The organism is Dyella sp. 01N448, assembly GCF_056399225.1.
The window spans coordinates 1-905489 of sequence record NZ_JBFTQX010000003.1 but is presented as its reverse complement, the minus strand read 5'-3'; the positions used below and the strand labels follow the sequence as shown (position 1 = coordinate 905489).

General features: G+C 64.1%; 839 protein-coding genes, 5 tRNA genes, 4 pseudogenes and 2 riboswitches (1 of these 850 running past the window's edge). Of the genes and pseudogenes, 361 read left to right on the top strand and 487 right to left on the bottom strand.

Features of this window, described 5'->3' with window-relative positions; all coding sequences use genetic code 11:
* The 10 genes from AC1DKY_RS08315 to AC1DKY_RS08270 all read right to left on the bottom strand — a co-directional run.
* On the bottom strand, positions 1–843 hold the 5' portion of the coding sequence (locus tag AC1DKY_RS08315; protein WP_441603389.1) for an FAD/NAD(P)-binding protein. Its footprint begins 552 nt before the window's first position; the window shows 843 of its 1395 coding nt (coding positions 1–843); it begins with the start codon at positions 841–843; its stop codon lies beyond the left edge, outside the window.
* Positions 844–1100: 257 nt separating this feature from the next.
* The gene (gene hisIE / locus AC1DKY_RS08310; RefSeq protein ID WP_441603390.1) at positions 1101–1733 is read right to left on the bottom strand and encodes a bifunctional phosphoribosyl-AMP cyclohydrolase/phosphoribosyl-ATP diphosphatase HisIE; all 633 of its coding nucleotides are present in this window, start codon (positions 1731–1733) and stop codon (positions 1101–1103) included.
* Between the two features lie 23 nt (positions 1734–1756).
* A complete protein-coding gene (gene hisF / locus AC1DKY_RS08305; protein WP_441603391.1) occupies positions 1757–2527 on the bottom strand; it encodes an imidazole glycerol phosphate synthase subunit HisF in 771 nt (256 codons plus the stop codon).
* On the bottom strand, positions 2521–3249 hold the full coding sequence (gene hisA, locus AC1DKY_RS08300; protein WP_441603392.1) for a 1-(5-phosphoribosyl)-5-[(5-phosphoribosylamino)methylideneamino]imidazole-4-carboxamide isomerase: 729 nt from the start codon (positions 3247–3249) through the stop codon (positions 2521–2523). Before hisA ends, hisF begins: the two co-directional genes overlap by 7 nt.
* A complete protein-coding gene (hisH, locus tag AC1DKY_RS08295; RefSeq protein ID WP_441603393.1) occupies positions 3246–3836 on the bottom strand; it encodes an imidazole glycerol phosphate synthase subunit HisH in 591 nt (196 codons plus the stop codon). The genes hisA and hisH overlap by 4 nt, the downstream gene beginning before the upstream one ends.
* The gene (gene hisB, locus AC1DKY_RS08290) at positions 3836–4900 is read right to left on the bottom strand and encodes a bifunctional histidinol-phosphatase/imidazoleglycerol-phosphate dehydratase HisB (RefSeq protein WP_441603394.1); all 1065 of its coding nucleotides are present in this window, start codon (positions 4898–4900) and stop codon (positions 3836–3838) included. The genes hisH and hisB overlap by 1 nt, the downstream gene beginning before the upstream one ends.
* Positions 4897–5994 carry a histidinol-phosphate transaminase gene (gene hisC / locus AC1DKY_RS08285; protein WP_441603395.1) on the bottom strand — a complete coding sequence of 366 codons (1098 nt, stop codon included), beginning with the start codon at positions 5992–5994 and terminating at the stop codon, positions 4897–4899. The genes hisB and hisC overlap by 4 nt, the downstream gene beginning before the upstream one ends.
* A complete protein-coding gene (gene hisD / locus AC1DKY_RS08280) occupies positions 5991–7298 on the bottom strand; it encodes a histidinol dehydrogenase (RefSeq protein WP_441603396.1) in 1308 nt (435 codons plus the stop codon). Before hisD ends, hisC begins: the two co-directional genes overlap by 4 nt.
* Positions 7299–7325: 27 nt before the next feature.
* Positions 7326–8219 (bottom strand): ATP phosphoribosyltransferase, encoded by an 894-nt coding sequence (hisG, locus tag AC1DKY_RS08275; protein WP_441603397.1) that lies wholly within the window; start codon positions 8217–8219, stop codon positions 7326–7328.
* Entirely contained in the window at positions 8216–8551 is a 336-nt protein-coding gene (locus tag AC1DKY_RS08270; RefSeq protein ID WP_441603398.1) for a YerC/YecD family TrpR-related protein, read from the bottom strand. The genes hisG and AC1DKY_RS08270 overlap by 4 nt, the downstream gene beginning before the upstream one ends.
* 285 nt (positions 8552–8836) lie before the next feature.
* Between AC1DKY_RS08270 and AC1DKY_RS08265 the strand changes: the two genes are divergently transcribed.
* From AC1DKY_RS08265 to AC1DKY_RS08255, 3 genes are read left to right on the top strand one after another with little or no spacing between them, the layout of a single operon-like run.
* Positions 8837–9295 carry a MarR family winged helix-turn-helix transcriptional regulator gene (locus AC1DKY_RS08265; protein ID WP_441603399.1) on the top strand — a complete coding sequence of 153 codons (459 nt, stop codon included), beginning with the start codon at positions 8837–8839 and terminating at the stop codon, positions 9293–9295.
* A complete protein-coding gene (locus AC1DKY_RS08260) occupies positions 9292–10839 on the top strand; it encodes an MDR family MFS transporter (RefSeq protein ID WP_477177878.1) in 1548 nt (515 codons plus the stop codon). The genes AC1DKY_RS08265 and AC1DKY_RS08260 overlap by 4 nt, the downstream gene beginning before the upstream one ends.
* Before the next feature lie 9 nt (positions 10840–10848).
* Entirely contained in the window at positions 10849–11475 is a 627-nt protein-coding gene (locus AC1DKY_RS08255) for a DUF998 domain-containing protein (RefSeq protein WP_441603401.1), read from the top strand.
* Between the two features lie 126 nt (positions 11476–11601).
* Here the strand turns inward: AC1DKY_RS08255 and AC1DKY_RS08250 are convergent, their stop codons facing one another.
* Positions 11602–13494 (bottom strand): HAL/PAL/TAL family ammonia-lyase, encoded by a 1893-nt coding sequence (locus tag AC1DKY_RS08250; protein WP_441603402.1) that lies wholly within the window; start codon positions 13492–13494, stop codon positions 11602–11604.
* Between the two features lie 88 nt (positions 13495–13582).
* Positions 13583–14968: a histidine--tRNA ligase gene (gene hisS / locus AC1DKY_RS08245; RefSeq protein WP_441603403.1), complete on the bottom strand. Its 1386-nt coding sequence runs from the start codon at positions 14966–14968 to the stop codon at positions 13583–13585.
* A 200-nt stretch (positions 14969–15168) separates the two neighbouring features.
* Here hisS and AC1DKY_RS08240 point away from each other — a divergent pair.
* Positions 15169–15245: transfer RNA gene (locus AC1DKY_RS08240), tRNA-OTHER, on the top strand.
* 90 nt (positions 15246–15335) lie between these two features.
* Here the strand turns inward: AC1DKY_RS08240 and AC1DKY_RS08235 are convergent.
* The 11 genes from AC1DKY_RS08235 to AC1DKY_RS08185 all read right to left on the bottom strand — a co-directional run bounded on the left by AC1DKY_RS08235 (position 15336) and on the right by AC1DKY_RS08185 (position 26276).
* Positions 15336–16145 carry a ferritin-like domain-containing protein gene (locus tag AC1DKY_RS08235; protein WP_441603404.1) on the bottom strand — a complete coding sequence of 270 codons (810 nt, stop codon included), beginning with the start codon at positions 16143–16145 and terminating at the stop codon, positions 15336–15338.
* 110 nt (positions 16146–16255) lie between these two features.
* A complete protein-coding gene (purF, locus tag AC1DKY_RS08230) occupies positions 16256–17731 on the bottom strand; it encodes an amidophosphoribosyltransferase (RefSeq protein ID WP_046971130.1) in 1476 nt (491 codons plus the stop codon).
* 16 nt (positions 17732–17747) lie between these two features.
* The gene (locus AC1DKY_RS08225; protein ID WP_441603405.1) at positions 17748–18353 is read right to left on the bottom strand and encodes a CvpA family protein; all 606 of its coding nucleotides are present in this window, start codon (positions 18351–18353) and stop codon (positions 17748–17750) included.
* A gap of 35 nt (positions 18354–18388) precedes the next feature.
* On the bottom strand, positions 18389–19453 hold the full coding sequence (locus AC1DKY_RS08220) for an SPOR domain-containing protein (protein ID WP_441611061.1): 1065 nt from the start codon (positions 19451–19453) through the stop codon (positions 18389–18391).
* A 61-nt stretch (positions 19454–19514) separates the two neighbouring features.
* On the bottom strand, positions 19515–20807 hold the full coding sequence (gene folC / locus AC1DKY_RS08215; protein WP_441603407.1) for a bifunctional tetrahydrofolate synthase/dihydrofolate synthase: 1293 nt from the start codon (positions 20805–20807) through the stop codon (positions 19515–19517).
* Between the two features lie 11 nt (positions 20808–20818).
* Positions 20819–21415: a GNAT family N-acetyltransferase gene (locus tag AC1DKY_RS08210; RefSeq protein WP_441603408.1), complete on the bottom strand. Its 597-nt coding sequence runs from the start codon at positions 21413–21415 to the stop codon at positions 20819–20821.
* A gap of 3 nt (positions 21416–21418) precedes the next feature.
* The gene (locus tag AC1DKY_RS08205) at positions 21419–21823 is read right to left on the bottom strand and encodes a ketosteroid isomerase-related protein (protein WP_441603409.1); all 405 of its coding nucleotides are present in this window, start codon (positions 21821–21823) and stop codon (positions 21419–21421) included.
* 85 nt (positions 21824–21908) lie between these two features.
* Positions 21909–22067 carry a hypothetical protein gene (locus AC1DKY_RS08200; RefSeq protein WP_441603410.1) on the bottom strand — a complete coding sequence of 53 codons (159 nt, stop codon included), beginning with the start codon at positions 22065–22067 and terminating at the stop codon, positions 21909–21911.
* A gap of 98 nt (positions 22068–22165) precedes the next feature.
* A complete protein-coding gene (locus AC1DKY_RS08195; protein ID WP_477179896.1) occupies positions 22166–24583 on the bottom strand; it encodes a heavy metal translocating P-type ATPase in 2418 nt (805 codons plus the stop codon).
* Positions 24580–25005, bottom strand: coding sequence for a MerR family DNA-binding protein (locus tag AC1DKY_RS08190; RefSeq protein ID WP_441603412.1), 426 nt, complete (start codon positions 25003–25005; stop codon positions 24580–24582). Before AC1DKY_RS08190 ends, AC1DKY_RS08195 begins: the two co-directional genes overlap by 4 nt.
* A gap of 152 nt (positions 25006–25157) precedes the next feature.
* Entirely contained in the window at positions 25158–26276 is a 1119-nt protein-coding gene (locus AC1DKY_RS08185; protein WP_441603413.1) for an acyltransferase family protein, read from the bottom strand.
* 472 nt (positions 26277–26748) lie between these two features.
* On the opposite strand from AC1DKY_RS08185, the gene AC1DKY_RS08180 reads away from it, so the two are divergent.
* The 4 genes from AC1DKY_RS08180 to AC1DKY_RS08165 all read left to right on the top strand — a co-directional run bounded on the left by AC1DKY_RS08180 (position 26749) and on the right by AC1DKY_RS08165 (position 29583).
* On the top strand, positions 26749–27834 hold the full coding sequence (locus AC1DKY_RS08180) for a catalase family peroxidase (protein WP_441603414.1): 1086 nt from the start codon (positions 26749–26751) through the stop codon (positions 27832–27834).
* Complete coding sequence (locus AC1DKY_RS08175) at positions 27834–28460, top strand: cytochrome b (protein ID WP_441603415.1); 627 nt, start codon at positions 27834–27836, stop codon at positions 28458–28460. The genes AC1DKY_RS08180 and AC1DKY_RS08175 overlap by 1 nt, the downstream gene beginning before the upstream one ends.
* 83 nt (positions 28461–28543) lie before the next feature.
* Positions 28544–29137 (top strand): TetR/AcrR family transcriptional regulator, encoded by a 594-nt coding sequence (locus AC1DKY_RS08170; RefSeq protein ID WP_441603416.1) that lies wholly within the window; start codon positions 28544–28546, stop codon positions 29135–29137.
* A gap of 2 nt (positions 29138–29139) precedes the next feature.
* Complete coding sequence (locus AC1DKY_RS08165) at positions 29140–29583, top strand: PaaI family thioesterase (protein ID WP_441603576.1); 444 nt, start codon at positions 29140–29142, stop codon at positions 29581–29583.
* Between the two features lie 3 nt (positions 29584–29586).
* Here AC1DKY_RS08165 and AC1DKY_RS08160 read toward each other — a convergent pair whose 3' ends face one another.
* Together AC1DKY_RS08160 and AC1DKY_RS08155 are read right to left on the bottom strand one after the other, a co-directional pair.
* Positions 29587–30114: a DUF6496 domain-containing protein gene (locus AC1DKY_RS08160; RefSeq protein ID WP_441603417.1), complete on the bottom strand. Its 528-nt coding sequence runs from the start codon at positions 30112–30114 to the stop codon at positions 29587–29589.
* Positions 30115–30245: 131 nt separating this feature from the next.
* Entirely contained in the window at positions 30246–32102 is a 1857-nt protein-coding gene (locus AC1DKY_RS08155) for an ABC transporter ATP-binding protein (RefSeq protein WP_441603577.1), read from the bottom strand.
* A 302-nt stretch (positions 32103–32404) separates the two neighbouring features.
* Between AC1DKY_RS08155 and AC1DKY_RS08150 the strand changes: the two genes are divergently transcribed.
* The gene (locus tag AC1DKY_RS08150; protein ID WP_441603418.1) at positions 32405–33049 is read left to right on the top strand and encodes a PadR family transcriptional regulator; all 645 of its coding nucleotides are present in this window, start codon (positions 32405–32407) and stop codon (positions 33047–33049) included.
* A gap of 4 nt (positions 33050–33053) precedes the next feature.
* A complete protein-coding gene (locus AC1DKY_RS08145) occupies positions 33054–33410 on the top strand; it encodes a Fur family transcriptional regulator (protein ID WP_441603419.1) in 357 nt (118 codons plus the stop codon).
* Positions 33411–33413: 3 nt separating this feature from the next.
* On the opposite strand, the gene nfi is transcribed toward AC1DKY_RS08145, so the two are convergent.
* Positions 33414–34103, bottom strand: coding sequence for a deoxyribonuclease V (gene nfi / locus AC1DKY_RS08140; protein WP_441603420.1), 690 nt, complete (start codon positions 34101–34103; stop codon positions 33414–33416).
* 86 nt (positions 34104–34189) lie between these two features.
* Here nfi and AC1DKY_RS08135 point away from each other — a divergent pair, with 86 nt between their 5' ends.
* The 6 genes from AC1DKY_RS08135 to AC1DKY_RS08110 all read left to right on the top strand — a co-directional run bounded on the left by AC1DKY_RS08135 (position 34190) and on the right by AC1DKY_RS08110 (position 39576).
* On the top strand, positions 34190–36625 hold the full coding sequence (locus AC1DKY_RS08135; RefSeq protein ID WP_441603421.1) for a DUF3772 domain-containing protein: 2436 nt from the start codon (positions 34190–34192) through the stop codon (positions 36623–36625).
* 49 nt (positions 36626–36674) lie between these two features.
* A complete protein-coding gene (locus AC1DKY_RS08130; protein ID WP_441603422.1) occupies positions 36675–37490 on the top strand; it encodes an AraC family transcriptional regulator in 816 nt (271 codons plus the stop codon).
* Positions 37491–37577: 87 nt separating this feature from the next.
* Entirely contained in the window at positions 37578–38420 is an 843-nt protein-coding gene (locus tag AC1DKY_RS08125; protein WP_441603423.1) for a DUF72 domain-containing protein, read from the top strand.
* A gap of 63 nt (positions 38421–38483) precedes the next feature.
* Entirely contained in the window at positions 38484–38909 is a 426-nt protein-coding gene (locus AC1DKY_RS08120; protein ID WP_441603424.1) for a guanyl-specific ribonuclease, read from the top strand.
* Positions 38906–39340, top strand: a complete 435-nt coding sequence (locus AC1DKY_RS08115; RefSeq protein ID WP_441603425.1) for a barstar family protein — start codon at positions 38906–38908, stop codon at positions 39338–39340. Before AC1DKY_RS08120 ends, AC1DKY_RS08115 begins: the two co-directional genes overlap by 4 nt.
* 14 nt (positions 39341–39354) lie before the next feature.
* Positions 39355–39576 (top strand): RNA-binding S4 domain-containing protein, encoded by a 222-nt coding sequence (locus AC1DKY_RS08110; protein ID WP_441603426.1) that lies wholly within the window; start codon positions 39355–39357, stop codon positions 39574–39576.
* Here the strand turns inward: AC1DKY_RS08110 and AC1DKY_RS08105 are convergent, their stop codons facing one another.
* Positions 39577–40401 (bottom strand): arylamine N-acetyltransferase family protein, encoded by an 825-nt coding sequence (locus AC1DKY_RS08105; protein WP_441603427.1) that lies wholly within the window; start codon positions 40399–40401, stop codon positions 39577–39579.
* A 176-nt stretch (positions 40402–40577) separates the two neighbouring features.
* Between AC1DKY_RS08105 and msrA (AC1DKY_RS08100) the strand changes: the two genes are divergently transcribed.
* Positions 40578–41282, top strand: coding sequence for a peptide-methionine (S)-S-oxide reductase MsrA (gene msrA, locus AC1DKY_RS08100; protein WP_441603428.1), 705 nt, complete (start codon positions 40578–40580; stop codon positions 41280–41282).
* Between the two features lie 3 nt (positions 41283–41285).
* Here the strand turns inward: msrA (AC1DKY_RS08100) and AC1DKY_RS08095 are convergent, their stop codons facing one another.
* The 5 genes from AC1DKY_RS08095 to hutU form a co-directional block, all read right to left on the bottom strand.
* Positions 41286–44036, bottom strand: a complete 2751-nt coding sequence (locus tag AC1DKY_RS08095; protein ID WP_441603429.1) for a putative bifunctional diguanylate cyclase/phosphodiesterase — start codon at positions 44034–44036, stop codon at positions 41286–41288.
* A 71-nt stretch (positions 44037–44107) separates the two neighbouring features.
* Positions 44108–44881, bottom strand: coding sequence for an iron-containing redox enzyme family protein (locus tag AC1DKY_RS08090; RefSeq protein ID WP_441603430.1), 774 nt, complete (start codon positions 44879–44881; stop codon positions 44108–44110).
* A 340-nt stretch (positions 44882–45221) separates the two neighbouring features.
* Entirely contained in the window at positions 45222–45617 is a 396-nt protein-coding gene (locus tag AC1DKY_RS08085) for an MAPEG family protein (protein ID WP_441603431.1), read from the bottom strand.
* Positions 45618–45686: 69 nt separating this feature from the next.
* Positions 45687–46709, bottom strand: coding sequence for a class A beta-lactamase (bla, locus tag AC1DKY_RS08080; RefSeq protein WP_441603432.1), 1023 nt, complete (start codon positions 46707–46709; stop codon positions 45687–45689).
* A gap of 124 nt (positions 46710–46833) precedes the next feature.
* A complete protein-coding gene (gene hutU, locus AC1DKY_RS08075) occupies positions 46834–48504 on the bottom strand; it encodes a urocanate hydratase (RefSeq protein ID WP_441603433.1) in 1671 nt (556 codons plus the stop codon).
* A gap of 157 nt (positions 48505–48661) precedes the next feature.
* Here hutU and AC1DKY_RS08070 point away from each other — a divergent pair, with 157 nt between their 5' ends.
* Positions 48662–49201 carry a YybH family protein gene (locus tag AC1DKY_RS08070; protein ID WP_441603434.1) on the top strand — a complete coding sequence of 180 codons (540 nt, stop codon included), beginning with the start codon at positions 48662–48664 and terminating at the stop codon, positions 49199–49201.
* Between the two features lie 14 nt (positions 49202–49215).
* On the opposite strand, the gene AC1DKY_RS08065 is transcribed toward AC1DKY_RS08070, so the two are convergent.
* Positions 49216–50877: a tetratricopeptide repeat protein gene (locus tag AC1DKY_RS08065; protein ID WP_441603435.1), complete on the bottom strand. Its 1662-nt coding sequence runs from the start codon at positions 50875–50877 to the stop codon at positions 49216–49218.
* Between the two features lie 144 nt (positions 50878–51021).
* Here AC1DKY_RS08065 and AC1DKY_RS08060 point away from each other — a divergent pair, with 144 nt between their 5' ends.
* Together AC1DKY_RS08060 and AC1DKY_RS08055 are read left to right on the top strand one after the other, a co-directional pair.
* On the top strand, positions 51022–52512 hold the full coding sequence (locus AC1DKY_RS08060; protein WP_441603436.1) for an AlkA N-terminal domain-containing protein: 1491 nt from the start codon (positions 51022–51024) through the stop codon (positions 52510–52512).
* Entirely contained in the window at positions 52512–53039 is a 528-nt protein-coding gene (locus tag AC1DKY_RS08055) for a methylated-DNA--[protein]-cysteine S-methyltransferase (protein ID WP_441603437.1), read from the top strand. Before AC1DKY_RS08060 ends, AC1DKY_RS08055 begins: the two co-directional genes overlap by 1 nt.
* Before the next feature lie 23 nt (positions 53040–53062).
* On the opposite strand, the gene AC1DKY_RS08050 is transcribed toward AC1DKY_RS08055, so the two are convergent.
* Complete coding sequence (locus AC1DKY_RS08050; RefSeq protein ID WP_441603438.1) at positions 53063–53335, bottom strand: hypothetical protein; 273 nt, start codon at positions 53333–53335, stop codon at positions 53063–53065.
* A 108-nt stretch (positions 53336–53443) separates the two neighbouring features.
* Here AC1DKY_RS08050 and AC1DKY_RS08045 point away from each other — a divergent pair, with 108 nt between their 5' ends.
* A complete protein-coding gene (locus AC1DKY_RS08045; protein ID WP_441603578.1) occupies positions 53444–54733 on the top strand; it encodes an alkaline phosphatase family protein in 1290 nt (429 codons plus the stop codon).
* A gap of 45 nt (positions 54734–54778) precedes the next feature.
* On the opposite strand, the gene AC1DKY_RS08040 is transcribed toward AC1DKY_RS08045, so the two are convergent.
* Positions 54779–55996, bottom strand: a complete 1218-nt coding sequence (locus AC1DKY_RS08040; RefSeq protein WP_441603579.1) for an MFS transporter — start codon at positions 55994–55996, stop codon at positions 54779–54781.
* Between the two features lie 303 nt (positions 55997–56299).
* Between AC1DKY_RS08040 and AC1DKY_RS08035 the strand changes: the two genes are divergently transcribed.
* Entirely contained in the window at positions 56300–58012 is a 1713-nt protein-coding gene (locus AC1DKY_RS08035; RefSeq protein WP_441603439.1) for a sensor domain-containing diguanylate cyclase, read from the top strand.
* A 6-nt stretch (positions 58013–58018) separates the two neighbouring features.
* Here the strand turns inward: AC1DKY_RS08035 and AC1DKY_RS08030 are convergent, their stop codons facing one another.
* The 4 genes from AC1DKY_RS08030 to AC1DKY_RS08015 form a co-directional block, all read right to left on the bottom strand.
* Positions 58019–59026, bottom strand: a complete 1008-nt coding sequence (locus AC1DKY_RS08030) for an alpha/beta hydrolase (protein ID WP_441603440.1) — start codon at positions 59024–59026, stop codon at positions 58019–58021.
* Entirely contained in the window at positions 59023–60009 is a 987-nt protein-coding gene (locus AC1DKY_RS08025; protein ID WP_441603441.1) for a multidrug resistance efflux transporter family protein, read from the bottom strand. The genes AC1DKY_RS08030 and AC1DKY_RS08025 overlap by 4 nt, the downstream gene beginning before the upstream one ends.
* Before the next feature lie 79 nt (positions 60010–60088).
* Positions 60089–61453 (bottom strand): sensor histidine kinase, encoded by a 1365-nt coding sequence (locus tag AC1DKY_RS08020; protein ID WP_441603442.1) that lies wholly within the window; start codon positions 61451–61453, stop codon positions 60089–60091.
* Positions 61450–62136, bottom strand: coding sequence for a response regulator (locus AC1DKY_RS08015; RefSeq protein ID WP_441603443.1), 687 nt, complete (start codon positions 62134–62136; stop codon positions 61450–61452). Before AC1DKY_RS08015 ends, AC1DKY_RS08020 begins: the two co-directional genes overlap by 4 nt.
* A gap of 161 nt (positions 62137–62297) precedes the next feature.
* Between AC1DKY_RS08015 and AC1DKY_RS08010 the strand changes: the two genes are divergently transcribed.
* On the top strand, positions 62298–62789 hold the full coding sequence (locus AC1DKY_RS08010; RefSeq protein WP_441603444.1) for a Spy/CpxP family protein refolding chaperone: 492 nt from the start codon (positions 62298–62300) through the stop codon (positions 62787–62789).
* 206 nt (positions 62790–62995) lie between these two features.
* Here AC1DKY_RS08010 and AC1DKY_RS08005 read toward each other — a convergent pair whose 3' ends face one another.
* On the bottom strand, positions 62996–64102 hold the full coding sequence (locus AC1DKY_RS08005; RefSeq protein WP_441603445.1) for an aldo/keto reductase: 1107 nt from the start codon (positions 64100–64102) through the stop codon (positions 62996–62998).
* A gap of 106 nt (positions 64103–64208) precedes the next feature.
* Between AC1DKY_RS08005 and AC1DKY_RS08000 the strand changes: the two genes are divergently transcribed.
* The gene (locus AC1DKY_RS08000) at positions 64209–65144 is read left to right on the top strand and encodes a LysR family transcriptional regulator (RefSeq protein WP_441603446.1); all 936 of its coding nucleotides are present in this window, start codon (positions 64209–64211) and stop codon (positions 65142–65144) included.
* Here AC1DKY_RS08000 and AC1DKY_RS07995 read toward each other — a convergent pair.
* Positions 65129–65299, bottom strand: a complete 171-nt coding sequence (locus AC1DKY_RS07995) for a hypothetical protein (protein ID WP_441603447.1) — start codon at positions 65297–65299, stop codon at positions 65129–65131. The genes AC1DKY_RS08000 and AC1DKY_RS07995 overlap by 16 nt on opposite strands.
* Before the next feature lie 133 nt (positions 65300–65432).
* The gene (locus AC1DKY_RS07990) at positions 65433–66803 is read right to left on the bottom strand and encodes a formimidoylglutamate deiminase (protein WP_441603448.1); all 1371 of its coding nucleotides are present in this window, start codon (positions 66801–66803) and stop codon (positions 65433–65435) included.
* Between the two features lie 81 nt (positions 66804–66884).
* Between AC1DKY_RS07990 and AC1DKY_RS07985 the strand changes: the two genes are divergently transcribed.
* The 3 genes from AC1DKY_RS07985 to hutI are packed head-to-tail and all read left to right on the top strand — an operon-like array spanning position 66885 to position 71169.
* The gene (locus tag AC1DKY_RS07985; protein WP_441603449.1) at positions 66885–68459 is read left to right on the top strand and encodes a GNAT family N-acetyltransferase; all 1575 of its coding nucleotides are present in this window, start codon (positions 66885–66887) and stop codon (positions 68457–68459) included.
* Positions 68456–69940: a chloride channel protein gene (locus AC1DKY_RS07980; RefSeq protein WP_441603450.1), complete on the top strand. Its 1485-nt coding sequence runs from the start codon at positions 68456–68458 to the stop codon at positions 69938–69940. The genes AC1DKY_RS07985 and AC1DKY_RS07980 overlap by 4 nt, the downstream gene beginning before the upstream one ends.
* Positions 69937–71169 carry an imidazolonepropionase gene (gene hutI, locus AC1DKY_RS07975; RefSeq protein ID WP_441603451.1) on the top strand — a complete coding sequence of 411 codons (1233 nt, stop codon included), beginning with the start codon at positions 69937–69939 and terminating at the stop codon, positions 71167–71169. The genes AC1DKY_RS07980 and hutI overlap by 4 nt, the downstream gene beginning before the upstream one ends.
* A 60-nt stretch (positions 71170–71229) precedes the next feature.
* On the opposite strand, the gene AC1DKY_RS07970 is transcribed toward hutI, so the two are convergent.
* The 5 genes from AC1DKY_RS07970 to AC1DKY_RS07950 all read right to left on the bottom strand — a co-directional run bounded on the left by AC1DKY_RS07970 (position 71230) and on the right by AC1DKY_RS07950 (position 73875).
* The gene (locus AC1DKY_RS07970; RefSeq protein ID WP_121879330.1) at positions 71230–71391 is read right to left on the bottom strand and encodes a 30S ribosomal protein THX; all 162 of its coding nucleotides are present in this window, start codon (positions 71389–71391) and stop codon (positions 71230–71232) included.
* 71 nt (positions 71392–71462) lie between these two features.
* Entirely contained in the window at positions 71463–72437 is a 975-nt protein-coding gene (locus AC1DKY_RS07965) for a cation diffusion facilitator family transporter (RefSeq protein ID WP_441603452.1), read from the bottom strand.
* A 60-nt stretch (positions 72438–72497) separates the two neighbouring features.
* Positions 72498–72923, bottom strand: a complete 426-nt coding sequence (locus tag AC1DKY_RS07960; protein WP_441603453.1) for a MerC domain-containing protein — start codon at positions 72921–72923, stop codon at positions 72498–72500.
* Positions 72924–73037: 114 nt separating this feature from the next.
* Complete coding sequence (locus AC1DKY_RS07955; RefSeq protein WP_441603454.1) at positions 73038–73544, bottom strand: transcriptional repressor; 507 nt, start codon at positions 73542–73544, stop codon at positions 73038–73040.
* A gap of 46 nt (positions 73545–73590) precedes the next feature.
* Positions 73591–73875 carry a hypothetical protein gene (locus AC1DKY_RS07950; RefSeq protein WP_441603455.1) on the bottom strand — a complete coding sequence of 95 codons (285 nt, stop codon included), beginning with the start codon at positions 73873–73875 and terminating at the stop codon, positions 73591–73593.
* 269 nt (positions 73876–74144) lie between these two features.
* Between AC1DKY_RS07950 and AC1DKY_RS07945 the strand changes: the two genes are divergently transcribed.
* Positions 74145–74375, top strand: coding sequence for a response regulator (locus AC1DKY_RS07945; protein ID WP_441603456.1), 231 nt, complete (start codon positions 74145–74147; stop codon positions 74373–74375).
* Positions 74376–74401: 26 nt separating this feature from the next.
* Here the strand turns inward: AC1DKY_RS07945 and AC1DKY_RS07940 are convergent, their stop codons facing one another.
* Both AC1DKY_RS07940 and AC1DKY_RS07935 read right to left on the bottom strand, forming a co-directional pair.
* Positions 74402–74659 carry a PAAR domain-containing protein gene (locus tag AC1DKY_RS07940; RefSeq protein ID WP_477179895.1) on the bottom strand — a complete coding sequence of 86 codons (258 nt, stop codon included), beginning with the start codon at positions 74657–74659 and terminating at the stop codon, positions 74402–74404.
* 64 nt (positions 74660–74723) lie between these two features.
* Complete coding sequence (locus AC1DKY_RS07935) at positions 74724–74948, bottom strand: hypothetical protein (RefSeq protein ID WP_441603458.1); 225 nt, start codon at positions 74946–74948, stop codon at positions 74724–74726.
* 255 nt (positions 74949–75203) lie between these two features.
* Here AC1DKY_RS07935 and tssM point away from each other — a divergent pair, with 255 nt between their 5' ends.
* Positions 75204–78914, top strand: a complete 3711-nt coding sequence (gene tssM / locus AC1DKY_RS07930) for a type VI secretion system membrane subunit TssM (RefSeq protein WP_441611067.1) — start codon at positions 75204–75206, stop codon at positions 78912–78914.
* A 149-nt stretch (positions 78915–79063) separates the two neighbouring features.
* On the opposite strand, the gene gltX is transcribed toward tssM, so the two are convergent.
* Complete coding sequence (gene gltX, locus AC1DKY_RS07925; protein WP_441603460.1) at positions 79064–80464, bottom strand: glutamate--tRNA ligase; 1401 nt, start codon at positions 80462–80464, stop codon at positions 79064–79066.
* A 118-nt stretch (positions 80465–80582) separates the two neighbouring features.
* Between gltX and AC1DKY_RS07920 the strand changes: the two genes are divergently transcribed.
* A complete protein-coding gene (locus AC1DKY_RS07920) occupies positions 80583–81326 on the top strand; it encodes a transporter (protein ID WP_441603461.1) in 744 nt (247 codons plus the stop codon).
* Here AC1DKY_RS07920 and AC1DKY_RS07915 read toward each other — a convergent pair.
* A complete protein-coding gene (locus AC1DKY_RS07915) occupies positions 81313–81747 on the bottom strand; it encodes a DUF4399 domain-containing protein (protein ID WP_441603462.1) in 435 nt (144 codons plus the stop codon). The genes AC1DKY_RS07920 and AC1DKY_RS07915 overlap by 14 nt on opposite strands.
* Positions 81748–81917: 170 nt before the next feature.
* Here AC1DKY_RS07915 and AC1DKY_RS07910 point away from each other — a divergent pair, with 170 nt between their 5' ends.
* Positions 81918–83078, top strand: coding sequence for a glycosyltransferase family 4 protein (locus AC1DKY_RS07910; RefSeq protein WP_441603463.1), 1161 nt, complete (start codon positions 81918–81920; stop codon positions 83076–83078).
* Positions 83047–83619 carry a phosphatase PAP2 family protein gene (locus AC1DKY_RS07905; protein ID WP_441603464.1) on the top strand — a complete coding sequence of 191 codons (573 nt, stop codon included), beginning with the start codon at positions 83047–83049 and terminating at the stop codon, positions 83617–83619. Before AC1DKY_RS07910 ends, AC1DKY_RS07905 begins: the two co-directional genes overlap by 32 nt.
* 616 nt (positions 83620–84235) lie before the next feature.
* On the opposite strand, the gene accD is transcribed toward AC1DKY_RS07905, so the two are convergent.
* Genes accD through trpB form a run of 3 tightly spaced genes read right to left on the bottom strand, consistent with a single transcriptional unit; the run spans position 84236 to position 87168 of the window.
* Positions 84236–85108, bottom strand: coding sequence for an acetyl-CoA carboxylase, carboxyltransferase subunit beta (gene accD, locus AC1DKY_RS07900; RefSeq protein ID WP_441603465.1), 873 nt, complete (start codon positions 85106–85108; stop codon positions 84236–84238).
* 54 nt (positions 85109–85162) lie between these two features.
* Complete coding sequence (gene trpA, locus AC1DKY_RS07895; protein WP_441603466.1) at positions 85163–85963, bottom strand: tryptophan synthase subunit alpha; 801 nt, start codon at positions 85961–85963, stop codon at positions 85163–85165.
* Complete coding sequence (gene trpB, locus AC1DKY_RS07890; protein ID WP_204635509.1) at positions 85960–87168, bottom strand: tryptophan synthase subunit beta; 1209 nt, start codon at positions 87166–87168, stop codon at positions 85960–85962. The genes trpA and trpB overlap by 4 nt, the downstream gene beginning before the upstream one ends.
* A gap of 109 nt (positions 87169–87277) precedes the next feature.
* Here trpB and AC1DKY_RS07885 point away from each other — a divergent pair, with 109 nt between their 5' ends.
* Positions 87278–88174: a LysR family transcriptional regulator gene (locus AC1DKY_RS07885; RefSeq protein WP_441603467.1), complete on the top strand. Its 897-nt coding sequence runs from the start codon at positions 87278–87280 to the stop codon at positions 88172–88174.
* Positions 88175–88419: 245 nt separating this feature from the next.
* Here the strand turns inward: AC1DKY_RS07885 and AC1DKY_RS07880 are convergent, their stop codons facing one another.
* The 10 genes from AC1DKY_RS07880 to prmB form a co-directional block, all read right to left on the bottom strand.
* Complete coding sequence (locus tag AC1DKY_RS07880; protein ID WP_441603468.1) at positions 88420–89424, bottom strand: cupin-like domain-containing protein; 1005 nt, start codon at positions 89422–89424, stop codon at positions 88420–88422.
* 50 nt (positions 89425–89474) lie between these two features.
* Positions 89475–90104: a phosphoribosylanthranilate isomerase gene (locus tag AC1DKY_RS07875; RefSeq protein WP_441603469.1), complete on the bottom strand. Its 630-nt coding sequence runs from the start codon at positions 90102–90104 to the stop codon at positions 89475–89477.
* Positions 90101–90868, bottom strand: a complete 768-nt coding sequence (gene truA / locus AC1DKY_RS07870; RefSeq protein ID WP_441603470.1) for a tRNA pseudouridine(38-40) synthase TruA — start codon at positions 90866–90868, stop codon at positions 90101–90103. The genes AC1DKY_RS07875 and truA overlap by 4 nt, the downstream gene beginning before the upstream one ends.
* A 117-nt stretch (positions 90869–90985) precedes the next feature.
* Positions 90986–93346 (bottom strand): motility hub landmark protein FimV, encoded by a 2361-nt coding sequence (locus AC1DKY_RS07865; RefSeq protein ID WP_441603471.1) that lies wholly within the window; start codon positions 93344–93346, stop codon positions 90986–90988.
* A 182-nt stretch (positions 93347–93528) separates the two neighbouring features.
* On the bottom strand, positions 93529–93819 hold the full coding sequence (locus AC1DKY_RS07860; RefSeq protein ID WP_441603472.1) for a hypothetical protein: 291 nt from the start codon (positions 93817–93819) through the stop codon (positions 93529–93531).
* Positions 93819–94847: an aspartate-semialdehyde dehydrogenase gene (locus AC1DKY_RS07855; RefSeq protein ID WP_441603473.1), complete on the bottom strand. Its 1029-nt coding sequence runs from the start codon at positions 94845–94847 to the stop codon at positions 93819–93821. Before AC1DKY_RS07855 ends, AC1DKY_RS07860 begins: the two co-directional genes overlap by 1 nt.
* Positions 94848–94960: 113 nt before the next feature.
* Positions 94961–95980, bottom strand: coding sequence for a 2-hydroxyacid dehydrogenase (locus AC1DKY_RS07850; protein ID WP_441603474.1), 1020 nt, complete (start codon positions 95978–95980; stop codon positions 94961–94963).
* A gap of 49 nt (positions 95981–96029) precedes the next feature.
* Entirely contained in the window at positions 96030–97118 is a 1089-nt protein-coding gene (gene aroC, locus AC1DKY_RS07845) for a chorismate synthase (protein ID WP_441603475.1), read from the bottom strand.
* A 34-nt stretch (positions 97119–97152) separates the two neighbouring features.
* Positions 97153–97716, bottom strand: coding sequence for a GNAT family N-acetyltransferase (locus AC1DKY_RS07840; protein ID WP_441603476.1), 564 nt, complete (start codon positions 97714–97716; stop codon positions 97153–97155).
* A 6-nt stretch (positions 97717–97722) separates the two neighbouring features.
* Positions 97723–98649 carry a 50S ribosomal protein L3 N(5)-glutamine methyltransferase gene (gene prmB / locus AC1DKY_RS07835; RefSeq protein ID WP_441603477.1) on the bottom strand — a complete coding sequence of 309 codons (927 nt, stop codon included), beginning with the start codon at positions 98647–98649 and terminating at the stop codon, positions 97723–97725.
* 233 nt (positions 98650–98882) lie between these two features.
* Here prmB and AC1DKY_RS07830 point away from each other — a divergent pair, with 233 nt between their 5' ends.
* From AC1DKY_RS07830 to AC1DKY_RS07820, 3 genes are all read left to right on the top strand, one after another.
* Positions 98883–100013 (top strand): FG-GAP repeat domain-containing protein, encoded by a 1131-nt coding sequence (locus AC1DKY_RS07830; protein WP_441603478.1) that lies wholly within the window; start codon positions 98883–98885, stop codon positions 100011–100013.
* A 92-nt stretch (positions 100014–100105) separates the two neighbouring features.
* Positions 100106–100951, top strand: coding sequence for an archaetidylserine decarboxylase (gene asd / locus AC1DKY_RS07825; protein WP_441603479.1), 846 nt, complete (start codon positions 100106–100108; stop codon positions 100949–100951).
* Between the two features lie 152 nt (positions 100952–101103).
* Positions 101104–101538 (top strand): hypothetical protein, encoded by a 435-nt coding sequence (locus AC1DKY_RS07820; RefSeq protein WP_441603480.1) that lies wholly within the window; start codon positions 101104–101106, stop codon positions 101536–101538.
* A 78-nt stretch (positions 101539–101616) separates the two neighbouring features.
* Here AC1DKY_RS07820 and AC1DKY_RS07815 read toward each other — a convergent pair whose 3' ends face one another.
* A complete protein-coding gene (locus AC1DKY_RS07815; RefSeq protein ID WP_441603481.1) occupies positions 101617–103125 on the bottom strand; it encodes a transglycosylase SLT domain-containing protein in 1509 nt (502 codons plus the stop codon).
* A gap of 141 nt (positions 103126–103266) precedes the next feature.
* On the opposite strand from AC1DKY_RS07815, the gene AC1DKY_RS07810 reads away from it, so the two are divergent.
* The 5 genes from AC1DKY_RS07810 (at position 103267) to greB (ending at position 107429) form a co-directional block, all read left to right on the top strand.
* Positions 103267–104772 (top strand): helicase HerA-like domain-containing protein, encoded by a 1506-nt coding sequence (locus AC1DKY_RS07810; RefSeq protein WP_477179894.1) that lies wholly within the window; start codon positions 103267–103269, stop codon positions 104770–104772.
* A gap of 10 nt (positions 104773–104782) precedes the next feature.
* Positions 104783–104941 (top strand): hypothetical protein, encoded by a 159-nt coding sequence (locus AC1DKY_RS07805; RefSeq protein WP_441603483.1) that lies wholly within the window; start codon positions 104783–104785, stop codon positions 104939–104941.
* Between the two features lie 39 nt (positions 104942–104980).
* Positions 104981–106255, top strand: a complete 1275-nt coding sequence (locus AC1DKY_RS07800; RefSeq protein ID WP_441603484.1) for a hypothetical protein — start codon at positions 104981–104983, stop codon at positions 106253–106255.
* 145 nt (positions 106256–106400) lie between these two features.
* Positions 106401–106832, top strand: coding sequence for a hypothetical protein (locus AC1DKY_RS07795; RefSeq protein WP_441603485.1), 432 nt, complete (start codon positions 106401–106403; stop codon positions 106830–106832).
* 99 nt (positions 106833–106931) lie between these two features.
* Positions 106932–107429: a transcription elongation factor GreB gene (gene greB, locus AC1DKY_RS07790; RefSeq protein ID WP_441603486.1), complete on the top strand. Its 498-nt coding sequence runs from the start codon at positions 106932–106934 to the stop codon at positions 107427–107429.
* Here the strand turns inward: greB and AC1DKY_RS07785 are convergent, their stop codons facing one another.
* From AC1DKY_RS07785 to rimO, 4 genes are all read right to left on the bottom strand, one after another.
* Positions 107430–107921 carry a hypothetical protein gene (locus AC1DKY_RS07785; RefSeq protein ID WP_441603487.1) on the bottom strand — a complete coding sequence of 164 codons (492 nt, stop codon included), beginning with the start codon at positions 107919–107921 and terminating at the stop codon, positions 107430–107432. It abuts the gene before it with no gap.
* Positions 107922–107992: 71 nt separating this feature from the next.
* Entirely contained in the window at positions 107993–109036 is a 1044-nt protein-coding gene (gene phnD, locus AC1DKY_RS07780; protein ID WP_441603488.1) for a phosphate/phosphite/phosphonate ABC transporter substrate-binding protein, read from the bottom strand.
* A gap of 80 nt (positions 109037–109116) precedes the next feature.
* A complete protein-coding gene (locus AC1DKY_RS07775) occupies positions 109117–109920 on the bottom strand; it encodes a DUF3025 domain-containing protein (RefSeq protein ID WP_441603489.1) in 804 nt (267 codons plus the stop codon).
* Between the two features lie 13 nt (positions 109921–109933).
* Complete coding sequence (gene rimO, locus AC1DKY_RS07770; RefSeq protein WP_441603490.1) at positions 109934–111253, bottom strand: 30S ribosomal protein S12 methylthiotransferase RimO; 1320 nt, start codon at positions 111251–111253, stop codon at positions 109934–109936.
* Positions 111254–111370: 117 nt separating this feature from the next.
* On the opposite strand from rimO, the gene AC1DKY_RS07765 reads away from it, so the two are divergent.
* Positions 111371–112042 carry a dienelactone hydrolase family protein gene (locus AC1DKY_RS07765; RefSeq protein ID WP_441603491.1) on the top strand — a complete coding sequence of 224 codons (672 nt, stop codon included), beginning with the start codon at positions 111371–111373 and terminating at the stop codon, positions 112040–112042.
* Positions 112039–112455 carry an HIT domain-containing protein gene (locus AC1DKY_RS07760; protein ID WP_441603492.1) on the top strand — a complete coding sequence of 139 codons (417 nt, stop codon included), beginning with the start codon at positions 112039–112041 and terminating at the stop codon, positions 112453–112455. Before AC1DKY_RS07765 ends, AC1DKY_RS07760 begins: the two co-directional genes overlap by 4 nt.
* A gap of 67 nt (positions 112456–112522) precedes the next feature.
* Here the strand turns inward: AC1DKY_RS07760 and AC1DKY_RS07755 are convergent, their stop codons facing one another.
* From AC1DKY_RS07755 to apbC, 3 genes are all read right to left on the bottom strand, one after another.
* The gene (locus AC1DKY_RS07755; RefSeq protein ID WP_441603493.1) at positions 112523–112984 is read right to left on the bottom strand and encodes a hypothetical protein; all 462 of its coding nucleotides are present in this window, start codon (positions 112982–112984) and stop codon (positions 112523–112525) included.
* Positions 112985–113115: 131 nt separating this feature from the next.
* Positions 113116–113682: a dCTP deaminase gene (dcd, locus tag AC1DKY_RS07750; RefSeq protein ID WP_441603494.1), complete on the bottom strand. Its 567-nt coding sequence runs from the start codon at positions 113680–113682 to the stop codon at positions 113116–113118.
* Between the two features lie 687 nt (positions 113683–114369).
* Entirely contained in the window at positions 114370–115458 is a 1089-nt protein-coding gene (gene apbC / locus AC1DKY_RS07745; protein WP_441603495.1) for an iron-sulfur cluster carrier protein ApbC, read from the bottom strand.
* A 148-nt stretch (positions 115459–115606) separates the two neighbouring features.
* On the opposite strand from apbC, the gene AC1DKY_RS07740 reads away from it, so the two are divergent.
* Complete coding sequence (locus AC1DKY_RS07740; RefSeq protein ID WP_441603496.1) at positions 115607–116053, top strand: DUF2147 domain-containing protein; 447 nt, start codon at positions 115607–115609, stop codon at positions 116051–116053.
* Positions 116054–116165: 112 nt separating this feature from the next.
* Here AC1DKY_RS07740 and AC1DKY_RS07735 read toward each other — a convergent pair whose 3' ends face one another.
* Genes AC1DKY_RS07735 through AC1DKY_RS07725 form a run of 3 tightly spaced genes read right to left on the bottom strand, consistent with a single transcriptional unit; the run spans position 116166 to position 118778 of the window.
* Positions 116166–116972, bottom strand: a complete 807-nt coding sequence (locus tag AC1DKY_RS07735) for a DeoR/GlpR family DNA-binding transcription regulator (protein ID WP_441603497.1) — start codon at positions 116970–116972, stop codon at positions 116166–116168.
* Positions 116965–117609, bottom strand: coding sequence for an HAD family hydrolase (locus tag AC1DKY_RS07730; RefSeq protein WP_441603498.1), 645 nt, complete (start codon positions 117607–117609; stop codon positions 116965–116967). Before AC1DKY_RS07730 ends, AC1DKY_RS07735 begins: the two co-directional genes overlap by 8 nt.
* On the bottom strand, positions 117606–118778 hold the full coding sequence (locus AC1DKY_RS07725; protein ID WP_441603499.1) for an MFS transporter: 1173 nt from the start codon (positions 118776–118778) through the stop codon (positions 117606–117608). The genes AC1DKY_RS07730 and AC1DKY_RS07725 overlap by 4 nt, the downstream gene beginning before the upstream one ends.
* A 250-nt stretch (positions 118779–119028) precedes the next feature.
* Between AC1DKY_RS07725 and metG the strand changes: the two genes are divergently transcribed.
* The 10 genes from metG (at position 119029) to AC1DKY_RS07675 (ending at position 132311) form a co-directional block, all read left to right on the top strand.
* Positions 119029–121128: a methionine--tRNA ligase gene (gene metG, locus AC1DKY_RS07720; RefSeq protein WP_441603500.1), complete on the top strand. Its 2100-nt coding sequence runs from the start codon at positions 119029–119031 to the stop codon at positions 121126–121128.
* Between the two features lie 33 nt (positions 121129–121161).
* A complete protein-coding gene (locus AC1DKY_RS07715) occupies positions 121162–121860 on the top strand; it encodes an alpha/beta fold hydrolase (RefSeq protein ID WP_441603501.1) in 699 nt (232 codons plus the stop codon).
* Positions 121861–121869: 9 nt separating this feature from the next.
* Positions 121870–122493, top strand: coding sequence for an electron transport complex subunit RsxB (locus tag AC1DKY_RS07710; protein WP_441603502.1), 624 nt, complete (start codon positions 121870–121872; stop codon positions 122491–122493).
* Complete coding sequence (gene nth / locus AC1DKY_RS07705) at positions 122490–123125, top strand: endonuclease III (protein WP_441603503.1); 636 nt, start codon at positions 122490–122492, stop codon at positions 123123–123125. The genes AC1DKY_RS07710 and nth overlap by 4 nt, the downstream gene beginning before the upstream one ends.
* Positions 123126–123637: 512 nt before the next feature.
* The gene (locus AC1DKY_RS07700; RefSeq protein ID WP_441603504.1) at positions 123638–123946 is read left to right on the top strand and encodes a hypothetical protein; all 309 of its coding nucleotides are present in this window, start codon (positions 123638–123640) and stop codon (positions 123944–123946) included.
* 254 nt (positions 123947–124200) lie between these two features.
* Positions 124201–124866 (top strand): response regulator, encoded by a 666-nt coding sequence (locus tag AC1DKY_RS07695; RefSeq protein WP_441603505.1) that lies wholly within the window; start codon positions 124201–124203, stop codon positions 124864–124866.
* Complete coding sequence (locus AC1DKY_RS07690) at positions 124863–126263, top strand: sensor histidine kinase (RefSeq protein WP_441603506.1); 1401 nt, start codon at positions 124863–124865, stop codon at positions 126261–126263. Before AC1DKY_RS07695 ends, AC1DKY_RS07690 begins: the two co-directional genes overlap by 4 nt.
* A 148-nt stretch (positions 126264–126411) precedes the next feature.
* A complete protein-coding gene (locus tag AC1DKY_RS07685; RefSeq protein ID WP_441603507.1) occupies positions 126412–129651 on the top strand; it encodes an efflux RND transporter permease subunit in 3240 nt (1079 codons plus the stop codon).
* Positions 129641–130822, top strand: a complete 1182-nt coding sequence (locus AC1DKY_RS07680; RefSeq protein WP_441603508.1) for an efflux RND transporter periplasmic adaptor subunit — start codon at positions 129641–129643, stop codon at positions 130820–130822. The genes AC1DKY_RS07685 and AC1DKY_RS07680 overlap by 11 nt, the downstream gene beginning before the upstream one ends.
* Positions 130823–130826: 4 nt before the next feature.
* Positions 130827–132311: an efflux transporter outer membrane subunit gene (locus tag AC1DKY_RS07675; RefSeq protein WP_441603509.1), complete on the top strand. Its 1485-nt coding sequence runs from the start codon at positions 130827–130829 to the stop codon at positions 132309–132311.
* Between the two features lie 97 nt (positions 132312–132408).
* On the opposite strand, the gene AC1DKY_RS07670 is transcribed toward AC1DKY_RS07675, so the two are convergent.
* The 4 genes from AC1DKY_RS07670 to AC1DKY_RS07655 all read right to left on the bottom strand — a co-directional run bounded on the left by AC1DKY_RS07670 (position 132409) and on the right by AC1DKY_RS07655 (position 137023).
* Positions 132409–133971: a SulP family inorganic anion transporter gene (locus AC1DKY_RS07670; RefSeq protein ID WP_441603510.1), complete on the bottom strand. Its 1563-nt coding sequence runs from the start codon at positions 133969–133971 to the stop codon at positions 132409–132411.
* A complete protein-coding gene (locus AC1DKY_RS07665) occupies positions 133934–134617 on the bottom strand; it encodes a carbonic anhydrase (RefSeq protein ID WP_441603511.1) in 684 nt (227 codons plus the stop codon). The genes AC1DKY_RS07670 and AC1DKY_RS07665 overlap by 38 nt, the downstream gene beginning before the upstream one ends.
* 206 nt (positions 134618–134823) lie before the next feature.
* The gene (locus AC1DKY_RS07660) at positions 134824–135174 is read right to left on the bottom strand and encodes a hypothetical protein (protein WP_441603512.1); all 351 of its coding nucleotides are present in this window, start codon (positions 135172–135174) and stop codon (positions 134824–134826) included.
* Between the two features lie 214 nt (positions 135175–135388).
* Positions 135389–137023 carry a hypothetical protein gene (locus AC1DKY_RS07655; RefSeq protein ID WP_441603513.1) on the bottom strand — a complete coding sequence of 545 codons (1635 nt, stop codon included), beginning with the start codon at positions 137021–137023 and terminating at the stop codon, positions 135389–135391.
* Between the two features lie 212 nt (positions 137024–137235).
* On the opposite strand from AC1DKY_RS07655, the gene rnt reads away from it, so the two are divergent.
* The 6 genes from rnt (at position 137236) to phoU (ending at position 142824) form a co-directional block, all read left to right on the top strand.
* Positions 137236–137895: a ribonuclease T gene (gene rnt, locus AC1DKY_RS07650; protein WP_046970448.1), complete on the top strand. Its 660-nt coding sequence runs from the start codon at positions 137236–137238 to the stop codon at positions 137893–137895.
* A 184-nt stretch (positions 137896–138079) separates the two neighbouring features.
* Entirely contained in the window at positions 138080–139114 is a 1035-nt protein-coding gene (gene pstS, locus AC1DKY_RS07645; RefSeq protein ID WP_441603514.1) for a phosphate ABC transporter substrate-binding protein PstS, read from the top strand.
* Positions 139115–139295: 181 nt separating this feature from the next.
* The gene (gene pstC / locus AC1DKY_RS07640; protein ID WP_441603515.1) at positions 139296–140315 is read left to right on the top strand and encodes a phosphate ABC transporter permease subunit PstC; all 1020 of its coding nucleotides are present in this window, start codon (positions 139296–139298) and stop codon (positions 140313–140315) included.
* Positions 140315–141190 carry a phosphate ABC transporter permease PstA gene (pstA, locus tag AC1DKY_RS07635; RefSeq protein WP_441603516.1) on the top strand — a complete coding sequence of 292 codons (876 nt, stop codon included), beginning with the start codon at positions 140315–140317 and terminating at the stop codon, positions 141188–141190. Before pstC ends, pstA begins: the two co-directional genes overlap by 1 nt.
* A complete protein-coding gene (gene pstB, locus AC1DKY_RS07630) occupies positions 141183–141998 on the top strand; it encodes a phosphate ABC transporter ATP-binding protein PstB (RefSeq protein WP_121879214.1) in 816 nt (271 codons plus the stop codon). Before pstA ends, pstB begins: the two co-directional genes overlap by 8 nt.
* Before the next feature lie 91 nt (positions 141999–142089).
* Entirely contained in the window at positions 142090–142824 is a 735-nt protein-coding gene (gene phoU / locus AC1DKY_RS07625; RefSeq protein WP_121879212.1) for a phosphate signaling complex protein PhoU, read from the top strand.
* A 105-nt stretch (positions 142825–142929) separates the two neighbouring features.
* Here phoU and sugE read toward each other — a convergent pair whose 3' ends face one another.
* The 4 genes from sugE to rnr all read right to left on the bottom strand — a co-directional run bounded on the left by sugE (position 142930) and on the right by rnr (position 147059).
* Positions 142930–143253, bottom strand: coding sequence for a quaternary ammonium compound efflux SMR transporter SugE (sugE, locus tag AC1DKY_RS07620; RefSeq protein WP_441603517.1), 324 nt, complete (start codon positions 143251–143253; stop codon positions 142930–142932).
* A 127-nt stretch (positions 143254–143380) separates the two neighbouring features.
* Positions 143381–143668: a CBU_0592 family membrane protein gene (locus AC1DKY_RS07615; protein WP_046970454.1), complete on the bottom strand. Its 288-nt coding sequence runs from the start codon at positions 143666–143668 to the stop codon at positions 143381–143383.
* Entirely contained in the window at positions 143665–144411 is a 747-nt protein-coding gene (rlmB, locus tag AC1DKY_RS07610) for a 23S rRNA (guanosine(2251)-2'-O)-methyltransferase RlmB (RefSeq protein WP_441603518.1), read from the bottom strand. Before rlmB ends, AC1DKY_RS07615 begins: the two co-directional genes overlap by 4 nt.
* Entirely contained in the window at positions 144408–147059 is a 2652-nt protein-coding gene (gene rnr / locus AC1DKY_RS07605; protein WP_441603519.1) for a ribonuclease R, read from the bottom strand. Before rnr ends, rlmB begins: the two co-directional genes overlap by 4 nt.
* Positions 147060–147206: 147 nt before the next feature.
* Here rnr and AC1DKY_RS07600 point away from each other — a divergent pair.
* Positions 147207–147291, top strand: a tRNA-Leu gene (locus tag AC1DKY_RS07600).
* 77 nt (positions 147292–147368) lie between these two features.
* On the opposite strand, the gene AC1DKY_RS07595 is transcribed toward AC1DKY_RS07600, so the two are convergent.
* From AC1DKY_RS07595 to AC1DKY_RS07545, 11 genes are all read right to left on the bottom strand, one after another.
* Positions 147369–148919: a ThiF family adenylyltransferase gene (locus AC1DKY_RS07595; RefSeq protein WP_441603520.1), complete on the bottom strand. Its 1551-nt coding sequence runs from the start codon at positions 148917–148919 to the stop codon at positions 147369–147371.
* Entirely contained in the window at positions 148916–149158 is a 243-nt protein-coding gene (locus AC1DKY_RS07590) for a MoaD/ThiS family protein (protein WP_441603521.1), read from the bottom strand. The genes AC1DKY_RS07595 and AC1DKY_RS07590 overlap by 4 nt, the downstream gene beginning before the upstream one ends.
* Complete coding sequence (locus tag AC1DKY_RS07585; protein ID WP_441603522.1) at positions 149155–149754, bottom strand: NTP transferase domain-containing protein; 600 nt, start codon at positions 149752–149754, stop codon at positions 149155–149157. The genes AC1DKY_RS07590 and AC1DKY_RS07585 overlap by 4 nt, the downstream gene beginning before the upstream one ends.
* Positions 149751–150236 carry a cyclic pyranopterin monophosphate synthase MoaC gene (gene moaC / locus AC1DKY_RS07580; RefSeq protein WP_441603580.1) on the bottom strand — a complete coding sequence of 162 codons (486 nt, stop codon included), beginning with the start codon at positions 150234–150236 and terminating at the stop codon, positions 149751–149753. Before moaC ends, AC1DKY_RS07585 begins: the two co-directional genes overlap by 4 nt.
* A 226-nt stretch (positions 150237–150462) precedes the next feature.
* Entirely contained in the window at positions 150463–151509 is a 1047-nt protein-coding gene (gene moaA / locus AC1DKY_RS07575) for a GTP 3',8-cyclase MoaA (RefSeq protein WP_441603523.1), read from the bottom strand.
* Position 151510: 1 nt separating this feature from the next.
* Entirely contained in the window at positions 151511–152713 is a 1203-nt protein-coding gene (locus AC1DKY_RS07570; protein ID WP_477179893.1) for a molybdopterin molybdotransferase MoeA, read from the bottom strand.
* 54 nt (positions 152714–152767) lie between these two features.
* Complete coding sequence (gene modC / locus AC1DKY_RS07565; RefSeq protein ID WP_441603525.1) at positions 152768–153868, bottom strand: molybdenum ABC transporter ATP-binding protein; 1101 nt, start codon at positions 153866–153868, stop codon at positions 152768–152770.
* On the bottom strand, positions 153861–154544 hold the full coding sequence (gene modB, locus AC1DKY_RS07560) for a molybdate ABC transporter permease subunit (RefSeq protein ID WP_441603526.1): 684 nt from the start codon (positions 154542–154544) through the stop codon (positions 153861–153863). The genes modC and modB overlap by 8 nt, the downstream gene beginning before the upstream one ends.
* 9 nt (positions 154545–154553) lie before the next feature.
* Positions 154554–155330, bottom strand: a complete 777-nt coding sequence (modA, locus tag AC1DKY_RS07555; protein WP_441603527.1) for a molybdate ABC transporter substrate-binding protein — start codon at positions 155328–155330, stop codon at positions 154554–154556.
* A gap of 78 nt (positions 155331–155408) precedes the next feature.
* Complete coding sequence (locus tag AC1DKY_RS07550; protein WP_441603528.1) at positions 155409–155756, bottom strand: DUF7009 family protein; 348 nt, start codon at positions 155754–155756, stop codon at positions 155409–155411.
* Positions 155753–157003, bottom strand: a complete 1251-nt coding sequence (locus AC1DKY_RS07545) for a molybdopterin molybdotransferase MoeA (protein ID WP_441603529.1) — start codon at positions 157001–157003, stop codon at positions 155753–155755. Before AC1DKY_RS07545 ends, AC1DKY_RS07550 begins: the two co-directional genes overlap by 4 nt.
* 252 nt (positions 157004–157255) lie before the next feature.
* On the opposite strand from AC1DKY_RS07545, the gene AC1DKY_RS07540 reads away from it, so the two are divergent.
* From AC1DKY_RS07540 to AC1DKY_RS07515, 6 genes are all read left to right on the top strand, one after another.
* The gene (locus AC1DKY_RS07540) at positions 157256–158911 is read left to right on the top strand and encodes an OFA family MFS transporter (protein WP_441603530.1); all 1656 of its coding nucleotides are present in this window, start codon (positions 157256–157258) and stop codon (positions 158909–158911) included.
* A 19-nt stretch (positions 158912–158930) separates the two neighbouring features.
* Positions 158931–159431, top strand: coding sequence for a formate dehydrogenase subunit gamma (locus AC1DKY_RS07535; protein WP_441603531.1), 501 nt, complete (start codon positions 158931–158933; stop codon positions 159429–159431).
* Complete coding sequence (locus AC1DKY_RS07530) at positions 159428–160984, top strand: formate dehydrogenase beta subunit (protein WP_441603532.1); 1557 nt, start codon at positions 159428–159430, stop codon at positions 160982–160984. Before AC1DKY_RS07535 ends, AC1DKY_RS07530 begins: the two co-directional genes overlap by 4 nt.
* 224 nt (positions 160985–161208) lie before the next feature.
* A complete protein-coding gene (gene fdhF, locus AC1DKY_RS07525) occupies positions 161209–164091 on the top strand; it encodes a formate dehydrogenase subunit alpha (protein WP_441603533.1) in 2883 nt (960 codons plus the stop codon).
* A 2-nt stretch (positions 164092–164093) separates the two neighbouring features.
* The gene (fdhD, locus tag AC1DKY_RS07520) at positions 164094–164927 is read left to right on the top strand and encodes a formate dehydrogenase accessory sulfurtransferase FdhD (RefSeq protein WP_441603534.1); all 834 of its coding nucleotides are present in this window, start codon (positions 164094–164096) and stop codon (positions 164925–164927) included.
* 5 nt (positions 164928–164932) lie between these two features.
* The gene (locus AC1DKY_RS07515; RefSeq protein WP_441603535.1) at positions 164933–165163 is read left to right on the top strand and encodes a formate dehydrogenase subunit delta; all 231 of its coding nucleotides are present in this window, start codon (positions 164933–164935) and stop codon (positions 165161–165163) included.
* A gap of 111 nt (positions 165164–165274) precedes the next feature.
* Here the strand turns inward: AC1DKY_RS07515 and AC1DKY_RS07510 are convergent, their stop codons facing one another.
* A complete protein-coding gene (locus AC1DKY_RS07510) occupies positions 165275–165811 on the bottom strand; it encodes a molybdopterin-dependent oxidoreductase (protein WP_441603536.1) in 537 nt (178 codons plus the stop codon).
* 210 nt (positions 165812–166021) lie between these two features.
* Between AC1DKY_RS07510 and AC1DKY_RS07505 the strand changes: the two genes are divergently transcribed.
* The 5 genes from AC1DKY_RS07505 to AC1DKY_RS07485 are packed head-to-tail and all read left to right on the top strand — an operon-like array spanning position 166022 to position 170175.
* Entirely contained in the window at positions 166022–166180 is a 159-nt protein-coding gene (locus tag AC1DKY_RS07505; RefSeq protein WP_441603537.1) for a periplasmic nitrate reductase, NapE protein, read from the top strand.
* A 25-nt stretch (positions 166181–166205) separates the two neighbouring features.
* Positions 166206–166502, top strand: coding sequence for a chaperone NapD (locus AC1DKY_RS07500; RefSeq protein WP_441603538.1), 297 nt, complete (start codon positions 166206–166208; stop codon positions 166500–166502).
* Positions 166499–169000 carry a periplasmic nitrate reductase subunit alpha gene (napA, locus tag AC1DKY_RS07495; protein WP_441603539.1) on the top strand — a complete coding sequence of 834 codons (2502 nt, stop codon included), beginning with the start codon at positions 166499–166501 and terminating at the stop codon, positions 168998–169000. Before AC1DKY_RS07500 ends, napA begins: the two co-directional genes overlap by 4 nt.
* A 10-nt stretch (positions 169001–169010) precedes the next feature.
* Entirely contained in the window at positions 169011–169574 is a 564-nt protein-coding gene (locus tag AC1DKY_RS07490) for a nitrate reductase cytochrome c-type subunit (RefSeq protein WP_441603540.1), read from the top strand.
* Position 169575: 1 nt separating this feature from the next.
* Entirely contained in the window at positions 169576–170175 is a 600-nt protein-coding gene (locus AC1DKY_RS07485; protein ID WP_441603541.1) for a cytochrome c3 family protein, read from the top strand.
* Between the two features lie 117 nt (positions 170176–170292).
* Here the strand turns inward: AC1DKY_RS07485 and AC1DKY_RS07480 are convergent, their stop codons facing one another.
* A complete protein-coding gene (locus AC1DKY_RS07480) occupies positions 170293–170715 on the bottom strand; it encodes a VOC family protein (RefSeq protein ID WP_441603542.1) in 423 nt (140 codons plus the stop codon).
* A 200-nt stretch (positions 170716–170915) separates the two neighbouring features.
* Positions 170916–171024, top strand: a riboswitch (glycine riboswitch).
* A 53-nt stretch (positions 171025–171077) separates the two neighbouring features.
* Between AC1DKY_RS07480 and gcvP the strand changes: the two genes are divergently transcribed.
* A complete protein-coding gene (gene gcvP / locus AC1DKY_RS07475) occupies positions 171078–174026 on the top strand; it encodes an aminomethyl-transferring glycine dehydrogenase (RefSeq protein ID WP_441603543.1) in 2949 nt (982 codons plus the stop codon).
* A 74-nt stretch (positions 174027–174100) separates the two neighbouring features.
* Here the strand turns inward: gcvP and AC1DKY_RS07470 are convergent, their stop codons facing one another.
* Positions 174101–174562 carry a hypothetical protein gene (locus AC1DKY_RS07470; protein WP_441611072.1) on the bottom strand — a complete coding sequence of 154 codons (462 nt, stop codon included), beginning with the start codon at positions 174560–174562 and terminating at the stop codon, positions 174101–174103.
* 464 nt (positions 174563–175026) lie between these two features.
* Between AC1DKY_RS07470 and AC1DKY_RS07465 the strand changes: the two genes are divergently transcribed.
* The gene (locus AC1DKY_RS07465; RefSeq protein WP_441603545.1) at positions 175027–176367 is read left to right on the top strand and encodes a carbohydrate-binding protein; all 1341 of its coding nucleotides are present in this window, start codon (positions 175027–175029) and stop codon (positions 176365–176367) included.
* A gap of 53 nt (positions 176368–176420) precedes the next feature.
* Here AC1DKY_RS07465 and AC1DKY_RS07460 read toward each other — a convergent pair whose 3' ends face one another.
* Both AC1DKY_RS07460 and AC1DKY_RS07455 read right to left on the bottom strand, forming a co-directional pair.
* Positions 176421–177047, bottom strand: a complete 627-nt coding sequence (locus tag AC1DKY_RS07460) for a DUF4253 domain-containing protein (protein WP_441603546.1) — start codon at positions 177045–177047, stop codon at positions 176421–176423.
* 245 nt (positions 177048–177292) lie between these two features.
* Positions 177293–177607: a HigA family addiction module antitoxin gene (locus AC1DKY_RS07455; protein WP_441603547.1), complete on the bottom strand. Its 315-nt coding sequence runs from the start codon at positions 177605–177607 to the stop codon at positions 177293–177295.
* Between the two features lie 806 nt (positions 177608–178413).
* Between AC1DKY_RS07455 and AC1DKY_RS07450 the strand changes: the two genes are divergently transcribed.
* Entirely contained in the window at positions 178414–178746 is a 333-nt protein-coding gene (locus AC1DKY_RS07450) for a hypothetical protein (protein ID WP_441603548.1), read from the top strand.
* Between the two features lie 213 nt (positions 178747–178959).
* Here the strand turns inward: AC1DKY_RS07450 and AC1DKY_RS07445 are convergent, their stop codons facing one another.
* The 9 genes from AC1DKY_RS07445 to AC1DKY_RS07405 all read right to left on the bottom strand — a co-directional run bounded on the left by AC1DKY_RS07445 (position 178960) and on the right by AC1DKY_RS07405 (position 188941).
* Entirely contained in the window at positions 178960–180252 is a 1293-nt protein-coding gene (locus tag AC1DKY_RS07445) for an adenylosuccinate synthase (RefSeq protein ID WP_441603549.1), read from the bottom strand.
* Positions 180253–180431: 179 nt separating this feature from the next.
* Positions 180432–180617, bottom strand: a complete 186-nt coding sequence (locus tag AC1DKY_RS07440) for a DUF2065 domain-containing protein (protein WP_441603550.1) — start codon at positions 180615–180617, stop codon at positions 180432–180434.
* Between the two features lie 12 nt (positions 180618–180629).
* Positions 180630–181499, bottom strand: coding sequence for a protease modulator HflC (hflC, locus tag AC1DKY_RS07435; protein ID WP_441603551.1), 870 nt, complete (start codon positions 181497–181499; stop codon positions 180630–180632).
* Entirely contained in the window at positions 181496–182668 is a 1173-nt protein-coding gene (gene hflK, locus AC1DKY_RS07430) for an FtsH protease activity modulator HflK (protein WP_441603552.1), read from the bottom strand. Before hflK ends, hflC begins: the two co-directional genes overlap by 4 nt.
* A 296-nt stretch (positions 182669–182964) precedes the next feature.
* Positions 182965–184290: a ribosome rescue GTPase HflX gene (gene hflX / locus AC1DKY_RS07425; RefSeq protein WP_441603553.1), complete on the bottom strand. Its 1326-nt coding sequence runs from the start codon at positions 184288–184290 to the stop codon at positions 182965–182967.
* Between the two features lie 150 nt (positions 184291–184440).
* Positions 184441–184710, bottom strand: a complete 270-nt coding sequence (gene hfq, locus AC1DKY_RS07420) for an RNA chaperone Hfq (RefSeq protein ID WP_046970487.1) — start codon at positions 184708–184710, stop codon at positions 184441–184443.
* 159 nt (positions 184711–184869) lie between these two features.
* The gene (miaA, locus tag AC1DKY_RS07415) at positions 184870–185781 is read right to left on the bottom strand and encodes a tRNA (adenosine(37)-N6)-dimethylallyltransferase MiaA (RefSeq protein WP_477179892.1); all 912 of its coding nucleotides are present in this window, start codon (positions 185779–185781) and stop codon (positions 184870–184872) included.
* A gap of 83 nt (positions 185782–185864) precedes the next feature.
* Entirely contained in the window at positions 185865–186617 is a 753-nt protein-coding gene (locus tag AC1DKY_RS07410) for a carbonic anhydrase family protein (RefSeq protein ID WP_441603555.1), read from the bottom strand.
* A 161-nt stretch (positions 186618–186778) separates the two neighbouring features.
* On the bottom strand, positions 186779–188941 hold the full coding sequence (locus AC1DKY_RS07405; RefSeq protein ID WP_441603556.1) for a S46 family peptidase: 2163 nt from the start codon (positions 188939–188941) through the stop codon (positions 186779–186781).
* Positions 188942–189084: 143 nt separating this feature from the next.
* Between AC1DKY_RS07405 and tdh the strand changes: the two genes are divergently transcribed.
* From tdh to kbl, 3 genes are all read left to right on the top strand, one after another.
* Positions 189085–190119, top strand: coding sequence for an L-threonine 3-dehydrogenase (gene tdh, locus AC1DKY_RS07400; protein ID WP_441603557.1), 1035 nt, complete (start codon positions 189085–189087; stop codon positions 190117–190119).
* Between the two features lie 166 nt (positions 190120–190285).
* The gene (locus tag AC1DKY_RS07395) at positions 190286–194077 is read left to right on the top strand and encodes a DUF748 domain-containing protein (protein WP_441603558.1); all 3792 of its coding nucleotides are present in this window, start codon (positions 190286–190288) and stop codon (positions 194075–194077) included.
* 174 nt (positions 194078–194251) lie between these two features.
* Positions 194252–195445 carry a glycine C-acetyltransferase gene (gene kbl / locus AC1DKY_RS07390; protein WP_441603559.1) on the top strand — a complete coding sequence of 398 codons (1194 nt, stop codon included), beginning with the start codon at positions 194252–194254 and terminating at the stop codon, positions 195443–195445.
* 144 nt (positions 195446–195589) lie between these two features.
* On the opposite strand, the gene AC1DKY_RS07385 is transcribed toward kbl, so the two are convergent.
* The 4 genes from AC1DKY_RS07385 to AC1DKY_RS07370 form a co-directional block, all read right to left on the bottom strand.
* Positions 195590–196351, bottom strand: a complete 762-nt coding sequence (locus AC1DKY_RS07385; protein WP_441603560.1) for a pseudouridine synthase — start codon at positions 196349–196351, stop codon at positions 195590–195592.
* Between the two features lie 116 nt (positions 196352–196467).
* Positions 196468–197565 (bottom strand): OmpA family protein, encoded by a 1098-nt coding sequence (locus AC1DKY_RS07380; RefSeq protein WP_441603561.1) that lies wholly within the window; start codon positions 197563–197565, stop codon positions 196468–196470.
* 349 nt (positions 197566–197914) lie between these two features.
* Positions 197915–199030 (bottom strand): OmpA family protein, encoded by a 1116-nt coding sequence (locus AC1DKY_RS07375; protein ID WP_441603562.1) that lies wholly within the window; start codon positions 199028–199030, stop codon positions 197915–197917.
* Between the two features lie 206 nt (positions 199031–199236).
* Positions 199237–200688, bottom strand: coding sequence for a bifunctional 2-methylcitrate dehydratase/aconitate hydratase (locus AC1DKY_RS07370; RefSeq protein ID WP_441603563.1), 1452 nt, complete (start codon positions 200686–200688; stop codon positions 199237–199239).
* A gap of 183 nt (positions 200689–200871) precedes the next feature.
* Between AC1DKY_RS07370 and acnD the strand changes: the two genes are divergently transcribed.
* The 4 genes from acnD to AC1DKY_RS07350 all read left to right on the top strand — a co-directional run bounded on the left by acnD (position 200872) and on the right by AC1DKY_RS07350 (position 206329).
* The gene (acnD, locus tag AC1DKY_RS07365; RefSeq protein WP_441603564.1) at positions 200872–203481 is read left to right on the top strand and encodes a Fe/S-dependent 2-methylisocitrate dehydratase AcnD; all 2610 of its coding nucleotides are present in this window, start codon (positions 200872–200874) and stop codon (positions 203479–203481) included.
* A 92-nt stretch (positions 203482–203573) separates the two neighbouring features.
* Positions 203574–204758 (top strand): 2-methylaconitate cis-trans isomerase PrpF, encoded by a 1185-nt coding sequence (prpF, locus tag AC1DKY_RS07360; protein ID WP_441603565.1) that lies wholly within the window; start codon positions 203574–203576, stop codon positions 204756–204758.
* Between the two features lie 220 nt (positions 204759–204978).
* Positions 204979–205665: a TerC family protein gene (locus tag AC1DKY_RS07355; protein WP_441603566.1), complete on the top strand. Its 687-nt coding sequence runs from the start codon at positions 204979–204981 to the stop codon at positions 205663–205665.
* A 55-nt stretch (positions 205666–205720) separates the two neighbouring features.
* Positions 205721–206329: a glutathione S-transferase family protein gene (locus AC1DKY_RS07350; protein WP_441603567.1), complete on the top strand. Its 609-nt coding sequence runs from the start codon at positions 205721–205723 to the stop codon at positions 206327–206329.
* Between the two features lie 19 nt (positions 206330–206348).
* Here the strand turns inward: AC1DKY_RS07350 and AC1DKY_RS07345 are convergent, their stop codons facing one another.
* From AC1DKY_RS07345 to AC1DKY_RS07295, 11 genes are all read right to left on the bottom strand, one after another.
* A complete protein-coding gene (locus AC1DKY_RS07345; protein ID WP_441603568.1) occupies positions 206349–207752 on the bottom strand; it encodes a coiled-coil domain-containing protein in 1404 nt (467 codons plus the stop codon).
* Positions 207753–207921: 169 nt separating this feature from the next.
* Complete coding sequence (locus AC1DKY_RS07340; protein WP_441603569.1) at positions 207922–208524, bottom strand: hypothetical protein; 603 nt, start codon at positions 208522–208524, stop codon at positions 207922–207924.
* Positions 208525–208533: 9 nt separating this feature from the next.
* Positions 208534–209220 carry a C39 family peptidase gene (locus AC1DKY_RS07335; protein ID WP_441603570.1) on the bottom strand — a complete coding sequence of 229 codons (687 nt, stop codon included), beginning with the start codon at positions 209218–209220 and terminating at the stop codon, positions 208534–208536.
* Positions 209217–209636, bottom strand: a complete 420-nt coding sequence (locus AC1DKY_RS07330; RefSeq protein WP_441603571.1) for a hypothetical protein — start codon at positions 209634–209636, stop codon at positions 209217–209219. The genes AC1DKY_RS07335 and AC1DKY_RS07330 overlap by 4 nt, the downstream gene beginning before the upstream one ends.
* Positions 209637–209754: 118 nt before the next feature.
* Positions 209755–210717 carry a hypothetical protein gene (locus AC1DKY_RS07325; protein ID WP_441603572.1) on the bottom strand — a complete coding sequence of 321 codons (963 nt, stop codon included), beginning with the start codon at positions 210715–210717 and terminating at the stop codon, positions 209755–209757.
* Between the two features lie 446 nt (positions 210718–211163).
* Positions 211164–212309, bottom strand: a complete 1146-nt coding sequence (gene prpC, locus AC1DKY_RS07320) for a bifunctional 2-methylcitrate synthase/citrate synthase (protein WP_441603573.1) — start codon at positions 212307–212309, stop codon at positions 211164–211166.
* A 75-nt stretch (positions 212310–212384) separates the two neighbouring features.
* Positions 212385–213272, bottom strand: coding sequence for a methylisocitrate lyase (gene prpB / locus AC1DKY_RS07315; RefSeq protein ID WP_441603574.1), 888 nt, complete (start codon positions 213270–213272; stop codon positions 212385–212387).
* A gap of 1237 nt (positions 213273–214509) precedes the next feature.
* A complete protein-coding gene (gene prpE / locus AC1DKY_RS07310) occupies positions 214510–216402 on the bottom strand; it encodes a propionate--CoA ligase (protein WP_441604644.1) in 1893 nt (630 codons plus the stop codon).
* A 126-nt stretch (positions 216403–216528) separates the two neighbouring features.
* Complete coding sequence (locus AC1DKY_RS07305) at positions 216529–216870, bottom strand: hypothetical protein (protein WP_441604643.1); 342 nt, start codon at positions 216868–216870, stop codon at positions 216529–216531.
* 147 nt (positions 216871–217017) lie between these two features.
* Positions 217018–218004 (bottom strand): malate dehydrogenase, encoded by a 987-nt coding sequence (locus AC1DKY_RS07300; protein ID WP_441604642.1) that lies wholly within the window; start codon positions 218002–218004, stop codon positions 217018–217020.
* 73 nt (positions 218005–218077) lie between these two features.
* Complete coding sequence (locus AC1DKY_RS07295) at positions 218078–219277, bottom strand: aminotransferase class I/II-fold pyridoxal phosphate-dependent enzyme (protein WP_441604641.1); 1200 nt, start codon at positions 219275–219277, stop codon at positions 218078–218080.
* 242 nt (positions 219278–219519) lie between these two features.
* Here AC1DKY_RS07295 and AC1DKY_RS07290 point away from each other — a divergent pair, with 242 nt between their 5' ends.
* Entirely contained in the window at positions 219520–219777 is a 258-nt protein-coding gene (locus AC1DKY_RS07290) for a GlsB/YeaQ/YmgE family stress response membrane protein (RefSeq protein WP_441604640.1), read from the top strand.
* A gap of 69 nt (positions 219778–219846) precedes the next feature.
* On the opposite strand, the gene AC1DKY_RS07285 is transcribed toward AC1DKY_RS07290, so the two are convergent.
* The 3 genes from AC1DKY_RS07285 to AC1DKY_RS07275 all read right to left on the bottom strand — a co-directional run bounded on the left by AC1DKY_RS07285 (position 219847) and on the right by AC1DKY_RS07275 (position 222820).
* Positions 219847–220278: a YidB family protein gene (locus AC1DKY_RS07285; protein ID WP_441604639.1), complete on the bottom strand. Its 432-nt coding sequence runs from the start codon at positions 220276–220278 to the stop codon at positions 219847–219849.
* A 160-nt stretch (positions 220279–220438) separates the two neighbouring features.
* On the bottom strand, positions 220439–220948 hold the full coding sequence (locus AC1DKY_RS07280; RefSeq protein WP_441604638.1) for a peptidylprolyl isomerase: 510 nt from the start codon (positions 220946–220948) through the stop codon (positions 220439–220441).
* A gap of 93 nt (positions 220949–221041) precedes the next feature.
* Positions 221042–222820, bottom strand: coding sequence for a 3-hydroxybutyrate oligomer hydrolase family protein (locus AC1DKY_RS07275; protein ID WP_441604637.1), 1779 nt, complete (start codon positions 222818–222820; stop codon positions 221042–221044).
* A 315-nt stretch (positions 222821–223135) separates the two neighbouring features.
* Between AC1DKY_RS07275 and typA the strand changes: the two genes are divergently transcribed.
* The gene (gene typA / locus AC1DKY_RS07270) at positions 223136–224986 is read left to right on the top strand and encodes a translational GTPase TypA (protein WP_441604636.1); all 1851 of its coding nucleotides are present in this window, start codon (positions 223136–223138) and stop codon (positions 224984–224986) included.
* A gap of 404 nt (positions 224987–225390) precedes the next feature.
* Here the strand turns inward: typA and AC1DKY_RS07265 are convergent, their stop codons facing one another.
* Positions 225391–225999, bottom strand: a complete 609-nt coding sequence (locus tag AC1DKY_RS07265; protein ID WP_441604635.1) for a class I SAM-dependent DNA methyltransferase — start codon at positions 225997–225999, stop codon at positions 225391–225393.
* 105 nt (positions 226000–226104) lie between these two features.
* Between AC1DKY_RS07265 and AC1DKY_RS07260 the strand changes: the two genes are divergently transcribed.
* From AC1DKY_RS07260 to AC1DKY_RS07250, 3 genes are all read left to right on the top strand, one after another.
* Positions 226105–226392, top strand: coding sequence for a hypothetical protein (locus tag AC1DKY_RS07260; RefSeq protein WP_441604634.1), 288 nt, complete (start codon positions 226105–226107; stop codon positions 226390–226392).
* A 287-nt stretch (positions 226393–226679) separates the two neighbouring features.
* Complete coding sequence (locus AC1DKY_RS07255; RefSeq protein WP_441604633.1) at positions 226680–228224, top strand: DUF1800 domain-containing protein; 1545 nt, start codon at positions 226680–226682, stop codon at positions 228222–228224.
* A gap of 9 nt (positions 228225–228233) precedes the next feature.
* Positions 228234–229436, top strand: coding sequence for a DUF1501 domain-containing protein (locus tag AC1DKY_RS07250; RefSeq protein ID WP_441604632.1), 1203 nt, complete (start codon positions 228234–228236; stop codon positions 229434–229436).
* Between the two features lie 85 nt (positions 229437–229521).
* Here AC1DKY_RS07250 and AC1DKY_RS07245 read toward each other — a convergent pair whose 3' ends face one another.
* The 3 genes from AC1DKY_RS07245 to AC1DKY_RS07235 are packed head-to-tail and all read right to left on the bottom strand — an operon-like array spanning position 229522 to position 231251.
* Positions 229522–229968, bottom strand: a complete 447-nt coding sequence (locus AC1DKY_RS07245; RefSeq protein WP_441604631.1) for a DUF1579 family protein — start codon at positions 229966–229968, stop codon at positions 229522–229524.
* 3 nt (positions 229969–229971) lie between these two features.
* Complete coding sequence (locus tag AC1DKY_RS07240) at positions 229972–230889, bottom strand: sensor domain-containing protein (protein ID WP_441604630.1); 918 nt, start codon at positions 230887–230889, stop codon at positions 229972–229974.
* On the bottom strand, positions 230889–231251 hold the full coding sequence (locus tag AC1DKY_RS07235) for a PadR family transcriptional regulator (protein ID WP_046972573.1): 363 nt from the start codon (positions 231249–231251) through the stop codon (positions 230889–230891). The genes AC1DKY_RS07240 and AC1DKY_RS07235 overlap by 1 nt, the downstream gene beginning before the upstream one ends.
* Before the next feature lie 385 nt (positions 231252–231636).
* On the opposite strand from AC1DKY_RS07235, the gene AC1DKY_RS07230 reads away from it, so the two are divergent.
* A complete protein-coding gene (locus AC1DKY_RS07230; RefSeq protein ID WP_441604629.1) occupies positions 231637–232608 on the top strand; it encodes a chromate resistance protein ChrB domain-containing protein in 972 nt (323 codons plus the stop codon).
* Positions 232609–232674: 66 nt separating this feature from the next.
* Entirely contained in the window at positions 232675–233424 is a 750-nt protein-coding gene (locus tag AC1DKY_RS07225) for a Fe-Mn family superoxide dismutase (RefSeq protein ID WP_441604628.1), read from the top strand.
* A 331-nt stretch (positions 233425–233755) separates the two neighbouring features.
* Here AC1DKY_RS07225 and AC1DKY_RS07220 read toward each other — a convergent pair whose 3' ends face one another.
* Positions 233756–234070: a HigA family addiction module antitoxin gene (locus tag AC1DKY_RS07220; protein ID WP_441604627.1), complete on the bottom strand. Its 315-nt coding sequence runs from the start codon at positions 234068–234070 to the stop codon at positions 233756–233758.
* A gap of 843 nt (positions 234071–234913) precedes the next feature.
* Positions 234914–235264, bottom strand: coding sequence for a DUF3147 family protein (locus AC1DKY_RS07215; RefSeq protein ID WP_441604626.1), 351 nt, complete (start codon positions 235262–235264; stop codon positions 234914–234916).
* A 213-nt stretch (positions 235265–235477) separates the two neighbouring features.
* Here AC1DKY_RS07215 and AC1DKY_RS07210 point away from each other — a divergent pair, with 213 nt between their 5' ends.
* Positions 235478–236296 (top strand): alpha/beta fold hydrolase, encoded by an 819-nt coding sequence (locus AC1DKY_RS07210; protein ID WP_441604625.1) that lies wholly within the window; start codon positions 235478–235480, stop codon positions 236294–236296.
* Between the two features lie 138 nt (positions 236297–236434).
* Here the strand turns inward: AC1DKY_RS07210 and AC1DKY_RS07205 are convergent, their stop codons facing one another.
* The 4 genes from AC1DKY_RS07205 to AC1DKY_RS07190 form a co-directional block, all read right to left on the bottom strand.
* Positions 236435–236935, bottom strand: coding sequence for a DUF6491 family protein (locus AC1DKY_RS07205; protein ID WP_441604624.1), 501 nt, complete (start codon positions 236933–236935; stop codon positions 236435–236437).
* Between the two features lie 149 nt (positions 236936–237084).
* Positions 237085–237840, bottom strand: coding sequence for a DUF1223 domain-containing protein (locus tag AC1DKY_RS07200; protein ID WP_441604623.1), 756 nt, complete (start codon positions 237838–237840; stop codon positions 237085–237087).
* 421 nt (positions 237841–238261) lie between these two features.
* Positions 238262–238762 (bottom strand): SRPBCC family protein, encoded by a 501-nt coding sequence (locus tag AC1DKY_RS07195; protein ID WP_441604622.1) that lies wholly within the window; start codon positions 238760–238762, stop codon positions 238262–238264.
* The gene (locus AC1DKY_RS07190; RefSeq protein ID WP_441611081.1) at positions 238740–239102 is read right to left on the bottom strand and encodes an ArsR/SmtB family transcription factor; all 363 of its coding nucleotides are present in this window, start codon (positions 239100–239102) and stop codon (positions 238740–238742) included. The genes AC1DKY_RS07195 and AC1DKY_RS07190 overlap by 23 nt, the downstream gene beginning before the upstream one ends.
* 317 nt (positions 239103–239419) lie before the next feature.
* Between AC1DKY_RS07190 and AC1DKY_RS07185 the strand changes: the two genes are divergently transcribed.
* Entirely contained in the window at positions 239420–239893 is a 474-nt protein-coding gene (locus tag AC1DKY_RS07185; protein WP_441604620.1) for a hemerythrin domain-containing protein, read from the top strand.
* 96 nt (positions 239894–239989) lie between these two features.
* On the opposite strand, the gene AC1DKY_RS07180 is transcribed toward AC1DKY_RS07185, so the two are convergent.
* The 11 genes and pseudogenes from AC1DKY_RS07180 to AC1DKY_RS07130 form a co-directional block, all read right to left on the bottom strand.
* Positions 239990–240244, bottom strand: a complete 255-nt coding sequence (locus tag AC1DKY_RS07180; RefSeq protein ID WP_441604619.1) for a hypothetical protein — start codon at positions 240242–240244, stop codon at positions 239990–239992.
* 445 nt (positions 240245–240689) lie between these two features.
* Positions 240690–240911, bottom strand: coding sequence for a hypothetical protein (locus AC1DKY_RS07175; RefSeq protein ID WP_441604618.1), 222 nt, complete (start codon positions 240909–240911; stop codon positions 240690–240692).
* 119 nt (positions 240912–241030) lie between these two features.
* On the bottom strand, positions 241031–241186 hold the full coding sequence (locus tag AC1DKY_RS07170) for a hypothetical protein (protein WP_441604617.1): 156 nt from the start codon (positions 241184–241186) through the stop codon (positions 241031–241033).
* Positions 241187–241823: 637 nt separating this feature from the next.
* On the bottom strand, positions 241824–244052 hold the full coding sequence (locus tag AC1DKY_RS07165) for a xanthine dehydrogenase family protein molybdopterin-binding subunit (protein ID WP_441604616.1): 2229 nt from the start codon (positions 244050–244052) through the stop codon (positions 241824–241826).
* A gap of 15 nt (positions 244053–244067) precedes the next feature.
* Positions 244068–245072 (bottom strand): FAD binding domain-containing protein, encoded by a 1005-nt coding sequence (locus AC1DKY_RS07160; protein ID WP_441604615.1) that lies wholly within the window; start codon positions 245070–245072, stop codon positions 244068–244070.
* Positions 245073–245081: 9 nt separating this feature from the next.
* Positions 245082–245705, bottom strand: a complete 624-nt coding sequence (locus tag AC1DKY_RS07155; RefSeq protein WP_441604614.1) for a (2Fe-2S)-binding protein — start codon at positions 245703–245705, stop codon at positions 245082–245084.
* A 134-nt stretch (positions 245706–245839) separates the two neighbouring features.
* On the bottom strand, positions 245840–247927 hold the full coding sequence (locus tag AC1DKY_RS07150; RefSeq protein WP_441604650.1) for a catalase: 2088 nt from the start codon (positions 247925–247927) through the stop codon (positions 245840–245842).
* Positions 247928–248040: 113 nt separating this feature from the next.
* Positions 248041–248328: a cation transporter dimerization domain-containing protein gene (locus AC1DKY_RS07145; RefSeq protein ID WP_477178480.1), complete on the bottom strand. Its 288-nt coding sequence runs from the start codon at positions 248326–248328 to the stop codon at positions 248041–248043.
* A gap of 48 nt (positions 248329–248376) precedes the next feature.
* A pseudogene (locus tag AC1DKY_RS07140) lies at positions 248377–249030 on the bottom strand (cation diffusion facilitator family transporter); the annotation flags it as partial.
* A 44-nt stretch (positions 249031–249074) separates the two neighbouring features.
* Entirely contained in the window at positions 249075–249257 is a 183-nt protein-coding gene (locus tag AC1DKY_RS07135) for a DUF3606 domain-containing protein (protein WP_441604613.1), read from the bottom strand.
* A 409-nt stretch (positions 249258–249666) separates the two neighbouring features.
* A complete protein-coding gene (locus tag AC1DKY_RS07130) occupies positions 249667–250566 on the bottom strand; it encodes a LysR substrate-binding domain-containing protein (protein ID WP_477179891.1) in 900 nt (299 codons plus the stop codon).
* A 202-nt stretch (positions 250567–250768) separates the two neighbouring features.
* Between AC1DKY_RS07130 and AC1DKY_RS07125 the strand changes: the two genes are divergently transcribed.
* The 4 genes from AC1DKY_RS07125 to AC1DKY_RS07110 all read left to right on the top strand — a co-directional run bounded on the left by AC1DKY_RS07125 (position 250769) and on the right by AC1DKY_RS07110 (position 253532).
* The gene (locus AC1DKY_RS07125; RefSeq protein WP_441604611.1) at positions 250769–251164 is read left to right on the top strand and encodes a DUF427 domain-containing protein; all 396 of its coding nucleotides are present in this window, start codon (positions 250769–250771) and stop codon (positions 251162–251164) included.
* A gap of 25 nt (positions 251165–251189) precedes the next feature.
* A complete protein-coding gene (locus tag AC1DKY_RS07120) occupies positions 251190–251936 on the top strand; it encodes an SDR family NAD(P)-dependent oxidoreductase (RefSeq protein WP_441604610.1) in 747 nt (248 codons plus the stop codon).
* Between the two features lie 101 nt (positions 251937–252037).
* Positions 252038–252778 (top strand): SDR family NAD(P)-dependent oxidoreductase, encoded by a 741-nt coding sequence (locus AC1DKY_RS07115; protein ID WP_441604609.1) that lies wholly within the window; start codon positions 252038–252040, stop codon positions 252776–252778.
* A gap of 181 nt (positions 252779–252959) precedes the next feature.
* The gene (locus tag AC1DKY_RS07110; RefSeq protein ID WP_441604608.1) at positions 252960–253532 is read left to right on the top strand and encodes a hypothetical protein; all 573 of its coding nucleotides are present in this window, start codon (positions 252960–252962) and stop codon (positions 253530–253532) included.
* 93 nt (positions 253533–253625) lie between these two features.
* Here the strand turns inward: AC1DKY_RS07110 and AC1DKY_RS07105 are convergent, their stop codons facing one another.
* Entirely contained in the window at positions 253626–254423 is a 798-nt protein-coding gene (locus AC1DKY_RS07105) for a TOBE domain-containing protein (RefSeq protein WP_441604607.1), read from the bottom strand.
* Positions 254424–254744: 321 nt separating this feature from the next.
* On the opposite strand from AC1DKY_RS07105, the gene AC1DKY_RS07100 reads away from it, so the two are divergent.
* Positions 254745–257216: a TonB-dependent receptor gene (locus AC1DKY_RS07100; RefSeq protein WP_441604606.1), complete on the top strand. Its 2472-nt coding sequence runs from the start codon at positions 254745–254747 to the stop codon at positions 257214–257216.
* Positions 257217–257338: 122 nt separating this feature from the next.
* On the opposite strand, the gene AC1DKY_RS07095 is transcribed toward AC1DKY_RS07100, so the two are convergent.
* Positions 257339–258121, bottom strand: a complete 783-nt coding sequence (locus AC1DKY_RS07095) for an SDR family oxidoreductase (protein WP_441604605.1) — start codon at positions 258119–258121, stop codon at positions 257339–257341.
* A gap of 128 nt (positions 258122–258249) precedes the next feature.
* Here AC1DKY_RS07095 and AC1DKY_RS07090 point away from each other — a divergent pair, with 128 nt between their 5' ends.
* Both AC1DKY_RS07090 and AC1DKY_RS07085 read left to right on the top strand, forming a co-directional pair.
* Complete coding sequence (locus tag AC1DKY_RS07090; protein WP_441604604.1) at positions 258250–259155, top strand: LysR family transcriptional regulator; 906 nt, start codon at positions 258250–258252, stop codon at positions 259153–259155.
* 74 nt (positions 259156–259229) lie between these two features.
* On the top strand, positions 259230–259748 hold the full coding sequence (locus AC1DKY_RS07085; RefSeq protein WP_441604603.1) for a cytochrome P460 family protein: 519 nt from the start codon (positions 259230–259232) through the stop codon (positions 259746–259748).
* 90 nt (positions 259749–259838) lie between these two features.
* Here AC1DKY_RS07085 and AC1DKY_RS07080 read toward each other — a convergent pair whose 3' ends face one another.
* Complete coding sequence (locus tag AC1DKY_RS07080; protein WP_441604602.1) at positions 259839–260195, bottom strand: hypothetical protein; 357 nt, start codon at positions 260193–260195, stop codon at positions 259839–259841.
* A 116-nt stretch (positions 260196–260311) separates the two neighbouring features.
* A complete protein-coding gene (locus AC1DKY_RS07075; protein ID WP_441604601.1) occupies positions 260312–260770 on the bottom strand; it encodes a hypothetical protein in 459 nt (152 codons plus the stop codon).
* A gap of 427 nt (positions 260771–261197) precedes the next feature.
* On the opposite strand from AC1DKY_RS07075, the gene AC1DKY_RS07070 reads away from it, so the two are divergent.
* The 5 genes from AC1DKY_RS07070 to AC1DKY_RS07050 all read left to right on the top strand — a co-directional run bounded on the left by AC1DKY_RS07070 (position 261198) and on the right by AC1DKY_RS07050 (position 267479).
* Entirely contained in the window at positions 261198–262040 is an 843-nt protein-coding gene (locus AC1DKY_RS07070) for a hypothetical protein (RefSeq protein ID WP_441604600.1), read from the top strand.
* A gap of 92 nt (positions 262041–262132) precedes the next feature.
* Positions 262133–263665, top strand: a complete 1533-nt coding sequence (locus AC1DKY_RS07065) for an efflux transporter outer membrane subunit (RefSeq protein ID WP_441604599.1) — start codon at positions 262133–262135, stop codon at positions 263663–263665.
* 20 nt (positions 263666–263685) lie between these two features.
* Positions 263686–264855: an HlyD family secretion protein gene (locus AC1DKY_RS07060; RefSeq protein WP_441604598.1), complete on the top strand. Its 1170-nt coding sequence runs from the start codon at positions 263686–263688 to the stop codon at positions 264853–264855.
* A complete protein-coding gene (locus AC1DKY_RS07055; RefSeq protein ID WP_441604597.1) occupies positions 264852–265898 on the top strand; it encodes a DUF2955 domain-containing protein in 1047 nt (348 codons plus the stop codon). The genes AC1DKY_RS07060 and AC1DKY_RS07055 overlap by 4 nt, the downstream gene beginning before the upstream one ends.
* 1239 nt (positions 265899–267137) lie before the next feature.
* Positions 267138–267479, top strand: a complete 342-nt coding sequence (locus tag AC1DKY_RS07050; RefSeq protein ID WP_441604596.1) for a hypothetical protein — start codon at positions 267138–267140, stop codon at positions 267477–267479.
* A gap of 252 nt (positions 267480–267731) precedes the next feature.
* Here AC1DKY_RS07050 and AC1DKY_RS07045 read toward each other — a convergent pair whose 3' ends face one another.
* On the bottom strand, positions 267732–267980 hold the full coding sequence (locus tag AC1DKY_RS07045; protein WP_441604595.1) for a hypothetical protein: 249 nt from the start codon (positions 267978–267980) through the stop codon (positions 267732–267734).
* Between the two features lie 290 nt (positions 267981–268270).
* Here AC1DKY_RS07045 and tehA point away from each other — a divergent pair, with 290 nt between their 5' ends.
* Together tehA and AC1DKY_RS07035 are read left to right on the top strand one after the other, a co-directional pair.
* A complete protein-coding gene (tehA, locus tag AC1DKY_RS07040) occupies positions 268271–269227 on the top strand; it encodes a dicarboxylate transporter/tellurite-resistance protein TehA (RefSeq protein ID WP_441604594.1) in 957 nt (318 codons plus the stop codon).
* Positions 269228–269279: 52 nt separating this feature from the next.
* Positions 269280–271034 carry an MOSC domain-containing protein gene (locus tag AC1DKY_RS07035; protein ID WP_441604593.1) on the top strand — a complete coding sequence of 585 codons (1755 nt, stop codon included), beginning with the start codon at positions 269280–269282 and terminating at the stop codon, positions 271032–271034.
* A gap of 14 nt (positions 271035–271048) precedes the next feature.
* On the opposite strand, the gene AC1DKY_RS07030 is transcribed toward AC1DKY_RS07035, so the two are convergent.
* From AC1DKY_RS07030 to AC1DKY_RS07015, 4 genes are all read right to left on the bottom strand, one after another.
* Positions 271049–271990, bottom strand: coding sequence for an aldo/keto reductase (locus AC1DKY_RS07030; protein ID WP_441604592.1), 942 nt, complete (start codon positions 271988–271990; stop codon positions 271049–271051).
* A 78-nt stretch (positions 271991–272068) separates the two neighbouring features.
* A complete protein-coding gene (locus AC1DKY_RS07025) occupies positions 272069–273538 on the bottom strand; it encodes an efflux transporter outer membrane subunit (protein ID WP_441604591.1) in 1470 nt (489 codons plus the stop codon).
* A gap of 17 nt (positions 273539–273555) precedes the next feature.
* Complete coding sequence (locus AC1DKY_RS07020) at positions 273556–275037, bottom strand: MDR family MFS transporter (protein WP_441604590.1); 1482 nt, start codon at positions 275035–275037, stop codon at positions 273556–273558.
* A complete protein-coding gene (locus AC1DKY_RS07015) occupies positions 275034–276125 on the bottom strand; it encodes an HlyD family secretion protein (protein ID WP_441604589.1) in 1092 nt (363 codons plus the stop codon). The genes AC1DKY_RS07020 and AC1DKY_RS07015 overlap by 4 nt, the downstream gene beginning before the upstream one ends.
* Before the next feature lie 187 nt (positions 276126–276312).
* On the opposite strand from AC1DKY_RS07015, the gene AC1DKY_RS07010 reads away from it, so the two are divergent.
* The 3 genes from AC1DKY_RS07010 to AC1DKY_RS07000 are packed head-to-tail and all read left to right on the top strand — an operon-like array spanning position 276313 to position 278045.
* Positions 276313–276864: a TetR/AcrR family transcriptional regulator gene (locus tag AC1DKY_RS07010; RefSeq protein ID WP_441604588.1), complete on the top strand. Its 552-nt coding sequence runs from the start codon at positions 276313–276315 to the stop codon at positions 276862–276864.
* A 10-nt stretch (positions 276865–276874) separates the two neighbouring features.
* On the top strand, positions 276875–277414 hold the full coding sequence (gene mug / locus AC1DKY_RS07005) for a G/U mismatch-specific DNA glycosylase (protein WP_441604587.1): 540 nt from the start codon (positions 276875–276877) through the stop codon (positions 277412–277414).
* A 1-nt stretch (position 277415) separates the two neighbouring features.
* Positions 277416–278045: a DNA-3-methyladenine glycosylase gene (locus AC1DKY_RS07000; protein ID WP_441604586.1), complete on the top strand. Its 630-nt coding sequence runs from the start codon at positions 277416–277418 to the stop codon at positions 278043–278045.
* A gap of 202 nt (positions 278046–278247) precedes the next feature.
* Here AC1DKY_RS07000 and AC1DKY_RS06995 read toward each other — a convergent pair whose 3' ends face one another.
* The 4 genes and pseudogenes from AC1DKY_RS06995 to AC1DKY_RS06980 form a co-directional block, all read right to left on the bottom strand.
* Positions 278248–279120 (bottom strand): TolB family protein, encoded by an 873-nt coding sequence (locus AC1DKY_RS06995; protein ID WP_441604651.1) that lies wholly within the window; start codon positions 279118–279120, stop codon positions 278248–278250.
* A 146-nt stretch (positions 279121–279266) separates the two neighbouring features.
* Positions 279267–279437: pseudogene (locus tag AC1DKY_RS06990) on the bottom strand (GlcG/HbpS family heme-binding protein); the annotation flags it as partial.
* 22 nt (positions 279438–279459) lie between these two features.
* On the bottom strand, positions 279460–280296 hold the full coding sequence (locus AC1DKY_RS06985; RefSeq protein WP_441604585.1) for an enoyl-CoA hydratase/isomerase family protein: 837 nt from the start codon (positions 280294–280296) through the stop codon (positions 279460–279462).
* Between the two features lie 340 nt (positions 280297–280636).
* The gene (locus tag AC1DKY_RS06980) at positions 280637–281116 is read right to left on the bottom strand and encodes an Lrp/AsnC family transcriptional regulator (protein WP_441604584.1); all 480 of its coding nucleotides are present in this window, start codon (positions 281114–281116) and stop codon (positions 280637–280639) included.
* Between the two features lie 122 nt (positions 281117–281238).
* Here AC1DKY_RS06980 and AC1DKY_RS06975 point away from each other — a divergent pair, with 122 nt between their 5' ends.
* Both AC1DKY_RS06975 and AC1DKY_RS06970 read left to right on the top strand, forming a co-directional pair.
* Positions 281239–281910: a glutathione S-transferase family protein gene (locus AC1DKY_RS06975; RefSeq protein WP_441604583.1), complete on the top strand. Its 672-nt coding sequence runs from the start codon at positions 281239–281241 to the stop codon at positions 281908–281910.
* Complete coding sequence (locus tag AC1DKY_RS06970; protein WP_441604582.1) at positions 281891–282091, top strand: hypothetical protein; 201 nt, start codon at positions 281891–281893, stop codon at positions 282089–282091. The genes AC1DKY_RS06975 and AC1DKY_RS06970 overlap by 20 nt, the downstream gene beginning before the upstream one ends.
* A 96-nt stretch (positions 282092–282187) precedes the next feature.
* Here the strand turns inward: AC1DKY_RS06970 and AC1DKY_RS06965 are convergent, their stop codons facing one another.
* Complete coding sequence (locus AC1DKY_RS06965; protein ID WP_441604581.1) at positions 282188–283135, bottom strand: hypothetical protein; 948 nt, start codon at positions 283133–283135, stop codon at positions 282188–282190.
* Positions 283136–283282: 147 nt separating this feature from the next.
* On the opposite strand from AC1DKY_RS06965, the gene AC1DKY_RS06960 reads away from it, so the two are divergent.
* Both AC1DKY_RS06960 and AC1DKY_RS06955 read left to right on the top strand, forming a co-directional pair.
* Positions 283283–283831 (top strand): ECF-type sigma factor, encoded by a 549-nt coding sequence (locus tag AC1DKY_RS06960; RefSeq protein ID WP_441604580.1) that lies wholly within the window; start codon positions 283283–283285, stop codon positions 283829–283831.
* A gap of 63 nt (positions 283832–283894) precedes the next feature.
* Positions 283895–286693 (top strand): serine/threonine-protein kinase, encoded by a 2799-nt coding sequence (locus AC1DKY_RS06955; RefSeq protein ID WP_441604579.1) that lies wholly within the window; start codon positions 283895–283897, stop codon positions 286691–286693.
* 12 nt (positions 286694–286705) lie between these two features.
* On the opposite strand, the gene AC1DKY_RS06950 is transcribed toward AC1DKY_RS06955, so the two are convergent.
* The 6 genes from AC1DKY_RS06950 to AC1DKY_RS06925 all read right to left on the bottom strand — a co-directional run bounded on the left by AC1DKY_RS06950 (position 286706) and on the right by AC1DKY_RS06925 (position 292271).
* The gene (locus AC1DKY_RS06950; RefSeq protein WP_441604578.1) at positions 286706–287995 is read right to left on the bottom strand and encodes an MFS transporter; all 1290 of its coding nucleotides are present in this window, start codon (positions 287993–287995) and stop codon (positions 286706–286708) included.
* A gap of 78 nt (positions 287996–288073) precedes the next feature.
* On the bottom strand, positions 288074–288310 hold the full coding sequence (locus tag AC1DKY_RS06945) for a tautomerase family protein (RefSeq protein ID WP_046972535.1): 237 nt from the start codon (positions 288308–288310) through the stop codon (positions 288074–288076).
* A gap of 89 nt (positions 288311–288399) precedes the next feature.
* Entirely contained in the window at positions 288400–289110 is a 711-nt protein-coding gene (locus tag AC1DKY_RS06940) for an SDR family NAD(P)-dependent oxidoreductase (RefSeq protein WP_441604577.1), read from the bottom strand.
* A 104-nt stretch (positions 289111–289214) separates the two neighbouring features.
* Positions 289215–290186, bottom strand: coding sequence for a LysR family transcriptional regulator (locus AC1DKY_RS06935; protein ID WP_441604576.1), 972 nt, complete (start codon positions 290184–290186; stop codon positions 289215–289217).
* Positions 290187–290270: 84 nt separating this feature from the next.
* A complete protein-coding gene (locus AC1DKY_RS06930) occupies positions 290271–291347 on the bottom strand; it encodes an NAD(P)H-dependent flavin oxidoreductase (protein ID WP_441604575.1) in 1077 nt (358 codons plus the stop codon).
* Positions 291348–291467: 120 nt separating this feature from the next.
* Positions 291468–292271, bottom strand: a complete 804-nt coding sequence (locus AC1DKY_RS06925) for an SDR family NAD(P)-dependent oxidoreductase (protein ID WP_441604574.1) — start codon at positions 292269–292271, stop codon at positions 291468–291470.
* A 136-nt stretch (positions 292272–292407) separates the two neighbouring features.
* On the opposite strand from AC1DKY_RS06925, the gene AC1DKY_RS06920 reads away from it, so the two are divergent.
* Positions 292408–293346 (top strand): GlxA family transcriptional regulator, encoded by a 939-nt coding sequence (locus tag AC1DKY_RS06920; RefSeq protein ID WP_441604573.1) that lies wholly within the window; start codon positions 292408–292410, stop codon positions 293344–293346.
* Here AC1DKY_RS06920 and AC1DKY_RS06915 read toward each other — a convergent pair.
* Complete coding sequence (locus AC1DKY_RS06915) at positions 293343–294275, bottom strand: AraC family transcriptional regulator (protein ID WP_441604572.1); 933 nt, start codon at positions 294273–294275, stop codon at positions 293343–293345. The genes AC1DKY_RS06920 and AC1DKY_RS06915 overlap by 4 nt on opposite strands.
* Before the next feature lie 130 nt (positions 294276–294405).
* Between AC1DKY_RS06915 and AC1DKY_RS06910 the strand changes: the two genes are divergently transcribed.
* Together AC1DKY_RS06910 and AC1DKY_RS06905 are read left to right on the top strand one after the other, a co-directional pair.
* Complete coding sequence (locus AC1DKY_RS06910; protein WP_441604571.1) at positions 294406–294945, top strand: carboxymuconolactone decarboxylase family protein; 540 nt, start codon at positions 294406–294408, stop codon at positions 294943–294945.
* A gap of 471 nt (positions 294946–295416) precedes the next feature.
* Positions 295417–295962 (top strand): DUF4142 domain-containing protein, encoded by a 546-nt coding sequence (locus tag AC1DKY_RS06905; protein WP_441604570.1) that lies wholly within the window; start codon positions 295417–295419, stop codon positions 295960–295962.
* Between the two features lie 70 nt (positions 295963–296032).
* Here the strand turns inward: AC1DKY_RS06905 and AC1DKY_RS06900 are convergent, their stop codons facing one another.
* Positions 296033–296263, bottom strand: a complete 231-nt coding sequence (locus AC1DKY_RS06900) for a hypothetical protein (RefSeq protein ID WP_441604569.1) — start codon at positions 296261–296263, stop codon at positions 296033–296035.
* 53 nt (positions 296264–296316) lie between these two features.
* The gene (locus AC1DKY_RS06895) at positions 296317–296805 is read right to left on the bottom strand and encodes a DUF6496 domain-containing protein (protein ID WP_441604568.1); all 489 of its coding nucleotides are present in this window, start codon (positions 296803–296805) and stop codon (positions 296317–296319) included.
* Between the two features lie 195 nt (positions 296806–297000).
* Here AC1DKY_RS06895 and AC1DKY_RS06890 point away from each other — a divergent pair, with 195 nt between their 5' ends.
* Positions 297001–297465, top strand: a complete 465-nt coding sequence (locus AC1DKY_RS06890; protein WP_441604567.1) for a hypothetical protein — start codon at positions 297001–297003, stop codon at positions 297463–297465.
* Positions 297466–297469: 4 nt separating this feature from the next.
* Here AC1DKY_RS06890 and AC1DKY_RS06885 read toward each other — a convergent pair whose 3' ends face one another.
* Positions 297470–301603, bottom strand: coding sequence for a response regulator (locus AC1DKY_RS06885; protein ID WP_441604566.1), 4134 nt, complete (start codon positions 301601–301603; stop codon positions 297470–297472).
* 9 nt (positions 301604–301612) lie between these two features.
* On the bottom strand, positions 301613–302749 hold the full coding sequence (locus AC1DKY_RS06880) for a response regulator (protein ID WP_441604565.1): 1137 nt from the start codon (positions 302747–302749) through the stop codon (positions 301613–301615).
* A 366-nt stretch (positions 302750–303115) separates the two neighbouring features.
* On the opposite strand from AC1DKY_RS06880, the gene AC1DKY_RS06875 reads away from it, so the two are divergent.
* A complete protein-coding gene (locus tag AC1DKY_RS06875) occupies positions 303116–303631 on the top strand; it encodes a hypothetical protein (protein ID WP_441604564.1) in 516 nt (171 codons plus the stop codon).
* On the opposite strand, the gene AC1DKY_RS06870 is transcribed toward AC1DKY_RS06875, so the two are convergent.
* On the bottom strand, positions 303628–305340 hold the full coding sequence (locus AC1DKY_RS06870; RefSeq protein ID WP_441604563.1) for an ATP-binding cassette domain-containing protein: 1713 nt from the start codon (positions 305338–305340) through the stop codon (positions 303628–303630). The genes AC1DKY_RS06875 and AC1DKY_RS06870 overlap by 4 nt on opposite strands.
* A 149-nt stretch (positions 305341–305489) precedes the next feature.
* A complete protein-coding gene (locus tag AC1DKY_RS06865) occupies positions 305490–306521 on the bottom strand; it encodes a phosphoenolpyruvate carboxykinase (ATP) (protein ID WP_441604562.1) in 1032 nt (343 codons plus the stop codon).
* Between the two features lie 178 nt (positions 306522–306699).
* Between AC1DKY_RS06865 and AC1DKY_RS06860 the strand changes: the two genes are divergently transcribed.
* Positions 306700–308178 (top strand): B12-binding domain-containing radical SAM protein, encoded by a 1479-nt coding sequence (locus tag AC1DKY_RS06860; RefSeq protein WP_441604561.1) that lies wholly within the window; start codon positions 306700–306702, stop codon positions 308176–308178.
* Between the two features lie 22 nt (positions 308179–308200).
* Positions 308201–309451, top strand: coding sequence for a nucleotidyltransferase family protein (locus AC1DKY_RS06855; RefSeq protein ID WP_441604649.1), 1251 nt, complete (start codon positions 308201–308203; stop codon positions 309449–309451).
* On the opposite strand, the gene AC1DKY_RS06850 is transcribed toward AC1DKY_RS06855, so the two are convergent.
* Genes AC1DKY_RS06850 through AC1DKY_RS06780 form a run of 15 tightly spaced genes read right to left on the bottom strand, consistent with a single transcriptional unit; the run spans position 309415 to position 324343 of the window.
* The gene (locus tag AC1DKY_RS06850; RefSeq protein ID WP_441604560.1) at positions 309415–310527 is read right to left on the bottom strand and encodes a glycosyltransferase family 4 protein; all 1113 of its coding nucleotides are present in this window, start codon (positions 310525–310527) and stop codon (positions 309415–309417) included. The two genes, AC1DKY_RS06855 and AC1DKY_RS06850, sit on opposite strands and share 37 nt — an antisense overlap.
* Entirely contained in the window at positions 310524–311597 is a 1074-nt protein-coding gene (locus AC1DKY_RS06845) for a glycosyltransferase family 4 protein (protein WP_441604648.1), read from the bottom strand. Before AC1DKY_RS06845 ends, AC1DKY_RS06850 begins: the two co-directional genes overlap by 4 nt.
* Positions 311598–311651: 54 nt before the next feature.
* Positions 311652–313166 carry a B12-binding domain-containing radical SAM protein gene (locus tag AC1DKY_RS06840; RefSeq protein WP_441604647.1) on the bottom strand — a complete coding sequence of 505 codons (1515 nt, stop codon included), beginning with the start codon at positions 313164–313166 and terminating at the stop codon, positions 311652–311654.
* 23 nt (positions 313167–313189) lie between these two features.
* Positions 313190–313891 (bottom strand): class I SAM-dependent methyltransferase, encoded by a 702-nt coding sequence (locus AC1DKY_RS06835; protein ID WP_441604559.1) that lies wholly within the window; start codon positions 313889–313891, stop codon positions 313190–313192.
* On the bottom strand, positions 313891–315120 hold the full coding sequence (locus tag AC1DKY_RS06830; RefSeq protein ID WP_441604558.1) for an amidohydrolase family protein: 1230 nt from the start codon (positions 315118–315120) through the stop codon (positions 313891–313893). Before AC1DKY_RS06830 ends, AC1DKY_RS06835 begins: the two co-directional genes overlap by 1 nt.
* 4 nt (positions 315121–315124) lie before the next feature.
* Positions 315125–315976, bottom strand: a complete 852-nt coding sequence (locus AC1DKY_RS06825) for a class I SAM-dependent methyltransferase (RefSeq protein WP_441604557.1) — start codon at positions 315974–315976, stop codon at positions 315125–315127.
* Positions 315977–316030: 54 nt separating this feature from the next.
* Entirely contained in the window at positions 316031–316888 is an 858-nt protein-coding gene (locus AC1DKY_RS06820; protein WP_441604556.1) for a Wzz/FepE/Etk N-terminal domain-containing protein, read from the bottom strand.
* An 11-nt stretch (positions 316889–316899) separates the two neighbouring features.
* Positions 316900–318078 (bottom strand): hypothetical protein, encoded by a 1179-nt coding sequence (locus AC1DKY_RS06815; protein ID WP_441604555.1) that lies wholly within the window; start codon positions 318076–318078, stop codon positions 316900–316902.
* The gene (locus tag AC1DKY_RS06810; protein ID WP_441604554.1) at positions 318075–319019 is read right to left on the bottom strand and encodes a glycosyltransferase; all 945 of its coding nucleotides are present in this window, start codon (positions 319017–319019) and stop codon (positions 318075–318077) included. Before AC1DKY_RS06810 ends, AC1DKY_RS06815 begins: the two co-directional genes overlap by 4 nt.
* A 2-nt stretch (positions 319020–319021) precedes the next feature.
* Complete coding sequence (locus AC1DKY_RS06805) at positions 319022–320272, bottom strand: O-antigen translocase (RefSeq protein ID WP_441604553.1); 1251 nt, start codon at positions 320270–320272, stop codon at positions 319022–319024.
* Positions 320269–321381, bottom strand: a complete 1113-nt coding sequence (locus tag AC1DKY_RS06800; protein WP_441604552.1) for a DegT/DnrJ/EryC1/StrS family aminotransferase — start codon at positions 321379–321381, stop codon at positions 320269–320271. Before AC1DKY_RS06800 ends, AC1DKY_RS06805 begins: the two co-directional genes overlap by 4 nt.
* Entirely contained in the window at positions 321381–322313 is a 933-nt protein-coding gene (locus AC1DKY_RS06795; protein WP_441604551.1) for a GNAT family N-acetyltransferase, read from the bottom strand. The genes AC1DKY_RS06800 and AC1DKY_RS06795 overlap by 1 nt, the downstream gene beginning before the upstream one ends.
* Entirely contained in the window at positions 322306–323250 is a 945-nt protein-coding gene (locus AC1DKY_RS06790) for a hypothetical protein (protein WP_441604550.1), read from the bottom strand. Before AC1DKY_RS06790 ends, AC1DKY_RS06795 begins: the two co-directional genes overlap by 8 nt.
* A 5-nt stretch (positions 323251–323255) precedes the next feature.
* A complete protein-coding gene (locus AC1DKY_RS06785; RefSeq protein WP_441604549.1) occupies positions 323256–323921 on the bottom strand; it encodes an acetyltransferase in 666 nt (221 codons plus the stop codon).
* Positions 323906–324343: a sugar 3,4-ketoisomerase gene (locus AC1DKY_RS06780; protein ID WP_441604548.1), complete on the bottom strand. Its 438-nt coding sequence runs from the start codon at positions 324341–324343 to the stop codon at positions 323906–323908. The genes AC1DKY_RS06785 and AC1DKY_RS06780 overlap by 16 nt, the downstream gene beginning before the upstream one ends.
* Before the next feature lie 233 nt (positions 324344–324576).
* Here AC1DKY_RS06780 and AC1DKY_RS06775 point away from each other — a divergent pair, with 233 nt between their 5' ends.
* From AC1DKY_RS06775 to AC1DKY_RS06735, 9 genes are all read left to right on the top strand, one after another.
* Positions 324577–325185, top strand: a complete 609-nt coding sequence (locus AC1DKY_RS06775; protein WP_441604547.1) for a cytochrome b — start codon at positions 324577–324579, stop codon at positions 325183–325185.
* Positions 325186–325237: 52 nt separating this feature from the next.
* The gene (locus AC1DKY_RS06770) at positions 325238–326572 is read left to right on the top strand and encodes a cytochrome C (protein ID WP_441604546.1); all 1335 of its coding nucleotides are present in this window, start codon (positions 325238–325240) and stop codon (positions 326570–326572) included.
* A gap of 64 nt (positions 326573–326636) precedes the next feature.
* Positions 326637–326993 carry a c-type cytochrome gene (locus AC1DKY_RS06765; RefSeq protein WP_169748748.1) on the top strand — a complete coding sequence of 119 codons (357 nt, stop codon included), beginning with the start codon at positions 326637–326639 and terminating at the stop codon, positions 326991–326993.
* Positions 326994–327274: 281 nt separating this feature from the next.
* The gene (locus AC1DKY_RS06760; RefSeq protein WP_441604545.1) at positions 327275–327922 is read left to right on the top strand and encodes a TorF family putative porin; all 648 of its coding nucleotides are present in this window, start codon (positions 327275–327277) and stop codon (positions 327920–327922) included.
* Between the two features lie 62 nt (positions 327923–327984).
* On the top strand, positions 327985–328569 hold the full coding sequence (locus tag AC1DKY_RS06755; RefSeq protein WP_441604544.1) for a sigma-70 family RNA polymerase sigma factor: 585 nt from the start codon (positions 327985–327987) through the stop codon (positions 328567–328569).
* Entirely contained in the window at positions 328566–329195 is a 630-nt protein-coding gene (locus AC1DKY_RS06750; RefSeq protein WP_441604543.1) for an anti-sigma factor, read from the top strand. The genes AC1DKY_RS06755 and AC1DKY_RS06750 overlap by 4 nt, the downstream gene beginning before the upstream one ends.
* Positions 329196–329205: 10 nt before the next feature.
* The gene (locus AC1DKY_RS06745) at positions 329206–330516 is read left to right on the top strand and encodes a S8 family serine peptidase (RefSeq protein WP_441604542.1); all 1311 of its coding nucleotides are present in this window, start codon (positions 329206–329208) and stop codon (positions 330514–330516) included.
* Positions 330517–330583: 67 nt separating this feature from the next.
* Complete coding sequence (gene folE2, locus AC1DKY_RS06740; protein WP_441604646.1) at positions 330584–331471, top strand: GTP cyclohydrolase FolE2; 888 nt, start codon at positions 330584–330586, stop codon at positions 331469–331471.
* Between the two features lie 96 nt (positions 331472–331567).
* Positions 331568–331774, top strand: coding sequence for a dodecin (locus AC1DKY_RS06735; RefSeq protein WP_441604541.1), 207 nt, complete (start codon positions 331568–331570; stop codon positions 331772–331774).
* 52 nt (positions 331775–331826) lie between these two features.
* Here the strand turns inward: AC1DKY_RS06735 and AC1DKY_RS06730 are convergent, their stop codons facing one another.
* On the bottom strand, positions 331827–332159 hold the full coding sequence (locus tag AC1DKY_RS06730) for a putative quinol monooxygenase (protein ID WP_441604540.1): 333 nt from the start codon (positions 332157–332159) through the stop codon (positions 331827–331829).
* Between the two features lie 202 nt (positions 332160–332361).
* Here AC1DKY_RS06730 and AC1DKY_RS06725 point away from each other — a divergent pair, with 202 nt between their 5' ends.
* The gene (locus AC1DKY_RS06725; RefSeq protein ID WP_441604539.1) at positions 332362–333156 is read left to right on the top strand and encodes an SDR family NAD(P)-dependent oxidoreductase; all 795 of its coding nucleotides are present in this window, start codon (positions 332362–332364) and stop codon (positions 333154–333156) included.
* A 53-nt stretch (positions 333157–333209) separates the two neighbouring features.
* Here AC1DKY_RS06725 and AC1DKY_RS06720 read toward each other — a convergent pair whose 3' ends face one another.
* Complete coding sequence (locus AC1DKY_RS06720) at positions 333210–334124, bottom strand: AraC family transcriptional regulator (RefSeq protein WP_477179890.1); 915 nt, start codon at positions 334122–334124, stop codon at positions 333210–333212.
* A gap of 111 nt (positions 334125–334235) precedes the next feature.
* Between AC1DKY_RS06720 and AC1DKY_RS06715 the strand changes: the two genes are divergently transcribed.
* On the top strand, positions 334236–335108 hold the full coding sequence (locus AC1DKY_RS06715; protein ID WP_441604537.1) for an oxidoreductase: 873 nt from the start codon (positions 334236–334238) through the stop codon (positions 335106–335108).
* Here the strand turns inward: AC1DKY_RS06715 and AC1DKY_RS06710 are convergent.
* From AC1DKY_RS06710 to AC1DKY_RS06700, 3 genes are all read right to left on the bottom strand, one after another.
* The gene (locus AC1DKY_RS06710; protein WP_441604536.1) at positions 335094–335435 is read right to left on the bottom strand and encodes a hypothetical protein; all 342 of its coding nucleotides are present in this window, start codon (positions 335433–335435) and stop codon (positions 335094–335096) included. The genes AC1DKY_RS06715 and AC1DKY_RS06710 overlap by 15 nt on opposite strands.
* 9 nt (positions 335436–335444) lie before the next feature.
* Positions 335445–335636: a hypothetical protein gene (locus tag AC1DKY_RS06705; protein WP_441604535.1), complete on the bottom strand. Its 192-nt coding sequence runs from the start codon at positions 335634–335636 to the stop codon at positions 335445–335447.
* A gap of 68 nt (positions 335637–335704) precedes the next feature.
* Positions 335705–336817, bottom strand: a complete 1113-nt coding sequence (locus tag AC1DKY_RS06700) for an aminotransferase class V-fold PLP-dependent enzyme (RefSeq protein ID WP_441611087.1) — start codon at positions 336815–336817, stop codon at positions 335705–335707.
* A gap of 445 nt (positions 336818–337262) precedes the next feature.
* Here AC1DKY_RS06700 and AC1DKY_RS06695 point away from each other — a divergent pair, with 445 nt between their 5' ends.
* The gene (locus AC1DKY_RS06695; protein ID WP_441604533.1) at positions 337263–337418 is read left to right on the top strand and encodes a hypothetical protein; all 156 of its coding nucleotides are present in this window, start codon (positions 337263–337265) and stop codon (positions 337416–337418) included.
* A 186-nt stretch (positions 337419–337604) separates the two neighbouring features.
* On the opposite strand, the gene AC1DKY_RS06690 is transcribed toward AC1DKY_RS06695, so the two are convergent.
* Positions 337605–337844 carry a hypothetical protein gene (locus AC1DKY_RS06690; RefSeq protein ID WP_441604532.1) on the bottom strand — a complete coding sequence of 80 codons (240 nt, stop codon included), beginning with the start codon at positions 337842–337844 and terminating at the stop codon, positions 337605–337607.
* A 399-nt stretch (positions 337845–338243) separates the two neighbouring features.
* Here AC1DKY_RS06690 and AC1DKY_RS06685 point away from each other — a divergent pair, with 399 nt between their 5' ends.
* Positions 338244–339074: an alpha/beta fold hydrolase gene (locus AC1DKY_RS06685; protein ID WP_441604531.1), complete on the top strand. Its 831-nt coding sequence runs from the start codon at positions 338244–338246 to the stop codon at positions 339072–339074.
* Between the two features lie 150 nt (positions 339075–339224).
* Positions 339225–341399 carry a PAS domain S-box protein gene (locus AC1DKY_RS06680; protein ID WP_441604530.1) on the top strand — a complete coding sequence of 725 codons (2175 nt, stop codon included), beginning with the start codon at positions 339225–339227 and terminating at the stop codon, positions 341397–341399.
* 6 nt (positions 341400–341405) lie between these two features.
* Here the strand turns inward: AC1DKY_RS06680 and poxB are convergent, their stop codons facing one another.
* The 3 genes from poxB to AC1DKY_RS06665 form a co-directional block, all read right to left on the bottom strand.
* Entirely contained in the window at positions 341406–343121 is a 1716-nt protein-coding gene (gene poxB, locus AC1DKY_RS06675) for a ubiquinone-dependent pyruvate dehydrogenase (RefSeq protein ID WP_441604645.1), read from the bottom strand.
* 156 nt (positions 343122–343277) lie between these two features.
* Positions 343278–345608: an alpha-amylase family glycosyl hydrolase gene (locus AC1DKY_RS06670; protein ID WP_441604529.1), complete on the bottom strand. Its 2331-nt coding sequence runs from the start codon at positions 345606–345608 to the stop codon at positions 343278–343280.
* A gap of 241 nt (positions 345609–345849) precedes the next feature.
* A complete protein-coding gene (locus AC1DKY_RS06665; RefSeq protein WP_441604528.1) occupies positions 345850–346674 on the bottom strand; it encodes a plasmid replication/partition related protein in 825 nt (274 codons plus the stop codon).
* 194 nt (positions 346675–346868) lie between these two features.
* On the opposite strand from AC1DKY_RS06665, the gene AC1DKY_RS06660 reads away from it, so the two are divergent.
* Positions 346869–347804, top strand: coding sequence for a peptidylprolyl isomerase (locus AC1DKY_RS06660; protein WP_441604527.1), 936 nt, complete (start codon positions 346869–346871; stop codon positions 347802–347804).
* A gap of 49 nt (positions 347805–347853) precedes the next feature.
* Here the strand turns inward: AC1DKY_RS06660 and AC1DKY_RS06655 are convergent, their stop codons facing one another.
* Positions 347854–348630 carry a DUF4349 domain-containing protein gene (locus tag AC1DKY_RS06655; RefSeq protein ID WP_441611090.1) on the bottom strand — a complete coding sequence of 259 codons (777 nt, stop codon included), beginning with the start codon at positions 348628–348630 and terminating at the stop codon, positions 347854–347856.
* A gap of 160 nt (positions 348631–348790) precedes the next feature.
* On the opposite strand from AC1DKY_RS06655, the gene AC1DKY_RS06650 reads away from it, so the two are divergent.
* The 3 genes from AC1DKY_RS06650 (at position 348791) to AC1DKY_RS06640 (ending at position 353130) form a co-directional block, all read left to right on the top strand.
* Positions 348791–350953, top strand: coding sequence for an AsmA family protein (locus AC1DKY_RS06650; protein WP_441604525.1), 2163 nt, complete (start codon positions 348791–348793; stop codon positions 350951–350953).
* 50 nt (positions 350954–351003) lie between these two features.
* Positions 351004–351933, top strand: coding sequence for a DMT family transporter (locus AC1DKY_RS06645; RefSeq protein WP_441604524.1), 930 nt, complete (start codon positions 351004–351006; stop codon positions 351931–351933).
* 84 nt (positions 351934–352017) lie between these two features.
* Positions 352018–353130, top strand: a complete 1113-nt coding sequence (locus AC1DKY_RS06640; RefSeq protein ID WP_441604523.1) for a calcium:cation antiporter — start codon at positions 352018–352020, stop codon at positions 353128–353130.
* A 5-nt stretch (positions 353131–353135) separates the two neighbouring features.
* Here the strand turns inward: AC1DKY_RS06640 and AC1DKY_RS06635 are convergent, their stop codons facing one another.
* Positions 353136–354032, bottom strand: coding sequence for a LysR family transcriptional regulator (locus tag AC1DKY_RS06635; protein ID WP_441604522.1), 897 nt, complete (start codon positions 354030–354032; stop codon positions 353136–353138).
* 170 nt (positions 354033–354202) lie between these two features.
* Here AC1DKY_RS06635 and AC1DKY_RS06630 point away from each other — a divergent pair, with 170 nt between their 5' ends.
* On the top strand, positions 354203–354844 hold the full coding sequence (locus AC1DKY_RS06630; protein ID WP_441604521.1) for an NAD(P)-dependent oxidoreductase: 642 nt from the start codon (positions 354203–354205) through the stop codon (positions 354842–354844).
* 69 nt (positions 354845–354913) lie between these two features.
* On the opposite strand, the gene AC1DKY_RS06625 is transcribed toward AC1DKY_RS06630, so the two are convergent.
* The 3 genes from AC1DKY_RS06625 to AC1DKY_RS06615 form a co-directional block, all read right to left on the bottom strand.
* Positions 354914–355861, bottom strand: a complete 948-nt coding sequence (locus AC1DKY_RS06625; protein ID WP_441604520.1) for a copper resistance protein B — start codon at positions 355859–355861, stop codon at positions 354914–354916.
* Positions 355858–357585 (bottom strand): copper resistance system multicopper oxidase, encoded by a 1728-nt coding sequence (locus tag AC1DKY_RS06620; RefSeq protein ID WP_441604519.1) that lies wholly within the window; start codon positions 357583–357585, stop codon positions 355858–355860. The genes AC1DKY_RS06625 and AC1DKY_RS06620 overlap by 4 nt, the downstream gene beginning before the upstream one ends.
* Positions 357586–357666: 81 nt before the next feature.
* Entirely contained in the window at positions 357667–358011 is a 345-nt protein-coding gene (locus AC1DKY_RS06615) for a hypothetical protein (protein WP_441604518.1), read from the bottom strand.
* A 952-nt stretch (positions 358012–358963) separates the two neighbouring features.
* Here AC1DKY_RS06615 and AC1DKY_RS06610 point away from each other — a divergent pair.
* From AC1DKY_RS06610 to AC1DKY_RS06600, 3 genes are all read left to right on the top strand, one after another.
* A complete protein-coding gene (locus AC1DKY_RS06610) occupies positions 358964–359845 on the top strand; it encodes a 23S rRNA (adenine(2030)-N(6))-methyltransferase RlmJ (RefSeq protein ID WP_441604166.1) in 882 nt (293 codons plus the stop codon).
* A gap of 83 nt (positions 359846–359928) precedes the next feature.
* Complete coding sequence (locus AC1DKY_RS06605; RefSeq protein WP_441604167.1) at positions 359929–360444, top strand: Slp family lipoprotein; 516 nt, start codon at positions 359929–359931, stop codon at positions 360442–360444.
* Positions 360445–360494: 50 nt separating this feature from the next.
* A complete protein-coding gene (locus AC1DKY_RS06600; protein WP_441604168.1) occupies positions 360495–361403 on the top strand; it encodes a cation diffusion facilitator family transporter in 909 nt (302 codons plus the stop codon).
* 102 nt (positions 361404–361505) lie between these two features.
* Here AC1DKY_RS06600 and AC1DKY_RS06595 read toward each other — a convergent pair whose 3' ends face one another.
* Together AC1DKY_RS06595 and AC1DKY_RS06590 are read right to left on the bottom strand one after the other, a co-directional pair.
* Positions 361506–361895, bottom strand: a complete 390-nt coding sequence (locus AC1DKY_RS06595; protein ID WP_441604169.1) for a VOC family protein — start codon at positions 361893–361895, stop codon at positions 361506–361508.
* Positions 361892–362281 carry an MmcQ/YjbR family DNA-binding protein gene (locus tag AC1DKY_RS06590; protein ID WP_441604170.1) on the bottom strand — a complete coding sequence of 130 codons (390 nt, stop codon included), beginning with the start codon at positions 362279–362281 and terminating at the stop codon, positions 361892–361894. The genes AC1DKY_RS06595 and AC1DKY_RS06590 overlap by 4 nt, the downstream gene beginning before the upstream one ends.
* Before the next feature lie 180 nt (positions 362282–362461).
* On the opposite strand from AC1DKY_RS06590, the gene AC1DKY_RS06585 reads away from it, so the two are divergent.
* The 5 genes from AC1DKY_RS06585 (at position 362462) to AC1DKY_RS06565 (ending at position 370108) form a co-directional block, all read left to right on the top strand.
* Positions 362462–363070 carry a GNAT family N-acetyltransferase gene (locus tag AC1DKY_RS06585; protein WP_441604171.1) on the top strand — a complete coding sequence of 203 codons (609 nt, stop codon included), beginning with the start codon at positions 362462–362464 and terminating at the stop codon, positions 363068–363070.
* 207 nt (positions 363071–363277) lie between these two features.
* Positions 363278–366730, top strand: a complete 3453-nt coding sequence (mfd, locus tag AC1DKY_RS06580; protein ID WP_441604172.1) for a transcription-repair coupling factor — start codon at positions 363278–363280, stop codon at positions 366728–366730.
* Between the two features lie 814 nt (positions 366731–367544).
* On the top strand, positions 367545–368462 hold the full coding sequence (locus tag AC1DKY_RS06575) for a LysR family transcriptional regulator (protein WP_441604173.1): 918 nt from the start codon (positions 367545–367547) through the stop codon (positions 368460–368462).
* A gap of 59 nt (positions 368463–368521) precedes the next feature.
* On the top strand, positions 368522–368941 hold the full coding sequence (locus AC1DKY_RS06570; protein WP_441604174.1) for a VOC family protein: 420 nt from the start codon (positions 368522–368524) through the stop codon (positions 368939–368941).
* Between the two features lie 12 nt (positions 368942–368953).
* A complete protein-coding gene (locus AC1DKY_RS06565; protein ID WP_441604175.1) occupies positions 368954–370108 on the top strand; it encodes a calcium:cation antiporter in 1155 nt (384 codons plus the stop codon).
* A gap of 38 nt (positions 370109–370146) precedes the next feature.
* Here AC1DKY_RS06565 and egtD read toward each other — a convergent pair whose 3' ends face one another.
* The 5 genes from egtD to AC1DKY_RS06540 all read right to left on the bottom strand — a co-directional run bounded on the left by egtD (position 370147) and on the right by AC1DKY_RS06540 (position 375827).
* Positions 370147–371133, bottom strand: a complete 987-nt coding sequence (gene egtD / locus AC1DKY_RS06560) for an L-histidine N(alpha)-methyltransferase (protein ID WP_441604176.1) — start codon at positions 371131–371133, stop codon at positions 370147–370149.
* A complete protein-coding gene (gene egtB, locus AC1DKY_RS06555; protein WP_441604177.1) occupies positions 371130–372383 on the bottom strand; it encodes an ergothioneine biosynthesis protein EgtB in 1254 nt (417 codons plus the stop codon). Before egtB ends, egtD begins: the two co-directional genes overlap by 4 nt.
* Before the next feature lie 246 nt (positions 372384–372629).
* Complete coding sequence (locus AC1DKY_RS06550) at positions 372630–372983, bottom strand: hypothetical protein (protein ID WP_441604178.1); 354 nt, start codon at positions 372981–372983, stop codon at positions 372630–372632.
* A gap of 127 nt (positions 372984–373110) precedes the next feature.
* Positions 373111–375306: a bifunctional 23S rRNA (guanine(2069)-N(7))-methyltransferase RlmK/23S rRNA (guanine(2445)-N(2))-methyltransferase RlmL gene (rlmKL, locus tag AC1DKY_RS06545; RefSeq protein WP_441604179.1), complete on the bottom strand. Its 2196-nt coding sequence runs from the start codon at positions 375304–375306 to the stop codon at positions 373111–373113.
* Positions 375303–375827 carry an alpha/beta hydrolase gene (locus tag AC1DKY_RS06540; RefSeq protein ID WP_441604180.1) on the bottom strand — a complete coding sequence of 175 codons (525 nt, stop codon included), beginning with the start codon at positions 375825–375827 and terminating at the stop codon, positions 375303–375305. Before AC1DKY_RS06540 ends, rlmKL begins: the two co-directional genes overlap by 4 nt.
* A gap of 81 nt (positions 375828–375908) precedes the next feature.
* On the opposite strand from AC1DKY_RS06540, the gene AC1DKY_RS06535 reads away from it, so the two are divergent.
* Positions 375909–376475, top strand: a complete 567-nt coding sequence (locus AC1DKY_RS06535) for an N-acetylmuramoyl-L-alanine amidase (protein WP_441604181.1) — start codon at positions 375909–375911, stop codon at positions 376473–376475.
* Here AC1DKY_RS06535 and AC1DKY_RS06530 read toward each other — a convergent pair.
* Positions 376465–376722: a helix-hairpin-helix domain-containing protein gene (locus AC1DKY_RS06530; protein ID WP_441604182.1), complete on the bottom strand. Its 258-nt coding sequence runs from the start codon at positions 376720–376722 to the stop codon at positions 376465–376467. The two genes, AC1DKY_RS06535 and AC1DKY_RS06530, sit on opposite strands and share 11 nt — an antisense overlap.
* A 126-nt stretch (positions 376723–376848) precedes the next feature.
* Here AC1DKY_RS06530 and tesB point away from each other — a divergent pair, with 126 nt between their 5' ends.
* The 3 genes from tesB (at position 376849) to AC1DKY_RS06515 (ending at position 378985) form a co-directional block, all read left to right on the top strand.
* Positions 376849–377712 carry an acyl-CoA thioesterase II gene (gene tesB / locus AC1DKY_RS06525; protein ID WP_441604183.1) on the top strand — a complete coding sequence of 288 codons (864 nt, stop codon included), beginning with the start codon at positions 376849–376851 and terminating at the stop codon, positions 377710–377712.
* A gap of 90 nt (positions 377713–377802) precedes the next feature.
* Positions 377803–378195 carry a putative signal transducing protein gene (locus AC1DKY_RS06520; RefSeq protein ID WP_441604184.1) on the top strand — a complete coding sequence of 131 codons (393 nt, stop codon included), beginning with the start codon at positions 377803–377805 and terminating at the stop codon, positions 378193–378195.
* Positions 378196–378274: 79 nt separating this feature from the next.
* Positions 378275–378985: an arginyltransferase gene (locus tag AC1DKY_RS06515; RefSeq protein WP_441604185.1), complete on the top strand. Its 711-nt coding sequence runs from the start codon at positions 378275–378277 to the stop codon at positions 378983–378985.
* A gap of 128 nt (positions 378986–379113) precedes the next feature.
* Here the strand turns inward: AC1DKY_RS06515 and AC1DKY_RS06510 are convergent, their stop codons facing one another.
* Entirely contained in the window at positions 379114–380631 is a 1518-nt protein-coding gene (locus AC1DKY_RS06510) for an FMN-binding glutamate synthase family protein (protein ID WP_441604186.1), read from the bottom strand.
* A gap of 118 nt (positions 380632–380749) precedes the next feature.
* On the bottom strand, positions 380750–381931 hold the full coding sequence (gene purT / locus AC1DKY_RS06505) for a formate-dependent phosphoribosylglycinamide formyltransferase (protein ID WP_441604187.1): 1182 nt from the start codon (positions 381929–381931) through the stop codon (positions 380750–380752).
* 145 nt (positions 381932–382076) lie between these two features.
* Here purT and AC1DKY_RS06500 point away from each other — a divergent pair, with 145 nt between their 5' ends.
* The 5 genes from AC1DKY_RS06500 (at position 382077) to AC1DKY_RS06480 (ending at position 385531) form a co-directional block, all read left to right on the top strand.
* The gene (locus AC1DKY_RS06500) at positions 382077–383573 is read left to right on the top strand and encodes a transglutaminase-like domain-containing protein (RefSeq protein WP_441604188.1); all 1497 of its coding nucleotides are present in this window, start codon (positions 382077–382079) and stop codon (positions 383571–383573) included.
* 60 nt (positions 383574–383633) lie between these two features.
* Positions 383634–384509: an SPFH domain-containing protein gene (locus AC1DKY_RS06495; RefSeq protein ID WP_441604189.1), complete on the top strand. Its 876-nt coding sequence runs from the start codon at positions 383634–383636 to the stop codon at positions 384507–384509.
* A complete protein-coding gene (locus AC1DKY_RS06490; RefSeq protein WP_121878824.1) occupies positions 384499–384690 on the top strand; it encodes a type II toxin-antitoxin system antitoxin in 192 nt (63 codons plus the stop codon). Before AC1DKY_RS06495 ends, AC1DKY_RS06490 begins: the two co-directional genes overlap by 11 nt.
* Before the next feature lie 92 nt (positions 384691–384782).
* On the top strand, positions 384783–384986 hold the full coding sequence (locus AC1DKY_RS06485; RefSeq protein ID WP_441604190.1) for a hypothetical protein: 204 nt from the start codon (positions 384783–384785) through the stop codon (positions 384984–384986).
* 80 nt (positions 384987–385066) lie between these two features.
* On the top strand, positions 385067–385531 hold the full coding sequence (locus AC1DKY_RS06480) for a DUF1203 domain-containing protein (protein WP_441604191.1): 465 nt from the start codon (positions 385067–385069) through the stop codon (positions 385529–385531).
* A gap of 6 nt (positions 385532–385537) precedes the next feature.
* Here AC1DKY_RS06480 and AC1DKY_RS06475 read toward each other — a convergent pair whose 3' ends face one another.
* Positions 385538–385924: a DUF423 domain-containing protein gene (locus AC1DKY_RS06475; protein WP_441604192.1), complete on the bottom strand. Its 387-nt coding sequence runs from the start codon at positions 385922–385924 to the stop codon at positions 385538–385540.
* A 111-nt stretch (positions 385925–386035) separates the two neighbouring features.
* Here AC1DKY_RS06475 and AC1DKY_RS06470 point away from each other — a divergent pair, with 111 nt between their 5' ends.
* Both AC1DKY_RS06470 and AC1DKY_RS06465 read left to right on the top strand, forming a co-directional pair.
* Positions 386036–386623: an SCO family protein gene (locus AC1DKY_RS06470; protein WP_441604193.1), complete on the top strand. Its 588-nt coding sequence runs from the start codon at positions 386036–386038 to the stop codon at positions 386621–386623.
* Positions 386620–387069 carry a copper chaperone PCu(A)C gene (locus AC1DKY_RS06465; protein WP_441604194.1) on the top strand — a complete coding sequence of 150 codons (450 nt, stop codon included), beginning with the start codon at positions 386620–386622 and terminating at the stop codon, positions 387067–387069. Before AC1DKY_RS06470 ends, AC1DKY_RS06465 begins: the two co-directional genes overlap by 4 nt.
* 114 nt (positions 387070–387183) lie before the next feature.
* Here AC1DKY_RS06465 and AC1DKY_RS06460 read toward each other — a convergent pair whose 3' ends face one another.
* From AC1DKY_RS06460 to AC1DKY_RS06430, 7 genes are all read right to left on the bottom strand, one after another.
* Positions 387184–388047: a cytochrome c oxidase assembly protein gene (locus AC1DKY_RS06460; protein WP_441604195.1), complete on the bottom strand. Its 864-nt coding sequence runs from the start codon at positions 388045–388047 to the stop codon at positions 387184–387186.
* Between the two features lie 101 nt (positions 388048–388148).
* Positions 388149–390047: a GldG family protein gene (locus AC1DKY_RS06455; RefSeq protein WP_441604196.1), complete on the bottom strand. Its 1899-nt coding sequence runs from the start codon at positions 390045–390047 to the stop codon at positions 388149–388151.
* Positions 390044–390778, bottom strand: coding sequence for an ABC transporter permease subunit (locus AC1DKY_RS06450; protein ID WP_441604197.1), 735 nt, complete (start codon positions 390776–390778; stop codon positions 390044–390046). Before AC1DKY_RS06450 ends, AC1DKY_RS06455 begins: the two co-directional genes overlap by 4 nt.
* On the bottom strand, positions 390775–391707 hold the full coding sequence (locus tag AC1DKY_RS06445) for an ABC transporter ATP-binding protein (protein ID WP_046970580.1): 933 nt from the start codon (positions 391705–391707) through the stop codon (positions 390775–390777). The genes AC1DKY_RS06450 and AC1DKY_RS06445 overlap by 4 nt, the downstream gene beginning before the upstream one ends.
* A 156-nt stretch (positions 391708–391863) precedes the next feature.
* On the bottom strand, positions 391864–393210 hold the full coding sequence (locus tag AC1DKY_RS06440; protein WP_441604198.1) for a polyketide cyclase: 1347 nt from the start codon (positions 393208–393210) through the stop codon (positions 391864–391866).
* A gap of 265 nt (positions 393211–393475) precedes the next feature.
* The gene (locus tag AC1DKY_RS06435; protein WP_046970578.1) at positions 393476–394117 is read right to left on the bottom strand and encodes a response regulator; all 642 of its coding nucleotides are present in this window, start codon (positions 394115–394117) and stop codon (positions 393476–393478) included.
* A gap of 105 nt (positions 394118–394222) precedes the next feature.
* Positions 394223–395452, bottom strand: coding sequence for a sensor histidine kinase (locus AC1DKY_RS06430; RefSeq protein ID WP_441604199.1), 1230 nt, complete (start codon positions 395450–395452; stop codon positions 394223–394225).
* Positions 395453–395662: 210 nt separating this feature from the next.
* On the opposite strand from AC1DKY_RS06430, the gene AC1DKY_RS06425 reads away from it, so the two are divergent.
* From AC1DKY_RS06425 to AC1DKY_RS06385, 9 genes are all read left to right on the top strand, one after another.
* On the top strand, positions 395663–396286 hold the full coding sequence (locus AC1DKY_RS06425) for a GNAT family N-acetyltransferase (protein ID WP_477179889.1): 624 nt from the start codon (positions 395663–395665) through the stop codon (positions 396284–396286).
* Positions 396287–396294: 8 nt separating this feature from the next.
* Entirely contained in the window at positions 396295–397062 is a 768-nt protein-coding gene (minC, locus tag AC1DKY_RS06420; protein ID WP_441604200.1) for a septum site-determining protein MinC, read from the top strand.
* Between the two features lie 43 nt (positions 397063–397105).
* Entirely contained in the window at positions 397106–397921 is an 816-nt protein-coding gene (gene minD / locus AC1DKY_RS06415) for a septum site-determining protein MinD (RefSeq protein ID WP_046970574.1), read from the top strand.
* A 5-nt stretch (positions 397922–397926) separates the two neighbouring features.
* The gene (gene minE, locus AC1DKY_RS06410) at positions 397927–398196 is read left to right on the top strand and encodes a cell division topological specificity factor MinE (RefSeq protein ID WP_441604201.1); all 270 of its coding nucleotides are present in this window, start codon (positions 397927–397929) and stop codon (positions 398194–398196) included.
* Positions 398197–398270: 74 nt separating this feature from the next.
* Positions 398271–398780, top strand: a complete 510-nt coding sequence (locus AC1DKY_RS06405) for a hypothetical protein (protein WP_441604202.1) — start codon at positions 398271–398273, stop codon at positions 398778–398780.
* 90 nt (positions 398781–398870) lie between these two features.
* A complete protein-coding gene (locus tag AC1DKY_RS06400) occupies positions 398871–400241 on the top strand; it encodes an NfeD family protein (protein ID WP_441604203.1) in 1371 nt (456 codons plus the stop codon).
* 23 nt (positions 400242–400264) lie between these two features.
* A complete protein-coding gene (locus AC1DKY_RS06395) occupies positions 400265–401014 on the top strand; it encodes a slipin family protein (RefSeq protein ID WP_441604204.1) in 750 nt (249 codons plus the stop codon).
* A gap of 142 nt (positions 401015–401156) precedes the next feature.
* A complete protein-coding gene (locus AC1DKY_RS06390) occupies positions 401157–402416 on the top strand; it encodes a TIGR03862 family flavoprotein (protein WP_441604205.1) in 1260 nt (419 codons plus the stop codon).
* A gap of 188 nt (positions 402417–402604) precedes the next feature.
* Positions 402605–403546 carry an HDOD domain-containing protein gene (locus tag AC1DKY_RS06385; protein WP_441604206.1) on the top strand — a complete coding sequence of 314 codons (942 nt, stop codon included), beginning with the start codon at positions 402605–402607 and terminating at the stop codon, positions 403544–403546.
* A 9-nt stretch (positions 403547–403555) separates the two neighbouring features.
* On the opposite strand, the gene AC1DKY_RS06380 is transcribed toward AC1DKY_RS06385, so the two are convergent.
* The 7 genes from AC1DKY_RS06380 to thpR all read right to left on the bottom strand — a co-directional run bounded on the left by AC1DKY_RS06380 (position 403556) and on the right by thpR (position 410405).
* Positions 403556–404548: an LLM class flavin-dependent oxidoreductase gene (locus AC1DKY_RS06380; RefSeq protein WP_441604207.1), complete on the bottom strand. Its 993-nt coding sequence runs from the start codon at positions 404546–404548 to the stop codon at positions 403556–403558.
* A 473-nt stretch (positions 404549–405021) separates the two neighbouring features.
* Positions 405022–406197: a YncE family protein gene (locus AC1DKY_RS06375; protein WP_441604208.1), complete on the bottom strand. Its 1176-nt coding sequence runs from the start codon at positions 406195–406197 to the stop codon at positions 405022–405024.
* 33 nt (positions 406198–406230) lie between these two features.
* The gene (locus tag AC1DKY_RS06370) at positions 406231–407043 is read right to left on the bottom strand and encodes a creatininase family protein (RefSeq protein WP_441604209.1); all 813 of its coding nucleotides are present in this window, start codon (positions 407041–407043) and stop codon (positions 406231–406233) included.
* Positions 407044–407226: 183 nt separating this feature from the next.
* Positions 407227–407439: an oxidoreductase-like domain-containing protein gene (locus AC1DKY_RS06365; RefSeq protein ID WP_441604210.1), complete on the bottom strand. Its 213-nt coding sequence runs from the start codon at positions 407437–407439 to the stop codon at positions 407227–407229.
* Between the two features lie 20 nt (positions 407440–407459).
* Entirely contained in the window at positions 407460–408227 is a 768-nt protein-coding gene (locus AC1DKY_RS06360) for a class I SAM-dependent methyltransferase (RefSeq protein WP_441604211.1), read from the bottom strand.
* Between the two features lie 94 nt (positions 408228–408321).
* Complete coding sequence (locus AC1DKY_RS06355; RefSeq protein ID WP_441604212.1) at positions 408322–409719, bottom strand: M20/M25/M40 family metallo-hydrolase; 1398 nt, start codon at positions 409717–409719, stop codon at positions 408322–408324.
* Between the two features lie 86 nt (positions 409720–409805).
* Positions 409806–410405 (bottom strand): RNA 2',3'-cyclic phosphodiesterase, encoded by a 600-nt coding sequence (gene thpR, locus AC1DKY_RS06350; RefSeq protein ID WP_441604213.1) that lies wholly within the window; start codon positions 410403–410405, stop codon positions 409806–409808.
* 150 nt (positions 410406–410555) lie between these two features.
* On the opposite strand from thpR, the gene AC1DKY_RS06345 reads away from it, so the two are divergent.
* From AC1DKY_RS06345 to AC1DKY_RS06335, 3 genes are all read left to right on the top strand, one after another.
* On the top strand, positions 410556–410957 hold the full coding sequence (locus AC1DKY_RS06345; protein ID WP_441604214.1) for an ExbD/TolR family protein: 402 nt from the start codon (positions 410556–410558) through the stop codon (positions 410955–410957).
* Positions 410958–411149: 192 nt separating this feature from the next.
* Complete coding sequence (locus tag AC1DKY_RS06340; protein WP_441604215.1) at positions 411150–411500, top strand: hypothetical protein; 351 nt, start codon at positions 411150–411152, stop codon at positions 411498–411500.
* 36 nt (positions 411501–411536) lie between these two features.
* On the top strand, positions 411537–412094 hold the full coding sequence (locus AC1DKY_RS06335; protein ID WP_441604216.1) for a Spy/CpxP family protein refolding chaperone: 558 nt from the start codon (positions 411537–411539) through the stop codon (positions 412092–412094).
* Between the two features lie 52 nt (positions 412095–412146).
* On the opposite strand, the gene AC1DKY_RS06330 is transcribed toward AC1DKY_RS06335, so the two are convergent.
* Positions 412147–412755 (bottom strand): 2'-5' RNA ligase family protein, encoded by a 609-nt coding sequence (locus AC1DKY_RS06330; protein ID WP_441604217.1) that lies wholly within the window; start codon positions 412753–412755, stop codon positions 412147–412149.
* Positions 412756–412923: 168 nt separating this feature from the next.
* Here AC1DKY_RS06330 and AC1DKY_RS06325 point away from each other — a divergent pair, with 168 nt between their 5' ends.
* The 3 genes from AC1DKY_RS06325 (at position 412924) to AC1DKY_RS06315 (ending at position 415373) form a co-directional block, all read left to right on the top strand.
* Positions 412924–413379, top strand: a complete 456-nt coding sequence (locus AC1DKY_RS06325) for a hypothetical protein (protein ID WP_441604218.1) — start codon at positions 412924–412926, stop codon at positions 413377–413379.
* Between the two features lie 111 nt (positions 413380–413490).
* Entirely contained in the window at positions 413491–415011 is a 1521-nt protein-coding gene (locus AC1DKY_RS06320) for a tetratricopeptide repeat protein (protein ID WP_441604219.1), read from the top strand.
* An 83-nt stretch (positions 415012–415094) separates the two neighbouring features.
* Complete coding sequence (locus tag AC1DKY_RS06315; RefSeq protein WP_441604220.1) at positions 415095–415373, top strand: GIY-YIG nuclease family protein; 279 nt, start codon at positions 415095–415097, stop codon at positions 415371–415373.
* A gap of 81 nt (positions 415374–415454) precedes the next feature.
* Here the strand turns inward: AC1DKY_RS06315 and AC1DKY_RS06310 are convergent, their stop codons facing one another.
* Positions 415455–417761, bottom strand: coding sequence for a transferrin receptor-like dimerization domain-containing protein (locus AC1DKY_RS06310; protein WP_441604221.1), 2307 nt, complete (start codon positions 417759–417761; stop codon positions 415455–415457).
* Between the two features lie 266 nt (positions 417762–418027).
* On the opposite strand from AC1DKY_RS06310, the gene AC1DKY_RS06305 reads away from it, so the two are divergent.
* On the top strand, positions 418028–418648 hold the full coding sequence (locus AC1DKY_RS06305; protein WP_441604222.1) for a hypothetical protein: 621 nt from the start codon (positions 418028–418030) through the stop codon (positions 418646–418648).
* A gap of 4 nt (positions 418649–418652) precedes the next feature.
* On the opposite strand, the gene AC1DKY_RS06300 is transcribed toward AC1DKY_RS06305, so the two are convergent.
* Entirely contained in the window at positions 418653–419105 is a 453-nt protein-coding gene (locus tag AC1DKY_RS06300; RefSeq protein WP_441604223.1) for a GyrI-like domain-containing protein, read from the bottom strand.
* Between the two features lie 233 nt (positions 419106–419338).
* Between AC1DKY_RS06300 and AC1DKY_RS06295 the strand changes: the two genes are divergently transcribed.
* A complete protein-coding gene (locus AC1DKY_RS06295; RefSeq protein WP_441604224.1) occupies positions 419339–420049 on the top strand; it encodes a DUF899 family protein in 711 nt (236 codons plus the stop codon).
* 57 nt (positions 420050–420106) lie between these two features.
* Here the strand turns inward: AC1DKY_RS06295 and AC1DKY_RS06290 are convergent, their stop codons facing one another.
* The 3 genes from AC1DKY_RS06290 to AC1DKY_RS06280 all read right to left on the bottom strand — a co-directional run bounded on the left by AC1DKY_RS06290 (position 420107) and on the right by AC1DKY_RS06280 (position 422151).
* Positions 420107–421081, bottom strand: a complete 975-nt coding sequence (locus tag AC1DKY_RS06290; protein ID WP_441604225.1) for an RDD family protein — start codon at positions 421079–421081, stop codon at positions 420107–420109.
* Between the two features lie 105 nt (positions 421082–421186).
* Positions 421187–421597, bottom strand: coding sequence for a VOC family protein (locus AC1DKY_RS06285; RefSeq protein ID WP_441604226.1), 411 nt, complete (start codon positions 421595–421597; stop codon positions 421187–421189).
* A gap of 170 nt (positions 421598–421767) precedes the next feature.
* Entirely contained in the window at positions 421768–422151 is a 384-nt protein-coding gene (locus AC1DKY_RS06280; RefSeq protein ID WP_441604227.1) for a nuclear transport factor 2 family protein, read from the bottom strand.
* A 199-nt stretch (positions 422152–422350) separates the two neighbouring features.
* Here AC1DKY_RS06280 and AC1DKY_RS06275 point away from each other — a divergent pair, with 199 nt between their 5' ends.
* Entirely contained in the window at positions 422351–423949 is a 1599-nt protein-coding gene (locus AC1DKY_RS06275; protein ID WP_441604228.1) for an MFS transporter, read from the top strand.
* 34 nt (positions 423950–423983) lie between these two features.
* Here AC1DKY_RS06275 and AC1DKY_RS06270 read toward each other — a convergent pair whose 3' ends face one another.
* Positions 423984–424526, bottom strand: a complete 543-nt coding sequence (locus AC1DKY_RS06270) for a lipocalin-like domain-containing protein (RefSeq protein ID WP_441611093.1) — start codon at positions 424524–424526, stop codon at positions 423984–423986.
* A 137-nt stretch (positions 424527–424663) separates the two neighbouring features.
* Between AC1DKY_RS06270 and AC1DKY_RS06265 the strand changes: the two genes are divergently transcribed.
* Together AC1DKY_RS06265 and AC1DKY_RS06260 are read left to right on the top strand one after the other, a co-directional pair.
* The gene (locus AC1DKY_RS06265) at positions 424664–425596 is read left to right on the top strand and encodes a LysR family transcriptional regulator (protein WP_441604230.1); all 933 of its coding nucleotides are present in this window, start codon (positions 424664–424666) and stop codon (positions 425594–425596) included.
* A 30-nt stretch (positions 425597–425626) separates the two neighbouring features.
* The gene (locus AC1DKY_RS06260; RefSeq protein ID WP_441604231.1) at positions 425627–426577 is read left to right on the top strand and encodes a Dyp-type peroxidase; all 951 of its coding nucleotides are present in this window, start codon (positions 425627–425629) and stop codon (positions 426575–426577) included.
* Between the two features lies 1 nt (position 426578).
* On the opposite strand, the gene AC1DKY_RS06255 is transcribed toward AC1DKY_RS06260, so the two are convergent.
* The 3 genes from AC1DKY_RS06255 to AC1DKY_RS06245 all read right to left on the bottom strand — a co-directional run bounded on the left by AC1DKY_RS06255 (position 426579) and on the right by AC1DKY_RS06245 (position 429602).
* Complete coding sequence (locus AC1DKY_RS06255) at positions 426579–428354, bottom strand: tetratricopeptide repeat-containing diguanylate cyclase (RefSeq protein ID WP_441604232.1); 1776 nt, start codon at positions 428352–428354, stop codon at positions 426579–426581.
* Positions 428355–428363: 9 nt separating this feature from the next.
* Entirely contained in the window at positions 428364–428654 is a 291-nt protein-coding gene (locus AC1DKY_RS06250) for a hypothetical protein (RefSeq protein WP_441604233.1), read from the bottom strand.
* A gap of 138 nt (positions 428655–428792) precedes the next feature.
* On the bottom strand, positions 428793–429602 hold the full coding sequence (locus AC1DKY_RS06245) for an SAM-dependent methyltransferase (RefSeq protein WP_441604234.1): 810 nt from the start codon (positions 429600–429602) through the stop codon (positions 428793–428795).
* A 471-nt stretch (positions 429603–430073) separates the two neighbouring features.
* Here AC1DKY_RS06245 and AC1DKY_RS06240 point away from each other — a divergent pair, with 471 nt between their 5' ends.
* Complete coding sequence (locus tag AC1DKY_RS06240; RefSeq protein WP_121878735.1) at positions 430074–430352, top strand: hypothetical protein; 279 nt, start codon at positions 430074–430076, stop codon at positions 430350–430352.
* 50 nt (positions 430353–430402) lie between these two features.
* Here the strand turns inward: AC1DKY_RS06240 and AC1DKY_RS06235 are convergent, their stop codons facing one another.
* Positions 430403–431398: a zinc-dependent alcohol dehydrogenase family protein gene (locus AC1DKY_RS06235; RefSeq protein WP_441604375.1), complete on the bottom strand. Its 996-nt coding sequence runs from the start codon at positions 431396–431398 to the stop codon at positions 430403–430405.
* Positions 431399–431520: 122 nt separating this feature from the next.
* Here AC1DKY_RS06235 and AC1DKY_RS06230 point away from each other — a divergent pair, with 122 nt between their 5' ends.
* Positions 431521–432375, top strand: a complete 855-nt coding sequence (locus AC1DKY_RS06230; protein WP_441604235.1) for a LysR family transcriptional regulator — start codon at positions 431521–431523, stop codon at positions 432373–432375.
* A gap of 12 nt (positions 432376–432387) precedes the next feature.
* Here the strand turns inward: AC1DKY_RS06230 and motB are convergent, their stop codons facing one another.
* Together motB and motA are read right to left on the bottom strand one after the other, a co-directional pair.
* The gene (gene motB / locus AC1DKY_RS06225) at positions 432388–433416 is read right to left on the bottom strand and encodes a flagellar motor protein MotB (protein WP_441604236.1); all 1029 of its coding nucleotides are present in this window, start codon (positions 433414–433416) and stop codon (positions 432388–432390) included.
* On the bottom strand, positions 433413–434282 hold the full coding sequence (gene motA, locus AC1DKY_RS06220; protein WP_441604237.1) for a flagellar motor stator protein MotA: 870 nt from the start codon (positions 434280–434282) through the stop codon (positions 433413–433415). The genes motB and motA overlap by 4 nt, the downstream gene beginning before the upstream one ends.
* Positions 434283–434629: 347 nt before the next feature.
* Here motA and AC1DKY_RS06215 point away from each other — a divergent pair, with 347 nt between their 5' ends.
* Positions 434630–435196 (top strand): cytochrome P460 family protein, encoded by a 567-nt coding sequence (locus AC1DKY_RS06215; RefSeq protein WP_441604238.1) that lies wholly within the window; start codon positions 434630–434632, stop codon positions 435194–435196.
* Between the two features lie 100 nt (positions 435197–435296).
* Here the strand turns inward: AC1DKY_RS06215 and AC1DKY_RS06210 are convergent, their stop codons facing one another.
* On the bottom strand, positions 435297–435647 hold the full coding sequence (locus AC1DKY_RS06210; protein ID WP_441604239.1) for a hypothetical protein: 351 nt from the start codon (positions 435645–435647) through the stop codon (positions 435297–435299).
* A 223-nt stretch (positions 435648–435870) separates the two neighbouring features.
* Between AC1DKY_RS06210 and AC1DKY_RS06205 the strand changes: the two genes are divergently transcribed.
* Positions 435871–436923 (top strand): alpha/beta fold hydrolase, encoded by a 1053-nt coding sequence (locus tag AC1DKY_RS06205; RefSeq protein ID WP_441604240.1) that lies wholly within the window; start codon positions 435871–435873, stop codon positions 436921–436923.
* A gap of 21 nt (positions 436924–436944) precedes the next feature.
* Positions 436945–437310 (top strand): bleomycin resistance protein, encoded by a 366-nt coding sequence (locus AC1DKY_RS06200; RefSeq protein ID WP_441604241.1) that lies wholly within the window; start codon positions 436945–436947, stop codon positions 437308–437310.
* A gap of 85 nt (positions 437311–437395) precedes the next feature.
* On the opposite strand, the gene AC1DKY_RS06195 is transcribed toward AC1DKY_RS06200, so the two are convergent.
* Positions 437396–438223 (bottom strand): transporter, encoded by an 828-nt coding sequence (locus AC1DKY_RS06195; RefSeq protein WP_477179888.1) that lies wholly within the window; start codon positions 438221–438223, stop codon positions 437396–437398.
* 175 nt (positions 438224–438398) lie between these two features.
* Between AC1DKY_RS06195 and AC1DKY_RS06190 the strand changes: the two genes are divergently transcribed.
* Positions 438399–438587, top strand: coding sequence for a DUF1737 domain-containing protein (locus AC1DKY_RS06190; protein ID WP_441604243.1), 189 nt, complete (start codon positions 438399–438401; stop codon positions 438585–438587).
* Between the two features lie 70 nt (positions 438588–438657).
* On the opposite strand, the gene msrA (AC1DKY_RS06185) is transcribed toward AC1DKY_RS06190, so the two are convergent.
* Positions 438658–439167: a peptide-methionine (S)-S-oxide reductase MsrA gene (msrA, locus tag AC1DKY_RS06185; protein WP_441604244.1), complete on the bottom strand. Its 510-nt coding sequence runs from the start codon at positions 439165–439167 to the stop codon at positions 438658–438660.
* 573 nt (positions 439168–439740) lie between these two features.
* On the opposite strand from msrA (AC1DKY_RS06185), the gene AC1DKY_RS06180 reads away from it, so the two are divergent.
* Together AC1DKY_RS06180 and AC1DKY_RS06175 are read left to right on the top strand one after the other, a co-directional pair.
* Positions 439741–441120 carry an Hsp70 family protein gene (locus AC1DKY_RS06180; RefSeq protein ID WP_441604245.1) on the top strand — a complete coding sequence of 460 codons (1380 nt, stop codon included), beginning with the start codon at positions 439741–439743 and terminating at the stop codon, positions 441118–441120.
* A 169-nt stretch (positions 441121–441289) separates the two neighbouring features.
* Positions 441290–442651 carry a DUF2252 domain-containing protein gene (locus AC1DKY_RS06175; protein ID WP_441604246.1) on the top strand — a complete coding sequence of 454 codons (1362 nt, stop codon included), beginning with the start codon at positions 441290–441292 and terminating at the stop codon, positions 442649–442651.
* A gap of 56 nt (positions 442652–442707) precedes the next feature.
* Here the strand turns inward: AC1DKY_RS06175 and AC1DKY_RS06170 are convergent, their stop codons facing one another.
* The 9 genes from AC1DKY_RS06170 to AC1DKY_RS06130 all read right to left on the bottom strand — a co-directional run bounded on the left by AC1DKY_RS06170 (position 442708) and on the right by AC1DKY_RS06130 (position 455266).
* On the bottom strand, positions 442708–443838 hold the full coding sequence (locus AC1DKY_RS06170) for an SRPBCC domain-containing protein (RefSeq protein ID WP_441604247.1): 1131 nt from the start codon (positions 443836–443838) through the stop codon (positions 442708–442710).
* Positions 443835–444218 carry an ArsR/SmtB family transcription factor gene (locus tag AC1DKY_RS06165; protein WP_441604248.1) on the bottom strand — a complete coding sequence of 128 codons (384 nt, stop codon included), beginning with the start codon at positions 444216–444218 and terminating at the stop codon, positions 443835–443837. The genes AC1DKY_RS06170 and AC1DKY_RS06165 overlap by 4 nt, the downstream gene beginning before the upstream one ends.
* Before the next feature lie 123 nt (positions 444219–444341).
* The gene (locus tag AC1DKY_RS06160) at positions 444342–445673 is read right to left on the bottom strand and encodes a hypothetical protein (RefSeq protein ID WP_441604249.1); all 1332 of its coding nucleotides are present in this window, start codon (positions 445671–445673) and stop codon (positions 444342–444344) included.
* A gap of 165 nt (positions 445674–445838) precedes the next feature.
* Positions 445839–446951, bottom strand: coding sequence for a glycosyltransferase family 4 protein (locus AC1DKY_RS06155; RefSeq protein ID WP_441604250.1), 1113 nt, complete (start codon positions 446949–446951; stop codon positions 445839–445841).
* Positions 446948–447655 (bottom strand): polysaccharide deacetylase family protein, encoded by a 708-nt coding sequence (locus AC1DKY_RS06150; protein WP_441604376.1) that lies wholly within the window; start codon positions 447653–447655, stop codon positions 446948–446950. The genes AC1DKY_RS06155 and AC1DKY_RS06150 overlap by 4 nt, the downstream gene beginning before the upstream one ends.
* A 920-nt stretch (positions 447656–448575) precedes the next feature.
* Positions 448576–449244, bottom strand: a complete 669-nt coding sequence (locus AC1DKY_RS06145) for a glutathione S-transferase (protein WP_441604251.1) — start codon at positions 449242–449244, stop codon at positions 448576–448578.
* A gap of 671 nt (positions 449245–449915) precedes the next feature.
* Complete coding sequence (locus AC1DKY_RS06140; RefSeq protein WP_441604252.1) at positions 449916–453383, bottom strand: methylmalonyl-CoA mutase family protein; 3468 nt, start codon at positions 453381–453383, stop codon at positions 449916–449918.
* Positions 453384–453602: 219 nt separating this feature from the next.
* On the bottom strand, positions 453603–454538 hold the full coding sequence (locus AC1DKY_RS06135) for an alpha/beta fold hydrolase (RefSeq protein ID WP_441604253.1): 936 nt from the start codon (positions 454536–454538) through the stop codon (positions 453603–453605).
* A complete protein-coding gene (locus AC1DKY_RS06130; RefSeq protein ID WP_441604254.1) occupies positions 454535–455266 on the bottom strand; it encodes a TetR/AcrR family transcriptional regulator in 732 nt (243 codons plus the stop codon). The genes AC1DKY_RS06135 and AC1DKY_RS06130 overlap by 4 nt, the downstream gene beginning before the upstream one ends.
* Positions 455267–455334: 68 nt before the next feature.
* Here AC1DKY_RS06130 and AC1DKY_RS06125 point away from each other — a divergent pair, with 68 nt between their 5' ends.
* The 5 genes from AC1DKY_RS06125 to AC1DKY_RS06105 all read left to right on the top strand — a co-directional run bounded on the left by AC1DKY_RS06125 (position 455335) and on the right by AC1DKY_RS06105 (position 461178).
* On the top strand, positions 455335–455661 hold the full coding sequence (locus AC1DKY_RS06125) for a YXWGXW repeat-containing protein (protein ID WP_441604255.1): 327 nt from the start codon (positions 455335–455337) through the stop codon (positions 455659–455661).
* 207 nt (positions 455662–455868) lie between these two features.
* Positions 455869–456234 (top strand): YXWGXW repeat-containing protein, encoded by a 366-nt coding sequence (locus tag AC1DKY_RS06120; RefSeq protein WP_441604256.1) that lies wholly within the window; start codon positions 455869–455871, stop codon positions 456232–456234.
* Positions 456235–456489: 255 nt separating this feature from the next.
* Entirely contained in the window at positions 456490–457593 is a 1104-nt protein-coding gene (locus AC1DKY_RS06115; protein ID WP_441604257.1) for a Glu/Leu/Phe/Val dehydrogenase dimerization domain-containing protein, read from the top strand.
* A gap of 178 nt (positions 457594–457771) precedes the next feature.
* Positions 457772–459934, top strand: a complete 2163-nt coding sequence (yccS, locus tag AC1DKY_RS06110; protein WP_441604258.1) for a YccS family putative transporter — start codon at positions 457772–457774, stop codon at positions 459932–459934.
* Positions 459935–460020: 86 nt separating this feature from the next.
* Positions 460021–461178, top strand: a complete 1158-nt coding sequence (locus tag AC1DKY_RS06105; RefSeq protein ID WP_441604259.1) for an isovaleryl-CoA dehydrogenase — start codon at positions 460021–460023, stop codon at positions 461176–461178.
* A 751-nt stretch (positions 461179–461929) separates the two neighbouring features.
* Here the strand turns inward: AC1DKY_RS06105 and AC1DKY_RS06100 are convergent.
* On the bottom strand, positions 461930–464839 hold the full coding sequence (locus AC1DKY_RS06100; RefSeq protein WP_441604260.1) for a S8 family serine peptidase: 2910 nt from the start codon (positions 464837–464839) through the stop codon (positions 461930–461932).
* A 207-nt stretch (positions 464840–465046) separates the two neighbouring features.
* Entirely contained in the window at positions 465047–467890 is a 2844-nt protein-coding gene (locus AC1DKY_RS06095) for a S8 family serine peptidase (RefSeq protein WP_441604261.1), read from the bottom strand.
* Positions 467891–468115: 225 nt separating this feature from the next.
* Between AC1DKY_RS06095 and AC1DKY_RS06090 the strand changes: the two genes are divergently transcribed.
* The 3 genes and pseudogenes from AC1DKY_RS06090 to AC1DKY_RS06080 all read left to right on the top strand — a co-directional run bounded on the left by AC1DKY_RS06090 (position 468116) and on the right by AC1DKY_RS06080 (position 471508).
* Positions 468116–469300 (top strand): acetyl-CoA C-acyltransferase, encoded by a 1185-nt coding sequence (locus AC1DKY_RS06090; RefSeq protein WP_441604262.1) that lies wholly within the window; start codon positions 468116–468118, stop codon positions 469298–469300.
* Between the two features lie 146 nt (positions 469301–469446).
* Positions 469447–469707, top strand: a pseudogene (locus AC1DKY_RS06085) (hypothetical protein); the annotation flags it as partial.
* A gap of 193 nt (positions 469708–469900) precedes the next feature.
* Complete coding sequence (locus AC1DKY_RS06080; protein ID WP_441604263.1) at positions 469901–471508, top strand: carboxyl transferase domain-containing protein; 1608 nt, start codon at positions 469901–469903, stop codon at positions 471506–471508.
* Between the two features lie 60 nt (positions 471509–471568).
* Here the strand turns inward: AC1DKY_RS06080 and AC1DKY_RS06075 are convergent, their stop codons facing one another.
* The gene (locus AC1DKY_RS06075; protein WP_441604264.1) at positions 471569–471754 is read right to left on the bottom strand and encodes a hypothetical protein; all 186 of its coding nucleotides are present in this window, start codon (positions 471752–471754) and stop codon (positions 471569–471571) included.
* Between the two features lie 134 nt (positions 471755–471888).
* Here AC1DKY_RS06075 and AC1DKY_RS06070 point away from each other — a divergent pair, with 134 nt between their 5' ends.
* The 3 genes from AC1DKY_RS06070 (at position 471889) to AC1DKY_RS06060 (ending at position 474242) form a co-directional block, all read left to right on the top strand.
* On the top strand, positions 471889–472236 hold the full coding sequence (locus tag AC1DKY_RS06070; RefSeq protein WP_441604265.1) for an ArsR/SmtB family transcription factor: 348 nt from the start codon (positions 471889–471891) through the stop codon (positions 472234–472236).
* Positions 472237–472242: 6 nt separating this feature from the next.
* Positions 472243–473196: an SRPBCC domain-containing protein gene (locus tag AC1DKY_RS06065; RefSeq protein ID WP_441604266.1), complete on the top strand. Its 954-nt coding sequence runs from the start codon at positions 472243–472245 to the stop codon at positions 473194–473196.
* Positions 473197–473333: 137 nt separating this feature from the next.
* Entirely contained in the window at positions 473334–474242 is a 909-nt protein-coding gene (locus AC1DKY_RS06060; protein ID WP_441604267.1) for a tetratricopeptide repeat protein, read from the top strand.
* 4 nt (positions 474243–474246) lie between these two features.
* Here the strand turns inward: AC1DKY_RS06060 and AC1DKY_RS06055 are convergent, their stop codons facing one another.
* From AC1DKY_RS06055 to AC1DKY_RS06045, 3 genes are read right to left on the bottom strand one after another with little or no spacing between them, the layout of a single operon-like run.
* Positions 474247–474546: a DUF6587 family protein gene (locus tag AC1DKY_RS06055; RefSeq protein ID WP_441604268.1), complete on the bottom strand. Its 300-nt coding sequence runs from the start codon at positions 474544–474546 to the stop codon at positions 474247–474249.
* Positions 474543–476387: a ferrous iron transporter B gene (gene feoB, locus AC1DKY_RS06050; RefSeq protein ID WP_441604269.1), complete on the bottom strand. Its 1845-nt coding sequence runs from the start codon at positions 476385–476387 to the stop codon at positions 474543–474545. The genes AC1DKY_RS06055 and feoB overlap by 4 nt, the downstream gene beginning before the upstream one ends.
* A complete protein-coding gene (locus AC1DKY_RS06045; RefSeq protein WP_441604270.1) occupies positions 476384–476629 on the bottom strand; it encodes a FeoA family protein in 246 nt (81 codons plus the stop codon). The genes feoB and AC1DKY_RS06045 overlap by 4 nt, the downstream gene beginning before the upstream one ends.
* Positions 476630–476895: 266 nt before the next feature.
* Here AC1DKY_RS06045 and AC1DKY_RS06040 point away from each other — a divergent pair, with 266 nt between their 5' ends.
* The 15 genes from AC1DKY_RS06040 to AC1DKY_RS05970 all read left to right on the top strand — a co-directional run bounded on the left by AC1DKY_RS06040 (position 476896) and on the right by AC1DKY_RS05970 (position 489767).
* Positions 476896–477942, top strand: coding sequence for an MBL fold metallo-hydrolase (locus tag AC1DKY_RS06040; RefSeq protein WP_441604271.1), 1047 nt, complete (start codon positions 476896–476898; stop codon positions 477940–477942).
* 74 nt (positions 477943–478016) lie between these two features.
* On the top strand, positions 478017–478811 hold the full coding sequence (locus tag AC1DKY_RS06035) for an enoyl-CoA hydratase-related protein (protein ID WP_441604272.1): 795 nt from the start codon (positions 478017–478019) through the stop codon (positions 478809–478811).
* A gap of 43 nt (positions 478812–478854) precedes the next feature.
* Entirely contained in the window at positions 478855–479247 is a 393-nt protein-coding gene (locus tag AC1DKY_RS06030) for a VOC family protein (protein WP_441604273.1), read from the top strand.
* Between the two features lie 36 nt (positions 479248–479283).
* Positions 479284–479802, top strand: a complete 519-nt coding sequence (locus tag AC1DKY_RS06025) for a cupin domain-containing protein (RefSeq protein ID WP_441604274.1) — start codon at positions 479284–479286, stop codon at positions 479800–479802.
* 172 nt (positions 479803–479974) lie between these two features.
* The gene (locus tag AC1DKY_RS06020) at positions 479975–481963 is read left to right on the top strand and encodes an ATP-binding protein (protein WP_441604275.1); all 1989 of its coding nucleotides are present in this window, start codon (positions 479975–479977) and stop codon (positions 481961–481963) included.
* A gap of 84 nt (positions 481964–482047) precedes the next feature.
* Positions 482048–482758, top strand: a complete 711-nt coding sequence (locus AC1DKY_RS06015; RefSeq protein WP_441604276.1) for a hypothetical protein — start codon at positions 482048–482050, stop codon at positions 482756–482758.
* A 37-nt stretch (positions 482759–482795) separates the two neighbouring features.
* Entirely contained in the window at positions 482796–483692 is an 897-nt protein-coding gene (locus AC1DKY_RS06010) for a hydroxymethylglutaryl-CoA lyase (RefSeq protein WP_441604277.1), read from the top strand.
* A 141-nt stretch (positions 483693–483833) separates the two neighbouring features.
* On the top strand, positions 483834–485090 hold the full coding sequence (locus AC1DKY_RS06005) for a sensor histidine kinase (RefSeq protein ID WP_441604278.1): 1257 nt from the start codon (positions 483834–483836) through the stop codon (positions 485088–485090).
* Complete coding sequence (locus AC1DKY_RS06000; RefSeq protein ID WP_441604279.1) at positions 485087–485851, top strand: LytR/AlgR family response regulator transcription factor; 765 nt, start codon at positions 485087–485089, stop codon at positions 485849–485851. Before AC1DKY_RS06005 ends, AC1DKY_RS06000 begins: the two co-directional genes overlap by 4 nt.
* A gap of 42 nt (positions 485852–485893) precedes the next feature.
* Positions 485894–486268 (top strand): hypothetical protein, encoded by a 375-nt coding sequence (locus tag AC1DKY_RS05995; protein ID WP_441604280.1) that lies wholly within the window; start codon positions 485894–485896, stop codon positions 486266–486268.
* 112 nt (positions 486269–486380) lie between these two features.
* Positions 486381–487655, top strand: a complete 1275-nt coding sequence (locus AC1DKY_RS05990) for a metal-dependent hydrolase family protein (RefSeq protein ID WP_441604377.1) — start codon at positions 486381–486383, stop codon at positions 487653–487655.
* Positions 487652–488137 carry a GNAT family N-acetyltransferase gene (locus AC1DKY_RS05985; RefSeq protein ID WP_441604281.1) on the top strand — a complete coding sequence of 162 codons (486 nt, stop codon included), beginning with the start codon at positions 487652–487654 and terminating at the stop codon, positions 488135–488137. The genes AC1DKY_RS05990 and AC1DKY_RS05985 overlap by 4 nt, the downstream gene beginning before the upstream one ends.
* 9 nt (positions 488138–488146) lie before the next feature.
* Complete coding sequence (locus AC1DKY_RS05980) at positions 488147–488746, top strand: YdeI/OmpD-associated family protein (protein ID WP_441604282.1); 600 nt, start codon at positions 488147–488149, stop codon at positions 488744–488746.
* Entirely contained in the window at positions 488740–489207 is a 468-nt protein-coding gene (locus AC1DKY_RS05975; protein ID WP_441604283.1) for a GNAT family N-acetyltransferase, read from the top strand. The genes AC1DKY_RS05980 and AC1DKY_RS05975 overlap by 7 nt, the downstream gene beginning before the upstream one ends.
* Positions 489204–489767, top strand: coding sequence for a GNAT family N-acetyltransferase (locus AC1DKY_RS05970; protein WP_441604284.1), 564 nt, complete (start codon positions 489204–489206; stop codon positions 489765–489767). Before AC1DKY_RS05975 ends, AC1DKY_RS05970 begins: the two co-directional genes overlap by 4 nt.
* 31 nt (positions 489768–489798) lie before the next feature.
* On the opposite strand, the gene AC1DKY_RS05965 is transcribed toward AC1DKY_RS05970, so the two are convergent.
* Positions 489799–492879: a 6TM ABC transporter family protein gene (locus AC1DKY_RS05965; protein WP_441604285.1), complete on the bottom strand. Its 3081-nt coding sequence runs from the start codon at positions 492877–492879 to the stop codon at positions 489799–489801.
* Here AC1DKY_RS05965 and AC1DKY_RS05960 point away from each other — a divergent pair.
* The 5 genes from AC1DKY_RS05960 to AC1DKY_RS05940 all read left to right on the top strand — a co-directional run bounded on the left by AC1DKY_RS05960 (position 492878) and on the right by AC1DKY_RS05940 (position 498796).
* Positions 492878–493285, top strand: a complete 408-nt coding sequence (locus AC1DKY_RS05960) for a hypothetical protein (protein WP_441604286.1) — start codon at positions 492878–492880, stop codon at positions 493283–493285. The genes AC1DKY_RS05965 and AC1DKY_RS05960 overlap by 2 nt on opposite strands.
* Before the next feature lie 194 nt (positions 493286–493479).
* Positions 493480–494241: an SDR family NAD(P)-dependent oxidoreductase gene (locus AC1DKY_RS05955; RefSeq protein WP_441604287.1), complete on the top strand. Its 762-nt coding sequence runs from the start codon at positions 493480–493482 to the stop codon at positions 494239–494241.
* Positions 494242–494413: 172 nt separating this feature from the next.
* A complete protein-coding gene (gene efpL / locus AC1DKY_RS05950; protein ID WP_121878629.1) occupies positions 494414–494977 on the top strand; it encodes an elongation factor P-like protein EfpL in 564 nt (187 codons plus the stop codon).
* A 114-nt stretch (positions 494978–495091) separates the two neighbouring features.
* On the top strand, positions 495092–495889 hold the full coding sequence (locus AC1DKY_RS05945; RefSeq protein WP_441604288.1) for an N-acetylmuramoyl-L-alanine amidase: 798 nt from the start codon (positions 495092–495094) through the stop codon (positions 495887–495889).
* Positions 495890–496711: 822 nt separating this feature from the next.
* Entirely contained in the window at positions 496712–498796 is a 2085-nt protein-coding gene (locus AC1DKY_RS05940) for an FUSC family protein (protein WP_441604289.1), read from the top strand.
* Between the two features lie 462 nt (positions 498797–499258).
* Here AC1DKY_RS05940 and AC1DKY_RS05935 read toward each other — a convergent pair whose 3' ends face one another.
* The gene (locus AC1DKY_RS05935) at positions 499259–499633 is read right to left on the bottom strand and encodes a YciI family protein (protein ID WP_121881800.1); all 375 of its coding nucleotides are present in this window, start codon (positions 499631–499633) and stop codon (positions 499259–499261) included.
* A 196-nt stretch (positions 499634–499829) separates the two neighbouring features.
* Here AC1DKY_RS05935 and AC1DKY_RS05930 point away from each other — a divergent pair, with 196 nt between their 5' ends.
* From AC1DKY_RS05930 to kynU, 3 genes are read left to right on the top strand one after another with little or no spacing between them, the layout of a single operon-like run.
* Positions 499830–500864 carry an amidohydrolase family protein gene (locus AC1DKY_RS05930; protein ID WP_441604290.1) on the top strand — a complete coding sequence of 345 codons (1035 nt, stop codon included), beginning with the start codon at positions 499830–499832 and terminating at the stop codon, positions 500862–500864.
* Positions 500861–501367, top strand: a complete 507-nt coding sequence (locus AC1DKY_RS05925) for a hypothetical protein (RefSeq protein WP_441604291.1) — start codon at positions 500861–500863, stop codon at positions 501365–501367. Before AC1DKY_RS05930 ends, AC1DKY_RS05925 begins: the two co-directional genes overlap by 4 nt.
* A 55-nt stretch (positions 501368–501422) precedes the next feature.
* Positions 501423–502703 carry a kynureninase gene (kynU, locus tag AC1DKY_RS05920; protein WP_441604292.1) on the top strand — a complete coding sequence of 427 codons (1281 nt, stop codon included), beginning with the start codon at positions 501423–501425 and terminating at the stop codon, positions 502701–502703.
* On the opposite strand, the gene AC1DKY_RS05915 is transcribed toward kynU, so the two are convergent.
* On the bottom strand, positions 502704–503963 hold the full coding sequence (locus AC1DKY_RS05915; RefSeq protein WP_441604293.1) for an MFS transporter: 1260 nt from the start codon (positions 503961–503963) through the stop codon (positions 502704–502706).
* 116 nt (positions 503964–504079) lie between these two features.
* Here AC1DKY_RS05915 and AC1DKY_RS05910 point away from each other — a divergent pair, with 116 nt between their 5' ends.
* On the top strand, positions 504080–504985 hold the full coding sequence (locus tag AC1DKY_RS05910) for a LysR family transcriptional regulator (RefSeq protein WP_441604294.1): 906 nt from the start codon (positions 504080–504082) through the stop codon (positions 504983–504985).
* 93 nt (positions 504986–505078) lie between these two features.
* Positions 505079–505570 carry a nuclear transport factor 2 family protein gene (locus AC1DKY_RS05905; RefSeq protein ID WP_441604295.1) on the top strand — a complete coding sequence of 164 codons (492 nt, stop codon included), beginning with the start codon at positions 505079–505081 and terminating at the stop codon, positions 505568–505570.
* Between the two features lie 92 nt (positions 505571–505662).
* Here the strand turns inward: AC1DKY_RS05905 and AC1DKY_RS05900 are convergent, their stop codons facing one another.
* From AC1DKY_RS05900 to AC1DKY_RS05850, 11 genes are all read right to left on the bottom strand, one after another.
* A complete protein-coding gene (locus AC1DKY_RS05900; protein WP_441604296.1) occupies positions 505663–506928 on the bottom strand; it encodes a glutamate-5-semialdehyde dehydrogenase in 1266 nt (421 codons plus the stop codon).
* Positions 506925–508097, bottom strand: a complete 1173-nt coding sequence (gene proB / locus AC1DKY_RS05895; RefSeq protein ID WP_441604297.1) for a glutamate 5-kinase — start codon at positions 508095–508097, stop codon at positions 506925–506927. Before proB ends, AC1DKY_RS05900 begins: the two co-directional genes overlap by 4 nt.
* A 44-nt stretch (positions 508098–508141) precedes the next feature.
* A complete protein-coding gene (gene argH / locus AC1DKY_RS05890) occupies positions 508142–509437 on the bottom strand; it encodes an argininosuccinate lyase (protein WP_441604298.1) in 1296 nt (431 codons plus the stop codon).
* Positions 509438–509502: 65 nt separating this feature from the next.
* Positions 509503–510459, bottom strand: coding sequence for an N-acetyl-gamma-glutamyl-phosphate reductase (argC, locus tag AC1DKY_RS05885; RefSeq protein ID WP_441604299.1), 957 nt, complete (start codon positions 510457–510459; stop codon positions 509503–509505).
* 3 nt (positions 510460–510462) lie between these two features.
* Positions 510463–511779, bottom strand: a complete 1317-nt coding sequence (locus tag AC1DKY_RS05880) for an acetylglutamate kinase (protein WP_441604300.1) — start codon at positions 511777–511779, stop codon at positions 510463–510465.
* Between the two features lie 7 nt (positions 511780–511786).
* Complete coding sequence (locus AC1DKY_RS05875) at positions 511787–512881, bottom strand: acetylornithine deacetylase (RefSeq protein WP_441604301.1); 1095 nt, start codon at positions 512879–512881, stop codon at positions 511787–511789.
* Positions 512882–512958: 77 nt separating this feature from the next.
* Positions 512959–514152 carry an argininosuccinate synthase gene (locus tag AC1DKY_RS05870; RefSeq protein WP_441604302.1) on the bottom strand — a complete coding sequence of 398 codons (1194 nt, stop codon included), beginning with the start codon at positions 514150–514152 and terminating at the stop codon, positions 512959–512961.
* 41 nt (positions 514153–514193) lie between these two features.
* Complete coding sequence (locus AC1DKY_RS05865; protein WP_441604303.1) at positions 514194–514673, bottom strand: OsmC family protein; 480 nt, start codon at positions 514671–514673, stop codon at positions 514194–514196.
* Positions 514670–515293, bottom strand: coding sequence for an FMN-binding negative transcriptional regulator (locus tag AC1DKY_RS05860; protein ID WP_441604304.1), 624 nt, complete (start codon positions 515291–515293; stop codon positions 514670–514672). The genes AC1DKY_RS05865 and AC1DKY_RS05860 overlap by 4 nt, the downstream gene beginning before the upstream one ends.
* A 2-nt stretch (positions 515294–515295) precedes the next feature.
* Positions 515296–516303, bottom strand: a complete 1008-nt coding sequence (locus tag AC1DKY_RS05855; protein ID WP_441604305.1) for an N-acetylornithine carbamoyltransferase — start codon at positions 516301–516303, stop codon at positions 515296–515298.
* 326 nt (positions 516304–516629) lie between these two features.
* Entirely contained in the window at positions 516630–517166 is a 537-nt protein-coding gene (locus tag AC1DKY_RS05850; RefSeq protein ID WP_441604306.1) for a glycine zipper 2TM domain-containing protein, read from the bottom strand.
* A gap of 231 nt (positions 517167–517397) precedes the next feature.
* On the opposite strand from AC1DKY_RS05850, the gene cysS reads away from it, so the two are divergent.
* Positions 517398–518786, top strand: coding sequence for a cysteine--tRNA ligase (gene cysS, locus AC1DKY_RS05845; RefSeq protein ID WP_441604307.1), 1389 nt, complete (start codon positions 517398–517400; stop codon positions 518784–518786).
* A gap of 657 nt (positions 518787–519443) precedes the next feature.
* A complete protein-coding gene (locus AC1DKY_RS05840) occupies positions 519444–519884 on the top strand; it encodes a SufE family protein (protein ID WP_441604308.1) in 441 nt (146 codons plus the stop codon).
* Positions 519885–519995: 111 nt separating this feature from the next.
* On the opposite strand, the gene dksA is transcribed toward AC1DKY_RS05840, so the two are convergent.
* On the bottom strand, positions 519996–521099 hold the full coding sequence (gene dksA, locus AC1DKY_RS05835; protein WP_441604309.1) for an RNA polymerase-binding protein DksA: 1104 nt from the start codon (positions 521097–521099) through the stop codon (positions 519996–519998).
* Between the two features lie 125 nt (positions 521100–521224).
* On the opposite strand from dksA, the gene yidD reads away from it, so the two are divergent.
* Together yidD and AC1DKY_RS05825 are read left to right on the top strand one after the other, a co-directional pair.
* Positions 521225–521485 carry a membrane protein insertion efficiency factor YidD gene (gene yidD / locus AC1DKY_RS05830; RefSeq protein ID WP_441604310.1) on the top strand — a complete coding sequence of 87 codons (261 nt, stop codon included), beginning with the start codon at positions 521225–521227 and terminating at the stop codon, positions 521483–521485.
* Positions 521475–522812, top strand: a complete 1338-nt coding sequence (locus AC1DKY_RS05825) for a dihydroorotase (protein WP_441604311.1) — start codon at positions 521475–521477, stop codon at positions 522810–522812. The genes yidD and AC1DKY_RS05825 overlap by 11 nt, the downstream gene beginning before the upstream one ends.
* Before the next feature lie 162 nt (positions 522813–522974).
* Here the strand turns inward: AC1DKY_RS05825 and AC1DKY_RS05820 are convergent, their stop codons facing one another.
* The 8 genes from AC1DKY_RS05820 to efp all read right to left on the bottom strand — a co-directional run bounded on the left by AC1DKY_RS05820 (position 522975) and on the right by efp (position 529188).
* Positions 522975–523436 carry a YbaY family lipoprotein gene (locus tag AC1DKY_RS05820; RefSeq protein ID WP_441604312.1) on the bottom strand — a complete coding sequence of 154 codons (462 nt, stop codon included), beginning with the start codon at positions 523434–523436 and terminating at the stop codon, positions 522975–522977.
* Positions 523437–523506: 70 nt separating this feature from the next.
* Positions 523507–524460, bottom strand: a complete 954-nt coding sequence (gene folE2 / locus AC1DKY_RS05815) for a GTP cyclohydrolase FolE2 (RefSeq protein WP_441604313.1) — start codon at positions 524458–524460, stop codon at positions 523507–523509.
* A gap of 117 nt (positions 524461–524577) precedes the next feature.
* Complete coding sequence (locus AC1DKY_RS05810) at positions 524578–525417, bottom strand: squalene/phytoene synthase family protein (RefSeq protein ID WP_441604314.1); 840 nt, start codon at positions 525415–525417, stop codon at positions 524578–524580.
* The gene (gene gph / locus AC1DKY_RS05805; protein ID WP_441604315.1) at positions 525414–526085 is read right to left on the bottom strand and encodes a phosphoglycolate phosphatase; all 672 of its coding nucleotides are present in this window, start codon (positions 526083–526085) and stop codon (positions 525414–525416) included. Before gph ends, AC1DKY_RS05810 begins: the two co-directional genes overlap by 4 nt.
* Positions 526082–526804, bottom strand: a complete 723-nt coding sequence (ubiG, locus tag AC1DKY_RS05800) for a bifunctional 2-polyprenyl-6-hydroxyphenol methylase/3-demethylubiquinol 3-O-methyltransferase UbiG (RefSeq protein WP_441604316.1) — start codon at positions 526802–526804, stop codon at positions 526082–526084. Before ubiG ends, gph begins: the two co-directional genes overlap by 4 nt.
* Before the next feature lie 31 nt (positions 526805–526835).
* Positions 526836–527090 (bottom strand): YciI family protein, encoded by a 255-nt coding sequence (locus AC1DKY_RS05795; RefSeq protein ID WP_441604317.1) that lies wholly within the window; start codon positions 527088–527090, stop codon positions 526836–526838.
* Between the two features lie 10 nt (positions 527091–527100).
* Positions 527101–528441, bottom strand: coding sequence for a TRZ/ATZ family hydrolase (locus AC1DKY_RS05790; RefSeq protein WP_441604318.1), 1341 nt, complete (start codon positions 528439–528441; stop codon positions 527101–527103).
* 177 nt (positions 528442–528618) lie between these two features.
* On the bottom strand, positions 528619–529188 hold the full coding sequence (gene efp, locus AC1DKY_RS05785; RefSeq protein WP_441604319.1) for an elongation factor P: 570 nt from the start codon (positions 529186–529188) through the stop codon (positions 528619–528621).
* An 81-nt stretch (positions 529189–529269) separates the two neighbouring features.
* On the opposite strand from efp, the gene epmB reads away from it, so the two are divergent.
* Entirely contained in the window at positions 529270–530280 is a 1011-nt protein-coding gene (gene epmB / locus AC1DKY_RS05780; RefSeq protein WP_441604320.1) for an EF-P beta-lysylation protein EpmB, read from the top strand.
* 152 nt (positions 530281–530432) lie between these two features.
* Positions 530433–532475, top strand: coding sequence for an EAL domain-containing response regulator (locus tag AC1DKY_RS05775; protein ID WP_441604321.1), 2043 nt, complete (start codon positions 530433–530435; stop codon positions 532473–532475).
* A gap of 665 nt (positions 532476–533140) precedes the next feature.
* On the opposite strand, the gene rplS is transcribed toward AC1DKY_RS05775, so the two are convergent.
* From rplS to ffh, 5 genes are all read right to left on the bottom strand, one after another.
* A complete protein-coding gene (gene rplS, locus AC1DKY_RS05770) occupies positions 533141–533533 on the bottom strand; it encodes a 50S ribosomal protein L19 (protein WP_204635229.1) in 393 nt (130 codons plus the stop codon).
* 27 nt (positions 533534–533560) lie between these two features.
* Complete coding sequence (gene trmD / locus AC1DKY_RS05765) at positions 533561–534328, bottom strand: tRNA (guanosine(37)-N1)-methyltransferase TrmD (RefSeq protein WP_426271161.1); 768 nt, start codon at positions 534326–534328, stop codon at positions 533561–533563.
* A 33-nt stretch (positions 534329–534361) separates the two neighbouring features.
* Positions 534362–534877 carry a ribosome maturation factor RimM gene (gene rimM, locus AC1DKY_RS05760; protein WP_441604322.1) on the bottom strand — a complete coding sequence of 172 codons (516 nt, stop codon included), beginning with the start codon at positions 534875–534877 and terminating at the stop codon, positions 534362–534364.
* Positions 534878–534879: 2 nt separating this feature from the next.
* Positions 534880–535134: a 30S ribosomal protein S16 gene (rpsP, locus tag AC1DKY_RS05755; RefSeq protein ID WP_109125566.1), complete on the bottom strand. Its 255-nt coding sequence runs from the start codon at positions 535132–535134 to the stop codon at positions 534880–534882.
* Positions 535135–535276: 142 nt separating this feature from the next.
* Positions 535277–536659, bottom strand: a complete 1383-nt coding sequence (ffh, locus tag AC1DKY_RS05750) for a signal recognition particle protein (protein WP_441604323.1) — start codon at positions 536657–536659, stop codon at positions 535277–535279.
* A gap of 172 nt (positions 536660–536831) precedes the next feature.
* Between ffh and AC1DKY_RS05745 the strand changes: the two genes are divergently transcribed.
* The 3 genes and pseudogenes from AC1DKY_RS05745 to AC1DKY_RS05735 all read left to right on the top strand — a co-directional run.
* Positions 536832–537650 (top strand): cytochrome C assembly family protein, encoded by an 819-nt coding sequence (locus AC1DKY_RS05745; protein ID WP_441604324.1) that lies wholly within the window; start codon positions 536832–536834, stop codon positions 537648–537650.
* 10 nt (positions 537651–537660) lie between these two features.
* Entirely contained in the window at positions 537661–538521 is an 861-nt protein-coding gene (gene purU / locus AC1DKY_RS05740; protein ID WP_441604325.1) for a formyltetrahydrofolate deformylase, read from the top strand.
* A 26-nt stretch (positions 538522–538547) separates the two neighbouring features.
* A pseudogene (locus AC1DKY_RS05735) lies at positions 538548–538973 on the top strand (glutathione S-transferase family protein); the annotation flags it as partial.
* 145 nt (positions 538974–539118) lie between these two features.
* Here AC1DKY_RS05735 and radA read toward each other — a convergent pair.
* The 9 genes from radA to AC1DKY_RS05690 all read right to left on the bottom strand — a co-directional run bounded on the left by radA (position 539119) and on the right by AC1DKY_RS05690 (position 545906).
* A complete protein-coding gene (gene radA / locus AC1DKY_RS05730; RefSeq protein WP_477178058.1) occupies positions 539119–540501 on the bottom strand; it encodes a DNA repair protein RadA in 1383 nt (460 codons plus the stop codon).
* Positions 540502–540606: 105 nt separating this feature from the next.
* Positions 540607–541695, bottom strand: coding sequence for an alanine racemase (alr, locus tag AC1DKY_RS05725; RefSeq protein WP_441604327.1), 1089 nt, complete (start codon positions 541693–541695; stop codon positions 540607–540609).
* Between the two features lie 210 nt (positions 541696–541905).
* Entirely contained in the window at positions 541906–542121 is a 216-nt protein-coding gene (locus AC1DKY_RS05720) for a hypothetical protein (RefSeq protein WP_441604328.1), read from the bottom strand.
* 10 nt (positions 542122–542131) lie between these two features.
* The gene (locus AC1DKY_RS05715) at positions 542132–542284 is read right to left on the bottom strand and encodes a DUF3309 family protein (protein ID WP_121878546.1); all 153 of its coding nucleotides are present in this window, start codon (positions 542282–542284) and stop codon (positions 542132–542134) included.
* A gap of 149 nt (positions 542285–542433) precedes the next feature.
* Positions 542434–543861: a replicative DNA helicase gene (locus AC1DKY_RS05710; RefSeq protein ID WP_441604329.1), complete on the bottom strand. Its 1428-nt coding sequence runs from the start codon at positions 543859–543861 to the stop codon at positions 542434–542436.
* Positions 543862–544057: 196 nt separating this feature from the next.
* A complete protein-coding gene (rplI, locus tag AC1DKY_RS05705; protein ID WP_441604330.1) occupies positions 544058–544507 on the bottom strand; it encodes a 50S ribosomal protein L9 in 450 nt (149 codons plus the stop codon).
* A 220-nt stretch (positions 544508–544727) separates the two neighbouring features.
* A complete protein-coding gene (gene rpsR, locus AC1DKY_RS05700) occupies positions 544728–544958 on the bottom strand; it encodes a 30S ribosomal protein S18 (RefSeq protein WP_017462785.1) in 231 nt (76 codons plus the stop codon).
* 14 nt (positions 544959–544972) lie between these two features.
* The gene (gene rpsF / locus AC1DKY_RS05695) at positions 544973–545410 is read right to left on the bottom strand and encodes a 30S ribosomal protein S6 (protein ID WP_046972958.1); all 438 of its coding nucleotides are present in this window, start codon (positions 545408–545410) and stop codon (positions 544973–544975) included.
* 169 nt (positions 545411–545579) lie between these two features.
* Positions 545580–545906 (bottom strand): HesB/IscA family protein, encoded by a 327-nt coding sequence (locus AC1DKY_RS05690; protein ID WP_441604331.1) that lies wholly within the window; start codon positions 545904–545906, stop codon positions 545580–545582.
* A 134-nt stretch (positions 545907–546040) separates the two neighbouring features.
* Between AC1DKY_RS05690 and asnS the strand changes: the two genes are divergently transcribed.
* The 7 genes from asnS to AC1DKY_RS05655 all read left to right on the top strand — a co-directional run bounded on the left by asnS (position 546041) and on the right by AC1DKY_RS05655 (position 552205).
* A complete protein-coding gene (gene asnS, locus AC1DKY_RS05685; protein WP_441604332.1) occupies positions 546041–547456 on the top strand; it encodes an asparagine--tRNA ligase in 1416 nt (471 codons plus the stop codon).
* Between the two features lie 8 nt (positions 547457–547464).
* Positions 547465–548346: a MalM family protein gene (locus AC1DKY_RS05680; RefSeq protein ID WP_441604333.1), complete on the top strand. Its 882-nt coding sequence runs from the start codon at positions 547465–547467 to the stop codon at positions 548344–548346.
* A gap of 38 nt (positions 548347–548384) precedes the next feature.
* Positions 548385–548699, top strand: coding sequence for a hypothetical protein (locus AC1DKY_RS05675; protein ID WP_441604334.1), 315 nt, complete (start codon positions 548385–548387; stop codon positions 548697–548699).
* Positions 548700–548724: 25 nt separating this feature from the next.
* Positions 548725–549513, top strand: coding sequence for an SDR family oxidoreductase (locus AC1DKY_RS05670; RefSeq protein ID WP_441604335.1), 789 nt, complete (start codon positions 548725–548727; stop codon positions 549511–549513).
* A 142-nt stretch (positions 549514–549655) separates the two neighbouring features.
* Entirely contained in the window at positions 549656–551107 is a 1452-nt protein-coding gene (locus tag AC1DKY_RS05665; RefSeq protein WP_441604336.1) for an aldehyde dehydrogenase, read from the top strand.
* A gap of 13 nt (positions 551108–551120) precedes the next feature.
* Positions 551121–551789, top strand: a complete 669-nt coding sequence (can, locus tag AC1DKY_RS05660) for a carbonate dehydratase (RefSeq protein ID WP_441604337.1) — start codon at positions 551121–551123, stop codon at positions 551787–551789.
* On the top strand, positions 551786–552205 hold the full coding sequence (locus AC1DKY_RS05655) for a RidA family protein (RefSeq protein ID WP_441604338.1): 420 nt from the start codon (positions 551786–551788) through the stop codon (positions 552203–552205). Before can ends, AC1DKY_RS05655 begins: the two co-directional genes overlap by 4 nt.
* Positions 552206–552268: 63 nt before the next feature.
* Here AC1DKY_RS05655 and AC1DKY_RS05650 read toward each other — a convergent pair whose 3' ends face one another.
* The 4 genes from AC1DKY_RS05650 to AC1DKY_RS05635 all read right to left on the bottom strand — a co-directional run bounded on the left by AC1DKY_RS05650 (position 552269) and on the right by AC1DKY_RS05635 (position 556214).
* Positions 552269–552523 carry a hypothetical protein gene (locus tag AC1DKY_RS05650; protein ID WP_441604339.1) on the bottom strand — a complete coding sequence of 85 codons (255 nt, stop codon included), beginning with the start codon at positions 552521–552523 and terminating at the stop codon, positions 552269–552271.
* 198 nt (positions 552524–552721) lie between these two features.
* Positions 552722–553504 carry an N-formylglutamate deformylase gene (hutG, locus tag AC1DKY_RS05645; RefSeq protein ID WP_441604340.1) on the bottom strand — a complete coding sequence of 261 codons (783 nt, stop codon included), beginning with the start codon at positions 553502–553504 and terminating at the stop codon, positions 552722–552724.
* Positions 553505–553548: 44 nt separating this feature from the next.
* Entirely contained in the window at positions 553549–554895 is a 1347-nt protein-coding gene (gorA, locus tag AC1DKY_RS05640; protein WP_441604341.1) for a glutathione-disulfide reductase, read from the bottom strand.
* 59 nt (positions 554896–554954) lie between these two features.
* Positions 554955–556214: an NAD(P)/FAD-dependent oxidoreductase gene (locus AC1DKY_RS05635; protein ID WP_441604342.1), complete on the bottom strand. Its 1260-nt coding sequence runs from the start codon at positions 556212–556214 to the stop codon at positions 554955–554957.
* An 80-nt stretch (positions 556215–556294) separates the two neighbouring features.
* On the opposite strand from AC1DKY_RS05635, the gene AC1DKY_RS05630 reads away from it, so the two are divergent.
* From AC1DKY_RS05630 to AC1DKY_RS05615, 4 genes are all read left to right on the top strand, one after another.
* Complete coding sequence (locus AC1DKY_RS05630; protein ID WP_441604343.1) at positions 556295–557629, top strand: hypothetical protein; 1335 nt, start codon at positions 556295–556297, stop codon at positions 557627–557629.
* 95 nt (positions 557630–557724) lie between these two features.
* Positions 557725–558297, top strand: a complete 573-nt coding sequence (locus AC1DKY_RS05625) for a C40 family peptidase (protein ID WP_441604344.1) — start codon at positions 557725–557727, stop codon at positions 558295–558297.
* A 145-nt stretch (positions 558298–558442) separates the two neighbouring features.
* Complete coding sequence (locus AC1DKY_RS05620; protein WP_441604345.1) at positions 558443–558901, top strand: MarR family winged helix-turn-helix transcriptional regulator; 459 nt, start codon at positions 558443–558445, stop codon at positions 558899–558901.
* A 4-nt stretch (positions 558902–558905) separates the two neighbouring features.
* Positions 558906–559334 (top strand): organic hydroperoxide resistance protein, encoded by a 429-nt coding sequence (locus AC1DKY_RS05615; protein ID WP_046972943.1) that lies wholly within the window; start codon positions 558906–558908, stop codon positions 559332–559334.
* Between the two features lie 805 nt (positions 559335–560139).
* On the opposite strand, the gene AC1DKY_RS05610 is transcribed toward AC1DKY_RS05615, so the two are convergent.
* Positions 560140–560625, bottom strand: a complete 486-nt coding sequence (locus AC1DKY_RS05610) for an FKBP-type peptidyl-prolyl cis-trans isomerase (protein ID WP_441604346.1) — start codon at positions 560623–560625, stop codon at positions 560140–560142.
* A gap of 48 nt (positions 560626–560673) precedes the next feature.
* Complete coding sequence (locus AC1DKY_RS05605) at positions 560674–561915, bottom strand: MFS transporter (protein ID WP_441604347.1); 1242 nt, start codon at positions 561913–561915, stop codon at positions 560674–560676.
* Between the two features lie 154 nt (positions 561916–562069).
* On the opposite strand from AC1DKY_RS05605, the gene AC1DKY_RS05600 reads away from it, so the two are divergent.
* From AC1DKY_RS05600 to AC1DKY_RS05590, 3 genes are all read left to right on the top strand, one after another.
* Positions 562070–562735 carry a class I SAM-dependent methyltransferase gene (locus tag AC1DKY_RS05600; RefSeq protein WP_441604348.1) on the top strand — a complete coding sequence of 222 codons (666 nt, stop codon included), beginning with the start codon at positions 562070–562072 and terminating at the stop codon, positions 562733–562735.
* A gap of 171 nt (positions 562736–562906) precedes the next feature.
* On the top strand, positions 562907–564244 hold the full coding sequence (locus AC1DKY_RS05595; RefSeq protein ID WP_441604349.1) for a DEAD/DEAH box helicase: 1338 nt from the start codon (positions 562907–562909) through the stop codon (positions 564242–564244).
* 249 nt (positions 564245–564493) lie between these two features.
* The gene (locus tag AC1DKY_RS05590; RefSeq protein WP_441604350.1) at positions 564494–564964 is read left to right on the top strand and encodes a pilin; all 471 of its coding nucleotides are present in this window, start codon (positions 564494–564496) and stop codon (positions 564962–564964) included.
* A 19-nt stretch (positions 564965–564983) separates the two neighbouring features.
* On the opposite strand, the gene rimJ is transcribed toward AC1DKY_RS05590, so the two are convergent.
* The 3 genes from rimJ to AC1DKY_RS05575 are packed head-to-tail and all read right to left on the bottom strand — an operon-like array spanning position 564984 to position 567179.
* Positions 564984–565535, bottom strand: a complete 552-nt coding sequence (gene rimJ / locus AC1DKY_RS05585) for a ribosomal protein S5-alanine N-acetyltransferase (RefSeq protein WP_441604351.1) — start codon at positions 565533–565535, stop codon at positions 564984–564986.
* On the bottom strand, positions 565532–566380 hold the full coding sequence (gene fghA / locus AC1DKY_RS05580; protein ID WP_441604352.1) for an S-formylglutathione hydrolase: 849 nt from the start codon (positions 566378–566380) through the stop codon (positions 565532–565534). Before fghA ends, rimJ begins: the two co-directional genes overlap by 4 nt.
* 49 nt (positions 566381–566429) lie before the next feature.
* Positions 566430–567179 (bottom strand): SDR family NAD(P)-dependent oxidoreductase, encoded by a 750-nt coding sequence (locus AC1DKY_RS05575; RefSeq protein ID WP_441604353.1) that lies wholly within the window; start codon positions 567177–567179, stop codon positions 566430–566432.
* 119 nt (positions 567180–567298) lie between these two features.
* On the opposite strand from AC1DKY_RS05575, the gene AC1DKY_RS05570 reads away from it, so the two are divergent.
* Positions 567299–569191: a DEAD/DEAH box helicase gene (locus AC1DKY_RS05570; protein ID WP_441604354.1), complete on the top strand. Its 1893-nt coding sequence runs from the start codon at positions 567299–567301 to the stop codon at positions 569189–569191.
* 331 nt (positions 569192–569522) lie between these two features.
* Positions 569523–570323, top strand: coding sequence for a dioxygenase family protein (locus AC1DKY_RS05565; RefSeq protein WP_441604355.1), 801 nt, complete (start codon positions 569523–569525; stop codon positions 570321–570323).
* On the opposite strand, the gene AC1DKY_RS05560 is transcribed toward AC1DKY_RS05565, so the two are convergent.
* Together AC1DKY_RS05560 and AC1DKY_RS05555 are read right to left on the bottom strand one after the other, a co-directional pair.
* On the bottom strand, positions 570310–570666 hold the full coding sequence (locus AC1DKY_RS05560) for a cupredoxin domain-containing protein (RefSeq protein WP_441604356.1): 357 nt from the start codon (positions 570664–570666) through the stop codon (positions 570310–570312). The two genes, AC1DKY_RS05565 and AC1DKY_RS05560, sit on opposite strands and share 14 nt — an antisense overlap.
* Positions 570663–571604, bottom strand: a complete 942-nt coding sequence (locus AC1DKY_RS05555; protein WP_441604357.1) for a metallophosphoesterase family protein — start codon at positions 571602–571604, stop codon at positions 570663–570665. Before AC1DKY_RS05555 ends, AC1DKY_RS05560 begins: the two co-directional genes overlap by 4 nt.
* Positions 571605–571766: 162 nt before the next feature.
* Between AC1DKY_RS05555 and AC1DKY_RS05550 the strand changes: the two genes are divergently transcribed.
* Both AC1DKY_RS05550 and AC1DKY_RS05545 read left to right on the top strand, forming a co-directional pair.
* Positions 571767–572315 carry a sigma-70 family RNA polymerase sigma factor gene (locus AC1DKY_RS05550; RefSeq protein WP_441604358.1) on the top strand — a complete coding sequence of 183 codons (549 nt, stop codon included), beginning with the start codon at positions 571767–571769 and terminating at the stop codon, positions 572313–572315.
* On the top strand, positions 572302–573087 hold the full coding sequence (locus tag AC1DKY_RS05545) for an anti-sigma factor family protein (RefSeq protein ID WP_441604359.1): 786 nt from the start codon (positions 572302–572304) through the stop codon (positions 573085–573087). Before AC1DKY_RS05550 ends, AC1DKY_RS05545 begins: the two co-directional genes overlap by 14 nt.
* 2 nt (positions 573088–573089) lie before the next feature.
* Here the strand turns inward: AC1DKY_RS05545 and AC1DKY_RS05540 are convergent, their stop codons facing one another.
* Together AC1DKY_RS05540 and ypfJ are read right to left on the bottom strand one after the other, a co-directional pair.
* Positions 573090–573452 carry a YkgJ family cysteine cluster protein gene (locus AC1DKY_RS05540; protein ID WP_441604360.1) on the bottom strand — a complete coding sequence of 121 codons (363 nt, stop codon included), beginning with the start codon at positions 573450–573452 and terminating at the stop codon, positions 573090–573092.
* A gap of 91 nt (positions 573453–573543) precedes the next feature.
* Entirely contained in the window at positions 573544–574410 is an 867-nt protein-coding gene (gene ypfJ, locus AC1DKY_RS05535) for a KPN_02809 family neutral zinc metallopeptidase (protein ID WP_441604361.1), read from the bottom strand.
* Positions 574411–574518: 108 nt separating this feature from the next.
* On the opposite strand from ypfJ, the gene AC1DKY_RS05530 reads away from it, so the two are divergent.
* Positions 574519–574914, top strand: a complete 396-nt coding sequence (locus AC1DKY_RS05530; RefSeq protein WP_441604362.1) for an MAPEG family protein — start codon at positions 574519–574521, stop codon at positions 574912–574914.
* A gap of 78 nt (positions 574915–574992) precedes the next feature.
* On the opposite strand, the gene AC1DKY_RS05525 is transcribed toward AC1DKY_RS05530, so the two are convergent.
* Positions 574993–576546, bottom strand: coding sequence for a hemolysin family protein (locus tag AC1DKY_RS05525; protein ID WP_441604363.1), 1554 nt, complete (start codon positions 576544–576546; stop codon positions 574993–574995).
* Positions 576547–576775: 229 nt separating this feature from the next.
* On the opposite strand from AC1DKY_RS05525, the gene AC1DKY_RS05520 reads away from it, so the two are divergent.
* Positions 576776–577582 carry a CPBP family intramembrane glutamic endopeptidase gene (locus AC1DKY_RS05520; protein ID WP_441604364.1) on the top strand — a complete coding sequence of 269 codons (807 nt, stop codon included), beginning with the start codon at positions 576776–576778 and terminating at the stop codon, positions 577580–577582.
* Between the two features lie 14 nt (positions 577583–577596).
* Here AC1DKY_RS05520 and AC1DKY_RS05515 read toward each other — a convergent pair whose 3' ends face one another.
* From AC1DKY_RS05515 to AC1DKY_RS05480, 8 genes are all read right to left on the bottom strand, one after another.
* Positions 577597–578166 carry a Maf family protein gene (locus tag AC1DKY_RS05515; RefSeq protein ID WP_441604365.1) on the bottom strand — a complete coding sequence of 190 codons (570 nt, stop codon included), beginning with the start codon at positions 578164–578166 and terminating at the stop codon, positions 577597–577599.
* Positions 578167–578196: 30 nt separating this feature from the next.
* A complete protein-coding gene (locus AC1DKY_RS05510; RefSeq protein ID WP_441604366.1) occupies positions 578197–579708 on the bottom strand; it encodes an acetyl-CoA hydrolase/transferase family protein in 1512 nt (503 codons plus the stop codon).
* A gap of 83 nt (positions 579709–579791) precedes the next feature.
* Entirely contained in the window at positions 579792–580241 is a 450-nt protein-coding gene (locus AC1DKY_RS05505) for a GNAT family N-acetyltransferase (RefSeq protein WP_441604367.1), read from the bottom strand.
* Positions 580242–580354: 113 nt separating this feature from the next.
* Positions 580355–580825 carry a 23S rRNA (pseudouridine(1915)-N(3))-methyltransferase RlmH gene (rlmH, locus tag AC1DKY_RS05500; protein ID WP_441604368.1) on the bottom strand — a complete coding sequence of 157 codons (471 nt, stop codon included), beginning with the start codon at positions 580823–580825 and terminating at the stop codon, positions 580355–580357.
* Positions 580826–580910: 85 nt separating this feature from the next.
* The gene (gene rsfS, locus AC1DKY_RS05495; RefSeq protein WP_121878472.1) at positions 580911–581303 is read right to left on the bottom strand and encodes a ribosome silencing factor; all 393 of its coding nucleotides are present in this window, start codon (positions 581301–581303) and stop codon (positions 580911–580913) included.
* A 320-nt stretch (positions 581304–581623) separates the two neighbouring features.
* Positions 581624–581926, bottom strand: coding sequence for a hypothetical protein (locus AC1DKY_RS05490; protein WP_441604369.1), 303 nt, complete (start codon positions 581924–581926; stop codon positions 581624–581626).
* A gap of 492 nt (positions 581927–582418) precedes the next feature.
* Entirely contained in the window at positions 582419–583078 is a 660-nt protein-coding gene (locus AC1DKY_RS05485) for an NrsF family protein (RefSeq protein ID WP_441604370.1), read from the bottom strand.
* Positions 583079–583083: 5 nt separating this feature from the next.
* Positions 583084–583665, bottom strand: a complete 582-nt coding sequence (locus tag AC1DKY_RS05480) for a sigma-70 family RNA polymerase sigma factor (protein WP_441604371.1) — start codon at positions 583663–583665, stop codon at positions 583084–583086.
* 306 nt (positions 583666–583971) lie between these two features.
* Between AC1DKY_RS05480 and AC1DKY_RS05475 the strand changes: the two genes are divergently transcribed.
* The 3 genes from AC1DKY_RS05475 (at position 583972) to msrB (ending at position 587160) form a co-directional block, all read left to right on the top strand.
* Positions 583972–584667 carry a hypothetical protein gene (locus AC1DKY_RS05475; RefSeq protein ID WP_441604372.1) on the top strand — a complete coding sequence of 232 codons (696 nt, stop codon included), beginning with the start codon at positions 583972–583974 and terminating at the stop codon, positions 584665–584667.
* A 124-nt stretch (positions 584668–584791) separates the two neighbouring features.
* Positions 584792–586510 carry a cytochrome c biogenesis protein DipZ gene (locus tag AC1DKY_RS05470; RefSeq protein ID WP_441604373.1) on the top strand — a complete coding sequence of 573 codons (1719 nt, stop codon included), beginning with the start codon at positions 584792–584794 and terminating at the stop codon, positions 586508–586510.
* A 29-nt stretch (positions 586511–586539) separates the two neighbouring features.
* Positions 586540–587160: a peptide-methionine (R)-S-oxide reductase MsrB gene (gene msrB, locus AC1DKY_RS05465; RefSeq protein ID WP_441604374.1), complete on the top strand. Its 621-nt coding sequence runs from the start codon at positions 586540–586542 to the stop codon at positions 587158–587160.
* Between the two features lie 731 nt (positions 587161–587891).
* Here msrB and nadD read toward each other — a convergent pair.
* The 8 genes from nadD to AC1DKY_RS05425 form a co-directional block, all read right to left on the bottom strand.
* A complete protein-coding gene (gene nadD, locus AC1DKY_RS05460) occupies positions 587892–588524 on the bottom strand; it encodes a nicotinate-nucleotide adenylyltransferase (RefSeq protein ID WP_441602689.1) in 633 nt (210 codons plus the stop codon).
* Positions 588521–589531 carry a DNA polymerase III subunit delta gene (holA, locus tag AC1DKY_RS05455; protein WP_441602688.1) on the bottom strand — a complete coding sequence of 337 codons (1011 nt, stop codon included), beginning with the start codon at positions 589529–589531 and terminating at the stop codon, positions 588521–588523. The genes nadD and holA overlap by 4 nt, the downstream gene beginning before the upstream one ends.
* 14 nt (positions 589532–589545) lie before the next feature.
* Complete coding sequence (locus AC1DKY_RS05450) at positions 589546–590106, bottom strand: LPS-assembly lipoprotein LptE (RefSeq protein WP_441602687.1); 561 nt, start codon at positions 590104–590106, stop codon at positions 589546–589548.
* A gap of 5 nt (positions 590107–590111) precedes the next feature.
* Positions 590112–592874: a leucine--tRNA ligase gene (leuS, locus tag AC1DKY_RS05445; RefSeq protein ID WP_441602686.1), complete on the bottom strand. Its 2763-nt coding sequence runs from the start codon at positions 592872–592874 to the stop codon at positions 590112–590114.
* Between the two features lie 227 nt (positions 592875–593101).
* Complete coding sequence (locus tag AC1DKY_RS05440) at positions 593102–593716, bottom strand: PqiC family protein (protein WP_441602685.1); 615 nt, start codon at positions 593714–593716, stop codon at positions 593102–593104.
* Positions 593713–595389 carry a PqiB family protein gene (locus AC1DKY_RS05435; protein WP_441602684.1) on the bottom strand — a complete coding sequence of 559 codons (1677 nt, stop codon included), beginning with the start codon at positions 595387–595389 and terminating at the stop codon, positions 593713–593715. Before AC1DKY_RS05435 ends, AC1DKY_RS05440 begins: the two co-directional genes overlap by 4 nt.
* Positions 595382–596005 carry a paraquat-inducible protein A gene (locus tag AC1DKY_RS05430; protein ID WP_441602683.1) on the bottom strand — a complete coding sequence of 208 codons (624 nt, stop codon included), beginning with the start codon at positions 596003–596005 and terminating at the stop codon, positions 595382–595384. The genes AC1DKY_RS05435 and AC1DKY_RS05430 overlap by 8 nt, the downstream gene beginning before the upstream one ends.
* Complete coding sequence (locus AC1DKY_RS05425; protein ID WP_441602682.1) at positions 596002–596643, bottom strand: paraquat-inducible protein A; 642 nt, start codon at positions 596641–596643, stop codon at positions 596002–596004. Before AC1DKY_RS05425 ends, AC1DKY_RS05430 begins: the two co-directional genes overlap by 4 nt.
* Positions 596644–596783: 140 nt before the next feature.
* Here AC1DKY_RS05425 and trxA point away from each other — a divergent pair, with 140 nt between their 5' ends.
* Positions 596784–597647 (top strand): thioredoxin, encoded by an 864-nt coding sequence (gene trxA, locus AC1DKY_RS05420; protein ID WP_441602681.1) that lies wholly within the window; start codon positions 596784–596786, stop codon positions 597645–597647.
* Positions 597648–597731: 84 nt separating this feature from the next.
* Here trxA and AC1DKY_RS05415 read toward each other — a convergent pair whose 3' ends face one another.
* A complete protein-coding gene (locus tag AC1DKY_RS05415; RefSeq protein ID WP_441602680.1) occupies positions 597732–599834 on the bottom strand; it encodes a S9 family peptidase in 2103 nt (700 codons plus the stop codon).
* A gap of 89 nt (positions 599835–599923) precedes the next feature.
* Here AC1DKY_RS05415 and AC1DKY_RS05410 point away from each other — a divergent pair, with 89 nt between their 5' ends.
* Both AC1DKY_RS05410 and AC1DKY_RS05405 read left to right on the top strand, forming a co-directional pair.
* Positions 599924–600412, top strand: coding sequence for a DUF4442 domain-containing protein (locus tag AC1DKY_RS05410; protein ID WP_441602679.1), 489 nt, complete (start codon positions 599924–599926; stop codon positions 600410–600412).
* A 95-nt stretch (positions 600413–600507) separates the two neighbouring features.
* Entirely contained in the window at positions 600508–601176 is a 669-nt protein-coding gene (locus tag AC1DKY_RS05405; RefSeq protein WP_046971419.1) for a DUF502 domain-containing protein, read from the top strand.
* Positions 601177–601211: 35 nt separating this feature from the next.
* On the opposite strand, the gene AC1DKY_RS05400 is transcribed toward AC1DKY_RS05405, so the two are convergent.
* Together AC1DKY_RS05400 and AC1DKY_RS05395 are read right to left on the bottom strand one after the other, a co-directional pair.
* On the bottom strand, positions 601212–602822 hold the full coding sequence (locus tag AC1DKY_RS05400; RefSeq protein ID WP_441602678.1) for a multicopper oxidase family protein: 1611 nt from the start codon (positions 602820–602822) through the stop codon (positions 601212–601214).
* A gap of 76 nt (positions 602823–602898) precedes the next feature.
* Complete coding sequence (locus tag AC1DKY_RS05395; protein ID WP_477179887.1) at positions 602899–604602, bottom strand: phospholipase C; 1704 nt, start codon at positions 604600–604602, stop codon at positions 602899–602901.
* Between the two features lie 876 nt (positions 604603–605478).
* On the opposite strand from AC1DKY_RS05395, the gene AC1DKY_RS05390 reads away from it, so the two are divergent.
* Positions 605479–607605: a M13 family metallopeptidase gene (locus AC1DKY_RS05390; RefSeq protein WP_477179886.1), complete on the top strand. Its 2127-nt coding sequence runs from the start codon at positions 605479–605481 to the stop codon at positions 607603–607605.
* Between the two features lie 306 nt (positions 607606–607911).
* Here AC1DKY_RS05390 and panE read toward each other — a convergent pair whose 3' ends face one another.
* Positions 607912–608841 (bottom strand): 2-dehydropantoate 2-reductase, encoded by a 930-nt coding sequence (gene panE / locus AC1DKY_RS05385; RefSeq protein WP_441602675.1) that lies wholly within the window; start codon positions 608839–608841, stop codon positions 607912–607914.
* A 305-nt stretch (positions 608842–609146) separates the two neighbouring features.
* On the opposite strand from panE, the gene AC1DKY_RS05380 reads away from it, so the two are divergent.
* The gene (locus tag AC1DKY_RS05380; protein WP_441602674.1) at positions 609147–611498 is read left to right on the top strand and encodes a catecholate siderophore receptor Fiu; all 2352 of its coding nucleotides are present in this window, start codon (positions 609147–609149) and stop codon (positions 611496–611498) included.
* A gap of 83 nt (positions 611499–611581) precedes the next feature.
* Complete coding sequence (locus AC1DKY_RS05375) at positions 611582–612259, top strand: Fe2+-dependent dioxygenase (RefSeq protein ID WP_441602673.1); 678 nt, start codon at positions 611582–611584, stop codon at positions 612257–612259.
* Positions 612260–612286: 27 nt separating this feature from the next.
* On the opposite strand, the gene AC1DKY_RS05370 is transcribed toward AC1DKY_RS05375, so the two are convergent.
* The 6 genes from AC1DKY_RS05370 to AC1DKY_RS05345 all read right to left on the bottom strand — a co-directional run bounded on the left by AC1DKY_RS05370 (position 612287) and on the right by AC1DKY_RS05345 (position 619474).
* Positions 612287–612772, bottom strand: a complete 486-nt coding sequence (locus AC1DKY_RS05370; protein WP_441602672.1) for a type IV pilin protein — start codon at positions 612770–612772, stop codon at positions 612287–612289.
* An 11-nt stretch (positions 612773–612783) separates the two neighbouring features.
* Positions 612784–616704: a pilus assembly protein gene (locus tag AC1DKY_RS05365; protein WP_441602671.1), complete on the bottom strand. Its 3921-nt coding sequence runs from the start codon at positions 616702–616704 to the stop codon at positions 612784–612786.
* Positions 616705–616781: 77 nt separating this feature from the next.
* A complete protein-coding gene (locus tag AC1DKY_RS05360; protein WP_441602670.1) occupies positions 616782–617336 on the bottom strand; it encodes a pilus assembly PilX family protein in 555 nt (184 codons plus the stop codon).
* 49 nt (positions 617337–617385) lie between these two features.
* Complete coding sequence (locus AC1DKY_RS05355; protein ID WP_441602669.1) at positions 617386–618396, bottom strand: prepilin-type N-terminal cleavage/methylation domain-containing protein; 1011 nt, start codon at positions 618394–618396, stop codon at positions 617386–617388.
* An 11-nt stretch (positions 618397–618407) separates the two neighbouring features.
* Positions 618408–618875, bottom strand: coding sequence for a type IV pilus modification protein PilV (gene pilV, locus AC1DKY_RS05350; RefSeq protein WP_441602668.1), 468 nt, complete (start codon positions 618873–618875; stop codon positions 618408–618410).
* Positions 618876–618940: 65 nt separating this feature from the next.
* Complete coding sequence (locus AC1DKY_RS05345) at positions 618941–619474, bottom strand: GspH/FimT family pseudopilin (RefSeq protein ID WP_441602667.1); 534 nt, start codon at positions 619472–619474, stop codon at positions 618941–618943.
* Between the two features lie 342 nt (positions 619475–619816).
* Between AC1DKY_RS05345 and rapA the strand changes: the two genes are divergently transcribed.
* Entirely contained in the window at positions 619817–622657 is a 2841-nt protein-coding gene (rapA, locus tag AC1DKY_RS05340) for an RNA polymerase-associated protein RapA (RefSeq protein WP_441602666.1), read from the top strand.
* Between the two features lie 80 nt (positions 622658–622737).
* Here rapA and AC1DKY_RS05335 read toward each other — a convergent pair whose 3' ends face one another.
* From AC1DKY_RS05335 to gloA, 4 genes are all read right to left on the bottom strand, one after another.
* Positions 622738–623430 carry an aspartate/glutamate racemase family protein gene (locus AC1DKY_RS05335; RefSeq protein WP_441602665.1) on the bottom strand — a complete coding sequence of 231 codons (693 nt, stop codon included), beginning with the start codon at positions 623428–623430 and terminating at the stop codon, positions 622738–622740.
* A gap of 44 nt (positions 623431–623474) precedes the next feature.
* Entirely contained in the window at positions 623475–624845 is a 1371-nt protein-coding gene (locus AC1DKY_RS05330) for an amino acid permease (RefSeq protein ID WP_441602664.1), read from the bottom strand.
* A 31-nt stretch (positions 624846–624876) separates the two neighbouring features.
* The gene (locus AC1DKY_RS05325; RefSeq protein WP_441602663.1) at positions 624877–625527 is read right to left on the bottom strand and encodes a rhomboid family intramembrane serine protease; all 651 of its coding nucleotides are present in this window, start codon (positions 625525–625527) and stop codon (positions 624877–624879) included.
* Between the two features lie 265 nt (positions 625528–625792).
* The gene (gene gloA / locus AC1DKY_RS05320; protein ID WP_441602662.1) at positions 625793–626320 is read right to left on the bottom strand and encodes a lactoylglutathione lyase; all 528 of its coding nucleotides are present in this window, start codon (positions 626318–626320) and stop codon (positions 625793–625795) included.
* 99 nt (positions 626321–626419) lie between these two features.
* Here gloA and AC1DKY_RS05315 point away from each other — a divergent pair, with 99 nt between their 5' ends.
* The gene (locus AC1DKY_RS05315) at positions 626420–627061 is read left to right on the top strand and encodes an NAD(P)H-binding protein (RefSeq protein ID WP_441602661.1); all 642 of its coding nucleotides are present in this window, start codon (positions 626420–626422) and stop codon (positions 627059–627061) included.
* An 82-nt stretch (positions 627062–627143) separates the two neighbouring features.
* Here the strand turns inward: AC1DKY_RS05315 and AC1DKY_RS05310 are convergent, their stop codons facing one another.
* The 3 genes from AC1DKY_RS05310 to AC1DKY_RS05300 all read right to left on the bottom strand — a co-directional run bounded on the left by AC1DKY_RS05310 (position 627144) and on the right by AC1DKY_RS05300 (position 630358).
* Positions 627144–627860 carry a C40 family peptidase gene (locus AC1DKY_RS05310; RefSeq protein WP_441602660.1) on the bottom strand — a complete coding sequence of 239 codons (717 nt, stop codon included), beginning with the start codon at positions 627858–627860 and terminating at the stop codon, positions 627144–627146.
* A gap of 238 nt (positions 627861–628098) precedes the next feature.
* On the bottom strand, positions 628099–628827 hold the full coding sequence (locus tag AC1DKY_RS05305; protein WP_441602659.1) for a YggS family pyridoxal phosphate-dependent enzyme: 729 nt from the start codon (positions 628825–628827) through the stop codon (positions 628099–628101).
* Between the two features lie 106 nt (positions 628828–628933).
* A complete protein-coding gene (locus AC1DKY_RS05300; RefSeq protein WP_441602658.1) occupies positions 628934–630358 on the bottom strand; it encodes a M20 family metallopeptidase in 1425 nt (474 codons plus the stop codon).
* A gap of 202 nt (positions 630359–630560) precedes the next feature.
* Between AC1DKY_RS05300 and AC1DKY_RS05295 the strand changes: the two genes are divergently transcribed.
* The 4 genes from AC1DKY_RS05295 to AC1DKY_RS05280 all read left to right on the top strand — a co-directional run bounded on the left by AC1DKY_RS05295 (position 630561) and on the right by AC1DKY_RS05280 (position 632623).
* The gene (locus tag AC1DKY_RS05295) at positions 630561–630926 is read left to right on the top strand and encodes a ComEA family DNA-binding protein (RefSeq protein WP_441602657.1); all 366 of its coding nucleotides are present in this window, start codon (positions 630561–630563) and stop codon (positions 630924–630926) included.
* Positions 630927–631032: 106 nt separating this feature from the next.
* Positions 631033–631512, top strand: a complete 480-nt coding sequence (locus AC1DKY_RS05290) for an SET domain-containing protein (protein ID WP_441602656.1) — start codon at positions 631033–631035, stop codon at positions 631510–631512.
* A 5-nt stretch (positions 631513–631517) separates the two neighbouring features.
* On the top strand, positions 631518–632057 hold the full coding sequence (locus tag AC1DKY_RS05285) for a GNAT family N-acetyltransferase (RefSeq protein WP_441602655.1): 540 nt from the start codon (positions 631518–631520) through the stop codon (positions 632055–632057).
* Positions 632054–632623 carry a HutD family protein gene (locus AC1DKY_RS05280; protein ID WP_441602654.1) on the top strand — a complete coding sequence of 190 codons (570 nt, stop codon included), beginning with the start codon at positions 632054–632056 and terminating at the stop codon, positions 632621–632623. The genes AC1DKY_RS05285 and AC1DKY_RS05280 overlap by 4 nt, the downstream gene beginning before the upstream one ends.
* A gap of 14 nt (positions 632624–632637) precedes the next feature.
* Here AC1DKY_RS05280 and AC1DKY_RS05275 read toward each other — a convergent pair whose 3' ends face one another.
* From AC1DKY_RS05275 to AC1DKY_RS05245, 7 genes are all read right to left on the bottom strand, one after another.
* Positions 632638–633540: a hypothetical protein gene (locus AC1DKY_RS05275; RefSeq protein ID WP_441611106.1), complete on the bottom strand. Its 903-nt coding sequence runs from the start codon at positions 633538–633540 to the stop codon at positions 632638–632640.
* Entirely contained in the window at positions 633540–635753 is a 2214-nt protein-coding gene (locus AC1DKY_RS05270; protein ID WP_441602652.1) for a M1 family metallopeptidase, read from the bottom strand. Before AC1DKY_RS05270 ends, AC1DKY_RS05275 begins: the two co-directional genes overlap by 1 nt.
* A 76-nt stretch (positions 635754–635829) precedes the next feature.
* Positions 635830–637473 (bottom strand): sulfite reductase subunit alpha, encoded by a 1644-nt coding sequence (locus tag AC1DKY_RS05265; RefSeq protein WP_441602651.1) that lies wholly within the window; start codon positions 637471–637473, stop codon positions 635830–635832.
* A complete protein-coding gene (locus AC1DKY_RS05260; protein WP_441602650.1) occupies positions 637470–638453 on the bottom strand; it encodes an FAD:protein FMN transferase in 984 nt (327 codons plus the stop codon). The genes AC1DKY_RS05265 and AC1DKY_RS05260 overlap by 4 nt, the downstream gene beginning before the upstream one ends.
* Positions 638454–638481: 28 nt before the next feature.
* Complete coding sequence (locus AC1DKY_RS05255; protein ID WP_441602649.1) at positions 638482–639294, bottom strand: DUF4198 domain-containing protein; 813 nt, start codon at positions 639292–639294, stop codon at positions 638482–638484.
* 18 nt (positions 639295–639312) lie between these two features.
* Positions 639313–639828: a DUF2271 domain-containing protein gene (locus AC1DKY_RS05250; RefSeq protein WP_441602648.1), complete on the bottom strand. Its 516-nt coding sequence runs from the start codon at positions 639826–639828 to the stop codon at positions 639313–639315.
* Between the two features lie 105 nt (positions 639829–639933).
* Positions 639934–640578 (bottom strand): PepSY-associated TM helix domain-containing protein, encoded by a 645-nt coding sequence (locus AC1DKY_RS05245; protein ID WP_441602647.1) that lies wholly within the window; start codon positions 640576–640578, stop codon positions 639934–639936.
* 244 nt (positions 640579–640822) lie between these two features.
* Between AC1DKY_RS05245 and AC1DKY_RS05240 the strand changes: the two genes are divergently transcribed.
* From AC1DKY_RS05240 to AC1DKY_RS05225, 4 genes are all read left to right on the top strand, one after another.
* Complete coding sequence (locus tag AC1DKY_RS05240) at positions 640823–641512, top strand: response regulator (protein ID WP_046969994.1); 690 nt, start codon at positions 640823–640825, stop codon at positions 641510–641512.
* Positions 641509–642975 carry a sensor histidine kinase gene (locus tag AC1DKY_RS05235; RefSeq protein WP_441602646.1) on the top strand — a complete coding sequence of 489 codons (1467 nt, stop codon included), beginning with the start codon at positions 641509–641511 and terminating at the stop codon, positions 642973–642975. Before AC1DKY_RS05240 ends, AC1DKY_RS05235 begins: the two co-directional genes overlap by 4 nt.
* Before the next feature lie 212 nt (positions 642976–643187).
* Entirely contained in the window at positions 643188–643946 is a 759-nt protein-coding gene (locus tag AC1DKY_RS05230) for a hypothetical protein (protein ID WP_441602645.1), read from the top strand.
* Between the two features lie 14 nt (positions 643947–643960).
* Positions 643961–644557: a bactofilin family protein gene (locus AC1DKY_RS05225; RefSeq protein ID WP_441602644.1), complete on the top strand. Its 597-nt coding sequence runs from the start codon at positions 643961–643963 to the stop codon at positions 644555–644557.
* 60 nt (positions 644558–644617) lie between these two features.
* Here the strand turns inward: AC1DKY_RS05225 and AC1DKY_RS05220 are convergent, their stop codons facing one another.
* The 4 genes from AC1DKY_RS05220 to AC1DKY_RS05205 all read right to left on the bottom strand — a co-directional run bounded on the left by AC1DKY_RS05220 (position 644618) and on the right by AC1DKY_RS05205 (position 652252).
* Positions 644618–645490: an OmpA family protein gene (locus tag AC1DKY_RS05220; RefSeq protein ID WP_441602643.1), complete on the bottom strand. Its 873-nt coding sequence runs from the start codon at positions 645488–645490 to the stop codon at positions 644618–644620.
* 87 nt (positions 645491–645577) lie between these two features.
* On the bottom strand, positions 645578–649723 hold the full coding sequence (locus AC1DKY_RS05215) for an ESPR-type extended signal peptide-containing protein (protein WP_441602642.1): 4146 nt from the start codon (positions 649721–649723) through the stop codon (positions 645578–645580).
* 366 nt (positions 649724–650089) lie between these two features.
* Entirely contained in the window at positions 650090–651499 is a 1410-nt protein-coding gene (locus AC1DKY_RS05210) for an aspartate aminotransferase family protein (protein ID WP_121878372.1), read from the bottom strand.
* A gap of 48 nt (positions 651500–651547) precedes the next feature.
* The gene (locus tag AC1DKY_RS05205) at positions 651548–652252 is read right to left on the bottom strand and encodes an MtnX-like HAD-IB family phosphatase (protein ID WP_441602641.1); all 705 of its coding nucleotides are present in this window, start codon (positions 652250–652252) and stop codon (positions 651548–651550) included.
* A gap of 189 nt (positions 652253–652441) precedes the next feature.
* On the opposite strand from AC1DKY_RS05205, the gene AC1DKY_RS05200 reads away from it, so the two are divergent.
* Genes AC1DKY_RS05200 through AC1DKY_RS05180 form a run of 5 tightly spaced genes read left to right on the top strand, consistent with a single transcriptional unit; the run spans position 652442 to position 657534 of the window.
* Positions 652442–653923 carry a TolC family protein gene (locus AC1DKY_RS05200; protein WP_441602640.1) on the top strand — a complete coding sequence of 494 codons (1482 nt, stop codon included), beginning with the start codon at positions 652442–652444 and terminating at the stop codon, positions 653921–653923.
* Positions 653923–655056, top strand: coding sequence for an ABC transporter permease (locus AC1DKY_RS05195; protein ID WP_441602639.1), 1134 nt, complete (start codon positions 653923–653925; stop codon positions 655054–655056). The genes AC1DKY_RS05200 and AC1DKY_RS05195 overlap by 1 nt, the downstream gene beginning before the upstream one ends.
* Before the next feature lie 2 nt (positions 655057–655058).
* A complete protein-coding gene (locus AC1DKY_RS05190; RefSeq protein ID WP_441602638.1) occupies positions 655059–655808 on the top strand; it encodes an ABC transporter ATP-binding protein in 750 nt (249 codons plus the stop codon).
* A complete protein-coding gene (locus tag AC1DKY_RS05185; RefSeq protein WP_441602637.1) occupies positions 655805–656743 on the top strand; it encodes an efflux RND transporter periplasmic adaptor subunit in 939 nt (312 codons plus the stop codon). Before AC1DKY_RS05190 ends, AC1DKY_RS05185 begins: the two co-directional genes overlap by 4 nt.
* An 11-nt stretch (positions 656744–656754) precedes the next feature.
* A complete protein-coding gene (locus AC1DKY_RS05180; RefSeq protein WP_441602636.1) occupies positions 656755–657534 on the top strand; it encodes a MipA/OmpV family protein in 780 nt (259 codons plus the stop codon).
* Between the two features lie 21 nt (positions 657535–657555).
* Here the strand turns inward: AC1DKY_RS05180 and AC1DKY_RS05175 are convergent, their stop codons facing one another.
* A complete protein-coding gene (locus AC1DKY_RS05175; RefSeq protein WP_046970005.1) occupies positions 657556–657876 on the bottom strand; it encodes a non-heme iron oxygenase ferredoxin subunit in 321 nt (106 codons plus the stop codon).
* The gene (locus AC1DKY_RS05170; protein WP_441602635.1) at positions 657873–658421 is read right to left on the bottom strand and encodes a GNAT family N-acetyltransferase; all 549 of its coding nucleotides are present in this window, start codon (positions 658419–658421) and stop codon (positions 657873–657875) included. Before AC1DKY_RS05170 ends, AC1DKY_RS05175 begins: the two co-directional genes overlap by 4 nt.
* A 156-nt stretch (positions 658422–658577) precedes the next feature.
* Between AC1DKY_RS05170 and AC1DKY_RS05165 the strand changes: the two genes are divergently transcribed.
* From AC1DKY_RS05165 to AC1DKY_RS05135, 7 genes are all read left to right on the top strand, one after another.
* Complete coding sequence (locus AC1DKY_RS05165) at positions 658578–660617, top strand: M13 family metallopeptidase (RefSeq protein ID WP_441602634.1); 2040 nt, start codon at positions 658578–658580, stop codon at positions 660615–660617.
* A gap of 113 nt (positions 660618–660730) precedes the next feature.
* On the top strand, positions 660731–660994 hold the full coding sequence (locus AC1DKY_RS05160) for a putative hemolysin (RefSeq protein ID WP_441602633.1): 264 nt from the start codon (positions 660731–660733) through the stop codon (positions 660992–660994).
* 328 nt (positions 660995–661322) lie between these two features.
* A complete protein-coding gene (gene wecB, locus AC1DKY_RS05155) occupies positions 661323–662498 on the top strand; it encodes a non-hydrolyzing UDP-N-acetylglucosamine 2-epimerase (RefSeq protein WP_441602632.1) in 1176 nt (391 codons plus the stop codon).
* Positions 662479–663585, top strand: a complete 1107-nt coding sequence (locus AC1DKY_RS05150) for a hypothetical protein (RefSeq protein ID WP_441602631.1) — start codon at positions 662479–662481, stop codon at positions 663583–663585. The genes wecB and AC1DKY_RS05150 overlap by 20 nt, the downstream gene beginning before the upstream one ends.
* A 44-nt stretch (positions 663586–663629) precedes the next feature.
* Positions 663630–665768 carry a glycosyltransferase gene (locus AC1DKY_RS05145; protein WP_441602630.1) on the top strand — a complete coding sequence of 713 codons (2139 nt, stop codon included), beginning with the start codon at positions 663630–663632 and terminating at the stop codon, positions 665766–665768.
* A complete protein-coding gene (locus tag AC1DKY_RS05140; protein ID WP_441602629.1) occupies positions 665769–666527 on the top strand; it encodes a class I SAM-dependent DNA methyltransferase in 759 nt (252 codons plus the stop codon).
* A gap of 77 nt (positions 666528–666604) precedes the next feature.
* Complete coding sequence (locus AC1DKY_RS05135; protein ID WP_441602628.1) at positions 666605–668017, top strand: radical SAM/SPASM domain-containing protein; 1413 nt, start codon at positions 666605–666607, stop codon at positions 668015–668017.
* A 59-nt stretch (positions 668018–668076) separates the two neighbouring features.
* Here the strand turns inward: AC1DKY_RS05135 and AC1DKY_RS05130 are convergent, their stop codons facing one another.
* The 5 genes from AC1DKY_RS05130 to AC1DKY_RS05110 all read right to left on the bottom strand — a co-directional run bounded on the left by AC1DKY_RS05130 (position 668077) and on the right by AC1DKY_RS05110 (position 673484).
* The gene (locus AC1DKY_RS05130; protein WP_441602627.1) at positions 668077–669324 is read right to left on the bottom strand and encodes an aminotransferase class V-fold PLP-dependent enzyme; all 1248 of its coding nucleotides are present in this window, start codon (positions 669322–669324) and stop codon (positions 668077–668079) included.
* A 36-nt stretch (positions 669325–669360) separates the two neighbouring features.
* Positions 669361–670680: a Fe-S cluster assembly protein SufD gene (gene sufD / locus AC1DKY_RS05125; RefSeq protein WP_441602626.1), complete on the bottom strand. Its 1320-nt coding sequence runs from the start codon at positions 670678–670680 to the stop codon at positions 669361–669363.
* Positions 670677–671447, bottom strand: a complete 771-nt coding sequence (gene sufC, locus AC1DKY_RS05120) for a Fe-S cluster assembly ATPase SufC (protein ID WP_441602625.1) — start codon at positions 671445–671447, stop codon at positions 670677–670679. Before sufC ends, sufD begins: the two co-directional genes overlap by 4 nt.
* A gap of 73 nt (positions 671448–671520) precedes the next feature.
* On the bottom strand, positions 671521–673002 hold the full coding sequence (gene sufB / locus AC1DKY_RS05115; protein ID WP_441602697.1) for a Fe-S cluster assembly protein SufB: 1482 nt from the start codon (positions 673000–673002) through the stop codon (positions 671521–671523).
* Between the two features lie 47 nt (positions 673003–673049).
* Positions 673050–673484, bottom strand: a complete 435-nt coding sequence (locus tag AC1DKY_RS05110; RefSeq protein WP_046970009.1) for an SUF system Fe-S cluster assembly regulator — start codon at positions 673482–673484, stop codon at positions 673050–673052.
* 347 nt (positions 673485–673831) lie between these two features.
* Here AC1DKY_RS05110 and AC1DKY_RS05105 point away from each other — a divergent pair, with 347 nt between their 5' ends.
* The 5 genes from AC1DKY_RS05105 to AC1DKY_RS05085 all read left to right on the top strand — a co-directional run bounded on the left by AC1DKY_RS05105 (position 673832) and on the right by AC1DKY_RS05085 (position 678660).
* Entirely contained in the window at positions 673832–674170 is a 339-nt protein-coding gene (locus AC1DKY_RS05105; protein WP_441602624.1) for a P-II family nitrogen regulator, read from the top strand.
* Positions 674160–675497, top strand: coding sequence for an ammonium transporter (locus tag AC1DKY_RS05100; RefSeq protein ID WP_441602623.1), 1338 nt, complete (start codon positions 674160–674162; stop codon positions 675495–675497). The genes AC1DKY_RS05105 and AC1DKY_RS05100 overlap by 11 nt, the downstream gene beginning before the upstream one ends.
* Positions 675498–675724: 227 nt before the next feature.
* Positions 675725–676738, top strand: a complete 1014-nt coding sequence (locus AC1DKY_RS05095; RefSeq protein WP_441602622.1) for an aminoglycoside phosphotransferase family protein — start codon at positions 675725–675727, stop codon at positions 676736–676738.
* On the top strand, positions 676735–677406 hold the full coding sequence (murU, locus tag AC1DKY_RS05090) for an N-acetylmuramate alpha-1-phosphate uridylyltransferase MurU (RefSeq protein ID WP_441602621.1): 672 nt from the start codon (positions 676735–676737) through the stop codon (positions 677404–677406). The genes AC1DKY_RS05095 and murU overlap by 4 nt, the downstream gene beginning before the upstream one ends.
* 138 nt (positions 677407–677544) lie before the next feature.
* On the top strand, positions 677545–678660 hold the full coding sequence (locus AC1DKY_RS05085) for a sterol desaturase family protein (protein ID WP_441602620.1): 1116 nt from the start codon (positions 677545–677547) through the stop codon (positions 678658–678660).
* Between the two features lie 35 nt (positions 678661–678695).
* On the opposite strand, the gene AC1DKY_RS05080 is transcribed toward AC1DKY_RS05085, so the two are convergent.
* The 11 genes from AC1DKY_RS05080 to AC1DKY_RS05030 all read right to left on the bottom strand — a co-directional run bounded on the left by AC1DKY_RS05080 (position 678696) and on the right by AC1DKY_RS05030 (position 690267).
* Entirely contained in the window at positions 678696–679163 is a 468-nt protein-coding gene (locus AC1DKY_RS05080; protein ID WP_441602619.1) for a hypothetical protein, read from the bottom strand.
* 303 nt (positions 679164–679466) lie between these two features.
* Positions 679467–680432: a protein translocase subunit SecF gene (gene secF / locus AC1DKY_RS05075; protein ID WP_441602618.1), complete on the bottom strand. Its 966-nt coding sequence runs from the start codon at positions 680430–680432 to the stop codon at positions 679467–679469.
* 13 nt (positions 680433–680445) lie between these two features.
* Positions 680446–682317: a protein translocase subunit SecD gene (gene secD / locus AC1DKY_RS05070; protein WP_441602617.1), complete on the bottom strand. Its 1872-nt coding sequence runs from the start codon at positions 682315–682317 to the stop codon at positions 680446–680448.
* Between the two features lie 86 nt (positions 682318–682403).
* Positions 682404–682739: a preprotein translocase subunit YajC gene (yajC, locus tag AC1DKY_RS05065; RefSeq protein WP_441602696.1), complete on the bottom strand. Its 336-nt coding sequence runs from the start codon at positions 682737–682739 to the stop codon at positions 682404–682406.
* A gap of 357 nt (positions 682740–683096) precedes the next feature.
* Positions 683097–684224, bottom strand: a complete 1128-nt coding sequence (gene tgt / locus AC1DKY_RS05060) for a tRNA guanosine(34) transglycosylase Tgt (RefSeq protein WP_441602616.1) — start codon at positions 684222–684224, stop codon at positions 683097–683099.
* Positions 684225–684388: 164 nt separating this feature from the next.
* The gene (gene queA, locus AC1DKY_RS05055) at positions 684389–685417 is read right to left on the bottom strand and encodes a tRNA preQ1(34) S-adenosylmethionine ribosyltransferase-isomerase QueA (RefSeq protein WP_441602615.1); all 1029 of its coding nucleotides are present in this window, start codon (positions 685415–685417) and stop codon (positions 684389–684391) included.
* A 116-nt stretch (positions 685418–685533) separates the two neighbouring features.
* Positions 685534–686136: a response regulator transcription factor gene (locus tag AC1DKY_RS05050; RefSeq protein WP_441602614.1), complete on the bottom strand. Its 603-nt coding sequence runs from the start codon at positions 686134–686136 to the stop codon at positions 685534–685536.
* On the bottom strand, positions 686133–687314 hold the full coding sequence (locus AC1DKY_RS05045; protein ID WP_441602613.1) for a sensor histidine kinase: 1182 nt from the start codon (positions 687312–687314) through the stop codon (positions 686133–686135). The genes AC1DKY_RS05050 and AC1DKY_RS05045 overlap by 4 nt, the downstream gene beginning before the upstream one ends.
* Positions 687311–688462 carry a sensor histidine kinase gene (locus AC1DKY_RS05040; protein WP_441602612.1) on the bottom strand — a complete coding sequence of 384 codons (1152 nt, stop codon included), beginning with the start codon at positions 688460–688462 and terminating at the stop codon, positions 687311–687313. Before AC1DKY_RS05040 ends, AC1DKY_RS05045 begins: the two co-directional genes overlap by 4 nt.
* A 105-nt stretch (positions 688463–688567) precedes the next feature.
* Complete coding sequence (locus tag AC1DKY_RS05035) at positions 688568–689353, bottom strand: ABC transporter permease (RefSeq protein ID WP_441602611.1); 786 nt, start codon at positions 689351–689353, stop codon at positions 688568–688570.
* Entirely contained in the window at positions 689353–690267 is a 915-nt protein-coding gene (locus AC1DKY_RS05030) for an ABC transporter ATP-binding protein (RefSeq protein WP_441602610.1), read from the bottom strand. The genes AC1DKY_RS05035 and AC1DKY_RS05030 overlap by 1 nt, the downstream gene beginning before the upstream one ends.
* A 287-nt stretch (positions 690268–690554) precedes the next feature.
* Here AC1DKY_RS05030 and AC1DKY_RS05025 point away from each other — a divergent pair, with 287 nt between their 5' ends.
* The 7 genes from AC1DKY_RS05025 (at position 690555) to AC1DKY_RS04995 (ending at position 701847) form a co-directional block, all read left to right on the top strand.
* Complete coding sequence (locus AC1DKY_RS05025; RefSeq protein ID WP_441602609.1) at positions 690555–692060, top strand: aminotransferase class III-fold pyridoxal phosphate-dependent enzyme; 1506 nt, start codon at positions 690555–690557, stop codon at positions 692058–692060.
* Positions 692061–692234: 174 nt separating this feature from the next.
* Positions 692235–695057, top strand: a complete 2823-nt coding sequence (locus AC1DKY_RS05020; protein ID WP_441602608.1) for a lamin tail domain-containing protein — start codon at positions 692235–692237, stop codon at positions 695055–695057.
* Positions 695058–695275: 218 nt separating this feature from the next.
* Positions 695276–695620, top strand: a complete 345-nt coding sequence (locus AC1DKY_RS05015; RefSeq protein WP_441602607.1) for a PsiF family protein — start codon at positions 695276–695278, stop codon at positions 695618–695620.
* 263 nt (positions 695621–695883) lie between these two features.
* Positions 695884–697482, top strand: a complete 1599-nt coding sequence (locus AC1DKY_RS05010; protein ID WP_441602606.1) for an ATP-binding cassette domain-containing protein — start codon at positions 695884–695886, stop codon at positions 697480–697482.
* A 31-nt stretch (positions 697483–697513) separates the two neighbouring features.
* Positions 697514–698155, top strand: a complete 642-nt coding sequence (upp, locus tag AC1DKY_RS05005) for a uracil phosphoribosyltransferase (RefSeq protein WP_441602605.1) — start codon at positions 697514–697516, stop codon at positions 698153–698155.
* Between the two features lie 247 nt (positions 698156–698402).
* On the top strand, positions 698403–700040 hold the full coding sequence (locus AC1DKY_RS05000) for a methyl-accepting chemotaxis protein (RefSeq protein ID WP_441602604.1): 1638 nt from the start codon (positions 698403–698405) through the stop codon (positions 700038–700040).
* A 13-nt stretch (positions 700041–700053) separates the two neighbouring features.
* Positions 700054–701847, top strand: coding sequence for an EAL domain-containing protein (locus AC1DKY_RS04995; RefSeq protein WP_477179885.1), 1794 nt, complete (start codon positions 700054–700056; stop codon positions 701845–701847).
* A 51-nt stretch (positions 701848–701898) separates the two neighbouring features.
* Here AC1DKY_RS04995 and pip read toward each other — a convergent pair whose 3' ends face one another.
* The 3 genes from pip to AC1DKY_RS04980 all read right to left on the bottom strand — a co-directional run bounded on the left by pip (position 701899) and on the right by AC1DKY_RS04980 (position 705454).
* Positions 701899–702855 carry a prolyl aminopeptidase gene (gene pip / locus AC1DKY_RS04990; RefSeq protein ID WP_441602602.1) on the bottom strand — a complete coding sequence of 319 codons (957 nt, stop codon included), beginning with the start codon at positions 702853–702855 and terminating at the stop codon, positions 701899–701901.
* A 110-nt stretch (positions 702856–702965) separates the two neighbouring features.
* Positions 702966–703991 carry a YncE family protein gene (locus tag AC1DKY_RS04985; protein WP_441602601.1) on the bottom strand — a complete coding sequence of 342 codons (1026 nt, stop codon included), beginning with the start codon at positions 703989–703991 and terminating at the stop codon, positions 702966–702968.
* A gap of 80 nt (positions 703992–704071) precedes the next feature.
* A complete protein-coding gene (locus AC1DKY_RS04980) occupies positions 704072–705454 on the bottom strand; it encodes an FAD-binding oxidoreductase (protein ID WP_441602600.1) in 1383 nt (460 codons plus the stop codon).
* A 122-nt stretch (positions 705455–705576) separates the two neighbouring features.
* On the opposite strand from AC1DKY_RS04980, the gene serA reads away from it, so the two are divergent.
* On the top strand, positions 705577–706809 hold the full coding sequence (gene serA / locus AC1DKY_RS04975) for a phosphoglycerate dehydrogenase (protein ID WP_441602599.1): 1233 nt from the start codon (positions 705577–705579) through the stop codon (positions 706807–706809).
* Between the two features lie 25 nt (positions 706810–706834).
* Here serA and AC1DKY_RS04970 read toward each other — a convergent pair whose 3' ends face one another.
* The 11 genes from AC1DKY_RS04970 to thrS form a co-directional block, all read right to left on the bottom strand.
* Complete coding sequence (locus AC1DKY_RS04970) at positions 706835–707149, bottom strand: Txe/YoeB family addiction module toxin (protein WP_441602598.1); 315 nt, start codon at positions 707147–707149, stop codon at positions 706835–706837.
* Between the two features lie 6 nt (positions 707150–707155).
* A complete protein-coding gene (locus AC1DKY_RS04965) occupies positions 707156–707635 on the bottom strand; it encodes a type II toxin-antitoxin system Phd/YefM family antitoxin (protein ID WP_441602597.1) in 480 nt (159 codons plus the stop codon).
* A gap of 247 nt (positions 707636–707882) precedes the next feature.
* Positions 707883–707959 (bottom strand) — tRNA-Pro (locus AC1DKY_RS04960).
* A 62-nt stretch (positions 707960–708021) separates the two neighbouring features.
* Complete coding sequence (locus AC1DKY_RS04955; protein ID WP_019467383.1) at positions 708022–708378, bottom strand: MerR family transcriptional regulator; 357 nt, start codon at positions 708376–708378, stop codon at positions 708022–708024.
* A complete protein-coding gene (ihfA, locus tag AC1DKY_RS04950; RefSeq protein WP_019467382.1) occupies positions 708359–708658 on the bottom strand; it encodes an integration host factor subunit alpha in 300 nt (99 codons plus the stop codon). Before ihfA ends, AC1DKY_RS04955 begins: the two co-directional genes overlap by 20 nt.
* 1 nt (position 708659) lies before the next feature.
* On the bottom strand, positions 708660–711059 hold the full coding sequence (gene pheT, locus AC1DKY_RS04945) for a phenylalanine--tRNA ligase subunit beta (RefSeq protein ID WP_441602596.1): 2400 nt from the start codon (positions 711057–711059) through the stop codon (positions 708660–708662).
* A gap of 21 nt (positions 711060–711080) precedes the next feature.
* A complete protein-coding gene (gene pheS, locus AC1DKY_RS04940) occupies positions 711081–712076 on the bottom strand; it encodes a phenylalanine--tRNA ligase subunit alpha (RefSeq protein ID WP_441602595.1) in 996 nt (331 codons plus the stop codon).
* Between the two features lie 145 nt (positions 712077–712221).
* Positions 712222–712581 (bottom strand): 50S ribosomal protein L20, encoded by a 360-nt coding sequence (gene rplT / locus AC1DKY_RS04935; protein WP_017463630.1) that lies wholly within the window; start codon positions 712579–712581, stop codon positions 712222–712224.
* A 16-nt stretch (positions 712582–712597) separates the two neighbouring features.
* Complete coding sequence (gene rpmI / locus AC1DKY_RS04930; protein WP_038615747.1) at positions 712598–712795, bottom strand: 50S ribosomal protein L35; 198 nt, start codon at positions 712793–712795, stop codon at positions 712598–712600.
* Positions 712796–713292: 497 nt separating this feature from the next.
* Positions 713293–713820 (bottom strand): translation initiation factor IF-3, encoded by a 528-nt coding sequence (gene infC, locus AC1DKY_RS04925; RefSeq protein ID WP_338069387.1) that lies wholly within the window; start codon positions 713818–713820, stop codon positions 713293–713295.
* A gap of 45 nt (positions 713821–713865) precedes the next feature.
* A complete protein-coding gene (thrS, locus tag AC1DKY_RS04920; RefSeq protein ID WP_441602594.1) occupies positions 713866–715767 on the bottom strand; it encodes a threonine--tRNA ligase in 1902 nt (633 codons plus the stop codon).
* A gap of 400 nt (positions 715768–716167) precedes the next feature.
* Between thrS and AC1DKY_RS04915 the strand changes: the two genes are divergently transcribed.
* Positions 716168–717181 (top strand): NAD-dependent epimerase, encoded by a 1014-nt coding sequence (locus AC1DKY_RS04915; RefSeq protein WP_441602593.1) that lies wholly within the window; start codon positions 716168–716170, stop codon positions 717179–717181.
* 106 nt (positions 717182–717287) lie between these two features.
* On the opposite strand, the gene AC1DKY_RS04910 is transcribed toward AC1DKY_RS04915, so the two are convergent.
* The 3 genes from AC1DKY_RS04910 to uvrB form a co-directional block, all read right to left on the bottom strand.
* Positions 717288–717737 carry a CopD family protein gene (locus AC1DKY_RS04910; protein WP_441602592.1) on the bottom strand — a complete coding sequence of 150 codons (450 nt, stop codon included), beginning with the start codon at positions 717735–717737 and terminating at the stop codon, positions 717288–717290.
* A gap of 64 nt (positions 717738–717801) precedes the next feature.
* Positions 717802–717876: transfer RNA gene (locus tag AC1DKY_RS04905), tRNA-Val, on the bottom strand.
* Positions 717877–717947: 71 nt separating this feature from the next.
* On the bottom strand, positions 717948–719972 hold the full coding sequence (uvrB, locus tag AC1DKY_RS04900) for an excinuclease ABC subunit UvrB (RefSeq protein WP_441602591.1): 2025 nt from the start codon (positions 719970–719972) through the stop codon (positions 717948–717950).
* A 152-nt stretch (positions 719973–720124) separates the two neighbouring features.
* On the opposite strand from uvrB, the gene AC1DKY_RS04895 reads away from it, so the two are divergent.
* On the top strand, positions 720125–720685 hold the full coding sequence (locus AC1DKY_RS04895; protein ID WP_477179884.1) for a GspH/FimT family pseudopilin: 561 nt from the start codon (positions 720125–720127) through the stop codon (positions 720683–720685).
* Here the strand turns inward: AC1DKY_RS04895 and AC1DKY_RS04890 are convergent.
* The 9 genes from AC1DKY_RS04890 to grxD all read right to left on the bottom strand — a co-directional run bounded on the left by AC1DKY_RS04890 (position 720682) and on the right by grxD (position 733068).
* Positions 720682–721020 carry a hypothetical protein gene (locus AC1DKY_RS04890; protein ID WP_441602589.1) on the bottom strand — a complete coding sequence of 113 codons (339 nt, stop codon included), beginning with the start codon at positions 721018–721020 and terminating at the stop codon, positions 720682–720684. The two genes, AC1DKY_RS04895 and AC1DKY_RS04890, sit on opposite strands and share 4 nt — an antisense overlap.
* 232 nt (positions 721021–721252) lie before the next feature.
* Positions 721253–721329: transfer RNA gene (locus AC1DKY_RS04885), tRNA-Asn, on the bottom strand.
* 65 nt (positions 721330–721394) lie between these two features.
* Positions 721395–722807, bottom strand: a complete 1413-nt coding sequence (ppnN, locus tag AC1DKY_RS04880) for a nucleotide 5'-monophosphate nucleosidase PpnN (RefSeq protein WP_441602588.1) — start codon at positions 722805–722807, stop codon at positions 721395–721397.
* A 174-nt stretch (positions 722808–722981) separates the two neighbouring features.
* Positions 722982–726299: a TonB-dependent receptor gene (locus tag AC1DKY_RS04875; RefSeq protein WP_441602587.1), complete on the bottom strand. Its 3318-nt coding sequence runs from the start codon at positions 726297–726299 to the stop codon at positions 722982–722984.
* Positions 726300–726629: 330 nt separating this feature from the next.
* A complete protein-coding gene (locus tag AC1DKY_RS04870; protein WP_441602586.1) occupies positions 726630–729035 on the bottom strand; it encodes a TonB-dependent receptor in 2406 nt (801 codons plus the stop codon).
* A gap of 493 nt (positions 729036–729528) precedes the next feature.
* The gene (gene olsF / locus AC1DKY_RS04865) at positions 729529–731238 is read right to left on the bottom strand and encodes a bifunctional ornithine lipid synthase OlsF (RefSeq protein ID WP_441602585.1); all 1710 of its coding nucleotides are present in this window, start codon (positions 731236–731238) and stop codon (positions 729529–729531) included.
* A 100-nt stretch (positions 731239–731338) separates the two neighbouring features.
* Positions 731339–731938: a YhgN family NAAT transporter gene (locus tag AC1DKY_RS04860; RefSeq protein WP_121881759.1), complete on the bottom strand. Its 600-nt coding sequence runs from the start codon at positions 731936–731938 to the stop codon at positions 731339–731341.
* A gap of 36 nt (positions 731939–731974) precedes the next feature.
* Positions 731975–732745, bottom strand: a complete 771-nt coding sequence (locus AC1DKY_RS04855; protein ID WP_441602584.1) for an SDR family NAD(P)-dependent oxidoreductase — start codon at positions 732743–732745, stop codon at positions 731975–731977.
* Positions 732745–733068 carry a Grx4 family monothiol glutaredoxin gene (gene grxD / locus AC1DKY_RS04850; RefSeq protein WP_441602583.1) on the bottom strand — a complete coding sequence of 108 codons (324 nt, stop codon included), beginning with the start codon at positions 733066–733068 and terminating at the stop codon, positions 732745–732747. The genes AC1DKY_RS04855 and grxD overlap by 1 nt, the downstream gene beginning before the upstream one ends.
* 122 nt (positions 733069–733190) lie before the next feature.
* Here grxD and sodB point away from each other — a divergent pair, with 122 nt between their 5' ends.
* Positions 733191–733769 carry a superoxide dismutase [Fe] gene (gene sodB, locus AC1DKY_RS04845; protein ID WP_121878264.1) on the top strand — a complete coding sequence of 193 codons (579 nt, stop codon included), beginning with the start codon at positions 733191–733193 and terminating at the stop codon, positions 733767–733769.
* Positions 733770–733926: 157 nt separating this feature from the next.
* Here sodB and AC1DKY_RS04840 read toward each other — a convergent pair whose 3' ends face one another.
* Together AC1DKY_RS04840 and purE are read right to left on the bottom strand one after the other, a co-directional pair.
* Positions 733927–735090, bottom strand: coding sequence for a 5-(carboxyamino)imidazole ribonucleotide synthase (locus tag AC1DKY_RS04840; RefSeq protein WP_441602582.1), 1164 nt, complete (start codon positions 735088–735090; stop codon positions 733927–733929).
* Complete coding sequence (gene purE, locus AC1DKY_RS04835; RefSeq protein WP_121878260.1) at positions 735087–735590, bottom strand: 5-(carboxyamino)imidazole ribonucleotide mutase; 504 nt, start codon at positions 735588–735590, stop codon at positions 735087–735089. Before purE ends, AC1DKY_RS04840 begins: the two co-directional genes overlap by 4 nt.
* A gap of 63 nt (positions 735591–735653) precedes the next feature.
* On the opposite strand from purE, the gene AC1DKY_RS04830 reads away from it, so the two are divergent.
* The 4 genes from AC1DKY_RS04830 to AC1DKY_RS04815 all read left to right on the top strand — a co-directional run bounded on the left by AC1DKY_RS04830 (position 735654) and on the right by AC1DKY_RS04815 (position 739762).
* Entirely contained in the window at positions 735654–735926 is a 273-nt protein-coding gene (locus tag AC1DKY_RS04830) for a Trm112 family protein (protein WP_441602581.1), read from the top strand.
* A gap of 165 nt (positions 735927–736091) precedes the next feature.
* The gene (locus tag AC1DKY_RS04825; RefSeq protein WP_441602580.1) at positions 736092–738386 is read left to right on the top strand and encodes a DUF1631 domain-containing protein; all 2295 of its coding nucleotides are present in this window, start codon (positions 736092–736094) and stop codon (positions 738384–738386) included.
* Positions 738383–739237 (top strand): carboxylating nicotinate-nucleotide diphosphorylase, encoded by an 855-nt coding sequence (nadC, locus tag AC1DKY_RS04820; RefSeq protein ID WP_441602579.1) that lies wholly within the window; start codon positions 738383–738385, stop codon positions 739235–739237. The genes AC1DKY_RS04825 and nadC overlap by 4 nt, the downstream gene beginning before the upstream one ends.
* 117 nt (positions 739238–739354) lie before the next feature.
* A complete protein-coding gene (locus tag AC1DKY_RS04815) occupies positions 739355–739762 on the top strand; it encodes a DUF3301 domain-containing protein (protein WP_441602578.1) in 408 nt (135 codons plus the stop codon).
* Between the two features lie 51 nt (positions 739763–739813).
* On the opposite strand, the gene AC1DKY_RS04810 is transcribed toward AC1DKY_RS04815, so the two are convergent.
* The 5 genes from AC1DKY_RS04810 to petA form a co-directional block, all read right to left on the bottom strand.
* The gene (locus AC1DKY_RS04810; RefSeq protein ID WP_441602577.1) at positions 739814–740263 is read right to left on the bottom strand and encodes a ClpXP protease specificity-enhancing factor; all 450 of its coding nucleotides are present in this window, start codon (positions 740261–740263) and stop codon (positions 739814–739816) included.
* A gap of 168 nt (positions 740264–740431) precedes the next feature.
* Complete coding sequence (locus tag AC1DKY_RS04805; protein ID WP_441602576.1) at positions 740432–741055, bottom strand: glutathione S-transferase N-terminal domain-containing protein; 624 nt, start codon at positions 741053–741055, stop codon at positions 740432–740434.
* Positions 741056–741150: 95 nt separating this feature from the next.
* Positions 741151–741879, bottom strand: coding sequence for a cytochrome c1 (locus AC1DKY_RS04800; RefSeq protein ID WP_441602695.1), 729 nt, complete (start codon positions 741877–741879; stop codon positions 741151–741153).
* A 13-nt stretch (positions 741880–741892) separates the two neighbouring features.
* Positions 741893–743194, bottom strand: coding sequence for a cytochrome b (locus tag AC1DKY_RS04795; RefSeq protein ID WP_441602575.1), 1302 nt, complete (start codon positions 743192–743194; stop codon positions 741893–741895).
* Complete coding sequence (petA, locus tag AC1DKY_RS04790) at positions 743194–743799, bottom strand: ubiquinol-cytochrome c reductase iron-sulfur subunit (RefSeq protein ID WP_121878244.1); 606 nt, start codon at positions 743797–743799, stop codon at positions 743194–743196. The genes AC1DKY_RS04795 and petA overlap by 1 nt, the downstream gene beginning before the upstream one ends.
* Before the next feature lie 381 nt (positions 743800–744180).
* On the opposite strand from petA, the gene AC1DKY_RS04785 reads away from it, so the two are divergent.
* On the top strand, positions 744181–745368 hold the full coding sequence (locus AC1DKY_RS04785) for a S1C family serine protease (RefSeq protein ID WP_441602574.1): 1188 nt from the start codon (positions 744181–744183) through the stop codon (positions 745366–745368).
* Here the strand turns inward: AC1DKY_RS04785 and AC1DKY_RS04780 are convergent.
* Positions 745354–746457: a lytic transglycosylase domain-containing protein gene (locus tag AC1DKY_RS04780; protein WP_441602573.1), complete on the bottom strand. Its 1104-nt coding sequence runs from the start codon at positions 746455–746457 to the stop codon at positions 745354–745356. The genes AC1DKY_RS04785 and AC1DKY_RS04780 overlap by 15 nt on opposite strands.
* Before the next feature lie 311 nt (positions 746458–746768).
* Here AC1DKY_RS04780 and miaB point away from each other — a divergent pair, with 311 nt between their 5' ends.
* The 12 genes from miaB to AC1DKY_RS04720 all read left to right on the top strand — a co-directional run bounded on the left by miaB (position 746769) and on the right by AC1DKY_RS04720 (position 760950).
* Entirely contained in the window at positions 746769–748121 is a 1353-nt protein-coding gene (gene miaB / locus AC1DKY_RS04775) for a tRNA (N6-isopentenyl adenosine(37)-C2)-methylthiotransferase MiaB (RefSeq protein ID WP_441602572.1), read from the top strand.
* Positions 748118–748612 (top strand): GNAT family N-acetyltransferase, encoded by a 495-nt coding sequence (locus AC1DKY_RS04770; protein ID WP_121878238.1) that lies wholly within the window; start codon positions 748118–748120, stop codon positions 748610–748612. Before miaB ends, AC1DKY_RS04770 begins: the two co-directional genes overlap by 4 nt.
* 9 nt (positions 748613–748621) lie before the next feature.
* A complete protein-coding gene (locus AC1DKY_RS04765; protein ID WP_441602571.1) occupies positions 748622–749605 on the top strand; it encodes a PhoH family protein in 984 nt (327 codons plus the stop codon).
* Complete coding sequence (ybeY, locus tag AC1DKY_RS04760; RefSeq protein WP_441602570.1) at positions 749602–750072, top strand: rRNA maturation RNase YbeY; 471 nt, start codon at positions 749602–749604, stop codon at positions 750070–750072. The genes AC1DKY_RS04765 and ybeY overlap by 4 nt, the downstream gene beginning before the upstream one ends.
* 438 nt (positions 750073–750510) lie before the next feature.
* Positions 750511–751782 (top strand): HlyD family secretion protein, encoded by a 1272-nt coding sequence (locus AC1DKY_RS04755; protein ID WP_441602569.1) that lies wholly within the window; start codon positions 750511–750513, stop codon positions 751780–751782.
* A 20-nt stretch (positions 751783–751802) separates the two neighbouring features.
* Positions 751803–753065: a hypothetical protein gene (locus tag AC1DKY_RS04750; RefSeq protein WP_441602568.1), complete on the top strand. Its 1263-nt coding sequence runs from the start codon at positions 751803–751805 to the stop codon at positions 753063–753065.
* A complete protein-coding gene (locus tag AC1DKY_RS04745; protein WP_441602567.1) occupies positions 753062–755032 on the top strand; it encodes a glycosyltransferase family 2 protein in 1971 nt (656 codons plus the stop codon). Before AC1DKY_RS04750 ends, AC1DKY_RS04745 begins: the two co-directional genes overlap by 4 nt.
* A gap of 14 nt (positions 755033–755046) precedes the next feature.
* Positions 755047–756564 (top strand): efflux transporter outer membrane subunit, encoded by a 1518-nt coding sequence (locus AC1DKY_RS04740; protein WP_441602566.1) that lies wholly within the window; start codon positions 755047–755049, stop codon positions 756562–756564.
* A gap of 141 nt (positions 756565–756705) precedes the next feature.
* Positions 756706–757551 carry an HlyC/CorC family transporter gene (locus tag AC1DKY_RS04735; RefSeq protein WP_441602565.1) on the top strand — a complete coding sequence of 282 codons (846 nt, stop codon included), beginning with the start codon at positions 756706–756708 and terminating at the stop codon, positions 757549–757551.
* 71 nt (positions 757552–757622) lie between these two features.
* The gene (locus tag AC1DKY_RS04730; protein WP_441602694.1) at positions 757623–758822 is read left to right on the top strand and encodes a lipoprotein N-acyltransferase Lnb domain-containing protein; all 1200 of its coding nucleotides are present in this window, start codon (positions 757623–757625) and stop codon (positions 758820–758822) included.
* A gap of 45 nt (positions 758823–758867) precedes the next feature.
* Positions 758868–759884 (top strand): magnesium/cobalt transporter CorA, encoded by a 1017-nt coding sequence (corA, locus tag AC1DKY_RS04725; RefSeq protein WP_441602564.1) that lies wholly within the window; start codon positions 758868–758870, stop codon positions 759882–759884.
* Positions 759885–760041: 157 nt separating this feature from the next.
* Positions 760042–760950: a hypothetical protein gene (locus tag AC1DKY_RS04720; protein WP_441602563.1), complete on the top strand. Its 909-nt coding sequence runs from the start codon at positions 760042–760044 to the stop codon at positions 760948–760950.
* A 137-nt stretch (positions 760951–761087) separates the two neighbouring features.
* On the opposite strand, the gene AC1DKY_RS04715 is transcribed toward AC1DKY_RS04720, so the two are convergent.
* Positions 761088–763163, bottom strand: coding sequence for a dipeptidyl-peptidase 5 (locus tag AC1DKY_RS04715; protein ID WP_441602562.1), 2076 nt, complete (start codon positions 763161–763163; stop codon positions 761088–761090).
* A gap of 564 nt (positions 763164–763727) precedes the next feature.
* Here AC1DKY_RS04715 and AC1DKY_RS04710 point away from each other — a divergent pair.
* From AC1DKY_RS04710 to AC1DKY_RS04670, 9 genes are all read left to right on the top strand, one after another.
* On the top strand, positions 763728–764168 hold the full coding sequence (locus tag AC1DKY_RS04710) for a pilin (RefSeq protein WP_441602561.1): 441 nt from the start codon (positions 763728–763730) through the stop codon (positions 764166–764168).
* Between the two features lie 184 nt (positions 764169–764352).
* Complete coding sequence (locus AC1DKY_RS04705; RefSeq protein WP_441602560.1) at positions 764353–766281, top strand: hypothetical protein; 1929 nt, start codon at positions 764353–764355, stop codon at positions 766279–766281.
* 106 nt (positions 766282–766387) lie between these two features.
* Positions 766388–768433 carry a tetratricopeptide repeat protein gene (locus tag AC1DKY_RS04700; protein WP_441602559.1) on the top strand — a complete coding sequence of 682 codons (2046 nt, stop codon included), beginning with the start codon at positions 766388–766390 and terminating at the stop codon, positions 768431–768433.
* 96 nt (positions 768434–768529) lie between these two features.
* Positions 768530–769639 carry a GDP-mannose 4,6-dehydratase gene (gene gmd / locus AC1DKY_RS04695; protein WP_441602558.1) on the top strand — a complete coding sequence of 370 codons (1110 nt, stop codon included), beginning with the start codon at positions 768530–768532 and terminating at the stop codon, positions 769637–769639.
* Positions 769632–770570, top strand: a complete 939-nt coding sequence (locus AC1DKY_RS04690) for a GDP-L-fucose synthase family protein (protein ID WP_441602557.1) — start codon at positions 769632–769634, stop codon at positions 770568–770570. Before gmd ends, AC1DKY_RS04690 begins: the two co-directional genes overlap by 8 nt.
* Positions 770567–771937: a lipopolysaccharide biosynthesis protein gene (locus AC1DKY_RS04685; RefSeq protein ID WP_441602556.1), complete on the top strand. Its 1371-nt coding sequence runs from the start codon at positions 770567–770569 to the stop codon at positions 771935–771937. The genes AC1DKY_RS04690 and AC1DKY_RS04685 overlap by 4 nt, the downstream gene beginning before the upstream one ends.
* A gap of 103 nt (positions 771938–772040) precedes the next feature.
* Positions 772041–773135 carry a glycosyltransferase family 4 protein gene (locus AC1DKY_RS04680; RefSeq protein ID WP_441602555.1) on the top strand — a complete coding sequence of 365 codons (1095 nt, stop codon included), beginning with the start codon at positions 772041–772043 and terminating at the stop codon, positions 773133–773135.
* Between the two features lie 3 nt (positions 773136–773138).
* On the top strand, positions 773139–774104 hold the full coding sequence (locus tag AC1DKY_RS04675) for a GDP-mannose 4,6-dehydratase (protein WP_441602554.1): 966 nt from the start codon (positions 773139–773141) through the stop codon (positions 774102–774104).
* A 44-nt stretch (positions 774105–774148) separates the two neighbouring features.
* Positions 774149–775225: a glycosyltransferase family 4 protein gene (locus AC1DKY_RS04670; protein ID WP_441602553.1), complete on the top strand. Its 1077-nt coding sequence runs from the start codon at positions 774149–774151 to the stop codon at positions 775223–775225.
* Between the two features lie 130 nt (positions 775226–775355).
* Here the strand turns inward: AC1DKY_RS04670 and AC1DKY_RS04665 are convergent, their stop codons facing one another.
* From AC1DKY_RS04665 to AC1DKY_RS04655, 3 genes are all read right to left on the bottom strand, one after another.
* Complete coding sequence (locus tag AC1DKY_RS04665) at positions 775356–776552, bottom strand: glycosyltransferase (protein WP_477179883.1); 1197 nt, start codon at positions 776550–776552, stop codon at positions 775356–775358.
* 6 nt (positions 776553–776558) lie between these two features.
* Positions 776559–777413, bottom strand: a complete 855-nt coding sequence (locus AC1DKY_RS04660) for a glycosyltransferase family 2 protein (RefSeq protein WP_441602551.1) — start codon at positions 777411–777413, stop codon at positions 776559–776561.
* A gap of 122 nt (positions 777414–777535) precedes the next feature.
* The gene (locus AC1DKY_RS04655; protein WP_441602550.1) at positions 777536–778708 is read right to left on the bottom strand and encodes a DegT/DnrJ/EryC1/StrS family aminotransferase; all 1173 of its coding nucleotides are present in this window, start codon (positions 778706–778708) and stop codon (positions 777536–777538) included.
* Positions 778709–778935: 227 nt separating this feature from the next.
* Here AC1DKY_RS04655 and pilB point away from each other — a divergent pair, with 227 nt between their 5' ends.
* The 4 genes from pilB (at position 778936) to coaE (ending at position 783625) form a co-directional block, all read left to right on the top strand.
* A complete protein-coding gene (pilB, locus tag AC1DKY_RS04650; protein WP_441602549.1) occupies positions 778936–780657 on the top strand; it encodes a type IV-A pilus assembly ATPase PilB in 1722 nt (573 codons plus the stop codon).
* Between the two features lie 156 nt (positions 780658–780813).
* The gene (locus tag AC1DKY_RS04645) at positions 780814–782076 is read left to right on the top strand and encodes a type II secretion system F family protein (RefSeq protein WP_441602548.1); all 1263 of its coding nucleotides are present in this window, start codon (positions 780814–780816) and stop codon (positions 782074–782076) included.
* 71 nt (positions 782077–782147) lie between these two features.
* Positions 782148–783005 (top strand): prepilin peptidase, encoded by an 858-nt coding sequence (locus tag AC1DKY_RS04640; protein WP_441602547.1) that lies wholly within the window; start codon positions 782148–782150, stop codon positions 783003–783005.
* A complete protein-coding gene (coaE, locus tag AC1DKY_RS04635; RefSeq protein WP_441602546.1) occupies positions 783002–783625 on the top strand; it encodes a dephospho-CoA kinase in 624 nt (207 codons plus the stop codon). The genes AC1DKY_RS04640 and coaE overlap by 4 nt, the downstream gene beginning before the upstream one ends.
* Before the next feature lie 7 nt (positions 783626–783632).
* Here coaE and AC1DKY_RS04630 read toward each other — a convergent pair whose 3' ends face one another.
* The 4 genes from AC1DKY_RS04630 to lgt all read right to left on the bottom strand — a co-directional run bounded on the left by AC1DKY_RS04630 (position 783633) and on the right by lgt (position 786889).
* Positions 783633–784586, bottom strand: a complete 954-nt coding sequence (locus AC1DKY_RS04630) for a Nudix family hydrolase (RefSeq protein ID WP_441602545.1) — start codon at positions 784584–784586, stop codon at positions 783633–783635.
* A 9-nt stretch (positions 784587–784595) separates the two neighbouring features.
* Positions 784596–785084: a dihydrofolate reductase gene (locus AC1DKY_RS04625; RefSeq protein ID WP_441602544.1), complete on the bottom strand. Its 489-nt coding sequence runs from the start codon at positions 785082–785084 to the stop codon at positions 784596–784598.
* A gap of 116 nt (positions 785085–785200) precedes the next feature.
* A complete protein-coding gene (locus AC1DKY_RS04620; protein ID WP_441602543.1) occupies positions 785201–785995 on the bottom strand; it encodes a thymidylate synthase in 795 nt (264 codons plus the stop codon).
* 3 nt (positions 785996–785998) lie between these two features.
* Positions 785999–786889: a prolipoprotein diacylglyceryl transferase gene (gene lgt / locus AC1DKY_RS04615; protein WP_441602542.1), complete on the bottom strand. Its 891-nt coding sequence runs from the start codon at positions 786887–786889 to the stop codon at positions 785999–786001.
* 355 nt (positions 786890–787244) lie between these two features.
* Here lgt and AC1DKY_RS04610 point away from each other — a divergent pair, with 355 nt between their 5' ends.
* On the top strand, positions 787245–790091 hold the full coding sequence (locus AC1DKY_RS04610) for a TonB-dependent receptor plug domain-containing protein (RefSeq protein ID WP_477179882.1): 2847 nt from the start codon (positions 787245–787247) through the stop codon (positions 790089–790091).
* A 44-nt stretch (positions 790092–790135) separates the two neighbouring features.
* Here AC1DKY_RS04610 and AC1DKY_RS04605 read toward each other — a convergent pair whose 3' ends face one another.
* The 4 genes from AC1DKY_RS04605 to AC1DKY_RS04590 form a co-directional block, all read right to left on the bottom strand.
* Positions 790136–790639, bottom strand: a complete 504-nt coding sequence (locus AC1DKY_RS04605) for a TPM domain-containing protein (protein ID WP_441602540.1) — start codon at positions 790637–790639, stop codon at positions 790136–790138.
* Position 790640: 1 nt separating this feature from the next.
* Entirely contained in the window at positions 790641–791537 is an 897-nt protein-coding gene (locus AC1DKY_RS04600) for a TPM domain-containing protein (RefSeq protein ID WP_441602539.1), read from the bottom strand.
* A 1-nt stretch (position 791538) separates the two neighbouring features.
* Positions 791539–792153, bottom strand: a complete 615-nt coding sequence (locus AC1DKY_RS04595) for a LemA family protein (RefSeq protein ID WP_441602538.1) — start codon at positions 792151–792153, stop codon at positions 791539–791541.
* 146 nt (positions 792154–792299) lie between these two features.
* Positions 792300–792674, bottom strand: a complete 375-nt coding sequence (locus AC1DKY_RS04590; RefSeq protein WP_046970359.1) for a diacylglycerol kinase — start codon at positions 792672–792674, stop codon at positions 792300–792302.
* A gap of 233 nt (positions 792675–792907) precedes the next feature.
* Between AC1DKY_RS04590 and AC1DKY_RS04585 the strand changes: the two genes are divergently transcribed.
* The 3 genes from AC1DKY_RS04585 (at position 792908) to AC1DKY_RS04575 (ending at position 796497) form a co-directional block, all read left to right on the top strand.
* Positions 792908–794440: a peptide MFS transporter gene (locus AC1DKY_RS04585; protein WP_441602537.1), complete on the top strand. Its 1533-nt coding sequence runs from the start codon at positions 792908–792910 to the stop codon at positions 794438–794440.
* Between the two features lie 119 nt (positions 794441–794559).
* Positions 794560–795834 carry an ATP-binding protein gene (locus tag AC1DKY_RS04580; RefSeq protein WP_441602536.1) on the top strand — a complete coding sequence of 425 codons (1275 nt, stop codon included), beginning with the start codon at positions 794560–794562 and terminating at the stop codon, positions 795832–795834.
* Positions 795835–795933: 99 nt separating this feature from the next.
* Entirely contained in the window at positions 795934–796497 is a 564-nt protein-coding gene (locus AC1DKY_RS04575) for a response regulator transcription factor (protein ID WP_046970362.1), read from the top strand.
* A gap of 56 nt (positions 796498–796553) precedes the next feature.
* On the opposite strand, the gene AC1DKY_RS04570 is transcribed toward AC1DKY_RS04575, so the two are convergent.
* The gene (locus tag AC1DKY_RS04570) at positions 796554–797600 is read right to left on the bottom strand and encodes an isoaspartyl peptidase/L-asparaginase family protein (protein WP_477179881.1); all 1047 of its coding nucleotides are present in this window, start codon (positions 797598–797600) and stop codon (positions 796554–796556) included.
* A gap of 232 nt (positions 797601–797832) precedes the next feature.
* On the opposite strand from AC1DKY_RS04570, the gene AC1DKY_RS04565 reads away from it, so the two are divergent.
* Positions 797833–799191: a 3-oxoacid CoA-transferase gene (locus tag AC1DKY_RS04565; protein WP_441602534.1), complete on the top strand. Its 1359-nt coding sequence runs from the start codon at positions 797833–797835 to the stop codon at positions 799189–799191.
* 56 nt (positions 799192–799247) lie between these two features.
* Here the strand turns inward: AC1DKY_RS04565 and AC1DKY_RS04560 are convergent, their stop codons facing one another.
* The 3 genes from AC1DKY_RS04560 to AC1DKY_RS04550 form a co-directional block, all read right to left on the bottom strand.
* Positions 799248–800168 carry a sensor histidine kinase gene (locus AC1DKY_RS04560; protein ID WP_441602533.1) on the bottom strand — a complete coding sequence of 307 codons (921 nt, stop codon included), beginning with the start codon at positions 800166–800168 and terminating at the stop codon, positions 799248–799250.
* 84 nt (positions 800169–800252) lie between these two features.
* A complete protein-coding gene (locus tag AC1DKY_RS04555) occupies positions 800253–800984 on the bottom strand; it encodes a response regulator transcription factor (protein ID WP_046970365.1) in 732 nt (243 codons plus the stop codon).
* Positions 800985–801095: 111 nt separating this feature from the next.
* Entirely contained in the window at positions 801096–801713 is a 618-nt protein-coding gene (locus AC1DKY_RS04550) for an arylesterase (RefSeq protein ID WP_441602532.1), read from the bottom strand.
* On the opposite strand from AC1DKY_RS04550, the gene AC1DKY_RS04545 reads away from it, so the two are divergent.
* Genes AC1DKY_RS04545 through AC1DKY_RS04535 form a run of 3 tightly spaced genes read left to right on the top strand, consistent with a single transcriptional unit; the run spans position 801712 to position 806068 of the window.
* The gene (locus AC1DKY_RS04545; RefSeq protein WP_441602531.1) at positions 801712–802458 is read left to right on the top strand and encodes an ABC transporter ATP-binding protein; all 747 of its coding nucleotides are present in this window, start codon (positions 801712–801714) and stop codon (positions 802456–802458) included. The two genes, AC1DKY_RS04550 and AC1DKY_RS04545, sit on opposite strands and share 2 nt — an antisense overlap.
* A gap of 13 nt (positions 802459–802471) precedes the next feature.
* Positions 802472–804955, top strand: a complete 2484-nt coding sequence (locus AC1DKY_RS04540) for an ABC transporter permease (protein ID WP_441602530.1) — start codon at positions 802472–802474, stop codon at positions 804953–804955.
* Complete coding sequence (locus AC1DKY_RS04535) at positions 804956–806068, top strand: SLC13 family permease (RefSeq protein ID WP_441602529.1); 1113 nt, start codon at positions 804956–804958, stop codon at positions 806066–806068.
* A gap of 36 nt (positions 806069–806104) precedes the next feature.
* Here the strand turns inward: AC1DKY_RS04535 and AC1DKY_RS04530 are convergent, their stop codons facing one another.
* Positions 806105–806875 (bottom strand): DUF4097 family beta strand repeat-containing protein, encoded by a 771-nt coding sequence (locus AC1DKY_RS04530; protein ID WP_441602528.1) that lies wholly within the window; start codon positions 806873–806875, stop codon positions 806105–806107.
* A 130-nt stretch (positions 806876–807005) separates the two neighbouring features.
* Between AC1DKY_RS04530 and AC1DKY_RS04525 the strand changes: the two genes are divergently transcribed.
* On the top strand, positions 807006–807524 hold the full coding sequence (locus AC1DKY_RS04525; protein WP_441602527.1) for a hypothetical protein: 519 nt from the start codon (positions 807006–807008) through the stop codon (positions 807522–807524).
* Positions 807525–807624: 100 nt separating this feature from the next.
* Here the strand turns inward: AC1DKY_RS04525 and mazG are convergent, their stop codons facing one another.
* The 6 genes from mazG to gspN are packed head-to-tail and all read right to left on the bottom strand — an operon-like array spanning position 807625 to position 811756.
* Entirely contained in the window at positions 807625–808440 is an 816-nt protein-coding gene (gene mazG / locus AC1DKY_RS04520; protein ID WP_441602526.1) for a nucleoside triphosphate pyrophosphohydrolase, read from the bottom strand.
* The gene (gene cysQ / locus AC1DKY_RS04515) at positions 808437–809264 is read right to left on the bottom strand and encodes a 3'(2'),5'-bisphosphate nucleotidase CysQ (protein WP_441602525.1); all 828 of its coding nucleotides are present in this window, start codon (positions 809262–809264) and stop codon (positions 808437–808439) included. Before cysQ ends, mazG begins: the two co-directional genes overlap by 4 nt.
* The gene (nudE, locus tag AC1DKY_RS04510) at positions 809261–809818 is read right to left on the bottom strand and encodes an ADP compounds hydrolase NudE (RefSeq protein WP_121878143.1); all 558 of its coding nucleotides are present in this window, start codon (positions 809816–809818) and stop codon (positions 809261–809263) included. Before nudE ends, cysQ begins: the two co-directional genes overlap by 4 nt.
* A 19-nt stretch (positions 809819–809837) precedes the next feature.
* Positions 809838–810182: a hypothetical protein gene (locus tag AC1DKY_RS04505; protein ID WP_441602524.1), complete on the bottom strand. Its 345-nt coding sequence runs from the start codon at positions 810180–810182 to the stop codon at positions 809838–809840.
* Positions 810183–810191: 9 nt separating this feature from the next.
* Positions 810192–810974: an inositol monophosphatase family protein gene (locus tag AC1DKY_RS04500; RefSeq protein WP_441602523.1), complete on the bottom strand. Its 783-nt coding sequence runs from the start codon at positions 810972–810974 to the stop codon at positions 810192–810194.
* Positions 810971–811756, bottom strand: coding sequence for a type II secretion system protein N (gspN, locus tag AC1DKY_RS04495; RefSeq protein WP_441602522.1), 786 nt, complete (start codon positions 811754–811756; stop codon positions 810971–810973). The genes AC1DKY_RS04500 and gspN overlap by 4 nt, the downstream gene beginning before the upstream one ends.
* 61 nt (positions 811757–811817) lie before the next feature.
* Between gspN and AC1DKY_RS04490 the strand changes: the two genes are divergently transcribed.
* On the top strand, positions 811818–813176 hold the full coding sequence (locus AC1DKY_RS04490) for an adenosylmethionine--8-amino-7-oxononanoate transaminase (protein WP_441602521.1): 1359 nt from the start codon (positions 811818–811820) through the stop codon (positions 813174–813176).
* On the opposite strand, the gene AC1DKY_RS04485 is transcribed toward AC1DKY_RS04490, so the two are convergent.
* On the bottom strand, positions 813173–813499 hold the full coding sequence (locus AC1DKY_RS04485) for a hypothetical protein (RefSeq protein ID WP_441602520.1): 327 nt from the start codon (positions 813497–813499) through the stop codon (positions 813173–813175). The genes AC1DKY_RS04490 and AC1DKY_RS04485 overlap by 4 nt on opposite strands.
* Positions 813500–813662: 163 nt before the next feature.
* Here AC1DKY_RS04485 and AC1DKY_RS04480 point away from each other — a divergent pair, with 163 nt between their 5' ends.
* Positions 813663–814397 (top strand): 16S rRNA (uracil(1498)-N(3))-methyltransferase, encoded by a 735-nt coding sequence (locus AC1DKY_RS04480; protein ID WP_441602519.1) that lies wholly within the window; start codon positions 813663–813665, stop codon positions 814395–814397.
* Positions 814398–814463: 66 nt separating this feature from the next.
* Here AC1DKY_RS04480 and AC1DKY_RS04475 read toward each other — a convergent pair whose 3' ends face one another.
* The 7 genes from AC1DKY_RS04475 to AC1DKY_RS04445 all read right to left on the bottom strand — a co-directional run bounded on the left by AC1DKY_RS04475 (position 814464) and on the right by AC1DKY_RS04445 (position 826416).
* The gene (locus AC1DKY_RS04475) at positions 814464–814940 is read right to left on the bottom strand and encodes a chemotaxis protein CheW (protein ID WP_441602518.1); all 477 of its coding nucleotides are present in this window, start codon (positions 814938–814940) and stop codon (positions 814464–814466) included.
* The gene (locus AC1DKY_RS04470) at positions 814937–816814 is read right to left on the bottom strand and encodes a chemotaxis protein CheB (RefSeq protein WP_441602517.1); all 1878 of its coding nucleotides are present in this window, start codon (positions 816812–816814) and stop codon (positions 814937–814939) included. The genes AC1DKY_RS04475 and AC1DKY_RS04470 overlap by 4 nt, the downstream gene beginning before the upstream one ends.
* Positions 816807–822890, bottom strand: a complete 6084-nt coding sequence (locus AC1DKY_RS04465; RefSeq protein ID WP_441602516.1) for an Hpt domain-containing protein — start codon at positions 822888–822890, stop codon at positions 816807–816809. Before AC1DKY_RS04465 ends, AC1DKY_RS04470 begins: the two co-directional genes overlap by 8 nt.
* Before the next feature lie 73 nt (positions 822891–822963).
* Positions 822964–824994, bottom strand: a complete 2031-nt coding sequence (locus tag AC1DKY_RS04460; protein ID WP_441602515.1) for a methyl-accepting chemotaxis protein — start codon at positions 824992–824994, stop codon at positions 822964–822966.
* Between the two features lie 115 nt (positions 824995–825109).
* Entirely contained in the window at positions 825110–825649 is a 540-nt protein-coding gene (locus tag AC1DKY_RS04455) for a chemotaxis protein CheW (RefSeq protein WP_441602514.1), read from the bottom strand.
* A 7-nt stretch (positions 825650–825656) separates the two neighbouring features.
* Positions 825657–826028 carry a response regulator gene (locus AC1DKY_RS04450; RefSeq protein ID WP_046970385.1) on the bottom strand — a complete coding sequence of 124 codons (372 nt, stop codon included), beginning with the start codon at positions 826026–826028 and terminating at the stop codon, positions 825657–825659.
* Between the two features lie 31 nt (positions 826029–826059).
* Entirely contained in the window at positions 826060–826416 is a 357-nt protein-coding gene (locus tag AC1DKY_RS04445; RefSeq protein ID WP_019464684.1) for a response regulator, read from the bottom strand.
* A gap of 469 nt (positions 826417–826885) precedes the next feature.
* On the opposite strand from AC1DKY_RS04445, the gene gshB reads away from it, so the two are divergent.
* From gshB to AC1DKY_RS04405, 8 genes are all read left to right on the top strand, one after another.
* Positions 826886–827863, top strand: coding sequence for a glutathione synthase (gene gshB / locus AC1DKY_RS04440; protein ID WP_441602513.1), 978 nt, complete (start codon positions 826886–826888; stop codon positions 827861–827863).
* Positions 827860–828726 (top strand): energy transducer TonB, encoded by an 867-nt coding sequence (locus AC1DKY_RS04435; RefSeq protein ID WP_441602512.1) that lies wholly within the window; start codon positions 827860–827862, stop codon positions 828724–828726. Before gshB ends, AC1DKY_RS04435 begins: the two co-directional genes overlap by 4 nt.
* Before the next feature lie 82 nt (positions 828727–828808).
* A complete protein-coding gene (locus tag AC1DKY_RS04430) occupies positions 828809–829384 on the top strand; it encodes a YqgE/AlgH family protein (RefSeq protein WP_046970387.1) in 576 nt (191 codons plus the stop codon).
* Positions 829381–829815: a Holliday junction resolvase RuvX gene (ruvX, locus tag AC1DKY_RS04425; RefSeq protein WP_441602511.1), complete on the top strand. Its 435-nt coding sequence runs from the start codon at positions 829381–829383 to the stop codon at positions 829813–829815. Before AC1DKY_RS04430 ends, ruvX begins: the two co-directional genes overlap by 4 nt.
* 19 nt (positions 829816–829834) lie before the next feature.
* Entirely contained in the window at positions 829835–830761 is a 927-nt protein-coding gene (locus AC1DKY_RS04420) for an aspartate carbamoyltransferase catalytic subunit (RefSeq protein ID WP_121878116.1), read from the top strand.
* A 124-nt stretch (positions 830762–830885) separates the two neighbouring features.
* On the top strand, positions 830886–833042 hold the full coding sequence (locus AC1DKY_RS04415) for an alpha/beta fold hydrolase (RefSeq protein ID WP_441602510.1): 2157 nt from the start codon (positions 830886–830888) through the stop codon (positions 833040–833042).
* Positions 833043–833139: 97 nt separating this feature from the next.
* A complete protein-coding gene (locus tag AC1DKY_RS04410) occupies positions 833140–834765 on the top strand; it encodes a type VI lipase adapter Tla3 domain-containing protein (RefSeq protein ID WP_441602509.1) in 1626 nt (541 codons plus the stop codon).
* Positions 834766–835017: 252 nt separating this feature from the next.
* Positions 835018–836781 (top strand): hypothetical protein, encoded by a 1764-nt coding sequence (locus AC1DKY_RS04405; protein ID WP_441602508.1) that lies wholly within the window; start codon positions 835018–835020, stop codon positions 836779–836781.
* Between the two features lie 69 nt (positions 836782–836850).
* Here the strand turns inward: AC1DKY_RS04405 and AC1DKY_RS04400 are convergent, their stop codons facing one another.
* Positions 836851–837594 carry an MHYT domain-containing protein gene (locus tag AC1DKY_RS04400; RefSeq protein ID WP_441602507.1) on the bottom strand — a complete coding sequence of 248 codons (744 nt, stop codon included), beginning with the start codon at positions 837592–837594 and terminating at the stop codon, positions 836851–836853.
* Positions 837595–837655: 61 nt separating this feature from the next.
* The gene (locus tag AC1DKY_RS04395; protein WP_441602506.1) at positions 837656–838453 is read right to left on the bottom strand and encodes a hypothetical protein; all 798 of its coding nucleotides are present in this window, start codon (positions 838451–838453) and stop codon (positions 837656–837658) included.
* 407 nt (positions 838454–838860) lie between these two features.
* Here AC1DKY_RS04395 and AC1DKY_RS04390 point away from each other — a divergent pair, with 407 nt between their 5' ends.
* A complete protein-coding gene (locus AC1DKY_RS04390; RefSeq protein WP_441602505.1) occupies positions 838861–839223 on the top strand; it encodes a BON domain-containing protein in 363 nt (120 codons plus the stop codon).
* Positions 839224–839303: 80 nt separating this feature from the next.
* Here AC1DKY_RS04390 and AC1DKY_RS04385 read toward each other — a convergent pair whose 3' ends face one another.
* Positions 839304–840470, bottom strand: coding sequence for a PilT/PilU family type 4a pilus ATPase (locus tag AC1DKY_RS04385; protein ID WP_046970393.1), 1167 nt, complete (start codon positions 840468–840470; stop codon positions 839304–839306).
* Between the two features lie 109 nt (positions 840471–840579).
* Positions 840580–841620, bottom strand: coding sequence for a type IV pilus twitching motility protein PilT (locus tag AC1DKY_RS04380; RefSeq protein ID WP_441602504.1), 1041 nt, complete (start codon positions 841618–841620; stop codon positions 840580–840582).
* Positions 841621–841925: 305 nt separating this feature from the next.
* Between AC1DKY_RS04380 and proC the strand changes: the two genes are divergently transcribed.
* From proC to AC1DKY_RS04365, 3 genes are all read left to right on the top strand, one after another.
* Positions 841926–842750, top strand: coding sequence for a pyrroline-5-carboxylate reductase (gene proC, locus AC1DKY_RS04375; protein WP_441602503.1), 825 nt, complete (start codon positions 841926–841928; stop codon positions 842748–842750).
* Entirely contained in the window at positions 842747–843322 is a 576-nt protein-coding gene (locus tag AC1DKY_RS04370) for a YggT family protein (protein WP_441602502.1), read from the top strand. Before proC ends, AC1DKY_RS04370 begins: the two co-directional genes overlap by 4 nt.
* A gap of 106 nt (positions 843323–843428) precedes the next feature.
* Complete coding sequence (locus AC1DKY_RS04365; protein ID WP_441602501.1) at positions 843429–845501, top strand: M13 family metallopeptidase; 2073 nt, start codon at positions 843429–843431, stop codon at positions 845499–845501.
* A gap of 165 nt (positions 845502–845666) precedes the next feature.
* Here the strand turns inward: AC1DKY_RS04365 and AC1DKY_RS04360 are convergent, their stop codons facing one another.
* From AC1DKY_RS04360 to pdxH, 3 genes are read right to left on the bottom strand one after another with little or no spacing between them, the layout of a single operon-like run.
* Entirely contained in the window at positions 845667–846491 is an 825-nt protein-coding gene (locus AC1DKY_RS04360; RefSeq protein WP_441602500.1) for a cobalamin-binding protein, read from the bottom strand.
* 4 nt (positions 846492–846495) lie between these two features.
* Positions 846496–846933: a secondary thiamine-phosphate synthase enzyme YjbQ gene (locus AC1DKY_RS04355; RefSeq protein WP_441602499.1), complete on the bottom strand. Its 438-nt coding sequence runs from the start codon at positions 846931–846933 to the stop codon at positions 846496–846498.
* A 20-nt stretch (positions 846934–846953) separates the two neighbouring features.
* Positions 846954–847541 (bottom strand): pyridoxamine 5'-phosphate oxidase, encoded by a 588-nt coding sequence (pdxH, locus tag AC1DKY_RS04350; RefSeq protein ID WP_441602498.1) that lies wholly within the window; start codon positions 847539–847541, stop codon positions 846954–846956.
* Between the two features lie 42 nt (positions 847542–847583).
* Between pdxH and AC1DKY_RS04345 the strand changes: the two genes are divergently transcribed.
* Positions 847584–848414, top strand: coding sequence for a kinase (locus AC1DKY_RS04345; RefSeq protein WP_441602497.1), 831 nt, complete (start codon positions 847584–847586; stop codon positions 848412–848414).
* Here the strand turns inward: AC1DKY_RS04345 and AC1DKY_RS04340 are convergent, their stop codons facing one another.
* Together AC1DKY_RS04340 and AC1DKY_RS04335 are read right to left on the bottom strand one after the other, a co-directional pair.
* Positions 848415–848759, bottom strand: coding sequence for a YbjQ family protein (locus AC1DKY_RS04340; protein ID WP_046970402.1), 345 nt, complete (start codon positions 848757–848759; stop codon positions 848415–848417).
* Positions 848760–848828: 69 nt separating this feature from the next.
* On the bottom strand, positions 848829–849662 hold the full coding sequence (locus AC1DKY_RS04335) for an NAD-dependent epimerase/dehydratase family protein (RefSeq protein ID WP_441602496.1): 834 nt from the start codon (positions 849660–849662) through the stop codon (positions 848829–848831).
* A gap of 58 nt (positions 849663–849720) precedes the next feature.
* Between AC1DKY_RS04335 and AC1DKY_RS04330 the strand changes: the two genes are divergently transcribed.
* The 5 genes from AC1DKY_RS04330 (at position 849721) to AC1DKY_RS04310 (ending at position 855967) form a co-directional block, all read left to right on the top strand.
* The gene (locus AC1DKY_RS04330; protein WP_441602495.1) at positions 849721–850248 is read left to right on the top strand and encodes a shikimate kinase; all 528 of its coding nucleotides are present in this window, start codon (positions 849721–849723) and stop codon (positions 850246–850248) included.
* 4 nt (positions 850249–850252) lie between these two features.
* Entirely contained in the window at positions 850253–851356 is a 1104-nt protein-coding gene (gene aroB, locus AC1DKY_RS04325) for a 3-dehydroquinate synthase (protein ID WP_441602494.1), read from the top strand.
* A 216-nt stretch (positions 851357–851572) separates the two neighbouring features.
* Entirely contained in the window at positions 851573–851833 is a 261-nt protein-coding gene (locus tag AC1DKY_RS04320; RefSeq protein ID WP_046970406.1) for a WGR domain-containing protein, read from the top strand.
* 1 nt (position 851834) lies between these two features.
* On the top strand, positions 851835–852902 hold the full coding sequence (hemE, locus tag AC1DKY_RS04315; protein WP_441602493.1) for a uroporphyrinogen decarboxylase: 1068 nt from the start codon (positions 851835–851837) through the stop codon (positions 852900–852902).
* A 257-nt stretch (positions 852903–853159) separates the two neighbouring features.
* Positions 853160–855967, top strand: coding sequence for a valine--tRNA ligase (locus AC1DKY_RS04310; RefSeq protein ID WP_441602492.1), 2808 nt, complete (start codon positions 853160–853162; stop codon positions 855965–855967).
* A 670-nt stretch (positions 855968–856637) separates the two neighbouring features.
* On the opposite strand, the gene rimI is transcribed toward AC1DKY_RS04310, so the two are convergent.
* Genes rimI through pssA form a run of 3 tightly spaced genes read right to left on the bottom strand, consistent with a single transcriptional unit; the run spans position 856638 to position 858368 of the window.
* Positions 856638–857108, bottom strand: coding sequence for a ribosomal protein S18-alanine N-acetyltransferase (rimI, locus tag AC1DKY_RS04305; RefSeq protein WP_441602491.1), 471 nt, complete (start codon positions 857106–857108; stop codon positions 856638–856640).
* A gap of 7 nt (positions 857109–857115) precedes the next feature.
* Positions 857116–857598 carry a hypothetical protein gene (locus tag AC1DKY_RS04300; RefSeq protein WP_441602490.1) on the bottom strand — a complete coding sequence of 161 codons (483 nt, stop codon included), beginning with the start codon at positions 857596–857598 and terminating at the stop codon, positions 857116–857118.
* A complete protein-coding gene (pssA, locus tag AC1DKY_RS04295; protein WP_441602489.1) occupies positions 857598–858368 on the bottom strand; it encodes a CDP-diacylglycerol--serine O-phosphatidyltransferase in 771 nt (256 codons plus the stop codon). The genes AC1DKY_RS04300 and pssA overlap by 1 nt, the downstream gene beginning before the upstream one ends.
* A 200-nt stretch (positions 858369–858568) precedes the next feature.
* On the opposite strand from pssA, the gene AC1DKY_RS04290 reads away from it, so the two are divergent.
* The 3 genes from AC1DKY_RS04290 to AC1DKY_RS04280 all read left to right on the top strand — a co-directional run bounded on the left by AC1DKY_RS04290 (position 858569) and on the right by AC1DKY_RS04280 (position 861445).
* Positions 858569–859000: a DUF4124 domain-containing protein gene (locus AC1DKY_RS04290; protein WP_441602488.1), complete on the top strand. Its 432-nt coding sequence runs from the start codon at positions 858569–858571 to the stop codon at positions 858998–859000.
* A gap of 92 nt (positions 859001–859092) precedes the next feature.
* Complete coding sequence (locus tag AC1DKY_RS04285) at positions 859093–860790, top strand: proline--tRNA ligase (RefSeq protein ID WP_441602487.1); 1698 nt, start codon at positions 859093–859095, stop codon at positions 860788–860790.
* A 328-nt stretch (positions 860791–861118) separates the two neighbouring features.
* Positions 861119–861445 (top strand): H-NS histone family protein, encoded by a 327-nt coding sequence (locus AC1DKY_RS04280; protein ID WP_441602486.1) that lies wholly within the window; start codon positions 861119–861121, stop codon positions 861443–861445.
* Positions 861446–861521: 76 nt separating this feature from the next.
* Here AC1DKY_RS04280 and AC1DKY_RS04275 read toward each other — a convergent pair whose 3' ends face one another.
* The 26 genes from AC1DKY_RS04275 to AC1DKY_RS04150 all read right to left on the bottom strand — a co-directional run bounded on the left by AC1DKY_RS04275 (position 861522) and on the right by AC1DKY_RS04150 (position 892623).
* Positions 861522–862856, bottom strand: coding sequence for a porin (locus AC1DKY_RS04275; protein WP_441602485.1), 1335 nt, complete (start codon positions 862854–862856; stop codon positions 861522–861524).
* Between the two features lie 93 nt (positions 862857–862949).
* Positions 862950–864278: an MFS transporter gene (locus AC1DKY_RS04270; protein ID WP_441602484.1), complete on the bottom strand. Its 1329-nt coding sequence runs from the start codon at positions 864276–864278 to the stop codon at positions 862950–862952.
* A 345-nt stretch (positions 864279–864623) separates the two neighbouring features.
* Positions 864624–865301, bottom strand: a complete 678-nt coding sequence (locus AC1DKY_RS04265; RefSeq protein WP_441602693.1) for a response regulator transcription factor — start codon at positions 865299–865301, stop codon at positions 864624–864626.
* A gap of 153 nt (positions 865302–865454) precedes the next feature.
* Positions 865455–866729 carry a threonine/serine exporter family protein gene (locus AC1DKY_RS04260; RefSeq protein WP_441602483.1) on the bottom strand — a complete coding sequence of 425 codons (1275 nt, stop codon included), beginning with the start codon at positions 866727–866729 and terminating at the stop codon, positions 865455–865457.
* Positions 866730–867464: 735 nt separating this feature from the next.
* Positions 867465–867911, bottom strand: a complete 447-nt coding sequence (locus tag AC1DKY_RS04255) for an NfeD family protein (RefSeq protein ID WP_441602482.1) — start codon at positions 867909–867911, stop codon at positions 867465–867467.
* Positions 867912–867930: 19 nt separating this feature from the next.
* Positions 867931–868884, bottom strand: a complete 954-nt coding sequence (locus AC1DKY_RS04250; protein WP_441602481.1) for an SPFH domain-containing protein — start codon at positions 868882–868884, stop codon at positions 867931–867933.
* Between the two features lie 68 nt (positions 868885–868952).
* Positions 868953–870335, bottom strand: coding sequence for a sensor histidine kinase (locus AC1DKY_RS04245; RefSeq protein ID WP_441602480.1), 1383 nt, complete (start codon positions 870333–870335; stop codon positions 868953–868955).
* A gap of 28 nt (positions 870336–870363) precedes the next feature.
* Positions 870364–870681 carry a hypothetical protein gene (locus AC1DKY_RS04240; protein WP_441602479.1) on the bottom strand — a complete coding sequence of 106 codons (318 nt, stop codon included), beginning with the start codon at positions 870679–870681 and terminating at the stop codon, positions 870364–870366.
* 171 nt (positions 870682–870852) lie between these two features.
* Positions 870853–872190, bottom strand: a complete 1338-nt coding sequence (locus tag AC1DKY_RS04235) for a sigma-54-dependent transcriptional regulator (RefSeq protein ID WP_441602478.1) — start codon at positions 872188–872190, stop codon at positions 870853–870855.
* Between the two features lie 147 nt (positions 872191–872337).
* Complete coding sequence (locus AC1DKY_RS04230; RefSeq protein ID WP_441602477.1) at positions 872338–874143, bottom strand: DUF885 domain-containing protein; 1806 nt, start codon at positions 874141–874143, stop codon at positions 872338–872340.
* An 81-nt stretch (positions 874144–874224) separates the two neighbouring features.
* Positions 874225–875475: an ABC transporter permease gene (locus AC1DKY_RS04225; protein ID WP_441602476.1), complete on the bottom strand. Its 1251-nt coding sequence runs from the start codon at positions 875473–875475 to the stop codon at positions 874225–874227.
* A gap of 11 nt (positions 875476–875486) precedes the next feature.
* Positions 875487–876803, bottom strand: a complete 1317-nt coding sequence (locus AC1DKY_RS04220; RefSeq protein ID WP_441602692.1) for an ABC transporter permease — start codon at positions 876801–876803, stop codon at positions 875487–875489.
* A 125-nt stretch (positions 876804–876928) separates the two neighbouring features.
* Complete coding sequence (locus tag AC1DKY_RS04215) at positions 876929–878140, bottom strand: ABC transporter permease (protein ID WP_441602475.1); 1212 nt, start codon at positions 878138–878140, stop codon at positions 876929–876931.
* 8 nt (positions 878141–878148) lie between these two features.
* Entirely contained in the window at positions 878149–879471 is a 1323-nt protein-coding gene (locus AC1DKY_RS04210; protein ID WP_441602474.1) for an ABC transporter permease, read from the bottom strand.
* A 19-nt stretch (positions 879472–879490) separates the two neighbouring features.
* Complete coding sequence (locus AC1DKY_RS04205) at positions 879491–880714, bottom strand: ABC transporter permease (protein WP_441602473.1); 1224 nt, start codon at positions 880712–880714, stop codon at positions 879491–879493.
* 2 nt (positions 880715–880716) lie between these two features.
* Positions 880717–882021, bottom strand: coding sequence for an ABC transporter permease (locus AC1DKY_RS04200; protein ID WP_441602472.1), 1305 nt, complete (start codon positions 882019–882021; stop codon positions 880717–880719).
* Between the two features lie 32 nt (positions 882022–882053).
* Positions 882054–883283: an ABC transporter permease gene (locus AC1DKY_RS04195; protein ID WP_441602471.1), complete on the bottom strand. Its 1230-nt coding sequence runs from the start codon at positions 883281–883283 to the stop codon at positions 882054–882056.
* Positions 883284–883298: 15 nt separating this feature from the next.
* A complete protein-coding gene (locus AC1DKY_RS04190) occupies positions 883299–884612 on the bottom strand; it encodes an ABC transporter permease (protein WP_441602691.1) in 1314 nt (437 codons plus the stop codon).
* Positions 884613–884680: 68 nt separating this feature from the next.
* A complete protein-coding gene (locus tag AC1DKY_RS04185) occupies positions 884681–885913 on the bottom strand; it encodes an ABC transporter permease (RefSeq protein WP_441602470.1) in 1233 nt (410 codons plus the stop codon).
* A 10-nt stretch (positions 885914–885923) separates the two neighbouring features.
* Positions 885924–887237: an ABC transporter permease gene (locus AC1DKY_RS04180; RefSeq protein ID WP_441602469.1), complete on the bottom strand. Its 1314-nt coding sequence runs from the start codon at positions 887235–887237 to the stop codon at positions 885924–885926.
* 63 nt (positions 887238–887300) lie between these two features.
* Complete coding sequence (locus tag AC1DKY_RS04175) at positions 887301–888023, bottom strand: ABC transporter ATP-binding protein (RefSeq protein ID WP_046970517.1); 723 nt, start codon at positions 888021–888023, stop codon at positions 887301–887303.
* 37 nt (positions 888024–888060) lie between these two features.
* Positions 888061–889332 carry an efflux RND transporter periplasmic adaptor subunit gene (locus AC1DKY_RS04170; RefSeq protein ID WP_477179880.1) on the bottom strand — a complete coding sequence of 424 codons (1272 nt, stop codon included), beginning with the start codon at positions 889330–889332 and terminating at the stop codon, positions 888061–888063.
* Positions 889333–889520: 188 nt separating this feature from the next.
* Positions 889521–890105, bottom strand: coding sequence for a hypothetical protein (locus tag AC1DKY_RS04165; RefSeq protein ID WP_441602467.1), 585 nt, complete (start codon positions 890103–890105; stop codon positions 889521–889523).
* Positions 890106–890272: 167 nt separating this feature from the next.
* On the bottom strand, positions 890273–890491 hold the full coding sequence (hemP, locus tag AC1DKY_RS04160; protein ID WP_441602466.1) for a hemin uptake protein HemP: 219 nt from the start codon (positions 890489–890491) through the stop codon (positions 890273–890275).
* Positions 890492–890573: 82 nt separating this feature from the next.
* On the bottom strand, positions 890574–891440 hold the full coding sequence (gene bla, locus AC1DKY_RS04155) for a subclass B3 metallo-beta-lactamase (RefSeq protein WP_441602465.1): 867 nt from the start codon (positions 891438–891440) through the stop codon (positions 890574–890576).
* A 214-nt stretch (positions 891441–891654) separates the two neighbouring features.
* The gene (locus tag AC1DKY_RS04150) at positions 891655–892623 is read right to left on the bottom strand and encodes a potassium channel beta subunit family protein (RefSeq protein ID WP_441602690.1); all 969 of its coding nucleotides are present in this window, start codon (positions 892621–892623) and stop codon (positions 891655–891657) included.
* A 145-nt stretch (positions 892624–892768) separates the two neighbouring features.
* Between AC1DKY_RS04150 and ahr the strand changes: the two genes are divergently transcribed.
* The gene (gene ahr, locus AC1DKY_RS04145) at positions 892769–893776 is read left to right on the top strand and encodes an NADPH-dependent aldehyde reductase Ahr (protein ID WP_441602464.1); all 1008 of its coding nucleotides are present in this window, start codon (positions 892769–892771) and stop codon (positions 893774–893776) included.
* 59 nt (positions 893777–893835) lie between these two features.
* Here ahr and AC1DKY_RS04140 read toward each other — a convergent pair whose 3' ends face one another.
* From AC1DKY_RS04140 to ribD, 12 genes are all read right to left on the bottom strand, one after another.
* Positions 893836–894411: a hypothetical protein gene (locus tag AC1DKY_RS04140; protein ID WP_441602463.1), complete on the bottom strand. Its 576-nt coding sequence runs from the start codon at positions 894409–894411 to the stop codon at positions 893836–893838.
* A gap of 36 nt (positions 894412–894447) precedes the next feature.
* Entirely contained in the window at positions 894448–895620 is a 1173-nt protein-coding gene (locus AC1DKY_RS04135) for an acyltransferase family protein (protein ID WP_441602462.1), read from the bottom strand.
* An 816-nt stretch (positions 895621–896436) separates the two neighbouring features.
* Positions 896437–896937: a phosphatidylglycerophosphatase A family protein gene (locus tag AC1DKY_RS04130; protein WP_441602461.1), complete on the bottom strand. Its 501-nt coding sequence runs from the start codon at positions 896935–896937 to the stop codon at positions 896437–896439.
* On the bottom strand, positions 896934–897911 hold the full coding sequence (gene thiL, locus AC1DKY_RS04125) for a thiamine-phosphate kinase (RefSeq protein WP_441602460.1): 978 nt from the start codon (positions 897909–897911) through the stop codon (positions 896934–896936). Before thiL ends, AC1DKY_RS04130 begins: the two co-directional genes overlap by 4 nt.
* A gap of 40 nt (positions 897912–897951) precedes the next feature.
* On the bottom strand, positions 897952–898491 hold the full coding sequence (locus AC1DKY_RS04120; RefSeq protein ID WP_441602459.1) for a GNAT family N-acetyltransferase: 540 nt from the start codon (positions 898489–898491) through the stop codon (positions 897952–897954).
* Positions 898491–898937, bottom strand: a complete 447-nt coding sequence (gene nusB, locus AC1DKY_RS04115) for a transcription antitermination factor NusB (RefSeq protein ID WP_441602458.1) — start codon at positions 898935–898937, stop codon at positions 898491–898493. The genes AC1DKY_RS04120 and nusB overlap by 1 nt, the downstream gene beginning before the upstream one ends.
* Positions 898937–899398, bottom strand: coding sequence for a 6,7-dimethyl-8-ribityllumazine synthase (gene ribH, locus AC1DKY_RS04110; RefSeq protein WP_046970675.1), 462 nt, complete (start codon positions 899396–899398; stop codon positions 898937–898939). The genes nusB and ribH overlap by 1 nt, the downstream gene beginning before the upstream one ends.
* Positions 899399–899438: 40 nt before the next feature.
* Positions 899439–900410 carry a muramoyltetrapeptide carboxypeptidase gene (ldcA, locus tag AC1DKY_RS04105; RefSeq protein WP_441602457.1) on the bottom strand — a complete coding sequence of 324 codons (972 nt, stop codon included), beginning with the start codon at positions 900408–900410 and terminating at the stop codon, positions 899439–899441.
* A 170-nt stretch (positions 900411–900580) separates the two neighbouring features.
* Positions 900581–901672, bottom strand: coding sequence for a bifunctional 3,4-dihydroxy-2-butanone-4-phosphate synthase/GTP cyclohydrolase II (gene ribBA, locus AC1DKY_RS04100; protein WP_441602456.1), 1092 nt, complete (start codon positions 901670–901672; stop codon positions 900581–900583).
* 49 nt (positions 901673–901721) lie between these two features.
* Complete coding sequence (locus AC1DKY_RS04095) at positions 901722–902363, bottom strand: riboflavin synthase (protein WP_441602455.1); 642 nt, start codon at positions 902361–902363, stop codon at positions 901722–901724.
* Positions 902364–902491: 128 nt separating this feature from the next.
* A riboswitch (FMN riboswitch) is annotated at positions 902492–902660 on the bottom strand.
* Positions 902661–902787: 127 nt separating this feature from the next.
* Positions 902788–903804 (bottom strand): Gfo/Idh/MocA family protein, encoded by a 1017-nt coding sequence (locus tag AC1DKY_RS04090; RefSeq protein WP_441602454.1) that lies wholly within the window; start codon positions 903802–903804, stop codon positions 902788–902790.
* 67 nt (positions 903805–903871) lie between these two features.
* On the bottom strand, positions 903872–904972 hold the full coding sequence (gene ribD / locus AC1DKY_RS04085; protein WP_441602453.1) for a bifunctional diaminohydroxyphosphoribosylaminopyrimidine deaminase/5-amino-6-(5-phosphoribosylamino)uracil reductase RibD: 1101 nt from the start codon (positions 904970–904972) through the stop codon (positions 903872–903874).
* A gap of 103 nt (positions 904973–905075) precedes the next feature.
* Here ribD and AC1DKY_RS04080 point away from each other — a divergent pair, with 103 nt between their 5' ends.
* Positions 905076–905231, top strand: coding sequence for a hypothetical protein (locus AC1DKY_RS04080; RefSeq protein ID WP_441602452.1), 156 nt, complete (start codon positions 905076–905078; stop codon positions 905229–905231).
* Positions 905232–905489 lie beyond the last annotated feature (258 nt).

Here is a 905489-nt window from a genome sequence, read left to right as displayed (position 1 = left end):
ATTGATCGGACGCATGCCGTCGATGATGCTGCGCCAGTCGGTGTCGCCAGCGTCGCTCAGTGCACGACGCACCAGATGGAACATGGCCGCGGCCCCGTCGCTGGCCAGCAGAGCCTGATTGAGCGCCTCCTGCTGCGCATACGGCGCCAACGGCAGCGCCGAATGGTTGAACGGCAGCAGGCCATGGCGCGATACCGCCACCAGTTCGGCGTGCGGCCATCTGATGGCCGCCGACAGCAGCGTATCAACCGCCGTCAGGCCGGTGCCGATCACCACCACCCGACGAGGCGCCTGCGGGTGGCGATCAAGGCGCCACGGGTCAAGTTCATAGGCGCCGCTGGCAAGCGCCGTGGTCGAGACGGTGCGCAACGGACGTTGGGCCAGCGCGCCCACCGCCAGCACCACATCACCCACTTCCAGCCAGCGATCGGCTCCCACGCGTACCGCATAGCCGCCTTCGCCGCGCGGCACGATTTCGCGCGCGCTCTGCGGGTGAATACGAAAACTGCGTCCGGCACGGCGCGCCGCATCGATACGCGCGCCAACCTGCGCCTGGATGAAATCGCCAAACAGCCGGCGCGGTAGAAAATCCGTACCCTTCACCTGGCCCAGCTGCCGCGATGCATGCTGGAGAAAATCCTCGGCATGCTCCTGGAACACGCCCATGGAGGCCGCGCGCACGTTCAACAGGTGCTGGTTGTCGCTGGTGCCATAGGCCACGCCGCGACCCGGTGCGTGCTGACCGACGATCCAGTGAACCGTGCCGCCATCGAATCGCGCGAGCAGCTCGCCGAACGCCGCCGCGCCTGCCGCCCCACCACCGATCACTGCCACATCAGCCATAACGCGATCCTCGAATGGGACACCAACCCCTGGCGGTCTGCCCGCAGGCAGATCACTACGCGTTGCGTCCCCCAGAAAGAAATCCCAGGTGAAAACAGCCTTCACATCCCAAGACCGTGATGCGGCTCGGTCGCCTCATCGGCTTCGTGCCGCATGCAGTGCAAGCACGTCAATGCATGGGGTAACAAGAAATCACAGCAGCCGTTAAGGCCGTGCTAGCCAACCGTGCAGTTGTGAAGCGGCTCATTCCCGGGAGGTTATGACGACACACTCGTCGCATGTCGCTGGGCAAGCACGGCGGATACGTCGGAAAGGCCTAGTCCGCGGGCCCGCAGCGTCACCGTGAGGTGGTAGATCAAATCGGCCGCTTCGCTGAGCAAGGCTTCGTCGTCCTGCGCCACGGCGGCAAGCGCCGTCTCCACGCCCTCCTCGCCCACTTTCTGCGCCATGCGACGTATGCCGCCTTCAAACAGCTTGGTGGTATAGCTGCCAGCGGGACGCTGCGTGTGTCGCTGCTCGATCAACGCATCCAGTTCAGCAAGGAAACCCAAGGGCGGTCGCACTTCTTCGCCGAAGCAACTGCTGGTGCCCTTGTGGCAGGTCGGTCCATGCGGCGCGGCTTGCAGCAGCAACGTATCGGCATCGCAGTCCATGCGCACCGATTTGAGCGTCAGCACATGCCCGGACGATTCGCCCTTGGTCCACAGGCGCTGCTTGCTGCGGCTGTAGAAAGTGACCTGGCCGATGCGCTGGGTCGCCTCCAAGGCCTCGGCATTCATATACCCCAGCATCAGCACCTCGCCCGTCAGCCAATGCTGGACGATGGCGGGCAACAGGCCGTCGCCTTTGTTCCAGTCGAGTTGGTCGGGATCGAGCGTAGTGGCGTTCATGGTGATTACCGGATATGGCGTGGTTACGTGCGTACAGCGACGCCCCACGCAGCAAGCGACTGCTTGAGCGCGGGAATGGCAATGGCGCCGGAGTGGAATACGCTGGCGGCCAGCGCACCGTCGACGTCGGCGGTGAGGAAGGCATCGCGAAAATGTTCCGGCGTGCCGGCGCCGCCGGACGCAATCAACGGCACCAGGCAAAACTTGCGCACGGCGGCAAGCTGCTCCAGATCGTAGCCCTGGCGCACACCATCGCTGCCCATGCAATTGAGCACGATCTCGCCGGCGCCGCGTTGCTGGGCTTCGACCAGCCAGTCCAGCGTGCGTCGCGGCAACGCCTGCGTGCGCGAGGGATCGCCGGTGTACTGGCGCACATGCCACTCCCCATCTGCATCGCGCAGGCTGTCGATGCCGACCACCACGCACTGCACGCCGAACGCTGCGGCCAGCTCGTCGATAAGATCGGGGCGCTCCAGCGCCGGCGAATTGACCGAGATCTTGTCCGCGCCCGCATGCAGCACGGCACGCGCTTCTTCCACGCTGCGAATACCGCCCGCGACGCAGAACGGAATATCGATGACGCTGGCGACCCGCTCGACCCAGCCGCGATTGACGCTGCGCCCTTCCGGACTGGCGGTGATGTCGTAGAACACCAGTTCGTCCGCGCCTTCGTCGCGATAGCGCAGCGCCAGATCCACGATCTCACCCATCACCACGTGATCGCGGAAGCGCACGCCCTTCACGACCTTGCCGTCGCGCACATCGAGGCAGGGAATGATGCGACGACTCAGCATGCCAGTGCCTCCTTCACGGTGAAGCGGCCTTCGAGCAGCGCACGACCAAGGATGACGCCCTTCGCGCCTGCATCGCGTGCGGCCCGGATGTCATCGAGCGAGCGGACGCCGCCGGAGGCCTGCACCGCCATCGTCGGCACCGTTGCTGCCAGATAGCGGTACAAGTCGAGATTGAAGCCGGCGAGCATGCCGTCGCGATCGATATCGGTGCACAGCAGGTGTTTGGCGCCGCGCTGTGCATACCACGGCGCGAGCTCGTCCAGCGTGCTGGACTCCGTCTCCGTCCAGCCGGCGCTGGGCAAGCGCCAGGCGCTGTCGCGATACAAGGTGTCCAAGGCCAGCGTGAAGCGATGGACGCCGCGCGCCGCGAGCCATCCTTCCACCATCACCGGATCGCGAATCGCCAGGCTTCCAAGGACCACGCGCGACACACCGGCGTCGAACAGCCGCTGCACGTCAGCTTCGCTTCGAACGCCGCCGCCAGCCTGGATATGCATGCCGTCGCTGGCAATCGCCTCGATCACCGCGAGATTTTCCAGGCTGCCGCCGCGGGCACCGTCCAGATCCACCAGATGCAACCATTGGGCGCCCGCTTGCGCGTAGTCGCGGGCAAGCGAACGCGGATCGACGTCATACGTCGTCTGCTGCTCGTAGTCGCCCTGCTTGAGGCGGACGACGCGGCCAGCGCGCAAATCGATGGCGGGGATGACGGTAAAGCTCATAGTTCGAGAAAGTTCTTCAGCAGACGGGCGCCGACCTTGGCCGAACGCTCCGGGTGAAACTGCATGCCGTGGAAGTTGCCGCGTGCGATGACCGAGCTGAAGTCGCCCCCAAAATCGGTGAGAGCCAGGGCGTAGTCGCCCGCGGGTACCGCATAGCTGTGCACGAAGTAGGCCCAGTCGCCGTCGTCCAGGCCATCCAGCAGAGCATGCTCACGTTGGCGCTGCAGGCGGTTCCAGCCCATGTGTGGCACGCGCAGGCCCGGTTGCTCGGTGAAGCGGCGCACGGTCGCAGGTATCACCCCGAGGCACGCGGTATCGCCCTCTTCCGAATGCTCACACAGTAATTGCATGCCCAGGCATACGCCCAGCACCGGCTGCGTCAGCGAACGCATCAGCGCCACCAAGCCGAGCTCATGCAGACGCGCCATGCCGGGACCTGCTGCGCCCACGCCCGGCAGGATCACCTTGTCGGCCATGCGAATGGTGTCGGCATCCGCAGTGAGCGACGACTCCACACCCAGGCGCTGCAACGCATAGCGCACCGAGCCGATATTGGTGCCGCCGGCATCGACCAGCACCACGCTCATCACAGTGCTCCCTTGGTGCTGGGCAGCTCGCTGCCTTCGCGTCGTATCGCCTGACGCAGGGCGCGCGCCACCACTTTGAAGCAGGCTTCCACCATGTGGTGCGCATTGTCGCCCTGCACGCTCAGATGCAGATTGGCGCCCAGCGTTTCGCACAAGGATCGAAAGAAATGCGGAATCAGTTCGGTAGGAATATCGCCCACGCGTTCACGCGGGAACTGGCCTTCGAAGACGAAATACGGACGCCCGGACAGATCCAGCGCCGCGCTCGCCTGCGCTTCGTCCATGGGCAGCACGAAACCGTAGCGGCCAATGCCGCGCTTGTCGCCCAGCGCCTGGCGCAAGGCCTGCCCAAGCGCCAGCGCGCAGTCTTCGATGGTGTGATGCTCATCGATATGCGTGTCGCCGTCGCAGCGCAGCGCGAGGGCGAAGCCGCCATGCTTGCCGATCTGTTCCAGCATATGGTCAAAGAAGCCCAGGCCGGTGTGGATCTGCGGTTCCGCGGTCTGGTCCAGATTCACGCTCACCGCGATGCGCGTTTCGCGCGTGTTGCGCTCCACGGTTGCCCGGCGCGGCGCGTCGAGCAACAGGTGCGCGACCTCGTCCCAGCCGAGGCCATTGGAACCCACCTGGAAGCCGCGTACACCCATGTTGGCGGCGAACTGCAGGTCGGTCTCGCGATCGCCGACCATGGCCGATGCCGCGCGACTCCAGCCGTCGTCCGCCAGGTAGTGGCGCATCATGCCAATGCCGGGTTTGCGGGTGTCCTTGCGCTCATGCAGGAAGCTGCGGTCGATCAGCACCTCGCTGATCTTGATACCTTGCGAGGCAAGGATGCGCATCAGCAGTTCATGCGGTCCGATGAAATCCTCTTCGGGAAAACTGCCGGTGCCCAGGCCATCCTGGTTGGTCACCATCACCAGCTCGTAGCCGGCGGCCACGCAGCGCTGCAAGGCAGCGATCACGCCAGGCAGCAGGGCGAATTTTTCAAAGCTGTCGATCTGGAAATCTTCCGGCTCCTCGATCAGGCAGCCATCGCGATCGATAAAGAGAATCTTGCGGCTCATGCACGTTGTCCTGAGGCTGATCCGTCCACTGTTGCCGTCGCTGTCTGCTGCAGCACCTCGAGCACCCGGTCGTTCTCTTCAGGCAAGCCAACGGTGATGCGCAGTGCGTCGCCCAGCCGCGGATAGCGGCGGATGTCTCGCACCAGGATGCCGGCGTCTCGCAGGCACTGATAGACGGCGGCGGCGTCATCGTGGCGGATGGCCAGAAAATTGGCGTGCGAAGGGAGTACTTCGCGGACGCCAGGCATTTCCGCAAGCGCGCGACGCATGCGTTCACGCTGTTCGCGCACGATGGCCATATGCGAACGAGCTGCGGCCTGCCCCTCGTCAGACAGGGCTTGCATGGCCAATGCCACACAGGGGCGCGGCAAGGGATAAGGCGCGATGATGCTTCGAAGCAAGCCGATGACGGCCTCGTTGGCCACCAGGCTGCCGATGCGTGCGCCTGCCAGCGCCCATGCCTTCGACAGCGTGCGCAGCACGGCGAGGTTGTCGAACTGGTTCACCAGCGAGGCCGCACTGGGCGCATCAGAGAATTCGAGATAGGCCTCATCCACCACCAGCAGCGCGCGATCGGCCAGCGCCTGAGCAAGACGCGTCACGTCACGCAAGGGCACCAACTGCCCCGTCGGATTGTTCGGCGTGCACACGAACACCAGCTTCACCGCTGGCGTGACGGCGGCGAGCACCGCATCCACATCCAGCGTGAAATCCGCCTGCAATGGCACGGCTACGATGCCGGCGTTCTGAATCTGGGCGCTCACCGCATACATGCCGAATGTGGGGGGCTGGATCGCGATCGCATCTTCACCGGCGCGGCAGAACGCGCGCACCAGCAGGTCGATGACTTCGTCGCTGCCGCGCCCTACGATGATCTGCGCGGGATCCACACCGTACAGGCGCGCTAACGCTTCCACCAGATCGACGGGCTGAGGATCGGGATAACGGTTGCACGCCAGATCGCCATCACCCGGCGGCGCCCAGGCCGATTCATTCGCATTGAGGAAAATGCGGCCGCCGCTCGCTTCCATGCGCGCCGACGAATACGGCTGCAGCGCGCGGATCTCGGGGCGGGCCAGGTCGAGCACGCTCATGCCGCATCCTCCAGCGCCGCAAGGCGCAGCGTCACGGCACGGCGATGGGCTTCCAGCTGCTCGGCGGCGGCCAAGGTGGCCGTGCATGGACCAATGGTGCGCAGTCCTTCCGGCGACAGCTCCTGCACGGTGATCTGCTTCTGATAGCTCGCCACGGAGACGCCGCTATAGCTGCGCGCATAGCCATAGGTCGGCAATACGTGGTTGCTGCCGCTGCAATAGTCACCCACGGACTCCGGCGTCCAGGCGCCAAGGAAGACCGAACCTGCGCTTTGCACGGCATCGAGCAAGGCGCGTGGCTCGTTCACCTGGAGGATCAAGTGTTCGGGCGCGTATCGGTTGCTCACCTGCACCGCCTGCGCCAGCGACGACACGGCGATCAAGCGACTCTGCGCCAGTGCCTTTTCGGCAATCTCCGCGCGTGGCAAGGCGGCGCATTGACTGGCCACTTCCTTCTCTACGGCATCCAGCAGCGACGCGGACGGGCTGAGCAGGATCACCTGCGAGTCCGGCCCGTGTTCGGCCTGCGACAACAGATCGGCGGCCACGAATGCGGCGTTGGCCTGCTCGTCGGCTATCACCAGCACTTCGGATGGGCCGGCCGGCATATCGATGGCAGCACCCTCGGGATCGCCCGATACCTGCAGCTTCGCTTCGGTCACCCAGGCGTTGCCCGGACCAAACAGCTTGTCGCACTTGGGCACGGATTCGGTGCCATAGGCCATGGCGGCGATCGCCTGTGCACCGCCCAGCTTGAACACGCGGTGTACGCCGGTGATGCGCGCGGCGTATAGCACCGCATCATCGCAACGCCCATCGGGGCGCGCGGGCGAGCACAGCACCACTTCCGCGCAACCGGCGATGCGCGCTGGCACGCCGAGCATCAAGGCCGTGGACGGCAGCGGCGCGCTACCGGCAGGAACGTACAAGCCCACGCGACCAATCGGGCGCAGCATGCGTTCCACCCGCACCCCGCTGGCGGTGTCCAGTGCGACGGGTTGCGGCGCGGCAGCGCGGTGAAAAGCGTCGATGCGTGAGGCGGCTTCCTCGATGGCGGCCTTGAGTACCGGCGCCAGACGAGCTTCTGCCTCGCGCCATTCCTGCTCGGTGACCTCGATGGCGTGCAGCTCGCAGCGGTCGAGCTTGGCGGTGAGTTCACGCAGCGCCAGATCGCCGTCCGCGCGTACACGCGCAACGATCTGCTCCACGCCGGTGCGCAAACTCTCGGCGCGCGACTGCGCCGGTCGCGACAGCGCCGCGCGCTGCGCCTGCGTATCCAGGGCATTCCAATCTAGACGGTTCATACGGTGGGCTCGTTCATTGCACTTGCATCACGCAAGCATTTTCTCGACCGGCAGCACGAACATCTCGCGCGCACCTGCCTTCTTGATCTCTTCCAGCTGGCGCCAGCTGACCTCGCCGGCGCACAGCGCCTGCAACATGAGCTGATCCGGTTGCCCCGCCACCGGCAGCAGAGTCGGCTGGGGACCGCCGGGCAGGAGCCGGATCACGGCCTCGAGCGCGCCACGCGAGGTCTGCAGCAACAGCAGGCGCGACTCGCGCACCTGGATGACGCCGTCGAGGCGCTTTAGCAACAGCTCGATCATGTCGCCGCGCTCGTCCGTGGGCAGGGCCTGCGGCCCCGCCAGCACGGCTTCGCTCTCCAGCAGTACATCCGCTTCGCGCAACTGATTGGCAACCAGGGTGCCGCCGCTCTGCACGAGATCGCAGATGGCATCGGCTGTACCCAGGCGTGGCGCGATTTCCACCGAACCGGCCAGCGTGACCACGCCGGCATCGATGCCGCGCTCGCGCAGCCACTCGCCCAGCAGCCCCGGATACGACGTGGCGATGCGCTTGCCCTGCAACTGCGAGGCATCGCGATAATCCAGATCCTGCGGCACGGCCACCGAGAGGCGGCAACGCCCGAAACCCAGCGGCCGCCATTCGGCCAGCGCCGGACCGTCCAGGCCACCGGTGAGGCGGTATTCGCTCAGCACATTGCGGCCCACGATGCCCAGATCGCACACGCCCTGCGCGATCAGGCCGGGGATGTCGTCATCGCGCACCAGCAACAGGTCCACGGGCTCGCCTTCGCCAAAACAGAACAGCTTGTCGCGGCTCTGGCGGAAGGTGAGGCCGCAGCGGTTGAGCAATTCCAGTGCCGGTTCAGTGAGACGGCCGGATTTCTGCATCGCGATGCGCAGTCGGTCGCGCGGTTTCATGCCTTTGCCTTCTTGGTCGCTGCACGACGACGCGCCGCGCGGGCCGCCGCAGCGAGATAGCCGCCACTGCCCTGGTTGAGATAGCGCGCAACGCGTCCGATGGTGGTGATGCTCACGGCGGTGCGTTCGTGGATTTCGCGATACGACACGCCATCAAGCAGGTAGGGCACCACGCGCCAGCGGTCCACCATGACTTCGAGTTCGGCGGGGGTGCACAGGTCATGCAGGAAGGCCGACATTTCCTCGGCGTTCTTCAACGACAGCAGCGCCTCGCACAGACTCAGCTCGGCGGACTCGGCAGGTTGCTCGGGATCGATCGATCGGCGCTTCATAATGTACTAATGCGTTAATACAGTGGAACAGATGATACGTGCGTCGGACCGCCGGGGCAACCCCGCGCCGCGACGGCCACAAACAGGGCCCTGGACACCCCTCCGGCCGGCAACATCTTGCGGAAGGCCGCCGCGGTTTCGCTCGCCCGGAGCGGCTTCCGGGCCAATTGACGCCCTCTGTAGCTGACTCGGACGCAACCCTGCCCCGACCACCGCACTCGCCACCCGGCCCGATCTGCGCTAAATTAGATAGGTAGCCTATCTATCCACCCAGCCAAGCCGCCCATGAGCCAGAAGCCGTCCACCGAAGGCGATGCCCGCGAACTGGCCGAGCAGTTGCGACCGGCACTGCGCCGGCTCTTTCGCCAGCTGCGCCGCCACTCGGATCACCAGGACATCTCGCTGGTACAACTCCCCTTGCTGCTGCACGTCTTGGAGAACCCGGGCATCGGCGTGGGCGAACTGGCCCAGCTGGAAGGCCTGCGCAGCCCCACCATGACCGGGCATATCAACAGCATGGTGGCCGCCGGCCTGGTGAAGCGCACCGAGCCTGCCGACGGCGACCGGCGGCGTGTGGGCCTGGTGGCCACGGCGCATGGTCGTGCCGTGATCGAGGCCAAGCGCCGGCGCCGCACCGACCAGCTCACCAAGGCGCTGCTGCAGCTCCCGCCCTCGTCACGCGCTGCGCTTTGGGCCGCGCTTCCCGCCTTGAACGACATCGAATTGAACGACATCGACGCATGAGCACTCCCAGCGCCACTCTCGCGGCATCCACGGACACCATCCATCCCGCCACCGAGCACGAGATCCGCCGCGTCTTTGCCGGCCTGGTGATCGTGCTTGCGCTGGGCGCGATCGATCAAAGCATTGTCGCCACTGCCCTTCCCCGCATCGTGAGTGACCTGGGCGGCATGAGCCATCTGTCGTGGGTGGTCACCTCGTACATCCTCGCGTCCACGGCCACTATGCCGCTGTACGGCAAGCTGAGCGATCAATACGGCCGCAAGCCGGTGCTCTACTTCGCCATCTTCATGTTCCTGTTCGGCTCCGTGCTGTGCGGCGCAGCGAACAACCTGCTCGAACTGATCGTGTTCCGCGCCATCCAGGGCGTGGGCGCCGGCGGCCTGCTGCCGTTGGCGCAGATCATTATTGGCGACATGGTGCCGCCCACACAGCGCGGCAAACGACAAGGCGTGGTGGCCGGCATCTTTGCGCTGTGCAGCGTGGTAGGCCCGGTGCTGGGCGGCGTCATCACCGACCTGCTGTCCTGGCACTGGATCTTCTTCGTCAATCTGCCCGTGGGCGCGGTGGCGTTCGTGATCATCAGCCGCACACTGAGGCAATACACGCCGCTGCATGCGCGACGCATCGACTATCTCGGCTCCTTGCTGATGACGAGTTGCACGGTCGCGCTCCTGCTGGTGCTCACGCTGGGCGGCGGCCAATGGCCGTGGACGTCGACGCCGATCATGACGCTCAGCGCCTTCGCGCTGGCCACCGGCGTGATGTTCGTGCGGCACGTGAAGCGCGAACCCGAACCGGTATTGCCGCTGGACCTGTTCCACAATCGCCTGTTCGTGATCGCCAGCCTGGTGATGGCGCTGACCTTCATGGGGTTGATGGGCGCGAGCCTGTTCTTCCCGCTGTTCTTCCAGCTGGTGATGGGCGTGAGCCCGGCAACCTCCGGGCTGCTCACCGGGCCGATGATGATAGGTATCGCGCTCTCTTCACTGTTCAATGGACGCGTGCTGATGCGCGCAGGGCGCTACAAGCCCACCGTGGTGGCAGGACTCGCGCTGGCGACGCTGGCGTTCGGTGTGCTGGCGTGGAGCGCGGCCACCGCGCAAAGCCTGGCGATCATCGAGCCCTCCATCTTTGCGCTGGGATTGGGTCTGGGCCTGGTGATGCCGAACGTGACGATTGCGGTGCAGAGCGCCCTGGCGCAGATTCATCGCGGCGTTGGCACGGCCACGCTCACCTTCTTCCGTTCGCTCGGCGGCCTGGTTGGCGTGGCGGGATCGGGCGCCATCCTCGCCTGGCAGCTGCGCAGCCACGGCAGTGCAGCGGCGCCGGTCGTGAGCATGACGCCCGAGGGCGGCGGCATGGCGGACCATGCGTTGCTGCATCAGGTTACCGATGCCGCGGTGCAAATGTATCGCCATGCGATTGCCTCCACCTTCACCTTGGGCGCGTGCATCGTGGCGTGCGCCTTCGTGCTGATCCTGCTGCTGCCGGAGGTGCCGTTGAGCGATCATCATCACCGGGCGCCCACTCCTGCCGCCGACTAAAGGAACCGCATGATCGCTTCGCGGCAAAACACATCGCTGGCGCTATCGGCCGGATGGATAGCTTTCGTCGTGATCGCGTTCGCGATGGCGGCTGGCGTGCTGCAAGTGACGCGCACGGACCTCGATCCAGTCGCCATGCCATTGAGCGCGTATCTGCGTGGCGCAGGCGGCGGCTGGCTGCGTGGCGCTTACTATCTGATGGCGAGTGCGCTGGCGTGCCTCGCGTGGTCGAGCTTCCAAGCCACGCGCGCAGACCTGCGCAGCGGCCTGGCGAGCACCCTCTTCCTTCTCGCCGCACTGGCGCTGCCGGTGGTCGCAGGGACGGTGCTGTACGAGCACACGCCCAGGGAAGATCTCGCGCGCCTCATCCATGGTCAAGCAGCGCAAACCACCTTCCTGTGCCTTGTGGTCGCCATGCTGGTGCTGTCGACACGCTGGCTGCGCGATGCGCATATGCGAAACGGTCGATATCTCGGCGTTGCGCTGGCATGGCTTTCTTTCGTGCAGATGTGGGTCTTGGCGCTGTGGAAAGGATTGCCGCCAGGACTCACGCAGAAGGCGCTGATCGTGTTGATACTGCTGTGGCTTGCCTGGGTGGCGCGGCAATTGTGGCGGGTGAGCTCGTCGCTGGATTGAGTCGCGCACAGGGTGCGCTCCCACAGAGGTTCGGCCAGCCCTGTGGGAGCGCACCCTGTGCGCGACTCAATCCGCCCAAACCCACCCAAAAAAAAAGGCCGCCTGAGCGACCCTTTCTTTAGACGCTTACTTGGCAAACACCCGCTGCCGCACCAACTCGCAAATCGTGCGGACATCGCCATCCATCGCCCGGTCGCGCGGCATGAAATCAATGCGTCGACGCAAGGCATCGTGAGCCTTGCGCACAGCTTCTCCCGCATGGAAATCACCGACATTGGTCAGCGCCGCGGTGAGTTGCTGCACCTCTTCCACGAACTGCGCGTAATGCGCATGATCTTCGCGCGGCGCGTTGGCCACCTTGCCGGCCAGGGCCTGCCAGTCGCCACGCGAAGCAAGACGGCGCGCGGCGTTGAGCATGGCCTGGCGGAAATCCAGCGCCTGGGCGGCGGTGTACAGCTCCATCGCCAGCACATAGCCGAGATCTTCCATCATCTCGAGCACGTGACGCGCTTCATTGGCGCCCATCGACACGTGATCTTCCGCATTCGCGCTGGTCGGTACGGAGTACACGCTGGCCGGATGCGCGCGCGTGGCCAGATCGTTCACCAGTGCGGCGGCGGTGTACTGCACGATCATGAAGCCGGAATCGGTGCCATCCTCGTTGCCGGTAAGAAACGCCGGCAGACCATCATTGGTGGCCGGGTCGACCAGCTTGTTGAGGCGACGCTCGGAGATCGAAGCGAGCACCGGGATGGCCGCCTTCACATAGCTCATGGCCAAGGCCAGCGGCATGCCGTGGAAGTGGCCGGCGGAGATCACCTGCTCCTCGATGAACTGGGCGTCCTCGGCATCGGGGAAGATCAGCGGATTGTCGGTGACGGAGTTCAGTTCCACGTCGATCACGCGGCAGGCCTGCGCCCAGGCGTCGCGCACGGCGCCATGCACCTGCGGCATGCAGCGCAGGCAATAGGCGTCCTGCGGCTGGTGCTTCTTGCCGCCCTTGAACGGCAGGAAGCGGGCGTAGAACGCTTCGCGACCATGACGCTGGTTGGCCGGCACCCAGTCCCAGCCGATATCGAAGGTGAGTACCTGATCGGCGGGATCGGCCCACGCCTCGGCCGACCACTGCTTGAAGCGTGGCACCAGGTGATAGGGAATATCGACCAGGGTGCTGCCCGTGAGCAGCTCGCGCACGTGGGCGGCCGCGTCCATCTGGCCCGGATGCGGACGCAGCGCGTGCACTTCCGGACGCAAGGCGCCGCTGCGGCCAGCGAATGCATCCAGCGTCATCGCGGCAGCAAGATCGGCGAGCTCCAGCAAGTGCTCGAGCTCATCGAGCGCGAGCGCTGCAGTCGCCAGCATCTGCGCCGTGCCGTTGTTCAGCGCCAGACCTTCTTTGAAAGACAGGCGGATCGGCGTGAGGCCGGCGCGCTTGAGCGCCTGTGCGCCATCCAGGCGCTCGCCCTGATAGAACGCTTCGCCACCGCCCAGCAACACGATGGCCAGATGCGACAGCGGCGCCAAGTCGCCACTGGCGCCCACCGAACCCTTCTCCGGCACCACCGGCACGACGCCGGCATTGAGCATCGCGGTGAGCGCCTTCAGCGTTTCAACGCGGATGCCCGAATGGCCGCGCATCAGCGTGTTGATGCGGATCACCAGCATGGCGCGCACCACTTCCGGCGCGAACGGCTTGCCGACGCACACTGCATGCGTGGTGATCAGGTTGTGCTGCAGTTCTTCCAGCAGCGTGCCTTCGGGTTTGTCGGGATTGCCACCGGGCAGCTCATCGCGCAGGCGATGCGCGCCCAGCAGCTTGTCGGCATTGCTGCCGAAACCGGTGGTGACGCCATAGGTCGGTTCGCCGCAGCTCACCTTGTCGGCGAGGAAATCGGCCGCGCGCTGCACGCGCTTGAGCTGAGCTTCATCCAGCTCCACGCGCAGCCCCTGTCGGGCTACCGCGACCAGCTGGTCGCGCGTGAGGCTGTTGCCGTCCAGGAGTATCGTCTTTGCGGTCATGCTTGGCTCCAGCCCGGACGGGCCTTGAAGTCTATGTCAGCCGCCGCGCCTGGCGGCTGCGGCGGCATCTGATGAAAGCGAACCGCGCTCAGGCGCCGATTTCGGCCTGCGCCAGTTCCACGCGCAAAGTCTTGATGAGATCGGCGCGGGCCACTTCAAACTGGTCTTCGCGACGCAGATCCTTGACCGTCACCACGCCCTTGGCCAGCTCGTCTTCGCCCAGCACGATCACAAAGCGGATGCCGGCGCGATCGGCGTACTTGAATTGCTTGCCGAGCTTGCCGCCATCGAGCACCACTTCGGTGGCGATGCCGGCGCCGCGCAGTTCGCTGGCCACCGCCAGATAAGCCGGCAGCTGCGCCGGATCCATCTGGGTCACCAGCACATCGACCGTGCTGCGCGCGGTGCCGATCAGCCCTGCATCACGCAGCTGCCAATACAGGCGGGTGAGACCGATGGAAATGCCCACGCCCGGCAGGTGCGACTTGGTGTACTGGCCGGCGAGGTTTTCGTAGCGGCCACCGGAGCAGACCGAACCGATCTGCGGATGATCGTTGAGCGTCGTCTCGTAGACGGTACCGGTGTAATAGTCCAGGCCGCGCGCGATCGACAGATTCAAGGCGTAATGCGATTCCGGCACGCCGAACGCATGGATCAGCAGCAGCACTTCCTTCAGCTCGGCGCGGCCCTGCTCCATCGTTTCAGGACCAGGGCCGAGTGCGTCGAGCTTGTCCAACGCGTCCTGCAGCGAGGTGGAACGCACCTGCACGAAGTCGAGGATCTTTTGCGCGGTCTCGGCACTCAGCCCGAACGGCTCGGCGATCAGCGTGTCGCGCACGTAATCGGCGCCGCGCTTGTCGAGCTTGTCCACTTCGCGCAGCACAAGGGTCTGCTGTTCGCCATCGACCACGCCCAGGCTTTCGAAAAAGCCGCGCATCAGCTTGCGGTTGTTGAGCTGGATGGTGAACGCGCCGACGTTCAGTTCGCGGAACACGCTGTAGATCACCGCGGGCAGCTCGGCGTCGTAACGCACCGACAGGCTGTCCTTGCCGATCACGTCGATGTCGCACTGGTAGAACTCGCGGAAGCGGCCACGCTGGGCACGCTCGCCGCGGTAGACGCGCTGCATCTGGTAGCGGCGGAACGGGAACGACAGATCGCGCTCGTGCTCGGCCACATAGCGCGCCAGCGGCACGGTGAGGTCGAAGCGCAGGGCCAGTTCGGGTACGCCCTCGCCCTTGTCGGCGTTGTTCAAGGCGCCGGTGGACTGCACGAAATACACCTGGCGCTCGGTCTCACCGCCCGTCTTGGTGAGCAGCACGTCGGAGAACTCCATCACCGGCGTTTCCACCGGCAGAAAACCGAAGCGCTCATAGTTGCGGCGGATCACGTCGAGCATGCGCTGGAACACGATCTGGTCGAGCGGCAGCAGCTCGAGCACGCCGGGCATGGTGCGGGCCTGGGTAAGCGCCATGAAGTCCTCTGCTTAGCGGTGTGAAAAACGTCGGCAAACGCCGGTTGGCAACCTGTCCGACAGAGCCGCATAGATTAGCAGAAGGCCGCCCCAAGACCCTGCTCAATCGCCCTGCGACGCGCCGACCGACGTTTGTGACGAAAATTTTCCGTGCAACTGTTGCCAAGCCTCCGAGGTGTCATTAAGATACGCGGCTCCCACGGGGTGTAGCTCAGCCTGGTAGAGCGCTACGTTCKGGACGTAGAAGTCGCATGTTCGAATCATGTCACCCCGACCAAAATTCGATGAAAAAGCCGGCCCAGTGCCGGCTTTTTTATTGCCCGCCCGGCGTAGCGCGCTCAGCCGCTCGCATCCGCACCGGCCAAGCTCAGGATTGCAGCGCAAGCTCGGTGAGGCGATCGAGCTCTTCCTCATCGAAACCCGCTTCCAACCGCGCCGGCCGGTTGAACGGGCCGCGCAGGGTGGGACCCATATAGTCGCGCAGCAGGTCGAGGAAGGTCTCGCGCGGCTCCAGCCCGTCGCGTTCGCAGCAGTGGCGGAACCAGCGTGTGCCTGCCGCCACGTGGGCCACTTCCTCGCGCAGGATCACTTCGAGTATGGCTACGGTGCGATCGTCGCCCACCGAGCGCAGGCGCTCGATCATGCTCGGCGTCACGTCCAGACCACGTGCCTCCAGCACGCGCGGCACCAGCGCCATGCGCGCGGTGTCGTGGTGGGCGGTTTTTTCGGCCATTTCCCACAGGCCGTTGTGCGCGTCGAAGTCGCCATAGGCGTGGCCTAGCTCGGCCAGTCGGCCAGACAACAGCGTGAAGTGGCGTGCTTCGTCGTTCGCGCAGCTGGCCCAGTCGCGGTAGTAGGCCGACGGCTTGCCGCGAAAGCGGTAGACAGCATCCCAGGCGAGATTGATCGCGTTGAATTCGATATGCGCGACGGCGTGTACCAGCGCGGCGCGCCCCTCGTTGGAACCGAGGCCGCGGTGCGGCACTTGTCGTTGCGGTACCAGGCGGGGCAACTCGGGCCGGCCTGGCGCGCCGATCGGCTCGGGCGCGGGCGATGCGTCATCGGGGCGCAATTCGCCGGCGAGGAACGCTTCCCAGGTGGCGTGTGTTAGGCGCAGCTTTTCCGCGGGATCGGTGGCGTCGAGGCAGCGCTTGGCGGCAGCGTGGAGGTCGGTCATCGCTATGACTTTACTGTGGGAGCGCACCCTGTGCGCGACATGCGACACGTTGCGTCGAGGCAGTCGCGCACAGGGTGCGCTCCCACAGGGGTAGCAGAGGCAGACCGTACTTACGCGCTGCGGCGAGCCGCCTTGGCGTCGTCCGAGCGCAGCATTTCGATCTGCTGCAGATACTGCTTGTCCAGGCCGGTGACGTATTCGCCGGAGAAGCACGAGGTGTCGAAGTGCTTGAGGTTCTCGTTGCCGTCCTGCACGGCCCACACCAGGTCCTTCAGATCCTGGTAGATCAGCCAGTCGGCGCCGAGCACCTTCTCCACTTCCTTCTCCGAATGACCGGAAGCCACCAGCTCGGACGCGGCCGGCATGTCGATGCCGTACACGTTCGGGTAGCGCACCGGCGGTGCGGCGGAGGCGAAGTACACGTTGCGCGCGCCGGCCTCGCGGGCCATCTGGATGATCTGGCGCGAAGTGGTGCCGCGCACGATGGAGTCGTCCACCAGCAGCACGTTCTTCTTGCGGAATTCCAGCTCGACCGGATTGAGCTTGCGGCGCACGGATTTCACGCGCTCGCCCTGCCCCGGCATGATGAAGGTGCGGCCGATATAGCGATTCTTGACGAAGCCCTCGCGGAACGGCACGCCCAGCGCTTCGGCCAGGGCGGAAGCCGCGGTGCGCGCGGTGTCGGGGATCGGGATCACTGCCTCGATGCCGTGGTCCGGGCGCTCGCGCAGGATTTTCTCCGCCAGCTTCTGGCCCATGCGAAGGCGCGCCTTGTACACCGACACGTTCTCGATCATCGAGTCCGGACGGGCGAGATACACGTATTCGAAGATGCACGGCGCGTGCGTGGCGCCTTCGGAGCAATGGCGCGCATGCAGCTGGCCATCGTCGGTGATGATGACGGCTTCGCCCGGGTCCAGGTCGCGCAGACGCTTGAAGCCCAGGATATCCAGCGCCACCGACTCGGACGCCACGGCGTATTCGCGGCCTTCCGGCGTCACGCGCTCGCCCAGCACCAACGGACGGATGCCGTTCGGATCACGGAACGCCAGCAGGCCGTAACCCAGCACCAGGGCGATGCACGCATAACCACCAGCTGCGCGCTGATGCACGCCGGCTACCGCCTTGAAGATGTGGTCGGGCGTGAGCGCCATCCGATCCTGGATCTGCAGCTCGTGCGCCAGCACGTTGAGCAGCACTTCGGAATCGGAGTCGGTGTTGATGTGGCGGCGGTCGTCTTCGAACATCTCGCGACGCAGCTGTTCGGTGTTGACCAGGTTGCCGTTGTGGGCGAACGCGATGCCGTAAGGCGAGTTCACATAGAACGGCTGCGCCTCGGCCGAGCCTTCGGAACCGGCCGTGGGATAGCGGCAATGACCGATGCCGATGCGGCCACGCAGGCCGCTCATCGAGGTCTGGTTGAACACGTCGCGCACCAGGCCGTTGCCCTTGTGCAGGCGCAGGCGCGCGCCATCCACCGTGGCGATGCCGGCGGCGTCCTGGCCACGGTGCTGCAACACGGTCAAACCGTCATAAAGTGACGCGGCGACCTCACTGGTGCCGACGATGCCGATGATTCCGCACATGGTTTGAAAGCCTGTATTAGAAAGTCGCTGCCGGAGCGGCCGTGGTTGCGGTCGCGGGATGGGTTTCATGTCCAGTCGCTGGCGAAGCGCCTGGCATGCCCGCTGGCAAGGCGGGTAAATGGTCTAGCAGGGGCTGCGGATTGAGGTAGTGACGGACGTTGTCCGGCACGCGCTCACCCAGCCACGCAGCCATTCCCTTGAACTGCGGCAATAACACCGAATCGTGCCACCAAGGATCGCGCGTGAACGCGGTAAACCCGAGCAGGAACACCGCCAGCGTCACCAGCAGCACGCCGCGCACGAAACCAAACACCATGCCAAGCAGGCGGTCGGTGCCGGACAACCCGGTACTTTCCACCAGCTTGCTCACCAGGAAGCGCAGCAGCGCACCCACGATCAGCACCACGATGAAACAAAGGCCGTAGCCCACCAGGATCCGCGCCGACGGCAGCTGGATACTGTGTTCGAAATACGCCGCCACGCTGGGCCCGTAGGTCCAGGCCACCCAGAACGCGACGATCCAGATGGCCAGCGCCAACACCTCGGAAATGAGGCCGCGCCACAGGCCAATCAAGACCGAGACGCCCAGTACGGCAAGAATGATGTAATCGGCCCAATTCACCGGGTCACCTTACCGTCGCTGGTTCAGGTTGAAGTTCACGGAGCGGTGACGACGTTGCCGTCCACGCCCAGCTTGCTTTTGATCTGGTCACGCACGCGCACGGCATCGGCGCGCTGGGTCTGCGGACCCGCACGCACGCGCCACAGCTGCTTGCCGTTGGCATTGACCGTATCCACGTAACCATCGAAGCCGTTGGCGCGCAGCTTGTCGCGCAGCGCATTGGCGTCGTTCTGGCTGCCCATGGCGGCCACCTGCACGGCCCAGCCGCCGGGATGCGATGCGGGCGCCGCTGCCGTATTGGCCGCAGGCGTTGCCGGCTTGGCTGCCGGTGCATCGTCCTGGGTGGGCGTGGAGGCGCTGCCTTCCAGGCGTGCCGGCGCTCCCGGGATGGTCTGGGTGATCTTCAGGCGTGCCGCTTCGGCGGCGGCGCGGGATTCGAACGGACCGGCCGTCACCATCGTCAGCTGCTTGCCGCCCTGATTGATGGAGCGACCCGAAGCCGGGTAACCCAAACCGCGCACGCGCTGGATCAGGCTCTGGGCGCTGGCGCTGGACGCATAGGCGCTGAGATTGAGCGAATACGCACCGTGCGCGGCAGTCGCCGGCGGCATGGCCGGTTCCTGCTGGGCAGGAATGGCGGCCGGCGTGGTGGCCTTGCCGGCCGTGGTGGTGGCCGAACCCGTCACGCCGGTCGCGGCCTTGCCCTGCACCGGGATCACCGGCTGGGAGGCGCTGGAGCCCGGGCGCGTCACGGTGGTGGGTTCAGGCTTCTGGCCGGCGGTGGGGTCGGTTTCCACGTCCTTGGGACGGTTGGAACCGATATTCACCGTCGCCAGCTGATCAGACGAGCCCACCGGGGTGGCCGTGGCCGCCGGTGCCGGCACGACCGGCTTGGGCGCCGCCGCTGCCGTGGAAGCGGGAGCCGCGCCCGGCGTCAGGCTCATGGTCTTGGTCTGCAGGTCGCGATCGGGTGCCGGCGGGATCGCCAGGCTCACCGATTCGTCGCCACTGGTGGTCGGCGGGTTGCTGGAGATGAACATCGGCACAAACAGCACAGCCAACGCGATGAGAACGGCAGCTCCCAGCAGACGTGTTTTCAAGACGGGCTCCAAGCGGGCGGGGAAGCGAGAACGGGGCGATTATAGCCGGGCCAGCTGCCGCTCATGCCGAATCGGCCCCACCCGATTCAGCAAGCACCGCCGCCGCGACGAAAAACGAGCCGAAAGCGAGCACGCATTCGCCGGGCCTGGCTGAAGATCGCGCCGCCTTCAGTGCAGTGCCGACGTCGGCATGGACCTCATAGCCAGCACCGGGCAGCACAGCCGTCAGCTGCTCGGCCAGCGCTTCGGCAGTCAGTCCGCGCGGCGAGTCCTGAGCCAGCCCGGCCAGATGCCAGTGCGCGATGCGCGTGCCCAGCGCGCCGATCACGCCGGCCACATCCTTGTCGGACAGAGCGCCATAGACGGCATGCACACGGATGCCGGGACGCGCATCCAGCCACTCGGCCAACGCACGTGCCGCCTGCGGGTTGTGGCCCACGTCCACCACCAGGGCGGGATCGCCTGCCAGCACCTGCAGTCGCGCCGCTACCTGGGCGGTCCGCACGCCGATCGCGGCGGCAAGCGCGAGATCCTTCGTCGCCAGCACCGCATCTTGTTGTTGCAAGCCGTACAGCGCGGCAATGGCTGCAGCCGCATTCGCGTATTGCACGGGTGCGGCCAGCGCGGGATCGGGCAGCGTCCACGTCGTGCCATCGCGATGACGCCACTGCCAGCCGGACGATAGTCGCTCCACGCTGAATTCCACGCCGGCTCGCTCGACGTTTGCGCCGATACGTTCCAGCGCCTGCAGCAGACCCGACGGCGGATCGGCTTCACCGACTACGGCCAGGCGCCCCGCCCGCGCAATGCCCGCCTTTTCCCCGCCGATGCTGTCGCGGTCCGGGCCCAGCCAATCCATGTGATCGAGATCGACCGTGGTGATCACGGCCACGTCGGCGTCGATGATGTTCACCGCATCAAGTCGGCCACCCAGACCGACTTCGAGCACCGCTAGGTCCAGGCCGGCGCGCGCAAACAGATCCAGTGCGGCCAGCGTGCCGAACTCGAAATAGGTCAGCAAGATTTCGCCGCGCGCCGCCTCGATGCGCTCGAAACTGGCGACCAGGGCTTCGTCGTGCGCTTCATGTCCGTCGATGCGGATGCGTTCGTTGTAGCGCAGCAGATGCGGCGAGGTGTAACAGCCCACGCGCTGGCCCGCGGCGCTCAGCATGGCCTCGAGCATCGCGACGGTGGAGCCCTTGCCGTTGGTGCCGCCCACCGTGATGACGCGGCGCGCCGGCGCAGGAGCGCCCATGCGTTCCCATACGGCGCGCACGCGATCGAGGCCCAGCTCGATGCTGCGCACATTTACGCGTTCCTGGTAGGACAGCCATTCGTCGAGAGTGCGGGTCATAGGTGCCGTATTCATGCGTCCAACGGACGCAGCCAGAAACGCAGAAGATGAGTAGTAGGCGTGAGCGCGTCGAGCTCGGTCCAGTCCAGCTCGCAGAACATATCGTCCTGCCGCTGGTAGCCGCGCTTGCGCCAGAACGCGTCGTTGGGTCGGTATCCGGGCGGCTGGCGTGCATCGTTGCCGGCGCGTTCCACGGCGCAGAACGCCGTCCATCGATAACCCGGCTGGGAGCGCGCGTGGTGTTCGCGCGCATCAAAGAAACGGTGGCCGATGCCTTGCCCGCGATACGCCGGCAACAACACCGATTCGCCGAAATAGTACACGTCGCCCAGCACCATCCCGCGCGCCACGAACGGCTGCTGGATGGCGGGCACTTCGTCGACCAGCGGAATGCCGGTGGAGCAGCCCACGACATCGTCGCCATCGAGTGCCAGCACGAACACGCTGCGTCGCGAGCGCGCGTACGCTTCCAGATAGCGCTGCTCGTACGCCATGTCGCCGTCGTACAGATACGGATAGTCGCGGAACACCGAGATGCGCAGGCGCGCCAATGCTTCCAGGTGCGGCCTTACCGCCTCGCCGACACTGGTGAGGATGCGCACGCCCATGGCTCAGCCAGATACCTGCGCGATCCAATCGGACAGGTTGTAATAGTTGCTGATGCGCGCAATGCGACCATCGCGTATCTCGAAAAAGGCCCCGCCCGGCAGCACATAACGCTGGCCGCGGGCCGGCGGCAGGCCTTCGTCGTCGGCGAGATATTGACCATGGACAATGTATTCCGCTGCGGCATGCGCGCCGTCAGCGCTCTCCATCAGCACGATATCGCGCAGCTCTTCGCGGTAGCTTCGATTCATGCGCGCGAGGAAGGCACGGAAGGTGTCGCGCCCGGTTTCGCGATGGCCCTGGTTGATGTCGTGCGCCACGTCCTCGGTGAGGCAGTCGAGCATGGCCTCCCAGTCGCCGCGATTGAACGCATCGTAATAACGGGCGATCAAGGCGATGCTGGCGGACATGGCGGTTTCCTGGGGCAAGGGGCGCACAGCTTAAAGCATGTATCGCCACCTATCATGCCCTGCCCTTGGTCATGCACGCCGCGACTCAGAAGTGGATGCCCGTCGCCTTCAGCGCCCAATACATGCCGAACGCGGTCCAGAACATTTTCTTGATCGCCTTGCCGGCAAGCCACGCGGCGAGCAAACCCACCAGCAAGGGCATGTACTTTTCCAGCGTGCTGCGCGAGTTGTTGATCACGTTCATGATGATGTCTCCCCGCACCCCATCGGTGCGGGAGAGATCATCCGTCCGCGCCCATTCTGGCGGCAGGGCGCGGCGTCAACCATCGCAGGTGACAACTATCACGCCTGCCGCAGCCTCAGCGCGTTGCCCACCACCGACACCGACGACAGGCTCATCGCCAGGGCGGCCACCATCGGCGACAGCACCACGCCCAGCCACGGATACAACAGGCCGGCCGCCAGCGGCACGCCCACGGCGTTGTAGACGAAGGCGAAGAACAGGTTCTGGCGGATATTGCGCACGGTGGCCCGCGACAGCGCGAGTGCCCGCACGATGGCGCTCAACTCGCCCTTCACCAGGGTCACCTGGGCGCTTTCCATGGCGATATCGGTGCCGCCGCCCATGGCGATGCCGACATCGGCAACGGCCAACGCCGGAGCGTCGTTGATACCGTCGCCGGCCATCGCCACTCGATGGCCTTGTTTCTGCAGACGCTGGATCACCTCTGCTTTTTCGGCAGGCGACATGTCCGCATGCACTTCGTCGAGATCAAGCGCACTGGCGACGGCGCCGGCCGTGGCCAGGTTGTCGCCGGTGAGCATGACGATGCGCAGTCCTTGCGCCCGCAGGTCGGCAAGCGCCTGCGGCGTGCTGTGCTTGATGCGATCGGCCACGGCGACGAGGCCTTCGAGTGCGCCATCGATGGTGAGAAACATCACCGTGGCCCCTTCGCCGCGCAAGGCATCGGCGCGCGCGCCCACCTCGTCGTCGAGCGGCACGCAGGCATTGGACAACAGACGATGGTTGCCCAGCGTCACCGCGTGTCCGTCCACTTCGCCTTCCACACCGGCACCCGTCACGCTGCGAAATTGCGAGGCCTGCGGCACGACGATGCCTTCCGCTTCCGCGCCGACGACGATGGCTCGCGCCAGCGGATGTTCGCTGAGCCGTTCCAGGGCCACCGCCATGCCAAGCAATTGCGCACGCGGCACCTCACCCAGGCTCACGACCACCTTCAGCGCTGGCTTGCCTTCCGTCAGCGTGCCGGTCTTGTCGACCACCAGCGTGTCGATGGCGCGGAGCGATTCGATGGCTGCCGCATCGCGGAACAGCACGCCGTTCTGCGCGGCGCGACCGCTCGCCACCATGATGGAAATCGGTGTGGCCAGGCCGAGCGCGCAGGGGCACGCGATGATCAGCACGGAGACCGCCGCGATCAACGCATAGGCAAGCTTGGGCTCGGGCCCGAGCCAAGCCCACAACACGAAGGCCAGCAACGCCACCGCGACCACGGCAGGCACGAACCAGGCGGCCACGCGGTCGGCCACACGCTGCAGCGGCGCCTTGCTGCGTTGCGCCTGCGCCACCAGCGTCACGATCTGCGAGAGCACGGTAGCGGCGCCAACTTTTTCCGCGCGCATGAGCAGCGCGCCATCCTGGTTCACCGTGCCGCCCGTCACCGGCTCGCCCTTGCGCTTGGCGACCGGCAGCGGTTCACCGGTGAGCATGGACTCGTCCACATGGCTGCTGCCGTCGAGCACGACGCCGTCCACCGGCACTTTTTCGCCGGGGCGCACGCGCAAGTGATCGCCGGCGTGGACGGCTTCGATCGGCACATCATGTTCGGTGCCGTCGGCTTCGATGCGCCACGCCGTCTTCGGGGACAGCCCCAGCAAAGCCTTGAGTGCGGCGCCCGTGCGGCGTCGCGCGCGCAGCTCGAGGAAATCGCCGAGCGTGACCAGGGTGACGATCACCGCCGCCGATTCGAAATACACACCGACCCGTCCATGCATGTCGTGAAACCCCGCAGGGAACCATGACGGCATGAGAAACGCAGCAGCGCTGTAGAACCACGCCACGCCTGTACCGAGCGCGATGAGCGTGTACATGTTCGGCGACCACGGATTGAGCGAATGCCAGCCGCGCGCGAAGAACGGCGCACCGCCCCACAACACCACGATGGTAGCCAGCACGGCCTCCGCCCACGCGGACCATGCATGCCATGGCGCCGGCAACTGCCATCCGAACAGATGCGGCCCCATCGCCAGCAGGAACACCGGCAGCGTCAACGCGGCAAGCGTCCAGAAGCGGCGCGACATGTCACGCAATTCGTGGCCGTCGTCTTCGAGGCTGGGCATCATGGGTTCCAGGGCCATGCCGCACTTTGGGCAATGGCCTGGACCTATCTGCTGCACTTCCGGATGCATCGGGCAGGTGTAGATCGCGCCTGCGATGACCGGCGTCGGCTCAGAGACTGGATTCAAATAGCGCGTTGGCTCCGCGAGAAACTTCTCTTTGCAGCGCTGCGCACAGAAATAGTAGGTCGCGCCACCGTGTTCGGCGTGATGCTTGGCGTGGGCCGGATCCACTGTCATGCCGCATACGGGATCTTTCAAAGCAGGCGCGTGGTGGTGAGATGAGCCGTGATCATGCTGGTGGTGTGCGGGCTCTGCCGCGTCTGTGCCGCAACAAGTCGATATCACCGCCGGCTCGGCCGCTGCGTTGGCGCTGCAGCATGCATGCTTCTCCCCGCTCATGCCTCGTCTTCCTGATCGGTCAACGCCTTCAGGATCGGACATTGATCCGGCGAGCCGTGGCCCGGGCATGCCTCGATAAGTTGTTCCAGGCCATCGCGCACGCGGGTCAGTTCGGCGATGCGCTCGTCGATGGCGGCCAGCCGTTCCTCCGCGCGTTTCTTCACCGCTTTGACGCCCCGATGGCGATCCGCCGACAAGGCCAGCAAATCGCGGATCTCCTCGAGCGTGAAGCCCAGATCCTTCGCGCGGCGGATAAAGCGCAGCTGCCGCACCGCTCCTTCGTCATAACTGCGATAACCCGATGCCCGACGCAAGGGCTCGGGCAACAGCCCCTCGCGCTCGTAGTAGCGAATGGTGTCGATGGCGACGCCGACGCGCCGGGCAACGGCGCCGATGGTCATGGAGGTGTGGGGAGTGTTCATGGCACCAAGTCTAGACCTTTGATCAAGGTCCAGAGTCAAGCGGTCCGCGCCGGGGCGCCCCTGCTGGCCAAAGCCTCTTACCCCGGCATTGGCGCCTTTGGGCCTGGCGCTCGCGTGATCAGCCGGCTCGATGGCCTTGATCGCGCATGCAATCAAGCCAAACGGCAGTACTCGGCTGCCCCTTTCTCCTTGGGGCTGGACAGCTTCTTGCCGAAGTTGTTCACGGGGACTTCGACATACCTGTGGACAAGGAAGGCGACCAGGATGGTCAGGCCCAGGCTGATCATCCAGGCGAACGTGAAGGTTATGCCCCTGCTGATCAGGATGGGCATGGCGACGTAGCCGATCATGGAGTGAACCAGATAGAGCGGAAAGCTGATGTCGGCCAGGAAGTCGAGTATCGCGTTTTCCTTGAACCTGCCTCGGAGCAGATAGCACAGTGAAAACAGCATCAACGCATAAGTGTAGTTTTTCGTCAGCGCCCCGAAGAGTCCTGTCGCGTAGAAGGAATTGATCGTCACGAACAAGCCATAGATGATGACCCCGTAACCAAGCGCAACCTTTGCGCTGAGCTCGCGATAGAGAACGTAGTAAAACAGGCAGCCAAGGAACATGAATATGATGAACTTCATGTCCGATACCGCATATGAAACAAGGGATGGTGAATTCATTCCATGGGTCGAGAAGAAAGCAACCAGGCAACACACGATCATGAATCCAATGGACAGCCGCATGACTTGATGAGCACTTCTCCCGAGCATGTTTATCAGCGCAAAGACCACATAGAACTTGAGCTCCACCGCAAGCGACCAGCTCACGAAGTCCAATGAAGGCAAACCAGCCGCGCTATGGACGAGCGGGATATTTCTTGCCAGGAACAAGAGGCTGATTCTGTCCGACAACGGTGTCGACCAGTACCACGAGCAGATGAAATACAGGGCGATGCTGATCAACAGGCAGAACCAGTAGACGGGATAAATGCGGAAAAACCGCCTCGTCAGAAATTGACCGGTCGAAATATTCCTAAGGCTGATCGGTATGACCAATCCGCTTATCAGGAAAAACACGGCGACACCGAAAACGCCGTAGAAGAATCCGCCCCATGCCGGTGACAATACGTGCTGCGTATAGGCCGGCTTCAACGGCACAAAACTGGCCGGCGTCCCGATCAACGCGCGCACGCCGGGCGCAAAGAAGATGCCCCAATAGTGGTTGATGACCACCGATAGCGCCGCAATCGCGCGCAGCTGATGGGCAAACCTGACCTTCATGCGGGCTGCCGATGGCTCGACGCGTTCAACATGTCGCTATCCGAACGGCGAGCTTGAAACCCGGTTGAGCCGGCATTTTCGGCTTCCTCCCAATGTGGGCACGCACACTGGGCGTCACCATACATCGGTGCTGCTCGCGACGGTGGGACTGCTTCATCGCTACGCTGAGTGAGTGCCCGGCACGATCGAATGCGTTGCCATGCCGCTACCCCACGATGGGCGGTAGCTCGGTCATTGGACTTCAAATGGCTCTTGGCCGCGGCACTGAGGCTCCGACTCGGACGTTCACTCGGCCAAAATTCCTCGCTTTGACATCAACTTGCAACCGGTGGCAGGTTTTAACCACTACGACCCCTTCACTGCCCCGGAGCCTATGCTCAGCCGGCGTGGAGACGCCGCGCGGCACCGAGGTAACCGGCTGCTGCCGTCCGACGAAGTGAGGATATCCAACCTGCGATCCCGGGAGCGCCGCATGACCGATCCATCTCGTCAGCCACCTTCACATCAACCCTTGAGGTGGCTGGTTATCGGCCTTGCAGTGGCCGTGCTCGCCGGCGCGTTTGCCTATGTGGCCGGCTGGCTGACGCCGCAAAGACTGACGTCGCGTCGATTGGTGGATACGCTGCAGGAAGGCGGTGGCGTGCATCCCGGCTTCCGGCGCAATCACGCCAAGGGTGTGTGCGTGGCGGGTTATTTCGAAAGCAATGGTGAGGCCGCGGCGTATTCCACGGCCAGCGTGTTTACGGCCGGTAGTCGCACGCCCGTGGTGGGCCGTTTTGCCCTGCCCGGCGGCAATCCTTATGCGCCCGACAGCAGCGTGCCGATCCGCAGCTTTGCGCTGCGCTTTGCGTTACCCAATGGCCAGCAGTGGCGCACTGGCATGAACAGCATGCCGGTGTTCCCGGTGGCGACGCCGCAGGCGTTTTACGAGCAACTGGTGGCCACCCTGCCCGACCCGGCAACCGGCAAGCCCGATCCCAAGAAGGTTGGCGCCTTCTTCGCCTCACACCCGGAGACCGGTGCATTTCTCGCCTGGGTGAAAACGGCCAAGCCCTCGGCGAGTTTTGTCACCGAGACCTACGAGGGGCTCAACGCGTTCTATTTCGTCGATGGCACCGGCAAGCGCCACGCGGTGCGCTGGAAAGTCACCCCTGTCGCGAACGACGATGCCGGCACCGGCCCGCAAGCCGGCGACCCGGATTATCTGGCCAAGGACTTGCAGCAGCGATTGGCGCAAGGACCACAGCGTTGGCAGCTGCGCGTAACCCTGGCCGAGCCCGGCGATCCCACCAATGACGCGACCAAGCAATGGCCCGCCGATCGCCACACGATCGACGCGGGCACGCTGGTGATCGAAAGCGAGCAGCCGCAGGACAGCGGCCCCTGCCGCGATGTGAATTACGACCCGACCATCGTTCCCGCAGGCATCGAAATCTCCGACGACCCGCTGCTGCCAGCGCGCTCCGCGGCCTATGCCGTGTCCTATCTGCGCCGCACCAGCGAAGAAGCGCATGTCCCCGGCGCCGCGCGCGCGACCACGCCCTCGGAGCACCCGTGATGAATGCCAAGCACGCTACCTATCCCGGCGCGTTTCATCCGCTCGCGCGCCTGCTGCACTGGCTGATGGCCTTGCTGATCCTCACCATGCTGTTCGTTGGCGTGGGCATGGTGTCGACCGTGTCGGAAAAACACCAATGGCTGCTCGCCCTCCACAAGCCGCTGGGCGCCACCATCTTCGTGCTGGCGCTGATCCGCCTTGCCGTGCGCTGGCGCCACCCGCCGCCGCCCTTGCCGGCCGATATGCCGCCGTTGATGCAGTGGGTGGCGCATGCCTCGCATTGGGTGCTGTATGCGCTGATGCTCACGCTGCCGCTGGTGGGCTGGGCGATGCTTTCGGCGGGCGGTTACCCGATTTCGCTCGGTGGTTCGTTGCATCTGCCGCCGCTGCTTTCGTTCGACGGCGAAACCTATGCGTGGCTACGAGTCACGCATCGATGGTTGGCCTATCTGCTGTTCGTCACCGTACTCGGACATATGGGCGCCGCGCTCTACCACGGGCTGATCCGACGCGACGACGTGCTGCCCAGCATGACCTTCCCGCGGCGTGAAACGGTGATCGTGGAACCGGTGGTCGTGGCCCCTGCCGCGACCGAACCGCCGTCGAACGAGCCGCCCCGTGCGTGATTCGGCGGCGTCTCAGGCGCTGCCACTTGCGATGTCCGCTGTCAATAGTATGATTGAAATCATACAAACTACGTGGAGCGGCCATGCGTTACGACGCCGAACACAAACAGAAAACCCGCAGCAAAGTACTGGAAGTGGCGGCCAAGGCGATCCGTCAGGACGGTCCTGACCGCATTGGCGTCGCCGGCGTAATGGCCGAGGCCGGTCTCACCCACGGCGGCTTCTATGCCCACTTCAAGTCCAAGGATGAACTGGTCACGGCGGCGATCGAGCAGATGTTCGAGGAGTCGCGTGCGCGCCTGAAGCATGAGATGGAAGGCCACGCCCCCGCCCAGGGGCTGGCCAACTACATCGATTTCTATCTGTCGAAAAAGCATCGCGACGCGCGCGCCAGCGGCTGTCCCATGGCTGCGCTGGCCTCTGATCTGCCGCGCCTCCCCGAGCAGACCCGTGCGCTGTTTGCCGACGGCGCGCGCCGTCTCACCGACGCCATGGCGGAGCGATTCACCGCCTTGGGCTATAGCGATCCGCAGACCCTGGCTCGTTCCACCGTGTCCGAATTGGTCGGCGCCTTGTCGCTGGCCAGGGTGGAGACGGACGCCAAGCGTTCTGATGCGATCCTGGCCGATTCGCGGCACCTGCTGAAACAGCGCCTGGGCCTGGAGTCCGCATCGTGAGCATGATTACCGAGATCGGCCAGGGCCTTAGCGGGCTGGAGCAATTGCGCGCATTCATCGCCTCGGGCCAGCGCCCGGGCATCGGCGACTCGCTGGATTTCGATCTCGTGGACGTGGGTGAAGGCTACGCGGCATTCGAAGGTGTGCCCGGCGTGCATGCGTACAACCCGATGGGCATCGTCCATGGCGGCTATTTCGCCACGCTGCTGGATTCGGCATGCGGCTGCGCGGTGCATTCGCGGCTCACCGCGGAGCAGGCGTATACGTCGCTGGAGCTCAAGGTCACCTTCCAAAAAGCGATGACACGCGATACGGGTCGCGTCCGCGCCGAGGGCCGCGTGCGCACCATGGGGCGCCGCGTGGCCTTCGCGGAAGCCAGCCTGATGGACGCCCAGGGCCGCCTGTACGGTACGGCCACCTCAACCCTGTTGGTCTTCGACCGCTAGCAGTCAGCGCGCGCGTGAGCGCATGGCGCGCGTACGTGCTGCACGCACGGCGCCCGCCGCTCGGCTGCTGGTCGCAGCGGCCTTCTTCGCCGCGGCCTTGCGTACTGCAGGCCCCTTGGTTCGCGAGGCCTTCTTGGCCGCGGCGGAACGTTCGGCTGGGGTGCGGGCAGCGGCGGCCTTGCGCGCGTGCTTGGACAGCGCGGCATGCGAAGCCGACGCCGTGCTCTCGCGCTTGAGCGCCTGTAATGTCGCTCGACTGCGCTTGGCTGAGGCGGCCTTTGTCATCGCGCGCTTCTTGGCGACCGGTTTCTTGCGGGTGCTCTTGGCGCCCTTCTGCGCCGGCACATCGATGCCCGCGCGGCGCGCCTGCGACAGGCCAATCGCAATGGCCTGTTCCGGCGAACGCGCGCCATGCACACCTTCGCGGATGCGCTCAATTTCCTCGCGCACGAACTCGCCGGCCTGGGTGCTGGCCGACTTGCCCTGGCGTTGATCTTTGCGGGCGCGAGCCAAAGCGCGTTCGGTAGGCATGTCGAAACTCCACTGCGTGTGCACCGACCATGCTGCGGTGATGCCCGTGAAATGCAGAACAAAATAAAGCTCAGGCCACTGGCGAATATTCACAGCGATGGCAGCAGTGGCTGCGACATGCTCGCCCGCTTTCACGCCAGCGCGTTGTCCTCGGCCGGATCCTCCGCCGCCACGAAACCACCGGTCTGGCGCTGCCAGAGACGCGCATAGAGGCCGCCACGCATGATCAGTTCCGCATGTGTGCCGGTTTCCACGATCTCACCCTTGTCCATCACCACCAGGCGATCCATGCGCGCAATGGTGGACAGGCGGTGGGCGATGGCGATGACGGTCTTGCCGCGCATCAGCACTTCCAGACTGTCCTGGATCGCCGCTTCGGCATCCGAATCCAGTGCCGAGGTCGCTTCGTCCAGGATCAGGATCGGCGCATCTTTCAGCAGCACGCGAGCGATGGCGATGCGCTGGCGCTGGCCGCCGCTGAGCTTCACGCCGCGCTCGCCCACGTGCGCGTCGTAACCCACGCGGCCTTCGCCATCGACCAGTTGCGGAATGAATTCCTCGGCGCGCGCCTTGCGCACGGCTTCGATCACCTGCGGCTCGGTGGCATCGGGTCGGCCGTACAGCAGGTTGTCGCGTATCGGGCGATGCAGCAGCGAGGTGTCCTGCGTGACCACGCCGATCTGCGCGCGCAGGCTTTCCTGCGCCACCTGGGCGATGTCCTGGCCATCGATCAGGATGCGCCCCGCTTCAAGGTCGTACAGGCGCAACAGCACATTCACGAGAGTCGATTTGCCGGCGCCGGAGGGGCCGACCACGCCGATCTTCTCGCCACCGCGCACCTTGAGATCAAGGCCGGCGATCACGCCGCCCTTCTTGCCGTAGTGGAAGTGGATGTCTTCGAAGTGCACGGCGCCTTCAGTCACTTCCAGCGGCATGGCGCCGTCGCGGTCCTGCACGGTGCGGGGCTTGGAGATGGTCTCGATGCCGTCCTGCACGGTGCCGACGTTTTCAAAGATGCCGTTGATCACCCACATGATCCAGCCGGACATGTTGTTGATGCGGATGACCAGGCCGGTGCTCAGCGCAATCGCGCCCACGGTGACCTTGCCCTGGCTCCATAGCCATAGCGCCAGCGCCGAGGTGCCGACGATCAGAAAACCGTTCAAGGTGGTGATGGTCGCGTCCATGGCCGTGGTCAGGCGCGTCATCGCGCGCATGCGCCTGATCTGTTCGCCCATCGCATCGGCCACATAGGCCTCCTCGCGCTGCGTATGCGCAAACAACTTCAGCGTGAGGATGTTGCTGTAGCCATCGACGATGCGCCCCATCAGGCGCGAACGCGCCTCTGACTGGCGCCATGAGCGCTCCTTGGTGCGCGGCACGAAATAGCGCAGCGTGGCCACATAGGCGATGAGCCACACCACCAGCGGCACGGCGAGCCACACATCGGCCTTGGCGAACATGAAAATGGCGCTGCCGGTGTAAATCGCCACGTACCAGATCGCATCCACGATCTGCACCGCCGATTCACGCAGCGCGCCTGAGGTCTGCATGATGCGGTTGGCGATGCGACCGGCATAGTCGTTCTGGAAAAAGCCCAGGCTCTGGCGGATCACATAGCGATGGTTCTGCCAGCGGATGCGGTTGGTGAGGTTGGGCACGATGGCCTGGTTCACCAGCAGGTCGTGCGCGCCGATCAGGATCGGGCGTGCGATCAGCGCCACGAAACCCATCCACAGCAGTTCGTTGCCGTGCAGGTGGAAGAAGTCGGCGACCGGCGCACCCTTGGCCATATCCACGATGCTGCCGATGAAGCCGAACAGCGACACCTCCACCAGCGCCACGCCAAAGCCCACCACCAGCGCGGCGGCGAACACCGGCCACACCTGGCGCAGATAAAACACGTAGAAGCGCCAGACCGACGACGGCGGCATGCCGTCGACGGGTTCGCGGAACGCGTCGATCAGCGATTCGAACCAGCGGAACAGCATGGGGAGGTCGTCCTTGGGAGGCGGCGGCGCGGGAGGAGGCGCTTGATAGCACTTGGGTGAAGGCAAGTCACGGGAGTTTCAAGGCGCGGCGCCCTCCAGGCCCGCCGTGCCTTTGTGGGAGCGCACCCTGTGCGCGACTGCGGCGGCGGGTCGATCGGGGCGGCGCTCTCGCGCCGCGTTCGCGCACAGGGTGCGCTCCCACAAGGGGGGACAGGGGCGCCGTCATGGGCGCGCACTTGCATTTTTCGAAACTCACGATATATCTTAAGACTGTTACTTACGATATATCGGAGTTAGTCATGGGATTTCGTCATTTGTTCGATCGGCACCACGCGCACCATCACCACCACTGCCACGAAGGCCGCGATGCCTGGGCTCGCGAGGCCATCGGCATGGGCCGTGGCCGGGGACGCGGTCGGGGCTTCGGGGACGACGAGGGTGAAGGCGGCTGGGGTGGCATGGGTGGACGTTTCCGCGGGGGCCGCGTGTTTGGCCACGGCGACCTCAAGCTGATCCTGCTCGCCTTGATCGCCGAACAGCCGCGTCATGGCTACGAACTGATCCGCACCATCGAGGAGATGTTCGACGGCGCCTACTCGCCCAGCCCCGGCGCGGTCTATCCCACCCTCACCCTGCTCGAGGAGCTGGGTCACGCGAGCGTGGAAAACGACGGCGGCAAGAAGCTCTACACCATCACGGCCGAAGGCAAGGCGTTTCTCGCCGAAAACAAGGAAGCCGTGGACACGGTGATGTCGCGCATGGAGCAGACCGCCAAGATGTTTGCCCGCGCTGCCGCCCCGATGGCCTTGCGCGAGGCCATGCACAGCCTCAAGCGTGCGCTGTTCATGCACGGCGGCCCGTGGAACGCGGATGAAGTGAAGCGCATCGGCGACATCATCCGCAAGGCCGCGGAAGAGATCGCCAAGGGCAACAAGGATGCCTGACGCCATGTCCACTGCGCCGGCCGACGTTCATCAGCTGCTGGCGCAGGCGGGCATGCGTGCCACGCCACCGCGCCTGGCGATCTGGCGGGTGCTGCACGAGGCGAGTGACGAGCCGGATGCGGTGGAACTGATGTGTCGCGCGCAGGCGCTGGAGCCACACACCAGTCTCGGCACGGTGTATCGCTTTCTGCGCGAACTGGAGCAGCACGGGTTGGCCAGTTCGCGTGCCGTGGCGCACGAGCGAGCGCGTTGGCGACTGGGCGCATCGAGCGGATCAGTGTCGCGGCAGCCCGAAGCGATCGCTGCCGTAGCCCGGCTGGCGGCGGCGTTTGGTTATCGCCTGGTTCGCGCGACCAGCTGAAAGTCAGCGGCGCACGGTTCCTCGCCGCGACGCCAGCCGATCAGCCAGCCTCGTAGGCTCGGGCAACCGATACTTCGTACCAAACGCCAGCACCAGTTCCGGCGCAGTGGCCATGCTCACTCTATGCCCCGGCGAAATGATCAAGGGCCGGATGCGATCCTTGCTGCGCAGGACGCAGCCGATCACTTCGCCCTTGTACTCCAGCGGCTGACGGTCGCCACGGTGCGGCCCCACTTCCTCGTGCACACCCACCAAGATCGATTTCGCCACGCCGATGGTCGGCAGGCCGGTGACCACGCCCAGGTGCGCGGCGATGCCGAGTCGTCGCGGATGCGCGATGCCGTGGCCGTCGACGAACACCAGATCCGGCGATTCCGGCAGTTCCGACAAAGCTTGCAGCAAGGCAGGCAGCTCGCGAAACGAGAGCAGCCCGGGGATATAGGGCATGCGCGTCGGCTGTCGCGCGACCACTTCGGCGATCGGCGCCAGCGTCTGCGCATCGATCAACACCGCCGCCGCGCGCGTCACCGCACCGCTCTCTTCAAAGCCCACATCGACGCCGGCGACATGGCGCAGTGGCGGATAGTCGTCCACCAGCCGCACCTGCGCGGCCAGTTCGGACTGAAGCAGGCGTGCCTTGGCGACGTTTCCGTCCCAGGGCGGCATGGTGTTGGCGAGGTCGAAGGCGCTCATCAAGAGAGCGTGAATGCCCGGGCCTGAACACACCGTCAAAACATTTATTCATTGACCGGTTCAGGACCGGTCGGGATCATGCCCGCATGCCTATCCTGTCTCGTCTGCTGCTGATCCTTCTATTCGCCGTCGCTGGCGCCTCTCCCGTCTTGGCCCAGGACACCCAGAACAACGGGCAGATCCAGCAGACCGTGCTCGCCACGCCTGACCAGTTGAGCACACAGCTCGACCAGATCAAGAAGACGCTGACCGACAAGACCAAGCTCACCGACGACATCCTCACCGACGCGCGCAGCAAGACGCAGGCGATCCAGCAGCAAGCCGACCAGTTGACCACCAGCCTCGCTCCGCAGGCTGATGCGCTCAAAGCCAAGCTCGATGTGCTCGGCCCGGCGCCGGCCAAAGGCGCCCCGGCGGAAACGCCGGAAGTGGCGGCCCAGCGCAAACAACTGAGCAAGGACCAGACCGACCTCACCGGCCAGCTCACCCAGTCCAAGCTGCTCAGTCGCGAGAGCCAGCAGCTGCTCACCGAAATCGCCGCGCTGCGCCGCAACTTGTTCCAGGCGCAGATCAGCCAGCGCAGCGCATCGCCGCTGAGCATGGCGTTCTGGAGCCGCTTCGCGCAGAACCTGCCTGATGACAGCGGCAACTTCCGGCAGCTCTCACAGTCCGTGCAGGGCGCGCTCGCCCAGGCCTGGCAGCCGGGCAATCGCCTGCCCTTCATCCTGTGCCTGACTGCCGCCGTCGCGCTGCTCGCGGGTGGGCGGCGCGTCTTCGAATACAAGATGCTGGACATCGCGGCGCGTTACCTGCCGTCGGGTCATCTGCGCCGCAGCGCCATGGCGGTGGTGGTCACCGTCGGCACGACCCTGATCTATGGCATCGCCGCGTGGCTGATCTATCTGGCGGTGAACTGGAACGGCGTGTTCGACGAGGAACTGGACGAGCTGGTGCGCCCCATTGTTCGCCTGATGTTCTACGTCGCGACCATGGCGGGCCTGGGCCGTGCCCTGTTGATGGTGAAGCATCCATCCTGGCGCCTGCCGCCGATCTCCGACAACCTCGCGACCCGGCTGTGGCCCTTCCCCAGCCTGATGGCGTACAGCGCCTTGCTGCTGGGCGTGATCGAACGCGTCACCAACGACATCAGCGCCAGCCTCTCCACCGCCATGGCCGCCAATGCGCTGGCGGCCACGCTGATCGGCGGCCTGGTGGCCTATGCGCTGGTGCTGATGAGCCGCGCGCGCCGTGCCCTGCTCACCAGCGGCGCCACACCCGCAGCCCGGCCGCTGTGGGTGGGTGTGCTGGTGCTGTGCGCGTTCCTGGGCATGTTGATCACCCTGATCTCGGTGTTCACGGGCTATATCGCGCTCGCCTTCTATGTGGCGCGGCAGATGCTGCGCGCGGGTTTCTTGATCGCCGCGCTGTATGTGGTCATGCACCTGATCAACGATCTGTGCGAATCGGTGCTCTCGCCCGACTCCCGCACCGGTGTACGACTGCAGGAAAATTTCGGCATCGCGCCGGCCCGCCTCGAACAGACCGCGACCGTACTCTCCGGCGTCGGCCGCGCCTTCCTGTTGATGTTCGCCATCCCCTTGATCCTGGCGCCCTATGGTGCGGGCGCCAACGAACTGATGGATCGCGGCACGCGCATCTTCAATGGCCTCTCGCTGGGCACGCTTACCATCAATCCCACCAGCATCTTCAATGCGATGGTGGTGCTGGTGGTCGGTTACGTCGTCGTGCGCCTGATCAAGCGCTGGCTGAGCAAGCAGCTGCTGCCGAAAACGTCGCTGGATGTGGGCATGCAGATGTCCATCGTGACCTTGCTCGGTTACGTGGGCGGCATCCTGGTGTTCGTGCTGGTGCTGGGCGCGCTCAAAGTGGACGTGCAAAGCATCGCCTGGGTGGCCAGTGCGCTGTCCGTGGGTATCGGTTTTGGCCTGCAGGCGATCGTGCAGAACTTCATCTCCGGCCTGATCCTGCTGGCCGAGCGACCGGTGAAGGTCGGCGACTGGGTGAGCATCAGCGGCGTGGAAGGCGACATCAAGCGCATCAATGTGCGCGCCACCGAGATCCAGCAAGGCGATCGCTCCACCGTGATCGTGCCGAACTCGCAGCTGATCACGCAGAACGTGCGCAATGTGACGCTCGCCAATGCGCAAGGCCGCGTTCAGATCCGCCTGCCGATGCCGCTGGGCACCGATCCGAACAAGGTGCGGCAGATCATCTTCGACATCCTGCGCAATCACTCGGTGACGCTCAACACGCCGGCGCCCACCGTGCAGCTGGACAGCATCGATTCCGGTTCGATGATGTTCGTGTGCACCGCCTACGTGAACAATCCGCGCGACTCGGGCACGGTCAAGAGCGACCTGCTGTTCGAGATCCTCGATCGCCTGCGCAAGGCCGATCTGCCGCTCACCACGCCGCAGGACATGGTGGTACGCACCATGCAGCACGATCCGGCGACGGCGCCGAGTCCGTCGACCACCGTCTTTCCCGGCAAGCCATCCTGACAGCCATGCCGCATCGGCCTAAACTCCGGGCGTCACCCGGAGTCAGCCGATGGGACACCACGTCGTCGTACCTGCGCCGCCGCTCAACGCCCTGATTTCCCGCCTGTGGGATTGGGACATGCCGCCGGCTGCGCATCATTTCGAACGCGTGCTGCCGGTGCCGGGCGCGGCGCTGATCATCAACCTCCATGAGAACGAGACCCGCGTCTACAGCGACGACGCGGATCGCCGCTGCCTGCGCGCCGCCGCCTCGGTGATCGGCGGACCGTGCCTGCGCAGCCAGATCATCGACACTGCCGAACAGGTACGCGTGATGGGCGCGGTGTTCCATCCCGGTGGCGCGCATGCCTTCACCGGCGAAGACCACGAAGCGCTGGTCGGCCAGGACATCGGCCTGGAAGACATCTTCGGCCACAGCGCCCACCGCCTGCGCGAGCAGTTGCTGGACACGCCCTGCCCGCACGAGCGACTCGCTCTGCTGGAGCAATGGCTGCTCGCCCATATGCGCAAACCACAACTCGCCCCCGAGGTGTTGCATGCGCTGGACCAGATCAGCGCACGGCCGCAAGTGGCACGCATTGGTCCGCTGGTGCGCGATGTCGGGCTGTCGGAATATCGCTTTGGCCGTCTATTTCGCCGGCAGGTGGGCATGGGGCCGAAGCGCTATGCGCGACTGATGCGTTTTCGCCACGTGGTGGATGCGGTCTATCGATCGACCGCCGTGGACTGGAGCGGCGTGGCGATCGACGGCGGCTACGGCGACCAGGCGCATTTGGTGCACGAGTTCCGCGACTTTGCCGGCATGACGCCAACGGCATTCATGGCGGCACGCGGACCGTATCCCAATCACCTGCCCCTGGACTGAAGGCGGTATCCGCTACCATCACGGCGGATTGATGCCTCTCTTCATCTCGCCCGTGGCATGATCGGCCATCCCCTCCGAGTCCCCGCCATGTCTGCCGACCTGTTCTCGCCTGCTCCCGCGCAGGGCCTTGCATCGCGTATCCGCGTCGGCATCGGCGGCTGGAACTTCGCCCCGTGGCGCAACAACTTCTATCCCACCGGCCTGGTGCAGCGCCGTGAACTGGAATACGCCAGCCGCCATCTGCGCGCCATCGAGATCAACGGCACGTATTACGGCGCGCAAAAGCCCACGACGTACGCCAAGTGGGCGGCTGAAACGCCGGCAGGTTTCGTGTTCTCGCTGAAGGCGCCGCGCTACGTCACCGAAGGCAAGCGACTGGCCGATGCCGGTCGCGGTATCGATGGCTTCGTATTTGGCGGCCTGGCCGAGTTCGGCGATCGCCTGGGACCGGTGCTGTGGCAGCTCAGGCCGACGCGCCCGTTCGATGCCAACGACCTGGCCGCCTTCCTCGATCTGTTACCGCGCGAACTCAATGGCCAGCCGATGCGCCATGTGCTGGAGGTGCGCCACCCCAGTTTTCTCGACGAGCGCTACGTGGAACTGGCGCGTTCGTATCGCATCCCTACCGTATTCACCGATTCGCCGGAGCATCCGTCGCTGGCCGACCTGACCGGCGACTTCGCCTATGCGCGGCTGATGCGCAGCGAAGCGCAGCTGGAGACGGGCTATCCATCGGGCGACCTGGATATCTGGACCACGCGCGCACGTGCCTGGGCCGAGGGCCACGACCTGCCGGATCTGCCGCACGTGTCGGCGCCCTTGAAAGCTCAGGCGCCGCGCGATGTATTCATCTACTTCATCAGCAGCGCGAAGGAACGCAATCCCGCCGCGGCCATGTCGCTGCAGCGGCGGGTGGACAAAAAGGGCTGATGCCCGCGTGCCTGGGCACGCCGAAGGATCTACACTCGCGCCACTCTGACCAGGCGTTTCGTGATGCGCGCACTCAAACCATTGCTTCTGCTGGTCGTGCTGGCCGTGGCGGCGCTGCTGTGGGGTCGCCACACCTCGGAACCCGCGCCCCCCGGCAGCGTGGCGTCGCAAAGCGCGACCGCGCCAGGCGCCGCACCGACGCGCAGCGACTCGCTGCCTTCGTTCCTGCCGCCGGAAGCGGCCGACATCCTGCGGCGCATCGCCAACGGCGGTCCGTACGAGCATCGCCAGGACGGCGTGGTGTTCCAGAATCGCGAAGGGCGCCTGCCGGCCAGGCCCCAGGGGTATTACCACGAGTACACGGTGGACACGCCGGGACTCGATTACCGCGGCGCGCGGCGCATCATCACCGGCGGCACGCCGCCGCAGACCTACTACTACACCGACGACCACTACCGTACGTTCCGCCAGTTCGAGGTATCCCGATGAGCGCGCAATTTGATCTCGATTTCGGCGATGCCGAAGACGGCGGCATCTTCTTCGTCACCAGCGAGGATCTGGAGCCCCTGGCCGAAGCGGCCGGCATGCAGGGTCTGCGCGTATGCCGCATCAGCCTGGCTGACTACACCGATCACGAGGCGCTGTTCGATCGCCTGACCCGGGCGCTGCAGCTGCCCGCCGACTTTGGCCGCAACTGGGATGCACTGGCCGACAGCATGCGCGACCTGTCCTGGCTCAAGGCCAGCGGCTATATCCTGCTGTTCGACCACGCCGAACAGATGCGCAGCCGCAACGAGGACGACTTCGACACCTTGCTGGATATTCTCGAGGAAGCGGTCGACTACTGGCAGGACGCCGGCGCCCCGTTCTTCGTGTTCTTCGCGCTGCCCGAAAGCGCTTTCGACGATACCGACGACTGAGTAAGCACATCACCATGCAAGACATCGATTTCGACCTGGACCGCGACTACGTGGAACTCAACCAACTGCTGAAGCTGGTCGGCCTGTGCGACAGCGGCGGCGCGGGCAAGGCCATCGTGGCGTCGGGCGTGGTCTATGTGGACGGCCAGCAGGAGCTGCGCAAGACCTGCAAGATCCACGCGGGCCAGGTGGTGCAGCTGGAAGACTTCGTCATCCACGTGAACGCGCTGGACTGATCACGCCTCCGGCATCGGCAGCGCGGCGAGCCTGGCATCGAGCAGCGACGATGCCGGCAGGCGGATGCCAAATTGCTCCGCGATCACTCGCTTGATCTCGTCCGTCGTCTGCAGCGTGCGGCGTACCGATTCGTGCCCCAGGGCATGCACGGCGAACTCGCGGTTGCGCAGGGCGAGCCGGCGATCGGCGAGGGTGCGCGCCACGATGAGATTGTGCCGGAACAGCGACGAGGGATAAGTCGAGGTGAAGTGGTTGCCGACCACATAATCGATCGGCTCCGCGGGCTGCAGGCGAAACCGGTACAGCGTGCGCCACTGTTCGCCCACCCGTGCCTGCATGCGCCACTGCACGCCGTCGGTGATGAGCCGGAACGGCTCCAGCGAGGTGGGTTGCGCCTCATCGACCACCAGGCGCAGCGCGCCGCCCAGCGCCATGCTGCCGAAGCCCACATCGGCCAGCCAGCTCTCGCCCTCCACTTCCACACGCAACAACATATGCGTTTGCGGGCTCTCGGCATCCTCTGGCTGGTTCCACAGCACGCGGGCGATCAGCCCGGTGACATCGAAGCCCACCGCCTTCAGCACGGCGGTGAACAACGCATTCTGTTCAAAGCAGTAGCCGCCGCGCTGGCCGTTCACCAGCTTGTCTTCGATCGCCGCCAGCTCCAGCGACACCGGCGCGTCCAGCAGCGGATCGAGATTCTCGAACGGGATGGCCGCGATATGCGCCGTAGCGAGCGCGCGCAGGGTCGCTACATCTGCCCTGGGCTCGCCGACAAACCCGATGCGTTGCAGGTAGCCCTCGAGATCAAGCTGGTGCGGCATGGCGGCCTCCATGGCGAGAAAGCCGCACGATAACACCGCCTTGGCGAGGCCTTTGCACCCGGCCGGACGCAAGCTGTCAGGATGCAGGTAACCGGAAGCGACCCGGCGGCGAATAAGGAAGCAAGGCCCGCGATCCTACGGGCATGCCGTCCCCCTCCTCGATGGAGCGTTCGTTCATGAGCATCCGCCGATTCAAGCTGTTCCCCACCCTCGCTGGGCTAGTTCTGATGGCAGGCCTCGGCGCCTGCACGCTGGCCGCCGCCGGCGACAACACCGTGATTCCCGACCCGGCGGTCGATGCCGCGCCCGCCCAGGGCGATCAGGTGGCCGTGTTGGCCGGCGGCTGTTTCTGGGGCCTGCAGGCCGTGTTCGAGCACGTCAAAGGCGTGAAGAAAGTGTGGGCCGGTTATTCCGGCGGCGCCGCCAATACCGCCGACTACGATCGCGTGAGCGACGGCGACACCGGCCACGCCGAGTCCGTGAAGATCGTCTACGACCCCAGCAAGGTCAGCTATGGCCAGTTGCTGAAGGTGTACTTCTCGGTGGCCACCGATCCGACCCAGCTCAATCGCCAGGGCCCGGACGTGGGCACGCAGTATCGTTCGGCGATCTTCTATGGCAACGACGACCAAAAGCGCGTTGCCACCGCGTACATCGCCCAGCTGAGCGCCGCGCATGCCTATGCCGATCCCATCGTGACGCAGGTGGTGCCGCTGAAGGGTTTCTATGTCGCCGAGTCCTATCACCAGGACTATGCGAAGCGTCATCCGAACGAACCGTACATCGTGTTCAACGATGCACCGAAGGTCACGCATCTTCAGCAACAGTTTCCGACGCTTTATCAGCCTGACCGCGAAATAGTCAGCGTCACGCTGCACTGACGATCAGCCAGCCTCGGGCGGCACCAGGCGCAGGTGGGAATTGCCCTGGCGCCGGCCGGGGCTGAGCAACTGGGCGATCACATCGGGTTCGACCGGACGCGAATACAGGAAGCCCTGCCCTTCGGTGCATCCGGCACGCAGCAGGAAGCGATGTTGTTCTTCGGTTTCGATGCCTTCGGCGATCGGGCTGATATCCAGACGGCGGCACAACGTCAGCATGGACTCGACGATGGCGCCATCGCTGACGTCGTCAGGCAGGCCGGCGACGAAGCTCTGGTCGATCTTCAGATAATCGATGGCGCGCAGTTTCAGATAGCTCATCGACGAATAGCCCGTACCGAAATCGTCGATCGCCACGCCCACACCCAACGAGTGCAACGCGTGCAGGGTGCGCTCCATCTCCTCGCCCAGGCGAAGAATGGCGCCTTCGGTGATCTCCAGCATCAGCCGCTCGGGCGCGAGGCGGCGCGCTTCAAGGAGCATGCGGATTTCGTCGACGAAGTTGGCCTGTCCAAACCAGTTCGCCGACACATTCACCGCCATGCGCAAGGGCGGCAGTCCGGCCTTGTCCCACGCGGACATCTGCTCGCAGGCAGCCTGCAGCACCCATTGGTCGATGCGCCGGATCAGGCCGAGCTTCTCCGCCATCGGGATGAATTCGCCCGGCGCGATCAGCCCGCGCTGCGGGTGATACCAGCGCAACAGCGCCTCGACCGCCACGATGCGGCCTGTGCGCATTTCCACCGTGGGCTGGTACATCAGGCGGAACTCGTTCTCCGACAGCGCCTTGCGCAGTTCCGAGGCCAGCGCGATACGGCGCCGTGCGTCGGCCTGCATGCGCGGCGAGTAGAAGCGGAACGCATTGCGCTCCTCGGTCTTGGCCGCGTACATGGCGGCATCGGCATTGGTGATCAGGGTGGGCACGTCGGTGCCGTCGAGCGGGAAGCAGGCAATGCCGATACTGGCGCTGAGCGCAAGCTCGTAGTCGCCCACCGCAAACGGCGTCGACAGCACCGTCAGCAGGCGACCCGCCAGCGCGCTCGCCTGCTCGCGCGAATGCAGGTCCGACAGCAGTACGGTGAACTCATCGCCGCCGATGCGGCCCGCCACGCCGCGATCGCCCAGCTCATAGACGATGCGCTCGGCCACCTTCACCAGCAGGTGATCGCCGATGGCATGGGTGTAGCTGTCGTTGACCGCCTTGAACGCATCCAGGTCGATGAACACGACGGCCGCCATGCCACGCTCCCGCTCGGCAGTCGTCACCGCCTGCACGCAGCGACGCTCGAACTCGGCCCGGTTGGGCAGGCCGGTGAGCGTGTCGTGCGCGGCCATGTATTGCAGGCGCTGCTCGTTCGCCTTGGCGGTGCTGATGTTGTTGATGACTGCCACGTAATGCTGCACCTCGCCTTCCGGGTTGCGGATGGCGCTGATGCTGAGCAGCTCGGGATAGCTGGTGCCATCCATGCGGCGGCTGCGTACCTCGCCGACCCAGTTGCCCTCGGCCTCGATCACGTCCCACACCGAGTTGGGCAGCGGCGAACCGTCGGCCAGGCAGCGCAGGTCGTCGAAACGCAGCCCCTGCAGGGCCTGCACGGTGAAGCCGGTCATGCGGATATGCGCGGCGTTGACGCGCGTCACGCGCCGATCCGCCTCGGCGATGATCACGCCCTCGGCAATGCTGGCCAGCGCCTCCGACGCGATGCGTCGCTGCTGCTCCAGGTTCACCCGTTCGGTGATATCGCGCAGGATCGATTGGCGAACGCTCTGCGCCCCCCAGTGGGTCACGCTGCTGCGCATCTCCACCGGGCGCAATTCGCCGTCCGCCATGCGCAGCTCGCCGGTGATGGCGCCATCGGCGCGGTGCAGCAGCGGCGTAAAGAACGTGGACAGGGCTTCGCCGGTGAGCTTGTCCTCGTCACGACCGGTCCATTGCAAGGCCGTGCGGTTCGCCTCCAGGATGCGGCCGCTTTCTTCGTCCACCATCAGGATGGCATCGGCGGCGCTGTTGAACAGCATGCTGTAGCGCTCCTCGGTGCCGCGGATCCGCGACAGGATGCGCTGGGCCATGCGCAGCCACAGCAAGGAGGCGATGCACGCGGTGAGGAACACCGCCGCGAACAGCACCTTGCCGAGCCAGATCGCGCCCTGCGCCACTTCCAGCGAGAAACCGTTGGTGAGCGGCTCCAGATCGTTGTTGAGCCCGTTGATCCGATCGAGCTGCCACTGCAGCCATGCCGGCTCGGGCTGGCCGCGCGCATAGGCTTCGCTCAATTCCTTGGCCACGCCATCGAGCTGGCCCAGCGGACCATCGGCGGCACGCCATAGCGAAACGGCTTCGTGCATGTGCTGCACATCGGTGCAGCAGCGCAGCATGAAGATCATGCCGGGCTCGGCCTGCGGCAGGATCTTGCCGCGCTGGAACGCATCGTGGATGAGCTTGCGGTCGTAATGGCCCGAGGCGATCGCGTCGCGCGCCCAGCCATCGGACGTCAATAGTCCGTAGTTTCGGCGAAAGGCCGCCAGCCGGGCCGCATCGCCGGACTGGGCATAACCGAGCAGGTCCACCACCGCCTGCTTCTGCGCCTTGCTCCAGACACTCTCGCCGTTGAGGAAACCGGCGAGAGTGACCTGGACCTGGAGGGCTCCCCAGGTAAGCATGAGAATCAGGCCGATGACGGCCACCAGCCCATAGGCCAATGGCCTCAAGCGCCGGGACAGCGGTCTTGGAGAGGTGCTACGGATCAAATCCATGGCGTCCTTTTACACGACCACTCCATAAAGCTACATCTCGTCCCGTCACGCTGTCGACGACGAGATCCCCGTTATGCCGCTTGCTCTGCCACTTCGTTCATCGTGTGCTGCACCAGACAACGCTCCAGACCGTAGTGCAGACTCACGTAGCTACGCTCGATGCATTCGCGCAGATGCTCCACTTCCTCCTCTGCGGGCTGGCTGCCCATCAGGGTGCAAACGATCTCCAGCGCCTCCCACGGATGAGTATCGTCATAAGCGGCGTGTAGCTGAAGCCAACGCAGGGTGGACTTGCGACCGGCAGCCGGCAGGCTGTTGGCGTAGGCCACGCTGTCGAACACCTTCTGGGACCACTCGCCGGTGACGCCTTCGATGGCGTAGTTGGTGGCGGCGATGCCGGCGGCCAGCGTGTCGCGGGCACAGACGTCATGGCACCACTCCGCGGCAGTCTGGGTGCCGCGCGGCGGCATGCCGTCGAGCACCTCCTCACGCGACACACCCGAGCCCTCGGCCCAATCCAGCCAGTACTCGGCATGGTTCTGCTCCACGCGGATGTTGCGGACCAGCCAGCGTCGAGCCATGTTGTCGCCGGCACTGCGTCCATAACGCGTCTTGAGCAGGCTCAATGCCATGAAGCCCGGGAAGCGCTCGATCAGCGACCAGGTGCCGACCATGAAGTTGCGCACGGTAGCCAAGTCGATACTACCTTCGCTCATCATGTCCCACATCACGTGGTCGCGGACGCTCCGGCGGGCGGGTTCGCAGGCTTCGATCATTTCGCGCGCCCATTTGGGGTAGCTCGACAGTTCGGTCAGCGAGCCGGTGCGTACAGTGTTGGTGTTCATGCAGTTTCTCCAGTCGTCAATCAAGGAAACCGCCGGACCCTGCCCGGCGGCCCGACACAAGCCGTGCCGGACCACCAGTGTGGTCACGCCTCGAATGGCTTGCGAACGCCCGTTGCGAAGCAACCTGGAAAAACCTGCGCAAGTGATTGACTAAAAGAGGAAAAGCGAAAATAAGCCAGCTGGCTGCCGACCCGGAACTGGCGGAAAACTGACGTCGGAATTCCGGCGCACGCCAAGTCTTTGACGCTAAAGCGGGAGCCATGAGCAGCACGACCCGATAGACACGCGCACACAAACGTGGCCCGCCATTGGGCGGGCCGCGGCATCAAGCGCCGTTCCGTTAGTGCGAACCCAATACGCCGGACAAGACCATCAACAGGCCTGCGATCGACACCGCCCACACCAGGGTGCGCAGATAGGGAATGCCGGCCGCATAGATCGGCAGGTAGACCACGCGCGCCCAGAAGTAGATCTCGGCGCCAAGCGCGGTCGTGCCACTCGCGCATTGCCCCACCACGACCACCAGCACGGCGGCCGCGAAGAACGCAAAGGTCTCGAGGAAATTGCGGCTGGCGCGGCTGGCCCGATCGGCGACGCCGGTCAGCGGGGCTTCGCCGGAGCGATTGCCGGCATTCCAGGCCATGCCTCGCTGCATGGTGGCCAGCGTCACCGCAAACACCACATAGACCAGGCCCAACACAATCGACCACGCCAACATCTTCAGTTCGACCGGCATGTCGCCACTCCTCGTTGGATGTGGCGACATGATGCGCCCGGGCGCGGCCCTGCACCACCGGTGGGCGTCTTATGGATGTACCGAGGACGCCACGCTACGCGCGATATCGGCGAACAGCGCGGCGCGCTGCTGATCGCTGGCCGACGAGTCCATCAGAAACGCGGCCACCAGCACAGTGTGCCCATCGGGCCAGCGGATGATGCCGATATCGTTGAATGCAGCCGTGCGCTTGCCCAGCGCGCCGGACGTGCCGGTCTTGTCGGCAAAAGTCAGGCCTGCCGGCAAACCCGCGCGCAGGCGGTTCGGGATGGTTTGCGCTTCCATCAGCGCGAGCAGGCGCTGGGTCGATACCGGCGACAGCAGCTCGCCCTGGACCAACTTTCCAAGGAACGCGATCGCCGCATGCGGCGTGCTGCGATTGCGCGGGTCGGCGAGAAAGGCCTGATAGCCCGACTGGTAGCGCAGGTCCGCGGCCGCACTGCTTTCGTGCGCCGGCGCCTGTTCGCCCGGACGCAGACCGTGGAACACCTGCGCGATGTCTGCCTCGTCCACGTCCACGCGCATGCCATCGATGCCGTGCGCATGCAAATACGTCGTCACCACGACAGCACCACCGACGGCGCGGATCAAGGCATTCACGGCCGTGTTGTCGCTTTCGGTCACCGCGGCTTTCAACAGCTGCTCGATGGTGAAGCTCATGCGCTCGCCGTGGAAGTGTGCGCCGATGGACGGTATCGCCGAGCCGCCCATCACCTGATCGCGCGTGACCGTCACTGTCTGCTGCAAGGACAGCGATCCATCGTCAATCCGCGACAGCACCGCAGCGGCGACCGGCGCCTTGAACACGCTCATCATCGGGAATGCGCGATCCGCGTCGACGCCGGTGGTAGCGCCCGACTTCAAATCGAGCACGGCCACGCCCAACGTGCCCGGTTGCGCGCGCTGCGCCAAGGCATCCAATGCGTGTTGGAGCGCCTCGTTGGTTGAGGCTGACGGTTGTGGGCTGGCCGCGGGCGAGACGCCCGAGACAGCCGAGCATGCGATCGCGAACATCGCCGTGCACCATGCACGGCGGGCAGTCGAAAAAGCCATGGAGAGTCCTTTCGAGTGGGGTGACCCGGGCACTTTCTCAGCCGACTATGGCAAATCTCGGGCGCTCACCTGTCCTTGGCGCGACAGCAGTGCCCTGCGCCGTCCGCAAGGCACCGCGATTCGATCAGATCATCGGCAGGTTGAGGCCTTGCTCTTTCGCGCACTCGATGGCGATCTCATAACCCGCATCGGCATGACGCATCACGCCGGTGCCCGGGTCATTCCACAGCACGCGCGCAAGGCGCTGGTCGGCCGCTTCGCTGCCATCACATACGATCACCACGCCCGAATGCTGCGAGTAACCCATGCCCACGCCGCCCCCATGGTGCAGCGACACCCAGGTCGCGCCGCCGGCGACATTGAGCATCGCGTTCAGCAGCGGCCAATCGCTCACCGCATCCGAACCGTCGCGCATCGCTTCGGTCTCGCGATTGGGGCTGGCCACCGAACCCGAATCCAGATGATCGCGGCCAATCACCACCGGCGCCTTCAGCTCGCCATTGCGCACCATCTCGTTGAACGCGAGGCCCAGCTTGTGGCGCACGCCCAGACCCACCCAGCAGATGCGCGCCGGCAGGCCCTGGAAATTGATGCGTTCCTTCGCCATGTCCAGCCAGCGATGCAGGTGCGGATCATCGGGGATCAGCTCCTTCACCTTCTGGTCGGTCTTGTAGATGTCTTCCGGATCGCCCGACAGCGCCACCCAGCGGAACGGGCCCACGCCACGGCAGAACAGCGGACGCACGAAGGCCGGCACGAAACCCGGGAACGCGAACGCATCCGCGCAGCCTTCGTCCTTCGCCATCTGGCGGATGTTGTTGCCGTAATCGAACGTCGGTACGCCCTGCTGGTGAAACGCGAGCATCGCTTCCACGTGCGTCTTCATCGACTGCTTGGCCGCCTTGGACGTGCCGGCCGGATCGCTCTTGCGGCGCTCGAACCACTGCTCGACCGTCCAGCCCTGCGGCAGGTAACCATTGACCGGATCGTGCGCGCTGGTCTGGTCGGTGACGGCGTCCGGACGCACGCCGCGGCGCACGAGTTCCGGCAGCACATCGGCGGCGTTGCCAAGCAGCGCGATCGACTTTGCTTCACCGGCCGCGGTGTATTTCGCGATGCGCGCGAGCGCGTCGTCCAGATCGGTTGCCTGCTCGTCGACGTAACGCGTCTTCAGGCGGAAATCGATGCGGCTCTGCTGGCATTCGATGTTGAGCGAGCACGCACCAGCCAGCGATGCAGCCAGCGGTTGCGCGCCGCCCATGCCGCCCAGACCCGCGGTGAGGATCCACTTGCCCTTGAGGCTGCCGCCGTAGTGCTGGCGACCCATTTCCACAAAGGTCTCGTAAGTGCCCTGCACGATGCCTTGCGAGCCGATATAGATCCACGAGCCGGCCGTCATCTGGCCGTACATCATCAAGCCCTTCTTATCGAGCTCGTTGAAGTGCTCCCAGTTCGCCCACGCCGGCACCAGGTTGGAATTGGCGAGCAGGACGCGCGGCGCATCCGGATGGCTGGGAAACACGCCGACCGGCTTGCCGGACTGGATCAGCAGCGTCTCGTTGTCGTTGAGCTCGCGCAGGGCGCGCAGGATTGCGTCGAAGCATTCCCAGTTGCGCGCCGCCCGCCCGATGCCGCCGTAAACCACCAGTTCCGCCGGATTTTCCGCCACTTCCGGATCGAGGTTGTTCTGCAGCATGCGGAACGGCGCCTCGGTCAGCCAGCTCTTGCAACTCAACTCGGTGCCGCGCGGCGCGCGGATGGTACGGGTGGTGTCGATGCGGGTGGGAGCGTTCATGGGAAGCGTCACAGCCAGGGGAAAGTGCCATTGTGACGAGGCTGGCCGGCGCCCGCAAACCGCATTGCGGCAAAGTCCCGCCCATCCACCTTTCGGCACTTTCGCGACGCGCAAGGCGAAATCATGCTTGCCGCACTCCCCCCCTGAGGTTGCGCCCATGCAGCGTTTCCTGATTCTGGCCGTGCTGGGTGTGGCCGCGTTCGTTGGTCATGCGCAGGCTGCTGAAACATCGCGTTGCGCGGTGTGGCAACGAGAACTCTCGTTCGCCGCGTCAGTGGATCGGCACGACGAGAAGGCGTTTGCCGAGCATATCGACAGCGATGCCGTCTTCGCGGCGAACACTGCCCATCCGCAGCGCGGCCGGGCGGCGATCGTCAAGCAGTGGAAGACGTTGCTCGAAGGCAAGAGCATGCGCGTGCGCTGGTACCCCGCCTGGGTGGTGCAGGCAGGCGATCCATCGACCGTGCTGTCGAGCGGACCGGCCCTGCTGGAAAACCTCGCGCCGAACGCGAATCCGCGCTACACGCTGATCGCATTCAGCACGGTATGGCATCGCGGCAATGACGGCGTATGGCGCGTGATGTTCGACGGCGGCGACGAAGGACGCGCAGCGAGCGCCCAGGACGTGGCGAATTTCGAGTCAGGGCGCCGTGCGGAGTGCGCGCCCGATCTCGTGTCGCTTGCCATCGTCCGCTGAGCACCCCGCACCTTTCATTGCAATGATGCGTGGTGGGGTGATGGCGCCGATTTCGCGGAAGCCTTGGCGGCGCCGTCCTGCAGTGCCTGCTCTGCCCTCATTCGCAACAGCGCGCGATGCATCTCGGGCGTGGTATCGAAGTGGGCCGCGAAATAGTCCGCGGTATCCTTCAAGCCCTTCCTTGGCTGGCGCATCTGAATCTCGGCGCGCAACCACCAACCATAAGGCTCGCTGGGCGCTGCCTGCACCAAACGCTCGTCCAGCGCCCAGGCCTTGTCCCAGTCATGCGTCTGGTTCATATAGAGGTTTGCCAGTGCGGCAACTGCCTGCCTATGGTTTGGCGACAAAGCGAGCGTGGCCAGATAGTCCTGCTCGGCATGCGGATAGTCGTTCAACATCTCATAGGCGTTGCCGCGCGCAACCACATAGTCGGCATTGCCGGGCTCCTCACGCATCAGCTGGCTGGCCTGCGCGACCGCCCATGCTGATTCATCGAATTCGTTGAGGTTGTATACCCGACGCGCGCGGGCGCTGCGGTCTTCGGGATAGAAGCGCAAATCCTCGGAGAAATACACGGTCGACAGATCCAGGTGGTTGCATGCCTCGGCGGACTCGGCGGCCGTGGACAGCTGCGAGGCTACGGCAACCTGGTCGAATACGAGACGGAACTGCTCGAACCGGCCCGGTACGTTGCAGTCATCGCCATCGAGATCCACTTCCTCCGCAACCGCCTTTTCCGGCAGCAGCATAAGCAAGGGATTGTCGGATGCATGCTTCAGCGCCGCCTGCCCGTTCTGCTTCATCTGCTGGATCGAGCCGCCCCAGCGGGGTTGCAGGGCGCGCATCATTTCGCTGTAGATCGCAAAGTTTGCCGGATCGGTGTGCAAGCCGGCATCGGCCGCGTTTCTTACATAGGCCGAGCCCAGGCTGAGTTGCCCTGCGTCGATCATGGCGACGTACGCAGGCGTCATGCGCGGATCGAGTGATACGGCATGGCGCAGGTCCGCATCCGCGAGCGCCAGCAAGCGTTCCATCGCGTCGATGTTGCTGCGCGGCGTGTCCTGTATGTATTCCTTTCCGCGTGCATGCCACGCCATGGCGACGTAGGAGACGCCACTGGCGGTGTATGCAAACGCACTGTGCGGGGACGCCTGCTTCCAGTGTTCCAGCAGGGGACGCAAATCAAGGTCGCTGCGGTTGAACCAAGTTTCGAACGCATGATCCATCACGCCTGCCACGTCCGGCTTGTGCAACTTGTCGTCGAGCATCCCCGCCAATCGCCGGTCCAGCTCGACGTACTGGCCCTGCTCAAGCAGTGCATGTACCTGTTCAAACGACATCGACGGATACGTTCGATAGCGGCAATACGCCGCGACGGCGGCCGGCGACCAATGGCTGCCGGGTGGATCCGGATATGCGAGACAGCGCTGCAGCGGATCGGTGATCGCTTCGGCACGTTTGGCGCCGGCGAGGAATCTGTAGACGCTGTTGCGGTCGAACACATGCGCATTGGCTCTGTTCGGCAGAGCCACGGTCGGCGCCAGCTTGGGCGCGGGCCGATTGATGCGAGCGACCATTGCATGCTGCCAGCTCGCAGCCATTGCCCAGACGCCGCCGCCAACGGCCAAACCGAGTCCGGCCGCCGCGGCGAGCCACCACTTGTTTCCGACGTTCATTCCCTGGCCCCCCAGTGATTGCGCAAAACCCTAACATTGACGCCCATGTTCGCCAATCACGGGGCGGCCGTGCAGGCTGAACCTCCCGGCATTGATGTCCGAAAACGGCCAGTTTGAGCCTGCCCCCGGTGCTAATCTCGCCGCATGGCCCCCCAGACCGCCCCCTTGCCCGACGACCGCACCTGCGAGCAGGCGCGCCTCAGCCGCGATGCACGCTTCGACGGACTGTTCTTCACCGCCGTCACCAGCACACGCATCTACTGCCGCCCGGTATGCCCTGCCCCGTCGCCGAAACCACAGAACGTGCGCTATTACGCGAGTGCCGCGGCGGCGGAAGCGGCCGGGTTTCGTCCATGCCTGCGTTGCCGGCCCGAACTGTCGCCTGGCAATGACGCGTGGCAACGCGGCGACCACGTCATTGCACGCACGTTGAAACTGATGGACAGCGGCGCGTTCGACGAATTATCCGTGGATGCGATGGCTGAGCGCGTTGGCGTCGGCGCGCGACAGCTGCGCCGGCTGTTCGTGGAACGTCTTGGTGCGCCGCCGATCAGCGTCCATACGACGCGACGCCTGTTGTTCGCCAAGCAGCTGCTCACTGAAACGACGATGCCTGTCACGGAAGTCGCGCTCGCATCCGGCTTCGGCAGCCTGCGCCGTTTCAATGCGGCGTTCCTGCAAGCGAACCGCATGGCGCCACGCGACTTGCGTCGCCACCCCGGCGCGGCGACCGGCGATGCGATCACGCTGCGGCTCGCGTATCGGCCGCCTTATGACTTCGAAGCGATCCTCGCGTTCCTGCGCGGACGCGCGCTGCCCGGCGTGGAGCACGTAGACGAGCACAGCTACGCGCGTGTATTCGGTACGCCTGAGGCACCGGGCTGGCTGCGCCTGAGCGCATGGCCCGGCCACGATCATGCGCTGCGACTGCAACTGCACTGCCCGCAGCCGGCGCAGATGCTCGGCGTGGTGAACAAGCTGCGTCGCATGTTCGACCTCGACGCGAGCCCGCAATCGATCAGCGATGCACTGAAGGAAAGTCCGGTGCTGCGACCGCTGCTGCGCAAGCGCCCGGGTTTGCGCCTGCCCGGCGGCTGGGACGGCTTTGAAATCGCGGTGCGCGCGATCCTCGGGCAACAAGTTAGCGTGGCCGCCGCGCGTACCCTGGCGACGCGCATCGTGCAGCACTTCGGTACGCCGGTTGTGTCGCCGGTGGCCGAACTGCAACGCTTGTTCCCGGGCCCGGCATTGTTGGTCGATGCAGATCTCCGCTCGATTGGCCTCACCACTGCCCGTGCGGCGACGGTGCGCGGCGTCGCACAGGCGCTGCTGGACGGGCGCATCGATTTTCGCAGCGAGCAGCCGCTGGAAGAATTCGTCGAACGCTGGGTCGCGCTGCCAGGCATCGGCGAATGGACTGCGCATTACATGGCGATGCGCGCGCTCAGCCACCCGGATGCCTTCCCTGCGGCCGATCTTATTCTTCGTCGCGTGGCCGCCGGTGACGGTCCTGAATTGTCGACGAAAGCGCTGACCTCGCTCGCCGAGGGCTGGCGACCGTGGCGCGCCTATTCCGTCATGCATTTGTGGCGCAGCGCCAGCGACGCTGCTGCATCGAGCAAGAAGGTGGCCTGATGAACGAGATGATCTGGCACGACGAGATGGACACGCCGATCGGCCTGTTGCGTTTGGTCGCGGACGAAGCGGGCTTGCGCGAGATCTGGTTTTCCACCGGCCGCCATCAACGCGCGCCGAACCCGGCCTGGATACGCGCACGCGAACCACTCGCCCAGGCAAGACAGCAGCTCGAAGAATACTTCGCCGGCGTACGACAGCAATTCGATCTAAAACTGCATCCCCTCGGCACGCCGTTCCAGCAGGAGGTGTGGTGGGAGCTGGCGCGCATTCCTTACGGCGCCACCATCAGCTACGGCGAACTCGCGCGTCGCATCCAGCATCCGCAGGCCGTGCGCGCCGTGGGCGCTGCGAACGGACGCAATCCGTTGCCGATCGTGCTGCCCTGTCATCGCGTGATCGGTGCGAACGGCAGCCTCACGGGGTTCGGTGGCGGCCTGCCGACCAAGCAGTTTCTGTTGTCGATGGAAAGCCGCATTGCCGAAGGCGACCTGTTCGGCGCCCAGTTGCATCTCGCGGCACACTAGGTGCCGCGCAGGCACCCTATCGATCAGCGCTCGTTCGCCGCCGGCGGCGGCGTCAACGCGTTCTGGTAGGAATCGAGCTGATGCGGCCGATGCGATAGATGATACGTATCCGTCGTGGACGGCGCCGGCGTCGGCTTGGTCTTGCTGGCCTTAGGCGCGGGCGTGGCATTCGCATCAACATGCGATGCTTTCGTATTCGCCTGCGATGCCGGCTTGTACGCCGACATTGCCGCGGGCGCGGCAACGGTGGAAGCACTCGCAGGCGCACCACCCGTTTCCGGATGCGCCGCTGCCATACCGGCCCAGCACGAGCAAGTGACGAAAGTTGCGCAAAGAAAAAGACGTGTAATGGTCATACGCCTGGGCGATCATACGGACTTTGTACCCATGATAAGTCCTTGCGCATGAAGATCCTGTTTCGCCCGCTGCTCTGTGCGCTAGTCGCGCTCGGAGCAGCTTGTGCCACGCCTCACCCGCAACCGGTTTCCACGCCAGCGCCGCAGCCTGCTGTCGCAGCAAAGCCCGCTCCCGTGCCCGCACCGCTGCTGCTGATCTCGATCGACGGTTATCGCACCGATTACATCGAACGCGGACTGAGCCCCACGCTTGCATCGCTGGCCAAGCAAGGCGTGCGCGCCACCGACGGCATGCAGCCGTCGTTTCCGTCGCTGACGTTTCCCAATCACTACACCATCGTCACCGGCCTGCGCCCGGATCACCACGGCATCGTCAACAACACGATGACTGATCCGGTGCTCGGAAAATTTTCGCTGGGCAATCGCGATGCGGTCAGCAATGGCCAGTGGTGGGCTCAGGGCACGCCGCTGTGGGAAACCGCGCAACAGCACGGCATGAAGACGGCCACCATGTTCTGGCCGGGTTCCGAAGCGGATATCCACGGCGCCCATCCGAATTTCTGGAAGCCGTACGACGGCAATGTCACGCCCGACCAGCGCGTGGACCAGGTGCTGGCGTGGCTGGATCTTCCCGCCGGCGAGCGCCCGACCTTCCTCACGTTGTACTTCGATGAGGTGGATCACGCCGGCCATCATTTCGGACCCGATTCGCCGCAGGTCAACGAGGCGATCGCGCATACCGATGCGGCGCTGGATCGTCTCGTCAAAGGCCTGCAGCAACGGGGCCTGCTCGATCGCATCAACATGATCATCGTGGCCGACCACGGCATGGCGAGTTCTCCGAAGGCCAACGTCGTGGTGATCGACAAACTCATCCCGCTCAAGCAGGTGGAGCTGGTGAGCGTGGGCGTGCTGGCCGGTTTCAACCCCAGGCCGGGGTTCGACTTCGCCAAGATTGAAGCCAGGATGGAGCAGCCCCAGCAGCATATGACGTGCTGGGACAAGACGCGCGTACCCGAGCGCCTCGCCTATGGCAGCAATGCGCGTGTGCCGCAGCTGCTGTGCCTGGCCGATGTCGGCTGGCGTATCTCGACCCGCGAGTACCTGGCGAAGAAGAAAGAGCCCATGCGCGGCGACCACGGTTACGACAACGCCGCGCCGCAGATGCAGGCGCTGTTCGTGGCGCATGGCCCGGCCTTCCGCGCAGGCGCCGAGATCCCGTCGTTTCCGAACGTGGATGTCTATCCGCTGATGACCCATCTGCTCGACCTGCCGGCCGCCGCCAGCGATGGCGACTACGACGCGGTGAAGGGCATGCTCAAGCCGGACGCGCAGTAAGCCGGCAACTCACGCTGCGGAGGCGTGCAACGCGCTTCCGCAGCCTCACTGGGGAATCGGCGGTTCCGTTTCCGGTCGGGACGGACTGACCAGCGGCGGCAGCCGATACAGGCGCCACGCAATCAACAGTCCGGCGACGACCAGCGCGCCGACAAACACCGCCACGCCGTTCCAGCCGTGCGATGCGTAGAACAGGCCACCGCTGGCGCCAGCCAGACTGGAACCCATGTAATAGGAAAACAGATAAAGCGACGAGGCCTGCGCCTTGTTGTCGCCGGCGCGACGCCCCACCCAGCTGCTGGCGATGGAATGCCCGCCGAAAAAGCCAAACGTCACTGCGACGATGCCCAGCACGATCAACCACAGTGGCCGCGTGGCCGTGAGCGCCAGCCCCACGAGCATCAGCGCGAAGGCCGTCCACAACACCTTGCGTCGCCCGAGCTTGCCGGCGAGATGTCCCATCCAGGCCGAGCTGAAGGTGCCGATCAGATATACGCTGAAGATCGCGCCCACCACTGCCTGGTTTAGCCCATAGGGTGGCGCCAGCAAGCGGTAGCCGATGTAGTTGTACAGCGTGACAAAGGCGCCCAGCAGCAGGAAGCCTTCGGCAAATAGCCACGGCAGGCCGGCGTCGCGAAAGGTCGAGGCGAAGCGCCCCATCAGCGCGCCCAGGTGAAACGGACGACGCACGTGATGACGCGACGGCGGCAGACTGCGCCAGAACACCACGCCGGCGATCAAGCCGATCACGCCGACCGTGGCCACACCCACGCGCCACCCGAAGAACTCAGCCAGCACGCCTGCCACCAGTCGTCCGCCCATGCCGCCAATGGCATTGCCGCTGATGTACAAGCCCATGCCCAGGCCGATCGATTCGGTGTGCATTTCTTCGCTGAGATATGTCATCGCCACCGCAGGCAATCCACTGAGGGTCAATCCCAGCAGCGCACGCAGTATCAGCAACATGTGCCAGTCGGGCACCAGCGCGGTCAGCACCACCAACACGGACGAGGACAGCAGCGAGGCCGTCATGATGGTCTTGCGGCCCCGGGCATCGGACAGGCCGCCGGCAAACAGCATGGCGAAGGCCAGCACGCCCGTGGTCAGTGAAAGAGAGAGCGCCGCGGCAGCCGCGCTGACGCCATAGTCCTTGCTGAATTCGGGCATCAGTGGCTGGGTGCAATACAACAGCCCGAAGGTGGCCAGGCCGGCGGCAAACAGCGCCAGATTGGTCCGTCGAAACGCCGGTGTGCCGTGGCGGATAAAGTCGTGCGACTCAAGTTCGTCGGCCCCGGGCCGATGATCTGCCTGAGTGACCGGTTTCACACTTTCCCGCCTTGCCATGCCACCACCGCCAACGACTGCCGAGGTGATAAGCATAAGACTTGCCGTGATTGTGTTCGACCGCCGCTCATGGCCGACCCGGATCGTGAAGACCCAGGCCCGGGCTGGCCAAAAAGATCCATATCGCGTGTGGAACGTGATACATAAAGACGCCGGGGTCGCTGTCCGAAGGAAGGACCCGCCCCGCACGCCGGTAACAGGGGACCGGCAGCAAGGGGGGATATGTCGATACGCGGGCTCATCGTGGTGTTGTTCACCTGGATGTGCGCCATGTGCTTTGCACTGGCCGCACAGGCGACGCCTGCGCGCTCCGCTATGCCGACCCTGCAGGTAGCGTCGCTGGTGCCGCTCAAGCCGGCGCCCACGCCAGCACAGGTTATCCACGGCGGCATGGATGGACGTTTCCTGCCCAGCCGCTCGACGCATACGCCCAATGCGGTGGAGACGCAGCGCTGGTATCGCCTGACCATCGATCGCGACTGGCACGAGACCAGTTCGCCCGTGCTCAATTTCACCGGCGCCACCTATATACGCATCACCGTGTATGCGCCGCCGGACTATCAGCCGCACGAGCTGTGGTTTGCCCAGACCGATCAATTGGCGCGTTACTCGCGCCATCACCTGGCGCTGGAATTGCCGCATGACTTGCGCGCCGACCAGCCGATCTATGTGCAGATCGCCGCCGACAACTTCACGCGGCAGATCCGCGCCGACATCACCGACATGGCCACGTATCAGGCGCAGGACCTGACCCACGTGCGCCTGACCACGCTGTTCTCCAGCGTGCAGTTCACCATGATTCTTGCCGCGCTATGCCTGTGGCTGGTGTTGCGCGATCGCGTGCTGCTGTATTTCATCGGCTACACCGGTTGCCAGCTGATGAACCAGCTGCTGATGAGTGGCGAGATGTACGAACTGCCCGGCGGTTCGCTGCTGGTGCCGCTGGGCACGCATGCGCCATGGCTGTTCGTGGCGCTCAGCGCGCCGCTGCTGTTCTCCTTCATCCTGGAATTCTGCGAGCTGCGCCAGATCACCCCGCGCCCGGCGCGCGCACTGGGTTATATGCGCTGGCCGTACGTGCTGATCGCCGCCCTGCTTTGTTTCCCGTTTGCGGAGCGCATGCATCTGCTGGCCAGTGCGTACAACCTGTGGTTTATCGTCACCTCGCTGTGGGCCTTGGGCACGATCGTGCTGGCTGCGTCCCGGCATGGGCGGCAGGCTCGTTTTTTCCTGGTGGCGTGGTTGCCCCAGGTGCTGCTGACCGTCATGCGACTGGGCCAGATCTTGCTGGCGCTGGACCAGCCTCGCTGGCTGGAATACGGCCTCCCGTTTGCCACTGCGTTCTGCAGCATCGTGGTGACCATCGGTTTGGCTGATCTGTCCTTGCGCGCGCGGCGCGAACGCGACGTGGCGCACCACCTGGCCGACCACGACGCGCTCACCGGCCTGCTCAACCGGCGCGCCCTGGTCGCCAGGCTGCATGAGGCCGTCACGCAGGCAAGACCAAAGCATCAGCCACTCGCGCTGATCTTCCTGGACTTGGACCACTTCAAGTCGGTGAACGACCGCTATGGTCACCAGACGGGCGATGCCTGTCTGCGCGCGGTGGCCGCTGCCATCGCCGACGAACTGCGCCCGACGGACAGCCTGGGCCGCTACGGCGGCGAAGAGTTCGTGGCCTTGCTGCCGGCCACGACGCATGAGCAGGCGATGGCGGTGGGCGAGCGTATCCGCCGCAGCATCGAATCACTGCATGTGCACTCGCGCGGCAACTCGCTGCAGACCACCATCAGCATGGGCGTGGCCAGTCTCACCGGACCTGCCGATACGGCGGACGATCTGATCGCCCGCGCGGATGCGGCGCTCTATCGTGCGAAAACCCAGGGACGCAACTGCGTGGTTGCGCACTCGCCGTTGACCGCCGTGGCGGGCTGATTCCCGTTACGGCGTGACGCCATAGGCCCAGCGAAGGAACACCGGCAACATGCGCTTCCAGGTGGCCTGGTTGTGTTCCCCATCGGGCAGCAGATCGTAGACGACCTCGTCCGCTTGCGACGGCTGGTCGGGGTGATCCGTCTCGATGCGATAGCCCAGATCGCGCAGACCCCGCCGGTGCCTGCCATCGGGTGCCGCAAAACCGTTGATCACGTCCTGCAGATCTTCGACGGCATCGATGGTGCCGTTATGGTTGCGGTCATTGGTTTCTTCATGGCCGCCCACGGCAAACCAGAAACGCAGCGGCTTGCGCTGCCCGGCACGATCCACCATGGCCTGCGCCAGGCGCGTGCTTTCCACCGCCTGCGCATCGCTGCGATCGGCCGCCAGCCAGAACGATGGCGAGAACGCGCCCACTTGTCCGAACACGTCCGGGTACTCCCAGCCCAGGCTGAACGCATTGAGCGCACCCAGCGACCAGCCGAGCATCGTGCGCCCTTGAGCCGAAGCCTGCGTGCGGTAATGCGCGTCAACATAAGGCACCAGCGTGCCGGCGAGCCATGCCGAGTAATCGTACGCACGCGCTCCGATCGGGCCGATGCGCGAGCCTCCCACGATGCTTTGCCGACGTGCACGATCGAACAGCCCATAGCCCGACGCACGATCCTTGAGCATGTCCACCGCCACCACGATCACCGGATGGATCGCGTGTTGCGCGTAGAGCGTTGCAAGCGTCTGTTGCAAGCCAACCGCGTCCATGTCCTGCCCGTCGTTCGCGTACAGCACGGGATAACGCGCGTCCGAACGCGTGTAGCCCGGAGGGAGGTAGACCGTCACCTTGATCTGCTCGGGCGCGAACGCCTTCGCGTCCAACACGAGTTTTACCGGCGGAGGCAGCGCTTGCTCCTCGGCCTGTACCGGCAGCGGCCTGACCAGCGCTCCAGCGAGCAGGCAAATCGCCACACTTTTCCAAACTGCACGCATCACCATCGCTCCGCCGCCCTCAGCGCTCATGCACCACGATCCGTTTCCAATGTGCGCACCTCGTCCCGGTGCCCGGCCGCCGATCGACCACTTACCCAACCGAACAATGCAATGCCAACGATGATCATCACCGCGCCAAACGCTGAGTAACCATGCGGCCACGCCTCGCCCAGAAAGCTCGCACCAATCACCGTGGCGAACAGCAGCTCGGCCGCCTGCATCGCTTCCACCGCCGCGAGTGCGGTGGGCTCCGAACGAACCATCGCCGTGGCGCGGAAAAACAACACCGTGGCAATCACGCCCGACGACAAGGCCACGCCACCCGCGAGCAGGATTTCGCGCCAGCCCGGCGGGCCCACCGCGATCCACGTCACCACGGCGAGGATCAGCCACAGCGGCCAGCTGCACAGCGTCATGCCGAACACGCGCTGGGTGGCGCCTATCTGCGCGCCGCTGTGTTCCAGGTGCAGCAGCACCATGCGGTTGCCCAGCGGATACATGAAGGCCGAAAACACCACGGCCGCCATCGCCAGCCAGTCGCTGGCGCGCAGCTCGCCTTGCGCGTGCCCCCATTGCAGCGCGAACACGCCGGCCACGATCAACACGCCGATCGCCACGCTGCGCCATGCCAGATGCCGGCGTGCGTCGCGATAAATCAATGGCGCTAGCAAAGGGCCCGCCAGCACGGTGGTCTGGAAACTGCCTGCCACCAGCCAGGACGGACCGCTATTGGCCGCCCACGTCAACGGCAGACCGAACAACACGAATCCCACCGCGCTCCATAACAGCCATGCGCGCGGATAGCGCTTCAACTCGTTCGGCAATTCGCCCAGGCCACCCTGCCAGGGCAAGGCAATGGCCAGCAACGGCAAGGTGATGAGATAACGCAGGATCACTGCCCACGCCCAATGACCGCCGCCTGCCACCAGGCTGCGGTTGAGTACATAGGTCATGGTGAAGAACAGCGCCGCGCACAGCGCCAGTCCCACCGCGGCGATAGCGTTGGAGCGCATCGGCAGGCCGTGGTCGAAAACACCGAGTGTCGCAGACGCGCGGGCGTTTTCGAAGGCCGCTGGCGGCCCGAAGCTCGAATCAGCCGGCAGTGGCCGGCGCCAATGGCAGTTGCAGAGCGACCCGCAACCCGCCGCCGTCGACATTTTCCGCGTGGATGTCGCCGCCATGCGCTTTGACCACGCGCTGGACGATGGCCAGCCCCAGCCCGTGCCCGTCGGCGCGCGATGCATTGCTGCCGCGGAACAATGGCCGGAACAGCGAGCCAAGCTCCGCCTCCGGCACGCCGGGCCCGTTGTCGCGCACGGAAACGTCGACACGTGCGCCCACGGTCTGCGCCATCAGTTCGACCCGCCCGCCTTCGGGGCTGAACTTGATCGCGTTCGCGATAAGGTTGTCCAACGCCCGCTCCAGCAGCAGCTCGTTGCCGGATACCACGACCGGTGCGCCGTCGAACAAGGCCAAGGTGATATGGCGCGCGGCGGCTTCCAGTTCGGCGCGTCGCACGCTTTCGCGCAAGAGCGCGGCCAGGTCCACCGGTTCGCGGTTCACGCCGGGGATACCACCTTCGAGCCGCGACAGCGCCAGCATCTCGCCGGTCATATGGTCGAGGCGGCCAATTTCCTGTTCCGCCTGCAGGAAATATCGCGCGGCTTCTTCAGGCGTGCTGCGCTGGGCGAGATCGAGGATCAGGTGCAGACGTGCGAGCGGTGAGCGCAATTCGTGCGAGAGGTCTTGCAGCACGCTGCGATCGTGGGCGACCAGGGCCTCGATGCGTTCGGCCATCGCATCGAAATCGCTCGCGAGCTGGGTGAGTTCCTCCGGCGCGCGGCGCCCCTGCCCTTCGACGCGCGCGGACAATTCGCCCGCCGCCATGCGCCGCGTGGCCTTGCTGATCGCTTCCACCGGCTTGGCCACGCTGCGCGCCACCCACCAGCCGACGAAGCCGATGAAGAGCAGCGAGAGCCCGCCCTGGAACGCCAGGAAAATCGTCTGCCGCGTCTGCTGGCGCAGGCGCGAATGCGTGCGGCTCAGCGCCACCAGTTGGCGAACGCGGCCGTCGCTGCCACGTATCTGCTGCACGGCGAGATAAAGATTCGGCCATGGCTGCAGCACCATGTCGCGCTTTTCTTCCAGCCAGCTCGGCAGCGATTCCTGCATGGACGGGGGCATGCGGATCGGCGACAGCGCCTGTCCGTTTTCGTACAGCGTCGCCTCGATGCCTTCGCGCCGCTGTTGCAGCGACCACTCGGTGAGCGCCGTCGGGCCGCCCGCTTCAAACGCCTGATCCGCGCCTTGCGCCACGGCGGACCAGTTGATCTCCACCGCGGTGCTGTATTCGATGAAGCTCTGCGTGAGAAAGATACCCAGGGCCAGCGCCAGCAGGTTGGCGGCGCAGAAGCTGATCAACACGCGCCAGTAAAGCGAGCTCTTGAACGGACTCACGCGCCACCCGCCACGAGGCTGTAGCCCGCACCGCGCACGGAATCGATGCGTGGCGCCTGCGGCGACGCTTCGGCCAGCTTGTGGCGCAGACGGCTTACGTGCACGTCGATGCTGCGATCGAAACGCTCGAGCTCGCGGCCCAGCGCCATGCGCGTGAGCGTGGACTTATCGACCAGCTCGCCGGTGCGTTGAGCGAGTGCGAGCAGCAGCTGGAATTCCGCGCCTGTGAGCGACAACTCCTGCTCACCCACATAGGCGCGACGCTCGCCCGGCTCCAGTCGCAGCACGCCCACTTGCAGCGTGCCCGCCGTGGCCGGCGTATTGCGTCGCAGCTGGGCACGCACGCGCGCCAGCAATTCACGCGGCAGGCAGGGCTTGGTGAGGTAATCGTCCGCGCCCAGTTCCAGACCGATTACGCGATCCACCGGCTCGCCCTTGGCCGACAGCATGATCACCGGCAGGCGATGCTTGAGGCGCAGCTCGCGCAGCGTGTCCAGGCCGTCGCGCCCCGGCATCATCACGTCGAGGATCAGCAGGTCCGGGCGCGTCGACGGGTTGTGAAGCTGCGCAAGGCCGGCCTCGCTGTCGTGCGCGACATCCACCACGAAGCCCTCGCGCCGCAGGTATTCAGCCAGCAGTTCAGCCAGTGCGCGGTCGTCGTCAACGATGAGGATTCGGGGCATGTCGGGGATTTTTCTGGTGCCTGGAGGGCCATTCAAGCGGTGCGAAGGAACTTGCTCCACCGGCTTTACCGTTCTTTACCTTCCCGCAAAGAACATACACATAGCGCTGTCGTCAAATAGGCACCACGCAAGACCCCTCCACCACGACACAGGTAATCCCCATGCGCAAGAACATCTCTCTCGCTCTGGTGCTCGCTTCGGCTGTTGCTCTCGCTCCGTTCGCCATCGCCTCCGCTCAGGACGGTGGCCCGCACGGTGGTCACGGTCATGGCCACGGCGCGTTTGAGGCGTACAGCAAGCTGAACCTTAGCGACGCCCAGAAGGCCAGCATCAAGCAGATCATGCAGAGCTCCTTCTCGCAGGGTAAGGCCCAGCGTCAGGCGCTGCGCCAGCAGCGTGAAGCGTTCGAGCAGATGGCTCCGAATGCTTCCGGTTACCAGTCCGCGGCTACCGCCCTGGCCCAGGCCGAAGGCGCCGCCACCACGGCCCGCGTGCAGCAGCGCGCCGCGATCCGCGCCCAGGTCTACGCCATCCTCACCCCCGCCCAGCAGGCCCAGCTGGCCACCTTCAAGGCCCAGCAGGTTGCACGTCACCAGCAGTGGGAACAGTTCAAGGCCACGCACCCGACCTCGGGTTCGTCCTCGGCCCAGTAACGGTTCGGACGACGGCATAACAACGTAACGGCGCCTTCTCCGCGCCAGGTAAGAAACTCGGCGCCAGCCTGCATGCTGGCGCCGTTTTTTTGTGGGACCTCAATCCCCTTGTAGGAGCGCACTTGTGCGCGACCGCGGAGTCACGTGGGTACCGCTCCGTAGGTTTGTCGCGCACAAGTGCGCTCCTACAACAGGCTAATCGGCGATCAATCGGCCTTGAAGCCTGCCTGTTGCGCCGCCGGCACGAAGACCTTGTGCGCATAACTCTCCGGCTTGCTGCCCACGGCCACGCCGCCATGGATGCGCGACTGCTGCACGTCGCCGAAGAACCAGTACGGGAACGTCGGCTCCAGAGCGCTCGCTTCGTTCAAGCGGGCACGCAAGTCGGCCGGGATGTCGAACGACAGCGCAGCGAGGTTGTCATCCAGTTGAGCCAGCTTGGTGGCGCCGACGATCACCGAGGCGATGCCCGGCTGCGTGGCCACCCAGTTGAGCGCGACCTGCGCCATCGGCTTGTCCAGCTTGGCGGCCACCTCTTCCAGCGCGGCGACGATCGCCCAGTTGCGTTCGGTGAAGCGGTCGAAACCCGGTGCGCCCGAGATCTTCGCCAGGCGGCCGTCGCCCGCTGCACCGGGCTTGTACTTGCCCGACAGCAAGCCCATGCCGAGCGGACTCCACGCGGTGATGCCCATGCCCAGTTCGGCGGCCATGGGCACGAATTCGTGTTCCATGTGGCGCTCGATCAGCGAGTACTCCAGCTGCAGATTCACCAGCGGAGTCAGCGCATGCGCCTCGGCATACGTCTGCGCGCGCGAGGCGTACCAGGCCGGCACATCCGACAGGCCCGCGTAGCGGATCTTGCCGGCGCGCACCAGATCATCGAGCGTGCGTACGACCTCTTCGGCGGGCGTCAGCCGGTCCCATGTGTGCAGCAGGTAGAGATCGATGTAGTCGGTGCGCAGCCGGCGCAACGAGCCTTCCACGGCGCGCAGGATGTTCTTGCGGCCGTTGCCGCCGGCATTGGGGTTGCCGGGCTGGGCGTTGTAGCTGAACTTGGTCGACAGCACGACGCGGTCGCGGGTGCCGCTATCGGCCACGAACTGGCCCAGCAGCTCCTCGCTGGCGCCATCGGTATACAGGTCGGCGGTATCGATGAAATTGCCGCCGGCCTCCAGATAGCGGTCGAACATGGCGCGGGCGGTGTCCTGCGCCGCTCCCCAGCCCCAGTTGTCACCGAAGGTCATGGTGCCCAGGGCGAGGCGGCTAACGCGCAGGCCGGAGCGACCGAGGGTGTAGTAGGCATCGAGCGACATGGCGAACTCCCGTGATGGTGGCTGGTGCGGATGGGCAGAGCATGCGCCTTGCCATTACGGGGAAAAATCCGCATCTTGTGCATGCTTTATTAAGCGAGGCTAATTAATGGCTCAGGACCACGCCACCGCCCTGCGCGCCTTCCGCCTGATCGCCCGCCATGGGAGCTTCACCCGCGCCGCCGCTGAGCTGGAGGTCACCCCCTCTGCGCTCAGCCAGACGCTGCGGCAGCTGGAAGACCATGTGGGCGTGCGCCTGCTGCACCGGACCACGCGCCGCGTGGGGCTGACCGAGGCGGGCCACGCCTTCCTCGAACGCATCGCCCCCGCCTTAAGCGAAATCGACGACGCCATCGACGCCTTGCGCCAGCACGGCGACCGGCCCGCCGGCACGCTGCGCATCGCCGTACCGCAGATGGTGCTCGATCACCTGATCGCCCCCTGCGTGGCCTCCTTCATGCGCGCATGGCCGGAAGTGAAGCTGGATATCCAGGTCGAGAACCGCCTCACCGACTTGATCGCCGATGGTTTCGACGCCGGCATCCGCCTGGGCGAACGCCTGGCGCGCGACATGGTGGCCTTGCCGCTGGGCGGCCCGCAGCGTGCCGTGGTGGTGGGATCGCCTGCGTACTTCGCCGCGCACGGACGCCCCATCCATCCGCGCGACTTGTCCACGCACGACTGCGTGCGCTTCCGTTTCAGCAGCAACGCGATCTATCGCTGGGAGTTTGCGCACCCGACGGGCGCGTCCAAGGGACAGTGGTTCGAACTGGACGTGGACGGCCCCATCACCACCAACGACCCCAGCATGGCGATACGCGCTGCCATCGACGGCCTGGGGCTCACGCATATGGTGGAACCCTCCGTGCGTGCAGCGCTGGCCGATGGCCGCCTGCAAAGCGTGCTCGACGACTGGTTGCCGCCGTTCGACGGCTTCTATCTCTATTACCCCAGCCGGCTGCAGGTGCCCCCGAAGTTACGCGCCTTCATCGAGCACCTGCGCCAGCACTGCGCTGTCCTGGCGACGGCTCACGAACGCCAGTGACCGGAAATATAGACATTGCCCGGGGCGTAGTAAGCCGGCACCCAGACCCGCGCTGCATAGTGCGGTCGCGGCGCCACCACCACGCAGCCGGTGAGTGACACGCTCGCGCTGAACATGACGGCGAGGCCGAGACCGATCAGCATGAGTCGACGCATGGTGTTCTCCTTCGGGTGGGTTTGATCCGGAGAACGCCGGTCTCGAAAAACCCGATGACGCGAACACCCGCTTTTGATGGCTGCGATTCATCGAAATCGCAGCCACCGTTCATGCTGACTTGATCCTTGCGCGTCAGTGCTGCTGGGCGAGCCGTTCCATCACCGTGCGGTAGCGCGCGGCGATGCGGTCTTCATCGCGATGGGTGAAGCCACGCACCATCCATTCGCCGCCCACCATCACATCGCGCACCAGCGGCGCGTTGCCGGCGAACAGGAAGCTGTCGATCAGCGAACGTTCGTCGCGTGCGGCAAGCAAGGGTGCGCGATCGTCCAGCACGATCAGATCGGCGCGTGCGCCCGGGCGCAATTCGCCGATCGGCAATCCCGAAGCCGTTGCACCGCCGCGCAAGGCGGCGCGCCACAAGGTCTCGCCCACGCTGTCGCCCTGATGACGTCCGGCGATATTGCGATGACGCGTCGCCAGGCGCTGGCCGTATTCCAGCCAACGCAATTCTTCCACCGGCGACACGGAGATATGCGAATCGGAACCGATGCCCAGCGTGCCGTTCGCATCCAGATAAGCCGCCAGCGGAAACAACCCGTCACCGAGATTCGCTTCCGTGGTGGGGCACAGACCAGCCACGGCGCCGCTACGCGCGATCTGCAGCGTTTCCTTGTCGGTCAAATGCGTGGCGTGGATCAGCGTCCAGCGTGCATCCACCGGGGCGTGATCAAACAACCATTCCACCGGACGCGCGCCGCGCGTGGCCAGGCAATCCTGCACCTCGCCGATCTGCTCGGCGATATGGATGTGGATGGGGCACTTACTGGCCGCATCGTTGGCGAGCACCGTACGCAAGGCATCCTCCGGCACCGCGCGCAGCGAATGCAAGGCGATGCCGACACGCAGCTTGTCGCTCTCGTGCTTGCGCAGGCTTTCGAGCAGGCGCAGATAGGACGGCACGTCGTGGCCGAAGCGGCATTGCCGCGGCGCCAGCGGACGGCCATCGAAACCGCCGCTCATGTACAACACCGGCAACAAGGTCAGCGCGATGCCTGCCTCGCGCGCCGCTTCGATCAAGGCCAGCGACATCGCCTCGGGCTGCGCGTACGGCGTGCCATCGGGCTGGTGATGCAGATAGTGGAATTCGCAGACCTGCGTGTAACCGCTCTTGACCATCTCCACGTAGAGCTGCGCGGCGATGGCCTGCAATTCGTCCGGGCCGATGGTGGCGGCGAACGCATACATGGTTTCGCGCCAGGTCCAGAAGCTGTCGTCGCTCTTGCCCTTGCGTTCGGCCAGTCCCGCCATGGCGCGCTGGAACGCATGCGAATGCAGGTTGGGCATGCCGGGCAGCACCCAACGGCCGAGGCGCTCGGCGTGCCCTCCCGATCCCTCGACCAGCATGCCGCCATCATCGATATCCAACACGGCGTCAGAGCTCCAGCCCTGCGGCGTCCAGAGTCGGTCGGCGGCGTAGCGGGTCGGGATGGTGGCTGCCATGAGCAAGCTCCGTAAGGACAGACTTCGAGTGTAACCGCTCGCCACCCCGCGCCGTTCACATCGCTGCGGCATAATGCGGCAATGGCCAAAAAATCTCAGGAACGCACGCCCAAGCTGCTGGTCAGGCAGGCCAAGGCCGCCGATGTACCCGCACTGGTCGACCTCACCGCCCGCGTCTATACGCCCGAATGGGGACACTCCGCGGAAATGCTGCGCTCCCAGCAGACGCACTTCCCGGAAGGCCAGTTCGTGGTCGAATACGAAGGGAGGATCGTCGGCTATTGCGCCACGTTCCGCATCGACGAGAAGACCGCGCTCGCCCCGCACACATGGATGCAGATCACCGGCGGCGGCATGGCCTCACGCCATCGCCGCGACGGCAACTGGCTGTACGGCATGGAAGTGGTGGTGCATCCCGATTACCGCAATATGCGCATCGGCCAGCGTCTATACCAGGCGCGCAAGCGGCTGTGCACTGATCTGAAACTGCGCGGCATCGTGTTCGGCGGACGCATTCCCGGGCTTGCGCGCAATCTGCATCGCTACGGCAGCGCCGAGGCCTATGTGCAGGCCGTGGTCGAAGGCAAACGCCGCGACCTCACGCTCAGCTTCCAGCTCAGCAACGAATTCGAAGTGGTCGGCTTGCTGCGCGGCTATGTGCCGTCGGACTATGAGTCGCTGGGCTATGCGGCGCATCTGGTGTGGCGCAATCCGCAGCTGCTCGATCACCCGGATATCCCCTCGATTCCCTCGACGCAGCGCCTGCCCGACATGGTGCGCGTCGCCTCCGTGCAGTACCAGCAGCGGCGCATCCGCTCGTTCGAGGAATTCGCCACCCAGGTCGAATACTTCACCGACATCGCCGCCGACTACAACGCGGACTTCGTCACCTTCCCCGAACTGATCACGCTGCAGTTGCTGTCGATCGAGAACGAGGAGCTGTCGCCGGTCGATTCGATCCGCATGCTCAGCCAGTACACGCCGCAGGTGAAGGAGCTCTTCAGCCGGCTGGCCGTGCACTACAACATCAACATCGTGGCGGGATCGCACCCGACCGAACAGGCCAACGGCGACATCCACAATGTCTGCTACGTGTGCCTGCGCGACGGCTCGATCCATGAGCAGGAAAAGATCCACCCCACGCCCAGCGAACGCACCGTGTGGAACATCACCGGCGGCGACACCGCGGCCACCATCCAGACCGACTGCGGCCCGATCGGCGTGATGATCTGCTACGACTCGGAATTCCCCGAAGTGGCGCGTCATCTCACCGACCAGGGCGCGCTGATTTTGTTCGTGCCGTTCTGCACGGACGTGCGCGAAGGTTACCTGCGCGTGCGCTACTGCTCGCAGGCGCGGGCGATCGAGAACCAGTGCTACGTGGTGCTGTCCGGCAACGTGGGCAACCTGCCAGGCGTGAACAACTTCGATATCCAGTACGGCCAGAGCTGCATCCTGACGCCCAGCGATTTTCCGTTTGCACGCGACGGCATTGCCGCCGACTCCACCCCGAATATCGAAACCGTGCTGTTCGCCGATCTGCACCTGGAAAGCCTGGCGCGCGCACGCAATGCCGGCGCCGTGCAAAACCTCAAGGACCGCCGTTTCGATCTTTACGAAACCCGCTGGACCCGCAAGTCCGAGCCGTCCTCGTGAGCGACGCCGACAAAGAACCCGCCCGCCCGTCGCCCGTCGCCGGGCGTTTCCAGCAACTGGCCGGATCGGAATTGTTTTCGCCGATCCAGTGGCGGCGTCGCGTGCTGTTCTGGGGCGGCGCGGTGCTGGTCGGACTGGCGGCAATCGGCTTCACCCAGGCGGCCGACTGGGCGTTCAACACGTTCCACGGTGTGGTCACGCGCAACCGGTTCTGGGCTTTCCTGATCACACCGGTCACGTTTGCCCTGCTGGCGTGGCTCACAGAAGGAGCACTCAGGCCAACGCGAGGCTCAGGTATTCCTCAAGCGATTGCCGCGCTGAAAGTCGAGGACGAAGGTTTTCGGCAAAGCCTGCTTTCCTTGCGCATCGCCATCGGCAAGATGGGCCTCACGCTTGCCGCACTGCTTGGCGGTGCATCGGTGGGACGCGAAGGTCCAACCGTGCACGTGGGTGCGGGTTTGCTGTACTCGCTGGGACGTCGCTTCGGTTTCGACGAACCTGCTGCCGCCGGGCGTTTCATCCTCGCCGGCTCCGCTGCCGGCCTGGCGGCCGCATTCAACACGCCGCTGGCGGGCATCGTGTTTGCGATCGAAGAGATGAGTGGCTCGTTCGAACATCGCGTGAGCGGCATTCTGCTCACCGCGGTCTTCATCGCCGGCCTCGTTTCGCTGGGTATCCTCGGCAATTACGCCTACTTCGGCCATTTCGACATCGGCCTGCCATTGGGCAAGGCATGGTGGGCGGTGCTCGCCACGGGCATCGTGTGTGGACTGGCCGGTGGTTTGTTCGCGCGCCTGATTCTGCCCAGCGATACCGGCTTGCGCGGTGTCGTCGGTCGGCTGCGCGCACGCCAGCCGGTGCTGTTTGCGGGAGCTTGCGGGCTTGCGCTGGTCTTGCTCAGCCAGCTGACGAATACCGGTTTGTACGGCACCGGCTATGCGCAGGCCAAGGACATCCTGCAAGGCCACGCCGATACGGTGTCCAGCTTTGGCGTGCTGAAGTTTCTCGGCAACATCGCTTCGTACTGGGCAGGCATTCCCGGCGGCATCTTTTCGCCGGCGTTGGCCGTGGGTGCGGGGCTGGGCAATAACTTGTGCGCCATCCTGCCGGGGGTTGATCCGTCCGCGGTCGCCCTGCTCGCCATGGCCGCTTATCTGTCCGGCGTCACCCAAGCGCCGCTCACCGCCACGGTGATCACGATGGAGCTTACCGACAACCAGCAGATGGTCTTGCCGATCATGGCCACTTGCCTGCTGGCGCGCGCTGCTTCGTCGCTGCTGTCGCGCAAGCCGGTCTACCGCGCGCTGGCGGACAAGCTGATCGAAGGCTATGAACTGGAGCGCGCGCGACGTGCCGCTGAAGAAGCGCATGACGACGAAGTCTTCAACGATGCGCCACCGATCGTGGAAGATCCCGCGACGCCCCTGCTTCCGCCGGAATCCACTTCTCCTGACAAACCCACTGATCACCGACCGTCATGACGCCACGCTGGGACTCTCTGCTGATCAACGCAACGCTGGCCACTTTCGCTGGCGATAAACCGTATGGCTTGATCGAACACGGCGCCATCGCGATGCATCAAGGTTGCATTGCATGGGTAGGACCGGAGGCGTCGCTGCCAGGCGATGCCAGCTCGCTCGCATCGCAAGTGGAAGACCTCGGCGGCGCGGTGGTCACGCCCGGCCTGATCGACTGCCATACGCATCTGGTGTTCGGCGGCAACCGCGCGCATGAGTTCGACCTGCGCCTCAATGGCGCCACCTACGAAGAGATCGCGCGCGCCGGCGGCGGCATCGTGTCCACGGTGAAAGCCACCCGCGCTGCCAGCGAGGACGAGCTGTTTGCCCAAGCGTTGCCGCGCGGCCATGCATTGATGGCCGATGGCGTCACCACGCTGGAAATCAAATCGGGCTACGGGCTGGATCTGGAAACCGAGCGCCGCATGCTGCGCGTGGCGAGGCGTCTGGGCAAAGCGCTGGGCATCACGGTGCGCACAAGCTTTCTGGGCCTGCATGCACTGCCGCCCGAATATCGCGAAGATCGCGAGACCTATGTATCCCTGGTATGCGACGAGATGCTGCCTGCGCTTGCCGCCGACGGCCTGGTCGATGCGGTCGATGCCTTCTGCGAAAACATCGGCTTCACGCTCGAGGAAACGCGCCGCGTATTTGATCGTGCCACGCAGCTGGGTTTGCCCGTGAAGCTGCATGCCGAGCAGCTTTCCGATCTCGATGGCGCGGCGCTGGTCGCCCGTTATCACGGTTTGTCCGCCGACCATCTCGAATATCTCAGCGACAGCGGCATGCGCGCCATGACTGCCGCGGGCACGGTGGCGGTATTGCTGCCGGGAGCGTTCTACGCGTTGCGCGAAACCAAGCTGCCGCCCATTGCCGGCTTGCGCGAACATGGCGTGGCCATGGCCGTCGCTACCGATTGCAATCCGGGCACCTCGCCCCTGCTCTCGCTGCGGCTCGCCGCCGGCATGGCGTGCACGCTGTTCCGTCTCACGCCTGAAGAGGCGCTGCGCGGCGTCACCGTCCATGCAGCGCGAGCGCTCGGTCTCAGCGACCGTGGCACGCTTGCGCCCGGACAGCGGGCGGATCTGGCCGTATGGAACGTGAACCAGCCTGCGGAGCTGTGCTACTGGATCGGCGGCAGCCATGCCCTGCGCAAGGTGTTCATCGGCGGCGAGGCCCAGGCGGCCGCCTGAGCGGTTTTCAGGCAAAAAAAAGCCCCCGCTCAGCGGGGGCCTTCTTGTGAAGTCAGGCGCTTAGGCCGACTTCTTCTTCGGCGCGGCCTTCTTGGCGGCAGCCGGCTTGGTCACGGTCGTCTTGCTACCGGCTACGGCCGGCTGCAGCGAGTGAGCGCGGCTATTGCCGTAGCTGCCACGGTAGGTCTTGCCACGACGGGTCCTGCGATCGCCCTTGCCCATGAGGGAACTCCTTGATTCGTTAGGGTGAATACGGCCAACCATCGTATCAGCGACGGCCCAAAGCGCAATAGTCAGCGACAACCGGGGCCAGCGCAGCCGCGCAGCTCGTCGGGACAGCGCTCGACGTCGATCTGCACCGTAACGTGCTGAATGCCGAAGCGTTCGGCCAGCACGCCGTTGATGGATCGGATCGCCGTCACACTGCTCGCACCCTCGTGCAATTCAGCGTGCAAGGTTGCCATGCGCGAACCCGAAGCGAGCTGCCATACGTGCAGATGATGCACATCGCGGATGCTTGCGTCGGCGCCACGCAGCGCCTCCGCCACATCGCCGGTATCCATGCCCTCGGGCACGCCTTCCAGCAAGATGTGCGCGGAACGGCGCAGCAGGCGCCACGCGCTGTTGAGGATCAGCAGCGACACCAGCAGCGACAGCACCGGATCGGCCCAGTTCCAGCTCAGCCAGCGCACCAGCAGCGCGGCAGCGACCGCGCCCACCGAACCGAGCAGGTCGCCCAGCACGTGGAGCGTCGCGCCAGCGAGGTTGACGTCGTCGTGCGCGTGTCCGTGCAGCGTGCTCAGCACCAGCACATTGGCCACCAGGCCGATCAGTGCGACCACCAGCATCATGCCGGACAGGATATGGGTGGGCTCGAACAGGCGCGTCACCGCTTCGTACGCAATAAACGCCACCAGTACGAACTGGGTGAGTGCATTGACGAAGCCGGCGAGCACTTCAAGACGCCCGTAACCGTAGCTGCGACGCGCGTCGGCCGGTCGACGGGCAAACCATGCGCCGGCCACGGCCAGCAGCAGCGCCAGCGAGTCGATCAGCATATGGCCGGCGTCGGCCACCAGCGCCAGCGAGCCGGACCAGAAACCGCCAACCGCTTCCACCACCATCATCACGGTGGTGAGCACGAATGCGAAGATCAGTTTCTTCTCGCGACCACTGATGCCGCCATGCGCGTGGTCGTGACCATGCGCATGACCGTGGGCATGGTCATGGGCGGAATGATCGTGGCTGTGGGCGTGGGCGGAACTCATGCGCAAATGCTAGGAATCACGGGCCCCGTTACACAATCACGGCGGCTTTTGCCGCGATGATCAGTGAGCACACTGCGGACCGTGAATATGCAGCGCACGCTGCGTGCGCAAGTTCACGAAGTGCGCGCTTGCCACGAGCAAGCCGCCGCAGGTGACCATCACGCTGTGCACGCCGATGCCGAATTTCTCGGCGAAGGTGACCCCGAAGATCAACAACGCCAGGCCCGGCAGCGCCAGTAGCAAAGGCACCGGCCGGTGGTGATGTCGATAACCGCTGACCAGGCTGATCAGCGCCAGCGCGCAGGCAAACATCACGAAGCCACGCTCGAACGCGTGGTCGGCAAGGAAACCCAGCCCAATGAACGGAAGTATCGCCAGCACGAACGGAAGCGCCGCGCAGTGGATGGCGCAAAGGAAGGATGCTGTCGCACCCACCCGGTCAGCCAGAGACCAAAAGCGATTGTTGTGCTGCTGGGGAGCTGCCATCGGATCGGGGACCGGCACGGAGCATAGGGGTCGTCAGGTGACCCATTGACGCCATGTTACATTATAACGCCATGAACGCAAACCTTCCGGCCACGGTCATTCAGGCGGAGGCAGTCAGCTCTTGCGGCAGTGTTTGCACAGACCGTGCACTTCCAGCGTCTGCGCCTGGGGCCGAAAGCCAAAGCTCTTGGCCTGTGCCTCGATCAGCTCCGCCACGCGTTCGTCGCACACTTCCTGGGCGCTGGAACAGTTGTCGCAGATCAGGAACGGCACCTGGTGCGCCTCGGCCGGGTGATGGCAGGAGACGAAGGCGTTGATCGATTCCAGCTTGTGGATGAAGCCGTGCTCGAGCAGGAAATCGAGCGCGCGATACACCGTGGGCGGCGCTGCGTTGCCGTGACGCTCGCGCAGCTGATCGAGCAGGTCGTACGCCTTCACCGGCTTGCCGGCGGCGGCGACCAGTTCGAGCACCTCTTTGCGCAGAGGGGTCAACCGGAGACCGCGTTCCTCACTGGCATGCTCCACCGCACGCACGAAGCTTTGCGCGTCGTCGTGGTGATGGTGATGCGTGTGCGGTTTGTCTACGGCATGACTCAATGGATTCACCTCGGAAACCATCATACACCGACGTCTATGTGAGGCCTGTTGCAGCCCATCGCAAGCCGGCTCAGCGTCGCGACGGCAACGGCGGCGGCACGGCTTTGGGCTTAGGCCGCGGCCTCAACACAATGACCACCCAGCCAATCGGGCCGAGCACGGCCGCCAGCACGACGCCCTCCACCGTGCGCCCACGCCACCAGCCCAGCAGCGCGCCCACCACCATAAACAGCACGCTCCACCAGAACAGCGCCACCCACGGCACCAGGCCCATCAGGTTGAGGAAGATGTGCAGGAAGGCATCAGGACTGTCCGGATCCACCCCTTGCGTCGCTTTTTCCAGCCATTGTTCCACGGGCGCTCCACGAAGGCGTAAAGAGGGGCCGACTCACTACGATAGACCGTTCAAACGGTGTCCGCGCGTGGCATGCACCCGCCACCACTACCGTTTCTCCAGCGGATCCAAACCATGCGCTGCCTGCTGATCGAAGACGATACCCAAACCGTTGCCTTGATCCAGGAAGGTCTGATCCAGGCCGGCCACGAGGTCACGGTCTGCCATGACGGCGCCAAACGGACTGGCGCACCGCCAGCGAACAATGGGATGTCGTCCTGCTCGACCGCATGCTGCCCGGCGGCCTGGATGGGCTCGATCTCCTGGCGACGATGCGCCTGAGCGACGATCGCACGCCGGTGCTGGTGCTCAGCGCACTGAGCAGCTTCGATGAACGCATCCGCGGCCTGGGCAGCGGCGGCGACGACGACGACGACCTGACCAAGCCGATTGCGCTGGATGAATTGCCCGTCCGCGTCGAGGCCTTGGCGCGGCGCGCCGGCCAGCGCAGCGGTAAGTAATGAAACATTTCCGGCATGCGAGCTCCTTAAGCCGGCAGGCTTGCAATTAACGTAGCACCGCAACTGGTGTGATGACCGTGCAAAGCGACCGCTGCGCCAGCAAAGCGCAAGGTGGCATCCCCCTCCACGATGGTAGTGGGCCCGCACCTTGGGCACATCACGGCGTCACCAACACGAGCAATACGTCGGCCGTCGATCCTCCATGTGTGCAAGACCGGCATGACAGTGCCGCCATGGGTGGTTCTATCGCCCTCACGCACAGGGCGCTTGCCGGGAAAGCGCATCATCATCTCCTGATATGGATGCCATGAGTCATGGGCGCAAACGCCCGCAGAGGTTGATCAAGGGCTATTTGCCACCTGCCGTCTGCGGCATCAGCGTCACGCCAAAGGGATTGCCGGACGGCTTCTTGCCTGGCGTTGGCGAAGTGATGGTGATCAGGGTCACCTCATCCTTGTTGCGCATCGGCACCACCACGCTGGTATCACCCTCGAGGTAACTGGCCATAGTGGCTAGCGCGATGCCGACGAAGGGCGAGGCGGCACCCGTATCGCCCAGGCGTTGCGTGGCCAAGGCCTCGCCTCTGTGGAAATTACGCGTGGCCAGGCCACCGTGGAACCTTTGGGTCCGTATCAAGGATTTTCAAAGGGGAAGTATCGGCCGATGCATGAGCCCGCGAGTCAATACATCAAAGAACACAGCATCCCCTACGACAGCTGGTAACACCATTTTTCCGAGCAACGCTGGCTTCGCTGTTTTGCAGCGCTCTCACACGCTTGGAAAACAGATCACTTCAGGAAAGCAAGCAGGACATCCAAGGACGTTTCCATGACCAACTATCTGTCCCCCGTCAAACGCTACGGCCCCGCCCTGTTGCGTCAGTTCAAAAGCGCGACGCCTGTGCTACTGCTGCTCGGCATGGCCTTTCTGTTGATCGCCATCTGGTGGCTGGGTCCCCAATGGACATGGCATGACAAGAAGCCACTGGCCCCGCTGTCGGTGCGCATCCTGCTGACGGTCCTGCTTTTGCTCGTACCTGCGCTGGTGTGGGCGACAAGGTTGCGCCGCCGCAACAAGGCGCTTGAGGCCAAAGAGCAGAAGGCCCAGGCACATTTGGATGACAAGCGCCTGAAACACGTCGAAGCCCAGCAACGATCGCTCAACCAAAGCCTGGCCGTGTTCAAGACGAGCGTGCCTGGCCGCCAGGGCTTGTACAAACTGCCGTGGTATCTGGTGATGGGCGCGGAGGATGCGGGCAAAACCAGTTTCATCAACCGCTCCAACCAGGACTTCTACCTCACCGGTGCCACCAAGGCATCGAGCAAGCGGACGGACGATCCAGATCTTGCCTACGCCATTGACTGGTGGATGGGCGACCAGGCGGTGCTGATCGATGTACCGGGCCAGCTGATCGATCAAAATGACGCGGGCGCTCCGGCCGACCTCATCGAGAGCTCGACACCCCCGGATGCCTCGCCCGTTGCGCAAAAGCCCGCGCCGAATACAACGTCCGCTTCGAACAAATCGGAGGTTGTCCTGCCGGCAGGCACGCTGCCTCTGCTTTGGGAGAACTTGCTTGACTGGCTGGGGCAACATCGAAGCCGCCGTCCCCTGAACGGCGTGGTGCTGGTGATCGACCTGATCGCCCTGCTCAATCAAAAGCCGAGCGACCGCAAGGCCCAGGCCACGCTACTTCGCTCGCGCCTGCTCGACCTGGGTGCCCACCTGGGTACGCGGCCGCCGGTTTACGTCGTGTTGACCAAGGCGGATCAGCTCGACGGCTTTGCGACATTCTTCTCGCGCCAGCCGCGCGCCGTGCGCGAAGACATCCTCGGCTTCACCTTTACCTTGGATTCGGTAAAGGACTTCGATGCGTGGATCGCAGAATTGTCCCAGAGCTATGGCCAGATGGTGGCTCGTCTGAACGAGCAAGTGTTCGATGCGCTGAGCGAACCGTTCGAACGAGAGCAGCGTGAGGGTTTGTTCTCACTCACCCGCGAACTCAATGGCCTGCTTCCCCTATTGCTTCGCCATCTCTCCGACGTTCTTGCCAGTGATCGATCGGGTGCGCCGGCACTGCCGCGCGGCGTCTATTTCTCCTCCGTCTTCCAGGAGGGTGCACTCAATAACGCATTCGTGAATGCCGCAGCGGAGGCGTTTGACCTTAAGGCAGATGTACCGCGTGCTCAGCCCGCGGGACGCGGCTCGGTGTATTTCGCCCAGCATATTTTCCAGCGCATCATTTATCCCGAAGCGGGGCTGGCAGGTGACAACGTCAAAGTCATCGCCGACAAGAAGCGCGCCTTGCTGATCCACCTTGCCGTGGCAACGGTGGGTGGCCTGTTGGTCACGGCGGGCTGGTACCACTACTACACGTTGAACCGCGATCTGGCGTTGAACGTATTGGCCAAAAGCCGGGATTTCAGCGGCAAGCACGTCGATACTGCGTCGGACCCCACCGGGCGGAACCTGCTGGTGCCGCTGGATCAGATTCGTGACGCAGTGACGGTCTATGGCGACTACCGCGACGCGTGGCCGATCGTTTCCGACATGGGCCTGTATCAAGGCCGCAAGATCGGCCCCAAGGTGGACGAGGCCTATCTGCAATTGCTGTCCAAGCGCTTCCTGCCGGAGCTGGCAGGCGGCGTCATGAGTGCCATGAACGACGCACCCGCCAACAGCAACGAGGAGCTGGCCGCTCTACGCGTCTACCGCATGATGGAGGACCGCCAGAACCGCCGCGCGCCCATCGTGGAGGACTGGATGGCCAGATACTGGCATCAGGCCTTTCCAGGTGATGGCACCGAACAGAACGCCCTGATGCGTCATCTTGACTACGCCATGAAGTATGTCGATGCGGAACTGCCCCAATACCGCGAGCGTGTGGCGGAGGTGCAGCAGGATCTGCGGCAGATTCCCACGCCGCAACGTGTCTACATGGGCATGCAACAGCAGGCGGGTGACACCTTGCACGCACCCTTGGACTTGCGCCGAGAGATCGGTCCGGCGTTCGATGTCGTGTATCAGGCCCGCGCAACGGATGCCGCCAAACGACCCGCCACACAGATCGACGCGCTGCTTACCGCTCGCGGCTTCCACGAATATTTCGAGCCTCGCAGCCAGGACGTGACGGAACTGGCGATGATCGACGAGTGGACGTTGGGCCAGCGCAATCACATCGACTACTCCGAGGCCGACAAGCAAGCGTTGGCGGGCCGTGTTCGCACGATTTACACCGCGGACTACATCGCGAACTGGCGCCAGGGGATCAACCAGCTCGACGTCGTGGATTTCAACGACATCGGCCAGGCGGTGACCGTACTCGAAAGCATCACCAGTGCTGCCGCACCGATGCGCCGCCTTGTCGAAACAGTGCGGGACAACACTCAGCTCAACCCGCCGGTGCCGTCAGACGGCAAGCTCAAGGCGCCCACCTCCGCCAACGAAGCTGCCAACCGCCAGTTGGCCGCGGACGTCGCCCGATCATTCGCCCCGCTGACCGATTTGCTGACGGCCAAGGGGGACAAGCCCTCGTATCTGGATGAAACCATGGCTGCCGTCGGCAACGTTCGCGATGCGGTCAAGAGCGTCCAAGACAGCCCGGATCGCGGCAAGGCAGCTCTGGCCATGGTGCTGGACCGCTTCGCCTTGAAGGGCCAGGACCCCATCGGGATCCTGCAGCGCTTCGCGACGGGTCTGCCAGAACCACTCAACGGCCAAGTTAAAAAAATCGCCGACGAATCGTCACAGGTGCTGCTCGTCGAAGCCCTGCGCGAACTGGAGCGACGCTGGGATGCGGATGTGTACAGCTTTTATAGCGAGCATTTGGCCGGACGCTATCCGTTCAACCCGGCCAGCGCTTCCGATGCGTCGCTGGAGGACTTTGAAGTCCTGTTCGGACCGCAGGGCCGACTGCAGCAGTTCCGCGACAAATACCTCAAGATGTTCCTCGAGGACAATCTCGATGCGCTGTACTCCGAGCGTCGCGGAGGGTATCTGGTGCGCACCGATGTACTCACTCAGCTGGAAGCCGCCAACCGTATCCGCGACGCATTCTTCAACAATCGCGGCGCGCTGAACGTGCAATTCAACGTGACGCCGCTGGGGCTGACGGCCAATCGCCGCAGCAGCGTGCTCGGTATCGAAGGCCAGCTGATTTCCTACGATCACGGCCCCAGCAACAGTGTTGGCTTGATGTGGCCAAACGGCCTGGGTAGCAGCACCGACAGCCGCGTCACCCTGGTCAACAGCAGTGGCAACAGCAGCAGCCTGGTATTTCGCGGCCCCTGGTCCATGTTTCGCCTGTTGAGCCGCGCGCAGCTCACGGGCACTACACCCACTACGGTCGATTTGAGCTTTACCGCCGACGATGGTGGCGCGATGCGCTATCGCATCAGCGCTGAGAAGGCCAACAACCCGTTTACCCAACGCATCTTTAATAACTTCGCGCTGCCGCGCACCTTGTTGCGGGATGACGCGGCATCGGTCTCTCCGGGCACACAACCTATGGCGCCACCCGCCAAACCCGTGGCGAATTGAGTGTGCTGTCCACGCTCCATCAGACGCCGCAGGGCGCCGTTTGATGGAGCGTGGTTCTGGCTACTAGGTGGATGCACCAGGTCACACGTCCGCATTCCCTTTCTTCGGGAATAGCGGCTCATTAATGCAGGTTACGAACCAAACCGGACTTAGCCCTTCGCCTTGGCGATGGCGTCGTCGATACGCTGCAATGCCACCTCGCGACCCGCGAGATAAATGGTGTGATCGATCGATGGCGACACCTGCGTGCCGGTCATCGCCACGCGCAGTGGCTGGGCGATCTTGCCCATGCCGAGTTCGAGCTTGGCGGCGATCTGCTCGATCACGCCGTGGATGGGCTCGGGCTTCCATTCGACATCCGCGATCAGGCTCTTTGCTTCGGTGAGCACCGCCACGGCGCTGTCGTTCTGCAGATGCTTGGCGACTGCCTTGTCGTCCCACTCGGTGATCGGGCCGTACCAGATCTTGGCGCGCTCGGCCATTTCCTTCAGCGTCTGCACGCGATCGCGCAGCGCGACGATGACGTCGGCGGGGTTCGGGCCCTTGCTGAAGTCGATGCCGGCCTGCGTGAGGTGCCATTCGAATTCCGGCGCAATGGACGCGGGCTCTTCGGTCTTCAGGTAATGCTGGTTGAGCCACGACAACTTGGTGACGTCGAAGCGAGAAGCGGCCTTGTTGACGTCGCCGATGTCGAACAGGTTCACCATCTCCTGCTCGGAGAAGATCTCCTGATCGCCATGCGACCAGCCCAGGCGCACCAGATAATTGAGCAGCGCGTGCGGCAGGAAGCCGTCGTCGCGGTATTGCATCACGCTCACCGCGCCGTGGCGCTTGCTGAGCTTCTGGCCATCCGGGCCGAGGATCATCGGCAGGTGCGCGAATTCCGGCACGGGCTTGCCGAGTGCCTTGTAGATATTGATCTGGCGAGGCGTGTTGTTGACATGGTCGTCGCCACGGATCACCTCGGTGATGCCCATGTCGATATCGTCGACCACCACGGCGAAGTTGTAGGTCGGCCAGCCATCGGAGCGGAAGATCACCAGGTCATCGAGCTCGGCGTTGGCCCACTCGATGCGGCCCTTCACCTTGTCCTCGAACACCACGGTGCCTTCCAGCGGATTCTTGAAGCGCATCACGCGGTTCGGATCGTCGCGGTAGGGCTCGTTGCGATCGCGGTAGTAGCCGTTGTAGCGGGGCTTCTCGCCCTTGGCGTAGGCGGCCTCGCGCATGGCCTCGATCTCGTCCTTGGACTCGTAGGCGTAGTAGGCCAGACCTGCTTTCAACAGCTCGTCGGCGACCTGCTTGTAGCGCTCCAGGCGTGCCGTCTGGTAAACCGGACCCTCATCGTGCGTCAGCCCGAGCCAATTCATGCCATCGAGGATGGCTTGCACGGCCTCTTCGGTGGAGCGCTCGCGGTCGGTATCCTCGATGCGCAGCGCAAATGCACCACCGCGGCGGCGTGCCTCCAGCCAGCAGTACAGCGCCGTGCGGGCACCGCCGATATGCAGGAAACCGGTGGGACTGGGGGCAAAACGGGTGCGGACGGTCATGGGCTGCTTGGACGGGGACGATAAGGAAGTGGGAAATTTTAGCCGATACCGCAGCAAGAACCGACCACGGATCACCGTGGTCCCACGCGCAGTCGCTTTTTTGGCGGCATGGGCGTGCTTGCTGGCAATCAACGCCGCCCACGCGGACGACAATCCAGGCTATGACCGCCCCGGCCTTGGCTTCACGCCGGTAGCGCTCAATGCCGGGGACGTGACCATCGAGCAAGGCCTTCCGACCTGGACCCGGGACAACCTGGGCAGCGGCCATATCCAGTCCCAATACACCACGGACAGCCTGGTCCGACTCGGCCTTGGCGGTCCGTTCGAGGCCCAGCTGGGTACCTCGCCGTTCAATGCGATCCACACCACCGGCCCCGGCCTCGACAGCTGGGACCACGGCCGCGGCGACACCATCCTCGCGCTCAAATTCGCGCCCGACAAAGCCGATGCGAAGTGGACCTGGGGCGTGCTGGGCAGCGTGGAATTCACCGATGGCAGTCGCGCCGTGCGCAACGAGCAGCGGCAATACCTGCTGGGCGTGGACATCAACCGGCAGATCACCGACAACGACGGCGTCGGCGCCTATCTCGAACAGACCGCCAGCGGCAGCGATGGGCAAAGCACGTTCGCGCTCAACGAGAGCCATGTGCTCAACCCCTCGATGGTGGGCTATGTCGAGCTTGCCCAGGTGCACGAACGGGGCGAGCGCAGCGGCACGGAGGCGGGCTCCGGCGTGGCCTGGCAGGTGAACCGCCGCGTGCAGCTCGATGGCGGCCTGCGCGCTCGCGTGGCCGGACACGCCCAGCTGTGGATGGTCAGCCTGGGCGTGTCGGTGTTCCTGGGGCGGTTTACTTCACCGTGACGGTGATGGCCTTGGAGACGATCGCCGGTTCGAACGGGATGTGGTTTTCATCGGCCATCTCTAGCTGCAGCGTGTGCTTGCCCGGAGCCAGCTTCAGCGTGGTTTCGGTCTGGCCGTTGCCGAAGTGCAGGTGCTGATCGTCCTTCGGGATGGGCTGGCCAGCGGCCGGCAGCTCCTTCACATCCACCAGCAGGTGGTGATGGCCGGTGCCTTCCTTCTTCACGCCCGCCGGTGCCACGCCCATGCCCTTGAGGCCGAACTGCACGGTCACTTCCTGGCCGACGATGGCGCCGTCCTTGGGTGAAATGATGTAGACCTCGGCGCCCGCCGGCGCCTTCGTCACGGGCAGGCCCGGTGCATCGGCAGCAAACAGACCGCCGGTGAGGCCGGCAAGCGCAACAGCGAGCAAAAAGCGTTTCATCGGCATGTCTCCTTCATGACAAGAGGGTTGGAGTGTACCCATGGAAACGCTAAGGGCGCGTGCGCAGACGACACCTGCCGCGACGGCGGTCATGTGGGCGTCATACCTGCGCCACGACCCCGCAACGCCACCAGAGGAATCTGCACCGGGCCAGCAAACGGTACTCCCTAGTGCGCATCGGCATAGTCAGCGAAACCTATCCACCCGAAATCAATGGCGTGGCACTGACCGTGCACAGCCTCGCCGCCGGACTGGCGTCGCAGGGACACACGGTCGACCTGATACGTCCCCGTCAGCAAACCCCCTTCAAAGATGAGCCCGGCATCGTCACACTGGAAGTGCGCGGCGCATCGCTGCCACGCTATCCGGGCCTGCGCTTTGGCCTGCCGGCCGGTGGCCTCCTGCGTGACCGCTGGACGCGCCTGCGCCCCGATGCCATCTACGTTGCGACCGAAGGTCCGCTGGGCTGGTCAGCCGTACGCACCGCCAAGCGCCTGGGTATTCCGACCGCCACCGGTTTCCACACCCGCTTCGACGCGTATGCCGACCACTACGGCGTAGGCTTTCTCACGCCGATCGTGCGCAACTATCTGCGCAACTTCCATCGTCGCGCCGCCGCCACGCTGGTGCCCACCGAAGCGCTCGCCAACGAACTGAACGCGCTCGGCGTGGATACCGCCCGCCTGCTGCGCCGCGCGGTCGACACGCAGCTGTTTCATCCGCGCCATCGCAATGCGGCCTTGCGCGAGCAGTGGAACGTGGATGGCAACACGCCGGTCGTGCTCTACGTCGGGCGCATCGCGGCGGAAAAAAACCTCGGCCTGGCCGTGCGCGCATTTCGCGCCGTACAGCAGCAGATTCCCAAAGCACGCTACGTGTGGGTCGGCGATGGTCCGGCGCGCGCCGCACTGCAGGAGGCCAACCCCGATTTCATCTTTGCAGGCATGCAGCGCGGCGAAGCCCTGGCTCAGCACTACGCCAGCGCGGATCTGTTTCCGTTCCCCAGCCTGAGCGAAACCTTCGGCAATGTGATCCTCGAAGCGCTGGCCTCCGGCCTGCCGGTGGTGGCCTATGAAGAAGGCGCCGCGCGCGAGCATCTGCACACCGGCCAGAACGGTTATCGCATCGATGCCGGCAACGAACGCAGCTTCATCGAATCGACCGTGATGCTTGCCTCCAACGCCAGCCTGATCCGGCACATGGGTCGCGCGGCGCACGCAAGCATCGCCAATCTCTCGCCCGACGCGGTCATCAACGAGTTCGAGCATCTTTTGGCTGAGCTGGCTAAGGAGAACGCGCATGAGCACGCTGCCGCCCCTGCACACGCCTGAACTTCCCGCCGGCCCGCGCTTCGCCATTGATCGGCGCATGTGCGTGGCGGCCAACCGCTGGGGTACGCGCCGCGCGGTCGGCGTGTTCTTCGGCATCATCAGCCGACTCGGCGATGGTGTGTTCTGGTATTCGCTGATGGCGGTATTGGCCCTGGTCGACGGCCGACGCGGCTTGCTGGCTGCCGCGCAGATGGCCCTTACCGGTCTTACCGCCCTGCTGCTCTATCGCCTGCTCAAGCGCTGGACACGCCGCCCTCGCCCGTTCCGCGCCTGCCCCGGCGTGATCGCGCATGTGCCGCCGCTGGATGAATTCAGTTTCCCCTCGGGCCACACGCTGCAGGCGGTGAGCTTCACCGTCGTGGCGCTGGCCTGGTATCCGCTGCTCGCGCCGCTGCTGCTGACCTTCACCGCACTGGTGGGTGCATCGCGCGTGATCCTTGGGCTGCACTATCCGAGCGACGTGATTGCCGCGACGGTGATCGGCAGTGCGCTCGGCGCATTGTCGTTGTGGCTGCTGCCGCTGCACGTGCTGGTGGCGTAAAGCCCGCTTGCCCACCAGCGCAGCGTGCGTTGCGCATTTCGCCATCACTGCGTCGCCATCGCTTTGGCATCAGTGAGATAGGTCATCTATCCACAGGCTTTGCTCGCGACCATCCACATCAGCTGTGGAAAACCGGCCTGTCATGCGCCGGCATCACTGGTCACTATTTCGTCATCGCGTAATGACTTCCTTGCGCAGCAACGAGTTGCGTTGCTTATCCACAGGTTTGCGCGAGTGACATCCACAAACGCTGTGGAAAACATCGGCGCAGCTGAGCAAAAGTTCAGCACGGTGTCGCAAGTCGTTGTCGACAAAGCCATGGCATGCAGTTGTCCACAGGCTTATGCAGGAGCTATCCACGAGAACTGTGGAAAAGATTCGAGACTGCACTCCTGTGTAGCACTTCCCTGTGCGCGACACATGCTGCCTCAGTATCGATCAGGCGCGCATCCCGCATCCGTTTGCTGTCGGCTTCGATGGAGCATGTGGAAGGTGCGAGTTGTGCGCGCTGCACCGTCGCGCACAGGGTGCGCTCCCACAGGGAGGTCGCGAAGGCTTGGCACAAAAAAACAGCGCCACGTGGGCGCTGTTTTTTTATATCAACGCAGCGTAGCGCTTACGCGACGCGCGGCGCCTTCATCAGGATGCCGAGCAGATCGGCCAGCTTGTCGCGCATTTCGCGGCGATCGACGATCAGGTCGATGGCGCCGTGCTCGAGCAGGAATTCCGAACGCTGGAAGCCTTCCGGCAGTGTCTCGCGCACGGTCTGCTCGATCACGCGCGGACCGGCGAAGCCAATCAAGGCCTTCGGCTCGGCGACATTGATGTCGCCCAGCATGCCCAGGCTTGCCGACACGCCGCCCGTGGTGGGATGGGTGAGCACGCTGATGTACGGCACGCCGGCATCGCGCATTCGCGCCAGCGCGGCGGAGGTCTTGGCCATCTGCATCAGCGAGAACAGCGACTCCTGCATGCGTGCACCGCCGGTGGCGGCGAAACACACGAGGGCGCTGCGCTCGGCCAGGGCGCGTTCGGCGGCGCGGGTGAACTTCTCACCGACCACCGAACCCATCGAACCGCCCATGTAGCTGAACTCAAAAGCCACCGCCATCAGCGGGCGGCCCTTGAGGCGACCGCTCATGGCGATCAGCGCGTCCTTCTCGCCGGTGGACTTCTGCGCCGCCACGATGCGGTCGCGGTATTTCTTGGTGTCGCGGAACTTGAGCGGATCGCTCGGCTCCATGCTGGCCCAGTGTTCCTGCGCCGAACCCGGATCAAGCAAGGCATCCAGGCGCAGGCGCGCCTCGATGGTGTGGTGGTGGCCACACTTGGGGCAGACCATCAGGTTGCGTTCGAGCTCCGGACGGTAGAGCACCGTGCCGCAGCCACCGCACTTCTCCCACACGCCTTCCGGCACCTTGCCCTTGCCGGCGTTGCCGGTGGCATCCGTGCGGGCACGGGGAGTCATGATTTTCTGGAGCCAGTTCATCGCAACACCTCAAACGTTCATGACGCGACGCCGCGTCATGAACGCAGCGTGTTCTCAATGCGCATCCAGCGCGGCGCGGATGGGCGCCAGGAAATCCTTCGCCCGCGCGGTGATGTCAGCGACATCGTCCGCGCCGGCCAGGCGCTCCACGAGCGCGCTGCCGATCACCACCGCATCCGCGAAGCCGGCAATGGCCTTGGCCGACTGCGCGTCGCGCACGCCAAAACCCACGGCCACCGGGGCCTTCGACATCGACCGGATATCGGCCACGCGGGCTGCGATATCGCCAGTGCTCAGTCGTGCCGCGCCCGTGATGCCGGCGAACGATACATAGTACAGGAAACCCTCGGCCGACCCGCACAACCGCACCATACGCCCGGGTGCGGTGGTCGGCGCGGCCAGCAGGATCTGCTGCAGACCGGCCTGGCGCAACGGCTGCAGCACGGCCGATTCCTCCAGCGGGCAATCCACCACCAGCACGCCGTCCACGCCGGCTTGTGCTGCCTCAGCGGCGAAGCGCGCATAGCCATGGATTTCGATCGGGTTGAGATAGCCCATCAGCACGATGGGCGTGTCGGCATCGCGTTGGCGGAATGCCGAGACCCAGCCAAGCACGTCGGCCAAGCCGACGCCTTTCTCAATGGCTCGCTCGCTGGCGTGCTGGATCACCGGGCCATCGGCCATCGGATCGGAGAACGGCACGCCCAGCTCGATCACATCGGCGCCGGCCTCGACCAGCGCATGCATCAGCGCCACGGCGTGTTGAGGCGAGGGATCGCCGGCGGTGACGAACGGGATGAGTCCGGTGCGCTGGTCGGCCTTCAAACGGGCGAAGCGGCGGTCGATGCGGCTCATACCTGCACTCCTTCGCGCGCGGCAATCGTGTGCACGTCCTTGTCGCCTCGGCCAGACAGGTTGCACAGCACCAGGCCATCCTTTGGATATTCACGCGCAAGCTTGATTGCCTGCGCCACGGCGTGGCTCGATTCCAGCGCGGCAAGAATGCCTTCGGTGCGCGCCAGCAGGTGGAAAGCTTCCAGCGCTTCGTCGTCGGTGACGCCCACGTATTCTGCGCGGCCGGCATCTTTCAGGAATGCATGCTCCGGGCCCACGCCCGGGTAGTCGAGACCCGCGGAGACCGAATGCGTTTCGGTGATCTGACCGTTGTCGTCGCACAGCACATAGGTGCGATTGCCATGCAGCACGCCCGGGCGACCCGCTGCCAGCGAAGCGGCGTGATGTCCGGTGGCGATGCCCTCGCCTGCCGCTTCCGCGCCGACAATTCGAACGCCTTCGTCGTTGAGAAACGCGTGAAACAGGCCGATCGCATTGGAACCGCCGCCGACGCAGGCCGTGAGCACATCCGGCAGTCGACCGAATTGTTCCAGCACCTGCTCGCGCGCCTCGCGTCCTACGATCGCGTTGAAGTCGCGCACCATCAGCGGATACGGATGCGGGCCGGCGACGGTGCCGATGATGTAGAAGGTGTCGGCCACGTTGGTGACCCAGTCGCGCATCGCTTCGTTGAGCGCGTCCTTGAGCGTCTTCGAACCCGACGTCACCGGCACCACCTCGGCGCCCAGCAGCTTCATGCGGTAGACGTTGATCTTCTGCCGCTCGATATCCACCGCGCCCATGTAGACCACGCACTTGAGGCCAAAGCGCGCCGCCACCGTGGCGCTGGCCACGCCGTGCTGGCCGGCGCCGGTCTCGGCGATGATGCGCGGCTTGCCCATGCGCTTGGCCACCAGCGCCTGGCCGATGGTGTTGTTGATCTTGTGCGCGCCGGTGTGATTGAGGTCCTCGCGCTTGAGCAGGATGCGCGCGCCGCCCACGTGCTGGCTCAGCCGCTCGGCGTAATACACCGGGCTGGGACGGCCCACGTAGTACTTCAGATCGCGATCGAGTTCGGCGATGAACTCGGGATCCTTGCGCAGGCGCAGATAGGCCTCGGTCAGTTCGGCCAGGGGCGCCATCAGGGTTTCGGCGACGTAGCTGCCGCCGTAATTGCCGAAGCGCCCGTGTTCGTCGGGATAGGCGCTGAAGTCGATCTTGCTCATGGATGGCACTCGGTAAAGTCACAGAAAGACAGCGCCCAAACTAACCGAAAGCGCCGACCGCAAAAAGCGATATCATGGCTACCACTTGTCAGGAAAACTCACAGGTCCCATGCCCCGCGCCCTGCCCTCGCTGAACGCCCTGCTCGCCTTCGAGGCCGCCGCCCGCCTGGGCAGCGTGAGCCGGGCCGCGGCCGAGCTGCATGTCACGCACGGCGCGGTAAGTCGGCACATTCGCGCACTGGAAGAAGACCTGCGCACGTCGCTGTTCCAGCGCCAGGGCCGCGGCCTCGTACTCACCGCAGCAGGCCAGCGCCTGCGCGATACCAGCACGGCGGCCTTCGGCCAGTTGCGCGAAACCTGCGACGAGCTGCGCACCGGCACGGCGCATGCGCCGTTCGTGCTGGGTTGCCCGGTGAGCCTGCTGGCCCGCTGGATGATTCCCCGCCTCGAACGACTGATGGAGGAGCTGCCGGAACTGGACCTGCATCTGCGCCCGCAGGAAACCAGCTTCGATGAAACACTGGCCGGACTCGACGCGGCGATCATGGCAGGCGAACCGCCGTGGCCGGCCGGCTGGCAGGTGACTGTGCTGGCGAACGAGCGCATCGGCCCCGTGGCGAGCCCGGGCTACGCCAAGGCGCAACGATTCACACGCAGTCGCCCGCAGGCCGTGCAGGAGCAGATGCTGCTGCATACGCAATCGCGTCCCGAGGCCTGGGACCACTGGGCGCAGAGCATGGGCCTGCCCGCAAAACAGCTGACGCTGGGACAGGGCTATCCGCACCTGTATCACATGATCGAAGCCGCGGTGGCGGGACGCGGACTGGCTATCGCGCCGGCGCAACTGGTGGCGGGCGATCTGGCATCGGGACGTTTGCTGGCGCCGTGGGGGTTCCACGAGATACGCCCTCAGTGGGTGTTGGTCACGTCCGCCCGCGTTTCCGATGCGCGAGTCGCACCGCTCGCCGAGTGGTTGAAGGCCGCCTTCGCCGAACAAGGCAGCTGACCCGCTGTGCAATTGCGCATCAATGCGTGCCGAGTGCTTTTGCGTCAGTGGGATAGCCCACCTATCCACAAGCTTTTCCCGCAGGCATCCACATGCGCTGTGGAAAACCTGCGCGACGACGATGGAAGCGATGCGCAAACTCGCATCAACGCGTCAGGACATCTTTGCCGTCAACGAGATAGGACACTTGTCCACAAGCTTTGTCTGTGTGCATCCACATTGGCTGTGGAAAACATCACGCAAGCTCACAGGTACTGGCGAATACGCTCAAGCAGCTTGCGCGATTGTTCCTCATCGAGCTCGCCCAGCCAGCCGCGACGTTCCTCGGGAATATGCGCCGCAGGGTCTTCGTCATCGAACACGTAGTAATCGAGCAGCTCGCGCCAGGCGGCGCGCTCCGCGGGTGGCAGCGACTTGAACAGCAGGATGCAATGCAAGAGCCCGCCCAGGCGCGTGTTCGGCGCCAGTGCGCTGCCGTGCGTGCGCTTCCACCAGTAGTTCACCAGCGCATTGAGCTTGCCGAGCGAGGCGACGTGATGCCACCACATCGGCGGGATATAGATCGCATCGCCCGGCTCGAGCTCGGCCTCCAGCGCATGCGCCATCGCCTCCTGCAGGCGCGGATAACGCGGATCGTCCAGTTGATCCAGGCGCGCCATGCTGATGGCGGCGCCGGTCGGCGCGAAGTCCAAGGGGCCGATATACAGGTTGCGCACCTGCTCCGGCGGAAACAGCGTGAAACGCCGCACGCCGCACACGACGCAGGCGATGTTCTCGTACTCGTCGAAGTGCGCAGGCGTGGTGACGCGATTGCCGATCCACAGGCGCGGCTTCACCGCGTCGTCGAGCAGCGGCAAGCGGTGATGCTCAAGCAGACCCGGCAGACAGCCGGCGATGGGAGCGCTTTGCAAGGCCATGCCGGGTGCGTCAGCGGCCTCGGCAAATTGCAGCAGGCGCTGCAGCACCTGCGTGACGGACGCCCGGTGATGGGTGAAATTGAATGCCTCGGCGTCGCCGCGATATCCGACCACGCCATCCGCCTCGGGCGGCATCAACAGCGCATCGACCGGCGAGCCGTTGTCCGCTGCCATCAGCTGCCCGGCAAACGAGCGGTCCGACTCGCGCGCCGCCTGGACCAGCGGCCAGTGTTTCACCAACCCACGAATGACCCGCGGACGATCGCCTCCGACGATGGCTTGCAGCGCATCGGGCTGGCCTTCGTAGTGGAATGCTTCGATGGGTACGGGCATGCGAAACCTGGGCGGCAAGGCTGGCGGCCATGCTAGCAGCGGGCCGGCGTTTACATGCGCTGGTCGTCGGCCCGGCGGACTGCCGCGATGAAATCCGCCAGCTTGTGCGCATCCTTGATGCCCGGCGCCGACTCGATGCCGCTGGCCACATCGACGCCCCAGGGCTTGGCGATGCGCATGGCTTCGGCAACGTTGGCAGGCGTGAGGCCGCCGGCGAGAATCAGTGGCTGCGTCAGGTCACGCGGCATCAGCGACCAGTCGAACGACTTGCCGCTACCGCCGGGTTCGCCCAGGCCGTGACCATCCAGCAGCAGTCCCGACGCACCGGGATAACGACGCAGGCCGGGCAATGCGGCAGCGCCCTCGCCCATCGCGATGGCCTTGAGATAGCGACGCCCGAACTGCGCGCACCAGTCATCCGACTCCGCACCGTGAAACTGCAGCAGATCCGGCTGGATCGCCTCGATCGCCTCGCGAACAAAGCCCGCTTCGTCGTCCATCAACAACACCACGGAACTCACGAACGGCGGCAAGTCACGCACGATGGTCTGCGCCTGTTCGAGCGTGACACGGCGCTTGCTGCGCGCCGTCAGCACCACCCCGATGGCATCGGCACCCAATTGCGCCGCGAGGAGTGCGTCCTCAATGCGGGTCATGCCGCAGCACTTGATGCGGGTCATTGCGTCACCTCCGCGGGCAGGTTCCATTGCGCCTCGTAGCGCGGCCCGATAAAGGTAAGCCCCGAGGCAGGCGCGGTCGGGCCAGCCACGTCGCGACTGCGGCCTTCGAGCAGCTCGTGCATCCAGCGCACCGACTGTTCGCCGCGACCGATCGGCAGCAGCGAACCGACGATATTGCGCACCATGTGATGCAGGAAGGCGTTGGCCTCGATCTCGATGATGACGTGTTCGCCTTCGCGTCGAACGCTCACCGCATGCACCTGGCGACGCGCATGCGCGGCCTGGCAGGAAATGGCGCGGAACGCGGTGAAGTCGTGTTCGCCCACCAAGGCCTGCGCCGCCTGATGCATGCGCTCGGCGTCGAGCGGCAGGCGTTCCCAGGTGACATAGCGCGCGTCGAGCGCGGCGCGCACCTGGCGATTGAGGATGCGATAGCAGTAGCGGCGGCTGCGCGCGGAAAAGCGCGCATGGAACATGGGATCGACCGGCTGCGCCCACAACACGGCAACCGTGCTGGGCAGGTTGGACGAGGTACCCAGTGTCCAGCCGCGCATATCGCGCTGCACGTCGGTGTCGAAATGCACCACTTGGCAGCGGCCATGCACGCCGGCATCGGTGCGCCCGGCACAGGTCACTTCCACCGGTTGTGCGGCCACGAACGACAACGCCCGCTCCAGCGCACCCTGCACGGTCTCGCCGTGGGTCAGCCGCTGCCAGCCGGAGAACTCGGTGCCGTCGTATTCGATGCCTAGAGCGATGCGCATGGGAGAGCAGTGAAGGGTAAAGAGTGAATAGTAAAGGGAAAAAGCAAAACGGCGCCCAGAAGGCGCCGTTTTTCACTATTTACCCTTCACAGGCGGCGCAGCCGCCGGCTTCACTGCTTATCGGATGCTCTCGAGCAAGCGCTTGGCCACGTCCTTCTGCATCTGCGTGCCTTCGTGCAGGACTTCGTCCAGCATGGCCTGTGCGCCATCCGGATCGCCCATGTCGAGGTAGGCGCGCGCCAGGTCGAGTTTGGTATCCACCGGATCGTCGGTGAAATGACCGCCGAGCTGGTTGCCCAGGGTGTGCTCGCCTTCCGCTTCCAGATCATGGTCCAGGCCGTGATTCACGCTATGCGCGTGCTCTTCGACCAGGGGCTCGCCTTCGGGCTCTTCGAAGTGCCAGCTCGTGTCTGCCGGTTCTTCCTTCGCGGCGGACGATGCCGCGGCGCCAGCCTGCCCCTGCGCCGGGCGCGGGGTCAGGTCAAAGTCGAAGTGATAGCCGCTGACCTTCGGCGCATGCTGCACGGACGGCGTCGGGATCGGCGGGATGTCGTTGTGATCCTTGGCATAGTTGCCGAGGTCGAACTGATCCAGTGCCTCGTGCTCGTCGTCGGCGTGTGCATGTACAGCGCCATGGGCAAACAACGGATGCTCCGGCACCAGGTCTTCGCCCATGTGCATCACATCCACCCACTCCGGCTGCTGCTCGTCGGAGATATGCGCATGCATGGCTTCGGCGGCGGCTTCGAAATGATCGACGTCGCGACGGCTGTAGTACAGGCTGACCAGTTCCAGGTGCAGGCCGATGTCATCCGGATGCTCGGCGAGCTGGTCGAGCAGCTCGTCCTGATCGGGATCGGCACTGAGGCCCTCGCCGTTGGGGACGGTGCCGAAGCGATCGGCCAGCGACGAAGCGCCTGCCGCTGCCGGGGCTGCCGTCTTGCGGCTGCGTCCACGCAGCGCAGCCAGCAGGCCGAGCACGACCACCGCCGCACCCGCACCCCAGGCCCAGGTCTGCATGAACCAGGGTTCTTCATCCGCCACGGGAGCGGGCTTGGCCTGGATTACAGGCTTGGCCGCCGCGGGCTTGGCGGCGGCGAGCGCTGCCGTGCTGGCATGGGCCGGTGCGCTGGTGCTGGCAGCCGGCGTGACGCCGGCAACGGTTGCAGCTGCCGCCGGCGTGGTGGCCGGCTCGTTGGCCTTCACCACGGTATCGGCTTCGGCGGTCTTCACCGAGGCAGCCTTGGCGGGTGCCGAGGCAAGCGCCGTGGCCGCTGCGGCCGGCTGGCCACCCGTCTTGCGGGCGTCCGCCAGCTTGTGCTGCAGCTCGGCGATCTCGTTGTCCTTGAGCGACAGCAAGCGTTCGTTCTTGCTGTTGATGTCTTCCAGGTCCTTCAGGCGCGACTTGAGCTCATCGCCCTGCTTGGTCAGCGAGGTGAGGGCTTCCTGGCTGCGCAGGAGGTCCTGGTGCAGCGCCGCCATGCCCTTCTCGGCAGCGGCCTTGTCAGCCTTGCTGCCGCGACCGGCGGCGTTGTCCGAGCCTTCCTTCGCGGGAACCAGGGCCAGGTGATCGCCACCGGCCGCACCCGAGGTCGGCGCCGACGAGGCGTTGGCCCGGGTGCCGGCATCGGCGACCGTGGTCGGGGTGCGGGCAGCGCCGGAGCGCCAATCGCTGTTCTGGCGACGCACTTCGGCCACCGCGGCTTCCGCGGTCATGGACTGGGCGTCTTCCTTGGACGGTACGCGCAGCACCGCGCCGCTCTTCAGGGCGTTGATGTTGTCGCGATAGAAGGCGTCGGGATTGGCCGTCTTCAGGGCCACCAGCATCTGGTTCATGTCCACGCCCTGCGGCGCGGTCTCGTGGGCGATGGCGGACAGCGTCTGGCCGCGCTCCACCGTGAACGTGCCATTGGCGGCCACGCGCGGCGTCGGCGCGGGCTTGGCCGGCTTGGGTTCTGCGGCCGGCGCGGGAGCGGCGGCGGTGGATTCGGTGCTGGTCGCGGCCGGCGGGCTCGCCGTGGCGCGGCGGGACGACTTGCCGGTGGACTGGGTCGGCGCGCGCGTTGCCGGCACGCTGCTGACAGCGCTGCCCGGCGGGTCGAGCAGGATGGTGAACTCGCGCAGGCTCTTGCCCGAGGCGTTGTTCACCTCGACCAGCAGGTCGAGATAGGGGTCATTGACGGGGGCGGCGCTGGTGATGCGGATCACCTTCTTGCCGTTGGCGCCATCCACCACCGCGAAGGAAAGGGGAACCGTGGGACCGGCCGCGACGCCGGCCTGGGCCGCATCCTCGGAGGAAGCCAGCCGGGCCGTGAGATTCTCCAGCTCGGCCGCGTTGGCGGGATTGAGCGGAATTTCGGCCAGCAGCGGCTGCCCGAGGGCGGATTTCACTTGGATCTGACCCAGTTCCAGCGCGGCTGCCTGGCTGCTGCCGAGGGCAAGCGCCAGCAGCATCGACAGCTTCAACGAACGATTCATCGTGTTTCCCCCGAACGACCCCGTGACGTTTTCTTATCCGCATGCCGAAAAACGGCAGCGCCTGCAACGAGGCGTCACTTTAGTTAGATACAAGCCAATCAACAATAGCGTTGATCAGTATTTACAGCACTTTGCAGGTGCTTGTTCTCGTAAAACGGTGACCCGGGGGTCGCCGCCTGCCCTCAATGCCCGGTGGACGGGGGTGCCGCCTTCGCGGCCTTCAGCTGGGCCTGGAGCTCGGCAATGGTCTGATCCTGCTGCTTGAGCTTGGCATCGGTGTCGTGAGACTTGCTTTCTTCACGCGCCACGTCGCCCTGCAGCTGCTTGAGCGCGGCCTGCTGCTTCTCGATGGCCTGATCCAACTGCTTCTGATCGGCGGCCTGTGCGGCCGGCGAGGTTGACGGCTGTGCCGCCCGAGCGGGTACCACGGATACCAGAGCGCACATCACCAACCCGGTCAGCACATGCTTCATTACAGATAGTCCTCGATCAGAAGTTCTGCGATTTGAACGGCGTTGAGCGCCGCACCCTTGCGGATGTTGTCCGCGACAATCCACAGGTCCAGGCCGCGCTCGTGCGAGATGTCCTCGCGGATGCGGCCGACGAACACCGGGTCCTGCCCGGCGGCATCACCCACCGGCGTGGGATAGCCACCGGCTTTGCGCTCGTCCATCACCACCACGCCGTCGGCGCTTTCCAGCAGTGCGCGCGCCTGCTCGGCGCTGATCTTCTCGCGCGTCTCGATGTGCACCGCCTCGGCATGGCCGTAGAACACCGGCACGCGCACCGCGGTGGGGTTCACCTGGATGGTGCGGTCTTCGAGGATCTTGCGCGTCTCCCACACCATCTTCATTTCTTCCTTGGTGTAGCCGTTGGGCTGGAAGTCGTCGATGTGCGGGATCACGTTGAAGGCGATCTGCTTGGGGAATTTCCTGGTTTCCACTTCCTGGAAGCTGAGCAGCGCGGAGGTCTGCTTGCCCAGTTCTTCCATGCCGCTGCGACCGGCGCCGGATACCGACTGGTAGGTCGCCACATTGATGCGCTCGATGCCCACGGCGCGATGGATCGGCGCCAGCGCCACCAGCATCTGCATGGTCGAGCAATTGGGATTGGCGATGATGCCGCGCGTGGTGTACTCGGCGATGGCGTGCGGGTTCACTTCGCTCACCACCAGCGGGATATCGTCCTGGTAGCGGTATTCGGAGGTGTTGTCGATCACCACGGCGCCCGCGGCAGCGGCGCGCGGCGCGTGCTCGCGGCTCACCGAACCACCAGCCGAGAAGAAGGCGATATCGACGCCGTCGAAATCGTAGTCGGCAAGGTTGCGCACGGTGACCTGTTTGCCGTCGAAGCTGATTTTCTCACCGGCGGAGCGCTCGCTGGCCAGAGGGACCAGTTCGCTGATGGGAAATTCGCGCTCGGCCAGGATCGCCAGCAGGGTCTCGCCCACGGCGCCGGTGGCGCCGACCATTGCCACCTTGTAGCTGCTCTTCTTGCTCATGTTCCGTAATCAGGTAGGAGGAATCGGAAAACCGTCCCCGATCTCCGCTTCAGCGGAAATCTAGCCGGGGCGGCGCGCAAAACAACCTGCGACACGCGCGGGCGTGAATGTCATCACGCTTTATGTGCAGACCAGCGTGCCAAAACCGCCGGATTGAGCGCGGTCGGCGGTTTTCCCGCCGCCTCGCCCAAGCCAAGCGCTGCGATCACATTGTCCGCCGCCAGGTTGGCCATCGCACGGCGGGTTTCTTCGCTGGCGCTGGCGATATGCGGGCTGAGCACGGCGTTGTCGAGCGCCAGCAGGTCCGCATGCACGGCCGGCTCGCCCTCGAACACGTCCAGTCCGGCCGCCGCCAGCTTACCTTCCCGCAGCGCCAGCGCGAGCGCCGCATCATCGACGATGCCGCCGCGGGCGATGTTCACCAGCACCGCCGAGCGCTTCATCTGGGCCAGCTCCGGTGCGCCGATGGCATGGCGGTTCTCCGGCGTGAACGGCAGCACCAGCACCAGGTAATCAGCCTGGCGCAACAGCTCGGCCTTGCTGACCAGGGTGGCCTGGCACTCGCGCTCGACCAGCTCGGGGAGGCGCGAGCGGTTGTGATAGAGCACGCGCATATCGAAGCCCGCAGCGCGGCGGGCAATACCCTGCCCGATCCGGCCCATACCCAGGATGCCCAGCGTGCGGCCATGCACGTCCAGGCCTAGCCAGTCGTCGAAACGCATATTGCTGCCCGGCCACTGTCCGGCCCGCAGCCAGCGTTCGGCGGCGCCCACGCGACGGGCCGCGGCGAGCATCAGCGCCCAGGCGTAGTCGGCGACGCTTTCGTTCAATACGTCCGGCGTGTTGCTGGCGAGGACGCCGGCGCGGGTCAGCGCGTCCACATCCAGGTTGTTGTAGCCCACCCCAAGGTTGGCGACCACTTTCAGACGCGTATTGCCCTCGAGCACGCCGGCATCGATGCGATCGGCCAGGCCGACGATGGCCGCATCGACGCCGGCAAGCTTGTGCTTGAGCTCATCGGCCGAGTGGCGATGCTCCACAGCTTCCGCGTCGACGTCGAAGTATTCGGCCAGGCGGGCCAGCACATCGGGAAACAGGGGGCGCGATACCCAGACTTTCGGTTTGGCAGTCATCAACGATCTTCTTCGTACGGGGCCCGGCCCCAACAGAGACCGGGAGAGCTCAGGGAATACGCGGCAATACCTCGCCCACGTCGCCGCATTGGGCGCGATGGCGTAGCGCGTGGTCCATCAGCACCAGCGCCATCATCGCCTCGGCGATCGGCGTGGCGCGGATGCCGACGCAGGGGTCGTGGCGGCCCTTGGTCACCACGTCCACCGCCTCACCCGCCAGATTCACGCTGTGGCCGGGAATAAGAATGCTCGAGGTCGGCTTGAGCGCGATCGAGGCCAAGACTTCTTGCCCCGTGCTGATGCCGCCGAGAATGCCGCCGGCGTGATTGGACGCAAAGCCGTCCATCGCCATCTCGTCGCGATGCTGGCTGCCGTGCTGGGCCACGACGCCGAAGCCATCGCCGATCTCCACGCCTTTCACCGCGTTGATCGACATCAGCGCCGAGGCGAGGTCGCCATCGAGCTTGCCGTAGATCGGCTCGCCCCAGCCCGGCGGCACGCCGTCGGCCACCACGTTCACGCGCGCGCCGACGGAGTCGCCGGATTTGCGCAGCGCATCCATGTACGACTCCAGCGTGGACACTTCGTGTGCATCGGGCCAGAAAAATGGATTCTGCTCGACCACATCCCAGTCGAACGAACCGGGCGTGATATCGCCGATCTGCGCGAGATAACCGCGCACGCGCACGCCGTAGCGTTCGGCCAGCCACTTCTTGGCGATGACCGCAGCCGCCACGCGCATGGTGGTTTCGCGCGCCGAGGAACGACCGCCACCACGCGGATCGCGGATGCCGTATTTCTGCCAATAGGTGTAATCGGCGTGTCCCGGACGGAAGGTCTCGGTGATATTGCCGTAATCCTTGCTGCGTTGATCCGTGTTGCGGATCAGCAAGGCGATCGGCGTGCCGGTGGTCTTGCCTTCGTAGACGCCCGAAAGAATCTCCACCTCGTCCGCCTCGCGGCGCTGCGAGGTGTGGCGGCTCTTGCCGGTGGCGCGGCGATCAAGATCGGTGCGGAACTCTTCCGCGTCGATCGACAGGCCGGGCGGGCATCCGTCGATGACGCAGCCAATGGCCGGACCATGGCTTTCGCCGAACGTGGTGACGGTGAACAGTTTGCCGAAGGAGTTGCTGGACACGAGGCTCGATCGTCTGCGGGATAACCGCCACAGCTTAGCGCGATGCAGCAAATCCTGCGTCGTTTACGCCGCGATCGCGCCATTCGCGCGCCAGCAGGGCGAACACCACGTCGTCCACCCATTCGCCGCGAAACAGCAGGCTCTCGCGGAAATGGGCTTCCTGGCGCATGCCGACGGACGCCAGCAAGGCCATGCTGGGCGTATTGCGCGGGTCGACCGAAGCGTAGATGCGATGGACGGCCAGGCTGCCGAACAAGGCATGGAACAGTGCCTGCAGCGTCTCGCCGGCGTAGCCCTGCCCCTGCGCAAAGGGCGCGATGGTGATGCCGATCTCGGCCTGTTCGTCGGAGAGGCAGAAGCCAACATCGCCAAGCAGCACGCCGTCATCGCTGCTACGGATGGCGCGCTGAAACCAGCGGCACTGCGGCGGCTTATCCAGTGCCATTTGGGTTCGAATGAAACTATCCGCATCGGCCAGCGTCTGCGGACACCAACCCTGGTAGCGGGACACCTCGGGGTCAGCGCGATACCCAAACAGCGCGGCCGCATCGCCCTCATGCAGGGCATCGATACGCAACCGCGCCGTGGTCAGCCGCATGATCGCTCAGCGACCCTTGCGCGCCTCGGCCGCCGCGCGAATCGCCTCGGCGTGCTCGATCAGGTCGCGACGTTCCAGGGCGAACACGCCCATGGGGCCGACCTTGAACTCGATCCACACGAACGGGACTTCCGGCAGCAACTCGCCCAGCTGACGCTCGCTCTCGCCCACTTCGACGATCAGCAGGCCGTCTTCGGTGAGATAGTCGGCCGCTTCATTGAGCATCCGCACGCAGATGTCCAGGCCATCTTCGCCCGAGGTCAGGCCGAGCTTCGGCTCGTGGCTGTACTCGCCCGGCAGCGCGGCGTATTCGTCTTCGGTGACATACGGTGGGTTCGACACGATGAGGTCGTAGCGACGGCCCTTCAGGCCGTTGAACAGGTCCGACTTCACCGCCTCGACGCGGCCTTCCACGTGCTGGAACGCGATGTTCTCGCGCGCCAGCGACAGAGCGTCATCGCTGATGTCGACGATGTCGACCTGCCAGTCCGGATTGAACTCTGCCATGGCGATGCCAATGCAGCCCGAGCCCGTGCACAGGTCCAGGGCGCGCTCGACATGGCGATGATCGAGCCACGGCTGGAAACCCGACTCGATCAGCTCGGCAATCGGCGAACGCGGTACCAGGGCGCGGCGATCACTCTTGAACTTCAGGCCGGCAAACCAGGTTTCACCCACCAGATAGGCCACCGGCAGACGCTCGTTGACGCGGCGCTCGATCAACGCCAGCACGCGCTCGCGCTCCTCGCTGGTCAACCGGCCCGCGCCATAGGCCGGCGGGATATCCGGCGGCAGGTGCAGGCTCGCCAGCACCAGATGGGTGGCCTCGTCGATGGGATTGTCGTGACTGTGCCCAAAGGTCAGCCCGGCCGCCGAAAAGCGGCTGGCGCCGTAGCGGATGAAGTCGATGATGGAGGCGAGTTCGTGGGTCACGGCGGGCACATGGGCGTGAAGGGGTCGCACAGTATAGCCGCTGCCGGCCAGCGGCCGCCCGCTGCTGCCGGGGGCCACCCCGGCCGTCCAAAAGTGGATGGAATTCACAGTTAGCGGCCAGCACCCCCTTTGGCCAATTGTGGGCCGCCGAGCGCGCTCGCAAAAATCCGCCCGCGACCAGCCATGGGAGGGGACCTGTCCGCTGGGTCGCACTCACTCAACAAGGGGAAAACATGAACGTAAGGAAGCTGGTCATCGCGGCCGCATTGGCTGCGGGTTTCTCTATGCCTGCGATGGCGCAAACCGACACGGGTGGCTCAACGGCGGTGACGCCCTGGCCTGCTTTTCTGCAGGAAGCCAATGAAGTGTTTCGCGCGGACTACTCCTATGTCGCGCCAAACGACGTCGATGGTGACGGCCTGAGTGACCTGCTCTGGGTCAACGCCGAGAAAAATGAGGTGGGCTATTGGCTGTCAGGCTGGGGCGACACCTATCCCCAGCCGTACATCGCAGGCGCACGCAAGGCATTTCACGTGCCCGCCGGCTATTACGTCGGCGCCACGGGCGACCTCAACGGCGATCGCATGGTCGACCTGGTACTCACCAACGCCGACCGCAAACTCTTCTTGTGGGCATCCAACGGTACGGGCTTCGACTCCACCCACATCGGCACGTACCCGGAAGGCTGGCAGTTGCTGGGCGCAGGCGACATCGACGGCGACAACAACGCCGATCTGCTGTGGTGGAACGACAGCAAGTGCGAGTTCGGCTACTGGCGCATGCAAGGCGCCACCGTGCTGGAAAGAAAGGTAATCAAGGCGACCTGCGGCTATCACGTGGCCGGGTTCGGACACTTCCTGCTATCCAATCACCTGGACCTGCTGTGGACCAGCGACGCCCATGACGTCTACCTATGGGCAGGCACGGATTCGGGCTTCACGTCCACTTTCCTGGGCAACTACGACCCGCAGGGTCACATCATCGGGACGGCTCTCGCCGGCGACGGCGGCGGCATCAACGTGTATGTGCAGAACGATGCCGCTATGCAGTTCACGCAGTACGAATGGGTACGCTACTACGACCAGCAAGGCAATGTAGGACTGACCACGTTCAATGCCATCCGTAGCCTGCCGATCAACCAGGGTGACTACTTGGGCGCCACCGGCAATATGGATGGAGCGAACGAAGCCGTGCTGCTCTGGGGCAACGACACCGCCAACGCGGCCACCACGCCGAAGGCGCCGGGACGCCTGACCTGGTACACGAGTACGTACGGGGCCTTCACGCCCGGGAGCAACATCTGGCAGGCCACCGCCATCGCCAGCTATCCGACCGGCTGGGCTTTGCTGGGGTCAGGTCACTAAGAAACGAAGGTCGGCGGCCCGCCCGGTCGCCGACCTTCCCCGATGCGCCCCGGCCCGAGGCAATCGACGCCGTCATCGTTCATACTTGCGGGATGACCTTCAACGTACTCCTGCAATACATCCTGCCCCACCGCGCGCTGTCGCGGGTGGTCTACTGGGCCACGCGCTGGACCTTCAAGCCGTGGAAGAACTTCCTGATCAGCACCATCGTGCGCAACTATCAGGTCAATATGGCCGAGGCGGCGCAGCCCGATCCGCTCGCCTACCAGCACTTCAATGCGTTCTTCACCCGCAAGCTGCGGGCCGATGCACGCCGTGCCGATGCTGATCCGAAGGCCCTGATTTCGCCGGCCGACGGCAAGATCAGCCAGATGGGCAAGATCGTTGATGGGCGCATCTTCCAGGCCAAGGGCCAGGAGTACACCGCCGCCGAACTGCTCGGCGACGAGGCCAGTGCCACGCCGTATCGCAACGGGCGCTTCGCGACCATCTATCTGTCGCCGCGCGACTATCACCGCGTGCACATGCCGCTGAAGGGAACGTTGAAGGAGACCGTGCATGTGCCCGGCCGCATCTTCAGCGTCGCACCGTTTGCAGTGGAAGCGATTCCGCGCCTGTTCGCGCGCAACGAGCGGCTGGTCTGCCATTTCGATGGCGAGCACGGCCCGTTCGTGGTGGTGATGGTGGGCGCCATCCTGGTCTCGAGCGTGGCCACCGTATGGGACGGGCTGGTGATACCGCCGTATGCCTCGTCGATCCGTCGCAAGTCGTTCGCCGGCCAGCAGATCACGCTGGAGCGATTCGCCGAGATGGCCCGCTTCAATATGGGCTCGACCGTGATCATGCTGTTCCCCGAAGGCATGGCGGAACTGGATCAGCTGGCCTCGCAGCAGCATGTGCAGGTGGGCCAGCGCCTGGGCGTGGAAGTCGGGGCTTAAGCAAGCCGCCCGTCAATTTATTGACGCCGCGAGTGACGCGTTTCGTCGTTTTGTGACCTTTTTGGCGCATTCCCCGCGCCGGGCGCGGCTATGCTCCCGCTCGGCGACGCCCCTGCGCGAGCGCCATCCCCAGGCCAGACCGAGGACCGTCCATGCGCATCGTCACCCGACTCATCGCGATGAACCGCAGTCGCCAGCTAGGCAGGCAGCTGCGCGAAATCGAGCGCCAGATCCATGCCCTGCCCAAGCGCAGCCGCGCCCGCCTCGGCACCATGGCGCTACGCGAAATCGGCCAGGCCTCGCGCGGCGACTTTCCGCATCTGTACGGCACGCCCCCGGAAGAGCGTTACCTGCCCTGGGGCCAGGGCACCGAGATCGGCCTTGCCCGCGCACGCTCGGACAACCCCGAGGTGGCCATGCGCGGCATCGCACTGTGGCTGGCCGTGGCCTACCACGAGACCAAGAACACCCCGCACCCGAACCTGCAGCCGCACCACCGCGACCTGATGCGGCTGCTGCGCGGGCTGAAGGAAGATCATCGCGCCGATCCCATGCAGACCTGGATGCAGGCGCCTGCCGCGGCCTGAGTCCTCCCACTCGCCCATGAAAAAACGCCGCCCTCAAAGGCGGCGTTTTTCGTTGTTGCGATGGCTAAGGCGCAGTCATCACCGACAAGTCGGCAACTTGAGCACCTGCCCCGGCTTGATCTGGTGATGCCTGAGGTCGTTCATCTCCGACACCTCCTGCACCGAGGAGCAGCTCGCCTTGCTGACGATGCTGGTGAGGGTGTCGCCGCGCCTGACCGTGTAGTTGCGCGTGCGCGACGTGCTGGAACTGCGCGAGGGAGCCGCAGGCGGCGGTGACGGCGAGGAAGGCACCACCGGGATCACCGCGGTGTGCAGGTCGTTCGCCAGGATCGGCCAGGGACCCGTGGTGCAACGCGCTTCGTAAGACTTCTCCAGCACCTTGGGCAGCATGATGCGCACGCCGGTGGGCTGGCTGACCTGCGGATCCAGCCGCGGATTGAGGTTGCGCAAGGTGCGGAACCAGCCATCCTGCATGCCGGCGGCGGAGCCCAGGCAAACGGTGAGCTCGGTCAGCGACGCGGGACGCTTCAACACCACGCTGCCCTGCGCGCCATCCACGTGCGGAAAGCGCAGGTTGTAGCTCTCCGGATGCAGGAACAGCCATGCCGCCGCCAGCACGGAGGGCACGTAGTCGCGCGTCTCCTGCGAGAGCTGGTTGTAGATGGTGGGGTCGTACAGGCTCACCGTGGTGTTGTCGCCGACCAGTCGGCGCATGCGGCCCTCACCGCCGTTATAGGCGGCCAGGGTCAGCTCGAGGTTGTTGTTGAACGCCTTGAGCTGCTCGTCCATGTATTCCGCGTTGGCGCGCGCGGACTCGGCAGGATCGAAGCGCGAGTCGAAACCATCTTCCGTATTGAGGCCAAAGCGCAGGCCGGTGGCGTACATGAACTGCAGCGGCCCGGCAGCGCCGGAGCGCGATATCGCATGCACCTTGCCGCCCGATTCCTTGGCCATGATGCCGAACAGCAGCGCCTCGGGCAGATCCTGCTTCTGGTATTCCGGCCACATCTGATAGCGCAGGAACTGGTAGTTGACGTAGGCATCCATCAGGTTGCCGCGCCACTGGGTGAGCCACATCTCCAGCGCCGCTTTCACCGGACCATTCATGGCGATCAGCTGGGACAGCTGCTGGCCGCGCAGCAAGGTCACGCTGCGCTGCGCCTCGGGCAGGCTGGCCGCACCGGTCTTGCCGGCTTCGCTGCCTTCGGGCAAGTCGTCGCCCATGCTGCCCATGTCGTCGCCCAGGTCGAAGTTGCCATCCTTCAGGCGCAACAGGCGATCGAACGCCGAGAAGAAACGCTGCGGATCGCAGCCCGGCGTCGACGGGCAATGCGCGGAGGCACTTTGCAGTTGATCCAGCGCCGTGGTGAGCGTCTGCTGCGAGGCCTGGGCGTTGCCGGCGCGCGCCTGCGTCAGCGCCGTTTCATAGCCTTTGCTGGCCTGGTCCAGCTGCGCGTAAAGCTGATTGGCCTGCGGCGTGGGAGCGACGGGCTTGCTGCCGCCGCCACTGGAACACGCAGCCATCAGCATCGCGGCAACGGCAAGAGGCGCCATGCGCAGGGAGCGGTATACGACGGGAAAAACCATGAATGACTTCACTACCTGGCTGAAGCGGCGACCTTACTGCGCACGGAGCAGGGACTCAACCGGAAATGTCCTGATTCAATGGGCGACCGCAAGAAGCTGACGCATGGCTACAATCGCGGTGCACCCTATGGATGGAACGCCATGACTGAGATCTTGATCGGCAGCAACGACAGCAGCAGCGTTAGCCTGGACCCGCGCTACGGCAATCGCCACGGCATGATTGCGGGCGCCACCGGCACCGGCAAATCGGTCTCGCTGATGGTGCTGGCCGAAGGCTTTTCGAAGCTCGGCGTGCCCTGTTTTCTGGCCGATGCGAAGGGCGATCTGGCCGGTCTGTCGATGGCCGCGGGCGAACCGGGCGACAAGCTCAAGGCGCGCCTGGCCAAGCTGCATCTGAACGACTGGAAGCCGCAAGCCAACCCGGTCATTTTCTGGGACATCTACGGCAAGCTCGGCCATCCCGTGCGCGCCACCATCAGCGAGATGGGCCCTACCCTGCTCGGCCGCATCCTGGAACTCAACGACACGCAGGAAGGCGTGCTCGAAGTGATCTTCAAGGTGGCCGACGACCAGGGCTGGCTGCTGCTCGACCTGTCGGATCTGCGCGCCATGCTCGGCTTCGCCAGCGAAAACGCCAAGGACATTTCCACCCACTACGGCCTGATCAGCACGCAGAGCATCGCGGCGATCCAGCGCGCGGTGCTCAAGCTGGAGCAGGATGGCGCCGACCAGTTCTTCGGTGAGCCCGCGCTGGAACTGGCCGACCTGATGCGCCAGGACATGAGCGGCCGCGGCGTGATCAATGTGCTGGCCGCCGATCAGCYGATTCTCAAACCGCGCCTGTATTCCACCTTCCTGCTGTGGCTGCTGTCGGAGTTGTTCGAGCAGTTGCCCGAAGTGGGCGATCTGGATCAACCCAAGCTGGTGTTCTTTTTCGACGAGGCGCACTTGCTGTTCGACGACGCGCCGCCCGCCTTGCTGCAACGGGTGGAACAGGTCGTGCGCCTGATCCGCTCCAAGGGCGTGGGCGTGTACTTCTGTTCGCAGAATCCCGATGACGTACCGGGCAATATCCTCGGTCAGCTCGGCAATCGCGTGCAGCACGCGCTGCGTGCGTTCACGCCGCGCGATCAAAAGGCAGTCCGGGCCGCCGCCGAAACGTTCGTGGCCAATCCCAAGATCAACGTAAGCGAGGCCATCACCCAGCTTGCGGTGGGCGAGGCGCTGGCGTCGACCTTGCGCGACGGCGGCGTGCCCTCGCCGGTCGAGCGCGTGATGGTGACCACGCCCACGGCACGCATCGGTGCGATCACCGAGCCGGAGCGCGCCACCGTGCGTCAACGCTCGCCGGTGGGCGGCAAGTACGACACGGCGATCAATCGCGAGTCGGCCGCCGAAATGCTCGCCAAACGCGCCGCGGAAAAGGCCGCCGATCCGCAGGTGGTGGCCAGGCAGGCACCGGCCGGTGCGGCGCCCCAGCAAAGCGGCGGCTGGACGGATGCGGCACGCGAGATCCTGCTGGGCAACAACCGCCGGCAGGGCATGGTCGAAGCGATGGCCAAGTCCGCCGTGCGCGCGGCCGGTTCGCGCCTGGGCCAGCAGATCGTGCGTGGCGTGCTGGGCGGCATTTTTGGCGGCAAGCGCTGAGGGATCCGTCATGTCGCAGACACGCATCATCGCCGTCGTCCTGGTAGCCGCCCTGCTCGTGCTCTTGCTGCTTTATGCCAACGGCTCGATGGGACGATTCCTGTGTCGGCACCACAAAGATGGCTGGCTGGAAAAGCATGGCTTCATCACCTGCGTTCGCGCTCCCTAGCATTCAAAGCACTGCCGCCTGAGGTTAAAACGCTTGCGCATGCCGCGACCTAAACCCGTATCGCCACGTGCGCCGCTGGCGGACCGCTTGATCGCGGGCTTGTCCTATCCGTTGCGTGGCACAGCGCTGGCTACCTGTGTGCTGCTGGGGTTGGGCCAGTGCCTGACGATACTGCCCGGCATCATCGGCATGTGCTTCGCTTTCTTCCTGTGGTTGGCGCGCTGGCGCTACGCGGCGGCCTGTCTGGTACATACGGCCAATGGCTTTGCCGAGCCGCCCGATGTCGGCATGGATGAAAACGCCGCGGCCGGCCGCGCGCTCACCTTGCTGCACATGCTGGTGGTCCTCGCCTGCGTCGCCTGCAAGCTGATTTATGCGCCGATGTTCTGGCCGCTGATCCTGTTCTTCTCGCTCACCCTGCCCGCCATCGACATGTCGCTGGCCTTCGGCGACGAGGCCAACGCGTTCAATCCGCTGCATTGGCAGAAGGTGATCGGTCGGCTGGGCGCGGGTTATTTCCTTCCGGTGGTCATCAACCTCGTCACCGGCCTGCTGATCATGCTGCCATCGCTGCTGCAGCCGAGCCTGCTGGCCATCCTGTGGCAACCGCTGTTCGCGTTCAGCTACACCTACCTGATCATCTTCAACCTGCATCTGATGGGCGTCATGATCCATCGGCATCACGAGCGTTTCGATCTGCAGCCGGAAGCCGACGTGCTGGCGCGCGAAAGCGGCCAGGACGAAGACGAGCGCCTGCTGATCGCGGTGCGCGACATGGCGAAGGTCGATCGTCGCGCTGCCATCGGCATGCTGGTGGAACGCATGCAGGGACACAGTGCGCCGCCGTCGCTGCATCAGGCGTATCGCGAGCTGTTGAAGCAAGAAGGCCTGACCGCCGGTTTGCTCGAGCATGGGCAGATCTGGATCGCGGCGCTGATGGCCAACGGCGAGCCACGTCGCGCGCTTGGGCTGGTGCAGGAATGTATGGAGATCGATCCGAACTTCCTGCCCGATGCGCCGGAAAGCGTTGCCACGCTGGCCGAACTCGCGTCCAGCGCGGGCATGACGCGATTGTCGCTGAAGCTAGGCCGCGGCTACCTTGCGCGCTGGCCGCGCTCGTCCGAGTGCCCGCGCCTGGGCCTGCTCGCCGCCAGGCAGATGGCCGAGCGGCTCGGTCAACACGCCGAGGCAGCCGTGCTGCTGGGCAAGCTGGCAGCAACGTGGAGCGGGCATCCGCTGCATCCATCGCTGGTGGCGTACGCAACCCAGCTGCAACAGGGGCCCGGCATCTCCCGGACACCGGCGCTCGACTAGTCGCAAGTCGTGTTGCGGCTCGCCCGGAAGCGGGTGTAGCGTGCGCAAGCCAACTCCTTTGGTGCACCGCCCCGTCCGCAAGCGATTCCGGCGCTCCGCGGCCGTCGACACGACCGGCTCACACCTGGTGCACAAGGAGAGTTTCATGCGTCACTTCATCGGCAAGTTCGTATGGCTGGGCCTGATGCTGGCGACCCCCGTCGCCTTCGCCCAAAGCACCTCGGCGGCCAAGGAGCCGCCCCGCGCGGTCATTTCGCTGTATCGGGTCGCTCCCGGCAAACACGAAGCCTTTCTCAAATGGATGGCCGATCGCGACGCCATCGACAAGCAGCTCGGCCTGCCGCGCGCGCAGTGGTATGCGCACTACCAGGGCGACTCCTGGGATTACATCGCCATTGCACCTGCATTGACCGATGCGCAGCAGAAGAAAGAAGACGATGCGGCCAAGGCCAAGGGGCTGACGATAGGCGCCAAGTCGTCGATCGAATTCCGCCAGTTCATCGCCTCGCACACCGACACCGTCGCCTTTGGCCCGATGAATGTCAGCGACATGGACGCGATGGTCAATTCGCCCTGAAACCACTGACGGGAGTGCACGGACGTCGCTCCCGTCACCGCTCAGGCGCCAGTCCAGCTAAAATCGGTGCGATGAGCAACCCAACGCAATGACCCACGCATGAGCCGCTGGCGCCCACCCTCGCCTTCATCCACCGCCATCATCACGCGCGAAGGCTTCGAGAAGCTCAAGGCCGAGCTGGATCATCTTTGGCATACGCTGCGCCCGGAAGTGGTCAAAGCGCTGGCGGCCGCGGCGGCCGAGGGCGATCGCTCGGAGAATGCCGAATACACCTATCGCAAAAAGCAGCTCGGCGAGATCGATCGACGCGCGCGCTATCTCAGCAAACGCATTCCGTCGCTCAAGGTGGCCGAGGGCTCGCCGGCAGATCAGGAGCTGGTGTTTTTCGGTGCGAGCATCGAGCTGGAGAACGTCGACTCCGGCGAAAGCGTCGTCTACCGCATCGTAGGGCCGGACGAGACTGACGCCCGCCGGGGCTGGATCAGCATCGACTCGCCGCTGGCCCGCGCGGTGTTGAAGAAACGCCTGGACGACGAATTCGAAGCGGAGCTGCCCAGTGGCCGCACGCGCTTCGTGATCGTGGCGGTGAACTACTGATCATCGCCCCTGCAGCAGCGCCTGCACGTCTGCCTGATGCGATTCGACAAAACGGATGTTGTCCGCGTTGACCCATACCTGGTTGAGATTGCCTGACAAGGCGGGATCATTGCGTGCCTGCACCGCCATCACCGCATTCATCAAGGCGATATTGGCGAGCATGAATTCGCGCGGCGTGAAGCCATATTTCTTCACCAGGGCCGGGATGCGCGGATCGGCCGCCATCGCCTGATTGGCCAGGTCGTCCAGGCTGTGCACCTTGCTGGCATCGGGAGCCGCCTGCGGCGGAATGCCGGTGGCGCGGGCTTCGCGTGTAGCGGCGGCAAGGCGCCCGAAGGCGTCTTCGCTGAGCGTGTATTTCTTGATCTGCTGCTTGTCCGCATCCGGCAATGCCGGCAGTGTCTCCTGCGCGTGCACCAGCGTCGTTGCGCCCAACACCAGGGCGAATACGGCCACGCGGCACGCAGAAACGACACGATCAAAAGCAGGCATAGGTATCTCCGGGAAGCTGCCATTCTAGCTGGCAAAGGCGTCACCCTGGCATCGGGCAGTTCAATGACCGCTCAGTCGTGCAGAAGTTGCTTCATCGCGTGCTGATAATCCGCATCGATCTGCTTGAGCCGCATCGTTTTAGCCTGATCGTTGACCCAACGGGCGTGCATGGCCTGCTCGCGCATCAGGCGAAATTCCAGATCAACGAAAGGCCGCAGCACGTTGTTGTCGGCTTTGGCAAAGCCGGCCAGGTCGGGAATGCGGGCGAGATTGGCGCGCTCGCGATCGCCGGCAGCGCCAGGCGCCCGGCCATAGCCGCGCATGAAAGCGATCAGCTGGCCACGCAGCGGCTCACTCATGCCATCGCGCACCACCAACACGCCTGAAGGGATCAGCGGGGAACGCCAGATCACCCGCAGCTGCGTTCCTTCCGCCGGAAAATTGCGGCGGAACAGATCCAGATCGGGGTTGTTGCAGGTCGCCACGTCCACCTCGCCGTTGGCCACGGCAAGGATATTGTTCTGATGGTTGCCCACACGCACATGGGCGAAAAACGTATCGGAGTTGAGCCCCTTGGCTGCAAACACCTCCGCTTCCGGCGCCACATAGCCCGTGACCGACAAGGTTTCACCACGCGCATAGCGCCAGCGTCCGGGCTTGGCGAGCAGATCCTTGAGCGAGTGGATGGGACTATCCGCTCGCACGATCAGCATGGCGTTATTGCCCTTCGCGCCATCGTTGCGCAGGAATTGCGCCACCACGCTCATGTGCTGGTGTTCCACCGCTTCGATGGCCAGACGCCCGGACAGGAACGCGATGTCCACGCGCTGGTCGCCAATGGCTCCCGAAAGGCCCGCATAGCTGCTGACGGAAACGGTGGTGACGGGGTGGCCGAGCTTGCGCTCAAGGTCTTCCAGCAACGGGCGCCATTGCTCGCGCGATTCCGCGGCGCTGCCGATCGGCAAGATCCCGAAGTGGATGGCTGGAGCGACTGCGCCCTGCACCACCTCGTCGGCGCGTATGCGCGCGACAGGCACCAGCAGGCAGGCCGCACAAAGTGTGCGGAGCCACCATCCAGGTCCCCGTCCAACGCGTGCCCGCCCAGCCGTTTCCATGCGCGCTCCCCAGCCCCGCTGGGTTCGTTGTAGCGCGATTGGCAGGCCGCCGCAATTTGTTGCAGGGACGTAACGGTCGCTCAGAGCTCGACCGGCGAGGGATAGGCGCGCCCTTCGCGACGCGGCTGGTAGCACTCGGCGTGGCGATGAAACGACTCCACTTCGCTGTCGGCACGCCATCCCGGCAGGCCCGACAGGGGCAAGGGGCGCAGGTCCAGGGGATCGCGCAGCAGCTTTCCCGCGCCGATGCCATCGGCTGCGGCGGCCACCATCTGGTCCCCACTGCCAGGCCCAAGGAAGACCAGCGCCTTCCCCACCAGCAGCTTGCCCGGGCTTAGCGCGTGTTCGAGCAAGGCATGGCCAAACACCTGCACGCAGGCCCGGCCGTCCGTCCAGGCACAACGCTCGCGCCAGAACAGCCCATGCCAATCGTGGCTGTCCCACAGATCGAGCAAGTGGCGATCCTTCAGATTCACGATCACGCCAGCCTCGTCGAAGTGCGTCATCGCATATTGGGCGCGCGATCGATCGCGCGTGCCCATGATTGCAATCTCTGCCATCTGCTGCGCATTGAGCGCGCGCTTCAACGAGGGGTAACGCAACCAGGCGTAGGCATTGAACAGATCGTGCCAGTTCGCCTCGCGCGTGGCGATGGCGCCACGCTCGGCAATGCGCTGTTCGTAGTGCAAGCCGTCTTCGAGCAAGGCGGCTGTCTGCGCCACGAAGCGCTCGCGCTGGCCGACAGGCCTGGCTTCGTTGAGTTCATCGATGGAGGGCCAATGTGGCCCCTGCATCCAGCTCGCATATTCACGCCAGCCGACCAGCGGCCAGCGCGCGAACACTGCGGGATCGACGCTTTCGCGGGATGGCGCGACGTAACGCATCACGCCACCGCGTTTAGCCGGCCAGGCGGGCGTGCAGGTCGTGCTCGTCGGCGGCTTCAATCACCACGTCGACAAACTGCCCTGCCTTCAGCAACTGACCGTTGGCGATGTGCACCACGCCATCGATCTCCGGTGCATCGGCGGCCGAACGTGCCACGGCGCCGTTCGCACCAGCCTCGTCCACCAGTACCTTCATGTTGCGGCCGATCTTGCGCTGCAGCTTGGCGGCGGAAATCTCTGCCTGCACCGCCATGAACTGTTCCAGGCGGTCTTCCTTCAGCTCTTCGGACACCGCACCCGGCAGTTCATTCGCCTTGGCGCCATCGACCGGCGAATAGGCAAACGCGCCGACGCGATCGAGCTCGGCCTCGCGCAGGAAGTCGAGCAGCTCTTCGAACTCCGCATCGGTCTCGCCGGGGAAACCCACGATGAAGGTGCTGCGGATGGTGAGATCAGGCACGACCTTGCGCCAGTTTCGGATGCGTTCCAGCGTCTTGTCGATATTGCCCGGGCGCTTCATCAGCTTGAGGATGCGCGGGCTCGCATGCTGGAACGGGATATCGAGATACGGCAGGATCTTGCCCTCCGCCATCAACGGCATCACTTCGTCCACGTGCGGATACGGGTAGACGTAGTGCAGGCGCGACCACACGCCGAGTTCGGACAGGCCTTCGCACAGCTCGGTCATGCGCGTGCGGTAGCTCTTGTCGCGCCACTGGCGCTCGGCGTACTTCACGTCCACGCCGTAGGCACTGGTGTCCTGCGAGATCACCAGCAATTCCTTCACGCCGCCCTTGACCAGGCGCTCGGCTTCCAACAGCACTTCGTCGACCGGACGCGACACCAGGTCGCCACGCATCGAGGGAATGATGCAGAAGCTGCAGCGGTGATTGCAGCCTTCGGAAATCTTCAGATACGCATAGTGCTTCGGGGTGAGCTTCACACCCGTGTCCGGAATGATGTCCAGCAGCGGATTGCGCTTGGGCGGCAGCGCCGCATGCACCGCCTGCATCACGCTCGCATAGTCCTGCGGACCGGAAATGGCGAGCACATCCGGATAAGCCTCGCGGATCAGCTCCGAGCGCTTGCCCAGGCAGCCGGTGACGATCACCTTGCCGTTCTCATGCAGCGCTTCGCCAATGGCGTCCAGCGACTCCTGCACGGCGGCATCGATGAAGCCGCAGGTGTTCACCACCACGGCGTCGGCAGCGCCGTAGCTGGGCACGATCTCGTAACCCTCGACCTTGAGCTGGGTGAGGATGCGTTCGGAATCGACCAGCGCCTTGGGGCAACCAAGACTGACGAAACCGACTTTGGGCGAGACCTGCGACATGGCGTGGGGACCGTAACTATGCGGAAAACGGGAGATTGTATCGCACACCCGGCCGCCACACCGGCTTGACTTGCTGAATGGCTAGAATTGCCTTTTGACGCCTCAGGAGCACGCCCCATGGGTCAGCACATCAATCTCAACACCACGCGCATGCAGTGCATCGGCGCCTATCTTGCCCAGCCCGAGGGCAAGCCCAAGGGCGGCATCGTGGTGATCCAGGAGATTTTCGGCGTCACCGAGCATATCCGCCATGTCGCCGATGGCTTTGCGCAGGCGGGCTATACCGCCATTGCCCCGGCGTTCTTCGATCATCTTGAGACCGGGGTGGATCTGAAATACGACAACGAAGGCATGCAGCGCGGCCGCGAACTGGTGACCGAGCTAGGCCTGGACCGCGCGGTGGAAGACGTCGCCAGTGCCGCCGAGGCGATCAGCTCGGCCGGACGCATCGGCACCGTGGGTTACTGCTGGGGTGGCACCGTCGCGCTGCTGGCGGCGCTGCGACTGGGTCTGCCGTCGGTCAGTTACTACGGCGCCCGCAATGCGGCATTTCTTGGCGAAAAGCCCAAGGCGCCGGTGATGTTCCACTTCGGCGAAAAGGACACATCCATTCCGCCGGAAACGGTGCAGAAGCACCGCGACATGCTGCCGCAAATGGAAGTGTTCACCTACCCCGCCGGCCACGCCTTCAACCGCGATGTGGGACCGCAATACGACCAAGCCAGCGCCAGGCTCGCCTACCAGCGCACGCTGGCCTTCTTCGACAAACACCTGGTGCAAGGCGCATGAGCGATGCGGGGTTTGTGCTCGATTCGCGCCTGCGCAATGACACGCGCCATGTCGCCTCGCTTGAGTTGTGCGACGTGTTGCTGATGAACGACACGCGCTTTCCCTGGCTGGTGCTGGTTCCGCGCGTGCCCGGTATGGTGGAGATCTGCGATCTCCCCATCGAGCAGCAGACCATGCTGTGGCGCGAAGTGAGTCACGCCTCGCAGGCGCTGCGTTCGCTTGGGGCGTTCGACAAGCTCAATCTCGGCGCCCTGGGCAATATCGTGCGCCAGCTGCACGTGCACGTCGTCGGCCGACGCGAAGGCGATGCCGCGTGGCCGGGCCCGGTATGGGGCAGCGGCGCGGCAGCGCCTTATGGCGACGAAGCCATGGCGTCGCTGCAGACGAGGCTGCGCGACGCGCTGGAGGGCTGAGCGATCACTTCCAGCGGCACAAAAAAAGCCCGCGAAATCCGCGGGCTTTTTCAATGCAACAGCGAGCTTACATGTGCTGCTGCGGCGGCGGGGCTTCGGCCTTCACCGGCGCCTTGTAATCTTCAAGATCACGCGCCTTGGTGTCGACCACGCTGATCTTCTTCAGCGTGCCGCCGTCGTCGTAGTACACGGTGAAGCCGTAGTCGATCTGCAGACGGGCCATGTACTGCAGATGCTGCTTGCGCACCTTGGAGTCGTCGCTGGGCTCCAGCAGCACCGTCTTGGGCAGCTTGCCCTGGTCCTTGAGGTAGGCGAAGTGGCTGCCGGTATCCAGTGCCGAGAGCACCGCGCCGTCGACGACGAACTGGCCGCTCTTATAGGCCTGGATCACCGCGTCGAACTGGCTCTTCATGTCCGCGGTGCGCACTTCATCCTTGGCGCTGCCGCGGTGGCAGCCGGCCAGCACCAGCATGCTGCCCAGCAGGATGGCTGCGCCGGCGCGGGTCAGCAGCGTGGAAAAACGGGTCATGCGGGATCTCCTGCAAAGGCATCGATGTGAACAAAAAGAGTGTAGCGCCGCCCCGGCCTGATGCATCGAACCCGGACGGCAACCATTCAGGTGAACGTGACGGCGATCGCAAAGAACTGCGAACGACGGCTTCAGGTGCGCGGCAACGTAACGCCTTGCTGCCCCTGGTACTTGCCGCCGCGATCCTTGTAGCTGGTCTCGCATTCCTCATCGGACTCGAGGAACAGCATCTGGGCCACGCCCTCGTTGGCGTAGATCTTGGCAGGCAGCGGGGTGGTATTGGAGAACTCCAGCGTCACATGTCCCTCCCACTCCGGTTCCAGCGGGGTCACGTTGACGATGATGCCGCAGCGGGCATAAGTGCTCTTGCCCAGGCAGATGGTGAGCACTTTGCGCGGAATGCGGAAATACTCGACCGTGCGTGCCAGCGCGAACGAGTTGGGCGGAATGATGCACACATCCGCCTCCACGTCGACGAAGCTGGTCGGATCGAACGCCTTCGGGTCGACGATGGTGGAGTTGATGTTGGTGAAGATCTTGAACTCGCGCGCGCAACGCACGTCGTAGCCGTAGCTCGACGTGCCGTACGACACCAGCCTGGTGTTGTCGCGCGTCTTGACCTGGCCGTGCTCGAACGGCTCGATCATGCCGTGCTGCTCGGCCATGCGGCGGATCCACTTGTCGGATTTGATGCTCACTCGTGCTCCCGAGGGGCTGATCTGTCGCGCCGGATGGCGTAAAGGTTGGGAAAATAGCGGAAAGTGATGGTTGGCCGCCAGTCGGAACTGGATGAGACGGGGTTTTGTGGGGATTTGGCTAGCCAGTGGAGCCGAAGATGTACCTGTTTGTCTGTGGGAGCGCACCCTGTGCGCGACAACCCTACGAAGCGGTACACCTCAGCGTGGCTGTCGCGCACAGGGTGCGCTCCCACAGAAGTGCCCTGCCGTGCCGCTCCCCGCCTCGGCTCCGCTCTAGGCTCCGCTCTAGGCTCCGCTCTAGGCTCCGCTCTAGGCTCCGCTCTAGGCTCTTGCCCCCGGGGTCCCCGTATGACGCGGCGGGCGGGTGGAGGAAAGCCCGCAGGGTGGCCGCATGGATGCGGCCAGTTTTTCGACAGGACAGGGATGTCCTGTCGAAAAACCCCGTAACCCGCACGCGCACCTGGAGGGCCGAAGGCCCGGAAGGCGCGTCATCCGGGGGGCCCTTCTCTTTGGTTACTTTCTCTTGGGCAAGCAAGAGAAAGTGACCCGGCCTCCGGCAGGAGGACGGAAGCCCGCGGCAGGCGAGCCAGATCGCGATTAGGCGACAATCAAGCGCACTGCCCTGGATGACCAGCTTCGCTGTTGAGAAGCGCCTCCGGCCTACGCCGGGATGACGGGCAAAAGCCCCTACGGCGCCCCCTGCACCATGATCTTCCCCAACCCCAACGACTTATTCCGCGGCATCCGCGACAACCGCCCCGCCACATTCCGGGCCATCTCCCGATAGCGCGCAGCAAGATCGGAATCGGGAATTGCGGCCACCGTCGGCGTGCCGCCGTCGGCTTGTTCGCGAATGCGGATGTCCAGCGGCAGCGAGCCCAGGTACGCCACGTTGTACTGCTCGGCCATGCGTGCGCCGCCGCCCTCGCCGAAAATATGCTCCTCGTGGCCGCAGTTCGAGCACACGTGGGTGGCCATGTTCTCCACCACGCCAAGCACCGGCACCTCGACCTTCTCGAACATCTTCAGCGCCTTGCGTGCATCGAGCAGGGCGATGTCCTGTGGCGTGGTGACGATCACCGCGCCCGACACCGGCACCTTCTGCGACAGCGTGAGCTGGATGTCGCCGGTACCCGGCGGCAAGTCGACGATAAGGTAATCGAGCTGTTCCCAGCGGCTGTCGTTGAGCATCTGCATCATGGCCTGGGTGACCATCGGGCCGCGCCAGATCATCGGCGTCTCCTCCTCGATGAGGAAACCGATCGACATGATCTGCAGGCCGTGCGATTGCAGCGGAATGATGGTCTTGCCGTCCGGCGACTGCGGCTTGCCGCTGATGCCGAGCATGCGCGGCTGGCTGGGACCGTAGATGTCGGCATCGAGCACGCCCACTTTGGCGCCTTCGGCGGCCAGAGCGAGCGCCAGATTGGCCGACACCGTGGACTTGCCCACGCCGCCCTTGCCCGAGGCGACCACGATCACGTTCTTCACACCCGGCTGGGGCGCCAGCGTGCCCTGCACCTTGTGGGAGTGCACGCGTGTACTGATCGACACCGACGCCGCGGCGATGGCCGGATCGGCCTCCAGCACGCGCTTGGCGTTGGCGGCCAGTGCATCGGCCACGCTCGCGGCCGGGTAGCCCAGCTGGATGTCCACCGAGACGCGATCGCCATCCACGCCCACGGCGCGGATCGCCTCGGCCAGGGGGGCGCCGGTATGGGTATCAATAAGTTCGCCAAGGATATGGCGGACCAGGGCCTCACTCGCCTGCGTCATAGGGATTCGATGCGATGTCATGGGGGTCACCCATTATGCCAGTGTGCGCAGCCCCCAACGGCCTGCGGCGCTTTCGCAATGCAGCTTGACGGCTTTGCGCCCAGTCGGTCAGGCTCGGAACATACGCTTTCGTACGGGAGGAGCATCCATGAAGTCATTGCTACGCATCGCTGTAGTCACTGCGCTAATGCTGGGTACCAGCGCCGTGTTTGCCGCCGAGGTCACCCCGGTAGGCACCTGGAAAACCATCGACGATGAGACCGGCAAGCCCAAGTCCATCGTGAAGATCACCGACGAAGGCGGCGAACTGAAGGCCACGGTGGTGGAAGTGCTGCAGTCCGACGAGGGCCCGCACCCGATCTGCAAGAACTGCGACGGCGAGCGCAAGAACAAGCCCGTCGAAGGCATGAACATCATGTGGGGCGTGCACAAGGACGGCGACATCTGGGACGGCGGCAAGATCCTCGATCCCAAGACCGGCAAGATCTACAAGGTGAAGCTGCAGCCCAGCGAAGACGGCAGCAAGCTGACCGTGCGCGGGTATATCGGGTTCTCGCTGCTCGGTCGCAGTCAGGAGTGGCAGCGCCAGCCGTAAGCGGCACTGCTCTTAATTGTAGGAGCGCACTTGTGCGCGACCGGCGTGCGATAAGGCACGTAACGCCGCGGTCGCGCACAAGTGCGCTCCTACACAAGAGGACTGAGACGTGTCAGTCGGCGGTCGCTTCTGCCCGATGCACCGCCACGCCATGCGCCGAAAACGAAGCACGCGTCGCCCGATCCGCCGAATGCTCCACCACCAGATGCTGCACCCGGGCCAGCTCGGCCACTTGATGCGCAGCCACTGCGCCCAGTTTGTCGTCGGTCGCCACGACCACGGTTTCGTCGCTTGCCTCGATCATCGCGCGCTTGAACAGCGACTCCTCGCTATCGAAGCCCCACAGGCCGTGCGCCGCATCGATGGCGCAGGCGCCGGGAAAACACAGGTCGGCACGCACCCGGCGCACCTGGTCCACGGCTTGCGCGCCAGTGGCCCCGCCAATGGTGGCGTCGATGCGTCCGCCGATCAGCAAGACATCGAAGCCCTCGCGATCGAGCAGCACCTGGGCGATATGCGGGGCATTGGTGATCACGGTCAGCCGCGCATCGCGCGGCAAGGCGGCCGCAATCGCCGCATTGGTACTGCCCGCGTCGATCAACAGCGTCTGGCCGGCCTGCACCAGACTCGCCGCCTTGCGCGCCAGCGCTTGCTTGCGTGCGGAATGTTCGTTGCGCCGCTGCTTCAGCGGCGTCAGCGTCACCGTGGGCAAGAGCGCGCCGCCATAGACGCGCTTGCACAGACCCAGCGCCGCCAGCTCGCGCAAGTCGCGGCGAATGGAGTCTTCCGATACTTCGAAGGCGAGCGCCAATTCCGCGGCCACTACGCGTCCTTCGGCACGCAGGCGTTCGAGGATGCGTTGCTGGCGTTCTTCCGGCAGCGCGTTGCTGTCGACACTGGCGATGGGCGACTTAGCCATGGGATGCCTCGCGCGCGGATGCTTCAAGCAATTCCAGTTCCACCAGGCGCTGGCGCAGGCCATCGGCATCGCGGAACCACCAGCCCTGCATGCCCAGCGCTTCGGCGGCGGCCACATTGCGGGCCGAATCGTCGATATACAGCGCCCTCGACGGATCGACCGCGTAGCGTTCCAGAAGTCGCTGGTAGATGCGCGAGTCGGGCTTGATCAGGCCCTCCTCGCCGGACACGACGATGCCTTCGAACCACTGCAGGAACGCAAAGCGCTGCCGTGCGATGGGAAAGGTTTCCTGCGACCAGTTGGTCAGCGCCAGCAGACGCACGCCGCGCGCACGCAATTCGGCCAGCAGCGCGACCGTGGCTTCCATCGCGCCGACCAGGGTTTCTTCCCAGCGCAGGTGGTAAGCATCGATCAGCTCGGCGTGTTCGGGAAAACGACCGCGCAGCAGCGCGGTCGCCTCCGACCACGGGCGTCCTGCATCCTGTTGTTCGTTCCACTCGCTGTTGCAGACCTCGCGCAGGAACCAGTCCATCTGCGCCTCGTCGCCGATCAGCTGGCGATAGAGCCGGCGCGGGTCCCAGGCAATCAGCACGTTGCCCAGGTCGAAGATCACGGTGTCGATGGCGGGGCTGGTCACTTCACGATCCTCGCGGAGAACGACACCAGCACCAGCAGGCCGGCCACGCCGGCAAACGCCATGGGCAGATTGCTGATATGGGCCACCAGACCGATCAACGCGGGGCCGCTGAGCAAGCCCACGTAACCGAGCGTGGTCACCGTGGCAATGGCAATGGCCGGCGACGTATTGGGGAGGCGGCCTGCCGCGCTGAACATGACCGGCACGATGTTGGAGGCGCCCAGGCCGATCAGCACGAAACCCAGCAGCGACATCACCACGCCCGACACGCAGGCCACCAGCAGGAACCCTGCCGCAGCCAGCGCGGCGCCGAAGCGCATGGCCGACTCGGGGCCATAGCGTCCGACAAAGCGGTCGCCGGAAAAACGCCCCACCACCATCGCGGCCGAGAAGAACGCATAACCGAAGCCCGCCGATGCCGCCGATACGCCGCGGACGTCGCGCAGGAACACCGCACTCCAGTCCAGCATGGCGCCCTCGGCGAGAAAGCTCACGAAGCACAGCAAACCAAGCAGCCATGCCAGCGCGTGCGGCATGCGCATCGGTTCCTTGCGCGGTGTATCGGCCGTCGGCGCGTCATCGAGCAGGTCGCTGCGCAGCCACAGCACCACCGCGGCGAGCAGGATCGCCAGGACGCTGGCGGCCGCCGTGAGCGGCACGCCCATGGCCAACAACGCGCTGGTCAGGGCCGCGCCAGTGAGGCCGCCCACACTGAACAAGCCGTGGAAACCGGACATCAGTCGCCCGCCGTCGAGGCGTTCCACATCGACAGCGTGCGCATTCATCGCGACATCCACCGCGCCCAGCACCACGCCGAAATACAGCAGCACGGCAATCAGCGCGGTGATGTTGGTGACCATGGCCAGCGCCGGCAGCGCCACGCACATCAGCAGGCCCGAGGCGACGATCAGCGTGCGATTGCCCAGCCGATGGGCCAGCCACCCCACGAACGGCATGGAGAGCATGGAACCGCCGCCGAACGCGAGCAGCGCCAAGCCGAGCTGGGCATCATCCAGCCCGAGTCGCGCCTTGGCATAAGGCACCATCGGCGCCCAGGCGGACATGCCGATGCCCGACACCAGGAAGATCAGCCGCGTCGCCCGTCGGGCGCCCGCGAGTGAGGCCGTATCGGGCTTGCCGGCAATCGCAGCGTCGGAAGTGGAGTTCACGGCATTCCTGTTGATGGGAAGATTCGGACTAAATGTACATAAACGTGCAAGATCGTGCAATCACGGATTGGCGGCGATGTTCCGCGCCCGGTATCAGGCTGCCATGTTCGCGCAATCGGGCGAGCTAAGACACGCGTGATGCCATCGGCAGCGAGGGGCGGGCTTCGCAGACGTCCAAACGACGGCATGCGCCGGTGACACGCCCACCCCATGTCATAATGGACAACCCCCTCAAGACCGTTGCCGCCCCATGAGCCGACGCCTCCTCGTCACCAACGCGCTGCCCTATGCCAATGGCCCGCTCCACCTGGGTCACCTGCTGGGTTACATCCAGGCCGATGTCTGGGTACGTGCGCAGCGGATGCAGGGCAACGAGACCATCTATGTATGCGCGGACGATGCCCATGGCACGCCGATCATGCTGGCAGCGGAAAAGGCCGGTTTGTCGCCGGAAACCTATATCGAAGGCATCCGCGTCGGCCACGAAGCGGACTTCGCGGCCTTTGGCGTTGCGTTCGATCATTACCACTCGACGCACTCGGAAGAAAACCGCGAGCTCGCCTCGCTGATCTACACGCTCCTGCGCGACGGCGGCTACATCGGCCGCCGCGATATCCAGCAGCTGTACGATCCGGAAAAGGACATGTTCCTGCCCGATCGCTACATCAAGGGTATCTGCCCCAACTGCAAGACGCCCGACCAGTACGGCGACAACTGCGAGAACTGCGGCGCCACTTACGCGCCCACCGATCTGATCAACCCTTACTCGGTGATGTCCGGCGCCACGCCGGTGCTGCGCGACTCGGAGCATTACTTCTTCGAGCTGGGCAAGTTCGAGCCGCTGCTGCGCGACTGGTTCGCCGGCAAGTTCACCGATGGCCAGCCCGTCGCCAACAGCGGCGTCACGGCGAAATTGCGCGAATGGCTGGACAGCGGCCTGAAGGACTGGGACATCTCCCGCGATGCGCCCTACTTCGGTTTTCCGATACCCGATGCGCCCGGCAAGTACTTCTATGTGTGGCTCGATGCGCCGGTGGGCTATCTGGCCAGCTTCAAGGCCTTGTGCGATCGCACCGACCTGCACTTCGAGGATTTCCTCGCACCCGACAGCCGTGCCGAGCTGCACCATTTCATCGGCAAGGACATCATCAACTTCCACGGCCTGTTCTGGCCGGCGATGCTGCACGGCGCGAATTTCCGCACGCCGACGGCGCTGCACGTGAACGGTTATCTGATGGTCAATGGCGCGAAGATGTCCAAGTCGCGCGGCACCTTCATCATGGCGCGCACGTACCTGAATTCGGGCCTTAACCCGGATTTCCTGCGCTATTACTTCACCACCATGCTCAGCGACACGCCGGTGGACGTAGACCTTGACCTGAAGACCTTCGAGGAACGCGTCAACTCGCACCTGGTCGGCAAGTGGGTGAATATCGCCAGCCGCACCGCGGGCTTCGTGCACAAGTATTTCGACGGCCGTCTCGCCCCGGCCTTCAGCGCTGAAGAACAGGAGCTGTGGCGCGAACTGCTCTCGCTCTACGGCGACGTTCCCGCCTTGTACAACAGCGGCGAGTTTGCCGAAGTAGCGCGCCGCTTCGTGACCATGGCCGACATGGTCAATGGCTACATCGCCGCCAAGGCGCCGTGGGCCATGGCCAAGGACGAGTCGCGCCGCGACGAACTGCATCAGGTCTGCTCGTTTGCGCTGGCGGCGTTCCGCCTGCTCGCCGGCCTGCTGAAGCCGGTAGTGCCGGCCACGGTGGAAGCAGCCGAGCGTTTCCTCGCCGCCCCGATCAACGGCTTCGACGATGCACGCGCCGAACTGCACAACCACACCATCAACGCGTTCGAGCCGCTGCTCGGCCGCATCGATCCCAAGCAGGTCGAGGCCATGGTGGAAGCGTCCAAGGATTCGCTTGCACCTGCCGAAAGCAAACCTGCCCCCAAGAAAACCAAAGAACCCGCCAAGACCATGACTGAAGCCAGCACCGCACCGACCGCCGCACCCGAAGCCCCTGCCCTCATCGGCATCGACGATTTCGCCAAGCTCGACCTGCGCATCGGCAAGGTCACCGCCTGCGAATTCGTGGACGGTTCGGACAAGCTGCTGCGTTTCGAACTGGATGCCGGCCCGCTGGGCACGCGCCAGATCTTTTCGGGCATCCGCGCGGGCTACGGCGAGCCGGAAAAGCTGCTCGGCCGCAACGTGGTGTTCATCGCCAACCTGGCGCCGCGCAAGATGCGCTTCGGCGTGTCCGAGGGCATGATCCTGTCCGCCGGCGACGGCGGCAGCGACCTGTTCCTGCTCGACGCCGACCAGGGCGCCAAGCCCGGCGCTACCGTTCGCTGAGTGCCGCCCACCATCGACACAACGTGGGTGCTGATGCCAGGCATTGATGGCACGGGCAACATGTTTTCTTCGTTGACGTCGCACTGGTGCAGTAGGGAGCCTTATCTATCTATCGCCTATCCGGCCTCGCTGTCCGCGAGGCTGGAAGCTTACGTAGAGCACGTGGCTCAGCAGATCACATCGTTAGATCGCGTGGTGCTCGTCGCCGAATCTTTTTCCGGCCCGATTGCCATCCTGTTGGCAGCCAAACTGGGACCGCGGCTTGCCGGCCTCGTGCTGTGCGCGAGTTTTGCCACCACTCCCCACCCACTCGTTGGGCTTGCTCGCCGCTGTCCCGCTATGCTGATCGAACACGGCAAGCGCCAGGCTTTTCTTTTGCGCCGTTATTGCGTTGGCAGCAATGCCGAACCGGACCTCGTCCAGCGACTCTCCAACACACTGAGGGGAATCGATAGCGCGACGCTGGCGCAGCGTTTGGCTGCGCTAGAGCGTCTGGACGTCAGGGCATCCCTGCGAGAGCTGGTAGCGCCCATTCTTTTGTTGCAAGCGGGCCATGAGCGTCTGCTGAGTGGACCTGCCGTGAGGAACCTTGTGCTTGCCGCACCACAAGCCACCGTAGAGTCGATTGATGGGCCACACCTGCTCCTGGAGGCGAAGCCGAAGGCGTGCTTCCAGGCCATGGCCCGATGGAGCGCCGGCTACGACTTCGCCCTTGGCACCTTCGCCGCTTAAACTAACCCCATGACTTTGGCTACACCCTCCCTCGCCGACCGCATCGATGCCCTGCTGCCGCAGACGCAATGCGAGCAATGCGGTTACCACGGCTGCCGTCCGTATGCGGAGGCGATCGCCAGCGGTGAGGCGAAGATCAACCAGTGTCCGCCCGGCGGTGCCATCGGCATCGCCAGGCTCGCCGCGCTGCTCGATGTCCCCGTGCTCCCGCTCGATCCGGAACACGGCATCGAGAAGCCGCGTACGCTCGCCCGTATCGTCGAGGCCGATTGCATCGGCTGCACGAAATGCATCCAGGTGTGTCCGGTGGATGCGATCGTGGGCGCGTCCAAAGTGATGCACACCGTGATGATCGATGACTGCACCGGCTGCGAGCTGTGCGTACCGGCCTGCCCTGTGGATTGCATCGTGCTCGAACCGATGCCGCTGGCACAGGTCGACGACCCGGCTCACGCCGACGCATCGCGCGAGCATTTCCAGCGCCGCGAAGCGCGGCTGACACGCGAACGTCTGCACCGTGACAACGAGCTTGCTGCGCGCAAGGCCGAGGTGGCCGCCATGACCACGCCGACCAATCCCGTGCTCGCCGCGCTCGCGCGGGCCAAGGCCAAACAACAAGGAAAGACCTCGTGAAGAAGGCCGACATCGTCGAGCTGTTCACCCGTCTGCGCGAAGTCGATCCGCATCCCACCACCGAACTCCACTACACCACGCCGTTCGAACTGCTGGTGGCGGTGGTGCTGTCGGCGCAGGCGACCGACGTGGGCGTCAACAAGGCGACCAAGAAGCTGTACCCAGTGGCGAATACGCCGCAGGCGATCCTCGATCTGGGCGAGGAGAAGCTCAAGCAATACATCAGCACGATCGGCCTGTTCAACAGCAAGGCCAAACATGTGATGGCCTTGTGCAGGATCCTGGTCGAGCAATACGACGGCGAGGTGCCGCAGACGCGCGAAGCGCTGGAGGCGCTGCCCGGCGTCGGCCGCAAGACCGCCAACGTCGTGCTCAATACCGCCTTTGGCCACGCCACCATCGCGGTGGACACCCATATCTTTCGCGTCTCCAACCGCACCGGTCTCGCCCCGGGCAAAGACGTGCGCGCGGTGGAAGACAAACTCGAAAAAGTGGTGCCGCTGGAATTCAAGCAGGACGCTCACCACTGGTTGATCCTGCATGGACGCTACGTGTGCAAGGCGCGTAAACCCGATTGTCCACAATGCGTCATTCGCGATTTGTGCCGTTACAAGGACAAGACGAAGGCCTGACCACTTGCTTCGCTGAAAGGCCATGCGAGCAATCCACTTGATTGCTCACGCCTCATCAGTTACGCCGGTAACGACTTCGCTGCAGCGTCGCAGCGGTCAGGTACGCGCAAGCGCAATGCGATGTCGATGAGCGCGCCGATGACGATGCCGTGACGAATATAGGTCACTAGTCACGGCGCACGCTGTCGTCGTATCGACATCTTGTGTGCAAACCATCCGTTTCGTTGGCAACCACCATCGCGCTGCACGCACACGTTGATGTGCCCATGTCATCGACGCGACATCTCGCACGTCGATGCCTCCACGCCGTTCGTCACATGCAAGCGGCAAGGTCTTGCAGTCTTCAGTCATGCAGGCAAGAAATACCTGTGACTAGTGGCATAGAACATGTGGCGAGGGCCTTTAAACCTCATAAATTCCTCAGTGTTTCGTGCGAGTTCCTCAAGCATGAAACGCTGCATCGACCTAACGTTGAGCCTCCCCCGGAACTCCCCCCGTTAGGAGGCACCACCATGAAGCGCTTCATCCTCCCCGCTCTCGTGGCTGCACTAGGTTTTGCCAGCGTCGGCACTGCATACGCCTCGGTCGAAACCTATACTGTCAGTATGAATGGCTACGCCGTCATTGGTTTCGTTGGAAACACTCCGGCCGATTTCGCTCGCGCCCAACAGAAGGCGAATGGTTGGGAAACACAGCGTCACCTGATGTTGAAGCCGCAGTCGATCAAGGCTGTTGCCATCGACCAGTCGTCGGGCGTCGCCCTCAACCAGACTGAGCTGCGCGCAGCCATCGTGCAGGCCGCCCTGGCCAAGACGCCCTGAACGCACGTCATTCACACTTTTATCGGCGCCACCCCCATACGCGTCGAAACAGGAAGGAAAACGGCGAGCGAGCAGACTCGCCGTTTTCCTTTTTTGTCGTGCCTGATTGACGCCAGCCGTCTCACTTGCCACCGTGACGCCTGGGCAGGCTCAAAGCGGCCCGGGAAAAGATCCACAAAAGGTAGAGCACGGATCATGCGTCCAGGCGGCGGCCCGGACCGTGCCGCCGCCAAGTCCGTCACGGGTGCGAAGGCATGCATATTCTGCTGGTCGAAGACGATGCCGAGCTGGGCGGTGCGATCAGGCACGCGCTGGAACACCAGTCCTATGCGGTGACCTGGCTGCGCGACGGTCGCCAGGCCATGGAAGCGCTGCGTGGCGATCCCGTCGACCTGGTCCTGCTCGATCTGGGCCTGCCTGGCAAGGATGGCCTGGAAGTGCTCGCCGAGGCCCGGCGCTCCGGCGTGAAGACACCGGTGCTGGTGATGACCGCCCGCGACGCGCTCGAAATGCGAATCCGCGGCCTGGACCTGGGCGCTGACGACTACCTGGTGAAGCCTTTCCACCTGGGCGAGCTCGCTGCCCGCATCCGTTCTCTCACGCGCCGTACACAAGGCCTTGCCGACAACATGGTGGAAGTCGGCGGCCTGCGTCTCAATCTGGCCACGGCCGAAGTGGAGTTTCGCGGCGAGCGCGTCACCCTGACGCGCCGCGAGTTCGCCCTGCTCCGCGTGTTGATGGAGCGCGCCGGCCGTATCGTGCGTCGTGAGGCGCTGGAAAACTCAGTCTATGGGCTCGACACCGTGGTGGAACGCAACGCCATCGAAGTGCAGGTGCACTGGCTGCGCCGCAAGTTGAGCCCCGAGGTGATCCATACCGTGCGCGGCATCGGCTACATGATCCCCCGCGAGCCGCAATGATCACTCAGCCGATCAGCCTGCGCACCCGCCTGACCTGGCTGATCATCGCCGTGATGGTCGCCGTGCTGATACCGCTTGGCTGGATCAGCTATCGTCGCGAACTGCGCGAGATGAACGAGCTGCTTGACGGTCGTCTCGCCCAGGCTGGCCGCACGCTGGGCACGCTGATCGCGCACGGGCAACTGCCGCTGCACGAGGCGGACCTGCCATCCATCGCGCAGGGCACCACCAGCCATCGACATGGCGTGGTGGTGTCGGTACATCCGCACAACTACGAGCCCGAGGTCGGGTTTCAAGCTTACGATCCGCAGGGCGAGCTGATTGCCGCCACTTCGAATTTCGCCGACCTGCCGCCGCCGACCCGCGAAGAGCGCGGCTTTCGCGACATCCAGCGCGAAGGCAAGCAGTGGCGTACGTTCACCCTGCAGAATCGCGCTGACCTGGTGATCCGCATTGGTGAACAGTCCGACAACCGCGCGGACATTGCGCGCGGGCTGGTGATCGAGCACACGCTGCCGCTGCTGGTGGGACTGCCGTTGCTGGCGCTACTGGTGAGTCTCGCCGTCAAGCGCGGCCTGCGCCCCGTCGCCGTGCTCACCGAGATGCTGGATCGTCGCACTCCCGGCAGCCGAAAGCCGATGCCTGCCGATGTGGCGCCCGGCGAAATCAAGCCGCTGATCGTGGCGCTGAATCAGCAACTGGAACGGCTCGAAGACGCACTGGACCGTGAACACCGCTTCGCCACCGATGTCGCCCACGAACTGCGCACGCCGCTGGCGGCGACCATGATCCATCTCGAAAGCGCCATGATCGCGGACGACCCCACTGAAGTGGAGTTCACCGTGCGCCACGCGCAGCAGAGCATGGCGCGGCTGGGGCGACGCATCGAACAGATCCTGGCGATGGCCCGGCTCGAAGCCGGCGCCGCCTCGCAACAGCGCACGCCGATGGACTTGATACGCATCGCCACCGAAGTGATCGAGGAGCTGGCGCCGCTGATCGCCGAAAAGGACATCTCGCTCAGCCTCACGCACGACGATGACATGGCTGTCGTGCTTGGCCACGAGGTGGCGCTCACCGCCATGTTTCGCAACCTGATCGAGAATGCCTTGCGCTATACGGAAACTGAAGGCCAGGTGGATGTTTCCGTGCGCCGGGATGGTGCGCAAGTGGTGATCGATATCTCCGACAACGGTCCGGGCATACCCGAGGATCGACGACAGGCGGTTTTTCAGCGATTCCATCGCGAAGTGGAAAGCGCGACGCGCGGTTATGGTCTGGGGCTGAGCATTGTGCAGCGAGCAATCGAGTTGCACGAGGCGTCCATTGAGTTGCTGGAGTCACCGTTGGGGCGGGGGTTGCTGGTGCGTATCCGGATGGCCGCAGCGTCGGGTTAAGCGGCATCGCCCGCTGCTTTTGCTCGTCATTCCCGCGCAGGCCGGAATGACGAGCTGGAGAGCAAGCCGCGCCTGCCAAAAGGTTTCCACAAGATTGCCTTGCCATCATGGCCAGCGTCGGGCCTCAGGCCTCCAGGCTGCAACGTCCATGCTTGCTCTTGTCCGAATCGCCCTGTCACGACCGCTGACCTTCATCGTATTGGCCGTGCTTATCCTCATCGCCGGCCCCTTGGCCGCGTTGCGCACGCCGACCGATATCTTCCCGAATATCGGCATTCCGGTGATCAGCGTGGTGTGGAGCTACAACGGGCTGCCGCCCGATCAGATGTCCGGCCGCGTCGTCTACTACTACGAACGCCAGCTCAGCACCTCGGTCAACAATATCGAGCACATCGAATCGCAGTCGCTGCCCGGCATGGGTATCGTCAAGATTTTCTTCCAGCCCGGCGTGGATATCCGCACGGCCACGGCGCAGGTGACCTCGATTTCGCAGACGGTGCTCAAGCAGATGCCGCCGGGCATCACGCCGCCGCTGATCCTCAATTACAACGCCTCCACCGTGCCGATCCTGCAGATGGCGCTGTCGAGCACGAGCCTGTCCGAGGCGAAGATCCTCGATCTCGGCCTCAATGTGATGCGTCCGATGCTCACCTCGGTGCCGGGTGTCGCCGTGCCCACGCCCTACGGCGGCGCTGCCCGCCAGGTCACGCTGGATCTTGATCCGCGTGCGCTGGCGGCGAACGGTTTGTCCGCGCAGGACGTGAGTAACGCGCTGGCCGCGCAGAACCAGATCATCCCGGTCGGCACGGCCAAGATCGGCATGGCCGAGTACCACGTGCAGCTCAACAACAGCCCTGACGCGGTCGACGAGCTCAATCAGCTGCCGGTCAAAACGGTGCATGGCGCCACCATCACCATCGGCGACGTGGCCCACGTGCGCGACGGCGCCGCACCGCAAACCAATGTGGTGCGCGTGGATGGCAAGCGCGCCGTGCTGATGCCGGCGCTCAAGGTGGGCGATGCATCGACGCTGGCCGTGGTGTCCGGCATCAAGCAGCTGATGCCGCGGGTGCTCGAATCGCTGCCTGCCAATCTGAAGGTCTCGTTGCTCAGCGATCAGTCGATCTTTGTGAAGGCGGCGATTTCGTCGGTGGCGCGCGAGGGCGTCATCGCGGCCCTGCTTACCTCGGTGATGATCCTGATCTTCCTGGGCAGCTGGCGGTCCACCGTGATCATCGCGGTGTCGATCCCCCTGGCCATCCTCTCGGCCATCGCCCTGCTCTCGGCCACGGGGCAAACGCTCAACGTGATGACGCTGGGCGGACTCGCGCTGGCAGTGGGCATCCTGGTTGACGATGCCACGGTGACTATCGAAAACATCAACTGGCATCTTGAGCAAGGCAAGGACGTCCGCACGGCAATCATGGACGGCGCCCGACAGATCGTGACGCCGGCCTTTGTATCGCTGCTGTGCATCTGCATCGTATTCGTGCCGATGTTCCTGCTGGACGGCATCGCGGGTTTTCTGTTCCGGCCGATGGCGCTTGCGGTGATCTTTGCGATGGTGTCGTCCTTCGTGCTCTCGCGCACCCTGGTGCCGACGCTGGCGATGGCCCTGCTCAAACCCCACCACATCGAAAAAGGCCCGGGCGACCACCCGGAAGACGACTATCTCAACCATCACGAAGGCGACCAGCCGGCGCGACGCACCCGGCGCGCACTGGTGGCTTCCATGGTTCGCTTCCAGCAGCGCTTCGAGCACCGTTTTTCGCAGGCGCGTGACGTGTACCACGCCACCCTGACAGTGGCGCTTGCCCATCGCCGCCGCTTTGTCATCGGCTTTCTTGGTTTCGTCATCGCATCGTTCGCGCTGATGCCCCTGCTTGGTCGCGACTTCTTCCCTGACGTGGATGCCGGCGCCATCGCCCTGCACGTGCGCGCCCCCATGGGCACGCGGGTCGAAGAAACCGCGGCCGAGTTCGACCGCATCGAACATGCGATACGCCAGGTCATTCCAGCCGACCAGCTGGACACGGTGATCGACAATATCGGCCTGCCGCTGTCGGGCGTGAACATGGTCTACAACGCCAGCGGCACCATCGGTCCGCAGGATGGCGACATCCAGGTCGTGCTGAAAGAAGACCACGCGCCGACCGCCGATTTCGTGCGCGAGCTGCGTGCGCAGCTGCCGCGCGAATTTCCCGGCACGCAGTTTGCGTTCCTCCCGGCCGACATGAGCTCGCAGATCTTGAACTTCGGCGCGCCGGCGCCGCTGGACATTTCCATTGCCGGCCGCGACCTCAAGGCCAATGAAGCGTACGCCAACGACATCCTCAAGCGCCTGCGCAGCGTGCCCGGCATCGCGGACGTGCGTCTGCAGCAGAGCAGCAGCTATCCCCAGCTCAACGTGACAGTGAACCGCACCCGCGCCGACCGCCTGGGCGTGACCGAGCGCGACGTCACCAACAGCATGGTCGCTTCGCTGGCCGGCAGCTCGCAGGTGGCGCCGACGTTCTGGCTCAATCCCAGGAATGGCGTGTCCTATCCCATCGTGGCCGCCACGCCGCAATACAAGATGGACAGCATGGCCGACCTGGCCGGCCTGCCGGTGACGCCGGCCGGCAAGGGCGCCAGCCAGGTGCTGGGCGGACTGGCCACGTTCACGCGCGTGCCCAGCGCGGCGGTGGTTTCGCATTACAACATCCTGCCGTCGTTCGACATCTATGCGGCCGTGCAGGATCGCGATCTGGGCGCCGTAGCGGGCGACGTGCAGAAGGTGCTGGACCAGTTTGCCGCTTCGCGTCCCAAGGGCACGCTAGTCAGCCTGCATGGCCAGGTGGGCACCATGAACGAGGCCTTTGGTGGATTGGCCTTCGGCCTGGTCGGGGCGATCGTGCTGATCTATCTGCTGATCGTGGTGAACTTCCAGTCGTGGCTGGATCCGTTCGTGATCATCACCGCCCTGCCCGCCGCGCTCGCCGGCATCGTGTGGGTGCTGTTCCTCTCGCACACCACGTTGTCGGTTCCGGCGCTGACCGGCGCCATCATGTGCATGGGCGTGGCAACGGCCAACTCCATCCTCGTCGTCAGCTTCTGTCGCGAGCGCCTGGCCGAACATGGCGATGCAGTGAAGGCCGCGCTCGAAGCCGGCTTCACGCGCTTTCGTCCGGTCTGCATGACCGCGCTGGCGATGATCATCGGCATGTTGCCCATGGCGCTGACGCACGAACAGAACTCGCCGCTGGGCCGCGCCGTGATCGGCGGTCTGCTGTTTGCGACGTTCGCCACCCTGCTCTTCGTCCCTGTGATCTTCAGCATCGTGCACGGCCGCACGCAGACACAGCTCGCATCCGATTCCGCCTCTGGAGTACCCATCCATGTCGCATGACGCCACCATCGGCACGTCCACGCGCACGCCCAGGCTCGGCCGCGCCGTGCGCATCGGGCTCGCGCTGGCCCTGCTCGCCACCATCGCCGGCATTTCCGTGCGCGCTTATGACTACCACCGCGTCGTGAAGTGGACGAACGCCCAGGTCACCCCAAGCGTGCAGCTGGTCACCCCGGAGGGAGGCCATGGGCAAGCGAGCATGACGCTGCCCGGTCGTCTGGATGCGTGGATCGGCGCGCCCATCCACGCGCGCGTCAGCGGCTACCTCAAGAGCTGGAGCCACGACATCGGCAGCCAGGTCGCCGCAGGCCAGTCGCTGGCCGAGATCGATACGCCGGAACTCGACCAGCAGTTCGAACAGGCCAAGGCCAACCTCGCCCGCGCACAGGCGAATGCACGACTGGCCGCGCTCACCGACAAACGCTGGAAGAACCTGCTCCAGTCCAATTCCGTCTCCAAGCAGGAAGCCGACGAAAAAGCCGGCGAAGCCGAAGCTGCGCAGGCCAACGTGCTCGGCGCGCAGGCAGATGTCGATCGCATCGCCGCGCTGGAAGCGTTCAAGCACATCACCGCGCCGTTCGCGGGCACGGTGACCGCACGCAACACCGATATCGGCGACCTGATCAGCGCCAACAGCGAGAACGCGCCGGCCCTGTTCACCGTGTCGGACACCACGCGCATGCGCCTCTACGTGGAAGTGCCGCAGGGTTATGCCGACGCCATTCGCCCGGATATGAGCGTTCAACTGGACGTGCCCGATCACCCGGGCGAGCAGTTCACCGGGCGCCTGATCGGCAACTCCGGCGCGGTGAGCCAGACATCCGGCTCGCTGCTGGCGCAGTTTGAAGTGGACAACCGCAAGGGCGAGCTGCTGCCCGGCGCCTATGCCGAAGTGCATCTGCCCATGACTGGCAACAGCCATGTGCTTACCGTGCCGGCAACCGCTCTGATCTTCCGCGCACAAGGACCCCAGCTCGCCGTCATGGGCGCCGACCACAAGGTCCAGCTGCGCGATATCCACATCGCGATGGATCTCGGCGACCGCTTGCGCATCGACAAGGGCCTCAAGCCCGGCGATCGCGTGATCAATCATCCGTCCGACTCACTGACGCAGGGCGATCTGGTGCAAGTGGCGGCCGTGGACAATGACGGCGCAGCCAAGCCGGAGTGAAGCCATGATGCCCGTGCTCTCCTCCCTGCGTCGACTCGCGCCGCTGGCACTGGTGGCGCTGTTGCCGGCCTGCTCGCTTGCACCGGCCTACACCAAGCCGGACGTCGGTACCGTACCTGGCAGCTACGCCGGCCAGACTTCCGACGGCCTGTGGTCACCCGCGCATCCATCCGACATTGCGGCGCGTGGACCGTGGTGGTCGGTGTATGCCAACCCGACGCTGGATCGCCTGGAGCAGCAACTCGATGCCTCCAATCCAACGCTTGCCGTCGCCCTGGCGCGCTATGACGCAGCACGCGCGCTGCTGGGCGAAGCGCGTTCGGACCTCTATCCCACGTTGGGCGTAGTAGCCGCCGATTCGCGCAATCGTCAGTCGAATAACCGTCCGCTGCGCGGCAGCGGCCAACCCAACGAATACAGCGCCGAGACCTTGGGTTTCGGGCTGGGTTACGAGCTCGATCTCTGGGGGCGCGTGCGCAACGAAGTGGCTGCCGGCAAGGCGAACGCGAACGCAGCGCAAGCCGATCTCGCGTCGGTGAAGCTGAGTCTTGAAGCACAGCTTGCCGATCTCTACCTGCGGCTGCGCGGCTACGACGTACAGGAGCGCATCCTCACGGACACATTGGATGCGTACCAGCAAGGCCTCGACCTCACCCAGCGGCGATTCCAGGGTGGCGTGGCCTCGGGCCTCGATGTGAGCCGCGCGAAGACACAACTGTCAGATGCCCAGGCACAGGTATCGGACGTGCAGGCGCAACGTGCGTTGACCGAACACGCCATCGCCACGTTGGTGGGCGACTCGGCGTCGCGCTTCTCGCTGCCGGTCGACAACGCACCCATCAAGGTGCCCGCGATTCCGCTTGGCGTGCCGTCGCAATTGCTGGAGCGTCGCCCCGATATTGCCGCCGCCGAACGGCGCGTGTTTGCCGCCAATGCCGAGATCGGCGTGGCGCGTGCGGCATTTTTCCCTCGCTTGAGCCTTTCCGCTGCCTTGGGTTGGCAGGACACCGGCATGGGCAATCTGTTGAGCGCCGGCAACCGTTACTGGGCGCTCGGCCCGGATCTGGCGATGACGCTGTTCGATGGTGGCCTGCGGCGCTCCAAGGTGCAGGCCGCGCAGGCGAACCTGGATGCGGCGGCGGGCCTCTACCGCGGCGTAGTGCTCGACGCGTTCCAGCAGGTGGAAGACAACCTCACCCTGCTGCAACAGCTCGGCAAGGAGGCACATCAGCAAGACGATGCCGCCAGTGCCGCAGGCGATTCGCAGACCATCGCGATCAATCGCTATCGCGAAGGCGCAGTGAATTATCTCGACGTGGTGAGCGCGCAGACGGCCGAACTGCAGGCCGAACTCAGCGCGGAACAAGTGCGCACACGACGTCTGCAGGCCAGCGTGGATCTGATCCGCGCGCTTGGCGGCGGCTGGGATGCAGCCCAGCTGTCGACCACCGCCAACGCGGTGGCCGACAGCACGACCCAGGCCCGCTGACGCGACGGTACCTACTCCGTCGCGACCGCCCGGGGACCCAAGGAGCCCTCATGTGGAGAGAGGGGAGGCACGAGGGCTCCTTTCATGACGAGCGAGCCTATGCCGCCCGTCGTACGCCTTCGACGCGTTGATTGAGCTGCTGCCAGTCCACAATCAGCTCACAACCGCGTGCCGACGCGTTCCTGCTCCATTCGCGCAGCAATTCCAGGCATGCCTGATCGACGTGATGCAGTCGATCCACCTGCAGTTGCAGGCGCGTGTTCGGCGGCACGCTTTCCAAGGTACGCGCCACCGACGGCACGCGCAGAAACGTCGCCGAACCTTCCAGGCGCAGCGATGCCGTGCCTGGTTCCTCGTGATGATGCAGGCCCACCTTGAGTCGCGACGAATGCAGCGCGAGGCGGAACAGCGACAAAGCGAAGCCGATCAGCACGCCGGCCAGCAGATCGGTGGCGACAATGGCCACGGTGGTTGCGACGTAAATCCATGCGGTGCCCTTGCCGTACTGCGCCAGCGAGATCACCTGCCTGAAGTTCACCATCTTGACGCCGGTGTAGACCAGGATGCCGGCCAGGCAGGCTACCGGCGTCATGCGCATCAACCATGGCAGCAGCATGGCAAACACGAGTAGCCAGCTGCCGTGCAGGATGGTCGCCATGCGCGTGGCCGAACCGGCCTGCACATTCGCCGCGCTGCGCACGATCACGCCCGTCATCGGCAATGCGCCGAACAAGCCGCAGATGGTATTGCCGATGCCTTGAGCGGTGAGCTCGCGGTCGTACCTGGTGCGGGCGCCGTCGTGCATGCGATCGACCGCAGCGGCGGACAACAGCGTCTCGGCGCTCGCGATGAAGGCGAACGTCAGCGCAGCGATCAGCAGCGACGGTTCCAGCAGGCTGGAAAGACTGCTCCATGTCGGCATCGATACGGCGGCCATCAGGTTTGATGGCACATCCACCGTTTTCACTGCCAGCCCCGCGAACTGCACGGTCGCCGTCAACGCGATCACCGCCAGCAATGCGCCGGGAACGAAGCGCAGTTTCACCGGCCGCAGTTTTTCCCAGCCAAGCATGATCGCGATGGTGGCCACGCCGACGCCCAGGGCCGACAGACTGCCCACCTCGCCCTGCACCGCGTCGATCACCGCTCCCGGCAACGCAACGAAGTTCTCCAGGCCTCGCGCCTTGGGCAAGCCATCCATCAGCACGTGCAGCTGCGAGGCCACGATCAACACACCGATACCCGACAACATGCCCGCCACCACAGCCGGCGAACACATGCGGAACCACACGCCGACGCGACACAAGCCGGCCGCGATCTGGATCATGCCGGCCAGCAGTACGACCGGGCCCAAGGCGGCTACGCCATGCTCGCGCACCAGTTCGAACACGAGCACGGCAAGGCCCGCCGCCGGTCCACTCACCTGCAATGGTGAACCGGCGACGGCGCCCACGACGATGCCGCCGACGATGCCGGTGATGAGTCCTGCCGCTGGCGGCATGCCTGAGGCGATGGCGATACCCATGCACAAGGGCAAGGCCACCAGGAACACCACGATGGAACCGAGCAGGTCACGCCCGAACAGTCCCTGCTTGAAGTAGTTGCTGATCACGACGACGTCCTCAGGCAGCCGACGACGCAGGCACAGCGAAGCGCGCATGCGGCGTCGCTTCCGGAAAGCCCGCCGTGCCGGGCTCGATCTGCACGAAGCGACCCTCAAGTGCATCAAAGCCCTTCAAACCGGCATGCTCGATGTCATACACCCAGCCGTGGATGCGCAGTTGTCCGCTGGCCATGGCGGCCGCCACGGTGGGCAGCGTACGCAGGTGTTCGAGCTGGCCCACCACGTTTTCTTCGGTGAGGCGACGCAGACCTTCCGAGCCCTGCAGGCCCGGTCCGTTCTGATCTACCACGTAGCGCGCAACATCCGCATGTTTCATCCATGCCGCGACCGACGGCATGTCCTGCACCAGCTCGGGATGTTGCAACGCCTTCATCGCGCCGCAGTCGGAATGGCCGCAGATCACGATGTGGCTGACCTTGAGCACCTTCACCGCATACTCGATCGCCGCCACCACGCCGCTCACGTGCTGCGCATACGGCGGCACGATGTTGCCGATATTGCGATACACGAACAGCTCGCCAGGCTGCGCGGAAAACAGCAGTTCCGGCATCACGCGCGAGTCGGCGCAGGTGATGAACATGGTGCTGGGACTCTGCCCCGCCGCCAGCTTGCGGAACACTTCGCGCTGCGCGGGAAAAACCTCATTGCGGAACTGTTCGAAACCTTCGATCAAACGCTTCATGCGAATACTCCAGACAAGAATCGGTACGACGCCCACGGCGCAACGCGCGCCAGAGGAGGCGACGAAAAAAAAGAACAGATGGCCAACGCCAAGCACAGGCACGACGGGCGCGCCGCGCTAGCGGGTCAGTTCACTGACGGGACCATGGGAGGCGGCAGGCCTAAGCCATGCACGCGAGGAGAACGCGCCGCCTCAGCGGACGCGATTCAGGCGACTTCGGGTGGGCGCAGCAGTCGCGCGGGGTCGTGCGGGCTCAGCTCATCGTGCAGCGAGCGTGGAGCATGGTGGGGCATGGGCGCCCACAGGTAAGCCACATCGAAGGGATGGAGGATGTCGTCCATGCCGCTGCTGGTGTTGTCTTCCAGCGAGCCGTGCTCGCTGTCGTCGGCCGCGCTATCGGCGACATCGTCGGCCGTGACCAGCGTGGCCAGCGCCTTGTCAGCCGACGATGCCGGTGACAGTTGCGCCGGACGAACAGGCGTGCCGACCAGCAATAGCAGGCCGAACAAACACGCCAGAAACGCGGCGAAACGAGAGCGGTGGAGACGCGAAGTCATGCCGCGACGTTATCGGAAAGCGCATGAAAATCGCAAGACCTTGCGAGAAATCCATCGCGCATTCTCTTGCATGCGCCAGCAAACATTCATTTTCGCAGGCCGCTGTCATCGCGCAGAAACACCCGGCCGCAAAAAGAAAAAACGGCGGGCCAGAGCCCGCCGTTTGTCCATCCCTGGGTAGAACTCCCTTGCGATAGCCGTACCGCCGATCCGATTAGAACGGGTAGTAGCGGAAGGAGGTGAAGAACATGTTCTCCGTGGCCTTCGGCGAAGCAAGGCCATTGGCAACCGGACCGCTCACGCCATTGATGAAGCCCTGGCCCGGGAACGCTTCCTTCTGGGTGTACGAGTACTGTGCGCCGAACTGCATGCGACCGAACTTGCCCTGGTAGAACTTCCACCAGAAGCCCGCCGTGCCCTGCCAGATCTGGCGAGCGTTGCCCACGCAGTTGCTGTTGCCGGCGATGTCGCAACCGCTGTTGTTGTAAGCCGGGTTGCCATAACCGAGGGCGACGGTGCCCGCGTTGTAAGCGGTGAAGTCCTTCTTGCTGGCAGCTTCGCGGCCACCGAACAGATAGATGTCCAGATCCGGATTGGTGTGCCAGGTCAGACCGGTCAGCATCATGTTCTCCTTGATCGGAGCCAGATTGCCGTTCGGGCTGAAGGTCACGTCGGAGAGCTGGGCGCTGCCGTAACGGCCGATGCCCTTGCCCGACATGCCGGAGAACTGCCAGTCGAGGGTCTTGTCGATCAGCGGCAGGATCACGCCCAGACCCCAGCCACCGCCGTAGGTGTTGTGGTTCTGGTAGCTGCCGTTGACGGCATAGCGGTTGTAGAAGGCGCGGCCGAGGCCGAACAGCTCGTAGTGACCGAAACCCGGGTCAGCCGCGAACTTCACCACCACATCGGGGATGTGGTTGAGCGACAGCGTATTGGCCGAGTCGAAACCCGAACCCGCGGTCATGTTGTAAGCCGTCTGCTGCACCGGCGCCTTGGCCTGGTTCGGGCTCGAATAGAACGTGGTCTGCGGGTTCTCGATGGAGACGCCCAGCCAGTACTTCTTGTCCCAATCCTTGACCAGGCGGATCTGCGCCTGACGTGCCCAGGTGAAGCCCGGGATGTACTGCGCGTCGATCTGCGGCGGCATCTGCTCGCCACGCGGCATGATGCCCTTGCTGTTGAGCGTCAGCAGCGACCAGTTCTGGCCGGCCAGCAGGTGCAGGCCCGAGGTGTCCCAATCGGACGTCAGGTAGACGTTGCGGATACGCGGGTTGAACGAGTTGCTCTCATTCGAGTTCGCGGTCTGGGCGCCGCCCAGGAAGTCCAGTTCGATGTAGCCGGCCAGATGCGTGGTCGGATCCACGTCACCCTGGGCCAGGGCCGAGAGGCGGCTCTGGCGGGCGGTCATGCGGAACTCGTTCATGTGCGCGGTCTGCACGTTCTTGTACGGCATCGAGCTGTAGTTCGATGCGATGTCCGCGCCTTCGTTGGCCGAACGGTAGATCGTTTCGGCAGCGAGGAAGCCGCCGAGCGTGATGTTCACGCCCTTGTAAGCGATCTTGTCCTGCGACTTCTTGACCGTCGCGTCGGTCGTGGCGACCTGCTTCTGCACCTGCTCCACAGCCTGGCCGGTCGACACGTTGATATCGGACTGCGCGTCAGTGCGCTGCTCGAGCTCGACGACCTTGGCCTGCAGGGCCTGCAGCTGGGCCTTCAGCGCTTCGATCTCGGCGTTCTGCGTCGACTGGGTGCTGGTCTTGGTGCTGGCGCCGGCCGGGTCGGCCATGACGTGGAAGCTGGTAACGCCCAAACCGGCAGCAATGGCCACCGCGAGCAACTTGGAACGCATGGAATATCTCCGCATGTAGGTAAGAATCACCTGGACCGCCCCCTTCGATCTCCGGCCGTCCAAGCAGGTTCGGTGGGCAGGATGGGCTTCGGGCTTTACCGTTACATGGACGTTATGTGACAGAACGGAGACATGCGTTCGCGCACGTACGGATCGTCCGCCCAACGCCGCAGTGGACCTGGGGTCGCCGCCCCGGCTGATATGCTTAGGCGATGGATAAGCTCAATAACAGCATGGCCGGCCGCATGGCCGAGCGGTTTCGCGGCTTCTTGCCGGTCATCGTGGACGTTGAAACCGGCGGCTTCGATGCCGAGCGCGATGCGCTGCTGGAAATCGCCGCTGTCATATTGCGCATGACCCCCGAGGGCTATCTGCAGCCCATGCCGGCGGTCTCGGCACACGTCCACCCCTTCCCCGGGGCCAATATCGACCCGCGCGCGCTGGAGATCACCGGCATCGACCCGGACAACCCGCTGCGCGGCGCACTGGACGAGCGCCTGGCGCTGGACCATGTGTTCAAGCCAATCCGCGACGCCATGCGCGACATGGATTGCCAGCGCGCCGTGCTGGTGGGTCACAACGCCGCGTTCGACCTGGGCTTTCTCAATGCGGCCGTGCGCCGCGTCGCCCACAAGCGCAACCCGTTCCACCCTTTCAGCTGCTTCGACACCGCCACGTTGAGTGGGCTTGCCTTCGGCCAGACGGTGCTGAGCAAAGCCGTGCAGGCCGCAGGCATTCCCTTCGATACGCGTGAGGCGCATTCGGCCATTTATGACGCGGAGCGGACGGCGGAGCTGTTCTGCACCATCGTCAACCGCTGGCGCCGGTTGGAGGAGTTCGAGCGGGACCAGATCGGCATCGAGTCGATGTGAAGGCACCAGGGGACTCGCCCGGATTTCGGGCGACGATTTAATCCCCTGCGTTATCAGTGCCATATGACAATTCCCTGCAAGTTGTCATATCGCTGAAACATTGAGCTCATTTCATTGCAACACGGCGCGCATGAAATAACGGCGGGCGGGAATCCCCCGAAACCCTTATCGCTAAGGAGCAACCGTGTTGATCTCAACCAAATCTCTGACTCGCATCGGCACGGCCGCGGTGTTCGCGACGGCCTCGCTGTTTGCCATGGGCGCGCAGGCGACCGACATCACCGGCGCTGGCTCGAGCTTCGTCTACCCGGTGCTTTCGAAGTGGTCCGCGGGCTACGCCGAAAAGACCGGCAACAAGCTCAACTATCAGTCCGTCGGCTCGGGCGCCGGCGTGGCGCAGATCAAGGAAGGCACCATCGACTTCGGCGCCACCGATGCTCCGGTGAAGGCTGAAGACCTCGCACAGTTCGGCCTGGGCCAGTTCCCGGTCGTGGTGGGCGGCATCGTGCCGGTGGTGAACATCCCGGGCATCGAAGCGGGCCAGGTCAAGCTGGACGGCACCACCCTCGCCGACATCTTCCTCGGCAAGATCACCATGTGGAACGACCCGCGCATCGCCGCGATGAACGCTGGCGTGAACCTGCCCTCCAAGAAGATCACCGTCGTGCATCGCTCGGACGGTTCGGGCACCTCGTTCAACTTCACCAACTACCTGTCCAAGGTCAGCACCGACTGGGCTGCCAAGGTCAAGTTCGGCACGGCTGTTGAGTGGCCGACCGGCGTGGGCGGCAAGGGCAATGAAGGCGTGTCGCAGTACGTCAAGCAGATCGTCGGTTCGATCGGCTACGTCGAGTACGCCTATGCCGTGAAGAACAAGATCAGCTGGGTGAACCTGAAGAACGCCGCCGGCCAGGTCGTTGCGCCGAGCGCCGATGCGTTCGCCGCTGCCGCTGCCACGGCCGATTGGGGCAGCGCCAAGGACTTCAACGTGATCATGACCAACGCCTCCGGTGCGCAGGCATGGCCGATCACCGCGACGACCTGGGTGGTGATGTACAAGAAGCCCAAGAACGCCGAGCACACCAAGGTGGCGTTCGAGTTCTTCAAGTGGGCGCTCGAGAATGGCCAGAAGGACGCCGCTTCGCTCGACTACGTCGCGCTGCCGGACACCCTGGTCAAGAAGATCGAGGCTTACTGGAGCACCGAGTACAAGCACTGAGGCTGGCGTCTCGCCGGTCACGCTACGGCAACCGGCGAGTCTTAAGCTGATGGCTTGACCGCACCACGACGGCCGCCCGACTAACCTCGGGCGGCCTGTTGCTGAAAGGCGCCCGGAAGCGCCATCCATCAACCAGCCGGCCCCCACCGGACTGGCCTGAATGCCGAGGAATCCTCCGCACATGCAAGCGAACGTAGGCGCCATCGCCTCCTCCGTGCCCCAGGAAGCGCGCGCCAAGCGCGACGCCCTGCACGACCGCCTGTTCAGCTGGCTGCTCAAGGGCTGCGCCTTGCTGGTGCTGGCCTGCCTGCTCGGCGCCGCTGGCGCCACCCTGTGGGGCGGCCGCCACGCGTTCGGCACGTTCGGCTGGCACTTCCTGGTCAGCGATGCGTGGGACCCCAGTTCCGACACCTACGGCGCGCTCGTGCCGGTGTACGGCACCATCGCCACCTCGTTCATTGCGCTGTTGCTTGCCGTGCCGGTGAGTTTCGGCATCGCGCTCTATCTTTCCGAAGTGGCGCCGCCGTGGCTGCGCACGCCGGTGGCCTCGGCCATCGAACTGCTGGCCGGCATCCCTTCGATCATCTACGGCATGTGGGGCTTGTTCATCTTTGCGCCCTTCTTCGCCGACCATATCAAGCCGTGGTTGACCAACTACCTCGGCGACAAGCCCGACGACGGCAAGCTGTCGTGGGTGGCGCAACACGTGCCCTTCGTCGGCAAGCTGTTCGGCAGCGACTACCCCTTTGGCGCCAGCATCCTCACCGCGGGCATCGTGCTGGCGGTGATGATCATCCCGTTCATTTCCTCGGTGATGCGCGAAGTGTTCCAGACGGTGCCCTCGCGCCTGAAGGAATCGGCGTATGCGCTGGGTTCGAGCACCTGGGAAGTGTCCTGGGACATCGTGCTGCCGTACACGCGCTCGGCCGTGATCGGCGGCATCTTCCTCGGCCTGGGCCGCGCGCTGGGCGAGACGATGGCGGTGACCTTCGTGCTCGGCAACGCGATGAAGCTGTCGCCCTCGATCCTCGATCCGGGCGCGTCCATCGCTTCCACCATCGCCAACCAGTTCAGCGAGGCTGCGGGCCTGCAGAAGTCCACGCTGATGGCGCTGGCCTTCCTGTTGTTCGTGGTGACCTTCATCGTGCTGCTGATTGCGCGCTGGATGCTGCGACAGATGGCCCATAAGGAGGGTCGCTGATGGCCACCGGTTCGAGTCTCTACACGCAGCGCCGCATCAAGAACATCATCGCGCTGTCACTCAGCGTGGTGGCCACGCTGATCGGCCTGATCTTCCTGGCGTGGATCCTGTGGGAAACGCTGCGCCAGGGCATCGGTGCGCTGCGCCCGCAGCTGTTCACCAAGATCACCGCCTATGGCGAGGATGGCGGCCTGCTCAACGCCATGGTCGGCAGCCTGACGGTGAACATGATCGGCATCGTCATCGCCACGCCGATCGGCGTGCTCGCCGGCGCATGGCTGGCCGAGTACGCCAGCGGCACCAAGCTGGGCGAGTCGATCCGCTTCCTCAACGACATCCTGCTGTCGGCGCCCTCGATCGTGCTGGGCCTGTTCGTGTACACCATCGTAGTGTTGCCGAGCACGGCGCTCACCGACGGCTCCACCACCTTCTCCGGTTGGGCCGGCGGCATCGCGCTGGCGCTGATCGCCCTGCCGGTGATCGTGCGTACCTCCGATGAAATGCTGCGCCTGGTGCCTTCCACCCTGCGCGAGGCCTCGCTGTCGCTGGGCATTCCGCAGTGGAAGCTGACCACGCAGATCCTGATCCGCGCCGCACGCTCGGGCATCATCACCGGCGTGCTGTTGGCGCTGGCGCGCATCAGCGGCGAAACCGCGCCGCTGCTGTTCACCGCGTTCGGCAACAACTATCTGACCTTCAACCCGTCGGACAAGATGTCCAGCCTGCCGCAGGTGATCTACCAGTACGCCAACGATCCGGGTGAAGGCCTGCATGCCATCGCCTGGGCCGGTGCCTTCGTGCTCACCATGTTCGTGCTTTTGCTGAGTCTTGCCTCCCGTCTGGTCCTTTCCCGCAACAAGGTGTCCCATGACTGAGTCCGCCGCCGCCGGCATCCACCCGCAGTCCGCGGCCACGCACGCTCCGCTTGCGCCGACCAAGATCAAGGTGCGCGACCTGCACTTCTACTACAACGGTTTCCATGCGCTGAAAGGCATCAACATGGACATCCCGGAGAAGAAGGTCACGGCCATCATCGGCCCCTCCGGTTGCGGCAAGTCCACGCTGCTGCGCATCTTCAACCGCATCTATGCGATCTACCCCAAGCTCGAGGCGAAGGGCGAGATCGTGCTGGACGAGGAGAACATCCTCGACTCGCGTTATTCCATGAACCGCCTGCGTAGCAAAGTCGGCATGGTGTTCCAGAAGCCGGTGCCGTTCCCGATGACCATCTTCGAGAACGTGGCCTACGGCATCCGCCACCACGAGAAGCTGTCGCGCGCCGACATGGACATCCGCGTCGAACAGGCGCTGCGCAGCGCCGCGCTGTGGGACGAGGTGAAGGACAAGCTCAAGCAGAGCGCGCTCGGCCTCTCCGGCGGCCAGCAGCAGCGCCTGTGCATCGCGCGCGGCATCGCACTCAAGCCTGAAGTGCTGTTGCTGGACGAGCCGACCTCGGCGCTCGACCCGATCGCCACTGGCCGCATCGAGCAGCTGGTGGAAGAACTCAAGAGCGAGTACACCATCGTCATCGTCACCCACAACATGCAGCAGGCGGCCCGTTGCTCGGACCTCACCGCCTTCATGTACCTGGGCGAGCTGATCGAATTCGACCGCACCGAACAGATCTTCACCAAGCCGGGCAAGAAGCAGACCGAGGATTACATCACCGGTCGCTTCGGCTAACCGTTATGCTCCCTCTCCCCTCCGGGGAGAGGGCTGGGGTGAGGGGTCACGAAACCTCACCCTCCCCTACTGGACTCACAAGAGAATCCAAATGAGCGGCAGCAGCAAAGAACACATCATCAAGAGCTACGACGACGAGCTGACCCGTCTCACCGGCGAAATCGTCCGCATGGGCGAGCTTGCCGTGAGCCAGCTGGAAGCCGCCATCGACGTGATCGACCGCCGTGACGAGCGCGCTGCGCAGCACGTGGTCAACAACGACGACGCCATCGACCTGCTCGAACAGGAAATCAGCCACGACGTGGTGCGCCTGCTCGCGCTGCGCGCGCCGATCGCCGGCGACCTGCGCAACGTGTTTGCCGCGCTGCGCATCGCAGCCGACATTGAGCGCATCGGCGACTACGCCGCCAACGTGGCCAAGCGCTCCATCCCGCTGTCGATGGTGGCGCCCGTGAGCCCGACCAATGGCCTCGGCTACCTGGCTGAACTTGCCGCGCAGGAAGTGCGCGACGTGTTGATCGCCTACCGCGACCGCGATGCCGAACGCGCCTACCAGGTGTGGAAGGACGATGCCGAGCTGGACGAAGCCTATACCGGCTACTTCCGCCAGCTGCTCACCTACATGATGGAAGATCCGCGCAACATCACGCCGTGCACGCACCTGCTGTTCATGGCCAAGAACATCGAGCGCATCGGCGACCACGCCACCAATATCGCCGAAAGCATCTGGTACCAGGTCAATGGCGAGCCGCTCACGGCGCAGCGCGCCAAGCGCGACTTCACCTCCAATCCTGAGCTGACAAAGCTGGGCAACAAGCCCGAGTAAGGCAACGAGCTGTCCTGTGGGAGCGCACCCTGTGCGCGACTGCCTCGGTTCGCCGGCCGGCAGTCGCGCACAGGGTGCGCTCCCACAATGGTTTCTATCGCCTTGTCAGTGCGCGCCGCCGGTAAGCTTCAACCCCAGCATCCCCAGCACCACCAGCCCTACGCAGGCCAGCCGCAACGGCGAGGCCGAATCGCCAAACAGCACGATGCCGAGAATCACCGCGCCCACCGCACCGATACCGGTCCAGATCGCGTAAGCCGTACCGATCGGCAGGCCCTTCACCGCCATCGCAAGCAGCACGATGCTGGCGATCATCGCCGATGCCGTGATCACGCTCGGCCACAGCCGCGTAAAGCCTTCGGTGTATTTCAGTCCAATCGCCCAGACCACTTCGAGCAGTCCGGCGAGCATGAGATAAATCCAGGGCATGTGGCGCTCCTCTGGATGAGAGCAGGGCCGTCCCCGCTGAAAGCACTTGCGTGCGGGGCCGTCCCCGCAGACCGGTTCCATTGCAGAACCGGTCCCGCCATTTTACCGGCAACGCCTGAATGCAGCGTCAGGGCGTGAACTTGCTGCCTAGCTCGCGGGCTTCGCGGCGTGCCCGGGCCGAATGCACGATGCCAAAGATGCCGATGGCGATCCACGCCACCTCCATCAGCAACGCAGGCCAGTTGATCGCCACGCCAAACAGCAGCGACAACACCACGCCCAGCGCGCCAAACACGTTCATCAGCTGATAGACCAGGCCATTGCCGTGCAGCTTGCGCGCCTGCAACAACAGGAAGGACGACAGCACCAGCACCACGCCGATATAACCGGCCCAGTCATACCAGAAGAACGTCATCGCTTTTCACTCCTTTGTCGCAATGCCTCGAACAACACGATGCCCGTCGCCACGGACACGTTCAAACTTTCCATCACGCCCGGCATCGGAATCTGCGCCACGAAATCGCAGGTTTCACGCGTCAGGCGGCGCATGCCCTCGCCTTCGCTGCCCAGCACGATGGCCACCGGGCCACGCATGTCGATGCTATAGACGGAGGTCTGTGTATCGCCGGCCAGGCCGGTGATCCACACGCCGGCATCTTTGAGCGTGCGCAGCGCACGGGCCAGATTGGTCGCAGCGATCAGCGGCACGCGATCGGCGCCGCCCGCCGAGGCGCGTCGCACCACGGGCGTCAGGCCGACGGCGCGATCCTTGGGCACGATCACCATGGTCGCGCCCGCCGCCGCCGCGCTGCGCAGGCAGGCGCCGAGGTTGTGCGGATCGGTGACGCCATCGAGCACCAGCACTAGCGCGTTCTGCCCGGCCTCGGTGAGAAGCCGCTCGATGTCGTTTTCCGAAGCCATCGGCGGCGCTTCGTAACGCGCCACCACGCCCTGGTGGCGGGCCTCGCCCGACACGCGGTCGAGCTCATCGCGCGAGCGATGATGCACGGGAATATTCAAAGCCTTGGCGCGGGTCGCCAGCTCCTGCACGCGCGCGTTGCGCTGGCCTTGTTCCACCAGCACTTCGCGTACGCGCGCGGCGTCGTTGCTCAGCGCGCCTTCGACCGGGTTGATCCCGACGATCCAACTGTCACTCATCGTTTGCCTTTCTTCTTTCCAGCTGTCGGTGCGTTCGTGGTGTCTTTCGGCGCAGAGGCTTTCGCCTTGCGGCCCTGGGCGGCCGCCTTCGCCTTGGCGAAAGCCCCCTTGGCAGCGGCTTTGGCCTTGGCAAAGGTGCCCTTGCCAACCGGCGCCTTGTCGCCGTCACGTGTGGCGGACTTGCGATCCGCTGGCGGCAACGACGGCAGGGACGCCGCAGGAGTGGGATTATCGCGCGCCGAGGGGCGCTCCGTCCCGCGTTTGGCCTTGGGCAACGAGTAGCGATCCCCGGCTGCAGCGTAGTTGTAGCGGCGCTCGCCGCTGGGTGGGGCCACGCCCTCCTTGCCTTCCTTGCGCGGCGTGACCAGGCGGAAGTCGATCTTGCGGTCTTCCAGGCTCGCCCGCAGCACCTGCACGCGCACGTGATCGCCGAGGCGGAACTGCGCGCCGCTGCGCTCGCCCTTCAGCAGATGGCGCACCGGATCGAAGTGGTAGTAGTCGTTGGAAAGCTGGCTGATATGCACCAGCCCCGACACCTTCGAGTCGTCCAGTTCGACGAACAAGCCGAACGAGGTCACACCGGTGACGGTGCCGTCGAACTCGCTGCCCACATGCTTGGACATCCAGGCGCACTTGAAGCGCTCGTCCACATCGCGCTCGGCCTCTTCCGCACGACGCTCGCGCTGCGAGCAATGCACGGCCATCGCGGCCATCTCGCTCGGGGTATAGCTGTACGCGGTCGGCTTGCCGCCGGCAATGGCGTAGCGGATCGCGCGATGGACCAGCAGATCCGGATAGCGGCGGATCGGCGAGGTGAAGTGCGCGTACGCCTCCAGCGCCAGGCCGAAGTGGCCGCGGTTGTCCGGCTGATACGCCGCCATGCTCTGCGAGCGCAGCAGCACCGACTGAATCAGCTCGCGCTCGGGGCGGTCGTGCACCAGGCGGAGAATGTCTGCGTAGTCACCCGGCGTCACTTCCTCAACCGGCGGCATGCGCAGCTTGAATTCGCGCAGGAAGTTCTGCAGGTCTTCGTATTTCTCAGCCGGCGGGGGTTCGTGCGCACGGAACAGCGCGGGGATCTTTTTCTTTTCGAGGAACAAGGCCGCCTGCACGTTGGCGGCGATCATGCATTCCTCGATCAGCTTGTGCGCATCGTTGCGCTCGGTGGCGCCCATCGATTCCACTTCGCCGCGCTGGTCGAGGCGGAATTTCACCTCGGGCGTTTCAAAGTCGATCGCGCCACGGCGCTTGCGCTGCGCCGCCATCAGTTTGTAGAGGCCGTGCAGATGCTCGATCTGCGGCATCACATCGGCCAGCTCGTGGCGTGCATCGGCATCGTTGAGGCCAATGGCCTGCCACACGCGGTCGTAAGTGAGGCGCGCATGCGAACGCATCACCGCGTTGTAGAACTTCGAGCGGACCACCTCGCCTTCCTCATTGATCACCATGTCGCACACCATGCACAGGCGTTCGACCTTGGGGTTCAGCGAGCAGATGCCGTTGGACAGCGTCTCCGGCAGCATCGGCACCACGAAGCCGGGGAAATAGGTGGACGTGCTGCGCTCGTAGGCCTCCTTGTCGAGCGCCGAGCCCACCTTCACGTAATGCGAGACATCGGCGATGGCGACCACCAGGCGATAGCCACCGCCGCGCTTGGGCTCGGCAAATACCGCATCGTCGAAGTCGCGCGCATCGGCGCCGTCGATGGTCACCAGCGGCAGCGAACGCAGATCCACCCTGCCCTCGCGCTCGGCGGCGGTCACCTGCGGCTCGACCTGGGCCGCGTCGCGTATCACAGCGTCGGGCCAGTCGTGCGGCAGGTCGTGGCTGGCGATCGCCATCTCGACCAGCAGCGACGGCTGCAGGCGTTCGCCGAGCACGGCACGGATCGCGCCCATCGGACCGCGATGCGGCGTCGGCGGATCGGTGATCTCGGCCACCACGATCTGGCCGGAACGGGCGCCCATGTCCTGGCCGGGCACGATCATCACGTCCTGGTGCACGCGGCGGTCATCGGGCGCGACCAGGGTGACGCCGTTTTCGATCACCACGCGACCGACCAGTCGCGGCGAGCGGCGCTGCAGTACTTCGACAATCGCGCCCTGCTTGCGACCGCGCCGGTCGATGCCGACCACGCTGGCCAGCACGCGGTCGCCGTGCAGCACGATGCGCATCTGCTGGGGCGAGAGATACAGATCATCGCCGCCACCATCCGGACGCAGGAAGCCGTAGCCCTCGGCGTTGGCCAGCACCACGCCCTGGATCAGGTCCAGCTTGTTGGCCGGCGCATAGCCGCCGCGACGCCCCAGCAACAGTTGGCCGTCGCGCACCATGGCGCCGAGGCGCTTGCGCAGGGCATTGAGTTCGTATTCGTCAAACAGCGACAGCGCTTCGGCCATGCGCGCTTCGGTCAGCAATTCGCCGCGTTGTTCGAGCAGCGCGAGGATGGCCTCGCGGCTGGGGATGGGGCGCTCGTAACGCTGCGCTTCGCGCTCCGCGTGCGGGTCACCCACCACGCCCTCGCGCGGGCGGCTCGGTTCCACCGCCGAGCGCCGGCCGCGGCCACTGCCGCTCTTGGCGCTCTTGGGCGCGGGCGCCTTGGAACCCGGCTCCGGCTTGCTGCTGCGCGGTTCTTTTTTTCTGGTCACTTCCTATGCCTTTTTAGTTGGTTTTATGGGGCTTGCGGACTCGAGGCGTGTCGGTCCGGAAAAAATCCGTGAAAGGATAGTTGACAATCCACCGACACATGCCTAATCTACGCGGCTCACGCAGCCCAAAAAGCTCACGTGACACCTGCCCAGGTGGCGGAATTGGTAGACGCACTAGTTTCAGGTACTAGCGGGTAAAACCGTGGAGGTTCGAGTCCTCTCCTGGGCACCAATTGTAGACGAAGCCCGCAGCGATGCGGGCTTTTTCGTGTCTGGCGTTTACATGCGCATGCGACACGCCACGCGCATTCACCCAGTCACGCGCAGCGCGTGCAGTCCACCTGCGAGCGAATACACGTTCTGCCTGCCTTCGTCGCGCAACAGGCGCGCGGCATGCCCACTGCGACGGCCACTGGCGCAGACCAGCAGATAACGGCCCTCGATGAATTCTCCTGCCCGTTCGCCGACTTGAGCCGAGGGCACGTGCATCGCACCAGCGACCGGCATCGGATCGCTGACCAGCTCGTCGGCCTCGCGCACATCCACCAGCTGATAGCCGGCGGCGATGGCGTCGTCGAGTCGATCGAACGCCAGATCAATCTCCTGCTCGTCCACCGAACGGGCCAACGCGCGACGCGCCACCTCGATGCAACCGCCATGCGCGGCGCAGCCGTTGGCCATATCGATCGGCAAGTGCTGGATGCTCAGGTCGATCAGATTCACCAGCGACAATGCGCCAGCGTTCGGCTGCGGCAAGCCGAGCAGATATTTCAGCGCTTCAGTGGCCTGCATCGCACCCAGCACGCCGGGCACCGGACCGAGCACGCCTGACAGCACGCAACTGCCTACCGATTCCGGCGATGGCTCCTGCGGCCACAGGCAACGCAGACAGGGCGCACCCGCTTTGGCCGCCACGAACTGCAGCTGGCCTTCGTATTGATAAATGCTGGCCAGGATCAAAGGCGTGCCGCTGATCACGGCGGCGTCGCTGCTGAGATAGCGGCTGCGCATATCGTCGGTGCATTCGATTACCAGATCGAACTGGCCAAACACATCGACTGCATTGCCGGCATCCAGCGGCTGTGTCCACACCTGCACTTTCACCGTCGGATTGAGCGCCGTCACGCGGCGCGAAGCGAGCTCGGCCTTCAACTGGCCGATGTCGTGCGCGTCGTACATGGTCTGCCGATGCAGGTTGCTCGCATCCAGGCGATCGCCATCCACGATGCCGAGCGTGCCGATGCCCGCACCGGCGAGATAACTGATCACCGGACAGCCCAGACCACCGGCGCCGATCACCAGCGCGCGTGAGGATGCGAGCTTTGCCTGCCCTGCTTCGCCAACTTCGCGCAGCCGCGTCTGGCGCGAATAGTCGGGAACGAAGGGTGCGGCATGCGCATGGCGATGATGGTGATGAGCTTCGTGCTCATGCTCGCGGTAGACATGCGTGCAGGCGACCCAGTCCGATTCACCGGTAACGTAGTGTTCCTTCTTCCAGATCGGCAGCCGGTGCTTGATCTCATCGATGATGTAGCGACAGGCGCGAAACGCTTCGTCGCGGTGTGGCGCGGAGGCGCCGACCCATACCGCCATATCGCCGATCTTCAAATCACCTGTGCGATGCACGCAGCGCGCGTCGGTGACGCCGTAGCGCTCGATGGCTTCGGCGACGATGCGCTCGCCTTCGGCGATGGCGAGTTCCGCATAGGCCTCGTAGGACAGCCCGTCGACTTCGCGCCCTTCGTTGCTGTTGCGCACCCAGCCTTCAAACGCGCAATAGCCGCCGCTGGCCGGATGGCGCAGGCGGTCGCGCTGGCCAGTGGTATCGACGATCGTGCTGGCAAGTTCGAAACGACTCATCCGCCAGCCACCGGTGGGATGAAGACGATGGTGTCGCCATCGCGCAGCGGACGCTCCCATCCGCTGAACTGGGCATTGACCGCCACCTTGAGTGCATCGGCCGCCAGCGAGAAGCCTCGGGCGATACGCAGCTCCTCATACAGCTCGCGCAGCGAACCCGCCATGGTATCGACCTGCTCCGCACTGGTGCCGGCCTGCTCGCGCAGTTGCGCGTAGTACTGGAGGTTCACCACCGTCATGCCAAAGACTCCAGACGTTGCTGCATGGCTTGCCGTTCCTCGGGTGTATTGACGTTGTCCAGCGCATCGCCTGGCGCGGGCAACAAGATGATGTTCGATTGCATCAGCGCCTTGCGCGGGCAATAGCTGCCGTTCTCGTAGCGCTGCCGCAGCAGTGCGTGGCTGCGTGGTTCCCAGATGGCGCACAGCGGTTCGGGAAGACCGTCATGGCTGCTGGCGAACACAGTGGCATCGGCTTGCGGATCGCGCGCGTCGATCAGGCGACGCAGCGTGTCGTTGTCCAGCAACGGCAGGTCGCAGGCCAGGACCAGCCATGCGGCATCGGGATGACGTTCCTGGGCGGAGAGGATGCCGGCGACCGGCCCCACCGCGTCGTAGCTGTCCACGATTTGCGGCAGCGTGACGCGCAAGGCGTCGTCGCGCTGGCTCTCGCGCACCGACACAAACGCGCGCTCGGTCACCGATTCAAGCAATCGCCACGCGCGCAATAACTGCGGCTCGCCCTGATAGTCCAGCGCGGCCTTGTCCTGGCGCATGCGCTGGCTCGCGCCGCCGCTCAAAAGCAAACCGTAAAGCGGAGCCGGTGTGTCGCTCATGCTCGCTCCGTCGTCGAGAAATCCTGCTTGCCGCCGCTCTTGGCGACCAGCCGCACTTCCTGGATGACGATGTCGTGCGACATCGCCTTGCACATGTCGTAAATGGTCAGCGCAGCGATGCTGGCGCCGGTGAGCGCCTCCATTTCCACCCCGGTGCGGCCGTTGCAGGACACGGTGCAGTCGATCAGTGCGTGCACGCCTTCCATGCGAATGCTGACGTCGCACTTGTCGATGCTCAGCGGGTGGCACAGCGGAATAAGTTGCGGCGTGGCCTTGGCGCCCATCACGCCGGCGATCTGCGCCACCGTGAGCACCGCGCCCTTGGGCGTGACATAGCCCGCCTCGTGCAGTCGCGCGGCCACCTCGGCAGGGAACGTCACCCGCGCGCTGGCCTGGGCCGAACGGCGCGTGATCGCCTTGGCGCCGACATCGACCATGCGCGGTTGCTGCTCGTCGTCGACGTGGGATAGCTGGGTGGGTATCGCTGTCACGAACAACTCCTGAGTCTGTCCCGATTATCGGTCCAGCGGCGGCGGCAAGGATGAAGAATTTGTGTTTCCCTCACCGTCATTCCGGCGCAGGCCGGAATCCAGTAGCGGTGAGTCGGCTTGTCGCCTGGCGCCCGCTGCGAAAATCGCAACGCGTCGCCACTGGATTCCGGCCTGCGCCGGAATGACGAGCAGGGTGGCCTGCATATTTCCAGCACCCTCACCCCCCGATGTAATGCATCTCGATCTTCCGTGGCGCCTTGCCATGGTGCTCCGCCCGCTCCTCGCTGTAGCGGTCGTGACGGCCCAGCCAGGTCTGGCGCAGCAGTTCGGTCAGCGCCTCGTCGCTGGCGCCCGCGCGCAAGGGGCCGCGCAGGTCGGCGCCCTGGGTGGCGAACAGGCAGGTGTAGAGCATGCCTTCGGACGACAGGCGTGCCCGCGTACAGCCGCCGCAGAACGGCTGGCTGATGGAGGAGATCATGCCGATCTCGCCGGCCCCGTCTTCGAAGCGATAGCGCGTCGCCACTTCACCGGCGTACTTGGGCAGCACGGCGCGCAACGGCCAGCGCGCGTGGATGCGCTGGACGAGCGTCGCCGAGGGCACCACGTCATCGGCGTGCCAGTCGTTGCGATTGCCCACGTCCATGTATTCGATGAAGCGCACCACGATGCCGCTGCCGCGAAAGCGTTCCAGCAGATCGATCACCGTGTGCTCGTTCACGCCGCGCTGCACCACCGTATTGAGTTTCACGCCGTGCGGAAAAGCGGCGTTCTGCGCGGCCTCGATGCCGGCAAGCACATCGTCCAGCGCGCCACGCCCGCCGCTCATGCGGTGGAACAGCGCGGGATCAAGCGTGTCGAGGCTGATGGTGACGCGGTCGAGGCCGGCATCGCGCAATTCGGCGGCGTGCCGCGCAAGCAGCACGCCGTTGGTGGTCAGCGCGAGATCGGTGATGCCATCGAGTCGGCGCAGCCGTTCCACCAGCTCGGCCAGATGCGGCCGCAGCAAGGGCTCGCCGCCGGTAAGGCGCAGCTTGCTCACCCCCAGCGTCGCCGCCAGCCGGCACAGGCGTTCGATCTCATCGAAGCTCAGGCGCTCGTCGTTGCGCAGGAAGTTGAAGTGCTCGCCATAGGTCGATTCGGGCATGCAATACGGGCAGCGGAAATTGCAGCGATCCATCACCGAAATGCGCAGGTCGTGCAGCGAACGGCCGAGCTGGTCGACCGGCCATGCCGAGGTCTGGTTGAGACTGTTGATCGCGCTCATCTCACCACCGATAAAACGCCGCCACGCTTCCCGCAGGCGCCTTGCCCTGGCCGGGCGGCAACTGCACGAATCCCTGCGTGCGCGGCAACGAGGAAAAATCACCCGAGGTCTTGGACGGTACCGGATACGCCATCAACCGTCCCTGAGCATCCGATTGCACGCGCGCTGGCATGAAGCTCGCCAGCTGCGGATTGACGTCCACGTCGCTGTCCAGGCAGACCCAATCCGGCGCCGGGGCGAGCAGACCCTGCGCGGCGAGCAACGCCGGGCGTGCATAGCGCGTGGCGCATACCAGCGCGGAGACCGGATTGCCGGGCAAGGCGAACACTGCCTGGCCGCGCGGACCGACGCCAAACCACATCGGCTTGCCTGGCTTTTGGGCAATGCGATGAAACACCTTGCGCACGCCTTGTGCCACCAGCGCCGCGGGCACATAGTCGCGCTGCCCCATCGAGACGCCGCCAGACAGCAGCAGCACATCATGGCGCTCCAGCAGATGGGCGATGCGCTCGCCGGTGACGGCCTCGTCGTCGACGATATGTTCCATCACCACGCGCGCGAACCCATCCAGCCGCAAGGCGGCGCGTACCGCGCTGTCGTTGGAGCGGCGGATCTGCCCTTCGCCCAGCGGCGCGCCCACCTCCACCAGTTCATCGCCGGTCGACACGATGGCGATCGACGGCATCACCGCCACCGCCACGGTCGCCACGCCGTTGGCCGCCAGCAAGGCCATTTCGGCCGGCCCCAGGCGCATGCCGGGCGACAGCAGCAGGCTGCCCTGTGCGCAATCGGCAGCGCGGCGATGGATGAACTGGCCGGCCACCGGTGCGCAGTCGTCGGACAGCACATAGTCCTCGCCATCGCGCCGCAGTTGCTCGATCGGAATCACGCCATCGGCACCCTCGGGCAGCATCGCGCCGGTGGTGATTTCAAGACAGTCGTTGCCGGAGGGCAGCACTTGCCTGCGCATGCCGGCCATCTGTGCGCCCGCTACGTGCAGGCGACGGGGCATGGCGGCGGACCAGCGGATCGCGATGCCATCCATCATCACGCGGTCGAACGGCGGATGATCGTGTTCGGCGTGCACCGGCTGTCGAAGTACCCGTCCCACCGCCTCGTCCAAGGGCACGCGCTCGCTGCCAAACGAGGGCATATGTTCGGCGATCAGGGCTTCGGCTTGGCTGACGCTGGTCAATTCGCTCATGGTTTGGATCATGCAAAGAAGGGTGACCGCATGGGGTCGAGCATAGCGCGCCTCTCAGATTCCCAGCGCAACGGCTTTCACCTGCGCCCAGGCGTTGCTGCCGGGCGGCAGGCCCAGCGCATGCCATGAACGCCGCGTGATGCGGGCCAGCAACAGGCAGCCGCCGGCGTCCAGTTGCACCAGCACCTGGGAGGAGTGTCCGGCGTCCACGGCCGCGACGATCCGGCACGGCAGCTGGTTGAGCGCACTGGTGCCGGTCTGCGGTGCGGTGCTCAACACCACGTCGCGGGCGCTGATGCGGCAGCGCAAACGCTGCCCCACGCGTTCGTGGCGATAGGGCAACCACAGGCGTCCGCCAGCAAAAGCCAGCTCGATCAGCTGGTCGTGGGCGTCGTAGGCGACCACCTCGCCTTCGATCACGGCTCCCACCGCATCGCCCAGGGCCGGCGGCAGGTCCAGCCGGGTCAAGGTGTCCTGCAGGCCGCCCTGCGCCACCACATGGCCCGCTTCCATCAGCACCAGATGGTCGGCCAGCCGGGCGACTTCGTCCACGTTGTGGCTCACGTAGATCATCGGCACCTGCAGCGTGGCATGCAGGGATTCCAGGCATTCCAGCAAGTCCGTGCGGGCCGGACCGTCGAGCGCGGACAGCGGCTCGTCGAACATCAGCAAGGCCGGATCCGAGAGCAGCGCACGCACCATCGACACACGCTGGCGCTCGCCGCCGGACAGGCCGTCGACGCGACGCTCCAGCAAGGGCCGCAAGCCGAAGCGGTCGATCAGTCCGTCGCGATCCAGATGCGCCGGGCGTCCGGCGCGGCGAAAACCAAAATCCAGATTGCCCGCCACCGAGTGATGGGTGAACAGACTGGCTTCCTGGAACACGTAACCGATGCGCCGTTTATGCGGCGGCACGAACACCCGATGGCTGCTGTCCTGCCACACCGTCTGCCCGAAACTCACCCGGCCGACGGCCTCGCGCTCCAGCCCGGCCATCGCGCGCAAACAACTGGTCTTGCCCGCGCCGGAGGGGCCGAACAAGGCGGTAATGCCCCGCGGCGGCAGGGTCAGCTCGAACTCGAACGCCAGCGCGCCGCGGCGCCAGGCGAGCTTGGCGTCGAGCCCCAGCTGGCTCTCGCCAGCCCGCTCAGTCACGCGCCTGCCTGCGGGTACGCAACAGCGACATGGCAAGCAAGGCGGCAAACGACACCACCAGCAGGCACAGCGACAGCACATTGGCCTGGTGGTATTCGCCCGCCTGCACATGGTCGTAAATACGCATGGACAGCACGCGGGTCTGGCCGGGGATATTGCCGCCGATCATCAGGACCACGCCGAACTCGCCCACTGTGTGCGCAAAGCCAAGCACGGCGGCCGTGATCACGCCGGGCAAGGCCAGCGGCAAGGCCACGCTGAAGAACCGATCCAGCGGACTGGCCCCCAGGCAGGCGGCCACTTCCAGCGGCCGTTCGCCCACCGCTTCAAATGCGTTGTGCAGCGGCTGCACCACGAAGGGCAGCGAATACAGCATCGAGGCCACCACCAAGCCCTGGAAGGTGAATGGCAAGGCTGCCAGGCCAAGCGCAGCAAACGCACCCCCCACCCATCCATCCGGCCCGAGCAGCATCAGCAAATAGAAACCCAGCACGGTCGGCGGCAGCACCAGGGGCAAGGCCACCACGGCAGCGATCGGACGCCGCCAGCGCGAGCGCGTATGCGCCAGCCACCAGGCCAACGGCACGCCCAGCACGAGCAGCAACACGGTGACGGTGGTCGCCAGTCGCAGGGTGAGGCCCAGTGCCTCGATGTCCGCTTCGGTCAACAGGGCCATAAGGGGCGCTCAGTGCGCGGCGTCTTCCGGCAGGTTGAAGCCGTAGCGCGAAAGAATCGCCTTGGCCGGGGCACTCTGCACGTAGCGCGCAAAGTCCTGCGCGAGCGCATTGTTCGCGCCGCGCTGGGTGATCACGAAACTCTGCTTGAGCGGGTCATAGAGCGCGGGCGGCACCGGCTCGAAACTGCCTTTGACCGACGATCCGAGCACCAGCGATTCGGCCACCAAGCCGACCTGAGCGTTGCCGCTTTGCGCGAACTGCGCGGTCTGCGCGATGTTGTCGCCAAACACCAGGCGCGGCTGCACTTTGTCCCACACGCCCGCAGCACGCAGCGCCTGTTCGGCACGCTTGCCGTACGGGGCGTGCTGCGGATTGGCGATGGCGATGCGGCCGAACCGGGGCTGCGCGAGATCAGCCACCTGCACGCCCTTCATGTCGATGCTGGCGCTCCACATCACCAGGTGACCGAGCGCATAAGGCACCGGCGTACCGCTCGCCTTGCCATGCTCGACCAGTTGCTGCGGATAGCTGCTGTCGGCCGAGAAAAACAGCTCGAACGGCGCGCCCTGCTCGATCTGCGTGGACAGATTGCCCGAGGAGCCATAGACCACCTCGACGCGGCTATCGGGATGCTCGTGCCGATACGCCGCCACGACATCGTCGAGCGCCTGATGCAGGTCCGCCGCAGCCGCGACCGTGATGTGATTGTCGGTAGCGGCCGCCATCGACATCGACGATGCCGTTACCGACGCCAATACCAGCAGGCCCTGCCAAAGTCGACGCATCTTTTGTGTCATTCCTGATCGTGGCGGCCGATGCAACGGCCCAAGACTAGCCCAAGCGTAACCAGCGTCATGTCAACGCTACTGCCTCGGCGCGCGACGATGACGGACGCTGTCGCGCACGTCGACATCGAACAGCAGCTCCAGCGGATCGCCCTCTCCGCTTTCCAGCTGGAAGGTCAAACCCTCCCGCGTGGGCAGGCTGGCGGCATGGGTTCGCACCAGGGCTTGTGGGAGGTCGATCGACCAGGCGTCGGGCTGGCCGCTGAAACGAGCGGCCTCGCTGGCCACCGCCTTGAGCGTGCACGACAGCGACAGACTGCTGGTGAAACGGGTACGCGATACCAGGGGCTCGCCAGCGAGCAGCCTGGATAACTCCTCTTCGCCGATACGCACGCGCAGGCTTTGAGCTTCGATCTGCAGTTTCACGATGCGACTCCCGTTTGATCCCATCCAGCGTCCGGGTGCAGGCTGGCGACGGTCACCAATGCGCCGGCCGCCACCTCGACGGCATCCTGCTCGACCACCACCCAGGCGTTGGCCTGAGCGAACGGCTGGATGCGGAAGGGTTGCTGCTGCGCCAGCACGTGCGCGTGAAGTCGTCCCTGCTCATCCTGCGTCACCGAGGCGCGCAGGAAGTGACGCAGGCCCGGCTTGAGTTGTTGAGGCGTGTCCAGCACCGCTCGCCACAAGGGTTCCCGGGCTTGTCCGCGCATGGCGCGCACCACCGGATCGATCAGGAAGCGCAGGCCCACGGCCACGGCCATCGGCGTGCCCGGCAAGGCAAACACCAATGCATCCCCCAGCACCGCAGCAAGTTGCGGCTTGCCAGGGCGGACCGCGAGCTTGTGGAAAAGCACCTGGGCACCGAGTTTCACCAGGGCATCCGGCACGAAGTCGTAGCGCCCCATGGACACGGCGCCCGTACTGACGATGAGATCCACGCCTGCCTGCTGTGCACGCTGTACGGCGGCAACAAAGGTGTGGCTCGTATCGTCCACGGTTTCGCACGACCACACCTGCACGCCCATCGCCGCGAATGCACCAACCAGATAGGGCCCGTTGGAGCCATAGATCTGGCCATCGCCCAGCGGCTGGGTCAGATCGTCCTGCAACTCCTTGCCCGTGCAGATGATGGCGACGCGCGGCGCGCGCAGCACCTCCACCTGGGCCACACCCAACGCCACCAGCAGCATCAGCTGACTGGCCTGGATGCGCGTGCCCGCCTTGATCACCACCGCGCCCTTGGCCACGTCGCTGCCGGCGTAGCGCACATTGGCTTGGGGCGCGACGTCGTCGAGCAGCCGGATGCGTGCAGGCGAACCATCATCACGACGCTCCAGCAGCGCCGTGCGTTCCACCGGCACCACCGTGTCCAGCCCCTGCGGAAGTCGGGCGCCAGTCATGATCTCCCAGGCCATGCCAGCCGAGCCGCGCGAAACATCGCCAGCGGCCTGCGAGCCCTGCACCGCATGCTCGCTGCCGGCGGCCAACGGATCGGCCGCGTGAAGCGCATAGCCGTCCATTGCGGAGTGATCGAACGACGGCAGGTCCATCGAGCTGACGACATCGGCCGCAAGAACTTTGCCCAAGGCATCGGCGGTCTTGCATGACTGCGCCGGCAACGGCCGCACGTGCCGAAGTAGCTCAAGCAGTGCGTCGTCGTAACCGATCATGCGGAAGTCTGGCCTGCGGCAGAGTGAAGTCGCTACATGCTCGGCGTGGTGCGCATCACATTGCAAGAGTTCGATGCGCCTCGGTTGTCACAATCCGTTGCGTTGCAGCAACACAGTTGGTGCCACCTTGGCATAGTTCAGGTTCAAAGAAGATGTGTACGACCATGGTCGGGTGGCGCGACCGACATGGCGGCTCTAAACATCGCGTCTGCCATCCGGCCGCATGGCCGACGACAACCGGGGGAGATGCTCATGGTGGGTGTATCGGAAACCGATGTCCTGACTACGGCCGACACTAAGTCGGCCGTGTTGTCCCGAGAAAGCACGATTGCCGGGCCGCGCTTCAATCGCTGGCTGGTACCGCCGGCGGCCCTGGCCATCCATTTGAGCATCGGCATGGCCTATGGCTTTTCCGTGTTCTGGCTGCCGATGACCAAACTGGTGACGGAAGCGGACCCCGCGATCTGCGCCAAGCTGGGCTTTCTTGCGCAGCTGTTCACCACCGCCTGCAACTGGACGGTGCCGGCGGTCAACCACATCTTTGAAACCTTCATCGCCATGCTCGGCATTTCGGCGGCGATCTGGGGTGCGTGGCTCGAACATGCCGGCCCGCGCAAGGCCGGTTTCATTGCCGCCCTGTGCTGGGGCGGCGGCCTGATCGTCGGCGGCATCGGCGTGTCGATGCATCAGTTATGGCTGGTCTATCTAGGAGCAGGCGTGTTAGGCGGCATAGGCCAGGGATTGGGTTACATCACACCCGTCTCGACCCTGATCAAATGGTTCCCGGATCGACGGGGCCTGGCCACCGGCTTCGCCATCATGGGTTACGGCGGCGGCGCGATGATCGGCGCCCCGCTGGCCGTGGCGCTGATGAAGAAGTTCTCCATCGGCGACGTACCCGGCGTGTCGTCCGCGCTGATGTGCATGGGTGTGATCTACCTGGTGGCGATGGTCGCCGGCGCCTTCGGCTTCCGCGTGCCGCCGTCGGGCTGGCGTCCGCTGGGCTGGACGCCGCCGGCGGCATCGACCAACAAACTGATCACCCATCGCCACGTGCATCTGAACCGCGCCTGGAAAACACCGCAGTTCTGGCTGATCTGGATGGTGTTGTGCATGAACGTCACCGCCGGCATCGGCGTGCTGTCGATGGCCAGCCCGATGTTCCAGGACGTGTTCGGCGGCAAGCTGCTCGGTCTCGATGCCAGTACGGCGCTGAGCGTGGCGCAAAAGGCCGCCATCGCCGCCTCGGCGGCGGGCCTGGTCGGCCTGATCAGCCTGTTCAACAGCCTTGGACGCATCGCCTGGGCCTCGACCTCGGACTTCATCGGCCGCAAGACCACTTACTTCATCTTCTTTGCGCTGGGCATCGCGCTTTATTGCTCGCTGCCGACCCTGGGCCACATGGGCCTGGCGGGCATGTTCGTCATCGCGGTTTGCCTGATCCTGTCGATGTACGGAGGCGGCTTTGCCACGGTGCCGGCGTATCTGTCGGATATTTTTGGCACCCAGATGGTGGGCGCGATCCACGGTCGCCTGCTCACCGCATGGTCGGTGGCGGGCATTGCGGGGCCCTTCCTGATCGCCGCGGTGCGCCAGGCGCAACTGGATGCGGGCGTGGCCAAGAATCTGGTCTACGACCGCACGCTGTATATCCTGGCCGTCCTGTTGCTGGTGGGCATGATCTGTAACCTGCTGATCAAGCCGGTCAAGGAAACTGCGCTGATGAGCGATGCGGAACTTGAGCACGAAAAGTCCCTGCAACACGAAACGCCCGCCATGTCGGCCCGCGCACAGGAAGCAGCGCGCGGACCGTTCGGTGTCGTCGGTGCGGCGTCCTGGGCCTTGGTTGGCATTCCCTTCCTGATCGGCGTATGGATAGCGATTACCAAGGCTGCTGCACTGTTTTAACGCATAGAGAATTTGATTGATGAAACGCGCGGTTACAGGCTCGTCGTTGCCGGATATTCCCGAATCGGTCCGGGTCGTCGTGCTCCAAGTCACAGGGCGTCTGAAGGATTTGCCAGGCGCCCTGCTGCCGGTGCTCCATGGCATTCAGGATGCGCTCGGCTACGTACCTGAAGCCGCCGTGCCCCTCATCGCCCGCGAGATGAATCTCTCGCGGGCTGATGTGCATGGCGTCATCAGCTTTTATCACTACTTCCGGCAGCAGCCGGCGGGCGAGCACGTGATCTATCTGTGCCGTGCCGAGTCGTGCCAGGCGATGGGCGCCGTCACGCTGGAAAAACACGTCAAACAGCGCCTGGGCGTAGACTTTCACGAGACGACCCAGGACGGCCGCTACACGCTGGAGCCGGTCTACTGCCTAGGCAACTGCGCGTGCTCGCCGGCCATGATGGTGGATGGCGAGTTGAAGGGTCGGGTCACGCCCGAACGTTTCGATGCGTGGCTCGCTGCGGAGGTTTCATGAGCTTCACTGTTTTTGTGCCGCGTGATGCCAGTGCCCTTTCGCTGGGCGCTGAAGCCGTGGCCGTTGCCATCACTTCTGAAGCCGAGCGTCGTGGCGTTGACGTCCAAATCGTGCGCAATGGTTCGCGTGGTTTGTTCTGGCTGGAACCGCTGGTCGAGGTGGCGACATCGGAAGGACGCATCGCCTACGGTCCAGTGCAGGTCGAAGACGTCGCTGCACTGTTCGATGCCGACTTTCTGCATGGCGGCGCGCACGCACTCGCGCTTGGCCTCACCGAATCCATTGATTATCTGAAGAACCAGCAGCGCCTCACCTTCGCACGCGTCGGCATCGTCGATCCGCGCAGCCTTGACGACTATATGGCGCACGGCGGCTATCGCGGACTGGAAGCGGCGTTGCGCATGAGCGGCGCCGAGATTGTGCAGACCGTGACCGATTCAGGCCTGCGCGGCCGTGGCGGCGCAGCCTTCCCCACCGGCATCAAGTGGAAGACCTGCCTGGATGCTCAGGCCGTGCAGAAATATGTCGCCTGCAATGCGGATGAAGGCGACTCGGGCACCTATGCCGACCGCATGATCATGGAAGGCGATCCGTTCGTGCTGATCGAAGGCATGACCATCGCTGGCATCGCGGCGGGCGCCACGCGCGGCTACATCTATCTGCGTGTCGAGTATCCGCATGCGCACCATGCGCTGAAGGAAGCCATCGCTGCCGCCGAGGCAAACGGCTATCTCGGCGACAATGTGCGCGGCAGCGGCAAGGCCTTCCATCTGGAAGTGCGCCTTGGCGGCGGCGCGTATATCTGCGGCGAAGAAACCTCGATGCTGGAGTCGCTGGAGGGCAAGCGCGGCCAGGTGCGCGTGAAGCCGCCGCTGCCGGCCATCCATGGACTGTTCGGCAAGCCCACGGTGATCAACAACGTGGTCACGTTTGCTTCCGTACCCATCATTCTCGACAAGGGCGCTGCCTACTACCGCGACTACGGCAGCGGCCGCTCGCGTGGCACGCTACCGATCCAGCTGGCCGGCAATCTCAAACGGCCCGGACTGGTGGAGCGTGCTTTCGGGCTTAGCCTGCGCGAACTGATCGAAAGCTACGGCGGCGGCACCGCCAGCGGCCGACCGGTGCGCGCGGTGCAGGTCGGTGGCCCGCTCGGCGCCTATCTACCTGCATCACAGCTCGATGCACCGATCGACTACGAAGGCTTTGCCGCCATCGGCGGCATGCTCGGCCACGGCGGCGTGGTGGTCTTCGACGATACGGTGAACATGGCGGCGCAAGCGCGCTACGCGATGGAGTTCTGCGCGATCGAATCCTGCGGCAAGTGCACGCCATGCCGCATCGGTTCCACCCGTGGCGTCGAGGTGATCGATCGACTGCTCACCAGCGACAATGCCGGACGCCAACGCGAGGAAGTGCTGCTGCGCGACCTCTGCCAGACCATGGTGGCAGGTTCGCTGTGCGCGCTCGGCGGCATGGCGCCCTTCCCCGTGCTGAGCGCGCTGGACCATTTCCACGAAGATTTCGCGGGCTCGGCGGAGCCGGTGAACTGAGAGACTGCACCATGTCCTGCGTAAACTCTGGCGCCCCACTCACCGTCATTCCGGCGCAGGCCGGAATCCAGGAGCGGCACGGATCGGTCGCCGCGACAGAGCTAGCCGTGCTCTTTTGCGATAACCGCGCACCCTCGCTACTGGATTCCGGCCTGCGCCGGAATGACGGCGAGGGAAATGAACGCTCGGCCAAAAAATTGAAATAGGCCCCCTGGAGTCACCCTATGCTGTCCATCGTCGAAATCGATCTCGGCACACCCAAATCGACATCGCAAACCATGGTGTCGCTGGACATCGACGGCCGCCGCATCGAAGTGCCCGAAGGCACCTCGGTAATGCGCGCTGCCGCGCAGGCCGGCATCAGCATCCCGAAGCTGTGCGCCACCGAGATGCTCGATGCGTTCGGCTCGTGCCGCCTGTGCCTGGTGGAAATCGAAGGCCGCAAGGGCTATCCCGCCTCGTGCACCACGCCGGTGAGCGAAGGCATGAAAGTAGCCACGCAGACGCCGAAGCTTGCCGATATTCGCCGCGGCGTGATGGAGCTCTATATCTCCGATCACCCGCTCGACTGCCTCACCTGCCCCGCCAACGGCCACTGCGAGCTGCAGGACATGGCCGGCGTGGTGGGCCTGCGCGATGTGCGCTACGGCTACGACGGTGCCAATCACGTCAAGCCCAAGCAAACAGACGGCACCGCCAATCCCTTGTTTGCAGCCAAGGACGAATCCAACCCGTATTTTACGTTCGACCCATCCAAGTGCATCGCCTGCTCACGCTGCGTGCGCGCCTGCGACGAAGTGCAAGGCACCTTCGCGCTGACCATCCAGGGTCGCGGCTTTGAGTCCAAGGTTTCGGCCAGCCAGAACAACCGCTTCCTGGATTCGGAATGCGTCTCCTGCGGCGCCTGCGTACAGGCCTGCCCCACGGCGACCCTGTCGGAAAAATCGCTGATCGACAAAGGCCAGGCCGAACACAGCGTGATCACCACCTGCGCGTACTGCGGCGTCGGCTGCAGTTTCCGGGCGGAGATGAAAGGTCAGGACATCGTGCGCATGGTGCCAAACATGGACGGCCATGCGAACCATGGTCACTCCTGCGTGAAGGGCCGCTTCGCGATCGGCTATGCCACGCATCCGGATCGCATCACCACGCCGATGATCCGCGCCAAGATCTCCGACCCGTGGCGCGTGGTGAGCTGGGAGGTAGCGATCGGCCACGTCGCCAGCGAGTTCAAGCGCCTGCAGGCGACCTACGGTAAGCACAGCATCGGCGGCATCACCTCTTCGCGTTGCACCAATGAGGAAACCTATCTGGTGCAGAAGCTGGTGCGTGCCGGCTTCGGCAACAACAACGTGGACACCTGCGCGCGCGTCTGCCATTCGCCCACCGGTTACGGCCTCAAGGCCACGCTCGGCGAATCGGCCGGCACGCAGGATTTCGATTCCATCCGCAGCACCGACGTCGTGCTGGTGATCGGTGCCAACCCCACGGATGCCCACCCGGTGTTCGGCTCGCAGATGAAGCAGCGCCTGCGTGCCGGGGCCAGGTTGATCGTGGTCGATCCGCGCCGCATCGATCTGGTGCGCACGCCGCATATCAAGGCCGACTATCACCTGCGGCTGCGCCCGGGCACCAATGTGGCCCTGCTCGATACGCTGGCCCACGTGATCGTCACCGAAGGCCTGGTCGACGAGGACTTTGTCGCACAGCGATGCGAACCCGAAGCGTTCGCCAAGTGGCGCGCGTTCGTGTCGCAGGAAAAATACAGTCCCGAGGCCATGGAAAGCGTCACTGGCGTGCCGGCAGACTTGGCGCGCGGCGCTGCCCGCCTCTATGCCACCGGCGGCAACGGTGCCATCTATTACGGCCTGGGCGTCACCGAACACGCACAAGGTTCGACCTCGGTGATGGCGATTGCGAACCTCGCCATGGCCACCGGCAATATCGGCCGCGAAGGCGTGGGCGTGAATCCGCTGCGTGGACAGAACAACGTGCAGGGCTCCTGCGACATGGGCTCGTTCCCGCACGAATTCCCAGGCTATCGCCATGTCAGCGACACCACCGTCCGCCAGTCCTTCGAGCAGGCCTGGGGCGTGCCGCTGCTGGGCGAGCCCGGTCTGCGCATTCCCAATATGTTCGAGGCCGCGATGGATGGCAGCTTCAAGGGCTTGTACATCGAAGGCGAGGATATCGCGCAGTCCGATCCCGATACCCAGCACGTCACCGCTGCGCTGACCTCGATGGAATGCATCGTGGTGCAGGACTTGTTCCTCAACGAGACGGCCAAGTTCGCGCATGTCTTCCTGCCCGGCAGTTCGTTCCTGGAAAAGGATGGCACCTTCACCAATGCCGAGCGGCGCATGTCGCTGGTGCGCAAGGTGATGGAACCCAAGGGCGGCTACGCCGACTGGGAAATCACCCAGTTGCTGGCGCAGGCCATGGGCTATCCGATGAACTACACGCATGCCTCGCAGATCCTCGACGAAATCGCAGAACTGACTCCGACGTTCCATGGGGTCAGCTTCGACAAGATCGAAAAGCTGGGTTCCGTCCAGTGGCCGTGCAACGACGAGCATCCCGACGGCACGCCGGTGATGCATGTCGATGAATTCGTGCGCGGCAAAGGCCGCTTCATGCTGACGGAATACGTGGCGACCACCGAGAAAGTGAGCGCCGAGCACCCGCTGATCCTCACCACCGGCCGCATCCTCAGTCAGTACAACGTGGGCGCCCAGACACGCCGCACCGCCAACGTGATGTGGCACGACGAAGACCGCCTCGAAATCCATCCGCATGATGCTGAGGAACGTGGCATCGTCGACAACGACTGGGTCGGCATCGTGAGCCGCGCCGGTGAAACGGTGCTGCGCGCAGTCGTGTCCGAGCGCATGCAGCCCGGCGTGGTCTACACCACCTTCCACTTCCCGGGCTCCGGCGCCAACGTGATCACGACCGAGAATTCGGACTGGGCCACCAACTGTCCCGAATACAAGGTGACCGCAGTGCAGGTGACCCGCGTCAACCAGCCGTCCGAGTGGCAGAAGCGCTATCGCGCCTTCACCGAGGCGCAGGAAGCGTTGCTCGAACAATCGGCGAAGCCCGCTTGACCATGGCTGACGAAGACGAAGCGATGCGCGGCTATGCCGTGCGTGCCGTCGACCGCTGGCGCAATGGCGAGGCGACGCACGAAGAGGATTTCGTCGCCGAAGAAATACCCATCGCCATGAACTACAACGGCGCGACCTTCGCCGTGATGATGGCGACGCCGCACGACCTGGACGATTTCGCGCTGGGCTTCTCGCTCACCGAACGCCTGATCAGCGAGCCCGCGCAATTGCTGCAATTGGAAGTGCACGCCTTGCTGGAAGGCATCGAGCTGGCCATGCGGGTCACCGACAATGCGCATGGCGCCCACCTCGGCCGCGAGCAGGAACGCCTGCTGCCCGGCCGTAGTGGTTGCGGCATCTGCGGTACGCGGGATCTGGAGAATGCTGTTCGCCACGATGGCTCCGTGGGCGACGGCCCCACCGTGACGCGCGAGGCGCTGGAAATCGCCCTGCACGAACTCAAGAGCCGCCAACCGGTGAACCTCGCGACGGGTGCGGTGCACGGAGCCGCCTGGGCCGACGCGTCAGGCCGCATCCTGCTGGTGCGCGAGGACGTTGGTCGCCACAACGCCTTGGACAAGCTGATCGGCGCGATCACACGTGCGGGCATCGACGTCAACGAAGGCTTTGCCGTGGTGACCAGTCGCGCCAGCTACGAAATGGTCACCAAGGCCGCCAGCGCCGGCATCGCCATGCTTGCCGCCATCTCCGCACCCACCGCGCTCGCAGTCGAACTGGCGCGCAGCGCCGGCATCACCCTGGTGGGTTTTGCGCGGCCCGGCAGCCACAATATCTACAGCCATCCCGGCCGCCTGCTGCCGCCGGTGTCAGAGTAAGCACGATGCGCATCGAACGACTCGTCACCATGGCGAACGACATCGCCACCTATTTCACCGTCGAACCCGATCACGCGGCGGCGGTGATCAGCGTGCGCGACCACCTCAAGCGGTTCTGGGATCCGAGCATGCGGCGACAGTTGAAGGCCTATGTCGCGGAAGGCGGCGAGGGTTTGATTCCGCTCGCGCGAGAAGCTGTGAGTGAGTTGGAGCTGCCACCGGTAGACGTGCGCTAAACCTGCGACACCTTGTGGGAGCGCACCCTGTGCGCGACCGCGGCACAACGGCGGCAACGCTCCGTCAGGTTGTCGCGCACAGGGTGCGCTCCCACATGGCGCTTCGCCTCGTCACGGACGCGTGGTCGTCCCACCATCGACGACTTCAATCGCCGTCACGTTCCGCACCCAGCGCGCCGGCCGCTTATCCCCCGGCACCAGCAAGCGCACCGGACCATCCTTGTCCAGCGCCTTGCCATCGCGCATATCCACCAGCAGCACCTGCGTATGCCCCAGCGTGGGATCAAGATCCGCCAGCCCAAACACCACCTGATACTGATCAGCCGCCGTCACCCGCACGAACGAAGCCAGCGCGCGGCCACGCAACGGCTTGTCCAGCGACACGCCTGCCCGCGCCAGCACATCTTCCAGCTTCACGCCCCGCCACTGGCTGGCCGCCTCATCGTGCGCGGACGCCGTGACTTCTTCATGCGGCATCGCGGCCAAGGCCTTGGCATCCAGCGATAGTGCTGGCTTGCCCGCGACCGATACTTCTATGGCTGTCGGCGCAGCGGACGAAGGTGCGTCAGCGCCATGGGCAAAAAGGACCACCCAAACCCCAAGCAACAGAGCACTAAGGGCATATCGATGCCACCTGCGGATTGCCATGCCTAGCTCCCTATGTGCGGTGAATTCACGCGGCTTTCACCGCTGCGGAAAAACGTGAAGCGTACACTCGACTTGTTGCATACAAGCATGCCTTGTCAGTGATCGCCAATACGGATGGCTGCTCTGATCCAGGTCAGGGGGCCAGGGGAATGATCGGTTTAGCTTAACGCGCAGATCTGGGAAGTAACGTCCAGCCTGTGGGAGGTGCGCGTGGAACCATCGGCCAACCCAAGCACCCGCAAGCAGGAGCGCACCACGTTCCTGTTGCTGCTTTTGCTCTTCCCCGTGCTGTCGGTGATGTTTATCGCCGCCTTTGGCTTCGCCGTGTGGTTCTGGCAGATGTTTGTCAGCGGCCCGCCGCATGTCTGACCTTGGCCAAGCACAGGGGACTGCCATGAGGGATGAGCATCACATCTCCAGCCTGGTCGTGCTGCATCGCCCGGATGCCGCACCAACGCTTAGCGCCTTCGTCAACGATCACGACGCACTGGACATCGCCATACAAGGCGAATGCCGCTGCGTGATGGTGTGCGAAACCGACAACCAGCGCGCCGTGATGGATCACATCGACGCACTGCAGATGCTGCCCGGGGTCATCAACGTATCGCTGATCTACCACCACGTGGAGCCCGCCGCCGTCATGGACGAACTGGTGTCCACGGGCGCAATACATCAAGGAGCCGAGCCATGACCCTGTCCATGACGCGCCGCGAATTCATTCGCAACACGGCCGTTGCGGTTGCCGCCAACGTGGCTGGCCTGGCCGTGCCCGCCGCCGCCACCAATGTGCTGCTCGAAGGCGACATGGTCCAGCTCAAGTGGAGCAAGGCGCCCTGCCGCTTCTGCGGCACCGGTTGCGGCGTCAACGTGGCGGTGAAGGATGGCCGCGTGGTGGCCACGCATGGCGATCAGCTCGCCGAAGTGAACCGCGGCATCAACTGCGTGAAGGGCTATTTCCTCTCAAAGATCATGTACGGCGCGGATCGCCTGACTGCGCCGATGCTGCGCAAGAAGAACGGCGTCTACGCCAAGGACGGTGCCTTCACCGAAGTCTCGTGGGACGAGGCGTTCGACGTGATGGCCGAGCAGTTCAAGCGCGTGCTCAAGGAGAAAGGCCCCGAAGCCGTCGGCATGTTCGGCTCCGGCCAATGGACCGTGTGGGAAGGCTACGCAGCCAACAAGCTGCTCAAGGGTGGTTTCCGCAGCAATACACTCGACCCCAATGCACGCCACTGCATGGCTTCGGCTGTGATGGGTTTCATGCGCACGTTCGGCATGGACGAGCCCATGGGTTGCTACGACGATATCGAAGCGGCCGATGCGTTTGTGCTGTGGGGTTCGAACATGGCGGAGATGCATCCGATCCTGTGGACGCGCGTCACCGACCGGCGCCTGTCCAATCCCAATGTCAAAGTCGCCGTGCTGTCCACCTTCGAGCATCGCAGTTTCGAACTGGCCGATATCCCGATCGTGTTCACGCCGCAGACCGATCTGGTGATCCTCAACTACATCGCCAACCACATCATCAAGACGAATCGCGTCAACAAGGATTTCGTCGCCAAGCACACCAGTTTCAAACGCGGCGTCACCGACATCGGCTACGGCTTGCGCCCCGACGATCCGCTGGAAGAAAAAGCCAAGAACGCGAAGGACCCGACTGCCAGCGAGCCGATCGACTTCGACCAGTTCGCCGCCTTTGTGGCGCCGTACACACTGGAAAAAACCGTCGAGATGACCGGCGTGGACAAAGGCTGGCTGCAGCAGCTGGCCGAGCTCTACGCCAATCCGGACATCAAGGTGGTGTCGTTCTGGACCATGGGTTTCAACCAGCACACGCGCGGTGTGTGGGCCAACAACATGGTCTACAACATCCACCTGCTCACCGGAAAAATCGCCACGCCCGGCAACAGCCCGTTCTCGCTGACCGGCCAACCGTCCGCCTGTGGCACCGCGCGCGAAGTGGGCGTGTTCAGCCATCGCCTGCCCGCCGACATGGTGGTCACCAATCCGGAGCATCGCAAACACGCCGAGGAGATCTGGAAGATCCCGCACGGCATCATCCAGCCCAAGCCCGGCTACCACGCGGTACAGCAGAACCGCATGCTGCGCGACGGCAAGCTCAATGCCTACTGGGTGATGTGCAACAACAACGTGCAGGCCGGCGCGAACCTGATGCAGGAGACGTATCTGGGTTACCGCGATCCACGCAATTTCATCGTGGTGTCAGACGCCTATCCCACCGTCACTGCGCAATCAGCCGACCTCATCCTCCCCGCCGCCATGTGGGTGGAGAAAGAAGGCGCCTACGGCAACGCCGAGCGGCGCACACAGTTCTGGCACCAACTGGTGAAGGCGCCGGGACAAGCCCGCTCGGATCTGTGGCAACTGATGGAATTTTCCAAGCGCTTCACCACCGACGAATGCTGGCCGGCGGAGATACTCGCCGCCAATCCGCAGTTCAAGGGCAAGACTCTGTTCGACGTGCTCTATCGCAACGGCAACGTAGACAAGTTCCCCACCACCGAGATGGAAGCGGGCTACGACAACGACGAAGCAGCCGCCTTCGGCTTCTACGTGCAGAAGGGTTTGTTCGAGGAATACGCCGCGTTTGGACGCGGCCATGGACACGACCTCGCCCCGTTCGACGATTACCACAAGGCGCGCGGCCTGCGCTGGCCCGTGGTCGACGGCAAGGAGACGCGCTGGCGTTATCGCGAAGGTGCAGATCCTTATGTGAAAGCAGGCACAGGCTTCCAGTTCTATGGCAATCCCGACGGGCGCGCGGTGATCTGGGCCCTGCCCTACGAGGCACCGCCCGAGATACCCGACAAGGAATACGACCTCTGGTTGTCCACCGGCCGCGTACTCGAGCACTGGCATTCCGGCTCGATGACCATGCGCGTGCCGGAGTTGTATCGCGCCTTCCCCGAAGCCGTTGTATTCATGAATCCGGACGATGCGCGATCGCGCGGACTCAAGCGCGGCGACGAGGTAAAAGTCATTTCCCGTCGCGGCGAAATGCGTTCGCGGGTGGAGACGCGTGGCCGCAACAAGCCGCCGCAAGGCCTGGTGTTCGTGCCGTGGTTCGACGCCGGCCAGCTGATCAACAAGGTGACGCTTGACGCGACCGATCCGATCTCCAAACAGACCGACTACAAGAAGTGTGCGGTCAAGGTCATAGCGGTTTAGGAGAGACATGATGCGCGACAAAGCCCTCATCGTCCTCGCCGTCATCGTGGTGCTGGTGGCCGCCGCGGTTGGATTCGCGGTGGGCAAGAAATCCTCGCCCGAGCCGCATGTGGCCGCCGTACCGGCCACGGCGCCACCGGCGATCGCAAGCACCGCCGAACCCGTGGCCGCAGGCGACCAGATCGACGCCATCCGTCGCGGCGCCCCGGTGAACCAGGAAATCGCCGCCCCGCTGATGGCCCGCGTGGAGAACGCAGACATCAAGCGCGTGCGCGCCTATCCGATGCAGCCACCGACGATCCCGCACTCCATCGACAACTACCAGATCGACAAGAATTCCAATCGTTGCCTGTTGTGCCACGCGCGCGCCAACGCCGACAAATTCCAGGCGCCGCCGGTCAGCGTCACCCACTACATGGATCGCAACGACCAGTTCCTCGCCACCATTTCCCCGCGCCGCTATTTCTGCAACCAGTGCCATGTGGTGCAGACCGACGCCAAGCCGCTGGTCGCGAACAACTTCAAGGACATCGACACCGTGCTCTCCGAGCAGCCCGAGCAGAAGGCGAACTGATATGTGGCCGCGGCTCAAGGAATGGCTCGTTGCCTTATGGCGGACGATCCGCCGCCCCAGCGTCCACTACAGCCTCGGCTTTCTCACCCTGGGCGGCTTTATCGCGGGCGTGATGTTCTGGGGTGCGTTCAACACGGGACTTGAGTTGACCAATACCGAGGCGTTCTGCACCGGTTGCCACGAGATGCACGACAACGTCTTCCAGGAACTGAAGTCGACCATCCACTACACCAACCGCTCCGGCGTACGCGCCACCTGCCCCGACTGCCACGTGCCACATCAGTGGACCGACAAGATCGCGCGCAAGATGCAGGCCTCCAAGGAGGTCTACGGCAAGATCTTCGGCACCGTCAACACGCGCGAGAAGTTTCTCGACCACCGCCTGGAACTGGCCGAACACGAATGGGCGCGATTGAAAGCCAACGATTCGCTGGAATGCCGCAACTGCCATAACTACACATCGATGGACCTCACGCGCCAGTCGACGCGCGCGGCGGAAATCCACAAGCGCTGGCTGGGCTCGGGCGAGAAGACCTGCATCGATTGCCACAAGGGCATCGCGCATCACYTGCCRGATATGACCGGCGTGCCGCAGGGCTGAGSAGSCCGCCCCCCTGTGGGAGCGCACCCTGTGCGCGATCGTATCGCGCATCACCTGCCAGATATGACCGGCGCCCCGCGGGGTCGTCGCGCACAGGGTGCGCTCCCACAAGGGCGGTCAGGTAGTCGCAGGCGGCCCCTTCAACTCCACCATATTCCCCTGCGGGTCGTACAGGTAAATCGACGGACCCTCGCCCTTCGCCCCGTAGCGCGAACCGATATCCCCCACGCGCACGCCATGCGCCTTGAGATGGGCCACGATCGCCGCCTCGTCGTAGTTCTCCACCTGCAGGCATAGGTGATCCATGTTGTGACCCTCGCCGCCCGGACCCGCGCCACCCAGACGGCCGAGCTTGCTGTCCAGCGCCACCAGGTCGATCAGCGAGTCGCCAGCGCGCAGTTGGACCAGGCCGATCTCGTCCTGGCGGCGCTCTTCGTGGCAACCCAGCACGTCGATATAGAAGCGCTCCATGGCCTCGGCATCGCGTACGCGCAGCACCACGTGGTCGATCCGGGCCAGCTGAAACGGGGGCTTGGGCATGGGGCGGCTCCTGAGGCGGGCCTTTCATCTTATGCCGTTTGAGACAAGGGCCGCACGGTGGGCGACGCCCCGGACCGCCAGGGAGGAAATCCCGGCCGAGGCAGCTTATAATCGTCGTTTAGCGTGTGGTGGGAGAAGCGGTGAGAACCGCTGCCGAAGGCGCAACGCCCGTAATCGCTCAGGCCCCAGACCATCACACGCACAGAAACTCTGGAGAGACCGGTTAAATCCGGCGCCGAAGGGGCACGAAGCGTGGGCTCGTTGAGCCTGCTCTTCCAAACTCTCAGGCAAAAGGACAGAGGGGCGCTTCGCGTGCGGCATGCACGTTCGGCCTTTATTGGCCATTTTCGGAAGCCCCTGCCATGAGTCAGAACGCCCATCCTTCCCTGCGTGATCTCGAGCACCACGACGCCTTCATCGAGCGTCATATCGGCCCCAACGACGCTGAAATCGCCAAGATGCTGGCGCTGCTGGGCTTCGACTCGCTGGAAGCGATGACCGACGCCATCGTGCCGGGCAAGATCAAGTCGCCGGCGCCGCTGGCCCTGCCCTCGCCGATCACCGAAGTGGAAGCGCTGGCCAAGATCCGCGCCATCGCCGACAAGAACCAGGTGTTCCGCAGCTTCATCGGCCAGGGCTACTACGGCACGCTGACCCCGAACGTCATCCTGCGCAACATCCTGGAAAACCCGGCGTGGTACACGGCCTATACGCCGTACCAGGCCGAGATCTCGCAGGGCCGCATGGAAGCGCTGATCAACTTCCAGACCATGTGCGCCGACCTCACCGGCATGGAGATTGCCAACGCGTCCCTGCTCGATGAAGGCACCGCCGCCGCCGAAGCGATGACGCTGGCCAAGCGTTCGACCAAGTCCAAGTCCAATCTGTTCTTCGTCTCCAACGCCGTGCATCCGCAGACGCTGGAAGTGATCAAGACCCGCGCCGAAGCGATGGGCATCGACCTGCACATCGGCGACGACAGCGAAGCCGCCAGCGTCGACAGCTACGGCGTGCTGCTGCAGTACCCCAACACCTTCGGCCAGATCAACGACTACAAGGCGCTGGCCGACGCAGTGCACGCGCGCCACGGCGTGGTCTGCGTGGCCACCGACCTGCTCGCCCTTACCGTGATCGCCTCGCCGGGCGAATGGGGCGCCGACATCGTGGTCGGCAACACCCAGCGTTTTGGCGTGCCGTTCGGTTTCGGTGGCCCGCATGCCGCCTTCATGGCTTGCCGCGACAGCTACAAGCGTTCGATGCCGGGCCGCCTGATCGGCGTCTCCATCGATGCCGAAGGCAAGCCGGCTTATCGCCTTACGCTGCAGACGCGCGAGCAGCACATCCGCCGCGAGAAGGCGACCTCCAACATCTGTACCGCGCAGGTGCTGCTCGCCGTGATGGCCAGCATGTACGCCGTGTACCACGGTCCGGAAGGCCTGGTGCGCATTGCGCGTCGCACGCATCGCCTTGCCGCGATCCTTGCCGGCGCGCTGCGTGATGCCGGCGTCACCGTTGGCCCGGACTTCTTCGACACGCTGCACGTGGTCAACGTCGATGCCGCCGCCATCCATGCGAAGGCCAAGGCCGCCGGCATCAACCTGCGCCAGATCGACGGCAAGAGCCTGGGCATCAGCCTCGATGAAACCACCACGCGCGCGGACGTCATCGCCGTCGCTGCGCTGTTTGGCGCCACCATCGCCGATATCGACGCGCTCGACGCCAAGACCAACGACGCCCTGCCCGCCGGCCTCGCCCGTACGTCGAAGTTCATGACGCACCCGGCGTTCAACACGCACCACAGCGAGCACGAGCTGCTGCGCTACATGCGTTCGCTGGCCGACAAGGATCTGGCGATGGATCGCACCATGATCCCGCTGGGCAGCTGCACCATGAAGCTCAACGCCACGGCCGAAATGATCCCGGTGACGTGGCCCGAGTTCGCCAACATCCATCCGCTGGCCCCGGCTGATCAGGCCACCGGCTACAAGCAGCTGATCGACGAGCTGGAAGCGATGCTGGTGGAATGCACCGGCTACGACGCCGTGAGCCTGCAGCCGAACTCCGGCGCGCAAGGCGAATACGCCGGCCTGCTCGCCATCCGCGCCTATCACCGCTCGCGCGGCGAAGGCCATCGCGATATCTGCCTGATCCCCGAATCCGCGCACGGCACCAACCCGGCCTCCGCGCAGATGTGCGGCATGCAGGTGGTGGTGACCAAGTGCGACGCCAACGGCAACGTCGATGTGGAAGACATCAAGCGCGCCGCCGAGAAGTTCAGCGATCGCCTCGCCGCCCTGATGATCACCTACCCGTCCACGCACGGCGTGTTCGAGGAAGACATCGTCAAGATCTGCGAGATCGTGCACGAGCACGGCGGCCAGGTGTACACCGACGGCGCCAACATGAATGCGCTGGTCGGCGTGGCCAAGCCGGGCAAGTGGGGTTCGGACGTCTCGCACCTCAACCTGCACAAGACCTTCTGCATCCCGCACGGCGGTGGCGGCCCGGGCGTGGGCCCGTGCGCGGTGAAGTCGCATCTCGCCCCGTTCCTTCCTCGTACTTATGCCGACATCCCTGTCGGCGAAGATCAAGAAGCTGCCATCCATGGCAGCACTCCTCACAAGAGCGCTGGCTCCGTAGGCATGGTCTCCGCGGCGAGCTACGGCTCCGCCTCGATCCTGCCGATCAGCTGGATGTACATCACCATGATGGGCGCCAGCGGCCTGCGCCGCGCCACCCAGGTCGCGCTGCTCAACGCCAACTACATCGCCAAGCGCCTGGCACCGCACTACGAGACGCTCTACACCGGCCGCAACGGCCTGGTGGCACACGAGTGCATCCTCGACCTGCGCCCGCTCAAGGACGCCACCGGCATCGGCGCAGAAGACGTCGCCAAGCGCCTCATCGACTTCGGCTTCCACGCACCGACGCTGAGCTTCCCGGTTGCCGGTACGCTGATGGTCGAACCGACCGAAAGCGAATCGCAGTCCGAGCTCGATCGCTTCATCGACGCCATGATCCAGATCCGCGACGAAATCCGCGCCGTGGACGAAGGCAAGCTCGACCGCGAAGACAACCCGCTCAAGCACGCCCCGCACACCGCCGTGATGGTGTCCGCCTCCGAGTGGACCCACGCCTACACCCGCGAACTGGCCGCCTTCCCGCTACCCAGCCTGAAGTTCCAGAAGTACTGGTCGCCGGTCGCCCGCGTGGACAACGTCTACGGCGACAAGAACGTCTTCTGCAGCTGCGTACCGGTGGAAGCGTTCAAGGGCGAGATCGAGGCTTTCAGCGAACCGAACGTCGCCTGAGCTTGCCCTCAGCGTGAATAAAAAAAGGGCTCCGCATGCGGAGCCCTTTTTTTTGTTGAAAGCCATGCAGCACGTCAGACGCTTGCGACTGCTGGCTCCTGCGGTTTGGCCGCGATCATGCGATGGTAGGCGAAGGTGCCGCGCACGCCATTGATAAAGCAAAACAACAGCACCACGGCCATGAAGATGCCAAAGTAAGCCTGCGGCTGCGTGGCAAACTGGAAAATCTTTTCCAGCACAAACAACACCAGGCCAATCACCGCGAACACCCGCGAGCGACGCCGGATGCGCCAGGCAATGATGGCCAGGAACAGCGCGTCGGCGTAAGCGAACGCATTGATGCCCATGACGCTGTGGTTGGACAGCAGGCTGATGGTGGCGACAACTGCCGTCACGACCGCACAAAACACTGCGGCCCAGAATCCCTGATTGGATGCCTGCTCGGCATCGGCGATGTTTCCGAACGTCGGCCAGTACCAGCGTTCCTGCTTGTAACGCGATCCCATAACTCCCCCTGTGATTTCTTGCGCCGGCACCCCCGTGCCGGCTCAGCGATGGTAAGGGCTATCTGCTGTTTCGGCACCTGGTCAGATCGCCATGCCGACCTTAGACAACGTTGTCAGAAAAGTCTCAACGGAAACGGCTAGCCATCCAAACGTCTGAATCGTTCTAGTCGCAACGCACCATCCCGCATCGCCATAGACCTCAAGCAATCCGCCGTCGAACGCGCTGCAACGCACGAAAAACACGGCACGTCGCGCCATATAACCATCCATCCATAACGATCGATTTGGCGTCCCAAATTCACAACCCCCATCACAGTTCCCATCGTCTTTTAAGGACAACGTTGTCAAGAGTGGACACAAAGACGACATCGTCATGACCACGGCAAGTCATGACCCACAGGGAAAGCACGGGGACGCCCACCGCCGATCGGACTCGGCTCGTCGCCAGGGAAACCTTCCGCCTTAGTGATGCAACACAACCAGGAGACGCTTCCATGCACTTGAAGAAGTCGGTTGTTTGGCTACGCACGGCACTCAACGCCATCGGCACCACCGCAGGTGGTGCGATGGCCATGAGCTTGATGACGCTCGCTCCCGTTCAAGCCGTACACGCGCAGGCCACCTGCGCCGCGGCGTGGAGCGCAAGCACGGTTTACACCGGCGGCCAGACCGCGAGCGAGAACGGCACCAACTACCTCGCCAACTGGTGGACGCAGGGCAATGACCCCGCCACCAACAGCGGCGGTGCAGGCTCCGGCCAGCCGTGGACCTCGCAAGGCGCGTGTACGGGCGGATCCGGTGGTGGCGGCACAGGCGGCGGTGGTACTGGCGGTGGCGGCACGGGTGGCGGTGGCACAGGTCCCACCAATCCGCCCGGCACCGGCGCGAACCTGGTGTTCAGTCCCTACAAGGACGTGACCATCAACCTCAACTGGAACACCAATGTCATGCAGACCGCGGCGGCCACGGGCTCGTCGATACCGGTGGTCGGCAGTGGCAGCCTCAAGTCCAACTACGTGACCAACCTTGGCGCCATCACCCTCGCCTTCGCCACCGGCGAATGCGGCAGCGAAAACTGGGGCGGCGTCCCGGGCGCCAGCTTCGCCAGCGCGAATATCTCCGCGCTTTCCAATGCCGGCGTGTCCTACATCGTCTCTACCGGCGGCCAGGCAGGCACCTTCACCTGCGGCAGCACCGCCAACTTCGCTACGTTCCTGTCGCGCTACATGTCGCCGAAGATGGTGGGCGTGGACTTCGACATCGAAGGCGGCCAATCGCAGGCGACCATCAACAACCTCGTCGCTGCCGCCGTGTACGGCCAGTCGCTATATCCGAACCTGCGCTTCTCCTTCACCCTCGCCACGCTCGGCGCATCCGACGGCAGCTACGGTGGCGTCAACAGCCTCGGCGATATGGTGGTGAAGGCGATCAAGGCCTCCTCACTGACCAACTACACCATCAACCTGATGGCGATGGACTACGGCTCATCCGCCGCCTCGTACTTGTGCGTGGTAGCAAACGGCAGCTGCGACATGGGCCAATCCGCAATCCAGGCGGTGAAGAATCTCGAACACACCTACGGCATCTCGCCGAACAAAATCGAGATCACCCCGATGATCGGCATCAACGACGCCGCGAGTGAAAACTTCACCATCGCCAACGCCGACGCCATCACCACCTACGCCGTCGCCAACGGCCTCGCCGGCATCCACTTCTGGTCGCTCGACCGCGATACGCCGTGTAATCAGAACTACGCATCGCCGACGTGCAACTCGGTGCCGTCGACGACGCCGTTGCAGTATACGAAGCGGTTCTTGAGCGATTTGGGGCGGTAAGCCATCGGATCACGGGTCGGCGCAGACGCCGACCCGTGATCACTGCCCGAAGCTCAGTCCCACCAGAGAAAGACCGTGTGCGTGCGCTCTATCTCTTTCTGCAACGCATCCACCGTCAAAGTGCCTTGATCCACGATGTCCGGGCAGAATGCATACAGGTCCTTTGCGAACGCGCGCATATCACGCGGCGGCTTCTTTAGGCGAAACTGGATGGTGTCCGTTTCCGCCTGAAAAATATCGATGCCATACGCGGCATCCCATGTCCGGAGTTTCTTGATCAGATCTTCCGTACCCATGCCGTGATTGACCGCATCGGATGCAGCAATCCGCAGTACGTCGAATTGCGACGTTCCCTTTCCGATCACAATCTCGGCCCCGACCGAAGGCGGGGCGGCAAGGCTGTTGGTTGTTCCGATGAACGCCACAAGGCCCGGCCCAAGCCTGCCACGAAGATCGCGCAAGAGTGTTTCCGCAAGCTCCGGCTTTACCACCACGGAACGCGCGCCCGAATACTGATCCCGGCCGAAGTCCCTGGTCGAATAGTGGCGAACCTCACCGAGGTTCTGCTGTTCAAGGTAAGCCGAAGCTTCATCAAGAGTACGCAAGCTTTGTACGCCGGACGCGGATGCGCCCGAGGCAAATACCAACCCTGCAATCCATGTCCAAATACGCTTGCTCATGTTCACCTCCCCTGAGATGCGAGTCGTCATCGATGACCACGCGCATGATGCCGCATTCAGCGCTCGCCAAAAACAAGGCCCCGCATGAAGCAGGGCCTTGGTGTTCGGCACACTAATCGTGATCAGGCAAACGGATCATCCAGCACAATCGAGCAAACGGGACAGAGGTAGTTAGTTCGAACAATGACGGTGGGACTTAGCTGCCTCTGTCCCTTTCATCGGTCCCGCTTGTCGTGCGTTTGCCCTTAATCAACAAGAGGCCGATAAGCGCGCACCACAGGCTTTGCCCTTTCCAGGTCGTATCGCGCCTGAAGTGCCAGCCAGTAGAAGGCGGTGGTGTCGAAAGCGAGGGAGAGGCGGATGGCGATCTTGGCGGTGATGGGGTGGGTGTCGGCGATGAAGGCTTTGATCTGATTGGACGGTATGCCGGTGCGGCGGGCGAGTTGGGCGGGATTGAGGGCGTTCGGAATCAGGTAGGCGTGCAGCAGGATGTCGCCGGGGGCTCGCAGCGGTTGCGAGGGGTCGATTTCCGAATGCGGGGTGAGCTGGATCAGTTCCATGGTGGTTCCTCCCTGTCGGACACGGCCGCACAGCGGATAGGCGCTTACAGCGCTCCGTGTCAGTGAATGCTTGGCAGCTTCGTCGGTGATTGCCCGAACGCGGCGCATCGCCATGCCGGCCGATGCGCTGCAACGGCGATCATCGGAGGCGTGTGGTGTTCGCTCGAGGCTCGTCACCGAGCAGGCGGCTGTACTGCTGCAAGCAGTGAATGGCCGTGCCCAAGCTGGCCGTGACGGCCGCGGGAAGCGGCCATGGCAGCGCTCTGCCGGGGAATCCTCGCGCCTGCGCCTGGCGGCACTGCTCGCTGTCGACACGCAGGCGCATGAGGGCGAGCACCGCCAGGGCGATGTCGCCGCGAGTGCTATGACGCAGGGTTTCGGGCCATGCCACCGCCTCGGATAACGAGTCGTCAGGCGGAGGAGCGAGGGTGTCGTCAGGGGGAACGGACGAGCGAATGCGTACCGTATGATCGCGGGTAGCCATGATCAACTCTCTTGAAGTTGGTGATGGTTAGCGGGCTGTGGGTGTTAGTCGCACTCACGGCCCGCGCCTCATGACTTGGTAGTCATGGTCATTCGCGAGACGTGCAACACGACAACGCGAGTGACTGGCTGACCCTAACAATCAGGCTTGCCATCGTCTGTCAGGGATGGGCGAGATGGATGTCCGCGTGGCCACAGGTAAGCGTGAGGGCAAAGGGCTATCTCGGAGTCAACCTTTCCGGCTAGAAATCGAGGTCCAGAAGAGGTGAAAGTGCACTCTGCCCCTGTTTTGGCGAAAGATTTCCGGGTCAATGAGGTGATGTATGTTGGAATTTGAAAAGTTGCGCTTCGACGACGCTGAAATATCCAGCGTCACGTTAGTTGGCGATGAGCTACATGTCGCCTATCTCAACTGGAGAGAGCAAGAGTCCGAACTGGTCTTTAGGCAAGTTGCGGGGTATCAATGGTTCAGTCCTGAAGGCAAGGCGCTAAGCCACGGGACTATCGAGATTGAAGATCCTTTCCTATCGTTGGCCTGTGACATGGCCGATGAGGATTCTGTTGAAGGGTTTAAGGTTTTTTCGTTTGTGTCTGCATGGAACGACGCGAAAATGCTTCGAATTGTGGCTAAGGAAGTCGCCTCTTCAGGGAACTAATGGGCTAACGTAGTTAGACGACCCGTACTACAACAACGACTTTCTGAAAACGGGACGGAGGTAGTTAACACCTCATGTTGTAGCCAGTAACGCTACGCTCGTAGCCAACATGGCTACGCTTTCGAGGCGAACAGACTCCAACGCCATCCGGTAGTAAAAAGAAGCCCCGCGATTGCAGGGCCTTTTTGTTTGCCTTGCCTACGCACTAACCGATCAAGCGAACGGATCATCCAGCACGATCGTGTCATCACGATCCGCACCGGTAGCCACCAGCGACAGCTTGCAACCCGACAGCTCTTCCACCGCGCGCAGATAGGCACGAGCAGCAGCAGGCAGCTTGTCCCATTCGCGGATGCCGGCGGTGGATTCGTCCCAGCCCGGGAATTCCAGGTAGACGGGCTTGCACTCGGCCCAGCCGTCCGCGTCGAGCGGGGCCAGTTCGCGGCGCTTGCCGCGGTATTCGTAGGCGATGCAGACCTTGATGGTCGGCAGGCCGTCGAGCACGTCGAGCTTGGTGATGGCCAGGCCGTTGATGCCGTTGATCTGCACGGCGCGCTTGAGCGCGACGAGGTCGATCCAGCCGCAGCGGCGCGGACGGCCGGTGCTGGCGCCGAACTCGTTGCCGACCTTGCGCAGGCGCTCGCCCATCTCGTCGTTGAGCTCGGTCGGGAACGGACCGCCGCCCACGCGCGTGGCGTACGCCTTGCAGATGCCCAGCACGTAGTCGATGTCGCCTGCGCCAACGCCGGTGCCGGCGAGCGCGCCGCCCACGGTGGTGTTGGACGAGGTCACGTACGGGTAGGTGCCGTGGTCGATGTCGAGCAGCGCGCCCTGCGCGCCTTCATAAAGGATGTGACCGCCTTCCTTGCGCACGTCGTGCAGGATGGTGGCGACGTCGTCGACCATCGGGCGGATGAATTCGCCATAGGCCAGCGCATCGTCCAGCACGGTCTGGAAGTCGACCGGCTCGGCCTTCAGCCACTGGGTGAGGATGAAGTTGTGGTACTCGACGGCGGCCTTGATCTTCTCGGGCAGCTCGTGCGGATACATCAGGTCGGCCACGCGCACGCTGCGGCGAGCCACCTTGTCTTCGTACGCCGGGCCGATGCCGCGGCCGGTGGTGCCGATGGCGCTCTTGCCGGCAGCGATTTCGCGCGCCTTATCGACGGCGATGTGGTACGGCATGATCAACGGCGTGGCCGGGCTGATCTTGAGGCGCGAACGCACTTCCACGCCCTGCGCTTCGAGCTCTTCGATTTCCTGCTTGAGCGCCTGCGGCGAAAGCACCACGCCATTGCCGATCAGGCACAGCGCGTCGTCGCGCAGAATGCCCGACGGGATCAGATGCAGCACGGTCTTCTTGCCACCGATGACCAGCGTGTGGCCGGCGTTGTGACCGCCCTGGAAGCGAGCGACGGCGCTGACCTTCGAAGTCAGCAGGTCGACGATCTTGCCCTTGCCTTCGTCGCCCCACTGCGCACCAAGGATGACTACTGACTTGCCCATGATGATGTTGCTCTCGTCAATTTGAAAAATCGGATGGCCCAAGGGCCGCGAATTCGGCTGGCTACCTCAGCGCGTCATGCCAGCGCCTTCGACGTCGCTGGATCCCGACACCAGCCGGGATGACGATGAGGAAACCGTGGCGGTTTCCGATGGGTTGAACGGCCCATCGCCGCATCAAGTCAATGCACCAACTGCAAGGCCACAAGGCCAATGCCGATGGCCAGCGCGCCAAACACGCGCAGCGTGCGCGGGCTCATGTTGACTGCCTCGCGCATAGTGGCTTGCCACCCGCGCGGCGCGGCAAACAGCACCAGCCCTTCAAACACCAACACCAGGCACAACGCGCCTGCCAATTCCTTCGACATCGTCCCTGCCACTCAATGCTTGGACGATGCGCCGTCGCTGAAATACTTCAGGAATTCCGAATCCGGTCGCAGCACCAGCACGCCCTTGCCGTCCTTGAAGGAGGTACGGTACGCGGCCAGGCTTCGATAAAACGCGAAGAACTCCGGGTCCTGGCCGTAAGCCTGCGCGTAGATCGCCGCGGCCTGGGCATCGCCCTCGCCCTTCACCTTGGCCGCATCGCGCTCGGCTTCCGCCTTCACGACTTGGGCCTGGCGATCGGCGTCGGCCTTGATGGTTTCGGCGGCCTGCTGACCGGTGTAGCGCAATTCGTTGGCGAGCTGCGTGCGCTCGGCGCGCATGCGCTTGTACACCGACTCGCTCACTTCGTCCGGCAGATCGATACGCTTGATGCGCACGTCGACCACGGCAATGCCGAAATTCTTGCGGGCGGCCGTGTCGGTCTGCTTGCGCACGCGTTCGGTGACGTCCTTGCGGCCGGCCGAGACCAGCTCCTGCAAGGTGCGACCATTGAATTCAAAACGCAGCGCGTCCTTCACGATCGGCGTGAGGCGATTGGCCGCCTGCAGCTCGTCGCCCGCAGTGGCGCGGTAATACGCGGCGTTGTCGGCGATGCGCCACTTCACATAGAAGTCGACGTTGACGCTCTTCTTCTCGGAGGTGAAGTAACGCTCGGGCGGCGCTTCCAACGTGAGGATGCGGTTGTCGAACGTCATCACCTGCTGGATGAACGGCAACTTGGCGTGCAGGCCGGGCTGGTCGCCGGTGCGCACGATGCGGCCGAACTGCAGCACGAGTGCGGTCTGCCCTTCGTGCACGACAAACAAACTGTTGAAGCCGAGCAACACGATCAGCACGGCGATGATGGCGGAGACGATCTTCATGGCTGCTTCTCCTTGCCGCCGAGGCTGCTGTCGCTGCCTGCCGATTGCATCACCGAGCCCACGTTCGGCACATCCTTGCCGGTCGCGCGATCGAGCGGCAGGTAGATCATGTTGCGGCCGCCGGAGCCATCGAGCACCTTGGGATTGTTCGACATCACGTCCTCGACGGTTTCCAGCCACAGGCGACGGCGCGTGACATCCGGCGCGGCCTTGTATTCCTTGAGGATGAGGTTGAAGCGCGAGGCATCACCGGTGGCGGTGGCCACGCGTGCAGCGGCATAACCCTGGGCCTCGGCAGAAATGCGCGAGGCATCGCCACGTGCCACCGGTACGACCTGGCTGGCGTAGGCGCGTGCGTTGTTCTCGGTGCCCTGCTTGTCTTCGCGTGCGGCGTTGACGTCGTCGAAGGCGTCCTTCACTTCCTGCGGCGGGGCCACGTTCTGGAAGCTCACGTCGGTCACCACGAGGCCGGCGTCGTATTCGTCCAACGTGGCCTGCAGGATTTCGCGCGTCTGCTGCTGCAGGGTGTCGCGCGTCTGCGCCTTCACGCCGGTCACGGGTACAACGGCCGGGGTCGCCACGGACGAGGCGCCCGCCACGGTGCTGGCAGCGGCGGGCGCGACGGTCTCGCCTTCGCCCTGACTGGTGAGGATGTTGTCCATCACATTGGCGCCCACCACCGTGCGCACGGCGGCCTCGGAGGCCTGGCGCAGCGTGTCTTCCGGCGGGCCGCTGAGCGAGAAGAGGAACTTGCGGGCGTCGGCCACCTGGTACTGCACGTTGAAGTCGACCGAGATGATGTTCTCGTCGCTGGTCAGCATGCGCACCTTGTCGGACACCGATCGGATCTCGGTGGTGCCGACCTTGGTCACCGTTTCAATGGGGCTCGGAAACTTCAGGTGGAAACCCGGCGGCAGGGTGCGGGAGTACTGGCCAAAGCGCAGTACCACGCCGGCCTGGCGCGCATCCACGATGGTGAAGCTGCTCATGGCGATCCAGACGATCAGGAAGGCCAGCAGGATGGTGAAGATGCCGCCGGCGCCGCCGCCAAGCTTGCCCAGCCGGTTGCGCAGCTGCCTGAGCATGTCCTCCAGACCCGGCTTATTGCCAGGCTGGCGGTTCCTGTTCCACGGATCACGTTGCCCGTTACCGGGTTCGTTCCAGGCCATGGTCAGTCTCCTTAAGGCCGCTGGGAGGCCGGCTGCGTTGGCCGGAAAGCGCGTTGAACGGGTTTGGACATAGGGTCGGCTGCTTGAGATGGGTACCGCGCGAGCGCGAATGGCCGCACACAAACAGCGACCATTCTAACAGAGCCCGCCAGGGATTCCTCCCCATGGAAGCGCTCCACTTGTGGGAGCGCACCCTGTGCGCGACTGGCGCCGCAAGGCCACCCCGACAACCGGTGTTCGCCGGGCGCTCGGGCGCCTGTCGCGCACAGGGTGCGCTCCCACAGGGGGTTCGCTGGTTAGAGGGTGCCGTCCTGCAAGGCCTCTTCGGCCGTGCCAAGGATGGGCTGGAGCAAGGCTGCCTCGCTGGCGCTACCGCCGCTCAAGGGCGCAATCACGCTGCGCGGCGCATCGATGTTCAAGCGCCAGCCATCCTCGTCCACCTCTTCGCCCACGATGGCGCCGGCGGCCTTGAGTCGGGCATGCAGGCGGCCGGCGGTATGCGGCAGGCGCAGTTCGGACTGCACGCGCTCGCCGCCCAGCAGCTCGCCCAGGGCCTGCCGAAGCAGGTCCAGGCCCTGCCCGCTGGCGGCCGACAGCCACACGGTGGTGGGGCGACCTTCGGCGTCGCGGTCGATTCGCGGCTCGGTGCCCGCCAGGTCGATCTTGTTCATCACCCGCAGCTGCGGCAGGTCGCCGGCGTCGATTTCCTCGAGCACGTTGTCGACCACGCGGGCGAGGCGCTCGCGCTCCTCGTCGGCCGCGTCGCTCACATGCAGTAGCAGATCGGCATCGCGCGCCTCGGCCAGGGTGCCGCGGAAGGCGGCGACCAGGTCATGCGGCAGCTCGCGGATAAAGCCCACCGTGTCGGCCAGCACCGCCGGCCCGCAGGACAGCCCGTCGAGCTTGCGCACGGTCGGGTCCAGCGTGGCGAACAGCAGGTCGGCGGCGAACACTTCGCCTTCGGTCAACACGTTGAACAGGGTCGATTTGCCGGCATTGGTATAGCCCACCAGGGCGACCCTCGGCACGGTGTTGCGCAGGCGCGCGCGGCGCTGCTGGACGCGCTGGGTCTGCACCTTTTCCAGACGCTTGGTGAGCATCTTCACCCGCTCGGCGAGCAGGCGGCGGTCGGTTTCCAGCTGGGTTTCGCCCGGGCCGCGGTTGCCGATGGCACCGCCGCGCTGGGCGTCAAGGTGAGTCCAGCCGCGCACCAGTCGCGTCGCAAGATGCTTGAGCTGGGCCAGCTCCACTTCGAGCTTGCCTTCGTGCGAACGGGCGCGCTGGGCAAAGATGTCCAGGATCAGGCCGGCACGGTCCACCACACGCACATTGAGCAGCTTTTCGAGGTTGCGCTCCTGCACCGGGGTGAGCAGGTGATCGACCAGGACCAGGTCGGCTTCGAGCGCCCGGGCGGCCTCAGCCACCTCGTCGGCCTTGCCGGTGCCGATGTAATAGCGCGGGTTGGGCTCGACGACGCGTGCGGGGATGCTGCCGAGGATCTCGGCGCCTGCCGAGCGCACGAGCTCGGCGAATTCTTCGGCGCGCCGCGCCGTATCGCCCTCTCCACGGGAATGCGGGAGCACGAGGACGGCGCGTTCGCCTTTCTTTTGACGATCAAACACGAGGGCGGGAAGACCTTTATGAAGACGCGATGCCGCGGACCTTAAGACGGTCCACGGCACGGATCGGAGTGGGAAGTGTATGTGGATACGCCGCCGGCCGATAATGCCGCGACGCCTACCCTACTCAGATGGGTCGACCACCCGTCGTAATCAAGCTTCCGCTTCGGCGGCACCGCCCGGCGCATCGCCCGGACCGTCGTGGCCATTGCCCATGCGCACATTGCGGCTGGGTACTACGGTGGAGATGGCGTGCTTGTAGACCATCTGGCTTACCTGGTTGCGCAGCAGCACCACGAACTGATCGAACGACTCGATCGTGCCCTGCAGCTTGATGCCATTGACCAGGTAAATAGCGACCGGAACGCGTTCACGGCGCAGCGCATTAAGAAACGGATCTTGCAATGATTGCCCTTTGGACATTTCTTGTTCTCCCCTCGCAACGGACGGACCGGGATAAAAGACGCGTGACGCGCCCCGGTCCAAGGCGGAGGAATATTAACCACTTTTAAATCGTTGATGAAAGGGCGAATGCAGCTTTCGTCAGGTGTGAAAATGGTGTTTAGAGAACTGAGCGGCACACTATTGTTCGCCGAGATACAAACGCAGGGCATCCTCGGCAAGATTCCACGTCGCAGAACCCTCCGGATCAAGCATCCGTGCGTCGAGCACGCTGCGCAGCCAGGTGATCTGCCGTTTGGCCAACTGACGTGTCGCGAACACGCCGCGGTCGCGAAATTCTGCCTCGCTGGTTTGGCCGTCCAGATAATCCCAGGCCTGTCGGTAGCCTACGGCGCGTATGGCCGGGAGATCGGCATGCAGGTCGCCGCGGGCGCGCAGGGCGCGAACTTCGTCGAGAAATCCATCGCGCAACATCGTGTCGAAACGTTGTGCGATCCGTTCGTGCAAGGGCGCACGGTCCTGCGGCACCAGCGCCAGCTTGAGCACGCGCCAGGGGAAACGCTCGCCGCTGCCGCCGCGCTGCTGCTCTGACAACGGGCGACCGGTGAGCTCGATCACTTCCAGCGCGCGCTGGATACGCTGCGCGTCGTTGGGCCCGATGCGTTCGGCGGCGGAGGGATCGAGTTGTTGCAGACGCGCATGCAGCGCAGGCCATCCATCATCCGCCGCCTGCGCAGTGAGGCGCTCACGCACCGCCGGATCGGCTTCGGGCAGCTGCGAAAGGCCTTGTTGCAGCGCGCGGAAATAAAGCCCCGTGCCGCCAACGAGCAGTGGCACCCTGCCCTGCGCCGTGATGTCCTGCATGGCGGCTACGGCGTCACCGCGGAAATCCGCGGCCGAGTAAGGCTCGGCCGGATCGCGGATATCGATCAGTCGATGCGGGTAGCGCGCGAGCGTCGGCGCATCCGGTTTGGCCGCGCCGATATTGAGGCCACGATAGACCAGGGCGGAATCGACGCTTACCAGGTCGAGCGGGAACTGATCGCTCAAGGCGCATGCAAGCGCGGTCTTGCCCGACGCGGTCGGGCCCATCAGGAATACGGCGAGTGCGACCGCAGCGCCCTGTCGATGCCTCGGTCGCGCACAAGTGCGCTCCTACAAACGGCGGCATGAGTCTAGGTGTAGAACTCCACCTTGCCGCCAACGAGGTGATACATCGAGCCGACGATCTTGATCTTGCCGTCCTTCTCCAGGCCGGCCAGCACATCGCTGCGACGGCGGATCTCCGCCACCGTCTGACGCACATTGGTCGCGGCCACGGCATCAACGAAAGCATCGTTCTTGCTGGTGCGTTCGCCACTGAACTTGGTGGCTTCGACGGCTGGCTTGATCTTGTCGAGAAGGCCGGTGAGGTTGCCGAGCTTGGCGTTGTCGATGGCGCCCTTGATCGCACCGCAGGCCGTGTGCCCCATCACCAGCACAAGCTTGGCGCCGGCAAGCGCGCAGGCAAACTCCATGCTTCCTAAGAGATCGTCGTTGGCGACGTTGCCGGCGACGCGCCCATTGAAGGTGTCGCCGATCCCTGCATCCAGGATGATTTCGGCCGGCGCGCGCGAGTCGATGCAGCTGAGGATCACCGCTGCCGGGTATTGCCCGCCGGCGCTGGCACGCTTCTGTGCCAGATAGTCGTGTCCCTGCATCTTGCCGGCACAGAATCGCTCGTTGCCTTCCTTGAGCATGGCGATGACCTGGTCTGGCGTCATCGCATCGCGTTGCTCCTTGGTCAACGCGGCGGCCTGTGCAAGTCCAGGCATGAGCCAGGAAACGCCGCCCACCGCGGCAAACGCGGCGGCACCGATGGCAGATTTCAACAGCGAACGGCGCGCGGGATCCGTCGCGCCGGCGCAACAAGCGTCGTCATGCTGCATAACGTCCCCTCCCTAATGGAAGGAACTACTGCACGCCTGGGGGGATGAAACCGGTGTGAACCTCAGTTCGTCGGCTGTCTGTGGGAGCGCACCCTGTGCGCGACTAGCGCCGCGACAGGGTGAGGCCCTCGCGCACAGGGTGCGCTCCCACAGTGGGGGAATCAGCGCCTCGGCACACCCATCTCATTCAGCAACTGCGGGGCCGGATAGACCTTGTCCATCAGCCAACGCATATATCGCAGATCAACATGGATGGCGCGCTTGTAACGCGGATCGAACATCCAGCTCGCACTCACCGCCTCCCAGTTGCTGTCGAAATTGAGGCCTACCAGCTCGCCCTTGGCGTTCAATACGGGCGAACCCGAGTTGCCGCCGGTGGTATCCAGATTGCTCAGGAAGTCGACCGGCATGGCCTTGGTCTTCGCATCCGCATAGCCCTCGTAGTCGCCCTTGGCGATGGCGTCGAGCAAGGGCTTGGGTGCATCGAACGGTTCCGCGCCGGTGTTCTTCTCCACGATGCCGGCAGTCGTCGTCTGCGGTTCGTAGGACACGGCATCGCGCGCCTTCAACGGTGTGACCTTGCCGTAACTCACGCGCAGCGTGCTGTTGGCATCGGGATAGACAGCGCGCCCCTGCTTTTCGCGATAGGCAATCAGCGCATCCATATACGCCGGACGAAGGCGCAGCAAGTCGCCTTCGCGCGACTTGCGCTCGCCTTCCACGCGCAGCAGCGCAGGTTGCAGCTGGGCAGCCAGCGCGAGCAGTGCATCATCGGACTTGCTCACCGCCGCAGGCTCTGCCTTGAGCCACGCCAGCCGTTTCGCTTCGTCACCCAGCTGCGTGGCGCCGTAAACCTGCTCGAGCTTGTGCGACAAAGTTTCAGGCGTACGCCCGAACGCAGCGTCGAATTCAGGCAGGCGTTGCGCATCGGGCAAGGCCTGATAGCGCGTGAGCAAGGCCCGCAACAAATGTTTCTCGACCGCCGGATCGTAGCGGCGCTGAACCTGGCGCAGCGTGCCGGCGATCAGTTCTTCATCGCGCTGTTGATAGCCCGCCTCGCGCTGGGCATCCGCCTGGCCGCGCTCAATGGCGAGTCGCTGCAGCATGATGGCCGAACGCAACAACTGCGTTTGCGCCTGCATCATGCCCAACAGCAGATCGCGTTCGCGCATCGCATTGCCGGCGGCAATCAGGCGATTGACCTCGTCGATCTGCGGACGCAGCGTGCCAGCCTGCGGCTGTGCTGCCAGCCACGCCATCATCGCGTCCTCATCCGTGCGGCGGATCGTCACCGCATCACTGCGCTTGAGGCCATCCAACTCGCCCTCATAGCGCTTGATGTTGTTCTTCAACGACTGCAGTTGCGAGGCATAGCGGATGGCTGCAGGCCGATCATCGCGTCCGGCGTCTTCAATCACATGCTGCAGCTGCTGCATCACCGCCACCGTGGTCGGCAAGCGCCACTGCACCTGATCGGCAAACTCCGCCGCCGTGCGATGGCGATACGTCGTACCGGGATAACCCGCCAGCATCACGAAATCCCCATCGCGCACGCCATCGCGTGCCACCTGCAAGTGCGCAGGCGGGTGATAGGGAACGTTGTCCTTGGCGTAATCAGCCGGCTTGCCGTCGGGGCCGACGTAAGCGCGCAACAAGGTGAAGTCGCCCGCGTGGCGCGGCCACACGAAGTTGTCCACTTCGTCGCCGTAGTTGCCGATGGCGCGCGGCGGCGCGTAGACCAGGCGCAGGTCGCGCAGTTCAAGTTGTTTGACCAGGTAGAAGTCGCGGCCATAGAACATGTTGACCACGCTGCAACGCACGCCGGCTTCGCGCTCGCAATCGGCCACCAGGGTCTTGCTGATGGCGTCGATCGCATCGAAATAGGCCCGCCCCGTCTTGCCCCTGGCGGCCGCCAGCACCTGCTCGCTGACCTTGTCGAAACCGGTGGTCACGCGCAGGCGGAAATCAGGGTTGGCGGGCAGCTCTTCCGTGCGCTCGTGCGAGACGAAACCGTTCTGGATCAGATCGCGCTGCGCGTTGCTGTTGTACTGGATCACGCCGAATGCGACGTGGTGGTTGGTCAGCACCAGGCCGTCGTCGCTGATGAACGAACCCGTGGCCCCGCCCACCTTCACCACCGCGCTCAGCGGCGCCTTGGTCAGGTCAGCCAGGTCGGCCGGATTGCCCTGGAAGCCCGCCGCATGCAGCTGCTTGCCGATGGAGGGCAGCTGCGAGGGCATCCACATGCCTTCGTCAGCGTGGCTAGGAATGGCCATCATCAAGCCCCATGTTGCCGCCAGCAGCGTGAATATCCGTCGTTTCATGCCTGTTCCCGACCCGGGTTGTCGCAAAAAATTGCGACCATAATCCCTGGCCGGCCCGGGGGCAACGCTGCACTGCACGAAGGCGGCGCCCTGCCCAGGCTTCTATAATGTCCGTTTTCCCGCCCTTCCCCCACGGAAATACCATGCCTCAGATGATGAAAGCCCTGGTCAAGCGCAAACCCGAACAGGGCATCTGGATGGAAGAAGTGCCTGTTCCCGAGGTCGGCCCCAACGAGGTGCTGATCAAGCTGGAAAAGACCGCGATCTGCGGCACCGACCTGCACATCTATAAGTGGGACGAGTGGTCCCAGCGCACGATCAAGCCCGGCCTCACCATCGGCCATGAGTTCGTCGGCCGCATCGTGGAGATCGGCCCGGGCGTGACCGGCTACAAGATCGGCGACCGTGTCTCCGCCGAAGGCCACATCGTCTGCGGCCACTGCCGCAACTGCCGCGCCGGCCGCCAGCACCTGTGCCCGAACACCGTGGGCATCGGCGTGAACCGCAATGGCGCGTTTGCCGAATACATGACCATGCCGGCCTCGAACCTGTGGCCGATCCCGGACCAGATCCCGTCGGAGCTGGCCGCCTTCTTCGACCCGTATGGCAACGCTGCACATTGCGCGCTGGAGTTCGACCTGATCGGCGAAGACGTGCTGATCACCGGCGCCGGCCCGATCGGCATCATCGCCGCGGGCATCGCCAAGCATGTGGGCGCCCGTAACGTGGTTGTCACCGACGTCAACGACTACCGCCTGAAGCTGGCGGCGGACATGGGCGCCACGCGTGTGGTGAACGTGGCCAACCAGTCGCTGAAGGACGTGATGAAGGACCTGCACATGGAAGGCTTCGACGTGGGCCTGGAAATGAGCGGCAACCCGCGCGCCTTCAACGACATGCTCGATTGCATGTACCACGGCGGCAAGATCGCGCTGCTCGGCATCCTGCCCAAGGGCGCCGGCATCGACTGGGACAAGGTGATCTTCAAGGGCCTCACCATGCAGGGCATCTACGGCCGTCGCATGTACGAGACCTGGTACAAGATGACCCAGATGGTGCTCACCGGCTTCCCGCTTCAGAAAGTTCTCACGCACCAGATTCACATCGACGATTTCCAGAAGGGCTTCGATCTGATGGATGCGGGCAAGTGCGGCAAGGTCGTCTGCTCCTGGAGCTGAGCGAACCCTGTCACACCTCGGAATTTCCTGCGGGAAATCCAACCTGAAAGGTCGGCCGCCCTAGTACACTTCGACCAAGGCGGCCGACTAATCGCTGGGATTGTGAAGGTATCCGGCCCAAGGGCTGGATACGGTCGGCGCGCGATGGCACGGGAGCATCGTCCGCATGGCTGATCTGTTCAGCAATCGTCATCTGGCCGCGGGACGCGACCGCGCCATCGCCGTCTACCAATCGCATCGCACACGCAAGATCGCCTTGATCGTTGCGATCGTGGTGATTGTCTTCGGCATCCTCGGCTTTCTTGCGGCGCCATCGATCATTCGAAGTCAGATCGAAAAGCGCGCCAGCGCCGCACTGCAACGCCCCGTCACGCTGGGTGCCGCGCATCTCAATCCGTATACGTTGCGGCTGCAGCTGGATCAGCTGCATATCGCCGACAGCGATGGCAAGTCGGCCTTCGTCGATGTGGACCAGGCCGTGATCAATGTGTCATGGGCCTCGCTGTTCCGCATGGCGCCCGTGCTGGATGAACTGGTCGTGCAGCATCCGCGCGTCCGCATCGTGCGCACCGGCGACCAGCGCTTCAATTTCAGCGACATCATCGATCGCTTCAACGCCACGCCGTCCGACCCGAAGGCGGCACCGGCGCGCTTTGCGCTTTCCAACATCAGCGTGCACAACGGCGATATCCAGTTCGCCGATGAGGCGATGAAAGCCAACCATCACGTGGAAAAGCTGGAGCTGGGCATTCCCTTCATCGCCAACCTGCCCAGCGATACCGATGTATTCGTGCAGCCGCTGTTGTCGATGAGCGTGGATGGCAGCCCGCTGCGCGTCGAAGGCCACACCAAGCCGTTTGCCGACAGTCGCGATTCCACCATCAATTTCCGCCTGGATCGCCTCGATCTGGCGCGCTACATCGGCTATGCGCCCACCACCCTGCCGGTGGCGATACCCAAGGGACTGCTCAGTGGCGATCTGGTGCTGCATTTCGTGCAGGCCAAACCGACGCCGCAGCTCCAGCTCACCGGCAAACTGCAGATCGACGACTTCGTGCTCAACAGCAGCAACGGCCAGTCGATCCTGAGCCTGGGCAAAGGCACGGCCGAGCTCAGCGACGTGCAGCCGCTGACGTCGCGTTATGTGCTGGGCGCACTCGTGCTGGACCGTGCGCAGCTCTTTTACACCGCTGCCGCCGGCGGCCACAGCAATTTCGACGCGCTCACGGCGGCCCCCGCCAAAGCGGATGCAGACAAGAAGGCCGCACCCACCGATCTGCGCATTGCCTCGATGACGCTCGCCAACAGCGCCATCCATTACACGGATGCTGCCGGCAGCAAGATCGACCTGGGCAATCTGCGCGGCAATATGCAGGGCCTGAGTCTGCAGGCAGCCCCTGTGGCAAAGCTTGATGTGACGGCGCAGTTCTTCGGCGGCGACCTCGGTATGAAGGGCACGGTGGATCTGGCCAAGAACAAGCTGGTCGCTGCGCTGACGCTCAAGCAGGTCGACATGGCGCCGCTGCAGGCAGCCACCTATCAAGGTATCAATGCACGCCTGACCAAGGGCAAGCTCGATGCCACCGGTCAGCTGCAAGTGGATTGGGGCACACCGTTCAACGTCCACCTCGCCGATGCGCACGCCACGGTGACCGACTTTGCGATGGAGCCGCAGTTCAAGGGACATGGTTCGCCCGTGTCCTGGAACACGATGGAAGCGGAGATCACCCAGGTCGACCTGGTCACGCAACAGGCGCAGCTGGGAACCGTCAAAGCCACCGGCCTCAGCCTGGACGTGCAGCGCGACAGCAAGAAGTACATCAGCCTGGTCGATCTGTTCGCTGCCAAGGACGCGCCGAAGAAGCCCGTAGCCGCCAGCGGTCCGCCGTGGCACTGGAGCGTGGCTCACCTCACCTTCGACAATGCCGCGGTTGCGTTCACCGACATGGCGGCCGGCGACAAGCCGGTGAAGATCAAGATCGATTCGGTCAGCGGCTCGATGGACAACCTGAGCGACAAGCTCAACGAACCGCGCGATATGAAATTGTCGGGCACGGTGGCCAAGGGCAGCTTCACCGCCAACGGCAAGCTGCAACCGCTGCCTACGATGGCCGACCTGCAGATCGATACCAAGCGACTGGATATCACCAATTTCCAGCCGTATATCAGCGTGCCGTTGAACGTGGTCATTTCCAGCGCGCGCGTCACCAGCAACGGCAAGCTGCATTACGACGGGCGCAGTGCGGAACCGAAGTTCACCTATAAGGGCAATGCGGCGCTGGAACAGGTGCGCATCCAGGACAAACTTACCGGCGATGATTTCCTGCGCTGGCGCACGCTCAGTGGCTCGAACCTGGATGTCGCCTATGGCTCGGGCGCGCCGCGCATGCATGTGGCCGGACTGGTGCTCAGTTCGTTCTACGCGCGCGTGATCGTCAATCCCAACGGCACCTTGAACCTCTCCGAAGTGGTGGCCAATCCCGAGGTGGCACCGGTGTCCGTCACGCGTGCCGCCAACGAGCAGCCTTCCGGTGCAGCGGTGCCGCCCACCCCGGCACCAGCGGCAACGGCACCAGCGCCTGCCGCTGCGACCGCCGCTGCGCCGTCCAAGACCACCAAGGGCACCACCACTACGGCGGTCGTCCCTGCCACCAACGCACCGGCGACACCGGCTGCGGATGTGCGTATCGGTGGCATCACCCTGGTCAACGGCCAGCTCAACTACACCGACAACTTCATCAAGCCCAACTACACGGCCAACCTGACCAAGGTCACTGGCAAGATCGGCACGATTGCGACCACGCCTGGCGATCCGCCGGCGGAGCTGTCGGTGCAGGCGGCGCTCAACGACAACTCGCCGGTGGATATCGACGGCACCATCAATCCGCTGCAGCCGGTGGCCTTCCTCGACATCAAGGGCAAGGCCAACGAAGTCGAGCTGACCGGGCTCAGCGCCTATTCCACCAAGTACACCGGCTATCCCATCACGGCCGGCAAGCTGACGATGGACGTCCATTACACGCTGGACCAGCGCAAGCTCAACGCCGACAACCATATCTTCATCACCCAGCTGACTTTCGGCGATCGCGATGAAAGCCCGGGCATCAAGCACATGCCGGTCAAACTGGCCGTGGCCTTGCTCAAGGACACGCAGGGCAATATCGACGTGGACGTGCCGGTATCGGGTTCGCTCGACGATCCGCAGTTCAGCATGGGTGGCTTGATCTGGCGCGCCATCGGCAACCTGATCGCGAAGGCCGCCACCGCGCCGTTCCGCCTGCTCGGTGCAGCCTTCGGTGGCGGCAGCCATGAGGATCTGGGTTACGTGGAGTTCGATGCGGGCTCGGCCGTGCTCGACAAGAATGCGCAGGATCGCCTGGGCAAGGTCGTGGCCATGCTCAACCAGAAGAACACCTTGAACCTGGACATCATCGGCCGTATCGATCCGTCCAAGGATCAGGACGGCCTGCGCAAGGTGACCGTGGACAACATGGTTCGCCGCGCGAAGGCGCTCGACCAGGACGGCAAGAATGCCGATACGTCGGATGCCGCACTCGCCTCGGTCAACGTGACGCCCGACGAGTACGAAAAGTACCTCAAGCGCGCCTATAAGGACGATGACTTCAAGGGCAAGCCCAAGAACATCATCGGCCTGAAGAAATCGCTGGAACCGGACGAGATGCGCAGCCTGATGGAAACCAACATCTCCGTCGACGATGCCGCCATGCGCGACCTGGCGCAGCGTCGTGCCACCGCGGTGCAGGCGTGGCTGAAGGGCAAGATCGACGACAAGCGCGTTGCGATCAAGGATCCGAAGCTGGATACCAAAGACATTGACGACAAGGGCAAGACGACGCGGGTGGAGTTTGGGTTGCACCAGGGGWGAGGGGCTTCTTTGCTCCCTCTCCCCTGCGGGGAGAGGGCTGGGGTGAGGGGCCGGCCTAGCCTCATGCTTTGATGGATGCGAACTCGGGGCTCTGAAGAGCCACCCAGGCTAAAGAAGAAACGCTGTCGCGAGCACCCGCCCCTCACCCCAACCCKCTCCCCGCAGGGGAGAGGGAGCAAAAAGCTCGCCTTCCCAGTCCGCTCTTAAAGGCTCAAAATAGCCTTTTGCCCCAGCGGAACTATCCCCATGAGCTACCCCGGCCAGTCTCGCTACGCCAGCGAACTCGAATCGATCCGTGAGCAGGGCCTGTTCAAGGCCGAGCGCATCATCGTCTCGCCGCAGTCGGCGAAGATCCGCCTCGACAGCGGCAAGGAAGTGCTGAACTTCTGCGCCAACAACTACCTGGGACTCGCCGATCATCCCGAGGTGATCCAGGCAGCGAAGGACGCGCTCGACACGCATGGCTTCGGCATGGCGTCGGTGCGTTTCATCTGCGGCACGCAGGATCTGCACAAGGAACTGGAAAAGAAGATCTCGGAGTTCTTCGGCAAGGAGGACACGATTCTCTACGCCGCCTGCTTCGACGCGAACGGCGGTCTGTTTGAGCCGCTGTTGGGCGAAGAAGATGCCGTCATCTCCGACGCGCTCAATCACGCCTCCATCATCGATGGCATTCGTTTGTGCAAGGCCAAGCGCTTCCGCTACAGCAATTGCGACATGGCCGATCTGGAAAAGCAGCTGCAGGCTGCCGATGCTGCAGGCGCGCGTACCAAGCTGATCACGACCGACGGTGCATTCTCGATGGACGGCTTTATCGCGCCGCTGGATCAGATCACTGCGCTGGCCAAGAAGTACAACGCCCTGGTGCATATCGACGAATGCCATTGCACCGGCTTCCTCGGCGACACCGGCCGCGGCTCGGCCGAGGTCAACGGCGTGCTCGACAAGATCGACATCATCACCGGCACGCTGGGCAAGGCACTCGGTGGTGCGCTGGGCGGTTTCACCACCGGCCCGCGCGAAGTAATCGAGATGTTGCGCCAGCGCTCGCGCCCTTACCTGTTCTCCAACTCGCTGCCGCCGCACGTGGTGGCCGCCGGCACCAAGGTGTTCGAGATGCTGGCCGCTGCAGGCGATCTGCGTGACAAGGTCAAGGAGAACACCCGCTACTTCCGCGAAGCGATGACCAAGGCAGGCTTCGACATCAAGCCCGGCGTGCATCCCATCGTGCCGGTGATGATCTACGACGCCAAGAAAGCCCAGGCCATGGCGACCGAGCTGCTTGATGAAGGCATCTATGTCACGGGCTTCTTCTACCCCGTGGTGCCGCAGGGCCAGGCGCGCATCCGCACGCAGATGAGTGCGGCGCATACGCGTGAGCAGCTGGATCAGGCGATTGCGGCGTTTACGAAGGTGGGTAAGAAGCTGGGCGTGATTTAAAGCGGATTGGAGCTGCGCCTTTCCCGATGGGAGAGGCGCGGTCTCTGGCTTTCTGTAGGAGCGCACTTGTGCGCGACCGCCGACCACATCCCTTGCGTGAGAGGCTGGTCGCGCACAAGTGCGCTCCTACAAGGGAGAAACAGGTTATCCGGCGCCGCCTAGAGATCGCACTTCTTCTGCGGTCAGATGCCGCCACTGCCCCTTCGGCAATTCGCCAAGCGGCATCGAACCAATCGCCACGCGGATCAGCCTCAGCACATCGATCCCATGCGCTGCCAGCAATCGCCGGATATGGCGGTTGCGTCCCTCATCGAGCACGATTTCCAGCCACGCATTCTTTTCGCCATGTCGCAGCAAGATCGCGCGACGTGCAGCAAGGCGTTCGCCCTCTTCCACCACACCGGCGACCAACTGATCCAGTAGAGCCTGATCGGGAATATCGTTGACCTGCACGTGATAGGTCTTGTCGACGTGATGCCTCGGTTCGGTCAAGCGCGCCGCCCAGACGCTGTCGTTGGTCAGCAAGAGCAGGCCTTCGCTGGCCTTGTCCAGTCGCCCCACCGGTCCCAGCCATGGCAGGCCGGCATCCTTCAGCAAGTCATACACGGTGTCGCGACCGCGCTCATCGGCAGCACTGACGACTATCCCGCGAGGCTTGTTGATCGCGATATAGACGCGCGTACTGGCGGCAATGGGTTCGTTGTCCAACAAGATGCGTTGGCGCTCCGCATCGGCGGGACGCTCCGGATCGAGCACGACCTTGCCGTCGACGCTGACGCGTCCTTCGCGTATCGCCTTCTCTGCCTGGCTGCGCGAACACACGCCCAGCTTGCTGAGCACGCGCGCCAGACCATGGCGAGGCGCCGATGGTGTGGACGGGCGTGAAGCGGGACGAGGCGGACGCATGAGTGAAACTCGCAAAACAGATGACGACACCACGCATGGTAGGCGATACCTGCGTGTCCACAAAAGAAAAGCCCGGCTTGCGCCGGGCTTCTCCGTACAGCTTGTAACAGATCCTATTACTGCTGGACCTGCAGTTCGGTGCGACGGTTGCGAGCGCGACCGCTGTCCGTGTCGTTGGAGTCGATCGGGTCGTTCTTGCCGTGACCGATCGGGCCAACCAGACGATCAGCCGTGATGCCGTGGGCCGTCAGGTACTTGAACACGATCGCAGCGCGACGCTCCGACAGATCCTGGTTGTACTGGTCCTTGCCGACCGAGTCGGTGTAACCGGCAACCGTGACCTTGACCTGCGGGTAACGCTGCAGGGTGTCGACAGCCTGGTCGAGGATGGCAACCGAGTCGGTGGTCGGCTCAGCCAGCGCCTTCTTGATGTCCGTCTCGCCCTTCTTCGGGCGGTCGAACTTGAAGTTGACGCCGCGCAGGTCGATCACGACCTTCTGCGGGCAGCCGTCCGGACCAACGATCGTGCCTTCCGGCAGATCCGGGCACTTGTTGTCGCACAGGTTCACGCCGTTGCGGAACTGCTTGGAGCAGTCCGGAGCGGCCGGAGCCACCGGAGCGGCAGCCACGGGAGCAGCAGCCGGCTCGCCGAAGCGCGACACGATGCTGAAGCCCAGGAACCAGTCGCCGTAACCGTTCTTCTCCGGCTGGGACTTGTCATCCCAGTCGTAACGGTAACCACCTTCCACGCGGAAGTCGGTGCTGTCGGTGACCGTCTTGGAGAGGCCGACGCCCACTTCAGCAGCCGGCGACCAGGCGTGGTCAGCCGGGTTCATGTGGTAGCTGCCCATCACGCCCACGAGAGCGTACGGACGCCATGCGTTCCAGTCACCGTAGTAGAAGCGAGCAGCAACGCCGACGTTGTTGTTGGCCCAACGATCCGAACCGCCGTCGATGGTGCGCTTGGTGCGGTCGAAGAACACGTCGATCGAGGTGTTCGGCGCAATGAAGCGACCAAAGCCCAGACCGTAATAGACCTGGCGGCTGTTGGTGTTGCGATCGGTATCGTTGTAGTAGCCGCCCACGGTCGGGGCGATGTACCAACGGCCGTCGTAGCTCGACGTCGTCGACGTGGTGGTGCTGTCTTGCGCGTGAGCGGCACCTACGCCGCCCAGAGCCAGGGCAATCAGGAAATACAGGCCCTTACGATTCATCAGGTGTCTCCTCATATTATTGGTATTCGCGTCCGTTCCACCCCAGACGGAAAACGCGCGTCTCCTACTACGGGACGTTTCCTGTCCCGTGCTTTGCGTCCCGATCGGGGGAAATGTCACAAGACTTCAAGCGCGGCGGAGTGTAGCAAAATCGTTAAGAGCATCGCACGGCTCGCAAGACGCTGTTGGTGAGCCACTGTTCAGGCAAAGAACGCGTCGATGACGATGTTGTTGAACAACTGCGACAACCTGTCACTGCAAAACAACGCCTTACTTCGATAAGCCATATTGCAAAAAAGAAAAGCCCGGCTTTTGCCGGGCTTTTCCTACATCTAACGCAGTGGTTCGATTACTGCTGAACCTGCAACTCCGTACGACGATTGCGGGCGCGACCAGCATCCGTGTCGTTCGTGTCGATCGGATCGTTCTTGCCGTGACCGATCGGACCTTCCAAACGACTTGCATCGATACCGTGCGAGGTCAGGTAGTCGTACACGATCTTCGCACGACGTTCCGACAGACCCTGGTTGTACTCCGCCGTACCCACGCTGTCGGTGTAACCGGCAACGGTGACGTGCACCTGCGGATAACGCTGCAAGGTATCGACAGCCTGGTCGAGCACGGCCAACGAATCCTTCGTCGGCTCAGCCAGCGCCTTGCTGATGTCCTTCTCGCCCTTCTTCGGACGATCGAACTTGAAGTTGACGCCGCGCAGGTCGATGACGACCTTCTGCGGGCAACCATCCGGACCAACGATGGTGCCTTCCGGCAGATCCGGGCACTTGTTGTCGCACAGATTTACGCCGTTGCGGAACTGCTTGGAGCAGTCCGGAGCCGGCGGCGGCGGCGGCGGAGCCGGCGGGGCCGGCGGCGCACCGATGCGCGACACGATGCTGAAGCCCAGGAACCAGTCGCCGTAACCACTCTTGTCCGGCTGGGTCTTGTCGTCCCAGTCGTAGCGGTAGCCGCCTTCGAAGCGGACGTCGGTGCTGTCGGTGACGGTCTTGGATACACCAACACCCACTTCAGCCGCCGGCGACCAGCCGTGCTCGAAGTCGCTGATGTGCTGGCTGCCCATCACGCCGCCCAACAGGTACGGACGCCATGCGTTCCAGTCGAGGAAGTAGTAGCGAGCTGCCACGCCGTAGGTGTTGTTCGACCAACGACCGCCGCCGGCAGCGGTATCCACGGTGCGCTTGGTGCGGTCACCGAAGAAATCCAGCGAGAAGTTGGGCGCGAAATAGCGACCAAAGCCAATGCCGTAATAGAACTGGCGGCTATTGGTGTTGCGGTCGGTGTCGTTGTAGTAGCCACCCACCGTCGGCGCGATATACCAGCGGTCGTCGTAGCTGGACGTTTCGGTGGTGGTGACCGGTGCCGCAGTGCCGGTGTTGTCCTGTGCATGGGCGGCGCCTGCGCCGCCCAGGGCCAGGGCAATCAGGATGTACAAGCCCTTACGTTTCATCAGGTGTCTCCTCGTTTATTGGTGTACGCGTCCGTTCACCCCAGACGGGAAAAGCGATCAAGCCTCGATTCCTACTCCTAGTGAATCTCGGACCTGACTTCTAACCTAGTGCTTGTTTACCCGAAACGGGCGCGGAGTAGCTTAGCAAAAGTTAAGCAATTGCAAATCGACCCCAAACGCCCGTTCATTTTCAGCTCACGCCGTCTTTACAGCGTGAAGAAACCAAGGAACTGCTGGATTGGCATGGCGTCTAGCTTAACGGGGTCTGCCGTGGCGTTCAGGATGGTTTTGACCTGGTGGGAGGGCAACTGGCTGCGCATGGCGGCCTCAAACTTCTTTAACAACACCGGGATACCCTCCCCCCTGCGCTTGCGGTGGCCGATCGGGTAGTCGATGGATACCTTCTGGGTGCTGCTGCCGTCCTTAAAGAAGACCTGAACCGAGTTGCCGATATAGCGCTTTTCCGGGTCGTAGTAGTCCTTGGTGAACTGTGGATTCTCGCTGACCACGGTCTTTTCGCGCAGGGCGTCGATGCGGGGATCGGCGGCCACCTCGTCGCCATAGTCGTCGGCGGTCAGGCGGCCGAAGATCAGGGGCACGGCCACCATATACTGGATGCAGTGGTCGCGGTCGGCGTAATTGGCCAGCGGGCCGGTCTTGTCGATGATGCGGGCGCCCGCCTCCTGGGTCTCGATCACCACCTTGTCGATCTGCCCAAGCTTGCCGGCGACCGCGCCGTGCAGCTGCATGGCGCATTCCACCGCCGTCTGGGCGTGGAATTCGGCCGGATAGCTGATCTTGAACAGCACGTTTTCCATCACATAGCTGCCGAACGGGCGTTCGAACTGGAAAGCGTTGCCCTTGAAGGCCACGTCGTAATAGCCCCAGGTCTTGGCGCTAAGGGCCGAGGGGTAGCCCACCACCCCGCGGTAGACCGCATTAATGGCATGCATGACGGCGCGGCGGCAGGCGTCGCCGGCGGCCCAGCTCTTGCGCGGGCCGGTGTTCGGGGCGTGCCGGTAGGTGCGCAGCGCCCCGTTGTCGACCCAGCTATGGGAGACCGCGGTGACGATCTGCTCCTTGCTGCCCCCCAGCATCGCCGTGGCGACGGCCGTGGAGGCCAGGCGCACCAGGATCACATGGTCCTGCCCGATGCGGTTGAAGCTGTTCTTGAGGGCGTAGCAACCCTGGATCTCGTGGGCCTTGATGGCATAAGTCAGCACGTCGCGGACGGTCATCGGCTGCCCGCCCTCGCGCTCGGCCTTGCGACTGAGGTAGTCGGCCACCGCCAGGATGCTGCCCAGGTTGTCCGAGGGATGGCCCCATTCGGCCGCCAGCCAGGTGTCGTTGAAGTCCAACCAGCGGATCTGGCTGCCGATGGCAAATGCCGCCTGCACCGGATCGAGCTCGTGGCTGGTGCCCGGTACGCGGGCGCCGCCCGGCAGGTTCGCCCCCGGCACGACCGGGCCGAGGTGCTTGACGCACTCGGGAAACTTCATGGCCATCATCGCCGTCGCCAGCGAATCCAGCAGCATGTAGCGCGCCGTGTCATAGGCCTCGGTGGAGTCGATGCGGTAATCGATCACATAGTGGGCGACGTCCACCATCGGCTGATCCGGATCGGGACGCTGGGCGGAGCGGATGTCATGCGCACTCATGGGGACCTCGCGGCTGGGGACGATGCTGCATGGAGGATCGGAGCGATCATCGCATTAACTGATAGCCGTCACCCGCAGAGCCAGCCTGAGGCGGGTCGGGAACGCTGCGTTACAATAGCGGGCTTCATAGTGCGATTTCGGCCTGCGGTCAGCCGCGCGATTACTCCAGGGTTCTTGATACTTATGAATACCGTCTACCGCCAATCCCTTCCCGGCACGTCGCTGGATTATTTCGATGCGCGCGCCGCCGTGGAGGCGATCGAAGCCGGCGCCTATGACGCGCTGCCCTATACCTCGCGCGTGCTGGCAGAGAATCTGGTGCGCCGCTGCGATCCGGCGATCCTCACCGCGTCGCTCAAGCAGATCATCGAACGCAAGCGCGATCGCGATTTCCCCTGGTTCCCGGCGCGCGTGGTATGCCACGACATTCTCGGGCAGACCGCCCTGGTCGACCTGGCCGGCCTGCGCGATGCGATTGCCGAGCGAGGTGGCGATCCGGCCAAGGTCAATCCGGTGGTGCCGGTGCAGTTGATCGTCGATCACTCGCTGGCGGTGGAGTGCGGTGGCTTTGATCCGAACGCGTTCACCAAGAATCGCGCGATCGAAGATCGCCGCAACGAAGATCGCTTCCACTTCATCAACTGGACCAAGAAGGCGTTCGAGAACGTCGACGTGATCCCGCCAGGCAACGGCATCATGCACCAGATCAATCTGGAGAAGATGTCGCCGGTGATCCAGGTGCAACACGCCGATAACGGCAGGGGTGTGGCCTATCCCGATACCTGCGTTGGTACCGACAGTCATACGCCGCACGTCGATGCACTCGGCGTGATCGCCATTGGCGTCGGTGGTCTTGAAGCAGAAAACGTGATGCTCGGCCGCGCGTCGTGGATGCGCCTGCCCGACATCATCGGCGTGGAGCTTACCGGCAAGCGTCAGCCTGGCATCACCGCCACCGACATCGTGCTCGCGCTCACCGAATTCCTGCGCAAGGAAAAAGTCGTCGGTGCGTACCTGGAATTCCGCGGTGAAGGCGCGGCCAGCCTGACCCTGGGCGATCGCGCCACCATCTCCAATATGGCGCCCGAATACGGTGCCACCGCCGCGATGTTCTTCATCGACGGCCAGACCATCGACTACCTGCGCCTCACCGGTCGCAGCGACGAGCAGGTCAAGCTGGTGGAGACCTATGCGAAGGCTGCCGGCCTGTGGGCCGACACACTGGCCCATGCGCAGTACGAGCGCACGCTCACTTTCGATCTGTCGTCGGTGGTGCGCAACATGGCCGGCCCGTCGAATCCGCACAAGCGCCTGCCCACCTCTGATCTCGCCGCACGCGGCATTGCCGGCGAGTGGACCGAGCAGCCGGGTCAGATGCCCGATGGCGCGGTGATCATTGCCGCCATCACCAGTTGCACCAACACTAGCAATCCGCGCAACGTGATCGCTGCTGCCTTGCTGGCGCGCAATGCGAATGCGCGCGGCCTTGTGCGCAAGCCGTGGGTGAAGAGTTCGCTCGCGCCCGGCTCCAAGGCGGTGGAGATGTATCTGAAGGAAGCGAACCTGCTGTCGGATCTGGAGCAGCTTGGCTTCGGCATCGTCGCGTTCGCCTGCACCACCTGCAATGGCATGTCCGGTGCGCTCGATCCGGTGATCCAGCAGGAGATCATCGATCGCGACCTGTATACGACCGCCGTGCTTTCCGGCAACCGCAACTTCGACGGCCGCATCCATCCGTATGCCAAGCAGGCGTTTCTCGCTTCGCCGCCGCTGGTGGTCGCCTATGCGATCGCCGGCACCATCCGCTTCGATATCGAGAAGGATGTGCTGGGCCTCGACGCCCATGGACAGCCGGTGACGCTCAAGGACATCTGGCCGTCCGACGAAGAGATCGATGCGATCGTGGCATCGAGCGTGAAGCCCGAGCAGTTCCGCAAGGTCTACGAACCGATGTTCGCGCGCAGCGGCAGCAAAGGCACCAGCGCTGCGCCACTGTACGACTGGCGCGCTCAGAGCACCTATATCCGCCGTCCGCCGTACTGGGAAGGCGCGCTTGCCGGTGAGCGCACGCTCAAGGGCATGCGTCCGCTGGCGGTGCTCGGCGACAACATCACTACCGATCATCTGTCGCCGTCGAACGCGATCATGCTCGACAGCGCCGCAGGCGAATACCTCGCCAAGATGGGCCTGCCGGAAGAGGACTTCAATTCGTACGCGACCCATCGCGGCGATCACCTCACCGCGCAGCGCGCCACCTTCGCCAACCCTACCCTGAGCAATGAAATGGCGGTGGTCGATGGCGCCGTGAAGAAGGGCTCGCTGGCGCGCGTGGAGCCCGAAGGTAAGGTGATGCGCATGTGGGAAGCCATCGAAACGTATATGGAGCGCAAGCAGCCGCTCATCATCATCGCGGGCGCCGACTACGGCCAGGGCTCGTCGCGCGACTGGGCCGCCAAGGGCGTGCGTCTTGCCGGCGTGGAGGCGATTGCGGCCGAGGGCTTCGAGCGCATCCATCGCACCAACCTGATCGGCATGGGCGTGCTGCCGCTGGAGTTCAAGCCGGGCACCGACCGCAAGACGCTGGGCATCGACGGCACCGAAACCTTCGACGTGATGGGCGCGCGCACGCCGCGCGCGGATCTCACGCTGGTCATTCATCGCAGCAACGGCGAACGCGTCGAAGTGCCGGTGACGTGTCGCCTGGATACCGCCGAAGAAGTATCGATCTACGAGGCGGGCGGCGTGCTGCAGCGTTTTGCGCAGGACTTCCTCGAAGCCTCGCAGGCGGCGTGATCACATGTTGATGCGCGGGGCGGCAACGCCTCGCGCCTGGCGGCTCCTGCCTGCAACGCGGTGAGCCCTGGTCATTACAGGACAATCCATTCATGGCATCGCTTCCCCAGATCCGCATTCCCGCCACCTACCTGCGCGGCGGCACCAGCAAGGGCGTGTTCTTCCGCCTTGAGGACCTGCCGGCAACGGCGCAGGTACCGGGCGCGGCGCGTGATGCGCTGCTGCTGCGTGTGATCGGCAGCCCCGACCCGTACGGCAAGCAGATCGACGGCATGGGCGGCGCCACCTCCAGCACCAGCAAGACGGTGATCGTGTCCAAGAGCACGCGCCCGGACCACGACGTGGACTACCTGTTCGGCCAGGTGGCGATCGACAAGGCCTTCGTCGACTGGAGCGGCAACTGCGGCAATCTCTCGGCAGCCGTCGGTCCGTTCGCCATCGCAGGCGGCCTGATCGACCCTGCGCGTGTGCCGCGCGACGGCATCGCCATCGTGCGCATCTGGCAGGCCAATATCGGCAAGACGATCATCGCCCATGTGCCGATGACCGACGGTGCGGTGCAGGAAACCGGCGATTTCGAGCTGGACGGCGTGACCTTCCCCGCCGCCGAAGTGCAACTGGAATTCATGGATCCGGCCGCCGAGGAAGATGGCGCCGGCGGCGCGATGTTCCCCACCGGAAACCTGGTCGACGAGCTGGATGTGCCGGGCGTCGGCACGCTCAAGGCGACCATGATCAACGCCGGCATTCCCACCATCTTCATCGAGGCCGCCGCGATCGGCTACACCGGCACGGAGCTGCAGGACGCCATCAACAGCGACGCCGAGGCGCTGGCAAAGTTCGAGACCATTCGCGCGCACGGCGCGCTGCGCATGGGCCTGATCCCATCGCTGGATGAGATCGCCACGCGCCAGCACACGCCCAAGGTGGCCTTCGTTGCCGGCCCCGCCGATTACGTCGCCTCGAGCGGCAAACCGGTAAAGGCGACCGACATCGACTTGCTCGTTCGCGCCATGTCGATGGGCAAGCTGCATCACGCCATGATGGGCACGGCAGCCGTAGCCATTGGCACCGCGGCGGCGATCCCGGGCACCCTGGTGAACCTGGCGGCGGGCGGCGGCGAGCGCCAGGCGGTGCGCTTTGGCCACCCGTCGGGCACTTTGCGGGTGGGCGCCGCGGCGGCGCTGGTGGATGGGTCGTGGACGGTCACCAAGGCGGTCATGAGCCGCAGCGCACGCGTGCTGATGGAAGGCTGGGTGCGCGTGCCGGCAGCTTGACCCACGCACGCCATGGCATCGACAATAGATAAATACTGATCCCAAAAGGGAGTAGTTCAGGACACCGGTTCCATCGGTGTCCTTGCAGTGGTCGTCATCACGAGCGTCAAAAACGCTCCGGTCACTGCGGCGGTTCTGCCGCGAACGAGACTTTTGCAGTCATCACGGGCCGCGCGCGTCCGTCTTGATTGCATTCGTCTTGACGCGCAGAGACCCGCACATGGACCTTGCTGTTACCGAATTCCTCTCCGGCCTGATGGCCATCATCCTGCTCGATCTGGTGCTCGCGGGCGATAACGCCATCGTGATTGCACTGGCTGCGCGCAAGCTTCCCCGCGATATCCAGAGGAAAGCGGTGCTATGGGGCACCCTCGGCGCCATCATCGTGCGCCTGGCGCTCACCGGCGTGGTGGTCTATCTGCTCAAGCTGCCCGGCCTGATGCTGATCGGCGGTGTGTTGTTGCTGCCGATCGCGTGGAAGCTGATGAAGCCGGATGACCACGCGTCGCATCACGTCGGCGCCGCCGGCAGCTTCTGGGCAGCCATGCGCACGATCATTGTTGCCGATGCGCTGATGGGCATGGACAACGTGCTTGCCATCGCGGGCGCCGCCAAGGGTCATATGGCGCTGGTGATCATCGGCCTTGCGATCAGCGTGCCGCTGGTGGTGTGGGGCTCTTCGCTGATCCTGCGGCTGATCGAACGCTTCCCGGTGATCATCTATATCGGCGCAGGTGCCATCGCATGGACGGCCGCGCGCATGATCGCGCACGATCATTGGGTATCGCCGTGGTTCGATGCGCATGAGTGGGCGCGTTACGTGCTCGATGCGGTACTGGTGATCAGCGTGTGCCTGGGCGGTTGGTGGATGCAGCGCCGCCGCCTGCGCGCGCAAGCGTCGGCTTGAGCTGCAGGCACCCGGCGGGCGACACTTCAAGGCTGACGCCACCCAAGGAATTCCCATGAAGTTGTACTACCTGCCGGGCGCCTGTTCGCTCGCCGACCACATCGTGCTCGAATGGATCGGCCAGCCGTACGAAGCGCATCGCGTCGCGCGCGAAGAACTGGGCTCGCCCGAGTATCTGCGCATCAATCCCTCGGGCGTGGTCCCTGCCCTGCAGGAAGCGGACGGCTGGGTGCTGACCGAGAACGCGGCCATCTTCAATTACCTGGCGGACAAGTTTCCGCTCGCCGGTCTCGGCGGCGAAGGCGCGCGCGGCCGCGCCGAAGTCAATCGCTGGCTGGCCTATCTCAATTCGGATCTGCATCCGACCTTCAAGCCGGTGTTTCGTCCAGAGCGCTACATCGATGGCGAGCACGCGCAGGAAAATCTTCGCAGCAAGGCGGTCGATCGGCTGCGCATCTACTACCAACGCCTCGATGCGCAGTTGCATGGTCGCGACTGGCTGACGGGCACGCGCTCGTTCGCCGATCCGTATCTGTTCGTGGTGCTGCGCTGGGCCATGGGCAAGGGCGTGGATCTGTCAGGCCTGGACAATCTGACCCGCTTCCATGCACGCATGCAGGACGACGCCGGCGTCAAGGCGGCGATGCAGCAGGAAGGCCTCTGAGCGGGCCTGCGTGCGAGGCTTAGAACATCATCGGCACGCGCACCGTCACCGTCGCATCCGGCGTGTCGCGCGTGACGCCTACGCCCAACGTGAAGTTGAGGGTGCGCTTGTCGCTGAAGCGCCATGAGCCACCGATCAGCAGCGTGCCCAGCACGACCTTGGTCGAACCGGGAACATTGTGATTGTTCTGTTTCGTCGCGCCGACGAAGCTTTGGTCGTAACCAATACTGATCGACGCCTTTTCGTTGAGCGAAAGACCCATGCCGATGCTCACGTCGACGATATCGCCCAGCTTGACCTTGCCCAGATCTTCCGTACCGCCCAGGAGGATTTTGCGGGTCACGTTGTCGCGCGGCACGTTGTAGAGATAACTGAGGTTGCCGAAGAACACCACCGGATCGGTCGGATACAGCCAGGTCACGCCTGGCTGTATCGCCCAGAAGCCGGTACCCACCGGCTGCGACAGGGGCAGGCCCGTGCCGGTGGCCGACAAGTCCACTTCGTTGATCACGTTTTCCACGCAACGCTGCACGCAATCGGTGGTGACCTGGAACGGGTCCCTGCCCGTGTTCGACTTCACGCGCAGCCAGCCCACGTAGTACGCCTTGTCCGGGCCACCGACATTCAACTGGTAGCGCAAGGTGGCTTCGACGTCGCCGAGGCCATGTCCGCTGTTGCCAAACGCCTTGTCGGTGGCGCTGCCGGTGAATATCTCGCGGCTGGTCACGTCTTCATGCGCATAGACATAGGGCACGCGGACTTCCACTTCCATCCGGTTGCTGATGCCGTAGCGGCCGGTCAGCCAGCCCACTTGCGTGGTCGTCCTGACCTGCCGCGCATCGATAAGGCCGATGAGGATGGCGGGAATCACCGTATATCCCACCAGCGCCACGCGATCGACGTTCGAATAGCCGAACTGATACGCCGGCTCGATGATGAACTTGCCCTTGGGCGTGAGTACGCCGGGCTGCTGGAAGATGGGCGCCACTTCCGGCGGACGCGTATCGGCCTTGGGCGCCTCGCCGACCGGCTGTTGCTGTTGTTGCTGGGGTGCGTTGGCTGCCACCGCATCGCCGGCCGGCATCGGTTGCGCGGATGCCATCGGGCCGCCGGCGGCGATGCTGCCTGCACGTTGCTTGTCCAGCACGTCCATGCCTACGGCATGCCGCAGCGATTGATAGTCGGCCTCCTGCTCGGCCAGCGCACGTTTCATTGCATCCAGTTGCGCGATCTGCGCACTGATCTGGCTGCGCATGGCATCGATGCGGTCGCCCTGTTCGGCGACCTGTTTGCGCAAGTCGGCTGGATCGATTGGCGCGGGTTTCGCGGATGGGGCCGCCGCAATGGCGTTAGCCGCTACCGCCGGCGTCGTCCCGGTATTGGCCTGCTGGGACGGCGACTCCTGTTGGGCCGCGACAGGCATGCCGAGCGCCACCAGCCCCGCACATCCTGCCGACCATACGTATCGCAACGCTGAGTGTCGCATCATGCTTCCTCATGCCCGTTGTTCAAATCGCGCAGACGAACGCGCCGCGGCGAGAGCCGCGGCGCGTTCGCGGAAAGGTCCAAAGCTTGGCGGTGCGCGTCCCATGTCAGTGCCCCAGGGACTGCAGCTGCGCCTGTTGCAACGCTTCCTGGAGACTTCCTGCCCGGAATGCGTTGAGCGAATTGGTCGCTGCGTTGATCGTGGTGATGTTCTGGATGTTCTGATTGTTCAACGTGTTCTGGATCACCGTGCCGCCCATCTTGCCGGCCAGGGCGGACGGATCGAAGCTGTTGTTCGGGCCGATCTGCGTCACTTGCACGGTGTTCAGCGCCGACTGCATGGCCTGCGCCTGCGCTGTCGTCATATGCGCGATATCGGGCACGTAGAAACTGGTCGAGGACACCAGGTTGCCGTTGACGTAGACCGCGCGATCGATACCGAAGGAGGCCACCAGGCCGTTGCCAAGGTCGAAGCCGCCGCGTGTCTGATCGAGCGTGTCCTCGCCCACCGGCGTCCAGCCCGGCATATCCTTGGAGGTGGGGATGCCGGCGACCACCGTCTCCAATGCTGCCGTGGGCGCCGCCGCAGTCGCCATCGCCGGCGGCGACGCCAGGGTGGAAGCACTGTCCTGCGCCTGTGCTCCCACCATCCCCGATACGCATGCCACGCAAAGGACGGCGAAACCAGCGATGTGTGCGAGCGGTTTCATCATCCGTCCTCAAATGTCGTCCGGCCCGTGCTTGGGCATCACGGTGTTGTAGAGACCGTTGCGATCGATCGCGTTGCTGATGGGCGCCGCTGGCGCCACTCTCCAATCGTTGGGACTGTTGAACACGGCCAGGTTGCGACGGTTGTGGATGACGAACACCAGGTCGTTCTTCCACAGCGCCTTGAACTTGGCAGTCGACATCACGCGCGTGCCTAGCGCGGGATCGCCCACCAGCAGCCGATCGTTGCGCATGCCTTTGACGACGACGAAGTGGTGGTAGCCCTTCTCGTCGATCAGCACGATCGCCGGCAGGTTTTCCTGCGCCAGCTTCTCGATGGGCACCTTGAAGCCATCGGCTTCGAAACCATTGGCGGCAAGGAAGCGCTTGATGTCCAGCAGCGAAAAGCCCTCTTTGCTGATCTTGGCCTGGTCGCCGTGCGTGTACATCTGCTCGAAGGCAACCTGCTCGTTGACGGGATAGCCGTACTGATAAGTCAGCAGCGTCGCCACCGCGGCCGATCCGCAGCTGAAGTCGTATTTCTGGTGGATGGTGGCCTTGTAGCGGGCCTCTTTGAGGCTCGTCAGATGCACGGTGTAGTTGCCGGGGCCGTTGCTGACCACGCTTACCGGCGTGGACGCATGACTCCCCGGCGGCAGCGCCGCGATGAGGATCAGCAGCGCCGCGAGCTTGTTCATTGCTTGAATTCGACGTTGAGTACCGTCGCGTTCTGGATCAGGACGTTGTTGCCCGAATTCTGGATGATGGTCGGGAAACCTGTTGCCCCTGCGACGGATCCACCGGTGATCGTATTGTCGCCCGTGGTGAGATGGTCAGCCGAGTTGTCGGACACGGTGCCCGTAAGATTGGTGTTCTGCACGATCAAGGTGCCGCCGCTGAGCTTCTCCAGCGTCGCGCTGTCGACGCTTTCGCCCAGTCCGGACGCTACGCCCTGGTGATCCACCTCGACCGCCGCGTTGTAGATCGCAAGAGGAGAATCCGCGCCCTGCACCATATACGCGGGAGGAATGCCTGCGTCTTCCGCGCAGACAACCGCAGGAAGAGCGAGCGCGCTTAGCGCGGTGATACCCAGTAGCCACTTGCACGATTGCACGGCACTTCTCCCTCACGCATGAGCTAACCCATGACCGACGCCGATATCGGCGAGGCCATTCCCTTTGAAACCGACACGAGGGAACGCAAGCGTTCCCTCGTGCCAGCCGCCCTATGGCTCAGTGCGCGAAGTTCAGGTTGGCCTGAACGTTGACGCTCTGCTGTACCAGCGCTGCCGCGCCGCTGTTCTGCGCAAGGATCGACACACCGGCTGCCGCCGCTGCCGAGCCGTTCATCTGGTTCGACATATCGAACGCACCAGTCGTCGACGATGCCGTACCGCCTGCGCCGCCAGCACCGCCAGCCGCACCTGCGCCGCCCGTGCCTGCGCCACCCGTATTGGTGCCGCCTGCGCCGCCCGCACCGCCGGTGCCTGCCGTAGCGGTATCTGCACCGCTCGTGCCGCCCGTCGCGCTTGCTGAGCCGCTGGTTCCGGTCGGTGATGCTGCACCTGCCGTGCCACCTGCGCCTGCGCCGCCCGCTCCACCGGTACCACCGGTGTTGGCGCCGCCACCTGCCGTACCGCCACCGCCGCCAGCACGATTGTGGTTACGGATGCCACCGGCGTTGCCGCCGTCGCCGCCGTCACCGCCGCCAGCCAACGAAGCACCCCAACCACCGGCGTCGCCCGAATCGGCGCCCGAACCACCGGCGCGACCGCTGTGAGCACTGGCGCGACCGCCATTACCGCCGTCGCCACCGTTGGCGCCGCCGGCCTTGCCGCCGTAGCCCTTGCCGCCATCACCGCCGCTGCCTCCACGACCTCCGTTCGCGTTGCCATCGTTGTAAGACGAATTGCCGATGCCCCACACGGCTACTTTGGTGACTTCGCCGTTGAGGGTGCTGTTCGCTACTGCCTTGCTGGTGTTGAAGGAACTGGCCGTGCCACCGCTGCTAGCGGCTGAACCATTCGCACCAGCCGCTGAGGTGGTGTAGGTGCTGGTGTCAGTCCGTGTACGGGTGCTCGAATCGGTATTAGTAAGCGTGCTTGAACCTTTCGAAGTGTTGTTGTCGTCTGCAAACGCAGGGAGCGTAAGCCCCAGACCCAACACAATCGCGGTCGCTATTAGAGTCTTGCGCATAGTCTTTCTCCTGGAACGATGCGGTGACCCCCTGTGTTGCCGGAGTTGCAAATCCAGCACGCTCTTGTCGCAACATGCGTGCCACGGCTTGTGCACGTCAGCTCACAAACATGAAGACCATGAAATCAGCCACTTGAAGAGAATCACGGAGGCTGAGTTTGACTACGGTCAGGGAGCTGGAAAGCAGGACTGCATCAAGGCTGTTACACCGCGTCGTCGACCAGGCCTTGCACCTGGGACATAAACGCTCGTGCATGAGTCTATATTTCAGCGCTTTAGCGCGTGTTGCTGTCTTCTCATAACGCTGTGGAACACATGTATCAGGTGGTTTACACCGACGCATACGAAACCATAGCAATGTCGTACAGGGTCCTGAACCATAACGAAACTTGGAAAGAATGAAGGAGCCTTTCGGCTCCTTCATTCGACATAGGCCTAGGCCGCGATCAACGCTTTTCGATCGGCACGTAGGCCAGATCTTCCGGACCGGTGTAGTTGGCGCTGGGGCGGATGATCTTGCCGTCCTCGCGCTGCTCGATCACGTGGGCGCTCCAGCCAGAGGTGCGGGCGATCACGAACAACGGGGTGAACATGGCTGTCGGCACGCCCATCATGTGATACGCGCTGGCCGAGAACCAATCGAGATTCGGGAACATCTTCTTCTGCTCCCACATCAGCTTCTCGATCTTCTCCGACACGTCGAACAGGGTCGGGTTGCCGCCTTCCGTGCACAGCTTGCGCGAGACCTCTTTGATGATCTCGTTGCGCGGATCGGACACCGTGTACACCGGGTGGCCAAAGCCGATGATGATTTCCTTGCGCTCGACGCGGGCGCGGATGTCCGCTTCCGCCTCGGCTGCATTGCGGTAGCGCGCGATGATCTCCATCGCCACTTCGTTCGCGCCGCCGTGCTTGGGACCGCGCAGCGCACCGATCGCACCCGTGATCGCCGAGTACATGTCCGACCCCGTGCCGGCGATGACACGCGCGGTGAAGGTGGACGCGTTGAACTCGTGCTCGGCGTACAGGATCAGCGACTTGTCCAGCGAATGCGTGCACAGCTCGCTCGGCTTCTTGCCATGCAGCAGGTGCAGGAAGTGACCGGCGATGGATTCGTCTTCGGTCTCCGTTTCAATGCGCTTGCCGTTGTGGCTGAAGTGGAACCAGTACAGCAGGATCGAACCGAAGCTCGCCATCAGGCGGTCGGCGATGTCGCGCGCGCCGGTGACGTTGTGGTCGTCCTTCTCCGGCAGCACCGTGCCCAGCACCGAGCAACCGGTGCGCATCACATCCATCGGATGCGTGGCGGCGGGCAGCAGCTCCAGCGCGCTCTTCACCGGCGCCGGCAGGCCACGCAGTCGCTTGAGCTTGGCGCGATAGGCATTGAGCTCGGCCCAGTTCGGCAACACGCCGTGCACCAGCAAATAGGCGACTTCCTCGAAGCAACCCTTGGCCGCCAGGTCATGGATGTCATAACCGCGGTAATGCAAGTCGTTGCCGCTGCGGCCCACCGTGCACAGCGCGGTGTTGCCGGCGGCCACGCCCGACAGCGCGACGGATTTCTTGGGCTTGGGAAGAGTTTGCTCAGTCATTCGGTACATCTCCTGAAGACATGCTTGCGTCAAACGTGGGCGGCACCGCGGTGCCGGTTATCTCGATGGGGACGATCAGCTCTTCTTTGAGAAAAGCTCATCCAGGCGGCGCTCGTACTCGTGATAGCCGATGCGGTCGTAAAGCTCTTCACGCGTCTGCATGGTGTCGATCACGTTGCGCTGGTGACCATCACGGCGGATGGCCTGATAAACATTTTCCGCCGCCTTGTTCATGGCGCGGAACGCGGAAAGTGGATACAGCACGATGCCTACGCCCGCGCTGGCGAGCTCTTCCACGCTGAACAGCGGGGTCTGGCCGAACTCGGTGATGTTGGCCAGCACCGGTACCTTCACGGCATCGACGAAGCGGCGATAGGTCGGCAAGTCATACGCGGCCTCGGCGAAGATGCCGTCGGCACCGGCTTCCACGCAGGCGATGGCGCGCTCGATGGCGGCGTCCACACCGTCGACGGCAATCGCGTCGGTGCGGGCGATCAGGAAGAAATCGGCATCGGTCTTCGCATCGGCCGCGGCCTTGACGCGATCAGCCATCTCGCTGGTCGACACGATCTCCTTGCCCGGACGATGACCGCAGCGCTTGGCGCCCACCTGGTCTTCGATATGGCAGGCGGCCGCGCCGAACTTGATCAGGCTCTTTACCGTGCGGGCGATATTGAATGCGCTAGGACCAAAGCCGGTGTCGATGTCCACCATCAGCGGCAGATCGCACACGTCGGTGATGCGGCGCACGTCGGTGAGCACGTCGTCCAGCGTATTGATGCCCAGATCTGGCAGACCCAGTGAACCGGCCGCCACACCGCCGCCCGAGAGGTAGATCGCGCGGTAGCCGGCGCGCTTGGCCAGCAAGGCGTGGTTCGCGTTGATGGCGCCGATCACCTGCAAGGGGTGTTCGGCCGCCAGGGCCGCGCGGAATGCCGCGCCAGGGGATGCGATGTGGGCCATGAAACCTCCGCTTAAAGGGGAGATTTTAGCGCAGGGTTTGTAAGGGGGCTGTTGCGCGGCAGCATGAATGGTTTCGAAGGGAGCGTGTAGTGGATTGGGGGGTGGTTTTTTTCTTCGTCGCGCGGCGGGGTGGCGATTTGTTCGTCGTCTGGGCGCACCCCACAAGTGGGGGCGAGGGCCGGCGCTTTTCAACAGCCGAAGGCTGGTTATCCGGAGGCTCGGTTTCTGGTTGTTGCGTTACCGTCAGGGTGCCGCCTACGACGCGAAGCTAGTCCCTGTGGGACGCGGCGGGCGTTTCGATCGGCTGCCGCCGCTCGAGTCACTTTTCTTTTGCTGGCCCAAAAGATCCCACAGGACTAGCTTCGCGTCGAAAGTAACCCAAAGAAAATGGCCTGATGACGCCCGCAGCATCGTGTTTGGATAAGCCCGAACGCTCGAGGCGCGCTGTTGTGGGACAACCTCCGAGGGTACACAGGGGGTACTKCAAAGCGCTGCGCAACGCGCCCGAATCSCTGAGGACTTAAAGCSGRGCCTCGCTGCGCATCGGCTKTRGKCAKCCCKTCTTCCGTCTGCCGCGCCTGCTTGTCTGTGGGAGCGCACCCTGTGCGCGACAGCCACGCTGCGGTGTACCGCTCCGTAGGTTCGTCGCGCACAGGGTGCGCTCCCACAAAGAGCCGATCGATACTGGCTTGCGCGATCCCTTGTAGGAGCGCACTTGTGCGCGACCGCGGCGTCGCAGTGCATCGCTCCGGTTGGTCGCGCACAAGTGCGCTCCTACAAAAAGACCTGCTCGGCCCCGCAACGCCGGGTGTTGGGCTCTTGATGTGGCTCTGCCCCGGGGTCCCCGTATGACGCGGCGGGCGGGTGGAGGAAAGCCCGAAGGGTGGCCGCAGGGATGCGGCCAGTTTTTCGACAGGACAGGGATGTCCTGTCGAAAAACCCCGTAACCCGTCCGCGCACCTGGAGGGCGCAGCCCGGAAGGCGCGTCATCCGGGGGGCCCTTTCTTTTGGTTACTTTTCTTTGGGCAAGCAAAGAAAAGTTACCCGGCCTCCGGCAGGAGGTCGGAAGCCCGCGGCAGGCGAGCCAGGTCGCGGCAGCGCGACAACTAAATACCGAGGCTCTGGATCCCGGCCTACGCTGGGATGACGAGCAGAACGAAGATTGTGGCACTGCCACACAATGGGGCTAGGTTGGCCCCTCACCCCAACCCTCTCCCCGGAGGGGAGAGGGAGAAACTCAACCTTGATCGGGCCCCCTCTCCAACGCCCTGCGAATCTCCTCCAACGCCGCCGGATCATCCAACGTAGAAAGATCCCCAGGATCCGTGTGCTGCACCAAAGCCTGCAGCGACCGTCGCAGCAGTTTTCCGGAGCGTGTCTTGGGCAACGCATTGACCACATAGATGCGCGCCGGCTTCGCAATCTTGCCCAGTTGATCCACCACGCATTGCTGCATGCCTTTGGCAACCTCCACCGAAGCCTCCGTCACGCCTTGGCGGAGCGTGGCAAACACCACCGGCACCTGCCCCTTCACATCGTCGTGCATGCCGATCACCGCAGCTTCCGCGCAGGCAGGATGCATCGCTACGGATTCTTCGATTTCGCGCGTGCCCAGGCGATGTCCCGCCACATTGATCACATCGTCGGTGCGTCCAAGGATGGTGGTATAGCCATCCTCGTCGCGGATCGCCCAATCCAGCGAGCTGTAGAGCAGTTCCTTGAAGTGGCTGAAGTAACTTGCCACGTAGCGTTCGTCGTTGCGCCATACCGTGGTCAGGCAACCGGGCGGCAGCGGAGGAACAAATACGAGCACGCCCTTCTGGTGCGGTGGCAGTTCCTCGCCGGTGTTCTCGTCGATCACCTTCATGCGATAGCCGGGGCTGGGCAATCCGGGCGAGCCGAATTTCAGCCTTTTCAAATCCAGGCCGGGCATCAAGGTGATCGCGGGCCAGCCGGTTTCGGTCTGCCAGTAGTTATCGATAACGGGTACGCCCAGGCCTTCGGTGGCCCAGTGCGCGGTGGGTTCGTCGAGTGGTTCGCCGGCGAGGAACAACCAGTGCAGTTTCAGCAGGTCGTACTTCTTGAGCCAGCTCGGGTCCTGTTTCTTGAGCACACGCAACGCCGTGGGTGACGAGAACATGCTGTGCACGCCGTAGCGTTCGCACAGACGCCACCAGATGCCCGGATCGGGGTGTGCCGGCAGACCTTCGTATAGCAACGACGTGGCGCCGCCGATCAGCGGCGCGTACACGTTGTACGAATGGCCCACGGCCCAGCCCACATCCGAGGTGGAGAACATCACCTGCCCCGGCTTGATGTCGAAGATCGCGTCGATCGACATCGCCATGGCGACAGCGTAGCCGCCCACGTCGCGCTGTATGCCCTTGGGCTTGCCCGTGGTGCCCGAGGTGTAGAGCAGATAGCTGGGCTCGTTCGATTCGAGCCACTCGACCGGCACTTCGGCGCCCTCATAGGAGGCGCGCAAGCTGGCGTAGTCGAGATCGCGTCCGGCGACACGCGTCATCTGGGGATCGAGTCCACGATCGATGATGAGCACGTTTGACGGCTGGTGTTTGGCTTCCTCGAGCGCAGCGTCGACCAAGGGCTTGTACGGGATGATCTTGCCGCCACGCATGCCCGCGTCAGTGGCAATGAGCAGCGCGGGCTCGGCATCATCGATGCGCAACGCGAGGTTGTGCGCGGCAAAGCCGCCGAAAACCACCGAGTGGATTGCACCCAGGCGCGCGCAAGCGAGCATGGCGAACACCGCTTCGGCGATATTGGGCAGGTAGATCACCACGCGATCGCCCTTGCCTACGCCCAAGGAGGCGAGCACGGCAGCGAAGGTGTTCACTTCACGATAGAGATCGCGATAACTCAGCTCGCGCGTGATCCCGGTTTCGCTGGAGATCGCCACCAGCGCGAGCTGGCCGCCGCGCTCTTCGAGATGGCGGTCGACGGCGTTGTAGCAGAGATTGGTGGTGCCGCCGACGAACCACTGGCGGAACGGCGGATGGGAAACGTCGAGGATGCGCTGGGGTGGCGTATGCCAATGGATGCGCTGCGCCTGCTCAGCCCAGAACGCTTCGGGCTGCTCTATCGAACGCTGATAGAACTCCTCATAGCGCATCGCGATCACCCTCGTTTCAACGGCTGATCGGTCTAGCCTAGATCAGCGCTGCCCAATGGGCTTTGCGACCTTGGTCGAGTCGTGCGTGGACGATCGCCATGCGCGGCGATCATCCACGCGCATAACTTACAGGCAGGACACCGCCGCGTCGCGATAGGCGGAGTTGTAGTCCTTCTTCATGTCCTGGCCTTCGTACATCACGACCAGGGCGCCGGTGCCGTCAGCCGTCACGTTGATCAGTTCATGCGCGCCCTGCTTGTCGTTGCCAGACAGCTCGCCCGACTGGTCCTTGTGCGACATGCTCACTTGGGCAGTTTCGGCCCACTTGGCGCGCACGCATTCCAGATAGGTCGGAATGTCCTTGTTGGTACGGCTGCTCATCTTCGGCGTGGTGTCGCGCAAGCCGTGGGTGCCACCGCAGGCGGTGAGCAGGGCGCAGAGGGAAAGGGTCGCAAGAAGTCGCTTCATGTCTGGGTTCCGGTTAATGCTCCGCCGATTCTACCGTTCCCAGGGCACGCCGCCAGCCACCCCCGGGGAAATGGCTGCCCTGCCCCCAAAAAGAAATGGGCAGCCGAAGCTGCCCATTTCGATCATCGCAAAGCTTGCGCGTGCGACTTACTTCTTGGCGAACAGGTGCTCGACGCCGGCGCGCTCTTCGCGCAGTTCCTTGTTGGTGGCGTCCATGCGGGCGCGCGAGAAATCGTTGATTTCCAGGCCCTGCACGATGGCGTATTTGCCATCCTTCACCGTCACCGGGTAGCCGTAGATCACGCCCGGCTCGATGCCGTACGAACCGTCGGACGGGATGCCCATCGAGGCCCAGTCGCCTTCCGCGGTGCCCATCGCCCAGGTGCGCATGTGGTCGACGGCAGCCGAAGCAGCCGAAGCGGCCGAGGAAGCGCCGCGCGCCTTGATGATCGCCGCCCCGCGCTGCTGCACGGTCGGGATGAAATCGCTCTCGTACCAGGACTGATCAACCAGCGACAGCGCCGGCTTGCCGCCCACGGTGGCGTGGTGCAGGTCCGGGTACTGGGTGGAGCTGTGGTTGCCCCAGATGGTCATCTTCTTGATGTCGGTGCTGTGCTTGCCGGTCTTCTCGGCCAGCTGCGACAGCGCGCGGTTGTGGTCAAGACGAACCATCGCGGTGAAGCACTTCGGATCCAGATCCGGTGCGTTCTGCTGGGCGATCAGCGCATTGGTGTTGGCCGGGTTGCCAACCACCAGCACGCGCACGTCGCGCTTGGCGTGATCGTTCAGCGCCTTGCCCTGCGGGCCGAAGATGGCGCCGTTGGCTTCGAGCAGATCCTTGCGCTCCATGCCCGGGCCGCGCGGACGCGCGCCGACGAGCAGCGCGTAATCGACGTCCTTGAAGGCGACGTTGAGGTCGTCGGTGGCGACCACGCCGGCCAGCGTCGGAAACGCGCAATCGTTGAGTTCCATCACCACGCCCTGCAGCGCGGGCAGCGCCGGGGTGATTTCCAGCAGGTGCAGGATCACCGGCTGATCCGGACCCAGCATGTCGCCCGCGGCGATGCGGAACAGCAGGGCGTAACCGATCTGGCCGGCAGCGCCGGTAACGGCAACACGAACGGGGGCTTTCATCGGAGAAACTCCTTCAACTTGGCTAGCGTACAAAAGACAAAGGCCCACGCCGTACGGCGCGGGCCCAAGACCATCAGGTCAATTCTGCAAAGAACGCCTGGATGCGTTCCAGCCCGGGCTGCAATTGTGCCGTTGGGCAGGTATAGGAAATGCGCAGGGCGCGCGGCTCGCCAAATGCCGAGCCTGGCACGCAGGCCACGCCCGCCGCTTCGAGCAGCACAGCGCACAACTCGACGTCGTCGTTGATGCGCGTGCCCTTGTAGCTCTTGCCGAATGCCACCGAGATATCGGGGAACGCGTAGAACGCGCCCTGCGGATACGGGCACACCACGCCGGGAATCGCACGGAGCGCATTGACCACGATGTCGCGCTTCTCGGCAAATTCCTTGCACTTGGCCTGCGGAATATCCTGCGGTCCGGCAAACGCGGCGATGGCGGCGGCCGTGATCACTTCGGGCAGACTGGTGATGTGGTTGGAGTTGAGCGTGGTGATGGCCTTGGCCACGATTTCCGGCGCGGCGATCAGGCCCACGCGCCAACCCGGCATGCCATAGGTCTTGGACACCGAGTCGACGAAGATCAGTCGATCCTTCAGCTCCGGCCTGGCATGCACGAAGTTGTGATAGCCGATGCCGTCGAACACCATCGAGTTGTAGATGTCGTCGGTGATGATCCAGGTATCCGGATACTTCGCCAGCACGTCGGCCAGCGCGGCGATTTCGTCGCGCGTATAGACCATGCCGGTGGGATTGGACGGATTGTTGAACAGGAACACCTTGGGCTTGCGCGCGAGCGCCGCATCGAGCTGCGCCGGCGTGAGCTTGTAGTTCTGCTCGGGGCCGCAATGCAGGATGTTGGCCTTGGCGCCCAGGATGTCGGCGATGTCGCGATAGGTGGTCCAGAACGGTGCGGCGAAGCAGATTTCATCGCCTTCGTTCAACAGCGCTTCGCCCAGGTTGTACAACACCTGCTTGGCGCCGATGCCGATCGAGAGATTCGCGCGGCCATAGCCGGTGAAACCGAGCTTTTCGATGTGCACCAGGAAGGCATCGAGCAGCGCATCCGCACCGCGGTTGCTGCCGTACTGGCCGGAATCACGCTGCAGCGCTTCGCGTGCGGCGGCATACACATGCTCGCCAGGTAGAAAATTGGGAACGCCAATCGAGAAGCTGATGATGTCGCGACCGGCAGCCTTGAGCTGCTTGGCCTTTTCGGCGATGACCATGATCGCGCTGGGCTTGGCGCGACCGACACGCTGGGCAAGCTGGGGCATGACTTCCTCGTGTATGGGGAACGAAGACAGCAAACCCCACGATTTTAGCATGTGACAGCGCGCCATCCGACGCCCCGGGTTCACCCGATGGTCTAAAGCCCCGCCCATGCGTGAGATGGTCAGGCCCATGCCAGTGACGTTCGTGACTTGCAAAACCGTGCCGTCAACTGGCTGATCTGCCTATGGATTGGCGCACGATGTAAGCCTAGATTCGACCCACCAATGGCCGCCAAGGAACGCATATGCACTGGCTCTGGGTATTCATCGTGGGTCTGGTCGTGGGTCTGATCGCCAAGATGCTGATGCCGGGCAAGGATCCGGGCGGCTTCATCATCACCGCGATCCTGGGCATCCTCGGCTCGGTCATCTCCACCTATATTGGCGAAAAGCTGGGATGGTGGGGCGAGACGGGCCTCGCGCATTTCCTCGGATCGATCGGCGGCGCGATCGTCCTGCTGCTGCTTTATCACCTGCTGTTCAAGCGCAAAGCCAACGCCTGACCTCCTGGCGCAGGGACGCGAAACCGGCGACGCCTTGCGCGTCGCCGGTGTTTTTTTCAGTGCCTGGACTCAGGCCCGGTTGGCCCCGCCGAACAGCTTGCCTGCCAGCGACGCCAGCGAACCCAGGTCGAAACCACCCTGCCCCTGCGCCGGCAACTGGCCCTCGGGCGTCAGATGATCGACCGCATGCGGCAACACCTGCGAGAGCTGGCCCAGCAGCTGGCCCTGGTCGACACCCAGCTTGCCTGCCGCCTCTTGCAGCACGGTGCCGAGCCCGCCGTTCTGCAGTGCCTGGCCGAGCTGGTCGCCCGACACCGCCTGGTTGCCACCGGTACCGACCCACGACTGCACGGCATCGCCCAGACCGTGCTGCTGCAGCATGGCCACCAGGCCCTGCACACCGCCGGCCTTTTCGATCAGCTGGCCCGCCACGGCCACCAGGGATGAACCACCTGCCGGATTGCCCTGACCGCCGCCGAGCAGATCATTGAGAAAGGACATTACTGCATCTCCTTGGGAATGGGATTGACGCACATCGCTTCTTGCGTGGAGCCGTCCGATTCTAGGCCCCTGTTTCCCACATCGCCATGACAGCGCAGCCACAAAAAAAGCCGCCGTCGATGACGACGGCGGCTTCTTCACGCAATGACGACGAACGGACTCAGCCGCGCTCGTCGAGCACTGCGTTCCATTCCTTCACGCGGTCGGCCTGGGCGGCCAGCAACGCATCGACGTCGCCTTCCACAGTGACTTTCTCGACGATGTCGCCCTGGCGGATCGCATTGACCACGGCCTGATCTTCCGGGCCGAGGATTTCGCCGAACACGCTGTGCTTGCCATCCAGCCACGGCGTGGCGCCATGGGTGATGAAGAACTGGCTGCCATTGGTGCGCGGGCCGGCATTGGCCATGGACAGCACGCCCGGCTTGTCATGACGCAAGGATGCGTCGAATTCGTCTTCGAAACGGTAGCCCGGGCCGCCGCGACCGCTGCCTTCCGGGCAGCCGCCCTGCACCATGAAATCGGCGATGACGCGATGGAACGACAGGCCATCGTAATAGCCGCGACGGGCCAGGTTGACAAAGCTGGCCACGGTCACCGGCGTCTTGTCATCGTGCAGGCGCAGATGGATGGGACCGCGGTTGGTGGTCATGGTGACGTTGATGGTCATCAGGGGATCCTTCGTTGAAAGGCAGCGCGCAACCACAGGCGCCCTGCAAGCACGCAAGGATACCGCAGCTGGGATGAGCCGCCAGCCTCTGGTTCAGCGAGGGGCCTGGGTCCAGGTGGCGGGGAGATCCAGCGCATCGCGAGCCAACGCGTTCGAACCGCGCGGCCGTGGCGATGGCGTCGGCACCAGGGCGGGCCACGGCGCGCCTTCATAGATATGCGACCACAGCCGATCCAGCGCCGCATAGCCGTACGGCAGCAAGGGCACGTGGCGGTCGCCGAAACCGGGGATGGCGAGAAAGGCATCGAAATGCTGGGCGTGCGGCACTTTCCAGTACAGCGGATGGCCGCCCTTGCTGCGCAGCCAGGTGACATAGGGTTCGGAGGTGAACGCCGTCGGCAACAAGCCGTCGGAGGCGCCATGCACCACCCATACCGGCAGGCTGGCGCGTGGTGCTTTCACCGTGGTCGCGGCGACGCCATCGCGCAGCGCCTGCGTGCTCGCATCCCGGTCTTCCCATAGCGAGCGCAAACACAGCACGCCGGGCAGCGTGGGATCGCCGGAACGATCGGCGCCGCCAAACAAACCCACGCCATTCCCGGGCGGAATGCCCGAGGCATCGGCCCACCAGGTGGCACGTGCCGCTGCATCGACCGGCACCGATACGCCTGATGCAGCCACGCCGCCGTAGCGAAATCCGCAAGGCATATCGTCGGGCCCACGACGCATATACGCGGAGGCATAGGCGACCGTGATGGCACGCCACAGATCCAGCGAGGTGGTGGAGGCTGCGGTGGTCATCGCCTCGTCAGTCCAGCCGCTGGCGCGCAGGTGCTCATACGCCTCGGCAGCCTGCGCCGCCACGCGTGTGCCGCTGACCAGCTGGCGCTCATGAAGTTGATGGCAGCGCTGTGCCCAGCGCGGCGGCACCTCACCCTGCGGCGTGCGTGCCATCGGTGCCGCATCGAATCGCGCATCGGCGAGCGCACACGGCAACCAGATCGAGGCATCGGTGGCGTAATCGAACAACGCACGCCCCTGCTCAGGCACGCGCACATTGGGCTCGAGCGCCACGACGCCAGCGAGCATGCGGCCGTCATCCAGTCCCGCCGCCTGCAGCACCGCACCGCCACCATTGGAAAGGCCGGTGGCAATGATGCGTGTGTTGTCCGGCGTAAAAGGCGCCTGGTCGGGGAAGGCGCGATTGAGCATGGCCAGCCCAAATTGCGCTGCCTGCAGGACATGCCGGCCCCAGTCGGCCTCGGGGCTGTCGCCTGAATGGGCGTGCTTCACACCTAGATCGACGCGACTGGCGTGGGAGGTCGGTTCGAATTCCAGTGTGGTCGTGCCGCGCTTGACCCGCGTGCCGTCGAGCGCGACGCCTGAGTCGTTGGCGGGGTCGAAATAACCTGCGCCAGCGGCCTTGTCCGTATAGGCCACCGCGCAGCCGCGCGGCAGGCCCCAGGCGCCAGCCAGCGCAATCGCCCCATAGATGCCGCGCGAACCCGACGACGCCGTTACCACCAGACAACGGCGCGAGCGGTCGAAGTTGTCGGGCGCCTGCAACAGCACGCGGTGCGGCGCGTTTGCCCCCGAAATCCAGGCGAACGCCTGGTATTCGCGGCCGGGCACATCGGGCACTCCACCATAGACATGGCCGTAGCCGCCCAGCGGTCCCAGATCGGCAATGCCCTTCCAGCTCGCCTGGATCGCACGGCGGCGCAATTCGGCGGCCGTGGGCTGCAAGGGATGTGCGATCGGCGATGGCGGACCGGCCAAGCCATCCAGCCCCAGGCCCGCGCTCAGAAGGTCGTCGCCCTGGCGATGCTCGGTCTGGAGCACCTCGCCACGCACGAAATCGGGGGCATGCATGCCGGAATCCTTGGTCAACGGCGGTGCGGCGCACGACGCCAGCAACGGTGCGACCAAGCATATCCACTGGGAAAGGCGATGGCCCATGCCCTCCATCCCTCTCGGGCGACAGGCCGCCCTCGGGATCAGTCCAGCACAGGTTCGGTCGCTCCCGGGTGACGAACCCCTCCCGGAGCGGCCTTAAACCGTCGTCGAGTCACGGTCTGAACAATTTACTAAGACTTTTCAAGCAAGCTGTCACATAACCCCGTATAATTCTCGGGTTATCCCTCCAGAAACCTCACGCGGCGGCTTTATCCCGCCCGAGCCGACCTCATGTCCATCGAAAATCTGCGCAATATCGCCATCGTCGCCCACGTCGACCATGGCAAGACCACGCTCGTCGACCAGCTGCTCAAGCAGTCCGGCACGCTCAATGAGCGCACCGTGCTGGCCGAGCGCGTGATGGACAGCAACGACCAGGAAAAGGAGCGTGGCATCACGATCCTGGCCAAGAACACGGCCATCACCTGGGAAAACAAGAAGACCGGCGCCAAGAACCGCATCAACATCGTCGACACCCCAGGCCATGCCGACTTCGGCGGCGAGGTGGAGCGCGTGCTGTCGATGGTGGACACCGTGCTGATCCTGGTCGACGCGATGGACGGCCCGATGCCGCAGACGCGCTTCGTGACCCAGAAGGCGTTCGCCATGGGCTTCAAGCCGATCGTCGTGGTCAACAAGGTCGACCGTCCGGGCTCGCGTCCGGAGTGGGTGGTCGAGCAGGTGTGGGATCTGTTTGAGAAGCTCGGCGCCACCGATGAGCAGATGGACTTCCCGATCGTTTACGCCTCGGCGCTGAACGGTTACGCCTCGCTGGACGAGAACGCCCGCGAAGGCGACATGACCCCGCTGTACGAAGCGATCATGCAGCACGCGCCCAAGCCGGACGTCGATCCGGACGGCGCCTTCCAGATGCGCATCAGCCAGCTCGACTACAACAACTTCGTCGGCGTCATCGGCATCGGCCGCATCCAGCGCGGCACCCTGAAGAAGGGCATGCCGGTCTCCGTGATCGACCGTGAAGGCAAGAAGCGCCAGGGCAAGATCGGCCAGGTGCTCGGCTTCCTCGGCCTCGAGCGCATCGAGCAGGAGTCGGCCGAAGCTGGCGATATCGTCGCCATCTCGGGCATTTCCGAGCTGACCATTTCCGATACCGTCACCTCGCTGGAAGTGCCTGAAGCGCTGCCGGCGCTGAGCGTCGACGAGCCGATGATCAGCATGACCTTCCAGGTCAACAACTCGCCGTTCGTCGGCAACAAGGATCTGTCGGGCGGCAAGTTCCTCACCAGCCGCCAGCTGCGTGAGCGCCTCGACCGCGAAAAGGTGCACAACGTGGCACTGCGCGTGGAAGACGGCTCCGACGCCGACAAGTTCCTGGTCTCGGGCCGTGGCGAACTGCATCTGTCGGTGCTGATCGAAAACATGCGCCGCGAAGGCTACGAGCTGGCCGTGTCGCGTCCGGAAGTGATCATCAAGGAAATCGACGGCCAGAAGATGGAGCCGATCGAACAGCTGGTGGTCGACATCGAAGAGCAGCACCAGGGCGGCGTGATGGAGCGCCTGGGCATCCGCAAGGGTGACCTGAAGAACATGGTGTCGGACGGCAAGGGCCGCGTGCGCCTTGAATACCTGATCCCGGCCCGTGGCCTGATCGGCTTCCAGAACCAGTTCAAGACCCTGACCCAGGGTTCGGGCCTGCTGTTCCACGTGTTCGACCATTACGGTCCGTACACCCCGGTGGCCATCGCCAAGCGCCTCAACGGCGTGATGATCGCCAACGCCGGCGGCACCACCCCGGCCTACTCGCTTGGACCGCTGCAGGATCGCGGCAAGCTGTTCGCCGCCGAAGGCGACTCGGTGTACGAAGGCCAGCTGATCGGCATCCACGCCAAGGACAACGACCTCACCGTCAACGCCATCAAGCCCAAGCCGCTGACCAACATGCGCGCCTCCGGCAAGGACGATGCGATCCAGCTCACCCCGGCGACCAAGTTCTCGCTGGAGCAGGCGCTGGACTTCATCGACGACGACGAGCTGGTCGAAGTCACCCCGAAGGAAATCCGCATGCGCAAGAAGCACCTGACGGAAAACGACCGCAAGAAGGCTTCGCGCGGCGTGGCTTGATCTTTGGATCAGCGATACGAGTAAAGAAAAGGCCGCCGAAAGGCGGCCTTTTTTATTGCCTCAGCTCTACTGTGGGAGCGCACCCTGTGCGCGACAAACCTACGCAGCGATACACCCAGGCGTGGCCGTCGCGCACAGGGTGCGCTCCCACAAGGGGTGTCGGTGTCACACGGGCGGCGGTGTCCCACGGAGGGAAACAGCGCCGCAACACGCAACTCCAGCCGTGGCCCCAGAAAGCAAATTTGAACCCCACGACATCGGGCCGATCTCGATGAATGCGTGAGCTCTAAACTGTGGGAGCGCACCTTGTGCGCGACAAACCTACGGAGCGATACACCCAGGCGTGGCTGTCGCGCACAGGGTGCGCTCCCACAGGGGTGCCAGGTACCTCGTAGAGGGAGATATCAAGCGGGTGACTGCGCGCGCTCCAGCGCCGCAACGCGCCGTTCCAACCGCGGCCCCAGATAACAATGCGACCCGCACGGCATCAGGCCCACTTCGTTGAACGCCTTCAAATACCAGGACGGCGCGCGTGCATGGAAGCCGTCCATATCGCCATCCACCCCGTCCTTGCTGGTGAACACTTCCAGGAAGGCGACGCCCTCGAGCATGTCGCTGATGCCGGTCAGGCCCGCTCGAATTTCCGCAGGCTTGAGGTAGTGCAGCACATCCGTGCAAACGATGATGTCGAAGCGCTGGTCAAAGCGCAGATATTCCAGTTGCCCAAAGCGCGCCAGGCCGATATTGCGGCTGCGCCCATAACGCGCCACGGCGTATTCACTCGCATCGATGCCCTGGTAAAGCAGGCCGGGACGCAGCTTGAGCAGCGGCGCACGCCACACCCCTTCCCCGCAACCCACATCAAGCACTGAGCGTACCGGCCGGCCAAGGTAGTACTCGGCCTGTGCCACTACCATGGCGACTTTACGGCGCAGCTCAGCGGCTGATGCCACGGTGTGGTCGGGGTGGCGATACCACTTGTCGAAATAGTCGCGGTCGTAAATCTTGGGCACAAGCGATCTCCGGCTTAAGGATAAATAATAGCCCAGCGACGGCGATCACCTGGCCTGAACATGCCATGCAGCAGCATTTACGCAGGAACCTGGGAGCCGCCCCTGATGCCCACGATCCGCATCCGCATGACCGGCACGCGCGACGATGCCGATACCTTGCTCACGATCCTGCACGGGATCGATGGCATCGAACACGTCGAGGAAATCGACGACGAGACCGCCTACCCGCGCGACGATTCCAGCTCCACCGAACTGCCCGACGACAACGGCAGTGAGCTCTTCATGATCGAGGTGCTTGCCTCCGATCGTTTGCACAGTGACGCCGTGCGCGCGGTGACCGAAGTGGAAGCCTCCCTGCTTGGCGCGGTCGTCGAGTTCGTCGACGAATTCTGACGACGCCCGCGCTGCCAAGGCACGCTCGCCACCAAGGACTTGCGCGACGAAACCTGCGGCGTGTCACAGCGCCTACCTGCTTCGTGCATGGACCATCGGTTACAACCCCCGCTGCGTCTGGCTTTCGCGAGTATGACGAAATCGAACCAAACGCCTCGCCGACGGGGCGCGCCGCATGAATCCGCGCCGAACAAAATCGCGAGAGCCGTGCACCCCACGGTAAGCCGGGCGTGCGGAACTGCGTTCCCATGACTGAATCCCAGCCCTCACCTCAGGACATCCGCCGCATGCGTGATACCCCGAACCGCCCTGGCATTCGCCCCTGGCTGGCCGCCTGCAGCCTGTTGTTGGTACTCGGTCCCGGCGCCGCAGCGGCACGCGATGCGCATGCGCTGTCACAGGACGATGTGGACTGGCTGCGCCGCGACAGCTTCGAGCTCGACAGCGCCACCGTCGCCACATATCGCGACCTGGGCCGTTCCCGCCTGCTCGACCGACAACTCGATGGGCGCATCAGCGACGACCTGCCCGCGCCGATCCAGTCGCTGATCAACTCCTACGAAGCCGCCAATACGCCGACCGAGCAACTGCTGGGCAACCTGCGCGACGAGCAGGAGAAGATCAAGAACATGCCCGACGGCGATGACAAGACCGCCGCCAAGAAAGCGCAGCAACAACACGCCAATGATCTGCTGCAGCAGGCGCAGGAAATCGAACTGCTGCACGCCATCTACGGACCGAACCAGCTGAAGGAACAGATGGTGTGGTTCTGGCTCAACCATTTCAGCGTGTACGGCGCCAAGGGACGTGTGCGCTGGGTGGCGGCCGACTATACGCAGAACGCGATTCGCCCCCACGCGCTGGGCAAGTTCCGCGACCTGGTGATGGCGACGCTGGAAAGTCCGGCGATGATGGAGTTCCTGGACTACGCGCAGAATGCGAAGGGCCACGTCAACGAAAACTATGCGCGCGAGCTGATGGAGCTGCACACGCTGGGCGTGGGCTCGGGCTATACGCAACAGGACGTGCAGCAGCTCGCCCTGATTCTTACCGGCGCCGGCGTGGCGCCATTGCGTGACCCCGGCGTCATGCGCCCTCGCCTTGCCGAGATGGTCGTACGCAATGGCCTGTTCGAGTTCAATCCCAAGCGCCACGACTATAGCGACAAGATGTTGCTCGGCCACACCATCAAGGGCAGCGGCTTCGATGAAATCAGCGAAGCGGTGGACCTGATCACCAAACAGCCGGCGTGCGCGCAGTTCGTCTCGAAGAAAATCGCCGAGTACTTCGTTGCCGATGATCCGTCACCCGAACTGGTGGCGAAGATGGCGCACACCTTCCAGCACACCGATGGCGATATCGCCCAGGTGTTGCGCACGATGTTCGAGTCCAAGGAATTGGCCGCCAGCTATGGCAAGAAGTTCAAGGACCCGATGCAATTCATGGTGTCCTCGGTGCGCATGGCTTATGACGGCAAACCGATCGCCAACGCCAAACCGCTGCTCAACTGGCTCAATCAGCTGGGTGAGCCGGTGTTTGGGCGCCTGACGCCGGACGGCTGGCCGCTCGACAGCGCCGGTTGGTCCAGCTCCGGACAGATGGCCAAACGTTTTGAGATTGCCGGCGCCATCGGCACCGGCAACAACCGCCTGCTGACGCCGGAAGGCCAGCCCAAGAGCGGTGGCGATTTCCCCATGCTCACCACGCGCCTGTATTACGACACGTTTGATACGACGCTGAGCGCGCCCACGCGTGATGCGCTGGCCAAGGCGACGACTCAACAGGAATGGAACACCTTCCTGCTCTCGTCGCCCGACTTCAATTATCGCTGAGGCATCGCCATGAATCGTCGCGAATTTTTGCTTGCCGCTGCCACCGCTGCCGTTGCCGCACCGGCGATGTCGTTCTCCGGCAAGCTGTTTGCCGCACCGGCGAATACGCCGCGCTTTTTGCTGGTGTTTCTGCGCGGCGGCTACGACTGCAACAACCTCTTGGTGCCCTATAGCAGCGATTTCTACTACGAGTCGCGTCCGACCCTGGCCATCGCCAAGCCAGATCCGTACAACACCAACAGCGCCATCGGCCTCGACAGCAACTGGGCTTTGAACCCGGTGCTGCGCGATTCCATCTATCCGTTATGGCAGAAGCGCCAGGTCGCCTTCGTTCCCTTTGCCGGCACCGATGATTTGTCGCGCAGCCATTTCGAAACGCAGGACAATATCGAATCGGGCGAGCCATCGGCACAACGCAGCAATTACCGCTCGGGTTTCATGGCGCGGCTGTCGGGACAGATGAGCACGGTGCCGTCGATCGCCTTTACCGACGCGCTGCCGCTCAGCTTCCAGGGCAGCGGCCGCGACATTCCCAATATCTCGCTGCGCGGCAATCCCAAACCGGTGTACGACGAGCGCCAGGCAGGCATTCTCGCCAGCATGTACCGCAATACCTCGCTGGCCTCCGCCGCGGCGGATGGCCTTGAACTGCGCCAAAGCGTGTCCAAGGAGCTGCAGGACGAGATGGTGAAGGCCAATCGCGGCGCGCCGAACGCCAAGAATTTCGCCGACGAGACCCAGCGCATCGCCACCATGATGCGCGACCAATATCGGCTTGGCTTCGTCGATGTCGGCGGCTGGGATACCCACGTCAACCAAGGCAATACCACCGGCCAACTGGCCAACAATCTCGCCAACCTCGGCAAGGGACTGGCCGCCTATGCCGATGCACTGGGCGACGAATGGAACAACACCGTCGTGGTCGTCGTGTCCGAATTCGGCCGCACGTTCCGTGAGAACGGCAACAAGGGCACCGACCATGGACACGGCACGGTGTACTGGGTGCTGGGCGGCAAGGTGAACGGCGGTCGCATTGCGGGCGAGCAAGTGGCCGTGAATGCGCAGAGCCTGCTGCAGAATCGCGACTATCCGGTGATCAACAATTACCGCGATGTGTTGGCTGGGGTGATGGGAAGAATGTGGGGATTATCGAACAGCCAGTTGTTGTCGGTGTTTCCGGGGGCAAGGCCGCGAGATTTGCAGCTTGTCTGATCGCCGAGTCGCGCACAGGGTGCGCTCCCACAAGGGTGAGCGGCAGCCCTACCCCTGTGGGAGCGCACCCTGTGCGCGACGCTTTTCACCCACAACGGCCATAACGCCCCGTCATCACCAACTCCCAACTCACGCCACCATCAAACGAACTCTCGAGCTTCAGCGTAAACACCTCATCGCTCTCGAACACGTACACATGTCGTGTCTGCCCGCGCGGTGAACTGCGCACGAAGGTCAGCCGCTCGCCATTCCACAATCCCGGCGCCGGCGTGCCCGGCACGAAGCCGTAGCTATCGAACCAATAGAGGCTGTACTGATCATGCTCGGGTTCGGCCACGAACACTGCGTGTACCCGCAATGACGGCTTGCCGTCGCGTTCCTCGCGGTAGTCCTGGATCAGCACGCGCCCATTGAGTTGCATGTGCGCCGAGAACCAGCCCATCGCCACTCCGCCTTGTCCCCAGCGCGTGGTGGCGATGGTTTCCTCGCCCTGCCATTCGCCTGCGAGGCGGGTCAGCATGTTCGCGGACATGACTCAGGCGCCCTCGTTCACGCTGCGCACCAGCAAGCCCTTGGCGATGGCGCCGTGCAGTTTGCCCAGGCCGCGCACCATATGCAGCGTTGCGAACAACAGGAACACGCCGCCGATGCAGGTGAGTATGGCCAGCGGCCAGTAATTGTTGTCGCACAGCCAATGCGGGATGCCGCATTGCAAGTAGATCACATCGGCCACGCTGAGCGCCTTGAGGATCGGCGTGGCGATCAAGCCCAGCGAGATGCTCAGGAAGGTGATGGTGAGCGTGAAATACAGGATGCCAAGCGGCAGCATCAGGATCATGTAGAACATCGTGGTCCAGGTGCGGCCATCGGTGAAGATCGCACCCACGCGCCCCCAGAACGACTTGCTGCCGTTCGTCGGATACGGCGGGCGACGCGGCATGCGCACGCCAAGCATGGTTTCCACGATGCGCCCTTCCAGCAGCGACAGCGCACGCACTGTGCCGAGGAACAAAATCATGAAGGGAATGCCGATCACCAGCACTGCCAGACCCAGCGAAAGCGAAAGCCCGGTCACGGCCCACGTGAAGTAGAAGATGCCCGTGCCCAGTGCCAGCAGCATGTAGAACAAGGCGCCCCAGGTATGGGAATCGACCGCGACGCCAAAGAAGCGGCCCAGTGCCGAGCGACGACGCGGCACCGGCGGCGGACGCAGCGCGCGCTGGATCTTGATCTCCTGGTCGCGATAGATATCGGCAACCTCTTCCGGCGCGCCATAGGTGCTCACCACGTGGGCCAGCATGTCCGCTTCGCTGCGCTTGGGGTCTTCGGCCAGCTCGGCGCGCAAGTGTTCCTCGGCGTCGTACAGCGCATCCTGGATCAAGGCCGGATCCGCGCCCTTGAGCGCAGCGCGCAACTGATTCAGATATTCGGCAATCGTGCGTGGTGCGTTCATTACACCCCTCCTTGCAAAACCCCGTCGACAGAATCGCGCGTGGCCGCCCAGGCTTGCACCCAGTCGCGCAACACCTCGCGCCCTTGTTTGGTGATGCGGTAATAGCGCCGCGGCGGACCGCTGATGGAAGGCTCCACCTCGCTGGCCAACAACCCCGCCCCTTCGAGATTGCGCAGCACCGGATACAGCGCGCTCTGCTTGCCGGCGAGCACGCCTTCTCCCACCTCTTCCAGCCGCTTGGCGATCTGGTAGCCATACATCGGCTGCCGCGACTGCCCCAGCACCGCCAGCAGCACCAGCGACACCGTGCCCGCCGACAGCTCCTTCTGGAATTTCTTCAGATGGCTGCTGTTGTCTTCCACGCCCCACCCGCACTGCTACTCATCATGGAGTGAACAATAGTGTGAAGTTCGTACTAGTGCATGGGTATGAAGTCATGGGAGGCCGCTCCAGATACAAACATTGGTGTCAGAGGGGGGTACAGACATTGGTGTCAGCGCGCTTAGGCGGCTGAGGGGACACGCGGCACCTCGGGACTCGGGGATCAGTTCGCGTGGGTCGGGCGACGGGCTCAGCTCGGCCGCCTAGCTCCCGGACTTGATCGCCTAGGCCGATTTTGACCTTCCCCACCGTCGATGCCGAATGCGATCCCATGCTGTATGTCGTGGTCGCCGGACGCGCGCCGGCCTAGCACCCCGAGGCGAGATAGCTTGTATTAACTCCTACAGATACGTAGAGTTCGTGACCATGCATAAGGCACGAAGCTGGCTGCTGTTGATTCTCACCTTGCCGACCGAGAACGCCACGGCGCGCATGCGCTTCTGGCGCGCTCTGAAAGCGATGGGCTGCGCGGTGCTGCGTGACGGGGTCTATCTGCTGCCCCAGGCCCCTCAACACCGCGAGGCGCTGCAGGAGCTGGCCGACGCCATCGTCGAAGCCGGCGGCACGGCCATGCTGATCGACACCTCAAGCCGCGATGAGACCCAGGACATGTTGTTCCTCGGCCTGTTCGATCGCAGCGAGGCCTACACGGAATTCGGCCAATCGCTGTCCACGGTGCGCAAGTCGCTATCGGGCCTGTCCGCACCCGAAGTGAATCGCCTGCTACGTCGTTTGCGCCGCGAGTACGACGCCTTGCGAGCCATCGATTATTTTCCTGGCGAGGCTACGGTACGCGCCGAAGCCACGTGGAGCGATTTCGTAGGCGTCGTCGATATGCTGCTTTCACCCGACGAACCACACGCCGCCCATGGATCGATTGCACGGCGAAATATCGGCGACTACCAAGCTCGTACATGGGCGACGCGGCGGGGCCTGTGGGTAGACCGCGTTGCCAGTGCCTGGCTGATCCAGCGCTTCATCGATACACAAGCGCGCTTTCTATGGCTGGAGAAGCCCTCGGCCTGCCCAAAAAAAGCGCTGGGCTTCGACTTCGACGGTGCAGCCTTCACCCATGTTGGCGAACGCGTGACCTTCGAGGTGCTGCTGGCCAGCTTCGGGCTGGACGACGATCGCGGCCTGTTACGCCTGGGCCAAATGGTGCACGTGCTCGACGTCGGCGGTGCGCCGGTGCCGGAGGCGGGTGGCTTTGAAGCCTTCCTCGGCGGTGCGCGCGAACGTGGCCTCAATGACGATCAACTGCTCGAACAGGCGGGCTACGTACTCGACTCCCTCTATGCCCATTTCGGCAAAAGCGATACCCAACAGAAGCGCTCATGAGCCGCTCTCCGCGATGCTGCATGTAGCGATGCCATGAATGTTTTCCGTCCCCAAGGAAATAACGCCATGAACAATGATTCTCGCCGCCAATTCCTGCAAACCGCCTCAGTCGCCGTGGCCGGTGCCATGCTAGCTGGCACGGTTCAGGCCGCCGACCAAGTCGGTGCTGCCGCTGGCGCGACGACAGTCGCCAATCCTGCTTTCACGCCGCGGCACCAGCCCAAACCGCTGCCGTTCGATCCGACCAAACTGCACGGCATATCCGAAAAGTTGATCCGATCGCACTGGGAGAACAACTACGGCGGTTCGGTGAAAGCGCTGAACACCGTCAAGCAGAAGCTGGCCCTGGCCCTGACCGACAAGGAAACGCCGCCCTACGTCTACGACGACCTCAAGCGCGAGCACCTGATGCGCACCGGTTCGGTGGTGTTCCACGAACTCTATTTCGAGAACCTCGGTGGCGATGGCCAGGCCGACGAGACGCTGCGCCGCGCCATCGGCGAGGCCTTCGGGAGCTACACGGCCTGGGAGGAAGAGTTCCGCAAGATCGGTGCGGGCCTGGGTGGTGGATCGGGCTGGGTGATACTTGGCTACAACCTGCACACTGGGCAGATCGAAAACTACTGGCTGTGGGACCATCTGCACGGTCCCGCCGCGACCTGGCCGCTACTGGTCATGGACATGTACGAGCATTCCTACCAGATGGATTACGGCGCCGCCGCGCCCAAATACGTCGATGCCTTCTTCCAGAATATCCGCTGGAGCGTGGTGGCAACGCGTTTGGCTAGCGCGCACCGCTTTGCCGAGGCGAGTTAGACCTTCCTAAGCCGATCGCTGGCGTAACTTGCTGGCCTTCGCCCGACCGTTGCCCGTCGTTAAGTGAAAAGAATTTAGGCGACGCGAGCTGGAACGCTCAGAAGTGAACTGCGATCAGCTTCGCGATGAGTGCGTCGGGCGAAATTGCGTCGACCACGGCATTTCTTCGGGAAGCTTCGGTTAGCGCTCGGCTAGGAGATCTTCGATGCAAATCGGAAGATCAAGCACGCTTTACCCGTAGCGAGAGCAAACGGGACGGAGGTAGTTAATTCGAACAATGGCGGTGGGACGCAACTATCTCCGTCCCGTTTGTCGTGTCGCGCGTTTGCCCTCAATCAACGAGCGGACGATAAGCGCGGACCACAGGCTTCGCCCTTTCCAAATCGTATCGCGCCTGAAGTGCCAGCCAGTAGAAGGCAGTGGTGTCGAAAGCCAGGGAGAGGCGGATGGCGACCTTGGGGGTGATGGGGTGAGTGTCGGCGATGAAGGCTTTGATCTGATCGGAGGGTATGCCGGTGCGACGGGCGAGTTGGGCGGGGTTGAGGGCGCTGGGAATCAGGTAGGCGTGCAGCAGGATGTCGCCGGGGGCTCGCAGGGGTTGCGAGGGGTCTACTTCCGAGTGCGGGGTGAGCTGGATCAGTTCCATGGTGGTTCCTCCCTGTCGGACACGGCTCCGCAGCGGCTCAGGCGCTTACAGCGCTCCGTGTCAGTGAATGCTTGGCAACTTCGTCGGTGATCGCCCCGATGCGGCGCATCGCCATGCCGGCCGATGCGCCGCATCGGCGATCATCGGAGACGTGTGGTGGTCACTCGAGGCTCGTCACCGAGCAGGCGGGCGCACTGCTGAAGGCAGTGGATGGCCGCGCCCAGGCTGGCCGTGACGGCTACGGGAAGCGGCCATGGCAGTGGCCTGCCGGGGAATCCCCGCGCCTGCGCGTGGCGGCACTGCTCGCTGTCGAGACGCAGGCGCGTGAGGGCGAGCACCGCCAGGGCGACGTCGCCGCGAGTGCTATGACGAAGGGTTTCGGGCCATGCCACCGCCTCGGATGACGAGTCGTCAGGCGGAGGAGCGAGGGTGTCGTCAGGGGGAACGGACGAGCGAATGCGTACCGTATGATCGCGGATAGCCATGATCAACTTCCTATGAGTTGGGGATGGTTAGCGGGTCGTGGGTGTTCTCAGCACTCACGGCTCGCGCATCATGACTTGGTCGTCATGGTCACCCTCTAAGCCTTGCAGTACGACAGCGAAAGTGACGGATCGACCCTAACAAGCAGGGGCGGCATCGTCTGTCAGGGTTGAGCGAGATGGACGTCCGCGTGGCCGCAGGCGAGCGCGAGGTCTCTGGGCCGGCGAAATGTCAGCGCCCTTCCCTTTGAAAGCAGAAGAGAGCATGCGACTTTCTGCGGAGCAAGCGGGAAGGAGATAGTTTATTCGAACCATGGCGACGGGACTTAATTACCTCGGTCCCGCTTGTCGCGCTCTCGCATCAAATCAGCCTGATTCCCAGCGGGCGCACGGCCCACGCAAACAAGGCAAAGCACACGATGGTGATGACCGCGCTGAGACCGAGTGCCGGCCAGAATCCAAATCGTGCAAAGAGGCGCGGGAACGCCAAGAACATCGGCAAGGTCGGCACCACATACCAGAAGGTGTACCAAGCATGGTTGGTGATTTTCTCAGCCGGCTGCTTTTCGATGTAAAGCCATGTCAGCGCCAGTAGCGTCACCAATGGCAGCGACGCCAGCAGAGCACCCGCCCGATCGCTGCGCTTGGCGACTTCTGACACAGCCACGACGATGGCGGCTGTGATGAAGTATTTCGTAATGATCCAGAGCATGGTCGGAGTCTAACGCGCGGCGGGATCTGCGGATTGAAAAACGTCCGCTATGGATCGAAGGCAGACCCTGTGAATCAAGCTGCCTCGCTTCAACAAGCAGGTGATCTGCACGCGGCGGGAACGTCGTGACAACGGAATCACGCTCGCGGTGCTATTGAACGGTGCGAACCGCCCGAGACACCAGGGGACAGACCACGAGAGGAGGTGTCAGTAATGGCTACGATCACCACGCCGGACGGCGTAGAGATCTTTTATAAAGACTGGGGCTCCGGTCAGCCGATCGTCTTCAGTCATGGGTGGCCCTTGTCGGCCGACGACTGGGACGCCCAGATGACGTTTTTTCTTCAGCACGGCTACCGGGTGATCGCCCATGACCGGCGCGGGCACGGTCGGTCCGAGCAAGTCGGCACCGGCAACGACATGGACCACTGGGTCGCTGACCTCGCTGCACTGACCGAGTACCTCGACATCCACGACGCTATCCACATCGGGCACTCGACCGGCGGTGGCGAAGTGGCCCGCTACGTCGCTCGCCACCAGAAGCGTGTCGCCAAGGCAGTGCTGGTGGCCTCGTTGACACCGAACATGGTGAAAACCGACGCGAACCCTGGCGGCCAGCCGCAGGAGTTTTTTGAAGGGGTCAGGTCAGGCGTGCTTGGCAACCGGTCGGAGTTTTACCGGGCCGTCCCTGAGGGTCCGTTCTACGGATTCAACCGTCAGGGCGCCAAGCCGTCCGAGGCGGTGATCGCGAACTGGTGGCGCCAGGGCATGGCCGGCAGCGCTCAGGCCCACTACGAAACCGTCGCCTCCTGGCTGGAGGACTACACCGAAGATCTGAAGAAGATCACGGTGCCGGTCCTGGTCATGCATGGCGAAGACGACCAGATCGTCCCATTCGCCAGTGCGGTGCCGCGCGCGGTCGACCTGCTCGCGAACGGTAAGCTGAAGACATACCCTGGCTACCCGCACGGCATGCTCACTACCCACGCGGACGTCCTCAACCCCGACCTTCTCGCATTTATCAAATCCTGACGGGACACCCGCCCGAACCAGAGCCAGGCAATTTGAGTGGCGCGCCCATGGGTGTGCCACTCAATCTAAGTGCCGCTTCGCGTCGGAAACGGGGACATCTCGATCGACCTTATGTAACCCCGCAACGGCCGCAATGTTCTACCGTGTACGGCCACCGTCGGCCATTTCGTCGGTACGGAACATGGTTTGCCAGCGCAGTGTCTCTGGCTCCGACGGGTAGGTGGCGTCCGGGCTCCGCGCTGGGCGGGGCTCGATCACCCTGAGGCGATGACCCAGATCCCGCTTGTCCATTGTCTGGATAACTACGGAACGGCAGTCGTGCGAAACGCCGGCATCGAGCGACACGATGCGGCTCCCTGACAGCACCGGCTGCGGGCAGCCTTCATCCGTGGTCACGAGCCAGACATCCTTATGCGATCCGTCCACGGTATAGACGGCAATACGATGATCGCCGAGCGGATCCACGCTAGTCACGACGGCGGTATCGGCGATGCTTTCCACCGCATGGCCGGCGGACTTCATGTAGGCATCGCGCTCGGCGGCCTGCAGATCTTTTTGCGGACCCGCCATGGCAACGCCACTCGCTATCAGCCATGCGAAGCAGGCCAGACTCCAAACCTTTCCCTTGCGCATCTTCATGACGACGCTCCCTGGGACGATGCTCGGTTACCTCTTCTACAAGCCGCGCCCCGCAGGATCAACCGGCGGCGCATGAAGACTGTTTCATGCGCTGTCTCGAGGGATGAGGGCATGGCAAACCAATCGGAAAAGAGACCGAGGTAGTTAACCTAATTAACTGCCTCCGTCCCCTTTTCCGACTCAGACGGCTCCTCGGATGCCGCGAGAATGTCACCCCCTTTGGGGATCTGTACCAACGCGGCGGTCGACAAACCTGACGACGACATTGGCGGCAATGCGAACGAGAGCGGCGCTCCGTTCCACGTCCCCAAGTGAACAAGCTCGTGCACAACATTGCGATGCAGCAGCGTACGGCCACTGTTCTCCCCCGCGCGAACATGGACACTGACCGCACGAGGGTCATAACGCACCAGCCACACGTCGCGGGGCGACGATGCCTGGCCGGCGCCTATCGCAAGTTGGCCTCTGTCCCAGCTCATGGAGGGGCCTTGGCTGGAGGCATGTTCAATGGCCTCGTCGAGCTGGCGGCGATTGGTTCCCACCAGGTCGACCTGACCGTTGATATAGATCTGTGGCGTCCAGACGTTATCGTGCTTCTTGTTATGCGCGTAGTCCCACTGCCTTTGTGTATAGGCGTCTCGAGCAAACGTATCTTTCCACCCGAGGTTATCCCAGTAGGTCACGGCAAAGGACAGCGCAAGAATCCCTGGCTTTCCGGCAATGGCATTGAGGTTGTCCTGCGCGGGTGGGCATGACGAACAACCTTGGCTCTGGAATAGCTCGACAACGACCAGTGGACGCTGTGGCGTCGGCGGCCCGTCCTGTGCGTGGCTTAGGGCTGCGAATCCCCCTGCCCCGATGATGCTGACAAGCAACTTCAGTAACGCTCGAGCAATCATGGCCATGCCCCTCCGAGTCGGTTGTCAGGTCAGCTACGCCTAGTGCGCGCCTTCGTAAAGTACTTCGTTGCGGCCGGAGGCAAAGTTACACGAAGCGGGATGCGCGTATCCGGCCCAAGTCATTGGAGCGTGATACTCGACGAGCGGATAGCCAAGATCCCCGAATGATGGGATGTCGATTGTTCCCGGGGCCACTTTGGGTCGACAGCGGACATTCCCTTCAACGCTTCAACGGACTACGCGACAAGTCGATGTTCTGCACGCAGCCCGCTTCGGCCGCAGACCAGCTGACTCCCTTGTTGACATGGCGCTCTTCAGGAAATCGCGTCTGAGCACACCGTTCTCACGAGGCGCGGAACTGATCAGCGCGGCGGGGGATGGTGTGCTTCATCGCCATTCCTTCCATGCGTCGGTAGCCGCCGTATGTTTACGATCGGCCTGCGAGCAAGTCATCCAGTTGTGCGAACTGTTCGGGCAGGCCTTCCGCCGAACCCGCGAGGGCTTCGTCGAGTGCCGCTTCTGTGGGGTAGAGTTCGTGAAAGGTGACCAGCGTCTTGCCGGCATTTTCTTCGAACGTTACCGTGGTCAATGCGCCTTGGTCGCTATCTTCGTTCGTCCATACGAGGCGCCTGTGCGGCGTTACTTCTCTGTAGGTGCCGAAGAACGCCATCGGTTGATCGAAGGCCGGATGGCTGAACACGAGGCGATACGTGCCCCCGGTGCGAACATCCATGTCGCACGAGACCAGCGACATGCCCACCGACTTCGGAACCCACCACTGCTTGAACAATTCGGGTTTGCTCCACGCTTCGAAGACGATGCGCGCGGAGGCATTGAACGTTCGCCTCACCACGAGTTCGCGGTCGGACATGCGTTCCACGGTGGTGCGGTTCGTGGCGGCGGGACTACCTTTTTCTTCGTTGGGCATCTGCCTTCTCCTTGGATTTCAAGTGCTCGACAAGCTTGTCCAGTGCATCGAAGCGTGCGCTCCATAGTTGGCGGTGCTGCTCGATCCAGGCGGCCTCTTCTTCAAGTCGGCGCTTTCCGAGCTTGCAGGTTCGTACACGCCCGACCTTCTCCGTAGTCACAAGGCCCGCCTGCTCCAGGATGCTGACGTGCTTCTTCATGCCCGTGAGCGTCATGTGAAACCTTTGGGCGAGCTCGGAGATCGAGGCGTCTGAACCCCCAAGCTGCTCCAGCACGCCGCGTCGGGTGACATCGGAGAGAGCGGCGAACGTTGTGTCGAGGCGGGCTTGATAGTGAACCATATGGTTCACTGTATGGCACGCATTGCGGGTTTGCAAGCGGATGATCCGCGGGAGCAAATCGCGCAGTTTGGGCTCGGCCGCTCCGGGCCCAAACTGCGCATGCCTGGCGCAGCCAACGTTCCGACTGGCGCCCTCGGCCTTCCGCGCTGGATTTTGTTCATAAGAGCAGCGTCGCCACTGTGCGCCACTCGCTGGATCATAGGCGTGCCGGTTGGCGGGAACACGATGCCTTGACGCCACCTTCTCGCACGACCGCCATCCGCCTCACACGCCAGGCCGCACGCTCCGTCTACTCTTCCACTCAACGCGAGAACACCGTGGACGCCATCCAATTGCTGAAATCCGAGCACAAAGAAGTCAAAGAGCTCCTTGTTGAGCTCACCGAAACAACATCACGTGCTGTCAAACGACGCGCGGAGCTGATCGCGACGATTCAAACCAAACTGTCCGCACACGTCGCCATCGAAGAAGAAATCTTCTACCCGGCCTATCGGGATGCGGGTGGCAAGGAGCAGGAGAAGATGTATTACGAGGCTCTTGAAGAGCATCGAGCTGCGAAGGACCTGGTTCTAGGCGACCTCTTCAAGACCGAGCCAGATTCAGAGAAATTTTCGGGTCGCGCAAAGGTGCTCAAGGAGCTCATTGAGCATCACATCGAAGAGGAAGAACAGGAGATGTTAAAACAGGCCAAGGAGCTGCTCGACAAGGACCAATTGCGGTCCCTTGGCGAAGCGATGGCAGAGCGGAAAAAGGAATTGGTCGCCGAGGCCAAAAAGCAACAGGCAGCCTGAGCAGGCACTCCCCAGTTGGCAAAGCAAAGCCGGTCGAACAGTTCAGTCGCCGTCTTTGCTCGGCGAGCACATCGACGCCAAACGTGGCGCGTATCTTTATATCGCCGGCCACCCGTCCGGCTCCAACTCATAGCCGCCGCGTAGCAAGGTAGCCTCGATATAGAGCTGCAAGGTCACGTGCATTCTGATATCCGGATCTGCTAACGGCGACCAGTCGTTGCGGACCGAACCCAGCGCTTCGGATGTTTGTCCGTCGTAGTGAAACCTGGCGTGCCAGTGCGTTTGCCCGTCTTGCTCGCGTGATGTCGCTCGATACGAGACGGTGCGGTGCACACCTCTGATGTCGCCCATGGTCGATGTCCTGTAGGGCACCCTGCCGTTGGAGTTTATCCAGACGGTTGTAGGGCATCGTGAAACACGGCGGTATTCACCGTTAACAGGGGAGGCGCACGTCGCTAATGCTCAGCGACTTCTAAAAATGCGTCAAAGCCGTATACCGCCCGTATTTTCTCACGTGCATCGACGGCGTTATCGACTGCGTCGGACTCTAATGTGAAGGGCCCCACGTCGGTCTTATGATGCGCATAATTGGTCACGACCCAGTAGCCGCTATAGTCTTTCTCGCAATACACGTCCCAATGCATGTGGACACTGTATGCCTCCATGGAGCGCTGTGCGGGACGAGGGCTATCGATCTTCAGCTGCCGGTCGGCTAATGATGGCCAGGGTTGCCACGCTTTGACGAAGGAGCTCGCGATACGACGCGCGCATCAAAGCCACGAGGAGTCCGCATGCTTCATGTCAGGTCGAACCATGCCTGTTCGATATCGTTAGCGACGGCTTGGTCGGTTTCGACTACCGTAAAGGTACCGACGCCGAAGACCCTCCCGTTGCGCCTTCCGCTATAGACCCCGTCCTTACGATAGGTCGCGGCCCAAACGACACTGTTCGAGGCTGCATGGGTGTACAGCCCAGTGAAGCTGACTCCATCACTGGTATTGCCGGCTACATCGAACATGGAATAAATCTCTAGAAGGACGCACTGCAGACGCTGCTCCCGCGAGCATGCGTACCCAACCTCGCGCTCGTGCACCAAAGGGCCGCGCAAAGGCGGCCCTCATGGCGATCCAATGGTCGTTACTTCTTCGAATGTCCCGGGTTATCGGACGGCTGTCCCTTCGTGTCCTTTTCATCCTTGGATCGATCGGTACGCTGCGCTTCCTTTTCTTGAGGCGCTTTGGACGGATCCGTCTGCGGGGTGCGGGGTGCATTCATGTTGTTGGCGTTGCTCATGTACTACTCCAGGGCGGTAGGTATGCCGCGGGGTCCACACTGGCCATTGGAGGGTCGCGGCAGCGTGACATCTCTGTTGGGGGCTGATGTTTGCATTCATTCCTTCCGAGTTGTCCGCAACGAAATGCAAAACCTACACACCCATCACGTCTCCTGTGCGCCACCGTGAACTGCAAGGAGAAGTCAGGTCAATTCGCTCGCCGAGCACTTCAAGCGTACGCACCGTGAAAAAAGCAGGTGCAGTCGCACGCCGCAAACGACTAATCTTCCTGGCTCGCTTCCTCCGAATCCGTGCTTGCGAACCGACACGTCCCCGTTTGTGTCACTCTCAACACAATCGCCACTTGGCATAGAGGTCTCGACATGGCTGAGCGTCACGAACGGATTGAGACTGTAGACAACAGCGGCAAGCGTGTTGCCATCACCAAGGTCACGCCGCGGCTGCCGGCAGCATCGGCCAGCGACCCGCACGCCAGCTCCGAAGGTCCACCGACTTACTTTCTAGCCGATGGCACACGGCTCCATCGAACACCTAACGGCTTCGAAACAGTGTGCGGCACGTCCTGGTTCACTCGCGTGTAGCTCCGTGGTCACCATGCCAAGCCACCCGCCGCGAATCGGCCAGAGTGGAACGGCGCTACCCCGTTGCCAGTAGATCTTCGATGCGTACGGGAAGATCACGCACGCGTTTACCTGTAGCGTGATAGACCGCATTGGTAATCGCCGCGGCGATGCCCGCCAGGCCGATTTCGCCGATACCGCGCACGCCCATGGCGTTCACCTTGGTATCGGGGTAGTCGAGGAAAATGACCTCCATCTCTGGCGGCATATCGGCATGGCTGGTCATGATGTAGTCGGCCAGGTTGCTGTTGACCGCCATGCCGTTGCGCGCGTCGTACTGCGTTTCTTCGAACAGGGCCATGCCCATGCCCATCACCAGCGCGCCTTCGATCTGGTTTTTGCCGGTCAACGGATTGACGATGCGGCCCGCATCGATCACAGTCACCACGCGATGAACGCGTAGCCGCGCCAGCTCAGGCTGCCAGCGCACTTCGACGAAGTGTGCGCCGTAGGAGTGGGTGGAATAGCTCTTTTTCTTCTGCCCGAAGGTGCCCTCGGCCTTGCCATGTCCTTCGACCTGTCCCAGACGCGCCTGGCGCAGCAGGTCGGAAAAATGCGTGCCTGAGCCCGGCTCCTGGCCCTGGCGATGCACCCTCCCCTGTGTAAAGGCAAGCTGGTCGGGCGTGGCGCCCGAGAACGACTTGGCATCTTCGGCGGCGATCTGGATAAGTTGATTGCCCGCCTGCTCGACGGCCTGCACCAGCGCGGGGACCATCGATCCGGTGGCCATCGAACCGCCAGACCATGGGCCAGGCGGCAGCTGGCTGTCGCCGATGGTGACCTTGACCTTGTCGACATCGACGCCGGTAAGGCCGGCGACCATCTGCGCGATCACGGTATAGGTGCCCGTGCCTATGTCCTGCGTACCGCTGGCGATGCGCACTGAACCATCCGCGAGCAACGTAACGGCGGCCTCCGCACTGAATCGCTCGGCGATCCAGCTACACGCGGCGACGCCCCAGCCAAGAATGCTCTCGCCCTCGCGCATCGATCCCACCTTGGGATTGCGGCGAGCCCAGCCGAAGGATTCGGCGCCTCGCGTGAGGCACTCCTCAAGATGCCGCGACGAGAACGGGATGTTTTCCTTCTCGTCGATCTTGGGCTCATTCTTGAGACGCAACGCAACGGGGTCCATCTTCAGCGCGATGGCGAGTTCGTCCATCGCCGATTCAAGCGCATATAGCCCAGGCACGGCGCCGGGCCCGCGCATGGAGGTGGCCGGTCCGACGAAGTGCTCTGCGTAGGTGCCGGTCACGCGCAGATGGGGCGTGCTGTACAGGAAGCCCGTGGCCTCGCCGCAGTCCTCCTTGTAGTCGGCCAGCAGTGCGCGCTGGTAGACGTAGTCCTGCCGCAACGACGTGAGCTTGCCGGACGCATCGCAGCCAAGGCGTATGCGTTGTTTGGTGGATGGTCGGTGGCCCACGTTGTGGAACATCATCTGGCGATCGACGACCAACTTCACGGGACGATGAAGATCGCGTGCCGCAGCCGCGGCGAGCAGCGCCTGCGTCCACGGCCATAGCTTGCCGCCGAAGCCCGAACCGAGATATTCGGTGATGACGCGCACATGGTCCGTCGGGACACCGAGCATCTGCGCCATCACGGCGCGAAAGTTCATGATGGCCTGAGTCGTTTCATACAACGTGAAGCGCACGCCATCCCAGAGCGCCAGGCTGGCGTGCAGCTCGATGGGGTTATGCGTTTCCACTGGCGTGCTATAGGTGTGGTCGACCTTGATGGCAGCATGCTCGAACGCGGCATCGGGATCACCGCGCTCGGTCTCGGTCTGCGGCGGCTGGCTGGAGTCCAGTGTGGGCGAAACGGATGGCGTCTCCACGTTCGCGTAACGGACCGCTACGGATCGCGCCGCTGCAGTGGCCTGTTCGAAGGTATCGGCAACGACTAGCGCGACGTACTGACCGTAGTAGCGCACCTCATCGTCGTCGAGCGGCGGCCGGCTCTCGTCGATCTTGGCCTTGCTGCCTTTGGAGACGCGATAGAAGCGTCCGATATTCTCTCGCGTATAGATCTTGCGGACACCGGGCAGCGCTTGCGCCCGCACGATATCGATGTACTCGATGTGCGCCTTGGCCACGGTGGCGCAAACTGGTACGGCGTAAACCATGTTGGGGAAGGAGAAATCAGAGGCATAGCGAGCGGCGCCACTGACTTTCAGAGGGCCGTCGATGCGACTCATCGCTTTGCCGACGATCGGCAGTTCGACGTAGTTTGCGGGCTGACTCATGCTCAGCGTCTCCTGTCACGCCGCCGTGGACACGTCGCTCATGGCCTTGATCAGGCAACGGCGGGCCAGTTCCACTTTGAATCGGTTGTCCGCCTGCGGCTGGGCGTTGGCGAGGAAAGCGTCGGCGGCGCGCTTGAACAAGTCGGGGCTGGGCGCGTTGCCGCGCAGCACCTGTTCGGCGGAAGCGGAACGCCACGGGCGCGTACCGACGCCGCCCATGGCCATGGCCACCTGTTGGATATGGCCATCCTGCAGCACGAGCACGATGGCGACGGAAGCGAGCGCGAACTCATAGGAAGCACGATCGCGCAATTTCAGATAGAGCGATTTCGCATGGTCCGTCGCCTTGGGCAGACGAACCCCGGTGATCAGGTCACCCGGCTCCATCACGGTCTCGCGCTGCGGCGTCGCGCCGGGCAAGACGAAGAACTCCGCCACCGGTACATCACGCCGTCCCTGCGGCCCTTGGATGGATACAACGGCATCGAGCGCCGTGAGTGCCACATTCATGTCCGACGGGTTGGTAGCGATGCAATGCTCGCTACCGCCAAGGATGGCGAGATTTCGATGATAGCCACTCAACGCCGAGCAGCCGCTGCCAGGCTCGCGCTTGTTGCAGGCGCTGTGAATATCACGAAAATACACGCATCTGGTGCGCTGAAGCAGGTTGCCGCTGGTCGTGGCCATATTGCGTATCTGTCCCGACGCCCCGGCGAGGATGGCCTGGGACAACACCGGATACTTGGCGCGAATCTCGGGATGATTGGCGAGATCCGAGTTACGCACCAAGGCGCCGATCGTGAGGCCACCCTCCGCGCTCGATTCAATGGACGACAACGGAAGCCGGTTGATGTCGACCACCTGCACGGGGTGCTCAACGTCCAGCTTCATCAGATCAAGCAGGGTGGTGCCACCAGCGACGAAGCGAATCTCGGCGCCTTGCTGCGCCGTGGTGGCCTGCGCGGCGGTCGCGATCGCCTGGTCGATGCTCTTTGCGCGTGTGTAGTTGAATGCCTGCATGGGGATCGCCTAGGCAGATTGGACCTGTTTGATCGCTGCGAGTATGTTTTTGTACGCGCCGCATCGGCAGATGTTTCCGCTCATCGCCTCGCGGAGGCTGTCATCGTCCCTGCCCCATGGCTCTTTCAGCACGGCGACTGCCGACATGATCTGTCCAGAGGTGCAGTAGCCGCATTGATAGCCGTCGTGATCGACGAACGCCTGCTGCATCGGATGCAGCGAGCCGGGCTGACCCAGGCCTTCGATCGTCGTTACGGTGTCGCCGTCGTGCATCACGGCGAGACTCAGGCACGAGAGCACGCGGCGACCGTTGACGTGGACGGTGCAGGCCCCGCACTGGCCGTGATCGCAACCTTTCTTGGTGCCCGTCAACTGAAGATGGTCACGCAGCGCGTCCAGCAGCGACGTCCGGCTGTCGACCGACACGTTTCGCGTCTGGCCATTCACCGTCAGCTTGATGGTTTCCCGCCCCGAACCTGCCGTTTTTTCCGGTGCGTCTCGTGTGGGCACCGACGCGGCAATCAAGTTGAATGACGCGAGCCCTGACGTGGCTCCCGCGACCGTGATCATCTGCAAAAATTTGCGGCGGCTGAAGGGCAGTCCCGCAAATGGCAAGTGTTGTTGGTGAGCCATGCCAACACCTCACAAGGGAATGGCGTCATTCCAAACCAGAAAGAGTTAGCGCGATGTACAGGGAGGGCGAAAGTCAGCTCGCGCGAGTCACGTTGGACGCATGTGCATAGCTTCCAAAGCCCTCTTCCGCTCCATCACGCAAGCAGGCGCAGCTTGGGCTCGCGATCCCACTGTCGCGTCTTGGCAGCCTTGATGAAGGCCTTGATATCGGCTGCCTCGACCACGCCGGCGTCCCGGCCCACGTTGCCAGCCTTGAGCACCTGCTGGCCGCCCGCATCCATTGCGATGGCCTTGAGGTGAGCAAACGCATCGCGCGCGAAATCCACCGCCGATCCATTCTTGGCAAGGCGCTTACCGGCCTCTTCGGAAAGGATCAGGGCCACGGCGTCAAACACGGTCGATGGGGTACCCGCGAGTTGGGCATCGGCGTTCAATCGCTTACCGTCACTCAGGGTCGTGCCCAGCTTGGGTGCCACCAGTTTCACGGTGGCGCCGGCGTCCGTGGCTGCTTTCCGCAGTGCCTTGACCGCGGCAGCGTCGGAGCCATCATCAACGAGGATGCCGACGGCACGACCCTCCAGCGTGTCCTTCATCTTGCCGATGATCTGCAGGGCCGGCGACGGCGCCATATCGATGGGCTGGACGGCGGCGGGCGGAGCTGCAGGCAGCGAGGCCAGTCCGAGCCCATTGGCCACGCGCTGGGCCAGGTCGGGATCGACATGACGAAGATGACCAACGATAGCCTCGCGCACATGCGGCGTGCCTACCTTGGATAACTCGAAGGTGATGGCGGACGCGATATGCGCCTGCTCCGTCTTGCTCTGGCTCCGGAAGAACAGCCGAGCCTGGCTGTAGTGATCGGCGAAGCTATCGGCGCGGATACGGCCTTTGGCGCCCTCTTCTTCCGGCACAGCGGCGCTGCGAAAACCGTCAACCGTTTCACGCGGCGAATCGGCCTGCAGCGAACTCGGCTCGTAGTTCACCCGCCCTTTCGGCACCTGCATTTGCATGTGGCCATCGCGCTGCAGATTGGCGAACGGACACTTGGGCGCGTTGACGGGAATCTGGTTGAAGTTGGGCGAACCCAGCCGCGAGAGCTGCGTATCGAGATACGAAAACAGGCGCCCCTGCAGCAGCGGATCGTTGGAGAAATCGATACCGGGCGGAACGTTGGCAGGGCAGTAGGCCACCTGCTCCGTCTCCGCAAAGAAATTGTCCGGCCAACGATCCAGCACCATGCGCCCGATCATGGTGAGCGGCACCATCTCTTCGGGGATCAACTTCGTCGGGTCAAGATGGTCGAATGGGAACTTTGACGCGTCTTGTTCCGTGAACAACTGGACGGCCAGGTTCCACTCCGGGTAGTTCCCGCCCTCGATCGCTTCGAACAGATCGCGGCGATGGAAATCGTTGTCAGCCGCCTGCAGTTTCACCGCCTCGTCCCACACCGTGGACTGGATGCCCAGTTTGGGCCGCCAATGGAACTTCACGAACGTCGATGCCCCATTGGCATCCACCAGGCGGAAGCTATGCACGCCAAAGCCTTCGATCATGCGCAGGGAGCGCGGAATGGTGCGATCGCTCATCGCCCACATGATCATGTGCATGGCTTCGGGCATGAGCGACACGAAATCCCAAAAGGTGTCGTGCGCCGAACCTGCCTGTGGGAAGGCGCGATCCGGCTCCATCTTGACGGCATGAACAAGGTCCGGGAACTTGATCGCATCCTGGATGAAGAACACCGGGATGTTGTTGCCCACCAGGTCCCAGTTTCCTTCCTTGGTGTAGAACTTCACCGCAAAACCGCGTACATCACGCGGCGTGTCGACTGAGCCGGCGCCACCCGCCACCGTGGAAAAACGAGTGAACACGGGCGTCTTCACTCCTACTTCGGTGAGTATTTTTGCTCTCGTGTACTTCGCCAGCGATTTGGTGAGTTCAAAGAAACCATGAGCGGCGCTACCGCGCGCATGCACGATGCGCTCTGGAATGCGCTCATGGTCAAAATGCGTGATCTTTTCACGAAGAACGAAGTCCTCGAGCAGCGTCGGTCCCCGCGGTGTGGCGCGCAACGAGTTCTGGTTGTCCGAAACGGGAAGGCCCTGGTTCGTCGTCAGCACCGGATGATCGCCACCGGCTTGCTCGTGCAATTCATCCCCTGACCCGCGATTAGCCGCCTGCCGGTGGGAGGTTGGGGTTTTCTTGCCTGGCTTGGGCGACAATTTCTTCGATGCCATGATCTCAGCTCCGATATCCAACGATGGGTGACGGTCGAGTCCACCGAGAAAAAAAGAGTGTCCCTGTCCACGTGAAACCCATGTCGTACTCGTGTTTCCTACTCAGGGCCAGAAGAGCGCTGTGGCTGAACCTTTGTGCGCTCGGCTGCGGGGCTCAATCGGCGTCGTGGCTCGAGAAATATTCGCTTGATCTCGGGATGGTGGGTTCGGATGTGGTCCTCGATTTCGGCGATGACTTGCTCAAGCTGGGGGACCGTAAGGCGATCGCTGAACTTGATGCTGGCCGTGAGTAGCACGTCCTCCGGCGCAAAATGCATGGTCAGTACGCGGTGTACATCCTCAACGGCAGTGTTCTGGTACAGGAGTGCGCAGATCTGCTTGCGCACCGCTGCGCTGGCCGCTTCGCCCGTGAGCAGGCCCCGGCACTCGTTGGCGAGCAGCGTTGCCGTGGCAGCCAGGATCAATCCAATGACGATGGAAGCCACGGCGTCATAGATCGGCTCGCCCGTGAGCTCCGACACCCAGATGCCTGCCAGTGCGACAAACAGGCCCAGCAAGGCCGCCGTGTCTTCGAACAGTACGGTGAATACGGTCGGGTCCTTGCTGGAGCGGATGGCTCGAATCCATCCGAGCTTGCTGTTCGTGCGGCGAAATTCGCGCAAGGCGAATGTCCAGACGGCGCCTTCAAACACCACCCCTACGCCCAGTACCACGTAGTTGACCCAGACGTTCCGAATGGGCTCCGGATGGAGGATCTTCTCAATGCCCTAGTAGATAGAAACGCCCGCACCCAGGCCAAAGATCATGATGGCAACGACAAACGACCAGAAATACAGCTCCAGGCCATGCCCGAACGGGTGTGTCTCCGAGGGTGGCCTCGACGAACGGCGCATGCCCAGCAGCATCAACCACTGATTGCCCGTATCGACCAGCGAATGGACGGCCTCGCTCCACATCGCGGAGCTCCCGGTGAAGCTTGCTGCGATGACCTTGGAGATCGCAATGGCGAGATTGCCGCCCAACGCCGCCCAGACCACCGCCTTGGAGCGATGGGCCTGACTTTGCGGCTGGGACGAGGTGCCGTCCATATCGCTCCTTTACAGGGATTGGATTGCCAGCCTGGCAGCGGTGCCTAGGCTTTCCTTTTCAGTTCGCGCTCCACGTCCTCGGACATGACCCCCACTTTGGCGATGGCGTCGCAGATCTCTTGTTCGGTGACGCCGAATTCCTTTGCCCAGGCGCGAAGTTCATAATCCTCGTGAATATTGATGCGCTGCCTGTCCCTGATGCCTGTTCCGGATTTGTCATTGCTCATTGCGCACCCTCCATGTTCTTGCAACGAGCAATGACACAGCGCTTGTAAAGCGAAGCACTCACCCGTGTGAAGCGCAGGTCTTCAATCACGGCCGGGTCAGGTTGGCTGCCGCCGGGCCTGTTGCCGCGTGCACCCAAGCGAACTGACGTTGATTGCGCGGTCCGCTCGCTTTGTGTATCGCTTCCATCAAGTCCCGGCGCCCAAACGGTTTCGGCAACGCACGACGTCAGATCCGGACCCCGAGGGCAGTTCGGCGCCCCGTTCCTTTGGACGATTCAGAGCCCGATGCCGAGGCGCCGACCGGAACGCCGGCGTCTTTGCGCGGCCGCGAGCTGATCGAGGGCGTCAATCTATCGTTCGCAGGCGATGGATTTGTCGCAGCAGCCTGCCAGGTGACGACACGCGACAACTAGACGTCCGCCTTGCCCACACTCGCCCTCAACTCATCCAGATGGGCGAGGAACAGCTGGAGAATCGGCGATGGATTGGACTCGCTGTAAGCCACCACCAGGTCGATGGTCGGCGCCTTGCCCGCCAACGGTCGACTGACCACCGACCAGGGCATCAGCGGTTCCACGTAGGACGGAATAAGTGCGATGCCGCGGGTAGACGCCACCAGGGACATCACCATCGCGGGGTTGTCGACCACTTGCGCAGGCGTGATCTCGATGCCGGCATCTTCGAGGTATTGGTCGATCACCGCGCGCAGCACTTTCGCCTTGCTCGCCATGGCAATGAACGGCAGGCCGACGAGATCCTTTGCACGTACGGAAGCACGCGCGGTCAACGCATGGTCGCTCGGCATCAGGGCCACCAGAGGTTCCTTCGCTACGCGCCGGTAAGTCAGCTCCAACTCCGGCTCGGCTCGCATGAAGGCCACATCCAGTCGCCCGCGGGCCACTGCTTCGCCGAGATCGGGCGAGTAATCGCTCGACACGATGACCTCGATATTGGGCAGTTCGGCGCGAAGTACACGCATGACTTCAGGCAGCCACGTCATCTCCTGACCGGTCAGAAACCCAAGGCTGAAACGTTGTTTGGCAGGTTGCGCAGCACGCCGTGCTGCCTCCACCGCGGCATCCACCTGGTGGAGCGCAAGTCGTGCGTGATCCAGGAATGCCTTGCCGGCCTCGGTGAGGGTAACGCCGCGCGCACTGCGGTTGAGCAAGGGCGTGCCGACCTGGTCTTCAAGATCCTTGATCTGGCGGCTCAGTGAAGGCTGCGAGGTAAAGAGCTTTTTCTCGGCGGCCACGGTAAGGCTGCCTGTCTCGGCGATGGCCACGAAATAGCGAAGATGGCGAAGCTCCATGGCGGCTCGACTTGGCCATGCCTGCTCGGCATGGGGAGGAGCTTACAAAGTCTTATTCAAAAGCGCCATGAAGGCCTAAATTTCGCGCCATCGGAAAACGCATCGCGCAGCGGCGATGCCTCAAAGGCCTTCCCGCCCGCACCAAACGCAGCCCGCCCCAGACACCGAAACCAACGGCACGTGTTGCCCAGGAGGATCGACCATGAACCAGCCTCAGCCATCCACCACCCGCACGATCAGAGAGCCCGGACCCGACCATCCGATCGACATCGCCCCCAATGCCCGTCGAGTCGTGGTCACCGTCGCTGGACGCGTGGTTGCCGATACTCATCGTGCCTTGACGCTCAAGGAAGCCGGCTATCCGGCCGTGCAATACATCCCGCGAGAGGACGTAGCCATGTCCTTGCTCGATCGCTCGGCTCACACCACGTACTGCCCGTACAAGGGCGAGTGCAACTACTTCAGCATCCCGTCCGGCGGCGAGCGCTCCATCAACTCGGTATGGACTTATGAAAACCCCTACCGCGCCGTTGCTTCCATCAAGGACCACGTCGCGTTCTATGCGGATCGCGTCGATGCGATCGAAGAAATCCTCTAACGCCCCACACTGGCAGGATTCAACCATGTCGACGCTTACTGGCAAGACTGCCCTGGTCACCGGGGCATCCCGCGGCATCGGTCGCGCTGCCGCACTCGCGCTCGCCAAGGAAGGCGCGCAGGTCATCGTCCACTACGGCAACGCGCAGAAGGAAGCCGATGCCGTCGTGAAGGAGATCCTCGCCGCGGGCGGCCGCGCGCAGAAGGTAGCGGCCGATCTGAGCAAGCCCGACGGCGCGCATGAATTGGCCAGGCAGGTGCGCGACATAGTCGGCCACCGCCTCGACATCCTCGTGGCCAATGCCGGCATCTCCAAAGCGGCATCGATCGAAGAGCTCACCGTGGATGAGTTCGACCAGCTGTTTGCAGTGAACGTACGCGCACCCTACTTCTTGGTGCAGCAGCTGCTGCCGATCATGTGCAAGGGCAGCAGCATCATCTTCACCTCATCGCTGGTGGCGCGTGCCGTTGCCGGCACGCTGTCTGCCTATGCGGCCACCAAGGGCGCCGTCGACACGCTGGTGAAGCACTTTGCCGCAGCGCTGGGCGAACGTGGCATTCGCGTCAACGCGGTGGCGCCGGGCGTGGTCGATACCGACATGTCCAACTTCACCAAGACCGAGGAAGGTCGCGACCGCGCACTGTCCATGCAGGCACTCAAGCGTCTCGCGACGCCGGCGGACATTGCCGACGCCATGCTGTTTCTCGCTACCGACGGTGCGCGCTGGGTGACCGGCGAGACCCTGCGCGTCGATGGTGGCTCCAGGCTCTGAGCTTTGTCATCGCCCGGACTGCGCGCAACGCAGTTCATCTACGCAACATGCAATCCCGTTCTTCTCAACCCCCCCTCCCCCATGAAACCCGAGGAAATTCCATGTCCAAGTTAGCCAAGAAAGTAGCCCTTGTAACCGGTGGTTCGCGCGGCATTGGCGCAGGCATCGCCAAGCGCCTGGCCGCCGATGGAGCAAGCGTGGCCATCACCTACGCGAAGGACGCCAGCATGGCGACCGCCGTGGTTCAAGCCATTGAAGCCAATGGCGGCAAGGCTATGGCCATCCAGGCGGATGCCGCCGACGCCGACGCCGTGAAGAGCGCGGTGGGAAAAGCGGTTGCCGCGTTCGGCCGGCTCGATGTACTGGTGAACAATGCCGGCACGGCCATTCCCAAGCCGTTTGAAGAAACCACGCTGGAAGAATTGGATCGCGTGATCGATATCAACGTCCGCGGTGTCTTCATCACGACGCAGGCAGCGTTGAAGCACATGAATGACAACGGCCGCATCATCATGATCGGCTCGTGCGTGGGCGAACGCGTGCTGACGCCCGGACTGGTGCCGTATGCAGCGACGAAGGGCGCCGTGAAGATGTTCACCCAGGGCCTGTCCCGTGAAGTGGGCAGTCGCGGCATCACCGTCAACAACGTGCAGCCCGGCCCGATCGACACGGATCTCAATCCCGCCGCAGGCGAATGGGCGGTGCCGCAGAAGGCAGCCACGGCGCTCAATCGCTACGGCCAGGTGGATGAAGTCGCCGCGCTGGTGGCATTCATTGCTAGCCCGGAGGCCGCCTATATCACCGGCGCTAATCTGACTGTTGATGGCGGGACGAACGCGTAAGCGCACGCGCCAAGTCGTCTGTAAGCCAGCATGGGCGCGGAGCGGATCGAAAGACCCGCTCCGCGCTGCGTAATGAAACCCCGCCCAACGACGGCGTCGTGCCGCCTTTCGCAAGCCATTGTCCACGCGAAATCGACACCGCTGGAGCGATAAACGCTTACCTAGACACGGACGCGCCGCCATGGCCCTGAGCACCTGTCCTGAGTGTGGAGCAGAGGTTGGCGAAGGTGAGCTCGTCTGTCCTTCCTGCGGGGTGACCCTTTCGAAAGCGGCATCCACACCTGCGGATACCGTCACCGGAAAGAAGTCCTTGGGATCGTTCCCCCTGCTTCCGGTGCTCGTCGGCGCACTGCTCGTTGTGGGAGTCATCGCTGCAGTCTGGTCCGCAAACCACTACCGCAAAGCTGCCGATGCCGCCATGGCGCCCTCTGCAGAGAAGCGCGAGCGGAGCGACGCTGACGCGAAACGCCATGATTCAATACGCCGAGCCATGCTTGGCAGCATCATGCTTCACGATGCCCAGCTCCACACGGATGGCTACGGCGTGGATCGCGCGATGCTCATGGATGATGGCACCGTGTGTTACAGCTATCACACCCAAAATCCATCCGGCGGCACGGACGCCAAAACTGCTGTCTTATTGCCGGATAGCCAGGTGCTCAAAGCCGATGTCGGCAGCGAACAAACCTCTTGGGCGAAGTCATGTGCGCAGCAGACGGGCATGGATGTGACTGCCCGTGTCCGCTTGCAGTGACAGATATCATTCGTCGCGCGCAGATCGAAGACCGTCACGCAAGGCGACAGTCGCTTACAGCAGCCGCGAGAAATCCTTCTTGGCGCTCGATGCTTAGCTATCGAAGGTGCCAACAATCAGGCTCGATGCCTTGATGATCGCGACGACGGGCGTCCCTTCGCGCAGGGCAAGCGAATCGAGGCTCGCAATGGTGATGATGGAAACGAGGGCGTTGCCGCCATCCAGCTCGATGCCGACTTCGGCATTCACCGCGCCGCGCTTGATCGAAGCGACTTTTCCCTGCAACTGATTGCGTGCGGACAAGCGCGTCGATTTATCCGGCAGGCCGATGATGACGGAGGATGCCTTGATCAGTACAAAGGCACTCTTGCCTGCTGCAAGACCGAGGTTCTGGGTGCTCTCATGGGTCACGGTGGCAACCAGCTGCTGTCCACCCTGGATGTCCAGCTGGATCACGTCGTTGACGACGCCGGACTCCACGGCTGCCACCGTACCGGCCAATTGATTTCGTGCACTCGTCTTCATCGTGAAGCGCCTCACCAGGTCGATATCGGAAAGCGGGTTGTCCGCAATCTGGGACAAATGCTTGAGGAATTGCTGATGGACGGCTTCCATGCGCTGAAAGACGTCGATGAGCCGCCGCGCGCGCGCCGTCAGCACGGTGCCTCCGCCGCTGCGTCCACCGACGGCCCGAAGCACCAGGGGCTCGCCCGCCAGGTTGTTCATGGCGTCAACAGCCTCCCACGCGCCCTTGTAGCTCATGCCCACTTCACGGGCAGCGGCTGCGATGGAGCCTGATTCGTCGATCTTCATCAGCAACGCGATGCGTTCGCGCCCGCCGAAGTTGCGGCCATCGGCTTCCAGGCCGAGTGTCCCTTTGATGGCTAGCATGGGGCTTGCTCCTTCTTCACGCCCGACACGTGCGTCCCCGCGCCGAGGGTGCCGGGGTGCGACCGTCCTAGCGTACATCCCGTGGATGCAGGCATCGACCGGCCACGCCCCACGCACCGTCGCGCCTGCTCAGGCCCCGACCTCGACGCCCCCGATAGCTGCCTAGACAAATAATTGCGCAGCAGACGCAAAAATTTGTCGCAAGAAGCTGATGCAAGCCTGATCTTCGCTATATAGTTACCTACATAACGGTAGGGCAAGGCTACCCCGCCCTCACGTGCGCCAGTCCACCGCTGTGTCGACCAAAAGGACTCAACACCCATGCGTCGTGCACCTCTGTTTGCCGCCATGCTGGCGTGTTCGACCACGATGGCCGCCTTCGCCCAGCCCGATGATGCGCCGGCACCAGCACCACCGCCGCCCGCCGACAAGAACGACGCCGCTACGCTCGACAAGATCACCGTCACCGCCCGCCAGCGTGAAGAGGAGCTGCAGAAAGTTCCGGTTGCCGTATCCGTCGTGAGCGGTGAATGGCTCGACCGCTCGTACACGGTCAACACCCAGCAACTGAGCCTGCTCGTACCCTCGCTCTATTACAACTCCGCCAACCCACGCAACACCGCTTACACGATACGCGGGCTGGGCTCGAACACCTTGTCAGTCAGTGCGGCCAACGATGGCATCGAGCCGGGCGTGGGTTTCTATGTGGATGGCGTCTATCACGGCCGCCCGGCGACGGCCGCGTTCGACTTCACCGATATCGAACGCATCGAAGTGCTGCGCGGCCCGCAAGGCACGCTGTACGGCAAGAACACCACGGCCGGTGCGATCAACATCACCAGCCGTGAACCTACGTTCGTGCCGGAGGGCAGCGGTGAGCTTTCGGTCGGCGAGAACGGCTTCCTGCAGGCCAAGGCGAATGTCTCCGGCCCGCTCAGCGATACGGTCGCCGGTCGTTTCGCCGCGCAATTCACCGAGCGCGATGGCGTCTTGCACAACGTCAACACCGGCAAGGATGAGAACTCACTGGACAACTACGCCCTGCGCGGCCAGTTGCTGTTCAAGCCCAACGACGATCTCAACGTGCGCCTGATTGCCGATGTGTCCAATCTCGATTCGGACTGCTGCACGCAAAACTATCTGCGCGTCGGCACCAGCCTGAAGAGCGCGGCGCGGCAATTCGAAGGACTCGCCCTCAACCTGCCCGCGCATGGCTTTCCGGTGTATGTGCCGCCTAGCCGCAACGTCTACGATCGGCTCACCGATATCGACGCGCCCTTGCACATCAATACGCAGGATGGCGGCGTGTCGCTGAATGCGGATTGGAATCTTGGCGCCGTCACGCTGACCTCGATCACGGCCTGGCGCTACTGGAAATGGGATGTCGCCAACGATCGCGACTACATCGGCCTGCCGATCCAGACAGTGCAGCGCATACCGTCGCGGCAGGATCAGTACAGCCAGGAGTTTCGCGTTGCCTCCAACGGCGAGGGGCCTTTGAGCTACGTCGGCGGCCTGTATTTCTACACACAGGAAATCAATGGCAAGCCGATCAGCGTGTATGGTCCGGCCGCCACGTACTGGCTGGTGAGCACCACGAATTTCCCGCGCATGCCGGACAATCTTGCCGACGGCTATGGCCAATACGGCAACTCGCATTTCGAAATGAAGAGCTATGCCGCCTTTGGCGAGGCCAACTACCGCATCACTGACAAGCTGACCGCGACGCTGGGCCTGCGCTATACGTACGAAGACAAGAATGGCGACTATTCGACCACGGTGTCGGGCGGCCTGCCGACCACGCCGGGCAGCATCCAGGACAACGCCAAGCTCTCGCTGTTCCGGCCGCAGAGTTACTCGGCCTCCGACAGCGGCGGCAACGTTTCAGGGCGTACGAATCTGGCCTATCAGTTCACCGACTCGCTGATGAGCTACTTGAGCTATGCACGCGGTTACAAATCCGGCGGTCTCAACATGTCCGGCCTGCCACTGGACGCCTTGAACAATCCGGCGCTCGCCACGGCCGTGATCAAGGACGAAACGAACAAGACGTGGGAAGCAGGCCTGAAATCGGCGTGGTGGAACGGCCGCGCGACACTGAACCTCGCCGCTTATCACACGACTGTCGACAACTACCAAGCCAACATCACCTCCAGCGTCGAGACGGCAGCACTGCGCACGTATCCGGCGAATATCCCCGAAGTCACCGTCAAAGGCTTCGAAGCGGACTTCGCGGCACAGGTGTTCCAGGGGTTCGTGCTGCATGCATCGCTAGCCTATGCCGATGGCAAGTACTCCGATTACCCACTGGGGCCCTGTCCGCTGGAATGGCAGAACCCCAATGCCACGGGCGGCTGCCAGCCGTTCAAGGCGCCGGCCTCGCTGGCCAACAAGACGTCCAATCCCCGTGGCAACCCGAACGTGCCGGGTGCCTACGTGCTGACCGGATTGCCGTTGGCGGGCTTGTCCAAGTGGGCGGGTTCGCTGGGCTTCGACTACGTGTTGCCGTTCCGTACCGGCGCCTTCCTCTTCCATGTCGATTCGAGTGCGCGCAGCGGCTACAACAGCGATACCAGCAATTCCATCTATACGAGGATTGCCGGCTACAACGTCACCAATGCGAGCGTGGGCTACCGCTTCAACGACCATTGGGAAGCAGACGTGTTCGCGCGCAACGTGTTCGACAGCAATTACATCACGGCACTCACCATCCAGACGGGCAATTCCGGCCTGATCCTGGGACAGCCCAGTGATCCGAGGATGGTGGGCGTGACGGTGCGTGCGAACTTCTAGGTTTTTTTCGCCCGGGCAGCTTTAACGCTGCGCGGACCGTTGACTCGGCCCGCGCAGCGATCGATCACGATGGCATCGGCGAAAAGAGCAAGACGATTTCCGATTGCCCGCCGCAGATCCCGTCAGACCTGCGCCTGACCGCCGTCCACGAACAGCTCGGTCGCGGTGATGTAGCTGGCTTCATCGGATGCAAGGAACGACATCGCGCTGGCGATTTCCTCGGTAGTTCCCGCGCGGCCCAGCGGCGTGATCTCGGATACCTGGGCGACGAATTGCTCGATCTGCTCGTCGTTGAGGCCAAGTTCCGACTTGTACGCCGGCGTCACCACGGTGCCGGGGGCGACGATATTGACGCGGATGCCCCGACCCTTGAGGTCCGATGCCCATGTGCGGACGAACGAACGCAAAGCGGCCTTGGTCGCCGCGTACACGCCAAAGGCGGGAGCCCCTTTGACCGCAGTGATCGACCCGGTCACCACGATCGAAGAGCCCTGCCCCATCAACGGCAGTGCCTTCTGGACAGTGAAGAGCGTTCCCTTGACGTTGATGTTGAAGTACTTGTGGAACTGCGCTTCGGTGATCGCGCCCAGTGGAGCAAACTCACCGCCGCCGGCATTGGCGAAGAGCAGATCCAGGCGGCCTTCGGCGGTCTGGATGACCTCATAGATCCGGTCGAGATCGGCGTTGTCCGACACGTCTCCCTGGATCGCCGTCGCGTGATGTCCGATCTCGGCGACTGCCGCGTCCAGCTCGGTCTGGCGACGGCCAGTGATGTAGACCTTGGCGCCCTCCAGGGCCAGACGCATGGCGGTGGCCAGCCCGATGCCTGAGCTCCCGCCAGTCACCAGGGCGATCTTCCCCGCATGACGTTCGACATTGATTTTGCTGCGATTTACGGTGTTCATGTGCTCTCCTGTGGGTCAACTCGCCCGGTGAGCTCAGTTAATGGGTGTCCAATCTGGTGAATAAATGCCGCTTCGGTGGTTTGTTTATCCACGCGTGTGGATAATCGAGCGAAGTTCTGGAGCCTCCCATGGATCATTTGCAAGCCATCCGAGTCTTTTGTCGCGTGGTCGAAACTGGCGGCTTCAATCGAGCCGCCCAATCGCTGCAGATGCCCAACGCCACCGTGAGCAAATGGGTGCGCTCGCTGGAGACCCACCTTGGCGTGGCCCTGCTTGAGCGCAACACGCGTCGGGTGCAGGTCACCAACGAAGGCACGGCTTACTACGAACGCATGCGCCAGTTGCTGGCCGAACTGGACGATGTCGAGTCGACGCTCGGCCGGACCCATGCCAATCCGCGCGGCCGCCTGAGGGTCGACACCGGAGGTTCAACCGCAAGCGGCATCCTGATACCCGCCCTGCCGGAATTTCGCGAGCGCTATCCCGACATCCATCTCGATATCGGCGTGACGGATCGCGTGGTGGATGTCATCGGCGAAAATGTCGACTGCGCCATCCGAAGCACGGCCAATGACGGTTCGCTGATCGCCCGTCGCATTGCCAAACTCCGTTGGACCACCTGCGCCAGCCCCGCCTATATCGAACGCTACGGCGTGCCTGGCCATCCTCGCCAGATCCTCACCGGCAGCTATCCCGTCGCCGGCTATTTCTCCGCGCGAAGTGGCCTGGTCCAGCCACTGCACTTCCAAGACCAGGACGGTGCGTTCCAGATCGAGCCGGTCACCAGCGTGACCGTTAACGAAAGCAATGCGCATCTGGCCACGGCACTTGCTGGTCTTGGCCTGATCCACACGCTTGATTTCATGGTGCGACCCTCGATCGCGCGTGGGGAGCTTGTTCCCATGCTGGAGCCATGGCGCCCCGATCCTTTGGACGTCTATATCGTTTACGCCCCGAGTCGGCAATTGAATGCCAAGGTCCGGGTCTTTGTCAGCTGGATTACCGAGGTCTATGCGCGGTATCAGGATGCTTAGCAGCGCAGCTTGCTTGTTGCAGACCAGCCGTCGATGATGGCGAATCAGTCGTCGGCATGCACGGTGGAGGCTCCATGAACAAGATCGACGCACCTGTCTTATTTCTCGCTCTTTCCCTGAGCCTCGCCGGGACCATCCAGCCCGTGCATGCGGAGGATGCCACCAAGAATGCGGCCGCCATCGCCGACGCCATGCCGGCTGGCTACCGGGATTGGAAGCTGGTCTCCGTGGCCCACGAGGAAGGGAGTCTCAACGATATACGGGCCATCCTTGGCAACGATATCGCGATCGAGGCCTATCGAACGGGCAAGCTGCCCTTCCCTGACGGCGCCATCATTGCGCGAATCGCCTGGCAATACGTTCCGTCGGAAGAGAACAACAAGGCGTTCGGCCGTGCCCAGTCTTTCGTCGCGGGCCAGCCGACGAATGTTCAGTTCATGATCAAGGATTCCAAAGCCTATGCGTCATCGGGCGGCTGGGGATTCGTGCAGTTCAACGATGGGAAACCGGCCCACATGGATGCGCACGCCTGCTATGCGTGCCATGTGCCGGTCGAGAAACGTGACTTTGTGTTTACGCGCTATTCGCCCTGAGCATTCAGGCGGAAGCCTGCTGTCATCAGGGCTCGAACTCAGTGGCAACACGCGATGCCAACCTGCTTGCAGTCGTCAGCCGCTGGCCGCCTAGCAGACGTGGGTGCGCATGAAGATCAGGAACTGCACGATGCGAATCGAAGCGAACAGGTAACCCAGGCCCAGGGCGATCTGCAGCACCACATGCCAACGCAAGCGAGCCAGCTTGCGCAGTCCGTCGAGAAAGTTGAGCGCAACGAGCGCACAACCGAGCCCCGCAACGACATAGCCAGCGATCAGCGGATACGGGACACCAATCAAGTCAGTCAGGTCCTGGGTGCGGGCCGTGCCGAGTCCCGCTGCCACGATAAGCGTGGCGACCACCGCATTTCTGGCATGGTCGAAGATGGCTCTCAAGCCGCCTCGATCAAACAGCCCGGCGATGAGAGAGTCAGAAGTCGTACGCATGAATGCCACTCGTTAGCGTCGGCCGAAAGAACGACCACAGCGCCACTCCGGTTCGGCCCAAGGGCGGGATTGAGAGCAATGCAGCCAGCGTGGCCGATATCCGCCAGCTTGCGCGCTCAGTCAGCCAGCTTGCGATACAGGCGGACGATCAGCTCTTCGGCGACCAGCATCACCACGACCACAACGATAAGCGCGACGATGCCGTGGAATGCACCGTAGAACCGCACGTCCTCGCCAAAGAGCTGGACGATCGCCTCCAGTATCACGAACTTCGATCCGAACAGGATCAGCCACGCACAGAAGAACCGGAGGAACTTCATCCACCCACCGGGCTTCTTCTTGAAGTAGCCGCCGACTTTATGTTCGAGGGCTACCGTCAGTTTCAGCAGAACCTGCAACACGATCGCGCAAAGCAAGGACGTCGTGAAGGTATCGACGTAGACATTCTTCCAGTACTCGGCAAAAAGGTTGAGCACCACCAGGTCCATCAGGATCCCGGTGTAGTAGCGCACGAACAGACGCTGCCTGTTCGACGGTGCTTCACCTGTGACCGGCAGGAGCGCTTCGCTCGTCATGGCTATTCCCCAACGGTGTCAGTTCAAGGCGCATGGCAGCCCATCTGCGGATACGACAACCTCCCGCGCCGTTACCCCAAGATAGCGCAGAGTTTGTCGATGCGGTGGTTAGCTGATTCGCCCGAGGCGAGTGGATGCGCATGCCTAATCGATGCATGTTGGAGAACGCGAAAAAGATATACGTAGTGATTTTAGGTAGATCTACTGAACGCCGCGTCATCAAGACGGGATAGCTCAGATTACCCATGCGCATTTTTGATGGGAGCGCGATCGATAGCGCGCAAATTCACGAGGATGCTACGTCACGCGTCTCATGATTTGGTAGGGATCTTCCATGCGATCGGGGTGTCGCGTGAATCATCTGACCACGACCGGCTGTGCGCATCAGCGCATGGTCAACGGGTAGTGATTCAACGAAGGGGGATATATGAAGTATCCACTCATCGCCTTTGCGCTGTTGTCCTGCGTGCTTGCCGATGCGCTAGGTCCCGCCTTGGCCGACGACCATCCGATGCTCGATTACATCGCCGTCGATGCCGGCATTTTTTCCAATGACCTGTCTGCGACGATGCGTGTCGACGGTGACATCAAGCGTTCCGGTACCTCGCTCGATTTTTCTCGCGACCTTGGCCAGGGCGGAACCAAGAGCCTGCCTTTCATCTCGGCGAGCTGGCGCCCGTGGGAGCGCCATGAATTTGAACTGACTTACTTCCATGACGACAGCGACCATTCGCGCACGGTCAACCGGACGCTGGTGTTCAACAACCAGACCATTGCGGTCGGTAGCACCCTGAGTTCCAAGTTCACGCTGGATGCGGGCGGGTTGACGTACCGGTATTGGATCTGGATCGGCGACAAGGGCGCCTTTGCTCTCGCCGGCGGCTTGCAGAATTACAGTTTCGACCTGCGTCTGAAGGGCACGGTCAACGCGGCCGGTGCAAGCGGCAGCGCCTCGGCGACGCGCACGGTCTCGGCCAGCGCATCCACCGACTTGCCTGATCCGTCCGTTGGCGTGTCCTATCGTTACCAGTTGGAAGATTGGGCCCGCTTTGTCGCTGATGCCGGCGCCTTCAAGGCCAATATCGGCGACATCGACGCCAAGCTTTACAACGCGCGCCTGGGCGTGGAGTTCTATCCATGGCCAAACTTCGGCGTCGTGACCCAGTACGCCTATAACAAGATCAACGCCGACATCGACAAGAGCAGCTTCAAGGGGCACACGAGCTTCAAGTTCAATGGATTCCAGCTGCTGCTCAAGGTCCGCTTCTAGTGGCAGATCCCACAGCATGTTCGTTTCCGATCGCCCGGGCGAACGTGCGACCTGGCCACCCGTGGTCTTGAGCCAACGCGAGAGGGGGAAGCGTGAGTCGCAAGCCGCGAATCGACCAGCTCCCCTTAGCCATCGCGATGATCGTCGTCGCGATGGCATGCGTGGGTTCGGGCTGCACACTCGGCCCCGACTATGCACGGCCGACGGTCGATGCGCCGCAGGGCTATCGCTTTGCCGATGCCGCCAAAGGCTACGCCATACCCACGGCGACCCTGGCTGATGTACCCGCCTGGTGGCGCAGTTTTGGCGACACTGAGCTCGATGCGTTGGTGGATGAAGGATTGGCGGCCAACCACGATCTGCGTATTGCGACGGCTCGCGTCGATGAATTCGCCGCGCTGGTGATCAGCTCTCGGGCGCAAGGTCTGCCGCAAATCGGCTATGGCGCCAATGCCAGCCGCCAACGCGTGAGCCAGAGCACGACGCCGCTGCCGGCGGGCGCCAATCCCGAAATCACCAGCTATTCCGCCCTGCTGTCGGCGAGCTGGGAGCTCGACCTTTGGGGGCGTATTCGTCGTGAGAACGAAGCGGCGCGAGCCAACCTGTTCGCGACTGAGGAAGCGCGCCTGGGCGTCGCCCTGACCCTGGTGTCCAGCATCGTCTCCGGCTATATCACGCTGCTCGATCTGGATCGCCAGCTGGAGATTTCCCAAGCCACGCTGGATGGCCGCAAGCGCACCGTCGAAGTGTTTCAGCTGCGCCTGGATGGCGGCGCGGTATCGGAGTTCGAGATGATGCAGGTCACGGCGGAGTATGAAACCGCCGCGTCCGCGATCCCGGTGCTGCAGCAGGCCATTGCGCAGCAGGAGCATGCCTTGTCGGTGCTGATCGGTCGCAACCCGGGACCAATCAAGCGCGGACACACCCTGCAGCAATTGAGCGTGCCGCGCGTACCTGCCGGCTTGCCTTCGGAGCTGATCACGCGACGTCCCGATATCCTGCAGGCAGAGCAACAGCTGGTGGCGGCCAATGCCCTGATAGGTGCAGCACGCGCGCTGTACTTCCCCACCCTCTCGCTGACTGCTGCCGGCGGCGGTGCAAGCCCGGAACTCAATGGGCTGTTCTCCGGACGTTCCCGCACATGGTCGTATGCGGGCCAACTGCTCGGCCCCATTTTTTCAGGTGGCGCCATCGATGCCGCCAACCGTCAGGCCGAAGCGCGCCGCGACCAGGCGCTGGAGGCCTATCAGAAGACCATCCAGAGCGCCTTTCGCGATGTCGACGATGCGCTCGCGGCCATCCAGGCCAAGCGCGTCCTGGTCGCCTCGCTGGAACGGCAGGTGGCGGCGCTGACGCGTGCCGTCGAGCTCACGCGGGAACGCTACGACAACGGCTATACCGACTATCTCGAAGTGCTCGATACCGAACGCAGTCTGTTCTCCGCGCAACTGTCGTTGAGTTCGGCGCGCGGCGACGGCTATCGCTCGCTGGTGGATTTGTACCGTGCGCTGGGCGGCGACTGGATCGCCCAGGTGGCGCCGCTGCCGGTAGCCACCAAGGCGAACAGCCAAGACCATGCCACCGACGCATCGCGCCGTCCCGGCGCCCGGCCCGCTTTACCGTGAGTCACGTGACGAGAGCGCCCATGCCCACCGAGCCATCCAACGAGAGCCAAGAGCGCGCCCAGAGCACAGCGAAGGAGTCGCCATCTCCTGCGCCGGCACCCGCCGCCCCAGCAGCAGGCGCGTCGAGGGAACGCCGTATCGTGCTGGTGACGCTGCTGGTGTTGCTGGTGATCTTCATCTATCACATGATCGCCGATCGCTTCACGCCGTACACATCGCAGGCAGCGATCGACACGTTCCTGGTGCAGATCGCACCGGAGGTTACCGGACCGGTGGTGACGGTCGAGGTGTCCGACAACCGCCGGGTGAAGCAAGGGGACGTGTTGTTCCGCATCGATCAGCGGCCGTTCCAGATTGCGCTGCGGGCAGCCCAGGCCAACCTGGTGCTGGCGACGCAGGCCGCCGACGCGTCGGTGGCCGACGTTCAAGTGGCCGAAGCGCAACTGAACCGGCAGCGCGTGGATCTGGCCGCGTCCCAGCAATTGGGCAAGATCGTGCTGGATCTGTCGGCCAAGCGCGCGCTCTCGGAGACTTCGGCCATCCGCGCCCGCTCCGATATCGCCAAGAACATTGCCGATATCGGCCAGGGCGAGGCGCAAACCGAACGCGCACGCATACGCATGGGCGAGACCGGTGCCAGCAATGCGCAGGTACGCCAGGCGCGCGCTGCCCTCGACCAGGCCGAACTCGACCTGCGCCACACGACCGTGGTCGCCCCGAGCGATGGCGTGGTCACCAACCTGCGTCTCTCGCCCGGCCAGTTCGCCAGCCGCGGCCAACCCGTGATGAGTTTCGTCGCCGACGGTCCGCGCTGGATCAGCGCGGCCATGCGCGAGAACCAGCTCGGCCATATCGCCACGGGCAACCGCGCCCTGGTGGTGTTCGACGACCAGCCGGGCAAGGTCTTCCCCGCGCACGTCGACAGCGTGGGCTGGGGCATCGCACAGGGCGATGAAGCGCCGAACGGCCAGCTGCCCACGGTCAATGCACCCAGCGGATGGCTGCGCGAGCCGCAGCGTTTTCCGGTGCGCATCATGCTCGATCCACCCCGCAGCCCGGACCAACAGCTGCCGCCCGGCCGCAGTGGTGCGCAGGCCAACGTGGTGGTCCTCACGCGCGAACACTCGCTGATGAATCCATTGGCGCGGGTGTGGATCTGGATGATCGCCATGCTCAGTTACGTGCGATGAGCGCCTCGCGCACCGAGGCTCCCACACAAGGCGATGTGACCTTGCATGCCACCTTGCGCTTTGCGGTGGGTGTCACGGCGGCGTTCGTGCTCAGCGAGATGCTGCAATGGGCGCCAAGCTTTCTGGGGCCGGTGCTTGCCGCGGTACTACTGTCGAACCTCCCGATGCGACCGCCGCTGAAAATGGCGATAGGCCTGATGGCGGTGATGTCGGTGACGTCGCTGTTCGCCTTTGCCATCGCCTCGCTGTTTCGCGACACGCCGGTGGTGCTGTTCGGCTTAATTGGCCTGGGCGTGTTCCTGGCCTTTCTTCGCATACTCAGGGGCTCGCCACCGCTGCCGCCGCTGCTGCTGTTGATCAGCCTGGCCACTATCCCCGTGGTCGTGATGGTGGCGCCCGCCCATGCGGGCATCCTGCCACTCGCCTTCATTCGCAGCATGGCGGTCGCGCTGCTGGCGATCTGGCTGGTATACGCCGCGTGGCCGCTCACGGCGGCGCCCAAGCCGCCGGCCAACGCCGCACCGGGCCGGGAGGCGCCCGTAGCCATGGCCGTGGCCGGCGTTGCCATCGTAATGCCCTTGATGCTGGTCTATCTGCTCTTTGGCCTGACCGATGTCTTGCCGGTGATGATTGCCACCGTGATGCTGGTGGCCAATTTCGACCTGCAGCGTGGCCGCGCCCACGCGATGGGCATGATCATCGGCAACTTTGCCGGTGGTTTGCTGGGCTTGTTGATGCATACGTTGTTGCTGACATCGCCCAGCCTGCCCTTCCTCGCCGGATTGTTGCTGGTGGTGCTGATCGGCTTTGGACAGCGCGTCTGCGCCGGCGGGCCGGCCGCCGCCGTGGCCGTGCTGGCGTGCAACGCGATGTTGATCATCCTCAGTACGTCGATTTCCTCTGACACAGGCACGCTTTGGCTGTGGCTGACTCGCGTCATCCAGTTCGCCCTCGCCGGTGCTTTTGCGGTGGGCATGATGACCCTGGCCTGGCATCGCGCGATGAGTCGGCCGCTCGCGAAACACCCTTCCGCCACTCATTGAAGGGTATGGGGCGGTATGAGCCTGCGCAGGTCTACGAGCGGGGCGTGGATAATCTTCGCGCGGTGAGCCGCGTGTTGGGATCGCGTGATTATGTGTTCGGCGCAAGGCTGCGTTCGCTCGTTGCATGAGGACATGGCCAAGCGCCAAGGCTGAGAACCGACGCGCGTAGTGCCAACCTGTGGGAGCGCACCCTGTGCGCGACAAGCCGACGAAGCGATACACCCAGGCGTGGCAGTCGCGCACAGGGTGCGCTCCCAAAGGGGCTTTTCGCACGCCGCTGCATGGCGGATGAAATGACCTGGGCGGCTCCCTTGTAGGAGCGCACTTGTGCGCGACAAACCGACGGAGCGGAACACCACAGCGCTGCGGTCGCGCACAAGTGCGCTCCTACAAAGGGGGCGCAGGCCGGCGAATGGTGGGTCAACGTTGCCGTTCGGCCATTTGTGGGAGCGCACCCTGTGCGCGACAAGCCTACGAAGCGATACACCCAGGCGTGGCAGTCGCGCACAGGGTGCGCTCCCACAGGGGTGACCCTACGGTGTTGGCTTTCGAATGAAAGGACGCAGCCGCTCCCTTGTAGGAGCGCACTTGTGCGCGACAAACCGACGGAGCGGAACACCACAGCGCTGCGGTCGCGCACAAGTGCGCTCCTACAAAGGGGGCGCAGGCCGACGAATGGTGGGTCAACGTTGCGGTTCGGCCATTTGTGGGAGCGCACCTTGTGCGCGACAAACCGACGAAGCGATACACCCAGGCGTGGCAGTCGCGCACAGGGTGCGCTCCCACAGAGGTGACCCTACGGTGTTGGGTTGCGAATGAAAGGACGCAGCCGCTCCCTTGTAGGAGCGCACTTGTGCGCGACAAACCAACGGAGCGGTACGCCACAGCGCTGCGGTCGCGCACAAGTGCGCTCCTACAAAGGGGGAGCAGGCCGACGAATGGTGGTCAACGTTGCCGTTAGCCCATTTGTGGGAGCGCACCCTGTGCGCGACAACCCGACGGAGCGGTGCACCCGAGCGTGGCCGTCGCGCACAGGGTGCGCTCCCACAGACAAGCAGCGGGGCCCGACTTACGCGCAATCATATTTTTATACCATTGCGCACAAAAACTCTTGACTTCCCGCCGCCACTGATTATTATGCGTACTTGTACAAAATAAGACGCGCCCAGCAGGGATGCGGATTCAATGCAGGGAGCCAGCTCGGGGCGGTCGTCGCCACCATCTATCGGAACCCTAATCATGAACGTCACTTATTCATCTAACTACCGCAGATTTTCAGCCAGGCGCCTGGTTGCAACCTCCATGATGTTGGGGGCTGCCTTGGTCGCCACCCCGCTGCTTGCGGAACAAAACGCCCAAGCCGAGGCCGTGGCGCAAGCCGCCGTGCAAGCGCAATCCCTGGCCGCCGCCCACAACAGCGAGGCTCTTGAAGTGTCGAGCAGCCGCATCAACGGCCGTATTGACTGGGATGTGGACTACCCTTCCCAGCTCGCGCCGCAACCGGTGCAGTCCGCCAGGCATGCTCAAGACGTCGCGGTGTTTGCCACCACGGCCGCGTCTACACAGGTCACAGTGCGCTGAACCATCTGAAGCCGCGACTGACCGCGGCGCAACCAGCAACGACACGACGGGTCTGAAGCGATGGCGCGAGTGTGATTCGTCGCCCTGTGCGGTGACGCGCCATCGCGGATGAAGATCACTTGTCGGGCCGGGCGGCGGTGATCGCAGGCTTCACCACCGCCACGGGCAACCATGGCGGCTACGAGCAGCGCTGCGGCGGAACAACCTCAAAGGCGCAACATCGCGGCGCCCATATCCCGCCTTCGTGTTGTTTCAATACCTCAAGTTCAACTCCGGCACATGCGGCCGGTTGCGCTCGAACAGATCCTGGAACTCCTCCTCGCTGAGTTCGTCGGGCGCATACACAGCCACCGGATCCCACACGCGATCGGTCGTCTGGGGCTGGCGCGGTCCGCCACGCAACGAGAACAGCACGCCATCGCGCTCAAGCAGCTCGGGGGCATCGTCGACGCGCTCGGTTTTCACGTCGTGGGGGGCAACAAGGAACACGGCGAAAATCATGGGTCACTCCTCGTGCAACTACATCAGGCCGTTACCGGCCGATGTTACCTGCTTGCGCGATGAGGTGCCGGCCATGCGACAAGCCGCTCCTGCCCACCGCGTCGATACCAAAGTATCGGTGACACTTTGGTGCAATGGTGCCGGCCAGATGGCCTGCCTATGGTGCCCCCTTGGGTGACAGCGTCTTTCGGGGGCAAGCTCAGGCGTGGCGTCTCGGATAGCGCGTTCTTCGGGAAACATCCGGCGCAAGCCGTTCGTCAAACCGCAGCGCTCCATCGAGGCCTTACACCATGGCAGTGAGCAAGTTGCCCGTTGTTCCTGCGAGCTTCTTCGGCATCGTGCTTGGCATTGGCGGCCTGGGCAACGCCTGGCGGGCGGCGCATCAGGTTTGGCAACTGCCTTCGTGGGTCGGCGAGACCCTGCTCGCCCTGGCGGCCCTGGTATGGATCGGTTTGATCGTGCTGACCTCGGCCAAATGGATCTATGCGCGACCGGCCGCGCTCGCTGAACTAAGCCATCCCGTGCAAAGTTGCTTCGTGGGACTTGCCGGCCTCACCACCATGGTGATGGCTGGCGCCGTATTGCCCTATTCGCGCGCCACCGCGCTGGTGCTGTTCGTGCTCGGCTTTCTTCACACGGTGAGTTTCGCCGTGTGGCTGACGGGTACGCTTTGGGTGGGTGGACGGGACAAAGCGTGCACCACCGCCGCGCTCTATCTGCCGGTGGTGGGTGGTTCGTTCGTGGCGGCAGCCGTGGCAGCGAACCTGGGCTACGCCGACTGGGGCCAGCTGGCATTTGGCGCCGGCGCGTTCACCTGGCTGGCGATCGACGCGGTGCTGTTGCATCGGCTCTATACCGCCGACGCCATGCCGCCGATGATGCGCCCCACCCTGGGCATCCAGCTGGCGCCGCCGACGGTCGGCGCGATCGCATACATCAATCTGAGCAGCGGTCCGCCGGACCTGTTCATCCACGCCATGCTGGCCTATGGCCTGATGATCGCGGTGGTGTTGCTGCGCCTGCTGCCGTGGATACGCGCCCAGCCTTTTGCAGTGAGCTACTGGGGCTTCACCTTTGGCGTGACGTCCCTCACGGCGGCACCACTGCGCCTCATCCAGCATGGCGAACAAGGTCCGTTCGCCCTGATGGCGCCGTATCTGTTCATCGGCGGCAACCTGGTCATCCTGATCATGACGGTGGCGACTATTCGTCTGCTCGTGCCGGGGAAACGTTCGTCTCCGCAGTGAGTCGACTCCATGGGCGCCGAGGCTGCCCCTGATGTGCGCGGAGTTGTCAGCCATGAGCCACGTCGTATCCGTCAATGTCGGCCTTCCCGCAGAAGTGTCGTGGCGCGGCAAAGTCGTTCGGACGGCCGTATGGAAACGCCCCGTGAGCGGACGCGTGATGGCGCGCCGGCTCAATCTCGATGGTGACGGCCAGGGCGACCTGCAAGGCCACGGCGGCGTGCATCGTGCGGTGATGGTTTACCAGGTTGCCTCGTACCGATACTGGGAACAGGTGCTGCAGCGAACGCTGGGCGAATACGGCATGTTCGGTGAAAACCTGACGGTGGATGGACTGCCCGACGACGACGTATGCGTCGGCGACCGTTATCGCATCGGCGGAGCCCTGTTCGAAGTATCGCAACCGCGAGTCACCTGCTATCGCGTCGGTATACGCATGGATGAACCGCGCATGCCCGCCCTGCTCGTCTCGCATCGTCGGCCAGGCTTTTATTTTCGGGTGATCGAGGAAGGCGAGATCGGCTCTGGCGACGAGATCGTGCGCGTCGAGCGGGGACGTGAAGGCATGACCGTGGCCGAAGTAGATGGCTTGCTCTACCTACCTGATCATCCCAAAGACCGGCTGCAACGCGCAGCCAGCGAGCCTTCGCTCAGTCCTGGCTGGAAGCAGTCCTTCGATGCCTTACTGGCGAATACCGAGGGCCTGCCGGGCAACGCCGGGCTCGCACCAGTGCTGCCACCGGCTGCGTGGCCGGGCTTTCGCACCTTGAAAGTAGTGAGCGTGGTGGAGGAAAGCAGCGAGGTGAAGTCCCTGCTGCTGACCGCGACGGAGCCACCCTTTCTCGCGCCGCCGGCCGCAGGATCGTTCGTGGTGTTGCGCCTGCCTGCGGCCGATGGCGGCAGCGCGGTCACGCGCAGCTACTCGATCTCCAATATCGGTGAAGACGGCTGCTATCGCGTGAGCATCAAGCGCGGTTCCGGCGAGGGCAGCCAATATATCCACAGCCAAATTCATGCGGGGGACCTGCTTGAGGTCAGCGCGCCACGCGGGACGTTTACGCTGCAGGCGGGTGATGATCCGGTAGTGTTGGTGAGCGCGGGCATCGGCGTTACGCCGGTGCTCGGCATGCTGCATCAATTGGTGGCGGAAGGAGCGGCGGCCAGGCGCGAGGTCTACTGGATCTATGGCGCACGCAACGGCGCCGAACGTCCGTTTGCATCGGAAGTCCGCCACCTGCTTGGCGCACTACCGCATGTACATGCGCTCGTCGCCTTTAGCCAGCCTCGCGCTGAAGATCAGTTGGGCCACGATTTCGATGTCGCCGAACGCATCAGCGCCGCGACGATCCAGCGACTGGGCGTACCCGGCAACGCCCAGTTTTACCTCTGCGGCCCAACTGCCTTCATGTCCGACCTGATGGACGGACTGGCAGCGGCGGGTTACGCGTCCACGCATCTGCATACGGAGATCTTCGGCAGCGTAGGGTCGATCACGCCGGGCATCGCTGCAGGGCCCGCCAGGTCTCCGCATCTGCCGCAAGGTCCGGCGGGGCAAGGCCCCACGGTGTCTTTCAGTCGTAGCGGCCTGGCGCTGCCCTGGTCCGATCGCTATCAAAGCCTGCTGGAATTTGCCGAGGCCTGCGATGTGCCCGTGCGCTGGTCGTGCCGTGCGGGCGTGTGCCACACCTGCGAGACCGCGCTTATCGCCGGCCAGATTCGCTACGACACCGAACCGGTGGGCGCGCCCGCCAGTGGCAGCGTGCTGATCTGCTGTGCACGCCCCACGACCGACATTGAGCTTGATCTCTAAGGCAGTCCGCCCACTTACTTACGCCGCGGCACGAACCCAGGAACACCAGTCTCGACCACGGCATTCAAGCGCACCGAGGTGGTGATGTCCTCTTTCATCTGGCGCATCGCTTCGTCGGGCAGTGAATCGATGGCGAAGTTCTCCTCGATATGCGCGGGGTTGGTCGAGGTGGTCAGAAAGGCCGTGCCGCGTTGCGCCGCCCAGGCCAGCGCCACTTGCGCCGGCGTCTTGCCAACGCGCTGGGCGATGCCGGTGATCACCGCGTCGTCGGTGATGCGCGGCTCCATGCCATGACCCAGCGGCGCAAACGCGAGCAGCACGATGCCATGTTGCTGGCAGTACTCCAACAGCTCCCATTCGGGCAGATACGGGTGGCACTCCACCTGCACCGCCGCGGGCTTGATGCGCGCCACGTCGACAATCTCCTTGAGCTTGGGCAGCGTGACGTCCGATAGCCCGATGGCGCGGCACTTCCCTTCGTCCACCAGGCGTTCCATCGCGCGCCAGGTTTCCACCAGGGCCACGCCGGTGTCGTAGATGGGCTGGTCGTGCTCGTCACGGGGATCCATCTCGTCGCCCGGCTTGAACGCAAACGGCGTGTGGATCAGGTAGAGATCGATGTAGTGGAGCCGGAGCCGGCGGAGGCTCGCTTCAAACGCAGGCCTGACGCGTTCCGGGCGGTGATTGGTGTTCCACAGCTTGGTAGTGACGAAGAGCTCCTCGCGCTTCACGGTGCCGGCCGCAAACGCCGCTTGCATCGCCGCGCCGACGACGTCTTCGTTGAGATAGCGTTCTGCCGCATCGAGATGACGGAAGCCGGTTTCCAGTGCCGCCTTGATGGCCAGCCTGGCGGCATCGCGGTTGGCGATCAGGGTGCCGAATCCCACCGCCGGCATGTCACCGGTGCCGTGGGCCAGGGGAATGGTGGTGTGACGAAGATGGTCGGACGAACGCATGTCGTGCTCTCTGGTCGTATGGGCGGCTTGCACAGGGCAGCCGCCGCGTGAGTTGAAGATTTCTATCGGCGCCGCTGCTCAGGGTTGATCGCGCGACGCCACGCGCTGCTCGGAGACGCCGTTGGCGTTGCCACCCAGGGCGATCGAAAGCTGCACGCTGTCGAGGTGGCGTGCCGTCTGTGCCTGGATATGGCCAATCAAGGCACGCTGGTAAGCACGCTCGGCATCCAGCACTTGCAGCACGCCGATCTCGCCGACCCGATAGCCCTGCTGGTTCAATTTCAAGCTGGCCTCGGCCGCGTTCAAGGCGCGCTCCTGCGCTGCGTATTCCTCGGTGTCGTGGTTGATCGCCTGCAGCACGTCCGCCACCTGGCCCAACGAGGTGATGACGGTTTGCTGGTAACCCGCGAGCGATGCCTTATAGCCGTCGACGGCGCCGCGCCGGTTGGCCTTCAGGGTGCCGCCGTCGAAAATCGGCCCGGCCAGCGCGCCGGCGAGTCCAAACAGTGTTCCGATGCCAGGACCCGCCTGGGTGAGCGACGCGGACAGGGTCAGATGCGGATACATATCCGCCGTAGCCACACCAATCTCGGCGCTGGCCGCATGCAGTTGCGCCTCAGCCTCGAGGATGTCGGGGCGTTCGCGCGCCAGCTCAGAGGGCAGCGTCACGGGCAGGCTTTCCGGCAGCGCAAAATCGCTGAGATCGAAATCCGGTGCGGTCCAGTCGCCTGGGCTCTTGCCGACCAGGATAGCCAAGGCATGCCGCGCAACATCACGCTGCTGCGCCAGCGGCGGCAGCAGGGTTTCGTCCTGCGCCAGCTGCGTGGTGGCCAGCGCGATATCCACTTGCGTGGCCGTGCCGTATTCGTGCGCCTTGCGCACCAGGTCCAGGTTTTTCTGGTCGTCGGCAATCAGCACTTGCACTGCCTTGATCTGTGCACGGGCCGAAGCCAGTGCAATCGCTTCGCTGGCCACATCGCCGGTCACCGTGAGGTAGGCCGCATCGAAGCGATGCTTCTCCAGCTCGGCGAGCGCGGTGCGCTCTTCGACCTTGCGCTTGGTGCCGCCGAAAAGGTCGAAGTCAAAACTCACCTGCGGCCCGACGGCATAAAAGTTGGACGTGCCAACTCCCGCACCGTTGCTGCCCTTCTGGCGACCGCCCGTGGCGCCAAATCCCACTTGCGGACTCAAGGCGCCGGCAGTGGCAGCCACCGCTTCATTCGCTTGCGCGATCGTGGCATCCGCGGCCTGTAGATCAAAATTGCCAGCGATGGCTTTGCGCATCACTTGATCGAGCTTGGCCGAGCCGAGCGTCGACCACCAGTCGCCCTGCATGGTTTTGCCAAGCTCGACGTGCGCCGTGCCCGCCGACGCATGGCTGCCGTCGAGCGCCTGCTCGGCCTGGGCGTCGTAGTGCTCGGTGGTCGGCGCTGCCGGACGTTCAAAGTTGGGCCCCACCATGCACGCGGACAAAAGCGCGGGCGCAGCAGCGGCCAGCAGGAGCGTTCGGACAAAAGGCCCCAACGCGAGTGAGTTCATCGATTTCATGGCGTGACTCCAGAAGATCAGTTGCCGGCACGCGGCTTGCGCAGGAACAGAGCCAGCGGACTGACGATCAGCATGGCTATCATCAAAAGCTTGAACTGGCCGATCACCGCGACCACCGCCGCCTGGCCGGTCACCAGTTCATTCATCATGGCGAGCGCCTGGCCCGTCAGAGGACCGGTACGATGCGGCGTGAGGTGGTTGGCGAGCGCCAGGTGCATGCTCTGTGTGTTGCAGTAGAAGTAGATCTGCACGATGGCGATGCCGATCGTGCTGCCGTACAAGCGCGAGAGGTTGAAAAGCACGGTGCCTTCCGCGCGGAATTGGGGATCGAGCGTACTGAAGGCAGCACGGGTAAGCGCCGGCATCAGCACGCCGAGCCCTGCGCCTTGAATGGCGCCCGCGACGGCGACCGGCCACCAGTCCATCAAGGGCGAATAGCCCAGCATCCGCCAGTTGCCGTAGACCACCAGCGCCAAACCGCCGAGGATCAGCCAGCGATTGTCCAAGCGCGACGGTGCGCGCCAGGTCAGCAGCAAGGCTGTCACCAAGGCAGCACCGCGTGGAATGCTGAGGTAACCCGCCGTGTCGGCTGGATAGCCGAGCAGTTCCTCGAGCATCGGTGAGGTCAGCGCCAGGGTCGGCAGCAGCACAAAGCCAAACGCAAAGAACATCACCGTCGCCACGCGGAAGTTGCGGTCCTTGAACAAGGCCTTGTGCAGGAAGTGATGGTCCCTGGTCAGCACGTGCACGATGTAGAGATAGAAGCCCAGCGCCGAAGCGATGGCTTCCACCCAGATCTCCGGCGACGCAAACCATTCCAGTCGTTCGCCGCGGTCGAGCATCATCTGCAGACCGGCGATGCCCATGGAAAACGTCACCAGCCCGAAGAAGTCGAAGTGCTCAAGCTTGTGCAGCTTCTTTTCCTTAAGGTACGCACTCATCGCCAGCGCGATAAACGCAGCCATCGGCAGGCTGAAGTAGAAGATCGCGTGCCAGCCGACATATTCGCCCAGCCATCCGCCGATCGCCGGTCCACTTAAGATGCCCAGCAAGGCAATCACGCTCCAGGCCATGCCGATGCGGCCATGACGCAGGGGCGGCAGTTCATGCAGCAGGATCGCCATCGACAGCGGCGCCAGCGTGCCGCTCGCGGCACCTTGCAGGATGCGCGCGGAGACGAATTGCAGCGGCGTCGTCGCCAGCGTGTCGAGGATCAGTGCCACGGTGAACAGCGCCAGCGAGACCAGAAACACTTTCTTCCTGCCAAACCGGCCAGCCAGCCAATGCGTCAACGGCATCACGATGGCGCTTGCAGCGATATACGAAGAAAACACCCAGCCAATCTCGTCGTCCGTCATCGACAGGCCGCCCTGCACGTGCAGTACCGCTGCGTTCGGGATCGAGATGTTCACGGCTTGCATATACGTCGCCATCAACGCGGCGGCGACAAGGCTCCAATGCGCCCGCACCTCGCTGTTGTGGGCATGGGCGGCATTCACTGCCTTGCTCCCCCGGCTTGCCGACGCGTATCGACTTGCGCGGTGACGCTCATGCCCGAGTACAGCGGCCAGTTGGGATCGATCGCGTCCAACTCCAGGCGCACCGGCAGGCGCTGCACCACCTTCACCCAATTGCCGGTGGCGTTTTCCGGCGGCAGCAGCGCGAATTCCGAGCCGGTGCCGGGACTCATGCTCACTACGTGGGCCTTGAAGCCGTGACCGGGATAGGTATCGACATCGATGATGGCTGACTGGCCCGGCCGCATATGGGTCAGGCCGGTTTCGCGGAAATTCGCTTCAATCCACACATGCCGGCTCGACATCATCGAGAACACGGTGGCGCCGCTGCTGACGAAATCGCCGACCTGCAGATCGTCCACCTTGGTCACCACGCCATCGTCCGGCGCCAAGACGCGGGTATAGGAAAGATCGAGTCGCGCGCGGTCGAGCTGTGCACGCGCTTCGCGCACGGTCGGATGGCGATCGACGTCGATATTGGGATCGCCATTCAAGCCCGCGACGGTGTTGGCGACATCCTGCTGCGCCGATGCAATGTGCTGACGCGATACCTGCATGTCGGTTTCGGCACGCTCGTAGGAAGCGCGCGAGGCGAAATCCGAGGCGAGCAATTCCTTCTTGCGCGCGTATTCGCGGCCGTCGAAATCCGCCGATGCCTTGGCCGATTGGAGATCGGACAACTGGCGGCGATAAGTCGCCTTGAGCGCTTCCACCTGCAGGCGTGCGCTGTTCAGGCGCGCCTCGGCCTGTTCCACCGCAATGCGGTAAGGCTCGGGATCGATCTCGAACAGCAATTGGCCGGCCTTGACCGGCTGGTTGTCGATCACCGCCACTTTCACCACCTGGCCGGGAATGCGGGCATTGATGGAGACCTTGGCGGCTCGCACGAACGCATCGTCCGTCGCGACATCGCGCTCTCCATGCAGATATCTGGCGCCACCGCCGACGAGCAACAGCAGTGGCAAGGCCGCCATCAGGGGCCAGCGCAGCCGCTCCTTCAAGCTTCGGCCCGCCGTCTCGGCACTGCCTGAGCCCAGGCCGTCGCTCGTTTCATCAAATTGCTTACGCATGACTTCGATCCCGTTGACTGGCCACCGCTGCGAACCTCCGCGCAGTGCCTGTTGAATTTTGTACTGATCAGGATAATAATCCCGGCACAGACGAGAGGTCAAGTTTTTTATGCGATCAGGAACAAAAATAGAGAAGACCGAAAAAAGGCCCCGCGGCCGGCCCCGTGCCTACGAACCGGAAACGGCGTTGCGGCAGGCCGCCGAGGCGTTCTGGAAGACTGGCTACTCGGGCACCTCGCTGGACGACATCTCCGCCGCGACCGGCATGAACCGCCCCAGCCTTCGGGCCGCGTTTGGCGACAAGCACGACATCTACGTCAAGGCGCTGAACGACTATTGGGAACGCAAGTTCAACCTGATGCACAAGGCCTTCGCCAGCGGCGGCAGCCTGGCCGAGACCTTGATGAAGGTTTACGACGCCGCGCTGTCGATTTATTTCTCCGGCGACGACCAGGTGCTGGGATGCTTCGTGGTGGGCACGGCGATTACCGAGGCGCCGGGCGATCCGCAGATCCAGAAGCTGGCCGCGGATGGTTTTCGCAAGCTGGATGCCGATTTCGAAGCGCGCTTCAAATTGGCACGCAGCGCAGGCGAGTTGAAGCCCGATGCCGATCCCAAGGCGCTCGCCCTGCTCGCCTCCGCCACCATGCACTCGCTGGCCGTGCGCGCCCGCTCCGGCAGTTCAAAGGCGGAGCTGCGCAAGCTGGCGCAGAAGGCGGTCAGCGTGATGTGCGAGTGACGGGCCGATCGTGAGCAACGAGCTCCCCGACCTCCTGGCCGACCGGCTCGAGGTCGTCTTCTGCGGCATCAATCCGGGCATGACGGCGGCCACGGCCGGCCATCATTTCGTGAGCGGGAGCAATCGCTTCTGGCGGGTGCTTCATCTCGCGGGATTTACGCCCGAGCAGATCGCACCCGCGCGGGATCGCAGCATCCTGCGCTATGGCTATGGACTGACGACGGTGGTGTCCCGGGCGACGGCAGCTGCCGATGAGTTGTCGCCCCGCGAATTCACCGCGGCCGCTGCAGCATTCAAGCGGAAGATCGCGAGCCACGCGCCGCGTTTCGTGGCCTTTCTCGGCAAGGCGGCTTATGCGGGACTTTCCGGCCAGCGTGAACTCAACTGGGGAAGACAAGCGATGGGCTTCGAAGGCGCGATCGTGTGGATACTGCCCAACCCCAGCGGCAGGAATCGCGCTTTCACCCTCGACGGTCTGGTGGCTGCGTATCGCGAGCTTTATCTGGAAATGATGGCGCCCGCAGCGCACAACGTGCGGACGGAGAACTAGGGTGGGTCAAAGGAAAGCTGCGCCGATCAGCTGGCCGGGCAAGCCCTTGTCGCGTGCCTTCTTCCAGCGCCCGGCCACCACGTTGGCGCCGCGACTGCTCAATAAAGTGCTGGCGTCCGCGGATGGCCGGGCGGGACGGATCGTGGAAGTGGAAGCTTATCTCGGCGCGCTCGATCCGGCAGCGCACACGTACCGCGGAAAAACGCCGCGCAATGCCGTCATGTTCGGACCGCCGGGGCATATGTATGTCTACTTCACCTATGGCATGCATTGGTGCAGCAACTGCGTCAGCGGTCCGGTGGGTAGCGGTTGCGGCGTACTTATCCGCGCCCTCGAACCCATCCACGGCCTCGCACAAATGCGTGCAGCGCGGCCCCACACCTTGCTCGATCGCGACTTGTGCCGCGGGCCCGCCCGGCTGACGCAGGCGATGGGTATCGACAGCGCACAAAACGGCATCGACCTGGTGGTGGGGCTCGAGGGTTTCGCCATCGTCGACGATGGCGTGGCGCCGCCCAAAGATCCGCTGGTAAGTCTGCGCATAGGCATCAGCGTGGGCAAGGAACATCCATGGCGCTGGAGCGTGCGCGGCAGCCCTTACGTCTCCGGCTCGTCGGCACAGCGCGGCTGACAGATCACGCGCGTTAACGGCGATTGCACATGGATTGCATCGGAACTAACACAAGGCCGCGTAGTATCAATCTGCGCTTCAACCATAGGCTCTCCAGGCACCGCATGTCTTGGCAGATGCTTCGGTAAGCGCAACGGGGCAGTGTCCCAATGCGTTTCATGGGACCCACTGCCCCTCTTTTATGCGCGGCGCGAAAGTGAGATCACTTCCCAGGCATGGCACTCGTCATGGAAGCCGCAATGTCCCGATGCGTCGCCCGCCACTGCGCCAGCGAAAAGGCGTGGATATGTTGATCCTTGCCGCTGTAATAGAGCGTGGAAAGATCGGGCGTAAGCCGCGCCTCGATGCCCATCGGGCCCAGCGGCTGCGGCGCACTCCAGCCCTGCGGCGTGGCGACGCTGATAAGTAGCGCGCTGCCACTGGACGCCGTCGCCGGTGGCCGCGACGAGCTGAACACCAAGAAGGACTGATCGGGCGCGACCGCCGGGTCATAGTCGCCCGCCGTCCCGTCGCTGAAACTCAAGGGACTCGGCGCCTGGTACTCACCGTGCTGCCAGCGACTGAGATACAGCCGGAACTTGCCGGTGCCGGGATCGGGCTTCATGAAATACAGGCTGCCATCGGCCGCGATGGCCGGCGAGAAGATCGCGTTGCCGTCATTGATGATGTCCGGCAATCGCTGCGGCACGCCCCACCCTTGCGCCGTGCGATCGACCCGCCACAGGTTGCCACCACGTCCGGGCCTGGGCTTGCCCATGAAATAGCCGTCCAACGCCGCGCCATCGTTGTGCGCCGGCCGGTTGGATGCAAACACCATGTACGAGCCATCCGGCGCCATCGCCGGCTCCAGGTCCATCCACGAGGCGGAGAACGGCGCCAGCGTCGCCGGCATCCAATCCGCCGTGCCACGCTCGGCGACATAGAGATGCCGCTCGGCGCCCTCGCCACGGGAGAACACCACCGATCGTCCATCAGGAGCGAATGCGGGCGAAGCATCTTCGACCTGTTGCCAAGGGTCGGTGGCATGGGCTGTACCAGCGACGAGGAGAGCAGCCAGCAAGATCGTAGGGCGCATGGTGTGGGTCCGTCGGGAGATTCGCCAAGGCTAGGGGCGATCTCGCCGGACGGTCCACGCATCTGTGTCGACCGGCTTCGCTTGGGTGACCAACGGCCTGCGCTGGAGGCCGAGCGGTCTGCAGCGATGATGGGCGCCGAGGTATACGCCTTGCGCTCGGAGATCTCGACCGAGAACAGCGGCGCATCATTCATGCGATGTTGCAGGACAAGGTTGCCATGCACATCCATCACGGACACCGCGACCGGCACCTTGACTCGCGCTGCCTCGGCTTCCACGCGTTCCGCCAGGGCCTTCGCTGTCGCAAGCAGGTCCATACGTCACTCCTTTCGAAGACAGTCACTGGCCCAGTTGGCCGATGTAGTAGGCAAGACGTTCTTCCACATCGCCCGGCTTGTGGAAGCCCTTGGCCATCAGCGCCTTGATGCTCTGCTGCGCGTGCTCGCGGCCAATCGAGGCCATGCAGGTATCCCACCCGGCGCCGATCTCCACGTCCGGCGGCAGCTGGGTATTGACCAGGCGCTTGGTATTGGCCAGCGCCCATTTGTCGAAGCGCGAGATGCGCAGCGCAAGCGCCTCCACGAAGTCGTCGAGTTCGGCATCGGGCAAGGCGCGATTGACGTAGCCATAGGCGGCCGCCTGATCGCCGCCAAGATCTTCCGAGCTCAGCAGCACTTCCAGTGCACGATTGCGGCCGATCAGTTGCGGCAAGCGCGCCATCGGCCCACCACCCGCCACCAGGCCGACGCCCGCCTCCCACTGCGAGATGATGGTCTTTTCGCGACTGGCAAAACTCATATCGCAGGCGAGCGTGAGTTCGCTGCCATTGCCCGTCGCGCGACCGCGTATGAGCGCAATCGACGCCACGGGTGCATGCGTGAGGCGCACCAGCACGTCCGGCCATGGCGGCAAGCCGGTAGGCCCGTTCGGCATGCTGGTCAAGTCCTCGAACCGTGCGTTGAAATCGGAGTGGTTGAGGAAATAGCCGTCTACGGCACTGTCAAATACCACGACCCGAACCTGCTCATCCGCTTCGATCGCGTTGATGACGTCCTGGAAGTCTCGCACCATGGGCGGGCCCATGACGTTGATGGGCGGGTTGTCGATGGTGACGCGCCAATACGCGGGAGTGCGACGCGTGATGCGAAGTTGCGCGGAAGGCTGGCTGTCATTCATGGCGGCTCCTGTCGCTGGCATGGGTGAAGGCAGCTGCCAGTGTCCCGCCAGCCATGGCGCCAGGCCACCACACTTTGGTATCGCTACGAACCCGTCACGCTGGCTGCGATCGCGCAACACTCATTGGGCGACACCTTGGTGCCATGGCGTGCACCAAGGCGTCTGCCTGGCATCGCGTCTCGACACGGCGGCGGCGATTTTGTGGGAGCGCACCCTGTGCGCGACAGCCTTTGGCGAGGACGCCCGGGACCGTGGTACACCGAAGCGCCGCTGTCGCGCACAGGATGCGCTCCCACAAGAAGCGCGGCACCTCGCGCCAGCCTTCCTGCTCGCCACCGGCTTATTCGTCCATGGCGGCCATCGGCACCAGCAGGCCGCGCTTGAGCGTGCTCAGCGCGACGCGCGTGTGGAACCGGCGCACATTCGCGTTCTCGGCAATCATGCGTTGCATCGACGCTTCGAAGTCATCCACGTCGCGCGCGATCACGATCAGCACGTAATCACCTGCGCCCGTGACGTACCAGGCCTCCTGGATGAAGGACTGGGCGGCAATCCACTGCTTGAGGCTCGCCAGCAGCTCCGGTCGTTCGCGCTCCACTTCCACATCGACAATCATCGTCAACGGGTGACCGACGCTCATCGGGTCGACTACCGCCACTTCCGCCGTGATGACGCCCTCGTCGCGCATCCGCGCCATGCGGCGCTGCACGGCCGAAGCCGATAGTCCGACATCCGCGCCGATCAGCTCGGCCGGACGGCGTGCGTCCTTTTGCACGATGGCCAGGATGCGTCGATCGATCTTGTCCAGCGGCGGGGCCATGGGCGCGAAACCTCCGTAAGGCGGGGAAAAATCCTGTCTTGCCTTGCACAATCGCGGCCTGGCCGCGCGAGCGCACCCTAGCATAGCTCGCACCGTCCACCACCGAAGCGTGCATTCGTCTCATGAGGCTCCTGTATCAGTCCCATTCGCCATATGCGCGAAAAGTGCTAGTCGCCGCGCACGAAATCGGTCTCGCCAACCGGCTCGACGTGATCCATCACGAAACCAGCCCGACCGTGCGCAACAGCGAGGTGTTTGCACTCAATCCGCTGGGCAAGGTCCCCGTGCTGATCTGCGATGACGGCACGGTCTTGTTCGATTCCAGCGTGATCTGCGAATACCTGGATGGCCTGCATCAGGGCCGCCCGCTCATTCCTGCCGAGCCAAAACAACGCTTCGTCGCGTTGCGAAATCAGGCCATCGCCGTGGGTATCGCCGATGCCGGCATCGCCGTGCGTTGGGAAACCACGCGCCGGCCCGAGGCGTTCCGTTGGACACCGCTGCGGGATGGGCATCTGCAAAAGATCGAGGCTGCCTGCGATTTCCTCGAAGCGCATATCGGCCATGAGCCAGACATCGACATCGGCGATATCGCACTGGCGACGGCGCTCAGCTGGATCGAATTTCGCCAGATCCTCGCCTTCCGGAACGGCCGCCCGCGGCTGGCCTCATGGTACGAGCGCATCGGCGAACGTCCATCGATGAGGGCCACCGGCTTCGCAGGCGACACCGTCGATGCTGCGCCAGTCGCCGATGCCAACACGGGAGGCTCGCATGCGCTGGCCGTGGCTTGACCTGCTGTTCCTGCATGGCCATATCGTTCAACCGTTGCCCACGCCCGCTGCCGAGGCGGATGAAAGCTCGGCCAAGTCTGGCGAGACGGAGCAACCAGCGTCCCCAGGCTTCGGTCGATGCAGCCTGGCCGCCTTGCGGCTCTGCCTGGGTATCGGCGATGGCGCCATTCGCACGCAATAAGTCCATCCGGCGGTCGTCACGGCGCGAGTGAAGCATGCACAGGGCAGCCACCGCATCAAGCGGATGGCTCCGCATCGCTGCGGAGCCAGGTCATGCTCAGTGCCGGTGATCGGACAACTTGGGCGTCGCGATGAAGCCGTGACGCTTGCCGGTCGTATCGAAGTACTCGCCCGCGACCACGCCGAAATTATTGATCGCCGTGACGATCGTTGCTGCGGCGCCCGGCAGGTCGAGTGTCTGGAACTTGCCCTTGGTTTCGACGAAGCCGTGGATCGCCCCGCTCGGCTCGGTGTAGTAGCCCGCGATCACACCGTTGTCGGTGATGCCGAAGGCGACGCTGCTCGCGGCGCCGGGCACATCGACGTTGGTGATCTTGCCGTTGGCGCTGCGATAGTAGCCGTGCGTCACTGCCGGATCGTTGTCCCAGTAGCCGACGATCTCGCCGCTGCCATTGATGCCCAGCGGATAGGTATCGCGCGCGCCGGGCACGTCGATCGGCGTGTCCCAGCCAAAGCCGCGGCGCAGGACGCCGTGATAGATGCCGTCGGCGTCCCAATACACGCCGGCGATGGCGCCAAATTCATTGAGACCGTCCACGTTCGAGTTGAGATGGCCGGGGAAGTCCACCGTGACGGTGCGCTTGCCGATGATCACAAAGCCGTGCTGCCGCCCTGCTGCGTCCGTGTAACCGCCGAAGGTCTGACCCAGGTCGGTGGGGCCGCCGGCTGCACTGAAGTAGGTGCCCATCAGCGCGGGATCCAGTGGCTCGAAATGGCCGTGTCGATAGGCCATGGCGTGCGAGGTGCCTCCATTGACGGCGTATTGCCCCGCCACTTCGCCGAAATCGTTGATGCCCCAGAAGATCGTCAACGACGAGCCCGGTACATCCAGCGTTTGATAGCTATAGGTCACGGCCTGGTTGTTGGACGACGCTGCGGCAACGCTGGTGTCCGCCATCGCGGCGGTGGAAAAGCCGGCCAGCGCAATCGCCAGCAGTCCAGCGGCCCTTGTGAGAACGCCGTGCGTAGAGCGATGATTCCACATGATTTCATTCCTCTGTAGGGTGCGACGGGCGATGGCCTTCCCAGGGTGTGCAGCCGTTCCGAATCACGCCATCTCTCCCTACAGCGCAAAGCGGGAGCATTTACCGACACGCTCTGCGCAAAGTCAGCCAGCGGATATCCAGGGCGCATGACCGCCGACTCGCCCATCACCGAAGTGCTCGCGCGCGCCGCCCACGGTGACGCCGCCGCGCTCGACACGCTGATCCCCAAGATCTATGCCACGCTGCATCGCCTCGCCCGCCACCAGCGCGCGCGCGAAGCGGCGCACACGCTGGAAACCACGGCCCTGGTCCACGAGGCCTATCTGAAGCTGGTCAGCCAGGACGCCGTCTCGTTCACCGACCGCGGGCATCTGTATGCGTATATGAGCCAGGTGATGCGCCACATCCTGATCGACCACGCAAGGCGCAGGAAGGCGCAGAAGCGCCAGGCGCCCGAGATGACCGCGGGCCAGGATTCGTCGGACATCATCGACGTGCTGGCCATCGACGAAGCACTGACCCGGCTGGCAGCGACCGACGAGCGACTGGCTCGCGTGGCGGAACTGCGCCTGTTCGCCGACTTGTCCAGCCCGGATATCGCCGAGGTGCTGGGCGTCAATGCACGCACTGTCGAACGGGACTGGTTGAAGGCGCGTACCTTTCTCAGCGCCTGCCTGATGCCCGAGCCGAGTTGATGTCGGTAGTCGCGCGGTAAATACGCTATAGAGGTAGGTCACCGAACCGGAAATGCGCCGCCGATGATTTCCGCCTTCTCCCAACGCTGGCACGAGATCGAACCGCTGATCGACCGGCTGTTCGACGTGCCCGTCGCCAAACGCACCGAGTGGCTGCGCCAACACTGCGCAGACGCCACCTTGCGGACCCTGGTCGTGCAGGCGCTGGACAACGCATCGGGCATCGAAGCGCTGGAACGCGGCATGGCGCAGTGGCTGCCTGCGCTCGCCGACGAGGCCGCGCAGGCGCTGCCGACCATCGCCGGCTATCGCGTGCTTCGCTTTGTGGGCGCCGGCGGCATGGCCAGTGTGTTCGAGGCCGAGCGCGAGCTGCCAGGCGGTCCGCAGCGGGTGGCGCTCAAGCTGTTGCGCATCGATGTGCACGATGCGGACGAGCGTCGTCGATTCCTGCAAGAACAGCGCATTCTGGCGCGGCTGCAGCATCCGCATATTGCCCAACTGCTCGATGCAGGCTTTTCGCCCACGGGCACGCCGTTTCTCGCCCTCGAATATGTGGCGGGCGACAACCTGGTCGCCCATGCCCAACGCATGCACCTGTCGCGGCGCGAACGGCTGGCACTGTTTATCGATGTCTGCGCCGCGGTGGAGCACGCGCATCGCGCCCTGATCGTGCACCGCGACCTGAAACCCAGCAACGTGCTGGTGGGGGCGGATGGTGGCGTGAAGCTGGTGGATTTCGGCATCGCCAAACTGCTCACCGGCGATGGGGAGCGCACGCGCACCGAGGCACGACGTCTCACGCGTTCCTATGCGGCACCGGAGCAGTTTGCGGGCGACGTGGCGACGACGGCGATCGACGTCTATGCCCTGGGCATCCTGCTTGCCGAGTTGTTGGAGGAAAAGGCGCCGCGCAGGGACGGCGAGCACGGCATCGACGAAGAGGCATGGCGGCGAACGCTGGGCGTCGATCTGCACGCCATCGTGCAGCAGGCCACACGTGCAGAACCCGCTCGCCGCTACGCAGGCGTCGCGGCCTTGAGCGACGATGTCCAACGCTATATGGATGGCAAGCCGCTGCAGGCGCGCGCCGATACGCTGAGCTATCGCGTTCTCATGTTCACCCGCCGGCATGCACTCGCCGTGTCGCTGGGCGCAGTGATTGCCGTGCTGCTCGCTACCGCGACGGCTGTCGGTGTGTACGAAGCGCGCGAGGCCAGTCGCGCTGCGAACACAGCGCACGCACAAGCGATCGCCGCCGAGAGCGAAGCGCAGCGTGCGGGCGCGCTCAAATCATTTCTGGAAGGTCTGTTCGATAGCTCATCGCACGGCACGGAAGCAAATGAGACGGCACAGGAACTGCTTGCGCGAGGACGCGAACGCGCCGACCGTGACTTTGCCATGCAGCCTGCCCTGCGCGCGGAAATCATCGCCCTGGTCGGCGATCTCGAACGCCGCAGCGGTCATCCGGAACGCGCCTGGCTGCCGCTGCAGGAAGCGGCTGCACTTGCCAACATGCAGTTTGGTCCCACCGACCCGCGCACCCTGCACGTCGAATACCTGCTGGCCAAGGAAGCCGACGAGCTGGGCCGCGTTCGCGACGCCACCGCAAGATTGCAGCACGCCATCGAGGCGTTCGAGCGAGGCCCGCATCGGGATTCCACCGAAGAGGTCCTCGCGCTGGCCTGGCTGGCCGGGCTGGACGAGCGTATCGGCGAATCCGCCAAGGCCATCGAGGTGGGCGACAAAGCGCTCGCCCTTGCACGGCGCTCGCTACCGGTGGACAGCGATGCACTGACCGAGGCGGTGATGAATCTGGGCTGGATCCAGATGGATGCCGGCCACGCCGACAGCGCCGCGCCGTTGCTGCGCGAAGCGCTGGCCCGCAAGCGCAGCCATCTGGGCGCCGGCCATGCCGAGGTAGCCGATGCGATGACCATCCTGACCTCGGACCTGGTCAAGCAGGGCCGCTATGCCGAGAGCGAACAGACGATGCGCGACGCGCTCGATATCGATGCCAACGCCTACACGCACCCCAATGCGCACACGGCGTGGCACCTCAACGACCTGGCCAATGTGCTCGCCTACGAAGGCAAGTTCGACGAGGCCAGCGTGTTCTACGCCAAATCCGTGGCCATCGACCAGGCGCTGGCGCCGGCCGGCGCGCTCAATGAAGCCATCAGCATCGGCAATCTGGCGCGGCTGCAATTTACGCAAGGCGCATATGCCGCCGCCGAAACCGGGCTCAGGGAGTCGATCAACCGCAAGCAAAGCTTGCTGGGCGCCGACTATGCCGACAACGGGCGCAGCTATGATCGAGCCTGCCTCGCGCAGGTGCTGATTGCACGCACGCATCTGGACGAGGCGCGGCTCATCATCGACAGCGCGCTGCTGGAAGCGCGGCAGCGACACCGCGACGCCCACCCCGACATCGCGTTTGCGCTTACCGTCGAAGCCCAATTGATGGCCGCGCAAGCGGCGAAAGAGCGCGCTGCCGCAGTCGCGGGAGAAGCGGTTGCCATGTATGCCGGCCTGGACGACCGTCATTCGGAAAAGGCCATACGCGCGGACCTGCTGTTCGCCGACACGCTGCATGCGCTGGGTCGCAACGACGAGGCTGCCGCCCAACTGGGCAAGGCTTTGGATGCGGCCAAGGCGATCACGCCACGAGCAACCGCACTGATGGCCTTGATCGATGCGCATCTGGCCCGTGTCGATGATGCGCTGGACCAACATGCCGAGGGCGATCAACGGCGCGCTGAGGCCACGTCGCTGCTGGCCGAGCTGCAAGCAGGCCCCAACAGCGACCGCGACGCCGCGACACGCTGGCTTGCCGGCATCACGACCAGGCCACGCAGTCCATAAAAGCTCCGGTTGTTACCCTGCCCGATGCGGTGCGACCAGGCTCGTATCCTGGCGATTCGCCCACCGGTTCAACCAGGCACACAACACCAGCAGTACGGCAGTGACGAAGAACACATCGCGCAATCCCACCCACGCGCCGATCTGGCCGCCGATCAGCGGCCCTATCACTTGACCGGCAAATTGCGCGGATTGCAGATAACCCAGCGTCTTGCCGGTCTTGCGGTCCTCGACCAGGGCGCGCACGCCCTTGGCCACCGCGGGCAGCATGCCGGCCATCGACATGCCCATCAGCCCGCGCAGCACGGCCAGTTGCCACCACTGCGTCACGAACGCCTGCGGCACCATCAGCAGCGCCGTGACCAGCAGACATCCGATGATCACCTTGTTGCTCCCGACGCGATCGGCCAGGGAGCCAAGCCGCGCTGAAGTGAGCATGCTGCCGAAGGCGGACGCTGCCATCACGATGCCGGCCATGCGCGCGAGGTGGTCGTGCGGCACGCCAAGCTGGGCGATATAGACCGTGATGATGGGCTCGATCGACATATTGGCAAGCAACACCATCATGGCTGTAACCAGCAGGGTGACGATCAAGCCCTTGTGCGCCATGCCGGTGGTGTCGTCGCTGCTGCCCAGCGGCGCGCGAGTGTCCAACTCGTGGTTGAAATCCTCCCGCACGAAAAAAATCGTGACCAGGGCCGCCACGCCGATCACGCCGCCGCCTACGAAGAACGTGCCGCGAATACCGACGAGATCCGGCAGAAAGCCGCCGACCAGCGGTCCGATCAGACTGCCGGACAGCGCACCGATCGACAGCACGCCGAGCGCCCAACCCGACCGCTCGCGTGGCGCCTGCGTGCCGACCATCACGGTAGCCGCCGACGCATAGCCACCCACCAGGCCAGCCACCAGGCGCAGCGTCACCAGTTGCGTGACGGTATGCGCGGTGCCGATCAGCGACATGACAATCGCCATGCCGATCGCCGCGCGCACCAGCATGGGTTTGCGGCCGTAGCGATCCGCCAGGTGGCCCCACAGGGGCGCGGTCAGCGCGGTGCCAAGAAACGTCGCGCCGAAGGCGATACCCGACCACTGCACAATCGCCGATGGTGTATGAGCGCCCAGCTGCTCCACATAAAGCGGCAGGAACGGCAGCAACATGCTCAGACTCACCAGCGTGGTGAACGAACCAAACACCGCGATGGCAAGATTGCGCTTCCAGTAGGCCTCGTTGCGTTCGGCGTAGCTGGCGGTAGCGCGATTCAATGGGACGGACGGCTGGGATGCAATGATCTGGGCGGACATGCGTTCGGTTCGACTTTCGTGGCAACGTTGACTCGGCGCAAGCGTTCGATGGCGCGATCGCTCGCGCCACCGCAGGCGTTATTTCTTTTCCGCGGCGCGTTGCGCTCGGAATTCGGCGGCTGGCAGTCCACCCCAGCCCCAGTTTTCCATCTCCACTTCATCGATGACGACGAAGGTCGAATCCAGCGGCTTGTGCAGCACGTCGAGCAGCAGCTGGCTCACGCCCTTGATCAGCAGCGCCTTCTCTTCGGCGGTCACTGCGCTGCGGCCCGGCGCGGAACCCTCACGGGTGACCTTGATGTTCACGATAGGCATGGTCTTCTCCTTGAAGTAATGCACGGTGGACGAAATGCCACCTCGTTACGGCGGCAAGGGGTGGACGTTTGCCCACCCCTCGTGAGGACTTAGTGACCGGCGCTCTGGCCACCGTCGACGTGCAGGATCTCGCCGGTGACAAAGCCCGCGTTGTCGAGGTAGATCACCGCGTCGGTGATGTCGGCGATATCGCCCATGCGACCCACCGGGTGCAGGCCCGCCAGCGCACCGTGCGTTTCCACGCCGTGCATCGGCGTCTTGATCACGCCCGGCGCCACGGCGTTCACGCGGATGCCGCGCTTGGCGTACTCGATGGCGAGCGAACGCGTGGCGGCGTTCAGGCCACCCTTGGTGAGCGAAGCGAGCACCGAGGGCACGCCGTCGATCGCGTGATCGACCAGGCTGGTGGTGATGCTGACGATGTGGCCGCTGCGCTGCTTCTCCATCTCCGCAATGGCGAACTGCGTGATGTGGAAGAAGCCGTTGAGATTGACCGAGATATTGTCGGCGTAGTCTTGCTCGGTGAATGCGGTGAACGGCTTGGCGGTGAAGATGCCGGCGTTGTTCACCAGCGTGTCGATGCGACCGAAATGCTTGATCGCCTCTTCCACCACGCGCTTGGCCACGGCACGGTCGCCGATATCACCGGCCACCGTGATCACGTCCGGATCGCTGGACGGCTTGATCGAACGCGAGTTGGCGACCACGCGATAGTTGCGGTCGCGGAATGCCTTGACCAGGCCCGCGCCAATGCCTTGCGACGCACCAGTGATGACGGCGACTTTCTGCTGATTGCTCATGAGTGTTTGCTCCAGATGGGGTTGGGGGATTCAGTTGAAGACTGATCGGCTTCGTTTGCCGACACCCACAATTTAGGAGCGCAACAGGCGTTCGAGAATTCCTGCTACTCGGCAGACACTCTTCCGCGTGGCGGTTGAATCAGCGTTTCCGGCGGGGAGGCCGCGTCCTTGGCCAGGGAGGCGAAGCGTGCGCGCAGGCGCGGCAAGGCGAAGTCGACGAAGGCCCTCACCTTGGGCACGGCAAGTCGTCCGTACGGCGACACGATGTTGACGGGAAACGGCGCCGGCTCCTCATCGGCCAGCAGCACCTGCAACTTGCCCTGTTTGATTTCCGGCGCCACGTGGTAGGACAGCAGGCGTGTCACGCCGTATCCATCCACCGCCGATTCAACCGCTGCGCGAATGTTGTTGACCACCAGTCGCGCCGTGAACGACACCGAACGCGACACGGACGAGCCTTCCAGTGGCGGAAAACTCCAGGAATCCATGCCCATGTTCTCCATCGCGATGATCTGCTGCTTGCCCAGGTCGGCGATGCCGGCAATGCGCGGGTGCGTGGCCAGGTACCGCGGCGACGCCACAATCACGCGGCGCACCTCGCCGATGGGATGCGCCACCAGGGTGGAGTCGGACAGATGGGTGATGCGCAGGGCCAGGTCCATGCCCTCCTCGACCAGGTTGACCGGCCGCTCGAGCAGATGGAGCCGCACATTCACGGTGGGAAATTCATCCATGAAGGCATCGACGATGGGGCGCAGGATTTCCACGCCGGAAAATACCGTGGCGGAAATCGTCAGCGTGCCGCGTGGCACCGAACGTTCGCCAGCCGCATTGCGATCGGCTTCCTCAAGATCCGCCAGCAGCTTGCGGCAGGCGATGGCGTAGCGCTCGCCTGCTTCGCTCAATTTGATCGAGCGTGTGGTCCGGTGCAGCAAGGGCACGCCCACGTGGTCTTCGAGAAACGCGATGGCGCGACTCACGGCCGCCGCCGAACGCCCGGTCTTGCGGCTCGCGCCGGCGAGGCTGCCCTCGTCGAGCGCGGCGACGAAAACCTTCATGGCATCGATGCGATCCATAGGACGAGCCTTGCCTGTCAGCGCGAAAACGTGGGTCGGGGAAGTGTCCTACAACTGGTCCAATCGCGCATCGAACCCTTCAACTCAGCCCGTGGCTTGCCGCCATTCGCCGATCAAGACCTGCATCAATGAGCGCGTGGACATGGCGCGCGCCAGCGGCGCGCCCTGCCCGGCCCAGTGTGCGCCATAACCTGCTTCACCGGCCGCGCGGCCCGCTGCATTCAGTGCCTTGCCTGCGTCGTAGGCGATCGGATAGTCGGGTACGTCGGCGTTGGGCACGCTGGCGCCCAGCCGCGTGAACAGGCTCGCCAGGCTGCGCGCCGGTCGACCGGAGACGGCACGCGTCATCACGGTGGCGTAGGCAGCATCGCTGGCCAGCGCCTTGCGATAGCCGGCATCGGCGAGGGATTCGTCGGTGGAGACAAAGGCCGTGCCCAGTTGCGCCGCGGCTGCGCCCAGCTTGAGCACGGCGGCGATGCCGGCACCGTCCATGATGCCGCCCGCGGCGATCACGGGAATGCGCACGTTTTCCACCAGCAACCGGGTCAAGGCCAAGGTGCCCAGCTGGCTGTCCTCATCATCGGGATCGAACATCCCCCGATGACCGCCCGCCTCATAGCCCTGCGCAATCACCGCATCGATGCCGGCGGCTTCCACCGCCTTGGCTTCGCGCACATTCGTGGCCGATGCCATCAGGTAAATGCCGGCGCCATGGAGCGCCTTGATCTGTTCGGCCGTGGGCAGACCAAAATGAAAGCTCACCACGGCCGGTCGTTCCTCGACCAGCATGGCGAGCATGTCGTTGTCGACCAGGAAAGACGTGTAGATCTCGCCCAGCGACGATGGCGGGGTCGCCCCGAAGCGTTGGAACTCCGGCGCGAGTCGCGCGATCCAAGCCGCCTGCCTGGCGGCATCCGCATGCGCCGGCCGGTGCACGAACAGGTTCACATTGAGAGGGCCCTTGCTCAGCTGGCGAAACGCGTGGATGGCTTCACGCGCCTTGCCTGCCGTCATGGCGCCCACGCCCAGCGAACCCAGGCCGCCGCTATCGCTCGCCGCTGCCGCCATGGCCGGAGACGATATGCCGGCCATGGGGGCCTGGATGATGGGCACGCTGATGCCGATCGCGCGGAGCAATGATGAAGACGCGGCATTCGCCATGACGGGCCACTCCAGGCTCTGGGGGGATGCATGCGACTTTACGCGCCCCGCCCGTCACCTCGAAACCATCAGAGCCGGCAGTCAGTCTTCCATCGTGCGGAACAATCCCCGCACGCCGCTTCAGGCCTTGGCCACGCCGTAGCGCGACGCGGGCTGCGAATGGGACAGGTTGGGCATCAACTTCTGGCGCGCGTCTTCATAGGCGCTCCAGTCACCCGCATCGGGCAAGGCCGGCACGGTGAACACTTCGCCCTGGTCCAGGCCTGCCAGCGCCGCGTCCACCATGTCGGCAGCCGACATCACCCATGCCGGCGGCAGGTTGCTGACCGGATGGCCGAGCACGTCCCAGAACTCCGTCGCGGTCGCACCCGGCAGTACGGCCTGCACACGCACGCCCTTGTCCGCCAGCTCGTGCTGCAGGGAGCGGGTGAAGGCGAGCACATAGGCCTTGCTGCCGCCGTACACGCCGTTGAGCAGTTCCGGCGCCACCGCCACGATCGAGGCGATGTTGATCACCGTGCCATTGCCCCGCTCCACGAGGCCCGGCACCGCTGCATAAGTGAGGCGCGTGAGTGCGTTGACGTTGAGCGAAATCATCTCCGACATGCGCGCCACATCCGACTGCAGCAGCGGCGTGGCGGCGCCGAAACCGGCGTTGTTCACCAGCACGGTGATGCTGCGATCGGTGCGCAGCAAGTCTTCCACCTTGGCCAGATCGGCGGGCTCGCTGAGGTCGGCGGGAAAGACCTGCACGCTGCGGCCGGTCGCGTCGGTCAGGCGGCGCGCCAGCTCGGCCAGGCGTTCGCGGTTGCGCGCCACCAGGATCAGGTCATGGCCGCGGCGAGCCAGGCGCTCGGCGTAAATGGCACCAATGCCCGAGGAAGCGCCAGTGATCAGGGCGGTGCCCTTGGTTTGCGTCGTCATATCGATACTCCACAGCGTCCGGCGGGATGCCGGCGTCTGGAGAACGTTGTAAGCTCTGCGCTTGAAGACTTAAATGTCGCATATGCCACCTTTTAGGCCATAGCGAGGCCGAGCCATGCAAGTCATTGGTTTTGTAATGTTTCCTCAGTTCCAGGCGATGAGCCTGGCGGCGGCTTCGGCCTTCGAATTCGCCAATATCGAGCTGGGCGAGACGGTTTACGACGTGCGTTTCCTGTCCGAAACCGGCGCCACCATCCGCAGTTCGTTCGGCATGGCCACCCAGAGCGAACCGTTTTCAGCGCAGCCGATCGATACCTTGCTGATCTGCGGCGGCGTGGGCGTGCCCGAATCGACGCCTGCGCTGCTCGACTTCATCCGTGAGGCGCCCGCCCGCACAAGACGCATCGCTGCCATCTGTACAGGCGCGTTTCTGCTGGCCGAAACCGGCCTGCTCGATGGACGCCGCGCCACCACGCATTGGCTGCTCGCGCGCGACCTGGCCGAGCGCTTTCCCAAGGTGCAGGTGGAAGAAGACCGCATCTTCATCATCGACGGGCCGATCTGGACCTCGGCCGGCATGAGCGCCGGCATCGACCTGGCGCTGGCCATGGTGGAGAAGGACCTGGGCGCCGAAGTGGCGCGCCAGGTGGCGCGCAAGCTGGTGCTGTATCACCGGCGCGCAGGCGGACAATCGCAGTTTTCCACGCTGCTGGAACTGGAACCCAAATCGGACCGCATCCAGAGCGCGCTGACCTACGCCAAGAGCCATCTGCAATCGGCACTGTCCGTGGAAGAGCTCGCGGCAGCCGCCAACCTCAGCGCTCGCCAGTTCAGCCGCGCGTTTCGCGCGGAAACCGGGCAATCGCCGGCGAAAGCGGTGGAGCATCTGCGCATCGAGGCGGCGCGACTGATGATGGAGCAGACGCGCCATCCGGTCGAAGTGGTGGCGCGTGAAGTGGGTTTCGCCGATCGCGAACGCATGCGCCGCGCATTCCTGCGCGCGTTCGGGCAGCCGCCGCAGGCGATCCGGCGACAGTCATCGCTGCCTGAAGCGGACGAGCTGGCGACGGCCTAGGATGCGGGTCGATCAGCGCGGGCGTGCATGCGGCCGTAAGCGCCGGGCGGCGCGCCGTAGCGCGTCTTGAAGGCGCGCGTGAAAGCCGCTTCCGAGGCATAGCCGGCGAGCTCGGCCGCCCTGCCCGCCGACAAGGTGCCAGCGCGCAGCGATTGCGCGGCCACGGCGAGCCGCACGCCATTGACCCACTCCATCGGCGTCATGCCGCTGATCTCGCTGAAGTGCCGCGCAAAGCTGGCGCGCGAGATATGCGCAAGGTCAGCCAGGCTCTGCAGCGTCCACGCCTGCGCCGGGTCCTTCAGCACGGCATCCACCACGTTGGCCAGCCTTGGATTGGCCAGCAGGCCGAGTATGCCCAGCTGCAGATGTCCGCTCGCCGTCATGCTGCGCAGGATCAGCGTGAACATCGCGCCAGTGACCATCTCGACCACCGCGCCGCCGCCCGGCAGCACGCGCGCCGCTTCATCGCGCAATACCTGGATCAGGCCCAGCAGCGCATCGCGACGATCAGTGCGCACATGCAGCACCTTGGGCAAGCCCGTCCATAACGCGTCCGTCGCACCCGACAGCTCGAACTGGCCGCACAACATGTCCAGTGCCGGGCCCTCGCCGCCATGTTCAATCAGGGTGACGCGTCCCTGCGAGCGGCGGCGGTTTTCCAGCTCAGGCCGACGACCGTCGGCGCCTGCCACGGCGCTGCGCAGGATGTGCGCGTCGCCATAGGGAAACAGCAACACGTCGCCCGGCGCCAGTGCGGTGGTCTTGCCGTCGATCTCCAGCTCGGCGCTGCCCTGCAGGATCACGTGGTAGGGCAAATGGTTCGGCGGCAACGGCGGGTGATCGAGCGTCCACTCCCCGGCAAAGCGGCATTGCAACTCCACCGAACCGGTGGGTGCAATGGCATGGACCAGGCGATCGAGGCCATCCATCGAGGTGAGACTCCGGAGCAAGAGGTTGAGACGCGCGTGTGCGGACCAGCGCGGCCGTCGTTCCTATCATTTTCACACGGTCAAGCTTCTCCCACACCGGTTTCATCAACTCAATCTCGGAGTACATGTCATGAACCGTCTCACCACGATCAACAATATCGCCGACGCCCCTGAAGCCTCTGCCGCACTGTTCGCCGGCATCAAGAAGGCCATGGGCAAAGTCCCCAACGCCTATGCCACGGTCGGCAGCAGCGCACCAAACGTGCTGGCCAACGTGCTGCAGACCAATGCCGTGCTGAAGCAAGGCGAGCTGTCCGCGCTGGAACTGGAAGCGATCAACCTCGCCGTGAGCGAAGCATCGCAGTGTGACTACTGTCTGGCCGCGCACACCACGACCGGCAAGATGGCCGGCTACACCGCCGAGCAAATCATGCAGCTGCGCAAGGGTGGGCTGGAAGGCAACGCCAGGATCGATGCGCTGGTGAAGTTTGCGCTGACCCTGGTCACCACCAGCAACACGCTGTCCGCCGACGCCGTGGATCGCGTCAAGAACGCCGGTTACAGCGATCGCCAGATCGTGGAAGCCATCCTCGCCATCAGCGCGATCCTGTTCACCAACATGGTCAATCGCGTCAACGACACGGTGCTCGACTTCCCGAAAGCGGCGTAACGCACGGGCACGGCCGCGACCCTGATCGCGGCCGTGCCGGTTCAGATGGCCGAGCCGTCCTGGTCCTCTTCGGATCGGCCCATGCAGGCGGGATGACCGCAATGGCACTGGCCCTCGATGTGACCCGAAGCCTGCGCCTTGCGGCAATGGGAGCTGCAGAACTCACCCGGCTTCTCCACATAGCATTGGCAGGGTGGATACGCGCATTGGAAACCGGTCGGCATAGCCAAGCTCCCGTGTTGGAAAACGCTAGCGTAGGCTTCCCCGCCCCTGCATAGGTCACGGCCGCGTCAGCAAGGCGTTGCCGTTTCGATAGGTTCACTGCGACGTCTGGTGTGTCCATCGCATGTGAATCCAGCGTTTGGACAACGGTATATGCGCGACAAGAAGATGCACACACCGATGTCACACGTCCGGGAGTGCGCTGGCACTACGGTCGACGCCACTCCCCTGCGGATCAAGGTGGCAGCCATGAAACAAACCTCTCTCATCATCGCCGCGGCATTGTTGATCTCCGTGCCGGTATGCAACGACCTGTGGGCACAGGCCGCCACATCGGGCGCGTCGCCGTCGGCCAAGAGCCCGGTGTCGGACCAGGAGTTCTTCACCAAGGCATCGAGCGATGGCGCGGGCGAAGTGCAGATGGCGCAACTGGCGCAGCAGAAAGCGTCCTCGCCCCAGACCAAGGCCCTGGCACAGCAGCTGATGAAGGATCACACCGCCGCCAACAAGCAACTGGCGGCACTGGCCAATCGCAAGCACGCCAACGTGGTGCTGCAGCCGCAGCCCTCTGACGTCATGGACAAGTTGCAGAGCTTGAGCGGCAGTGATTTCGACAAAGCCTATGCCTCGGCCATGGTGGGCGGACACCAGAAGGCCATCGAACTGTTCGATGCCGCCTCGCACAGCAGCGATCCGGATGTCGCCGCTTTCGCCGGCAAGACACTGCCCACGCTCAAGCATCACCTGGAAATGGCCCAGGCCTTGTCGCCCGGCCAGCCCTTGAGCACGCCCTGAGCTGTCGCACGGCAGCAGCAAACCACGCGATCCCGCGCCACGGGATCGCGTGGTCATGGCTTGGGCGCCGTCAGTGCGTAGACGCAGCCGGAGCCGGTGAGCTCTGCGGATACGCCGGGCTGGGCGTCATCGCGGTGCTGCTGGGCGACGGCGTCGTGGCGGGCATCGCCGGCGATGGCGCTGCGGAGCTGGCGGGTGCCGGCGGCGGCGAGGCGCTGTCGTCACCCTGGTGACTGCAGCCGGCAACGGCTAGCAAAGCGAGCAACAGCGGCGCACAGACCTTGCGGGTCGGGAAAACCATGTCTTACCTCCATGGGCGTTGGTTCAACTGAGTTTGACGCGATGCGCAGTGATTCACGCACGCGCCTTGCGGGTACGGGCAGCTTTCTTGGCGGCGGCGGAACGGCCTGCTGCACCTTTGGTACGCGCGGCCTTCCTGGCTGCCGCCGATCGCGATGCGCTGGTCCGTTTGCGCGCACTGCTCTTGGCCTGCCTGGACAAGGCAGTGTGGGATGCCGCCGCATGACCTTCCTTCTTCAACGCGCCACTGGTGGCGCGCGAACGGGTGGTAGAGGTCTTGCGGCGATGCTTGGATGCGGTTTCGTCCTGCGCGGCTTTCTTGCGCGTGGCCTTGCTGGCGGTCTTGCTGACCGGCGCTTTCACGCCGGCGCGGCGGGCCTTGGACAAGCCAATGGCGATGGCCTGTTTGGCCGAGCGTGCGCCGTGTTTGCCTTTGCGCACATGCTCCATCTCTTCACGCACGAACTCGCCAGCCTGCGTGCCGGCCGATTTTCCTTGCCGTTTATCGCGCGCAACGGCCTTGCGCGTTTTTGCCTCGGGCATGGGGCGGACTCCTGTTCGAGTGTGTCTAAACGTCTAAGCCACGAGATGTGCAGCTGGCGTCATCCTTTTGCACATCAAGGGAAAACATTCAGTGGACACTCATGCTGATGCCCTGCCGGTCACGCCGCGCCATCGCCCGGTTAACACCTGTCATGCAAGGCTTTGCGAGCCGAGCCATCCCCGCGGGAGAGAGCCATGAGCGCCCTTATCGTTGCCAAGTTCAGCAATCAGTTCGGCGCGGCGTCCGCGTTCGACAAACTGATGTCGCGCGGTCTTCCTCGTCGCAAAGGTGTGGTCCAGTGCGATGAAAGCGTGGGTGGGTGCGCGGCAAGCGCCAGTGCGCCGACCAGCGTGGTGTCGCGCGTCAGCCACCGCGGCGAACGCGAAGGCAAGCAACATCATCTGCGTGAACCCGCCAGCTTGCCGCCGGCGGTCGAGATCGGCTTCGCGGTGCTCAGCGTGGAAATCGATGACGATGCTCAGATCGAGGAAGTCTCGGACATCCTGCGTGGTCTGCACGCTGTCGACGTGCACGTGCTTCCCGGTGAATCGCTGCGGGAAGACGATGCGTCGCTGTGGCCGGAACAGGCCATGGGCAGCCAGACAGACGTGGATCGCGCGATTTTTGCCTCGCAGCAAGGCAAGCCGCGCCTGCATTGAGTCATCAGCTCGCCGGTGGCGCGTCGTATCGGGACAGGCCATCGAGCACGGGACCCAGGGCCTTCATCAGCTTGTTCAGCAGGCGCTCGACCTCCTCTGGTGGCGCACCTTCCTTGCAAGCATGCTGCAACTCGCCGGCGGCCGCGGCGACATCGATCGCGCCGATGTTGGCGGCCGATCCACGCAGGGTGTGGGCCATGCGATAGGCCACAGACGCGTCGTCCCCCTGCCTCGCCTGATGGAATGACTGCTCGAAGTGCGCGTTGCTCTCGAGGAACAGGTGCAGCAGCCGCCGATACAGCGAGGCGTTGTCGCCACAGGTGCGCAGACCCGCCGCTTGATCGATGCCGGGAAGCACAGCCGAGGCCACCACGGTTTCCCCGCCAGGCCCAGGCGATGCAGACTCCGCGTGACGCGGTTTGATCCATCGCGCCATGGTGGCGAACATGCGGCGGATGTCGAGCGGCTTGGCGATGTGGTCGTTCATGCCCGCCGCGATCGCCCTCTCGCGATCGGCAGCGAGCGCGTCGGCCGTCATCGCGATAATGGGCAGGGCGGTGAGGTGCAATTGCTCACGGATGGCGCGCGTCGCGGCGTAGCCATCCATCACCGGCATCTGGCAATCCATCAGCACGCCGTCGACATCGGCATCCTGCCTCAGGCGCTCCAGCGCTTCGCGCCCGTTGCCGGCCGTGACGACTTCGATGCCCGCGCGCCGCAGCAATTCGGTGGCCAGCTCGCGGTTGAGATCGTTGTCCTCCACCAGGAGCACGCGGCTACCGGCGAGCGACACGGCCTCAGGTTGCGACGGATGAGCCGTCATCTGGGTTGAGCCTGCCAAGGCCGGCGCAAGCGCGTTCCGCAACGACTCGCGCAAGCCCTTCGGCGTGATTGGCTTGGTCAGCACATCAAGGCGTGCATCCACCTCCATGGCATGGGCGATGGCAGCGTCGTCGCCCTGGACAAAGGCGATCACCACCAGTTGCTCCGCGCCCGTCGCGTGCGCGGGTTGCTTCAGTTTGTCGATGACGGTTTGGAAGCCGGGCAAGCGCGCATCGATCAGCACGACGCTGTACGGGCGTGCCGCGTCCCTGGCGTCCGCCAGCTGCTGCTGCGTCTGCTCGTCGCTCGCCACCGCATCCACCTCAAAGCCCAGCCTGCGTGCCATGCCGGCGACGACGGCACGCGTCACCGCGCCACCTTCGACGACGAGCAGCCGTGTACCTGCCGGCGCCAGCCACGGCCTCTCACCTGCCCCCTCTGGCGCCGCGCCCACGCGCACTTCGACGTGAAAGGTGGATCCTTGTCCCGGCGCGCTGTCGACCCAGATCGTGCCGCCCATCATTTCCGCCAGTGTTTTGGAGATCGCCAGGCCCAGTCCGGAGCCGCCGTATTTTCGCGTGGTGGACGAATCGGCCTGCACGAAGGGATGGAAAATGCGTTGGCACTGTTCCTCCGTCATGCCGATGCCGGTGTCGCGAATGCGGGCGTGCAGGATCACCTCATCGCCCTCCGCGCCGGACTGCTCGATGCCCACCACGATGGCGCCGTGCTCTGTGAATTTCACCGCGTTGTTGCCCAGGTTGATCAGGATCTGTCCCAGCCGCAGCGGATCGCCGATCCAGTAACGGCGCAGACCCGCGCCGTATTCGAACAGCAAGTCCAGGCCCTTCTCCTGCGCCTTGAGGCCGATGATGCCGGCGACCTGGCCAATCACGTCGTCCAGATTGAACGCCACCCGCTCCAGGCTCATGCCACCGGCTTCGATACGGGAAAAATCGAGAATGTCGTTGATGATGCGCAGCAGGTTTTCCGCGGATCGATGGATGTTCTCCAGGTAGCCGCGCTGCCTGGCATCCTGCGACGACTCCAGCGCGAGATGACTCATGCCGATGATGGCGTTCATCGGCGTGCGGATCTCGTGGCTCATATTGGCGAGGAAGGCGCTCTTTGCCCGTGTGGCCTCCTCGGCCACTTCTTTGGCGTGGCGGATGGCCGCTTCGGCCGCCCTTGCTTCGGTGACATCGAGCAACCAGGCAAGCACGCCCGCTTCGCCGTCGAAATCGATCGGCAGGAACGTCGCCACCATGTCGCGTTCGCGACGCTGCGCATCGTGCATGCGGATCTCTTCATTGGTCACCGAGCCTTCCCGCGCCAGCGTCGCCCAGATATGCGCGCGCGCCGCGGTTTCCACGTAGATCGGCGCGGTACTGTCGCCCAGGCCGGTGCCGAAGGTCTCCACGAATTTCGGATTGGCAAAGCAGATGCGTCCCTGCGTGGAGACCGCAATGCTGATGGGCGAGTTGTCGAGGATGGTCTGCAGGCGCTCCTGGCTCTGCACCAGCGCCATCTCCATCATCCGACGCTCGCTCACGTCACGCACGGCGGCGCAGACGCAACGGCCCTGCCCGTCCAGTTCGGGCAGGAACGACACGCCGATCTCCACCGACAGCTCGCTGCCGTCCCTGCGCCTGCCGCGCAGATCGACATTGCCTCGACCCATCTTGCGGCTGACGCCCTCGGCGAAGAACGCTCCGCGCAGCCCCCGGTGTTTCCCATGGATGCCGGCAGGCACGAGCTGTTCCACCGGCACGCCGTCCAGTTCGCCCTTGGCATAGCCGAAAATGGTCTCCAGACGCGGATTGGCCAGCAGGATGCGCCCCTCCTGGTCGACGATCATCATGCCGTCGGGTGCCGATTCAATGATTCCGCGATACCACGCACGGGCGGCTTCGATGGCGCGCTGGGTGGCCTCCAGCTCCCTGGTTTTCTCCGAAAGCGTGGTGGCCTGCCGCGCGGCCAGTTCGGCGTGCTCCTGGCTCTTGGCGAGCAGACTGCGCAGATCCGCGGCGCGCTCGAGCAGATCCACGTTCATCGCCAGCAGCGGCATCAATTCGTCCAGCAGTTCCAGCTGCGCCTCATCGAATGGCGACAGGCTGGCCAGTTCCACCACGCCCAGCGGTCGATCGTTGCGCAGGATAGCCATCACCACGAGCTGGGCGGGCCTGGTGCCGCCCAGGCCGGAGGCAATCTTGAGGTAGTCCGCCGGCACCTCGCGCAGGCTGAGCGTCTTGCCATCCAGCGCGCATTGTCCCACCAGCCCCTCGCCCAGCATGACGAACTCGCGCGCATCGGCGGCGGCATAGCTGCCTGTCAAACGCAGTCGCTGCATGCCCGGTTCGAAGATATAGAGCGCGCCATGGTTGATCGCCAGCAGGGGCGCGAGTGCGCAGAGGAAGCGATCGGCCAGCGCATCCATCCCGGTCAGCGATTGCAGCTCGCCGGCGATCGCTGCCACGTGTGTCTTCACCCAGCGCCGCGCCGCCATCTGCCGCGCCTCGTCCCGCAAGGTGACGATGGCGCGCGCCAGTTCGCCGGCTTCGTTTGGATACTCCGTATAAGGCACCGCGATATCCAGTTGCCCGGCGCTCAACGAATCCAGTGCGCGCCGAAAGGCGGCGGCGGGTCGCCGGATGGTGCGGCTGATCAGGCTGCCGAACAGCACGCCGGCCACCAGTCCCAGGATCAGCAACCAGACCGTGAGCTGCACGCCGAACAGGTAGCGGGCATTGGCGTTCTTGACCTCGTCGTCGGCCCCTTCCCGCTTGAGGCGTTCAACGCGCTCAAGCGCATGCTTGGCCGCTTCGTCGGCGCGCTGAAATTCCGGCGACACGATCAGATCGGCGGCGGAGCGCCCACTGTCCGCCTTGGTTTCCAGCAGTTCGGCGATGGTATCCACCCGCCGCTCATAGTCGGAGAATGCGAGCTCGAACTCGGCCAGGCTGCGCACAATGGCGTCGCGGTAGATCCTGGTCCTGGCCAGCTCGATTTCGCGTCGCACCAGCGTATGCGCTCCGGCCAGCTGGTACAGCGCCTCCGCGCGCGCCGGACCCTGGCGCATGAAGACGGCTTCGCGCAGATCCTGCCCCATGTCGGCCAGCGCGGCACGTGCCGCCTCGATATGCAGCAGGCCTTGCATGTCCTGCTCGTAGAGCCGGCGCATCTGTTCTTTCTGCAGATGCTGTACGCCAAGGCTGTACACACTCAGCAAGGTCATCAGCAGAAGGATGCCGCCAAACCCCAGCTGCAGTCGTCGACGTAGCGACAGGCGTTGCAGGCGTTCGAGCAGCGCGTTCATGGCGTAGCGTCAGGTCGCCAGGTGATGCGCCGAGCCACTGTGGGCGGCCTCGTCATCGGCAAAACGATGGGCTATACCGCGAAACGTGTCCTGGATGGAAAGAAAGGCATCCACGATGTCGGGATCGAAATCGATACCGCGCTTGGCGGCAATCGCCGCTGCCGCCGCATCGTGCGTCATGCCCTGCTTGTAGACGCGCTTGCTGATCAAGGCATCATAGACATCGGCGACCGCCATCAGGCGTGCCGAGATGGGAATCGCATTTCCTTTGAGCCCCTGCGGATAGCCGCTGCCGTCCCAGCGCTCCTGGTGGCCATAGGCCATCTCCTTGGCGATGCGCAGAAACGACACGGGCGTGGTGAGCCGCTCTTCGGCGCGCTGCAAGGCGTCGCGCCCCAGCGTCGTGTGCGTCTTCATGATCTCGTATTCTTCAGGCGTCAGGCGTCCCTGTTTGAGCAGGATGCGATCGGGTATGCCGATCTTGCCGATGTCGTGCAGCGGCGCCGACTGGAACAGCATCTGGCGCGTGACTTCATCCAGCGTCGCGGCGAAACGCGGGTGATCCTGCAACTTGTCCGCCAGCGCTTTCACGTAATGCTGCGTGCGCCGGATGTGATTGCCCGTTTCGTTGTCGCGTGTCTCCGCCAACGAGGTGAGCGCGACCACGGTGGCCTCCTGGATGGCCGTCACTTCGCGCGTGCGGCGCGAGATCTCCTGTTCGAGAAAGGCATTCTGGTCGCGCAGGAAATCCGCCGCCGCCCGCAGGCGCAGATGGTTGGCCACGCGCGCCATCACCACCGGCGGATTCACCGGCTTGGTGATGTAGTCGACGCCGCCCAGCACCAGCCCGCGCGTTTCATCCTCGGGCGCGTTCAACGACGTCAGGAAGATCACGGGGATGCCGCGCGTCTCGCCATGGGACTTCAGCTGGCGACAGACATCGAAGCCCGACATGCCCGGCATCACCACATCCAGCAGGATGATGTCCGGTTGTTCGGCGGCGGCCATGTGCATGGCGGTCTCACCGTCCGGCGCCTCGATGACGCGATAAAGCGGCGTCAGCAGTTCGCACAGGATCATCCGGTTGTCGGGGGCATCGTCCACCACCAATACGGTGGGGATGCCGGTCACGCCAGTCGCACCCATGGCAACGCTCCTTCCGCATGCGGTGTGATGAGTCGTCGTGGTTGCAGGCCATAAGGCATGTCCAATCCCCCGCGGGGAACCCTGCCGATGCCGCAAAGACGCGACGTGCGCGCTGGTTTCCCAGCCGGAATAAGCGCGCAACCGACGTGAAGATCGCGCGTAGGTCCGTGTCCTCTGCGTGAGCCTCGCCAGATCTGCATCTACTTAGGGGAAATTACTTAGTCATATGCACGTAGATGTTCGCTAGCACCCTGTGTATCCAAGCGTATGAAATAGCCCGGGTCTACGCTTCGCGGGACGCCTCCGGCGCAGGTGATCCCCGACCCCACCCGGCCTGGCGCATCGGCGGAGAACAGCATGGGAACCATGGCGAAAATCAAACACGAAATGTTGAAGATGCTGCCGCCCACCATCTTCTTCTTCGTCATGCTCAATATCGTCCTGCTGGTGCGCGCGCTGCTGACACGGGGAACCGGCCTGTCGCTGCCCACCTTCGCCACGGTGCTCATTTCCGCGCTGATCCTGGGCAAGGCGGTGCTGCTTGCCAATATGCTGCCCTTCATCAACCGCTTTCCGGAAAAACCGCTGATCTGGAACGCGGCATGGAAAACCGTGATCTACACCGTGGTCGCCACCTTCATCCACTACCTGGAGCGTCTGCACGAGTTCTGGAAGGACACGCACGATCTTTCCGCCGCCAATCACCAGCTCGTCGCCAGCATGAACTGGGCACACTTCTGGGCGATCCAGATCCTGCTGCTGGTGTTGATCTTCAACTACTGCGTGTTTGCCGAACTGGCGCGCGTGATCGGCGTGGAGCGGCTGCGCGCGATGTTTCTCGGCCCGCTGCCGCCCAACCCGAATGCGCTGGGTGGTTCTTAGGAAGCAGCCGCGTCCCGGGCTTCCACCACCGTCACCGTGGCGCTGCCCTCGGCTATCGCCAGGCATTGATCGGCTACCGCGGCGACGCCGGCGCGATGGGATACCACAATCAGCACCGTTTGCGACAAGCGGCGCTTGAGCACGGAAAGCACGGACAGTTCCGACTCCGCATCCAGCGCGCTGGTGGCCTCGTCCAGCAGCGCGATCGCCGGCCCGTGCAGCAGCACCTGGGCCAGCAGCAAGCGCTGCAGCTCGCCGCCAGACAGGCGGCTGGACGAACTGTTCAAGGTCGTATCCAGCGCGGTGGATGCATCGGCGAGGCGCTTGCCCAGGCCAACGTCGACCAGCGCCTGCAGCATCATCGCCTCCGTGGCATCCGGCGCGGCCCACAACAGGCATTCGCGCACGGTGATTTGCCACGGTCGCACGCTCTGGCTCACATAGGCCGACTTGCGCACGAGTGCGGCGTAGCTGGCGAAGTCGATGGATTTGCCGCCGACCCTCGCACGGAACATGGCGGGCGTCACCATGCCTGCGAGCACATCGACCAGGCTGCTCTTGCCGATGCCCGAATCGCCGCAGACCAGGGTCAGTTCACCGGGCACCAGGGTGAGTTCGCGCAAGTCCAGCGCCGTGGGCGCCTCAAGCCGAAGCTGATGGATATGCAGGGCCTCGTTCAAGCGTGCCGAAGAGGCCGCCTGCGGTGCCTTGGCCGCAGCCATGCCCACATGGCGAAGCCACAGTTCGAACGCCGGTATGGAAGAGCGAACCTGCTGGAACCCTTGCCGGGTGGAGACGAGATAAGGCAGCAGACGCCCCAGCAACAGGCATACCGCGATCAGGGCGGCACGGTCCACGCCGTGCCATCGATTGGCGATCAGGAAGATCGACGCAATACCGAGCGCTGCCAGCATCTCCAGCGCGAGCCGACCGGACGCGATCAACTCCTGCTGACGTCGATAGCCGCGGCCAAGCCGCTGCGCGATATCGGCGTAATGGGCCTTCTCGGCGTCTTCGCGCCCAAAGGAGCGGATATGCCGCCAGCGCCGCGGGAAATCCTCGCTCAACCAGAACAGGCGCGTGAGATCGGCCACGTATTGCCGGCTCACCACCACCTGCTCGCGACTGCTGATGCGAGCAGCGATCAAGCCGAAAGCCAGCACGAACGGAACCGCCAGCAACAGCGGTGGCGACAACCACAACGCCATGGCCAGCGTCACGGCCGCGGTCATGCCGGCTACCAGCAACTGCAATAGCGCGTTGAAGCCCTGGGTGACGACTTCGATATTGTAGGTGAGCACATTGGCCACCTCGGCCGAGGTGGCATCCGACAACGACGACAGTCGTGCATCGATCAGACGGGCATGCACCGTCTGCCTGAGCGTCATCGCATAACGCCCGCTCAGGCGCGCACCGACGCGCGCAGCCTGCCAACGCAGCAAGGCGAACAGTGCTGACGCCACCAGGAAGGCCACCGCTTGCGTATCGGCCTGGCCGCGCACCAGCCAGCCAAAACCCGACGGCAAGGGCTGGCCCGGCTCGACCAGCGGCACCAGGCAGATCGCAGCGAGATTGCCGATCAGCGCGCTGGCCAGCGACAACGCGACATACCACGCGATGCCGCCAGCCCCGAGGCTGGCGAGCGTGGCAAAAAAAGGCCGCGACAGGCCACGTAACTGCTGATGCGATCGTGCGGTTGCGTTCTGCATGACTAACCAACCACACGACTTCTTACACGCGCCCGTCGCGGCACAGGTGGCACCTGATGACAGTGCAGAAAAACCTCTCGATCCGCTTCAGCTCCCATGCCCATGGGTGCGCGGCGGGGCATGGAAGGTTGCATGCCGCGGCGGTCGCGTCAGCCCAACAGCTGCATCAAGGCGTCGACCGAGTCAGCGGGATGACGGCCACGCCGCAGCTCGTACGCGCCACGCCGCCGGATCGCGCCGACGAACGCGTCCCACCCTGGCTGCGACGCCGCGTAGGGCTGTTCCGCGCGCAGGCGCTCTTCGATCTGGTGATCGGGAATGGCCTGCACCAAGGCCTGCGGATCATCGGCCGACCGGGCCGAAGCGAACACCACGCAGGCCAGCTCCAGCGGCTCCGGCGCCAGCCGACCGTGGCCATGGCGCAGGTCCACTTCGTACTTCTCCACGCCGCTGCGGCGGCGGATCACGGGCGATTGCCCGATCCAGTCACGCAGGCGCTGCTCGTCGACGAAACGCAGGGCGTCCGCCTGCACGTGCAGATAGTTCGCCACGCCGGTGACCTTTCCGCTTGGCGGATGCACGAACACCGCATCCTCGGAAAGAAAGTCCATGCCCCGCAGCAGGCTGTGCAAGGCCAGCGTGGACTTGCCCGCACCGCTGCTGCCCATCACCAGCGCAGCCCGCCCGTGCCAGCCCACGCAGGCGCCGTGCAGCGGCGCCAGTGAAAGCGCACGCGTGGCCAGCGTGAACACGGCGAATTCGATCAGCTCATAACGCAGGTGATACGGACGCACCAGCTGATCGGCGGAGGCCACCACCAGCGCCCGGCGCTGTTCGGGAAACAGCACCGCATAGTTGTTTGCGTCCATCACGCCGCACAGGAAACCAGCCCCCGACTGCATGCGCGCCGGCGGGAGATCCTCCGTCGATGGCCCGGCACCGGCAGGTGCGAGTCGCAGCTCGACGTGAAAGCCCGGTGACGCCACCGGCAGCGCGTGGGCTGGCAGGCCCGCATAGGCCGTCGCCACCACGTCGATCAGCGCGGCGCTGTCGCTGGTGAAATGGAAATGGCCGCCCAGCACATGGACGTCCATCGAATACCGTTCAGGCATCCGTTCGAGGAAGGGATCGGGGCTGAGATCGCCCGTCAGGAGGTCCAAGGTCGCGGCCATGAGCTTCATTCGCAGGGTTGCGGCGCTGTGATAGCACAAGCCTTCACGCGGCGACATCGAAATATTTTCGAAACAGCCCGCAACCCCTGCGTCCCTGCCCGGCACTCACGTGCGACGAGCTTTGAACGCAGGAGACCGGGCCGTCGGTCTGCCGTGGAACGGGCTCACCCATTGAGGCTCTTCGAAGATGCTAACGATTCAGGTCGGCCACTCCTACTTCCTGCGGTTCGACCGCAAGCAATGGGAGCGCGGCAAGCCGTATCCGCCGCTCGCGACCCTGCATGTTGCTGCCTTGTTGCGGCGCATGGGCCACGAGGTTTCGCTGTTCGACTCCATGCTCGCCGAAGGCGTGGACGAATTCGACACGTCCTTGCGCGCCGCGTCGCCCAAGGTCGTTGTCATCTATGAAGACAACTTCAACTACCTGACCAAGATGTGTCTTGGCCGCATGCGCGACGCCGCATGCGAGATGATCGCCATGGCGCGCGCCAACGGTGCACGCGTGATCGTTGCCGGTTCCGATGCTTCCGATCAGCCGGAGGCTTTTCTCGCAGCCGGCGCCGATGCGGTGTTGATCGGCGAAGGCGTCGCGCCGTTGATCGAACTGATGGGACGGCTCGACAAGAATCCGACGATCAGCACCCAGGATTGGGTGGCCAACCTTCCCGGGGTTGCCTCGCGCAGCGCCGGACAGTTGCAGCTGACGCGAATCGGCGCCGTGCCGCCCGATCCGCGCATCGTCGGCCAGCCTGCGTGGGACCTGGTCGACATCGAGCGCTACCGCACGCTGTGGAAAGAACGCCACGGCTATTTCAGCCTCAACATGGCGGCTTCGCGCGGCTGCCCGTTCCGCTGCAACTGGTGCGCCAAGCCGATCTGGGGCAATCACTACAACCGCCGCACCGCTGAAGACGTGGCGGCGGAGATGAGTTACCTCAAGCACACCTTCCAGGCCGACCACATCTGGTTGGCCGACGACATCTTTGGCTTCCACGTGGATTGGGTGGAGGCATTCGCTGCGCATGTGAATGCATCGAACGGTTCCATTCCCTTCACCATCCAGACCCGCGCGGACCTGATGAGCGAGCGCATGGCTGCAGCACTGAGCCACGCCGGTTGCAAGGAGGCATGGATCGGGGCGGAGAGCGGCAGCCAGCGCGTGCTCGATCACATGAACAAGGGCACCAAGGTCGAAGAACTGATCACGGCGCGCGAGCGGCTCGGCGCGGCAGGCATTCGGGTGGGCTATTTCATCCAGCTGGGCTATCTGGGCGAGCAGCTCGAGGACCTGATGGCCACGCGCGATCTGATTACCCGCGCCGCGCCTGATGACATCGGCGTGAGCGTGTCCTATCCCCTGCCCGGCACGCGCTTCTACGAACAGGTGAAGGCGCAGCTCGGCGAGAAGACGCATTGGCAGGACAGCGATGACCTCGCCATGATGTTCCAGGGCGCTTACGATTCGGAGTTCTATCGCCACGTGCGCGACCTGCTGCACGAACAGGCGATCGTGCAGCAGTGGAAAGTGGTGGGCCAGACCGATCGCCATCGCACGGCGGCGCATGCGCTGGACGCGCGCTGGGACGCCCTGATCGCCACCGAGGCGGTGCACCGCACCGGCGCCGCAGAGATCACGCTGCGACCGCGAACCTCGTGCCATGTGTGATGCCTTCGCCATGTCCACCTCCATGCCACCGCTGGACGCCATCAAATCCGGTCTGAAACACACCACCGAGATGCTGGCTGCCGAACTGGCCCACCCCAGCGGCGAGACGCCGGGCTGGACCGAACTGGAATGGCGGCTGGCCACCGCGGTAGCTGCCGCGCACGGCGTCGCGTCGTTGTTCGCCCTGCAGCCGCGCTGGCAGAACCCGGGATGGTCCCGTTTCATCGACAGCCAGTACGAACACGTGGCACTGCGCCATCAACGCATCGCCTCCCTGCTGAAACGCATCGATGCCGATGCGCGCCATGCGGGTATTGCGCTGGTCGCGCTGAAGGGTTCGGCGTTGCATGCGCTCGGCGTCTACTCGCCGGGCGAACGGCCGATGGCCGACATCGACCTGCTGGTCAGCGAAGCCGACGCCGAACGCGCCGGCGCCTTGCTGGAAGCGCTGGGTTACGCGCAGTCCTACGCGTGCTGGAAACACCGCGTCTACAAACCGCTCCATGGCACGCCGACGGTGGGCCTGGGCGACCATCGCGACACGCCGGTCAATATCGAGCTGCATACGCGTATCCAGGAACGGCTGCCGGTGGCGACCGTCGATATCACTGAGCGCATCTATCCGCGCCATCCATTGCCGGGCATCCAGCCCTACCCCTCGCTCGGTGCGTTGATGTGCCATCTGCTGCTGCATGCCGCGGGCAATATCTGCAGCCGCACGCTGCGCCTGATCCATCTCAACGACATTTCGCTGCTGGCCTCGCGCATGCAGCGCAACGACTGGCATGTCCTGTGGGATCACGACACCGACGAGGCACCGTGGTGGGCACTGCCGCCGCTGCAGCTGGTGTCGCGCTACTACCAGGGCGCCGTGCCGGCTGCCTTGCTGTACGAGCTGGAATTGGACTGTCATGCGCTGCTGCGCAGCGTCTCGCGCCATCACACGCTCACCCAGGTGTCCTGCTCGGAGCTGTGGCTGCATGCGTGGCCGGGCCTGGAATGGGTGCGCTCGGTACGCGAAGCAGGCCACTACCTGCTCAACCGCCTGCGCCCCTCCGAGGAGGCCAAGCAGGAACGCGACGACATGATCCGCACCCAGCTCTGGCTGCAAGGCTCGCCATGGGCGAAGTCGCGCCAGCTGAGCCGCATCGTCACCCTGCTGACCCGTTCGGTGCCACGCATGGACACCATGTACGTGGTGCGCGCCGCGCTGACGCAAACCACCACGAGCCGGGCTCAGCGCCCGGAACCGGCCGTCAGCACCTGCAGATAAAGTGCTTCGAAGGCGCGGGCGGTGTAGTCCGCATCTTCGGTGACCGCGCGACGCTGCGCAGCCACCGCCAGGCGCAGGCGCAGCTCGTCATCGGCCAATACCTGCCTGATCGACTCCGCCAGCGCTGCCCAATCACCCACCGGTACTGCCAACGCCGCACTCGGCGACCATTCCGCCAGATGGCCCACGGCGGTGCCGACCGTGGGCAGCCCCATCACTGCCGCTTCCAGCAATACCAGCGGTCCGGCCTCATGGCGCGATGACATCACCAGCACGTCGGCCGCTTCCATCATCGGCCGCAACTCGCGCTGCGTCTTGAAACCATGAAAGTGCACGTGGCCGTTGAGCCGCAGCTCGCGCGCAAGTCGCTGGATCTCGCCATCGAGCGTGTCCACGCCCACGATATCCATCTGGAAGTCCACACCCGATTCGGCCAGCACGGTCAGCGCCCGCAGCAAGGTCGATTGATCCTTGACGCGATTGAGGCTTGCCACATGGATCAAGCGCGCGCGACCGGTGCGACGACAGCGCGGCGGCAACGGCGGCCACGCGCGCAGATCCACGCCCAGCGGCACGCGACGGGCGCGCAGTCCCAGCGCCTGCAGCGAGTCGATGATGGGCACGCTCGCCGCGGTCACGGCGTCCGCACTGCGCAGCACCAGCGCTTCGCGAATCCGCCCTTTCAGGCGCTGGCGGCCGCCATAGCCGATATCGTGCAATGCGACCAGCTCGCCGCCGGCGATATGCACGAAGCTGGGCAGGCGCAGCAGCATCGCTGCCGCCACCGCTACGAAACTGCATGAGCCGGAAAAAATCGCCTGCACCAGGTCAAACGGCGCACGGCGATGCTCGTTGCGTATCGCCTGGATGGCGCGCAGGCGCGACCAGCCATCGCCGATGTTGTGGATGTGCGCGCCGGCCAGATGCCAGCAGTCGGCCGACGCTTCCTGGCGCAGGGCAAACACGTGCACTTCGTGCTCGCAGGCAAGACGGCGAATCAAGGCCAGCAACACGGGGATCACGCGGAATTCGCCGCTGCGATCGACGCCGCCGGGGACTACCAGCGCCAGTTTCATGCGGCGCCTCCCCGCCGACCGGCGTGCAGCTGTGCATACGCGTCGGCCCAGCGGTGACCCACCGCCTGCAGCGACAGACAGCGGTCGAAATGACGGCGCACGTCGGCAGCCGACGGGCGGCGCGTCGCACTGCGCAACAAGGCGCTGGTCAGCGCCTTGGCGTCGCCGCGCGGCCATAGCTCGCCCATGTCGCCTACCAAGGCGCGAAACGAAGGAATATTGGTCACCACCGGCGTCACGCCGCAGGCCATCGCCTCCAGCAGGGCGTAGCCGCAGCTTTCCGCATGGCTGCCTGACACGAAGATATCGGCGGCGCGCATCAGCGACTGCACCTGCTCGTGAGGCACCTTGCCCAGCAGATGCACGCGCCCGTGCAGGCGCGCATCGCCATCGATGCGCTGCTGCACCTGCGCCAGCAACGGCGCGCTGCCAAAGGCGCACCACAGTTGCAGGCCAGGCAGATGCGTTGATGCCTCGGCGACACCATCCAGCACCGTCAAGGGATCCTTGCCGGACTGCAGATGCCCCACCCAGACCACGCAGGGGTCACCGTGCAGACCGGTCTCGGCCCGCGCCTGCTCGCGACTGCCCGGGGTGAAGCGGCTGGTGGATTCGGGTATCACGAACAGTCGCGTCGACAAGCCCAGCAGGCCAGCCGTCACGTATGGGCGCGCAAGTTCCGGCGCGGTGAAGGCAACGCCTGCCGCCGCCGCGTACCAGCGCCGCCAGCGCAGCCGGCGCCAACGCGGCGGCATGCGGTCGGCGTGATCCTGCAACAGGATCGGCAGTTGCGGCAGCGCGCGCGACAGCGCATAGGCATCGCCGGCTGCGCCAAGACTGTGGACATGTGCCACCTCGACGTTCAACTCGCCGAGCAACCGGGCGATCCGTCGAACGCGATCGGTGGCGTTGCCGTCATGGCCCGCGACAAAGTGATAGTCGACGCCGTTGCGCTGCAGGCTCTGCGCATGCGCCGCCAGTTGCACCACGCTGACCCGCGTGCCTGCGCTCGCGGCGATCTCGGCAATGTCCACCAGCGAAGGCCATGTTTGGAGGATGTCAGCCGGCATGAGGTCCACCGGTGCAGGAATAAAATTGATCTGCGCAACATGCAATGGCACGGGTCAGAGTCCCGAAACCTGAGGCATGCGCAGGCGCACCAGGCGGTTGGCGAGATTCAACTCCCACGGCCGGTCGTAGCGACGCATCCGGTAGCGCCACGAGGCCGCCGCGGACAGCGTGCGCTTGGCCCAGGTCGGCGAACGCAGGTCCTGCACAGTCGGATAACGGCAGCGAAGCACGGTGACAAAATCGTGGATGCGTTGACGCAGCTTGTCGGTCACCCATGGCGCATCCGCATGGCAGGCGTAGTCCACCCACCGCTTCTGCGTCCATTCCTCCGGTGTCGAGGGAAACACCAGGGGCTCGCCGTTGAGGTCGAGCAGCGGCGTGGAAGCACGCTTGCCGCGATCCTTCTCATGCTTGCTGCTTTCCGGCAGCGGCGTATAGACGTAGACGATGATTTCCGATTGCGGATTGACGCGCTTGAGTTCGCGGATGAACTCGAACGTATGCTCGGTCTCCTCTTCGGAGTTCTCCGGCGGCGCGACCATGAAGGACAGCTCGGGGATCACCCCATGCCGCCGGCACAGCTCGGCCACCGCCAGCGTCTGGTCCGGACGCGTGCCTTTGCGGATTTCCTTCAGCATGGTCGGGCTCGCCGATTCCGCGCCGATGTAGGCCATGCGCAGGCGACTCTTGCGCACCAGCTTCCAGGTACTCTCGGAGAGATTGAGCAAGGCATCCGCGCGCGCATAGCACCACCAGGGCAGCTCATAGCGCGCCATGATTTCCAGCAGCGGAATCATGTCCTGCTCGCGGTCGAAGAAATTGTGGTCGAAGTACTGGATGGAATCGGCGCCCAGCTCGTACTTCAGGTATTTGAGATCGCGTTCCAGACGCTCTAGCGGCGGCAGCGCGGTGGCGCCGCCAAACATCGCGGCCACGCCACAGAACGTGCAACGGAATCGGCAACCCACCGACGCCTGATGCGCAGCCGTGCGACGACCGAGGAACGTACGCGCCAGATAGCGGCTGGGATCGCCGAGCTTCTCGTACGGCAATACCGTCGGCGGCCCATTGCGGGAGAACGGCCGGCTCGTGTTGTTGACCAGCTCGCCATCCTTGAGCCAAGACAGGCCGTTGATGGTGGAAAGCTTGTCCGGATCGCCCGCATGCAGGGCGGCGACCAGTTCCGGCAGGCTGTCTTCGCCCTGCCCGCGTATCGCGTAATCCACGTACGGCGCACGGAGCGCCGTCTCGGTATAGAGCGTGGGAAAATAGCCGCCCCACACAATGGGCACGTCGGGCCGATGCGCGCGAATCGCGCGTGACACCGCGATGGCCGGCTCGATCTGCGGGCCGCCCATCACGCTGATGCCGACCGCCGTGCAGTGGCCTTCATCCAGCGCGTGCAGCGTGCGCTGGACGAAGTCGCGCTCCATATTGCCGTCGATGATGCGACTACTGCCCGCACGATCGAGCGAGGTCGACAGGTGCAGCAACGACAGCGGAAAGCGCGCGCTGGAACGCGACGTGATGGTCGGGTTGATCAGAATCGTGTGCGGCGCGTGGTTCATGGGCGGACGTGTCGTGGCGGTGATCATGGCTTGCGCCACAGCTGGAAAATAAGGGCGACCGGCACCTCCAGCGCGGCGCGGTCGAAATGCGCGCCGGGCGGAATATCGGTGGGGTCGAGCATGGGTTCGAGCACGCAGCCGATATCCAGGCCCAGCCTGCCGCAGGCAGCGTGCCAGTGGCTGTAGAGATGGGCCGTGTGGCGCACGGCGTAGCGACGGCCCTCGGCCTTGAAGTCGCGCAACCAGCCCAGCGCATGGCCGATCGGATGGACGTCGCTGCACAACACCATGCCGCCCGGCTGGGTGACGCGGCACAGCTCGGCGAGCACGGGCTCCAATTGTTCGACATGGCCCACGGCCAGTCCGCAGATGGTCAGGTCTGCCCAGGCGTCGGTGACCGGCAGCTGGTCCAGGCTGCCCTGCATCAATTCGATCGAGGCGCGTCGACGAACGTTGCCCAGTTCATCGTGAGCGCGCATCAACATGTCGGGCGACAGGTCCACGCCCACCACGCGCGCGGCGCCGCGCTGCACTGCATGCCGCATATAGCGGCCGGTGCCGCAGCCGGCGTCGAGCACGTTGCGTCCGCTGAAATCCTGCGGCAGCAGGCTGAGCATGGCGCGTTCTTCAGCCAGCATCACCGGGTTGTGCGCCCGCGCCGGGTAGCTGGGAGCCCACAGCGCATACGCGTCGGAGGGATCGAGGATGGGAGTGTGGTGCAGCATCAGCAGCGCGCCTCGACGGATACAGCGTTGACCGGCGCGTGGCGCACCGTGGCAAGTTCGAGCCCCGGTTCCAGCGCCAGCAACTCGGGATCGGCCAGCGCCTTGGCCAGCAATTTGGGACGACCATCCAGCAGCACTGACACGGTCTCCACGCCCGCCACGGCAAACCAGTCGGCAAAGTCGGTATCGGCAATGCGCGGCAGACCGTCGCGCACCACCGCGCGGATGTCGCTGCGCTCCAGTCCGAGCAGGCTCGCCTGCGGGTCGCCGCCGCGGTCTTCCACGATCAGCAGATCGGCGTTCGCGCCAGCCTGCAGGCTGCCGTGCCATGGCAGGCGCAGCAGTCGCGATGCATCGGTGGAGACCAGGCCAAGCAACTGTTGTGGGGTGAGGTCTGCGTGCATCGATGCAGCCCGCAATTCCTCCAGCAGGTCGCGCGAACCGCTGAGCCGGGAATCCGTACCCAGCGCGAGACGTCCCGCCTCGGCCAGGCGACGAGGATCCAGCGTGCGGCCCAACAGACGTTGATTGCTGGTGGGACACCACACCACGCCCGCGCCGCGTTCGATCACCCGATCGATATCCTGCTCGCGCATGCCCACGCCATGTACCAGCACGCTGTGGCCCGCCAGACAGCCCAGCTCGTCCAGCTCCGCCAGTTCGCCCTGCGCCGTGGCATCGCTGCCTTCGGCCAGATGGATCATCCAGGGTTGGTCGATCGGCGTCTGCGCAAAGCTCTGTTGCACCGGCGGCCCGTACGAGCTCCAGCCCAGCGCATAGCTCCAGCCGTAGTCGCGCAGCAGCGCCACCGGGAAATCCTCCGCGTCCAGCGCCTCGTGCCAGGGATCGTGGTGCGCCACGCAGGTGGTGCCGGCCAACAGGTTTTTCAGTGCGCCGTGGCGCAGGCGCAGCGCCTTGGGCACGCGCAGGGCCGCCAACACGGCCGCATCGCCGAAGTGCGACTGGAACGCCTCGATCCACGCGTAGCTGTTGGGAAATACCTGCGCGCCCGGCAACGGCGGCACGGCATTCACCTGCAGGTGTTCGTGCGAGTTGATCAGGCCTGGAAAAATCAGGTGATCGCGCAGGTCGATGCGATGCGCCCAGGCCGGCACCGAGGCGTCGATGCGGCTGCCGCGTATCCGCAATGGCCCGCGCGTGATGCCCTCAGGCACGACGCATGCCGCTCCGCAGAGACTGGCATGGGTTCGAGCGAACCAGGCGTCCATGGCGTCAGCGCTTGCGCATCACGATCAGAAAGTGATCGCCCATGTCGCGCAGCAAGGGCAGCGCGCCGAGGCGGTCGTCGAGTCGGCCCAACTTCTCGTACCAGGGCTTGCGGCGACGGTAGTAGTCCACCAGGTAGGGCGGCGGCATGAACAGGCTGAGCGCGCGATAGTCGTCCAGTGTGAACAGATCGGCGAACGCCCGGTAGAACTCGCGCGGCAGGTAGTAATAAGTCCAGATCGTGTGCTTGTTCATGCCCACCGCAGCGGGACCGCGGGTGCCGCGCACGCTGGCGCGGCGGAAGCGTCCACGCATCGCGTAGTGCCCCATTTCCCACGGACAGATGCGTCCGATCACCGAGAAGATCAGTTTGCCGCCGGGCTTGAGCAGCCGTGCGCACTGCTCGGCCACCGCGTGCAGGTCGGGTGCGCAATTGAGCGGACCGAAATTGGAATAGATGCCGTCGAACTGTTCCTGCAGCTGATCCAGTTGCTGCACGCCAAGATGCCTGGCCTCCACATGCGATTCCAGACCCGCCACGGCGGCGCGCGAGCGCGTGCGTCCCACCATCGCCGGCGACCAGTCGGTGGCCACCACCTGGTAACCGCGGCCGGCGAATTCCAGCGCATCGATCCCCGTGCCGCAGCCGATGTCCAGCAGCTGGCCGTTGGCCGGCACCTCGCGGCAAACGGTATTCCACAGGGTGACGCGCATGCGCTGGATCAGCTCATTGTTGCCGCGCGGACCGTCGTAGTCGGCGGCCACGCTGTCGAAGGCGCGCTGCGTGTCGAGCAGTTGCGCCTCGTTCAAGGTGGCTTCCAGGGGGCGCCGGCTCGCTTGTTCCATGGCTGATTCCAACAGTGTTTGCAGGTTGATCGATGCGACCGCGCATGCGGTCCGTTGTAGGTGCCGTCAGGCGTGTGTTTGGTTGAATGAGACCGTGGCGACATGCGCGCGGCGCAGCGCATTGCGCACGATCGCAGCCAACACGCCCAACGACAGGCCAAACAGCACGCCCATGCCCCAGATCAGCGCAAGATTCGGGGATGCCGGCCCTTGAGGCACGTAAACCGGCCACATCAGCGAGGTCTGGTAGGTGAAGTTATGGGCCAGGCGCACGCTGAGCTCGCCCTGCGTCTGGCGCAGCTCGCGGATCTGCGCATCCGTGGCCGTCAACAGCATCGAGGCGACGCCCGCGCCCTGCGCATCCTTGTCATGGGCACCTGCCGGCGTGGCCGCCTGCAACAACTGGCTGCGTTCGGCCTCGGCCGCCTTCAGGTCCGCACTCACTTCATCCAGGCGCGCCTGGGTCAATGCCAGCGGCTTGGCCATCAAGGCCTGATGCACGACCTGCAACTCCGCCACGGTGGCCTCGGCGAACTTGCGCGCCTGCTCGGGCGACCAGCCGCGCACGCTGAATTTGATCAGGGGGCCGGCATAGGGCAAGGGATCCAGTTTCACGCTCTTGCGATACAGCTTCGCTTCCGGCGCGTCTTCCTTGATGCCCAGATTGGCCAGTACGTGGTTCTGGAACGGCACCAGTTGAAGACGTTCAAGGACGCGCGCCAGGGGCTCCACCTTGGGATCGGTACCCTGAAGCGCCGGCACCTGCCCGATCTGGATGAACGCCGTGGCTTCCCACTGTCGTCGCGCCGTGTGCGCATACGCAAACACCGCCAGCAGCACCACCAGCAGGCCGGCCAGGAACCACGCCCATTCGCGCGCCAGGATGTGCCATAGATCCATTACGTAGACTTCGTCGTTTTGCATGATGGCGTGACTCATGGAAGAGAAGGTGGGACCACGCCGCTCGGCAGCGCGTGGGCATGGGAGTGTTGGGGACGGGCGTGCCGGCGGTTCGGCAGCAGCGCCGCAATCAGCTGCATCAGCAGGCACAGCAGGATGAAACCGGCATTGGTCCAGGTGAAGGCTTGCGGCGCGAACGGCGCCATCAGGCAGGTATAGGACACGCGCAGAAAGATCAGCCAGCCAAACAGCGGCACGGTGGGCTGCAACCGCCGCACGCTCCACAGTAGCAACGCGTAAAGCGCCACCATCGATCCCACGGCGCCGACGGGGCCGAACGCCATCAGGAACGGAAAGAACTCCGTGCCCACGTTGATGTTCGCTGCATCCAGCGGGATGCCCGTGCCGGCCGTGGCAATCGAACCGGACATCGGCACCAGCTGATTGATCAGGAAATGACTGTCCGTGTAGTGCTTGGCGAGAATGGAGCCGAAGTTGTACGGCCCCGCGCTGGCGTAGAGCAGCAACCACTTCACGCCTTGCGGCGAGGCCTTGTACATGTCGCTGAAGGGAAGCGTCACGTAGTCGAGCGTGCCCGAACGCAGGATGCCCAACACCGAGAACATCACCGCCCCGCCCACCGCCAGCACGGTGACGGTCTTCCACGGCAAGGGGCGCGCGTCGTCGCGACGGAACAGGAAGATCAGCGCCATCGAGAACAAGGCGGCGAAGATGCGGTTGCGATCGATCACCAGCACCGGGAAGAGCAAACCCGCCACCACCAGCGCCGCACGCAGCCACTTGTTGCGCGCGCAGAGCAGGCCGATGGGTGGCAGCACCCAGCACATGTCCGATACGTGCCGGATATGATCGCGACCGCCCTCCATGTTCGCGTAGGCCGACGGCGTCGCGAACAACGGGATGGGAAACAGGGTGAGATCGAGCGCGCAGAACACCACGATCAAGCCGGCAAACAGCAGCGCGACCAGGCCGTCGCGCGTGCCCACGTAATCGCGATGACGGAACACCGTGCTGCGCGGCAGCCGTATGCCAGCCACCGCATCGAACACAAAGATGGCGACCGCCATCACCGCCAGCAACAGGATGCCCTGCAGGTAATCCGGCGGCAGGTCGTAGCTGAGCAGGGTCAGCCCGCAGGTCAGCAGCAGCGGAAAGCTGATATAGAACGACGGCAGGCGCAGCAATTGTTTCATGCCCGCTCCAGTTGGTGGTGCGGCCAGCGGCTGCGCGTGCGCGACATCAACCTCAGCAAGGCGTAGCCCGCCATGTGCACGCCCACCGCCCACACCCGTCGCTCGAGGAAGGCGATCTTGGCGCCCATGTGATGCGACTGCGCCAGCAGCAGGGTGCGATACGGCTCTTCGAACATGGCCGAGCGCCGGATGGCCACGTCGCGCGCCTCCATCAGGTTATGGATGCGCGTACGCGTGTCGCGCGTGCGGCTCAAGTTGTTGCCATGGATGCGGTAGGCGCACACATTGCGATCGATGAAGCCGATCGCATCATGCGCGGCCAGGCGCAGGAAGAAATCCCAGTCGTCGATACGCAGGGTCTCGCTCCAGCCGGCCACGGTTTCCAGCGCGCGGCGGCGCACCAGCGTCACCGGCCCACCGATGGCCCACTGGGTGATCACCGCGCGGCGGATGCCCTCGGCACTGCCATACAGCCCCTTGTCCGCGTGGTGCAGGTCGCGCATGCCGCTGTCGTACAGGCGATGTCCGTCCTGATCCACCACTTCCGAATCGCCGATCACCGCCCATTTGTCGGGATGCGCCAGCAGATAGTCGACCTGCGCGTCGAGGCCGCCCGGCAGCAGGTAATCGTCGCTCGCGCCCAGCCGCAGAAATTCGCCACGCGCCCGCGCCGCCAGCTCGTTGAGCGTGGCCGCCACGCCCTTGTTGGCGCGACGCACGTACTCCACCGGCACGTCGTTGCCGTGCCTGGCGATCCACGCGGCAATGCGCAGACCCGTATCGTCCGTGGAACCGTCATCGATGATCACGATTTCCTTGCACGGGTACGGATCCTCCAGCACGCTGTCCAGGCAGCGTTCCACGAACCGCTCGTGATTGAACGCGGGCACCAGGATGGAGACCAGCGGCATGCGCGCCCCCGTCGAGTTGGCGTCGTTCATCGTCATAGCTCCCTCAGGTAGCGGCGAACCACGATCACGTTGAAGACCAGGTACAGCGCGTAGTTCACCGTAAATGCGTACATCGCCCCGACCAGCCCGAAGCGCGCGGTGAACAGGTACACCAGCACCACATAGCTGATCGCGAAGGCGAATTCCGAAGCCACAAACAGCCGCGTCATGGCCTTGGCGAGCATCACGTAGGAGAGTACGAACGAGGCGATCTTCACCACGTCGCCGACCAGCTGCGGCGCGTACAGGCTGTTGGCGGCGGAGAAATCCGCGCTGAACAGCAGCGCCGTCACCCAGCCGCGGCAGACATAGATGCCCACCGCCAGCAGCAGCACGGCCGGCATGATGTAGCGATAGGCGAGGCGCAGTTCCGCCAGCAGCGGCGCGCGCTCGTGGGTCGAGGCCAGTTTCGGCAGGTAGTAGACATTGATGGCGGTAGTGAGGAACAACAGATAGGCGTCCGACACCTTGCTCACCGCCTGCCAGTAACCCACCTGCCCCCAGCCGAACTGCGCGGCCAGATGATCGCGCACGGCGATATTGACCAGCGGCGGCACCAGCGCGGAGGTCAGCGTCATCACCGAGAAGGTCGCCAGCCGCAGCGTCATGTCGCGGTCAAAACGAATGCGCAACATGCCGCGGTGGAAATACGGGCTGCGCCACCACGCCGGCAGGCCCACGGCGAGCACCAGCAGTTGCCCGATCACGAGCGCCAGCAGCGCGCCGTAGAGCTGCAGCCAGCGCGCCAGCAGCAAGGCCACCACGATGCTTAGCAACGAACCCAGCGCCTGCACGAAGGCCAGGCGCTTCACATCCATGAAGCCATTGATCACGGCAAGGATGTAGTTGATCAGCGCAATGCCCAATTGCGCAGCCGCCAGCACGGCAATCAAGCCCTGATAGCGGATATCGCCCAGCAGCCAGCCGGCCAGTTGCCGGCTGAGCAGCAGGCCGAGACAGCCGATCAGGCAGGACGCACACAGCGCATACCACAGCGCGGCTGACAGCAGACGCGACAGGCGCTCGGGATGATCCCGATATTCGGCGACGTACTTGACCACGCCCGCACTGATGCCGCCGCCGGCCAGCACCGCCAGCATGGACATCAGGCTCATGAACTGGCCCAGCCGGCCCACGCCCTCCGGCCCCGCCATCCACGCCACCAGCTTGAGTATCACCAGGCCCGCGAGCAGTTTTGCCGCGGTGGCGAAGGAGGCATAGAAACCGGCGCGCAGGATGTTCATGGCGCACGCTCGAATGCATTGCAGGCGGCGACCACGCGGTCGATCGCCTGGTCATTCATGGTCGGCCCCATCGGCAAGCTCAGCACTTCATCGTGCAACTGCTCGGTGATGGGCAGGCTCAACGTGTGCAAGGACGGATACGCCGCCTGGCGATGCGGCGGCACCGGGTAATGCACCTGGCTATGCACGCCCTGGGCTTCCAGATGTCGGCGCAGCGCGTCGCGCTGGCCACAGCGAATCACGAACAGATGCCATGCGTGGCGCTCATTGCTCTCGACGCGCGGCAACACGATGCGGGGGTGATCGATGCCTGCGCGATAGCGGCTGGCCACTTCGCGGCGGATCGCCACCTCCTCATCCAGATGCGCCAGCTTCACCCGCAACATGGCGGCCTGGATTTCATCCAGTCGCGAATTGGCGCCTTGGTACAGATGCTGGTACTTCACTTCCGAGCCGTAGTTGCGCAAGGCTTTCACGCGCGCCGCCAGTTCGTCGTCGTTGGTGACGATGGCGCCGCCATCGCCCAGCGCGCCCAGGTTCTTGGCCGGGAAAAAACTGAATCCGGCCGCGTCGCCGAAAGCGCCCGCGCGCTGCCCTTTGCTGCTGGCGCCGTGCGCCTGGGCGGCATCTTCGATCAGCAGCAGCTTGTGCTGGCCGGCGATGCCCGATAGCGCGGCCATATCCGCCAGCTGGCCGTACAGGTGCACCGGCATGATGGCGCGCGTGCGTGGGCCAATGGCCGCCTCCACGCGCTGCGGATCAAGGTTGAAGGTCGCCGGATCCGGCTCCACCAGCACCGGCACCAGTTGATTGGCGGTGATCGCCAGCAAGGTGGCGATGAAGGTGTTGGCGGGAACGATGACTTCGTCGCCGTCGCGCAGCGCACCGAGTTCCTTGTAGCCACGCAGGATCAGCGACAAGGCATCCAGACCGTTGCCCACGCCCACGGCATGGGCAACGCCGCAGTACCCCGCGAACTCGCGCTCGAACGCGGCCAGTTCATCACCCATCACGTACCAGCCCGAGTCGATCACGCGCGACGCAGCCGCCTTCAGCTCGTCGGCGTAACGGGCATTGACGTCGCGCAGGGAGAGAAAGGGCACGTCCATCACAGCACCCACTCGTAGATATCGTGCACGATGCCGCGGGCGCCGAACGATTCCTTCTGCGCGATCAGGCCGCTGTTGAGCACCGTGCCCTCCTGCTCGGTCGAGATGCCGAAACTCAGATAACTGCGGTCCGCATAGGCCTCGGTGACCAGGCTGCCCAGCAGCAGGCTCAGCGCATCGACGCGCCTGCCCTCCTCCGACGCGGCGAGGTATTGCGTATGCACCGTGCGGCCAAAGTCGTAGACCAGCGCACCGGCAAGCAGCAGATCGCCCTGCCGCGCTTCGTGCAAGGTGATCTGTCCCGGAAAGCGCGAGCGCAGGAGTTGCAGCTCGGCCAGGGTGTGCGTCGGCACGGCGTCGTGCCGGCGCAGCACGTCGCCAAGCAGCGCGTGATAGCCGGCCAGATCGTCGCTGCGACGAACTTCCACGCCCATCGCACGCGCACGCCGGATCGCCCGCCGGCGCGCCTCGGAAAACCCGACGGCGTGCTGCAGCGGCACCACCGAGGAGATGTCGCGCCGCTTCAGGTTGGCGCCCACCCGCTGCAGGGCGTAGAGATCCTCTTCCGACGGATAGGCATGGAAGATATGCGGCACCGCCTTGTAGATCAGGCGATCCACGGCCGCCTGCTGGTAGTGCTCGCCCATCATCTCGAACACCGACAAGGTGGAGTCGGCGCGCAGGTCGTGGGTAGTAATCAGGCCGGCATAGGTCAGGCCGCCATGGCTGGTGACCACGTTGTCGCGACGGCTGGCGGGAAATACGGCGACGATCTCGGTGCCGCGTTCCACCACCAGCGAACTGTCGAGGAAACGATCGGCGTGATAGTCCATGTAGCCGCGTCGATGCAGAAAGTTGCCGTTGCGCGAACGGCCCACCACGGCGTCCCACGCGGCGGCGTCTTCGGCGCGATACGGGCGCAGCCTAAACATGCGCCATCCCCGCCAGCGGCTCGCGGGCCACGGCCACGCCGAAGCCATCCAGGCCCATGTCGTTGCCGTTGTAGAACATCAGTACGTCGTCGCCGCGCTCGATCAAGGCCGGGTAGCAGATGGTCCGCGAGTCCCAGCCGCTCTCGGACAAGGCCATGCCCAGGGCCTCGTCGCGGCGTTCCCAGTGGATGCCGTCGTCGCTGAAGGCCACGCCAGGGAAATAATCGCCGCCGACGTTGCCGCGGGTGAAATACATCGCGTACCGGCCATTCATGCGATACACGCGCGGTCTCCCTATGCGGTACTCGCTGCCTCGCGGCTGCAGGCAGACGTGGTCCTCGCGTGGGATACGCGAGAGGTCGTCGGTGCTCACGCAACGAATGTGGTAGCGGGGAAATGGACGCCCGTCGATGACTTCCCAGTCATCACCCACGGCATACCACAGGCGCCATTGCCCGCCCTCAAACATGGCCGAGTGCACGGCCGCTATGGTGCTGCGTCCCGGCGCGCGGTCGAGGATGGGGGTTTCCTGCACGCGCTCGAAATGCTCGCCGCCGTCGGTGGACACGGCCAGGCCGGTGAAGGCCAGGAACTTCGCGCGTGCCACGCGCTGGAAACCCACGTAGAACATATGCAGGCCACCGGGCGCCTGCACGATGTCACCCAGGATCATGCCGTTGTCGTCGAAACAGCCGCCGCGCCCGATGTCGAGCACGGGCTCCGCACTGACCCGCAATACTTTTGAAGGATCGCTCGCTCGCACGTCGACATAGCCGATGCGGCTGACCCCGTCCTCGTCGCGAAACCCCGCGTAGACGCGGATGGTTTCGTCATCCAGTCGCCACGGCGTAGGCGTCAGGGCGGAATGACGCATCCACCCGCCCACGCCCTGCCGCGCGGTATCAAATACCAGCCCCTGCTTGCGCCACGCCGCCATGGGCGTCAGAGCCTCACGTCAAAGCTGGATCGGTCCGGCACCGCCTTGGCAGGCGAGCCGACGTAGATGCGCCCTTGCTCGGTGTCCCGATGCACCAGCGCACCGGAACCGATCACGTTGTCCGCGGCCACCTTGATGTGGTCGTTGAAAGTGGTGTTGACCCCGATGAAGCTGCTCTCGCCGATTTCGCAAAAGCCGGAAATCACGGCATGCGAAGCGACGAATACGTGATCGCGCACCACCGTGCGGTGACCCACGTGGTTGCCGCTCCACAAGATGCAGTTGTTGCCGATGCGAACGAATGGCTGGATCACATTGTTCTCGAAGATGAAACTGTTCTCGCCGATCTCTGCATTGCGCCACACGAAGGCGCGCGAACTCACATAGGTGGCGAAGTTGTAGCCGCGTCGCTTGGCGTCTAGGTAGAAGCGCGTACGCAGGCGGTTGAGCTGGCTGGCGGGAATGGCCACGAACGCATCGAACTCCCCCGGCGGGTAATGCGTCTCCAGTTCTTCATAGGGAACCACCGGCCGGTCAGCCAGCGTGGATTGGGTCAGGTATTGCCTTTCGACACTGAAGCCGGCGACTTCGTAGTCACTGTCGTGCTCGAAGTATTCGCAGGCGATCTGCGCCATCTCGCCCGCCCCGATCAGGACTAGGCGCTTTGGCATGCGACCAGTTCCGTGGCAAAGACGACACCGCGCACTTCGCGCAGGAACTCGTCGTAGTCGGTGATGTAGTCGGCGGGGTCATAAAGATGGTCGGCCAGCACCATCAGCACGCAGTCGTCGCTGAAGTCGTATAGCTCGCGCCACACCATGCGGCCAAGCAGCAGGCCCTGCGACGGGTCGTTGAGCACTACCTCGACCGGCCCGGTGCCGTCATCGAGCATGAAGGTGACCGAGCCGCGCACGGCCACGGCAAGCTGGTGCAGATGGCGGTGCGCATGCTTGCCGCGGTGCACATCGTGCTGGGTCGCGAAGATGTAATACACGCGACGAATTTCGAAGGGCACGTTGCGGTCTTGCTCAAGGGCAATGAGCATGCCGCCGTGATCGCCATGTTTCTGCAACTGGACGCGTTCGATTTCCATGTTCTCGGCCGGGGCTCAGGGGCCGTCGACGACGACCCACGCAACTGAGTGCCAGCCCCATCGCGAAAGGTTGCCTCACGCGCGGGCCGTCAGATCCCCGACAACCTTTCCGCGCCTTCCTGGCACATACCCGCACAAAGTGAGTTTCATTCCACGCGCCCCCTGTCCCCAGGTCGTTCCCGGAGGGACGCGTGCGAGGTGGATGCCCCCGATTGAGATGCAGAGGTCTGGACATGGAATGGCAGAAAGACGCGCCGCCAGCAACGCATGCCGACGAGACGCCCAGCGTTGATCCTCGCCTGCAGGAGGACGCGCCGACGCGGCCACGCGCCCTGGTCGTCATGCACTGGCTGACGGTGCTGTTTCTCATCGTTGCCGCCACCCTCATCCTGTGGCGCGACCAGGTGGACGGTCGCAGCCTGCGGCTGTGGCTGCTGGAAGGCCACCGTCATTTCGGCCTGTTCATTCTGTTGCTCTTTGTGGCCCGCGTCGCGTACCGCTTCCGCGTGGGCAAGCTGCCCAGCGAGGGCAATACCTCCGCCCTGCTCCGCCTCGCCGCGGGGTCGACGCATGTGGCGTTGTACGTCTTGCTGCTGGTCCAGCCGCTGTTGGGCTGGGCGCTCAGCAATGCCGAGGACAAGCCGGTGCATTTTCTCGGCCTCACCCTGCCGACGCTGGTGGCCAGCGACGAAGACCTCGCCGACACGCTGACCACCTGGCACCAGGATGTGGCCTGGGTGCTGCTTGCCTTCATCACGCTGCACGCGGGCGCCGCGTTGTGGCACCACTTTGTACTGCGTGACCGAACGCTACGCATGATGTTGCCGAAGCGTCGTCCCTGATGAGCGTCGGAGCCCGCCCCTACCGCCGCACCACCCGAGACAAGGAGCTTTCATGTCGCCCTCTCTGACCCGAATCCTGCACCGGGCCGCGTATGCGCCGTGGATCCTGCTGATTGCATGCCTGATGCTGGCCAGCAACCGCGCCCATGCCGTGCCTGCCTATGCCCGCCAGACCGGCAACGCCTGCGCCGACTGCCACGCCGGCGCCTACGGCCCGGCACTCACGCCCTACGGCATGCGCTTCAAACTCAACGGTTACACCGACACCGACGGCCAGGGCACCAAGATTCCGGTGGCGGCGCAGCTCACCGGCGCGCACAACGTGCCCGCGCGCGGCGACAACACCACCGAGCTCACCGAGGTGGACGTCTATCTCGCCGGCCGCATCAGCGATCACTTGGGCGGCTTCGTCAAGGTGGTGACGGAAAACACCGGCGACGATCACTACAACACCAAGCTGAGCAACCTGGACCTGCGCTTCGTGGCGAAGGATCTGAAGGTCGCCGGCAAGGACACCATCGTCGGCGTGAGCGTCAACAACAGCCCCGGATTCGACGATCCGATTTCCGCACTGCCGTATGCGTCGGGCCTGGGCCCGCCGGCCGTGTCCGGCACCCTGCTCAACCTGTCCAGCGCGAACACGCTTTACAACCGCGTGATCGGCGGCAGCGTGTATGCCCTTTACAACAATGACTGGTACGGCGAAGTCGGCACCTACAACACCATGCCGACCTCGGTGCAGGATCACCTGGGTTTCAACCCGGCCAGCGATCCGGGCCATATCAGCGATACCGGTTATTTCCGCTTCGCTTATATGAAGGACATGAAGCGGCAGTTCTTCTCCGCCGGCGTGGTGGCGCTCACCACCAAGCGCCAGTTGCCTCGCAATGGACCCAGCGACGACATCACCGATCTGGGCTACGACCTCACCTACCAGTTCCTGGGCAATCGCGAGAACATCATCCAGGCGAGCTACGTGAACATCCTGGAACAACGCGACTATGGCAGCACGCCGACCATCAACGGCATCATGGCCAAGCCCAACGGCAACGCACGCGATCAGACACTGAGCGTGACCTACACCTTCAAGCAGAGCTACGCGCTGCAGGTGGCGCATCTGATCAGCACGGGCAGCCAGGACCCGGCGCGTTACCCGCCTTATGGCAAGCCCGACAGCACCGCCAACATGATCACCTTGTACTGGACGCCGTTTGGCAAGGACGACTCGTTCACCTCGCTTGCCAATCTGAAACTCGCCGCCACGTGGTACCGCTTCACGCGCTTCAACGGCGCCAGCGCAAACATTTTCGGTGCACCGCCCGGCGCGCTGATCACCGATGCGAAAGATCTCAACGCCTTCACCTTGAGCGCAAGTGTTGCGTTCTGACACCCCCCCTAGGAGCCTGGACGTGACCAAAGCAAGGCTTGCAAGAGCGGCGCGCTGCGCCTTGATGACCGGTATGTTGTGCTACGGCGCGGGCGCCCTGCCCGCGCTGGCCGGCGACGCCGATGCCGGCAAAGATGTGTTCAAGCAGGAATGCTCCGAATGCCACAGCCCCAGGGAAGGCAAGAACAAGAAAGGACCCAGCCTGTTCGGCATCGTGGGCCGCAACGCCGGCAGCATTTCCGACTACAACTACTCCGATGCGCTGAAGAATGCGAAATGGGTGTGGACCGAGGACAAGCTGCACTGGTACCTGTCACAGCCTGCAAAACAGGCCAATCCCGGCACCAAGATGAAGTATTCGGGCCTCAACGATGCCAAGCAGCTCGACGACCTGATCTCGTATCTGCAATCGAACCATTGAGAACACCGCGCCTGGTGTGTGCACAAACGCCTTCCTCCTACTAACCTTGGACGGCGCCGACGCGGCTCGCTCAAAGGACCGATGTTGCAGGTCGATTTTTTAGCCAGTGATTGCCAGGTACCTCTTCCCGCGGCGGGCCAGCTTCCGCGGCGTGCGGGTGTGGGTGCCTGAAGGTGATACCGCGACGGCTTCATCGTCGCCTTGCGCTCGCGGCTCTGGCCACGGGCGCCGGGCTGCCGTGGCCAGTGGCGCAGGCGCAGACCGCGACCTGGAGCGGCACCGTGGCGCTCAGTTCCCAACTGGTGGATCGCGGCCTCGCGATTACGCCCGACACCGCCATCCTGCAGGCGGCCGGCTCGGTGAGCCTGCCCTCGGGCTGGGTCTTCGGCGCCTCGGCCAGCGGGGAAGTACGCGATCTTTCGCCGCTGGCCGAAGCCTTCGTGCAGGCATCCCATTACTGGCGACTGACACCGGACTGGCAATTCCAGGCCGGGCTCATCTACTACGACTATCCCAGCCGCGGCGGCGGCACCTTCAACCGTGTGGAAGCCAGCACCAACTGGATCTACCGCGACGTGCTCACCTTGGGCGTCTCCGCCATCCAGCCCGTCGGCAGCAGCAGCCACAAGCTGCGCGGCGCCGCCGACGTGGGCTTCCACTGGCCCTTGCCCTGGCAATTCTCGTTTTCCGCGGGGGCCGGCTATGCCCAGGCCCAGGTGCCCTATTACGTGACCTACCCCAACGGCCACAGCAGTTACGGCTATCACGGCGGCGACCGCGTAAACTCTTATGGCTACGGGCATCTTGGCCTGATCTGGAGCCAGGGCCCGTGGCGCGTGGAGGTCGATCGCATGGTGGTCGACCATGCCATGCGGGCGGAAAACTTGGCCGCCTCGCCTTGGGTTGCCACGATTTCGTTCACTTTTTGATCACGCAACCATTTCGGCCTGGGCGGGCACTTACGTGGTAACCCCCATGGGTAGTTCTAGCCATGAAAGACGCCGATATCGACGCTGACGAGACAGACCGCCTGCTGCTTCAACGCATGGTCGCGGGCGACCGCGCCGCGCTGGCGACGCTTTACCGCAGCTATCACGGACGCTTGTGCCGGTTCCTGTCGCGGCTGACGCGGCGGGCCGACCTGATCGAAGAGGTCATCAACGACTGCTTCTGGATCGTCTGGCAGAAGGCCGGCAGCTTCAAGGGCGAGTCGCGGGTGTCCACCTGGATCATCGGCATCGCCTACCGCTGCGGCCTGAAGGCGCTGCGCCAGCGCGGCGACGAACCGGTGGACGACGAAGGCATGCCCGAAGACCGCATGCCCTCCCACGACCCCGGCGAGGACCGCGAACTGCGCGACTGGCTGGGCAAGGGCATGGAGCGGCTGTCGGCCGACCAGCGCGTGGTGGTGGAACTGGTTTATGGCGTGGGCCACACGCTGGATGACGTGGCCACCATCATGCAATGCCCGGTGGGCACGGTGAAGGCGCGCCTGTTCCACGCCCGAGTGAAATTACGAAACGTACTGCCAGCCTTGGCTGGTGACCAGCTCACGCAGAAAGAGAGCGTGCCATGAAGTTGACGAAGGATACTGACAGGGACTGTTCCCGAGCCTGGGAAGCGATGCCGTGGGTGCTGCAGGACAGCGCCCCGCAGGAGCAGAGCGCCTGGCTCACCGAGCACCTTGCGCAATGTGAGGCCTGCCGCGAGGAATTCGCGCAGCAGAGCCAGTTGCGGCTTGCACTTGCGCTACCCACGGACGTACAGCTCGATCCGGAGGTCGGCCTCAAGCGCCTGATGACCCGCATCGACGACCAGGTCCAGGAAACCACGGCGCACGCGCGCAGCGGCACCTGGTTCCAGCGTGCGCTGGTGGCCGCCGTGCTGGTACAGGCGCTGGGCATCGGCGTGCTGGGCGTGAAGCTGTGGTCCGAAGATGCTGCGCAACCGTATCGCACCCTCAGCCAGCCATCGCCGGTGGCCATGCCGGGCGCCATCCACGTGGTGCCGGACGCCAACATGAAGCTGGCCGACTGGGACCACCTGCTGCATTCGCTGCAGCTGCAGGTGGTGGGCGGCCCCAACGATGTGGGGGCGTACACAGTGGTGCCGGAGCATGCGACGGCCACGCAGGACACGCTGCAGCAGTTGCGCGCGATGCGTGGCATCCGGCTTGCCGAACCGGCCACCACGAGTCCGTGAACACGTGCCCATGAAGATCCGCGCCCTGCTGCTACTGCTGGCCATGACGGTGTTGGGCGCGTGCACGGCGGCGCGCCCCTCCTCGTTGCCTGGCGCGACGGTCGGCCCCGGCGCATCCGGCGGCGACCACGTGGCCAGCATGAACAGCTCGCGCGACATCGTGCTGGCGGTGGCCAACCCGCAGGAGCCGCCGCCGACCCACGCGGGCTCCAGCATGCTCGGCTATGCGCCGCCGTCCAATTACGGCAAGGGCCAGCGCGCCATTTCAATGCTCGACAGCATGCGCGAGCACTACGGCTGGCATGAAGTCGCAGGCTGGCCGATCAAGGCGCTGAGCCTCTACTGCATCGTGCTCGAACCGCCCGCAGGCATGAGCCGGGATGACCTGCTCGCCGCCCTGGCCAAGGACGAACGCGTGGCGCTGGCCCAGCCGCTGCAGGATTACACCGTGTATTCCGCGCAGAACACCGACGACGCACACAAGTACAACGATCCGTATGCGGACCTGCAACGCGGCTTCGTCGAGACCGACGCTGCGCTCGCGCACAACAGCAGCCAGGGCGATCACGTGGAGATCGCCATCGTCGACACCGGCATCGACACCTCGCACCCCGACCTGCAAGGACGCATCCACGACGCCAGCAACGAAGTGGATGGCGACGATGCCGCGTTCAAGCGCGACGCGCACGGCACCGAAGTCGCCGGCATCATCGGCGCCATCGGCGACAACCATGTGGGCATCGTGGGCATGGCGCCCAAAGCCATCATCAGCAGCTACAAGGCTTGCTGGTACCCCACCACGGTGGAAGCCGGCGCACGCTGCAACTCGTTCACCCTGGCCAAGGCGCTCGCCGCGATCCTCGATACCGATGCGCGCGTGATCAATCTCAGCCTGGGCGGTCCGTCCGATCCCCTGCTCAACAAGCTGTTGATGCAACTGCTCGAGGAGCGGCGCATCGTGGTGGCCGCGATGCCGCCCAATGGCAGCACCCGGGGGTTTCCCGATAGCGCTCCCGGTGTGCTGGTGGTGCGCGTGAGCGGGCCCACGCCCGCGCCTCCCGAGGTGTTGAGCGCGCCAGGCAGCGACATCCTGACCACTCAACCCGGCGGGGGCTACGATTTCACCTCCGGCTCGTCGATGGCTGCCGCTCATGTGAGCGGCATTGTTGCGTTATTGCTGTCGATATCGCCGAACCTGGATCCAGGCAGCATCCGCGAGCTGCTGCTGAGCAGCAGCAAGCTGGTGGGCGGCATGCGTCAGGTGGATGCTGCCGCCGCCGTCACCGCGCTCAACAAGAACCTCAGTTCCTCGCGGCGTTGACGCCCCCGTTTCCTTCCCTTATCGCGGATCCCCAACCGTGAAGCAGATTGCCGAATCCCCCTCCTGCATGCCCGATGTCGCCGCCCAGCCCTATCTTGGCGGCCCACTCGACTGGGTTGGCATGGCAGGTATCGACGCCCCCGTGCGCATCGGCGCGGGCGACGGAGACATCCAAAGCGTGCATGCGCGACTGGATGCCTTCGTCAACCTGGTGCGCACCGACCGCCGCGGCATCCACATGTCGCGCCTGTACCTGTTGATCGACGAACACCTGGGCGCTGCCGCGCTCAGTCCGTTTGCGCTGGAACGGCTGCTGCGGGCCTTCCTGCAATCGCATCATGAGCTGGCCGATCGCGCGCGCATCCGTTTGCGCTTCGACCAGTTGGCGCCGCGCAAGGCGCTGCGCAGCGATTACTACGGCTGGCGCAGCTACCCGGTCACGCTCGAAGCCACCCTTGGTCACGAGGGCTTCGAGCTGACGCTGGCCACCGACATCACCTACTCATCGACGTGCCCTGCTTCGGCAGCGCTGTCGCGCCAGCTGATCCAGCAGCGTTTTGCGCAGGACTTCCCTGCCCATGAGCCCGTGCAGCACGCCGATGTGTTCGCCTGGCTGGGCAGCGAGCAAGGCATCGTGGCCACGCCCCATGCCCAGCGCAGCGTGGCGCACGTGTCGGCACGGCTCGCCCACGGCGCTCCGCTGGATGTGATCGGCCTGATCGACCAGGTGGAAGCGGCGCTCGGCACGCCCGTGCAGACCGCGGTCAAGCGCGAAGACGAGCAGGCCTTCGCACTCGCCAACGGCGGCAATTTGATGTTTTGCGAGGATGCCGCGCGCCGCATCCAGCGCGTACTGGACGCCGACGATCGTCTCGCCGATTTCCATGTGCGACTGGAGCACCAGGAGAGCCTGCACGCGCACGACGCCGTCGCGTACGCGAGCAAGCGTCGATAAGCAGGGCCATGCATGTCGGGGCGGCAGTGCCGCCCTTCACATCTCGTTGGCGAGCGTGGGTATGCACTGGATGGGACCCCAACGGAGACCATGCGCATGTCCGACCACGTCTACAAGTCCATCGAACTGACCGGCTCCTCCAAGACCAGCTGTGATGACGCCATCCGCACCGCCATCGCGCATGCCTCCAAGACGATCCGCAATATCCGCTGGTTCCACGTGATCGAAACACGCGGGCACGTGGACGAGGGTCAGGTGGCCTATTGGCAGGTGACGCTGAAGGTCGGCTTCACGATCGAATAGCGGGCGCTTCCTGTCTGCATTGGCGACAGGCGCCCTGCCACCGCAGCGTTGATCACGCGGCCATCGCTGGCGCCGCGTGATAGCTGCGCTTGAGATCCAGGAAGTCGATGGTCCGTTCTGCCCGCAGCCACTGCGCCAACTGCGCCTCATACGCCTGCCGATACGGCTTGCCCAGGTGATGCTGCATGAAATGCTCCCGGCTGCACGCCCACACTTCATACAACACGAACGTGTCCGGATCGTCGGGCTGTTGATGCATATAAGTGGTGACGAAATCCGGTTCGCTTGCCATCGCATCAAGCACGCCGAGCAGACCCTGCTCGAGTTCGCGCACATGGGCATGCTTGGCCGGCAGTCGCACGATGAAGGCAATCGTCTCGTTCATGGGGATCACACTCGGACGCGTTGAAGGGGTGATGCATGATCGGACGCGCCCGATGCCAACACGTCCGGGGCCTTCGATGAACATATGCGATTTCATCGAACGGGACGCGGCGTGGACTTGCGCTTGACGTGGCCAGCCTCAACCTGACCCGGACAGGTCAGTTCGACCACACCTTTCCGCCCCTACTTCCGGAGTCAAAAGCATGCATATCGACCTCACCGGCCGCACGGCCATTGTCACGGGTTCCACCGCCGGCATTGGCCTGGCCATCGCCAGCGGCCTTGCCGGCACCGGCGCTCACGTCGTCGTCACGGGCCGCACGCAGGCCCGCGTGGACGAGGCCATCGCCACCATCAAGAGCGCCGTGCCGAACGCCAGGCTCACCGGCGTGGCGGGCGACCTGGGCAGCGCGGAGGGCGCGCGCCAGCTGATCGCACAGGTGCCTGAGGCGGACATCCTGGTCAACAACCTCGGTATCTTCGAGCCCAAGGCGTTCTTCGATATTCCCGATGAAGACTGGACGCGCTTCTTCGAAGTGAATGTGCTCAGCGGCGTGCGCCTCTCGCGCCACTATGCGCAGGGCATGGCCAAGCGTGGCTGGGGCCGCATCCAGTTCATCTCCAGCGAATCGGGCCTGCAGATTCCCGCCGAGATGGTCCACTACGGCACCACCAAGACGGCGCAGCTCGCGGTGTCGCGCGGTCTGGCCGAGTCGCTCGCCGGCACCGGCGTAACCGTCAATGCGATCCTCCCTGGTCCGACGCGCTCCGAAGGCGTGGGCGACTTCTTCGCCAAGATCGCCAGCGACCAAGGCATCACGCAGGATCAGGTGGAGCGCGATTTCATCCAGACCCATCGCCCCTCGTCGCTGATCAAGCGCCTGGCCACGGTGGAGGAAGTCGCCAATCTCTCGGTCTATCTCGCCTCGGAACAGGCCTCGGCCACCAACGGCGCATCGGTGCGCGTGGACGGCGGCGTGGTGCGCTCGATCGCCTGACCGGCAAGCTCGACGGACGCCCGATCATGCGGGCGTCCGTCGGCGCAGCAGCCTCAATGCGATGAAACGAAGTCCGATGCCGCTGGCATCGGGGGCACCGCAAAGTCGTTGCGCATGCGCCGCACTTCGGCCACCGGCGTGCGCCCGAACAGGCGCTTGAACTCCCGGTTGAACTGCGACGCGCTGGCATATCCCACGGCATAGGCGGCTGCTTCCGCCGTCATGTCCCGCCGAGCCATGAGCAGTCGCGCCTGATGCAGTCTCGTGGACTTCAGGTATTGCATCGGCGATGTTGTCCGGGTGACCGACCTGAAATGGCTGTGGAACGTGGGCACGCTCATGCCGGCTTCGCGGGCCAATTGCGCCAGACGAATCGGCTGGGCGTAGGCAAGATGGATGTGGCGCAGCGCCTTTCCTATCCGGCCGAAAGCACCCTGCATTTCCAGGGTCGAGCGCAGCGCCGCACCCTGTGCCCCGCTGAGCACGCGGTAATAGATTTCCCGCACGAGACCGGGCCCAAGAACCGCTGCGTCCAGGGGTTCATTCAATGCCTCAAGAAAGCGCACTACCGATGTCTGCAACGCCCGATCCATCGGGCTGGACATCATGCTGCTGGGCGCATCCTGGACGGCGTGCGAGGGATGCTGGGCGATCTGCAGCATCAGATCGGCGGCGACCTGGAAATCCAGATGCATATAGATGGCTAAAAGCGGACGCTCCGGCGTCCCGTCCGACTCCATCGTAAACGGGACAGGCACGCCAACCGCCAGATAATGCTGCTCGTCGTAGACATAGACCTGGTCGCCAAAATAGCCACGCTTGCATCCCTGGCACACGATCACGATGCCGGGGTCGTACAAGACCGGAGTTCGGTGCAGGGCGCGGTCGGAACGCAGGATTCGCACCCCCGGCAAAGCAGTGAGGTTGTAGCCCTCCTGCGGCGCAAGCTGTCGAGCAAGGCTGCCCATCGATGGGCTTTCGACCGGCACCTCCTGGGGCTTGGATGAGACGCGTCGGCTCATAGGAATGGGCAATACTTCAAGAACATCAGACGTAAAATATCCTCCCGTCATTCACTATTGTGCAAGCACCAAATTCAAACCCGAGGTGCAGTCGCCATGTCGGCAAGCAAAACGTTGTTGATTACCGGAGTCAGCAGTGGCTTCGGCAGGGCCCTGGCCCAGGAGGCCCTGGCCATGGGGCATCGCGTGGTGGGGACCGTACGAAACGAGCAAGCGCGCGAGGAGTTCAAAGCGCTTGCCGGCGGCGATGCCACAGGGCGCCTGCTCGATGTCACTGACTTCGACGCCATCGATGGCGTCGTTGCCGACATCGAGAAGACCGTGGGACCGGTGGACGTGCTGGTCAACAACGCCGGCTATGGCCATGAAGGCATTCTGGAAGAGTCGCCGCTGGCCGATATGCGACGGCAGTTCGATGTGAACGTCTTTGGCGCCGTGGCCATGATGAAGGCCGTGCTGCCCTACATGCGCAGTCGCCGCCGGGGACACATCCTCAACATCACCTCGATGGGCGGCCATATCACGCTGCCCGGCATCTCCTATTACTGCGGCAGCAAGTTTGCCCTCGAAGGCATTTCCGAAGCCGTCGGCAAAGAAGTGAAGCCCCTGGGCATTGCCGTAACAGCCGTGGCCCCCGGCTCGTTTCGCACAGACTGGGCAGGACGCTCGATGGTCCGCACGCCCCGCTCCATTGCCGACTACGACGGGCTGTTCGACCCCATCCGCGAAGCCCGCCAGCAAAAAAGCGGGCGGCAGCTTGGTGATCCCGTCAAAGCAGCACGAGCCATGCTCGAGCTGATTGCCCATGACTCGCCTCCAGCACACCTGTTGCTGGGAAGCGATGCACTCGAGCTGGTGCGACAGAAGTTGTCGTTGCTCGGCGAGGACATCGATCGATGGGAGTCCATCACCCGTTCAACGGACGGCTGACAACGCCGGCCAGTCACCGGGAGCAGCGTCGGCACTGCTCCCCCAAGGTTCACTCCCCGATCGAACATTGCGGCGAGAACCGGCACGGCTATTGAACAAGAAACGCCACGCGTTCTGGCACGCCCCGTAAAGCAACGCAATGGCAGCGGCGTAGATGAGCTTGGGCGAAATGGTGGAGGAACGCAGCAACGCCACGCCTGCCGAGGCAAGCATGAGCGTGGCCAGCATCGGCACGAAGTAGTCGGTGAGTGAGGTCCTGAACGCGTCGGCGCTGCGATAACCGCGCAAATGCTTGACATGCCAGGCGATGCGGGCCGTCGCGATCAACAAAGCGGTTCAGCCGACGAAAACCAGCGAACCTGCGGGAATCAACAGAAGGAGCGCGATCCCAAGCACCGCCAGAAAGTCGAAAAAACTGCGCTTGGCGACCAGCAACATCCACCCGCGGTGCTCGCCGGTGACGGCATGCAGCTTCATGGATAGCGAAACAAACAGCAGCCCGCTCAACGTGGCGGCAACTTCCGCCATGGTCGAGTAAGCCGATTGCCATTCATTCATAGCTTCGGCTCCGTAAAACGGCTCGGTTGCGCCGCAGCCTAATGCGCAGTCAACCATTGTGCGCAGCGTTCGATGTCTCTCGTGTCATGCCACCCATGCAGGGCAATGCGCAGATAGCCCTCGCGTGTGCTGGTGCTGATGCCTTGCGCGTCGGCGGCACGCAGCAAGCGTTCGCAACGTTCCGCCGGAACAGCGAACGACAAGATGGATCCCAACCTGCCTGCGTTGAGGAGTTCATCCAGTCGCTGTGCTTCAGCAACCCACGCTGCGTTTGCCGCCAGAGCGGCCAGCAAGGCGCGCTGCAAGCCAGCGATGTGCGCCTGCAGCCTGACCGCGCCGCCGCTTTCCACCAGCAGGCGAATGGACGACGCCAGCGCCGCACATGACACGATCGACGGGCTGCCTGCTTCCAGGCGCCGACCGTCGGTGGCCCACAGCGCATCGTTCTGCGCCTGCGCGCCGCTCTGCGAAAAATCATCCGGTGCCGAAAGCCAGGTGCCCAGCGGTACGAGCTGTTGACGGAAGCTCCGCTCGGTCCACAGCAACCCCTGCCCCTGCATGCCGAGCAAACCCTTGTGCCCGCCACTGGCAAACGCACTGATGCCCTCGAACGAGGTCGCGACGGTGCCCGCGCCCTGGATGCCATCGACCACCAGATGCACGCCGCGTGCGCGACAACCGCGACCGAGTTTTTCCAGGTCGAGGCGGATGCCATCCTGGTAACGCACCCACGAAACCGCCATCACGCGCGTGCGCGGCGTGATCGCATCCAGCAAACGCTGCTCCGGTTCGATCTGCGCATCGGGCGCGACAGACGGCTGGGCAAGCTGGCCGGCCCACAGCTCCACTTCCGTACACGTCACGCCCTTGCCGGCCAGCGCCAGCCACGGCAGTCGATTGCTCGGGAATTCGCCGGCGGGAATCACGACCTCGTCGCCCGCCTGCCACGCATAACCCAGCGCTACCACTTCCAGCCCGGTGGATGTGCAGGTGACCAGGCTGATGTCCTGCGCGTCGACACCGAGCAAGGTGGCGCCGATCTCGCGCAGCGAACGCTGCACGTCGAGGAAGTCTTCGTTCCAGCGCACGTCCCAGGGCCGCAACTCCGACGCCATCAGCGCGCGCACTGCGTCGGCCGACGCGCGGGGCAAGGGGCCATCCTTGCAGTGCGAAAACCACCGCACGGTCGGCGGCATATCGAACAGGTCGCGGGAAATCAGGGGCGCTATCGGCGGCACAACGCGTATTCCTTGATGCGGTAACGCCTATGGCCGCTCATCAACGATGTGCGCGGCCGCGGCAAACAGATGGCGCACGCTAGCACAAGGATTTGCGCGCCCGGCCTGTCGCTGCGCCAATCGAAAGCACCGACGTTCACACGGTCTGCACGTCTTGCGCGTCCGCTGTACGTGTCCGCAGTCCGCCGTGCTTGTCCGGACACCGTCCGCGGACACTGACGATCCAACGTAGCGATGCGCACAAATGGCTTGGGAATGCGGGATGCCAGCGATGTGCGAGGTTGGCACGGGGCTTGCCATATATCCAGTGAAAGGCCCAGTAAGAGCCACCCGACAACCCCCGTGAAGGAGAACGACCATGAAATTCGAAAACCTGATGCTGCACAGCCTGTTCGCCGCCTGCATGCTGGTCTGCGTGTTGACCCTGGGTGCGATGATCGCCGCCCCGACCTATACCAACGCCGCTGTCGCCAGCGCGGCTCCGGTGGCCACCACGGCACAGCCGGCCGGTTGAGTCACTCGCTTGCGCACCGCGTCGCTTGCCGTCGCACGCTCGAACGATCCCATCAGCGAGATCCGCACCGACAGCTAGCCCCGGGGATATCCCGGGGCTCGACCAGCGCCAGCACCCGCACCTGAAGGCCGCACCCGATGCCTGCACGCGCGGCATCGCCCATCCGTCGCTGCATCGTCGAGGGCTTCAGCCCGCGGCGGAGGCCTGCCGGCTGAGTTCGGTCAGTCCGTGACGTTCCATCGCGGCGTAGACCTGCTCCCACCACCATCGGCTATCCCCGCGATCGATCGATGATGACGGCACCTGGACCAGCTGCTCGAATGCTGCCCACAAGTCCTCTTCCGGCGCATCGCGCCTTGCCAATCCGTTGAGTTCCTCATCCAGCGCGGCAAACATCGTTGCCCATTGCTCTTTGGAGTAACGCACGATCTTGGGCCCTCGGTCGAAAGTGGCTACGGTTGCACCGGTCCCTTTCTCGTCCATTTCGCAGCGCTCGCGGCGAGCCTTGCGACTGGCAACGACGAGCCACCCGCTTGACGTCCACTTCACTCGCAAAAGTGGACTCTTTTTCGGCGTGTCGTGCGACCGGCGCTGTGACGCAACGCTGGGATCCCCAGCCAATCACCTGCCCGGCATTGGCGGCTCCCCGCGCCCGGTTCGGATGCCACGCCAGCCACAGGGGTCAACGAGTACGGGAAACGGTCACGTTTCCACGTCGTCGTGCGCGGCTGCATTCGCCATCACCGCTTATCGCTCCACTCCTCAACTGGCGTCGTCGACGCCAGGTCTTAAGTCACGCGCAACTCAACCAACAGGTGCAAGCACATGGGCAGCAGTACGATCACCACCAAAGACGGCGTCGAGATTTATTACAAGGATTGGGGCAAGGGCCAGCCCATCGTTTTCAGCCATGGCTGGCCGCTGTCGGCAGACGACTGGGATGCACAGATGTTGTTCTTCCTCAGTCATGGCTATCGCGTCATCGCGCATGACCGTCGCGGCCATGGTCGATCCACGCAGACCGAAGACGGCAACGACATGGACCACTACGCGGCCGACCTGGCCGCGCTCACCGAGAAACTCGATCTGCACGACGCCATCCACGTGGGTCACTCCACTGGCGGTGGCGAAGTCGTTCATTACGTGGCCAATCACGGCCTCAAGCGCACGGCCAAGATCGTGCTGATCAGCGCCGTGCCGCCGCTCATGCTCAAGACCAAGGACAACCCCGATGGCTTGCCGCTGGAAGTGTTCGACGGTTTTCGCGAGGCACTCGCGGCCAACCGCGCGCAGTTCTACGTGGATGTCGCCTCAGGGCCGTTCTACGGTTTCAACCGTCCGGGCGCCAAGCCCGTGCAGGGCACCATCGACAACTGGTGGCGCCAGGGCATGATGGGCGGCACCAAGGCCCACTACGACTGCATCAAGGCCTTCTCCGAAACCGATTTCACCGAAGACCTCAAGAAAATCGACAAGCCCGCCCTGGTCTTGCACGGCGACGACGATCAAGTCGTGCCGTACAAGGACGCGGCCCTGCTGTCGGCCAAGCTGCTCAAGAACGCCACGCTGAAGATTTATCCGGGCTACCCGCATGGCGCATTCACCATCCATCATGACGTGATCAACAAGGACCTGCTCGAGTTCTTCAAGAGCTGATGCACCCCGCAGCCCCTGCGCCCGGCGCGGGGGCTGCTTTCATCGCAGCTGAAGCACCGCCCGCGGCACGCCCTGTGACCGCAACCACAGCGTGCTCACAAATACCGGCGGATAGTCTGGCGCACACGAATGCCCGGGGGTTTTATGGCCGTGTCGGCTCCGCTATCCACCGACGAAGGACGACGGCTCGAGCGCCTGCTTTCGCTGGGCGTACTCGACACGGAAGCGGAGCCCCTGTTCGATGCCCTGACCAAGGCCGCCTCCCTGCTCACCGGCGCCCCTATCGCGCTGATGACCCTGGTGGACGATCAGCGGCAGTGGTTCAAGTCCAACGTGGGCCTGGAGGGCACCCGCGAAACCTCGCGTGCCGTGGCCTTCTGTTCGTACACCATACTTGGCGATCAGCCATTCGTCGTGCCCGATGCGACCGAAGATCCGCGCTTCGCCGACAATCCCCTGGTCACTGGCGACCCGCATATCCGTTTCTATGCCGGCGCGCCGATCACGCTCAATGATGGCCTGCGCATGGGTGCGCTGTGCGTGATCGATCGCCAGCCGCGACGTTTGTCCAGCGAGCACGCGGCCATCCTGCAGGAGCTGGCGATCGCCGCTGCCGAGGCCCTGGAACAACGCAAGGCCGCGCTCGAACACAGCGAGTCCCTGCACCGCGAGGCCTTGCTGCATCGCCTGTTGATGGAAGACCGCACGCGCCTGGCAGCCATCCTCGATGCCTCGCAGGCGGGCACCTGGGAATGGAACGTGCAGACCGGCGAGATGCGCTTCAACGAACAGTGGGCCAGCATTCTCGGTTATGCGCTGGAAGATCTGGACCTGCTCTCCTCCAGCGTATGGCGCGATGTGCGGGCGGACGAAGGCGGCATCATCCAGGGCGCGCAACGCCGCCTCACCCATCCCGACGACTTGCCGCAAATGGACCAGTGCCTGCAGGAACATCTGCGGGGCGAGCGCTCGCTGTTCGAGAGCGAAGCACGTCTGCGCCATAAGGATGGCCACTGGTTGTGGGGCCTGCTGCGCGGCCGTGTGATCAGCCGCACCGACGAGGGCAAAGCGCTATGGATCTACGGGACGCTGGTCGATGTTTCCGAGCGCAAGCGCATGGAGCGTCGCCTGCATGAAAGCGAGGCCTTCCTCGATCGATCGGGACGCGTCGCCGGCGTGGGCGGCTGGCAGCTGGATCTGGCGACCCATCAACTCACCTGGTCGGATCAGACCTGCGCCATCCATGATCTGCCGGCAGGCCATATCCCCACGCTTGGCGAAGCGATCCACTACTACGCTCCCGAAGCGCGCGAGCAAATTCAGCAGGCCGTGGCCAGGGGCGCCGAAGACGGCAAGGGCTGGGATCTCGAACTGCCGATGATCACCGCGAAGGGACGCCACATCTGGGTTCGCGCCGCCGGCGCGGTCGAGTTCGAGCATGGCAGGCCGTGCCTGCTCATTGGCGCGATCCAGGACATCACGGCGCGCAAGCAGGCGGTGGAATCGGTTCAGCGCAGCGAACGCCGCTTCCGCAAACTGTTCGAGGAAAGCCTGGGCCTGATCTGCACGCATGACCTCCACGGCACCATTCTTTCGGTGAATCCGGCGGCGGCGCAGTCGCTGGGCTATTCGATCGGCGAACTGTTGGGACGTCCGTTCAAGGAGCTGATCGATCCTTCGCTGCACGGCAGTTTCGATGCGTACCTGCGCCGCGTCACCGGCGAAGGCGTTGCGCACGGCCTGTTGCAGATCAAGGCCAAGGACGGTCGCAACCTGGTCTGGCAGTTCCACAATTCGCTGGATACCGAGGACGAGGAACCCTATGTGCTCGGCCACGCGCTGGACGTGACCGAACGCATGCGCCATGAAAGCCAGCTGCGCGAATGGAGCGTGCGCGATTCACTCACTGGCTTGTTCAACCGACGCTACCTTGGCCAGGTTTCCGAGCAGCTTGGACACAACGATCGCTGGGGCTGCATCGTGATCGATCTGGAAGGGTTCAAGTCGGTCAACGATACGCATGGCCACCAGCGCGGCGACGAAGTGCTGGTGGCCATGGGCCACTTCCTCACCATGCACGTGCGTCCCGACGATATCGTGATCCGCTCCGGCGGCGATGAATTCCTGGTGTTGCTGCCGCACGCCGGCGAGCAGGAAACGCTGGCCATCGTGCGGCGACTGGAAGCGGCGCGCGCCAGCGCGCCCAACCGCTTCACCATGGGCTACGCCATACGCATCGGCGGCATGCCGCTGGATGCCGCGCTGGCCAGCGCAGACAGCCAGTTGTATCGCGTGCGGCGCGACCGCGGCTACCAGGGGCGCTGAGTCCGCTCAGCGGAACAGATTGGTCTTGGCCAGTTCAATCAATTCGTCGCCCCGTCCGTTGATGACCGTGCGCAGCGCCCACAAGCCAAAGCCCTTGGCCTGTTCCAGCTTGATGCTGGGCGGCATGGCTAGCTCCTGCGTATTGGTCACCACATCGAGCAAGGCGGGGCCGTCGTGCGCGAGGATATCCTTGATCGCGGCGGGCAGATCGCCGGGATCTTCCACGCGTATGCCATGCACGCCGACGGCACGAGCCATCGCGGCAAAGTCGGGATTGACCAGCGACGTGCCGGTTTCCAGATAACCGCCTGCCTTCATCTCCAGCGCCACGAAGCCCAGCGTGTGGTTGTTGAACACCACGATTTTCACCGGCAGCTTCTGCTGCACGAGAGTGAGAAAGTCGCCCATCAGCATGGAGAAGCCACCGTCGCCGGAAAGGCTGATCACCTGCCTGCCCGGATAGGCCGCCTGCGCGCCAATGGCCTGCGGCATCGCGTTGGCCATCGACCCGTGCACCAGCGAACCAATCAGGCGACGTCGCCCATTCATCTTCAAATAGCGCGCCGCCCAGATCGATGGCGTGCCTACGTCGAAGGTGAATACCGCATCGTCCGTCGCCGCCTCGCTCAGCAGCTTGGCGAGGTATTGGGGATGGATCGGCTTGCGGCCGGGCTTGCCCGTGGCCAGTTCGTCCAACCCCTCGCGCGCCTTGCGATAGTGCGACACGCTAGCGTTGAGATGGGCCTTGTCCTGCTTCGCCTTCAGTTGCGGCAGCAAGGCCTCGATGGTGGCCGCCACATCGCCCACCATGCCCAGGTCCAGGCGCGCGTGCTGACCAAGACTGTCCGGGCGAAGATCCACCTGTGCAATCTTCGCGTCGGTGGGATAGAACTGCCGATACGGGAATCCCGTGCCCAGCATCAGCAAGGTGTCGCAGTTCAACATGGCGTAATAGCCGGAACTGAATCCGATCAGGCCGGTCATGCCCACGTCGTACGGGTTGTCGTATTCCAGGTATTCCTTGCCGCCAAACGCGTGCACGATGGGTGCCTGCAGGGTCTCTGCCAGCTTTACCACGGCGTCATGCGCGCCTGCGCAGCCGCGACCGCACAGCAAGGTGATGTCCTTGCCGCTGTTGAGCAGTTGCGCCAGTGCATCGATATCTTGTTGCGCCGGACGCACCACGGGCGGACGCAGCGCGATGGATGAACCGGCCGACGGTTTGGCATCCAGTTCAAGCAAGGCCACGTCGCCGGGAATGACAACCACCGCCACGCCGCGCTTGCCGATGGCCGCGCGCATCGCGCTTTCCAGCACGGCGGGCAATTGCTCGGGCGTGGATACCAATTCGCAGTAGTGGCTGCACTCGCGAAACAGCGATTCCGGATGAGTCTCCTGGAAATAGCCGCGGCCGATTTCCGCGCTGGGAATCTGCGCCGCAATCGCCAGCACCGGCACGCGCGAGCGATGGCAGTCGAACAGGCCATTGATCAAATGCAGATTGCCGGGGCCGCAGCTACCTGCGCAAACCGCAAGATCTCCCGTCAGATGCGCCTCGGCGCCGGCGGCGAAAGCCGCGGCCTCCTCGTGGCGCATATGGATCCAGTCGATGTCGCCGCGCTGTCGCAAGGATTCCGTGATGCCGTTGAGACTGTCGCCCACCACGCCGTAGATGCGTCGCACGCCGGCGACGTGCAGGGTTTCGGTGATGACATCAGCCACTTTCGTACGCGCCATAACTCGACCTCTTCGATGGAAGGCCCGCGCCAGAGACGGCATGACGGGTCCAGCGAGTATCGCGTCGGCGGCGTGACAACCATGTCAGCCTCGCGCGCCTCCGCACGACCTGCGTGGGTCGTGCGGAGGCAAGCTTGCGAACTACTTGGAGATCAACAACAGCAAGGACTGCCCGCACTGCCCGTAGGTTGTTCCGGCGCCACCAATCAAGGCTTCGTTGCCGGGTGATACGAAGGTATTGGCGCCATCGTTCCAGTTGCAGGTGTCGGTGACGCGATACCACTGCGTGCCCGAGGGCGGCGCTGGCAGCGTGAAGGTGACGCTGCCCGACCAGCCGTTGTAGGCGATATACATGGAGTTGCTGTCGCCCAGCGCCGGACCATTGATGGTGTATGCAAGCGCGTAGTTGCTGGTGTTGTTCCAATAGTTGGTGTCTGCCGTCGCACCGCTGGACTGGTACCAGACCACCTGGCTGGCGGAATACCAGCTGGCCGGGCGCAGGGCCGGATGCGCCTTGCGGAACGCGATCAGGCGCTGTGCAAACGTGTAGAAATTGCTCTGATCCGTGGTCCAGCTGTTGGTGAGCCAGTTCGCGCTGGAGTCCAGGTTGTAGGCGTTGTTGTTGCACTGGAGCGTGCGCAGGTATTCATCGCCACCCTGCATCAGCGGCGTGCCCGCCGAGAGCATTTCGAACGCCATACCGGTGCGCGCGGCACGACGCTGGTCCAGCGCCGTACCGGTGCCGGCCGACATGCCCTGGTCCCAGCTGTAGTTCGTGCTGGTGCCACCGTCGGATGGGCCGTAAGGCCATGCCTGGCTGTTGCTCGCGCCGTTGCACGAATAGACGTCCTTCAGCGTCATGCCGTCATGCACGTCGATAAAGTTCACCGAGTTCCACGGCGAACGTCCATTGGCCTGGAACAGGTTGGACGAACCGGAGAAGTCGGTCGCATCCTGCGTGATATGGATGGTCATGCTGCCCAGTTCGTTCTGCGCCTGGCGCAGGCTGTCGCGGAACACGCCGTTCCACTCGGACCATCCTTGCGGAAAGCCGCCTAGCTGATACGAATTGCCACCGATCGCCCAAGGCTCGGCAAACAGGTCCAGGCCGCTGCCACCCGTGGCCGGGCGCACGCTGAATTCGCGCAGGATACGGTTGATCGCCACATTGGAATCGGCTGCATCGAAGTTGTATCCGCCGCTCGGGCAATTGGGCGCCGCCGAGGTGTACGCACCGTTGAGGCAACTATTGCCCAGCACGGAAGCAAGATCGAAGCGGAAGCCGTCCACGCCCATGGTGTTCGCCCAATAAGCCAGCGAATCCACGATCAGGTTCTGCGCCACCGTGTTGTACGTGTTGTAGTTGGCGCCAATGCCGGTGTTGTCGTAGAAATATTGGTTGCCGGAGGTCAGCTCGTAATAAGTGGCGTTATCCAGGCCACGCCACGATTCGATCGTTGCCGTGGTCGGGTCGTTGCTGGTCCACGTGCCGCCCTCGGCCGTATGGTTGTAGACCACGTCCATGTACACCTTGATGCCGGCATTGTGGAAGGCCTGCACCATCGCCTGAAATTCCGCCGTGGGGCCGCCGGGCGCCTTGTTATAGGCGTAGCGTCGGTCCGGCGAAAAATAGTTCTCGGTCATGTAGCCCCAGTAGTTCTGGTTGGCATCCGAGTTGGGCACCACATCGTTGGCGTCGTTCTGCGTTTCCTGCACGGGCAGGAATTCCACCGCGGTGACGCCGAGGCTGGCCAGATAACTCGCCTTCAGCCCCGCCCCGTAATAGGTGCCGCGATACTGCGCGGGAATCGACGTGTCCTGTTCGGTGAAGCCGCGCACGTGCACTTCGTAGATCACGTCGTCCTTCTGCGCACGCGTGGGCTTGGTGCCGGTGCCTTGCGTGCTCGGCGCCAATACAACGCCCTTGGGCGCGTAGATGCCGCTGTCCGTCGTGCGATAGCTGGCGCCAGAGGCGAACACGTTGCCGTTCTGGTTCGACGGGTTGAGCGGATCCTGGCTCACTTCCTGTGCATAGGGATCGAGCAGCAGCTTGTTGGGATTGAAACGATTGCCACTGGCGTCGACATCGGAAACGAAGCCCACCTGCGAGCCCTTGCCCCAACTGCTGCTATACGGCCAGTTCGGTCCCCAGGCGCGGTATCCGTAGTACACCGAACCGGTGATGCCCGCCGCCTGGATCGACGACACCGGCACCGTCACCGCCCATACGCCGCTGCCGACGGAGCTTAGTGTGTAAGTAGCCGATTCCTGCGCGCCATAGCCGCTCGCATACAGGTACAACACGATGCGCGTGGCGCTGGACGAGTAGACGCGAAAGGTGATGCTGGTCTTTTGCGCGTTGTAACTGGCGCCAAGACTCATGCTGTTGATAGCCGCGTGGGTCGTTGCAGCGGGCACGCCGGCGAGCGCCGCGCAGGCCAGCAGCGCGGCGAGGATTTTCGAGCACTTCATGGGTGAGCCTCCATCCTGCTTCGTTGACGATCAGGTCGAACAGCAGCAACGCCATGGGGCACTCCCTGCCACGGCTGGCGGCCTAGCGAACACCACTGTCGTTCGCAACTTCAGCGCGGTCGCGCGCACTCCCCTCGCGCAACCGCCTTTCGGGCGGCAGTGCGTCGCATCCTAGAAAGCATCGCAGTGCAGCAACCAGCGGCTGCATACGTATTCATTGCGAACGGGGTCCGCAAAAACGTCACTCGCTGGCGGAACGTTCCCATCGGGCGAGCTGTTCGCGCAGCGCTTCGTTGTCGGCCTTGAGCTCCGCCACTTCGGCCTTGAGCTCGGCAACGCGACGCTGCAGGGTCGGCAAATCCTCGCCCTCGCCTGCTTCCACCACCGGCTTGGGCTTGCGCTTGGCCTCGCGCACGCGCTTGGCCGCCTGCTTGAGTTCGTCGTCGCCGGCGCTGGCAGCGGCGCGCTGCTCGTCCTCCGGCAAGGTCGCCACGGCCGCGGCCGCATTGATCGACAACACGCCGGATTTCACCGCCGCCACCACTTCCGGTGCAGCCTGCTTCTGGATCTTTTCGATCATCACCACCTGGTTGTTGCTCAGCCTCGCCTCGCGCGCGATGGCCTGGCGGCTGGGCAGCGGCTCGGACTTGGCGGGCGATTCGGCCACGTCGGCCGCCGGGGACGGCGGCACCTCGTCGGCAGCCGGTGCGGTTTCCTGCTCCGCCGGCTTGGTGCGCGTGCGACGCTCCTGCAGGATCTCGCGCTTGCGCAGTGCCAGCACGCCGCGCTGGAAATCGGACACGCTGCGACGTCCAAGGTGCTGCTCGATCATCCACAGGTGCACGTCTTCCATCGACTGGAAGCGCGTGTTCTGCACCGTGTTGAACGGCAGGTCGTGCTTGCGGCAGATGCCGTAGCGGTTGTGGCCGTCGACCAGGACATCGCCCCATAGCACCAGCGAGTCGCGGCAACCCTCCGCGAGCAGGCTGCGTTCCAGCGCCTCGTATTCGTCCGGGGTGAGCGGGTCGATATAGGCCTTGAGTTCTTCGTTGACGACGATGTCCATGGGAGCGTGCTGCGGCGGGCAAAGGGGCGGCATTGTAGAGAACCTGCGCGCTGGTTTCGCGGCTTGCGCGGGGCGGCGGAACGTGCGCAGGCACTGGTAAGGCCGTCGCGCACAGGGTGCGCTCCCACAGGGATGGGCATGGAGGCGCCAGGACAGCTCTGCTACCTTGCTGGCTTTCCGACGAGGGGGATTCCATGCTGCTGCGCCAATGCCTTGCCCTTGCGCTCGCTGTCTCGCTGTCCGCCACCGTGGCGGCCGACGAAGCGAAGCCTGCCCATACGCCCTCGCCGAAGGAACTGCTGGCCAAGTCGCAGGCGCAGGAGTGGCGCACGCCCGACCCGCAGAACCTGCTGGTCATGCAACTGCCGCAGGGGCGCGTGCTGATCGAGCTGGCTCCCGATTTTGCGCCGCTGCATGTGGCCAATATCCGCACCATGGCGCACGAGCACTATTACGACGGCCTCGCCATCGTGCGGGTGCACGACAACTTCGTCACCCAGTGGGGCGACCCGGCCAGTGACGATGAGGGCGACAAGAGCAAGCTCAAATCCCTGGGCTCGGCCAAGGACCGGCTGCCGCCGGAATACACCCGCCCTTACGACGCCAAGCTCCCGTTTACCGCGTTGAAGGACGGCGATTTCTACGCAGCGGAAGTCGGCTTCTCCGAAGGGTTCCCGGTAGCGCGCGACAAGGCCAGCCAGCAAGAGTGGCTGACCCATTGCTACGGCATGGTGGGCGTGGGCCGCGACATCGATCCTGAAACCGGCAGCGGCAGCGAGCTTTATGCCGTGATCGGCCAGTCGCCGCGCGCACTCGATCGCAACATCGCCGTAGTCGGCCGCGTGCTGCAAGGCGTGGAATACCTCTCGGGCCTGCCGCGCGGTACCGGCCCGCTGGGCTTCTATGAAAAGGCCGAACAACGCGTGGCGATCCCCTCCGTGCGCCTCGCCGCCGATCTTCCCGCTGACCAGCGCCCCCACGTGGAAGTGCTGCGCACCGACAGCGCCACCTTCGCGGCTTTGGTGGATGCCAAGCGCAATCGCCTGGACGACTTCTATCGATTGCCGGTGCACAAGGTGGACCTGTGCAGCGTGAGCATTCCCGTGCGCGACGCCAAGCCGGCGCACTGATCAAGTCAGACGTTGCCGCTCCCTGGCGGCAACGTCCTGGTTTCAGCTACTACGGGGGCGCTTCGCGCAGGCGGGACTTGCGCGTTACGCGGCGCCAGATCCAGCGCCATCCCAACGCCAGCGGGAACGCCAGCAACAGGAACGGGATGCCATAGGCAAGCATCGACAAGGCGTCGCGAATGCCGTCGTATAGTTGGTCCATCCATTCGCCGAGCGACACACCAAGCCGGTGGCCGCGACTCTTATCGGCGAAATCCAGCTGTAGCAGATTGGTGTCGAGACGCCGCTGTTGTTGCGCGGCCGTGTTCTGAAGGCTTTCGCGCTGCACCTGGATCTGAGCGCGTTCATGGCCCAGCGCAATGAGGTCGCTGGTGGCCAGGTCCTTGCGTTGCGCCAGCTGTTCCATCTGCGCTGAATAAGCTTCCAGCTGCTGCAGCTTCTGCTCGTTGTCATTCACCGCGTCCGCCAGGTCTTCAGCGCGGGTTTGCCGCCACGCCACCGTCCCATCCTTGCTGGCCATGCCGGTCAGCGGCTCCACGCCGGACGGCACCACGCGCAGCGTCAACATCGCGCTGTTTTCGCCCTGCTCGATGCGCAACACATTGCATGCGCCAAACTGTGCCGACTCACACGCCTTTCGCACGGCGGCCATGCGCGCTGGAATCTCTGCTTCAGGCAAGGTGATGCGCAGGTGGTGCTCATACGCAAGCTTGGCCCCACCGCTGGCCGTTTCGCCTGGCACAGGTAACGGTGCCACTTCCTGCTTCTTCGAACATCCGGCTGCTACCACCACAAGCGCTGCCAACAGCACTGCTCGTTCCAACATGCGCATGCCTTTCCCCTGTTAGTCGACGTTTCTGATCCCGCGCGTCGGCAGCGTTCAGCGCCATGCTGCGTGAACATTGCCGCGGCCCTATACCCAAAGACGACGCGCTCTTCACCCCTCGCACCGGCAGGATGGCCGCAGACCCTCACGGGAGCAAGGCATGCGGCGGGGTTGGAAAATAGTGGCATGGATCATCGGCGTCTGCCTGGCGCTGATCGTGGTGTTGTTGATCGTGATCGCCACGTTCGACTGGAATCGTCTCAAGCCCACCATCAATGCGCGTGCCAGCGAAACCTTGGGGCGGCCGTTCGCCATCAATGGCGATCTGAGCGTGCGCTGGCGACGCGAAGAGCGCGCCAGCGGCATCGAAGGCTGGGTGCCGTGGCCGGAGTTCATCGCGCAGAACATCAGCATCGGCAATCCCGACTGGACCGAGCAACCGCATTTTGCACAGCTCGATGCCTTGCGCTTCCGCATTTCGCCGCTGCCGCTGATCGTGCATCGGGTGGAAATCCCGGTGCTCTATCTCACCCAGCCCGCCATCGACCTGGAGCGCAATGCGCAAGGGCAGGCGAACTGGGAGTTTGCGTTCACCAACAACACCACGCCCTCGGCATGGAAACTCGATCTGCATGCGATCGGTTTTGACCGCGGTCATATCATGCTGAACGATGCGATCAACAAGGCCGATCTGCAGATCACCATGGAGGCCTTGCAGCGCGCCATCCCCTATGGCGACATCGTCTCGCAGCAATCGGCCGATGCACGCGAGCAGGCCAGCAAGACCGTCGGCGCCAATGCGAAGACCACGCTTGAGAAGGATGCGGGCACACAGGAAAACCAACCGGGCCACACCAGCGCCACCTACCAGTTTGCGTTCCAGGCCCAGGGCAAATACCAGGGCGCCGCGGTCGACGGCAACGGCAAGACCGGCGGCGTGCTCGCGCTGCAGGAGACCGACCAGCCGTTCCCGCTGCAGGCCGACATGCATGTGGGAGATACGCATATCGCCATGGTGGGCACGCTCACCGACCCGCTGCACCTGGCCGCGCTCAATATCCGCCTGTGGTTCTCCGGCAGCAGCATGGCCAAGCTGTATCCGCTGATTGGCGTCACCCTGCCCGACACGCCGCCGTATGCGACCGAAGGCCATCTGCGCGCGACCCTGAAAAAGGGCGCCAGTCATTTCTCCTACGATCATTTCCGCGGGCGGGTGGGCGGCAGCGATCTGGCCGGCGATCTCGCCTTCGACACCGGCAGTGCACGTCCGACATTGACCGGCACGGTGAAGTCGCAGCTGCTGCGCTTCTCTGACCTTGCTCCTTTGATCGGCGCGGACTCCAACGCAGAGAAAGATCAACGCGGCGACGCCACACCGCAACCTAGCGACAAGGTGTTGCCCGTCGAGCCGTTCCGCACCGATCGTTGGCGCGCGATGGATGCGGATGTCACGTTCAGCGCGGCCAAGATCGTGCGCGATACGGCGCTGCCGATCGATGCGCTGCAGACCCACATCGTGATGACTAACGGCGTGCTGACGCTCAGTCCACTGAGCTTCGATTTCGCCAGCGGCAAGATCGACAGCAACCTGCGCCTCGACGGCAGCACCAGCCCGATGAAGGGCGACATCAAGCTCAAGGCGCGGCACCTCAAGCTCAAGGAACTGTTCCCCAAGTTCGCGCCGATGCAGACCAGCTTTGGCGAGATCAATGGCGACGCGGCGCTCAATGCGCGCGGCAACTCGGTGAGCGAACTGATGGGCACCTCCACCGGCGAGCTGAAGCTGCTGATGAACGACGGCGCCATCAGCAAGGCGTTGCTGGAAACGGCCGGCCTCAATGTGGCGAACATCGTGATCGTCAAGCTGTTCGGCGACAAGACGGTGAAGATCAATTGCGCGGCATCGGATCTGTCGGCCACCAACGGCTTGTACCAGACCCAGCTGTTCGTGTTCGACACGGAAGACGCCACCATCCGCGTGAATGGCACGGTCAACTTCGCCAACGAAAAGCTCGACCTCGACGTGCGGCCCGAATCGAAGGGCGTGCGCATCCTCTCCCTGCGCTCGCCCCTTTACGTGAAGGGCACGCTCAAGGATCCCGATGTCGGCGTGCAGCCGGGGCCGCTGATCCTGCGTGGCGGCGGCGCCGTGGCGCTGGCCGTGTTCGCCGCACCGGTCGCCGCGCTGCTGCCGCTGGTCGCCACCAGCAAGGGCGAGCAGGACAATACCTGCGCCACCGTGCTCGAGCAGATGCGCGGCGCATCCAAGGCGCGCACCGCACCGCTGCCGGACAAGGCCAAGGCCGCCGCCACGCACCAATGATCGCGCCGCAAGGCTAGAATGCCGGACTCCCTCTTCGTCGACATTCGTGCATGCAACCGGTCAACAAGGCCCGCTGGCAGATCCATTTCTGCGTGCTGCTCTGGGGCTTCACCGCCATCCTGGGCAAGCTGATCACCCTGCCGGCCATGCAACTGGTGTGGTGGCGCATGCTGCTGGTGTCGGGCGCACTGTTGCTGGTGCCACGGGTATGGCGTGGCTTGATGGCCATGCCGGCGAGACTGCGCTGGGCTTATGCCGGTATCGGCGTGCTGGTGTCTCTGCACTGGCTGACCTTCTACGCCGCCATCAAGCTTGCCAATGCCTCGGTCGGCGCCACCTGCATCGCGCTGGGGCCGGTCTTTCTTTCGCTGGTGGAACCCTGGATCGCCCGCCGCAAGTTCGACCCGCGTGAGCTGTTGATCGGCGTCGCCGTGGTCCCCGGCGTGGCGATGGTCGTGGGCGGCGTGCCGATGGGCATGCGCATGGGCATCGTCGTGGGCGCACTCTCCGCACTGCTGGTGGCGCTGTTCAGCGCCTTCAACAAACGCATGGTGGAACACGGCGACCCGCTCACCGTTACCTGCATCGAGCTGGGCACCGGCACGTTATTCCTTACGTTGCTGGCTCCGCTGCTACCGCACTCCGGGCCTGCGTTTGTATGGCCCAGCCTGCACGACGCCACCCTGCTCACCGTGCTCTCGTTCGGCTGCACGTTGCTGCCGTTCGCCCTGGCACTGGTGGCCTTGCGCCATATGAGCGCTTTCGGCACGCAGATGGTGACCAACCTGGAGCCGGTCTACGCCATCGTATTGGCGATCCTTCTGCTGGGTGAACAACGCCAACTGGATGGCTGGTTCTATGTCGGCGTCGCGGTGATCCTGGCTGCCGTATTCGTTCACCCGCTGTTGACGCGCAAACAGACGGCGACCACCCAGCCGGAACTGCTGGGCACGGCCGAAAGCCACAATGTGGTTGAATAGGCCGCCGTCGCTACGGTGACTTACGCCACCGGGTGAACGTGCACGACGCCCAGCGTCGATCACGGCTGCGGGGAGGTGCTTGCGATGACGCGGGTCAGATTCCCTAGAATCGTACGGCGCGAGTGGTTCCTGGCCATCAGTGCGGCCACCGCCCTCGCCTTCCTGCTCTTTGGTCCGCGACTGCTGGACGGGCTCGATCATCCGCTGTGGCTCGCCGTCATTTTTGGATGGCTGTTCACCGTGATCCTGGGTTCCGCCCTGGCCGTGGTGCGACACGCGGAACACCTGGGCGAACAGCTGGGCGAACCCTATGGCACCTTGGTGCTGACGCTGTCGATCACCACCATCGAAGTGATCAGCATCACCGCCATCATGCTGCACGGGGCGAACAACCCCACGCTCGCGCGCGACACCTTGTTCGCCGTCACCATGATCGTGCTCAACGGCATGGTCGGCCTGTCGCTGCTGGTCGGTGGCTGGCGGCATCGCGAGCAGCAGTACAACCTGCAGGGCGCGAACGCCTACCTGGCCGTCGTCATTCCATTGGGCATCCTGGCGCTGGTGATGCCCAACTACACCATCGACCCGCACAAGACGCTCACCTTGGCACAAGAGGTCTTCCTCGCGGTGATCTGCGCCGGGTTGTACATCGCGTTCATCGGCCTGCAGACCCGTCGCCACCGTGCCTATTTCGCGGCCGTGGAGGACGACGACGAAAGCCCTTCTGAGATGCAAGGAGGCGCGACACGCACCACCTTTCACGCGCTGCTCTTGCTGGCCTATATGGTTCCCGTGGTGTATCTGGCGGAAAAGCTCGCCCACCCGATCGATTACGTCGTGGAAACGCTGGGCAAACCGGCGGCGCTGGCCGGACTGGTAATGGCCGTGCTGGTCGCCACGCCGGAAGGCATCGGCGCCGTGCGTGCCGCGCGCGGCAACCATATGCAGCGCTCGGTAAACATCTTCCTGGGCTCGGTACTGTCGACCATCGGCCTCACCATTCCGGCCATCCTCGTCATCAGCCAGCTCACCGCGCATCCCATCGAGCTTGGCCTGCAGCACACCGACCTGGTGTTGTTCCTGCTCACGCTGACGGTGAGCCTGGTGACGTTTTCCAGCGGTCACACCAACGTGCTGCAAGGCGCCGTGCACCTGATCCTGTTCGTGGCCTATCTGTTCTACATGTTCCAGGTCTGAGCCCATCAGCCCGAAGCAGCGAGCGTCGCGCGCAGGTGGTCGATGAAGGCGCGCACCTTAGCCGGCGGCTGGCGTCCGGGATACACCGCGTAGATGCCACACACCGGCAAGCTGTATTGCGCCATCAGCACGACCAGCCGGCCCTGGCGGATATCTTCCGTGACCAGATAATCCGGCAGCACGCTGACGCCCGCACCATGGCATACCAGCGCATGTGCGGTCGTCACATTGTTCGCTTGCACGCGCTGGCGCATGCGCACGGTGCGTCGTGTGCCGTCGGGCGCGGTGAACGTCCATCGCAGCGGCGTGGCCAGCAGGGTGAGCGCGACCCAGTCGTGCGATGCGAGATCGGTGATCACACGCGGCTGCCCGCAGCGCGCGAGATACTCAGGCGCAGCGACCATCAACTGGCGAAACGTGCTCAGGCGGGTGGAACGCAGATTGGAATCGCGCAACCAGCCCATGCGGATGGCCAGGTCGAAACGCTCGGCGATCAGGTCGCTCATGTGATCGTTGAGCACCAGATCCGCCTGCAACGACGGATGCTCGCGCAGGAATTGCGCCAGCGCCGGCGCGACCACGGCCGTGCCGTAATCGCCGGTGGCAGTGAGCCTCAGCGTGCCGCTGGGTTGCTCCTGACTGCGCCCGACCTGGGCGATCGCGGCCTGGGCCTCGGCAAGAATGCTCAAACAGGCGGCGTGAAACGTGCTGCCGGCCTCGGTCAAGGTCATGCGCCGCGTGCTGCGCGACAACAGCGTTACGCCCAGCTCGCTCTCCAGACGCGCAATGTGCTGGCTCACCATGGCCTTGGTCATGCCGAGCACGTCGGCTGCCGCGGTGAATGAGCCCGCGCGCACCAGCGCGGTGAACACGGACAAGCGATTGAGATTGACCTCGGCCATGCCATCCTCCGTACTGTCAACTTAAACTTTACAGTGAATTCTCCTTTGATGCGTTTATCTGGATCTGTCGCGGGCGCATGCTGGGCCTTGTTGGTGGCGCTGGCAGTTTTTTCACGGCAGCCCCGTCATCGTCCCCCGCACTCCCCTATCCCCGCTGGAGAGCACTACCCATGAAGATCGCCTTGTTCGGCGCTACCGGCCATGTCGGCCACGCCATCCTCGACGAAGCGCTTGCACGCGGTGCCGATGTCACCGCCATCGTGCGTGATCCGTCGCGCCTGACTGCCAGGGACGACCGCGTCGACGTCGTCACCGGTGATATCGCCGATCCGGAAAGCTGGCTGGACGCGGTACGTGGTTCCGACGTTCTCGTCGTGAGCATCTCGGCCCGTCGCGATGGCTCCAACGACGCGGTGCCTGCCATCGCCGCGACAGTGCTCGACTACCTGCCCAAGGCGGGCGTGAAGCGCCTGGTATGGGTGGGCGGCGCTGCGTCGCTGGAAACCTCGCCTGGCGTGCGCGTGATCGATGACCCGCACTTTCCCGCGGCATGGAAGGACGAAGCCCAAGGCCAGATCAAGGCGCTGGAAGTCTTTCGTCACGACAAGAATGCGGTGGAATGGACGTATATCAGTCCCTCTGCGCTGCTTGAAGACGGCCCGCGCACCGGCAAGTATCGCGTCGGCAGCGACCAGTTGCTGGTGGACGCCAACGGCAAGAGCCATATCAGCGTGCCGGACTATGCGGTGGCGTTGTTGGACCGCGTCGAGAAGAACGATGCGCGCCGGCAGCGGATCACGGTGGGCTACTGAAGCTGCGGGCCTGCGATCATTACGGGAGGCGCGGGATGCCGACGAATGCCGGCATCCCGCTGCTCACCTTCAAAACCACAAGCGCACACCTGCCACCCACGTTGTCTCGCGCGCTTGCACGGGTGGCAAGCCGGGCTCGCTTTGAATATCGCCGAACCGTCGCGCCCAATCCACGCCGATATACGGCGCAAACTTGCGACTGACTTCATAGCGCAGACGCAGACCCGCCTCGACTTCGGAAAGGCCGGATGAGATGCCGCGCTGCGGATCGTCCTTGCCGTAGAGATTGACCTCCAGCTTTGGCGTCAGGATCAGCTTCTGCGTGAAGCGCAGGTCGTAGCTGGTCTCCACGCGCAGCGCGGTACGCCCCTGTTCGCCCACGTAGAACGTGGCCTGCGTTTCGAACCAATACGGCGCCAGGCCTTCCACGCCCATCGCCAGCCATGTGCGATTCGGACCCTGGCCGAAATCCTGGCGCACGCCCAGCTGCCCGTCCCAGAAGCTGGTCCAAGCATGACTCCAGAGCGCTTCGATGCGAGCATCCTGCGTGCCGTCGCTGCCACGCTCGCCTTCGGTCTTCAGCCACAGGCGGTTGATGGGGTTGCCATACCAGCCTTCGGCTTCCCAGTTGGTCGCGTAGTCACCGGAGGTGCTGCGACTGCGCTCGAGCCGGTCGACCAGCAGCATGCCGATCGATTCGTTGTCGTCCATCTGCATCATCGCGTTCATCTGCGAGGGCGACATGTCATGCAGCACGTATTGCGGTGGCGGCGGCGCCATGTGGCCGTTGGCCGGCAACACCTTGGCCTCATCCATATTCGCCATGTCATGGCTGCCGTGCTGCCTGTCGTCATGCTGCGACGGTGTTTGCTGGTTCGCGTGTGATGGCGCCGCGCCGCCTTGAGGCATCGGCATGGCCATGCCCGGCATGTCCTGCATGTCCATGCTCTGCGCCAGCAGGCTCATCGGCAGTGCGCCAAGGCACGCCATGATCCATCGCCTGGATGCGCGGCTCATGCCACCACCACTTCGCGGAACATGCCCGCTTCCATGTGGTACAGCAGATGGCAGTGATAGGCCCAGCGGCCCAGGGCATCCGCATTCACGCGATAGGCGATGCGCTGCGCCGGCTGCACCATCACCGTGTGCTTGCGCACCTGGAAATTGCCGTCCGGCGATTCGATTTCGCTCCACATGCCATGCAGGTGGATGGGGTGCGTCATCATCGTGTCGTTCACCAGCACGATGCGCACCTGCTCGCCGTAGTGCAACCGCAACGGCTCGGCACCGGAATAGCGCTTGCCGTCGAACGACCACAGGTAACGCTCCATATTGCCGGTCAGACGCAGCGTCATCTCGCGATCGACCCGCGGAGCAATGGGCGCATCGACGGCGTGCAGATCAGCGTACGTGAGCACTCGGCGCCCGTTGTCGCGCAGGCCCACGCCCGGGTCGTCGAGATTGCTGCGTGGTGTGGTCACGCGCGCATCCACCTCGGGTCCCGTCTTCAACGGCGCGGCTCCCTCGTGACCATGCGACATCGCCATCCCCGGCATGCCGCCCATGTCCATGCCGGGCATGTCGTGTCCCATCGCGCCGTGATCCATCGTGCCCATCATGTCGCCCATGGCGAGCAAGGGACGGGCGTCGAGCGAAGGCACTTCAGTCGTCATCCCTGCACGCGGTGCCAGCGTGGCGCGTGCATAGCCGGTACGGTCCATGCTCTGCGCAAAAATCGTCCACGCACGATCGGCCGACGGCTGCACGATCACGTCATAGGTCTCGGCAGTGCCGACGCGAAATTCGTCCACGCTCACCGGCTCGATGGCCTGACCGTCCGCAGCGACCACGGTCATGCTCAAGCCGGGTATGCGCACGTCGAAAAACGTCATCGACGAACCGTTGATGAAACGCAACCGCACTTTCTCGCCTGCATCGAACAGACCGGTCCAGTTGCCTGCCGGCGTGCAACCGTTCGTCAGATACGTATAGGCGACGGAAGAAACGTCAGCCAGATCGCTGGGATCCATCCTCATCTGGTTCCACATGCGGCGTTCGTCCAGGGCCTTGGCGATGCCTGCGCCATTGGCGTCGTGGATGAAGTCGCCCAGAGTGCGCTTGCCGATGTTGTAGTAGTCGCTTTGCTTCTTGAGGTTCGCGTAAATCGTTTCCGGATCGAGATCGGTCCAGTCGTTGAGCATCACCACGTAGTCGCGGTCTGCACGATGGCGCTCGCCCTCGCGTGGCTCGACCACGATCGGACCGTACAGACCCGTCTGCTCCTGAAAGCGCGAATGGCTGTGGTACCAGTACGTACCCGACTGGTTCACCGTGAACCGATAGGTGTACTCGCCCCCGGCGGGAATCCCGTCGAAACTCAGCCCCGGCACGCCGTCCATATCCGCCGGCAACACGATGCCATGCCAGTGGATGGAACTGCTGACCTTCAGGCGATTGCGCACGCGCAGCGTCACCGTCTCGCCCTGCCGCCAGCGCAACAGTGGCGCCGGCAGCTGACCGTTCACCACCGTGGCAATGCGCTTGCGGCCGGTGAAGTCCACCGGCAGCTCATCGATATCCAGTTCGAAATGGTTGCCACGCAACTCCGCCCGCGGCGCTGCCACCTGCGCCATCGCATTGCCGCGCCAAAGGCCCAGCCCGGCAGCGACGCCGCCCAGCGCCAGACCTTGTACAAACCGCCGGCGCGGCAGTTGAAAACCGCGCGGTTCCTGCTTGTTCATTGCATTGCTCCGTGCCGCGCGCCCGCATGCAGGCGCATCGAATCGGCCGACGCGTGCCGGCCCGTTGCCTTCAACGGAGAATCAGGCGACCGGTGGCCGCAGCGGTGGTTCGTAGACGGGTTGCGGCGCAGCCTCGCGATGCGACTGCCGCGGCGAACCATCGGCCCGCACATGCAGTACGTGCGGCACCATCGACAGCGGCACACTCGCGGGAGCGTGGCTGCAGCAGCTATCGGACATCACGTTCGAGGGATGCGCCGGCGCGTGATCCGGCGACGCGTGCTGCATGGTCATCATGCCCATGGCCGCCGTCGACGGACAGCAATCGTCATGCCGCGGCATCGCCCAGGCCACGCTGGACAGCGCCAGCCACGCGCACATCACCAGCACCAGCAAGGTGCGGCAGCGGCGGAGGTGGCGGAGCAAAAGGCGAGGCATGGGGTGGAGGATAGCGATGCGATGGGTGGCGGCTCAACTCTGGAGGTGGGTCTTGTTGGGTTTGGGGGGCGATTGGGGTCCTCCATGGCACCGAATAGCGGGTTCCCGATTTCTGCCTCGCATCGACTTTAGCCGCCGCTCCCTGTCGCGCCCGCCTGTCTGTGGGAGCGCACCCTGTGCGCGACAGCCACGCAGGGGTGTACCGCTCTGTAGGTTTGTCGCGCACAGGGTGCGCTCCCACAGAAGAGCCGACCGGCAAGATTGATCCACCATCCACAGGCCAGCGCGATCCCTTGTAGGAGCGCACTTGTGCGCGACCGCGGCGCTCGGATGTACCGCTCCGTCGGTTGGTCGCGCACAAGTGCGCTCCTACAAAAGACCTGCCCGGCCCAGTAGCGCCTGGCGTTGTTCGGCTCTTGATCCGGCTCTTCGCTCCCGGAGTCCCCGTATGACGCGGCGGGCGGGTGGAGGAAAGCCCGAAGGGTGGCCGCATGGATGCGGCCAGTTTTTCGACAGGACAGGGATGTCCTGTCGAAAAACCCCGTAACCCGCACGCGCACCTGGAGGGCCGAAGGCCCGGAAGGCGCGTCATCCGGGGTGCCGTTTCTTTTGGTTACTTTTCTTTGGGCAAGCAAAGAAAAGTAACTCGGGCCGCGGCAGCGGCACGGAAGCCCGCGGCAGGCGAACCAGATCGCGGCATCGCGACAATCAAAGACCGCCGCTACTGGATGACCAGCCATCCGGCTGTTGAAGAGCGCTTCCGGCCCTCGCCCCCTCTTGTGGGGTGCGCCGGGATGACGAGCAAGAACTACGCACCGTCTCTGTTTCACGATGAGTCTAGATTGGCCCCTCACCCCAACCCTCTCCCCGGCGGGGAGGGAGTAAAGGCGCGCCCCACCACCCCCTATACTGTCCCTCCGCCCGGCGCCCCCTCCTCCCCATGAACTACCGCCACGCCTACCACGCCGGCAACTTCGCCGATGTCCTCAAACACAGCGTCCTTTTCGCGCTGATCGAAGCCATGCAGGCGAAGCCGACCCCGTTCGCCTTCATCGATACGCACGCCGGCAGCGGCTGCTATGCGCTGGACAGCACCGAGGCGGGCAAAACGGGCGAATACAAAGACGGCATCTCGCGCCTGCTGTTTCCGGACCTGTCTCCAAACAACGGCAAGGCCCAGGCGCTGCCGCCGCTGCTGCGCCGCTGGCTCGATGCCATCCTGCGCCTGCCGGGCAACGATCACGGCCTGAAGCTCTACCCAGGCTCGCCGCTGCAAGTCGCCAACGCGATGCGCGACATCGACAGCGCCCAGCTATGCGAACTGCATCCGGAGGAAGCCACGCGCCTGCGCGACCTTTTCCATCGCGACCACCGCGTGCACGTGCATCAGCGCAACGGCTATGAAGCACTCAAGGCCCTGCTGCCGCCCAAGGAAAAACGCGGCCTGGTGCTGATCGACCCGCCTTATGAAGCGCAGGACAGCGAGTATCGCGTGATCGAGAAGGCGCTCAAGGCAGCGCTGGAACGCTGGCCCACCGGCGTGTATGCGGTGTGGTATCCGATCAAGCTGCGCAGCCAGGTGCAGCCCTTCCATCGCTGGTTGCAGCACTGCGGCGCGCGGCGCGTGCTGCGCGCGGAGCTGATGGTGCATCCGGACGATTCGCCGCTGCGACTCAACGGCTCGGGCATGGTGATCCTCAACGCCCCGTGGAAGCTGGACGACGCCCTGCGCGATTCGCTGCGCGCCATGGCGCCCATGTTGTCGCAGGAACGGCCTGCCCAATGGCGGCTCGACTGGCTGGCGCAGGACAGCGCCAGCTGAATGCCTGATCCGGTTTCCACTTGCCGTATACCTTCCGCGCGACGAGCCCGTTAAGCTCAAACCAACTCACGCGGAATACGGCCATGACCCACGCCTCCAGCACCCTCCTGCGCAGTGCCGCCGCCCTCGCCATGCTGACGCTCGCGGCTTGCGCGCCGGCGCCCATCTACAAGCCGTCGGCCAACACCGTGGTCACGACGCCGAACAACGTGGCGCAGTCACCGGACCGCTATGCCAATGCCGACGTGATCTGGGGCGGCACCGTGGTCGAAGTGCGCAACTTCCCCGACCGCAGCGAAGTGGAAGTGGTGGGTTATCCGCTGGACAGCTCGCAGCGTCCCAAGCTGGACAACAACGGCGGCTGGGGTCGTTTCGTCGCGGTGATGCCGGGCTTCGTGGAGCCATTCAACTATCCGACCGGCTCGCTGATCACACTGGCCGGCCGTATCACCGGCACGCGCCCAGGCAATGTGGGCCAGGCCAGCTACGTGTTCCCGACGGTCAGCGTGGCGCAGTCGCACGTCTGGACCGCCTCCGAAATGGAAGCCGGCAAGTCGAACGTGAGCTTCGGCATCGGTGTGGGCGGCGTCATACACTGACGCGACGCATAGCCGGCTAAACTCAGCGCCTTCGTCCAAAGGAAGGCACGATGTCCGGTCAGGCAAACTCACTCAGGGCGATCCTGCTCGCCCTCGGCGCCAATTTCGCCATCTTCATCAGCAAGCTCGTGGCCGCGTTCATCACCGGCTCGGGCGCCATGCTGGCCGAAGCGGTGCATTCGCTGGCCGACTGCGGCAACCAGGGCCTGTTGCTGCTGGGCATGCGCCAGGCCGACCGACCGCCTTCGGATGAATACCCGCTGGGCTGGGGCCGCGCCCTGTATTTCTGGTCGTTCCTGGTCGCCATCCTGCTATTCAGCGTGGGCGGCATGTTTTCCATCTACGAAGGCATCCACAAGCTCAACCATCCGGAGCCGCTGAAATGGGCGTGGCTGGCGATCGGCGTGCTGACGTTCGGCGTGGTCGCCGAATCCATTTCGATGCACGGCTGCCTCGTGGAAGTGAACAAGGCACGCGAAGGCCGCAGCCTGTGGCGCTGGTTCCGTGAAACCCGCTCGAGCGAGCTGCTGGTGATCTTCGGCGAGGATCTCGCCGCCTTGCTCGGCCTGACCATCGCGCTGGTCGCCGTGCTGGCCACCATGATCACCGGCAACCTGCTCTACGACGCCGCCGGCACCGTCGCCATTGGCGCGCTACTGATGCTGGTGGCCGTGGTGATCGCCAACAAAGTGAAGGATCTGCTGATCGGCCAGGGCGTGGAGCCCAGGCGACGCGAGGAGCTGGTGGCCTTCATCAATGCGCGCCCTGAAGTGGACGTCGTGCTCAACCTGCTCACCCTGCAGATGGGCCCGGACGTGATGGTCGCCGTGAAGGCGCGCATGTCGCCGGCGCCGGATCAGTCGGCGTTGATCGAAGCGATCAACAACGTCGAGCGTGCGATGAAAGAGCAGTTCCCTGATATCCGCTGGAGCTTCTTCGAGCCCGACGTCGCCGATTGAATGCGGCATACCTTGTAGGAGCGCACTTGTGCGCGACCGCCACCTCCAGGGCCTTCGCTCCGTGAGGCTGTCGCGCACAAGTGCGCTCCTACAATGGCTTGGCTATTTGAGCTGCAACAAATCCCACTTGTTGCCATACAGATCCTGGAACACCACCACGGTGCCATAGGCCTCTTCGCGCGGCGTTTCGCAGAACACAGCCCCCGCCGCTTCCATGCGCCGATAGTCGCGCCAGAAGTCGTCGGTATGCAGCAACAGAAACACGCGACCGCCGGCCTGATCACCCACGCGTGCGGATTGCTCCGGTGACGTCGCCTTCGCCAACAACACACGCGTTTCCGTGGCACCCGGCGGCGCCACCACGACCCAGCGCTTGCCGCCGCCCATATCGGTGTCGTCAATCAGCGTGAAGCCGAGTACGCGCGTGTACCAGTGGATCGCTTCGTCGTAGTCCGCCACGACGAGGGCGATGCTGCCGATGTATTGCTTCACTTCTTGTGTTCCTTTGATGGCGGCCACTCGCCCAACTCGGCCTGCAGTTTTTTGGTCAGCTTGGCGCGGATCAGCCCGTAAGCCGTGCCGATCAGCTCCGACAGTTCCGCGGTGCTGAAACGCTTGGGCTCCACCACCGAAATCCAGCGGGCGCGGGCCAGATAAGGGGCGGCGATCATACCCGGCTGGTCGCTGAGTTCCAGGAAGCGCTCGTCCTCCACCTTGAAGGAGATCCGTCCGCCGTCGGTGGGCATGACCGCAAACATCTTGCCGCCCACGCTGAACACCAGGTCCGCGCCCCATTTGATGTCCCGGGTCACGCCGGGCCAGCCCCCGCAGAGCTTCTCCAGTTGTGCCGGGGTGATGCCTTTGGACGCAGTCGCCATGGATTTCACTCTCTCTCAACGCCGTCACAGGCGTGCTGGCGCATTCTGCCCGGGTCCGGCCCGCTCTCGCAGAATTTCGCGTGCGCTCAGCCATGCGGTGCGACATAGAGTCACCAAGAAGCGCTGCCTTGAAGGCCTTTTGTTCATGTTGCACTGCACACAGTACGGTAAAGTATGGGCATGACTCCCGCCATCGACTACTACTCCAACAGCCGCGCCCTGGTGCCCCTGCGCAGCCCCGAGCGTTTTGCACGCCCGCGCCTGGTGGAGCCGCCCAAGGCGAAAGGCGAGCGGGTGCAGACCCATGATGGTCGCGAGCTGTTCCTGCGCGGTATTGAGCCGGGCGATATGGCCGCCCTCAAGCGCCAGTTCTCGCGCCTGTCGCCGGAAGACATCCGCCGCCGCTTCCTGCACTCGATGGGCGAGCTGCCCGATTCGATGGCCCTGCGCCTGACGAATATCGATCCCGAGCTGGAAACGGCCTTCGTGCTGATGGACGAAACGGTGCAGCCGGCCGAGCTGCGCGGCGTCGGCCGCATCTTTGTGGACGAGTCCGCCAACAGTGCCGAGTTCTCGGTGCTGGTCGAGCATGACTGGGCCCGCCAGGGCCTGGGCGCCCTGCTGATGCAGCGCCTGGTCGACGATTGCCGCAAGCGCGGCCTGAGCGAGATCTGGGGCTATGTGCTGCTGGAAAATCGCCCCATGCTGCAGCTGTGCAAGGAACTGGGCTTCGTGCGCCGCCTGACGCCGGACGAACCCGGCACCGCGCAGATCTCGCTGCAGCTCTGAGGCGCCAGCCGCCCGGGCTTGTCGCGCACCCGGCGCGTGCCCATATAGAGAAGTCCATCCGCCCCGGCTCGTCCGGGGCGGTCGCGTTACACTTGCGCGCTTTCCGGTGTGGCTGGGGATGCTCTGATCAAATGCGCATGGGCGGCATGACTCCATGCGCATTTGATCGGCATCCCTGGCCGCCACGCCTCTGATTGTCGGGTTCGCATGACCAAGTCGATTCCCCACCCTTCCCTGCCCACCAGCCCCAAGCAGCGCCGTTTCTGGACGTCGCCGCACGGCTCCTCGCGCGCCCTGCTGGTCGCCGAAGCCGCGCGCACGCACCAGGGCCTGCTGGTCGCCGTTACGCGCGACACCCAGCGGGCGAGCGCGCTGGAGGACGAGCTGCGCGTGTTTGCGGGCAACCTGCCGGTGCTGCATTTCCCGGACTGGGAAACACTGCCCTACGACGTCTTCAGCCCGCACCCGGACATCGTCTCCCAACGCATCGCCACGCTTTACCAGCTGCCTACCGTGCAGCGCGGCGTGCTGGTGGTGCCGATCGCCACGCTGATGCAGCGCATCGCGCCGCGCAGTCACATCACCGGCGCAGGCCTGGTGATGAAGAAGAGCCAGAAACTGGATCTGGCCGCCGAACAGCGCCGACTGGAAGCAGCCGGCTACCGCAACGTGCCGCAAGTGGCCGAGCCAGGTGATTTTGCCGTACGCGGTGCGCTGATCGACATCTTCCCGATGGGTTCGGCCCAGCCCTACCGCATCGAGCTGTTCGACGACGAAGTGGAATCGATCCGCAGCTTCGATCCGGAAACCCAGCGCTCGCAACAGCAGGTCGACCACATCGAACTGCTGCCGGCGCGCGAATTCCCGCTCACCGAAAACGCCGCCAAGGATTTCCGCACGCGCCTGCGCGAACGCTTCCCGATCGACGTGCGCCGCTGCCCGCTCTATCAGGACATGAAGGAAGGCGTGACGCCGGGCGGCATCGAATACTACCTGCCCATGTTCTTCGAGCAGACCGCGACCTTGTTCGACTATCTCGCCGACAACGCCGTGTTCCTGCTTGGCGAAGGCGCGCTCGAATCGGCCGAACAGTTCTGGACGCAGACCGGCGAGCGCTACGACCAGCGCGCACACGATATCGAACGTCCGGTGCTGCCGCCGGCTGAGTTGTACCTGCCGCCCGAACTGCTGCGCGAACAGCTCAACAAGCGCCTGCGCATCGAAGTGGTGGAAAGCGGCCACGAGCATGCCCTGCCCACCGGCACGCAGCCCGCGCCTGAGCTGCCGCTCAACCGCAAGGGTGAGGAGCCGGGCACGTCGCTGCGCCACTTCCTGTCCAATTATCCGGGACGCGTGCTGATCACCGCCGATTCGGCGGGCCGCCGCGAAGCGCTGATCGAACAACTGGCCGGCGCAGGTCTCAAGCCCGAGACACTCGATGGCTGGCCGGCGTTTCTGGGCAACGACAAGCTGCGTCTTGCCATCACCACGGCAGGACTGGAACAAGGCTTCGCGCTGAACGATCCGGCGCTCACCGTACTCACCGAACGCGAACTGTTCGGCGAGCGCGTGCGCACGGAGCGCAAGCGACGCCGCGGCGCGGCGCGCGATCCGGAAAGCATCATCCGCGATCTCACCGAGCTGACCATCGGCGCGCCCATTGTCCACGTCGATCACGGCGTGGGTCGCTACCAGGGCCTGGTCTCGATGGAACTGGGAGGCATGGACGGCGAGTTCCTCATCATCGAATACGCCAAGGGCGACAAGCTCTACGTGCCGGTGGCGCAGCTGGGTCTGGTCAGCCGCTATACCGGTACCGCGCCGGAACTGGCGCCGCTGCATTCGCTGGGCGGCGATGCGTGGGAACGTGCGCGCAGGAAAGCTGCAGAGAAAGTACGCGACGTGGCCGCCGAACTGCTCGGCATCTATGCGCAACGCGAAGCACGCGGCGGCGAATCGATGCCGATCGATCGACAGATGGTGGAAGAGTTCGGCGCCACCTTCCCGTTCGAAGAGACACCCGACCAACAGCAGGCGATCGACTCCGTGCTGCACGATCTGGCCGCGCCACGCGCGATGGATCGCGTGATCTGCGGCGACGTGGGTTTCGGCAAGACCGAGGTCGCACTGCGTGCCGCCTTTGCCGCCGCCACGGCCGGCCGCCAGGTCGCGGTGCTGGTGCCCACCACCCTGCTCGCCCAGCAGCACTACCGCAACTTCGCCGACCGTTTTGCCGACTGGCCGGTCAAGGTCGACGTGCTGTCGCGCTTCAAGTCGGGCAAGGAAGTCAACGACGCACTCAAGCGCCTCGCCGACGGACAGATCGACGTGATCGTGGGTACGCACAAGCTGCTCGCGCCGGAGATCAAGTTCAAGAATCTCGGCCTGGTCATCGTCGACGAAGAGCAGCGCTTTGGTGTGCGCCAGAAAGAACAGCTGAAGAAGCTGCGTGCCGAAGTCGACCTGCTCACCATGACGGCCACGCCGATCCCGCGCACGCTCAATATGGCGATGGCCGGCTTGCGCGACCTGTCGCTGATCGCCACGCCGCCGGCCCATCGCACGGCCGTGCGCACCTTTGTTGCGCAATGGGAACCGGCACTCGCGCGCGAAGCATTCCAGCGCGAACTGCAGCGCGGCGGCCAGGTGTACTTCCTGCACAACGAGGTCGACACCATCGAGCGCGCCGCGCGCGAAGTGCAGGAGCTGATCCCCGAGGCACGCATCGGCGTAGCCCACGGCCAGCTTCCCGAACGCGAACTCGAACGGGTGATGGCGGATTTCCACCGCCAGCGCTTCAACGTGCTGGTGTGCACCACCATCATCGAAACCGGCATCGACATCCCCACCGCCAACACCATCATCATCAACCGCGCCGACCGCTTCGGCCTCGCGCAGCTGCATCAGCTGCGCGGACGCGTGGGCCGCTCGCATCACCGCGCGTATGCCTACCTCGTGGTCCCCGATCGCAAGGCGATGACGGCCGATGCCGAGAAGCGCCTTGAAGCGATCGCTTCGCTGGAAGAACTGGGCGCGGGCTTCACGCTTGCCACGCACGACCTGGAAATCCGCGGTGCCGGTGAGTTGCTGGGCGACGAGCAGTCCGGCCAGATCCAGGAAATCGGTTTTGGTCTATACACCGAGCTGCTGGAACGCGCCGTGCGCGCACTGAAGTCCGGCAAGGTGCCCGACTTCGATCTCAGCAGCGAACACGAAACGGAAGTTGAACTGCACCTGCCGGCGCTGATTCCCGATGACTACCTGCCCGATGTACACACCCGCCTGACGCTCTACAAGCGCATCGCCAGCGCCCGCAACGACGACCACCTGCGCGACCTGCAAGTGGAAATGATCGACCGCTTCGGCCTGCTGCCCGACCCCGCCAAGCAACTGTTCGCCATCGCCCAACTCAAGCTGATGGCAACCCCGCTAGGCATCCGCAAACTCGACTTCGGCGCCAATGGCGGACGCATCGTTTTCCGCGACAAGCCGGAAGTCGACCCCATGGCCATCATTCGCCTGATCCAGGGGCTGCCGCGCGTTTACAAGCTCGATGGCCAGGACAAGCTGAAGGTAAACCTGGAGCTGCCGGGGGCGACAGAGCGCATTCGCTCGGCGCATGAGGTATTGGTGCAGCTGGGAGCGCGCAGGCCGAACTGAAAGCCCGCGCGCTTTTCTCGCGACCTTCGATGAGCGCAGCGCGGACAACTCGCGCTGGTCTGTGGGAGCGCACCCTGTGCGCGACAGCCATGCTGCGGTGTACCGCTCCGTAGGTTTGTCGCGCACAGGGTGCGCTCCCACAAAGAGCCGACCGCAACTCCAGGTCCACGCCCCACGGCGTGCGCGCTCCCTTGTAGGAGCGGACTTGTGCGCGACCGCGGAGCGTGGGTGTATCGCTCCGTAGGCTGGTCGCGCACAAGTGCGCTCCTACAAAAAGACACCCGGCAAGACAAGCGTTGTTTTTCTCTTGATCCGGCTTTTGGCTCTACCCCCGGGGTCCCCGTATGACGCGGCGGGCGGGTGGAGGAAAGCCCGCAGGGTGGCCGCATGGATGCGGCCAGTTTTTCGACAGGACAGGGATGTCCTGTCGAAAAACCCCGTAACCCGCACGCGCACCTGGAGGGCCAAAGGCCCGGAAGGCGCGTCATCCGGGGGGCCCTTCTCTTTGGTTACTTTCTCTTGGGCAAGCAAGAGAAAGTAACCCGGCCTCCGGCAGGAGGACGGAAGCCCGCGGCAGGCGAGCCAGATCGCGATAACGCGACAACTAAATACCGAGGCTCTTGGTTCCTGCCGCGCAAGAACTACAAATAGAAACGTTCCCGCGAGCACCCGCCCCTCACCCCAACCCTCTCCCCTGCGGCGAGAGGGAGAAAGTCGCAGTCTGACGGGCACCCAAGCCAGCCGAAAGAAAGCCCACAACCAAACCCAACCCCTTGTCGTACCATCCCCCCACACTCGTTCGAAAGGCCCGAACATGTTGTCCGAAGACGAACTGGCCCTGCTGGAAGCCATTCGCGAAAGCGGCAGCCTCTCCCGCGCCGCCGCACGCCTCGGCAAAGCCCCCTCCACCATCTCGCACGCCGCCCGCCAACTCGAAACCCGCTTCGACGCCCTGTTGTTCGACCGCCGCCGCTACCGCCTGCAACTGACTCCCGCCGGCCAATTGCTCGCACTGGAAGCTGCGCGGCTGATGCAGGACGTGTCGCGCCTAAGCCGCCGCGTGAAGCAGATCGCCAGCGGCTGGGAAGACCGGCTGTGGATCGTCACCGATGAAATCATCGAGTTCGAACTCTTCTCACCCGTGATCCGCAGCTTCGATGCTCTGCAATCGGGTGTAGCCCTGCGCATGACGCACGAGGTGCTCGGTGGCACCTGGGAGGCGCTGCGCGATGGCCGTGCCGACCTCATCGTGGGCGCCACCAACGAGCCGCCGGTCATTCCGAAATTGCGCTGGTTCGAATTGGGCGTGATGGATTGGGTGTTCGCCATATCGCCGAGGCATCCGCTGGCCAAGGCTGGCGAGCCGCTGGAACGCGAAGTGGTCACGCGCCACCGCAGCGTGGTGGTGGCCGATTCATCGCGCAGCTCCGGCGGTCGCGCCTATGGCATGATCGGTGGGCAAGCCACGCTGGCGGTGCCGAGCATGGCGGCAAAGATCCATGCACAGAAAGAAGGCCTCGGCGTGGGCTGGCTGCCTCGCCAGCGCGTCGCCGGCTTGCTCAAGAGCGGCGAACTGGTGGAAAAACGCATGGCCGATCCACGCGAACCCAATGTGCTTTACGTGGCCTGGCGTGGCGACCAGGAAGGACGCGCCCTGTCGTGGTGGCTGGAACAACTGCGCCAGCCGCGCCTGGCCAAGCGACTGGTGCGCGGCATCGAAATCACCGGCTGAGCACGCCGCGTGACGCATCGTGGCAAGCTTGTTCGTGCATCGCGACCAGGAAGGTTTCCATGATCAGCAACCGCTCCATGCCGCCGGGCGTCATCATTCCCGAGCTGGCCTATCCCGATGTCCTGGCGGCCTCGGCCTGGTTATGCCGGGCGCTCGGCTTTCGCGAGCGCTTGCGCATCGGCGATCACCGCGTGCAGTTGATCTATGAGGGCACCTGCATCGTGGTCACGGAACGCGCCGATGGCGGCCACGTGGTCGATCATTCGCACGGTGTGATGGTTCATGTGGCAAATGTCGACGAGCATCATGCGCAGGCCACAGCCAACGGTGCGCGTGTGCTTCGCCCGCCTGCAGACTACCCCTATGGCGAACGCCAGTATTCGCTTGAAGACATCGGCGGCCATCGCTGGACGTTCTCGCAATCGATCGCCGATGTCGACCCTGCCAGCTATGGCGGCATACTGAGCGATACCCACTGAGCCGGAGCCATCATGACACTCGACTCGACTCTCACCGAAGAGCAGCCACTGTTGCAGCCGAAGATGTTCCTGCGCCCCGCCATTGCGTGGGCCACCGTGGCGATGTTCCTGATCTTTGGCTCGGACTGGATGCAGCACCTCAGCAACCACGCCATCGGCATCTCGCTGTTCGCGTGGCTGTTCGTGGTGATCGTATGGGGCTCGTTCGGCGTGGTGCACGAGGCGGAGGAACTGGCGGGCCTGCTCGGCGAGCCGGTAGGCACGCTGGTGCTCACGCTGTCCATCGTGTTGATCGAGGTGGTACTGATCTCCGCAGTGATGCTCGGCGCGGGCGATACGGCGACGCTCGCCCGCGACACCATGTACGCGGTACTGATGATCGTATTGAACGGCGTGGTGGGAATAGGCTTGCTGATCGGCGGCATGCGCCATCACGAGCAGGCGTACAACCTGCATGGCGCCTCCGCCTTCCTCGCGGTGATCATTCCGCTGGCGATGATCGCGCTGGTGCTGCCCAGCTTCACCGCCTCGACCCCGGACGGCTCGCTGACGCCAGTGCAGGCGGTGAGCTTCTCCATCCTCACCATCGGCCTCTATGGCTTATTCCTGTGGCTGCAGACGGGACGCCACCAGGGCTACTTCGTGGCGCCACGCTCGGACACCGACGCGATCGTGCCCGAAGAGCCTCCCGCGCCTCCGCGCCGCGCGCGCAAGGGCGAGATGGCGCTGCATCTGATCATGCTGCTGGTCAACATCCTGCCCATCGTGATTCTCTCCAAGAGCCTGGCCAAGGTGCTCGATTACGGGATCGCGGCGACGGGCGCGCCGCATGCGCTGGGCGGCGTCATCATCGCCATGCTGGTGTTCACGCCCGAAGGCATTTCGGCGCTCATCGCAATACGCCGCGACCAACTCACGCGCGCGATCAACCTGTGCCTGGGCGGCGCTGCATCGACGGTTGGCCTCACCGTGCCGGCCGTACTCGCCATCGGGCTGTTCACGGGCAAACCCGTAGTGCTCGGCCTGCCGCCGGCCAGCATGGTGGTGCTCGCTTCCACCCTGGTGCTGAGCACGCTGACCTTCTCTGGCTGGCGCACCACCATGCTCGAAGGCGCGGTGCACCTGTCGATGTTTGTGGTGTTCCTGGTGCTGGTGTTCAGCCCTTGAGAGTGTGAGCGCGCTTGTGCGCAAGCGCGCTCCATCGCTCAGGCGACGCGGGCGCCGGCGCGTACGAGATAGTAGACGGCGAACATGCCCTGCGGGTCGGTCCACTCATGGGCAATGGCGAGACCCGCCTTGCCGGCCAGCGCGGCGAAATCCTCGGGCGAGTACTTGCAGCTGTATTCCACCTGCATCGCCTCCTCCGCAGTGAAACCCACCTGCTGCTTGCCCACGCGCACCTTCTGGTCCTTGCTGCTGACGATGAAGGTTTCGATGCGGCCAGCCATCGCGTTGTAGTGCGCGCGATGACGGAACGCCGACAGGTCGAAGTCGCTGCCCAGTTCGCGGTTCAGACGCATCAGCAGGTTGAGGGTGAACTCCGCGGTGACGCCCGCCTTGTCGTTGTACGCCGCCTCGATGGTGGCGGTGTCCTTCTTCAGGTCGGCGCCGATCAGGATGCCGCCGTTGTCGCCCATCTCGCCGCGCATCTTGCGCAGCAGTTCGGCGGCGTCGCGCGCCTCGAAATTGCCGATGGTGGAGCCGGGGAAATAGATCACCGTGCGGCGCGGCGCACGCGGCGGGATCGGCAAGCGCAGCGGACGGGTAAAGTCCGCATGCAAGGCTTGCACCGGCACGCCCGGGAAGCGCTCGTTCAAGGCCTGGGTGCTGTTGCGCAGCGGCTCGGCGGAAATCTCCACCGGCACGTAGGACACCGGCGCGTGCAGATGTTCGAGCAGCATGCGCGTCTTGATCGCGTTGCCGCTGCCGTATTCGACCAGGCGCACGTCCTCGCCCAATACATCGGCGATATCGCCCGCATGCGCATCCATCAGCGCGATCTCGGCGCGCGTCAGGTAGTACTCGGGTTGCTCGCAGATCTCTTCGAACAACTGCGAGCCACGCTCGTCATAGAACAACCAGGAGGGCAATCGCTTGGGCTGCGCGCGCAGCCCGCGCTGCACGATGCCGAGCAGGTCGTCGACCGGTGGGCGGCGGTCATCGTCGCGGATATCGAAAGCTTGCACACTCATCGGTCCTGTCCCAGGCGTATCCCCATGAACTGCCAGCGGGCATGGGGAGGAAAGAAATTCCGGTACGTCGCACGTAGGTGTTCGCGGGGCGTCGCGCAAGAGCCACCGCGCAATACCCACTGTCCGTTCATGAATTTGCCGTTGTATTCGCCCAGCGCGCCAGCCAGCGGCCGGAAGCCGGGATAGCTCACATAGGGTGAGGCCGTCCATTCCCAGACATCGCCAAAAATCTGGAGCAGGCCGTCCCCGCCCTTCGCTGCTTGGGGATGGAACGACGTGGTATCAAGTAGGTTGCCCTGCACCGGCAAGGTGGCAGCCGCACTTTCCCACTCCGCTTCGGTGGGCAGGCGCATGCCGGCCCAGCGCGCAAACGCGTCGGCTTCGAAGTAGCTGATATGGCTCACCGGCGCATTCGGGTCGATCGCCTGCACGCCGGCCAGGGTGAATTCGCTGGCGAGATCTTCCTGCCAGTAGAACGGCCGCTGCCATTGTTCGCGGCTTATGGTGTCCCACCCTTCGGACAACCAAAGCGAGGGCTCCTCATAACCGCCGTCGTGCACGAAGGCCGCGTACTCGGCATTGGTCACCGGCCGGTTCGCCAGCGCATGCGGCTGCAACAGGCTGCGGTGCCGTGGCGATTCGTTGTCGAACGCGAAACCGCCGCCGCGGTGGCCGATCTCCACGATGCCCTCCTGGCCCGCGATGAAGCTCATGGGCACCGAGGTCGTCGCCGACGACGAGCTCAGCGGAGCGGTGTAGGCAGGCAGCAGCGGGTTGATGAAAAACGCATGCTTGATGTCGGTGAGCAATAGCTCCTGGTGCTGCTGTTCGTGCTCCAGCCCCAGTTCAATGATGCCCATCGTGGTGGCGTCCACATCCCGCGACAGCCAGTCGCTGACCGCCTCGTCCACCTTCGCGCGGTAGTCGCGTATCTGCGCGACGCCCGGGCGCGAGAGCAGGCCGCGGCGCGGGCGGGCGTGCATCGGACCCACACTCTGGTAGTAGGAGTTGAACAGGTAGTTCCACTCCGGATGCGGCGACCGGTAAGCCGGATCGCGCTCGAGCACGAAGCGTTCGAAGAACCAGGTGGTGTGCGCAAGATGCCACTTCGCGGGGCTGGCGTCCGGCATCGACTGCACCATCATGTCTTCGGGGGTGAGCGACGCACACAAGGCCATGCTGCGGGAGCGGATTCTCCGGAATCGCAGCGTCAGCGCCTCGGCTTGCGCGGCCGAATGCGCCAAGGTCATCGGGGCCTCCGGGAGGCGGTCACGGGGCCGTCGGACATGCCAGAGATTTTATGAAGACTCATACCGCGATCATTGCGCCGTGACATACGTAAACGATGCCGGACAGAACGTTCAAACGGTGTGATGTGAAGATGGCGAAACGTTGAAAAGTGCGCACCCGCGATGCTCCTTTGGTATCGCCACTGCCACAAAAAAGAAACCCGGCGCCAGGCCGGGTTTCTTCCGTATCAACGAACGCCTGCGCGATCAGTGACCGTAGTAGCGGTAGCCGCCGCGATTGTAGTAGCCGCGGTCGTGGTAACCACCGTGATGGTAGTAGCCGCCATGGCCACCCACCACGACGCCTACGGCCGGGTAAACCACCGGGCCACCGTAGACGGGACCGCCGTAGACGACCGGAGCCGGCGCGTAATACACCGGCGGAGGCGGTGCGTACACCACCGGGGCCGGAGCGTAATAACCCACGCCAACGGCCGGCAGACCGATGCCCACGTTCAAGCTGACGTGGCCCGCGAACGCCGGGGCAACGGCGACACAGCCAACGATCATGGCCGCGGCCACTGCAACGCGCTTGATGGTGGAAATCTTCGTCTTATTCATGAGTTTGTCTCCCAAGGGAGGCTTGATTCCGACAGAAGGATTGGACGTTGCCTTCTATCGCTCTTTGCCGGGATCAATGCTGTGACTTTTGCGCTGAATCCGGACTGAGTAGAAAGCGTGAAAATGCTTAACGCCTGGCCTTGTTCCTGACGTGGTTCACACTCTCGCCCCAAGGCGATTCCTGGGGATGCAGGCGCAGCAGCCAGCAGCCGTGGATATCGGACCGGCGGGTGAAATCAAACGGGATGCTGGGGGCACTCCAGTCCTCGATGATGAACCGTTCAGCCAGCGCCTCATGGTTCAGCTTGAAGCGGCGGAAGTTGTTCGAAAACACGATCACGCCATCGCTGGAAAGACGTTCCGCGCAAGCCAGCAGGAGCTGGGCGTGATCGCGCTGGACATCGAAGTCTTCCGCCCGCTTGGAGTTGGAGAAGGTCGGCGGGTCGACATAGATCAGCCCGTAGCGTTCCTTGTCCTGCTTGAGGAAGCTCATCGCGTCTGCCTGCATCAGGCGATGCTTGCCGCCGGTGAAGCCATTGAGCGCAAGATTGCGCGACGCCCAGTCCAGGTAGGTGGCCGACAGGTCCACGCTAGTGGTATCGCGCGCCTCGCCCGCCGCCGCATAGACGCTGGCCGTCGCCGTATAGGCAAACAGGTTGAGGAAGCGGCGGCCCGAGGCCAGCTCGCGGAGCTTGCCGCGCACCAGCCGGTGGTCGATGAACAGGCCGGTGTCCAGGTAATCGGTAAGGTTGGCAAGGAAGCGCAGGCCGCCTTCGGCCACCTCGATGAACTCGCCACGCTGGTCGAACTGGCCGTACTTGGAGCCGCCCTTGCCGCGCTCACGCGTCTTCAGCGCAATGCGGTCGCGCGGGACGCCCAGCACTTCGCCGGCCACGCGCACGATCTCGCGCAGGCGGTGGCGTGCCGTTTCGACGGGGATCTCGGCCGGTGCCCGGTACTCCTGGATGTGCAGCCAGGGCTCCGCGCCTTCCCTGCCGTAGACGTCGATGGCGGCCGCGTATTCGGGCAGGTCCTGGTCGTAAGCGCGCCAGCAATGGATGTCTTCGCGGTCAAGGCGCTTGCGCAGGTTGCGCAGGTTCTTTTCGAGGCGATTGCGCAGCATCTGCGCGCCTTCGGAAAGCGGCTTCACTTCGCGCGGGGTCTCGCTGCGCGCGTGCAGTTCAAACACCAGCAGCTGCGTTTCCAGGGCGCCGTTGTAGAGCGCGTATTTCTTTTCGGCGCGCAGCGGGATCGCCTGCCCCAGTTCCGCATCGCCTGCCAGCACGGCGGCGCGCCAGCCGGCAAAGCGCTCGCGCAGGGTTTCGCCCAGGGCGCGGTAAAGGCGCGGCATTTCCACGCGGTCGCCCAGACGCTCGCCGTACGGCGGGTTGGTGATCACCAGTCCGCGCGTATAGCCCGGCGGCGGCGACACATGGGTGGCGTCGTGCTTGTCTAGCGTGAGGAAGCCGGCGACGCCCGCTTCCTGCGCATTGCGCTTGGCCGTCTGCACCATGCGCGAATCCGCATCGCTGCCGAAGAAGCAGCTACGCAGGGAACGCAGGCCCGCTTCGGCACGCTGGCGCGCGTCATCGAGCAGGCTGCGCCAGACGGCGATGTCGTGCTGCGCCCAGCCCAGGAAACCGTAGTACTCGCGGTGCAGGCCAGGTGCCACATCCGCGGCCATCCAGGCGCCTTCGACCAGCAGCGTGCCCGAGCCACACATGGGATCGAGCAGCGCGCCGCCTTCGGCATAGATCTCCGGCCAACGCGCGCGCAACAACATCGCAGCGGCCAGGTTTTCCTTCAGCGGTGCTTCGCCCTGCACTTCGCGCCAGCCACGGCGATGCAGCGGCGAGCCGGCCAGGTCGAGCGACAGCGTCGCGCGGTCACGGCGCAGGCGAAGATTGATGCGCACGTCCGGCTCGTCGGTATCCACAGCGGGGCGCGAACCATCGCGCTGGCGGAACTGATCGACCACTGCGTCTTTCACGCGCTGGGCGATGAACTGGCTATGGGTGAGCTTGCTCTGCGCCGAATTGGCGTCGACCGCCAGGGTGGCGTGCGAGGCGAGGTGCTTTGACCAGTCGATCGCCTGCACGCCCGCGTAAAGCGCGTCGTCCGTGGCGGCGTCGAAGTCGGCCAGCGGCAATAGCACACGGCTGGCCAGGCGCGACCACAGGCAGGCCCGGTAAGCGGTCTCCAGCGTGCCGGCGAAATGCACGCCGGCCAATGCCTCGCGCACGTCTTCGGCGCCCAGCGCCACCAGTTCGTCGCGCAGCAGGTATTCGAGGCCCTTGGGGCACGTGGCAAAGAAAGCGCTCATGCGGCCGCCAAAGAAGTAAGGAACAAGCCGAACTGGTCGACGATGCGATCGACGCTGTCGCTCAGGCGGTGGTCGTCATCGACCACGATCAGAGGCAGTCGACGGCGGGCGGAGAAGCTGATCACCCCTTCGGGCGGGCAGACGTCATCGCGCCAGCCGTGGTAGAGCAAGGTGGGCACGCCCTCGGCCAGATCGAATGCCTGGCGGTAGCCGGGGATCTCGCTGGGCGTCGCCAACAGGAACAGGCCGGCCACCGGGCGCTGCAACGAGGCCAGGCCGGACACGAAGGAACCCATGCTGGAACCGACCAGGATCGGCGGCGCGTCGAGCGTATCGATGGCCGCCAGCAGACGCTCCACGCGCGGAGCCACCGAACCCGCGTAGCCCGGCAGGTCGTCGCTGCGATAGTCCGGACGCTGGGTTTTCCAGCCCAGGGACTCGGCGAAGCCGGCCAGCACGCTGACCTTGGTGGCGTCCGGACCGGAATCCGAACCGTGCGAAAGAATGATCTGGCCGCGCATCGCGGTCTCCACTACTGCGTCCATCTGGCCGCGCATGGTAACAGGCGACGTCCCGGCCCACCGTCGCTAGACTGCCAGCCCATGCCTCTGACCATCACAGATCAGCCCCTCCCCTACGTCTCCCTGCTGCCAGAGCGTCCCGCTGACGCGGTGGAGATGGTGGTCATCCACTGCACCGAACTACCCGATCTGGCCACGGCCCGCGAGTACGGCGAGCGTGTGCTCTATGACAGCGGCGCGGGCGCCAGCGGGCATTACTACATCGACCGCGACGGCAGCATTTACCGCTATGTGCCAGGCACCCGCGTGGCCCACCACGTGCGCGGCCACAACCCGTATTCCATCGGCATCGAACTGGTGAACCTGGGTCGCTACCCGGAGTGGTGGGATTCCCGCCGCCAGACCATGACCGAGCCCTACCCGCCTGCCCAGCTCGCCGCGCTGCGTGCCCTGCTGGCCCAGCTGAGGCAGGACTTCCCTCGCCTGCAGCTGATCGCCGGCCACGAGCAGCTGGACACGGACCGTCTGCCGGCCACCGACGATCCGGCCCTGGATGTGCCGCGCAAGCTCGATCCAGGCCCGCTGTTCCCCTGGGCCGAGGTGCTGGAAGGCAGTGGGCTGACCCGATGGACCCCGCCTAACGGCTAGACGTCAGCGGGGGCGAATGGCGAGCCAGCGCCACGGCCAGCATCACGGCGACGCGCGCCTGCGGGCTGCTGCGCCAACAGGTGGCGCCCAGCAGGGTGCTGATCTGCAGGAGCACGTCGTCGACCTCAACGCCGGCGAGTTGGTCCAGCGTGCTGATGCCGATCTGCTCCAGGCGGGATACCACCGCCAGGCCAACGCCTGGCACATCCAGCAGGCATTGGCGTTCCCAGTCTGAAAAGTGTTCCATCACCGCCCCCTTGGTCGTGGAGCGATGAATACCGTCGGCGCTATCCGCCCGTCTGCCAGCCCTTCCCGACCGCGACGGTCGGCGCGTCGCTATAATTCCCGGCCACCTATACCGAGCCTGCTCTCCATGACGGAAAACCACGTCCGCGAACTCGTCGACCTGCTCGAACTGGAGCGTCTGGAGGACAACCTGTTCCGCGGCCAGAGCCGGGACATCGGTACGCATTTCGTGTTCGGCGGCCAGGTGCTGGGCCAGGCCTTGTCTGCCGCCCAGCGCACCGTGGATGCCGATCGCGAAGCCCATTCGCTGCACGCCTATTTCCTGCGCGCGGGCGACATCAAGGCGCCCATCGTCTACAACGTGGAGCGCACGCGCGACGGCGGCACGTTCTCCTCCCGCCGGGTGGTGGCGATCCAGCACGGCCAGCCCATCCTCAACGGATCGATTTCCTTCCAGGTGCCGGAGACCGGCTTCGAGCATCAGTCCTCGATGCCCGAAGTGCCCATGCCCGAGGACATCGAGCCGATGCAGGCCGTGCCGCCGGAGCAGCTGACCAAGCTGCCGGAGAAGCTGCAGCGCTGGCTGGGCGTGGATGCGCCGTTCGAATTTCGCCATGTCTGGCCGCAGGACAAGCTGCATCCGACCAAGCGGCCGCCGATCCAGCACATCTGGTTCCGTCTTACCGCGCCGGTCAGCGATTCGCCGATGCTGCAGCGCTCGCTGCTGGCCTATGCCTCGGATTTCAACCTGATCGGCACGGCCACCCTGCCGCACGGCATCTCCTACTACACGCACAACGTGCAGATGGCGAGCCTGGACCATGCGCTGTGGTTCCATCGCCCGTTCCGGGTGGACGAGTGGCTGCTCTACTCGTTCGACAGCCCGACCGCCCAGGGTGCCCGCGGTCTGGCCCGCGGCCAGATATTCACCCGCGACGGCGAGCTGGTCGCATCGACCGCCCAGGAAGGCCTGATCCGCCTGCGCGGCTGAAGGGCCGCATCACCGTAGTAATATCGGGCTGGCCCTTCCCCGCGGCCAGCCATTCCCGTACCTGCCCGCCCGGCGAACCAAGGTTTCCTTATGCGTCAGCTCTATACCTCGCCCCGCCAGGAAAACATCGACCGGGTTGCCAAGCTCCTCAAGGAGCAAGGCATCGAGTGCACCATCGAAAACCGCTCGAACTACAACCGCGGGACCTACCAGCGCTTCAGCTATACCCAGCGTCAGGAGAACCGGGATAACTGGGCCCAGGTCTGGGTGACCCGGGCGGACGACTACACCCGGGCCCGCGCCCTGCTCAAAGAGCTGGGCATCGAGCCGGTGGTCCGGCACGCGGAGGAGCTGGCCCTGGCCCGCAACGCCACGCCGGACATGAAGCGCCAGGGCATGGCCAACCGGGTGCGCCGCATTGTCATGTTGGCGGTAGCGGGTGCCTTTGTGGTCCTGATGCTCCGGTATATGGGCGTCATCTGACACCGATTCGGCTCAGCCAATCGCCATATCAGATTTCCCCTACTGACACAGTGACGTGGACCGGACATAGAATCAGGCCATGCGCTCTGACCGTGTCCGCCTCTTCCAAACCCTGCCGCACGCCTGCGGCTACTTTGCCGAGCGCACGGCACAGAACCTCGTGATCGATCCGGCCGCGCCGCAGCTGGACCAGCTCTATGGTCCGGCGCTGGAGCGTGGCTTCCGCCGCGCGGGCGGACACCTCTACTACCCCTACTGCACCAGTTGCCGCGCCTGCACGCCCTGCCGCATCGACGTGGAGCGGTTCACGCCGGATCGCAGCCAGCGCCGCTGCCTCAAGCGCAACGAGGATGTGCAGGTGGTCGAATCGATGGCCGGCTACAACGCCGAACGCCACGCGCTCTACGAACGCTACCTGCGCCAGCGCCATCCCGGCGGCGGCATGGACGAGGCGGACGCCAGCGATTTCCGCCGCTTCCTCACCGCGCCGTGGAGCCCGACCATGTTCCTGGAATTCCGCCAGGGCTCGCGCCTGCTCGGCGTGGCGGTGACGGACGTTTGCCAGCAAGGGCTTTCAGCCGTCTACACGTTCTACGAGCCGGAGGAAACGTCGCGAGGCCTGGGCACCTTCGCGATCCTGCAGCAGGTCGCGCTGGCCAAGCGCCGCGGCCTGCCGTGGATTTATCTCGGCTTCTGGATCGCCGGCCATCCGAAGATGGACTACAAGCGCAAGTTCCGCCCGATGCAGATACGTACCAGCGAAGGCTGGACGGAGATGGCGGAAGGCTGAGGCTGGCGTTGCCTCTCTCAAACCCTGTGGGAGCGCACCCTGTGCGCGACAAGCTGACGGAGCGATGCGCCGCAGCGTGACAGTCGCGCACAGGGTGCGCTCCCACAGGTGTGGCGACTTTGTCGCGATTACGCCTGCGTCGCCCTCGGCACCACCGGATACGGATACAGCTTCACCAACGGTACCGAGATGCCGTCATCCCCCACCACGCGACAATGCGTGCGATTGAGCTGCCGCGGCTCATCGACACCGCAACTGTGCGCGATGATGCCGACCTCGTGCATCAGGTTGGTGGCGTAGTTGGCCACGCGCTCGCTCTTGTCGGCGACCACCAAGCCACGCTGCAGCTTTGGATTCTGCGTGGTCACACCCGTGGGGCACGTATTGCGGTTGCACTGCAGCGACTGGATGCACCCCAGCGACAGCATGAAACCACGCGCCGAATTGACGAAGTCCGCGCCCATCGACAACGCCCACGCCACGTCGTACGCGGTGATGCACTTGCCCGAACAGATCACCTTGATGCGTTCGCGTACGCCTCGCACCACCAGCAAGTCGACCAGTGCGGGCAAGGCCTCGTGCAAGGGCAGGCCCACGCCTTCCATCAAGGTTTGCGGCGCGGCGCCGGTGCCGCCTTCCGAACCGTCGACGATGATGAAGTCTGGTGCGTGTTCGATGCCGCGCTTGCCGATCTCGTCGCATAGATCCGCAATCCATTCCACGCCGCCAAACACCGCCTTGAAGCCGACCGGTTTGCCGGTGAGCTCGCGGATGTGATGGATCGCATCCATCAGCTCCTGCACGTTGCCGATGTCGAGATGACGGTTGGGACTCTGCGAATCCTGTCCCACCGGGATGCCGCGAATCGCAGCGATTTCCGGCGTTACTTTCGCGGCCGGCAATAATCCGCCCATGCCCGGTTTGGCGCCCTGGCCGAGCTTGATGCTGACCATCTTCACCTGCGGGTGCGCACAGATATCCAACAGCTTGTTGTCGTCGAGTTTGCCGTCGGGCGTGCGCACGCCGTACTTGGCCGTGCCGATCTCGAAGATGATGTCGCAGCCGCCTTCCAGGTGGTACGGCGCGAGACCGCCCTCGCCCGTGTCCATCCAGATGCCGGCTTTTTTCGCGCCGCGAGACAACGCACGCACGGCCGGCGCCGACAAAGCGCCGAAACTCATCGCCGAGATGTTGAAGAACGCGGCATGCGAATACGGTTCGCGAGAATAAGGGCCCAGCGTCACCGGCAGCGGATCGACGTGTTTTTCGCCCAGCGCGGGAAATGGCGCATTGACGAAAAACGGCACGCCCTCGCCACGCAGGTCGCGCGTGGAACCGAAGCTGTTGGTGTTGTCCACGTTCTTGGCCGCGCGATACACCCAGGTGCGCTGAGCACGGTTGAACGGCAGTTCTTCGCGATCGCTGGAATACAGGTACTGGCGGAAAAATTCACCCAGGTGCAGAAACCAGTAACGGAAGTGGCCGATCACCGGGAAGTTGCGCAGCACGGAGTTGCTGGTCTGGTTGCGGTCGACCAGCCAGACCACTGCGATGACCACGACCAGCAGCGCCAGCAGCACGAGGAACAGGGCGGCGAAAGTTTCCACCATCACCACCAGCCAATGGGCGAAGCCTGTCGGTTGCATCAATGTCTCCGTATGTTCGGCGTCTTGCAGGTCATCCATGCGGGGCTGGCACGATCTCCGGCACCCGCGACTCGTTCAACGATACAAGCGTATTCCTTTCACGCCATGCGCGAGGGCGTCAAAACGTAACGCGGATGAACTTGGCAGCGCGGATCGCTTTTGCCTTCGCGGCCTCCACATCTTCGTCGCGTGCCAGCGTCACCGCCATGCGACGACGGCCCTTCACGGCCGGCTTGCCGAAGATGCGCAGCTGGGTGTCTGGCTCCTGCAAGGCGTCGGCCAGCCCGTGGTACTGGGGCGCCTCGCCCTCGCCTTCCACCAGCACGGCGCACGATGCCGACGGACCCAGCTGGCGGATCACCGGAATCGGCAGCCCAAGGATGGCGCGCGCGTGCAGCGCAAACTCCGAAAGGTCTTGCGATATCAGCGTCACCAGTCCGGTGTCGTGCGGACGCGGGCTCACCTCCGAGAAGATGACGCTGTCGCCCTTCACGAAAAACTCCACGCCAAACACGCCCCAGCCGCCCAGCGCGCCGGTGATCGCCGCCGCCTGTCGCTGCGCCTCCTCCAGCGCGGCCGCGCTCATCGCCTGCGGCTGCCAGGATTCGCGATAGTCGCCGTCTTCCTGGCGATGGCCGATAGGTGCGCAGAAACTCACCCCATCCTTGTGTCGCACGGTGAGCAAGGTGATTTCGTAGTCGAAATCGACGAAGCCCTCGACGATCACGCGTCCCTTGCCGGCGCGACCGCCCGATTGCGCGTACTCCCAGGCGTGCTGCAACTCGCCAGCCTGGCGCACCACGCTCTGGCCCTTGCCGGAGGAGCTCATCACCGGCTTGATCACGAACGGCAGGCCGATGCTGGTTGCGGCGTCCTGGTACTCCGCTTCGGTGTCGCAAAACCGGTAGCGCGACGTCGGCAGCTTCAGTTCCTCGGCGGCGAGGCGGCGGATGCCTTCGCGGTCCATGGTGAGCCAGGCGGCGCGCGCGGTGGGAATGACGCGCAGGCCTTCTTTCTCCAGCTCGATCAGGGTGGGGGTGTGGATGGCTTCGATCTCCGGTACCACGAGATCGGGCTTTTCCTTTTCGATCAGCGCGCGCAGTGCGGCACCGTCCAGCATGTCGATGACGTGGCTGCGATGGGCCACCTGCATCGCCGGCGCGTTGGCATAACGATCCACGGCGATCACCTCGACCGCGTAGCGCTGCAACTCGATCGCCACTTCCTTGCCCAGTTCGCCCGATCCCAGCAGCAACACCCGCAGCGCATGATCGGAATAAGGCGTGCCAAAGGGCTTCATCGATGTCTCCGCGGAGGTGGCAAAGAACCATTGTAGACGGCAGCTCGCGCGATCGCGCGCGACTGCTTCGTCATCACGCAAATTCCATTGACGAAACACACGGACCGGCATTGACTGTAGGTGCACCGTCCCCACGGAGCGACCTATGCGCTACTGGCTTGCCGCGCTATGGATGGCATTCGCGCTGAGCTCTCCCCCTGTCGCCGCCGCCGGGGCGATGGAGAGCGGGCCCACCAGCAACACGACCTGGATGACAGTCATGCTGGCCGGCCGTCGCATCGGCCATCTGCGGATCGATCGCGTCAGCGACGGCAAGATCATTACCACCACGCAGGACCTGCAGATCGAGATCAACCGTTCCGGCCGCACCGTGCCGATGGCGGTGCTGACCCGCAGCGTGGAGACCCTCGACAGCCAGCCGCTGGGCTTTTATTCGCGCAGCACGCTTTCCAGCTCGGACAGCATCGTCGACGGCCAGCGCCAGGCCGATGGCCGCTACGCCATCACCACCACCGTGGCCGGACTAGCCAAGCAATCGACGCTGGCCTGGCCCACGGGTGCCCTGCTGAGTGATGGACAGCGACAAGCCATGGCTGGGGCGGCCAGTCGCCCGGGGCACTACGCGTTGAACTTGTTTGATCCGGCGAGCCAGGACGTGGCCACGGTGGACATCGAGGTGCTGGGCAACGAGCGCGTGTCGCTGCCCGATGGCGCTGAGGTCCTGAACCACCAGCGCGAAGTACTGCAGACGCCCCGCGGCGTTCAACGCATGGACCTGTGGGTCAATGCACGAGGCGAGACCCGCAAGGGTTCGCTGCAAATGCTCGGCCATCCCCTGGACATGCTCGCCTGCAGCCAGGCCTGTGCGCTGGCCCCGGTGCAGGACATCGACATGCTGCGCGCCTCCATGGTGGATTCGCCGCAGGGACTCTCATCGTCCATGCGCGCGGGCTTCCTGCGCTACGTCATCCACGTCACCGACGGCGATGCGCAGCCCCTGATCAGCACGGACGAACAACGCGTCACCTCGCTGGGGCATGGCAACTGGCTGGTGGATGTGGGCAACCCCGTCGCGGGCGGCCAGCCGGCGCCGGTGCCGGAAGACACGCAGCCCAATGCCTGGGTCCAGTCTGACGCACCGCCGATCCGCAAGCTGGCGGCGCAGGCGGTAATCGGGGCCGAAGACGATCTGCAGAAAATGATCCAGCTGCGCGATTTCGTCAGCGCCTATATCCCGCCCCATAGCCGCGACATCGGCTACGCGTCCGCCATGGAGGTGGTACGGGAGCGTGCGGGCGACTGCAAGGAACACGCCGTGCTGCTGGCGGCGCTGGCCCGCGCCGAACATATCCCCGCCCGCGTGGTGACCGGCATGGTCTATGCCGACCGCTACGCCGACAGCTCGCGCGTGTTCGTGCCGCACGCCTGGGTGCAGGCCTGGGTGCACGGGCGCTGGCAGAGCTTCGACGCTGCCCTTGGGCACTTCGACAGCACCCATATCGCGCTGGACAGCGGCGACGGCGATCCCTGGCACTTCTTCAACCTCGCCAACTTGTTCGGACAGATGCGCATTGCCCAGATCGGCACCGCGCCGGAGCAGACCGCGGCCACCATGAGCGGCACAGTCGCCACACGAGATTGACCCCTCCTTGAATTAGATATCATTTTGATATCTAATTGCCGCTCCCAGGGAGGAACCCCCATGAACGAACAGCAAGGCTTTTCGACCGCCGGCATCCCCACGGTCTTCTTCGTGCTACTCCTCGGCGCCCTCGGCCTGGCGCTGGAAGGCTACGGTCTGGTGCACGAGGCACCGGTCGTCGTCGCGATCGGCCTGGGCATCGCCATCCACCTGCTCGCCGGCTTCATGGCCAAGGGCTTCTTCCAGGTGGCCCCGAACGAAGGCCAGGTGCTGCAGTTGTTCGGCAAATACCACGGCACCGTGCGCGAGGAAGGCCTGCGCTGGACCAACCCGTTCTGCAGCCGCCGCCGCGTCTCGCTGCGCGTGCGCAACTTCGAAAGCAGCAAGCTCAAGGTCAACGATAGCGACGGCAATCCCATCGAGATCGCTGCCGTGGTGGTGTGGGAAGTGATCGATACGGCCGAAGCGGTGTTCTGCGTGGACGACTACGAGAACTTCGTGAACATCCAGAGCGAATCGGCTTTGCGCCAGATGGCCCAGAACTACCCGTACGATGCGCACGACGACGGCAAGCCTTCGCTGCGCAGCCACGGCGAGGTCATCAACAATCACCTGCGCGATGAAATCCAGGCGCGCCTGGAAAAAGCCGGCGTGCACGTGATCGAAGCGCGCATCAGCCACCTCGCCTATGCCCAGGAAATCGCCCAGGCCATGCTGCAGCGCCAGCAGGCCAACGCCATCGTGGCCGCGCGCGAACGCATCGTGGAAGGCGCTGTAGGCATGGTGGCGATGGCGCTGGACAAGCTCAAATCGCAGGGCGTGGTGGAGCTGGACGAAGAGCGCAAAGCCGCCATGGTCAGCAACCTGCTGGTAGTGTTGTGCGGCGATCGTTCCACGCAACCGGTGGTGAATGCCGGCACACTCTATGGCGGTTGAGAAAAAGGCTTATCCACTGCGTATCAGCGCTGCCGTGCTTGAAGCCATGCAGCGCTGGGCCGACGATGATCTGCGCAGCGTCAACGCGCAGATCGAATTCGTACTGCGCGAGGCCTTGCGCAAGCAGGGCCGCCTCAAGCGCGAGGCGTCCGAACCTGTACAGGATGACGACACCGATTGAAGTTGGCGGCCAGCGGCGTTTATCCCGCTTCGACGCAGCCTGCACGACACCGGCGCTACTTTCGTCGCTTCAGTGACGTCCGGAGAACCGCCATGGCCGAGAGCCAAACCTATCGCCTGCTGCCTGACGGCCCGGTGCTGTGCGAAACCTGCTCCAGCACAGGCGAGAGCGTGGAAATGGAACGCTACGATCCGCTGCCCGCCGAAGCGCAGCGGTGGTCGCAGGAACAGCGCACGGAACTGCAAAGCTACCGTTGCCCGGAGTGCGAAGGCGTGCAGGTGTTTCGCGTCGACTGAGCCAGCAGGCGCAAGAATCGGATGGCCGGAAAGGCTTGATCGCGCGACGCTGGGAGCCGTCCAATCCCAGGAGCTCCGTCATGCATTTCCGTCTTTCCGGCCTGCCCGCCGAACCGTTTGCCGAACTGTTTTCGCTGTCCGACGAAGCTCTAGCCCAGCGCCAGGCCATGCGCGTGGTGGCCGATCAGCCCCACGGCTATCCGTGCCGCATCAGCCTTACCGATGCCGAACCCGGGCAGCCGCTGGTCCTGCTCAACTATGAACACCAACCGGCCAACTCGCCGTTTCGTTCGACCCATGCGATCTACATCCGCGAAGGCGAACAACAATACGACCGCATCGATGAAGTGCCCGATCAATTGCGTCGCCGGCTGCTCTCGGTGCGCGGGTTCGACGAGCAAGGCATGTTGCGGGACGCCGACGTGGCCCAGGGCACGGCGCTGGAACCGCTGATCGAGCGCTTGTTTGCCGATCCGATCGTCGCCTACCTGCATATCCACATGGCGCGCCCCGGTTGCTACGCGGCGCGCGTGGATCGGGCCTGACTTTTTTCAGGCAGCGTCGCGGCCGGCCCGGGTAGACAGCGCGACGCCAAGCGCGATCCAGCCCACGATAAAGGCCACGCCGCCCAGCGGCGTGATCGCCCCGAACCACCGCGGCGCACCCAGCGCCAGCGCGTAGAGGCTGCCGCTGAACACCACGATGCCGCTGGCGAAAGCGGAGACGGCGACCCGGCGTGCGCGCCCCTTCGCCGTCATCACGGCGAAGGCGAGCGCGAGCGCATGCCAGAAGTGGTAGCTCACCGCCGTATGCCACAACTCGCTGCCGCGGGCATCCAGCACGTCACGCAGCGCGTGCGCACCGAACGCCCCCAGGATCACGGCGCTGGCGCCGGCCAGGCCGACCAGCACGCCTGTCGCATAGGCAGGTTGTCGCATGCGCATAGCTCCTCGGTTCGCCGCCATCCGGGCGGGCGGCCAGTGTCGTATGCTGCCCGGATGATTCCTATCGATTCTCGCACGAAGCGTTGTCGCACCCGCCGGTGGCTGATGCTGCTGATGCTTGCCGTCGGCACCTGCTTGCTGGCCGGCTGTCATCGCGACGACAACATCGAATGGCGACTCACCAATGTCACCGGCCACATGCCGGACCTCGACTTTCAGCTGGTCGACGACCACGGCAAGAAAGTCTCTGGCCAGGACTTCCGCGGCAAGGTGGTGCTGTTGTATTTCGGCTACACGCACTGCCCCGATGTCTGTCCGCTGACGCTCGCGCAACTGCACGTAGTGATGCAGCGTCTTGGCCCCTTGGCCGATGGCGCGCGCATCCTGTTCGTGAGCGTCGACCCCGCACGTGATACGCCCGAGATCATGCATGCCTACGTCAATGCGTTCGATCCGCGCGCGGTCGGCTTGTCCGGCACGCCGCGCGAGATCGAAGCGCTGAGCAAGCGCTATCGATCCGCCTTCACCCGCGAGCCTGATCGTGCCGACGGCCAGTATGAAGTGAGCCACAGTTCGGCCATCTATCTGTTCGATGACCAGGGCAAGGCACGCCTGCTGTCCACGCCCAACAACACGCAGGACGAAATGGTTCACGACCTGCATCTGCTGCTGAGTCCGGGATCATCGTCATGAGTCGTCGCATCACCCTGCCCTTGCTGGTTGCCAGCCTGCTGCTGACCACCGGCGTCGGCGCCACCGAAGCGGAACACATCCGCGCCAGCGGTGCATGGATTCGCGTGCTGCCCGGCGATCTTCCCGCCGGCGCTTACGTGGTGTTGGAAAATACCGGCGACCAGGCGGCCAGCCTGCGCGGGGCACATAGTTCGCGTTATGGCGAGGCCATGCTGCACCAGAGCAGCGGCGCGGGTGGCGTCAATCGCATGGCGATGGTCGATGAGCTTGCCATCCCGGCTCATGGGAAGGCTGAGCTATCGCCTGGCGGTTACCACTTGATGCTGATGAAGGCTGCTGCGCCGGTAACGATTGGCGAAAAGGTCAAAGTGACGCTTACCTTCGGTGACGGCAGCACGCTGGATGCCGATTTCGTGGCGCGACCGGCCAACGCCACCGGCGGATAAAACTCGCCCCACCACCTGTGGGAGCGCACCCTGTGCGCGACAGGTTCGGCAGCCGAGCGCTTGGAGGCTTCGCAAGCCCCGAGTCGCGCACAGGGTGCGCTCCCACAGTGAGGGTTATTGCTGTGCTGTTGCGGCAGATCGCCGAGACGGCCACGGCTTGCGCCGAATTCGCCCGCTGCGTGAGAGCCGCAACCATTGGCGCATCGCCAGCAGCCCACCGATGGATTCGATCAAGGCCGCCGGCACCCACATGATCACGCCGCCCACCAGCTGCGCGGTGAGCACGTTGAAAGTGAAGGCGCGGCCGCAGATTTCGAAGATCGGATAAAGGTCGGTCTTGGAGAAGGTGACGATGGCGCCGGCCAGGATCTGCGGCGTCATGGTGATGCCAGGCGACAGCACGCGGATGCCCGGCGTCATGCGGCCCGGTGGACGCGGCCGATGGTCGAGAACCAGCCACCAGTAGGTGAATCCGCTGGCCAGCATCGACCAGTTCATGAAGCGATAGATGCGCCAATCGAGCATGGCGAGCGTCTGCATCGACGGGATCAGCCAGACCAGGATGAACGCGACGAACAGCACCGTGGCCACCGCCGGGTTGCACCACACCGCACTCGCCATACGCCACGGCGCCGAACGCCGGATGGGATGCAGCAGGCGCAGGCGCCATGCGAACGGCAGGCCTTTGTGCAGCACCGTGCCGGGATACGAGGCAATGATCAGCAGGGGCGCCAGATGGTGCAGCAGGATCTGCTGGATGCGATGCATGAAGAACTCATGCTCGAAGAAGTAATCCAGATAGGTGTGCAGCGACACATAGATCAGCGCCATGCCCGTCCAGAACGACAGGCGGCGGCCAAAGCTCACCGGCAGGCGACGGCAGCCGCGCACATACAGCACGCAGCAGGCGATAAAGCCGAGCAGGAACACCCAGGAAAACTCCCAGGGCACGATCCACTTGAGCACGCTATCGATCATCGAACGTACCGGACCGTATCAGTGGCGACCAGCCATCATACGCGCCGTCCCGGACGCATCCACGGCAAGCGGCTGCGACACTTCAGCACTGCCTGTCACCTTCACGCGCGCCGCCTGCTGCGCCGCGAGCGACGCCAGCCATAGAGCAGGCCGATCACCGTCACCAGCGCCGGGATCAGCACGATATTGATGAACTTCAGGCGCAGGCCGAGCGCGTCGATCTCGGCGTTGAACTGGTGCTGCACATCGCGCAATTCCTTGTTGATCGCCAGCTGGCGCTGCAGGAACTGTTCGATCTCGGCGCGCTGCTCGGGACTGGCGGTGTCGCCCCGCCCTGCCGCCTTGGCCGGCTGCAGTTCGCTCAGGCGGGTACGCGTGACGGCAAGTTCGCGTTGCAGCTCCTGCTTCTTGGCCAGGTATTTCTGGTCGGCCGCGCTTTGCAAGGCGAGCACGCGCGTGAAGGGCCGCTGCGAACTCACCCGGCCATGGATGGAGAGCAGCGCCGAGGAACCACTGAGGTTATCGGCGATATTGGTGATCAGGTCGCCGTTGTTGGCGATCGCGCTCAACTGCGGCTGGCCCAGCAGGCTTTGCGCGTACGACACCCACAGGCGATCGCTCAGCAGGTCGGTATCAGCCACCAGGATCACTTCCGCATTGCCGACGCCCGGCACGTGCCCCTTCTGGCCGGCGCGTTCCGGGAAGGCGCTGGGAAACTGTCCGCGCACGCGTGCGGCGATCACATAGTGCAGGTTGTCGGGCTTGTAGTTGTCCAGCAGCCCGGCCGGGTTGTTGAGCGACTCGCGCACGCGCTCGCTCGACACCACCTCGGCATCCGTCGTCGACTGCATCAGTGGCTGCAGGCGCGAGGTGGTGCCCGGCGCGAGGTCGAAATAACCCACGCTGGACACATTGATGCGCTGCAGGCTCGCTGTGGTCACGTCATCGTGGTTGAGCTCCTGCTGGCCCAGGCCGAGCATTGCCGGATGGCTCATGGAGCTATTGTCGGCCAGTTCGATGCGCAGCGCGCGCGAACGGTCGAGCACCACTTTTTGCGGATCGTATTGCACGCCCCAGGCATCGAACAGGCGCGACAGATTCGAGTTGTGGTCGTCGGTGACGCCGCTGCTGTCGATGAACGGCGTGTTGTCCATCTCGGCCACCGGGTCCACGAACACCACCAGATGACCGCCGTTGAGCACGTATTGATCGATCGCGTACAGCGCATCGGCCGGCATGTGCTTGGGATGGATCACCAGCAACGCCTTGATGTCGGCGTCGATGTGGGTCAGCTTGCTCGGGTCGAACGACTTCACGTCGAACTGCTGGCCCAGCTGACGCATCACGGCCCACGGCTCCTCGCCGATCACCGGATTGCCCTGCACCGGCAGGCTGCTGATCACGCCGATATGCGGCTTGGACGGCTGGTCCAGCTCGTACAGCAGCTTGGCAATGTCGTATTCGAGGAAGGTTTCGCGCGATGGATCGAACAGCGCAATCGACTGCACCTTGGTGGGCAAGTGCGTCTCGCCGTCGCCATCGCCGTCCGCGTTCGAAGGCAGCGTGCTGCCCACCAGGCCGAAAAACACGCGCTCGCCGTTGGTGCCGCCGCTGATGGGCGACAAGCCATAGCCTTCCGCGCTGGCCTCGTCATCGGAATACGGCACGGGGTCGACAATCTGCAGGCGCAGGCGGCCATGCGCGCGCGCCACCATCTCCTGCAACATCTCGGCCACGCGCTGCTCATAGCTGCGCAGCTGCGGCAGGTCGCGCGTGGCATGGCTGGAGAAATAAAGCGTCAGGCGCAGCGGCGCATGCAGCCCATCCACGATATGCACGGTGCCCGGCGTCAGCGTGTAGAGCTTGTCCGAGGTAAGGTCGATGCGCCCCATGCGCCAGCGGCTGCTGGCAAGCACGAAAGTCACGAACACGATCGCCAGCAGCACCAGGGCCGCCGACAACACGGCGCGACGACTGAAATGGATGCGCCGCATGCTCATGGCGTCCTTTTCAGGTCGAGCGTGAGTACGCCGGCGATGAGCCAGGCAGCCATGCTCGCCACGAAGTACAACAAGTCACGCAGGTCGAGCACGCCACGCGAGATCGCTTCGAAGTGACGCACCATGCTCAAGTGCGCGAGGCCGTTCACCAGCTTGCGCGGCAACGCGCCCTGGAAAAACTCCATCACCTGCGGCTGCCCCACCAGGATCAGCAGGAAACACACCACCAGGGTCAGCACAAAGGCCACCACCTGGCTCTGCGTCACGGCGGACAAAGACGCGCCGATGGCGAGGAACGCCCCGGCCATCAGCCAGCTGCCGATATAGCCGGCGAGGATCACGCCGTTGTCAGGCGAGCCGAGATAATTGACGGTGATCCAGATCGGCAAGGTCAACACCAGCGCCAATCCTATGAACAGCCACGCGGCGAGGAACTTGCCCAGCATCGCCTGCGCCAGCGTCAACGGCAGGCTCATCAGCAATTCCAGCGTGCCGCCCTTGGCTTCTTCGGCCCACATGCGCATCGACACGGCAGGCACCAGCACCAGATAAAGCCACGGATGCATCACGAAGAAGGGCTGCAGGTCCGCCTGATTGCGTTCGTAGAAATCGCCCGCGTAAAACGTGAGGATGCCCGACAGCACCAGGAAGATCACCAGGAACACATACGCCACCGGCGTCACGAAATAGCTGCGCAGCTCACGGCGTGTCACCGCTGCGATCGGACTCATTCGCGGTTCTCCGCGCCGGTGGTGATCTGGCGGAACACTTCGTCGAGTCGGCCGCGTTCGAGCTGGATCTCCGACACTTCGAGCCCTTGCTGACGCAGCAGCGTCTCCACCGGTTCAAGGATGCGTTCACCCGGACGCGGAAACACGGTGATGCGACCGTCCATCGGATCGACCTCGATCGAGGACACCTGCGGCAGCCGCCCAAGCATTTCCTGCGATACGCCGCTGCCCGGCGCGCTGAAGGACACAGCGCCGTGATAGCGCGAGCGCGATTCGAGCTCGGCCGGCGTGGCATCCACCATCAGGCGGCCGTTGGCGATGATCACCACGCGATTGCACAAGGCGTGCACTTCCTCCAGCAAATGCGTGGAGATCAGGATGGTGCGATCGCGCGCCATCTGGTCGATCAGCTGGCGCACCGTGTGCTTCTGGTTGGGATCCAGACCATCGGTGGGCTCGTCGAGCATCAGCACCTGCGGGTTGTGCACGATCGCCTGGGCCAGGCCCACGCGGCGCTTGAGACCCTTGGACAAGGTATCGATGCACTGGTCGAGCACGCTCTCCAGTTGCAGCCCGCCAACCACGCGATCGAAGCGCCGCGAGCCCTCGTCGCGCTGCAAGCCACGCATGCGGATGATGAAGGACAGAAATTCGCGCACGGTCAGCTCGCCATAGCTAGGCGCGCCCTCCGGCAGATAGCCCAGCGCGCGCTTGGCCTTCAGCGGCTCCTTGCGCACGTCGTAGCCGCACACGCGCGCCGTGCCCGAGCTGGGCTCGAGGAAGCCCGCGATCATGCGCATGGCGGTGGTCTTGCCGGCGCCGTTGGGGCCCAGCAGCCCGAGCACCTGGCCCGGTTCGGCGCGGAAACTCAGCGAGTCCACCGCCGTGAGGGCACCATAGCGTCGAGTGAGCAGTTCGGTTTCGATCATGTCCTGTGGAGTCAGTCGCGTGCAAGTGCTGCGCGCATGGCTGCGGGATCGACCCGCACTGTAACCGAAAGTTCGCCCGGCCCGGCCCGCGCAGGGCCTGAAAATGAAAAGGCCCTTCCGAAGAAGGGCCCTTTCGAAGCTTGCCGCCGGAGCGACTTACTTGCCGGCGCTGGCGGCGCTGGCCGGAGCGGCGGTGCTGGACGAGGCCGGAGCCTGGTCGCTGCCGGTGTCGTCGAGCGACGGCGGCTTGATGCCCGCAGCCTGTTCCGGGGTCTGGTCCGGAGCCCAGCTCAGCGGCAGGTACACGTCGAACTCGGCGTACTGCGTGACCTGGTCGCCCTGCTTCACTTCCGGCTTGGCTTCGATGTCGTAGAAGCGATTGGTCACTTCGTCGAACTTGTAGCCGTGGGTCTGGGCATAGGCCTTCATCAGGTCGCGGGTCTGCGGCACGCCAGCGGCGGTACCGTTCCACACGGCCTTGAGGGCCGGGCCACCGAAGGCCAGATAAGCACGCACATCGTTGTCGACGATCAGGCGGCCGAAGCGGTCATGACCACCCGGAGTCGTGTCGCCGGCGGTGCTGCTCGCATCGGCGCTGGTGCTGGCCGCGGCGGCGTTGAGGTCCGGCGCCTTGGCGGCCACCAGCTCGACGGTCTGGCCGGCAACGTTCAGGCTCGTCGCGCTGATCGGCATGGCCACGTCGAACGAGTAGTTCTGGTCGCCGTAGTTGGTGGTGTAGATGATGCGCGGACCGGTGGTGGTCACGCCCAGCTTCTTGGCGGCGGCCTGGATCTGGCCAATCGCCTTGTCCGTCGCGTCATTGAGGGCCTCGAGGCCACCCTTGCGCTCGATCGAGGAGGACACCATCAGCACCGGCGTGGGCTGGGTCTGCTCGATGTACGGGATCAGCTTGGTGTAGTCCACGTTCTGGACCGCAGCCAGCACGTTCTGCAGGTTGTTCAGGCTGAACTGGATGAAGGCATCCGGGTCGCCATGAATGTACAGATTGGAATAGCGGTTGATCAGGTTGAAGCCGTAGTCGACGTCATACGACCAGGTCACCTTGGTCAACTGACCGCGGCTGCCGTTGCGCTCCAGATCAAGCGTGAAGTGCTTGTCGTTGCCGCGCCAGTCGTTGTCGACGTTCCACACGATGGTGGACTTCTTGGCGGTCGAGTCGACCTTGTCGAAGCTCGGATCAGCGGAGGCGATGGTGAACTTGCCGTTGCCGACCTTGCCGTCATCGCTGGCCCAGCTGATTTCGGCGCCCGGGCCATAAGCCTTGCCCGAGAAATCAAACTTGATATTGCGGTCGTACTCGCGCTGCACGGAATACTCCGGGAAGCGGCGGAAATTGTTGAGCACGTCGTAGACCTGACGCATGTCCTTGCCAACGACCAACGACCGTTCGACATGGCCGCTGCCAGGCATCACCACGCCCACGACCACCGCCACGACGATGACGATGATTAGGGCAACAATAAACTCAAGAACACGCATCATTCCAGGATTCTCCGCACGTCTCTTCTGGTACACGGCACAAGGGCAGCCGCCGGAGACCGGCCCGCCACGGGAGATTCCCGAAGAATCACTGCCTGAACGGGGGTCGGCCAGCGCCGAAGTTTCCGATACTACTTGCTCCGGCGTCCAGCCGTAAAGACTGCCTGACACGGGGCTTCCAGACGCCTGCGAATGGCGTCCGGCAAGGCTCCGCAAGGATTCAGAGCCGGTTTGCGACCTCCGCTAGGTGAAGATCGCAAACAGGCTCTCAGACGATGCCGAGCTCCAGCGCCTTGAGCACCGCACGCGTGCGGTCGCGCACGCCCAGCTTGGAAAGAATGTTGGAAACGTGGTTTTTCACCGTTCCCTCCGCCACTTTCAAGGAGTTGGCGATCTCCTTGTTGCTGTAGCCGCCCGACAGCAGGCGCAGGATTTCCGTCTCGCGCTCGGTCAGCGGGTCGGGCTGTTCCAGGCTGGTGAACTGGTTCTGCATGCGGCCGACGCCGGCCAGCAGGCGCTGGGTGACCATGGGCGCCACCAGCGAACCGCCGGCAGCCACGGTGCGCACGGCCTCCACCAGTTGTTCCAGCGAGACGTCCTTGAGCAGATAGCCGCGGGCGCCGGCCTTGAGGCCTTGCAGCACGAGCTGATCGTCATCAAAGGTGGTGAGGATGATGGTGGGCGGCAATTCATTGCGGGCGGACAGCGCCTGCAGCACTTCGAGCCCGCTCATGTTGGGCATGCGCAGGTCCAGCAGCACCACGTCGGGCCGGATCCGCGGGATGTCCTGCACGGCCTGGGCGCCATCGGCGCATTCGGCCACCACGCGGATGTCCTCGGCCAGGTCCAGCAGTGATCGGACACCCTGGCGTACCAGGTTCTGGTCGTCAACGAGACAGACGGAAATCATCGCGGATCCTCGAAACGTAGGTGGCCGGCGTGCGATGCCCGCGGCCAACGGAGAAAACGATGCGGCTATCCAAGCAGCACATTTTTACACGACAACCCAGCAAGGCTACAGCATGCCCAGCGCGGGTGGCTCGAACCGTGACGGGGTGTGCGCGAGTTCCGGCAGCTCGCCCAGCGGCAGGCGCACGGTAAGCGCAAAACCCTGCAGCAGCGCCGGATCGACCATCACACTGCCCTCGAATTCGACCAGTCGCTCGCGCATGCCCGACAAGCCATTGCCCGGGCGGAAGTTGGTCGCGCCGCGGCCATCGTCGCGCGCGTAGAGCTCCAGCAGGTTGGCGTTGACGTAATCAAAGCGTAGCCACAGGTTGCGCGCGCCGGCATGGCGCGCGGTATTGGTGATGATTTCCTGGGCACAACGCAGCAGCACCTGGGCGCGACGGGGATCCTCCACGCTGAAGCGCGGCGGCGTTTCCATGTGGACGTTCAGGCCTGGCACGCCCTCGGTCAGGCTGCGCAAGGCGACGGTGAGGTCGATCGCGTCGTCCTGGCGCAGCTCGCTAACCACTTCGCGCACGTCCGACAGCAGATGCTTGGCGGTCACCTGCGCTTTCTGCACATGTTCGGCGGCCTGCGCGTTGACCAGGTGGCTGGCCACTTCCAGATTGAGGCTGAGCGCCGTCAGGTGATGGCCGACCAGGTCGTGGAGGTCGCGCGCAATGCGCATGCGCTCGGCGATGCGGGTGGACTCGGCCAGCAAGGCGCGGGTGGCGCGCAGCTCGGAATTGAGGCGCCGCTGCACTTCGCGCTCTTCGGCCTGCAGGCTGGCGATCATCGAGGTGAAGAACACCAGGGCCGAGATGCCCAGGTACATGCACACCTGCAGGAACGCCGTGACGATGGTCCAGCCCATGTAACTGGCGATGATCGGGATCAGCATCAGGTTCTGCAGCAGCATCCAGGCCAGTCCCGCGCCCACCGGCAGCTGCCAGGGCAGCACCACGGCGATCACCAGCATCAGCATGGCCGACAGGCCGCTCTGGCTGAACCAGCCCATGGCCACCGCCGAACCGGTCAGCACCACCAGCCCGAGCAGCTGGACGATGGAGGGGTAGCCGGTCTGGCGCGTCATGCCCGAGCGCCGGGTCAGCAGCAGATAGGTCACGCCGAAGATCAGGTAGGAAAGAATCCAGCCCGTGATATTCGGGTTGCTCCACCACGCACTGACCTCCGCCAGCCCGCCAGGACCGGAGAGCAGCGGCAGCGCGACGCAGAGGTACGTGAACAGACCAGCGTACCGGAGCAGCCGGATGTGATTAATGTTTGACCAGGCCATATGCGCATCATTCGCTACCCGCAGACTTGGTGCAATGCGTGAGAAGTCATTGCTCCACCCCTGCCAGAAGGCACAAAGGTTGGCGCTTTACAAAGGTTTTACATGGTGCGCCGTGTTATGTGCGGCCGCGTGGCGCATGTCATAATGCCGCCGTCACGCGGGGCCGATCCAACGGTCTTACTCTTCGAACCACACACAGCGGAGCAACGAATGGCCCTTGCCATCCGCGACGTGCGAGAGCACGACCTGGATGCCGTACTGGCGCTCAACAACGCCGCCGGCCGCACCATCCTCGCCCTGGACACCGCACAGCTGCGCTATTTCTACGACCACGCGGACTATTTCCGGGTGGCCGAAATCGATGGCCATCTTGCCGGTTTCCTGGTCGCCTTCCGCGAAGGTCGGGACTATGACAGCCCCAACTATCGCTGGTTCTGTGAGCACTACCCGCAATTTGCCTATATCGACCGCATCGTCATCGCCAACGCCTACCGCCGCCACGGCCTGGGTCGCATTTTCTATTGCGACGTCACCAGCTATGCGGAAGTGCGCGTGCCGCTGCTGACCTGCGAAGTGTTCCTGGAGCCCCGCGACGACGTGGTGGTGCTGTTCCACGRCACCTACGGCTTCCAGGAAGTGGGCCAGCAGCGCATGGGCAGCGACGGTCCCCAGGTGAGCCTGCTCGCCAAGGACCTGCCCAGCTACGCCTTCGTGCGAGAAACCTATCTGGACCACGACGGCCTTCCCGATGTGCCGTGGCTGGCCGAACGCCAGCACCCGTCCTCCTCCCCCGATACCACCCGGCGCCGCCTCGCGGGAGAGCGCCGCCAGTGAATGCAAAGATGGATCAACAAGACGCCTGTGACCTGCGCTTCGGCCAGGTCGGCATCGCCAACGTGCGCATCAAGCGCGTGGACGCAGCGGCGCTGTGCGAAGAGCTGGAACGCCGCGTTCGCGCCGCACCCCAGCTGTTTGCCCGCGCCGCCGTGGTGCTGGACCTCAGTCACCTGATGAACCTGCCCGACGACGGCACGGTCGACGCGCTGCTCGAAGCCGTGCGCAGCGCCGGCATGCTGCCCGTGGGCCTGGCCTATGGCACCAGCGAAGTCGATGCGCTCTCCCAGCGCATGGGCTTGCCGCTGATCGCCAAGTTCCGCGCCGCCTATGAGCCCGCCGACGGCGGCAGCATCGCACCGCCGGCACCGCCTGCCGCCGCTGCCGAACCCGTGCGTCGCACGGAGCCTGTGCGACAGGAAGCCGAGCCTGCTGCGCCGGTCACCAACGCCGGTGCGCAGCACTACGAAGGCACCGTGCGCTCTGGCCAGCAGGTGTATGCGCGCGATCGCGATCTGGTCGTCACCGGCGCCATCGCCAATGCTGCCGAGGTGATTGCCGACGGCAGCATCCATATCTACGGCAGTTTGCGCGGTCGTGCGATGGCCGGCGCACAGGGCGATGAGAAAGCGCGCATATACATTTCAGACTTCCGCGCGGAGCTGGTGGCCATCGCCGGTCACTACCGCGTGTTTGAACAAATTCCAAAAGACCTCGAAGGCCAGTCTGTGCGATGCTGGCTCGAAGGGGAAAAATTGCTGATCGCTAAGCTTTGACGATCAGTCATTACAACTACAAAGAACCATGCGGAGATGAGCCTTGACTGCTGAGATTATCGTTGTCACCTCGGGCAAGGGTGGCGTGGGCAAAACCACGACCAGTGCCTCGCTTGCCACGGGCCTCGCCATGGCCGGCAAGAAAGTCGCGGTGATCGATTTCGACGTCGGCCTGCGCAACCTCGACCTCATCATGGGCTGCGAGCGGCGCGTGGTGTACGACTTCGTCAACGTCGTGCACGGCGAAGCCACGCTCAAGCAGGCGCTGATCAAGGACAAGCGCTACGAGACCCTCTACGTGCTTGCCGCCAGCCAGACGCGCGACAAGGACGCGCTGACCCAGGAAGGCGTCGAGAAAGTGCTCGAAGACCTGGGCAAGGAAGGCTTCGATTACGTCGTGTGCGATTCGCCGGCCGGCATCGAAAAGGGTGCGCACCTGGCGATGTATTTCGCCGATCACGCCGTCGTGGTGGTGAACCCGGAAGTGTCCTCGGTACGCGATTCCGATCGCATCCTGGGCCTGCTCGCCAGCAAGACGCGCCGCGCCGAACGCGGCGACGGCGCGATCAAGCAGCACCTGCTGCTGACGCGCTACAACCCGGCCCGCGTGGCCGTGGGCGAAATGCTCAGCGTGAAGGACGTCGAGGAAATCCTCGGCATCAACGTGGTGGGCGTGATTCCCGAATCGGAAAACGTGCTGGCCGCCTCCAACGCCGGCGTGCCGGTGATCCTGGACGACAACTCGTTTGCCGGCCAGGCATACAGCGACACGGTTGCCCGCATCCTTGGTGAAGAACGTGCCCTGCGCTTCCTCGAGGTGCCGAAGAAGGGCTTCTTCCAGCGCGTATTCGGAGGCTGATCGGCATGGGTATTCTTGATTTCCTGAAGCGCAAGCCGGAACCCACCGCTGGACTCGCCAAGGAGCGTCTTCGCATCATCGTGGCTCAGGAGCGCTCCACCCGTGGCGCTCCCGACTACCTGCCGTTGCTGCGCAACGAGCTGCTCGAAGTGATCAAGAAATACGTCCACGTCGACCTCGACGCCATCAACATCAATGTCGAGCGCGACAGCGGACACGAGATCCTCGAGCTCTCCGTGGCGCTGCCCGAGAACACGCCAGCCAAGTCCATCTGAGATCGTGGCGCGGCACTGCCGCGCCACGCACTTCGCGATGTGCGTCGCCGCTGAACCACGGCGACTCTTTCCTCATGCCAGTTCCCACCTCTCCTCCTGACGAAGCCAGCGTGATGCGCCTAGCCGAGATCGGCTTCGATGCGCCTGCGCGCTTGCTTGCGCGTTACGGGCTTGCCCTGCAGCGCGTCGATATCGGCACGCCCATCCCCGGCAGTTTCTGGGGCGATGAGGAAGCTGGCATCATCGGCACGACGGTCTACGCACGCGATGACACCCCCGTGCATTCGTTGCTGCATGAAGCCGGTCACCTGATCGTGCTGCCGCCTGAGCGCCGCAGCGAGGTGCATACCGACGCCACCGATTCCGTAGCCGAGGAAGACGCCACCTGCTACCTGCAGATCGTGCTGGCGGATGAACTGCCCGGCGTGGGCCGCGAGCGCCTGATGGACGATATGAATGCCTGGGGCTATACGTTCCGGCTCGGCTCGGCCCAGGCCTGGTTCGGCGAGGATGCCGCCAATGCCCGGCAGTGGCTGGTGGAACACGGCCTGCTGAACCCGGACGGGCAGCCCGCGTTTAGCTGACCCAAGCGGGCCAAGCAAAACCTCCCGCTTATCTCACACCCAGACAACACCCGCTGGCGCAGTGTGATATCGCCAAACGGGAGACCGTGCGTGACACCATGGCTGAAGACAGCGGCCAGTGTGCTATGTGCCGCGATGCTGGCCTCAACCACGCTTGCCGGCGATGCCGCCGGTGGCTCGGCGCGTTCCGACGGTTTCGTGGCGCGCATCGAACTCAACGGCCCGATCGGCCCCGCCGCCGCGGAATACGTAGACACCTCTCTTCAACACGCCAGGCGCGACGGCGCAACGGCAGTGCTGATGCAACTGGACACCCCGGGTGGCCTGTCCGATTCGATGCGGCAGATCGTTGCCAGCATTCTTGCCTCCCCTCTTCCGGTAATTGGTTACGTGGCACCGGGCGGTGCCCGCGCCGCATCGGCAGGAACCTATATCCTCTATGCCTGCCCCATCGCCGCGATGGCGCCCGGCACGCATCTGGGTGCGGCCACGCCGGTATCGCTGGACGGCAGCGGCAAGCTTCCGCTGCCGTCGCCGGCGACATCCGCACCGGACGCAGCGCCACTGACGGGCGCCGATGCGGAATCCAACAAGGTGATCAACGACGCCAATGCCTTCATCCGATCGCTGGCGCAGCTCAACGGCCGTAATGCCGACTGGGCCAGCAAGGCCGTGCAAGGCGCGGCCACGCTGACCGCCGACGAAGCCCTGCAGAAGCATGTGGTGGATCTGGTGGCGCCCGATGCTTCATCGCTGCTCGCGCGCCTCGAAGGGCGTCGCGTGCACGTCGATGGCCAGGATGTCACGCTGCATCTGGCGGGGCTGCCCTTGCGCGACTATGCGCCGAACTGGCGCACGCATCTGTTGGGGCTGGTCACCCATCCCACCATCGCCTATCTGCTGCTGCTCGCCGGCATCTATGGCCTGGTGCTCGAGGCCTTCCATCCGGGCGTACTGCTGCCGGGCGTGGCCGGGGCCATCTGCCTGCTGGTCGGGTTATATGCCTTGCAGCTATTGCCGGTGAACTACGCCGGACTCGCCCTGATGATGCTCGGCGTGTGCCTAGTGCTGGCGGAAGCCTTGATGCCATCGGTGGGCGCCATCGGCATCGGCGGCGTGCTCTCCTTCGTCATCGGCTCGATCATGCTGTTCGATGCCGGTGTGCCCGGTTACGCCGTGAACCTGGGCGTGATCGCCGGCATGGCGCTGGCTGGCGTGGTGGTGCTGGCGCTCTTGTTGCGCCTCGTCGCGCGCGCCCGCCACACACGCAAGTTCAATGGCGACGAACGCATGCTGCTCAGCACCGGCGAATTGACCGAGCCGCTCGACGCGGCAGGCGATGGCTGGGCGCGCATCGGCGGCGAGCAATGGCGCGTGCATGGCGACGCCCCGCTGCCGGCCGGCTCACGTATCCGCGTGGTGGGGCGCGACGGCTTGCTGTTGCGCATCACCCGCGCCTGACATCGGCAACAAAGGAGAGGCTCATGTTTGGTTTCGTCGGCGTGATCGTGATCTGGGCTGTGGCGATGCTGTTCCTTTCGATCAAGGTGCTGCCCGAATACCAACGCGGCGTAGTGCTCACGCTGGGCCGCTACACCGGCACCAAGGGGCCGGGACTGGTGATCCTGATTCCCATCGTCCAGCGCATGATGCGGGTGGATTTGCGCGTCACCGTGATGGACGTGCCGCCGCAGGACGTGATCTCCCGCGACAACGTCTCGGTGCGTGTCAATGCAGTGGTGTACTTCCGCGTGGTGGAACCGGACAAGGCGATGCTGCAGGTGGCGGATTTCTTCCAGGCCACCAGCCAGCTGGCGCAGACGCGTCTGCGCTCGGTGCTGGGCCAGCACGAGCTGGACGACATCCTCTCGCAGCGTGATTCGATCAACCACAGCCTGCAGCAGATCCTGGACGAAGCCACCGATCCCTGGGGCATCAAGGTCAGCAATGTCGAGATCAAGGATGTGGATCTCAACGAGACCATGGTTCGCGCGATTGCCCGCCAGGCGGAAGCGGAACGCGAGCGCCGCGCCAAGGTGATCCACGCAGAGGGCGAATTGCAGGCGGCCGAAAAACTGCGCGATGCCGCGGCGATGCTTTCGCAGCAACCGCAGGCGCTGCAGCTGCGCTACATGCAGACCATGTCGGACATGTCCAATAGCGGCAAGGCCTCGACTATTGTGTTTCCGCTGCCGCTGGATTTGTTGAGGCCGCTGCTCGGCAAGGGCGACTGACCTTGTAGGAGCGCACTTGTGCGCGACCGCGTCGCGTGAGCGACGCCACCTTTCCGCCCGCCCGGTCGCGCACAAGTGCGCTCCTACAAGGGTGCGGTTGGCCTGGCTGTACAATGCCCGACCACCCGCCATCCGCCCCGCCATGTCCAGCACGCCCACCCACGTTCGCCTCGCCGTCATCGGCGGAGGCCCTGCCGGCCTGATGGCGGCGGAAGCGGCGCACGCGGCGGGCGTGGCGGTGGATGTGTTCGACGCCAAGGGCTCGGTGGGACGCAAGTTCCTCATCGCCGGCAAGGGCGGCATGAACCTCACGCACGGCGAAGCCAAGCCGGATTTCGTGCAGCGTTACGGCAAGCGTGCGCGAGAAGTGGGGGCATGGCTTGAGGATTTCGATGCGGACGACTTGCGCGCCTGGGCACGCCAGCTGGGCGTGGAGACCTTTGTTGGCACGTCCGGTCGCGTGTTTCCCAGCGATCTGAAAGCCGCACCTCTGCTGCGCGGCTGGGTACGCCGCCTGCGCGAGGATGGCGTGCGCTTTCATGTGCACCGCCGATGGCTAGGCTGGACGGACGACGGCTTGCTGCGCTTCGCCACGCCCGATGGCGAACATGCGGTGCGCGCCGATGCAGCGGTGCTTGCCATGGGCGGCGGCAGCTGGCCGGAACTGGGTTCGGAGGGTGCATGGCAGTCGCCGTTGCTTGCCCGCGGTGTCGATGTATCGCCCTTGGTGCCTTCCAACTGCGGCTTCGATATCGCCTGGAGCGAACATATCGCCGGTCGTCATGCCGGCGCACCGCTCAAGCCGGTAGTGATCCATCTGCGCGATGAGCATGGCCGCGAGCACGCGCGCCAGGGCGAATGCGTGATCACCGCCCACGGCATCGAAGGCAGCCTGATCTATGCTTTTTCCGCCTTGATCCGCGACGCCATCGCCGCGCACGGCCCCATCACCATCGAACTCGATCTTGCACCCGATCGCACGCTCGATCGCCTGCGCGCCGATCTGGCCAAGCCGCGCGGCAAACACTCCATGAGCGACCACCTGCGTCGCCAGACCGGGCTCACCGGGGTGAAGGCCGCGCTGCTGCACGAGGTGCTCGACCGGCAGCAATTCCACGATGTCGACACGCTGGCCCGCAGCATCAAGCGCCTGCCGCTGCGACTCACCCGCGCCCGTCCCATCGAAGAAACCATCAGCAGCGGCGGCGGCGTGCGGCTGGAAGCGCTGGACCCGCAACTGATGCTCGCCGCCCTGCCCGGCGTGTTCTGCGCCGGCGAAATGCTCGACTGGGAGGCGCCCACCGGCGGCTACCTGCTCACCGCCTGCTTTGCCAGCGGCCGCCGCGCCGGACTCGGGGCGGCGGCATGGATCAAGCATTTGCCCCCTGCTGCCGATAACTGAGCAGAGCGTCGCAGCGCGGCACAGTCGCACTACATTTTTTCCGCCAGCTGCCGATACCCCCAGCGTAGCGGGGGCCACACAGGGGAGCTGGCAGCACGATGATGGGAAACTGGTGGCGGGTATTCGGGCGTGAGCGCGCGGCAGAACCAGCAGCGACGCGGCCGGCTGCGCCCGAGCCGGAACTCCCGGTGGAAACCAGCCTGCCCCACGGGATGGTCTCGGGTGACGAGCTCGCGGAGCGTTTTTTCCGCTTCATCCTCAACCAGCCGGTCAACGCCGGCGACAGCGCCAACAAGCCGCGCGAACAGGCCGTTCTCCAGCGCCTGAAGGACCAGTGCGAGAACGGCCGCTTCGACGTACGCAGTCTGCCGCGCATGCCAACGGTGCTGCCGCAGCTGATGCGCGCCATGAAGAACGACAAACTCAGCGGCGCCCAGCTGGCCGACCTGATCAAACGCGATCCGGTGCTGGTGGGCGAAGTCATGCGCGTCACCGGCAGCGTCACCTATCGCACCGCCCATCCGGTGGGCAGTCTGCAGCACGCGGTCGTACTGCTCGGCCAGATCGGCCTGCGCCACGTGGTGACGTCTTACGTGATGAAGCCCATCCTGATGGCCAGCGCCGGTGCCAACGGGCAGATCGTGGGCCAGCGTCTATGGGATCACGCCGAACGCTGCGCGCACGCGGCGGTGTATCTCAGCAAGGGCCAGTGCGACGCTTTCGAAGCCTATCTGGTGGCCCTGGTCGGCTATAGCGGCCTGGGCGCCGTGGCGCGTTTGCTGGACAAGGAATTGCAGAACAGCGAACTGCCCGCCAGCTCAACGGCCTTCATCGATGGCTGCGTGCAGCTCGCCGCCGAACTCACCGTGCAGGCAGGCCAGCATTGGGATCTGCCGCCACCCGTGCAGGAAGCGCTGGTGGAACATTGCGAGCACGGCCATGCCGCGCTCACGCTGCCGATGAGTCGCGTGCTCTACGTCTCCCAGCGCCTCGCCATGAACCAGCTCCTCGCCGAACAAGGCCTGCTCGACAGCGAGGCTGGTTACAGCGAGGACCCGGTGGCCGCGTTTCCCGCGCAGCTGCTGGCGCGTTGCCAGCAGGACTTGCGCAGGAGTTTTGCGCCGGCCTGATCGGCGGCGTCAGCTCGACAGACGCTGCTTTACATCGGCCACGATGGCGTACGAGCGACAACGCGCCTCGTGATCGAACACGTTCGCGGTGATCATCAGCTCGTCCGGGCGATGGCGTTCGACAAACGATTCGATGCCCTGCTTCACCGTCTCGGCGCTGCCGATCACCGCGCAAGCGAGCGCATGCTCCACGCCGAATTTTTCGGTGGGCGTCCAGAAGTCTTCGATATTGTCGATCGGCGGCGGGATCAGGCCCGGGCGGCCACGACGCAGGTTGACGAAACTCTGCTGCTGGGTAGTGAACAGGCGCTTCGCTTCCTGGTCGCTTTCCGCCGCGACGATATTCACGCCGAGCATCGCGTACGGCGCGGCCAGGCGCGCCGAGGGACGGAAATCGCGGCGATACAGGGCCAGCGCATCGTCCATCGCGTCCGGCGCAAAGTGCGAGGCGAAGGCGAACGGCAAACCCATCGCAGCCGACAGGCGGGCGCTGAACAAGCTCGAGCCCAGCAGCCACACCGGCACATTGATGCCGGCACCGGGCACGGCGCGCACGGGTTGATGGGGTGTCGCCGGCTCGAAATACGCCAGCAATTCAGCCACGTCCTGCGGGAACTGCTCCGCGCTGTCGAAATAGCGGCGTAGCGCCCGTGCCGTGGCGTGATCGGTACCGGGCGCGCGCCCCAGTCCCAGATCGATGCGCCCCGGATACAGCGACGCCAGCGTGCCGAACTGTTCGGCCACCTGCAGCGGCGCATGGTTCGGCAACATGATGCCGCCCGCGCCGACACGTATGGTCGAGGTCCCACCCGCCACGTGACCGATCAGCACGGCGGTGGCCGCGCTGGCGATGCCTGGCATGTTGTGGTGCTCGGCCAGCCAATAGCGATGGTAGCCAAGCGCCTCGGCGCGACGGGCCAGATCCAGCGTGTTGGCGAAGGCCTGGGTGGTATCGCTGCCTTCGGTGACCGGTGCCAGATCGAGGACGGAGAACGGAATCATGGGGCTTCCTCATGCGGGAAGCCCCGATATTGGGGACGCTGTCCCCAATTGCCAGTGAGGCCGACCGACGTCTCAGCCCATTCGCCAGTTGCGCTCCTCGACGCGACCGCAGCGGCTGCATTCGCGGCGACCGGGTTCCGGCCGAGCCCATTGATGCTTGAAAACACGGCATAAAAGCCGTTCGAGCCACTGCTTCCCCTTCATGCCCACTCCCTGAATCGCATGCCAAAACGTGCTCTACGTCACAATTTAACAGTGGCATTCAGAAAAGGCGATAACAGCCGCATGACAGTTGGAAACTCGCCGTGTTTGACGCAAGTGCTTGCACCGGCCTGACTTTTTTCAGGCCGGTGCGGTCAACAACGACGGGAGACAGGCGTGGAACGCAGCATCAGCGTCCGCGCGGTCAATCGACTCCCGCTGCGGTTGAAGGACAGCAGCGGGATCGCGCGCCTATGCCAGCGCGCTCATGCTCAGCGCATGATGCCCGTGTGGCCCAGCGAGTAACGGCCCGGCTGCGGCCATACGGCGAGACCGTGCGGCTCCTGGCCCACCTTGATCTTGCGGATCTGGCCCGTGGCGGTGTCGATCGCATAGACCTCGTCGTCGAAGCGACCCGACAGCCAGAGCGTCTTGCCATCGGCGCTCACATTGCCCATGTCCGGGCTGCCGCCACCGGGGATCGGCCAGTTGGCCACCACCTTCTGCGAGGCGAAGTCGATCACCGACACGCTGCCCTTGCCGCCGCGCGGACCGTGCACCTTGTTGGAGCCGCGGTTGGCGACATACAGCTTGGTGCCGTCGCGGCTCGGGTACAGGCCATGCGTGCCCACGCCGGTCTTGACGAAGCCCACCTGCTTGAAGCTGGCGCCGTCGATCAGGTACACGCCATCGGCCATCATGTCGGCGACGTAGAAGGTCTTGCCGTCCGGGGACGAGCGGATGTCCTGCGGCATGCCCTTCTTGGACAGGTCCAGGTAACCGAGCACCTTGCGGTTGACCATGTCGATCTTCACCAGCTTGCCGGTGAACTCGCAGGTGAAGATGGCATAGCTGCCGTCGATGGCGAAGTCGGCGTGGTTGATGCCCTTGCAGTCCGGCGCGCTGAGGCTGGAATGCTCTTTCATGCTGTGAGCATCGCGGAAATCCAGGCGCGCGAACGCTTCGGCAACGACGATCGCTTCCTTGCCGTCCGGCGTGAAGTACATGTTGTACGGATCGTCCACCGGCACCGCCGTGCCCGGCTTGCCGGTGGCTGCGTCGATCGGCGTGAGGCTGCCGGTCTTCTTGCGCTCGGCATTGTTGGTGACCCACAGCGTGCGCAGATCCCACGACGGCACGACGTGCTGCGGGCCCTCGCCCACTTTGAACTTGTCCACCACCTTGTAGGTGGCCGGATCGATCACGTAGACATCGTTCGAACGCAGGTTGGGCACGTAGATGCGCGCCGGGTCGTTCTTCACGGCGGCGCTGAGGTGATTGAGCCCCGCTTCGCTGTACATGTTGGCGGCGTTCACCACCGGCGGCATGCCAGGGACGGTGGTGACGGACGAAGCCGCCAGGGCAGTGCCGGCCAGGCACGCAGCGGCAAGCGCCAACGGTGCGAGGCGGAACAGACGGGAGGAACGCAGGGATTTAGCGATGGCCATGGCTCACAACTTAGGTCGGGTGATTCGGGGAGGTCAGTGCGCCTGCGTGTCGCGACGCAAGGCATTCACTGTATTTACCACAATAGCATTCACGCCCAGCTGACCGAGGTCAGCCGCGGAGCGGCGCGGGTCGCCGCCATACACGCCATCGGCGGCGCCCAGCTTGGGGCCATCCTGCAACTGGCCAAGGCGCACCATCTGCGGGGCCACGGCAAGCTGCAGGGACGTATCGGCCAAACCGGCGTGCGTGCCGATCTCGTCATCCTTGATGCCGTGCTGGCGAAGGATCTGGTTGAAACCCTCCGATGAGGTGGCGTAGTACTCCGGCGGCACGATGACGCGCGCCTTGCCGCCCCAGGCTTTGTTCAACCTGGCGGCGACGCGGTCCAGATCCTTCAGATAGCCGCCGTGGTCGCCCAGCAGGACGATGTTGCGGAAGCCATGCACGGCAAAGCTTTGCGCGGCCGATTCCAGCATCTGCTCGAACACGGCATCGGGGATGGTGATGGTGCCGGGGAAACGCATATGCGAACTGGGTGGCGCGGTGCCACCTTCGGGCACGTAGGTCACCACGGGCGCCACCAGCGCATTGCCCAGACGTTCGGCGATCTTCTGCGAGAGGAAAGCTGCACGTGCGTTGTGCTTGCCCACGGCGATGTACGGGCCACTCTGCTCGGTGCCGCCGATGGGAATGATGATGGTGGTCTTGCCGGCCTGGACCTGATCGCGAATTTCGGTCCAGGTGAGGTCCTGCAGCTGCACGGTGTGCGGTGTCTGGGCGAAGGCGGCGTGGGCGCTCAGCAACAGCAGCCCGCAGGCAAGGGTTCGCAACGACGGGAAAGGCATCGGATGGTCCTGAAAAGCAGGCGCCAAGTGTAGAACGCCCCCCTGTGGGAGCGCACCCTGTGCGCGACAGCAATTTATCAGCGCCCCCCGCCCGTCGATCATCGCCAGGCGAATGATCAACACTGAGGCAGTCGCGCACAGGGTGCGCTCCCACAACAGTACGGCCTCGCGGTACCGCGACAATCAATCGGGCGAATGCAGCGGATGCCGCTCTTTCCACGCCGCCAGCGCTTCGCGGTATTTGCCCATGGCTTCATCGTAGAAATCGAAGATGCAGGGCACGCAGCCCTGGCCGCAGCAGTCTTCGTCGTCGGGGCGTTGCGGCGGAGTGGGTGGTGGATCGTCGGAGGGCGCGTTCGCGCCCTCCGTTACGGTGGTTTGCTGTAAATCAGTCAAATCGTAAGTACCGCTCAGAGTCAGCCGGGCTTGCGGAAACGATAGACGAACTGGTCGGTATGACCACGGATCGACTTGTCGAATACCTTGATGTTGTGCGGGTCTTTGGGATTGCGCAGCACGTCGCTTTCGCCGTCGAACACAAAGCCCACGGACTCGACCTGCTTCTTGACGATGGCCGGATCGATGCGATGCAAGGTGTCGGTGTCGCGCATCCCCGAACCGGCTTCGGCGACATGATCGACCACCACGAACAGGCCGCCGGGCTTGAGCGAATCGAACACCTGCTTGTCGAAGGTCACCGGATCGACGTTGCCCATGAACTTGTCCGGGTAGTCGTGGTAGTTCTGCGACGTGAAGACGAGGTCAACCTTGACCGGCGTCTTGAACTCCTTGGCCGGCACCATCAGTACACCGACATTGGCGTAATGCGGGTTGGCTACCAGCGCCTTGGAAGCCTGCACATCCGACTGCGCTTCCTTGCCGTATTCGTTGGGCCACACGGCGAAGACCTTGCCCTGGGGGCCGACCACGCCGCTGAACACGCGCGTGAAGTAACCGCTGCCGGGAATCAGGTCGACGACCGACTGGCCCGGCTTGACCTCGGCGAAGGCCATCAGATCGGCGATCTTGCGGCGATCATCGTTGACGGTGTCGTCCTTGCGCGCGGGATCGTTGACCGCGGCGGTGACGTACGAGGGGACCTCGGCTGGCGCCGGCGGGGTCGCCAGCGCCGCGGTGACAGGGAAAGCAAGAGCTACCAGCACTGCAAGGACGGTCGGACGCATGACGAACTCCGTTTTCAGTTGGGTATTGGGGGCGCTAGTTTGCGCCCCCTCAGCATAAACCGCTGCAGGAGTTTCGGCACGGTCCCAGGTCGCGTTATTTGCCGACCGCCGGACCCGCCAACGTGGTGAGCAGCACGTGCCAATAGGTCACGTCGTCATAGAACGACTTCACCGGCACGCGCTCGTTGAGGCCATGCGCGAACGCGTCGCTGTTCTTCATGAACATGCCGTTCACGCCATAGGTCGGGATGCCTGCTGCGCGGAAGTAGATGCCATCGGTGGCGCCCGATTCCTGCACCGGCGTGATCGCCACGCCCGGACGAATGGCATGCACCGCCTTGGTCACGGCCGCAACCACATCCGGACGCAGCGGCGAGGCATCGCTGGAAACCGCCTTGCCGATCAGGTTGACCTCTACCTTGGGACCCACCTGATCGGCCAACGTCTTGCGCACCGTCTCGATGGACACGCCAGGGAAGATGCGGCAGTTGATATTGGCGGTGGCCGATTGCGGCAAGGCGTTATCGGCGTGACCACCGCGCAGCATGGTGGCGACGCAGGTGGTCCGCGTCTTGCCCACTTCAGTAGGATCGGCCGCCAGCACGCTCGCTGCGTTGGCGTCATGCGGGTCCTTGGCGAAGTCGCGCATGGCCTGCCCCACTTTGCCTTGCGTGGTTGCGCCAAGTGCCTTGAACGAGGCGATGGTGGTGTCGTTCCACATCACCGGAAACTGATAACCCTGCACTTTCTTCAGCGCGTCCGCCAGTTCATAGATGGCGTTGTCGGCACGCGGCAGCGAACTGTGACCGCCCGCGTTGCGCGTGGTGAGTTCGAAATCCGCATAGGCTTTCTCAGCCGTTTGCAGGCCGAACACGAGCGGCTTGCCGTCTTCGCCGAGCTCGCCGCCGCCGGCATCGGTATTGAGCGCGAACTCCGCATCGACCAGGTCGCGATGATTCTTCACCAGGTCGTCCATGGTGTCCTGCGAGGTTTCCTCATCGCCCGTGTAGACGATGATGAGGTCGCGCGTGGGCACGAAGCCGGCCTTCTTGAGCTGGATGAAGTTCGCCGCGAGCACGGTGACGCCGCTCTTGATGTCTTCGGTGCCGCGCCCGTAGAAATAACCGTTTTCTTCGATCAGCTTGAACGGGTCGCGCTGCCAGTCTTCCGGCTTGGCGGTGACCACGTCCATATGCGCCATCAGCGCGATGGGCTTGCCGCCGGTGCCGTTGCCGCGATAACGCACCACCATCGCCGCCGTCTCGCCGTGCGGGATGATATGGATATCCGCATCGGGGAAACCCGCCGCGCGGAACTGGTCGGCGAGGTAGTTCGCCATCACCGGCACCTGCCCCTGCCCGATCTCCGTCTTGAACGCGATCAGGTGACTGAAGATGTCACGCGCCTGCGCCTGGTTGGCGTTCGGCGCGGCAGCCATGACGGGAAGCGCGACCGAGCAGGTCAGCACAGTAGCGAGCAAGGGTTTCAACATGGGCATCTCACCGGCGTCGGAAGGAGCCGTGAGTATGTCGTGTTACCCGGCCGCACGGCATCCTGCGGCGCGCCATGGCCCGCGGGCTATGGTGCCCGGAACCGCCAGGTGTCCAAGATCCGGTAGTCACCGCCGCCAACGACACTGTGCACCAACGAAAATCCTTCCACGCGCCAGCTGATCGGCGCGATCGCCATGGGCTCCGGCAGGCGGCCCCGGCTATAGGCAAAGGTCACATGCGGGGTGAACTGGCGTGACAGGTGTCGCCCCAGGCCGGCCAGCGACAACGTCTGTTGGAGGTCATTCCACAGTCGCTGCAGGCCTTCGGGTATGTGCAAGCAGCGCAGCACGCAAGGTGGTTCGCGACCATGGAAGGCCGCCGCCGAATCCAGCACCAGCTCAAAGGGCTGGGCCTGCACCTTGGCCCCGGCCGCCATCGCCGCCTTGGCGATGTCTTCGCGCAACATTGGGTGATCGCCAAGGAAATGCAGCGTGGCGTGATAGCGCGACGAGCGGATCATGCGCGCATGCAGATGCTGCTCGGCCGCCACCCGCGCAGCCGCGGCCTCGATGCGTTGAGCCACGGCAGCGTCCGGCATCAGGGCGAAGAACAGGCGGTGGACTTGCGGCGGGGTGTGGCCACCCAGCAGATCAGGCTGGCGATCGGAAGAAGATGGGCGGTTCATGCAGACACGACGTGGGGCTAGCGGTACACGATACCGCACACGACGACCCTACTTGCGCGACACCCGGCCGTCGGGAGTAATCTGGTCCCGCCGGCTCATCCCCAGGTCCGGCGTCCCACATCGATGCCATTCACGCGGTAAGGAGGAAGTATGGCTTTCTCTGCACGTGTTTCCGATGCTCCGCTCGCCCAGATCAACGTGACGCCACTGGTGGATGTGCTGCTGGTGCTGCTGGTCATCACGATGATCACCTCGCCCGTACTCACCCACAAGTTGAAACTCGACCTGCCGCAGCCGGGCCGCAGCAACCACGCCGCGACGTCCGAAGCGGTACGGTTGTCGATCCAGGTGGACGGCTCGATGACCTGGAACGATGTGCCGATCGATGCCGCGATGCTGTCATCGCAACTGGCGATCGCCGCGCACCAGGGCGAACCGCCGCGACTGCAGCTTGATCCCGCCGATGGTGCGCCCTATCAGTCTGTGGCCAGCGTGATCTCGGCGGCCAAACGCGCAGGCCTGGAGAAGATCGACTTCGTATCCACGCGCTAGCATCAACACCGGCGAGGACGTTGCGGCGTCCTCGTCGCTGTCGTGACAACGCAAATGTCACGCGGCAGCGACATAAGCAAACCGTTCCCAAAGTCGTATGAAAATGCGGCGACGTATTGTGCTGGCGTGCACATGGCCAGACCTACGCTTCCCACGTGCGACACCACCGCCGCACGGCCGGAGGGAACGTAGATGAAACACCACTCGTCCATCGCACTACATCACAAGCTTGCCGCCGCCGCGATGGCTGTGGCCTGGATGGCGCTGCCGCTGCCGGCGCTGGCGCAGTACCACCATGGCCCGCCGCCGCATTACGACCACCACGATTATCACAGTCATTACGACAATCACTACGACTATCACCATGACCACTACGACCATTACGACAATGGCGGAGCCGTGGTTGCCGGCGCCCTGCTCGGCGTGGCCGCAGGCGTAGCGATCTCCAACGCCAATACGCCGCAGCCGCCGCCGACGGTAATTTACACCTCGCCGCCGCCACCGCCGCCGCCGGGTGTCGTCTATTACAACGACGGCTACTAGAACGCTGCCGCCATCCACTGCACAGGAACTCCGACGATGAAAACCACTCTTCGCAGTTTGACCCTGCCGGCGCTGGTGTCCTTTGCGCTGGTGGCCGCTCCCGCATGGGCGCAACAAGCCGCACCAACCACCGCGCCTGCCGCGCAGAAATTGCCCACGGCCACGCCGCCGGGTGCGCAGGACCATGGGCAGAAACACGCTGATGCGGTCGAGCGGCGCATTGCTGACCTGCACGCGCAACTGAAGATCACCGACCAGCAGGCCAAGCCCTGGGATGCCTTCGCGCAGACCATGCGCGACAACGCACGCAAGGCCGACGAGGCGTTCCGCGAACGCGCGCAGAAGCTGCCGACCATGAGCGCTGCCGACGCCATGAAGTCCTATGCCGATCTCACCGAGACGCATGCGGACAATATGAAGAAGCTCTCTTCCTCCTTCAGCGATCTGTATAGCGCGCTCTCGCCTGAGCAAAAGCAGATTGCCGATGCGATGTATCGCAACCCCGCCGGCGGCCCGAAGGGCGCCGGCCCTCACAAGGGCGGCAAGGCGAGCAAGAGCGTACCGGCTGGGGCTACTTCAAGCGCGCATAGCTGATCCACCGCTGCACCAACGAGACGCGGCACGGCAATCGTCGTGCCGCGCTTTTCTATTGCGCGCTGCGGGCGGGTTCCTGTGCATCTTCGAGCGCAACACGGCGAACGCATTGCAATGGCCCAAGTTGATCGCGAGCGTCGTAGGTGACGTACTGGAGCTCGCTGGCCTGCAGCGAGGGAGGTGGCGCCCTGACATCATCCAGCCGTTGCCGCAGTTCAGCCGCGGATACGCAGCGGCGATACAAACCCAGGGTGATGTGCGCGACATAGGGCGACTGCCTGATTTCGGCGCTGCATTCCCCCAGGACACCCCGCCACCTCGCCAGTCGTCCCATGGGATCGCCCACGGGAATGAAGGCAGCGCTGGCGAAGCTGTCCACTCTTGCGAGAGGCAGGCTGCACGCGACACCTGCGTCTGCCTCAAGCAGAGCCACCTGCTGCCCGAGCCGTTGCAGGGGAAAATCGTCGTCACGCTCTCCTTCGCCATGAAAGCCGCAGACGAATACCGTCAGATGCGCCTGTCGACGCGGGCTCGGATGCAGCAAGTCCGCCAACTGGTTGCGCGCGACCCGGATGTACTCGAGCAGTTCCGTATCGACCACGGGAACGATCCAGACGCCGTAGCGCAGGCGCCCCCGGCGCCAATGCGGGTAGTCGCGCAAATCAGCCACCAGGGTTTGGGCGGGTGCTGCCGTGGAGTCGGAAAACAACATGGATCGATGCTATCGATTTCGCCCGGTTGGTAGTGGCCGGCGACCCTGCAAAGAGTCATGTCGCCCGCCGGCCTGTATGCGTTTAGAGTAGCGGCGCCAGACGCCACGGAGAACACCATGACTCGCTCGCGTCATCCCCTGCTCACAGCCATCCTCTGGGGTGGCGTGGTCGCCGGCACGCTGGACATCGGCGCCGCCTCGCTCATCAGCGGTTTCAGCCCCGTCGTGATCCTCAAATACATCGCAGCCGGCTTGCTCGGCAAGGGCGCGCTCGCAGGCGGCCCAACGGAAGCGGCGCTGGGCATGCTGCTGCAATGGGCCATGTCGCTGGTGATCGCAGCCGTGTTCGTGCTGCTCGTGGGCCGCCGCGTGGCCGCCACGCGGCAGTGGCCCATCTGGGGCATAGCCTACGGCGTCGTGGTGTTTGCGGTGATGAATTACGTGGTCGTGCCATTGTCCGCCTTGCACAAGGTGCCGCACTTCAGCGTCTTCAGCTTCGTGGCCAACCTCGCGGCGATGCTGCTGTTCGGCTGGATCATCGCCCTGTTCGCCAGGACCCGGCTTTCCCCTTGATGGCTGTGGCCTCCCGCGACGGTGGCCAGCGCACTTAGAGGACGGCTCTTGCGGAGTCGCCACGTCCCTCGTCTTCGGGCACATTTGCCGTTGACACCGGGGGGAGTCTTCATGCGCAAAACAGCCGTCTTCTGCACGCTGCTGGCCATCGCCAGTGGCGCCTCAGCATCCACCACCAGCAAGCCGCCGGCACCGCCCGTCAGCACCGCCCAGAGTACCGATGCCGCGAAGGAAAACCTGCGCGTCGCCATGATCTACATCGGCAGCAACAATCTGAAAGCCGCCACGCAGGCGGTCGACCAGGTACTGCAGCAAGAGGACTTCGAGCGATTGCCGGAAAAGATTCGCTATGCCGCGCAGCTGATGGCTGGCGCCATTGCCGAGGAGCAGGGCGAGCACAAGAAGGCCTATGGGTATCTGGTGCGCGCGACCGCCCTGCCTGAAGCCGACGGCGAGGCCTGGTTCACCCGGCTGAGCAGTGCCTATGCACTCAAGGACTATGCCGATAGCGCCGTCTGCGTCACGACGATTGCGCAGCGATGGCCGGACAAACTCGGTGACATCAACGAGCGCGCCGTGATCACCATCGAACGTGAGTTGATGGATGGCAACCATGCTTCGCAGCGACTCGCTTATTTGCAGGCGCTATTCGATGCGCGATGGAAAGACTCGGACGGCGAGCCCAACGAGTTATGGCAGGACCTCGCCACGCTCCAGCTGGCCAATGGCCACACCAGGCAGGCGGCAGCGGCGGCCGCACGCATCGACTCGGCCCGCACCGTGCTGTCCATGCGCGTGGACAAACGCTTCGATGCGCTGACTCGCGCCGATCAGAAGCACTACGACGTCGATCGCATGCTGGCCCGTGAAATCGACAGCGCACGGGCACAGATGCAGTCCACTCCACACAAGCTTCGTCCGACGGTGCGCCTGCAATCGCTGCTGCTGAGCGCTCGGCGCTACGACGAAGTGTTGGCGCTCGCCGATGCGGTGATCGCCAAGACGCAGGATGGCAACGGCAGCGCGACCTACGAGGATTTCGACAAGCAGTACATCTGGCTGCTCGACGAACGCTCGCGTGCACTGGCCCGACTCGGGCGTTGGGACGAGGCGGTGGAACAGTGGCAGCGTGCCGCCCGCCGCCCCGAAGACGGCGGCATGAACGTGAGCCAGATCATCAACCTTGGCCAGTTGTATGCCGACCTGAAGCGTCCCGGCGAAGCACTCAGCACCGTGCAGGAGCTGGGCAGCATGAGCCCCTATGGGCGCATGCAATTGGAGATCGTGCGACTGGAAGCGGCCATCGTCCAACAGGACCAGGCGGCCATCAGCATGCATTTGACCTATATGCGTGAGCACCGCAAGGACGCCATCACCACCTGGCAGGCGGCATTGTTGCTGAGCAACCATCTGGACGAGGCGGTCGACCTGCTGATCGAACGCCTCAAGAACGAGGAATGGCGAAGCCAGGCGCTGGACGATATGCAGATATATGCCGACATCCGCACCACGCCCATGGACACCGAACGTCTGCGGCGATGGCGCGATGTGATTGCGCGTCCCCAGGTGCAGAACGTGCTTGCGGGCGTCGGCCGGGTGGAAACCTTCCATCTGGATCCCACCGAAACCTGATGGCCCTGCGTCGCCGGGGCTCGACCGCCCCGTCGCCATGCACGTAGGATGACGTGCCGGCGTTGCCCACGAATGCAGACCTCATGCCCCGCTCCACAGGCCCCTGGCTTCTCTACCTGATCGAATGCCGTGACGGCACCTACTACGCCGGCATCACCAACGATCTTGAGGCGCGCTACCAGGCGCACGTGAGCGGCAAGGGCGCGCGCTATACGCGTTCGCACCCTCCGCTGCGCTTGATCGGTTCGCGTGCCTATGAAAATCGCGCGGCAGCGTCGCGTGCGGAATGGGAAATCAAGCAGCTGCCCAGGCACAAAAAGATCGGCTATCTGGACGGCGCAGCTGTCGCTCCATCCGTGTAGGAGCGCACCCTGTGCGCGACCGCCGCCTGGAGGGCGGCCGCTTTGCCGGGTGGTCGCGCACAAGTGCGCTCCTACAGGGGGTTACGACTTCTTCAGCATCGCGGTGATTTTGTCCAGCTGTTCGCGGTAGCCATCCAAAATCTTGGCGGTGGCCTGCGCGTACTGGTTGGCCTCCTCCCAGCGACGTCCCTCGATCGCCTCGCGCACGCCAGGTACCGTTTTCACGCCATAGCCGGTGAGCATGCCCGGCGCGTAGATCATGTGGCGGAACCAGGGACGCGCCGGCAGACCGGCAGCGCTGGTCAGCGACTGCTCCATCTTCCCCATCAACGCATTGAGCTGCTGCTGTTGAGCGGCGGGCAGGTTGAAGCCAGCCGCGGCGCGCTGGCTGTAGGCGGCTTCGAAGGCCTGTGCGCTCTTTCTCAGCTTGCGCGTCGCATCGTCCAGCGGTGCGAGTTTGATCTCCGGCACATCGCTATCGCGCTCGGGCGCCAGCTGCGGCCGGGTGGGATCGGATACCAGTGCATAGGCGTGCTTGTCCAGCAACTGATGTTGCTGCTCGGTGTCCTTGCGTGTATCGGCGACCAGTTGATGCAACTGCTCCACATAGCGATTGAGCGTGTCGCTGAAGTCCTCAAAGCGCATCGGCAGCACGGTGGCGTCCGCGGTGCGCAGCACGATATGACCTGCGACCTTGGACAGCGCCACGCCGTACTGGAAATCGGGATCGCCGAAGCGCACGTAGTGATCGAAGGAGTCGTACGCCGAGTGATAGACGCCCTCGTTGTCTTCCTCGCCGCTGAAGCCCAGGTCCAGCGATGCAATGCCCAGGTGTTCGAGGAAGGCGCTGTAATCGGAACCCGAACCAAGCGCACTGATCGGCACGTCGCCACCGGCCGCGGCGAGCTTGGCGGCCTCCTTGGTTTCGGGCTTGGCGTCTTTGGCGGCGCCGCTGACCATCATGTGCGCACGCATGCGTTCGAGCACGCTGCCCTTGGTCTCCGGATCGGTCACGCCTGCAGCCACCTGGTTCACCAGATGCTGGTAGGAATGGCTGCCGCCGGCATCGAGAAAACCGCGGCTGTTGGTATCGGAGTTGAGATAGAGCACGGCCTTCTGCTGCAACTCGTCGGCATGGGTTTCCGCCCATTCGGTGGAGCCGAGCAGGCCGGCTTCTTCACCATCCCAGCTGGCATAGACGAGTGTGCGCTGCGGGCGCCAGCCCTGCTTGTAGAGCGCGCCGATGGCCTTGGCTTCGGCCAGCAGGGCGACATTGCCTGCCAGCGGATCCCAGGCGCCGAAAACCCAGCCGTCGTGATGGTTGCCGCGCACGATCCAGCGATCGGGCTCGGTGGAACCCTTGATGGTGGCGATCACGTCGTATACCGGCTTCTGGCCCCAATCGGACTGCACCGTCAAATGCACCGGCGCCGTACTCGGCCCCATGTGATAGGTGATCGGCAGCGAACCGCGCCATCCGCCCGGCGCCACCGGTCCGCTGAGTGACTTCAGCAGCGGCGTGGCATCGGCATAGGAAATCGGCAATACCGGAATCTTGAGGATGGTCTTCGCTTCGCTCAGCGACAGACGCTTGGCATCGTCGGTGGAACCGATGCCGGGGGTGAGCGGATCACCGGGATACTGCTGCATGTCGGCCACCGAGCCGCGCTGCACGCCATCTTCCGGACGCCAGCCGCCATGCGGATAGGTGTCGCCTGCGGCATATCCGTCCTCATGCGGGTCGGAATAGATCAGGCAGCCCACGGCACCGTGTTCCTGCGCCAGTTTGGGCTTGAGGCCGCGCCAACCCGCACCGTAGCGCGCAATGACGATCTTCCCGCGCACGTCGATGCCACGGCGGGCGAGGTCCTTGTAGTCGTCGGGCATGCCGTAGTTCACGTAGACCAGCGGCGCGCTCACATCGCCGTCGCCGCCATAGACGTTGTACGGCGGCAGCACGCCGTCCTTGATGCTGGAGGTGGCATCGCCTGCCACTGCCGGCTCGTGCAGCTTGGCGGTGAACGGGTGCGGGCCCTTCAGTTCCAGCGCCACTTTCTTGGGCGTGGGATAGAGCACGTTGAAGGTTTCGATATGGGCGTCCCAGCCCCACTCCTTGAACTTGGCCAGCATGAATTCCGCATTGGCCTTGTCGTGCGGCGATCCCACCTGGTTGGGAGCAGAGGACATCTGCTTGAGCCACTCGCGCTGGTCGGCCGGATCGAGCAAGGCATCAAAGCGTTGCTCCAGGCTCTTCTGGGCCGCCGCGCCGTCGCTGGTGAAGCCCAACAGGCCGGCGTCCTCATGGCCAGTGCCATCGGCACCCAGGGCGCTGCCCATGCAAGCCAGCAGGCAGGCCGTCAGCAACGGCCGTAGCGTCAAACGGGTCATGCGTTTCTCTCCCCAGCGGTGGCACAGTGAATACGCGGCGCTCTCTCGCCGCGTGGACGTTCAATGTTGTCGTGGCACTTATACCTTGAGGCCGTGGACAACCGTCTAGGACAAAGGTCATGGATCGGCCTTGCGCGTCTGGCCATGGCAATCGAAAAGGATCCGCCCCAAGCCTCCGGACCACTGAAGTTTGGCGCCCAGGCGCCGATAAACACCGTGTCACCCCGGCAACGGTGTGACACCAACCCCTTTCTGGCGGGACACCCATGCTGCAGACCGCGCCCAACATCCCGTATCTCAAAGCCGCATGGGCAGCCTTCGCCGGCATCAGCGGCGCCAACGCCAAGCAGAGCTACGAGGCGGCGGGCCTGAGCTTCACCCGCATCAATCACTCCACCCTGGTGCGCAAGAACGAGGTGCAGGTCTCCACCATGCCCGTTCACTACACGCGGCATGAGCTGCGCGTGGGTTTCCTTGGCCGCATCGAGAATGAAGTGCGCAAGGCCGTCAACGAGATGGAAGCCGTGTTCTACGGCGAGCTGTGCCTGCCCGATGGCCACCACCTGGTGATCGAGCTGGAGGAATGTCTGCGCTTGCTGCGCCGCCGTGGCAACCGCTCGCTGTCCATCCTGATCGAACCCGATGGCTCGGCGCCGCTGGCCGCGTGCATGCGGGTGGAGATGCGGGTGTTCCTCGATGCGCCGCGCGCCTGCCTGTTTGCCAACGCCGCGGGTCCCACCACCCAGGGCTGGGTCGACCTGCTCGAGGAAGCCCCCAAGCGCGCCCGCACGCCGCGCGCCAACCACTACGCCGAGCTCGCTCACCTGATCAGCGTCACGCTCAACGACGCCTTCGCCTCGTTTCCGCGAACCCAGTTGGCCGCCTAAGCGTTTATTCCACCGGGATGTACAGATCGGTCTCGGACGTCGGATCGTCCGGCGAAACGAAGCGCTCGTCGTAGCGTTCGAATTCCACGCCGGCACGCGCCTTGAGGCCCAGCTTGGGCAGCAGGCGGGTATGGATGGTCTGGAAACTTTCGCCGATGCGCGTGGCCACGCCGCGATGGGTGAACACACCGTACTTCTGCGCCGGCACCTGGAATTTCACCATGCCTTCGGGCACCGGCGCGTCATCGGCCACCGGCAGGCCCGCCACGTATCGCAGCATGCCATCGGGCAGTGGCGCGCAGACGCCGTAGGACACACCGGGCTGCGAGCGCAGGCCGATCTCGTGTTCCCGCGGCAGGAAGCGCTCCCACAAGGGCCCGATCCCGTTCGGGCTGCGGGCGATGTGCTCCAGTCCGACGACCGTGAAAGCAGGCAACGACACAATCCGATGATCCATGGCGCAGACGTCCTGGCAGCAGCGTTGAACGAGCCCCCAGCCTACGGCACTGGGCGTATGTGACAACAGGGTGAAAGTGGCCACTTGCATCGACCGGCCGTTTTTGTCTCCGCCGCGCGGGCGATGTCGATCTGGCCCGGGCCTGTTCGTCATGAAGTTAGACGCGACCTTCGCCCCAGCCCGCGAGGATGCGTTGCGCCCATCTTCCGCTGCCTGCCCCGAGGATATCCGCCATGACTTCAGCCGCCACCCTGGTCCCCGTTGCCGAACTGGTCAAGCGCAACGGCGTGACCTTTGCCCGCGAAAGCGCGGCCTACCGTCACGCCCGTGATGCCTTGCTCGCCGAAGAAATCCAATTGCGCCGCCATATCGAGCGCGTAGCCGAACAACGCCGCGCCCTGCCGCCCGGCCCCGAAGTGCAGGGCGACTACCGGTTTGTCGGCGAGCAAGGCCCGGTCGATTTCGCCGGCCTGTTCGGCGACAAGCAGACCCTGGTGACCTACAACTACATGTTCGGCCCCCAGCGCGAGCGCCCCTGCCCGATGTGCACGTCGCTGCTGGGTGCATGGAACGGCGAAGCACGCGACATCCAGCAACGCGTGGCGCTGGCCGTGATTGCCCGCTCGCCGATCGAACGCCTGCTTGCGTTCAAGCAGGAACGCGGCTGGCGCGATCTGCCGCTGTACTCGGACGCCAACGGCCAGTTCAGTCGCGACTACGGCGCCATCGCCGACGACGGCAGCGATATCCCAGCCTTCTGCGTATTCACGCGCCGCGACGGCCATATCCGCCTGTTCTGGGCCGGCGAAATGGGCGGAGAAACCGCCGACCCCGGCCAGGATCCGCGCGGCGCGCCTGACCTTATGCCGATCTGGACCATTCTTGACTGCGTGCCTGAGGGCCGCGGCGGCAACTGGTATCCGAAACTCGATTACGGCACTTGAGCGCATGCAGCGGTCGGGGCGTGGCAACCACCCCGACCGCTGCCGAGACAGACAAGGTCAGTGCGTACCGGCGGGCGCCGACGTCCCACCTTCAGCCGCCAAAACAAGTTCGCCCGGACGGTATATGTAGCTATGCATGACTGTGCCGTGCGCGATGCCCATGCTGTAGCCATAGTTGAGCGACACCCGCACGCTGTCATCACCCGAAAGATCGAGATGGCTGGCGGCGATGATGTCGGCAAAGCTGCGTGCCATATCGGCTCGCTCTACCAAAGATTCGTCCAACTGAATCGTGGCCACGATGGAATGCACGGGCGCGTGCCCATTGAAGCTCACGGCCATCTGACTCAGTGTCGCGGCGCGCACGTGGGGCTGGGCCAGCATGGCGTTCTGCACCGGTACCATGGCTTTCAGGTCATCGCTCAGGAATCGCGGCCCGATGAACGGAACCGCCAGTGCCAGTGCCGCCAAGAGCCCGACGAATGCCCAATGACCCTGCCACATGGTCGCGAAGCGTGGCTGGCCATCCTCCCTGGTGGCGCGAACCACATAAGTAGCCACCACCAGGTCATGCAGCGACTGCCGCGTGCGACGGTTGAAAACGAACAGGTAGATGATCGCCAATTCACCGAAGCCAGCGATGGCGCCGATGGCATAGGTCAGGGGATGAAAAGGCGTCGCCGCAAAAGGTATGCAAGCCAGAAAATACGGCGTACCCAACACGGCATAACGCATCACCGAACGTGGCAGCGCAAGCAAGTCACCGTCCTTATCCACGACGCGCACGCCAGCAACCATCTTGCCCAGCGTCTGCCCGCCCATCACATGGCTATTGCCGATGCCGAAATACAGCAGGGCCATGGCGAAGCCGGGGATCAACGCATAGCCACCGGCCCTCGCCAGCGGGTCGAACAACAACGCACCGACCAGCATGCCGATCAGGCCCAAAACGATGACATCGAACAAAAAAGCGCCTGCGCGCCGCCAGAATCCGGCGATCGCGAGATCGCCCACCGCATTCCCCTGACTCACATCCAGCTCCCCTTGTGGCTGCTGGATCAGCATCTTGCCCTAAGTCACCAACAAGCACAGCTACCCGTTCTTCTGCATCCGCAGGGGAACGGGTAGCTGGCGGTATCACTCGCCGGGCGTCTTCAAACAATTAACCATCCAGGCCTTGCCATAGCGATCGGTGAGCATGCCGAAGCGGTGCGCCCAGAAGGTTTCGGCGATGGGCATGCCGACTTCACCGCCATCGGATAGCGCCTTGAACACGCGCTCGGCTTCGGCGGGATCGTCGACGCTGATATTCACGCAACCGGTGGAGCGTGTGGTATGCGGCGGGCCGTCCGCACCCATCAGGATGCTATGAGGCGTTTCCAGCTGCGAATGCATCACGCGGCCGTGCGTTTCCGGCGGCATCTGCGCGGCCATGGGCGACTCGCCGTAGGTCATGCGCATGGTGATCTTGCCGTTGAACGCCTTGGCGTAAAAATCTAACGCCTCGCGTGCCTGGCCGTCGAAATCGAGATAGGGAATGAACTGCATGTGGCTGCTCCGGCTGCGTGGGGACTGAAAGCCTCTTTAAGCCATCGCCATCAGTCATGGCGATGGCTTGAGGCCATCCATGGATACGTGCCTCAGATCGCTCCAAGGCACGCGTTCCCAAGAATGACGAACGAGCGTCTCAGGAATCGACACGCATCGACAGCGAGCCATCACTGCTCCAGTTCCACCCACTGCGCACGCCACGCCGGTGCATCGAAAGGATCGGCGAAGTACTGAACCTCATGCGCCACCTTGCCGTCGCGAAACTCCATGATGCTCACCGTGAAGGCCCGCTTGCCCTGGTAGTTGATCTCGTATTCGCTCACCCACAGATTGCCCTCGCCCACGATGCGCCGGACCTTGAACCCCGACGGCTTGCCCGGATGATGGCCGCGCAGTGCCTGCAAATTGCGTCGACCGCGAATGACCTCGCCCGACTGCGGGTACTCGCACACGGCGTCGTCGTGATAAATGTCGTGCTCGGCGTCGAGATCGCCCGCTGCCGAGGCGGACCAGTGCCGGTCGATGGCCGTCCGAATGCTTTGCGTATCCATCATCGGCCTCCGGCGAATCCGCGCGATGGCGACTTCAGCGCCCGATAGCGCTGTGACGCCCGGGTGAAGAGAGGCATCAACGCATGCCTCTTGAAGCAACCTGCAGCGTGCACTCGCGCGGCGTGCCGCTCAAGTGCCTCCAGCGCGCGCGCACCGGCGGCGGAGTAAGCTCCGTCGGATTGAAATTCCGGTGGTGACGATGAGCCAGATCGGAAAGCCTCCCTGCGACGACGGGATCATCCTCAGCGGTGCGCCGGCAGTGCCTTGTTCGACACCGTCGCGACACTGGACGCTGGTGGCGGCGATACTCGGCTCCAGCCTCGCCTTCATCGACGGCACCGTGGTCAACGTCGCGCTGCCGGCCATCCAGCGGGACCTGGGCGCCACCACGGCTGACGCGCAGTGGGTGATGGAGTCCTACGCGCTGTTTCTCGCCGCGTTGCTGCTGGTGGGCGGCGTGTTGGGCGATCGCTTTGGGCGCAAGCGCATCTTCATGCTCGGCACGGCGCTGTTTACGTTGGCCTCGGTGGCCTGCTCAATGTCGACTGCGGTGGGCCCCCTGATCGCTGCTCGCGCCGTGCAGGGCATCGGAGCTGCCCTGCTGGTGCCCGGCAGCCTGGCCTTGATCAGCGCGAGCTTTCCACAAGCCGAACGTGGCGCCGCCATCGGCACGTGGTCGGCTTTCAGTGGCATCACGGCAGCGATCGGGCCGGTGATCGGAGGCTTTCTGGTCGATCACTATTCCTGGGTATGGGCTTTTCTGGTCAATGCGCCGCTGGGTGTCGTGCTGTTGGCGATCTGTGCAGCGAAGGTACCGGAGAGCAAGGGTGGCCTCGACGTAGGCCCTATCGATGTGCGTGGCGCCAGTCTGGTGACCATTGGCCTGGCGGGCCTGGTGTTCGCCCTTATCGAGGCACCGATGCGTGGCTGGACGGCGACGCCGATCTGGATGGCGCTCGTGATCGGCGTTGTCGCGCTGCTGCTCTTCAAGCGCGTGGAGGCTGGCCTGGCATCGCCCATGCTGCCGATGACGCTTTTTCGCGAGCGTGATTTTGCGGGCGCCAACCTGCTTACGCTGTTGTTGTATGCCTCGTTGGGCGGCAGCCTGTTCTTTCTGCCGCTAAACCTGATCCAGGTGCAGGGCTATAGCGCCACGGTGGCGGGTGCGGCCTTGCTGCCGTTTATCGCCATCATGTTTTTGTTGTCGCGCTGGGCGGGCACCCTGGTGGACCGGTTCGGCTCCAAGCTTCCGCTGGTGGTCGGGCCTTGCGTGGCTGCCGTTGGATTCGCCATGTTTGCCTTGCCATCTGTCCAGAGCGACTACTGGAGGAGTTTCTTCCCGGCCGTCTGCGTACTCGGACTGGGCATGAGCGTCACGGTGGCGCCGTTGACCACAACCGTGATGAACGCCGTGGGCAAGGATCGCGCGGGCACGGCATCGGGCATCAACAACGCGGTGTCGCGTACTGCCGCCCTGCTCGCGGTAGCGCTGTTCGGTTTCGTGCTGACCGTGGTTTTCAATGCGACCCTGGATGACCAACTGGCTGGGCTGCACGCGCCGTCGGAACAGGTGGCCGCCATCGTCGCGCAACGCCAGAAGCTGGCCGGCATCGTGATGCCTGACGGCTACCCGGCAGCGACCACCGCGGCCTTGAAGCGCGCCGTGGACGTGTCGTTTGTCGCCGGCTTCCGCTGGGTGATGCTGATTTCGGCAGGGCTGGCTTTGCTGAGTGCGATCAGCGCCTGGGTGTTGATCGAGGGCAAGCCAGCCACGCCAAAAGTGGCCGATCCAACATAGGCCCCATCGCTATCGAGGCGCGACGACAACACGCTCAGTCATGCACGCGCCGCCACACCACCTCGCCATGAGCACCCTCGGCGGCGCCGCTGGATGGCTTGGCCACGGTATAGGTCAGTTCGTCTCCGCTGATGGTGTACTTCGAGTCACCGCTCTTGCCGTCCCAGTTCGGGAACGTCGCATGCACGATCGCGCTGTGCATCGCGTTGGCGTCGGCGCTCACGTGGCCGTAGTGCGCATTGCTGTCCATCGACGCGGCGCGGTACTCATCCGGCGTGCCTTTGGATTTGTCGTTCGCCGCGAACGGCATGCGCCTGGCCCGTACGATCTGCATCATGTAGTCGCCCTGCGCATTGATCAGCCACATGCCCTCCGGATGTGGCCCGTACAGTTCCACGCGGTGGCCGTCCGGATAGACGTTGTCGCAACGCACCAGGGTCCAGGCGCCGACCAGCTGCCTGGGCACGGTCATGGCGGTGGCTTGCGGTTGGGTGGCCTCCTGGGCGGCAGCCGCGAACGGCGAGGCGGTCGCCAGGGCAAGACAGGCGATCAGTAGCGGGAATTTGGCGCGGGACATGGCGACACCTTGGGTGAGGGAGCGTAAGCGGCATGGTCCCCTGCCCGTCTGATTTTGATAATGGGTCCGGATCTTGATTGACCTTCAAAGAATGTTTGAAGATGATCCGTCATGCCCCTGCAGCAGGACCGGATCGGATGAACCGCCTGAGCGACATGCAACTGCTCGTCGACGCGGCGGACCTCCATAGTCTGTCCGCCGCCGGCCGCCGCGCGGGGCTTTCTCCTGCCGCCGCCTCCGCCTGCGTGCAACGGGTCGAGGCCATGCTGGGCGCACGGCTGTTTGAGCGCACGACGCGGCAACTGCGCCTCACCGATGAAGGGCGCATCTATATCGCCTCCTGCCGCATGGCCATCGAGACCATGCAGGAAGCCGAACGCGCGGTGCGCAGCGGCACCGATCTTGTCAGCGGGACGCTGCGCGTATCGGCGCCTTCCGATCTGGGGCGCAACCTGCTGGTGGACATCCTTGATCGCTTCATGGGCCTGCATCCGGACGTGCGCATCGTGCTGACCCTGTCCGATTCGCTGTCGCGCTTCGTACCGGACGATATCGACGTCGCCATCCGCGTCGGCGCGCTGGAAAACAGCGACATGGTGGCCCGTCACCTGGCCGACAGCTGGCGCGTGGTGTGCGCCGCGCCAGCCTGTATCGAGCGCCATGGCATGCCTGCCCACCCGGACGATCTGGCCGAGCTGCCCACGCTGGTGCTTACCACCAAGGCCGGTCCGCGCCATGAGTGGCGCCTCGGCGAGCACCTCGTGCGCGTGCGCCGATACCACGAGTGCACCGATAGCGAAGTCATCCGCCGCTGGGCCGTGCTTGGGCACGGTTTTGCCTATCGGCAACTATGGGCGGTGACTGCCGATGTACGCGCGGGCAGGCTGCAGTTGGTCCATGCCCCGGCGTGGTCTGCGCCGGCGCCCATCCATGCGATCTATCATCCCAATGTGTTTCAGCCGCCGCGGGTGCGGCGCTTCGTCGAATTCCTGCATGCGGAGATCGCCGAACGCCTTCCCGCCAACGCCGAAGAGGCGATGGCGTTTGCCTCACGCCCGATCAAGCGCTAGTACCGAAACTTCAACGACAAGGAGCGAAGGGTGACTTCCATCGTGACGCAACCGGTTGCTGCGCGGCTCACGCATGCCGCCATTTTTCTCGTGGTGACGCTGCAGCCGGATGCGCGCAGCGGCGAGGCTGTGCGAGCGCTGTGCGGCGATATGGCATCGCTGTTGCGCGCCATTGGCTTTCGCAATCCGGACCGGCGCCTGTCCTGCGTGATGGGTTTTGGCTCCGATGCCTGGGACCGGTTATTCGGCCAGCCGCGACCCGCCAATCTCCATCCGTTCCAGGAGATCAAGGGCGTGCACCATGCGGTCTCCACGCCGGGCGACCTGCTGTTCCATATCCGCGCCACGCATATGGACCTGTGCTTTGAACTGGCCACGCAAATCATGTGCCGCATCGGCGACGTGGCGACGGTCGTGGACGAGGTGCACGGCTTCAAGTATTTCGACGAGCGGGATTTGCTCGGCTTCGTCGACGGCACTGAAAACCCGGTCGACCAGGGCGCACTCGATGCCACCATCATCGGCGACGAAGATCCCGCGTTCACCGGCGGCAGCTATGTGATCGTGCAGAAATACCTGCACGACATGAAGGCGTGGAACGCCCTGCCGGTCGAGCGCCAGGAAACCATCATCGGCCGCAAGAAGCTCTCGGATATCGAGCTGGACGATTCGGCCAAGGCGACCTATGCACACAACGTGCTCACCAGCATCGAAGAGAACGGCGAATCGCTGGAAATCGTACGGGACAACATGCCCTTCGGCGAGGTCGGCAAAGGCGAATTCGGCACCTATTTCATCGGCTACGCCCGCTCCCCAGCGCGAATCGAACGGATGCTGACGAATATGTTCGTGGGCCAGCCACCGGGCAACTACGATCGCCTGCTCGACTTCAGCAAGGCGGTGACGGGATCGTTGTTCTTCGTGCCGTCGGCAACGTTTCTCGACAATGTACCCACGCCCGAGAGCGGCGCAGGCAGCTAGCTCAGACCCGGACCAGGCCGTCGCTTTCCGTATCGGTCATGACGCGATTGCGCCCCGTGCGCTTGGCGCGATACAGCGCCGCATCCGCCTCTTTGCGCAGGCGTTGCAGCTCATAGCCGCAGCTATCGGTCGCTGCCAGGCCGATGCTGGCGGAGAAGGCGACCAGTCCGCCATCGCTGGACACCGGCGTCGCCTCGATCGCCGTGCGGATGCGGTCGGCAATCGCCATGCCCTGCTCTTGCGAGCAGTCGGGCAGCAGGATGCCGAACTCTTCGCCACCCAGGCGGCCAAACAAATCGGTCGGCCGAAGCTGGCGTTTGCACAACGCAACCGTGTGCTTGAGCACCACATCGCCGGTCGCGTGGCCATGCGTGTCATTGATCTGCTTGAAGTGATCCAGGTCGATCGAGATCAGGCAGGCGCCGCCATGGCGCTTCTCCAGCACGCGCAGCACACGTTCGGCCTCGCTCACGAAATGCTGGTGATTGAAGATGCCGGTAAGACCGTCGTGATAGGAAAGCATCTTGAAGCGCAGCTGCGAGCGCTTGATGCGCAGCAGCCAGAACACGATGGATACCAAAACCAGCAGCAGCAAGGTGATGTAGAGGCGGCTGGTCTCGACCGCCTTGGTGTCCAGCGCCTGCTGCAGGCGAAGAATGCTGTTCTGTTTGCTCAGCCCTTCCGTCTCCAGCTTCTGCGCCAGCATGTGTTGCTGCACGGCGGCGTAAGCCAGCGTCCTGGCGCTGATACTGTCGATATAGCCCTTGTCCTGGGCCACGTAGCGTTCGTAGTAGGAAAGGGTGGTCTGCGCATTGCCACGCTTCTTCTCAATCCGGTACAGCACGCCATAGGATTCGCGCATCCACTCGCTGACTTCGTCCGGGCTGCTCATGGCAAGCACGGCGAGCGCCGCTTTGCGGGCGCTGTTGTCGTCGTTCAACTTTTCATAGGCAACCGCCAGCTGTACCTGCACGGCGCGCATATGGGAGTAGTAACGGTTGGCGTTGATGCTGGGCAGCATCTGGGTCAGCAGCTCAACCGCCTTGGTCGGCTGCCCTTCGGTCAGGTATCGCTCGCCCTTGATCAGCCTCAAGGTGTTGGCGAATACCGGCTGTCCGGCGGCCACGCAGGTATCGATGCCCTCCTGCAACTTCGGGCTGTCGGAGGTAAGTCGATTGCTCTTGTCGAGCGCACCGATCTCCATGGATAGCGGATTGCACAAGGTTTCGCCGGGAGGCAGTGTCTCCTCCATCATGGTGGCGTATTTCACGGCCAGGTCGCTCTGACCGGCAAACACCATCAGCTGGGACAGGTTGGCAAGCACCGTGAATCGGGCCAGGTTGTCCGTGATGTTGGGCAAGTCCGTCGCCAATTGATTGGCTAGCGTAAACGCCTCTTCGTAATGACTGTTGATCCCCAGGTTGTGCATCAGCAAGGCCGACGCCTTGGCTTTGAGCACCGCATCGCCCGAGTGATCGATGACATCGCGCAGCATGTCATTGGCCTTGGCCGCATCACCCTCAAACGCCGTCTGCCACGCTTCGAGATAACGCAGATACCAATGCTGCTGTGGCGCCAGCGACGATGCCTCGCCGCGAATCTGCGCCAGCATCTGTAGAAACCGCGGATGGTCGCTGGTGCGCACCCGTTCGGTCTGTTGCAGGAACGCGGCGGGATCAGCGATCTGCGCCGACGCTTGTGCCACGTCGATCAGCACGCAGAAGGCCAGGCCCGCCAAAGCGAGCCATGGCCAACTGCGGTGCCACGAACGCGGCATGCTGCTCGCCTAGCCTTTGGGCGTCGCCGTACGTTCCGGCTGGGCCGGGTCGAGCGGCTCCCCTTCGTCCTCGCGTTCCGGCTCGTCGCCTTCGGGGAACGTCTGGGAACTCTGCGTCACATGCATGACCCGCTTCCCCAGCTCCTGCGACAGCCAGCCACTGTCGCCGGACGCCACCGCCGCCATGAGCGCTTCAGATGCTTCGGCCGCTTCCAGCGTGGCGTTCAATTCATCAGCCGAGGCGTGACGCAGCGTAGCGTCCTGGCCAATGGCCTCCAGCCAATCCATCGTGTCAGTCATACGTTTCCCCCGGTTTTCTTCCGATGATGGTCTTGCAACTGCCTGTCGGATTCTGCGTCCCACAGCACGCAGCACCCGCCAGCACCCTGTCATCGCACCCCGCGCCCTTCCCGCGTGGCATGCGACTACTGTATCCCGTCAGGCCGGTAAACCGGCCTTTTCCAATTCGTCCAGCGCCGCCAGGCGTGCCTGGATGGCCAGGTTTGGCTTGAGCTTTTCCGCGGGCGGCAGCACCACGGTTTCCTCGGCCGGCAATTCGATATGAGGCAGCTCCCGCAATGGGACGCGCCGTATGCGCGGTTGCTGGATCGGCAAGGTCGCTGCGCGATAAACGATCACCTCGTGGTCCAGCGGATAGTGCTCGCTGAGCAGTTCCACCAGCACCTGCCGATAGGCCGAACCGGTCTGGAAGCGCGCCAGCGAACGATCTCCCACCAGGCCCACCTGCCACAGCACCAGGTAGCAGGTCGGGTCGATGCGGCGTTCAAACAGCAGCAACTGGCTGGCCTCGTAATGCTGGCAGCCGAACCGGCCCGGGTCGATGCCGAGATCCGCATACAAGCAGTCCTCGGCAGAAATGCCCGGCTCCATATGGGCCGCATACCCTTCGGCGCGCGCCGCTTCGATGGCCTTGTGCGGCGACCACGCGAAGATGCCGGGATGCCCATAGAACACGCCGCAGACGCGCTTGCCGGCACGCACTTCGGCCATCATCAGGTCGACCCATTGCCGGTACGTGGTCAGGCGCGACTTGCCTTCCTGGTAGTAGGACTGAAGGCTGCGTACGTCCGGATGCATGCGCTGCAGCCACATCTCCACGATGCCGTCGGAGACACCGGCAAACACCACGTCCGCCTGCGCGATATGACTGCGCGCCAGAGGCGTCAGGTGCGAACCCAGGGTCATGCCCAGGCCTACACAAGCCAGGCTGCCACGATGTCCTTCCATAGGGGGCTGAGTCGCAGGATTTGTCATCGCGTGATAGTAGGGCAATTCTGTGACGCTGCGCACGCCAAGAGGCATATGACAAACAGAAAAGCCCCTCTTCTGCGTACGTCATCGAACCAGGTCCTGGCGACGCCACGGTCTTCACCATACGCTGCTGCAAAACGGCTCCCCACGGCCGTTCGCGAGAACGGGCCGACAGCTGTCCGAAAGAAAAGCTGTCGCGTCTTCGTCGTCGGCAGCGTCCTTGCTGCGGCCTTCGCCAGATGGCCGAGGTCGCGGCGGCGGCCTCGCTGATCCGGCCTTCCGTACAGTAACCGGGCGGCGTGGCAGCACCATGGAGAGCGCACTATCGCGGAGAGATTTGGGGCGTTTTTGCCGCCGCGCCCCTATACATGCGCAGTCATGAAATCGTCGCTTGCAGTCCCGCCGGGCACCCGGCAAGCTTCCTCGTTTCCCCAAACCGGAAGTGTCATGTCCTCACAAGAAAACATCCTCCAGATCATGCCCGCCACGGGTTGGGTTGCCGTGTTCGACGAAGACGGCGACGAGAGCGCCGAGGCGCTGGTGTGTTTCGCGCTGGTGGAGTCGGTGCGCAACGGCAGCACGCAGCGTGACGTGCGCCCGATGCTGGCCAACGGCAAGCAGGTGAGCTTTGCCGATGCGGCGCCCAATTTCCTGCGCGTCGAAGAACTCGAAACCTTCGAGGACGAAGGCGAGGAAGAGGAAGACGAGGAAGACGGCGAGGAGTAATCCTCTTCGGTTCACCCTGGAACGGCCGGCACTCGCCGGCCGTTTTCGTTTCAGGGCGCGACGTCGATCACCACTTTGCCGCGTGCCTCGCGCCGCTCGATCAGGGCATGGGCGTCGGCGACCGTGTCGAGGTTGAAGTGCCGTGGATCAACGAACGGTACGATCTTTCCCGTCTCGGCAAGGCGAGTGATCTCGCGCAGGATCCCGCCGTGATGCTCGCGGCCTTCGCCGCTCAGCAGCGGCAACAGCGTGAACACGCCCGAGTACGTGCCGGCCCGAAACGACAACGGCGCCAGCGCGTGCGTGCCCCAACCGAGCGCGCTCACCACATGGCCAAAGCGTTTGACAGCCTTGAACGAGGCATCCAGCCCCTCGCCGCCCACGGTGTCGTAGACCAGGTCAAAACCGCGGCCCTGGGCATGCTCGGCCACGTAGCGCTCCACCGGCGTGCCGCGTTCGATGGGCGTCGCCCCCCAGACGCGGATCTGCGCGGCCTTCGACGCCGAGTCAACGGCGGCCACTGTCGCACCGAATGCGCGCGCCAGCTGGATGACGGCATGGCCCACGCCGCCGGCGCCCTGCACGAGCACATGCTGCCCTGCTTTCAGCTGGGCGCGATCGATCAGACCTTCCCATGCGGTGATGAAGGCCAACGGCAAGGACGCCGCCTCGCGCATGGTGAAGTGGGCCGGCTTAGGCGCCAGCAGGCGCGCATCCACCGCGGCGTACTCGGCCAGCGAACCCTGCACGCCGCCCACGCCTCCCGTCATGCCATAGACCTCCTCGCCTGCGCGAAACGCGCTGACGCCCGGCCCGACACTCTCCACCACGCCCGCCATGTCGATTCCAAGGATCGCCGGCAGCGGGTGCCGCGCGTGCTCGGCCTTGCCGTCGCGGATCTTCAGGTCCAGCGGATTGACCGCACTGGCCAGGATACGCACCAACACCTGCCCCTCGCCGGGATTGGGCCGCGCGATGGCCGTGCGGCGGAAGGTTGGGCCGTGCTGCTCCAGCACAGCGGCCTGCATGGACGGGTTTGCATTCATGGCCAAGGCCTCTCGTTCGGATGCGTCCAAGCTACGCCAGTCCAAATTGCATGAAAACTAAATAAATCGCATGCTATCCATGCAACTTTGCATGGCACACTCAACGGGCGGGGAACACGACGATGGAGTGGAGCGACCTGCGCATTTTCCTCGCGATCGCCCGCGAGGGCACGTTGGGCGCCGCGGCGCGCACGCTGGGACAAACCCAGCCCACCATGGGCCGGCGCTTGCGCGCCCTGGAAGCGGCGATCGGCCAGACCCTGTTCCAGCGGACCAGCGATGGTTTTGTACTCACCGAGGAAGGCCTACTGGTATGCCGGCACGCCGAGCGCATGGAACAGGAAGTACTCAGTTTCCAGCGCGAACTGGCCGGCCAGCAGCAGGAGCTCGATGGCCTGCTGCGCATCACGTCTTCCGATTGGTTCGGCGCCCAGGTGTTGGCGCCCGTACTCGCCGAGTTCGCGCAGCAACATCCGCGCGTCACGGTGGAACTGCTCACGGACACCCGCCAGCTCAGCCTGGCGCGCCGCGAAGCGGATCTCGCCTTTCGCATCAAGCCATTCGACGAGCCCGACGTGGTCTCGCGAAAACTGTTGCGCATGCACTATGGCGTCTATCTGCACAAAGGCGCGCGCAAACCGAAAGTCGGCGACGGCAAGGGCGCATCTCTGATCACCATGGACCAGGCGTTCGGCGAGCTGCCCGACGTGAGCTGGCTGCGCGCACAGTTTCCCAACGCCAGCGTCGCCTTCCGCAGCAACGCCCGCGACGTGCACGCACGCCTGTGTGCCAGCGGCGCCGGCCTGGCGGTGTTGCCGCGGCCGCTGGGCGATGCCACGCCAGGCATCGAACGCCTGCCGATGAAAGAAGAACCACCCACGCGCGATACCTGGATCGGCTATCACCGCGATCTGCGGCGACTGGCACGATTGCGCGCCCTGCTCGATCTGGTCATCGATCGGCTGGCCAGCGATTAAGCCGGGCACGCCTCACGGCGAGTCGGCGTGAACCTCTGCAGCAGCACCTGCGTTGCCACCGGCGGCGCCCGTTCCCGATACGGCAATGATGGCCGGTTTCGCCGGCACGATGGATGCCATCGCGGGCAGCAACGCAGGCGCGTTGTGTTCGACGCCAGCGCTTTCCTGCGACAGCGAGGCGGCCTCCGCCTGCCGATTCATCACGATGATGCTGATGCGACGGTTGATCGGGTCGCCGGGGTTCACGCGATCGAATGGCACCGAGGCGGCCAGTCCGACCACGCGTGCGATTTTTTCTTCGCTGAGGCCGCCGGAGAGCAAGGCGCGCCGCGCCGCGTTGGCGCGATCGGCGGACAACTCCCAGTTGCTGTATTGATGATCGCTGCTGTACGGGGCGTCGTCGGTGTGACCGGAGAGGCTGATGCGATTGGGCACGCGATTGATGAAGCCGGCGAGCTCCTGCAGGATCGTCGTGGTGTAGGGCCGCAGTTGTGCGCTGCCCAGGTCGAACATCGGGCGATTCTGCTTGTCCACAATTTGCACGCGCAGACCTTCAGGCGTGATGTCGAGCAGCAACTGATCCTTGAACGGCGCCAGCGCCTGGCTCTTCTCGATCGCCGCCTCCAGCTGCTGCATCAACTCTTCCAGCCGCGCGCGTTCCTGCTTGCGCGCTTCCTTTTCGATTTCTTTGGGATCGGCGCTCGCCGCCGCTGCGCCCTGGCGATCCTTGCCTGGCCCATGCGGCAAATCCAGCGCACCACCGGCCTTGATCATGCTGGTGCTGGCGCCGCCCGGCCCCATCTGGCCCGGCGGGGCCATGGTGGCCGTGCCCTGCAGCATGCTGGGGTTCTTGAAGTATTCGGAGATGGCCGCGCGCTGCTCGCGCGTGCCCGCGCCGATCAGCCACATGACCAGAAAGAACGCCATCATCGCGGTGACAAAGTCGGCATAGGCGACCTTCCAGGCGCCACCATGATGGCCATGCCCGTGCCGCTTTTTGCGGCGTATGACGATCAGCGGTGGTTCGCCCTGCTCGCTCACGTGGCCGCCTTGGCGCGCGGCGACTTGAGATGTTCCTCCAGATCCTGGAAGCGCGGCCGGGTGTTGGTCGCCAGCGACTTGCGCGCAAACTCCACCGCCACCTTGGGGTTGTAGCCGCGCAGATTCGCCAGCAGTGCAATCTTCACGCACTCGAAGGCGCGGCCATCCTCCTGCACCCGGTTTTCCATCGCTGCGCCCAACGGGCCGATGAAGCCGTAGCAGAGCAGGATGCCAAGAAAGGTGCCGACCAGCGCGCCGGCGATATGCATGCCGATGCGCGAGGTGTCGCCATCGAGCTGTCCCATGGTGGTGACGATGCCCAGCACCGCCGCCACGATGCCAAAGCCGGGCAACGCATCGGCGAGCTTGGTCACCGCCAGCGCAGGCGCCACCGCTTCGTGATGATGGGTTTCCAGCTCCACTTCCAGCAATTGTTCGAGCTCATGCGGATTCATGCTGCCGCCCACCATCAGGCGCAGGCAATCGGTGGTGAACTCGATCAGGTGATGCTCGCGCTGCAGGCGCGGATAGGCGGAAAACAGCGGGCTCGCTTGCGGATCCTCGATGTGCTCCTCCACGCCGAGCAAGCCTTCTTTGCGGATCAGGCTGAACAGCTCGTAGAGCATCGACAGCAGATCCACATAGTCCTGCTTGTTGTACTTGGGCCCTTTCAGCAGCCCGCCCACATCACGCAATGCGGCCTTGACCACCTTGGACGAATTGGCCGAAAGAAACGCACCCAGCGCGCCGCCGCCGATGATCAGCAGCTCATACGGTTGCCATAAGGCAAGGATCTGGCCGTGCGACAGCACAAAGCCGCCGAGCACGCACGCGAGCACCACTACTGCACCGACCAGTACCAACATTTTCGCTCCGGGATACGGAGCCAATCACTCCGCGCTCACGTTTTATCGGCGCAGCTCCACGGAAGTTTAGAAAACGCTTTCATCCCATCGCCGCCCATGGGCGGTCTTCACGTCGACTTCCGCCTGCGCGCCCACCATGGCGAAACCTGGGCCACCGCGGATGGCCCTTGTGAAGTCGGCGTCGAGCAGACGCAGGGGCGTTTCGAAGATGAAACATGCTCAGGCCTCGATGCCAGGCATCGACACCTTCGTCTGATGGATTTACGCATCGCGATGATTTGTGATCCTGCCGATGAACTGACGTCCGCAGACCACGCGCGTCCACGACAACCATGCGAGGAGTAGCCATGAAGCGCACAAGCAAGCTCGCCATTGCGACCACCGCCGTCATGCTGGTGGTATTGGGTGGATCGGCCCTGTATGCGCAGGACAAGGCCAAAGCCGGCGTCAGCATCAAAGACAAGTACTCGCTCGTGTCGCCCAGCGGTGTCGCCTTCGCCGACTTCAAGGGCTATGAAGACTGGTCCGTGGTCTCCTCCGCACGTACCGACGAAGTGCTCAAGGTGATCGTCGCCAACCCGATCATGATCCAGGCCTACAAATCGGGCATCCCCGGCAATGGCAAACCCTTCCCCGAGGGTTCCAAGATCGCCAAGCTGCAGTGGAAGTTCAAGAAGAGCACCGAAGCCCCGTTTGCCGTGGACGTGCCAGACGTCTTCACCCAGGCTTTCGTCATCGAGAAAGACAGCAAGCGATTCCCCAAGAGCGCCGGCTGGGGCTATGCGCTGTTCGATTTCGACGCAACCACCAGCACCTTCACAGCCGACCCCACCGGTGTCTCCGATTGCGGCCACACCTGCCACGTAAAAGTGTCCGCCAAGGATCACATCTTCCATCCGTATCAGATGCGTTGAATCGCACCGGGGGCAGATAGAACCATGCAGCGCGCGTTGATGCGCGCTGCTGGGGTCACGCCATCGATTCCCCGAGCCTTCCTCAAACGGAAAGCGCCGCTTACGCTCGAAACGACCCACGCAACGCTTCGCGCATATATCGGACAAACGACGTTGTCTTGCGCAGCACGGCGCCTAGTGGATCATCAGACACGTAGGCTGTCCGAAAGAACTCCAGCAACGGGTCGCGCGAGATCACCAGCGCGACAATCAACTGCATTTCCAGCAGCGCGAGAAAAACGTCGATGCCAACGGAGTCGATACAGATCGCCGTGGGTACGGCTTCGGGGTGGCATAGGAGGGCCAACACCACGGCGGTAGTCGCCACGCCAATCAGCCATTTCCCTAGATCTTTGCGCCACTCGGCGGCCAGCGCTTCCGGGGTAAACCACGGCGGATCCAGCCAGGCCATATCCCTTCCCTGTTGGCAGCTAAGCGTGGGGCAAACGGCCCTCTCCCAGCGCCAGCATGGAGGCACTCGGCCGGCTACAAAAGGGGGCCGGGTCGTTTTGTATCCCAATGTATCGACAGGCTTGTCTGGTACACGAACTTTCAATTCCCCCGCGCCTCCACACAGAGCAGACACAGGGACATGGTCTTCTATGTGGGCACACCAACCCGCAGGGAGATGTTTCATGTCGGATCAGATCAATCAGCAGCGCCGGACCTTCCTGGGAGCAACGGCCATGGGACTTGCGATCGCCCCATTCGGCCTCGCGTCGCTCGCCAGTGCGCAGACGGCCAAACCGGCTGACACCACGGTCAAGCACAGCGTCACGGGCGGCCACACATCATTCAAGCCGCTGAAGCGCGTGAAGGCCGGCGTACTGGATGTGGCCTATGCGGAAGACGGCCCGGCCAACGGCAAGCCCGTGCTGCTCCTGCATGGCTGGCCATATGACATCTACAGCTTTGTCGATGTGGCGCCCATCCTCGCTGCCGCTGGTTATCGCGTGATCGTTCCCTACCTGCGCGGCTACGGTGACACGCATTTTCTCTCGGCGGACACCAAGCGCAATGGCCAGCAGGCCGCACTCGCCGTCGATGCCATCGCGCTGCTGGATGCGCTCAAGATCGACCAGGCCGTCGTCGCCGGTTTTGACTGGGGCGCCCGCACGGCGGACATCCTGGCTGCGCTGTGGCCGGCGCGCTGCAAGGCGCTGGTATCGGTCAGCGGTTATCTGATCGGCAGCCAGGAACTCAACCGCGCGCCGCTGCCGCCCAAGGCCGAGCTGCAGTGGTGGTATCAGTACTACTTCGCCACCGAGCGCGGCGAAGCCGGCTACGCCAAGTACACGCACGATTTCGCCCGCCTCATCTGGCAACAGGCATCGCCGCAATGGGCGTTCGACGATGCGACTTTCGCGCGCTCGGCCACGGCGTTCGACAATCCCGACCAGGTGGCCGTGGCCATCCACAACTACCGCTGGCGTCTGGGCCTGGCCGAAGGTGAGGCGCAGTATGACGCGGTGGAAAAGAAACTCGCCGCGCTGCCCACCATCGGCGTGCCGACGATCACGCTGGAAGGCGACGCCAACGGCGCACCGCACCCTGACCCGAGCGCGTACGCCAAGAAGTTCACAGGCAAGTACGAGCACCGCCTAGTCACCGGCGGTATCGGCCACAACCTGCCACAGGAAGCACCCGAAGCATTCGCCAAGGCCGTGATCGACGCCGATCATCTGTAAGCCATCGCCAAGGAGCGAGCCATGCCTGAGATCATCGCGTCCACCTTCGTGCTGGCCGTCAACGATCTGGAGATATCGCGACGTTTCTACATCGACAAGCTGGGCTTCGAAGAAAGCCTGCGCGTCGATGGCTGGTCCTTCCTGCAACGCGGCGCCTGCCGCCTGCGCATCGGCGATTGCCCGGACGCACAACCTATCTCGCAGTGCCAGGATCACTCCTGGTTTGCCTATCTGCACGTGAGCGATGCCACCGCCCTTTATCGGGAAGTGCTGTCGAAGCACGTGCCGATCTGGCATGCGCTGGACGACAAGCCATGGGGCATGCGCGAGTTCGCTATCGTGACGCCCGATGGTCACCGCATCGTATTCGGTGAACCAGTTCGCTGAGTGCTCGCACGCTAAGCGACAGCGCGGCGGCCGGCTGGATCGCATTCATCCCATGAGGATCTCGCCGCTCTGGTTGTCAGTCGGCTTACTGCGGAAACAGCAAGGTCACTACTGCGCGATAACCCCAGCCGTGCGGACTGGCGGCGCTGCTGGCCACCCAGTAGCGCACGCCGCCGGTAAAGCTCACCGGCAGCCTGCCCATCCTGGTCAGCTTGGCCACCGTGAAGTTCAGCGGCACCGCGGCTTGATGCGCGTGCCAGTCATAGGTGGACTCGGCATTTACGCCGTAGGTCCAGGCGGTAGGCGTGGTGTAGGACAGGAACGGCTGGAAGAACAGGCTGCTCAACGGAGCGCGGTCGCGATTGTTTTTCACACTGGCAATCGACCAGATCTGGTTGGTCAAAAAGCCGTATGTGAAACCTTTGGACTGCTTGAGCAGCACCAGCGTGGGTCCAAGTCCCCACTTCTTCGCACCCAGGAGATCATCCGTGGCCGTGGGCAACAGGAAGGCGGGACCGGCGCCCCAGATGATGCCGCCGGCGCCCGGTGCTTTAGGCGAAAAAAACAGACTCTGCGTGATATCGCCAATGCCCGACTGACTGCCGGCGCCAGGCGAGATGTCGGCCTGACTGGTCACCGGAAGTATCGTGCGGGAGATCATGTTCCAGTCGTCGCTGATGGAAATCGGCACCACCGGCTGGATGTTCATGGTCAGTCGGTGACCGCGTTCATCGGGTCCGATCTTGCTGTCGTAGTTGAACTGAAACGGCGCACTGATCAGCGACGCCACGGGGTTCGACAATTTCTTGGCCAGGTCGGCTGAGTCATTGCCCGCTGCCTCGTCCGAAGCAGACCGCGCGTGTGCGGCGAAGGAAAGCAGCGCAAGCGCCAACGAGAGATGTCGATATCGCAAGGCGCTCTCCGTCTTTGGTCCCTGTAGCCGGTACTTTCCTTTGCAGCCAGCAAGAAGTACATGCGGGGAAATACGGGATGAAACCAGGTGTTTCTACCTAGTGCGCGATCAGGCTGATCCACACCTTGCGTACACTCAAGCGCCGCAGCAACTGTCAAGTTCGAGGAGACTTCGCATGTCCAACACGCCACCCGATGGTCTACCGCGCTACCGCCTGCTCACCGGCAAGGATGACGCCGCGTTCTGCCAGCGGGTCTCCGAGGCGCTGGCGCTGGGCTACGAACTCTACGGGTCGCCCGCGGCCACCTTCAACGGCGAACATGTAGTGGTTGCCCAGGCCATACTCTGGCCCGGGCACGACTAGCGGCATGTCGCGCCTATGCGTCAAAAAAAAAGGGGCGGTCGCTTGGACCGCCCCTTCCATCACTCATTGATTACTGCACGCGCCGAGGCAGGGTCCACTCCGCTCGCGGGAAGTGGCAGGTGTAGCCGTTGGGAATGCGTTCCAGATAGTCCTGGTGCTCCGGCTCGGCCTCCCAGAACGGACCGGCCGGCGTGACTTCGGTGACCACCTTGCCGGGCCACAGACCCGAGGCGTCGACATCGGCGATGGTGTCTTCCGCGACCTTCTTTTGCTCGTCGCTGAGATAGAAGATCGCCGAGCGGTAGCTCATGCCCACGTCATTGCCCTGGCGGTTCCTGGTGCTGGGGTCGTGGATCTGGAAGAAGAATTCCAGAATCTGGCGATAGCTGATCACGCCGGGATCAAACACGATCTCCAGCGCCTCGGCGTGCGTGCCGTGATTGCGGTAAGTAGCGTTGGGCACATCGCCACCGGAATAGCCCACGCGCGTGGACAACACGCCCGGGTAACGCCGCAGCAAATCCTGCATGCCCCAGAAGCAGCCGCCAGCCAGGATCGCCGTTTCGGTTTTCGTGCTCATGTGTTGGTCCTTCCCATAGGTGACAGTGGTGCGCGGCGGGGCTGGCATGCCGTCGACAGACCCAGGTGCTTAGTGCCAGAAACTCCCCAACGCAGCTGACCTCCAATGTGGTGTTTGCCGCCGACGTTCTCAAGCGAGACGGCCGCGGACCTACTCTCGGCGATGAGGTCCAAGGCGGCGATGGGCCTGGGCGCCACTCAGCCACCATGAGCCGCGGGTAGTCCCATCCCTACGACACCCGTCCTGTGCCACATGGGGAATGGCGCATTGCGCGTGATGGGCGCACTGTGCACCCCGCTTCAGCAGATGCTCGCTCAGGCCAAAGACCCGATGGTGTCGACGGTCAAGCCGATGAGCCCGTTCTACGTTCAGCACGCCGGAAGGCGCACTGACGCCCGGCCGCGACATCGCACATGCTTATAACCCGGGGGTTGGGCATGTGCGATTGCCGCGGCGCTGCCGGGATACCGCCCCATTGAGCCGCGCTCGCAGATGGCATGAGACGCACCATCTCGGCACGCCATCGCCAGACCTGAGATAATGGTTGATTGCCCCTAAGCGCGCGGCTTCTCTATGCACATCGGCATCGACTTCGGCACCAGCTATTCGGCGGCCGCCGCCATCATCGGCGGCGAACTCACGCTCGTGCGCTTCGGCGCCGCCGAGCAGTTCCGCACGGCCGTGTATTTCCCCGAACTGGTGCCTGACCCGAACGACTTCGAGCTCACGCCCGAGCTGGAAGCGCAGATGGAAGCCCATATGCGCTCGGCCCGACTCGATCTGCGCCGACTCGCTGCGGCAGGCAACGAGGCGGCCCGCTCGGACGCCGACCTGCGCCGCGATGCCTTGCGCGTGGTCCGCCGCCAATGGATGGAAGAACAGGCGCGCGCGGCCACCGCCTCGGTCGCCAGCTTCCAGCATGCGCTGTTCGGCGAAGACGCGGTGGAAGGCTATCTGGAAAGCGGCGGCGGCAACCTCATCGAATCGCCCAAGTCGATGTTCGGCTATCGACTGGACCCGCAGGTGCGCAAGGTGATCGTGCACATTGCCACGCATATTCTCGAGCACATTCGTCTCACCGCCAGCCGCCAGTTCGGTGAAGCCGTGCGCGGCGCGGTGATTGGACGCCCGGTGGAATTCCGCAGCTCGATGGGCGCGGCAGGTTCCGAACAGGCCATGGAGATTCTGCGCGAAGCGGCGGCGGCGGCGGGTTTTGACGAGGTGAGTTTCCTGGAAGAGCCCGCCGCAGCGGCCATGCATTACCACAAGAGCCTCAGCGACCGGCAGCACGCGCTGATCGTGGACATCGGCGGCGGCACCACCGACGTGACGCATGCGGAGCTGGGTGGCGACGCATCGCCGTTCATCGCGCGCAATTGGGGCCTGCCCAAGGGCGGCACCGATCTGGACGTGGGCGTGAGTCTGCACAGCTTCATGCCGCTGATGGGCAAGGACATCGTGCGCATTCCGCAGCACCAGTTCGTGGAAGCGGCCAGCGTGCACAACCTGCCCAAGCAGCGCGAGTTCCGCAAACAGAACTATCGCCTGGTCGCCGCGCCCTATGGCCCACGCCTGCGTGCCCTGCAGGAACTGGGCGCCACCACGCGGCTCAATCAGACGGCCGAACGCACCAAGATCATGCTGAGCAGCGACATCACCCATCGTGCGCCGCTGGATTTCATCGAACACGGCCTCGCCGTGGACACCACGCGCAGCGATCTGGACACGGCCATCGAGCCCTTCCTCATCCAGCTGGAGCGCACACTCACCACCGTGCGCGACGACCTGGCCACCCTGCCCGCCAGCGTCTTCCTTACCGGCGGCACCTCGCGCTCGCCCCAGGTCAAGGCACGCGTGCAGTCGTGTTTCCCCGAGGTTCCGCTGGTGCACGGCGATCCGTCGCTGGGCGTGGTGTCCGGGCTGGCAGTGGCGGCGAGCGAAGTCACCGCCTGACCCGCTTCAGCGGACGCACTGTCGTTCGTCCCCATCCTTGACGACGTCGCAAGGTCTTGCCGGCCTTGCCAGCGTCATGCCGCTGTCACCCCGCATTGCTTGAATCCGCGGCGACCTTGTCCGGCGCGGGTGGTCCGCGCCTGGTTCACGCATCCGGGGGGATGACCCAATGAAGAAGGCCTTGTTGGCACTGGCTACGGCCGGCCTGCTGTTCGCTTCGGCTGCCCAGGCAGCCACGTCGCGTACCAGCTGGGTGGTATCGCAGATCTACAACACCAATCATCCGCTGGCCGCCACGGACAGCGCCGAACTCGCCACCAAGATGTCGACCATGGCGGCGAGCGCGTTCAACTTCTATCGCGGCACTGACCACATCTTCTACCAGGACATGACCACGCTCCCGGCGTCGGCGTATACGACGTCACAGACGGGTTTCACCTGGATCGGCGGCGATGCGCACATCGGCAATTTCGGTGCGTGGCAGGACAGCAGCGGCAACAACGTGTTCTCTGCCGACGATTTCGACGAGGGCTATCTCGGCCAGTACGTGTGGGACCTGCGCCGCCTCGCCACCAGCATGGTGCTGGCCGGCCGCGCCAACGGCATTGCCGACAGCGACATCACCACCGCGATCAATACGATGGTGTCGGCGTACATGAGCGAGATGAACGACTTCAAGGGCAGCAGCGACGAGCTGAGCTTCCAGCTGAAGAACGGCAATACCTCCGGCGCCGTGCAAGACACCATCAGCGATTCCAAGGGCGACTCGCGCGCCAGCCTGCTGAGCAAGTACACCCAGGTGAGCGGCAGCACCCGCACCTTCCAGACCATCGCCGGCACCCTTGCCGCGGTCAACAGCAGCACGTACAACGCCATCGTGGCGGCGATGAACAGCTATATCAGCAGCATTTCATCGTCCAAGCGCTACGCGGCCAGCTATTACCAGGTGAAGGATATCCGCCAGAAGCTCGGCTCCGGCGTGGGCAGCCTGGGCAAGCTGCGCTACTACGTGCTGATCGAAGGCCCATCGACGTCGACCTCGGACGATGTGATCCTCGAGCTCAAGCAGGAACTGGGCAGCGTGGTGGCAGAGGCCGACAACGGCCAGCTGCCTGCCGCCGATTACAGCAACAACGAGGCCAATCGCGTCGCGATGACCGCCAAGGCGCAGACCCTCAACGCGGACGTCTTGATCGGCTACGCCACCATCAATGGCATGGCCTTTTACTTCCACGAGAAGTCGCCGTTCGAGGAAGATTTTGACTACACCCAGCTCAGCAGCGCGGGCAAGCTCAACACGGCAGCCACGTATCTGGGACAGGCACTCGCCTCGGCGCACGCGATCTCCGACCAGGACTACAACAGCGCCATCGTGTCGTACAGCATCGACAAGCAGATTACCGCTGCGGTCAGCAGCACAAGCGGACTTCAGTCGGAATTGTCGACATTCGCTTTCAACTACGCGGCCCAAGTTTCGCTGGACTGGCAGTCGTTCGTGAGTGCCTATAACGCAGGCACGCCGCTCTATTGAGTGCTGCGAGGCCGGAGCAACGGCAGCGTTGCTCCGGCCTGCTTACTCATCATTCGTTACGCAGCGCTCGCCTTGCGCAACGGCGTGACGTTGGAGGCGGCGCGATCGCCCTCGACGGCAGCCTCCGCCGCGATGAAGCTGGGCCGTGCCTGTATCACCCGCATGGCTCGCTGCACGTTGCGATATTTCGCCAACAGGCCTGGGCCTTCCGGCGTCTGCGCCAGCGAATAGAGCAGCGGCGCGGCGAGATAGTCGGCGATGCACGGTGTGTTGCCGACCAGGAAATCGCGCTGGCCGTAGCCTGCATCCAACGTGGCCAACAGGCGGTCGATATCGGGCAACGCAGCGTCGATGATGGCGCGGTCCGGCTCGGGGCCCGATGGAAACATGTATTGCAGGATGAAGCGCGAGACGATGGCGTCGTAGCCGTAATCGTCCAACACGCTGTACCACTGCTCCGCCCTGGCGCGCGAGGTGACGCCACTGGTGGGCAGCAGATCCGGTCCATCGAAGGCTTCGTCGATGTAGCGCAGGATGGCGCGCGTTTCATAGAACTGCAGCGGGCCGTCGTACATGGCCGGGATGCGGCCGAACGGATGGATCGCATCGGCCTCGGCCGAATGCGGGGCCACCGACTTGAGCGCGTACGCCACGCCCTTCTCCGCCATCGCCATGCGTACGGCACGCACGTACGGGCTGATCGGACTGCCCACCAACACCACAGATCCGGCTGAGCCATCTGGATCGAGATAGTCCGCCAGCCGGTTGAAGACAGACGTCCAACCCTGGTTGTGGTCGTCGCGGATGGCCGCATCGGGGAAGCCGGTGTGGCGCATGTGCAGCTGCGTGCCGCCGTCTTTCTCGGTCAGCGTCACCTCGATCAGCGTGGTGCGCGCAGCGAGGTCGCCTTCGCCATCCCAGGCCCAGGTGTAGGCGAGGAACTTGGGCCGCTCGATCACCTGGTAGGTGCCGCTGGAGCCGTGCACGGTGCCGTCCTTCTTCACCATGGTGACGCGGTAGCGTCCGCCCACTCGCACATCGGTCGCCACCTCGCCAACATGCAGGCCGCGTGGGCAGTGCCATGCGGCAAGCGCGGATTCGTCAGTGAAAGCATCGAACACTTTCTCCCGCGGCGCGCGGATGAAGCGGGTCATTTCCAGCTCGAACGTTGCAGCTTGGGTGCTCATGGCTTTTTCCTCGGTACACGTGGGGCGCCTTTGCCACGCTTCTTTGCATCGGCGCGATGGGTCTGTTCGACAAACTCAACCAGTCGATCCAGGCTGTCTTCCCAATGACGGCGATAGGCCTCCAGCCAATCGTGCGCGTCATGCATGGGCTCCGCCCGGAGACGGCAGATACGCCAGCGGGCGTCCACTTCCCGTGCGATCAGGCCGGCGCCTTCCAGCACGCGCAGGTGCTTGGATATGGCCGGTGCCGACATGTCGAAGGGTTCGCCCAGCTCACCGACGGTGGCGTCGCTCCTGGCCAGGCGGGTCAGGATGGCGCGTCGCGTGGGGTCGGCCAACGCGCTGAAGGTGAGCGACAAGCTGTCTTGGGTAGTGGCCATGGTCGTCAATTAACCACTTGGTTAATCGACAGTCAAGCACTTTTTTGTCGCGACGGCGTGAACGCGCGATCGATGCAAGCCGCGGGATGGCGCTGGCGGCCACGCGCCGCCAGCGCGGGTCGATCAGAACTTGTACGAGATCATCACGCGGTTATAGGTGAACGACTCATTGCCCGGATTGAGGTTGGCGATGCCGCCCACCGAGCGCTCCCAGCGGTCGCGCAACTGCAGGCCTTTGAGCACGCTGTCCATGTTGTAGATGATGTCGAAGTACAAGTCGTGGCTGGTGCCGCGTTCGACCGAGTCGTACTTCGCGTAGGCCGCCACCAACTGCAGCTTCTTGTCGAAGAAGTTGTATTGCGCCCGGCCCTTCCATGCGTGGCCCGGGCCGATTTCGACCAGGCCGCGAATCATCGACGTGGTGAACAGGGGATCGGTCGCGTAGTTGACCGTATACGGCGAGATGAGCGCGCCATTGCCGACCGCACCGGATTCGCCTTCGAGCTTGTTGTACGAGAAGTCGATGCGGCCGTCATAGATCGACGTACCGATGTCCGCACCCCACGCTTGGGCCTTCACCCGGTCGCCCCCCACGCCCACCAGCTTGGTATGGGTCTGCACGAGGATGTTGTCGCTGCTGCTGTTCTCTTCGAGCGCCTGTACGGCGATGAAGGGATTGAACGGCGTGCCGGTGGTGAACGTATAGCTGCCGTTGACGTAACCCATTCGCGCGAAGCGCAGGAAATCGTAGTACCAGGCTTCGCCCTTGAAACCGCCGGCGGTGTAGTTGGTGCCAGCGGCCCAGGTGCCGTTGGCTTCGGGCGCCGTCAGCGGCAGCGCGCCGTTATTGCCGTACATCGAATCGCCGCTGTATTTCGACGGGTAGTACAGGTTGTCGTCGTACATGCCGTTCGAGGTTCGACTCTTCCAGCTGAAGGTGCGGATGGCGAAGATGTTCCAGTCTTTCAGCGGCGTGAATTGCGCCAGCGCCGCGTTGTACGACGAAGGAATCACGCGCGAATCATTGCCGCCCATCCACGGCGTATTGAGGTACTGGTAACCGCCACGGAACAGAAACCAGTCGCGCTTGAACTGCAGATAAGCCTGACTCCAGGCACCCAGCGAACTGTTGGGGCCCATCAGCGAGGTGTCGACCTTGGCGGGGTTGTCGTCCTTGGTGCCCAACATATTCGCGGTCACGAACGAGCCGCCGACACTGAAGCCACCCCAGAACGCGCCGGTCTGTGCGTTGATCAATGCCGCCAGTGAGAGTGCATGTGCGTCGGGTGTAGCCGGCGTGTCGTACAGTCGGTCGAAGTCGTAGAGACGCAACTCGCCATCGACGTGGCCGTTGGTGAAGATGTCGTTGAAGCTATTGTTATTGCTATTGCCATCGGCATGCGCGCCGGTCGCGCATACGGCGAAGGCCAGGGCAACTGCCAGCTTGCTGCGCATGTGTTTCTCCCCACGTAAGCGCTCGGAAAAAACGGACGCGCGCGGCCAACCCGCCGGCGCTATCACCTCAGAGTGTAGACGGTTTATGACAGTGAGATGACAGCGCAGCAAGCTCTCTTTATGAGCATTTGCCATGACCACATGGACGTAAGTTCTTGAGCCTGCTCAGGTGGCGATGTGATGCAGATGGGGCACCGGTGCGCCACCAAATCGCAGCAGCCATTCGAAATCTCGTGCGACTGCCACATTGCTGAAACACTCCATCACATGGACGCGCGCGGCGACACCCATGCGGCGAGATAGCTCGGGGTCGCACATGGTCACGATCGCATCCCGCCAAGCGGCGATATCGCCTGGCTCGATCAGCAACCCGGTGACGCCATCTTCCATGGTTTCCGGAATGCCGCCGATGCGACTGCCTAGCACCGGTACCCCGCACGACTCTGCTTCGATGGCCACACGGCCAAACGTCTCCGGTTCCACCGAGGGAAAGGCGAGGAAGGAGAATGCCGGGCAATAGCGCGCCGTGTCGTCCACCCAACCGGTGAAGTGATGCCGCGTCGCCGCACCGCCCTGCTCGGCCATGCCATGCAGCATGTGTTCTTCCGGACCATTACCTACCCACAGCACGTGCAGGCGCGGTTCTCTGGCCATGGCGGCATTGGCAGCCTGCATGAGTTGCGCAACACCCTTGCCGCCGTGCATGCGTCCGGCGTAACCCATCACCACGGCGTCTTCGGGTATGCCAAATTCGCGACGCACCTGCGCCTGCCGCTGCGGATCGGGACGATAGAGGTTGGTGTCGACCGGGTTATATGAGATGTGCACGAGATCCGGCGGCACGCCTCGCGCGAGGTAAGCATCTCTGGCGTATTCAGATACAGCGATGAAGCGCTGCGCCAATCGCGGCACGCCATACTCGGACAACTTGCTCATGCGCGGATTGCGATGGCGGAACAAGGCCACCGGCGTACCGGTGAGGCGACCGCAGACGATCAAGGGCCAGTATTCCTTGCCGAAGTTGCCCACCAGCCAGTCGGGCGCGAATTGCGCGATGCGATGAAGCACGGTGGCATAGCCGCGCACATCGAACGCATTGCGGAATGTGCTGGGAAAGGTGGCAATACCGGCCGATTGCATCCCTGCGCCGATCAGGCCATGGCGGGACACGATGCTTTCCACCTGATGCCCGGCCTGCGACAGCGCACGCGCCAAGGCCACGAAATGCGTGGCAGCTCCCGTGTTCTCGGGATTGGTTCCAACGAAGAGCAGCTTCATGCGCGTCGATCCTCATAACCGGTGAGGACCTTGGCTGCCACCTGCGGCAACACGTGATGGCGCGCCACCTGGATGCGCGGCAGGCGCCACAGATCGATCGTCGCGCTGGCACTCGCGCGCCCGCGATCCGTCGTCGTCGCGGCGACATAACCTGCGTCGCGCGTGGCATCCACCGCTCGATCGTCGTAATCGCCGTACGGGTAGCAGAACTGTGTCACGCCGACGCCGAGGCGATCTTCCAGCTCGGCCTTGCTGCCATGGATCTCGTCGCGCTGCTGTTGATCCGTGCACTGGCTCAGGCGCACATGCGTGCGCGAGTGCGCGCCCACCTCCATACCGCCGTCATGCCACGCGCGCAGTTGCTCGACGGACATCAGCGGCTTGCGGATACCGAGCTTCTCGCCGTCCCAGGCGTTGTACTGCCCGAGGTAACCACTCACCGCATAGCATGTGGCGGTGAAACCATGGCGACGCAGCGTGTCCAGCGCGGATTCGAGATTGTCGACGTAGCCATCGTCGAGGGTCAGTACGGCCACCTTGCCTGTGCGCTCACCGCGCAGGTAAGGCATCGCATCGGACATCGACAGGCCGCGATAGCCCAGCGCTCGCAGCATGGCCATCTGTCGCGAGAACTTGGCGGCCGATACATAGAGACTGCGGTAGACATCGATGCCGTCGGGCACCGACGCAATATTGTGATACATCAAGATGGGGAGTTTCACGACGCGCCTTCGGATGAAGTAACAGGGAAAGTCTGTGTCCCTGTTACTCCGCGAGAGCTGCAGCCACCTTTCGCTTGCTTGCACCGACTTGTCGCTTCACACAGCGTTTTAACTGCGTACGTCTGTAACTTACAAAGGACTTTCGCGAGCATGAAGCGCGGCTGTCTAGCGCGTGCTCGGCGCGTCGAACGATGGACGTCCATCTCGCATGAGACGGAGCGCTGCAAGCAAAGCGATGGTTCGTTGTTTCGAAAGATCCAACGAACGGCGCGTCGCAATCTTTACGCGATTTATATGCCGCACGCGGCTGGGCGATATCGATTCTTTACGAATCGCCTGACGACAATATCGACATGGCGATCCACACAAACCGCTCCCGCGCTATCGGATGGCGAACTGCCGGCATGGTGCTGTCGGGCCTGCTGTTCGTGCTCTCCATCGTTCAACTGATCTTGCGACCTGGCGATGACGCAGCTGTATGGCGCGGCCTCGCCCTGTCGTCGCTTTATCTGTTGATATGCCTCAGTCAGCGCCGCCTGTTCGCCCCTGCGCGAACGCGACACAACCGGCGACTGCGTTAGCAGGAACTCACGCTGTAAGCGGATTCGTCCCATCGGCGTTCTCGATACGGCCAGTGGTCGCATCGGCGTGCCGGCATGTCGGTGAGATCAGGAAGGCTTGCAGCCGGGCGGCCGCAGGTCGGGTGAGCGGGCAGCAACCATGCACCTGCGGCACCGGTTGCAAACCTTCCTGATTTCGTCGCATCGAAAGCGGCGATGACGTGGCGCAAAAAATGCGCTCTTGCGGGCAACGCCGTGCGCTTGGACAGGGTCCATCACCAACCCACCCAAACGCAGACCCCCGGCCAGCCCCCGCAAGAGCGCACTCTTTGAACCACGCCATCAGCCCAGCGTGTAGGGACCGCCACGCTCCAGCGCACGTCGATACGCCGGACGCTGCTGCACGCGCTTCACAAACGCGGCGATGTGCGGAAGCTTGCTGCGCAGTCCGCTGCGCGCCATGGCTGCCTCCATCGGAAAGCTCATCTGTATGTCCGCCGCGCTGAATTCACTGCCGACGAACCAGCCGGTCTGCGCCAGTTCGTTGTTGACGTAATTCAGATGCAAGGCCAGCTGCGGATCGACAAAGGTCGACTGCAGCCTGTTGGCGATCTGCCTCGCGATGGGCCTGGCGAAGAACGGCATCGGCGCCGAGGCAATACGCGACGCCACCAGCTTCAGCAGCAGCGGCGGCATGGCCGAGCCTTCGGCGTAATGCAGCCAATACGTAAAGCGGAGGCGCTCAGGCATATCGGGCAGCGGAGCCAGTCGACCGGTGTCGTAACGGTCGACCAGGTATTCAATGATGGCGCCCGACTCCGCCAGGATCTGCCCGTCGTCTTCGACCACCGGCGATTTTCCCAAGGGATGGATGGCGCGCAATGCCGGCGGCGCCAGCATGGTCTTGGGATCACGCTCGTACTTGCGCAGCTCATACGGCACATCCAGCTCTTCCAGCAGCCAGAGCACACGCTGGGAACGGGAGTTGTTGAGATGGTGGACGATGAGCATGGGTGCCGCCAGCGAGGTGAAAATCGGAGGCTAGCATGGCGGTGGATGGCCGGGTGTGCGGGAGAGCGCGGTGGCAGCAGTGAACAGAGTCCGTCGAATCGCTGCGCCGATGCTCGGTGACCAGGGCTTGTCTGTGGGAGCGCACCCTGTGCGCGACCGCCACGCCTGGGTGTATCGCTCCGTAGGCTTGTCGCGCACAGGGTGCGCTCCCACAAAGGACCGATCAGCGGCTTTGATGCGACAGCCGCGACGTACCCCTTGTAGGAGCGCACTTGTGCGCGACCGCGGCGCTGGGATGTATCGCTCCGTCGGCTGGTCGCGCACAAGTGCGCTCCTACAAGGGCGCCGCGTGGCCCAGCAACGTCGCGCGTTGTTCGGCTCTTGATCCCCGGGGTCCCCGTATGACGCGGCGGGCGGGTGGAGGAAAGCCCGAAGGGTGGCCGCAGGGATGCGGCCGGCCTCCGGCAGGAGGACGGAAGCCCGCGGCAGGCGAGCCAGATCGCGGTATCGCGACAACCGAACACCGAGGCTCTGGATGACCAGCCATCCGGCTGTTGAAGAGCGCTTCCGGCCTGCGCCGGGATGACAAAAAAAGCCGCCCCGATTGGAGCGGCTCTCTCAGAACCTGACCTTGTCCCACCCCTTCACCAACAGAAGAGAAAAAAGGCCAATCACATATTCCGCCGATACTCCCCACCCACGTCATACAACGCATGACTGATCTGCCCCAGCGAGTTGTACTTCACCGCCTCGATCAACTGCTCAAACACATTGCGCCGATCACGCGCCGTCTCCTGCAGCACCTTCAGGCTCTCCGGCGCCAGCTCATTGCGCGCCTTGCCAAAGGCCAGCACGTTGTCGATCTGCTGCCCTTTCTCGCCCTCGGTGGAACGGATGAGCTCGATCTCGGTGGCGATCTCGCCGCCGTGGTCCTTGGGCAGGAAGGTGTTCACGCCGATCAGCGGCAGGCTGCCGTCGTGCTTCTTCTGCTCGTAGTACATCGACTCTTCCTGGATCTTGCCGCGCTGGTACATGGTGTCCATCGCGCCGAGCACGCCACCGCGCTCGCTGATCGCCTCGAACTCCTTGTACACCGCCTCTTCGACGATGTCGGTAAGCGCATCCACGATGTGGCTGCCCTGCCAGGGGTTCTCGTTGAAGTTGAGGCCCAGTTCCTTGTTGATGATCATCTGGATCGCCACCGCGCGACGCACGCTCTCTTCGGTCGGGGTGGTGATGGCTTCGTCGTACGCATTGGTGTGCAGGCTATTGCAGTTGTCGAACAAGGCATACAGCGCCTGCAGCGTGGTGCGGATGTCGTTGAACTGGATTTCCTGCGCGTGAAGCGAACGGCCCGAGGTCTGGATGTGGTACTTCATCATCTGGCTGCGCGCGCTGGCGCCGTAGCGCTCGCGCATCGCGCGGGCCCAGATGCGGCGTGCCACGCGGCCGATCACGGTGTATTCCGGATCCATGCCGTTGGAGAAGAAGAACGACAGATTCGGCGCGAAATCGTCGATGCTCATGCCGCGCGCGAGATAGTACTCGACGATGGTGAAGCCGTTGCTCAGCGTGAAGGCCAACTGGCTGATCGGGTTCGCGCCGGCTTCGGCGATGTGATAGCCGGAGATCGACACCGAATAGAAGTTGCGCACCTTGTGGTCGACAAAATACTGCTGGATGTCGCCCATCATGCGCAGCGCGAACTCGGTGGAGAAGATGCAGGTGTTCTGCGCCTGGTCCTCTTTGAGGATGTCCGCCTGCACCGTGCCGCGCACGTTCTGCAGAGTTTCTTCCTTGATGCGCGCGTAGGTGTCCGCATCCACCAGCTGGTCGCCGGTGATGCCGAGCAGGCCGAGGCCCAGGCCTTCGTTGCCCTTGGGCAGCTCGCCCGAATACTGCGGACGGCCGTTCGGGAACATCGAGGCGATCTTCTTGTCAGCCTCAGCCCAGCGCGCCGGGTCTTCCTTCAGATACTTCTCGACGTTCTGGTCGATCGCGGTGTTCATGAACATCGCGAGGATGATCGGCGCCGGCCCGTTGATGGTCATCGACACGGAGCTGCTCGGCGCACTGAGATCGAAGCCGGAGTACAGCTTCTTCATGTCATCGAGCGTGGCGATATTGACGCCGGAATTGCCGATCTTGCCGTAGATGTCCGGACGCGGCGCCGGGTCTTCGCCGTACAGCGTCACCGAGTCGAACGCCGTGGACAGGCGCGTGGCCGCACCGCCCTGGCTCAGGTAATGGAAGCGGCGATTGGTGCGCTCGGGCGTGCCCTCGCCCGCGAACATGCGGGTGGGATCTTCACCCGTGCGGCGATACGGATAGACACCGCCGGTATACGGGTAATAGCCGGGCAGGTTCTCGCGCATCAGGAAGCGCAGCAGGTCGCCCCAGTCCTTGGTCTTGGGCGGCGAGACCTTCGGGATCTTCTGGTGGCTCAGCGATACGCGGTAGTTCTCCACGCGGATCACCTTGTCGCGCACCTTGTATTCGTTGACCTCGTCGGTCACCGACTTGTAGCGCTTGGGCCAGTCGTGCAGCAGGTGGATCGCTTCGTGGCTGAGCTCCTTGATCGCCGCGTTGTAGCGCTGGCGCAGGGTCAGCAACGTACGATCGGCGCCCTCTTCGTGCAGCGCCTCGGATTCATAGCGGGCCAGCTCGCGCGGCAGGTGCGTATCGCCCAGTTCCTTCAGCGATTCGTAGTAGTGCTGGGCTTTGCTGGCGAACTCCGCCTCGTGCTCGATCTCTTTGTTGATGCCGCGACCCTGCTCGGCGATCTCTGCAAGGTAGCGCACGCGGCTACCCGGAATGAGCACGGTGGCGCGCGGCTCCTTCAGCGTGGTGTCGAGCTTGGGCGTCCACTTCTCCGCCGGCAGGCTGAGCTTCTCGCGCATCAGGCGGCACAGATTGCTGAACATCCAGGTCACGCCCGGATCATTGAACTGGCTGGCGATGGACGGATACACCGGCACCTGTTCGTCGGTGAGCGTGAACGCGGTGCGGTTGCGCTTCCACTGCTTGCGCACGTCGCGCAGCGCGTCTTCCGCGCCGCGCTTGTCGAATTTGTTGAGCACGATGAGCTCGGCGAAATCGAGCATGTCGATTTTCTCGAGCTGGCTCGCCGCGCCGTAATCGCTGGTCATCACATAGGTGGGGAAATCCACCAGGTCGACGATCTCCGAATCGCTCTGGCCGATGCCCGCGGTTTCGACGATCACGAGGTCGTACGGCTGCGCCTTGAGGAAATCGATGCAATCGCGCAGCACGGCGCTGGTCGCAGCGTGCTGGCGGCGCGTGGCCATCGAGCGCATGTAGACGCGATGGCTGCGCAGGGAGTTCATGCGGATGCGATCGCCCAGCAGCGCACCACCGCTACGGCGACGCGTCGGATCCACCGCAAGCACGGCGATGCGCATCTCGGGGAAAGCGTGCAGGAAGCGCAGCAGCAGTTCGTCCACCACCGAGGACTTGCCCGCGCCACCGGTACCGGTCACGCCGAGCACCGGCGTGTGCTTGCCGGCCATCTTCCACTGCTTGCGCAGGTGTTCCAGTTCGGCCTCGGCCAGCTCGCCTTCTTCGATGGCCGACAGCACGTGGCCCACGGCGATCTCATTGCTGATGTCGACCATCGGCGTGACGACGCTGGCTTCTTCTTCCTTCGCGCGCTTCACCGCGGCGGCGCGCGTGCGCAGCATCACGTCTTCGATCATCTCGGTGAGGCCGAGCTTCATGCCGTCGTTCGGGTGATAGATGCGCTCGACGCCGTACGCCTGCAGCTCGCGGATTTCTTCCGGCGTGATGGTGCCGCCGCCGCCACCGAATACACGGATGTGCGAGGCATGCTGTTCCTTCAGCATGTCGACCATGTACTTGAAGTACTCGACGTGGCCGCCCTGGTAGGACGACAGCGCGATCGCATCGGCGTCTTCCTGCAGCGCGGCGCGTACCACGTCTTCCACCGAGCGGTTATGACCGAGATGAATGACCTCGGCGCCTTGCGCCTGGATGATGCGACGCATGATGTTGATCGCAGCGTCGTGGCCGTCAAAAAGACTGGCGGCGGTGACGAAGCGCAACGGGCGGCTTTCCGCGTGGGCGGCGCTGGCAGAAACGTGCTGGGCGGGGGAACTCATGGGGACTCCGGGACTGCGGGTGCGTCGGACCCACCATTTTAATGGATGGTTGCGTTTGGAACATGTTGCGGCGCGGAGGGGCGCTGATTGGCAACGGTTTTCGGGGTTTGGGCGACAACCGTGCGCAGAGGTATCGTGAGAGGTCTGTCGCGCACAGGGTGCGCTCCCACAACAGGCGACCGCCTCCTGTGGGAGCGCACCCTGTGCGCGACGGGCGCCTCAATCGACTCCAAACGGCAGGTTTGGCGAAGACACCACGCGCTCCCCGACGCTCTCGCCTCGCAGAAATGCCAGCGACGCCTCGATCACCTCGGGCGCATCGAGCACTTTGTGATGCCCCAGCCCCTGCGTGGTGAACAGACGGGCGCCGCGCCAATGGCGTGCATAGCGCTCGCCTTCTGCCCATGGCACGTCGTGGTCGTCCAGGTCATGCACGATCAGGCCGGGCTGACCGAGCGACGGCAGATGGCGATGCACCTGCAGATCGTGAATATTGATGCCGGTCATGGCCTCCAGCCCGTCATGCAGGCGGCCGCTCAGATGTTGGCCCAGGCGCACGAATTGGGTGAAGCGCTGCGTGGCCGCCACCGGATCGGCGGCGGGCGCGATCAGGATCAGCTTCTTTGCATGCCAAGCCTCACCCTGGGCCATCGTCGCAGCCGCACCGCCCAGCGAATGGGCGATGGTGAGCGCCGCGTTGCCAAAGTGACGGCCCACTTCGCGCACGGTCTCGATGAAATCGGGCAAGGTGCAATGGCGGCCATCGCTCAGGCCATGCCCTGGCTGATCGAACGCCACCAGCGCATAGCCCATCTCGCGCAAGGGTTCGATCCAGGGCAGATAGCGCAGGCCAAAGCTTGACCAGCCATGCACCAGCAACACATAGGGCTGGCGCGACGGATCACCCCATACATAGGTGGCGATGCGCTTGCCATGCACGTCCAGCTCGCCGCGCTGCATGTCCTGATCCGGCCTGGCCGCCTGCGCGCGTGCTCGGCTGCTGGCGAAGGGCGTCACGAAGATGCGCACCGCGCCTTTGACCGCGCGCTTCGGCGCGATGCGACTGCCCAGTGCAAAACCGGCGCGCACGACGCCCAGTTTGAAGGCGCCGGGCCCGCGGCGGTGAGGCTTGGCCGAAGTGGTTTGGCGGTTCATGGCGTGACACTCCGCGCAGCGCGAGGGCTGTAGCTGTTGATGAGGCGCTCGAAGCCCGCCAGCGTGTGCCGGCGCGCTTCATCGAAACCGAACAGGGCCGCGTCGTGATGCAGGCCCAGCATGAGTGCGTAGATCTCAAAGGCCAGCTGAGGAGCGTCGGTGTCGTCGCTCAGCTCGCCGTTTGCCACGGCATGTTCGATGGCGCGGCACATCTCCTGCCGCCAGCCCGATTGCTGCTTGATCACCACATCGCGCAAGGCGCCCTCGCGGCCGTCATATTCACTCGCCGCGGTGAGCAGCACGCAGCCGCTCTGGTATTCCTGCGCCCACGCCACCCAGTTGGTGACAATGGCGCGCACGCGGGCAAGGCCGCGCGGCAGTTTCAGCGCAGGCCATTTCACGTTCTGCAGAAACCGCAGCTGCCCGGTTTCCAGGACGGCCAGCTGGAGCTCCTCGCGCGACCCAAAGTGCGCAAACAAACCGCTCTTGGACATGCCCACGTCTGCCGCCAGCGATCCGATGGACAGCCCTTCCAGGCCGTCGCGGCGCGCCATGTCGTAGGCGTGATCGAGGATGAGTTCGCGCGTGGCGGCGCGTTTGCCGAGGGTCGTAGCGTTCATGGACAATAAAATAGCACGATCGTTCGTTCTTTTCGCGTCAAAAATCTGAATGGATCGCAGCGATTTGCCCGCGCGAACCTGAACGAGCCCGGCGGCGACGGTCAACAAGGCAAGGAAATACGCCGTTCCCCGTCGTGAGGCCGCGGGGTGCGGCCGTCAACCAAGGAGACTTCATCATGCTGAGCATTACCCGCAAACTCGCCCTGCTCGCCGCTCTTGGCGTCGCCAGCGCGGGCGCCATGAGCTATGCCCCGACCGCCACGGCTGGCGTGGATGTCTCCGTCGGCATTGGTGTCGCACCGCCGCCGCCGCGTTACGAGGTCGTGCCGCCGCCGCGCGCGGGTTATGTGTGGGCGCCGGGTTACTGGCACTGGGATGGCGGTCGCCACGTCTGGATGGGCGGCGCCTGGGTCCGCGCCCGCCCTGGTTACGTCTATCACCAGCCGCACTGGGAACACGCCCGCGATGGTTGGCGCATGCATAACGGTTACTGGGGCCGCTGATTTTCAGCTTCGTGCGGGCGGCGCAATGCCGCCCGCTTCCCAACCAGAGTGCTCGTCCAAAGTGAGCGCGCCGCCCGCACCCGGGCGATCGCAAGTATTTGCCACGAAAGAGAAAAACCTGCGACGGCGTGAAAGCTGATGCACAGCCTTGCGCGTCATGGTTCCGCGCCGCAGCTCCCTTCATTCAAACAGAGAGGCCATTCATCCATGTCGATGTCTACGACGATTCGTTTCGCCGCACTCGCCACCGTCATCATGCTGGCCAGCGGCTGCGTGGTTGAACAACCCGCGCCGCGCCGCCGCCCCGTCATTGTCGAACAACCCGCGCCGGCCCCTGGCTACGTCGAAGTGATTGCCCCGCAGGCGCCGCCGGCCGTAGTGATCGAAGAAGAACCCGCCCCGCGGCCTGGCTATATCTGGGCCCGCGGATACTGGCACTGGAACGGTCGCAAGTACGTCGCCATGCACGGGCATTGGGAGCCGGCGCGTCCGGGCTATCACTATGTGCACCCGCACTATGTGCAGCGCGGCGACGGCTGGCACCTCAGCGTAGGCGTGTGGGCACAGGGCTAAGCGGCAACCGCCGTGGCGACGCCGTTTCGCAGGCGTCTGCGCTTGGTTCGCAAGCCCGTACGGCCGCGCTTTGATGCGCCGCGGCACCAGTGTTCCCCCGCCGCGTATTAGAATTGGGAACTCGATTCATCGCCCCAGCCCTGCTGGGGCGTTTGAGTTTCAGGCGTTTTCAGCCTTGGCGGGTCCGCGCTGCACCGTACCCGCCGCCATTCCGGCGTGCCGTCCCCGGGCACACAACTTGGAGTTTCCGTTCCAATGATTTTCGAAACCATCGCCAAAACGGGTCACGAAGAAGTCGTCTTCTGCCATAACAAGGACGCTGGCCTGAAGGCCATCATCGCGATCCACAACACGGTGCTGGGCCCTGCGCTCGGCGGTCTGCGCATGTGGCCGTACAAGACCGAGCAGGACGCGGTGAATGACGTGCTGCGCCTGTCGCGCGGCATGACCTACAAGAACGCCGTGGCCGGCCTGAACCTGGGCGGTGGCAAGGCGGTGATCATCGGCGATCCGAGCAAGGACAAGTCCGAGGCGCTGTTCCGCGCGTTCGGCCTGTTCGTCAACTCGCTCAATGGTCGCTACATCACCGCCGAAGACGTCGGCATCGACGTCAACGACATGGAATACGTGTTCCGTGAAACCGAATACGTGACCGGCGTGCACCAGGTGCACGGCGGCTCGGGCGACCCGTCGCCGTTCACCGCGTTCGGCACGCTGCAGGGCCTGATGGCCGCGCTGCAGGTCAAGCACGGCAACGAAGACGTGGGCAAGTACAGCTACGCCGTGCAGGGCTGCGGCCACGTGGGCAGCGAGTTCATCAAGCTGCTGCGCGAACAGGGCGCCAAGGTGTTCGTCACCGACATCAACAAGGATGCCGTGCAGCGCTGCGTGGATGAGCTGGGCTGCGAAGCCGTGGGCCTGGACGAGATCTACGACGTCGACGCCGATGTTTACTCGCCGTGCGCCCTGGGCGGCACGCTCAACGACCAGACCATCGACCGCATCAAGGCCAAGATCATCTGCGGCGCGGCCAACAACCAGCTGGCCACCGACGCCATCGGCGACGAGCTGCAGCGTCGCGGCGTGCTTTACGCGCCCGACTATGCCGTCAACGCCGGCGGCGTGATGAACGTGTCGCTGGAAATCGACGGCTACAACCGCGAGCGTGCGATGCGCATGATGCGCACCATCTACTACAACCTGGGCCGCATCTTCGAAATCTCCAAGACCGAAGGCGTGCCGACCTACAAGGCGGCCGACCGTCTGGCCGAAGAGCGCATCGAAGCGATCGGCAAGATCAAGCTGCCGACCATGGGCCACCACGGTCCGCGCTTCGCTGGTCGCATGCGCGGTCAGTAAGTACTCGCGGCAGGTTTGAAGAAAACGCCGGCCTCGTGCCGGCGTTTTTTGTTGGCCCGCGACCACCTCCTGTGGGAGCGCACCCTGTGCGCGACTGCATGTCCGACAGGTTGTCGCACGCCCCGTCGCGCACAGGGTGCGCTCCCACAGGAAAGAGGCGGCATCGTATGCTGGCGTCATGCTCTCCTCCCTCGCCTACCGCTGGCGCCGCGTGCGCGGTTCCGACCGCTACGCCGAATGCCTGCGCGTCTTCCTCGCCTTAAGCGGCGCGGTGGCCTGGTGCTTTGGCACCGGACACATCGAAGCGGTGGTGTCGGTCCTGCTGGGCATCATCGCCTGTGCACTGGCCGAGACCGAGGACCACTGGCGCAGCCGCCTCACCACCTTGCTGCTGACGCTGGCCTGCTTCGCGTTCTCGGCGATGGCCGTGCAATGGTTGTTTCCCTACCCCGCGCTGTTTGCCATCGGCTTGCCGCTGTCCACCTTCGCCCTGGTGATGCTGGGCGCCGCGAGCGAGCGCTACGCCACGGTGGCTGGCGCGACGCTCCTGCTGGCGGTGTACACCATGATTGGCGCCGACCAGGCGGTCAGTGGCCCCTGGTGGTATCAGCCCGCCCTGCTCCTGGCGGGCGCGTCCTGGTATGGCGTGCTGTCGTTGCTGTGGAGTGTGCTGGCGCCGCAGCAGGCGCTACGCCTGTCGCTGGCGCGGTTGTTCGATGCGCTGGCCGATTGCATGGAAGGCAAGGCGGCACTCTTTACACCCGTCCACGGCGTCGATCGCGAAGCGATGCAATGGGCGCTGGCGATGCAGAACGAACGGGTGGTGGAAGCGCTCAACGACACGCGACTGATGCTGGTCGATCGCATCGGTGCACGCCGCCCCCGCGGCGCCATGGCCGCGCGACTGCAGATGTACTTCCTCGCGCAGGACATCCACGAGCGCATCAGTTCCGCCCATTACCCCTACGATGCGTTGGCCGAGGCCCTATTTCATAGCGACGTCTTGTTCCGCTGCGAACACCTGCTGCGGCTGGAAGCACAAACCTGCCGTCAGCGAGCCGAGGCGCTGCGTTTTCACACCAAGCCCACCGCCACGAACCGTGCCGACAGTGTCGCCACGGTGAGCGATCTGCACAGCGCGCTCGACGCGTTGCGCGAGCAAGCCAAACCACCACCGGCACATCTGCTGCGCGCGGTGGATGCACTGGTGCGCAATCTCGCTTCGATCCAGCAACTGCTGGCCAGTCATGCGCCGCATGGACTCAGCGGCAGTCGTTCGGAACGACTGCTGCAACACCCGGGTCCGCAGTCGATCACCGATGCGTGGGAACGCATCCGCATCCAGTTGACGCCGCGGTCGTTTCGCTTTCGCCATGGCGTGCGCCTCGCGCTGGCGCTGCTGGTGGGTTATGCGGTGCTGCTTGCGATGCATCCGCGGCATGGCTATTGGATCCTGTTGACCACCCTGCTGGTGTGCCAGCCCAGCTATGGCGCCACCCAGTTGCGGCTCGTGCAGCGCGTGCTGGGTACCGTCGTCGGTCTCGTGCTCGGCTGGGCCACGTTGAAGCTGCTGCCGTTCGGCCCATGGCAGATGCCGCTGGTGGTGCTGTCGGGCGTGATCTTTTTCGCGGCACGACTGCGCCGCTACACCACCGCGACAGCCGCCATCACGCTGTTCGTGGTGCTGTGCTTCAACCAGGTGGGCAGCGGTTACGACGTGATGTGGCCGCGCCTGCTGGACACCTTGATCGGCACGGCCATCGCCGCGCTGGCCATGCGTCTGGTACTGCCCGACTGGCAGGGACGCCGCTTCGACGAGGTGCTGTCCGATACCGTGCGTGGCGATGCGCGCTATCTCGAACAGATCATCGCGCAGTACGCCAGCGGTCGTCGTGACGATCTGAACTATCGCATTGCCCGTCGCGACGCGCACAACGCCAACGCCACGCTTAGCGCCGTCCTCGCCAACATGCTGCGCGAACCAGGGCGCCACAGCCGCGGCACGGAAAGCCTGCTGCGATTTCTGTCGGCGGCGCATACCTTGCTGGGGCAGCTGTCTGCGCTCGGCGCCAATCGCCAAATCATTGCATCGCCGGCAGCGCGCGACGCCGTGGTTCGCGCCGGTGACGCTGCGGTCAAGGCGCTGGCGCAACTGGGTGATGCGCTGGCCAACGGTCTCACGGCGCAGGTCACCACCGACGATGCCGCATGGCTGGAGCCCTTCGCCGCCAGCGCTGACGACGATGCAGCCCGCCTCGCGCTGGGCCAGCTTGCGCAGGTACTGGTCCAGCGCGACCGGCTTGCCGAGCTGGCGAATACACTCAATACCTCCGATGCCTGACCCCCGAGGGCTTGTGCGTCGCGCAACGGCTTGTTAAGGCCGCCGCGGTACCATGGAGATCTTCCGCAATTCCGGAGTTTGAAGGCATGCGTCCGTTTCCACTGGGTGAAGAGATCGATCTGTTGCGTGACAGCGTGCACGCGTTCGCCGAGAAGGAGATCGCTCCCCGCGCTGACCACATCGATCGCGAGAACCTGTTTCCCGCCGACCTGTGGCGCAAGTTCGGCGACATGGGCCTGCTCGGCATCACCATTCCGGAAGAATACGGCGGCACCGGCATGGGCTTCCTCGCGCACATGGTGGCGATGGAGGAAATCTCGCGCGCCTCCGGCTCGGTCGGTCTTTCCTATGGCGCGCACTCCAATCTGTGCGTGCAGAACATTTTCCACAACGGCAACGAAGCACAGCGTCGCAAGTACATCCCCAAGCTTTGTTCGGGCGAGTACGTGGGCGCGCTGGCGATGAGCGAACCGGGCGCCGGTTCCGATGTCGTCGGCTCGATGAGCTGCAAGGCGGAGAAGAAGGGCGACGTGTGGGTCGCCAACGGCTCCAAGATGTGGATCACCAACGGCCCCGATGCCGACGTGCTGCTGGTCTACATGCGCACGGCGCCGCGTCCGGCGGGCAGCCGCTGCATGACGGCCTTCATCGTCGAAAAAGGCATGAAGGGCTTCAGCACCGCGCAAAAGCTCGACAAGCTCGGCATGCGCGGCTCCAACACCTGCGAGCTGGTGTTCGAGGATTGCGAGATTCCGGAAGAGAACATCGTCGGCGAAGTGAACGAAGGCGTGCGCGTGCTGATGAGCGGCCTGGACACCGAGCGCCTGGTGCTCTCCGGCGGCCCCATCGGACTGATGCAGGCGGCGCTCGACATCTCCCTGCCCTATGTGCGCGAGCGCAAGCAATTCAACGCACCCATCGGCACGTTCGGCGTGATGCAGGCAAAGATCGCCGACATGTACACCGCACTGCAGAGTTCGCGCGGTTTTGCGTACATGGTCGCCCAGCAGTTCGACCACAACGTAAAGTCCCGCATCGACCCCGCCGCGTGCCTGCTCAATGCATCGGAGAACGCGGTAAAGGTGGCGCTGGAAGCGATCCAGACCCTCGGCGGCAACGGCTACATCAACGAGTTCCCGGCAGGCCGCTTGTTGCGCGATGCAAAGCTCTATGAAATCGGCGCAGGCACCAACGAAATCCGCCGCATGCTGATCGGCCGCGAGTTGTTTCACGGCAAGGAGTGACAGCTGGGATTTGCGAAAAGGCAGTCCCACTTCCCGACGGGAAGTGGGTGAAGTGAAGTGCATGGAGTTACCGGGGCTGTTGTAGGAGCGCACCTTGTGCGCGACCAGCCTACGGAGCGATACACCCCAGCGCGGCGGTCGCGCACAAGTGCGCTCCTACAAGGGAGCACCCGCGCCGTGGCTCACGGTTTCAACCATGCGAGCCGCTTGCCTGTGGGAGCGCACCCTGTGCGCGACAAACCTACGGAGCGGTACACCACAGCGTGGCTGTCGCGCACAGGGTGCGCTCCCACAGACAAGCAGGCGTGGCAGAGTGAATGAGCGATGCCTAAGGCCGATGCGCAGCGAGGCCTCGCTTTAAGTCCTCAGCGATTCGGGCGCGTTGCGCAGCGCTTGGAAGTATCCCCTGTGTACCCTCGGAGGTTGTCCCTCAACGACGCACCTCAAGCGTTCGGGCTTATCCCAACACGATGCTGCGGGCGTTATCAGGCCATTCTCTTTGGGTTACTTTTCTCTTGGGCCAGCAAGAGAAAAGTGACTCGGCTGCCGGCAGGCAGTCGAAACGCCCGCCGCGTAGGCGGCACGCCGGCGGTAACGCGTCAACCAGAAACCGAGACTCTGGATGACCAGCCATTCGGCTGCTGAACAGCGCCTCCCGCCTGCGCCGTGATGACGAGATCGAACCGTTCCCGCGAGCACCCGCCCCTCACCCCAACCCTCTCCCCGACGGGGAGAGGGAGAGAGAGCTACGTCAGAAATTCAGCCGATAATTGAGCATCCCCATCATCCCCTGGCTGTTCTGCCCAAAATACTGATCCATCCCAAACTGCAGGCTAGAACGCGCCGACATCGTCCAGTCGAGCGACAAGCCCACCTGCCCTTCATAGCGCGACAACCCCACGCCACCGACAGGCGCCCACTGGTCAACACCAGTGAAGCTCGCGTCGAACACGTCACCATGCATGGCAAAGGCCTGCTGCCATTGCGCGCGCGCCTGAAGGCCGAGGCTGCCGCCACCGGCGAGCGACCAGGTATGACCCGCACGCACGCCGAAGCCGGCCTGCCAACGCTCCACATCCTGCTCGCCGCTCTTCAGGCCGAAGCCGTAGCCGCCCAGTTCATTGAAGCCATCGCGCTGGATGTGCGCGTACTGCATGTTGGCGTAGGGCGTGATCTGGATGCCGCCGAACGAGGTACGCAGGCCGCTTTCGCCATAAGCCACGGTGTAGCGGCCGTTGGTATCGCTGGCCACGCCTGACACGTCGCTGCCGAGCTCAAGGTGACGGCGCATATTCTCCCGGTACGTGCCGTAACCGAGTCGACCCATGCTGTACCAGTTGTCCTGCATGACGCCGCCGTAGAGCATGCCTTCGACGGCATTGCTCTGGCCCTGGTCCGCGAATTCAGCGAGACGGCCCAGGCCCTGGCTCTGGCTCACGGCAAAACCCAGCACGCCGTTGCTGCCGAGCTTGCGGTCCTGGCCGGCCATCCATCCGCTGAGGTCGTAGCCCACGTCGCCGTAGCCGCTGCGGCTCATGCTGCCGTGGTAACCCAGCGTCTGCGCCCAGCCGCCGGTCGTGCGCGTATCGACCAGCCCGTCGAAATGATCCGACAGCGCACGCGTACCGGCATCGATCGCTTCGAAGGTCATCGCCGCACTGGCGGCGTGCAGCTGGCCCGAAAGGCTTTCCAGCGACTGCTGCAAGGCCGCGGTGGTCTGCGTCTGCTGCAGGCTGGCTGCGCCATGCATGAAGTCCGTGCCTACCGGCGTGCCGCCGATCGGTGGCGTGCCCTGCCCCAGCTGGGAGTTGATTGCGCCAAAGGCATTGTCGACGCGCTGTGCAGCACCATACGAAGCGGTGGTGTAGGTCATGCCATTGACGGCACTGGCCTGCACCTGGGTCACGTTGAGCCACGCGCTGTTGCTGTCGTAGTTGAGCGTGGCCGCGAGCAGCACGCCGGAGGCCACATCCAGCCCGGTGAACTGGCCCGTGAGTCCACCCTTGGCGGTGAGCACGTTGGTGTGCGAGTTGGCCACATAGCCTTGCATGGCGCCAATCACATAAAGATTGCCGCCAACGAGCACGGCCTGGCCATCGATATTGAGCGAACGCCCCAACTCCAGCGCGAGTCGACCGGTTTGGCCGTCCGTGGCAGTGAAGCCCTGGTAGTAGCTGCCGCTGATATGTACGTCACCGCCGGCCACCACCAGCGTGCCCAGGTTCTGGACGTCCGCACCGAAGCTGTGCGCGCCGCTCATGATCGCATCGACATGGTCGATGTAGAGGTTGCCGGCAATCGACGGTGCAACCAGCGCACCGTGCTCGATGAACGTGTCGCCGGTATAGCTCGGGTCCTGAGTCAGCGTCAGCGTGCCGGTGCCGTCTTTGGTCAGACCGCCGCTACCACTGATCGCATTGCCCCAGGTGGAGTTGATGTTGAGCGTGACGTCGAAGTTGCCCCAGTCGAACTTGGCCGGACCCAGGATGGCCTTGCCCACGTCGAGCTCGCCATAACCGAAGGTGGAGTCCACGCCTGGCGCACCCAGATCGTCCGCCGTGCCCAGCAGAGTCTGGCGCACCTGGTCGTTGGTGAAGTACGGGAACGCCTGCCACACCACCGCTGCCGCACCGGATACGGCAGGCGCAGACAGCGAAGTGCCTTCGACGATCCAGTAAGTCTGGTTGCTGGTGGTGTCGTCCTTGCCGCTGACAACCACGTTGCCCGGCGCGGCCAGGCAGTAGTTCATGGCCACGCCGCACTTGTTCGAATAACTCGCCAGCTGCGTGGGGTTGCTGCTGTCCAGGGCGACGACGGCCAGCCAGCCTTTCTGCAGATCCTCCGCGCCCGGCATGCTGGGCAGCGCGGCGATGGTGCTGGGATTGGGCAGTGAATCATTGCCTGCCGCAAACACCACCAGGCCGCCGCCGTTGACGAACGGCGCGTACGCATCGTGGAAGCCCTTGGTCGTGGCGGTGTCGCTCGCGTCCCAGGTAATGCCACCCCAGGAGTTGTTCATCACCTTCACGCCGGCATTGATCAAATCCTGATTGATGTAACCGAACGGCACGGCATCCTGCCCCGATACCGTGGACGGCGGCGTCGATCCGTCATCGTCGGGCGCCTTGTCGGAGATGATGCGTGCCGACACGAGGCTGGCGCCCGGTGCAATGCCGCCCGCGAATTTGCCGAAGGCGCTGCCGGCGGCAATTTCCGAAACCCAGGTACCGTGGCCGACGACATCGTCCACCGACAGGTTGTTGGTCGCCGGGTTGATATAGGTCAATTCCTGGGTGACCTTGCCCGCCAGCGCCGGGTGGTTGCGCATGATGCCGCTGTCGACCACGCCGATGGTCACGCCTGTGCCAGTGAAGCCGGCACTGCGGGCGGCATAGGTATTGGTCAGCGACAGCTGCGCATCGAGCGGCGGCTGCGTGAGCGGCGGCGTGGTGGGCGGCGTGGTGGGCGGTGTTGTTGGCGGTGGCGTGCTGCCACCCGACCCTGGACCCGTGGGCGGAGAGTAACCCGATCCAGGCGGTGAATAACCCGGCCCCGGTGGTGTATAGGCAGGGGCCGGCTTCACATTGCCGTTGCCGCCGCCACCGCAGGCACTGAGGCCCAGCGCCATCCATACCAATACGGAAACCTGGCGGAAACGCATTCCGCCCAGACCACTCTCCATTGTTCCCCCTGCGCCCCCTTAGGGCATCCCTTGCATCCATGGCGCGGCGGCCTGTTACCTGGACTCCGCCAGCACCTCCCTGACTAATCTTCGCACAACATGGTGCGAAAAATTCCTAGAGGTTCACAGGATGAAAAAGCCCGCATCGCAGCGATGCGGGCCGGTAGAACCGCGCCTCATTCGGGGTCAGAACGACAGGCGATAGGCCAGCGTGTCCATCCTGCCGTGCTCATGCTCGGCGACGTACTGATCCATTCCCAGCGACAGGCGGGAGCGATGCGAGATCGCCCAGTCCACACTCAGCCCGGCCTCGCCGCCATAGCGGGACAGGCCGATGCCACCGACCGGCGCCCATTGATTGAGCACTGCAAAACTCGCATCAAGCACATCGCCGCGCATGCTGAAGGCGCGCTGCCAAAGCATGTGCGCCTGCACGCTCAAGCTGCCGCCGCCCGGCAACGACCAGTCGCGGCCCGCGCGCAGGCCGGCGCCTGCCTGCCAGCGCTCGATCGTCTGCGACGCGGCTTTCAATCCGAAGCCGGCACCGCCGAGTTCGTCGAAACCATCGGTGCGGATATTGGCGTATTGCAGATTGGCATATGGCGTTATGCGCACACCGCCCCACTGCATCCGGTAGCCGCTTTCGCCATAGGCAATGTCGTAGGTACCGTTGGTATCGCTGGCGACACTTTCCACATCGCTGCCCAGCTCGAGATGGCGACGCATGTCCTCGCGATACGAGCCCATGCCCAGCCGTCCCATCGCATACCACTGGTTCTGTACGAAACCACCGTAAAGCATGCCTTCCACCGCGCGGCTGCGGCCCTGGTCGGCGAATTCGTCGAGGCGTCCCAGATCCTGGCTTTGGCTCACCGCAAAACCCATGACCCCATTGCTGCCCACGCGGCGATCCTGGCCGGCCATCCAGCCGTTAAGGTCATAGCCCACGCTGTTGTAGCCACTGCGATTCATGCTGCCGTAGCTACCCAGCGTCTGCGTCCAGCCGCCGGCGGTATAGACCTCGCCCAGCTGGTCGAAGCGTTGCGATAGCGCACGCGTCCCTGCATCCATCGCATCGAAAGTCATCGCTGCGCTCGCCGCGTGCAGCTGGCCCGACAGTGAATTCAACGACTGCTGCAAGGCAGCGGTCGTTGCGGTTTGCTGCAGGCTTGCTGCGCCATTGATGAACGAGGTCGGCAGCGGATTGCCGGTGACGGTGGTGCCCGAGCTCACCTGCGTGTTGATCTGATTGAACGCGCCATCGATGCGCTGCGCGGCGCCAAACGAGGCCGGCGTATACGTCATGCCCGTCACCGCCGAGGCTTGCACCTGGGCCACGTTCAACCACGCGTCCGTGCTGTTGTAGTTGAGCGTGGCGCTGAGCAATACGCCGGTGGCCACGTCCAATGCGGAGAACGTGCCGGAGATGCCGGCCCTGGCCGTCAGCACGTCCGTATGCGCATTGGCCTGATAGCCCGAATTGATGCCCGTGACGTAAAGATCGCCACCGCTCAGCGTGGCCGCGCCACCGACCCGCAACGCCGAGCCCAGCGATACCGCCAGCCGACTGCCCGCCTGTTGCGCATAGTTGCCGGCCACGTTGACATCGGTACCGGCCACCGCCAGCACGCCGGCATTGGTGACTGATCCGGCTATCGATGGTGTACCGCTCAACACGCCTTGGGCGCCAATGCTCACGCTCGATGCCAACGATGCAGCCACCAGCATGCCGCCCTGCACCTGGGTCAAGCCGGTATAACTGGACGGCTGGGTCAGCGTCAGCGTGCCCGTGCCCTGCTTGATCAGGCCGCCGGCGCCGGAGATGGGATTGTTCCAGCTTGAGCTGCCGCTGAAGCTGACAGTGACGTCGCCCCAGTTGAATTGTTCCGGCCCATTGACCGCCTTGCCCACGTCGAGTTCGCCGTAGCCAAAGGTGGCGTTCGGCTGCGAGCCGCCCAAGGGATCGGCGGTACCGAGCAAGGTCTGGCGCACCAGATCGTTGTTGAAATAGGGGTAGGCCTGCCACACCAGGGCAGCCGCGCCGGAGACTTGCGGCGCCGCCAGCGAGGTGCCTTCGACAATCCAGTAGGTCTCGTTGGCCGTGCTGGTATCGCTCTTGCCGCTCACGATCACATCGCCGGGCGCGGCCAGGCAGTAGTTCATCGCGATGCCGCATCGGTTCGAATAGCTGTCCAATTGAGTGGGGCTGTTGCTGTTGATTGCCACCACGGTGAGCCAGCCCTTCGCCAGATCCGGCGCCAGGCTCGGCAGCGCCGCGATGCTGCTGGGATTGGCCTGCGAATCATTGCCCGCCGCAAACACCACCAGGCCGCCCCAGCTATTGATGAAGGTGTTGTACGCGTCGTGGAAACCCTGGGTGGTGGCGGTGTCGCTGGCGCTCCAGCTGATGCCGCCCCAGGAGTTGTTCATCACCCTGACGCCGTTGGCGATCAGATCGGCATTGACCTGGCCCAGCGGTATCGCATCGGACGAATTCACCGGCGCCGGTGGCGTGGAGCCATTATCGTCGGGCGCGCTGTCGTCGATGATGCGTGCCGACACGATGTTCGCGCCCGGGGCGATGCCGCCGACGAACTGGCCAAAGGGCTTGCCCGCCGCGATCTCGGCCACGTAAGTGCCGTGTCCGTTGACGTCATCGACCTTGAGGTTGTTGGTGGCGGGATTGACGTAGGTGAGTTCCTTGATCACGCGCCCCGCCAAAGCCGGGTGGGTGGAGGTCACGCCGGTATCGACCACGCCGATGGTGACGCCCGCCCCGGTGTAGCCGGCGGCGTGCGCAGCATTGGTGTTGGTGAGCGTCAATTGCGCATCGACCGGCGGTGGCGGCGCGGTGGAGGCCGGTGGCGGTGCCGGAGCCGGCGCGGGTGCCGGCGCGGGTGCCGGCGCGGGTGCCGGCGGCGAGGGTCTGGTGTTGCCACCACCGCCGCCTCCGCAGGCGCTCAGCCCCAGAGCCAGGCAGACCCATACCGCGCCACGACGGTACCGAAACCCCTGCATCACCGTATTCATAAGGCCCCCGCCCCACTGAATCACGTTCAAGATGACTGCCCTGCGCGCGTCTCCCTGGTATTGGCCACGCGCGCCTCCATATTTGCACAACGAAATCGCAACTAAATGCCTGCAAGATCCCGCTGGTATCGCAAAGAGGGCCGGTTTGCCCCGGTTACTGGCGGGCTGCGATAATTCTCGGATTAAACCGGGGCCTCGCCCCATCAAGTACTTGCGGAGATCCCCATGTCGGACGTCAGCGTTGTCATCGTCGGTGCCAAGCGCACTGCCATTGGCTCCTTCCTCGGCCAGTTCACCGGCGTACCCACCCCCACCCTGGGTGCCACCGCCATTCGTGCCGCGATCGAGCAGTCCGGTCTGGCCCCCGCCGATGTCAGCGAAGTCATCATGGGTTGCGTGCTGCCGGCCAACCTCGGCCAGGCCCCTGCCCGCCAGGCCTCCCTGGGCGCCGGCCTGCCGGTGGCCGTCGGTTGCACCACCATCAACAAGGTCTGCGGCTCGGGCATGAAGGCCCTGATGCTGGGCCATGACCTGATCAAGGCCGGTTCGGCCTCGGTGGTGGTCGCTGGCGGCATGGAGTCGATGACCAATGCACCGCATATGGTCAATGCGCGCACCGGCATCCGCTACGGCGATGGCACCCTGGTCGACCACATGGCGTGGGATGGCCTCACCAACCCGTACGACGGCAAGGCCATGGGTGTGTTCGGCGAGCTGTGCGCCGACAAGTACCACTTTACCCGCGAGGAGCAGGACACCTATTCGAAGGAGTCGGTGGACCGCGCCAAGGCCGCCCAGGCGAACGGCGCATTCGCCGGCGAAATCGTTCCGGTCACCGTCTCCAGCCGCAAGGGCGACATCACGGTCGACACCGATGAGCAGCCGGGCCGTTCGGACACCAGCAAGATCTCGTCGCTGAAGCCGGCGTTCCGCAAGGAGAATGGCACCATCACGGCTGCCAGCTCTTCGAGCATCTCCGATGGCGCCGCCGCACTGGTGCTGTTGTCAGCCGATGACGCAAAGACGCGTGGGCTCAAGCCGCTCGCTCGCATCGTCGCCCACGCGACCCATTCGCAGGAACCGGAGTGGTTCACCACCGCGCCGGTCGGCGCACTGCATAAGGTGTTGGAGAAGGCCGGCTGGAAGGCCAGCGACGTCGACTTGTTCGAAGTCAACGAAGCCTTCGCCGTGGTGGCCATGGCTGCGATGCGTGAGCTGGACATCGCGCGCGACAAGATCAACGTCAACGGCGGCGCCTGTGCATTGGGCCATCCGATCGGCGCCAGCGGTGCCCGCCTGGTGGTCACCCTGCTCAATGCTTTGAAGACCCGCGGCCTCAAGCGCGGCGTGGCGTCGCTGTGCATTGGTGGTGGCGAAGCCACGGCCGTTGCGGTGGAACTGCTCGACTAAGCCCTTGATTGGCGGTCCCACCGGTGGCCGCCGATGAAAGCGGGGTTAACCATTTTTGCCCGTTCACACAAAGATGTGGCGGATTTTCCGCGAAAGCGCTATTAATACGCCCGCCAAACGGCATTCCACGGCAAAGGAGATTCAACATGAAGTTCACGCGTACCCTTCTCGCCTCTGCGCTCGTCGCGCTGCTGGCGGCTTGCAGCAACGGCGCGCAGGATTCCGCGCAGGACGCTCAGAAGTCGGCTGACCAGGCTCAGCAGGCTGCTGACCAGGCTCAGAAGGCTGCTGCTGCTCCGGCAGAGGCTCCGGCCGCAGCTCCCGCTTCGACCGCTGCTGCTCCGGCCGAACAGCCTGCGCCGACCCCGGCTTCGACCGCTGCTGCTCCGGCTGCTGCTTCGACCGCTGGTCACTAAGTACACTCGTGTACTTCTAAAACCGGCCGCCTTGTGCGGCCGGTTTTTTTTTGCCCCATGCAAAGGCAGCGGCCAGTCTTTGTGCGTAAGTGAAAGTACGTGCCCCTTCTATGCTGCGACGCCGATTTAGCCCTCGGCCATGGGCCGCTATGATCGACGTTTCCCACCAAGGCAGCCTGAGCCCATGAGTGTCATTGCGTCGCAGATCGACCCCCGCGCCCCGGATTTCCAGGCGAGCAGCGCGCAGCTGAAGGGACTGGTGGACGACCTGCACCGTGAGCTGGCTCGCAGTGCGGAAGGCGGCGGCGAGAAGGCCCGCGCCAAGCACACGGCCCGCGGCAAGCTGCTGCCGCGCGAACGCATCCGCGCCCTGCTCGATCCGGGCTCGCCCTTCCTCGAGCTCTCGCCACTGGCCGCCCATGGCATGTACGACGATGCCGCGCCGGCAGCCGGCATCATCACCGGCATCGGCCGGGTCAACGGCCTGGAAGTGGTCGTGGTCGCCAACGACGCCACGGTCAAGGGCGGCACCTATTTCCCGATCACGGTGAAGAAACATCTGCGGGCGCAGGAAGTCGCGCTGGAAAACCGCCTGCCCTGCATCTACCTGGTCGACTCCGGCGGCGCCTTCCTGCCGCTGCAGGACGAGGTGTTTCCGGACAAGGAGCACTTCGGCCGCATTTTCTACAACCAGGCACGCATGTCGGGCCTGGGCATTCCGCAGATCGCCGTGGTGATGGGCTCGTGCACCGCCGGCGGCGCCTATGTGCCGGCCATGAGCGACGAGACCATCATCGTGCGCGAGCAGGGCACGATCTTCCTGGGTGGCCCGCCGCTGGTGAAGGCCGCCACCGGCGAAGTGGTCGATGCCGAGGCGTTGGGCGGCGCGGATGTCCATACGTCTATTTCGGGTGTCGCCGATCATTACGCCGAGAACGACGCGCACGCGCTCTCCATCGCGCGGGACATCGTCGCCAGCCTCAACCGCAAGAAAGACATGCCGCTGGCCCTGCGCGCGCCCTGCGAGCCGCTGCACGCCGCCGAGGAACTGTACGGAGTGATCCCGCAGGATAGCCGGCGCCCGTTCGATATCCGCGAGGTCATCGCACGCATCGTGGACGGCTCGGAGTTCCACGAGTTCAAGGCCCGCTACGGCAAGACCCTGGTATGCGGCTTTGCGCATATCCACGGCTATCCGGTAGGCATCATCGCCAACAACGGCATCCTGTTCTCCGAGTCGGCTCTCAAGGGCGCGCACTTCATCGAACTGTGCAACCAGCGCAACGTGCCGCTGGTATTCCTGCAGAACATCACCGGCTTCATGGTCGGCAAGAAATACGAGAACGCGGGCATCGCCAAGGACGGCGCCAAGATGGTGACCGCGGTGGCGTGCTCGCACGTGCCCAAGTTCACCGTGGTGATCGGTGGCAGCTTCGGTGCCGGCAATTACGCCATGTGCGGCCGCGCGTACGGCGCACGCTTCCTGTGGATGTGGCCAAACGCGCGCATCAGCGTGATGGGCGGCGAGCAGGCCGCCTCGGTGCTGGCGACGGTGCGCCGTGACGGCATCGAAGCGAGCGGCAAAAGCTGGAGCGCGGAGGAAGAAGAAGCGTTCAAGGCGCCGATCCGCGACCAGTACGAACGCCAGGGCCACCCCTACTACGCCAGCGCGCGCCTGTGGGATGACGGCATCATCGATCCAGCCGATACGCGCCGCGTGCTCGGCCTGGCGATCTCCGCCTCGCTCAATGCGCCGATCGAACCGCAGCGCTACGGCGTGTTCCGCATGTAAGCGTCAACGTTCGCCTGGCCACAAGGGCGGGCGAACGAGTTCAGGTCACGCTTGAGGCATTCAGCGCGGAACGCGCAACGAGGACTCGCGCAAGGCGGTCTCGTGATCCACTTCGTCGTGCCCGGCGATGTCCAAGGTGTCGACCACGTTGTGGCCGGCCGGATGGTGGACATGCGTCGGCGAAATGATCACATCGGAGAGATCGCCGTCGGGCACGGCCGTCTCGGTGTTGGGCGTGTGCTGCATGGGTGGCTCCTGAGTAACCGCGCGAGTTTAGCGATCTGTCGTCTCATCCGCACCGAGGGCACGCACAGGGCCTGGTCGGCCCACATTCAACCAAACGGTTGACATTCGACTGAGCGAGGCGGATATTCAACTCCATGGTTGAATATCCGATGCCCACCCTGGACACCGTCTTCCAGGCCCTCACCGACGGCACCCGCCGCGCCATGTTGCGCAGCCTGGCCGACGGCGACCGCAATATCGGCGAACTGGCCGCGCCGTTCGCGATGTCGCTGGCCGCAGCCTCCAAGCATGTGAAGGTGCTGGAGCGCGCGGGCCTGGTGCGCCGTCTGGTCAAGGGTCGCACCCATATCTGTCGTCTGGAACCGGGGCCGCTCGCTGCCGCCGATGAATGGCTGCGCTTCTACGAGCAGTTCTGGAACCGCAAACTCGATGCGCTCGAGGCCTTGCTCGAGGCCGAGGACAGCGCCCTGCCCAAAAGGTAATTGTCGATGAGCACGCTACGAACCCTGCGCATCTCCCGCCATTTCGACGCCAGCCCGGAACGCGTCTTCGATGCATGGCTCGATCCCGCCACCGCTGGCCGCTGGCTCTATTCCGCGCCAAACGGCGAGATGGTGAAAGTGGATATCGACGCGTGCGTCGGTGGCCATTTCAGTTTTATCGACAGGCGCGATGGCGAAGACGTCGAGCATGTCGGCGAGTATCTGGAAATCGATCGGCCGCGGCGGCTCGTCTTCACCTTTGCGGTGCCCAAGTATTCCGAGGCCACTACGAAGGTCAGCATCGACATCGTCCCGTCCGGATCCGGTTGCGAACTGCGCATGCTGCATGAAGGCGTGTTGCCGGAATGGGCCGATGCGACGCAGGAAGGCTGGGGTGGCATCCTCGCCAAGCTCGCACAAAAGCTGCAGCGCGATCCCCCGCGCCAGTTGCTTGCCGCAGACACGGCGCGTTTCGAACGCCTGCTGCCAGGACCGATCGAGCGTGTGTGGTCCTATCTCACCGAATCGGACAAGCGCGCGCAATGGCTGGGCAGTGGCGCGATGGAGCAACGCGTGGGCAGCGAATTCCAGCTGCGCTTCGATCACGCCCAACTGTCGCAGACGCCGCTGCCGCCGCCAGCCCGATTCGCATCGATCGCTGCCGGCAAGACCACCCATCACCGCGTCATCGCCTGCGAGCCGCCAACCCTGCTGGCGATCTCCTGGGGCGATGCACAGGAGCCTTCGGAAGTCAGCTTCGAGCTCGCACCCGCAGGTGAACAGGTTCGCCTCACGGTGACGCACAGCAAACTCAAGGCCACCGATATCGCCGGCGTCAGCGGCGGCTGGCATACCCACCTCAATATCCTGGAGGATCGTCTGGACGGCCATTTGCCGCAGCCGTTCTGGCCGGTCTTCAGCCATCTGCTGGCGCGCTACGAACAACTCCCCCATCGCTGACGGGGTGGGCGATCGACAGGTTGCCGGCGCGCTTTCCTGCGATGCGCCCGCCGGCAACCATGCGATTGAATGGCGCCACGGTTGGGAGTAATTTCGACTCGCTGCTCCACCCCAGGCAGACGATGCGAGGTGTCGCCATGACCGTGCGAAATCACCTGTTGCAAGCGCCGTTCTCCGCCATCCTGCTGGCCGGGTTGTGGCTCTCCCCTGCCCTGCATGCCACGGACACTGCGCTGCCCACTATCCCCATCGACACGAAGGCGCCGCCGCCGAAAGTGGTGAGCTACAGGGCCACGCCGGACGTCCCCACCAGCCGCACCGATCCGTTCAATCGACCGGAAGACGACGGCCGTCCTGGCGAATACTTTTTCTATCTTGGCGCGCTGGCCAACCAGAAGCACGACTACGAGCACGCCATCGCGATGTACAAGGTGTCGGCCTCGTGGGCGTACAAGCCGGCCGAATACAACCTGGGCGTGATGTATCTCAACGGCCACGGCTCGCCGGTCGACCTGCCGCGTGCCATGGCCTGGTTCGCACTGGCCGCCGAGCGCAACGAAACGCAGTACGTCTACGCCAAGCAATTGCTCTACGCGAATATGACGCCGGAGCAGTTCGAACAGGCCAATGTGATATGGCGCGAACTGTTGCCGACTTATGGCGACGCCACCGCACTGGTGCGGGCCAAGGCGCGCTGGCGTGAGGTGCTGATGTCGGCGACCGGCTCGCGCGTGGGCTCGGCAGCGCCACACCTGGTCGTGGGTGGCACCACCGGCAGAAACAGCCACGAGTCGCCGATCAGCTATGACGTTGGCAACGGTGGCATGCAAGCCTTCACCGCCGGTGAAGTCACCGGCGTGCATCAGACGGATGGCGTCATCGCCTATGAACAGTTGCGCGCCAGCGATGACCCGTACGATCCGAAGTTCGCCTCTTACCTGCTCTCGGGCACGGTGACGGTGGGCATTCTTACGCCGGTCAAGTCGGACGACCCGGCAACGCACAAGATCAATCCGCCGATGGAACTGCCGGGGAACCGTCAGTAAGTTGCTACTTGCCGCGCGGACGGAAATGAAGAGGCTGCACGTCGCGCGCGGCAGCCGGCGGCTTGGGACCGCAAGAGCCACAGGTATCGCAACCATCGCTGCAATTGCCGCTGGCCTGCTTGGGCTGCAGGCGGTGTGCCAGCGCACGCTGCCATGCCGCGCTGCCCTGCCGGTCAAGACGCAGCGCCAGCGATGCCAGCCAGCGGCTGGTCAACTTCGGCGCCAGTTTACGTAGCGTGATCCATGCGCTGATCAGCACGATCGCGCCGATGATCACGTATTGCACGAGCAACCCAGTACTCATGTCAGCCAGCTTGTGATCTGGTAAGTGAGGAACGAGGCGACATACGCCACCACGAACATGTAGCCAAACGAGATGCCCACGTTGCGCCACGAGTTGGTCTCGCGGCGGATCACCGCCAGCGTGGACATGCACTGCGGCGCAAACGCGAACCACACCAGCAACGACAACGCGCTGGCCAGCGAGAAGTTGGCCGCCAGCGCCTGCGCCAGGCCGGCGCCATCGGCACCGTCGCCACCKACCGCATACACCGTGGCGAGCGCGGCCACGGCGGTTTCACGCGCGGCAAAAGCGGGAATCAACGACACGCTGATCTGCCAGTTGAAACCCAGCGGCGCAAAGATGAATTGCAGGCCGCGCCCCATGTAACCAGCGAAGCTGTAGTCGATCGCGGGACCGGTGGCGCCTGCCGGCGGCGACGGGAACGTGGACAGAAACCACATCAGCACGGTCAGGCCGAGGATGATGCCGGTGAGTCGCTTGAGGAAGATCGTGCCGCGCTCCCACAAGCCCAGTCCCACATCGCGCAGCTTGGGCAGCCGATACGACGGCAGCTCCATCAGCAAGGCGTGCTCACTGCGATCGCGGCGCAGCTTCTTCATCACCCAGCCCACCAGCATCGCGCCAAGAATGCCTGCCGCATACAACGCGAACAGCACCAGGCCCTGCAGGTTGAAGATGCCCAGCACGCGATGAGTGGGTATGAACGCACCGATCAACAGCGCATAGACGGGAAGACGCGCGGAACACGTCATCAACGGCGCGACGAGGATCGTCGACAGGCGATCGCGTGGGTCGGTGATGCTGCGCGTGCCCATGATGCCGGGAATGGCGCAGGCGAAGCTGGAAAGCAGCGGAATGAAGGAACGCCCGGTCAGCCCCACCGACACCATCAGGCGATCGAGCAGGAAGGCTGCGCGCGGCAGGTAGCCGGACTCCTCCAGCACCAGGATGAAGAAAAACAGCACCAGGATTTCCGGCAGGAAGCCGATCACCGTGCCGAGGCCGCCGAACACGCCGTCGACCAGCAGGCTCTGCAGCGGACCGGCCGGCATCCACGCGGTGGCGTGCTCGCCCAGCCAGCCGAAGCCGTCGCCGATCAGATCGGTCATCGGCTTGCCGGCGGCATACACCGCCTGGAACACCAGGAACATCACCAGGGCAAGAATGGCCAGGCCGAACACGGGATGCAGCGCCCAGCGGTCGAGCGCGTCGTCGATCTCCGCCGTGGCGCGCGGCATGGTCACGGTGGCTGTCATCAGCTCGCGCACCTGCACATGCAGATCGGCGCGGCTTTCGGCGTCATCGGACTGCGCGGGCGCGGCCTGCGGAATCTCACCGTCCACCTGGGCGATCAGCGCTCTTACGCCGTCGCGTTTCACCGCAACGGTTTCCACCACGGGAATGCCCAGGCGTCGCGCCAGTTCCGGCACGTCGATGACGATGCCGCGGCGACGCGCCGCATCCATCATGTTGAGCGCCAGCACCACGGGGCGACCGAGGCGCTTCACTTCGAGCACGAAGCGCAGGTGCAGACGCAGGTTGGTGGCATCGGCTACGCAGACGATCAGATCGGGAACGGCCTCGCCCGGATAATTGCCTTCCAGCACGTCGCGCGTGATCTGCTCATCGGGGCTGGTGGCGTCAAAGCTGTAGGTGCCGGGCAGGTCGAGCAGCTGCAGCACGCGGCCGGAAGGCGCCGTGAATCGGCCTTCCTTGCGTTCCACCGTGACGCCAGCGTAGTTGGCCACCTTCTGGCGACCGCCGGTGAGCTGGTTGAACAGTGCGGTCTTGCCGCAGTTGGGATTGCCGACCAGGGCGATACGCAGCGTGCCCGCACTCATCCAGCGTTCTCCGACTGGACCTGCACGCGCTCCGCCTCTTTGCGGCGCAACGCGAAGCGCGTCGAGCCGATCTGGATCAGCAAGGGATCTGCCCCCAGCGGGCCCTGCGCCACCACGCGGACCGGCTCGCCCGCCACGAAGCCCAGGTCGCGCAGGCGCTGCGCAATCGGGTCGGAAGCGTGAGCATCATCCACTCGGTCCACCACGGCAGTAGCCCCTTTCGGAAGATCGGACAGGCGCACTGGTCACCAACTTAAATAAGAATGGTTCGCATTGTACATGAGCCATCCGGGTACTGCAGCGCGGCCGGATGCCGCCTATAGGCCCGTTAAGCCGCAAGAACATGGGGCTGAACCGCCACCATCGAGGCCGCCTTGGAACTGGCAGCCACCGCCCCGATAGCAGTGAGGCAGGCCATCGCAAGCCACTGCGACGCCGCTACCCCATGGATACCGAGGTTCACATGGCTCTATTCGCCAGACACGCAAGCGGGTTACGTCTCGAACGCATGCAAGCTTCCTCGCAGTACGCCGGCGAAGCCTTTGCCAATACCTATCCGTCCAGCACACCGCGCGTGGCCGACGACAAGCCTTCGCTGGTCGATTTCATTTTCCACGGCGAAGGACGCACGCCACCCCGGCCACTGCCCTCGCTCGATCCGCGTGCCGCGTGGACGCGCCCGGTGGAAACCGGCCTGCGCAGCACCTGGCTTGGCCATTCCACCGTGCTGCTGGAAATCGACGGCGCGCGCGTGCTCACCGATCCGGTCTGGGGTGAGCGTGCCTCGCCGTTTTCATTCATGGGCCCAAAGCGCTTCCAGCCCGTGCCGGTGGCGATCGACAAGCTGCCGCCGCTGGATGCCGTGCTGATCTCGCACGATCACTACGACCATCTCGATTACCCGAGCATCCGCGCGCTGGCGAAGCTGGACGTGCCCTTCATCACCTCGCTGGGCGTGGGCGTGCACCTGGAAGCCTGGGGCGTGCCTGCCGAGCGCATCACCGAACTGGACTGGTGGGAAAGCACCACGCTGCCGTGCGGACTCACCCTCACTGCCGCGCCGTCGCACCACTTCTCTGGCCGCAGCCTGCACGATCGCAATGCCACGCTGTGGTCGTCCTTCGTGTTGCGCGGCGAACGCCATGCGGTGTTCTTCAGCGGCGACACGGGCCTGTCGCCGCATTTCAGCGAGATCGGCGAACGACTCGGGCCGTTCGACCTGGTGATGATCGAAGTGGGCGCGTTTCACCCGTCGTGGGGCAGCGTGCACCTGGGCCCCGACAATGCCATCAGCGCGTGGCGCCAGTTGGGCAGCGGCCGCTTTCTGCCGGTGCACTGGGGCACCTTCAACCTGGCCATGCATCCATGGGCCGAGCCGGCCGAGGTCTTGCTGGCCCGGGTCCCGGAGGGCCTGGTGATGCCCCGCCTGGGCGAGGCGATCGAACCTGCGCAGTTTGAAACGGTGCAACCGTGGTGGCGCGAACTGAGCGCCGAACACTCCAAGGGATGCGCACGGCAAGCCGCCGAATTCCTGGTGCTGCCGGCCAAGGACTAAGCCCCGCATCCCCGGCCCACGAGATGGTCGGGGATGGTTCGGTTTACGATGGCGCTCCCCAGCAGGAGCTTTCCATGGCCAGCAGCATCCAGATCGCCGATCACGGCAGCGTGCGCCGCATCGCACTGAATCGCCCGCAGGTGCACAACGCCTTTGACGACGGCCTGATCGCGGAGCTTACCGAGGCGCTGCAGCAAGCCGGCGCGGACAGCGCGGTACGTGCCGTGGTGCTCACCGGCGAAGGCGCCAGCTTTTCCGCCGGCGCGGATCTCAACTGGATGCGCGGGATGGCCGGCGCGAGCGAAGCGGAGAATCGCGAGGATTCGCTGCGCCTCGCGACCCTCATGCGCACATTGCAATACCTGCCCAAGCCCACCATCGCCCGCGTCAACGGCGCGGCGTATGGCGGCGGCGTGGGCCTGGTGGCGTGCTGCGATATCGCCATCGGCGTGGACAGCGCGCGCTTCGGCCTTACCGAAGTGAAACTCGGCCTGGTGCCGGCAGTGATTTCGCCGTATGTCATTCACGCCATCGGCTTGCGACAGGCGCGTCGCCTGTTTGTCACGGGCGAGTTGTTTGATGCCGCCACGGCGCTGCAGATCGGCCTGCTTCATCAGTGCGTGCCTACCGATCAACTGGATAGCGCGGTGGACGCTGCGGTTGCGTTGCTTTCAAAGGCCGGACCGGTGGCGCAGGCGCAAGCCAAGCAGCTGGCGTTGCGCATGGCCGGCGCCGATGCGGCGCAAGCGGAAACCACCGATCGCGAAAACGCTGCGCTGATCGCGCGCCTGCGTGTATCGGCAGAAGGTCAGGAAGGGTTGGGCGCGTTCCTGGCCAAACGTGCTGCTGCATGGTGTGCGGCAGACTGATACGTCACCCCCGTTGACCGATTCTTTCGTCAGGAGCGACACGATGATCGACCATGTCGGATTGCAGGTTTCCGGTTACGAACGCAGCCGCGAGTTCTACCGCAAGGTGCTCGCCACGCTGGGCGGCGACTTGGTGATGGAGGTAACCGAGGAGCAGACGGGCGACGGTTCGCACGCCGGATTCGGCATCGCCGGGCGCCCGACGTTCTGGATTGGCACCTCGCAGACCGCCCACGCCAGCGGCGCCGTGCACGTGGCATTCACGGCCCCCAACCGCGCTGCCGTGATGGCTTTTCATCGCACCGCCATGGAGGCGGGCGCCACCGACAACGGCGCGCCGGGCCTGCGTCCGCATTACCACGAGCACTACTACGGCGCCTTCGTGCTCGACCCCGATGGCCACAATATCGAAGCGGTCTGCCACCAGCCGGGCTGACGCCGCAGACAACGACCACTCCATGGAGACCACGCCATGACGCATCCGATCATCAATATCGCCGACGTCCAGCTGCAGCCGTTTCCGCCGGGCATGGGTCCCACCGGCGACACCGCCGAGCGTTTCGAAGCGCGCATGGGTCGCTTCGGTCCACAGATCGGCGCAAAAAAACTGGGCTATAACATCACCGCGGTGCCGCCCGGCAAGCGTGCGTTTCCGCTTCACTGTCATCGCGTCAACGAGGAAATGTTCTTCATCATCGAAGGCAGTGGCGAAGTGCGCTTCGGCGAGGAACGCTATCCGATCCGCGCGGGCGACGTCATCGCCTGCCCGCCCGGCGGCCCGGAGAAAGCGCATCAGATCATCAATACCGGCGCGACCGAGATGCGCTATCTCGCAGTGAGCACCAAGGAGTCGCCGGAGATTTGCGAATACCCCGATACCGGCAAGATCGGCATCCTGGCGGAATATCCGCCGGCGGCCGATGGCACGCCGCAGGGCTTTCGCATGGTGACGCGGGCCGATATGCAGGTGGGGTACTGGGACGGGGAGTAAACCCCTCAGTCCTGTGGGAGCGCACCCTGTGCGCGACGGGCGAACGGTGAGGCAGCCTTGTCGCGCACAGGGTGCGCTCCCACAGGGACGGAGGGGCCATGTTGCGCCGCGCATCGGCTCCAACGCGCCAATCTGTTAGTTTTGGCAGCATCGCATCATCCCCGGAAGCCGCATGTTCGAGCGCGTACTCATTGCCAACCGTGGCGAGATCGCCTGCCGTGTCATCCGCACCTGCCGGCGCCTGGGGATCCACACCATTGCGGTGTATTCAGAGGCCGATGCCAATGCGCAGCATGTGCGCCTGGCCGATGAGGCCTGGCCGATCGGTGGCCCGCGCCCGACGGAATCGTATCTGCGCGGCGAGACCATTCTCGATGTGGCGCGCAAGAGCGGTGCGCAAGCCATCCACCCGGGTTACGGCTTTCTTTCCGAGAACACCGCCTTTGCACGCGCCTGCGCCGATGCCGGCATCGCCTTCATCGGTCCACGCCCCGAAAGCATCGACGCCATGGGGTCCAAGGCGGCCGCCAAGGCGCTGATGGAACAGCATCAGGTCCCCTTGGTGCCGGGCTATCACGGCGCGGATCAGTCCGCCGAAGTGCTCGCCGAGCAGGCGCGTCGCACCGGCTTCCCGTTGATGATCAAGGCCGCGGCCGGTGGCGGCGGCAAGGGCATGCGCATCGTGCGCAGCGAGGCGGAGTTCGTCGATGCCTTGGCGTCCGCGCAGCGCGAGGCGGCCAGTTCGTTCGGCGACACGCGCGTCATCCTCGAACGTTATGTGGAGCATCCACGCCATATCGAATTCCAGGTGTTCGGCGACACGCAAGGCAACGTCATCCATCTCAATGAGCGCGAATGCTCGGCGCAGCGGCGCTACCAGAAGGTGCTGGAGGAAACGCCCTCGCCCTTCCTCGACGACGCACGCCGCGCTGCCATGGGCGCTGCCGCTGTCGCCGCGGCGAAGGCGGTGAACTATGTCGGCGCGGGCACGGTGGAATTCATCGTCGCCCAGGACGGCGAGTTCTTCTTCATGGAGATGAATACGCGCCTGCAGGTCGAGCACCCCGTCACTGAGGAAACCCTGGGCCTGGACCTGGTGGAATGGCAGCTGCTCATCGCCGCCGGCCACCCCCTGCCGCTCGCGCAAGAGCAGATCAAGGCACATGGCCATGCCATCGAAGTGCGCCTGTATGCGGAGGATCCGGACCAGAACTTCCTCCCCGGCTCCGGCAAGCTGGTGAAGTTGCGTCTGCCTGCGCCGTCGCGCCACGTGCGTCTGGATGGCGGCGTGATTGAAGGCGACACGGTCACCATCTTCTACGACCCGATGATCGCCAAGCTCATCGTATGGGATGTCGATCGCGCGCAAGCCCTGCAGCGCTTGCGCGATGCGCTGATGGCGAGCGAAATCGTGGGGCCGAAATCCAATATCGCCTTCCTCGAACGACTCTCGCGCCACCCGGTGGTGGTCGAAGGACGCATCGACACCGGCTATCTCGACCGTCATCTGGACCAGTTCCTCGCGGGCGATGTGGCACCGGCGGCATCCGTGCTGTTTGCCGCGGCCGTGGCTGCACTGATGCACGAAGAGACCAGTGTGACCTCCAACGCCAGCGATCCGCATTCGCCCTGGTCGCGCGCTGACGCGTGGCGTGTGGGGCATGCCGGCAAGCGCATCGTGGCCTTGTCGCTGCATGGCCAGCGCCATGAAGTGGAAGCCCATGGCCATGACGGCAACTATCAGCTGCGCTATGCCGACGCATCCTGCGACGTGCAAGGCGCTCGCCTTGGTGCGGACGCATTGAGCGCACGTTTCGACGGTGAGGCCATGCGCGTACCGGTACGCGCGGACGCCTCCCGCGTGACCGTGCACGACACGCAAGGCTATCGCTATGCGTTCGAGCGCGCGCCCGCCTTCGCCTGGGAATCGAAGGAAGCCGCCGGCGGCAACCAGATCACCGCACCGATGCCAGGCCGTATCGTGCTGGTGAAGGCCAATGCGGGCGATACCGTCGAAGAAGGCCAGGAATTGCTGGTGATGGAGGCGATGAAGATGGAGCTTGCCTTGAAGGCGCCGCGCAGTGGCAGCATCGCCAGCGTGCACGCGACCCAGGGCGACTTCGTCGAAGCGGATACGGTGTTGCTGCGCTTCGCCGACTGAAAGCGCGGATTGACGCCGCGTCGACAACACAATCTCGACGCTTGCCCCATCGCCCGGGTCCTTGCCCGGGGCTGGGGAGAATCCATGCTCGCGCATTTTCGTGGCTTGCGGTCGACGATATTGCTCGCCCTGATCGCCCTCCATCTCCTGTCTGCCTGTGGCAAACACGAGAGTGAAGCTGCATCGACTGCCGATAACGGACAGGCGGACGCAGCAAGGCAGGCGCAGGAAGAGGCCGCCTCTACGGCCAAATGCGCGGACAACCCCCTTGCCCAGGCCCTGCCTCCCAAGGACGACATCGGCGGCCTGCCGTTTCGATCATGGGATTGCACGCCTGCCAGCATTCGCGCGGTTTACGGCAAGAACGATGGCAAGCACGTCGAAATCTCCGTCAGCGACACGCGCCCGGTCGACAGCAGCGCCACAGCAGGCACAGAGGACGTCAACCGGCGCACGCGCGACATGCAACGCTCGGTGACGCGGCAAGCCATCGAGATGCTGACCATCATGACCGATCCGATGCAGACCAATGCCGAATCGTTTCGCTCCCTGGGCGGGCCCGATTACGCACCCGTGCTGGTGCATAACTCAACGCCCGATTCCTTCGTCATCCACGTCACGGCACAGTCGGAAATCGGTCCGGCCCAAGCCGTCGCGCTGTTCAACGATCGCTACGTGGTCACCTTGCAGTCCACCGACCACGGCAGCGCGCTGACCGGTCTGACCACGCCGCAGGCGCAGGCGCTGTATCTGCCGTTCATCCAGCAATTCCACCCCGAGCGACTGCCACATTAATGCGCCGCCACGGGCCTGACGCGCTATGCTGCTCGGCATGAGCACGAACCATGTCCGCATTGTCGAAGTCGGCGCACGCGACGGCCTGCAGAACGAGAAAACCCTGCTGCCCGCCGACGTGAAGATCGCGTTGATCGATCGCCTTTCCAGCACCGGCCTGAAGACCATCGAAGCCACCAGTTTTGTCAGCCCCAAGTGGGTGCCGCAACTGGCTGACGCCGCCGAGGTGTTCCAGGGCATCCGCAAGGTCCCCGGCGTGAGCTATCCGGTGCTGGTGCCCAACGAGCAGGGCTACGAGCGCGCCCGCGCCGTGGGTGTCACCGAGATCGCGATCTTCACTGCCGCTTCCGAAGCGTTCAACCGCAAGAACATCAACGCCTCGATCGATGAATCGATCGAGCGTTTCCTGCCAGTGATGGCTCGCGCGAAGCAGGACGGCCTGAAAGTGCGCGGCTATGTCTCCACCGTGCTGGGCTGCCCGTATCAGGGCGATGTGCCGGTCAGCGAGGTGGTACGCGTGGCGCGTCGACTGCACGAGGTGGGCTGCTACGAAGTCTCGCTGGGCGACACCATCGGCGTCGGCACGCCGGCCAAGGCACGCGCCATGCTGAAGGCAGTGGCACAGGAGGTACCGATGTCGGCCCTCGCCGTGCATTTCCACGACACCTATGGGCAGGCGCTGGCCAATATCCTCGCCTGCCTGGAAGAAGGCGTGCGCGTGGTCGACAGCGCGGTATCGGGTACGGGCGGCTGTCCCTACGCCAAGGGAGCCACCGGCAACGTCGCCAGCGAGGACGTGGTCTACATGCTGCACGGCCTGGGCATGGAAACCGGCATCGATCTGGACATCCTGGTGGCCACCGGCGCCTGGCTGGCTGGCCAGCTGCACAAGGAAACCGCCAGCCGCGTGACGCGGGCGCGCACCGCGGCCTGATCCGTCGGCGCCTGCGCGGCGCCCTGCTTCATCCCGGCCCCGGCCCGTTTCGTCGCCCCAAGGGCCGGTTCCGTCGAAAACCACGCGCCAGCGCCAAAGCAGCTGGTTATGCTCCGACGCATCCCAATCAAGGACGTCGTGATGAAGAGCGTTTTCTTCGTAGCCCGCCTGGTCGTGTTCTGGTTCTTCGTGCTGCTGTTTGTGGCCTTGTTGCTCGCCAACAGTCCGCCGCTGCGCTACAGAGACACCGGGGCCATGTTCGTCCTGCTTATCTTCCTCACCCTGGTGATGGTAGTGACCAGCGCAGTGACCCATCTGCGCCGCGTGCGCCTGATCGCCGGGCATCTCGACGACAGCACCATGGGCAACCGCCAGCGGCGGCAGATCGAGATACCGCTGGAAGCCGGCGAAGCCTTCGACCTGCTCGATGCCGCCATCCGCGAACTGCCGCGCAGCGAAGACGTGGAAAGCGCACGCGACAGCCTGCAGATCCGCGCCAAGGTACAGCGCCCCAAGGCCTATGGAACTAATCCGTTCGAACGTCTCGACCCGTCGCTGTGGTTTGGTCACGTGCGCAACCAGATCTTCGCCACGGTCACGCCGCGCGAGGGTTCGGGCAGCGTCACGCTGATCTGCGAGCCGGAAGCCGGCGCATGGACCGACTGGTTCCGCGTGGACGACGGCACCAACCTGGAAAACGCCGAGGCCATCACGCGCGCCATCACCCGCCGCATCGCCGAGAAGCGTCGCCAGGAACAACGCCGCGCCACCCAGACGGAAAACGAGAAAGAGCGCACCGTGGCCCGCCTCAACCTGCTGCATGCGCAGGTGGAGCCGCACTTTCTCTACAACACGCTGGCCAGCGCGCAATACCTCACGCGCACCGATCCGCTACAGGCCGACCACATGCTCGGGCATCTGATCCACTATCTGCGCCACTCCCTGCCGCAGCGCGACGATGCGCTGTCCCTGCTGGGCGATGAGCTGGAACGCACCCGCGCCTATCTGGAAATCATGCGGCTGCGCATGGGGCCGCGCCTCTCGCTGCAGATCGACGTACCCGACGCGCTGCGCGCCATCGCGATGCCGCCGATGATGCTGCAGACGCTGGTGGAGAACGCGATCAAGCACGGCCTGGAGCCTAAGCCCGGCGGCGGCACGGTGTGGATCCTGGCGCGCCGCGACGACAACACAGTGTCCATCACGGTGGCCGACGATGGCCGCGGTTTCAGCGACGCCAGCGGGGGCACCGGCATCGGCCTGAAGAATGTGCGCGAACGTCTGCGCCTGATCTATGGCACGGACGCTTCGCTCTCGGTAGTCAGCAATGCGCCCGAAGGCGTGGCCGCCACCATCACCCTGCCCCTGCGCAACGAAACCACGGAACCCGCGTCGTGACCACTGCCATTCTTGCCGAAGACGAAACCCTGTTGCGCACGGCGCTACGCGATCTGCTCGCGCGGGTCTGGCCGGAATTGGAGATCGTCGCCGACTGCGAAGACGGCGCCAGTGCCCTGGAAGCGATCAGCGAACATCGTCCCGACATCGCCTTTCTCGATATCCGCATGCCGGGGCTCAGCGGACTGGAAGTCGCCGAAGCTGCCGCCGAGGCGAGTCCGCAAACGCAGGTGGTGTTCACCACCGCCTACGACCAGTACGCGATCGATGCATTCGAACGCGGCGCCGTGGACTATCTGCTCAAGCCCATCACCGAGACCCGGCTCACCGCCACCATGCAGCGCCTGCAGACGCGCGCCGCACCCCGCGCGACCGATGCTGCAGCTCTATCGCAGCTGCTGCGCGATGAAATGCTGCAGCCTGGCACACGCGCCGAGCCGCTCACCTGGATCACCGCCAGCAACGGGCGCGAAACGCGCCTGATCATGGTGGACGACGTCGCCTATTTTCGCGCCGACAGCAAATACACCATCGCCATGACGGCCGACGGCGAGGCGCTGCTGCGCAAGCCCATCCGCGAACTGGCGGCGGTACTCGACCCCGCCGTGTTCAAGCAGATCCACCGCTCCACCATCGTCAACCTGCGCGCGGTCGCATCGATCGTTCGCGACGACACCGGCAAGGGCACGCTGCGGCTCAAGCAGCGACCCGAAACACTGGTGGTGAGCCAGCCATTCATGACGCTGTTCCGAAACATGTAAGTACCGGAAACCTTCCCCTGCCGAGCATCACAAGAGGTCACCATGGAAAAGCTGATCCTTTTGTTCTATCTGGTGTTATCCCTCACCGGTTTCGAACCCACACGCACCGTCGTCACCCACGAACTGACCCACGGGATCGACCTGATCTACAGCAAGATCCAGATCTCCGGCGAGCTGGCCACGTTCCGCTGCCTGCGCAGCCAGAGCGGCCTGTGCCACTTCACCGTACTGCCCGGCTCGTGCAGCACCAGCCACGTCGCCTGCGAACCACCGATCACCGTCTTCACCATGCGCCAGGGTGATACGTTGTTGTTGACGCGTCTTCCCGACGATTTCGCCAGCTGCGTCACCTCGGCACCGACGGCCGAAGGCGCCTGCGCGCGGCAACTCGCCGGCGCGGGTCGCCCCGCCCTCTGAACCGCGGTCTCGCGGCGCAGTGCCGAGCCTCGCTAGAATCGGCAGGAGCGACGGGCGGGAGCGAGCAATGCGGTGCAAACAGCGTCAAGGTTGGATCGGCCTGCTGACGGCCATGGCCATGGCCAGCGCCACGGCGGCGACCGCGGTGCCACCCAAGGGCGATGTGCTGCTGGTGCCTGACCGCGTCTGGACCGCTGACGGCGACGCTGCGCATGCGGGATGGGCCGTGCTGGTGCATGACGGCGCCATCGCCGCCGTGGGACCGGCGGACAGCCTGAAGGCACCGGCCAGCGCCCAACGCATCGCCCTGCCCGGCACCACGCTCACGCCCGGCCTGATCGACCTGCACTCGCATGTCTTCCTGCATCCGTACAACGAGACACTGTGGAACGACCAGGTCCTGAAGGAGCCGCAGGACTACCGCACACTCGAAGCCGCCGCCCATGCGCGCGCCACGCTGATGGCGGGCTTCACGACACTGCGCGATCTGGGCACGGAGGGCGCCGGCTTCGCCGATGTCTCGATCAAGCGTGCGATTGACGAAGGCATGATTCCGGGGCCACGCATGTTTGTTGCCACCCGCGCCATCGTGGCGACGGACAGCTATGGACCGGGTCCACGCGGCTTCCGTCCCGATATCGATCTGCCCGGCGGCGCGCAGGAAATCAGCGGTGTGGACGAGGCCATCCGCGCCACCCGCGAACAGGCTGGCCACGGCGCCGACTGGATCAAGCTCTACGCCGACTACCGCGTAGGCGCCGATGGCAGCACGCAGCCGACGCTATCGCTGGCGGAAATGAAGGCCATCGTGGATACCGCGCACCTGTCGGGCCGTCCGGTGGCTGCGCATGCCTCCAGCGACGAAGGTGTACGCCTCGCGGTGGAAGCGGGCGTGGACACCATCGAGCACGGTTATGGCGCCAGCGAGGCCACGTTCCGCCTGCTCAAGCAGCACGGCACGGCGTACGAACCCACGCTTACCGCGGTGGAAGCCACCGCGCAGTATTTCGAGCACTACGTGCCGGGGCAAAGCGAACCCACCGCGCGCATGAAAGAAGCCGAGCACGCGTTCCGCACCGCGCTCAAGGTTGGCGTGATCATCGGTAACGGCAGCGATGTGGGCGTGTTCACCCATGGCGACAACTGGCGCGAGCCGGTCAATATGGTGCGCGACGGCATGACGCCGCAGCAGGCTTTGCACGCCGCCACCAATATCGCGGCACGCATCCTGCGCCAGCAGGACAAGTTCGGCCGCATCGCGCCCGGCCTGCGGGCTGACCTCGCCGCATTCACGGGCGATCCCAGTACGCATATCGACGATCTCCAGCATCCCGTCTTCGTGATGAAAGACGGCAGCCTCTACCGCACACCACAAGCCACGCCATGACCGACTTCCTGATCCGCCCCATCGAAGCACGCGACAACGCCGCCGTCGCCGACATCATCCGCACCGTGATGCCGGAATTCGGCGCCGACGGCCCGGGCTTCGCCATTCACGATGCCGAAGTGGGCACCATGTACGAAGCCTATACGCGCCCACGCAGCGCCTACTTCGTGGTGGAACGCGATGGCATGGTGATTGGCGGCGGTGGCGTCGCGCCGCTGGAGGGCGGCGAAGCGGATGTGTGCGAGCTGCGCAAGATGTATTTTCTACCCGAGGCGCGCGGCATCGGCGCCGGCAGCGCCATGATGCTGCGCTGCCTGGATGCCGCCCGCGAACGCGGCTTTCATCGCTGCTACCTGGAAACGCTCACCGGCATGGATGCGGCCCAGGCGCTGTATCGTCGGCACGGCTTCCGCACGATTTGCGCGCCGATGGGCGGCACCGGACACTTCAGCTGCGACCAGTTCTATCTGCGCGATTTGTAGGAGTACCTCATGGCCCGCGATCACCGCATCGATGCCTACATCCTTCAGGCGCCGCCGTTCGCCCAGCCCATTCTCGAGCATCTGCGCGACGTGGTGCACGAGGCCTGCCCGGAGGTCGAGGAAGGCATCAAATGGAGCATGCCGTTCTTCAGCCTCAATGGCTCGCCGATGTGCCAGATGGCGGCATTCAAGCAGCATTGCGCGTTCGGTTTCTGGCGGCACAAGGAGGTCACCGGCAGCGATCGGGCGGATGGCATGGGCCAGTTCGGCAAACTGACCTCGCTGAAGGATCTGCCGGCGAAGAAGACCCTGATCGCGCTGATCCGCAAGGCCAGAGCCTTGAACGAAACCGGTGTAAAGGTCTCCCGTCCCAAGGCCGCACCCAAACCCGCACCGACACTCCCGGATGATGTCGCCGCGCTGCTGGCGATGAAGAAGCACGCCGCCGCCCGCAAGACCTACGAGGGCTTTCCGCCCAGCGCGCAACGCGACTACGTCGAGTGGATCACCGAGGCGAAGACCGAGGCCACGCGCCAGAATCGCATCGCCAGCACGCTGGAGTGGCTCGCCGAAGGCAAGCGGCGCAACTGGAAGTACGAAGCATGCTGAAGGCGCCGCTACTGCATTTTGAGCTCGACGACCCCACGTCGCCGGATGTCGCCCTGTTGATCCGTGAATTGGACGGCTATCTGGCGGAGCTCTATCCCTCGGGCAATATCCGCCACATGACGGCCGAGGAACTGAGCCAACCCAATGTCAGCTTCCTCACCGCCCGCGTGGATGGCACGCCGGTGGCATGCGGTGCCTTCGTGGCGCACGAGGACTACGTGGAAGTAAAGCGCATGTACGTGCTGCCCGCCTGCCGTGGATTGGGGCTTGGCAAGCAATTGCTCGAAGCGTTGGAATTGGAAGTCGCACGCTCCGGCGGCCGCATCCTGCGCCTGGAAACCGGCACGGCGCAAACCGAGGCGCTGGAACTCTACGCACGCGCCGGCTATCGTCGCTGCCCACCGTTCGGCGAACACCAGTCCAACCCGCGCAGCATCTGTATGGAGAAGCATCTCGCATGATCCGCATTGCCCACGCCGACGATGCGGCGGCTGTCCACGACATCTATACGCCCTCGGTGCTCCACGGGGTAGAAACCTTCGAGACCGAGTTACCTGGGATAGACACGATGCGCGAGCGCATCCTCACGCGCCTGCGCTACTACCCGTGGATCGTCTGGGAAGAGGAAGGCCGCGTACTGGCCTATGCCTATGCCAGCCGCTTCCGCGAACGCGCCGCCTACGACTGGATCGCGGAGACCTCGATCTACGTACACGCCGATGCACGCCGCCGCGGCATCGCGCGCAGGCTCTACGGCACACTGCTCGACGTGATGCGCCTGCAAGGCATCAACCAGGCCGTCGGGGTAATCACCCTGCCCGGCCAAAGCAGCGTGACCATGCACGAAGCCATGGGCTTCACGCCGGCCGGCGTGTGGCGTAGCTCCGGTTACAAGCTCGAGCAATGGTGGGATGTCGGCGTATGGCAAAAGGAACTGCAGCCGACGCAGACGCCGCCGCAGCCCGTGACGCCATTCCCCGCGGTAGACGCTGAGCAACTGAAGGCTCTTTTCACGGCATAAGCCGTCGGCCAGTGCCGGGCCCGTTTTGCGCTCATCGCAGCGAGTTGATCGCCTTCACCGCGCTGTTCAGCCAATCCCAGGCATCGGGCAGAAACACGGTGATCAGAATGGACCCCATCGCCAGCAACTTTGGCCACAAGGCGGACAACGCCCCGCCAAAGGTCAAATGGTCCTCATCGTTGGTGAACATGCGTCCCAGCAAATAGTCCTTCTCCAGCGTCAGCACGCCGTAGGTGATGGCGGCAAAGCCGAGCACCATCAAAATGGCCGCCGCCGTCGTCTGCAAACGCTCGTAAACCGGTGGATAGACCTGGATCAACATCAGCGTCACGGTGGCGCCCAGCACCGCGCACCACGCACTGGACCTTACCGCCGTACCGGCCAGTTTCATCTGCGCTACCAGGACGGCCTGCCATTGGCGAAGCTTTTCCTTGTCAAACAAGGGATCGATCGTGCCGTCGAGCAAGGCATTCGTCTGCCGCACCCAGGCGGCAAAATCTGGCCTGCGCAGCGCGTTGTAGTTGTCGATGCGCATGACAGCGTTGAACGGGCTGCGCGGTCGCTCATCCAGCAGCTTGGGCGTTGGCCATTCCTTGACTGTCGTGGATTCCTGCACGGCAGTCACCGTCCTGCTGAGCTCCAGGCTCATGCAGCGCCAGCGGTCCAGGCCTTCCAGGTAGAGAACCAGGAAGAAGCCACTGCTGCCCAGCACGAACGCGCCGGCAAACGCGGAGAGCCAGACCGAATGGGCCCCGCTTGGCCGGTAGTCGTTGACGCAAAGCACCAGCACGAGCAACAGGAGTGCCGTGGCGATCGAAGCGCGGTAGTACGGGCGGTGCCGGAGGCGAACCTTGAGACGCGACGAGGGGTTCACGTGCTCAGCGATAGCAAGGCAATAGGCATTCCACACCCTCATCCGAACGCAACAGAACGCCATGAAACACGCATAGGCAAGACACAGGCAGATCAACGCCCAGCCATCCGTGCCATGCGCAAGGTCCGTGTCGCCGGGCGTCGCCGGAGGAAACATGACGATGATCTTGTACGCGGCAATGAGGATGCCGAACGCGGCAAAAGCGATCCAGGGCACCAGCCAGATCCAGCTTGTCCTTGGCTCGCCTGCCAGCTTCGATGATGCTTGCGCGCCGTTTTGCGTCTTCAACATGTCCATCCAGCGCATGGCGTGGCGGCTGAGCGGGAGCGTTGCCAGTTCGGGCGTGCGCCCGTTGCGAACCAGCCATATGGCCGTGACCAGCAGGATGCCAAGCACGATGCCCATCGACAGGTAGACCGGCTGCTGCAGTTGCATGCGGGTATCGGCAACGATGGGAATGTCGCCGAATCTCCTGCTTGTCCGCTGGGCTTTACTCTCGTTTTGTTCCTTGCCCTGGACTTTGCTCTCGGTTACTTCGTCGCCCTGGACTTTGTCCGCGCTTTGTTCGTCGCCCCGGCCCAGACCCGACTCGTCGACACGCTGGAAGCCTGCCAATGTCGCCACCAGCATATTGGGTCGGTTGGGCGAGGCGTCACTAGGGCAAATCAGACCCACGACCGCGCGAAACATGTTGGCCGCGTAATCCGTCGGAAACGAGAAGAAGCGTCGATTGCCAGACTGGCTGCATTCGTTCGAAGACACCCCTGGCGCGTTGCCGACTGAACGATCCGCCGCCTGCTCGCGTGGCCGCGCATCGGGGTCATCCTTGGGGAAGCAGTCCAGCCCTGAAGCGTTCAGGCAAAGCAGGCTCTTGCCGGCCGGCATGATGATGCTCCCGCGGCTCATGGCGCGGTAGTCGGGATGCACCATCAGGTTGTCCTGCTCCAGCACCACCGGGAGCGCGCCAGGAAATGCATTGCGTATCTCGCTCAGCAGGAACAGGCGATCGCGCACATCGGTGGCCACGATGACGACCGCCGCAGGCGTGACATAGCGCTGCAGGGCGTCGAAGGTCTGGTAAAGCATCAGCTCGTCCGAACGCGAGCTCAAGCTGGGCTGATACGTCGGCGGTTGATCGACTCCGGTTTCCACACCGGTCAGATCCAGCTCGAGCAACCGCTCGGGGAGCAAGCTGCGACGTTGCTTGCTCTCTTCCTGTTTGAGCTGGACATGCTCGGAGCGAATAGCGGCGATGTTCGGCGGAAACTGCACGCTGATGAACTGCACCTCGCCTTTCTTCGCCGATGAGGACGCCGGCGCCGGCGATGACGAGGGCGGCGAAGCCGATGAGGACGGCGGCGATGGCGATGATGAAGGCATCGCCAGCTTGGAAGCGCCCAAGCCAAAACTGGATTCTTCGCTGAGTATGACTACTTTGTCGTTGTCGTGAATCCGGCTTTCCAGATAGCGCTTCACGCGTTTCAACTGATCCCCGACGCTGTAGGCCAGCGGCGTATAGGCCAGCGTGACGAATGGTTTCAAATCGTTCGTGGCGAGGTAAGCGTTCTGTACGATCTGATCGTTGCTGTCGACGCTTGCGGAAGGTGCCCTGAGGAGGATGTTCAGGTGGCCGACGCCCTGGCATCCGGCCGTCGCCGTTTTCGCGGCCTCCATCGCATGTTCCCTTGCGTCCGTGGCGACCTTGCTCAGTGCCGATGCCATTGATTCCATGGCCCCGGAAAAAGTGGGACCGATCACGGCAAGGTTTGCATCGCACGACCAGGAGACGCCCTTGGTCGGCGCCTTCCAGGCAATCTGGTCGCAATCGATCTGGTTAAGCGCCTCGGGCAGCGCGTTAGTCTCCTGGCGATTGCTCGCGTCCAATGCCATCGCACAACGTGCAGCGCGAATGAATGACTCCGGATGAATGCCAAAGCTCGGTGTCTCGCCTACCAAAAACAGCGCGTAATAGGTCGACTCACAGGCATCGGCGTTTGCTTGCGTGTCCGTTCTGGATTTGCAGTTGCGCCAGTTGTCCTTGCGAAAAAGCATCACGCTGGGCAGCGTGCGGCGGCTCGCCTCCGTTTCATTGGCAGTGGACTTGCCGTCGGGTGATCGGGGCGCCCAGGTGAAAGCAAAACCGTCCAGCACGAATTCCTTGGCCTGAAACGCAGCCACGAGTGCGGTCAGCTCGGTGTCAAAGGACCGGCCAAGCCGCGTCTCCACGGGATCGGGCATGGTCACCACGGCGGCGTGCACATTGATGGCGGCATTGCTGGGCAAATGTTCGAAAGGCCGCAATGGATGCGGCAGCTCGGACGCCGCCACGAAATACGATGACGAAGTCACTGCGGGCGGCGCGACCGACGAAGCGGCCGCGGCAACGACGCTGGCTTCCCCCGAAGCTTTCGCTCCGATGGCCGGTGCAGCGCCGATCAATGTGGCGACGAGCAGCCATCGCGCCAACAGCGCCACGAAAGAGCCCTTCGACACCGCTGCCGAGGCCACCGGTATTCCCACTGATACAGCAGCTCCCTGGGCGGGATGGATCATGGCGACTCTCCCTTTTGCGATCGCGCCACTCATCTCACTGCGCTTGTTCTACGCCACAAATCAGCCAAAAACCCTTGGAAGCATGGCTTAAGCCGCGGCACCAAAGGACATACGTATAACCAACTACGTACCCTGTCGAAGCGACGCGGTGGCTCCTGCAGGCAGTGCCCGGCACGCACCGCCCGGGGTCTCTCTATGGCCAAAAAGCGCCACGGAGCAAGGGGTGGCGTCTGATGCGCCCTGCTGCGCTACCATTAGCGTTTTCCACCGCGTTTTGGACTCCCTATGCAGCTCAATCAGGTCAAGGCGATCATCACCGGCGGCGCCTCCGGTCTCGGCTACGCCGTAGCCCAGCATCTGGTCGCCAATGGCGCCAAGGTGGCCCTGTTCGACGTCAACGAGGAAAAGGGCCAGGAAGCCGCCACGGCGCTGAAGGGCCACTTCTTCCGCACCGACGTCACCTCGGAGGACGGCGTGTCCGCCAACGTCGCCGCTGCGCGCGATGCGATGGGCGGCCTGAACGTGCTGGTCAACTGCGCCGGCATCCTGGGCGCGGGCCGCATGCTCGGCAAGGATGGCCCGATGCCGCTCAACACGTTTGCCACCACGGTGCTGGTGAACCTGGTGGGCAGCTTCAACGTCGCCAAGGCTGCTGCCTCGCTGATGCAGAACAACGATACCGGCGAAGACGGCGAGCGCGGCGTGATCATCAACACCGCTTCCGTCGCTGCGTTCGAAGGCCAGATCGGCCAGGCCGCGTATTCCGCCTCCAAGGGCGGCGTGGTCGGCATGACGCTGCCGATGGCGCGCGAACTGTCGCGCTTCGGCATCCGCGTGGCCACGATCGCCCCGGGCATCTTCTGGACGCCGATGGTCGACGGCATGCCGCCGCAGGTGCAGGAATCGCTGTCGGCATCGATCCCGTTCCCGTCGCGCCTGGGCAAGCCGGACGAATTCGCCAGCACGGTGGCCTTCATTCTCGGCAATCGTTATATCAATGGCGAGACGATCCGCCTTGATGGCGCGGTGCGTTTGCAGCCGAAGTAACCCTACCAAACCGTCATTCCGGCGCAGGCCGGAATCCAGTGACTGTATGGCGCGGTTGTCGCAAATGGCGTGGGCGTATACGTTGGGCCGCGCGATAACCTGACACCACGCAACTGGATTCCGGCCTGCGCCGGAATGGCGATCAAGAACTCACCCATCCGGTCCTACATCCATGAAAGCTTCCGACGTCAAGAAAGGCAACGTAGTCGAACACGACGGCACCGTGTACCAGGTGCGCGATATCGAGCGCAGCTCGCCGACCGCGCGTGGCGGCAACGTCACGTTTCGCTTCACCATGTATTCGATCCCCGGCGGTCGCAAGTTCGACCTGAGCCTGCGCGCCGATGACGATCTCAAGGAAATGGAGCTGGTGCGCCGCGAGGCGAACTTCTCGTACATGGACGGTGAGGCATTCGTCTTCATGGACAATGAAGACTTCACCCAGTACCTGCTTTCCACCGAACTGGTTGGCGATAACGCCGGCTATATCGTGGAAGGCGTCGAAGGCTACTACGTGCAGCTGATCGACGATGCACCGGTGGGCCTGCAGGTGCCGACCAGCGTGACGCTGACCGTGGTCGACACCGCCCCGGAAATGAAGGGCGCCAGCGCCACCAAGCGCACCAAGCCGGCCAAGCTCAATACCGGCATCGAAATCCAGGTGCCCGAGTACATCAGCAACGACGAAAAGGTGTGGGTGAACACGCTGACGGGCGAGTTCGCCGGCCGCGCCTGATCGGCGCTGCAGGTTGGACACGAAAGCGCCGGGGAAACCCGGCGCTTTTTGTTTGGCTTGACGCGGTGGCGCAGCTGCGGCACGTTCGCCTCTTCCCGCCCAGGAATGAATGCCGTGTCGCGTCCCCACGCTCCGCATGCTCGTTTCTTTCGTACTCGCCATCTGCTGACGCTGGTGCTGCTGGCGCTGGCGCTTTCGGCGTGTGCACCGGCGCCCGTACGCAATCCCATCGCACAGTGGGTGCCCTCGCCCAATTTCGATGCGCGCCGTCCGGTGCTCATCGTGATTCATTTCACCAACGAGCATTCCGCCGAGCAGGCGCTGCACACGTTGCGCACGGCCAACAGCGGCGGACCGGTGAGTTCGCACTATCTGATCGGCAACGACGGCCACCTCTATCAACTGGTCGCCGATAGCGAGCGCGCGTGGCACGCCGGCGCGGGACGCTGGGGCACGATTACCGACGTGAATTCGGCCTCCATCGGGATCGAGCTGGACAATGATGGCGACTCGCCGTTCACCCAGGTGCAGATCGACAGCCTGCTGCGCCTGCTGGCCGACCTCACGGATCGCTTCCGTATTCCGCGCACGCAGATCATCGGCCACGAGGATCTCGCGCCCGGCCGCAAGGACGATCCCGGTCCGCGTTTTCCATGGCAACAACTGGCGCAGGCGGGCTTTGGCCTGTGGCCGCGGGGCACGCTGGTGGACCCGCCGGCGGGGTTTGATCCGTGGGCGGCGTTGGGGTTGATTGGGTATCCGCTGGACGATCGGGCGTCCACGGTGCGCTCGTTCCATCATCATTTTCGGGGGATGGATGGGGATGCGTTGGACGCGCAGGATCTGCGCATTTTGTTCAACTTGTCGCAGCAGCTTGGGGCTGGTGGTGGGGTGATGCCGGTGGCGGGCTAAGCGCTTTGCGCCACACTTCTCCCTCTCCCCTGCGGGGAGAGGGTTGGGGTGAGGGTTGGGGTGAGGGTTGGGGTGAGGGGCGGGTGCTCGCGGGAACGTTTCTACATTGCCGTCGTCGCGGCGTACACCGGGATCTAGAGCCTCGGTGTTTAGTTGTCGCCTCTCCGCCAGGGTGCCGCCTACGCGGCGGGCGTTTCGAACGGCTGCCGCCGCTCGAGTCACTTTTCTTTTGCTGGCCCAAAAGAAAAGTAACCCAAAGAAAATGGCCTGATAACGCCGGCAGCATCGTGTTGGGATAAGCCCGAACGCTCGAGGCGCGTCGTTGTGGGACAACCTCCGAGGGTACACAGGGGGTACTTCCAAGCGCTGCGCAACGCGCCCGAATCGCTGAGGACTTAAAGCGGGGCTTCGCTGCGCGTTGGCTTTGGAGCCTCACAATTCAATAGGGTGCCGCGCCTGGCGCTTGTCTGTGGGAGCGCACCCTGTGCGCGACAGCCACGCCTGGGTGTACCGCTCCGTAGGCTCGTCGCGCACAGGGTGCGCTCCCACAAAGAGCCGATCGGAACCAGCCTGCGCGATCCTTTGTAGGAGCGCACTTGTGCGCGACCGCAGCGCCGGGATGTACCGCTCCGTAGGTTTGTCGCGCACAAGTGCGCTCCTACAACAGGTCCCGGCAACGCCAGTGCACTTCACTTTCCCCTCCGTCGGGAAGCTGCCCAGCCCGTGCGCCCTACCCGACCAGCCACGGATCCCTGGCCCGTCGCGTTCGCTTCAGGCTGTTTGAGGCAGAATCACTGCACTGACTAGGAGTCTTGTCGCGTCATGTCTTCGACGGGTTATTCGCTGCGCGCCACGGTCGTCGACAGCCTGCTCACGGCCAAGCGACCTGACGTGCCGGTGCGTGTGGTCGTGCGCAACACCGCGGCCGTGGTGCTGCCGCTGGCGATTGGCATACTGACAGGGCATCCGGGCATCGGGCTGGGTATCGGCGCTGGCGCGCTGGACACCATGTTCTCGGACCAGCCGGGACCGTATCGCCAGCGCATGACGCGCCTGCTGCTGGCATCGCTGGCGGCCGGCCTGGCCTCGCTGATCGGCTTTCTGATCGGCGACCAGTTGATACCCATCCTGGTCGCCACGGCGGCGTTCGGATTTTTCGGCGGCCTGCTGGTGGTGTTTGGTCCGGACATGGCGCGCGTGGGCATGACCAGCATGATCCTGCTGGTGGTCACGGCCGCCACGCCACGACCCTTGGCCGAAGCGCTGGGCGCCTCGGCCCTGATCTTTGCCGGCGGCCTGCTGCTGACCCTGTTTTCCGTGGCGGCCTGGCCGCTGCAGCGCTATCGCCCTGAGCGGCACGCGCTGGCCGCGGTCTATCGCGGCTTGTCGACGCTGGCGCGCCAGCAGGAACACGACGACGCCGACGTACCCGCGCTCACCGACGCCATGACCACGCTGCAGCACACGCTGCTGGGGCGGCACCACGCGCGCGGCCGCGCGATGGAGGCGTTCGGCGTGCTGCTGGAACTGGCCGAACGCATCCGCCTGGAACTCACCGCGATGGCGGAGTTGCGCGCCAATGCCACCATCCACGCCATGTTCCGGGGCGACGCCGCGCGCGTGCTCGGGGCCATTGCAGACGCTCTGGAGCTTGCCGAATCGCCGCGCCAGGCCGAGCACGCCCTGCAGACCTTGCAGGCGAGCGAGAACGCCCTGCTTGGCAACGGCGGGGACGCCGATGGCCTGGCCACGCATATCCATGCTTTGTCTGGTCAGCTCGCTGCCGCGGTGCGCAATGCCAACTGGGCAGGCAGCCGCGGTGAATTGCGCGCGGCCGCGGCGGAGACGCCGCTACCGACGGCACTGCGCAGCAGTTCGGCGCGCGCCACGCTGCGTGCCAATCTCACGCCGCATTCGGTGGCATTCCGGCATGCCGTGCGCACCGCCGTGACACTCACCGCCACGCTGTTCGTTTCGCGCGAGCTCGGCCTGCCGCATGGCTATTGGCTGCCGATGACCGCGGCCATCGTGCTGCGTCCGGATTTCGCCGCCACCTTCAACTTTGGCCTGTTGCGCGTGGTCGGCACCATCCTGGGCCTGTTGCTCACCACCGCCCTGCTGCATTTCACGCCGCATGACATGTGGGCGCATCTGCTGTTGATGGCTGTGCTGTGCATGGGTTTTCGCTATCTGGCCACCGCGCACTACGGCATCGCCGTGGCGGCGCTTACCGGCACCGTGGTGATCCTGTTGTCGTTCGAAGGCGTCAATTCCAGCGATGCCGTGCTCGATCGCGTGATCAACACCGCGCTCGGCAGCGGCATGGCCTTGCTCGCCTATGTGCTGTGGCCCACCTGGGAACGCGCGCGTGCGCGTGCGGCGCTATCGGACATGCTCGATGCCTATGCCGATTACCTCAACGCGCTCGCCCATCCCGAACGCCGCGATCACCGCCGGGAAGCACGCACTGCCGCACGCACGGCACGCAGCAATGCGCAGGCCTCGCTGGACCGCATGCGCGCGGAACCGGCCACGCCGGCAACCCTGCTGGAACTGGCCAACGCGCTGTTCGCCAACGGCAATCGCCTGGCCCGCACGGCGATGACGCTGGAGGCGCTGATCGATGATCACCACAGCCTGCCGGAAACGGCGGAAATGTGCGCGTTCGTCGACCACAGCGCCAAGGCTCTGCATGAAGTCGCTTCGGCCTTGCGCACGCAGCGTGCGCCGGAGCAGCTGCCCGATCTGCGCGGCCTGCAACGCACCCTGGCTGCGCTGCTCAACATGGCGGAAGACCGCCAGGCCGCCGAGCTGCTCGCGCGCATCAGTGATCGGCTGGTGGATAACGTGAATACGCTGGCGCATATCACCGGACGCAGCCATAGCAAGTCGACGGCGACGGCCTGACCGAGCGAGCCACACCTTGTGGGAGCGCACCCTGTGCGCGACGGCCCAGCGAAGAGGTAGCGGCGCAGCTCCGCGGTCGCGCACAAGGTGCGCTCCTACAAGGGCTCCGTAAACGCCAGGCGCCACGCTTGCATTGTGGGAGCGCACCCTGTGCGCGACGGCCCAGCGAAGAGGCAGCGGTGAGGCTCCGCGGTCGCGCACAAGGTGCGCTCCCACAAGGGCTCCGTAAACGCCAGGCGCCACGCTTTCATTGTGGGAGCGCACCCTGTGCGCGACGGCCCAACAAAGAGGTAGCGGCGCAGCTCCGCGGTCGCGCACAAGGTGCGCTCCTACAAGGGCTCCATAAACGCCAGGCGCCACGCTTTCATTGTGGGAGCGCACCCTGTGCGCGACGGCCCAGCGAAGAGGTGGCGGCGAGGCTCCGCGGTCGCGCACAGGGTGCGCTCCCACACGGGTTACGCTTTACGCCCCGACGCGCCGGCGCACGGCATCGATATCCCGCACCGGCCGCACTTCGATGCGACCCGTGCGCGCCCACGGAAATTCCGCGGCGATGCGCACGGCCTCGGCCATGTCGGCCGCCTCGATCAGGTTGAAGCCGCCGAGGTATTCCTTCGCTTCGGCAAACGGGCCGTCCATCACACTCATGGTGTTGTCGCGCATGCGCAGCGATTTCGCCTGGGCCGGCGGTTCAAGCTGCATGGAATCGAGCAGATGGCCTTCGGCGCGCAGTTCGTCGGCATGGACGAAGCAGCCGTGCATCATCGTGTCGAACTCACCCGGCGGCAGGGCCTCGAGCAGGCTGTCGTCGTTATAGATCATGACCAGAAACTTCATGTTGCCTCCGATGGCTGCGGACGTCGTCGCGCTCGCCATCATGCCGCCAGCCGTGACGGCTTGCATGTGCAATCGGGCCTAAGTTCAGCCGGCAGGAATCTCGCCACAGCTGAGTCGGGCCGCCCGCCCCCCCCGGACGGCGTTTTACGCTGCACCGCGCCGAGACGGCACCGCGCCCCTGACTTACACTCGGCGCATGCTCAAAATCGACACGCACGCCCATATCCTCCCCCGCGACTGGCCCAACCTCGCCGCCAAGTTCGGCGACGAGCGCTTTCCGGTGATGATCCACAACGACGGGCGCCATCGCATCTACAAGGATGGCAAGTTCTTCAGAGAGGTATGGGACTCGGCGTTCGACGCACAACAGCGCATCGACGACTACGCCCGCTTCGACGTCAGCGTGCAGGTGGTCTCCACCGTACCCGTGCTGTTCTCGTATTGGGCGCCCGGCTATCAGGCGCTGGAACTGCACCGCCATCTGAACGACGAGACGGCGCGCATCTGCAACGACCATCCGCGTCACTACGCCGGCATCGGCACGGTGCCGCTGCAGTCGCCCGACCTGGCCATCCGCGAGCTGGAGCGCTGCATCGACGAACTGGGCCTGCAGGGCGTGCAGGTCGGTTCGCACTGCAACGATTGGAACCTGGACGCCCCCGAACTGTTTCCCTTCTTCGAGGCAGCCGCCGACCTGGGCGCCGCGGTGATGGTGCATCCCTGGGACATGATGGGCGCTGCCAGCATGCCCAAGTACTGGCTGCCCTGGCTGGTGGGCATGCCGGCCGAACAGTCGCGCGCGGCCTGCTGCCTGGTATTTGGCGGCGTGCTGGAGCGCCTGCCGCGGCTGCGTGTGATGCTGGCCCATGGCGGCGGCAGCTTCCCGTGGACCATCGGCCGCATCGAGCACGGCTTCCGCATGCGCCCCGACCTGGTCGCCACGGACAACCCGCGCAATCCTCGCGAATACCTGCAACGCCTGTTTTTCGACTCCTGCGTGCACGACCCGGCCGCCCTGCGCTATCTCCTGGATGTGACAGGGGTCGATCGCGTGATGCTGGGGACCGACTATCCTTTCCCGCTGGGGGAGCAGCATCCGGGCAGCGGCATCGAGTCACTCGGGCTCGACGACCACGACCGCGCGCGACTCTTCCACGGCACCGCCCTGGAATGGCTGGGGCTGCCGCTGCAGCGTTTCGAACCTCACCCTCACGCACAGGAAAAGGCATGAGCTTGTTCCGCACTTTGGTTATCGCCGGCGCCCTCGTGTTGGCCGGAACCGCCCACGCCGCTGATGTCAGCATGGCCGGCGGCAGCGTCACCTTCAGCACGCCCGACCAGTGGATGGGCATCATGGAAACGCAGGGCGATCCGGAAGTACGCGTGTTCCAGGTACCCGACCCCTCGCCCAACGGCGCCAGCAGCCTCGCCCGTATCAGCGTCACGGTGAAGCAGGTGGGCAATGCCGGCGAGTTCCAGCAGTACGTGAGCGGCGCCATGGGCAAGGCCAAGGCCCTGACCGGCTACCAGGCCGCCAGCGGCGGCACGCCGGACAACTTCGTCTATACGGCGCAGGAAAACGGCGCGCAGTACAGCTATAGCGAGCGCTACTGGTTCAAGGACAGCCATGCCATCCAGCTGCGTTGCGTGCGTCCCGCGCAAGGCCAGGCCGGCGCAGCGTGGCGCGCTGCGTTCGACAAGGGCTGCGACGCCATCGCCGCACGCATGAAGTAAGTCGTCATCCACGTCGTGCCCGCGCTGGGCGCGACGCTTCAGCAAGAGATTCCCGATGTCCGCTCCGTTCGAAGCCACCCTCGCCTGGGCGCAGACCCAGGATGCCGCCGATCCGCTGCGCGGCTTCCGCGACGAATTCCTGATACCCAGGCACGAGGGCCGCGACGGCCACTATTTCTGCGGCAATTCGCTGGGCCTGCAGCCGCGTGCCGTGCGCCCTGCGCTGAGCGCCGAGCTCGACTCCTGGGCCGATCAGGCGGTGGAAGGCCACTTTCGCGGCGACTTGCCGTGGATGGATTATCACGAGTTCGTGCGCGACGACCTCGCCAGCGTCGTGGGTGCGCAGCCGTCCGAAGTGGTGGCGATGAACACCCTGGGCGTGAACCTGCACCTGATGATGGTGAGCTTTTATCGGCCCACGCCGGAGCGGCACGCCATCCTGATCGAAGCGGGCTCGTTTCCCACCGATCGTTATGCGGTGGAATCGCAGGTGCGTTTCCATGGCTACGATCCGGCCACCTCGCTGATCGAGCTGCAGGGCGACGAGGCCAACGGCGTGATCTCGATGGACGCCATCGAACGCGTGCTGGCCGAACATGGTTCGCGCATTGCGCTGGTGATGCTGCCGGGCGTGCAGTACCGCACGGGTCAGGCCTTCGACCTCGCTGCGATCACGCGTCTGGCCAATCGCCACGGCTGCATGGTGGGTTTCGACCTGGCGCATGCCGTGGGCAATCTGCCGCTGCAGTTGCACGACAGCGGCGCGGATTTCGCCATCTGGTGCAGCTACAAATACCTCAACAGCGGCCCGGGCGCGGTCGGCGGCGCGTTCGTGCATGAGCGCCACGCACGCACCACCCTGCCGCGCTTCGCCGGCTGGTGGGGACACGACAAAACCTCGCGTTTCCAGATGGGTCCGCAGTTCGTGCCCACCTATGGCGCCGATGGCTGGCAGCTGAGCAATCCGCCGATCCTCGCGCTGGCGCCGCTGCGCGTGTCGCTGGAAATCTTCCGCCGCGCCGGCATGGGCAGGCTGCGCGAGAAATCGCTGCGGCTCACCGCTTATCTGGAATGGCTGGTGCAATCCCAGTTGAGCGACGTGCTGGAAGTGGTGACGCCGAGCGATCCGTCGCGTCGCGGGTCGCAGCTGTCCATCCGCGTGCTCGGTGGCCGCGCCCGTGGTCGCGCACTGTTCGATGATCTGGTGGAGCACGGCATCATCGGCGACTGGCGCGAGCCCGATGTGATCCGCATTTCGCCGACGCCGCTGTACAACCAGTTTGCCGACTGCGTGGCGTTCGTCGAAGCCACGCGCCGCTGGGCGCAGCGCGGCTGATCAGGCGGCGCGGCGCATGCCGCGCCATGTCGTCGCGTCGAGCGCAAAGGCCAGCACGCACAGGACCAGGGCGACGCAGCACACGCCTGTCCATCCCGCCGCAGCCCATGCGCTGCCAGCAACGACTGCGCCCCCGCCACCACCGATGAAGAACACGCCGACGAACAAGCCATTGAGTCGGCTGCGCGCGGCCGGATCAAGCATGTTGATCGCACGCCGCCCCAGCGTCTGATCACCGATGGCGCCGGCATCGATCACGATGGCCGCCAGCACCAGCAGGCCCAGCGCCAACAACGGATGTTGCATCACATTCATGCCGAACCAGCCCGCGCCAGCGATCCCAGCAAGCACGAAGCCTGCTGTCGCCACGACGTGAGAGATCGGCATGCCCACCGCGCTATGACCGCGATCGCCCGCCTTGCCTGCCAACGGTGCCACCACCGTGCCGGCCACACCAGCGAGAGCGAACCACGCCAGGCTGCGGCTATCGAGTAGAAACGGTGCCTGCACCAGGCGCAGCGCGATGCCGGTCCAGAATGCACTGAAGGCCGCCATCATGATCGCCGCCGAGACAGCGTAGCGACGCAACACCGGTTCATCGCGCCACAGCGTCCACAGCGACGCGATCAGCCCGCGATACGAGGTATGCACCGGCGGCTGTCGCCGCGGCAGCGCGAACCACAGCGCCAGGGCGAGCAAGCCGTCGAACACGCCTAGCAAGCCGTAGCACGCACGCCAGCCCCACGCGCCTTCCACCAGGCTGGCGAACGGACGCGACAACAGAATGCCGAGCATCACGCCGCTCATTACGTTGCCCACGGCGCTGCCGCGATGCTCGGGCCTCGCCATCGCTGCGGCCAGCGGGACCAGGATCTGGATCGCGCACGACGTGGCCCCGGCCAGGCACACGGCCAGCAACAACCACCACGCCTGCTGCGCCAGCGCCGCAGCGCCCAGCGCCAACGCGCAGGCCAGCAGCGTGATCGTGGTCAGGCGACGGTTCTCGAACATATCCGCCAAGGGCACGAGGAACAACATGCCGACGGCGTAACCCAGCTGCGGCAGCATCGCGACCAGGCCGGTGAGCGACGGGCGCAGGTGCATCGCGCGCGCCACCGGGCCAGCCAGGGGCTGCGCCGCCGTGAGGTTGATGATGATCACGCCCACCGCGAAGGCGAACAGCAGGGTCAAGGGCGTGGTGAGCTCGGAGGGCACCTCGTTGGGCACGGCATCGATACGGCGTCGGGAGAGGTATTGCATGTCTGGGCCTTGCCAATCGATAGGCCTGCGATGCTAAATACCCTGGCATCATGATGACAGTGAATAATCATCATAGTTTTCATGCGCACTTCGCATACTTGGCAGGATCATCGGGCATGAACACGCGGGATGTCAGGGCGTTTATCGCGGTCGTGGACACCGGCTCCATCGTCCAGGCGGCAGCACAACTGCACCTCACCCAACCCGGCGTGACGCGTCGCGTGCAAAGCCTGGAGGCCTTGCTGGGCATCGAGTTGCTGGATCGCCAGTCCAAGCCCCTGCGCCCGACCGCGGCGGGACGCGAGATCTACCAGAAGGGTCGCGACCTGCTGCACGCGGAAGCCGACCTGCTCGCGCTGGCACGCGCCGACACCGAGCCTTCCGGCGAATTGCGGCTGGGCATGCCACCGTTCCTGGCGGAGCGCGCACTCACCACGCCGATCGACCTGCTCCGCTCGCGCTATCCCGGCCTCGCGCTGCGCATACATTCGGCTTGGTCGCCCGGCCTGGTTGAGCAGGTGGAAACAGGCTTGCTGGATGCTGCTGCCGTGGTGCTGTCCGAGCACACGCCGCCACCGGCGAGCATGACCACCCACGCCTTCGATCGCCAACCCTTGCGCATCGTCGCCGCACCTTCGCTGGGCCTGCGTGCGCGCGCCACGCTCAAGGATCTCGCTGAGTTTCCCTGGGTGCTGAGCCAGAACGGTTGCGGCATGCGCTCCACCCTGCGGCGAGCCATGGAAGAACGCGGACTGCCGTGCAACGTGGGTGTGGAAGCGTTCGGGGCGGATCTGCAGCTATCCCTGGTCGCGCGTGGCGCAGGTATCGGCATCATCACGCCCGATCTGTTGGCCGCGAGCAGTTATCGCAGTCAATTGAAGCTCGTCACCGTCACCGACTTCGAGCTGGACATGATCGCCTGGCTGGTTCACCGCGCCCTGCCACCCCGCCTGGAAGCCCCCGTTGCCCTGTTGCTGGAGCAGCTCAAGGCAGTGATGTCGCGGCGGCCGAAATCGCGTTGAACGCCAAGGGCAGACGGACGTCCATCCATAAGGCATGGATGCGAGGACTGGTCGGTTGAGCCATGATGGCCGCATCCACGACAAGGAATGGCCATGCGCAACGCACTGCTCGTCCGTCTGATCGGCCTGATCGCCCTACCGATGGCCGCCTGCCTGGCCTATGCCCAAACACCTGCCGCCATCCCCTCTGGCGACGAACTGACCCGCACCATCGCTTCGCTCGACAGCAAGGTCTTCGACGCCTACAACCACTGCGACCTGAAGACCTTTGGCGAGTACTTCAGCGATGACGTCGAGTTCTACCACGACAAGGGTGGGCTGATGACCTCGCGCGACGCCATCGTCGATGCGACCCGGCGCAATATCTGCCACAAGGTGCGCCGAGAACTGGTCGGCAGCATCGAGGTGTATCCGATCAAGGATTACGGCGCGATCGAGATCGGTACCCACAAGTTCTGCCAACTTGAGTCCGGCAAGTGCGAAGGCATGGGCAAGTTCTTCCATATCTGGCGCTACCAGAATGGTCGGTGGCAGCTGACGCGCGTGGTGAGTTACGACCATCGGCCAATCGAGCCTGCGAAGTAAGCGCCCCCTCTCCCCTCCCCTGTGGGAGCGCACCCTGTGCGCGACTGACCTTGCCTCAAGTCCCAGTCGCGCACAGGGTGCGCTCCCACAATTTAAGGGATACGGCTCTCCGGGTGCCGCACCTGCCCTTCCCCACGCACCACAAATCGCTCGATCGTGAGCGACTCCGCGCCCATCGGCCCGTACGCATGCAGGCGCGTGGTGGAGATGCCGATCTCCGCCCCCAGCCCCAGCTGCCCGCCATCGGAAAAACGCGACGACGCATTGACCATCACCACCGCCGAACGCAGTGACTGCACGAAACGCTGCGCCGTCGACGCATCGCTGGTGGCAATGACCTCAGTGTGATCGGAGCCGTAGCGGTGAATATGCGCGATCGCCTCATCGAGACTGTCCACGACGCGTAGCGCGATGATCAGGTCGAGGAATTCGGCCGCGTAATCGTCTTCGCCGGCAGGATTCGCTTCGGGCACCAGCGCGCGGGTCGCTTGATCGCCGCGCAACTCAACGCCACGTTCGCGCAGAGCAGCTGCAGCCCGAGGCAGGAAGGCGTCTGCCACATCGCGATGCACCAGCACCGTCTCCAGCGCATTGCACACGCCGGGACGCGACGTCTTGCCATCGATCAGCAGATTCAAAGCCAGCGCCAGATCGGCAAGGCGATCCACATACAGGTGACACACGCCCTTGTAGTGCTTGATCACCGGCACGCGCGCGTGCTCGGTCACGAAGCGGATCAGGCCCTCGCCGCCGCGCGGGATGGCGAGATCGACCAGATCGCTCAACTGCAGCAGCGACACCATCGTCTCGCGGCTGAGATCTTCCACCAAGGTGACGGCCGCCGTCGGCAAGCCGTGCGCGCCGAGCGCCTCGTGCAACGCGGCAGCGATGGCGCGATTGGATTGGATGGCTTCGGAACCGCCGCGCAGGATCACCGCGTTGCCAGCCATCAGGCACAACGCCGCAGCATCGGCGGTGACGTTGGGACGCGCTTCGTAGATCATCGCGATCACGCCAAGCGGTATGCGCACGCGCTCCACAGTGACGCCATTGGCAAGCGTCTCCTGTCGCGTGACGACGCCCACCGGATCGGGCAGCTGCGCCACGTCGCGCAAGGCCTGGGCGATACCGGCAACGCGGGCCGGGTCGAGCCGCAGGCGATCCAGCATGGCACCCTGCAGGCCTTTGCCGGCGGCGTGTTGCATGTCCTGCGCATTCGCGCCAAGCACCTCGTCTATGCGGCGCTCAAGCGCACCCGCCATGTCATTCAACAGTGCGCGCTTGGTTGGCGTATCGAGCATGGCCAACGCCGGCACCGCGTCGCGGCAGGCCAGCGCCAACGAACGGATGTCGCTCATGCGTCGATATCTCCGGTGGTCTCGATGTCTGCCGTGGTGGCGAGATCATCACGATGCACGATTTCTGCGCCGTAGCTGTAGCCCAATACGGTTTCGATGTCGCGGCTATGTCGCCCTGCCAGACGCTTCACTTCGCCGGCGCCGTACTGGCTCAGCCCCCGCGCAATCGCACGCCCCTGCTCGTCGACGATCTCGACCAAGTCACCCCGATGGAAATCGCCGTTCACAGCACGCACTCCGCCCGGCAAAAGGGACGCTCGCCCACCGGCAAGAGCACGTACCGCACCGGCGTCCACCTGGATGCCTCCCGGGGCCGCGGGTGCATGGCGCAGCCAGTATTTGCGCGCCTGCATGCGACTGCGCCCAGCGGCAAAGAAAGTACCGTGTAGTTCACCGTTGGCGAGCGCCTGCACCGCGACCGGGTTGCGGCCACTGAACAGCGCCGTGGGGATGCCTGCAGCGCCGGCCTTGGACGCCGCCTCAAGCTTGGTGTGCATGCCACCCGTACCGACCGCACTACCGCTGCCGCCCGCCATGGCCAGGATCTCGGGGGTCAGCGCTTCCACTCTCAGGACGGGCAACGCTGCGGGATCGCGGCGCGGATCGGCCGTATAAAGCGCATCGATATCGGAAGCAATCAGCAGCAGGTCAGCGTCGACCAGGGCGGCAACGATGGCGGCAAGATTGTCGTTGTCGCCCAGCTTCAACTCATCGACTGCGACCGTGTCGTTCTCGTTCACCACCGGCAATACGTCGAGCGCCAGCAGCTCGCGTAGCGTGGTGCGGGCATTGAGGTAGCGGCGACGGCTACGCAGGTCGTCATGGGTCAGCAGCACCTGGGCCACCGGACGCGTGCTGAGCGATTGCCACAACGCAATCATGGGCGCCTGGCCCAACGCGGCAAGCGCCTGGCGCGCCGCCAGATCACCGCCACTGGGCGCATGCGCCCGCAGCTGCGCCCGCCCCGCCGCCACCGCGCCGGACGACACCAGCACCACCTGACGGCCCGCCTCGCGGCTCGCCTGGATGAAATCCGCCAGCGTTGCGGCATAGGCCGCAGTGAGACCGCCGCCATCGGCTGCGAGCAGATTGCTGCCGACCTTCAACACGGCACGACGCCAGGAAGGCAGCGCCTGCGGAGAAACCTGCGTGCGCTGCCCCTCGTTCATGGTTCGGCACTTCCCGTACTGTCGGTCTTCATGCCGCTCACCGTTTAGCCGTCCAGATGGCTGAGTCTAGCGCGCAATTCGTCCAGGCGCAGGTCGTTGCCGGAACCGGGCGACACGCGAGCGGCCAGGCTGCCCTCGGGCGTGCGCCCTGCACCTGCCGAGGCGGCGGCATCGGCCGCTGCCCGATAGGCGTCGCGGAACGGCACACCGGCGGCGGCCTGCTCGATCGCCACGTCGGTGGCGTACATGGCCGGCTCGATCGCGGCTCGCATGGCCGGCTCGTTCCACTCCATGCGGGCCAGCAGATCCGGCACCAGCTCCAAAGCGGCCAGGCCGTGACGGCAGCCATGGAACAGCGAGCCCTTGGAGAACTGCAGGTCGCGCTGGTAGCCCGACGGCAGCGAGAGCAGCTGCTCGATCTCGGTGCGCGCAGCAGCCACGCTGGCATAGCTGGCGCGCAACAGCTCGACGACATCCGGATTGCGCTTGTTCGGCATGATCGAGCTGCCGGTGGTGTATTCGGACGGCAGCTTGACGAAGTTGAACTCGGCGGTGGTGAACAGCGACAGATCCCACGCCATGCGGCGCACATCCAGCAGCGCACCGGCAATCGCCTCAAGCACGGCCATCTCGAACTTGCCTCGCGAGAGCTGCGCATAGATCGGCGACACCTGCATGCGGGCAAAGCCCAGCGCCTGCGTGGTGTGTTCGCGATCCAGCTTCAAGTTGACGCCATAGCCCGCGGCGGTACCCAGCGGATTGGCATCGATCAGCAGCGCCGTCTGCTTCGCACGCAGCGCGTTGTCGATAAAACCCTCGGCAAAACCGGCAAACCACATGCCGGTGGACGACACCACCGCGCGCTGCAGATGCGTATAGCCCGGCAGCGGGACTGCCGGCTGCGCGGCACGATCGAGGCAGACTTGCGCAATGGCGCGGCAATGCTGCTCAAGCGCGGCCAGCTGTTCCTTCAGCCACAGGCGCGTGGCGACCAGGATCTGATCGTTGCGGCTGCGGCCGGTGTGTACGCGGCGGCCGGCATCGCCGAGGCGCTCGGTAAGGCGTGCCTCGATCGCCGAATGGCCATCCTCATAGCGATCGTCCAGCACGAACGACCCGGTACGGAAATCCTCAGCCAGAGCATCCAACTCACGCTTGAGCGCGGCAGCTTCGTCAGCGCTGACCACGCCGATATTGGCCAGACCTTCGACATGCGCCTTGCTGGCAGTGATGTCGTGCAGGAAAAACTCGCGGTCCAGCAGCACGTCGTCGCCGGCAAGAAACGCCATGATGCGGGCGTCGATCTTGATGTTGGATTTTTGCCAGAGGGGTTGGGTCATCGGGGAATCCTGCAATCGTTGTGTGACGCTATCTTTTGCACGTCCGGAGCAAGCCGGAATGACGATCAAGTGGTCGGAATCGCGGTGTACTCGTCCACGCCAATGGCGCGATTGATGTTCTGCATGGCCTGCGTCGCCGCACCTTTCAACAGGTTGTCCAGCGTCGCCACCACCACCACGCGCTTGCCGTCGTTGGACACCGCGAAACCGCCGATATCGACGTGATGTTTGTTGGCGATCTGGCTGACCCAGGGCGCCTCATCCACCACATGCACCAGCTTCTCGCCCTCATAGGCGCCGTTGAAGCGCTTGACGATGTCCTCACGTGCCACGGGACGCGCCAGGTAGAGGTTGGTGGTGACCGTCAGGCCACGGAAGTGCGGCGCCACATGCGGCATGAATTCCACCGGCACATTGAGATGGCGGCTCGCCTCCTTCTCGTGCATATGGCCGGTAAGCGAGTACGGCATCAGGTTGTCGCGCAGTTTTTCCGGATTGTTCTTGTCCGAGGGCGTGGTGCCCGCGCCGGAGTAGCCGGACACACCGAAACTCACTGGCGGCGCGGCGAGCAGGTCTTTCAACGGCGCAATGGAAAGCTGGATGGCGGTGGCATAGCAGCCCGGATTGCTGATGCGCTTCTCGCCACGCCACAACTGGCGGGTGAGTTCGGGCAGACCGTAGTACCACTTCTCGTTGAAACGATAGTCGGCCGAGAGGTCGACGATCAGCGTATCCGGCTTGGCCTTGTCGATCGCCTCGACATAAGGCGCCGCCTTGCCGTTGGGCAAGGCGAGCACCACCACGTCCGCCTGCTGCGCCGCCACGGCCTCGGCATCGAGGTTGGTGTAGCGCAACTCGCCGGTGTAGCCGTCCACATGATCGGCCACGCGCTGGCCATCCAGCTCGCGCGAAGAAACGAAGGCCAGCTCCAGCGACGGATGCGCCGCCACCAGGCGGATCAGTTCGGCGCCGGTGTGGCCGCGCGCGCCCACGATGCCAATGCGATGTCGAGTCGTGCTCATGATTCAATCCACCAGGGTCGGCAGGCGCTGCGCGCAATGGGCCACGCAGCGGGCGATCGTGTCGAAGTCGTCGAGGCCGTACCAGAACACTTTCCAGCTCGGCTGCTTGAGGCAGCCGTCCGATTCGGCGTAATAGAAATGGTTCACGCTGTTGCCGTGACGCGAGCGCCAGAACAGCTGCGGATTCTCCTCGCGCATCACCTGCCACACCGCGCGACCCAGGCCTTCGCCCTGCGCATCGTCGAGCACGGCGAACTTGTCCAGATACGGCAGACCCTCTTCCATGGTGAGTATCATCGCGGTGCGATAGTTTTCACTCACGTAGACACGGAAAGGCTTAGTGCGCTCGAAGTAATCGGGCACCAGGGTGCGGCCGAAGCTCGATTCGATCAGCTCGCGCATGCGACCCAGATCGATACCTTCCCACGACTCGAAACGCTTCACCTTTTCGCCGCGGCGGACCAGGGTGCCCGAACCCTTGTGGGTGAACAGTTCCTTGGCCAGCTCAGAGGGCTTGGTGATCGACACCGACGAGGTCAGCGGCAGATCATTCAACAGGTCGGCAATCTGTTCGATCTTCAGACGCATGCCGCCGTTGATCCACGGCTGCGACATCAGGTGCTCGAATTCCGTGCTCAGGTTGATCGAGTCGATGATCTTGCCCTGATCGTCCAGCAGACCGCCCGTGCCGGTGAGAAACACGATCTTGTACGGCTGCAGCACGCGCACCAGTTCGTTGGCGGCAAAGTCGGCGTTGACGTTGAGGATCTGGCCCTCTTCGGTTTCGCCCAGGCTGGCGATCACCGGAATCGAACCGGCACGCAGGCTCGCCTCGATCGGCGCCAGGTTGATCTGGCTGACCTTGCCGACCAGGCCATAGGTATCGCGGTCGATATAGCTGGCCGTGAACACGCCCGACGGCACCGAAGTGGCGCGCGTATCCATGGTCTGCAGGGCTTCGACCAGGCGCAGGTTCTGCTCCTGGAACACCTTGCGCACGATGGACAAGGCCTTGGGCGTGGTCACGCGCAAGCCGTTCACGGTGTGCTTCTCGATGCCCGCGGCCGACAGCTCTTCGTCCAGCTGCGGGCCGGCGCCGTGCAGCACGATCGGCGTCAGGCCTACCTGCTGCAGGAAGGTGAGCGACGAGGTAAGCGCGGGCAGATCATCGCGCAGCACCGCGCCGCCAACCTTCACCACGGCGAAGCGCTTGGCGTCCAACTGCGAGAAACGCTTGAGGTATTGCTGGATCTCCTTCGCGCTACCCATGCTCGAAAGCAGGCGAACGATGGTTTTCCTTGTGTGCTTGTGGGCTTCCACTTCGGTCTTAGCTCTTATCGATGATGCGGTAAATGGTGTCGGCGTAATGCTGCAATTGATCCAGCGCGACCCACTCGTCAGCGGTATGCGCCTGGGCGATGTCCCCTGGGCCGTACACAAAGCTGATGTAGCCGGCCGCGGAGAACAGCGCCGCTTCGGTCCAGAAGTCCACGGCATTGCCGATCGGGATATTCAGCTCATCGGCCAGATCGCGTGCGGCCAGGCGGCGTGCTTCGGCCGTGGCCGTGTCGCCTGCAGGCAACGAGTCGCCGCGAAACAGTTCCTGGAACTCCACCGGCTGCGGCTCCACCAGCGTGCGGAAGGTCTCCAGCAGCTGGTCAGGCGCCATGGTCGGCAACGGACGGAAGCCGAAACGCACATCGGCGGACGGCGCAATCATGTTGGCCTTGATGCCGCCGTCGACGCGACCGATGTTGAAGCGCAGACCCGTGAGGCCGCCAAAGCGCTCGTGCGCCTGCTTTTCCACGTAGTCGAGCGCAGCAGCACCCCAGCGCACCGCCTGGTGCACCGCGCTGTCGCTGGGCTTCTGCTCGCCCGAGGCGTGACCGGCACTGCCCTTGAAGCGCATTTGCACCGAATGGATGCCACGATGCGCGAGCACGGCTTCGCCCTTGGTCGGCTCGGCCACGATGATGGCGTCGTAAGCCGGCTTGTCCTTGAGGAAGCCGGCGATGCAACGCGGGTCGTTCGCTTCTTCATCGGTGGACAACAGCAAGGCCATATCGCCGCGGGTGACGTTCGCGACCGCAACGAGCGCAGCAGCAGCGCCCTTGATATCGCAAGCACCCAGCCCGATCGCCCGGTCTTCAGTCAAGCGCAGCTCATGCGGGCTCGCCGTCCAGTGCGGCGAATCGGGCACGGTATCGAGGTGCACGTTGAACAGCACCTTCGGCTTGCCGCGCACGGCGTAAAGCGTGACGGCGCCAGCGCCGTAGTCAGTCACGGATACGTCGAAGCCCGGCAGGTTTTCCCGCAGATAATCGAAAATGCCGCCCGTGCCGATCTCGCGCGGCGGGTTGCGCGTGTCGTAGCCGACCAGCGCGCGTAGATGTCGAAGAGTGTCGTCCAGTAGTGCGCTCATGCGATCCGTCTGGTGGTGTCTGGAATGTCACGACGAAACCGTCGCCCCGGCACATGCCGGGACGACGCGTCGCACGATCAGCTACGGTTGATTTCAGCCCACAGCGTGCTGCTCATGCCGAACAGCTTGATGAAGCCTTCGGCTTCCTCCACACCCCAATCCGCAGACTGCGCATAGGTGGCGCCCTTGGCGTTGAGGATGTGCGGCGAGCGCACTTCCACCGCCGTCACCTGAGCGCCGGAAGTTTCCAGCACCACTTCACCGTTGACCTGGCTCTGGCTGGACGAAAGGAACGCCTCCAGATCGGTCTTGATCGGATCGTGGAAGAAGCCTTCGTACACCACTTCCACCCACTTGCGCGCCACTTCCGGCTTGAAGCGGTTCTGCTGCTTGGTCAGCACGGCTTCTTCCAGTGCGCGGTGCGCGGCGAGCAGCGAGATCAGGCCCGGCGCTTCATACACGATGCGACCCTTCAGGCCGATGGTGGTGTCGCCGGTGTACATGCCGCGGCCCACGCCGTAGGGCGCGAACAGCTCGTTGAGCTTGGCCAGCAGCTTGTCGCCCGGCAGTTTCTGGCCATTGAGCGACACCGCCTCACCCTTTTCGAAACCAAGGGTGACGGTGAGCTTTTCAGACGGCCATTCGGCGCGCGGCTTGCACCAGCCACGGGCGCCTTCGCCCGGCGTCTTCCAATGGTCGATCTCGCCGCCGGACAGCGTCACGCCCAGCAGGTTCTCGTTGATGGTGTAGCTCTTCTGCTTGGCGCGCACTTCGAAGCCGCGCTCCTCCAGATAGGCCTGCTCATAGGCGCGCGTCTGGGTGTGTTCCTTCTGGATCTCGCGGATCGGCGCCACGATCTGGTAGTCACCCAGCGCCTTCACGGCCAGGTCGAAGCGGACCTGATCGTTGCCCATGCCGGTGCAGCCATGCGCAATCGCCTTGGTGCCCAGTTCCTTGGCGCGCGCAATGGCAGCGTCCACGATCAGGTAGCGGTCGGACACCAGCAGCGGATACTGGCCCTGGTAGGCCTCGCCCGCCTGCACGAACGGCTTGACGAAACCGTTCCAGATCGCCGGACCGCCGTCGACGGTGACATGGCTGGCCACGCCCAGTTCCTTGGCGCGCTGTTCGATATAGGCGCGCTCCTCGGCATCCACGCCGCCGGTATCGGCGAACACGGTATGCACGGCCCAGCCGCGCTCCTTGAGGTAAGGCACGCAGAAGCTGGTGTCGAGGCCACCGGAGAAGGCGAGAACGATGTCTTTGCTCATGACTTGCGAATCCTGAGATGGAAGGCTAAACGGATAATGGATTACTTTGATTCAACCACGATGCGCGGTTCCACGCGCACCGGAAAATTCACGGAATTGGCGATAAAGCAGCCGTGGTGCGCAGCGTCGTGCGCGGCCTCGGCCTTGGCCGGATCGCTGTCGGCGGTGATGGTGACCACCGGATGCAACACCACTTCGGTGAAGTGACCGCCATGCGTGTCGGTCTCCATCGTGCCTTCGGCGCTATCGGTGTATGCCGTCACCACTACGCCTGCCAACACCGCCTGATGCAGGTAGGACAGCATGTGACAGGTAGACAGTGCCGTCACCAGCATGTCTTCCGGGTTGACCTTGCTGGCATCGCCGCGAAACATCGGATCGGACGAGCCCTCGATGGTCGGCTTGCCCTCGATGCGAATCTCGTGATCGCGACCATAGCCCTGGTAAGTCTTGGTGCCGGTGCCCTGATTGCCAGTCCAGGTCACGTCGACCTTGTAGTGATGCTGATGCGTGTGGCTCACGACCTTCCCTCTTCTTGCTTGGACATGAGATCGGCCAGCTCCGCATCGCCGCGACCAGCGCGTTGCCCGAGGCCAGCCACCACACCGGCGCGATTCGCCGCCGGGTGGTTCTGGTTCAACTTGAACTTGCCTTCGATGCGCTCGACGGAAATTTCCAGCCCGGAGATGGCGCGCAGCATCTTCTCGATGTGATCTTCCGGCGCGTCGGAGACGTGCCAGGGCGCCGGAAGACCGGCCTCGTGACGATCGGTCAGACGCTCCAGCAACTGGCGCAGCCAGGTGGCGTCCTCGATCACACGCAGATGACCATGCACATGCACCACGGCGTAGTTCCAGGTGGGCACTTCGCGATGGGTTTCCTGCTTGCTCGGATACCAATTGGGACTGATATAGCCGTCCGGACCGCGAAAGATCACCAGCACTTCGGCCCCGTCCAAGCGCGCCAGTTCATTGCCGCGCGCGACATGGCCGTGCAATTTTCCATCCACCAGTTCAATCGGCAGATGATTCGCTGCGAGGCCGTCGTCGCCCTGCACCACCACGGTGGCGAACGGGTACGCACGCATCAGCGCGTGCAGCGCCTCGCTGTCCGTCTGCTTGAAGTGCGCGGGCTGGTACATGCTCAGGCCTGGCCGATCAACGAAGCCATCACCGCCTTCTGCACGTGCAGGCGGTTTTCGGCTTCATCGATGGCGATGCACGCGGGCGAATCCATCACAGCGTCGGTGGCCTTGATATTGCGGCGCAACGGCAGGCAATGGCTGAAGAGACCGTTGTTGGTCAAGGCCATCTTCTGCTCGTCCACGATGAAGTGCTTGTGTGCATCGCGGATCGGCTTTTCCTGCTCCCAGCGGCCGAAGAACGGTAGCGCGCCCCAGCTCTTGGCGTACACCACGTCGGCACCGCTATAGGCTTCTTCGATGTTGTGGCTCACCTTCAGCGAACCGCCGTTTTCCCTGGCGTTCTGATAGCCGAATTCCATATAGCGCTCATCGAGCACGTAGTCTGGCGTGGGGCACAGCAAGGTCACGTCCATGCCCATCTTGGTGGCGATCAGCAGCGCGGAATTGGCCACCGCCGTGTTGAGCGGCTTGGGGTGGTAGGTCCAGGTGAGCACGTACTTCTTGTTCTGCAGGCTGCCCAGGTGTTCCTTCATCGCCAGCGCGTGGGCGAGCTCCTGGCACGGGTGGGTGATGGTTTCCATGTTGATCACCGGCACCGTGGCGTACTTGGCGAACGCCTTGATCACGTTGTCCTGGCGATCCACCGCCCAGTCCTGGAATTTCGGGAAGGCGCGTACGGCGATCAAATCGACGTAACGCGACAGCACGCGGGCCACTTCGGCGATGTGCTCTTCGGTGTCGCCATCCATCACCGTGCCCACCTCGAACTCGATCGGCCACGCGTCCTTGCCCGGCGCCAGCACGATCGCATGGCCACCCATATGGAAGGCGCCGAGCTCAAAACTCGTACGCGTGCGCATCGAGGGATTGAAGAACATCAGCGCCACCGACTTGCCGGCCAGCTGCTGTCCGCGCGGCGAGCGTTTGAACGCTGCGGCCTGCTCGAGCAACGCGTCGATCTCGGCGCGACTGTAATCCTGGGTGGTCAGAAAGTGGCGAAGCGTCATGAGGAAGTTGCCTTTGTCCAATCGTCGGAATCCGGAAACAAAAAAACCCGGCTGCTAGCCGGGTTTTATCGTCGATACACGTGAAACGCGTGCGACAGCCTACCCGGCCATAAAGCGGCGCAGCGGTCGGCGAGCACGCGACGTCATCCCAGCGGCCATGCGGGCGCTAGTGAGGACAGTGGCGGTATAGACGGCTGCGGACATGGGTGTTCCGGGAGGTTGAATCGTGATGATGACGGGATTTCCGCTGCCATGCAACAACGAATGCCCCTGATCGCGGCACCCGACACCAAATCGCCGCCCGGAGGCGGCGATAGACGGGGATCTCAGTCGGCGGGAGAAACGCTTACCCGCACGCGCAGGCGCTCGCCGGGGTCGTAATTGAGCCGGGACAGGTACACCTCGCCCCGATAACGATATTCCACGTCGTAGCCCATGATGCGGCGCTGCTCGCTCACCGCCGCCACCTGGCGGCAATGGGTTTCGGTGGACTCGTACTCGCCACCGCCGGACTGGGTGGCGCTGTTGCCCACCGCGCCGCCGGCGACCGCACCGGCCACCGTCGCCGCCGTGCGGCCATTGCCGTGACCCACCGTGCTGCCCAGCACGCCACCGACCACGGCACCCAGGATGGTGCCCGCCGCCGAGCCCTGGCTGGGCGCCTGGCGGACTACCTGCTGGTCATAGCATTCCTGGCGCGGCACTTCGGTACGGGCCACGCCATACACGGGATCGACGCGCAGCACATCCGCCCAACCGTAATGGGTGTTGTCGTCATTTTGATTCTGATAGCGCGCATCCTGCGCAAATACGCCAGTGGTCATTACGGACAGCACGAGCGCAGGGAACAACCACTTGGTCATTACGACCTCCGCAGGAAGCAATTCGGGCGCATCTCTGCACCTCATAGCATCCATTGCAGCAAATTCACGCTGAATCGACGCTTAGAGCTTTTCTTACGCTGCCTGCCCCTGTCCGGCCTACCGCTGCCAGAGCAGTCCCTATCCCCAGCGGAGGCCCCTGCGGCTTGTTAAGATGCGCGACCGGCTTGCGCCCGCCTGGCGCCTGCTCCCACCGTCCGGACCACCCGACCGATGCCGATTTCGCTCCACAACAGCCTGACGCGCCGCGTAGAAACGTTCACCCCGCTCGACCCGGAACGGGTCACCATGTATCTGTGCGGACCGACCGTCTACAACTACGTGCACATCGGCAACGCGCGTGGGCCGGTGGTGTTCGACGTGCTGGTGAAGCTGCTGCGGCGCCATTATCCGAAGGTGGTCTACGCCCGCAACATCACCGACGTCGACGACAAGATCAACACCGCCGCCCAACAACTGGGCGTGGGCATCGAAAGCATCACCACCCGCTACGCCCAGGCCTATCGGGAGGACATGGCGGCGCTGGGCATTGCGCCGCCGGACGTGGAGCCGCACGCCACCGCTCACATGCCGCAGATGATCGCGATGATCGAGCGCCTGATCGCCAGCGGGCATGCTTATGCCGCCGAAGGGCACGTGCTGTTCTCGGTGGATTCGTATGCCAAGTATGGCGAGCTGTCGGGCCGCGATCCGGAAGAATTGCTGGCCGGCGCCCGCGTCGAGATCGCCCCGTACAAGCAAAATCCCGGCGACTTCGTGCTGTGGAAGCCCTCCACCCCCGACCTGCCCGGCTGGGACAGCCCCTGGGGCCGCGGCCGCCCGGGCTGGCACATCGAGTGCTCGGCGATGAGCGAAGCCCACCTGGGCGACACCATTGACATCCATGCCGGCGGCGTCGACCTGCAATTCCCGCATCACGAGAACGAGATCGCCCAGAGCACCTGCGCCCACGGCGGCAAGGTGTTCGCACGCTACTGGCTGCACAACGGCATGCTCACCTTCAGCGGCCGCAAGATGTCCAAGTCGCTGGGCAATGTGATGCTGGTGCACGAACTGCTCAAGGAACACGCGCCCGAAGCCCTGCGCCTGCTGCTCCTGCGCGGCCACTACCGCCAGCCGCTGGACTGGTCCGACACCGCCATCGCCCAGGCCATCAGTACCCTGGATGGCTGGTACCGCGTGTTGCGCGACCTGGTCGATGTGGAAGTGGACACCAGCGCCCTTCCCATTCCTGCCACGGTGGAAGCCGCCCTGTGCGACGACCTCAACACTCCGCAGGCGCTCGCTGAGCTGTCCCAGCTCGCTGATGCCGCGCGCCAGGCTGGCAGCGCCGAAGAACGCCGCGACGCCAAGGCCGCCCTGCTCGGCGCAGGCGCCGTACTCGGCCTGCTGCAGCAGGATCCCGAGGCGTGGTTCAAGCAGACCAGCGGCGCCACCGAAGTGGATGCATCACGCGTCGAAGCCCTGCTGGAAGAACGCCGCACTGCGCGCGCCAGCAAGGATTTCAAGCGCGCCGACGCTATTCGCGAAGAGCTCACGGCAATGGGCGTGGCCATTGAAGATGGTGCGCAGGGGACGCGGTGGAGTGTGGTGAAGGGGTGAGGTGAAGTGCCAATCCTTCGCTCTTTCCTCAAAGCCTCTCCTAGAACCCCCCTCGCGAACACCCGGCGGAGCGGTAAACCCCAGCGCTGCGGTCGCGCACAAGTGCGCTCCTACAAGGGAGGGCGCAGGTTCGTGGATGGCGGATCAATCTTGCCGGTCGGCTTCTTTGTGGGAGGGCACCCTGTGCGCGACAAACCTACGGAGCGGCACACCGCAGCGTGGCTGTCGCGCACAGGGTGCGCTCCCACAGACAAGCGCTAGGCGCGGCACCAAGTGCGGCACGTGCGAGCCCAAGCCAAAGCGAAGCGAGGCCCCGCTTTAAGTCCTCAGCGATTCGGGCGCGTTGCGCAGCGCTTGGCAGTACCCGCTGTGTACCCTCGGAGGTTGTCCCACAACGACGCGCCTCAAGCGTTCGGGCTTATCCCAACACGATGCTGCCGGCGTTATTCGGCCATTTTCTTTGGGTTACTTTTCTTTTGGGCCAGCAAAAGAAAAGTGACTCGGTCGGCGGCAGCCGATCGAAACGCCCGCCGCGTAGGCGGCACGCTGGCCTCGAGGCGACAACCGGGCGATATCGCTACTGGGTCGCGGCCTGCGCCGGGACGACGAATCAGGCCCAAAACACCGAGAAACCCCCAAACGCGCGATAATCCCCCCATGAGTGCCCTCGCCCCCTCCAGCGCCCAACAAGCGCAACAAGAAATCGTCGACGAATTTGCCTTCTTCAGTGATTGGACCGAGCGCTACCAATACCTGATCGACCTGGGCAAACAACTCCCCGCCTTCCCCGAAGCGCTGAAAATCGAGGAATACCGTGTGCACGGCTGCCAGTCCATGGTGTGGCTGGTCCCCAGCGGCGATGCGAACAACCTGCATTTCCAGGCCACCAGCGATTCGGCCATCGTGTCGGGCCTGATCGCCCTGGTGCTGCGCGTGTATTCGGACCGCTCCGCGCGCGACATCGTCGCCACCGAACCGCGCTATATCGAAGCGATCGGCCTGGCCAAGCATCTTTCGCCCACGCGCTCCAACGGCCTCGCCGCGATGCTGGCCAAGATCAAGGCGTACGCGGCGGCCAGTCTGGGCGACAACAAGTAGCCACCACGGCGCGCACCAAGGCACAGCCGACACTGGCCGGCCTGTGGCCAAACAACAAAGCCCCGCACGAAGCGGGGCTTTGTCTATGACATCAACGTCGAGCGCGCGACCTCAGTCGCCCATCTGCTTCTGCAGATGTTCGCGGCGTTCCTGCGCGTCCAGCGACAGGGTGGCGATCGGGCGGGCGTCGAGGCGCTCCAGGCCGATCTCTTCGTCGGTTTCCTCGCAGTAGCCGTATCGACCTTCTTCGATACGGCGCAGCGCCTTGTCGATCTTGGAGATCAGCTTGCGGTAGCGGTCGCGCGTGCGCAGTTCCAGCGAGTTTTCGGTCTCGCGGGTGGCACGCTCGGCCTCGTCGCCCACGTCACGCACCTCGTCACGCAGGTTTTCCATCGTCTGACGCGACTCTTCCACGAGCTGCTCACGCCATTCGCGCAACTTGTTGCGGAAGTACGCGAGGTGCTTGGGGCTCATGTACTCCTCGTTGTCGTTGTTCGAGGGGCGATAACCCTTGGGCAGGTCGATCAGGGTCGTGGAAGGCAGCGCATAGCGACCGTCTTCGCGGGTGATGCCATTGTCGAGAGTTGCGGTTTTATTCATCGAGGACTGCTGGGCTTTCTGAGTTTTGATAGGGGTATGACGAGCGGTTGCGCTGGCCACTTTGCCCGAGAAGGGCGACGTCGCCGGCTTGCTCGGCTCCTTGTGGGTCACTGCAACCGCCTTCGGAGCCAGCGCTGACTGCCTGGCAGCGGCAGGCTGCTTGGCAGGGGCGGCGCTGGCAGCCGGCTTGGCGGGTGCTGGCTTGGCCGTCTTGGCCGGTGCGGGAGCCGGCTTCACCGGCTTGGTCACCGACTTGGGCGGCTGCTTCTTGGCGGGCGCCGCAACCTTCTTGGCGACCGGCTTTTCAGTTTTCTTGGCGACGACCGGCTTTTTGACCGGAGCCGCCTTCTTGGCTACTGGCTTGGGGGCGGGCTTCTTGGCGACGCTCTTGGCCGGAGCCTTGGCGACCGCCTTCTTGACGGCAGGCTTGCTGGCGGCGACCACCTTCTTCGCCGGCGCTGTCTTGGCAGCCGGTTTCTTGGCGGCAGCGGCCTTGGCCGGTGTCGAACTTCGCCCGGCGGCTGGCTTCTTGCCGGCCTTGGCGTCTTTCACCTTGCCGGCAGGCTTTCCCTTCTGCGGCTTGGTGGCTGAAGCACTACGCGTCGTTTTCGCCATTTCCCTTCACCATTTTAGCCTTGGCGGCCGGGTGTTATAGCCCATGCGGCTTACACCAGCAACCGTGCTTCTGGAATACTTGCGACACTACAAGCCGCAAGCTGTTTCGGCAGCGTCAAACCGTCGTGACCCGACTGATACTTTTACTGCTCAGCTTCTACAAGCGCTGGCTAAGCCCCCTGCTGGGTCAGCGCTGCCGCTTCCATCCCAGCTGTTCCGATTATGCACGGATTGCGGTTGTGCGCTTCGGTCCGCTCAAGGGTGGCGCACTTACCGGCTGGCGTCTATTGCGCTGTCAACCTTTGTGCGAGGGCGGTGAAGATCCCGTGCCGGAGCACTTTACTTTCCGTCGTTGCCGCACCCCAGGAGATAACCATGTCCACTGACTGGCTGATCAAGAACGCCGAATTGGTCAATGAAGGCCGCCGTTTCCACGCCGACGTCCGCGTGAAGCAAGGCCGCATCGAGGCCATAGCCGGCGATCTGGATGCCCGCCCCGGCGAAAAAGTGGTCGATGCCAGCGGCCTGTGGCTGTTTCCCGGCATGATCGACGACCAGGTCCACTTTCGCGAACCGGGCCTGACCCAGAAGGCCGATATCGCCCACGAGTCGCGCGCCTGCGCCGCCGGCGGCATCACCAGCTTCATGGAGATGCCCAACACCAAGCCGCCTGCGCTCGATCGCGAGACGCTGGAGGCCAAATACGCACTGGGCGCGCAAAACTCGGCCGTGAACTACGCCTTCTACATGGGCGCCAGCAACGACAACCTCGAAGCCATCAAGAGCCTGGACCCGCTGGCCGCGCCGGGCATCAAGGTGTTCATGGGCGCCTCTACCGGCAACATGCTGGTGGACAACCCCGAGGTGCTGGACGGCATCTTCAAGTACGCGCCCACCCCGATCATCACGCACTGTGAAGACACACCGATGATCGACGCCAACCTGGCCAAGGCGCATGCGAAGTACGGTGACGATATTCCCGCCTGGGAACATCCGCTGATCCGTTCGCGCGAGGCCTGCATCAAGTCCACCCGCCTGGCCATCGAACTGGCCAGGCGGCACAACAGCCGCCTGCACGTGCTGCACATTTCCACCGCGGACGAACTGGCGCTGTTCCAGCCGGGCCCGCTCAAGGGCAAGCGCATCACCGCGGAAACCTGCGTGCACTTCCTGCATTTCGATGATCGCGACTACGAGCGCCTGGGCTTCTTGATCAAGTGCAATCCGGCCATCAAGACCTCGGCCGACCGCGAGGCCATCATCAAGGCGCTGGCCGAAGGCCGTCTCGACGTGTTGGCCACCGACCATGCGCCGCACCTGCTGGAAGAGAAGCACCAGCTCTACGACAAGGCGCCGAGCGGCCTGCCCTTGGTGCAGTACGCGCTACAGGCGGCACTGCAGCGTGTGTTCGAAGGCAAGCTGACGCTGGAGCGTGTGGTGGAAGCGGTGACGCATGCGCCGGCCACCTTGTTCGACGTGAAGGAGCGCGGCTATCTGCGCGAAGGCTATGCGGCGGACCTGGTGCTGGTCGATCCGAACAAGCCGCACACGGTGACCCGCGAGGAAGTACTGTCCAAGTGCGGCTGGACGCCGTTCGAGGGCTACACCTTCAACAGCTCGATCGCGGCCACGTTTGTGAACGGCCAGCGCGTTTGGGATGGCAGCAGCGTCGACCAGAGCGTGCGCGGACAGCGACTGAGTTTTAGCCGCTAATCTCCTCGAGCGTCCATCTCCCTCACCGTCATTCCGGCGCAGGCCGGAATCCAGTAGCGAACCCGTTGAGTTATCGCGATAGCCCACATTCTTGAAAGGCTTCGCGAAAACCTGATACAGCGGCCACTGGATTCCGGCCTGCGCCGGAATGACGAGCCAGGGTTACGGCATGGCCTTGAGCGTGATGCTCACGGGACCATTCTCGCCGGAGCGGCCCAGCACGCTGGTGCGCGTGTCGTTGATGGCGAGCAGCTTGTCGCCCTGCTGCAGGCGAACGCCAATCGCGAAATCCACGCCGTCTTTCAATTCGGCCGGGTCATAGCTCAGCATGAATTCCACCGGCGATGCGCCCACCGGCTGGATGCGCTCTTCCGCCACCGTACGTGCTGCCACATCCTGGCGACTCACGTCAGCCAGCGTCACGATCAGCACCGCATCCGCAGGAATCGCCTGCGGCAGGTCGTAACGCACATCGCCCACCATGGTCTTCATCAGCGCCTGGTGCACGGGCGCTGCAGGGGCGGCCGTCGCGGTCGGTGCGTCTTCCTTGTGGCGGTGCGAGAACATCGAGCAGGCCGACAGCGCGAGCACGGCTGCGGCCAGCAAAGGAAGACGAAACGACATGCGACTCTCCATGGGGGAAGGCCCGGTGACGGGCTCCCGCCATGCTATCAGGCCGCCGTTAAAGCAAGGCTCAGGCGCAGCCCTTGCCCGCGTAACCGCCTTCTACGCCCTTGCTGGCATAGGCGACGGCATCGTGCGGATGCAGGCTTTCCTGGTGCTCCACGCGGATATGGAAGTCGCTCAGCGCCTTGTCGACGTCCAGCGCCTTCTGGATGCGGCGCGCCGCGTCCTCGCAGAACATCAGGTTGCCGCCATTGGCGAGCGCGAACGCCTGCTCGTCTTCGCGCTTCACCGCGGTTTGCACGGGCGTGCCCAGCGCTTGTTCGGTGACGTTGATCAGGTCGATCAGGTTGAAGGCGGCGCCTGCCGCCGGACGCACGCGCAAACGAGCGACGCTGCGCTGGGCATGCGGCGTGGCCACGATGCCCTTCTCACTGCCCAGCCAGGCCAGCACGGCGCTGTGATCGAGCGGTTTGCCCGCCTCGAAATCCCTGGCGAACTGGTCCTGGATCAACTGGCGCGACAGCGCGGCCGATGCCGGGCAGGTCGACGAATAAACAATCTCGGTGCCGAACTCCAGCAGGAATTCGTCGCCGATCATGCTCGCCTCGATGGTCACCGGATACGAACGCCAACCGCTGTTGGCGCTGCGCAAGGCGGGACGACGCACCAGGTGCTCAAAGCGGATGCTGAGGCAGGCGCGATCGGAGAGATCCTTGTGCGATTCCAGGAAACCGCGCAGCAGATCGCGCAGGGTATCGGTGCCGAGCGTCTTGCTGCTCAGCGCCTCCTCCACCTGCAGGTAGAGACGCGACATGTGGATGCCACGCTTGTCCGGGCGACGCAGATTGACGAAGGCGCCGACGCGCGCGCTGGCGCGCTGCACGTCGCCGTCGCCGGCATCGAAACGCACCGGCACCTCGATGCCATCCATTCCCACCCAGTCCAGCTCGCCGACGAGATGCGGCTGGGCATGGACTGCCACGTCGGGCAGCAGGCGGGCGGTGTTTTCCTCGGTGTACATGGGTGAATCCTATGTGGTCCGACTGGCGGTCTTAGCGCCTGGGAGACCTCAATTTTGGGGCACCATCGGTGCCTCGCAATAGTGGCGCACGGGAAACGCTGCGTCCGGAGCGCTCTCTCAACCTTTCGCGCGTTGCCAGGCACGCGCGGCCTGCCAGGCTTGCCAGGTCACGCCCAGCCCCTGCCTGCCCTGCCCCTTGCGCAGCACATCGAGCGGATCGGCGGCCTTGCGCGCCGTGGCGACCAGGGCACGTCCCTGGCGCGATTCCAGCCCGCGGAAGGCGCTCAATGGTCCCGGCAGGCGCTCGGCATCACGCCAGGCGGCTCCCAGATCGTCCAGCTGCGCGCGCACGGCGGCGTTGCGCAGATCGCTCGATTCACGCAATTGCTGGCGGCTCAGGCCGAATTTCGCCAGGCGCGACATCGGCAGTGCGAGGCGGTCGCGATCGACATCCTCCTGCAGGCGCAGCAGCGAATACAGCAGATGCGACAGTGTTGCCACGCGCGTTGCCCGCACGCTGGATGCCTGGTCGCCAAACCACCAGGCGGTTTCCAGATCGGCCAGGGCACCGTGCAACAGCGAGCCGGCCGCGATCTGAGCCGGGAAATCCGCTGCCGTGCCCTCTTCCAGTTGCCCCATCGCCGCCAGCACCGGAGCGACCCAGCGTTCCGCGGCAATCTCGTGCGCGCGGTCGCTGTCGAACAGCACCTGGGTCAAGGGATGACGCCCGCCACTGGCCGCTGCGCCGGATAGCTCCTCGGCCCACCAGTTGAGTTTGCTGGCCGCCACGTGTGGCTCGCGTATGCCGTACGCCGCCGCGAGCAATTCCTGCTCGAGCGCCGCCAGCGCGATATGGCCGGGATAGCTGTTCTGATCGACGAATGCCAAGGCAATACGCTGCTGCGGCTGCACGGCCAGCCACTTGTCGATATAGCTCTGCAGCGCAGTGCTGCTCACGCAATCACCTTCAGGCGGCCAGTGAGCTCGGACGGATGATCGACCACCAGGTCCGCGTTCCACTCGGACGGATCGCCACCATCCAGATAACCCCAGCGCACGGCCACGGTGTACAGGCCCGCCGCCGCGCCCGCCAGCACATCGCGGCGATCATCGCCCACGAACAGGCAGCGCGACGGATCAAGCCCTGCACGCTCGCACGCCAGCAACACGGGCGCGGGATCGGGCTTCTTCACCGGCAAGGTGTCGCCGGACACGACCGCCGCCGCGCGCGGCGCCCAGCCGATGCGCACCAGCAGATCGTCGGTAAGAAAACCTGGCTTGTTGGTCACCACGCCCCAGCGGATGCCCTGCGACTCCAGCGACGACAACAGCTCATCCACGCCCTCGAACGGACGCGTGTGCTCGGCCATCATCACCTGGTAAAGCTCGAGATAACGCGGCATCAAGGCCGCCAGCGCGGCATCATCGATATCGGGAAACGCACAGCGCAGGATCGCCCGCGAGCCGCGCGAGACAACTTCGCGCACCATCGCATACGGCGGCGCGGCCACCTGCATTTCCTCGCACTGTGCCTTCAGCGCGGCGTAGAGATCGGGAGCGCTGTCGAGCAAGGTGCCATCGAGATCAAACAGCACACCCTGGATGTTTTCGGGAAATGACTTCATGCGGGCTTTCGTGCGCTGATCAGGTAATTGACGGCCGTGAGGCGGCTCAACCACGCCTTGCGGCTGATCGGGTTGTAGCCCAGCCCCGAGACGTCATCGACTTCCAGTCCGGCATGTCGCATCAAGCGTCCCAGTTCCGACGGCTTGAGGAATTGTGCGTAGTGATGCGTGCCACGCGGCAGCATGCGCATGATGTATTCCGCACCGAGAATCGCCGCGCCGAACGCGGCCGGCGTGCGATTGAGCGTGGACATCACCACCACGCCGCCCGGCTTCACCATGCGTACCAGGTCGCCGACCAGGGCAGCCGGATCGGGCACGTGCTCGATCAGTTCCATGCAGCACACGGCGTCGAAAGTTTCCGGCTCGGCGGCAGCCAGTTCGGCCGACGACTGCACGCGATAGTCGATGTCGAGATTGGGCGTTTCCAGTCGCGACTCGTGCATGTGCAGTCGCGCGATCTCGATCACCTTCTCGCCCAGATCGATACCGGTGACGCGCGCGCCGGCCTTGGCCAGCGCCTCGCTCAGCAGGCCGCCGCCGCAACCGACATCGGCCACGCGCGCGCCGCGCAGATCCAGCCGATCGGCGACATAAGCCGCGCGCACCGGGTTGAGATCATGCAGCGGACGGGACTCGCCATCGGGATCCCACCAACGCGCGGCGAGCTTGCCGAAGCGGGCGATTTCCTCAGGACTGACATTGGTTGCGGCTTGCATCGAAAGCATCCTTCAAAGCTGTGCGCGGAGCTTAGCGCGCGTTCCATTCGTAGACGGTGATGTCCCAGCCGCCACGGGTGTGGGCCGGGTCCTGGTGGACGATGGCCAGGGCCTCGTCCATATCGACTGCACGCACCAGATAGGCGCCGCCGGACTTGTCGCCGAAGGCACCCGTCATTTCCAGACGGCCGCCGGCGCGCAAGCCTTCAATGAAATCCTTGTGCGGCTGCACGATGGCCGGATCGAAATCCGCGCGTCGCATCATCATCACCAGATAGCGGTTCATCGCGCCCCTCTCAACCCGCATCGATCGCGGCGATGCGTTCGCGCCAGGCATGCGTCTTGGCGAGCACGGCGTCGGTGTCGATATCGGTGAGGATGCGGCCGGCCAGCTTGCGTACGCCGTTGATCCACACGTCGGTGACCTGATGGCGGCCGACGGCATAGGCGAGCTGCGAGGCGATGTGGAACAGCGGCTGCGTTTCCAGATCGGACAGACGAACAGCGGCCAGATCGGCCTGCTTGCCCGCTTCGATGGAACCGATGCGATCTTCCAGACCCATCGCGCGGGCGCCGTTGAGGGTGGCCGCACGCAGCGCATAGGCCGCATCGAAGGCCGCCGCATCGTTGGCCACGGCCTTGGCCAGGAACGCAGCCGTACGCATCTCGCCAAACATGTCCAGATCGTTATTGGAGGCGCAGCCGTCGGTGCCAATGGCGACATTCACGCCGGCCTGGCGCAGCTTCTCCGCCGGGCAGAAGCCCGAGGCGAGCTTGAGGTTCGATTCGGGGCAATGCACCACGGATACGCCCGCTGTTGCGCAAGCCTCGATTTCCGCGTCGTTGAGCTGGGTCATGTGCACGGCGATCAGGCGATCGTTGACCAGGCCCAGCTTCTGCAGTCGCTGGAACGGGCGCAGGCCACTCTTGGCCTTCTCTTCTTCCACTTCATGCGCGGTTTCATGCGTGTGCAGATGCACCTGGATGTCGAGTTGATCGGCCAGCACGCGGATGCGTTCAAAGCTTTCGTCCGACACGGTGTACGGCGCATGCGGCGCAAACGAGGTGCTCACCAGCGCATCGCCGCGGAAACTGTCGTGCACTTCGATGGCACGATCGAAATATTCGTCCTGCGTCTTCGCCCAGGCCGTAGGGAAATCGATCACCGGCAGACCAACCACGGCACGGAAACCCATGCGGCGATAAGTGGCGCCAATCACGTCCGGGAAGAAGTAGTTTTCGTTGGCGCAGGTGGTGCCGCCGCGAATCATCTCGGCCACCGCCAGTTCCACGCCATCGCGTACGAACTCCGGCCCGATCACCTGGCCTTCGACCGGCCAGATGTGCTTCTGCAGCCACACCATCAGCGGCAGATCGTCGGCGAGGCCGCGCAGCAGCGTCATCGGGTTGTGCGTATGGGTATTGATCAGACCCGGGATCAGCACGTGCTCGCCCAGCTCCACGCGCTCACGCGGTGCATAGGCGGCGCGCGCATCGGCAATCGGCAGCAAGGCCACGATGGCGCCTTGATCCACCGCCACAGCGTGATGTTCGAGCACCACGGCATGCGGTTCCACCGGCACGACCCAGCGCGCTTCGATCAACAGGTCGACGGTTTGCGGGGCGTTCTGGCTCATCCGGTGGCTCACTTTTCTTGTGTTGGATACGACATGGGGCGGATCACCTTGCGGTGGCCGCCCCATGATTGCCTGACTTCGTTACCGCTCAGGCTTCGTCATTATTCCCGCGCACCTGCCAAACAGGGACCGCAGGCATGACGTAATGGCAGGCCGCGCAAGGCGCGGGCCGATACGTCACTTGCCGACGCGGCTGACGTATTCGCCCGTGCGGGTGTCGACCTTGATCATTTCATCGGTGCCGACGAACAGCGGCACGCGGACCACCGCGCCGGTTTCCAAGGTGGCCGGCTTGCCGCCGCCGCCCGAGGTGTCGCCACGCACGCCCGGATCCGTCTCGGTGATCTTCAGTTCGACGAAGTTCGGCGCCTGCACGGAGATGATTTCGCCGTTGAACAGCGTCACCACGCACTCTTCCTCGCCCTTCAGCCACTTCACGGCATCGCCCATGCCAGCCTTGTTGGCCTGGTGCTGCTCGAAGGTTTCCTGCTGCATGAAGTGCCAGTACTCGCCGTCGGAATACAGGTACTGCATATCGGTGTCGACGACGTCGGCGACTTCGAAGCTGTCGCTGGACTTCATGGTCGATTCGCTGGTGCGGCCGTTCTTCAGGTTGCGGATGAAGATGCGGGTGAACGCCTGACCCTTGCCGGGCTTGATGAAATCGGCGTCGGTAATGACCCAGGGGTCATTGTTGTGAAGGATCTTCATTCCCTTCTTGACGTCGTTGAGACCGGCGGTGGCCATGCTGAACTCCAGATGTGACGCCGCCCGCAGGCAGCTAGAATAGGTGGTTTCCCGGGCACTGGGCCCGTTTCAAGACCCATTATGATAACCGCAAGCCATGCCGCCCGCCTATCTGTGCCCGGACCCGACTGGCGCACGCTGTGGCGCGAGGCCGTCACCGATCCGCAGGAATTGCTGGCCTTGGTAGGTCTGGAAGCGCTGGCCCACCGGTTGCCGGCAGACGATGCCGGCTTTGCCGTGCGCGTGCCGCGTGGCTTCGTGGCCCGCATGCGCCGTGGCGATCCGCTCGACCCCCTGCTGCTGCAGGTCCTGCCCCAGCTGGCTGAGCTGGACCAGGTGCCGGGGTTCGGCGTGGATGCGGTGGGCGACATGGCCGCCCGGTCTGCCCAGGGCGTGCTGCACAAATACGAAGGGCGCGCCTTGCTGATCGCCAGCGGCAGCTGCGCCATCAACTGCCGCTACTGTTTCCGTCGCCACTTCCCCTATGGCGACGAAATGGCCGCCGCCGGCCAGTGGCGCAAGGCGCTGGAGCACGTGCGCCAGGACAGTTCCATCAGCGAGCTGATCCTCTCCGGGGGCGACCCGCTGTCGCTGGCCACCACCAAGCTGGACGAGCTCACCCGCGGCCTGGCCGAGATTCCACACGTGACCCGCCTGCGTATCCACACCCGTCTGCCGGTGGTGCTGCCCGAGCGCGTCGACGAGGCCTTTGGCCGCTGGCTGGGCGAGCTGCCACTGCAGAAGGTGGTAGTGCTGCACGCCAATCACGCCAATGAGTTCGATGCGTCCGTTGATGCCGCCTGCGCCCGCCTGCGGGAGATGGGCGCCACCGTGCTCAACCAGTCGGTGCTACTGCGCGGCATCAACGACGACGCCGACACCCTGGCCGCCCTGTCCGAGCGGCTGTTCGCGGCGGGCGTGCTGCCCTATTACCTGCATCAGCTGGATCGCGTGCAGGGGTCGGCGCATTTCGAGGTCGACGATGCCCGGGCCCTCGCCCTGGTCGACGCCATTCGTCAACGCCTGCCGGGCTATCTCGTTCCCAAGCTGGTCCGCGAGGTGGGCGGCGAGGCATCGAAGCGGCCCCTGTAACAGAAGGCCGGCACAGTTGTGGGCCGCGTCACTCCCGGAACAATTCCGCTGGCAGTGACCGGAAGAATCCGTTACAACCACGGATGGCACGCGCCCTGCTGACACGGCAGGTATCAGCAGCAGCGGCGAACAACGGATAGCTCGACGAGCCCATGAAAACCGACCAGGTCATAAAGATACTTTTCATCGAAAAGTCAGTCGAAGACGCGGAACAGATCATCAGCCTGCTGCGCAACAGCGGCATCGCGGTTCGACCGGCACGCGCCACCAGCACCGAGCAGATCACCGCCGCCCTGGACGAGCTGGGCCCTGACATCGTCTTGTTCGACCCATCGGTGGGCACGCTGGAGCTGCGCGAGGTGTCGCGCATGCTCGATGCCCACGGCCGCGACCTCTCGCTGATCGCACTGGTCGGCCAAGTGGACAACGCCACCATCACCGAGCTGTTCGTCAACGGCGCCCGCAGCGTCGCGCTGCGTCCGCAGCCCAAGCAGCTGATGGCGGTGATCCAGCGCGAATTCGATGCGCTCAATGCGCGCCGCCAGCTGCGCCGCCTGGAAACCGCGCTGCGCGAATCCGAGCGCCGCTGCGATGCGCTGCTCGATTCGTCCACCGACGCCATCGCCTATGTGCACGAAGGCATGCACGTGCGCGCCAACCAGGCCTATCTGGACACCTTCGGCTATACCGAGTTCGATGACCTGCTCGGCCTGCCCGTGCTGGACATGATCAGCCCGAACGACGCCGACGAATTCAAGAACACCCTCAAGGGCCTGTCCAAGGGCGAGAAGGTCAACGGCGCCATCGAGCTGCAGGCGCGCCGCGCCGACGCCACCAGCTTCAAGGCGAGCGTGGAATTTGCGCACGCCATCTTCGAAGGCGAGCCCTGCCTGCAAGTGGTATTCCGCCGCCATATGGTGGACGCCAACGTCATCGAACAGCTGCAGCGCGATCCGGTCACCGGCCTGTTCAACCGCTCGCGCATGCTCGAATGCATCGACGAAGCGGTGGCCGCGGCCACCCAGGGCACCAAGGGCCAGTCGCTGCTGCTGATCGAGCCTGACAACTGGCAGAGCATCGTGGCAGGCGTCGGCCTGTCCAAGGCCGACGAGCTGCTGGCCGCCTTTGCCAATCGCGTGGAAGGCCAGCTCACCGCCCAGGACACCGCCGGCCTGTTGGCGGAACACACGGTCGGCGTGCTGCTGCATACCCGCAACGACGAAGGCATCAAGCAGTGGATTGCCGGCCTGCAGCAGGCCATCGCCGGGGGCATCTTCGACCTGGGCTCGCGCTCCATCACCATCACCGCCAGCATCGGCGGCAGCCTGCTGGGCGAGCGCAACGCCAATACCGAACTGCTGCTCAACCAGGCCAGCCAGGCCCTGCGCAACGCGCAGAGCCAGGGCGGCAATCGCAGCGACCTGCATGATCCGGCGGCCCGCGAAAAGGCCGACGAAGAGCGCGAGCGCTACTGGCTGGGCGTGATCGACCAGGCGCTTATTCAGAACGAATTCGTGCTGTACCACCAGCAGACGATCAGCCTGCAGGATGCCGAAGGCGAGTTCTCCGAAATCCTGCTGCGCCTCAATGGCCCGCAGGGCGAGGTACTCCCCGGCTTCTTCATGCCGATCGCCGAAAAACACAACCTCACCCCGGCGATCGATCGCTGGGTGCTGAACCAGGCGATCGAACATCTGCGCGCCCGCGATCGCATGGGCCAGCCGACGACGTTCTTCGTCAAGCTCACCTCCGGCTCGCTGGAAGACAAGGCGCTGCTTCCCTGGCTGGGCGAACGCCTCAAGCAGGCCGCGCTCAAGCATGGCCAGCTCGTGCTGGAAATGACCGAGAGCAAGGTGGTGACCGCCCTGCGCCCGGCGCAGGAATTCATCCAGGCCTGGCAGAAGTTGGGCGGCCAGTTCGCGCTCGAGCAGTTCGGCTCAGGCCTCAACTCGTTCCAGCTGCTCAACCACATCAATGCCGACTATCTGAAGATCGACCGCAGCTACATGGCCGACCTGCCGCAACAGCAGGAAAGCCAGAAAAAGGTGGCCGACATCTGCCGCCAGGCACGCGAGCTGAAAAAACAGACCATCGCCGAATGGGTGGAAGACGCCGCCAGCACCTCGCTGCTGTTCGCCTGCGGCGTGGACTTCGTGCAGGGCAACTTCCTGCAGGAACCCCAGCGGTTGGCTTGAGGGGACTCAGTCCCAGGGCGGCCTTTCAAAAAAGCTCGCCTGATGAAGTCACTCCGCGAGCACCCGCCCCTCACCACCGTAAAGGTGGCAATGCCCCAGCCCTCTCCCCCGAGGGAGAGGGGAAAAAACTGTGGGAGCGCACCCTGTGCGCGACAAACCTACGGAGCGATACATCCCAGCGTGCCTGTCGCGCACAGGGTGCGCTCCCACAGGTAAATCGCAAGGGTGACCTCGACGCGCTGACCAAAGCGACGCGTAGCGAGCCCCGCTTTAAGTCCTCAGCGATTCGGGCGCGTTGCGCAGCGCTTTGAACTACCCGCTGTGTACCCTCGGAGGTTGTCCCATGACGACGCGCCTCGAGCGTTCTGGTTTATCCCAACACGATGCTGCGGGCGTTATCAGGCCATTTTCTTTGGGTTACTTTTCTTTTGGGCCAGCAAAAGAAAAGTGACTCGGTCGGCGGCAGCCGATCGAAACGCCCGCCGCGTAGGCGGCACGCTGGCGGAGAGGCGACGACCAAACACCGAGGCTCTGGATCCCGGCCTGCGCCGGGATGACGAGCAGAAATCAGGTCTCTTCGGACGGCGGGCCAAAAAAGCCCAAACAAAAACCCCGCGGATCGCTCCGCGGGGTTTCGTCGAATCGAATCGAAAGAGGCGCCCGAATTACTCGGCAGCAGCCTTCTTCTTCGCAGCCTTGGCGGCCGACACAGCAGCCACGTCTTCCTTGATGCGGGCAGCCTTGCCTTCCAGGTTGCGCAGGTAGTACAGCTTGGCGCCACGCACCTTGCCCTTGCGCTTCACTTCCAGCGAGTCGATGGCCGGGCTGTGCGCCTGGAACACGCGCTCCACGCCCGTGCCGTGCGAGATCTTGCGCACGGTGAAGGCCGAATGCAGGCCGCGGCTGCGCTTGGCGATGACAACACCCTCGAACGCCTGAACGCGCTCGCGGTTGCCTTCCTTCACCTTCACGTTGACCACCACGGTGTCACCAGGGCCGAATTCCGGCAGCTGGCGGGTGATCTGCTCGGCTTCGAACTGTTCGATGATCTTGTTCATGGCAACACCTGTCTAATTTCTGCGCCCTTAATGGGCCGTATCGTCGTGCCGCGTCTGCTGAGCATGCTCGCGGCGGAATTCGTCCAACAGCGCTCGGGATTGTGCATCCAGCGCGCGCTGCGCCAAAAGATCGGGACGCCGCAACCAGGTCCGTCCCAGCGATTGCTTCAGGCGCCAGCGACGAATGGCCGCGTGGTCGCCGGAGAGCAATACGTCCGGCACGTCTCCCAGTGCGTCATGCACCGGCTTTGCATAGTGCGGGCAATCCAGCAGTCCGTCCGAAAACGAATCCTGCTGCGCCGACTGCGCGTCATTCAACGCACCGTCCTGCAAGCGGCCCACGGCATCGATGATCACCGCGGCGCCAAGCTCACCGCCGGACAGCACATAATCGCCGATAGAAAGCTCTTCGTCGACCTCGTGCGCCAGCAGACGCTCGTCCACACCTTCGTAACGCCCGCAGAGCAAGGCGATGCGCGGCAACTTGGCCAGCGCTTCCACCCTACCCTGCGTCAACCTCGCGCCCTGCGGGCTGAGGTAGATCACATGCACCGGTTCCGGTGCGGCCTCGCGCACTGCCTTCAAGGCATCGCGCAAAGGCTGAATCAGCATCACCATGCCGGGCCCGCCGCCACAGGTGCGGCCGTCCACGGTGCGGTAATTGTCGGTGGCGAAATCGCGCGGGTTCCAGGTTTCCACCTGTAGCAGCTCACGCTGCTGGGCCCGCCCCACCACGCCAACGGCAGCACACTGACGCATGAAGTCGGGAAACAACGTGACGACATCGATGCGCATGATCCTCAACCCTTGATGCAGCGCGTGGCGCGCTCAGAATTCAGGATCCCAGTCCACCACCATGCGCCCGTCGGACAAGTCCACCGAACGCACATAAGATCCCTGGATGAAAGGCACCAGCCGCTCGCGCGTACCGTCCTTCACTACCACGACGTCGTTGGCGCCGGTTGCGAACAAATGACTCACTCGCCCCAGTGCCACGCCTTCCGTGGTGACGACCTCGAGACCTTCGAGATCGACCCAGTAATACTCATCCTTGCCAGGAGGTGGCAGCAGCTCGCGGGAGACATAAATGTCCTGCCCGACCAACGCTGCCGCCGTATCCCGGTCGTCCACTCCGGGCAGCTGGGCTACCAGCCCTTTGCCCTGCGGACGACCCTTCACTCCTGCGATCTCCGTTTCCGCACCCGGCGCCGAACTCAGCAGCCAAGGTTGGTAAGTGAAGATCTTCGTGCGGGGCTCAGTCCAGGATTCGATCTTGAGCCAGCCCTGCACGCCGTACAGCCCGACGATGCGTCCCACCAGGACGCGCCGACCGGCTGCCGTCATACTCAGGCAGCCTGCTGCTTGCCGGCTTCCTTGACGAGGGCGGCGACCTTGTCGGTCAGCTGCGCACCCTTGCCCACCCACTCCTGCACGCGGGCAACGTTCAGCTCAAGGCGCTTGTCCTTGCCCGAAGCAACGGGGTTGTAGAAACCGACGTTCTCAATGCTGCGGCCGTCGCGCTTGTTGCGCTGATCGGTGACAACGATGTGGTAGAACGGACGGCCCTTGGCGCCGCCGCGCGAAAGACGAATCTTGACCATAAGTAAAAGCTCCAGAGTTGCCGGGATGCCGGCAGCACGCACTCAGCGGTGCGCGGTGAACGCGGCATTTTAATGAATTTTGAGGAAAAAGGAAGAGCTGGCAGGCAAATTCGGCCAGATTGACTGGCCGGACCGTTCAGTCTCAGCGCATCGGGGGCAAACCACCGCCCATGCCGCCCATGCCCTTCATGGCGCCACGCATCTGGCGCAACAGGCCCTTGCTGCCGCCCTTGGACAGCTTGGACATCATTTTTTCCATCTGCATGTACTGCTTGAGCAGACGGTTGACGTCGGCCGGCTGCGTGCCCGAGCCGCGCGCCACGCGGGCACGGCGCGAACCATTCAACAGATCCGGATGACGGCGTTCTTTCTTGGTCATCGACTGGATGATCGCGACCATGCGCTTGATCTCGCCGTCGTTGACCTTGGATTTGACGCTATCGGGCAGGCCCGATACGCCCGGCAGCTTGTCCATCAGGCCGGCCAGGCCGCCCATATTGGACATCTGCTCGAGCTGGTCGCGCATGTCGTTGAGATCGAAGCGCTTGCCCTTGATCACCTTCTCGGCGAGCTTCTGCGCCTTTTCCTGGTCGACCTTGCGCTCCACTTCCTCGACCAGCGACAGCACGTCGCCCATGCCCAGGATGCGCTGCGCGACGCGGTCGGGATGGAACGGTTCCAGCGCATCGGTCTTCTCGCCCGCGCCAAGGAACTTGATCGGACGACCGGTGACATAGCGTACCGAGAGGGCCGCACCGCCACGGGCGTCACCGTCGGTCTTGGTGAGCACCACGCCGGTGAGCGGCAGCGCCTCGGCAAACGCCTTGGCGGTGGTGGCCGCGTCCTGGCCGGTCATGGAGTCGACCACGAACAGCGTCTCGACCGGCGTGATCGCGGCGTGCAACGCCTTGATCTCGGCCATCATCGCCTCGTCCACATGCAGGCGGCCGGCGGTGTCGACCAGCAGCACGTCGACCACTTCGCGGCGGGCCGCAGCGATGGCGGCCTTGGCAATATCAACGGGATTCTGGCCGGCCTCGGACGGGAAGAACTTCACGCCGACCTGCTCGGCCAGCGTGCGCAGCTGCTCGATGGCGGCCGGACGATAGACGTCGCAGCTCACCACCATCACCTTCTTCTTTTTGCGCTCGGTGAGGAAACGCGCGAGCTTGGCCACCGTGGTGGTCTTACCCGCACCCTGCAGGCCCGCCATCAGCACGACGGCCGGCGGCTGCTGGGCAAGATTGAGCTCTGCATTGGCAGTGCCCATCACTGCCGTCAGCTCGTCGCTGACCACCTTCACCAGCGCCTGGCCCGGCGACAGGCTCTTCATCACTTCCTGGCCGACGGCACGCACCTTCACGCGCTCGATCAAGGCCTGCACCACCGGCAGGGCGACGTCGGCCTCCAGCAACGCAATGCGCACTTCACGCATCGACTCGCGGATGTTTTCCTCGGTCAGGCGGCCACGGCCGCGCAAGCGGTTGACGGTGGTGGAGAGGCGTTGGCTGAGGGACTCGAACATGGTCAGGCCGGTGGGCGGAAAAGGTCGATTATAGCGGGATGGCAACCGCTGGTGCGGGCGTGGGGCGGGCCCGTTCAAATTGGGACGAGGGATGGCCGATCGCACGTCCCCAAACCATGCGGACGGCGCCCCGTCACAACGACGTGCCCCCTCTACCCACCCCCAAGGCCCCATGCCACACTCGCCCGCTATGGCCGCCACCGTCCTTTTTGCCCTGCTCGCCATCGTGCTCTACCTCACCGCAGCGACGGCTTTGGCCCGGCCGCTGCTCGGAGGTGGGCAACCATTGAACCGCTCCGCGCTGCTGCTGGCTGGCAGTGCCGTGCTGCTCCACGCCGGCACCCTGCTGGGCGCCCATCGCGGCGCGCTCGACCTGCATTTCTTTTCCGCGCTGTCGCTGGTCGCCTGCGTGGTCTCGGCCTTCACCCTGGTGGTGAATATCTGGCGACCGGTGGCCGCGCTCGGCGTGATCGTATTTCCGCTCACCGCCTTGCTGCTGGGGCTGGACATCTTTGCCGCTCCTGTCACGGCGCCGCTGCCGCTGGAATGGCAGATCAAGCTGCATGTCACGGTGGCGCTGCTGGCTTTCAGCGTGCTGTCCATCGCCGCGGCGCTGGCCATCCTGCTCGCCGTGCAGGAGCGCGCGCTGCGCCATCGCCAGGTGGGCACCTGGATGCGCGCGCTGCCACCGCTGACGCTGACCGAGACGCTGCTGTTCCGGCTGATCGGCGCCGGTTTCCTGCTGCTCACGCTCACCTTGCTCACCGGCATCCTGTTCGTGGACAACCTGTTCGGCCAGCACTTGATCCACAAGACGGTGCTGTCGATCATCGCGTGGCTGGTGTTCGGCACCCTGCTCATCGGCCGCTGGCGGCATGGCTGGCGCGGCCGTAGCGCGGTCAATCTCACCCTGGTGGGCATGGGTGTGCTGCTGCTTGCCTTCTTCGGCACCAAGGCGGTGCTGGAACTGATTCTTCATCGGACGCCATGAAGCGCATGCCATGATCATTCCCGGCCAGTTCGTCCTGACACTCTCCTGTCCTGACCGTGCTGGCATCGTGGCGGCAGTGTCGAACCATCTGGCCGCAAACGGCGGCAACATCATCGAAGCACAGCAATTCGGCGATGCCGAGACGGGCCGCTTCTTCATGCGCCTGGTGTTCGAAGACGCCGAACGCGACCTCGACGCGCTGAAGCCGGGTTTCGAGGGATTCGCCCAGCAACTGGGCATGCAATGGATGCTGCGCAATCGTGCGCAACGTCGGCGCGTGTTGCTGCTGGTGTCCAAGTTCGACCACTGCCTGGCCGATATCCTCTATCGCTGGCGGATCGGCGAGCTACCGATGGATATCGCCGGCGTCATTGCCAACCATCCGCGCGAAACCTATCGCCATTTGGATCTCGACGGAATTCCTTTCCACTACCTGCCGGTGGACCGTGACAGCCGCGCCGACCAGGAAGGCGCACTGGCCGCACTGATCGAGCAATCGCAGGCGGATCTGGTGGTGCTCGCGCGCTACATGCAGATTTTGTCGCGCGAGCTGGTGCAAACACTCGCTGGCCGCTGCATCAACATCCATCACTCGTTCCTGCCCGGCTTCAAGGGCGCCCGTCCGTATCACCAGGCGTACCGCCGCGGCGTCAAGCTGATTGGCGCCACCGCGCATTTCGTCACGGCCGAGCTGGACGAAGGCCCGATCATCGAGCAGGACATCGAACGGGTCACCCACGCCGATACGCCGGAAGATCTCATTCGCATCGGCCGTGACATCGAGCGCCGCGTGCTCGCGCGCACGCTGCGGCTGTATCTGGACGACCGCGTCTTGCTCAACGGCAGCAAGACCGTCGTCTTTCATTCCTGACGGAGGTGTTCGTGGAACTGATCGGCATGCTCGATTCACCGTACGTGCGCCGCACTGCCATTTCGCTGCGGCTGCTGGGCATCCCCTTCACGCATCGCTCGATGTCGGTGTTCCGGCATTTCGATGAGTTCCAGCAGATCAATCCGCTGGTGAAAGCGCCCACGCTGGTGCTGGACGATGGCTGCATGCTTACCGAGTCGGGCCTGATCATCGACTGGGCCCAGGCGCAAAGCGATCGCGTCGCATTGATGCCGACGAATGCAGCCGACCGGCAACGCGCACTGCGCCTCACCGGTATCGCGCTCGCCGCCAGCGAAAAAGCCGTGCAGATCGTCTACGAGGACAAGCGCGATCCGGACAAACGCGACGAAGGCTGGATCAAGCGCGTCAAAGGGCAATTGCATGCGGCCCACGATTTGCTGGAACGCGAACTGAGTGGTGTCGACGGCTGGATCTTTGGAAGCGAACCAGGCCAGGCCGATGTGACCATCGCCGTTGCCTGGGGCTTCACGACAAGCCTACGAAGCGATACACCCAGGCGTGGCTGTCGCGCACAGGGTGCGCTCCCACAAAGTACGGCCGCTGCGGCTCGCGGGCTCAGCGGCAGGCGTCGATGGCTTCCGACAGGCGTTCCACTGGGACAATTTCCATGTCCCCGACTTTCGACTTCTTCGGCGCATTCGCCTTCGGCACGATGGCCTTCTGAAACCCATGATGCGCTGCTTCCTTCAAGCGCTCATCGCCATTGGGCACCGGCCGGATCTCTCCGGACAAACCCACCTCGCCGAACGCGACGGTCTTCTCCGGTAACGGTCGATCGCGCAGTGACGAGAGCACGGCCAGCAGCACCGGCAAATCGGCAGCGGTTTCCTGCACGCGGATGCCGCCGACCACGTTGACGAAGACGTCCTGATCATACGCCGCCACGCCGCCGTGGCGATGCAATACCGCCAGCAACATGGCGAGACGGTTTTGCTCCAGGCCCAGCGCAACGCGGCGCGGATTGCCCAGCGAGGACTGGTCCACCAGCGCCTGCACTTCGACCAGCAAGGGACGCGTGCCTTCGCGCGTCACCATCACAGCGCTGCCCGAGGTCGGGCCGCTGTGGGCAGAGAGGAAAATCGCCGACGGATTGGGTACTTCGCGCAAGCCTTTTTCCGACATCGCGAACACACCCAGCTCGTTCACCGCACCGAAGCGGTTCTTGAAGGCGCGCAGCACGCGGAAGCGGCTGCCGGATTCGCCTTCGAAATAAAGCACGGCATCCACCATGTGTTCGAGCACGCGAGGACCGGCGATGCCGCCCTCTTTCGTCACGTGTCCGACCAGGAATACCGATGTGCCGGTTTCCTTGGCGAAGCGCGTGAGCTTGGCCGCCGATTCGCGTACCTGGCTGACGGAACCGGGCGCCGCGGTGAGCAGTTCCGTCCAGATCGTCTGGATGGAGTCGATCACCAGCACGCGCGGGCGGGTGCTCAGGGCCTGTTCGATGATCCGCTCGATACAGGTTTCCGCCAGCGCATGCAGCGGCGCCAGCGGGAGATCGAGTCGCTGCGCACGAGAGGCGACCTGGCCGAGTGATTCCTCACCCGTCACGTAGACGCTGGGAATCCGCGCGCCCAGCGTCCCCAGCATCTGCAACAGCAAGGTCGATTTGCCGATGCCCGGATCGCCGCCGATCAGCACGACTGAACCATCCACCAGGCCACCGCCCAATACGCGGTCCAGCTCGCCAATGCCGGTGAGCGTGCGCATTTCCGCATCCAGCGCCACCGCCGTCAGCGGCGTCACCTTGGGCGAACCGGCCGCCGCGCCTGCGTAGCCGGTGGTGCTGCGCGCGGCGCCGGCGGATTTCACGGCAGGATGCACCACAATTTCGCTCAGCGTATTCCACACGCCGCAGTCCACGCACTGGCCCTGCCATTTGGAATGCTCCGCCCCGCAGTCGGTGCAGACATAGGCGGTCTTGGCTTTGGCCATGCTTGGATTCCTGATCGGAGGTGCGGGCGAATGACCCAGCTTAGCGGGCCGGCATCGCATACCGCGAGACATTCGGTCTGCGTGGATTGAGCGCCTTGCGCCCGCTCAGGCTTCGTCTTCCACGAACAACACGCGCTTGGTCATGCCGCAGGTGAGGTCATAGGAGATCGTGCCCGCTTGTGCGGCGATGATTTCCACCGGCAGCTCCGGACCCCACAGCGTCACGCGGTCGCCCACTTTGGCGTGCGGCGCGTCGCGCAGATCCAGGGTGATCAGGTCCATCGATACGCGACCGATCAAGGGCACCTGGCGATCGCCCACCCGCACCGGCGTACCGGCCACCGCACTGCGTGGATAACCGTCGCCGTATCCCACTGCGGCCACACCCACGGGCATGTCTTCGGGGCAGGTCCAGGTGCCGTTGTAGCCGATGTGCTCGCCTTTGCCGATGCGATTGATCGCGATCAGCCGCGTGCTCAGCGTCATGGCCGGACGGAAGCCGAAATCGGCGCCGGTTTTGCCATCCACGACGGAAAGGCCATAGAGCAGGCCGCCGGTACGCACCCAGTCGCCGCGCGCTTCGGTCCAGCCCAGCACTGCTGCGGAATTGGACAAGGAGCGCGGCCCGCTCAACCCGCGGGTGGCGTCATTGAAACGACGGATTTGCGCGGGCGTTTCGATGCCGTCGAACACTTCCGATTCGGCGAAGTGAGTCAGCAGGCCGATCTCCGGATCGATGCCGGGCATGGCGGCCAGCTGTGCGTGGACGAAGGCGACGGTTTCCGGCGCAAAGCCCAGGCGATGCATGCCGCTGTCCACTTTCAGCCAGACGCGCAGCGGACCACGCGATGGCGAAGCTTCCTTCAGCCAGCGCAATTGTTCTTCGTGATGGATCGCGGCATCGAGATTCAGGCGCTGCATCTCGGCGATGTCGCTGGCGTGATCCGGACCGGAGAGCACCACGATGCGCTGGCGATGTCCTGCCGCGCGAAGGCGCAAACCATCACCCAGGGCCGCTACCGCAAAGGCATCCGCCTCGCCATCGAGCGCACGCGCGACGCGCTCCAGGCCATGCCCGTACGCATCCGCCTTGACCACCGCCATGACCTTGGCCGGCGCGGACATCTGCTTGATGCGGGCGAGGTTGTGGCGCAAGGCGCCCAGATGGATGGTGGCGACGGTAGTGCGACTCATGCCTGGCTTTGCGCCCGACCGGGCACGGTGAGGAGTGGGAAAAGTTGGGCCGGAGGGCCTGGAGCAGGACTGGAAGCTTACCAGTCCTGTCCGGCCATCCGGCCCGATGCGCCCAACCTAGCCTGCCGGTCCGGCACTCCCGGGGCGCCCCCGTGGCAATCCCCGGGCAACGGCTACCCTCACCAGTAGCCACACCACCCAACATGGTGTTCAGTGATTGTCGCGCGACTGGCAACGCTCCACGGCGACACGACGTGCCTTGTCGTACTCGTGCTGGGTCATCGCACCGGATGCCAGCGCATCCTGCAGGTCGGTCATCTGCTTGCCGCAGGTCTCGTTGTTCTGCACTACGCGAGTGCTGCTGCCACAGCCGGCGAGTGCCAGCGATGCGGCGACGAGAAGCGCAGGAATGATGATTCGGTTCATGGCATCGCCCTCACAAGACGCCCAGGACCAGGAGCACGATCAGGATGATCACGATCAACCCCAGTCCGCCGCTCGGGCCATAACCCCATCCGCGGCTATACGGCCAGGTCGGCAGCGCGCCAAGCAGAAGCAACACGACGATGAGTAGGAGGATAAGCGACATGTGTTGTGCCTCGTCCGGGAAACCGGTGACGAGGTTGCACCGCAGGATGTGAATCCGGCACGGGATTCATGTGCACTGGATGCATATGCCGGGGACGGTACAGGTGCCGTTCCTTTAACGAAACGGGACCTGTACGTCGGACGAGGCGCTTATTCGAATGCGCCTACGAAAGAATCGGGCGCGTAATTCTCGAACTTGGTGTAGTGACCGAGGAAGGTCAGCTTCACCGTGTCGGTGGGGCCGTTACGCTGCTTGCCGATGATGATTTCGGCCAGTCCGCGGTCGGGCGATTCCTTGTTGTAGTACTCGTCGCGGTAGATGAACATGATCACGTCCGCGTCCTGCTCGATAGCGCCTGATTCGCGCAGGTCGGACATCATCGGACGCTTGTCGGCACGCTGTTCCAGCGAGCGGTTCAACTGCGACAGGGCAATCACCGGGCAATTGAGTTCCTTGGCGAGACCCTTGAGCGAGCGCGAGATTTCCGAGATCTCGGTCGCGCGGTTTTCCTTCATGCCCGGCACCTGCATCAGCTGCAGGTAGTCGATCACGATCAGTCCGAGGCCGCCGTGCTCGCGATGCAGTCGGCGCGAACGCGAACGCAGCTCGACCGGCGAGAGACCGGGCGTGTCATCGATGAAGATCTTCGCTTCGGACAGCAAGGCAATCGCATTGGTGACGCGCGGCCAGTCTTCCTCGGCCAGGTCGCCATTGCGCAGGTGCTGCGCGTGGATGCGGCCGACCGAGGAAATCATACGGAAGGCCAACTGCGAGGCCGACATTTCCATCGAGAAGATGGCCACGGCCTTCTTGCCGCGCATCGCCGCCGCTTCGGCGATATTCACCGAGAATGCCGTCTTGCCCATCGAAGGGCGCGCCGCGACGATGATCAAGTCGGACGGCTGCAAACCCGAGGTGAGTTCGTCCAGATCCGAAAAGCCGGTGGAGATGCCGGTGAGCTGGCCCTTGTTCTCGAAGCGTTCGGAGAGGATGCGGAAGGCGTCCTTCACGGCCTCGCGCATCGACACGGTGTCTTTCTTGCCGCGCGCACCGGACTCGGCGATCTTGAAGACGGCCTGCTCGGCGCGCTCCAGCACCTCCTGCACGCCCATGCCATCGGGCTGGTAGCCGTCCTCGGTGATGCCGGTGCCGGCGTCGATCAGCTGGCGCAACACCGACTTCTCGCGCACGATTTCCGCATAGGCGGCAATGTTCGCCGCACTCGGCGTGGTGTTGGCCAGTTCGATCAGGTAGGCGGCGCCACCGACCATGTCGGCCAGGCCGTTGGCCTCGAACCAGTCGCCCAGGGTCACCGCGTCGCACGGCATGCCCTTGCCCGCCAGCTCGGTGATGGCGCGCCAGATCAGGCGATGGTCCTTGCGGTAGAAATCCTGCTCGGCGAGGCGGTCGGCCACCTTGTCCAGCGAATCGGGCGACAGCATGAGGCCGCCCAGCACCGCTTGTTCCGCGTCGATCGAATTCGGCGGTACGCGCAGTGCATCGATGCTGGACAAAGGTTTGCGCTCGGAACGACCGCGGCGCTCGGGGCGGTCGGAACGATCGGAAACGAAGGACATCGAGATTCCTCGCAGCGGTTAGCTGCATTGCCGGCGGCGTGCTGGGTACAGAGCATACGCGGCGCCATCTCAGGCGACGAGACAATAACTCTGTGGATAAGCTGTGGTTCGTTGTGGATAAGCCGCTTACCAAACCCCGAAAAGCAGACGGGCGCCTTGAAGGCGCCCGTCTGGGACTTGCAAGCGACGGGGCGATTTACTTCTCGCCGACCACGATCACCTTGACCTGAGTCTGCACGTCGGCATGCAGAGCGATCACCACCTCGAACTCGCCGGTGTGGCGGATCGGGCCCTCGCCCTGGATCACTTCGCCCTTGTGCACGTCATGACCGGCGGCCGCGAGGGCCTCGGAGATTTCGCGCGGACCGACCGAGCCGTACAGCTTGCCTTCCGGACTGGCGTTGGCGGTGATGGTCACCGACACGCCTTCCAGCTTGGCCTTGCGGCCTTCGGCGCCGGACAGCTGCGAGGCAGCCTTGGCTTCGTACTCGGCGCGGCGCTTCTCGAAAGCTTCGAGGTTGGCGGCGTTGACCGGCACGGCCTTGCCCTGCGGCAGCAGGTAGTTACGGCCATAACCCGGCTTCACGCTGACCTTGTCGCCAAGGTTGCCGAGGTTGCGGACTTTTTCGAGAAGAATCAGTTCCATGGGTATTCCTTTTCGTTAGCACCGGTGTGGCCCGGCGCAGCCTGGACGGTTGTCCGAAGAGTCTTTCACTCCTTCTCCCCTGCGGGGAGAAGGCTGGGATGAGGGGCCAATCTTGCGGCATGGCTAAATCGAAGCGAGCTTCGTAGCAGCTATATCGCGAGCACCCGCCCCTCATATCAGTCCTCTCCCCGGAGGGGAGAGGAAGTTAAAAGCGCACGACTTAGACGTCGTGGTTATCCGTGTACGGCAGCAGAGCCAGGAAGCGGGCGCGCTTGATAGCGGTCGCCAGCTGACGCTGGTAGCGAGCCTTGGTGCCGGTGATGCGGCTGGGAACGATCTTGCCGTTCTCGGTCACGTACTGGCGCAGGGTGTTGAGATCCTTGTAGTCGATCTCTTTGACTTTTTCGGCCGTGAAGCGGCAGAACTTGCGGCGGCGGAAGAACTTAGACATGTCTTGGCTCCTGATCAGTCGTCGCTGTCGCGATCGTTGTCGCGGTCTTCGCGGTCACGGCGTGCCGGACGCTCGTCACCGTCGCTATCGTCATCGCGGCGACGCGAGGACTTGGCGTCATCCTTTTCCTTGGACTTCAGGATGAAGGACTGCTCGGTATCGGCTTCGTCACGGCGAACCACCAGGTGGCGCAGCACGGCGTCGTTGAAGCGGAAGCCCGACTCGAGCTCGTTCAGCGCGTTCTGGCTCACTTCGATGTTGAGCATGACGTAGTGAGCCTTGGCCAGGTTCACGATGGGATACGCCAGCTGACGGCGGCCCCAGTCTTCCAGGCGGTGGATCTTGCCGCCGTCGGTCTCGATCAGCGCCTTGTAGCGCTCGATCATCGCCGGAACCTGTTCGCTCTGGTCAGGGTGGACCAGAAACACGACTTCGTAATGTCGCAGGGACATCGTGTGGTAACTCCTTGTGGATGCGGCCCTTTCAGGCCTGGCAGCCTCCCGCACTATGCGGTGAGGCAAGGTTCCATCCATGCCTTGACGGCCTGGACAGAAGCGGAAGTGTAAGGGATTTCAGGGGTTTGGGGCAAGCAGATGACGATCTGCCTGCGCGCGCAGTGTCTCAGCCGACGGTGAAACTCTCGCCGCAACCGCATTCGCCGGTTGCGTTGGGGTTGTGAAAGACGAAGCTCGCGTTGAGGCCCTGGCGCTGGAAGTCGATTACGGTGCCGTCGATCAGGGGCATGCTCTTGCCGTCGACGATGAGCTTCACGCCGTCTACCTCGACCATCTCATCGCCCTCACCCACCACTTGAGCCAGGTCGACCACGTAACCGAAGCCGGAGCAGCCGGTCTTCTTCACGCCAAAGCGCACACCCGCGGCACTGGGCGTGCCGGCAAGGAAGGAGCGCATGCGTTCGCTGGCGGCGGGCGTGATGGTGATGGTCATGGGCGTTGCGACTACCGGAAGGGGAGATTGTCCGAAATCAGACGTTAAGGGTCGAACCTGAACGATCCGTAGATTATCATGCAAGGTTCGTCTTACGTGCCGATATGCCGGCACTCAGCAGGAGTTTCAATCCAATGACGGCGGTTAGCCCGATTCTATCGAGCGTGAAGCAGGCTCTTTCCGGCAGCATCGCTGCCGGCAGCACCGTGACCGTGCGCGGCTGGGTCCGCACCCGGCGCGATTCCAAAGCGGGCCTCTCGTTCGTCAATGTGAGCGACGGCTCCTGCTTCGACCCCATCCAGGCCGTGGTCACCAGCGAAGTGTCCAACTACGAGAGCGAGGTGAAGCACCTCACCGCCGGCGCGGGCGTGATCGTCACCGGCACCCTGGTCGCTTCGCAGGGCAAGGGCCAGAGCTTCGAGATCCAGGCGACGGACGTCATCGTCACCGGTTTCGTCGACGATCCGGAAACCTACCCGATCCAGCCCAAGCAGCACTCGATGGAATTCCTGCGCGAAGTGGCGCACCTGCGCCCGCGCACCAACCTGTTCGGCGCCGTGACCCGCGTGCGCCACACGATGATGACGGCGATCCACCGCTGGCTCACCGAGCAGGGCTTCTTCTGGATTAATACGCCGATCATCACCACCTCCGACGCGGAAGGTGCGGGCGACATGTTCCGCCTGTCCACGCTGGACCTGGCCAACCTGCCGCGCACGCCGGATGGCAAGATCGATTTCCGCAAGGATTTCTTCGGCCGCGAAGCGTTCCTGACCGTGTCCGGCCAGCTCAACGTCGAGGCTTACTGCCTGGCGATGAGCAAGGTGTACACCTTCGGCCCGACCTTCCGCGCCGAGAACTCCAACACGCCGCGCCACCTGGCCGAGTTCTGGATGGTGGAGCCGGAAATCGCCTTCGCCGACCTCAACGCCAACGCCGACTGCGCCGAGGGTTTCCTCAAGGCCATCTTCAAGGCCGTGCTGGATGAGCGTCAGGACGACATGGCGTTCTTCGCCGAGCGCGTGCAGCCCGATGCGATCAGCCGTCTGGAAGCCTTTATTGCCGAACCGTTCGAACGCATCGATTACACCGAGGCGGTGGAAATCCTGAAGAAGTCCGGGCAGAAATTCGAATTCCCGGTCGCCTGGGGCATCGACCTGCAGACCGAGCACGAGCGCTATCTCGCCGAGAAGCACGTCGGTCGCCCGGTGGTGGTGATGAACTACCCCGAGCAGATCAAGGCGTTCTACATGCGCCTCAACGACGACGGCAAGACCGTCGCCGCGATGGACGTGCTGGCCCCGGGCATCGGCGAGATCATCGGCGGTGCGCAGCGCGAAGAGCGCCTGGATTACCTTGACCGCCGCATGACGCAATTCGGTCTCGATCCGGCCACCTACGGCTGGTACCGTGATCTGCGCCGCTATGGCACGGTGCCGCACGCTGGCTTTGGCCTGGGCTTCGAGCGCCTGCTGGTATACGTGTGCGGCCTGTCCAATATCCGCGATGCCATTCCCTTCCCGCGTGCGGCGGGTACAGCCGAATTTTGAGATCCCTCATGCGTTATCGACTGATCACTGCCACCGCCCTGTTCGCGCTCACCGTGCTGGCGAGCGGCTGCCATAGCGTGAAAGCGCTGGTGCCGCCCAATCTGCGCCCGCCCGAAAATGGCAACGGCAGCCTGGATCAGGCGAAGCAAGCCCTGCAGCAGGCCACGCCCTGCTGCACGACCTTTGCCGACTTCTCCTACCAGGACGCCCTGCCCTGGCAGCCCAAGAAGTTCGCGCTGGGACCGGGCAGCATGGTGGCCAACCTCAATGGGGACCGCAGCTACTTCCTGAGTTTCAGCCTGCCGCGCGAATCGCAGCTGCCGTACCGCGTGGCGGTGAAGTCAGAATTGAACGGCCGCTGGCTGCGCGCCAGCTATCTGTTTGCGCCGACGCTGGTGGTGCTGGACGAAGCGTTCCAGCCGATCGACAGCAAGGACGTGAGCCTGTGCGAACACATGGGCTGGACGGACGCCACCACCGGCGCGTTCGGCAGCGTGGACATCACCGACAAGCGTGCGCGCTATCTGGTGCTGTACAGCTCGGCCAAGCAGCAATCGGGCAGCACCTACTGGGAGCAGTCGCCGGCAGCATTCTCGGCGGAGGCACCGGTGAAGATGGCGGCGGCCGGCACCTTCAAAGTGCCGCACGGGCCCGACGGCACCGTGTGGATCGGCATGATGGACAAGACTTACCAGGACGCCGTGAACAACGCGATCTGCGCCAAGCCCGAACAGGGCAACGGCGTGCTGAGCACGCTGCGCGAGGCACTTCCGCTGCCCGGCATCGGCAGCGACAGCAAGAAGTCCGAGGCGCCCAAGGCTCCTGCGACGTCGAGCGGCTCCAACAACACTGACGCTACGTCGGCAACCAATAACTCGACCAACGGCTGAGTTCGGGTCGGCCCACCATCACCCACCACGGACTCGGCATGCTTCCGCTTTATCTCTCGCTCCTTTCCGCCGGCGTCATCTGCTTCCTGCTGCATTTCAGCTCGCAGTATCTGATCGCCTCGCTGCTGCGCCGCCGTCATCCGAACGAGTGGAAGATCATCGCCGAAGCCGACGGCAAGCCCACCAACGCCGTGCGCACGTGGATGCGTCTGCAGCTCGCGCTGCGCTCGCCGGTGCTGCCGGCGCTGGAAGACAACGGCATCACGCGCTGGCGCCTGGTCTGGCGCTACAGTCTGTGGGCCGCGTGGCTGTGCTGGTTCGCCGCCCTCGCTGTGCAATGGACCGCGCGATAACCCTCACTCCCAAGAGGAGCATTCCATGCAGCTGGATTTGAGTGGACGACATGCTCTGGTGTGTGGCGCCTCGCAAGGCATCGGGCGCGCCAGCGCGGTGGAACTCGCCGAGCTGGGCGCCAGCGTCACCCTGCTCTCGCGCTCAGCCGATGCGCTGAAGGCCGCGACGGATGCATTGCCGCGCAAACACGGCCAACAGCATCGCTGGTTTGCGGTGGATATGACGCAGACCGATGCATTGCGCGACGCGCTGGCGGATATCGTGGCCGCCCAGCCGATCGAAATCCTGATCAACAACACCGGCGGCCCACCGGGCGGCCCGGCGCACAGCGCTACCGCCGAGGCCTTCGAGAACGCCTTCCGCCAGCACCTGCTGGCAGGCCAGACGCTGGTGCAGGCGCTGCTGCCGGGCATGCGGGCCAGCGGCTACGGCCGCATCGTCAACGTCATTTCCACCTCGGTGAAGGAACCGATCGTGGGCTTGGGCGTGTCCAATACCGTGCGCGCCGCGGTGGCGGGCTGGGCCAAGACATTGGCCGGCGAGCTGGCCGTCGACGGCATCACCGTCAACAACGTGCTGCCGGGCTATACCCGCACGGCACGCCTGGACGAGGTGCTTGCCGGGCGCGTGCGCAGCAGCGGCAACAGCGAAGACGAGGTGGCCCAGGGCATGCTCGCCACGGTGCCTGCGCGCCGATTCGGTGAAGCTTCGGAAGTGGCGGCAGTAATCGCCTTCCTGTGCACGCCGGCTGCGGGGTACGTCAATGGCGTGAGCATTGCCGTGGATGGTGGACGTACCCGTTCGCTGAGTTGATCGCGGACCCAACCCTGTGGGAGCGCACCCTGTGCGCGACGGCTACGCCGTGTCGCACAGGGTGCGCTCCCACATTCACATTGAATCGGGCATACGCCAGCGTCCGGTGCAATCGGAGCCCGCAGGTCTTAAGCTTGCGCAGATGCCTACCCTGCGCCTCGCCAACCTGATCGACGGCCGCCTTCAGGCGCCGCGACATGATCGCTGGCTGGACGTGTACGAACCGGCCACCGGCCAGGTTTTCGCCCACTGTCCCGACTCCACCGCCGAAGACGTTGCCGACGCCGTGGCCGCCGCCGCGCGCGCCGCGCCCGAGTGGGCGGCAACGCCCGCCGAGCAGCGCGCCAGCCTTATGCATCGGCTGGCCGATCTGATCGAAGCGCGCATGGACGAATTCGTGGCGCTGGAATCGCGCGACAGCGGCAAGCCGCTGAGCCAAGCGCGCAAGCTCGATATTCCTCGTGCGATCTCCAACCTGCGTTTCTTCGCCGCCGCCATCATCAGTTGGGGCAGTGAGTCGCATGCGATGGAAGCCGGTGCGATCAACTACACGCTCCGCCAGCCGTTGGGCGTGGTCGGCTGCATCAGTCCGTGGAACCTGCCGCTGTATCTGTTCAGCTGGAAGATCGCCCCGGCGCTTGCGGCCGGCAATACGGTCGTGGCCAAGCCCTCGGAGATCACGCCCTGCACCGCTGCCTTGCTTGGTGAGCTGAGCATCGAGGCGGGCTTTCCGCCTGGCGTATTCAACATCGTGCAAGGCCGCGGACCGACCGTGGGCCAGGCCATGGTTGAGCACCGGTCGGTCAAGGCCGTGTCCTTCACCGGCAGCACGCGCACCGGCGCGCAGATTGCCGCCGTGGCCGCGCCGCAATTCAAGAAGGTATCGCTGGAGCTTGGCGGCAAGAATCCCGCCGTGGTGTTCGAAGACGCCGACCTCAGCGACGCCAATCTCGACACCATCGTGCGCTCGGGCTTCGCCAATCAGGGCGAGATCTGCCTCTGCGGCTCGCGTCTGCTGGTGCAACGTTCCATCTACGACACCTTCCGCGAGCGCTACCTGGCACGCGTTCAGGCGCTGCGGGTGGGCGATCCGAACGAAAGCGCCAGCGATCTTGGCGCACTGGTCTCGCGCGAACACTTCGACAAGGTGATGGGCTGCATCGCCACGGCTCGCGAAGAAGGCGGCCGCATTCTCTGTGGCGGCGAGTCGGTGACCGTGGATGGCCGCTGCGCCGACGGCTGGTTCGTCGCACCGACCGTCATCGAAGGCCTGGGCAATGGCGCCACCACCAACCAGCAGGAAATTTTCGGACCCGTCGTCACCCTGATTCCGTTCGAGGACGAAGCCGAAGCGCTCGCCATCGCCAACGGCACCGGTTACGGCCTGGCCGCCTCGGTGTGGACGCGCAACCTGTCGCGCGCACATCGCTTCGGCGCCCAACTGGATTTTGGCATCGTGTGGACCAACTGCTGGCTGCTGCGCGATCTGCGCACGCCCTTTGGCGGCACCAAACAATCGGGCCTCGGTCGCGAGGGCGGCGCCGAAGCGCTGCGCTTCTTCACCGAGCCCAAGAACATCTGTATTCGTTATTGATGAGAGCGCCATCGTGAAAAGTCCCCTGCAGAATCTACTCGACAGCAACCGTCACTGGTCCGCTGCCATGGTCGAACAGGACCCGCGCTTCTTCGAACGCCTCGCCCAGCAGCAGGCGCCGAAGTATCTGTGGATCGGTTGCTCCGACTCGCGCGTGCCAGCCACGCAGATCGTGGATCTGCCGCCGGGCGATATCTTCGTGCAGCGAAATGTCGCCAACGTGGTGTCGCATACCGATCTCAATTGCCTGAGCACCATCCAGTTCGCCGTCGACGTGCTCAAGGTCGAGCACATCCTGGTGGTGGGCCATTACGGTTGCGGTGGCGTGCAGGCGGTCCTCGACGATCGCCGCCTGGGCCTGGTCGACAACTGGCTTCGCCATGTCGGCGATGTCGCGCAAAAGCACAAGCAGCTGCTCACCTCGATCGACCTGATGAATCTGCGCAATGCTCGCCTGTGCGAACTCAACGCGATGGAACAGGTGGTCAACGTCTGCCACACCACCATGGTGATGGATGCCTGGGAGCGCGGGCAGAAGCTCTCCGTGCACGCGTGGTGTTACAGCCTGTTCGATGGACACGTCAACGATCTGGGCATGCATGTGAGTTCGCGCGAAGGACTGAGGCCCGCCTACGAGCACGCCATGCAGCGCCTGGGCACGATTCCCGAGTTCAATCGATGAGCAACGTCGTCCGCACCGATCAGGCCCCGGCGCCGGTGGGCGCGTATCCGCATGCGCGGCGAGTCGGCGATCTGTTGTTTCTCTCCGGCGTCGGCCCGCGCACGCCCGGCAGCAATGCGATTCCCGGCAATGTGTATGACGCTGCCGGCAAGCTGGTGGACTACGACATCGAAGCGCAATGCCGGCAGGTGTTCGCCAATGTGCGCGCCGTGCTCGAAGCAAGCGGCGCGCGCTGGGAAGACCTGGTGGACGTGACGGTGTTTCTTACCGACATGGGGCGTGATTTTCCCGCGTACAACAAGCTTTATGCGGAATACTTCGCGGGCGTCGACGCTTGTCGCACGACGCTGGGCATCACGGCACTGCCCACGCCGATAGCCATTGAATTGAAGTGCATCGCTGCACCGAAGGCCTGAGGCAGCGCACACAAAAAAAGCCCCGGCATGCGAATGCCGGGGCTTTCCTTTTACAAGAGCCGCTTAGTGACTGGCTTCAGTCTGCGGCAGCGTGGACTTGGCCGTGCGCTTGGCGGACTTGCTGCCCTTGGGCTTGGGCTGGCCGTTGTTGGTGGACTTGCTCTTCTTGTGCTTGTGTGACGACGAGCTGGCGGGCGCTGGTGTGGCCGAAGCCGACTTGGCGGCGGGCGCAGGCTGCGGGGCTGCGTCCTGAGCCAACAGGGAACCGGTGAAAGCCATGCCTGCCAGCAGCAGGGAAGCGATCGCGAACTTGCGCATGTGTGTGAGCCTCGACGTAATGAGCCTGATGTTCGTGCCGCGCACCGATCGGAATGGGCCGATCCGTGCATCGCGACGGCTAAAACATCGCACGTTTGGCAGCAGCCCGGAACTGGATTTTTCCAGCATGCGCGCGAGATTTCCGCAGGCCACGTCTTGACATTGCAAGACCCTAACAAGGGTCGAATGTTTTTGCGCTTACGCCACGCAGAGCGCGAGCAGGCGCGCGATGGTTTCCTGCACTTGCACGGCGCTGGCTTCGGCATACGCGAAGCTGTCTTCGTCCATGTAATTGATCTGCGATAGCTCCAGCTGCACGGCCTGCACGCCGCTGTCGGGCTGCCCGTAATGGCGCGTGATGTAGCCACCCTTGAAGCGTCCATTCACCACGAAGCTATAGCGGGACTGGGTTTCCAGCACATCCTTGAGTTGCTGCTGCAAGGCCGCCGAGCAGCTCGCGCCCTCGGCCGTACCCAGGTTGAAGTCGGGCAACTGCCCCTCGAACAACATGGGCACGCGGCTACGGATGGAATGCCCGTCCCAGAGCACCACACGGCCGTGCGCGGCACGCAATCGTTCAAGTTCTTGCGATAGCGCGTCGTGATACGGACGCCAATACGCATTTACCCGACGTTGTATTTCTTCCGCCGTCGGTTCAGCTCCATCGAGGTAAAGCGGCTCACCATCGAAGCCGATGGTGGAGACAAGACCGGTTTCGCGCTTGCCGGGATACAGCGCATGACCGTCCGCGGGACGATTGAGGTCGACCACGTAACGCGATGCCACCGGACGGATCACGCTCGCCCCCAGTGCCTTGGCGAGCGGCTCGTACAGCCGCCCCACGTGCCAGTCGGTATCGACCGAGCGCTGCGCGTCGGGTCGCATGCGCGCGGCGATGTCATCGGGAATATGGCTGCCGTCGTGCGGCAGGCTGATGAGCAGCGGCGCGGTGCCGCGATGTAGCGTGTAGGTGGCAGTCATGGGTGAAGTTTACCGTGGCGCGGGAAAAGCCGATGTTGGCTCGCTCAGTTGATCAACACCAGTTCTTCGGCCGAACTCGGATGGATGGCAATGGTGTCTTCCAGATCCCGCTTGCGCAGGCCCATTTTCAGCGCGACCGCAAAGCCCTGCAGCATTTCGTCCGCGCCTTCGCCGAGCACATGGATGCCCACCACGCGCTCGTCGTCGCCTTCGGTGACGACCTTCATCAAGGTCGGATGTTTCCGCCCTGCCACGGCCCATTTCATCGGCGTGAATTTCGCGCGGTGCACGTGCACTTTGTCACCATGGAATTGGCGCGCCTGCGCTTCGGTGAGGCCGACGATCGCCAGTGGCGGCTCGGCGAAGACGACACTGGGAATATTGTCGTAATCGAGCCGACTGTCGGGTTTGCCGCCGAACAGTCGATCGGCCAGTCGTCTTCCCGCCGCCACCGCCACCGGTGTGAGTTCCGGGCGTTCGGTGACATCGCCGACGGCGAAGATGCCTTCGACATTGGTGGCCTGCCAGGCGTCGGTGACGATGTGGCCCCATTCGTCCACGTTGACGCCAGCGGCATCGAGATCCAGCCGGTCGCTGTTGGGTACGCGGCCGATCGCCCACAACACGGCGTCATACGGTCCGCAGGGGCCATTGACGTCATCGTCGATCATGAGGTTTTCGCCATCGCGATGCAGGCCCGTCACTTTCACCTGGTTGGTGATGCGGATGCCCGCGTCGCACATGTGCTGCTCAAGCGCATCGACCAGTTCCGCATCGAAGCTCGTGAGCATGCGATTGCGCACGTGCAGCGTCACCTCGCTGCCCAGCGCGTTGAGCAGTCCCGCGAATTCGATGGCGATGTAGCCCGCGCCAATGACGGCAATGCGCTTGGGCAAGGTGCGCAGCGCAAAAATGTCATCGGACACCATGCCCAGATCGAAGCCGGGTATATCCAGGCGATGCGGACGGCCGCCGGTGGCAATCACGATTTGCGGGGCACGCAATTCTTCTCCGCACGAAGTGGCAATCGTGTTGGCGGACACGAAGCGCCCCGTTTCGGTGAACACCTGGATGCCGCCCTCTTCCAGGCCCATCGCGTAACGATGGCGGATGTTGTCGATGTAGTGCTGGCGCAGCTGGCGGAAATGTTCCCAGTCGAGCGCGCCGGGCTGGGACGCAAAACCATAGTCCACCGCGAGCCGTTGCTCCTGCGCCAGCTGGCCGGCGAACCACAGCGCCTTCTTGGGCACGCAGCCGACATTGACGCAGGTGCCGCCCAGTGCGCTGGGTTCAAGCAAGGCGACGCGTGCGCCATGGCGCGCGGCACGGAATGCGGCCCCCAGGCCACCCGAACCACCACCCAATACGATCAGATCAAACGTTTCCGCCATGCCGCTCTCCGGTTTGCGCCATTGAAGTTAAGCGAGTCTGCGAGCAGGCCGCGTCAAGATCACACGCCAAAGCGCGACGGTGCGTACGGCGAGGGATCGATTGCTGGCGTCGCGCCGCGCAACATCGATGCCACCAGTTCGCCCGTGGCCGCCGACATGCTCACGCCAAGCATGCCGTGCGCCGTGGCCAAAGTGAGATTGGACCAGCGGGAGCTGGGGCCGATGATTGGCACCTCGTCCACACTCATAGGACGCCAACCCCACCACTCTTCCTTCAGTTCGGGCCCTTCGGGCACGTGCAGCCCCTGGGCGGCGCCTCGACGCAAGGCATCCAGACGCGTGCGGTTGAGGCCCTCGGCATAGCCGGAAAACTCCATCGTGCTGCCCAGCCGGAAGCCGCTGTCCCAGGTGGTGACGCACACGGCGGCCTCGCGCAATACCAGCGCGTGGCGCGGCGCCACGGCGGGACGCGAATAAGTGATCGAATAGCCTTTGCCTGGTTGCATGGGCAGGCGCAGGCCGAGCGAGCTCGCGGTCAACGGCGACCAGGCACCGAGCGCCATCACCACACGCTCGCCACGGAACACACCGCGGGTCGTGCGCACGTGGTCGATACGATTGCCGTCAAGGCCAAAGCCGTCGATGCGGGCGCCCGATTCGACGATGCCACCCAGCTCCGTCACGCGGCGCGCGAGTTCGGCGGCGTACCGGTCTGGTCGCAGACGTGCGTCGTCCGGGTGGAAAAGCCCGCCGGCAACGCCGGGTTTAAGCGCGGGCTCGCGCTCTTCCACGGCCTCGCCGCTCAAGCGCTCCACCGCTACACCCAGGCGATCGAGCACCTGGGCGTGGTGACGCTCGTCTGCCTGCAACGCCCCTGCCGAGCGGTAGACATACAGCTCCCCTTCTTCGCCGAACTCGCAGTCGAACCGCTCGTCGCGCACGAGGCCCGCAAGTAATCCGCGCGAGCGTTGCAGGATGGCTGAACGTGCTTGCGCGGCATGTTCGAAATCGCGCCAGTTGCAGTGGCGGGCAAAGCCGAGCAGCCAGCGCAGGCGCGGGCCGTCAAAGCGTGGGTTGAGGTAGAGCGGTGCATCCGCCCGCAGCATCGAGCGCAACGCCACGCCAAACATGCCCGGCATGGCCAGGGGCGCCGCGTGGCTGGGGGTGATCGTTCCACAATTGCCGTGCGAACTGCCGCAGCCCGGGGTACCCTGCTCCAGAACGCGCACGGTAGCCCCAGACTTCAGCAGGTAGTAAGCGCAGGCCAGGCCGATGACGCCACCGCCGAGAACCAGCACATCACTGCGTGAATCATCCATCGGACTATTGTAGCGTCGCCATGACCCACTCCTGACCTTGAGAGATTAGCGCGATGGGAACGTCAGAGCAGTCCAGCAGGATGTTGGTACGGTGGCGTTCGGCGATGCGCTGCGCGGCGGTACTGGCGGCGTGCGCGGCGGGTGCGGTGCACGCCCAGGCCGCCAAGCAACAACCCGCGCCGACACAGACAGCCACGCAACCCGAGGGGCCGGCCACCGCATCCTCGGCCACCGCCGTGAGTCGCGACCTGTTCACGGAAACCGCGCACATCAAGAACGACCTTGCGCGCTACCTGTACCTGCGCGAAGTGATGCCCCAGCTCACCAAGGACGATCGCCTCATCGATCAGCAGCTGCTGGCGACCGTCGAGGACGAGCTCGGCTTCTACGACGAAGCCATCAACGACTTTCCGTTCGACAACCGCGTGCAGACCCCGGTGACCCTGCCCACGCCGGCCGACTGGGTGACCGCCGACGCGGCGACCGAGATCGCCAAGCTGACGACAGACCGGCGCATCGTGTTGATCAACGAAGCTCACCACGACGCCCATACCCGTGAGCTCACGCTGGCCTTGCTGCCGAAGCTGCGCGCGGAGGGCTTCACCTATTTCGCTGCCGAGGCGCTGGCCAACGGCGACACGGAGCTCATGAAGCGCGGCTATCCCATTGCCAGCAGCGGCAGCGAGTATCTGCACGAGCCGATCTATGGCCAGATCATCCGGGAAGCGATACGACTGGGCTTCAAGGTGGTGGCCTATGAGTCCGACGCCGATGCCCTGGCTGATCGCGAATCGGGCCAGGCGCAGCTGCTCTATCGCCAGGTGTTCAAGAACGATCCCAAGGCGCGCCTGTTCGTGCATGCCGGTTACGCCCATATCGACAAGGCCGTCGGCAACCTGGGCAAGACCATCAAGCCGATGGCCATGCAGCTCAAGCAGCTGACTGGATTCGATCCGCTGTCGATCGACCAGACTCGGTGGCGCGACATCGGCCCGATGCCCAAGACGGATCTGTACAACCAGCTGTCCGCCGCCTTCCCCGTCGACAAGCCTTCGGTGCTGCTCAGCCGCCAGAACGGCAGCGTGTGGGCATCGGACCCGGATCGTCACGACGTCGACGTGATCCTTCCGCGTTCCGGCCACCAGCGCCGCCCCCACTGGCTGGAACTGGGTGGCGCACGGCAGACCCGGGTGATCTCCAGTGAGATGTGCCAGCGCCAGTTCCCCTGCATCGTGGAAGCCCGCTACGCCAATGAGAGCGACGACGCCATCCCGGCAGATCGCTACGTGCTGCTGACCGACAACGTGATGAACTCGCTCTACCTGTGGCCGGGCGAGTACAGGCTCAGCAGCCGCGACAGGGAAGGCCGCAAGCTCAGTGAGCGGCGCATCACCGTGAACCAGCCCGGCTCATGACGTCCGGAGATCGCACCTCCAGCGATCACTTAGAACTTTCTTCCAACTTATTGATTTGATAACCTCGGGCTCGTCTCAAGACCAGGGAAGACGAGATGCGCCCCAACTTCGCCCATCCTGCCTGTGCGCACTTGGCATGGTGGCGTCTTGCGCAACGCGCCCTGGTCGTCGGCGCCGTCCTGCTGCTCGCGGCCTGCGCCAGCAGCAGCCGGCGCCCCGAGCCCACCTACAAAGATTCCCGCTCCTCCCTGGCCAATTTGCCCGCTCGCGCCCCTAGCGGCGCCACCGGTACGGCCAACGATGTGTTGTTCCGCGCCATCGCGCTGGTCGGCACGCCGTACCGCTGGGGCGGCAATACGCCCGACAGCGGCTTCGATTGCAGCGGCCTGGTCGACTACATCTACCGCAATGCGGCGGGTCTGAGCCTGCCCCACAGCTCCCGTGAAATGTCGCAATTGAGCGGCGAGCGGGTTCGCCAGATGAACGAGCTGATGAGCGGTGACCTGGTCTTCTTCGGTGGTTCGGGTGGCATCAGCCACGTGGGCGTCTACGTAGGTAAAGGCCGCTTTGTGCATGCGCCCAACAGCGGCGGCACGGTGAGGCTGGACGATATCGACGGCCCCTACTGGCGCGACCATTTCGAGTTCGGCAAGCGACTGCTCGACTGATCCGGCGCTCGTCGGGCCAGCCAGCGCGCCGCCACGCCTGTCGCGCTTCACACCCCGCATTCCCAGGCCACTTTAGGCTCCGCCTATCGTTTCGATTGAGAAATTGAATTGTACACAATTTAATTTTGCGCTTAGTATCTCTCCTATGAAACGGCAACCGACCCCCAACCAGCTCCTGCTCGACCAGCAACTGTGCTTTGCGCTGTATGCCGCGTCGCGCTCGGTCACGGGGCTGTACCGGCCGCTGCTCGAACCGCTGGGCCTGACCTATCCGCAGTACCTGGTGATGCTGGTGCTGTGGGAACGCGACGGGCTCACCGTGGGCGAACTCGGCCAGCGCCTCCAGCTGGATTCCGGAACGCTCACACCCCTGCTCAAGCGTCTGCAGACCGCCGGCCTGGTGGCACGCCAGCGCCGCAAGGAAGACGAGCGCGTGGTGGATATCCGTCTTACCGACGCCGGCCTGGCGCTACGCGACAAGGCCAGCGGCATTCCCGAATGTCTCGCGCAGTGCATGCAGCTCTCACTCGATCAGATGCAAACCCTGCGCGATGAACTGAAGCGACTTACCCAACAGATCCAACTCTCCCCAAGCGAGGACTAAACCCATGAACATCAGCAAGATTCTCTACACCGCCACCGCCACCGTTCACGGCGGCCGCGAAGGCCACGCCAAGAGCGACGACGGCGTGCTAGACCTGCAGCTGGTCGTGCCCAAGGGCCTGGGTGGTCCGGGTGGCCAGGGCAGCAACCCCGAGCAGCTGTTCGCCGCCGGTTATGCCGCCTGCTTCGAAGGCGCCGTGCGCTTCGTGGCCCGCCAGCAGAACGTGACGCTGAAGGACGCCTCGGTGACCGCGCACGTGGGCATTGGTCCGCGCGAACCGACGGGCTTTGGCATCGCCGTGAAGCTGGAAGTGAATCTGCCGGGTATCGACCGCGCCGTGGCACAGGAACTGGTCGACACAGCGCATCGTGATATCTGCCCTTATTCGCATGCGACGCGCGGCAATGTGGATGTGGAAATCACGCTGGTCTGATCTGGTATTCCAGGTTGGAAACGATGACGGCACCGCGAGGTGCCGTTGTTGTTTGTGGCCTGTGTCGACGCGAGGCAGGAGCAGCGGTGTGCGCGATCTGCAGGTTTGGAGATTTCGCTTCGTAGGCGTTGCGCACAGGGTGCGCTCCCACAAAGAGCCGACCGGCAACGTTGATCCGTTATCCCCAGACCTGCCAACCCTTGTAGGAGCGCACTTGTGCGCGACCGAGGCGCTGGGATGTAGCGCTCCGTCGGCTGGTCGCGCACAAGTGCGCTCCTACAAGGGAGCTGCTTGGCCCAGCGACGTCGCGTTGTACGGCTCTTGATCCCCGGGGTCCCCGTATGACGCGGCGGGCGGGTGGAGGAAAGCCCGAAGGGTGGCCGCATGGATGCGGCCAGTTTTTCGACAGGACAGGGATGTCCTGTCGAAAAACCCCGGAGCCCGCCCGCGCACCTGGAGGGCCGTAGGCCCGGAAGGCGCGTCATCCGGGGGCCCTTTCTTTTGGTTACTTTTCTTTACTCCGGGCACCCTGCCCTCCGCCCTTCGGGCCGGCTTCGCCGTTCGCACGCGCTCCTGCGCGTGCGTGGGCAAGCAAAGAAAAGTAACTCGGCTGCCGGCAGGCAGACGAAACGCCCGCCGCGTAGGCGGCACGCTGGCGACAAGGCGACAACCGGAGACGATCGCTACTGGATCCCGGCCTGCGCCGGGATGACGAGCAAAAAAAAGCCGCTCCGTCTGGAGCGGCTTCTATTAGGCCTACCTTTATCCCTAGCCCCTCCCCAAAGGAGAAAGCCGACGGAAAAAATTAGTGCACCTCCGCACCCGGCGGATGCGCATGCCCATGCGAAATCTCTTCCTCAGTCCCATCGCGCACTTCATTGATGGTCACATCGAAATTCAGCGTCTTGCCCGCCATCGGATGATTCAAGTCAACGTCGACCGTGGTCATGCCGACCTTCTCCACCACCACCACGCGGTGGCCGCCTTCCTTCAGCGCCAACACCGTGGTCATGCCCGGCTTGAGCTTGGCAGCCTGCTGGAAGTACTTCTTCGGCACGCGCTGGGTCATGCCCGGCTGGCGCTCGCCATAGCCCTCGGCGGCGGCGACTTCGACCTGCAGGTTTTCGCCTGCTTCATGGTCTTCCAGCGCCTTTTCCAGGCCCGGGATCAGCTGGCCGTGGCCGAGCAGTACCCATAGCGGTTCGTTACGGTCGAGGGAGCTCTCGACCTTTTCACCGTCCACCGTCAGCGTGTAGTGGAGCGAGATGACCTTGTCCTTGCCAGCCTTCATTGCATGTCTCGTGATGGATCAAACGCTGAATTCTAGCAGCCTGCCCGGCTACTCGCCCGTGCCCGGCGGGGAGCGGCCAAAGCGGGCGCCACGGGCCTCGGGACCCACCCAGGCCAGGAAGGCCAGCAGCACGGCGACGGCGGCCATCCAGGCCGACATGGCGAATGCCAGGCCGCCATGTTGCCGGGCGATCCACAGCTGGGCATTGGCCGTCACCGCGGCCAGCAGGTTGCCGGTCTGGTAGGCAAAGCCGGGCAAGGTGCCCCGCATGCCCTCGGGGGCCAGTTCGTTGAGGTGCGTCGGCACCACACCCCAGGCGCCCTGCACCATCACCTGGATCAGGAACGCACCCAGCGCCAGCAGCGCCAACGTATTGCCGTACATCCACAGGGGAATCACCGGAATGGCGAGCAAGGCGGCCAGGATGATGGCCTTGCGCCGGCCGATGCGCTCCGACAACGCGCCGAAGAACAGGCCGCCCACCAGTGCACCGAGATTGAGCATCGCCACCAGCATGAAGGCCGCGCCCGAGCCGGTGGGCAGATGCAGGCCCTCCTCCTCGAAGGTGTGGTACAGGTCCTGCGAGCCGTGGCTGAACATGTTGAACGCCATCATCAGCAGCATGAGATAGAGGGCGAGCTTCCAGTGGCCGCGCATCGATTCGAGCAGGCCCTTTTTGTCCTTGGCCGCGCGTTCCTGTTTCCAAACTTCCGACTCCGGCACGCTGCGGCGGATGTACAACACCAGCAGCGCGGGCAAGGCGCCGACGATGAACAACCCGCGCCAGCCGATGTGATCGACCAGCAGCCAGTTCACCAGCGCGCCCAGGAAGAACCCGACCGGGTAGCCACTCTGCAACAGGCCCGACACCACGCCGCGCGCCTTGGGCGGAATCGATTCCATCGCCAGCGATGCGCCGATGCCCCATTCGCCGCCCATCGCCACGCCAAACAGGAAACGCAGCACCAGCAGCATGGTGAGCGAGGTGGAGAATGCCGTGGCCAGCTCGAACACCGAAAACAGAATCACATCGAGCATCAGGATGGGACGCCGGCCATAGCGATCGGCCAGGCGCCCGAACAACAGCGCACCGATGGGACGCGCCGCCAGCGTGAGCAACAGACCGAATGCCACTTCCTGATTGCCGACGTGGAATTCCTGCGCCACGCCCACGATTACGAAGGTCAGCAGGAAATAATCGAACGCATCCAGCGTCCAGCCCAGGAAGCTGGCCAGCACGGTGTGCCGCTGGGTGGTGGTGAGCTCCCGAAAGGGCGCGAACGGCGACATGTGTTGCTCCACGGTGAAGGATCACGACCGCCCGGGCGGCTCGCAGGGCGCCAAGCGAACCATCACCGCCGCCCTAGCGCAAGCCGGGAGTAGTGCCGGCCAAAGTTTGAAGGCATGCTCGCCTTCACATCACGCAGCCATGGAGTGGGCTGACATGTCGCCCATGGATGCCACCCTGTATCGCATCGCCAACTCGTACGACCACTGGCTCCAGCGCCGCTACGTCAAGGGCAAGCTGGCGGCCGACCCTGCGTACGCGGCGACGGCGGCCCTGGTGATGAACCGGCCGATGCCACTGCTGGACATCGGCTGCGGCATCGGCCTGCTCGGCCAATACCTGCATGCGCGCGGCGTCGTCACGCGCTACCTGGGCGTGGACAACGACTCGCGCAAGATCGACGCTGGCAACCGCGCCTTGCGGCAATCGGGTCTCGATGGCGTGCTGCAGCTGCGCCAGACCGATGGTGTGGCGGAGCAGCCCATACGCGGCCATGTGGCCCTGCTCGACGTGCTGCACTACCTGCCCCGCGACGGCCAGCGTGCATTGCTGGAGAACGCCATGGTGCATGTCGCCCCGGGCGGCCTGCTGGTGATACGCAACGTGCTGCGCGAACGCAGCTGGCGTTATGCCCTCACGCGCGTTTCGGAGTTCTTCCTGAGCGCCAGTGGCTGGATGCGGGTGGGCGCCCAGCACTATCCCAGTGCCGACGAGCTGCGCGGGCAGCTCGAGGCCGCCGGTCTTTCGGTCAGCATCCGCTCGCTGCACGGCAAGATGCCGTTTGACAGCTACCTGGTGGTGGCAGAGCGGGCACGGGCCTGAAGACCCCGAAACCAGGGCTTCACACCCGGCCCTGGCGACCCGGTTTGGCAAACCAAGCAGCTAATTCAGAATTGCGCTATACTCCCCTGTCACGACCTTCCGTCGTGCCTCCCCCTTACTGATACTGCAACGCGGTTCGATTCGAACGCTCCGGGTTGCTCTGGAGCTTCCATGACTTTCGAATCGCTGGGCCTTGCGCCCGCGTTGTTGCGCGCGCTTGCCGACCAAGGCTACGCCGTCCCTACCCCCATCCAGGCTGCGGCCATTCCGGTTGTACTGGAAGGCGGCGACCTGCTCGCTGCTGCCCAGACCGGTACCGGCAAGACCGCGGCGTTCGCGCTGCCGCTCTTGCAGCACCTGTCCAACGCCGGCGCCACCCAGACCCGTCGCCCTCGTGCCCTCGTGCTCACGCCCACGCGTGAACTGGCGGCCCAGGTGCACGAGAACCTGCGCGACTACGGCAAGTACCTGCGCGTCAGCAGCACCACCATCTTTGGCGGCGTCAGCATGGGCCCGCAGATGCAGGCGCTGCGTCGCGGCGTGGACGTGGTCATCGCCACGCCGGGCCGCCTGATCGATCACATGCAGCAGCGCTCGCTGGATCTGTCCGGCGTGGAAGTGCTGATCCTGGACGAAGCCGACCGCATGCTCGACATGGGCTTCCTGCCGGCGCTCAAGCGCATTCTGTCCGCCGTGCCCAAGCAGCGTCAGACGCTGCTGTTCTCGGCCACTTTCGCGGGCCCGATCAAGGCGCTGGCGATGCAGTTCATGCATCAGCCGCGCGAAGTGTCGGTGACCCCGGCCAATAGCGTGGCTACGACAGTTACGCATCACGTGCATCCGGTGGACGCGGGCAAGAAGCGCGACCTGCTGCTGCACGTGCTGTCGCAGGACAGCCGCCGCCAGACCCTGGTGTTCAGCCGCACCAAGCACGGCGCCGACAAGCTGGTGACGTTCCTGGGTGCTGCCGGCCTGCGTGCCGCCGCCATCCACGGCAACAAGAGCCAGAACGCGCGCACGCGTGCGCTGAGCGATTTCAAGACTGGCCGCGTGACTGTGCTGGTGGCGACCGATATCGCGGCTCGCGGCATCGACATCGATCAGCTGCCCATCGTGATCAACTTCGACCTGCCGATGGTCGCGGAAGACTACGTGCACCGCATCGGCCGCACCGGTCGCGCTGGCGCCGAGGGCATGGCCGTGTCGCTGGTGAGCCATGACGAGTCGGGCCTGCTGCGTGACATCCGCAAGCTGCTCAAGCAGGACATCGCCTTCAGCGACGTGCCGGGCTTCGAGCCGTCGCATCCGCTGCGCACGGACGCCGCTGCACCGCGTCCGGTGCAGGGCCAGCGCCAGGCGCGCCCGGCTGCTCGCCCGCAGGGTGGCCGTCCGCAGGGGTCGCATCGCCCGCACGGTCATGGCTCGGGCCATGGCTTCGGCGGCGGCGAGCGTCCGGCCGAAGGCAACCGCAAGCGTCAGCGCCGCGGTCGCCCCGCTGCCAAGGCGTAAGCACGCCCCATGGTGAGGCCTCGCGCTCAGGCGCCGAGGCCTCACGCTGTACCAACAGCCCCACTGGGCTGTGCAAGTTACCTGCGCTATTTCCTGAACCGTGACGCGTCATGTTGGCCCGAGTGCCAACGAACTATGCGAAGGTGTGCGCACGCCCTTGTGGCGTAGCTGCCCAAATAGCTTTGACGAATCTCTCATTCGCTTGCCACGGGATTTGTCCAAACATAGTCACGGTAAAGGAGCATCGAGATGAGCGGCGAACGATCCAAGCCCATCATGATCGGCCTTGCACTACTCGCCATCGTGGCCGTGGTCGCCACCATAGCGATTCCCACCTGGCGCAATCATCACGTGTCCGAACGCCTGGACGAAGCACTCCAGTCCGGTGAAGCGGCAAAGCTGGTAGTGATGGAAGCCGCCACCGTGCGCGGCGGGCTGAGCCAGCTCAAACCTGGCGACCTCACCTTCAACGCCACATCGTCGGTCAGTGCGTATACGTCGAAGATCGACGTCTCCGAAACCGGGCGCATCACCATTGCGACGCAGAACACCGGCGCGACACCCGACCCCGTTTTTCTTCTCACACCCCTGGACAATTCAGCGGCCGGCGGCAATGCCCCGGTGGTGTGGAGTTGCGACATCATTGCCGGCGCCACCCAATGGATGCCTGCACGCTGCACACGCCCCGCATTGCCGGCATCGGCTTCCACCAAGGGCTGAGTCGCGCGCGCCCGGGTAGCTACGGCTCTCGAATGCGCGAGGTGAGTACGTGGTCTTCCCACACGCCGGCGATCTGCAGGTAGCGCTTGGCATAACCTTCGCGCTCAAAACCAAGCCGCTCCAGCAAGCGACCGCTGCGTTCATTGCGCGGCATGTAGTTGGCCATCACACGATGCATGTCCAACTGATGGAAGGCCCAAGGCAGCGCCGTTTCCAATACTTCCTGCATCAAGCCCTGCGATTGCCTGCGCTGGGCCACGCTATAGCCCAGGTGACAGGCCTGGAACGCACCGCGCACCACGTTGGCGAAGGTGAAGCTGGCGAGGATTTCCTGGCCCGACAGGTCCAGCGCAAAGAACGGATAGGCCCGATCCAGCCGCACGGCCTCGCGCGATTCCGCCAACGTCTGCACGCAGTGGTCAAGGGTGTAGTAAGCGTCGTCGCGCAACGGTTCCCAGGGCGCCAGATGCTCGCGGTTCTGCTCGCGATAACGCAGCAGTTTCCACGCATCGGCCACCTCGACCAGCCGCAGCACCGCGCGGCGCGTGGTGATGGGATGCAACACGCTCACAACGCCCCCAGCGCCTCGGCGTGATGACGAAGGTGGTCGTCGATGAAACTGGTGATGAAGTAGTAGCTGTGGTCGTAACCGCCATGCCGGCGCAGCAGCAAGGACTGGCCGCCTTCGGCGCAGGCCTGGTCAAACAACTCGGGCTTGAGCTGGGTGGCGAGAAAGCCATCGGCTTCGCCCTGGTCGATCAGGATGGTGCCGTCGAAACGGTGCGTACGCACCAGTTCGCAGGCGTCATAGTCCGCCCAGGTTTTCACATCGTCGCCAAGGTAACGCGGGAATGCCTTCTGCCCCCACGGCACCTGGCTAGGCGCCACGATCGGCGCGAAGGCCGATACCGAGCGGTATCGATCCGGATGGCGCAAGGCGATGGTGAGCGCGCCGTGGCCACCCATCGAATGGCCGGTGATGCCGCTGCGGGCGATATCGGCAGGAAAATGCCCTGCAATCAGCGCAGGCAGTTCATCCACGATGTAGCTGTGCATGCGAAAGCGCGACGACCACGGCGACTGGGTGGCATCGAGATAGAAGCCGGCGCCCTCGCCGAATTCCCAGTCACCCGTGGCGCCGTCCAAACCCGTCTGGCGCGGGCTGGTATCGGGCATCACCAGGATCAGCCCCAACTCGGCGGCCAGCCGCTGGGCGCCGGCCTTGATCGTCGCGGTTTCTTCCGTGCAGGTCAGGCCGGCGAGGAAATACAGCACCGGGCACGCCTGCTGTGCCGCTTGCGGCGGCTGGAACAGCGCAAAGCGCATCGGTCCGCCGCAACTGTCCGATTGATGTCGGTAAAACCCCTGCACGCCACCGTGGCAGCGTTGCTCGGAGATCGTTTCGATCCCTGTCATGGTCAATCCTTGTGCTGAAACAGAGCCTGCCAATGATAATGCGCTTGTCTCAGCGCTCCTGGTCGGTGGGCCGCATCAGCACTTCGTTGATGTTGACGTGTGAAGGACGCGACACGCAGAACGTGATGGCCTCCGCCACGTCCACCGACTGCAGCTGGCGCATGCTGTCGGCCCAGGCGTTGAGGTTGTCCTTGGTGACAGCGTGGCCGATGTGGTCGCGCAGTTCCGTCTCCACCACGCCGGGCTCGATCACGGTGACGCGGATATTGTGCTGGTAGACCTCGCGGCGCAACGCTTCGGAAAACGCCACAACGCCGAACTTGGTCGCCGAATACGCGGCGGCGTTGGGATTGGCCACGCGCCCGGCCGTCGACGAGATATTCACGATGTGACCGTCGCGGCGCTGGCGCATGCCGGGCAACGCAGCCTGCGTGGAGGCGATGAGGCTGAGCACGTTCAGCTCCAGCATGTGACGCCAGCGGCCGAGATCGGCCTCTTCGACTGGCTCCAGATACATCACGCCGGCGTTGTTCACCAGAATGTCCAGGCGGCCGTAACGCGCTTCCGTCTCGGACACGATGCGCTGGGCTTCGTGCTCGTCGGCGAGATCGGCCACGAGCACGAGCGGATCGGCGCCCAGCGCTTGCAGCTTCACGGCCAGCGCCTCCAGACGGTCGCGACGACGGGCCGCGATAGCAACCTTTGCCCCCGCCTCAGCCAGGTCCAGCGCGGTGGCCTCACCTATCCCCGACGAGGCGCCAGTGACCAGCGCAACTCGACCATCAAGACGTCCAGACATGAATAATCCTCACCCAATAGCCATCAGCTAGCACAAAAATCCCGGCGCGACCGGGCCAGCCTGTTACAATACCGTCATTCTCCCGCATGCCCTCGTGCATGCCATGTCGAGGTTCCCCCATGTCCTCCCCGTCTTCCGATTCCCAGCCGGCAGCCGTCGGCTTTGCTGCGCTTGGCCTTCATCCGGAGCTGCTGCGCGCACTCACCGATGTCGGCTATGAGTCGCCCTCGCCGATCCAGGCCGCCACCATTCCGCCGCTGCTGGAAGGTCGCGACGTGCTTGGCCAGGCGCAGACCGGCACCGGCAAAACCGCCGCGTTCGCGTTGCCGATTCTTTCGCGCATCGATTTGAAGCCCGGCAAGCCGCAGGCGCTGGTGCTGGCGCCGACGCGCGAGCTGGCCATCCAGGTGGCTGAAGCGTTCCAGCGTTACGCCACGCACATGCCAGGCCTGCAGGTGTTGCCGATCTATGGCGGCCAGAGCTATGGCCCGCAGCTGCACTCGCTCAAGCGCGGCGTGCAGATCGTGGTGGGTACGCCCGGCCGCGTGATCGACCATCTCGATCGCGGCACGCTCGACCTGTCCGAGCTGAAGTTCCTGGTGCTCGACGAAGCCGACGAAATGCTGCGCATGGGCTTCATCGACGACGTCGAGAAAGTGCTGCAGGCGACCCCGCCGCAGCGCCAGGTGGCGCTGTTCTCCGCCACCATGCCCACGCCGATCCGCAAGATTGCGCAGCAGCATTTGAAAGATCCGCGCGAAGTGACGATCAAGTCGTCGACCACCACCGCGGCGAATATCCGCCAGCGTTACTGGTTCGTCAGCGGCATGCACAAGCTCGACGCGATGACCCGCATCCTCGAGGCCGAGCCGTTCGACGCGATGATCATTTTCGCGCGCACCAAGTCGGCCACCGAAGAACTGGCCGAGAAGCTGCAGGCGCGAGGTCTTGCCGCCGCCGCCATCAACGGCGACATCGCGCAGGCTCAGCGCGAGCGCGTGATCCAGCAGCTCAAGGACGGCAAGCTCGACATCCTGGTGGCCACCGACGTGGCCGCGCGTGGTCTGGACGTGGAACGCATCAGCCACGTAATGAACTACGACATCCCGTACGACACCGAAAGCTACGTGCACCGCATCGGCCGCACCGGTCGCGCGGGTCGCAGCGGTGAGGCGATCCTGTTCGTCACGCCGCGCGAGAAAGGCATGCTGCGCGCGATCGAACGCGCCACCCGCCAGCCCATCGAAGAGATGAAGCTGCCGACGGTGGAAGCAGTCAACGACGTGCGCATCGCCAAGTTCAAGCAGCGCATCAGCGACACCATCGCGGTGGGCGAACTGCAGCTGTTCCAGCAGCTGATCGAGCAGTACGAGCAGGAACACAATATCCCGGCCGTCGAAATCGCTGCCGCGTTGGCACGCATCGCCCAAGGCAACCAGCCGCTGCTGCTGACGCCGCCGGCCAAGCGCGAATTCACCCCGCGCGAACCGCAGGGTCGTGAACGCGAGCATGGCCGTGACCGGGGCGAGCGCGAGCATCGCGGTGAACGCGAACATCGTCCGCACGATCGCGACAGTGGCCCCCGCGATTTCACGCCGCGCCCCGTGCGCCCGCATCACACGGAAGAAGGCAAGCGTACCTTCCGCGTGGAAGTGGGCCATGAGCACGGCGTCAAGCCGGGCAACATCATCGGCGCCATCGCCAACGAAGCCGGCCTGGAAAGCGGCCACATCGGCCGCCTGAGCATCCGCGGCGAATACAGCCTGATCGACCTGCCCGACGGCATGCCGGCCGAAGTGTTCCAGCACCTGCAGAAGGTGTGGGTGAGCCAGCAGCAGCTGCGCATCAAGCCGTGGGACGGCGATGACAGCGGCGCCGGCGATGCCGCTCCGCGTCGCCAGGGTGGCGGTTTCCGTCCGGGTGGCGGCTTCAACAAGAAGCCGGGTGGCGGAAAGCCGCGGCCGCAGGGGCATGGTGCGGGCGGTAATAAGGGGCCGCGTCGCGCGAAGTAAGCGCGGGGCCTTGTGTGCCTGACATCGCCAGCCACATCAAGAACCAAATCACGCCCGGCATTGCCGGGCGGCGCACCCTGTGCGCGACAACCCTACGGAGCGGTGCACCGCAGCGTGGCTGTCGCGCACAGGGTGCGCTCCCACAGACAAGCAGGCACGTCAGACGGAAGAAGGGGTGACTAAAGCCGATGCGCAGCGAGGAGATGACAAGTGCAGGGGCGAACGCCAACCCAACCATCGTTCCCCTCCAGTGACGCATCGTTCACCCCACGCACGCTGCAATTCCCCGCCAAATCCCTAACCTAGGGTGGTCCCCAAAAGGTACGCCACCATGACCACCCTCCCCAGCCTCTACATCTCCCACGGCTCGCCCATGACCGCGATCCAGCCCCGTCGCGTGGGCGAGCGGCTGGCCGAGCTCGCGCGCGAACTGCCCCGCCCCAGGGCCATCGTGATTGCCACGGCGCACTGGCTGGCGCGACAGCCTCATGTGGGTGGCGCCTCGCGGCCCGAGACCATCCACGATTTCTATGGCTTTCCGCAGGCGCTGTTCGACATCCAATATCCGGCGAAGGGGGAGCCGGCACTCGCTGCCCATGTCACCGAACTGCTCGACAAGGCCGGCCTGCCGACCACGCTTGATCCCACGCAGGGCCTGGATCACGGCGCCTGGGTGCCGTTGCGCCTGCTCTACCCCGACGCCGACATCCCTGTCGTTCCCCTCTCCATCCAGCCGCAGCTGGGGCCTGCCCATCAATACGCGGTGGGTCGCGCGCTGGCGCCTTTGCGCAACGACGGCGTGCTGGTGATCGGTTCGGGCAGCATCACGCACAACCTGCACGATTTCCGCGCCGGCTACAGCGAAGAGCGCGAGGCGCCGTACGTACGACCGTTCATCGAATGGATCGAGAACAAGTTGTCCGCGGGTGACGTGCCCGCCCTGCTCGACTATCGCCGTCAGGCGCGGTTTGCCGAACGCGCGCATCCCACCGACGAACACCTGCTTCCGCTGTTCGTGGCGCTGGGCGCGGCGGGCGAGGGCTCGCACGCCCAGCGCATCGATGCCGGCATCGAATATGGCCTGCTCGCGATGGATATCTACCGCTTCGACAGCGCCTTCACTTCACGATAATCGTGCCGACCATCATGGGATGGATGGCGCAGTAGTACGCATAGGTGCCAGCGTGGTCGAACGTGATGGCGTAGCTGTCGCTGGTGTCGAGCGCCTTTGACGTCGCAAACTGATTGCCCGCGCTGACCACCACGTGCGGTTCTTCATCAAGATTGGTCCACACCACGCGCGTGCCCGCCGTAATGGTCAAGGTTTTCGGAGCAAACGCGAAATCCTTGATGTCCACCACGGCGGGCTTGGCGGGCGTGCTCTTCGCTGCATTGGCAGCCAGCGCCGGCGAGGTTGTCGCGGCGGCCACTACCAAGGTCGTGATCACCGAAAGCGACCATGACATCACGTTCATGCCATCACCTCTTCGGTCACGGCCAGCGCGTGGCTGCCCTGCACGTGGCGCACGTCGCGTATACCCAGATAGCGATGCAGGTCGTTCGGGGCGACGTCCTTCATCGGACCCGGCGCAGGCGCCGTGCCTGGTGCAGGCTGCGGATAGGCGGTGGAGCGCGCGGTGTAGAACGTGATGCTGCCTTCCACCTTCTGCTGGATCTGGTGGATGTGGCCGTTGAGCACGCTCACCGAACCGAAGCGACGCAGATAGCTCACCGCTTCATTGCTGTCATCCGTGCCCCAGCCCCAGTCCGTATAAAGCGGCCATAACGGCATGTGCGCGAACACCACCAGCGGCGTGTCGGCGGAAAGTCCGGCGAGATCCTTCTTCAGCCATGCCAGCTGATCGGCGCCGAGCGAGCCCAGGCCTCCGGCTTTCAGATTCAGCACGTTGATGAGTCCCACGAAATGCACGCCGTGGTGGTCGAAGCTGTACCAGCCGCCACTCTGTTGGCGTTCGCCAAAACGGCGGAAGTATTCGGCGCCGTTGTCGCCGATCACGTCGTGTTCGCCGGGCACGTAGAACACCTTGGCCATGCGCGCGTCCTGCATGATGCCGGACAGCGCGTCGAATTCCTCCGGTCGCGACAAATGCGTAAGGTCACCCGTATGCAGCACGAAATCGGGCTCCTTCTTCTGCGCGTTGATCATCGCCAGCGACTGTCGCAGCGTGCCGGCCACATCCATGTTCGGCGCCTTGTGAAAGCCGATATGCGAGTCGCTGATCTGCACGAAGCTGAAAGTGGAGTCGGCAGCAGTGGCCGCTCCCTGTGCCGTCAGCGGCTGGGCTTTCAATACGCCGCCGTGCATCAGCCATAGCGTGCCGGCACCGGCCCACGCCATGCATTTGAGGAACTGGCGGCGGTCGCCGGCCTCGAGGTCTTGAATGTCGTCCATCGTCGGATCTCCGCTAGTGGCGACAGACACTTCGTCCGCGCCCTAAGCCAAATACCCGCCGATGCACCGGTCTATTCCCGGCACGTGCCGCGAAAAGCGCGTTGGAATAAAGTGGCCGCAACCGGGGTATACCCACTTATGCCATCCCAGCCGACCGCCAGCATGAGAGCCGCCGACGCCGCACGAAGCGCACGCTTCGAGGCGCAGGTGGTGCCGTATCTGGACGCGGCGTACAACCTCGCCCACTGGCTCGCACGCAATCCCAGCGATGCACAGGATGTCGTGCAGGAAGCGATGCTGCGCGCGCTGCGCTATTTCGACAGCTTCCGCGGAGGCGACGTGCGCGTGTGGCTGCTGGCGATCGTGCGCAACACGTTTTACACACTGCGCAGCCGCACCCCGCAGGATGCGTTGCACGACGAACTGGACGAGGCGGTGCATCCGCTCATCGACGATGGCCCGTCACCCGAAACCCTCACCCTGCTTGCCGTGGACGTCGGCGCACTGCAGGCGGCGCTGGAACGGCTGCCGTCGCCCTTGCGCGAAATCCTGGTACTGCGTGAACTGGAAGAATGCTCATACAAGGAAATCGCGACCATCACCGGACAGAAGATCGGCACGGTGATGTCCCGTCTTGCGCGTGCCCGCGATCGCTTGCGGGCCGAACTCACCTGCCGGCCCAAGGAGGTACGCCGTCATGATCTGCGATGACGCCGGGCTGCTGTTGCACGCCTATCTCGACGACGAACTGGATGCTGCCAGCAGTGCTGCGATGGCTCGCCACCTGCACGAGTGCAGCGCGTGCAAGTCCCGTTACGAGACCTACGCCATCATGCAGAAGGCCTTGTCCGAACCGGCGCTGTATCGTCGCGCGCCGGATGCATTGCGAGCCCAATGGACGACGCCTGCGGCAGCTGCGGCGCCTCCAAAGGTGACACCGATCACTGTGCGGCGACGCACACCTGTCGCGTTCGCAGCGGCAGCGGGCTTTGCCGCTGCGGTGCTCCTCTCCGTGCCGGCGTGGCTGCATTGGCTGCCCACGCGCGGTGGGGACGATGCCATCGTCGCCCAGGCCATTTCCGGCCATGTGCGCTCATTGCAGGGCGAGCATCTGATGGACGTGGTGTCGACCGACCAGCACACGGTCAAGCCCTGGTTCGAGGGCAAGCTCGACTTCTCGCCGCGGGTGAAGGATCTGGCCGCCGAAGGCTTCCCGCTGGTGGGTGGCCGCCTCGATGCACTGGAAGGCCATAGCGTGGCCGCGCTGATCTACAAGCGTCACCTGCATGTGATCAACCTGTTCCAGTGGCCCGCCGAAACTCGCCCGACCGCGCAGGCCGCCAGCCAGGAGCACGGTTACACGGTGATCCGCTGGACCGGCGACGGCATGCACTACGTAGTCGTCTCGGACGTCAACGAAGGTGATCTGAAACAGTTCGTGCTGGCCTTCCAGAACGAGGCCAACCCGCTGATGGGGCGCTGAGCTCAGTCGCCGGACACGGCCTCCGGCCAGTGTTCCGGCGTCAGCGGCGGCAGCCCATGGCCCAGCCGTGCCTTGTCGCATTGGGCGCTGGGACGGCCAAACTCCCACGACGGTTCCACTTCGCGGCACACCGAGGGCCGGCGCTCGTAGATGCCGCAATGGGCCGCTGTTCCCACCTCGCCCTGCAAGGCGACGCAGCGCGGCCGCGAGGCCTGGGTGCCGCGCATGACCAGGCGATGCGGGTCGAGCGTCTCGGTGAACTCTGGCGGCACCACGCCATCCAGCGACGCGTCCGCCTCGGACCAATGAAAGGCCACGCGGAAAAAGGCGCAACAGGCACCGCAACTCAGACAGGGATGCAACATGCAGATCGTTCGAAAGCGCACCCCGAGGCGCGCAGGCGGCCATTCTAAAACGTCGAAGGCCCGCATGGSGGGCCTTCGACGTGCTTGGACCTCAAGGCTCGCCTGCGAACGTATTGCAGCTGGCGATATCGCCGCTCTGGAACCCGGCGGTAAACCATTTCACGCGCTGCGCCGAGGTACCGTGGGTGAACGAGTCCGGCACCACCCTGCCCTGCGCCTGCTGCTGGAGCGCGTCGTCGCCGATCTTGCTGGCCGCGTTGAGCGCCGATTCGATATCGCCCGGCTGCAGCCACTGCAGGCGCTGCTGGCTGTGGTTGGCCCACACGCCGGCGAAACAGTCGGCCTGCAGCTCCTGGCGCACCGACAAGCCATCGGCGCCTTCCATCCGCGCACCACGGCGACGCGCCTGCTCCACCTGGTCGAACACGCCAAGCAGGTTCTGCACGTGGTGGCCCACCTCGTGCGCAATCACGTAGGCACGGGCGAAGTCGCCGGCAGCATGGAAGCGGCTTTGCAGTTCCTCGAAAAACGCCACGTCGAGGTAGACCTTCTGGTCGCCGGGACAATAGAACGGCCCCACTGCGGTGGACGCCGCACCGCAGGCGGTACGCACCCCGCCGCTGAACAAGTCCAGCTTGGGATCGACGTATTGCCGTCCGTGCGCGGTGAAGATGTCGCTCCAGGTTTTCTCGGTGGATCCAAGAATCGCGCTGACAAAATCCTTGGTCTGCGGATCGACATTGGCCGGCTGTCCACTCGGCGCGGCAACTTGCTGCCCGCCACTGTCGACCTGGCTCAGCAGAGCGGTCGGATCCTTGAAAAACACCAGGCCGAGGATCGCCAGAATGACGATGCCACCAATGCCCAAGCCGCGACCGCCGCCGAAACGGGGACCGCCACCACCACCGCCGCTGTCGACCTCGACGTTCTGACTCCGCTCGCCCTTCTGCCAATCCATACGAAGGCCCTCGCTCATCCAACGATGGCAAGACGATAACCCCTCGCGCCCCCTCCCGCCATTGGCACGCGATGGCTACAGTGGGCGACCTTTCCCTGAGTACCCGCCATGATCCAGCACCTGCCCGCCGTCGTCGTCCTGCTGACGGTCCTGCTCCAGTTCGGCACGGTCTGGGCCACCGGACATGCCCGCGAGAAATATGGCGTCAAGGCGCCGGCCATCGACGGGCATCCGGCGTTCGAGCGCGCCTGGCGGGTGCAGATGAACACGCTGGAATCGACCGTGATCTTCCTGCCTACCCTGTGGCTGGCGGTGCAGTACGGCTATCCGCTGTGGGCTGGCGTGGCGGGCCTGGTCTGGGTGGCCGGCCGCGTTTGGTACGCGGTGGCTTATCTGCAGGATGCGGCGAAGCGTGGGCCGGGTTTTATGGTGTCTTCGATGGCGTGGGGCGTGACGCTGATATTGGCTGTTATTGGTTTGGGGCGTGCGCTCTTGATCGGTTGAGGCGAAAGGCGTCGCGCACAGGGTGCGCTCCCACAGGGCAAGGTTGTTGTGGGAGCGCACCCTGTGCGCGACGCTCTCTCATTCGATCGGATTCACCTTCAGCCGCTCGATGCGTGCGCCGTCCATCGCCACCACTTCGAAACGCAGGCCTTCGCTGGTGAAGGCATCGCCTGCGCTGGGCAGTCGGCCCAGCTGCTGTAGCACGTAACCCGCCAGGGTAGAAAAACTATCGTCGCCGGTCAGCTTGAAACCGAGCAGGTGTTCGACGCGGCGCAGGTCGAGGCTGGCGTCGAGCAACCAGGCTCCGTCGGTCTCCTGCACGGCGGCAGGATCACCGCTCTCATCATCCGGAAACTCGCCCGCGATCACTTCGAGCACGTCGGTGGGCGTGACCAGTCCGAGCACGCTGCCGTATTCGTCCACCACCAGCGCCACTTGCAGCGGTGAGCGGCGGAACTCTTCGATCAGGCGCAGCACGCTCAGCGATTCGAGCACGGTGAGCGGCTTGCGCACCACCTGATCCACGTCGATATGGCCATGTTCGAGCAGGCTCGCCAGCAGGTCGCGCGATGATGCCACGCCTACCAACTGGTCGAGATCATCGCCCGCCACCGGCAGCCATGCATGACTGGATGCAGTGACTTCCGCGCGCAACTGCTCGACGTTTTCGCGCGGGTCGATCCAGTTGATTTCCGGCCGCGGCGTCATGATGGAACGCACCGGCCGATGCGCCAGATCCAGCACACCCTGCACCATCGCCAGCTCGTCCTTGCCGAACATGGCGACGTTGCCTTCGGGTTTCGCCGCGGTGGCTTTGGGCGCGACATCTTCGTCGTCGCCGCCGGCGCCCAGCAGGTTCAGCACCGCCAGCGCGGTGCGATCGCGCAACGTGCGCGCGCTGCCCAGCAGGCTGCGCTGGCGATTGCGGCGCATGGTCTGGTTGAACGCCTCGATCAGGATCGAGAAGCCGATCGCCGCATACAAATAGCCCTTCGGTATATGAAAACCGAAGGCCTCCGCGACCAGGCTGAAACCGATCATCAGCAGGAACGACAGGCACAGGATCACCACGGTCGGCCGCGCATTGACGAAGTTGGTGAGCGGCTTGCTGGCGCTGATCATCAGGATCATGGCCACCACCACGGCGATCATCATCACCGAGAGATGATCGACCATGCCCACCGCGGTGATCACCGAGTCGATCGAGAACACCGCATCGAGTGCAACGATCTGGGCGACTACCAGCCAGAAACGCGCCGGTGCGCGCTTGGCCGCATCGTCATGGTCGGCCGCCTCCAGGCGTTCGTGCAGCTCCACGGTCGCCTTGAACAACAGGAAGGCGCCGCCCAGCAACAGGATGATGTCGCGCCACGAGAACGATACGGCGCCCAGCGTGAGGACGGGCGTGGTGAGCTTCACCAGCCATGACATCGCGCCCAGCAGCGCCAGTCGCATGACCAGGGCCAGCAAGAGGCCGAGCACGCGGGCCTTGTCGCGTTCTTTCGCCTGCAGCTTGTCGGCAAGAATCGCGATGAAGACGAGATTGTCGATGCCAAGCACGATCTCCAGCACCACGAGGGTGAGCAGACCTGCCCAGACAGTCGGGTCGGACAGCCAGTCAAATGCAAACATGGGCTGGCGCCTGAGCGCCGATTTCCTCCTTGGATCGTCCCGTCACTATACAAGGCGATCCCGTGAACGCGATGACAGCCAGCGGGCCGAGCGCGGCACACCTGCGCGGACCATGCCAAAGGACAGGATTGGCACGCGCAGCAGCAGGGTCTAGCGTGATCGTGTCCGTCGGCAGGGGTGAAACCTGCCGACGCAACCACTCTGCGCGCGTGCGCTCTGGATCGACTCGATGGACGCGAACCGCCTGACTGATCTGCCCGTTTCGCCATCCCCATCGACCTCGCGCGCGCCCACTCCCGGGCAAGCCATCGCCCTGATCGTGCTGTATTTCGTGCTCCAGCTTGCCGTGGGTAGCGCGATCACACTGATCGCTGGCATCGTCGGCGCGTTGCGCGGGGGCGGCGGGCTCGGCGCGATCATTCCCATGGGTCGTCACTGGCTGGGCCAGTCGGATATGACGGCGGCAGCCGTGATCGCGACGCTGCTGATTTCCGCCTCGGTGATCGTGCACTTCGCGCGGCGCTGGTGGCCTGAGCGATGGATCGAGGGCGCGCCGCCAGGACTGGGCTTCACGTCTACTCCACATATCGCCTTCTACGTGGCGGCACTCGCCGCGGGCGTGATGATGCCTATCGTCGGCGGCATGCTCACGCAATGGCTGGCGCAGGGACACGAGGTGAGCCAAGACATCAAGCAGCTGGGAGCCAATACCTCGATGGCGTTGCGCCTGCCGCTGGCCGTGCTGGTGATCAGCCTGGGTCCGCTGGTGGAGGAACTATTGTTCCGCGGCGTGCTGCTGTCGGCCGTGGCGCGCTACACCGGCAATGGCATGGCCATCGTGCTGTCGGCCTTGCTGTTTGCCTGTGTGCATCTGCCGGATCTTTCGTTTCTCTGGTACGCCCTGCCCAACCTGGCCTTGCTCGGCCTCATCCTTGGCTGGTTGCGCGTGCAGTCGGGGTCGATCTGGCCGGCCGTGGTCGCCCATGGCATGAACAACCTGCTCGCCGTGGTGTCGTGGTTCGTGATGAGCCACTGAGCTTGACGCTTGGATCAGGCAGCAATCAGCGAGTGCGCTCGCAGCAGTCGCGCGGTCTCGTAAATGGGCATGCCCATGACACCCGAATGGCTGCCATCCAGGTGTTCGATCAGCTTGGCGCCATGCCCCTGGATGCCATAGGCACCGGCTTTGCCGAACGGTTCGCCGGTGGCGATGTAAGCGGCAATGGTCGCGTTGTCCAACGGCGGCATGCTCACGCGCGAAAGACTGGTATCGGACCATTCGCCTGAACGCGTGACCAGCCATACGGTGGAGATCACTTCGTGCACGCGGCCCGAGAGGCGACGCAGCATGCTGGCGGCATCCTCCGCATCGTCGGGCTTGCCGAACACTTCGTCATCGAGCACGACCTCGGTATCTGCACCGAGCACGGCAGCACCGGTCTCTTCCAGTGCAGCGAGTCCGGCGCGGGCTTTCTCGCGTGCCACGCGGCTTACGTAGTCGCGCGGCGTTTCTCCCAGCAAGCGCTGCTCGGGTACATCGACATCGACAATGCGGAAGTTCACGCCGATCTGTTCGAGCAGCTGGCGACGGCGCGGCGATTGGGAGGCGAGATAGAGCATGTGCAACAACCCCGGGGGAGGCAGGAACCCCTAAGGTCTCATATCGCCGCTGTCGAGGAAACGCTGATGCCACGACAGCGCCTCCTGCAACAGATGCGGCGTGTGCTTACCGCGGCTGTCATGCAGCGCGCGATCGACATAGTCCTGCAACATCGGGCGATAGTGAGGATGCGCGCAGCGCTCGATCACCACCTTGGCGCGCTGGCGCGGCGACAGGCCGCGCAAATCGGCCAGGCCCTGCTCCGTCACGATCACCGACACATCATGCTCGGTGTGATCGACATGGCTCACCATCGGCACGATGCAGGACACTGCGCCGTTCTTGGCGGTACTGGGCGTGAGGAAGCACGACAAAAAGCCGTTGCGCGCAAAGTCGCCCGATCCGCCGATGCCGTTGATGATGCTGGTGCCGGCGACGTGGGTGGAATTGATATTGCCGTAGATATCCGCTTCCACCATGCCGTTCATGGCGATGCAGCCGAGGCGACGCACCAGTTCCGGATGATTGGAGATCTCCTGCGTGCGCAGAATGATGCGCTGGCGGAAGAAATCGATCTTGGCCAGAAAGCGCTCGATGCCCGCCGGGCTCAGCGAGAACGAGGTGGCCGAGGCCACCGACAACACATCGTTCTCGAGCAGATCGAGCATGCCGTCCTGGATCACTTCGGTGAATGCGCTCAACCCGCTGAAACCGCCTTCCTGCAGCCCGGCGAGCACGGCGTTGGCGATATTGCCCACACCGGACTGCAGCGGCAGCAGCTGCGGATGCAGCCTTCCCTTGGCGATTTCGTGACGGAAGAATTCAATCAGGTGGCCCGCGATCTGTCGCGAGCAATCATCCAGAGGCGCGAACGCGCTATTGCGGTCGGGAGCGTTGGTCTCGACCACCGCGATGACTTTGCTTGGATCCAGCCGCAGATATTTTTCGCCAATGCGATCGTCCGGCTTCAGCAGCGGAATCGGCTTGCGGTTCGACGGCAGCGCCGTGCCGTAGTAGATGTCGTGCATGCCGTCCATTTCGAGCGGCTGCCAGTGATTGACCTCGACGATCACCTTGTCGGCCAGATCGAGCCAGGTCTTGTTGTTGCCCACCGACGAAGATGCCAAAAGGCTGCCATCCGGCATGATCGCCGTGGCTTCGATCACAGCCAGATCGAGCTTGCCGAAGAAGCCGAACCACGCGTATTGCGCGACGTGACTGAGATGGATGTCCAGGTAATCCATCTCGCCGCGATTGATGCGTGCGCGCAGCTCCGGATCGGACTGATACGGCAGGCGCAGATCGATGCCGTCGGCACGCGCCAGCGCACCATCGAGTTCGGGTGCCGTGGATGCGCCAGTCAACACGCGCACGCGGAACGGTTCGCCATGCTCGTGCGTCGCCACCATGCGCGCGGCGAGCGCCTGAGGCACCGCTTTGGGATAGCCCGCACCGGTAAAACCGCTCATGCCGATCGTCATGCCGTGATCGACACGTTCAGCGGCCTTGGCGGCCGTCATGACCTTGGCGGCCAATCCTGCATGGCGGATGCGCTTGTCCACGTTGAGTTCTCCTGCACGGCAACCGCCCGATACTACCGCGCGGTAACGTCAAACTCTCGACAAGCTAGACGATGGTCGATGCATCAGAAGCGGATGAAATACTCGCGGAATTGTTCGTCCCGCTGCCATCCCAAGGACTCGTACAAATGCTGTGCAGGCGTATTGGTATGCGCCGTGGCGAGCGTCATGCCGGCCGCGCCAATGGCGCGCGCGAAGTCCATCGCCTCGTGCATCAGTGCCGCAGCCACCCCGCGTCGACGCGCGTGGGGTGCGACAAACAAATCGTTGAGCAGATAGCTGCGCGACGTGCGCACCGACGAATACATCGGATATAGCTGAACAAACCCCGCGCCTTCACCATCGGCGTTCATCGCGAATATCACAACCGAATCATGCTGCTGGAATCGCTCGCGCAGAAAGCGCGTGGACCGTTCCAGATCACTCGCCTGCCCATAGAACACGCGATACGCATCGAACAACGGCGCCACGAGGTCGAGGTCGTGGATGGTGGCCTGGCGTACCGTGATGGACATGTGCAACTCCCGCGAACCGCGTTGTTGCAACCAGTATGCGTGGCGAGCCGGGGCGCGCCTATGACCACTTGCCGTGGAAAACACGGCTGGCTGGTCGATGTCCCGCTGCCCGCTTACGCACGGTGATACGGATGACCGGCCAGCAAGGTGGTGGCGCGATAAAGCTGCTCGGCGAGCACCAGACGCACCAGCATATGCGGCAGCGTGAGCGGCCCGAGCGACCACGACTGGTCAGCACGCGCCAGCACCTCGGGCGCGTGACCATCCGGCCCGCCAATCAGAAACGCGAGATCGCGACCGGACATGCGCCACTTGGCGAGCTGCGCCGCGAGATCCTCGCTGGACCAGGTCTTGCCGCGCCCGTCGAGCGCGACCACGTGGATGTCGCGCGGCAACGCGGCCAGGATCGCCGCGCCTTCGTCCTGGATCGCACGCGCGTCATCGCGCCCCTTGCCGCGGATGCCGGGCTTGAGTTCGATCAATTCCAGCGGGAGCTCGTGCGAGAGACGCTTGCGGTATTCGGCAAAGCCTTCGGCGACCCAGGCGGGCATGCGTTCGCCGACGGCGATCAGACGGGCGCGCATGATTGACGATCCAAAAAACGGGAAAATAAGCGGCAGGCCGCGCGCGTTGAACGGCGCACGGCGCTCGCCGCCGCTGGGCGGGCCCTTAGCCCGCGTTGGCGACTTCGGTGTCCATGTCGCGGTCACCCACCGTCCACAGCCGTTCCAGGCCGTAGAACTCGCGGATGCGCGGCAGCATGACGTGGACGATCACGTCACCCAGGTCCACCAGTACCCATTCGGCTTCGCGCTCGCCTTCCACGCCAAGCGGCATCACGCCCGCCTGTTTGGCGAACTTGACGACTTCGTCGGCGATGGATTTCACATGGCGCGCGGAGGTGCCGGAGGCGATGACCAGCAGATCGGCGATGGAGGTCTTGCCGCGGACATCGATTTCACGAATGTCCTTGGCCTTCAGTTCGTCCAGCGCGTTGATGACTTGCTGACGAACGACCGCCGTGGTGGCGGATTTGGTGCTGCGCTTGGCAGTCTGACTCAAGTGCGTTTGCCTCGATGCGGGATCGACGCGCGGGATCGCGCAATACCAGTATACCGGACCACCTTGAAGCGCATGTCAAACAGAAAAAACCAGCCGCCAGGGCACCCGATACCCTCGGTCCTTCGCCCGACGGGGCCAAACGGCTCAAATTACGGCCATTTTGCGCTTCTGACCGTCCCCGGCGGGACACTGAAAAAGCCTGCCTCGACACCCAACTGAGGTAGCTCGTGCATCCGCAAGCGGGCGAGCCCCGGCAGACACAGGCAAAAAAAGAGGCCCTCTCCGTGGAGAGAGCCTCGTCATTTTTCAGCGCGACGGTATCAGTGGCCGGCGGTGGACGCAGCGGCAGGCGCGGCGCTCTTCTTGGTGTTGTGCTGCTTCTTGTGATGCTGGCTGCTGGCATCGCTCTTCATCGAGTCGCTGCTCATCGAATCGCTCTTCATCGCGTCGCTCTTCATCGAATCGCTGCTGGACTTCATGGCGTCCGAGCTGGACTTCATCGCGTCCTTGCTGGCGTCCTGGGTCGACTGCGGCGTGGTGCTCTGTGCCATCACGGGGGACATGGCAAGACCGAACACAACGGCGCTCGCGAAGGCGAGTACGGCGTAACGGGAAACTTTCATGGGTAGGTATCTCCAGAAGCGGTGAGGTAACCGTGCGGTTGGGCCGCACTTCCATGGAACAGCCGCCATCGTCCCTCCCGAACGACCACGGCAAACCGGCTGCGAGTACATCCACACCGGCCACGCCGCATCAGCATTCCTGCACGATGCGAACGGCCCATCCCTGGTCCGTCAATCCACAATCAACGGATCGCTTGATCCGCGCCCCTTCCGGAGCGGAAGCCTATACCCATGCATGACAAGCGCAGGTGGCGTTCGAACCACCCCATTCAGTTTGAATACGGGCAAATCGGCAGCAATAAATTGCGATTGTTGCGGTGCGTGCGGAGCGCCGCTGCGGCGGCCTGCTTTGCGCCACGGCGCCTCGTTGCCCAATGCCGGCCTGCCGTCGGAGCCTCCTTGGCCACGCGTCGTGGCGGCTCTGCCGTGTTGCGACGCAACACCTGTTTTGCCGTGACTAGCGGCGGCTTTTGATTCAGCGTGGGCGGCGATTTATTTCAGCGCAGGCTGCAGCAGGCGCCCGCCCATCAGCGCATTGACCAACACCACGATGGCCACCGCCATCGCGTGCGTGAGCAGATCGGTGGCCGCCACCGCGTAGGCATGGCAGATCTCAAGCAAGGCGGCTGAGGCGGCCGCGGACGCCAGGCCGATCATGATGGCCGCCAGCACAGGGCGTAGAGGACAGGCGCGACGCAGCAGCCAGATCAACAACACCGACAGCGGCACCGACAAACTGATGATGAAGATCAGGCAGTCGCTGGCCTCGTTGAAGGCGGCGATATGCGCCGATGGCCCCAGCCAGTCGCGTATGCAGCCCAGCCCGCTGGCGCCCACCCACAGCAACAGGCCGGGCAAGGGCAGCCAGGCCCAACGCGAGGAGCGTCCCGGCACGCCCAGCGTAAACGCTGCCCATGCCGCGCATACCGCCGTGATCACGGCACCGACGCCCGCGATGGCGATATCCGGCGCGGCCTCGAAGCGGCGCATCATGTGGCTGGCGCCAAAGTGAGCCAACAGCCCTGCCGCGATCACCGCCACCGCCACCAGCCAGCCGAGCGTGCGCACCCACGGGGGCGGCAAGCGCCGCACCGGCGAGAGCTGGTCGCCCAGTGAATGGATCAGTGACTCGGGGAGTCGGGGTTCGGCCATGGTGCTCAGGATTCTCCGTGGAAACGCGACCGCAGCGCCTTGAGCGCGCGATGCAGGTTGACTTTCAGCGCGCCGGTCTGGCGCCCCGTCTCGGCGGATGCCTCCGCCAGCGATCGTTCTTTCAGTCCCAGTTGCTCGATCGCCTCGCGCTGACCCGGCGGCAACGAGGCAATCGCATCGTGCAGCCGCTGCGCTTCCTGTTCGCGTTCGGTCGCCGCGGTCGCATCGTCGGCGTCCGGGTGCATGTCGTACGCATGCTCGTCATGTATTTCGCGGCTGCCGCGGCGCCCCTGGCTGCGCAGCGCATCGATCGCACGTCGACCGGCCAGCGCGGAGAGCCAGGCGTCGTACGAACGCGACGGATCATACGTATGGCGCACGCGATGCACGGTGAGCAGGGTTTCCTGCACCACATCGTCGAGCTGATCCGCCGCCACGCCCTTGCGACGGGCAGCGACGCGGATCAGCGGCACCGAGGACGCCAGCACCTGCTCATAGGCGCGCCGGTCGCCACCTTGTGCCGCAGCCATCCACGCGGCGCGCTCGCGCTCCTGCGTGTCGCTGATGGGAGCAGCAGCGTCGCTCACGGTTGAATCGATCCTGGCCCAGCGGGAAAGGACGATATCTAGACCTATTGAGTGGGTTGCGGTCAAGGTGGCGGACATAGGTGAGCGTCGCAGGTACTCACTGCCTATTCGATGCGGGCCGGGTCCCGGTTACCTGCCTGCGGCTGTCCGCCCTGCCCGCTGTGTGCGGCAAAGACCTCCTCCACGCCGTCGCCTGGCGGCTTTTGAGAGGCATCCGATAGCCCTCCGTTCCTCCCCGCTGGCCTAATGCGCGCCGAGCCTGTCTCCCCCGCAGGCCGCTCGTTTTCAATCGCAAGGAACGCTCCAATGAAGAAGATCCTCTCGGCGATGGCGCTGGCCGCCTTCATCGCCCCGCTGGCTGCGCAGGCTACTGACGGCAACGGCATCGGCTACACCTATGTGCAGCTCGACTACGTCAACGTGACCGGCTCGGGCCACTACGCCAAGGCCGACGGCGCATCGCTCAGCGGTTCGTACCAGTTCGCCAACAACTTCCAGGTGTTCGGCAGCTACAGCGATCTGCGCTCGCCCACGTATTCCAGCAGCGACTACGCCTCGGGCTACACCTATGGCTCGACCGACAAGTTCAAGGACCGCCCGTGGTCGCTGGGCATGGGTTATGCCGCTTCCATCGGCTCGCAGGCCGACTGGGTGACCCAGGTGTCCTACATGCATGATCACGTCAGCGACCACTACTGCGACTGGGTCAGCTCGGCCAACTATTCGGATCGCCGCTGCGGCAACGTCAGCACCAACGGCAACCTCTGGGCCATCAACACTGGCGTGATGGGCCGCGTGATGAATAACCTGGTTGCCAATGCCTATATCGGCTACAGCAACGGCGGCCGCTACAGCCACGGCGGCCCGGGCATCCTGGGCAAGGTGTATGCCGACTTCGGCCTGGTCTACAGCTTCAACCCGACCTGGGCGCTGCATGGCGGCGTACGCGTGAACAATGACGGCACCGAGAACATCAGTGTGGGCGCACGCGCCAGCTTCTGATCGTTGCCCGCAAAGCAAGCCACGAGGCCCGGCCATGCGCCGGGCCTTTTTGTTGATGGCGCATGTAACCTGAGACAACTCCCGGACGAATGATCCGGTGACATCCCCTCGGACCTGCCGCGCCATGCTCGTGTTGATCCTCGCCTATCTCGGCGGTGTACTGACCATCCTCAGCCCGTGCATCCTGCCGGTGCTGCCGTTCGTGTTCGCGCGAGCCGACCGGCCTTTCGCGCGCAACGGCCTGCCTATGCTGCTGGGCATGGCGCTGACCTTTGCCCTGGTCGCCACGCTGGCGGCCGTGGGCGGCAGCTGGGCGATCCAGGCCAACCAGTACGGACGCATCATCGCGATGGTGGTGCTGGCGGTGCTCGGCCTGACCCTGCTCTCCACGCGGCTGGCCGAATGGATCAGCCGTCCGTTCGTGGCGCTGGGCAACAAGCTGTCGCAGCACTCGGATGAAAACGATTCGATCTGGTCGGCCGCCGGCCTGGGCATAGCGACCGGCTTGCTATGGGCTCCGTGCGCAGGCCCCATCCTTGGACTCTTGCTGACCGGCGCGGCGCTCAACGGCGCCAGCCTGCAAACCTCGTTGCTGCTGCTCACCTATGCCGCGGGCGCAGCCACTTCGCTGGCCTTGGCGCTGGTGATCGGCGGTCGCGTGTTCTCGCTGATGAAGCGCTCATTGGGCGCTGGCGAATGGGTGCGGCGCGCACTGGGCGTGCTGGTGCTTGCCGGCGTGGCCGTGATTGCCCTTGGCCTGGATACCGGCGTGCTCACGCGCGTGGCGCTGGCCAGCACGGGTGGCATCGAGCAGAAGCTGATCGACGCGGCCCGTCCGGCGCCTGCGCCGCAGCCCGTGGTCAAGCAGGGCGACCCATTGCCGATCGAAGGCGAACTGCCGTCGCTGGAAGGCGCGACCCAATGGTTCAACACCGCGCCGCTCACGGCGCAGTCGCTGCGCGGCAAAGTCGTGCTGGTCGATTTCTGGACGTATTCGTGCATCAACTGCATCCGCGCGCTGCCCTATGTGCACGCATGGGCGGACAAGTACAGGGATCACGGCCTGGTGGTGATCGGCGTGCATGCTCCTGAGTTTGCGTTCGAGAAAGATCCGCAAAACGTCAGCAAGGCCATCAAGGATCTGGGCGTCGATTACCCGGTGGCGCTCGACAACAACTATGCGATCTGGAAAGGCTTCAACAACGAGTATTGGCCGGCGCACTATTTCATCGATCCGCAAGGCCATATTCGCCACCACCACTTTGGCGAAGGCGAGTACGAGCAGAGCGAGGACGTGATCCGTCAGTTGCTGACCGAGGCCGGCCAGAAGAATCTCCCGGGCGGCTATGTGCAGCCGGGCGCCGAGGGCGCGGAAGCAGCAGGTTCGGGTGATGCCATGCGCTCACCGGAAACCTATGTCGGTTACGCCCGTGCCGAGAACTTCGCGGGCGGCCAGGTGGCGCATGACGATGTATGGACGTACCACGCACCGAAGACCTTGATGACCAACCAGTGGGCGCTGAACGGGCGCTGGACCGTCCGTGACGAAAGTGCGCGACTGGACAGCGCCAACGGTGGCATTACCTACCGCTTCCGTGGACGCGACCTGCACCTGGTACTGGGCCCTGGCCATGACGGCAAGCCCGTGCGCTTCCGCGTGACCATCGACGGCAAAACGCCAGGCGCCGATCACGGCATGGATACCGATGCCGACGGCAACGGCACGGTGGGCTCGCAGCGTCTCTACCAATTGGTTCGCCAGGCCAACGGCACGGGTGAGCGCACGTTCGAGATCACCTTCCTCGATCCCGGCGTGCAGGCCTACGCCTTTACCTTCGGCTGATTCACCTCACTAACCTCACGGAGGTTGCCATGTCCCGCACTCAGGACATCGTGAAACTGGAGCGTCGCCGTTTTCTGCGCGCGGCGCTCACAGGAGGAGCTTTTGCTGCCATTGGAGGCTTTGCGTTACCGACGCTGTTGAAGCGTGGTCCGTTGAGCGGTGCTGCGATGGCTGCAACGCCACCCGCCACCGGCGCCGACATGCTGCTCGTGTGCTTTGCGGACGATGGTCACAAGCTGGGGCCATGTCATGTGCCCAAACTCGTGCTCAACGATGCGCAATGGCATGAGCGCTTGAGCGACGATGCTTATTACGTGATGCGTCGCGCAGGCACCGAGCGTGCCTTCAGCGGCGCGCACGACAAGCCCGCTGTGCCGGGCCTCTACCGCTGCCCGGCGTGCGATACGGCGTTGTTCGATGCAGCGACGCAATTTGACTCGGGGACGGGCTGGCCGAGTTTCTGGCAGCCGATCGCCAAGCAGAACGTGATCGAGATACGCGACTCCTCGTTTGGATGGGAGCGCATTGCGATCAGTTGCGCGGGTTGCGATAGCCATCTTGGGCATGTGTTTGATGATGGGCCGCGGCCGACGGGGTTGCGCTATTGCATGAATTCGGTGGCGTTGAGGTTTGTGCCTAGGACGTCGTAGCGGTGCACGCCCTTTCTCCCTCTCTCCTCCGGGGAGAGGGTTGGGATGAGGGGCGGGTGCTCGCGGGAGCGTTTCTATCTCGTCATCCCGGTGCAGGACGAGATCCAGAGCCTCGGTGATTAACTGTCGCCTCGAGGCCAGCGTGCCGCCTGCGCGGCGGGCGTTTCGATCGGCTGCCGCCGCTCGAGTCACTTTTCTCTTGCTGGCCCAAGAGAAAAGTAACCCAAAGAGAATGGCCTGATAACGCCCGCAGCATTGTGTTGGGATAAGCCCGAGCGCTTGAGGCGCGTCGTTGCGGGACAACCTCCGAGGGTACACAGCGGGTACTTCAAAGCGCTGCGCAACGCGCCCGAATCCCTGAGGACTTAAAGCGGAGCCTCGCTGCGCAACGCTGCGGTGTACCGCTCCGTAGGTTTGTCGCGCACAGGGTGCGCTCCCACAGACGAGCCGACCGGCAAGATTGCCGCCATCCACGGACCTGCGTCCCCCTTGTAGGAGCGCACTTGTGCGCGACCGCAGCGCTGGGATGTACCGCTCCGTCAGGTGTTCGCGCACAGGGTGCGCTCCTACACAGAGCGGGGCCGTAACACTAAATCCGAGACCGTACGCGGCGTTGTAGGAGCGCACTCGTGCGCGACCGCAGCGTTTGGGTGTTCCGCTCCGTCGGCTGGTCGCGCACGAGTGCGCTCCTACAAAGGGATTGGTCACGCCACCGCAGCGGCGCAATTCCGCTATGCGCGATACGGCGCGAGCACCGACGGGTCTTCAAACAGCCCGCAGGGCAACAGGTAACGCGGATCGCGGCCTTCGGCCAACAGATCGCGGATACGCGTGGCGGAAATCTCCAGCGGCGTCACCGCCAGTTCGATCACTTTGCCGCTCGGCAGCTCCTGCAACAGCTTTGGATCGGTCACGCGGCGAGGCAGGATTTCCACGGCCAGCTCCACCGACCACGCGGCGTCGATGCCCGGTCGATTGAGCACGCCGATATGCGCGTAATCGAACAGTTCGCGCCAGCTATGCCAGCTCGGCAGGTTGGCGAACGCATCGGCGCCCAGCAGCAAGACCAGGGGACGTTCGCCCTGCTCTTTGCGCAGTTCGCGCAAGGTGTCGATCGTGTACGAGGGTCCCTCACGCCGCAATTCGCGCGTATCGAGGCTAAGGCGATCCTGGCCTTGCAGCGCAGCGTTCAACATCGCCACGCGCTGCGCCGGCGAGGCGGTGGGCGCATGGCGATGAGGCGGCACATGCGCCGGCATCAGGCGGACTTCAGCATCGAGCAGCTCGGACGCTTCCCAGGCGACGCTGAGGTGTCCCAGATGCACCGGATCGAAGGTGCCGCCGAATAGCGCCAGCGGCTTCATGCCAGTGCGCCGGCCGCCCGCGGTTCGGCGATGGCGGCGATCAGGCGCTCGGCTTCCAGCCAGGCATCGCCCTGTTCGCGGCCTTTGGCCATGCGATCGATGCGTGCCGCGCGTGCCAGGCACTGCAGCCAGTGTTCGCGCGGCGCGCGGCGCAGTGCCTTGCGAAATAATTGTTCACGGGCCGGCCACAGGCGTTCCGCACGTGCCTGCGCGGCAAAGTCACGTGCATTGGCCAGGCGCAGTGCGAGCTGCAATTGATTCACCAGCCAGCCCATCAAGCCAATGAGCTCCTCGCCCTCGGCATGCAAGCCGGCGAGTATGTGCAGCGCACGACCGCCCTCGCCCGCAAACGCCGCATCGGTCAGTTTGAAAGCGTCGTAACGTGCACTGTCGGCAACGAGATCGGCCATCTCTTGCGCATCGATCTTGCCCTGGCCGTGCAGCACGACGAGCTTGTCGATTTCCTGTGCCGCGGCGAGCAAGTTGCCCTCGACGCGTTCGGCCAGCAAGGCGGCCGCATCCGGTGTGGCGGACAGGCCGCGCGACGACAATCGTGCGCCGATCCACGCAGCCCATTCGTTCGGGCGCGGCGCGTTGAACACCACCAGCGCGCCGGCGGCGTCGAGGTTCTTGGTCCAGGCGCCTTCGTGCTTGTTGCTCCAGTCCATCGCCGTGATCAGCAAGGTCACGTCGGGCGGCGGATTGGCGCAGAACTCGTTGATGGCCTTGGCGCCCTCGGTGCCGGGGCGACCGGTGGGAAGACGCAGGTCAAGCAGGCGGCGCGTGGCAAACAGCGACATGCCGGCGGCCGCACGCGCGAGGTCATCCCAATCGAAATGGTTGCCCACTTCCAGCACTTCGCGCTCGGCGTAACCGAGCTTGCGCGCCTGGGCACGCAGCGCATCGGCGGCTTCCAGCACCAGCAGTTCTTCGCCAGCCAGCAGGTAAACCGGCCGCAGCTGATCGGCGGCCAGCGATTTCTGCCATTGCAAGGCGTTGAGCGGCATGACGGCCCGGTGTCTTAGTGCGTACTGCTGGCCGGAGCCGGCTGGGCTTCCTGCGCTGCCGCGGCAGCCGCAGTCTGGCCCGGATGGCGGCCAGCGGCCTGCAGTCGGAACAGGATGGCGTCGACCATGTCGTCGTTGAGGCTGCCCTGGATCGCGTCCACCTGCGCCGTGGTGCCGACCGTATTGGTCGCGTCGTAACTGAATTCGCGCTGCATATCGATGCGCTGATGCGGCAACATCGGCTGGCCGACGCCGTCTTTCACGTCGAACTCGACGTGATAGCGCACGGTGTATTCGGTCACGCGTGCCTGGCCGCTGACGGTCAGCGTATCGGTGCTGAACTGGGCCAGCGATGCATTGAGTTCCGCAATGCCAGTGCCGCCATGTTCCTCCACCGTGATGCCCGAGCTCGACAGCGCTCGCTCGAGCCCACGCTGGAGATTGACGTTGGCGGCGGTCACGTGGACGCGCTGCATGCCCGGGGGCAAGGCCACGCTTTGGCGCAGATGGAAGCCGCAGGCCGCCAGCACGGCGATGGACATCAACAGCAGCGAAGCTTGGAACACACGGCTCATGGATTTCATCCTGCGACGATGTTGACGATCTTGCCCGGCACCACGATCACCTTGCGCACGGCCTGGCCTTCCAGGAAGGCGGCGACCTGCGGGTGGGCGCGGGCCAGCACCTCGGCTTCTTCCTTCGACGCGTTGGCAGCCACCTCGATGGTACCGCGCAACTTGCCGTTGACCTGAACCGCGAGCGTGAGCGAGTCGCGCACCAGCGCGGCGCTGTCCACCTGCGGCCAGGCCTGATCTTCCAGCACCGACGCCGGATGGCCAAGCACCTGCCACAGCGCGTGGCTCACATGCGGCACCACCGGGTTCAGCAGCAGCACCATCGCCTCCAGCGCCTCGTGGCGCACGGCGCGACCCTGGTCGCTCTGGTCGTTGAACTTGTTCAGTGCGTTGAGCAATTCCATCAGCGCGGCAATCGCCGTGTTGAAGGAGTGGCGGCGACCGAAATCGTCGCTCACCTTCTGGATGGTTTCATGCACCTGGCGGCGCAGCGTCTTCTGGCCGGCGTCCAAGGCGGACGGATCGACCACCGGATGATCCGGGTTGGACGCATGCGTGGTCACTTCGCGCCAGAAGCGGCGCAGGAAGCGGGCCATGCCTTCCACGCCCGCCTCGCTCCACTCCAGCGACTGCTCCGGCGGCGCGGCAAACATCGAGAACAGGCGCACGGTGTCGGCGCCGTACTTGTCCACCATTGCCTGCGGGTCGATGCCGTTGTTCTTGGACTTGGACATCTTCTCGGTGCCGCCGATCTTCACCGGCTGGCCGTCGTGCTTCGAACGCGCACCGATCACGCGCGCCTTGTCGTCGCGCTCGATCTCGACGTCGGCAGGGTTGATCCAGTCCTTCGAACCGTCGGCGTTGTCGCGATAGAACGTCTCGGCGATCACCATGCCCTGGCACAGCAGGTTGGTGGCCGGCTCGTCCGCCTTCACCAGGCCCGCGTCGCGCATGAGCTTGTGATAGAAGCGGAAGTACAGCAGATGCAGGATGGCGTGCTCGATGCCGCCGATGTACTGGTCCACCGGCAGCCAGTAGTTGGCGCGCTCATCGACCTGATCGCTGGCGCCCGGGCTGGTGTAACGCGCGTAGTACCAGCTCGACTCCATGAAGGTGTCGAAGGTATCGGTTTCGCGCTCGGCCGGGCCGCCGCACTGCGGACAAGTCGTCTTGCGCCACTCCGGATCGGCCTTGATCGGCGAACGCACGCCGGAGAACGCCACGTCTTCGGGCAGTACCACCGGCAGCTGGTCTTCCGGCACCGGCACGGCGTCGCAGGTCGGGCAATAGATCACCGGGATCGGGCAACCCCAGTAACGCTGGCGGCTCACGCCCCAGTCGCGCAGGCGCCAGTTCACGCGGCGGATGCCCTTGTTTTCGCGCTCGAAGCGCGCGGCCATGGCGTCAAACGCCTGGCCGTAATCGAGCCCGTCGAATTCGTCGGAATTGACCAGGTAACCGCGCTCGGTAAACGCGCCGTCTTCCTGGATGCTCTGCTCGAACGATTCGATCAGCTGCACCGCCGCCGACGTTTCGTAGGCATCGATGTTGCCACCATTGCCCAGCGCGGCACGCATGGGATCGGCGCCAACGCCCTTGCGCAAGTCGTGATTGATCTCGGCCACGGCGTCGAGCACCGCGCGATCGACCACCACCATCTTGATCGGCAGGCTGTAGCGCTTGGCAAATTCCCAGTCGCGCTGGTCGTGGCCGGGTACGGCCATCACGGCGCCGGTGCCATAACCCATCAGCACGAAGTTGGCCACAAACACCGGGATTTTTTCGCCGGTGAGCGGATGGATGGCTTCAATGCCGGTGTCCATGCCGCGCTTTTCCTGCGTCTCCAGCTCGGCTTCGGACACGCCGCCGTGCTTGAGTTCCTCAAGGAATGCGGCGAGCTTTTCGTTGCCTTGCGCGGCCTTGAGCGCCAGCGGATGCTCGCCCGCGATCGACACGAAGGTGACGCCCATCAGCGTATCGGGGCGCGTGGTGAAGACGGTGAGCGGCTCGCTCTCGCCTTCCACGTCAAAATGGATTTCCAGGCCTTCGGAACGACCGATCCAGTTGCGCTGCATGGTCTTCACGGCGTCCGGCCAGCCCGGCAGGGTGTCCAAACCGTCGAGCAGTTCCTGCGCGTAGTCGGTGATCTTCAGGAACCACTGCGGGATTTCGCGCTTTTCCACCAGCGCGCCGGAGCGCCAGCCGCGGCCGTCGACCACCTGCTCGTTGGCCAGCACGGTCTGATCCACGGGATCCCAGTTCACCACCGCGTTCTTGCGGTAGGCCATGCCCTTTTTCATCAACCGCGTGAACATCAACTGTTCCCAGCGGTAGTAATCGGGACGGCAGGTGGCGAACTCGCGGGTCCAGTCGTAGGCAAAGCCCATGCGCTGCAACTGGCCGCGCATATGCTCGATGTTCTGGTAGGTCCACTTGGCCGGCGCGGTCTTGTTCTTGATCGCGGCGTTTTCGGCAGGCAGGCCAAATGCGTCCCAGCCCATCGGCTGCAGCACGTTCTTGCCCTGCATGCGCTGGTAGCGGCTGATCACATCGCCGATGGTGTAGTTGCGCACATGGCCCATGTGCAGCGCGCCCGACGGATACGGGAGCATGGAAAGGCAATAGAACTTGGGCCGCGAAGGATCTTCCTTCACCTCAAAGGCGCGCTGCTCGCGCCAATACGCTTGAGCAGCGGTTTCCAGCGCCTGCGGCTGGTAGCCCTGCTCGTTGCCCTGGTCCTGGGAACCTTGATCCTGAATGTCCTGCATGTGTCCGGCGCCGTGTGTTTTGCGGGCTGCCACCGGCCTTTCCGATGGTCAGCTGGGAACGCGGCAGACTAGCAGAATTGGGGTCTGTTCAGCGCCAAACGGTGGCAAAACGGGCGTGCGCCTTCGTATTTCTGTGGGAGCGCACCCTGTGCGCGACAGGCGGCTGGGGCTTGCGCTCCGTAGGCTTGTCGCGCACAGGGTGCGCTCCCACAGGGTGTTCTGCAGCATCAACCCGCGGGGCAGCTCGCGCTCTGTCCAGCGGCCATGGCACCGGCCACCACACCAATCTGCCCGGCCAGGCGGTTGATCGCCTGCTGATGTCCCTGCACGAGGGCGTCATAGCCCGCGCCTACCGTTTCGCTGAAACGGCTGGTGCAGGCCAGCGGGTCGCCGCCCTTCAGCGGGCGCACGCTCCAGGCGGCGTCGATATAGGCATAGCTGCCCGGCACGGAATCGAAGCGGCGGATATCGAGCTTGATGCGCACCGTGGCCTTGCCCTGGTTCGGGAGGCCGGTCACGTCCTGCGCGCGGAAATTGCGTGCCAGGTCGGCGGCAAGCGCACCGCGCACTTCATCGCCCAGCGGCGCGATCCAGCGCTGTCCCTGCAGCACCGCCACGGCCTGCCCGCCTTCGCGCACCACCATCTGCGGCTGATCGACCTGCGCCGGCACCGTGACCGGCAGCAATTCGAACTGGAACGGCTGGGCCGTGGGCGCCACCGTGGCATCGCCGCCCGCCGGCGGCACCAGGGTGTAGTAGCGCAGCGGCGGCGCCGAACCGCAGGCACCCAGCACCAGGGCCAGCGTGGCGACGGCCAGGTTCAATGTTCCCCAGCGCTTCATGGCTTGCTCCCTTGTGTCGGTTCCACCGGCGCCGTCGATGGCGGCATCGGTGCCAGCTTGTCGTCGGCACGGCGGCCGCGCAGCAGCGCATCCGGATGCGCGCCCAGATAGTCGGTCATGACGCGCAGCGAACGCGCCGCGCGTTGCAGCTCCTGCAGCGTACCGCCCAGGCTCTGCTGCAGCTGCGAATCAGGCGCCAGCGCGTTGTCCGCATTGCCCAGCGCCTTCTGCGCACCCTGCAGCGTGTTCTTCAATTCCGGCAAGACGCTGCCGTTGACCTGCTGCAAGGTCTTGTGCAGTTCGGCCAGCGACTGATCGAGGTTGTTGCCGATGCTGTCGAACGGCACCTTCTGGATCTTGTTGACGATATCGGCGATCTGCTGCTGGATCTTGTCGAAATCACCCGGTGCGGTGGGGATTTCCAGCGGCTTGGTGCGGCCATCGAAGTCCACCCTGGTCGCCTTCGGCAGGAAATCCATCGCGATATATAGCTGGCCCGTAAGCAGGTTGCCGGTGCGGGCCTGCGCGCGCAGGCCGCGATCGACCAGCTTGCCCATCATCGCCGACATCTGCTCGTCGTCGCCCTGCGACTTGGCGATCGCCACCAGTTTGTCGTGCGCCTTGCCCAGGCGCGCCGGATACACCACGGCGCCCACGATGGTCGGGAAGGTCTGCGTTTTTTCGTCGTAGTCCAGGTTGATGGACACCACGCGGCCAAACGGCACGCCCAGGAATTCCACCGGGGCACCCACCGCCAGCCCACGCAGCGACTGGTTGAAGCGCATGCGGATATAGCGAGGCTCGCCGTCGGGCGGCGCCATCGCGGTGGCCTGATCGTTGAACAGGGTGAAGGCGTCGTTTTCCTGCGCCGGTGTCGCGTCATGCGGCCCCGGCGGATCCTGGAACGCGAGGCCGCCCGCCAGCACCGTGGCCAGCGATTGCGTGTTGACCTTCAGGCCATCGGCGCCCAGCGATACGTCGACGCCGCTGGCATTCCAGAAGCGCGAGGAGGTGGTGACAAACTGATCGTTGGGCGCATCGATGAAGATCTGCAGCGTGACGCCCTTGCCGTCTTTGTTGAGATGGTAGGACGACACGCGCCCCACCTGGATGCGGCGGTAGTAGACGGGCGAGCCGATATCCAGCGAGCCCAGGTCATCGGTGTGCAGGTCGAAGGTCTTGCCCGGCGCGCCGTGCGTGACGGTGGGAGGAGTCTCCAGGCCGACGAAGTCTTCCTTGGGTTCCTGCGACTGCCCGGCATCGGCACCGATGAATGCGCCGGAGAGCAGCGTATCGATGCCGGACACGCCACCGAGCCCGATGCGCGGACGCACCACCCAGAAGCGCGAGTCGGCGGTGGCGAAACCCTTGGCGCTCTTTTCCAGCGCGACCTTGGCCACCACGTGGGTGCGGTCGTCGCTGAGGCGCACGGTGTTCACCTTGCCGATGATCACGCTCTTGTACTTCACCGGCGTCTTGCCGGGATCCAGGCCTTCGGCGCTCTGGAAACTGATGTTGATGGTAGGGCCTGCGTCGTACCAGGCGTGGATCACCAGCGAAAGACCGACCAGGGCCGCGATCACCGGCACCAGCCAGACCAGCGATGCATTCACGCGCGGCTTTTGCACCACCGGTTCGGGCAGATCGTCGGCGATGTTTTTATCGTCAGTCATCGGATTCCCTGCCATCCCAGATCAATCGTGGATCGAACGTCATCGAGGCGAGCATGGTAATCACCACGGTAAGCCCGAAAAACACCACACCAGGCAGGGGTTCCACCTGGCTGAAGAAGCCAAACTGCACCAAGGCCGTCAACAGCGCCACCACGAACACGTCCAGCATCGACCAGTAACCGATGAATTCCACCAACCGGTAAAGCCGGGAGCGCTGCCGCTGCGCCCACTGGCTGCCGCGTTGCGAGCTGATCAGCAGCAGGCTCAGCGCAAAGAATTTCAACACCGGCACCACGATACTGGCCGTGAAGACGATGACCGCCAGATCGGGCGACCCCTTCCTCCACAGCTCGATGATGCCGCTGAGGATGGTGTTGTCGTCCACGTCGCCCAGGCTCACCGTGCGCATGATGGGCAGGACGTTGGCGGGCAAGTAAAACACGAATGCGGCGATCAGCAAGGCCCAGGTCCGCGTGTAGCTGGCCGATTTGCGCTTGTGCAGCGCGCAGCCGCAGCGTGGACAGACTGCATCGGGCGTCTTCACATCGCGGCACACCAGGCGGCACACATGGCAGCCGATCAGGCCCAGGTCGCTGGCGCGAAGAAGCTCGCTCATGCCGGCGTCTCCTCGGTCAGATCCCAGAAGCGGCGCACGTCGATGCTGGAGAACGCCGTGATGATCAGCATGAGTACGCCATAGGCAAAGATGCCTGCATTGGGCTGCACTTCGAAATACATGTGCGCTTTGACGATGGCCACCAGCGCACCGAGCACGAAGACTTCACTCATGGTCCAGGGGCCCAGGCGATAAAGCATCACCATGATCCAGCGGAACCCCGGCGCGCGGCGACGCAGGCGCGCATAGGCCAGAATCCAGAACAGGAAGCCCATCTTGATGATGGGGAAGAAGAACAAGGTCAGGGCGGCAATCACCGCCACCACCTCGGCGTGCTCACGCCACATCATCATGATGCAGCCCCACAGCGTCGCGCTGATCAGCTGGCCATTGAGGCCCAGCGTCACGATCGGCCAGATGTTGGCCTGCACGAAGGCGATCATCGCGGTGATCACCAGGGCCAGCATGCCGCGCACTCCGATGCTGTGATGGCGGGCGAGGATGGCGTCGCAGCGCAGGCAGCGCGCCACTTCGCCACGGGCCAGCTTGCGACGACGGTAGACCGTGTCGCAGTGCTCGCATATCCACAGGGTGGGCGGCGCGATGGCGGGTTTGATGCCTTGCGATGGCATGCTCATGGGGGGATTTTCGCAAATATCCGTGTCTAGTGCCGCTGGGGCCGGACAAGCCGTTCAAGCTTGGGCGGCGTAAGCCCCTGCGACCTTGATATGCTGGCTGACGCCCTGATGTGAAGGGCATTCGTCAACGGGAGTCCCCAGTGAGTGCCACGACCGCCGATACGCATGTGTTTGACGTGCGCGAGGACAACTTCGAAGCCGAGGTGCTGCAGGCCTCGCTGACCACGCCGATCCTGGTCGATTTCTGGGCGACCTGGTGCGGCCCGTGCAAGACGCTGGGCCCGATGCTCGAGAAGCTGGCCGGCGAATTCAATGGCGGCTTCCGGCTGGCCAAGGTCGATGTGGACAAGTCGCAGCAGCTGGCCGGCATGTTCGGCATCCGCAGCATTCCTACGGTGATGCTGGTGAAAGACGGCCAGATCCTCGATGGCTTCCAGGGCGCCCTGCCCGAGGGCCAGCTGCGCGAGTTCCTGCTGCGCCATGTGCAGCCGCTTGATGGCGCCGCGAACGATGAGCTCGAGGCGGCACCGGAGTCGCCGGAAGAAACCATCAATCGCATCCAGCAGGCCATTGCGGCCGAGCCGGAACGCGCCGAGCTGAAGCTCGATCTCGCCCTGGCGTTGATGCGTGCAGGCAATGCCGACGCCGCCGAAGCGGAGCTTGGCTCTCTGCCCGCCAACCTGGCCACCGACGCCCGCGCGGTTCGCCTGCGCAGTCAGCTCGACCTGGCCCGCGCACTCAAGGGTGCACCGTCGCTGGCGGAGCTGCAGCAGCGCGTACAGGCCGATGCCGGCGACTGGGCCGCGCGCGACCTGCTAGGCGTGCGCCTGCTGTTGGAAGGCGATGCCCCGGCGGGGCTGGATCAATTCCTGGTCACGCTGGAAAAGGCGCGCGACTGGAACGACGGCCAGGCAAAGAAGCGACTGCTGGCAGCCTTCACCACGCTCGACGACGCCGAACTGGTCGGCCGCTATCGTCGCCGCATGGCGTCGCTGTTGTTCTGAGCTTTCTTAGTGGGCGGACGTATTGCCGCCCGGCGACGCATCTTCCGAAGCCCATTCCCTCGCGGGAATGGGCTTCGGCTTTTTTCACGGCATGCCGGTTGCTGTCGATGCGCTACTACCGATATTGCGGTCGAGAAACTGGGTGATGCGCTGGAACAACTCCGTGTTGTTCTTCTCGTCGTAGAAGCCGTGGCCTTCGTTGGGCTTGTAGAGCCACTCATAGCCAATGCCACGCTTGTCGAGGGCGGCGCGCAAGTTCTGGGCATGTACCGGCGGCACCGTTTCATCCTGGCCTCCGGCGATGAGCATAACGCTGGCTTTCAGGCGGTCCACCTGATTCACTGGCGAATGGGCCGACAACTCCCCCTCGTCATTCCCCAATCTTGCGCGCCAGAAATTCCTGGCCATGGTGCTGTCCGAACCGTTGCCTCGTGTGAGCATCAGGGGCAGGTCGTACACACCGACGTAGCCGATGGCGCAACGGTAGAGATCTGGCTCCTTCATCACGCCCTCGAGGGCCGCGTAGCCGCCGTAGCTGCCGCCAAAGATGCACACGTGCCCCGGCATGGTGACCCCCTGCTGGATCGCCCACTGCGTGGCATCGGTCACATCGTCCTGCATCTTGCCGCCCCATTCGTGATAGCCGGCCTGCATGAAGCCATTGCCATAACCACCTGAGCCTCGATAGTTCACCTGCAGCACGGCGTAACCATGCGTGGCCAACGCCTGCACGGTCGAGTCATACTCCCAGTAGTCGCGGATACCGAATGGCCCCCCGTGAATGAACATCACCAGCGGGAGATGCTTCGCCTCTTCCTTGCCGGGGGGCATGCTGAGGTAACCGTGGATGGTGAGTCCGTCGCGCGCCTTGAATTCAATCGGCTGCATGGCGGCCATCTTGTTGGGGTCGATCCAGCTTGCGCGCTGCAGCAGTGCCGTTGCCTTATTGGTAGCGTTGTCCCACAGGTAGAACGTGCCCGGGTCCATCGATGAGAAGGCCAGCACAATCGACTTGCTGCCATCGCGCGTGGTCGACACGATGCGGACGCTCTCGCCTGGCATCGCGCGCGACAGCGAACTGATTACCTTCATGGCGTCGGAACCGGAAACGAACGCCTCGGCAGTCGGTGCGCCTGGATCAGAGTACACACCTACGACATCCATGCCATCGAGGGTATACATGAGCTGATTGATCTCGACGGTAGCACTGCTCCACACAGGCTCACCCGTCTTCCGCGTTGCAACGTCCCACTCACAGAGAGCGTCCACTTTGCCTGCCGCCGGGCAAGACATGTACACCTTGCTGTCATCGCGGTTGAAATCCAGAGGTAACGGGATGCCTCTGTCTGTCGACCCCTGAAACAGCAAGGTCCACGGCTTGTCGTCGCCCTCACGGTAATAGACCACCGGAAAAGCATGGCTGTCATAGCCTTCGGCAAAACGCACCGCGCCGTGGTTGTCGGCGATAAAGCTGGCCTGGCGCATAGGTGCCTTGCCTAACGGACGCTTGGAGCCGTCGTTGACGTCGAGCATGTAGATGTCGTTGAAAGCGCCTTCGGCACCGGTATCCCACGGCGACACGGAGATGAGGATGTGCTTGGGATCGTTGCGGAACGTAGCGATGACGTCTCCATGAGCGCGCTCCCCGTCCTGGCGCTGGATGTGGCTGGCTACCCCGCCGGTGCCCGCGCGATAACCGAACAGAAGCTTCGGGTTGCTGCCATCGGCGTCGACGGCAAATATCTCGCCAGTGCTGAACGGACGATCCCAACCGGATACCTTGGTACCTTCGGTGTAGATCACGCGGTTGTCGCTTGCCCACCAGAAGTTGACAACCTGATTGCCCTCGCGCGGCGTAACCATGGCGCCCTTCTTGGTATCGAGGTCGAGCAGTGCTAGCAGCGGCTTGTCCTTGACCACCGTTGTCGCGGCGATGTGGCGGCCGTCGGGCGATATCTTCACCCGGCTGTACTGCATGTGCCGCGCCAGATCCTCAAGGGCGACGCCCGAGGCCAACAACGGAGTCGACAACAGACAAAGCACGCCGAAAACGGCGCGCTGGATTCGCTTTTCCATGCATTCTCCCCTGTGGCGTGGCGCCCCATGCAGCCCCGCCGTGCGGCGAGTATAAGCACGAAACTTCTTGGCGGCAGCGCTCGCGCTTGGCCATTCGGGGCGAGGGCTCAACTAAGCCGAAGGCCTACCGCCAACCAAACCATACGCTTACGTATGTTTGGGCTATACTCGGCCGGTTTTCACCGTCCAGCCTATTGCCTATGCGCGCTTCGACCTTCCGCCGCCTGATGAACTTGTGGCCGCCCTTTCTGTTCAACAGCATTCGCGTCCAGCACGTGTCCGAGGACTGGTCCGAGCTGCGGGTGGTGCTGCGGCTGCGCCCATGGAACCGCAACTACGTGCGTACCCAGTTCGGCGGCAATCTGTTTGCCATGACGGACCCGTTCTGGATGTTGCTGGCCATGCATCAGCTGGGCAACGACTACTTTGTGTGGGACAAGGCCGGCGCCATCGACTTCGTCGCGCCGGGTCGCGAGGATGTCTACGCCCATTTCAAGCTGGAGCCTTCGGTGGTCGACGAACTGCGCGTAGCTGCCGCCGGTGGCGATAAGGTGCTGCGCTGGTTCGACGTGGACATCACCACACGCAGCGGCGAGGTGGTGGCACGTGTACGCAAGCAGCTGTATGTGCGACTCAAGCCCAAGGCGCGCAGCGAGTCGACCAACGAGCAGCCGGCCACGACTGCCTAGCGATGTCGCCAACGGGACACCGCGGCTGACGACTCGGGACGACGCGAAGCCAGTCCCGTGGGACAATCGCCGCGTCCCTTCCCCGGCATCCCTCCATGAAACGTCTGCGCATCAAGCGTTACCTGTTCACCGGCCTGCTCACCTTCATTCCGCTGTGGGTGACCTGGGTGGTGTTCAAGTTTGTGTTGAGCATGCTCGCCGGTATCGGCACGCCGCTGGCATCGGCTTTGCTGGCGACGCTGTCGTCCACCTCGCCGCTTGCCGGCGTGGCGCTCAATAATGCGTGGATCACCTTCGTCATTGCGCTGCTGCTGACGCTGGGCGTGCTGTACATCCTGGGCTGGCTCGCCAACCGCGTGATCGGCCAACGTTTGATCGACGGCTTCGATGCCTTGCTTGCACGCATTCCACTAGTGCAGACCATCTACGGCGGCACCAAGAAGTTGATGGCCGTACTGCAACAAAAGCCTTCGGGCGTGCAGCGCGTGGTGTTGATCGATTTTCCGCGCAAGGGCATGAAGGTAGTGGGCTTCGTCACGCGCGTGATGATCGAAGAAGGCACCGGTCGCGAAATGGCAGCCGTCTATATCCCGACCACGCCCAATCCCACGGGTGGCTATCTGGAAGTGGTGGCGGTGGAAGAGCTCACGCCCACCGACTGGACCATGGACCAGGCGATGGCCTTCATCATTTCCGGTGGTGCGGTGGCCCCGGACACCCTGCCCGCCTCGCCCGCCGCGCTCCGCGACGCGTCACCGGAATAATGTGGGAGCGCACCCTGTGCGCGACTCCCCGACCCTCAAGCCACCACCTCAAACGGCCGCATCATCTCGTTCGATGCATGCTCCAGCAGATGGCAATGCCAGACGTAGCGCCCGGCATAACCCTCGAACGTGATGATGTAGCGCGTCACCATGCCGGGATACACCTGCGCCGTATCTTTCCAACCGGCTTCATGCGCCGGTGGCGGCTGAGCGGGCCCCGTGTAACGTATCGTCTTGGATTCCAGATACTCATCCACGTCGAATGGGCGACGATCCAAGATCTGAAATCGCACCAGGTGCAGATGGATCGGGTGCGTGTCTTCGGTGAGGTTCACCAGACTCCAGATTTCGGTGCTGCCCAAACGCGGCTTCTCGCTCACCGGCTCATGCCAATGCTTGCCGTCCAGCAGCATCAACATCGGCGTGGACACGCAATCGGCGTATTCGTCGATGGTCAGCACACGGGTCTGCGTCGCGCTCGTTTCGGCCATGCGGGGCACGTCACGCAGCGTAGACGGTACGCGACTGCTGTCGCTCACTTTGCCCGCGGCCACCTTGAACTGCATCAGCGGCAGCGCATCGTTCATCAGCTCGATCGCCGTGCCATCCATCGAGGCAAAGTCCACGACGAGATCGGCGCGCTCGCCCGGTGCAAGAAACAGGCTGGTCTGCTGTACCGGCGATGCAAGCAAGCCCTGGTCGCTGCCAATCTGCAGGAAAGGACGCTGGCCGCGCAGGCTCAAGCGGAAGAACCGCCCATTGGCCGCATTCAGCACGCGGAAGCGGTAGCGCCGCGCCTGCACGTCAAGCCGCGGCATCAGCGCACCATTCACCAGCATCGCATTGCCGAACACTTCCGGCACCCACGGCGCATCGCTGATGCCGGAGGTCGGGTAATACAGTTGGCCATCTTCGGTAAGCAGGCGATCGGTCAACACCAGCGGCCATTCGAAATCGCCGCTGGGCAGGCCTAGCGACAACTCATGGACGTCGCGCAGCAGATACATGCCGAACAAACCGGCGTAGAGGTTCAGCCGCTCGATGCCCATGGTGTGGTCGTGATACCACAGCGTGGCCGCATCCTGGCGATTGGGGTACGTCTGGGCGCGCGACTGGCCGGGCACCATCCAGTCGGTGGGATAGCCGTCGTCGGCGGCAGGCACGCGCGCGCCATGCACATGCACCACGCCACGCACTTCCGGCTTATCCGGCTCCGCGCCGCAGACGTGATGATCGATCGGCAGGAAGCGCTTGAGCGGAAGTCGATTGCTCCACTCCACGCGCACCGGGACGCCGCTGCGTGCTTCGATAGTGGGGCCAGGCATGCTGTCGCCATAGGTCCACAGGCGGGTGGGTGGCAGATCGCGATGCAGGCGCTGTTCGCTTTCGCGCATCGCAATGCGTAGTGCGGTTCCCGCCTTCGGATGCAGCACTTCCGGCCGCGGCAGCGTATCGACGAAGGGTGTCAGCCGCGACGGGTCGAGCAGGCGCGGCACGCTGGTCTGGTCGGCCACGGCATGCTTGCAAAGTCCGCTGCCCTTCGCAGTCGGCATGGCCATGTGCATGGGCGCGCCGAACGCACGCAATGCTCCCGTGCCCGCGAGCAAGCCCATGCCCTGGAGAAATCGACGACGCGAGGGATGCAAGATTCAGCACCTCCGATCAGGAAAAACGAAACGCCCCGGACCATCGTCCGGGGCGTGCCATGCAAGCGTTTAGAGCTTAGCCGTGCTCGTGCCCGTGCGGCAGGCCGGACCACGGCCACGGCTTGGGCTGCTTCACCGGCTGGCCAGTCTGTTCGTCCAGGAACAGGCGACGCTGTTCCGGGAAGGGCTGGTAGAAGTCGAACATCGGCACCAGTGAACCGGCGACGCTGTCGAACGAACCGCCACCGAGGCGCTCACCGCGCAGCCAGTTGTCCTCGATGAAGCGCGTTACGGACGACTGATCGGTCAGCGTGTGGTCCACGTGATTGCTGCGGGCCCACGGCGAGATCACCAGCAGCGGCAGGCGCGGACCGAAGCCGCAGCGTCCCTGCACCGGCTGGCCCTTGCTGTTGGTGCCCGGCAGCGTGCCGCGCGCCTTGCACAGGCCCGCGCCATCGAGCGCATCGGACGAGGTGCTTGAGGCATTGATGCGCGGGGCTGCCTGATGGTCGTACCAGCCATCGGAGTCGTCATAGGCGATCACCACGGCGGTATCGCGCCAATCGGGCTGCTGCTGCAGGAAGTTGATCACGTGCACGATGAACTGCTGCTCGTCCAGCGGATCCGAATAACCGGCATGACCATCCTGGTAACCCGGCGCCTTGAGGAAGCTCACCGACGGGAAGTTGCCCGCCTGCACGGCCGCGTAGAAATCATTGATGTCGTACTGGTGATTGCCGGCGTCGCCCTGATGGCCGATGGTCTTGACGGACGTGGGGCGCGCATGCGTCGGGTTGGCCGTGCTGGTGTAGTACTGGAACGGCTGGTGATGCGGGATGTAGTCGCTCTCGTTCGCCTGCGTCACCGTCGAGGTGGTCTTGCGCGCGCAGCCGGTGCTGCCATTCGCATTGACCTGGGTGAGGTCAAAACCGCCTTCGAAGAAGCCCCAGGTCAAACCCGCCTGGTTGAGCAGGTCGCCCACGTTCTCGCCGCCGAACTGCACCTGATTGCCTGTGGGCGAAGAACACACGTCGCCGATCGGATCGGCATCGCCGATCAAGGTCAGGCCGCCCTGGCCATCGGCCACTTCATTGCCGGTGCCGTTGAGCGTCTGTGTCACGCCGTTGGTCTGACCCGAGATCAGATTGATCGCGCCCGGCGTGGACGGACCGAACGTGGTGTTGTAGCTGTTGTCGTTCAGCGCAAACGATTGGGCGTAGTTCCACATGGCGGTGACGGTGTTGCCGTCGTAATAGCCCATCACCTGGCCGGTGCCTTCCTCATCCGGCGTCGCACCCGGCAACGTCTCGCCGGTACCGGTGAACTTCGGGAACAGGTCCATCGCGCCGCCATTGAACGCCTTCTGCTCCGGACCATAGGCGTGATCCTGGTCGGCGGTCGCCGCCTGAGCGCGCGACAGGCGGAACGGATTGATCGCACCCGTGCCATTCGCGCTGTTCGCCTGGTTCGGGTTATGCGTGAGCAGCTTGTTGTCGTAACCGTTCACGTGCGGCGTGAACGGGCGCGCATAGAACGTCGGCTCACCCTTGCCGTTGGCGGCATACGGGTAGGTGCCGAAGTAATGATCGAAGGAAACGTTCTCCTGGAAGATCACCACCAGGTGCTTGATCGGCGTGGACGTATGGACGTCCCCATCACCGCCGCCATGATGCAGGCTGGCATCGGTGAACGCTTCGGCATGCACGGGAAGTTGAGCGAGGGAAACGGCAGAAAGACTGAGTACGCACGCGGCAATGCAAACAGCGAGGTTGTTTCGCATGGAGGGCTCCCTACGGTCGCGGTGATGCGCTTCCCCTCAAGCGCGGATGCCACGGACCATAGGCTTGCGAAGTGACAGGCGAATAACAGCGACCATCGTATTTTCATGCGATTTGCGGCGTGTGACTGCAAGCGCAGTGAGACTGTCGATTAGAGCGGGATTGCGAGTGTCGATCTCGACCTTTCTGTCGTGGCGAAAGAACTCTGGCTCTCAAGAGAATCATCGCCAAAAGACAGCAAAGGAACGCAATGCTTTAAGTCCTCTTCGCCATGGCGCGTTGCGGCGTAGCGGCGACGCATGTCGGACGATCGCCACGCTTCCGATACCCTCAAGCGACAGAAGATCGTATCCAACACGACGCTACGAGCCCTTGCTCTTTTAGGCCATTCTCTTTGGGTTACTTTTCTCTTGGGCCAGCAAGAGAAAAGTGACTCGAGCGGCGGCAGCCGTTCGAAACGCCCGCCGCGTAGGCGGCACCCTGGCCTCGAGGCGACAACCGAAGACTGACGACACTGGATGACCAGCCATGCGGCTGTTGAAGAGCGCCTCCGGCCTGCGCCGGGATGACGGCTTCGTTGCATCGATGCGAGACACGGTCGTACCGCCCCTCATCGCCCCCGCGCACCCGAAGGTCCGCCGTCAACCAAGGGCCTCTGCCCCCAGCCGCCGCGGCGCCAACCCACCCCCCCTGCTTGCACCAACCCCCTGACCTTTGACACTGTCTCCCCCGTGACTTGCGGCCTAGCCTCAAAAGTCCGAGATACCGTCCGGGTAGCCCTTGGAACCTGTCCCCCATCAGGACAGGCGCCCAGAGCTGCACACAATGGTTACCACCATCGGCTGCCGAACGCGGCCAACGACCCACAGGGGAATTCCATGACCAAACCGTATATGAAGCCCATTGCGCTCGCCGTGAGCCTGGCGCTGTCGCTCAGCGCCTGCGGCAAGCACGACGATGCCGAAAAGGCCCCGGCCGCCAGCAGCACCGCGCCTGCCGCCGCCAGCACTGCCGCCATGGCAGCTGCCGCGCCCAAGAGCGTGTTCGACATCGCCGACCTGGACACCAACATCCAGGCCTGCCAGGACTTCAACGGTTTCGTCAACAGCAAGTGGGTCGCCGCCAACCCGATCCCGAACGACCGCAGCCGTTGGGGCGCGTTCGACAAGCTGGCCGAAGACAGCCTCAATACCCAGCACCAGATCGTCGACGACGCCGCCAAGGGCRCCGCCAACGCGCAGGCTGGCTCCATCGAGCAGAAGATCGGCTACCTGTACGCCTCGGGCATGGACGACGCTGCCATCGAAAAGGCCGGCTTCGACCCGATCAAGCCCAAGCTCGATGCCATTGCCGCGCTGAAGTCCGGCAAGGACGTGGCCAACTACCTCACCCAGAACTTCACCACGGGTGACATGCAGGTGTTCCAGTTCGGCTCCGGCGCGGACTTCAAGGACGCCAAGATGCAGATCGGCTTCACCCAGCAGGCTGGCCTGGGTCTGCCGACCAAGGACTACTACACCGACGCGAAGTACAAGGAAATCCGCGACGCCTACGTCGAGCACATCGTCAAGGTGCTGGAACTGACCGGCGTATCCGAAGCCGATGCGAAGAAGCAGGCCGCCCAGGTGCTCGCGTTCGAAACGCAGCTGGCCGCCGCCTCGCTGGCGCCGGTGGAACTGCGTACCCCGGAAAACCAGTACCACTTCGTCACCCTGAAGGAAGCGGACAAGATCACCCCGCACTTCAACTGGGAAGATTTCTTCAAGGCCCAGGGCGTGACCGTCGACAAGGGCTTCTCGCTGTCGCAGCCGAAGTTCTTCGCCCAGTTCGACAAGATGCTAGCCAGCACGCCGGCTGACCAGTGGCAGGCCTACCTGCGCTTCCACACCATCGACGATGCCTCGCCGCTGCTGAGCAAGGCCTTCCAGGACGCCCGCTTCGACTTCTACGGCAAGACGCTGTCCGGCCAGCCGGAGCAGAAGCCGCGCTGGAAGCGCGTGCTCGGCGGCGTCAACGAGTCGATGGGTGAAGCCCTCGGCCAGCTGTACGTGGCCAAGGTGTTCACGCCCGAAGCCAAGCAGCGCGCCGAAGAGCTGGTGACCAACGTGCGCAACGCGCTGAAGGCCCGCATCGAGAACCTCGACTGGATGAGCGCCGAAACCAAGGAAAAGGCGATCGCCAAGTGGAACACCTTCCTGCCCAAGATCGGTTACCCGGAAAAGTGGCGTGACTGGTCGGGCCTGGATCTGAAGCAGGGCGACTACTACGGCAACGTGATGGCCGCCGCCAAGTTCAACTACCAGTACGACCTCAACAAGATCGGCAAGCCGACCGACCGCAAGGAATGGGGCATGACCCCGCAGACGGTCAACGCCTACTACAACCCGACCGACAACACGATCAACTTCCCGGCCGCGATCCTGCAGCCGCCGTTCTTCTATGCCAACGGCGACGACGCGATCAACTACGGCGGCATCGGCGCCGTGATCGGCCATGAAGCCAGCCATGGCTTCGACGACGAAGGCAGCCAGTTCGACGGCGAAGGCAACAACGCCAACTGGTGGACCAAGGAAGACAAGGAGAAGTTCGAGGCCCGCACCGCCAGGCTCGTCGCGCAGTTCAACGACTACGCGCCGATCAAGGACAAGCCGGATGTGCACGTCAACGGCCAGCTGACCCTGGGCGAGAACATCGCCGACCTGGGCGGCCTGAACGTGGCGTACGACGCCCTGCAGGAAGCGCTGAAGAAGAACCCGCAGGAAGCCGCCGCGAAGATCGACGGCTATACCGAAGACCAGCGCTTCTTCCTGAACTGGGCCCGCGTGTGGCGCGGCAGCGTGCGCGAGAAGGAAGCGCTGCTCCGTCTCAACACCGATCCGCATGCACCGGCCTCGCTGCGCGCGATGGGCGCTCCGTCCAACATGGAAGCCTTCGCCACCGCCTACCAGTGCAAGCCGGGCGACACGATGGTGCGTTCGGGCGAGAAGCAGGTGAAGATCTGGTAAGACTTCACCGCTGACGTTTGGACGTCCGCAAGACGAAAGGGCGCTGCATCATGCAGCGCCCTTTTCTTTTGGACGTCTTTCCCAAATCCCAGGAAACACCTGTGGGAGCGCACCCTGTGCGCGACGCAGCGCCGCGGCGATATCCGTGCATGAGGTTGTCGCGCACAAGTGCGCTCCTACAATGACTGCCGTTTTGCGCCCCCCCTGTAGGAGCGCACTTGTGCGCGACCGCAACCTCGAGCGATGCCGTTGCATGAGGCCGTCGCGCACAGGGTGCGCTCCCACAGGAGAGAGGCGACGGCAGCTTTACCTGCCCCGCGCGCGACGCACTTCATACGCCTTCAGATGCGCATACGCTGTCCGCAACATCGGCAACGAATCCGCCGCCGCATCCGAACGCGCCAGCAAATCGCCCACGATGTGATCCGCCTCGATCGCCCCACCCTGCTCCAGGTCGCGCATCATCGAGGCACTAAGGGCAGAGCCTTTCTCAGTAAGCACGCCGCGCGCACGCGCCACCACCGCGTCGCCCGGCGCGCGCCCGTTGTGCTCGGCCACGCTACGGCAGTCTTCCAGCAATTGCAGGATTGCCGGTTCCCCACCGGACGCCGCCATGATGTCGCCCACCGGCGCGCGCATCAGGCAGGTGATGCCGGCGAGCGAGGCGAGAAACACCCATTTATCCCACATGTCCTGCAAGATCGTGGTGCTCAGGCGCGGCTCGAATTTGGCCTTGGACATCGAGCCGAGAATGCGTTCGACGCGTTCTGATCGCGCGCCGTCGCGTTCGCCGAAGGTCACGCTGTGCGACTGGTTGAGATGACGCACCGTGCCTTCGGCATCGAGCGTTGCCGCAATCACGCACTGGCCGCCTAGCACGCGCTGCGCACCGAAGCGCGCATCCAGCAGGTCCAGATGCCGCATGCCGTTGAGGACCGGGAGAATCGCAGTTTGTGGCCCCACCGCGGGGGCCATGTCCTCGATCACCTGCGGCAAGTGATAGGCCTTGCAGCTCAGCAGGATCAGGTCATACGTCCCGCGCAGGTCGCCGGCCTGCACCGTCGCCGGATTCGGCAGGCTGACATTGCCCAGGCTGCTGCGTATCACCAGCCCGTGCTCGGCCAGCTGGGCTGCGCGCTTCTCGCGCACCAGGAACGTCACGTCCTGCCCGCTCTCCAGCAGGCGCCCACCGAAATAGCCGCCGGTAGCGCCCGCGCCAATCACCAGTATCCGCATCGCTCGACTCCTCGCCAACAGGGGGGAGAGGGTACGCCATACCCACGCTCCCGCCCCTTCCACCTTGGTCTGAGGGCCAGAACAGCAAAATTCTTCGTAACTAATTGCAACTCATTCTCATTGCCAATAACATTTAGGAAATGTTTGCCGGCGGGTTCTTACTGGTGATGGACCACCCGATCAGGCAGCAAGGCTCCCAACCCCTGTTTCCCCGACTTATGCCGCCATCGACGCCCGCCGCCGCTACTCGTCGATCCACCCCGGTCCGCTTCGGCTGATCGCCCCCTCCATTCGACGAGCTACCCATGGCCCACATAAAGAGCCGCAAGCATCCCGTAACCCGCAACGCCCTGAGTGTTGCGACAGCCACTCTGATGACCGGCCTGGCGATGAGCCATCCTGCCCTGGCTGCGGACACGCCGGCGGATGTCGCCAACGCCACCACCAACACGACCACCTCGCCCACCGGCGCTGCCAACTCGCCCAAGAACCTGCCAGGCGTGTCGGTGGAAGCCTCGGCCGTCAGCGACTACAAGATCGACAACCTCTCCTCGTCCAAGTACACGCAGCCGATCCTCGATACCACCCAGACGGTGACCGTGATCAGCAAGGACCTGTTCCTGCAGCAGGGCGCCACCACGCTGACCGAGGCATTGCGCAACACCCCGGGCGTGGGCACGTTCTATGTCGGCGAGAACGGCACCACCTCCACCGGTGATGCGATCTATATGCGCGGCTTCGATACCTCGGGCAGCATTTTCGTCGACGGCGTGCGCGACCTGGGCACCATCTCGCGCGACATCTTCAACACCGAGTCGGTGGAAGTGATCAAGGGCCCGGCCAGCACCGACAACGGCCGCACCGCGCCCACCGGCGCCATCAACATGGTCAGCAAGCAGCCCGAGCTCGGTAACGGCGTGAGCGCGACCGTCGCTTATGGCAGCGCCGACCAGCGTCGCGCCACCGTCGACTGGAACCAGGTGGTCAGCACCACCTCGGCCTTCCGCCTCAACGTGATGGGCCAGGACTTTGGCGTGCCGGGTCGCGACAAAGTGGAGAACAACCGCTGGGGCGTCGCGCCGAGTTTCGCGTTCGGCCTGGGCACGGCCACCCGCGTGTACCTCGACTACATGCACATCAAGCAGAACAACGTGCCCGATGGCGGCGTGCCCACGATCGGCCTGCCCGGCTATTCCAGCCCGGATCCGAAGCGCCCGTTCCTCACCAACGCGCCGGAAGTGGATTCGTCCAACTTCTACGGCACCACGGCGGACCATGACCACGTCGAAGCCGACATGTTCACCGCGCGCATCGAGCACGACATCAACGACCAGATGGTGTTCCACAACACCTTCCGCTGGGGGCGCACCGCCGAGGACTATCTGCTGACTTCGTTCATGGGTACCGCAGCCAATCTGCTCACGCCCAATCCGAACGACCCGTCCACCTGGACCATTGCGCGCAGCAACCCGACGTTCAAGCATCAGTCCAACCGCATCATCACCGACCAGGCCAACCTCACCTGGAATTTCCAGACCAGCGCCATCACGCACAATCTCAGCACCGGCATCGAGCTGACGCAGGAAAAAGCCACCACCATCGGCATCGTCCCGCTCAATGGCACGACCTGGCCGGCCGCCAATCTGTACGACCCGAACTGGGACGTGAAGGGCCTGATCTACGGCCAGAACGGCGCTTACACGGATGGCCAGACCGACACCGCCTCCGCCTATGTGTTCGACACGCTGAAGTTCAACGAGCACTGGCAGGTGAACACCGGTGTGCGCATGGATCACTACAACACCGACTACTCCAGCATGGTGGCGTGCGGTGCGAAGAATGGCCCCACCTGCGGCACGCTACCCACGGGCGCCGTCGTGCCGGGCCTGACCACCAGCGTTGGCGACAACCTGTGGAACTGGAAGCTCGGCGTGCTCTACAAGCCGATGCCCAACGGCTCGTTCTACGCCAACTATGCCGTGTCGGCCGAGCCGCCCGGCGGCAACACGCTGACCTTCAGCAGCTCCACCAACAGTCTGGACAATCCCAACCTCGAGCCCGAGCGTGCACGCACGTATGAAATCGGCACGAAGTGGGAACTGCTCGATGAAAGGATCCTGCTCACCGGTGCGCTCTACCAGACCACGGTAAGCAACGATCTCGTGCAGGATCCGGTCACCCTGCTCTACTACCAGATCGGCAAGAAGCGCGTGCAAGGCGTGGAACTGAGCGCGGTAGGCAAGATCACCGACAACTGGGCGGTGACCGCGGGCTTTACCACCATGAATGCCAGCGTGCTCAGCGGCTCTTCCGTGGCAGCCGATGGTTCGTCCGACCTGGCCTACACGCCGAAGAAGGCCTTCACCAGCTGGACCAGCTACCTGCTGCCATTCGGTCTCACCATCGGTGGCGGCGCGCGCTACAACGGCCAGATGCAGCGCGGTACCGACAGCGCGATCGGCACGCCGGCGTATACGGAAGCCTATTGGGTGTTCGACGCGATGGCCTCCTACCCGATCAACAAGCACTTCGACCTGCGCCTCAATCTGTACAACTTGTTCGACAAGGACTATGTCGCAGCGGTCAACAAGAGCGGTTACCGTTACACCCCAGGTACCCCGCGCTCGGCGATGCTGACGGCCAATATCCGGTTCTGATCAGGCACTGCTGATCGAGCGCAACGTGGCCGTCCCGATGGCAGTCGGGGAGGCCACGTCACTCTTTCGAGTCGAGGCACGCCATGCTCTTGCATATCCCGCAGATCCTGGACCAGGCGCAGGTACGCGCCATCCGGCACGCCCTCGATCAAGCGACCTGGACCGACGGGCGCGAGACCGTCGGTCCACAAGGCGCCCAGGTGAAACGCAACCTGCAGCTCCCGGATGCCTCGCCCGTACGCGCCGAACTGGCCCGCATCGTGCTCGATGCGCTGGCCCGACATCCGCTTTATCACGCCGCCACGCTGCCGCTGCGCACGCTGCCGCCGCGCTTCAATCGCTATGAAGGCGGCGGACAATACGGTTTCCATGTCGATGGTGCAGTGATGTCCGTGGCTGGCGGCCAACAGCTGCGCAGCGATATCTCCTGCACGCTGTTCCTGGCCGAGCCGGAGGAATACGACGGCGGCGAACTGATCATCAGCGACACCTATGGCGAGCACGAAGTGAAACTGCCCGCCGGCGACATCATCATCTACCCCTCAAGCAGCCTGCACCGGGTGGCGCCCGTCACGCGCGGTGCGCGCATCGCCGCATTCTTCTGGGTGCAGAGCCTGATCCGCGACGACGGCAAGCGCCGCCTGTTGTTTGAGCTGGATGCGTCGATACAGACGCTCACCCGCAGCAACGCCGATCCGCAGGCGCTGCTGCAGCTGACCGGCGTGTATCACAACCTGCTCAGGCAATGGTCCGAGACCTGAAAGGTCCGGACCATTCAAGCGACAGCGTTACCAGCAACCCACCGTGGATGGCAGGCGATTGTTTGCCTGATCCAACGACAAGGTGCCGCACATGGTGTCGCGAGTTTGCTGTGCACCCTTGGGCGCGGCCTGAACAAGAAACGTGGTGGACGTGAGATTGGCGGCCACCAAGGTATAGGTGTAGTTGTTTCCCGTCTGCGACGGCGCCGCACAATCGAGTGTGGGCGGTGAGTTGGGAACGGGGGTCGCCGCGGCACTCTGGTCGTAGCGCAGATTGGTCGTGTAGTACCGCTCCATGTAATTGGCGTACTCCGACAGGCAACCCTCGGCCGCAACCCGGTTCGTCTTGGTCACGGACTTGAGATACGACGGCCACGCGATCGCCGCCAGGATCGCAATGATGGCCACCACGATCATCAATTCGATCAAGGTAAAGCCCGCCTGGCGCAGGAGGCCGGCGCCTGACCTGCGAGCCCCCTTCACGCCGCCGTCCGCCATCAGGCATCGATTCATCGCTGTGTTCCTCATGGGTTGATCAGCTCCTGCCACGACACGCGGGTAAGGCTGCCGGACGAACCGGATGTCATCAGGCTGGAGGTCGTGCCGTTGTCGAAACTCTCTAGCATGTCGCCACCCACGAAAATCGGGTTATTGGGCAGTGACGTGAAGCCCACGCCAGCACTGGCCACTGACGTGCCGTTGGGCAGTTTGATCGTGCCCGCACCATTGCCCAGGAAGAACGGATTAGTGGGGCCGGCGCCGGTAAACGGATTGAGCGCCATCACCCAGCCGCTGCCCGACGGATTGCAGATATCCGTGACCACCGGAATGCGTGTGGTACCCAACAGCAGGTTGCCCTGGAACTGGTTGGGCGTGACCATGCGCTCACCCTGCGCGTTGTAACCCGTCACGTTGCCGCTGCTGTCGGTGGTGGGCTGCTCCAGATCCATATACCAGCCACCCTTGCCCACCAGATCGTTGGCAGCAGCGGTAGACACGGCACGCGCGCCGAGGGTCGGCGGCGTGGCGCTGGAATCGCCATCCACTTCGTAGATGATCGAACGTTGCTTCAGGTCGCTGCGCTTATACGGCAGCGCCGGAATGGCCGTGGGCGAGGTCTGTTGCACGACCTGCGCGATCACGCCATACCACGTCTGCACATTCTTGTTGGAGAGATCGCCCGAGCTCAGATATTCGCCGGTGCCGAAAAACAGCCACACGTTGCCTGTCGTGGGGTCGCGGCCCGCCAACATGCCGGCGGTAATGGGCTGGGCAACGCCGCCGCTGTCAGTCGCGGTAAACACCTTGCTGCCTGCGGTGCTCAGGTCCGCACTGATCGTGGTGACCTGGCTGGTTCCCGTGCCCGTGGTCGTGGTCGCCGTGAGCGGAAAGGACCATACCCGTCCCAACAAGTCACCGGCGTAGGCTTCCGTGCTGAGGCCATTGGCAGGGTTGTCCAGCCAGGCCACGGGAGCGGCCAGGCCATTGACGGTTGAGGAGTCAGTGGCGTGAACGCTCAGCGTGCCAGTGTCCAGCTGGAACTCCAGCAGCGATGCCGTGTTGTTGGCACTGTTGTAGCCATTGCCTATCAACACCTGCCAGTTGCCATCGGCCACTTGCGCGATCACCGGCTTGCCGGTCATCTGCCCGATAGCACCGTAGTTGGTCAGGCCGTCGCCGGCGGAACGCTCCCACAGCGGCGTGATGTTGGCGGGGTCGGTAACATCGATCGCATAGACGACCTCCGTCGGTCCGCGCCCCGAAGAGCCAACCAGGATGGTGTGCCAGGACGAACCATTGATCTTGGTCAACGACGGCAGGTACGCGTCGGCAATCGTCAACTCGCCGTCGTTGTAGTACTGGTGCGGAACACCGGCGGCGACGTTGCCATAGCTGGCGCTGGCCAGGTTTGCCAATCCGCCCGTGATCACTGCACCAGGCAGATAGGCAAAGACTTCGGAGCCGGTGCTGGCGTTGAACGCGTGCATCATGCCGTCGTTGGCGGCGACAAACACCAGCGGCGTGCGCTTGGACGCGGCGCTGGCAACGGCAGTGCCACTGCCATTGATGCTGCCGACGGCCCAGCTCTGGAAACTGTCCGTGCTGGTGCCCGTGGCGTTGATGCCCGTGAACGTCTGGTTCTGAAATTCGTTCGGGTTGGGCGCGCCGGAATACACCGGCTGAGAGTCCACGATATCGCCCAGCGGCGTGTCACGCGTGCGGTACGTGCCGGCTACTTCCAGTGTGTTGTCGCCACGCAGATAGTTGACCAGCGCCATTTGAGCGGTGGTTGCCGCTGTCCCGGTATTTCCACCGCTCAGTGCCGTCAGCTGGGCGCTGGAGAGCGCCGGCGGTGCGGAGGCCGTGTTGATGAACGGCACGAACTGCGAACCTGCCGCTGCCGTGGGGTTATAGGTGACGATATTGCGGCTGGGATACGTGGAGGTGGTGACCCCGCCCGTGGTGCTGACGGTAGCACTCTTCACCAGCATGTTCGCCGCGGACCACGTCGCCGACGTACTGATTGCGCCCGTCGACGAGTTGATCGTAAACGCCTGCAGGTCGCCCTTCCATTTGGCGGTGGTGTAGGTGGCCTGATAGGCCACCGTACCGGTAGTCAACTGGGTGGAGTTGGCCGACAGGCTGGCGCCCGAGCCTGTGCGCTGGGACGCGCGGTTCAGTGCATCGGTCAGGCCGCTGGTGAATGACTGCGGACTGGTGGCGGAATAAAAACCGCCATGGCCGTTGACCGCCGCGTGCGCCAGGTCGGCAATGTTGTAGATCGAGTTGGAAGCCGGCGTGGGCCAGCTGAAATTGCTGATGCTCGAATTGGGAACACCATTGGCCCAATTGAAGATGCCACTGATCGTCGCCGTCGACGGGCTGATGCCGACGGGCGTGAAACCCAACCCCATGGTAAAGGTGGTCATGTGCTGCCAGAAGGCGGGGTCAGCCGAATTGGTCGGCACCGAATTGGGCACACTCGTCTGCAGATCGGTGATCCAGTACTTCATGGCCACGTCGGCCAGCGTGTTGCTGTTGCCGTCCTTGTAAGGAGCCGCGGGCGTATACGTGTAGCTCAGGCCGTTGGGGCCAGTGCGTGTCGCGCTGGTGTTATCCACGTTGCCGGTGGTGCTGATATTGCTGGTGCTGTCGTTCCAGAAGCCGTCGGTGGTGAGGATGGTGTATGACTGGCGGCATGCGATCGTTGTGCTGGAACCCTGCGCGGAGGCAGGATCGGTGGACATCGTCGTCCATGGCTGCGAGGTCTGGTAATACTGACCTACCTGATCCAGCGCCTGGCGCAACGGCGTGCCGTTGCTCGCACTTTCTCCGGCAATCCAGTTCCAGAAATTGACCTTCTGGTCGGTGGATTTGCTGCCATCGCCAAAGGGCGCCACGTTGGCAATGTAATTGGTATCGCTATTGTAGTTGTCGGTGTAGGAATACTTGGACGACGGAAGCCCACTGCTGTTGTTGCCGTCGATCGAACCAAAGCCGACACGATAGTTTTTGTCGAGCGAGGAGAACGCGAGCATCAGGCCGCTTTTGGCCATCAGGATGCGCGTGTGATAGTAGGCGAACCAGTTGGCGATGTTCGTGCCCGCGGCGATACCCTTGGGCGCCGCCACGCCAGTGGTGTCGGTGGCAGGCACACAGTTCGTGTCGCCCGTCGCGCAAGTCGATGCAGCCACGAACTGGGTGGTATACGGCCCAGCGCCACCGTTGGAATCCGTCGAATACTGGAAATAGCTCAGGTAATAGTTGAACGTACAGAGCTGCGTGCTGCTGCTGTAGTTGAAGGATTTGCCGTCGTTATTGGCAGCGTTATAGGCGTTTTTGCACTTGGTATTGGAACTGAGCGTCTGGCTAAACGCCACCGTGTGCGTGCCCAGCCCCGAATAGCTGAGCGACCCGAAGTTGTTTTGACCTTCGCCGCGGATGTCCTTGTTCGAATAGTTGGTCAGGTTAGCGTTCGAGCTGCTTCCACTGAATCCGTCGATCGGCACGGCGGTGATATCGGTGTAGCTGGTGTAGCTGGAACCGTCGACCTTGACTGGAACGGTGTAGGTTACGGTGGGGTTGTAATAGACGCCGTTGTTGTTCGAGTCGATCAGCGCGGCGTTGTTGAACGCTGTCACACTGTCGGTACCATTGCCACTTGGCGTAGTGCCATTGGTCGTACCGCTGCAGGTCACGCCGTTCAAATAACAGGCATCGGGCATGTAATCCCACGCCATCGAGCCTGAGTCATCGAGCATCAGCACGATATTCGGCGGAATGGTGGGCTGCAGTGTCACTGGCTGCTGATCGATCGTCACCGTTGTGGTGGCGGCTTGCGCTGGCGTGTAGACGGCGCCAAGCAACCACACGGCCAGCGCCATGCCCAGCAAACGGCAGGCGCCCTGCTTGAAACGATGCGTCGGTCGTGTTGGCGTATTCATCGCGTTTCCATCGTGGAATGGAGTGTCTTGGCCAGAATGGCGAGGCAGGTGCTGCATGGACGGAGAAATCGACATGATCAGCCCTGTTTGACGATGGCTTGCAAGGTGACAACGGCACGGTCACCCACCACGGCGGGATTGCCGCTGCGCGCAGTGATGCGATAGAACACCACCGAACTGGAGCAACCCTGCGCGCCGTAATTGCGGCAATTGGCCGTCTGCCCACTACCCGTATTGCTGCTCTGGTCAACCCAGTTGCCCATGTTTTCCACCACGTATTCCGGCTGGCTCGCGGCCGTCGCGCTGGCGGTATAGGCGCCTGTTCCGGTGCCCGTGGCCACCGGATTGATATTGGCGGTGGTCAGCGTGGGATCGTTGAACGGATTGGGCAGGCAGGTCACGCCACCGGCCTGGCAGTTGTGCCAGATCAGTGTGGGTTGGGTGGGAATCAGCGCCGACGCCTCGCGTATTGCCGCTTCGGCGCTCTGGAACGCCACCTGGCGATCGTAAAGATTCGCCGCCATCCGCTGCTGCATGATGGTGCCGCGAACAGCCGCCAGGCCCACCAGGGTGATGAGTATCAACAGAATCATCGCCACCACCAGGGCAACACCGCGCTGGGACGATTTCATGGGTTCGCCGCGTGCGGCGCGATGTCGGAATGTGTTGGCCATCGTCATGTCACGGCACTCGATTGCGCAGTGTGGTGGTGCTGGTAAACGAACGCACCAGCGGCTTGCCGTCGACACCGGCAAGCTTGTTCGTACTTGCCAGCGTGAGCTGGACTTGCACGGCCGTTACCTGCGGCCAGTTGGTGACGCTGGCGGCCGTGCCAAATGCCGCATTGCCCAACGGCAAGTAGCTGATCTTCAGCGCGGTGACATTGCGCACCATTTCCTGGGCGGTAGCCGTGGTCCCGGTGGCGCTGGAAATGGCAGTCAGGCGATAAAGCGACGTCGTGCCAGCCGGGTTGTTGCCCAGATACCAGACCGACCCGCTGAGCAAGGCCATCCTGGCGTTGGCGAGGAAGGTGTACGCATTGGCGGTGCCGCAGCTGGTCGGATAGCCAAGGCCCAGCGAGCAATTGCCCGGAGGAATCGCCGAGCCGCTGTTGTGGGTCACCACCGTGCCACCGGCAGCATAAGAGTCGACCTGCATGATGGTGGAGTGGTCGAAATCGCAGACCATGATCAGACTGCCGGTCGTCAACAACGTGCTGGCGGCATTGATATTGATGTTGGCTGCACTGCTTGGCGTCACCGCCGAAACCACGACATCCAGGTTGGTGCTGCCAAGCGTGTGCACCGAGCTGGTAGCCGCCACCGGCGAAGTCGCGCCACTGGTGGGGAGCGTGCTCAATGCCGGGTCCTTGCTGGCATCGTCATACCCCAACAGGGTGTTGCTCCAGTCGGCGTACCACGGGATAGGCGCGTTGATCACGTTGGCGATGCGGCCGCTGCTTCCGTCACACCCCGTGTAACCGGCGCTGCGCACGTCGCGGGAAAGCAGCTCGAACGCGATGCGCGACGCATCCTGCACTTCGCCCAGCGCATCGTTCGTGCGGTAAGTCTGCTGACCCGCCAAAAACACGCTGGTCACGCCGCCGATGACAATCAGCCCCAACAACATGGCCACCATCAGCTCGATCAAGGTGAAGCCAGCGGCTCGCCTGCGCGTTCGAGTGCGGCGCATGGAATACTCACTCATAGCAGGGCCTGCGTGACAACTTGTTGGGTGGATGTGCCGCTAAGGCCGGCACGGCTGTCATCAAACTGGATGGTGACGGTGCAGTTGGCGGAATTCGTGCCGCTGGCGGGCGTGCAGGCAATCGTGCCAATGGTGTTGGCAGTGGCGCCGAGGTCGGCGCCAAGATGCGTGCACCACTGGTTGATCTGCACACTGGAGAGGCTCGAGCCGGCCGCAGGACAAGCATTGCCCTTCCAGGTGCCGTTGTAGCCGTTGGCCACCGCGGTATTGATGTCGGCACGCATCGAGTCGAGGATCGTATAGCTCTCGATGGTGGCCATGCTGCGCGCCATGGCGCTGTTGTTGGTGGACAGCGACTTGGCCTGCAGGGCCGCAATGCCGAGAAAACCGATGGAAAGGATCAGCACGGCCACCAGCACTTCGATCAGGCCGGCGCCCGACTGCGCCCTTGCGCGTGAAGGCATGCGCACCCGCTCAGATCGACTTGATGCAGCCGGCCGGCCGCACATACTCAGAATGAGATTGCTCATCACGGACATGTCCCCGTGTAAGACGTCACCGCCATGATCGAACCGGTCGACATCGTGATCTTCTGATGATTGTCGGCGCTCGTCGCCGTGGTGCAGATATCGGCTACCGTGCCGCCGTAGGGAGCGGTGGCACCCACTGCCTTGGCGAAGCCCGTACCGGAGAAGCGCAGGGCCGTCACGCTGCCGCTGAGCTGGATTGGCCACACGATGCCGGGCAGGCTGGCACGCACTTGCGTGGTGTTGGTCCCGCTGGTCAGCAGATAGATCGCGCCCACCTGCGTACCGCAGGCCGATCCCAAGGTGTCGGTGGTGTTGTTGGCGGCAGAATCGCTGCAGAACGCAATACTGCTGTTGCGCTTGACCGCCTCCATGCGCGCGACATTGACCGCCGCGATGATTTCATTGGTGGTGGTGGTGAGCCGGTTGGTCGCGATGATCCGGGTGAAGCTGGGCACGGCGATCGAGATCAAGATGACGGCCACGACCATGGTGATCACCAGCTCCACCAGGGTGAAGCCCTGCTCGCTGCGCACGGGCGCCCGCCTGCACGGCACAGGCCGTCGCTTGGCAAGCTTGCCAAATTCCAATCGATTCACGTTGCCCCCTACCCCTGGAACCATCAACGGTGCACTCCGTTGACGAATGGCCGGTACGAGAACACCCGACCCGCATGGGCCAACTGTACTCACGAGTTTTGAGGTAACCAGCCAGCAGCCGACGATTGGGGGCATCTTTCCGATAAACGGTCGGCAGCCGCCGCGCATTGGTGACGGCCGTCACTGCGCCATCGAGCAGCAGCCGACGGTTTCGCTAGGCATCGACAACCACTGAGCGGATAATTGGCGGTCCTTGCAACTGGCAGGCCCCTCTCCCTGATGTTTGTTCCCGGTCAACGTTGGATCTCCACCGCCGAGCCCGAGCTTGGCCTCGGCACTGTGCTGCGCGTCGAAGGGCGTGGTGTGCAGGTATTGTTCGCCAAGGCGGGGGTGCTGCGGCCTTACGCGGTCGACTCGGCGCCACTGGTGCGCGCGGAATTCCGCCCTGGCCAGCGCGTGGCCGGCAAGGGCCTGGCCTTTCTGGTTGAACGGGTGGAGATACGTGAAGACCTGCTGGTCTATCGCGGCGAAGGCCGTGAGCTGGAGGAAGGCCAGCTCGACGACGAACAAAGCGTCAGCCAGGCCGATGATCGCCTGATCGGTGGTCGTACCGACCCCGTAGCCCATTTTGAGCTGCGCCTGGAAGGCCTCAAGCGCCGTGCCGAGGCGCGCCGCTCGCCGGCATGGGGCCTGGCCGCCTCGCGCATCGGACTGGTGCCACATCAGTTGCGTGTGGCGGGCATTGCCTCCTCGCGCCGCCCTCCCCGCGTCTTGCTCGCCGATGAGGTCGGCCTGGGCAAGACGATCGAGGCGGGCATGATTATTGCCCGTCAGCTGGCCACGGGGCGCGCTGGCCGCGTGCTGATCCTGCTGCCCGACACGCTGGTCTACCAGTGGTTCGTGGAACTGCTGCGCCGCTTCAACCTCAGCTTCGCCATTTACGACGAAGAGCGTTGCGAGTCGCTGGAACAGGGCGGCGACACCGCCAATCCCTTCGAAGACGAGCAGCTCGTCATCGCCGACTTCAGTTTCCTGGAGCAATCGCCCAAGCGCGCCCAGCAGCTGCTGGAAGCCCGCTGGGACCTGCTGGTGGTGGACGAGGCCCATCACCTGGCCTGGTCGCCCGAAGCCGCCAGCCCGCGCTATACCTTGGTAGATCAGCTCGCCGCGGCCACGCCGGGCGTGATCCTGCTCACCGCGACGCCGGAACAACTGGGCCGCAGCGGCCATTTCGCCCGCTTGCGCCTGCTCGATCCGCAGCGCTATCACGATCTGGACGTCTATCTGTCCGAGTCGGACAAATTCCACAGCTTGTCGAAAGTGGCCGACCGCCTGCTCGACGGCAAGGCGCTCGACGAGCCGCAACTGGCCGCGCTGCGCGAGACCTTTGCGGGCGACGATGCCCTGCAGGCCCGCCTGGCCGATACGACCAAGCCGGAGCATGCACGCGAGATCCTCGCCGCGCTGATCGACCGCCACGGCACCGGCCGCGCCATGTTCCGCAATCGTCGCGCCAGCATCGGCGGTTTTCCCAAGCGCGCGCCGGTATGGCACCTGATCGACAAGGACACGCTGAGCGACGACGCGCGCCAGGCCTTGCTGGGCGAATTCCACGCCGACATCCAGCAACCCTCGCCAGTCATCGAGATCGACTACGGCAACGATCCGCGCATCGACGCGCTGGTCGCCCTGCTAGACGCGCATCCGCAGGACAAGTTCCTGCTGATCTGCCGCAGCCAGGCCAAGGTGCTCGCGCTGGAAGAAGCGCTGCGCACCAAGAGTGGCGTGGGCCTGGCCCGCTTCCATGAAGGCCTGGGCATCGTGCAGCGCGACCGCAATGCGGCGTACTTCGCACAACCCGACGGTGCGCGCCTGCTGCTGTGCTCGGAGATTGGTTCGGAGGGCCGCAACTTCCAGTTCGCTCATCGCCTGGTGCTGTGGGATCTGCCGCTGGATCCGGACCTGCTGGAACAGCGCATCGGCCGCCTCGATCGCATCGGACAGAAGCACGACATCAGCATCCATGTACTTGCTGTCGCCGACAGCGCGCAGCACGTGCTGGCCCGCTGGTATGACGAGGGCGTGGATGCGTTCCGTACCAGTCCCGCCGATGGCCGCGAGCTGCTGCGCCGTTTTGGCGACTCGCTCGCCCGTCTCGCCAGCGAGCACGCGCGCGGCGATGACAATCGCGACCAGGAACTCGAGGTGCTGCTGGCGGAAACACGCGGCGCACACGAGGAAATGGCGGAGCTGATCCGCGATGGCCGCGATCACCTGTTGGAACTCGCTGCCAGCCGCGACCTGCATGCCGATGAACTGGCGCAGGCATTTACTCGCGAAGACAACGACCCGAGCCGCGACGCCTTCATCCAGAGTCTGCTCGAGCGCTTCGGCATTCACGCCGAAGAACTGGGCGGCAAGGTCATGCTGCTCGATCCGCAATACCTCTCCACCGACGCCCTGCCCGGCTTCGCCGAAGGCCCGCAGGCGGTGACGTTCGCCCGTGAGGTGGCGCTCGCGCGCGAAGAACTGCCGCTGCTGCGGCTGGATCATCCGATGGTGTTGGGCGCACTCGACCTGACGCTATCCAACGAGCAAGGCAATGCGGCCTTCCTGGTGGACGATGCATTGCCGGTACGCAGCGCGTTGTTGCAGGCGGTATTCCTTATCGAATGCGTCGCCGACCGCAAGCTGGACGCCGAACGTTTCCTGCCGCCGCAGCCGATCGTGGTGACCATCGATACGCGCCTCATCGAGCGAGCGGATTTCCGCCCGAGCGACATCGGCCTGCGCAAGGCGGCGGACCGCAGCATCGAAGTGGCTCGCTACCGCAAGTTCCTCGCCAAACTGGTGCCGCCGATGCTGGAGAAGGCGGACGCCATCGCGGCCGAGCGTGCCAAGGCGAATGTGGATGAAGCCGTGGCCTTGGCCACCGACACGCTGGATGCCGAACTCTCGCGCCTGCTCGCGTTGCGTGCCGTGAATCCCGCCATCAGCGAGGCTGAAATCGCCGCCGTTGCGGATGAGCGCACCGCCTTGCTGCAGGCGCTGCCGGGGGCGCGTCTTCGACTCGACGCGGTGCGCTTTGTGGTGAGTCCGGACTTCCTCGCCCTGCGCTAACGCGGGGCGAGGAACATCGCATCGCGGCATTTCTGCCGCCCTGCAGCGCCTGCTGCAGGCGGCATCACCTACGCACGCTTCTAACCCAACGCAAAAGCCACGGCCGCTGCGGCGTGCAGCTCAGCCGTATTGAACAACGGCAGCAGGACATCGTCCTGCCGCAGCAGCAAGCCAATCTCGGTGCATCCAAGAATGACGCCTTGCGCACCGTTGATGGCCGCCTCCTCGATGATGGATCGATAGATCTCCCGCGACGCCTCGTTGATCACGCCGGCGCATAGCTCGTCGTAGATGATGCGATGGACGTCCGCACGCTGCGACTTGGACGGCACCACGCAATGCAGATTGAATCGCTCCTGCAGGCGGACGCGGTAGAAGCTCTCCGACATGGTGAACTCGGTGCCCAGCAGCAGAACCGAATGCAGACCCTGGGCGGCGATCGCCGCGCCGGCGGGATCGGCGATATGGATGAATGGCAAGCGGGTCGCACTAGTGATGGCATCCGCCATCTTGTGCATGGTGTTGGTCGCCAGCACGATGCATTCGGCGCCGCCCGCTTCGAGCCGACGCGCTGATGCGGCCAGCGCTGCGCCGGCGGCATCCCAGTCGCCTTCGCGTTGCCAGGTGGCAATCTCCTGGAAATTCAGGCTGTCGAGCAGCAGCCTGGCGGAATACAGCGGCCCGCATCGATCGCGGATGCCGCGATTGATCCACTGGTAGTAAAGCAGGCTGGATTCCCAGCTCATGCCGCCAATCAGTCCGATGGTGCGCACGTGAAGACTCCTGCTGCGCGGGCCCTCGCCCGCCGAGCACGAGTCTAGCTTTGCGCCACCAGCTGCATGCGTCCTTGCACCTGGAACAACCGGTAAGCGATTGCCAGCAGCGCGACCCAGGCCGCTCCGATATAGAGCGCGATGCGCGTATCCGGGCTGACGCCCAGCATCACCACCACAAAACCCAGGAACGCCACGCAGACGATGCCGCTCAGCGGCCACCAGCGCAGCCGGAACGCTGCCGGCGCCTCACCCCGCGCGCGCAACTGACGACGGAAGCTGTAGTGCGCCAGCAGCACCATCGTCCACGTCCACACGGTGTTGAACGAGAGGATCGACATCATCATGCCGAACACTTTGGCCGGCAGCAGATAGTTCAGCAGCACGGCAAGCAACAGCACCGCAAGCGTCACCAGGATCGCGCGCACCGGCACGCCCTGCTCGTTCACTTCGCTCAGCGCCGCCGGCGCCTGCCCCTTGCAGGCCAGGCTGTACAGCATGCGGCTGCCACTGAAGGTGGTGCAATTGAAGCCGGACAGCGCCGCGGTGATCACCACGAAATTGATCAGACCGGCCGCCTGCGGAATGCCGAGCTTGGCAAAGGTGGTGACAAACGGACTGCCGTGTTCGCCAAGACCCGTCCACGGATAGATGGCCATGATCACGAACAGCGCACCCACGTAGAAAATCAGGATGCGCCACAGCACCGAATTCACCGCGCGTGGAATCGTGCGCTCGGGCTGTGCCGCTTCGCCAGCGGCGATACCTACGGTTTCCACACCGCCAAACGAGAACACCACCACCGGCAGCGCCAGCACCATGCCGAGCAAGCCGTGCGGAAACCAGCCGCCGTTCGACCACAGGTTCGACAAGCCGGTGGGCCGTCCGCCATTGCCCCAGCCAACAAAGATGATGCTCAGCCCGCCCACGATCATCGCCAGCACCGTGATCACCTTCACCAGGGTGAACCAGAACTCCATCTCGCCGTAAATCTTCACGGTGAGCAGGTTCAGTCCGCCGATCATCACCACGCTGCCCAGCACCCAGATCCAGCGTGGCCAATCGGGAAACCACTCGTGCATGTACGCGCCCACGGCCGTGGCTTCGGCCATGCCGACGCCGACCATCAGCAGCCAGTAATTCCAGCCGGTGACGAAACCGGCGAAGGGGCCGAGATAACGCTGCGCATACACGCTGAAGGAACCGGCGACCGGATCGCGCACGGTCATCTCGCCCAGCGCGCGCATGATGATGTAGATCATCACGCCGCCGAACAGGTAGGCAAACAACACCGAAGGGCCGGCCAGTTTGATCGCATCGGCGGAGCCGAGGAACAGGCCTGCGCCGATGGCCATGCCGAGCGCCATGAAGGTGATGTGGCGCGGCGTCAGTCGACGCTGGAGATGCTGTGTCATGGAAACTGCCGGAAGACTGCGAGTGCTGCGATCAGCGCCAGAGTTTGCGCTGCGGCTTGATGGGGAGCTTGCCCCGCCAGTACTGGATCAATACAAAACCACCGAGCATGCCGCCCAGGTGCGCAAAATGCGCGATGCCTGCCTGCGTGCCGGTCACGCCCATGTAGAGCTCGGCCAGTCCGTAAAGTGTCACGAACAGCCAGGCGGAAATCGGGATCGGCAGGAAGATCAGGATCATCTTCTCGTGCGGGAACAACATGCCGAACGCCAGCAGGATGCCGAAGATCGCACCCGACGCGCCCAGGGTCGGATAGAAGCCGCCGGTAAACCAGTTCACCACCACCAGCTGCGCCAGCGCGGCGACCACCAGGCAGACGAAGTAATAGACGACGAAGTTGCGCGCACCAAACACGCGCTCGATCTGCCCGCCAAACATGAAGAGCGCCAGCATGTTCGAGAACAGGTGCGTCAGGCTGCCATGCATGAAGGCATAAGTGATCAGCTGCCACGGACGGAAACCTACCGAGACCAGGCCCTGCGCCCCCTGGGCGACCTGGTCCGGGCCCCACGGCCACAGCGCGAAGTAGGTCAGCAGCGTTTCGCCCATGATCTGCTGCAGGAGATACACCGCCACATTGGCGATCAGCAGGTTGCGAGTGACGGGAGGAAGGTCAAACGGCATATCGGGGCGAATCCGCGGGGCAATATTCCCAAGCGTACTGGTAGAGGCCGTGCATCGCCACGGCCAATGGCCATAAAGGGAGCCTCGGAAAACCGCGTACTTGCTCGCCATCCCTGCCAACGCAGGGATCCTGCGCCTTCGCTTCAGGTCCTGAGAGTCACCGGACTCCCGCTTTTGCGGGAATGACGGGGCATTGGGGGTGCCATCAAGGAAGGGAGCACGACGTGATCAAGAACTTCTCCCGACAACAGCAGGACGGCCCAGCTCAGCCGATGAACGCGGCCGGCTGCAGGATCTCGATCCAGTAGTCGTCGGGATCGCGAATAAATGCGATGTGCTTCATGCGTCCATCGCTCAGGCGCTTCTGGAACGTCACGCCCAAGGCCTCGAAGCGGGCGCAGGCTTCTTGCACGTTCGGCACGGAGACGCACAGGTGGCCAAAACCGCGCGGCTCGGCGTTGCCGTGGTGGTAGTGAAACGCCTCGTCGTGCTCGGTGCCGTGGTTGTGGGTCAGCTCCAGCACACCCGGCTGGCCGAGCACCCAGCGCAGGCGGGCGGCATCGTCCTCGGGGATGACCGAGCGATCCGGCGCCAGCACCAGGTACACGATGGTGAAGGCCGCCTCGGCAAAGTCCTGGCGGTGCACCGGCGTGAAGCCCAGTACGCGCGTGTAGAAGTCCAGCGAACGACTCAGATCCTTCACGCGGATCATGGTGTGGTTGAACACGTAGCCGTGGGTGGCGGCCTCGGGCGCATGGACGCCCGGCATGGCAAGCAAGGGGGATAGCGACATCGGGGTTCTTCCGGGGGAAAGCGAATGCTCAACATGGGGTTCAAGCGCAGCCAGGCAAGACTTCGGTCGCCATAACAAACCTCGCCATACAATGTCGCCATGAGCACGCCGCCGCGCCATGTACTGCTTGCCGGTGCCACCGGACTGACCGGGCATAAGCTGCTCGAGCTGTTGCTTGCGGATGACTCGGTGGAGCACGTCTACGCCCCCACGCGTCGGCCATTGGCGCCTCATCCGAAACTCGAGAACCCGGTGGGCATGGTCAGCCACCTGATCGCGCAGTTGCACGGACAAGCCGACACGGTGTTCTGTTGCCTGGGCACCACCATCGGCCAGGCCGGATCCCGCGAGGCGTTCCGCATGGTCGATTACGACCTCCCGCTATCGCTCGCCAAGCATGCGCATGCGCTTGGCGCCAGCCACTATCTGGTGATCAGCGCGCTGGGCGCGGATCCGACCTCGCGCTTGTTCTACAACCGCACCAAGGGCGAGTTGGAAGTAGCCTTGCAGAAACAGGAATGGCCGCGACTCACCATCGTGCGTCCATCGCTGCTGCTGGGTTCGCGCCATAAGCCACGCATGGGCGAAGTATTCGCCGCGCCCTTCTCGCGCGTACTGCCAGGACGCTGGCGCGGCATCTCGGCCGGCACGGTGGCCACCGCCATGTGGCGGCTGGCCAAGGCACCGGGTGGCGGCCTGCGCATCGTGGCGTCCGACGAACTGCAGCAACTAGGCGGCTGAAACTTGTATTGCCCGCAGCGGGAAACGTCGCATAAAAAAAGGCCGCCCATGAGGCGGCCTTTGACTGACGGTGACGTCCAAATTAGCTGCGAGCCAGCGCACCCGGGCGCTTGGCGCCAGCGAAACGCTGCGCCCAGTAAGACTGGTCCAGGCTGTCCACGCGCACGGTCTTGCCGCGCGAGGGCGAATGGATGAACTGGCCGTTGGCGATATAGATGCCCACATGCGACACGCGGCCCTGGCCACGCTTGCCGGCGGTGCGGAAGAACACCAGGTCGCCCGGCTTCATGTCGCCGCGATTGACGTTGAGGCCAGCCACGAACTGCGAAGCGGAGTTGGTCGGCAGCTCGAGGCCGACGGCATGGGCGAACACGTAGCGGACGAAGCCGCTGCAATCAAAGCCGGTGGACGGATCATGACCGCCGCGCACGTAACGGATGTCACGCAGCTGCATGGCCATGCCGATCAGGGTCTTGCGCAGGTCGGAGGTGTCGTTGGCCAGCGCGGCGACAGCGTTGACGCCGCTGTCCGGCATGCCGTCGCCATCGGCGTCGTCGTCATCGCCCAGGGCACCGGTGGTGCCGGCCGAGGCCTTGGCAGCGGCTTGGGCGGGAGCGGCGGACTGGGCAAGCATGGCTGCCGGCGAGAACAACGACAGCTGGCCCATCAGATTCGGTGTCACGGTAGCCGACGTCGGCGTGGAAGCCGGAGTGGCGGTCAGCGGTTCAGCAAAAAGCGGAAGGGAAGTAAGCAGTGCACCAGCAAGCGCAGCAGCGGCGAAAATTCGCTTTGTTCGCATGTGGGACACATCCCTTTGCAGTTCGTGGAAATCGCCGTCGTCAGGTCAACGGGCCGTGATCGAGGCGTGAACTTAGCAAAGGGATCTAGATCGTTTGTTCGGATGGGGTTAACTGTACCCTGTCGTTTCGAAACCTGGCACGGCCTATGCTTGGGGTGTGCCGCGTGATAAGTGACTGATTTATCGGTGAAAGCTGTGTCAAATTGGTTACATATTGACCAATTAGTGAACCAAATGTTCAGTTCGGTACCGTATGTTTTGTGAGCTGTCTCACACCGAAAATCGCCGTACCGAGCCGGATTTCGGTCGCGCCCTCGGCAATGGCGAGCGCGAAGTCGCCGCTCATCCCCATGGAAAGTCGAGCCAAATCATGGCCCTGGTCCAATCCGGCCGCACGCAGCTGGCGTAACTGGCGGAAGCAGGCGCGAACGGCCGCGGCATCGTCCGACTGGACGGCCAACGTCATAAGACCTCGCACCTTCAGACGGTCATAGGCGCGCAGGGCGTCCAGCAAGCCGGGCAGCTGATCGGGCGGCAGGCCGTGCTTGCTGTCTTCCGGCGAGGTCTTCACCTCGATCAGCACGTCGACGACGCGATCCTCGATCTCCAGGCGCCTTTGCAGAGCGTCGGCCAGCTCCAGCCGATCCAGCGACTGCACTTCGCTGGCCAGGCGGGCTACATCCTTAGCCTTATTGGTTTGGAGATGGCCGATCACCACCCACTCGATGCGCTCGCCCGCCAGCGCTTCGGCCTTGCTGCGAATCTCCTGCACCTTGTTCTCGCCGAAGCGATGCAGGCCCAGCGCCAGGGCGGCACGCACCACCTCCGGGCCGAACGTCTTGCTCACCGGCAGGATCGACACTTCGCCGGGATCACGCCCCGCCGCACGGCACGCCGCGTCGACGCGCTCGCGCACGGACGCCCAGTTCTCGGCGAGATAGGAAAGCTCGTTGCTGGAATCAGACATCGCTGAAAACCCTGCCAGAGACCGCACGGGCTTGCGTCCGGCTGCTGCCGGCGTCCTGCGCAGTCGGTTGCGTCGCCCCGGCATCGCGCCGGGGCGACGATCACGTTCAGGCCTTGGCGCCCTGCGCGTAGTGATGAGCCACCACGTCGGCCACCACCATCGACACCTTCTTGCCGGTGGGGATGTGCAGGAATTCGTTCGGGCCGTGCGCATTGGAGTGCGGGCCAAGCACGCCAGTGATCAGGAATTGCGCCTTGGGGAATTTCTCGCCCAACATGCCCATGAAGGGAATGCTGCCGCCCTCGCCCATATAGGCCGCCGGTGCGCCGAAATACGTTTCCGAGGCCTTGGCCACCGCTTCTTCCAGCCACGCCGACAGCTGCGGCGCATTCCAGCCGCTGCCGTCTTTCTCGAGCTTGAAGCTGACCTTGGCGCCGTACGGCGGATCCTTTTCCAGCAGCTGCTTCACCAGCTGACCCGCTTTCGCACCGGACAATGTCGGCGGCACACGCAGGCTGAGCTTCACCGAGGTCTTGGGACGCAGCACGTTGCCTGCGCTTTCCAGCGGCGGCATGCCATCCACGCCGGTGACCGCCAGCTGCGGACGCCAGGTGCGGTTGAGCACCAGCTCGGTGAGGTCTTCGGTGACCGGGTGCATGCCGGCCACAAAGGGGAACTTGTCGTAGATTGCCGTGCCCAGCACTTCGGCCGATTTCTTGGCCTGGTCGATGCGCTGCTGCGGGATGTCGACGTACAGCTCCTTGGGCTTGATCGCGCCGGTTTGCGGATCTTCCAGTCGGCTCAGCAGCTCGCGCAGGATGCGGAAGCTGGAGGGCACCACGCCGGACGCATCGCCCGAATGCACGCCCTCTTCCAGCACCTGCACGGTCAGCTCGCCACCGGTCATGCCGCGCAGCGAGGTGGTCAGCCACAACTGGTCGTAGTTGCCGCAGCCCGAATCCAGGCACACCACCAGCGACGGGTTGCCGATGCGGTCGGCGAGGTGATCGACGTAGTACGGCAGGTCGTAGCTGCCCGACTCTTCGCAGGCTTCGATCAGCACCACGCAGCGCGCATGGGGCACGCCCTGCTCCTGCAGCGCCAGCAGTGCGGCGAGAGAACCGAAGATGGCGTAGCCGTCGTCGGCGCCGCCACGGCCGTAGAGCTTGTCGCCTTTCAACACGGGCGTCCACGGACCCAGGCCTTCGGCCCAGCCGGTCATTTCCGGCTGCTTGTCCAGATGGCCGTACAGCACGACGGTGTCATCGCCCGTGCCCGGCACTTCGATGTAGATGAGCGGCGTACGGCCTTCCAGGCGCACCACTTCGAGCGTGGCGCCCGGCAGCGCGGAGAGCTTGCTGCGCGCCCACGTCTCCATCAGCTTCACGGCCGCATCCATGTAGCCGTGCTCCACCCACTTGGGATCGAACATGGGCGACTTGTTCGGAATGCGGATGTACTCGACCAGCTGCGGCACGATCTCGTCATCCCACAGTCCGCTGATGTAACGGTTGAGGCGAGCGGTATCCATGGACGACTCCTACAGCGTGGGAAAAGGCCGTCATTGTATCAGCACGTGCGAGAGGGGCCTGGCGTATCGACAAGCGCCCACGCGTCGTGACGGGCGATACCAGGTCACCCATTCCGCCGCTGCCGACAGCCACCAGCGCGGCGGCTGGGCACAGTCCTCGGGCGGCCACGAGAGGGCCGCATCCACCAAGGGAGGAGTGACCATGATCAAGCAGATCGCAGCAGCACTGTTGGTTCTTGCGCTGGCATGGCCGGCATTCGCCGCCACGCCCGTCAATGTCAATACGGCCGATGCCGCCACGCTGTCCAACTCGCTGGACGGGATCGGCCCGTCGAAGGCCAAGGCCATCGTGGCCTACCGCGAAGAACACGGCCCCTTCAAGACAGTCGCCGACCTGTCCCATGTCAAAGGGGTGGGACCCGCCACGCTGGAGCGCAACCGCAGCGCCATCCTGTTGACCGGCTCCGGTTCCTCGCCGGCACCCGCCGCGAAACTCGCCGCAAAGCCCGCCGCAGCAGCCGTCCCAGCCAAGGCAGCGCCCAAGGCGGCCAAGGGCGGCGGGCAATAACCAAACTGTGTCAACCACTTAAGTACACCAATCGCATTCGGCCGGTATGGAAACCCCGGCCGGATGCGCCTACACTCGCCCGCCTTGCCATCGGCATTGGGCTGTCATGATTGTTCCGCGTTATCGCATCGCCGCGTCGAACATCGCCGGCGCGGGCCAGGGGTTGTTCCTATTAGAGGACGTGTCAGCCGGGCAGATCGTCACGGCCCCGGACGCGATCGACCGCACGTATCGCTACGACGAACTGACTGGCTCGCCCGAGCTTTCGGCCCAGCTGTACGCGAGTGCGCGCTGGTTCGAGGACCGCTATACGGTCTCTCCGGACTGGCCGGACGAGTGCTATCTCAATCACAGCTTCGAGCCCACCGGGCTGTGGCATCTGGGCTTCGTGTTCGCGGCGGGCGATTTGCCTGCCGGCACGGAGATCACCGTGGACTACCGGCACCTGTTGCCGCCGGGTGAGGAAGAGGCTTTCACGGACGCGGCCACCGGACAGCCTATTGTTGGCCTGTCATGGACCGAAAGCCTACGGATGAGCACTCACGCATTGGCGGCCCTGCTCGATGGCACCCGACTTGCTTGCTGAAGATCATGATCGACATACCTGTTATTGAAACGGCGCGCCTGCGCCTTACCGCCCTCGCCGAACGGCATTTCGACGACTACGCCGCGATGCTCGCCGACCCCGCCAGCACCCGCTGGATCGGCGACGGCCAGCCGCTGGACCGCACCAACGCCTGGCGTTCGCTCGCCATGCTGATCGGCCACTGGCATCTGCGCGGCTACGGCATGTGGGCGCTGGAGCTGAAGGACACCGGCGAATTCATCGGTCGTGCCGGCCTGATGCGCCCTGAAGGTTGGCCGGACCTGGAACTGGGCTGGATGCTCAAGCCGGACTTCCGCCACCATGGCTACGCCACCGAAGCAGGCAGCGCCATTCTGGATTTCGCCTGGCACGCCCTGGGCTCGCCGCGCGTCATCAGCCTGGTGAAGATCGGCAACGAAGCTTCCGACCGCGTGGCCGAACGGCTGGGCGGCGAGCACATCGACGATATGGATTTCTTTGGCGCCCACAACCACGTGTTCGCCTATTACCCGCCCTGCACCGAAAAGCGTCGCGCCTGGGCATGAGCCAGCTGCAGCGGCTGTCCATGGAAGGTCTCCATGGCGCGCCCTGCGCCAAGGGCACGGCAGTCATCACCCCGATTGCCTGCGGACCGGACGACGAGGCCTGGCAGTGGCAAATGACCCTGATCGGGATGGAGCAGGAGGTCGATTTTCCAGCACATGCTGACCTGCGCCGGCACTTCGTGCCGCTGGACGCCCCGGTGGACATCGCCTTCCCCGATGGCCGCACCCAGCACGTCACCCGCTTCCAGATCGCCCAGTTCGACCAGAGCAACGACCCGCAGGCCTGCCTGCCGACCGCGCCGACCCGCACGTTCAACCTCAAGCTGCGAGGCGAGGCCCAGGGCGAGCTGATGGCCCGGCCCTTGAATGGCGCCATGGTGCTGCTGGCGCCCAACGGCTGGCGCTGGTTTCTGCTGTTGCTGTCCGGCCGCGCCAAGGTGATCGCCGATCACCGCTCGCAATCGCTGGAAGCCAACGACATGATGTGGATCGACCCGATCCCCGGTCACCCGGTACGCATCGAAGGTGGCGGCGAAATCGTGCTGGCGCGATTGCCTGCCGCCTGATTCATTCCTGGGTACTAGAGGCCCGACCGCCGACCCAGGCCCAGCGAGCGTCCCACATCGGCCAGCGCGAACAGGCGCGCGATGCGCATCCAGCCCAAGGCCGCCACGATGAGCTGGCTGAGCAGGAAGCCCCACAGCAAGCCCGACGCACCGACCGACACGGTGTGTATGCGGGCCAGGCCCAAGGCAAGCGCCATGGCGAAACCGATGGCGGTCAGCAGCAGGTAGACCAATAGCGTCGACACCGGTCGACGCAGCAGCTGCAGGAGGCCGCGCAGCATGGCGATCGACGCCGAACGCAATCCGACGTCGGCGATGAACGAGGCGCGCGCGGATTCCACCCAGGCCTGCGCTAGCACAACCACGACACCTGCTGCCCACCAGGCCACGTGTTGCGCGGTATCGGCCTGCGATTGAAGCGTGGCGAAATCGCCGCGATCGTCGGCGCGGTCCAGGCCCATCTGCACGAGCAGGCCAGCGAGCGCATAGGGCAGCACCGACCAGAGCATCAGCCGGAGCATGCGGCCGTATTCGACCAGTCCACCCTGCAAAAGCTGGGCAAATCCCAGCGTGCGCCCCGCCCGGCCGCTGGCCACCACCATGCCATTTAGCCACGGCAGCCACAGCAACATGAGCAAGCCGCTGGCCAGCCCCGCGCCATGCAACGTGGCGTGCTCGCGCGACAAGGCCACGGCCACATCGCTGAACATCAGGCCGTCGAACTGGCGCGCCCACTCATGTGTATGCGTGGAGCGGTCGAGCAAGCTACCGAGTGCCTGCAGCAAAGGGAGCGCCGCCACCAAAGTGGCGATCAACGTCGCCAGCAGCCACAGCAGCAACAAGCGCCACTGCAATGCGGCAAGCGGCGCCAGCGCCACGGCGCCCATATCGACACGACGAGCACTCTTGTAGGCCATCACAGCGTCACCAGGCATGCGTACAGCGACTGCAACAGTGCCGCGAGATCAGCCGTCCAGCGGCGCGAGGCCGAGGCGTCGGCCTTCACTGTGCGACTGTCATTGAGCTTGTTCTCGTCGAGCAGGATCTTATGCTCGGGATCGAGCTCGGCGGAGATCACCGCTGCCTCGCCGGTGAACACAAAGCGCTTCCAGCGGCGATCGTCGTCCCATGGAACGTCGACATGCGAACCGCCCGCAAACGTCACGCGCAGCAACTGCGGTACGGCGGCACCTTCACGCACTACCGTCACCGTACTGCGCACTTGATACGGACCATCCTCGTGCTTGCCGGCGTTGGGATGCGACTTCTTCCAGGCATCGCGCTTCTTCTCGACCTCGTCGTCGCGATCATCGGCGGTGAGCTCGGTACGCTGGCCATCCTTCATCCAGCTGCCCGCCTCGGGCAGTACTTTCATGGTGTCGATCGATGTCACGCGATCGTCGATACGCGCCGTGCCGTAGACGTACTGATCGAAGATCTCGTTGACCGCACGCGCGTTGCCGGAGACATCGATCAAGGTGGCGCGCAAGTCTGCCGCGGAGGGATGACGGAAGTGCCAGCGCCGATAGTATTCGCGCATGGCGCGTGCCATCACGTCCTTGCCCAGGCGCTCCTCCAGATCGTGCATGGCGGTGGCGGTGCGCGAATACACCGTGCCGTAGCTCGAACTGGAGTAACGATCCCAGCTGTTCTGTCCCAGCGGATCGAACGGATGCTGCAGCCCCGCGTCGAGTCGCTCAAACGTGAAGACGTCCATCGATGGCGTGATGCCGGCGCGCCGCAACCATGAGCTCGGCGTCAGCACGCGCTGGTTGCGTTCGCGCAGCATGCGTTCGTCCCAGTACTCGTTGATGCCTTCGTCCAGCATCGGCTCTTCGAATTCATTGGAGGCGAGCAGGCCGTAGAAGTAACCGTGGCCGAATTCGTGGATGGTCACGAAGTCGATATTCCACTGGTCCATGGTGTCTTTGTCGATCGTCTTGTCGCCTTCGGCGGTGAAGAAGGTCGGGTACTCCATGCCACCGGCTTCTTCCGCATTGAATGGCGGCACCACCGCGGTAACCGTGCGATACGGGTATGGCCCCAACGTCTCGGAAAAATAACTCAGCGAATCCAGCGTGGCCTTGAGCACAGGTTGCGCGCTGGCCACGTACTCGGGCGGATAAATCACGCGCACCGCCACGTTCGGGCTGCCCGGGCCCTGCCAGCTGCCATCGAGCGTGCGGAAGCCCTTGGCGGCCACCCAGGCGAAATCGTGCACGTCGCCCTGCACAAAGTGATAGGTCGTCTTGCCATTTTGTTCGGAAGGTTCGTCCTTCTGCGCGCCCACCGCCCCCACGGTGTAATCGGAGGGCACAGTGAGGCGCACGTCGTAGCTGCCGAAGTCGGCGTAGAACTCGCTGTTGAAGTGGAACTCGTGCACGTTCCATTGCACTTGCGTCGCGCCACGCTCGCCTGGCAGTTCGAGCACGCCGATCTTGGGAAACCACTGCGCCACCAGGTTGAAGTTGCCCCACCAGCCGGTACGTTCGATCACGCGCGGCAATTGGCTGACGAAATCGATATCCAGCGTGAGCGTGCCGCCGGCCGGCACGGGCTCGGCAAGATCGATCGCGGCCACGGTCTGGTCCGTGGCGGGGCCATCATCGGGATGCACGAAACGCCACTTCAGTGCAGCATTGCCCTGCTGCACGGTCTTGAGGTCCATCCAGCCCCATTCGCCTTTCTTCGGCGCTGCCTCGCCGCGCGAATGGCCATGCGCGGTAAGCACGCTGCGCTCGGTGAAGAAGGTACTGCCTTCGTTCTGGAAGGCATTGAGATAGAGATGCAGGTAGATGCGATTGACCGGCTGGCTGCTGCGGTTGCGCCAGGTCAGTTGCTCGCTGCCGGTGATGCTGTGCCTGGCTGCGTCCAGTTCGGCATCGATGCGATAAGCGACCACGCGATCGGATAAGGTCGCCTCTTTGCCTGTGCGCACACCACCCCACGCATCGGGCGCGCTAGCCTCACGCGGCGCATCAGCTTGAGGCTTGGCGAGCGGGATCACCGCTGGCGCAATCGGCGTACCGGGCGCCGGAACCGGCGCGTCCTGTGCAGAGGCCAGCGACGACAACGCCAGGCAGACCAGCGCCAAACCATGGCGCAGCGCGTGTTCCATCCGTGTTCCCATGTAACCCTCCCCCGAAGGAACGCCCAGCCTGCGGCATTCGCGCATGGCGCTCCTATAGGCCAAAGGTCACGGCAACTCAATAGACGTCGCGTCGGTAACGCCCGGCCTCGCGCAGTTGTTCGACCATGGCCTCGCCCAAGGCTTCGCGCAACACCGTGTCTACGCCGGGCGCCATGCCTGCGAGGCTGCCACACACATAAATCGCGGCGCCCTGTTCCACCCACTGACGCAACAGATCGCTCGATTCACGCAGGCGGTCTTGCACGTACACGCGCGAGATGCCTTCGCGAGACCATGCAAGATCGAGCCGTTCGATCGAGCCTTGCTGCTGCCATCGCAAGATCTCGTCGCGATGGTAGAAGTCGCGGGCATACTCGCGCTCGCCGAACAGCAACCAGTTGCGGTGCCGTCCTGCCTCGATGCGCGTCTTGAGCAACGCCCGCAGACCTGCCAGCCCCGTGCCATTGCCGATAAGCACGAGCGGGCGGTCGTCGACAGGCGCGTGGAACCCCGGGTTGGCGCGAATGCGCAGTCCGATATCACCGCCCAGCTGCGCGTGTTGGGTGAGCCAGCCCGAGCCGATGCCGGGCGAGCCATCCTTGCGCTGCATGCGCCGAACGAGCAGATGCACCGTGCCGTCCGATGGCACCGACGCAATGGAATATTCGCGATGCGGCAGCGGCTGCAGCGCCGCCACCAGCTCAGCTGGGGTGGTAAGCGATGCTTCGCTGCCTTCCGGCCAGTGACTGGCTGCCAGCCATTCGCGCAACGATGCGTGGCGTCCTTCGTGTTCGACCGATGCATCGCCGTCGAGTCCGTGCGTTGCCAACCACTGCTCCACCTCGGCCGCCGCGTGTCGCGGACCGATCTCCACCAGATCGCCGGCCTGCCATGTCGCCTGCCCTGTGTGCGGACGCAGCGCCAGATGGAAACACGGGTCACCCTGGCTCGCTGGATTGAGCAGCACGCGCTCGACCAGTTGCCAGCGTTGATAGTCCGGCTGCTGCCAGTCCGGCAGTTCGGCGGCGCCGGAGAGCAGCGCGAGATGGTGCTGCCAATGACGCAACGCTGACGGGTCGCCATTGTCTACTTCCACCGGATCGAACAGCGGTCTGGCACGGCTCTGCTGCAGCCAGTGCTGCAGCGCGCGGCCAAATCCGCAGAAATCGTCGTAGTCACTGTCACCGAGCGCGAGCAGGCCGTATTGCAGCGCTGGCAATGCTTGCGGGCTACGCATGCACTGAGTGACAAAGCGGGCCGCGCTATCGGGTGCATCCCCTTCGCCCGTCGTGCTCACCACGAACAACACGCGTTCTTCCTGCGATAGCGCAGCCACATCCAGTTGCCCAAGCTCGGTCAGTCGCACGGATGCGCCAGCCTGCTGGAGACTTTGCGCCGTCTGCAGCGCCCACTGCTCCGCCGTGCCGGTCTGGCTGGCAAAGGCGATGAGGATGGAATCACTCTGCGATGCGTTGACGGACGACACGCGTTCCGTCTGCCGTTGCGCGGCGCGCCGCCGATAGACCGCCAGCCAGGCGGTGAATCCTGCCCATGCCAGCAGTACGGCGAACGCACTGAGCCAACGCGTTGCACCTGGGTCGTGCCATTCCCATTCGCGCCGATGCAAGCCCATGAGCCCGATGACCAGGAGCGCCAGCAACGTGCAAAGGAGCACATTGCCCCAGGCGGGACGAGTCGACATGGCGGAAGGCGTGTTCATGAGGCCAGCGCAGCCTGGAACGCGGGCGACAGGTGTTCTTCCATGCCATGTGCGCCATGCACGATAAACATCACGGCGAGACCGCGCTCGGTGGCATACGTCAGCCCTTGTTCCGGCCCCAGTACCGTCATCAGCGTCCCGAGGGGATCCGCTTGCATCGCATCGTTGGCCAGCACGCTGACCGAGGCGACGGCGTGCGGCACGGGCCAACCGGTGCGCGGATCCACGTGATGCGAATAAGTCACGCCATCGGCCGTGAATTGGCGGCGATAGTCGCCCGATGTGGCGATGGCCCTGCCCGTGAGGCAGACCACCTGGCTGAGCTGGTCGGCATGCTGCACGGCGCCGGCGGCAGCGCCGGGACGTTCGATGCCGATGCGCCACGGCGATCCATCCGGTTTCCTGCCCTTGCCTTTCAATTCGCCGCCGACTTCGACCAGCCACGCGTCGATGCCGGCAGCGTCGAGACTGCGGCCGACCAGGTCGACGCTGTAGCCCTTGGCCACCGACGAAAGATCGAGATAGACGCCGCCGGGTTGATAGAGGCTATGGGTAGCGGCGTCCAGCTTGATCCGCCACCAGCCGATGCGTTCGCGCGCCGCGTCGATCGCCTCGCGCGACGGCGGTGCTTGCCGTGCGGCGTCGGGGCCGAAGCCCCAAAGATTCACCAGCGGTCCGACCGTGGGGTCGTACGCACCATCGCTAATACGTGCGAGCTCGAGCGCATGCTGCGCTACTTCGTAGCACTCGGCCGGCAACACATGCCAGGTGCCCGCCGGCGCCGCGTTGAAACGCGACAGCGGCGAGCTGGGCTTGTAGGTGCTCATCTGCCCATCGACCAGATCGAGCACGGCCTGGATGGTCTTGCTCCGCGATGCCAGCGACAACTGTGCCGGCATCACCGCGCGCACCGACCAGAACGTGCCCATGGTCTCGCCTTGCACGGATTGCACCACCAGTTCGCTCACCGATGCACCCATGGCTTCGATTCAGCACTCACGCCTTGCATTACTGCGGCAGCACTTCCAGCGTGGCGGCATACGACAGGCGACGCAGCTTGGCCTGCTTGATGCTGGACTTGTTGTCCTGCGTGCTGGCGTTCACCCAATACATGCCGGCGTGCGGCCAGGTGACGCTGAACTTGCCATCCTTGTCGGTGGTGACATCGATTTCTTCCGGCGCGTTGCGATAGCGCGTCTCGCCGGCAATCGCCATCACCTTCAGGTTCGACGCAGGATTGCCGTCCAGCAGCAGCTGGAACGTGGCCGCTTCACCCGAGGCCAGGTCGGTGACGCGCGTCACCGGTACCAGCTCGAGCCCCTTGCCGCTGGGTTTGAGCGCGCCATCGCTGGGCTTGCCGTTGGTGACGAAGGTTTCCACGCGGTTGATCGACTCGGACACTTCGACGTTCTTCGCGTTGGCAGGTATCGCCTTGGCCAGCTCCGCCGCGTCGCCGCGCCAGCGCTTCTTCTGGCCATCCAGTTCATAGTTGGCGAACAGACCGCCATTCACCGCGGCGATCTTGTAGGTGCCCGGCTGGGTCAGGTGCACGTCGAACACGCTGCGGTACTGGCCGGTGAGCGCGTTCTCCGGTTTGGCCGTCTGGCCGTCCGGCGTGGTGATGACCACGCGGTCCAGCTGCACCGCCATATGATCGGGATAGAACAAGTCGTTGGAAACGGCGGCATCCACCGTCACCCACGGATCGTTGCCGGATACATTGGTGGCCGACGGCACCAGCCACATCTTGTGCGCCTGCGCGGTAAGCGGCAGCGCCAGAGCCATGGCCAGCGCGCCCCACTTCAACGAATGCTTGATCATGATGTTGTTCTCCTTCGATTAGGGGGCGAGATCGACTTTGACGGCACCCAGCTCGCTGCTGCCTTGCGCGGCGAGCTGCTGGGGCGCGGCGGCCGGCCAGGTGAACGGCACGCGCACCACTTCGCGGCCGCCGGTTTCGCGGGCGGCCTCGACCACGAGTTCGTACTTGCCCGGGGCCAGCTCGGCCAGGGGCGCCTTGCCTTGATGGAAGCTCAGCTTCTGGTCGCCGGCCGGACGCGTCGCGCCGGATACGCCGTCCACCGGCATCTGCAGGTCGCGACCGCCGCGACGCCACCACTGGCGCAGCTCCGGCAGCCACTTGGTGCCGGCGCCTTCCTTCGATTCCTTCTGCGCATACCACACGGCCAGCTGGGCGGCGACGGAATGGTCTTCGCGCTCCACCCACACGGCGGTGTAGGGACGGTGGTATTCCGCCACATTGAGCTGCGGAATCTGCACGGTGACGTTGAGGTCGGCCGCAACAGCCGGGGCGGCCAGCAGGATCGCGGGGATGGTCAGGGAGAGACGGCGCATGGTGTCCTCGGTTGGGCGCGAGCAGAAACGGGGGGAAAAGGGGAAACGCGTATGGATGCGCGGCGGCCGACCATCATCGTGATGCGCGTGCGCACAGCTTTCATGTCAGTGGATGAAGATCAGCGCGAGCAACAACGGCAGTACCAGGCCGAAGATCACCAACGGCCACGTGGCGCCACGCTGCGCCGCATGCATCTTCAGCAGCAACAGCCCGGTGACCGCGAAGATCACGCAGGCCAGCGCAAACACGTCGATGAACCAGCCCCAGGCAGGTCCGGCATGACGGCCTTTGTGCAGATCGTTGAGATAGGCGATGACGCCGCGCGAACTGCGTTCGCTCTCCACCTTGCCGGTTTCGCGATCGATGCTTACCCACGCGTCGCCACCCGGGCGCGGCATGGAAAGATAGATTTCATCGGATGACCAGTCGCCGGTGCGCCCGCTCACGTCGACATCGAGTGCGGTCGACACCCAGTCCGCCACCGCGGCCGGCAAGGGCGCGCCCTTGCGTTCGTCATCGCCGCTCACGGCCTTGAGCAAGGCGGTAGGCAGGACGGCACTGTGATGCACGGTGTTGGCCTGCGCCTCGATCTGCCCGGCGTGGTTGAGCGTGAAGCCGGTGATGGCAAACAGCAGCATGCCGACCAGACATAGCGCCGAGCTGATCCAGTGCCATTGATGGAGCTGCTTGAGCCAGAACGCGCGGCTCGATCCCATCCGGTTGTTGTGCGACCGCGCCGCTGATTCCATGCCTGCCTTTCAGAGCCTTTGGATCATCTCTTGGATCAGCGCCAAACCACATGATGGGCCATGCAACTGAGTCGCGCGCCCGCTGTCTCAACATCCACCAGGGCGCTAAGCTTCCCACCATTGGGGCTGCCCGCTCCTGATGCAGGGCTGGAATGTTGCCACAAATGAGAATCACTCGCAATTCAACAATAATGGGTCGCGGGCGTCCCCACCCACTGACCCACCGCCCCTGCTGGATAACCCCATGCGCATACTGATCGCCGAGGATGACCCCTCCATTGCCGCCGGTGTCAGCGCCGCGCTGCGCCAGGGCGGCCATGCGGTGGATAGCGTCACCGACGGCGCCAAGGCCGACGCAGCGCTGCGCGACACCCCGTACGACCTGCTTATCCTCGACCTGGGCCTGCCCCACCTGGACGGCGCCGACGTGCTGCAGCGCCTGCGCAAGCGCGGCACCGGCCTGCCTGTGCTGGTGATCACGGCCCGCGAAGGCCTGCGCGAGCGGGTACGCGTGCTCGACCTGGGTGCCGACGATTACCTGGTGAAGCCTTTTGCGCTGGCCGAGTTCGAGGCGCGCGTGCGCGCCCTGCTGCGCCGCTACACCTCGCAGGGCGCACCCGAACTCACCATCGGAAGACTGCGGCTGGATCTTCCCGGTCATCGCGCCTGGATCGACGACAAGGCGCTGGAACTTACGGCGCGCGAATTCGGCCTGCTCGAAGCGCTCGCTGCACGCCCCGATCGCGTGACCAGCCGCGCCCAGTTGGTGGAAGCCCTCTGCAGCTGGGACGAAGAACTCACCGACAACGGCCTGGACATCGCCATCTATCGCCTGCGCCGCAAGCTGGCCGACTCAGGCACGCAAGTGCGCACCATCCGCGGCCTGGGCTATCTGCTGGAAGAAGTGAAGGAAGGCAAGGACGCCAAGGCATGAACCGGCCGGCGGCCAAGCAGGACGACTCCTGGCTTTATCGGATCATCGAACCGGATGGCCGGCCCAGCCTGCGCCATCGCCTGCTGTCGTCGCTGCTGGTGCCGCTGATGATGTTGCTGGTGGTCGAGAGCCTGATCACCTACGGCGGTGCGCTGATCTACTCCAACCACGTGCACGACCGCGATCTGGGCGACGATGCGATGACGCTCGCGCAGATGCTCAGCCAGGAAGACCTGGGCGGACAGATCTCGCCGCAGGCGCGCTTTCTGCTCGAGTACGCGCCTGAAGGCCACAACTATTTCAACGTCAGCAGCCAGAAGCACGGCTTGCTGGCCGGTTCTGCGGAATTGCAGCCGGCGCCGTTGAGCGGCGCCAGCTCCGATGGCGAGCCAGCGCTTTACACCACCTCGCTGGTCACGACCACGCAGAAGTTTCGCGAGCTGCGTGCGGCGACGGTGCGCATACCCAATCTGCAGGATCCGACCGACCAGCTTACGGTCACCATGGCCGAGACCTTCCACGATCGTCACCAGCGCGCGCGTGAAATCCTGCTGCTGAGCATCCCGGCCCAGGCCCTGCTGATCGCCAGCGTGTTCTTCCTGGTGCTGTACGGCGTGCGCGTGGGCCTGCGCCTGCTTGATCCGCTCACAGCGCGGCTGGCCGCGCGCGAACACGACCTCGCGCCGATCGGCGATGCCGATGTGCCGGTGGAAATCCTTCCGCTCACGCGCACCATCGACGGCCTGTTCGCACGCCAGCGCGGCATGCTGGCCTTGCAGGAACGCTTCATCGCCGATGCCGCGCATCAGCTGAAGACGCCGCTTGCCGGCTTGCGCGTACACGTCGAACGCGCCCAGGTTGATCCGAGCAAGGAAACGGTCACCGATGCCTTGCAGCACATCCTGCGACTCACCCAGCGTGCCAGTCGCACGTCCAGCCAGCTGCTCGCGCTGACGCGCGCACAATCGCCCGACCTCAACGAAACCGCGCCCTGTGTGCTGCTGGATCTCGCGCAGGTGATTCCCGAACTGCTGGGTGTGCGCGTGCACGATGCCATCGCCGCGGGCGTGGATCTTGGCTACGAGGGACCGGCCGGACCGGTGTGGATCGACGCCGATCGCCTTTCGCTGCAGGAGATGCTCGACAACCTGATCGACAACAGCCTGCGTTACGCGGGCCGTGGCAGCATTCTCACGATAGGCGTATCGGTGCTCAGCGAAGGTCCATGCGTGAGCGTGGAAGACAACGGGCCTGGCGTGCCGCCTGCCTTCCTTGAGCGCCTGGGCGAACGTTTCTTCCGCGTGCCGGGCATGACGGAAGAAGGCACGGGCCTGGGCTTGGCCATCGTGCAGCGTATTGCCGAGCGCCATCGCGCCACCGTGCGCTTTCTCAATGGCGCGACCGGTGGCCTGCGCGTGGAGATCCTGTTCTCGCCCGCACGCACCTCCCGCTCCGTCAGCTGAGCCTGCGCCGCGCGCAAGCGCAGCACCCGCGTTTGAATCGCCCTTTCAGAGCAGTCTGATGTATTTGTGCGGGCGAAGTCGTGGAACATGCATGGCCTAAAGCAAGGACCGGGCGCGCCCGACCTCGGCAGGTCGAACTCCGCACGTCCTTGCCTGTGCAGACGCCACGTACCGCGGGAACGTGGGCACGATGCCAACCACGACTCCCTGCGATGGCCAAGACCAGACAGCGCTCCATTTGGCAACACAACACGTCGCTGTTTCGACGTGTCGCCGCTGAATTTGGCCGCGACGACAAATTGCTTGCCGCACTTCCTCGACTGGCGCTCTCCGACCCCGATCCATCAGTGCGGCGAGCCGCCCTATCGCGCTGCGCTGATCTTGCAGTAGCCCAGGAAGCTTCGTACACCGAAACCGATCCGGAGAATCGCGCGCATGCCCGCGCCCTTTATTTCTCCTTGATGGCGGGCACCCACGAGCAAGCTCCCGAATTCGCCACCCGCCTGCGGCTGGTCGAGGTGCAAACCGATCGGGCGCTGATTCTGCATGTGGCGATCTACAGCCCGGAACCAGACTTGCGCGAGCTCGCGCAACAACGGCTGGAGAGCGACCGCTTTGCGGGAACCAGAGAAGTGATCGCGGATCTGGGCTTGTCCGACCCCATCTTCAACAAGGTCCGCTCCCGCGTGGTGCTGCGTCGTGCGATTGTCACGGCGGCCTGCGAAATTGAACGCGCCCTGGCCGCCCATGACGCCAAGTCGGCGCTCACCTGGACCGACGCCATGGAACGCTTTGTCGGCGACCGGCCGGCGCGCTGGCCATTGCCGCATTACGTGGCGCGCGTGAGCAGACTGTTGCAGCAGGCATTGTTCAGCCCGCCAGTACCGACGATCACTCCACCGCCGCTGCAGGACACGTATTTTCCGCCGCTGAGATTCAATCTGGCACCCGGCGCCATCCACCCGACATGACTACACGTGGTCGCATGTTCAATCGCAAACGCCCGACACAAGTCGCACACACCCTCGCCACCAGCCTGATCGCTCACGGAACCCGCATCACGGGTGACGTCAACTTCGAGGGCAGCTTGTTCCTCGAGGGTGAGATCGATGGGCAAGTCATGGCGATCGAGCCAGGCGCCCTGCTGACGATCGGCGAGCAAGGCCTCGTGCAGGGAGATATACGCGTCCCGGCGGCGATCATCCATGGCAGCGTCTGCGGGGATGTATACGCGATGGAACGGCTCGAACTGGCAGCGACAGCTCGCGTTTCCGGCAACGTTTGCTATGGCTCGATCGTGGTGATCGCTGGCGCGCAGATCGATGGTCGGCTGCAGCATTGCGCTTCGCGCAGCGATGCCGGCACTGCGTTGCCTGCTGCGCCCGCCAACGCGATAGCGGTTGCCGTCCCGGAAATCACCGCCGGTTTCAGCGAAGCCGGCGAAGCAAGCTCGCCCCCCTCGCTCATCGCTCACGCGAGCGACTCATCCATGCATGGCACTGAGGCGACCGGGCTCAATTCCCTATCGGATAGGCGATCGCGCAAGCGCAACCGACACGATACGAGCAAGCACAACGCCTGATACGACTTGCCCCGCTCGAAGGCGGGGCAAGGCTTCAACGCTACACGACTTGCGATGGGCTCAGCCGACGCGAGGCTCGGACTTCAACGCCGTGACCAGCACTTCAACGCGGCGGTTCGCGGCAAGGCAGGCAATCAAGGCGCTGCGTTCGGTCAGGGCGCATGCCTCCACCGGATTGCGCTTGCCGCGACCTTCGGCCTGGATCAGGCGACTGTCCACGCCGTGCGAGATCAGATAGTCCTTCACCGTGTCGGCCCGCTTCTGCGAAAGCGCATCGTTGTAGGCATCGCTGCCCAGACGGTCGGTGTGACCGATCACGCGCACGCTTTGCACCTGGCCGGCATGCACGATGATGCCCTGGGCGAGCTGGTCAAGCTTGGCGCGACCTTCGGCCGACATAGCCGACAGTCCCGCCCGATCGAATGCGAACAGCGCATCCGAGCCTAGCGTGAACCGCTCGGTGTTGATGACGGGAGCCACGACGACCGGCGGGGGCGCCGGCGCTTTGGCCACCTGCTGGAAACGCGCACACTCCTCGGGCAGCCAGTAGAAACGTTGCGCCAGCTTGTCGGTGTCGAACAAAACCTTGAACTGGCAAGTCACCACGTGATCACTCTGCGCCGGTTCGCGGAAGTTGAAGACGTAGTTCCACTCGCGCACGCCCCATATACCCTCGCTGAAATGGGGGTAGCCAATCAGATCGCTGACCTGTTGCTTGTTCAGGCCCGCGTGCACGTGGACCAGGTTGTCGAGGTTGGGAAAGGTTCCGCCCTTGTGCAGCGGCGTGGTGTCGTCGATGTGCGGCCAATTGATGGAGTCGGCAGACTGACCATCCGCGTGGACGTTTCGACTCACATTGCCGCAGGCCGCCAGTGCGAATGCGGCCGCCAGCAAGAGTGGCGCGAGCTTGAAGAACTTGGTGTTGATGTGCATGTTTTTTTGCAAGCCTTTATGTCGATGAATACAAGAGCCACGAAGATCTCTCTGCCGCAACGGCAGAAGGATCTTCATGGCCGGTCCTTACCAGGCCATGCCCGCGCCCACACCCACGCCAAGACCGTCCTGCTGCGAGCCGGTCGCACTGGCCTTGAGGATGTAGCGACCACTTTCAGTGATCGTGGACAGGCCGACCGAAATCGCGTTCTGCCCGTGGTAATTGCCGATGCCCACGCCCACGACGCTTTGATTGGGCTGATAGGCCTGCGGAATATTGGCCGTTGCCAGCGCGGAAGCCGTACCGGCATAAGCACGCTTGCCCATCTGGTTGATCTGCTGGTCGGTGTAGTTCTTTGCCCAGTTCTGCGTATTGACCACCGCGTCATTGAGCTGTCCCACATTCACCGCATCCGTGGTCGCCGTCCCCGCCTGCACGTTGTGGATGCTGGCGCCGCCACCATTGGGATTAAGCGTGACCGCGTTGTAGTTGATGGAGCCATCGCTGTTGACGTCGTACTGCACGCCACCTGCCTGCGCTGCCTTCAACTGACTCACGTTCACCGCATCCGTGCCCTGCGAACCCGCAGCAACATTCGTGATCTGACGCTCGTTGCCCGACGAACCCATCGACACCGCGTTGGCTCGATCGGCGACAGAGGCATTGCCGATAGCGACGCTGTTGTTGGCGCTCGCTTGCGAGCCATTACCCAGCGCCAGGCTGTTGTCACCCGAGGCCGTTGCACCTGCACCGCCTGCGGCCGAGTTGTTGCCGGTGGGCGTCGGGGTCGGCGCCTTCTGGTCGGTGCTGGTCTGGAACATGCCGGCCTGCCCCGTGCTGATGTTGGTGATATCGCCGGCAATGTGGTTGACCGTGTTCTCGACGGTGGTCACGCGGCCATCGATCTTGTCGACTGCCTGGTTGGTCGCATACAGCTGCGAGCCATTAACTGCGTCGGTGCTGGTGGACGAGAGCGTGCCCGCCGCCACGTTGGTGATGGTGCGTTCCTGCCCCGTCGCGCCCACGCTCACCGTGCCGGTGGGATTGGCGCCGGCAAAGGTGTAGTTGTCACCGGCGATGGTGGCTCCTGACGTGCCCTTCACTGGCCCCGTCGTCGAGTTCGCACCCAGCGCGACACTGTTGTTGGTGCTTGCTGCAGCGCCATGGCCGATAGCCACACTGTCGGCACCCGTGCTCACTGCCTGGGGGCCGACTGCCACCGAATTGGAGCCCACCGCCTGCGAGTCGGCCAGCGACGAATTGGCATGGAAGTACTTGATGCCGCCGCCACCGTTGATGGTGTTGATCGTGCCGTTGAGCACGTCTACCGCCTGATTGGTGGCATACAGCTGCGAACCATTGACGGCATCCGTGCTGTCGCTGGAGAGCTGGCCCGCAGCCACGTTGGTGATCTGACGCTCATTGCCCTTGCTGCCCACGCTCACCACGCTGGTGGGGTTGGTACCGGCGAATTGGTAGGTCTGCCCAGCCACGGTGACGCTGGAGATCGGATTGCTCCTGGAGGTGACCGAGCCTGCACCCAGCGCCACGTCGTTGTCATTGTTGGCCTGGGCGTTGCTGCCCATGGCCGTGGACGATGCGCCGGTGGCCATGGCGCCCACGCCCGCAGCGATGGCATTGGCACCGGTGGCGCCATCGTTGTTGTAGTTGCCGCCCTGCGTCCCGCCGTCGTTGACGCTGTAGTAATGCGTCTTGGCGCCATTCACCGTGGTGGTGAGCTGGCTGACGTTCACCGCATCGGTCGGCGCCGTGCCGGCGGTGACGTTGGTGATCTTCGTGCCACCCGCATCGATGCCGTTGACGGTGACGCTGGGACCACCGGTGATCACTACACCGTTGGTGTCGATGGTGGTGTTGCCGGTGGTCACGCTGGTGAATTCCGGCTTGTCGGTCATCTCGATCTGCAGGACACCGTTCGCATCCACCTCAGTCCTGAGGTTGTCACCAACATAGGTGCCTGCCGTAGTGCCCTTGCCCTGGATCGACATGGTGTCGCCCAATTTCTTCTGTACCGTGCCGGTGTTGCCGGCAAAGCTCAGCGGCGTATCGGCCATGTCATCCAGCTGCGACTTGTTCACCGCATCGCTGGGCGCCACGCCGTCCGCGACATTGGTGATCTTGGTGCCGCCGGTCTTGCTCACCGGATCGTAAGTAGGACCGCCCAGCGTGACGCTGTCGTGCGCGCCGGTGTCGTAAATCACGGCATCGGCGGTGGCGCCCTTGAGCTGTGCCACGTTCACCGCATCGCTGTCGGCCGTACCGGCGGCCACGCCGGTGATCTGGCGGAACTTATTGCTGGCCGCATCACCCACGCTGACGCCACCGAGCGTGCTCGCGGTGGCATTGATCGCTGCCGTCTGCGCTGTGGTCGCCGTTACCGGCACATAACCAGCGATGCCTGCTGCCGTATTTGCCACTGACTTGCTGCCGATGGCCACACCATCGGCCACCAAAGCCTTGGCGCTATTGCCCAGCGCGATCGAACTGTCGGCGCTGGCGGTGGCGCCGTAGCCGCCGGCCAGCGTCCTGGCACCGGCCGCATTCGCCCCAAATCCCACGGCCGTGCTACCGAAACCCGTGGCGCTGGTGGTCGATCCCAAGGCAGTCGCCGTGTCGGAAAGCGCTTGAGCGTTCGCACCCACGCCGGTCGTCATCAGACCGATCGACACGGAACCATCACCCACCGCAACCGACGACGTGCCGGACGCACTCGCATTGGGACCGACGGCCACTGCCGAGTTGCCAGCCGCCCCGGCGCTCATGCCTGCGGCCAAGGCGTTCGTGCCGGTGGCGCCGTCGTTGTCGTAGTTGCCGCCCTGTACGGCGCCATCGTTGACGCTGAAATAGTGCGACTTGGCACCATTCACCGCAGTGGAAAGCTGGTTGACGTTCACTGCATCCGTGAGCGCCGTACCTGCGGCAACATTGCCGATCTTCTGTCCGCCGGCATTGATGCCGTTGGCGGTCATGCTGGGACCACCCGTGATCACCACACCGTTGGTATCGATGGTGGTGTTGCCCGTCGTGACGCTGGTGAACTCCGGCTTGTCGGTCATCTCGACCTGCAATACGCCGCTCGCGTCCACCTCGGTCCTGAGGTTGTCGCCGACGTAGGTGCCGGACGTGGTGCCCTTACCCTGGATCGACATGGTGTCGCCCAGTTTCTTCTGCACCGTGCCCGTGTTGCCAGCGAAGGTCAGCGGCGTATTGGCCAGATCGTCCAGCTGCGACTTGTTCACCGCATCGCTTGGGGCCACGCCGTTGGCGACATTGGTGATCTTGGTGCCGCCGGCCTTGGTGACCGGGTTATAGGCGGGACCGCCCAGCGTGATGCTGTCGTGCGCGCTGCTGTCGTAGAGCACGGCATCGGCGGTGGCGCCCTTGAGCTGGGCAACGTTCACTGCATCGCTGTCCGCCGTACCTGCGGCCACGCTGGTGATCTGGCGGAACTTGTTGGTCGCGGCATCGCCCACGCTCACCGCACCGAGCGTGCTCTTCGTCGCGTTGATAGCCGCGGCCTGCGCCGCCGTCGCCGTCGCTGGCACGTAGCCGGCAATGCCCGCTGCCGTGTTGGCGGCTGACTTGCTGCCGAGGGCGACGCCATCGGCGACCAAGGCCTTGGCACTATTGCCCAAGGCAGTCGAATTATCACCGCTGGCGCTGGTGCCATAGCCGGAAGCCAAGGCACGGGAACCGGCCGCATTCGCGCCGTAGCCCACGGCCGTACTGCCGAATCCGGTGGCACTGGTGGTTGATCCCAACGCGGTGGCGGTGTCGGCGATCGCCTGCGCGCCCGCGCCAACGCTGGTGGTCATCAGACCAGTGGAAACCGAACTGTCGCCCATGGCGATCGCGGAATTGCCGGAAGCGCTCGCGTCGGTGCCGACGGCCACGCCCGAGCTGCCGGCAGCGCTCGCGCCAACACCTGCCGCAAGAGCGTTTGCTCCCGTCGCACCGTCGCTGTTGTAGTTGCCGCCCTGCACACCGCTATCGTTGACGCTGTAATAGTTGGCCATCAGGGCCAGGCCAGCCTTGAGCCCGGAGCCCGTGGCCGACATGGCAGGTGCGGAGAGTCCGCCGACCAACAAGGCGCCTGCAATGGCAAGACTCAGCTTGGCCGATCCCGGCTTCTTGTGGCCCTTGGCCAACTCAGAAGCGACCACGAAGCACTGCTTCTGGGCATCCCAAACGACGTTATAGATTTTGTTCACGACAAGTCCTTTCCAGCGAACGAAGGCAGCAACGTAAAATCGCCGCCATGCTAGAAATCACTTGAACTTGAACAAATAAGGCGCGCTCTCAAATGCACTTCAGTCGATTTCTCTACCGAGAGAAAATGTCCGACTTTTCATTGCACTTGCTTGCGGTGTCAGCGAGTGACCACAAGCAGTCGGCCTGCGCGCTGTCGCTTAGATGAGTGCATGGATGAGAGGTAACTCGCTCGAGCCGACAAACGCCGCCCAAAAAAATACGGCGATGCATGAGCATCGCCGTTCGTCACACTTCCCCTGCATGGGAACTACTTGAGACAAACCACAGACAGACGCCGCGGGTTTTCACCCGCGGCGTCGTGTTGATTACATCGCCTTCTTGGCCTTGGTCAGCAGCTGATCGAGCAGCGCGATGGCCAGGTCGATTTCTTCGTGCGTGATGTCCAGCGACGGCGCGAAGGTGATCACGTTCTTGTACCAGCCACCCACGTCGAGCACGAGGCCGATCTTCTTGCCGTTGTGCTCCAGGTCGCCAGCGAGGCCGATGTCGACCATCTTGTCGAGCAGCGCCTTGTTCGGCGTGAAGCCGTCGTCGGTGCAGATCTCGGCGCGCATGGCCAGACCCAGGCCGTCCACGTCGCCGATTTCCTTGTGGCGCTTCTGCAGGTCGCGCAGGCCTTCGAGGAAGTGCGCACCCTTCTTCGGCACGCTGGTCTCGTAGTCCAGCTCGTAACCCATCTTGATCACTTCCAGACCCAGTGCGGTACCGAGCGGGTTGGAGTTGAACGTGGAATGCGTGGAGCCCGGCGGGAAGATGGTCGGGTTGATCAGCTCTTCGCGCGCCCACAGGCCCGACAGCGGGTTGAGGCCGTTGGTCAGCGCCTTGCCGAACACGATGATGTCCGGCGTCACGCCGAAGTGCTCGATCGACCACAGCTTGCCGGTGCGCCAGAAACCCATCTGGATTTCGTCGACCACCATCAGGATGCCGTACTGGTCGAGCACCTTCTTCAGATCCTTGAAGAAGTTCATCGGCGGCAGCACGTAACCGCCGGTGCCCTGGATCGGCTCGACGTAGAACGCGGCGTACTCAGCCTGATTGACCTTGGGATCCCACACGCCGTTGTATTCGGTTTCGAACAGGCGGGCGAACTGGCGCACGCAGGCATCGGAATATTCTTCCGGCGTCATGCCCTTGGGGCGACGGAACGGATACGGGAACGGCACGAACATCGCGCGCTCGCCGAAGTGACCGAAGCGGCGACGGTAGCGGTAGCTGGAGGTGATCGACGAAGCGCCGAGCGTGCGACCGTGGTAGCCGCCCTCGAAGGCGAACATCAGGCTCTTGCCGCCGGTGTAGTTGCGCACCAGCTTGAGCGAGTCTTCCACCGCCTGCGCACCGCCGACGTTGAAGTGCACGCGGCCCTTCAGGCCGAACTTCTGCTGCGCGTCGACGGCAATGGTCTTGGCCAGCTCGATGCGGGTCTGGTGCAGGTACTGCGAAGCCACCTGCGGCAGCACGTCGATCTGGTTCTTCAGCGTGTCGTTCAGGCGCTTGTTGCCGTAACCGAAGTTCACGGCCGAGTACCACATCTGCAGATCGAGGAAGCGCGTGCCGGCGGTGTCGATCATCCAGCTGCCTTCGCCATGGCGGAAGATCTTCGGCGGATCGACGTAATGCACGGTATCGCCAAAGGAGCTCCACTGGGCCTCATCGGCCAGCAGCTGGGCGTCGGGAATAACGACGCCAGCGGCGTTCTTGTCGTATGCGTTCATCAGGAAATCCGGAATAGATCAGAAAGGGGTGGAACGGGCGAGGCCCGTTCAGGGGATCGTGGCGGCCAGGGCGGGCTCGCCCGGCGTGTGTTCGGCCAGCAGGCTGCCGTCGAGCAGACGGGGCAGCAGCTCCAGCGCATCCTCGAAGCCGGTGATCGGCACATAGGGGATGCCGGCGGCGCGGCAATGCTCGATCAGGCGGTGCTTGGCGAACACGAAATCGACGCGGTCGGCTGCGCAGAAGTCCGAGGCGCCGTCGCCGATCAGCAGGGTCTTGGTGCCGGTCTTGGCGGCCTGGGCAGCCACGGCGCACTTGCAGGTGCCGCTGCGGCAACCGTCCGCCTGGAACGGCGAGGTCAGCTGCCACTGACGCGGCGGCGTGGCCGGAGCCAGGTGGTTGGCGGCCAGCGGCAGATCGTCCAGGCCGTAACGGCCAAGGATCTTGTGGATGGCGTAGTCGAGGCCGTCGCTCACCACCCGCAACGGGGTCGACAATTCGCGCGTCCTGGCCACGAAGGCCGGGAACGCGTGGTCGATCCACAGCGAGGAGAGATGCTTGTCCAGCGCTTCCTGGGTCATGTCCAGCAGACCCACCTGCCCGGTCATGCATTCGCGCGAGCCGATGCGGCCGGCACGCCAGTCCTGCTCCAGCGTTTCCCAGCCGGGACGGCCGAAACGGTCGAGCAGGGAGTCGATCACGTCCTCGACGGAAATGGTGCCGTCGAAATCGCAGAGGATGGTCCAGCCTGTCACTCGGTGAAGCTCCGCCAATGCAGTGTGATGACAAGACTAGAAAGACACCCCTTTCGGCCCCCTTTCTTGCCGAAAGTTGCTGCGTAAAAACGGGTATTCTGGTGTCGGCCGTCAATAAGCTAGTTGAAGGCTTGCTCCGGTATGCTAGGGAACTCCCTGTCGTGCCGTTGCTCAAATCTCAGGAACTTCGTGCTTCAGCGTCGAAACAACCCGGATCTGCCGAACATGGAAGCTGCGCCTCGCCGGGATCGCCGTCCATTGATCAGTGCCTTGCTGGCGTGTGGACTTGCGCTGGTGGCCGGCTGCTCGGTGGCCCCGTTGCCCGAACTCAAGCCGCCCCTCCCCGAGACCTGGCGCAATGCGCCGGCCGGCGTGGCGCCGCCCTCCGCCGACCTCAAGGGCTGGTGGACCGCGCTGGGTGACCCCGAGCTGGACGCCCTGATCGATCGCGCCCTGCAGAACAACCTGGACGTGGCCCAGGCCGCCGAGCGCCTGCGCGCCGCGCGCACCCTGAACCACCACGCCCACGATCCCTACCTGCCCAACCTGCACGGGCGCACCAACGACCTGATCGATCCGGACACCACGGCTTCGTATTTCGTGGTCGGCTTTGATGCCGTGTGGGAGCTTCCGCTGTTTGGCGCCTGGCAAAGCAGCAAGCGCGCGGCCCAAGGCCAGGAGAACGGCGCGGCGGCCGCCTTGCGCGGTGCGCAGGTGTCCCTGGTGGCCGAAGTCAGTCGGCGCTGGATCGAACTGCGCTCGGCCCAGGAGCAGGCCCGCCTGCTCACGGCCATCCGCGATGCCCAGCAGCAAAAGCTGCAGCTGGTGCAGGTGCGCGAACAACTGCGGCTGGTGGCGCCAGTCGAGGTCGCCAAGACCCAGGCTGAACTCGCCCGCGCCGAGGCCGCGCTGACCGAACCCCAGCAGGTCATCAACGCCTGCGTGCAGCAGCTCGCCCTGCTGCTGGGACAGCCCGAACCCGATCTGGCGTGGCTCACGCCCGGTCCACAACCGCGCCTGGGTGCCTGGCAGCTCACCACTGCACCGGCCGACATGCTGCGCGCACGTCCTGAAATCGCCAGCGCCGAAGCCGAAGTGCTGCGCGCCGCCGGCGAGCTGGGCATGAGCCGCGCGGACATCTATCCACATATCGGCCTGGGCGCGTCGCTGCAATGGTCGACCAATATTCTGTCCAACTATCGCGCGCACACCGGCGAAGCCATTTCCTCGTTCGGCCCGATCATCGATGTGCCCTTGTTCGACTGGGGGCAGCGCGTGGCCGCGGCACACGCCAAGGATCATGAGCTGAAGGCCGCCGTCTACGCCTATCGCCAGGCCGTGCTGCAAGGCGTGGCGGAAGCGGAAACGGCGATGGGCGACCTGGAGCAGTCGCGCACACGCGAGGACGCCACGCAGCGCGCCAGCGTGGCGCTGGACAGCAGCATCACCGCCCTGCGCAAGCGCGAGGAACTCAACCTGGGCAGCAAGCTCGACGTGCAGGAAGGCCTGATCGAAAACCAGCGTGCACAGCTTGAACTGGTCAGCGCCATCGCCGCGCGCGACCTCGCCTATGTCTCGCTTTACAAGGCCCTGGGTGGCGCAGCGATGCCCAACCCGCCGATGCCCAACCCGCCGCCTTCCGACGCACCCGTCGCAAAGGGCACGGACTGATGGTCGCGCTGGCACGTAAAACCCTGATCTACGAATGGCGCCGCTTTCTGCCGGCGATCCTCGCTGTCGGTTTCGCCGGCCTGCTGCAATTGCTGCAGGCCGCGCTGGTGCTCGGCATCTTCGGCAGCGCCAGCGTCTACATCACCGGTTCGTCGGCCGATTTGTGGGCCGGCTATCCGGGCACGCAGAGCGTGAACCTCGGCCGCTCGATTGATTCGGGCGTGGAAATGCGACTGCGCATGGATTCGGCCGTCACCGCGGTGGAACCGTTCCACTGGGTCGATGCCGACTGGCGTGGCCCCAGTGATACGGGCGGCGTGTCGGTATTCGTGTCCGGCATCAATGCACGTCCCGACGGCATGTTGTTCGCGCATGCGCTGCCGCCCGCCCTGCGCGCGCGCTTGAACGAACCGGATGCGGTGATCGTCGATCGCGCCGATCTGGACAGCCTCGGCGTGAAGGTAGGCGATAGCGCCGTCATCAACGGCCATCGCGTGCGTGTGGTCGGCGTGAGCAGCGGTCTGCGTGCGCTGGGTGGCGTGAACGTGGTGGCTTCGCTGGCCACGGCGGCCGAACTCGATACCGATCCATCCAATGCCAATCGCATGACGTATTTCGTGGCGAAGCTGCGCGACCCGGCTGCAGCCGACGATGTCGCGGCGCGCTTGCGCGGCAATGGTGCGTTCGGCAAGTACGACGTGTGGACCGCGCAGGATTTCGCACGTCGCTCACAGCTCTATTGGATGTTCGATACCGGCGCCGGCGCGGGGGTATTGTTCCTTGCCGGCATCGTGTTCCTGGTTGGCGCCGTGATCACCAGCCAGACCCTGGTCGCTGCGGTGATCGGTTCGGTGCGCGAATACGCCACGCTCAACGCACTGGGCGTCGGCGTCGGTGCACTGCGTCGTGTCGTGATGGAACAGGCCTTCTGGGTGGGCGCGCTGGGCCTGGTCGGCAGCACCGTGCTCGGCGCCATCGCACTGGCCATTGCGCGCAGCCGCAGCGTGCCGGTGGCGCTCGATCCGTGGACCACGCTGGCCTGCCTCGCGCTGGGCATGGGCCTGGCCATCGTCTCCGGTCTGGCCGCCATGCGCAGCTTGCGCCGCGCCGATCCCGCCACCTTGCTGAGGTAAGCATGAGCGCGCAGCCACAGGCCATGCCCACGGTGTCGTTGCAGGCACGCAACGTCACCAAATCGTTCTCGTCGGGACCGATCCACCACACCGTGCTGCACGACCTCACGCTGGACGTGCACGCCGGCGAACTCACCCTCATCTCCGGACCTTCCGGCTGCGGCAAGAGCACGCTGCTCGCCATCCTGAGCGGCCTGCAGGCAGCCGACAGCGGCCATGTGATGGCGCTGGGACAGGACCTGGGCGTGCTCGGCATGCGCGAGCTCGAGCGCTTCCGTCTGCTGCACACCGGTTTCGTGTTCCAGGGTTTCAATCTTTTTCCGGCGCTCAATGCGCTGGAACAGGTGGAATTGCCGCTGAGCTATCTCGGCTTGGCACCCGGCGAAGCGCGCCGTCGCGCGGTGGCATCGCTGGAAGAAGTGGGCATGGGCCCGCGCATGGAGCTGCGCCCTTCCGAACTCTCCGGCGGCGAAAAGCAGCGCGTCGCGATTGCACGCGCGCTCGCCAAGGAGCCGGGCCTGCTGTTTGCCGACGAGCCCACCAGCGCGCTCGATGCCGCGAACGGGCAGATCGTCATCGATATTCTTCACCGCATCGCGCGCACGCACGGCACCACCGTGTTGTGCGTCAGCCACGATCCTCGACTGGTTGGCCACGCAGACCGCGTGCTCGCCATGGAAGATGGCCGTATCCTTAGTGACCGTGTGCCCTCTGCGACATTGACGTCAGGGCACGAGGACCCTTCTGCATGACCTTGCGCCCGCTACATTCCCTGCTTGCCCTGGTGCTGGTGGCACCCGTGCTGGCTGCCTGCTCGCATGACGACAGCGGCAAGTCGACGTCGTCCACCGCACCCACTGCCACGTATGCGGCGGTGGCGCGCGGCCGTGTCGATATCGAAGGCGGCCTGCTCAAGCTCAGCATGCCGCGCGAAGGCGTGGTGGCCGACATCAAGGTTCGCGAAGGCGACCATGTGAAAAAGGGCCAGGTGTTGGCCGTGCTCGACACCAAGCCTGCGCAGCTTGCCGTGAGCGCGGCCGAAGCCGAACAGAAACAGGCGAGGGCCCAAGGCAGCTCGTTGGAAGCGCGCCTGAAGGCAGCACAGCAGCGCGCCACGCGCCTGCAGGCAGCGGCGGCAGCCGGTGCTGGCGATGGGCAGAGCGCCGATGACGCCAAGGACGCCGCCACCCAGCTGCAGGGCGAACTCGACAATGTGCGCGCCGCCGACGCCATGGCTGCGCAGAAACTGGAAGCGGCGCGCTATGAGCTGGCGCAGCGCAGCCTCGTTGCGCCCGTGGACGCACAGATTGTCGAGCGCGACATCCAGCCCGGCGCCACGGTATCGCCGCAAGGCGGCGCGGCCTTCGTGCTGCTGCCCGAAGGCGCGCGCATCGTGCGTGCCGAACTCAACGAATCGTTTGTGAGCGCCGTGCACGAAGGCATGCATGCCCAGGTCGTTGATGACAGCGGCAGCGGCGTGCCGACGCTGGGCGCGCATGTGCAGCGCATCGGCACCGTGTTCGGTCCCAGTGCGCTCGAGGAAGATCCCCTCATTCGCGCCAACACGCGAACCGTCGAATGCGTACTGGTGTTCGATGAAACGCCGCCGCCGTCGCTGCGCATCGGCCAGCGTGTGATCGTTCAGTTCGGCGACAACGCAGGCGCGCGCGCCAAACCTGGCGCGTGATCCGGATCGGCATGCTGCTGCGCCGTGTTGCCGCCAGTGCGCTGCTGTCCGGCTGCGCGTTGTGCTCGATCGCCAGCGCGGACGACGCGACCGAAGGTCCCAACATCATTCTCGGCGCGGGCGTGCAGCGCATGCCGGCCTGGCTCGGCTCCAGCGATCATCGCAACCAGGCCGTGCCTTATATCGATGCCGAGCTGCCCTGGCATATCACGCTGTCGACGCTCGATGGCCTCACTGTGGATTTCATCCATAGCGGCAAGTGGCGCGGCGGACTTTACGGCAACTACCTGTGGGGCCGCGACCGCGACGAACTCGGCCCCAGGCTGGGCGGCATCGTCGAGTCGCTATCGCCGCGCATCAACGGCGGCGGTTATCTGGAATACCAGGCCACCACGCAGTTCAGCCTGGGCGGCAATCTGGCGCACGACACGCAAGGCGCCGGCGCCTATCTCAACGTGTATGCGGACTACGACCTGCCCGTCATCGGTTATCTCAACCACAGCCTGGAGCTGCAATGGCAGGCGATGAACGGGCCGGCGATGCGTCGCTTCTTTGGCGTATCGCCCGATCAGGCCAGCAAGCTTGGCATATCGCCATGGTCACCGAATGCCGGCGGCCAGCAGATCTCGCTCGAATACGACGCGTATATGCCCACCAGCATGCACACTGGCTTTGCCGTGGCGATCAATTACACGCGCTTGCTGGGCGATGCATCCGGCAGCCCGCTGGTGCGCAGCTATGGCTCGGCCAATCAGCTCACCACCACGTTGGCCTTCGTCTACCGTTTCTAAGCCGGGAACAGGCGCTCCCCTTCAACGATCGTCGCGCGTCCAGATCTGGCCGTCGACTTCGTGCACCGGAAAACTGGCGATCGGTTCGTACGCGGGCGGACAGGTGACGGCACCCGTACGCACGTCGAAGCGCGCACCGTGACGCGGGCACTCCACTTCGAAACCGTGCACCTCGCCGCCGGCGAGGTCGCCGCCATCGTGGCTGCAGACGTCTTCGATGGCGTAGAGATCGCCGTCGATGTTGTAGACGGCGATGGCCGTGTCGCCATCCCACACCACCTTGAATTCGCCCGGCAACATCTCGCTGCGCGTGCCCACGAAGATCCAGTCGGCGAGATTCATGCGAACACCTCGCCCAACGGCTTGCTCATGCACACGAAATGCAGGTCGTCGCGGCGCGGCAGGCCGCAGCGTTCATCGCCATAGGGAAACGGCAGCGTTTCGCCGGTGAGCTGGTAGCCGCGGCGTTCGTACCAGGCGATCAGTTCGGCACGCTGCACGATCACCGTCATGCGCATGGCCGGCACCTGCCACGAGGCGTGCGCCACGCGCTCGGCTTCGGCCAGCAGGGCCCGGCCGATGCCGCCCATCTGCAGCTGGGGATTCACCGCAAACATGCCGAAGTACCCTGCCCCGCCCTGCCGTTCGATATGACAGCAGGCGAGCAGGACGCCATCGCGTTCGGCCAGCAAGATCTTGCTGCCTTCGCGACCGATCAGCTCGGACACGCTTTGCGCATCGGTGCGCTGCCCGTCCAGCAGGTGGCTTTCGGTGGTCCAGCCGCGCTGGCCGGATTCGCCGCGGTAAGCCGATTCGACGAGGGTCACCACGGCCGGCACGTCGGCGGCCGCAGCGGTGCGATAAAGGAGTTCAGACGCAGTCATCATCCCCACATGATACCGCTCGCTGTCGTCATCGCACCGCACAATGACCTTCGACACTGTCGGCTCCCTGACACCCCTGCCTAGCCTGTGGATTGGGGCCGAGCGCCCTGCGTATGACCACGACCGGATGCACGCCATGCATCCCACCAGGGAGAATCCATGAAGAACCGCATTGTGAAACCGCTCGCGCTGGCCGTGGGCCTGGCTCTGTGCACCGGCGCGCTGGCCGCCCCCGGCGGCTCCTTCGACGTGAAGGAGCTGGACACCAACAAGAGCGCCTGCAACGACTTCAACGGCTTCGTCAATGCGAAGTGGCTCGCCGCCAATCCGATTCCCGCCGACCGCACGCGCTGGGGTTCGTTCGATGCGCTGCGCGAAGACAGCCTCAACGTGCAGCACAGCATCGTCGACAAGGCCGCCAAGAATGTCGCCAGCGCGCAGCCTGGCTCGATCGAACAGAAGATCGGTTACTTCTACGCCTCGGGCATGGATGAAGCCGCCATCGAAAAGGCCGGCTACGACCCGATCAAGCCGGAGCTCGCGCGCATCGACGCGCTGAAGAACAGCAAGGACGTGGTCGCCTATATCACCGATAGCTACGCCCGCGGCAACCCGGTGACGTTCCGCTTCTTCGGCAACGCGGACTTCAAGGATTCCAGCCGCCAGATCGCCTATGCCAACCAGGGCGGCCTGGGCCTGCCGACGGCCGATTACTACAGCAAGCCGGACTTCGAAAAAATCCGCACCGCTTACGTGGCGCATATCGCGCGCACGCTGCAGCTGGTGGGCGTGAGCGAGGCCGAGGCACAGAAGCAGGCCAAGGCCGTGATGGCGTTCGAGACACGCCTCGCCGCCGCGTCGCTGGTGCCGACCGAACTGCGCCAGCCGGAAAACCGCTATCACTTCGTCAGCATCGCCGACGCCGACAAGGCGACCCCGCACTTCGAGTGGGCCGCGTTCTTCAAGGCCCAGGGCGCGGACGTAAAGGATGGCTTCTCGCTCTCGCAGCCGAAGTATTTCGCCGAGTTCGACAAGATGCTGGCCGACGTGCCCGCCAGCGACTGGCAGGCGTATCTGCGCTTCCATGCGATCGATGAGGCCGCGCCGTATCTCTCCACGCCGTTCCAGCAGGAAGACTTCGCCTTCAACGCGCAGACGCTCAACGGCCAGAAGGAAATGAAGTCACGCTGGAAGCGCACGCTCGACAGCGTGGAAGGCGGCATGGGCATGGCGCTGGGCCAGCTCTACGTGGCGCAGACCTTCTCGCCGGAATCCAAGGCGCGCGCCGAACAGCTGGTGGGCGATCTGCGTGCGGCCTACAAGAACCGCATCGAAAACCTGCCGTGGATGAGCGATGCCACCAAGAAGAAGGCGCTGGAAAAGTGGGCTACCTTCACGCCGAAGATCGGCTATCCGGACAAGTGGCGCGACTGGGCCGGCCTGACCATTCCCAGCGGCAACAGCTATTTCCAGAACGTCCAGGCCGCCGACAAGTTCAACTACGACTACATGGTCGACAAGATCGGCAAGCCGGTCGATCGCACCGAATGGGGCATGACGCCGCAGACGGTGAACGCGTACTACAACTCGCTGAAGAACGAGATCGTGTTCCCCGCCGCCATCCTGCAGCCGCCGTTCTTCGACGCCAAGGCCGATGACGGCCTGAACTACGGCGGCATCGGCGCCGTGATCGGCCACGAAATGGGCCACGGCTACGACGACCAGGGCAGCAAGTTCGACGCGAAGGGCAACAACGTCAACTGGTGGACCGACGAAGACCGCAAGGCCTTCGAAGCACGCACCGACCGCCTCGCCGACCAGTTCAATCACTACGAAGCGCTGCCGGGCAAGTTCGTCAACGGCAAGCTGACCATGGGAGAGAACATCGGCGACCTGGGCGGCCTCAACGCGGCGTACGACGCACTGCAGATGGCCCTGGCCCGCAATCCGGCCGAAGCAAAGAAGAAGATCGACGGCTACACGCAGGACCAGCGTTTCTTCCTCAACTGGGGTCGCGTCTGGCGCGGCAGCATCCGCCCGGAAGCGCAGCTCACCCTGCTCAACACCGATCCGCACGCACCCGCGCAGTTCCGCGCCATCGGCGCACCGTCGAACATGCCAGCCTTTGCACAGGCGTTCCAGTGCAAGGCGAAGGATGTGATGGTGCGTTCGGCCGACAAGCAGGTGAAGATCTGGTAACGGCTATCGCCTGATAAGCGAGCAAAGCGCCGCGGTCATGCCGCGGCGTTTTCGTTGGTGTGGCAAGCTAGTCGCAACGTGTCATGCGTATGGCCTATCGAGGAGGCGTTGCCATGAGACATGCCATCACGGCCCTGCTCGCCTGCACGCTCGCAGCGTGTGCCACGCCGCCACCCGCTCCACCCATCGCGGGCAAGGCCGGCCTCGCCAACCCCGCGTCGACCTATTGCGTGCAGCAAGGCGGGCGGCTCGATCTGCGCAAGGACGCCGCCGGCAACGTCAGCGGCATCTGCGTCTTCCAGGATGGACGGGCGTGCGAGGAATGGGCGCTGTTCCGCGATCACCAATGCGTCGCGCCGAACGAGCCCGCGCACTGACGCCACCGGTTTACATCAGCAGCTTGCGCACCTTGAGCAGCGCGGTCACGAACCCGTCGATCTCTTCGCGCGTGTTGTAGAGCTTGAACGAGCTCCCGATGTGGCGCTAACCCGCCGGAGGCGAAACCTCCGATATTCGGTTTATCACCGCCATCGAGCAATCGCCGACCGCCTACGTCCTCAGCGGATAGAGGCAGGCGGAAGCACCTTTCGTAGAGCGACTTCAATTGCCATAATCGGGAAAAGCGAAGTACACGGACCAGGCCTTGATCAGACAGGGTCGGCATCTCACGACTGATTAGCCAAACTGCTTTGAGGATGTCGCCGCTTGAGCCGTTCAATGTCACAGGGCAAGGTGCTCCTGGTCTTTGGTACCCGTCCGGAATGCCTCAAGTTGGCAAGCGTCCATCGAGCGCTCAAAGCACTCGGGAGCTGCCATTCGATCGTCATGAACAGCGGCCAGCATGAAGCCGTGGTCGACCGGATCTTGAAGCAATTGGGGATTGATTGTGACATCCGGAAGTCACAGGTGGCAGGCACCTCTCTCTTCGATCATGTTCGCAAACTGAGAGCAAACATCCGCTCTGCGGCCACTGAAATTGGAGCGGATGTTCTGGTAGCCCAGGGCGACACGGCTACCGCTTACGCGGCGGCCATGGCTTCTCGCGATCTAGGCATCCCCCTTGCCCACATCGAAGCAGGACTCCGAACGGATCATCCGCATCATCCTTTTCCCGAAGAGCATTTTCGCAGAAAGATCAGCCGGATCGCGTCGATGCATTTCGCGCCGACGAAATTGGCGGCCACCAATCTTCGCAGTGAAGGCATTTCGCCTTCGCGCATCGTCCGTTCCGGAAATACGATCATCGATCTGTTGCGCGACGAGCTGGAAAAGGGGGAAGCACCGCTCCCCCTTCCCGTTGAACCAGAACAACGCGTTGTCACGCTGACGCTGCATCGCCGTGAAAATCGGGGCCATGGCATTCGTGAGGTCAGCACGGCGCTGAAACGGCTGGTCAGTACGCAACGCGACCTCATCGCCGTCTGTCCCATGCCTGCAAACCCCATGACGCGGACACAACTCTCCCATCATTTGGCCGGGCACGATGGCGTCTACCTGACCGATTCTCTCGAGTACGCATCCTTCATCGCACTTCTGCGGCGCTCTGCGCTGGTCATCACTGACTCTGGCGGCATACAGGAAGAAGCTCCTCATCTCGGCACCCCTACCCTCATCGTGAGACGGAACACCGAGCGAGTCGAGGAGGCCGCCCTGGGCAACTCCACCCTCATCAAGGCAACAACAGCGCACGACATCTATGTGGCGGCTCTGCGCATCCTTGCCGCCCCTCGCGCCAATGGCATGCCCTTCACCGAATCATCTCCCAATGGGGACGGCCGCGCGGGCCAGCGGATAGCCGTCCATCTGGCGACATTGGCGCGAGCAGCATCCCCCTTGGAAGAGCCTCAAAGTCATTCTCTCTATGCGCATCAATCCAATTGATACAGCGACCCAGGAAGCCGCCCGGTCTGCCAGCTCACGTCTGCGCAGCTGGCTTCTCCATGGCCCCGCTCAAACGCAAGACGGCGCTCATGCCGGCGGCGTCGCTGGAAGCGTCGACGAGCGGAAGGGCGCGAGTTATATCTATGCCGAGATCTCGGGCTACTACTTACTTTGGTTGGCAGGATTGGGCGATTCGGCTCCCATCCCTCTGGTCGCTGACCGCGCAACCCGCTGCCTGGACTGGATTCAGCGAGAATTCTCAGGCGCTGCCAATCCAGCAACACGCATCCCGTTGCACGATGCACCTGCCGACTGGCGCAATCAGGCTGAATTCTTCTTCGACCAAGCCATGGTGCTACGTGGCGCCCTGGCTATACGAGCACGAAACATCGCCCTCGTGAGCGACGAGCTGCTGGCGAACCTGATGTCGAAGTTGTCGCTGTTTACACACGACGGATGCGTCGAAGCGGTTCGTCCGCATACGGGTGCAACGTCAGTGCCTGTGCGCTGGTCGACGACATCGGGCCCATTCCTGTTGAAGGCGACTGCTGCCGTCGATCTCGCGACTGACCTCGACTTCCGGCCTCAATCCTTGCTCGCCGCATGCAGGGCGCATCTTGAACGATGCGGTCATACGGGCTTTTCGGCAATGTCAGACATGCTCCACCCCTCGCTTTATTTCGCGGAGGGACTACTCCGATACGGAGCCCGGGAACGGGAGGCAGCTAGCCAGATCGTTTCGAAGTGTCTGCTCCTGCAGCGGATGGATGGCGCCATGCCGGAGACATTCCCCTCCGACATCGGCGAGGGTGAAAATACCCATCGAAACGACGTGGCGGCACAGGCACTTCGACTCGGACTGTTGCTTGGTCACAAACAAGAAGACCCAGCGCGCGAAGTCCGACTCGAGAAGCTGGCAAGACTCCTGTCCACCAGAGTGGACGCCTTGGGAAGAATCGCTTTCGACTCGGACGCTCAAACCCATGAAGCGAACACCTGGACGGCGATGTTTGCAGAGCAGGCCCTGCGCTGGTACTCCGAACCAGACTCTAATCACCATGTCATGTGCGCCGAGCTCCTCGTATGAGGTCCAGGGCCAGCGGTCTGCGTCACTGGTGGACACAGCCATGGATGTGGCGATTCATCCCCCTTTATATCTGCCTTCGACTGGCCGATCTCCTCGCATCGCGACCCTCCTCCTGGCCGCGACGCGAAGTACATGGCAGTCACACCCCCGGCCTCAGCGTCGTCATTGCCGAACGCGGTACGCCGGACCTGCTCAAGCAGACACTGGAAGCTCTGAGACGCGCGTGCGCAGAAATCCAAGAGCCATGCCAGGTCATCGTGCTGATCAACGGCGTCAGCCAATCCGACTACACCAGCCTGCAAGAAGAATTCACCGCGGTAACCTGGCGCCACGTACGCGATCCGCTCGGTTACGGACGAGCGATAAGCGCGGGCCTGGAACTTGTAGAGCATGATTGGTGCTATCTGCTCAACAGTGACATGGTTCTGGCCCCCGACGCCCTCAAGCAGATTCTCGCTTATCGCCGGCCCGAGGTATTCGCCGCCGCATCTCAAATATTTTTTGTGGACCAGAAGCGCCGGCGAGAGGAGACGGGCTGGACAGACTTCCACGGCAACACTGGGCACCCGGAAATCTACGATAGAACGCCCGACGATGGCCCGCTCATCCGTGCCCATATTTACGCCGGTGGTGGGTCGTCCCTATATCGAACGGATGTTTTGCGTCGTTATGTCTGCGACGCAAGTGACTATTCGCCGTTCTACTGGGAGGACGCCGATTGGGGCGCCAGAGCCTGGGCAGACGGTTGGCAAGTACTGTTCTGCCCCGACTCGCATGCATATCACCACCATCGCAGCACCATCGGCAAGTACTACGACGATGCGCAGATCGAACGCATCGTCCGCCGCAACGCCGTCTTGTTCGATCTGCGCAATGCTTTGACCGGACACCTCCCTGGCGCGCAACTGCATCGAGTTGCTGCACTGCCCGCAGCGAGTCGTCGCGAGCTCGCCGGAATTGGCGTCGCCCTGCGCGCGTTGAAGGCACGACTAGCGGTCGCCAAGGCACGTTCCCGCGGGTTTGCTTATGAACGCCTATGCACGGATGAATGGCACGCCGCCATGCCACTGGCGAACCACCAACGCCGTCCGCGACTTCTTCTGGTATCGCCGTTTGCTCTGTATCCGCCGGCGCATGGCGGGGCCAGGAGAATTGCAGAGATCATCAGAAGAATATCCCTGCGATTTGACGTGATCCTCCTTTCCGACGAACGATCCTCTTATGGCGAAGATTCGCGCGAGTGGTTCTCGGAACTCTACGCAGTACACCTGGTCGAGGGCCGCGGAGACATCGAGGGCGAGGCCACTCTTGCCATGACTGACCGAATGAATCGACATGCCTGGCCGGGACTGCGGTCAGAGCTGCGCCGTCTTATGGCGCTTTATTCGCCCGACATCGTGCAAATCGAATTCATGGAACTCGCGCAGCTGGTGGAGGAACGTGATCGTGACTCGCACTGGATTCTGACCTTGCACGATGTCGAACCCGGCAGCTCATCAGCGACTGGCTTTCGGAATGAATTGCTCCCTCAATATGACGGAGTGGTCATATGCACCGATGATGACCGGCGCCTGCTCGATCCGGTAGAAGCAACGCTTGTCCCCAACGGCGCGCGCGACCGGCGCCCGGGCGCCACCCCATCGCCAGAAAATCATCTGTTGTTTGCCGGCCCGTTCCGTTATGCACCAAATCGCATTGGCATAACCTCTTTCATCGACCTGTGCTGGTCAGAATTGAAGCGTCGATTCCCTGACCTGCGACTTACCATCCTCTGCGCCGACGTATCAGCCGACGTCAAAGGCGATCCGAGATTCCAGCAGGACGGCATCGAACTGCGCGAGCGATACGAAGAGCCGTCCGCATGGCTCGAGCGATGCTCCCTCACCATCAACCCATTGACCGATACCCAGGGTTCCTCAGTGAAGCTCATCGAATCGTTGCTTGCCCGAAGGATTTGCGTCAGCACCGTCGATGGGGCCCGTGGTTTCACCGGTCGAGATCTAGGTGGGCTGGTCCTGACGGAGAATGTCGCGAACATGCTCGAGCCCATCGCCACTTTGTTGGGAAACGTTGAGCTACGGCATGCGCTCGAGTCTTCGAAGCTCGAGCATCTCGACGCATTTACATGGGACGCAGCGGCAACCAACCTGCAATCCCTGTATACGCATGTCATGGAGTCGTGAATGGACAAACAGGATTGGGGTTACGACCAGATTGCGGATATCTACGAGACCGACATGGGGAGAAGCATGCCCTTTGACGACATCGCCTGGTATGTCTCATCGGCCCAAAATCTGGGTGGCCGCGCCCTTGAGCTAGGCTGTGGCACCGGGAGAATTCTGCTCCCGTTGATCCGGGCCGGCATCGATGTGATCGGCATAGACCGCTCACGTCCAATGCTCGCCAAACTAAAGAGGGACGCGCACAGTGAAGGGCTCCAGCCTTCGATCCTGCAGATGGATATATCCAGATTGGGTATCACCGGCAGGTTTCGCTGCATCATCCTGGCCTATTCGCTGATCACCTATCTGCACGACGAGGTCGTCGCAGGCCAAGTGCTACGAAGCCTGGGCGAACGGCTTGAACCGGGCGGCATGATCATCCTGGATGCCTTTATCCCCAGGCCAATCCAGCAGTACGCTGAGTTCACCTTCGATTACCGGCGTGAATACGGAGACGGTGCGCTGGAAAGAAGCAAACGCATTACCGTCCTTCCATGTGGACGACACCGGATCGAACGCCGCTACGTCATTCGAAACAAGCAAGAACACGCGGTCCAGACCATCGAAACCAACGAAACGATTCGGCCATACACGGTCAAGGAGCTCGTTGCGCTTGGAATGCGTGGCGGCCTGGCCATTGACAACGTCACATTCGATTATCACGCCCAAAATCCGACGGATGGGGCACGCTTCGCCACCATGGCCCTGAGGCAGGCATGAAGATTCTCGACAGACTCAGGCATTGGACCCGCCTTCCGGAAAATCAGGATAGCCCCTCCCAGGTAAGGACTCGGGCTATGCCAGGCATCGTCTGGATCGAATTGACCTCGCGCTGCCCGTTCGATTGTGTCTTCTGCTCCAGAAAGCTTCTCCGCGGGAAAGGCCAGCACATGGACTTTGAGCTGCTGAAAAAGCTCATTCGGGAGCTCGGGCAACCAGAAGTCATTCGGCTGAACTACTCCGGCGAATCGTCGCACTATCCCCATGTCGTCGAAGCATGCGAGCTTGCAGCTGGTACCGGCGCCCAGGTCGAACTGGTAACCGCCCTGGCCTCACTACCTTGGCACCGCGTCGATGGGCTGGCTAAGGCGGGCCTGTCACGTCTCACGATATCGCTGCACACACTGGACGAGACTCGGTTCCAGGAGATCTATCGCTTCAGCGATGTGCACGAAATGAAAGCCCGCATCGAACGCATCGTCGAGTTGTCAAAGTCTGCACCGCATCACATGGCGGTCGATTTTGCATTCGTCGCCATGCAGCGTAATTTGCGGGATCTTGGCGCCGTCGCCGATTACGCATCTGCCATCGGCGTGTCGCGCGTGGATATTCATCCCGTGATCAGGCGTGACCCGATTCCCGAGACATTCGACGACGAACTCGATGGCGATCGCCTCAAGCCAAGTTTTCTCGCGGACCTGCGCGCCACGCTTGGAGGCGAAGAGCACCGGCATCCGGAGATATCCTTCCGCGTCTCAACGCCGGAGTTGATGGAGCCCACCCCGCTACGGGAGGACGCCTGCACCTATCCGTGGCCATTGCTGTCCGATGCACGGATTCACGGCTGCGAACAAGATCCATGGAATACCGTGCATATTCTGGCTGGCGGTGAAGTCGTGACATGCGAAGTGCGCGACCAGATTGTCATGGGCAGACTGACCCAACACAGCTTGTCGGAGATCTGGAACAGCCCCTCCTATGTGTCCTTCAGAGCTGATTACTTCCATGCCAGGGACACCAGATGCCGAAACTGCTCCTACAAAGTCGTGTCGGCTCCAGCACCTCTTCCTGGCGCCGTCATCGCGCCCGCCACCGGACGTTCCGGCCTGGTCTATGGCTGGCATAGCCCGGATCTTGAATCCATTTTTTGGAGCAGCCAACGAGCAAAGATCGCCCTGCTCGGCAGAGGACTCGTGCAATTGAAGTTCAGTGGATTGCTGCCGCCTGGAGAAGGCAGCGCCAACGTACTAACGCTGAAGGCGAATGGCGTTGCTCTCAAGACATGGACGAACGAGAGCGGGGAGATGGTGGACGTTCAATTCGAGAAGCGTGTGCACGCCCAGGGCCAGGTGATTCTTGAATTGGAAACATCCCAGATGTACTGCCCCTTGCGCCGAGGCACTGGCGATGACTCTCGCGATCTTGGGTTTGCCTTGATCGAAGCAAGCCTCACGGCGATCGCGCAAACCCAAACGAGCGCCATACCCTGACCGGTTCAATATGACGCAGGCGCGCCGATGCGTCGCCCTCTACCCTGACGCAAGCCGCTTCACATCAGCAGCTTGCGCACCTTGAGCAGCGCGGTCACGAAGGCGTCGATCTCTTCGCGCGTGTTGTAGAACGCGAACGAAGCGCGCAGCGTGGCCGGCACTTTGAAGAACTGCATCAGCGGATGGGCGCAGTGGTGGCCCGAGCGCACGGCAACGCCCTGAAGGTCGAGCAGCGTGGCCAGGTCGGTGGCCTGTGCACCCTCGATCAGGAACGAGATCACCGGTTCCTTTTCCTTCGCCTCGCCAAACAGGCGCAGGCCGGGGATTTCGCGCAGGCGCTCCGTGGCATAGGAGAGCAGCTGCTGCTCCCAGGCATGGATGGCTTCGAAGCCTACGGAGTCGTAGTAGTCGATCGCCGCAGTGACGCCGGCGAAACCGGCGATATTTGGCGTGCCCGCTTCGAACTTGTGTGGCGCAGCGGCAAAGGTGGTGCCGGAGAAGCTCACTTCGCGAATCATCTCGCCACCGCCGAAGAACGGCGGCATCGCGTCGAGATGTTCCTTGCGCGCCCACAGGCCACCGGTGCCTGTGGGCGACAACATCTTGTGGCCGGTGAAGGCGTAGAAGTCACAGCCCAGCGCCTGCACGTCCACCGGGCGATGCGGCACCGCCTGGGAGCCGTCCACCACCAGGGGAATGCCACGCTTGCGACATTCGCGCGCGATCTCGCGCACCGGGTTCACGGTGCCCAGCACGTTCGAAACGTGCGTAACGCAGGCGAGCTTCACATCGGGGGTGAGCATCTCGATGTACTTCTCGAGGATCAGCTCGCCGCGCTCGTCGATGGGGGCTGCCTTCACCGTGGCGCCGGTGCGCGAGGCGGCGATCTGCCACGGCACGATGTTGGCGTGGTGCTCCATCACCGTGGTGAGGATGCTATCGCCTTCCTTCAGGCGCGGCAGCGCATAGCTGTAGGCAATGAGGTTCATCGCCTGGGTCGTGCCCGAGGTGAGGATCAGCTCATTGCGCGAGGTGGCGTTGATGAAGCGGGCCAGCTTGTCGCGCGATCCTTCATAGGCTGCCGTCGCCTCTTCGCCCAGCAGATGCACGGCGCGCGATACGTTGGCGTTGTGATGGCGATAGTGCGCATCCACTGCCTCGATCACGCTCTCCGGCTTCTGGCTGGTATTGGCGTTGTCGAAATAGATCAGCGGTTTGTCGTGCACGGTGCGCGACAGCAGCGGGAAATCCGCGCGGATGCGCTGCACATCGAAAACGGTCGGGCTCGGCTTGGTCTGTGCGTTCATCGTGTTCGTTTCGCCTGATTGCTGTCGGGCCGCCGGTCAGGCGGAAGGCAATTGCGCCATCAGTCGTTCGTTGATGTGTTCGCGCAGCCCCTCGTCCGGCAGGGACTCGAACACGGCACGGCAAAAGGCCGCGGTGAGCATGGCGCGTGCTTCGGCCAACGGGATGCCGCGCGAGCGCAGATAGAACAGCGAGCGCTCGTCGAGCTGGCCCACGGTGGCACCGTGCGCCGCCTTCACCTCATCGGCGTAGATTTCCAGTTCGGGCTTGGTGTCGATCTCGGCCTGGGCCGACAGCAAGAGATTCTTGCTGCTCAAGCTGGCGTCGCTACCGTCGGCGCCTTCGGCCACCACGATGGCACCGCGGAACACACCGCGCGAACGCTCGTCGGCCACACCACGCCATACCGACTCGGACGTCGTATTGAGCGCCTGGTGGCGGATCGACATCTGCGTATCCACATGCTGGCGACCGCGCAGGGCGAACACGCCGCCCGTGTCCAGGCGCGACTTGTCGCCTGCCAGCACGGCGTGCAGGTCGTGGCGCACCAGCGAGCCGCCGAGCTCCAGCACATACATTGCCGCGTGCGCTTCGGCATGCAGCTGGAGGCTGTCATGGCGCACCAAGGTGCTGGCGTCGGAAGCATCCTGCAACGTCACGTGACGTAGCTTGGCGCCCTGGCGCAGCACCATATCGGTGACCTGGGTGCCGAGGTTCTGATGGGAATCGGTGGCCACGTGCTGTTCGACCAGGGAGAGCTCAGCGCCCTCGCCCAGCTCGATGACCTGGCGCACATGCGATGCAAGCGCGGCATCCGCCGGCGCACCGATGAACAGCACGCGGACGGTCTTGGAGACTTTGGTGCCAGCGGCCACACGCAGCACCACACCATCACCGGCGAGCACGGCGTTGAGGCGAGCGAACACGTCGCCGCCATCGCGATAGTGACGCGACAAGGCAAACCGCAGCGGTTCGGCATCGCCCTGCAGCACCTGCGACAGCGGCTGCAGCGTCAGGCCGGCCGGCAGGTTGTCCACGCCAGACAAATCCTGACGGAACACGCCGTTGACGAACACCAGCGACGGACCGTCGATACCGGCCAGCGCGTAGCGGTCGATATCGATCGCACGCGTGGACGCCTGCGCATCGCCGGCAGCGAATCGCCGTTGAGCCAGCGCGCGCAGCGCGGTGTACTTCCACGCCTCCATACGCGTATCCGGCAGGCCGCCGGCCACGAAGGCATCGAGGTTCTCGCGGCGCGCGGCATCCAGCCAGCCGATGCCGCTGCCCGGCAGCTGAGCTTGAGCGGCAGCCTCCAGCAGCGATTCGACGAAGGGCGTGCGCTGGGCTTCGCTCATGCCGAGGCTCCAGTGAGCGCGGGATCCTTGTCGTTCACCCACGCATAGCCCTGCGCTTCCAGCTTCAGTGCCAGCGTCTTGTCGCCGCTTTCGACGATGCGGCCATCCGCCAGCACGTGCACGAAATCGGGTTCGATGTAGTCGAGCAGGCGCTGGTAATGAGTGATGACCAGGAAGCCGCGCTCGGCCGAACGCAGCGCGTTCACGCCCTGGGCGACCTGCTTGAGCGCGTCGATGTCCAGGCCCGAATCGGTCTCGTCCAGGATCGCCAGCTTGGGCTCCAGCACGGCCATCTGGAAGATCTCATTGCGCTTCTTTTCGCCGCCGGAGAAACCTTCGTTCACCGCGCGATGCAGCAGCTCGTCGGAGATCTGCATGACCTTGAGCTTCTCGCGCACCAGCTTGAGGAACTGCATGGAGTCGAGCTCTTTCTCACCGCGCTGCTTGCGCTGCGCATTGAGTGCGGCGCGCAGGAAGTAGGTGTTGTTGACGCCGGGGATTTCCACCGGGTACTGGAACGCCAGGAACACACCGGCAGCGGCGCGTTCTTCCGGCTCCAGCGACAGAAGATCGACGCCGTTGAAGGTGACGGAGCCTTCGGTCACTTCGTAACCGTCGCGACCCGAGAGCACATTGCCCAGCGTGGACTTGCCCGCGCCATTGGGGCCCATGATCGCGTGCACTTCGCCGGCGTTCACGCTGAGCGTGAGTCCCTTGAGGATGTCCTTGCCCTCGACGCGGGCGTGCAGGTTTTCGATCTTCAGCATGACGGTTTCTTCAGTGGGCGACGCCGGGGCGTCGCATGTTCAAAATAAGGATCGGATGCAGCGATGGCGGCGATCAGCCGACCGCGCCTTCCAGCGACACTTCCAGCAGCTTCTTGGCTTCCACCGCGAACTCCATCGGCAGCTCGCGGAAGACCTGCTTGCAGAAGCCGTCGACGATCATTGACACCGCGTCTTCCTCGCCGATGCCACGGCTGCGGCAATAGAACAGCTGGTCGTCGGAAATCTTCGATGTGGTCGCCTCGTGCTCGACGATGGCGGAGGGATTCTTCACTTCCATGTACGGGAAAGTGTGCGCGCCGCACTTCTTGCCGATCAGCAGGGAATCGCACTGCGTGTAATTGCGCGCGCCTTCGGCGCCCTTCTCTATCTTTACCAGACCGCGATAGCTGTTGTTGCTGCGGCCGGCGCTGATGCCCTTGGAGACGATCTTCGACTTGGTGCCCTTGCCGATGTGGATCATCTTGGTGCCGGTGTCGGCCTGCTGGCGATGATGGGTGAGCGCGACGGAGTAGAACTCGCCCACCGAACGATCGCCGCGCAACACGCAGCTCGGGTATTTCCAGGTGATGGCCGAGCCGGTTTCCACCTGCGTCCACGAAATCTTGGAATCGTTGCCGCGGCAGTCGCCACGCTTGGTGACGAAGTTGTAGATGCCGCCGACGCCGTTCTCGTCACCCGGGTACCAGTTCTGCACGGTGGAATATTTGATCTGCGCGCGCTCCAGCGCCACCAGCTCAACCACCGCTGCGTGCAGCTGGTTCTCGTCGCGCATCGGCGCCGTGCAGCCTTCGAGGTAGGACACGTAGGCGTCGTCTTCGCACACGATCAGGGTGCGCTCGAACTGCCCGGTGTTGATGGCGTTGATGCGGAAATAGGTGGACAGCTCCATCGGGCAACGCACGCCCTTGGGGATGAACACGAACGAGCCATCGGAGAACACCGCCGAATTGAGCGCGGCGAAGAAGTTGTCGCCGGTCGGCACCACGCTGCCCAGGTACTTCTGCACCAGTTCGGGATGTTCGCGGATGGCTTCGCTCATCGAGCAGAAGATCACGCCGGCTTCGGCCAGTTCCTTGCGGAAAGTGGTGCCTACGGAGACCGAATCGAACACTGCATCGACCGCGACGCCGGCGAGCTTGGCGCGCTCGTGCAGCGGCACGCCCAGCTTGTCGTAGGTTTCCAGCAGCTTCGGATCGACCTCGTCCAGCGACTTCGGGCCGGACTTGGGCGCGGCGTAGTAGCTGATCGACTGGTAATCGATCGGCTTCAGATTCAACTTGGCCCAGTCCGGCATCGGCATGGTGAGCCAGTGGCGATACGCCTTGAGGCGCCACTCGGTCATCCACTCGGGTTCTTTCTTGAGCGCGGAAAGTTGACGCACGATGTCTTCGGACAGACCGGCCGGCAGATACTCGGTCTCGATGTCCGTGACGAAGCCGGCTTCGTAGCGACGACCCAGCGCTTCTGCCACTTCGGCGTTGTCGCGAAGTGTCGTGGCGGAGAGGTCGCTGCGTTCGGTGGTTTCGATGGTCATGGTGTTCTTCGTGTCGTCGTGGGCGGTCGTCATGGATGGCCTGGCGGTCATCCGATCAGGTTGGCGTCGATACGACGACTGGGTGGTTTGAGCATGTCGGACAGGCTGACTGCACGCAGCGCGCTATCCACGACGCTGTTGACGTGTTGCCAGTTGGAGCGGACGCCGCACAGCGATTCACGATCGCACTGACCTTCGGCGAGACTGCATTCGGTCATCCCGATGGGGCCTTCGAGCGCTTCCACGATCTGGGCCAGGGTGATGTCATCCGCCGGGCGCGCCAGGCGGTAGCCGCCGTTGACGCCGCGGAACGACTCCACCAGACCCGCATGACCCAGCGACTTGAGCAGCTTGCTCACGGTGGGCAGCTCCAGGCGCGCCTCGTCGGCGATCTGCGCCGTGCTGAGCACGTCGTCAGGATGGGCGGCGATGCAGGTCATCACCACGGTGGCGTAGTCGGTGAGTCGGCTGACGCGGAGCATGGGGGAATCGGCCAGAGAGACTGCGGGGAATCGGTACCAAAATGGTACTGATTAATGCCGGTGGGGTCAAACCGCGGCAATGCACCAAAAGCGGGATTTGTCCTGGGGAGAACGCCCCCTTTCCGGGCAAGGTCACGCGGCCGGCTGACGGAAACATCCCCCATCCCCTCACCGTCACCCCTGCGGAGGGAGGGATCCAGTGCCCTTGCCTCCCCGCCAACCCCTTGAAAGTCGCTGGATTCCAGCTTTCGCTGGAATGACGGTGAGGAACCATCAGCGCCAGCGCAGCGCTCATGGCACGCATCCTGCTGCACCGCGACATATCTACCGTACGGGGAGCGTTGGGGATGAAGTGGATTACGGCCATCATCAAACCGTTCACGCTGGACGATGTCCGCCAGGCGCTGACCGAGGTGGGAGTGACGGGCATGACCGTCACCGAGGTGAAGGGGTTTGGCCGCCAGCACGGGCATACCGAGCTGTACCGGGGTGCGGAATACGTGGTGGATTTCCTGCCCAAGCTCAAGCTTGAGGTGGCCGTGGCCGACGAGCAGCTCGACCGGGCGGTGGAGGCCATCGTCACCGCCGCGCGCACGGGCAAGATCGGCGACGGCAAGGTGTTCGTGAGCGAGCTGGAACAGGCCATCCGCATTCGCACGCAGGAGGTCGACGTCGATGCGCTTTGACCTGAAGACCTCACGCCCCCTGCTCGCTCTCCTCGGTCTCCTGGCCACCTCATCTGCCTGGGCACAGACCACCGCCGCGCCCACCCATATCGACAGCGGCGATACCGCGTGGATGCTCACCGCCACCGCGCTGGTGCTGCTGATGACGCTTCCGGGGCTCGCGCTCTTCTACGGCGGCATGGTGCGTGCGAAGAACCTGCTGTCGGTCTTGATGCAGTGCTTCGCCATCACCGCGATGGTGTCGGTGCTGTGGATGGTCTATGGCTACTCGCTGGCCTTCAGCACGGAAGGCATGCAGGCTGGCGTGACCAACCTGCACTCGTTCATCGGTGGACTCGATCGCGTGTTTCTTGCGGGCTTGAAACCTGACTCGCGCTATCAGACCGTGCCCGAAAGCGTGTTCGTGATGTTCCAGCTGACCTTCGCGATCATCACGCCCGCCCTCATCATCGGCGCCTTCGCCGAACGCATGAAGTTCAGCGCGCTGCTGTGGTTCAGCGGACTGTGGCTGACCATCGTCTACCTGCCGGTGGCGCATATGGTGTGGAGCGGACCGGGTTCGTTCCTCGGCGATCTGGGCGTGCTCGATTTCGCCGGCGGTACGGTGGTGCACATCAACGCGGGCATCGCGGGCCTGGTGGCCTGCCTGGTGATTGGCAAGCGCCGCGGTTATCCCAACGTGCCGATGCCGCCGCACAACCTGGGTTACACCGTGGTGGGCGCCAGCCTGCTGTGGCTGGGCTGGTTCGGCTTCAACGCCGGCTCGGCCGTGGCCGCCAACGGCAGCGCCGGCATGGCGATGCTGGTGACGCAGGTCGCCACCGCCGCCGCCGCACTGGGCTGGCTGGCGATCGAATGGATCGTGCATGGGCGGCCCAGCGTACTGGGCATTGTTTCTGGCGCGGTTGCGGGGCTTGTTGCTGTCACGCCTGCCGCTGGCACGGCCGGACCCGGCGGCGCGCTCGTGCTGGGCCTGATAGCGGGCGTCGTCTGTTTCTTCAGCGCCACGCGCCTCAAGCACAAGTTCGGCTATGACGACTCGCTGGATGTGTTCGGCGTACACGCCATCGCCGGCATCATCGGCGCCCTGCTCACCGGCCCGCTGGCCTCGCCCAAGCTCGGCGGCTTCGGCACGGTGGAATCGCTGTTCGGGCAGTTGTGGATACAGGCCAAAGGCGTGGGCTTTACGGTGGTGTGGAGCGCCGTGTTGAGTCTGCTTATCCTGAAGTTGATTGACTGGACTATTGGGCTGCGTGTGGACGATGAGCAGGAGCAGGTTGGCCTGGATCTCTCGCTGCACGAGGAGAAGGCGTACAACCTGTCGTGAGTGCGCTCTCTCATCCCCTCTTTCCTTTTGGGCAGAGGGGTTCGCTCATTTGTGGGAGCGCACCCTGTGCGCGACGCGGCGCCTGGATGTGCCGCTCCGTAGGTTCGTCGCGCACAGGGTGCGCTCCCACAGTAGATTTCCCACGGTAGATTTCAGCCCTGCTCTGGCTCCCGGCAAGATGAGGCGAATACCCGCTAAGCTTCTCTCATCGCCACGTCCAGCCGACCATGACCACCGTTCCCGACCGCGCCGCCGCCCGCCTCGCCTGGACCCGCTCCGCCCTTGGCGACGCTACGCTCGAACTCGTTTCCGCCTCTTCGGACGCCAGCTTCCGCAGCTACTGGCGCACGCACTATGACGGCAAGAGCTGGGTGGTGATGGATTCGCCGCCCGCCCTGGAAGATCCGCGCCCCTGGCTGGCCATGGGCAAACGACTAGCCGCGGCCGGTATCCACGTGCCCGCTGTGCATGCGGCGGATCTCGAGCAAGGTTTCCTGCTGATCGAAGACCTCGGCACGCAGCTCTATCTGCCCGCCTTGAACGACGACAGCGCCGATCGCCTCTATGGCGACGCCATGGATGCGCTGCTGTTGATGCAGACCCGCATGGACCACGCCGATCTGCCGCTGTTCGATCACGCACGCCTGGTAAGCGGATTGGAAGTGATGCCGGAATGGTTTCTCGGCAAACACCTCGGTTACACGCCCACCTGCGACGAATGGGATGTGCTCGAAGCCGCGTTCAGCGTGATCATCCGCAATACGCTGGAACAGCCGCGCCGTTTCGTGCATCGCGATTATCACAGCCGTAATTTGCTCATCGTCGATCACAACAATCCCGGCATCATCGATTTCCAGGGCGCGCTGTCCGGCCCGATCACTTACGACCTCGCCTCGCTGCTGCGCGATGCCTACATCGTGTGGCCGCGCGAGCGCGTGGAAGGCTGGGTCGAGTCGTATCGGCAGCGCCTGCTCACCGCCGGCGTGATCGATGAAAAGATCGACGGCAAACGCTTCCTGCGCTGGTTCGACCTCACCGGCATGCATCGCCATATCCGCGTGCTCGGCCAGTTCTATCGCCTGTGGTACCGCGATGGAAAACCTGGCTACCTCGCCGACGTGCCGCGCGTGTATCACTACGTGGTGTCGGTGGCGGAGCGCTATCCCGAACTGACGGACTTCGTGGCGCTGCTGAAGCAGCATGCGGAAGGTCGCGATCTTACCCAGGTGGCCGCCGCATGAGACACGCCATGATCTTCGCCGCCGGCCTGGGCGAACGCATGCGACCGCACACCGATCACACGCCCAAGCCTTTGCTGGAAGTGGGCGGCAAGCGCCTGATCGAGTGGCATCTGGAAAAACTGGCTGCCATTGATGTGCGTTACGTGGTGATCAACACCTCGCACCTGGCGGATCAATTTCCCGATGTGCTCGGCGATGGTTCGCGCTGGGGTCTGCGCATCCGCTACGCCTATGAAGGTCCCACACCGTTGGAAACCGGCGGCGGCATGCTCAACGCACTGCCCTTGCTGGGACCCGAGCCGTTTATCGCCGTTAGCGCGGATATCTACAGCGACTACGACTATGCCGCGCTGCCGCTTGAGCCATCCGGCCTGGCACACCTGGTGATGGTGCCCAATCCTGACTGGCATGCCACGGGCGATTTCGTGCTGGATCAGGGCCAGCTCCACGAAGACGGTTCAGGCGAGCGGCTCACCTTCGGCAATGTCGGCGTCTATCGCCCCGAATTCCTGCGCGGGCACGCACCCGGTCGCTTCAAATTGCTGCCGCTGTATCAACAAGCCATGCGCGCCGACCAGCTTAGCGGCGAGTGCTACGACGGCTTCTGGCGCAACCTGGGCAATCCGGCCCAATTGACGGAGCTGGACGCGCATTTGCGCGGCAGCTAAGCGAAAGGTGGCTTGCCGCAAAATCCTGCCGGATGGATGCGGCCGGCAGCCGGCGGTATCCTGAACTGCCCGGTTCTGTAGCGCCCCGCTCCGCTCCCCGCCTGCAGGACCGACACGTAATCTCGCAAGGTGTCGACGATGTCCGAACTGTGGTCCCATCTGGTCAGCTGGTTCGCCAGCCACGGCGTACTACCGGTGCTGCAGTTCCTGCATCTGGAAGGCCTCGCCGGCGATCCGAACGACATCTCCGGCTCGCTGCTGATCGCAGCCTTCCAGCTCTGTGTGATCGGCCTGATCTTCCGGCCGCTGGAAAGCGTCGTGCCGGCGGAACGCTGGGAACACCGCAAGCTGACCAAGGTCGACTTCCAGTACACCGTGCTGATGCTGGTCGGCATCTTTCCGATCTTCAGCTTTCTCATCCTCACGCCCATCGCCACTTACTTTGGCGGACCGGACACCGGCCCCGGCGACGCCAGCGCCTCGCCGCTCGCCATCACGCACTGGGTGCCGTGGCTGAAGCAGCATCCGTGGCTTCTGTTCGGCTGCTACTACGTGATCTACGACCTGGTGTACTACTGGATGCATCGCCTGCAGCACGCCCTGCCGTGGTGGTGGGCGTTGCACAGCATGCACCACAGCACGCGCCAGATGAGCTGCTGGACCAATGATCGCGGCAGCCTGATTGACGGCTTCATCCAGTCGATGATCCTTGCCAGCGTGGGCATCGTGATGGGCGTGGAGCCCGAGCAGTTCGCCTGGCTGGTGCTGATGGGCGAACTGGTGCAGAACTTCTCGCACGCCAATGTGCGCATCGCGTTCGGCCCGGTCTTCAACCGCGTATTCGTGTCACCGAAGTTCCACCGCCTTCACCACATGCTGGTCGACCCGACTCGTCCGACACTGCACAACTGCAACTTCGGCCAGGTCTTCTCGATCTGGGATGTGCTGTTCGGCACCGCGCTGTACAACGAACCGCTGCGCCCCACCGGCGTGGGCGATCCGATGGTGGACGACGACAACAACCATGGCCTGGTTGGCTTGCACTGGAACGCGGCCAAGCGTTTTTGGGGCGCGGTGCGCCGGCCGTCGGGCTGGAAGTTCGGCGAGGTGGCCTTCGGCCCCGACTACCGCCCAATACCGGTGGATCAACTGGATCTGCATGGGTTGGCCCATCATGTGCTGCAGCCGGCGCATGCTGTGGAAGAAACTTCGGCCGGTGTTTCCGGAGTTCAGGCCTCCACTGAGACCGCTTAGATATCTGCCTCGCCGTGTCCCCGCAGCGACTCCACTCAGGATGCTGCCGTCGCAAACTCGCCGGGGCGGTCCACGTACAGCAGGATCCAGCGGCGTGCAGCAACGTCCTTCCCTTTACGGCTCAAACGCACCTGGGTCATGGCCGATTCCTCAAGTTCTATTGCCACGTTGGGAGCATCGGGTCGACTGACTACCAGCACATCGCTCAGGGGAATTTGATGGCCCCCCGCCCAGGCCTGACGAGATTCGTGGAACGCAAGGACGCGGCGAATGGAAGATCGCGGGATGTTCCCGCCGTAATGGATGCCACCACCTAGCCACAGCGCGTGCTCATCGATTGCATGGGGAATCGAGCAGCTTGTGCTGCGCACCGCCAATGCCCATCCGACCGCATACAGCCCGGCGATAAAAACGATGCCATGGATCAACCATGGATGGGCGGGGTGGCAGAGCGACACCAGCACCCATGAAAGCGGGATGTCGCCAAGCAGTCCGATGATCATGATGGGGACCACAACGCTGCTGACCGGTCCATTCGACGTACTGAAACGTCGGACTTCCGGAAACGTTGCCGCCACCTTGGCGCTTGGCCTGGGTTGCCTCAGCACGATCGCAAAGAATTCATTCCAGAGGTTCGGAGCGCGAAACATGCGAGAGGGCCGAGACAGTGTTGGCCCATCCTAGTGTTCGGCGCAGGCGACCTTCAATCGGGGAAGTCCTGCACGCACATGGGCCAGCCTGGAAGTCACACAAAGAAAAAGGCCCGGGAATCCCCGGGCCTCTTCTCAGCGAAAGCAGCGAGCCAGTTACGGACGACGCGCCAACTCCGGATTTTCCTTGGTCCTGGGCATCAGGTCCTGCTTGGACACGCCCAGCCACAGCAGGATCGGGCTCGCCACGAAAATCGAGGAGAGCGTACCCACCAGAATACCGATCAGCATCGTGATGGCGAAGCCGTGCACAGCCGGGCCGCCGAAGAAGTACAGCGCGGCCATGGTGATGCCGGTGAACAGCGCGGTGATGATGGTACGCGACAGCGTGTTGTTGATCGAACGGTTGAGGATCTCTTCCGGCTCGGCCTTGCGGGCCAGGCGGAACAGTTCGCGCACGCGGTCGAACACCACCACCTTGTCGTTGATCGAGTAACCGATCACCGCCAGCACCGAGGCAAGCACCGTCAGGTCGAACTCGCGCTGCGTCAACGCGAAGATGCCGACCGTCACCAGCGCATCGTGGGCCTCGGTGGCGATGGCCGCCACGGCGAAACGCCACTCGAAGCGGATACCCAGGTACAAGCCGATGCCCAGCACCACCACGATGGCAGCCACGATGCCGTCGCTGCGCAGCTCTTCGCCCACGGCGGAGCCGACGTAGTCGCGACTCTTGAGCTTGGCATCCGGACGCGCGGCCTGCAGGGCCTTGGTGACGTCGTCGGCGATCTTGTCCAGGTTAACCTTGCCGCCATTGGCGACGCCGGAGTTCGGATCGTCCTTCGGCTGCAGGCGAATGGACACTTCCTTGGTGCCGCCCAGGCTCTGCACCAGCGCATGCTCCATGCCGCCCTTTTCGAGCGCGTCGCGTACTTCGCCGACCTGCACCGCGTTGTCGTAGTCCATCACCATGGACACGCCGCCGGTGAAGTCCAGACCGTAGTTCAGGTGCTTCACCGAGATGAGCACGATGGACGCGACCATCAGCAAGATCGCGAGACCGACGCTGAACTTCCTCATGCCGAGGAAGTTCACGTTGGCGTTGTGGTTGAAGATTTCCATTTGTGTTTATTCCTCAGACCGACAGCGTCTTGAGCTTGCGATGACCATGGATCAGCGCGGTGATCGCGTGCGTCACGGTGACCGAGGTGAACATCGAGGTCAGGATACCGATCAGCAGCGTCACGCCGAAGCCCTTGATCGGGCCCGAGCCCATCGTGGTCAGCGCGAGTGCGGCAATAAGGTGGGTAACGTTGGCGTCGAGAATGGTGGCCCACGCCTTGTCGTAACCAGCGCGGATCGCCGCGTGCGGCGAGGAGCCGTTGCGCAGTTCTTCACGGATGCGTTCGCAGATCAGCACGTTCGCGTCGATCGCCATACCCAGCGTCAGCACGATACCGGCGATGCCCGGCATGGTCAGCGTCACGCCGACCGCCGACATCACGGCGATCAGGATCACCAGGTTGAAGAACAGCGCCACGTCGGCCACGAGACCGAACAGCTTGTAGTAGAACGCAGCGGCCAGCAGCACTAGGGCGAGGCCGAGCGTCACGGCGCGCAGACCCTTCTGGATGTTGTCCTGGCCGAGGCTGGGACCGATCACGCGCTCTTCGACGATGTCCACCGGCGCCGCCAGCGAACCACCCTTGAGCAGCAGCGCAAGATCGGAGGCGTCCTTGGGACTGCGCAGACCGGTCGTCTGGAAGTTCTTGCCAAACACGCCGTTGATGGTGGCGTAGTTGATCACTTCTTCCGTGACCTTCGGCGTGCGCACTTCCTTGCCGTCGACCACCTTGGTGTCGACCACGCGCTCCACGTACACCACGCCCATCGGCTTGCCGACGTTGCTGGTGGTGAAGTCGAGCATCTTCTTGGCGCCGGCCGCATTGAGCGTCACCGACACTGCCGGGCTGCCGCTCTGCTGGTCGAAGCTGGACGAAGCATCCACCAACTGGTCGCCGGTGACGATGATGTTCTTGCTCAGCAGATACGGACGGCCGTCGCGATCCTTGTAGAGGCGCGCGTCGGGCGGAACGATGCCGGTGCGGGCAGCGTCCACCGCCTGCTGCGGCGTGCCGTAGCCGGAGCGGTATTCCAGGGTCGCCACGGCGCCGATCAGCTTCTTCGCCTCGGCCGTATCCTGCACGCCGGCCAGCTCGACCACGATGCGGCTGTCGCCCTGCTGCTGGATGATCGGCTCGGACACGCCCAGCGCGTTGATGCGGTTGCGCAGCGTGCCCAGGTTCTGGCGGATGGTGTTGAGCGACAGCTCACGCGCCTTGTCCGGACGCACCGCCGCGTTCAGCGGGAAACGATCGCCGGTGGCGTTGCCGTCCGTCACGGCGAGATCGGGATAATCCGCCGTGATGGCGTTGCCGGCGGCGGTGCGGTCGGCGGCGGACTTGAGCACCACCGACACACCCTGCCCGCGCTGCGGGTTGCGCACGACCGAGTCGTAGCGGATGTTCTTTTCGCGCAGCAGGCTGCGGATGTCGTCCGCGTAACGCGTTTCCTGCTTGTCGATCACATCGTTCTGATCGACCTCCATGAGGAAGTGCACGCCGCCCTGAAGGTCCAGGCCCAGCGGCATCGACTTCGCGCCGATGGACGTCAGCCAATGCGGCACCGTCGACTTCAGGTTGAACGCCACCGTGTAGTCATCGCCCAGCGAGGCCTTGATGGCATCGGCTGCGCTCTTCTGCACGTCGGCATTGGCGAAGCTGGCGAGCAGGTGATCGCCATTGAGCTCGACACCGGTCGTGGCGACGTTGGCTTTCTTCAGCGCGTCGACCACCTTCTGTTCGATCGACTGGTCAACCGTCCCGTTGCGGTTGGCCGTGATCTGCACGGCAGGCACCGGCAAGAACACATTGGGCAACGCGTAAACAATACCGAGCACCAATACGATGGCGACCAGCGCATATTTCCAGCGTGGAAAATCACTCATGCCTTGAATCCGTCAAAAGCCACGGCTGAGGCAGCCGTGGCGAGCAATGCTTCGGTGGACCGGAGCCCCTCCGCTCCGGCAAGTCGTCAGGACGACTTCAGCGAGCCCTTGGGCAGGACCTGCTGCACGGCGCCCTTCTGCACCTTGATCTTCACGTTCGGGGCGATTTCGACCGTGATGAAGCTCTCACCGATCTCTTCCACCTTGCCGGCAATACCGCCGTTGGTGACCACTTCGTCACCCTTGGACAGGGCCGTCAGCATGGCGCGGTGCTCCTTCTGACGCTTCATCTGCGGGCGGATCATGACGAAGAACATGACCACCAGCAGCAGGATCGGCAGGGCCAGGCTCATCAGGGGATTTCCCCCCGGAGCGGCTGCGGGAGCGGCCTGGGCAATCACATAGGACATCGGAAAAGTCATCAGCTCGTCTCGCAAGTAGCGGTATTGCCAGAGTTTTCTGACAACACCTGATAAAAGATCGTGGATTATGCCACGCGCCCCCGGCCCCTGCATGCGCTGCAAGGCCCGCCCGTGAAGGGTTCTGGCGTCGGGGGGCGTGGTTTGCAAGGGCTGGACCGGGGCGAGGGGCGGAAGGTTCCCCGGAGAGCCATCCCTAGCTCGTCATTCCGGCGCAGGCTGGAATCCAGTAGCGATATAGGCGGGTTTTCGCGAGAACGCTGGGCAGGCTCTACGTTGAGGCGAAAACCAGGCCATACCGCCACTGGATTCCGGCCTGCGCCGGAATGACGAGCTGGGAAGTCGTCGCCAACCTCAGGCTCAGGCCACCACCCCACCCGCCCTGCGTGCATAGAACTCCGCCACGAAGTCTTCCAGCTTCCCCGCTGCGATGGCCTCGCGCAGCCCCGCCATCAGGCGCTGGTAATGCCGCAGGTTGTGCATGGTGGCCAGCTGGCTGCCGAGGATCTCGTTGCAGCGGTCAAGATGCCGCAGGTAGGCGCGGCTGAAGCCGTTGCTGCAGGCGTAGCAGTCGCAGCCTTCCTCGATCACGCGGGTGTCCAGCGCGAATTTGGCGTTGCGGATGCGCAGCGTGCCTTCGGCGGTGAACAGGAAGCCGTTACGTGCATTGCGGGTGGGCATGACGCAGTCGAACATGTCGATGCCGCGGCGCACCGCTTCCACGATGTCCTCCGGACGGCCCACGCCCATCAGGTAGCGCGGCTTGTCGGCCGGCAACATGGGCACGGTGAAATCCAGCGCATGGTTGCGCTCGGCCTCCGGCTCGCCCACGGCGAGGCCGCCCACGGCGTAGCCGTCGAAGCCGATGTTCACCAGACCYTCCGCCGAGCGACGGCGCAGGTTTTCATAGACGCTGCCCTGCACGATGCCGAACAGCGCATTGGGATTTTTCAGATCGTCGAACGCGCGGCGCGAACGCTCAGCCCAACGCAGGCTCAGTTCCATCGAGGTGGACGCCACCTTCTCCGTAGCCGGATACGGCGTGCACTCGTCGAAGATCATCGCGATATCCGAATCCAGCACCTTCTGGATGCGCATGGACTCTTCGGGCGACAGGAACACTTTGGAGCCATCCACCGGCGAGGCGAAGGCCACGCCCTCCTCGGTGATCTTGCGCTTGTGCGCCAGCGAGAACACTTGGAAACCGCCGGAATCGGTGAGGATCGGCCTGTCCCACCCGATGAACTTGTGCAGGCCGCCGAACTGCTCCACCACCTCGAGACCGGGGCGCAGATACAGGTGGAAGGTGTTGCCCAGGATGATCTCGGCGCCGATCTCGCGGACGTCCCGCGGGGTCATCGCTTTCACCGAGCCATAGGTGCCGACCGGCATGAAGGCCGGCGTTTCCACCGTGCCGCGGTCGAATGTGAGACGGCCACGGCGGGCCGCGCCGTCGGTGGCCTGGAGTTCGAAAGTCATGGAAGTCATAGGGGGAATTATCGCCTGTCCGGCGATTTCGTGCTTTCCGAGCCAAAAAATGCAGAATCTGTGGGAGCGCACCCTGTGCGCGACAAGCCTACGAAGCGGTACACCCACGCGTGGCGGTCGCGCACAGGGTGCGCTCCCACAGGGGAGGGTTGTGCCGCTGCCGCTCAACCCCTCGGCAAAATCAACATCGCATCGCCATACGAGAAAAACCGATACCTCTGCTCCACCGCATGCCGATACGAGCCCAGCATGAAGTCGCGCCCCGCCAGCGCCGACACCAGCATCAGCAGGGTCGATTGCGGCAGGTGGAAGTTGGTCAGCAAGCCGTCGATGCTGCTGAACTTGTAGCCCGGGAAAATGAAGATCTGCGTTTCCCCCGCGAACGGCTGCAGTTCGCCGTCGCGCACCGCGCTCTCCAGCGCACGCACCACGGTGGTGCCTACCGCGATCACGCGACCGCCGGCCGCACGCGTGCGGCGGATCTGCTCCACCAGGCTCGCGCCCACGTTGAGCCACTCGCGATGCATCTGGTGATCCTTGATGTCATCGGCACGTATCGGCTGGAAGGTGCCCGCGCCCACGTGCAGGGTCACGTAGCCAAACTGGATGCCGCGCTCGCGTAGCGTCGCCAGCATCGCCTCATCGAAATGCAGGCCGGCCGTGGGCGCCGCCACCGCACCCGGCTCGCGCGCAAACACCGTCTGGTAGCGCTCCATGTCGCTGGCATCGGCGTGGCGTTCGATATACGGCGGCAGCGGCATTTCGCCGAGTTTCAGCAGCAGCCTTTCCAGCGGTTCGGGCGATTCGAAGTGCAGACGGAAGAACGAGTTGTCGCGCCCCAGCACCACGGCATGGCTGCCATCAGCCAGCTCGATGCGGCCACCCTCTTTCGGCTTCTTGCTCACCCCCAGCTGCACAGTGGCTTCGTGCGCACCGGTGACGCGCTCGATCAGGATTTCCACCTGACCGCCGGTGTCCTTGCGACCGTACAGGCGCGCAGGCAGCACGCGCGTGTCGTTGAACACCAGCAGGTCGCCCTCGCGCAGGAAGGTCGGCAGTTCGCGGAACATGCGGTCCTGGCGCAACTGCGCATCCACGTCGAGCACCAGCAGGCGGCTGGCCGAACGCTCGGACAGCGGTGCCTGCGCAATCAGCTCGGGCGGCAACTCAAAATCGAAATCGGTCTTCTTCACGGCGGGATACTGGCGTCGAATAGGCCATTATCGCGCAAAACCCGCGGCGGGCCCTCGGCCGGGGGCGTGGCGAGGCCAGGACAAGGCGCGCCCGCGATTGCTCCCGAACGCGCCGGCTACAGCCAACCCTTCTGCCGGGCCAGCCGATAAGCCTCGATGCGATTGGCGGCGCCAAGCTTGCCGATGGCCTCGGACAAGTAGTTGCGCACGGTGCCATGCGACAGGTTGAGCTGGGTGGCGATGTCGTTGGCCGACTGTCCCTCGCCCGCCAGGCGCAGCACCTGCCGCTCGCGATCGTTCAGCGGGTCGGCCTCGGACCAGGCCTCCAGCGCCAGCTGCGGATCGATGGCGCGTCCGCCGCGATGGACCATGCGCAGCGCCTCGGCCAGGTTCTCCGCCGGCGCATCCTTCAACAAATAACCGGACACGCCGGCATCCAGGGCGCGGCGAAGAAAACCCGGCCGCGCAAACGTGGTCACGATGATGACCTTGATCGGCATGTCATGGCGCTGGATGCGCTGCGCGAGCTCCAGCCCGGTCAGGCCAGGCATTTCGATATCAGTGACCAGCACGTCGGGCTTGATGCGCTGCAATTCGCGCCACGCCGCCTCACCATCCGCCGCCGAACCAAGCACCTCGATATCACTTTCGAGATTGAGCAGCGCGGACAACGCGCCACGCACCATGGCCTGATCTTCGGCCAGCAATACACGAATCATGCAGCACTCCTGTTGTTCAACTCCATGTCGGACGCCTCGGACGCGGCGACCGACATCTGCTCTTTGCCCAAGGGCACCTGCACGGTCAGCACCGTGCCATGCCGCGGCGGCGAATCGATCTGCAGGCTGCCGCCCAGCGCACGCACGCGTTCACGCATGCCGCTCACGCCATTGCCATGCACGCTCAGGCCGCCGCAACCGTCATCCGTAACCCGCATGTGGAAGCTGTGCCTGTCGATGGTGAAGTCGACGCGCGCGGTGTTCGCCTTGGCGTGGCGATAGATATTCGTCACCGCTTCACGCAACACCAGGGCCAGCGGCGCTTCGACCTGGGCGGGCAGCTGGACCTCGCAGGAAAAAGCGCCATGAAAACCGACGCCGGAGGCTTCCAGCATGAGCCGGGCCGACACCAGTTCCGCGGCCAGATCACCGCGCCGCATGCCGGTCACCGCCGTGCGCACTTCGGCCAGTGCATGGCGCGCGACGCGTTCGACTTCCTCCATTTCACGCTGGGCGCGCTCCGCATCGACCAGCGCAAGTTTGCGCGCGAGTTCGGACTTCAGCGCCACCAGCGACAAGGTGTGACCGAGCAAGTCGTGCAGGTCGCGGCCAATGCGTTCGCGTTCGGCCAGGGTGGCGAGGCGGCGTACTTCTTCCTGCGACAGACGCAGCGCCACGTCCTTGCGCTGGTTGTTCATGCGCAGGAAATGCCCAAAGCCCGAGGTCAACGACACGAAGACGATCAACAGCATGACCCAGGGCGAGACATGCAGCTCATAGGCGACGATAGCCGTAGGCATGGCCAGGATAGCCAAGGCCGTCAGCCAGCGACGCACCGACGACAGGTAGGCAAAGCACATGGCCGAGGAGACTACGTAACCGATCGCCACGCCGTTGTAAGGCCACACCATCAAACCGAGCACAGCGATGCCCGCGGCATACCAGGCCAGTTTTCGATAGGGCGCCGTGTATACCTTGAAGTGCAAATACAGATACAGCGGCACTGAGATCAGCGTGGGCACCAGCCAGCGCGTCCATACGGCCCGGGGATCGGTGATCGGCCCGATCAGCAGCGCAGCGACCCACACCAGATTCGCCATGGCCTCCCAGCGCAGGTAACTGGAGGAGCCGAGCCTGCCCAGCAGGGAGTCGGGATGCGGTTTCAGCCAGCGGCTCATGTCGCCTGCCGCTCCTGCGGTGACCAACCTGTCGCGGGCGAATCGGGCGTCCCGTCGATCTGGCCAAGGTCGCGAAATACCGAGCGCGGACGCAGCGGCACGGTGATGATCAGGCGGGTGCCTTGTCCCACCGGCGAGAGCACCTCCAGGGTGCCGCCCAGTGCTTTGACCCGTTCGCACATGCCCTTGAGGCCATTGCCGTGTACATCGATGCCGCCGCGTCCATCGTCCTGGATGCACAGCTTCAGAGTCTGATTGGCAACGTCGGTGAGCACCCGCGCACGACTTGCTCGCGCGTGCCGCGCGATGTTGGTGACGGCTTCGCGCAGGACGAGTGCCAGTCCTCGCTCGACCTCGACCGGCAAGGAAGGCGGCAGCTCGCCGCATTCGAACGATACGGCCGACGATTCCAGCATCAGTCGCGCCGCGGCAAGCTCGGCGGCCAAGTCGGTGGCGCGGATGCCTGAGACGGCCGTGCGAACCTCCGACAAAGCATGCCGTGCCACGCGTTCTGCCTCGGCCATTTCGCGCTTGGCCGCTTCGGTATCGCGATCGAACAGCTTGCGCGACAGCTCCAGCTTCAAGGTGATCAGCGACAGCGTGTGTCCCAGCAAGTCATGCAGGTCGCGACCGATACGCTCGCGCTCGGCCAGCGCCGCCAGCCGGCGTACTTCATCGTGCGACAACCGAAGCTCGGCCTCCTTTTCCTCACTGAGGCGCTCGGCGTGCACCACCAGGCCGACAATGATCGAGGTGACGGGTATCCAGATGATCGCCTGCCACGGATAGTGCAGCAGGCGCACCTCGACGATGAGCATCACGTTGAGGAGTGCCAGCAGCCCCATGTAGAGGCTCAGCTTCATGCGGCAGCTGCGCAGCATGATGGTGCCGTACACGAAATAGGTGAGCCCGCTGGGGTACCAGCGCAGCAGCAGCATCGACAAGGCGACCAGCGCCAAGGCGTAGTAACGCGACTGGCGACGGGACGCGATGCAAGCCTGTGCATACAGAACCAGGAACAGCGGATAACTGAAGAGAGTGATCCAGGCCCACTGCCAGGTGTAGTGATCGAACGCGGGTATCACGAACACCCACACCGACCACAGCAGATGCACCGCATCCACCCACGGCGACTTGCCTTTGTGCATGCTGATCGCCGCCAGAGAATCCGGCGCCGGCGTAAACCAAGCTCGTAGCCACTGACGCACCGTGTCCCGCTCCCCGTGATCCGTCCGCCCTTCGTGCATGCTACTTCAACCCACCCGATGCAGGCGCCGGGCCGCCAGCAGGAAGAAACCCACGCCATAGGCCATGAGCACAAGCAGGTGCGGCCATGCGTTGGAGTGACCCAGCCCGAGCGAACCCAGCGCCAGTTGCTGCAGGTGGGCGCTGGGCCAGACCGGTGCCATGCGCTGCAGCGCCTGCGGGAGTGCGGAAAGCGGAATCCATAGCCCCGACAGGAACGACATGGGCAAATAGATGAGGTTGATGACGCCCGGCGCACCCTGACCTTTCACCAGCGTACCCACCAGCATGCCCAGTGCGCAGAACGGCAGCACGCCCAACATGCCGGTGACGATGAACACCAGCGCCTGCAGCACGCCCAACTGCACGTGCGCCAGACCGATGCCCAGCGCCAGCAGCAACAGCATCACCATGGCGGCGGCCAGCATCGCCATCACCATCTTGCCCAGCAGATACGCACCGGGCGGCATCGGCATCGCCCGCTTGAGCGTCAGCAGGCCGTTTTCACGCTCCATCGCCAAAGAGACGCCAAAGCCGAACAGACCCGGGCTCATCACGCCGAACACGCCATAGCTCGCCAGCAGATAGCGCGCCGTGTTCGCATCGGCGTTGTGATTCATCACGATGCCGAACAACAGGTAGAACATGGTGGGAAACAAGGTCACCGGCAGCAGGAAGCCGGGCGAGCGGAAGTAGCGCAGGCATTCGCTGCGCGCCTCCATGGCGTAGGCCGCGAGCAGGCGGCGAGACGTCATGCCTTCATATGGCAGGCTGTGGATGGCGGTCACGGACATTACGCAGCCTCCTTTTCAGCGACGCTCTCGCGGGTCAACTCGGTGAACGCCTCGGCGAGGCCGGCGCGACGCACTTCCAGCTCCGACAACAAGGGATCGGCATCGAGCAAGCGGCGCAGCACGCGTTCGGGCGCATCGCTGTGCAAAAGCAGGTGCGTCCCGTCGCGTTCGGCATGCGATACGTGCGGCCATTGCGCGAGCGCGCTCGCATCGAGATCGCTGATGCAGCGGATGCGCGTCACCGCTACATGCGCACGCAGCTCATCCACGCTGCCCTGGCTCAATACGCGGCCCTTGCCAAGCACTACTACGCGTTGCGCCAGCGCTTCGGCTTCTTCCAGGTAATGTGTGGTGAGCACGACGGAACAACCTTCGGCGATGAGTCGTCCAATCGCCGCCCATAGTTTTTGCCGTGCGTCGATATCCATGCCGACCGTGGGCTCATCCAGAAACAGCAACTCCGGCCTTCCGCACAACGCCAGCGCAAACTGCACGCGGCGCTGCTGGCCACCGGACAGCGCTGCATAGCGACGGGAGAGCAGATCGGTCACACCGGCCATCTCCGCGCTTTCCGCCAGTGAACGCGGCGCGGGGTAATAGCTCATGGTGAGGCGTAACAGTTCCGATACAGTCAGCGTCGATGGCAGAAAGGCCGACTGCAGCATCACGCCGATGCGACGGCGCGCGTCGATCGCCTGCGGATCCTGGCCAAACAATTCCACCTTGCCCGCGTCGGCGCGCAACAAGCCCAGCAGCAGGCTGATCGCCGTGCTTTTGCCAGCGCCGTTGGGGCCGAGCAAGGCGAGTAGTTCGCCGCGGTGCAGCATGAGGTCCAGACCATCCAGCGCCGTTAAAGCGCCGTAACGTTTGACTGCGCCAGACAGGCTGGCCACCACTGCGGCAGATGGGTTCATGGCTCCTCCTTGTTGCCTGCCATGCTAGGCAGTGCAAGGGTTTGCCGGCAGTTGACCCCGTCAGCTACCACACATGACAAGCGTCACCCGGGGTACCGGCGGCGACACCGCCGCGCTATGCTCAGGCAGTCGTTGCATTGCCACATCCGTGACGGATCGCAGTGCGGCATGGCTCTCACGGGCCAAGAGAAACGCTGAACGGTTTCGCGTTTCCGCAACGCATTCGTAGACATATCGATGCGCATGCCATCGGGACGGCAGGCAAGTCGACTTTGAAGGAGTTACCCATGGGTGTGATTGATCAGCTGCGCGAAATGCGCGAATTCGGCGGCGCACCGCAGACCAGTGGCCTCGATGAAGCCACCATCGAACGCTACGCGGGCAGTCATCCTGACCTGGTGCAGGCGATCAGCGATGCAGTGACGCGTCATCGTGAACTGCGCGCTGAACTCGGCGACTTCCTCAAGCTCGACGAAGCCGAACAGATGGCGCAGGTGCAGTCCGAATTCGTCAACTTCTATCCGGACGATGCCATCAACCCGTACCTGCCCGCTGCTGCGCGCGGCCCGTGGGTAGTGAGTTTCAAGGGCGCCGTGATCCACGACAACGGCGGCTACGGCATGCTTGGCTTTGGCCACAACAACGCCGCCATCGACGCCGCGCTGGCACGTCCGCAGGTGATGGCCAATGTGATGACGCCGAGCATCTCGCAGATGCGTTTTGCCAAGGCGATGGATCGCGAACTGGGCCGCCACCGCGACGGCAATCCGTATACGCGTTACCTCGCGCTCAATTCCGGTTCGGAGTCGGTGGGCCTGGCCTGTCGCATTGCCGACGTCAATGCCAAGCTGCTGACCGATCCGGGCGCACGCTATGCCGGTCGCACCATCAAGCGCCTGGTGGTCAAGGGCGCCTTCCACGGTCGCACCGACAAGCCGGCGCTGTATTCCGATTCCACGCGCAAGACTTACCTGCAGCATCTGGCCAGCTATCGCCACGAAGACACGCTGCTCACCGTGCAGCCTTACGACATCGCCCAGCTCGAAGCCGTGTTTGCCGACGCGGACAAGAACGGCTGGTTTATCGAGGCGATGTTCCTGGAACCGGTGATGGGCGAAGGCGATCCGGGCCGCGCGGTGACGCCGGAGTTCTACCAGAAGGCGCGCGCGCTCACCGAAGCGCACGGTTCGCTGTTGCTGGTCGACTCCATCCAGGCGGGCCTGCGTGCGCACGGCGTGTTGTCGGTCACCGATTATCCGGGCTTCGAGAAACTCGCGCCGCCGGATATGGAAACCTTCTCCAAGGCGCTCAACGCCGGCCAGTATCCGCTGTCCGTGCTGGCTGTCACTGCGCGCACCGCCGAGCTGTACCGCAAGGGCATCTACGGCAACACCATGACGGCCAATCCGCGCGCGCTCGATGTGGCGCTCGCCACGCTCGACCTGCTCACCGACGAGGTGCGCAACAACATCCGCGAGCGCGGCAAGGAATTCGTCGACAAGCTCAATGCGCTCAAGAACGAACTGGGCGGCCTGATCACCAAGGTGCAGGGCACCGGCCTGTTGTTCTCCTGCGAGCTGGCACCGGAGTTCAAGTGCTACGGCGCCGATTCGATCGAGGAGTTCATGCGCGAGCGCGGCGTCGGCGTGATCCACGGCGGTACCAACTCGCTGCGCTTCACGCCGCACTTCCTGGTGACCAGCGACGAAGTGGACCTGGTCGTTTCGCATGTGCGTCAGGCCCTGCTGCAGGGGCCGCGCAAGCTCAAGACGGTGAAGGCCGAAGCGGCCTGAGGCAGCGACATGACCGGCGTCGTTCACGCAACGTCGACGATGCCGGTCACACAGCAGAACGCAAAGCGCTTCGCAAAATGAAGCGCCGCCGCAACTTCCTTCGCAAAACTGTCGCAATAGCTACTTAGCCTCTCCCTGATGGGGTCCGCCCCGGACCCAGGAAGGGAGTGGTTAATGAAACCAACGCACATTCGACGTGCCCTATTAGTCGCACTGTTGCTCGCCCTGTCGGCAACCGCTGCGCAAGCGGCAGATCTCAACATCAGTCAGTTTCGCGTCCGTGGCCCCGCCGGCGGCAACGACGAATTCGTCGAGCTGTTCAACAGCGGCAGCAAGGCGCTGGATCTGTCGGGCTACAAATTCAACGCCTCCAACGTCAGCGGCACCACCGGCACGCGCCTGACGCTGCCGAGCGGCACGTCCATCGCGCCGGGCTGCTATCTGTTGCTCACCAACAGCGCGAGCAGCGGTTATTCCGGCAGCGTGGCCGGCGATCTCAAGTACAGCACAGGCGTCACCGACGACGGCGGTCTGGCCATCCTCGATGGTTCGGGCCAGCTGGTTGATCAGGTCGGCCTCTCCACTGGTTCTGCGTACAAGGCCGGCACGCCACTGGCGTCGCTCGGCACCACGAATGCCGATAAGGGCTATGGCCGCAAGCCCACGGCCGCGGGCCTGCCGCAAAACACCGGCGACAACCAGGCGGATTTCAACGTGGTGTCTCCCACGGCGCCGCACAACAGCGCAAGCTCGTGCGTCGTGCTGGGCCAGGCGTTGTCCATCGCCGATGCAAGCGCCACGGTGCGCGGTGCGGCGGACGTCCAAATGCCTTTCACCGTCTCACTCACCCAGCCTGCGCCCACGGGTGGCGTCGCGGTGCACGTGGCGACGCTCGATGGCACGGCTACGGTGGCCAATCATGACTACGACGCGCTCGATACCAACGTCAGCATCGCCGAAGGGCAGATGCAGGCGAACTTCAACGTGGTGGTGCACGGCCGCACCACGCCGAGCGACGACAAGGCCTTCGAGGTCAAGCTGAGCCAGCCCAGCGGCAATCTTCCGCTGTCGCGCGATACGGCGATCGGCGCGATCCTCTACGACATCCCGGTTGCTGCCGAGATCTGGCAGATCCAGGGGCGCGATCAGATCTCGCCGCTGCTCGGCAAGCCGGTTAAGACCACGGGCAACATCGTCACCGCGGTGGGCCCGGCGGGCTTCACCATGCAGACGCCCGACGCACGCGCCGATGCCGATGCGCTCACGTCCAACGGCATCTATGTGTTCACCTCCAGCACGCCGACGGTGGCGGTGGGCGATGTGGTGAACGTGGACGCCAGGGTCGCCAACTACTATCAGTTGCCCGAACTCACCAGCCCCGTGGTGACGGTGAGCTCGCATGGCGCGCGCCTGCCGAAGGCGGTGGTGTTTGGCGATGCGATCCCGTCGTCCGATCCGACCAAGCTGTCGTGCGGCGCAACCAACTTCCAGTGCTTCGTGGGCATGCGCGTGGTGATCGAGAACGGCATGATCAACACGGGCAACAAGCGTTTCAGCGGCGAGCCGTATGCGGAAGTGAGCATCACCGCGAACGGCAAGCGCTCGTTGCGTCTCCCCGGCGTGCGCTATGGCGTGCCGGTGCCTGACGGTGTGCAGCTAGCCAACTGGAGCGGCAACCCGGAAGTATTCAAGATGAATACCGCGGACTTCGGCGCCGTGCCGCTCAACACGCCGTTCGTGGCGGGCACCACGTTCCGAGCCGAAGGCATCATCTCCTACGACTTCGGTGCCTACACCTTCATCCCGACCAAGATCAGCTTGAAGCACGTCGCGGAAATGCCGCGCTCCGTTTCACTGACCGCGCCGTACGCACTGCGCATCGGTGCGTTCAACACCGAGCGCTTCTGCGACACCAACTTCAACACCGTCTTTACCTGCAGCGGCGACAGCAAGGAGCCGACGGCCGATGAAGTGGCCTTGAAGACGCAGCGCCTGTCCGCCTATATCGGCAGCGTGCTGCAGTTGCCCGACGTGTTGTCAGTGGAGGAAGTGAAGAGCCTGCCGCTGCTACAAGGTTTGGCCACGCAGTTGGGTGACGACTATCGCGCCAAGTACCAGGCCTACCTGGTGCCCGGACACGATCCCAGCGGCATCAACGTGGGCTTCCTGGTGCGCAGCGACCGCGTCCGCGTGGTGTCCGTGCAGCAGCTGGCCGCCGACGAAACCTGGAACGACAACGGCCAGACCGCGTTCGTGCACGACCATCCGCCGCTGTTGCTCACCGCCGAAGCGCGCGGCGTTCGCTTCCAGGTGATCTCGGTGCACATGAAGGCTCGCACCAACGTCGACGACAACGACGACAGCGCCGTGCGCGACCGTCAGAAGCGCTTCCTGCAAGCCAGTTCGCTGGCACGCCAGGTGCAAAGCCTGCAGGGCACCAATCCGTGGCTGCCGTTGATGGTGGTGGGCGACTTCAACGCCTACCAGTTCAGCGATGGCTGGGTGGACGTGGTGGGACTGGCCTCGGGCAAGTACAAGGACAGCGAAAACCAGCTGAAGCTGGGCAAGAACATCGTGCGCCCTGCCCTGTGGAATGCGGTCGAATCGGTGCCGCAGAACGATCGCTACTCGTTCCTCTACACCGAGGCATTTGGCCCGATCCAGGGCTATACCACGGCAGGCTCCGGCAACTCGGGCCGCGAGGTGCCCACCGTGCAAGTGCTCGATCATGCGCTGATGAACGATGTCGCCCGACTGCGCTTCCTGAAGATGCAGTACGGCCGCGCCGATCTCGATGCGCCGGTGCAGACCGAGGCCGATGCGGCCAGCGCCACCGACGTGCGCAAGGCGATTGGCGTGTCCGATCACGATGGTTTCGTGGTCGATCTGTTCGTGCCGGGATTGTTCGGCGAACAAGGCCATGGTCATCACGATGACGACGACCACGGGCATGGCCATCACGACGACGATGACCAAGGGCACGACCACGGTCACTGATCGGTAGCTTCAAATCCCTGGGAGGCCACGCCCGGCGACGGGCGTGGCCTTTCCTTTGGCGCCCCGCCAGGCTAAGAAAAGTCCGATTCTCCTGTCCCCCTCCGGCTTGCTGAACGGGACGCCTCGGCGACCACGCGCGCCCTCCCACGCGACCTGTCGGCAGGCATAGACTTGCGACGCCGGCGTTCGCCGGTCATGTCATCCAGGAGGGTACCCGCATGTCTTCGCGTTTGAGTCTGATGGTTGCCAGCGTTGCGCTGGCCTTCGCTGCCTCCACCGCCTTCGCCGCGCCGCAGGCGGCAAGCAGCAGCGCGCCCGCCAAGAACTCGCAGCAGCAGCGCATGACCGACTGCAACAAGCAGGCCACGGGCAAGACCGGCGACGAGCGCAAGACCTTCATGAGCAGCTGCCTGAAGGGCGAAAGCGCCGCACCGGCCAAGATGACCCAGCAGGAAAAGATGAAGGCCTGCAATGCCGATCCGCATGCCAAGACGCTCAAGGGCGACGAGCGCAAGCAGTTCATGAGCGCCTGCCTGAGCGGTACGCCCAACGCGGGCCATTGATCGCATTTTTGAGCAAGCCACCAGGGCGCCGGTTTTATCGGCGCCCTTTTTATTGCCGCTTGAGGTTCTGCTGCTATCCTGCGCACTCTCAAGCCTTCCAGGGATTCACCGCCGACATGCGCCTCTAAGCCGCTCGCCTGCCAACCGATTGCTCCCACTTTGGGTGCGTTGCGTCTGGCCACGAGTGACAGGGCGGTCGACATCCCACAGCGCGCTTAAGCGCCAGACCCCTTGTCGTATGCCACTCCCCTATCGGAGGGTCTATGACAGCCATAGCCATGTTTATCCATCAGCTCGGCTTTGCTTTGCCGGGTCGCGATCCCGTTTTCGAAAAACTCGAGACGTCCTTTTCCGTTGGCCGCCATGCACTGGTCGGACGCAATGGCAGCGGCAAGTCTCTGCTCGGTCAGATCCTTGCTGGCCGGATCGAACCCACCCACGGCCAGGTCGCGCGCACCGTCGAGCTCGCCTATCTACCGCAACGCTGGCCAGCGTTCGGCGGCAGCATCGCTGCGGCATTGGGCGTGGAGCACAAACTCGATGCGCTGCGCCGGATCGAGGCAGGCAGCGTTGATCCTGCGGATTTCCAGGCGCTTGCCGACGACTGGACCGTGTACGAACGGGCTAGTCGATGGCTGGAACAGGCCGCGCTACCGAGCGATCTGGCACGGCCATGGGAGAGCCTCAGCGGCGGCGAACGCGTGCGCCTGCAGCTCACGCAGTTGTTCGAACACGACCAGCATTTCCTGATACTCGATGAGCCGGGCAATCACCTGGATCGTCGCGGCCGGCATTGGTTGCGCGAAAAGCTGACGGCACACGCGGGCGGCTATCTGCTGATCAGCCACGACCGCGCACTGCTGGCCGACGTGGAAAGCATCGACGAACTCTCACCGCAAGGCTTGCGTCGCTATGGCGGCGACTACGCCGCCTATGCCGCGCGACGCGATGCCGACCAACAGGCGGCCGGGCGGCAACTGGATCAGGCGCGACGCGAGCAGAAGATGCTCGAGCGCAAACAGCACGAAGAGCGGCAACGTCTCGCCAGGCAACAACAGAAAGCCCAGCGCGAACGTGCAAACGCGAACATGCCCACCATCCTGCTGGATCGACGCAAGCAGCGCTCGGAAGACACCGGTGCCCGCCTGCTCACCGCGCAGCGTTTGCAACAAGCCAGGCAACACGAACAACTCTCCGAGGCCCGTGCTCGCGTGGACGTGCATCGCGCCCAGCGTTTCGACCTGGGTGAGCATGCGGCGACGCGTGCATCGTTCCAATTGCACGACTTCATACCGCCCTACGGACATGACCAGCCGATCAATCTGCATCTCGCACCGGGCGAACGCCTTTACCTGCACGGCGACAACGGCAGCGGCAAATCCAGCCTGCTCGCCGCCATCGCCGGGCGTTTACCCCCACGCGGCGGACAACTCCGGCGTGGCGAACGCTTGCTGCTGATCGACCAGCACTACAGCTTGCTGGATGACCAACACAGCGCTCTGGAGAACCTGCGCGAGCTGTCGCCCGGCCATGCACCGACGCGCTATCGCGAATATCTCGCGGGCATCGGCCTGCGTGGCGAGCGTGCCGACGTGGCCGCCGGTGCGCTGAGCGGGGGCGAACGCGTGAAGCTCGCCCTGCTGGCACTCGACAGCGCGCGTGAACCCTATGACCTGTTGCTGCTCGACGAGCCGGACAGCCATCTGGATCTGGACAGCCGCCAGCTGCTCGAGCAGGCATTGGCGACCTATCGCGGCTCGCTGATCCTGGTCAGCCACGATGCGGAACTGGTCGCGAAGGCGGGTATCGATCGCGAGCTTCGGCTGGACAAACCGCTCGCCCTCATCACGCCGCGTGAGTGACAATTCACCGACTCTGCCGCCAGGTTTGCCCATGAAAATCGTCGAAGTCCATCACCCCCTGATCCAGCACAAGCTCGGCCTGATGCGCCGCGCCGGCATCAGCACCAAGGAATTTCGCGAGCTGGCCTCGGAAGTGGCTTCGCTGTTGACCTACGAAGCCACCAAGGATCTGGAAACCGTCGAGCAGCGCATCGAAGGCTGGGCCGGTCCGCTCACCGTGCACCAGATCAAGGGCAAGAAGGTCACCATCGTGCCGATCCTGCGCGCCGGCCTGGGCATGCTGCCCGGCGTGCTCGACATGATTCCCGCGGCCAAGGTGAGTGTGGTCGGCCTGCAGCGCAACGAGGAGACGCTCGAGCCCATCACCTATTACGAGAAGCTCACCGGCCGCATGGACGAGCGCATCGCGCTGATCGTCGATCCCATGCTGGCCACCGCCGGCACCCTGATTGCCACGGTGGACATGCTCAAGGCCGCCGGTTGCAAGCGCATCAAGGGACTGTTCCTGGTCGCCGCGCCCGAAGGCCTCAAGCGCATCGAAGCGGCGCATCCGGATGTGGAGATCTATACCGCGTCCATCGACGAGCGGCTCAACGAGCACGGCTACATCCTGCCCGGGCTCGGCGATGCGGGCGACAAGATCTTCGGCACCAAGCAATTGCCCGCCAGCTGAGCATCGGCATCTCACGTTCCGCCAAAACCCCGCCCTCATCGGCGGGGTTTTTCTTTGACTCAAGCATGAGAAGTGCAGCACATAAGTCACGGAGACGACATCTTCCCGTGCCATGATTTCCGCGTCGCCTCGACCCCGCGAGGCAGTCATAACAAGTTGAAGATAAAGCGCTTTTCCTGCATTTTTGGCTAAAGTTACCGCGCGGTGAGCCGACAGCTCTTGCAGTTCCCTCACCCCGGACTTCCCCATGTTCAAGTTCTCCAAGCCGACCACCGGATTGACGCTGCGCCAGCGTCTGCTGTTGCGCCTGCTGGCCATCGTGTCGCTGCTGGCGATCACCTGCGTGGCCGGCATGGTGCAGTTGCATCGCGCGGACACGCGCATCCAGGGTCTGGTCGACGGTTCGCTCAGCCCGGTCGCCGACGTGGGCCGCGTGCAGAACGACTACAACAGCACACTGCAGGTGCTGGTCCATGCCGTGATGTCCCAGTTGCCCTCGGCGGTGGAAGACGCACACACGCGCATCCACGCCGATCGCATCGATGCCGAGCGCCACTGGAAGACGCTGCTGGGCAGCGAACTGGCGCAGGAACAGGCGCAGGCGCTCAAGCTCACCACCGCCCATCGCGCCGAAGCCGACCGCATCATCGACGAGACCCTCGCCCTGCTCGATGCGGGTCAGTTCGATATCGGCGGCCTCAAGCTCACCACCGAAGTGCAGCCGGCCTATGAGCCCCTGCAGAGCGACTTCGCCAACCTGTTCCAGTCCGCGCTTGCCAAGGGCAACAAGCAGGTGGCCATGCAGCGCGCGGCGGATCGCGACGGCATGGTGCTTTTGCTGGTGCTGCTGGGCGTGGCGCTCGCCGTCACCATCCTGATGGATGGCGCGCTGATGCGCTCGCTCATGCAACGCCTCACGCGCGCCACGCAGGTGGCCGAACGCATCGCCGCCGGCACGCTGGGCGAGGCGATCGACGTCGGCTCCAACGACGAGCTGGGCAAACTGCTGGGCGCGCTCGCCTCCATGGATACCCAGCTCACCCAGGTGCTGACCGAAGTACGCGTCGGTGCCGAATCGGTGGGCGAACGCGCGCGTCGGCTTGCCTTGGACAACGAAGCGCTGAGCTCGCGCACGCAGGCGCAAGCGGCCAGCCTGGAGCAGACAAGCGCGTCGATGACCCATATGGCGGATACCGCCGCACTGGGTGCGGGCCACGCCGATGGCGCAGCGGCCGCGGCACGCGATGCCCTGGAGCACGCCGAGCATGGCCGCCAGGTGGCAGACGAAGCCATCGATTCGATGCTCGCCATCGAAAAGGCCAGCCGCGATATCGCGGAGATCGTCGACCTGGTCGACAGCATTGCGTTCCAGACCAACCTGCTCTCGCTCAACGCAGCCATCGAAGCGGCGCAGGCAGGCGAGCGTGGCCGCGGATTCGCCGTGGTGGCCACCGAAGTGCGCCAGCTCGCGCGCCGTTGCGTGGATGCCGGCAAGGACATCCGTCGCCTGGTGGAACGCAGCGGCGACGCCGTCGTCACCGCACGCGAACGCGTGACGCGCTCGGGCGAGGCGCTCGACGGCATCGTGCTCAGCATCGCCAATGTATCGACGCGCGTCTCGCAGATTTCCGGCGCCACGCTGTCCCAGGTCAGTGGCATCGGCCAGGTCAATCGCGCGGTGATGGCAATGGACGGCATGACCCAGGCCAACGCCGAGCTGGTCGAAGACATCAAGTACACCGGCCGCGCGCTGGCCACCGATGCCGACACGCTGATGCGGCAAGTCGCGTTTTTCCGCCTTCCCCAAACGGAAGGCCACCACGGGTCGCCGCATGAAGCGGGGCTCTCATCTGCCAAGGTGCATCCAACGCGGGCCGCGGCCTGACATCGAACAGGGCATGCCAGCCAGACCCCTCCCCCACTACACGCCACAAGCCGTGCTTGAGCGCGCGCTCGCCGCAGGAAGCCTGCAGCCGGTCTTTCAGCCGGTGGTGCGCGTGGACACGCTCGAAGTGGTGGCGCACGAGGGCCTGAGCCGCTGTGCCTTCATGCCGGGCGAACTGTCGATCCTCGATCTGCTGGATCTGGCCCGCATGGAGGGCCGACTGGCGGAGCTGGAATTGCATGCCGCACGCACGCTATGCAGTGCGTTCGAAGCGCAGGCGGCAGCGGGCCGCCTGCTGGTGAACCTGAGCGCGCACGCCATCCTGCACGACACCTTGCGCCCGGACGACGTGCTGCTGGCACTGTCGGCCTGCGGCCTCGACCCCGCCCGCGTCACCATCGAAGTGACCGAGCGCGATGTGGTAGAAAGCCCTGCCCGCCTCGCCCATGCGCTGGGCTATCTGCGCGCGCATGGCATCCGCGTCGCGCTGGACGATTTCGGCAACGGCCATTCCAACTTCGAGATGTGGAACGAGATCCACCCCGACGTGGTGAAGATCGACCGATACCTCATCAACGGCGTGTCGCGCAGCGCGGGACGCCTGGCCATCGTGCGCTCGCTTTGCCAGGTCGCCGAATCGCTGGGCACCGACCTGGTCGGCGAAGGCGTGGAAGACCCGGCGGACCTGCGCGTCTTGCGCGACCTGGGTATCCCCTATGCGCAAGGCTTCCTGATTGGCCGTCCTGCCGAACACATTGTCCGCGAAGCCAGCGCCGAATCCCGGCAAGTGTTGCGTACGGCGGCAGTGTCAGTGCTGCCGCGCCCGCGCGGCCCGGTCACGCAGCGTCCCACGCAAGTGAGCCACCTGTTGATCGAGGCGCCCGCCGTGCAGCCGCGTCAGACCAACGACGAGGTGATGGCGCTGTTCGTCGATCATCCCGAGCTGCACGCGGTGGCGGTGGTCAAGGACGGGCATCCGATCGGCCTGATCAATCGCCGCCTGGTCAACGAGCGCATGGCGCAGCCCTTTGCCCGCGAACTGCTGGCGCGCAAGTCATGCACGGCGCTGATGAACAGCGCGCCGCTGGTATGCGATGAAAACCGCAGCCTCGAAAGTCTGGCCGACGTGCTGCGCGGCGAAGATCAACGCTATCTCGCCGACGGTTTCATCGTGACGCGCAAGGGCGTCTATCTGGGCCTGGGCACGGGCGAGGCCCTGGTGCGTCGCGTGAGCGAGCTGCGTATCGAAGCAGCGCGGCACGCGAACCCGCTGACCTTCCTGCCCGGCAATATCCCCACCACCGAACATCTGGAACGGCTGATCGATGGCGGCGAGTGTTTCACCGTGGTGCACGTCGATCTCACCGACTTCAAACCGTTCAACGATCACTACGGCTATTCGCGCGGCGACGAGATGATCCGCCTGCTGTCAGGGCTGCTCAGCGAGCACGTGGACCCGGCGCTGGATTTCATCGGCCATATCGGCGGCGACGATTTCGTGGTGCTGTTCCAGAGCGGCGACTGGGAGGYGCGCTGCCAGCGGGTGATCGATGCGTTCAATGCGCGCTCGCCGCAACTGTTCGATGCGCTGGACATCTTCCACGGCGGACTGCAAGGCAAGGATCGTCGCGGCGAGCCGCAATTCTTCCCGTTTACGACGGTGGTGATGGGAGCAGTGGAGCTGGCGCCACCGCTGCCGCAGCGCGCGCAATCGATCGCCATGCTCGCCGCGCGCGCCAAGCGCCAGGCCAAGCGTGCGCACGTCAGCCTGCACGTGTTTCCCCGGCTGGCCATGTCGCAGACATAAGAAAACCCCGGCAGATGGCTACCGGGGTTCGCGTACGTCAGTGGGGCTCAATCAGCCGCGGAAACGATCGGTCGCGTTGATCAGCTCCGAGATATTGCCCGGCTCGAATGCAGAGTGACCGGCATCCTGCACGATGCGCAGATCCGCTTCCGGCCACGCACGATGCAGATCCCAGGCGCTGCGCATCGGGCACACCACGTCGTAGCGACCCTGCACGATCACGGCAGGAATCTTGCGGATGCGCTCGACGTTGCGCAGCAGCTGGTCATCATGTTCGAAGAAGCCGCCGTGCACGAAGTAGTGGCATTCGATGCGGGCAAAGGCCAAGGCGAATTCGTCTTCGCCGCTGGACTGGATATGGCTTTCGTCCTGCCACAGGTAACTGGTGGCGCCCTCCCATACCGACCATGCACGCGCGGCTTCCACGCGTTCGATCGGGTCGCTGCTGGTCAGGCGACGGTAGTAGGCGCTCATCAGGTCGCCGTGCTCCACCTCGGGGATCGCCTTCAGATAGGTTTCCCAGGCATCGGGATACAGCGCGTCGCAACCCTTCTGGTAGAACCACTCCAGTTCCCAGCGACGCAGCATGAAGATGCCGCGCAACACCAGCTCAGTCACGCGCTCCGGATGCGTCTGCGCATAGGCGAGCGCCAGCGTCGAACCCCAGGAGCCGCCGAACACCTGCCAGCGATCGATGCCCAGATGCCCGCGGATGCGCTCGATGTCGTTGACCAGGTTCCAGGTGGTGTTCTCGTGCAATTCCGCATGCGGCGTGGACTTGCCGCAGCCGCGCTGATCGAACAGCACGATGCGATACACCGCCGGATCGAAGAAGCGCCGGCACTTCGGATTGGTGCCGCCGCCCGGGCCGCCATGCAGGAACACTACCGGCTTGCCGTTGGGATTGCCGCTCTGTTCGTAGTACAGCGTGTGCAGGTCCGACACCTTGAGCATGCCGGTGTCATACGGCTCGATCTCGGGATACAGGGTGCGAAGTTCCTGCGACATGCTCGATGCTCCTGAAGCGAACGGGGACGGCCTATAAGGCTATCACGCCACCCCTGATCGCCTCTTTCACCCAGACCTCCGGCGCACTTCTCAGTGCGCCGGAGACAGACTCAGGGCGCGCCGACCGTCAGCACCGTGAAGCTATCCGGCACGATGTCCGGGCGGGCGCCCTCCTTCGGTGCCGACGCCCACTTGGCCGCCGAGAGGTAGAGCCGATGCAGCTTGGGATCGAGCGTGAGTGTGCGGGCGCTGGGCTGAGTCGGAATAGATGCGACCACGCTGTAGTGATCGGCGTCCTTCTGGCGCACGGCCGTAATATCACCGCTCTCGCCATTGGAGCTGTACACCATCGAGGTGGCCTCATCGAAGACCACCGCATCCGGGCCTTCGCCGATCGGCACCCGCGCCACGGCCTGGCCGTTCTCGGCATTGGTCACGGCCATCTGCTTATTGTCGCAAACAGAAAACAGGCGATGCAGCTTGCGGTCGATCGCCAGGCCGGTCGGCGCTTCGCAACCGCCCAGCGACCACGTCGCTGCCACGGTGTTGCTGGTCGTGTCGATCTTCACCAGCTGTGCCGTGTCTTCAATATTCACGTAGATCGATCCGGCCTCGTCGCTTTGCGCGAATTCCGGCTTGCCGGGCAAGGCCACCGTGGCCGTCACGGTATTGGTGGCAGGGTCAATCACGCTGAAAGAATGTCCCTTGCCGTTGAACGTGAACACGTGCTTCGACGCCGGGTCGTAGGCAATGGCATCGGGCTTCTCGCCCGTGCCGCTGATGGTCGCCACGACATTGAAGGTGTCGAGGTCAAACACCGTGACCGAGGCGGCCTGCCCGTTGCTGGCATAGCCGCGATGCGCCGACTGATCCAGCGCCACGCCGTGTACGCCCTTCGTGCCGGGAATCGTGCCGATACGCTTGTGCTGGTCCACGTCCACCACATCGACATGGTCGCCGCGCGTCACGAACAGATGACGGCGCTGCGCATCGAAACTGAGGTAATCCCAGCCGCCGGCGCCACCGAGCGGCAGGCGGGCGAGTACGCGGAAATCCGCGGGCGCCGGGGTAGCCGCCGCATGGCCGGCAAACGCCGCCGCGAGGGCACAGAACAGCAGGGTGGGCAAAGGACGCATGGGAGATCTGCCAGCAGTGAGGTCTGCACAGCATCCCCGCCCCGACTTAGGTCCGGCTTAGCCGGCGCCGCTGGACGCCATCAGACGAACAGCTTGCCCGGATTGAGCAGCCCCTTGGGGTCGAACACCTGCCGCACGCCGCGCATCAGCGCAATTTCCGCTTCGCTACGGGTGCTGCCCAGATAGGCGCGCTTGACCAGGCCGATGCCGTGCTCGGCCGAAATGCTGCCGCCATGCCGCTGCAGCGTTTCGGCCAGCAACTTGGTGACGTGCTCGCACTGGGCGATGAAATCGCTGTCCGACAGATCGTCCGGACGCAGCACGTTGATATGCAGGTTGCCGTCACCGATGTGTCCAAACCAGACCACGTCGAAGTGCGGATACTCGCGACCCAGCAAGGCCTGGATCTCGCGCAGGAAAGCCGGCAGCGCACTGATCCGCAGCGAGATGTCGTTCTTGTACGGGCGATGCGGCGCCAGGCTCTCGGTGATGCCTTCGCGCAGCCGCCACAACGCGGCCGCCTGCGCATCACTTTGCGCGATCACGCCGTCGCTGATCCAGCCGTGATCCACGCCGACTTCGAACGCAGCTAGCGCGGCGTCCTGTGCTGCTTCGCTGTTGTCGAACTCGGTCACCACGTAATACGGGTGCTCGCCATCGATGGCCCGCTGCGCACCGTGCGCCAACACATGGCGCAGTGCTGCATCGGTGAAGAACTCGAACGCCTGGAGGGTGAGCCGCGAGCGAAACAGCGCGAACACCTCCATCAGCGCTTCCATATTGGGCAGCGCCAGCAACATGACCTGCGATGGCGGCGGCGGATCGGTGAGACGCAAGGTCGCTTCGACCACGACACCCAACGTTCCCTCCGAACCGATCAGCAACTGGCGCAGGTCGTAGCCGCTGGAGTTCTTGATCAGCCCGCGATTGAGCTGCAACAGCTCGCCGTTGCCAGCCACCACGGTGAGTCCGGCAATCCACTCGCGCGTGTTGCCGTAGCGGATCACCCGGATGCCGCCGGCATTGGTGGCGATATTGCCGCCGATGGAGCAGGAGCCGCGGGCGGCAAAGTCCACTGGATAGAGCAGCCCCTGTTCCCTGGCGGCCTCGTGCACGGCATGCAGCGTCATGCCGGCCTGCACGGTGAGCGTGCGGTCCACTGCATCGAAGTCGAGCACGCGATTCATGCGCTCCAGGCTGAGCACCAGCTCGCCGTTCGCCGCCACCGCGCCACCCGACAGACCCGTGCGACCGCCCGAGGGTACGATCGCCACCTGTTGCTCATTGGCCCAGCGCACCACGGCCTGCACCTCGGCCACGTCGCCAGGCAGCGCGATTGCCAGCGGCGCGGGGGTCCAGCGGCGCGTCCAGTCGCGGCCGTAGTGCTCCAGATCGGCCAGATCGGTCAGCAGGCGAAGATTGGGCAGCCGGGCGGCGAGCGCGGCCAGTCGAGCATCAGTCATGCGGTTGTCCCCGGGTGTGCTGCAAGCCTGCCAGCGCAGCTTTGCATCGTCCAGTGTTGCGACGCCGCAAAAGCGCTTCAAGCCGTGGCATAGTGCAGGCGTTCTCCATTGCGCAACGGCCCATGAAGACCTCGTTCCCGAAACAAGACATCAAGGTACTCCTGCTCGAAGGCGTCAGCCGCAGCGCCGTGGAAAGCTTCCAGCGCGCGGGCTACAGCCAGATCGAATACCACGAAAAAGCCCTGCCGGAGGCCGATTTGAAGGCCCGCATCGCTGAGGCCCATATCGTCGGCATCCGCTCGCGCACGCACCTGACCGATGAGGTGCTTCAGCAGGCTAAACGGCTAATTGCGGTGGGCTGCTTCTGCATCGGCACCAACCAGGTGGACCTCGGCAGCGCCCGCCGGCTCGGCGTGCCGGTGTTCAACGCGCCCTACTCCAATACGCGCAGCGTGGCGGAATTGGTTATCGCTGAAACCATCATGCTGTTGCGCGGCGTCCCGCAGAAGAACGCGCTATGCCATCGCGGCGGCTGGACCAAATCCGCCGCGGGCAGCTTCGAGGCGCGCGACAAGGTGCTCGGCATCGTCGGCTATGGCCATATCGGCACCCAGGTCGGCGTGCTGGCCGAAAGCCTGGGCATGCGCGTGATCTTCCACGACATCGAATCCAAGCTCTCGCTGGGCAACGCCCGCGCCGCCAACAGCCTGGACGACCTGCTGGAACGCGCCGACGTGGTGACCCTGCACGTGCCGGAGACTCCTGCCACCCAGCTGATGATCGGCACCCGCGAACTGGCCCGCATGCGCAAGGGCTCGCTGCTGATCAACGCCTCGCGCGGCACCGTGGTGGATATCGAAGCGCTGGCCGCCTCGCTGCGCTCGGAGCATCTGGCCGGCGCCGCGGTGGACGTCTTCCCGGTCGAACCCAAGGGCAACGACGATGCCTTCGTATCGCCCCTGGTCGGCATGGACAACGTGATCCTCACCCCGCATATCGGCGGCAGCACGCTGGAGGCACAGGACAATATCGGCATCGAAGTGGCCGCCAAACTGGTGCGCTACAGCGACAACGGCTCCACCCTCTCGGCGGTCAACTTCCCCGAAGTTTCGCTGCCCGAACATCCGCGCAGCCGCCGCCTGCTGCACATCCATCGCAACGTGCCGGGCGTGCTCTCGCGCATCAACGAGCTGTTCTCCGCCGGCAACATCAACATCGATGCGCAGTTCCTGCAGACGGATAGCGAAGTGGGTTACGTGGTGATCGACGTGGCGGCCGATGAGAAGCAGTCGGGCGAGCTGCGCGATCGGCTCTCGGCCATTCCGGGAACGCTGCGCAGTCGCGTGCTTTATTGAGAAACGACCATTGTGCGGTGCAGATTCAGTAGTGGAATCTGCACTGCGCGATCTGGATCATCCGTAGGGTTGTCCTGGCGTGCTTCACGCCAGGAGCAGGAAGGTCCAGCAGCCGATAGACCAGCCGGTGTTCCAGGGTGATGCGCCGCGACCACCAACCGGACCAGTTCTCCCTTAGAGGTTCTGGCTTGCCCAGGCCCGTAAAGGGAGTCTTGCGAATATCCCTGATCAAACCATTGATGGCGGCTACCTTGGTGGCATCGCTTGCCTGCCAATGTAGGTAGTCTTCCCAGCCTCGCTTCGACCACCACAGATCATCCCTGTTCCTGTCTTGGTCCATGGCGTTTTACGCCTTCTTCTTGGGCTTCGAGGCTGACTTCGCCGGCGCGGCCTTGGAAGGGTTCTTGGGTTTGCCCGGCGTGGCGGCCTTGACCCGGCTGGCCTTCGAGTCACCCGCCTTGACCTTGGTCTCTACACCGGTATGCCGGCGGATCAACAAAGGGGCCGCATGGCTGGGCTCGTCCATGACCTTGCCGGCCTGGTGCTTGCGCGGGGCCATGCCAGCCAGATCGTCAGGGGTAACCACGCGGGCGGCAGCCGGCAGCCGGGCGTCGGCCTCTTCCATCGCCTCGTTAAGGCGCGCTGCATTCGCCCTGGAGCTGACGAGGTACAGCATCTCTTGAATGGAGTTGTAGTCACTAGCCGAAAGCATCACGAGATCCTCGGCATCGCGGCGCGTGATGAGCGTAGCGGTATGGTCCTCCGCTACCTGATCGGCCACTGCCTTCAGATTGTTCCTTGCCTCCGTGAAGTTCACGGTCCTCATGGGGGCTCTCCCGACATGTACGTCATATTGCACATGTTCAGTGTAGGGCCTGTCCATCAGGCCAACAAGCAAAGGGACGTCTGGTCTTTCCTGCGAAAGAGATAGGGCTTTGCTGCAGCGAAGCCAGCTTCGAGTAGCTTTCGCGGCTCGCTGGCGACCGCTGCAGAGTTTCGAAGTCCCGCTTTCGCAGCATCAACAAACAAAAAAACGGCGCCCAAGGGCACCGTTTTCTTATCTATTGCCGAATTGGTCGGGACGGCGGGATTCGAACCCACGACCCTCTGCCCCCCAGGCAGATGCGCTACCAGGCTGCGCTACGCCCCGATGATCGGCAAGACGACAAGTCTACCAGCTAAGCCGGTAGTACCGGAAGTCGTGATGAAAATTCAGCGACGCAGCAGTGCGAGGACCTCTTCCAGCTCCATGCGCACCTGGCGCACGATCTGGTGGGAAATGCTCGACTCCATGCGCGCCTGCGGGCCTTCCAACCGGGCGCGGGCGCCGGTGATGGTGAAGCCCTCGTCATACAGCAGGCCACGGATCTGACGGATCATCAGCACGTCGTGACGCTGGTAATAGCGGCGGTTGCCGCGACGCTTGACCGGATTGAGTGCGGGAAATTCCTGTTCCCAATACCGCAACACGTGCGGCTTGACGCCACACAGTTCGCTTACCTCACCGATCGTGAAGTAGCGCTTCGCCGGAATGGCGGGCAGCTCGGTGTTATTCCCTTGGTCCAGCATAGCCCTCGACTCGCACCTTGAGTTTCTGACCCGGTCGGAACGTCACCACGCGGCGGGCGGAAATCGGAATCTCTTCGCCCGTCTTGGGATTGCGTCCCGGTCGCTGGTTCTTCTGGCGGAGGTCAAAGTTGCCGAACCCCGACAGCTTCACCTGCTCGCCCTTTTCCAACGCCTCGCGGACCACCTCGAAATAGGCGTCCACGAATTCTTTTGCCTCACGCTTGTTGAGGCCCACCTCGAGAAAGAGGCGCTCGGCCATCTCTGCTTTGGTCAGCGCCATCTTATCCTCGCAACTTCGCCTTGCATGCCATCTCCAACGCACCGACTGCTTCACGAATGTTACGGTCGGCGTCGTCGTCAGTAAGGGTGCGTGAAGCGTCCTGTAAAATCAAGCCCATAGCGAGACTCTTTCGGCCTAGTTCGACCCCCTTGCCGCTATAGCGATCGAACAGGCGCAGCTCCTTGAGCTGGCTGCCCAGGGTCGAGCGGACCACCTGCTCAATCTGTGACCAGCTCACCTCTTCGGGCACGTCCACCGCAATGTCGCGGCGTACGGACGGGAAGCGCGGGACGGCCACGGCCTTGGGCAGGCGGCGGGCCAGGACCGGTTCCAGCTCCAGTTCGAGCACATGGACATCGGCGCCGAGGTCCAGGGCTTTAGCCAGTTGCGGATGCAGGGCACCCAGGTAACCGACGGTCTGCCCGTCGCGCGTCACGCGGGCGCCGCGACCGGGATGCAGCCAGCCGGGCAAGCCGTCGGCATGGAAGGCCCAGCGACCGGGCTCGCCGCCCCAGGCGATCAGGGCATCGAGGTCGCCCTTGAGGTCGTGGAAGTCGAGCGTGCGCGAGGCTTCGCCCCACTGCTCGGCATGCGCGATGCCGCTGGCGACGATGGACAGGGTCGGCGTCTCGGTCGGTGCGTCCTTGCGGGCGGCGGCTTCGGCGCTGATGCGGAAAGTACGGCCCAGTTCGAACAGGCGCACGCGCTCCTGCTGGCGGGCGCGGTTGTGCGAGAGCGCCACGATCAGCCCCGGCAGCAGGGACGGACGCATGATGGCCAGCTCCGCCGATAGCGGGTTGGCCAGCGGCACCAGCTGTTCGGTCATGCCCCAGCGCTGCAGCACGTCGTTGCCGATGAAGGCCAGGTTCACCGCTTCGTAGTAACCGCGGGCGGCCAGCTGCTCGCGCACGGCCAGCTCGTTGAGGCGCGCTTCCGGTTCGGCGGCCAGGGTCAGCGCGCCGGCCGGCGTATGGGTCGGGATATTGTCGTAGCCATGGATGCGCGCGACCTCTTCGATTAGGTCTTCTTCGCGCTCGATATCGAAACGGCTGCTGGGTGCGGTGACCTGCCAGCCATCGTCCTGCGGCACCACCTTCATGCCCAGCGCGGTGAAGATGCGAGCCACTTCAGTATCGGCCACGTCGATACCCAGCACGCGCTTGAGGCGCGCACGGCGCAGCACCACGGTGGCCGGCGTCGGCAGGTCGGCAAGGTTTTCGGCAACGAGCACGGGGCCAGCCTTGCCGCCCGCGATGGCGAGCAGCAATTCCGTGGCGCGTTCCAGCGCGCGCTGCGGCAGGGCGGGGTCAACTCCGCGCTCGAACCGATGCGAGGCGTCCGTGTGCATGCCCAGCTTGCGCGCGCGGCCCATGATGGCGGCCGGCGCGAAGTGGGCGGATTCCAGGAACACGTTGTGCGTGTCGTCGGTGACGCGCGAATCGAAACCGCCCATCACGCCAGCCACGGCGAGGCCGCTGGTCGCATCGGCGATCAGCACGAAACCCTGATCGAGCTTGGCCTCGGAACCGTCGAGCAGCTTGAGCGTTTCTCCATCGCGCGCGTGACGCACCACGATGTCGCCATGCAGCGTGTCGTTGTCGAAGGCATGCAGCGGCTGACCAAGTTCGAGCATCACGTAGTTGGTGACGTCGACCACGGCGCTGATCGGACGCAGGCCCGCGCGACGCAGACGCTCCGCCAGCCACAGCGGCGTGCGCGCCTTCGCATCGATGCCTTCGATGATGCGGCCCAGATAGCGGGGCGCATCGGCGCCCGCTTCGAGGCGGATGCCGCGACTTGCTTCGCTGGTCACGGGTGCAGCTGCTTGTTCGCCCGTCTTCACGCGACTGCCGAACAACGCCGCCACGTCGTGTGCAAGACCGTAAAGGCCAAGGCAATCCGGACGGTTCGGGGTGAGTTTCAGTTCGAAGCTCGCATCGGGCAGGCCAAGATAGGCAGCCAGCGGCTTGCCCACGGGCGCATCGGCCGGCAACTCGAGCAGGCCGGACGCATCGGCGTCGATGCCCAGCTCCTTGGCCGAGCACAGCATGCCGAACGATTCCACACCACGCAGCTTGGCCGCCTTGATGTTGATGCCACCGGGCAAAGTCGCACCGACCATCGCCAGCGGCACCTTGATGCCGACGCGCGCATTCGGCGCGCCGCAGACGATCTGCAGCGGCTCGCCCTGCCCCGCATCCACCTTGCACACTTGCAGGCGATCGGCTTCAGGATGTTTTTCGGCGCCGACGATCTCGGCCACGACCACGCCATCCAGGCCTTCGCCCAGCGGCGTGAGTTCTTCCACTTCCAGACCGGCCATGGTCAGTGCGTGGGACAGCGTCGCGCGGTCTGCCTGGATCTCGACCAGTTCGCGCAACCAGTTCTCGGAGAATTTCATGCGTATCGGTTCCTGCTGCGTTTACGCGAACTGCTTGAGGAAGCGCAGATCGTTCTCGAAGAACGCGCGCAGATCGGAGACGCCATAGCGCAGCATCGCAAAGCGCTCCACGCCCAAGCCGAAGGCAAAGCCGGTGTAACGCTCCGGATCAATGCCGCAGTTCTTCAGCACGTTCGGATGCACCATGCCGCAGCCCAGCACTTCCAGCCAGCGCGTGCTGCCGTCTTCCGCATCCCAACGGATGTCCACTTCGGCCGAGGGCTCGGTGAAGGGGAAATAGCTGGGGCGGAAACGCATCTCGAAATCGCGCTCGAAAAAGGCGCGGATGAATTCGGCCAGCGTGCCCTTCAGATCCGCAAAGCTCGAGGTCTCGTCGACCAGCAGGCCTTCGATCTGATGGAACATCGGCGAATGCGTCTGGTCCGAATCGCTGCGATAGACCTTGCCCGGCGCAATGATGCGGATCGGCGGCTGGCGTCCCTGCATCGAACGCACCTGCACCGGCGAGGTATGCGTGCGCAGCAGGCGGCCATCGCCGAAATAGAAGGTGTCGTGCATGGCGCGCGCCGGATGATGCGGCGGGAAATTCAGCGCCTCGAAGTTGTGCCAGTCGTCCTCGATCTCCGGACCATCGGCGCGCTGGTAACCCAGGCGCGAGAAGATCGCGCTGATGCGCTCAAGCGCGCGCGTGATCGGGTGAATACCGCCACGCTCGCCGTTGCGACCTGGCAACGTGATGTCGATGGTTTCGGAAGCGAGGCGGTGATCGAGTTCCGCCTGCTCAAGCACCTGCTTGCGCGCGGCCAGCGCGTCGGCAAGACGATCCTTGATGCGGTTGACCTCGGCGCCACGCGCCTTGCGCTCGTCGGGCGACAGCGCGCCCAGTGCTTTCAATGCAGCGGTGACAATGCCGCTCTTGCCCAGCAGGCTCACGCGCAGCGCGTCGAGTGCTTCGAGCGTGTCGGCGTTGCCAATATCGGCCAGCGCCTGCACGGCGCGGCTATCCAGATCGTCCATCGATGCGATTCCGGGTTGAAAGTCAGAAACGAAAACGGGGAGGAGGCTTCTGGCCTCCTCCCCGCGAACGTCACGCGCATCCCTTGAAGAGTGCGGCCATGGATGGCCGCTTCTTGATCTTAGCGATCAAGGATGAGCGCACAAATTACGCCGCCAGACTGGCCTTCGCTTTCTCTGCGATCGCGCCAAACGCCTTGATGTCGTGCACGGCGATATCAGCCAGCACCTTGCGGTCGACGGTGATGCCGGCCTTGGCCAGACCGTTGATCAGGCGGCTGTAGGACAGACCGAACTGACGAGCGGCGGCATTGATACGAACGATCCACAGCGCGCGGAACTGACGCTTGCGCTGCTTACGGCCGATATAGGCGTACTGACCAGCCTTGATGACGGCCTGGTTGGCAACGCGGAAGACTTTGCGACGGGCGTTGTAGTAGCCCTTCGCGCGGCCAATGATCTTCTTGTGACGACGACGGGCGGTAACGCCACGCTTTACACGAGCCATGGTTTATCTCCTCGCCTTACAAGTACGGCAACATGCGTGCTACACCCTTGGTGTCGCAAGCTTTGACGTGGTTGGTGGCACGGAGACCGCGCTTACGCTTGGTCGACTTCTTGGTCAGGATGTGCGACTTGAAGGCGTGACCGGCCTTGAACTTGCCCGATGCGGTCTTGCGAAAACGCTTCGCAGCCGCCCGGTTGGTCTTGATCTTGGGCATGGGAATGCTCCTTGATGGGGTTCGCCGTTTTGAGGTGCGGCCCCGGTTTCTGACTGATCTGGCGGCGACCCCGAGGGCCACTCTTTCCGTCCTGCCACGATCGGTTCACGACCCGTCCTGGTGGGTCGAACCGGCGATTATACGGAGGGATGGGGGGATTTGCCAGCCTTGAAGCTTGCCGCAGTCCGACTCCCTCTCCCCTCCGGGGAGAGGGTTGGGGTGAGGGGCCGGCCTAGCCTCAATACATGGCAACCCTCACCGTCATTCCGGCGCAGGCCGGAATCCAGAGCCTCACGCTCCAGCCATACGATGACTACCGGGGCTTGACGCCACTGGATTCCGGCCTACGTCGGAATGACGGATAGGCCAGGTTCCCGCGAGCACCCGCCCCTCACCCTGCCCGCTCCCCGGCGGGGAGAGGGAAAAGCCGGCTTCGGTTCGGAGCTTCGCTTCGGCGGCCCCAGAAGAAAAAAGCGGCCCTCAGGCCGCTCTTTCGATTACTGCTTCTTCTTCGGGCCGATCATCATGACCATCTGACGACCTTCCAGGCGGGGGAAGGACTCCACCACGCCGTTCTCGCCCACGTCTTCCTGGATCTTCTTGGCCAGGTTCTGGCCCAGGTCCTGGTGAGACATTTCGCGGCCACGGAAGCGGATGGTGACCTTGACCTTGTCGCCTTCCTCGAGGAAGCGAAGCATGTTGCGCAGCTTGATCTGGTAGTCGCCCACGTCCGTGACCGGACGGAACTTCACTTCCTTGATCTCGACCTGCTTCTGCTTCTTCTTGGCCGCCTGAGCCTTCTTCTGGGCTTCGAACTTGAACTTGCCGTAGTCCATGATGCGGCAGACCGGCGGATCGCCGTTCGGCTGGATCTCGACCAGGTCCATGCCCGCTTCTTGTGCCAAGGCCAGTGCCTCGTCACGGGTCAGGATGCCTAGCTGTTCCGAATCTGCGCCGATCACGCGTACGCGCGGGACGCGGATCTCAAGGTTACGGCGGTTGCCCTTTGTGTCGGTGGTAGCGATACCACAATCCTCCAGAAGAGTTCTTAAAAGTGCCGGCCCGCGCGCTTAGCGACGGGTCTCGGCTTCCAGGCGTTCGATCAATGCGACCAGCGGCATGCTGCCTAGGTCCTCGCCCGAACGCGTACGCACGGATACTGCCCCCGATTCCTTCTCGCGATCTCCGACCACCAGCAGGTAAGGGACTTTCTGCATCGTATGTTCGCGGATTTTATAGCCGACCTTCTCATTGCGCAAATCGGCGTGTACGCGGAAACCTTTATCGACAAGGGTTTGCGTCACTTCGCGGACATAGTCGGCCTGGGCGTCCGTAATACTGAACACGGCGGCCTGCACCGGCGCCAGCCAGGTCGGCAGCAGACCGGCATGATGCTCGATCAGGATGCCGATGAAACGCTCCATCGAACCCACTATGGCACGATGCAGCATCACCGGGTGACGACGTTGTGAATTCTCGTCCACATACTCGGCGCCCAGGCGCTCGGGCATCATGAAGTCCACCTGCATGGTGCCCACCTGCCAGGCGCGGCCGATGGAATCCTTCATGTGGTACTCGATTTTCGGACCGTAGAAAGCGCCCTCGCCCGGCAGCTCTTCCCACTGCACGCCGGCCGCGCCCAAGGCAGCACGCAACGCTTCCTCGGCGCGATCCCACACCTCGTCGCTGCCGATGCGCTTGTCGGGACGCAGCGCGATCTTCAGTGCGATGTCCTCGAAGCCGAAGTCACCGTAGACCTTCATGGCCTGCTGATGGAACGCCGTCACCTCGGACTCGATCTGCGCTTCCGTGCAGAACACGTGGCCGTCGTCCTGCGTGAAGGCGCGCACGCGCATGATGCCGTGCAGCGCGCCCGAGGGCTCATTGCGATGGCAGGCGCCGAACTCGCCGTAGCGCACCGGCAGGTCGCGGTAGCTGTGCAGGGACGTGTTGAAGATCTGCACATGGCCCGGGCAGTTCATCGGCTTGAGGGCGTACGTGTGCTTCTCCGACTCGGTGAAGAACATGTTTTCCTGGTAGTTGTCCCAGTGGCCGGACTTCTTCCACAGCGACACGTCCAGCACCTGCGGGCAGCGCACTTCCTGGTAGCCGCTCTGGCGATACACGCGGCGCATGTATTGCTCCACCTGCTGCCAGATGGCCCAGCCCTTGGGGTGCCAGAACACCATGCCCGGGCCCTCTTCCTGCTGATGGAAGAGATCCAGCGCCTTGCCGATCTTGCGATGGTCGCGCTTTTCGGCTTCTTCCAGCTGGTGCAGGTAGGCCTTCAGATCCTTGTCGTTGAGCCACGCCGTGCCGTAGATGCGCGTCAGCATCGCGTTGTTCGAATCGCCACGCCAGTAAGCGCCGGCGACCTTCATCAGCTTGAACGCGCGCAGCTTGCCCGTGTTCGGCACATGCGGGCCGCGGCAGAGATCGGTGAAATCGCCCTGCGAATACAGCGACAATTCCTCGTTGGCCGGGATGCTCTGGATGATCTCGGCCTTGTATTCCTCGCCCATGCCACGGAAGAAGCTCACTGCCTCATCGCGCGACTTCACGCTGCGCGTCACCGGCAGCGCTTCCTTGACGATCTTCTCCATCTCCGCCTCGATCTTGACCAGATCGTCGGGCGTGAACGGGCGCTCATAGGCAAAGTCGTAATAGAAGCCGTTGTCGATCACCGGACCGATGGTGACCTGCGCACCCGGATACAGGCGCTGCACGGCCTGCGCCAGCAGGTGCGCCGTGGAGTGACGCAGGATGTCCAGCGCCTCCGGGCTTTTCTCGGTGACGATCTCGAGGCTGGCGTTGTGGTCGATCGGGAAACTGGCATCCACCAGCTTGCCGTCCACCTTGCCCGCCAGGGTGGCCTTGGCCAGACCGGCGCCGATCGAGGCTGCCACGTCCTGCACCGTCACCGGATGATCAAACGGCCGCTTGCTGCCGTCGGGTAGCGTGATTTCAATCATGTTCGCACCTAAAAAAAAGACGCCCAGAAGAACGTGCTCAATTTAAAGAACCCACCCTCGATAGCCGATTCCACCGGCCACCAACAAAGCGTGCTCTTAGTTGAAAAGTCCGGCCATGGATGGCTGGTTTTGCTCTTGCCTGCCTGGATGGCAGGCAAAAATAAAGAGCGCCACGCGCCCTTCTTGTCGAACAAGGCGTGGCTTGAGTCAGCGCTGGAGGGTCGTAGTTGCCATGTCACACGCTAGACCGACGCTTGAGGCGTGGGCCACCTTGTCTCCGGACGGGTACAGTCAGAACGCTAGTTTAGCCTATCCGTCGATGTCAAATCTGCTATTGCCGACGCTGTCTCAATATCGGCAGCGATAGAATGCCCGCCTCCTCGAACACCGGGCTATTCGCATGCGCATTCTCGTCACCGGCACCGCCGGCTTCATCGGCTCGGCCTTGGCCGAGCGCTTGCTGGCGCGTGGCGACGAGGTGTATGGCATCGACAACCACAACGACTACTACGACCCGACGCTCAAGGAAGCCAGGCTCGCCCGCTTCGCCGACCACCACAACTACACGCATCTGCGTGCCGATCTGGCTGATGCAGCGGCCGTGAATAGCGCCTTTGGCGAGTTCCGCCCGCAACGCGTGGTCAACCTCGCCGCCCAGGCCGGCGTGCGCTATTCACTGAAAAACCCGCAAGCCTACGTGCAGAGCAACCTGGTGGGTTTCGTCAACATCCTGGAGGCCTGCCGCCACGGCAAGGTCGAGCATCTGGTGTATGCGTCGTCAAGCTCGGTCTACGGGGCCAACCGCAAGCTGCCCTTCGCCATCGAGGACGCCGTGGACCACCCGGTGAGCCTGTACGCGGCGAGCAAGAAAGCCAACGAGTTGATGGCGCATACGTATAGCCATCTGTACGACTTGCCGACCACCGGCCTGCGGTTTTTCACGGTGTACGGCCCGTGGGGCCGGCCGGATATGTCGCCCATGCTGTTTGCCGATCGCATCAGCCGCGGCGAGCCCATCGATGTCTACAACTACGGCAACCATAGCCGCGACTTCACCTATGTCGACGACATCGTGGAAGGCGTGATCCGCACGCTCGATCACGTCGCCCTGCCTGATGCGGCCTATGACGCGCTAGCTCCGAGTCCGGGCACGTCCAGCGCGCCGTATCGCGTCTACAACATCGGCAACGATCAGCCGGTGCAGTTGCTGCACTTCATCGAGCTGATGGAGCGCGATCTCGGGCGCACGGTCGAGAAGCGCCTGCTACCAATGCAGCCGGGCGATGTGGCCGATACCTGGGCCGATGTTTCCGCGCTGCGACGTGACGTGGGTTATGCGCCGAATACCTCGATCGAAGAGGGTGTGAAGCGGTTTGTGGCCTGGTATCGGGAATATTTCCAGCAGGAGCAATGAGCGATGTTCGTTGTGGGAGCGCACCCTGTGCGCGACTGGCGTTCGGTCAGACCGCGGCGCCTGTCGCGCACAAGGTGCGCTCCCACAGAAACCCGCGGACGCTCGATCAGAACGGCTTGGCAATCACCAGGAAAACGATGCCCAGCAAGACCAGCACGGGCAGCTCGTTCATGATCCGCAGCATCTTCGACGACGGAAGCGCCACGCCTTGCTCGCTGCGCTTGAGCAGCCGCCCCGACCAGATGAAATAGGCCAGCATCAGCGCGACCAGGGTCAGCTTGGCGTCGATCCAGTGCAGCGAGGCCACGACGTTGGGCAGTGTCTGCGGAAACAGCCGCCAGCCCTCCCACAGGGCCAGCCCGAACAGGAAGGCGATGCCGAACATGTGGTGCCCGAAACGGTAGAGCCGCCGCCCCATTAGCAGCAGGCGCGCCTTCACGACCGGCTCGTCTCCGGACTCGGCGATATTCACAAGGATGCGCGGCAGGTAGAACACCGTTGCCATCCAGGCAATGACGAACACGACATGGAAGCTCTTGATCCAAAGGTACGTCATCGACCGGCTCCTTCAGCGCAAAAAGAAACGGCGCGACCCAAAGGCCACGCCGTTTCATCGGTATTGGTGGGCGGTACAAGGATCGAACTTGTGACCCCTACCATGTCAAGGTAGTGCTCTACCGCTGAGCTAACCGCCCGGTTCTCGCCCGGCATGCCGTGCGAGCCGCGCAGTTTACACATTTCGTGAGGCCGGGACAACTATCCGGCCTCAACGAGCCACCCGTTCCTGCAACTGGTGGATCTGGTCGCGCAGCCGGGCCGCCTCCTCGAATTCCAGGTTTTCGGCGTGCTTGTACATCTGCGCCTCGAGCTTCTTGATCATCGCCGAGGCCTGGTCCCCGCTCAGAGCGGCGTACTGGGCGCCTTGCTCTGCCACAGCGGCGCTCTGGCGGTCGCTGCGGCGGCCGCGACCACGTGACGCAGTCTCGCTGCGGGCCCCTTCCATGATGTCCGCGATGCGGCGCACCACCGACTGCGGCGTGATGCCGTGGGCCTCGTTATAGGCCTGCTGCTTCTCGCGACGGCGGGCGGTCTCGTCCATGGCCGCCTGCATCGAGCGGGTGATGTTGTCAGCGTAAAGAATCGCCTTGCCGCGCAGGTTGCGTGCCGCGCGACCAATGGTCTGGATGAGCGAACCGGTCGAACGCAGGAAGCCTTCCTTGTCGGCGTCGAGAATCGCCACCAGCGAGACCTCGGGCATGTCCAGGCCCTCGCGCAACAGGTTGATGCCTACCAGCACATCGAACTCGCCCAGGCGCAGATCGCGGATGATTTCCACGCGCTCCACCGTTTCGATATCCGAATGCAGATAACGCACTTTGACGTTGTGCTCATTCAAATATTCGGTGAGGTTTTCGGCCATGCGCTTGGTCAGCGTGGTGACCAGCACACGGTCGCCCATCGCCACGCGCTTGTGCACCTCGCCCAGCAGATCGTCGACCTGGGTGCGCACCGGGCGCACTTCCACTTCCGGATCGATCAGGCCGGTCGGACGCACCACCAGTTCCACCACGGCATCGCCGGACTTCTGCAATTCATAGTCGCGCGGCGTGGCCGATACATAGATCGAACGCGGCGCGCGCGCCTCCCACTCCTCGAAACGCAGCGGACGATTATCCATTGCCGAGGGCAGACGGAAACCGAATTCGACCAGTGTCTCCTTGCGCGAGCGGTCACCCTTGTACATGGCGCCGAGCTGGGGAATGGTGACGTGCGATTCGTCGACCACCAGCAACGCATCGGCCGGCAGATAGTCGAACAAGGTCGGCGGCGGTTCGCCGGGGCCGCGGCGCGTGAGATGGCGCGAGTAGTTCTCGATGCCTTGGCAGTAGCCGACTTCGGCCATCATTTCGATGTCGAAACGCGTGCGCTGGTCCAGGCGCTGCGCCTCGACCAGTTTGTTGTCCTTGTACAACTGCTCCAGCCGCTCCTTGAGCTCGACCTTGATGGTCTCGATCGCGTTCAGCACGCTCTCGCGCGTACTCGCATAGTGCGTACGCGGATACACGGTATAGCGCGGCACTTTGCGGATGGTGTCGCCGGTGAGCGGATCGAACAGCGACATGTTTTCCACTTCGCCGTCGAACAGCTCGATGCGCAGCGCTTCGGTTTCCGATTCGGCGGGAAACACATCGATGATTTCGCCACGCACGCGATACGTGCCGCGACGCAGCTCCATCTCATTGCGCGTGTACTGCAGTTCCGTCAGCTGGCGAATCAAGGCGCGTTGATCGATGCGCTCACCCTTGGCCAGGATCAGCCGCAGCGAGAGATAGTCTTCCGGGTCGCCCAGGCCGTAGATCGCCGATACGGTGGCGACGATGATCGAATCCTTGCGCGACAGCAGCGCCTTGGTGGCCGCCAGTCGCATCTGCTCGATGTGGTCGTTGATCGAAGCGTCTTTCTCGATGAAGGTATCCGACGCCACCACGTAGGCTTCGGGCTGGTAGTAGTCGTAGTAGCTGACGAAGTATTCCACCGCGTTGTGCGGAAAGAATTCCTTGAACTCGCCGTACAGCTGCGCCGCCAGGGTCTTGTTCGGCGCCATCACGATGGTCGGCCGCTGCACCTGCTGGATCACGTTGGCAATCGTGTAGGTCTTGCCTGAGCCGGTAACGCCCAGCAGCGTCTGCGCCGCCAGGCCGGCCTCGAAGCCTTCGGAAAGTTTGCGGATGGCCTCGGGCTGGTCGCCGGAGGGCTGGTAGGGCGAGACGAGTTCGAAGCGGTCAGTCATGGCTCTCTACATGCGGTCGCGACGGGGCATTTTAAATTGCCCTGCTGACAGGGCCTGTCATCAGGCTACGACAGGGGTCCTTGGCGGCCGATGACTGGAGCGCCCGTCGGCTCTGGTTAGGCTGATCGTTTCCGAGACGCAGGAGGCGGCCCATGGACAGGAGTCGGCAAGGCTACCAGCCACGGAGCAGTGCGGGGTTTACGCTGCTTGAAAGTATCGTTGTGATGGTCGTGGTCGCCCTGATGGTGGCGGTCGCCGTTCCCGCGCTGGGGCGGATGCTGGGGCGATACCAGCTCAACACGGCCCAGCTCGACCTGGTCGCCTCGCTCCAGCATGCGCGCAGCCTGGCAGTGAGCAGCGGGCGTCCGAAGCTGCTCTGCCCCTCCTCGGATGGACGGCAATGCGCCGGCGACACGCATTGRGAACGCGGCTGGGCCGTCGGCAATTATCGCAGCGGCAACGCCGATCAGCTGGACAGCTCGCCCAAGCTGGCAAGCGGCGGCTACAAGCGCACGACCATGCACATCATGTCGGACCGCAAGAGCATCCGCTTCCAACCCACGGGCAGCGCCGGTGGCAGCCCCGCGACGTTCACGCTATGCCGCAAGGGGCATGCAGAAGATGCGCTGGCCCTCACGGTCTCCAACGTCGGGCGCGTGGCCGGCGCTACTGCAAAGGCGGACGCCGCCAAGATTTGTGCGGCCAGCAACTAGAGGCACGCCTTGGCGGAGTCGCGATAGGCGCGCATGGCCAAAACCGCTAGGCGCTCGTACAGCGCCACCTCGGCGCCCTGCACCTTGCTGTGGATCACCAGCAGCTCTTCCACGCTCGTGGTGTTGTTGGCCACCACCACCTGCAAGGTCGTCGGCGTTTCGACGATGTGCGCCGTGGGCGAAAGCGCCTGCCAACGCGATTGCACGCAGGCCGCATAGGTCGAATCGAGTTTGCTGGTGCTGGCCTGGAAGGTGGGTTTGTTGTGGCTGATATCGCCAGTGCTCGCGCAGCCTGCCAGGCCGATAGCGCCGAAGGTCAGCAACCAACTGCGCATCAGGCTCTCCCCTTCAAATGATGACGACGTGCACCGGGTTCGCGAACCGACTAAACCAAGGTCAATACTTAAACCAGCGACGACATGCGCCGCGCTCAAGCCCTGCCGATCTTCATCGTCAGCAGGTGTACCCGATGTGGACGCTCGCAAGCGCTCGGCAATCAGGAAGCCTTGAGACAGCCCTGAGCCGGGCATAAAAAAACCCCGCCAATCGGCAGGGTTTTCTTGAATATGGCGCCCGAAGTTGGACTCGAACCAACGACCCCCTGATTAACAGTCAAGTGCTCTAACCGGCTGAGCTATTCGGGCGGGGTGAGCTGGATAGTTTGAATATCCAGCCCTGGTCTGTCAAGCCATGCGGCTCTCAAAAACCCTCAGGCGGCGCGGGCACCGGTGAGCACCCGGTAGCAGGGCACATAGGCCGTGCCGCCCGGGAGTTTCATGCGGTCCTGGGCCACGAAGGCCTTCAGCAGCTCGTCCAGCGAGGCCATGATGTCGGCATCGCCATCGATGTCGAACGGGCCGTACTTTTCGATGGCGCGCAGACCCTCTTCCTTCACGTTGCCGGCGACGATGCCGGAGAACGCGCGACGCAGGTCGGCGGCCAGTTCATGGCGCGGGCGATCGCGATGGATGGCCAGCGAGCGCATGGCCTCATGGGTGGGGCGGAACGGCAGCTGGAACGCGTACGGGATGTTGAGCGACCAGTTGAAGAAGAACGCGTCCTTGGTGTCCAGGCGATGGTTGCGCACCTTGTCGATGCCGCGGACCATGGCACGCGCCACGGCGGCCGGGTCGTCCACGATGATCTGGTAGTGCTGGGTCACGCTCTCGCCCAGGGTCAGGCGCAGGAAGTGGTCGATCTGCTCGAAGTACGCGGCCGACTGCTTGGGACCGGTGAGGATCAGCGGGAACGGCACGCCGGCGTTGTCCGGATGCAGCAGGATGCCGAGCAGGTAGAGGATTTCTTCGGCCGTGCCCACGCCGCCCGGGAACACGATGATGCCGTGCCCCATGCGCACGAATGCTTCGAGACGCTTCTCGATGTCCGGCATGATCACCAGGTGATTGACGATCGGGTTCGGCGATTCGGCCGCGATGATGCCCGGCTCGGTGATGCCGATATAGCGGTTGCTGCGGCGACGCTGCTTGGCGTGCGCAATCGTGGCGCCCTTCATCGGGCCCTTCATGGCACCCGGGCCGCAACCCGTGCAGATGTCCATGCCGCGCAGTCCGAGCTGGTAGCCCACCTGTTTGGTGTACTCGTACTCATCGCGCGAAATCGAATGGCCGCCCCAGCACACCACCAGGTTCGGATCGATCTGCGGCTTGAGAATGCGTGCGTTGCGCAGGATTTCGAACACCACATGGGTCAGGCCCACGCTGTCGTCCAGATCGAAGTTGCCCTGCTCCATCTGCGTAGAGACATAGACGATGTCGCGCATCACGGCGACCAGCAGCTCGTTGATGCCGCGAATGATCTGGCCATCCACGAACGCCTGCGCCGGCGCGTGCGTGAGCTCGATCTTGATGCCGCGATCCTGCTGCAGCACCTGGATGTCGAAATCGGGGAACTGCTCGAGGATGGAGCGCGGATCGTCGCTCATGTTGCCCGAGGTGAGCACGGCCAGCGCGCAGCGGCGCAGCAAGGCGTGCAGGCCCGAACCGCTGGCGTCGCGCAGGCGCGCCACTTCGTTGCGGGACAGGATATCCAGGCCACCGGCGGGCGAAATGCGCGCGCTCACGGTGGCGGGTCGGCCGGACTTTCCGGCTTGAATCTCGTTCATTGAACCATTCTCCTCGCCGCGCCCTCGCGGCTCGTACGTCCGTGCAAAACGCGGCGGACCGCGTAGCTTCCCGCGCCGGGCATGGCAGGGTCAAGCCGTAGGCGTTGCGTCCATTAATAAAAAAGCCGGCGCCCGAGGGCGCCGGCCAGGTTCAAACATCGCAAACAACTGCGCTTAGAAGGCGTATTTCACCGTCAGCAGCACCGACCAGCGCTGGGCGAGGTCGTCGTTGTTGTTGATATAGGTCGGGATCGGCAGCGGCTGGTAGCCACCACCCTGGTTGTAGGTGGTGCACGAGGCCTTGCCACCGCAATCGATGTTGTAGATGTACTTGCCCGTCTTCGGGTCGACACCGGCGTAATCGGCCAAGGCACGGCCACCCGGGAACGCCACGCGCTTCTCGATACCCCAATGCTTGTTCAGCAGGTTCGTGAAGTTGTAGACGTCGAAACGGATGATGCCCTTGTTGCCCTTGAAGATGCCCGGGATTTCCTGGCTGAAACTCAGGTCGATCTGGTTGAGCCAGCCGGCGCGGTCGCCATTGCGCTTGGCCACTTCACCCTGGTGATCCTTCAGGTAATCGTTCTTCTGGATGTTCGCCCAGAACTGATCGATCAGCGTCTGGTTGGTACCCGGACGGAACTCGACTTCACCCGGACGCGGGATGTAGACCAGGTCGTTGGTGTAGCCGTCGCCGTTGGCGTCATTGCCGAACGTCCAGCTGTACGGGGACGCGGAGTGACCGTCATAGAAGATGCTCGCGCTGGTGGCGTAGTCGCCCCAGAAGCGATGCTGCCAGTTGAGCGAGGCGATCACGCGACGCGGCACCGAGTAGTTCGAGGTGCTGGCCACGTTTTCGTTCGAGTTGTAGACGTAGTTGTTGCTGTAGTTCGAGTTGGCGACCGAGGACGTGCCCGGGTTCACTTCGGTCGAACGGCTCCAAGTGAAGCCGATCATGCCCGACCACTCTTCCGAGAACGGCTTCTTCAGCGACAACGCGATGCTGTCGGCGCTGCCCTTGCCGGTGTTGGCGAGGTTGATCATCTGACCGGAGAACGCCGGGTTGGCATTCTTGCGCGGACCCGGCTTGGTCGTAGCAGGATCGGTCAGCGCGGCGTAGTAGGTGCTGCGGCCGTCCGGCAGCATGCCGGTCGGGGCGCCCAGGTTCACGTTCTGGAACCAGATCGCATCGCGCTGGTCGATGTGCTCCCAGTCAGCCGTGGCGATCAGGCCGTACCAGGGCAGCTCGCGGTCGACGCCGAGGCTGAACTTCCACGCGGTCGGGATGTTCCAGTCCTTGGAGATGGTGTTGACCGTCATCTGGCCAGCACCGACCGGGCCGTTGTTCTGGTTATGCGGATCGGCGCTGAACGGCGGCAAGTTGACGTTGCACGGCGGCGACTGCGTCGGACCGCAGTTGAACTGCGTCTGGGTCACGCCGGAGTTGGAGAAGATGTTGCCCAGCCACACGGCCGGCTGGTTGGTCACGAACAGGCCCGCGCCACCACGCAGCTGCGTCATGCGCTCGGTGTTGAACGCATAGTTGAACGACATGCGCGGCTGCACCACGCGATGGCCGTTGATGGTGTACTGGTTGGTCTGGCCGAAGCCGCCAGCCGCCGCACCCGTCTTCGGGTTGATCGTCGCCGGAGCTGCGTAGGCAGCGTTGTACAACGGCTTGTCGTCCATCAGCGGCACGTCGACGCGCACGCCGTACTGCAGCGACAGGTTGTTGGTCACCTGCCAGGTGTCCTGCAGGAAGATGCCCCACTGCGTGAGGTTGTAGTTCGCGGCGACGTCGCCCAGGCCCAGGGTGCCGGCCGGACGGTTGTAGCGATACTGGTAGTACAGGCCCTTGGCGAAGTTATCCAGACCCGTGGTGCCCTTGGGGCCCGGGACTTCTTCGAAGATGTAGCTGCCGTAGTAGTTCTGCAGGAACAAGTTGTAGTACTTGCCCTTTTCGTAATCGAAGCCACCCTTCACGGTGTGGTCGCCGAGATACAAAGTGCCGGCCCAGGCTGCGTCGAGCGTCTTCACCTTCAGCACGTTTGCCTGGCTGGAGTACTCGGTGCCGAACTCGATCGCCGGACCACCAAACGCCACCGGATAAACCGTGACGTCCGGCATCGCCACGCCGTTGTACGGGCCGCGGTTCTGGTCGAAGTTGGCGTACGACAAGGTGGTGTCGGTCGAGAAGATTTCCGACCAGTCGTCGTAGAAGTGCAGCGCGTAGCTCTTGTTGTCGACGTTGGTGTTGTACCAGCCGCTGGACAGCACGAGCTTGGTGGTGCTGCCGGTGATGATCGGCTTCTCTTCCTTGGTCTCGCTATAGGTGAAGCTCGCGCGATGGTTGTCGGCGATGTTCCAGTCGATCTTGGCGAGGTAACGCTTGTCCTGCAGGTTGGAGTTGCCGCCGCCCACCGAACCGATGTCGGTCAGGCCGTACTTGGCGGCGATGTCGCGCACCTGCTGCACCTGCTGGTTGGTCAGGCCCTTGATCGGCGTCGCGGCGCCGGAATCCTGCGGACCGTAGGGGCTGCCCGAACCGACCTGCTCGCTCTTTTCATACGAGGCAAAGAAGAACAGCTTGTCCTTGATGATCGGACCGCCAACGGTGCCACCGGCCGTCCACTGGCGATTGAAGCCGGCGTACGGCTTGTCCAGCTCGTTGTCACCGATCATGTCGGTGTTCTGGAACGCGTAGTAGACCGAGCCGTGGAAGTCGTTGGTACCGCTCTTGGTCACGGCGTTGACGTTGGCGCCGATGCCGCGACGGGTGGCCACGTCGTAGTTGGCCGTCGAGATGTTGTATTCCTCGATGGTGTCCTGCGAGATCGGCGTGCCCAGCGTCGGCAGGCCGTTCGCGTTCAGGCCGAACGGATCGTTCGCGCTGACCGAGTCGACGGTGATGTTGTTGTAGCGGCTGTTCTGGCCGACGGCCGAGATTTCGCCACGGGCGCGGTCGGTGATCACCACGCGGGGATCAAGACGGACCACGTTCTGGATCGAGCGACCCGGGGTCGGCGTGGCATCGAGCTCACGACGCGACACGTTGGTCGACAGGCCCTTGTTGTCCGGGGTGAAGGTCTGCGACAGCGTGTTGGCCGAGACGGTCACGCCGCTGAGGTTCTGCGCGTTCGCCGTATCAGCGGTAACGCCCATGGTCAGGTTGACCGCGGTGTCCTGGGCCAGCTGCAGGTACACGTTGTCCTGCTCACTCTGGGTGCCGTCCTTGGACACCTTCACGTCGAACGGGCCGCCCACGCGCAGGCCCTGAGCCGAGTAACGGCCGGCCGCGTCTGTGGTGGTGGTCTTGGTGGTGCCCGAGGGCTCATGCACGATCTGCACGGTGGCGCCGGCGATCGGCTGGCCGCTGCCGTCAACGATGCGGCCGCTGATGGAAGACGAGGTGTCCTGGGCCAGCACCGGAGCCGTGGCGAGCAAGCCCGCAATCGCCAATGGCAGCAATTTCGTACGCAACGAATGGTTCATCGAGATTCAACCCCTTAAGAAAGTCGCAAAAAAGGCATGGGACCAGACCGAAGGAGTCCCATGCCCCCTCGCCACCGTCTTAAGTGACTGATTCCCCAAATTATTTTGATTCGTCCGGGACCGCCCCGCAGGGGCCGTCGACCGCAACTCATCACGACGAATGTAACCGCATTATATTACAATTTCGTAACTTTTTGACGAAATACTCACACTTCTTGCGGGCTTTTCTTACGCTTGGCGTAAGTTATTGATGCTTGAACATTTCCTCGGGCACAAAAAAAACCGGCGCCTCGCGGCGCCGGTTTCGGGGTACTGCTTAAGCCGTTCGACTTAGAAGAACGAGATGCCGAAGGTGACCATGTAGGTGCGGTCTTCCAGCAGCGAGTAGTACGGCGCCGAGGTGAACAGCGTACCGCCCGTGTTGACGTCCTTGATCGTGTTGCCCGGATTGCTGGCCAGGAACGCGCCGATGTTGTTGGCGTTGGTCAGCGCACGCTTGTTGGTCAGGTTGAACACGTTGAGCTTGATGTACGGATTGCGCAGCCAGGTGGCGAAGTCCGAGAACTTCCAGCCGGCGTTCAAGTTGAACACGGTGTAGCCGCCCACCTGTTCGGTGTTGGACCAGTCACCCCAGATCGGACCGCGGTACTTGGCGTCCAGGGTGGCCCAGAACGGACCGTGGTCGTAGCCCAGGCGCACATAGCCCGAGTTCTTCGGCGTGTTGAGGAAGGTCTTGCCTTCGGTCGGGTAGGTGCCGTCGCCGAAGGTGTTGACGTTACCGTCGAGGATCGCCTTCTGGTACGAGTAGTTGCCGTACAGGGTCCAGTCTTCGGCGAACTTGTAGCTGCCTTCGGCGGTGATGCCGCGCATGTGCATCTTCGGCAGGTTCAGGTACACCGTCTGGCCGGAGTTGACGTCGTAGCCCGAGATCTGCTTGTTGACCAGGTGCGACTCGTACGCATCGACGTTGGCCGAGAAGTGATCGGCATAGAAGCGCCAGCCCAGGTCGACCGTGGTGGCCTCTTCCGGCTTGGCCTGATAGGTACCGGCCGCAGCGTTGGCGAGGTTCTTCGGGTTGTCCGCCACGGCAACGTTCTGCAGCAGCGAGCCATTGATCGGTGCACGGTAGGTGCGGCCGGCGCCGATGTAGAACTGGTTCTGGTCGTCGAGCTGGTACTTCACGCCAGCAGTCGGGCTGACCTTGTGATAGGTCGCTTCAGCCGTGCCGCCGAACTGGTTGGTCTTGGCAGTGGGAGTGCTGTAGCTGCCCCAGTTCTCGTAGTCGTAACCGGCACGGTCTTCCCACAGGTACGCCGCGCCGACCGTGATGGTCCACTTGTCGTTCGGCGTCCAGGTGTTGGTGGCGAAGAACTTCTTGATTTCGGAGTTGGTGTACTCACGGTACAGGCGCTGGATCACGCCGTTGGAGTAGCGGATGTAGTTGGAGTCGCCCCAGAAATCGGACGGCTCGCCGCCGACGGCGGGGTTGAAGACTTCCTGCTGCTGCTGGCGGGCACGCTCGTACCAGAAGCCGTATTCCAGGCTGTCGTCCATACCGAAGTCCTGGTTCAACTTGGCGATGACACCGGGACGGTAGGTGAAGGTCTGGCTGACGTCGTAAGCCACCGCGCTGCCGGCGATCTTGCCGTCGCCGTTGAGGTCCTGGTCGGCCACGCCGATCACGTTCTGCGGCACGGTCGATTCGGTGAACTTGTAGCCGCCGCCGCCGCCGCCGTTGCCGTACCAGAAGTACGGCACCACCGACAGGCGCAGGCTGTCAGCCAGCTTGAACTCGCCATCGAGGCTGGCCAGCCAGCTGGTGAACGGGTTGGTGTGGAGCTTCCAGTAGTAGGTATCGGTCGGGCTGTAGGGCTCGTCGTAGCTCTGGAAATAACCGCCCGTACGCACCTGGGCCTTGGTCAGGCTGTCATAGCTGTAGTTGCGCTCGCGGTTGTACTGCACCGAACCGGAGATGTAGTTGTTGTCGTCGATCGTCCACAGCGCCTTGCCGTCGACCTTGGTGACGTTCAAGTCGCCCGGGCCGCGCCAGAAATCGGAGGTGTTGTTCGAGTACGACAGCCACGCGCGCACCGGACCGAGGTCACCGGTATTGAAGCGCAGGAAGGTGCGGCGATAGTCGTGGTTGCCCAGGCTCTGGGCAAAGTCCAGGCCGGCCGTGTGCGACGGATCGATGGTGACCCAGGAAATGGCGCCACCGGCCGCGCCGGAGATCGGCGTGTCGACGTCCGGGTAACCCTGCAGCACGGTGATGTCACCCATGTTCTCGGTGTCGCCGTACTCGGTCGAGTAGACCTTGTAGTTGCCGCTGTCGTTGATCGGCGCGCCGTTGACGGTGGTGCCGATTTCGTCGCTGGTGAAGCCGCGAATCTGGTAGTTGCCGTTGGCCAGGCCGCTGACGTCGTCGGTCGAGGCATTCACGCCCGGGATCGAGTCGATCATCTGCACGAAGGTGCCGCCCGGCGCCGCCTTGACGATGGCATCGCGCGAGATGGTCGAAACCGCCTTCGGAGCCGTCTGCACCGACATCAGGCCATCACCCAGCGACAGGCTCTGCGCCTGCACCGTCACGGTGTCCAGCTGCTGGGCACGCTTGGTGTCGTTGGAGGTGGTGGTGTTGGACGTGCTCGACGGGCCGTTGCGGGTAGCCGGTTCCTTGGTCTGCGGGTTGGTGGCCTGGCCCGAGGTGTCCTGGGCCGAGGCGACACCGGCTGCCATACAAAATACGACAGCAATGGCCATGGAAAGGTGGTTTCGTTTCATCATCGTCATTCCAGAATTGACAAAGTTTTGGAGTCAGCTGCCGCCCCTTAAGGTCGCCAGCAAACCGAGTAGGAAAGTGGAGCGTCGCCCGGCAGAAAGATCTCGCGATTAATCGAAAGATGCTTCGCAAGTCATTGCGTAAAAACGCAATTTCATGCCATTTAACGTAAATTTAAACGTTTCCTCCGGGCGTAAAAAAGCCCGATCGGTAAAAATCGGGCGAAATTACGAAATTAGTTGAAGCTGTTGGTCCAGGCGACGACTAGCCCCTTGCGCCCGACCAACGACGTAAGCTTTGCATAAGTATTTTACAAGAAATTTACCGAAGGATCACGCGAACGCCAAGGCCCGCGCTTTCTCCCCATCCAACGGTCAATCAGTCACCACTGAAATTCTCGTAGGGCGATATCTGGCCGACCGGGAAGGCGTTGGCAGAACCGGACGCCTCTTACTTGCCCAGATAGCGCGCCCGCTTGGCGGGCTTGAGCGTCGCCAGATCGAGCATCACCAGACCATCCACACAGCCGGAGAAACCCGGATCCTCGCCGAAAGCGAGGAACTGCACACCTTCTGGATCGACCAGATCCACGTACTGGCGATACAGCACCGGCAGGCTGACGCCGAGCGCATCGAGATGATGCTTGAGTTTGCCAAGGCCTGCCGCCGGGTCCAGGCCCGCCAGCGCATCACGCACCAGCTCGATCACCCCCGGCGACACCACGAACGGCTGCCGCGCCGAAGCCAGACCCGGCGCACCAAAGTAATGCTGATGCGCCGCGGCGATCCATTCGCGCGCCTCGCGCGGAAGCGCAACCGACATGCTCACCGGACCAAACAGGTAACGCAGGTCCGGATGGCGCTGCAGGTACAGACCAATGCCCTGCCACAACTGATCCAGCGCACGCGAACGCCAATAGGCCGGCGCGATAAAGCTGCGTCCCAACTCCAGCCCCTGCGCCAGGCGCGACTCGAGCGCGGGCGAATAGCTGAAGAGACTGGAGGTATACAGCGCCGCCATGCCGCGCTCGCCAATCAGGCGACCGCCGTGGCCGAAGCGATAGGAGCCGACGATGCGCAGCGCCTTCGGATCCCACAACACCAGGTGCTCGTAATGTGGATCGTAGGCGTCGAGGTCGCGACGTGCGCCGGTGCCCTCGCCCACCTTGCGGAACGTGAGTTCGCGCAGGCGACCGATCTCGCGCAGCACGGCGCTGTCGGACGCGCCCTTGAACAACAGGATCTGCTTGCCGTCATTGAGGTCGGCGAGCTTTTCCGCCTGCGCCTGCAGCTCGGCGACCACGCGCTCGGTGGGCTCCGGATGCGCCAGCGGCGCCTGGCCGCCAAAGATCAGGCCGCGATGACGACCCACGCGGTATACGTGGCGACGCATCAACTTGGCCGCGCGCTTCGTCGAATCGCCGCTGTGCTGCTCGAGTTCGTCGGCCGACACCAACTGGCCCACGCTGAAACCAATGCGGCGGCTGGTGGGTGAAATCGCTTCGCGCGGCAGCATCGCCGTGCTGAGCGGCTTGGCCAGCATCGACAAGCCATAGAACATGGCGGAGTTGCGCGCGGCGACGTGGATCGGCAGCACCGGCGCACGGCTGCGCTGCGACAGGCGCGCAAATCCATCGGACCAGCGTCCGTCGCTCACGCCCGACGGACTCACGCGCGACACTTCGCCCGCGGGGAAAACGATCAAGGCCTCGCCGTTGTCGAGCGCACGATAAATATCGCGCATGCGCGAGGCGGCGCCCTTGCCGAACACATCGACCGGCAGCAACAACTTGTGCAGCGGCGGGATCGACATCAGCCAGTCGTTGGCGAGGATGCGCACATCGCTGCGCACCGAGCCAACCATCTGCAGCAGGGTCAGCGCATCGATCATGCCCAAGGGATGGTTGGCGACGATCAGCACGCCGCCTTCGACCGGAATGTTCTCCCGCTCGCGCGGGTTGACGAAGTAGCTGACGCCAAGCACGTCCAGCGTGCGCTCGACAAAGTCGAAACCTTCGGCCTCGCCTGCGGCTACCAGGGTGCGGTTGAACCCTTCCTCATCGGCCAGTCGGCCCAGCATGCCGGCCACCGGCCGGCGGATCAGGGGGTGTTGCGCCAACCATGGCAGACGTTCGGTGAGGGTCTGTTCAACTTTGAGCATGACCGCCTCCTGGGAATTACCCCAAATGCTGGTAGCGGATTATGACAGCAAGGTTATGCGGATGGGTCCGAAAGATCACGTGTGCGACTTTCGTGTCGTTTCAAACGACCAGATGCAGATAAGCCGCCACGCCGCCCATGAACATCTGCACTGACAGCGCGATCAGCAGCATGCCCATCACGCGCTCAAGCGCCGTGAGCACGCTTTCGCCCAGCCAGCGGAACAGATAAGTCGAGCACAGCAGGATCACCGAGGTCGCCAACCACGCGCCCAGCAAGGCGATGGCCCAATCCGCCGTACGACCGGGCTGGGTATTGGTAAGCAGTAACAGAGCTGCCATCGCGGACGGCCCGGCCACGCCGGGAATGGCCATGGGCACGATGAAGGGCTCGCCCTCGCCCTGCTTGCCGAAGATGCCGCCGCCATCGGCGGGCGGGAACACCATGCGGATGCCGATCAGGAACAGCACGATGCCGCCGGCGATGCTGATCGATTCCTGGCGCAACTGCAGCAGCTTGAGGATGTGCTGGCCGCCGATCAGGAAACCCAGCAGCACGCCCAGTGCGATCAGCAGCTCGCGGATCATCACCTTGCGGCGCCGCTTGGGCGCCACGTCCTTGAGCAGGCTCAGGAAGATCGGGATGTTGCCGAGCGGATCCATGATCAGGAACAGCAGGATTCCCGCCGCCAGCGTGGTCATCTGCGTTTCCATCTCAGCGGAGCTCCTGCGTCATGCTCATGCCGATTCACGCAAATCGAGAGCTGCGCCGCGCGCGCCCCTGCCCTGCTCGCCCAACAGATAGATGGCTGCCTGCGCGGCCGCATCCGGCAGCGGATGGATCATCGTGTCTTCGCCGAAATACGCCGCGCGTCGCAGCGTGGTTCGCATCGGTGCGGGCAACAAGGCGTGCGCACGCAGTGGCGACTGTTCGGTTTCCTGATGCAGGATTTCCACCAGTCGCTCCAGCGCCGCCTTCGATACGCCATAGGCGCCCCAGTGCGCGCGCTGCACGAGCTCGGGATTGTCCAGCACGAACACCACCGCGCTATCGGGTGCGCGCGACAGCAGCGACATGCAGGCCTGGGTCAAGGCAAACGGCGCCGACACATTGACGTGCATCGCTCGCAGCCAGTCGTCGGGCTTGTGCACGGCCAGCGGCGTCAGCTCCTTGAAGCTGGCGGCGGCATGCACGATGCCGTCGAGGCGACCGAAATCGCGTTCGAGGCCATCGGCCAGCGCTTCATAGTCACGCGGCGTGGCCACTTCCATATCGAGCGGATGGATCACCGGCTCGGGCAAGCCCTCGCCGATCATCGCATCGTAAAGTTGTTCCAGCTGGCGCTTGCGGCGACCCGTGATCACCACCGTGGCGCCGGCACGCGAAGCCGCACGCGCGACCGCCGAGCCCAGGCCGCCATAGGCACCGGTGACCAGTACGACACGACCGGCCAAGGAACCAGGCGCCGCAACCCAGCCTTCCGGCAGACGAACCAGGGGAAGCGCCATCAGGAACCGGCCCCCGCCACATCCGCCGCCATGCGCGCGAGTTCACCCGCCGCGTTGAGGTCTTCGATGATGTCGCATCCGCCGATCAGCTCGCCCTGGATGAAGAGCTGCGGGAAGGTCGGCCAGTTCGCGTAATGCGGCAACGCCGCGCGGACTTCCGGGTCGGCCAGCACGTTGACGGCATGAAACTGCGCGCCCGCCGCCTTCAACGCCTCCACGGCGCGGCTGGAGAAGCCGCACATGGGGAACTGCGGCGTGCCCTTCATGAAGAGCACGATGGCGTGTTCGGCCAAGACAGCCTTGATTCGCTCGTTAACGTCCATAAGTCGAGTCGTTCATCGTTACAATGCAATGAGATCGATAGTGTATCAGTCGTGCGCGGGTCGCCGGTCCTCGGCCAATCCTGCCCGACCCCTTTCCTCAGCCAACGCCCAGGAGCCACAACATGGCGATCGAACTCCCCCCCTTGCCCTACGAAAAGAACGCACTTGAGCCGCACATTTCCGCGGAAACGCTCGAGTATCACTATGGCAAGCATCATCAGGCCTACGTGACCAACCTCAACAACCTGATCAAGGGCACCGAGTTCGAGAACGCCGCGCTTGAGGACATCATCAAGAAGTCGTCCGGCGGCGTGTTCAACAACTCTGCCCAGGTCTGGAACCACACCTTCTATTGGAACTCGTTGAGCCCCAAGGGCGGCAATGAGCCGACCGGCAAGCTGGCCGACGCCATCAACAAGGCGTTCGGTTCGTTCGACAAGTTCAAGGAAGAGTTCACCAAGTCGGCCGTGGGCAACTTCGGTTCGGGCTGGACCTGGCTGGTGCAGCGTCCGGATGGTTCGCTGGGCATCGTCAACACGTCCAACGCAGCCACCCCGATCACCGGCAGCGACAAGCCGCTGCTGACCTGCGACGTGTGGGAACACGCGTACTACATCGACTACCGCAACGCCCGTCCGAAGTACCTCGAGGCGTTCTGGAATCTGGCGAACTGGGAATTTGCGGCCAAGAATCTGGCCTGATTTCTCGCTGGATGCAGTCACGAAAAACGGGGCCTCGCGGCCCCGTTTTTTTTTGCGCGATCTGTACTGTGGGAGCGCACCCTGTGCGCGACAGGCGCCTCGCCGATACCTTGACGCACGGTCGTCGCGCACAGGGTGCGCTCCCACAATATCGTCGTTATTTACGCTCCAGCAATTTGTCGACCGCGGGCTGCGCCTGCGGATCACGACCCAGCGCATGGGCGATGCCAGTCAGGCGCTCGATCAGCTGCGCGGCATCAGGCGCGCACACAGTGGCATGCCCCACCTTGCGACCGACACGCGGCTGCTTGCCGTAGTCGTGCCAGTGCGCGTCGATGGCTTGAAGCACCGGTGCGGCATCGGGCAGCTCGCCAATCCAGTTGAACATGGCCGAGAGGCCCCGCGCCGAGGTATCGCCCAGCGGCAGGCCGAGCACGGCGCGCACGTGATTTTCGAACTGGCTGGTGAGTGCACCCTCGATGGTCCAGTGACCGGAGTTGTGCACACGCGGCGCCATTTCGTTGCCGAGCAACTCGCCGTTTTTCACGAACAGTTCGAGCGCAAACACACCGACGTAATCGAGCTTCTCCGCCAGCGTGCGGGCCAGGCCGGTAGCACGTGCCTGCAAGGCGGCAATGTCGGACGCCGGCGCCAGGCTGAGCGACAGCACGCCATCGGTATGCCAGTTCTGCGTCAGCGGCCAGGTGCGGAAGTCGCCGTCGCGACCACGCACGGCGATCACCGACAACTCGCGGTCGAACGGCACGAAGGCCTCGAGGATCAAGCCATGCGCCTGCGCCTGCGCACCGAGCGCAGCCCAGGCGGCATCGGCATCGGCCAAGGTCTTGATGCGGAACTGTCCCTTGCCGTCATAACCCAGGCGGCGCGTCTTGAGGATGGCCGGCGCGCCGACGGTCGCCAGCGCGCGCTCGAGATCCTCGCGCGTGTCGACCGCCTTGAACTCGGGCGTCTGCAGACCGCATTCGAGGAACAAGGTTTTTTCGGCCAGGCGATCCTGCGCCACGGCCAGCGCGCGCGGCGCGGGAAACACGTCGACGCGGTTGGCGAGCCAGTGCGCGGTTTCGGCCGGCACATTTTCAAAGTCGAAAGTGACCACGTCGACTTCGCGAGCGAAGTGCTCCAGCGCGTCGTAGTCGGTCCAGTCGGCCACCACCAGTGGGGCAATCTGCCCGGCGCAGGCGTCGACGGCGCTGTCGACCACGAGGGTCTTCACGCCCAGCGGCGCAGCGGCCAGCGCCAGCATGCGGGCGAGCTGGCCGCCGCCGAGGATGCCGAGCACCGGTTGGCGTCGAGCGGTCACGAGCGCGGATCCGGGTTGTCCAGCACGGTCTGCGTCTGGCGGGAACGGTAGCTGTCGAGCGCGGCGGCGATGGCGGGGTCGTGCAGTGCCAGCACCGAGGCTGCCAGGATGCCGGCGTTCACGGCACCGGCGCGGCCGATGGCCAGCGTGCCGACCGGGATGCCTGCCGGCATCTGCGCGATCGACAGCAACGAATCCATGCCATTGAGCGCCTTGGACTGCACTGGTACGCCGAACACCGGAAGCCGCGTCTTGGCTGCCAGCATGCCCGGCAGATGGGCGGCGCCGCCGGCGCCGGCCACGATGACCTGGATGCCGCGACCGACAGCTTCTTCGGCGTACTGGAACAACAGGTCCGGCGTACGGTGCGCCGATACCACGCGCACCTCGTGCGCCACGCCAAGCTCGGCCAGCACGCTGGAGGCATGCTCCATGGTTTCCCAGTCCGAACGGGAGCCCATTACAACGCCCACGCGCGGCGGGAGGGAAGTCGAGGTCATGACCCAAGCCATCCAAAAGGGTTATTGTACGGACTTTCCGCGTCTCGGCACGACCCACTCCCCATGGACAAACGCCTACTCGACATCCTCTGCTGCCCGGTCAGCAAGGTTCCCGTCCGCCCGCTCCAGCGCCAGGAGCTCGATGCCCTGAACAAGGCCATCGGGGCCAGCCAGGTCCAGAACGTGGCAGGCGCCGCCGTGAGCGCCCCAGTGACCGAAGGGCTGATCACCACGGACCGCAAGGTCATCTACCGGGTCGAGGACGGCATCCCCGTCATGCTCCCCGAGGAAGGCATCGGTACCTTGCAGCTCACTGACTTTCCAGCGGCCGCCTGAGGGCCACTTTGGGCCGGATGTCCGCAAGAACCCGCTTCTTGTGAACGTGTCGACATATATCGATACGGCGAATGACAGCGGCCCATGACATCCCTTATCGTAGGCTGGCGTATTGTCGTATGTGGCTGTGAGCACGTCGGCATCACTTTCAGGGGGTGAAAGGCGATGAAAGACGCCAGTGAATCATCCAATATCGTCAGCCTGACCCAGCGCCTGGACCCGTCCAGCGAGCGCGGAGGCGCCCTCTTGAACACCGTCCGGGACATTGCGGGCCGCCGCCTGCAGATCTTGATCAACGGCATGTTCGAGCATGTCGACGATGCGCTGTTCGATCTGGCCGAAAAAGCCGAGAACAACGCCGCCCAGATGCACTACTTCGACGGCATGCGCGAAGTGCGCAAGCGCCGTCCGATGGTGGAGCGCAGCTTCCTGGCGCAGATCTCGCGCGAGCTGACCGATTTCGCCTCGAGCTATCGCAACAACGCCGGCAACAGCAATGGCGTGTCGTTGCCGGTGGGTTCGGTGGAACTGTCGCTGGTGGCCGACAACGAACTGGAAGAATCGCTGGCCATCACCAGCATGATCGGCAAGAACGAGACGCGCCTGACGCGCGATCTGTTCGCCGTGAACCAGCGCCTGTCCGTCATCTATGGCGGCATCAAGATCGACGACGCCACCAATCCGGTGGGGCCGGCCGCACTGTCGCAGGCGTTCCGCCAGGCGATGCGCGAGCTCAGCGCCGAGATGCGCGTCAAGCTGATCATCTACAAGCTGTTCGACCGTTACGTGCTGGCCTCGCTGGATGAGCTATACCAGGAGATCAACGCCGAACTGGTGCGTGCCGGCGTGCTGCCGCAGCTGCGCCACGAGATCCCGCGTGCTGGCGGCGCTGCCCGCGCAGCCGGTACGGCCGCACCCGCGGGCAATGCGGTCGCTGCCGAGCAGACCGAAGGCACCTTCCTCGGCGAAGACGAGACGGGCAACGCCTCCAACGAATTGATCCAGACGCTGCGCACGCTGTTCAGTGCACGCCGTCCGGCGCCTGTTGCGGGCGCCATGCCGATGTCTGCCGGCGCCATGCAGATGCCCAGCGCCAACGAGCTGATCGGTGCGCTGAGCGTGCTGCAGAGCCAGGCCGCCATCAACCAGCACATGCCACTGAGCACCAGCAACGCGGTGGAGCTGGCTGGCGAAGTGCAACAGCTGAAGGAACACCTGCTCGCCCAGATCGGCTCCCTGCGCGGCGAAAAGCCGAGCCAGGTGTCAACCATCGACGAGGACACCATTGATCTGGTCGGCATGCTGTTCGAGTTCATCCTCGAAGACCGCAACCTGCCGACCGAGATGCAGGTATTGCTGGCGCGCCTGCAGATTCCGTATCTGAAGGCCGCCATCCTCGACCGCAAGCTGTTCGCGCATCGCCAGCATCCGGCACGCCGGCTGCTCGACAACCTGGCCGACGCCGCCAAGGGCTGGTCGGCGGAATCCGATCGCGATCACCGCCTGCACGACAAGATCAAATCCATCGTCGACCGCCTGCTGCAGGACTTCGACGATGACATGACCATCTTCGAGCGCCTGTGCGCCGAGCTGCAGGAATTCCAGGACATCAGCCGCCGCCGTGCCGAACTGGCCGAGCAGCGCGTGGCCGAGTCCACCCGTGGCCGCGAGAAGCTCGAGCAGGCACGCCGCCGTGCCGCCCGCGAGATCCTCAGCCGTATAGAAGGCCATAACCTTCCGCCGCTGATCCACGGCATCCTGTCGCGCGCCTGGGCGAACTACCTGGTGCTCACCATTCTCCGCCAGGGCGAGGAATCGAGCGAGTTCCGCGACGCGCTGCGTTTTGCCAACGACTTCATCGACAGCACCAAGCCGGCCCGCACGCTCGACGAGCGCCGCGCGCTGCGCCAGATGCTGCCGGGCATCGAGCGCGCCCTGCGCCGCGGCCTGGGCAACGTGGCGTTCCAGGAAAGCGACATCGATCGCCTGCTGGCCCAGCTGCACACCTATTACCGCCACCAACTCGGCGAAGCCGTGCCGGAGGCCGAGGTGCATGCGGTGGAGGAATCCACCACCCTGCCCATCCCCGAAAGCATCCAGCCGATTGCCGAGTCCGAAGCGGAACTTGACCGCACCGAACCCGTGCAGGAGCCGGTGCTCGACACGCCGGAGATGCTGTTGGTCTCCGAGCTCAAGCCCGGCACCTGGCTGGAGTTCGTGACGGGTCCGGACACCATCGAGCGCGCCAAGCTCTCGTGGATCAGCCCGATGAGCGGCCGCTACCTGTTCGTGAACCGCCGCGGCCTCAAGGTGGCCGATTACTCGCCGCACGAACTGGCCCAGGCACTCGCCAGCGGCACGGCGCGCGTGCTTGAATCCACCGCTCTGTTCGACCGCGCGCTGGATGCCATCGTCGGTCGCCTCAGCCAACCGGCCACGTCCCAAGCACCGACCGAATGACTTCAGTACAACTTGTTCCACCGTCGTCCGACCTGATCCAGGCGGATGTCGAACGCGCGTTCGCCGAAGATATCGGCACGGGTGACGCCACCGCCGGGCTGCTGCCTGCAGACGCCACCGCCAGCGCTGCGCTGACCTGCCGCGAAGACGCGGTGGTGGCCGGCACCGACTGGTTCAACGCCTGTTTCCGCCAGCTCGATCCGCAGGTGCAGATCGAATGGACCGTGCGCGATGGCGACCGTGTCGCCGCGGGCTCGGTGATCTGCCGCCTGCGTGGCAACGCGCGTGCCCTGGTCACGGCTGAGCGTTCGGCCCTGAATTTCCTGCAGCTGCTATCTGGCACCGCCACCTCGACCGCCGCGCACGTGGCCGCCGTGGCGGGTACTGGCGTGCGCGTGCTGGATACGCGCAAGACGGTTCCCGGTCTTCGATTGGCGCAGAAGTACGCGGTGCGCTGCGGCGGCGGGCACAACCATCGGGTGGGTTTGTATGACGCCATCCTGGTGAAGGAAAACCACATCATCGCTGCGGGCAGCATCAAGGCCGCCGCCGAAGCGGCGCGTCGACTGCATCCCAGGCTGTTGCTGGAAATCGAAGTGGAAAATCTCGACGAACTGCAGCAGGCCCTGGACGCCGGCGCCGATCGCATCATGCTGGACAACTTCACCCTGCCGCTGATGCGCGAAGCCGTGACCCTGGCCAAGGGCCGTGCAGAGCTGGAGATTTCCGGCAACGTGGATCTGTCGACCATTGGCGAGTACGCGAGCACCGGCGTGGATTTCATCTCGGTGGGTGCGCTGACCAAGCATGTGCGGGCGGTGGATTTGTCGCTGCGCTTGAAGCTCGACTGAGTCGCGCCCAAGCGCGCCCTTCGCCAGTCATGGCGGCCTGCGCCGGAATGACGAGCAGCAGGCGACTTTCACACCGCGCCCCTTGCAAGCCACGCGCGACGCCTACACTCTCGCCACATGAGTGAGCTTTCCGACCTGATCCTGTTAGTCCTGCTGCTGGCCATCATCGGCTTGTGGCTCAAGCTCGCCCGCGGCCGCGAACAGGCCACGCAGGAAGCCCGCCAGCAATGTCGCCAGCATGGCCTGCAGTTGCTCGATGAAAGCGTGGGCCTGCGCGGCGCCCGCCTGCTGCGCCAGCACGGCCAGCTGATGCTTGAGCGTTGCTACACCTTTGAAGTGAGCATCGACGGCAACGACCGCGAACCCGGCAAGCTGTGGCTGATCGGACATACGTTGAGCGGCGTCAGCCTGCCGACCATCCAGAGTCATCTGCCCGGCCTGCTTTCCGAACATGTGCCGCCGCCGGCGCACGACAATGTGGTGCCGCTGCGCCCGCGGCTACGCAAAGACAACCAGCTGCACTGAGGCCTTGATGGCCCGATCGCGCCGGGCCAGCCGGCGCGACGGCAACGCGGCTTACTTCACCACTCGCAGGAACGGCGCGCTGCGCTTGGGCTTCTCGCCTGCCTCGCCCTCGGGCGTCGGCGGGGTGTCGTCGGGATCGGGCGAGGACGGCGGCGGCTGATCGCCACCTTCTTCGGCCGGGAACATCATGCCCTGCCCGTTTTCCTGCGCGTACAGCGCCAGCACGGCCTGAATCGGAATATGGATGTTGTGGCTGACGCCGGAGAAGCGCGCCTGAAAGCTGATCCAGTCGTTGCCCAGGTCCAGGCTGGCCACGGCACGCATGGCCAGGTTCAACACGACCTGTCCGTTCTTGATGACCTGCGGAGGCACCCGCACCCCTTCCCGCCCGGCATCGACCAGGACATAAGGGGTCAGATTATTGTCGGTGATCCAGTCGTAGATCGCCCTCAGCAAGTAAGGACGATTGGAGGACATCGGCGGGAGCTTGTCGTCGGTCATGCAAAAACCTATGGAGGGCGCCGCCTCACGGGATAAGCCCAGGGCGCGCCAAGTGGATCGTGGCAGTGTAATGCGAAGCCGAGGCGAGTTGTCGCAGTGGCGCCGTCCAGCGCGCCCAAACGCCGCCGGGGCGGCCAGGCAGGCCCATCAAGGCCTGCCGCCTGAACCTCAGGGGCGCATGGCCTTCTCTTCGGGGGTCATGCTGCGGGCGTAGCCCTGGCTCGCGAACAAGCGCTCGCCATAGTCGAGGATGGGCTTGCCCTCCCGTCCCAGGTCCACCCCCAGCCAGGGCAGGCGCCAGACCACCGGGGCCACCAGGCAATCGGTGAGGCTCATTTCCGGGTTCAGGAAGAACCGGGATGCCTTGAACAGAGGCAGCGCTGACAGCAAGTGCTCCCGCAGCCGCTTGCGGGCCGCATCGGCTGGACGGCCGCCTGCCCTGATCAGGTCCACTTCGGGCAGCCAATCCAGCTCGATCCGCACATTGGCCAGACGCAGACGCGCCCTGGATAACGGGTCGATCGGCATCAGCGGCGGATGGGGATAGCGTTCGTCCAGGTATTCGCAGACGACCGCCGTGTTGTAGAGGGTCAGGTCGCGATCAACCAGGGTCGGCGTGGTGCCGTAGGGGTTGAGGTCGAGCAGGTCTTCCGGCGGCTTGGCGGGGTCGACGATCACCCTGTCGTAGCTCACGCCTTTGGCGGCGAGCACGAGACGCGTCTGGTGGCACTGGATGCCATCTGCGGTGGTGTAAAGGGCGAGTGCGGTACGCGAACGAGCGCTTTGGACCATGCGCGATCTCCCCATCGGCTTATCCAAGTACGGCGGCCCCGGCACCCATCAATGGGTCGCAGGCCGCCGTACCGTAGGCTCCGGAAGGTGACGTCTTAGTGGACGTCCTTCCAGTACTCCTTCTTTAGCAGATATGCCAGGAAAGTGAAGCCCGCCAGGAACAGCAGCACCCAGATGCCGTAGCGCTGACGCTGGAGGGCGGCCGGTTCGGCGGCGTACTCCAGGAAGTTGGTCAGGTCACGGGAAGCCTGCTGGTACTGCGCCGGCGTGAGCTTGCCCGGCTGGGAGAGCTCGAGCTTCTCCACATCGTCGCTGCCTTCCTTCTTCACGGCCGTCTGGATGCCCTGCAATTCCCACAGCGGGAACGGCATGGAAGCATTCGGGAACACCGTGTTGTTCCAACCCACCGGACGGGTCGGATCGAGGTAGAAGGAGTTGAGGTAACCGTAGACCCAATCAGCCGTCTTGGCGCGCACTTCCAGCGACAGGTCCGGCGGTGCCTTGCCAAAGAACTGCTGGGCCGAATCCTCCGGCATGTGCGAGATCACTGGGTCGCCGAACTTGGCGCCGGTGAAGTTGAGGTTCTTCATCACCTCGTCTTCGGACAGGCCCAGGTCTTCGGCGATGCGCGAATAGCGCACGTACTTCAGCGAGTGGCAACCCACGCAGTAGTTGAAGAACAGCTTGGCGCCGCGTTGCAGCGAGGCCTGGTCGTGCACGTTGGTGCCGGCCGAAGGCAGACCGCCCTCTTCCTGCGCCATGGCGACATTGGTGCCGACCAGCAAGCCAACGGTGAGCGCAACCGTGGAAATGATTTTCTTCATCGAGGGCTGCCGCTTATTCATGGTCAAACACCACCCGCTCCGGAACCGGCTTGGTCTTTTCCCAGCCGAGATGCGTGTAGCACCAGAGGAACACGAAGTAGCCGAAGTAGAGGACGGTCATGAAGCGACCGAACGCGTTCTCCCAGAACGTCGCGTCCGCAGGCACCCACTCCGTGGTCAGCTCGCCGACCACGCCCGCACCCACCAGGGCCAGGCCGATGAACGACGCGGCGAAGGTCATCAAGGCCACCTTGAAACCGGTGCCGCGATAACGGATGGAGCGCACCTTGCCGGCGTCGATCCACGGCAGCACGAACAGCAGGGCGATCGCGCCGAACATGCCCAGCACACCCCAGAACGCCGTGCCGAAGAACGACGGGATCATGCGCAGGATCGCGTAGAACGGGGTGAAGTACCACGACGGCTTGATGTGAGTCGGGGTGACCAGGTTGTTCGCCGGAATGAAGTTGTCATGCTCCAGGAACCAACCACCAAAGGTCGGCGCAAAGAAGATGATGAACGCCGCGATCAACACAAAGAAGCCCACCGCCACCAGGTCGTGCACGGTGTAGTACGGATGGAACGGAATGCCGTCGGCCGGCTTGTTCGGGTCCCAGCGGTTGCCCTTGGCGCCGTGCTTGATGTCGACGCCGTCGGGGTTGTTCGAACCCACTTCGTGCAGCGCGAAAATGTGCAGTACCACCAGCAACAGCAGCACCAGCGGCAGCGCGATCACATGCAGGGCGAAGAAGCGGTTGAGCGTGGCGTCGGCCGGAAGGTAGTCACCCATGATCCATTCGACCAGGCTGCTGCCAATCACGGGCACCGTGCCGAACAGGGAGATGATCACCTTGGCGCCCCAGAACGACATGTTGCCCCACGGCAGCACGTAGCCCATGAAGGCTTCGGCCATCAGCGAAAGGAACACCAGCATGCCCAGCAGCCACACCAGCTCGCGCGGCTTCTGGTACGAGCCGTACATCAGGCCGCGGAACATGTGCAGGAACACCACCACGAAGAACAGCGAAGCGCCGGTGGAGTGCATGTAGCGGATCAGCCAGCCCCACTCCACGTCACGCATGATGTACTCGACCGAGTTGAAGGCTTCCGCCGCACTCGTCTTGTAGTTCATGGTGAGGAAGATGCCGGTGACGATCTGGTTGACGAACACCAGCAGCGCCAGCACGCCGAAGTAGTACCAGAAGTTGAAATTCTTCGGCGCGTAATACTCGGTCATGTGCTTGCGGTAGACCGGCATCAAGCCAGGTGCCCGCTCATTGACCCAATCGCCGACTCGCGTGAATACGTTGGCCATTAGCCGGCCTCCTTCGGATCCACGCCAATCTGGATGTGCGTGTCGTCCATGAAATGGTACGGCGGCACCAGCAGGTTCTTCGGTGCGGGCACGCCCTGGTAGACGCGACCGGACATGTCATAGCGTGACTTGTGGCAGGGGCAGTAGAAGCCACCCTTCCAATCCGGATCGAACGGCTCGGGCTTCATCACCGGCACGAAGTCGGGGACGCAACCCAGGTGCGTGCACAGACCCACCAGCACCAGCCACTCGGGCTTGATGGAGCGTGCTTCGTTCTGTGCGTACTTGGGCTGCTGCTCGGCCGAACCGCTGTCGGACTTGGCGTCGACGAGGCGGGAATCCTGGCTGGGCAGCGCATCGAGCTGCGCCTTGGTGCGGTTGACTACAAACACCGGCAGACCGCGCCAGGGGTAGGTTACCCGTTGGCCCTCTTCGATCTTGCTGATGTCGATCGTGACCGGCGCACCTGCGGATTTAGCCCGCGCACTGGGTTCCCACGACTTGATGAAGGGCACGACTGCCGTAACTACTCCCACACCACCAACCACTGCCGTGGTCGCTGTGAGGAAGCGGCGGCGGCCGTGATCGACGACTTCGTTCGCCATCAGGCTCTCCGGTACTTACATGCCATTGAGACGCGGAACTTAGATGTTCCACAGGTGCTTGCCAAGCGCGTCGATCAATCCGACAGCAGGAGACTACCTTGCTGTGCAGAGAAAAACCCCTAAGACTCCCCCTTAGAGAACAGCAGGCACGCGCGGCACCAGCACGATGAGCATGCAGCGAGAGCTACAGGCCTTCCGTTGTCGGGACCTAAGCGCACCGGGAAACCCCGGGACGACCCGCTTCGCAAGCGCCAGTAGATTCAGGCTCCCGCAAAATCGCGTTAGTGTAGCGTCAGGGCATGACTCGTACAATAAAATAGCCTCGCCTGCGACACATGCGCGCACCCCTCTCTAACGCCTTGCCGTGAAACGCATTACGACATGAAACATGCCGCTGGCACGCTCGCATTCATCGCCCGCTTCGTGGTGCTCGGGCTGGCGGCTGCGTTCGTCATCAGCCTCGCCTGGCCTGATGTCGGCCATCGCCTGCGGGAACGCTTCGGGGTCGCGCCGACGCCGACCACCGAGTCGATCAGTACCTCATCGACGCCTGCGCACACCGGCGGCCCGATCTCCTACGCGGACGCCGTCGCCAAGGCGGCACCCTCGGTCGTAAACATCTACGCCAACAAGATGGTCACCGAGCAAGCGGTGCAGATGTATACCGACCCGGTGCTGCAGCGACTGTTCGGCGGCCGTCCGACTGGTCCTGCCTACAAGCGACGCGAGCAGAGCCTGGGCTCGGGCGTGATCGTGCTGCAGGGTTATGTGCTGACCAACAACCATGTGATCGCCAACGCCGACGACATCCAGGTGCTGCTGTACGACGGACGCGTGGCCAAGGCCACGGTGGTGGGCGCCGATGTGGAGACAGATCTTGCGGTGCTGCGAATCGACGCCGGCAACCTGCCGGTGATCCATATTGCCGACCACCGTCCCACCCGCACCGGTGACGTCGTGCTCGCCATCGGCAATCCATTGGGCCTCAATCAAACGGTGACCATGGGCATCGTCAGCGCCATCGGCCGCCAGCTGAGCAGCTCCAGTCCCGAAGACTTTATCCAGACCGACGCGGCCATCAATCTGGGCAACTCCGGCGGCGCCCTGGTCAACACCGAGGGCGAGCTGGTCGGCATCAATACCCTGCTGATCGGCAAGGCGGCCAACGCCGAAGGCATCAGCTTTGCGATACCGGTAGCGAGCGCCAAGCGCGTGCTCGATCAGATCATCGACAGCGGACACGTCGTGCGCGGCTGGATGGGTGCCGATTACACCTTTGTCCCCGTCGCCGCCGACAGCGGCCTGCCGGCAGCGGCACGCGGCGCGCAGGTCACCGATATCTATCCGGGCGGACCGGCGGCGACGGCCGGCATCCAGCCACACGACATTCTTTTGCGAATCGGCTCGGAAGACATCGTCGATCCCGCCGACCTGCGCAGGCATGAGGCTGCGCTCAAGCCAGGCAGCAAGGTCGAAGTCTCCGGCCTGCGCAACGGCGCGCCCTTCCATACCGAAGTGATTCTTGCGCAGCGTCCACCCACGACGCCGACGGCGTCACTGGATAGCTGAAAACCCCGCCGCAGCCACCGGCGATCGACCACCGCCCGGATGGATGGCCAAGCCATAGCGTTTGCGCAGCGTGCCCACGCGTTCGACATAGACCTGCGTTTCCGCATACGGCGGCACGCCGTTATAGCGCTGCACGGCGCCAGGGCCAGCGTTGTATGCCGCAGCCGCCAGACGCTCGTTGCCGTTGAACGTGCGCAACAACAAACCGAGATAACGTGCGCCGCCGCGGATGTTTTGCGCGGTGTCGAAGGCATCGCGCACGCCCATGTCATTGGCCGTGCCGGGCATCAGCTGCATCAGGCCCTGGGCGCCCTTGATCGAGAGCGCGCGCGGATTGAACGCGCTTTCGGCATGGATGATGGCGCGCAGGAAGGCCTCGTTGACGCCGGACTCCTGACTGGCCAGTTCGATCACGTCGCTATAGGCCGCAAGATTTAGCGCCACCGAATCCCAGCGGATATTCGAATGCAGATTGCACGCCACGCAGGTGGCGATGTAACTGAAGAGCATCGTCACCGCGTGACCTTGCTCGCCCGCCGGCCGCAGGTTGGTGTATTCCACGCTGCCGTCCTTGCGCACGACGCGATAGACCGCACCGCGCAGCACGCGACTGCCATCGGCATCTGCAGCGGCCACGGGCTTGTCGGGCGTGGAGGCGCTGCGCGCCGGGCTGGCTTCGCTATAACTCCACTGACCCGGCTTTCCTGTCGGCGCCGCTTTGGCCGTTACGACGCGCGCCGTGGTTTCCACCGAATCCTCGACCCAGGCTACTGAAGGCGGCTGCGGCGCAGGCACCGCCGGCACTTTGCCCGCGGAGCTTTCCACCGAACCCTTGACCGTCGCCAGCGAAGGCGCGGGTGCTGCTGGCTTCTTGCGCACCGGATCGGGTGCGCCAGCAATGCGGCTGCAGCCCTGATAGCCCGCCGTGCTGCTGCTGAAGACGGTTTCGCCTGCCGAACCGGTGCAGCGGTAGAGCGAGCCCGCATGTCCCGGCAGCGAAAGCACCAACAGCCCTGCAAGCAAGGCGCAGCCAGCGAGGATCCGCCGAGGGGCCGCCGCGCCCAGCCGCGACAAGGGCAGCCCGCTCACGGACTCCCCTCGGGCCGTCCAGCCTTGGCGGCGGCCTCATCACGGTCAAGCAGCGACATCACTCCCCCTTCCTCATCTTCTCCCCGTGCGGCTAGCCAGCGCGGGGTTTGGCGGCAGTGTGCTACCGCGCCGCCCTCCACGCCAAGCGCTGCGCGGCCGATTCGTGCGTCAGTACCCGTTTCCAGTCGCCCCACGGGCGCGCAAGTGCTTGATCCGCCTCGCCCGTTCCAGTGGCGGCAGGGCCTTTTGACGCGTAAACTACGCGGTTCGGCAACCCTCGCGCCGCCTCCTGAACCACGGTACCCAAGCCCATGACCGGCAAGCTTTTTATCAAGACCCACGGCTGCCAGATGAACGAGTACGACTCGGCCAAGATGGCCGACGTGCTCAAGGCCTCGCACGGGCTGGAGCTGACCCAGGATGAAGCCGAGGCGGACGTCATCCTGATCAATACCTGCTCGATTCGCGAAAAGGCCCAGGAAAAGGTCTTCAGCCAGCTCGGCCGCTGGAAGGAGCACAAGCAAGGCGGCAAGCCCGTGCTGATCGGCGTGGGCGGCTGCGTCGCATCGCAGGAAGGTCAGGACATCATCAAGCGCGCGCCTTACGTGGATCTGGTGTTCGGCCCGCAGACCCTGCATCGCCTGCCGGAGTTGATCGAGGCGCAGCGCGCCACCGGCAAGCCGCAGGTGGACATCAGCTTCCCGGAAATCGAGAAGTTCGACCGCCTGCCCGAGCCGCGCGCCGAAGGCCCGACCGCCTTCGTGTCGATCATGGAAGGCTGTTCCAAGTACTGCTCGTACTGCGTGGTGCCCTACACCCGCGGCGAAGAAATCAGCCGTCCGTTCGACGATGTGCTGGTGGAAGTGGCCCAGCTCGCCGGGCAAGGCGTGCGCGAAGTGAACCTGCTCGGCCAGAACGTCAACGCGTACCGCGGCCCCACCCATGACGGCGGTATCGCGGACCTCGCCGTGCTGATCCACGCCATCGCGCAGATCGAAGGCATCGGTCGCATCCGCTTCACCACCTCGCATCCACTGGAGTTCTCCGACTCGCTGATCGAGGCGTATGCCAACGTGCCGCAGCTGTGCAACTTCCTGCACCTGCCCGTGCAGGCCGGTTCGGATCGCATCCTCACAGCGATGAAGCGCGGCTACACGGCGCTGGAATTCAAGCAGAAGATCCGCAAGCTGCGCGCGGTGCGTCCGGATATCTGCGTCTCGTCGGACTTCATTGTCGGCTTCCCTGGCGAGACGGCCGAGGATTTTGAGAAGACCATGAAGTTGATCGAGGACGTCGGCTTCGACCAGAGCTTCTCCTTCATCTTCTCCTCCCGCCCCGGCACGCCGGCCGCGAATCTTGCCGACGACACCCCGGCAGATGAGAAGCATGCACGCCTCACGCGCCTGCAGGCCAAGCTCAACGACAACGCGCGTCAGATCAACGAGGCGATGGTGGGCACGGTGCAGCGCGTGCTGGTGGAAAAGGTCAGCCGCAAGAGCGCCAACGAAGTCACCGGCCGCACCGAGAACATGCGCTTCGTGAACTTCCCCGGCAGCACCCGCATGATCGGCCAGTTCGTAGACGTGGTGATCACCGAGGCGATGAGCAACTCGCTGCGCGGCCGCGTGAAGCTGGCCGAAGAAGACGTCGCGCTGGCCTCGTGACGGCACCCATCTCGATCCGGGAAATCGGCGCCGACGAGTTCACCCTGGTCTGGCCGCTGTTCCGCAGCGTGGTGGCCGCGGGCGACACCTACAGTTACCCGCCCGACCTGAGCTTCGAACAGGCGCGCGACTGGTGGACTTCGCCGCCCACGCGCTGCTTTATCGCCGAACGCGAAAAACTGGTGCTGGGTTGCTACATGCTTCGCGCCAACCAGCCGGGACTGGGCGACCACGTGGCCAACGCCGGCTACATGGTGTCACCCGCCGTGCGCGGCCAGGGCATCGCCTCGGTCATGTGCGAACATTCGATGGCGCTGGCCCGCGACGCGGGCTTCACCGCGATGCAGTTCAACTTTGTGGTCTCAACCAATACCTCCGCGGTGCGCCTATGGCAGCGCCACGGCTTCCGCATCGTTGGGCAGGTGCCGGGCGCATTCCGCCACGCCGCGCATGGCCCGACCGATGTCTACGTGATGCACCGCCCTCTCTGACGCATACCGATGACCAACGGCCTCCATCAACGCGACTTTTCCCTCGAGCCGGAAGACAACGCACGGCTCTCCAATCTCTGCGGTCCCTTCGATGAGCATCTGCGCCAGATCGAGCTTCGCCTGGGCGTGGAGATCAATCATCGCGGCGCGCTGTTCCAGGTGATCGGCGAGGAAGCCGCGTCGCGCGCGGCGGAAAAAGTGCTGCAAGCGCTTTACCTCACGACCGAAAACGAATCGCTGAACGGCGCGAAGATCAATCTGCAGCTGGCCGACTCGGGCATCGAAGCCATCGTCAACGATACCGACGGCGCGCAGGAAGTCACCATCCGGGTGAAGCGCGGTGTGATCAAGGGCCGCGGCCCCAACCAGGCGCGCTACCTGCATGCGATCACCACCCACGACATCAGCTTCGGCGTGGGCCCGGCCGGTACCGGCAAGACCTATCTCGCCGTCGCCAGCGCGGTCGAAGCACTCGAGGCCAATCGCGTGCAGCGCCTGTTGCTGGTGCGCCCGGCGGTGGAAGCGGGTGAAAAGCTCGGCTTCCTGCCCGGCGATCTTTCGCAGAAAGTCGACCCGTACCTGCGACCGCTCTACGACGCGCTGTACGAAATGCTGGGCTTCGAAAAAGTCGCCAAGCTGATCGAGCGCAACGTGATCGAGATCGCGCCGTTGGCCTATATGCGCGGCCGTACGCTCAACGATTCGTACGTCATTCTCGATGAAGCGCAGAACACCACCGTCGAGCAGATGAAGATGTTCCTGACGCGCATCGGCTTCGGCTCGGTGGCGGTGATCACTGGCGATGTGAGCCAGGTCGACCTGCCCCGCCATGTGCGCTCGGGCCTGCGCCACGCAGTGGAAGTGCTGCGCGGCGTGGACGGCATCAGCTTCACCTTCTTCACCTCGCGCGACGTGGTGCGCCACCCGCTGGTGGCGAAGATCGTGCGTGCGTACGAGGCGTTCGAGCAGACGTCCGAAGAGCCGCCGCGATGAGCGCTGCCGTAACCGTTTCTGTGGGCTACGCCGCATCGCGCAAAGGCGTGCCGGCGGCGGCAAGCTTTCGCCAATGGGTCGAAGCTGCGCTGCGCGGCGCCAAGCGCCGCAAGGCCACCGAACTGTCGATCCGCATCGTGGACAGCAAGGAAGGACGCGCGCTCAACCGCGACTATCGTGGCAAGGATTACGCGACCAACGTCCTGTCCTTCCCGGTGGAGCTTCCACCCGGCGTCAACCTGCCGCTTATCGGCGACCTGGTGATCTGCGCACCGGTCGTGGCGCGCGAGGCGGCGGAGCAAGGCAAACCATCGCGCCACCATTGGGCGCATATGACGGTGCATGGCGTGCTTCATCTCATCGGTTACGACCATATCGACGACCAGGAAGCCGAACAGATGGAAGCGCTCGAAACGCGCATCCTGGCAGGACTCGGCATCGACGATCCCTACGCCGTCGACGACTGACGGCGCCATCCGCTTCGCAGGCTTTTGCGCTACAAACTCGCGCTCATCAAAACCAGCACGCGAAAAGCAGCGCGCAACTGGTTGATCGCTGTCATCCATCCATCTCATACGCTGCTGCAATGCGACAGCTTGATGTCAATCGTGCGTCCTGCGCGAGTGACGCCTATTCATTTTTTGAACTGATATCTAACTGTTCCTGAGCGTTTTCCCGGTCGAAGACAGGCGAGGTTCATCGCCAAGGCACTATTCCTTTCCGGGTCCGGTAAGTGACGCATCGCATCAACGAGGAAACGTCATCCGACGTCGCGGCACGTAAGCCACCCATCCTCCGGACTTCAATTCACTGGCCGCCATCTCCGCGAGATGTGCCTATTACCGCCCCGCTTCGGCGCACGGGTGCAGGCGTCTGCGTGACGTCACTTGCCAAAGGCGAATGTTTTGAAGACCGACCTCCTGCCCACCGAACGCTTTCCCCATACCGCCACTGCACCATCCAGAGAACTGGCACCTACACGCAAGTCCTCGCTCGCGATCGTGCCACGCCTGGCTGGCTATGGACTGCTGGGTTTCATCGCATGGCTGTTGATCTCCACGCTGCTCGAGCCCTGGCTTTCGAACCGCGCCACGCGCGCCGTGCTCAACGCCCCCGCCATGCTGATCACCACGCCCATCAGCGGCACCGTCAGTGAACTGCATGCACAGATCGGGCAGCCGATCGAACCGGGCCAGACGATTGCCGTCATCAAGAACAACACCGTGGCACGCGATTCGCTGACTACTTTGCTGACGCAGCGACTCGATCTGCAGAGCCGGCTCGATGATCTCGACCATCGCATCCAGGCGGATCAACGCATGCTCGAGTACGTCAACCACCAATACGACCAGTATCAGAACGCCAACGTGTCGCAGCTCAAGAACAACTTTGCGTCGCTGCAGGCGCAGCAGGATGCGGCCTCGGCCAAGCTGGAAGAGTTGGACAGCAAGTACCAGCGTGCGATGACCTTGCAGCGCGATGGCGCCGTGAGCGCGGCCACCGTGTCGGCGGCGCGCGCTGAGGCGGACGCTGCCCGCAATGAAGCCGATGCACTGGACAAAAGCGCCAGCGGCATGGGTGCCAGCATCGCCGCCGCACAACGGGGCATCTATGTTGCTTCGGGTCAGAGCAGCAACGACCAACTGACCCAGCTTTCGCAGCGGCGCGCCGACCTGCAAAGCAGCATCACGGGTGAGCAGGCGCAGCTCGATGCGCTGAACAAGCAGATGAGCGACCTCAACAACCTGGTCAACCACGAACAGGATCGCGTGCAAGCGCTCTCCGATTACGCGGTGAAAGCCTTCGGGAACGGTGCGGCGCAAGACATCGTGGCACCCGTCGGCACTCAGGTGACGGCCGGAGCAACGCTGGTACGCGCCTCCGATTGCAGCAAGACCGACGTGGTTGCCGTCTTCCCGGCCCGGATGGCTGGACGACTGAACGTGGGCACGAAATTGCGCGTGCAGATCGAACCTTCAGGTCGATCACACGATGCGCACATCTCGCAAATCCTGCCCACCGCGAACGAAGCGCTGCAGAACGGCTACAGCGCCCCCTTCCCGTATGCCGAAGATGGCTCGGTCTACGCGCTCGCGCAGTGGGACACGCAAGACGGCGCCAATGCGGGCATACCGGCGTGCACCCCGGGCCGCAGCGTCACGGCGAGCCTGCGCTGATCGCATCCTTGGAGGCCGGCATGTTGATACGACGACGTTACTTCTCCGGCATCGGACTGCTCCTGGCAGCGATGGCATCCAGTCCCGTGCTGTCGACTAGCGTGACCCAGCAGCAACTCGCCGACAGCACCTGCTCCGTGCTGCGTTCGGCTGCCGCAGCCAATCCCGGCCAGGGTCCGATGCTGTTGCCTAGCTACCCGAATCTTCAACCCGGATCGGTGAGGGCACTGGAGAATGTAGCCTTCGTCTACGACAACGCGCTGGCCGGCATCGCCCTCACCGCCTGTGGCGACGCGGCGCAGGCCAAACGCATCGCCGACGCGCTGCTGATCGCCGCGTCGCATGACCCCACTTTCAAAGATGGCCGACTTCGCAACGCTTATCGCGGCGGTGCGATCACCGGGGACAAAGTTGAGTTGCCCGGCTACTGGGAGAGCAAGGGCAACTATTGGAGTCAGGACCCTTACCAGGTGGGCACGGCCACCGGTAATGCGGCGTGGGCATCGCTGCTGCTGCTGACCGTCTATGACAGCAGTCACGACCGGCGCTACCTGGATGGCGCCGCAGCCCAGCTGCACTGGATACAAGCCCACACGCTGGGCACGGCGCCTGCCGCTTACGAGGGCGGTCTGTTCGGCTACGACAACGCCCAGCGCCCGCAACACTGGAAAGCCACGGAACACAATCTGGACGTCTATGCGGCTGCGACGTGGGCCGGACGCGAGACGGGCGATGCCGCATTGACGCAACAAGCCAAGGTCGCCGGCGACTTTGTGAAGTCGATGTGGGACCCGACCCAACAGCGCTTCTTCGTCGGCACGCTCGACGACGGCAAGACGCTTTCCCGCGACAAATCCGGCCTCGATGCACAGGTGTGGCCGTTGCTCGCTTTCGATTCGCACCCGGCTGACTGGAACCAGGTGTGGTCCTGGATCGACTCGCAACATCGCAGCGGCGACGGCTACGGGTATCGCCGCCAGCCTGATGGCGTATGGACCGAGGGAACGGCGCAGGTCGCCGCGGGGCTTCAGGCAAGTGGCAAGCCGGTGCCCGATACGCTATGGCAGGTGCTCGCCGCACAGCGCAGCGCCAGCGGCATGCTCTATGCCACGCCGCAACCGCGCATCGCTACTGATTTTGCGATCGGTCCAACGTCCACCTACGCCGACTTTTTCTACTACCACCAGCCCCATCTCGGCGCGACGGCCTGGACGGCCCTGGCGGCCAAGGGCTGGAATCCCTTGGTAGGTCACCCGATTGGCCACGCGGAGCAGGCGCCATGAGCTTTCCGTTCGACGACATGTCCATGCTCGAGGTGATCGGCCTCACCCTGCTGCTGGGCGCGGGGATGGCTCGTTTTGCCAACCCGCATCGCCCGTTTGATCGCCTGCTGTTCGGCTTGTTGTCGGGTGGGCTGCTGCTGCGTTACGCGCTCTGGCGCAGCGCTGACACGCTGCCGGATCCCAGCCACGGCTTCGCCAGCGTGTGGTCGTACGTGTTCTACGCCTTCGAGATGATCTCCATCGTCTACACGCTTGCGGCCATCGCCGTGATGGTGCGTCGGCGCGACAACCGCCCGCATGCCGATGCCGGCGAAAAGCGCCTGCGCGCAGCCGGCACCCATGTGCCCGCGGTGGATGTATTCATCGCCACCTATAACGAGGACTGGCAGATCCTGGAAAAGACCATCGTCGCTGCCAAGGCGATCGACTATCCGCGTGTCGCCGTATGGGTACTGGACGATACGCGCCGCGACTGGCTGCGCGACCGCTGCGCCCAGTTGGGCGTGAACTACACCCGGCGCCCCGACAACAGCCATGCCAAAGCAGGCAACCTCAACAACGGCCTGCGACTCTCCGCCGGCCACACCAATGCGCCCTACATCCTGGTGCTGGATGCCGACTTTGCGGCGCAGAAGAACATCCTCTATCGCGTGCTCGGCCTGTTCGCCGACCCCAAGGTGGCGCTGGTGCAGACGCCGCAGTTCTACTACAACGCCGATCCGATCCAGCACAACCTGGGTGCGACCGATAGTTGGGTGGATGAGCAGCGCGTGTTCTTCGACGTGTTCCAGCCCTCGCGCGACGCCTGGGACTCGGCATTCTGCGTGGGCACGTCGTTCGTGATCTCGCGCAAGGCGATCACCGACGCCGGCGGCTTTCCGACCGATAGTGTTTGCGAAGACATCCACACCACCTATCTGCTGCGAAGAAGCGGCTATATCACGCGTTGGCTCAACGAGCGCCTTTCCGTGGGACTTTCGGCCGAAGGTCTGGTGGAGTACATCAACCAGCGCGGCCGCTGGTGCCTGGGCACCATGCAGGTGGCCTTGCTCAAGGATGGCCCCTTGCGTGGCTCGGGCTACAAACTGATCGACCGCCTGCACTACATCCACGGCATGCTGCACTGGATCGGCAAGCCGTTCCTGCTGATGATGCTGGTGGCGCCGGTGTTGTACTGGTACTTCGGCATCGCCGCGTTCTACACCTCGCCGGAGCGGTTCCTGTACTACGGCCTGCCGGCCCTGATCGGCTTCTGGTTCTACGGTCCGTGGATCACCGAACGCAGAACGCTGCCCATCTTCACCGAGGTGACTCAGCTGGTGGCGGCCTACGCCGTGACCAGGACCATCATCTCGGCCTGCTTCCGTCCGTTTGGACGTCCGTTCAAAGTCACCGCCAAAGGACTGGATCGCAGCAAGGTCGTGGTGCATTGGAGGCTCGCTGCCTTCTTTATTGCGCTGATGCTGTTCCTTCAGGCGGGCGCGGTAAACACCATCATGAATGCCGACATGAGCGCGGGCACCGCGTTCAACCTTGGCTGGACGCTGATTGCGCTGGTGCTCAACCTGGCCGCCATCATGGCCTGCGTGGATCTTCCGCGATTGCGCCAGGAAGAACGGTTTCCGTTCCACCGCGCCACACGCTGGCGCGTCGGCGCGCGGGAGGAGACCAGCCAATTCATCGATATCTCGCTGAGTGGTGCCGCCCTGCGTCGCGGCCCCGCCGTACCTGCACCGGGCGAACGCCTGCGCGTACTGGTTCCCGAGGTGGGCTGGGTGCCAGCGCGAGTGGCTCGCCACAGCAAGCGGCGCCTGTGCGTGCACTTTGAAACCAATGAAGCGTTGCGGCATCGACTGATCGAACTGATCTTCAGCCAGGCGCCGCACAACATTGCCATCAAGGCGCGGCCGCTGCGTGCCTTCCTGCGCCTGGCACGACTGGCCGGCCTGTCCATGCCGCCGCGCTGATTCCGGAGATAGCCATGAAGCCTTTGATAGTCGCTGTGTCTCTCACGACGTGCCTGCTGGCCGCCTGCACGATGGAGCCGGCGTATCAGCGCCCGTCCATGCCCGTGCCCAACCGTTTCCCCGAACAGGCAAGGACCACGCAGTCCTCCACAACGTCCACGCCAGCGCCCGCCATGCCTGAACTGGAATGGCGTGATTTCTTCAAAGACCAGGCGCTGCAGCGCTTGATCGAGATCGCGCTGGACAACAACCGCGACCTGCGCATCGCCGCCGCCAACATGGCCGAGGCGCGCGCGGGCTATGGCGTGGCGCGTGCAAATCTGTTCCCCGAGATTGATCTGCAAGGCTACGCCGGACGCCAGCGTTTGCCTGGAATGACGCAACAGCCGAGCAACGGCTTGCTGGGCCCGATCCAGAACAACCGAACCACCGCCGCCTCGTTCAATACCTTCCAGGTACAGGCCGGCATGACCAATTACGAACTCGATTTCTTCGGTCGCCAGCGCGCCATTGCGCACGAGTCGGGCAAGCTGGCAGAAGCCAGTGCTGCCGACTATCAGGCCGCCCGCATCGCCGTGATCGGTGAAGTGGCGAACGCGTATCTGGCACTCAACGCCGATCGCGCCCTGCTGCAACTGGCCCAGCAGACGCTCGCCGCGCAGCAGCAACACGCGCAGGTGATGCAGAACGCATTCAGAGATGGCGGCGTGTCGGAGTTCGACATGCGCCGATCGCAGACTCAGGTCAGCGCTGCCCAGGTGGATGTCGAAGATGTGCAGACCCGCATCGCCAAGGACATCAATGGCATAACGGTGCTGATCGGCCAGCCGTTGCCGGCTGGTTACGGCACACCGAGCCAGTGGCAGGCGCCTCTGTTGACCGACGTCCCGGCGGGGCTCCCCTCGTCATTGCTTGATCGCCGCCCCGACATCGTCGCAGCCGAGGATCGCCTTCGCGCAGCCAATGCCGACATCGGCCGCGCTCGTGCCGCCTTCTTCCCGAATATTGCGCTGACCGCTGCGCTCGGCGCCTTGAGCGGCGGCCTCTCCAACCTTTTCTCGGCCGGCTCGCTGGCGTGGAACGCCGGAGCTTCGGCAGCCATGCCCCTGCTGGACTGGGGCAAGAACAAGAACGAGCTCTCCGCCAGCAAGGCCCGCTACACCGGCGCCACGGCCGCCTACGAGGGCGCCGTCCAGCAGGCCTTCCGCGAAGTAGCCGACGCGCTGGCCGTGCGCGACCACATCGTCCCCGAACTCAAGGCCCAGCAGGAGCTGGTCGACCAGTCGCAACGCGTCTATGGCATCTCGCAGGTCCGCTTCAAGGAAGGCATGGACGACTACATCGCCACCCAGGACGCCCAGCGTTCACTGTATGCCGCCCAGCAAAAGCTGGTCGGCCTGCAACTGGACCAGGCGGTGAACCAGGTCAACCTCTATAAGGCGCTTGGCGGCGGCTGGAATGGCGGCCGCGGACAGACGGCCGGGGTTGCCCGGGCACCCTCGCCACCAGCGGCAACGGCCAGCGCCCGGTGAATTCAACAGCTCCTGACGGCGGGAGGCGGCGCCGCCCTTGCGTATCGGCGCCAGCCCCTCCTGCGCCTTGTTCCTGAATCGTCACGAATTTTCCGCTAGACTGACCATTCCGCCCGAGTTCGGGCTGCATCCGCACGAGTAATGAACGAGGACCCTGGCAGTACCAGCGGCCCGGCCCACCGCAGTTGGTGGGATCGACTGGGCCACCTGTTTTCTGGCGAGCCGCGCAACCGCAAAGAGCTCATCGACGAGCTGCGCACCGCCCAGACCAACGGCCTGATGTCGATCGACACCCTGACCATGGTCGAGGGTGCGATCAAGGTCACCGAGCTCAGCGTGGATGACGTCATGATTCCGCGCACGCAGATCGTGATGCTCTCGGCCGAAGCGCCGCTGCGCGAGATCCTCGAGACCGTCGTCGAATCCGGCCACTCGCGCTTTCCCGTGCATGGCGAAGACAAGGACGACATCCTCGGCATCCTGCTCGCCAAGGACCTGCTGCGTTTCGTTGGCAATGGCGATCATTTCGACATCGCCAGCGTGCTGCGCCCGGCCGTGCTCATTCCCGAGTCCATGCGCCTCAACGTGTTGCTGGCCGAGTTTCGCCACACGCGCAACCACATGGCGCTGGTGGTGGACGAATACGGCGGCGTCGCCGGACTGATCACCATCGAAGACGTGCTCGAGCAGATCGTCGGCGAGATCGACGACGAGCACGACGATGAGGAAGAACCCACGCTGATGCACGAGCAATCGGGCGGCGGCTGGGTAGTCAGCGCGCTCACCCCGATCGCCGATTTCAACGAACAGACCGGCGCCAACTTCTCCGACGAGGAATTCGATACGGTGGGCGGCATGTGCACCTCCGAATTCGGCCACCTGCCGGAAGTGGGCGAAGAAATCGCCATTGGCGACTACCTGTTCCACGTCACCGAAGCGGACGATCGCCGTGTCCAGGCGTTCCGCGTGATTCGCCAGGAAAGCTGATCGTGCATCGTCGTGGTGGAACGTCGGCGTCGCCGCGCCTGAGCCGTTTTATCGCCAGCGTGGCCAGCCTGATGCTGTGCTGCCTGCTGCTGTGGCCGTCCCACGCGCGTGCCGGCGTCGCCAATGCACCGGGCAGCAACCTCGACGTGTCACTGATCACTTATGGTCCCGGCGACACGTACTGGGAACGCTTCGGGCACGACGCGATCGAGCTGCGCGACAGCGTGAGCGGCGAAGCGGTGACCTTCAACTACGGCGTGTTCGACTTCGACGAAAGCGGCTTCCTGCTGCATTTCGCGCAAGGCCAGATGCACTATCTGATGGACGCCGCGCCGTCCGACGTCGACCAGCACTACTACACCGAAGTCGGTCGCTCGGTCACACGCCAGCGACTGGCTTTCACGCCGGCCCAGGCGGCCGACATGCGCGACTACCTGCTGTGGAATCTGCAGCCCGAGAACGCGCGCTACGACTACGACTACTACGTGCGCAACTGCGCCACCCGCGTGCGCGATGCGCTCGACAAGGCTCTCGGTGGCATCCTGAAGCCGCAGCTCGAAGCGCGTCAGGGCGGCATGACTTATCGCCAGCAGACTGCGCGCCTGATGAGCCAGCAGGCGTGGCTGATGCTGATCCTCGACCTGGGCCTGGGCCCCTACGCCGACCAGCCGCTCAATGCCTGGCAGGAAGCGTTCCTGCCGATGGAACTGCAGCAGGCAGTCAACCACGTCACGGTGAAAAACGCCGACGGCCACGCGCAGCCCCTGGTGATCGACGAACAGGTGCTGTCGCCCAATCGTCTTGACGCGCCGCCGGCCTCAGCACCCGATCTTCGTCTGCCGCTAGCCTTGGCTGGGCTGATTTTTGCGGTCGTATTGATCGCCGCCTACCGTTTTGCACCGATCGTCGGCGCCCTGCTCGGCTCGCTCTATCTGCTGCTGGCCGGCTTCGTAGGCATCGCGCTGCTGATCCTGTGGACGCTCACCACGCACCACTCCGCATGGGCCAACGCCAATCTGCTGCTGTTCAATCCGCTGGCCCTCCTGCTGCTGCCGGCCTGGTGGCGTTCGCGCAAACACCTCGCCGCTTCGCGCTTCGCCACGGGCGCGATCATGCTGCAGCTGCTCGCTGTGCTGATCGCCTGCCTGCTGCACGTGCTGCCCGGTGTAGTGCAACAGAACCAACCGTGGCTACTCTTTGCGTTGCCTATCTGGTTGGTAACGGCCTGGTGCATGCGTCGACAGCAGGTGGCCAACGTCGCCACGGTGTGAACCGTTGTCGTTGCCCTGTCTTCCATCCCGGCGCATCATTTGCGCATGGATATGACCACCGCCAAACCCGCTGGCCTCACCCCTGCTTCCTCAATGGTCGTCAACTGCGTTGCCTATCGCTTCGACGGGCAACGCATCGGCGACATCAGTGTCGATGACATCAGCGAAGTACTGAAGCAACCGGACACCTTTGTTTGGGTCGGCCTGCACGAGCCCGACGAATCGCTGCTGCACAAGCTGCAGGAGGAATTCGACCTGCATGATCTTGCGATCGAAGACGCCCAGGCGGCACACCAGCGCACCAAGATCGAAACCTATGGCGACTCACTGTTCGTGGTGGTGCAAACCGCGCAGCTGGTGAGCGGGCATCTTGCCTTTGGCGAGACGCATGTGTTCCTGGGCCAGCGCTATCTGGTGACGGTGCGCCATGGCGCCTCGCTCTCGTACGCCCCCGCCCGGCGCAACTGCGAACATACGCCGGACCTGCTCGCGCTGGGGCCAGCCTATGGCCTGTATGGCGTGCTCGACTACATCGTCGACAACCTGCTGCCCATCGTGCGCGACTTCCGCGAGGAGCTGCAGGAGCTGGAGAAGGACATCTTCTCGGACACGTTCAGGCGCAGCACGATCCGCCGCCTGTATGACATGCAGCGCGACCTGATGACCTTGCGACTCGCCGTGGCGCCGATGCAGGACATCATCAGCCAGCTGGTGCGGCAGCATCCGCAGCTCATACCGGACGAACTGCGGGCTTACTTCCGCGACGTGTACGACCATGTATTCCGCGTCAACGAGTCGATCAGCGCCATGCGCGAGATGCTCGCCGCCGCCATCAACGTGAACCTGTCGCTGGTCACGTTCGGCCAGAACGAAGTGATGAAGCGCCTCGCCGGCTACGCAGCCATGCTTGCCGCCCCGACGCTGATCACGAGCTGGTACGGCATGAACTTCGCGCATATGCCGGAGCTCAGCAAACCGTGGGCGTACCCTGCCATCATTGGCATTGTGGCGGTACTGGTAGGCAGTATTTATTACGTGCTCAAACGAAGCAAATGGCTCTAAGGAATCGCTTTCCGCGCTTCGCCTGTCCGATCAAAGCGAGCCGCCGCAGCAGCCTGCGCCTTGACCAAAAAGTCGTACTACCCTATCGCCGTTAATACGATGCCGCCAAACCGGGATAGTTCCGGTTGTCTTGAGCACCCATCTTCCGGGGAGATCCATGCCCGTTTCCATACAACTTAAGCGCCTAAAATCTGCGCTTCGCCGGCATGTATTGCCAGAGGCAGAACGGCAGCTTCTGGCTACCGGCAAGCTGCTGTCCGACAGCGTCAGGGCCAAGAAGAATATCCAACGCCTGGAAGATGTCGAATTCAGGATTTTCTCGCAGTGGGGTGACGACGGAATCATTCAGTGGCTCACCGCCCACCTCAATTTTCCGTCCAAAACATTTGTCGAGTTTGGCGTCGAGAATTACCGCGAATCCAACACGCGATTCCTGATGATGAACAACAATTGGTCCGGCCTCATCATGGACGGAGGAAAACAAAACATCGAAGAGATCATCGGATCGGAGTACTACTGGCGATACGATCTGACGGCCAAGGAGGCATTCATTGATAGGGAGAACATCAACGAATTGCTCAGATCATCCAGACTCCCAACCGATATTGGCCTGCTCCATATCGATCTTGACGGAAACGACTACTGGATCCTCAACGAGATCGATGCCGTGGTGCCAACGCTATTGATCCTTGAGTACAACAGTGTGTTCGGGTTGGACCGGGCGATCACCGTTCCGTACGACAAGTCGTTCCAACGATCAAGGGCACATAGCAGCAATCTCTATTTCGGCGCGTCGCTCAGAGCCCTTCATCAGCTCGCATCTGCCAAGGGCTACGCCTTTGTCGGATGCAATAGCGCAGGCAATAACGCTTACTTCGTCAAGAGAGACGCCCTCAATGCGACCGTATGTGAGATTCCGCTGGAGCAGGGTTTTGTACTCTCGAAGTTCAGAGAGAGCAGAGCCCCCGATGGGGCACTCACCTACTTGAGTGGCGCGGACAGACTTCTTGCCATCAAGGGACTTCCAGTCTTCAACACGGATACTGGGCAGCTGGAAAAACTCTGATCCAGCAATGCTGCATCAGGAGCATCGCGGCGAAACGACGCCAATAACGGCCCGGCGTCGCCGTATGACACCGACGCCAGGCAAAGGTCCAGGAACAGCTCAAAGCCCCCGCTGCACGCTGCAGCGGGGGCTACCGATCAATGAGACGACGCTGGGGTTTGCTCAGCCGTCCACTGCTTCAACCATGCATTGACCGACTCATGCCACTGCACGCTGTTCTGCGGCTTGAGCACCCAATGGTTCTCGTCCGGGAAGTGCAGCAGCTTGCTCGGGATGCCGCGACGCTGCAGCGCCGTGAAGGCGCCCAGGCCCTGCGTATCGGGAATGCGGAAGTCCTTGGCCGAATGCACGACCAGCATCGGCACGCGCCAATCCTTGACGTGGTTGACCGGGTTGAACTTCTCGTAGTTTTCCGGGTGCTCGTACTGCGTGCCGCCGTTCTCGCGCTCTTCGAACCACAGCTCTTCGGTGTCGTAATACATGGCACGCGCATCGAACACGCCGTCGTGGTCGACCAGGCATTTCCAAGGCTGGTTCCACACGCCGGCGATCCAGTAAATCATGTAGCCGCCGTAGCTGGCGCCCAGCGCGCAGGCGCGATCACCGTCGAGGAAGCTGTATTTGGACAGCGCGGCGCTCCAGCCGGCCTTGAGGTCTTCCAGCGGCTTGCCGCCCCAGTCGCCCGAGATCGCATCGGTGAACGCCTGGCCGTAGCCCGTCGAACCGTGGAAGTTGATGGTGACCACAGCAAAGCCCTGACCGGCATACGTCTGCGGATTCCAGCGATAGCTCCAGCTGTTGTTCATCGCGCCCTGCGGGCCGCCATGGATGATGAAGGCCACCGGATACTTCTTGCCGGCTTTGTAACCCACCGGCTTCACGACATAGCCCTGCACCGTTTCGTTGTTCCAACCCTTGAAGGTGAAGAACTCCGGCTCGCCCATCTGGGTCTTCTTGAGCTGCTCGGCGTTGTAATGCGTGACCTGCTTGAGGCCCTTGCCCTGCAGGTCGGCAACATAGAGGTCCGCCGAGTGCTTCAGGTCATCGCGCTGCACGAGTAGCGACGACTTGCCCAGTGAATAGCCGCCTACTTCGCCGTTGCTGACCAGAGTGGTGGTCTTGCCGCTTGCCACGTCGACGGCAAACAGTGGGCGCTGCCCGTTGTCGTCGGCGGTGACATAGAGCGTCTTGCCATCGGCCGACACCTGCATGCCACCCGCGGAACGATCCCAGCTCGGTGCCACTTCGCGCTTCTGCCCGCTGGCAAGGTCCAGCGCCATGATGCGGAAGCGATCGGCTTCGGACACCGGCACCTTCATGGCGAGGTAGTACAGCGTCTTGCCATCTGGCGACGGCACCGGGAACGCGTCCCACGCCAGGTTCTCGGCCGTGAGGTTGCGCGGTGCGGCGGAGCCATCGGCCGGCACGCTATAGACATCGAAATTGGTCGACCACGGCTCGCTGTTGCCGGCGATGCGCACGTCGAAATACACGGTCTTGCCATCGGGCGAGAAGCTGAACTCGCCATCATCACCGAACGGCTTGCTCGGCACATCGCCATCGATGCCACGCGTCAGCAGCATGGGTTGCGCCGTGGGCTGATCAAGATCGGCGATGTAGAGCTGCGCGCGACGACCGTCAGCCCAGGTATCCCAGTGACGCACGAAGAGCTTGTCGTAAACCGTGCCCGAGGCCTTGTCCTTGGCGCGGCCGTCCAGACGCTCCTTGGTGCAGGCCAGATCGGTGCAGTCGGTGAACACACCGAAGGTCAGCAAGGCTTTCTTGCCATCGGGCGAAAGCTTGTAGCCGTCGACATCGATGGGCGCGTGCGTCACCTGCGCTGCCGTGGCCGATGCGCCCAAGGGGCGACGCCACAACTGCGAGACGCCATCTTTGTCGGCAACGTAATAGATGGCCGAACCATCGGGCGCCCAACGCGGCGAGGACGCTTTTTCCACCAGCTTGACCGGCGCGCCCCCCTTGGCCACGTCAAGCACATAAATCGAAGTGACGCCCTTGTTCGCTGCGTAATCCGTGGCACGCACGGTATAGAGCGCCTGGCGACCATCCGGCGACAGCTGCGGATCGCCAACGCGATCCATCATCACCAGATCGCGGATAGTGAAAGGGTGGGTACCGTGGTTTTCGACCTCAGCCGCAACGGCAGAAGGTCCGGCCAACGCAAGCGCCAGCGCGACAAACAAGGGTTTCATTGGGTGGGGTTCCTGGGTGTTGCGAAAGCGGTGACGGTACGAGTCGACGGGGGTCCGAGGCAAGGCACGGTGCGGCATGGGGAGCCACAGCAGCGAGGCGAACAGGTAGCTGGTCGGACCGCCAGCCTCGAACGTAGCGCTCTCATCGCCCCCTTGGCAGCCTGAAAGTTGGCGAAAACACCTCGGAAAGCGCCCGTCAAAACCCAAGGGAAGTGACCATCCCGAGCACTTTGAGACGGGGGTCTCACAAATCAACTGACGTGCAACGTCACTTTCTGCCCCGCTTTAGCATGCCGATCCACCGCAGCGAGACGGGCTCGACAATCCTGCAAAAAGCCTGATCCAATCAGGTTGCCGGGTCTCGTGACCCTATGCACAATCCACACACCCGCTACCCAGCGGGGACCTGCCAAGTGGCACAAGTGGCACATAACGTGCTGCAATTGCCGCGAGCTTCCTGGTCGTTCCAGGCCGCAGTAAGGGGGTCCGTTCCCGCCTAGGGGGAATCGGGACCGGGGCTCAGGGGGCATTACCGGTTAGCTAACCAAAAACAGAGGAACCACCATGAAGAACGTGCAGAAGGGCTTTACCCTGATCGAATTGATGATCGTCGTGGCGATCATCGCGATCCTGGCTGCCATCGCCATCCCGCAGTACCAGAACTACATCACCAAGTCGCAGTTCTCGGAATCGCAGACGATTGCTGACGGCCTGAAGACGCCGGTCGTCGAGTATTTCAACCAGACGGGCTCGTGCCCGACCAACGGCACCACCGGCTTCTATCTGGCCGGCAGCTACACTGGCAAGTATGTGCAGCAGACCGCCATCGCCGGTGGCAACGGCCCCTGCACGATCACGGCCACGTTCAAGTCCACCGGTTCCGTCTCGGCGCCCCTGAACCAGAAGACTGTCCAGCTGTCGGGCAACATCTCCAACGGTGGCACGATCGTCTGGACCTGCACCTCCACCGTCGATCCGAAGTATCTCCCGAAGGTTTGCCAGTAATAAGATCACTGCAGCAAATCTGCTGGATCGCGTATATGGACCCCTCCCGATGGAGGGGTCTTTTTCGTTTGGGTTACCAATAGTGAGACTCGAAGATCGTCCAGACTGGCCGGACAAGTACCCGCCGCAGAACACCAAAGTATCCTGATTACGCAAGGCCAGATTCGTGGGGATTTCCAATTACATGATCTTCGATCGCCCGGCCAAATCCACGCAAACGTGGTTGCTCTTGATCATGATACTGATCGTCTGCGCAGCACTTTACTGGCCGGCATTGCGGGGGCCGTTTCTCTTTGATGATTTTCCCAATCTATCGGCCTTGACCAGCATCGATCATGTGTCGAGCTGGCGCGACCTGGGCATCTATCTTTCTCAAGCAAGAGACCTGCCCGGCCGTCCGCTGGCCATGTTGAGCTTTCTTCCTCAACGAAGCGACTGGCCCGGCTCGCCGTTTCCATTCAAGTTGGTGAACCTAGCCCTGCATCTTGGGTGTGGCTTCCTCGTATTCCAGCTGACCAGGCATCTGTCCCGATCACTTGACCAGAAGAGCAATTCGCCGCGGCCCACGGAACAACATGAACTTGCCGCCCTCTTTGCCACGGCGGCGTGGCTGCTGAATCCCATGGAGCTCTCTGGCGTAGTGCTGGTAGTGCAACGCATGACACTGCTGATGGCGCTGTTCGTCCTGCTGGGCCTACTTGCTTACCTGCGCAGCCTTCTTCGCGACGATTTACCTGTATCCCGCCGTGCGGCATGGATGTTGACTGGCCTTGGCCTGTGCACGGTGCTGGGCATACTGTGCAAGGAAAACGGCATCCTGCTGCCCGTTTACGCGCTGGTGCTTGACGCAACGGTGTTGCGGGCTCAGGCACGCAGGCTACCCCGCCAACTCCAATGGCTGCGCCGTCTTTTGATATGGCCGGCCGCGCTCTTTGTGCTGGCCTACCTGCTGCACGCCGGCTACGTCGCCTGGGGCCAACAGTACATCCGCGATTTCACGCTGGGCGAGCGCCTGCTGACCGAGCCGCGCGTACTGGCCACCTACCTTGGTAACACCTTCTTTCCCCGATTCGGTGTCTACGGGATCTATCACGACGATCTCGTTGTTTCGCGTGGCTTGGCGTCGCCACTTAGCACGGCGCTTTGCTTCGCCCTGCTTATCGCTGGAGTGGCGACGGCCTTTTCCTCGATGACGCGCCGGCCGCTGCTGGCCCTAGCGATCCTGTGGTATCTCTGTGGGCATTTGATCGAAAGCTCGACCGTGATGCTCGAGCTTTATTTTGAGCATCGGAACTATGTACCTCTGATCGGCGTGATGATGGCTATTGGCATTGGGATGACACGGTTGGTGGCGGCCGCACCGCGAAGCCTCGCTCAACTGGCTTACGGAATCTGGTTGGTTGCCTGCTGCTTTGCAACAGCCTTAAGTGCACGTGTCTATGCGTCAGAAGACCTGTTGGCGACAGTGTGGGCCAATGCACAACCAGATTCTCTTCGAGCTCAAGGCTATCTGGCGGATCGCCTGTCCAAAAGCGGACACCTGGATCAAGCGCTACGCACCATTGATACGATAAAGGCGCGCCACCCATACAATGCTGGCCTTGAGGCCAACCGCATCTACCTGCTGTGCAGCCTGGGCACCCTCAGCAGCCACGACGTGGACGAACTAGATCGACTTCTGCGCACATCCTCTTTCGATCGCACTGCCTTCGAAAACATGGAGACATTGCGCATTCTGGCGACCGGCAATCAGTGCCCCGCGCTGAATAGTGACCGCTGGAAAAGCAGCGTAGATATCATGCTGGATAACCCTGCCTACCGTGATAATGCTGTTTCCGGCGGCATTCTTCACTACCAGAAGCACCTTTGGGCCGTGCAGCATGGCGATCTAGACATGGCCATTCGAGAACTGGACGCCACCTACCGGGCGGACCCCGACGCCAACATTCCCCGACTGCAGGCGAAATACCTTGCCAGTGCAGGCCTTCGTGAGCAGGCGATCGGCGTATTGCAAGACACCGACACCAGTCGCCTGCCACTGTTAAGACGTCTGTTGGTGGACGATAAGGCTGTCAATGCCGAAGTCATTGCCGAGATCAAGCGCATGAAGTGACCCTCACGGATGGTTCCGAGATGCGAGGCAGGCATCGGTCATCCATAATTGGGACACTACAGGGCGGCCGCCGCCCTCCAACCAACGAGCACTGGCTAACCACGCAATGTCATTTCTCAAGCGCTACGGTTCACGCGAACGCCTGCTCTTTGTCTTGGCCCTGATGCTGACCATGATCATCTATTGGCCTGGCCTTTCCGGTGGATGGCTGTTCGACGATTACCCCAACATCCTCAGCAATCATGCAGTGCAGCCAACGAAACTCGATTTTCGGGCATTGGTTCGTGCCGCGCTGTCGTCGCCAGCCAGCGAGTTCAAGCGGCCCCTGGCGTCACTTACCTTCGTGGTCAACTTTGCGATCAGCGGCCTCAATCCTTGGGGCTGGAAGCTAACCAATCTAGCCATCCACCTGTTGAATGGCATCTTGATGCTCGTGCTGTCCCGGTTGTTGCTTCTTCGGGTCGCAGCACTCTCCGAGTCAATTACCAAAGAACGGGCAAACGTCGTCGCGGCTCTCATAGCTGGCGCATGGATGATTCTGCCCATCAATCTCTCCGCAGTCCTCTACATTGTGCAGCGCGAAGAGAGCCTCGCGAATCTGTTTGTTTTGCTGGGTCTTATCGGCTATACCGCGGGCCGTATATCCATGCTCGCCCCGACCACACCAGACACCCATCCGAGTCGGTCATGGCGTGGAATCCTCGTTTGCGCCTTGAGCATTGTTGTGCCGACCACCGTAGGCGTGCTGGCGAAAGAAACGGCAGTACTCCTGCCTCTGTATGCGTTATGCGCTGAGTGGATTCTCTTCGGCTTTTCGGCACCATCGAGAGATCGTGCTGACGACCGCCAGACAAAACGGCCCTTCGATTGGCGCATTGGCACCCTGTTTGGCCTGACGTTGTTATTGCCAGCGGTGATTGGTATCGCGTGGCTACTTCCAGCTGTTCTCGATCCGACGAGTTGGGCAACGCGCGACTTCACGCTTACAACCCGCCTGTTGACGGAGGGGCGCGTCGTTCTGTCTTATCTCATTTGGACCGTGCTACCAACGCCACAGGCGCTGTCGTTCTACCACGACCAATATCAAGTCTCGAGCAGCTTGCTTGCTCCTTGGACCACTCTCGCCAGCATTTTGGCACTGTTGGTCCTGGCCGCGTTCGCCGTGCGTGTGCGTCGACGTTTCCCGCTGGTCGCGCTCGGGATCATGTGGTTTATCAGCGGCCATCTCCTGACCGGAACCATTCTCCCGCTCGAACTTGTCTACGAGCATCGAAACTATTTTGCCGGTTTTGGCATCATGCTGGTCATTGTTCCCCTGCTGACCGCGCCGGGCTCGTGGCGCTCTACCGGCAAGAGTTCGCCGAGGGGGGCACTCCCGCTCGCGATGCCACGACACATCCTTTTCGGCGGACTGGTCGTTTGCTGGTCAGCCCTGACACTCGTCACGTCATACGCCTGGGGAGATTCATTGCGGCAAGCGTCCGACTTTGCATCGCGGGCTCCCAACTCGCCTCGTGCCATGTATGAGCTTGGCCGCACCTACATTATCTACTCGAATTACGAACCTACTTCACCTTATCGGAGCTTGGCCTACGACGCGCTGGAGAAGGCTGCAGCCCTGCCAGAATCGTCGATCCTTCCCCAGCAAGCGCTGATCTTCATGAATTCACGCATGCACGTTCCGCTAGAGGATCGTTGGTGGGACAGTATGATTGCCAAACTCAAGGCAAGAAAATCCACGGTTCAGGATGAAAGTTCGCTTGAGGAATTGAGTTCGTGCCAGACCAACGGCGAGTGCGACCTGCCCAAGCAGCGCATGCTTGAGGCCTATCTGGCCGCCCTGTCCCATCCAAATCCGAGTGCCAGGCTATTGAACATGTACGGCATGTACGCCTGGGAGGTATTGGCCGACCACAACCTTGCCGTGCAGATGCTGCAAGATGCCGTCAACGCCAATCCAAAGGAACCGGCGTACCGAATCACTCTGGTTCGCATGCTGACCGACGCTGGACGCCTTGACGAGGCCCGTCAAGCATTGCGCGGCCTTCAGACATTCAACCTAGCCGGGCACATGGATGAGGGGATCGCCACCCTAAATGCACGTATCGCAGCAAAGCAGAAAGACGATGCGCCGCATGCGCAAAGCAACTGAGCTAATTGACTCAGGGCACCACCGCACAAGGCGTGCCACACCCACCCGTGTCCAAAGCCGTATTATGACCCCTCCTACGACTTGCAAATATCGCCAATGAAACGGGCTCTTATTTCGGGAATCACCGGCCAGGACGGCGCCTATCTTGCCGAGCTTCTGCTCGCCAAGGGCTATGAGGTCCACGGAATCAAGCGCCGTGCGTCGTCATTCAACACTGATCGAATTGATCATCTTTACCAAGACCCGCACGACGAGCATCGCCGGTTCTTTTTGCACTATGGCGATCTGACGGATGCGACCAACCTAATTCGCATTATTCAGCAGGTGCAGCCCGACGAGGTCTACAATCTCGGCGCTCAAAGCCACGTCCAGGTTTCCTTCGAGACTCCGGAATACACGGCGAATGCTGACGGGCTGGGCACGCTACGTATGCTGGAAGCCATACGCATCCTCGGACTCGAGCAAAAGACCAGGTTCTATCAGGCATCAACGTCCGAACTCTACGGCCTGGTTCAGGAAACACCGCAGAAGGAAACGACCCCGTTTCATCCGCGCTCACCCTACGGCGTGGCAAAACTCTACGCCTATTGGATCACTGTGAATTACCGTGAAGCGTATGGCATGTATGCCTGCAACGGCATTCTGTTCAATCACGAGTCGCCATTGCGCGGGGAAACATTCGTTACTCGCAAGATCACCCGTGCGATCTCGCGCATCCATCTTGGCCTGCAACAATGCCTCTATCTGGGCAACCTCGATGCCAGACGCGACTGGGGGCATGCTCGAGACTACGTAGAAGCGCAATGGCTCATGCTTCAGCAGGAGCAGGCTGAAGACTTCGTGATTGCCACAGGAATTCAGCACTCGGTCCGCGAGTTTATTGACAAAGCAGCGGGCGCTGTAGGCATCCAGATCGAATGGACGGGACACGGCGCGAATGAGCGTGGCATTGTGTCGTCGGCGCCAGCCGATTCAGCCGTACGCACGGGTCAACAGATCGTTGCCATTGATCCGCGCTATTTTCGACCCGCAGAGGTCGACACGCTGCTCGGTGACCCGACAAAGTCCAGACAAAAGCTGGGCTGGCAGCCGAAGACAGGGTTTGAGTCGCTGGTCCAAGAGATGATGCTCGTGGACTTGGACCTCGCCAAGCGAGATCTTCTGGTCAAACATGCCGGGTTTGTCTCGGCAGAACGTCATGAGTGAGGCAATCATGGACGCTCACGCCAGAATCTACGTTGCTGGCCATCGCGGGCTGGTGGGCTCGGCGATCGTGCGGCATCTGCTTGCAGAGGGCGCGGACCATCTGTTGCTGAAAACGCATGCTGAGGTCGATCTGACTCGGCAGGATCAAGTCGAGCGTTTTTTTGAGCGCGAAAAACCCGAATACGTTTTTCTAGCTGCCGCCAAGGTGGGAGGCATTCATGCCAACGCAACCTATCCCGCTGAGTTCATCCATCAGAATCTAGCCATCCAAACAAACGTGATCCATAGTGCATGGCGACATGGAGTCAGGAAACTCCTATTCCTGGGTTCGTCCTGCATTTATCCGCGAGACTGCCCACAGCCCATCAAAGAGGAATATTTGCTCACCGGTCCGCTTGAGACGACCAATGAGGCTTATGCCGTCGCGAAGATCGCAGGGCTGATGATGTGCCGTTCTTATCGGGAACAGTATGGTTTCGACGCGATAAGTGCCATGCCAACCAACTTGTACGGGCCTGGTGACAACTACCACCCCGAGAATTCGCACGTCGTTCCCGCGCTCATCCGCCGCTTTCATGAAGCGAAGCTTGTCAATAGCCCAGAAGTAGCCATTTGGGGGAGCGGGCGACCGCTTCGGGAATTTCTCCACGTGGACGATCTCGCGAGCGCAGCGGTGTTCCTGATGCGCCAATACGGCGGCCCGGACTTCGTCAACGTTGGCTCAGGGGAAGAAGTCAGCATTGCGGAGCTCGCGCGCACCGTAGCCCAGGTCGTCGGATACCAAGGCTCGCTGGCGTTCGACGACAAAAAACCTGACGGCACCCCGAGGAAGCGACTGGATGTGAGCCGCTTGTCCCAGCTTGGTTGGCGCCCCGGCATCTCGCTCCAAGAGGGACTTCAACAGACCTATGGGGCGTATGTGGGCTCATGAGTCCGAATGAGACTCCGCCCCCGCCAGCATCTAAGTTCCGGCCACTGGACCATCTCGGCCCCCGTGGCTTGCAAATACTTCGGACCAGTTTCTGGTCATTGATCGCCAAAGCCGCCGCGGCCGCAAATCTTTTTCTATCCGTTCCTTTTGTGCTCCATGCGCTCGGTCAAAACGAATTCGGCGTCTGGGCTACCCTTGTTTCGTTCATTGCCGTCTCTAACTTTCTCGATTTCGGCTTCGGCAACGGCACCATGAATCTCGTCGCAGCGGCACGTGGACGTGACGCGGGTCCTGAGATTCCAATCATCGTCCGCGAAAGTCAGCGCGCGCTCTTTAAAATTGCCGCCTATGTGGCAGTGATTGCTACCGCATTGGGCGCCTTTATGCCTTGGCACCGATTACTCGGTGTACCCGAGAGCATGGAGGGTGTCGCCAGGACGGCTTCGTTTATGGTTTTGTTGTCCGTTGTCTGTGCCATCCCCCTCAATATGGCGAATCGCGTGCAACTGGGACTCGGTCAAGGTGATCGGGCGTTCCGATGGCAAGCTGCCGGCCAGTTGACAACGCTACTTGTTGTGATCGTTGTCGCCACCCAGCACGGATCTCTCGTAGCGCTTACTGCTGCCACGGTCCTCACGCCACTGCTGGCCTCCGCTGGCAATCTGCTGTACTTACGGCGCTCCCTGCCTGCTGTATCTTCTGCGCCCTTGCCTGCCGCAACGCAAGACTACGCCACACGAATTCGCCGTGAGGGGCTTTCCTTCTTTGTACTGCAATTGGCTGCTTCTCTGGCCTTCTCGATGGATCTGCCCCTCATCTCTGCGTTGCGCGGACCCTCCGAAGCGGGCGTCTACGCGCTGGCACAAAGGCTGTTTTCCATCATTCCCATGACTCTGGCCCTTGTATGGGCGCCGCTGTGGCCCACCTATCGTCACGCGCTCGCATCGGGTGACCATCGATGGGTGTATCGAACGTTTAAACGCTCCGCGCTCGTGGCCGGTGCGTATGCATGCTGCGTCGGTATCGTGCTTGCGCTGGCTTACCAACCCGTCACGTCCATCTGGCTGCATCACCCAGCCCAGGCCTCTGCTTGGTTGCTGTTCGGCTTTGCCTTGGCCTGCGTGGTCGACGCCATCGGTACGGCGACGTCGACCTTGCTCAATGCGGCCAGTGTCTTGCGCTATCAGCTTCTTTTGGCTGTTCCCTTCTCGTTGGTAACCTTTACGTGCAAGGCCTACGCCCTCACACATTTTGGAGCGGATATGCTGCCGTGGATTACTCTAACGGTATACACGCTGCTCGTTCTCTTGCCCCTTGGGCTCAGAGTTGAGCATATTCGTGAAACCGTGGCGCAATCGCGATACTAGTCGGTCCTTTCGATTCGCAAACGCACTCGCTGGTCATTTCCATCTGTGCAGCCACTGATACGTACACAACGATTCACGAGTTCGAGCTATTTGAGTAACACGAATGAAGATCCTATACGACCATCAAATCTTCAGCCGCCAAAGCTACGGCGGAGTGTCGCGTTACTTCCATGAAATGGCCGAACGCATTCCCGCGATCTCTGGGGACGACGTCCAGGTATTTGCCCCGCTAAGTGTCAACCGATATGCGCAGCCGCGGGGCCTCCGTGTCAAGAAATTCAAGGGAGGCGCTCCACTCCTTGGACTCGTAAACGTGGCACTGGGAAAGGCAATCATCTCCCGCCGGACAGACGTGTCGATCTTCCACGAGACGTATTATTCGCGCCTGAATTACTCACCGAAGAATGCCCGGCGGGTCGTTACTGTCTACGACATGATTCATGAGCTTTTCCCGTCATCATTCTCAAAGTACGACCAGACGAGAGACGTGAAATTGCAGGCAGTCAAACGTGCCGATCACATTATCTGCATATCGGAGAGCACGCGCAGGGACTTGCTGCAATATGCAGATCTTCCTGAGTCCAAGGTCTCCGTCGTGCATCTTGGGCATTCCTTGGCTACACCATCCTTCAAGGTGACGCCCGACCAGGATCCATCCACGTCTCCGTATCTTCTTTATGTCGGTCAACGTGGTGGATACAAGAATTTCGATGGCTTCCTGCATGCCTATGCAGCATCAGCTGCGCTGCAAGAGCATTTCGCTATCGTTTGTTTTGGAGGAGGAGAGCTCACCCAGACGGAGCGCGCGCTTGCGAGATCTCTGAACATTTCGCCCGCCAAGATAATTCACAGGTCCGGCGACGATGCCCTACTGGCGCAATCCTACTCATCTGCCGCAGCTCTCGTGTATCCGTCGCATTACGAGGGATTTGGCATTCCGCCCATTGAAGCCATGTCTAATGGTTGCCCGGTGGTCGCATCAAACACAAGCTCGATTCCCGAGGTCGTCGGAAACGCCGCAGAGTTGTTCGATCCAGCCGATCCTCATGACATTCAAAAGGCCATTGAGCGTGTCGTTTTCTCTGCAGAGCGATCGAGACAGCTGGCATCAATGGGACATGAACGTATCAAGCAATTCACGTGGGATGCGTGCGCACTTGGCACGCTGAATGTCTACCGCCAGATTCTGGAGAGCTGAATTATGAAACGCGCCTTGATTTGCGGCGTCAGCGGCCAAGACGGGAGCTATCTGGCGAAGTTCCTGCTAGAGAAGGGATATCAAGTTTATGGCGCCTCTCGTGATGCGCAGATGGCAACTTTTTCGAACCTGAAAGCCGTCGGTATTCGCGACGACATCACCCTGTTGTCGGTTGCAGTTAACGACTTCCGCAGTGTTTTTCAGGCCATATCCAAGGTTCAACCTGACGAGGTCTATAACCTGTCCGGTCAAAGTTCCGTGGGTCTTTCGTTTGAACAACCCGTTGAAACGATGGAGAGCATCAGTATCGCCACCCTCAATCTGCTGGAAGCAATCAGGTTCAGTGGTAGCGGCATCAAGCTCTACAACGCGGGGTCGAGTGAGTGTTACGGCGCATCCGGTGACATGCCTTGCGACGAACTCACTCCGTTCCAGCCTCGCAGTCCATACGCCGTTGCCAAGGCCGCAGCCTATTGGGAGGTTGCCAACTATCGCGAGGCCTATAACCTATTTGCATGCACGGGCATCCTCTTTAATCACGAGTCGCCATTGCGGCCAGAACGCTTTGTCACGCGTAAAATCACGTCGGCAGCGTCCAGAATTGCACGCGGAAGCAAGGAAGAACTCAAACTTGGGAATTTGTCGATATCCAGAGATTGGGGATGGGCGCCAGAATATGTAGAAGCCATGTGGATGATGCTCCAGCATGAAAGCCCTGAGGATTTCGTGATTGCTACGGGCCAGAGCCATACGCTGGAGGAATTCGTCGATTTGGCTTTTGCCGAAGTTGGCCTTGACTGGCGTGAGCATGTACAGGTGGACCCCAATCTGTTCAGACCTACCGACCTCAAGCAAAGTTCGGCGTCACCAGGTAAGGCCAATCGCATTCTGCAGTGGCGCGCTCATCGCGCAATGAAAGACGTGGTCAAAGAGATGGTCGCCGCCGAGTTGAAACGACATTCCGATTGACACTAGCCCAGTTGAACCATTCACTCGCAGGAACGAAACGGCCCATGCGTCTGCTTTTTCTCAGCAAGCGCCACCCTCAGCAACGGGATCTCCTGCTCCGTCCTTACGGCAGGTTTTTCCATCTGCCCCGAGTACTGGCGGAACAAGGTCACCAAGTTGAGGTCTTGCTTTGCAGCCATCACAAGCTTCCGGAGGCCCGCAAGATCAGCGCCGGAGTGAAATGGACAAGCCTGGATGTGCGAACGCTTGGGCCTATGGGACTGTGGAAGAGGCTTGCAACCCACGTTGACGCGATGAAGCCCGATTGGATTATCGGCTGCTCAGATATCTGGTTCGGACTTTTGGCCAGGCAGCTCGCGAAGCGCAGCGGGGCCCGTCTGGCTCTGGACGCCTATGACAACTTCGAGGCGTATATTCCGTGGAATCTACCACTCCATTTTGCCTGGAGACGAGCTATCCGTTCTGCTGACCTGGTGACTGCTGCGGGGCCGCAACTTGCCCAACTATTACAGTCATATCGGCGAAAAGGAATCGAAGCGCACGTTGTACCGATGGCAGCCGATCCAGAGTTCGTAGAGAAAGACAAACATACGTGTCGCCTTGAACTGAACTTGCCTGTGGATGCACCGCTCTTTGGATATGTGGGAAGCTGGTCAAAGAATCGAGGAACAGATGTACTCATTCGTGCGTTCAGAAAGACCCTCACGCACGAACCACGAGCCAAACTAGTCGTTAGCGGCAAACCCCCTGCCCACGTGCTCGAAGAGCCGGGGGTTATCGCTACGGGCTACCTCACCGATGAGCAGCTGCCGATCCTTCTCAACGCGCTCGACGTGGCGTACGTCATCACTGCTGACACCAGCTTTGGGCGATATAGCTATCCGGCAAAGCTCTGCGAAGCTATGGCTTGTGGAGTGCCAGTTGTCGCGACTTCGACAGAGCCTGTGCGCTGGATGCTCAAAGACAACGCCGTGCACATCGCCCCGGTCGGGAACGCACATGCGCTTTCCGAGCTCACGCTGGCCCTGTTGAAGAACACCGAGACAAGCTACGGCAACCTGCCCAGTTGGGACAAAAGTGGTCGGCAATGGCACGACCTGCTTGTCGAACGAAGCCCCTGAGACTTCAACAGATCTCTTCGTGCTGAACAGCCTCGCAGGACTGGGCCATACGGCGAACGGAATCCCGTGCAGATCGCTAACTGGGCGGGTCGTGGCTTTTTGCGCGAACATAAACGGCGGGTCACGGAGACTACCCACACTTCTTGTCAGCGGTCACACCAAGAAGTAATTCACCGTACCGTTGACTGACAACGTCCCAGGAAAAGTGTTGCTCAACATGGCGCCGCCCGGCCTCGCCCAAAGCAGCGCGCTCCGCCGGATCGCTCAACAAGCCGACGATACACTGCGCCAGCGCCGCGTGGTCAGGCGCCGACACGACCCGTCCTGTCTGGGCATTGACCAGATCTCGCACCGCCTGCACGTCGCCGACGATGGCTGGGCAGCCACACGCCATTGCTTCAGCAACAACCAACCCCAAGCCCTCTTGATCGCCGCTGGCAGCCTCGACGAATGGCGCGACGAACAAGGTCGCACGCCGGTAGTGGCCGGGTAATTCGGTTTGCGGCAGCGCTCCGAGAAATCGAACATGACGCTCTATTCCCAGACCGCGGACCTGTTGCTGCAGATGCTCCCCCTCGGGACCAGCACCCACAATGGATAACATCACTTGGGGGCACCGGGCCGCAATTTGCGGCAACGCCTGAATCAAGTGCGTCAAACCCTTCTTTTCAACTAGACGGCCGACAAAGAGCAACTCGCTGTCCCCGCGATCCGCACCCGGCGTAAAGCGGTTTGCGGTATCCACGCCCATGGACAGGACTGATACGTGACTATCCGGCACTTCGCACAGCAAGCGATTTCGCATCGCTTGACTCACCAGGGTGATAGCCGACGCACGGCGGACCACCCATCGACGAAGGTGTGCGAAAAGGGGCCCCTTCAATGCGAAAAGATCCGCCCCATGCGCGGTCACCACCCACGGCACGTTGCGAATCGCAGCCGCAGCGATCAACCCTTGAGGCAATAACCAGTGTGCATGCACCACCTGCGGATGAAGCTTCCGCACCAGCGCACGAGTGAAAATGTATTGCGCGAGGACGAACCCCGGCACCAACAGCCACTTCCAGCGAGAGCGGCGCACATTGGCCAGCATTCCGCCGTCATTGACCAAGACCTCCCAACGTTCAGGCGCATAGCGATAACGATGCACATGCACGCCATCCAACTGGTCTCGTATCTTCGCCCCTGGCGCATGAGGGCAAAGCACGTGCACTTCGAAACGATCAATCAAGCGCCGCGCCAACTCATGTACGAAGGCCGGCTCCGGATCATTCGCCCAACGCGGATAGGTAGATGTGAGTACCAGCAGGCGCGGCCGTACTTCCATATCTACTTAATCGCTCCGACGGTACGTCAATGAGGTGATCTGCTCCGATACCAGTCCAATGAGAAACACGATTACCGCAGCACTCCACATCAACGTACTACCGTTGGTCAGGCGTCCATACGAAAGGAACGTACGCGTATAGTTCGCGCAACCCAGGACAAAAAATACCGCACTTGCTGGCGCAAACAGTTTCAACGGCGAATACAACGTCGCAATCTTGAAGATGATCAAGAGGAAGCGGATTCCATCCTTGATCGGCTTGATGTGACTCTTGCCAATGCGCTGCGCGGCCTTGATCGGGACATAAGCCACGGGGTAAGCACTGCGGAAAAAGGCCATGGTGCTGGTGGTGGGGTATGAAAAGCCGTTCGGCAGCAAGTGCAGAAATTCGCGGAACTTGTCCGCGCGCACGGCGCGGTAGCCGGAGGTCAGGTCGGCCACCGTATGGCCGGTCATGCGCGTGGCCAGCCAGTTGTAAATGGTATTGGCTACGCCTCGTCCCACGCCGGCCTGGCTGCTCCAGTCGCGGGCGCCTACGACCATGTCGTATCCCTCTCCCAGCTTTTCCAGCAAGCGCGCAATATCGGCGGGGTCATGCTGTCCGTCACCGTCCATGAAGACCAGCATGTCACCGGAGGCCGCGCGCGTACCGCGCTTGATGGCTGCGCCATTGCCCATGGAGTAAGGCGAGGATAGGCAGGTCACCCCTGCCGCGATACAGATGTCGCGTGTATCGTCAGTCGAACCGTCGTCCACCACGATGATTTCCGCCTCCGGCTGGGCTAGTCGCAGGCGAGGTAACAGGCCTTTCAGGGCCGCCCCCTCGTTTTTGGCAGGCAGGATGATGCTTAGGCGGCTCAAGAGCGTGTCCCCGGAAGTGAAGCGGCATCATAACCTGAGCTCCGCTGCGTTCAGCAGCAGATGGCGACCAGCGCGAATTTGCGGGCGCTGCATCACATCACTCCCAATGTGTTGCCGGTGTCTCAGGCGCGGATGACTGACCGCACCGCATCGATCACGCGTTCAGCATCCTCATCGGACATGGCCGGAGAAAGCGGCAGGCTCACGGTCTGGCGCCCCAGGCGCATGGCTTCCGGCCATTGCTCGGGGCGCCAGCCGAAGCGTTGCTGGTAGTACGGATGCTCGGGCACCGACAGGTAGTGGACGCCTGTGCCGATCCGCAGCGCGTTCATGGCCTCAAGAAAACTGTCGCGGTCGATGCCGCAGCGCAGGGCATCGATCATCACTGTATACAGGTGGTAGCCATGGCGCGTTCCATCCGCCGGTGCGGCCGGAAGCCCGATCGGCAGGTCTGCCAGCGCGTCGTCGTAGTACTGCCACAACTGCCGACGACGCCGCCAGTTGTCTTCGACCCGGGCCAGCTGGTGGATGCCGATGGCCGCCTGCAAGTCCATCATGTTGTACTTGAAGCCGCACTCGACCACCTGATAGTGCCGGTAGCCCTGGTCGCCGAAGCGATGCCACGCGTCCTTGCTCATGCCGTGCAGGGCCAGCACGCGGGCGCGGGCGATGCGTTCCTCGTCACGCCCCAGGATCATGCCGCCCTCCCCCGTCACCACGTTCTTGGTGACGTAGAAACTGAAGCAGCCGAAATCCCCGAAGCTACCCACGGGCTTGCCCTGGAACTCGCTCTCGATGGCATGGGCGCAGTCTTCGATCACCACCAGGCCGTGCTTGTCGGCGATGGCCATGATCCGGTCCATGGCGCAGGGCCGGCCCGCGAAGTGGACCGGCAGGATGGCTCTGGTTCGCGGGGTAATGACCGCCTCGATGGCGTCCGGATCGATGTTCTGCGTGACAGGATCGACGTCGGCGAGCACAGGCGTGAGCCCCGCATGGAGAATGGCGTTGACCGTGGCGCAGAAGGTCAAAGGGGTGGTGATCACCTCGCTGCCCGGCTCCAGGCCCGCCGCCACCATGCTCACGTGGAGAGCCGCCGTGCAGGAGTTCACAGCCGCCACCTGGGAGGGCCGGGCCTGGCGCCATGCGGCAAAATCCCGCTCGAACTGTGCAACCCGTGGACCCGTCCCCAACCAGCCTGAGCGCAGGCAGGCCTCGACTTCGGCGATCTCAGCCTCTTCGATCTGGGGGGCACCAAAGACGAGAAAGGGCCGCAGGGGGTCAGGATGTGTCACAGGTAGCGCTTTATGGGGACTGGCGGCATTTCTATCCCAATGCCACGGCCCGGTCTACGGACAAAACCGGCGAGGCACGTCTGTTGCATGTCCGGATGGCGCGCCCGATTCAGGCTGGTTCTGTGCGCCCGGTCACCCCGAGGCTTTCAAACCCTGAGCCGATGGGATGACCAACCCCGTCAACTGGGGTAAATTCCCTTCTTATCAGGGGGCTGGGCCGTATCGCTATGTCAACGCTAATGCAACCGTCGCTCGCAGGCCTCACCGGCCTGGCGCGCAGACTGGTATCGGAAGATGTGCTCCCGGAGACCGATGTTCGCCGGGCCGTAGCCGAGTCGACCCAGGGAAAGGCCTCGCTCACCGCCTGGCTGCTGGACAACAACCTAGTAGACAGCGCGCGACTCACACGCATCGCCTCCGACGAGTTCGGCATGCCAATGATGGATGTAAGCGCCCTGGTTCCGGCCAATCTGCCGTTGAACCTGATCAGCGAAGCGCTGATCAACAAGCACAAGGCGCTGCCGCTGTTCAAGCGCGGCAAGCGATTGTTCGTCGGCATTGCCGATCCGATGCAATCGCATGCGCTGGACGAGATCAAGTTCCACTCCAACTGCATGGTGGAACCGATCCTGGTCGATCGCAATCAGCTCCTGCGGGTCATCGAAACCGCGCTCAATGCGATGAGCAACGCCATGCCCGAGATGGGCGGCGGCGATTTCGATGAATTGACGCTGGAAGGCGGCGACGAAGAGGCCGAATCCACCGGCATCGACGCGAACTCCAATGACGACGCTCCGGTGGTCAAGTTCGTCAACAAGATCCTGGTCGACGCGATCAAGCGCGGCGCCTCGGACATCCATTTCGAACCGTTCGAAACCCAGTATCGCGTGCGCTTGCGCATGGATGGCATGTTGCGCGCTGTCGCCAGCCCGCCGATGAAGCTCGCCGCGCGCATTTCCTCCCGCATCAAGGTGATGTCGGGCCTGGACATCGCCGAGCGCCGCGTGCCGCAGGACGGACGTATCAAGCTCAATTTGTCCAAGAGCCGCTCGGTCGACTTCCGCGTCAGCACGCTGCCCACGCTGTTCGGCGAAAAGATTGTGCTGCGTATTCTGGACGGTTCTGCCGCCAAGCTGGGCATCGATGTTCTGGGCTACGAGGAAGCGCAAAAGCAACTCTATGTCGATGCCATCCATAAACCCTATGGCATGGTGCTGGTAACCGGCCCCACCGGCTCAGGTAAGACAGTATCGCTCTATACGGCGCTCAACATTCTCAACACCGCCGAGCGCAACATCTCGACCGTGGAAGACCCGGTTGAAATTCGCGTCGAGGGCATCAACCAGGTCCAGCAGAACGTCAAGCGCGGCATGACCTTCGCCGCGGCGCTGCGTTCCTTCCTGCGACAAGATCCGGACGTAATCATGGTCGGCGAAATCCGCGACCTGGAAACGGCGGAAATTGCCATCAAGGCGGCGCAGACCGGCCATATGGTGCTCTCGACGCTGCATACCAACGACGCGCCGCAGACCATTTCGCGCATGATGAACATGGGCATTGCGCCTTACAACATCACCTCGTCGGTAACGCTGGTCATTGCGCAGCGCCTGGCGCGTCGTCTGCACGAATGCAAGCGCCCCATCGAGTTGCCGCCCAAGACGTTGCTGGACGCCGGCTTCACACAGGCCGATATCGACGCCGGCCTGGTCGTCTATGAAGCGGTCGGCTGCGATAGCTGCAATGAGGGCTACAAGGGCCGTGTTGGTATTTACCAGGTGATGCCGATGCTGGAAGAGATCCAGAAGATCATCCTCCACGGCGGTAATACGCTGCAGATTGCCGAAGCGGCCAAGAATGCCGGAGTGAACGATCTGCGTGCATCGGCGTTGTTGAAGGTCAAGAAGGGTATGACCAGCCTGGCCGAGATCGACCGCGTCACCAAGGATTGATCCCGGTATTGGCCGATATGGCCGCCGGGTTGGGCAGTCCGTCGCACCGAACTTGCGTCCGGTGCCACGAATTAGTCCGGGGGAATGACTTAAGCTGCACCGATAAGACGGCCGCCATCCTGAGGCGGTCCGACCGTACCAGCAGGGGGAAATGCCATGGCCGCGGCCACCGCTAAGAACGTCAAGTCGCTCGGCGCCCAGCGCGCCGAGATCAGCCAGCTGACCACGTACGACTGGATCGCCCTGGACAAGCGCGGCAAGCGCATGAAGGGCGACATGGCGGCCAAGAATGCTTCGCTGGTCAAGGCGGAGCTGCGCCGGCAGGGCATGAACCCACAGACCGTGAAGGAGCGCGGCAAGCCGCTGTTCGGGGCCACCGGCAGCACGGTCAAGCCTCGCGACGTCGCCATCTTCAGCCGCCAGATCGCCACCATGATGGCCTCGGGCGTACCGATGGTGCAGTCCTTCGAGATCATCGCCGATGGCCAGAAGAACATCCGCTTCAAGAACATGTTGACGGATGTGAAGCAGACCATCGAGGGTGGTTCGGCCCTGCACGAAGCGCTGGCGAAATACCCCGTCGAATTCGACGAGCTTTATCGAAACCTGGTTCACGCAGGCGAGGCTTCGGGCGTACTGGACACCGTGCTGGACACGGTGGCCACGTACAAGGAACGCACCGAGGCGATCAAGGCCAAGATCAAGAAGGCGCTGTTCTATCCGGTCATGGTTCTTGCGGTTGCGCTGCTCGTCAGCATGATCATGCTGCTGTTCGTGGTGCCGGTGTTCGCGCAGACCTTCAAGGATGCGGGCGCGGAATTGCCTGCGCCGACCCAGATCGTCATCAGCGCCTCTGAATTCATGAAGGCCTATTGGTGGGTCGTGATTGGTGGCATCGTCGGCGGCGTCGTCGCGCTCGTTATGGCGAAGAAGCGATCCGTCAAGTTCGCCCACTTCCTTGACCGACTGATGCTGAAGCTTCCGGTGATCGGCAACATTCTTCGCCAATCGGCGATTGCCCGTTTTTCCCGCACGCTCGGCGTGACTTTTCGAGCCGGCGTTCCGCTGGTGGAAGCACTCGATGCCGTGGCCGGTGCCACGGGCAGCGTAGTCTATGGCGATGCTGTCAAACAGATGCGTGAAGACGTAGCCGTCGGTCATCAGCTGCAGCTCTCCATGCGGCAAACCGGCGTATTCCCGAACATGGTTGTGCAGATGACGGCCATCGGTGAAGAATCGGGTGCGCTCGACCACATGCTGTTCAAGGTGGCCGAGTTCTACGAAGAAGAAGTAAACAACGCGGTAGACACACTCGCGACGCTGCTCGAGCCCCTGATCATGGTGATCCTCGGCGTGCTCGTAGGCGGCATGGTTATTTCGCTCTACCTGCCCATCTTCAAGCTCGCGTCCACCGTGTAAGCTCGGGTTATCCGGGCCCCTCTCCTGCCGGGAGAGGGGCCTTTTTCGTATTGCATCCGTCGGATTTGCACATGCTTGAACTCCCTCTCTGGGGCTGGATCGTTGCGGCAGCCGTGCTCGGCCTGCTGGTGGGCAGCTTCCTCAACGTGGTGATTCTTCGCCTGCCCGAACGCCTGATGGCCCAGTGGCGACTCGATGCCTTCGACACGCTGGCCATGGAGCCCGACAGCACTTCGTTGCCTCCCGGCATCGTGCGCGAGCCCTCGCATTGCCCTCACTGCAAGCATCCGCTCTCAGCCCGCGACAACATTCCCTTGTTTGGATGGCTGCTGTTGGGCGGCCGCTGCCGCTACTGCAAGACGTCCATTTCCATTCAGTACCCGCTGGTTGAACTGCTCAGCGGCCTGGCCAGCGCGGTCATTGTCTGGAAGTTCGGACCCAGCTGGCCGGCCGTGGCAGGACTGGTGTTCACCTGGATGCTCATTGCGCTGGCTGGCATCGATTTCCGCACGCAGTATCTGCCCGATCAGTTGAACTACCCGCTGCTCTGGCTGGGCCTGCTGCTCAGCCTTGTGGCGATGTTCGTGTCGCCGAACACCGCGATACTCGGCGCCGCGATTGGCTACCTCAGCCTGTGGAGCGTGTACTGGCTGTTCAAGCTGCTGACCGGCAAGGAAGGCATGGGCTATGGTGACTTCAAGCTGCTCGCCGCGCTTGGTGCGTGGATGGGCCCCACGGCGCTGCTGCCGGTAATCCTGCTTTCGTCCTTCATCGGCGCCATCGTGGGCGGCAGCATGATCGCGCTGCACAAGCATGGGCGTGATATTCCCATGCCGTTCGGCCCGTTTATTGCGGCGGCAGGATGGACCTGGTTCGTCGCCGGCGAATGGCTGCTGCAGCAGTACATGCAGCTGACGGGCATGCATTGACCGCGCCTCGCGCCAGCTATGTGGTCGCCCTCACTGGCGGCATCGCCGCCGGCAAGAGTGCGGTGTCGCGACGGTTCGAAGCGCTGGGCATCCATGTCTACGATGCGGATGTCGCGGCGCGTGAAGTGATTGCTGCGGGATCGGAGGGCCTGGCGGCCGTCGTCGCGCACTTCGGTGGCGATGTACTCGATGCCAGCGGTCAGCTGGATCGCAGCGCCATGCGGCAACGCGTGTTCGGCAACGATGCGGAACGGCGCGCGCTCGAAGCCATCACTCATCCGCGCATTCGCCAGTGGCTGCATGAACACGTCGCGGCAGATCGCGGCCCCTATTGCATGCTGGCGATCCCGTTGCTCGCCGAGAATCATGACCACTACCGCTGGGTGGATCGCGTTTTGGTGGTGGATGTGCCCGAGTCAGTGCAGCTGGAACGACTGACACGGCGCGATGGTATCGACGAGGCCCTGGCCTGGCGGATGATCGAGCGCCAGGCGCGCCGCGAACAGCGCCTGTCACTGGCCCATGACGTGATCGAAAACAGCGGTGACGAATCCGCGCTGGACCGTGCGGTGGTTGAGTTGCATGCACGCTACCTGGCTTTCGCTCAAGCGAAACCTTGAGCCGCGGTCACCAGAATCCGCGGATGCCGGCCACGCCCTGCCCGCCCGCGTGTCTTGCCCTTTCGAGCTCCTGCAGCGTCATGCCGCCAAGCGCATAGACAGGCAAGGGCGAGCTGTCGATCAAATGTTCGAAGGCAGCCCAACCCATGGGCGTCGCGTCAGGATGGGTGGCCGTCGCGGCTACCGGAGAGAGCGTGGCGAAGTCGACGATGTTCATCGCCCGCTGCAGATCCGCTGCATGATGACAACTCGCGCCCACCCATTGCCCCGTGGGCAAGGGTCGCTCCTGCCAGTTCGCGAGTTGCGCTGCCTTGAGCTGAACTCCGGCGCCCGCGCCCAGCGCCAGCGCGCCTTCGACGTCACCACTCAACAGCAGATGAGCGTCCACGGCACGCGCTTCGATCAACAGACTGGCCGCCAGCTCCCGTACCAGTGCCGTTGACCACTGCGGGAAGCGCAGCAGCACCATGCGCTCGCCTGCCGCCATGGCGCCTCGAATCCGTTGCTGCCATTGGTTGAACGCCGACGATGGGACATCGGCGGTGATCGCGTAGCGCGTGGGCAGTTGGAGTGCGCGCAGGATATGCCGGTCCGCTGGCGTGAGCAGATCCGCGTCGACGGATGCCGGGGCAATCCAGCGCAGCGCCTGGCCATCCAGCGATGCTGGCTCGCCCTGCCATCGACGCACGATGCGGGCATCCAGCAACAGCGAGCGTTCGCCGTAACGCCAGGGCACGCGGATCAGTGGTGCCTCGACGCTAGCCTCGACGCCCAGCTCTTCGCGCAACTCGCGCACCAGACCGTCGACCGGCGTTTCGCCAGCCTCCAGTTTTCCACCGGGGAATTCCCATAGACCGGCCAGATGCTTGCCGGGGGGGCGCTGCGCCAGCAGCACGCGCCCTTGCGGATCGAGCATGACGCCAGCCATGACATGCATGGCGGCCGTCGTCGGAGCAGGCATCGCCTTGGCTCAGTCGTTGCGGATGTACTCGACCATGTCGAAGTCGTACGCGTGGGTACCGTCCTTCTTGTGGTGCACGCGGGACACTTCGGTCCAGTCGCTGAAATGCACGCCCGGGAAGAACGTGTCCGCGCCATCCACCGCGCCATTGACCCAGGTGAGGTACAGGCGCTTGGCGGCCGGCAGGGCCTCACGGTAGATCTCGCCGCCGCCGATCACCATCAGGCCGGTGCCTCCGGCGCGAGCCGTACCCTCGGCTAGGGAACGAACGGTGACCTGACCCGGAAACGGCGCTTCGTGCTTGCGGCTCATCACCAGGTTGGTGCGGTCCGGCAGCGGTCGGCCGATCGCCACCGCGGTGTTGTAGCCCATCAGCACGTACTTGCCGAGCGTGAGCTCCTTGAACCAGCGCAGGTCGTCCGGCAGGTGCCAGGGCAACTGGCCCTTGCGGCCAATAGCGAAGTTCTCATCCAGCGCGGCAATCAGCGAAATAGCCATGGAAATCCTTGCATTCATCGACAGTGTTGACCACCGCGCCGCCGTCCAGGGGCGTGGCGCGGCGCCGATCTTAGCAGGACCGGGGGCCGAACCCGGCAAGTGACAGCGTGCCGGGCTTACACGGCCACCGGCGCCTTGATGGCGCCATGCGGTTCGTAGCCCACGATCGCGATGTCCTCATAGCGGAAATCGAAAATCGAGCGAACCTCCGGGTTGAGCTCCAGCCGGGGCAGCGCCCGCGGCTCGCGGCTCAACTGCAGTCGCGCCTGCTCTACGTGATTGTTGTAGAGATGGGCGTCACCCAACGTATGTACGAAATCACCCACCCCCAGGTTGCATACCTGGGCGATCATATGGGTCAGCAGCGCGTAGCTGGCGATGTTGAACGGCACGCCGAGGAAGATGTCGCCCGAACGCTGGTACAGCTGGCAGCTGAGCTTGCCGTCCGCCACGTAGAACTGGAACAGCGCATGGCACGGCATCAGCGCCATTTTCGGCAGTTCGCCGACGTTCCACGCGCTCACCAGCAGGCGGCGGGAATCCGGGTTGCGCTTGATCTCCTCCACCACCCAGCGGATCTGGTCGACCACACCGCCGTCGGCGGTGGGCCAGGCACGCCACTGTTGTCCGTAGACCGGTCCCAGGTTGCCATCGGCGTCGGCCCATTCGTCCCAGATGCTGACGCCGTTCTGCTTGAGGTAGGCGATATTGGTGTCGCCCTGCAGGAACCAGATCAGCTCGTGGATGATCGATTTGAGGTGCAGCTTCTTGGTGGTGACCAGCGGGAAGCCTTCGGCCAGATCAAAGCGCATCTGCCAGCCGAACACGCTGCGCGTACCGGTGCCCGTGCGATCGGCCTTTTCGGTGCCGTGATCGAGCACGTGCTGCAGCAGGTCGAGATAGGCGCGCACGGCTTACTCCTTGGTGGGCAGCGAAACGTTGTACGGACGCATGGTCGGCGCGTTGCGCGACATCACCATCAGCACCAGACCGATCAAGATCAGCGGCAAGGACTGAATCTGTCCCATCGTCAGCCAGCCCCACGCGAGGTAACCAAGCTGCGGATCGGGCACGCGCACGAATTCCACGCCAAAGCGGAAGCAGCCATACAGCAGCGCGAACAGTCCCGAGATGAGATAGCGCGGCCGCGGCTTGATCGACACCAGGAACAGCACGGTGAACATCACCACGCCCTCCAGCAGCATTTCATAGAGCTGCGAGGGATGGCGCGGCAAGCCGTTGAACTGAGCCAGGGCAGCCTGCCACTGCGGATGTGTCGCGGCCCAGTCCACGTCGGCGGAGCGGGCGTTGGGGAAGATCATCGCCCAGGAAACGGTATCGGGCTTGCCCCACAGCTCGCCGTTGATGAAATTGCCGAGGCGGCCCAGCCCCAGACCTACCGGTACGATCGGCGCCACGAAATCGATCGTGTCGAAGAAATGGATGTCGTTGCGGCGCGACCACCACCAACCCGCCGTCAGCACGCCCAGCAGGCCGCCGTGGAAGCTCATGCCGCCGTCCCACACGCGAAACAGCGCGAGCGGATCGGTCCAGATCCAGTGGATATCGGCGTAAAACAGCATGTACCAGATACGACCGCCGACGATCACGCCCATCATCGCGTAGAACGCCAGATCGCCGAGCGCATCGCGCGATACCGGCAGGCGGCCGCGCCGACGGCGGTATTCGGCGAGCAGCCATGCGCCCAGGAACCCGCCCAGATACATCAAGCCATACCAGTGGATCTGAAGCGGCCCCAGCTTGAAAGCGACGGGATCGAAGGCGACGGTGAAGGGCTGCGTCATGGGCACACGGGCTGGCGGCAAAGCGCGAGTGTAGCGGGCAGCGCTGCTGGAGGGCATCGGGTCCATGCCTTTGGTGCGCTGACGCGATGCTGATACTCCCGACAGGCGACTAGATCAGCGCTTGCACAGAAATTTCTTAGGCACCCACCCGGGAACCAACTAGCAGCTGACTGTTGCATCAGGGTTGCACCTACCCGTCACTTTGTTTTAACTTCGGGATTACATCGCCTGTCCCCCAAGCCTGGCGATGCCACGGTGCGCACCCCTTCCCCAGGGTTGTTCGCGCCATCCCCATACCCAGATGTCCAGCCCTCGCGAGCTGGCTGATGGCTATTTTTTGTTCGGAGTTCCAACAATGAAGCAAAAGACCCTGCTGGCTACTGCCATCGCCGCAGCGCTCGTGCTGCAGACGTGGTCGGTGGCCGCACAGGATGCCGCTCCTGCCCCGGCTGAACAGTCCTCGGCCAAGAGCCTCGAGACCGTCACCGTCACCGGCTCGCGCATTCGCAGCGTTGACGTGGAAACCTCGCAGCCTGTGTTCACCATGGACCGCGCGGCGATCCAGGCCACCGGCCTGACCAACGTCAACGACATCCTGGCCCGCATGCCGTCGGCCGGTACTCCGGACATCACCCCGCAGGACACGCTGTCCTCGGGCGCTGACGTCGGCGGTCGCTACGTCAACATTCGCAACCTGGGTTCGCAGCGCACCCTGGTGCTGGTCAATGGCCGTCGCTGGAGCACCAGCCTCTCGGGCCTGACCGACCTGTCGACCATTCCCGTCTCGATGATCGAGCGCATTGACATCCTCAAGGATGGCGCCTCCTCCATCTACGGCTCCGACGCCATCGGCGGCGTGGTCAACATCATCACCAAGGAGAAGTTCGACGGCGCCGAAGCCACGGTCTACTACGGCCAGAACGGCAAGGGCGACGGCGAGACGCAGAACTACGACTTCACCTGGGGTCACTCGACCGAGAAGAACTCGATCATCGTCGGCGCTTCGTACCAGAACACCGATCCGATGTGGAACAGCGAGCGTCCCGAGACCTCGTACGCACAGGGTCCGCGTCACCCGACGGCTGGCCTGGGCCTGGGCCCGTACGGCCGCGTGGTCGATCCGACCACGGGCGACCAGTACGTCTACAACCACGGCTCGCAGACGACGACGGCAGGCGCGCCGACCGGCTACCACCTGTACGACCCCAACAGCACGGCCGACAAGTACAACACGCAGCAGGACATGACCTTCCGCGCCGGCACCAAGCTGAAGAACCTGTACCTGCAGGACCGCTACAAGCTCACCGACAACATCACGCTGCGCGCGGCCGCCAGCTACAGCTCGCGCGATACCTCGAGCCAGCTCGCCGGTTACCCGTTCCAGTCGGGCGCGGCTGATGAGCCGATCCTGATCAGCGGCCAGAACGCCTACAACCCGTTCCCGGGCCAGGACGTCGAGTTCTTCCGCCGCACGGTGGAAATGCCCCGCGTCACCAACGTCCAGTCCAATCTTGCGCACATCGACCTGGGCGCCGAAGGTTACTTCCAGTTCCTGAACCACGATTGGTCGTGGGACGCTGGTTTCACCTACGACGCCAACAAGATCCGCATCCAGGGCAGCGGCAACATCTATCTGCCCAATGCCCGCGCCGCGCTGGGCCCGACGACCACCATCAACGGCCAGGTCGCCTGCGCCAGCGCCGCTGATCGCGCCGCCGGTTGCGTGCCCTGGAACATCCTCGCCGGTCCGGGCGGCACGCCGCAGTCGGTGTGGAACTACCTGAACTACAACAGCACCGATCGCCAGGCCAGCTACACCTCCGACTGGTCCGCCAACGTGTCCGGCGGTCTGTTCGACCTGCCGGCCGGCACGGTCAACCTGGCCGTGGGCGTGGAGCATCGCGGCGAAAAGGGCGTCTTCCGTCCCGACGCAGGCGATGCCGCCGGCCTGACCACCAACCTGGCCAGCGCACCGACCAACGGCGCGTACAACACCAACGAAGCGTACGCCGAGCTTGACGTGCCTCTGCTGCGTGACCTGCCGGGTGCGCAGGAGCTGGGCATCAATATCGCCAGCCGCTACTCGCACTACAGCAACTTCGGCAGCACCACCAACAACAAGTACAGCTTCCGCTACCGTCCGTTCGCGGACCTGCTGGTTCGCGGTACCTGGGCCCAGGGCTTCCGTGCACCGACCATCAGCGATCTGGATGGCGGCATCGGCCAGAGCTTCGAAACCTTCCTGGATCCGTGTGACTCGGCCTACGGCGCTGCCGCGACCAACTCGCAGGTCAAGGCTCGCTGCGCCGCCGCTGGCGTGCCGGCGAACTATCGCCAGGTCGACCAGACCGGTGCGCAGGTCGCCAGCACTGCCGGTGGCCAGACGCCGGTGGCGTTCCTCTCCGGTTCGAACCCGAACCTGAAGCCGGAAACCTCGATCACCCGTACGCTGGGCATGGTCTACAGCCCGCACTACGTGGAAGGCCTGGACTTCACGGTCGACTACTACAACATCTACGTGAAGAACATCATCTCGTCGGTGCTTGCACAGAACATCGTCGACTACTGCTACATCAACGGCGACCAGAACTTCTGCAACAACTTCCAGCGCACGCCGACGGCGACCTCGAACCTCGCAGCAGGCTCGATCTCCTCGCTCAACGAAGGCCTGGCCAACCTGGGCACGCTCAAGACCGAAGGTTACGACGTCGGTATCCACTACCGTCTGCCGGAAACCTCGTTCGGCCGCTTCCGCATCGCTTCGGACAGCACCTACCTGACCAAGTACGAAGTGGTCAGCGGTCCGGGCGCGACGCCGCAGGATCTGGTCGGCTTCATGTCGGGCGGCACCGCCGGCGGCACGGGCGAAGACGGCATGTACCGTCTGCGTTCGAACCTGCAGGTGGATTGGGATTACAAGCAGTTTGGCGCCAGCTGGACGGTGCGTTACTACGCCGGCCTGAAGGACAGCTGCTACACCGCGACCGTCGAGTGCTCCTCGCCGGATTACACCAATCCGTGGTGGGGCACCTATGGCATGAGCCAGAAGGGTTCGGTCGCGTTCAACGACGCACAGTTCCGCTACACCGCTCCGTGGAAGGGTACGTTCTCTGTGGGTGTGAACAACATCTTCAACAAGAAGGGTCCGTACTGCTGCGGTCGCGCACAAGTGCGCTCCTACAAGGTCGCTGCGGCCGTGTAGGAGCGCACTTGTGCGCGACCCGCCTTGCGCCGTTCGCAAAACAATCAGAGCAATACCGGCCTATCCGGCAATTCGTCCCGCGCATCTTTGTCATTGCCCGGAAAATGCCGCACGAGCAACGCATGCGCCTCGGCAATGCCGTCCAGGCAACCCGGCCGCCACTCGCCGCGGGCGAAGCGCGCCAGCATGTGATCGCGAATCGCATCCCATTCGGATGGTGCGACCACGGCAGCCACGCCGCGGTCGGCAAGAATCACTACGCGGTGCTCCGCCATGAGGATGTAAATCAGCACGCCGCTGTTGTGCTGGGTATCCCATACGTGCAGTTGCGCAAACACCTGCCGTGCGCGGTGTTCTGCGGTCATGCCGGCAAATACCGCGCCGGGCGCCAGCCGCGATTCGATGGCAAAGCACACCTCGCCGTGATGATCGCGCTCACCCTGCGCGATCGCACCGGCCATCTCGTCGAGCAGGCTCTTGGGAAAGCGCTGGCGCAGCTGGAACCAGCCGTCGAACAGATTCATCAGCAGACGTTGTGTGCGCGACATGTCACCAGCTCCCCGATGAACCACCACCGCCGAAACTGCCGCCGCCTCCGCTGAAGCCGCCGCCTCCGCTGCCGCCGCCAAAACCTCCGCCACCACCAAAACCGCCGCCGCCGAAGCCGCCAAAGCCGCCCCATCCGCCGCCACCGATGGAGCGCCCTCCTCCCCCTGGCAGCAGCATCAGCACGCCGCCGATAAGCGCTCCAAAAATGCCGGCGCCCAGCGATGCAGCCAGCAACCACACCAGACCGCCGGTGATCGCAGCACCTATGGGCGTGCGCAACCAGACGGTGGTGCGACCCAAGACGCTGCGCAGGAAGAACGCCGCGAACGCGCCGATCAACAAGACGTGGCCAAAATCGATGCCACGACGGCGCTCGCGATTGCCACTCTCCACCGGCGGTGGCAGCGCCTCGCCATTGACCAGCTGAGTGAGCGCGCCCATGGCGTCGTGGATGCCGCCAAAATAATCATTGGTGCGGAATTTTGGCGCGATGTATTCGCGAATGATGCGCGCCGTGGCCGCATCGGGCACGGCGCCTTCCAGCCCATAACCCACTTCGATGCGAACGCGCCGATCGTTCTTGGCCACCAGCAACAGCAGGCCGTCGTCCGTGCCCTTGCGGCCGATCTTGTTGGCTTCCGCCACGGCCAGTGAATATTCCGCGATGTCCTGCGGCTGCGTGGTGGGCACCATCAGCACGACCAGCTGCGCGCCCTTGGTCTTTTCCAGTGACACCAGCTGTGCATCGAGCTGGTCGACCTGTTGCGGCGTGAGCGTGCCGGTGAGGTCGGTGACATGCCGGGTGAGCGTGGGAACGGTTTCGTCGGCATGCAGCAGCGCTGGCGGCAGCAAGGCCACCGCCAGCGCGAGCAGCAGGCGCGCGATGCGCCCGGTCATGTCAATGCGCCGAGCCAGCGGGCGCCGGGCTGCCGAAGTCGACCGTCGGCGCCGTGGAAATAGCCTTCTCGTTCTCGACCGAGAAGTTCGCCTTGACCTGGTAGCCGAACATCTTCGCCGTGAGATTGTTGGGGAAGGTGCGGATCATCGAGTTGTAATCCTGCACTTCTTTCACGTAGCGGTTGCGGGCCACGGTGATGCGGTTCTCAGTGCCTTCCAGCTGCGCCTGCAGGTTCTGGAACAAACCGTCCGCCTTGAGGTTCGGATAGTTCTCGCTGACCACCATCAGGCGCGAAAGCGCGCTGGACAGCTCGCCCTGCGCCGCCTGGAACTGCTTGAGCTTCTCGGGGTTGTTCAGATCGTCGGTGGTCAGCTGCGTGCTGCCCACCTTGGCGCGCGCATTGGTGACCTCGGTGAGCACGCGTTCTTCGTGCTGGGCATAGCCCTTCACCGTATTGACCAGGTTGGGCACCAGGTCGGCGCGACGCTGGTACTGGTTGAGCACTTCGGACCAGGCCGCCTTCACCGACTCGTCCTGGCGCTGGATGGCGTTATATCCGCAGCCCGAGAGGCCGGCGGCGACCAACAGCAAGGCGAGGACACGAAGAAGTTTCATGGGGGTGCTCCAATCCGGTGGAGGGCCCATTGCAGCATCCCGCATGTGACGGCGCAATCTTACGGAGTCTTAGATTCGCTTCGAATCTTGCCCAAGCGCTCATTTACCTCACGTCTTTCCGGCGCAGGCCGGAATGACGAGCTCGCTCAGCCCACCCAGCGGGGCCACAGGATCAGCCCCCAGCTCAAGGCCGTCATGGTCAGCAGCAGGAACACCGCCGCCGACCCCATGTCCTTGGCGCGGCCGGCCAGTTCGTGAAATTCGGGGCTGACCTTGTCGACCACCGCTTCCACTGCCGAATTGAGCAGCTCGGCCGACAGCACCAGCACCGGCGGCAGGATCAGGGCGATCTTTTCCAGCGGGCCGTTGCCCAGCCAAAGGCCCAAGGGCACCAGGATCACGGCGATGCCTACCTCCATGCGGAACGAGGCCTCGTGGCGCCAGCCCGCCTGCAGTCCTTTCATGGACCACTTGAAGGCGTTCCAGATTTGCCGGGGCCCGCGGAAGCCGGTAGCGGCCATGGTGTCGTCCTCTGTGAGATTGCGGCGTGGCCGCGCCCGTGCCCGACGGGCACAAGGCCTCGATTTTGCCATATCGCCTGACGGGCGGGCAGACCGCAGGTTTCTGCATGCGGCAGTGCAACGTCAACTGAATGAATGTTGGGTTACGCTTGCCCACTTTGTGACCCCGTCAGGGGTTACGCGAGCCGGCCGCCCCGCGCGGCCGTTGTTAGAAACGCAGTACGGACAATTGAATGGCAATCCAGAATCCACCGGTCTCGCAGACCCGCTCGTTCAGCACCGTGTTCCTGATCGAGATGTGGGAGCGCTTCGGCTTCTACGGCATGCAGGTGTTGATGGTCACCTACATGATGAAGAAGCTCGGCTTCATCGATACCAAGGCCAACCTCGTATGGGGCGCGGCCGCTGCCTTGATCTACGCCACGCCCGCCATCGGCGGCTGGGTCGGCGACAAGCTCATCGGCACCCGTCGCACCATGGTCACCGGCGCGGTCGTGCTGGCACTGGGTTACGCGATGCTGTGGATTCCTTCCAACGATCCGACGCTCACTTATGTGTCGCTGGGCGTGATCATCGTCGGCAACGGCTTCTTCAAGCCCAACGCCGGCAACCTCGTGCGCAAGATCTACGAGGGCGACGACGTCCGCATCGATAGCGCGTTCACCATCTACTACATGGCGGTGAACGTCGGCTCGATGGTTTCGATGACGGCAACGCCCTGGATCCGCGACTACGTGGGCGCGCACTACGGCGACGCCATGGGATGGCATACCGCGTTCGGCGCCTGCGCCGTGGGCCTGGTGCTTGGCCTGATCAATTACTCGCTGATGCATCGCACGCTGGCCCACATCGGCTCGCCCCCGGATGAACAGCCGGTGCAGCTCAAGCGCGTGTTTGCGCTGGTCGCTGCGTCGCTGGTGCTGGTGGTGGTGGCGGCTTTCATCCTGCAGAGCCTGCTCGCCGCCAAGATCTGCGTGTACCTCGCGGGCATCGTGATCCTGGGCATCTTCGTGCACCTGATCCGCAACGCCGGCAAGGGTGAGCGCGCGGGCTTGATTGCCGCCCTGGTGCTCACCGTGCAGACGATTTTCTTCTTCATCTTCTACGCGCAGATGGCGACCTCGCTGAACCTGTTCGCGCAGAAGAACGTGAATCTCTCGTTCGACGTGTTCGGCGTCCACGTCTTCAACTGGATTCCCGAGCAGTACCAGAACCTCAACGCGATCTGGATCGTGCTGCTGAGCCCGGTGCTGGTGGCGATCTACAACGGCCTGGGCCGTGTGGGCAAGGATCCGTCGGTGGCGTTCAAGTTCGCGCTTGGCTTTGCCGCGGTGGCCATCGGTTTCTTCATGTACGGCATCGGTGCCATGAGCGCCGTCGCCGGCCAGGTGTCGTCGTGGACGATGGTCTGGGGCTACGGCTTCTACTCGCTGGGCGAGCTGCTGGTGAGCGGCCTGGGCCTGGCCATGATTGCCCGCTACGTGCCGGCGCGCATGGGCGGCTTCATGATGGGCGCCTACTACGTGGCTGTGGGTATTTCGCAGTACCTGGGCAGCGTGGTGGCCAATATCGCCGCGATGCCGGAGAACATCAGCAGCCCGGTCGAGTCGCTGAACATCTACGTGAGCCTGTTCAACAAGCTCGGTTTCGTGGGCATTGCCTGCACCGTGATCGCCGTAGTCATGCTGCCGCTGATGAACAAGCTCTCGCGCAGCCACGCTGAAGTGCATACGCCGCTGCCGGCCGTGCACAGCGAAGAAGTCTGATCGAACCCACTCGCCCCGCTCGTCGGGGCGAGTTTTTATGGGCGCCCCCCCGGCGCAAAGTGACGCAGCGGCCAGCCCCCACGCCGGGCTTATGGCCCAAACCGGCTAACATCGCCGGCATGAAACGCGCCTCCACCCAGCAACGCATCGGCCCCCGCACCCTGTTCCGCAGTCTCGCCTGGCTGCGCATCTGCGCCATTGCCGGCCAGAGCACCGCCGTGCTGGTGTGCGCGCTGTGGATGCACATGGATATCCCGCTGCTGCCGCTGATGGTCGGCATCGGGCTGTTGGCCGTGTTCGCCATGTTCGCCGCCTGGCGCCTCACCCAGCCCTGGCCCATCCGGCAGTGGGAAACCATCGTGCACGTGGGCGTCGACACGCTGGTGCTCGGCTACCTGCTGCATTTCACCGGCGGCGCGAGCAACCCGTTCATCACCCTGCTGCTGATCCCGATCGCGCTGAGCGCGGCGGCGCTGACCGTCAACGCCGTGCTGGTGGTGGCTGCGCTGGTCGGCGCGGCTTATGCGGTGCTGCTGTCCTGGTATGTACCGCTGCCCGTACCCATGCACTCCACCAGCGGCTTCTCGCTGCATGTGCTCGGCATGGGCGTGAACTTCGTAATCATGGCCGTGCTGCTGGGCTTCTTCATCAACCGGCTGGCCCGCGCCGCCCGCCTGCAGCAGATGGAAATGCAGAAGGTCCGCGAACGCGCGCTGCGCGATGAAGGCATCCTCGCCATCGCCACCCAGGCCGCCGGCGCCGCGCACGAACTCAATACGCCGCTGTCGACCATGCGCACGCTGCTGCCCGAACTTCGACGCGAGCATGCCGGCGACACAGCACTCGCCGAGGATCTCGAACTGCTGGAAGGCCAGGTGGATCGCTGCCGCACCATCCTTCGCGAAATGGTGGCCTTCGGCAAGGCACAGCTGTCGCAGGAACCCGAGCAGCTCACCGTCGACAAGTTCATCCACGGCTGCCTGGAACGCTTCCAGCTGCTGCGGCCGGAAGCCGACCTGGCCCTGGCCCTGGACCAGGAGGCCGCGCGCACCGTGCTGCGTACACCGCCGGGCCTGCGCCACGCCCTGCTCAACCTGTTGAACAACGCAGCGGACGCATCGGCGATCAACCAATCCCAGGCGGTCGCCCTCACCGTACGGCGTGATGATGGCTGGCTGGAGCTGATCGTGGCCGACCACGGCCCGGGCTTTGCCGACCCCACCGGCGAATTGTCCGAACTGGGGCGCTCGCACAAGCAGAGCGGACTGGGCATCGGCCTCGCCCTGGCCGAGGCCACCGCCGAACGCCTGGCCGGCGAGCTCATCGCGCTCAATACCGGGCACGGCGCCCAGATGCGCCTGCGCCTGCCGCTGGCGGTGATCGCCGCGCCATAATCGGCTGCGGCGGATAGCCACAGTGGCAGATGGCCACATGTGAATGCCTTGTCGCAGCGGCGAAAATGCACGCATCGGCACTGCGCCGAGGAGAGCAAGATGAGTGACCAGCAACTACTGATTGTCGATGACGACGCCACGTTTGCCCGAGTACTGGCGCGCGCACTGAGCTCACGCGGCTTCGAAGTGATCACCGCCAGCAACGCCGACGAAGCCCGCGCGCTCACCCGCCGCCACCAGCCCCGCTACTGCGTGCTCGACCTGAAACTGGGTGAAGAAAACGGCCTGCGCCTGATTCCCGAACTGCAGGCGTTGGTACCGGAAATCCGCGTGCTGCTGTTGACCGGTTACGCATCCATTGCCACCGCCGTGGAAGCGATCAAGCGCGGCGCGCACGACTACCTGGCCAAGCCGGTCGACGCTGACGCCGTAGTGCGCGCCCTGCTCGACGGTGACACCACCGCCAGCGAAGACGACGTGATCGACGCACCGGAAGCGCCGCTGGCCCTGCGTCGCCTGGAGTGGGAACACATCCAGCGCGTGCTCACCGAGTGCGACGGCAATATCTCCGAAACGGCTCGCCGCCTGGGCATGCATCGCCGTACGCTGCAGCGCAAGCTGAGCAAGCATCCGGTGCGCGAGCGGCCGGACAACGAAGAGTAATTACGTGAGAGATGCAGGCGGCGACGTCATGCCGCCTGTGTTGCAAAAGGCGGACGTTACGGCTGCGACGATGAACCGACAGGCGCAGGCAACGGATCGGCCGCACCATCATCCTCATCGCCATAGATCGCCACGTGCGGCACGCCGTCGGCGCCAATCCAGCCGCGGTACATGCCGTCGGTATTGAACGGCATGGTGACGGTGCCTTTCGCATCCAGCGCAATGGCTCCGCCATTGCCGCCCATCGACGGAATTTCCTGATTGATCACCTCGGCCGCCGCGCGACGCAGCGGCACGCGCATCTGCGTCACCCGCATGCAGATCTCGTGTGCGGCCACGGTGCGGATGTAGTACTCGCCCCAGCCGGTGCCGGACACTGCGCAGCCGGAGTTGGCATAGGTGCCGGCGCCGATGATCGGCGAGTCGCCGACGCGGCCCCAGCGCTTGTCCGTCATACCGCCCGTGGAGGTACCGGCGGCCAGATGGCCTTGCGCGTCCAGCGCCACCGCACCCACCGTGCCGAAGTGTTTGGCCGTCTCCACGTCCGAATGCTTCTCGTCGTTGGCGTCTTCCTTGAGTGCCTTCTGCAGCTGCTGCCAGCGTTCTTCCGTGCGGAAGTAGGCCGGATCAACCAAGGTGATGCCCACCTGCTTGGCGAATTCCTCGGCATCATCGCCCACCATCATCACGTGCTGGGATTTTTCCATCACCGCGCGTGCCAATAAGATGGGGTTCTTCACCCGATGCACGCCTGCGACGGAGCCGGCCTCAAGCGTGAAACCGTTCATGATGGCGGCGTCCATTTCATTCTTGCCGTCGTGGGTGAAGACCGAACCCTTGCCTGCGTTGAAATTGGGGTCGTCTTCCAGCACGGTGATGGCTGCCGATACGGCATCCACCGCCGTCTTGCCCGCTTTCAGTTGGGTGTAACCGCTTTGCAGCGCCTGTGTCAGCGCCGCGCGTATGGCCTTTTCCCTGGCCGGGCTCATCTCGCGCTTGATGACGCCGGCACCGCCATGGATCACCAACACCGGCGAGGCCGCCTGGCTCGTGGACACGATGCCCAGCGCCGCGACGGCGACGATAAGACGGCTGAACTTCACGGACGACACTCCCCACCTCGTTGGCATGGAGTATAGCCAGCCACCTCACCATGCTCATCCGGATGGTTGCGGCTTTGAAAACGGGGAACGCGAATGTCGCCGGCGGCGAAGAAAGCACCGTCGATGGCGCCGTTGAGCCATTCGTGGCGACCAGCGACCTTCGTCCGGCATGGTCGGTCACCAATCCGTCGTATCCTTGGCAACTGGCTCTCCCCTGCAAGAAGGCATCGCAATGGACAAGGTTTATGCAAGCGCAGCGCAAGCCCTCGACGGCCTGCTGTTCGACGACATGACGATCGCCGCCGGCGGCTTCGGCTTGTGCGGCATTCCCGAAAACCTGATCGGCGCGCTGCTGGCCGCCGGCACCAAGGGGCTCACCATCGTGGGCAACAATGCCGGCGTGGATGACTTCGGCATGGGGCCGCTGCTCAAGACCCGCCAGGTCAAGCGCGTATATGCCTCCTACGTGGGCGAGAACAAGGAATTCGAGCGCCAGGTGCTGGCCGGCGAACTGGAATTGCACCTGGTGCCGCAAGGCACGCTGGCCGAGAAGCTGCGCGCAGGCGGCGCGGGCATCCCGGGCTTCTACACGCGCACCGCGTTCGGCACCAAGCTGGCCGAAGGCAAAGAGACCAAGGTGTTCGACGGCAAGGAATACGTGCTGGAGGAAGCCATCCACGCCGACGTGTCGATCGTCAAAGCGTGGAAGGGCGATCGCCTGGGCAACCTGGTGTTCCGCGAGACCGCGCGCAACTTCAATCCGATGATCGCCACCTGCGGCAAGGTCTGCGTGGCCGAGGTCGAAGAACTGGTCGAAGTGGGCACGCTCGATCCGAACAACGTGCACGTGCCGGGCATCTACGTCGACCGCGTCATCCAGGGGCCGTCGTACGAGAAGCGCATCGAATTCCGCACCATCGCCGGCGCCAATACCGGCAAGGAAAGCCCGATCCGCACCGCGATGGCGCAGCGCGCCGCGAAGGAATTGCAGGACGGCTTCTACGTGAACCTGGGCATCGGCATCCCGACCCTGGTGGCCAATTACATTCCGCCGGGCATGGACGTCACGTTGCAGTCGGAAAACGGCCTGCTCGGTATCGGCCCGTTCCCGGACGATGCCCATGTCGATCCCGATCTGATCAACGCCGGCAAGCAGACCATCACCGCCCTGCCCGGCTCGAGCTTCTTCTCCAGCGCCGAGTCGTTCGCGATGATCCGCGGCGGCCATGTGGATCTGTCCATCCTCGGCGGCCTGGAGGTGTCGTGCACCGGCGATATCGCCAACTGGATGGTGCCGGGCAAGATGGTGAAGGGACCGGGCGGCGCGATGGATCTGGTCAGCGGTGTGAAGCGCGTGGTGGTGCTGATGGAACACACCGCCAAAGACGGCACGCCCAAGATCAAGAACCAGTGCGACCTGCCCATCACCGGCAAGGAATGCGTGGACCTGATCATCACCGACTTGTGCGTGTTCTCGGTGGAAAAGGGCAAGGGCATCACGCTGATCGAGCTGCATGATGGCGTCACGCTGGAAGACGTGAAGGCGAAGACGGGTTGCGACTTCACGGTGAGCGCGTCGCTGAAGCAGTAAGCGCCATCCAAGCGGCCTGCCGGCAAGCCCCGGCGGGCCGCGATACCTCGCGTGGGTTACGCCGTCACCGGCGTCGATTCCGGAAAACGGATGCGCGCGATGTGACGACGCCCTTCGCGGGTCTGCAATTCCAGCGGCCAATGGAAGCGCTCGCTGATGCGCTGCGCGATGGCCAGTTCGAAACCATGCCGGTTCGCGCCCTGCGAGGGCAAGGGCTCGCCGCGATGCGACACCGTCACTACACCCGGCAACACGGCAATCACGACCGTGCCGCCTTCTGCCTGCTGGCAGGCATTGCGGATGAGCTGCCAGCACAACACCGCAAACACGCGCGGTGAACCATGCAACACGAAGCGCGCCGGCTCTTCGAGTTCGATGCTGATGGGACGTCCTTCCAGCATCTCCATCACATCGGGCAACTCGTGGCGGATCACGTCGTTGACGACGAAGTCTTCCTCGGTCAACCCGTTGTCCGACTCGCGGGCAAGAATCAGCAGCGCCTCCACCAGGGCTTCCATTTCGCGCGTGGAACGCTTGATGCGCTGTACCGAGCGCTGGCCGAATTCGCCCAGCGACGCATCGTCGGCGAGCATGTCGGCGGACATCTTGATCACCGTGAGAGGGCTGCGCAGTTCGTGGCTCGCATCGCGCGTGAAATTTCGCTCGCGCTGGTTGTAGCCGGCAATGCGATTGGCAAATCCGTAGAGGCTGCTGGCCAGCGTGGCCACGTCGGCGTCGGTGCGTCGTGGCAATTGGTCCGGACGCCAGCCATCGAGGCCGGTGGATTGTTCGTCCCAGTCACTGACGGCCTGGGCAAGTCGACTCACCGGCGCCCACTGGCGTCGTGCCGCAAACCAGGAGAGCGCACTGATGATCACGATGAGCACCAGCACCGCGCTCACCGGAGCGACGTTGTACAAGCCCATCAGGCAAACGATCACGATGGCCAGCAGTTGCAAGCCAAATATGATCGCCATGCGTCGATGATACAGCCCGCGGCGGAACGCCCGCGCGGGCTGTGCACTACCCCTGCTGGCCATAATCAACTCATGCTTGCGCGATCATGCCGGCTGCGAGGCAGATGCCACCTCCGACTCGAGATCGGCAAGGCGATATCCAGCGGAGTGGATGGTGTGCAGCAGGGGGCGGTCAAAGGGTTTGTCGATGACGCGGCGCAGGTTGTAGAGATGGGAACGCAGGGTGTCCGAATCGGGCAGCGTATCGCCCCAGATCTCGCGCTCGATGTCGCGCCGGCTGACCACGCGCGGCGATTCGCGCATCAGGATGGCCAATAGCTTCAGGCCGATCGGCGACACGGTGAGCTCCTGCCCGCCGCGCACGAGTCGCAACGTGGCGGTATCGAGCGTCATGTCGCCCACGGTGAGGATTTCGGTGGAGACCTGGCGACGGTCACGTCGAATGAGTGCACGCAGGCGTGCTTCCAGTTCGCGTACCTCGAAGGGCTTCACCAGGTAATCATCGGCGCCGGCCTCAAGACCGACGAGCTTGTCTTCCAGCGTGTCGCGCGCGGTCAGCATCAGCACCGGCGTGGACTTCTTGGCATCGCGGCGCAGCTTGCGGCATACGTCCAGGCCGTCCATGCCCGGCAACATCAGGTCGAGGACGACCACGTCATAGCTGTTGGAGACGGCCAGATGAAGACCGCTGACGCCATCGGCGGCATAGTCCACCGAATAGCCGCGCCGCTCGAGAAATTCGCCGACCATTTCAGCGATCTGGCGGTTGTCTTCGACCAGAAGGATTAGTCCTGCTTGTTCGTCGCGCGAGCTCATCCGTACCTCCTGAAGCTGATTTCACAAAGGTGAACAGCTAACGACCGGCGTCGTGAGGGTCACGTGAAAGAACAGGGCCCCGGTTCACACGCGGTTGTGATTATCCTCACGCTAACGCAACAGTGGCGCCAGTCCCTTCCAGACGTTGTCGAGCACCATCGGCTCGCCGGCCGCCACCGGATGCAGGCCGTCGTCCTGCATCAACTCGGGCTTGAGCGCCACGCCATCGAGCAGGAACGGCACCAGGGCGGTGTTTTTGGTCTTGGCCAGGTCCGCGTAGATGGCACGCAGGCCGTCGCGGTATTGCGGGCCGTAGTTCACCGGCAGCTCGATGCCCAGCAGGAGCACGCGCGCATGCGCCTGCTGGCCGGCGTCGATCATGGCGGCGAGATTGTCCTTGAGCTGGGCGAGCGGCAGGCCGCGCAGGCCGTCATTGGCGCCCAGTTCGAGCACCAGCACCGCGGGCTTGGTCTTCTCCAGCAAAGCGGCAAGACGATTTCGACCACTCAATGACGTTTCGCCACTGATGCTGGCATTGACCACGGTCCAACCCGGCTCCATCTTGGTGAGACGGTCGCCGAGCAAATGGACCCAGCCGGCCTCGACCGGAATGTTGTGTGCAGCGGACAGCGAGTCGCCCAGCACGAGTACGGTTTTCGGCGGGGCCGCCTGGGCGGTGCCGACGACGGCACCCCACAGCACGACCAGGCAACATAGGAAACGACGCATGAGTGGTAATGCCTCCGCTTTATCCAAGAGTCCATCAACGGACTCCAAGGGTGTCCTGCTGGACGCGATCGATGTTAGCAAGTCGGTGCAAGGCCCTGAGGGCCGCCTCGATATCCTCACCGGTGTGTCGCTGCAGGTACGCGAAGGCGAGAGCTTTGCCATCGTCGGCGCCTCGGGCTCGGGCAAGACCACCTTGCTCGGCCTCTTGGCCGGTCTGGATACGGCATCGAGCGGCCAGATCGCGCTCGACGGTCATGCGCTCGAGCGCATGGATGAAGAAGCCCGCGCGGATATCCGCCGCCGGCTGGTCGGCTTCGTGTTCCAGTCGTTCCACCTGTTGCCCGCGCTGACCGCCGAAGAAAACGTGATGCTGCCGCTGGAGCTGGAAGGACGCGACGACGCCCGCACCCGCGCCCGCGAAGCGCTGGAGGCCGTCGAGTTGAGCGCCCGTCGGCGTCACTATCCGGCCCAGCTCTCGGGCGGCGAACAGCAACGCGTGGCGATCGCACGCGCCTTCGTGAACAGCCCGCGCCTGTTGTTTGCCGATGAACCCACCGGCAATCTCGATCAACGCACCGGGCAACACGTCTGCGATCTGCTGTTCTCGCTCAACCACGATCACCAGACCACCCTGGTGCTGGTCACGCACGATCCCAAGCTCGCCGCCCGTTGCTCACGCCAGGTCACCCTGGACAGTGGCCGCGTGCTGGTAGCGCCGCGCACGCCAGCGGCGGTGGCGCCATGACGAGTCTGTACGCATGAGGCTGCTCACGCTCTCCCTGCGCAGCCTGCGTCGCGAATGGCATTTGCCCGAGCTACGCACGCTGGGCGCATCGCTGGTGCTGGCCGTGGTTGCCTTGGGCGTGGTCGCCACGCTGGCCGCGCGCATGGAACGTGGTGTACTTGCCAGCGCAGCGGAACTGATCGGCGGTGACGTCGGCATCAGCGCGCCTCAGGCGCTCCCGGCAAACTATGCGGAGCAGGCGCGCGAGCGCGGCCTGCAGGCCACCCGTGGCGCCAGCTTCCCCAGCGTCGCCTTCGCGCATGAGCAAAGCCAGCTGCTCGATGTGCTCGCCACCGACAGCGCTTATCCGCTGCGCGGCACGATGGAACTGTCGCAAGGGTCCGGCGGCACCGTGGTCGGTCACGGGCCGGCGGCGGGCACGGTTTATTTCGATCATCGCGCCCTGGTCGCGCTCGGCCTGAAGGTGGGCGACAGCGTGCAGTTGGGCGGGCGCGACCTGCGCATTGCCGCGGAATTAGTGCGCCTGCCAGATGGCGGCGAACTGGTCGCCATGGCGCCGCGCGCCCTGATGAACATCGGTGATGCGGAACAAGCCGGCCTGCTCGCCGTGGGCAGCCGCGCGCGTCACCGCCTGCTGGTCGCCGGGCAGCCCTCGCCGGTGCAGGACTGGCGCTCGTGGGTGCAGGCACAATCCCTGCCGCAGGGCGCGGAGCTGATCACACCGGAGCAGACGCAGGAGCGCATGCGCAGCGCGTTCGACCGCGCCAGCGCCTTCCTGCGCCTCACGGCATTGCTGTCCGCATTGCTGGCCGGTGTGGCGATCGCCCTCGCCGCACAGCGCTATGCGCGCCGCAAGACCAACGAAGTGGCCCTGCTGCGCGCACTCGGCACGCCGCGGCGGCAAGTGCTCGGCCTGCTGGTCGGAACGCTGGGCCTGCTCGCCGTGCCCTCGGTGATCGTGGGCGGCCTGCTCGCGCTCGGCCTCGCGCAGATCACCTGGAGTTTTGCCAGCCAGCTGTTTTCCGCCATTCCGACCACGCTGCCCCTGGGACCTGCGGTGGCCGCGGCGGTGATGGGCCTGGCCGTACTCGCCGGATTTGCCTTGCCCCCGCTGGCACGACTCGCCGAGGTACCGCCGGTCGCCGTGTTCCGCGAAAGCGCGGCGCGCCGCGTGCGGCGTTTCGATGCGCTGTATCTGGTGCCGGCCTTGGTGGCATTGCTGCTGATCTGGAGCCAGAGCGGCTCGGCCAAGCTCGCAGGCATACTCGCGGTCAGCCTGCTGGGCGTGGCCGTGGTTGCTGCCCTGCTTTCGGCCTTGCTGCTGTGGGTTGCCCGTCGCGTGGCGCCCGGTGCGCATCCTGCCTTGCGGCTGGGCCTGGCCGCACTGGCCCGACGTCGCGGCATGAGCCTGTTGCAGGCGACGGCGCTGAGCCTGGGTCTCGTCGCGCTATTGTTGCTGGCCATCGTGGCGCCGGCACTGCTCGAAGGCTGGCGTCGCGAATTGCCGGCTGACACACCGAACTGGTTCGTGCTCAATCTCCAGGACGATCAGCGCGAGGGCTTCCAGCAGGCGCTGGCGCGCATCGGCGGCGAACGGCTCAACATGTTGCCGCTCGCGGTGGGCAAGCTCACTGCGATCAATGGCCAGCCGGTCGACCAGCTGCACTTCAAGGACGAGCGCGCCAAAGACTGGTCCGACCGCCAGCTTCGCCTGTCGTGGGCCGCCGACCTGCCGCCAAGCAATGAAGTGATTGCCGGCCAGTGGCATGGCGATCATCCCGCGCAGGCCGAGGTGTCCATCGACACCATGTGGCGCGACATGTATGGCCTGAAGGTGGGCGACATGATGCGTTTCAACGTGGGCGAAGGCAGCATCGACGCACGCGTGGGCAGCATTCGCAAGGTGGACTGGACCTCGTTCCGGGTGAACTTCTTCCTGGTGTTCGATCCCGCGCACGCAGCGTCCCTGCCGCACACCTGGATCGCCAGCTTCTACCTGCCGCGTGGCCATGCGGAATCGCTGGCACAGCTGTCGCGCGATTACAGCAACCTCAGCCTGATCGACGTGGATGCGATGCTCGATCGCGTGCGAGAGATCGTGAATCAGGTGAGCGGCGCAGTCCGCTGGGTGCTGGGCTTCAGCCTGCTCGCCGGTGCGCTGGTGCTCGCTGCCGCGCTTGCGTCCAGCGCGCAGGAGCGCCGCCATGAAGCGGCCTTGCTGCGCACCCTGGGCGCGCGCCGCACGCAGCTGCGCATGGCGGCCGCGTGCGAGTTTGCCCTGCTCGGCCTGGTGGCCGGACTCACCGCGGCATTCGGCGCCGCGGGCACCGGGCTGTGGCTTGGCCATGCGATCTTCCACATCGAGCACTTCGTGCCACCGCTGGGCTCGCTGCTGCTGGCCGCCCTAGTGGCGGCCGTCGTGGTGATGCTGCTGGGACTGGCCGGTACGGCGCGCGTCAGTCGCACCTCGCCGATGCGTTTGCTAAGGGAAAGCTGAGTGCCAGGCTGGATCAAACGTCTCGGGCACGAACGCCTGCTGATCGCCTTTGCGCTGCTGGCGATCGTGCTTGCCATCATCGATCCACGTCCCTTGGCCAACTATCAGCGCTGGCTGCAACTGCCCACGCTGGCCGGCCTGCTGGGCCTGATGATCTGCATCCAGGGCATCCGCGACAGCGGGCTGGTGCAGCACGCGGCGGCGGCTCTGATCGAGCGGGTGCACTCGCTGCGCGGCCTGGGGGTGTTGCTGGTGAGCACCACGGCCTTGCTGTCGATGGTGCTTACCAACGACGTGAGCCTGTTTTTGCTGGTGCCGCTGACTCTGGCGATCGGCAGCATCTCGAACCTGCCGGTGATGCGCACGGTGGTGCTCGAAGCGCTCGCCGTGAATGCAGGCTCCACGCTCAGCCCCATCGGCAATCCGCAGAACCTCTTGCTTTGGCAGTACACCCACCTGCCCTTGCTTGAGTTCATGCGCGCGATGCTGCCGGCGTTCGGCGTGATGTTTGTACTCGTGCTGTTGCTGACGCTGGTGTGGATGCCGCGCGGCCGCGTGATTCTGCACGCAGAGGATATCGATGGCCATCCGGTGTCGAGCTCCCAGGCCATCCTGTCGGTGCTCGCCTTGGTCAGCATGGTCGCGATGATGGAACACAACCATGCCGTGCTCGGCGCACTGCTGCTCATTGTGCCTTTTGCCTTGCTGGAGTTCGGCACGCTGCGCCGCATCGATTGGCTGCTGCTGGTGACCTTCGCTGCGATCTTCCTGGGCCTGGGCCATTTCGCCGAACTGGCGTCGGTACAGCGCGCGCTGGCGAGCATCAATCTGGAAAATCCACTCACGCTCTATGCAAGCGGCATTCTTGCATCGCAGGTCATCAGCAATGTGCCGGCCACCGTGCTGCTGTTGCGCCACGCACCCGATCCCATGGCGCTGGCCGTGGCGGTCAATGTCGGCGGCTTCGGCGTGGCCATCGGGTCGCTGGCCAATCTGATTGCCTTGCGCCTGGCGAAGCAGCCGCACGGTATGCGGCGGCTGCACATGGTGTCGATACCGTTCCTGCTGGTATGCGCACCGCTCGTCTATCTGGTGATGCGCTGGCTGGGTTGACCCGGCCAGCGCCTGAGTCGTTCGAGATCTGACGAATCAGTCGTCGCGGTCGCGCGGCACGCTCACCTTGCCCTTGATGCCGGAGTGGCTCACGTCGCCGCTACCCTTGGCGCCGAGCGTGAAGTCGCCCTGCACGTCGTGCACCACCAGGTCGCCGGAGCCGAGCGTATCGACGCGCACGCTGCCACCCACGCTGCGAATGCCGATGTCGCCCGAGCCGATGCTGCCCACGCGGGCATCGCCGCGCACGCCGCTGATCTTGAGGTCGCCAGAGCCGATCGAGCCCACATCCAAGCTGCCCACATCGTTCACATCGATGTCGCCCGAGCCGACGCTCAGGGCAAACGGGCCGGAAATCTTGCTGACGTGCACATCACCGGAACCGACCTGGGTGCTCAGGCGCTGCAGTCCGCTGACCCATGCATCGCCCGAACCCACGTTGAGCACCACCGGGATCTGCGACGGCACCTGCATATCCAGTTTCAGGTCGGTGTACGTGTAACCAAACGAGATGTGGCTGTGCTCATGGCCGCCCACTTCCACGATCAGGCGATCGCCCTCGCGATGCTGCGTCACGGTGAGATCGTCCAGCAGCTTCGGATCGGAGGCGCAGGCGCGGCCGGTGACCGTGCCGCCCTTGGCGCCATCGCTGCCGCTCAGGTGCAGGTCGTGACTGCGCAGTTCCACCTGAACTTCGCGCACGCCGGCAAGGTCGAGCGTGAGATTGCGCGGGGCCGAGTACTGGCACTGGTCGGCATAGGAAGCCAGCGGTGCCAGCAGCAGGACGGCGAGGATGAGACGGCGCATGAGGTGCTCCTTGTTGACGGGACAAGGCTTGGATGGCGCCCCGCGAGAAAAGGTTTATAGCCCTGGCCGTCAACGCGTGCCGGCGATCAGCGTTTTTGAGATTTCACGAACCACGTGGGGACCCACTGCCATGCAACGCAAGACACTGCTCGCCTCCGCACTCGCCCTGACGGTTGCCGTTGTGGCCTCGCTGGCCATGGCCCAGGACGCCCCCTCGGCACCGCCCGCCAAGGGCCCCGCCGGCAAGGCCGCGCCGATGGCGCATGACGCCATGCCGGGCCCCATGGGCGGTCCTGAAGTTGGCGGTTTTGGCCACCCCGGGTTCGGCCGGCCCGACATGGCCGGTCCGGAAGCGCCGGTGATTGGCGACCTCGTCGCGCTGGAACACCTGTACCGCGAAAGCGGCCGCAGCAAGGAACTGCCCGCGCTCTACAACGACGTGCTGTCCAAGTCGCAGGACCCGCGCGTGCGCACCTACGTGTATCACCAGCTCGCCCGCCTGCAGGCGGCGCCGGCCAATACCGATCAGGCGATCGCTACGCTGCGCAAGAGTCTCGATGAGAACCTCGCCAATGAAGCGAAGATGCGCGCGCAAATGGACAAGCTGCGCAGCCAGTGGGAACAGCGCAGCAATCAGCCGAAGTCTTAAACCATAAGAAGAAAAGCGGCACTGCCGGTAGGCAGCGCCATGCCCTGAGGCACGGGAACCCCAGAGCCCGTGCCTCCTTTTTTTGCAGCGCCGACGAGCTTCAGGCGGGCGTGTCGTCCAAACGCTTGGCGCGTTGCCACAGCGCTTCCTGCGCGGGGAGATCGTGCTCGGCCAGGCGTTTGCCGTCCTCGTGCGCCAGCTGCTCCATGGCGCGGAAGCGACGTTCGAACTTGGCATTGGCGTGGCGCAGTGCCTGCGAAAAATCCACGTCGGCGTGGCGCGCCAGGTTCACCATCACAAACAGGACGTCGCCGATTTCATCCTGCAGGCGCTGACGGTCGCGGCCGTTGGCGAACTCGGCACGCACTTCGTCCACTTCTTCGAGCAGCTTGTCCAGCACGGGCTGCTCGTCCGGCCAATCGAAACCGACCTTGGCGGCGCGCTCCTGCAATTTCAGTGCACGCTTCCACTCGGGCAGTCCGCGCGACACGCCGGCCAGCGCGCTGTCGTCATGCTGCTCGCCCTTGGCGGCGCGCTCGGCGGCCTTGATGTCTTCCCAGCCCTGCTTCTGCGCGTCGAGATTGTCGTAGCTCTCATCGCCGAACACGTGCGGATGACGACGCAGCATCTTGTCGCTGATCGCATGGGCCACGTCGGCAAATTCGAACAGGCCCGCTTCCCGCGCCATCTGCGCATGGAACACGACCTGCAGCAGCAGATCGCCGAGTTCGTCGCGCAGATCGGGCCAATCCTTGCGATCGATGGCGTCGGCGACTTCGTAGGCTTCTTCGATGGTGTACGGCGCGATCGTGGCGAAATCCTGCTGCACATCCCAGGGGCACCCGTTCTGCGGGTCGCGCAGGCGCGCCATGATGGCGAGCAGGTCATCCATGCTGTGCTGCTTGGATTCACTCATAAGGCTTCCAGATCGGCCGACTGCAGGCGCGACTTCCAGTCGATGGCAACGTCGCCCACGGCAATGAATTCGGGGTTGATCAACGAGTCGCCGCGGTTGTAGCGCAGCGGCTCGCCGTTGAGGTCGAGCACGGCACCACCGGCTTCTTCCAGCACGCTTTGCGCCGCAGCGGTATCCCACTCGCTGGTGGCGCCGCGGCGCAGATAGACGTCCGCATCGCCACGCGCCACCAGGCAGAACTTGAGCGATGAACCCAGCGGCACCGAGGTGTAGTCATCGCCGATAAGCTGTTGCAGCAAGGCCACGGCCGAGCCGCCGTGCGAGCGGCTGCCGGCGACCGTTGCCAGTTCGGGCAGGCCGCGCGTGCCGATGCGCTGCCAGTCGGCGCCGGCTTGGCGCTGCAGCCACGCCCCTTCGCCGCGGGCAGCGGCGTAGAGCTCGCCCGTCACCGGCGCCAGCACCACGCCGAGTACGGGCTGGTGATTTTCGATCAGCGCGATGTTCACCGTGAACTCGCCATTGCGCTTGATGAACTCGCGCGTGCCATCCAGCGGGTCGACCAGCCAGTAACGTGGCCATTCGCGCCGCTGCGACCATGGGGCCGCCCGTGCCTCTTCGGAAATGACCGGCAGCACGCCATCCAGGCTGGCGAGGCCGGCAGTGATCACGCGCTGGGCAGCGAGATCGGCGGCGGTCACGGGCGAGTGATCCTGTTTGCGCTCGACTTCGAAATCCTGGCCGTAGACGACCAGGATCGCGTCAGCCGCATCGCGGGCGATCGCTGCGATCTGCTGCAGCAACATGGAGAACGGTACGTCGGTCATGTCGGCTGAAACCGGCCGGCGAGGTATTCGCGAGCCATGAAGAGTGCGGCTATGGAACGGCCTTCGGTGACATCGTCGCGAGCCACCAGCGTGTGCAGGTCGGCCAGCTTCCACGGCACCACTTCGAGTTCTTCGGGCTCGTCGCCTTCCAGGCGTTCCGGATAGAGATCCTGCGCAAGCACCACGTGCGCCATATGCGTCATATACGACGGCGACAGCGACAGGTTGTGCAGGATCTTGAGCTTGTGCGCGCCATAGCCGATCTCTTCTTTGAGCTCGCGATCGGCGCCCTGCTCCACCGTCTCGTCGCGATCCAGGCGCCCCTTGGGCAGGCCCAGTTCGTAACGGCCGACGCCGGCACCGTACTCGCGGATCAGCAGCACGGTCTCGTCGTCGATCATCGGCACGATGATGACGGCGCCCAACCCGCTGCCCTTCAGGCGTTCGTAGGTGCGGCGTTCACCGTTGGAGAATTCGAGATCGAGCTGCTCGACGCGTAGAAAACTGCTGTCGTGCACGTCCCGGGTGGCATGGATGATCGGTGGCTTGTGCATCGGGCGATTGTAGCGCGGCTCAGCGACTGGCCGCCGCAACCTGCTTGCGGCCATCAAAAGCGGCCCAGATCAGCAAGCCGAACGCGATCGCGTGCAGCAGGCTGCCAAGCACCGACCAGATCATCAGGACGCCCCGGACGCTGGCCATCGTCCCCTGCGCCGTCGCATGGGGCAGATACCAGCCATACATGCCCGCATTGGCCAACGTGATCAGTACCTGCAGCGCGCAGGCCACCAGCATCAGCAGCGCCGACTTGCGCGCGGTCGGCCACAGCACGGCGGCCAGACCGATGCCCACGACCGCCGCGATGAACATCGGGCTGTTGCCAAGAATCCATGCATAGATGGGAGCGAGACCTTCCATGAGCGTTCCTCAGTGCGGGAGTGCAAGACGGGAGAGCGCCTGGGCATGAATTGCGGGCGTACCGGCAAGCACGCTCGTCGTGTCGAGCGAGAGCGCGTGGCCGTGGATATCGGTAAACACGCCGCCTGCTTCGCGCACGATGACGGCGAGCGCGGCCACGTCGAGAATGTTCACATCGGACTCGATGACCAGATCCAGTCCCCCTCGCGCCAGCAGGTGGTAGTGGCAGAAATCGCCATAGCCGCGGATGCGATTGCTGCCGGCGATCATGGCGCCCAGCGCTTGCCAGCGTGCATCTCTGGTCAGCGTCTTGATGTTGCCGGTGGAAAGCGATGCCTGCGCCATCGCCTGGGTCGGGGCCACCTGCACGCGCTCGCCGTCGAACCAGCTGCCGCTGCCTGCGCTGGCCCACATGACTTCGCCGTAGACAGGCGCGCTGGACACGCCCAGCACCAGCTCGCCGCGATGCATGAGTGCGATCTGGGTGGAGAAAAATGGCGTTCGACGCACGAAGCTCTTGGTGCCATCCAGCGGATCGACCAGCCACAGCAGCTCGGAGCTGTGGTCGTCGCGGCCGAATTCCTCGCCGTAGATGGAGGCTTGCGGCAGCGCTTTCTGCAGGATCTCGCGTATCGCCAGTTCCGCTTCGCGATCGGCCACGGTGACCGGCGTGTCGTCGCTCTTGAGTTCCACTGCCACGCCCTTGCGCCAGTAGTGCCGAAGCACCAGCGCGGCTGCCTCGGCGGCTTCGCGTGCGGCGGCGAGCGCCTTGGGCAGATCCAGTTCGCTCATCGTTGTTCCCCATGGATGGCGGCGGCAAGACCTCCACTGTAATGGATGTGCGTGACGCCATCGGCATCGACCGCGCCAAAACCGGCCAGCCAGCGCTGTAGCGTGGGATGGCTGCCGCGCGGCGCCGCGACGGCGTCGAAGCGACGCGCCAGAGGGCTCAATTGCAAATGGCCATCGACGCGCAGCGGACCATGGCCGTCGTCCTGCACGGGGCCGTCGATAACGCCATTCGCTGCGCGCAGCTCGGCATGCACACTGCCCAGGCGTAGATCTCCCTGGCGCGGCATGCTCAACACAGCATCCCGCCACTCCACCTGCGTATCCATTGACCAGGGCCAGCCGCCACGCAATTCGATGCTGCCCGCGGCAACCCGCAGCGTGCCTCGCGGCAACCCTCCCAATACCAATGGACCGCCGCCTAGTACGTCGAGATCGATGCGCATTTGGACGTCCGTCCAGGTGGCCTCGGTGGCGCGGCTGCCGGTCATCGTGCCCACGACATCGACACGGGGACCATGCAGTTCCACATGCAGGCGGTTGTCGCCCAGCAGTACAGCGCGCGACAACTGCCATTGCAGCGTGCCCAGGTTCTCGCCCCGCGCCGACAGCACCTTGCCCGCCTTGCCGTCCCATAGCAGGCCGCTGACCTGCTGCAGGCGCACGCCGTTCAGGCGGGCATCCAGCCAGGGCATGGCCCAGCGTGCCGGCAGGAACCACAGCAGCGCAAAAGCGGCGATCAGTAAGGCCAACAGGCCCGTGAGTGCAGTACGCCAAACCTTCAAATCGGCTCCCTGGTGGACGCAAGACTTGAGCAGGCACGCTCGAAACGCCGATCATAGCCGGATGAACACTCTCCCCGCTGCCGACGCGCTGGTGCGTCGGGACCTGAGCCTGCTATGGCATCCCTGCACGCAGATGCACGATCACCAGACGGTGCCGATGGTGCCCATCGCCCGCGGCGAGGGCGCCTGGCTGATCGATACGAGTGGCCGGCGATACCTCGATGGCATCAGCTCGTGGTGGACCAACCTGTTCGGCCACGCCAATCCGCGCCTGGCAGCGGCCCTGGCTGATCAGGCCAAGACCCTGGAGCATGTGATTTTTGCTGGATTCACGCACGAGCCCGCCGTCGCGCTCGCCGAAGCCCTGGTGCGCGTGACGCCGCCGGGCCTGGATCGCGTGTTCTATGCCGACAATGGTTCGGCCGCCATCGAAGTGGCGCTGAAGATGAGCTTCCACTACTGGCTCAACCAGGGGCACGGCGAAAAGACGCGTTTCATCGCCTTGACCGGCAGCTATCACGGCGAGACGCTGGGTGCGTTGTCCGTCAGCGACGTGGCGCTCTATCGCAAGACGTACGCGCCCTTGCTGCTCACGCCCATCCTCGCGCCTTCGGCCGATACGTATGAGGCGTTGCCAGGCGAGAGTCCCGGCGACGTCGCCAAACGTCGTCTCGACGAACTGCGTCAGCTGCTGGAGCAGCACGCGCACGAAGTGTGTGCGGTTATCGTGGAACCGCTGGTGCAATGCGCCGGTGGCATGCGCATGTATCACCCGGACTATCTCGCGGGATTGCGTCGCCTGTGCGACGAATACGACGTGCATTTCATCGCCGATGAAATTGCCGTGGGCTTCGGTCGCACGGGCACGCTGTTCGCGTGCGAACAGGCCAGCGTCTCGCCGGACTTCATGTGCCTTTCCAAGGGACTTACCGGCGGATTCCTGCCGTTGTCCGCGGTGCTGACGACCTCCAGGGTGTACGAGGCGTTCTACGCCGAATACAGCGCAGGCAAGGCATTTCTTCACTCGCACAGCTATACCGGCAATCCGCTTGCCTGCCGCGTGGCGCTGGAAACGTTGAGGATCTTCGACGACGAACCGGTGCTGGAACGAAACCGCGTGCTGGCAGCGCACTTGAGCAAGCGCCTGGCCCCGCTACGCGAGCACCCGAACGTGGCCGACGTGCGCCAGACCGGCATGATCGCCGCGGTGGAATTGGTGGCGGACAAAGCCAGACGCACGCCGTTCCCCTCTTCGGAACGGCGCGGGCTGCGCGTCTACCTGCATGGACTCGAGCACGAAGCGCTGCTGCGCCCGCTGGGCGACATCATCTATTTCATGCCGCCTTACGTGGTCAGTACCGACGAGATCGATCATCTCGTCGATACCGCCGTGGCAGGCATCGAGCGTGCCGTGGCTTAGTGACCGCCGGTCACCGTGATGCTCGGATCCAGCTGCTGCAATGCCGGACCCAGCGTAGGCTGACCGGTGTTGCGGATGTCCTGGTAGCTGTAGCTGCGGCCGGCCACCGGCAGACAGGTACCCGGCTTGGCAGGAATCAGGCTGCCAGTGCTCTGGATGCAGTTGCGGTCGCCCGGTTGCGGGGGCTTCTTGGACGCAGACTGGTCAGCCATGCCTTGCTGGCTCGTCTGCACCGTGGCACCCGCGACCGCCGAGGTCTGCGCCATCGCGAGCGGGGTCGTACCCAGCGCCATGGCTAGTACGAGTAGGGATTTGCTGACCATGATCCACCTCCGGGGAATGAGGGATGACCTACATGCTGCGCCGGCTCCAGCCGGCAGGCAAATGTCCCTGGCGCGGCATCTCCCGTGCATTCAGGTAGTCGGGCGCAAGGCGCATAAGACGGTGTCCGCTATGCTTTACGTTTCCTCCCTTCCCTAACGTCTCATGCGCACGATCCGCATACATGTCGAACTGCCGCTTGCCGTGGGCCTGGAACTGGGTCTGCCGGCCCAGGCGGGCGAGCACGTCGCGCGTGTGCTGCGCCTGACCGCCGGTTCGCCCATCACCTTGTTCAACGGCGATGGCGTGGACTACCCGGCGGTCATCCAGGCGGTGGGCAAGCGCGATGTCACGGTCCGGGTGGAAGCGGCCCAGCCGGTCGGCAATGAGTCGCCGCTCCCGCTGACCCTGGCACAGGGCGTGGCCCGGGGCGAAAAGATGGATCTGATCGTGCAGAAGGCGACCGAGCTTGGGGTGACGCACATCGTGCCGTTGCTGACCGAACGCTCGGAAGTGAAGCTCGATCCGGCCCGCGCCGGCAAACGCCTGGCGCATTGGCAGGCCGTCGTCGCCAGCGCCTGTGAGCAGAGCGGCCGTGCCCGCCTGCCTACGGTGCTGCCAGCCATCCCGCTGGAACACTGGCTGCGCGAGCTTCCGCAGGATGGAGCGCTACGCCTGGCCCTGTTGCCCGAGGGTAGCCGGCGCCCGGGAGAACTGCGTTTCACGCCGGCCGGCGGCCTGCTGGTGGTCGGCCCGGAAGGCGGACTTGGCAACCGCGATACGGCTGCATTGACCGAGGCGGGCTTCGAAGGGCTGCGGCTGGGGCCGCGCATCCTGCGCACGGAGACCGCCGGCCTCGCCGCGCTGGCGGCATTGCAGGCCCTGCACGGCGACGTGTAAGCGCAGAAACGAAAACACGCCCATGCAGGGCGTGTCTTCGGGAGTCACAAGATCATTGGGGACGCTTCAGCTGGCCGGCTCGAGCAATTCGAGCAGCTCCGCCTCCATGCCTTCCAGATCCGGGATCACGGCAATGTCGTCGCGCACCAGTACCTGTGCCCGCACGCCTGGCGGCAGCGGCGCGCCGTCGTGGGTCGGGATGATCAGTTCCGCATTGAGCGTGGTCAGGCGCGGGAAGCCCTGGGTCACCACGGCAATGAAGGGCAGATCCGGATGACCGCCCAGCGCCTTCAGCACGGCAACGCGGTAGGACTGTTCGCTGTCGCCCTCGCCGGCTCCCGCCAGCGTGTTGAACGAGACCAGCGGCACGCGCCAGCCGCGCCAGGCGATGCGGCCGAGCAACCACGCGGGCGCCCCTTCCACCGCTTCGGGCGTGGGCATCGTGATCACTTCGGCCACGGTGGCATTGGGCAACAGCAAGCGCAGGTTGCCGACCGGCACCAGGACGCAACGAATTTCACGCGGTAGTGGCAAATCGCTCATCGCCGGCCCTCCATCGACATCTCTTCCACCAGGCGCGCCGCGAGTTCCGCAGGCGTGCCCGAATAACTGTGCAGGCGCTCGGCTTCGATGCCGTGCACCATATCGGCAAACTGGCCGTCAGACGACTCGATCCACACCTGGCCACCACGATCGTGGATCGCCTGGCAGCCGCCGAGTGCATCGTTGGCCTGGCCCGCGAACACGATGGCCTGCGCATTGCGGCCAAACACGTTGGCTGCGAGCGTGAAGCTGGCATCGATCGGCGAGCTGCGCACGTCGCTGTTGTCCAGCGACTGCAGTTCCACGCGACCATCGCGATGTATGCGTGCCTGCTGCCCATCGGGCACCACCAGCACCTCGCCGACGCGGGCACGCACGCCCTGCGCGGCAACGCGCACCGGCATTTCGCTATAGCGGGTCAGCGTATCGGATAGTGCCTCGACGGATTTGCCGCCCAGATGCTGGACATGCAGCACGGCCGCGCGCAGGTCGCCGGGCAGCATCGACAGGAACGAACACACCGCCTCGAGACTGTCCGCGGCGGCGCCCAGCACGAGCAGGCGGCCAATCGCGGAATCCAGATCGTCCAGCAGCATTTCATTGCCGCCGTCGTATTCCTTCGGCGCCAGCGCTTCTTCGATCGACACCAGTTCCAGTGTCATGCCCGGCTCGATGATGGATGCGGTTTCTTCGCCGCCTTCCGGCGCCAGGAAGTCCGCGGCGCTGAGCTTTTCGACGCCGAAATGGGCGGCCTTGGCCGGCGCCGGTGCAGACGCCGCCGGCGCGGGCGCCTCGCCTTCGTCGAGCAGAGCCCAGGCCGAAGCCGCACCCAGCAAGGATGCGGGCGATTTGTTCTGGCTCTCCGCCGCCGCGACCGACGCCATGAACGATTCGTCGAGCGGTGCCAGGGCTAGATGGTCAAGCTGGAACGAGGGCATGTGGCGAGCAGCGGCGTCCTGTGCCGGCGCATCGATCGGTGCATGGCCCTGGGTCGTCAGCGTATCCAGGCCAAAGCTGCCGTCATGCAGCGGCGGCAGTTCGGCGTCGCCGCTGAATTTCAGCCCCGAGCCAAAATCGTGGTCGGCGACCGCTTCGCCTTCGAGCGCGCCGAAGTTGCCGTCATGCAGTTCCGGCAGCGGTTCGTCGGCAGAGAACTTCAGGCCCGAACCGAATTCGTCTTCCGCTTCGAACGGCACATCCTTGAGCGCAGCGAAATCGTCCAGGTGCAGCGGTTCGTCGGCGGCATGGAACGACAGCTCCGAACCCGCCTCCGCTTCCACCAAGGCCGGCTCATCGGCGGCGATGAAGGCCTCCAACTCGGCAGCCAGCGATTCGGACTGCTCTTCGGTGGCTTCCACTGCCTGCGGCGTGATCTCGGCTGGGGTGATCTCGGCCAGCGCGACCGGTTCCAGTGCGGCGGCGAAACTGGGCAGCGGCTCCTCCGCCACGACGACCGCCGGAACCTCGACGCTTTCCGCGAACGCCGGCTCGGCCACTTCAGGCACGGCCTGCGCATCCTGAGGACGCGGCGGATCGAGATCGCCCTGCGCCATCACCTTCACGGCGAGGTGGCGCGCCCAACGGGCACGGTCCCAGCCGTTGAGCGAGCGGCTGGCGGCGGCATCGTTGAACACCACGCGAGGACGGTCACCGTCGATCACGTCGTAGAGACGGTCCAGATCCTCGTCGGCGTCTTCATCCAGGTTCACCACCAGCACTTCGGCGCCGGTGCTCGCAAGCATCTGCTTGTCGAGGGTGGACAGCGCCCCTTCGTGCACGATCCTCGCCCCGCGTTCGCGCAACGCTTCACGCAGCTGACCGCCGAGTTCCACGTCATCGAACAACAAGGCCACCGCCGTCGCCGTTTCAGCCATTGAGCGACTCCGTGATGCGCTGTTCGAGCACTTCGCCAATCTGCGCCAGCAACTCGGCTTCCTGATAAGGCTTGCCGAGGTAGCGGTCGACGCCGATGTCGAACGCGCGCTGGCGATGCTTATCGCCGGTACGCGAGGTGATCATGATGATCGGCACATCGCGCAGTCGCGGATCGGACTTCATCTGCGTGGCCAGCTCGTAGCCGTCCATGCGCGGCATTTCGATGTCCAGCAGCATCAGGTCGGGCACGCGCTCATGCAGCTTCTCGAGTGCGTCCACGCCGTCCTTCGCCGTGGCCACTTCGTACTCGTGGCGTTCCAGCACGCGGCCGGTGACCTTGCGCATGGTGATGGAATCGTCGACCACCATCACCAGCGGGCGCACGCGCTGTTCTTCCACCACCGGCGTTGCCACCGCGGTGAGACCTTCGTCCAGGCGCTGCAGGCGGCGGGAGATGCCGTGACGGACCAGCGGGGCGAGATCAAGAATGATCAGCACCGAGCCGTCACCCATGATGGTCGCGCCGAGGATGCCCGGCACCGAGCTGATCTGCGGGCCAACCGACTTCACCACGATTTCGCGCGAGCCGATCACGGCATCGATGCGGATCGCGGCACGCAGGTCGCCTGCTCGGGTCAGCAGCAACGGGATCTGCTCGTCGTCGCCCACATGCGTGGTCACCGCGCCCAGCAATTCGGACAGGTGATGGATGTCGAAGCTCTCGCCACCGTACAGGAAGGTCGGCTCCGGCTCGGCCATGCGCTCGGCCAGTTCCGCCGGGCTGATGCGCGCCACGCCCTGCACCGAGGTCATCGGGATGGCGTAGTTGGATTCGCCGATGCGAACCAGGATGGCCTGGGTGACCGCGAGCGTGAAGGGCAGTCGCAGCACGAAGGTCGTGCCCTGGCCTTCCTTCGATTCGATCGACAGCGCACCGCCGAGCTGCTTGATTTCGTTCGCCACCACGTCCATGCCCACGCCGCGACCGGCCAGCTGGGTCACGCTGCTGGCGGTGGAGAAGCCAGGCTGGGTGATGAGGGCAAGCACCTGATCGTCGCTCAGGCGCGTGTCGTTGCGGATCAGGCCACGCTCGATGCCGCGCTTGCGGATGGCGTCGCGATCCAGACCGCGGCCATCGTCGGTCACGCGCACCACCACCTCGGTGGCTTCGCGCGCCACGCGGATGCGCACGGCGCCTTCTTCCGGCTTGCCTGCCTTGCGACGATCCTTGGGCGATTCGATGCCGTGCGCCACAGCGTTACGCAGCATGTGTTCGAACGGCGCCTTGATGCGGTCGAGCAGGTTGCGATCCATTTCGCCGTGGGCGCCTTCCACGTACAGCTGGGCGCCCTTGCCTTCTTCCTGCGCGGCCTGGCGCAGCGTGCGGCGCAGGTTCGGCACCATCGTGTCGAACGGCAGCATGCGCGTGCGCAACAGGCCTTCCTGCAGCTCCGAGCTCACGCGCGACTGCTGGATCAGCAACGTTTCGGCCTGGCGGGTCAGTTCGTCCAGCATGCCCTGGATGGACACAAGGTCGGATACCGACTCGGCCAGCGCACGCGAGTACTGCTGCAGCTGGGAGAAACGATCGAGCTCGAGCGGATCGAATACCGAGATACCGGCTTCGCGATGCTCGCGCTGGAAGCGCGCGATGATCTGCGCTTCCGTTTCGATTTCCATCATGCGCAGCTGGCTGCGCAGACGCTGCACGGTCTGGTCCAGTTCGACCAGGTTGAAGCGGTAGCCGGCCACTTGCTGTTCGAGGCGCGAGCGGTAGATCGCCACCTCGCCTGCATGGTTCACCAGCGTATCGAGCAGTTCGGCGCGGACGCGGATCTGTTCCTGCGGCGTGCTCGGTGCGTCGTCGCGGTCTTCCGGCAACAGCTCCGGCAAGAGTTCGGGCAGCGGCTCGGACAACACCACCGGGCGAGCCGGGAACGGCACCACGTTGGGAGCTTCCGGCGCCTCGGCGGGCACCGCCGCCTCGCCTTCGCCGGACATCGCCAGGAAACGGTCGATGAGAGCCTTCGGGTAGGCCACCGCGCGGCCTTGCGAGACCAGTTGCACCAGACCGTGGAGCTTGTCGAAGCCCACTTCCAGCGCGGCAATCAGCTCGCCGATATGCGCCGATTCGGCGTGGATCGGCCGTTCCAGCGCGGTTTCGATGGCGTGCGTGAGATCGCCCACCGGCACCATGCCGGCAATGCGCGCACCGCCCTTGAGCGTGTGCAGGTCGCGCAGGATCTCGCCCAGATGTTCGATCGCACTCGGCTCGGCGCGCCACAAGGCCAGCACGCCGTCGGAGTGATCGAGAATCTCGCGTGCTTCCTCGATGAAGATTTCCAGCAGGTCCGGATCGATCTGGCTGGGCAGCAGTGCGTTCTCGTCGAATTCTTCTTCCGGCGCAGCCTGCGTCGGCGTCGCTTCGACCTCCGCTTCGGGGGCCGCCGCGGCTTCGACCAAGGCCTCTTCTTCGCTCGGCAGTTCCGGCGCATCGAGCACCGGCGCTTCCAGCACGATCTCTTCGATCGGCGTTTCCTCGAGCGTGACGATTTCCTCGACCGGCTCGATGTGTTCGATCACCGGCTCGGCAAGCTGCTCGAGTTCCGGCTCGGTCGACTCGATCTCGACGGACGGCGCCGTCTCCTCGAGCTCAGCTTCCGGCACCGCGACGTGTTCGACCGATGCCTCGTCCTCGTCGGCCACCGGACCGATTTCCAGCGTCTCGGCGTCGTCGAGCAGGTCGGCATAGGCCTTGCTGAAGTCGTCTTCGTCGATCGCCGGCACGTGGGTCGTTACGTGATGCGAGCTTGGCTCGCCCGTCGGCAAGTGGGCATCGAGATCGAACTCGCCCAAGGCGGCGAGCAGTTCGTCGGTGTACTTGTCGGTCTCGGATACGGCCGGCGGCGAGGCCAGCTCGATATGCTCGACCGGCTGCGAGGCGTCGGAGAGCGCTTCGTCCAGCGAGGCACCGAAAGTTGCTTCGTGCGAGGCTTCGGCGGCGTGCAGCGGTGCATCGTCCGAAACATCGGCAGGGGTTTCGAACAGCACGTGCGCCACTTGCGGCTCGGGCTGGCTGTCGCGCAGCTCCGTCAGGCGATGGATCAGATTGTCCAGATCCGGCAGCTGCGGCGACGGCACATCGAACTGACCCATGACGTGATCGACTGCATCGGCGCTCTGGCTCAGCAGCATCACGCCTTCCGGCGACAGCGGCAGGCCCGCGGCGCGCAGGCGCTTGAGCAGGCTTTCCAGCGGCGACAACAGCTGCGTCAGCACCGGGATGTCGACCATCGCGATGGCGCCATGCAGCGTGTGGACGGCGCGCAACAGGCTGTCCTCCACGCGCAGTTCGCCGTCGACGCGGTTGATCGCGGTGCGGATGGTGGCCAGGTACTGCGCCACTTCGCTGCGCAGGATTTCCAGCAGCACCGGATCGATCGGCGGCATCACCGGCGCGGCGATGAAGTCATGCACAGGCGCCACCGGCTCGGCCGGCGAGCTTTCGATCCCGGCCAGGCTGGACGCCGGAATGGCTTCGGCGGAGGTGTCCACACGCGGCACGCGACGGCGCACCACGCGTCGCACCGTCTCGGTGCCACTGACGGGAGCAATGTCGGCCAGGCGGGCATCGACCTGACCGGACGACAGGCGCTCGGAAATTTCCATGATGGCCGTGAGCGGGGCCGTGACCAGGCCATCGCCCGTCAGCGCGGTACGCAGTTGCGGCAAGGCGTCGATGGCGGCGCTGACCACTTCCTGCACGCCCTGGCTCGGCGGGATCGACTGATCCAGCACGCGGTTGAGCATGTTTTCGACCTTCCACGCGAACTCGCCGAGCATGGTGGCGCCGACCAGGCGGCCCGAACCCTTGAGCGTGTGGAAGGAGCGACGGATCGAGGTGAGCGAGTCCAGCTGTTGCGGATCGGCCAGCCAGGTCTTGCGCGCGGCATGCAGGTTGTCGATCTCTTCCTGCATTTCTTCCAGGAAGATGTCGCGGATGTCGTCGTCGATGCCGGCGGTGCTGGACTGGAAGCCCGCTTCGACCGCGGCGTAGCCGGAAACCGTCACTTCCTCGACGATTTCTTCTTCGATCTCGATCCAGTCGTCTTCGCTGGTCTGTACCGGTTCCTGCGGCGTGACGTGCACGGTATCGGCCAGGCGCAGGCCGGTGATCTCCTGCGGCACCGGCTCGGGCGTCTCGCTGTGACCCACGATCAGACCCGACAGGTCTTCACCGTGACCCAGGCTGACGCTTTCGGAAAGTTCCGGCTGGTTGGCGAGCGTGGCGGCAAGTGCGGCGTCCGCGGCGCGTGCGACGTCTGCCGGCGGCTCGTCCAGCTCGTCTTCCGACGGCGCACGGACGGCCGGCGGCGGCCAGTAACCGAGGCTGCTGAGGCTGTGCTCGGCGACATCGAGAATGTGTTCCAGACCGCCACGATGTTCGCGCGCGGCTTCGAGGTAGTACTCGAGGGCGGCGAGTGCGTCGGCGAGGTGATCCATCTGCGCGGTGCTGGGCACGCGGCGGTCGGCGAGCAGTTCGTTGCCGACGAAGCGGCCAATGCCCTCGGCCAGTTCGGCCGGACGCGGCGCGGACAGCATGCGCATCGCACCGGCGACTTCGTCCATCAGCGCGCCGACGTCGGCCAGCTGCGTCGCCTGCCAGCCCGATTCGACATAGGCGACGATGGCGTCCTTCACCTTGCCGGTGTTGGCGGTGGCCTCGTGCATCAGCGTGGCGAGGATGTGGCGCGCTTCGCTGCGCGGCAGCATTGCGGTCGGCATTTCGGCGGCGGTTTCGCCGTCGGCGCCGAGGCTCTCGATGTGATCGTCGAGCGAAGCTTCCACGTAAAGCAACGCTCCGGCGACATCGAGCAGCAGCTCTTCGTCCGGCGCACGCACGCGGCTGGCGATTTCTTCCAGCACGCGACGCTGTTCATTGACCACGCGACGCGGCACGCCCAAGGCAAGCATGCCCAGGGTGTCGCCCACGCGTTCGAGCACTTCGGTCTGGCTGGACAGCTGACCCGGATCGGCGTCGGTCTGGCGCAGGAACAGGTCGAGCGCTTCCTTGACCCGCAGCAGGTCGTCCTTGAGCGCCTTGGCGACGGAGTCCAGCAACGCGCGGTTGTGGCCTGCCATCGAACCGCGGGCGTGTTCGATCTCGCTTGCTTCGGGCAGCAATGCGTCCAGCGAATAAGTCTGGCGCAGCAGTTCCATGCGCGGGCTGCCCTGACGGACTTGCCCAACCACGTACAGCAGCTTGCGTGCGAGCTCATCGGCGTCGCCGCCGCGCAGGTTCGCTTCGCCGTGTTCCACCAGCTGGCGAATACTGCGGTCGACCTTGCCGATCAACTGGCGCACTTCGCCGGCCTGGGCCTTGAGTGCACCCTGCTGCACGCCTTCCAGCACGCCGGCCGCAATCCACCACAGGCGACGGCCCGGGATGGTGTGGCAGCGCGCGGTGATGGCGTCCAGCGTCTGGATCATGCCGCCCAGCTGCTGGTCGTTACCCTGGCCGCGGAACCACGACAGCAGCTGCTGCTGGAAGCGCAGGCGCAGCGCGGTGACTTCGCTGCGTTGACGCTCCACCAGCAATTCCGCCGGCGGCGTCGGCGCCTGCGCCGGCAGCGGGAATTCGAGATTGGGCGTGAACAGCGCCGATTCGTGCAGCGCCTGCTGGCCGCGGCTGGAACGCAGATCGTTGAGCAGCGGCAGCAGCACCACCGGCACGTCGCGATGACCGCCGGACAGGCGCTCCAGGTAATCGGGCAGCTGCATCAGGCCACGCATCAGCGCGGCGTAGGCTTCCTCACGGTTCGCCACATGGTCTTCGAGCAGCGAGATGGCGAGTGTTTCCATCTCCTCGGTGACCATGGCGGCGCCGTATAGCTCGACCATGCGCAGCGTGCCGTGCACCTGGTGCAGGCTGTCCGCACAGGAGCGCATCGCATCCCGGTTGCCCGGGTTGTCGACGTAGGACTCCAACGCCTCGCGGGCCACGGCGAGCGTCTCATCGAGCTCGGGCTTGACCCACTGCAGGGTGGTGAAATCGATATGGTCTTGAAGTCTCATGCGCCCCTCTCACCGATCACGTAACGGTTTGTCACGCAACCGCGAGGTTGCCCCCCGTGAAAAACGTTTTGTGTCAACCCGGCAGCTTAAAGTGCGCCACCGAGCGCCGCAGGTCACTCGCCAGCTGGGCCAGGTAACCGATCGAATCGGCCGTCTGGCTTGCGCCCTGCGAGGTCTGCGAAGTGATTTCCTGAATTGCGTTCATGGAAACCGAGATGTCCGATGCCGCGGTGGACTGTTGGCGCGCCTGGGTGGAGATGTTTTGAATCAGCGCCGACAAGTCATGCGACACGCGCTCGATATCGCCCAGTGCGCTACCCGCGTCCTCCGCGAGTCGGGCACCAGCCACCACTTCGGCGGTGGTCTGTTCCATCGAGTTCACCGCTTCGTTGGTATCGGACTGAATGGTCTGCACCAGCGTTTCGATTCGCTTCGTCGCGCTCGCCGAACGTTCGGCGAGGCGCTGCACTTCGTCCGCCACCACCGCGAAACCGCGACCCGCTTCACCCGCCGACGCGGCCTGGATGGCGGCGTTCAAGGCGAGGATGTTGGTCTGCTCGGCAATGTCGTTGATCAGTTCCACGATCGAGCCGATTTCCTGCGACGACTCACCCAGGCGCTTGATGCGCTTGGAGGTTTCCTGGATCTGGTCGCGGATCGAGTCCATGCCCGAGATCGTTTCGCGCACCACTTCGGCGCCGCGCGAAGCGATTTTCACCGAGCGCTCGGCCACGTCGGCCGACTCGGCCGAATCCTTGGACACCGTATCCATCAGGCTGGCGATCTGGTTGATCGCGGTGGTCGCCGTGCTGATGCGCTGCGCCTGGTTCTGCGCCGATTCGGCCAGGTGGCGCGCGGTGGTCTGCGTTTCCTGGGCCGAGGAGGACACCTGCTCGGAGGTTTCGTTGATCGTCGTCACCAGGGTGCGCAGCTCGTCGATGGCGTAGTTCACCGAGTCGGCGATGGCGCCCGTGATGTCTTCGGTCACGGTGGTCTTGACGGTCAGGTCACCTTCGGCGAGCGAACCCATTTCGTCCAGCAGGCGCATGATGGCCTCCTGGTTACGCTGGTTGAGTTCGGTCGACTCCTGGAAGCGGCGGCGTTGGTCGGAGACCAGCTGCACGATAAGCACGGCCAGGAAGGCCGCCGCGCCGATGGCGCCGAGCACGCCCCACCACAGGTTCGGGAACAGGCGGCGGGTTGGCAGCTTGCCGATCTGGTCGGCCAGTTCGTTGGCACGCAGCAGTACGTTCTGGGAATCGAGCGAGGCCTGGTTGCCGGCGCGCTTCACGTCGCTGAGGTTACCGGCGGCGCCTACCAGCTTGCCGACCGGGTCCTGCAGGTTGTCCCACTGGCCCTGCATGTCGGTGAGGATCTTGCGTGCATTGGCGTCGCCCATCGAGCGCACGCCCACTTCGGTGTTGCCTTCCAGCAGACCCTTGAGCACCGAGCCGTACAGCTGGCCGTCGCGAGCCAGGCCGTCGGCGGCGGGCTGCGAGGCGTCGCCACCCTGCAGCACTTCCTGCACTCGGCGGATCATACGGTCGGCCAGCAGCATCTGGCGGGCGGAGGTGTAGGTCTGCTCTGCGCTACCGCCGCGCTGCTGCAGGATGTTCACCACCTGCTCCATGCTGGAGTTCAGCACCGGCAGTTCGCGGCCCAGGGTGGCGGCGCGCTGCGAGGAGTCCACCACCAGCGCCTTGTTGGACAGGATCTTGCCGATGTCGGCGTCGAGCTGGCCCCAGGCATTGGTCAGGGCGCCGACGGCGCGACCGGCCGGCGTCGCGTTGTTGTCGGCATAAGGCTTCATGCCGCCCTTCTCATCGCCCTTGTTGAGGCGCTGGATGGCAGCATCGATGGTGTTGCGGTTTGTTTCGAGTTCCTTGAAGGAATCGACGTTACCGTCCGCGGCTTCTAGGGCAAGCTTTGCCGTCTGCTGCGACAACACCTGGATCTGGGTGGTGAGACCCGTCGCCTGTGTATCTTCGCGGCCACGCAAGGTAAGCATGGCGAAGTCGACACCCGTGAAACCGAACGCAATGACCAGCGCAATGATGAGGCCTGTATAGCCCCGCTCTTTGCCCATGCCCCCTGTAGTGCTCATTTCGTTCACCTCGCCCTTCTACGCCTCGCCGCCCATGCCGGCGAAGGCGTCGGATCATCGCCCTGATTCCGGCCTTGAGCAGCGCCGGTCCTACTTGTCGTTCAACGCTTGCGCGTCAGGCCGCAGCCTGACGGAAGTCCGGCGCACGAACCAGCTTGCCCATACTGAACACAGCCAGTCGCGAATCGCCTACACGATCATCCACGAAACGTGCCAAACGCGGGTCGTCTTCCTGCTCGGCCTGACGACGCTGCTCGGCGTCGACCGTACGCTGCCCGAAGACTTCATCCACCATCAGCGCCACGCTGCCTGCACCCTGGCGCACGACGAGCAATCGCGTGCGTTCGGTGGACAGTGTGCGTTCGCCAAACAGGAAACGCGCCAGATCGATCACCGGCACGAGATTGCCGCGCACGTTCGCCACGCCCATCAGCCAGGGCTGCGTGCCCGGCACCGGGGTCAGCGAGGGCACCGCCAGCAGTTCGCTGATCTCGTCGATTCCGCTGACGAATAGACGACTGCCTGCGCGATAGCCGATGCCGCGCCAGAGACCGGGAGCCTCCAGGCTTTCCTGCGTGCCGGAGGCATGCGCCAGCGAAAGACGCTCATACCGGGCAAGGATTTCGAACGGCGAGAGCGAGGCGGTCTGGCTCATGCTTGCCTCACGCGGCGTTGGGTAGCAGATCGTTGATGCATGCCAGCAGGTCCTTCTCGTTGACCGGCTTGGTGATGAAGGCACGCGCACCCTGGCGCAGCCCCCAGACCCGGTCGGTCTCCATGGACTTGGTGGTGATCATCACGATCGGAATATTGGAGGTCATCGGATCGCGCGTGAGCGTGCGGGTGGCCTGGAAGCCATTCATGCCGGGCATGATGACGTCCATGATGACCAGATCCGGTTTCTGCTCGCGTACGCGCTCGATGCCGTCTTCGGCGTTGCCGATGGAATCAACCTGATAGCCCGCACGTTCGAGCAGCGTGGTGAACACGCGCACGTCGGTCGGTGAATCGTCGATGATGAGAATATTGGCCACAGGCCCCCCTCAGACCCTGTAGTCGTCCGACTTAAACCGTAACGACATGTCGATGGATTGCACCCAGCAGTTCATCGCGCGTGAACGGCTTGGTCAGATATTGTTCCGCGCCCACGATGCGCCCGCGTGCCTTGTCGAACAGGCCGTCCTTCGAGCTGAGCATGATCACGGGCGTGCCGCGGAACTGCGGGTTGTTTTTGATCAGCGCGCACGTCTGATAGCCGTCAAGTCGCGGCATCATGATGTCGACGAAGATGATCGCGGGCTTCTGGTCGGAGATCTTGGCAAGCGCCTCGAAACCGTCCACCGCCGTAAGCACGTCGCAACCTTCTTTCTTGAGCAAGGTTTCGGCGGTTCGACGGATGGTTTTCGAGTCGTCGATAACCATGACCTTGAGGCCGGCCAAGCCATTTCCACTTATGTTCAAGTTCACAACACCCCCCTGCGACCCGCCCCTGGCTCAGGTAAATCCTGCGACCGCCAACCAATGGGCTAGCGGTCCCATGTTTGAGATACAAACCCGCACGTCCGTGAGGACGTACGGCAACCATTCAGCCGGCAGGCACTCGTGCGTAGCTGTTTACCGCCTGCCTGACCTAACGTCAAGCTGATTTCTTAAGTTAAGCGGGCTACGTCATTGAATCGAACGGTTTGCCTGCCTCGGGAGCCGACCGAGGGGCCGGTCGGCAATGTTTCCCTTCGGGGACAATCCGGACTTTCCTGCGCCTTTGGCGGACCACTTGATCGTTGGATCGATCAACGCAATCTCCGCCTCGGACGACATACACTGCCATGCTTTCGCCTGGCCGGCACGCCGGTCGCGAATGGTGAACAAGCACTACTACCGGAGAATGACGATGGCCCTCAAGGTCGCCGTGCTGATGGACCCGATCGGCTCGATCAAGATCGCCAAGGACACCACGTTTGCCATGCTGCTGGAGGCCCAGCGGCGTGGCCACAGCCTGTTTTACATGGAACAGGGCGACCTGTCCGCGCGCAGCGGCGAGCCCTGGGCGCGCCTGGCGCCACTGTCCGTGCGCGACGACCCCAGCGGCTGGTTCATGCTCGGCGAACCCCAGTGGCGCGACCTGCGCGAGATGGACGTGGTGTTGATGCGCAAGGATCCGCCGGTGGATCCGCAGTTCATCTACGACACCATGGTGGCCGAGCTGGCCGAGCGCGCCGGGGTGACCGTGGTCAACCGCCCGCAGGCGCTGCGCGACTGCAACGAGAAACTTTTTGCGATGCACTTCCCGCAGTGTATGGCCCCGACCCTGGTGACCCGCGACGCCGCCGAGCTGCGCGCCTTCTCCGCCGAGCACGGCGAAATCGTGCTCAAGCCGCTGGACGGCATGGGCGGGCGCGGGATCTTCCGCGTGAAGGCCGGCGACAGCAACTTGAACTCCATGCTGGAAACGCTGATCGCCGCCGGCCCCAAGGGCGAGCACAAGCAGTTCACCATGGCGCAGAAATTCATCCCGGAAATCACCTCGGGCGACAAGCGCATCCTCGTCGTCGACGGCGAACCGGTGCCGTACGCGCTGGCGCGCATCCCTCAGGGCAGCGACTTCCGCGGCAACCTGGCCGCCGGTGGCCGCGGCGTGGGCGTGCCGCTATCCGACCGCGACCGCTGGATCGTCTCCCAGGTAGCGCCGGAACTGCGCCGCCGCGGCCTGCTGTTCGTGGGCCTGGACGTGATCGGCGACTACCTCACCGAGATCAACGTCACATCACCGACGTGTGTGCGCGAACTGGACGCACAATTCGGGCTTAATATTGCCGGCCAGCTCTTCGATGTGATTGAGCAGAACCGACTCGGAACCCGCGCCGCGTGAGCCAACCTGCTGTCCGCACCGGCGCCGACATGTTCGGCGCCACGATGCTTTTCTCGCTATTGCTGCACGGCGTGGTGATCCTGGGCATCACCTTCACCTATGTGAAGGCCAAGCCCAGCCTGCCGACCCTGGACGTGACCCTGGTCGACGTGGCCAATCGCGAAGCGCCGGACAAGGCCGACTTCCTGGCCCAGGCCAACAACAGCGGCGGCGGCGAGAGCGACAAGGCCGCGCGCCCGTCGCAGCTGGTGTCCGGCGCCCTGCCCCGTCCCTCGCAAGGGGTGGCCCCGCAGCCGATCGAAGCGAGCGCACCGCGCCCGCAGGAAGCGACCGACGACAAGTTGCTCACCACCACGGGCAACAGTCACTACAGCGTCAGCACCAACAGCGCCAAGCTCGAGCAGACGCCGCAGGACCTTCCCGAGTCGCCGTCGGACATCAAGCGGCGCCAGGAAATGGCCCAGCTGGCCGCCGAAGTGCGCGATCGCAGCGAGCAATACGCCAAGCGGCCCAAGAAGAAATTCATCTCGTCCAACACCAAGGAATACGCCTATGCGGCGTATATGCGCGGCTGGGTGGACCGGGTGGAGCGCGTGGGCAATATCAACTATCCCAACGAGGCGCGTCGACGCGGCCTGCACGGCGACGTGCTGCTGACGGTGACGCTCAATCGCGATGGCTCGGTGAAGGGCATCGAGGTCGTGCAAAGCTCGGGCCAGCCGCTGCTCGACGCCGCCGCGCAACGCATCGTGCGCCTCGCCGCGCCGTTTCCCTCGCTGCCGGCGGACAAAGAGCGCATCGACGAGCTCAACATCACGCGCACCTGGCAGTTCATGCCCAACGACACGCTGCACAGCCGCTGAGTGAGGAGCGGGTGAACGTGTCACCTAAAGGGCCCGAACATGGCTGCGGACGCCCGGCGCATTCAGGGCATACAATGCGGCCATGGCTTCCCCACTATCCAGCCCGCAGTCTCTCGCCGGTCAGTTCCTGATCGCCATGCCCAGCCTGGCTGAGCCGCCGTTTTCGCGCGGCGTCGCTTTCATCTGCCAGCACGATGAAGACGGTGCCGTCGGACTGCTGGTGAACCAGCTCTCCGAATACCGCCTGGGCGATGTGCTGACCCAGATGAAACTCGAATGCAGCGACCTCGAACTTGCCGACGCGCCCGTGCTGATCGGTGGCCCGGTACAGCAGGAGCGTGGTTTCGTGCTGCATCGCGAGCCCGGTCATTGGGAATCGAGCTATCGCATCAACGACGAATGGTCGGTGACGACCTCGCGCGACATCCTGGTCGCCATGGCCCATGGTGAAGGCCCGCGCCTGGCCATGATGGCGCTGGGTTATGCCGGCTGGAGCGCGGGTCAGCTGGAGCAGGAACTGAAGGACAACACCTGGCTGACCGTCGAAGCGAGCGAGCGCGTGATCTTCCACACGCCGCTCGAAGAGCGCTGGAGCGCTGCCGCAGGCCTGGTCGGGGTCGACCCGTTGCAGTTGCCAGGTTACGCGGGACACGCATGAGCTGTGTGTTTGGTTTCGACTACGGCAGTCGTTTGATCGGCGTGGCCGTCGGCAATCGATTTACCGGAAGCGCGCGTGGGCTGGCCGCCATTGCGGTGCGCGAGGGCGAGCCCGACTGGTCGACGCTCGACACATTGCGCAAGGAATGGCTGCCCGACACCCTGGTGGTCGGCCTGCCGCTCGGCCTTGATGGCGAGGAGCAGCCCGCCAGCAAGGGCGCCCGCCGCTTTGCCGACAAGCTCAGCCAGCGTTACAACCTGCCGGTGCAGCTCACCGATGAACGCTACAGTTCGCAGGAAGCCGCGCAGCGCTTCGCCAGCGCGCGTGCTGCGGGCCTGAAGAAAAAGCGCGATGCTGCCACGATCGATGCCGAAGCCGCCGCGGTCATTCTTGAGCGCTGGCTGGCTACTCCCGACAACACCGGACCTTAAGCACGGACTTCCGCCCGCCATGAGCTCTCGCCTGCGCCACCTAACCACCCTGGAACACCTGCCCCGCGAGACCATCGAGCGCCTGCTCGATCGCGCCGAGTCCATGCGCGAAGGCTGCGCCCACGGCACGCGCAAGCTGGACCTGCTGTCGGGCCGCACCATCCTCAACCTGTTCTTCGAGCCGTCCACGCGCACGCGCACCTCGTTCGAACTGGCCGCGCGCCGGCTCAGCGCCGACGTGATCAATTTCGACATCGGCTTCTCCTCCACCAGCAAGGGCGAAGCGCTGTTCGACACGCTGCACACGCTGGAGGCGATGCACCTGGATGCCATCGTGGTGCGCCACAAGATCTCCGGCACGCCGGAGGAACTGGTGCGCCATGCCATGAGCGGCGTGTCGGTGATCAATGCGGGCGACGGCAATCGCGCCCATCCCACCCAGGGCCTGCTCGATGTCCTGACCATCCGCCAGCATCGCCCTGATTTCCGGCAGCTCACCGTGGTGATCTGCGGCGATGTGAAGCACTCGCGCGTGGCGCGTTCGGACGTCCATGCGCTCAAGGCGATGGGCGTGAAAGAAATCCGCCTGTGCTCGCCCAACGCGCTGATGCCCGATGAGTCGGAATTCCCCGGCTGCGTGATCACCGACGACTTCGACGCCGCCATCGAGGGCGCCGACGTAGTCATCATGCTGCGCCTGCAGAAAGAGCGCATGGCGGTGACCGACCTGCCCGACGAGGCCGCCTACTTCCACCGCTACGGCCTGGACAACCGCCGCCTCGCGCGTGCCGCCAAGGCCGCCCTGGTGATGCACCCCGGCCCGCTCAACCGCGGCATCGAGATCGCCCCGGAAGTGGCGGACGGCCCCCAGTCGCGCATCCTCGAGCAGGTCGGCAACGGCGTGTTCGTGCGCATGGCGGTGCTGGCCGAAGTGCTGGGGCGCTAAGCCCACCTAGGCAGGCCCGGCAGTACGCTTCAATCGAAACGTACAAAGACATCAGCCTTAGCTGATAGCGGGGCTCCCCCTCGCACTGACAGCGTTGACCACTGATCCTCAGTGGAGTCGTGTCATGCCCCCTTCCACGCGCCCTGTCATTGGTGAAGCGAAGGCGTTGCTTCTTCCGGGCGGCGGCGATGTCTATATTTACGTCATTCAGCCCAAACCCTGCATCACCATCCTCGTGCATGGGGTCAACGACCTGGCCGGCGTTTACGCCGACATCGAAGAAGGGCTCTGTACCGGCCTCAACGAGCGCCTGGACCACCTCACCAGCGCGCGCGGACGCATCAATGGCTCCGCCCTAGTGCCTGCCCGCTACTCGCTACCCACTCAGGACGATCACCTCGCCAAAAACCCCGACACGGTCTACTACCGTCGCCTGGCCAATGCCGGCCGCGGTGGCGGCAACTCGCGCAGCGTGGTGATTCCGTTCTATTGGGGCTTTCGCGAGGACAGCGGTTATGACCCAAACACGAAGAAGGATTACGTACAGAAAGACACCCCGCACGGCGAATGGCTGGACCGTCACGGCAACCGCCTGGACAAAGCAGCCACCAAGGAAGGTGGCATGTTCGCCAACGCCACCACCACCCTGCCCGACATGTGGATACAAGGCTTCAGCGGCATGGTGTTCGGCTTCCTGCCCATGAACGCCATGGCTGGTACGGCACGCCACCCACTCCTCCCTGCCCCACCGCGCAACTACATGCTGCTGGCCGCCAAGCGGCTGGCCATGCTGGTGAAGATCATCCGAGCCAAACATCCGGACGACACGGTCAATGTGGTCGCGCACAGCCAGGGCACCATGCTGACCTTGCTGGCCAATGCCTTTCTCAAGGATGAGGGTCAACGCCCCATCGACAGCGCGGTCCTGATGAACTCGCCCTACAGCCTGATCGAGCCACGGCTGGAACACATGGAGCTGCACGACCAGCAGCAGACCTTAGCTGCGCGGCGGGCGACCTTGGGCAACATCCTGCGCTTCATCGGCGAGCGGCCGCACACCACCCCCTCAATGGCCGACATGGCCAACACCGCCAAGATCGACAGCTACATCGGTGGCCGGCGCTGGACCGGCCAGCGGTGCGCCACGACCTTGCAGAACAACGAGGTGAACTTCGACGAGCGCGACAATCGCGGCCACGTCACTTTGTACTTCACGCCCCAGGACCAGACGGTCGGCTTACGCAACGTGCAGGGCATCGGCTGGCAAGGTGTGCCTGATGATGTACTGGGCGGACTCGGCGCCCGTTTTCAGCAGCGGATTTTCACACTGCGCGAACGCGACGGCCAGGCTGAAGCCGTGGGCCTCCATCCATCGGGGTACCGCTATGTCATGCGCCTGCCCGGCGAAAGAACCTGGGCCGGCAACGGCCAGGGCTTTAGCGGCAACCTGATCAAGGCCGAACTGCAGGTGGGGCAAACCGTGACGCTCAATGCGCCGCGGCTCCCCACGGCGCTCGCAGTCGATTTCGATAGCGGAGGCACCGTCGGCGCGCGTGACCCGAAAGACGGCATCCACATGGTGAAGGCCCCCATGGATCCCATCGATGCCTCCATCGGCATTACCAACGGCGGCTGGGATCCGGATGACCGCAAGCAGTTCAAAACCATCGTGATGGGAAGAGGCGAGGCCCTGGCCCGGGGAACGACGGCCCGCGACATCGAGGGCGTACTCAACCAGGGCAAGGAGCCAGCCGATTGCGCCAAGTTCAAGCACATCGACCTGATGGACGACGGAACGGTTCGCATCTTGCGCAGCGAAACGCCCAACGAAGCACGCCAGCGTCTGATGGAAACCCCGCCAGACAAGCTCACCAAGGACGATGCGCTGTCATTTCATTCGGCGATTCCGGCCAACCCGGAACACAGCCGTTTGGCGGTGGCGTATGACCTGGCGATCGGGCAGGCCAAGAGCATCGATGATGGGGAGTTTTATACCTACTTGTGTCGATTGGCCGATTGGCGCTTGGGATGGGGAGAAACGTCTAAATCACCATTTAGTGATGCTCGCCCGTCCGGCCAAGTGAAATCTGACAGTGACCGCGTCTTCGACGATGAAGGCCCGGATGCAGACACGCTGGCGTTCTATCGCGAAGAACATCCCGACAATACAAAGCTGATTGTCGCCACCGCGAACTACCGCGCGTCAGGCAAGCCCGAGGCCTATCCGCAGTACTTCGCCCCGCCGGTACCCTCACTGGTCAAGCGTGAAACCCGTGGCTAAGGCGTCATTTTCTTGCCTACTACGAGATCGCACCGGTAGTGGTTTGTTAATGCTAGCGCTCACTGCGAGCACTTACGCCGCAACACCGGATCTTCTTGTGCGTCGCCCGCCCGACGCCGATCAGGCCCTCCGCGACACCTTCGGAACGCTGAGCTGCTTCAAGTCCCCGTCGCTTTATTCCAGGGACGCCGACTTTGTCTACGCCACCTCGCCATCTGCCAAGGACGCTTCCTCCATGGGTACCTCGCCGCTTTACAGCGCTCCAACCGAATCAGCGCATCTGGATACGTTGGCTATTGTCAGCGTAGGTCTGAGTCTAGACGTCTATAGGCAAGGGCAAGCATGGGCGCAGATGCAGCAGCAGGATGCGCGCGAACCCAACAGCTTGCATGTGGGCAACATCTTGCCGACGGACCCAAAGAAATATCCAGTGACTGTCGACACCAAGAACATGGCATGGGATCAACGTATGCAGGATGCTCTGGAGCTGGGGCTCAAAGACTTCCCGGAGGCATGGCCAATTCCAACGATCACGATTGTGCGCGGCTGGAATCGCAATGCCACAAATCTGCGATTTCCGCAGATAGACGAGATCCAGAGTGGGCTTACCCGCATGGTGAACAATCTTCGTCCTGAAGCAGGCCTGCATTGGCACGAAATCGACCAACTCCCCAACGGCGTAATCTGCAGCGATACACCGGACGACGTTGTTGAGGATATCTTCCGCACGTTCGAGGACCATCCCGACATGCCGGCAATGCTGGTGTACGTGCTGGATGGTTACAACGCGGCCTATAAATTCTCCACCAAAGACCAAACCCTCATCGGTGTCGGCAATGGTCCGCGTGAACGCGGTGAGCTCACTGACGCGATGGTTGCCCTCGTGGTCGCCCGCCCCGAACGCCTCGACTGGCTGCGCGGCTATGCCCGCTACACCAAACCCAACCCCAATCCCATCTCACCGCGTTTTGCCGGTTGGGCGCGCATGCCCCCTAGTCCGATGAACTTTCAGCCATCACCCTTTATTCCATTGCCTTGGAATAAACGCGCATTCGAGCAATGGGATGCGATGAAAACCCTCGCCGTACTGCATCGCCCGGTGACGGTATCGCTCGACAACCCGGACAAGCCCGGCAGGCGGCTGAAGAACGAAGCATTGACCACGGCACTCGCCGACGGTTGGAAAAAAGCGATCGGAGGCGTCACGCCACCGCCCGCACGCGTGTTCTACGACGGCGGCCAAAAGCCGGCGGTACCACCACTCGGCGACCTTATTCCGGCACTTAAGCTGGCCGGTAGTCCACTCGATTTGTTTGAGTCCAATGAGAGTTACGACCTTACCCAGCGCCTGGGGGATACCGGCGCGGCCTCGCCGTTTGTCGGCATTGCTGTGGCCACTATGGCAACCTATCTCAACGCCGACACCAGCGTGGTGGTGCCACTGCGCCGAGCCGATCAGGCCACGCTGATCACGCTCACTTCCGCCACGCCGGGCAAGAAGCCGACCAACGACCCCTTCGGCGTCAACCTGCTGCCACAGACCGCCACGAGCGAAGTCCCCTCTGCCCGGATACAGGCCGAGCAGTTCGCCGCATGGCAAGCGAACCAGACCCGCGAGCAAAACTATTCCCGCCCCTTCGATCCCGAACAGGCCGAACGCGATCGCAAGACGCTGGATGAATTCATTGCCAGTGGGCCAAGGGTGGACCTGGACAAGCTCTGATAGGCAGGAATGTCCGCTCCAGCGGCGAAGCCCCTTACGCGATGCGTTCGCGGCAGCGGGCGCTCGCCCCGCCATACCTGGGGCCTATGCCGGGTGACGTCTTCTGGACAGAGGGCGCACAAAGTCTCGGGAGCAAATCCCAGCCTTTCGCGCTGCAGCCGGGCTTTACCCCGGCGGCCCAAGGTCACCGCGAGATGCCTCGAATGCAGGCATAATGCGCGGCGCAACATCACTTCACTCAAGGGATTAGACATGCGATCGACGACGCGCATAGCCGCGCTAAGCCTCGCCGGTGTCCTGCTGGCGGCATGCCATCACAAGGACAAGGACGCTCCGCTGGCCTTCGTACCGGCCGATACGCCGTACGTGGTGGGCAACCTCGACGTGCTCGATGACGACACGCGCAAGGCGCTGCTCGCCCAGGCCGATGCCCAGCTGCCGTCGGAATTGGTCCAGCTGCGCTCCGCGGCGGACGAAATGGCGGAGAAAGACCCCGACCTGTCCCGCTTGCTGAAGGCACTGATCGCCGAGCTGGATGGCAAGAGCATCGAGGCGTTCGCGCAGAATGCGGGCCTCAACATCAAGGGTCGCTCGGTCGTGTACGGCCTGGGCCTCTCGCCGGTCGCCCGCTTCGAGCTGGTCGACCCCAAGGCTTTCGATGCCTTCGTGGCTCGCCTGGAAGCCGCCTACGGCAAGCCGTTCGACACGGCTACCGTCGGTGGCCTGAGCTATCGCAAGCATGTCACCGCCGATAGCGGGTTGCAGGTGGTGCTGGCCGAGGTCGGCAAGCAGGCCGTTGCCGCCATCCTGCCCGCCGATGCGCCGGAAGCCACGCTGCGCCTGGCCTTTGGCCTGGATCGCCCGGAGAAGAATCTGCAGGACGACGGTCGCCTGGAAAAACTCGCCAAGGCGAAGGATTACCAGCCCTGGGCCATCGGCCAGGTCGATCTGGCCCGCCTGCTGCCGCTCGCGGCCAGCGGCAAGGACCCGTTGTTCAACACCTTGATCAAGGCGCACGCCGAGGCCGAATCGGCCAAGACGGGCGAGCCGGTGTCCAACCAGCTGAAGGTGTCGCCGGTGTGCGAAAGCGAAGCCGTGCGCATTGCCTCGCGCGTGCCGTCGGTGAGCTTTGGCTACACCAAGCTCGACGAAAAGCACCAGAACATCCGCTGGGATGTGGCCCTGGCGGACGACGTCACCAAGGCCTTCAGCGGCCTCAAGGTGGAGCTGCCGGGCCTTGGCGCCGCCGGCACCGCGCCGTTCGACATCAGCCTCGCCGTGCCCATCGTCCAGCTGCGCAGCTTCTGGGGCGCACAGGCCGAAGCCGTGGCCGCCAAGCCGTTCACCTGCCCCTCGCTGACCCAGCTCAACGAGGGCTTCGCCAAGATCGGCCTGATGACGCAGCAGGCGGCCGTGCCGCCGATCGGTGATCTGCTCGGTCTGCGCGTCGCACTCGACAGCTTCGAACCCGGCAGCAACGACGCCATGCCGAAGTTCAGCGGCCGTATTTTGATCGGCACCTCCAATCCCGCCGGCCTGCTCGCGATGGCGCAGATGGCCGCTTCCGGCCTGCAGCAGGTGAAGCTGACGACCGACGGCAAGCCGGTGGCGCTGCCGCCCGAAATCACCGCTCCGCTCGGCGCACCCGTGTGGGCCGCGATGGGGCCCAAGGCGCTCGCCCTGGCCGTGGGCCAGGGCGAAGACGTGAAGCTGGGTGAATTGCTCAACGCCGCCAGCGGCGACGCCGGTCGCCTGGGCCGACTCAGCCTGAGCGGCGACATGTACCAGGCCTGGGTGAAAGCCATGGCGCAGAAGGCCGAGCACATCGCCGAGATCACCGCAGCCTCGCAGTCGGACGACCCGCAGGCCCAGGCGACCGCCAAGGCGGCGGCTGAGCGCTCCAAGGCGCAGTTCGAATCCATGCAGGCACAGGCCGCGCGCATCAAGTCGCTCAACGGCGAATTGCACATGGAAAGCGCTGGACTCGTGATCACCAGCCAGACCGAACTGAAGTAATACCTCCATCGCGATGGAAACAAAACGGGGCGCCCAGGCGCCCCGTTTTTTTTGGCCATGTCGGTCCGATCAGATCGACAGCGCGGCCCGACGCTGCTGGCGCACGATGCTCAGGCCCAGGGCCAGTGCAAGCAGGATCACCACCACCACGAAGATCACCAGGCCCAGGTGTTCGCCGTGCATGCCCTGCTCGAAACCGGCCGGCAAGGTGGCGCCCTGGGTCATCTCCATCGCCGACATGCCCGTATAGTGCATGCCGCATACGGCAACGCCCATCACCAGCGCGCTGCCCAGCATCTGCAGTTTTCCGCGCAGGTTGAAGGCCAGCCACAGCGCCGCCATCGAGGCCACCATGGCAATGCCCACCGACAGCGCCACGATGCTGCCGTCATAGGACACGATCGCCGAACTCAGCATGGCCGCCATGCCCAGATAGTGCATGCCCGCCACGCCCAGCCCCATCAAGACACCAGCCAACAGCAGGTTGATGAAGCGAAACGAGCCGCCACCGACGATCGCCAGACCCAGCGAACACGCAACAATCGCCAGCAGTGCCGAGGCGATCGTCAGCGGAATATCGTAGGTCACCTGCACGCCCATGTTGCAGGCAATCATGGCGATGAAGTGCATCGCCCAGATCGCGCCGCCACCCATGGCCGTACCGGCGGCCAGAATGGCACCCCAGCGCTGCCGGCGGCCCTGCGCCAGCGGTATGCCCAAGGCAAACTGCAGTGCGGTGAACGATCCCAACACGGATACGGCATACGACAACCCGACCAGCACTCCGTTGTAATGCTGATGCATGTCTTGCATGAAGTTCCCCTTGGTTGACTATGGATGCCCTGCGGTCACCGCCATGCTTCGCAGGCGGCGATCACTGGGATATGTCGAACACACACATGGCCGCGCCTTGGCTGTGGCAGCTGGTTTCGCGCACGAAGACCGCGCGTGCGCCCACCGATTCGGCCAGCAGGCCTTCGATGAATCCGCAGAAGAACCGCCCGCCCGACGCTCCGCCCGGCTGGCATAGCGGGCAAGCCTTCACGTGCAACTGGTGTTCCTGATGATCGACGGTCACCAGCACGCGCAGCGCCGGCACCGCGATGCGGCGTATCGCATCGGGCAGGCTCAATCTGGCGCCCAGCGCGAAATCGCGCTTGAACACCCAGTTGCCGGTACGCCGGCCGGCGAGATAGAGCGATGCATCGCGCGCCTCTTCGGCCACCGCGTATTCCAGGTTGATCAGCCAGGGAAAGATGCGCGGATAGTCCTTCGCCATGTTCGGCAGCATGCGCTCGACGCGCGCGACGTCGGCGCCTGCAGCGATCGATGTGGCCTCCTGCACTTGAGCCGGTTTGGCTGCACTGACGCAAGCCATGGCCGGGACAGGCGCAGGCCTGGTCGCACTGGCCGTGGCGCCCTCGTCGAATGGCGCCAGTTGCGGTCTCAAGGATTCGAAACTGAGTACGCGCGGATGGCTGCCCAACGCCTCCTCCAGTGCCAGCTGCCGATCATCCGGCCCGCGCAGCAGCAGGGTGAGGCAAGCGCCTTGTGCTTCCTGGACCAGGCGTTGGCGCAGCAGCACGTGGCCGTACTCCGTCACCACGCGGCCGAGCTCGACCAGCAGCCCTTCCCTACGCTCGGAAACTACCCGAACTTCCAACTCGGCCATGATTCCCCCCGAAATCAAGCCAGCACAGGTTTGTGCTATTGCTCGCAAATCTGCCGTATAGCCGTCTATTCCACAAGGCGGATTTTCAATTTGGCGACGTGGTTCACAGACTGGTTTTTTTATCGTTTCGTGAGCCTTTACGTCTGCGTCAGCGCGCAGAAAGCTAGCTCACGCCTCCTCACGCGATCATTGTGATCTCGATCACAGCTGCCACGATCTTAGTATCGCCAACACCGTTCCAACACATTCATGACATCGCCTTGGCATGGGTAATCGCGTGCTGAACAGGTTCCCCTTCCAGCCATGATTGATTCATACCCAAACTGTTTGGATGGAGTCACGGAGGCCGCGGCGAGCGGCAACCGTCTGTCTTATGGACAGCGATTCCCCACCACAGGAGATTCCCCATGCGCATGAACAACCTGTTCCGCAAGACGCTGATCGCCGCTGGTCTAGTGGCTGCCTTCTCGGCCATGCCTGTCGCACAGGTTGCCGCCCAGGACGCCATGCAGAAGTCGTCGGACAACCAGACCGTGCCCGATAAAACGGCCGATACCTGGATCACCACCAAGGTGAAGTCGGAGCTGGCGACGACCAAGAACGTCAAGAGCACTGATATTTCGGTGACCACGATGGACGGCGTGGTGACACTCACCGGCACTGCCAGCAGCGCGGCCGAAAAGGCCAAGGTCGAAGGCGTGGCCAAGAAGGTGAAGGGCGTGAAGAGCGTCGACGCCAGCGGCCTGACCGTCGCCGATACCGCGAAGTAAGCCCTGCGCGCCGCACAGCGGCCGCCAAAACGAAGAAGGAGCCCTGTTGGGCTCCTTCTTTTTGCATCGTTACGACAATCTCAGCGGTGCAGCAGACCGCCGCCGAAGTTCTGCGAGTCCTTGGTTTCTTCCAGCTCCACGCCGTCCAGGCCTTGCGACAAGGTGTGTGCATCGCCGCCTTGTGCAAGCTTGATGCGCAGGCGCACTTCGTTGGAGCTGTCCGCGTGACGCAGGGCATCCTCGTAGGAGATCTCGCCGGCGTGATAGAGCTCGACCAGGCTCTGGTCGAAGGTCTTCATGCCTAAGTTGGTGGACTCCTTCATCACTTCCTTGAGCTTGTGGATCTCGCCCTGGCGGATGTAATCCTGCACCAGCGGCGTACCCAACAGCACTTCCACCGCCACGCGACGCGCCTTGCCGTCGGGCGTGGGGATCAACTGCTGCGCGACCACGCCCTTGAGGTTGAGCGACAAGTCCATGAACAGCTGGGAGCGGCGGTCTTCGGGGAAGAAGTGCAGGATGCGGTCCATCGCCTGGTTGGCGTTGTTCGCATGCAGCGTGCACAGGCACAGGTGACCGGTTTCGGAGAAGTTGATCGCGTGTTCCATCGTTTCACGCGTACGCACTTCGCCGATCATGATCACGTCGGGCGCCTGGCGCAGCGTGTTCTTCAGCGCGTTGTCCCAGCTGTCGGTATCGATGCCCAGCTCGCGCTGCGTGATGATGCAGCCCTCGTGCTTGTGCACGTATTCGATCGGGTCTTCGATGGTGATGATGTGACCGGTCGAGTTGGCGTTGCGGTAGCCGATCATCGAAGCCAGCGAGGTCGATTTACCGGTACCGGTACCGCCCACGAAGATGATGATGCCGCGCTTGGTCATCGCCAGCTGCTTGATCACCGGCGGCAGGCTCAGTTCCTCGATGGTCGGGATCTTCGACTCGATGCGACGCAGCACCATGCCCACGCAGTTGCGCTGGTAGAAGCACGACACGCGGAAACGACCCACGCCCTGCGCCGAGATGGCGAACTGGCATTCGTGGGTCTTTTCGAACTCTTCGCGCTGCGAGGGCGTCATCACGTTCAGCACCATGTCGCGCGACTGCTGCGCGGACAGCGGGCTCTGGGTGATCGGCACGACGCGTCCCTGCACCTTCATTGACGGCGGCACGCCGGCCGTGATGAACAAGTCGGAGGCCTTCTTGTGCACCATCAACTTGAGGAAGGAGGTGAAATCGAAGTCGCTCATGGGAACCCCCGCAAATCGTGAATAGCAAACAGCGAATGGGAAAAGCAGGAACCGCGCAGGATGGAGTAACCCAATGTGCTTTGACTGTTCCCGATGTGCTTTGCCCTAGTTACCCCTTGAAGATGTCCTTGTTGCGCGCATAGCCAATCGCCTGCTGACGCGTCACCAGGCCGCGCTTCACCAGGTCTTGCAGGTTCTGGTCGAGCGTCTGCATGCCGTGCTGCTGGCCGGTCTGGATGGACGAGTACATCTGCGCCACCTTGTCCTCGCGGATCAGGTTACGGATCGCGGGGATGCCCACCATGATCTCGTGCGCGGCGATACGACCGCCGCCCACCTTCTTCAGCAGCGACTGCGAGATCACCGCGCGCAGCGACTCGGACAGCATCGAGCGCACCATCGGCTTTTCGCCGGCGGGGAACACGTCGATGATACGGTCGATGGTCTTGGCGGCCGAACTGGTGTGCAGCGTGCCGAACACCAGGTGGCCGGTTTCCGCCGCGGTCAGCGCCAGCCGGATGGTTTCCAGGTCGCGCAACTCGCCCACCAGCACATAGTCGGGATCTTCGCGCAGTGCCGAACGCAGCGCCTCGTTGAAGCCGTGCGTGTCGCGATGCACTTCGCGCTGGTTGATCAGGCACTTCTGCGAGGTGTGCACGAATTCGATCGGATCCTCGATGGTGAGGATGTGGCCGTATTCGTTCTTGTTGATGTGGTCGACCATCGCCGCCAGCGTGGTGGACTTGCCCGAACCGGTCGGGCCAGTCACCAGGATCAATCCCTGCGGCTGCTCGATCAGCTCGCGGAACACGCCCGGTGCGGCTAGGTCTTCCAGCGTGAGCACTTCGGACGGAATGGTACGGAACACCGCACCCGCGCCGCGGTTCTGGTTGAACGCATTGACGCGGAAGCGCGCCAGGCCGGGTATCTCGAAGGAGAAGTCGACCTCGAGGAATTCTTCGTAGTCGCGGCGCTGCTTGTCCGACATGATGTCGTAGATCAGCGAGTGGACCTGCTTGTGCTCGAGCGCGGGGATATTGATGCGGCGAACGTCGCCGTCCACGCGGATCATCGGCGGCAGGCCGGCGGACAAGTGCAAGTCCGAGGCCTTGTTCTTCACCGAGAAGGCAAGCAGTTCGGCGATATCCATCTGGTTTCCCCTTGAACCCAATCATCTGGATGGCAAACGCCCGGGCGGGAGGCGGTTTTCCCCAGACGCGGCAACGCGGCGCATAGGCGCCGAGCCGTGCGACAGGTCCGTTCCCCGTTCCCAAGCTGCTGGCCGATACTACTCGCCGCGCGGGCCGTGCCACCAGTCTTTCCTTTGGCCGTAAGCCGCAAACTGCGGACCAGGTTGGATGTTGCTGTGCTTAGGCCCGTCCAGAGGGCACTTCCGCCACAGGACGCGCGGCCCCGGGCTCCGGTAAGGTACGGACCCATTAGTGAGGACCCTGCATGACACGTATCGCTTTCATCGGCGGCGGCAACATGGCGCGCAGCCTGATCGGCGGCCTGCTCAAGACCGGCGTGGCCGCCTCATCGATCACCGTGGCCGAGCCCCGCGCCGACGCGCGCCAGGAGCTGGGCCGCGAGTTCGGCATCGCCAGCTATGCCGAGAACCGCCTCGCCGCCGCGGAGGCCGATGTGCTCGTGCTGGCGGTGAAACCGCAGATCATGCCGGCCATCCATGCCGAGCTGCTGGACACCCTGGTGCGCCAGCGCCCCATGCTGATCTCCATTGCGGCAGGCGTGCGCATCGACCAGCTCGAACGCTGGTTCGGCCACGCCCTGCCGATCGTGCGCTGCATGCCCAACACGCCCTCGCTGATCGGTGCGGGCGCCACCGGCCTGTTCGCCAACCGGCGCACCAGCCCGGAACAGCGCGCCAAGGCGCAGCACATCATGGATGCCGTGGGCCTCACCCGCTGGGTCGAGGACGAATCGCTGATGGACACCGTCACGGCGGTGTCCGGCTCCGGTCCGGCCTATTTCTTCGCCATGGTCGAGGCGCTTGAGCACGCCGCGTTCGCCCAGGGCATGTCGCGTGAAACCGCGCGTGCGCTGGCCGCGCAGACCTGCCTTGGCGCCGGCCGCATGCTGGTGGAGAGCGGCGAAGACCCCGGCGTGCTACGCCAGCGGGTGACCTCGCCCAACGGCACCACCCAAGCTGCCCTGGAAAGCTTCGCCGCCGATCATTTCGCCCAGACCGTCGCCCACGCCGTGGCTGCCGCCACGCGCCGTGGCGCCGAGCTGGCCGCTGCCCTGGACAATGCCTCGTGAGTTACCTAGTCAACGCCCTCTCCTTCCTGGTCGAACTGGCCTTCGGCGCCGCCGCCGCGCTGTTCGTGCTGCGCCTGCTGGCCGAAGCCAGCCGCGTGGACTTCCACAATCCGCTGAGCCAGTTTGTCTACCGCACCACCAACCCGGTGCTGGCGCCGATCCGTCGCCTGCTGCCGAACTGGCGCCGACTCAATGTGGCGGCCCTGCTGATCGTGTGGCTGCTGATGCTGATCAAGCGCATCGTGCTGTTCGCCCTGCTCGGGCTGTTTCCGCACGTGCTGGGACTGTTGCTGCTGTCCATTGCCGACACTCTGGACTTCATCGCCATGTTCTACGTGGTGCTGATCTTCATCTGGTCGCTGATGAGCCTGTTCCAGGTCGAGACCTACCATCCGGTCTATCGACTGGCCGGCAGCCTGGTGTCACCGCTGCTGCGTCCGCTGCGCGGCAAGCTCACCGCCGGTGGCCTGGATTTCGCGCCGTGGGTGGTGATGATCGTGCTGATCCTCGCGCGCCTGCTGCTGGTCTCGCCGCTGACCGACCTCGGCGCGCGCCTGGCGCTGGGTCTCTGAACCCTTTCCACGTCCATGACGCTCTCGTTGCCGGCACACATCGCCGGCCGTCGCGCCCTGGACGCTTCATCGTCATGTCAAACCTCTCTCCTGGAGAATTCACCGCATGAAAGCGACCCTGCCCAACCTGCGCCGCAGCTTGCTGGTGCTGGCCCTTGCCGCCGCCTCGGTCGGCAGCGCGTATGCCGCCAGCTCCACCGCAGCACCGACGACGACCAAGCCCGACGTGGTCGCCGATCACATCGACACTTCGGTCAAGCCCGGCGACGACTTCTTCGAATTCGCCAACGGCGCATGGCTCAAGGCCCATCCGATCCCGCCCGAGGAATCGCAGTGGGGCATCGGCCAGGTGGTGCAGGACGAGCTGTACGCCAAGCTGCGCAAGATCAGCGAGGACGCCGCCGCCAACAAGAGCGCCGCTCCCGGCAGCGACGAACAGAAGATCGGCGATTTCTGGACCATCGCGATGGACCAGGCGCTGGCCGACCAGCTCGGCATCACCCCGCTGAAGGACGAACTGGCGCGCATCGATGCCGTGCACGATGTCAATTCCGCCCTCGACGAAGCGTTCGCCCTGCAGCTGCTGGGCGTGGGGCCGTTCTTCGACTTCTCCGTGCAGCAAGATGAAAAGCAGAGCGACGTGATGGCCGTGCACCTGTGGCAAGGCGGTCTTGGCTTGCCGGAGCGCGACTATTACTTCAACCAGGAAAAAGGTGTCGCCAAGGTGCGCACCGCGTATGTGGAACACCTGCACCGCACCTTCCGCATGCTGGGCAAGAGTGACGCCGACGCTGCCAACAGCGCCAAGCAGGTGATGGCTCTGGAAACCGCGCTGGCCAAGGTATCGCGCCCGCTCGCCGATCTGCGCGATCCCGAGAAGAACTACAACAAGATGGCGCCGGCCGAAGTCACGGCCAAATACACGCCCGCCATTGCATGGAACACGCGCCTAGCCGGATGGAAGCTGCCGGCCAGCACGGTGATCGTCGGTCAGCCAGAATTCTTCAGCGGCATGCAGGCCCTGCTGTCCAAGACGCCCACGCCCGTCTTGCGCGACTACATGCGCGCGCGCCTGGTGGACGCATACGCCAGTTACCTCAGCGCGGATTTCGACAACGAACACTTCGACTTCTACGGCCGCACGCTCAAGGGCCAGGCGCAGCAGAAGCCGCGCTGGAAGCGCGCCTTGCGCGCCGAGAACAATGCGCTCGGCATGATCCTTGGCCGCATCTATGTGAAGGACTATTTCTCCGAGGCCTCGAAGCAGCGCTACAACACGATGGTGGAAGCCATCCGTACCGCCTACGGCGAGCGCATCGACCAGCTTGACTGGATGAGCCCCGCCACCAAGGCCAAGGCGCACGAAAAACTGGCGGCGATCACCAAGAAGGTGGGCTATCCGGACAAGTGGAAGGATTATTCCAAGCTCACCATCGGCCGCACCTCGTACGCGCAGAACATGATGAATGCCACGCGCTGGCAAGCCGAAGACATGATCAGCAAGTTCGGCAAGCCGGTGGACCGCAACGAGTGGGAGATGACCCCGCAGACGTACAACGCCTACTACAACCCTTCCAACAACGAGATCGTGCTGCCCGCCGCGCAGTTCATGATCCCGGGTTTCGCCGACAACCAGATCGATGATGCGGTCGTCTACGGCTACGTCGCCGCCTCCACCATCGGCCACGAAATCACCCACGGCTTCGACGACGAAGGCCGCCAGTACGACGCCAAGGGCAACCTGGTGGACTGGTGGACCAAGGAAGACGCCACTCGCTTCAAGCAGCGCGCCGACGTGATGGTCAAGCAGTTCAATGCCTACGAACCGCTGCCCGGCCTGCACATCAACGGCGAAGCCAGCCTCGGCGAAAACATCGCCGACTTCGGCGGCATCATGATCGGCATCGATGCGTTCAAGAAGACCGAGCAATACAAGAAGGGCGAAAAGATCGCCGGCTACACGCCGATGCAGCGCTTCTTCCTCGGCTATGCCCTGGGTTGGCTGTCACAGGAACGCCAGGAACAGCTGCGCACCGGCCTGCTCTCCGACGTGCATGCACCGGCCAAGTGGCGCGTGAATGGTCCGCTGTCGAATGTGCCGGATTTCTATGAGGCGTTCGACGTGAAGCAGGGCCAGCCGATGTGGCGGCCGGAAAATCAGCGGGTGAAGATCTGGTAATGCCTTTTTGACCCCTCTTCCTTCCGGGAGAGGGATCGCTGGGTCTGTGGGAGCGCACCCTGTGCGCGACGGTCACGCTGCGGTGTATCGCTCCGTCGGCTTGTCGCGCACAGGGTGCGCTCCCACAGTGTTTTTGCGGCCTCCGGATGCGCCCTTGAAAGCAAGTCAGCTGCTTTGCTTTCTGTCCCACTCCGCAAAAATCCCATGCATGGCCTCAAGCCCATCGAACAACGCCGCCGGACCCGGCTGCAAAATGATCGGTGACTTGATCTCATAAAGATCACCATGCTGTACGGCCGGAATCGCATCCCAGCCATCGCGCGCCGCCACCTTCTCCGGGCGAAAGCGCTTCCCACACCATGACCCCAGGATGATGTCCGGCGCCGCGCGCACGACCTCCTGCGGATCGGCCAGGATGCGATGCTTGGCCAGGGACTCGCCCGACATCTGCGGAAACACATCCTCACCGCCAGCGATGCGGACCAGCTCCGCTACCCACTGGATGCCGGTGATCAACGGATCGTCCCACTCCTCGAAGTAGACCTTTGGACGCCGTGCGAACTGAGCTGCTGCAGCTTGGATGCGCTCGATCTGCTGCTCGGCCTTGCGCGCGTAGGCCTCTGCCTTGTCGAACGCGCCCACCATCGCCCCCAGGCGCCGGATATAGGCGAGGATGCCATCGACGCTGCGATGATTGCTGATCCACACCTCCACGCCGGCTTTGATCAACTCGCGCGCGATATCGGCCTGGATATCGGAAAACCCAACCACGAAATCGGGCTCGAGCTTGAGGATCTCGTCGATCTTCGCGCTGGTGAAGGCCGACACCTTGGGCTTCTCCTTGCGCGCCCGCGGCGGCCGCACGGTGAAGCCGGAAATGCCGACGATGCGATGTTCCTCGCCGAGCGCGTAAAGCACTTCGGTGGGTTCTTCGGTGAGGCAGACGATGCGCTGCGGATAGTGGTCGGTGTTGCTGCGAATTTCAGTCACGCTTTCAATGCCCCAACACGGTCACCGTGATCTTGCGCTGATGCGGATCGCGGCGGTGTTCCCATAGATAAATGCCCTGCCAGGTCCCGAGCTGCAGTTTCCCGGCGTGCACCGGCACCATCAGGCTGACGCCGGTGAGAATGGCACGCACGTGTGACGGCATGTCGTCCGGACCTTCCTCGTCATGCTGGAAGATGGCGTCGCCATCGGGCACGGCGCGCGAAAACCAGCGTTCCAGATCCTCGCGTACGGCCGGGTCGGCGTTTTCGCTGACCAGCAGCGAACAGCTGGTATGCAGGCTGAAAACATGGGCAATGCCCGTGTGCACGCCGCTGGCGGATACGACATCACTCACCTTGTCGCTGATGTCGGTGAAGCCGCGCCCGCGGGTGTGCACGACAAAACCATTCTGGGCGACGTGATCGGCGGGCGCTGCACGCATGCGGATAGCCTTGGTCGGGTTTAGGGGTATAGCAGACGGCTCGTCCAGGTCTGGCCGTGACGACTCCAGCGCACGCGCTCGTGCAACCGGTAGTCGGCGCCGTACCAGAACTCCACCATGTCCGGCTCCACCACGTATCCGCCCCAATGCGGCGGACGCGTCACCGGACGGCCTTCGAATTCGTGTTCGTAGCGCGCGTAGCGCTGCTCGAATGTTTCGCGATCAGGCAGCGTCTGCGACTGCAGCGACGCCCAGGCGCCGAGCTGGCTCTCGCGTGCGCGCGTGGCGAAGTACGCATCCGATTCTTCCGGCTGCACTTTGCGCGCCACACCTTCCACCCGCACCTGCACGGCGTTGCGCAGCTGCTTCCAGTGGAAGCACAGCGCCACCTGGGCATGCGCCTCGAGCTGGCTGCCCTTGTCGCTTTCGTAATTGGTGTAGAAGCGGAACCCGCGCTCGTCGGCACCCTTGAGCAAGACGATGCGCGAGCTCACCCGCCCGGCCGCATCGACGGTGGCCAGACTCATGGCCGTGGGCTCGGGTTCTCCCGTCGCCGCAGCCTCGTCCAGCAGTTGAGCGAAAGTGTCAAGAATTTCTGGTTTCAGCATGGGGGTCTTGAATCGTGGCTCGCGCGCGCCATCATGGCTGGCATGTCTCCAGATGCTAGCACGCAGAATTCAACCCTGGCCGGGCACCTGCTCGACCAATACGCCGGACGCATTGCCCGCGCCCGCCGCCCCTACGTACTGGGGCTTTCCGGCCTACAAGGCAGCGGCAAGAGCACGCTGGCGCGGGAGATGAAGGCACAGGCCGAGACCCGCGGCTGGCCTTGCGAGGTGCTGTCGCTGGACGACTTCTATTATTCGCGAAGCGAACGTGAAGTCCTTGCTCACCAGATCCACCCGCTGCTGCGCACCCGCGGCGTGCCGGGCACCCATGAAATCGAGCTGTTGCTGTCGGTGCTGGCCGCATTGCCGCAGGCTTCTGACAAATTGCCGGTGAGTTACCCGCGCTTTGACAAGGGTCGCGACACTCGTGTGCCGCCGTCGAAGTGGCCCAAGGTGATCCGACCGCCCAAGCTGGTGATCCTTGAAGGCTGGGCGCTCGGCCTGCGTCCGCAACTGCAGGCCGCGCTGGAAGAGCCGGTGAACTCGCTGGAACGCGACGAAGACCCCGAAGGCATCTGGCGCCACTGGGTCAACAAGCAGCTGCGCGCCTACCAGCCGCTATGGCGCAAGCTCGATGCCTTGATCGTGCTGCAGGCGCCCAACTGGGAAATCGTGCGCCGCTGGCGCAGCCAACAGGAAGAAGACCTGTTGGCGCGCCATGCGCCGCTGGCGATGGACGCCGACACCATGCTGCGTTTTCTCGCCCATTACGAACGATTGAGCCGCCACGCGCTCGCCACCTTGAAGGAACAGGCCGACACCTCGGTGGAATACGACGACGACCGCCACGTCATCGCGCTCAACCACAGCTGATCAGGCGACCGGCTCGACCACCACCGCCGTACCGTAGGCCAGCACTTCGGTCACGCCTTCGGCCACGTCGTTGGCGTCGTAGCGCATGCCGATCACGGCATTGGCGCCGCGCTCCGCCGCGTGGCGCATCATCAGCTCGAAGGCTTCTTCGCGCGCCTTCTCGCACAGTTCCGTGTAGATGGTGATATTGCCGCCCACCAGGGTCTGCAAGGCGGCGCCGAGATTGCCTACCACGCTGCGCGAACGCACGGTGATGCCGCGCACGATGCCCATCGGGCGCACGATGCGATAACCCGGCAGCTCGTTGCCGGTGGTGATCATATGGAGCGACACATTGCTGGGCATGGAACTCTCCGGGATGAGTGAAATATCACAGCTGATCTTGACCGGGCGGTGGCGCGCCCGAATCGTGACTCAAGCGTCGCCGTCCAGCAACGCAGCGTAGCCCTCGCGCGCATCGGGCCATTGCGGTACGAAGCCGCTGGCGCGCAAGCGCGCATTGCTCAAGCGTTTGCTGCCGACACCCGCGGGCGCCTCGCCTTCGGCGGGTAGCGGCGCCTGCACGCGCCGCGCGAGCGCGTCATAAAGCGCGTCCAAAGGCAGCGGCGTGTTGTCGACGCCAAGATAGAGCGGCAATGGGTCGCGCATAAACAGCAAGTGGACGATGGCCGAGGCGGCGTCATCGACATGGATGCGATTGGCCCAGTGCGGTGTCGCGCGCGGCACGCGCACCACCCCATTGCGCAGGCGTTCGATCAGCTGCATGCGTCCGGGCCCATAAAGCCCTGCGAGCCGCAATGCCACGGCCGGCGCGTGTTCCGCCGCGTAGCGCTCCGCTTCCATCAGCACGCGTCCGTTGAAGCCGGGCGGCGCCGGCGGTGTTTCCTCGTCGACCCATGCATCGCCATGTTCGCCATAGACCGCACTGGAGGACACGAACAGCAAGCGCTGCAGTGCCTGCGTGTCGATGGCGTCCAGCAGGTGTTGCAGGCCATCCACGAATACCGCGCGATACAGCGCCTCGTCGCGTGCATCGGGCGTCGGCAGGTAGACGATATGCGTAATGCCGTCAGGCAGCGCGCGCAGCGTTTCAGGCTTTGTCAGATCGCCCTGTATCCACTGGATGCCGTATTCATCGCTGGCAACGCCACGCCTCAGCGCCCAGACCTCGTCGCCGCGCGCCCGCAGAAGACGCGCTACCCGCAGCCCGACATCGCCCGCACCGGCAATCAGCACGCGCGCGCTCATGGCATGCTCTCCTGCCCTGGCCGCCACCGCGCGCTTTCGCGCCTGCTAGCATTTACCCATGAATCCATCGTGCAACCTGTTCATCGTCGGCCCTACCGGCGCCGGCAAGACGTCCATCGGGCGTCGGCTGGCGGACCATTATGGGCTGAGCTTCATCGATATCGACCAGGAAATCGAACGGATTTGCGGCGTGCCGGTCAGCACCGTGTTCGAGATCGAGGGCGAGGCCGGCTTCCGCCAGCGCGAAAGCGCGCTGCTGGAGGAAACCAGCCGCCGCAGCGGCGTGCTGATGGCCACCGGCGCCGGCGCCGTGCTCGATCCGGCCAACCGCCGCCTGCTCTCTGAACGCGGCTACGTGCTGTGGCTGCAGGCCACCCTGGAGCAGCAGCTTGAGCGCCTGGCGCAGGATCGCCAGCGACCGCTGCTCGCCGGTGTGGACCGCGCCGAGCGTCTTGCCGCCATGGCAAACAGTCGCACGTCGCTCTACGAGGAACTGGCGGATCTGGCGATCCCCGGCGCCCACGAAACCGTGCAGGCCGCCAGCGCGCGCAGCATTCTCCTGATCGACCAGCATTGGCAACGGTAGCCGCATGACCACCACGACGCACACCCAGCCCCGCACCATCGACGTTGCCCTCGGCGATCGCAGCTATCCCGTGTGGATCGGCCCCGGCCTGCTCGCCGATGGCGCCCGCTGGCGCACCGCCCTGCGCGGCCGCCATGCGCTGGTGATCAGCAACACCACGGTGGCGCCGCTCTACCTGGAGCGCGTGGCAGCGGGGCTGCATGGCATGCACTGGTCGAGCTTCCTGCTCGACGATGGCGAAGCGCACAAGACCTTCGCCAACGTCGGTCGCGCACTGGAGGCGCTGGCACAACTGGGAGCGACCCGCGATGCCTGCGTGGTGGCCCTGGGCGGCGGCGTGGTGGGTGATCTGGCTGGCTTCAGCGCGGCCTGCTGGATGCGCGGCATCGACTTCATCCAGATGCCGACCACCCTGCTGTCGATGGTGGATTCGTCGGTGGGTGGCAAGACCGGCGTAAATCTGCCCGCTGGCAAGAACCTCGTCGGCGCCTTCCACCAGCCTCGCGCCGTGATCGCCGATACCGACACGCTCGCCTCTTTGCCCGAACGCGAATACCGCGCCGGCCTCGCCGAAGTGGTAAAAGGCGCGGCCATCGGCGACCCGGCCTTCTTTGCGTGGCTGGAAAACAACGCCCCAGCATTGAACGCACGCGACAGCGCACCGCTGATCGAAGCGATCGCACGCAAGGTGCAATACAAGGCCGGCGTCGTCGCGCGCGATGAAACCGAACAAGGCGAACGCGCCCTGCTCAACCTCGGTCACACGTTTGGCCATGCGCTGGAAACCGCTGGCAAATACCAGGTGCTGCTGCATGGCGAAGGCGTCGCCGTGGGCATGCTGCTCGCGGCGCAGTTGTCCGAGCGCATGGGCATGAGCGAGGCGGCCGATACCGCACGATTGCATCGATTGCTGGCTGCGATGGGCCTGCCCACCACGATTCCCGCCGGCATGGATCCCGAGCAACTGCTCGCGCTGATGCGGCTGGACAAGAAGAATCTGGCGGGCACGTTGCGGTTGATTCTGTGGCGGGGTGTTGGGCGTGCTGAAATTGTCAGTGGGGTGAATGAGAAGGATGTTTTGGCGGTGCTGGAGCGCGCTGCAACCTGATGGATCGGGCTTCGTCGTAGTCGCGCACAGGGTGCGCTCCCACAGGTGTCAGCCACTCATGTGGGAGCGCACCCTGTGCGCGACGCGGCACGCCAACAGACTCACAACACCCGGCTTTCGCCCTAGCGCGACACGCCGCCGCACTCGCCCCTCAGGGGCGAAGCCTTCTAGAATGCGGGTCTGCGGTTGACCGCCCTTATCTTCGAACCGGACTCCATGCGCCTTTACCTGCAAGCCATGACCGCCACCGCCGAGGCGCCGCGCTATGCCCAGATCACACTGGAGCAGGACTTGCTGGGCGGCTGGACGCTTTATCGCGAATCGGGTGTGCAGGGCGGCAAGGCCACCCTCAAGCGCGAGCAGTTTCTCGAGCGTGACGACGCGCTCGCCGCCTTCGAAAAAGCACGCGACGCGCAGATCAAGCGCGGCTTCCGCGTGATGTTCAGCCAAGGCCTGGATGGCCCGTACGGACCTTAAGATGACCCCAGCATTGAAGAACGACCGCTTCCTGCGCGCCCTGCGCCGGGAGGCCACCGACACCACGCCCGTATGGGTCATGCGCCAGGCCGGCCGCTATCTGCCGGAATATCGCGCCACCCGCGCACGCGCCGGCAGCTTCATGGCCCTGGCGCAAAGCCCCGAGCTGGCCTGCGAAGTAACGCTGCAGCCGCTGGAGCGCTTCGAACTGGACGCGGCCATCCTGTTCTCCGACATCCTCACCATTCCCGATGCGATGGGGCTGGGGCTGAGCTTTGCGCAAGGCGAGGGCCCGCAGTTTGCGCATCCCGTGCGCTCGCGCGCCGACATCGAGAAGCTTGGCGTGCCGGATATGGAAACCGAGCTGCGCTACGTGATGGATGCGGTGCGCGTGATCCGCAAGGAACTGGACGGCCGCGTGCCGCTGATCGGTTTTTCCGGCAGCCCGTGGACGCTGGCCTGCTACATGGTGGAAGGCCAGGGCTCGCGCGATTTCGCCCGCCTCAAGGCCATGTGCTGGAGCGAGCCTGCGCTCGCGCACCAGTTGCTCGACACGCTGGCCCAGGCCGTGGCGGCCTATCTGATCGCCCAGGCGGCCGCCGGCGCCCAGGCGCTGATGATCTTCGACACCTGGGGTGGCCTGCTGGGCCCCGCGCCGTTCCGCGAGTTCTCGCTGCGCCATATGACCCAGGTGGTCGAGGCGCTGAAGGCCCACCCCGCCAGCCGCGACCTGCCCGTCACCCTGTTCTCCAAGGGCGCCGGCCAGCACCTGGCCACCATGGCCGACACCGGCTGCACCGCGCTGGGCGTGGACTGGACCATCGACCTGGCCGACGCCCGCCAGGCCGTGAATGGCCGCGTTGCCCTGCAGGGCAACCTGGACCCGGCCATCCTGCAGGCCAGTCCCGAGGTGATCCGCCGCGAGGTGCGCCGGGTGATGGACAGTTACGGCAACCATCCTGGCCACGTGTTCAACCTGGGGCACGGCATCACTCCTGAAGTGAACCCGGAGCATGTGAAAGTGCTGGTGGATGAGGTGCACGCATACGGCAGGCAGCTGCGCGGCTGACGCTTGCTCCCTCTCCCCTGCGGGGAGAGGGCCGGGGTGAGGGGCGGGTGCTCGCGGAAGCCTTACCTACCCCAAGAAAAGCCCCCATATTCCAATCAAGCGTTCGGGCAAGCCCCGACCCCTCATCCCAGCCTTCTCCCCTCCGGGGCGAAGGAGCTAGAAGCGGGCTTTTGGCACCCCAGCCCCCCCGCCCGTACAATCGACCCTTTACCGACTATCCCCACGCGCCAGCCCCGGCGCGCAATCGCGAGCCCCTGATGGACAAGAGTTTCGAGCCCGGCCAGATCGAATCGAAGTGGTATGCCGCCTGGGAAGCCAGCGGCGACTTCAAGCCGTCCGGCCAGGGCGAGCCCTATTGCATCCTGCTGCCGCCGCCGAACGTCACCGGCACGTTGCACATGGGCCATGCCTTCCAGCAGACCGTGATGGACATGCTGATCCGCTACCAGCGCATGCGCGGCATGAACACGCTGTGGCAGGTCGGTACCGATCACGCGGGCATTGCCACGCAGAAGATCGTCGAGAACCAGCTCGCCCTGGACGACAAGACGCGCCATGACCTGGGCCGCGAAGCGTTCGTGGAACGCGTGTGGAAGTGGAAGGAAGAATCCGGCTCCACCATCACCAACCAGATGCGCCGCATCGGCGCCGCCGCCGACTGGTCGCGCGAACGCTTCACCATGGACGAAGGCCTTTCGGAGGCCGTGCGCAAGGTGTTCGTCGAGTGGTTCCGCGCCGGCCTGATTTATCGCGGCAACCGCCTGGTGAACTGGGATCCGCTGCTGGGCACCGCTGTCTCCGATCTCGAAGTGAACAACGTCGAGCGCGACGGCCACATGTGGTCGATCCGCTACCCCACCGCCGACGGCAAGGACAGCGTCGTGGTGGCCACCACGCGTCCGGAAACCATGCTGGGTGACGTCGCTGTTGCCGTGAACCCGGAAGACGAGCGCTACACGCACCTGATCGGCAAGACGCTGCGCCTGCCGCTGAGCGGCCGCGAGATTCCGGTGATCGCCGACGATTACGTCGATCGCGAGTTCGGCACTGGCTTCGTCAAGATCACGCCAGCGCACGACTTCAACGACTACGCCATCGGCCAGCGTCATCAACTGGCACCGATCAACATCTTCACGCTGGACGCGAAGGTCAACGAAAACGCGCCCGAAAAATATCGCGGCATGGACCGCTATGAAGCACGCAAGGCCGTGCTCGCGGATCTGGAAGCCGAAGGCCTGCTCGTCGAAACCAAGCCGCACAAACTGCAGGTGCCGGTGAGCCAGCGTTCGGATGCGGTGATCGAGCCGATGCTCACCGACCAGTGGTTCCTCGATCTGACCAGCGAGAAAGGCCGCAAGGAAATCACCGAGCCGGCGCTCGAAGCCGTGCGCGGCGGCGAGATCAAGTTCGTGCCGGAAAACTGGAGCACCACTTACACGCAGTGGCTGGAAAACATCCAGGACTGGTGCATCAGCCGGCAGCTGTGGTGGGGCCATCGCATCCCGGCGTGGTACGACGAAGCCGGCAATATTTTCGTGGGCGAAGACGAAGCCGATGCACGCGCCCATGCCAGCACGACGCCCGTGGGCGCGCTGCGCCAGGACGACGACGTGCTCGACACCTGGTTCAGCTCCGCGCTGTGGCCGTTCTCCACGCTCGGCTGGCCGATGGACGGCCCGGTGAAGGACGAACACGGCAACGTCGTGGCCGACTGGTCCAACGACAACGTGTTCCTGCCCAGCGCCGTGCTGGTCACCGGCTTCGACATCATCTTCTTCTGGGTCGCGCGCATGGTGATGGCGACCAAATACTTCACCGGTCGCGTGCCCTTCCGCCATGTCTACATCAACGCGATCGTGCGTGATGCGGAAGGCCAGAAGATGTCCAAATCCAAGGGCAATACGCTCGATCCGCTGGATTTGATCGACGGCATCGAGCTGGAGCCGCTGGTGGCCAAGTCCACCAAGTCGCTGCTGATCCCGCAGGTGCGCGACAAGGTGGAAAAGCGCATCCGCAAGGATTACCCGACGGGCATTCCCGCCATCGGCACCGACGCACTGCGCTTCACTTTCGCGGCGCTCGCCAGCTATAGCCGCACCATCAACTTCGATATCAAGCGCGCCGAAGGCTACAAGGCGTTCTGCAACAAGCTGTGGAATGCTGCGCGCTTCGTGCTGATGAACCTGCCCGAAGGCCAGCTGCCCGCACCGGGCGGCGCGCCGGTTACCGAAGCGGAGCGCTGGATCCTCACGCGCCTCAAGCAGACGCTGACCGACGTCGAACAACACTTCGCCAGCTATCGCTTCGACCTGCTCGCGCAAGAGTTGTACGAGTTCACCTGGAACGAGTTCTGCGACTGGTTCCTGGAACTGTCCAAGCCCGCATTGAATGGCGACGATGCTGCCGCTGCAGCGTCCACGCGCCACACGCTGGTGGTGGTGTTGGAAACCATCCTGCGCGCGCTGCATCCTATCGTGCCCTTCATCAGCGAAGAGATCTGGCATTCGGTGGCGCCCAAGCTCGGCCTCGATGCCAAGTTCCTGCTGGAACGCCCGTGGCCGAAGGCCGAGGAGATCGTGGCGGACGACGCGGCCACGGCCGAAATCGAATGGTTCAAGAACGTGCTGAGCGGCATCCGCCGCATCCGCGCGGAAATGAACATCGCCCCTGGCAAAACCATCCCGCTCTTGCTCGCCGACGGCGACGCGAGCGATCGCGCACGCGCCGCCAAATTCGCCGCACAGATCAGCTTCCTCGCTCGCGTGGACGCGCCGCAGTGGATTGAATCGGGCGCCGACGAACCAGCCGCCGCAGCCGCCGTGGTGGGTTCGATGCGCGTGCTGATCCCGCTTGCGGGCCTGATCGATCTTGGCGCGGAGAAGACTCGCCTCGCCAAGGAAATCGGGCGCATCGAAGTCGAGATCAAGAAGTGCGAAGGCAAGCTGGGCAACGCGAATTTTGTGGCCAATGCACCAGCGGAAGTGGTGGCGCAGGAACGCCAGCGCATCGCCGATTGGGGCGTGCAGCTGACTGCGTTGCGCGAGCAGGCGCAGAAGCTGGGCTGAGGCGATTCAAGCGCCTCCTCTCCCCGCTACGCCGCAACGCGCCGTAGCGGGGAGACCTAAAGCGGAGTCTCGCTCCGCATCTGCATGAGCCCTTCAACCATTGGCCTGCCCGCTTGTCTGTGGGAGCGCACCCTGTGCGCGACAGCCACGCCTGGGCGTTCCGCTTCGTAGGTTTGTCGCGCACAGGGTGCGCTCCCACAAAAAGCCGACCGGCCATTTGGCCCGCTACAGAACTGCGTCTCCCTTGTAGGAGCGCACTTGTGCGCGACCGCAGCGCGTCGGCGTACGGCTCCGTCGGCTGGTCGCGCACAAGTGCGCTCCTACAAAAAGCTGCCGGCTCGGCAACGCAGAGCACTTATCGGCTCTTGATGTGGCTCTCCCCCGGGGTCCCCGTATGACGCGGCGGGCGGGGGGCCCTTCTCCGTTGGTTACTTTCTCTTGGGCAAGCAAGAGAAAGTGACCCGGCCTTCCCAAAAAGGGGACTAGCTTTGCGTCGCCGGCAGGAGGACGGAAGCCCGCGGCAGGCGAGCCAGGTCGCCGTATCGCGACAACTAAGCACCGAGGCTTTGAATGACCAGCCTTCGACTGTTGAAAAGCGCTTCCGACCTGCGCCGGGATGACGAGCTGGAGTACGGCACATGCGGAGCGATCAACCCGCAACCAGCAACCCCTACCCCGCCACTAAATCCAACGCCATCACAATCGCATCCTCCCGCCCATCCTTGGCCGGGTAATACTTCGGCCGCCGCCCAATCTCCTCAAACCCCAGCGACCGATAAAGATTCTGCGCCGAAGGATTGGACGGCCGCACCTCAAGAAAGACCCGCCCCGCCCCATTCCACCGCGCAATATCGAGCAGACGCCGAAACAGGAAGCGCCCCAGGCCCAGTCCACGGTGATCCGGCCCAACACACACATTGAGCACATGCGCCTCGCCCGCGGCCACCGACAACACGCCATAGCCAGCGATCACCCCGTCCACCCACATCACCCAGCAGGGATGCCCCGCCTTGAGGCAATCGCTGAAGATGCCCGCGGTCCAGGGGAAGTCGTAAGACGCGGCTTCCAGCGCAGCCACCATGGGCACGTCGTCGCGGCGCATGGCGCGGATTTCGGCGTGAGGGCGGGCCACGGCGACCATGCAGGGACTACTCCGCAGCAGCGACCAGCGCGCGGCGCAAACTGCGCAGCGCATTCCACAGGCGACGCTTGCCTGCACCCGAGGCGAGCACGCTCGCCGGTTCGTCGGCCAGCACGATATGGGCGCGACTCAGCGCCGCCGCCGGCAGTTCGCGCCCCAGCGCATGCGCTTGCGCCTCGCCGAAGACCAGATAGGCGCGGGCTTCCGGCGCGGCAGGCAATCGGCCATCGCTCACTTCAATACGCGGCGCGCGCGCGACGGCGGCACCGCAGGCCATCAGGGCGCGGCCCACCAGGTCGAGCTCACGCGGCGAGCAGCCCGCGGGCAGCACAACGATGCAGTCGCCAGACACGACCTCGGCCATGGCATCGACCACCGGCAATTCGCTCGCGACAGGCTCAGCCACCGCAGTGCGCCGCACCCATGGCGTGACACCCAGCGCGCGGAGCACGCGCTCACGATGCGACACGGCGTGCGCGAGCCCGGCCATCAGGCCACTCCCCGACGACGGCGACGCGTGGCGCGTCCCCACAGGGTCATCACCGGACCGGAAAGCAAGTAAAGGGTGAACACCACGAACAGCACACGCGGCGGATCGATGAAAAATGGCACCAGCACGAGTACGCCGATCAATACCCACAGGAACGGCACGCGGTCGCCCATCGGCAGCGATTTGAAGCTGTAGTAGCGAAAATTGCTCACCATCAGCAAACCCACCAGCACCGCCATCACCAGCGTGAGGAAAGGAACTTCGGCACCGAGGATGCCGAACTTGTCCATGGTCCAGACGAACGACATGCATACCGCTGCCGCCGCCGGACTGGCCAAGCCCTGGAAATAGCGCTTGTCGACCACGCCCACCTGGGTATTGAAGCGCGCGAGGCGCAGCGCCGCACAGGCGGCATAGATGAAGGCGCCGGCCCAGCCGATCTTGCCCCAGGTCGGGCCATAGTCCTTCAAGCTCGATAGCGACCAGGTGTACATCACCAGCGCCGGCGCCAGGCCAAAGCTGACCAGGTCCGACAGCGAGTCGTACTGCACGCCGAACTCGGTCTGGGTGTTGGTAAGACGTGCCACCCGACCATCCATGCCGTCCAGCAGTGCCGCCACGAATACGGCAATGGCGGCCGCACTGAAATCGCCGGCGATGCTCGTCACGATCGCGTAGAAGCCCGCAAACATCGCGCCGGTGGTAAACAGGTTCGGCAGCAGATAAATGCCCCGGTGGCGCGGGGGGCGGACGGGCGTACTGTCGCTCATGAATCAATCCGTGACGGAATGCGCGCAGTGTAAACCATCCCCCGCTTGAGTCCGGCTGGACGGGGTGCAAGGATGCTACGGCGTCGCAGGGGGACGCGGCCGGCGTCGCCGGCGCACCGGGTCAAGCCCGGCAAGTCCGCCCGGAACGACGACCCTTTCCTTAACAAACCCGCACACCGCCCAACGTCCCGGAGCCCACCATGCGTCGACTGTTGATCGCCACCGCGCTGCTGCTCGTCGCGCCCCTGGCCGCCGCCCAGGCCTACAAGTGGACCGATGCCGGCGGCACCGTGCACTACTCCGACGCGCCGCCGCCGCAGGGCACCAAGTACAACAAGGTCACCACCTCGGGCTCGGTCGAGCCTCTGGCCGCCCCCGAACCTTCCAATAGCAACAATAGCGAGCCCAAGAGCGACAGCCAGCCGCAGGCCAAGCCACAGCCGATGGCCGATACGCCCGAAAACCGCACCAAGCTCTGCGCCAATCTCAAGAACAATATGGAGACGCTCAAGAGCAGCGGGCCGGTGGTGATGCAGGACGGCGATCAGCAGAAGGTCATGAACACCGACCAGCGCAAGCAGCAACAGGCCGCCGCCGAAGCGCAATACCAGCAGTATTGCTCGGGCAACTGAGCCTGCTTCAGCGCGAAGAAGCTGCCGCGACCCGCGAGTTTGAGCATCGCGGGCCGCTATAATCGGCCTCTTTCTCCGCCGGATCCGCTCGCATGCGCCTCAGCCAATTCCACCTGGCCACCGTCAAGGAAGTCCCTGCCGACGCCGAAATCGCCAGCCATCGCCTGATGCTGCGCGCCGGCATGATCCGCAAGCTGGCTGCCGGCCTGTACACCTGGTCGCCGCTGGGCCTGCGCGTGCTGCGCAAGGTGGAGGCCGTGGTGCGCGAGGAAATGGATCGCGCCGGCGCCGTCGAGCTGCTGATGCCGACCATCCAGCCCAAGGAGCTGTGGGAGGAAAGCGGCCGCTGGTCCAAGTTCGGTCCGCAGCTGCTGAAGGTCAAGGATCGCAAAGAGCAGGAGTTCTGCTATGCGCCGACCGCCGAGGAAGTGATCACCGATTACGCTCGCAACGAGCTCAAGAGCTACAAGCAGCTGCCGGTCAACTTCTATCAGATCCAGACCAAGTTCCGCGACGAGATCCGCCCGCGCTTCGGCGTGATGCGCGCGCGCGAGTTCCTGATGAAGGATTCCTATTCCTTCCATCTCACGCAGGAATCGCTGCAGCAGACCTATGACGCGATGTACCAGGCGTACGCGCGCATCTTCACGCGCCTGGGCCTGAAATTCCGCGCCGTGCAGGCCGACACCGGCGCCATCGGCGGCAACGCCAGCCACGAGTTCCAGGTGCTGGCCGATTCGGGCGAAGACGCGATCGCGTTCTCCGATGCCTCCGATTACGCAGCCAACATCGAGAAGGCCGAGGCACTCGCACCCACCACGGCGCGCCCTGCCCCGGCCGCCGAGCTCACGCGGGTGGATACGCCCACGCAGAAGACCATCGAGGACGTCGCCAGCTTCCTCAAGGTCTCGCCGCAGCAATGCGTGAAGACCATCCTGGTGCGCGGCACCGATGGTCTGGTCGCGCTGTGCGTGCGCGGCGATCACGAAGTCAATGAAGTGAAGGCCGGCAAGCTGGCCGAGATGCCGGGCGAATCCGTGCTGGCCACGGAAGAGGAAATCCTCGCTCTCACCGGCACCCGCCCGGGCTTTATCGGCCCGGTGAAGCTGCCCGCGGAAATCCCGGTCATCGTCGACCGCGACGCCGCCGTGCTCGCTGATTTCGTCTGTGGCGGCAATCAGGACGGCACCCACTACACCGGCGCCAACTGGGATCGCGACGCGCGCGTGACCCGGGTGGAGGACATCCGCAAGGTCGTGGCGGGCGACGCCTCGCCCGATGGCAAGGGCACGCTGCACATGGCCCGCGGCATCGAAGTGGGCCATGTGTTCCAGCTCGGCACCAAGTACGCCGAGGCGCTCAAGGCCACGGTGCTGGACGAGAACGGCAAGGCCCAGGTGATGATGATGGGCTGCTACGGCATCGGCGTCAGCCGCATTGTGGCGGCCGCCATCGAGCAGCGCCACGACGACGCCGGCGCCATCTGGCCCGAGCCCATGGCGCCCTGGCGCGTGGCCGTGTGCGTGATCAATCCCAAGAACGCTCCGGAGATCGCACAGGCGGCCGACGCGCTCTACCAGGCCCTGCAGGGACGTGGCATCGACGTGGTGCTGGACGATCGCGGCCTGCGTCCGGGCGCCATGTTTGCGGATATGGAACTCATCGGCATCCCGCATCGCGTGGTGGTCAGCGAACGCGGCCTGGCCGCCGGCACGCTGGAATACCGGGCGCGCCACGAAGCCGAGGCCCGCGCCATCAGCCAGGACGAGCTGTTTGCACTCCTGGGCTGATCGCCACTGAAAGCCCCAGAAAGCGGCCGCCTAGCGGCCGCTTTTTTTATGTGAATCCGCGCAATAACCCGGGTCGCTGGTGGGCGACGCGGGCGCTGCCGGAGTGCGGGAGGCCAGCCTCCGATGTCGCTCTGCCCCCCTCAGGCTCGATACGGGCTTTGGTCCCTATTGGCATTAATGTCCTGGCGGATCGCTAAGAATTTTTCCCAATCAGTACTATTTGCTTTGCAACAGTTCAGTTAATCGGTAAAAATCAATAATCCAAAAGAGGTACTGCTTAAGTCGCAGTACCCAAGTCAGGCAGTCACACTCACCCCGGGAGTCACGCATGGCAGTTGATCTCAAGAGTCTCAACCATAACCAGCTCAATGACCTGATCAATAAAGCGCAGGTTCGCCAGCAGGAGTTGCGCAAGGAAAAAGTCGGCAAGCTGCGCGAGAAAATCCACGCACTGATCAAGGCCGAGGGTTATTCCTTCGAAGACATCTTCGGCAATGCACGTGGCGCCAAGACGCGCCGCAGCGGCGGCACGGTGGCACCGAAGTATCGCAATCCCGCCGACCCCGAACAGGTATGGTCCGGCCGCGGCAAGCGTCCGCGCTGGTTCAACGATGCGCTGAAGGCCGGTAAAAAAGAAAAGGATCTGGCGATCTGATCGCTAATCAGCGCCATAGAAAGAGCCGGCCATTGGCCGGCTTTTTTTTATCCGTGCACGTTGATTTTCAGAGCGCCTAGAACTGAAAGCGCACGCCTACCATCGGATCAATCGTCGACCTGTGCAGGTAACCTGCGGCGAGTCCGTCCGAAACACTCGAGAACATCGCACCTGTATAAGCGTCGAAACGCTTGGCGAAGTTGTGCCAGACCAGACGCACCGAATAGGCATCGAGCTGGCCGCTGCAATTGGCCGCGCTGCGTTCATGACAAATCGTTTTGCCGTAGGCGTTCTGGTTGTAGTGATAGTAGGCGCCGGTAAGGTCGAAATCCTTGTTGATGGCGTATTTCACGCCAAGCCACGATACGTCGAGGTGCTTGGCATGTGGAAATGCCTCGTTGTTGACCACGCTGAAGGTATAACCCCCGAGGCCGGTGAAGCCCGGCCGGAGCGGGCGCGAAGGATTTTCGAATTCGATGCGCTCGAAGCCACCATATAGCTTGAAAGCGCCGAGTGTGTAGCTTCCGTCGATCGTCCACGCAGTGTTGTCCGAAACAACGGCGGCGAGCGAACCGCGCGGCATGATCCTGGCTTGCGCGGCATTGAGCGAGGCGGCGGACACGCCATCCTTTTTGCTCGCGTAGACCGCATCCACCGAGAAGTTCTGCCCATCGAAGCCGGCATTGAGTTGCCAGCCCGTGCCCTGGCCGCCATGTCCACTGTCGACCTGGTACAACGCGGCCAGACGCACGCCGCCCCACTTCCCGTTGTACTTGAGCGAGTTGTCGGCCCGCGCATCCTGCGTATAACCACCACCTGAGGTGGCGCCCTGCAGGCCGATCACCGAGAACGCATATGAACTGTTCATCGGATCGTAGCGACCGATATTGTCGAGCAACACCGTATTGTTGCGTCCGGCCGTCAGCGTTCCCAGCTCCTTCGAACTCAAACCAACGAATGCCGGGCCGTTGAACAGCTGGCCTGCTCGCGACGCATCGCCTGCCGACCTCTGCTGGTCCAGCGCGCGACCGTTGTTGTAGGCAAGCGAAGCCAGACCATCGGAAAGTCGAGCCGACTGCGGATTGAAGCCGACTTCGAGATTGAAGACGAAGGCGACGCCGCCGCCCAGATCCTGCTTGCCCTTCAGGCCGATGCGCGATTGCGAAAGCCCATTCGGCGCGATCGTCGTCTGCGGCTTGTCGCTGTTCTTTGCAATCAGATACGCCGTGCCAACGCCCCAGTCCTTGCTCACTGGCGCACCATGGGTCTGGTGCACAAGGCCGATGTCGTACGTGCCATACAGCGTGAGGCCATGCCAGGTCAGTTCATCGGCGGCCTGCGCCGTGGTCGTAAAACCGGCCGCGCTGAGCAACGCGGCCAACGATAAGGCATTGCGCATTCTGTTCTTCATCAACCGGCTCCTCGACTGTTCGCGGGAAAAAGGGCCGCACTTCCCCACGGCCCGCTTGCGCGGACCGGGAGATGCGGAGGGAAAAGCTGCTGCTTAGTCCTCGATCAACGAGGTCTTCTTGGTATCGGGGAGGAAGAGGTAAACCAGCAACGAGCAGCCGATGCACGCCGTGACGTACCAATAGAACCCGCTCTCATGGCCGCTCTGCTTGAACCACAGCGCGACCGTCTCTGCGCTGCCGCCGAAGATCGCGACCGCCAGGGCATACGGAAGACCCACGCCGAGGGCGCGTATCTCGACAGGAAACAGCTCTGCCTTCACGACCGCGTTGATCGACGTGTAACCCGACACGACCACCAGCATCAGCATGATCAGTGCAAAGGCCTCGTAAGGACTCGTGACGCCACGCAGCGTGCTGAGCACCGGCACCGTCAACAGCACGCCGAGTACGCCGAATGCGATGAGGATCGGACGCCTGCCGATATGGTCGGAGAGACCGCCCACCAGCGGGTGCAGCAACATATAGACCAACAAGGTGGCGGCGTTTATCAGGGTCGCCGTCTCCTTGCTCAGGCCGACGCTGAGCACCAGGAACTTCGACATGTAGGTCGTATAGGTATAGAAGGCCAGCGTGCCGCCCATGGTCAAACCGACCACGATCAGCGCCGGACGCCAGTGCTTGATCAACAAGCCCAGCGAACTCGCCCGCTGAACGGTCGCCGCCTTGGCCTGACTGCTCACGAACGCAGCGGTTTCGGCCATGTTCCGACGCAGGAACAGTGCGACGAGGGCCACGACGGCACCAATCGCGAAGGGAATACGCCAGCCCCAGGCCTTGAGCTGTCCCTCGGTGAAAAACCACTGCTGCATGACGATCAGCACGGCCAGCGCCAGCAATTGGCCCGCGATCAGGGTGACGTAGAGAAAGCTCGACCAGAAGCCCCGCCGCTTGCCGGTAGCCATTTCGGACAGATACGTCGCCGAACTGCCGTACTCGCCGCCCAGGCTCAAGCCTTGCATCAAGCGTGCAAAGACCAGCAATACAGGCGCGGCGACACCAATCGTGTCGTAGGTCGGGCACAGCGCGATCAGCAGCGAACCCGCGCACATCAGTACGATCGAGCGCATGAGCGACGCGCGCCGCCCATGGCGGTCGGCGTAACGGCCGAAGTACCAGCCGCCGATGGGCCGCATGAGAAAGCCGACCGCGAAGATGGCCGCGGCGTTGAGCGCCTGCGATACGGCATCACCTTGTGGAAAGAACGCCTTGGCAAAGTACAGCGAGAACGACGTGTAGACGTACCAGTCGTAGTATTCGACCAAGTTGCCGATCGAGCCGCCCACGATCGACTTCAGTCGTTGCAGGGACGACAGCGACGGCGCCGCGTCGACGCCTTGGAATTCCTCAACCTTTGCTCTCATCGTCTCCCCCGTGTTTGATCACGCATGGCGCGCGACGCGACTTGCCCGTGGCAACCGCGTGGTGTTCATTCATCCTAGGGAAGCGACGCTGCAGCGACCTATAGCTAATTGGTACTAACGCACTGCAACATCAATCAAGCTCGCGCGATCTCACGCACGTACGCGCATTAGATTTGGACGTCCAAAGAACGATCGAAGCCAATCATTTCAAGCACGACCATTTGCCCTATTTGAAGCCTATGCGGGCGCCCCTACTGATTTCTTTTGTGATCATGGGCGTACATCGAGGCCCCTCCCGCCCATGATCCATCTGCCCGATCAAGGCCGCGCCATAGCGATGCGTTGTCAGCTGACGCCTTCACCGCGAATCTGCAAAGACGCGACCGGCGAGTCCAGCATAAGGCTGCGTATCAGCACCGCCGCCTGTGTGCGCGTAGTGCATTGGAGTTTCTTGAGGATCGCGTTGACATGGACTTTGACGGTGTTTTCAGACAAATGCAGTTCGTCGGCGATCTGCTTGTTGAGCAGACACTCGCCAACGCACAGCAACACTCGAAGTTGTTGTGTTGTCAGGGAGGTGAGGCGTCGCCGGGTGCGGGCGTTGGCGCTGCCATCATCGATCTTATCGGCCGGGAACCAAGTGCCGCCGGCGAGCACGATCTCGATCGCATGCCAGATGTCCCTCGCCGTGGCGGATTTCGGCACGAAAGCGGCAGCACCGAACTGCCGTGCCCGGCCCACGGTGTAGGGGTCCTCGTAGGAGGAAATCACGATCACCGGCATATCCGGGCGCTCGCAGCGCAGATGCACCAACGAGGAGAAACCGTTGGCGCCGGGCATGGCCAGATCGAGCAGGACGAGATCGAACTCGTCCGCCGTGATGGCCGTCTCCAGTGCTGCGTGGCTCGCCGCCTCGACAATGTTCACATGCGCATGGCGCGTAGTCAGCGCATAACGCAAGGCCAGCCGGAACATCGGATGGTCATCGACGATCAGAACGCTGCGCAGCTGCCCCTCCGCCATCGCATCCGGCTGCAAGGTTCTTCTCCATTCGACAGATGGCCGTTGCAGCCCAAGTAAGAATCGTAAGGTGCATCCTGCCGGAGATACTACGATGCGACGTACAGGCTATTGGCGTGCTGTCCTGTCAGCGAATACCGGCTCGGCGGGCATGTTTCAAAGCGAGCGGCGTGGCGCGATCAACAGGTCGCCAAACAGCAACCCTGCCACCAGGGCAATGAGCAGCGTGATCAGCAGCATGGTGCTGTCCATGCCCAGGGTCGTATCGCGTTCCAACATATACGACACGCTGCGAAACCCTACGCTACCGGGCACCAGCAGGATAATGCCTGGTTCGCGAATCAAGGCGCCCGGCCGATGCACGAAGCGCGCATAGAGATTGGCCACGCTGCTGAGGATCAATCCTCCAAGAAACACACCAAACGGCGCCGCCGGCAATTTGCCGGCCAACGCACCGCCCCAGCGTGTGGAGAGATAGCCCAGTACCACGGCCGCCATCACCACCAGCCAGTCGCGTCGTGCCGCGCGGAAGGAAATGGCGAAGGCGAAAGCGCCGACGAGCAGTGCCGGATAGTCCGTCCATGCGGGCAACGGCGGCAGTGCGTAATCACGCCCTTCGATGCCGAACGCGCTGCATAGCTGCGTGGCGGCGACGGTACCGAAGGTGAGTTTGATCAGCGTGGCGATGGCGCCGCCCATGCGTGCCACGCCAGCCACCAGATGCTGGCTGGAGATTTCGCGCACAGCCGTCGTGAGGGCCATGCCGGGCATGAGGACGATCAGTCCCGCCAGAATCACCGACTTGATCGCCAGCGGCACCACGAACTGGCTGACGACGATGGCGATGGTGGTCGCGACCAAGGCGCTGATCGCCTCACTCGCCACTGCCAGGCGCGGACGCGTGGCCGACAGCACCGTGATGGTGCCGATGATCAGTCCGATCAGCGCGGCCGTCACCAGGTCGGCCCACGAACTGTGCAGCAGCAGCGCCACCACACTGGCGGCGGCGAGGCCGTAACTGGCGATCACCCCGGCTTGCGCGCGGCGCGTATCGGGTCGACCCAGCTCGCGCAACAGGCGAAAACCCTCGCGCAATTCGATGTCGCCAGCGATCACCTTGTCGGCGATGGCATCGGCGTCGCTAAGGCGTCCGAGGTTCACATCACCGGGCGCCAGCCGCATCACCTGCGTCACCTGCGCCACTTCGTCCTCACCCTGGGACAGGTCGGTGAACGAAATGATGATGGCCGTGGGACTGGACCACACGTCCGCCACCAGCCCCAACCGCTGGGCCGCGCCCCAGATCGCCCCCTCCAGACGTGGCGCCGCCGTGCCGTACTGATGCAGCCGTCGCGCCAGCTCCAGCAGGAACGCGATGCGCGTATTGAGCGGCGCCAGGGCAAGCGGGGTGGGGACGGTCGAAGGATTCATCGCGTGACCGTGGGGGCGGCGTTGGCCGCGGATGATGAAGGTGGGGTCATGGGCATGACCCTAGTAAAACTGATTTGGATGGCTTTTTGTAGGAGCGCACTTGTGCGCGACCAGCCAACGGAGCGGTACATCCTCGCTCCGCGGTCGCGCACAAGTGCGCTCCTACAAGGGTTAGGCAGCTTCGTGGGTTGCGGATCAACCTTGCCGGTCGGCTCTTTGTGGGAGCGCACCCTGTGCGCGACAAACCTACGGAGCGGTACACCGCGGCGTGGCTGTCGCGCACAGGGTGCGCTCCCACAGACAAGCCCGCGTGGCAAAGGGAAGCGGGACGACTAAAGCCGATGCGCAGCGAGGCCCCGCTTTAAGTCCTCTCCGATTCGGGCGCGTTGCGCAGCGCTTGGAAGTATCCCCTGTGTACCCTCGGAGGTTGTCCCACAACAGCGCGCCTCGAGCGTTCGGGCTTATCCCAACACGATGCTGCGGGCGTTATCAGGCCATTTCTTTGGGTTACTTTTCTTTGGGCCAGCAAAGAAAAGTGACTCGAGCGGCGGCAGCCGTTCGAAACGCCCGCCGCGTAGGCGGCACCCTGGCCTCAAGGCGGCAACCGGAGACTGACGAATCTGGATGACCAGCTTCTCTGTCGAAAAGCGCCTCCGGCCCGCGCCGCGGCGACGAGCAAGAGGCAGCCGACCCCGAGATGACGAGCAGATGGGATCGACTCAATCCAACGACAACCTAATCCGCCACCTTCACCAGCAACGTCGTCCCCTCCACCCCAACCACCTCCACCATCGCCCCCGCCGGCAAATCCGGCCCACTCACCAGCCACAGACCGTCGCCCACCTTCGCCTTGCCCCGCCCATGAACAATCGGTTCCACCAGCACGTAGCGCTGGCCGATCTTCTGTTCACCGCGGCGATTGAGCAGCGCATCGCCCGGCTCATCGCGCATCAGGCGAGGGCGCAGGCCATACCAGTAGGCGGCGCACGACAGAAAAGCGAGCACCGCGAATACCAGTGCCTGCCCCAGCATCGGCAAATCCGGCGCCACCAGCACCACGACGCCGGTGATGCCGGCGGCAATGCCGATCCACAACATGAAATAGCCGGGCAGGATCACTTCGATGGCGATCAACACCAGCGCAAGAATCCACCATAGGTAGTGAAGGGCGATCTGTTCCATCGTCGTCGCGTCCCTGGTCTCAGCTGATCGAGGGCGGTGTACGGCGGACCGTAGTGCTCGCCTGCTGCTGGCTGAGCGAATCCTTGGCCAGTTCGGCAATGCCGGCGAGCGAGCCGAGGATGCCGGTGGATTCCATCGGCAGCAGCAACATCTTCTGATTGGGCGAGTTGGCCATTTCCTTCAGCGCCTCGACGTACTTGGTGGCGACGAAGTAGTTGAGCGCGTTGACGTTGCCGTTGGCGATCGCCTCCGACACCATCGCGGTCGCCTTCGCCTCGGCTTCGGCGGATCGTTCGCGGGCCTCGGCGGCGCGGAAGGCGGCTTCTTTTTCGCCTTCGGCGGCGAGGATGACCGACTGCTTTTCACCTTCGGCCTTGAGGATGGCCGCCTGACGGAAGCCCTCTGCGTCGAGAATATTGGCGCGCTTCTCGCGCTCTGCCTTCATCTGGCGGGCCATCGAATCGACCAGGTCGCGCGGCGGCGCGATGTCCTTGATCTCGATGCGGTTCACCTTCACGCCCCACGGATGGGTGGCTTCGTCGACCACTTTCAGGAGCTTGGCATTGATGGCATCGCGCTGGCTGAGCGATTCGTCCAGATCCATCGAACCGAGCACGGTACGGATATTGGTCATGATCAAGGCCAACGCGGCCTGCTCAAGATTGGCCACCTCATAGGCGGCCTTGGAGGCATCCAGCACCTGGTAGAACACCACGCCGTCCACGCGCACGACCGCGTTGTCCTTGGTGATGACGTCCTGCGAGGGCACGTCCAGCACCTGTTCCATCATGTTCATCTTGCGCCCGATGTTGTAGATGAAGGGCGCCAGGAAATGCAGGCCGGGTGAGAGCGTGCGCGTGTAGCGTCCGAAGCGCTCCACTGTCCATTCGTAACCCTGCGGCACGATGCGCACCAGTTTGGCGAGCACGATCACCGCGACCAGGATGATCACCAAAGCAAACAGCTGTCCCATTGCCACATCCCCGTTCCATGAAGGTTGCCTCCGAGTATAGGCGAGCGCGGAGACAAGCGATCAGGGGCTCAACGCGGCCCCAGGGGCAGGAGCAGGCTCACCCGCAGGCCGCCCTCTTCCCGGTTGGCCAGGGCGATGCGGCCGCCATGGGCTTCGGCGATCTCGCGCGCCAGGGCCAGGCCCAGACCCGTGCCCGAGCGCTTGGTGGAATAGAACGGCAGCAGCGCCTGCGCCAGCACGGTTTCGCTCATGCCGGGGCCGCGGTCGGCCACTTCGATGCGCACGTCGCGGCCGATGATCCCGAGCGATAGCGAGACCTCGTCGTCGGCACTGCCCGATTCGTGCGCGTTCTTGACCAGGTTAATCAGCACCTGCTCGATCTGTGCGGCGTCGAACCAGCCCGCTTGTTCGGGAACCGAGCCGCGCAGCTGAAACTTGCAGTGCAGCGACAAGCCGTCGAGGAACGGCTTCCAGTCGATCGCCACCGGTTGCGGCGCGGGCAGCTTGGCGAAGCTGGCGTAGCCTGCGATGAATCCATGCAGATGGCGCGCGCGCTCGCCGATGGTGGCGAACACGCCCGGCAGGCGCGCGGTATCACCGCGACGCGCCAGTTCCGCACCCGAATGCGCCAGCGAGGAAATCGGCGCCAGCGAATTGTTGAGTTCGTGGCTGATCACGCGGATCACGCGTTTCCACGTCGCCACTTCCTGGCGCGACAACTCGCGCGTCATGCGGCGAAACAGCTGCAGGCGATGCGGCCTGCCATGCAGGCGGAAGCTGCGTTGCGAGAGATGGAAGGTCTCTTCGCCGCCATCCATTTCAACGGTGAGCAGCGCATCTTCGCCGCCTTCCACCGCACGCCGCAGCGCTTCCGGGCTGTCGCTGATCAGCTCGGCAAAGCTCAGGCCATGCAGCGTGCGGCCTTCGTTGAACAGATGGCGCGCGGCAATATTGGCGTAGGTGACGCGGTTGCTCGCATCGGTGAGCACGAGCGCTACCGGCGTGTTCTGCACCACGGTATCGAGCAGCAATTCACGCTGGGCGAGGTTCTGCCGCTGTTCGCGCAGGGTCTGGCCCAGCGCGTTGTGCATGCGGATGAGTTCGCCCAGTTCGTCGCGACGCGTGGCGGCGATGGAAAAGCTGAAGTCGCCGTCGCGATAACTGGCGACGGCACCTTCGAGCGCGCGCAGCAGTTTGGTGATCGGCGACATCACGCGATGGCCCAGCCACAGCGACAACGGCAGCAGGAAGGCGAGCGAGACGATGATGCCGCCATAGAAACCAAAGCGCGCCGGTGTGCCCAGATCGATGCCCAGGTCGTGCCGCATCCACACCAGGATCTGCGGCAACGGCCATTGGGTGACGCCGGCGTAGATGAGTGCACCGGTCAGGCCTGCAAAGCCCAGCAGGATCACCATGCGCGACTCGAGCGAACGCAAACCCAGCCGCATCAAAAGTCTCCTCCGTGAGCCATTGGCATCAGTGGCATCCCGCACCCGGCCCCATGGGCACGCAGTTGACGTTCGGCCCGTGACCGTTGTTGATGATCACGCGGATCGGCGACTGATCGGGCGGCGCCTTGTCCTTGGCGGGGTTGGCGCTGAAGTTGAAGCGTTGCGCATCGTTGGCTGCGCTGCTCAAGGTGTCGCGATAGCCGTCTGCCACCGTGCTCGCCGGGGCGGGCGGCATCGTGGGCAGCGTGAGATTGGGAGTTTTGGGGGGCGCGCTGCCCTGGGCCCAGGCTGCAGCATTCAGGCAGCACAAGCCGATGACGAGTAGCAGGGTGCGGTGTCGCATGGCGGACTCCTTCTGCACGGTCAACATCATCCTCGGGCTTAGGGCCATGGGCAATCGCCGGGCGGTCTTGCAGCATCTGTGGGAGCGCACCCTGTGCGCGACAGCCTTTCGCGAGCCCCTGTCGCGCACAGGGTGCGCTCCCACAGGTGTTTGCTGCCGCTCCTGCGGCTATCACGCCTGGGCCAGGCCGTAGCGTTCCATGCGGCGATACAAAGCCTGCCGCGACAGGCCCAGGGTCTGGGCCGCGCGGCTGACGACGCCGCCGGCCTTGTCGAGCGCGGCTTCCACCGACTCGCGGCTGGGTTCATCCAGGTTGCGCGCGCCGGCTACGGCAATCTGAGGCAGGTTCAGCTGTTCGGGCGTGATGCGGCCATCACTCACCAGCAAAGCGGCGCGCTCGATGGAGTTCTTCAATTCACGCACGTTGCCCGGCCACGGATAGCTCAGCATCGAATCGCGCGCGGCATCGGTCAGTTCAGCGCGGCCACCGAGGAAGAATTCGGCCAGCGGCAGGATGTCGTCGACGCGATCGGCCAGCGGTGGCAGGTTCACTTCGATCACGTTGAGGCGGTAATACAAATCTTCGCGGAAGGTGCCTGCACGGATCATCGCCTTGAGGTCGGCATTGGTGGCGCTCAAGACGCGCACTTTCACCTGGCGCGTGCGGCCTGAGCCCAATCGCTCGAACTGCCCGGTCTCCAGCACGCGCAGCAGCTTTACCTGACCCGACAACGACAGGTTGCCGATTTCGTCGAGGAACAAGGTGCCGCCATCGGCCATTTCGAAGCGGCCTTCGCGCGCCTTGTTGGCACCGGTGTAAGCGCCGGCTTCGGCGCCGAACAATTCGGCTTCGATCAATTCCCCCGGCAGCGCACCGCAGTTCACGGCGATGAACTGGCCACGTTTGACCGCCGAGTTGGCGTGCACGATGGCGGCGATGCGTTCCTTGCCGGCGCCGTTGGGGCCGGTGATGAGCACGGGCACATCGGAGCGCGCCACCTGGCAGGCCAGGTCCAGCGTGCGTGCCATCGCTTCGGAGGCGAACACGATGCCGTCGAGGTCGTAGCGGCGCTGCAGGTCCTCACGACGCTTGCGGCGCTCGTTGCGGGCGCGCGTGACTTCGCGGGTGGACTCGGAAAGCTCCAGCAGGTTTTCCACCGTGGCGAGCAGCTTGGCGTCGTCCCACGGCTTGGCGAGATAGTCGGCCGCCCCCGCCTTGACCAGTTCCACCGCGGTTTCCAGGTGGGTCCAGGCCGTGAGCAGGATCACCGGCATATCGGTATGGCGCTGGCGCAGCTCGCGGAACAGCGCGATACCCTCCTCGCCCGAGGTGGTATCGGCGGTGAAATTCATGTCCTGGATCACTACGTCCACCCGCTCGGTCTCGAGCATGGCCAGGCCTTGCTCGGGCGTGAGCGCGATCAGCGGGCGGATCTCATGGAGGGAGAGCGCCAGGGACAGCGCCTCACCCACGGCCGGGTTGTCGTCGATGATCAGTACGGTTCGCATTCGTCGCTTGCACATGTAGACGTGGATGCATCTCCACGCCAAAAGGTTGCCATCAATCGGTCGATTCGTGGCGATTCGTCGTTCATATTCCCGTCCATCCTGGCCAGGGATGCGTGCGCCGCCCCGAGGGCGACGCACGCAGGTGGATCAACCAGCGACCGGATGTACCGGCGCCTTGCCGGCCTTCACCGCGGCGATCCAGGCATCGGTACGCGATTCCAGCACGTCCAGCGGCAGTGCACCGCCGCCCAGCACTTCGTCGTGGAACGAGCGGATGTCGAACTTGTCGCCCAGCTCCTTCTTGGCGCGCGCACGCAGCTCGAGGATCTTCAGCTGGCCCATCTTGTATGCCAGCGCCTGGCCCGGCCAGGTGATGTAACGGTCGGTTTCGGCCTGCACATCCGGCTCATCCTCGCTGGAATGGGCATGGAAGAAGTCCACCATCTGCTGACGCGACCAGTGCTTGTAATGCACGCCCGTATCGAGCACGAGGCGGTCGGCGCGCAGCAGTTCATCGGACAGATGACCGTAGTAGGACAGCGGATCCTTGTAGAAGCCCACTTCCTTGCCCAGCTGCTCGGCATACAGCGCCCAGCCTTCGATATACGCGGTATAGCCCGCCTGCTGGCGGAACGGCGGCAGCTTGGGCAGGGTCTGCGCGATCGAGATCTGCATGTGATGGCCCGGGATGCCTTCGTGATAGGCGGTGGACTCGATGCTCAGCACGCTGCGGTTCTGGTAGTCGCCGGTGTTGACGAAGATCTGGCCCGGACGCGAACCATCCGGCGTGCCCTGGTGATATTCGGCCGCAGCGGCTTCCTTCTCGCGGAAGGCTTCCACCGGCACCACTTCCACCTTGGTCTTGGGCAGCAGGCCGAACAGCTTGGGCAGTTCCGGCTGCATGCCAGCCAGGTAATTGCGATAGCGGTTGAGGATGTCCTCACGCGAGGTCGCATGCACCTTCGGGTTGGTCTTGAGCGACTCGCGGAAGCTCGGCAAATCCTTGAAGCCCTGCTGCTTGGCGATCTCGGTCATCTCGCCTTCGATGCGCTTCACTTCGGACAGGCCGATCTCGTGGATGCGCTCCGGGCTTTCCTTGGTGGTGGTCATCTGCTCCACCTGGAAGGCATAGATCGCCGCGCCGTTGGGCAGCTGCCACACGCCCGGCTCGCTGCGGCCGTGCGGGGCGTAATCGTTCTTCACGAACGCGCCGAGCTTCTGGTAAGCCGGGCGCACCTGCTGGTCGATCGCGGCGAGGATGGCGTCGTGCAGGCGCTTCTGGTCAGCCGCGGAGACCGACTTGGGGAAGTGCTTCAACGGCTCGGCAAACACGCTGTCCATGCCGGCCGGCTTGCCGATGCTGTCGATCTGCGTGACGACTTTTTCGAGCAGGTACTTCGGCGGCATCATGCCGTCCTTCAGGCCCTGCTGCGCGACCGCGGTGACCTGGTCGAACAGGGCCGGCACGGCCTTCAGGCGCGCGAGGTAGTCGTCGTATTCCTTGGTGTTGTCGAACGGGATGGAGCTGATGAAACCGGCGAGCTGCAAGTGCGCGCCGCTCATCTGGTCCAGCGGCATCTCGTCGAGCTTCAGCTGATGCGACTTGAGCGCGTCCTGCAGCTGGCGAACCATCAGTTGCTGGTTGAGCTTGTCATCGGCGGAGAAGCCGGTGGTGTCGATCGCCTGGAAGCGCTTGAGGAAGTCCTGGGCCTTGGCTATTTCGGCCTGCTGGTGCGCCAGCGAGGCGTCGGTCCAGCGGTCGTTGTAGCGCAGATCGCCGAGGATGGTGGCGAACTCCGGCGAGTTCTCCAGATTGTGCTGCCACTGCTCGGCCAGCAGATCGTTCAACGCCTTTTCGCGCGTGGAGACATCCGCCGTGGCGGCCTGCACCGAGGCGGCACAGGCCGCAGACAGTGCCAGGCTGACCAGGAGCATACGTGGTCCAATCTTCATGGGTACATCCTCGGGTTGAGATAACGTCTATTCTGCACACCGCGGGCCGCGCTGCCCGTGCCGAACTGCACGGCCCCTCGTTCAGATAGCCCGCGTGGCCACCACCGGGGGCACCTCAGCCGCCCGCCTGGCCGGCGCCAGCACGGCCAACTGGCCGAGCAACAGCACCACCGCGCCGCCGATGGGCAGGTAGTTCCAAGGCAGATGCGGCAGCTCGTAGTAATGCATCAGCAGCCCATTGGCCACATAAGCCAACGCCATGCCGACCACCACGCCAGCGCCGGCAATCAGCAGGTTCTCCAGCATGAAATAGCGCAACACCTGCGAACGACGCGCCCCCAGCGCCCGCTGGATGCCGATCTGGCGCGTGCGCCGCTGCACCCAGAAGCCGGTGAGGCCCATGATGCCGATGGCGGTGACCACGATCACGGCGATGGTGACGCCGGCGAAGAGCCACAGGGCGGCGCGTTGGCTGGCCAAGGCATCGTGGCGGCGCTCGGCGTAGGTGGTGATCTTCACCGGGAAATCGCTGACGGCCATCGCGCCGAACTGTTGCTTAATGGCGGCGCGGATGCCGCGCAGAGCCACCTCACGCATGGCCGGGTCAATGCGCACCGCATAGCTGAGCATCGCCGTGTCACCGATGCGCTTGGCGGCCAGCACGGTGTTGTCCGCGCGACCGTCCGTGGCCAGCGTCAACTGGTTGCGCATCAAATGGCGCACCACGCCCACCACTTGATAGCCGTGCCCGTCAGGCTCATCCGGCACCTGCAACATCTTGCCCACCGCAGGCTGGTCGCCGAATAACTGTCGAGCCAGCGACTGCGTAATGATCAAGGGCTCGGCCGTTGAAGTCGTTGGCAGGCCGCTGGAAGGCTGGTTGACGCCAAAGTCGCGATATTCCTCCGGCAGAAAGTCCCGGCCCGCCAACAGGTCCACCCCCAAGGTGCGGACGAGACCGACGCCGAAGTAGCCGTTCACACCCACCTTGGCGCCCTGCGGCGATTGCAGCGTGTAGTCGATCATCATCGTGCTGATCATCGGCAAGCCCAGCGCCGCAGACGCGGAGCGCACGCCGGGCAAGTGGCTCAACGCCAGCTCGCCCGTATGCACTTCGGCGGCCGTCCACGGGCGCACGGGCGAGGCAATCTGGTCGACCAGCACCAGTTCGTCTTCCGCCACCCCGCTGGGCGCGATCATCGGCTGCACGCGCTGCCACACAAGGAACAGCACGTTGCACAGAATGGCGCAGGCCAGTGCCGTCTGGAACAACACCAGCGCAGGCATCAATGCATGGCGGCGAAGGATCTTGAGCATGATGGCAGGTGACATCGTCGTACTCCTTAGGCGCTCTTGACCTGCAAGCCCGGCTCGACGCGTGAGGCGCGCCAGGCGGGCAGCCAGCCCGTGACGATACCTACCGCGAAGGCAAGTGCGAACAACGCTCCAAACATCGCCGGATCCAGCCGCGCCAGATCGGTGAAGCCGCCATCCTGCAAACGCAACGTCCACAATCCGAACAGCGTCAGCGGCAAGGCCATCACGCCGCCGATCAGGCAGATCATCGCCGCCTCCAATACATGCTGCTGGAAGATGGCGCGGCGCGGTGCACCCAGCGCGCGACGTATGCCGATCTCCGCGCTACGGCGCAGGAAGCGCGCGGCCAGTAGGCCAGCGACATTCGCCATGCACAGCAACAGGAAGGACCCTGCCAGCCACGCATTGAGTCGCACGTTGTCAGGCACGACATTTTGCTTGCTCAGCCACGCGCCAACGCCGGTCAATTGGGCCGGCCTCGGCTTGCCATAACTGGCCATGGCTTGTTGATTGTCGAGGTAGTGCTGCAGGTACAGGAGAAAGTCGTCCGCCTTGGCGCGATTCGGCAGGTCCACCCAATAGCTCAGTGTCGCGCAATGCCTGGCGTCACTGGTGAACAACGATTTCGTTTGAGGGCCATCCTCGTCGCAACCATCCGTGCCCGCCAAGTCCACGCCCGCGTCCAACAGCGCGTACAGCGGGACAAACGCCTGGTCACGGCGCAGGTTGCCGAACGTAAACGACGCCAAGTCATAGAAGTGCGGCTGCGGCGAAAACGGCGCACTCACCCCGATGATGCGGAACACGCCGTGTCCAAGAAGAAGGTCGCGCCCCAGTACATCGGTGGTGCCATACAACGACTGCGCCATCTCGCTGTCGATCACCGCGACCGGTGCGTGCGCCTGATCCTCCGCCGCCGTCCAGCCGCGTCCGCTCCGCAGCGACACGCCCAGCATCGGCATGAACTCGCTGGTGGTGGCAAGCAGGTAGTCCCTGCCCTTGCGTGGTTTGTCTCCGTCGCTTTTGAAGCCGGTGAACACGCTCGCCATCGGCGCCTGCCATGTGGCACGGTGATCGCGCAGCAGTTCTTCCGCATCGCCCAGCTTGATACGGTGATGGTTCTCGATCGTGAGGTCGTTGAGCGACTGGTTCTGCTGCGGCTTGGCATGCACCGTATCCACCCATGCCAGGTACAGATGATTGCTGCGCCCTGGCAGCGGATCGGCGGTGAGCTGGTGCAACAGCGCCAGCGTTGTCATGGTGGCTGCCAGCCCCATCGCAACGGTGAGTACCGCAAGCACTGTGCTACGAGGAAAACGCGTCAAGCCGTGCCACGCTAACATCAGGTTGTAACGCATCCGTTGCTTCCCTGTTGCCTGATTTACCTGCCTGACGCAGCACTCTTTGCGTGCTGCTCCCCTGTGACATTAACCGGCGCAGCGCCGGCCATGCCATTCCCCGCAAGACATCACACCGATCGCGTCGCCACCATTGGCGGTACCTGCGACGCGCGCAAGGCCGGCGCCAATACGGCTAGCTGCCCCAGCCCCCACAGCACCAGCGCACCCACTGGCAGGTAATACACCGGCAGGCGCGGCACTTCGTAGAACTTCATCAGCACCAGATTGAGCGCGAAGGTCAGCACCATGCCGATGGCGATGCCCACCGTCACGATCAGGAAATTCTCGGCCTGGAAGTAATGCAGGATGTCGCCGCGCGTGGCGCCGATGGCGCGGCGTATGCCGATCTGTTTGCGCCGCTGCTGTACCCAGAAGCTGGCCAGCCCCACGATGCCCAGCGCCGTCACCAGCAGCAACGCCACGATGACGCCGGCCAGCGTACCGACCATGATGCGCGTCTGGCGGAAGAAGTCCGAGCGAAGCTCAGGCACGGTGCGGCTCTGCTGCAGGTCGAGCACCGCTTCCGGGGCCGCCTTCTGTGCGGCGTCGCGAGCTTCGCGCAGCACGCGCGGAAGATCGCCAGGATTTGCGCGCAATGCATAAACACCATTGAGCGACGCGCCTGGATTCACCGGCACGAACACGGACCACTCGCCCGCGCTGTCGCCATGACCACCGCCTGGATCGGGAGGCGTCAGGTGCGCCATCACGCCGATCACCCGGAAGTGGTGCTGGTCCGAAAAGAACTCCTTGCCCAGCGGGTCCTGTCCGGGCCACAACCGCTCGGCGAACGCGCGGGTGATCCAAACCGAGGGGTTCTGTGGCAACCACAGGTCGGCCGTCTGAAAGTCCTCCGGCTGGAATGCACGTCCCGCCACCAGTTGCAGCCCCAGCGTTTCCACGGCACCGGGACCGCCCGCGTAGAAGTGCGGCACGGCGATGAAATGTTCGTGGTCGAGGTTGATGCCGGCATAACCCGTGGGTTGCGCGAACGGCACGGCATTGACCACCGCGACCGACTGCACGCCGGGCACCCTGCGCAGCGCGGTGGTCACCCTGGCGTTGAGGTCGGCGCCCTTGCATCCGTCACAACCTAGGTTGATCACCGCCAGCGATGACTCGGCCACGCCGCTCTCAATATGCAGCGCCCGAAGCTGCTCCACGATAAGAAAACAGGCGTTGCACAACACCGCGCAGGCAAGCGCGATTTCCAGCGCGATAAGCGCCGTGGCGAGACGATGACGGCGCAAGGCGGAAAGGATGGGAGCAAATTGCGTCATGGCGGGCCTCACAGCGATTTCAGTTGCCATGCCGGCACCACGCGGCACGCACGCACTGCCGGTAGCGCGCCGGCCAGCAGGCTGGCGCCGATCGCGGCGACGAAGGTGAGCAGGAACATCGGCACATCCAGGCGCGCCAGATCCGCATAGGCCACTGGTTGCTGCCGAATAAACCAAAGGCCCGCCATGGTCAGCAACCACCCACACGCCCCGCCGATCAAACCGATCAAGCCCGACTCCACCATGTACTGCGCGAATACCGCCGCGCGACTGGCGCCCAGTGCGCGGCGCAGACCAATTTCGCCACTGCGCCTCAGGAATTTCGCCAGCAACAAGCCCACCATGTTGACCAGGCAGATGGCCAGAAAAGCCACCGCCAGCCAAGCCTGCAGTCGCACATTGCTGGGCAACACGCCATTGAAATCCAGCCAACCCATCAGGCTGCGCATACGCGTGTTGCCCGAATGCGTAAAGCGACCGATTGCCTGCTGCTGCGCCGCGTAGTCAGCCACGAAGCGTCTATAAGCGGCGACGTGGGTGGCATCGTTGATCTGCACCCATAGCGCGACCCAAACACAGGGAGAATCCTGCAAATGTCCCGGATGCGCGGGCATCTGCCAGCAGGTGAACTGCTGGAAATTGCCATCATTGACATCCAGCCCGGTAAAGAACGGCGTGATCACGTCTTCCGGCTTGGCATAGAAGTCGCTGGTATCGCCCGCAGCAAAGCGGCCGCCCCGGACTGCGTAGAACTGTGGCGAAGGTCGCCATGGCTTGAGCACGCCCACGATACGCACATCGCTGCTGCGCAGGCGCAGGACGCGCCCCACGCTGTTCTCGCCGGCGAACAGCTTCTGGTTGAGATCGTCAGTGATCACGGCCACGCGCGCGCGGGCCGCATCATCCTGCTCGCTCCAGGGCCCGCCATAACGGAACGGCACATTGAACATGCTGAAGAAATCCGCCGTGGCCGACAGCATCGGCATCATCACGGCGGGCTTGCCGGCATCGGCCGTATCCAGCCGCACCGTGCTCTGCACCAGCATCACCTGACGATCGGCGCGCTTGGCGCTCCACAGGTCTAGCGCTGACCGGTAGTCCAGCATGTCCAGCGGTTCGCTGCTGTCCTTGTTCTTCGGATCGGCGTCCACTTGCGGATAGAAGATCGCCTGGCTGCGCCCCGGCAAGGGATCGCCGGAGAGCAGATGCACCACCGTGAGCGTCGTCATGCTGGCGCCGATACCCACCGCAATGGCCAACACCATCAATGCGGTGAGTATCTTGTTGCGGCCGAGACTGTGCAGCGCCAGATCGAGGTAGTAACCGAACATTCCCTTGTCCCTCCGTGGCTCAGACCGAACGCGTGGCGACCACCGGCGGCACCGCTGCTGCACGCATCGCCGGCCCCAGCACGGCCAGCTGCCCTATCGTCCAGAGCAGCAAGGCGCCCACGGGGAAATAAATCGCCGGCAGCCGCGGCAGTTCGTAGTGAACCATCAACAGCAGGTTGATGCCGTAGGCCAGCACCATGCCCACGCCGATGCCGATGGTGGCGAGCAGGAAGTTCTCGGTCTGGAAGTAATGCAGGATATTTCTGCGCGTCGCACCCAGCGCGCGCCGCACGCCGATCTGCCGGCGACGCTGTGCGACCCAGAAGCTGCCCAGGCCTACGATGCCCAGTGCGGTGACCACAAGCAGCGCCGCACATACAGCCACCAGCAGTCCCGTCATCGCGCGATCGTTCTGGAAGAAATCCTCGCGCATGTTCGACAGCAGATGCTGCTTGAGCACGATGCGATGCGGGTTGATCTCCTTGAGCTTCGCCACTGACGCCTTCAGCACCCGCTCGCGGTTCTTCGGGTCGTCCACGCGCACGATGTACTCGTTGTTCGCCACGCGTATCGGCAACACCATCGAGTAGCTGGCCGCCGAATCGTCCCAGATCGATGGGCGAATCAGCTCCTTGACCACACCCACCACGGTGAATGCGTAGTCGGACATGTAGACCTGCTTGCCCAGCGCCGACTGTCCCGGCCACAGGCGATTGGCCATCTTCTGCGTGATCACCGTGACGTGCGGAATGCCCTTGGCATCTTTCGCCGCCGCCGCGCTGACCACTTGGTCCATGTCCATATAGTCATCGGCGTGCAGTTCGCGCCCCGCGATCAGCTGGGTGCCCAGCGTCTGGGTGACGTTCTCTCCGAAGTAGTCGGTGGCATTGAGCGTGGCGAGGCGCTGCTTGGGATCGAGCTTGATGCTGCCGTTGGACGAGGAATTGCCGAACGGCACCTGGTTGACCGAGGCCACCGACACCACGCCCGGCACCTGTTGCAGCGCGGCCAGGTCCTCCGCGCGGCGCGCCTTGTCGTCCTTGGTCACGCCGATGTTGGTCAGCGCGATATGCAGCAGATGCTGCTCATCCACGCCACTCTGCATATGGATGCGCTCGATGCGCTGGTTGATGATGAAGACCGCGTTGCAGACGATGGCGCAGGTCAGCGCGATCTCCACGATCACCAGGAAGGCGGTGGTCTTGTGGCGGCGCAATGTTGAGAGGATCGGAAGAATGTCCATGGTCACTGGCTCTTCAGTTGCAGTGCGGGAGTGATCTGGCAGGCACGCCATGCCGGCAGCAGGCCGGCAAGCAAGGTGGCGCCAACCGCCAGCAGGAACGTCACCAACAACATGCCCATGCTCATATGCGCGAGCGCCGCGTAGCTGGACGGCTGCTTGCGCACCAGCCACAGGCCGAAGAAGGCCAGCAGCAGGCCGACCATGCCGCCGGCGAGGCCGATCACCCCGGACTCGATCAGCAGCTGTGCAAACACTTCACGCTTGGATGCACCCAAAGCCCGGCGCACACCCAGCTCGCCGGACTTGCGCAGGAATTTCGCCAACATCAAGCCCACCGTGTTGACCAGGCAGACCAGCAAGAAGCCCAGCGCCAACCAGGTCTGCAGGCGCACATCGCCGGGCACCACTTTGTTGATGTCCAGCCATTCCATCAGGCTGGGCAGCTGTGCGTTCGGCGGACGCTGGAAGCGACCGAGCGTCTTCTGCTCCTGCGAGTAATGCACCAGGTAGTCGCGATAGGCGGCGACCTTGTCCGTGCCGTTGATCTGCACCCAGAACTGCAGCCAGACGCATGGCGAAGTTTCGGCGTGTTCGTCGTCACCGCCGCCTGTGCCCCAGCAATCGGTGGAGCCGCTGTGTTCGAAGTGGACATCGCGAGCGGTGGTCAGCGGTACGAAGACGTCTTCCACCGAGCCGTAGCTTTCCATGTTCAAGTCGTAGAAGCGCGGCGTCGGGCGCCAGGTGTCCAGCACGCCAACCACCTGGAACGCACTGTCCTTCATGCGCAGCGTTTGTCCGACGCTGTTCTTGCCGCCGAAGAGCTTCTCATTGAGCGTGCGGCTGATCACCACCACGCGCGCCTTGGCGTTGTCTTCGGACTCGCTCCACGGACGACCGTACAGAAACGGCAGCTTGAACATCGGGAAGAAGTCGCTGCTCGTGTAGCGCGCATCGCTGAAAAATGGATCGATGTTGGCCTGTGCCGGCTGCACCGGCACGGCACCACCCGTCATCAAGGCCTGGCGGTCGGCGCGCTTGGCATGCAGCAGGTTCATGCCGTCGACCCAGCTGACCTGTTCCGGCGGGCGCTTGCCTTCCTCGTAGCCGTCCATGTCGCGCGGATCGACCTGCGGATAGAACAGCGTGGCGCTGGTGCCGGGCAACGGATCGCCCGACAGCACATGCAGCACCGTGAGTGTGGTCATGCTCGCCCCGATGCCCAGGGCGATCGCCACCACCATCAGCGCGGTGAGAATCTTGTTACGCCTGAGGCTGCGTAGCGCCAGGTCAAGGTAATAGCCGAACATGTGGTTTCCCCTCCTTAGCACCCTCCACGCGATCACACCGATCGCGTGGCCTCCACCGGCGGCACGCGCGACGCGCGAAGCGCCGGCGCCAGCACCGCACCCTGTCCCAGCAACAACAACATCGCCACGCCTGCCATCAGATACACCATCGACAGGTGATGCATCTCAAAACGCGTGACCATCCACAAATTGATCGCAATCGCGAGCACCGCCCCGAACAGCACGCCGCCCACGCTGATCAGCAGGTTCTCGGTCATGAAGTAATTGAGTATGTCGCGCCGGGTCGCACCCAGTGCGCGCCGCACACCGATCTGCTTGCGGCGCTGGCCGACCCAGAAACTGGTGAGACCGACAATGCCTGCCGCGGTAACGGCCAGCAGCACCGCGCAGATCACACCCATCAGGATGGCCATGCCGCGATCGCTCTCGTAGGCGCGCGAGCGCACTTCGCTGAATGGAAGCACGCCATCGTCCTCGTTGATCACGCGTCGCGGGTTATGCGCAAACAGCGCCTTGACCGCGGCCGGCATGGCTGTATCGAGCTGCCCCGGTCGAGTGCGCACGATGTAGAACGCGCCCAGCGACACATTGAGCCGCTCGGGGATGATCACCGAGCGATAGGCGAACTCGGAGGCCCAATGCTCCACGCTTTGCGCCTGCAGCAGCTCCACTTCGCCCACGACGGTCGCCGGACCGCCGATCAGGTAGATCGTCTTGCCCACCGCGGTTTCGCCCGGGAAGAGTTTTTCCGCCAGGGCCTTGGTGATGATGACTACCGGCGGCGCGAGCTTGTAACGCAGGTCCATATGGCCAATTTCCTCGGCCCGGAAATTGCGCCCGGCGATGAGCTTGAGGTCCAGCGTGTCGATAAAGTTTTCGTCGGCGAAGTAGATGGTTGCGCCGGAGGTGTCCTGGACCTGGTCGGGCTTGAGCCTGATGGCGTCATCCCAACCGTCGCCGCGCAGCGGATACGAATTGCTCGGCGTCACGTTTTGCACGCCGGGTACCTGGCGCAGCACCTGCAGGTCTTCACGCATCTGCGCATCGGCCTGATCGGGACCGGGCGCGCCTACCCATTCGCTCTTGATCACGAAGGTGTTGGCTTCGTCGATGCCGCTCGGTTCGGACAGATGCGCCACGCGCTGCTGGATGATGAACAACGCATTGCAGACAATCGCCAGCGTCAGCGCGATCTGCGCGGCGATCAGAAAGGTGCCGGCCTTGTGCCGGCGCAAGGCGGAAAGAATCGGTTTGATCTGCATGGCTCGTCCCTCCCCTCAGTTGGACTTGAGCTGCCAGGCGGGCTGCACTTGCGCCGCCCGCCAGGTGGGATAGAACGCCGCAACCACGGTCGCCGTGATGGCCACCAGCAGGGTCAACAGCATCAACGACACGTCCAGGTGTGCAAGCCGCGCAATCTGCGGCTCGAACACCATGCCCAGGCCGAGCATGCCGATCGCGGTGAACAGCAATCCCAGGGCACCGCCCGCCAGTCCAACCATCGCCGCCTCCGCCAGGAACTGGCGATAGATGTCAGCACGCGAGGCACCGAGCGCGCGACGCACGCCAATCTCCGGAGCGCGGCGCATGAACTTCGCCAGCAGCAGGCCAATCGTGTTGACCAGGCAGATCAGCAGGAAACCGAACGCCAGCGTCATCGAGATGCGGCTTTCCGGCGGCACCGCATGCTGGTAGTCCAGCCATTCGCGCACGTTGCGCAGGCGATTGTTGGGAGCCCAATTGAAGCGACCCGCCTTGCGCTGCTCACGCGCGTAGCCGTCCAGGAATTGCCGATAGGCCTGTACCTGCTCGGCATTGTTCAGCTCGACCCATGGGTTGATCCACACGCATTCGCCCTGCAACCAGCTATCCCAGGTATCGCCGCGCTTGCCGTCGCTGCCGCAATTGTTGTTGCCGCGTGTGTCGATGTGCTGCGCGATGGCATAAGTAAAGGGAATATAGATCTGCGCCGGATCAGCATAGGCATTGCCACTGAAGGTGTCGAAGAAGCGCGGCTTGGGATCCCACTTGTTGGTGACGCCGACGATGCGGTACTGCTTGTCGTCCAGCACCAGTCGCTGACCAACACTGTTGTTGCCGCCGAACAACTTCTGATTGAGCTCGCGGCTGATCACGATGACGGGCTCGCGCGCTTCGTCTTCCGCATCGTTCCAGCCGCTGCCATACAGGAACGGCACCTCGAACATGCTGAAGAAGTCCCCGTAGGTGGCATAGCCGGGCGCCTTGAACGGCATGCGGTGCGGGTCATCCGGCATCACCGAAAGACCCACCGGATACAGCATGGTCTGGCGCGCCGCCTTGTGCGCCCGCATCAGGGCCACGGCGTCGACATAGTTGAGCGCCGAGGGCGGCTCGCCGTGGCGGTTGTATTGCGGTCCACGGTTGTCGATCAGCGGCACGAACAACTGCGACGACTTCTGCGGGATCGGATCACCCGATACCGCACGGAACACGGCAAAGGTCACCATCGACGCCGCCACGCCAAAGCCGATCGACATGATCATCAATGTCGTCAGCAAGACGTTGCGCCGAAGGCTCGCCGCGCCCAGTCGCAAGTTGTGCACAAACATGCCGCTCATCGTTACCTCGTGTTTCCCAACAGGCCTTGCGATCCTTGTCTTGCTACACCACGCGCCGGTCAGACCGAGCGCGTGGCTTCCACCGGCGACACGCGCGAGGCGCGCATGGCCGGCGCCAGCGTGGCACCCTGCCCCAGCAGCAGCAGCGTCACCACGCCCACCAACACATAGACCACCGACAAGCGCGCCATCTCGAACTGCGTCACCAGCCACAGGTTCATGCCGACCGCGAGCAAGGCGCCAATCACCACGCCGGCAATGCCGATCAACAGGTTCTCGGTGAGGAAGTAGCTGAGAATGTCGTGCTTGGTCGCGCCCAGTGCGCGTCGCACGCCGATCTGCTTGCGGCGCTGGCCAACCCAGAAGCTCGTCAAGCCGACGATGCCCGCGGCCGTGATGCCCAACAGCACCAGGCACACCACGCCCATCAGGATGGCCATGCCGCGGTCGCCCTTGTACGCATACTCACGCACCTGGGCGAAGCTGCGCACGCCACGCTCGGAAGGAATCACGCGCATGCGGTTGGCCTTGACCAAGGCTGCCGGCGCCGCCTTCATCACATCGGCCAGCTGGCCGGGCTTGGTGCGGATCAGGTAATTGGTGAACGCACTGGTGAGTTGTACAGGCTGAATCAGCGAGTTCTCGTAGAACGAGTCGGACCACGTGCCATTCCACGGCACCTGCAGGCGCTCCACGATGCCCACGATGGTGCTGGGCGACTTGGAATCGCCGATATAGATAGTCTTGCCCAGTGCCGAACCTTCCGGATACATCTTGTCGGCCAGCGCCTTGCTCACGATGATCGCGGCCGGATCGGGTATGGCCTGCGGATCGGCTTCCACGATTTCGTCCGGACGGAAGTTGCGTCCGGCGATAAGCTTGAGCTCCATGGTCGGCAAGGTGTGCTCGTCGCCGAAGTATTGGGTGGTATGTCCTTTGGAATTCTTCGCATCCGGATCGGTGCGCACACCGGTGGACCAGCCACCGCCGCGCAGCGGATAGGAGTTCAAGGCCACCGCGTCCTGCACGCCCGGAAGCTGGCGCAGCGCGACCAGGTCCGCCTTGACCAGAGGACCCGCCTTGGTTTCCTCGGTGCCGACGAAGCGCGTCTGTATGGCCATCAGGTCGCTTTCCACCATGCCGGTGGGACGCTGCACGCGGTCCAGTCGCTGATGGATGATGAAGATCGCATTGCAGACGATCGCCAAAGTCAGGGCGATCTGCATGGCGATGAGAACCGTGCCTGCCTTGTGACGCTTGAGCGCGGCGAGTATGGGCTTGATCTGTAGCATCGTCGTCGCCTCAGTTGGATTTCAGCTGCCATGCCGGCTGCACTTGCGCAGCACGCCACGTGGGATAAAAGGCCGCCAGCACGGTCGCCAGGATTGCCAGCAGCATGGTGAGCAGTACCAGCGATCCGTCGAGCGTGGCGAGCTTGGCGATATCCGGTTCAAACACCAGCGAGATACCCATCACGCCCAAGCCCGTGAGCACCAAGCCCACAACGCCACCGGCCAGACCGATCGCGGCTGCCTCGATCAGGAATTGCAGGTAGATCTCCTTGCGCGTCGCGCCCAACGCACGGCGCACGCCGATTTCAGAGGAGCGCTTCATGAACTTGGCGAGCAGCAAACCCACCGTGTTTACCAGGCAGATCAGCAGGAAACCCAGCGACACCAGCAGCGAGACCTTGGCCTCCTGCGGCACCACCTTCTGGTAATCGAGCCATTCGGTCACATTGCGCAGGCGCGTATTGGGTGCCCAGTGGAAACGGCCGGCACGCTGCTGCTCGGCGGCGTAACCGTTGAGATACTGGCGATAGGCATCCGCCTGGGCCGTGGTCGGCAATTCTGCCCAGTAACCCAACCACACGCACTCGGACTTGATCCACGCATCCCAACCCTTGCCCGGGTCCTTGCTGCAGTTGTTGTTGCCGTTGGTCGTCGTCTGCACTTCCACGGCACGCGTGAAAGGAATGAACACTTCGATCGGATCATCGAAGCCATTGGTGTTGATGACGTCGTAGAACACCGGCTCGGGGTTCCACTTGGCCGCCACGCCGACGATGCGGTAATCGCGGCCGTTGAGGTTGATGTTCTTGCCGACGCTGTTGGCGCCATTGAACAGCTTGTCGTTGAGCGCCTTGCCGATCACGGCTACCGCTGCGTGCGAGGCATCTTCGTCCGCCGTCCAGCCATGGCCATAGAGGAAGGGAATGTCGAACATCGGGAACGCGTCGGCATACCACGCGTAACTGGTTTCGCGGAACGGCAGCATGGACGGATCCGCCGGCACGATCGACATCGCCGCCGGGAACAAGGCCGTCTGGCGCGTCGCCCGCTTGTCGCGCATCAGGTTGATGGCGTCGGTATAGGTGATCGCGTTGGGCGGCTCGCCCTTGTTGTCTTGCTGCGCTTCCGGACCCCAGTTGTCGATCTGCGGCACATACAGCTGCGAGGACTTCTGCGGAATCGGGTTGTTGGAGGTCGCGCGGAACACCGAGTAGGTGGTCATCGACGCGGCCACGCCGCAGCCGATCGCCAACACCATCAGCAGGGTCAACAGCGGATTTTTGCGGAGGCTGCGCAAGCCAAGCTGGAGGTAGTAGGCGAACATGGTCGTCCTTTACAGGGCTTCAATCCGCCTCCTGCCGAAGCAGGAGGCATCGGCGGCCGGCTATCAGGCCGGAGCGTTGTTGCGGGCGGCGTGCACGGCGTGGTGGAAGCGCGGGTCTTCCGCCAGGTCGACCACCTGACCGTCGATGATGTGCACGTTGCGCTGCGCGCGGGCAGCCAGCTCCGGATCATGCGTCACCATCACGATGGTGGCGCCTTCGCGATGGATCTCTTCCAGCAGCTCCATCACGCCACGGGCCATCTGCGTGTCGAGGTTGCCGGTCGGTTCATCCGCCAGCAGCAGGCGCGGCGAACCGGCGAGCGCGCGCGCAATAGCCACGCGCTGCTGCTGACCGCCGGACAGTTCAGCCGGATAGTGCTTGGCACGCGAAGCCAGGCCCACGCGCTCGAGCGCATCCATGATGCGTTCCTTGCGTTCGGCCGCCTTCATGCCGCGATAGCGCAGCGGTACTTCGACGTTGTCGAACACATTGAGGTCGGGAATCAGGTTGAACGCCTGGAAGATGAAACCGATCTTCTCGTTGCGGATGCGCGATCGCTCGTTGTCGTTGAGGTTGCTCACTTCAACGCCGTCGAGGTGGTACTGGCCACCAGTGAAGGTCTCCAGCAGGCCGGCAATCGTGAGGAAGGTGGTCTTGCCCGAACCGGACGGGCCGGTCACGGCGACGAACTCGCCTTCGTTCACATTGATGTTGAAGTCGCGCAGCGCATAGGTCTCCACCACTTCGGTGCGGTAGACCTTGGACAGATGAGTCATCTTGAGCATGGTGTTGTCCTTCGAGTGGTGGTTAGTTGGAGGTTGCTTAATTAGAGATGGCGACACGCTGGGCGCCCTTGAAGCTGTCGGTACCGGAGATCACGATGTTGTCGCCTTCCTTCAGGCCATCGAGGATTTCCACTTTGTCGATGCTGCTGGCACCCACGCGGATGGGATGCTTTTCCGCCACGCCGTCGCGCACGAGGTAGGCATAGCTGCCACCCGATTCGTCGACGAAGGAGCCGCGCTGCACGGTGAGCACGTTGTCGCGCTTGTCGAGCAGGATGCGCACGGACAGGCGCTGGTTCTGGCGCAGCTGCTTGGGCGTCTGGCCGTCGAAGCGCAGGCGGGCGGCGACTTCGCCATTGACCACTTCGGGCGAAATGGCGCTGACCAGGCCCTTCCAGGTGACGCCGTTGCCGCTGATCTCGCCGGTCATGCCGATGCCCAGGTCACGCGCGAAACTTTCCGGCACCTTCATTTCCACTTCGAGCGCGGACAGATCGATCACGCTGACCAGCTGGGCATCCTTGGCCACGGTGGCGCGCTCAGCAATGAACAGCTGGCCGACCTGGCCGTCCACCGGCGACTTCACGTTGAGGTCGTCCACCTGGCGCTGCAGATCCTTCACCATCAGCAGCTGGCGATCGTGCGCGAGCTTCTTGGACTGGATGTCGAAGTTCAGGCTGTCGGTGTTGGTGGCCAGATCGGTCTTGGCATGCTCGAGCGTGATGCGCATCTTCTCGAGCGTGTCCTTGGACTTGTCCACGTCCATGCTGGGCACCGCACCCAGCGTGAACGCCTTCTGGTAGCGGGCAAGGTCGCGTTCCGCGCCCTGCTTGTCGATGCTGGCGTTGTCGAAAGCCTTCTGCAGCTCGCCGCGCGTCTTGCGCGCATCGATCTGCGCACGCAGGTAATCCACCTGCATGGCGTCGGCGGCGCTCATTTCCTGGGCGAGCTTGTTGGTCAGTTCGGGGCTGTCGATGACGGCCAGCACCTGGCCCTTCCTCACCGCATCGCCTGCGTGCACCTTGAGCGTGACCGCACCGCCGTAGGTGGCATAAAGCGTGGGGCTGACTGCCGCCACCACCTTGCCTTCGGCCGCGATATCGCGGACGAACGGACCGCGCTCGACCGTGGCGAACGCCAGACGCGAGCTGCTCACCGAAGCGTCGGCCGAGAACAGGCGCCCAATGCGCGGACCGAACAAGGCCAGCACGGCCACCACGGCCACGCCAATGCCGATCAGCAGCATGCGGCGCTTGGGGTTGGATTTGACCTCGACCAGTCGGTCTTGTGCGGAGGTATCGCGAATCATCGATGGGTCCCTGGCCGCTGACAATGCGGCCCCTGACCCTACTGAGCAATCCGCGTGCCAAGTCCAAAGCGCCGATTTATTCGATATTTTTCAGCGAGTTGAAATGTCACCCAGGGCGCGGACAGCTGTCCGCGGACACCTGCACGGACAGGCGGACAAACGTCCGCGGACGTGACCGTGACGCCTGCCTAGTCGAACGCCGGCGCCAGCGACACCGCCGCCGCCCTCGCCACGTCGCGGGCAATGCCCCGGCCCAGTGAGGAGAGTTGTCCCAGCGGCAGCGTGTCGAGCACATCCAGCGACGCGATCCGCGCGGTGTGAAAACACAGCAGCTCCGCAATCGCCGCCTTGCAGGCCACTTCGCCGGGGCATACCGGCGCGGCCGGCAGTGGCGTGCCGCCGGCGAGCAAGGCATCCCAGGCGAGATAGTCGGTGTCCGGCAGCAGGTGCAGGCGGGCGCAGAACGTGCCGGACGCATCGAAGCAGTCGATCCATTCGCGCGGGCCGTCTGCGCCGATCATGCTTGATGCGCGCAGTTCTTCCGTTTGCAGCAGCGGCGCCAGATCCTGCCGCGTCACCAGCCAGCCCGGAGCCAGCTCGCGTGCGGGACGCGAGGCGGCGCAAGCCGGCAGATACAGCACGCCACCCAGCGATGGCAGGCGCGCGGCGAGCGTCGTGCCGTCGATCCGAACCGAGCTGCGGCTGATGGTCCATGCCGCCGTGTCTGTACCGGATCGGTTCGTAGCAAAGGCATGTGCAAGCCAGCCAAACATCGTCAGTACTCCTTGGCAGGAAGCGACCTGGCTGGCGTTCGAAGGAGAACCGCGTGGCTTAGGGTCTTGAGAGGTGTCCCGGCCGTGGCCGGAGGAAGGCGTCCTTGCCCATGAAGCTCCCTCGGGGGAGACGGCATGCCCGGCGCCGGCCTGCGCCGCGGCAAGGCTTACTTGGTGAGGATCAACTTGTCGTTGCGGGTCAGGCGCAGGTGGTACTCGCTGCCCTGGTGCTGGATCACCAGTTCGCGCTCGCCTTTGAGCAGCATCTGGCTGGAAACACGGCGAGTGGCGGCATCCGGCGCGGGCACCGAGGGCTTCAGGCTGAGCAGGCGGAACGGGCGCGCCAGGGCGTCGGCACCCTGAGGGAGGGACAAAACCGTGGTCATGGTGGAGCTCCGCAGGAGAGTGGTGACACCTCAGATGATAATAATTCTCATTTCCGTGTCAACACCCTGTTTTGCCGGCGGTCTATTGCCCTACGCGCTCCTTGGCCAGCCTGTCATCCAGGCTGCGGGTTCCCATCTGCGCGTAGGCCTTACAGGCGGCGGGGTCCACCAGGGGATCGGGCGCGCCGGCGCTGCGGCGGGCCACCTTCTCGAGGAAATAGATCTGGTCGGGATGCGGCACCATCAAAATGTCGCAGGGCAAGCTGGCGATCACGGCCAGCCCGTGCCTGTAGTTGCTCACCCGCTCCGGATGGGCCGCATCGCTGTAGCGGAAACTGCCAGCCGTCAGCGCGCTGATGCTATCGGCGTAAACCATGTTGAGGCAGCGCTTGCCCTCGCACGACTGCCATGTCCAGGTGGTGCTGCCGGGGGTATGTCCGGGTGTGTAGTGGGCAGTCACGGTCACGTCGCCCAGGCGGACCACGCCGTTGTCTGCAACGACCTCCACCGAACTCACCGGCGGATACGTCGGCGCGTCGCCGTATTGCGGATCGTTCGGGTAGTGGCCACCCAGCTGCAACTCCTTCGCACCGACTTCACTTGCCATCACACGCGCACCGCTGTCGCGCGCGATCGCAGCGATGCCGCCGGCATGATCCGAATGCGCGTGCGAATTGAGGATGCGCTTTACATCGTGCAGCTGAAAGCCCAGCGCTTTGATATTGGCCTCGACCAGCGCGGCGTTCTGCGGCAGCGTGCCATCAAGCAGCACCAAACCGTCAGATGATGCGATAAGAATGGCGGTGAGCCCGTGCGTGCCGACGTAGTAAGTGTTGCCGTAGATGCGAAACGGCTGCTGCGGTTGCGTCCAGGCCGCCTTGTCAGCGTGCGCCACGGTGATCGAGGCGAGCGCGAGGCAGCCGCCAATCGCGATGCGGGAAAGTTTCATAAGCCAACATCCGTGATGGAAAGTCGGGGCAGCATGTCGCGAATTTTGCGGATGCCGAGGGCCGTGCGCGGGCGACACGGCGACCAGTTGTGGCAAACCGCGGGCAAAGGGCATTCGCTGTGTGTGGGAGCGCACCCTGTGCGCGACAAACCAACGGAGCGATACACCCAGGCGTGGCGGTCGCGCACAGGGTGCGCTCCCACAGAAAATCAGCTCACGCTACCGCCGTCGCGATGCGCCTCAACACATCCCCATCCAGCTTCGGCAACAACGCCAACGCCCCAAGATTCTGCTCCAGTTGCTCCAGCTTGCTCGCACCCAGCATCACCGTGGAAACATGCGGATTGGCCAGGCACCACGCAATCGCGAGCTGCGCCATGGAGACGCCGAGTTCATCGGCGATCGGCGCCAGTCGTCGCACCTTTTCAAGTCGCGAGCCGTCATTCTCGAGCACCGCTTCACGCAGCCACTCATAGCCCGGCTGCGCCAGACGCGATTCGGCAGGCACGCCATGGTTGTACTTGCCGCTCAGCAGACCCGACGCCAGCGGCGACCAGATGGTGGTGCCCATGCCATAGGTGTCGTACAGCGGCGCGTATTCCTGCTCCACGCGCTCGCGATGCAGCAGGTTGTACTGCGGCTGCTCCATCGTCGGCGCGAACATGTGGTTGTCGCGCGCCGCCCGATGGGCTTCGATGATGGCCTCCGCCGGCCATTCGCTGGTGCCCCAATAGAGCACCTTGCCCTGGCGCACCAGTGTATCCATGGCTGCCACGGTTTCGACAATCGGCGTATCCGGATCGGGGCGATGGCAGAAGTAGAGATCCAGATGATCGACACGCAAACGCTGCAGCGCCTGATGACAGGCTTCGATCACATGCTTGCGCGACAGGCCGCGCTGGGTGGGCAGCGGATTATCCACCGCGCCGAAATACACCTTGCTCGACACGCAGTAGCTGTCGCGGGGAAAGCGCAGATCGGCGAGCACATCGCCCATCAGTGTCTCGGCGACGCCATGGTTGTAGACCTCGGCGTTGTCGAAAAAATTGATGCCGTGATCGTGGGCCATGGCCAGCAGATCACGCGCCAGCGAACGCCCCACTTGCGTGCCAAAGGTGACCCACGCGCCGAATGAAAGCGCAGAAAGCTGCAGGCCGGATGTGCCAAGGCGACGGTATTGCATGGGAGCGCTCCACGGGTGGGGATGGAACAGCATGCCAACAGCGTGCGTCATTCGTCCATCGTTGTGCTTTACACGTGGCACCGACACGGGGCGCCCTAGACTGCGCGTTTTCCCACATGCCACCCTCCCCGACCGGAGCAATGCCATGTCAACCATGCAAGGCTGGGCTGTCCAGGAAGGGGGCAAGCCGCTGGTGCTTGCCGAGTTCGATCTCGGCCCCTTGGGCGCCGAAGAAGTGGAAGTGGCGGTGGACTATTGCGGCGTCTGCCACTCCGATCTTTCGATGATCAACAACGAATGGGGCATGTCGCGCTTTCCCTTCGTACCGGGGCACGAGGTCGTCGGACGAGTCACGGCTCTGGGCCCGCAGGCAAAAGGGTTGAAGGTAGGCCAGCGCGTGGGCATCGGCTGGACCGCGGGCAGTTGCATGCATTGCCATCAATGCCTGTCGGGGCACCACAACCTGTGTCCCGAAGTGCAGCCGACCATCGGCGGCCATCACGGCGGTTTCGCCGACAAAGTGCGCTCCCACTGGGCCTGGGCCATTCCTCTGCCCGACGGCATCGACCTGCCGAGTGCGGGCCCGCTGTTGTGCGGCGGCATCACGGTGCTCAAGCCGTTTCTGGCCTACAACATCAGCCCGACCGCCCGCGTTGGCGTGGTTGGGATCGGCGGCCTGGGGCATATGGCGGTGAAGTTTGCCCGCGCCTGGGGTTGCGAAGTCACTGCCTTCACCTCCAACGCGTCGAAGGCGGACGAGGCGCGCAGCTTCGGTGCGCACAACGTCGTTTCCAGTCGCGATGCCAACGCGATTGCGGGCATCGCCGGCTCGCTGGATCTATTGCTGGTGACGGTGAATGTGCCGCTGGACTGGGCGGCGCTGCTCGGCACACTCGCGCCGCGTGGTCGCATGCATGTGGTGGGCGGCGTGCTTGAGCCCATTCCCGTCTCGGCGTTCGCGTTGATTCTGACGGAGCGGGAGGTTTCCGGCTCGCCCACCGGCGCACCGGTGGATATCGCCACCCTGCTCGACTACGCCACCCGCCACGACATCCGCCCGCAGGTGGAAATGTTCCCCATGTCGGACGTCAATGCCGCGCTCAAGCATCTTGAGGAGGGCAAGGCGCGCTATCGCATCGTGCTCAAGGCCTAGCCGCCTGAAGCAGTATCGACGGCCGCCCGACCAGGCGGCCGTCGATGAGAACGCTGCACTTACGGCAGCGTATGGACGTCTACACGGTTCTCGATGCCCTGGTCGGCCTCGGGACGCCACAGCGTGCTCTTGAGCGGATCGCCCAGACCCCACGCCTTCAACTCGCTGATCAACGCCTCGTTGTCGCCATCTTTGCGGACGTAGAAATCCAGGTGGCGGAAATCGTCGCAGGCGGTATCGCAGTGATAGCTGGAGAAACCCAGCGCCTCGATCTGGCCGTACTCGTTGAGGATCACCGCGGCCGCGCTGCCGCCGCACTCGCGCGCCGGGCAGGCGGTGAACAGGAAGCGCTTATCGGCCAGCACCTGCACCGACGGCGAGGAGCCGCCCAGCGCCGACAAGGCCTGCTCGCTCACCGAGCGACTGCCGCGGAAATAGTTGACCTTGCTGTCGCCGGCGAAATGCCCCAGCGCCGTCACGAAGCCATTGGCTCGCGAGAGCTGGTTGGCGTTCGCGCAGGTCGACGGATCAATCGTTCGGCAAGGGCCCGCCGGCGCCGCCGTGGCGGCAAACACGGAACAAGGCACGACAGACAACAGCAGCATGAAACACACAATGCGCATGAGCTTGCACATGACACCCTCCCCTTAGAGTGAATCCCCTAACCCACATCAGGCCGCATCCGTTCCGGCTCCGGCAATCACGCCAGACGCGTGAGCTGCAGCCGGCGCCTGATGTAAAACCCGCGTCCGCAGTTTCAGGAATGGACGCTCCACCCCGTAGTGAAGCAACGCACCGACCCCCAACACCGCTGACGCATAAGCTGCAAAAGTCAGCAGGCCATGACCGTCCAGCTTTTCCCCCGCCGCGGATTCCACCAGATGGAATACCGCCTTGTGTGACAGATACAAGCTGTACGACACCGCCGCCAACCAGCCGGCCCCCGGTACGCGCAGACGCGCAAGCACGCCAGAGGTTTGAGCGCCGGCCAACACCAGCAGCCCCAGGCCGAAGGAAAGCAACGGATACCCCACCACGGTGGGAATGAAGCCGGTCCGATCGCGGAATAACATGATCGCACCGCCGACTACCGCTACCCCTGCGAGCAGAAAGCCGTTGGCATGTCGTCCCCATCGGGACCAGAGGACGGGCCGATAGACCCTGGCCGTAGCCAGCATCACGCCCATCAAGAGGCCGTCCAGACGGGACCACGTGGGATAGTAAATGCGCTCCAGGAAGGTTTTTCCATAGGAATTTTGGTCAAGACCGGCCAACGGCGCCAGTTCCCAGGCCCACATCACACCCCGCACCACCATCCCCGCCAGCACCACCGCCGTGCATACCAGCACGAACCGACGCACGGACGGACGCCGCGCCAGCCACCATGCCAGTAGCGGGAACAGCAGGTAGAAATGCTCCTCCACGCACAACGACCATACGTGGGAGAACGCCAGGTGATCCTTGGCGTCGATCAGCAGGTTCACCGTAAAGGTCAGGAACTGCCACAGCGGCTGCAGCTCCCCCTGCTCGCGCACGGACGGCCAAATGAAATACGCCGCCACCACGACCAGGTACGCCGGAAGGATGCGGAAGGCGCGGCGCTGGTAGAAATCCCCGAACGAGAATCCCCGCCCCTCCGCCAGCGGCTTGAGCACCTGCGAGCCGATCAGAAAGCCGCTGAGGACAAAGAACAGGTCCACGCCCATCCACCCGTTCTGCTCGATCCCGCCGAAATGACCCCAGCCACCGATGATGTACGAATGGAAAATCATCACCCACACGATTGCTATCGCGCGCAGTAAATCCAGACCCGGCAATCGGTTCACGTCATCTCCCCTTGGCATCCCTGCGGCATCCGACGCGAACGCATCGAACGGAATCGCGACCGTGAAATATATCGCGGCGCGCAGGCGGGACGGTGTTGGGTTTGTGGCAAAAGCGGGGCTTGGCCCGCTTCAGCTGCCGCATGGAAGCACCGCCGTAAAGATGCCAATGCCCCGACCTTCAGCCAAGCGCCAACCTAGCCATGTGGGAGTGCATCCTGTGCGCGACGAGCCTACGGAGCGGTACACCCCAGCGCCGCGGTCGCGCACAAGTGCGCTCCTACAAGGGAGCCATCAGGCCTGTACCGATCGGCTTGTCTGTGTGGGAGCGCACCCTGTGCGCGACAATCCTACGGAGCGGTACACCCCAGCGTGGCTGTCGCGCACAGGGTGCGCTCCCACAGACAAGCGCCAGGCGTGGCACCAGGTGCGCCATGTGTGACCCAAAGCCGATGCGCAGCGAGGCCCCGCTTTAAGTCCTCAGCGATTCGGGCGCGTTGCGGAGCGCTTGGAAGTATCCCCTGTGTACCCTCGGAGGTTGTCCCACGACGGCGCGCCTCGAGCGTTCGGGCTTATCCCAGCACGATGCTGCGGGCGTTATCAGGCCATTTTCTTTGGGTTACTTTTCTTTTGGGCCAGCAAAAGAAAAGTGACTCGAGCGGCGGCAGCCGATCGAAACGCCCGCCGCGTAGGCGGCACGCTGGCCTCGAGGCAACAACCGAAGACTGACGAAACTGAGTGACCAGCCATTCGGCTGTTAAAGAGCGCCTCCGGCCTACGCCGGAATAACGAGCTCAAAGCCGAATCCGATCTACGACGTGGTAACAACCAAACGGGTCAACGCAGCAAGGCCATCAAAATGGCAAGCACCACAGCCGCAAACACCCCCGCCACCACATCATCCACCATCACCCCCACCCCACCCTTAAGCCGACGATCCAACCACCCAATCGGCCAAGGCTTCCAAACATCAAACAACCGAAACAACGCAAACCCGACCACCACCGCCCACCACGGCCCCATCACCGCCGGAATCAGCGCAATCCACAACCCAACAAACTCATCCCACACGATGCTGCGATGATCGTCCACACCGACCAGGCGCCCCGCCACCCCGCACGCCCACACGCCGATGACGAAGCCCACCGCAATCGCGAACACATAGAGCTGCACCGGCAAACTGCGCAGCAACAACCATGGCAGCAGCGCCGCCAGTGAGCCGAACGTGCCCTGCGCCACCGGCGCCAGGCCAGAACCAAAACCGCAGGCCAGCCAGCCCGCTGGCGTAGCGAGCAAGGCGCGTCGTTGTTCCGGGGTGAGGATCGTCTTGTCGCTCATGCGAAATGGTCCCAGCCGCGTTGCGAGGGTTCCAGCCATTGTCCTTGGGCGTCGCGCACGCGCACGCCGGCGCCTTCGATTATGCGCCCGATCCGCGTGGCGCCGCAGCCAAGGCGCGCCAGATCGGTCTGAACGTCGGCCACCAGTGCCGGCGGCACGGTGAAGCACAGTTCGTAGTCGTCGCCGCCGGCCAGCGCGAAGTCGCGCACGGACAGGTCGTCGAAGCTTGCCATCAGCATCGGCGAGCACGGCAGCAAGGGCGCTTCGATTTCCGCGCCCACGGCGCTTTCATCGCAGATATGCCCAAGGTCAGCGAGCAAGCCGTCGGAGATATCGATGCAGGCACTCGCCCGATCGCGCAGCGCCAGGCCAACCGAAAGGCGAGGCGTGGGCCGATGCAGTCGTTCGATCAGATAGGCGGCGCGCCCGTCGCCTTCATCCACGCGCGCGCCGCGCTGTAGCAGATGCAAACCAGCGGCTGCGTCGCCCAGCGTGCCGGTAACCAGCACGACGTCGCCTGCGCGCGCGCCGGTGCGCGTCAGCGCTTTGCCGGGCGGGACGAAACCATGCACCGCAACGCTGATGGTCAGTGCGCCGCGCGTGGTGTCGCCGCCGATCAGGGCAAGCCGGTGCGGCTGCGCCAACTGGGCAAACCCTTCGGCGTAGCCATCAATAAAAGCGCTGAGCTGCTCCGCCGGTTGCGTCGGCAACGTCAGCGCCAGCAATGCCCAGGCCGGGCTCGCACCCATCGCGGCGAGATCGGAAAGATTCACCGCCAGCGACTTCCAGCCGATATCCGCTGCCGCCGTGCCATACGGGAAATGCACGCCTTCGACCATGGTATCGATCGCGATGGCCAGCTCCTGCCCTGCCGGTGGCGCGACCACGGCGGCATCGTCGCCGATGCCCAACTTCACGTCTTCGCGGCCTTGCGCGGTGCGCTCGCGGATACGGTCGATCAGTCGGAATTCCATGGCTTGCGACCTGCGCTGATCAGTCGGTCCAGCCAGAAAGTCAGCGGCTGAAGACCAGGGTGGGAGCGTCGTGATAGGTGGATTCCTGCCACAACGTGAAACCGGCCTTCTCCGCCACGCGGATCGAAGGCAGGTTGTCTGGCGAGATGATGCACACCTGCCGTCGATCGGCGAAGTTGCGCTCGCCCCAGGCGATGGCGGCGGCCACGGCTTCGCTCGCATAGCCTTTGCCTTGCGCATGCGGCGCCAGTGCCCAGCCGAATTCCAGCATGCCCTGCAGCGAAGGCTCCATCTCGCGCCTGAGATCAGCGAAGCCGACGTCGCCAATGAAGCGGCCGGTGGCTTTCTCTTCGACGGCCCAGTAGCCGTAACCAAGCGTGTGCCACAGTCCGATGTACTGCAGAAAGCGACGCCAGACTTCTTCGGCACCAAACGGACGCCCGCCGATAAAACGGGTCACCTCAGGGTCGGACCACAAGGCCACGCGTTCGGCATGATCGTCGACGCGATGCGCACGCAGGCGCAGGCGCGCGGTCTCGATCACGGGAATCACGGACGCATGCTCCGCGGCCCCGTCCATCAGTGACGCTTCTCCGTGGTGCGCAGCACGCCGGCGAGCTTGTCGAGTACGCCGTTAACGTAGCTGTGGCCATGATCCGCACCGAAGCGCTTGGTGACTTCAATCGCCTCGTTGATGATCACGCGGTACGGCACATCCGGGCGGTACTTGAGCTCATAGGTGGCCAGGCGCAGGGCGGCGCGCTCGATCGGGTCGATCTGCTCCACGTCGCGGTCCACGTAGGACTTGATCGCCTCGTCGATGGTCTTGACGTTGCGCTCGACACCGTTGAGCAGGTCCTCGAAGTACTCGAGATCCGCCACTTCCATGTCCTGCTCGTGGCGGAACTGCTCGATCACGGCATTCATGCGGCTGCCGCCGATCTGCCAGGCGTACAGCGCCTGCAGCGCACGGCGACGGGCGCGCGAGCGTGCAGCCAGATCGATGCCTTCGGGGCGAGAGTTCATCACAGCTTTCCGTACAGATTGACCATCTCGAGCGCGGCCAGGGCGGCATCCGCGCCCTTGTTGCCGGCCTTGGTGCCGGAACGCTCGATGGCTTGTTCGATGGTGTCGGTGGTCAGCACGCCAAACGCCACCGGCACGCCGGAGGCATAGGCTGCCTGGGCCAGGCCCTTGGCGCATTCACCGGCAACGAAGTCGAAATGCGGGGTGGAGCCGCGGATCACCGCGCCCAGCGCGATCACCGCAGCGTACTTGCCGGAGCTGGCGACCTTGTTGGCGGCCAGCGCGATTTCCCAGGCGCCCGGCACGCGGATCAGCTCGATCGCATCGTCCTTCACGCCATGGCGCACCAGCACGTCACGAGCGCCGGCCACCAGCGGCTCGACGACAAAGCCGTTGAAACGGCCGGCGACGATGGCAAAACGGCCCTTGGGCGTGGCGAAATCGCCTTCGATGGTCTTCATGGGGTATGCGTTTCCTGGGTTCCGGGCCCGGAGGGGCCGTCTATTTTACGGGATGCAAGGGCGGCGTGCCCGGATCGGGCCGGGAAACCGCCCCAGCGAGGGTCGGATGGCCGCGAAAGCTCAGGCTGGCCTGGCCTGCCGCCACCCGCAAGCGGGCTGGGACGCCGAACGGGAGCGTGAACTTGTCCGGCTCATGGCCAAACGGCAGGTCGCGGACGATGGGAATCCGCGCCACCCGGGCCAGTTGCTCGAACGCGGCCTCGGTGTCGTAGCCGTTGTCGTAGGTATGCGGGCGGCACTGGGTGAAATGGCCCAGCACCAGGGCGCGCTGGCGACCCAGCAGGCCGGACAACTGCAACTGGTACAGCAGGCGCTCGAGGCGGAACGGCGGCTCGCCGATGTCTTCCACGAACAGGATGCCGTCATCGATGACCGGGAAATAGGGCGTCCCAAGCAGGCTGCACAGCATGGCAAGGTTGCCACCCCACAGCGGGCCTTCGACCTCCAACTCCGCGGCGCTGGATGTGCTCCAGCTGGCGGTGGCCTGCGGCTCGCCCACGGCGCGCCAGAAGTGTTCCCACATGAGGCCGTTGAGCTCGGGCGCACCAAAATCGGGACCCAGCATGGGGCCGCCGAAGGTGACCAGTCCGCCCTTTGCGTAGAGCGCCATCTGGATGGCGGTGAAGTCGCTATGGCCAACCAGCAAGGTGTTGGAGCCTGTCAGCCGCTCGCGCAGCGCGTCGTAGTGCAGGTACTCGAGCAGGCGGGTGGCGCCGTAGCCGCCGCGGATGGCGAGCGCGATGTCCGGCAGCTGCTGCATCGTCGCCAGCGCATTGAGGTCGGCTGCGCGTGATGCGTCGGGACCGGCAAAACGATGTTCGACGCGATCGAGCACTTCCAAGCCATCCACCGCGCAACCGGCCGCCTGCAGACGCGCGATACCGCGCGCCATGGCGTCGCGGTCATGCGGATAGCCCGAAGGGGCGATGAGGCGGATGGCGGGAGAGGTCATGGCGGTGGTTTGTGGTGAAAACCTGAGTATGCCGGTGGATGGATGGCGTGGAAGTGGCGAAGGTGGGCAAACCCTCTGTAGGAGCGCACTTGTGCGCGACCAACCAACAGGGCGGAAACAATCCGGCGCTGCGGTCGCGCACAAGTGCGCTCCTACAAGGGGATGCCTGCTTAGACGTACTCGGTCACTTCCAGCCCGAAACCGCCCAGCCCCACCATCTTGCGCGGCGTACCCAGCACGCGCAGCTGGCGGATGCCCAGGTCCGCGAGGATTTGCGCGCCCAGGCCCAGCTGTCGCCATTCCTGCTGCTGCGCCTCCTCCGGCGCCTGCACCGAGGGCTGGCGATTGAGGCGACGCAGCAAGGCGTCGGCGGTGTCTTCGCCCGACAGCACGAGCAGCGCGCCGCGGCCTTCATCGGCAATGCGGCGCAAGGCGGAGGTGACCGTGAGGCCGAGGTCGTCACGCTGCAGATGCAGCACGTCCGACAGCGTGTTGCGCACATGCACGCGGGTGAGCACGGGCTCGCCATCGTCCACGGTGCCGCGCACCAGGGCGAAATGCAGGCCGTGGCGAATGGCATCGCGATAAGCCACCAGCTTGAACGCACCGAATTCGGTATCGACATCGCCCTCGTAGACGCGCTGCACGGTCTTCTCGGTTTCCAGGCGATAGCGGATCAGGTCGGCGATCGAGCCGATCTTCAGACCGTGCTTTTTCGCGAAGATTTCCAATTCGGGCCGGCGCGCCATCGAGCCGTCTTCGTGCAGGATTTCGATCAGCACGGCCGAGGGCTCAAGGCCTGCCAGCGCTGCCAGATCGCAACCTGCCTCCGTATGCCCTGCGCGCGTCAGCACGCCACCGGGCTGGGCCGTCAGCGGGAAGATATGACCCGGCTGGGACAGATCCTGCGGCTTCGCATCGGACTTCACCGCAACCTGGATGGTGCGTGCGCGATCGTGCGCGGAAATACCCGTGGTGACACCTTCGGCCGCCTCGATGGAGACGGTGAAGTTGGTCTGATACGGCGAGGTGTTGTCCACCACCATCGGCCGCAGGCCCAGCTGGCGAGTGCGCTGCTCGGTGAGCGTGAGGCAGACCAGGCCGCGCGCCTCGCGCACCATGAAGTTGATGTCCTCGGGGCGCACCATCTGTGCCGCCATGATGAGGTCGCCTTCGTTCTCGCGATCTTCATCGTCGAGTATCACGACCATGCGGCCGGCGCGGATGTCTTCGAGGATTTCGGGGATGGTGTTGAAGCTCATGGGGTGTCCAATTCAGTAACGTTGTGCGCCGCGCGTGGCGACGTGGCGATCACGCAAAACCGTGTTGCTTGAGAAACGCTTCATCAATCCTCGGCGCATCGCCACTGGCGATCAGCCGTTCGATGTAGCGAGCGACCACGTCCACTTCGAGGTTTACTGCATCGCCCGCGCGACGCGCGTTGAACGCCGTGTGTTCCACCGTATGCGGAATAAGGTTGACCCCGAAGCGATGGCCGTTCACCTCGTTCACGGTGAGGCTGGTGCCGTCGATGCAGATCGAGCCCTTGGCGGCGATGTAGCGCGACAACGATGCAGGCGCCTCGAAGACCCAGCGCAGTGAGCGGCCATCGGGCGTGATCGACACCACCTTGCCCACGCCATCGACATGGCCGGACACCAGATGCCCACCCAGGCGATCGGCCAGGCGCAAGGCTTTTTCCAGGTTCACCGGGTCGCCTGCGCGATGCTTGCCCAGCGTGGTCAGCGAGAGTGTTTCGTTGGAGACGTCCGCGCTGAAACCGCGCGCTTCCAGCGTCACCGCGGTCAGGCATACGCCGGACACGGCGATGCTGTCGCCCAGTTGCACGTCGGAGAGATCGAGGTCGGCGGTGTCAACGTACAAACGTACGTCACCTCCGCGAGGTTCTAGCCGCGCGATGCGGCCCACGCTCTGGATGATGCCGGTAAACATCAGCGCACCTCCGAAACGGAGGCGGCGAAAGAATGGCAACGATGCTTGGACATGAAACGTTTCCCGCGTAAGAGTGCGAAAAACGCCCCAAGGCGTCAGGCAGGCGCACGCCACCAGGGCCTGCACCGTACCGTCTTCTCTCATCCGGACTTTCTGGCCGCCATCGCTGGCTGCCAACCGTCGGCTCCGGCATTGGACCGGATCTGCTGACCTTCCGATGACCTGGAAGCGCTCGCGGGCTCATGCCTTACGGCACCTACCGCCGGTGGGGAATCGCACCCCGCCCTGAAGACGTCGTTTTGTAGTTTGCCGGCGAACCGGCCGGCGCAGTTTAACACCATCCCGGGCAGCGGCCGCCGCTGCAGCGTCCGCCCCGGGGAACAATGTGTCGCCTGGGAGTGAGTGCCTTCCGCGAGCCTTTGGGTTACAGGCTCGCGATCTGGCCAGTTTCCTGGCGGTAGTCGCGCAGCACCTGGTCCATCACCCAGCTGGTGCGCGCGCCGCTTTCGGCGGTGGACGGACAGGCGCCCTTGTGCCCGGTCAGCTCAGCCACGATGGTTTCGATCAGCGGCTGCTGGATATGCAGCGGGTTGGCCACGCGGTAGTCGTGCGAGCCTTCCATGTTTTCCACATGGATCGGCCCGTCGCCGAAGGTGGCGAACGCGATGCGGCCCTTGTCCCCTATCACCTCGATTTGGTCGTGGCGCTTGAAGCTGTCGAAACTCCACAAGCCGCTGCCGAGCATGCCGTTGCCGAACTGGAACGACATGGCCACGCCGTCTTCGACCGGATACGCACCCAACTGATTGGTTGCCTGCCCGCTGACCGAAACGATGGGGCCGAACAGCCAGTCGAGGATATCGAGCGTATGGCAGCCCAGATCCATGAACACACCGCCGCCGGAAATCTCCGGACGCACGTGCCAGGGCAAGTTGGCCGGATCCTGATAACGCGGATGATGCGGTTCGTACAGCACCGTGTTGACGATGCGCGGCTTGCCGATCGCCAGCTGACCGAAGATCAGCTCGCGCACTTTCTGGAAGCGCGGCAGGCTGCGGCGGTAGTACGCAACGAACACGGGCACCTTCGCCTGCTGCCCCGCATGGATGATGGCCTCGCACTCGGCGTGATCCATCGCCATCGGTTTTTCGATGTAGACGGGTTTGCCCGCGGCGATGCTCATCAAGGCGTATTCCTTGTGCGTTGATGGCGGCGTAGCCACGTAGACGGCGTTGACGTCGGCGTCGTCGATCAGCCTGGCCGCATCGTCGTACCAGCGCGGCACGCCATGGCGTTCGGCGTAATCGCGGGCTTTTTCACCGTCGCGGCGCATTACCGCCATCAACGCGGAGTTCGGCGTCTTGCTGAAGCCCGGACCGCTCTTCACCTCGGTGACATTGCCGCAACCGATGATGCCCCAACGTACCGCTGCCTTCGTCATGTGCTCTTGAACTCCTGCTTGCGACATGGCCGGTGATAGCCATCAAACTCGATCGTGAATCCGTCGCTCACGCGACGGGACGCAGCAAAAGCCGCATATCCTCGCCCAGCACGCGCCGATCGAGCGTGCGCAGTTTCCAGCGCGACGCCATATCACTGAGTGAGGGCAATCCCATTAGCGCTTGTGCGTTGTCGCCGAGCAGCACTGGCGCGATGTAGAGCAACAGCTCGTCGACCAGTCCGGCGGCGAACAACGCGCCGCACAGATTGGGGCCGGCCTCGACATGGACCTCGCTGATATGGCGACGCGCGAGCTCGTCCATCACGGCATGCAGGTCCATCGCACCGCCCTGCTCCGCGACCACCGCCAACTCCGTTGCCTGAAAGCGTGGATCGACCGGCGTGTACTGTTCGTTGTGCAGCACCAGGGTCGGCATCGTGCCATCGAGCACATGGCTGTTGGACGGCGTACGCAGGCGATTGTCGAGCACCACGCGCCATGGAGGCGTAAATGCCTCGCCTTCCGGCAGCCGCACGGTGAGTCGCGGGTTGTCCGCCAGCACCGTGCCCGATCCGGTGAGTATCGCCGAACTGCGCGCACGCCAGCGCTGCACATCCGCACGCGCCGCCTCGCCCGTGATCCACTTCGATTCGCCATTGGCGAGCGCCGTGCGGCCGTCCAGGCTCATCGCCAGCTTCACGCGCACCCAGGGGCGTCCGCGTTCGATACGGCTGAAGAAACCGATGTTGAGTTCGCGTGCCGGCTCGCGCATCAGGCCGGTTTCCACCGTGATGCCGGCGTCGCGCAACTTGCCGATGCCGCGCCCGGCGACCTGGGGGAACGGATCTTCCGCGGCGATGACTACGCGCGAGACGCCGGCAGCGATCAGCGCATCCGCGCATGGCGGCGTACGACCGTGATGGGCACAGGGCTCCAGCGTCACGTACGCAGTAGCGCCGCGCGCCTGCTCACCGGCTTCGCGCAACGCGTGGACCTCGGCATGGGGCTCGCCAGCCCTCACGTGATAACCCGCCCCCACCACCTGTTCGGCATGTGCGACGACGCAGCCGACGCGAGGATTGGGATGGGTGGTGTAGAGGCCAAGCTCGGCGAGGCGCAAGGCGTGCGCCATGTGCAGGTGGTCGATGGCGGTGAATGGGGAGGCCATGCGGGGTCGCTTTGGGGTGCGGGTGGGGGGAGTTTAGGCGAAGAGGTGGGGTTGCTTGTGATTCTGGGGTTTTAGTGGGGGTTTTAGGCCTGGAGCTCATGTCATGGCCGCTGCGAAGAACGGCGGATACTTGTGGTTCGTCGTTCCGTCGCACAGATCGGGGCTCGCTTTTGCTCGTCACTACGGCGCTGACTGGCAGCGCTGTTCAACGGCCGAATGGCTGGTCATCCAGAGCTTCGGTGTTTCCTTGTCACCTTGAGGCCAGCGTGCCGCCTACGCGGCGGGCGTTTCGAACGGCTGCCGCCGCTCGAGTCACTTTTCTCTTGCTGGCCCAAGAGAAAAGTAACCCAAAGAGAATGGCCTGATAACGCCCGCAGCATCGTGCTGGGATAAGCCCGAACGCTTGAGGTGCGTCTGATGGGACAACCTCCGAGGGTACACAGCGGGTACTGCCAAGCGCTGCGCAACGCGCCCGAATCGCTGAGGACTTAAAGCGGGGCCTCGCTGCGCATCGGCT

What these genes read in the sequence shown, in the direction of transcription:
- hisIE (WP_441603390.1), bottom strand. Translation starts at nt 1,733, where the DNA reads ATGAACGCCACTACGCTCGATCCCGACCAACTCGACTGGAACAAAGGC.
- hisF (WP_441603391.1), bottom strand. Translation starts at nt 2,527, where the DNA reads ATGCTGAGTCGTCGCATCATTCCCTGCCTCGATGTGCGCGACGGCAAG.
- hisA (WP_441603392.1), bottom strand. Translation starts at nt 3,249, where the DNA reads ATGAGCTTTACCGTCATCCCCGCCATCGATTTGCGCGCTGGCCGCGTC.
- hisH (WP_441603393.1), bottom strand. Translation starts at nt 3,836, where the DNA reads ATGAGCGTGGTGCTGGTCGATGCCGGCGGCACCAATATCGGCTCGGTG.
- hisB (WP_441603394.1), bottom strand. Translation starts at nt 4,900, where the DNA reads ATGAGCCGCAAGATTCTCTTTATCGATCGCGATGGCTGCCTGATCGAG.
- hisC (WP_441603395.1), bottom strand. Translation starts at nt 5,994, where the DNA reads ATGAGCGTGCTCGACCTGGCCCGCCCCGAGATCCGCGCGCTGCAGCCG.
- hisD (WP_441603396.1), bottom strand. Translation starts at nt 7,298, where the DNA reads ATGAACCGTCTAGATTGGAATGCCCTGGATACGCAGGCGCAGCGCGCG.
- hisG (WP_441603397.1), bottom strand. Translation starts at nt 8,219, where the DNA reads ATGAAACCGCGCGACCGACTGCGCATCGCGATGCAGAAATCCGGCCGT.
- AC1DKY_RS08270 (WP_441603398.1), bottom strand. Translation starts at nt 8,551, where the DNA reads ATGAAGCGCCGATCGATCGATCCCGAGCAACCTGCCGAGTCCGCCGAG.
- AC1DKY_RS08265 (WP_441603399.1), top strand. Translation starts at nt 8,837, where the DNA reads ATGAGCCAGAAGCCGTCCACCGAAGGCGATGCCCGCGAACTGGCCGAG.
- AC1DKY_RS08260 (WP_477177878.1), top strand. Translation starts at nt 9,292, where the DNA reads ATGAGCACTCCCAGCGCCACTCTCGCGGCATCCACGGACACCATCCAT.
- AC1DKY_RS08255 (WP_441603401.1), top strand. Translation starts at nt 10,849, where the DNA reads ATGATCGCTTCGCGGCAAAACACATCGCTGGCGCTATCGGCCGGATGG.
- AC1DKY_RS08250 (WP_441603402.1), bottom strand. Translation starts at nt 13,494, where the DNA reads ATGACCGCAAAGACGATACTCCTGGACGGCAACAGCCTCACGCGCGAC.
- hisS (WP_441603403.1), bottom strand. Translation starts at nt 14,968, where the DNA reads ATGGCGCTTACCCAGGCCCGCACCATGCCCGGCGTGCTCGAGCTGCTG.
- AC1DKY_RS08235 (WP_441603404.1), bottom strand. Translation starts at nt 16,145, where the DNA reads ATGACCGACCTCCACGCTGCCGCCAAGCGCTGCCTCGACGCCACCGAT.
- purF (WP_046971130.1), bottom strand. Translation starts at nt 17,731, where the DNA reads ATGTGCGGAATCATCGGCATCGTCGGCACCAGTGAGGTCGCCGCGTCA.
- folC (WP_441603407.1), bottom strand. Translation starts at nt 20,807, where the DNA reads ATGACCCGCACTCTCGACGAATGGCTGTCCTACCAGGAACGCGTAAAT.
- AC1DKY_RS08210 (WP_441603408.1), bottom strand. Translation starts at nt 21,415, where the DNA reads ATGGGCGTGCGCATCCTCACCAGTGTCGGCGAGGCGGTAAGGCCGCAC.
- AC1DKY_RS08205 (WP_441603409.1), bottom strand. Translation starts at nt 21,823, where the DNA reads ATGTCCGCCAGCATCGCCTTGATCGCCCGTTATTACGATGCGTTCAAT.
- AC1DKY_RS08200 (WP_441603410.1), bottom strand. Translation starts at nt 22,067, where the DNA reads ATGAACGTGATCAACAACTCGCGCAGCACGCTGGAAAAGTACATGCCC.
- AC1DKY_RS08195 (WP_477179896.1), bottom strand. Translation starts at nt 24,583, where the DNA reads ATGAGCGGGGAGAAGCATGCATGCTGCAGCGCCAACGCAGCGGCCGAG.
- AC1DKY_RS08190 (WP_441603412.1), bottom strand. Translation starts at nt 25,005, where the DNA reads ATGAACACTCCCCACACCTCCATGACCATCGGCGCCGTTGCCCGGCGC.
- AC1DKY_RS08185 (WP_441603413.1), bottom strand. Translation starts at nt 26,276, where the DNA reads ATGAAGGTCAGGTTTGCCCATCAGCTGCGCGCGATTGCGGCGCTATCG.
- AC1DKY_RS08180 (WP_441603414.1), top strand. Translation starts at nt 26,749, where the DNA reads ATGACCGATCCATCTCGTCAGCCACCTTCACATCAACCCTTGAGGTGG.
- AC1DKY_RS08175 (WP_441603415.1), top strand. Translation starts at nt 27,834, where the DNA reads ATGAATGCCAAGCACGCTACCTATCCCGGCGCGTTTCATCCGCTCGCG.
- AC1DKY_RS08170 (WP_441603416.1), top strand. Translation starts at nt 28,544, where the DNA reads ATGCGTTACGACGCCGAACACAAACAGAAAACCCGCAGCAAAGTACTG.
- AC1DKY_RS08165 (WP_441603576.1), top strand. Translation starts at nt 29,140, where the DNA reads ATGATTACCGAGATCGGCCAGGGCCTTAGCGGGCTGGAGCAATTGCGC.
- AC1DKY_RS08160 (WP_441603417.1), bottom strand. Translation starts at nt 30,114, where the DNA reads ATGCCTACCGAACGCGCTTTGGCTCGCGCCCGCAAAGATCAACGCCAG.
- AC1DKY_RS08150 (WP_441603418.1), top strand. Translation starts at nt 32,405, where the DNA reads ATGGGATTTCGTCATTTGTTCGATCGGCACCACGCGCACCATCACCAC.
- AC1DKY_RS08145 (WP_441603419.1), top strand. Translation starts at nt 33,054, where the DNA reads ATGTCCACTGCGCCGGCCGACGTTCATCAGCTGCTGGCGCAGGCGGGC.
- nfi (WP_441603420.1), bottom strand. Translation starts at nt 34,103, where the DNA reads ATGAGCGCCTTCGACCTCGCCAACACCATGCCGCCCTGGGACGGAAAC.
- AC1DKY_RS08135 (WP_441603421.1), top strand. Translation starts at nt 34,190, where the DNA reads ATGCCTATCCTGTCTCGTCTGCTGCTGATCCTTCTATTCGCCGTCGCT.
- AC1DKY_RS08130 (WP_441603422.1), top strand. Translation starts at nt 36,675, where the DNA reads ATGGGACACCACGTCGTCGTACCTGCGCCGCCGCTCAACGCCCTGATT.
- AC1DKY_RS08125 (WP_441603423.1), top strand. Translation starts at nt 37,578, where the DNA reads ATGTCTGCCGACCTGTTCTCGCCTGCTCCCGCGCAGGGCCTTGCATCG.
- AC1DKY_RS08120 (WP_441603424.1), top strand. Translation starts at nt 38,484, where the DNA reads ATGCGCGCACTCAAACCATTGCTTCTGCTGGTCGTGCTGGCCGTGGCG.
- AC1DKY_RS08115 (WP_441603425.1), top strand. Translation starts at nt 38,906, where the DNA reads ATGAGCGCGCAATTTGATCTCGATTTCGGCGATGCCGAAGACGGCGGC.
- AC1DKY_RS08110 (WP_441603426.1), top strand. Translation starts at nt 39,355, where the DNA reads ATGCAAGACATCGATTTCGACCTGGACCGCGACTACGTGGAACTCAAC.
- AC1DKY_RS08105 (WP_441603427.1), bottom strand. Translation starts at nt 40,401, where the DNA reads ATGCCGCACCAGCTTGATCTCGAGGGCTACCTGCAACGCATCGGGTTT.
- msrA (WP_441603428.1), top strand. Translation starts at nt 40,578, where the DNA reads ATGAGCATCCGCCGATTCAAGCTGTTCCCCACCCTCGCTGGGCTAGTT.
- AC1DKY_RS08095 (WP_441603429.1), bottom strand. Translation starts at nt 44,036, where the DNA reads ATGGATTTGATCCGTAGCACCTCTCCAAGACCGCTGTCCCGGCGCTTG.
- AC1DKY_RS08090 (WP_441603430.1), bottom strand. Translation starts at nt 44,881, where the DNA reads ATGAACACCAACACTGTACGCACCGGCTCGCTGACCGAACTGTCGAGC.
- AC1DKY_RS08085 (WP_441603431.1), bottom strand. Translation starts at nt 45,617, where the DNA reads ATGCCGGTCGAACTGAAGATGTTGGCGTGGTCGATTGTGTTGGGCCTG.
- bla (WP_441603432.1), bottom strand. Translation starts at nt 46,709, where the DNA reads ATGGCTTTTTCGACTGCCCGCCGTGCATGGTGCACGGCGATGTTCGCG.
- hutU (WP_441603433.1), bottom strand. Translation starts at nt 48,504, where the DNA reads ATGAACGCTCCCACCCGCATCGACACCACCCGTACCATCCGCGCGCCG.
- AC1DKY_RS08070 (WP_441603434.1), top strand. Translation starts at nt 48,662, where the DNA reads ATGCAGCGTTTCCTGATTCTGGCCGTGCTGGGTGTGGCCGCGTTCGTT.
- AC1DKY_RS08065 (WP_441603435.1), bottom strand. Translation starts at nt 50,877, where the DNA reads ATGAACGTCGGAAACAAGTGGTGGCTCGCCGCGGCGGCCGGACTCGGT.
- AC1DKY_RS08060 (WP_441603436.1), top strand. Translation starts at nt 51,022, where the DNA reads ATGGCCCCCCAGACCGCCCCCTTGCCCGACGACCGCACCTGCGAGCAG.
- AC1DKY_RS08055 (WP_441603437.1), top strand. Translation starts at nt 52,512, where the DNA reads ATGAACGAGATGATCTGGCACGACGAGATGGACACGCCGATCGGCCTG.
- AC1DKY_RS08050 (WP_441603438.1), bottom strand. Translation starts at nt 53,335, where the DNA reads ATGGCAGCGGCGCATCCGGAAACGGGTGGTGCGCCTGCGAGTGCTTCC.
- AC1DKY_RS08045 (WP_441603578.1), top strand. Translation starts at nt 53,444, where the DNA reads ATGAAGATCCTGTTTCGCCCGCTGCTCTGTGCGCTAGTCGCGCTCGGA.
- AC1DKY_RS08035 (WP_441603439.1), top strand. Translation starts at nt 56,300, where the DNA reads ATGTCGATACGCGGGCTCATCGTGGTGTTGTTCACCTGGATGTGCGCC.
- AC1DKY_RS08030 (WP_441603440.1), bottom strand. Translation starts at nt 59,026, where the DNA reads ATGAGCGCTGAGGGCGGCGGAGCGATGGTGATGCGTGCAGTTTGGAAA.
- AC1DKY_RS08025 (WP_441603441.1), bottom strand. Translation starts at nt 60,009, where the DNA reads ATGCGCTCCAACGCTATCGCCGCGGTGGGACTGGCGCTGTGCGCGGCG.
- AC1DKY_RS08015 (WP_441603443.1), bottom strand. Translation starts at nt 62,136, where the DNA reads ATGCCCCGAATCCTCATCGTTGACGACGACCGCGCACTGGCTGAACTG.
- AC1DKY_RS08010 (WP_441603444.1), top strand. Translation starts at nt 62,298, where the DNA reads ATGCGCAAGAACATCTCTCTCGCTCTGGTGCTCGCTTCGGCTGTTGCT.
- AC1DKY_RS08005 (WP_441603445.1), bottom strand. Translation starts at nt 64,102, where the DNA reads ATGTCGCTCGATGCCTACTACACCCTCGGTCGCTCCGGCCTGCGCGTT.
- AC1DKY_RS08000 (WP_441603446.1), top strand. Translation starts at nt 64,209, where the DNA reads ATGGCTCAGGACCACGCCACCGCCCTGCGCGCCTTCCGCCTGATCGCC.
- AC1DKY_RS07995 (WP_441603447.1), bottom strand. Translation starts at nt 65,299, where the DNA reads ATGCGTCGACTCATGCTGATCGGTCTCGGCCTCGCCGTCATGTTCAGC.
- AC1DKY_RS07990 (WP_441603448.1), bottom strand. Translation starts at nt 66,803, where the DNA reads ATGGCAGCCACCATCCCGACCCGCTACGCCGCCGACCGACTCTGGACG.
- AC1DKY_RS07985 (WP_441603449.1), top strand. Translation starts at nt 66,885, where the DNA reads ATGGCCAAAAAATCTCAGGAACGCACGCCCAAGCTGCTGGTCAGGCAG.
- hutI (WP_441603451.1), top strand. Translation starts at nt 69,937, where the DNA reads ATGACGCCACGCTGGGACTCTCTGCTGATCAACGCAACGCTGGCCACT.
- AC1DKY_RS07970 (WP_121879330.1), bottom strand. Translation starts at nt 71,391, where the DNA reads ATGGGCAAGGGCGATCGCAGGACCCGTCGTGGCAAGACCTACCGTGGC.
- AC1DKY_RS07965 (WP_441603452.1), bottom strand. Translation starts at nt 72,437, where the DNA reads ATGAGTTCCGCCCACGCCCACAGCCACGATCATTCCGCCCATGACCAT.
- AC1DKY_RS07960 (WP_441603453.1), bottom strand. Translation starts at nt 72,923, where the DNA reads ATGGCAGCTCCCCAGCAGCACAACAATCGCTTTTGGTCTCTGGCTGAC.
- AC1DKY_RS07955 (WP_441603454.1), bottom strand. Translation starts at nt 73,544, where the DNA reads ATGATGGTTTCCGAGGTGAATCCATTGAGTCATGCCGTAGACAAACCG.
- AC1DKY_RS07945 (WP_441603456.1), top strand. Translation starts at nt 74,145, where the DNA reads ATGCTGCCCGGCGGCCTGGATGGGCTCGATCTCCTGGCGACGATGCGC.
- AC1DKY_RS07940 (WP_477179895.1), bottom strand. Translation starts at nt 74,659, where the DNA reads ATGCGCTTTCCCGGCAAGCGCCCTGTGCGTGAGGGCGATAGAACCACC.
- tssM (WP_441611067.1), top strand. Translation starts at nt 75,204, where the DNA reads ATGACCAACTATCTGTCCCCCGTCAAACGCTACGGCCCCGCCCTGTTG.
- gltX (WP_441603460.1), bottom strand. Translation starts at nt 80,464, where the DNA reads ATGACCGTCCGCACCCGTTTTGCCCCCAGTCCCACCGGTTTCCTGCAT.
- AC1DKY_RS07915 (WP_441603462.1), bottom strand. Translation starts at nt 81,747, where the DNA reads ATGAAACGCTTTTTGCTCGCTGTTGCGCTTGCCGGCCTCACCGGCGGT.
- AC1DKY_RS07905 (WP_441603464.1), top strand. Translation starts at nt 83,047, where the DNA reads ATGAGCACGCTGCCGCCCCTGCACACGCCTGAACTTCCCGCCGGCCCG.
- accD (WP_441603465.1), bottom strand. Translation starts at nt 85,108, where the DNA reads ATGAACTGGCTCCAGAAAATCATGACTCCCCGTGCCCGCACGGATGCC.
- trpA (WP_441603466.1), bottom strand. Translation starts at nt 85,963, where the DNA reads ATGAGCCGCATCGACCGCCGCTTCGCCCGTTTGAAGGCCGACCAGCGC.
- trpB (WP_204635509.1), bottom strand. Translation starts at nt 87,168, where the DNA reads ATGAGCAAGATCGACTTCAGCGCCTATCCCGACGAACACGGGCGCTTC.
- AC1DKY_RS07885 (WP_441603467.1), top strand. Translation starts at nt 87,278, where the DNA reads ATGCCCCGCGCCCTGCCCTCGCTGAACGCCCTGCTCGCCTTCGAGGCC.
- AC1DKY_RS07880 (WP_441603468.1), bottom strand. Translation starts at nt 89,424, where the DNA reads ATGCCCGTACCCATCGAAGCATTCCACTACGAAGGCCAGCCCGATGCG.
- AC1DKY_RS07875 (WP_441603469.1), bottom strand. Translation starts at nt 90,104, where the DNA reads ATGACCCGCATCAAGTGCTGCGGCATGACCCGCATTGAGGACGCACTC.
- truA (WP_441603470.1), bottom strand. Translation starts at nt 90,868, where the DNA reads ATGCGCATCGCTCTAGGCATCGAATACGACGGCACCGAGTTCTCCGGC.
- AC1DKY_RS07865 (WP_441603471.1), bottom strand. Translation starts at nt 93,346, where the DNA reads ATGAATCGTTCGTTGAAGCTGTCGATGCTGCTGGCGCTTGCCCTCGGC.
- AC1DKY_RS07860 (WP_441603472.1), bottom strand. Translation starts at nt 93,819, where the DNA reads ATGAAGCATGTGCTGACCGGGTTGGTGATGTGCGCTCTGGTATCCGTG.
- AC1DKY_RS07855 (WP_441603473.1), bottom strand. Translation starts at nt 94,847, where the DNA reads ATGAGCAAGAAGAGCAGCTACAAGGTGGCAATGGTCGGCGCCACCGGC.
- AC1DKY_RS07850 (WP_441603474.1), bottom strand. Translation starts at nt 95,980, where the DNA reads ATGACTGCCAAACCGAAAGTCTGGGTATCGCGCCCCCTGTTTCCCGAT.
- AC1DKY_RS07840 (WP_441603476.1), bottom strand. Translation starts at nt 97,716, where the DNA reads ATGCGGCTGACCACGGCGCGGTTGCGTATCGATGCCCTGCATGAGGGC.
- AC1DKY_RS07830 (WP_441603478.1), top strand. Translation starts at nt 98,883, where the DNA reads ATGAACGTAAGGAAGCTGGTCATCGCGGCCGCATTGGCTGCGGGTTTC.
- asd (WP_441603479.1), top strand. Translation starts at nt 100,106, where the DNA reads ATGACCTTCAACGTACTCCTGCAATACATCCTGCCCCACCGCGCGCTG.
- AC1DKY_RS07820 (WP_441603480.1), top strand. Translation starts at nt 101,104, where the DNA reads ATGCGCATCGTCACCCGACTCATCGCGATGAACCGCAGTCGCCAGCTA.
- AC1DKY_RS07815 (WP_441603481.1), bottom strand. Translation starts at nt 103,125, where the DNA reads ATGGTTTTTCCCGTCGTATACCGCTCCCTGCGCATGGCGCCTCTTGCC.
- AC1DKY_RS07805 (WP_441603483.1), top strand. Translation starts at nt 104,783, where the DNA reads ATGTCGCAGACACGCATCATCGCCGTCGTCCTGGTAGCCGCCCTGCTC.
- AC1DKY_RS07800 (WP_441603484.1), top strand. Translation starts at nt 104,981, where the DNA reads ATGCCGCGACCTAAACCCGTATCGCCACGTGCGCCGCTGGCGGACCGC.
- AC1DKY_RS07795 (WP_441603485.1), top strand. Translation starts at nt 106,401, where the DNA reads ATGCGTCACTTCATCGGCAAGTTCGTATGGCTGGGCCTGATGCTGGCG.
- greB (WP_441603486.1), top strand. Translation starts at nt 106,932, where the DNA reads ATGAGCCGCTGGCGCCCACCCTCGCCTTCATCCACCGCCATCATCACG.
- AC1DKY_RS07785 (WP_441603487.1), bottom strand. Translation starts at nt 107,921, where the DNA reads ATGCCTGCTTTTGATCGTGTCGTTTCTGCGTGCCGCGTGGCCGTATTC.
- phnD (WP_441603488.1), bottom strand. Translation starts at nt 109,036, where the DNA reads ATGGAAACGGCTGGGCGGGCACGCGTTGGACGGGGACCTGGATGGTGG.
- AC1DKY_RS07775 (WP_441603489.1), bottom strand. Translation starts at nt 109,920, where the DNA reads ATGCGTTACGTCGCGCCATCCCGCGAAAGCGTCGATCCCGCAGTGTTC.
- rimO (WP_441603490.1), bottom strand. Translation starts at nt 111,253, where the DNA reads ATGTCGCAGGTCTCGCCCAAAGTCGGTTTCGTCAGTCTTGGTTGCCCC.
- AC1DKY_RS07765 (WP_441603491.1), top strand. Translation starts at nt 111,371, where the DNA reads ATGGGTCAGCACATCAATCTCAACACCACGCGCATGCAGTGCATCGGC.
- AC1DKY_RS07760 (WP_441603492.1), top strand. Translation starts at nt 112,039, where the DNA reads ATGAGCGATGCGGGGTTTGTGCTCGATTCGCGCCTGCGCAATGACACG.
- AC1DKY_RS07755 (WP_441603493.1), bottom strand. Translation starts at nt 112,984, where the DNA reads ATGACCCGTTTTTCCACGCTGCTGACCCGCGCCGGCGCAGCCATCCTG.
- apbC (WP_441603495.1), bottom strand. Translation starts at nt 115,458, where the DNA reads ATGACGCAGGCGAGTGAGGCCCTGGTCCGCCATATCCTTGGCGAACTT.
- AC1DKY_RS07740 (WP_441603496.1), top strand. Translation starts at nt 115,607, where the DNA reads ATGAAGTCATTGCTACGCATCGCTGTAGTCACTGCGCTAATGCTGGGT.
- AC1DKY_RS07735 (WP_441603497.1), bottom strand. Translation starts at nt 116,972, where the DNA reads ATGGCTAAGTCGCCCATCGCCAGTGTCGACAGCAACGCGCTGCCGGAA.
- metG (WP_441603500.1), top strand. Translation starts at nt 119,029, where the DNA reads ATGAGCCGACGCCTCCTCGTCACCAACGCGCTGCCCTATGCCAATGGC.
- AC1DKY_RS07715 (WP_441603501.1), top strand. Translation starts at nt 121,162, where the DNA reads ATGCCAGGCATTGATGGCACGGGCAACATGTTTTCTTCGTTGACGTCG.
- AC1DKY_RS07710 (WP_441603502.1), top strand. Translation starts at nt 121,870, where the DNA reads ATGACTTTGGCTACACCCTCCCTCGCCGACCGCATCGATGCCCTGCTG.
- AC1DKY_RS07700 (WP_441603504.1), top strand. Translation starts at nt 123,638, where the DNA reads ATGAAGCGCTTCATCCTCCCCGCTCTCGTGGCTGCACTAGGTTTTGCC.
- AC1DKY_RS07695 (WP_441603505.1), top strand. Translation starts at nt 124,201, where the DNA reads ATGCATATTCTGCTGGTCGAAGACGATGCCGAGCTGGGCGGTGCGATC.
- AC1DKY_RS07690 (WP_441603506.1), top strand. Translation starts at nt 124,863, where the DNA reads ATGATCACTCAGCCGATCAGCCTGCGCACCCGCCTGACCTGGCTGATC.
- AC1DKY_RS07685 (WP_441603507.1), top strand. Translation starts at nt 126,412, where the DNA reads ATGCTTGCTCTTGTCCGAATCGCCCTGTCACGACCGCTGACCTTCATC.
- AC1DKY_RS07680 (WP_441603508.1), top strand. Translation starts at nt 129,641, where the DNA reads ATGTCGCATGACGCCACCATCGGCACGTCCACGCGCACGCCCAGGCTC.
- AC1DKY_RS07675 (WP_441603509.1), top strand. Translation starts at nt 130,827, where the DNA reads ATGATGCCCGTGCTCTCCTCCCTGCGTCGACTCGCGCCGCTGGCACTG.
- AC1DKY_RS07670 (WP_441603510.1), bottom strand. Translation starts at nt 133,971, where the DNA reads ATGCGCGCTTCGCTGTGCCTGCGTCGTCGGCTGCCTGAGGACGTCGTC.
- AC1DKY_RS07665 (WP_441603511.1), bottom strand. Translation starts at nt 134,617, where the DNA reads ATGAAGCGTTTGATCGAAGGTTTCGAACAGTTCCGCAATGAGGTTTTT.
- AC1DKY_RS07660 (WP_441603512.1), bottom strand. Translation starts at nt 135,174, where the DNA reads ATGACTTCGCGTCTCCACCGCTCTCGTTTCGCCGCGTTTCTGGCGTGT.
- AC1DKY_RS07655 (WP_441603513.1), bottom strand. Translation starts at nt 137,023, where the DNA reads ATGCGTTCCAAGTTGCTCGCGGTGGCCATTGCTGCCGGTTTGGGCGTT.
- rnt (WP_046970448.1), top strand. Translation starts at nt 137,236, where the DNA reads ATGGATAAGCTCAATAACAGCATGGCCGGCCGCATGGCCGAGCGGTTT.
- pstC (WP_441603515.1), top strand. Translation starts at nt 139,296, where the DNA reads ATGCAAGCGAACGTAGGCGCCATCGCCTCCTCCGTGCCCCAGGAAGCG.
- pstA (WP_441603516.1), top strand. Translation starts at nt 140,315, where the DNA reads ATGGCCACCGGTTCGAGTCTCTACACGCAGCGCCGCATCAAGAACATC.
- pstB (WP_121879214.1), top strand. Translation starts at nt 141,183, where the DNA reads ATGACTGAGTCCGCCGCCGCCGGCATCCACCCGCAGTCCGCGGCCACG.
- phoU (WP_121879212.1), top strand. Translation starts at nt 142,090, where the DNA reads ATGAGCGGCAGCAGCAAAGAACACATCATCAAGAGCTACGACGACGAG.
- sugE (WP_441603517.1), bottom strand. Translation starts at nt 143,253, where the DNA reads ATGCCCTGGATTTATCTCATGCTCGCCGGACTGCTCGAAGTGGTCTGG.
- AC1DKY_RS07615 (WP_046970454.1), bottom strand. Translation starts at nt 143,668, where the DNA reads ATGACGTTCTTCTGGTATGACTGGGCCGGTTATATCGGCGTGGTGCTG.
- rlmB (WP_441603518.1), bottom strand. Translation starts at nt 144,411, where the DNA reads ATGAGTGACAGTTGGATCGTCGGGATCAACCCGGTCGAAGGCGCGCTG.
- AC1DKY_RS07595 (WP_441603520.1), bottom strand. Translation starts at nt 148,919, where the DNA reads ATGAGTCGTTTCGAACTTGCCAGCACGATCGTCGATACCACTGGCCAG.
- AC1DKY_RS07590 (WP_441603521.1), bottom strand. Translation starts at nt 149,158, where the DNA reads ATGACGGTGGTGAACCTCCAGTACTACGCGCAACTGCGCGAGCAGGCC.
- AC1DKY_RS07585 (WP_441603522.1), bottom strand. Translation starts at nt 149,754, where the DNA reads ATGAGCGACACACCGGCTCCGCTTTACGGTTTGCTTTTGAGCGGCGGC.
- moaA (WP_441603523.1), bottom strand. Translation starts at nt 151,509, where the DNA reads ATGAGCGCGATCAACAGTCTCAACCAGACCTCGGCATGGCCGGTCGAC.
- AC1DKY_RS07570 (WP_477179893.1), bottom strand. Translation starts at nt 152,713, where the DNA reads ATGAGCGAATTGACCAGCGTCAGCCAAGCCGAAGCCCTGATCGCCGAA.
- modB (WP_441603526.1), bottom strand. Translation starts at nt 154,544, where the DNA reads ATGGCCCTGTTGACCGAAGCGGACATCGAGGCACTGGGCCTCACCCTG.
- modA (WP_441603527.1), bottom strand. Translation starts at nt 155,330, where the DNA reads ATGCGTCGACTTTGGCAGGGCCTGCTGGTATTGGCGTCGGTAACGGCA.
- AC1DKY_RS07545 (WP_441603529.1), bottom strand. Translation starts at nt 157,003, where the DNA reads ATGATCGGTTACGACGACGCACTGCTTGAGCTACTTCGGCACGTGCGG.
- AC1DKY_RS07540 (WP_441603530.1), top strand. Translation starts at nt 157,256, where the DNA reads ATGGTGGGTGTATCGGAAACCGATGTCCTGACTACGGCCGACACTAAG.
- AC1DKY_RS07535 (WP_441603531.1), top strand. Translation starts at nt 158,931, where the DNA reads ATGAAACGCGCGGTTACAGGCTCGTCGTTGCCGGATATTCCCGAATCG.
- AC1DKY_RS07530 (WP_441603532.1), top strand. Translation starts at nt 159,428, where the DNA reads ATGAGCTTCACTGTTTTTGTGCCGCGTGATGCCAGTGCCCTTTCGCTG.
- fdhF (WP_441603533.1), top strand. Translation starts at nt 161,209, where the DNA reads ATGCTGTCCATCGTCGAAATCGATCTCGGCACACCCAAATCGACATCG.
- fdhD (WP_441603534.1), top strand. Translation starts at nt 164,094, where the DNA reads ATGGCTGACGAAGACGAAGCGATGCGCGGCTATGCCGTGCGTGCCGTC.
- AC1DKY_RS07515 (WP_441603535.1), top strand. Translation starts at nt 164,933, where the DNA reads ATGCGCATCGAACGACTCGTCACCATGGCGAACGACATCGCCACCTAT.
- AC1DKY_RS07510 (WP_441603536.1), bottom strand. Translation starts at nt 165,811, where the DNA reads ATGGCAATCCGCAGGTGGCATCGATATGCCCTTAGTGCTCTGTTGCTT.
- AC1DKY_RS07500 (WP_441603538.1), top strand. Translation starts at nt 166,206, where the DNA reads ATGAGGGATGAGCATCACATCTCCAGCCTGGTCGTGCTGCATCGCCCG.
- napA (WP_441603539.1), top strand. Translation starts at nt 166,499, where the DNA reads ATGACCCTGTCCATGACGCGCCGCGAATTCATTCGCAACACGGCCGTT.
- AC1DKY_RS07490 (WP_441603540.1), top strand. Translation starts at nt 169,011, where the DNA reads ATGCGCGACAAAGCCCTCATCGTCCTCGCCGTCATCGTGGTGCTGGTG.
- AC1DKY_RS07480 (WP_441603542.1), bottom strand. Translation starts at nt 170,715, where the DNA reads ATGCCCAAGCCCCCGTTTCAGCTGGCCCGGATCGACCACGTGGTGCTG.
- gcvP (WP_441603543.1), top strand. Translation starts at nt 171,078, where the DNA reads ATGAGTCAGAACGCCCATCCTTCCCTGCGTGATCTCGAGCACCACGAC.
- AC1DKY_RS07465 (WP_441603545.1), top strand. Translation starts at nt 175,027, where the DNA reads ATGCACTTGAAGAAGTCGGTTGTTTGGCTACGCACGGCACTCAACGCC.
- AC1DKY_RS07460 (WP_441603546.1), bottom strand. Translation starts at nt 177,047, where the DNA reads ATGAGCAAGCGTATTTGGACATGGATTGCAGGGTTGGTATTTGCCTCG.
- AC1DKY_RS07455 (WP_441603547.1), bottom strand. Translation starts at nt 177,607, where the DNA reads ATGGAACTGATCCAGCTCACCCCGCATTCGGAAATCGACCCCTCGCAA.
- AC1DKY_RS07450 (WP_441603548.1), top strand. Translation starts at nt 178,414, where the DNA reads ATGTTGGAATTTGAAAAGTTGCGCTTCGACGACGCTGAAATATCCAGC.
- AC1DKY_RS07445 (WP_441603549.1), bottom strand. Translation starts at nt 180,252, where the DNA reads ATGGGCAAGTCAGTAGTCATCCTTGGTGCGCAGTGGGGCGACGAAGGC.
- AC1DKY_RS07440 (WP_441603550.1), bottom strand. Translation starts at nt 180,617, where the DNA reads ATGTCGAAGGAATTGGCAGGCGCGTTGTGCCTGGTGTTGGTGTTTGAA.
- hflC (WP_441603551.1), bottom strand. Translation starts at nt 181,499, where the DNA reads ATGAAGATCGTCTCCGCCATCATCGCCGTGCTGATCGTGTTGCTCGGC.
- hflK (WP_441603552.1), bottom strand. Translation starts at nt 182,668, where the DNA reads ATGGCCTGGAACGAACCCGGTAACGGGCAACGTGATCCGTGGAACAGG.
- hfq (WP_046970487.1), bottom strand. Translation starts at nt 184,710, where the DNA reads ATGTCCAAAGGGCAATCATTGCAAGATCCGTTTCTTAATGCGCTGCGC.
- miaA (WP_477179892.1), bottom strand. Translation starts at nt 185,781, where the DNA reads ATGGGCCCGACCGCGTCGGGCAAGACCGCGCTTGCATGCGCCTTGAGC.
- AC1DKY_RS07410 (WP_441603555.1), bottom strand. Translation starts at nt 186,617, where the DNA reads ATGCAGCATGACGACGCTTGTTGCGCCGGCGCGACGGATCCCGCGCGC.
- AC1DKY_RS07405 (WP_441603556.1), bottom strand. Translation starts at nt 188,941, where the DNA reads ATGAAACGACGGATATTCACGCTGCTGGCGGCAACATGGGGCTTGATG.
- tdh (WP_441603557.1), top strand. Translation starts at nt 189,085, where the DNA reads ATGCCTCAGATGATGAAAGCCCTGGTCAAGCGCAAACCCGAACAGGGC.
- kbl (WP_441603559.1), top strand. Translation starts at nt 194,252, where the DNA reads ATGAGCTACCCCGGCCAGTCTCGCTACGCCAGCGAACTCGAATCGATC.
- AC1DKY_RS07385 (WP_441603560.1), bottom strand. Translation starts at nt 196,351, where the DNA reads ATGCGTCCGCCTCGTCCCGCTTCACGCCCGTCCACACCATCGGCGCCT.
- AC1DKY_RS07380 (WP_441603561.1), bottom strand. Translation starts at nt 197,565, where the DNA reads ATGAATCGTAAGGGCCTGTATTTCCTGATTGCCCTGGCTCTGGGCGGC.
- AC1DKY_RS07375 (WP_441603562.1), bottom strand. Translation starts at nt 199,030, where the DNA reads ATGAAACGTAAGGGCTTGTACATCCTGATTGCCCTGGCCCTGGGCGGC.
- AC1DKY_RS07370 (WP_441603563.1), bottom strand. Translation starts at nt 200,688, where the DNA reads ATGAGTGCGCATGACATCCGCTCCGCCCAGCGTCCCGATCCGGATCAG.
- acnD (WP_441603564.1), top strand. Translation starts at nt 200,872, where the DNA reads ATGAATACCGTCTACCGCCAATCCCTTCCCGGCACGTCGCTGGATTAT.
- prpF (WP_441603565.1), top strand. Translation starts at nt 203,574, where the DNA reads ATGGCATCGCTTCCCCAGATCCGCATTCCCGCCACCTACCTGCGCGGC.
- AC1DKY_RS07355 (WP_441603566.1), top strand. Translation starts at nt 204,979, where the DNA reads ATGGACCTTGCTGTTACCGAATTCCTCTCCGGCCTGATGGCCATCATC.
- AC1DKY_RS07350 (WP_441603567.1), top strand. Translation starts at nt 205,721, where the DNA reads ATGAAGTTGTACTACCTGCCGGGCGCCTGTTCGCTCGCCGACCACATC.
- AC1DKY_RS07345 (WP_441603568.1), bottom strand. Translation starts at nt 207,752, where the DNA reads ATGCCTGTCGCGGCCCAACAGGAGTCGCCGTCCCAGCAGGCCAATACC.
- AC1DKY_RS07340 (WP_441603569.1), bottom strand. Translation starts at nt 208,524, where the DNA reads ATGAAACCGCTCGCACACATCGCTGGTTTCGCCGTCCTTTGCGTGGCA.
- AC1DKY_RS07335 (WP_441603570.1), bottom strand. Translation starts at nt 209,220, where the DNA reads ATGAACAAGCTCGCGGCGCTGCTGATCCTCATCGCGGCGCTGCCGCCG.
- AC1DKY_RS07325 (WP_441603572.1), bottom strand. Translation starts at nt 210,717, where the DNA reads ATGCGCAAGACTCTAATAGCGACCGCGATTGTGTTGGGTCTGGGGCTT.
- prpC (WP_441603573.1), bottom strand. Translation starts at nt 212,309, where the DNA reads ATGACTGAGCAAACTCTTCCCAAGCCCAAGAAATCCGTCGCGCTGTCG.
- prpB (WP_441603574.1), bottom strand. Translation starts at nt 213,272, where the DNA reads ATGGCCCACATCGCATCCCCTGGCGCGGCATTCCGCGCGGCCCTGGCG.
- prpE (WP_441604644.1), bottom strand. Translation starts at nt 216,402, where the DNA reads ATGCGCTATGAGGAGTTCTATCAGCGTTCGATAGAGCAGCCCGAAGCG.
- AC1DKY_RS07305 (WP_441604643.1), bottom strand. Translation starts at nt 216,870, where the DNA reads ATGAAGCGACTTCTTGCGACCCTTTCCCTCTGCGCCCTGCTCACCGCC.
- AC1DKY_RS07300 (WP_441604642.1), bottom strand. Translation starts at nt 218,004, where the DNA reads ATGAAAGCCCCCGTTCGTGTTGCCGTTACCGGCGCTGCCGGCCAGATC.
- AC1DKY_RS07295 (WP_441604641.1), bottom strand. Translation starts at nt 219,277, where the DNA reads ATGCCCCAGCTTGCCCAGCGTGTCGGTCGCGCCAAGCCCAGCGCGATC.
- AC1DKY_RS07290 (WP_441604640.1), top strand. Translation starts at nt 219,520, where the DNA reads ATGCACTGGCTCTGGGTATTCATCGTGGGTCTGGTCGTGGGTCTGATC.
- AC1DKY_RS07285 (WP_441604639.1), bottom strand. Translation starts at nt 220,278, where the DNA reads ATGTCCTTTCTCAATGATCTGCTCGGCGGCGGTCAGGGCAATCCGGCA.
- AC1DKY_RS07280 (WP_441604638.1), bottom strand. Translation starts at nt 220,948, where the DNA reads ATGACCATCAACGTCACCATGACCACCAACCGCGGTCCCATCCATCTG.
- AC1DKY_RS07275 (WP_441604637.1), bottom strand. Translation starts at nt 222,820, where the DNA reads ATGCATGCCCCCGATTTCGTGCGTGGCGAGGTGCTCCAGACCGAGCAT.
- typA (WP_441604636.1), top strand. Translation starts at nt 223,136, where the DNA reads ATGTCCATCGAAAATCTGCGCAATATCGCCATCGTCGCCCACGTCGAC.
- AC1DKY_RS07260 (WP_441604634.1), top strand. Translation starts at nt 226,105, where the DNA reads ATGCCCACGATCCGCATCCGCATGACCGGCACGCGCGACGATGCCGAT.
- AC1DKY_RS07255 (WP_441604633.1), top strand. Translation starts at nt 226,680, where the DNA reads ATGCGTGATACCCCGAACCGCCCTGGCATTCGCCCCTGGCTGGCCGCC.
- AC1DKY_RS07250 (WP_441604632.1), top strand. Translation starts at nt 228,234, where the DNA reads ATGAATCGTCGCGAATTTTTGCTTGCCGCTGCCACCGCTGCCGTTGCC.
- AC1DKY_RS07245 (WP_441604631.1), bottom strand. Translation starts at nt 229,968, where the DNA reads ATGTCCGCGAACATGCTGACCCGCCTCGCAGGCGAATGGCAGGGCGAG.
- AC1DKY_RS07240 (WP_441604630.1), bottom strand. Translation starts at nt 230,889, where the DNA reads ATGAACGCACCACGCACGATTGCCGAATATCTGAATCAGTTGCGCGCT.
- AC1DKY_RS07230 (WP_441604629.1), top strand. Translation starts at nt 231,637, where the DNA reads ATGCATAAGGCACGAAGCTGGCTGCTGTTGATTCTCACCTTGCCGACC.
- AC1DKY_RS07225 (WP_441604628.1), top strand. Translation starts at nt 232,675, where the DNA reads ATGAACAATGATTCTCGCCGCCAATTCCTGCAAACCGCCTCAGTCGCC.
- AC1DKY_RS07220 (WP_441604627.1), bottom strand. Translation starts at nt 234,070, where the DNA reads ATGGAACTGATCCAGCTCACCCCGCACTCGGAAGTAGACCCCTCGCAA.
- AC1DKY_RS07215 (WP_441604626.1), bottom strand. Translation starts at nt 235,264, where the DNA reads ATGCTCTGGATCATTACGAAATACTTCATCACAGCCGCCATCGTCGTG.
- AC1DKY_RS07210 (WP_441604625.1), top strand. Translation starts at nt 235,478, where the DNA reads ATGGCTACGATCACCACGCCGGACGGCGTAGAGATCTTTTATAAAGAC.
- AC1DKY_RS07205 (WP_441604624.1), bottom strand. Translation starts at nt 236,935, where the DNA reads ATGAAGATGCGCAAGGGAAAGGTTTGGAGTCTGGCCTGCTTCGCATGG.
- AC1DKY_RS07200 (WP_441604623.1), bottom strand. Translation starts at nt 237,840, where the DNA reads ATGGCCATGATTGCTCGAGCGTTACTGAAGTTGCTTGTCAGCATCATC.
- AC1DKY_RS07195 (WP_441604622.1), bottom strand. Translation starts at nt 238,762, where the DNA reads ATGCCCAACGAAGAAAAAGGTAGTCCCGCCGCCACGAACCGCACCACC.
- AC1DKY_RS07190 (WP_441611081.1), bottom strand. Translation starts at nt 239,102, where the DNA reads ATGGTTCACTATCAAGCCCGCCTCGACACAACGTTCGCCGCTCTCTCC.
- AC1DKY_RS07180 (WP_441604619.1), bottom strand. Translation starts at nt 240,244, where the DNA reads ATGGGCGACATCAGAGGTGTGCACCGCACCGTCTCGTATCGAGCGACA.
- AC1DKY_RS07175 (WP_441604618.1), bottom strand. Translation starts at nt 240,911, where the DNA reads ATGTTCGATGTAGCCGGCAATACCAGTGATGGAGTCAGCTTCACTGGG.
- AC1DKY_RS07170 (WP_441604617.1), bottom strand. Translation starts at nt 241,186, where the DNA reads ATGAGCAACGCCAACAACATGAATGCACCCCGCACCCCGCAGACGGAT.
- AC1DKY_RS07165 (WP_441604616.1), bottom strand. Translation starts at nt 244,052, where the DNA reads ATGAGTCAGCCCGCAAACTACGTCGAACTGCCGATCGTCGGCAAAGCG.
- AC1DKY_RS07160 (WP_441604615.1), bottom strand. Translation starts at nt 245,072, where the DNA reads ATGCAGGCATTCAACTACACACGCGCAAAGAGCATCGACCAGGCGATC.
- AC1DKY_RS07155 (WP_441604614.1), bottom strand. Translation starts at nt 245,705, where the DNA reads ATGGCTCACCAACAACACTTGCCATTTGCGGGACTGCCCTTCAGCCGC.
- AC1DKY_RS07135 (WP_441604613.1), bottom strand. Translation starts at nt 249,257, where the DNA reads ATGAGCAATGACAAATCCGGAACAGGCATCAGGGACAGGCAGCGCATC.
- AC1DKY_RS07130 (WP_477179891.1), bottom strand. Translation starts at nt 250,566, where the DNA reads ATGGAGCTTCGCCATCTTCGCTATTTCGTGGCCATCGCCGAGACAGGC.
- AC1DKY_RS07125 (WP_441604611.1), top strand. Translation starts at nt 250,769, where the DNA reads ATGAACCAGCCTCAGCCATCCACCACCCGCACGATCAGAGAGCCCGGA.
- AC1DKY_RS07120 (WP_441604610.1), top strand. Translation starts at nt 251,190, where the DNA reads ATGTCGACGCTTACTGGCAAGACTGCCCTGGTCACCGGGGCATCCCGC.
- AC1DKY_RS07115 (WP_441604609.1), top strand. Translation starts at nt 252,038, where the DNA reads ATGTCCAAGTTAGCCAAGAAAGTAGCCCTTGTAACCGGTGGTTCGCGC.
- AC1DKY_RS07110 (WP_441604608.1), top strand. Translation starts at nt 252,960, where the DNA reads ATGGCCCTGAGCACCTGTCCTGAGTGTGGAGCAGAGGTTGGCGAAGGT.
- AC1DKY_RS07105 (WP_441604607.1), bottom strand. Translation starts at nt 254,423, where the DNA reads ATGCTAGCCATCAAAGGGACACTCGGCCTGGAAGCCGATGGCCGCAAC.
- AC1DKY_RS07100 (WP_441604606.1), top strand. Translation starts at nt 254,745, where the DNA reads ATGCGTCGTGCACCTCTGTTTGCCGCCATGCTGGCGTGTTCGACCACG.
- AC1DKY_RS07095 (WP_441604605.1), bottom strand. Translation starts at nt 258,121, where the DNA reads ATGAACACCGTAAATCGCAGCAAAATCAATGTCGAACGTCATGCGGGG.
- AC1DKY_RS07090 (WP_441604604.1), top strand. Translation starts at nt 258,250, where the DNA reads ATGGATCATTTGCAAGCCATCCGAGTCTTTTGTCGCGTGGTCGAAACT.
- AC1DKY_RS07085 (WP_441604603.1), top strand. Translation starts at nt 259,230, where the DNA reads ATGAACAAGATCGACGCACCTGTCTTATTTCTCGCTCTTTCCCTGAGC.
- AC1DKY_RS07080 (WP_441604602.1), bottom strand. Translation starts at nt 260,195, where the DNA reads ATGCGTACGACTTCTGACTCTCTCATCGCCGGGCTGTTTGATCGAGGC.
- AC1DKY_RS07075 (WP_441604601.1), bottom strand. Translation starts at nt 260,770, where the DNA reads ATGACGAGCGAAGCGCTCCTGCCGGTCACAGGTGAAGCACCGTCGAAC.
- AC1DKY_RS07070 (WP_441604600.1), top strand. Translation starts at nt 261,198, where the DNA reads ATGAAGTATCCACTCATCGCCTTTGCGCTGTTGTCCTGCGTGCTTGCC.
- AC1DKY_RS07060 (WP_441604598.1), top strand. Translation starts at nt 263,686, where the DNA reads ATGCCCACCGAGCCATCCAACGAGAGCCAAGAGCGCGCCCAGAGCACA.
- AC1DKY_RS07055 (WP_441604597.1), top strand. Translation starts at nt 264,852, where the DNA reads ATGAGCGCCTCGCGCACCGAGGCTCCCACACAAGGCGATGTGACCTTG.
- AC1DKY_RS07050 (WP_441604596.1), top strand. Translation starts at nt 267,138, where the DNA reads ATGAACGTCACTTATTCATCTAACTACCGCAGATTTTCAGCCAGGCGC.
- AC1DKY_RS07045 (WP_441604595.1), bottom strand. Translation starts at nt 267,980, where the DNA reads ATGATTTTCGCCGTGTTCCTTGTTGCCCCCCACGACGTGAAAACCGAG.
- tehA (WP_441604594.1), top strand. Translation starts at nt 268,271, where the DNA reads ATGGCAGTGAGCAAGTTGCCCGTTGTTCCTGCGAGCTTCTTCGGCATC.
- AC1DKY_RS07035 (WP_441604593.1), top strand. Translation starts at nt 269,280, where the DNA reads ATGAGCCACGTCGTATCCGTCAATGTCGGCCTTCCCGCAGAAGTGTCG.
- AC1DKY_RS07030 (WP_441604592.1), bottom strand. Translation starts at nt 271,990, where the DNA reads ATGCGTTCGTCCGACCATCTTCGTCACACCACCATTCCCCTGGCCCAC.
- AC1DKY_RS07025 (WP_441604591.1), bottom strand. Translation starts at nt 273,538, where the DNA reads ATGAAATCGATGAACTCACTCGCGTTGGGGCCTTTTGTCCGAACGCTC.
- AC1DKY_RS07015 (WP_441604589.1), bottom strand. Translation starts at nt 276,125, where the DNA reads ATGCGTAAGCAATTTGATGAAACGAGCGACGGCCTGGGCTCAGGCAGT.
- AC1DKY_RS06995 (WP_441604651.1), bottom strand. Translation starts at nt 279,120, where the DNA reads ATGCGCCCTACGATCTTGCTGGCTGCTCTCCTCGTCGCTGGTACAGCC.
- AC1DKY_RS06985 (WP_441604585.1), bottom strand. Translation starts at nt 280,296, where the DNA reads ATGAATGACAGCCAGCCTTCCGCGCAACTTCGCATCACGCGTCGCACT.
- AC1DKY_RS06980 (WP_441604584.1), bottom strand. Translation starts at nt 281,116, where the DNA reads ATGGCCCCGCCGCTGGACAAGATCGATCGACGCATCCTGGCCATCGTG.
- AC1DKY_RS06975 (WP_441604583.1), top strand. Translation starts at nt 281,239, where the DNA reads ATGAGGCTCCTGTATCAGTCCCATTCGCCATATGCGCGAAAAGTGCTA.
- AC1DKY_RS06970 (WP_441604582.1), top strand. Translation starts at nt 281,891, where the DNA reads ATGCGCTGGCCGTGGCTTGACCTGCTGTTCCTGCATGGCCATATCGTT.
- AC1DKY_RS06965 (WP_441604581.1), bottom strand. Translation starts at nt 283,135, where the DNA reads ATGTGGAATCATCGCTCTACGCACGGCGTTCTCACAAGGGCCGCTGGA.
- AC1DKY_RS06960 (WP_441604580.1), top strand. Translation starts at nt 283,283, where the DNA reads ATGACCGCCGACTCGCCCATCACCGAAGTGCTCGCGCGCGCCGCCCAC.
- AC1DKY_RS06955 (WP_441604579.1), top strand. Translation starts at nt 283,895, where the DNA reads ATGATTTCCGCCTTCTCCCAACGCTGGCACGAGATCGAACCGCTGATC.
- AC1DKY_RS06950 (WP_441604578.1), bottom strand. Translation starts at nt 287,995, where the DNA reads ATGTCCGCCCAGATCATTGCATCCCAGCCGTCCGTCCCATTGAATCGC.
- AC1DKY_RS06945 (WP_046972535.1), bottom strand. Translation starts at nt 288,310, where the DNA reads ATGCCTATCGTGAACATCAAGGTCACCCGTGAGGGTTCCGCGCCGGGC.
- AC1DKY_RS06940 (WP_441604577.1), bottom strand. Translation starts at nt 289,110, where the DNA reads ATGAGCAATCAGCAGAAAGTCGCCGTCATCACTGGTGCGTCGCAAGGC.
- AC1DKY_RS06935 (WP_441604576.1), bottom strand. Translation starts at nt 290,186, where the DNA reads ATGGATCGCATCGATGCCATGAAGGTTTTCGTCGCCGCGCTCGACGAG.
- AC1DKY_RS06930 (WP_441604575.1), bottom strand. Translation starts at nt 291,347, where the DNA reads ATGGCGAATGCCGCGTCTTCATCATTGCTCCGCGCGATCGGCATCAGC.
- AC1DKY_RS06925 (WP_441604574.1), bottom strand. Translation starts at nt 292,271, where the DNA reads ATGACGACGCAAACCAAGGGCACCGCCCTGATCACTGGCGCTTCCTCG.
- AC1DKY_RS06920 (WP_441604573.1), top strand. Translation starts at nt 292,408, where the DNA reads ATGTTTCCTCAGTTCCAGGCGATGAGCCTGGCGGCGGCTTCGGCCTTC.
- AC1DKY_RS06915 (WP_441604572.1), bottom strand. Translation starts at nt 294,275, where the DNA reads ATGGATGGCCTCGATCGCCTGGTCCATGCCATTGCACCCACCGGTTCG.
- AC1DKY_RS06910 (WP_441604571.1), top strand. Translation starts at nt 294,406, where the DNA reads ATGAACCGTCTCACCACGATCAACAATATCGCCGACGCCCCTGAAGCC.
- AC1DKY_RS06905 (WP_441604570.1), top strand. Translation starts at nt 295,417, where the DNA reads ATGAAACAAACCTCTCTCATCATCGCCGCGGCATTGTTGATCTCCGTG.
- AC1DKY_RS06900 (WP_441604569.1), bottom strand. Translation starts at nt 296,263, where the DNA reads ATGGTTTTCCCGACCCGCAAGGTCTGTGCGCCGCTGTTGCTCGCTTTG.
- AC1DKY_RS06895 (WP_441604568.1), bottom strand. Translation starts at nt 296,805, where the DNA reads ATGCCCGAGGCAAAAACGCGCAAGGCCGTTGCGCGCGATAAACGGCAA.
- AC1DKY_RS06890 (WP_441604567.1), top strand. Translation starts at nt 297,001, where the DNA reads ATGAGCGCCCTTATCGTTGCCAAGTTCAGCAATCAGTTCGGCGCGGCG.
- AC1DKY_RS06885 (WP_441604566.1), bottom strand. Translation starts at nt 301,603, where the DNA reads ATGAACGCGCTGCTCGAACGCCTGCAACGCCTGTCGCTACGTCGACGA.
- AC1DKY_RS06880 (WP_441604565.1), bottom strand. Translation starts at nt 302,749, where the DNA reads ATGGGTGCGACTGGCGTGACCGGCATCCCCACCGTATTGGTGGTGGAC.
- AC1DKY_RS06875 (WP_441604564.1), top strand. Translation starts at nt 303,116, where the DNA reads ATGGCGAAAATCAAACACGAAATGTTGAAGATGCTGCCGCCCACCATC.
- AC1DKY_RS06870 (WP_441604563.1), bottom strand. Translation starts at nt 305,340, where the DNA reads ATGCAGAACGCAACCGCACGATCGCATCAGCAGTTACGTGGCCTGTCG.
- AC1DKY_RS06865 (WP_441604562.1), bottom strand. Translation starts at nt 306,521, where the DNA reads ATGAAGCTCATGGCCGCGACCTTGGACCTCCTGACGGGCGATCTCAGC.
- AC1DKY_RS06860 (WP_441604561.1), top strand. Translation starts at nt 306,700, where the DNA reads ATGCTAACGATTCAGGTCGGCCACTCCTACTTCCTGCGGTTCGACCGC.
- AC1DKY_RS06855 (WP_441604649.1), top strand. Translation starts at nt 308,201, where the DNA reads ATGCCACCGCTGGACGCCATCAAATCCGGTCTGAAACACACCACCGAG.
- AC1DKY_RS06850 (WP_441604560.1), bottom strand. Translation starts at nt 310,527, where the DNA reads ATGAAACTGGCGCTGGTAGTCCCCGGCGGCGTCGATCGCAGCGGCGAA.
- AC1DKY_RS06845 (WP_441604648.1), bottom strand. Translation starts at nt 311,597, where the DNA reads ATGCCGGCTGACATCCTCCAAACATGGCCTTCGCTGGTGGACATTGCC.
- AC1DKY_RS06840 (WP_441604647.1), bottom strand. Translation starts at nt 313,166, where the DNA reads ATGAACCACGCGCCGCACACGATTCTGATCAACCCGACCATCACGTCG.
- AC1DKY_RS06835 (WP_441604559.1), bottom strand. Translation starts at nt 313,891, where the DNA reads ATGCTGCACCACACTCCCATCCTCGATCCCTCCGACGCGTATGCGCTG.
- AC1DKY_RS06830 (WP_441604558.1), bottom strand. Translation starts at nt 315,120, where the DNA reads ATGGACGCCTGGTTCGCTCGAACCCATGCCAGTCTCTGCGGAGCGGCA.
- AC1DKY_RS06820 (WP_441604556.1), bottom strand. Translation starts at nt 316,888, where the DNA reads ATGCAAAACGACGAAGTCTACGTAATGGATCTATGGCACATCCTGGCG.
- AC1DKY_RS06815 (WP_441604555.1), bottom strand. Translation starts at nt 318,078, where the DNA reads ATGAAACAATTGCTGCGCCTGCCGTCGTTCTATATCAGCTTTCCGCTG.
- AC1DKY_RS06810 (WP_441604554.1), bottom strand. Translation starts at nt 319,019, where the DNA reads ATGAACGACGCCAACTCGACGGGGGCGCGCATGCCGCTGGTCTCCATC.
- AC1DKY_RS06805 (WP_441604553.1), bottom strand. Translation starts at nt 320,272, where the DNA reads ATGAACATCCTGCGCGCCGGTTTCTATGCCTCCTTCGCCACCGCGGCA.
- AC1DKY_RS06800 (WP_441604552.1), bottom strand. Translation starts at nt 321,381, where the DNA reads ATGGACGTGCCCTTTCTCTCCCTGCGCGACGTCAATGCCCGTTACGCC.
- AC1DKY_RS06795 (WP_441604551.1), bottom strand. Translation starts at nt 322,313, where the DNA reads ATGTTTAGGCTGCGCCCGTATCGCGCCGAAGACGCCGCCGCGTGGGAC.
- AC1DKY_RS06790 (WP_441604550.1), bottom strand. Translation starts at nt 323,250, where the DNA reads ATGGCGGCGTGGCGCAAGCAGGGGCTGGTATTTGATACCGCGCGGCAG.
- AC1DKY_RS06785 (WP_441604549.1), bottom strand. Translation starts at nt 323,921, where the DNA reads ATGCCAAAGCGCCTAGTCCTGATCGGGGCGGGCGAGATGGCGCAGATC.
- AC1DKY_RS06780 (WP_441604548.1), bottom strand. Translation starts at nt 324,343, where the DNA reads ATGGAAATCGAACGCGTCCAGTTGCAGAAACATGGCGATCACGGCGGC.
- AC1DKY_RS06775 (WP_441604547.1), top strand. Translation starts at nt 324,577, where the DNA reads ATGGAATGGCAGAAAGACGCGCCGCCAGCAACGCATGCCGACGAGACG.
- AC1DKY_RS06770 (WP_441604546.1), top strand. Translation starts at nt 325,238, where the DNA reads ATGTCGCCCTCTCTGACCCGAATCCTGCACCGGGCCGCGTATGCGCCG.
- AC1DKY_RS06765 (WP_169748748.1), top strand. Translation starts at nt 326,637, where the DNA reads ATGACCGGTATGTTGTGCTACGGCGCGGGCGCCCTGCCCGCGCTGGCC.
- AC1DKY_RS06755 (WP_441604544.1), top strand. Translation starts at nt 327,985, where the DNA reads ATGAAAGACGCCGATATCGACGCTGACGAGACAGACCGCCTGCTGCTT.
- AC1DKY_RS06750 (WP_441604543.1), top strand. Translation starts at nt 328,566, where the DNA reads ATGAAGTTGACGAAGGATACTGACAGGGACTGTTCCCGAGCCTGGGAA.
- AC1DKY_RS06745 (WP_441604542.1), top strand. Translation starts at nt 329,206, where the DNA reads ATGAAGATCCGCGCCCTGCTGCTACTGCTGGCCATGACGGTGTTGGGC.
- folE2 (WP_441604646.1), top strand. Translation starts at nt 330,584, where the DNA reads ATGCCCGATGTCGCCGCCCAGCCCTATCTTGGCGGCCCACTCGACTGG.
- AC1DKY_RS06735 (WP_441604541.1), top strand. Translation starts at nt 331,568, where the DNA reads ATGTCCGACCACGTCTACAAGTCCATCGAACTGACCGGCTCCTCCAAG.
- AC1DKY_RS06730 (WP_441604540.1), bottom strand. Translation starts at nt 332,159, where the DNA reads ATGAACGAGACGATTGCCTTCATCGTGCGACTGCCGGCCAAGCATGCC.
- AC1DKY_RS06725 (WP_441604539.1), top strand. Translation starts at nt 332,362, where the DNA reads ATGCATATCGACCTCACCGGCCGCACGGCCATTGTCACGGGTTCCACC.
- AC1DKY_RS06720 (WP_477179890.1), bottom strand. Translation starts at nt 334,124, where the DNA reads ATGGGCAGCCTTGCTCGACAGCTTGCGCCGCAGGAGGGCTACAACCTC.
- AC1DKY_RS06705 (WP_441604535.1), bottom strand. Translation starts at nt 335,636, where the DNA reads ATGGCGGAAGTTGCCGCCACGTTGAGCGGGCTGCTGTTTGTTTCGCTA.
- AC1DKY_RS06695 (WP_441604533.1), top strand. Translation starts at nt 337,263, where the DNA reads ATGAAATTCGAAAACCTGATGCTGCACAGCCTGTTCGCCGCCTGCATG.
- AC1DKY_RS06685 (WP_441604531.1), top strand. Translation starts at nt 338,244, where the DNA reads ATGGGCAGCAGTACGATCACCACCAAAGACGGCGTCGAGATTTATTAC.
- AC1DKY_RS06670 (WP_441604529.1), bottom strand. Translation starts at nt 345,608, where the DNA reads ATGAAGTGCTCGAAAATCCTCGCCGCGCTGCTGGCCTGCGCGGCGCTC.
- AC1DKY_RS06665 (WP_441604528.1), bottom strand. Translation starts at nt 346,674, where the DNA reads ATGGACATCGTCGTCAACGAAGAACTCAAGGCCTATATCGACCCGCTC.
- AC1DKY_RS06660 (WP_441604527.1), top strand. Translation starts at nt 346,869, where the DNA reads ATGCTGCTGCGCCAATGCCTTGCCCTTGCGCTCGCTGTCTCGCTGTCC.
- AC1DKY_RS06655 (WP_441611090.1), bottom strand. Translation starts at nt 348,630, where the DNA reads ATGTTGGAACGAGCAGTGCTGTTGGCAGCGCTTGTGGTGGTAGCAGCC.
- AC1DKY_RS06650 (WP_441604525.1), top strand. Translation starts at nt 348,791, where the DNA reads ATGCGGCGGGGTTGGAAAATAGTGGCATGGATCATCGGCGTCTGCCTG.
- AC1DKY_RS06645 (WP_441604524.1), top strand. Translation starts at nt 351,004, where the DNA reads ATGCAACCGGTCAACAAGGCCCGCTGGCAGATCCATTTCTGCGTGCTG.
- AC1DKY_RS06640 (WP_441604523.1), top strand. Translation starts at nt 352,018, where the DNA reads ATGACGCGGGTCAGATTCCCTAGAATCGTACGGCGCGAGTGGTTCCTG.
- AC1DKY_RS06635 (WP_441604522.1), bottom strand. Translation starts at nt 354,032, where the DNA reads ATGGCCGAGGTCAATCTCAATCGCTTGTCCGTGTTCACCGCGCTGGTG.
- AC1DKY_RS06630 (WP_441604521.1), top strand. Translation starts at nt 354,203, where the DNA reads ATGAAGATCGCCTTGTTCGGCGCTACCGGCCATGTCGGCCACGCCATC.
- AC1DKY_RS06625 (WP_441604520.1), bottom strand. Translation starts at nt 355,861, where the DNA reads ATGAGCCGCGCATCCAGGCGATGGATCATGGCGTGCCTTGGCGCACTG.
- AC1DKY_RS06620 (WP_441604519.1), bottom strand. Translation starts at nt 357,585, where the DNA reads ATGAACAAGCAGGAACCGCGCGGTTTTCAACTGCCGCGCCGGCGGTTT.
- AC1DKY_RS06610 (WP_441604166.1), top strand. Translation starts at nt 358,964, where the DNA reads ATGAACTACCGCCACGCCTACCACGCCGGCAACTTCGCCGATGTCCTC.
- AC1DKY_RS06605 (WP_441604167.1), top strand. Translation starts at nt 359,929, where the DNA reads ATGACCCACGCCTCCAGCACCCTCCTGCGCAGTGCCGCCGCCCTCGCC.
- AC1DKY_RS06600 (WP_441604168.1), top strand. Translation starts at nt 360,495, where the DNA reads ATGTCCGGTCAGGCAAACTCACTCAGGGCGATCCTGCTCGCCCTCGGC.
- AC1DKY_RS06590 (WP_441604170.1), bottom strand. Translation starts at nt 362,281, where the DNA reads ATGGCGACTGCGTCCAAAGGCATCACCCCGGCACAACTGGAGAAGCTC.
- AC1DKY_RS06585 (WP_441604171.1), top strand. Translation starts at nt 362,462, where the DNA reads ATGACTCCCGCCATCGACTACTACTCCAACAGCCGCGCCCTGGTGCCC.
- mfd (WP_441604172.1), top strand. Translation starts at nt 363,278, where the DNA reads ATGACCAAGTCGATTCCCCACCCTTCCCTGCCCACCAGCCCCAAGCAG.
- AC1DKY_RS06575 (WP_441604173.1), top strand. Translation starts at nt 367,545, where the DNA reads ATGTTGTCCGAAGACGAACTGGCCCTGCTGGAAGCCATTCGCGAAAGC.
- AC1DKY_RS06570 (WP_441604174.1), top strand. Translation starts at nt 368,522, where the DNA reads ATGATCAGCAACCGCTCCATGCCGCCGGGCGTCATCATTCCCGAGCTG.
- AC1DKY_RS06565 (WP_441604175.1), top strand. Translation starts at nt 368,954, where the DNA reads ATGACACTCGACTCGACTCTCACCGAAGAGCAGCCACTGTTGCAGCCG.
- egtD (WP_441604176.1), bottom strand. Translation starts at nt 371,133, where the DNA reads ATGAGTGTGCAAGCTTTCGATATCCGCGACGATGACCGCCGCCCACCG.
- egtB (WP_441604177.1), bottom strand. Translation starts at nt 372,383, where the DNA reads ATGACCTTGGCGCATTCGGCCGCGCAAGCCGAGGCGCTGACGCTGCGA.
- AC1DKY_RS06550 (WP_441604178.1), bottom strand. Translation starts at nt 372,983, where the DNA reads ATGAATAAGACGAAGATTTCCACCATCAAGCGCGTTGCAGTGGCCGCG.
- rlmKL (WP_441604179.1), bottom strand. Translation starts at nt 375,306, where the DNA reads ATGAGCGCTTTCTTTGCCACGTGCCCCAAGGGCCTCGAATACCTGCTG.
- AC1DKY_RS06540 (WP_441604180.1), bottom strand. Translation starts at nt 375,827, where the DNA reads ATGCGCGGCCAGATCATTCTTTCGCACGGTTCGGATTCCGGTCCGGAC.
- AC1DKY_RS06535 (WP_441604181.1), top strand. Translation starts at nt 375,909, where the DNA reads ATGCCTCTGACCATCACAGATCAGCCCCTCCCCTACGTCTCCCTGCTG.
- AC1DKY_RS06530 (WP_441604182.1), bottom strand. Translation starts at nt 376,722, where the DNA reads ATGGAACACTTTTCAGACTGGGAACGCCAATGCCTGCTGGATGTGCCA.
- tesB (WP_441604183.1), top strand. Translation starts at nt 376,849, where the DNA reads ATGACGGAAAACCACGTCCGCGAACTCGTCGACCTGCTCGAACTGGAG.
- AC1DKY_RS06520 (WP_441604184.1), top strand. Translation starts at nt 377,803, where the DNA reads ATGCGTCAGCTCTATACCTCGCCCCGCCAGGAAAACATCGACCGGGTT.
- AC1DKY_RS06515 (WP_441604185.1), top strand. Translation starts at nt 378,275, where the DNA reads ATGCGCTCTGACCGTGTCCGCCTCTTCCAAACCCTGCCGCACGCCTGC.
- AC1DKY_RS06510 (WP_441604186.1), bottom strand. Translation starts at nt 380,631, where the DNA reads ATGCAACCGACAGGCTTCGCCCATTGGCTGGTGGTGATGGTGGAAACT.
- purT (WP_441604187.1), bottom strand. Translation starts at nt 381,931, where the DNA reads ATGAAGCCCTTTGGCACGCCTTATTCCGATCATGCGCTGCGGGTGTTG.
- AC1DKY_RS06500 (WP_441604188.1), top strand. Translation starts at nt 382,077, where the DNA reads ATGCGCTACTGGCTTGCCGCGCTATGGATGGCATTCGCGCTGAGCTCT.
- AC1DKY_RS06495 (WP_441604189.1), top strand. Translation starts at nt 383,634, where the DNA reads ATGAACGAACAGCAAGGCTTTTCGACCGCCGGCATCCCCACGGTCTTC.
- AC1DKY_RS06490 (WP_121878824.1), top strand. Translation starts at nt 384,499, where the DNA reads ATGGCGGTTGAGAAAAAGGCTTATCCACTGCGTATCAGCGCTGCCGTG.
- AC1DKY_RS06485 (WP_441604190.1), top strand. Translation starts at nt 384,783, where the DNA reads ATGGCCGAGAGCCAAACCTATCGCCTGCTGCCTGACGGCCCGGTGCTG.
- AC1DKY_RS06480 (WP_441604191.1), top strand. Translation starts at nt 385,067, where the DNA reads ATGCATTTCCGTCTTTCCGGCCTGCCCGCCGAACCGTTTGCCGAACTG.
- AC1DKY_RS06475 (WP_441604192.1), bottom strand. Translation starts at nt 385,924, where the DNA reads ATGCGACAACCTGCCTATGCGACAGGCGTGCTGGTCGGCCTGGCCGGC.
- AC1DKY_RS06470 (WP_441604193.1), top strand. Translation starts at nt 386,036, where the DNA reads ATGCTGCTGATGCTTGCCGTCGGCACCTGCTTGCTGGCCGGCTGTCAT.
- AC1DKY_RS06465 (WP_441604194.1), top strand. Translation starts at nt 386,620, where the DNA reads ATGAGTCGTCGCATCACCCTGCCCTTGCTGGTTGCCAGCCTGCTGCTG.
- AC1DKY_RS06460 (WP_441604195.1), bottom strand. Translation starts at nt 388,047, where the DNA reads ATGATCGATAGCGTGCTCAAGTGGATCGTGCCCTGGGAGTTTTCCTGG.
- AC1DKY_RS06455 (WP_441604196.1), bottom strand. Translation starts at nt 390,047, where the DNA reads ATGAGCATGCGGCGCATCCATTTCAGTCGTCGCGCCGTGTTGTCGGCG.
- AC1DKY_RS06450 (WP_441604197.1), bottom strand. Translation starts at nt 390,778, where the DNA reads ATGAGTCCGATCGCAGCGGTGACACGCCGTGAGCTGCGCAGCTATTTC.
- AC1DKY_RS06445 (WP_046970580.1), bottom strand. Translation starts at nt 391,707, where the DNA reads ATGATCGAAACCGAACTGCTCACTCGACGCTATGGTGCCCTCACGGCG.
- AC1DKY_RS06440 (WP_441604198.1), bottom strand. Translation starts at nt 393,210, where the DNA reads ATGATGCGTGTTCTTGAGTTTATTGTTGCCCTAATCATCGTCATCGTC.
- AC1DKY_RS06435 (WP_046970578.1), bottom strand. Translation starts at nt 394,117, where the DNA reads ATGATTTCCGTCTGTCTCGTTGACGACCAGAACCTGGTACGCCAGGGT.
- AC1DKY_RS06430 (WP_441604199.1), bottom strand. Translation starts at nt 395,452, where the DNA reads ATGGCCTGGTCAAACATTAATCACATCCGGCTGCTCCGGTACGCTGGT.
- minC (WP_441604200.1), top strand. Translation starts at nt 396,295, where the DNA reads ATGGATCAACAAGACGCCTGTGACCTGCGCTTCGGCCAGGTCGGCATC.
- minE (WP_441604201.1), top strand. Translation starts at nt 397,927, where the DNA reads ATGGGTATTCTTGATTTCCTGAAGCGCAAGCCGGAACCCACCGCTGGA.
- AC1DKY_RS06405 (WP_441604202.1), top strand. Translation starts at nt 398,271, where the DNA reads ATGCCAGTTCCCACCTCTCCTCCTGACGAAGCCAGCGTGATGCGCCTA.
- AC1DKY_RS06395 (WP_441604204.1), top strand. Translation starts at nt 400,265, where the DNA reads ATGTTTGGTTTCGTCGGCGTGATCGTGATCTGGGCTGTGGCGATGCTG.
- AC1DKY_RS06390 (WP_441604205.1), top strand. Translation starts at nt 401,157, where the DNA reads ATGTCCAGCACGCCCACCCACGTTCGCCTCGCCGTCATCGGCGGAGGC.
- AC1DKY_RS06380 (WP_441604207.1), bottom strand. Translation starts at nt 404,548, where the DNA reads ATGATTCCGTTCTCCGTCCTCGATCTGGCACCGGTCACCGAAGGCAGC.
- AC1DKY_RS06375 (WP_441604208.1), bottom strand. Translation starts at nt 406,197, where the DNA reads ATGGCCATCGCTAAATCCCTGCGTTCCTCCCGTCTGTTCCGCCTCGCA.
- AC1DKY_RS06370 (WP_441604209.1), bottom strand. Translation starts at nt 407,043, where the DNA reads ATGCCTTTCCCGTCGTTGCGAACCCTTGCCTGCGGGCTGCTGTTGCTG.
- AC1DKY_RS06360 (WP_441604211.1), bottom strand. Translation starts at nt 408,227, where the DNA reads ATGCGTCCGACCGTCCTTGCAGTGCTGGTAGCTCTTGCTTTCCCTGTC.
- AC1DKY_RS06355 (WP_441604212.1), bottom strand. Translation starts at nt 409,719, where the DNA reads ATGTTGAAACCCTTGCTCGCTACTGTGCTGACCTGCTCGGTCGCGCTT.
- thpR (WP_441604213.1), bottom strand. Translation starts at nt 410,405, where the DNA reads ATGAACCGCCCATCTTCTTCCGATCGCCAGCCTGATCTGCTGGGTGGC.
- AC1DKY_RS06345 (WP_441604214.1), top strand. Translation starts at nt 410,556, where the DNA reads ATGGCTTTCTCTGCACGTGTTTCCGATGCTCCGCTCGCCCAGATCAAC.
- AC1DKY_RS06340 (WP_441604215.1), top strand. Translation starts at nt 411,150, where the DNA reads ATGAAACACCACTCGTCCATCGCACTACATCACAAGCTTGCCGCCGCC.
- AC1DKY_RS06335 (WP_441604216.1), top strand. Translation starts at nt 411,537, where the DNA reads ATGAAAACCACTCTTCGCAGTTTGACCCTGCCGGCGCTGGTGTCCTTT.
- AC1DKY_RS06325 (WP_441604218.1), top strand. Translation starts at nt 412,924, where the DNA reads ATGACTCGCTCGCGTCATCCCCTGCTCACAGCCATCCTCTGGGGTGGC.
- AC1DKY_RS06320 (WP_441604219.1), top strand. Translation starts at nt 413,491, where the DNA reads ATGCGCAAAACAGCCGTCTTCTGCACGCTGCTGGCCATCGCCAGTGGC.
- AC1DKY_RS06315 (WP_441604220.1), top strand. Translation starts at nt 415,095, where the DNA reads ATGCCCCGCTCCACAGGCCCCTGGCTTCTCTACCTGATCGAATGCCGT.
- AC1DKY_RS06310 (WP_441604221.1), bottom strand. Translation starts at nt 417,761, where the DNA reads ATGACCCGTTTGACGCTACGGCCGTTGCTGACGGCCTGCCTGCTGGCT.
- AC1DKY_RS06305 (WP_441604222.1), top strand. Translation starts at nt 418,028, where the DNA reads ATGCTGCAGACCGCGCCCAACATCCCGTATCTCAAAGCCGCATGGGCA.
- AC1DKY_RS06300 (WP_441604223.1), bottom strand. Translation starts at nt 419,105, where the DNA reads ATGGATCATCGGATTGTGTCGTTGCCTGCTTTCACGGTCGTCGGACTG.
- AC1DKY_RS06295 (WP_441604224.1), top strand. Translation starts at nt 419,339, where the DNA reads ATGACTTCAGCCGCCACCCTGGTCCCCGTTGCCGAACTGGTCAAGCGC.
- AC1DKY_RS06285 (WP_441604226.1), bottom strand. Translation starts at nt 421,597, where the DNA reads ATGCAGTTCATTCCCTATCTCGATTTCGACGGCCAGGCACGCGAGGCG.
- AC1DKY_RS06280 (WP_441604227.1), bottom strand. Translation starts at nt 422,151, where the DNA reads ATGGATACGCAAAGCATTCGGACGGCCATCGACCGGCACTGGTCCGCC.
- AC1DKY_RS06275 (WP_441604228.1), top strand. Translation starts at nt 422,351, where the DNA reads ATGAGCCAGATCGGAAAGCCTCCCTGCGACGACGGGATCATCCTCAGC.
- AC1DKY_RS06270 (WP_441611093.1), bottom strand. Translation starts at nt 424,526, where the DNA reads ATGTCCCGCGCCAAATTCCCGCTACTGATCGCCTGTCTTGCCCTGGCG.
- AC1DKY_RS06265 (WP_441604230.1), top strand. Translation starts at nt 424,664, where the DNA reads ATGAACCGCCTGAGCGACATGCAACTGCTCGTCGACGCGGCGGACCTC.
- AC1DKY_RS06255 (WP_441604232.1), bottom strand. Translation starts at nt 428,354, where the DNA reads ATGCCGCGTTCGTGGCACCGCAGTTGGCCATGGCTCGCTTTGGCGGGC.
- AC1DKY_RS06250 (WP_441604233.1), bottom strand. Translation starts at nt 428,654, where the DNA reads ATGACTGACACGATGGATTGGCTGGAGGCCATTGGCCAGGACGCTACG.
- AC1DKY_RS06245 (WP_441604234.1), bottom strand. Translation starts at nt 429,602, where the DNA reads ATGGAAGGACATCGTGGCAGCCTGGCTTGTGTAGGCCTGGGCATGACC.
- AC1DKY_RS06240 (WP_121878735.1), top strand. Translation starts at nt 430,074, where the DNA reads ATGTCCTCACAAGAAAACATCCTCCAGATCATGCCCGCCACGGGTTGG.
- AC1DKY_RS06235 (WP_441604375.1), bottom strand. Translation starts at nt 431,398, where the DNA reads ATGAATGCAAACCCGTCCATGCAGGCCGCTGTGCTGGAGCAGCACGGC.
- AC1DKY_RS06230 (WP_441604235.1), top strand. Translation starts at nt 431,521, where the DNA reads ATGGAGTGGAGCGACCTGCGCATTTTCCTCGCGATCGCCCGCGAGGGC.
- motA (WP_441604237.1), bottom strand. Translation starts at nt 434,282, where the DNA reads ATGTTGGTACTGGTCGGTGCAGTAGTGGTGCTCGCGTGCGTGCTCGGC.
- AC1DKY_RS06215 (WP_441604238.1), top strand. Translation starts at nt 434,630, where the DNA reads ATGAAGCGCACAAGCAAGCTCGCCATTGCGACCACCGCCGTCATGCTG.
- AC1DKY_RS06210 (WP_441604239.1), bottom strand. Translation starts at nt 435,647, where the DNA reads ATGGCCTGGCTGGATCCGCCGTGGTTTACCCCGGAAGCGCTGGCCGCC.
- AC1DKY_RS06205 (WP_441604240.1), top strand. Translation starts at nt 435,871, where the DNA reads ATGTCGGATCAGATCAATCAGCAGCGCCGGACCTTCCTGGGAGCAACG.
- AC1DKY_RS06200 (WP_441604241.1), top strand. Translation starts at nt 436,945, where the DNA reads ATGCCTGAGATCATCGCGTCCACCTTCGTGCTGGCCGTCAACGATCTG.
- AC1DKY_RS06190 (WP_441604243.1), top strand. Translation starts at nt 438,399, where the DNA reads ATGTCCAACACGCCACCCGATGGTCTACCGCGCTACCGCCTGCTCACC.
- msrA (WP_441604244.1), bottom strand. Translation starts at nt 439,167, where the DNA reads ATGAGCACGAAAACCGAAACGGCGATCCTGGCTGGCGGCTGCTTCTGG.
- AC1DKY_RS06180 (WP_441604245.1), top strand. Translation starts at nt 439,741, where the DNA reads ATGCACATCGGCATCGACTTCGGCACCAGCTATTCGGCGGCCGCCGCC.
- AC1DKY_RS06175 (WP_441604246.1), top strand. Translation starts at nt 441,290, where the DNA reads ATGAAGAAGGCCTTGTTGGCACTGGCTACGGCCGGCCTGCTGTTCGCT.
- AC1DKY_RS06170 (WP_441604247.1), bottom strand. Translation starts at nt 443,838, where the DNA reads ATGAGCACCCAAGCTGCAACGTTCGAGCTGGAAATGACCCGCTTCATC.
- AC1DKY_RS06165 (WP_441604248.1), bottom strand. Translation starts at nt 444,218, where the DNA reads ATGGCCACTACCCAAGACAGCTTGTCGCTCACCTTCAGCGCGTTGGCC.
- AC1DKY_RS06160 (WP_441604249.1), bottom strand. Translation starts at nt 445,673, where the DNA reads ATGCGCAGCAAGCTGGCAGTTGCCCTGGCCTTCGCCGTATGCGCGACC.
- AC1DKY_RS06155 (WP_441604250.1), bottom strand. Translation starts at nt 446,951, where the DNA reads ATGAAGCTGCTCTTCGTTGGAACCAATCCCGAGAACACGGGAGCTGCC.
- AC1DKY_RS06150 (WP_441604376.1), bottom strand. Translation starts at nt 447,655, where the DNA reads ATGTATCACAATATTGCGTCGGTGCCCGACGGCATCGATGTCTACCGC.
- AC1DKY_RS06145 (WP_441604251.1), bottom strand. Translation starts at nt 449,244, where the DNA reads ATGCTCATCGTCCACCATCTCAACAACTCCCGTTCCCAGCGTGTGCTC.
- AC1DKY_RS06140 (WP_441604252.1), bottom strand. Translation starts at nt 453,383, where the DNA reads ATGAGTTCCCCCGCCCAGCACGTTTCTGCCAGCGCCGCCCACGCGGAA.
- AC1DKY_RS06135 (WP_441604253.1), bottom strand. Translation starts at nt 454,538, where the DNA reads ATGAACCGCCAAACCACTTCGGCCAAGCCTCACCGCCGCGGGCCCGGC.
- AC1DKY_RS06125 (WP_441604255.1), top strand. Translation starts at nt 455,335, where the DNA reads ATGCTGAGCATTACCCGCAAACTCGCCCTGCTCGCCGCTCTTGGCGTC.
- AC1DKY_RS06120 (WP_441604256.1), top strand. Translation starts at nt 455,869, where the DNA reads ATGTCGATGTCTACGACGATTCGTTTCGCCGCACTCGCCACCGTCATC.
- AC1DKY_RS06115 (WP_441604257.1), top strand. Translation starts at nt 456,490, where the DNA reads ATGATTTTCGAAACCATCGCCAAAACGGGTCACGAAGAAGTCGTCTTC.
- yccS (WP_441604258.1), top strand. Translation starts at nt 457,772, where the DNA reads ATGCTCTCCTCCCTCGCCTACCGCTGGCGCCGCGTGCGCGGTTCCGAC.
- AC1DKY_RS06105 (WP_441604259.1), top strand. Translation starts at nt 460,021, where the DNA reads ATGCGTCCGTTTCCACTGGGTGAAGAGATCGATCTGTTGCGTGACAGC.
- AC1DKY_RS06100 (WP_441604260.1), bottom strand. Translation starts at nt 464,839, where the DNA reads ATGCGTTTCCGCCAGGTTTCCGTATTGGTATGGATGGCGCTGGGCCTC.
- AC1DKY_RS06095 (WP_441604261.1), bottom strand. Translation starts at nt 467,890, where the DNA reads ATGAATACGGTGATGCAGGGGTTTCGGTACCGTCGTGGCGCGGTATGG.
- AC1DKY_RS06090 (WP_441604262.1), top strand. Translation starts at nt 468,116, where the DNA reads ATGTCGGACGTCAGCGTTGTCATCGTCGGTGCCAAGCGCACTGCCATT.
- AC1DKY_RS06080 (WP_441604263.1), top strand. Translation starts at nt 469,901, where the DNA reads ATGAGTGTCATTGCGTCGCAGATCGACCCCCGCGCCCCGGATTTCCAG.
- AC1DKY_RS06075 (WP_441604264.1), bottom strand. Translation starts at nt 471,754, where the DNA reads ATGCAGCACACGCCCAACACCGAGACGGCCGTGCCCGACGGCGATCTC.
- AC1DKY_RS06070 (WP_441604265.1), top strand. Translation starts at nt 471,889, where the DNA reads ATGGTTGAATATCCGATGCCCACCCTGGACACCGTCTTCCAGGCCCTC.
- AC1DKY_RS06065 (WP_441604266.1), top strand. Translation starts at nt 472,243, where the DNA reads ATGAGCACGCTACGAACCCTGCGCATCTCCCGCCATTTCGACGCCAGC.
- AC1DKY_RS06060 (WP_441604267.1), top strand. Translation starts at nt 473,334, where the DNA reads ATGACCGTGCGAAATCACCTGTTGCAAGCGCCGTTCTCCGCCATCCTG.
- AC1DKY_RS06055 (WP_441604268.1), bottom strand. Translation starts at nt 474,546, where the DNA reads ATGAGTACTGGGTTGCTCGTGCAATACGTGATCATCGGCGCGATCGTG.
- AC1DKY_RS06040 (WP_441604271.1), top strand. Translation starts at nt 476,896, where the DNA reads ATGCAAGCTTCCTCGCAGTACGCCGGCGAAGCCTTTGCCAATACCTAT.
- AC1DKY_RS06035 (WP_441604272.1), top strand. Translation starts at nt 478,017, where the DNA reads ATGGCCAGCAGCATCCAGATCGCCGATCACGGCAGCGTGCGCCGCATC.
- AC1DKY_RS06030 (WP_441604273.1), top strand. Translation starts at nt 478,855, where the DNA reads ATGATCGACCATGTCGGATTGCAGGTTTCCGGTTACGAACGCAGCCGC.
- AC1DKY_RS06025 (WP_441604274.1), top strand. Translation starts at nt 479,284, where the DNA reads ATGACGCATCCGATCATCAATATCGCCGACGTCCAGCTGCAGCCGTTT.
- AC1DKY_RS06020 (WP_441604275.1), top strand. Translation starts at nt 479,975, where the DNA reads ATGTTCGAGCGCGTACTCATTGCCAACCGTGGCGAGATCGCCTGCCGT.
- AC1DKY_RS06015 (WP_441604276.1), top strand. Translation starts at nt 482,048, where the DNA reads ATGCTCGCGCATTTTCGTGGCTTGCGGTCGACGATATTGCTCGCCCTG.
- AC1DKY_RS06010 (WP_441604277.1), top strand. Translation starts at nt 482,796, where the DNA reads ATGAGCACGAACCATGTCCGCATTGTCGAAGTCGGCGCACGCGACGGC.
- AC1DKY_RS06005 (WP_441604278.1), top strand. Translation starts at nt 483,834, where the DNA reads ATGAAGAGCGTTTTCTTCGTAGCCCGCCTGGTCGTGTTCTGGTTCTTC.
- AC1DKY_RS05995 (WP_441604280.1), top strand. Translation starts at nt 485,894, where the DNA reads ATGGAAAAGCTGATCCTTTTGTTCTATCTGGTGTTATCCCTCACCGGT.
- AC1DKY_RS05990 (WP_441604377.1), top strand. Translation starts at nt 486,381, where the DNA reads ATGGCCATGGCCAGCGCCACGGCGGCGACCGCGGTGCCACCCAAGGGC.
- AC1DKY_RS05985 (WP_441604281.1), top strand. Translation starts at nt 487,652, where the DNA reads ATGACCGACTTCCTGATCCGCCCCATCGAAGCACGCGACAACGCCGCC.
- AC1DKY_RS05980 (WP_441604282.1), top strand. Translation starts at nt 488,147, where the DNA reads ATGGCCCGCGATCACCGCATCGATGCCTACATCCTTCAGGCGCCGCCG.
- AC1DKY_RS05975 (WP_441604283.1), top strand. Translation starts at nt 488,740, where the DNA reads ATGCTGAAGGCGCCGCTACTGCATTTTGAGCTCGACGACCCCACGTCG.
- AC1DKY_RS05970 (WP_441604284.1), top strand. Translation starts at nt 489,204, where the DNA reads ATGATCCGCATTGCCCACGCCGACGATGCGGCGGCTGTCCACGACATC.
- AC1DKY_RS05960 (WP_441604286.1), top strand. Translation starts at nt 492,878, where the DNA reads ATGGTCACCACGGCGGCGTGCACATTGATGGCGGCATTGCTGGGCAAA.
- AC1DKY_RS05965 (WP_441604285.1), bottom strand. Translation starts at nt 492,879, where the DNA reads ATGCCCGATCCCGTGGAGACGCGGCTTGGCCGGTCCTTTGACACCGAG.
- AC1DKY_RS05955 (WP_441604287.1), top strand. Translation starts at nt 493,480, where the DNA reads ATGCAGCTCAATCAGGTCAAGGCGATCATCACCGGCGGCGCCTCCGGT.
- efpL (WP_121878629.1), top strand. Translation starts at nt 494,414, where the DNA reads ATGAAAGCTTCCGACGTCAAGAAAGGCAACGTAGTCGAACACGACGGC.
- AC1DKY_RS05940 (WP_441604289.1), top strand. Translation starts at nt 496,712, where the DNA reads ATGTCTTCGACGGGTTATTCGCTGCGCGCCACGGTCGTCGACAGCCTG.
- AC1DKY_RS05935 (WP_121881800.1), bottom strand. Translation starts at nt 499,633, where the DNA reads ATGAAGTTTCTGGTCATGATCTATAACGACGACAGCCTGCTCGAGGCC.
- AC1DKY_RS05930 (WP_441604290.1), top strand. Translation starts at nt 499,830, where the DNA reads ATGCTCAAAATCGACACGCACGCCCATATCCTCCCCCGCGACTGGCCC.
- AC1DKY_RS05925 (WP_441604291.1), top strand. Translation starts at nt 500,861, where the DNA reads ATGAGCTTGTTCCGCACTTTGGTTATCGCCGGCGCCCTCGTGTTGGCC.
- kynU (WP_441604292.1), top strand. Translation starts at nt 501,423, where the DNA reads ATGTCCGCTCCGTTCGAAGCCACCCTCGCCTGGGCGCAGACCCAGGAT.
- AC1DKY_RS05915 (WP_441604293.1), bottom strand. Translation starts at nt 503,963, where the DNA reads ATGCAATACCTCTCCCGACGCCGTATCGATGCCGTGCCCAACGAGGTG.
- AC1DKY_RS05910 (WP_441604294.1), top strand. Translation starts at nt 504,080, where the DNA reads ATGAACACGCGGGATGTCAGGGCGTTTATCGCGGTCGTGGACACCGGC.
- AC1DKY_RS05905 (WP_441604295.1), top strand. Translation starts at nt 505,079, where the DNA reads ATGCGCAACGCACTGCTCGTCCGTCTGATCGGCCTGATCGCCCTACCG.
- AC1DKY_RS05900 (WP_441604296.1), bottom strand. Translation starts at nt 506,928, where the DNA reads ATGAGCGACATCCGTTCGTTGGCGCTGGCCTGCCGCGACGCGGTGCCG.
- proB (WP_441604297.1), bottom strand. Translation starts at nt 508,097, where the DNA reads ATGAACGAGGGGCAGCGCACGCAGGTTTCTCCGCAGGCGCTGCCTTCC.
- argH (WP_441604298.1), bottom strand. Translation starts at nt 509,437, where the DNA reads ATGACCCAACCCCTCTGGCAAAAATCCAACATCAAGATCGACGCCCGC.
- argC (WP_441604299.1), bottom strand. Translation starts at nt 510,459, where the DNA reads ATGAGCACGACTCGACATCGCATTGGCATCGTGGGCGCGCGCGGCCAC.
- AC1DKY_RS05875 (WP_441604301.1), bottom strand. Translation starts at nt 512,881, where the DNA reads ATGAGCGCACTACTGGACGACACTCTTCGACATCTACGCGCGCTGGTC.
- AC1DKY_RS05870 (WP_441604302.1), bottom strand. Translation starts at nt 514,152, where the DNA reads ATGAGCAAAGACATCGTTCTCGCCTTCTCCGGTGGCCTCGACACCAGC.
- AC1DKY_RS05860 (WP_441604304.1), bottom strand. Translation starts at nt 515,293, where the DNA reads ATGTACCAGCCCGCGCACTTCAAGCAGACGGACAGCGAGGCGCTGCAC.
- AC1DKY_RS05855 (WP_441604305.1), bottom strand. Translation starts at nt 516,303, where the DNA reads ATGACGCTTCGCCACTTTCTGACCACCCAGGATTACAGTCGCGCCGAG.
- AC1DKY_RS05850 (WP_441604306.1), bottom strand. Translation starts at nt 517,166, where the DNA reads ATGACCAAGTGGTTGTTCCCTGCGCTCGTGCTGTCCGTAATGACCACT.
- cysS (WP_441604307.1), top strand. Translation starts at nt 517,398, where the DNA reads ATGCCGATTTCGCTCCACAACAGCCTGACGCGCCGCGTAGAAACGTTC.
- AC1DKY_RS05840 (WP_441604308.1), top strand. Translation starts at nt 519,444, where the DNA reads ATGAGTGCCCTCGCCCCCTCCAGCGCCCAACAAGCGCAACAAGAAATC.
- dksA (WP_441604309.1), bottom strand. Translation starts at nt 521,099, where the DNA reads ATGGCGAAAACGACGCGTAGTGCTTCAGCCACCAAGCCGCAGAAGGGA.
- AC1DKY_RS05825 (WP_441604311.1), top strand. Translation starts at nt 521,475, where the DNA reads ATGTCCACTGACTGGCTGATCAAGAACGCCGAATTGGTCAATGAAGGC.
- AC1DKY_RS05820 (WP_441604312.1), bottom strand. Translation starts at nt 523,436, where the DNA reads ATGTCGTTTCGTCTTCCTTTGCTGGCCGCAGCCGTGCTCGCGCTGTCG.
- folE2 (WP_441604313.1), bottom strand. Translation starts at nt 524,460, where the DNA reads ATGTACACCGAGGAAAACACCGCCCGCCTGCTGCCCGACGTGGCAGTC.
- gph (WP_441604315.1), bottom strand. Translation starts at nt 526,085, where the DNA reads ATGAAGTCATTTCCCGAAAACATCCAGGGTGTGCTGTTTGATCTCGAT.
- ubiG (WP_441604316.1), bottom strand. Translation starts at nt 526,804, where the DNA reads ATGCAAGCCGCAACCAATGTCAGTCCTGAGGAAATCGCCCGCTTCGGC.
- AC1DKY_RS05795 (WP_441604317.1), bottom strand. Translation starts at nt 527,090, where the DNA reads ATGAACCGCTATCTGGTGATGATGATGCGACGCGCGGATTTCGATCCG.
- AC1DKY_RS05790 (WP_441604318.1), bottom strand. Translation starts at nt 528,441, where the DNA reads ATGAGCCAGAACGCCCCGCAAACCGTCGACCTGTTGATCGAAGCGCGC.
- efp (WP_441604319.1), bottom strand. Translation starts at nt 529,188, where the DNA reads ATGGCCACCGCCGGTCTCAACGACGTCAAGAAGGGAATGAAGATCCTT.
- epmB (WP_441604320.1), top strand. Translation starts at nt 529,270, where the DNA reads ATGATAACCGCAAGCCATGCCGCCCGCCTATCTGTGCCCGGACCCGAC.
- AC1DKY_RS05775 (WP_441604321.1), top strand. Translation starts at nt 530,433, where the DNA reads ATGAAAACCGACCAGGTCATAAAGATACTTTTCATCGAAAAGTCAGTC.
- rplS (WP_204635229.1), bottom strand. Translation starts at nt 533,533, where the DNA reads ATGAACAAGATCATCGAACAGTTCGAAGCCGAGCAGATCACCCGCCAG.
- trmD (WP_426271161.1), bottom strand. Translation starts at nt 534,328, where the DNA reads ATGCGCATCGATGTCGTCACGTTGTTTCCCGACTTCATGCGTCAGTGT.
- rimM (WP_441604322.1), bottom strand. Translation starts at nt 534,877, where the DNA reads ATGACGGCAGCCGGTCGGCGCGTCCTGGTGGGACGCATCGTCGGGCTG.
- rpsP (WP_109125566.1), bottom strand. Translation starts at nt 535,134, where the DNA reads ATGGTCAAGATTCGTCTTTCGCGCGGCGGCGCCAAGGGCCGTCCGTTC.
- ffh (WP_441604323.1), bottom strand. Translation starts at nt 536,659, where the DNA reads ATGTTCGAGTCCCTCAGCCAACGCCTCTCCACCACCGTCAACCGCTTG.
- AC1DKY_RS05745 (WP_441604324.1), top strand. Translation starts at nt 536,832, where the DNA reads ATGCCACACTCGCCCGCTATGGCCGCCACCGTCCTTTTTGCCCTGCTC.
- purU (WP_441604325.1), top strand. Translation starts at nt 537,661, where the DNA reads ATGATCATTCCCGGCCAGTTCGTCCTGACACTCTCCTGTCCTGACCGT.
- radA (WP_477178058.1), bottom strand. Translation starts at nt 540,501, where the DNA reads ATGGCCAAAGCCAAGACCGCCTATGTCTGCACCGACTGCGGGGCGGAG.
- alr (WP_441604327.1), bottom strand. Translation starts at nt 541,695, where the DNA reads ATGAGTCGCACTACCGTCGCCACCATCCATCTGGGCGCCTTGCGCCAC.
- AC1DKY_RS05720 (WP_441604328.1), bottom strand. Translation starts at nt 542,121, where the DNA reads ATGAACCGAATCATCATTCCTGCGCTTCTCGTCGCCGCATCGCTGGCA.
- AC1DKY_RS05715 (WP_121878546.1), bottom strand. Translation starts at nt 542,284, where the DNA reads ATGTCGCTTATCCTCCTACTCATCGTCGTGTTGCTTCTGCTTGGCGCG.
- AC1DKY_RS05710 (WP_441604329.1), bottom strand. Translation starts at nt 543,861, where the DNA reads ATGTCCTTCGTTTCCGATCGTTCCGACCGCCCCGAGCGCCGCGGTCGT.
- rplI (WP_441604330.1), bottom strand. Translation starts at nt 544,507, where the DNA reads ATGGAACTGATTCTTCTCGAAAAAGTCCGCAACCTCGGCAACCTTGGC.
- rpsR (WP_017462785.1), bottom strand. Translation starts at nt 544,958, where the DNA reads ATGTCTAAGTTCTTCCGCCGCCGCAAGTTCTGCCGCTTCACGGCCGAA.
- rpsF (WP_046972958.1), bottom strand. Translation starts at nt 545,410, where the DNA reads ATGTCCCTGCGACATTACGAAGTCGTGTTTCTGGTCCACCCTGACCAG.
- AC1DKY_RS05690 (WP_441604331.1), bottom strand. Translation starts at nt 545,906, where the DNA reads ATGACCATCACCATCACGCCCGCCGCCAGCGAACGCATGCGCTCCTTC.
- asnS (WP_441604332.1), top strand. Translation starts at nt 546,041, where the DNA reads ATGACGGCGGTTAGCCCGATTCTATCGAGCGTGAAGCAGGCTCTTTCC.
- AC1DKY_RS05680 (WP_441604333.1), top strand. Translation starts at nt 547,465, where the DNA reads ATGCGTTATCGACTGATCACTGCCACCGCCCTGTTCGCGCTCACCGTG.
- AC1DKY_RS05675 (WP_441604334.1), top strand. Translation starts at nt 548,385, where the DNA reads ATGCTTCCGCTTTATCTCTCGCTCCTTTCCGCCGGCGTCATCTGCTTC.
- AC1DKY_RS05670 (WP_441604335.1), top strand. Translation starts at nt 548,725, where the DNA reads ATGCAGCTGGATTTGAGTGGACGACATGCTCTGGTGTGTGGCGCCTCG.
- AC1DKY_RS05665 (WP_441604336.1), top strand. Translation starts at nt 549,656, where the DNA reads ATGCCTACCCTGCGCCTCGCCAACCTGATCGACGGCCGCCTTCAGGCG.
- AC1DKY_RS05655 (WP_441604338.1), top strand. Translation starts at nt 551,786, where the DNA reads ATGAGCAACGTCGTCCGCACCGATCAGGCCCCGGCGCCGGTGGGCGCG.
- AC1DKY_RS05650 (WP_441604339.1), bottom strand. Translation starts at nt 552,523, where the DNA reads ATGCGCAAGTTCGCGATCGCTTCCCTGCTGCTGGCAGGCATGGCTTTC.
- hutG (WP_441604340.1), bottom strand. Translation starts at nt 553,504, where the DNA reads ATGACTGCCACCTACACGCTACATCGCGGCACCGCGCCGCTGCTCATC.
- gorA (WP_441604341.1), bottom strand. Translation starts at nt 554,895, where the DNA reads ATGGCGGAAACGTTTGATCTGATCGTATTGGGTGGTGGTTCGGGTGGC.
- AC1DKY_RS05635 (WP_441604342.1), bottom strand. Translation starts at nt 556,214, where the DNA reads ATGGATGATTCACGCAGTGATGTGCTGGTTCTCGGCGGTGGCGTCATC.
- AC1DKY_RS05630 (WP_441604343.1), top strand. Translation starts at nt 556,295, where the DNA reads ATGTTGGTACGGTGGCGTTCGGCGATGCGCTGCGCGGCGGTACTGGCG.
- AC1DKY_RS05625 (WP_441604344.1), top strand. Translation starts at nt 557,725, where the DNA reads ATGCGCCCCAACTTCGCCCATCCTGCCTGTGCGCACTTGGCATGGTGG.
- AC1DKY_RS05620 (WP_441604345.1), top strand. Translation starts at nt 558,443, where the DNA reads ATGAAACGGCAACCGACCCCCAACCAGCTCCTGCTCGACCAGCAACTG.
- AC1DKY_RS05615 (WP_046972943.1), top strand. Translation starts at nt 558,906, where the DNA reads ATGAACATCAGCAAGATTCTCTACACCGCCACCGCCACCGTTCACGGC.
- AC1DKY_RS05610 (WP_441604346.1), bottom strand. Translation starts at nt 560,625, where the DNA reads ATGAAGGCTGGCAAGGACAAGGTCATCTCGCTCCACTACACGCTGACG.
- AC1DKY_RS05605 (WP_441604347.1), bottom strand. Translation starts at nt 561,915, where the DNA reads ATGTCGCCGTTCGCGCCCTTTCGGGAGCTCACCACCACCCAGCGGCAC.
- AC1DKY_RS05600 (WP_441604348.1), top strand. Translation starts at nt 562,070, where the DNA reads ATGTCGCCCATGGATGCCACCCTGTATCGCATCGCCAACTCGTACGAC.
- AC1DKY_RS05595 (WP_441604349.1), top strand. Translation starts at nt 562,907, where the DNA reads ATGACTTTCGAATCGCTGGGCCTTGCGCCCGCGTTGTTGCGCGCGCTT.
- AC1DKY_RS05590 (WP_441604350.1), top strand. Translation starts at nt 564,494, where the DNA reads ATGAGCGGCGAACGATCCAAGCCCATCATGATCGGCCTTGCACTACTC.
- fghA (WP_441604352.1), bottom strand. Translation starts at nt 566,380, where the DNA reads ATGACAGGGATCGAAACGATCTCCGAGCAACGCTGCCACGGTGGCGTG.
- AC1DKY_RS05575 (WP_441604353.1), bottom strand. Translation starts at nt 567,179, where the DNA reads ATGTCTGGACGTCTTGATGGTCGAGTTGCGCTGGTCACTGGCGCCTCG.
- AC1DKY_RS05570 (WP_441604354.1), top strand. Translation starts at nt 567,299, where the DNA reads ATGTCCTCCCCGTCTTCCGATTCCCAGCCGGCAGCCGTCGGCTTTGCT.
- AC1DKY_RS05565 (WP_441604355.1), top strand. Translation starts at nt 569,523, where the DNA reads ATGACCACCCTCCCCAGCCTCTACATCTCCCACGGCTCGCCCATGACC.
- AC1DKY_RS05560 (WP_441604356.1), bottom strand. Translation starts at nt 570,666, where the DNA reads ATGAACGTGATGTCATGGTCGCTTTCGGTGATCACGACCTTGGTAGTG.
- AC1DKY_RS05555 (WP_441604357.1), bottom strand. Translation starts at nt 571,604, where the DNA reads ATGGACGACATTCAAGACCTCGAGGCCGGCGACCGCCGCCAGTTCCTC.
- AC1DKY_RS05550 (WP_441604358.1), top strand. Translation starts at nt 571,767, where the DNA reads ATGAGAGCCGCCGACGCCGCACGAAGCGCACGCTTCGAGGCGCAGGTG.
- AC1DKY_RS05545 (WP_441604359.1), top strand. Translation starts at nt 572,302, where the DNA reads ATGATCTGCGATGACGCCGGGCTGCTGTTGCACGCCTATCTCGACGAC.
- AC1DKY_RS05540 (WP_441604360.1), bottom strand. Translation starts at nt 573,452, where the DNA reads ATGTTGCATCCCTGTCTGAGTTGCGGTGCCTGTTGCGCCTTTTTCCGC.
- ypfJ (WP_441604361.1), bottom strand. Translation starts at nt 574,410, where the DNA reads ATGGATTGGCAGAAGGGCGAGCGGAGTCAGAACGTCGAGGTCGACAGC.
- AC1DKY_RS05530 (WP_441604362.1), top strand. Translation starts at nt 574,519, where the DNA reads ATGATCCAGCACCTGCCCGCCGTCGTCGTCCTGCTGACGGTCCTGCTC.
- AC1DKY_RS05525 (WP_441604363.1), bottom strand. Translation starts at nt 576,546, where the DNA reads ATGTTTGCATTTGACTGGCTGTCCGACCCGACTGTCTGGGCAGGTCTG.
- AC1DKY_RS05520 (WP_441604364.1), top strand. Translation starts at nt 576,776, where the DNA reads ATGGACGCGAACCGCCTGACTGATCTGCCCGTTTCGCCATCCCCATCG.
- AC1DKY_RS05515 (WP_441604365.1), bottom strand. Translation starts at nt 578,166, where the DNA reads ATGCTCTATCTCGCCTCCCAATCGCCGCGCCGTCGCCAGCTGCTCGAA.
- AC1DKY_RS05505 (WP_441604367.1), bottom strand. Translation starts at nt 580,241, where the DNA reads ATGTCCATCACGGTACGCCAGGCCACCATCCACGACCTCGACCTCGTG.
- rlmH (WP_441604368.1), bottom strand. Translation starts at nt 580,825, where the DNA reads ATGCGCGCCCGTCTGATCGCCGTCGGCGAACGCATGCCCGCCTGGGTC.
- AC1DKY_RS05490 (WP_441604369.1), bottom strand. Translation starts at nt 581,926, where the DNA reads ATGAAAGTTTCCCGTTACGCCGTACTCGCCTTCGCGAGCGCCGTTGTG.
- AC1DKY_RS05485 (WP_441604370.1), bottom strand. Translation starts at nt 583,078, where the DNA reads ATGGCCGAACCCCGACTCCCCGAGTCACTGATCCATTCACTGGGCGAC.
- AC1DKY_RS05475 (WP_441604372.1), top strand. Translation starts at nt 583,972, where the DNA reads ATGAAGAAGATCCTCTCGGCGATGGCGCTGGCCGCCTTCATCGCCCCG.
- AC1DKY_RS05470 (WP_441604373.1), top strand. Translation starts at nt 584,792, where the DNA reads ATGCTCGTGTTGATCCTCGCCTATCTCGGCGGTGTACTGACCATCCTC.
- msrB (WP_441604374.1), top strand. Translation starts at nt 586,540, where the DNA reads ATGTCCCGCACTCAGGACATCGTGAAACTGGAGCGTCGCCGTTTTCTG.
- nadD (WP_441602689.1), bottom strand. Translation starts at nt 588,524, where the DNA reads ATGAAGCCGCTGGCGCTATTCGGCGGCACCTTCGATCCGGTGCATCTG.
- holA (WP_441602688.1), bottom strand. Translation starts at nt 589,531, where the DNA reads ATGCCGCTCAACGCCTTGCAATGGCAGAAATCGCTGGCCGCCGATCAG.
- AC1DKY_RS05450 (WP_441602687.1), bottom strand. Translation starts at nt 590,106, where the DNA reads ATGAGCCGTGTGTTCCAAGCTTCGCTGCTGTTGATGTCCATCGCCGTG.
- leuS (WP_441602686.1), bottom strand. Translation starts at nt 592,874, where the DNA reads ATGCAGGACATTCAGGATCAAGGTTCCCAGGACCAGGGCAACGAGCAG.
- AC1DKY_RS05440 (WP_441602685.1), bottom strand. Translation starts at nt 593,716, where the DNA reads ATGAAGCGCTGGGGAACATTGAACCTGGCCGTCGCCACGCTGGCCCTG.
- AC1DKY_RS05435 (WP_441602684.1), bottom strand. Translation starts at nt 595,389, where the DNA reads ATGACTGACGATAAAAACATCGCCGACGATCTGCCCGAACCGGTGGTG.
- AC1DKY_RS05430 (WP_441602683.1), bottom strand. Translation starts at nt 596,005, where the DNA reads ATGAGCGAGCTTCTTCGCGCCAGCGACCTGGGCCTGATCGGCTGCCAT.
- AC1DKY_RS05425 (WP_441602682.1), bottom strand. Translation starts at nt 596,643, where the DNA reads ATGAGCATGCCATCGCAAGGCATCAAACCCGCCATCGCGCCGCCCACC.
- AC1DKY_RS05410 (WP_441602679.1), top strand. Translation starts at nt 599,924, where the DNA reads ATGCGCGCTTCGACCTTCCGCCGCCTGATGAACTTGTGGCCGCCCTTT.
- AC1DKY_RS05405 (WP_046971419.1), top strand. Translation starts at nt 600,508, where the DNA reads ATGAAACGTCTGCGCATCAAGCGTTACCTGTTCACCGGCCTGCTCACC.
- AC1DKY_RS05395 (WP_477179887.1), bottom strand. Translation starts at nt 604,602, where the DNA reads ATGCGAAACAACCTCGCTGTTTGCATTGCCGCGTGCGTACTCAGTCTT.
- panE (WP_441602675.1), bottom strand. Translation starts at nt 608,841, where the DNA reads ATGCGGATACTGGTGATTGGCGCGGGCGCTACCGGCGGCTATTTCGGT.
- AC1DKY_RS05380 (WP_441602674.1), top strand. Translation starts at nt 609,147, where the DNA reads ATGGCCCACATAAAGAGCCGCAAGCATCCCGTAACCCGCAACGCCCTG.
- AC1DKY_RS05375 (WP_441602673.1), top strand. Translation starts at nt 611,582, where the DNA reads ATGCTCTTGCATATCCCGCAGATCCTGGACCAGGCGCAGGTACGCGCC.
- AC1DKY_RS05370 (WP_441602672.1), bottom strand. Translation starts at nt 612,772, where the DNA reads ATGAATCGATGCCTGATGGCGGACGGCGGCGTGAAGGGGGCTCGCAGG.
- AC1DKY_RS05365 (WP_441602671.1), bottom strand. Translation starts at nt 616,704, where the DNA reads ATGAATACGCCAACACGACCGACGCATCGTTTCAAGCAGGGCGCCTGC.
- AC1DKY_RS05360 (WP_441602670.1), bottom strand. Translation starts at nt 617,336, where the DNA reads ATGAAATCGTCCCAGCGCGGTGTTGCCCTGGTGGTGGCGATGATTCTG.
- AC1DKY_RS05355 (WP_441602669.1), bottom strand. Translation starts at nt 618,396, where the DNA reads ATGCGCCGCACTCGAACGCGCAGGCGAGCCGCTGGCTTCACCTTGATC.
- pilV (WP_441602668.1), bottom strand. Translation starts at nt 618,875, where the DNA reads ATGCCTTCACGCGCAAGGGCGCAGTCGGGCGCCGGCCTGATCGAAGTG.
- rapA (WP_441602666.1), top strand. Translation starts at nt 619,817, where the DNA reads ATGTTTGTTCCCGGTCAACGTTGGATCTCCACCGCCGAGCCCGAGCTT.
- AC1DKY_RS05330 (WP_441602664.1), bottom strand. Translation starts at nt 624,845, where the DNA reads ATGACACAGCATCTCCAGCGTCGACTGACGCCGCGCCACATCACCTTC.
- AC1DKY_RS05325 (WP_441602663.1), bottom strand. Translation starts at nt 625,527, where the DNA reads ATGCCGTTTGACCTTCCTCCCGTCACTCGCAACCTGCTGATCGCCAAT.
- gloA (WP_441602662.1), bottom strand. Translation starts at nt 626,320, where the DNA reads ATGTCGCTATCCCCCTTGCTTGCCATGCCGGGCGTCCATGCGCCCGAG.
- AC1DKY_RS05315 (WP_441602661.1), top strand. Translation starts at nt 626,420, where the DNA reads ATGAGCACGCCGCCGCGCCATGTACTGCTTGCCGGTGCCACCGGACTG.
- AC1DKY_RS05310 (WP_441602660.1), bottom strand. Translation starts at nt 627,860, where the DNA reads ATGCGAACAAAGCGAATTTTCGCCGCTGCTGCGCTTGCTGGTGCACTG.
- AC1DKY_RS05305 (WP_441602659.1), bottom strand. Translation starts at nt 628,827, where the DNA reads ATGTCTGATTCCAGCAACGAGCTTTCCTATCTCGCCGAGAACTGGGCG.
- AC1DKY_RS05300 (WP_441602658.1), bottom strand. Translation starts at nt 630,358, where the DNA reads ATGGATACCGCTCGCCTCAACCGTTACATCAGCGGACTGTGGGATGAC.
- AC1DKY_RS05295 (WP_441602657.1), top strand. Translation starts at nt 630,561, where the DNA reads ATGATCAAGCAGATCGCAGCAGCACTGTTGGTTCTTGCGCTGGCATGG.
- AC1DKY_RS05290 (WP_441602656.1), top strand. Translation starts at nt 631,033, where the DNA reads ATGATTGTTCCGCGTTATCGCATCGCCGCGTCGAACATCGCCGGCGCG.
- AC1DKY_RS05285 (WP_441602655.1), top strand. Translation starts at nt 631,518, where the DNA reads ATGATCGACATACCTGTTATTGAAACGGCGCGCCTGCGCCTTACCGCC.
- AC1DKY_RS05280 (WP_441602654.1), top strand. Translation starts at nt 632,054, where the DNA reads ATGAGCCAGCTGCAGCGGCTGTCCATGGAAGGTCTCCATGGCGCGCCC.
- AC1DKY_RS05275 (WP_441611106.1), bottom strand. Translation starts at nt 633,540, where the DNA reads ATGGCCTACAAGAGTGCTCGTCGTGTCGATATGGGCGCCGTGGCGCTG.
- AC1DKY_RS05270 (WP_441602652.1), bottom strand. Translation starts at nt 635,753, where the DNA reads ATGGGAACACGGATGGAACACGCGCTGCGCCATGGTTTGGCGCTGGTC.
- AC1DKY_RS05265 (WP_441602651.1), bottom strand. Translation starts at nt 637,473, where the DNA reads ATGAACACGCCTTCCGCCATGTCGACTCGTCCCGCCTGGGGCAATGTG.
- AC1DKY_RS05260 (WP_441602650.1), bottom strand. Translation starts at nt 638,453, where the DNA reads ATGGGTGCATCGGTGAGCGAACTGGTGGTGCAATCCGTGCAAGGCGAG.
- AC1DKY_RS05255 (WP_441602649.1), bottom strand. Translation starts at nt 639,294, where the DNA reads ATGATCAAGCATTCGTTGAAGTGGGGCGCGCTGGCCATGGCTCTGGCG.
- AC1DKY_RS05250 (WP_441602648.1), bottom strand. Translation starts at nt 639,828, where the DNA reads ATGCGCCGTCTCTCCCTGACCATCCCCGCGATCCTGCTGGCCGCCCCG.
- AC1DKY_RS05245 (WP_441602647.1), bottom strand. Translation starts at nt 640,578, where the DNA reads ATGGAATCAGCGGCGCGGTCGCACAACAACCGGATGGGATCGAGCCGC.
- AC1DKY_RS05240 (WP_046969994.1), top strand. Translation starts at nt 640,823, where the DNA reads ATGCGCATACTGATCGCCGAGGATGACCCCTCCATTGCCGCCGGTGTC.
- AC1DKY_RS05235 (WP_441602646.1), top strand. Translation starts at nt 641,509, where the DNA reads ATGAACCGGCCGGCGGCCAAGCAGGACGACTCCTGGCTTTATCGGATC.
- AC1DKY_RS05230 (WP_441602645.1), top strand. Translation starts at nt 643,188, where the DNA reads ATGGCCAAGACCAGACAGCGCTCCATTTGGCAACACAACACGTCGCTG.
- AC1DKY_RS05225 (WP_441602644.1), top strand. Translation starts at nt 643,961, where the DNA reads ATGTTCAATCGCAAACGCCCGACACAAGTCGCACACACCCTCGCCACC.
- AC1DKY_RS05220 (WP_441602643.1), bottom strand. Translation starts at nt 645,490, where the DNA reads ATGCACATCAACACCAAGTTCTTCAAGCTCGCGCCACTCTTGCTGGCG.
- AC1DKY_RS05210 (WP_121878372.1), bottom strand. Translation starts at nt 651,499, where the DNA reads ATGAACGCATACGACAAGAACGCCGCTGGCGTCGTTATTCCCGACGCC.
- AC1DKY_RS05195 (WP_441602639.1), top strand. Translation starts at nt 653,923, where the DNA reads ATGGTCGCGCTGGCACGTAAAACCCTGATCTACGAATGGCGCCGCTTT.
- AC1DKY_RS05190 (WP_441602638.1), top strand. Translation starts at nt 655,059, where the DNA reads ATGAGCGCGCAGCCACAGGCCATGCCCACGGTGTCGTTGCAGGCACGC.
- AC1DKY_RS05185 (WP_441602637.1), top strand. Translation starts at nt 655,805, where the DNA reads ATGACCTTGCGCCCGCTACATTCCCTGCTTGCCCTGGTGCTGGTGGCA.
- AC1DKY_RS05180 (WP_441602636.1), top strand. Translation starts at nt 656,755, where the DNA reads ATGCTGCTGCGCCGTGTTGCCGCCAGTGCGCTGCTGTCCGGCTGCGCG.
- AC1DKY_RS05175 (WP_046970005.1), bottom strand. Translation starts at nt 657,876, where the DNA reads ATGAATCTCGCCGACTGGATCTTCGTGGGCACGCGCAGCGAGATGTTG.
- AC1DKY_RS05170 (WP_441602635.1), bottom strand. Translation starts at nt 658,421, where the DNA reads ATGATGACTGCGTCTGAACTCCTTTATCGCACCGCTGCGGCCGCCGAC.
- AC1DKY_RS05165 (WP_441602634.1), top strand. Translation starts at nt 658,578, where the DNA reads ATGAAGAACCGCATTGTGAAACCGCTCGCGCTGGCCGTGGGCCTGGCT.
- AC1DKY_RS05160 (WP_441602633.1), top strand. Translation starts at nt 660,731, where the DNA reads ATGAGACATGCCATCACGGCCCTGCTCGCCTGCACGCTCGCAGCGTGT.
- AC1DKY_RS05150 (WP_441602631.1), top strand. Translation starts at nt 662,479, where the DNA reads ATGCGCATCAATCCAATTGATACAGCGACCCAGGAAGCCGCCCGGTCT.
- AC1DKY_RS05145 (WP_441602630.1), top strand. Translation starts at nt 663,630, where the DNA reads ATGTGGCGATTCATCCCCCTTTATATCTGCCTTCGACTGGCCGATCTC.
- AC1DKY_RS05140 (WP_441602629.1), top strand. Translation starts at nt 665,769, where the DNA reads ATGGACAAACAGGATTGGGGTTACGACCAGATTGCGGATATCTACGAG.
- AC1DKY_RS05135 (WP_441602628.1), top strand. Translation starts at nt 666,605, where the DNA reads ATGCCAGGCATCGTCTGGATCGAATTGACCTCGCGCTGCCCGTTCGAT.
- AC1DKY_RS05130 (WP_441602627.1), bottom strand. Translation starts at nt 669,324, where the DNA reads ATGAACGCACAGACCAAGCCGAGCCCGACCGTTTTCGATGTGCAGCGC.
- sufD (WP_441602626.1), bottom strand. Translation starts at nt 670,680, where the DNA reads ATGAGCGAAGCCCAGCGCACGCCCTTCGTCGAATCGCTGCTGGAGGCT.
- sufC (WP_441602625.1), bottom strand. Translation starts at nt 671,447, where the DNA reads ATGCTGAAGATCGAAAACCTGCACGCCCGCGTCGAGGGCAAGGACATC.
- sufB (WP_441602697.1), bottom strand. Translation starts at nt 673,002, where the DNA reads ATGACCATCGAAACCACCGAACGCAGCGACCTCTCCGCCACGACACTT.
- AC1DKY_RS05110 (WP_046970009.1), bottom strand. Translation starts at nt 673,484, where the DNA reads ATGCTCCGCGTCAGCCGACTCACCGACTACGCCACCGTGGTGATGACC.
- AC1DKY_RS05105 (WP_441602624.1), top strand. Translation starts at nt 673,832, where the DNA reads ATGAAGTGGATTACGGCCATCATCAAACCGTTCACGCTGGACGATGTC.
- AC1DKY_RS05100 (WP_441602623.1), top strand. Translation starts at nt 674,160, where the DNA reads ATGCGCTTTGACCTGAAGACCTCACGCCCCCTGCTCGCTCTCCTCGGT.
- AC1DKY_RS05095 (WP_441602622.1), top strand. Translation starts at nt 675,725, where the DNA reads ATGACCACCGTTCCCGACCGCGCCGCCGCCCGCCTCGCCTGGACCCGC.
- murU (WP_441602621.1), top strand. Translation starts at nt 676,735, where the DNA reads ATGAGACACGCCATGATCTTCGCCGCCGGCCTGGGCGAACGCATGCGA.
- AC1DKY_RS05085 (WP_441602620.1), top strand. Translation starts at nt 677,545, where the DNA reads ATGTCCGAACTGTGGTCCCATCTGGTCAGCTGGTTCGCCAGCCACGGC.
- AC1DKY_RS05080 (WP_441602619.1), bottom strand. Translation starts at nt 679,163, where the DNA reads ATGATCATCGGACTGCTTGGCGACATCCCGCTTTCATGGGTGCTGGTG.
- secF (WP_441602618.1), bottom strand. Translation starts at nt 680,432, where the DNA reads ATGGAAATCTTCAACCACAACGCCAACGTGAACTTCCTCGGCATGAGG.
- secD (WP_441602617.1), bottom strand. Translation starts at nt 682,317, where the DNA reads ATGAGTGATTTTCCACGCTGGAAATATGCGCTGGTCGCCATCGTATTG.
- yajC (WP_441602696.1), bottom strand. Translation starts at nt 682,739, where the DNA reads ATGACTTTTCCGATGTCCTATGTGATTGCCCAGGCCGCTCCCGCAGCC.
- AC1DKY_RS05050 (WP_441602614.1), bottom strand. Translation starts at nt 686,136, where the DNA reads ATGATTCGTGTATTGCTGGCCGAAGATCAGGCCATGGTGCGTGGCGCG.
- AC1DKY_RS05045 (WP_441602613.1), bottom strand. Translation starts at nt 687,314, where the DNA reads ATGAGCCGCTGGCTGAAACCGCATCCCGACTCCCTGCTGGGCAGGCTC.
- AC1DKY_RS05040 (WP_441602612.1), bottom strand. Translation starts at nt 688,462, where the DNA reads ATGCACAAAGGCAAGTCGCCGTGGGTGGATGCGGTGCATCTGCTGTGG.
- AC1DKY_RS05035 (WP_441602611.1), bottom strand. Translation starts at nt 689,353, where the DNA reads ATGTCCGTGACCGCCATCCACAGCCTGCCATATGAAGGCATGACGTCT.
- AC1DKY_RS05030 (WP_441602610.1), bottom strand. Translation starts at nt 690,267, where the DNA reads ATGAACCCATCTGCCGCAGTGGTGGCCAGCCTGTCTGGCGCAGTCAAA.
- AC1DKY_RS05025 (WP_441602609.1), top strand. Translation starts at nt 690,555, where the DNA reads ATGGGTGTGATTGATCAGCTGCGCGAAATGCGCGAATTCGGCGGCGCA.
- AC1DKY_RS05020 (WP_441602608.1), top strand. Translation starts at nt 692,235, where the DNA reads ATGAAACCAACGCACATTCGACGTGCCCTATTAGTCGCACTGTTGCTC.
- AC1DKY_RS05015 (WP_441602607.1), top strand. Translation starts at nt 695,276, where the DNA reads ATGTCTTCGCGTTTGAGTCTGATGGTTGCCAGCGTTGCGCTGGCCTTC.
- AC1DKY_RS05010 (WP_441602606.1), top strand. Translation starts at nt 695,884, where the DNA reads ATGACAGCCATAGCCATGTTTATCCATCAGCTCGGCTTTGCTTTGCCG.
- upp (WP_441602605.1), top strand. Translation starts at nt 697,514, where the DNA reads ATGAAAATCGTCGAAGTCCATCACCCCCTGATCCAGCACAAGCTCGGC.
- AC1DKY_RS05000 (WP_441602604.1), top strand. Translation starts at nt 698,403, where the DNA reads ATGTTCAAGTTCTCCAAGCCGACCACCGGATTGACGCTGCGCCAGCGT.
- pip (WP_441602602.1), bottom strand. Translation starts at nt 702,855, where the DNA reads ATGTCGCAGGAACTTCGCACCCTGTATCCCGAGATCGAGCCGTATGAC.
- AC1DKY_RS04985 (WP_441602601.1), bottom strand. Translation starts at nt 703,991, where the DNA reads ATGCGTCCTTTGCCCACCCTGCTGTTCTGTGCCCTCGCGGCGGCGTTT.
- AC1DKY_RS04980 (WP_441602600.1), bottom strand. Translation starts at nt 705,454, where the DNA reads ATGACTGATGCTCGACTGGCCGCGCTCGCCGCCCGGCTGCCCAATCTT.
- serA (WP_441602599.1), top strand. Translation starts at nt 705,577, where the DNA reads ATGAAGACCTCGTTCCCGAAACAAGACATCAAGGTACTCCTGCTCGAA.
- AC1DKY_RS04970 (WP_441602598.1), bottom strand. Translation starts at nt 707,149, where the DNA reads ATGGACCAAGACAGGAACAGGGATGATCTGTGGTGGTCGAAGCGAGGC.
- AC1DKY_RS04965 (WP_441602597.1), bottom strand. Translation starts at nt 707,635, where the DNA reads ATGAGGACCGTGAACTTCACGGAGGCAAGGAACAATCTGAAGGCAGTG.
- AC1DKY_RS04955 (WP_019467383.1), bottom strand. Translation starts at nt 708,378, where the DNA reads ATGCTGGACCAAGGGAATAACACCGAGCTGCCCGCCATTCCGGCGAAG.
- ihfA (WP_019467382.1), bottom strand. Translation starts at nt 708,658, where the DNA reads ATGGCGCTGACCAAAGCAGAGATGGCCGAGCGCCTCTTTCTCGAGGTG.
- pheT (WP_441602596.1), bottom strand. Translation starts at nt 711,059, where the DNA reads ATGAAATTCTCCGAGAACTGGTTGCGCGAACTGGTCGAGATCCAGGCA.
- pheS (WP_441602595.1), bottom strand. Translation starts at nt 712,076, where the DNA reads ATGGACGATCTGGATAGCCGCGCCGTGCAGGCGCTGGCCGATATTGGC.
- rplT (WP_017463630.1), bottom strand. Translation starts at nt 712,581, where the DNA reads ATGGCTCGTGTAAAGCGTGGCGTTACCGCCCGTCGTCGTCACAAGAAG.
- rpmI (WP_038615747.1), bottom strand. Translation starts at nt 712,795, where the DNA reads ATGCCCAAGATCAAGACCAACCGGGCGGCTGCGAAGCGTTTTCGCAAG.
- thrS (WP_441602594.1), bottom strand. Translation starts at nt 715,767, where the DNA reads ATGATTGAAATCACGCTACCCGACGGCAGCAAGCGGCCGTTTGATCAT.
- AC1DKY_RS04915 (WP_441602593.1), top strand. Translation starts at nt 716,168, where the DNA reads ATGCGCATTCTCGTCACCGGCACCGCCGGCTTCATCGGCTCGGCCTTG.
- AC1DKY_RS04910 (WP_441602592.1), bottom strand. Translation starts at nt 717,737, where the DNA reads ATGACGTACCTTTGGATCAAGAGCTTCCATGTCGTGTTCGTCATTGCC.
- uvrB (WP_441602591.1), bottom strand. Translation starts at nt 719,972, where the DNA reads ATGACTGACCGCTTCGAACTCGTCTCGCCCTACCAGCCCTCCGGCGAC.
- AC1DKY_RS04890 (WP_441602589.1), bottom strand. Translation starts at nt 721,020, where the DNA reads ATGCGCAGTTGGTTGCTGACCTTCGGCGCTATCGGCCTGGCAGGCTGC.
- ppnN (WP_441602588.1), bottom strand. Translation starts at nt 722,807, where the DNA reads ATGAACGAGATTCAAGCCGGAAAGTCCGGCCGACCCGCCACCGTGAGC.
- AC1DKY_RS04875 (WP_441602587.1), bottom strand. Translation starts at nt 726,299, where the DNA reads ATGAACCATTCGTTGCGTACGAAATTGCTGCCATTGGCGATTGCGGGC.
- AC1DKY_RS04870 (WP_441602586.1), bottom strand. Translation starts at nt 729,035, where the DNA reads ATGGCAGCCGGTGTCGCCTCGGCCCAGGACACCTCGGGCCAGGCCACC.
- olsF (WP_441602585.1), bottom strand. Translation starts at nt 731,238, where the DNA reads ATGCTCAAAGTTGAACAGACCCTCACCGAACGTCTGCCATGGTTGGCG.
- AC1DKY_RS04860 (WP_121881759.1), bottom strand. Translation starts at nt 731,938, where the DNA reads ATGACCACGCTGGCGGCGGGAATCCTGCTGTTCCTGATCATGGATCCG.
- AC1DKY_RS04855 (WP_441602584.1), bottom strand. Translation starts at nt 732,745, where the DNA reads ATGGCGCTTCCCCTGGTTCGTCTGCCGGAAGGCTGGGTTGCGGCGCCT.
- grxD (WP_441602583.1), bottom strand. Translation starts at nt 733,068, where the DNA reads ATGGACGTTAACGAGCGAATCAAGGCTGTCTTGGCCGAACACGCCATC.
- sodB (WP_121878264.1), top strand. Translation starts at nt 733,191, where the DNA reads ATGGCGATCGAACTCCCCCCCTTGCCCTACGAAAAGAACGCACTTGAG.
- purE (WP_121878260.1), bottom strand. Translation starts at nt 735,590, where the DNA reads ATGACCTCGACTTCCCTCCCGCCGCGCGTGGGCGTTGTAATGGGCTCC.
- AC1DKY_RS04830 (WP_441602581.1), top strand. Translation starts at nt 735,654, where the DNA reads ATGGACAAACGCCTACTCGACATCCTCTGCTGCCCGGTCAGCAAGGTT.
- AC1DKY_RS04825 (WP_441602580.1), top strand. Translation starts at nt 736,092, where the DNA reads ATGAAAGACGCCAGTGAATCATCCAATATCGTCAGCCTGACCCAGCGC.
- nadC (WP_441602579.1), top strand. Translation starts at nt 738,383, where the DNA reads ATGACTTCAGTACAACTTGTTCCACCGTCGTCCGACCTGATCCAGGCG.
- AC1DKY_RS04815 (WP_441602578.1), top strand. Translation starts at nt 739,355, where the DNA reads ATGAGTGAGCTTTCCGACCTGATCCTGTTAGTCCTGCTGCTGGCCATC.
- AC1DKY_RS04810 (WP_441602577.1), bottom strand. Translation starts at nt 740,263, where the DNA reads ATGACCGACGACAAGCTCCCGCCGATGTCCTCCAATCGTCCTTACTTG.
- AC1DKY_RS04805 (WP_441602576.1), bottom strand. Translation starts at nt 741,055, where the DNA reads ATGGTCCAAAGCGCTCGTTCGCGTACCGCACTCGCCCTTTACACCACC.
- AC1DKY_RS04800 (WP_441602695.1), bottom strand. Translation starts at nt 741,879, where the DNA reads ATGAAGAAAATCATTTCCACGGTTGCGCTCACCGTTGGCTTGCTGGTC.
- AC1DKY_RS04795 (WP_441602575.1), bottom strand. Translation starts at nt 743,194, where the DNA reads ATGGCCAACGTATTCACGCGAGTCGGCGATTGGGTCAATGAGCGGGCA.
- petA (WP_121878244.1), bottom strand. Translation starts at nt 743,799, where the DNA reads ATGGCGAACGAAGTCGTCGATCACGGCCGCCGCCGCTTCCTCACAGCG.
- AC1DKY_RS04785 (WP_441602574.1), top strand. Translation starts at nt 744,181, where the DNA reads ATGAAACATGCCGCTGGCACGCTCGCATTCATCGCCCGCTTCGTGGTG.
- miaB (WP_441602572.1), top strand. Translation starts at nt 746,769, where the DNA reads ATGACCGGCAAGCTTTTTATCAAGACCCACGGCTGCCAGATGAACGAG.
- AC1DKY_RS04765 (WP_441602571.1), top strand. Translation starts at nt 748,622, where the DNA reads ATGACCAACGGCCTCCATCAACGCGACTTTTCCCTCGAGCCGGAAGAC.
- ybeY (WP_441602570.1), top strand. Translation starts at nt 749,602, where the DNA reads ATGAGCGCTGCCGTAACCGTTTCTGTGGGCTACGCCGCATCGCGCAAA.
- AC1DKY_RS04750 (WP_441602568.1), top strand. Translation starts at nt 751,803, where the DNA reads ATGTTGATACGACGACGTTACTTCTCCGGCATCGGACTGCTCCTGGCA.
- AC1DKY_RS04745 (WP_441602567.1), top strand. Translation starts at nt 753,062, where the DNA reads ATGAGCTTTCCGTTCGACGACATGTCCATGCTCGAGGTGATCGGCCTC.
- AC1DKY_RS04740 (WP_441602566.1), top strand. Translation starts at nt 755,047, where the DNA reads ATGAAGCCTTTGATAGTCGCTGTGTCTCTCACGACGTGCCTGCTGGCC.
- AC1DKY_RS04735 (WP_441602565.1), top strand. Translation starts at nt 756,706, where the DNA reads ATGAACGAGGACCCTGGCAGTACCAGCGGCCCGGCCCACCGCAGTTGG.
- AC1DKY_RS04730 (WP_441602694.1), top strand. Translation starts at nt 757,623, where the DNA reads ATGCTGTGCTGCCTGCTGCTGTGGCCGTCCCACGCGCGTGCCGGCGTC.
- corA (WP_441602564.1), top strand. Translation starts at nt 758,868, where the DNA reads ATGGATATGACCACCGCCAAACCCGCTGGCCTCACCCCTGCTTCCTCA.
- AC1DKY_RS04720 (WP_441602563.1), top strand. Translation starts at nt 760,042, where the DNA reads ATGCCCGTTTCCATACAACTTAAGCGCCTAAAATCTGCGCTTCGCCGG.
- AC1DKY_RS04715 (WP_441602562.1), bottom strand. Translation starts at nt 763,163, where the DNA reads ATGAAACCCTTGTTTGTCGCGCTGGCGCTTGCGTTGGCCGGACCTTCT.
- AC1DKY_RS04710 (WP_441602561.1), top strand. Translation starts at nt 763,728, where the DNA reads ATGAAGAACGTGCAGAAGGGCTTTACCCTGATCGAATTGATGATCGTC.
- AC1DKY_RS04705 (WP_441602560.1), top strand. Translation starts at nt 764,353, where the DNA reads ATGATCTTCGATCGCCCGGCCAAATCCACGCAAACGTGGTTGCTCTTG.
- AC1DKY_RS04700 (WP_441602559.1), top strand. Translation starts at nt 766,388, where the DNA reads ATGTCATTTCTCAAGCGCTACGGTTCACGCGAACGCCTGCTCTTTGTC.
- gmd (WP_441602558.1), top strand. Translation starts at nt 768,530, where the DNA reads ATGAAACGGGCTCTTATTTCGGGAATCACCGGCCAGGACGGCGCCTAT.
- AC1DKY_RS04690 (WP_441602557.1), top strand. Translation starts at nt 769,632, where the DNA reads ATGAGTGAGGCAATCATGGACGCTCACGCCAGAATCTACGTTGCTGGC.
- AC1DKY_RS04685 (WP_441602556.1), top strand. Translation starts at nt 770,567, where the DNA reads ATGAGTCCGAATGAGACTCCGCCCCCGCCAGCATCTAAGTTCCGGCCA.
- AC1DKY_RS04680 (WP_441602555.1), top strand. Translation starts at nt 772,041, where the DNA reads ATGAAGATCCTATACGACCATCAAATCTTCAGCCGCCAAAGCTACGGC.
- AC1DKY_RS04675 (WP_441602554.1), top strand. Translation starts at nt 773,139, where the DNA reads ATGAAACGCGCCTTGATTTGCGGCGTCAGCGGCCAAGACGGGAGCTAT.
- AC1DKY_RS04670 (WP_441602553.1), top strand. Translation starts at nt 774,149, where the DNA reads ATGCGTCTGCTTTTTCTCAGCAAGCGCCACCCTCAGCAACGGGATCTC.
- AC1DKY_RS04665 (WP_477179883.1), bottom strand. Translation starts at nt 776,552, where the DNA reads ATGGAAGTACGGCCGCGCCTGCTGGTACTCACATCTACCTATCCGCGT.
- pilB (WP_441602549.1), top strand. Translation starts at nt 778,936, where the DNA reads ATGTCAACGCTAATGCAACCGTCGCTCGCAGGCCTCACCGGCCTGGCG.
- AC1DKY_RS04645 (WP_441602548.1), top strand. Translation starts at nt 780,814, where the DNA reads ATGGCCGCGGCCACCGCTAAGAACGTCAAGTCGCTCGGCGCCCAGCGC.
- AC1DKY_RS04640 (WP_441602547.1), top strand. Translation starts at nt 782,148, where the DNA reads ATGCTTGAACTCCCTCTCTGGGGCTGGATCGTTGCGGCAGCCGTGCTC.
- AC1DKY_RS04630 (WP_441602545.1), bottom strand. Translation starts at nt 784,586, where the DNA reads ATGCCTGCTCCGACGACGGCCGCCATGCATGTCATGGCTGGCGTCATG.
- AC1DKY_RS04625 (WP_441602544.1), bottom strand. Translation starts at nt 785,084, where the DNA reads ATGGCTATTTCGCTGATTGCCGCGCTGGATGAGAACTTCGCTATTGGC.
- lgt (WP_441602542.1), bottom strand. Translation starts at nt 786,889, where the DNA reads ATGACGCAGCCCTTCACCGTCGCCTTCGATCCCGTCGCTTTCAAGCTG.
- AC1DKY_RS04610 (WP_477179882.1), top strand. Translation starts at nt 787,245, where the DNA reads ATGAAGCAAAAGACCCTGCTGGCTACTGCCATCGCCGCAGCGCTCGTG.
- AC1DKY_RS04605 (WP_441602540.1), bottom strand. Translation starts at nt 790,639, where the DNA reads ATGTCGCGCACACAACGTCTGCTGATGAATCTGTTCGACGGCTGGTTC.
- AC1DKY_RS04600 (WP_441602539.1), bottom strand. Translation starts at nt 791,537, where the DNA reads ATGACCGGGCGCATCGCGCGCCTGCTGCTCGCGCTGGCGGTGGCCTTG.
- AC1DKY_RS04595 (WP_441602538.1), bottom strand. Translation starts at nt 792,153, where the DNA reads ATGAAACTTCTTCGTGTCCTCGCCTTGCTGTTGGTCGCCGCCGGCCTC.
- AC1DKY_RS04590 (WP_046970359.1), bottom strand. Translation starts at nt 792,674, where the DNA reads ATGGCCGCTACCGGCTTCCGCGGGCCCCGGCAAATCTGGAACGCCTTC.
- AC1DKY_RS04585 (WP_441602537.1), top strand. Translation starts at nt 792,908, where the DNA reads ATGGCAATCCAGAATCCACCGGTCTCGCAGACCCGCTCGTTCAGCACC.
- AC1DKY_RS04580 (WP_441602536.1), top strand. Translation starts at nt 794,560, where the DNA reads ATGAAACGCGCCTCCACCCAGCAACGCATCGGCCCCCGCACCCTGTTC.
- AC1DKY_RS04575 (WP_046970362.1), top strand. Translation starts at nt 795,934, where the DNA reads ATGAGTGACCAGCAACTACTGATTGTCGATGACGACGCCACGTTTGCC.
- AC1DKY_RS04565 (WP_441602534.1), top strand. Translation starts at nt 797,833, where the DNA reads ATGGACAAGGTTTATGCAAGCGCAGCGCAAGCCCTCGACGGCCTGCTG.
- AC1DKY_RS04560 (WP_441602533.1), bottom strand. Translation starts at nt 800,168, where the DNA reads ATGGCGATCATATTTGGCTTGCAACTGCTGGCCATCGTGATCGTTTGC.
- AC1DKY_RS04555 (WP_046970365.1), bottom strand. Translation starts at nt 800,984, where the DNA reads ATGAGCTCGCGCGACGAACAAGCAGGACTAATCCTTCTGGTCGAAGAC.
- AC1DKY_RS04545 (WP_441602531.1), top strand. Translation starts at nt 801,712, where the DNA reads ATGAGTGGTAATGCCTCCGCTTTATCCAAGAGTCCATCAACGGACTCC.
- AC1DKY_RS04550 (WP_441602532.1), bottom strand. Translation starts at nt 801,713, where the DNA reads ATGCGTCGTTTCCTATGTTGCCTGGTCGTGCTGTGGGGTGCCGTCGTC.
- AC1DKY_RS04540 (WP_441602530.1), top strand. Translation starts at nt 802,472, where the DNA reads ATGAGGCTGCTCACGCTCTCCCTGCGCAGCCTGCGTCGCGAATGGCAT.
- AC1DKY_RS04530 (WP_441602528.1), bottom strand. Translation starts at nt 806,875, where the DNA reads ATGCGCCGTCTCATCCTCGCCGTCCTGCTGCTGGCACCGCTGGCTTCC.
- AC1DKY_RS04525 (WP_441602527.1), top strand. Translation starts at nt 807,006, where the DNA reads ATGCAACGCAAGACACTGCTCGCCTCCGCACTCGCCCTGACGGTTGCC.
- mazG (WP_441602526.1), bottom strand. Translation starts at nt 808,440, where the DNA reads ATGAGTGAATCCAAGCAGCACAGCATGGATGACCTGCTCGCCATCATG.
- cysQ (WP_441602525.1), bottom strand. Translation starts at nt 809,264, where the DNA reads ATGACCGACGTACCGTTCTCCATGTTGCTGCAGCAGATCGCAGCGATC.
- nudE (WP_121878143.1), bottom strand. Translation starts at nt 809,818, where the DNA reads ATGCACAAGCCACCGATCATCCATGCCACCCGGGACGTGCACGACAGC.
- AC1DKY_RS04505 (WP_441602524.1), bottom strand. Translation starts at nt 810,182, where the DNA reads ATGGAAGGTCTCGCTCCCATCTATGCATGGATTCTTGGCAACAGCCCG.
- AC1DKY_RS04500 (WP_441602523.1), bottom strand. Translation starts at nt 810,974, where the DNA reads ATGAGCGAACTGGATCTGCCCAAGGCGCTCGCCGCCGCACGCGAAGCC.
- AC1DKY_RS04490 (WP_441602521.1), top strand. Translation starts at nt 811,818, where the DNA reads ATGAACACTCTCCCCGCTGCCGACGCGCTGGTGCGTCGGGACCTGAGC.
- AC1DKY_RS04485 (WP_441602520.1), bottom strand. Translation starts at nt 813,499, where the DNA reads ATGGTCAGCAAATCCCTACTCGTACTAGCCATGGCGCTGGGTACGACC.
- AC1DKY_RS04480 (WP_441602519.1), top strand. Translation starts at nt 813,663, where the DNA reads ATGCGCACGATCCGCATACATGTCGAACTGCCGCTTGCCGTGGGCCTG.
- AC1DKY_RS04475 (WP_441602518.1), bottom strand. Translation starts at nt 814,940, where the DNA reads ATGAGCGATTTGCCACTACCGCGTGAAATTCGTTGCGTCCTGGTGCCG.
- AC1DKY_RS04470 (WP_441602517.1), bottom strand. Translation starts at nt 816,814, where the DNA reads ATGGCTGAAACGGCGACGGCGGTGGCCTTGTTGTTCGATGACGTGGAA.
- AC1DKY_RS04465 (WP_441602516.1), bottom strand. Translation starts at nt 822,890, where the DNA reads ATGAGACTTCAAGACCATATCGATTTCACCACCCTGCAGTGGGTCAAG.
- AC1DKY_RS04460 (WP_441602515.1), bottom strand. Translation starts at nt 824,994, where the DNA reads ATGAGCACTACAGGGGGCATGGGCAAAGAGCGGGGCTATACAGGCCTC.
- AC1DKY_RS04455 (WP_441602514.1), bottom strand. Translation starts at nt 825,649, where the DNA reads ATGAGCCAGACCGCCTCGCTCTCGCCGTTCGAAATCCTTGCCCGGTAT.
- AC1DKY_RS04445 (WP_019464684.1), bottom strand. Translation starts at nt 826,416, where the DNA reads ATGGTTATCGACGACTCGAAAACCATCCGTCGAACCGCCGAAACCTTG.
- gshB (WP_441602513.1), top strand. Translation starts at nt 826,886, where the DNA reads ATGGCCCTCAAGGTCGCCGTGCTGATGGACCCGATCGGCTCGATCAAG.
- AC1DKY_RS04430 (WP_046970387.1), top strand. Translation starts at nt 828,809, where the DNA reads ATGGCTTCCCCACTATCCAGCCCGCAGTCTCTCGCCGGTCAGTTCCTG.
- ruvX (WP_441602511.1), top strand. Translation starts at nt 829,381, where the DNA reads ATGAGCTGTGTGTTTGGTTTCGACTACGGCAGTCGTTTGATCGGCGTG.
- AC1DKY_RS04420 (WP_121878116.1), top strand. Translation starts at nt 829,835, where the DNA reads ATGAGCTCTCGCCTGCGCCACCTAACCACCCTGGAACACCTGCCCCGC.
- AC1DKY_RS04415 (WP_441602510.1), top strand. Translation starts at nt 830,886, where the DNA reads ATGCCCCCTTCCACGCGCCCTGTCATTGGTGAAGCGAAGGCGTTGCTT.
- AC1DKY_RS04405 (WP_441602508.1), top strand. Translation starts at nt 835,018, where the DNA reads ATGCGATCGACGACGCGCATAGCCGCGCTAAGCCTCGCCGGTGTCCTG.
- AC1DKY_RS04400 (WP_441602507.1), bottom strand. Translation starts at nt 837,594, where the DNA reads ATGCAAGACATGCATCAGCATTACAACGGAGTGCTGGTCGGGTTGTCG.
- AC1DKY_RS04395 (WP_441602506.1), bottom strand. Translation starts at nt 838,453, where the DNA reads ATGGCCGAGTTGGAAGTTCGGGTAGTTTCCGAGCGTAGGGAAGGGCTG.
- AC1DKY_RS04390 (WP_441602505.1), top strand. Translation starts at nt 838,861, where the DNA reads ATGCGCATGAACAACCTGTTCCGCAAGACGCTGATCGCCGCTGGTCTA.
- AC1DKY_RS04385 (WP_046970393.1), bottom strand. Translation starts at nt 840,470, where the DNA reads ATGAGCGACTTCGATTTCACCTCCTTCCTCAAGTTGATGGTGCACAAG.
- AC1DKY_RS04380 (WP_441602504.1), bottom strand. Translation starts at nt 841,620, where the DNA reads ATGGATATCGCCGAACTGCTTGCCTTCTCGGTGAAGAACAAGGCCTCG.
- proC (WP_441602503.1), top strand. Translation starts at nt 841,926, where the DNA reads ATGACACGTATCGCTTTCATCGGCGGCGGCAACATGGCGCGCAGCCTG.
- AC1DKY_RS04365 (WP_441602501.1), top strand. Translation starts at nt 843,429, where the DNA reads ATGAAAGCGACCCTGCCCAACCTGCGCCGCAGCTTGCTGGTGCTGGCC.
- AC1DKY_RS04355 (WP_441602499.1), bottom strand. Translation starts at nt 846,933, where the DNA reads ATGCGTGCAGCGCCCGCCGATCACGTCGCCCAGAATGGTTTTGTCGTG.
- pdxH (WP_441602498.1), bottom strand. Translation starts at nt 847,541, where the DNA reads ATGCTGAAACCAGAAATTCTTGACACTTTCGCTCAACTGCTGGACGAG.
- AC1DKY_RS04345 (WP_441602497.1), top strand. Translation starts at nt 847,584, where the DNA reads ATGTCTCCAGATGCTAGCACGCAGAATTCAACCCTGGCCGGGCACCTG.
- AC1DKY_RS04340 (WP_046970402.1), bottom strand. Translation starts at nt 848,759, where the DNA reads ATGCCCAGCAATGTGTCGCTCCATATGATCACCACCGGCAACGAGCTG.
- AC1DKY_RS04335 (WP_441602496.1), bottom strand. Translation starts at nt 849,662, where the DNA reads ATGAGCGCGCGCGTGCTGATTGCCGGTGCGGGCGATGTCGGGCTGCGG.
- AC1DKY_RS04330 (WP_441602495.1), top strand. Translation starts at nt 849,721, where the DNA reads ATGAATCCATCGTGCAACCTGTTCATCGTCGGCCCTACCGGCGCCGGC.
- aroB (WP_441602494.1), top strand. Translation starts at nt 850,253, where the DNA reads ATGACCACCACGACGCACACCCAGCCCCGCACCATCGACGTTGCCCTC.
- AC1DKY_RS04320 (WP_046970406.1), top strand. Translation starts at nt 851,573, where the DNA reads ATGCGCCTTTACCTGCAAGCCATGACCGCCACCGCCGAGGCGCCGCGC.
- hemE (WP_441602493.1), top strand. Translation starts at nt 851,835, where the DNA reads ATGACCCCAGCATTGAAGAACGACCGCTTCCTGCGCGCCCTGCGCCGG.
- AC1DKY_RS04310 (WP_441602492.1), top strand. Translation starts at nt 853,160, where the DNA reads ATGGACAAGAGTTTCGAGCCCGGCCAGATCGAATCGAAGTGGTATGCC.
- rimI (WP_441602491.1), bottom strand. Translation starts at nt 857,108, where the DNA reads ATGGTCGCCGTGGCCCGCCCTCACGCCGAAATCCGCGCCATGCGCCGC.
- AC1DKY_RS04300 (WP_441602490.1), bottom strand. Translation starts at nt 857,598, where the DNA reads ATGGCCGGGCTCGCGCACGCCGTGTCGCATCGTGAGCGCGTGCTCCGC.
- pssA (WP_441602489.1), bottom strand. Translation starts at nt 858,368, where the DNA reads ATGAGCGACAGTACGCCCGTCCGCCCCCCGCGCCACCGGGGCATTTAT.
- AC1DKY_RS04290 (WP_441602488.1), top strand. Translation starts at nt 858,569, where the DNA reads ATGCGTCGACTGTTGATCGCCACCGCGCTGCTGCTCGTCGCGCCCCTG.
- AC1DKY_RS04285 (WP_441602487.1), top strand. Translation starts at nt 859,093, where the DNA reads ATGCGCCTCAGCCAATTCCACCTGGCCACCGTCAAGGAAGTCCCTGCC.
- AC1DKY_RS04280 (WP_441602486.1), top strand. Translation starts at nt 861,119, where the DNA reads ATGGCAGTTGATCTCAAGAGTCTCAACCATAACCAGCTCAATGACCTG.
- AC1DKY_RS04275 (WP_441602485.1), bottom strand. Translation starts at nt 862,856, where the DNA reads ATGAAGAACAGAATGCGCAATGCCTTATCGTTGGCCGCGTTGCTCAGC.
- AC1DKY_RS04270 (WP_441602484.1), bottom strand. Translation starts at nt 864,278, where the DNA reads ATGAGAGCAAAGGTTGAGGAATTCCAAGGCGTCGACGCGGCGCCGTCG.
- AC1DKY_RS04265 (WP_441602693.1), bottom strand. Translation starts at nt 865,301, where the DNA reads ATGGCGGAGGGGCAGCTGCGCAGCGTTCTGATCGTCGATGACCATCCG.
- AC1DKY_RS04260 (WP_441602483.1), bottom strand. Translation starts at nt 866,729, where the DNA reads ATGAATCCTTCGACCGTCCCCACCCCGCTTGCCCTGGCGCCGCTCAAT.
- AC1DKY_RS04255 (WP_441602482.1), bottom strand. Translation starts at nt 867,911, where the DNA reads ATGGAACAGATCGCCCTTCACTACCTATGGTGGATTCTTGCGCTGGTG.
- AC1DKY_RS04250 (WP_441602481.1), bottom strand. Translation starts at nt 868,884, where the DNA reads ATGGGACAGCTGTTTGCTTTGGTGATCATCCTGGTCGCGGTGATCGTG.
- AC1DKY_RS04245 (WP_441602480.1), bottom strand. Translation starts at nt 870,335, where the DNA reads ATGCGGCTGGGTTTGCGTTCGCTCGAGTCGCGCATGGTGATCCTGCTG.
- AC1DKY_RS04240 (WP_441602479.1), bottom strand. Translation starts at nt 870,681, where the DNA reads ATGCGACACCGCACCCTGCTACTCGTCATCGGCTTGTGCTGCCTGAAT.
- AC1DKY_RS04235 (WP_441602478.1), bottom strand. Translation starts at nt 872,190, where the DNA reads ATGCGAACCGTACTGATCATCGACGACAACCCGGCCGTGGGTGAGGCG.
- AC1DKY_RS04230 (WP_441602477.1), bottom strand. Translation starts at nt 874,143, where the DNA reads ATGAAGATTGGACCACGTATGCTCCTGGTCAGCCTGGCACTGTCTGCG.
- AC1DKY_RS04225 (WP_441602476.1), bottom strand. Translation starts at nt 875,475, where the DNA reads ATGTCACCTGCCATCATGCTCAAGATCCTTCGCCGCCATGCATTGATG.
- AC1DKY_RS04220 (WP_441602692.1), bottom strand. Translation starts at nt 876,803, where the DNA reads ATGTTAGCGTGGCACGGCTTGACGCGTTTTCCTCGTAGCACAGTGCTT.
- AC1DKY_RS04215 (WP_441602475.1), bottom strand. Translation starts at nt 878,140, where the DNA reads ATGACGCAATTTGCTCCCATCCTTTCCGCCTTGCGCCGTCATCGTCTC.
- AC1DKY_RS04210 (WP_441602474.1), bottom strand. Translation starts at nt 879,471, where the DNA reads ATGTTCGGTTACTACCTCGATCTGGCGCTGCACAGTCTCGGCCGCAAC.
- AC1DKY_RS04205 (WP_441602473.1), bottom strand. Translation starts at nt 880,714, where the DNA reads ATGGACATTCTTCCGATCCTCTCAACATTGCGCCGCCACAAGACCACC.
- AC1DKY_RS04200 (WP_441602472.1), bottom strand. Translation starts at nt 882,021, where the DNA reads ATGTTCGGCTATTACCTTGACCTGGCGCTACGCAGCCTCAGGCGTAAC.
- AC1DKY_RS04195 (WP_441602471.1), bottom strand. Translation starts at nt 883,283, where the DNA reads ATGCAGATCAAACCGATTCTTTCCGCCTTGCGCCGGCACAAGGCCGGC.
- AC1DKY_RS04190 (WP_441602691.1), bottom strand. Translation starts at nt 884,612, where the DNA reads ATGTTTGTGCACAACTTGCGACTGGGCGCGGCGAGCCTTCGGCGCAAC.
- AC1DKY_RS04185 (WP_441602470.1), bottom strand. Translation starts at nt 885,913, where the DNA reads ATGCTACAGATCAAGCCCATACTCGCCGCGCTCAAGCGTCACAAGGCA.
- AC1DKY_RS04180 (WP_441602469.1), bottom strand. Translation starts at nt 887,237, where the DNA reads ATGTTCGCCTACTACCTCCAGCTTGGCTTGCGCAGCCTCCGCAAAAAT.
- AC1DKY_RS04175 (WP_046970517.1), bottom strand. Translation starts at nt 888,023, where the DNA reads ATGCTCAAGATGACTCATCTGTCCAAGGTCTACCGCACCGAAGTGGTG.
- AC1DKY_RS04170 (WP_477179880.1), bottom strand. Translation starts at nt 889,332, where the DNA reads ATGATTCGCGATACCTCCGCACAAGACCGACTGGTCGAGGTCAAATCC.
- AC1DKY_RS04165 (WP_441602467.1), bottom strand. Translation starts at nt 890,105, where the DNA reads ATGTTTGGCTGGCTTGCACATGCCTTTGCTACGAACCGATCCGGTACA.
- hemP (WP_441602466.1), bottom strand. Translation starts at nt 890,491, where the DNA reads ATGACCACGGTTTTGTCCCTCCCTCAGGGTGCCGACGCCCTGGCGCGC.
- bla (WP_441602465.1), bottom strand. Translation starts at nt 891,440, where the DNA reads ATGAAACTTTCCCGCATCGCGATTGGCGGCTGCCTCGCGCTCGCCTCG.
- AC1DKY_RS04150 (WP_441602690.1), bottom strand. Translation starts at nt 892,623, where the DNA reads ATGCAATACCGTCGCCTTGGCACATCCGGCCTGCAGCTTTCTGCGCTT.
- ahr (WP_441602464.1), top strand. Translation starts at nt 892,769, where the DNA reads ATGTCAACCATGCAAGGCTGGGCTGTCCAGGAAGGGGGCAAGCCGCTG.
- AC1DKY_RS04140 (WP_441602463.1), bottom strand. Translation starts at nt 894,411, where the DNA reads ATGTGCAAGCTCATGCGCATTGTGTGTTTCATGCTGCTGTTGTCTGTC.
- AC1DKY_RS04135 (WP_441602462.1), bottom strand. Translation starts at nt 895,620, where the DNA reads ATGCCAAGGGGAGATGACGTGAACCGATTGCCGGGTCTGGATTTACTG.
- AC1DKY_RS04130 (WP_441602461.1), bottom strand. Translation starts at nt 896,937, where the DNA reads ATGAGCGACAAGACGATCCTCACCCCGGAACAACGACGCGCCTTGCTC.
- thiL (WP_441602460.1), bottom strand. Translation starts at nt 897,911, where the DNA reads ATGGAATTCCGACTGATCGACCGTATCCGCGAGCGCACCGCGCAAGGC.
- AC1DKY_RS04120 (WP_441602459.1), bottom strand. Translation starts at nt 898,491, where the DNA reads ATGGACGGGGCCGCGGAGCATGCGTCCGTGATTCCCGTGATCGAGACC.
- nusB (WP_441602458.1), bottom strand. Translation starts at nt 898,937, where the DNA reads ATGAACTCTCGCCCCGAAGGCATCGATCTGGCTGCACGCTCGCGCGCC.
- ribH (WP_046970675.1), bottom strand. Translation starts at nt 899,398, where the DNA reads ATGAAGACCATCGAAGGCGATTTCGCCACGCCCAAGGGCCGTTTTGCC.
- ldcA (WP_441602457.1), bottom strand. Translation starts at nt 900,410, where the DNA reads ATGACCTCTCCCGCCATCCGCCTCATCGCCCCTTCGGGCTATCCGCAT.
- ribBA (WP_441602456.1), bottom strand. Translation starts at nt 901,672, where the DNA reads ATGAGCTTCAACACCATCCCCGAAATCCTCGAAGACATCCGCGCCGGC.
- AC1DKY_RS04095 (WP_441602455.1), bottom strand. Translation starts at nt 902,363, where the DNA reads ATGTTTACCGGCATCATCCAGAGCGTGGGCCGCATCGCGCGGCTAGAA.
- AC1DKY_RS04090 (WP_441602454.1), bottom strand. Translation starts at nt 903,804, where the DNA reads ATGACGAAGGCAGCGGTACGTTGGGGCATCATCGGTTGCGGCAATGTC.
- ribD (WP_441602453.1), bottom strand. Translation starts at nt 904,972, where the DNA reads ATGGCCTCCCCATTCACCGCCATCGACCACCTGCACATGGCGCACGCC.
- AC1DKY_RS04080 (WP_441602452.1), top strand. Translation starts at nt 905,076, where the DNA reads ATGGCCGCTGCGAAGAACGGCGGATACTTGTGGTTCGTCGTTCCGTCG.